The sequence below is a fragment of the Solwaraspora sp. WMMD791 genome (assembly GCF_029581195.1).
Classification (GTDB): domain Bacteria; phylum Actinomycetota; class Actinomycetes; order Mycobacteriales; family Micromonosporaceae; genus Micromonospora_E.
On the sequence record NZ_CP120737.1, the window covers coordinates 980,207 to 1,902,952 of the forward strand.

823 protein-coding genes, 1 tRNA gene, 3 rRNA genes, 12 pseudogenes and 5 riboswitches (1 of these 844 running past the window's edge) are annotated in these 922,746 nt (G+C 71.8%); of the genes and pseudogenes, 348 read left to right on the forward strand and 491 right to left on the reverse strand.

Annotated features, from left to right (window positions below):
* A protein-coding gene (locus tag O7623_RS04065) for a SulP family inorganic anion transporter (RefSeq protein ID WP_282227246.1) crosses the window boundary here: on the reverse strand, window positions 1-520 show its beginning. Its footprint begins 1,163 nt before the window's first position; only the first 520 of its 1,683 coding nucleotides appear in the window; the start codon lies at window positions 518-520; its stop codon lies off the left edge, out of view.
* Complete coding sequence (locus O7623_RS04070; RefSeq protein ID WP_282227247.1) at window positions 517-870, reverse strand: metalloregulator ArsR/SmtB family transcription factor; 354 nt, start codon at window positions 868-870, stop codon at window positions 517-519. The genes O7623_RS04065 and O7623_RS04070 overlap by 4 nt, the downstream gene beginning before the upstream one ends.
* 253 nt (window positions 871-1,123) lie before the next feature.
* Here O7623_RS04070 and O7623_RS04075 point away from each other — a divergent pair, with 253 nt between their 5' ends.
* Window positions 1,124-1,678 (forward strand): snapalysin family zinc-dependent metalloprotease, encoded by a 555-nt coding sequence (locus O7623_RS04075; RefSeq protein WP_282227248.1) that lies wholly within the window; start codon window positions 1,124-1,126, stop codon window positions 1,676-1,678.
* A 54-nt stretch (window positions 1,679-1,732) separates the two neighbouring features.
* Here O7623_RS04075 and O7623_RS04080 read toward each other — a convergent pair whose 3' ends face one another.
* Window positions 1,733-3,556 carry a metallophosphoesterase gene (locus O7623_RS04080; RefSeq protein ID WP_282227249.1) on the reverse strand — a complete coding sequence of 608 codons (1,824 nt, stop codon included), beginning with the start codon at window positions 3,554-3,556 and terminating at the stop codon, window positions 1,733-1,735.
* Window positions 3,557-3,662: 106 nt separating this feature from the next.
* Window positions 3,663-4,409: an SDR family NAD(P)-dependent oxidoreductase gene (locus O7623_RS04085; protein ID WP_282227250.1), complete on the reverse strand. Its 747-nt coding sequence runs from the start codon at window positions 4,407-4,409 to the stop codon at window positions 3,663-3,665.
* Between the two features lie 158 nt (window positions 4,410-4,567).
* Between O7623_RS04085 and yidD the strand changes: the two genes are divergently transcribed.
* From yidD to O7623_RS04100, 3 genes are all read left to right on the forward strand, one after another.
* Window positions 4,568-4,969: a membrane protein insertion efficiency factor YidD gene (gene yidD / locus O7623_RS04090; protein WP_282227251.1), complete on the forward strand. Its 402-nt coding sequence runs from the start codon at window positions 4,568-4,570 to the stop codon at window positions 4,967-4,969.
* Window positions 4,970-4,996: 27 nt separating this feature from the next.
* Window positions 4,997-5,686, forward strand: a complete 690-nt coding sequence (locus O7623_RS04095; protein WP_282227252.1) for an HAD-IA family hydrolase — start codon at window positions 4,997-4,999, stop codon at window positions 5,684-5,686.
* Window positions 5,687-5,798: 112 nt separating this feature from the next.
* On the forward strand, window positions 5,799-6,419 hold the full coding sequence (locus O7623_RS04100; protein ID WP_282227253.1) for a class I SAM-dependent methyltransferase: 621 nt from the start codon (window positions 5,799-5,801) through the stop codon (window positions 6,417-6,419).
* Window positions 6,420-6,545: 126 nt separating this feature from the next.
* On the opposite strand, the gene ptsP is transcribed toward O7623_RS04100, so the two are convergent.
* From ptsP to O7623_RS04150, 10 genes are all read right to left on the reverse strand, one after another.
* A complete protein-coding gene (ptsP, locus tag O7623_RS04105; protein WP_282227254.1) occupies window positions 6,546-8,195 on the reverse strand; it encodes a phosphoenolpyruvate--protein phosphotransferase in 1,650 nt (549 codons plus the stop codon).
* Entirely contained in the window at window positions 8,188-8,502 is a 315-nt protein-coding gene (locus O7623_RS04110; protein ID WP_282227255.1) for an HPr family phosphocarrier protein, read from the reverse strand. Before O7623_RS04110 ends, ptsP begins: the two co-directional genes overlap by 8 nt.
* A gap of 27 nt (window positions 8,503-8,529) precedes the next feature.
* A complete protein-coding gene (locus O7623_RS04115; RefSeq protein ID WP_282227256.1) occupies window positions 8,530-9,570 on the reverse strand; it encodes a zinc-dependent dehydrogenase in 1,041 nt (346 codons plus the stop codon).
* Entirely contained in the window at window positions 9,567-10,034 is a 468-nt protein-coding gene (locus O7623_RS04120; protein ID WP_282227257.1) for a PTS sugar transporter subunit IIA, read from the reverse strand. The genes O7623_RS04115 and O7623_RS04120 overlap by 4 nt, the downstream gene beginning before the upstream one ends.
* Complete coding sequence (locus O7623_RS04125) at window positions 10,027-10,335, reverse strand: PTS lactose transporter subunit IIB (protein WP_282227258.1); 309 nt, start codon at window positions 10,333-10,335, stop codon at window positions 10,027-10,029. Before O7623_RS04125 ends, O7623_RS04120 begins: the two co-directional genes overlap by 8 nt.
* 49 nt (window positions 10,336-10,384) lie before the next feature.
* The gene (locus tag O7623_RS04130) at window positions 10,385-11,545 is read right to left on the reverse strand and encodes a PTS mannitol transporter subunit IICB (RefSeq protein ID WP_282227259.1); all 1,161 of its coding nucleotides are present in this window, start codon (window positions 11,543-11,545) and stop codon (window positions 10,385-10,387) included.
* 27 nt (window positions 11,546-11,572) lie between these two features.
* Window positions 11,573-12,559, reverse strand: coding sequence for a 1-phosphofructokinase (gene pfkB / locus O7623_RS04135; RefSeq protein ID WP_282227260.1), 987 nt, complete (start codon window positions 12,557-12,559; stop codon window positions 11,573-11,575).
* A complete protein-coding gene (locus O7623_RS04140) occupies window positions 12,556-13,317 on the reverse strand; it encodes a DeoR/GlpR family DNA-binding transcription regulator (RefSeq protein ID WP_282227261.1) in 762 nt (253 codons plus the stop codon). Before O7623_RS04140 ends, pfkB begins: the two co-directional genes overlap by 4 nt.
* Window positions 13,318-13,563: 246 nt before the next feature.
* The gene (locus O7623_RS04145) at window positions 13,564-14,265 is read right to left on the reverse strand and encodes a response regulator transcription factor (RefSeq protein WP_348775123.1); all 702 of its coding nucleotides are present in this window, start codon (window positions 14,263-14,265) and stop codon (window positions 13,564-13,566) included.
* On the reverse strand, window positions 14,205-16,616 hold the full coding sequence (locus tag O7623_RS04150) for a histidine kinase (protein WP_282227262.1): 2,412 nt from the start codon (window positions 16,614-16,616) through the stop codon (window positions 14,205-14,207). Before O7623_RS04150 ends, O7623_RS04145 begins: the two co-directional genes overlap by 61 nt.
* A gap of 130 nt (window positions 16,617-16,746) precedes the next feature.
* Between O7623_RS04150 and O7623_RS04155 the strand changes: the two genes are divergently transcribed.
* From O7623_RS04155 to O7623_RS04165, 3 genes are all read left to right on the forward strand, one after another.
* Window positions 16,747-17,790 (forward strand): type II CAAX endopeptidase family protein, encoded by a 1,044-nt coding sequence (locus tag O7623_RS04155; protein ID WP_282227263.1) that lies wholly within the window; start codon window positions 16,747-16,749, stop codon window positions 17,788-17,790.
* A 145-nt stretch (window positions 17,791-17,935) separates the two neighbouring features.
* Window positions 17,936-18,712 carry a sugar transferase gene (locus tag O7623_RS04160; RefSeq protein ID WP_282227264.1) on the forward strand — a complete coding sequence of 259 codons (777 nt, stop codon included), beginning with the start codon at window positions 17,936-17,938 and terminating at the stop codon, window positions 18,710-18,712.
* Window positions 18,709-19,620: an NAD(P)-dependent oxidoreductase gene (locus O7623_RS04165; RefSeq protein ID WP_282227265.1), complete on the forward strand. Its 912-nt coding sequence runs from the start codon at window positions 18,709-18,711 to the stop codon at window positions 19,618-19,620. The genes O7623_RS04160 and O7623_RS04165 overlap by 4 nt, the downstream gene beginning before the upstream one ends.
* On the opposite strand, the gene O7623_RS04170 is transcribed toward O7623_RS04165, so the two are convergent.
* On the reverse strand, window positions 19,587-20,378 hold the full coding sequence (locus O7623_RS04170; protein ID WP_282227266.1) for an alpha/beta fold hydrolase: 792 nt from the start codon (window positions 20,376-20,378) through the stop codon (window positions 19,587-19,589). The two genes, O7623_RS04165 and O7623_RS04170, sit on opposite strands and share 34 nt — an antisense overlap.
* Window positions 20,379-20,550: 172 nt before the next feature.
* Here O7623_RS04170 and O7623_RS04175 point away from each other — a divergent pair, with 172 nt between their 5' ends.
* The 3 genes from O7623_RS04175 (at window position 20,551) to O7623_RS04185 (ending at window position 25,208) form a co-directional block, all read left to right on the forward strand.
* Window positions 20,551-23,031 (forward strand): glycogen debranching N-terminal domain-containing protein, encoded by a 2,481-nt coding sequence (locus tag O7623_RS04175; protein ID WP_282227267.1) that lies wholly within the window; start codon window positions 20,551-20,553, stop codon window positions 23,029-23,031.
* The gene (locus O7623_RS04180) at window positions 23,028-24,242 is read left to right on the forward strand and encodes a D-arabinono-1,4-lactone oxidase (RefSeq protein ID WP_282227268.1); all 1,215 of its coding nucleotides are present in this window, start codon (window positions 23,028-23,030) and stop codon (window positions 24,240-24,242) included. Before O7623_RS04175 ends, O7623_RS04180 begins: the two co-directional genes overlap by 4 nt.
* A gap of 177 nt (window positions 24,243-24,419) precedes the next feature.
* Window positions 24,420-25,208 carry a hypothetical protein gene (locus O7623_RS04185; protein ID WP_282227269.1) on the forward strand — a complete coding sequence of 263 codons (789 nt, stop codon included), beginning with the start codon at window positions 24,420-24,422 and terminating at the stop codon, window positions 25,206-25,208.
* 15 nt (window positions 25,209-25,223) lie between these two features.
* Here O7623_RS04185 and O7623_RS04190 read toward each other — a convergent pair whose 3' ends face one another.
* Complete coding sequence (locus O7623_RS04190) at window positions 25,224-25,682, reverse strand: roadblock/LC7 domain-containing protein (protein WP_282227270.1); 459 nt, start codon at window positions 25,680-25,682, stop codon at window positions 25,224-25,226.
* 97 nt (window positions 25,683-25,779) lie between these two features.
* On the reverse strand, window positions 25,780-26,577 hold the full coding sequence (locus O7623_RS04195) for an ABC transporter ATP-binding protein (RefSeq protein WP_282229300.1): 798 nt from the start codon (window positions 26,575-26,577) through the stop codon (window positions 25,780-25,782).
* Window positions 26,578-26,896: 319 nt separating this feature from the next.
* On the opposite strand from O7623_RS04195, the gene O7623_RS04200 reads away from it, so the two are divergent.
* Entirely contained in the window at window positions 26,897-28,057 is a 1,161-nt protein-coding gene (locus tag O7623_RS04200; protein ID WP_282227271.1) for an alanine racemase, read from the forward strand.
* Window positions 28,058-28,152: 95 nt separating this feature from the next.
* On the opposite strand, the gene O7623_RS04205 is transcribed toward O7623_RS04200, so the two are convergent.
* Window positions 28,153-30,099 carry a nucleoside-diphosphate sugar epimerase/dehydratase gene (locus O7623_RS04205; RefSeq protein ID WP_282227272.1) on the reverse strand — a complete coding sequence of 649 codons (1,947 nt, stop codon included), beginning with the start codon at window positions 30,097-30,099 and terminating at the stop codon, window positions 28,153-28,155.
* A 177-nt stretch (window positions 30,100-30,276) separates the two neighbouring features.
* Here O7623_RS04205 and O7623_RS04210 point away from each other — a divergent pair, with 177 nt between their 5' ends.
* Window positions 30,277-31,752: a polysaccharide biosynthesis tyrosine autokinase gene (locus O7623_RS04210; protein ID WP_282227273.1), complete on the forward strand. Its 1,476-nt coding sequence runs from the start codon at window positions 30,277-30,279 to the stop codon at window positions 31,750-31,752.
* On the opposite strand, the gene O7623_RS04215 is transcribed toward O7623_RS04210, so the two are convergent.
* A complete protein-coding gene (locus tag O7623_RS04215; RefSeq protein ID WP_282227274.1) occupies window positions 31,739-32,329 on the reverse strand; it encodes a low molecular weight phosphatase family protein in 591 nt (196 codons plus the stop codon). The genes O7623_RS04210 and O7623_RS04215 overlap by 14 nt on opposite strands.
* Before the next feature lie 123 nt (window positions 32,330-32,452).
* Between O7623_RS04215 and O7623_RS04220 the strand changes: the two genes are divergently transcribed.
* The 4 genes from O7623_RS04220 (at window position 32,453) to O7623_RS04235 (ending at window position 36,850) form a co-directional block, all read left to right on the forward strand.
* Window positions 32,453-33,607: an aminotransferase class I/II-fold pyridoxal phosphate-dependent enzyme gene (locus O7623_RS04220; RefSeq protein ID WP_282227275.1), complete on the forward strand. Its 1,155-nt coding sequence runs from the start codon at window positions 32,453-32,455 to the stop codon at window positions 33,605-33,607.
* Window positions 33,604-34,269, forward strand: coding sequence for a NeuD/PglB/VioB family sugar acetyltransferase (locus tag O7623_RS04225; RefSeq protein WP_282227276.1), 666 nt, complete (start codon window positions 33,604-33,606; stop codon window positions 34,267-34,269). Before O7623_RS04220 ends, O7623_RS04225 begins: the two co-directional genes overlap by 4 nt.
* Before the next feature lie 46 nt (window positions 34,270-34,315).
* Window positions 34,316-35,518: a glycosyltransferase family 4 protein gene (locus O7623_RS04230; RefSeq protein ID WP_282227277.1), complete on the forward strand. Its 1,203-nt coding sequence runs from the start codon at window positions 34,316-34,318 to the stop codon at window positions 35,516-35,518.
* Window positions 35,519-35,656: 138 nt separating this feature from the next.
* Entirely contained in the window at window positions 35,657-36,850 is a 1,194-nt protein-coding gene (locus O7623_RS04235; RefSeq protein WP_282227278.1) for a glycosyltransferase family 4 protein, read from the forward strand.
* A 129-nt stretch (window positions 36,851-36,979) separates the two neighbouring features.
* Here the strand turns inward: O7623_RS04235 and O7623_RS04240 are convergent, their stop codons facing one another.
* Window positions 36,980-38,260 carry a nucleotide sugar dehydrogenase gene (locus O7623_RS04240; RefSeq protein WP_348775124.1) on the reverse strand — a complete coding sequence of 427 codons (1,281 nt, stop codon included), beginning with the start codon at window positions 38,258-38,260 and terminating at the stop codon, window positions 36,980-36,982.
* Between the two features lie 132 nt (window positions 38,261-38,392).
* Here O7623_RS04240 and O7623_RS04245 point away from each other — a divergent pair, with 132 nt between their 5' ends.
* From O7623_RS04245 to O7623_RS04255, 3 genes are all read left to right on the forward strand, one after another.
* Window positions 38,393-39,400, forward strand: a complete 1,008-nt coding sequence (locus O7623_RS04245) for a GNAT family N-acetyltransferase (protein ID WP_282227279.1) — start codon at window positions 38,393-38,395, stop codon at window positions 39,398-39,400.
* A gap of 1,872 nt (window positions 39,401-41,272) precedes the next feature.
* A complete protein-coding gene (locus O7623_RS04250) occupies window positions 41,273-41,716 on the forward strand; it encodes a DUF1707 domain-containing protein (protein ID WP_282227280.1) in 444 nt (147 codons plus the stop codon).
* Between the two features lie 127 nt (window positions 41,717-41,843).
* Window positions 41,844-42,200, forward strand: coding sequence for a hypothetical protein (locus O7623_RS04255; RefSeq protein ID WP_282227281.1), 357 nt, complete (start codon window positions 41,844-41,846; stop codon window positions 42,198-42,200).
* Here the strand turns inward: O7623_RS04255 and O7623_RS04260 are convergent.
* From O7623_RS04260 to O7623_RS04285, 6 genes are all read right to left on the reverse strand, one after another.
* Window positions 42,191-42,814, reverse strand: a complete 624-nt coding sequence (locus tag O7623_RS04260; RefSeq protein WP_282227282.1) for a hypothetical protein — start codon at window positions 42,812-42,814, stop codon at window positions 42,191-42,193. The genes O7623_RS04255 and O7623_RS04260 overlap by 10 nt on opposite strands.
* Window positions 42,815-43,055: 241 nt before the next feature.
* Window positions 43,056-43,211, reverse strand: coding sequence for a DUF6131 family protein (locus O7623_RS04265; protein ID WP_282227283.1), 156 nt, complete (start codon window positions 43,209-43,211; stop codon window positions 43,056-43,058).
* Between the two features lie 296 nt (window positions 43,212-43,507).
* Window positions 43,508-44,092 carry a TetR/AcrR family transcriptional regulator gene (locus O7623_RS04270; RefSeq protein WP_282227284.1) on the reverse strand — a complete coding sequence of 195 codons (585 nt, stop codon included), beginning with the start codon at window positions 44,090-44,092 and terminating at the stop codon, window positions 43,508-43,510.
* A 210-nt stretch (window positions 44,093-44,302) separates the two neighbouring features.
* A complete protein-coding gene (locus O7623_RS04275; RefSeq protein WP_282227285.1) occupies window positions 44,303-44,548 on the reverse strand; it encodes a helix-turn-helix domain-containing protein in 246 nt (81 codons plus the stop codon).
* Window positions 44,549-44,720: 172 nt separating this feature from the next.
* The gene (locus O7623_RS04280; protein ID WP_282227286.1) at window positions 44,721-46,019 is read right to left on the reverse strand and encodes a hypothetical protein; all 1,299 of its coding nucleotides are present in this window, start codon (window positions 46,017-46,019) and stop codon (window positions 44,721-44,723) included.
* 133 nt (window positions 46,020-46,152) lie between these two features.
* On the reverse strand, window positions 46,153-46,929 hold the full coding sequence (locus O7623_RS04285; RefSeq protein WP_282227287.1) for a zf-HC2 domain-containing protein: 777 nt from the start codon (window positions 46,927-46,929) through the stop codon (window positions 46,153-46,155).
* A 120-nt stretch (window positions 46,930-47,049) separates the two neighbouring features.
* Between O7623_RS04285 and O7623_RS04290 the strand changes: the two genes are divergently transcribed.
* Window positions 47,050-47,637, forward strand: coding sequence for a sigma-70 family RNA polymerase sigma factor (locus O7623_RS04290; RefSeq protein WP_282227288.1), 588 nt, complete (start codon window positions 47,050-47,052; stop codon window positions 47,635-47,637).
* Window positions 47,638-47,701: 64 nt separating this feature from the next.
* Here O7623_RS04290 and O7623_RS04295 read toward each other — a convergent pair whose 3' ends face one another.
* Together O7623_RS04295 and O7623_RS04300 are read right to left on the reverse strand one after the other, a co-directional pair.
* A complete protein-coding gene (locus O7623_RS04295; protein ID WP_282227289.1) occupies window positions 47,702-48,331 on the reverse strand; it encodes an MBL fold metallo-hydrolase in 630 nt (209 codons plus the stop codon).
* Window positions 48,331-49,416: an S-(hydroxymethyl)mycothiol dehydrogenase gene (locus O7623_RS04300; RefSeq protein WP_282227290.1), complete on the reverse strand. Its 1,086-nt coding sequence runs from the start codon at window positions 49,414-49,416 to the stop codon at window positions 48,331-48,333. The genes O7623_RS04295 and O7623_RS04300 overlap by 1 nt, the downstream gene beginning before the upstream one ends.
* A gap of 184 nt (window positions 49,417-49,600) precedes the next feature.
* On the opposite strand from O7623_RS04300, the gene O7623_RS04305 reads away from it, so the two are divergent.
* Window positions 49,601-50,407, forward strand: coding sequence for an enoyl-CoA hydratase-related protein (locus O7623_RS04305; protein WP_282227291.1), 807 nt, complete (start codon window positions 49,601-49,603; stop codon window positions 50,405-50,407).
* An 86-nt stretch (window positions 50,408-50,493) separates the two neighbouring features.
* On the opposite strand, the gene O7623_RS04310 is transcribed toward O7623_RS04305, so the two are convergent.
* From O7623_RS04310 to O7623_RS04320, 3 genes are read right to left on the reverse strand one after another with little or no spacing between them, the layout of a single operon-like run.
* On the reverse strand, window positions 50,494-51,684 hold the full coding sequence (locus O7623_RS04310; RefSeq protein WP_282227292.1) for an osmoprotectant NAGGN system M42 family peptidase: 1,191 nt from the start codon (window positions 51,682-51,684) through the stop codon (window positions 50,494-50,496).
* A 22-nt stretch (window positions 51,685-51,706) separates the two neighbouring features.
* Entirely contained in the window at window positions 51,707-53,554 is a 1,848-nt protein-coding gene (gene ngg / locus O7623_RS04315; protein ID WP_282227293.1) for an N-acetylglutaminylglutamine synthetase, read from the reverse strand.
* A complete protein-coding gene (locus O7623_RS04320) occupies window positions 53,541-55,325 on the reverse strand; it encodes an N-acetylglutaminylglutamine amidotransferase (RefSeq protein ID WP_282227294.1) in 1,785 nt (594 codons plus the stop codon). Before O7623_RS04320 ends, ngg begins: the two co-directional genes overlap by 14 nt.
* Before the next feature lie 333 nt (window positions 55,326-55,658).
* On the opposite strand from O7623_RS04320, the gene O7623_RS04325 reads away from it, so the two are divergent.
* Window positions 55,659-56,207, forward strand: coding sequence for a hypothetical protein (locus O7623_RS04325; protein ID WP_282227295.1), 549 nt, complete (start codon window positions 55,659-55,661; stop codon window positions 56,205-56,207).
* Between the two features lie 36 nt (window positions 56,208-56,243).
* Here O7623_RS04325 and O7623_RS04330 read toward each other — a convergent pair whose 3' ends face one another.
* The 3 genes from O7623_RS04330 to O7623_RS04340 all read right to left on the reverse strand — a co-directional run bounded on the left by O7623_RS04330 (window position 56,244) and on the right by O7623_RS04340 (window position 57,803).
* Window positions 56,244-56,591 (reverse strand): STAS domain-containing protein, encoded by a 348-nt coding sequence (locus tag O7623_RS04330; RefSeq protein WP_282227296.1) that lies wholly within the window; start codon window positions 56,589-56,591, stop codon window positions 56,244-56,246.
* A gap of 181 nt (window positions 56,592-56,772) precedes the next feature.
* Window positions 56,773-56,934: a hypothetical protein gene (locus tag O7623_RS04335; RefSeq protein ID WP_282227297.1), complete on the reverse strand. Its 162-nt coding sequence runs from the start codon at window positions 56,932-56,934 to the stop codon at window positions 56,773-56,775.
* Between the two features lie 206 nt (window positions 56,935-57,140).
* Window positions 57,141-57,803, reverse strand: a complete 663-nt coding sequence (locus O7623_RS04340) for a DUF4142 domain-containing protein (protein ID WP_282227298.1) — start codon at window positions 57,801-57,803, stop codon at window positions 57,141-57,143.
* A gap of 277 nt (window positions 57,804-58,080) precedes the next feature.
* Here O7623_RS04340 and O7623_RS04345 point away from each other — a divergent pair, with 277 nt between their 5' ends.
* Together O7623_RS04345 and O7623_RS04350 are read left to right on the forward strand one after the other, a co-directional pair.
* Entirely contained in the window at window positions 58,081-58,587 is a 507-nt protein-coding gene (locus O7623_RS04345) for an MSMEG_6728 family protein (protein WP_282227299.1), read from the forward strand.
* Between the two features lie 88 nt (window positions 58,588-58,675).
* Window positions 58,676-59,491, forward strand: coding sequence for a DUF1775 domain-containing protein (locus O7623_RS04350; protein ID WP_282227300.1), 816 nt, complete (start codon window positions 58,676-58,678; stop codon window positions 59,489-59,491).
* A 27-nt stretch (window positions 59,492-59,518) separates the two neighbouring features.
* Here the strand turns inward: O7623_RS04350 and O7623_RS04355 are convergent, their stop codons facing one another.
* Complete coding sequence (locus tag O7623_RS04355) at window positions 59,519-61,177, reverse strand: copper resistance protein CopC (protein WP_282227301.1); 1,659 nt, start codon at window positions 61,175-61,177, stop codon at window positions 59,519-59,521.
* A gap of 359 nt (window positions 61,178-61,536) precedes the next feature.
* Window positions 61,537-62,661, reverse strand: coding sequence for a cytochrome P450 (locus O7623_RS04360; protein WP_282227302.1), 1,125 nt, complete (start codon window positions 62,659-62,661; stop codon window positions 61,537-61,539).
* A gap of 200 nt (window positions 62,662-62,861) precedes the next feature.
* On the opposite strand from O7623_RS04360, the gene O7623_RS04365 reads away from it, so the two are divergent.
* On the forward strand, window positions 62,862-63,503 hold the full coding sequence (locus O7623_RS04365; RefSeq protein ID WP_282227303.1) for a DUF305 domain-containing protein: 642 nt from the start codon (window positions 62,862-62,864) through the stop codon (window positions 63,501-63,503).
* Window positions 63,504-63,606: 103 nt separating this feature from the next.
* Here O7623_RS04365 and O7623_RS04370 read toward each other — a convergent pair whose 3' ends face one another.
* Window positions 63,607-64,134, reverse strand: a complete 528-nt coding sequence (locus O7623_RS04370) for a hypothetical protein (RefSeq protein WP_282227304.1) — start codon at window positions 64,132-64,134, stop codon at window positions 63,607-63,609.
* A 122-nt stretch (window positions 64,135-64,256) separates the two neighbouring features.
* Here O7623_RS04370 and O7623_RS04375 point away from each other — a divergent pair, with 122 nt between their 5' ends.
* The 11 genes from O7623_RS04375 to gcvP all read left to right on the forward strand — a co-directional run bounded on the left by O7623_RS04375 (window position 64,257) and on the right by gcvP (window position 73,871).
* Complete coding sequence (locus O7623_RS04375; protein WP_282227305.1) at window positions 64,257-64,658, forward strand: hypothetical protein; 402 nt, start codon at window positions 64,257-64,259, stop codon at window positions 64,656-64,658.
* A 122-nt stretch (window positions 64,659-64,780) separates the two neighbouring features.
* Window positions 64,781-65,410 carry a CDP-alcohol phosphatidyltransferase family protein gene (locus O7623_RS04380; protein ID WP_282227306.1) on the forward strand — a complete coding sequence of 210 codons (630 nt, stop codon included), beginning with the start codon at window positions 64,781-64,783 and terminating at the stop codon, window positions 65,408-65,410.
* Entirely contained in the window at window positions 65,407-66,318 is a 912-nt protein-coding gene (locus O7623_RS04385; RefSeq protein ID WP_282227307.1) for a DUF881 domain-containing protein, read from the forward strand. Before O7623_RS04380 ends, O7623_RS04385 begins: the two co-directional genes overlap by 4 nt.
* On the forward strand, window positions 66,315-66,647 hold the full coding sequence (locus O7623_RS04390) for a small basic family protein (protein WP_282227308.1): 333 nt from the start codon (window positions 66,315-66,317) through the stop codon (window positions 66,645-66,647). The genes O7623_RS04385 and O7623_RS04390 overlap by 4 nt, the downstream gene beginning before the upstream one ends.
* Before the next feature lie 8 nt (window positions 66,648-66,655).
* On the forward strand, window positions 66,656-67,516 hold the full coding sequence (locus O7623_RS04395; protein WP_282227309.1) for a DUF881 domain-containing protein: 861 nt from the start codon (window positions 66,656-66,658) through the stop codon (window positions 67,514-67,516).
* A 66-nt stretch (window positions 67,517-67,582) separates the two neighbouring features.
* Window positions 67,583-67,963 carry a glycine cleavage system protein GcvH gene (gene gcvH / locus O7623_RS04400; protein WP_282227310.1) on the forward strand — a complete coding sequence of 127 codons (381 nt, stop codon included), beginning with the start codon at window positions 67,583-67,585 and terminating at the stop codon, window positions 67,961-67,963.
* A 223-nt stretch (window positions 67,964-68,186) separates the two neighbouring features.
* Window positions 68,187-68,639: an FHA domain-containing protein gene (locus O7623_RS04405; RefSeq protein WP_282227311.1), complete on the forward strand. Its 453-nt coding sequence runs from the start codon at window positions 68,187-68,189 to the stop codon at window positions 68,637-68,639.
* A 119-nt stretch (window positions 68,640-68,758) separates the two neighbouring features.
* The gene (locus O7623_RS04410; protein WP_282229302.1) at window positions 68,759-69,454 is read left to right on the forward strand and encodes a MerR family transcriptional regulator; all 696 of its coding nucleotides are present in this window, start codon (window positions 68,759-68,761) and stop codon (window positions 69,452-69,454) included.
* 93 nt (window positions 69,455-69,547) lie between these two features.
* Entirely contained in the window at window positions 69,548-70,012 is a 465-nt protein-coding gene (locus O7623_RS04415; RefSeq protein WP_282227312.1) for a bifunctional nuclease family protein, read from the forward strand.
* Window positions 70,013-70,186: 174 nt separating this feature from the next.
* Entirely contained in the window at window positions 70,187-70,753 is a 567-nt protein-coding gene (locus O7623_RS04420) for a MerR family transcriptional regulator (RefSeq protein WP_282227313.1), read from the forward strand.
* Window positions 70,754-70,838: 85 nt separating this feature from the next.
* Window positions 70,839-70,937: riboswitch (glycine riboswitch) on the forward strand.
* A 129-nt stretch (window positions 70,938-71,066) separates the two neighbouring features.
* A complete protein-coding gene (gcvP, locus tag O7623_RS04425) occupies window positions 71,067-73,871 on the forward strand; it encodes an aminomethyl-transferring glycine dehydrogenase (RefSeq protein WP_282229303.1) in 2,805 nt (934 codons plus the stop codon).
* Window positions 73,872-73,982: 111 nt separating this feature from the next.
* Here the strand turns inward: gcvP and O7623_RS04430 are convergent, their stop codons facing one another.
* A complete protein-coding gene (locus O7623_RS04430; RefSeq protein WP_282229304.1) occupies window positions 73,983-74,183 on the reverse strand; it encodes a DUF5999 family protein in 201 nt (66 codons plus the stop codon).
* A 240-nt stretch (window positions 74,184-74,423) separates the two neighbouring features.
* Here O7623_RS04430 and def (O7623_RS04435) point away from each other — a divergent pair, with 240 nt between their 5' ends.
* Window positions 74,424-74,921, forward strand: coding sequence for a peptide deformylase (gene def / locus O7623_RS04435; protein WP_282227314.1), 498 nt, complete (start codon window positions 74,424-74,426; stop codon window positions 74,919-74,921).
* A gap of 6 nt (window positions 74,922-74,927) precedes the next feature.
* Here def (O7623_RS04435) and O7623_RS04440 read toward each other — a convergent pair whose 3' ends face one another.
* The 3 genes from O7623_RS04440 to O7623_RS04450 form a co-directional block, all read right to left on the reverse strand.
* On the reverse strand, window positions 74,928-76,142 hold the full coding sequence (locus O7623_RS04440) for an alanine racemase (RefSeq protein WP_282227315.1): 1,215 nt from the start codon (window positions 76,140-76,142) through the stop codon (window positions 74,928-74,930).
* Window positions 76,139-77,845: an IucA/IucC family protein gene (locus O7623_RS04445; protein WP_282227316.1), complete on the reverse strand. Its 1,707-nt coding sequence runs from the start codon at window positions 77,843-77,845 to the stop codon at window positions 76,139-76,141. Before O7623_RS04445 ends, O7623_RS04440 begins: the two co-directional genes overlap by 4 nt.
* Window positions 77,846-77,919: 74 nt before the next feature.
* Entirely contained in the window at window positions 77,920-79,548 is a 1,629-nt protein-coding gene (locus O7623_RS04450; RefSeq protein WP_282227317.1) for an IucA/IucC family protein, read from the reverse strand.
* Window positions 79,549-79,731: 183 nt separating this feature from the next.
* On the opposite strand from O7623_RS04450, the gene O7623_RS04455 reads away from it, so the two are divergent.
* Window positions 79,732-80,520: an endonuclease/exonuclease/phosphatase family protein gene (locus O7623_RS04455; RefSeq protein WP_282227318.1), complete on the forward strand. Its 789-nt coding sequence runs from the start codon at window positions 79,732-79,734 to the stop codon at window positions 80,518-80,520.
* Window positions 80,521-80,531: 11 nt separating this feature from the next.
* Here the strand turns inward: O7623_RS04455 and O7623_RS04460 are convergent, their stop codons facing one another.
* Both O7623_RS04460 and O7623_RS04465 read right to left on the reverse strand, forming a co-directional pair.
* Window positions 80,532-81,557 carry a tyrosine-type recombinase/integrase gene (locus O7623_RS04460; RefSeq protein WP_282227319.1) on the reverse strand — a complete coding sequence of 342 codons (1,026 nt, stop codon included), beginning with the start codon at window positions 81,555-81,557 and terminating at the stop codon, window positions 80,532-80,534.
* A 495-nt stretch (window positions 81,558-82,052) separates the two neighbouring features.
* The gene (locus tag O7623_RS04465) at window positions 82,053-82,781 is read right to left on the reverse strand and encodes an SDR family oxidoreductase (protein WP_282227320.1); all 729 of its coding nucleotides are present in this window, start codon (window positions 82,779-82,781) and stop codon (window positions 82,053-82,055) included.
* A gap of 73 nt (window positions 82,782-82,854) precedes the next feature.
* Between O7623_RS04465 and O7623_RS04470 the strand changes: the two genes are divergently transcribed.
* Both O7623_RS04470 and O7623_RS04475 read left to right on the forward strand, forming a co-directional pair.
* Window positions 82,855-83,703 carry a patatin-like phospholipase family protein gene (locus tag O7623_RS04470; RefSeq protein ID WP_282227321.1) on the forward strand — a complete coding sequence of 283 codons (849 nt, stop codon included), beginning with the start codon at window positions 82,855-82,857 and terminating at the stop codon, window positions 83,701-83,703.
* 82 nt (window positions 83,704-83,785) lie between these two features.
* The gene (locus O7623_RS04475) at window positions 83,786-84,493 is read left to right on the forward strand and encodes a hypothetical protein (RefSeq protein ID WP_282229305.1); all 708 of its coding nucleotides are present in this window, start codon (window positions 83,786-83,788) and stop codon (window positions 84,491-84,493) included.
* Between the two features lie 68 nt (window positions 84,494-84,561).
* On the opposite strand, the gene cydB is transcribed toward O7623_RS04475, so the two are convergent.
* Both cydB and O7623_RS04485 read right to left on the reverse strand, forming a co-directional pair.
* Window positions 84,562-85,560 carry a cytochrome d ubiquinol oxidase subunit II gene (gene cydB, locus O7623_RS04480; RefSeq protein ID WP_282227322.1) on the reverse strand — a complete coding sequence of 333 codons (999 nt, stop codon included), beginning with the start codon at window positions 85,558-85,560 and terminating at the stop codon, window positions 84,562-84,564.
* Between the two features lie 18 nt (window positions 85,561-85,578).
* Window positions 85,579-87,000 carry a cytochrome ubiquinol oxidase subunit I gene (locus tag O7623_RS04485; RefSeq protein ID WP_282227323.1) on the reverse strand — a complete coding sequence of 474 codons (1,422 nt, stop codon included), beginning with the start codon at window positions 86,998-87,000 and terminating at the stop codon, window positions 85,579-85,581.
* Between the two features lie 165 nt (window positions 87,001-87,165).
* Between O7623_RS04485 and O7623_RS04490 the strand changes: the two genes are divergently transcribed.
* Window positions 87,166-87,999 (forward strand): lysophospholipid acyltransferase family protein, encoded by an 834-nt coding sequence (locus O7623_RS04490; protein ID WP_282227324.1) that lies wholly within the window; start codon window positions 87,166-87,168, stop codon window positions 87,997-87,999.
* A 49-nt stretch (window positions 88,000-88,048) separates the two neighbouring features.
* On the opposite strand, the gene O7623_RS04495 is transcribed toward O7623_RS04490, so the two are convergent.
* Window positions 88,049-88,570, reverse strand: coding sequence for a LuxR family transcriptional regulator (locus O7623_RS04495; RefSeq protein ID WP_282227325.1), 522 nt, complete (start codon window positions 88,568-88,570; stop codon window positions 88,049-88,051).
* Window positions 88,567-91,173, reverse strand: a complete 2,607-nt coding sequence (locus O7623_RS04500) for a LuxR C-terminal-related transcriptional regulator (protein ID WP_282227326.1) — start codon at window positions 91,171-91,173, stop codon at window positions 88,567-88,569. Before O7623_RS04500 ends, O7623_RS04495 begins: the two co-directional genes overlap by 4 nt.
* 226 nt (window positions 91,174-91,399) lie before the next feature.
* On the opposite strand from O7623_RS04500, the gene O7623_RS04505 reads away from it, so the two are divergent.
* The 3 genes from O7623_RS04505 to O7623_RS04515 are packed head-to-tail and all read left to right on the forward strand — an operon-like array spanning window position 91,400 to window position 95,429.
* A complete protein-coding gene (locus tag O7623_RS04505; protein ID WP_282227327.1) occupies window positions 91,400-92,926 on the forward strand; it encodes a dynamin family protein in 1,527 nt (508 codons plus the stop codon).
* Window positions 92,923-94,791 carry a dynamin family protein gene (locus O7623_RS04510; protein ID WP_282227328.1) on the forward strand — a complete coding sequence of 623 codons (1,869 nt, stop codon included), beginning with the start codon at window positions 92,923-92,925 and terminating at the stop codon, window positions 94,789-94,791. The genes O7623_RS04505 and O7623_RS04510 overlap by 4 nt, the downstream gene beginning before the upstream one ends.
* Complete coding sequence (locus tag O7623_RS04515) at window positions 94,788-95,429, forward strand: hypothetical protein (RefSeq protein WP_282227329.1); 642 nt, start codon at window positions 94,788-94,790, stop codon at window positions 95,427-95,429. Before O7623_RS04510 ends, O7623_RS04515 begins: the two co-directional genes overlap by 4 nt.
* Window positions 95,430-95,490: 61 nt before the next feature.
* Here the strand turns inward: O7623_RS04515 and O7623_RS04520 are convergent, their stop codons facing one another.
* From O7623_RS04520 to O7623_RS04535, 4 genes are all read right to left on the reverse strand, one after another.
* A complete protein-coding gene (locus O7623_RS04520; RefSeq protein WP_282227330.1) occupies window positions 95,491-95,901 on the reverse strand; it encodes a DCC1-like thiol-disulfide oxidoreductase family protein in 411 nt (136 codons plus the stop codon).
* 4 nt (window positions 95,902-95,905) lie between these two features.
* A complete protein-coding gene (locus O7623_RS04525) occupies window positions 95,906-96,874 on the reverse strand; it encodes an MFS transporter permease (RefSeq protein ID WP_282227331.1) in 969 nt (322 codons plus the stop codon).
* Window positions 96,871-97,314 (reverse strand): hypothetical protein, encoded by a 444-nt coding sequence (locus O7623_RS04530; protein WP_282227332.1) that lies wholly within the window; start codon window positions 97,312-97,314, stop codon window positions 96,871-96,873. The genes O7623_RS04525 and O7623_RS04530 overlap by 4 nt, the downstream gene beginning before the upstream one ends.
* Before the next feature lie 65 nt (window positions 97,315-97,379).
* Window positions 97,380-98,678, reverse strand: a complete 1,299-nt coding sequence (locus O7623_RS04535) for an Hsp70 family protein (RefSeq protein ID WP_282227333.1) — start codon at window positions 98,676-98,678, stop codon at window positions 97,380-97,382.
* A 76-nt stretch (window positions 98,679-98,754) separates the two neighbouring features.
* Here O7623_RS04535 and O7623_RS04540 point away from each other — a divergent pair, with 76 nt between their 5' ends.
* Window positions 98,755-99,558: a glycerophosphodiester phosphodiesterase gene (locus tag O7623_RS04540; RefSeq protein WP_282229306.1), complete on the forward strand. Its 804-nt coding sequence runs from the start codon at window positions 98,755-98,757 to the stop codon at window positions 99,556-99,558.
* A 16-nt stretch (window positions 99,559-99,574) separates the two neighbouring features.
* Window positions 99,575-100,981, forward strand: coding sequence for an MFS transporter (locus tag O7623_RS04545; RefSeq protein ID WP_282227334.1), 1,407 nt, complete (start codon window positions 99,575-99,577; stop codon window positions 100,979-100,981).
* A 158-nt stretch (window positions 100,982-101,139) separates the two neighbouring features.
* On the opposite strand, the gene O7623_RS04550 is transcribed toward O7623_RS04545, so the two are convergent.
* Both O7623_RS04550 and O7623_RS04555 read right to left on the reverse strand, forming a co-directional pair.
* Window positions 101,140-101,964, reverse strand: coding sequence for a poly-gamma-glutamate hydrolase family protein (locus tag O7623_RS04550; protein WP_282227335.1), 825 nt, complete (start codon window positions 101,962-101,964; stop codon window positions 101,140-101,142).
* 240 nt (window positions 101,965-102,204) lie between these two features.
* Window positions 102,205-102,594, reverse strand: a complete 390-nt coding sequence (locus O7623_RS04555; protein ID WP_282227336.1) for a DUF1304 domain-containing protein — start codon at window positions 102,592-102,594, stop codon at window positions 102,205-102,207.
* Window positions 102,595-102,720: 126 nt separating this feature from the next.
* Here O7623_RS04555 and O7623_RS04560 point away from each other — a divergent pair, with 126 nt between their 5' ends.
* The 5 genes from O7623_RS04560 to O7623_RS04580 all read left to right on the forward strand — a co-directional run bounded on the left by O7623_RS04560 (window position 102,721) and on the right by O7623_RS04580 (window position 109,469).
* The gene (locus O7623_RS04560; protein ID WP_282227337.1) at window positions 102,721-103,938 is read left to right on the forward strand and encodes a PP2C family protein-serine/threonine phosphatase; all 1,218 of its coding nucleotides are present in this window, start codon (window positions 102,721-102,723) and stop codon (window positions 103,936-103,938) included.
* A complete protein-coding gene (locus O7623_RS04565) occupies window positions 103,935-104,876 on the forward strand; it encodes a pentapeptide repeat-containing protein (protein ID WP_282227338.1) in 942 nt (313 codons plus the stop codon). The genes O7623_RS04560 and O7623_RS04565 overlap by 4 nt, the downstream gene beginning before the upstream one ends.
* Window positions 104,877-104,958: 82 nt before the next feature.
* A complete protein-coding gene (locus O7623_RS04570) occupies window positions 104,959-106,302 on the forward strand; it encodes a pentapeptide repeat-containing protein (RefSeq protein WP_282227339.1) in 1,344 nt (447 codons plus the stop codon).
* Window positions 106,303-106,440: 138 nt separating this feature from the next.
* A complete protein-coding gene (locus tag O7623_RS04575) occupies window positions 106,441-106,866 on the forward strand; it encodes a hypothetical protein (protein ID WP_282227340.1) in 426 nt (141 codons plus the stop codon).
* Entirely contained in the window at window positions 106,863-109,469 is a 2,607-nt protein-coding gene (locus O7623_RS04580; protein WP_282227341.1) for a tetratricopeptide repeat protein, read from the forward strand. Before O7623_RS04575 ends, O7623_RS04580 begins: the two co-directional genes overlap by 4 nt.
* On the opposite strand, the gene O7623_RS04585 is transcribed toward O7623_RS04580, so the two are convergent.
* Window positions 109,432-109,713 carry a flavin reductase gene (locus O7623_RS04585; protein WP_282227342.1) on the reverse strand — a complete coding sequence of 94 codons (282 nt, stop codon included), beginning with the start codon at window positions 109,711-109,713 and terminating at the stop codon, window positions 109,432-109,434. The two genes, O7623_RS04580 and O7623_RS04585, sit on opposite strands and share 38 nt — an antisense overlap.
* Before the next feature lie 456 nt (window positions 109,714-110,169).
* On the opposite strand from O7623_RS04585, the gene O7623_RS04590 reads away from it, so the two are divergent.
* The 4 genes from O7623_RS04590 to O7623_RS04605 all read left to right on the forward strand — a co-directional run bounded on the left by O7623_RS04590 (window position 110,170) and on the right by O7623_RS04605 (window position 113,051).
* Window positions 110,170-111,057 (forward strand): helix-turn-helix transcriptional regulator, encoded by an 888-nt coding sequence (locus O7623_RS04590; protein ID WP_282227343.1) that lies wholly within the window; start codon window positions 110,170-110,172, stop codon window positions 111,055-111,057.
* The gene (locus O7623_RS04595) at window positions 111,047-111,229 is read left to right on the forward strand and encodes a DUF397 domain-containing protein (protein WP_282227344.1); all 183 of its coding nucleotides are present in this window, start codon (window positions 111,047-111,049) and stop codon (window positions 111,227-111,229) included. The genes O7623_RS04590 and O7623_RS04595 overlap by 11 nt, the downstream gene beginning before the upstream one ends.
* Window positions 111,230-111,456: 227 nt before the next feature.
* Entirely contained in the window at window positions 111,457-112,200 is a 744-nt protein-coding gene (locus tag O7623_RS04600) for a D-Ala-D-Ala carboxypeptidase family metallohydrolase (RefSeq protein WP_282227345.1), read from the forward strand.
* Between the two features lie 152 nt (window positions 112,201-112,352).
* On the forward strand, window positions 112,353-113,051 hold the full coding sequence (locus O7623_RS04605; RefSeq protein WP_282227346.1) for a histidine phosphatase family protein: 699 nt from the start codon (window positions 112,353-112,355) through the stop codon (window positions 113,049-113,051).
* A gap of 13 nt (window positions 113,052-113,064) precedes the next feature.
* Here the strand turns inward: O7623_RS04605 and O7623_RS04610 are convergent, their stop codons facing one another.
* Both O7623_RS04610 and O7623_RS04615 read right to left on the reverse strand, forming a co-directional pair.
* A complete protein-coding gene (locus O7623_RS04610) occupies window positions 113,065-113,655 on the reverse strand; it encodes a dihydrofolate reductase family protein (RefSeq protein ID WP_282227347.1) in 591 nt (196 codons plus the stop codon).
* 65 nt (window positions 113,656-113,720) lie between these two features.
* Entirely contained in the window at window positions 113,721-114,560 is an 840-nt protein-coding gene (locus O7623_RS04615; RefSeq protein ID WP_282227348.1) for a helix-turn-helix domain-containing protein, read from the reverse strand.
* A 51-nt stretch (window positions 114,561-114,611) separates the two neighbouring features.
* Here O7623_RS04615 and pip point away from each other — a divergent pair, with 51 nt between their 5' ends.
* On the forward strand, window positions 114,612-115,580 hold the full coding sequence (gene pip, locus O7623_RS04620; protein WP_282227349.1) for a prolyl aminopeptidase: 969 nt from the start codon (window positions 114,612-114,614) through the stop codon (window positions 115,578-115,580).
* An 86-nt stretch (window positions 115,581-115,666) separates the two neighbouring features.
* Window positions 115,667-116,578, forward strand: coding sequence for a MerR family transcriptional regulator (locus O7623_RS04625; protein ID WP_282227350.1), 912 nt, complete (start codon window positions 115,667-115,669; stop codon window positions 116,576-116,578).
* Between the two features lie 226 nt (window positions 116,579-116,804).
* Here O7623_RS04625 and O7623_RS04630 read toward each other — a convergent pair whose 3' ends face one another.
* The 5 genes and pseudogenes from O7623_RS04630 to O7623_RS04650 all read right to left on the reverse strand — a co-directional run bounded on the left by O7623_RS04630 (window position 116,805) and on the right by O7623_RS04650 (window position 121,331).
* Complete coding sequence (locus O7623_RS04630) at window positions 116,805-117,938, reverse strand: IS630 family transposase (RefSeq protein WP_282226533.1); 1,134 nt, start codon at window positions 117,936-117,938, stop codon at window positions 116,805-116,807.
* A gap of 151 nt (window positions 117,939-118,089) precedes the next feature.
* Window positions 118,090-118,391 (reverse strand): annotated as a pseudogene (locus tag O7623_RS04635) (hypothetical protein).
* Window positions 118,392-118,441: 50 nt separating this feature from the next.
* Window positions 118,442-119,908, reverse strand: coding sequence for an ATP-binding protein (locus O7623_RS04640; protein WP_282227351.1), 1,467 nt, complete (start codon window positions 119,906-119,908; stop codon window positions 118,442-118,444).
* 78 nt (window positions 119,909-119,986) lie between these two features.
* Complete coding sequence (locus O7623_RS04645) at window positions 119,987-120,904, reverse strand: hypothetical protein (protein WP_282227352.1); 918 nt, start codon at window positions 120,902-120,904, stop codon at window positions 119,987-119,989.
* Window positions 120,905-120,974: 70 nt separating this feature from the next.
* Window positions 120,975-121,331, reverse strand: a complete 357-nt coding sequence (locus O7623_RS04650; protein ID WP_282227353.1) for a metalloregulator ArsR/SmtB family transcription factor — start codon at window positions 121,329-121,331, stop codon at window positions 120,975-120,977.
* A gap of 74 nt (window positions 121,332-121,405) precedes the next feature.
* On the opposite strand from O7623_RS04650, the gene O7623_RS04655 reads away from it, so the two are divergent.
* Window positions 121,406-122,560, forward strand: coding sequence for a cation diffusion facilitator family transporter (locus tag O7623_RS04655; RefSeq protein ID WP_282227354.1), 1,155 nt, complete (start codon window positions 121,406-121,408; stop codon window positions 122,558-122,560).
* 12 nt (window positions 122,561-122,572) lie between these two features.
* Here the strand turns inward: O7623_RS04655 and O7623_RS04660 are convergent, their stop codons facing one another.
* Entirely contained in the window at window positions 122,573-123,064 is a 492-nt protein-coding gene (locus O7623_RS04660; protein ID WP_282227355.1) for an FBP domain-containing protein, read from the reverse strand.
* 80 nt (window positions 123,065-123,144) lie between these two features.
* Between O7623_RS04660 and O7623_RS04665 the strand changes: the two genes are divergently transcribed.
* The 3 genes from O7623_RS04665 (at window position 123,145) to O7623_RS04675 (ending at window position 126,035) form a co-directional block, all read left to right on the forward strand.
* Window positions 123,145-123,714, forward strand: coding sequence for a TetR/AcrR family transcriptional regulator (locus O7623_RS04665; protein ID WP_282227356.1), 570 nt, complete (start codon window positions 123,145-123,147; stop codon window positions 123,712-123,714).
* Between the two features lie 72 nt (window positions 123,715-123,786).
* On the forward strand, window positions 123,787-124,116 hold the full coding sequence (locus O7623_RS04670) for a helix-turn-helix transcriptional regulator (RefSeq protein WP_282227357.1): 330 nt from the start codon (window positions 123,787-123,789) through the stop codon (window positions 124,114-124,116).
* Entirely contained in the window at window positions 124,113-126,035 is a 1,923-nt protein-coding gene (locus O7623_RS04675) for a hypothetical protein (RefSeq protein ID WP_282227358.1), read from the forward strand. Before O7623_RS04670 ends, O7623_RS04675 begins: the two co-directional genes overlap by 4 nt.
* 26 nt (window positions 126,036-126,061) lie before the next feature.
* Here the strand turns inward: O7623_RS04675 and O7623_RS04680 are convergent, their stop codons facing one another.
* The 4 genes from O7623_RS04680 to O7623_RS04695 all read right to left on the reverse strand — a co-directional run bounded on the left by O7623_RS04680 (window position 126,062) and on the right by O7623_RS04695 (window position 130,768).
* Window positions 126,062-127,066: a threonine/serine dehydratase gene (locus O7623_RS04680; RefSeq protein ID WP_282227359.1), complete on the reverse strand. Its 1,005-nt coding sequence runs from the start codon at window positions 127,064-127,066 to the stop codon at window positions 126,062-126,064.
* 207 nt (window positions 127,067-127,273) lie between these two features.
* On the reverse strand, window positions 127,274-127,498 hold the full coding sequence (locus O7623_RS04685) for a hypothetical protein (RefSeq protein WP_282227360.1): 225 nt from the start codon (window positions 127,496-127,498) through the stop codon (window positions 127,274-127,276).
* A 37-nt stretch (window positions 127,499-127,535) separates the two neighbouring features.
* Complete coding sequence (locus tag O7623_RS04690) at window positions 127,536-130,295, reverse strand: Hsp70 family protein (RefSeq protein WP_282227361.1); 2,760 nt, start codon at window positions 130,293-130,295, stop codon at window positions 127,536-127,538.
* A 62-nt stretch (window positions 130,296-130,357) separates the two neighbouring features.
* Complete coding sequence (locus O7623_RS04695) at window positions 130,358-130,768, reverse strand: hypothetical protein (protein WP_282227362.1); 411 nt, start codon at window positions 130,766-130,768, stop codon at window positions 130,358-130,360.
* A gap of 175 nt (window positions 130,769-130,943) precedes the next feature.
* Between O7623_RS04695 and O7623_RS04700 the strand changes: the two genes are divergently transcribed.
* Window positions 130,944-131,591: a thymidine kinase gene (locus O7623_RS04700; RefSeq protein ID WP_282229307.1), complete on the forward strand. Its 648-nt coding sequence runs from the start codon at window positions 130,944-130,946 to the stop codon at window positions 131,589-131,591.
* Window positions 131,592-131,622: 31 nt separating this feature from the next.
* On the opposite strand, the gene O7623_RS04705 is transcribed toward O7623_RS04700, so the two are convergent.
* On the reverse strand, window positions 131,623-132,621 hold the full coding sequence (locus tag O7623_RS04705) for a reductase (RefSeq protein ID WP_282229308.1): 999 nt from the start codon (window positions 132,619-132,621) through the stop codon (window positions 131,623-131,625).
* A gap of 116 nt (window positions 132,622-132,737) precedes the next feature.
* On the opposite strand from O7623_RS04705, the gene O7623_RS04710 reads away from it, so the two are divergent.
* Complete coding sequence (locus O7623_RS04710; RefSeq protein WP_282227363.1) at window positions 132,738-134,450, forward strand: acyl-CoA dehydrogenase family protein; 1,713 nt, start codon at window positions 132,738-132,740, stop codon at window positions 134,448-134,450.
* 84 nt (window positions 134,451-134,534) lie between these two features.
* Entirely contained in the window at window positions 134,535-135,542 is a 1,008-nt protein-coding gene (locus O7623_RS04715) for a TerC/Alx family metal homeostasis membrane protein (RefSeq protein WP_282227364.1), read from the forward strand.
* 38 nt (window positions 135,543-135,580) lie between these two features.
* On the opposite strand, the gene O7623_RS04720 is transcribed toward O7623_RS04715, so the two are convergent.
* The 3 genes from O7623_RS04720 to O7623_RS04730 form a co-directional block, all read right to left on the reverse strand.
* Window positions 135,581-136,594, reverse strand: a complete 1,014-nt coding sequence (locus tag O7623_RS04720; protein ID WP_282227365.1) for a tyrosine-type recombinase/integrase — start codon at window positions 136,592-136,594, stop codon at window positions 135,581-135,583.
* 130 nt (window positions 136,595-136,724) lie between these two features.
* Entirely contained in the window at window positions 136,725-137,549 is an 825-nt protein-coding gene (locus O7623_RS04725) for an SDR family oxidoreductase (RefSeq protein ID WP_282227366.1), read from the reverse strand.
* A gap of 173 nt (window positions 137,550-137,722) precedes the next feature.
* Window positions 137,723-138,148 (reverse strand): Hsp20/alpha crystallin family protein, encoded by a 426-nt coding sequence (locus tag O7623_RS04730; RefSeq protein ID WP_282227367.1) that lies wholly within the window; start codon window positions 138,146-138,148, stop codon window positions 137,723-137,725.
* Between the two features lie 163 nt (window positions 138,149-138,311).
* Here O7623_RS04730 and O7623_RS04735 point away from each other — a divergent pair, with 163 nt between their 5' ends.
* Window positions 138,312-139,097 (forward strand): aminoglycoside phosphotransferase family protein, encoded by a 786-nt coding sequence (locus O7623_RS04735; RefSeq protein WP_282227368.1) that lies wholly within the window; start codon window positions 138,312-138,314, stop codon window positions 139,095-139,097.
* On the opposite strand, the gene O7623_RS04740 is transcribed toward O7623_RS04735, so the two are convergent.
* Together O7623_RS04740 and O7623_RS04745 are read right to left on the reverse strand one after the other, a co-directional pair.
* The gene (locus tag O7623_RS04740) at window positions 139,086-139,904 is read right to left on the reverse strand and encodes a Clp protease N-terminal domain-containing protein (RefSeq protein ID WP_282227369.1); all 819 of its coding nucleotides are present in this window, start codon (window positions 139,902-139,904) and stop codon (window positions 139,086-139,088) included. The two genes, O7623_RS04735 and O7623_RS04740, sit on opposite strands and share 12 nt — an antisense overlap.
* 100 nt (window positions 139,905-140,004) lie before the next feature.
* Entirely contained in the window at window positions 140,005-140,967 is a 963-nt protein-coding gene (locus O7623_RS04745; RefSeq protein ID WP_282227370.1) for a TerC family protein, read from the reverse strand.
* A gap of 312 nt (window positions 140,968-141,279) precedes the next feature.
* Here O7623_RS04745 and O7623_RS04750 point away from each other — a divergent pair, with 312 nt between their 5' ends.
* On the forward strand, window positions 141,280-141,585 hold the full coding sequence (locus O7623_RS04750) for a MarR family transcriptional regulator (protein ID WP_282227371.1): 306 nt from the start codon (window positions 141,280-141,282) through the stop codon (window positions 141,583-141,585).
* Here O7623_RS04750 and O7623_RS04755 read toward each other — a convergent pair.
* Window positions 141,575-142,276: a MerR family transcriptional regulator gene (locus O7623_RS04755; RefSeq protein WP_282227372.1), complete on the reverse strand. Its 702-nt coding sequence runs from the start codon at window positions 142,274-142,276 to the stop codon at window positions 141,575-141,577. The two genes, O7623_RS04750 and O7623_RS04755, sit on opposite strands and share 11 nt — an antisense overlap.
* A gap of 91 nt (window positions 142,277-142,367) precedes the next feature.
* On the opposite strand from O7623_RS04755, the gene O7623_RS04760 reads away from it, so the two are divergent.
* Entirely contained in the window at window positions 142,368-143,540 is a 1,173-nt protein-coding gene (locus O7623_RS04760) for an erythromycin esterase family protein (protein WP_282227373.1), read from the forward strand.
* Here the strand turns inward: O7623_RS04760 and O7623_RS04765 are convergent.
* Complete coding sequence (locus tag O7623_RS04765; RefSeq protein WP_282227374.1) at window positions 143,506-143,985, reverse strand: DUF6194 family protein; 480 nt, start codon at window positions 143,983-143,985, stop codon at window positions 143,506-143,508. The genes O7623_RS04760 and O7623_RS04765 overlap by 35 nt on opposite strands.
* Window positions 143,986-144,038: 53 nt before the next feature.
* Here O7623_RS04765 and O7623_RS04770 point away from each other — a divergent pair, with 53 nt between their 5' ends.
* Window positions 144,039-144,815 (forward strand): MerR family transcriptional regulator, encoded by a 777-nt coding sequence (locus O7623_RS04770; protein ID WP_282227375.1) that lies wholly within the window; start codon window positions 144,039-144,041, stop codon window positions 144,813-144,815.
* On the opposite strand, the gene O7623_RS04775 is transcribed toward O7623_RS04770, so the two are convergent.
* Together O7623_RS04775 and O7623_RS04780 are read right to left on the reverse strand one after the other, a co-directional pair.
* The gene (locus O7623_RS04775; RefSeq protein WP_282227376.1) at window positions 144,754-145,503 is read right to left on the reverse strand and encodes a class I SAM-dependent methyltransferase; all 750 of its coding nucleotides are present in this window, start codon (window positions 145,501-145,503) and stop codon (window positions 144,754-144,756) included. The two genes, O7623_RS04770 and O7623_RS04775, sit on opposite strands and share 62 nt — an antisense overlap.
* 32 nt (window positions 145,504-145,535) lie before the next feature.
* Window positions 145,536-146,030 (reverse strand): endonuclease domain-containing protein, encoded by a 495-nt coding sequence (locus O7623_RS04780; RefSeq protein ID WP_282227377.1) that lies wholly within the window; start codon window positions 146,028-146,030, stop codon window positions 145,536-145,538.
* A 231-nt stretch (window positions 146,031-146,261) separates the two neighbouring features.
* Between O7623_RS04780 and O7623_RS04785 the strand changes: the two genes are divergently transcribed.
* The 3 genes from O7623_RS04785 to O7623_RS04795 all read left to right on the forward strand — a co-directional run bounded on the left by O7623_RS04785 (window position 146,262) and on the right by O7623_RS04795 (window position 148,412).
* Window positions 146,262-146,579: a hypothetical protein gene (locus tag O7623_RS04785; RefSeq protein ID WP_282227378.1), complete on the forward strand. Its 318-nt coding sequence runs from the start codon at window positions 146,262-146,264 to the stop codon at window positions 146,577-146,579.
* Window positions 146,580-146,641: 62 nt separating this feature from the next.
* Window positions 146,642-147,829, forward strand: a complete 1,188-nt coding sequence (locus O7623_RS04790) for a serine/threonine protein kinase (RefSeq protein ID WP_282227379.1) — start codon at window positions 146,642-146,644, stop codon at window positions 147,827-147,829.
* Between the two features lie 241 nt (window positions 147,830-148,070).
* Window positions 148,071-148,412: an RNA polymerase-binding protein RbpA gene (locus O7623_RS04795; RefSeq protein WP_123601539.1), complete on the forward strand. Its 342-nt coding sequence runs from the start codon at window positions 148,071-148,073 to the stop codon at window positions 148,410-148,412.
* A gap of 84 nt (window positions 148,413-148,496) precedes the next feature.
* Here O7623_RS04795 and O7623_RS04800 read toward each other — a convergent pair whose 3' ends face one another.
* The 9 genes from O7623_RS04800 to O7623_RS04840 all read right to left on the reverse strand — a co-directional run bounded on the left by O7623_RS04800 (window position 148,497) and on the right by O7623_RS04840 (window position 158,852).
* Window positions 148,497-149,015: an FxsA family protein gene (locus tag O7623_RS04800; protein WP_282227380.1), complete on the reverse strand. Its 519-nt coding sequence runs from the start codon at window positions 149,013-149,015 to the stop codon at window positions 148,497-148,499.
* A gap of 58 nt (window positions 149,016-149,073) precedes the next feature.
* Entirely contained in the window at window positions 149,074-149,889 is an 816-nt protein-coding gene (locus O7623_RS04805; protein ID WP_282227381.1) for a polyprenol monophosphomannose synthase, read from the reverse strand.
* The gene (gene lnt, locus O7623_RS04810; RefSeq protein ID WP_282229309.1) at window positions 149,886-151,493 is read right to left on the reverse strand and encodes an apolipoprotein N-acyltransferase; all 1,608 of its coding nucleotides are present in this window, start codon (window positions 151,491-151,493) and stop codon (window positions 149,886-149,888) included. The genes O7623_RS04805 and lnt overlap by 4 nt, the downstream gene beginning before the upstream one ends.
* A 528-nt stretch (window positions 151,494-152,021) precedes the next feature.
* Window positions 152,022-153,437, reverse strand: coding sequence for a glutamate mutase L (locus O7623_RS04815; RefSeq protein ID WP_282227382.1), 1,416 nt, complete (start codon window positions 153,435-153,437; stop codon window positions 152,022-152,024).
* A complete protein-coding gene (locus tag O7623_RS04820) occupies window positions 153,434-153,832 on the reverse strand; it encodes a hotdog domain-containing protein (RefSeq protein WP_282227383.1) in 399 nt (132 codons plus the stop codon). The genes O7623_RS04815 and O7623_RS04820 overlap by 4 nt, the downstream gene beginning before the upstream one ends.
* Window positions 153,829-154,581: an OAM dimerization domain-containing protein gene (locus tag O7623_RS04825; protein ID WP_282227384.1), complete on the reverse strand. Its 753-nt coding sequence runs from the start codon at window positions 154,579-154,581 to the stop codon at window positions 153,829-153,831. The genes O7623_RS04820 and O7623_RS04825 overlap by 4 nt, the downstream gene beginning before the upstream one ends.
* Window positions 154,568-156,160, reverse strand: coding sequence for a lysine 5,6-aminomutase subunit alpha (locus O7623_RS04830; protein WP_282227385.1), 1,593 nt, complete (start codon window positions 156,158-156,160; stop codon window positions 154,568-154,570). The genes O7623_RS04825 and O7623_RS04830 overlap by 14 nt, the downstream gene beginning before the upstream one ends.
* A complete protein-coding gene (locus tag O7623_RS04835) occupies window positions 156,157-157,800 on the reverse strand; it encodes an amidohydrolase family protein (RefSeq protein ID WP_282227386.1) in 1,644 nt (547 codons plus the stop codon). Before O7623_RS04835 ends, O7623_RS04830 begins: the two co-directional genes overlap by 4 nt.
* 5 nt (window positions 157,801-157,805) lie before the next feature.
* The gene (locus O7623_RS04840) at window positions 157,806-158,852 is read right to left on the reverse strand and encodes a zinc-binding alcohol dehydrogenase (protein ID WP_282229310.1); all 1,047 of its coding nucleotides are present in this window, start codon (window positions 158,850-158,852) and stop codon (window positions 157,806-157,808) included.
* 141 nt (window positions 158,853-158,993) lie between these two features.
* On the opposite strand from O7623_RS04840, the gene O7623_RS04845 reads away from it, so the two are divergent.
* Window positions 158,994-160,385 (forward strand): lysine 2,3-aminomutase, encoded by a 1,392-nt coding sequence (locus O7623_RS04845; RefSeq protein ID WP_282227387.1) that lies wholly within the window; start codon window positions 158,994-158,996, stop codon window positions 160,383-160,385.
* A gap of 86 nt (window positions 160,386-160,471) precedes the next feature.
* On the opposite strand, the gene O7623_RS04850 is transcribed toward O7623_RS04845, so the two are convergent.
* The 4 genes from O7623_RS04850 to O7623_RS04865 form a co-directional block, all read right to left on the reverse strand.
* Window positions 160,472-160,666 carry a CsbD family protein gene (locus tag O7623_RS04850; protein WP_282227388.1) on the reverse strand — a complete coding sequence of 65 codons (195 nt, stop codon included), beginning with the start codon at window positions 160,664-160,666 and terminating at the stop codon, window positions 160,472-160,474.
* 192 nt (window positions 160,667-160,858) lie between these two features.
* Window positions 160,859-161,302 carry an Lrp/AsnC family transcriptional regulator gene (locus tag O7623_RS04855; RefSeq protein ID WP_282227389.1) on the reverse strand — a complete coding sequence of 148 codons (444 nt, stop codon included), beginning with the start codon at window positions 161,300-161,302 and terminating at the stop codon, window positions 160,859-160,861.
* A 75-nt stretch (window positions 161,303-161,377) separates the two neighbouring features.
* Window positions 161,378-162,520 carry an acyl-CoA dehydrogenase family protein gene (locus O7623_RS04860; RefSeq protein WP_282227390.1) on the reverse strand — a complete coding sequence of 381 codons (1,143 nt, stop codon included), beginning with the start codon at window positions 162,518-162,520 and terminating at the stop codon, window positions 161,378-161,380.
* Window positions 162,521-162,602: 82 nt separating this feature from the next.
* Window positions 162,603-163,748, reverse strand: a complete 1,146-nt coding sequence (locus O7623_RS04865; RefSeq protein WP_282227391.1) for a DUF4037 domain-containing protein — start codon at window positions 163,746-163,748, stop codon at window positions 162,603-162,605.
* A 137-nt stretch (window positions 163,749-163,885) separates the two neighbouring features.
* On the opposite strand from O7623_RS04865, the gene O7623_RS04870 reads away from it, so the two are divergent.
* Window positions 163,886-164,893 (forward strand): 5'-3' exonuclease, encoded by a 1,008-nt coding sequence (locus O7623_RS04870; RefSeq protein WP_282227392.1) that lies wholly within the window; start codon window positions 163,886-163,888, stop codon window positions 164,891-164,893.
* On the opposite strand, the gene O7623_RS04875 is transcribed toward O7623_RS04870, so the two are convergent.
* Window positions 164,864-165,766 carry an MHYT domain-containing protein gene (locus O7623_RS04875; RefSeq protein ID WP_282227393.1) on the reverse strand — a complete coding sequence of 301 codons (903 nt, stop codon included), beginning with the start codon at window positions 165,764-165,766 and terminating at the stop codon, window positions 164,864-164,866. The genes O7623_RS04870 and O7623_RS04875 overlap by 30 nt on opposite strands.
* A gap of 180 nt (window positions 165,767-165,946) precedes the next feature.
* Entirely contained in the window at window positions 165,947-168,727 is a 2,781-nt protein-coding gene (locus O7623_RS04880) for a DEAD/DEAH box helicase (RefSeq protein WP_282227394.1), read from the reverse strand.
* A 133-nt stretch (window positions 168,728-168,860) separates the two neighbouring features.
* On the opposite strand from O7623_RS04880, the gene O7623_RS04885 reads away from it, so the two are divergent.
* Both O7623_RS04885 and O7623_RS04890 read left to right on the forward strand, forming a co-directional pair.
* A complete protein-coding gene (locus O7623_RS04885; protein WP_348775150.1) occupies window positions 168,861-169,604 on the forward strand; it encodes an HAD family hydrolase in 744 nt (247 codons plus the stop codon).
* Window positions 169,605-169,631: 27 nt separating this feature from the next.
* Entirely contained in the window at window positions 169,632-170,378 is a 747-nt protein-coding gene (locus O7623_RS04890) for a methyltransferase domain-containing protein (RefSeq protein ID WP_282227395.1), read from the forward strand.
* Between the two features lie 54 nt (window positions 170,379-170,432).
* Here the strand turns inward: O7623_RS04890 and O7623_RS04895 are convergent, their stop codons facing one another.
* The 6 genes from O7623_RS04895 to O7623_RS04920 all read right to left on the reverse strand — a co-directional run bounded on the left by O7623_RS04895 (window position 170,433) and on the right by O7623_RS04920 (window position 175,122).
* Complete coding sequence (locus O7623_RS04895) at window positions 170,433-171,359, reverse strand: diacylglycerol kinase (protein WP_282227396.1); 927 nt, start codon at window positions 171,357-171,359, stop codon at window positions 170,433-170,435.
* On the reverse strand, window positions 171,356-172,306 hold the full coding sequence (tatC, locus tag O7623_RS04900) for a twin-arginine translocase subunit TatC (protein WP_282227397.1): 951 nt from the start codon (window positions 172,304-172,306) through the stop codon (window positions 171,356-171,358). The genes O7623_RS04895 and tatC overlap by 4 nt, the downstream gene beginning before the upstream one ends.
* An 18-nt stretch (window positions 172,307-172,324) precedes the next feature.
* Window positions 172,325-172,627: a Sec-independent protein translocase subunit TatA gene (gene tatA, locus O7623_RS04905; protein WP_282227398.1), complete on the reverse strand. Its 303-nt coding sequence runs from the start codon at window positions 172,625-172,627 to the stop codon at window positions 172,325-172,327.
* 204 nt (window positions 172,628-172,831) lie between these two features.
* Window positions 172,832-173,080, reverse strand: coding sequence for a hypothetical protein (locus O7623_RS04910; protein ID WP_282227399.1), 249 nt, complete (start codon window positions 173,078-173,080; stop codon window positions 172,832-172,834).
* A gap of 9 nt (window positions 173,081-173,089) precedes the next feature.
* The gene (locus O7623_RS04915; protein ID WP_282227400.1) at window positions 173,090-174,130 is read right to left on the reverse strand and encodes a YafY family protein; all 1,041 of its coding nucleotides are present in this window, start codon (window positions 174,128-174,130) and stop codon (window positions 173,090-173,092) included.
* Window positions 174,127-175,122 (reverse strand): WYL domain-containing protein, encoded by a 996-nt coding sequence (locus O7623_RS04920; protein WP_282227401.1) that lies wholly within the window; start codon window positions 175,120-175,122, stop codon window positions 174,127-174,129. Before O7623_RS04920 ends, O7623_RS04915 begins: the two co-directional genes overlap by 4 nt.
* Before the next feature lie 81 nt (window positions 175,123-175,203).
* Between O7623_RS04920 and O7623_RS04925 the strand changes: the two genes are divergently transcribed.
* Window positions 175,204-176,340: a DUF3866 family protein gene (locus O7623_RS04925; RefSeq protein WP_282227402.1), complete on the forward strand. Its 1,137-nt coding sequence runs from the start codon at window positions 175,204-175,206 to the stop codon at window positions 176,338-176,340.
* Here the strand turns inward: O7623_RS04925 and O7623_RS04930 are convergent.
* The 4 genes from O7623_RS04930 to rfbA all read right to left on the reverse strand — a co-directional run bounded on the left by O7623_RS04930 (window position 176,333) and on the right by rfbA (window position 179,630).
* Window positions 176,333-176,608 (reverse strand): hypothetical protein, encoded by a 276-nt coding sequence (locus tag O7623_RS04930; RefSeq protein WP_282229711.1) that lies wholly within the window; start codon window positions 176,606-176,608, stop codon window positions 176,333-176,335. The genes O7623_RS04925 and O7623_RS04930 overlap by 8 nt on opposite strands.
* 18 nt (window positions 176,609-176,626) lie before the next feature.
* A complete protein-coding gene (gene pafA / locus O7623_RS04935) occupies window positions 176,627-177,985 on the reverse strand; it encodes a Pup--protein ligase (RefSeq protein WP_282227403.1) in 1,359 nt (452 codons plus the stop codon).
* 113 nt (window positions 177,986-178,098) lie between these two features.
* Window positions 178,099-178,722, reverse strand: coding sequence for a dTDP-4-dehydrorhamnose 3,5-epimerase (gene rfbC, locus O7623_RS04940; protein WP_282227404.1), 624 nt, complete (start codon window positions 178,720-178,722; stop codon window positions 178,099-178,101).
* Entirely contained in the window at window positions 178,719-179,630 is a 912-nt protein-coding gene (gene rfbA, locus O7623_RS04945; RefSeq protein ID WP_282227405.1) for a glucose-1-phosphate thymidylyltransferase RfbA, read from the reverse strand. The genes rfbC and rfbA overlap by 4 nt, the downstream gene beginning before the upstream one ends.
* Before the next feature lie 64 nt (window positions 179,631-179,694).
* Between rfbA and O7623_RS04950 the strand changes: the two genes are divergently transcribed.
* From O7623_RS04950 to O7623_RS04965, 4 genes are all read left to right on the forward strand, one after another.
* Entirely contained in the window at window positions 179,695-180,363 is a 669-nt protein-coding gene (locus O7623_RS04950; RefSeq protein ID WP_282227406.1) for a class I SAM-dependent methyltransferase, read from the forward strand.
* A 12-nt stretch (window positions 180,364-180,375) separates the two neighbouring features.
* Window positions 180,376-181,362 (forward strand): dTDP-glucose 4,6-dehydratase, encoded by a 987-nt coding sequence (gene rfbB, locus O7623_RS04955; protein ID WP_282227407.1) that lies wholly within the window; start codon window positions 180,376-180,378, stop codon window positions 181,360-181,362.
* Window positions 181,359-182,243 carry a dTDP-4-dehydrorhamnose reductase gene (gene rfbD / locus O7623_RS04960; protein ID WP_282227408.1) on the forward strand — a complete coding sequence of 295 codons (885 nt, stop codon included), beginning with the start codon at window positions 181,359-181,361 and terminating at the stop codon, window positions 182,241-182,243. Before rfbB ends, rfbD begins: the two co-directional genes overlap by 4 nt.
* A 74-nt stretch (window positions 182,244-182,317) precedes the next feature.
* Window positions 182,318-183,361: a glycosyltransferase family 2 protein gene (locus O7623_RS04965; RefSeq protein ID WP_282227409.1), complete on the forward strand. Its 1,044-nt coding sequence runs from the start codon at window positions 182,318-182,320 to the stop codon at window positions 183,359-183,361.
* A gap of 67 nt (window positions 183,362-183,428) precedes the next feature.
* On the opposite strand, the gene prcA is transcribed toward O7623_RS04965, so the two are convergent.
* The 5 genes from prcA to arc form a co-directional block, all read right to left on the reverse strand.
* On the reverse strand, window positions 183,429-184,289 hold the full coding sequence (prcA, locus tag O7623_RS04970; RefSeq protein ID WP_282227410.1) for a proteasome subunit alpha: 861 nt from the start codon (window positions 184,287-184,289) through the stop codon (window positions 183,429-183,431).
* Between the two features lie 65 nt (window positions 184,290-184,354).
* Window positions 184,355-185,194, reverse strand: a complete 840-nt coding sequence (gene prcB / locus O7623_RS04975; protein WP_282227411.1) for a proteasome subunit beta — start codon at window positions 185,192-185,194, stop codon at window positions 184,355-184,357.
* 138 nt (window positions 185,195-185,332) lie between these two features.
* The gene (locus O7623_RS04980; protein WP_282227412.1) at window positions 185,333-185,548 is read right to left on the reverse strand and encodes a ubiquitin-like protein Pup; all 216 of its coding nucleotides are present in this window, start codon (window positions 185,546-185,548) and stop codon (window positions 185,333-185,335) included.
* 94 nt (window positions 185,549-185,642) lie between these two features.
* Complete coding sequence (dop, locus tag O7623_RS04985) at window positions 185,643-187,160, reverse strand: depupylase/deamidase Dop (RefSeq protein WP_348775125.1); 1,518 nt, start codon at window positions 187,158-187,160, stop codon at window positions 185,643-185,645.
* A 196-nt stretch (window positions 187,161-187,356) separates the two neighbouring features.
* Window positions 187,357-189,138 carry a proteasome ATPase gene (gene arc, locus O7623_RS04990; protein WP_282227413.1) on the reverse strand — a complete coding sequence of 594 codons (1,782 nt, stop codon included), beginning with the start codon at window positions 189,136-189,138 and terminating at the stop codon, window positions 187,357-187,359.
* 203 nt (window positions 189,139-189,341) lie between these two features.
* Here arc and O7623_RS04995 point away from each other — a divergent pair, with 203 nt between their 5' ends.
* Window positions 189,342-189,671, forward strand: a complete 330-nt coding sequence (locus O7623_RS04995; RefSeq protein WP_282227414.1) for a ferredoxin — start codon at window positions 189,342-189,344, stop codon at window positions 189,669-189,671.
* A 49-nt stretch (window positions 189,672-189,720) separates the two neighbouring features.
* On the opposite strand, the gene O7623_RS05000 is transcribed toward O7623_RS04995, so the two are convergent.
* From O7623_RS05000 to O7623_RS05010, 3 genes are read right to left on the reverse strand one after another with little or no spacing between them, the layout of a single operon-like run.
* On the reverse strand, window positions 189,721-190,287 hold the full coding sequence (locus tag O7623_RS05000; RefSeq protein WP_282227415.1) for a hypothetical protein: 567 nt from the start codon (window positions 190,285-190,287) through the stop codon (window positions 189,721-189,723).
* A complete protein-coding gene (locus tag O7623_RS05005; RefSeq protein ID WP_282229312.1) occupies window positions 190,284-191,246 on the reverse strand; it encodes a tRNA (adenine-N1)-methyltransferase in 963 nt (320 codons plus the stop codon). The genes O7623_RS05000 and O7623_RS05005 overlap by 4 nt, the downstream gene beginning before the upstream one ends.
* A gap of 17 nt (window positions 191,247-191,263) precedes the next feature.
* Window positions 191,264-192,448: a M50 family metallopeptidase gene (locus O7623_RS05010; RefSeq protein WP_282227416.1), complete on the reverse strand. Its 1,185-nt coding sequence runs from the start codon at window positions 192,446-192,448 to the stop codon at window positions 191,264-191,266.
* Window positions 192,449-192,577: 129 nt separating this feature from the next.
* Between O7623_RS05010 and O7623_RS05015 the strand changes: the two genes are divergently transcribed.
* From O7623_RS05015 to O7623_RS05035, 5 genes are all read left to right on the forward strand, one after another.
* Window positions 192,578-193,537, forward strand: a complete 960-nt coding sequence (locus tag O7623_RS05015) for a PD-(D/E)XK nuclease family protein (RefSeq protein WP_282227417.1) — start codon at window positions 192,578-192,580, stop codon at window positions 193,535-193,537.
* Between the two features lie 124 nt (window positions 193,538-193,661).
* A complete protein-coding gene (locus tag O7623_RS05020; RefSeq protein ID WP_282227418.1) occupies window positions 193,662-194,942 on the forward strand; it encodes a sensor histidine kinase in 1,281 nt (426 codons plus the stop codon).
* Window positions 194,939-195,637, forward strand: a complete 699-nt coding sequence (locus O7623_RS05025; protein WP_282227419.1) for a response regulator transcription factor — start codon at window positions 194,939-194,941, stop codon at window positions 195,635-195,637. The genes O7623_RS05020 and O7623_RS05025 overlap by 4 nt, the downstream gene beginning before the upstream one ends.
* A 202-nt stretch (window positions 195,638-195,839) precedes the next feature.
* Window positions 195,840-196,613 carry an ABC transporter ATP-binding protein gene (locus O7623_RS05030; protein WP_282227420.1) on the forward strand — a complete coding sequence of 258 codons (774 nt, stop codon included), beginning with the start codon at window positions 195,840-195,842 and terminating at the stop codon, window positions 196,611-196,613.
* A complete protein-coding gene (locus tag O7623_RS05035; RefSeq protein ID WP_282227421.1) occupies window positions 196,613-199,159 on the forward strand; it encodes an ABC transporter permease in 2,547 nt (848 codons plus the stop codon). The genes O7623_RS05030 and O7623_RS05035 overlap by 1 nt, the downstream gene beginning before the upstream one ends.
* Before the next feature lie 82 nt (window positions 199,160-199,241).
* On the opposite strand, the gene O7623_RS05040 is transcribed toward O7623_RS05035, so the two are convergent.
* Both O7623_RS05040 and O7623_RS05045 read right to left on the reverse strand, forming a co-directional pair.
* Window positions 199,242-199,910: an HAD family phosphatase gene (locus tag O7623_RS05040; RefSeq protein ID WP_282227422.1), complete on the reverse strand. Its 669-nt coding sequence runs from the start codon at window positions 199,908-199,910 to the stop codon at window positions 199,242-199,244.
* Between the two features lie 137 nt (window positions 199,911-200,047).
* Complete coding sequence (locus O7623_RS05045; RefSeq protein ID WP_282227423.1) at window positions 200,048-200,803, reverse strand: neutral zinc metallopeptidase; 756 nt, start codon at window positions 200,801-200,803, stop codon at window positions 200,048-200,050.
* A gap of 267 nt (window positions 200,804-201,070) precedes the next feature.
* On the opposite strand from O7623_RS05045, the gene O7623_RS05050 reads away from it, so the two are divergent.
* From O7623_RS05050 to O7623_RS05065, 4 genes are all read left to right on the forward strand, one after another.
* On the forward strand, window positions 201,071-201,955 hold the full coding sequence (locus O7623_RS05050; protein ID WP_282227424.1) for a PAC2 family protein: 885 nt from the start codon (window positions 201,071-201,073) through the stop codon (window positions 201,953-201,955).
* 68 nt (window positions 201,956-202,023) lie between these two features.
* The gene (locus O7623_RS05055) at window positions 202,024-203,046 is read left to right on the forward strand and encodes a methyltransferase (RefSeq protein ID WP_282227425.1); all 1,023 of its coding nucleotides are present in this window, start codon (window positions 202,024-202,026) and stop codon (window positions 203,044-203,046) included.
* A gap of 183 nt (window positions 203,047-203,229) precedes the next feature.
* On the forward strand, window positions 203,230-204,024 hold the full coding sequence (locus O7623_RS05060; protein WP_282227426.1) for a GntR family transcriptional regulator: 795 nt from the start codon (window positions 203,230-203,232) through the stop codon (window positions 204,022-204,024).
* A 208-nt stretch (window positions 204,025-204,232) separates the two neighbouring features.
* Window positions 204,233-205,345 carry a lytic polysaccharide monooxygenase gene (locus tag O7623_RS05065; RefSeq protein ID WP_282227427.1) on the forward strand — a complete coding sequence of 371 codons (1,113 nt, stop codon included), beginning with the start codon at window positions 204,233-204,235 and terminating at the stop codon, window positions 205,343-205,345.
* Between the two features lie 61 nt (window positions 205,346-205,406).
* Here the strand turns inward: O7623_RS05065 and mshC are convergent, their stop codons facing one another.
* The 6 genes from mshC to O7623_RS05095 form a co-directional block, all read right to left on the reverse strand.
* Complete coding sequence (gene mshC, locus O7623_RS05070; protein WP_282227428.1) at window positions 205,407-206,651, reverse strand: cysteine--1-D-myo-inosityl 2-amino-2-deoxy-alpha-D-glucopyranoside ligase; 1,245 nt, start codon at window positions 206,649-206,651, stop codon at window positions 205,407-205,409.
* 50 nt (window positions 206,652-206,701) lie between these two features.
* Window positions 206,702-207,520 (reverse strand): SCO1664 family protein, encoded by an 819-nt coding sequence (locus O7623_RS05075; protein ID WP_282229313.1) that lies wholly within the window; start codon window positions 207,518-207,520, stop codon window positions 206,702-206,704.
* A 5-nt stretch (window positions 207,521-207,525) separates the two neighbouring features.
* Window positions 207,526-208,140, reverse strand: a complete 615-nt coding sequence (locus O7623_RS05080) for a DUF3090 domain-containing protein (protein ID WP_282227429.1) — start codon at window positions 208,138-208,140, stop codon at window positions 207,526-207,528.
* Window positions 208,141-208,218: 78 nt separating this feature from the next.
* Window positions 208,219-208,938 carry an MSMEG_4193 family putative phosphomutase gene (locus tag O7623_RS05085; RefSeq protein ID WP_282227430.1) on the reverse strand — a complete coding sequence of 240 codons (720 nt, stop codon included), beginning with the start codon at window positions 208,936-208,938 and terminating at the stop codon, window positions 208,219-208,221.
* Window positions 208,939-209,008: 70 nt separating this feature from the next.
* The gene (locus tag O7623_RS05090; RefSeq protein WP_282227431.1) at window positions 209,009-209,836 is read right to left on the reverse strand and encodes an undecaprenyl-diphosphate phosphatase; all 828 of its coding nucleotides are present in this window, start codon (window positions 209,834-209,836) and stop codon (window positions 209,009-209,011) included.
* A 58-nt stretch (window positions 209,837-209,894) separates the two neighbouring features.
* The gene (locus tag O7623_RS05095; RefSeq protein ID WP_282229314.1) at window positions 209,895-210,947 is read right to left on the reverse strand and encodes an LLM class F420-dependent oxidoreductase; all 1,053 of its coding nucleotides are present in this window, start codon (window positions 210,945-210,947) and stop codon (window positions 209,895-209,897) included.
* Window positions 210,948-211,155: 208 nt separating this feature from the next.
* Here O7623_RS05095 and O7623_RS05100 point away from each other — a divergent pair, with 208 nt between their 5' ends.
* Both O7623_RS05100 and O7623_RS05105 read left to right on the forward strand, forming a co-directional pair.
* A complete protein-coding gene (locus tag O7623_RS05100) occupies window positions 211,156-212,127 on the forward strand; it encodes an aldo/keto reductase (RefSeq protein WP_282227432.1) in 972 nt (323 codons plus the stop codon).
* Between the two features lie 66 nt (window positions 212,128-212,193).
* Window positions 212,194-212,385: a DUF5703 family protein gene (locus O7623_RS05105; RefSeq protein ID WP_282227433.1), complete on the forward strand. Its 192-nt coding sequence runs from the start codon at window positions 212,194-212,196 to the stop codon at window positions 212,383-212,385.
* A 24-nt stretch (window positions 212,386-212,409) separates the two neighbouring features.
* Here the strand turns inward: O7623_RS05105 and O7623_RS05110 are convergent, their stop codons facing one another.
* Window positions 212,410-213,093, reverse strand: coding sequence for a hypothetical protein (locus tag O7623_RS05110; RefSeq protein ID WP_282227434.1), 684 nt, complete (start codon window positions 213,091-213,093; stop codon window positions 212,410-212,412).
* Window positions 213,094-213,156: 63 nt separating this feature from the next.
* On the reverse strand, window positions 213,157-214,479 hold the full coding sequence (locus O7623_RS05115) for a M20/M25/M40 family metallo-hydrolase (protein WP_282227435.1): 1,323 nt from the start codon (window positions 214,477-214,479) through the stop codon (window positions 213,157-213,159).
* A 195-nt stretch (window positions 214,480-214,674) separates the two neighbouring features.
* Between O7623_RS05115 and O7623_RS05120 the strand changes: the two genes are divergently transcribed.
* The 3 genes from O7623_RS05120 to O7623_RS05130 all read left to right on the forward strand — a co-directional run bounded on the left by O7623_RS05120 (window position 214,675) and on the right by O7623_RS05130 (window position 218,217).
* Window positions 214,675-215,397, forward strand: a complete 723-nt coding sequence (locus O7623_RS05120; protein ID WP_282227436.1) for a hemerythrin domain-containing protein — start codon at window positions 214,675-214,677, stop codon at window positions 215,395-215,397.
* A 100-nt stretch (window positions 215,398-215,497) separates the two neighbouring features.
* Complete coding sequence (locus O7623_RS05125) at window positions 215,498-216,484, forward strand: LysR family transcriptional regulator (RefSeq protein WP_282227437.1); 987 nt, start codon at window positions 215,498-215,500, stop codon at window positions 216,482-216,484.
* A gap of 230 nt (window positions 216,485-216,714) precedes the next feature.
* A complete protein-coding gene (locus tag O7623_RS05130; protein ID WP_282227438.1) occupies window positions 216,715-218,217 on the forward strand; it encodes a S1 family peptidase in 1,503 nt (500 codons plus the stop codon).
* 66 nt (window positions 218,218-218,283) lie between these two features.
* On the opposite strand, the gene O7623_RS05135 is transcribed toward O7623_RS05130, so the two are convergent.
* Entirely contained in the window at window positions 218,284-218,640 is a 357-nt protein-coding gene (locus O7623_RS05135) for a DUF3140 domain-containing protein (RefSeq protein ID WP_282227439.1), read from the reverse strand.
* A 135-nt stretch (window positions 218,641-218,775) separates the two neighbouring features.
* Window positions 218,776-221,319 carry an ATP-dependent Clp protease ATP-binding subunit gene (locus tag O7623_RS05140; protein WP_282227440.1) on the reverse strand — a complete coding sequence of 848 codons (2,544 nt, stop codon included), beginning with the start codon at window positions 221,317-221,319 and terminating at the stop codon, window positions 218,776-218,778.
* A 221-nt stretch (window positions 221,320-221,540) separates the two neighbouring features.
* Here O7623_RS05140 and O7623_RS05145 point away from each other — a divergent pair.
* The 5 genes and pseudogenes from O7623_RS05145 to O7623_RS05165 all read left to right on the forward strand — a co-directional run.
* A pseudogene (locus tag O7623_RS05145) lies at window positions 221,541-221,915 on the forward strand (hypothetical protein); the annotation flags it as partial.
* Window positions 221,916-222,168: 253 nt separating this feature from the next.
* Window positions 222,169-222,429: a hypothetical protein gene (locus tag O7623_RS05150; protein ID WP_282227441.1), complete on the forward strand. Its 261-nt coding sequence runs from the start codon at window positions 222,169-222,171 to the stop codon at window positions 222,427-222,429.
* Between the two features lie 4 nt (window positions 222,430-222,433).
* Window positions 222,434-223,333: a hypothetical protein gene (locus O7623_RS05155; RefSeq protein WP_282227442.1), complete on the forward strand. Its 900-nt coding sequence runs from the start codon at window positions 222,434-222,436 to the stop codon at window positions 223,331-223,333.
* A complete protein-coding gene (locus O7623_RS05160) occupies window positions 223,326-226,007 on the forward strand; it encodes an FtsK/SpoIIIE domain-containing protein (RefSeq protein WP_282227443.1) in 2,682 nt (893 codons plus the stop codon). The genes O7623_RS05155 and O7623_RS05160 overlap by 8 nt, the downstream gene beginning before the upstream one ends.
* The gene (locus O7623_RS05165; RefSeq protein ID WP_282227444.1) at window positions 226,007-226,672 is read left to right on the forward strand and encodes a hypothetical protein; all 666 of its coding nucleotides are present in this window, start codon (window positions 226,007-226,009) and stop codon (window positions 226,670-226,672) included. The genes O7623_RS05160 and O7623_RS05165 overlap by 1 nt, the downstream gene beginning before the upstream one ends.
* A gap of 46 nt (window positions 226,673-226,718) precedes the next feature.
* Here O7623_RS05165 and O7623_RS05170 read toward each other — a convergent pair whose 3' ends face one another.
* The 3 genes from O7623_RS05170 to O7623_RS05180 form a co-directional block, all read right to left on the reverse strand.
* Window positions 226,719-227,981, reverse strand: coding sequence for a cupin domain-containing protein (locus O7623_RS05170; protein WP_282227445.1), 1,263 nt, complete (start codon window positions 227,979-227,981; stop codon window positions 226,719-226,721).
* Entirely contained in the window at window positions 227,978-228,256 is a 279-nt protein-coding gene (locus tag O7623_RS05175; RefSeq protein ID WP_282227446.1) for a BatC protein, read from the reverse strand. The genes O7623_RS05170 and O7623_RS05175 overlap by 4 nt, the downstream gene beginning before the upstream one ends.
* Before the next feature lie 120 nt (window positions 228,257-228,376).
* Window positions 228,377-229,399 (reverse strand): LacI family DNA-binding transcriptional regulator, encoded by a 1,023-nt coding sequence (locus O7623_RS05180; RefSeq protein ID WP_282227447.1) that lies wholly within the window; start codon window positions 229,397-229,399, stop codon window positions 228,377-228,379.
* 396 nt (window positions 229,400-229,795) lie between these two features.
* Here O7623_RS05180 and O7623_RS05185 point away from each other — a divergent pair, with 396 nt between their 5' ends.
* Window positions 229,796-232,261: a glycoside hydrolase family 3 N-terminal domain-containing protein gene (locus O7623_RS05185; protein WP_348775126.1), complete on the forward strand. Its 2,466-nt coding sequence runs from the start codon at window positions 229,796-229,798 to the stop codon at window positions 232,259-232,261.
* A 66-nt stretch (window positions 232,262-232,327) separates the two neighbouring features.
* Here O7623_RS05185 and O7623_RS05190 read toward each other — a convergent pair whose 3' ends face one another.
* The 3 genes from O7623_RS05190 to O7623_RS05200 form a co-directional block, all read right to left on the reverse strand.
* Complete coding sequence (locus O7623_RS05190) at window positions 232,328-232,759, reverse strand: DUF2267 domain-containing protein (protein ID WP_282227448.1); 432 nt, start codon at window positions 232,757-232,759, stop codon at window positions 232,328-232,330.
* A gap of 119 nt (window positions 232,760-232,878) precedes the next feature.
* On the reverse strand, window positions 232,879-233,289 hold the full coding sequence (locus tag O7623_RS05195) for a TraR/DksA C4-type zinc finger protein (protein WP_282227449.1): 411 nt from the start codon (window positions 233,287-233,289) through the stop codon (window positions 232,879-232,881).
* A gap of 126 nt (window positions 233,290-233,415) precedes the next feature.
* Entirely contained in the window at window positions 233,416-234,078 is a 663-nt protein-coding gene (locus O7623_RS05200; RefSeq protein ID WP_282227450.1) for a winged helix-turn-helix domain-containing protein, read from the reverse strand.
* A gap of 271 nt (window positions 234,079-234,349) precedes the next feature.
* Here O7623_RS05200 and O7623_RS05205 point away from each other — a divergent pair, with 271 nt between their 5' ends.
* Entirely contained in the window at window positions 234,350-235,273 is a 924-nt protein-coding gene (locus O7623_RS05205) for an AEC family transporter (RefSeq protein WP_282227451.1), read from the forward strand.
* Between the two features lie 276 nt (window positions 235,274-235,549).
* On the opposite strand, the gene O7623_RS05210 is transcribed toward O7623_RS05205, so the two are convergent.
* Window positions 235,550-237,055, reverse strand: coding sequence for a hypothetical protein (locus tag O7623_RS05210; protein WP_282227452.1), 1,506 nt, complete (start codon window positions 237,053-237,055; stop codon window positions 235,550-235,552).
* Between the two features lie 144 nt (window positions 237,056-237,199).
* On the opposite strand from O7623_RS05210, the gene O7623_RS05215 reads away from it, so the two are divergent.
* Entirely contained in the window at window positions 237,200-237,880 is a 681-nt protein-coding gene (locus tag O7623_RS05215) for a DUF305 domain-containing protein (protein ID WP_282227453.1), read from the forward strand.
* Here O7623_RS05215 and O7623_RS05220 read toward each other — a convergent pair.
* From O7623_RS05220 to secA2, 3 genes are all read right to left on the reverse strand, one after another.
* On the reverse strand, window positions 237,849-238,373 hold the full coding sequence (locus tag O7623_RS05220) for a DUF2231 domain-containing protein (RefSeq protein ID WP_282227454.1): 525 nt from the start codon (window positions 238,371-238,373) through the stop codon (window positions 237,849-237,851). The genes O7623_RS05215 and O7623_RS05220 overlap by 32 nt on opposite strands.
* A 137-nt stretch (window positions 238,374-238,510) precedes the next feature.
* On the reverse strand, window positions 238,511-239,158 hold the full coding sequence (locus O7623_RS05225; RefSeq protein WP_282229316.1) for a GAF and ANTAR domain-containing protein: 648 nt from the start codon (window positions 239,156-239,158) through the stop codon (window positions 238,511-238,513).
* 243 nt (window positions 239,159-239,401) lie between these two features.
* Window positions 239,402-241,690 (reverse strand): accessory Sec system translocase SecA2, encoded by a 2,289-nt coding sequence (gene secA2, locus O7623_RS05230; protein ID WP_282227455.1) that lies wholly within the window; start codon window positions 241,688-241,690, stop codon window positions 239,402-239,404.
* A 181-nt stretch (window positions 241,691-241,871) separates the two neighbouring features.
* On the opposite strand from secA2, the gene O7623_RS05235 reads away from it, so the two are divergent.
* The gene (locus tag O7623_RS05235) at window positions 241,872-242,882 is read left to right on the forward strand and encodes a glucosyl-3-phosphoglycerate synthase (protein WP_282227456.1); all 1,011 of its coding nucleotides are present in this window, start codon (window positions 241,872-241,874) and stop codon (window positions 242,880-242,882) included.
* 55 nt (window positions 242,883-242,937) lie between these two features.
* Here O7623_RS05235 and O7623_RS05240 read toward each other — a convergent pair whose 3' ends face one another.
* From O7623_RS05240 to O7623_RS05250, 3 genes are all read right to left on the reverse strand, one after another.
* Entirely contained in the window at window positions 242,938-243,087 is a 150-nt protein-coding gene (locus O7623_RS05240) for a hypothetical protein (RefSeq protein ID WP_282227457.1), read from the reverse strand.
* Window positions 243,088-243,194: 107 nt separating this feature from the next.
* Window positions 243,195-244,334, reverse strand: a complete 1,140-nt coding sequence (locus O7623_RS05245; protein ID WP_282227458.1) for a SigB/SigF/SigG family RNA polymerase sigma factor — start codon at window positions 244,332-244,334, stop codon at window positions 243,195-243,197.
* Between the two features lie 197 nt (window positions 244,335-244,531).
* Window positions 244,532-245,638, reverse strand: coding sequence for a Vms1/Ankzf1 family peptidyl-tRNA hydrolase (locus tag O7623_RS05250; protein WP_282227459.1), 1,107 nt, complete (start codon window positions 245,636-245,638; stop codon window positions 244,532-244,534).
* 156 nt (window positions 245,639-245,794) lie between these two features.
* On the opposite strand from O7623_RS05250, the gene O7623_RS05255 reads away from it, so the two are divergent.
* The 4 genes from O7623_RS05255 to glgB all read left to right on the forward strand — a co-directional run bounded on the left by O7623_RS05255 (window position 245,795) and on the right by glgB (window position 251,115).
* Window positions 245,795-246,343 carry a hypothetical protein gene (locus O7623_RS05255; protein WP_282227460.1) on the forward strand — a complete coding sequence of 183 codons (549 nt, stop codon included), beginning with the start codon at window positions 245,795-245,797 and terminating at the stop codon, window positions 246,341-246,343.
* A gap of 186 nt (window positions 246,344-246,529) precedes the next feature.
* Window positions 246,530-247,441 carry a DMT family transporter gene (locus tag O7623_RS05260; protein ID WP_282227461.1) on the forward strand — a complete coding sequence of 304 codons (912 nt, stop codon included), beginning with the start codon at window positions 246,530-246,532 and terminating at the stop codon, window positions 247,439-247,441.
* A 492-nt stretch (window positions 247,442-247,933) separates the two neighbouring features.
* Window positions 247,934-249,205: a glycosyltransferase family 4 protein gene (locus O7623_RS05265; RefSeq protein WP_282229317.1), complete on the forward strand. Its 1,272-nt coding sequence runs from the start codon at window positions 247,934-247,936 to the stop codon at window positions 249,203-249,205.
* Entirely contained in the window at window positions 249,202-251,115 is a 1,914-nt protein-coding gene (gene glgB, locus O7623_RS05270) for a 1,4-alpha-glucan branching protein GlgB (RefSeq protein WP_282227462.1), read from the forward strand. The genes O7623_RS05265 and glgB overlap by 4 nt, the downstream gene beginning before the upstream one ends.
* 75 nt (window positions 251,116-251,190) lie before the next feature.
* On the opposite strand, the gene O7623_RS05275 is transcribed toward glgB, so the two are convergent.
* The 5 genes from O7623_RS05275 to O7623_RS05295 form a co-directional block, all read right to left on the reverse strand.
* The gene (locus O7623_RS05275; RefSeq protein WP_282227463.1) at window positions 251,191-252,474 is read right to left on the reverse strand and encodes a citrate synthase; all 1,284 of its coding nucleotides are present in this window, start codon (window positions 252,472-252,474) and stop codon (window positions 251,191-251,193) included.
* Window positions 252,475-252,637: 163 nt separating this feature from the next.
* Complete coding sequence (locus O7623_RS05280; protein WP_282227464.1) at window positions 252,638-254,758, reverse strand: sulfatase-like hydrolase/transferase; 2,121 nt, start codon at window positions 254,756-254,758, stop codon at window positions 252,638-252,640.
* Window positions 254,751-256,193: a methyltransferase gene (locus O7623_RS05285; RefSeq protein WP_282227465.1), complete on the reverse strand. Its 1,443-nt coding sequence runs from the start codon at window positions 256,191-256,193 to the stop codon at window positions 254,751-254,753. The genes O7623_RS05280 and O7623_RS05285 overlap by 8 nt, the downstream gene beginning before the upstream one ends.
* A gap of 14 nt (window positions 256,194-256,207) precedes the next feature.
* Window positions 256,208-256,360: a hypothetical protein gene (locus O7623_RS05290; protein ID WP_282227466.1), complete on the reverse strand. Its 153-nt coding sequence runs from the start codon at window positions 256,358-256,360 to the stop codon at window positions 256,208-256,210.
* Between the two features lie 318 nt (window positions 256,361-256,678).
* The gene (locus tag O7623_RS05295) at window positions 256,679-258,967 is read right to left on the reverse strand and encodes an ATP-binding domain-containing protein (RefSeq protein WP_282229318.1); all 2,289 of its coding nucleotides are present in this window, start codon (window positions 258,965-258,967) and stop codon (window positions 256,679-256,681) included.
* A gap of 348 nt (window positions 258,968-259,315) precedes the next feature.
* On the opposite strand from O7623_RS05295, the gene O7623_RS05300 reads away from it, so the two are divergent.
* Window positions 259,316-259,762, forward strand: a complete 447-nt coding sequence (locus tag O7623_RS05300) for an OsmC family protein (RefSeq protein ID WP_282227467.1) — start codon at window positions 259,316-259,318, stop codon at window positions 259,760-259,762.
* Window positions 259,763-259,794: 32 nt separating this feature from the next.
* Here O7623_RS05300 and O7623_RS05305 read toward each other — a convergent pair whose 3' ends face one another.
* The 3 genes from O7623_RS05305 to O7623_RS05315 form a co-directional block, all read right to left on the reverse strand.
* Complete coding sequence (locus O7623_RS05305) at window positions 259,795-262,284, reverse strand: diguanylate cyclase (protein WP_282227468.1); 2,490 nt, start codon at window positions 262,282-262,284, stop codon at window positions 259,795-259,797.
* A gap of 325 nt (window positions 262,285-262,609) precedes the next feature.
* Complete coding sequence (locus O7623_RS05310) at window positions 262,610-263,647, reverse strand: B12-binding domain-containing protein (protein WP_282227469.1); 1,038 nt, start codon at window positions 263,645-263,647, stop codon at window positions 262,610-262,612.
* Entirely contained in the window at window positions 263,647-265,422 is a 1,776-nt protein-coding gene (locus O7623_RS05315) for a PP2C family protein-serine/threonine phosphatase (protein WP_282227470.1), read from the reverse strand. The genes O7623_RS05310 and O7623_RS05315 overlap by 1 nt, the downstream gene beginning before the upstream one ends.
* Before the next feature lie 318 nt (window positions 265,423-265,740).
* On the opposite strand from O7623_RS05315, the gene O7623_RS05320 reads away from it, so the two are divergent.
* Window positions 265,741-266,076: an STAS domain-containing protein gene (locus tag O7623_RS05320; RefSeq protein ID WP_282227471.1), complete on the forward strand. Its 336-nt coding sequence runs from the start codon at window positions 265,741-265,743 to the stop codon at window positions 266,074-266,076.
* Window positions 266,077-266,190: 114 nt separating this feature from the next.
* On the opposite strand, the gene O7623_RS05325 is transcribed toward O7623_RS05320, so the two are convergent.
* Window positions 266,191-267,270 carry a glycosyltransferase family 4 protein gene (locus O7623_RS05325; protein WP_282229319.1) on the reverse strand — a complete coding sequence of 360 codons (1,080 nt, stop codon included), beginning with the start codon at window positions 267,268-267,270 and terminating at the stop codon, window positions 266,191-266,193.
* A 100-nt stretch (window positions 267,271-267,370) separates the two neighbouring features.
* Window positions 267,371-267,910, reverse strand: a complete 540-nt coding sequence (locus O7623_RS05330; RefSeq protein WP_282227472.1) for a redoxin domain-containing protein — start codon at window positions 267,908-267,910, stop codon at window positions 267,371-267,373.
* A gap of 165 nt (window positions 267,911-268,075) precedes the next feature.
* Between O7623_RS05330 and O7623_RS05335 the strand changes: the two genes are divergently transcribed.
* The 3 genes from O7623_RS05335 (at window position 268,076) to O7623_RS05345 (ending at window position 272,931) form a co-directional block, all read left to right on the forward strand.
* Window positions 268,076-270,826, forward strand: coding sequence for a LuxR C-terminal-related transcriptional regulator (locus O7623_RS05335; RefSeq protein ID WP_282227473.1), 2,751 nt, complete (start codon window positions 268,076-268,078; stop codon window positions 270,824-270,826).
* Between the two features lie 34 nt (window positions 270,827-270,860).
* Window positions 270,861-271,541: a BON domain-containing protein gene (locus tag O7623_RS05340; protein WP_282227474.1), complete on the forward strand. Its 681-nt coding sequence runs from the start codon at window positions 270,861-270,863 to the stop codon at window positions 271,539-271,541.
* Between the two features lie 112 nt (window positions 271,542-271,653).
* On the forward strand, window positions 271,654-272,931 hold the full coding sequence (locus O7623_RS05345; RefSeq protein WP_282227475.1) for a mechanosensitive ion channel domain-containing protein: 1,278 nt from the start codon (window positions 271,654-271,656) through the stop codon (window positions 272,929-272,931).
* Between the two features lie 33 nt (window positions 272,932-272,964).
* Here the strand turns inward: O7623_RS05345 and dnaK are convergent, their stop codons facing one another.
* Complete coding sequence (gene dnaK, locus O7623_RS05350) at window positions 272,965-274,743, reverse strand: molecular chaperone DnaK (protein ID WP_282227476.1); 1,779 nt, start codon at window positions 274,741-274,743, stop codon at window positions 272,965-272,967.
* A 409-nt stretch (window positions 274,744-275,152) separates the two neighbouring features.
* On the opposite strand from dnaK, the gene O7623_RS05355 reads away from it, so the two are divergent.
* Entirely contained in the window at window positions 275,153-275,341 is a 189-nt protein-coding gene (locus O7623_RS05355; RefSeq protein WP_282227477.1) for a DUF2795 domain-containing protein, read from the forward strand.
* A 78-nt stretch (window positions 275,342-275,419) separates the two neighbouring features.
* Entirely contained in the window at window positions 275,420-276,097 is a 678-nt protein-coding gene (locus tag O7623_RS05360) for a methyltransferase domain-containing protein (RefSeq protein WP_282229320.1), read from the forward strand.
* A gap of 81 nt (window positions 276,098-276,178) precedes the next feature.
* On the opposite strand, the gene O7623_RS05365 is transcribed toward O7623_RS05360, so the two are convergent.
* Entirely contained in the window at window positions 276,179-277,582 is a 1,404-nt protein-coding gene (locus O7623_RS05365; RefSeq protein WP_282227478.1) for a hypothetical protein, read from the reverse strand.
* 18 nt (window positions 277,583-277,600) lie between these two features.
* Window positions 277,601-279,427, reverse strand: coding sequence for a S8 family peptidase (locus O7623_RS05370; protein ID WP_282227479.1), 1,827 nt, complete (start codon window positions 279,425-279,427; stop codon window positions 277,601-277,603).
* Window positions 279,428-279,665: 238 nt separating this feature from the next.
* Between O7623_RS05370 and O7623_RS05375 the strand changes: the two genes are divergently transcribed.
* Together O7623_RS05375 and O7623_RS05380 are read left to right on the forward strand one after the other, a co-directional pair.
* Entirely contained in the window at window positions 279,666-284,159 is a 4,494-nt protein-coding gene (locus O7623_RS05375) for an HAD-IC family P-type ATPase (RefSeq protein ID WP_282227480.1), read from the forward strand.
* Entirely contained in the window at window positions 284,140-284,805 is a 666-nt protein-coding gene (locus O7623_RS05380; RefSeq protein WP_282227481.1) for a DUF1345 domain-containing protein, read from the forward strand. The genes O7623_RS05375 and O7623_RS05380 overlap by 20 nt, the downstream gene beginning before the upstream one ends.
* 33 nt (window positions 284,806-284,838) lie before the next feature.
* Here O7623_RS05380 and O7623_RS05385 read toward each other — a convergent pair whose 3' ends face one another.
* The 4 genes from O7623_RS05385 to O7623_RS05400 all read right to left on the reverse strand — a co-directional run bounded on the left by O7623_RS05385 (window position 284,839) and on the right by O7623_RS05400 (window position 289,917).
* Window positions 284,839-285,408: a hypothetical protein gene (locus O7623_RS05385; protein WP_282227482.1), complete on the reverse strand. Its 570-nt coding sequence runs from the start codon at window positions 285,406-285,408 to the stop codon at window positions 284,839-284,841.
* A gap of 130 nt (window positions 285,409-285,538) precedes the next feature.
* A complete protein-coding gene (locus O7623_RS05390; RefSeq protein WP_282227483.1) occupies window positions 285,539-287,020 on the reverse strand; it encodes an NADH-quinone oxidoreductase subunit NuoF family protein in 1,482 nt (493 codons plus the stop codon).
* On the reverse strand, window positions 287,017-288,699 hold the full coding sequence (locus O7623_RS05395; protein ID WP_282227484.1) for a hypothetical protein: 1,683 nt from the start codon (window positions 288,697-288,699) through the stop codon (window positions 287,017-287,019). Before O7623_RS05395 ends, O7623_RS05390 begins: the two co-directional genes overlap by 4 nt.
* A gap of 372 nt (window positions 288,700-289,071) precedes the next feature.
* Entirely contained in the window at window positions 289,072-289,917 is an 846-nt protein-coding gene (locus O7623_RS05400; RefSeq protein ID WP_282227485.1) for a hypothetical protein, read from the reverse strand.
* A gap of 586 nt (window positions 289,918-290,503) precedes the next feature.
* On the opposite strand from O7623_RS05400, the gene O7623_RS05405 reads away from it, so the two are divergent.
* The 4 genes from O7623_RS05405 (at window position 290,504) to O7623_RS05420 (ending at window position 293,790) form a co-directional block, all read left to right on the forward strand.
* Window positions 290,504-290,905, forward strand: coding sequence for a TIGR03618 family F420-dependent PPOX class oxidoreductase (locus O7623_RS05405; protein ID WP_282227486.1), 402 nt, complete (start codon window positions 290,504-290,506; stop codon window positions 290,903-290,905).
* 127 nt (window positions 290,906-291,032) lie between these two features.
* A complete protein-coding gene (gene cbiE, locus O7623_RS05410) occupies window positions 291,033-292,262 on the forward strand; it encodes a precorrin-6y C5,15-methyltransferase (decarboxylating) subunit CbiE (protein ID WP_282227487.1) in 1,230 nt (409 codons plus the stop codon).
* Window positions 292,259-293,002 carry a precorrin-4 C(11)-methyltransferase gene (cobM, locus tag O7623_RS05415; protein ID WP_282227488.1) on the forward strand — a complete coding sequence of 248 codons (744 nt, stop codon included), beginning with the start codon at window positions 292,259-292,261 and terminating at the stop codon, window positions 293,000-293,002. The genes cbiE and cobM overlap by 4 nt, the downstream gene beginning before the upstream one ends.
* Window positions 292,999-293,790, forward strand: a complete 792-nt coding sequence (locus tag O7623_RS05420) for a cobalt-precorrin-6A reductase (protein WP_282227489.1) — start codon at window positions 292,999-293,001, stop codon at window positions 293,788-293,790. Before cobM ends, O7623_RS05420 begins: the two co-directional genes overlap by 4 nt.
* Here the strand turns inward: O7623_RS05420 and O7623_RS05425 are convergent.
* From O7623_RS05425 to cobG, 3 genes are read right to left on the reverse strand one after another with little or no spacing between them, the layout of a single operon-like run.
* Window positions 293,778-295,301: a precorrin-2 C(20)-methyltransferase gene (locus O7623_RS05425; protein ID WP_282227490.1), complete on the reverse strand. Its 1,524-nt coding sequence runs from the start codon at window positions 295,299-295,301 to the stop codon at window positions 293,778-293,780. The two genes, O7623_RS05420 and O7623_RS05425, sit on opposite strands and share 13 nt — an antisense overlap.
* Window positions 295,298-295,936, reverse strand: a complete 639-nt coding sequence (locus tag O7623_RS05430) for a precorrin-8X methylmutase (protein ID WP_348775127.1) — start codon at window positions 295,934-295,936, stop codon at window positions 295,298-295,300. Before O7623_RS05430 ends, O7623_RS05425 begins: the two co-directional genes overlap by 4 nt.
* The gene (gene cobG / locus O7623_RS05435) at window positions 295,933-297,204 is read right to left on the reverse strand and encodes a precorrin-3B synthase (RefSeq protein ID WP_282227492.1); all 1,272 of its coding nucleotides are present in this window, start codon (window positions 297,202-297,204) and stop codon (window positions 295,933-295,935) included. Before cobG ends, O7623_RS05430 begins: the two co-directional genes overlap by 4 nt.
* Window positions 297,205-297,321: 117 nt before the next feature.
* A riboswitch (cobalamin riboswitch) is annotated at window positions 297,322-297,450 on the forward strand.
* Between the two features lie 56 nt (window positions 297,451-297,506).
* On the opposite strand from cobG, the gene cobN reads away from it, so the two are divergent.
* From cobN to O7623_RS05465, 6 genes are all read left to right on the forward strand, one after another.
* Complete coding sequence (cobN, locus tag O7623_RS05440; protein WP_282227493.1) at window positions 297,507-301,127, forward strand: cobaltochelatase subunit CobN; 3,621 nt, start codon at window positions 297,507-297,509, stop codon at window positions 301,125-301,127.
* Window positions 301,128-301,200: 73 nt separating this feature from the next.
* On the forward strand, window positions 301,201-302,172 hold the full coding sequence (locus O7623_RS05445; protein ID WP_282227494.1) for a pirin family protein: 972 nt from the start codon (window positions 301,201-301,203) through the stop codon (window positions 302,170-302,172).
* 135 nt (window positions 302,173-302,307) lie between these two features.
* On the forward strand, window positions 302,308-303,078 hold the full coding sequence (locus tag O7623_RS05450; RefSeq protein WP_282227495.1) for a lytic polysaccharide monooxygenase: 771 nt from the start codon (window positions 302,308-302,310) through the stop codon (window positions 303,076-303,078).
* Window positions 303,079-303,100: 22 nt separating this feature from the next.
* On the forward strand, window positions 303,101-304,327 hold the full coding sequence (locus O7623_RS05455; protein ID WP_282227496.1) for an MFS transporter: 1,227 nt from the start codon (window positions 303,101-303,103) through the stop codon (window positions 304,325-304,327).
* A 129-nt stretch (window positions 304,328-304,456) separates the two neighbouring features.
* Entirely contained in the window at window positions 304,457-306,370 is a 1,914-nt protein-coding gene (locus tag O7623_RS05460) for a family 10 glycosylhydrolase (RefSeq protein WP_282227497.1), read from the forward strand.
* A 23-nt stretch (window positions 306,371-306,393) separates the two neighbouring features.
* A complete protein-coding gene (locus O7623_RS05465; RefSeq protein WP_282227498.1) occupies window positions 306,394-307,596 on the forward strand; it encodes a tetratricopeptide repeat protein in 1,203 nt (400 codons plus the stop codon).
* 19 nt (window positions 307,597-307,615) lie between these two features.
* Here O7623_RS05465 and O7623_RS05470 read toward each other — a convergent pair whose 3' ends face one another.
* Entirely contained in the window at window positions 307,616-308,290 is a 675-nt protein-coding gene (locus tag O7623_RS05470) for a response regulator transcription factor (RefSeq protein WP_282227499.1), read from the reverse strand.
* Entirely contained in the window at window positions 308,287-309,453 is a 1,167-nt protein-coding gene (locus O7623_RS05475; protein WP_282227500.1) for a sensor histidine kinase, read from the reverse strand. The genes O7623_RS05470 and O7623_RS05475 overlap by 4 nt, the downstream gene beginning before the upstream one ends.
* 131 nt (window positions 309,454-309,584) lie before the next feature.
* Here O7623_RS05475 and O7623_RS05480 point away from each other — a divergent pair, with 131 nt between their 5' ends.
* On the forward strand, window positions 309,585-310,331 hold the full coding sequence (locus tag O7623_RS05480) for a DUF2306 domain-containing protein (protein WP_282227501.1): 747 nt from the start codon (window positions 309,585-309,587) through the stop codon (window positions 310,329-310,331).
* Here the strand turns inward: O7623_RS05480 and O7623_RS05485 are convergent.
* Both O7623_RS05485 and O7623_RS05490 read right to left on the reverse strand, forming a co-directional pair.
* Window positions 310,297-310,932: a hypothetical protein gene (locus O7623_RS05485; protein WP_282227502.1), complete on the reverse strand. Its 636-nt coding sequence runs from the start codon at window positions 310,930-310,932 to the stop codon at window positions 310,297-310,299. The two genes, O7623_RS05480 and O7623_RS05485, sit on opposite strands and share 35 nt — an antisense overlap.
* A 141-nt stretch (window positions 310,933-311,073) precedes the next feature.
* Window positions 311,074-311,292, reverse strand: a complete 219-nt coding sequence (locus O7623_RS05490; RefSeq protein ID WP_282227503.1) for a DUF2277 domain-containing protein — start codon at window positions 311,290-311,292, stop codon at window positions 311,074-311,076.
* Between the two features lie 116 nt (window positions 311,293-311,408).
* Here O7623_RS05490 and O7623_RS05495 point away from each other — a divergent pair, with 116 nt between their 5' ends.
* Window positions 311,409-311,969 (forward strand): WHG domain-containing protein, encoded by a 561-nt coding sequence (locus O7623_RS05495; RefSeq protein WP_282227504.1) that lies wholly within the window; start codon window positions 311,409-311,411, stop codon window positions 311,967-311,969.
* Between the two features lie 62 nt (window positions 311,970-312,031).
* Here the strand turns inward: O7623_RS05495 and O7623_RS05500 are convergent, their stop codons facing one another.
* From O7623_RS05500 to O7623_RS05510, 3 genes are read right to left on the reverse strand one after another with little or no spacing between them, the layout of a single operon-like run.
* A complete protein-coding gene (locus tag O7623_RS05500) occupies window positions 312,032-313,426 on the reverse strand; it encodes a cobyrinate a,c-diamide synthase (RefSeq protein WP_282227505.1) in 1,395 nt (464 codons plus the stop codon).
* A complete protein-coding gene (gene cobO, locus O7623_RS05505; protein ID WP_282227506.1) occupies window positions 313,420-314,022 on the reverse strand; it encodes a cob(I)yrinic acid a,c-diamide adenosyltransferase in 603 nt (200 codons plus the stop codon). The genes O7623_RS05500 and cobO overlap by 7 nt, the downstream gene beginning before the upstream one ends.
* Window positions 314,022-316,025 carry a VWA domain-containing protein gene (locus O7623_RS05510; protein ID WP_282227507.1) on the reverse strand — a complete coding sequence of 668 codons (2,004 nt, stop codon included), beginning with the start codon at window positions 316,023-316,025 and terminating at the stop codon, window positions 314,022-314,024. The genes cobO and O7623_RS05510 overlap by 1 nt, the downstream gene beginning before the upstream one ends.
* Before the next feature lie 80 nt (window positions 316,026-316,105).
* Window positions 316,106-316,233, reverse strand: a riboswitch (cobalamin riboswitch).
* A 112-nt stretch (window positions 316,234-316,345) separates the two neighbouring features.
* A riboswitch (cobalamin riboswitch) is annotated at window positions 316,346-316,523 on the forward strand.
* Window positions 316,524-316,554: 31 nt separating this feature from the next.
* On the opposite strand from O7623_RS05510, the gene O7623_RS05515 reads away from it, so the two are divergent.
* Genes O7623_RS05515 through O7623_RS05525 form a run of 3 tightly spaced genes read left to right on the forward strand, consistent with a single transcriptional unit; the run spans window position 316,555 to window position 317,919 of the window.
* Window positions 316,555-316,755: a CbtB-domain containing protein gene (locus tag O7623_RS05515; protein WP_282227508.1), complete on the forward strand. Its 201-nt coding sequence runs from the start codon at window positions 316,555-316,557 to the stop codon at window positions 316,753-316,755.
* A 16-nt stretch (window positions 316,756-316,771) separates the two neighbouring features.
* Window positions 316,772-317,530 carry a CbtA family protein gene (locus O7623_RS05520; protein WP_282227509.1) on the forward strand — a complete coding sequence of 253 codons (759 nt, stop codon included), beginning with the start codon at window positions 316,772-316,774 and terminating at the stop codon, window positions 317,528-317,530.
* A 47-nt stretch (window positions 317,531-317,577) separates the two neighbouring features.
* Window positions 317,578-317,919, forward strand: coding sequence for a hypothetical protein (locus O7623_RS05525; protein ID WP_282229321.1), 342 nt, complete (start codon window positions 317,578-317,580; stop codon window positions 317,917-317,919).
* A gap of 182 nt (window positions 317,920-318,101) precedes the next feature.
* Here the strand turns inward: O7623_RS05525 and adhE are convergent, their stop codons facing one another.
* The 4 genes and pseudogenes from adhE to O7623_RS05545 all read right to left on the reverse strand — a co-directional run.
* Window positions 318,102-320,804: a bifunctional acetaldehyde-CoA/alcohol dehydrogenase gene (adhE, locus tag O7623_RS05530; protein WP_282227510.1), complete on the reverse strand. Its 2,703-nt coding sequence runs from the start codon at window positions 320,802-320,804 to the stop codon at window positions 318,102-318,104.
* A gap of 159 nt (window positions 320,805-320,963) precedes the next feature.
* Window positions 320,964-321,776, reverse strand: a complete 813-nt coding sequence (locus tag O7623_RS05535; protein ID WP_282227511.1) for a helix-hairpin-helix domain-containing protein — start codon at window positions 321,774-321,776, stop codon at window positions 320,964-320,966.
* A 108-nt stretch (window positions 321,777-321,884) separates the two neighbouring features.
* On the reverse strand, window positions 321,885-322,622 hold the full coding sequence (locus O7623_RS05540; RefSeq protein WP_282229322.1) for a maleylpyruvate isomerase family mycothiol-dependent enzyme: 738 nt from the start codon (window positions 322,620-322,622) through the stop codon (window positions 321,885-321,887).
* Window positions 322,608-323,060 (reverse strand): annotated as a pseudogene (locus tag O7623_RS05545) (ASCH domain-containing protein); the annotation flags it as partial. The gene O7623_RS05540 and the pseudogene O7623_RS05545, both read right to left, overlap by 15 nt.
* A gap of 163 nt (window positions 323,061-323,223) precedes the next feature.
* On the opposite strand from O7623_RS05545, the gene O7623_RS05550 reads away from it, so the two are divergent.
* The 3 genes from O7623_RS05550 to O7623_RS05560 all read left to right on the forward strand — a co-directional run bounded on the left by O7623_RS05550 (window position 323,224) and on the right by O7623_RS05560 (window position 325,219).
* Window positions 323,224-323,718 carry a GNAT family N-acetyltransferase gene (locus tag O7623_RS05550; RefSeq protein ID WP_282227512.1) on the forward strand — a complete coding sequence of 165 codons (495 nt, stop codon included), beginning with the start codon at window positions 323,224-323,226 and terminating at the stop codon, window positions 323,716-323,718.
* Between the two features lie 56 nt (window positions 323,719-323,774).
* Entirely contained in the window at window positions 323,775-324,767 is a 993-nt protein-coding gene (locus O7623_RS05555; RefSeq protein WP_282227513.1) for a MerR family transcriptional regulator, read from the forward strand.
* A gap of 191 nt (window positions 324,768-324,958) precedes the next feature.
* Complete coding sequence (locus O7623_RS05560; protein ID WP_282227514.1) at window positions 324,959-325,219, forward strand: hypothetical protein; 261 nt, start codon at window positions 324,959-324,961, stop codon at window positions 325,217-325,219.
* A gap of 28 nt (window positions 325,220-325,247) precedes the next feature.
* On the opposite strand, the gene O7623_RS05565 is transcribed toward O7623_RS05560, so the two are convergent.
* From O7623_RS05565 to O7623_RS05585, 5 genes are read right to left on the reverse strand one after another with little or no spacing between them, the layout of a single operon-like run.
* The gene (locus tag O7623_RS05565) at window positions 325,248-325,520 is read right to left on the reverse strand and encodes a DUF6510 family protein (RefSeq protein ID WP_282229323.1); all 273 of its coding nucleotides are present in this window, start codon (window positions 325,518-325,520) and stop codon (window positions 325,248-325,250) included.
* A gap of 28 nt (window positions 325,521-325,548) precedes the next feature.
* Window positions 325,549-326,301: a ferredoxin reductase gene (locus O7623_RS05570; RefSeq protein WP_282227515.1), complete on the reverse strand. Its 753-nt coding sequence runs from the start codon at window positions 326,299-326,301 to the stop codon at window positions 325,549-325,551.
* Window positions 326,271-326,873, reverse strand: a complete 603-nt coding sequence (locus tag O7623_RS05575; RefSeq protein ID WP_282227516.1) for a sulfite oxidase-like oxidoreductase — start codon at window positions 326,871-326,873, stop codon at window positions 326,271-326,273. Before O7623_RS05575 ends, O7623_RS05570 begins: the two co-directional genes overlap by 31 nt.
* Window positions 326,874-326,931: 58 nt before the next feature.
* A complete protein-coding gene (locus O7623_RS05580) occupies window positions 326,932-327,246 on the reverse strand; it encodes a type II toxin-antitoxin system PemK/MazF family toxin (RefSeq protein WP_282227517.1) in 315 nt (104 codons plus the stop codon).
* A complete protein-coding gene (locus O7623_RS05585; RefSeq protein ID WP_282227518.1) occupies window positions 327,243-327,494 on the reverse strand; it encodes a YlcI/YnfO family protein in 252 nt (83 codons plus the stop codon). Before O7623_RS05585 ends, O7623_RS05580 begins: the two co-directional genes overlap by 4 nt.
* Before the next feature lie 240 nt (window positions 327,495-327,734).
* Between O7623_RS05585 and O7623_RS05590 the strand changes: the two genes are divergently transcribed.
* The 4 genes from O7623_RS05590 to O7623_RS05605 are packed head-to-tail and all read left to right on the forward strand — an operon-like array spanning window position 327,735 to window position 331,438.
* Window positions 327,735-328,994, forward strand: a complete 1,260-nt coding sequence (locus tag O7623_RS05590) for an extracellular solute-binding protein (RefSeq protein WP_282227519.1) — start codon at window positions 327,735-327,737, stop codon at window positions 328,992-328,994.
* 19 nt (window positions 328,995-329,013) lie between these two features.
* Complete coding sequence (locus tag O7623_RS05595; protein WP_282227520.1) at window positions 329,014-329,970, forward strand: sugar ABC transporter permease; 957 nt, start codon at window positions 329,014-329,016, stop codon at window positions 329,968-329,970.
* Entirely contained in the window at window positions 329,967-330,821 is an 855-nt protein-coding gene (locus O7623_RS05600) for a carbohydrate ABC transporter permease (RefSeq protein WP_282227521.1), read from the forward strand. The genes O7623_RS05595 and O7623_RS05600 overlap by 4 nt, the downstream gene beginning before the upstream one ends.
* Window positions 330,818-331,438, forward strand: a complete 621-nt coding sequence (locus tag O7623_RS05605; protein WP_282227522.1) for a hypothetical protein — start codon at window positions 330,818-330,820, stop codon at window positions 331,436-331,438. The genes O7623_RS05600 and O7623_RS05605 overlap by 4 nt, the downstream gene beginning before the upstream one ends.
* A 6-nt stretch (window positions 331,439-331,444) precedes the next feature.
* Here O7623_RS05605 and sthA read toward each other — a convergent pair whose 3' ends face one another.
* Window positions 331,445-332,848, reverse strand: coding sequence for a Si-specific NAD(P)(+) transhydrogenase (sthA, locus tag O7623_RS05610; RefSeq protein WP_282227523.1), 1,404 nt, complete (start codon window positions 332,846-332,848; stop codon window positions 331,445-331,447).
* A gap of 220 nt (window positions 332,849-333,068) precedes the next feature.
* Between sthA and O7623_RS05615 the strand changes: the two genes are divergently transcribed.
* A complete protein-coding gene (locus O7623_RS05615; protein WP_282227524.1) occupies window positions 333,069-333,536 on the forward strand; it encodes a hypothetical protein in 468 nt (155 codons plus the stop codon).
* Here the strand turns inward: O7623_RS05615 and O7623_RS05620 are convergent.
* Window positions 333,533-334,480 (reverse strand): serine hydrolase, encoded by a 948-nt coding sequence (locus O7623_RS05620; protein WP_282227525.1) that lies wholly within the window; start codon window positions 334,478-334,480, stop codon window positions 333,533-333,535. The two genes, O7623_RS05615 and O7623_RS05620, sit on opposite strands and share 4 nt — an antisense overlap.
* A gap of 204 nt (window positions 334,481-334,684) precedes the next feature.
* Between O7623_RS05620 and O7623_RS05625 the strand changes: the two genes are divergently transcribed.
* Together O7623_RS05625 and O7623_RS05630 are read left to right on the forward strand one after the other, a co-directional pair.
* The gene (locus O7623_RS05625; protein WP_282227526.1) at window positions 334,685-335,551 is read left to right on the forward strand and encodes an MEDS domain-containing protein; all 867 of its coding nucleotides are present in this window, start codon (window positions 334,685-334,687) and stop codon (window positions 335,549-335,551) included.
* Window positions 335,544-336,002 carry an ATP-binding protein gene (locus tag O7623_RS05630; RefSeq protein WP_282227527.1) on the forward strand — a complete coding sequence of 153 codons (459 nt, stop codon included), beginning with the start codon at window positions 335,544-335,546 and terminating at the stop codon, window positions 336,000-336,002. Before O7623_RS05625 ends, O7623_RS05630 begins: the two co-directional genes overlap by 8 nt.
* 25 nt (window positions 336,003-336,027) lie before the next feature.
* Here the strand turns inward: O7623_RS05630 and O7623_RS05635 are convergent, their stop codons facing one another.
* Entirely contained in the window at window positions 336,028-337,059 is a 1,032-nt protein-coding gene (locus tag O7623_RS05635; RefSeq protein ID WP_348775151.1) for a cation transporter, read from the reverse strand.
* A gap of 194 nt (window positions 337,060-337,253) precedes the next feature.
* On the opposite strand from O7623_RS05635, the gene O7623_RS05640 reads away from it, so the two are divergent.
* From O7623_RS05640 to O7623_RS31320, 3 genes and pseudogenes are all read left to right on the forward strand, one after another.
* Entirely contained in the window at window positions 337,254-338,231 is a 978-nt protein-coding gene (locus tag O7623_RS05640; RefSeq protein ID WP_282227529.1) for a sporulation protein, read from the forward strand.
* Window positions 338,232-338,676: 445 nt separating this feature from the next.
* Window positions 338,677-340,503 (forward strand): annotated as a pseudogene (locus tag O7623_RS31315) (BTAD domain-containing putative transcriptional regulator); the annotation flags it as partial.
* A gap of 519 nt (window positions 340,504-341,022) precedes the next feature.
* Window positions 341,023-341,724, forward strand: a pseudogene (locus O7623_RS31320) (tetratricopeptide repeat protein); the annotation flags it as partial.
* Here O7623_RS31320 and O7623_RS05650 read toward each other — a convergent pair.
* The 8 genes from O7623_RS05650 to O7623_RS05685 all read right to left on the reverse strand — a co-directional run bounded on the left by O7623_RS05650 (window position 341,699) and on the right by O7623_RS05685 (window position 350,383).
* Window positions 341,699-342,748: a lysylphosphatidylglycerol synthase domain-containing protein gene (locus tag O7623_RS05650; protein WP_282227531.1), complete on the reverse strand. Its 1,050-nt coding sequence runs from the start codon at window positions 342,746-342,748 to the stop codon at window positions 341,699-341,701. The pseudogene O7623_RS31320 and the gene O7623_RS05650 overlap by 26 nt on opposite strands.
* Window positions 342,745-343,815: a glycosyltransferase family 2 protein gene (locus O7623_RS05655; RefSeq protein ID WP_282227532.1), complete on the reverse strand. Its 1,071-nt coding sequence runs from the start codon at window positions 343,813-343,815 to the stop codon at window positions 342,745-342,747. Before O7623_RS05655 ends, O7623_RS05650 begins: the two co-directional genes overlap by 4 nt.
* Window positions 343,812-344,933 (reverse strand): endonuclease/exonuclease/phosphatase family protein, encoded by a 1,122-nt coding sequence (locus tag O7623_RS05660; protein WP_282227533.1) that lies wholly within the window; start codon window positions 344,931-344,933, stop codon window positions 343,812-343,814. The genes O7623_RS05655 and O7623_RS05660 overlap by 4 nt, the downstream gene beginning before the upstream one ends.
* The gene (locus O7623_RS05665) at window positions 344,930-345,943 is read right to left on the reverse strand and encodes a glycosyltransferase family 2 protein (RefSeq protein WP_282229324.1); all 1,014 of its coding nucleotides are present in this window, start codon (window positions 345,941-345,943) and stop codon (window positions 344,930-344,932) included. The genes O7623_RS05660 and O7623_RS05665 overlap by 4 nt, the downstream gene beginning before the upstream one ends.
* A 7-nt stretch (window positions 345,944-345,950) precedes the next feature.
* Window positions 345,951-346,961 (reverse strand): glycosyltransferase family 2 protein, encoded by a 1,011-nt coding sequence (locus tag O7623_RS05670; RefSeq protein ID WP_282227534.1) that lies wholly within the window; start codon window positions 346,959-346,961, stop codon window positions 345,951-345,953.
* 62 nt (window positions 346,962-347,023) lie between these two features.
* On the reverse strand, window positions 347,024-348,016 hold the full coding sequence (locus O7623_RS05675) for a UbiA prenyltransferase family protein (protein ID WP_282227535.1): 993 nt from the start codon (window positions 348,014-348,016) through the stop codon (window positions 347,024-347,026).
* A 13-nt stretch (window positions 348,017-348,029) separates the two neighbouring features.
* A complete protein-coding gene (locus O7623_RS05680; RefSeq protein WP_282227536.1) occupies window positions 348,030-349,073 on the reverse strand; it encodes an NAD-dependent epimerase/dehydratase family protein in 1,044 nt (347 codons plus the stop codon).
* The gene (locus O7623_RS05685) at window positions 349,067-350,383 is read right to left on the reverse strand and encodes an aminotransferase class III-fold pyridoxal phosphate-dependent enzyme (RefSeq protein WP_282229325.1); all 1,317 of its coding nucleotides are present in this window, start codon (window positions 350,381-350,383) and stop codon (window positions 349,067-349,069) included. Before O7623_RS05685 ends, O7623_RS05680 begins: the two co-directional genes overlap by 7 nt.
* 343 nt (window positions 350,384-350,726) lie before the next feature.
* Between O7623_RS05685 and O7623_RS05690 the strand changes: the two genes are divergently transcribed.
* The 5 genes from O7623_RS05690 to O7623_RS05710 are packed head-to-tail and all read left to right on the forward strand — an operon-like array spanning window position 350,727 to window position 355,378.
* On the forward strand, window positions 350,727-351,737 hold the full coding sequence (locus O7623_RS05690; RefSeq protein WP_348775128.1) for a glycosyltransferase: 1,011 nt from the start codon (window positions 350,727-350,729) through the stop codon (window positions 351,735-351,737).
* Window positions 351,734-352,534: a polysaccharide deacetylase family protein gene (locus O7623_RS05695; RefSeq protein WP_282227538.1), complete on the forward strand. Its 801-nt coding sequence runs from the start codon at window positions 351,734-351,736 to the stop codon at window positions 352,532-352,534. Before O7623_RS05690 ends, O7623_RS05695 begins: the two co-directional genes overlap by 4 nt.
* Window positions 352,535-353,167, forward strand: a complete 633-nt coding sequence (locus O7623_RS05700) for a class I SAM-dependent methyltransferase (RefSeq protein WP_282227539.1) — start codon at window positions 352,535-352,537, stop codon at window positions 353,165-353,167. It abuts the gene before it with no gap.
* Between the two features lie 20 nt (window positions 353,168-353,187).
* Entirely contained in the window at window positions 353,188-354,411 is a 1,224-nt protein-coding gene (locus tag O7623_RS05705) for a glycosyltransferase 87 family protein (protein WP_282229326.1), read from the forward strand.
* A gap of 19 nt (window positions 354,412-354,430) precedes the next feature.
* Entirely contained in the window at window positions 354,431-355,378 is a 948-nt protein-coding gene (locus tag O7623_RS05710; protein ID WP_282227540.1) for an aldo/keto reductase, read from the forward strand.
* Between the two features lie 63 nt (window positions 355,379-355,441).
* On the opposite strand, the gene O7623_RS05715 is transcribed toward O7623_RS05710, so the two are convergent.
* The 3 genes from O7623_RS05715 to O7623_RS05725 all read right to left on the reverse strand — a co-directional run bounded on the left by O7623_RS05715 (window position 355,442) and on the right by O7623_RS05725 (window position 361,686).
* The gene (locus O7623_RS05715) at window positions 355,442-357,925 is read right to left on the reverse strand and encodes a DNA topoisomerase IV subunit A (RefSeq protein ID WP_282227541.1); all 2,484 of its coding nucleotides are present in this window, start codon (window positions 357,923-357,925) and stop codon (window positions 355,442-355,444) included.
* 38 nt (window positions 357,926-357,963) lie between these two features.
* Window positions 357,964-360,063, reverse strand: a complete 2,100-nt coding sequence (locus O7623_RS05720) for a DNA topoisomerase IV subunit B (RefSeq protein ID WP_282227542.1) — start codon at window positions 360,061-360,063, stop codon at window positions 357,964-357,966.
* 186 nt (window positions 360,064-360,249) lie between these two features.
* A complete protein-coding gene (locus O7623_RS05725; protein ID WP_282227543.1) occupies window positions 360,250-361,686 on the reverse strand; it encodes an endo-1,4-beta-xylanase in 1,437 nt (478 codons plus the stop codon).
* A 480-nt stretch (window positions 361,687-362,166) separates the two neighbouring features.
* Here O7623_RS05725 and O7623_RS05730 point away from each other — a divergent pair, with 480 nt between their 5' ends.
* Window positions 362,167-363,138, forward strand: a complete 972-nt coding sequence (locus O7623_RS05730) for a pyridoxal-phosphate dependent enzyme (RefSeq protein ID WP_282227544.1) — start codon at window positions 362,167-362,169, stop codon at window positions 363,136-363,138.
* 88 nt (window positions 363,139-363,226) lie between these two features.
* Here the strand turns inward: O7623_RS05730 and O7623_RS05735 are convergent, their stop codons facing one another.
* A complete protein-coding gene (locus O7623_RS05735; RefSeq protein WP_282227545.1) occupies window positions 363,227-364,441 on the reverse strand; it encodes a S8 family peptidase in 1,215 nt (404 codons plus the stop codon).
* A gap of 282 nt (window positions 364,442-364,723) precedes the next feature.
* On the opposite strand from O7623_RS05735, the gene O7623_RS05740 reads away from it, so the two are divergent.
* Window positions 364,724-365,161: an SCP2 sterol-binding domain-containing protein gene (locus O7623_RS05740; protein ID WP_282227546.1), complete on the forward strand. Its 438-nt coding sequence runs from the start codon at window positions 364,724-364,726 to the stop codon at window positions 365,159-365,161.
* Window positions 365,109-367,196, forward strand: a complete 2,088-nt coding sequence (locus O7623_RS05745; protein WP_282227547.1) for a glycogen debranching N-terminal domain-containing protein — start codon at window positions 365,109-365,111, stop codon at window positions 367,194-367,196. The genes O7623_RS05740 and O7623_RS05745 overlap by 53 nt, the downstream gene beginning before the upstream one ends.
* 30 nt (window positions 367,197-367,226) lie before the next feature.
* Here the strand turns inward: O7623_RS05745 and O7623_RS05750 are convergent, their stop codons facing one another.
* From O7623_RS05750 to O7623_RS05760, 3 genes are all read right to left on the reverse strand, one after another.
* A complete protein-coding gene (locus O7623_RS05750; protein ID WP_282227548.1) occupies window positions 367,227-368,213 on the reverse strand; it encodes a diacylglycerol kinase family protein in 987 nt (328 codons plus the stop codon).
* Window positions 368,214-368,300: 87 nt separating this feature from the next.
* Entirely contained in the window at window positions 368,301-369,755 is a 1,455-nt protein-coding gene (locus O7623_RS05755) for a glycoside hydrolase family 43 protein (protein WP_282227549.1), read from the reverse strand.
* Window positions 369,756-369,825: 70 nt separating this feature from the next.
* Window positions 369,826-371,220: a family 43 glycosylhydrolase gene (locus O7623_RS05760; protein ID WP_282227550.1), complete on the reverse strand. Its 1,395-nt coding sequence runs from the start codon at window positions 371,218-371,220 to the stop codon at window positions 369,826-369,828.
* 136 nt (window positions 371,221-371,356) lie between these two features.
* On the opposite strand from O7623_RS05760, the gene O7623_RS05765 reads away from it, so the two are divergent.
* A complete protein-coding gene (locus O7623_RS05765; RefSeq protein ID WP_282227551.1) occupies window positions 371,357-372,007 on the forward strand; it encodes a nucleoside/nucleotide kinase family protein in 651 nt (216 codons plus the stop codon).
* Window positions 372,008-372,010: 3 nt separating this feature from the next.
* On the opposite strand, the gene O7623_RS05770 is transcribed toward O7623_RS05765, so the two are convergent.
* The 6 genes from O7623_RS05770 to O7623_RS05795 form a co-directional block, all read right to left on the reverse strand.
* Complete coding sequence (locus O7623_RS05770) at window positions 372,011-372,808, reverse strand: SAM-dependent methyltransferase (protein ID WP_282227552.1); 798 nt, start codon at window positions 372,806-372,808, stop codon at window positions 372,011-372,013.
* A 116-nt stretch (window positions 372,809-372,924) separates the two neighbouring features.
* Window positions 372,925-373,242, reverse strand: coding sequence for a hypothetical protein (locus O7623_RS05775; RefSeq protein ID WP_282227553.1), 318 nt, complete (start codon window positions 373,240-373,242; stop codon window positions 372,925-372,927).
* Window positions 373,212-373,829: a hypothetical protein gene (locus O7623_RS05780; RefSeq protein WP_282227554.1), complete on the reverse strand. Its 618-nt coding sequence runs from the start codon at window positions 373,827-373,829 to the stop codon at window positions 373,212-373,214. The genes O7623_RS05775 and O7623_RS05780 overlap by 31 nt, the downstream gene beginning before the upstream one ends.
* A gap of 57 nt (window positions 373,830-373,886) precedes the next feature.
* Window positions 373,887-375,461 carry a DUF4139 domain-containing protein gene (locus tag O7623_RS05785; RefSeq protein WP_282227555.1) on the reverse strand — a complete coding sequence of 525 codons (1,575 nt, stop codon included), beginning with the start codon at window positions 375,459-375,461 and terminating at the stop codon, window positions 373,887-373,889.
* Between the two features lie 130 nt (window positions 375,462-375,591).
* Complete coding sequence (locus O7623_RS05790; RefSeq protein WP_282227556.1) at window positions 375,592-377,130, reverse strand: endo-1,4-beta-xylanase; 1,539 nt, start codon at window positions 377,128-377,130, stop codon at window positions 375,592-375,594.
* A gap of 559 nt (window positions 377,131-377,689) precedes the next feature.
* Window positions 377,690-378,613: a glycoside hydrolase family 6 protein gene (locus tag O7623_RS05795; protein ID WP_282227557.1), complete on the reverse strand. Its 924-nt coding sequence runs from the start codon at window positions 378,611-378,613 to the stop codon at window positions 377,690-377,692.
* A 319-nt stretch (window positions 378,614-378,932) separates the two neighbouring features.
* Between O7623_RS05795 and O7623_RS05800 the strand changes: the two genes are divergently transcribed.
* Complete coding sequence (locus tag O7623_RS05800; RefSeq protein ID WP_282227558.1) at window positions 378,933-379,946, forward strand: LacI family DNA-binding transcriptional regulator; 1,014 nt, start codon at window positions 378,933-378,935, stop codon at window positions 379,944-379,946.
* Between the two features lie 654 nt (window positions 379,947-380,600).
* Here the strand turns inward: O7623_RS05800 and O7623_RS05805 are convergent.
* From O7623_RS05805 to O7623_RS05835, 7 genes and pseudogenes are all read right to left on the reverse strand, one after another.
* Window positions 380,601-381,779, reverse strand: coding sequence for an acyl-CoA dehydrogenase family protein (locus O7623_RS05805; protein ID WP_282229327.1), 1,179 nt, complete (start codon window positions 381,777-381,779; stop codon window positions 380,601-380,603).
* Window positions 381,780-382,104: 325 nt separating this feature from the next.
* A complete protein-coding gene (locus tag O7623_RS31325; RefSeq protein ID WP_348775152.1) occupies window positions 382,105-382,320 on the reverse strand; it encodes an epoxide hydrolase N-terminal domain-containing protein in 216 nt (71 codons plus the stop codon).
* 190 nt (window positions 382,321-382,510) lie between these two features.
* Window positions 382,511-383,809: pseudogene (locus O7623_RS05815) on the reverse strand (FAD-dependent monooxygenase); the annotation flags it as partial.
* Window positions 383,810-384,145: 336 nt separating this feature from the next.
* Window positions 384,146-385,171, reverse strand: a pseudogene (locus O7623_RS05820) (FAD-dependent oxidoreductase); the annotation flags it as partial.
* A gap of 491 nt (window positions 385,172-385,662) precedes the next feature.
* Complete coding sequence (locus O7623_RS05825; protein WP_282227559.1) at window positions 385,663-385,842, reverse strand: GMC family oxidoreductase N-terminal domain-containing protein; 180 nt, start codon at window positions 385,840-385,842, stop codon at window positions 385,663-385,665.
* Window positions 385,843-385,934: 92 nt separating this feature from the next.
* Window positions 385,935-387,131 carry an epoxide hydrolase family protein gene (locus O7623_RS05830; RefSeq protein ID WP_282229329.1) on the reverse strand — a complete coding sequence of 399 codons (1,197 nt, stop codon included), beginning with the start codon at window positions 387,129-387,131 and terminating at the stop codon, window positions 385,935-385,937.
* Between the two features lie 20 nt (window positions 387,132-387,151).
* On the reverse strand, window positions 387,152-388,390 hold the full coding sequence (locus O7623_RS05835) for an aminotransferase class III-fold pyridoxal phosphate-dependent enzyme (RefSeq protein WP_282227560.1): 1,239 nt from the start codon (window positions 388,388-388,390) through the stop codon (window positions 387,152-387,154).
* Window positions 388,391-388,648: 258 nt separating this feature from the next.
* Between O7623_RS05835 and O7623_RS05840 the strand changes: the two genes are divergently transcribed.
* Window positions 388,649-389,548 (forward strand): glycosyltransferase, encoded by a 900-nt coding sequence (locus tag O7623_RS05840; protein ID WP_282227561.1) that lies wholly within the window; start codon window positions 388,649-388,651, stop codon window positions 389,546-389,548.
* Between the two features lie 55 nt (window positions 389,549-389,603).
* On the opposite strand, the gene O7623_RS05845 is transcribed toward O7623_RS05840, so the two are convergent.
* Window positions 389,604-390,074: a GyrI-like domain-containing protein gene (locus O7623_RS05845; RefSeq protein ID WP_282227562.1), complete on the reverse strand. Its 471-nt coding sequence runs from the start codon at window positions 390,072-390,074 to the stop codon at window positions 389,604-389,606.
* A 229-nt stretch (window positions 390,075-390,303) separates the two neighbouring features.
* Here O7623_RS05845 and O7623_RS05850 point away from each other — a divergent pair, with 229 nt between their 5' ends.
* Window positions 390,304-391,185 (forward strand): glycosyltransferase, encoded by an 882-nt coding sequence (locus tag O7623_RS05850; RefSeq protein ID WP_282227563.1) that lies wholly within the window; start codon window positions 390,304-390,306, stop codon window positions 391,183-391,185.
* 24 nt (window positions 391,186-391,209) lie between these two features.
* On the opposite strand, the gene O7623_RS05855 is transcribed toward O7623_RS05850, so the two are convergent.
* The 3 genes from O7623_RS05855 to O7623_RS05865 all read right to left on the reverse strand — a co-directional run bounded on the left by O7623_RS05855 (window position 391,210) and on the right by O7623_RS05865 (window position 395,835).
* On the reverse strand, window positions 391,210-392,985 hold the full coding sequence (locus O7623_RS05855; RefSeq protein WP_282227564.1) for an ATP-binding cassette domain-containing protein: 1,776 nt from the start codon (window positions 392,983-392,985) through the stop codon (window positions 391,210-391,212).
* Complete coding sequence (locus O7623_RS05860; protein ID WP_282227565.1) at window positions 392,982-394,925, reverse strand: ABC transporter ATP-binding protein; 1,944 nt, start codon at window positions 394,923-394,925, stop codon at window positions 392,982-392,984. The genes O7623_RS05855 and O7623_RS05860 overlap by 4 nt, the downstream gene beginning before the upstream one ends.
* Window positions 394,926-395,058: 133 nt before the next feature.
* Window positions 395,059-395,835: a phosphotransferase gene (locus O7623_RS05865; RefSeq protein WP_282227566.1), complete on the reverse strand. Its 777-nt coding sequence runs from the start codon at window positions 395,833-395,835 to the stop codon at window positions 395,059-395,061.
* Between the two features lie 160 nt (window positions 395,836-395,995).
* On the opposite strand from O7623_RS05865, the gene O7623_RS05870 reads away from it, so the two are divergent.
* From O7623_RS05870 to O7623_RS05895, 6 genes are all read left to right on the forward strand, one after another.
* On the forward strand, window positions 395,996-396,928 hold the full coding sequence (locus O7623_RS05870; protein WP_282227567.1) for an SAM-dependent methyltransferase: 933 nt from the start codon (window positions 395,996-395,998) through the stop codon (window positions 396,926-396,928).
* A gap of 60 nt (window positions 396,929-396,988) precedes the next feature.
* Window positions 396,989-397,837, forward strand: coding sequence for a hypothetical protein (locus O7623_RS05875; RefSeq protein ID WP_282227568.1), 849 nt, complete (start codon window positions 396,989-396,991; stop codon window positions 397,835-397,837).
* Window positions 397,834-398,712: a sugar phosphate nucleotidyltransferase gene (locus O7623_RS05880; protein WP_282227569.1), complete on the forward strand. Its 879-nt coding sequence runs from the start codon at window positions 397,834-397,836 to the stop codon at window positions 398,710-398,712. Before O7623_RS05875 ends, O7623_RS05880 begins: the two co-directional genes overlap by 4 nt.
* Entirely contained in the window at window positions 398,709-399,806 is a 1,098-nt protein-coding gene (locus O7623_RS05885; protein ID WP_282227570.1) for a glycosyltransferase family 4 protein, read from the forward strand. The genes O7623_RS05880 and O7623_RS05885 overlap by 4 nt, the downstream gene beginning before the upstream one ends.
* Window positions 399,807-399,848: 42 nt before the next feature.
* Window positions 399,849-401,012: a DegT/DnrJ/EryC1/StrS family aminotransferase gene (locus O7623_RS05890; protein ID WP_282227571.1), complete on the forward strand. Its 1,164-nt coding sequence runs from the start codon at window positions 399,849-399,851 to the stop codon at window positions 401,010-401,012.
* 85 nt (window positions 401,013-401,097) lie between these two features.
* Window positions 401,098-401,373 carry an acyl carrier protein gene (locus tag O7623_RS05895; RefSeq protein WP_282227572.1) on the forward strand — a complete coding sequence of 92 codons (276 nt, stop codon included), beginning with the start codon at window positions 401,098-401,100 and terminating at the stop codon, window positions 401,371-401,373.
* 62 nt (window positions 401,374-401,435) lie between these two features.
* Here the strand turns inward: O7623_RS05895 and O7623_RS05900 are convergent, their stop codons facing one another.
* From O7623_RS05900 to O7623_RS05930, 7 genes are read right to left on the reverse strand one after another with little or no spacing between them, the layout of a single operon-like run.
* Window positions 401,436-401,891, reverse strand: coding sequence for a MaoC family dehydratase (locus O7623_RS05900; RefSeq protein WP_282227573.1), 456 nt, complete (start codon window positions 401,889-401,891; stop codon window positions 401,436-401,438).
* Between the two features lie 52 nt (window positions 401,892-401,943).
* Complete coding sequence (locus O7623_RS05905) at window positions 401,944-402,891, reverse strand: hypothetical protein (protein WP_282227574.1); 948 nt, start codon at window positions 402,889-402,891, stop codon at window positions 401,944-401,946.
* 49 nt (window positions 402,892-402,940) lie between these two features.
* A complete protein-coding gene (locus O7623_RS05910) occupies window positions 402,941-404,842 on the reverse strand; it encodes a beta-galactosidase trimerization domain-containing protein (protein WP_282227575.1) in 1,902 nt (633 codons plus the stop codon).
* Window positions 404,839-405,834 (reverse strand): NAD-dependent epimerase/dehydratase family protein, encoded by a 996-nt coding sequence (locus tag O7623_RS05915; protein ID WP_282227576.1) that lies wholly within the window; start codon window positions 405,832-405,834, stop codon window positions 404,839-404,841. The genes O7623_RS05910 and O7623_RS05915 overlap by 4 nt, the downstream gene beginning before the upstream one ends.
* The gene (locus O7623_RS05920) at window positions 405,827-407,170 is read right to left on the reverse strand and encodes a nucleotide sugar dehydrogenase (RefSeq protein WP_282227577.1); all 1,344 of its coding nucleotides are present in this window, start codon (window positions 407,168-407,170) and stop codon (window positions 405,827-405,829) included. Before O7623_RS05920 ends, O7623_RS05915 begins: the two co-directional genes overlap by 8 nt.
* 1 nt (window position 407,171) lies before the next feature.
* On the reverse strand, window positions 407,172-408,626 hold the full coding sequence (locus O7623_RS05925; RefSeq protein ID WP_282227578.1) for a fatty acid--CoA ligase family protein: 1,455 nt from the start codon (window positions 408,624-408,626) through the stop codon (window positions 407,172-407,174).
* Between the two features lie 28 nt (window positions 408,627-408,654).
* Window positions 408,655-409,071, reverse strand: a complete 417-nt coding sequence (locus O7623_RS05930; protein ID WP_282227579.1) for an acyl carrier protein — start codon at window positions 409,069-409,071, stop codon at window positions 408,655-408,657.
* 186 nt (window positions 409,072-409,257) lie between these two features.
* Between O7623_RS05930 and O7623_RS05935 the strand changes: the two genes are divergently transcribed.
* The gene (locus O7623_RS05935) at window positions 409,258-410,550 is read left to right on the forward strand and encodes a type III PLP-dependent enzyme (RefSeq protein ID WP_282227580.1); all 1,293 of its coding nucleotides are present in this window, start codon (window positions 409,258-409,260) and stop codon (window positions 410,548-410,550) included.
* Between the two features lie 235 nt (window positions 410,551-410,785).
* On the opposite strand, the pseudogene O7623_RS31330 reads toward O7623_RS05935, so the two are convergent.
* From O7623_RS31330 to O7623_RS05970, 7 genes and pseudogenes are all read right to left on the reverse strand, one after another.
* A pseudogene (locus O7623_RS31330) lies at window positions 410,786-411,292 on the reverse strand (4'-phosphopantetheinyl transferase superfamily protein); the annotation flags it as partial.
* Entirely contained in the window at window positions 411,289-412,488 is a 1,200-nt protein-coding gene (locus O7623_RS05945) for an acyl-CoA dehydrogenase family protein (protein WP_282227581.1), read from the reverse strand. The pseudogene O7623_RS31330 and the gene O7623_RS05945, both read right to left, overlap by 4 nt.
* 14 nt (window positions 412,489-412,502) lie before the next feature.
* Entirely contained in the window at window positions 412,503-413,189 is a 687-nt protein-coding gene (locus tag O7623_RS05950; RefSeq protein WP_282227582.1) for a hypothetical protein, read from the reverse strand.
* Window positions 413,186-414,070, reverse strand: a complete 885-nt coding sequence (locus O7623_RS05955; RefSeq protein ID WP_282227583.1) for a hypothetical protein — start codon at window positions 414,068-414,070, stop codon at window positions 413,186-413,188. The genes O7623_RS05950 and O7623_RS05955 overlap by 4 nt, the downstream gene beginning before the upstream one ends.
* The gene (locus tag O7623_RS05960) at window positions 414,067-414,357 is read right to left on the reverse strand and encodes a phosphopantetheine-binding protein (RefSeq protein WP_282227584.1); all 291 of its coding nucleotides are present in this window, start codon (window positions 414,355-414,357) and stop codon (window positions 414,067-414,069) included. Before O7623_RS05960 ends, O7623_RS05955 begins: the two co-directional genes overlap by 4 nt.
* Window positions 414,358-414,476: 119 nt before the next feature.
* Window positions 414,477-415,796 (reverse strand): ATP-grasp domain-containing protein, encoded by a 1,320-nt coding sequence (locus O7623_RS05965; protein WP_282227585.1) that lies wholly within the window; start codon window positions 415,794-415,796, stop codon window positions 414,477-414,479.
* Between the two features lie 123 nt (window positions 415,797-415,919).
* Window positions 415,920-416,855, reverse strand: coding sequence for a 3-oxoacyl-[acyl-carrier-protein] synthase III C-terminal domain-containing protein (locus tag O7623_RS05970; protein WP_282227586.1), 936 nt, complete (start codon window positions 416,853-416,855; stop codon window positions 415,920-415,922).
* 230 nt (window positions 416,856-417,085) lie between these two features.
* On the opposite strand from O7623_RS05970, the gene O7623_RS05975 reads away from it, so the two are divergent.
* Window positions 417,086-418,492: an aldehyde dehydrogenase family protein gene (locus O7623_RS05975; protein WP_282227587.1), complete on the forward strand. Its 1,407-nt coding sequence runs from the start codon at window positions 417,086-417,088 to the stop codon at window positions 418,490-418,492.
* A 34-nt stretch (window positions 418,493-418,526) separates the two neighbouring features.
* Window positions 418,527-420,446 carry a PhoX family phosphatase gene (locus O7623_RS05980; protein WP_282227588.1) on the forward strand — a complete coding sequence of 640 codons (1,920 nt, stop codon included), beginning with the start codon at window positions 418,527-418,529 and terminating at the stop codon, window positions 420,444-420,446.
* 82 nt (window positions 420,447-420,528) lie between these two features.
* Here the strand turns inward: O7623_RS05980 and O7623_RS05985 are convergent, their stop codons facing one another.
* Together O7623_RS05985 and O7623_RS05990 are read right to left on the reverse strand one after the other, a co-directional pair.
* A complete protein-coding gene (locus O7623_RS05985; RefSeq protein ID WP_282227589.1) occupies window positions 420,529-421,887 on the reverse strand; it encodes a hypothetical protein in 1,359 nt (452 codons plus the stop codon).
* Window positions 421,888-421,901: 14 nt separating this feature from the next.
* Window positions 421,902-423,380: an amidase family protein gene (locus tag O7623_RS05990; protein WP_282227590.1), complete on the reverse strand. Its 1,479-nt coding sequence runs from the start codon at window positions 423,378-423,380 to the stop codon at window positions 421,902-421,904.
* 310 nt (window positions 423,381-423,690) lie between these two features.
* Here O7623_RS05990 and O7623_RS05995 point away from each other — a divergent pair, with 310 nt between their 5' ends.
* Window positions 423,691-424,797: an alcohol dehydrogenase catalytic domain-containing protein gene (locus tag O7623_RS05995; RefSeq protein WP_282227591.1), complete on the forward strand. Its 1,107-nt coding sequence runs from the start codon at window positions 423,691-423,693 to the stop codon at window positions 424,795-424,797.
* Window positions 424,798-424,911: 114 nt separating this feature from the next.
* Here the strand turns inward: O7623_RS05995 and O7623_RS06000 are convergent, their stop codons facing one another.
* Window positions 424,912-425,757 carry a phytanoyl-CoA dioxygenase family protein gene (locus O7623_RS06000; protein WP_282227592.1) on the reverse strand — a complete coding sequence of 282 codons (846 nt, stop codon included), beginning with the start codon at window positions 425,755-425,757 and terminating at the stop codon, window positions 424,912-424,914.
* Between the two features lie 275 nt (window positions 425,758-426,032).
* Between O7623_RS06000 and O7623_RS06005 the strand changes: the two genes are divergently transcribed.
* The 4 genes from O7623_RS06005 to O7623_RS06020 all read left to right on the forward strand — a co-directional run bounded on the left by O7623_RS06005 (window position 426,033) and on the right by O7623_RS06020 (window position 430,098).
* Window positions 426,033-427,097, forward strand: a complete 1,065-nt coding sequence (locus O7623_RS06005) for a TauD/TfdA family dioxygenase (RefSeq protein WP_282227593.1) — start codon at window positions 426,033-426,035, stop codon at window positions 427,095-427,097.
* A gap of 9 nt (window positions 427,098-427,106) precedes the next feature.
* The gene (locus O7623_RS06010; protein WP_282227594.1) at window positions 427,107-428,369 is read left to right on the forward strand and encodes an argininosuccinate synthase domain-containing protein; all 1,263 of its coding nucleotides are present in this window, start codon (window positions 427,107-427,109) and stop codon (window positions 428,367-428,369) included.
* The gene (locus O7623_RS06015) at window positions 428,344-429,057 is read left to right on the forward strand and encodes a cyclase family protein (RefSeq protein ID WP_282227595.1); all 714 of its coding nucleotides are present in this window, start codon (window positions 428,344-428,346) and stop codon (window positions 429,055-429,057) included. Before O7623_RS06010 ends, O7623_RS06015 begins: the two co-directional genes overlap by 26 nt.
* A 378-nt stretch (window positions 429,058-429,435) precedes the next feature.
* Entirely contained in the window at window positions 429,436-430,098 is a 663-nt protein-coding gene (locus O7623_RS06020) for a response regulator transcription factor (RefSeq protein ID WP_282227596.1), read from the forward strand.
* Window positions 430,099-430,498: 400 nt separating this feature from the next.
* Here O7623_RS06020 and O7623_RS06025 read toward each other — a convergent pair whose 3' ends face one another.
* Window positions 430,499-431,251 (reverse strand): VOC family protein, encoded by a 753-nt coding sequence (locus O7623_RS06025; protein WP_282227597.1) that lies wholly within the window; start codon window positions 431,249-431,251, stop codon window positions 430,499-430,501.
* 342 nt (window positions 431,252-431,593) lie between these two features.
* Between O7623_RS06025 and O7623_RS06030 the strand changes: the two genes are divergently transcribed.
* The 3 genes from O7623_RS06030 to O7623_RS06040 all read left to right on the forward strand — a co-directional run bounded on the left by O7623_RS06030 (window position 431,594) and on the right by O7623_RS06040 (window position 434,811).
* A complete protein-coding gene (locus tag O7623_RS06030; RefSeq protein WP_282227598.1) occupies window positions 431,594-432,958 on the forward strand; it encodes a glycoside hydrolase family 6 protein in 1,365 nt (454 codons plus the stop codon).
* A gap of 204 nt (window positions 432,959-433,162) precedes the next feature.
* Window positions 433,163-433,504, forward strand: a complete 342-nt coding sequence (locus O7623_RS06035; RefSeq protein WP_282227599.1) for a YciI family protein — start codon at window positions 433,163-433,165, stop codon at window positions 433,502-433,504.
* 38 nt (window positions 433,505-433,542) lie between these two features.
* Complete coding sequence (locus O7623_RS06040) at window positions 433,543-434,811, forward strand: RNA polymerase sigma factor (protein WP_348775129.1); 1,269 nt, start codon at window positions 433,543-433,545, stop codon at window positions 434,809-434,811.
* 169 nt (window positions 434,812-434,980) lie between these two features.
* On the opposite strand, the gene O7623_RS06045 is transcribed toward O7623_RS06040, so the two are convergent.
* Window positions 434,981-436,243 carry a glycosyltransferase gene (locus O7623_RS06045; protein WP_282227600.1) on the reverse strand — a complete coding sequence of 421 codons (1,263 nt, stop codon included), beginning with the start codon at window positions 436,241-436,243 and terminating at the stop codon, window positions 434,981-434,983.
* A 232-nt stretch (window positions 436,244-436,475) separates the two neighbouring features.
* Between O7623_RS06045 and O7623_RS06050 the strand changes: the two genes are divergently transcribed.
* The 4 genes from O7623_RS06050 (at window position 436,476) to O7623_RS06065 (ending at window position 442,566) form a co-directional block, all read left to right on the forward strand.
* Window positions 436,476-437,813: a hypothetical protein gene (locus tag O7623_RS06050; RefSeq protein ID WP_282227601.1), complete on the forward strand. Its 1,338-nt coding sequence runs from the start codon at window positions 436,476-436,478 to the stop codon at window positions 437,811-437,813.
* Between the two features lie 171 nt (window positions 437,814-437,984).
* Entirely contained in the window at window positions 437,985-438,902 is a 918-nt protein-coding gene (locus tag O7623_RS06055) for a glycosyltransferase (RefSeq protein ID WP_282227602.1), read from the forward strand.
* Window positions 438,899-440,785: an ABC transporter ATP-binding protein gene (locus O7623_RS06060; protein WP_282227603.1), complete on the forward strand. Its 1,887-nt coding sequence runs from the start codon at window positions 438,899-438,901 to the stop codon at window positions 440,783-440,785. Before O7623_RS06055 ends, O7623_RS06060 begins: the two co-directional genes overlap by 4 nt.
* Window positions 440,782-442,566 (forward strand): ABC transporter ATP-binding protein, encoded by a 1,785-nt coding sequence (locus tag O7623_RS06065; protein ID WP_282227604.1) that lies wholly within the window; start codon window positions 440,782-440,784, stop codon window positions 442,564-442,566. The genes O7623_RS06060 and O7623_RS06065 overlap by 4 nt, the downstream gene beginning before the upstream one ends.
* Window positions 442,567-442,715: 149 nt before the next feature.
* Here the strand turns inward: O7623_RS06065 and O7623_RS06070 are convergent, their stop codons facing one another.
* The 25 genes and pseudogenes from O7623_RS06070 to O7623_RS06190 all read right to left on the reverse strand — a co-directional run bounded on the left by O7623_RS06070 (window position 442,716) and on the right by O7623_RS06190 (window position 469,272).
* A complete protein-coding gene (locus O7623_RS06070; RefSeq protein WP_282227605.1) occupies window positions 442,716-443,612 on the reverse strand; it encodes a CPBP family intramembrane glutamic endopeptidase in 897 nt (298 codons plus the stop codon).
* A gap of 59 nt (window positions 443,613-443,671) precedes the next feature.
* Window positions 443,672-444,352: a response regulator transcription factor gene (locus O7623_RS06075; RefSeq protein ID WP_282227606.1), complete on the reverse strand. Its 681-nt coding sequence runs from the start codon at window positions 444,350-444,352 to the stop codon at window positions 443,672-443,674.
* Window positions 444,349-445,479, reverse strand: coding sequence for a sensor histidine kinase (locus O7623_RS06080; protein ID WP_282227607.1), 1,131 nt, complete (start codon window positions 445,477-445,479; stop codon window positions 444,349-444,351). The genes O7623_RS06075 and O7623_RS06080 overlap by 4 nt, the downstream gene beginning before the upstream one ends.
* A gap of 318 nt (window positions 445,480-445,797) precedes the next feature.
* Window positions 445,798-445,871 (reverse strand) — tRNA-Pro (locus tag O7623_RS06085).
* Between the two features lie 92 nt (window positions 445,872-445,963).
* Window positions 445,964-447,349 (reverse strand): ribosome biogenesis GTPase Der, encoded by a 1,386-nt coding sequence (gene der / locus O7623_RS06090; protein ID WP_282227608.1) that lies wholly within the window; start codon window positions 447,347-447,349, stop codon window positions 445,964-445,966.
* The gene (gene cmk / locus O7623_RS06095) at window positions 447,346-448,026 is read right to left on the reverse strand and encodes a (d)CMP kinase (RefSeq protein ID WP_282227609.1); all 681 of its coding nucleotides are present in this window, start codon (window positions 448,024-448,026) and stop codon (window positions 447,346-447,348) included. Before cmk ends, der begins: the two co-directional genes overlap by 4 nt.
* Window positions 448,027-448,127: 101 nt before the next feature.
* A complete protein-coding gene (locus O7623_RS06100; protein ID WP_282227610.1) occupies window positions 448,128-448,868 on the reverse strand; it encodes a pseudouridine synthase in 741 nt (246 codons plus the stop codon).
* Window positions 448,855-449,709, reverse strand: a complete 855-nt coding sequence (gene scpB / locus O7623_RS06105) for an SMC-Scp complex subunit ScpB (RefSeq protein ID WP_282227611.1) — start codon at window positions 449,707-449,709, stop codon at window positions 448,855-448,857. Before scpB ends, O7623_RS06100 begins: the two co-directional genes overlap by 14 nt.
* A complete protein-coding gene (locus tag O7623_RS06110) occupies window positions 449,706-450,662 on the reverse strand; it encodes a ScpA family protein (protein WP_282227612.1) in 957 nt (318 codons plus the stop codon). The genes scpB and O7623_RS06110 overlap by 4 nt, the downstream gene beginning before the upstream one ends.
* Before the next feature lie 42 nt (window positions 450,663-450,704).
* The gene (locus O7623_RS06115) at window positions 450,705-451,634 is read right to left on the reverse strand and encodes an AAA family ATPase (protein ID WP_282227613.1); all 930 of its coding nucleotides are present in this window, start codon (window positions 451,632-451,634) and stop codon (window positions 450,705-450,707) included.
* Between the two features lie 194 nt (window positions 451,635-451,828).
* Window positions 451,829-452,806, reverse strand: coding sequence for a site-specific tyrosine recombinase XerD (locus O7623_RS06120; RefSeq protein WP_282229331.1), 978 nt, complete (start codon window positions 452,804-452,806; stop codon window positions 451,829-451,831).
* Window positions 452,806-453,921 (reverse strand): alanine dehydrogenase, encoded by a 1,116-nt coding sequence (ald, locus tag O7623_RS06125; RefSeq protein ID WP_282227614.1) that lies wholly within the window; start codon window positions 453,919-453,921, stop codon window positions 452,806-452,808. The genes O7623_RS06120 and ald overlap by 1 nt, the downstream gene beginning before the upstream one ends.
* A 182-nt stretch (window positions 453,922-454,103) precedes the next feature.
* On the reverse strand, window positions 454,104-454,721 hold the full coding sequence (locus tag O7623_RS06130; RefSeq protein WP_282227615.1) for an NUDIX hydrolase: 618 nt from the start codon (window positions 454,719-454,721) through the stop codon (window positions 454,104-454,106).
* A complete protein-coding gene (locus O7623_RS06135) occupies window positions 454,718-456,415 on the reverse strand; it encodes a CTP synthase (RefSeq protein WP_282227616.1) in 1,698 nt (565 codons plus the stop codon). The genes O7623_RS06130 and O7623_RS06135 overlap by 4 nt, the downstream gene beginning before the upstream one ends.
* A 186-nt stretch (window positions 456,416-456,601) precedes the next feature.
* A pseudogene (locus O7623_RS06140) lies at window positions 456,602-458,704 on the reverse strand (hypothetical protein); the annotation flags it as partial.
* Complete coding sequence (locus tag O7623_RS06145; RefSeq protein ID WP_282227618.1) at window positions 458,704-459,900, reverse strand: glycosyltransferase family 4 protein; 1,197 nt, start codon at window positions 459,898-459,900, stop codon at window positions 458,704-458,706. The gene O7623_RS06145 and the pseudogene O7623_RS06140, both read right to left, overlap by 1 nt.
* Window positions 459,897-461,537 (reverse strand): lipid II flippase MurJ, encoded by a 1,641-nt coding sequence (locus tag O7623_RS06150; RefSeq protein WP_282227619.1) that lies wholly within the window; start codon window positions 461,535-461,537, stop codon window positions 459,897-459,899. The genes O7623_RS06145 and O7623_RS06150 overlap by 4 nt, the downstream gene beginning before the upstream one ends.
* A gap of 12 nt (window positions 461,538-461,549) precedes the next feature.
* Window positions 461,550-462,407, reverse strand: a complete 858-nt coding sequence (locus O7623_RS06155; protein ID WP_348775130.1) for a hypothetical protein — start codon at window positions 462,405-462,407, stop codon at window positions 461,550-461,552.
* Window positions 462,408-462,426: 19 nt separating this feature from the next.
* Window positions 462,427-463,362: a copper transporter gene (locus O7623_RS06160; RefSeq protein ID WP_282227620.1), complete on the reverse strand. Its 936-nt coding sequence runs from the start codon at window positions 463,360-463,362 to the stop codon at window positions 462,427-462,429.
* 93 nt (window positions 463,363-463,455) lie between these two features.
* Window positions 463,456-464,634: a putative cytokinetic ring protein SteA gene (gene steA, locus O7623_RS06165; RefSeq protein ID WP_282227621.1), complete on the reverse strand. Its 1,179-nt coding sequence runs from the start codon at window positions 464,632-464,634 to the stop codon at window positions 463,456-463,458.
* Between the two features lie 211 nt (window positions 464,635-464,845).
* Window positions 464,846-466,603 carry a DNA repair protein RecN gene (recN, locus tag O7623_RS06170; protein WP_282229332.1) on the reverse strand — a complete coding sequence of 586 codons (1,758 nt, stop codon included), beginning with the start codon at window positions 466,601-466,603 and terminating at the stop codon, window positions 464,846-464,848.
* 49 nt (window positions 466,604-466,652) lie between these two features.
* Window positions 466,653-467,549, reverse strand: a complete 897-nt coding sequence (locus O7623_RS06175; RefSeq protein ID WP_282229333.1) for an NAD kinase — start codon at window positions 467,547-467,549, stop codon at window positions 466,653-466,655.
* Window positions 467,550-467,578: 29 nt separating this feature from the next.
* Window positions 467,579-468,397, reverse strand: coding sequence for a TlyA family RNA methyltransferase (locus tag O7623_RS06180; protein WP_282227622.1), 819 nt, complete (start codon window positions 468,395-468,397; stop codon window positions 467,579-467,581).
* A gap of 24 nt (window positions 468,398-468,421) precedes the next feature.
* The gene (locus O7623_RS06185; RefSeq protein WP_282227623.1) at window positions 468,422-468,664 is read right to left on the reverse strand and encodes a hypothetical protein; all 243 of its coding nucleotides are present in this window, start codon (window positions 468,662-468,664) and stop codon (window positions 468,422-468,424) included.
* Window positions 468,665-468,741: 77 nt separating this feature from the next.
* Window positions 468,742-469,272 (reverse strand): hypothetical protein, encoded by a 531-nt coding sequence (locus O7623_RS06190; RefSeq protein WP_282227624.1) that lies wholly within the window; start codon window positions 469,270-469,272, stop codon window positions 468,742-468,744.
* A gap of 144 nt (window positions 469,273-469,416) precedes the next feature.
* On the opposite strand from O7623_RS06190, the gene O7623_RS06195 reads away from it, so the two are divergent.
* A complete protein-coding gene (locus tag O7623_RS06195) occupies window positions 469,417-469,755 on the forward strand; it encodes an SCP2 sterol-binding domain-containing protein (protein WP_282227625.1) in 339 nt (112 codons plus the stop codon).
* A gap of 39 nt (window positions 469,756-469,794) precedes the next feature.
* On the opposite strand, the gene O7623_RS06200 is transcribed toward O7623_RS06195, so the two are convergent.
* From O7623_RS06200 to tyrS, 6 genes are all read right to left on the reverse strand, one after another.
* Complete coding sequence (locus tag O7623_RS06200) at window positions 469,795-470,865, reverse strand: HAD-IIA family hydrolase (protein ID WP_282227626.1); 1,071 nt, start codon at window positions 470,863-470,865, stop codon at window positions 469,795-469,797.
* Window positions 470,862-471,719 (reverse strand): tetratricopeptide repeat protein, encoded by an 858-nt coding sequence (locus O7623_RS06205; RefSeq protein ID WP_282229334.1) that lies wholly within the window; start codon window positions 471,717-471,719, stop codon window positions 470,862-470,864. Before O7623_RS06205 ends, O7623_RS06200 begins: the two co-directional genes overlap by 4 nt.
* A gap of 1,484 nt (window positions 471,720-473,203) precedes the next feature.
* Window positions 473,204-473,320 (reverse strand): 5S ribosomal RNA (gene rrf, locus O7623_RS06210).
* A gap of 77 nt (window positions 473,321-473,397) precedes the next feature.
* Window positions 473,398-476,502 (reverse strand): 23S ribosomal RNA (locus O7623_RS06215).
* 355 nt (window positions 476,503-476,857) lie between these two features.
* Window positions 476,858-478,374 (reverse strand): 16S ribosomal RNA (locus tag O7623_RS06220).
* Together the 16S, 23S and 5S rRNA genes form the textbook arrangement of a ribosomal RNA operon.
* Window positions 478,375-479,029: 655 nt before the next feature.
* Window positions 479,030-480,313 (reverse strand): tyrosine--tRNA ligase, encoded by a 1,284-nt coding sequence (tyrS, locus tag O7623_RS06225; protein WP_282227627.1) that lies wholly within the window; start codon window positions 480,311-480,313, stop codon window positions 479,030-479,032.
* Window positions 480,314-480,491: 178 nt separating this feature from the next.
* On the opposite strand from tyrS, the gene O7623_RS06230 reads away from it, so the two are divergent.
* From O7623_RS06230 to O7623_RS06245, 4 genes are all read left to right on the forward strand, one after another.
* A complete protein-coding gene (locus tag O7623_RS06230) occupies window positions 480,492-482,096 on the forward strand; it encodes an FAD-dependent oxidoreductase (protein WP_282227628.1) in 1,605 nt (534 codons plus the stop codon).
* A 140-nt stretch (window positions 482,097-482,236) separates the two neighbouring features.
* A complete protein-coding gene (locus O7623_RS06235; protein WP_282227629.1) occupies window positions 482,237-482,689 on the forward strand; it encodes an OsmC family protein in 453 nt (150 codons plus the stop codon).
* Between the two features lie 41 nt (window positions 482,690-482,730).
* Window positions 482,731-483,084, forward strand: coding sequence for a metalloregulator ArsR/SmtB family transcription factor (locus tag O7623_RS06240; protein ID WP_282227630.1), 354 nt, complete (start codon window positions 482,731-482,733; stop codon window positions 483,082-483,084).
* A gap of 106 nt (window positions 483,085-483,190) precedes the next feature.
* Complete coding sequence (locus O7623_RS06245; RefSeq protein ID WP_282229335.1) at window positions 483,191-484,225, forward strand: phosphatase domain-containing protein; 1,035 nt, start codon at window positions 483,191-483,193, stop codon at window positions 484,223-484,225.
* An 8-nt stretch (window positions 484,226-484,233) separates the two neighbouring features.
* Here the strand turns inward: O7623_RS06245 and O7623_RS06250 are convergent, their stop codons facing one another.
* Window positions 484,234-484,410 (reverse strand): hypothetical protein, encoded by a 177-nt coding sequence (locus tag O7623_RS06250; RefSeq protein ID WP_282227631.1) that lies wholly within the window; start codon window positions 484,408-484,410, stop codon window positions 484,234-484,236.
* 17 nt (window positions 484,411-484,427) lie between these two features.
* On the opposite strand from O7623_RS06250, the gene O7623_RS06255 reads away from it, so the two are divergent.
* The 3 genes from O7623_RS06255 to O7623_RS06265 are packed head-to-tail and all read left to right on the forward strand — an operon-like array spanning window position 484,428 to window position 486,449.
* The gene (locus tag O7623_RS06255; RefSeq protein WP_282227632.1) at window positions 484,428-485,102 is read left to right on the forward strand and encodes a hypothetical protein; all 675 of its coding nucleotides are present in this window, start codon (window positions 484,428-484,430) and stop codon (window positions 485,100-485,102) included.
* Complete coding sequence (locus O7623_RS06260) at window positions 485,099-485,728, forward strand: hypothetical protein (protein ID WP_282227633.1); 630 nt, start codon at window positions 485,099-485,101, stop codon at window positions 485,726-485,728. The genes O7623_RS06255 and O7623_RS06260 overlap by 4 nt, the downstream gene beginning before the upstream one ends.
* Window positions 485,729-485,780: 52 nt before the next feature.
* On the forward strand, window positions 485,781-486,449 hold the full coding sequence (locus O7623_RS06265; protein WP_282227634.1) for a DNA methyltransferase: 669 nt from the start codon (window positions 485,781-485,783) through the stop codon (window positions 486,447-486,449).
* Window positions 486,450-486,491: 42 nt separating this feature from the next.
* Here O7623_RS06265 and O7623_RS06270 read toward each other — a convergent pair whose 3' ends face one another.
* The gene (locus tag O7623_RS06270; RefSeq protein WP_282227635.1) at window positions 486,492-487,844 is read right to left on the reverse strand and encodes a hemolysin family protein; all 1,353 of its coding nucleotides are present in this window, start codon (window positions 487,842-487,844) and stop codon (window positions 486,492-486,494) included.
* A gap of 256 nt (window positions 487,845-488,100) precedes the next feature.
* On the opposite strand from O7623_RS06270, the gene O7623_RS06275 reads away from it, so the two are divergent.
* Window positions 488,101-488,928 (forward strand): sulfotransferase, encoded by an 828-nt coding sequence (locus O7623_RS06275; RefSeq protein ID WP_282227636.1) that lies wholly within the window; start codon window positions 488,101-488,103, stop codon window positions 488,926-488,928.
* Here the strand turns inward: O7623_RS06275 and O7623_RS06280 are convergent.
* Window positions 488,904-490,244: a helix-turn-helix domain-containing protein gene (locus O7623_RS06280; RefSeq protein WP_282227637.1), complete on the reverse strand. Its 1,341-nt coding sequence runs from the start codon at window positions 490,242-490,244 to the stop codon at window positions 488,904-488,906. The two genes, O7623_RS06275 and O7623_RS06280, sit on opposite strands and share 25 nt — an antisense overlap.
* Before the next feature lie 53 nt (window positions 490,245-490,297).
* Here O7623_RS06280 and O7623_RS06285 point away from each other — a divergent pair, with 53 nt between their 5' ends.
* Window positions 490,298-490,441, forward strand: coding sequence for a hypothetical protein (locus tag O7623_RS06285; RefSeq protein WP_282227638.1), 144 nt, complete (start codon window positions 490,298-490,300; stop codon window positions 490,439-490,441).
* A gap of 74 nt (window positions 490,442-490,515) precedes the next feature.
* Complete coding sequence (locus tag O7623_RS06290) at window positions 490,516-490,782, forward strand: hypothetical protein (RefSeq protein WP_282227639.1); 267 nt, start codon at window positions 490,516-490,518, stop codon at window positions 490,780-490,782.
* 5 nt (window positions 490,783-490,787) lie between these two features.
* On the opposite strand, the gene O7623_RS06295 is transcribed toward O7623_RS06290, so the two are convergent.
* Window positions 490,788-491,420, reverse strand: coding sequence for a DNA-3-methyladenine glycosylase (locus tag O7623_RS06295; RefSeq protein ID WP_282227640.1), 633 nt, complete (start codon window positions 491,418-491,420; stop codon window positions 490,788-490,790).
* A gap of 32 nt (window positions 491,421-491,452) precedes the next feature.
* Here O7623_RS06295 and O7623_RS06300 point away from each other — a divergent pair, with 32 nt between their 5' ends.
* Window positions 491,453-491,800, forward strand: coding sequence for an antibiotic biosynthesis monooxygenase (locus O7623_RS06300; protein ID WP_282227641.1), 348 nt, complete (start codon window positions 491,453-491,455; stop codon window positions 491,798-491,800).
* Window positions 491,801-491,853: 53 nt separating this feature from the next.
* Here O7623_RS06300 and argH read toward each other — a convergent pair whose 3' ends face one another.
* From argH to O7623_RS06345, 9 genes are all read right to left on the reverse strand, one after another.
* On the reverse strand, window positions 491,854-493,317 hold the full coding sequence (gene argH / locus O7623_RS06305; protein ID WP_282227642.1) for an argininosuccinate lyase: 1,464 nt from the start codon (window positions 493,315-493,317) through the stop codon (window positions 491,854-491,856).
* A gap of 8 nt (window positions 493,318-493,325) precedes the next feature.
* The gene (locus O7623_RS06310) at window positions 493,326-494,537 is read right to left on the reverse strand and encodes an argininosuccinate synthase (RefSeq protein ID WP_282227643.1); all 1,212 of its coding nucleotides are present in this window, start codon (window positions 494,535-494,537) and stop codon (window positions 493,326-493,328) included.
* 147 nt (window positions 494,538-494,684) lie between these two features.
* On the reverse strand, window positions 494,685-495,194 hold the full coding sequence (locus O7623_RS06315) for an arginine repressor (RefSeq protein ID WP_282227644.1): 510 nt from the start codon (window positions 495,192-495,194) through the stop codon (window positions 494,685-494,687).
* On the reverse strand, window positions 495,191-496,144 hold the full coding sequence (gene argF, locus O7623_RS06320; RefSeq protein WP_282227645.1) for an ornithine carbamoyltransferase: 954 nt from the start codon (window positions 496,142-496,144) through the stop codon (window positions 495,191-495,193). Before argF ends, O7623_RS06315 begins: the two co-directional genes overlap by 4 nt.
* A complete protein-coding gene (locus O7623_RS06325) occupies window positions 496,141-497,367 on the reverse strand; it encodes an acetylornithine transaminase (protein ID WP_282227646.1) in 1,227 nt (408 codons plus the stop codon). The genes argF and O7623_RS06325 overlap by 4 nt, the downstream gene beginning before the upstream one ends.
* The gene (argB, locus tag O7623_RS06330) at window positions 497,368-498,288 is read right to left on the reverse strand and encodes an acetylglutamate kinase (RefSeq protein ID WP_282227647.1); all 921 of its coding nucleotides are present in this window, start codon (window positions 498,286-498,288) and stop codon (window positions 497,368-497,370) included.
* Complete coding sequence (argJ, locus tag O7623_RS06335) at window positions 498,285-499,463, reverse strand: bifunctional glutamate N-acetyltransferase/amino-acid acetyltransferase ArgJ (protein ID WP_282227648.1); 1,179 nt, start codon at window positions 499,461-499,463, stop codon at window positions 498,285-498,287. Before argJ ends, argB begins: the two co-directional genes overlap by 4 nt.
* A complete protein-coding gene (gene argC, locus O7623_RS06340; RefSeq protein WP_282227649.1) occupies window positions 499,460-500,545 on the reverse strand; it encodes an N-acetyl-gamma-glutamyl-phosphate reductase in 1,086 nt (361 codons plus the stop codon). The genes argJ and argC overlap by 4 nt, the downstream gene beginning before the upstream one ends.
* A 193-nt stretch (window positions 500,546-500,738) precedes the next feature.
* Window positions 500,739-501,023 (reverse strand): DUF427 domain-containing protein, encoded by a 285-nt coding sequence (locus O7623_RS06345; protein ID WP_282227650.1) that lies wholly within the window; start codon window positions 501,021-501,023, stop codon window positions 500,739-500,741.
* 454 nt (window positions 501,024-501,477) lie between these two features.
* Between O7623_RS06345 and O7623_RS06350 the strand changes: the two genes are divergently transcribed.
* A complete protein-coding gene (locus tag O7623_RS06350) occupies window positions 501,478-501,690 on the forward strand; it encodes a hypothetical protein (RefSeq protein WP_282227651.1) in 213 nt (70 codons plus the stop codon).
* Here the strand turns inward: O7623_RS06350 and O7623_RS06355 are convergent.
* A complete protein-coding gene (locus O7623_RS06355; RefSeq protein ID WP_282227652.1) occupies window positions 501,679-502,110 on the reverse strand; it encodes a hypothetical protein in 432 nt (143 codons plus the stop codon). The genes O7623_RS06350 and O7623_RS06355 overlap by 12 nt on opposite strands.
* A 487-nt stretch (window positions 502,111-502,597) precedes the next feature.
* Between O7623_RS06355 and O7623_RS06360 the strand changes: the two genes are divergently transcribed.
* Window positions 502,598-503,941, forward strand: a complete 1,344-nt coding sequence (locus tag O7623_RS06360) for an SGNH/GDSL hydrolase family protein (RefSeq protein ID WP_282227653.1) — start codon at window positions 502,598-502,600, stop codon at window positions 503,939-503,941.
* Between the two features lie 76 nt (window positions 503,942-504,017).
* Here the strand turns inward: O7623_RS06360 and O7623_RS06365 are convergent, their stop codons facing one another.
* The 23 genes from O7623_RS06365 to rpe form a co-directional block, all read right to left on the reverse strand.
* Window positions 504,018-506,597 (reverse strand): phenylalanine--tRNA ligase subunit beta, encoded by a 2,580-nt coding sequence (locus O7623_RS06365; protein WP_282227654.1) that lies wholly within the window; start codon window positions 506,595-506,597, stop codon window positions 504,018-504,020.
* A gap of 3 nt (window positions 506,598-506,600) precedes the next feature.
* The gene (gene pheS / locus O7623_RS06370) at window positions 506,601-507,662 is read right to left on the reverse strand and encodes a phenylalanine--tRNA ligase subunit alpha (protein ID WP_282227655.1); all 1,062 of its coding nucleotides are present in this window, start codon (window positions 507,660-507,662) and stop codon (window positions 506,601-506,603) included.
* A gap of 224 nt (window positions 507,663-507,886) precedes the next feature.
* On the reverse strand, window positions 507,887-508,672 hold the full coding sequence (locus tag O7623_RS06375) for an RNA methyltransferase (protein ID WP_282227656.1): 786 nt from the start codon (window positions 508,670-508,672) through the stop codon (window positions 507,887-507,889).
* 173 nt (window positions 508,673-508,845) lie between these two features.
* Window positions 508,846-509,238, reverse strand: a complete 393-nt coding sequence (gene rplT, locus O7623_RS06380; protein WP_282227657.1) for a 50S ribosomal protein L20 — start codon at window positions 509,236-509,238, stop codon at window positions 508,846-508,848.
* 31 nt (window positions 509,239-509,269) lie between these two features.
* On the reverse strand, window positions 509,270-509,464 hold the full coding sequence (gene rpmI / locus O7623_RS06385) for a 50S ribosomal protein L35 (RefSeq protein ID WP_282227658.1): 195 nt from the start codon (window positions 509,462-509,464) through the stop codon (window positions 509,270-509,272).
* A gap of 19 nt (window positions 509,465-509,483) precedes the next feature.
* Window positions 509,484-510,098 carry a translation initiation factor IF-3 gene (infC, locus tag O7623_RS06390; RefSeq protein ID WP_282227659.1) on the reverse strand — a complete coding sequence of 205 codons (615 nt, stop codon included), beginning with the start codon at window positions 510,096-510,098 and terminating at the stop codon, window positions 509,484-509,486.
* A gap of 519 nt (window positions 510,099-510,617) precedes the next feature.
* On the reverse strand, window positions 510,618-511,019 hold the full coding sequence (locus O7623_RS06395) for a PH domain-containing protein (RefSeq protein ID WP_282229336.1): 402 nt from the start codon (window positions 511,017-511,019) through the stop codon (window positions 510,618-510,620).
* 164 nt (window positions 511,020-511,183) lie between these two features.
* The gene (locus O7623_RS06400) at window positions 511,184-512,221 is read right to left on the reverse strand and encodes a DMT family transporter (protein WP_282227660.1); all 1,038 of its coding nucleotides are present in this window, start codon (window positions 512,219-512,221) and stop codon (window positions 511,184-511,186) included.
* Between the two features lie 129 nt (window positions 512,222-512,350).
* Complete coding sequence (locus O7623_RS06405; protein WP_282227661.1) at window positions 512,351-515,542, reverse strand: glycoside hydrolase; 3,192 nt, start codon at window positions 515,540-515,542, stop codon at window positions 512,351-512,353.
* A 230-nt stretch (window positions 515,543-515,772) separates the two neighbouring features.
* Window positions 515,773-517,584, reverse strand: a complete 1,812-nt coding sequence (locus tag O7623_RS06410; protein ID WP_282227662.1) for an FAD-dependent monooxygenase — start codon at window positions 517,582-517,584, stop codon at window positions 515,773-515,775.
* 17 nt (window positions 517,585-517,601) lie between these two features.
* A complete protein-coding gene (locus O7623_RS06415; protein ID WP_282227663.1) occupies window positions 517,602-519,512 on the reverse strand; it encodes a maleylacetate reductase and hydroxyquinol 1,2-dioxygenase domain-containing protein in 1,911 nt (636 codons plus the stop codon).
* 221 nt (window positions 519,513-519,733) lie between these two features.
* Window positions 519,734-520,645, reverse strand: a complete 912-nt coding sequence (locus O7623_RS06420; protein ID WP_282227664.1) for an AraC family transcriptional regulator — start codon at window positions 520,643-520,645, stop codon at window positions 519,734-519,736.
* Window positions 520,646-520,652: 7 nt separating this feature from the next.
* Entirely contained in the window at window positions 520,653-522,113 is a 1,461-nt protein-coding gene (locus O7623_RS06425) for a benzaldehyde dehydrogenase (RefSeq protein ID WP_282227665.1), read from the reverse strand.
* 173 nt (window positions 522,114-522,286) lie between these two features.
* Window positions 522,287-523,135 carry an ATP phosphoribosyltransferase gene (hisG, locus tag O7623_RS06430; protein ID WP_282227666.1) on the reverse strand — a complete coding sequence of 283 codons (849 nt, stop codon included), beginning with the start codon at window positions 523,133-523,135 and terminating at the stop codon, window positions 522,287-522,289.
* 48 nt (window positions 523,136-523,183) lie between these two features.
* On the reverse strand, window positions 523,184-523,507 hold the full coding sequence (locus O7623_RS06435; protein WP_348775131.1) for a phosphoribosyl-ATP diphosphatase: 324 nt from the start codon (window positions 523,505-523,507) through the stop codon (window positions 523,184-523,186).
* 44 nt (window positions 523,508-523,551) lie between these two features.
* Complete coding sequence (locus O7623_RS06440; RefSeq protein ID WP_282227668.1) at window positions 523,552-524,694, reverse strand: GerMN domain-containing protein; 1,143 nt, start codon at window positions 524,692-524,694, stop codon at window positions 523,552-523,554.
* A complete protein-coding gene (locus tag O7623_RS06445) occupies window positions 524,694-525,260 on the reverse strand; it encodes a SigE family RNA polymerase sigma factor (protein WP_282227669.1) in 567 nt (188 codons plus the stop codon). The genes O7623_RS06440 and O7623_RS06445 overlap by 1 nt, the downstream gene beginning before the upstream one ends.
* Window positions 525,261-525,343: 83 nt before the next feature.
* Window positions 525,344-525,829, reverse strand: coding sequence for a 6,7-dimethyl-8-ribityllumazine synthase (gene ribH / locus O7623_RS06450; protein WP_282227670.1), 486 nt, complete (start codon window positions 525,827-525,829; stop codon window positions 525,344-525,346).
* Complete coding sequence (locus O7623_RS06455; protein WP_282227671.1) at window positions 525,829-527,076, reverse strand: bifunctional 3,4-dihydroxy-2-butanone-4-phosphate synthase/GTP cyclohydrolase II; 1,248 nt, start codon at window positions 527,074-527,076, stop codon at window positions 525,829-525,831. The genes ribH and O7623_RS06455 overlap by 1 nt, the downstream gene beginning before the upstream one ends.
* The gene (locus O7623_RS06460; RefSeq protein WP_282227672.1) at window positions 527,073-527,744 is read right to left on the reverse strand and encodes a riboflavin synthase; all 672 of its coding nucleotides are present in this window, start codon (window positions 527,742-527,744) and stop codon (window positions 527,073-527,075) included. The genes O7623_RS06455 and O7623_RS06460 overlap by 4 nt, the downstream gene beginning before the upstream one ends.
* 4 nt (window positions 527,745-527,748) lie before the next feature.
* Entirely contained in the window at window positions 527,749-528,813 is a 1,065-nt protein-coding gene (gene ribD, locus O7623_RS06465; protein WP_282227673.1) for a bifunctional diaminohydroxyphosphoribosylaminopyrimidine deaminase/5-amino-6-(5-phosphoribosylamino)uracil reductase RibD, read from the reverse strand.
* A gap of 510 nt (window positions 528,814-529,323) precedes the next feature.
* Complete coding sequence (locus tag O7623_RS06470) at window positions 529,324-530,289, reverse strand: response regulator (RefSeq protein ID WP_282227674.1); 966 nt, start codon at window positions 530,287-530,289, stop codon at window positions 529,324-529,326.
* Window positions 530,283-530,963 carry a ribulose-phosphate 3-epimerase gene (rpe, locus tag O7623_RS06475; protein ID WP_282227675.1) on the reverse strand — a complete coding sequence of 227 codons (681 nt, stop codon included), beginning with the start codon at window positions 530,961-530,963 and terminating at the stop codon, window positions 530,283-530,285. Before rpe ends, O7623_RS06470 begins: the two co-directional genes overlap by 7 nt.
* A gap of 146 nt (window positions 530,964-531,109) precedes the next feature.
* On the opposite strand from rpe, the gene O7623_RS06480 reads away from it, so the two are divergent.
* The 6 genes from O7623_RS06480 to O7623_RS06505 all read left to right on the forward strand — a co-directional run bounded on the left by O7623_RS06480 (window position 531,110) and on the right by O7623_RS06505 (window position 537,732).
* Window positions 531,110-532,027 (forward strand): septum formation family protein, encoded by a 918-nt coding sequence (locus O7623_RS06480; RefSeq protein ID WP_282227676.1) that lies wholly within the window; start codon window positions 531,110-531,112, stop codon window positions 532,025-532,027.
* 286 nt (window positions 532,028-532,313) lie between these two features.
* A complete protein-coding gene (locus O7623_RS06485; RefSeq protein WP_282227677.1) occupies window positions 532,314-533,759 on the forward strand; it encodes a cytochrome P450 in 1,446 nt (481 codons plus the stop codon).
* Window positions 533,756-534,787 carry a hypothetical protein gene (locus tag O7623_RS06490; protein ID WP_282227678.1) on the forward strand — a complete coding sequence of 344 codons (1,032 nt, stop codon included), beginning with the start codon at window positions 533,756-533,758 and terminating at the stop codon, window positions 534,785-534,787. The genes O7623_RS06485 and O7623_RS06490 overlap by 4 nt, the downstream gene beginning before the upstream one ends.
* Entirely contained in the window at window positions 534,784-535,803 is a 1,020-nt protein-coding gene (locus O7623_RS06495) for a polyprenyl synthetase family protein (RefSeq protein ID WP_282227679.1), read from the forward strand. Before O7623_RS06490 ends, O7623_RS06495 begins: the two co-directional genes overlap by 4 nt.
* Before the next feature lie 61 nt (window positions 535,804-535,864).
* Window positions 535,865-536,800, forward strand: coding sequence for a septum formation family protein (locus tag O7623_RS06500; RefSeq protein ID WP_282227680.1), 936 nt, complete (start codon window positions 535,865-535,867; stop codon window positions 536,798-536,800).
* Window positions 536,797-537,732 carry a septum formation family protein gene (locus O7623_RS06505; protein ID WP_282227681.1) on the forward strand — a complete coding sequence of 312 codons (936 nt, stop codon included), beginning with the start codon at window positions 536,797-536,799 and terminating at the stop codon, window positions 537,730-537,732. The genes O7623_RS06500 and O7623_RS06505 overlap by 4 nt, the downstream gene beginning before the upstream one ends.
* A gap of 35 nt (window positions 537,733-537,767) precedes the next feature.
* Here O7623_RS06505 and O7623_RS06510 read toward each other — a convergent pair whose 3' ends face one another.
* Window positions 537,768-539,381, reverse strand: a complete 1,614-nt coding sequence (locus O7623_RS06510; RefSeq protein ID WP_282227682.1) for a BBE domain-containing protein — start codon at window positions 539,379-539,381, stop codon at window positions 537,768-537,770.
* Window positions 539,382-539,531: 150 nt separating this feature from the next.
* Between O7623_RS06510 and O7623_RS06515 the strand changes: the two genes are divergently transcribed.
* Window positions 539,532-539,891: a VOC family protein gene (locus O7623_RS06515; RefSeq protein WP_282227683.1), complete on the forward strand. Its 360-nt coding sequence runs from the start codon at window positions 539,532-539,534 to the stop codon at window positions 539,889-539,891.
* Window positions 539,892-539,903: 12 nt separating this feature from the next.
* Here the strand turns inward: O7623_RS06515 and O7623_RS06520 are convergent, their stop codons facing one another.
* Complete coding sequence (locus O7623_RS06520) at window positions 539,904-540,266, reverse strand: hypothetical protein (protein WP_282227684.1); 363 nt, start codon at window positions 540,264-540,266, stop codon at window positions 539,904-539,906.
* 207 nt (window positions 540,267-540,473) lie between these two features.
* Between O7623_RS06520 and O7623_RS06525 the strand changes: the two genes are divergently transcribed.
* Together O7623_RS06525 and O7623_RS06530 are read left to right on the forward strand one after the other, a co-directional pair.
* A complete protein-coding gene (locus O7623_RS06525) occupies window positions 540,474-541,301 on the forward strand; it encodes a DUF5753 domain-containing protein (RefSeq protein WP_282227685.1) in 828 nt (275 codons plus the stop codon).
* Window positions 541,298-541,492: a DUF397 domain-containing protein gene (locus tag O7623_RS06530; protein ID WP_282227686.1), complete on the forward strand. Its 195-nt coding sequence runs from the start codon at window positions 541,298-541,300 to the stop codon at window positions 541,490-541,492. The genes O7623_RS06525 and O7623_RS06530 overlap by 4 nt, the downstream gene beginning before the upstream one ends.
* A 149-nt stretch (window positions 541,493-541,641) precedes the next feature.
* On the opposite strand, the gene O7623_RS06535 is transcribed toward O7623_RS06530, so the two are convergent.
* A complete protein-coding gene (locus tag O7623_RS06535; protein WP_282227687.1) occupies window positions 541,642-542,208 on the reverse strand; it encodes a MarR family winged helix-turn-helix transcriptional regulator in 567 nt (188 codons plus the stop codon).
* 263 nt (window positions 542,209-542,471) lie between these two features.
* Between O7623_RS06535 and ribB the strand changes: the two genes are divergently transcribed.
* From ribB to O7623_RS06575, 8 genes are all read left to right on the forward strand, one after another.
* Window positions 542,472-543,164 carry a 3,4-dihydroxy-2-butanone-4-phosphate synthase gene (gene ribB, locus O7623_RS06540; protein WP_282227688.1) on the forward strand — a complete coding sequence of 231 codons (693 nt, stop codon included), beginning with the start codon at window positions 542,472-542,474 and terminating at the stop codon, window positions 543,162-543,164.
* On the forward strand, window positions 543,161-544,441 hold the full coding sequence (locus tag O7623_RS06545; RefSeq protein WP_282227689.1) for a lysophospholipid acyltransferase family protein: 1,281 nt from the start codon (window positions 543,161-543,163) through the stop codon (window positions 544,439-544,441). The genes ribB and O7623_RS06545 overlap by 4 nt, the downstream gene beginning before the upstream one ends.
* Before the next feature lie 105 nt (window positions 544,442-544,546).
* Window positions 544,547-546,877, forward strand: coding sequence for an MMPL family transporter (locus tag O7623_RS06550; protein ID WP_282227690.1), 2,331 nt, complete (start codon window positions 544,547-544,549; stop codon window positions 546,875-546,877).
* Window positions 546,849-547,478, forward strand: a complete 630-nt coding sequence (locus O7623_RS06555) for a hypothetical protein (RefSeq protein ID WP_282227691.1) — start codon at window positions 546,849-546,851, stop codon at window positions 547,476-547,478. Before O7623_RS06550 ends, O7623_RS06555 begins: the two co-directional genes overlap by 29 nt.
* The gene (locus tag O7623_RS06560) at window positions 547,475-548,239 is read left to right on the forward strand and encodes an SDR family NAD(P)-dependent oxidoreductase (protein WP_282227692.1); all 765 of its coding nucleotides are present in this window, start codon (window positions 547,475-547,477) and stop codon (window positions 548,237-548,239) included. Before O7623_RS06555 ends, O7623_RS06560 begins: the two co-directional genes overlap by 4 nt.
* Window positions 548,239-548,694 carry an SRPBCC family protein gene (locus tag O7623_RS06565; RefSeq protein ID WP_282227693.1) on the forward strand — a complete coding sequence of 152 codons (456 nt, stop codon included), beginning with the start codon at window positions 548,239-548,241 and terminating at the stop codon, window positions 548,692-548,694. The genes O7623_RS06560 and O7623_RS06565 overlap by 1 nt, the downstream gene beginning before the upstream one ends.
* Window positions 548,691-549,695 carry a beta-ketoacyl-ACP synthase III gene (locus O7623_RS06570; RefSeq protein ID WP_282227694.1) on the forward strand — a complete coding sequence of 335 codons (1,005 nt, stop codon included), beginning with the start codon at window positions 548,691-548,693 and terminating at the stop codon, window positions 549,693-549,695. Before O7623_RS06565 ends, O7623_RS06570 begins: the two co-directional genes overlap by 4 nt.
* 90 nt (window positions 549,696-549,785) lie before the next feature.
* Window positions 549,786-550,043, forward strand: a complete 258-nt coding sequence (locus O7623_RS06575; protein WP_282227695.1) for an acyl carrier protein — start codon at window positions 549,786-549,788, stop codon at window positions 550,041-550,043.
* 127 nt (window positions 550,044-550,170) lie between these two features.
* Here the strand turns inward: O7623_RS06575 and O7623_RS06580 are convergent, their stop codons facing one another.
* Window positions 550,171-551,031, reverse strand: coding sequence for an aldo/keto reductase (locus O7623_RS06580; protein ID WP_282227696.1), 861 nt, complete (start codon window positions 551,029-551,031; stop codon window positions 550,171-550,173).
* A 134-nt stretch (window positions 551,032-551,165) separates the two neighbouring features.
* Here O7623_RS06580 and O7623_RS06585 point away from each other — a divergent pair, with 134 nt between their 5' ends.
* Entirely contained in the window at window positions 551,166-552,068 is a 903-nt protein-coding gene (locus O7623_RS06585; RefSeq protein WP_282227697.1) for a LysR family transcriptional regulator, read from the forward strand.
* A 98-nt stretch (window positions 552,069-552,166) separates the two neighbouring features.
* Here the strand turns inward: O7623_RS06585 and O7623_RS06590 are convergent, their stop codons facing one another.
* The 5 genes from O7623_RS06590 to O7623_RS06610 form a co-directional block, all read right to left on the reverse strand.
* The gene (locus tag O7623_RS06590; protein ID WP_282229337.1) at window positions 552,167-553,936 is read right to left on the reverse strand and encodes a GNAT family N-acetyltransferase; all 1,770 of its coding nucleotides are present in this window, start codon (window positions 553,934-553,936) and stop codon (window positions 552,167-552,169) included.
* A 78-nt stretch (window positions 553,937-554,014) separates the two neighbouring features.
* Window positions 554,015-555,355, reverse strand: a complete 1,341-nt coding sequence (locus O7623_RS06595; protein ID WP_282227698.1) for a hypothetical protein — start codon at window positions 555,353-555,355, stop codon at window positions 554,015-554,017.
* A gap of 100 nt (window positions 555,356-555,455) precedes the next feature.
* Window positions 555,456-556,133 carry a response regulator transcription factor gene (locus tag O7623_RS06600; RefSeq protein WP_282227699.1) on the reverse strand — a complete coding sequence of 226 codons (678 nt, stop codon included), beginning with the start codon at window positions 556,131-556,133 and terminating at the stop codon, window positions 555,456-555,458.
* Between the two features lie 25 nt (window positions 556,134-556,158).
* A complete protein-coding gene (locus O7623_RS06605) occupies window positions 556,159-557,772 on the reverse strand; it encodes a histidine kinase (protein ID WP_282227700.1) in 1,614 nt (537 codons plus the stop codon).
* 109 nt (window positions 557,773-557,881) lie between these two features.
* Window positions 557,882-558,250: a hypothetical protein gene (locus tag O7623_RS06610; protein ID WP_282227701.1), complete on the reverse strand. Its 369-nt coding sequence runs from the start codon at window positions 558,248-558,250 to the stop codon at window positions 557,882-557,884.
* A gap of 216 nt (window positions 558,251-558,466) precedes the next feature.
* On the opposite strand from O7623_RS06610, the gene O7623_RS06615 reads away from it, so the two are divergent.
* Window positions 558,467-559,312, forward strand: coding sequence for an LppX_LprAFG lipoprotein (locus O7623_RS06615; RefSeq protein ID WP_282227702.1), 846 nt, complete (start codon window positions 558,467-558,469; stop codon window positions 559,310-559,312).
* A gap of 355 nt (window positions 559,313-559,667) precedes the next feature.
* Entirely contained in the window at window positions 559,668-561,494 is a 1,827-nt protein-coding gene (locus O7623_RS06620; protein ID WP_282227703.1) for a hypothetical protein, read from the forward strand.
* Window positions 561,495-561,584: 90 nt separating this feature from the next.
* Here the strand turns inward: O7623_RS06620 and O7623_RS06625 are convergent, their stop codons facing one another.
* From O7623_RS06625 to dapF, 3 genes are all read right to left on the reverse strand, one after another.
* A complete protein-coding gene (locus O7623_RS06625) occupies window positions 561,585-561,965 on the reverse strand; it encodes a cellulose binding domain-containing protein (protein ID WP_282227704.1) in 381 nt (126 codons plus the stop codon).
* A gap of 274 nt (window positions 561,966-562,239) precedes the next feature.
* Entirely contained in the window at window positions 562,240-564,111 is a 1,872-nt protein-coding gene (locus O7623_RS06630; protein WP_282227705.1) for a S8 family serine peptidase, read from the reverse strand.
* A gap of 308 nt (window positions 564,112-564,419) precedes the next feature.
* Window positions 564,420-565,463 carry a diaminopimelate epimerase gene (gene dapF / locus O7623_RS06635; protein WP_282227706.1) on the reverse strand — a complete coding sequence of 348 codons (1,044 nt, stop codon included), beginning with the start codon at window positions 565,461-565,463 and terminating at the stop codon, window positions 564,420-564,422.
* 137 nt (window positions 565,464-565,600) lie between these two features.
* On the opposite strand from dapF, the gene O7623_RS06640 reads away from it, so the two are divergent.
* Entirely contained in the window at window positions 565,601-566,599 is a 999-nt protein-coding gene (locus O7623_RS06640) for a superoxide dismutase (protein WP_282227707.1), read from the forward strand.
* A gap of 41 nt (window positions 566,600-566,640) precedes the next feature.
* On the opposite strand, the gene O7623_RS06645 is transcribed toward O7623_RS06640, so the two are convergent.
* Window positions 566,641-567,759 (reverse strand): SGNH/GDSL hydrolase family protein, encoded by a 1,119-nt coding sequence (locus O7623_RS06645; RefSeq protein WP_282227708.1) that lies wholly within the window; start codon window positions 567,757-567,759, stop codon window positions 566,641-566,643.
* 125 nt (window positions 567,760-567,884) lie between these two features.
* Between O7623_RS06645 and O7623_RS06650 the strand changes: the two genes are divergently transcribed.
* Genes O7623_RS06650 through O7623_RS06660 form a run of 3 tightly spaced genes read left to right on the forward strand, consistent with a single transcriptional unit; the run spans window position 567,885 to window position 572,784 of the window.
* Window positions 567,885-569,219 (forward strand): SWIM zinc finger family protein, encoded by a 1,335-nt coding sequence (locus tag O7623_RS06650; RefSeq protein ID WP_282227709.1) that lies wholly within the window; start codon window positions 567,885-567,887, stop codon window positions 569,217-569,219.
* Entirely contained in the window at window positions 569,216-571,801 is a 2,586-nt protein-coding gene (locus tag O7623_RS06655) for a DUF6493 family protein (protein WP_282227710.1), read from the forward strand. The genes O7623_RS06650 and O7623_RS06655 overlap by 4 nt, the downstream gene beginning before the upstream one ends.
* Entirely contained in the window at window positions 571,798-572,784 is a 987-nt protein-coding gene (locus O7623_RS06660) for a hypothetical protein (protein ID WP_282227711.1), read from the forward strand. Before O7623_RS06655 ends, O7623_RS06660 begins: the two co-directional genes overlap by 4 nt.
* Here the strand turns inward: O7623_RS06660 and O7623_RS06665 are convergent.
* The 9 genes from O7623_RS06665 to O7623_RS06705 form a co-directional block, all read right to left on the reverse strand.
* Window positions 572,760-573,437, reverse strand: coding sequence for a TcmI family type II polyketide cyclase (locus tag O7623_RS06665; protein WP_282227712.1), 678 nt, complete (start codon window positions 573,435-573,437; stop codon window positions 572,760-572,762). The genes O7623_RS06660 and O7623_RS06665 overlap by 25 nt on opposite strands.
* Before the next feature lie 98 nt (window positions 573,438-573,535).
* On the reverse strand, window positions 573,536-574,777 hold the full coding sequence (locus tag O7623_RS06670) for a cytochrome P450 (RefSeq protein WP_282227713.1): 1,242 nt from the start codon (window positions 574,775-574,777) through the stop codon (window positions 573,536-573,538).
* The gene (locus tag O7623_RS06675) at window positions 574,774-575,136 is read right to left on the reverse strand and encodes an antibiotic biosynthesis monooxygenase family protein (RefSeq protein ID WP_282227714.1); all 363 of its coding nucleotides are present in this window, start codon (window positions 575,134-575,136) and stop codon (window positions 574,774-574,776) included. The genes O7623_RS06670 and O7623_RS06675 overlap by 4 nt, the downstream gene beginning before the upstream one ends.
* Window positions 575,133-577,412, reverse strand: coding sequence for an FAD-dependent monooxygenase (locus tag O7623_RS06680; RefSeq protein WP_282227715.1), 2,280 nt, complete (start codon window positions 577,410-577,412; stop codon window positions 575,133-575,135). Before O7623_RS06680 ends, O7623_RS06675 begins: the two co-directional genes overlap by 4 nt.
* A gap of 138 nt (window positions 577,413-577,550) precedes the next feature.
* A complete protein-coding gene (locus tag O7623_RS06685) occupies window positions 577,551-579,674 on the reverse strand; it encodes an alpha-galactosidase (protein ID WP_282227716.1) in 2,124 nt (707 codons plus the stop codon).
* 4 nt (window positions 579,675-579,678) lie between these two features.
* Window positions 579,679-581,013: an extracellular solute-binding protein gene (locus O7623_RS06690; RefSeq protein ID WP_282227717.1), complete on the reverse strand. Its 1,335-nt coding sequence runs from the start codon at window positions 581,011-581,013 to the stop codon at window positions 579,679-579,681.
* 54 nt (window positions 581,014-581,067) lie between these two features.
* A complete protein-coding gene (locus O7623_RS06695; RefSeq protein ID WP_282229338.1) occupies window positions 581,068-581,865 on the reverse strand; it encodes a carbohydrate ABC transporter permease in 798 nt (265 codons plus the stop codon).
* A gap of 104 nt (window positions 581,866-581,969) precedes the next feature.
* Window positions 581,970-582,884, reverse strand: a complete 915-nt coding sequence (locus tag O7623_RS06700) for a sugar ABC transporter permease (RefSeq protein ID WP_282227718.1) — start codon at window positions 582,882-582,884, stop codon at window positions 581,970-581,972.
* A complete protein-coding gene (locus O7623_RS06705) occupies window positions 582,881-584,908 on the reverse strand; it encodes a beta-galactosidase (protein WP_282227719.1) in 2,028 nt (675 codons plus the stop codon). Before O7623_RS06705 ends, O7623_RS06700 begins: the two co-directional genes overlap by 4 nt.
* A gap of 144 nt (window positions 584,909-585,052) precedes the next feature.
* On the opposite strand from O7623_RS06705, the gene O7623_RS06710 reads away from it, so the two are divergent.
* A complete protein-coding gene (locus O7623_RS06710; protein ID WP_282227720.1) occupies window positions 585,053-586,075 on the forward strand; it encodes a LacI family DNA-binding transcriptional regulator in 1,023 nt (340 codons plus the stop codon).
* A gap of 212 nt (window positions 586,076-586,287) precedes the next feature.
* On the opposite strand, the gene O7623_RS31335 is transcribed toward O7623_RS06710, so the two are convergent.
* Entirely contained in the window at window positions 586,288-586,821 is a 534-nt protein-coding gene (locus O7623_RS31335; RefSeq protein WP_348775132.1) for a hypothetical protein, read from the reverse strand.
* Window positions 586,822-587,257: 436 nt separating this feature from the next.
* Here O7623_RS31335 and O7623_RS06720 point away from each other — a divergent pair, with 436 nt between their 5' ends.
* Together O7623_RS06720 and O7623_RS06725 are read left to right on the forward strand one after the other, a co-directional pair.
* Window positions 587,258-588,190 carry a hypothetical protein gene (locus O7623_RS06720; protein ID WP_282227721.1) on the forward strand — a complete coding sequence of 311 codons (933 nt, stop codon included), beginning with the start codon at window positions 587,258-587,260 and terminating at the stop codon, window positions 588,188-588,190.
* 271 nt (window positions 588,191-588,461) lie between these two features.
* Window positions 588,462-589,253: a septum formation family protein gene (locus tag O7623_RS06725; protein WP_282227722.1), complete on the forward strand. Its 792-nt coding sequence runs from the start codon at window positions 588,462-588,464 to the stop codon at window positions 589,251-589,253.
* A 67-nt stretch (window positions 589,254-589,320) separates the two neighbouring features.
* Here the strand turns inward: O7623_RS06725 and O7623_RS06730 are convergent, their stop codons facing one another.
* The 3 genes from O7623_RS06730 to def (O7623_RS06740) are packed head-to-tail and all read right to left on the reverse strand — an operon-like array spanning window position 589,321 to window position 592,243.
* Window positions 589,321-590,724: a transcription antitermination factor NusB gene (locus O7623_RS06730; RefSeq protein ID WP_282227723.1), complete on the reverse strand. Its 1,404-nt coding sequence runs from the start codon at window positions 590,722-590,724 to the stop codon at window positions 589,321-589,323.
* Window positions 590,721-591,647, reverse strand: a complete 927-nt coding sequence (gene fmt / locus O7623_RS06735) for a methionyl-tRNA formyltransferase (RefSeq protein ID WP_282227724.1) — start codon at window positions 591,645-591,647, stop codon at window positions 590,721-590,723. Before fmt ends, O7623_RS06730 begins: the two co-directional genes overlap by 4 nt.
* A 5-nt stretch (window positions 591,648-591,652) precedes the next feature.
* The gene (gene def / locus O7623_RS06740; RefSeq protein ID WP_282227725.1) at window positions 591,653-592,243 is read right to left on the reverse strand and encodes a peptide deformylase; all 591 of its coding nucleotides are present in this window, start codon (window positions 592,241-592,243) and stop codon (window positions 591,653-591,655) included.
* A 290-nt stretch (window positions 592,244-592,533) separates the two neighbouring features.
* Here def (O7623_RS06740) and O7623_RS06745 point away from each other — a divergent pair, with 290 nt between their 5' ends.
* Together O7623_RS06745 and O7623_RS06750 are read left to right on the forward strand one after the other, a co-directional pair.
* Window positions 592,534-595,086, forward strand: coding sequence for an alpha-L-arabinofuranosidase C-terminal domain-containing protein (locus tag O7623_RS06745; RefSeq protein WP_282227726.1), 2,553 nt, complete (start codon window positions 592,534-592,536; stop codon window positions 595,084-595,086).
* A gap of 8 nt (window positions 595,087-595,094) precedes the next feature.
* Window positions 595,095-596,600, forward strand: a complete 1,506-nt coding sequence (locus O7623_RS06750) for a family 43 glycosylhydrolase (RefSeq protein ID WP_282227727.1) — start codon at window positions 595,095-595,097, stop codon at window positions 596,598-596,600.
* Window positions 596,601-596,618: 18 nt separating this feature from the next.
* Here the strand turns inward: O7623_RS06750 and O7623_RS06755 are convergent, their stop codons facing one another.
* The 14 genes from O7623_RS06755 to pyrR form a co-directional block, all read right to left on the reverse strand.
* Entirely contained in the window at window positions 596,619-598,613 is a 1,995-nt protein-coding gene (locus O7623_RS06755) for a primosomal protein N' (RefSeq protein ID WP_282227728.1), read from the reverse strand.
* Between the two features lie 66 nt (window positions 598,614-598,679).
* Window positions 598,680-599,876: a methionine adenosyltransferase gene (gene metK / locus O7623_RS06760; protein ID WP_282227729.1), complete on the reverse strand. Its 1,197-nt coding sequence runs from the start codon at window positions 599,874-599,876 to the stop codon at window positions 598,680-598,682.
* Window positions 599,877-599,955: 79 nt separating this feature from the next.
* A complete protein-coding gene (gene coaBC, locus O7623_RS06765) occupies window positions 599,956-601,221 on the reverse strand; it encodes a bifunctional phosphopantothenoylcysteine decarboxylase/phosphopantothenate--cysteine ligase CoaBC (RefSeq protein ID WP_282227730.1) in 1,266 nt (421 codons plus the stop codon).
* Between the two features lie 32 nt (window positions 601,222-601,253).
* Window positions 601,254-601,517: a DNA-directed RNA polymerase subunit omega gene (gene rpoZ / locus O7623_RS06770; protein ID WP_282227731.1), complete on the reverse strand. Its 264-nt coding sequence runs from the start codon at window positions 601,515-601,517 to the stop codon at window positions 601,254-601,256.
* 58 nt (window positions 601,518-601,575) lie between these two features.
* Window positions 601,576-602,178 (reverse strand): guanylate kinase, encoded by a 603-nt coding sequence (gene gmk / locus O7623_RS06775; protein ID WP_282227732.1) that lies wholly within the window; start codon window positions 602,176-602,178, stop codon window positions 601,576-601,578.
* 32 nt (window positions 602,179-602,210) lie between these two features.
* Window positions 602,211-602,528, reverse strand: coding sequence for an integration host factor, actinobacterial type (gene mihF / locus O7623_RS06780; protein WP_282227733.1), 318 nt, complete (start codon window positions 602,526-602,528; stop codon window positions 602,211-602,213).
* Between the two features lie 175 nt (window positions 602,529-602,703).
* Complete coding sequence (gene pyrF / locus O7623_RS06785) at window positions 602,704-603,543, reverse strand: orotidine-5'-phosphate decarboxylase (protein ID WP_282227734.1); 840 nt, start codon at window positions 603,541-603,543, stop codon at window positions 602,704-602,706.
* Window positions 603,544-603,598: 55 nt separating this feature from the next.
* The gene (gene bioA, locus O7623_RS06790) at window positions 603,599-605,026 is read right to left on the reverse strand and encodes an adenosylmethionine--8-amino-7-oxononanoate transaminase (RefSeq protein ID WP_282227735.1); all 1,428 of its coding nucleotides are present in this window, start codon (window positions 605,024-605,026) and stop codon (window positions 603,599-603,601) included.
* Complete coding sequence (locus tag O7623_RS06795) at window positions 605,023-606,093, reverse strand: quinone-dependent dihydroorotate dehydrogenase (RefSeq protein WP_282227736.1); 1,071 nt, start codon at window positions 606,091-606,093, stop codon at window positions 605,023-605,025. The genes bioA and O7623_RS06795 overlap by 4 nt, the downstream gene beginning before the upstream one ends.
* Window positions 606,090-609,431: a carbamoyl-phosphate synthase large subunit gene (gene carB, locus O7623_RS06800; protein ID WP_282227737.1), complete on the reverse strand. Its 3,342-nt coding sequence runs from the start codon at window positions 609,429-609,431 to the stop codon at window positions 606,090-606,092. The genes O7623_RS06795 and carB overlap by 4 nt, the downstream gene beginning before the upstream one ends.
* Window positions 609,424-610,563, reverse strand: coding sequence for a glutamine-hydrolyzing carbamoyl-phosphate synthase small subunit (gene carA, locus O7623_RS06805; RefSeq protein WP_282227738.1), 1,140 nt, complete (start codon window positions 610,561-610,563; stop codon window positions 609,424-609,426). The genes carB and carA overlap by 8 nt, the downstream gene beginning before the upstream one ends.
* A complete protein-coding gene (locus tag O7623_RS06810; protein WP_282227739.1) occupies window positions 610,560-611,858 on the reverse strand; it encodes a dihydroorotase in 1,299 nt (432 codons plus the stop codon). The genes carA and O7623_RS06810 overlap by 4 nt, the downstream gene beginning before the upstream one ends.
* A gap of 91 nt (window positions 611,859-611,949) precedes the next feature.
* Window positions 611,950-612,876: an aspartate carbamoyltransferase catalytic subunit gene (locus O7623_RS06815; protein ID WP_282227740.1), complete on the reverse strand. Its 927-nt coding sequence runs from the start codon at window positions 612,874-612,876 to the stop codon at window positions 611,950-611,952.
* Window positions 612,873-613,463, reverse strand: a complete 591-nt coding sequence (pyrR, locus tag O7623_RS06820; protein WP_282227741.1) for a bifunctional pyr operon transcriptional regulator/uracil phosphoribosyltransferase PyrR — start codon at window positions 613,461-613,463, stop codon at window positions 612,873-612,875. The genes O7623_RS06815 and pyrR overlap by 4 nt, the downstream gene beginning before the upstream one ends.
* A gap of 325 nt (window positions 613,464-613,788) precedes the next feature.
* Between pyrR and O7623_RS06825 the strand changes: the two genes are divergently transcribed.
* Window positions 613,789-614,277 carry a transcriptional regulator gene (locus O7623_RS06825; RefSeq protein WP_282227742.1) on the forward strand — a complete coding sequence of 163 codons (489 nt, stop codon included), beginning with the start codon at window positions 613,789-613,791 and terminating at the stop codon, window positions 614,275-614,277.
* Between the two features lie 129 nt (window positions 614,278-614,406).
* Here O7623_RS06825 and nusB read toward each other — a convergent pair whose 3' ends face one another.
* From nusB to aroC, 6 genes and pseudogenes are all read right to left on the reverse strand, one after another.
* Window positions 614,407-614,814 carry a transcription antitermination factor NusB gene (gene nusB, locus O7623_RS06830; RefSeq protein WP_282229339.1) on the reverse strand — a complete coding sequence of 136 codons (408 nt, stop codon included), beginning with the start codon at window positions 614,812-614,814 and terminating at the stop codon, window positions 614,407-614,409.
* A 23-nt stretch (window positions 614,815-614,837) separates the two neighbouring features.
* A complete protein-coding gene (gene efp / locus O7623_RS06835) occupies window positions 614,838-615,395 on the reverse strand; it encodes an elongation factor P (RefSeq protein ID WP_282227743.1) in 558 nt (185 codons plus the stop codon).
* 41 nt (window positions 615,396-615,436) lie between these two features.
* Window positions 615,437-615,898, reverse strand: a complete 462-nt coding sequence (gene aroQ / locus O7623_RS06840; protein ID WP_282227744.1) for a type II 3-dehydroquinate dehydratase — start codon at window positions 615,896-615,898, stop codon at window positions 615,437-615,439.
* On the reverse strand, window positions 615,895-616,974 hold the full coding sequence (aroB, locus tag O7623_RS06845; protein WP_282229340.1) for a 3-dehydroquinate synthase: 1,080 nt from the start codon (window positions 616,972-616,974) through the stop codon (window positions 615,895-615,897). The genes aroQ and aroB overlap by 4 nt, the downstream gene beginning before the upstream one ends.
* 36 nt (window positions 616,975-617,010) lie before the next feature.
* Window positions 617,011-617,511, reverse strand: a pseudogene (locus O7623_RS06850) (shikimate kinase); the annotation flags it as partial.
* On the reverse strand, window positions 617,511-618,689 hold the full coding sequence (gene aroC, locus O7623_RS06855) for a chorismate synthase (protein ID WP_282227745.1): 1,179 nt from the start codon (window positions 618,687-618,689) through the stop codon (window positions 617,511-617,513). The pseudogene O7623_RS06850 and the gene aroC, both read right to left, overlap by 1 nt.
* Before the next feature lie 158 nt (window positions 618,690-618,847).
* On the opposite strand from aroC, the gene O7623_RS06860 reads away from it, so the two are divergent.
* Entirely contained in the window at window positions 618,848-620,062 is a 1,215-nt protein-coding gene (locus O7623_RS06860) for a multidrug effflux MFS transporter (protein ID WP_282227746.1), read from the forward strand.
* On the opposite strand, the gene O7623_RS06865 is transcribed toward O7623_RS06860, so the two are convergent.
* The 12 genes from O7623_RS06865 to aspS all read right to left on the reverse strand — a co-directional run bounded on the left by O7623_RS06865 (window position 620,018) and on the right by aspS (window position 634,543).
* On the reverse strand, window positions 620,018-620,926 hold the full coding sequence (locus tag O7623_RS06865) for a shikimate dehydrogenase (RefSeq protein WP_282227747.1): 909 nt from the start codon (window positions 620,924-620,926) through the stop codon (window positions 620,018-620,020). The genes O7623_RS06860 and O7623_RS06865 overlap by 45 nt on opposite strands.
* The gene (mltG, locus tag O7623_RS06870; protein WP_282227748.1) at window positions 620,913-622,106 is read right to left on the reverse strand and encodes an endolytic transglycosylase MltG; all 1,194 of its coding nucleotides are present in this window, start codon (window positions 622,104-622,106) and stop codon (window positions 620,913-620,915) included. The genes O7623_RS06865 and mltG overlap by 14 nt, the downstream gene beginning before the upstream one ends.
* Entirely contained in the window at window positions 622,106-622,603 is a 498-nt protein-coding gene (gene ruvX / locus O7623_RS06875) for a Holliday junction resolvase RuvX (protein ID WP_282227749.1), read from the reverse strand. The genes mltG and ruvX overlap by 1 nt, the downstream gene beginning before the upstream one ends.
* On the reverse strand, window positions 622,600-625,284 hold the full coding sequence (gene alaS, locus O7623_RS06880) for an alanine--tRNA ligase (RefSeq protein ID WP_282227750.1): 2,685 nt from the start codon (window positions 625,282-625,284) through the stop codon (window positions 622,600-622,602). The genes ruvX and alaS overlap by 4 nt, the downstream gene beginning before the upstream one ends.
* Window positions 625,281-625,586: a hypothetical protein gene (locus O7623_RS06885; RefSeq protein WP_282227751.1), complete on the reverse strand. Its 306-nt coding sequence runs from the start codon at window positions 625,584-625,586 to the stop codon at window positions 625,281-625,283. The genes alaS and O7623_RS06885 overlap by 4 nt, the downstream gene beginning before the upstream one ends.
* 16 nt (window positions 625,587-625,602) lie before the next feature.
* Window positions 625,603-626,064, reverse strand: a complete 462-nt coding sequence (locus tag O7623_RS06890; RefSeq protein WP_282227752.1) for a DUF948 domain-containing protein — start codon at window positions 626,062-626,064, stop codon at window positions 625,603-625,605.
* A 147-nt stretch (window positions 626,065-626,211) separates the two neighbouring features.
* Entirely contained in the window at window positions 626,212-627,204 is a 993-nt protein-coding gene (locus O7623_RS06895) for a hypothetical protein (protein ID WP_282227753.1), read from the reverse strand.
* Between the two features lie 1,583 nt (window positions 627,205-628,787).
* The gene (locus tag O7623_RS06900) at window positions 628,788-630,254 is read right to left on the reverse strand and encodes a replication-associated recombination protein A (RefSeq protein WP_282227754.1); all 1,467 of its coding nucleotides are present in this window, start codon (window positions 630,252-630,254) and stop codon (window positions 628,788-628,790) included.
* 134 nt (window positions 630,255-630,388) lie between these two features.
* Window positions 630,389-630,574 (reverse strand): hypothetical protein, encoded by a 186-nt coding sequence (locus tag O7623_RS06905; protein ID WP_282227755.1) that lies wholly within the window; start codon window positions 630,572-630,574, stop codon window positions 630,389-630,391.
* Between the two features lie 95 nt (window positions 630,575-630,669).
* Window positions 630,670-631,956, reverse strand: a complete 1,287-nt coding sequence (locus tag O7623_RS06910) for an MFS transporter (protein ID WP_282227756.1) — start codon at window positions 631,954-631,956, stop codon at window positions 630,670-630,672.
* A complete protein-coding gene (locus O7623_RS06915) occupies window positions 631,953-632,582 on the reverse strand; it encodes a winged helix-turn-helix domain-containing protein (RefSeq protein ID WP_282227757.1) in 630 nt (209 codons plus the stop codon). The genes O7623_RS06910 and O7623_RS06915 overlap by 4 nt, the downstream gene beginning before the upstream one ends.
* A gap of 140 nt (window positions 632,583-632,722) precedes the next feature.
* A complete protein-coding gene (aspS, locus tag O7623_RS06920; RefSeq protein ID WP_282227758.1) occupies window positions 632,723-634,543 on the reverse strand; it encodes an aspartate--tRNA ligase in 1,821 nt (606 codons plus the stop codon).
* Between the two features lie 133 nt (window positions 634,544-634,676).
* On the opposite strand from aspS, the gene O7623_RS06925 reads away from it, so the two are divergent.
* Window positions 634,677-635,894, forward strand: coding sequence for a cation:proton antiporter (locus tag O7623_RS06925; protein ID WP_348775133.1), 1,218 nt, complete (start codon window positions 634,677-634,679; stop codon window positions 635,892-635,894).
* A gap of 25 nt (window positions 635,895-635,919) precedes the next feature.
* Here the strand turns inward: O7623_RS06925 and O7623_RS06930 are convergent, their stop codons facing one another.
* On the reverse strand, window positions 635,920-636,675 hold the full coding sequence (locus O7623_RS06930; protein ID WP_282227759.1) for a hypothetical protein: 756 nt from the start codon (window positions 636,673-636,675) through the stop codon (window positions 635,920-635,922).
* Between the two features lie 179 nt (window positions 636,676-636,854).
* On the opposite strand from O7623_RS06930, the gene O7623_RS06935 reads away from it, so the two are divergent.
* From O7623_RS06935 to O7623_RS06970, 8 genes are all read left to right on the forward strand, one after another.
* The gene (locus O7623_RS06935; protein WP_282227760.1) at window positions 636,855-637,538 is read left to right on the forward strand and encodes a hypothetical protein; all 684 of its coding nucleotides are present in this window, start codon (window positions 636,855-636,857) and stop codon (window positions 637,536-637,538) included.
* A 132-nt stretch (window positions 637,539-637,670) separates the two neighbouring features.
* On the forward strand, window positions 637,671-637,973 hold the full coding sequence (locus O7623_RS06940) for an urease subunit gamma (RefSeq protein WP_278116620.1): 303 nt from the start codon (window positions 637,671-637,673) through the stop codon (window positions 637,971-637,973).
* Window positions 637,974-637,981: 8 nt separating this feature from the next.
* Window positions 637,982-638,401 (forward strand): urease subunit beta, encoded by a 420-nt coding sequence (locus O7623_RS06945; protein WP_282227761.1) that lies wholly within the window; start codon window positions 637,982-637,984, stop codon window positions 638,399-638,401.
* The gene (locus O7623_RS06950; protein ID WP_282227762.1) at window positions 638,398-640,134 is read left to right on the forward strand and encodes an urease subunit alpha; all 1,737 of its coding nucleotides are present in this window, start codon (window positions 638,398-638,400) and stop codon (window positions 640,132-640,134) included. The genes O7623_RS06945 and O7623_RS06950 overlap by 4 nt, the downstream gene beginning before the upstream one ends.
* A gap of 31 nt (window positions 640,135-640,165) precedes the next feature.
* On the forward strand, window positions 640,166-640,909 hold the full coding sequence (locus tag O7623_RS06955) for an urease accessory UreF family protein (protein ID WP_282227763.1): 744 nt from the start codon (window positions 640,166-640,168) through the stop codon (window positions 640,907-640,909).
* A 67-nt stretch (window positions 640,910-640,976) separates the two neighbouring features.
* Window positions 640,977-641,696 carry an urease accessory protein UreG gene (ureG, locus tag O7623_RS06960; RefSeq protein ID WP_348775153.1) on the forward strand — a complete coding sequence of 240 codons (720 nt, stop codon included), beginning with the start codon at window positions 640,977-640,979 and terminating at the stop codon, window positions 641,694-641,696.
* A 40-nt stretch (window positions 641,697-641,736) separates the two neighbouring features.
* Window positions 641,737-642,516, forward strand: a complete 780-nt coding sequence (locus O7623_RS06965) for an urease accessory protein UreD (protein ID WP_282227764.1) — start codon at window positions 641,737-641,739, stop codon at window positions 642,514-642,516.
* Window positions 642,517-642,583: 67 nt separating this feature from the next.
* Window positions 642,584-643,606 carry an aminoglycoside phosphotransferase family protein gene (locus tag O7623_RS06970; RefSeq protein WP_282227765.1) on the forward strand — a complete coding sequence of 341 codons (1,023 nt, stop codon included), beginning with the start codon at window positions 642,584-642,586 and terminating at the stop codon, window positions 643,604-643,606.
* Here O7623_RS06970 and O7623_RS06975 read toward each other — a convergent pair.
* From O7623_RS06975 to O7623_RS06990, 4 genes are read right to left on the reverse strand one after another with little or no spacing between them, the layout of a single operon-like run.
* Window positions 643,581-644,471: a maleylpyruvate isomerase N-terminal domain-containing protein gene (locus O7623_RS06975; RefSeq protein ID WP_282227766.1), complete on the reverse strand. Its 891-nt coding sequence runs from the start codon at window positions 644,469-644,471 to the stop codon at window positions 643,581-643,583. The two genes, O7623_RS06970 and O7623_RS06975, sit on opposite strands and share 26 nt — an antisense overlap.
* 56 nt (window positions 644,472-644,527) lie before the next feature.
* Window positions 644,528-645,328, reverse strand: coding sequence for a methyltransferase domain-containing protein (locus tag O7623_RS06980; RefSeq protein WP_282227767.1), 801 nt, complete (start codon window positions 645,326-645,328; stop codon window positions 644,528-644,530).
* Window positions 645,329-645,372: 44 nt separating this feature from the next.
* The gene (locus O7623_RS06985) at window positions 645,373-646,116 is read right to left on the reverse strand and encodes a hypothetical protein (protein ID WP_282227768.1); all 744 of its coding nucleotides are present in this window, start codon (window positions 646,114-646,116) and stop codon (window positions 645,373-645,375) included.
* 52 nt (window positions 646,117-646,168) lie between these two features.
* Window positions 646,169-646,357, reverse strand: coding sequence for a hypothetical protein (locus O7623_RS06990; RefSeq protein ID WP_282227769.1), 189 nt, complete (start codon window positions 646,355-646,357; stop codon window positions 646,169-646,171).
* Window positions 646,358-646,424: 67 nt separating this feature from the next.
* Here O7623_RS06990 and O7623_RS06995 point away from each other — a divergent pair, with 67 nt between their 5' ends.
* The 5 genes from O7623_RS06995 to O7623_RS07015 all read left to right on the forward strand — a co-directional run bounded on the left by O7623_RS06995 (window position 646,425) and on the right by O7623_RS07015 (window position 651,607).
* Entirely contained in the window at window positions 646,425-647,372 is a 948-nt protein-coding gene (locus O7623_RS06995; RefSeq protein ID WP_282227770.1) for a helix-turn-helix transcriptional regulator, read from the forward strand.
* A 233-nt stretch (window positions 647,373-647,605) separates the two neighbouring features.
* Window positions 647,606-648,766: an agmatinase family protein gene (locus O7623_RS07000; RefSeq protein ID WP_282227771.1), complete on the forward strand. Its 1,161-nt coding sequence runs from the start codon at window positions 647,606-647,608 to the stop codon at window positions 648,764-648,766.
* A 47-nt stretch (window positions 648,767-648,813) separates the two neighbouring features.
* Window positions 648,814-649,842 (forward strand): aliphatic sulfonate ABC transporter substrate-binding protein, encoded by a 1,029-nt coding sequence (locus tag O7623_RS07005; protein ID WP_282227772.1) that lies wholly within the window; start codon window positions 648,814-648,816, stop codon window positions 649,840-649,842.
* Window positions 649,839-650,744, forward strand: a complete 906-nt coding sequence (locus O7623_RS07010) for an ABC transporter permease (RefSeq protein WP_282227773.1) — start codon at window positions 649,839-649,841, stop codon at window positions 650,742-650,744. The genes O7623_RS07005 and O7623_RS07010 overlap by 4 nt, the downstream gene beginning before the upstream one ends.
* Window positions 650,741-651,607: an ABC transporter ATP-binding protein gene (locus O7623_RS07015; protein ID WP_282227774.1), complete on the forward strand. Its 867-nt coding sequence runs from the start codon at window positions 650,741-650,743 to the stop codon at window positions 651,605-651,607. Before O7623_RS07010 ends, O7623_RS07015 begins: the two co-directional genes overlap by 4 nt.
* A gap of 49 nt (window positions 651,608-651,656) precedes the next feature.
* Here O7623_RS07015 and O7623_RS07020 read toward each other — a convergent pair whose 3' ends face one another.
* Together O7623_RS07020 and O7623_RS07025 are read right to left on the reverse strand one after the other, a co-directional pair.
* Complete coding sequence (locus O7623_RS07020; protein ID WP_282227775.1) at window positions 651,657-652,430, reverse strand: ABC transporter permease; 774 nt, start codon at window positions 652,428-652,430, stop codon at window positions 651,657-651,659.
* Window positions 652,427-653,206 carry an ABC transporter ATP-binding protein gene (locus tag O7623_RS07025; protein WP_282227776.1) on the reverse strand — a complete coding sequence of 260 codons (780 nt, stop codon included), beginning with the start codon at window positions 653,204-653,206 and terminating at the stop codon, window positions 652,427-652,429. The genes O7623_RS07020 and O7623_RS07025 overlap by 4 nt, the downstream gene beginning before the upstream one ends.
* Before the next feature lie 133 nt (window positions 653,207-653,339).
* Here O7623_RS07025 and O7623_RS07030 point away from each other — a divergent pair, with 133 nt between their 5' ends.
* The gene (locus O7623_RS07030; RefSeq protein WP_282227777.1) at window positions 653,340-654,467 is read left to right on the forward strand and encodes a sensor histidine kinase; all 1,128 of its coding nucleotides are present in this window, start codon (window positions 653,340-653,342) and stop codon (window positions 654,465-654,467) included.
* On the forward strand, window positions 654,464-655,147 hold the full coding sequence (locus O7623_RS07035; protein WP_282227778.1) for a response regulator transcription factor: 684 nt from the start codon (window positions 654,464-654,466) through the stop codon (window positions 655,145-655,147). Before O7623_RS07030 ends, O7623_RS07035 begins: the two co-directional genes overlap by 4 nt.
* Before the next feature lie 15 nt (window positions 655,148-655,162).
* Here the strand turns inward: O7623_RS07035 and O7623_RS07040 are convergent, their stop codons facing one another.
* Both O7623_RS07040 and O7623_RS07045 read right to left on the reverse strand, forming a co-directional pair.
* Window positions 655,163-655,555, reverse strand: a complete 393-nt coding sequence (locus tag O7623_RS07040; RefSeq protein WP_282227779.1) for a VOC family protein — start codon at window positions 655,553-655,555, stop codon at window positions 655,163-655,165.
* A 30-nt stretch (window positions 655,556-655,585) separates the two neighbouring features.
* Entirely contained in the window at window positions 655,586-656,083 is a 498-nt protein-coding gene (locus tag O7623_RS07045) for a helix-turn-helix domain-containing protein (RefSeq protein WP_282227780.1), read from the reverse strand.
* A gap of 56 nt (window positions 656,084-656,139) precedes the next feature.
* On the opposite strand from O7623_RS07045, the gene O7623_RS07050 reads away from it, so the two are divergent.
* Window positions 656,140-656,673, forward strand: a complete 534-nt coding sequence (locus tag O7623_RS07050; protein WP_282227781.1) for a PaaI family thioesterase — start codon at window positions 656,140-656,142, stop codon at window positions 656,671-656,673.
* Between the two features lie 18 nt (window positions 656,674-656,691).
* Here O7623_RS07050 and urtE read toward each other — a convergent pair whose 3' ends face one another.
* The 8 genes from urtE to O7623_RS07090 form a co-directional block, all read right to left on the reverse strand.
* Entirely contained in the window at window positions 656,692-657,384 is a 693-nt protein-coding gene (urtE, locus tag O7623_RS07055; protein ID WP_282229342.1) for an urea ABC transporter ATP-binding subunit UrtE, read from the reverse strand.
* A gap of 5 nt (window positions 657,385-657,389) precedes the next feature.
* Window positions 657,390-658,163: an urea ABC transporter ATP-binding protein UrtD gene (gene urtD / locus O7623_RS07060; RefSeq protein WP_282227782.1), complete on the reverse strand. Its 774-nt coding sequence runs from the start codon at window positions 658,161-658,163 to the stop codon at window positions 657,390-657,392.
* Complete coding sequence (urtC, locus tag O7623_RS07065; protein ID WP_282227783.1) at window positions 658,160-659,377, reverse strand: urea ABC transporter permease subunit UrtC; 1,218 nt, start codon at window positions 659,375-659,377, stop codon at window positions 658,160-658,162. The genes urtD and urtC overlap by 4 nt, the downstream gene beginning before the upstream one ends.
* Entirely contained in the window at window positions 659,374-660,249 is an 876-nt protein-coding gene (gene urtB, locus O7623_RS07070) for an urea ABC transporter permease subunit UrtB (RefSeq protein ID WP_282227784.1), read from the reverse strand. The genes urtC and urtB overlap by 4 nt, the downstream gene beginning before the upstream one ends.
* A 33-nt stretch (window positions 660,250-660,282) precedes the next feature.
* Complete coding sequence (gene urtA / locus O7623_RS07075) at window positions 660,283-661,506, reverse strand: urea ABC transporter substrate-binding protein (protein WP_282227785.1); 1,224 nt, start codon at window positions 661,504-661,506, stop codon at window positions 660,283-660,285.
* Window positions 661,507-661,702: 196 nt separating this feature from the next.
* On the reverse strand, window positions 661,703-662,620 hold the full coding sequence (locus tag O7623_RS07080; protein WP_282229343.1) for an acyl-ACP desaturase: 918 nt from the start codon (window positions 662,618-662,620) through the stop codon (window positions 661,703-661,705).
* A gap of 143 nt (window positions 662,621-662,763) precedes the next feature.
* Window positions 662,764-664,125, reverse strand: coding sequence for a histidine--tRNA ligase (gene hisS, locus O7623_RS07085; protein ID WP_282227786.1), 1,362 nt, complete (start codon window positions 664,123-664,125; stop codon window positions 662,764-662,766).
* A 14-nt stretch (window positions 664,126-664,139) separates the two neighbouring features.
* Window positions 664,140-664,856, reverse strand: coding sequence for an MBL fold metallo-hydrolase (locus tag O7623_RS07090; protein ID WP_282227787.1), 717 nt, complete (start codon window positions 664,854-664,856; stop codon window positions 664,140-664,142).
* A 293-nt stretch (window positions 664,857-665,149) separates the two neighbouring features.
* Here O7623_RS07090 and O7623_RS07095 point away from each other — a divergent pair, with 293 nt between their 5' ends.
* Together O7623_RS07095 and O7623_RS07100 are read left to right on the forward strand one after the other, a co-directional pair.
* Entirely contained in the window at window positions 665,150-666,064 is a 915-nt protein-coding gene (locus O7623_RS07095) for a peptidylprolyl isomerase (protein WP_282227788.1), read from the forward strand.
* A gap of 44 nt (window positions 666,065-666,108) precedes the next feature.
* Window positions 666,109-666,936 carry a peptidylprolyl isomerase gene (locus O7623_RS07100; protein ID WP_282227789.1) on the forward strand — a complete coding sequence of 276 codons (828 nt, stop codon included), beginning with the start codon at window positions 666,109-666,111 and terminating at the stop codon, window positions 666,934-666,936.
* A gap of 110 nt (window positions 666,937-667,046) precedes the next feature.
* Here O7623_RS07100 and O7623_RS07105 read toward each other — a convergent pair whose 3' ends face one another.
* From O7623_RS07105 to O7623_RS07155, 11 genes are all read right to left on the reverse strand, one after another.
* Window positions 667,047-669,566: a bifunctional (p)ppGpp synthetase/guanosine-3',5'-bis(diphosphate) 3'-pyrophosphohydrolase gene (locus O7623_RS07105; protein WP_282227790.1), complete on the reverse strand. Its 2,520-nt coding sequence runs from the start codon at window positions 669,564-669,566 to the stop codon at window positions 667,047-667,049.
* A gap of 175 nt (window positions 669,567-669,741) precedes the next feature.
* A complete protein-coding gene (locus O7623_RS07110; protein WP_282227791.1) occupies window positions 669,742-670,305 on the reverse strand; it encodes an adenine phosphoribosyltransferase in 564 nt (187 codons plus the stop codon).
* 104 nt (window positions 670,306-670,409) lie between these two features.
* Window positions 670,410-671,624, reverse strand: a complete 1,215-nt coding sequence (gene secF, locus O7623_RS07115) for a protein translocase subunit SecF (RefSeq protein WP_282227792.1) — start codon at window positions 671,622-671,624, stop codon at window positions 670,410-670,412.
* Between the two features lies 1 nt (window position 671,625).
* Window positions 671,626-673,524, reverse strand: a complete 1,899-nt coding sequence (secD, locus tag O7623_RS07120) for a protein translocase subunit SecD (protein ID WP_282227793.1) — start codon at window positions 673,522-673,524, stop codon at window positions 671,626-671,628.
* 184 nt (window positions 673,525-673,708) lie between these two features.
* On the reverse strand, window positions 673,709-674,059 hold the full coding sequence (gene yajC, locus O7623_RS07125; protein WP_282227794.1) for a preprotein translocase subunit YajC: 351 nt from the start codon (window positions 674,057-674,059) through the stop codon (window positions 673,709-673,711).
* 146 nt (window positions 674,060-674,205) lie between these two features.
* Window positions 674,206-675,294, reverse strand: a complete 1,089-nt coding sequence (gene ruvB, locus O7623_RS07130; protein WP_282227795.1) for a Holliday junction branch migration DNA helicase RuvB — start codon at window positions 675,292-675,294, stop codon at window positions 674,206-674,208.
* Between the two features lie 67 nt (window positions 675,295-675,361).
* Window positions 675,362-675,964: a Holliday junction branch migration protein RuvA gene (ruvA, locus tag O7623_RS07135; RefSeq protein ID WP_282227796.1), complete on the reverse strand. Its 603-nt coding sequence runs from the start codon at window positions 675,962-675,964 to the stop codon at window positions 675,362-675,364.
* Window positions 675,961-676,488: a crossover junction endodeoxyribonuclease RuvC gene (ruvC, locus tag O7623_RS07140; RefSeq protein WP_282227797.1), complete on the reverse strand. Its 528-nt coding sequence runs from the start codon at window positions 676,486-676,488 to the stop codon at window positions 675,961-675,963. The genes ruvA and ruvC overlap by 4 nt, the downstream gene beginning before the upstream one ends.
* A 181-nt stretch (window positions 676,489-676,669) precedes the next feature.
* Window positions 676,670-677,293, reverse strand: coding sequence for a transcriptional regulator (locus O7623_RS07145; protein WP_282227798.1), 624 nt, complete (start codon window positions 677,291-677,293; stop codon window positions 676,670-676,672).
* A 322-nt stretch (window positions 677,294-677,615) separates the two neighbouring features.
* Entirely contained in the window at window positions 677,616-677,975 is a 360-nt protein-coding gene (locus O7623_RS07150; protein WP_282227799.1) for a hypothetical protein, read from the reverse strand.
* Window positions 677,968-678,402: a hypothetical protein gene (locus tag O7623_RS07155; protein ID WP_282227800.1), complete on the reverse strand. Its 435-nt coding sequence runs from the start codon at window positions 678,400-678,402 to the stop codon at window positions 677,968-677,970. The genes O7623_RS07150 and O7623_RS07155 overlap by 8 nt, the downstream gene beginning before the upstream one ends.
* Window positions 678,403-678,620: 218 nt before the next feature.
* Between O7623_RS07155 and O7623_RS07160 the strand changes: the two genes are divergently transcribed.
* The 3 genes from O7623_RS07160 (at window position 678,621) to O7623_RS07170 (ending at window position 680,010) form a co-directional block, all read left to right on the forward strand.
* Complete coding sequence (locus O7623_RS07160) at window positions 678,621-679,433, forward strand: helix-turn-helix transcriptional regulator (RefSeq protein WP_282227801.1); 813 nt, start codon at window positions 678,621-678,623, stop codon at window positions 679,431-679,433.
* The gene (locus O7623_RS07165) at window positions 679,424-679,612 is read left to right on the forward strand and encodes a DUF397 domain-containing protein (protein ID WP_282227802.1); all 189 of its coding nucleotides are present in this window, start codon (window positions 679,424-679,426) and stop codon (window positions 679,610-679,612) included. The genes O7623_RS07160 and O7623_RS07165 overlap by 10 nt, the downstream gene beginning before the upstream one ends.
* A gap of 209 nt (window positions 679,613-679,821) precedes the next feature.
* Complete coding sequence (locus O7623_RS07170; RefSeq protein ID WP_282227803.1) at window positions 679,822-680,010, forward strand: DUF397 domain-containing protein; 189 nt, start codon at window positions 679,822-679,824, stop codon at window positions 680,008-680,010.
* 135 nt (window positions 680,011-680,145) lie between these two features.
* On the opposite strand, the gene O7623_RS07175 is transcribed toward O7623_RS07170, so the two are convergent.
* From O7623_RS07175 to pgsA, 7 genes are all read right to left on the reverse strand, one after another.
* Window positions 680,146-680,895, reverse strand: coding sequence for a YebC/PmpR family DNA-binding transcriptional regulator (locus tag O7623_RS07175; protein WP_282227804.1), 750 nt, complete (start codon window positions 680,893-680,895; stop codon window positions 680,146-680,148).
* A 30-nt stretch (window positions 680,896-680,925) separates the two neighbouring features.
* Window positions 680,926-681,540: a pyridoxal 5'-phosphate synthase glutaminase subunit PdxT gene (gene pdxT / locus O7623_RS07180; RefSeq protein ID WP_282227805.1), complete on the reverse strand. Its 615-nt coding sequence runs from the start codon at window positions 681,538-681,540 to the stop codon at window positions 680,926-680,928.
* Window positions 681,537-682,508, reverse strand: coding sequence for a pyridoxal 5'-phosphate synthase lyase subunit PdxS (gene pdxS / locus O7623_RS07185; protein ID WP_282227806.1), 972 nt, complete (start codon window positions 682,506-682,508; stop codon window positions 681,537-681,539). The genes pdxT and pdxS overlap by 4 nt, the downstream gene beginning before the upstream one ends.
* Window positions 682,509-682,616: 108 nt before the next feature.
* Window positions 682,617-683,150: a hypothetical protein gene (locus tag O7623_RS07190; RefSeq protein ID WP_282227807.1), complete on the reverse strand. Its 534-nt coding sequence runs from the start codon at window positions 683,148-683,150 to the stop codon at window positions 682,617-682,619.
* Between the two features lie 43 nt (window positions 683,151-683,193).
* Window positions 683,194-684,354, reverse strand: coding sequence for a glycosyltransferase family 4 protein (locus O7623_RS07195; protein WP_282227808.1), 1,161 nt, complete (start codon window positions 684,352-684,354; stop codon window positions 683,194-683,196).
* A gap of 12 nt (window positions 684,355-684,366) precedes the next feature.
* A complete protein-coding gene (locus tag O7623_RS07200; protein ID WP_282227809.1) occupies window positions 684,367-685,299 on the reverse strand; it encodes a phosphatidylinositol mannoside acyltransferase in 933 nt (310 codons plus the stop codon).
* The gene (pgsA, locus tag O7623_RS07205; protein WP_282227810.1) at window positions 685,296-685,934 is read right to left on the reverse strand and encodes a phosphatidylinositol phosphate synthase; all 639 of its coding nucleotides are present in this window, start codon (window positions 685,932-685,934) and stop codon (window positions 685,296-685,298) included. Before pgsA ends, O7623_RS07200 begins: the two co-directional genes overlap by 4 nt.
* Before the next feature lie 361 nt (window positions 685,935-686,295).
* Between pgsA and O7623_RS07210 the strand changes: the two genes are divergently transcribed.
* Complete coding sequence (locus O7623_RS07210) at window positions 686,296-688,419, forward strand: elongation factor G-like protein EF-G2 (RefSeq protein WP_282227811.1); 2,124 nt, start codon at window positions 686,296-686,298, stop codon at window positions 688,417-688,419.
* A gap of 109 nt (window positions 688,420-688,528) precedes the next feature.
* On the opposite strand, the gene O7623_RS07215 is transcribed toward O7623_RS07210, so the two are convergent.
* Complete coding sequence (locus O7623_RS07215; protein WP_282229344.1) at window positions 688,529-689,005, reverse strand: HIT domain-containing protein; 477 nt, start codon at window positions 689,003-689,005, stop codon at window positions 688,529-688,531.
* 115 nt (window positions 689,006-689,120) lie between these two features.
* Window positions 689,121-691,130 carry a threonine--tRNA ligase gene (thrS, locus tag O7623_RS07220; protein WP_282227812.1) on the reverse strand — a complete coding sequence of 670 codons (2,010 nt, stop codon included), beginning with the start codon at window positions 691,128-691,130 and terminating at the stop codon, window positions 689,121-689,123.
* 189 nt (window positions 691,131-691,319) lie between these two features.
* Between thrS and O7623_RS07225 the strand changes: the two genes are divergently transcribed.
* The 5 genes from O7623_RS07225 (at window position 691,320) to O7623_RS07245 (ending at window position 697,147) form a co-directional block, all read left to right on the forward strand.
* Window positions 691,320-692,462 carry a class I SAM-dependent methyltransferase gene (locus tag O7623_RS07225; RefSeq protein WP_282227813.1) on the forward strand — a complete coding sequence of 381 codons (1,143 nt, stop codon included), beginning with the start codon at window positions 691,320-691,322 and terminating at the stop codon, window positions 692,460-692,462.
* Between the two features lie 40 nt (window positions 692,463-692,502).
* A complete protein-coding gene (locus O7623_RS07230; protein ID WP_282227814.1) occupies window positions 692,503-694,425 on the forward strand; it encodes a glycoside hydrolase family 3 protein in 1,923 nt (640 codons plus the stop codon).
* A 117-nt stretch (window positions 694,426-694,542) separates the two neighbouring features.
* Window positions 694,543-695,232, forward strand: coding sequence for a response regulator transcription factor (locus tag O7623_RS07235; RefSeq protein ID WP_282227815.1), 690 nt, complete (start codon window positions 694,543-694,545; stop codon window positions 695,230-695,232).
* A gap of 29 nt (window positions 695,233-695,261) precedes the next feature.
* Window positions 695,262-696,668, forward strand: a complete 1,407-nt coding sequence (locus O7623_RS07240) for a HAMP domain-containing sensor histidine kinase (protein WP_282227816.1) — start codon at window positions 695,262-695,264, stop codon at window positions 696,666-696,668.
* A gap of 242 nt (window positions 696,669-696,910) precedes the next feature.
* The gene (locus O7623_RS07245; RefSeq protein ID WP_282227817.1) at window positions 696,911-697,147 is read left to right on the forward strand and encodes a hypothetical protein; all 237 of its coding nucleotides are present in this window, start codon (window positions 696,911-696,913) and stop codon (window positions 697,145-697,147) included.
* Here the strand turns inward: O7623_RS07245 and O7623_RS07250 are convergent.
* Window positions 697,135-698,187, reverse strand: a complete 1,053-nt coding sequence (locus O7623_RS07250) for an adenosine deaminase (protein WP_282227818.1) — start codon at window positions 698,185-698,187, stop codon at window positions 697,135-697,137. The two genes, O7623_RS07245 and O7623_RS07250, sit on opposite strands and share 13 nt — an antisense overlap.
* Before the next feature lie 153 nt (window positions 698,188-698,340).
* On the opposite strand from O7623_RS07250, the gene O7623_RS07255 reads away from it, so the two are divergent.
* Complete coding sequence (locus O7623_RS07255; RefSeq protein WP_282227819.1) at window positions 698,341-699,324, forward strand: aldo/keto reductase; 984 nt, start codon at window positions 698,341-698,343, stop codon at window positions 699,322-699,324.
* A gap of 143 nt (window positions 699,325-699,467) precedes the next feature.
* Here the strand turns inward: O7623_RS07255 and O7623_RS07260 are convergent, their stop codons facing one another.
* From O7623_RS07260 to O7623_RS07290, 7 genes are all read right to left on the reverse strand, one after another.
* The gene (locus O7623_RS07260; RefSeq protein ID WP_007075740.1) at window positions 699,468-699,671 is read right to left on the reverse strand and encodes a cold-shock protein; all 204 of its coding nucleotides are present in this window, start codon (window positions 699,669-699,671) and stop codon (window positions 699,468-699,470) included.
* Between the two features lie 241 nt (window positions 699,672-699,912).
* A complete protein-coding gene (locus O7623_RS07265) occupies window positions 699,913-700,185 on the reverse strand; it encodes a DUF4235 domain-containing protein (RefSeq protein WP_282227820.1) in 273 nt (90 codons plus the stop codon).
* Window positions 700,182-700,487, reverse strand: coding sequence for a DUF3618 domain-containing protein (locus O7623_RS07270; protein ID WP_282227821.1), 306 nt, complete (start codon window positions 700,485-700,487; stop codon window positions 700,182-700,184). The genes O7623_RS07265 and O7623_RS07270 overlap by 4 nt, the downstream gene beginning before the upstream one ends.
* Window positions 700,484-700,906 carry a phage holin family protein gene (locus O7623_RS07275; RefSeq protein WP_282227822.1) on the reverse strand — a complete coding sequence of 141 codons (423 nt, stop codon included), beginning with the start codon at window positions 700,904-700,906 and terminating at the stop codon, window positions 700,484-700,486. Before O7623_RS07275 ends, O7623_RS07270 begins: the two co-directional genes overlap by 4 nt.
* A 50-nt stretch (window positions 700,907-700,956) precedes the next feature.
* Complete coding sequence (locus O7623_RS07280) at window positions 700,957-702,207, reverse strand: mechanosensitive ion channel domain-containing protein (RefSeq protein WP_282227823.1); 1,251 nt, start codon at window positions 702,205-702,207, stop codon at window positions 700,957-700,959.
* A gap of 187 nt (window positions 702,208-702,394) precedes the next feature.
* Complete coding sequence (locus O7623_RS07285) at window positions 702,395-703,216, reverse strand: DUF1206 domain-containing protein (protein WP_282227824.1); 822 nt, start codon at window positions 703,214-703,216, stop codon at window positions 702,395-702,397.
* A gap of 88 nt (window positions 703,217-703,304) precedes the next feature.
* Entirely contained in the window at window positions 703,305-703,655 is a 351-nt protein-coding gene (locus tag O7623_RS07290; RefSeq protein ID WP_282229345.1) for a hypothetical protein, read from the reverse strand.
* Between the two features lie 310 nt (window positions 703,656-703,965).
* Here O7623_RS07290 and O7623_RS07295 point away from each other — a divergent pair, with 310 nt between their 5' ends.
* Both O7623_RS07295 and O7623_RS07300 read left to right on the forward strand, forming a co-directional pair.
* A complete protein-coding gene (locus tag O7623_RS07295) occupies window positions 703,966-704,244 on the forward strand; it encodes a GNAT family N-acetyltransferase (RefSeq protein ID WP_348775154.1) in 279 nt (92 codons plus the stop codon).
* A complete protein-coding gene (locus O7623_RS07300) occupies window positions 704,237-705,331 on the forward strand; it encodes a PQQ-dependent sugar dehydrogenase (RefSeq protein ID WP_282227826.1) in 1,095 nt (364 codons plus the stop codon). Before O7623_RS07295 ends, O7623_RS07300 begins: the two co-directional genes overlap by 8 nt.
* On the opposite strand, the gene O7623_RS07305 is transcribed toward O7623_RS07300, so the two are convergent.
* Window positions 705,321-706,925 (reverse strand): glycoside hydrolase family 3 protein, encoded by a 1,605-nt coding sequence (locus tag O7623_RS07305; RefSeq protein WP_282227827.1) that lies wholly within the window; start codon window positions 706,923-706,925, stop codon window positions 705,321-705,323. The two genes, O7623_RS07300 and O7623_RS07305, sit on opposite strands and share 11 nt — an antisense overlap.
* A gap of 165 nt (window positions 706,926-707,090) precedes the next feature.
* Between O7623_RS07305 and O7623_RS07310 the strand changes: the two genes are divergently transcribed.
* The 4 genes from O7623_RS07310 to O7623_RS07325 all read left to right on the forward strand — a co-directional run bounded on the left by O7623_RS07310 (window position 707,091) and on the right by O7623_RS07325 (window position 710,361).
* Complete coding sequence (locus tag O7623_RS07310; protein WP_282227828.1) at window positions 707,091-707,216, forward strand: hypothetical protein; 126 nt, start codon at window positions 707,091-707,093, stop codon at window positions 707,214-707,216.
* 52 nt (window positions 707,217-707,268) lie between these two features.
* Window positions 707,269-708,906, forward strand: a complete 1,638-nt coding sequence (locus O7623_RS07315) for a RecQ family ATP-dependent DNA helicase (protein WP_282227829.1) — start codon at window positions 707,269-707,271, stop codon at window positions 708,904-708,906.
* 56 nt (window positions 708,907-708,962) lie between these two features.
* Window positions 708,963-709,466 carry a hypothetical protein gene (locus tag O7623_RS07320; RefSeq protein WP_282229346.1) on the forward strand — a complete coding sequence of 168 codons (504 nt, stop codon included), beginning with the start codon at window positions 708,963-708,965 and terminating at the stop codon, window positions 709,464-709,466.
* A 103-nt stretch (window positions 709,467-709,569) separates the two neighbouring features.
* Window positions 709,570-710,361 (forward strand): TerC family protein, encoded by a 792-nt coding sequence (locus O7623_RS07325; protein WP_282227830.1) that lies wholly within the window; start codon window positions 709,570-709,572, stop codon window positions 710,359-710,361.
* Here the strand turns inward: O7623_RS07325 and O7623_RS07330 are convergent.
* The 8 genes from O7623_RS07330 to O7623_RS07365 are packed head-to-tail and all read right to left on the reverse strand — an operon-like array spanning window position 710,353 to window position 719,017.
* On the reverse strand, window positions 710,353-711,339 hold the full coding sequence (locus tag O7623_RS07330) for a DNA topoisomerase IB (RefSeq protein ID WP_282227831.1): 987 nt from the start codon (window positions 711,337-711,339) through the stop codon (window positions 710,353-710,355). The two genes, O7623_RS07325 and O7623_RS07330, sit on opposite strands and share 9 nt — an antisense overlap.
* Window positions 711,323-712,282, reverse strand: a complete 960-nt coding sequence (locus O7623_RS07335; RefSeq protein ID WP_282227832.1) for a glycosyltransferase family 9 protein — start codon at window positions 712,280-712,282, stop codon at window positions 711,323-711,325. Before O7623_RS07335 ends, O7623_RS07330 begins: the two co-directional genes overlap by 17 nt.
* Complete coding sequence (locus tag O7623_RS07340; protein WP_282227833.1) at window positions 712,279-712,974, reverse strand: SDR family oxidoreductase; 696 nt, start codon at window positions 712,972-712,974, stop codon at window positions 712,279-712,281. The genes O7623_RS07335 and O7623_RS07340 overlap by 4 nt, the downstream gene beginning before the upstream one ends.
* A complete protein-coding gene (locus O7623_RS07345) occupies window positions 712,971-714,452 on the reverse strand; it encodes a PfkB family carbohydrate kinase (RefSeq protein ID WP_282227834.1) in 1,482 nt (493 codons plus the stop codon). Before O7623_RS07345 ends, O7623_RS07340 begins: the two co-directional genes overlap by 4 nt.
* Entirely contained in the window at window positions 714,449-715,159 is a 711-nt protein-coding gene (locus O7623_RS07350) for an SIS domain-containing protein (RefSeq protein WP_348775134.1), read from the reverse strand. The genes O7623_RS07345 and O7623_RS07350 overlap by 4 nt, the downstream gene beginning before the upstream one ends.
* Entirely contained in the window at window positions 715,156-716,373 is a 1,218-nt protein-coding gene (locus tag O7623_RS07355; protein ID WP_282227835.1) for a glycosyltransferase, read from the reverse strand. Before O7623_RS07355 ends, O7623_RS07350 begins: the two co-directional genes overlap by 4 nt.
* Window positions 716,358-717,335, reverse strand: coding sequence for a glycosyltransferase (locus tag O7623_RS07360; protein ID WP_282227836.1), 978 nt, complete (start codon window positions 717,333-717,335; stop codon window positions 716,358-716,360). The genes O7623_RS07355 and O7623_RS07360 overlap by 16 nt, the downstream gene beginning before the upstream one ends.
* On the reverse strand, window positions 717,332-719,017 hold the full coding sequence (locus O7623_RS07365; protein ID WP_282227837.1) for an HAD-IIIA family hydrolase: 1,686 nt from the start codon (window positions 719,015-719,017) through the stop codon (window positions 717,332-717,334). Before O7623_RS07365 ends, O7623_RS07360 begins: the two co-directional genes overlap by 4 nt.
* 75 nt (window positions 719,018-719,092) lie before the next feature.
* Between O7623_RS07365 and O7623_RS07370 the strand changes: the two genes are divergently transcribed.
* The 4 genes from O7623_RS07370 (at window position 719,093) to O7623_RS07385 (ending at window position 723,340) form a co-directional block, all read left to right on the forward strand.
* The gene (locus O7623_RS07370) at window positions 719,093-719,542 is read left to right on the forward strand and encodes an SRPBCC family protein (RefSeq protein WP_282227838.1); all 450 of its coding nucleotides are present in this window, start codon (window positions 719,093-719,095) and stop codon (window positions 719,540-719,542) included.
* A gap of 39 nt (window positions 719,543-719,581) precedes the next feature.
* Window positions 719,582-720,643 carry an SDR family oxidoreductase gene (locus tag O7623_RS07375; protein WP_282227839.1) on the forward strand — a complete coding sequence of 354 codons (1,062 nt, stop codon included), beginning with the start codon at window positions 719,582-719,584 and terminating at the stop codon, window positions 720,641-720,643.
* Window positions 720,644-721,289: 646 nt separating this feature from the next.
* Complete coding sequence (locus O7623_RS07380; RefSeq protein ID WP_282227840.1) at window positions 721,290-722,705, forward strand: hypothetical protein; 1,416 nt, start codon at window positions 721,290-721,292, stop codon at window positions 722,703-722,705.
* A 146-nt stretch (window positions 722,706-722,851) separates the two neighbouring features.
* A complete protein-coding gene (locus tag O7623_RS07385) occupies window positions 722,852-723,340 on the forward strand; it encodes a hypothetical protein (RefSeq protein ID WP_282227841.1) in 489 nt (162 codons plus the stop codon).
* Window positions 723,341-723,383: 43 nt separating this feature from the next.
* Here O7623_RS07385 and O7623_RS07390 read toward each other — a convergent pair whose 3' ends face one another.
* Window positions 723,384-724,988: an NAD(P)/FAD-dependent oxidoreductase gene (locus O7623_RS07390; RefSeq protein WP_282227842.1), complete on the reverse strand. Its 1,605-nt coding sequence runs from the start codon at window positions 724,986-724,988 to the stop codon at window positions 723,384-723,386.
* 69 nt (window positions 724,989-725,057) lie between these two features.
* On the opposite strand from O7623_RS07390, the gene O7623_RS07395 reads away from it, so the two are divergent.
* The gene (locus O7623_RS07395; RefSeq protein WP_282227843.1) at window positions 725,058-726,500 is read left to right on the forward strand and encodes an aldehyde dehydrogenase family protein; all 1,443 of its coding nucleotides are present in this window, start codon (window positions 725,058-725,060) and stop codon (window positions 726,498-726,500) included.
* Between the two features lie 55 nt (window positions 726,501-726,555).
* On the opposite strand, the gene O7623_RS07400 is transcribed toward O7623_RS07395, so the two are convergent.
* Window positions 726,556-726,954, reverse strand: coding sequence for a ChaB family protein (locus O7623_RS07400; RefSeq protein WP_282227844.1), 399 nt, complete (start codon window positions 726,952-726,954; stop codon window positions 726,556-726,558).
* A 113-nt stretch (window positions 726,955-727,067) separates the two neighbouring features.
* On the opposite strand from O7623_RS07400, the gene O7623_RS07405 reads away from it, so the two are divergent.
* The 6 genes from O7623_RS07405 (at window position 727,068) to O7623_RS07430 (ending at window position 730,194) form a co-directional block, all read left to right on the forward strand.
* Window positions 727,068-728,033, forward strand: a complete 966-nt coding sequence (locus O7623_RS07405) for a YihY/virulence factor BrkB family protein (RefSeq protein WP_282227845.1) — start codon at window positions 727,068-727,070, stop codon at window positions 728,031-728,033.
* A gap of 50 nt (window positions 728,034-728,083) precedes the next feature.
* Window positions 728,084-728,494 (forward strand): DUF2795 domain-containing protein, encoded by a 411-nt coding sequence (locus O7623_RS07410; RefSeq protein ID WP_282227846.1) that lies wholly within the window; start codon window positions 728,084-728,086, stop codon window positions 728,492-728,494.
* A gap of 42 nt (window positions 728,495-728,536) precedes the next feature.
* Entirely contained in the window at window positions 728,537-729,001 is a 465-nt protein-coding gene (locus tag O7623_RS07415; RefSeq protein ID WP_282227847.1) for an SRPBCC family protein, read from the forward strand.
* Window positions 729,002-729,164: 163 nt separating this feature from the next.
* Entirely contained in the window at window positions 729,165-729,407 is a 243-nt protein-coding gene (locus tag O7623_RS07420; protein ID WP_282227848.1) for a hypothetical protein, read from the forward strand.
* A gap of 186 nt (window positions 729,408-729,593) precedes the next feature.
* Entirely contained in the window at window positions 729,594-729,809 is a 216-nt protein-coding gene (locus O7623_RS07425; protein ID WP_282227849.1) for a hypothetical protein, read from the forward strand.
* A gap of 49 nt (window positions 729,810-729,858) precedes the next feature.
* Window positions 729,859-730,194, forward strand: coding sequence for a DUF6401 family natural product biosynthesis protein (locus O7623_RS07430; RefSeq protein ID WP_282229347.1), 336 nt, complete (start codon window positions 729,859-729,861; stop codon window positions 730,192-730,194).
* 114 nt (window positions 730,195-730,308) lie between these two features.
* Here the strand turns inward: O7623_RS07430 and O7623_RS07435 are convergent, their stop codons facing one another.
* Window positions 730,309-731,214, reverse strand: a complete 906-nt coding sequence (locus O7623_RS07435) for a hypothetical protein (protein ID WP_282227850.1) — start codon at window positions 731,212-731,214, stop codon at window positions 730,309-730,311.
* Between the two features lie 141 nt (window positions 731,215-731,355).
* Here O7623_RS07435 and O7623_RS07440 point away from each other — a divergent pair, with 141 nt between their 5' ends.
* The 5 genes from O7623_RS07440 (at window position 731,356) to O7623_RS07460 (ending at window position 737,155) form a co-directional block, all read left to right on the forward strand.
* Window positions 731,356-733,518, forward strand: a complete 2,163-nt coding sequence (locus O7623_RS07440; RefSeq protein WP_282227851.1) for a SpoIIE family protein phosphatase — start codon at window positions 731,356-731,358, stop codon at window positions 733,516-733,518.
* 121 nt (window positions 733,519-733,639) lie between these two features.
* On the forward strand, window positions 733,640-734,422 hold the full coding sequence (locus O7623_RS07445; protein WP_282227852.1) for a VOC family protein: 783 nt from the start codon (window positions 733,640-733,642) through the stop codon (window positions 734,420-734,422).
* A 169-nt stretch (window positions 734,423-734,591) separates the two neighbouring features.
* On the forward strand, window positions 734,592-735,980 hold the full coding sequence (locus O7623_RS07450; RefSeq protein WP_282227853.1) for a glycoside hydrolase family 6 protein: 1,389 nt from the start codon (window positions 734,592-734,594) through the stop codon (window positions 735,978-735,980).
* A 183-nt stretch (window positions 735,981-736,163) separates the two neighbouring features.
* Window positions 736,164-736,760 (forward strand): general stress protein, encoded by a 597-nt coding sequence (locus O7623_RS07455; protein WP_282227854.1) that lies wholly within the window; start codon window positions 736,164-736,166, stop codon window positions 736,758-736,760.
* 260 nt (window positions 736,761-737,020) lie between these two features.
* Complete coding sequence (locus tag O7623_RS07460; protein ID WP_282227855.1) at window positions 737,021-737,155, forward strand: hypothetical protein; 135 nt, start codon at window positions 737,021-737,023, stop codon at window positions 737,153-737,155.
* 44 nt (window positions 737,156-737,199) lie between these two features.
* Here the strand turns inward: O7623_RS07460 and O7623_RS07465 are convergent, their stop codons facing one another.
* Both O7623_RS07465 and O7623_RS07470 read right to left on the reverse strand, forming a co-directional pair.
* Window positions 737,200-738,189 carry a pirin family protein gene (locus O7623_RS07465; protein ID WP_282227856.1) on the reverse strand — a complete coding sequence of 330 codons (990 nt, stop codon included), beginning with the start codon at window positions 738,187-738,189 and terminating at the stop codon, window positions 737,200-737,202.
* On the reverse strand, window positions 738,189-738,719 hold the full coding sequence (locus O7623_RS07470; protein WP_282227857.1) for a MarR family transcriptional regulator: 531 nt from the start codon (window positions 738,717-738,719) through the stop codon (window positions 738,189-738,191). The genes O7623_RS07465 and O7623_RS07470 overlap by 1 nt, the downstream gene beginning before the upstream one ends.
* A 103-nt stretch (window positions 738,720-738,822) precedes the next feature.
* On the opposite strand from O7623_RS07470, the gene O7623_RS07475 reads away from it, so the two are divergent.
* Together O7623_RS07475 and O7623_RS07480 are read left to right on the forward strand one after the other, a co-directional pair.
* Window positions 738,823-739,641 (forward strand): transglutaminase family protein, encoded by an 819-nt coding sequence (locus tag O7623_RS07475; RefSeq protein WP_282227858.1) that lies wholly within the window; start codon window positions 738,823-738,825, stop codon window positions 739,639-739,641.
* 266 nt (window positions 739,642-739,907) lie between these two features.
* Window positions 739,908-740,696 carry a SigB/SigF/SigG family RNA polymerase sigma factor gene (locus tag O7623_RS07480; protein WP_282229348.1) on the forward strand — a complete coding sequence of 263 codons (789 nt, stop codon included), beginning with the start codon at window positions 739,908-739,910 and terminating at the stop codon, window positions 740,694-740,696.
* 106 nt (window positions 740,697-740,802) lie between these two features.
* On the opposite strand, the gene O7623_RS07485 is transcribed toward O7623_RS07480, so the two are convergent.
* The gene (locus O7623_RS07485; protein WP_282227859.1) at window positions 740,803-741,534 is read right to left on the reverse strand and encodes a protein phosphatase 2C domain-containing protein; all 732 of its coding nucleotides are present in this window, start codon (window positions 741,532-741,534) and stop codon (window positions 740,803-740,805) included.
* A gap of 254 nt (window positions 741,535-741,788) precedes the next feature.
* Between O7623_RS07485 and O7623_RS07490 the strand changes: the two genes are divergently transcribed.
* Window positions 741,789-744,845: a glycoside hydrolase family 9 protein gene (locus O7623_RS07490; RefSeq protein ID WP_282227860.1), complete on the forward strand. Its 3,057-nt coding sequence runs from the start codon at window positions 741,789-741,791 to the stop codon at window positions 744,843-744,845.
* 104 nt (window positions 744,846-744,949) lie between these two features.
* Here O7623_RS07490 and O7623_RS07495 read toward each other — a convergent pair whose 3' ends face one another.
* A complete protein-coding gene (locus O7623_RS07495) occupies window positions 744,950-745,888 on the reverse strand; it encodes a 3-hydroxybutyryl-CoA dehydrogenase (RefSeq protein WP_282227861.1) in 939 nt (312 codons plus the stop codon).
* Window positions 745,870-746,865, reverse strand: a complete 996-nt coding sequence (locus tag O7623_RS07500; protein WP_282227862.1) for a beta-ketoacyl-ACP synthase 3 — start codon at window positions 746,863-746,865, stop codon at window positions 745,870-745,872. The genes O7623_RS07495 and O7623_RS07500 overlap by 19 nt, the downstream gene beginning before the upstream one ends.
* Before the next feature lie 666 nt (window positions 746,866-747,531).
* Here O7623_RS07500 and O7623_RS07505 point away from each other — a divergent pair.
* A complete protein-coding gene (locus O7623_RS07505; protein WP_282227863.1) occupies window positions 747,532-748,593 on the forward strand; it encodes a helix-turn-helix transcriptional regulator in 1,062 nt (353 codons plus the stop codon).
* Window positions 748,594-748,663: 70 nt separating this feature from the next.
* On the opposite strand, the gene O7623_RS07510 is transcribed toward O7623_RS07505, so the two are convergent.
* Entirely contained in the window at window positions 748,664-749,116 is a 453-nt protein-coding gene (locus tag O7623_RS07510) for a YbaK/EbsC family protein (RefSeq protein WP_282227864.1), read from the reverse strand.
* A 149-nt stretch (window positions 749,117-749,265) separates the two neighbouring features.
* On the opposite strand from O7623_RS07510, the gene O7623_RS07515 reads away from it, so the two are divergent.
* From O7623_RS07515 to O7623_RS07550, 8 genes are all read left to right on the forward strand, one after another.
* Complete coding sequence (locus O7623_RS07515; RefSeq protein WP_282227865.1) at window positions 749,266-756,639, forward strand: non-ribosomal peptide synthetase; 7,374 nt, start codon at window positions 749,266-749,268, stop codon at window positions 756,637-756,639.
* Between the two features lie 4 nt (window positions 756,640-756,643).
* Entirely contained in the window at window positions 756,644-757,807 is a 1,164-nt protein-coding gene (locus O7623_RS07520; protein ID WP_282227866.1) for an NAD(P)/FAD-dependent oxidoreductase, read from the forward strand.
* Window positions 757,804-759,264 (forward strand): hypothetical protein, encoded by a 1,461-nt coding sequence (locus tag O7623_RS07525; RefSeq protein WP_282227867.1) that lies wholly within the window; start codon window positions 757,804-757,806, stop codon window positions 759,262-759,264. The genes O7623_RS07520 and O7623_RS07525 overlap by 4 nt, the downstream gene beginning before the upstream one ends.
* On the forward strand, window positions 759,248-760,171 hold the full coding sequence (locus O7623_RS07530) for an SDR family NAD(P)-dependent oxidoreductase (protein ID WP_282227868.1): 924 nt from the start codon (window positions 759,248-759,250) through the stop codon (window positions 760,169-760,171). Before O7623_RS07525 ends, O7623_RS07530 begins: the two co-directional genes overlap by 17 nt.
* 9 nt (window positions 760,172-760,180) lie before the next feature.
* Window positions 760,181-761,398, forward strand: a complete 1,218-nt coding sequence (locus O7623_RS07535; RefSeq protein ID WP_282227869.1) for a cytochrome P450 — start codon at window positions 760,181-760,183, stop codon at window positions 761,396-761,398.
* A gap of 2 nt (window positions 761,399-761,400) precedes the next feature.
* Entirely contained in the window at window positions 761,401-761,847 is a 447-nt protein-coding gene (locus O7623_RS07540) for a nuclear transport factor 2 family protein (RefSeq protein WP_282227870.1), read from the forward strand.
* 45 nt (window positions 761,848-761,892) lie between these two features.
* Window positions 761,893-763,836: a radical SAM protein gene (locus O7623_RS07545; RefSeq protein WP_282227871.1), complete on the forward strand. Its 1,944-nt coding sequence runs from the start codon at window positions 761,893-761,895 to the stop codon at window positions 763,834-763,836.
* 69 nt (window positions 763,837-763,905) lie between these two features.
* Window positions 763,906-764,724 (forward strand): DUF364 domain-containing protein, encoded by an 819-nt coding sequence (locus O7623_RS07550; protein WP_282227872.1) that lies wholly within the window; start codon window positions 763,906-763,908, stop codon window positions 764,722-764,724.
* Window positions 764,725-764,977: 253 nt separating this feature from the next.
* Here the strand turns inward: O7623_RS07550 and O7623_RS07555 are convergent.
* From O7623_RS07555 to O7623_RS07575, 5 genes and pseudogenes are all read right to left on the reverse strand, one after another.
* Window positions 764,978-765,190 (reverse strand): annotated as a pseudogene (locus tag O7623_RS07555) (helix-turn-helix transcriptional regulator); the annotation flags it as partial.
* A gap of 234 nt (window positions 765,191-765,424) precedes the next feature.
* Window positions 765,425-766,039 (reverse strand): ATP-dependent Clp protease proteolytic subunit, encoded by a 615-nt coding sequence (locus O7623_RS07560; RefSeq protein ID WP_282227873.1) that lies wholly within the window; start codon window positions 766,037-766,039, stop codon window positions 765,425-765,427.
* Between the two features lie 135 nt (window positions 766,040-766,174).
* Window positions 766,175-767,362: an elongation factor Tu gene (tuf, locus tag O7623_RS07565; RefSeq protein WP_282227874.1), complete on the reverse strand. Its 1,188-nt coding sequence runs from the start codon at window positions 767,360-767,362 to the stop codon at window positions 766,175-766,177.
* A gap of 400 nt (window positions 767,363-767,762) precedes the next feature.
* On the reverse strand, window positions 767,763-768,725 hold the full coding sequence (locus tag O7623_RS07570) for a TIGR03885 family FMN-dependent LLM class oxidoreductase (protein WP_282227875.1): 963 nt from the start codon (window positions 768,723-768,725) through the stop codon (window positions 767,763-767,765).
* 54 nt (window positions 768,726-768,779) lie between these two features.
* Complete coding sequence (locus O7623_RS07575) at window positions 768,780-769,046, reverse strand: DUF6343 family protein (RefSeq protein ID WP_282227876.1); 267 nt, start codon at window positions 769,044-769,046, stop codon at window positions 768,780-768,782.
* Between the two features lie 142 nt (window positions 769,047-769,188).
* On the opposite strand from O7623_RS07575, the gene O7623_RS07580 reads away from it, so the two are divergent.
* The 6 genes from O7623_RS07580 to O7623_RS07605 all read left to right on the forward strand — a co-directional run bounded on the left by O7623_RS07580 (window position 769,189) and on the right by O7623_RS07605 (window position 775,517).
* A complete protein-coding gene (locus O7623_RS07580; RefSeq protein ID WP_282227877.1) occupies window positions 769,189-770,217 on the forward strand; it encodes a 3-oxoacyl-[acyl-carrier-protein] synthase III C-terminal domain-containing protein in 1,029 nt (342 codons plus the stop codon).
* Window positions 770,214-771,002, forward strand: a complete 789-nt coding sequence (locus O7623_RS07585) for a glycosyltransferase (protein ID WP_282227878.1) — start codon at window positions 770,214-770,216, stop codon at window positions 771,000-771,002. The genes O7623_RS07580 and O7623_RS07585 overlap by 4 nt, the downstream gene beginning before the upstream one ends.
* A 25-nt stretch (window positions 771,003-771,027) precedes the next feature.
* Entirely contained in the window at window positions 771,028-772,509 is a 1,482-nt protein-coding gene (locus O7623_RS07590; protein ID WP_282227879.1) for a class I adenylate-forming enzyme family protein, read from the forward strand.
* Window positions 772,502-773,650, forward strand: a complete 1,149-nt coding sequence (locus O7623_RS07595) for a cytochrome P450 (protein ID WP_282227880.1) — start codon at window positions 772,502-772,504, stop codon at window positions 773,648-773,650. Before O7623_RS07590 ends, O7623_RS07595 begins: the two co-directional genes overlap by 8 nt.
* On the forward strand, window positions 773,647-774,597 hold the full coding sequence (locus O7623_RS07600) for an NAD-dependent epimerase/dehydratase family protein (RefSeq protein ID WP_282227881.1): 951 nt from the start codon (window positions 773,647-773,649) through the stop codon (window positions 774,595-774,597). Before O7623_RS07595 ends, O7623_RS07600 begins: the two co-directional genes overlap by 4 nt.
* Window positions 774,598-774,662: 65 nt before the next feature.
* Window positions 774,663-775,517 carry an SGNH/GDSL hydrolase family protein gene (locus tag O7623_RS07605; protein ID WP_282227882.1) on the forward strand — a complete coding sequence of 285 codons (855 nt, stop codon included), beginning with the start codon at window positions 774,663-774,665 and terminating at the stop codon, window positions 775,515-775,517.
* Window positions 775,518-775,563: 46 nt separating this feature from the next.
* On the opposite strand, the gene O7623_RS07610 is transcribed toward O7623_RS07605, so the two are convergent.
* Window positions 775,564-776,487 carry a hypothetical protein gene (locus O7623_RS07610; RefSeq protein ID WP_282227883.1) on the reverse strand — a complete coding sequence of 308 codons (924 nt, stop codon included), beginning with the start codon at window positions 776,485-776,487 and terminating at the stop codon, window positions 775,564-775,566.
* A 486-nt stretch (window positions 776,488-776,973) separates the two neighbouring features.
* Here O7623_RS07610 and O7623_RS07615 point away from each other — a divergent pair, with 486 nt between their 5' ends.
* Together O7623_RS07615 and O7623_RS07620 are read left to right on the forward strand one after the other, a co-directional pair.
* Window positions 776,974-777,897: a PAC2 family protein gene (locus O7623_RS07615; RefSeq protein WP_282227884.1), complete on the forward strand. Its 924-nt coding sequence runs from the start codon at window positions 776,974-776,976 to the stop codon at window positions 777,895-777,897.
* Between the two features lie 7 nt (window positions 777,898-777,904).
* Window positions 777,905-778,672, forward strand: a complete 768-nt coding sequence (locus tag O7623_RS07620; RefSeq protein ID WP_282227885.1) for an exodeoxyribonuclease III — start codon at window positions 777,905-777,907, stop codon at window positions 778,670-778,672.
* A 120-nt stretch (window positions 778,673-778,792) separates the two neighbouring features.
* Here the strand turns inward: O7623_RS07620 and gndA are convergent, their stop codons facing one another.
* From gndA to O7623_RS07635, 3 genes are all read right to left on the reverse strand, one after another.
* Window positions 778,793-780,226, reverse strand: coding sequence for an NADP-dependent phosphogluconate dehydrogenase (gene gndA / locus O7623_RS07625; RefSeq protein ID WP_282227886.1), 1,434 nt, complete (start codon window positions 780,224-780,226; stop codon window positions 778,793-778,795).
* 288 nt (window positions 780,227-780,514) lie between these two features.
* Window positions 780,515-781,129, reverse strand: a complete 615-nt coding sequence (locus tag O7623_RS07630) for a class F sortase (protein WP_282227887.1) — start codon at window positions 781,127-781,129, stop codon at window positions 780,515-780,517.
* A gap of 27 nt (window positions 781,130-781,156) precedes the next feature.
* Complete coding sequence (locus tag O7623_RS07635; protein ID WP_282227888.1) at window positions 781,157-781,678, reverse strand: hypothetical protein; 522 nt, start codon at window positions 781,676-781,678, stop codon at window positions 781,157-781,159.
* 56 nt (window positions 781,679-781,734) lie between these two features.
* On the opposite strand from O7623_RS07635, the gene trmB reads away from it, so the two are divergent.
* Window positions 781,735-782,445 carry a tRNA (guanosine(46)-N7)-methyltransferase TrmB gene (gene trmB / locus O7623_RS07640; protein ID WP_282227889.1) on the forward strand — a complete coding sequence of 237 codons (711 nt, stop codon included), beginning with the start codon at window positions 781,735-781,737 and terminating at the stop codon, window positions 782,443-782,445.
* Between the two features lie 92 nt (window positions 782,446-782,537).
* Window positions 782,538-785,054, forward strand: a complete 2,517-nt coding sequence (locus O7623_RS07645; RefSeq protein WP_282227890.1) for a DEAD/DEAH box helicase — start codon at window positions 782,538-782,540, stop codon at window positions 785,052-785,054.
* On the opposite strand, the gene O7623_RS07650 is transcribed toward O7623_RS07645, so the two are convergent.
* On the reverse strand, window positions 785,045-785,407 hold the full coding sequence (locus tag O7623_RS07650) for a hypothetical protein (protein ID WP_282227891.1): 363 nt from the start codon (window positions 785,405-785,407) through the stop codon (window positions 785,045-785,047). The genes O7623_RS07645 and O7623_RS07650 overlap by 10 nt on opposite strands.
* A 165-nt stretch (window positions 785,408-785,572) precedes the next feature.
* Between O7623_RS07650 and O7623_RS07655 the strand changes: the two genes are divergently transcribed.
* Both O7623_RS07655 and O7623_RS07660 read left to right on the forward strand, forming a co-directional pair.
* Entirely contained in the window at window positions 785,573-786,358 is a 786-nt protein-coding gene (locus O7623_RS07655) for a helix-turn-helix transcriptional regulator (RefSeq protein WP_282227892.1), read from the forward strand.
* Window positions 786,349-786,555, forward strand: coding sequence for a DUF397 domain-containing protein (locus O7623_RS07660; RefSeq protein ID WP_282227893.1), 207 nt, complete (start codon window positions 786,349-786,351; stop codon window positions 786,553-786,555). The genes O7623_RS07655 and O7623_RS07660 overlap by 10 nt, the downstream gene beginning before the upstream one ends.
* Before the next feature lie 16 nt (window positions 786,556-786,571).
* Here O7623_RS07660 and O7623_RS07665 read toward each other — a convergent pair whose 3' ends face one another.
* From O7623_RS07665 to O7623_RS07675, 3 genes are all read right to left on the reverse strand, one after another.
* Window positions 786,572-787,093 (reverse strand): hypothetical protein, encoded by a 522-nt coding sequence (locus O7623_RS07665; protein ID WP_282227894.1) that lies wholly within the window; start codon window positions 787,091-787,093, stop codon window positions 786,572-786,574.
* Window positions 787,094-787,145: 52 nt separating this feature from the next.
* Complete coding sequence (locus O7623_RS07670) at window positions 787,146-787,991, reverse strand: alpha/beta hydrolase (RefSeq protein WP_282227895.1); 846 nt, start codon at window positions 787,989-787,991, stop codon at window positions 787,146-787,148.
* Between the two features lie 63 nt (window positions 787,992-788,054).
* On the reverse strand, window positions 788,055-789,041 hold the full coding sequence (locus tag O7623_RS07675) for a phosphotransferase (RefSeq protein WP_282227896.1): 987 nt from the start codon (window positions 789,039-789,041) through the stop codon (window positions 788,055-788,057).
* Window positions 789,042-789,265: 224 nt separating this feature from the next.
* Here O7623_RS07675 and O7623_RS07680 point away from each other — a divergent pair, with 224 nt between their 5' ends.
* Window positions 789,266-789,871 carry a hypothetical protein gene (locus O7623_RS07680; RefSeq protein WP_282229349.1) on the forward strand — a complete coding sequence of 202 codons (606 nt, stop codon included), beginning with the start codon at window positions 789,266-789,268 and terminating at the stop codon, window positions 789,869-789,871.
* Window positions 789,872-789,958: 87 nt separating this feature from the next.
* Entirely contained in the window at window positions 789,959-790,813 is an 855-nt protein-coding gene (locus O7623_RS07685) for an RluA family pseudouridine synthase (RefSeq protein WP_282227897.1), read from the forward strand.
* A gap of 236 nt (window positions 790,814-791,049) precedes the next feature.
* Here O7623_RS07685 and O7623_RS07690 read toward each other — a convergent pair whose 3' ends face one another.
* Complete coding sequence (locus tag O7623_RS07690; protein ID WP_282227898.1) at window positions 791,050-791,271, reverse strand: hypothetical protein; 222 nt, start codon at window positions 791,269-791,271, stop codon at window positions 791,050-791,052.
* On the opposite strand from O7623_RS07690, the gene O7623_RS07695 reads away from it, so the two are divergent.
* Together O7623_RS07695 and hrpA are read left to right on the forward strand one after the other, a co-directional pair.
* Window positions 791,270-792,304, forward strand: coding sequence for a phosphotransferase (locus O7623_RS07695; RefSeq protein WP_348775135.1), 1,035 nt, complete (start codon window positions 791,270-791,272; stop codon window positions 792,302-792,304). The genes O7623_RS07690 and O7623_RS07695 overlap by 2 nt on opposite strands.
* Window positions 792,305-792,391: 87 nt before the next feature.
* Window positions 792,392-796,366, forward strand: a complete 3,975-nt coding sequence (hrpA, locus tag O7623_RS07700) for an ATP-dependent RNA helicase HrpA (protein WP_282227900.1) — start codon at window positions 792,392-792,394, stop codon at window positions 796,364-796,366.
* Window positions 796,367-796,401: 35 nt separating this feature from the next.
* On the opposite strand, the gene O7623_RS07705 is transcribed toward hrpA, so the two are convergent.
* Window positions 796,402-797,733 carry a hypothetical protein gene (locus O7623_RS07705; protein WP_282227901.1) on the reverse strand — a complete coding sequence of 444 codons (1,332 nt, stop codon included), beginning with the start codon at window positions 797,731-797,733 and terminating at the stop codon, window positions 796,402-796,404.
* A gap of 301 nt (window positions 797,734-798,034) precedes the next feature.
* On the opposite strand from O7623_RS07705, the gene O7623_RS07710 reads away from it, so the two are divergent.
* Window positions 798,035-798,586, forward strand: a complete 552-nt coding sequence (locus O7623_RS07710; protein WP_282227902.1) for a hypothetical protein — start codon at window positions 798,035-798,037, stop codon at window positions 798,584-798,586.
* On the opposite strand, the gene O7623_RS07715 is transcribed toward O7623_RS07710, so the two are convergent.
* Window positions 798,562-800,979 carry an EAL domain-containing protein gene (locus tag O7623_RS07715; protein WP_282227903.1) on the reverse strand — a complete coding sequence of 806 codons (2,418 nt, stop codon included), beginning with the start codon at window positions 800,977-800,979 and terminating at the stop codon, window positions 798,562-798,564. The two genes, O7623_RS07710 and O7623_RS07715, sit on opposite strands and share 25 nt — an antisense overlap.
* A gap of 141 nt (window positions 800,980-801,120) precedes the next feature.
* Here O7623_RS07715 and O7623_RS07720 point away from each other — a divergent pair, with 141 nt between their 5' ends.
* From O7623_RS07720 to O7623_RS07730, 3 genes are all read left to right on the forward strand, one after another.
* The gene (locus tag O7623_RS07720) at window positions 801,121-802,233 is read left to right on the forward strand and encodes an acyltransferase (RefSeq protein WP_282227904.1); all 1,113 of its coding nucleotides are present in this window, start codon (window positions 801,121-801,123) and stop codon (window positions 802,231-802,233) included.
* 56 nt (window positions 802,234-802,289) lie between these two features.
* On the forward strand, window positions 802,290-802,688 hold the full coding sequence (locus O7623_RS07725) for a PaaI family thioesterase (RefSeq protein WP_282227905.1): 399 nt from the start codon (window positions 802,290-802,292) through the stop codon (window positions 802,686-802,688).
* A gap of 96 nt (window positions 802,689-802,784) precedes the next feature.
* Window positions 802,785-803,117 (forward strand): zinc ribbon domain-containing protein, encoded by a 333-nt coding sequence (locus O7623_RS07730; protein ID WP_282227906.1) that lies wholly within the window; start codon window positions 802,785-802,787, stop codon window positions 803,115-803,117.
* 26 nt (window positions 803,118-803,143) lie between these two features.
* Here O7623_RS07730 and dgt read toward each other — a convergent pair whose 3' ends face one another.
* Window positions 803,144-804,697: a dGTP triphosphohydrolase gene (gene dgt, locus O7623_RS07735; protein WP_282227907.1), complete on the reverse strand. Its 1,554-nt coding sequence runs from the start codon at window positions 804,695-804,697 to the stop codon at window positions 803,144-803,146.
* A 208-nt stretch (window positions 804,698-804,905) separates the two neighbouring features.
* Between dgt and O7623_RS07740 the strand changes: the two genes are divergently transcribed.
* Both O7623_RS07740 and O7623_RS07745 read left to right on the forward strand, forming a co-directional pair.
* The gene (locus O7623_RS07740) at window positions 804,906-805,595 is read left to right on the forward strand and encodes a GPP34 family phosphoprotein (RefSeq protein ID WP_282227908.1); all 690 of its coding nucleotides are present in this window, start codon (window positions 804,906-804,908) and stop codon (window positions 805,593-805,595) included.
* A gap of 244 nt (window positions 805,596-805,839) precedes the next feature.
* A complete protein-coding gene (locus O7623_RS07745) occupies window positions 805,840-808,257 on the forward strand; it encodes a Tex family protein (RefSeq protein WP_282227909.1) in 2,418 nt (805 codons plus the stop codon).
* Between the two features lie 73 nt (window positions 808,258-808,330).
* On the opposite strand, the gene O7623_RS07750 is transcribed toward O7623_RS07745, so the two are convergent.
* Window positions 808,331-809,458, reverse strand: coding sequence for a hypothetical protein (locus O7623_RS07750; protein ID WP_282227910.1), 1,128 nt, complete (start codon window positions 809,456-809,458; stop codon window positions 808,331-808,333).
* Window positions 809,459-809,683: 225 nt separating this feature from the next.
* Between O7623_RS07750 and O7623_RS07755 the strand changes: the two genes are divergently transcribed.
* From O7623_RS07755 to O7623_RS07765, 3 genes are read left to right on the forward strand one after another with little or no spacing between them, the layout of a single operon-like run.
* A complete protein-coding gene (locus tag O7623_RS07755) occupies window positions 809,684-810,379 on the forward strand; it encodes a response regulator transcription factor (protein ID WP_282227911.1) in 696 nt (231 codons plus the stop codon).
* Complete coding sequence (locus O7623_RS07760) at window positions 810,372-811,811, forward strand: HAMP domain-containing sensor histidine kinase (RefSeq protein ID WP_282227912.1); 1,440 nt, start codon at window positions 810,372-810,374, stop codon at window positions 811,809-811,811. The genes O7623_RS07755 and O7623_RS07760 overlap by 8 nt, the downstream gene beginning before the upstream one ends.
* Window positions 811,812-811,863: 52 nt before the next feature.
* On the forward strand, window positions 811,864-812,394 hold the full coding sequence (locus tag O7623_RS07765; RefSeq protein WP_282227913.1) for a hypothetical protein: 531 nt from the start codon (window positions 811,864-811,866) through the stop codon (window positions 812,392-812,394).
* 112 nt (window positions 812,395-812,506) lie between these two features.
* Here the strand turns inward: O7623_RS07765 and O7623_RS07770 are convergent, their stop codons facing one another.
* Window positions 812,507-814,087: a pectate lyase gene (locus O7623_RS07770; RefSeq protein WP_282227914.1), complete on the reverse strand. Its 1,581-nt coding sequence runs from the start codon at window positions 814,085-814,087 to the stop codon at window positions 812,507-812,509.
* Window positions 814,088-814,368: 281 nt separating this feature from the next.
* Here O7623_RS07770 and O7623_RS07775 point away from each other — a divergent pair, with 281 nt between their 5' ends.
* The 3 genes from O7623_RS07775 (at window position 814,369) to O7623_RS07785 (ending at window position 822,325) form a co-directional block, all read left to right on the forward strand.
* A complete protein-coding gene (locus O7623_RS07775) occupies window positions 814,369-817,320 on the forward strand; it encodes an AAA family ATPase (RefSeq protein ID WP_282227915.1) in 2,952 nt (983 codons plus the stop codon).
* A gap of 112 nt (window positions 817,321-817,432) precedes the next feature.
* Window positions 817,433-817,663 carry a hypothetical protein gene (locus tag O7623_RS07780; protein WP_282227916.1) on the forward strand — a complete coding sequence of 77 codons (231 nt, stop codon included), beginning with the start codon at window positions 817,433-817,435 and terminating at the stop codon, window positions 817,661-817,663.
* Window positions 817,664-817,711: 48 nt separating this feature from the next.
* Window positions 817,712-822,325: a S8 family serine peptidase gene (locus O7623_RS07785; protein ID WP_282227917.1), complete on the forward strand. Its 4,614-nt coding sequence runs from the start codon at window positions 817,712-817,714 to the stop codon at window positions 822,323-822,325.
* A gap of 116 nt (window positions 822,326-822,441) precedes the next feature.
* Here O7623_RS07785 and O7623_RS07790 read toward each other — a convergent pair whose 3' ends face one another.
* The 6 genes from O7623_RS07790 to O7623_RS07815 form a co-directional block, all read right to left on the reverse strand.
* A complete protein-coding gene (locus O7623_RS07790; RefSeq protein ID WP_282227918.1) occupies window positions 822,442-823,569 on the reverse strand; it encodes a cellulose binding domain-containing protein in 1,128 nt (375 codons plus the stop codon).
* A gap of 114 nt (window positions 823,570-823,683) precedes the next feature.
* On the reverse strand, window positions 823,684-825,558 hold the full coding sequence (locus tag O7623_RS07795; protein WP_282227919.1) for a DUF6461 domain-containing protein: 1,875 nt from the start codon (window positions 825,556-825,558) through the stop codon (window positions 823,684-823,686).
* A gap of 160 nt (window positions 825,559-825,718) precedes the next feature.
* The gene (locus O7623_RS07800; RefSeq protein ID WP_282227920.1) at window positions 825,719-825,853 is read right to left on the reverse strand and encodes a type II toxin-antitoxin system Phd/YefM family antitoxin; all 135 of its coding nucleotides are present in this window, start codon (window positions 825,851-825,853) and stop codon (window positions 825,719-825,721) included.
* 48 nt (window positions 825,854-825,901) lie between these two features.
* Window positions 825,902-826,765 carry a phosphotransferase gene (locus O7623_RS07805; protein WP_282227921.1) on the reverse strand — a complete coding sequence of 288 codons (864 nt, stop codon included), beginning with the start codon at window positions 826,763-826,765 and terminating at the stop codon, window positions 825,902-825,904.
* Window positions 826,766-826,892: 127 nt separating this feature from the next.
* Window positions 826,893-827,444 carry a hypothetical protein gene (locus tag O7623_RS07810; protein WP_282227922.1) on the reverse strand — a complete coding sequence of 184 codons (552 nt, stop codon included), beginning with the start codon at window positions 827,442-827,444 and terminating at the stop codon, window positions 826,893-826,895.
* 114 nt (window positions 827,445-827,558) lie between these two features.
* Window positions 827,559-827,705 carry a hypothetical protein gene (locus O7623_RS07815; protein ID WP_282227923.1) on the reverse strand — a complete coding sequence of 49 codons (147 nt, stop codon included), beginning with the start codon at window positions 827,703-827,705 and terminating at the stop codon, window positions 827,559-827,561.
* A 51-nt stretch (window positions 827,706-827,756) separates the two neighbouring features.
* Between O7623_RS07815 and O7623_RS07820 the strand changes: the two genes are divergently transcribed.
* The gene (locus tag O7623_RS07820; protein WP_282227924.1) at window positions 827,757-828,743 is read left to right on the forward strand and encodes an aldo/keto reductase; all 987 of its coding nucleotides are present in this window, start codon (window positions 827,757-827,759) and stop codon (window positions 828,741-828,743) included.
* Here O7623_RS07820 and O7623_RS07825 read toward each other — a convergent pair.
* A complete protein-coding gene (locus O7623_RS07825) occupies window positions 828,728-829,267 on the reverse strand; it encodes an RNA 2'-phosphotransferase (RefSeq protein WP_282227925.1) in 540 nt (179 codons plus the stop codon). The two genes, O7623_RS07820 and O7623_RS07825, sit on opposite strands and share 16 nt — an antisense overlap.
* Window positions 829,264-829,959: a hypothetical protein gene (locus O7623_RS07830; protein WP_282227926.1), complete on the reverse strand. Its 696-nt coding sequence runs from the start codon at window positions 829,957-829,959 to the stop codon at window positions 829,264-829,266. The genes O7623_RS07825 and O7623_RS07830 overlap by 4 nt, the downstream gene beginning before the upstream one ends.
* Window positions 829,960-830,020: 61 nt before the next feature.
* Between O7623_RS07830 and O7623_RS07835 the strand changes: the two genes are divergently transcribed.
* The 4 genes from O7623_RS07835 (at window position 830,021) to O7623_RS07850 (ending at window position 832,336) form a co-directional block, all read left to right on the forward strand.
* Window positions 830,021-830,776, forward strand: coding sequence for a MerR family transcriptional regulator (locus O7623_RS07835; RefSeq protein ID WP_282227927.1), 756 nt, complete (start codon window positions 830,021-830,023; stop codon window positions 830,774-830,776).
* A 40-nt stretch (window positions 830,777-830,816) separates the two neighbouring features.
* A complete protein-coding gene (locus tag O7623_RS07840) occupies window positions 830,817-831,209 on the forward strand; it encodes an MmcQ/YjbR family DNA-binding protein (RefSeq protein WP_282227928.1) in 393 nt (130 codons plus the stop codon).
* A 172-nt stretch (window positions 831,210-831,381) separates the two neighbouring features.
* On the forward strand, window positions 831,382-832,026 hold the full coding sequence (locus O7623_RS07845; RefSeq protein WP_282227929.1) for a helix-turn-helix transcriptional regulator: 645 nt from the start codon (window positions 831,382-831,384) through the stop codon (window positions 832,024-832,026).
* A gap of 109 nt (window positions 832,027-832,135) precedes the next feature.
* Window positions 832,136-832,336 (forward strand): DUF397 domain-containing protein, encoded by a 201-nt coding sequence (locus O7623_RS07850; RefSeq protein WP_282227930.1) that lies wholly within the window; start codon window positions 832,136-832,138, stop codon window positions 832,334-832,336.
* Between the two features lie 26 nt (window positions 832,337-832,362).
* On the opposite strand, the gene O7623_RS07855 is transcribed toward O7623_RS07850, so the two are convergent.
* From O7623_RS07855 to O7623_RS07905, 11 genes are read right to left on the reverse strand one after another with little or no spacing between them, the layout of a single operon-like run.
* Window positions 832,363-833,370: an amidohydrolase family protein gene (locus O7623_RS07855; RefSeq protein WP_282227931.1), complete on the reverse strand. Its 1,008-nt coding sequence runs from the start codon at window positions 833,368-833,370 to the stop codon at window positions 832,363-832,365.
* A gap of 8 nt (window positions 833,371-833,378) precedes the next feature.
* Window positions 833,379-833,903: a 3-hydroxyanthranilate 3,4-dioxygenase gene (locus O7623_RS07860; protein ID WP_282227932.1), complete on the reverse strand. Its 525-nt coding sequence runs from the start codon at window positions 833,901-833,903 to the stop codon at window positions 833,379-833,381.
* Window positions 833,900-834,340, reverse strand: a complete 441-nt coding sequence (locus tag O7623_RS07865; protein WP_282227933.1) for a RidA family protein — start codon at window positions 834,338-834,340, stop codon at window positions 833,900-833,902. Before O7623_RS07865 ends, O7623_RS07860 begins: the two co-directional genes overlap by 4 nt.
* Window positions 834,337-835,116: a fumarylacetoacetate hydrolase family protein gene (locus O7623_RS07870; protein ID WP_282227934.1), complete on the reverse strand. Its 780-nt coding sequence runs from the start codon at window positions 835,114-835,116 to the stop codon at window positions 834,337-834,339. Before O7623_RS07870 ends, O7623_RS07865 begins: the two co-directional genes overlap by 4 nt.
* Window positions 835,113-836,144, reverse strand: coding sequence for a 4-hydroxy-2-oxovalerate aldolase (dmpG, locus tag O7623_RS07875; RefSeq protein ID WP_282227935.1), 1,032 nt, complete (start codon window positions 836,142-836,144; stop codon window positions 835,113-835,115). The genes O7623_RS07870 and dmpG overlap by 4 nt, the downstream gene beginning before the upstream one ends.
* Complete coding sequence (locus tag O7623_RS07880; RefSeq protein ID WP_282227936.1) at window positions 836,141-837,067, reverse strand: acetaldehyde dehydrogenase (acetylating); 927 nt, start codon at window positions 837,065-837,067, stop codon at window positions 836,141-836,143. Before O7623_RS07880 ends, dmpG begins: the two co-directional genes overlap by 4 nt.
* A complete protein-coding gene (locus tag O7623_RS07885; RefSeq protein ID WP_282227937.1) occupies window positions 837,067-837,897 on the reverse strand; it encodes a fumarylacetoacetate hydrolase family protein in 831 nt (276 codons plus the stop codon). Before O7623_RS07885 ends, O7623_RS07880 begins: the two co-directional genes overlap by 1 nt.
* A complete protein-coding gene (locus O7623_RS07890) occupies window positions 837,894-839,402 on the reverse strand; it encodes a 2-hydroxymuconic semialdehyde dehydrogenase (protein WP_282227938.1) in 1,509 nt (502 codons plus the stop codon). The genes O7623_RS07885 and O7623_RS07890 overlap by 4 nt, the downstream gene beginning before the upstream one ends.
* Window positions 839,399-840,763, reverse strand: coding sequence for an NAD(P)/FAD-dependent oxidoreductase (locus O7623_RS07895; RefSeq protein ID WP_282227939.1), 1,365 nt, complete (start codon window positions 840,761-840,763; stop codon window positions 839,399-839,401). Before O7623_RS07895 ends, O7623_RS07890 begins: the two co-directional genes overlap by 4 nt.
* On the reverse strand, window positions 840,756-842,063 hold the full coding sequence (gene kynU / locus O7623_RS07900; protein WP_282227940.1) for a kynureninase: 1,308 nt from the start codon (window positions 842,061-842,063) through the stop codon (window positions 840,756-840,758). Before kynU ends, O7623_RS07895 begins: the two co-directional genes overlap by 8 nt.
* Before the next feature lie 11 nt (window positions 842,064-842,074).
* A complete protein-coding gene (locus tag O7623_RS07905) occupies window positions 842,075-842,968 on the reverse strand; it encodes a tryptophan 2,3-dioxygenase family protein (protein WP_282227941.1) in 894 nt (297 codons plus the stop codon).
* A gap of 142 nt (window positions 842,969-843,110) precedes the next feature.
* On the opposite strand from O7623_RS07905, the gene O7623_RS07910 reads away from it, so the two are divergent.
* From O7623_RS07910 to O7623_RS07925, 4 genes are all read left to right on the forward strand, one after another.
* The gene (locus O7623_RS07910) at window positions 843,111-843,548 is read left to right on the forward strand and encodes an Lrp/AsnC family transcriptional regulator (protein ID WP_282227942.1); all 438 of its coding nucleotides are present in this window, start codon (window positions 843,111-843,113) and stop codon (window positions 843,546-843,548) included.
* A 108-nt stretch (window positions 843,549-843,656) separates the two neighbouring features.
* Complete coding sequence (locus tag O7623_RS07915; protein ID WP_282227943.1) at window positions 843,657-844,928, forward strand: ATP-binding protein; 1,272 nt, start codon at window positions 843,657-843,659, stop codon at window positions 844,926-844,928.
* 3 nt (window positions 844,929-844,931) lie between these two features.
* Window positions 844,932-845,558 (forward strand): RloB family protein, encoded by a 627-nt coding sequence (locus O7623_RS07920; protein WP_282227944.1) that lies wholly within the window; start codon window positions 844,932-844,934, stop codon window positions 845,556-845,558.
* A 26-nt stretch (window positions 845,559-845,584) separates the two neighbouring features.
* On the forward strand, window positions 845,585-846,739 hold the full coding sequence (locus O7623_RS07925; RefSeq protein WP_282227945.1) for an aminotransferase class I/II-fold pyridoxal phosphate-dependent enzyme: 1,155 nt from the start codon (window positions 845,585-845,587) through the stop codon (window positions 846,737-846,739).
* A gap of 1 nt (window position 846,740) precedes the next feature.
* Here O7623_RS07925 and O7623_RS07930 read toward each other — a convergent pair whose 3' ends face one another.
* Window positions 846,741-847,550: a hypothetical protein gene (locus O7623_RS07930; RefSeq protein WP_282227946.1), complete on the reverse strand. Its 810-nt coding sequence runs from the start codon at window positions 847,548-847,550 to the stop codon at window positions 846,741-846,743.
* A gap of 172 nt (window positions 847,551-847,722) precedes the next feature.
* Here O7623_RS07930 and O7623_RS07935 point away from each other — a divergent pair, with 172 nt between their 5' ends.
* Window positions 847,723-848,619, forward strand: a complete 897-nt coding sequence (locus tag O7623_RS07935) for an SGNH/GDSL hydrolase family protein (RefSeq protein ID WP_282227947.1) — start codon at window positions 847,723-847,725, stop codon at window positions 848,617-848,619.
* Here O7623_RS07935 and O7623_RS07940 read toward each other — a convergent pair.
* Window positions 848,549-851,008, reverse strand: coding sequence for a low temperature requirement protein A (locus O7623_RS07940; protein ID WP_282227948.1), 2,460 nt, complete (start codon window positions 851,006-851,008; stop codon window positions 848,549-848,551). The two genes, O7623_RS07935 and O7623_RS07940, sit on opposite strands and share 71 nt — an antisense overlap.
* A 260-nt stretch (window positions 851,009-851,268) precedes the next feature.
* Between O7623_RS07940 and O7623_RS07945 the strand changes: the two genes are divergently transcribed.
* On the forward strand, window positions 851,269-852,042 hold the full coding sequence (locus O7623_RS07945; protein ID WP_282227949.1) for a hypothetical protein: 774 nt from the start codon (window positions 851,269-851,271) through the stop codon (window positions 852,040-852,042).
* A gap of 71 nt (window positions 852,043-852,113) precedes the next feature.
* Here O7623_RS07945 and O7623_RS07950 read toward each other — a convergent pair whose 3' ends face one another.
* Window positions 852,114-854,078 (reverse strand): phosphatase PAP2 family protein, encoded by a 1,965-nt coding sequence (locus O7623_RS07950; RefSeq protein ID WP_282227950.1) that lies wholly within the window; start codon window positions 854,076-854,078, stop codon window positions 852,114-852,116.
* A gap of 179 nt (window positions 854,079-854,257) precedes the next feature.
* Complete coding sequence (locus O7623_RS07955) at window positions 854,258-856,867, reverse strand: LamG-like jellyroll fold domain-containing protein (protein WP_282227951.1); 2,610 nt, start codon at window positions 856,865-856,867, stop codon at window positions 854,258-854,260.
* Window positions 856,868-857,140: 273 nt separating this feature from the next.
* On the opposite strand from O7623_RS07955, the gene O7623_RS07960 reads away from it, so the two are divergent.
* The gene (locus tag O7623_RS07960; protein ID WP_282227952.1) at window positions 857,141-857,758 is read left to right on the forward strand and encodes a cupin domain-containing protein; all 618 of its coding nucleotides are present in this window, start codon (window positions 857,141-857,143) and stop codon (window positions 857,756-857,758) included.
* An 83-nt stretch (window positions 857,759-857,841) separates the two neighbouring features.
* On the opposite strand, the gene O7623_RS07965 is transcribed toward O7623_RS07960, so the two are convergent.
* Genes O7623_RS07965 through O7623_RS08025 form a run of 13 tightly spaced genes read right to left on the reverse strand, consistent with a single transcriptional unit; the run spans window position 857,842 to window position 874,432 of the window.
* A complete protein-coding gene (locus O7623_RS07965) occupies window positions 857,842-858,987 on the reverse strand; it encodes an alpha/beta hydrolase (protein WP_282227953.1) in 1,146 nt (381 codons plus the stop codon).
* Entirely contained in the window at window positions 858,984-859,994 is a 1,011-nt protein-coding gene (locus O7623_RS07970) for an LLM class flavin-dependent oxidoreductase (protein WP_282227954.1), read from the reverse strand. The genes O7623_RS07965 and O7623_RS07970 overlap by 4 nt, the downstream gene beginning before the upstream one ends.
* A gap of 51 nt (window positions 859,995-860,045) precedes the next feature.
* Window positions 860,046-860,381: a TIGR04076 family protein gene (locus tag O7623_RS07975; RefSeq protein ID WP_282227955.1), complete on the reverse strand. Its 336-nt coding sequence runs from the start codon at window positions 860,379-860,381 to the stop codon at window positions 860,046-860,048.
* Window positions 860,378-861,379 carry a zinc-binding dehydrogenase gene (locus O7623_RS07980; RefSeq protein ID WP_282227956.1) on the reverse strand — a complete coding sequence of 334 codons (1,002 nt, stop codon included), beginning with the start codon at window positions 861,377-861,379 and terminating at the stop codon, window positions 860,378-860,380. The genes O7623_RS07975 and O7623_RS07980 overlap by 4 nt, the downstream gene beginning before the upstream one ends.
* On the reverse strand, window positions 861,376-861,828 hold the full coding sequence (locus O7623_RS07985; RefSeq protein WP_282227957.1) for a nuclear transport factor 2 family protein: 453 nt from the start codon (window positions 861,826-861,828) through the stop codon (window positions 861,376-861,378). Before O7623_RS07985 ends, O7623_RS07980 begins: the two co-directional genes overlap by 4 nt.
* Window positions 861,829-861,845: 17 nt before the next feature.
* Window positions 861,846-863,114, reverse strand: a complete 1,269-nt coding sequence (locus tag O7623_RS07990; RefSeq protein ID WP_282227958.1) for an amidohydrolase family protein — start codon at window positions 863,112-863,114, stop codon at window positions 861,846-861,848.
* Window positions 863,111-864,874, reverse strand: coding sequence for a hydantoinase B/oxoprolinase family protein (locus tag O7623_RS07995; RefSeq protein ID WP_282227959.1), 1,764 nt, complete (start codon window positions 864,872-864,874; stop codon window positions 863,111-863,113). The genes O7623_RS07990 and O7623_RS07995 overlap by 4 nt, the downstream gene beginning before the upstream one ends.
* A complete protein-coding gene (locus O7623_RS08000) occupies window positions 864,867-866,555 on the reverse strand; it encodes a hydantoinase B/oxoprolinase family protein (protein WP_282227960.1) in 1,689 nt (562 codons plus the stop codon). The genes O7623_RS07995 and O7623_RS08000 overlap by 8 nt, the downstream gene beginning before the upstream one ends.
* On the reverse strand, window positions 866,552-868,621 hold the full coding sequence (locus tag O7623_RS08005) for a hydantoinase/oxoprolinase family protein (protein WP_282227961.1): 2,070 nt from the start codon (window positions 868,619-868,621) through the stop codon (window positions 866,552-866,554). The genes O7623_RS08000 and O7623_RS08005 overlap by 4 nt, the downstream gene beginning before the upstream one ends.
* Before the next feature lie 10 nt (window positions 868,622-868,631).
* Window positions 868,632-870,839 carry an ABC transporter ATP-binding protein gene (locus tag O7623_RS08010; protein ID WP_282227962.1) on the reverse strand — a complete coding sequence of 736 codons (2,208 nt, stop codon included), beginning with the start codon at window positions 870,837-870,839 and terminating at the stop codon, window positions 868,632-868,634.
* A gap of 5 nt (window positions 870,840-870,844) precedes the next feature.
* Window positions 870,845-871,741, reverse strand: a complete 897-nt coding sequence (locus tag O7623_RS08015; RefSeq protein ID WP_282227963.1) for an ABC transporter permease — start codon at window positions 871,739-871,741, stop codon at window positions 870,845-870,847.
* Window positions 871,741-872,751, reverse strand: coding sequence for an ABC transporter permease (locus tag O7623_RS08020; RefSeq protein WP_282227964.1), 1,011 nt, complete (start codon window positions 872,749-872,751; stop codon window positions 871,741-871,743). Before O7623_RS08020 ends, O7623_RS08015 begins: the two co-directional genes overlap by 1 nt.
* Window positions 872,752-872,773: 22 nt before the next feature.
* Window positions 872,774-874,432: an ABC transporter substrate-binding protein gene (locus O7623_RS08025; protein ID WP_282227965.1), complete on the reverse strand. Its 1,659-nt coding sequence runs from the start codon at window positions 874,430-874,432 to the stop codon at window positions 872,774-872,776.
* A 447-nt stretch (window positions 874,433-874,879) separates the two neighbouring features.
* On the opposite strand from O7623_RS08025, the gene O7623_RS08030 reads away from it, so the two are divergent.
* Window positions 874,880-875,392, forward strand: coding sequence for a hypothetical protein (locus O7623_RS08030; protein ID WP_282227966.1), 513 nt, complete (start codon window positions 874,880-874,882; stop codon window positions 875,390-875,392).
* 88 nt (window positions 875,393-875,480) lie between these two features.
* On the opposite strand, the gene O7623_RS08035 is transcribed toward O7623_RS08030, so the two are convergent.
* Both O7623_RS08035 and O7623_RS08040 read right to left on the reverse strand, forming a co-directional pair.
* A complete protein-coding gene (locus O7623_RS08035) occupies window positions 875,481-875,663 on the reverse strand; it encodes a hypothetical protein (protein WP_282227967.1) in 183 nt (60 codons plus the stop codon).
* 138 nt (window positions 875,664-875,801) lie between these two features.
* A complete protein-coding gene (locus tag O7623_RS08040) occupies window positions 875,802-877,976 on the reverse strand; it encodes a sulfatase-like hydrolase/transferase (protein ID WP_282227968.1) in 2,175 nt (724 codons plus the stop codon).
* Window positions 877,977-878,288: 312 nt separating this feature from the next.
* Between O7623_RS08040 and O7623_RS08045 the strand changes: the two genes are divergently transcribed.
* Complete coding sequence (locus O7623_RS08045) at window positions 878,289-879,194, forward strand: terpene synthase family protein (protein WP_282227969.1); 906 nt, start codon at window positions 878,289-878,291, stop codon at window positions 879,192-879,194.
* Window positions 879,191-880,225 (forward strand): prenyltransferase/squalene oxidase repeat-containing protein, encoded by a 1,035-nt coding sequence (locus O7623_RS08050; protein ID WP_282227970.1) that lies wholly within the window; start codon window positions 879,191-879,193, stop codon window positions 880,223-880,225. The genes O7623_RS08045 and O7623_RS08050 overlap by 4 nt, the downstream gene beginning before the upstream one ends.
* A gap of 183 nt (window positions 880,226-880,408) precedes the next feature.
* Here the strand turns inward: O7623_RS08050 and O7623_RS08055 are convergent, their stop codons facing one another.
* Window positions 880,409-880,540 (reverse strand): hypothetical protein, encoded by a 132-nt coding sequence (locus O7623_RS08055; protein WP_282227971.1) that lies wholly within the window; start codon window positions 880,538-880,540, stop codon window positions 880,409-880,411.
* A gap of 266 nt (window positions 880,541-880,806) precedes the next feature.
* Between O7623_RS08055 and O7623_RS31340 the strand changes: the two are divergent.
* From O7623_RS31340 to O7623_RS08070, 3 genes and pseudogenes are all read left to right on the forward strand, one after another.
* Window positions 880,807-880,905, forward strand: a pseudogene (locus tag O7623_RS31340) (DUF742 domain-containing protein); the annotation flags it as partial.
* A 280-nt stretch (window positions 880,906-881,185) separates the two neighbouring features.
* Window positions 881,186-881,734, forward strand: coding sequence for a hypothetical protein (locus O7623_RS08065; RefSeq protein ID WP_282227973.1), 549 nt, complete (start codon window positions 881,186-881,188; stop codon window positions 881,732-881,734).
* A gap of 516 nt (window positions 881,735-882,250) precedes the next feature.
* On the forward strand, window positions 882,251-882,595 hold the full coding sequence (locus O7623_RS08070; protein ID WP_282227974.1) for an Lsr2 family protein: 345 nt from the start codon (window positions 882,251-882,253) through the stop codon (window positions 882,593-882,595).
* 211 nt (window positions 882,596-882,806) lie between these two features.
* Here the strand turns inward: O7623_RS08070 and O7623_RS08075 are convergent, their stop codons facing one another.
* The gene (locus O7623_RS08075; RefSeq protein WP_282227975.1) at window positions 882,807-883,718 is read right to left on the reverse strand and encodes a DUF2726 domain-containing protein; all 912 of its coding nucleotides are present in this window, start codon (window positions 883,716-883,718) and stop codon (window positions 882,807-882,809) included.
* A gap of 181 nt (window positions 883,719-883,899) precedes the next feature.
* On the opposite strand from O7623_RS08075, the gene O7623_RS08080 reads away from it, so the two are divergent.
* Entirely contained in the window at window positions 883,900-884,628 is a 729-nt protein-coding gene (locus O7623_RS08080; protein WP_282227976.1) for a transposase, read from the forward strand.
* Window positions 884,629-885,023: 395 nt separating this feature from the next.
* Here O7623_RS08080 and O7623_RS08085 read toward each other — a convergent pair whose 3' ends face one another.
* The 4 genes from O7623_RS08085 to O7623_RS08100 are packed head-to-tail and all read right to left on the reverse strand — an operon-like array spanning window position 885,024 to window position 887,903.
* Entirely contained in the window at window positions 885,024-885,266 is a 243-nt protein-coding gene (locus O7623_RS08085) for a ferredoxin (RefSeq protein ID WP_282227977.1), read from the reverse strand.
* Window positions 885,267-885,278: 12 nt separating this feature from the next.
* Window positions 885,279-886,589, reverse strand: a complete 1,311-nt coding sequence (locus O7623_RS08090; protein ID WP_282227978.1) for a ferric reductase-like transmembrane domain-containing protein — start codon at window positions 886,587-886,589, stop codon at window positions 885,279-885,281.
* A complete protein-coding gene (locus O7623_RS08095; RefSeq protein WP_282227979.1) occupies window positions 886,586-887,473 on the reverse strand; it encodes an FAD:protein FMN transferase in 888 nt (295 codons plus the stop codon). Before O7623_RS08095 ends, O7623_RS08090 begins: the two co-directional genes overlap by 4 nt.
* 55 nt (window positions 887,474-887,528) lie before the next feature.
* Window positions 887,529-887,903 carry a hypothetical protein gene (locus O7623_RS08100; protein ID WP_282227980.1) on the reverse strand — a complete coding sequence of 125 codons (375 nt, stop codon included), beginning with the start codon at window positions 887,901-887,903 and terminating at the stop codon, window positions 887,529-887,531.
* Between the two features lie 196 nt (window positions 887,904-888,099).
* Here O7623_RS08100 and O7623_RS08105 point away from each other — a divergent pair, with 196 nt between their 5' ends.
* Window positions 888,100-890,046 carry a hypothetical protein gene (locus tag O7623_RS08105; protein ID WP_282227981.1) on the forward strand — a complete coding sequence of 649 codons (1,947 nt, stop codon included), beginning with the start codon at window positions 888,100-888,102 and terminating at the stop codon, window positions 890,044-890,046.
* 137 nt (window positions 890,047-890,183) lie between these two features.
* Here the strand turns inward: O7623_RS08105 and O7623_RS08110 are convergent, their stop codons facing one another.
* On the reverse strand, window positions 890,184-890,918 hold the full coding sequence (locus tag O7623_RS08110; RefSeq protein WP_282227982.1) for a cellulose binding domain-containing protein: 735 nt from the start codon (window positions 890,916-890,918) through the stop codon (window positions 890,184-890,186).
* Window positions 890,919-891,224: 306 nt separating this feature from the next.
* On the opposite strand from O7623_RS08110, the gene O7623_RS08115 reads away from it, so the two are divergent.
* On the forward strand, window positions 891,225-891,956 hold the full coding sequence (locus O7623_RS08115) for a hypothetical protein (RefSeq protein ID WP_282227983.1): 732 nt from the start codon (window positions 891,225-891,227) through the stop codon (window positions 891,954-891,956).
* A 460-nt stretch (window positions 891,957-892,416) separates the two neighbouring features.
* Here the strand turns inward: O7623_RS08115 and O7623_RS08120 are convergent, their stop codons facing one another.
* Window positions 892,417-893,064, reverse strand: a complete 648-nt coding sequence (locus O7623_RS08120; protein ID WP_282227984.1) for a DUF4360 domain-containing protein — start codon at window positions 893,062-893,064, stop codon at window positions 892,417-892,419.
* A 482-nt stretch (window positions 893,065-893,546) separates the two neighbouring features.
* Between O7623_RS08120 and O7623_RS08125 the strand changes: the two genes are divergently transcribed.
* Complete coding sequence (locus O7623_RS08125; protein ID WP_282227985.1) at window positions 893,547-894,197, forward strand: DUF4360 domain-containing protein; 651 nt, start codon at window positions 893,547-893,549, stop codon at window positions 894,195-894,197.
* 135 nt (window positions 894,198-894,332) lie between these two features.
* Here the strand turns inward: O7623_RS08125 and O7623_RS08130 are convergent, their stop codons facing one another.
* The 3 genes from O7623_RS08130 to O7623_RS08140 all read right to left on the reverse strand — a co-directional run bounded on the left by O7623_RS08130 (window position 894,333) and on the right by O7623_RS08140 (window position 898,512).
* Complete coding sequence (locus O7623_RS08130; RefSeq protein ID WP_282227986.1) at window positions 894,333-895,490, reverse strand: glycosyltransferase; 1,158 nt, start codon at window positions 895,488-895,490, stop codon at window positions 894,333-894,335.
* A 108-nt stretch (window positions 895,491-895,598) separates the two neighbouring features.
* Window positions 895,599-896,081, reverse strand: coding sequence for a type II toxin-antitoxin system PemK/MazF family toxin (locus O7623_RS08135; RefSeq protein ID WP_282227987.1), 483 nt, complete (start codon window positions 896,079-896,081; stop codon window positions 895,599-895,601).
* A 100-nt stretch (window positions 896,082-896,181) separates the two neighbouring features.
* Window positions 896,182-898,512 carry a rhamnogalacturonan lyase gene (locus O7623_RS08140; protein ID WP_282227988.1) on the reverse strand — a complete coding sequence of 777 codons (2,331 nt, stop codon included), beginning with the start codon at window positions 898,510-898,512 and terminating at the stop codon, window positions 896,182-896,184.
* Between the two features lie 344 nt (window positions 898,513-898,856).
* On the opposite strand from O7623_RS08140, the gene O7623_RS08145 reads away from it, so the two are divergent.
* The 5 genes from O7623_RS08145 to O7623_RS08165 are packed head-to-tail and all read left to right on the forward strand — an operon-like array spanning window position 898,857 to window position 904,201.
* Window positions 898,857-900,353 carry an ABC transporter substrate-binding protein gene (locus O7623_RS08145; protein ID WP_348775155.1) on the forward strand — a complete coding sequence of 499 codons (1,497 nt, stop codon included), beginning with the start codon at window positions 898,857-898,859 and terminating at the stop codon, window positions 900,351-900,353.
* Window positions 900,354-900,362: 9 nt separating this feature from the next.
* Window positions 900,363-901,307: an ABC transporter permease gene (locus tag O7623_RS08150; RefSeq protein ID WP_282227990.1), complete on the forward strand. Its 945-nt coding sequence runs from the start codon at window positions 900,363-900,365 to the stop codon at window positions 901,305-901,307.
* Window positions 901,304-902,164 (forward strand): ABC transporter permease, encoded by an 861-nt coding sequence (locus O7623_RS08155; RefSeq protein ID WP_282227991.1) that lies wholly within the window; start codon window positions 901,304-901,306, stop codon window positions 902,162-902,164. Before O7623_RS08150 ends, O7623_RS08155 begins: the two co-directional genes overlap by 4 nt.
* Window positions 902,161-903,183 carry an ABC transporter ATP-binding protein gene (locus tag O7623_RS08160; RefSeq protein ID WP_282227992.1) on the forward strand — a complete coding sequence of 341 codons (1,023 nt, stop codon included), beginning with the start codon at window positions 902,161-902,163 and terminating at the stop codon, window positions 903,181-903,183. Before O7623_RS08155 ends, O7623_RS08160 begins: the two co-directional genes overlap by 4 nt.
* Complete coding sequence (locus O7623_RS08165) at window positions 903,176-904,201, forward strand: oligopeptide/dipeptide ABC transporter ATP-binding protein (protein WP_282227993.1); 1,026 nt, start codon at window positions 903,176-903,178, stop codon at window positions 904,199-904,201. The genes O7623_RS08160 and O7623_RS08165 overlap by 8 nt, the downstream gene beginning before the upstream one ends.
* A gap of 17 nt (window positions 904,202-904,218) precedes the next feature.
* Here O7623_RS08165 and O7623_RS08170 read toward each other — a convergent pair whose 3' ends face one another.
* The 3 genes from O7623_RS08170 to O7623_RS08180 form a co-directional block, all read right to left on the reverse strand.
* Window positions 904,219-905,529, reverse strand: a complete 1,311-nt coding sequence (locus O7623_RS08170; RefSeq protein WP_282227994.1) for a DUF6596 domain-containing protein — start codon at window positions 905,527-905,529, stop codon at window positions 904,219-904,221.
* 8 nt (window positions 905,530-905,537) lie between these two features.
* The gene (locus tag O7623_RS08175) at window positions 905,538-905,930 is read right to left on the reverse strand and encodes a YciI family protein (RefSeq protein ID WP_282227995.1); all 393 of its coding nucleotides are present in this window, start codon (window positions 905,928-905,930) and stop codon (window positions 905,538-905,540) included.
* A 97-nt stretch (window positions 905,931-906,027) separates the two neighbouring features.
* Window positions 906,028-906,657, reverse strand: coding sequence for a PadR family transcriptional regulator (locus tag O7623_RS08180; RefSeq protein ID WP_282227996.1), 630 nt, complete (start codon window positions 906,655-906,657; stop codon window positions 906,028-906,030).
* Window positions 906,658-906,787: 130 nt separating this feature from the next.
* A riboswitch (cobalamin riboswitch) is annotated at window positions 906,788-907,012 on the forward strand.
* A gap of 135 nt (window positions 907,013-907,147) precedes the next feature.
* On the opposite strand from O7623_RS08180, the gene O7623_RS08185 reads away from it, so the two are divergent.
* Both O7623_RS08185 and O7623_RS08190 read left to right on the forward strand, forming a co-directional pair.
* A complete protein-coding gene (locus tag O7623_RS08185) occupies window positions 907,148-909,541 on the forward strand; it encodes a ribonucleoside-diphosphate reductase subunit alpha (protein WP_282227997.1) in 2,394 nt (797 codons plus the stop codon).
* A gap of 29 nt (window positions 909,542-909,570) precedes the next feature.
* Window positions 909,571-910,581 carry a ribonucleotide-diphosphate reductase subunit beta gene (locus O7623_RS08190; RefSeq protein ID WP_282227998.1) on the forward strand — a complete coding sequence of 337 codons (1,011 nt, stop codon included), beginning with the start codon at window positions 909,571-909,573 and terminating at the stop codon, window positions 910,579-910,581.
* Window positions 910,582-910,612: 31 nt separating this feature from the next.
* Here the strand turns inward: O7623_RS08190 and O7623_RS08195 are convergent, their stop codons facing one another.
* The 4 genes from O7623_RS08195 to O7623_RS08210 all read right to left on the reverse strand — a co-directional run bounded on the left by O7623_RS08195 (window position 910,613) and on the right by O7623_RS08210 (window position 914,477).
* Window positions 910,613-911,881, reverse strand: coding sequence for an MFS transporter (locus tag O7623_RS08195; protein ID WP_282227999.1), 1,269 nt, complete (start codon window positions 911,879-911,881; stop codon window positions 910,613-910,615).
* 107 nt (window positions 911,882-911,988) lie between these two features.
* Window positions 911,989-913,257: a Dyp-type peroxidase gene (locus O7623_RS08200; RefSeq protein ID WP_282228000.1), complete on the reverse strand. Its 1,269-nt coding sequence runs from the start codon at window positions 913,255-913,257 to the stop codon at window positions 911,989-911,991.
* A 5-nt stretch (window positions 913,258-913,262) separates the two neighbouring features.
* Window positions 913,263-913,850 carry a copper chaperone PCu(A)C gene (locus O7623_RS08205; RefSeq protein WP_282228001.1) on the reverse strand — a complete coding sequence of 196 codons (588 nt, stop codon included), beginning with the start codon at window positions 913,848-913,850 and terminating at the stop codon, window positions 913,263-913,265.
* 69 nt (window positions 913,851-913,919) lie between these two features.
* The gene (locus tag O7623_RS08210; protein WP_282228002.1) at window positions 913,920-914,477 is read right to left on the reverse strand and encodes a copper resistance CopC family protein; all 558 of its coding nucleotides are present in this window, start codon (window positions 914,475-914,477) and stop codon (window positions 913,920-913,922) included.
* Window positions 914,478-914,720: 243 nt separating this feature from the next.
* Between O7623_RS08210 and O7623_RS08215 the strand changes: the two genes are divergently transcribed.
* Window positions 914,721-915,455 carry a siderophore-interacting protein gene (locus O7623_RS08215; protein ID WP_282228003.1) on the forward strand — a complete coding sequence of 245 codons (735 nt, stop codon included), beginning with the start codon at window positions 914,721-914,723 and terminating at the stop codon, window positions 915,453-915,455.
* Here the strand turns inward: O7623_RS08215 and O7623_RS08220 are convergent.
* On the reverse strand, window positions 915,434-915,826 hold the full coding sequence (locus O7623_RS08220) for a hypothetical protein (protein ID WP_348775156.1): 393 nt from the start codon (window positions 915,824-915,826) through the stop codon (window positions 915,434-915,436). The two genes, O7623_RS08215 and O7623_RS08220, sit on opposite strands and share 22 nt — an antisense overlap.
* Window positions 915,827-915,887: 61 nt before the next feature.
* Window positions 915,888-916,787, reverse strand: a complete 900-nt coding sequence (locus tag O7623_RS08225) for an SDR family oxidoreductase (RefSeq protein WP_282228004.1) — start codon at window positions 916,785-916,787, stop codon at window positions 915,888-915,890.
* 205 nt (window positions 916,788-916,992) lie between these two features.
* On the opposite strand from O7623_RS08225, the gene O7623_RS08230 reads away from it, so the two are divergent.
* The 4 genes from O7623_RS08230 to O7623_RS08245 are packed head-to-tail and all read left to right on the forward strand — an operon-like array spanning window position 916,993 to window position 921,801.
* Complete coding sequence (locus tag O7623_RS08230) at window positions 916,993-918,567, forward strand: hypothetical protein (RefSeq protein WP_282228005.1); 1,575 nt, start codon at window positions 916,993-916,995, stop codon at window positions 918,565-918,567.
* A 39-nt stretch (window positions 918,568-918,606) separates the two neighbouring features.
* Window positions 918,607-919,524: an SDR family NAD(P)-dependent oxidoreductase gene (locus tag O7623_RS08235; protein ID WP_282228006.1), complete on the forward strand. Its 918-nt coding sequence runs from the start codon at window positions 918,607-918,609 to the stop codon at window positions 919,522-919,524.
* Window positions 919,521-920,429 (forward strand): alpha/beta hydrolase, encoded by a 909-nt coding sequence (locus tag O7623_RS08240; protein ID WP_282228007.1) that lies wholly within the window; start codon window positions 919,521-919,523, stop codon window positions 920,427-920,429. The genes O7623_RS08235 and O7623_RS08240 overlap by 4 nt, the downstream gene beginning before the upstream one ends.
* Window positions 920,404-921,801, forward strand: coding sequence for a hypothetical protein (locus tag O7623_RS08245; protein ID WP_282228008.1), 1,398 nt, complete (start codon window positions 920,404-920,406; stop codon window positions 921,799-921,801). Before O7623_RS08240 ends, O7623_RS08245 begins: the two co-directional genes overlap by 26 nt.
* A gap of 68 nt (window positions 921,802-921,869) precedes the next feature.
* On the opposite strand, the gene O7623_RS08250 is transcribed toward O7623_RS08245, so the two are convergent.
* Window positions 921,870-922,688 carry a peptidoglycan recognition family protein gene (locus tag O7623_RS08250; RefSeq protein WP_282228009.1) on the reverse strand — a complete coding sequence of 273 codons (819 nt, stop codon included), beginning with the start codon at window positions 922,686-922,688 and terminating at the stop codon, window positions 921,870-921,872.
* Window positions 922,689-922,746 lie beyond the last annotated feature (58 nt).

The window sequence follows — 922,746 nt, forward strand, 5'->3', positions numbered from 1 at the left end:
GCGCCGCGGCGAAGGCCGCGACGGCCTGGCCGGCCATCGCCAGCACCCGTTCGCCGTGGACCTGCACGCCGAGGGCGGCCGGGATCTGCTGCAGCAGGATCACCGCGGCGATGCCGGCGGTGAACCCCTCGATCACCGGCGCCGGCATGTAGCGGGCGACCTGGCCGGCCCGTACCAGCGCCAGCAGGATCAGGATCAGCCCGGCCAGTAGGCCGACGGTGAGCACCCCGCTGGGCCCGTACGTCGCCACGATCGGCACCAGCACCACCGTCATCGCCCCGGTCGGGCCGCTGACCTGCAGGTTCGACCCACCGAAGAGCGCCGCGAGGGTGCCGGCGACCACGGCGGTGACCAGCCCGGCGGCGGCGCCCAGCCCGGAGGCGACGCCGAAGCCGAGGGCCAGCGGCAGGGCCACGATCGCCACGGTCAGCCCGGCGAGCAGGTCACGTCCGGGCCGTCGGCGAACCGCCCGCCAGTCGGCGGCCTGCGGCAGCAGGCGGCGTACGGCGGTGGTGTTCACCGGCGCCCCGAGGCGGCGTCGGGGGACGCCTGACGCAGCGCGGCGAGCAGTTCGGTCTGGTCGACCAGCATCTCGGTGAGGATCCGCCGGGCGGCCCGCATCAGGTCCGCCACGTCCGGCCCGGCCAGGGCGTAGGTGACGGCGGAGCCGTCCCGGCTGGAGACCACGATCCCGGCCCGGCGCAGCACCGCGAGCTGTTGGGACAGGTTCGACGCCTCGACGTCGATCTCGGCGAGCAGTTCGCGCACCTGGCGGGGGCGTTCACCGAGCAGCTCGAGCACCCGGATCCGCACCGGGTGGCCGAGCATCCGGAAGAACTCGGCCTTCTTCTGGTACAGCGGCACTGGCATATGTGTAATTGAAGACTTCTTCAAGTCGTCATCCGTCGCCGGGGGTCCGTGCTGTGCGAGCCGTCACTTCGGCCCGGCTTCCCGCCGGAGTGCCGCGAGGTCCGGCCGTCTGCCGGCGCTGCGCGCCCCGGCGTCCGTCCCGGGCGCGCTATGAGTGAAACGGGATAGGTGTACGTCGATTCAAATGGCCTACGGTGGGCGGTACCGGTCGATACCGAACCGGTACCCCGGCCCGTTCCCAAGGAGCCATGACATGCCGAGACAACGCACCGCCCGGGCGATCCTCGCGACGGTCACCGTCATCCTGTCGCTGATCGGAGCCCAGGTCGTGGCCACCGCGCCGGCCTCGGCCGCGGTGACCACGATCTACTACGACGCCAGCCGGGCCGGTCAGTTCGCGACCAACTTCGCCGAGGCCGCCCAGATCTGGAACAGCAGCGTGGACAACGTCCGGCTGCAGCCGGGCAGCCCGGCGTCGGTCGTCGTCTACGTCGACAACGGCTGGCCCCGGGCGTACGTCACCCGGCTGGGCGCGGGCCGCATCTACATGGGTACCCAGGCGGTGAACCAGGGCTACGACCGGACCCGGATCGCCACCCACGAGTGGGGACACATTCTCGGACTGCCGGACCGGCGTACCGGGCTCTGCTCCGACCTGATGTCCGGCAGCAGCGCGCCGGTCTCCTGCCGCAACGCCTACCCGAGTGCCGCCGAAGCCGCCCGGGTCGACCAGCTCTTCGCCAGCGCCGCCGCGACAGTCCCCGACGCCTCCCTCGGCAGCCGATCCTACGTCTGGGTCGGCAACTGAACCGACGACCGGTGGTCCCGCCATCGCCAGGTCCGATGGCGGGACCGCGGTTCGTCAGGCACCAAGGGCGAACCGGTCCAGCACGACCGGTGCGACCTCCGGGGTCCGCAGGTCGAAGACGTAGCTGGTCACCTCACCGGTGCCGGTGTCCAGGACGCTGAACACCGAGTGGTCGTTGCTCTGCACGAACGGCAACGGCGTACCGGCCGGGTTGGTCAGCGGCGCGACCGTCGGCAGCTGCGGCGCCAACCCGCCCGGGTTGCCCTGGGCCAGGTAGTTGTCCGGGTTCCACGGTGCCGGCGGCACCGGCCGGGACCGGCCCGACAGCGGATGGAACGCCCCGTAGGAGTTGCCCACGTTGGAGGTCTCCAGGTAGTGCGTACCGGAGGCGGCGGTGAACCGGTTCCACAGGTGCGAGTGGCCGTTGAGCACCAGGTTCACCCCGGCCGACTCCAGCAGCGGGGCGACGTCGCGGGTCAGCACGTTGTCCGCGCGCGGGTAGTCGTACCGGACCAGCGTGTTGCCGGCCGCGTCGGTCTCCTCGGTGCGTACCGGATCGGTGAACGGCGGGTTGACGTTGTCACCCAATCCGTGCGGGCCCTCGTGCAGCATCACCACCGTGTACGTCGCGTCCCGGAACTGCTTGCTGGCCAGCTCGCGCTGCAGCCACCGGTACTGCCGGCTGCCGACGTCGATCTGCTCGAAGATGTGCGAACCCCAACCCTGGGCCAGCGGATCGCCGGTGGTCGCCGGAGCCTCGGTGTACCGGGTCCGCTGCCAGTTGGCCGGGTCGGCGGCGATGCCGGTGCCTCGCCAGATCCGGGTGGCGTACAGCGAGATCAGTCGGACGTCGCCGATGGTGGTGGCGTACCAGCGTTCGCCGCCGGGTCCGCTGGTCGGCAGGGAGAAGATCTCCTCGTACGTCTCGGTGTTGAACGAGTTCTCCAGGATCCAGCGTTCCTTGATCTTCGGATCGTTGCGCGGGTTGACCTGCCGGGCGACCTCCCGGTACGCGGCCTCGGCCACCTCCCGGGGCACCGGGGCGTTGAACGACTCGTTGAGCGTCGGTAGCCCGCTGCGGCCCTGCACCTCGTGATTGCCGATCGCCGGGAAGATCGGTGCGTGCTGCAGGATCTCACCGCCGGTCCAGGCGACGCCGTTGACAGTCCGCGACGCCCGCCCCTGCAGCGCCGGGAAGAACGCACCGCCGCGCTGGTCGTCGAACCACTCCGAGGCCCGGTCCGGAACGTTGACCAGGTCGCCGGCGAGGAACACCGCGTCGATCCGGCCGACCGTCTCGACCGCCTTCTGCAGGTTCGCCGGGGTGTTGGGCATCGACTGGTGGTCGCTGGTCAGCAGGATCTTCTGCGCCTGACCCTTGGCTGCCGCCGGCGCCAGGGTGTAGGTGTCGGAGGCGACCAGCGCGCCCCCGTCGATCGACACCACCCGGTACGGCGTCCGACTGCCGACACCGAGTCCGCGTACGGTCGCCTCGTGCCGCCAGATGTGCCGGCGGGTGATCTGCGCCGGCGGGTCCGGGATCTGCGAGGCCGCGTCCTCGGCCACCCGGGACAGCTCGCCGGTGCGGGCGCGGAACACCCGTACCCCTCGAATCTTGCCGCCGGTGGCGGCGGCCCGCAGTTCGGCCCGGTTGAGTTCGTCGGCGCGCTCGCCGACGACCACGACGTGGTGCCGACCGGCGAACTCGGTGAGCCAGACGACCCGGACGGAATTCTTCGTCGGAGACTGCAGGAACGGTTCGGTGAGCAGGACCGGCGCGGCGTCGGTGCCGGCGGTCGCCGAGGCCGGTGTCATCGCGCCCATCAGCAGGGCCAGGATCGTGAGGATAGCGGTGAACTGCCAGATTGGTCTGGGCACGGTGCCTCCACGCTGTCGGTGTCGAACGAGCGGGAGCATCGCCGCCGCAGGTGAACGGAGTCGGCGACAGACGCTGACCAGCGGATGAACGCCCGGGCCCGCACGTTCAGCGGTGCACCAGCCCGCCGCCGACCTCGATCACCTGACCGGTGACGGCACCGGAGTCGGGGCCGGCCAGGAAACGGACCGTGGAGACCAGGTCGTCGGGGTCCAGTCGGCGCGGTACGGCCTGACGTGCCAGGATCGCGGCGTCGACCGCTGCCTCGTCGACCGGCCGGCCACCGGCGAGTTCACGTTCGCCCTCGGTGCGGATGGCGCCCGGCGAGATGGCGTTGACCGTGGTGCCGTCCGACCCCAGCGCGCGGGCCAGCGACCGGGTGAGACCGACCAGCGCGGCCTTGCTCGACACGTACGACGGCCCGGACGGGCCGCCCAGGCGGACCGTGGCCGAGGTGACGTTGATGATCCGGCCGCCGCCACGGGCCCGCATCCCCGGCGCCAACGCCTGGCTGAGCAGCATCGGAGCGGTGACGTTGACCGCGAACGTCGCCTCCCATTCGGCCAGCGGCAACTCGTCGATCCATACGTTCGAGGCGCGGGCGGCGTTGTTGACCAGTACGTCGACCGGCCCGGCCGCCTCGGCCATGGCCAGGACCTCGGCGGGCACCGACAGATCGGCCTCGACGAGGCGGGCGTACGCGCCGGCCGCCCGGCACCGCGCGGCGACGGCCTCCGCCTCGTCAGGAGCGGCCAGGTGGTGCAGCACCAGCGTCACACCGGGCGTGGCGAGTCCGACCGCGAGGGCCGCGCCGATGCCGCGGCGCGCCCCGGTGACCAGGATCGTCCGGCTCATCAACGGATCCTGCGGTCCGGGGTCTCCCGTCGTCAATGACCACGCCGCGTCAACGTCTGACTACGTACAGTCCGTGATCGGTCGCGTGGCATCGCCGGACCGTTCCTGCGGTCGATCCCCGACGGTGCCGGTTGCACCCGTCGTCGATCATCAACCGCATGATCGGCAACATCTGGACCAACGCCCGGAAGAACCGCCGCCAGCAGCGCAGATCGTCCCGTTTCCGCAATCTCGACGGCTGCTGCGACGGCTGCGACTGCTGCGACCTCGGGCTGTTCTCGACCCTGCTCACCATCGGCGCGCTGGCGGCGACCGCGACGCGGGCACCCGGGCTGGACCGGGCGGGGGAGGCGGCCATCCGTGGCTACCGCCGGTGGTTGTCGCCGTACTGGCCGGGCCGCTGCCGGTTCACGCCCACCTGCAGCGCGTACGGGTTGGCGGCGGTGCGCACCCACGGCCTCGGTGTCGGCGGCCGGCTGGCCGCCGCCCGGTTGCGCCGCTGCCGCCCCGACGTGCCGCAGGGCACCGCCGACCCGGTGACGCGCGCCCCCGTACCCTGACATGGGCGGGCCGCAGGAGGAGAGTCGATGGTGGACACAGAAATCGTAGCGATCGTCTTCGACTTCGACGGGCTGCTGATGGACACCGAGACGACCCTGGTCGACGGCTGGCGGCACGTCTGGGCGGCGCACGGCCTCGACCTCGAGCTCGACGGCTGGTTCTGGCCCGGCAACGGTGGCAACTGCACCGACCACCGGCTCGACCGGCTCGCCGCCCTGGTCGGCCCCACCTTCGACCGGTCCGCCTGCCAGGCACGGTACGAGGCGTACCGCCGGGCCCGGCACGAGAGCCTGGACTTCTGCCCGGGCATCCGCGACTGGCTGGACGAGGCCGCCCGGCTGGGCCTGCGGACCGCGGTGGCCAGCAGTTCGCCCCGGACCTGGGTGCGCGAGCACCTGGGCCGGGTCGGTGCCGTCGACCGGTTCGACGTCATCGCCACCGGCGACGAGGTCGCAGCACCGAAACCGGACCCGGCGGTGTTCCGACTCGCGCTCGACCGGCTCGGCGTCGCCGGCCGCCAGGCGGTCGCGGTGGAGGACACCGGGCACGGGGTCCGGGCCGCCGCCGACGCGGGAATGTGGACCGTGGCGATCCCGAACGCCTTCGTCGACCCGGCCCAGGTGTCGGCGGCGGACCTGACGCTGACCAGCGCCGCCGCGCTGCCCCTGGCCGAGGTCCTGGACCAGCTCCCGAGTGGGCTGGCGACCCGGGGCTGAGCCACCGGCCGCGCGGCCGGGACCTCCCGGACGATCCGAGTCGGGCCGAGTCGGGCCACATCCGTGGCGGCCCAACGGCGGGGCGGCCGTCGGGCGTGGCAGGCTGGACGGCATGGCGCAGGGGCAGGACCACTGGGAGAGCGTGTACCGCACGAGGCAGACCACCGAGGTCAGCTGGTACCAGGACGATCCCCGGATGTCGATGAGGCTGGTCGCGGCCGCGCTGGGCGGCGCCGACGGTGCCGTGGTCGACGTGGGCGGCGGCGCCTCGACGCTCGCTGCCGGCCTGTGGCGGACCGGGCACCGGGACCTGACCGTGCTGGACATCTCCGCCACGGCCCTGGCGACGGCCCGGCACGACCTCGGCGACGACGCGTCGGCGGTGCACTGGGTGGTCGCCGACGTACGGCACTGGCGACCCGCCAGACGCTACCGCGTGTGGCACGACCGCGCCGTGTTCCACTTCCTCACCGACGAGGCGGACCGCGAACGGTACCGGGCGACCCTGCGGCGCTCGCTCGAACCGGGCGGCCACGCGGTGATCGGGGTCTTCGCCGACGACGGACCCACCCACTGCTCCAGCCTGCCGACCGCCCGCTACACCGCCGAGGAACTCGCCGCGCAGTTTCCCTGGCTGCGGATGCGCCAGGCCCACCGGGAAGAACACCGGACGCCCTCCGGCGCGGTCCAGCCGTTCACCTGGCTGCTCCTGTACGCCGACCCGGCGGCCTGACCCGGCCAGCTGACGCCGCACCCGGCCAGCTGACGCCGCACCCGGCCAGCTGACGCCGCACCCGGCCAGGGCCGACCGGCTCGGTTCGACCGTCCCGACCAGCTCGCCCGGGACGGTCGGGACGGGTCAGCCGCCGGCGAGGCCGGTGCTGGCGGCCGCGCGGGCGGCCGTGGCGTCCGGCGCGGCCAGGGCGGCCCTCGCCAGCCGTCGACAGTCCTCGACAGTGTGCGCGGCGAGCGCGGCCCGTACCGCCGGCACCGACCGGGCCGACATCGACAGGCTGGACACCCCGAGCCCGGTCAGCACCACGGCCAGCGCCGGGTCGGCGGCCGCCTCGCCGCAGACCCCGACCGGCTTGCCGGCGGCGGCACCGGCCCGCGCGCAGCCGGCGATCAGCTCCAGCAGCGCCGGTTGCCACGGGTCGAGCAGGTCGGCCAGGTCGCCGCAGAGCCGGTCGGCGGCGAACGTGTACTGGCTCAGGTCGTTGGTGCCGATGCTGAGAAAGTCGACGTGGCCCAGCAGCGCCTCGGCGCGCAGCGCGGCGGCCGGCACTTCCACCATGGCGCCGACGGTGGGCAGCCCGGTGGCCCGGGCCAGGGCGGCGAAGTCGGCGGCCTCCGCCGGGGTGGTCACCATCGGTGCCATCACCCAGACGTCGGCACCGGTGGCCGCGGCGGCCTGGGCGATCGCGGCGAGCTGGCCCTGCAGCACCTCGGGGCGCCGCCGTGCGGTCCGCAGGCCCCGTACGCCCAGCGCCGGGTTCGGCTCCTCACCGGCGTGCAGGAACGGCAACGGCTTGTCCGCGCCGGCGTCGAGGGTCCGCAGCACCACCTTGCGCCCGGCGGCGGCGGAGAAGACCTTCGCGTACGCGGCGACCTGCTCGTCGTGCCCGGGTGGAGCGGCGCGGTCCAGGTAGAGCAGTTCGGTGCGGAACAGTCCGACACCTTCGACGTCGTCGACCAGGTCGGCCGCTGAGCCGATGTTGGCCAGCAACGCCACCGGATGCCCGTCGGCGGTACGCCCCGGCCCGCTGGTCGCCGCGAGTTCGGCCCGCCGACGCTGCTCCCGCCGGGTGGTGTCGGTGACGGTGTCGGCGTCCACCCCGACCGCGACCTCTCCGGTGGCGCCGTCGACGGTGACCAGAGTTCCGTCGGCCATGTCCAGGATGCCGTCGCAGCGCACCACTGCGGGCAGGCCGAGCGCCCGCGCCACGATGGTGGTGTGGCTGGTCGGCCCGCCGGCGGCGGTGACCAGGGCCAGAACCCGGGCCGGGTCGAGCCCGGCGGTGTCCGCCGGGGCCAGGTCCCGGGCGACCAGGATGAACGGCACCCCCGGATCCGGTACGCCGGGCATCGGCTCGCCCAGGCAGACCGCCACCGCCCGGTCCCGCAGGTCGTCGAGGTCGGCGACCCGTTCGGCGAGGTAGCCGCCGGCGGCGGCGAAGGCTGCCCGGTGCTCGCCGAGCGCGGCGTCGATGGCGTGCGGGGCGTCGGCGCCCGCGTCGACGCGGGCCCGTACCGCCTCGTGCAGCACCGGGTCCTCGGCCATCATCACCTGCGCGCGCAGGATCTCCGCCGCTGTCGGGTCGGTCGCGGTGCCCGCCCGCCGACCGAGTTCGGCGGCGACCGTGGTCAGGGCGGACACCGCCCGGTCCGCCTCGGCGGCCGGGTCGGGCACCGGCACCGGCGCGGGCAGTCGGGGGGCCTCGGCGACCCGGTACGCCGGGCCGGCCGCCCACCCGGTGCCCACACCGAGCCCGGTCAGCAGGTCAGGCACGGCCGGCCGCCGCGTCGGCGTCACCGGCGGGCGCGGTGTCCTCGGCGTCGAGGTCGCTGGCGAGCAGCGCCGCCAGCTCGTCGAGGGCCGCCTCGGCGCCGTCACCGTCGGCTTCCAGAGTGACCTCGGTGCCCTGCTTCGCGCCGAGGGACAGCACGCTGAGCATGCTGCGGGCGGGAACGGCCGGTCGGTCGGCGGTGCGGATCGTCACCGGCACCGCGGCGGTGGCGGCGGCGGCGACGAACAGCGCGGCCGGCCGGGCGTGCAGGCCACTGGCGGATCCGACGGCGACGGTACGGGTGGGCATGGTGCGCCTCCTTGGTCCCTGGTGGGGTCAGGGCTCGATGGTGACTTTGATGGCGTCGCCGCGGGCGACCACGTCGAACGCCTCGAGCGCGCGGTCCAGCGGCAACCGGTGGGTGATCAGGTCGGCGACCGGCACCGCGCCGCTGGCGATCAGCCCGAGCGCCTCGGCGTTGTGCGCCGGGCTGGAGCCGTTCGCCCCGACGATGGTCAACTCCCGGTAGTGCACCAGGTTGGAGTCACAGGCGATGATCGGCTTGTCCTTGGGCAGACCGCCGAAGAAGCTGATCCGTCCCTGTCGAGCGGTCATCTGCAACGCCTGCTCCTGGGCGACGCCGGCGGCGGTGGCGGTGATCACCACGTCCGCGCCGCGTCCGTCGGTCAACTTCTTGATCTCGTCGATCACGTCGGTCTCGGCGCCGCAGACGGTGGCGTCGGGGTGTACCAGCCCGGCCGCGAGGTCGAGGCGTTCGCGGTTGACGTCGACCAGGAAGACCCGGGCGGCGCCGCGCGAGCGGGCCAGCCGTACGTGCAGGCAGCCGATCGGACCGGAGCCCATGATCACCACGTCGTCGCCCGCGCCGACCCGGGCCAGGTTCTGCCCGTTGAGGACGCAGGCCAGCGGCTCGGCCACGGACGCCTCGGCGTAGCTGACGCCGTCCGGGATCCGGTTGAGCCCGTCGACCGCGAGGACCTTGGCCGGTACCACCATGTGTTCGGCGAACCCGCCGTCGTAGTGGTAGCCCATCGACTCCTGGTTGGGGCAGACCGTCATCCGGCCGCGTCGGCATTCGCCGCAGGCGCCGCAGGGGATCGCGGCGATCACCTGGACCCGCTCGCCGACCTGCCAGCCGGTGACCTCGGCGCCGACCGCGGCGATCTCGCCGGCGATCTCGTGGCCCATCACCCGGGGTGGGGCGATGTGGTGGTGACCGAAGTTGCGGATCTTGACGTCGGTGCCGCAGGTCGAGCAGGCCCGGACGCGGATCGACACGTCAGCGGGGCCGGGCTGCGGCTCCGGTGCCTCCTCGATCCGGACGTCGCCGGGGGAGTGGAACCGGACGACCTTCATGTGGAGCTCTCCTCTCGCACCGGCGCCAGCAGCCGGAGCACGTCGTCGATGTCGGTGGCCTCGCGCAGCGCGCGGGCGGAGTCGGGTTCGAGCAGGATCTGCGCCAGCGCGGCGAGCAGTTCGACGTGCCCGTCGCCACGGGCCGCGATGGCCACGCAGACCGTCACCGGGAAACCGTCCCAGTCCACCGGTTCCGGGAAGCGCAGCACGGCGAGCGCGTCCCGGCGTACCGCCTCCTTGCTGGCAAGGGTGCCGTGCGGGATCGCCACACCCTCCCCGACGTAGGTGGAGACGGACTGCTCGCGTTGCAGCATCGCGGTGACGTACTCCGGGGTCACCGCGCCGATCTCGACCAGGACCTCGCCGCACCGGCGGATCGCGGCGATCCGGTCGCCGGCCTGTTCCTGAAGCCGGACGGCCCGGCGCTCGAGCAGAGCGCCGGGGTCCGGTCGGCGGTCAGCCATCGAGCTGGCCGCCCTGCTGTACGGTGGCCACCAGTCGGGCCACGGCGGGGTCGCCGATGAAGATCTGCACCGGGACGATCACCTTGTCGGGTGCGCTGCCCCGGGCCCGGTCGACCAGACCCTGGTGGCAGACGACGACGTCGGCGTCGGCGGGGATCGCGTTGACCGGCGTGTGCTCGACGGTCACCTGGTGCTTCTTGAGCTGCTTGCGCAGCTGACTGGCGAGCATCACGCTGCTGCCCATGCCGGCGTCGCAGGCGACGACGACCTTGCGGATGTCCTGCGCGTTGATCGATGCCATGGGCCTGGTGCCCTCCGTGGTCGCGGGTGGGTTGCGGTCGTGGACCGGGTCAGTAGGTGGTCGGGGTGGACCGGTAGGCGTGCGCCCCTGCGGCGTCGCCGGCCGGGGTGTCGATGCTGGCGGCCTGCGGCCCGGAGTCCTCCTCGACCGGCTCCTTGCCCTCGCCGCGGCCGAAGCCGAGCAGCACCGAGGCGACCGCGAAGGTGACCGCCGCCGAGATGACCACGCCGAGCAGGACCCCGAACCAGCCGCCCCGGGGGGTCATCCCGAGGTAGGCGATGATGCTGCCCGGCGAGGGGGGACCGACGAGACCGGCGCCGGTGACCATGAAGGTCCAGACCCCGGCGGCACCGCCGGCGATCATGGCCAGGATCAGCCGCGGCTTCATCAGCACGTACGGGAAGTAGATCTCGTGGATGCCGCCGAGGAAGTGGATGATGATCGCCGCCGGGGTGCTGGGGCGCAGCAGCCGGGGGCCGAAGAGCAGGAAGGCGACCAGCAGACCGAGGCCCGGGCCGGGGTTCGACTCGATCATGAACAGGATCGAGTCGCCGTCGGTGGCTGCCTCGGCCACGCCCAGCGGTCCGAACACACCGTGGTTGATCGCGTTGTTGAGGAACAGCACCTTGGCTGGCTCGACCAGGATCGACACGAACGGCAGCAGGCTGTGGCCGACCATCCAGTCCACTGCGGATCCGATGGCGTCGGTACCGGTGCTGACCACCGGACCGATCACCCAGAGGCCGACCAGCGCCATGCCGCCGCCGATGATGCCGGCCGAGAAGTTGTTGATCAGCATCTCGAAGCCGGCCGGGATCTTCTCCTCGATCAGGTTGTCGAAGAGCTTCAGCAGGTACGCGGCCAGCGGACCGATGATCATCGCACCGAGGAACATCGGTACGTCACCGGCACCGACGATGATGCCGACCGTGGCGACCGCGGCGACCACCGCACCGCGCTGGCCGTGTACGAGGCGACCACCGGTGTAGCCGATCAGAATCGGCAGCAGGACGTCCCGCATTGGAACGACCAGTTCGGCCATGGTCTCGTTCGGGATCCAGCCGGTGGGGATGAACAACGCGGTGATCAGACCCCAGGCGATGAACGCGCCGATGTTGGGCATCACCATGCCGGCGAGGTAGCCGCCGAATCTCTGCACGCTGGCCTTGAACCCGGTGCCCTGCACCTGGGGTGTGTAGTCGGTGGCCATGGTTGTGGTGCTCCTTCTATGTGGGGGTTAGGGGTAGGTGACAGGTGTGTGGGTCCCGAGGTGTCGGGACACCTCGGGAGCACGAGGTGCCGGAGACCGTCGGACAGGTGGGTGCAGGCGTACCGTGTCCCGGCGCAGGTCGGCCGGGCCGGGCATCCGGCTGCCGGGCAGGCTGACCGCCGCCGCTCCCCAGGCGAGCCCTTCGGCGAGCGCGTCGGGGCCGGCGGCACCGGCGGCGAGGAAACCGGCCAGCAGCGCGTCGCCGGCGCCGACCGTGCTGCGGGGGTGTTCGACCCGGGAGTCGCCGGTGTGTACGCCGTCGGCGTCGACCAGCACGGCGCCCTGCGCGCCGAGGCTGGCCAGGACGGTGCCCGCGCCCCAGGCCCGCACCTGCTGCGCGGCGTCCACCACGTCGTCGAGGGTGTCCAGCGGCCGCCCGACGACCTCGGCCAGCTCCTCCCGGTTCGGCTTGACCAGCGCGGCACCGGCCTGCGCGGCCGTACGCAGTGGTGGGCCGCTGGTGTCCACGGCCAGCCGCAGTCCGGCGTCGACGAGTCTGCGGCACAGCTGACCGAAGGCGTCGAGCGACAGCCCCGGTGGCAGGCTCCCGCAGACCACCACCCAGTCGGCCCGCTCGGCGGTGCGCAGCAGCCGGGCGGTTATCGCCTCGAACTCGGCCACGCTCAGCGTCGGGCCGGGCTCGTTGACCTTGGTCACGGTGCCGTCCGGTTCCGCCAGGGTGAGGTTGGACCGGGTGCGTCCGGCGATCGCGACGGTGATGACCTCGACACCCTCCACCGCGAGGAGCCGGACGAGTTGCTCGCCGTCGTCGCCGCCGCACGGCAGGACCGCGACGGTCGGTACGCCGTTGGCCAGCAGCGCCCGGGACACGTTGACGCCCTTGCCGCCGGGGTCGAGCCGGGTGCCGGTGGCCCGGATGACCTCGCCCCGGACGAGGTCGTCGACCTCGACGGCACGGTCCAGACTCGGGTTGAGGGTGAGGGTGAGGATCACGCCCGCACCACCCGGGGCCCGGCGGTCTCGACCTCGGCGACGAGGTCCTCGTTGAGACCGGTGTCGGTGATCAGCAGATCGATGTCGGCGAGCCGGCCGAACCGGGCCAGGTAGTCGTTGCCGATCTTCGTATGGTCGGCGAGCAGGACCGAGCGCCGGGCGGCGCCGATCATCGCCCGCTTGACCGCCGCTTCCGCCGGGTCCGGGGTGGTCAGGCCGCGTTCCACCGAACATCCGTTGGTGCCGATGAAGGCGACGTCGACGTAGATGTCGGCCAGTGGCCGCAGCGCCCAGTCGTCGACCGTGGCCATGGTCCGGCTGCGGACCCGCCCGCCGAGGAGCAGCACCTGCAGGTTGTTGCGGACGCTGAGGGTGGTGGCCAGCGCCGGGGAGTTGACCACGACGGTCAGCTCCCGGTCGGTGGGCAGGATCGCCGCCAACCGCGCGGTGGTGCTGCCGGCGTCCAGGATGATGGCGCCTTCCGCCGGGAGTTCGGCGAGCGCGGCCTTGGCGATGCGCTCCTTCTCGGTGGTCAGGACCGCGTCGCGGGTGGCCAGCGCCGGTTCGAAGCCGATGCGTTCGACCGGGATGGCGCCGCCGTGCACCCGCCGCAGAACACCGGCCCGTTCCAGGGTGGTGAGGTCGCGCCGGATCGTCTCGGCGGTCACGTTGAGTGACTCGGCGAGCGCGGTCACGTCGACCCGGCCCTCGGTACGGGCGAGCCGGACGATCTCCTGCTGCCGCTCCTCGGCGTACATGTGGTTTCACCGCCGTTTCGTTTTGCTTCAGGTTTGTTTACGCCCGCTTCTGTGGGATGTCAAGGGGCTGGTTCGGAGAAGTTCGATCTTGACCGCTCGGGTGACCTGCGGTCCGTCACACGGCGGTGCGGTCCGCACCGCCGACGCGGTCCGCGCCGCCGGCGAGCCCACGGTCGCGCCGATGGAGCCGCGAACGCCGCCTCCCGCCTCGGGGCGACGACCGCCCACAGCGCACGGGGTACCGGCTCAACGCCGAGGGCTGACCAGACCGGCGTCGTAGGCGACGATGGTGGCCTGTACCCGGTCGCGGACCCCGAGCTTGCCCAGTACGGCGTTGACGTGGGACTTGACGGTGCCCACCCCGACCCCGAGCCGGGCGGCCGCCTCCGCGTTCGACAGCCCCTGCGCGACCAGCCGCAGCACCTCGCGCTCGCGGGGGGTGAGGCCGGCCACCGCAGGCGGCGGTACGGCCTCGGCGGGCTGACCCGCCACGAACGCCGCGATGAGCCGGCTGGTGACAGCTGGCGCGAGCAGCGACTCCCCACCGGCGACGATCCGGATCGCGGCCAGCAGTTCGTTCGGTTCGGCGTCCTTGAGCAGGAAACCCGACGCGCCGGCCCGCAACGCCTCGAATACGTAGGCGTCCAGGTCGAACGTGGTCAGCACGAGCACCCGGGGGCCGCCCCGGGCGGTCAGCAGCCGGGTGGCGGTGATTCCGTTCATGCCGGGCATCCGGATGTCCATCACCACCACGTCGGGGCGCAGCCGCGCCGCCGCGCTGACCGCCGCCGCGCCGTCGCCGGCGGTGCCGACGACCGTCAGGTCCGGTTCGGCGTCGATGATGGCGACGAACCCCGCCGCCACCACCGGCTGGTCGTCGACGACGATCACCCGGATACCGATGCCGTCACCTCCTGGTGCGCCACTGGCCGCTGGTACGGCAACCACACCTGTAGTGTGCCGCCCGGTGCTACGCGGCAGACCCCGGCCAGCGCCTCGGCCCGGGCCCGCAGCGCCGCGACGGTGGGGTCGCGTACCGCCGCCGCGACGCCACGGACCTCCAGGTAGAGACACGGCTCCGGACCGAGCGCCACCCGGACCTGAGCGGGGCCGGTGTCGCCGGCGGCCAACGCGGCCTCCGCCAGCCGGTACGCGCAGACGTCGAGCGCCACCGGCAGGGTGTCCGGGCCGTCGGGCAGGTAGGTGGTGACCGGTCGTCCGGCGGCGCGGTACGCGGCGGCGAGCGCGGTCAGGTCCACCGTCGTCGGCTGCGGGGTACGGTCGTCGGCGTCGGCCACCGGGGCCCCGTCGTCGCCGGTCGCGGTACTCCGCAGACCGACCAGCAGGTCCCGCATCGCCGCCAGGGCGGACCTGGCCGCGGCGGCGACCTCGTCCAGCTGGGCCACCGGATCGGCGGCCGGCGGGCGCGCCGCCACGGCGGCGACCTCGGCGGCGCGGGGCAGCACCCGCTCGTCGAGCTGTGCGGCGATCCGCCGCCGCGCGGCATAGGCGACGCTGTCGGCGGCGGCGTTCGCCGTCAGGATCGCCGTCTGCTCGCCACGCAGGACCCGCCCGCGCCGGTGCCGCGCCGCCACCCCCGCCAACCAGACGACGGCGAACCCGACGCCGAGCAGCACCGCGAAGACGATCGTGGCGAGGGCCGCTGTCACGACGGTGACCGCAGTCGGCACAGGCCGACCGTCCGCTCCGATGTCGACCTCCGCCCCCGGATCGACGTCGTTGATCAGGCCGATCGCGACGACCAGGCCGATCACCAGGGCGATCGCCGGCACCGCCAGCCAACTGACCCGTGCCGTCGTCCGGGTCGCCACCGTCCAGATCGCCACGACCTCTGCCAGGCAACCGGCCAGCAACGCCGTCACCACGTCGCCCGACGGCAGCAGCCCGACCCCGATCGCCAGCGGCCACGCCAGCGCGGTGCCGGTGGTGGCAGCCAGCACCAGCCACGGCGCCCGCCGCCGCCACGGTAGCGCGGCGGCGTGCGCCACCAGCAGCGCGAGCAGTACCAGCACCGGCCCTGGCCCGTCCCGTTGGAGCAGCGGCCAGTCGAGGGCGACGACACCGACCGGCAGCGCGATCGCCAACATGGTCAACGCCAGGTCGGTCAGGTCCGGGCCGGTCGCGCGGGCTCGGCGACCCACCGCCGGGTCGGCCGCTGGCAGGTCCAGCCGGACCTGCCAGCCGCCGTCGTCGGTGGGTCCGGCGGTGAGGTCACCACCGAGCGGCCGCGCGCGTTCCCGGACGCCGGCGAGCCCACTGCCCGAGCCGATCACGTCGTCCTCGGCGGAGCGGGTACCCGGCTGGTTGACCACGGTCACCAGGAGCCGGCCGGTCCGGACGCCGATGTCGACGCGTACCGGTCCACCGGGCGCGTAGCGCACCGAGTTGGTCAACGCCTCCCGCACGCACCCGAACACCAGGTCGGCGTCGCGGTCGGTGACCTGGGCACCGACGGCCAACTCGACCGGTTGGCCGAGCTCCCGGAACCCGGCGACGAGGCCGGCCAGCCGGTTGTCCAGCGTGCCGGGCTCGCCGACGTACCCGGTCGGGTCGTGCCGCAGCACGCCGACGAGCTGACGGACCGTCGCCGTGGTCTGGTGGGCGGCGTCGACGGCGAACCGCAGAGCCTGCCCGGCCAGGTCCGGCCGGCTGGCGGACAGCCGCCGGGCGGCGGTGACGGTGACCACCACGGCGGTCAGGTGGTGGGCGCTGACGTCGTGCAGTTCGCAGGCCAGCCGGTGTCGTTCGCGGGCCGCCGCCTGCTGCTGGGCGAGCCGTGCCGTGGCGAGCGCGGCGGCGGCCTGTCGTCGGCCGAGCCGCCACCGTTGCCGGCTGTGGCCCAGCCCGGTCGCCAGCAGGTAACTGACCATGTTGAGCCCGATGGCGCCGACGGCATCCCCGGTGGCCCCGTAGCCGAGCAGCGTGGCGACGGCGCTGCCGACACCGACCAGGCCGGCGACGGCCAGCGCACGGTCGAGCCGTCGGTGCGCGGCGACGGAGAACAGCGCCACCAGTTCGGCGACGCTGAGTGCGGCCAGGGCCTCGTGGGGCGTTCCGGCCGTCCCGGCCCAGAGCGCGACCGCCACCGCCGCGCAGCAGTGGTACGGCGCCCGGACCCGCCAGCCCAGCGCGACGGCGACCACGGTGGTCGCCGCGACGGCGACCACGACGCCCACCGGAGCCGGCCGCGCACCGCCGACCAGCGGCCCGACCGGCCAGAGAGCCAGCTGCCCGGTCGCCAGCACGGCGGGCAGCAACCAGCGTCGCCATCCGTTCATGTCTGGTCGACAATAGAGGTCCGCCGGTCGGGGCGTACCTCGGGTGGAGCCGGTCCCTATCCACGGGAAGAGGCGGGATTCGTGCCGTCGGACGATGCCGGCGTCCCTTCGGGGCGGCAGGCTCGACGACATGACCCCGATGTCCTACCCACCCCCTGCGGTGCCGGCGCGACCCTGGCGCATCCCGGCTCCCGCTGGCACCCCGTACCACCGGCTGGCCGCGACCGACGCCCATCGCTGGTGGCGGCCACTACTGGGCACCGGCACGGTGCTGGTCTCCTTCCTGGCGGCGCAGGTCGCGCTGATCATCGTGTTCATGATCGTCGCGTTCGTGCTCGACGCGCCCCGGGACGCCGACGGACTGCCGGTGCTGCCGGCGCTCGCCGAGACGGCGTACGCGTTGCTCGGGATCGCCACCGGGTTGCCGCTGGTGCTGGTGGCCGCCTGGCTGATCCAGCGTCGCTCGCCGGGCAGCGTCTCCTCGGTCGTCGGCCGGATCCGGTGGTCGTGGCTGGGGCGGTGCCTGCTGATCGCCCTGCCCGTGGTCGTCCTGTTGCTGGCCGGCACGTACGGACTGACGGCGCTGACCGGCGCCGACACCGGCGTCGACGACGTCGAGTGGGTCGGTGTCGGGATGTTCGTGACCAGCGCGGCGATGCTGCTGGCACTGGTGCCGCTGCAGGCCGCCGCCGAGGAGTACCTCTGTCGGGGCTGGCTGCTGCAGGCGGTCGGGGCGTATCTGCGCGGCCCGTGGCCGGCGATCGTGGTCCAGGCGGTGCCGTTCGCTCTCGCGCACGGTTGGGGCACCACCTGGGGCTTCCTGGACCTGCTGCTGTTCGCGGTGGTCACCGGATGGCTGACGGTCCGTACCGGTGGACTGGAGGCCGCCGTCGCGCTGCACGTGGTGAACAACCTCGTCGCGATGCTGCTCGCCGGTGCGCTCGGTCAACTGACCATCGAGCAGACGGCGACCGACGCGCCGTGGCAGATGCTCGTGGTCGACGCTCCGTTACTGATCGGCTATGCCATCGTGGTCGCCTGGCTGGCCGGGCGGCGAGGGCTGGCCCGTACGACGCCGGCCCCGGCGCCGACCTTTGCGCCGCCGTGGCCGCCGGCCGCCGGCCCGCCACCGCTGCCGACCATCACCGCTGTCGGTGACTCTGCCTCCCGGTGAGCCGACTGCCCTGATCGGCCGGGTCGACGGCGCTCTGCCGCGTTGGTATCAACTGAGTCAGTTGCGGCAAAGGTCGTACTTGGAGGTGTTTTGTCTGTTAGAAAGCCTTATTGGTTGAGCAGCTACCACTGAAGGGGCGCGTCCCATGGCCACGCCAACACTGCGGCCCGCAGCCGATCGGGCCCTGCCCGCCGCTGCGGCCCGGCTGCGCCGCTACGACAGGGTCAAGCGGGTGATCGACGTACTGGGCGCGGTGACCGCCCTGGTCGTCGCGGCCCCGGTGATGGCGGTGGTCGCCGTGGCGATCCTCGTCCGGCTCGGGCGGCCGGTCCTCTTCCGACAGGTCCGGCCGGGTCGTGACGGCGAACTGTTCGAGATCATCAAGTTCCGCACGATGCTCGCCCAGGACCCCGCCCGTGGTTTGGTCAGCGACGCGGACCGACTGACCCGCCTCGGCCACTGGCTACGAGCGACCAGCCTGGACGAGCTTCCGGGACTGTGGAACGTGCTGCGCGGCGAGATGAGCCTGGTGGGGCCACGCCCGCACCTGGTCAAGTACCTCGACCTCTACACGCCGTGGCAGGCCCGCCGACACGAGGTGCGCCCGGGCATCACCGGACTCGCCCAGGTCCGTGGCCGTAACGCCCTGGCCTGGGAGGACAAGTTCGCCTACGACATCGAATACGTCGACAACCGCAGCCTGCGCCTCGACCTGCGGATCCTGGCCGAGACCGTCCGGGTGGTCCTGCGGCGTGAAGGCATCGCCGCTCCGGGCACGGTGACCTGGCACGAGTACACCGGCCCACCGTCGAACGCGGCCGCCGTGCCGACCGACGCCGGGGGTGACGCCGCGTCGACCGACGCCCGCTGTGCGGACCCGTCGCTGGTACGGTCGTCGTCGGGCGGCGGGTGCGGCAGTTGACGACGGGGCCGACGGTCCTGCTGTTCGGCGCCTCCGGGCTGCTCGGCCGCAGGGTCCATGCCGCGCTCGGCGTCGACCTGCGGGTGTGCGCACCGGCCCGGGCAGAGTGCGACCTCGCCACCGCCGACCCGGTCGCCCTGGCCGACCTGCTGGCCACCGTCCGCCCCGACGTGGTGGTCAACTGCGCCGGCCGCACCGACGGCGGGGGCGCCGATTTGCTGCGGATCCACGTTCTGGCGCTCGCGCGGCTGATCGAGGCGATGGCGACGACCGTACCCGGGGCACGGTTGATCCGGCTCGGGTCGGCGGCCGAGTACGGCATCGTGGCATCCGCGACACCGGTGACCGAGGAGCATCCGGCCCACCCGGTCAGCGCCTACGGTCTCAGCCACCTGACCGCCACCCAGTGGGGGGAGTTGGCCGGCCGTGAGGCCGGGGTGGAGGTGGTGACCCTGCGGGTGTTCAACCCGGTCGGGCCGGGGCTGTCCCCGCAGAGCGCGCTGGGCAGAGCCGCGGCCCTGCTGCGCGTCGGCGGCGACGCACCGCTGGCGATGGGGCTGACCGACAGCGTGCGGGACTTCGTCGACCTGCGCGACATCGCGTCGGCGGTACGGGCCGCCGTACTGGCCGATGCGTTGCCGGTGCGGCTGTTCAACGTCGGTTCCGGACACGCCGTCGGCGTCCGCGACGCCGTGGTCGCCCTGGCCCGTGTCGCCGGCCACAGCGGTGAGCTGCGGCCGGGCGCGTTCACCGCGACGGCGGGCCGCTCGGCGGCGGTGCCGTGGATGTGCGCCGACACCAGCCGCATCCGACAGGTACTCGGCTGGTCACCCAGCTACGACCTGGCGGACTCGCTGAAGGCGCTCTGGGCCGATCACCAGGACGTCGGCCCCCACAGCCGCAGGTAGCGGCTGATCATCGCGTTCGTCTGCCGGGGCACCTCGAACTGGAAGAAGTGGCCCGAGCCGGCCACCTGGCCGATCACGGCCTCGGGCACCAACTGCCGCAGTCGACCGTAGTCGCCGAACGGCGCCGGACCGCCGATGTAGAGCAGCCGGCGTCCCCATGCGGTCAGCGCCGCGTCGCCACCGGCCTCCACGAAGCCGGCGAGCCCGTCGAGGGTCGCGGCGGCCACCGTGTCACTGGGACGCAGCATCTGGTCGATCGTCCAGTCCACCAGCCGCGGGTCCGACTCCGGAATGAAGAACGACCGGATGATGTCGATGCGGGCCTGGCGCGGATCGTCGCCGCGGATCGATTCGGCCAGCGCCGCGACCTGTTCCGAGGTGCCGGGCGGCACCGCGACCGAGGCGTCGAGCAGCAGCAGCGCGGCGACCCGGTCGGTCGCCTCGGCGGCGGCGGCCAACGACCAGACCCCGCCCATGCTGTGCCCGATCAGCACCACGTCGGTCATGTCCAGTTCGACCATCAGCTGCCGCAGGTCGGCACCGAGCTCGGGCACGGTGAAGCCGCGGTCACCGGCCGGGCTCGCGCCGTGACCGCGCATGTCGACGGATATCACCCGGCGTCGCCAACTCGCCAGGTGGGCCGCGATCGGCTTCATGAATCGGTGGTTGCAGCACCACCCGTGCACCAGCAGGACGTCCTGACGGCCCCGGCCGGTCTGCCAGTAGCGCATCCCGGCGGCGGTACGGTCGTGAGTCATGTCGTCTCCTTCGCGTTGACGTCCAGGATTCGATACTTTCAGTAGTCATTGTGCCGCATTTGGTGACGGTGAGCACCTGCCGTTCAGGTGGTGCGACATCCGATGCCTCGCTGGCCGCGTTCACCCTCACCGGGTGATGTCCGCCGCCGGTCGCAGCGGCGATGCTGTCGCCATGACCGACGCGCTCGACACCTTCTTCGACGCGATCGGCGACGACCGGCGGGTGCCGCCCCCGGCCAGCGGCACCATCCAGTTCAACCTCGTCGACGACGAGCAGCGGGTTCGTACCTGGGCGGTCAGCTACCGCGAGGGCCGGGCAGTGGTCGACCGTCGGCCGCCGCCGCAGGTCGACTGCACGATCGACGCGCCACAGCGGACCTTCCAGGCACTCGTCGAAGGCAGGGAGAACGTCATCTCGCTGCTGCTGCGCAACGGGGTGTCGGTCCGTGGCCACCTGCCGCTGTTCCTGATCTTCCGGCGGCTGCTGCCGCCGCGCGCCGACACCGCCGGCGCGCCGTCGCGGGCCAGGCCGATCGGCGCCGGTCAACGGGCGGCCACCGCGGTCGACCGACCGGTGAGCATCCTCTACGGCAACCTGTTCATGATCAGCGACCGGCGGGGCGACATCACGCCGACGCCGTACGCGCCGTTCGGTCTGTTCTTCTACGACACCCGGTTCCTGTCCCACTGGCGACTGACCGTCGACGGCCAGCGGATGCACACCCTGTCCATCGACGATCTGCAGTACTTCGAGTCGCGGTTCTTCCAGGTGCCCGGCGAACCGACACACTACGTCGACGCCGACCTGTCGGTGTTTCGCCACCGCTGGGTCGGTGACGCCTTCACCGAACAGATCGCGGTGTTCAACCACCGGGAGGAGCCGGCGCGACTGCGACTGCGCGTCGAGGCCGCCGCCGACTTCGCCGAGGTGCTGGAGGTCAAGGACGGTTACCACACCGACCGGGAGATCGTCGTGACGGTCGAGCAGGACGCGCTGCGGTTCTGCTACGAACGGGACACCTTCTTCCGCGAGACGATCCTGTCCAGCAGCGCCCCGGCCGAGGTCGACCCGGGCGGGATGACCTTCGAGCTGTCCCTCGACGCTCACGACACCTGGTGCACCGACCTGACGGTGAAGACCTTCATCCGGGGAGCCGGCAACCGCGACCTGCGGGAGAGTCTGCGCAGCTACGCCGAGCGGCCCAAGCCGCAGGTGCACAAGGAACTCGACGAGTGGGTGGCCGCCGCGCCGACGCTCACCTGTGACTACCCGCCGCTGCGGGACGCGTACCGGCGCAGCGTGGTCGACCTCGGTGCGCTGCGCTATCCCGGGGTGAACTTCCGGGAGATGCTGCCGGCCGCAGGCATGCCCTGGTTCATGACCTTCTTCGGCCGCGACAGCCTGATCAGCTGCCTGCAGTCGCTGCCGTTCGTCCCCGGCTCGTCCGTTCCCGCGCTGCGTATCTGCGCCCTGGCGCAGGGCACCCGGGACGATCCGTTCCGCGCCGAGCAGCCGGGGAAGATCCCGCAGGAGAGCCGATACGGCGAATCCGCCCTCTTCGACGAGGTCTCCCACGCCGCGGACTTCTCCGCCGCCGACACGACCCCGCTGTTCGTCGTGCTGCTCGACGAGTACGAACGGTGGACCGGCGACACCGCGCTGGTGCGTAGCCTGGAGTTCGAGGCCCGGGCCGCACTGGACTGGATCGACCGGCACGCCGACCTGGTCGGCACCGGCTACGTCTGGTACGGACCCCGCGAGACCCGCACCGGGGTGCTCAATCAGAGTTGGAAGTGCTCGCCCGGATCGGTCGCGTTCCAGGACGGGCGGGCGGCGACGTTCCCGCAGGCGACCTGCGAGATCCAGGGCTACGTCTACGACGCCCGGCTGCGCGGTGCCCGGCTCGCACGGACCTGCTGGGGCGATCCGGAGTACGCCGAGCGGCTCGAACGCCAGGCGGCGCAGCTGCGACAACGGTTCAACCGGGACTTCTGGATAGCCGACCGTGGCTACTTCGCGCATGCCCTGCAGGCCGACGGCACCCAGGTGGACGCGCTCACCTCGAACATCGGCCACCTGCTGTGGAGCGGCATCGTCGAACCGACCAAGGCGCGCGCGGTGGTGCGCCATCTGATGAGCCCGCAGCTGTTCTCCGGTTGGGGTGTGCGGACCCTGGCCACCAGCGCCCGCGGGTTCAACCCGGTCGGCTACCACACCGGTACGGTGTGGCCGTTCGACAACTCCCTGATCGCCTGGGGCCTGCGCCGCTACGGCTACCGTACGGAAGCCGCCCGGGTGGCCTGCGCGGTGCTGGAGGCGGGCCAGTACTTCGGCGCGCGGCTGCCGGAGACCTTCGCCGGCTACGACCGTTCACTGACCAAGTACCCCGTACCGTACTCGGCCGCCGGCACCCCGCACGCGACGTCGGCCGGCGCGACGCTGCTGTTCCTGCGGATCCTGCTCGGCCTGGAGCCCTACGAAGGGGACCTGATCGTCGACCCCGCCGTGCCGGAGGAGATGGGGCACATCGAGCTGCACGACATCCCGGGCCGGTGGGGACTGGTGGACGCGCTCGGCCGGGGCCGGCACGACCTGGGTCGGCCCCGGCGGCGTAGCCGCCGGCCCGGTGATCCGTTGCGGGCGGCGCTGTGACGACCGGTGCGACGACCACCCGGGCGACCTGGCACAACTGGTCGGGCGGCCTGTGCTTCACGCCGGAGACCGTCGCCCGGCCGGAATCGGTGGCCGCGGTGAGTCGGACGCTGCGCGAGGCGGCGGCGCGGGGGGTGACGGTACGCCCGGTCGGGGCCGGGCACTCCTCCGCCCCGTTGGTGCAGACCGACGACGTGCTGATCCGGGTCGACCGGCTGCCGACCGGGGTGCTCCAGCCGCCGGCCGACGGCCAGGCCTGGGTGGGTGCCGGCACCCGGTTGCACGAGCTGGAGGAGATCCTGCGTCGGCACGGTCTGACCGTGCCGAACCTGGGTGACGTGGACACCCAGGCGATCGCCGGTGCGGTCGGCACCGCCACCCACGGCAGCGGTCTGGGACTACCGAGCCTGTCGGCACAGGTCACCGGGGTGCGACTGGTGGCCGCCGACGGGGCGGCGCGGCAGATCGACGCTGCGGGCGATCCACACCTGCTGCGGGCCGCGCAGGTCTCGCTCGGCGCGCTCGGCGTGTTCACCGCCGTCCGTACCAGGGTGGTACCCGCCTTCCACGCCCGGCGCCGCGAGTGGGGACTGCCGGTCGAGGAGTGCCTGGCCACCTTCGGCGACCTGCTGAAGGTGAACCGCAACGTCGACTTCTACTGGTATCCCCGCCGGGACGACGCGCACCTGCGCACCGTGAACCCGGTGGCGGACGACCCCGGGCCGAGCCCGCCGCCGCCCAGCGGATGCACCGAGGACCGGACCGGATCCAGCGGCGCGGCGCTGATCAAGCGGCGCTCGTTGCGGTTCCATGAGATGGAGTACTACGTCGCGGCGGAGGCGGGCCCGTCCTGTTTTCAGGAGGTGCGCGAGCGGATCCGTACCCGGCACCGCCAGCACGCCGCCTGGCGGGTGCTGTACCGCTACGTCGCGGCCGACGACGCGTACCTCAGCCCGGCGTACCAGCGCGACTCCGTCACCATCTCGGTGCACCAGAACGAGACGGTGCCCTACCGCGAGTTCTTTGCCGACATCGAACCGATCTTTCTCGGCTACGGCGGCCGGCCGCACTGGGCGAAGATCCATCAGCTGCAGGGATCCGAACTCTTGGCGCGCTACCCGCAGGCCGACCGGTTCCTGGCCGCGCGTGAGCAACTGGATCCGGATGGTCGGTTCCTCAACGACTACCTGCGGCGGTTGCTGGACCTGTGACGGGTGCCGGCGCCCGCGGCGATCCGACCCGCGACGGTCCCGCACCGGTGCCTCGGCCGGCTGGGGCACCTATGATTGCCCGGTCGCGCTGCCGGGTAGGACCGGTGCGCGCGCGGGCCCACGCGCTGGAGCCGGACCACGTGGGCAGACCGCCAACCGGGAATGAGGTATTCGTCCGTGTCGTCATCCACCGCCAGCCAGCCGGCCGGGTCGCAGTCCGTCTCCGGACCGGGCACGCGGCCGTCACGGCGTACCCTCTGGATCGTCGTCGCCGTGGTCGCGGCGCTGTTGGTGTCGGCGACGATCGTGGCGGTGGTGGTCGAGAGCCTGGGTTCGCGCACCGGGGGTGAGACCGCCCGGGTGGTCCAGGCGCACCGGGGCGACCGCGACCAGGCGCGACTGGAGGTGCTCGACGGTGCCACCGACCTGCGGATCGTCGCCGACGACCTGGGCGACCAGTTGGTCCGGGCCGAGACGGCGGCCGACGGCGCGGTGCTGCCACAGCTGACCGAGGCCGACGGCGTGGTCCGGATCGGGCTGGTGGACAGCGGTGACGGTGGTGCCGCCGTCCTGGAGATCCGGGTACACCGGGACGTGCTCTGGTCGATCCGCATCGCTGGTGGTGCGACCAGCCAGCGGGTGGATCTGGACACCGCGCGCGTCTCGGAAGTGGACCTGGCCGGTGGAGCAAGCACAATGGATCTCGTCCTGCCGGTCCCGGACGGCACCGTCGCCGTCCGGATGTCCGGTGGCGTCAGCACCTGGCGGGTGGCGGTGCCGGCCGACGTCGGGGTGCGGGTGCGGCTGGGCTCCGGCGCGGGTGGCGTCAGCCTGGACGGTGCCCGTCACGACGGCGTCGCGGGCGGTGAGACGCTGACGACGACTGGTTGGGAGCAGTCGACCGACCGTTACGACATCGACGCGGTGGCCGGCGTCGCCGAACTGACCGTCACCAGCGGGCGGTAACGGCCGACGGGGCCGTCACCCGGCGTGGGCACCCTGAACGAGTGCCTTCGCTGGTTCGCCCCGCTGGGTCGGCTCCTCCGGCGCGGGAAACGCCGGCAGGTGCCGGTCGGCCCGCCCGGCGAACAGCGCCACCTCGTAGGCGACGGCGTCCATGTCGGATCCGGCGTCGAAGACGGCGGCGATGATGGCCCCACCGGGCGTGGCAGCGATGAAGAGAAACGCCGTCCCCATCTGGATCACGATCTGCCGTACCCGGCCGGTGCCGGCGTGCTGGCCCACCGCGACCGCCAGGGCGCGCAGTCCCGCCACGACACCGGACAACTGTTCGCCCAGCTCGTGGTCGACCCCTTTGGACCACGCCAGGAGAATGCCGTCGGGGGAGAGCGCCACCGCCTGCTGCGCCTGCGGCACCCGTTCCACCAGGTCGTCCAGCAGCCGGGAGACGTCACCAGTGGTGACCACGGGGTATGCCATGAAGGAACTCTCTTTCGGTCGGTGCCCGTTCCCGGGCAAACAGTACCCCCGACCGGACCTTCCGGGTGGTTACGGCACGGACCACCCGAGGAGATTTCTACTCCATGGTGGACGCGCGCGCGGCGCCACCGGCGAGTGGGACGACCAGTGGCGTGCCGCTGGCCGGGTCATCGATCACCATGACGCGCAGGCCGAACACCTCCTCGACCAGTTCGGCGGTCAGCACCTCGGCGGGCGTTCCGGCCGCCAGCACCCGGCCGTCCTTCATCGCGACCAGGTGCCGGGCGTACCGGGCGGCGAGGTTCAGGTCGTGCAGCACCATGACCACCGTGCGGCCTCGTTCCCGGTGCAGCCTGTCGACCAGGTCGAGTACGTCGATCTGGTGGGCCAGGTCGAGGTAGGTGGTCGGCTCGTCGAGCAGCAGGATGTCGGTGCCCTGCGCCAGGGCCATCGAGATCCAGGCCCGCTGCCGCTGCCCGCCGGAGAGGGTGTCGACCGGTCGCTCGGCCAGATCGCTGAGCCCGGTCCAGGCCAGTGCCTGGGCGACGATCTTCTCATCGGCCCGTGACCACTGCCGCAGCCAGCTCTGGTGTGGCTGCCGACCCCGGACGACCAGGTCGGCGACGGTGAGCCCGTCCGGTGCGCTGGGCGCCTGCGGCAGGATGCCCAACCGGCGGGCGACCTCCCGGGTCGGCATCCGTTGGATCTGTTCCCCGTCGAGCAGGACGTCACCGCCGGCCGGGCGCAGCAGCCGGCCGAGCGCCCGCAGCAGCGTCGACTTGCCGCAGCCGTTCGGTCCGACGATCGCGGTGACCGCGCCGTCGACGACGTCGAGGTCCAGTTGCGGTACGACGACCCGGTCGCCGTAGCCCAGACGCAGGGACCGGGCCCGCAGTCGGGTCGCGCCGGGTGGATCGTCCGCTCGGCCGCCCGCAGGGACGCTCACCGGTAGCTCGGCCAGGCTGGTCAACGCTGCTCCTCGGGTCGTGTGCCGGTCGACGACGCTCGCATGAAGGGTAGCCTTACCAAACGGCGGACTCCAGGTGGTGGGTGGATCCCGGGTGTTTTCTTCGGGTCGTTCCGACGTCACCACCGCCCCGCCGGCCACGGGCGCCGCAAGTCGCAGGCGCGGCGGGCATCGACGGAGAGCCATGGTGCGGCAGGATGGTCCAGGGCGGCGCCGCCCGCGTCCGACGACCACTGCCGGAGAGACCGTGACCATCGAGGTTCACCCGTACGCCATTGGAAGCGACCGGTTCGCCGTACCGGCCGGTCTGGAGACCCCCAACCTGCTGCTCGACCTCGACGTGCTGGAGCGCAACCTCGACGAGATGGCCGGGCACTGCCGGCTGCATCAGGTCGCGCTGCGCCCACATGCCAAGACGCACCGGGTGCCGCAACTGGCCCGGCTGCAGCTCGACCATGGCGCCGACGGCATCTGTGTGGCCAAGCTCGGCGAGGCGGAGGCGTTCGCCGCCGCCGGCGTGTCCCGGATGACGGTGGCGTACCCGCTGGTCGGCGCGGACAAGGCACAGCGTGCGGTACGGCTGGCCCGCCGGTGCGAGCTGACCGTCGGCACCGACAGCGTGGCCGGCGCGCGTACCCTCAGTGACGCCTTCGCCGCCGCCGGTCGACTGCTGGACGTACTGCTGATGGTCGACAGCGGCTTCGGTCGATGCGGGGTGGCACCGGCCGACGCGGCACGCGTGGCCTGGGACGTCGCCGAACTTCCTGGCGTGCGGCTGACCGGGGTGATGACGTTCGAAGGGTCGGTGTACGGGGCGGTCGACCGGGCCGACCTCGTCGCCCGGTCCCGCGCGGCGGCAGCCACCACGGTGGCGGCGGCCGAGGCGATCCGCGCCGCCGGGCTGAGCCTGTCCACGGTCTCGCTCGGTTCGTCCGCGGCGGCTCGTACCGTGGTCGCCCAGCCGGGGGTGACCGAGGTCCGGCCCGGGATCTACGCCTTCAACGACCTCGGGCAGATCGCGCTCGGCAACGCCACGGTCGCCACCTGCGCGGTGCGGGTGCTGGCCACGGTGGTCAGCCATCCCGCGCCCGCAAGGGCCTGCATCGACGCCGGGTCGAAGTCGCTGGGTCTCGACGGGCTGCCCGCGACGGGTCGGGCCGCCGACTACCCGGGGTACGGGCTGCTGGTGGATCTGCCGGGCTGGCGCATCGAGCGACTCTCCGAGGAGCACGGTTGGCTGCGGTGGGTCGGGCCGGGGGAGCCGACCCCACTGACGGTCGGTCAGCGGGTGCAGGTCGTCCCCAACCATGTCTGCATGGTCTTCGCCGGCCTTGGCGAGGTGACGGCGCTGCGGGGCGGCGAGATGGTGGCGGTCTGGTCGACGATCGGACCGGGAGCGTCGCGGTGACCGGTGGACTCCACCCGGCGCCGGTGGACCGCCGAGGTCGCCGCCGGGTGGATCGAGTGGGACGCCGGGGCCCAGGCCGGGGCGGGTGCCGCCGGCTAGCCGGCTGCACCGACCCCGTTGTTCGTGCTCACCGACGCACCCGGGTCCGCGCCGACGGCCGATCCACCGGCCGGTCCGTCGCCGGTGCCGGCCCGTGGGACGGACCGACCGGAGCCGGTGGGCACCGGCGCGGGTGCGCAGAGCGCCGCGAGGTCGTCGACCAGGTCGTCGCTGCGTCCGTACGGGTCGAGCAGGTGCACGTGGACCGGGTCGAGGGCCGGCACGGCCACCTGGGAGATCAGCGGGTGCAGTGGTCGGGTGTCCTGCTCGCTGGCGCCGAGCAGGTCCTCGTGCAGCTTCTCGCCGGGGCGTAACCCGGTGTAAATGATCTTGACCGGGTTGTCGTACTGCTCGGCGATGGTCCGGGCGACGTCGGCGATGCGGACCGGTTCGCCCATGTCCAGCACCAGGGCCTCACCGCCGCGGCCGATCGCCGCCGCCTGGATGACCAGTTGCACGGCCTCCTGGATGGTCATGAAGTAGCGGGTCACCTCGGGGTCGGTGACCGTGATCGGTTTTCCGGCGGCGGCCTGGGCCATGAATGCGTGCAGGACCGAGCCGCGGCTGCCGAGCACGTTGCCGAACCGGACGCTGAGGAAGGTCCCCTCGTTGGCGCCGGCGGCGAAGGCGGTCAGCCGTTCGGTGATCCGTTTGGAGTAGCCGAGGACACTGGTCGGGTCGGCGGCCTTGTCGGTGGAGATGTTGACGAACCGCTCCACCGAACGGCACGCCTCCAGCAGCGTCTGGGTGCCCCAGACGTTGGTCTTCACCGCTTCGCCCGGATGGCGCTCCAACAGGGTGAGGTGTTTGAGCGCGGCGGCGTGGAAGACCACCTCCGGGCGACGGCTCCGCATGATTTGCCGGACGGTGTCGCTGTCGCGCAGGTCGGCCAGGATCAGGTCCGGGCTGTCCAGCAGGGCCCGGCCGCGCAGCGACAGCTGTACGGCGTGCAACGCGGACTCGTCGCGGTCGAGCATCATCAGCTCGCCCGGCTGGAACCGCATGATCTGCCGGCACAGCTCGGAGCCGATGGAGCCACCGGCCCCGGTGACCAGCACCCGTTTGCCGGTCAGGTAGCCGGCGATGGCGTCCAGGTCGGTCTCGATCTGGTGCCGGCCGAGCAGGTCCCGTAGGTCGGGATCGCGTAGGTCGGTGACGGCGGGCGCGTTCTCCAGCAGTTCGCTGACCGAGGGGACCACCTTGAACCGCGCGCCGGCCCGGTGGGCGAGGTGGCGAATCTCGCGGATCAGGGCGGCGTCGGCGTTGGCGACCGCGGAGACGACGGTGGTGGCACCGGTACGGGCCGCGACCGCCGGGATGTCGTGCCGGCCGCCGAGCACCGGTACGCCGTGCAGCCGCAGCTGCCGTTTGGCCGGGTCGTCGTCGAGCAGCCCGACCGGCAGGTACCGGCCGCCCGGCTCGTCGAGCATGGCCCGCAGCAGCGATCCGCCGGCGGCACCGGCACCGAACAGCAGCACCCGTTGGGTGTGCTGCCCGACGGGTCGCCGCCGGCGTTCGTGGCGCAGCCGCCGCAGATACCGCACGCCCAGCATCTGGGTCAGCGCCAGGCACCCGCCGACCAGTGGCGCGCTGGCCGGTACCGGACGTTGCGGTGCTGCCAGGTCCAGCAGGAGCAGCACCCCGATGGTGGCCAGCACGCAGCGCGACACCGCCCAGACCTCGTCGAAGCTGCCCAGCGGGTAGCGGTCGCGGTAGAGGTAGCTCAGGTGCGCGGCGGCGGTGTGCAGCACGACCGCCGCGAGGATCGCCAGCACGAGTCCGTTGAGGTGGATACCGGCGATGGCGAACTCGTAGCGGGTCCAGACGGCGACGACCAGCCCGACGCTCCAGGCGGCGAGGTCGGCCAGCCACAGTGGCGCGACGGCGCGGTCGCGAGGGCGCCGGGCCGTGGTGTCCTCGGTGAGTCGGGTCGATGGCTCCATTCCAGCCCCGTTCAGTCGGCAGCGCCCGTGGCGTCCGGCGGCGTGCTCTGGTCTCGTCCACTGACTACTGACAGCAGCAGCAATGCCACTATTTGACCAGAAATAGCCCGTTGACGCCGTAGATTGGTACAAGATGGTGCTGACCATGACGTAGCGGAATTTTGGGAGGCCGTACCGATGGAACTGCGGGACTACTTCGACGCGGTGCGGAAACGGTGGCTCTGGGTGGTGGCGGCGATGACCGTGACGGTGGGCGTCGCGGTCGTCGTCAACGTGCGGGCGACCCCGCAGTACGCCACCTCGGTGACGTTCTTCGTCTCGACCTCCAGCGCGCAGGGCGTCACCGACGCCTACCAGGGCGGACTGTTCTCCCAGCAGCGCGTCAAGTCCTACAGCGGGCTGCTGACCAGCGACCGGCTCGCCGACACCGTGGTGAACCGGCACAGCCTCGGGCTGACCGCCGGTGAGGTGCAGGCCCGGATCAGCGCCCGCCCGGTGCCCGACACCGTCCTGCTGCAGGCGACCGTCACGGACAGCTCACCGAATCGGTCGGAGCGTGTCGCCGTGGCGATCGCCGACGAGTTCGTCGACCTGGTCCAGCGCCTGGAGACCTCGCCCGGGGCCGACCGCCCAGCGGTCAAGGTGGAGGTCGTCTCCGGGCCGCTGCTCAACCCCACCCCGGTATCGCCCCAACCGGTCCGTAACGTCGCGCTGGGCCTGCTGCTGGGCCTGCTGGCCGGTGTCGGTCTGGCGCTGCTGCGCGGCCTGCTCGACAACACCGTACGCAGCGTCGAACAGATCCAGGAGGTGACCGCTGCGCCGCTGCTGGGCACCATCCCGCTGGACAGCACCGCCCGTCGGGAACCGCTCATCACCGGCCGGCAGACCCACTCCCCGCGCGCGGAGTCGTTCCGCCAGTTGCGGACCAACCTGCAGTTCGCCGACGTGGACAAACCGATCCGCAGTCTCCTGGTGACCAGCGCGATGCCGGAGGAGGGCAAGACCACCACCGCCACCAACCTGGCGCTGACCTTCGCCGAGGCGGGCAGCTCGGTGGTGCTCGTCGAAGCCGATCTGCGCCGGCCGCAGGCCACCTCCTACCTGGACATGGAAGGCGCCGTCGGTCTGACGAACGTCCTCGCCGGGCACGCCGAGCTCGACGACGTGCTGCAGCCCTGGGGCGACAGCGGGATGACCCTGCTGCCCAGCGGGTTCATCCCGCCGAACCCGAGCGAACTGCTCGGCTCCCAGCAGATGGCGGACCTGCTGACCAGTCTCCGGTCGCGCTTCGACGTGGTGATCGTGGACACCGCGCCGCTGGTGCCGGTGACCGACGCGGCGCCGATCGCCGCACAGGTCGACGGTGCCATCCTGGTGGGCCGCTGCGCCAAGACCACCGAGGCGCACCTGCGTGCCGCCACGGCCGCGTTGCGGGCGGTGGACGCCCGGCTGCTCGGCTGCGTACTGAACATGACGCCGCACCGCAGCGGCTCCTACCACTACTACTACAACGACCGTGGCCGCGGCCGTGGCCGGCGCGGCAGCCGTACGCCGGCTCCGGCGCGCCAGCGGCAGGCCACCGCTGTCGACACCACCGTGCCGGTCGGTGACCAGCCGACGCCGACCGGTGGCGCCGCCGTCAAGGCTTCATGATGAGGTCCAGCGTCGTGTCGACCGTCAGACTGATCTGCCGGGCGCAGACCCGGAAGTCGTCGAGCGGTCGCAACACCGGATCGGCGAGGTCGTCGGCCTCCGCGGAGACCGGCTGGACCCGGCCACGTGCGGCGGCGGCGGCTCGCACCAGGGCCCGCGCCCGGTCGACCAGGTCCGGCTGCGCCGGCGCGGTCGCGGCGGGCACCGCGCGGGCCAGCCGGCCGAACTGGCGGACGGTGAAGGTCCGGCCCACGGTACGCGGTGCCAACGCCACGCAGTGCGCCCGGTGCCGTCGACTCGCGGTCAGGATCAGATCTGCGGCGTCGAGCATGGCCGCGTCCACCTGCCGACTGACGAATCCGGTCGGATCGGCCTGGCGTTCCCGCAGCACGGTCTCGGTGTGCGGGTGCATCGGGTGGGCGACCAAGGCGTGGGTGCCGGCGCTGTGGGTGACGAAGACCGCCGCGTCGGAGCCCAGCCGGGTGGCGAACTCGTGCCGGGCCAGCCGTTCGGCCATCGGTGACCGGCAGATGTTGGCCCGACACACGAACAGGGTGGTGAACCGGTTAGTGGACATCCTCGCAACCAGCCATTCTGATCGGCCGTCGACCGCCCGGACGGGCGCGTGGTCGCCGCCGTCCGTCCGGCCGCGACCCGGTCAGCCTAGCGTCCGATTGGCCCGAATCGGCGGAGCACCACGATGACCGGGCAGATCCATCTGTCGGCGCCGGACGTCACCGGGCTCGAGGAAGAGTTCCTGGTCGCGGCGGTACGGTCCGGTTGGGTGGCACCGACCGGCCCGGACGTCGACGCCTTCGAACGGGAGATGGCGCAGCGGGTCGGCGTACGGCACGCGGTCGCCGTCAACGCCGCCACGTCCGGTCTGCACCTCGCGTTGCTGGCCCTCGACGTCGGCCCTGGCCACGCGGTCGTGGTACCGACGATGACGTTCGCCGCCGCCGCCAACGCGGTCGTCTACACCGGGGCCGAGCCGATCTTCGTCGACTGCGAACCGTCGACCGGCAACATCGACGTCGCGCTACTGACCGAGCTGCTCGCCCGGCGTACCGCGCACCAGCCGCCGGTCCGGGCGGTGATCGCGGTCGACATGTTCGGCCGCTGCGCCGACTACGACACCCTGCTGCCGCTGTGTGAACGCCACGGGGTTCCGGTCGTGGAGGACGCGGCGGAGGCCGTCGGTGCCACCCTGGCCGGCCGCCCAGCGGGCGGGTTCGGCCGGGTCGGTGTCTTCTCCTTCAACGGCAACAAGATCATGACCACCTCGGGCGGGGGGATGGTCCTCACCGACGACGCCGAGCTGGCCCGACGCTGCCGGCACCTGGCCAACCAGGCCCGCCAGCCGGTGCCGCACTACGAGCACACCGAGGTCGGCTACAACTACCGGCTCAGCAACCTGCTCGCCGCGCTCGGCCGGGCCCAGCTGCGTCGGTTGGACTCGATGATCGACCGCCGCCGGGAGACCCGGGCGCGGTACGCGAAGACCTTCGCCGACGTCGCCGGGGTGCGTCTGCTCGGTGCCACCGGGGACGCACCGGACCAGGGCAGCAACGCGTGGCTCACGGTGATCGTGGTGGACCGGCCGGCGGCCGGCTGGGCCGCCGCAGACCTCGGTCGCTACCTCGCCGACCACCGGATCGAGACCCGTCCGGTGTGGAAGCCGATGCATCAGCAGCCGGTCTTCGCCGACGCCCGGCGGGTGCTCACCGGGGCAGCCGACCGACTGTTCGCCGACGGGCTGGCCCTGCCGAGCGGTTCGGCGCTCAGCGACGGCCAGATCGACCGGGTGCTGGCTGCCATCGACGCGTTCCTCGACGGCGACCGGAGCCCCCAGTGAGCGCCCGGGACCTGGTCATCGTCGGCTGTGGTGGGCACGGCCGGGAGGTGTTCGGCATCGTCGCGGCGGTCAACGCCGCCAGCGCGACACCCCGCTGGCGCGTCATCGGATTCGTCGACGACGATCCGTCGCCGACGAACAAGGCCCGGGTGGACCGGCTCGGCGTACCGCTGCTGGGTGACCTCAGCTGGCTCACCGCCCGCGACGCGCCGCCGGCGTACGTCCTGGGCGTCGGCGCGCCGGCGTCCCGGCAGGCGCTCGACCGGCGGATCGCCGCCGCCGCTGCCGCGACGGCACGGCGTCCCCGCGCCGCGACCCTGATCCACCCGAGCGCCACCGTCGGCCCGGACAGCACCCTCGGTGCCGGTGTCGTCCTGTTCGCCGGGGCCCGGGTCACCACCAACGTCACCCTCGGCCGGCACGTGCACCTGAACCAGAACAGCGTGGTCGGCCACGACACGACAGTGGGTGACCACTGCTCGGTCAATCCGCTGGCCGCGGTCTCCGGTGACTGCCAGCTGGCCGAGGCGGTCCTGATCGGGACGACGGCGGCGGTACTGCAGGGGCTGAGCGTCGGCGCGGGCGCGACCGTCGGCGCGGGGGCGTGCGTCGTGCGCGACGTGCCGGCCGGCACCGTCGTCAAAGGGGTCCCCGCGCGATGACCGGCCCCAGGGTGAACAGCCAGCGAGTGCGCAAGGAGCAGTGATCGTGCGGATCGTGGTGATGCTCAAGACGGCGGAGGGCGGCCGGTGGATCGTCCCACAGGTCGAGGAGCTGCGCCGGCGGGGCCACGAGGTGATCGTGGTGCTACCGGCCGGTCCCGGCCGGCTGCGCGACCTGTTGCAGCGTGGCGGCGTGTCGATGGTCGACTCACCGTTCCGGTTCCGCTTCCGCCCGGGGATCGCGACGCTCGTGCAGCTGTGGCGGCTGCGGCGGTTGATCCGCCGGCTCCGCCCCGACGTGCTGCAGTACCACCACTATCACGCCGCGCTTGCGGCCCGGCTGGGTACGCTGGGGCTCGGCATCGCCCGGGTCTTCATGGTGCCGGGCCCACTGTTCCTGGAGTCCCGGCTGATCCGGGCGAGCGAACGGTTCCTGGTCCGGCTCGACGACGTGGTGATCGCCGGCAGCGGCTGCACCGCCGCGCGGTACCGGTCGCTGGGCCGCGCCGACCGCAGCCTGCCGGTCGTGCCGTACGGCGTGGACACCCGGGCGTTCCGCCCACCGGACGTCGCGACCCGGCTGGCGGCCCGCCGCCGCCTCGAGCTGCCGGACGACGTCTTCGTGGCGATCATGGTCGCCTACGTCTACGCGCCCAAGACCCTCGTGCACCGGGGCACCGGCATCAAGGGCCACGACGTGCTCCTGGAAGCCTGGCGGACGTTCCACCGGGACCGTCCGCAGTCCCGGCTGATCCTGGTGGGGGCCGGGTGGGACGCCGCCGGCGAGGATCACCGTCAGGCGCTGATCCGACGGTTCGACATCGCGGGCGACCCGAGCGTCGACTGGTACGCCGGGGTCGTCGACGTCAGCCGCTACTACGCGGCCGCCAACGTCAGTGTGAGCCCGTCGTTGTCGGAGAACCACGGCGCGGCGCTGGAGGCGGGCGCGGTGGCCGTACCGTCGATCGTCTCCGACGCCGGGGGACTGCCGGAGACCGTCGCACCCGACAGCGGCTGGGTCGTCCCGGCCGGCGACGTGGACAGTCTCGTCGCCGCGTTGCACTCCGCGTACGCGGAGTTCCGCTCCGGCGGGCTGCGGCGACGCGGGATGGCAGCCCGTGAACTGGTCGAACAGCGTTTCGACAGCGGCGACTGCGCACGGGCCGTCGCCGACGTGATCGAGGTGACCGGCGGGCTCCACCCGGTGTCCCGTCGCCGTCGGCGGCTGGCGGGTTCGGCCACCGGGTGAGCATCCCCCCGGCGTACCGGGACATCTCGCGACAGCAATCCTTCGATGACAACGGACTTGACGACGGTGGACGGGGGCACGGTGGACAGATGGTCAGGCTCCGCTACGGGCACGATCGCGGTCAGTACGGAAGCACGGTTGTTACGCACGCCCGACGGTGCCGTCTGGACGGTGTCCGGGCCGGCGCACGCGTTCTGGACCCGGTACCTGTCCGCGTTCGACCGGGTGCGGGTGCTCGCCCGCACCAGTGAGGTACCGCAACCGCCGTCCGGTGCGGCCAGGGTGGACGGGACCGGGGTCGAGGTCTGGCCGTTGCCGTACTACGTCGGACCGGTCCGGTACCTGCTCCACCGTCGGGCCCTGCGCCGGTCGCTGTCCGACGCGGTCCGCGACGTCGAGGGTGTCCTGCTGCGGGTGCCGTCGCCGCTGGCCAACCTCCTGGTGCCGATGTTGCGCCGGCAGCGCCGGGGCTACGCCCTCGAGGTCGTCGGTGATCCGCAGGATGTGTTCGCCGCCGGGGTGGTGCGCCATCCCGTCCGGCTGCTGGTGCGTCGCTGGGCCGCTCGCGCCCTGCGCGAACAGTGCCGGTGGGCCGTCGGGGCGGCCTATGTCACCGAGACCTACCTGCAGCGCCGCTATCCGCCCGGACCCAACACGACCGCCACCTGGTATTCCAGCGCCGATCTGCCGGCCACGGCGTTCGTCGACCAGGCACGGACCCCACCGCCCCGCACCGTACCGGTGACCCTGATCTCGATCGGCGCGCTGGAGCAGATGTACAAGGGCGTCGACGTCCTGCTGTTGGCGATGTGCCGGCTGAACGGCCGCGGAGTCGCGGTCCGTCTCGTGCACGTGGGCGACGGCCGGCTCCGCCCCCGCCTCGAACGCCTCGCGGCGCAGCACAACCTGACCGACCAGGTCACCTTCACCGGTGCCCTGCCCGCTGCGGCGGTGTTCGACCAGCTCGACCGGGCCGATCTGTTCGTCCTGCCGTCGCGCACCGAAGAGCTGCCCCGCGCGATGATCGAGGCGATGGCCCGCGGCCTGCCGGTGATCGGGACCTCGGTCGGCGGCATTCCGGAGCTGATCGGCCCCGACTGTCTGGCTCCGGCGGGCGACCCGGCGGCCCTGGCGGAGGCCATCGGGGCACTGCTGGCGGATCCGCAGCGGATGGCCGACGTCGCGTCGAGGAACCTGGCCAGGTCGCGCGACTACCGCGTCGAGGCACTGGCCCCGCGCCGGGCGGCCTTCTACCGGGCGTTCCGGGTCGCCTGCCGACCGGCCACGGTGTCGCCAGCGGTGACGCCGCGGGAACCTGCCGCCGCACGCTGAGACACGCACCTGCGGCGGCACGGTGGCGGTTGTGTCGGCGCGCAATGTCGGGCGTGACCTGACGCGGCCGACCTACGGGTCGGCGTACGCGGCCGTGCGGTGCGTGATACGACGCGCCCGGTCTGGTGGTCAGAGCAGTTCGGTGCCGGCGGTGGCGGTGAGCCGCCGCCGAGTGTCGAGCACCAGCGGCGCGGTGGCGAGCAGGTCGTAGTCGACCCCGTCGTGGTCGGTCAGCACGAGCACCGCGTCGGCGGCGGTGACCTCGTCGGCGGTGAGTGTCACGGGCCGCACGAACGACGGCATCTGCGCCGGCCGCAGGTACGGGTCGACGACCCGTACCTGCGCACCGGCCAGGTGCAGGAGTTCGGCCACCCGTACGGCGGGTGACTCCCGGCAGTCGCCGCTGTTGGGCTTGTACGCCAACCCGATCAGCAGCACGGTGGCGCCCCGGACCGCCCGGCTGTGCCGGTTCATCGCGCTGGTCAGTCGTTCCACGACGTACGTCGGCATGTAGTTGTTGACGTCGTTGGCCAGTTCGACGAACCGGAAGCTGCGACCGAGGCTGCGCTTGACCTCCCACGACAGGTAGGACGGATCGACGGGCAGGCAGTGTCCGCCGACACCCGGTCCGGGGGTGAACCGCATGAATCCGAACGGTTTCGTGCTGGCCGCGTCGATCGCGTCCCAGATGTCGATGCCGAGCATGTGCGCGTACATCGCCAGTTCGTTGACCAGGGCGATGTTGACGTGCCGGAAGGTGTTCTCCAGCAGCTTGGTGGTCTCCGCCTCCCGGGTGCCCCGGACCGCGACGGTGCGCTCCACGAGGCCGTCGTAGAAGGTCTGGACGGCCCGCAGCGACTCGGCGGTGATCCCGGAGACGACCTTCGGGGTGTTGACGAACGTCCACTGCCGGTTGCCCGGGTCGATGCGTTCCGGGCTGTACCCCAGGTGGAAGTCCAGCCCGGCCTGCAGCCCGCTGCCCTTCTCCAGCAACGGGCGTAGCAGTTCGTCGGTGGTCCCCGGGTAGGTGGTCGACTCCAGTACGACCGTCGCGCCGGGGGTCAGTCGTGTGGCGAGTGACCGGGCGGCGTCCTCGATGTGACGCAGGTCGGGTGCCCCGTCGTGCAGCGGCGTCGGTACGGTGATGACCGCCGTGCCGAAGCCGGTCGTGTCGGCGTAGTCGGTGGTGGCGGTGTACCGGCCGGTGGCCAACGCGTCGCGCACCTGGTCGTCGGGGATGTCCTCGACGTACGACGTGCCGCGGCGCAGCATCGCGACCCGCTCGACGTTGGTGTCCAATCCGACGACGCGATGGCCGACCTGCACGGCCCGCATGGCCACGGGCAGACCGACGTACCCCTGGCCGACGACGACTACCGGAGCGCTCTCCATGGCCTCGTACCCCCGCACGACAATGCAATAATTTGGACAAATGATATCTAAGCACCTGATCTTCGGCAGGGAGGCCGGTTTGCCGATCACCGTCGACAGCGCGGCCAAATCCAGTGGCACCAGTGACCGCCCACGCCCGACAATCGGCCGGTGTCCACCACCACCGACGCCCCGGCTCTGCCCACGGGCTACGTACAGCGTCCGCCCACGACCGCCGACGCGGCCGAGATATTCGCACTGATCGCGGCCTGCAACACGGCGGTCATCGGCCGGCCCGACTACACCCTCGCCGAGGTGGCCGACGAGTTGACCGAGCCCGACTTCGACCCGGCACGTGACGGCTGGCTGGTCCACGACCGGCAGGGCCGCCTCGTCGGTTGGGGCTGGTCCTGTCGCAAGGGCGACAGCGACACGGTCGACATCGACGTCTATCACGTCCCGCACGAGCCGCAGGTGGGCCGGTGGCTGTGGCACCGGGCGCAGCACCGTGCCGTCGCCATCGTCGCCGAGCGCGGCCACCGCCGCGCCGTACTCGACGCCGGGTGCTACCGCGAGGACACCGCGACGGCGGCCCGGCTCGCCGAGTACGGGTTCAGCGTCGCCACGGTGTTCAACCGGCTGTTCATCGCGCACGATCCGACGACCGTCCGGGCGGTGCCGTCGCCCGGCGACGGAGTCCGCATCCAGGACATGGCGACGGAGCCCGGAACCCGCCGCGACGCGTGGACGGTGCACCAGGCGGCGTTCGCCGACCACTTCGGCTTCGCCGCCAAGAGCTACGCGGACTGGACCGCCCACCTCGAGTCGCAGAGCAGCCACGACTGGAGCCTCGGCGAGGTCGCCTATCTCGGCCCGACCCCGGTCGCGATGGTGCTGCGCTCACACGCCTTCGTCGCCGACGAGCGCAGCGGCTACGTCTGGCTGCTCGCGGTGCACCCGCACTGGCAGGGCCGTGGTCTCGGCCGGCTGCTGCTGCGCCGGGCGCTCGCCGCCGACGCTCACGCCGGCCGTCGGGGCACGTTCCTGCACGTCGACACCGATCCGCGTCGGCCGGCGCTCGGGCTGTACCTCGCCGAAGGGATGCGACCGGTCCAGGTGATCGACGCCTGGCGGCGGATCGTCGCGCTGCCCGGCGAGGTCGGCGGCGGTACGGCGTAGCACCTCGTCGACCAGTGCGCCGTCGACAGCCGTCAATGACGCTGTCATCGTCACCACCACCAGGGTCCTGTCCACCTGGACCACCCCCAGAGCGGCCGTCTCGGTGACCCGCCCCGATCCGTGGCCGAGAGTCTGGACCAGATCCAGCCGCCAGGCCCGGTCACCGGCCACCGGAGCCGCCCGGGTGAACGCCTGGACCCGTAGTCCTGAGCCGCGGTCGGTGAAGTCCCGGCACGCCACACCCGCCCGGTCCGCCGCGGCGAACACCAGGTCCACCGGCTGCAGGTAGGACGCCACATCGATCTGCAGGGTGACTCGACCAAGCCCGCCCGCGTGCGGCGTGCCGGTGGCGGCGTACCGGGCGACGCCGTGACCGGTCCGGTGCACGGCCAACCCACGCAGGTAGCTGTCGATGACCGAGGGATGGCAGCGGCCCGTCGCGACGGGCCCGGCCGACGCCGGCGGTAGCGGGTCGGCCCGCCACGTCGGGTCGAGCACCTCCTCGATCGCCCGGGCCGCGCGGTTCGCCGTGTCGGTGTCGATCTGTGCGACGGGGCCGTCGACCCGGCCGGGCCGCGGGGCCCGCGCCGACGGTGCGGCACCCGCCTGTGGTGGTGCGCCGCGCCCGCCCGGGGCCGTGGCGGCGACCGCACCGTCCGGCCGCTGCGCCGCGTGGTCCGTCGGCGCCACCGCCGGCGCCGACGGACACGACCCGACCCCCGGGGTGACGACGAGGAACGCCACCGCGCCGACGGACAGACCGGCCAGCATCCCGACCGCCGGGCCCGGTCGCCGGCGTGCCGGTCCGGCGGCGGCGTCACGGGTCGCTCCCGCGAACGCGGCCAGTACCGCGCCAGCGGTCACCACGGCCAGCGTCGCCGGCACCGTTGGCGTGTCCGACGGCACCAGATGCCAGCCGATGGTGGCCAGCGCGGTGGCGCCGCCAACGGCGACCACACCGGTAGCCACCGCGGTGACACCGGCATGCCCCCGTACGGTCCCACCGAGTCCTCGGGCGACGACGGTGACCACGAGCGCCAGGGTCACCAGCCGCAGCCGGTCGGCCCACGACCCGCCGAGCACGGCACCGGACCCGAGCCCGGCGGCGACCGGAACGCCGGCGGCCAACCCGATGGCCGCCGGCGCCACCAGCCATGGCCAGCCGCGTAGGGCGCTGGCCCGCGCGGTGCGCCCGTCGGTGATCCGGTCGAGTTCGCCGCGGACCACCGGGTCGAACTCGGCAGGGCGTAGCGGGGCCGCGGCGAGTCCCGCCGGCAACACCACGGTGTCCGGCCGGCCCGGCCCGCCGTGGCTGGCGACCCGGCAGCCGCCGACCCGCAGCCGCGCCCACCGGGTACGGGTACCGCCGTGCTGCCGGCACAGCTCCCGGAAGCGGGCCTCGACCAGCGGATGCGCCGGCCGGTAGCGGGCGATCCGCCGTTCGTCGGCGAACGCGACCAGCAGTGCGCCACCGAGGCCGAGGCCCACGGCCACCAGCGCCGCGGCGATCATCAGCAGACCGACCGGCCGGGTCGCCGGTGTCAGACAGTCCGGGACCGCCGCCGGCCGGTCCGGGCAGTGCGCCAGGGCGTTGGCGTACGTCAACGCGATCGGGCGGTACGCCAGCGCCAGGGCCGCACCGACAGTGGCACCCACGGCGGCCAACGCGGCCACGACGATCACCAGCGGCCACGGTCTGCTACCACTACGCGCCATGCGAGACCCCTTCGCGGACTACTCTAAGTGGTCTAACGAATGCTCTCCGTTAGACATCATGGGGTACGTGGTCCGGTGGATCCAGTCCCGGTAAGCGTCTGAACTGCGTTGACGTGCATGGGGTACGGTGCCGGCAGGGGCTCGGGGAGGCGCAGCATGACGCAACGAGTAGGTGACACGCACCGCAACCAGGTCACCGGGCTGCTCACCGAGGCGGTCAGCGAGGGCTACCTCGACCTGGTCGAGTACGAACGGCGGCTGGTCGAGGTGACCGGTGCCCGGACCGTCGCCGACCTCACCGCCCAACTCGCGGATCTCCCGTCGAAGTTCCGCTGGGATCCCCGTACACCTGCGGTGACCGGAGCCAGCCGTGCGGTCGCCACCCGCACCACCGTCGCCCTGGTGACGGCGATCGCCGCGTTGCCGCTCACCGCCTGCTACGGCGCGGGTGCCCTGCCGGCCGCCGTGGCGGTGCTGCTCGCCCGCTCCGGGCGTCACCAGCCGGATCAGCGGGCCAAGGCGGTGGCGGCGACGGTGCTCGGGTTGGCCGGCGTCGCACTCGCCGTGGCCGTCGTCGTCGTGCTGATCGTCGTCGGCTGATCCGGACGTCTTGCGGTGCGCCCCGCTGCGGTGCCACCGCCGATCGTCCCGGGTGGCCCTCCCCGGAAAGTGCCACCTTGGCCCGCGCCGCATCCACGATCCGGCGTGGTCGGTCACCGTCGTCGGCATGCGCCTGCCACGAAGGGTCCTGCGGGTCGTCCTCATCCTGTCGACGCTGTTTGGCCTCACCGCCTGTGCCACGACGAGCGCGAGGTGCCGCGACGACCGGTGCACGGTGGCGGTGAAGACCACCGCCACGGCCAGCGTCGAGATCCTCGACCACGAGCTCACCTTCGACGACCTGGTGGACGGGTCCGTGACGGTGGTCTACGCCGGCGCGCCGTACCGCGTCGACGTCGGACAGACCGTCGTGGTGGGTCCGCTGTCGGTGACCGTACTGGCGGCTACGCCGGGCCGTGCGGAGCTGTCGGTCAGCACGCGTCAGCGTGGCGGCGCGACTCCCGACGACGCCGGTCAGCGTTGAATCCACAGTCGCAGGTCCTGGGGTTCCATGCAGGTGACGACGGCTTCGTGCAGCAACATCCCGGCGGCACGGGCGAGCAGCAGGTCGAACTGGCTGGTAGGTCCGTCGCCCAGTCGCAGCCGGACGATTCCCCGGCGCCGGTCGACGGCGCATCGCAGTGGCAGTTCGTGGGGCCGTCCGCCGGCACCGCGGACGAACACCCGTAGCTCCACGACGTGCTCGGTGCCCCTGGCCTGGCCCGCCGCCGGAGGACGCGGCCCGGGTCCGGCCGTGCCGCGGCCGGCCGGCTGTCGCTGCGGTCGGGGCGGTACGGGCGGTGGGCCTGGGCGGGGAACCGGCCGCGGCGTGCGGACGGACCGGTTCGGCGTCGGTGGCTCCGGCGGTGGCGCTCCGCCGGCACGCGGGGCAAGTTCGGGTCTACCCAGGAGTACGGTGTCCACCCCGGTGCCTTCGGACCCCGTGACGCGGTAGCGGATGGTGACGGCGGTGGGGGAGTGGGCCAGCACCACGCCGGTGCGCCAGGCCCCGGACCGGTGGATCCAGATCTGATCACCCGGTCGGTAGGGCGGTGCCTCCGTGCGTGTCTGCTCGAACGAGCGTGAGCTGCTTGCCATCGGCGGTCACCGCCGGACCGTACGCATTATTCGTGATTTGCCTTTGGTCGGTGGTGGATGGTGCCTGCCGTCAGCCGACGATACTTGCCCGACGCCGATGGCGGCGACCGTCGATGCCAGGTGCTCATTCGGATATTGCGGACCTGCCGGCGCCGTCCGGTGATCGAAATGGCAGATTCGCCATGTTTTCGGGGTGCCGACGACCGTCGTCGGCACCCCGAAAACATGGCGGCGGGCCCCGTCACCAGTAGTGTTTGCGCCCGCCGACCGGCCGACCGACGGCACCGAGGATGAAGAGGACCGCACCGACCAGCAGGAGGATGATGCCGAGCGTGTAGAGGATGGAAATATTCAGCACCAGGCCGAGGACCAGCAGAATCAGGCCGAGCAAGAGCATCTGGAGCTCCGTTCTCACCAGGGTTCGGGGGGACGGCGACTGATACCCGGGCCGCCAGGGTCTTCAAACGCGGCCGTGTGCCGCGGATCATCAGCGAGACAGCCGGGGCCAGTCAGCCACCCAGCCTCCTAGGATGCCGTACGCAGTGTGACGCCACCACCCGTACGTCCACGAACTACCATCATCGCAATCTGTCTTATGTAGACCTGACGGCCAGGTGCCGTAGCCAGCCGTGCACCGGGCAGGTCAACTGCCCTGGCACCCGCGACTGCGGTGCGCAGCGGCGGGGACGCGGTTCAGCCGCGCGTGGCGATACCGTCGAGGAAGATCGTGGTGCAATCGTCGATCAGGCGGTTCACCGAGGACCGGCCGCCGGGCTTGAACCACCGTACGGTGAGCCAGATGGCGTCCCGGGTGAGCCGGTAGAACGTCCGGGCGTCGACGTCGGAGCGCAGCGTGCCGTCCTGGCGACCGGCCTCGATCACCGTCAGCCAGACGTCCTCGACCTCGCGGGAGACTCCCTTGAGGTAACTGAACCGGGGGAGGGTCCGTAGATAGTTCGCGTCGTTCTGGTAGATCTCGGTCGCGTGTGGGTTGGCCGCCGCGCACTCCAGGGATGATCGGATCAGCTCGCGCAGTTGCCGGGCCGGGGGAGTGGGGGCGTTCAGTACCTGCTGGTACCGGCCACGGAGGTCGGCGAGATAGGACGAGATGATCTCGTCCACCATCGCCTCCTTGGATTCGAAGTGATGGTAGAGGCTGCCGGACAGGATCCCGACCTCATCGGCGATTTCACGGACCGTGGTGCCGGCCACTCCGCGGCTGGCGAACAGCGCTCCAGCGCGGTGGAGGATGTGGTCTCGGCGGCTGCGGGAAGTCAACCTTGTCTCCCAGATACGGTGTCGAACGATCGGACATTTGCTTGGCACCTTTCCGCGACGGGCGGTCAGCGTGACGCGTTGCCGGATCCGGCGGTCGAGCATCTGACCTTCTGACCTATGTGACCGGTGACCATGGGTGGTCTGTCGAGGGGCGGAGGAGGTACGCCGCCAGTGTAGGACCCGGTCCGTCCACCTTCTCCAGGTGTGCTGCTACTCAGTCCAGTGTGCTGCGTCGAGCGGTGGGGCGCTGTCCGGACGCTCAGCCGCCTCGGCGGTTGGCGCGGCGTGGTTGCCGCCGCGCCGGCGCACCGTGACGCCGGAGTAGTGCAGTCTGCGGTGCACGTAGCTGTAGGAGACGCCGAGGTCCGCCGCGATCCGCCGGATCGGTGCCCCGGCAAGGTACCGGGCGACGATCTGATCGGTGCTCGGACGATCTGCTGGCGGGCTGGCCGGCATGGCTGCTCCCTGCGTCACGGCGACGGGAGTCGTCGCCGGTTGCAGGTGTGTCGCGCTTCCCGACCGGCTGGTTGACCTGCCGGTGCTGTCGGATCAACGGCAACGGCCCGCCCGGGGGTGTCACGGTCACCGTGACACCCCCGGGCGGGCCGTTGCCGGGATGCCGATCCGGTCAGCCGACGCTCACGCGGCTGGTCGTGCCGGTCGAGTGGTCGTACCGGAAGACGTCCCGGGCTGCGTTGGTGTCACCCGGGACCAGGTCGGTGGCGTCGGAGCCGAACAGGACGAACCTGCCGTTGCCGCTGAGCAGGGCGGTACGTGAGGTGCCGTTGGCGGGGGTCCCGTCGGCCCCGGCGCTGACCAGCCAGGTCCGCCCGGCTTCGCGGTCGCGCAGGTAGACCTGTCCAGTGACGTCGTCGGTCGCGGGCGCACCGGTCAGGTTCGTCGACGTCGACTCGAATGCGACGTAACGCCCGGTCGCACTGAGGTGGCCGGCGCCGGCGCCGCGGTCGGCCTCGTCGCCGCCGTCGGCCAGGCTCACCCGTACGGTGCGGCCGGCCGCCGGGTTGTGCACGAACAGGTCCGCCGCGTCGTTGGTGTCAGCTCTGACCAGGTTGGCAGCGGTCGACTGGAACAGCACGAACTGCCCACCGCGGCTGATCGCCTGGGCGAAGGTGGTCGCGTCGGCCGCGTCGCCGATGGTGCTGGTGCCCACCGTGGTGGTCCCGCCGGTGACGACGTCGTGCAGGTAGGTGACCCATCTGCCGTCACCGGTACGCAGGTCGTAGCCGACGAACAGGCCGTCCGGGCTGGCGACCGGGGTCCAGCCGGGAGCCAGCGAGTCGGCCGGGATCGCGGTGATCATCCGGGTGGTGGCCTCGGCCCGGTCGCGGACGTACAGATGACGTGCGCCGGCGGCGGTGCCGCCGGACACCAGGTTGGTGGCGGTCGACTGGAAGACGACGTAGCGACCGTCGGCGCTCACCCCGACCGCGGTCGACCACCCGTCGGCGGCGGTACCGTCGGCGGCGACACTGATCAGGTCGGTCGCCTGCAGGTGCAGATCGCGCAGATAGACATCGGTGGTGCCGGCGCCGTCGCCGACAGTGAGGTCGTCGGCGGCGCTGGCGAAGACGGCGTAGCGGCCGGACAGGCTCAGCTGCGCGGGGCCGGTCACCGCGGCCGTCGGGACCTCGCCGTCGGCGGTCACGTCGACCAGGCTGGTCACCGCTTGGTGCAGGTCCCGTACGAACAGGTGCCACTGGGCGGTGCCGTCACTGACGACCAGGTTCGCGGCGGTGGAGGTGAACAGGGCGTAGCGCCCGTCCGCGCTGATTCCGGCCGGGGTCGAGAATCCGTCGGCCTGGATGCCGCCGCCGGGCGCGGCAGCGGCGGGCGCGGCAGACACGAGTACGCACACGACGCTGGAGAGCAGTCCCGCCGTCAGTCGTCGGGGGGCTGGCAGTGCCATATCTACTCCGGAAGGGGGCGTGAGGTGAGCGGGCCGGCTGGCGACGCCCGCGCGGCAAGCTACCCTAAGTCACCTATCGGATTCTGTCCGTTGCTTGACAGCTGTCCGGGTTGTGCGGATCGAAGCCGCCGGATCAGGCGGCACGGTCGTGCCGTCGGTGACGGTCCGGCCGGACCGTCACCGAGGCCTCGCCGACCAGCCGCAGCGGTGCCCGGCCGGCGGGCGCCGGGGCGTCGTCGTCGAGGTGCACCCGCCATCGGGACCGCCCCCGGGGCGTGCCGTGCACCGGTGCGTCGGGGTCACGACCGAGCCGGCTCAGCGTGAGCAGCAGCAGGTAGCCCACGACCACCAGGCCGTGGCTGAGCAGTCGGGGATAGTCGACCCGGCCGGTGATGGCGTCGTTGACCGACAGCAGCGCCAGCACCGCGACGAACGCGGTCAGGGTCGGCAGGATCCCCGACGGCCGGGTCCGTCGCAGCGCGATCCACGCGAACCCGGCACCCAGCGCGACGTTCCAGGCCGCCGACTCGTGCCACAGGTGGTTCGGCGCGGTCCCACCGATTGCGTCCGGTACGTGCAGGTGGCCATCGGTGACGCCGCCGATCTGGGCCGCGCCGAGCAGGAACTGGGCGACACCGAGCAGCCCCAGGGCGTACCGCAGGACGAGGGCGAGCCGGGCGGCGGTCAGCCGCCGGGGCGTCGGCAGCGCGGCCAGGACGGCGTCGTCGATCGCGCCGACCGGCAGCGTTCCGGTACGGCGGGCGAGGACCGTCACCGCGCTGGCATCGGCGTACCAGGTCCGGCACTGCGGGCAGCTGGCCAGATGGCCCTGGGCCGCCGCCGTCTCCGCCTGGTCGGCTTCCCCGTCGAGTTCGGCCGACAGCAACTCTCGATAGTCCGCACACCCCACATGTCAATAGTCGGTCCACCGGCCGGGACGGTTCCCGGCGGGGTCCCGGTTTCGTCGGTGCCGGCGTGCCCCGGCGAGGCGGGCTGTCGCCGACGGTGCGGTGCGGATACGCTTGCGGTCATGCCGCACGCCGGATCGGACGACGACCAGGTGACCCGTTGGGCTCTCGCCGCCCGGGACGGAGACCGCGCCGCGGCCACCGCGTTCATCCGTGCCACCCAGCCGCACGTGCAGCGGTTCCTCGCCCACCTGGCCGGCACCGGTGACGCCGAGGATCTCACTCAGGAGACCTATCTGCGGGCGATGCGGTCGTTGCCGAGGTTCGCTGCCCGGTCGACGGCGCGGACGTGGCTGCTGTCGATCGCCCGGCGGGTCGCGGTCGACCACATCCGGGCGGCGATGGTCCGGCCGAGGGTCGCCGACCTGGACGACTGGCAGACGGTCGCGGAGAGTGCCGGCGCCGGGCGTGGGCCCCGCTTCGAGGACGCCGTGGTGCTGGAGCAGCTGCTCGCCACCCTGGAGGTGGACCGTCGGGAGGCGTTCGTGGCCACCCAGGTGCTGGGTCTGAGCTACGCCGAGGCCGCCGAGGTGTGCGACTGCCCCGTCGGCACCATCCGGTCACGGGTCGCCCGGGCCCGGGAGGACCTGGTCGCGGCGATGGCCGCCCCGGGCCGCGCCGACCGTCGGCACCTGCGGGCGATCAGCTGACCGCTCCGCCGCGGTGACGGGTGGCGCTGCCGCACCTGACGGGGTGCGGCGCTGGCGGTGCCGGTCAGTGCCCGCGGGCCAGCCATTCGTCGAGCTGAGATGCCTCGGCACCAACGGTGGTGCTGTCGCCGTGCCCGGTGTGCACCACCGTCGCCGCGGGTAGTCCGAGCAGCCGCTCCTGGATCGACGTGACGATCGTGCCGAAGTCGCTGTAGGAACGGCCGGTGGCGCCGGGGCCGCCGGCGAACAGGGTGTCACCGGTGAAGACCACGCCGAGGTCGGCGGCGTACAGGCAGCAGGCTCCGGGGCTGTGCCCGGGGGTGTGCAGCACCTGCAGGGTGACCCCGGCGACGGCGATGCGCTGACCGTCGGCCAGTTCACCCTCCGGTGGCCGCCCCGGGTGGACCTGGTCCCACAGCACCCGGTCGGCGGGGTGCAGCAGCACCGGCGCGCCGGTGGCGTCGGCCAGCGCCGGCGCCATCCGGACGTGGTCGTCGTGGGCGTGGGTGGCGATGATCGCCTGGACGGTACGGTCGCCGATCACGGTGCGGATCGCGTCGACGTCGTGTGGCGCGTCCAGGACGACGCATTCGGTGTCGTCGCCGATCACCCAGACGTTGTTGTCGACATCGAAGGTCTGCCCGTCGAGGCTGAACGTGCCCGAGGTGACGGTGTGGTCGATCCGGACCGGCATCAGAAGATCACCACCGAGCGCAACACGTCACCGTGGTGCATCTTGGTGAAGGCGTCCTCCACCTGGTCGAGGGAGATCTCCTCGGTGACGAAGGCGTCCAGGTCCAGCCGGCCCTGCCGGTACAGCTCGGTGAGCATCGGGAAGTCACGTGAGGGTAGGCAGTCGCCGTACCAGCTGGACTTGAGCGCGCCGCCGCGACCGAACACGTCCAGCAGCGGTAGTTCGACCCGCATCTGCGGAGTGGGCACACCCACCAGGACGACGGTTCCCGCCAGGTCACGGGCGTAGAACGCCTGTTTCCACGTTTCCGGGCGCCCGACGGCGTCGATGACGACGTCGGCACCGTGCCCGCCGGTCAGCGCCTGGATCCGGGCGACCACGTCGTCGGTGCGGGCGTCGACGGTGTGGGTGGCGCCGAAGCCGCGCGCCCAGTCCAGTTTGCGGGGGTCGGTGTCGACGGCGATGATCGTCGTCGCGCCGGCGAGTGCGGCACCGGCGATGGCACCGTCGCCGACCCCACCGCAGCCGATCACCGCGACCGAGTCGCCCCGGCCGACCCCACCGGTGTTGATCGCCGCGCCGAGGCCGGCCATCACTCCGCAGCCGAGCAGCCCGACGGCGGCCGGTCGGGCCGCCGGGTCGACCTTGGTGCACTGGCCCGAGTGGACCAGCGTCTTCTCGGCGAACGCGCCGATGCCCAGCGCGGGGGACAGGACTGTGCCGTCGGTCAGGGTCATCTTCTGGGTCGCGTTGTGGGTGGCGAAGCAGTACCAGGGCCGGCCCCGGAGGCAGGCCCGGCAGGTGCCGCAGACGGCCCGCCAGTTGAGCACCACGAAGTCGCCCGGGGCCACGTCGGTGACGCCGTCGCCGACCTGTTCGACCACGCCGGCCGCCTCGTGGCCGAGCAGGAACGGGTAGTCGTCGCTGATGCCGCCCTCGCGGTAGTGCAGGTCGGTGTGGCAGACCCCGCAGGCCTGGATCCGTACCACCGCCTCACCCGGTCCGGGGTCGGGAACGACGATCGTGGCGACCTCGACCGGGACGGCGGTGCTCCGGGAGATCACCCCCCGTACCTGCTGGCTCATCGGAATCCTCCCGGAACATCGTCGTAACCCAGGTGTCGAACCTACCGCCGCTCGGGCCGGTGCGGAACCGGCTCAGTCGGTTCGTTGGCGGCGGCGGGTGCGCTGGTCAACGGGTCGCGGCGGGGCACTGTGCGGCAGGCGCGTCGGGCGTCCCATATTCTGGGCGGGAGGTTCCGGGTGACCGGTGGACGTGGTCGCGGGAGCCGACGCCACCGACCGGGATTCGGAGTTGACTGTGCAGACAGTGGTGTTGCGGACCGCCGACCATCCCGGCGTGCGGGTGCTGACCCTCGACGACCCTCAGCGGCGCAACGCGATCGGCACCGCCATGAAACGGCAACTCGCCGAGGCGGTCGCGACGGTCGCGGCGGACCCCGAGGCCCGGGTTCTGGTCGTCACCGGTGCGGGCAGTGCCTTCTGCGCGGGCGCCCACCTGGACGAGATCTTCGGCGGACCGCCCCGCCCGGTCAGCCGCACCCGCCACGATCTGGCGGAGATCTACCGCAGCTTCCTGGCGGTCCGGGACCTTGACCTGCTCACCATCGCCGCCGTGCAGGGGCCGGCCGTCGGCGCCGGGTTCAACCTGGCGATGTGCTGCGACCTGCGGATCGCTGGCCCGCAGGCGAGCTTCGGGGTGACGTTCAGCCGGATCGGGCTGCATCCCGGCGGTGGCGCCACCTTCTTCCTGGTCGACGCGCTCGGTCCGCAGCGGGCGATGCAGATCCTGCTGGACGGGGCGACGCTCGGCGCCGACCGGGCCCGCGATCTCGGCCTGGTGCTCGACGTGGTGGCCGACCCGGTGGCCGCCGCGCTGGCGGCGGCGGCCCGCTACGCCGACCTGGACCCGTGGTTGACCCGGCACATCAAGCAGAGCGTCCGGATCGCCGGGACCGACGGCCTCGCCGCGTCGCTGCAGTACGAGGCATGGGCGCAGGCCGCCACCGCCAGCGATCCGGCGGTGCTGGCCGGCCTGCTACGGGGCCGACGCTGACCACACCGCCGGGCGCATGGCGTCCGCCCCGCCGTCGCTGACCGGCCCCACCCTCGGCGCCGCCCCGGCGCTGACTGTCGACGGCCTCACACCACCCCGATCGGCCCTTCCCGGGGCCCGGCTTCCTGGGCCGGCTGTACCGCCAGCGACGGAAAGTCAGCCAGGTCGCCGTCGGGCTCGGCGTCCCACTCGGGGAACACCAGCTCGCTCTGCAGATACAGGCAGAGCAGCTGGGTGAGGTGCCGCAGCCCGTCGAGGTGGGTGCGTTCGTGACCGTGGGTGGCGTCCACCCCGAAGCCCAGCAGCGCGACGCGGGCGTGCGCGCCGGCCTCCACCGCCGCCGCCACGTCCGAACGGTAGTAGTCGAACACGTCGCGGACGAGGTCGACGTCGTGTTCGGCGGCGAGCCCGGCCAGCTTGCGGGTCAGGTGATAGTCGAACGGGCCGACACCGTCGCCCATCGCCAGGGTCGCGGCATCCTCCCGGGACTGCTGCCCCGGGGCGACGACCGCCGCGTCGACCGAGACGATCTCGGCCACGTCGGGGTCGAGGCCGTGGCTGGCGCCGTGGCCGACCTCCTCGGTGCAGGTGATCAGCAGGTGCGCGGTCACCGGCGGCTGCCGGCCGGCGTCGACCATCGCCTTGACCGCGGTCAGCACCGACGCCACCCCGGCCTTGTCGTCGAGGTGCCGGGACTTGACGTACCCGCTCGGGGTGATCGTCGGCACCGGCAGGATCGCGGCGAAGTCGCCGACGTCGATGCCGAGGGCCCGCAGCCCGGCGATGTCGTCGACCGGCTCGTCGATGCGGACCTCGACCTGCTCCCAGCCGACGCCCTGCAGGTCGACGCCCTCGTTGTAGCGGTGCCCACTGGCCTTGAGCGGCAGGACCTGACCGGTGATCACCCGGTCCAGTTCGTCGGTGAAGATCCGTACGTGTGCGCCTTCGGCGAAGCGGGCGCTGTGGGTGCCGATCTGTTTGAGCTCGAGCCGGCCGTTCTCCTTGAGCCGCTTGACCATCCCGCCGATGGTGTCGGTGTGCACCACGATGGCGCGGTCCGCGCCCGTGGTACGCGGACCGCACAGCGAGGCGCTGAGCGCACCGCGCCGGGTGACGGTGAACGGGATACCCAACGCGGACAGCCGCTCCCCGACGTACTGCTGCACATGATCGGTGCGGCCGGACGGGCTCGGGATGTCCAGCAACTCGAGCAGCACCTGCTGCAGGTAGTCCAGGTCCAGTTTCAGCGGGGCGGGGGCGTTCGGGTCGGCCGGCATGCCAAGACCGTACCGTCGCCGATCACGACGTCGCCGCCGCCCCGCCGGGCCCGGCCGGCGACCACCTGCGCTGCGGTGCGCTGGTGCCGGGAAACAGCAGGTCGATGAAGCGTTCGGCGGTCGGTTGCGGCTCGTGGTTGGCCAGACCGGGGCGTTCGTTGGCCTCGATGAACACGTGATCGGGCTGATCGGGAGCGGACACCAGCAGGTCCATTCCGGTGACCGGGATGGCCAGGGCCCGGCTCGCCGCGACGCACGCCTCGGCCAGGACGGGGTGCAGCCGGTCGGTGACGTCGTGGATGGTGCCACCGGTGTGCAGGTTCGCGGTACGCCGTACGGTGAGCACCTCACCGGCCGGCAGCACGTCGTCCATGGCGTAGCCGGCCTCGGCGACCACCTCCCGGGTGAGGTCGTCCAGTGGGATCTTCGACTCGCCGCCGGTGGCCGCCGCCCGTCGCCGGCTCTGCCGCCGGACGAGGTCGGCGACGGTGTGTACGCCGTCGCCGGTGACCGCGGCAGGTCGCCGCACCGCCGCCGCGACCACTTCGTGGTCGATCACCAGTACCCGCAGGTCCTCGCCCCGGTGCCGCTGCTCGATCAGCACGTCGGGGCAGTGCCGGCGGGCCAGGGCGACCGCGTCGCGCAGCGCGACGGCGTCGGTCACGCCGACGGTGATACCGGTGCCCTGCTCGCCACGGGCGGGTTTGACCACGACTTCGCCGACCTCGGCGAGGAACGCCTCGTCGGCGGCGTCGGCGGTGGCGGTGCGACCGCGTGGCACCCGCAGCCCGGCGTCGACGAGCACCCGACGGGTCACCCGTTTGTCGTCGCACCGGCTCATCGCCACCGCCGAGGTGAGCTCGGACAGTGACTCTCGGGTGACCACGGTGCGGGCGCCGTGGGTCAGTCGCAGCTCACCCCACCGGGCGTCGATCACCTCGACCCGGATCCCGCGGCGCATGGCCTCGTCGGCGACGATCCGGGCGTACGGATTCAGGTCGTCGTAGCCGTCGGGCATGCTGGCCAGGAACAGCCGTTCGTTGATCGGGTTCTTGCGTTTGACGCACAGGGTGGGGGTGCGTTCGAAGCCGAGGCGTTCGTACAGCCGGATCGCGCCGTCGTTGTCCGCCAGCACCGACAGGTCGACGTAGCGTCGGCCCCGGTCGGCGAGCCGCCCGGCCAGCTCCAGCAGCAGCGCCTGCCCGGTGCCCGGCGGGGCGTGCAGCGGGTCAACGGTCAGGCACCACAGGCTGGATCCGTTGTCCGGGTCGTCGAAGACCGCGACGTGGTCGACGCCGGTGACGGTGCCGACGAGCTGGCCGGTGACCGACTCGGCGACCAGGTGGACGAACCGGTCGGTGGCGGCGTTGTTCACCAGGGTTTCGACCGGTGCGGTCACCATGCCGTTGTGGGCGTAGATCCGGTTGACGGCGTCGGCGTCGGCGTCGTCGCGCAGCAGCCGGATCCGTAGACCCGGCTCTGGCGCCGGCGGCGCGCTGATGCCGGTCAGGTCCAGTCGGAAGGTCAACGACGGGTCGATGAACAGCTCGTCGGGCAGCCGCGACACCAGTACGTGCGGGTCGGGCAGGTAGATGCAGATGTCCCGGGATCCGGCGGCCTCGGAGCGCAGGACGTCGGCGACCTCGGCCGGGTCGGCGAAGGTCTGGCCGAACACCAGTCGGCCCCAGCCGCATTCGAGGATGACGTCGGCGCTGTCGGCGTCGGCGGGCGTCGACGCGGCGACGGTACCGTCGGGCGTCGGTGGGTCGCCCACGACGATCGGGTCCCCGCCGGGGCCGATGCGTTCCCGTCGGGGCGGTGCCGGGTCACTGTCGGGTCGGGCGGTGTTCGTCTCGTCAGTCGATGCCATGACTCTGCAGCCACATCTCCAGCAGTCCGAGTTGCCACAGCTTGTTGCCGCGCAGCGGGGTCAGTTCGGCGTTGGGGTCGCGCAGCAGCCCGTCGACGTACCCGTCCCGGAACAGACCGCGGTGGCGGGCCGCCGGGGCGTGCAGCGCGTCGCGGACCCGGTCGAGCAGTTTGCCCTCCAGATGGGTCAGGCCCGGCACCGGGAAGTAGCCCTTCGGCCGGTCGATCACCTCCCACGGCAGCACCCGCCGCCCGATGTCCTTGAGGACACCTTTGCCGCCCTGGGCGAGTTTGAGCTCCGGTGGGCACGTCGCGGCGAGTTCGACGAACTCGTGGTCGAGGAACGGCACCCGGGCTTCGAGGCCGTGCGCCATGGTCATGTTGTCGACCCGCTTGACGGGGTCGTCGACGAGCATCACCGTGGTGTCGATCCGCAGTCCGGCGTCGACGGCCTGCTGTGCGCCCGGTCGGGCCAGGTGGGCGGCGACGAACTCGCGGGCCGGGTCGCCGCCGGTGAGGTGGTCGGGGTTGAGCACCCGGGCGAGCCCGGCGGCGTCGCGGTCGAAGAACGACCGGGCGTACGTGTCGAGCGCGGCGTCGCGACCGACCTCGGCCAACGGCGGGTACCAGTGGTAGCCGCCGAGGATCTCGTCGGCGCCCTGCCCCGACTGCACCACCTTCAAGTGTTCGGCGACGACCTGGCTGAGCAGGTAGAAGGCGACGCAGTCGTGGCTGACCATCGGTTCGCTCATCGCCGCGACCGCTGCTTCCAACGGCGGCACCAGGTCCCGTGCGGCTACCCGGATCTGGTGGTGGTCGGTGTCGAACCGCTGGGCGACCAGGTCGGAGTAGACGAATTCGTCGCCTTCGCGGCCGCCGACTGCGTCGAAGCCGATGGAGAAGGTGGCCAGGCCGCGTTGCCCCTGCTCGGCCAGGAGCGCCACCACCAGGCTCGAGTCCAGCCCGCCGGAGAGCAGCACACCGACGGGTACGTCGGCGACCATCCGGCGCCGGACCGCAGTGGTCAGCGAGGCGAGCAGCGCGTCCTGCCAGTCCGTCGCGGACCAGCCGTCGCGCGCCGGGTCGCGGGTGAACGGCGGATCCCAGTAGACCCGTTCGTCGACGCGGCCGTCGGGCTGATAGACCCGGACCGTCGCCGGCGGTAGCTTACGAACTCCGGCGAGGATCGTCCGCGGTGGTGGTACCACGCTGTGGAAGCTCAGGTAGTGGGCGAGCGCGACCGGGTCGATGCTGGTGTCGACGTCGCCGCCGGCCAGCAGCGCGGGCAGGGTGCTGGCGAAGCGGACCAGGCCGGGGCGTTCGTCGACGTACAGCGGTTTGATGCCCAGCCGGTCCCGGGCCAGCACCAGTCGGCCGGTGTCGCGTTCGGTGATCGCGACGGCGAACATCCCCACCAGGTGGTCGACGAAGTCGACTCCCCATTCGGCGTACGCCTTGACGACGACCTCACTGTCGCCCTGTGAGAAGAAGCGGTGGCCGCGTGCCTGCAGCTGTTCCCGTAGCTCACGGTAGTTGTAGATGCACCCGTTGAAGATCGCGGTGAGGCCGGCGGCGGAGTCGACGATCGGCTGGTTGCTGGCCGCCGACAGGTCAATGATTTTGAGTCTTCGATGCCCGAAGGCCACGCTGCCGTTCGACCACGATCCGCCTTCGTCGGGTCCGCGGTCACTCATCGTGGCCGCCATCCGTTCCACCGCGCCGATGTCGGCACGGGACCCGTCGCGGCGCAACTCTCCCGCAAGTCCGCACATGCGAACCCATCCTGCCAGATCAGCCACGGCTCGCCCAGTTGTGCCGGTGCCGGCAGCGGCACGGTGGACCGCCGGGGAGCCTGTTCGTTCCGCACAGCGAGATCCCGCCCCGGCCCGCACAGCCGGTCTCGCTACGCTGTCCGCGGACCCGCCCCTCGGGTGACGGATCAATCAAACAGTTGGTTGCTGAACCGATCCCGGCGTTCCACCGGACATGCGGCACGCGGTAACGTTCGGTCGGATTTGATGAACGGTCGGCGGATACCGCCCTCGCTGTCCGGCGTGGGCTTTCCGTCCGGTTCCGGCGGGCGTCGTCCGGGGAGGGCACGAAGTTTGCTGACCACGCTTGAGGGTTACCACCTGCGCGCCTCGGTACTCGGGCACTCCTGGCTCACCGCGCAGCTGGAACGCCGGGGCGCCGGAACCGACCCGACCGCACTGTTCGGCGTCGTCGAAGGTGCGTTCGTGACGGTCATCGACCAGCTGACCCGCAGCGGCTTCCAGCCCACGGAGCTGCGCTGCTTCGCCGACGCGGCGGCCCGGTTGACTGCCGGCGGACGCGAACCGGTCACCGCCGACGAGGTAGCCCGAATCGTCCGGTACGAGTTCGGCGAGGCGGTCGACGTCCGCGACATCGAGGCGCGTCGGGCCGTGCCGGTCCGCCGCGCCGTGGTCGGCACCGCTGTACGTCGGTTGAAGTTCACCCTGCACGACGTGGACAACCTGCTCCGGCGCGCGGAGAACCTGGCGGCGCAGTGGGGCTTCGCCACCACCGGTTACCACCCCGGCCTGATCACCACCGGCTACCTGCTCGTGGTGGAGACCCGCTGGTCACGCAAACGGCTGCGACACCGGCACACCCAGCTCGGGCAGGTGCTCTGACCCGGTGGGGTGCCGCCTTGGCGGCACCCCACCGGGTCATCGCGGAACGGCCGGGTCGGTGACCGCCGCCCCGGCGGGGAACCCGAACAGCCCGAGCAGGCCGGTCGCCCACAGCTGCCGGCGGGCGAACCCACTGAGGTTCTCCAGCTCGAGCCGGCTGCCGCTGACCGAGGCCGCCTGATGACAGGCGACCAGACTGCCGATGCCGGTCGAGTCGATGAAGCTGACCAGTTTGAGGTCGAGCACGATCCGGGCCGGCGTCGACCGGGCCAGGATCGCGGTGACCGCGTCACGGACCTCGCCTGCTGTGGCGAGATCGAGCTCGCCGTGCAACGCGAGTCGTACGGTGGGCCCCTGAAAGCTCTTGGTGATGACGAAATCCACGTCGTGCCTCCGGTCGGGTGGCGACGGGTGCGGGGGGAGGGAGACACCGTAGGGCATCGGTCACCGACGCCCGGGGCGGTGTGTGAGCCGTCACGTTACGGTATGTACGTTCGTTGTGCCACCCCTGTCGCGCAGTGTGCGGACACCGCCGTCGACCGGGGCGGCTGAGCCCCTCGACGGCCTACCAGGGCTCGGCCGGTTCGTCGGCGAGTCCGTCGCCCGGCGTCGCGTCGTCGGTGTCGGCCGGCTCGACCGCCCCGGCGTCGTCCTCACCCGAGGTGACGTTGTCGTCGGGCCCGCCCACGGTGTCCCCGCCGCCGCCCTCGTCGTCGGTGTCGCTCATGCGCGTGACCTCCCTGTCGGTACCTGACGCCCGGGCGGTGGGGCGTCCGTGGCCCCACCGCCCGGGCGATGACTGCTCACTCCCGGACCAGACCTGCCCGGTCACTCCCGGACCAGACCTGCCCGGTCACTCCCGGACCAGACCTGCCCGGTCACTCCCGGACCAGACCTGCCCGGTCACTCCCGGACCAGACCTGCCCGGTCGGCTCAGCTCTGCGCCGGCACGGGCGTACCGGGACTGTCCGTCGGTGCCGGCAGCGTCGGCTCGACCGTCGGCTGCGGCGACGACGTACCAGGCGCCGTCGGGCTCACCGTCGGGCTCACCCCGGGGCTGGGCGACGTCGGCAGCCCCAGCTGCGCGGCCAGGTTCTGCAGCGCCGCGTACAGCTCGTTGAGCACCGGCAACGCCTCCTGCGCCAGGTTGACCACCCGCTCGTCGGAGCCCTGGGCGATCTCGGCGTTGGTCAGCTCGACAGCGGCGGCGTAGCCCACCAGCTGACTCTCCACGAACGCCGTGTCGAACTCGCTGGCGTCCAGGCCCTGCAGCCGCGAGATCAGGTCCTGCTGCTGCTGGGTGGGTGTGTCCGGCAGCGTCACGTCGACCTCACCGGCGACCCGGGTGACCTCCTCGTCGAGCTGCGTATGGTCGGTGACCATCTCGCCGCCGACATCCTTCACCCCCTGGTCGGCGCCCTGCTCGTCCTGAGCCAGCTGCCCGGCTTCGATGGCGGTCAGGTTGACCTGGTGGATCGTGCGCAGATACTCGCTGTCGGCTTCGGAGGGGGCCGCCGCGCCAGCGGTGGCCGGCAGCAGTGCGACGGCGGTCAGTCCCGCCAGCAGGCCTGCCCGGGTGAGCACGGACCTCTTCATCATGTTCCTCCTCGCTGAGGGGCTCGTCGGGGCACCGAGGTACCCGGCCGCCCCGACGACACACCCGGGGGCCCGGATGACGCCCGCAGGGCCGTCCCGGATGAGCCGCGACGCCGGCGGGTTAGCCCACATGCAGGCCGGGGACACGCGGGCATGCCTCGCCCCCCGGCGGGTAGCCCGGTCGCCGACACCAGCTCCGGCCGGCACCCCCGCCACCGGATCCCGCCACAGCGTCGTCGCACCGCCCCGACCCGTCGTCGACCGGGGAGCTCCAGACATGCAGACCTTCCTGCCGTATCCGGACTTCGCCGCCACCGCGGCCGTGCTCGACCGCCGCCGCCTCGGCAAGCAGCGGGTCGAGGCGTTGCAGGTCCTGCGTGGCCTCACGGTGCCCGGCTACGGCTGGCGGCACCATCCGGCGGTGCTGATGTGGCGTGGCCACGAGGAGGCCCTGGTGCGGTACGGGTTGACGATCTGTCACGAGTGGGCCCGCCAGGGGCACGCCGACACGGTGGCGGACACGTTGCGCCGGGAGTTGGCCGCGACCCGGGGCGTCGTCATGGTCCGCCCGCAGGCCCGGCTCGCCGCCGACGGCGACCTGCCGGACTGGCTCGGCCGGGCCGACCTGCACCTGAGTCACCGCAGCGCGTTGCTGCACAAGGACCCGCGGCACTACCGGCCGCGCTTCGGGGACCTGCCGGCGGTGCCGTACGTGTGGCCCGGGCCGCGTGCGTCGCCGCCGCCGATCGGCCCGTCCCGTGCAGAAAATCCCGGCGCGGATTGAACCATCCGGCCCGGGTGTGCGAACCACCTACTGGTGGATCAGGTTTCGGCGGTCGAGAGCAGCCGCCGTCGCACGGGAGGCAGGGCTGATGGTGAGTGGTCGACGCGCGGTCGGGGCGCTACGCGCGGGTGTCGTACGGGTCGGCGCCACGCTGGTCGCCACGGCGGCCCTGGTCTGTCTGACCGGCACCGCCGCCGTGGCGGCCGACATCGTGATGGAGCCGACCTCGGCACCCCGCGGTGCCGGGATCATGCTCTCCTTCGCGCTGCCGCAGGAACGGCCGGCGGCGTACACCACTCAGGTCCAGCTGGACCTGCCGGCGGACCTGCCGATCGCCGAGGTGTACCCGATGTCCGTCGACGACTGGGCACCACGGATCACCAACCGGACGCTCGCCGAACCGTTGCCGGCCCTACATGGCGGGATGATGACCGACGTGACCGAGAGCATCGTCTGGCAGCGGGTCACCGCGGCACCCGTCGCGACGGACCCGGTGCGCCTGTCGGTGTCGATCGGGCCGCTGCCCGACGCCGACCGGGTCGACTTCACACTCACCCAGACGTACTCCGACGGCACCGTGGTGCGTTGGGGCGGTCCGGACGGGCAACGTCCCGGTCCGGTACTGACCTTGACCGCAGCCGACCCGGCAGCCGCCGCCGGGCACGGTGGACACTCCGGCGGCCAGCCCGCCGCCGGAGCTGACGCGGCGGCGGCACCACCGGCGGACCCGTCGGGCGGCGGCACCGGGTGGGCCCTGATGCTGGCAGGTCTGGCCGGCGGCACCCTGCTCGGCGCCGTCGGCGTCTGGTGGCGCGGTCGCCGGTCGACCACCGGCGCGGGCCCCGGCGACGACGCCGACCAGCTGGTCGGGGCCGGCGCGAGCGGCTGGCGGTTGACCGACTGACGGTTGGCTCGGACCCCGTCGACCGGCTCACCGTACCGGCACCGTCGTGGTCACCGTCGCCTGGTCGATGTCGGACAGCCGGATGGTGAACCGGACCTCCCAGTCACCCGGCACCGGGAAGGCCACGGACCCGGCCGCGTGATTGTCGTCGATGGGCAGCAGCGGCGTGGTGACCGGTTCGACCCCGACCGCCGGCAACGCCGTGGTCATCGACCACTCCTCGACCGGCAGCGGCGCACCCTCGGCCGTGTACACGTAGGCGTGAACGGTGTTGTACTCGCCGAGCTGCACCGGATAGATGTCGAACTGCAGCGTGTAGAGCGAGCTGGTCAACGTCTGGGCGAAGCTGTCCTGGCCGAGGGCCTGCGCTTCGACGACGGCGGTGCGGCCCGGGGTGGTCTGTACCAGCACGGCGCTGACCCCGAGCGCGGCGACGGCGACGGCGACCTCGACGCCGACCAGTCCACGCAGCCGCCGGGATCCGGTCGGCGGCCACCGGTTGACCAGCCGCCGCGCGTACCCGGCGGTCAGCAGCAACGCCACCATCAGGGCGACCTTCGCCAGCAGCAGCCGGCCGTAGGCGGTGTCACGTAGCGCCGCGACGCTGGCGGTCTCCATCAACCCCTGGACCGCGCCGGCCAGGACCAACCAGCAGACCGCGACCGTGGCCCACCGTGACCAGACCGGCAGGATCCGGCCGAGCACCCGGGGATGGGCGTGGCGCAGCAGGACGGTGCCGAGCACGGCCAGCCCACCCACCCAGATCCCGACGGCGGCGACGTGCACGGTGTCAGCGACGATGCTGACCGCCGGCACCGGCGCGGCGACGGCGTGTCCCGCCAGCGGCCAGGTGACCAGGCCGGCGGCGCCCAACGCGCCCACGGTGGCACGTCGACGGCGACCGCTCGCACCGGCCAGCACGGGCGCGATGAGCAGCGCGACGGCCGCCGTCACCGCCAGCCGGGCCAGCAACGCCAGCCCGTACCCGCTGGTCAGCACCGCCGTCAGGTCGCCGACGGTGACCTGCCACAGCGCACTCGCGGTGGCGTACGGGGCCTGGACCCACAGCCCGGCGACGGTGGCCGCCGCGACCAGCCCCAGCCCGACGCGGACCATCAGGACCGCCGGCCGCCGGCGCACCCCCGGCGGCCACAACGCGGCGAGCAGCAACGTCGGGCCGAGGACCAGCACCACACCGAGGTAGCCGACGTACTTGCTCACCGCGACCGCGACGGTGACGGCCGGCTGCTGCCCGTCGGCGTCGATCTCCGGCACGGTCGCCGACGGCGCGCCCACCGAGTAGGTGTACCCGCTGCCCACCGGGTGGCTGTCCGCGGAGATGATCCGGTAGCTGACCAGGTAGGTGCCGAGCGGGCGGTCCGGAACCCGCACGGGGATGACGACGGTGTTGCCCTCGGCCCTCGGCGTGCCGTCGGTGATGCGTTTGCCGTCGGGGGCCAACACCTGGAGCCGGTCGGTCACCGGCCGCACCGGTTCGCTGAAGGTCAGCACGATCTGGCGCGGCGCGGTGCCCAGTACCGATCCCGGTACCGGGTCGGCCGTCACCAGGACGGCGTGCGCGGCGGCCGGACCCGCCGGTGCGGCCAGGACCAGCAACCCGCTGACCAGCAGCACTGTCAGGCTGGCGGCACCGTGACGCCACCAGCGGCCGATCCGTCCTCGCATCGTCCCACTTCCCACCCCAGATAGTTCGTCGCGGACGGGAGAATGGTTCATCTGCCGCCCGCCGGGGTGCACAGCGGGGTCGTCCGGCACGCGGGTGCCGCGGTGGAGGTCGTGCTGGTGACGTGGTGTCAGGCCAGCGGCGCCACCGGCGTGCCGTCGCGGTCGTGGACGGTGATCGCCTCGACGGGGCACGACTCGGCGGCGTCGATCACCGCGTCGTCGGGGGGGAACGTCGGTGGCCGTGGCCCGGGACACGCCGTCGACCAGGGCGAACCGTTCCGGCGTGAGGCCGGCGCAGATGCCGGCGCCGACACAGCGTCGCGGGTCGACGCGCACCAGCCAGGTCGTCGCGGCGGCGCTCATCCCCACCTCACCGGCATGCTGCGCAGCCCCCGGACGAGCAGACCGCTCTTCCAGACCAGCTGATCCTCGGGTACGGCGAGCCGTAGCCCCGGCAGGTGCCGCAGCACGGCGTCGACGGCCACCTGCAGTTCCATCCGGGCCAGCTGGGCACCCAGACAGTGGTGGACCCCGTGACCGAAGCCGATGTGCGGATTGTGTTCCCGGGTCAGGTCGAGTTCGTCGGGGTCGGCGAAGACCGCCGGGTCGCGGTTGGCCGCCGACAGGGAGCAGATGACCGGTTCGCCGGCGCGCACGAGGGTCCCACCGACGTCGACGTCGGTGGTGGCGTAGCGGGCGAAGGCGGCGGCGACGCCGAGCGGGACGTAGCGCATCAGTTCCTCGACGGCGGCCGGCACCTGGTCGGGGTCGGCACGCAGTGCCGCGAACTGTTCCGGGTTGGTCAGCAGCAGGTAGATGAAGTTGGGAATCTGGGTGACCGTCGTTTCGTGTCCGGCGGCCAACAGGCCGGCGGCGAGCTGGACCAGCTCGGTCTCGGTGAGCCGGTCGGCGTCGGCGTCGCGGGCCGCGACCATGGCCCCCAGCAGGTCGTCGGTGGGCCGGTGGCGGCGTTGGGCGACGAGCCCGGCGATGTAACCGTAGAGGTTGTCCAGGTAGTCCTGCACCTGTTGCGGGGTCAACGAGGTGGTCGAGACGACCGCTTCGGACCAGACGTGGAACCGGTCCCGGTCGGCGCAGGGCACGCGGAGCAGTTCACAGATGACCCGGATCGGCAGCGCCGTGGCGAACTGCGTCACCAGATCGGCGGGTGGACCCTTGTCGACCATGTCGGTGATCAGTTCGTCGGCGAACCGGACCGCCCGCGGGCGCAGTTGTTCGACCCGGCGAGCGGTGCACGCCTTGGCGACCAGCCGCCGCAGCCGGGTGTGTTCGGGCGGGTCCATCGACAGCACCCCGCCCTCGATGCGCCGGGGGGTGATCCGTGGTTCGTCGCGGGAGACGCTGGCGGCGCGGGAGAACCGGTGGTCGCCCAGGACGAAGCGGACGTCGGCGTAGCGGGTGGCCAGCCAGGCGGGTTCCCCGAAGGGCAGCTGCACCCGGGTGCGCGGGTGCTGCTGACGCACTCGGAGGGCATTGGTCACTGACGGTGTCGTTGTGGGTGCTCGTCCGCTGACCGCCGATCGTAGTGAGACCTATCGATCATCTGTAGCCGTGGTGTCACCCGGTCGACTGAGTGACCTTCGCGTTCCTGTGTGGAGAATCCGTCTCGCGGCGTACGATCGACCCGTACGCGCACCCCCCGCTCGTGTGTCGAGGGGGATCGATGGCGGTCGTGGGTCGGTGGGTCGCGGCCGTGGCGGTGCTGGCACTGCTGCCGGCGGGAACGGCGTGTGGTGGCGCGACCCGTTTCGGCGCGGCACCGGTCGGTGGACCGTCAGTGGCGGCGGACCGGGGTGAGCCGGGCCCGAGCCCGACCGACGTCCGGTTCCTGCAGGAGATGATCGTCCATCACCAGCTGTCGGTGGACATGGCGGCGATGGTCGACGTCAGGGGAAGCCGGTACGAGGTGAAGGCGCTGGCCGCCGAGCTGGGGCGCGTCCAGCGGGACCAGATCCGGCTGATGTACGGGTGGTTGCGCGAGTGGGAGTCGGCCACGACCGCTGCGCCGCCGTCGGACCTGCTGCGGCCGATGGCCACCGCGTCGCCAGCGACGAACGGGTCGGCGTCGCCGACGGCGGGGGTGGCGACGGCGGCACAGTTGTCGGAGTTGGCCAGGGCCGGGGGAGCGGCACTCGACCGGCTGTTCCTCGACCTGCTGATCAGTCACCACCAGCGGTCCGTGGAACTCGCGACGGCGTACCAGCAGGTCGGTGACCATCCCGAGGTACGGGGGCTGGCGCAGCAGATAGCGGCGGCGCACCAGGAACGGATCGAGGTCAGCCGGTTGCTGCTCGCCGCCAACTGACAGCCGGTGCGACGACAACCTATCGTCCTAGGACGCCATACAGGGTGTGAGAACCCGAACGGCGGGTCCCTCCCACCCGTACAACATCAACGAAAAGTAGGTCTCAGCTCTCGTCGTCAGGATGAGCGTGCGAGAAGATCACCGGCGTGACCGGACGAACGGCGGCAGCCGACGCGTCGACCCGGAGCGGGGCCGTCGTCGTCGTCGGCACATGCTCACCGGTCAGGACCAACAACTGGTACGCGCGTTCCGCAGGCAGTCGCCCAGTGACGATCGCGACCCGCAACGGTACGGGTGGTCCGCCCGCGACGACGTCGACCGGCAGGTCGAGCACCCGGGGGTCGACCTGCCGGTCGGCGAGGTGCCCCGCTGCGGCGGGCGGCAGGTCCCGCCACGGCCGTACGGTGTGCTCGGTGAAGCCGTGACCGGCCCACTGCTCGGCCTCCGCGCTGACCCGGTCGGCGACGTGCTGGGGCACGACGTCGCGCCCACCGAGGTCGTCGCTGAGCAAGGCCCGGGCCAGCGGACTGAGGTCGGCGACCGGGCACCAGCGGGTCCGGCTGCCCCGACGGGCGGCCGTCGTCGCGCCACCCGGGGTGTCTGGGTCGAGGTCAGGCGGCATGACGACCATCCAAGCATGATCGATTGCGGTTCCGTGGCAAGGGGGCGCAGGTGGTCGGGGTCCGCCTCGCCGCCGGGTGCCCTGCGGACCGCCGTCGGTTTGCCGGCTGATCCGGCGGGTAGCCCCGCAGCGTGTCTGACGACGATCGACAGCGGCTGGCGCCGCCGGCGGGGGTCGGCACACCGACGGGGGAGCGCTGGGAGTACGGCTACCTGTACTTCGTCCACACGGTCGCACCGGCGCAAGGGTCGCAGCCGCCGGCCGCCGGTCCGACGGTGACGGTGGTGGTCGACGGCGCGGGGCACCGGTGCGCGGTGCTGGCGGGACGTCGGCTGGAGGTGCTCAACGAGTTGGGCGGTGCGGGCTGGGTGGTCAGCGACGGCTTGTGGAATCCCGAGCAGGTACGGTGGCTGGCCGAGCTGGTGGGGGCGGTGGAGGGGGTCGACCGGATGGTCGGGTACTGGCAGTCGTTCATGCGTCGTCGGGTGGGTGAGGACCCGGACGGCGGCGGTGAGTCGCCGGGGGCTCGGTGAGGGGCGCGTTATAGTGGCGCTCGCCAGGTGACAGCACCCGATGGGGGCCACCGGCTCGCTCGCCGCCGCTGTGTGTCCGCTCCGGGGGGACGGCCGGTCGGGGCGGGGGAGAGGAAGTGCCGGTGTCGCGTCCGTCCGCGCAGCCCGCGTCGACGCGGGCCGATGTGGCGTCGCGCGTGGTGACTGTTCCCAACTTCATCAGTTTTGTCCGTTTGCTTGGTGTTCCACTGTTCCTGTACCTGTTCCTGGTGCAGCAGGCGGATGTCGCGGCCGTCGTGGTGCTCGCGGTCGGCGGTACCACCGACTGGGTCGACGGGTTCGTCGCGCGCCGGATGCGGCAGGTGTCCCGCCTGGGCGAGCTGCTCGACCCGCTCGCTGACCGGCTGTACATTCTGGCCACGTTGGTGGCGTTCACCGCCCGCGAGGTGATGCCCTGGCAGTTCACCGTGGCGCTGCTGGGCCGTGAGGTGCTGTTGGCGGGGAGCCTCGTGGTGCTGCGCCGGTTCGGCTACGGGCCCCCGCAGGTGCACTACGTCGGCAAGACCGCGACCTTCGTGTTGTTGGCGGCCTTCCCGATCCTGTTGCTGTCGGCGGTGCTCGGCGCCACCACCATGGCGACGGTCGCGGCGGCCGTCGGCTGGGGGCTGGCCTGGTGGGGTCTGGTGCTGTACTGGCTGGCCGGCCTGCTGTACGTGTGGCAGACCGCCGCGTTGGTGCGGTCGATCCGGGTGACGGGGACGGAGCGGGCATGAGCGACGCCGATGGTGGCCGGGTCCGGCCGGGCCGGGGTTTCGTGCCCGACCTGTTGACGGAGCTGTTCCAGACACCGCTGGATCCGGGCTACGCCGACGCCGCGGCGCGGCGGGCGGCGGCGGGTCCACGCCGGGGTTGGCGGCGCAGGGCCGCCAGAGGGCTGACCGCGGTGTCGATGGCCGCCGTGGGTTTCCTTCTGGTGTTGGCGTACCAGAAGACGGTCGAGGAGGAGCCGAGCCGGTCGCAGGCGCGGGCCGGCCTGGTTGCTCAGGTCACCCAACGGCAGGCGGAGACCGACGAGCTGCAGGCGCGGGCGGACACGTTGCGCGACGAGGTGGCCCGCCAGCGCGACGCCGCGTTGGAAGGTTCACAGGCGGCTGACCTGCGCGATCTCGAGGCTGCGGCCGGGCTGGCCCGGGTCAGCGGCGACGGGGTGGTGGTGCGGTTGGCCGACGGTCCGGAGATGGTGGATCCGGTGACCGGTCAGGGGCAGGTCAACGAGTTGGGCCGGGTGCTCGACCGGGATCTGCAGGATGTGGCGAACGCGTTGTGGAGTGCGGGTGCCGAGGCGGTGTCGGTCAACGGCCAGCGGTTGACCTCGACGTCGACGATCCGGGCGGCGGGCAGCGCTATCCTGGTGGACTTCCGGCCGTTGACAGGGCCGTACGAGGTGTCGGCGATCGGGCCGCGAGAGCTGGCGGACGATTTCCGGTCCAGCCAGGTGGCGGCGTTGCTCAGGATGATCTCGGCGGAGCACGGTTTGTCGATCGAGGTACGTTCTGCCGATGATCTGGTGTTGCCGGCGGCGGGGGAGCCGCAGCTGCGGTACGCCCGGGCGGCACCGTCCGGTCCGCCTGCCGCTGATGGCGCTGATCCGTCCGTGACGACTTCGGGAGGCCCTCGATGACCGCCGTGTTGGCGTTGCTCGCCGGGATGCTGCTGGGTGTTTATTTCGATCCGGTGGTGCCGGCGGTGTTGCAGCCGTATCTGCCGATCGCGGTGGTGGCGGCGTTGGACGCCGTGTTCGGCGGGGTGCGGGCCAAGTTGGACGGGATCTTCGACGACAAGCAGTTCGTGATTTCGTTCATCTCGAATGTGCTGGTGGCGGGGCTGATCGTGTATCTGGGGGACCAGTTGGGCGTGGGTGGGCAGTTGTCGACCGGGGTCGTGGTGGTGCTCGGGGTGCGGATCTTCGGCAATGTCGCGGCGATCCGTCGGCACCTGTTCCGGGCGTGAGGCGGGCGATGACGCAACGTAGGCAGACAGGGACGGGTTGGCCGGAGGAAGATGCTCCGGTGCCCGTTGCTGCCACTGTGGCGGCACCGCCGGGCGTGCCGGGCGAGGGGTCGGCCGGCGGGTCGGGGCCTGTCGATGATGACGGCGGTGGGCCGGTGCGGGCACGGTGGTCGCGGATGGCGGCCTCACCGGCGGGGCTGATCATCGTGGGCCTGTTGGTGCTGCTCGGCTTCACCCTGGTGGTGCAGGTGCGGAGCAATTCCACGGATCCGACGTTGACGGCTGCCCGTCAGGAGGACCTGGTGCGGATCTTGTCGGATCTGGAGGCGCGTGAGGAGCGTCTGCGGCAGGAGATCGCGGAGCTGGAGGAGAGTCAGCGGCAGTTGACCTCGGGTGCGCAGGGTCGGGCGGCGGCGTTGGCGGAGGCGTCGCGGCGGGCGGACGAGTTGGGTGTGCTCGGGGGAGGTCTGCCGGCGCAGGGGCCGGGTCTGCGGGTGCGGTTCGTGGCGGGTCGGGAGCCGATCCGGGCGTCGGAGTTGTTGGACGCGGTGCAGGAGTTGCGGGGAGCGGGTGCGGAGGCGATGCAGATCGGTGGGGGTGACGGCCGGTCGGTGCGGGTGGTGGCGAGTACGTACTTCCTGGATGGCGATGGTGGGGTGGAGGTCGACGGGGTGCGGTTGACCGGCCCGTACGAGGTGGTGGCGATCGGGGATCCGTCTACGATGCGCACGGCGTTGAACATTCCGGGTGGGGTGGTGGCGTCGGTGTCGGGTGACGGCGGTACGGTGATCGTCGAGGAACGCGATGTGGTCGATGTGTCGGCCACGAGCGCCCCGATCCAGTTGCGTTACGCGCGTCCGGTCTCCTGACCGGGCGGGTGCCCCGCTCCGGTGGGGGTTGTCAGTGGTGTGCTGCTCAGAGGTGAGGGACCGGCCGTGATTCCAGAGGATCTGCGGTATACCGCGGAGCATGAGTGGGTGGCGGGCGACGACGCCGGCACCGTGCGGGTGGGGGTCACTCATTTCGCGCAGGACGCGTTGGGTGACATCGTGTTCGTGGAGTTGCCGGCGGTCGGGTCCGAGGTGTCGGCGGGTGAGCCGTGTGGCGAGATCGAGTCGACCAAGAGTGTGTCGGAGATCTACGCGCCGGTGAGCGGCACGGTGGTGGCGTGTAACGAGGTGCTGGTGGACGCGCCGGAGACGGTCAATTCGGACCCGTACGGGGCGGGTTGGCTGATGCGGGTGGAGCTGTCGGATCCGCAGGCGTTGGGCGGGTTGCTCGACGCGGCGGCGTACCGGGAGCTCACCGAGCGCTGACGGGTGTCCGGGGGCGTTGTATCGTGTGCCCGCGAGTCTTGTTGACCCTAGTTTTCGGCGCTGGCTAGGCTCGCCCAGTCGTCCGAGAAGCCAACTACAGTCGAGCGTTGCGGAGTAATTGCCGTACCGGCATGGGGGAGCTTGCGCCTTGCGATCCATCAAGGGTTGGTGGCTTGCCCGACAGACCCGACGCGAACCGAACAACAGATCCGTGAGGTGGTCCATGACGCGCCCAGACGACGAGTTCCCCCCACTCGACGTCACGTCGACGTTGAATCTCGGTTCGCTCGATGAAGTCTTGGAGGGGCCGGACGCCGATGTGGTGCCGAGCCGGATGTCGGGTTCGTTGCCGCCGGGGATGGCGTTGCTGGTGGTGCGGCGGGGTCCGAACGCGGGGGCCCGGTTCCTGTTGGACCACGATGTGACGACGAGTGGCCGGCATCCGGACAGTGACATCTTCCTGGACGATGTGACGGTGTCGCGTCGGCACGCGGAGTTTCACCGTGACGGCGGTACCTTCACCGTGCGCGATGTGGGTAGCCTGAATGGCACCTATGTCAATCGTGAGCGGGTGGAAGCGGCGACCCTGAGCAATGGTGACGAGGTCCAGATCGGTAAGTTCCGGCTGGTCTTCATCGCTGGTCCGCGGCCGGACGAGGAGGTTGGCCGCGGCTGATGCCGGGGGTGCGTGCGGAGGTGGTGCCGTGCGTGTGTGGCTGACGCCGGTGGTGAGCCGGGGGTGTCGTGGTGAGTGAGCAGGCGGCGGCCCGGGATGGTGTGGCCTCGGCGCCGTTGATGAGCATCGGTGAGGTGCTGGCCGAGTTGCGTCCGGATTTTCCGGACACGACGATCTCCAAGTTGCGGTTCCTCGAGGCTGAGGGGCTGGTGGAGCCGCGGCGTACCCCGTCTGGTTACCGCAAGTACAGCTGGGAGGACGTGGCCCGGCTGCGGTTCGTGTTGACGGCGCAGCGGGACCAGTATCTTCCGTTGCGGGTGATCCGGGAGCAGCTGGCGCGTCAGGATGCCGAGTCGGGCCCGGCGGCGGGTCGGGCCCGGCCGGCGTTGGTGGCGGTGGGGCCGTCCGGTGAGGTGCCGGGTCGGCCGCCGGTGCCGGCGGCGCAGTCGCGGTGGAGCCGTACGGAGCTGTTGGAACGTAGTGGTCTGGAGTCGTCGACGCTGGCCGAGGTGGAGCGGCTGGGCTTGGTCGTGGCGGATGCGCCGGGCTGGTACGACGCGGACGCGGTGGTGATCGCGTCGGCGGTGGCGGGGCTGTTGCGGCACGGGTTGGAGGTGCGGCACCTGCGGGCGGTGCGGGCGGCGGCGGACCGGGAGGTCGGGTTGTTCGCGCAGCTGGTGTCGCCGTTGGCGCGGCAGAACGATCCGGCGGCGCGGGCGCGGGCGGCGGAGACGGCCAGTGAGCTGGTTGGTTTGTCGCAGCGGCTGCACGCGGCGTTGGTGCGCTCGGGGTTGCGCGGCACGGTGGGCCGGTGAGCTGGCGGGCGTGACCGGACGGTTGCGCAGTGGTCCGTGTACCGTGCAGGGAGGGCCGGAAGCGGGTTTGGTGACGACGACACGGAGGCGGCGGTGCGTGAGCTGAGCGTGGTCGGGGTGCGGGTGGAGTTGCCCACCAACCAGCCGATCGTGCTGCTGCGTGAGGTCGACGGGGACCGCTATCTGCCGATCTGGATCGGTGCGGTGGAGGCCACTGCGATCGCCTACGAGCAGCAGGGGGTGAAGCCGACCCGGCCGTTGACGCATGATCTGTTGCGGGACATCCTGGCGGCGTTGCGGGCACCGCTGCAGGCGGTGGAGATCACCGAGTTGAAGGACAACGTGTTCTACGCGGATCTGGTGATCGGTGACAGTGTGCGGGTGTCGGCGCGGCCCAGTGATTCGATCGCGTTGGCGTTGCGGGTGGGTGCCCCGATTCGTTGTGCTGAGCAGGTGCTCTCGGAGGCGGGCATCGTCATTCCGGATGAGCAGGAGGACGAGGTCGAGAAGTTCCGGGAGTTCCTGGATCAGGTGCGTCCGGAGGATTTCGCGGGGTGAGGCGTACACCGGGTCGGGTGATCCGGTGTACGGGTGCGCGGGGCGTGTCCGTCGGTGTGCGGCGTGTCGCGTGGTCAGTTGCCTGGTACGGCTCCCAGCTGGGGTTAGGCTGGCCTTGTCGATGGGCTCATGTTCCGTCCCGGGTGTGGGCCGCACTGACGGGGAGGTTTCCGTATGCCCGCGCAGCGAGAGCCGGATCCGGGTTCGTCTGATCATGTGGACGGTGTCGGGCCGGAGGAGGATCTGGTCGGCTACCGCGGCGTGACGGCCTGCCACGCGGTCGGCATCAGTTACCGGCAGTTGGACTACTGGGCGCGTACGGCGCTGGTGGTGCCGAGTGTGCGTGACGCGGCGGGGTCGGGTTCGCAGCGGCTGTACTCGTTCCGCGACCTCGTGGTGTTGAAGGTGGTCAAGCGGCTGTTGGACGCCGGGGTGTCGTTGCAGAACATCCGGAAGGCGATCGACACGTTGCGGTCGCGGGGGGTGGCGGATCTTGCCGGGATCACGTTGATCTCGGACGGGACGACGGTGTACGAGTGCCGCTCCCCGGAGGAGGTCGTGGATCTGCTGCAGGGCGGCCAGGGCGTGTTCGGGATCGCGATCGGCGGTGCGTTCAAGGAGATCCAGGGGTCGTTGTCGCAGTTGCCGGCGGAGCCGGCGGTGACGGAGCCGGCGCAGGAGTCGCCGGTGGCCGCCGGTGACGAGTTGGCGGCGCGGCGGGCTCGGCGGCGGGCCGGCTGAGCGGCCCCGCAGGGGTTGTCTTCGCGGTGGTGATCGAGGTCACCGCAGCGGCGTCGGTGGGTTGCCGGTAGCGTGGATGCTGCTGTGCACCCGTGTGGGAGAGATCGTCCGCTGGTTCGGCGGGCGGCGCCGAAGGGGCAAATCCTCCCCGGAACCTCTCAGGCAGAAGGACCACGCGGGTTGGCGACTCTGGAGGCGGCTTAGCTGACAGAGGGGGAGGTTGCGTGTCGACCTCTGCCTCGGGAGCTGCCTGGTGTCTGCTTCGTTTTCGTACCCTGATCTGCCGGCTGCGGCGTCCGAGCCGGCGGGGGAGTTGTCGTTCGCCGATCGGCACATCGGCCCGGATTCGGCGGCGCAGCGGCGGATGCTCGACGTCGTCGGGTACGCCAGTGTCGACGATCTGATGGACGCGGCGATCCCGGAGGTGATCCGGTGGCGGGACCGCCTCGACCTGCCGGAGCCGCTGGGTGAGGCCCAGGTGACGGCGGCGCTGCGGGCGGTGGCGCAGGCCAACATCCCGGCGGTGTCGATGATCGGTCTGGGGTGTCACGGCACCCACATGCCGGCGGTGATCCGCCGCAACGTGCTGGAGAACCCGGCCTGGTACACGGCGTACACCCCGTACCAGCCGGAGATCAGCCAGGGCCGGTTGGAGGCGTTGCTGACGTTTCAGACGATGGTGTCGGATCTGACCGGGCTGGCGACGGCGAACGCGTCGATGCTGGACGAGGCGACGGCGGCGGCGGAGGCGATGACGTTGGCCCGGCGGGCGTCGAAGTCCGCCAGCGACGTGTACGTGGTGGACGCCGACGCGTTGCCGCAGACGGTTGCGGTGCTACGGACCCGGGCGGAGCCGCTCGGTATCGATGTGCGGGTGTGTGATGTGGCGGCGGGTCTGCCGGCGGAGTTCTTCGGTGTGCATCTGCAATGGCCGGGGGCGTCAGGCCGGGTCCGCGACGACGCGGCGGTGGTCGCGGCGGCGCACCGGGTGGGCGCGCTGGTGACGGTCGCCGCGGATCTGTTGGCGTTGACGCTGCTGCGTCCGCCGGGGGCGTGTGGCGCCGATGTGGCGGTCGGTACGTCGCAGCGGTTCGGGGTGCCGATGGGGTTCGGTGGCCCGCACGCCGGCTACCTGGCGGTGCGGGCCGGGTTGGAGCGGATGCTGCCGGGCCGGCTGGTGGGGGTGTCGCGGGACGCGGCCGGTGACCGGGCGTACCGGTTGGCGTTGCAGACCCGGGAGCAGCACATCCGGCGGGAGAAGGCGACGAGCAACATCTGCACGGCACAGGTGCTGCTGGCGGTGTTGGCGGCGATGTACGCCGTGTACCACGGTCCGCAGGGGCTGCGGGCGATCGCGGCGCGTACGCACGCGTCGGCGGTGCGGCTACGCGCCGGGTTGGCCGCCGGTGGGGTACGGGTCGGTGACTGGCCGCTGTTCGACACGGTGACCGCGACGGTGCCCGGCGAGGCGGCGCAGGTGGTGGCGCGGGCGGCGGCGCGAGGGGTGAACCTGCGGCTGGTGGACGCCGACACGGTGGCGGTGTCGTGTGACGAGACGACGACGCCGCAGCATCTGGCGGCGGTGTGGGCGGCGTTCGGGGTGGCCGGCCACGACGGTGACGCGCCGGCGGCGATTCCGCCGCAGTGGCGGCGCACCGACGAGTTCCTCACCCACGAGGTGTTCCACGCCTACCGCAGTGAGACGGCGATGATGCGGTACCTGCGGCGGCTGGCGGACGCCGACTACGCGCTGGACCGCGGCATGATCCCGTTGGGGTCGTGCACGATGAAGCTGAACGCGGCGGTGCAGATGGAGCCGGTCAGTTGGCCGGGGTTCGCCGAGGTGCATCCGTTGGCGCCGGCGGCGCAGACGGCCGGGTACCGGCAGTTGATCGGCGAGTTGGAGGGCTGGCTGGCGGAGGTGACCGGCTACGACGCGGTCAGTGTGCAGCCGAACGCGGGGTCGCAGGGGGAGTTGGCCGGGTTGCTGGCGATCCGCGCGTACCACCGGTCGCGGGGGCAGGCGCAGCGGACGGTGTGTCTGATTCCGTCGTCGGCGCACGGCACGAACGCGGCGAGCGCGGTGATGGCGGGGATGCGGGTCGTGGTGGTGGGCTGCGATGTCGACGGCAACGTCGACGTGGCCGACGCGCAGCGGCTCATCGACGCGCACCGGGACACCCTCGCGGCGATCATGGTGACGTATCCGTCGACGCATGGGGTGTACGAGGACGGCATCGCTGACCTGTGTGCCCGGGTGCACGACGCCGGCGGGCAGGTGTACGTCGACGGGGCGAATCTGAACGCGTTGCTGGGGTACGCCCGGCCGGGCCGGTTCGGCGCGGACGTGTCGCATCTGAATCTGCACAAGACGTTCTGTATCCCGCATGGTGGTGGCGGCCCGGGGGTGGGTCCGGTGGCGGTGCGGGCCCATCTGGCGCCGTTCCTGCCGGCGGATCCGCTGGTCGGGGGAGCGGGGCCGGTGATTTCGGGGTCCCGGTACGGGTCGGCGGGGATTCTGCCGATTCCGTGGGCGTACCTGCGGTTGATGGGTGCCGACGGACTGGTGCGGGCGACCGGTTCGGCGGTGTTGGCGGCGAACTACGTGGCGGCGCGGCTGCGGGGGCATTTCCCGGTGCTGTACGCCGGCAACAAGGGCCTGGTGGCGCATGAGTGTGTGTTGGATCTGCGGCCGTTGACGAAGGCGACCGGGGTGACGGTGGAGGATGTCGCGAAGCGGCTGGTCGACTACGGGTTCCACGCGCCGACGATGTCGTTCCCGGTGGCGGGCACGTTGATGGTGGAGCCGACCGAGAGTGAGGACCTGGCGGAGCTGGACCGGTTCTGCGCGGCGATGATCGCGATCCGGGCGGAGATCGACCAGGTGGCGCAGGGGGTGTGGCCGGTGGCGGACAGTCCGTTGCGGCAGGCGCCGCACACGGCGGCGATGGTCGTCGCCGATGACTGGTCGTTGCCGTATCCGCGGTCGGTGGCGGCGTTTCCCGCCGGTCAGGCCGCCGGTGGCAAGTACTGGCCGCCGGTGCGGCGGGTGGACGGCGCCTACGGCGACCGGAATCTGATGTGTGCGTGTCCGCCGCCGCAGGAGTACAGCGATTGACGCCGGTGTCGCGGCGGGTGGGCGCGTCACCGGGCGGCGGGTTCGCCGCCCGGTGCGGCATGTGAGGGAGGATCGGCTCGACGGTGAGCCTTCGAGTGGCGGCGCGGCGGGTCAGGCGGCGAGAGCGTGCCGGGCGGGGCCGCGGTGTGGGGCGATGCTGCTGCCGTCGGGGAGCAGTTCGCCGGTGTCCTCGAACACGATGACGCCGTTGCAGAGCAGGCTCCAGCCCTGCTCGGGGAAGCAGGCGATCACGCGGGCCGCTTCACGGTCGGTGGCGTCGGACGAGGGACAGGTCGGTTGGTGCTGGCACATCGGGTTCTCCGGACTGTGGGGGCGCTGTGTCATGGTTCACATGACCAGTGATGAACGTTACCAAGCCGAACGACACCGTTCCGGGCCAGTGACGGCCTGCCGACGCAAGAATCCACCCTTCGGCTGAGGCAGGTCGAACCGATCGGCCTGGAAGCGCTCCCATGAAGACCCGCTACCGACCCGCACCCGCCGTCCGCCCACATCACCGGCGACCCACCGGCCACCACTAACCTGACAGCCATGACGATGCGCCCGATCCGGATCATCGGCGACGCCGTGCTGCGTAGCCCCGCCGAACCCGTCACCACCTTCGACCGGTCCCTGCGCGACCTCGTCACCGACCTGATGGACACCCTGCTCGGCGCCCCCGGCCGCGCCGGCGTCGCCGCACCCCAGATCGGCGTGAGCGCCCGCGTGTTCGTCTACGACGCCGACGGCCACCGCGGCCACGTCGTCAACCCACACCTGCACCTGGCCGACGACACCGACACCGACGACGAAGGCTGCCTGTCCATCCCCGGCCTGTACTTCCCGACCCCACGCGCCCGCCACGCCCGCGTCGACGGCGTCGACCAGCACGGCGAACCCGTCACCATCACCGGCACCGGCTTCCTCGCCCGCGCCCTGCAACACGAAACCGACCACCTCGACGGCCGCCTCTACGTCGACACCCTGCGCGGCGACACCCGCCGCCGCGCCCTGCGCGAAATCCGCGCCGCCCACTGGACCCGCCACTGACCCGCCTCACAGCACCACCACCCGCGGATACGGATGCCGCAGAAAATCGTGGTGCGAAATGTCCCACCCGTAGGCACCCGCCCGGTCGAACACCACCACGTCCCCGATCCGCAACCGCCCCACCACCAGCCCCCGGCACAACACGTCCCGCGGCGTACACAACTCACCAGCCACATCCACCGCGGCCCCCGCCACCTGCGCCCGCGCGAACGGATACGGCCACCGGTCCACCGGCACCACCGCGAACGGATGGTCGTAACCCCACGCCGCCGGCAACCGGAAATGATGCGTCCCACCCCGCACCACCGCGAACCACCGGCCCTGCGTGCACTTCACATCCACCACCTGCGCCGCGTACCAGCCGGCCTCCGCCGCCAACCACCGACCCGGCTCGAACACCAACCGCAGCCCCGCCGGCAGCACCAACCCCGCCAACCCCGCACCGAACGCCGCCAGGTCGAACCGGCCGCCACCGACATAGTCCACCCCGAACCCGCCGCCCACGTTCACGTACTCCACCGGCACCCCGAACCGGCGGCCGGCCGCCACCGCCCACGCCACCGCCGCCACCACGAACCGCGCGTGCGCCACCGCGTCCAGGTTGTTCGACACCGCGTGCAGGCTGAACCCCACCAGCCGCACCCCCGACAACCCCGCCGCCACCGCCACCACCTCACCCAGCTGCGCCTCGTCCACCCCGAACTGTGTCGCCACCCCCGCCATCGCGTGACTACCCGACAACCCGCCACCCGGCCGGTTCACCCGCACCGCCACCTCCACCCGCCGACCCGCCGACCGCGCCACCACATCCAACCGCCGCAACTCCGACACACTCTCCACGTTCACCAACGCCCCCGCCGCCACCGCCGCCGCCAACTGCCCATCGGTCTTACCCGGCCCACCGAACACCACCTGCCGCGCCCCCGCCGCCACCGCCGCCGCCAACTCACCCCCCGACGCCACCTCCACCCCGTCCAACACCCGCGCCAACTCCGCCACCACCGCCGGATGCCCGTTCGCCTTCATCGCGTACAGCACCTGCGCCCCCACCGGCAGCACCGACCGCAACCGCCGCGCCGCCCCCCGAAGCACCGACCGGTCGTACACATACGCACACACCGGCTCCACCGCCGCCGACTCGGCCAACTCGGCCACCACCGCCGCCACCGCACCCGGCAGCCGCACCACCCGGCCACCACCCGGCACCTCACCCCCGGTCACCGCGCCACCCCCGGCCCGCCACCGTCGAACCCCACATCCGAGATCGGATTCCGCACCGGCACATACAGGTCACCCGACCCCGCCAACCGCATCCGCACCAACGCCTTGTGCGCCACCAGCGGCGCCGTGAACGCCGCATGGTCCTCCACCGCCCACCCCGCACACCCCCGCTCACCCCGCAACGACCCGTACGTCTCATCCACCACCGACCGCACCACCCGCCACGCCGCCACCTCATCCACCCCGAACACATCCACCACCGACCGCACCACCTCACCCACATGCGCCTGCAACAGCGTGTACCCCACCTTGGCCCGCATCACCGCCACATCATCGGTGGCCACCACCGAACCCGGCGCCAACCCCACCGACACCCCCGCCGCCGCCAACCGCGGCCGCGCCAACCGCAACCCCGCGAAATCCCGCACCACCAACCGGAACGGCACCCCACCGCGAAACGTCGGCAGACAGTTCTGCAGATGCGCCTCCAACGCCACCCCGAACCGGGTCGCCAACCGCAACACCGGCGGCACCACCACGGAGACGTACGCCGCCACGAACCCCAACCCCGCCGCCGCCCCCACCAACCCCCGCACCCGGCCGAACTGCGCCACCCGCGCCACCAACTCCCGACCCGTCACCAACGCCACCCCCGGCACCGCCACCTCACCCGGCACCAACCGGCCCACCAGCCCCTCCCGCACGATCGCCGACACGTCCCGGCCCGACCCCACCGGCACCGCCGCCCCCGCCACCTCCGGCAACAACACCAACCGCGCCGCCGCCACCTCGTCGTCGGCCACCACCGACGACAACACCGACGACAACACCGGCCCGTTACGGGTACTCGCCACCGAAATCGTCCGCCGCGTCGACGTCACCTGAATGTCCAACGACACCTTCAGATACCGCCGCCGCCCGTCGACACCCGCCGGCAACAGCACCGTACGCACCGCCGCCGTCGGCACCGCCGACACCACCTGCGGCAGCAACCGCACCACACCCGCCGCCACCAGATCGGCGTACCGACGCGCCACCACCCGCATGCCCTGCCACACATGCACCGGCTGCACCACCCACCCCGGCGGCGCCGCCGGCACCTGCGGATACCACCGCCGCAACCACGCCCCCACATCGTCACCCACATGCAGATCACGACGCACCGCCACGAACCCCACCCGCGTCGCCGGCGACCCCACGTCATGCGCCACCGCGTCCGCCACCGACCACCCCAACCGGGTACGGCCACACGGATGCAGATTGTGACCCGTCAGCGCCTGCCGCTCCGCCCACACCGCCCAACCGTCCGGCCCCTCAGGACCGCCCGACCCACCCGCCGGACCCGCCACCGGCGGACGCGCCGCCGCCACCGCCAGATGCACCACCGCGTCGGTCAACTCCGCCGCCAACGCCCACCCCCTCCGCCCAGCCAGCAACTCCACCGGCAACACCGCCCACGGATCCGCCACCCACCGCTCATCCACCACAAACCGGTCGAACCCGTACCACCGTCCCCGCCCACCCCACACCGCCCGCGCCGCCCCCACATCCTCCCGACACAACGCGTCGACCAACCGCGCCGCCACCACCCGCGCCGCCCACGGCACCGCCTCCCGGAACCCCGCCACCCACCCCGGCGCCACCACCCGCAACTGCTCCTGCGCCGACTCCACCGCCGCCGCCAACCCCACCGACCCCCGCACACACCCACACGACCGGCCCACCCCCGACCCCACCGCACCCCACCCCGCCCAACCACCCGCCGCCACCGGACCGCTCACCGCCACTGCGCCAACGGACCCGCCACCCACGCCCACCGCACCGCCAACGGATCCGGCGCCAACCGCATCGACAACGTCGCCTTCACCGGCCACCGCTCACCGAACACCGCCGACGCCACCCGCCCCCGCACCACCGCCGGCAACCCCGCCACCGCCTCCCGCACCACCACACCCACCCGCTGCCACAACCGCCCCGGCGCCACCCCGAACTCCCGCGCCAGCACCGCCACCGGCTCACCCACCGCCACCCCCACCGCCGCCAACGCCGTCACCACCACCTCCACCGGATCCGCCGCCACCACATCACCAGACAACGACGGCACACCCACACCCGCCGCCGCCAACGCCACCGGATCCACCCGCACACCCCCCACATCCCGATACCAGGCACCCACCAACCGCCCCGAACGCCACACCAGCACCACATTCTGCCCATGCGCCTCCAACCCCACCCCCCAGCCCACCATCGACACCACCGGCGCCACCACCACCCGCGCCAGATCCGCCACGAAACCCACCGGATCCCCGCCATACCCCGCCCGCACCAACCCACCCACCACCGACCCACCACCCGGCGCACCCACCGGCGCCGCCAACGCCCCCACCGGCATCACCTGCACCCCCGACGCCACCCGCGGCACCCGCCGGCGCACCACCGCCAACGACCGGCACGCCACCCCGTCCACCACCACCGCACCCGCCGCCACCTCCGGCAACACCCCGAACCCCGGCACCCGCCGCGCCAACCGCGACAACACCGCCGTCAGCACCGGCCCGTTGCGCACCGCCGCCTCCGACACCGTGCGCACCGCCGACGTCATCTGCACATCCACCGCCGTCTTCCACTGCCACGACCCACCCGACAACGGCACCACCGTCCGCAACGACATCAACGGCCGCGCCGGCACCACCCGACCCGTCGGACGCAACCACGGATACGCGCCCAGCACATGCTCCCGCTGCCACGGATGCACCGGCAACAGCGGCGCCAACCCCGCCCCGGTCGTCAACCACCGCCCCGGCGGCACCGCCACCAACTCCAGCGGCACCACCGGCCGATGCTCCGGCGCGTACCGCAACACCTCCAACGTCGACATCCCCACCCGGGCCCGGCACCCCGGATGCACCGGATGCCCGTCGACCACCACCTGCTCCCACCCCACCAGCGACCGCGTCAACCCCGCACCGGCACCACCCGTACGCCCCACCGCCACCGCCCGCGCCCCCCGCGCCAACGCCACGTTCGCCACACTGTTGTCCAACTCCGCCGCCACCGACCCGGCACCGGACAGCCCCAGCACCCTCAACAGCCGCCCGGGATCAGTCACCACCTCCGACCCCACCGTCACCGCCAACCCCGGACCGGCCGGCGCGAACAACTCCGCCGCGGCCGCCGGACCCACCACCTCACGGCCATCAGCCAACGTCACCGTCAACCGGCCGTCGCCCACCCGCTGACCGGCCACCCCCGGCACCGGCTCACGCCCCACCGCACCCCACAACCGAGCCAGCACCGCCGCCCGCGCCCCCGGCACCGCCGCCTCCACCGCCGCCACCAGCTCCGGCCGGCACTGCCGCAACGCCGACACCGTCGCCGTCACATCCGGACACCACTCACCCGACACCGCACCTCCTACTGCCACGTCGCCCCCGCCACGCCCGGATCCGCGTCCACCGTCACCGGCCCCGCCGCCGACGCACCCACACCCCCCACCAGCCCACCGCCACGAACACCAACGACGAGCAGCACAACGCCTTCACCACCATCCCGACACCCTCCCACAACCCGCACCCCGTAGGGTGCTCACGTGCGCATGGCCACCTTCAACCTGCTGCACGGACGCTCACCCCACGACGGCCAGGTCGACCCCGACCGGCTCACCACCGCGATCACCACCCTCGACGCCGACATCCTCGCCCTGCAGGAAGTCGACCGCGGCCAACCCCGCAGCGCCCGCCACGACCTGACCGCGCTCGCCGCGACCGCCCTGGCCGCACCCACCCACCGCTTCGCCGCCGCCATCGTCGGCACCCCCGGCGACACCTTCCGCACCCCTCACCACGACCACGACGGCCACGACGAACCCTGCTACGGCATCAGCCTGATCAGCCGCTACCCGGCCCGGCACTGGCAGATAACCAGACTCGACCCCGCCCCGCTGCGCTCACCCGTCCTCGTCGCCGACCCGGCACCCCGGCTGCTGCTGCTCCGCGACGAACCCCGCGTCCTGCTCACCGCCGTCCTGGACACCCCGCACGGGCCCGTCACCGTCGCCGCCACCCATCTGTCCTTCGTCCCCGGCTGGAACCTGCGCCAACTACGGGCCGTCACCCGCACCCTGCGGGCACTACCGCCACCACGGCTGCTGCTCGGCGACCTCAACCTGCCCGCCGGGCTGGCCGCCGCCGTCACCGGCTGGCAGCCACTGGCCCGCCGGCCCACCTACCCCACACCGCGGCCCCGCGTCCAACTCGACCACATCCTGCTCGACCCGCGCGGCGCGCCACCGGCCCTGTCCAATGTCACCCACGTCGCCACCCCCGCGCTCGACGTCTCCGACCATCGGCCGCTCGTCGTCACCGTCACAGGTCGCTGACCCGCGCCGCGTCAGCGGTAGGGATCTTCCGGCACACCGTCGGTCACCAGTCGCTGCAGCGACCGGTTCGACCGGTTGGCCCGCACCGCCGCCCGCTGCTGGTCGGCCGTCACGTCGATGTAGTGCTGACTCGCCGTCAGGCTCGCGTGCCCGAGCAGCCGCATGATCTCGGCGGCGTTGGCGCCGTCCTCGGCCAACCGGGTGGCGAACGTGTGCCGCAGCGCGTGCAGCGCCGCGCCACGGGGTACCCGCTCGACGATCCCGGCCCGGCGGAAGCACGACCGCACCAGGTACTGCAGCCCGCCCCGGCGCAGGGCCTCACCGGCCCGGTCGACCAGCAGAGCACCGTCGGGGCGTACCGACCGGGGTCCGAAGCGCCGCCGCCGGCTGGCGAGGTAGCCGGCGATCGTGGCGTCCAGGGCGGGCTCCACCGGCACGGTCCGGAACCGTCCGCCCTTGCCGGCCACCTCGAGGCGCCGTTCGCCGTCGCGGCCGGTCAGCGACCCCACCCGCAGCGCCAACAGCTCACCAAGGCGCAGGCCGGCGCAGAGGGCCAGCGCGACGACGGCGAGGTCCCGTTCCGGCCAGGGGTCGCGTTGGCGGTTGTCGCCACGGGCGGCGGCGGCCAGCAGCGTTTCCGGGGTCTCCTCACCGCGCAGTGGTTTCGGCACCGGCAGGGGAGCGCGGGGCCGGCCGACGGCCGGCATCGGATTGCCCGCCACGGCGCCTTCGGCGACGAGGAAGGTGAAGAACGAGTTCCAGGTCGACCAGGCACGGTGCACGGAGGCGGGGGAGCGGGGGGCGGCGAACCGGGCGAACGCCGCCCGGAGCTGACGCTGCCCGACAGCGCTCAGAGGCAGGTCCACGGCGGTCGGGGCGGTCGCGTCGGTGGCGGCGTCGTCGCCGATCAGTCGCAGTACGGCGGTCAGGTCGCGGCGGTAGGCCTGCAGGGTGTGGGGGGAGGGTTTGCGGGAGGCCCGGTCGACGAGGAAATCCTCGACCGCCCGACCCACCGGGTAATCCGACAAATTGTGCATAACGGATATTATGCATCACTTCTCGCGATACAGGTAGGGGTGGGCGAGTGGAGGGAGTGACCGATGTCCACGGCGTCGGGAGAGAGCGGGTCGTTCGGGCCGACGCGCCCGGCGGTGGCCGCCGCGACAATCGGTCGCCAGGCCGCGACCAGGAACGGGGCGCCGGCCGGCCGCAGCCGGTGACCTGACCCTGGACGGCCGCCACGCGCCGACGCAGATGCCGTCGCACGGGCCGGAGGAAAGCGGCACGTCGACCGGGGGCGACGATGTCCCACTCGCGCCAAACACAGGCTCGCCACTTCGCTTAGTTGACATAATGTACATTATCGAACCGGCACGGGGTCCGTCGTCGGAGCCCCGTGGGACACCGACACCGGATCGACCCCTGCGGGCAACCGACGCCGCTGCCGGACGATCCGGTGCCGGTGTCCCTGACGCAGCTGGCCCGGTTCGCGGGTCGACCGTGAGCCGTGGCAGGCCGGTCCGCCGGCCAGGTCACAGACCGCCGGCGACCCGGATCACCGCCCCGGTGGTGTAGGACGCCTCGTCGCTGAGCAGCCAGGCGACGGCGCCGGCGATCTCCTGCGGTTGCCCGGCCCGACGCAGCGGCACCATCGGCGCGACCCGGTCCGGACGGTTCGGCTCACCGGACAGGGCGTGGATGTCGGTGTGGACGGTGCCGGGAGCGACGCCGTTGACCCGGATGCCCCGGGGGCCGAGCTCCTTGGCCAGGCCGATCGTGAGAGTGTCGGTGGCGGCCTTGACGGCGGCGTAGTGGACGTACTCGCCGGGGCTGCCGAGGGTGGCGGCGGCGGACGAGACGTTGACGATGGCACCGCCGGCGCCCATCCGGCGGGCGGCCTGCTGGGCGCAGAGGACGTACCCGATGAGGTTGACGTCCACGACGCGGCGCAGGTCGTCGACGGTCAGGTCGACGAAGGGTCCGATCCGGCTGGTGACGCCGGCGTTGTTGACCAGACCGGTGAGCGTGCCGAGGTCGGCGGCGGCGTCGAACAGCGCGGCGACGCCCGCCGGGTCGGTGGTGTCGACGGCGACGCTGATCGCGGTACGGCCCGCCGCCCGCACGTCGTCGCGGACCGCGTGGGCGGCGTCGGCGTCGCGCCGGTAGCCGATGACGAGGTCGTGTCCGGCGGCGGCGAGGCGGCGTACGGTGGCCGCGCCGATCCCCCGGCTGCCGCCGGTGACCACGGTGACCGGTGCCATGGTGTCTCCCCTCTCCCCTGCGGTGTCGCTGGCGGTGACGTTACCGCCGCCGAGGCGGGGCAATAGGACAGGTATGGCGGTTAGGCGTGCGGTGGTGCTGGGCAGCGGCGGGGTGACCGGGGTGGCCTGGCAGATCGGGGTGTTGGCCGGGTTGGCGCGGGCCGGGGTGGAGCTGGGCGCGGCGGATCTGGTGGTCGGCACGTCGGCGGGCGCGGTGGTGGGTGCGCAGTTGCGCTCGGGGGCGGATCTGCGGCGGCTGTACGCGGGGCAGTTGGTGGCCGGTGAGCCGTCGACGGATCGGATGGGTGCGGGTGCGGTGTCGTGTCTGCTGTGGTCGGCGGTGTGCAGCCGCGACGGGCGACGGGCGCGGGCGCGGATCGGCCGGTACGCGGTGGCGTACGCGGCGGGGTCGCCGGTGTCGCGGCGGCCGGTGTTCGAGGAGGCGTTGCCGGTGTGGTCGTGGCCGGAGCTGGCGTTGTGGGTGACGGCGGTGGACGCCGAAACGGGTGAGCTGGTGGTGTTCGACGGGTCGCAGCCGGGGGTGGATCTGGTGGACGCGGTGTCGGCGAGTTGCGCGGTGCCGGGGGTGTGGCCGCCGGTGGTGGTCGGTGGGCGGCGGCTGATCGACGGTGGGATGCGGTCGGCGGCGAACGCGGATCTGGCGGCGGGGTGCGCGTCGGTGGTGGTGTTGGCGCCGATCAGGTGGGGGGTGGGCTGGTTGGCGCCGGTGGCGCGGCAGGTGGCGGGGTTGTCGGGGCAGGTGGTGGTGGTGTCGCCGGACCGGGCGGCCCGGCGGGCGATCGGGCGGCGGCTGCTGGATCCGGCGCGGCGGCCGGGTGCGGCGCGGGCGGGGTGGCGGCAGGGGTTGGCGGTGGCCGGCCGGGTGGGCCGGTTGTGGTCGGGTGATGCCGGGTCGCGGTGAGCGGTGGGGTGCGGTCGACGGTGTCGGCGGGGGCTGGTAGGAAGGCAGCACTCAAACAGGTGTACGGACGGAAAGGGTGCTGATGGTTGCCGCGGGCGCTGGTGCGGGTGGGTTGTCGGACGAGGAGTTGGGGGTGATCCGGGAGGCGGTGGCCGCTGGGCGTAAGCCGAAGGTGATGTTCACCGAGTCGGCGGGGCAGATCGCCGGGCAGGTGGGTCAGGTGGTGGGCCTGGCGGATCCGGCGGTGTCCGACGAGTGGGTGGTGGTGCGGTTCGGTCGGGACGAGTTGCCGTTCTCCCCCGCTGATCTGGTGGTGGCGCCGCGGGGTGCGGGTGCGCGGCGGCCGGCGGCGGAGCCGGTGGTCGACCCGGTGCGGGTGGTGCCGGAGCCGGAGTTCAAGTTGGGTGAGCCGCCGGTGGTGGTGCCGGCGCGGCGGGAGCAGGTGGAGGAGGAGGCCACGGTGGATGAGGGTGCGCAGCGGCCGGCGCGGCGGGCGGCGAAGGTGGTGAAGCCGAAGGCGCCGGCGGGGTTGACGGTGACGTTGGCGTATGCCGACGGTGAGTGGACGGTGGCGGCGGCGCAGGGGGCGAAGGCGTTGGCGAAGCCGTACGTGATCCGGCCGGCGGAGGCGTTGAAGATGGTGGCGTTGGTGGATGTGCCGGGGGTGCATGAGGCGGTGGAGCAGATTCTGGCGTCGGAGCGGGCCGAGGCGCAGCGGCAGGCGGAGAAGTTGCGGGCGGAGTTGGCGGAGGTGGAGGCGCGGTTGGCGGAGTTGCCGGAGGTGGGTTGACGGTGGGGTGTGGTGGTGCCCCCGGTGCTGGTCGCGCCGGGGGCACCGTCGTGTGGGGGGCCGGTGGGTCAGTGGCTGGGTTGGTCGGTGACGTGCACGCGGTGGCGGAAGACCCAGTAGGTCCAGCCCTGGTAGAGCAGGACGACGGGGGTGAGTGCGGCGGCGACCCAGGTCATGATCGTGAGGGTGTAGGTGGTGGAGGCGGCGTTGGTGGTGGTGAGGGTGCCGGCGGGGTCGCCGGTGGAGGGTAGGACGGTCGGGAACAGGGTGGTGAACAGGGCGGCGACGGCCAGGCCGATGGCGGTGGCGGTGCCGGTGAAGGCCCAGCCTTCGCGGCGTACCTGGTTGGCGGCCAGCCCGGCGACGAGGGCGAGTGCGGCGGTGACGGCGAGGGCGATGGCGGCGGGGTTGGCGCGGATGGTGAGGGTCCAGGTGAGGAATCCGACGGCGAGAGCGGCGGCGGCCAGGCCGGTCCAGGTGGCGACGCGGCGGGCGCGGTGGCGCAGGTCGCCGGTGGTCTTGAGGGCGAGGAAGACGGCGCCGTGGGTGATGAACAGGGCGGTGGTGGTGGCGCCGCCGAGCAGGGCGTACGGGTTGAGCAGGGTGAGCAGGGTGCCGGTGTATTCGTGGTCGGCGTCCAGGGGTACGCCGGCGACGATGTTGGCGAAGGCGACGCCCCAGAGCGCGGCGGGGATGGCGGAGCCGGCGAAGATGGCGTTGTCCCAGCGGCGACGCCAGTGGGGTTCGTCGCGTTTGTCGCGGTATTCGAAGGCGACGCCGCGCAGGATGAGGGCGATGAGGATGAGTAGCAGCGGAAGGTAGAAACCGGAGAACAGGGTGGCGTACCACTCGGGGAAGGCGGCGAACATGGCGCCGCCGGCGGTGATGAGCCAGACCTCGTTGCCGTCCCAGACGGGGCCGATGGTGGTGATGGCGGCGCGTCGTTCGGGTTCGGTGCGGCCGATGAGGCGGGCGAGGATGCCGACGCCGAAGTCGAAGCCTTCGAGGATGAAGTATCCGGTGAAGAGTACGGCGATGAGCCCGAACCAGACGGTGGTGAGTTCCACGAGGGGTCTCCGGGGTGGTCAGTGGGTGGCGGCGAGGGGCCGGTCGAGGGTGGTGTCGTCGTCGGTGTCGTCCGGTGGTGGTGGGTCGGTGAGGTCGGGTAGTCCGTTTCGGGCGTAGCGGATGAGGAGCTTGACCTCGATGACGGCGAGGGCGGCGTAGATGAGGGTGAAGGCGGTGAAAGAGGTGAGGACTTCGGTGAGGGAGACGCTGCGGCTGACGCCGTCGCGGGTGAGCATTTCGCCGAAGACGATCCAGGGTTGGCGGCCCATTTCGGTGAAGATCCAGCCGAAGGTGTTGGCCAGCAGTGGCAGGACGGGCAGGGTGAGGCCGGCGCGCAGCAGCCAGCGGCCGGTGGGGGTGCGGCCGCGTCGGGTGGTCCACAGGGCCCAGAGGGCGATGGCGGCGGTGGCGAGGCCGAATCCGATCATGAAGCGGAAGCTCCAGTAGGTGACGGGGATGATCGGGGTGTAGCTGCCGGGGCCGTACTGGGCGGCGTACTGGGCCTGCAGGTCGGTGATGCCTTGGACTTGGCCGGTGGGGTCGCCGGTGGACAGCCAGGACAGCAGGTACGGGATCTTGAGGGCCCAGATTTCGCGGCTGCCGTCGAGGGTGCCGATGGTGACGACGGAGAAGGAGGCGGGGCTTTCGGTGGTGTAGAGGCCTTCGGCGGCGGCCATCTTCATGGGCTGGACCTGGGTCATGATCTTGCCTTGGATGTCGCCGGTGATGATGACGGCGGCGGTGGCGGCCAGGGTGGTCCAGGCGCCGATCTTGGTGGCGGTGCGGAAGGCGGGGGTGTCGGGGCCGTCGGGGTGGCGGATGAGGTGCCAGAGGGCGACGGCCAGGACGAGGGCGCCGGCGACCATGAAGCAGCCGGCGAGGGTGTGCGGGAAGGTGATGAGGGTGACCTTGTTGGTGAGTACGGCGATGAAGTCGGTGAGTTCGGCACGGCCGGTGTCGGGGTTGATGCGGTAGCCGACGGGGTTCTGCATCCAGGAGTTGGCGGCGAGGATGAACCAGGCGCTGATGATGCTGCCGAACGAGGCGAGCCAGATGGTGGCCAGGTGCAGGGCTTTGGGTAGCCGGTTCCAGCCGAAGATCCACAGTCCGAGGAAGGTGGATTCGAGGAAGAAGGCGAGCAGGGCTTCGATGGCCAGGGGTACGCCGAAGATGTCGCCGACGAACCGGGAGTAGTCGCTCCAGTTCATGCCGAACTGGAATTCCTGCACGATGCCGGTGACGATGCCCATGGCGAAGTTGATGAGGAACAGTTTTCCGTAGAACTTGGTGAGTTTGAGGTAGCGGTCGTCGCCGGTGCGGTGCCAGGCGGTCTGCAGGATGGCGACGAGCAGGCTGAGGCCGATGGTGAGTGGGACGAACAGGAAGTGGTAGACGGTGGTGACACCGAACTGCCAGCGGGCTATGTCGAGCGCGTCCACGGCTCCCCCATCTAGTTACTACAAGTCGTAGTACATACTACAACTTGTCGTGGAACAGGCCAGGGGCGGTGGTCCCGACAGGCCCGGGCCATCGGTCCCCACCGGGGCGGGACCGTCGGCACGGGGCGCCCGGGGCGGGCCGGCCTGTGCGACGATCGACCGCTGATGGACACCCCCACTCACCCTGCCCCCGCGCGGTGGCGGCCGCCGCTGCTGTGGCGGCTGCTGCAGATCGCCGCCCGGGTCGTGGTCGGGCTGCTCGCCCGGCTGCGGGTCACCGGCGACGTACCGGACGCGCTGCGGCACGGACCGCTGATCCTGGCCGCCAACCACATCAGCCCGTTCGACCCGGTCGCGCTCGCCGCCGCCTGCCGGGTGCGGCGGGTCGCACCGCGGGTGCTCGCCACCGGCGGTCTGTTCCGGGCCCCGGTGGTCGGCCCGGTGATGCGCCGCGCCGGGCACATCCGGGTCGACCGGCGTACCGACACCGTCGCCCAGGCGCTCGACGTCGCCGTGGCCGCGGTGGCCGGCGGCGCGGTGGTCCTGGTCTACCCGGAGGGGCGCATCGGTCTCGACCCGTGGATGTGGCCAGAACGGGGCCGGACCGGTACCGCGCGGCTCGCGCTGGCCAGCGGCGCGGTGGTGGTGCCCGTGGCCCAGTGGGGAGCCCACGAGGTGCTGCCGTGGGCGGCACCACGTGGGCTGGGCCGCGCGGTGCTCCGCGCGGTGCTGCGCCGCCCGGTGGTCCGGGTCCACTTCGGCGCCCCGGTGGACCTGTCCGGCGTCGACCCGGCGCGGCCGGGGGCCGCGCAACGCGCGACGCAACGGATCATCGACGCCCTCACCGACGAGCTGGCGGCGTTGCGCCCGGACGAACCGCAGGCACCCCGGCACGTCGACGTGACCCGGCCGGTCGACGTGACCCGGCGACACCGCCGGGGCCGGGTCGACGCGGCGGACGACGCCACGGCAACCGGTCCGGCATCAGACGGCGGCTGACGACCGCCGTACCCGCAGGACGCAGCGCCGCCGGTTACGTTGCCGCAGGTCACCGGGAGCGTTGCCGCAGGTAGGCCAGGACGGCCTCGCGGGTGGTGCGGACCCCGAACGCCGCGCGGGCCTGCGCGATGCGGCGGTTGGCGGTCCGCAACGACAGGAACTCGGCGGCCGCCGCCGCGGCGATCGTCTCGCCGTTGGCGAGCCGGTCGAGCAGGGCCCGCTGCTCCGGCACCAGGACGGTGTCGATCGGCGACCCCGGCGGGTCGACGTCACCGTGGCGCAGCACCGGACCGAGCCGGCCGAGGTCGTCGACCAGGGCCCGACCGACGTCGCCGGTCGGGTCGACCACCGCGACGACGGCGGCACCCCGGGCGGCGGCCAGCGCCACCAGGGCGACGGTGTCGGCGTCGGTGACCCGGCCGTGCAGGGCCAGTCGGGCGGCGGTCAGGTCCCAGGTGGCCTCGGTCAACGCGAAGCCTTCCCGGATGGTCCAGCCGTCGCGGGCGAGCCGCCGCAGAACGGCGTTCGCCTCGGTGGAGCTGGACAGGACGTAGCGCGGCGGTGCGCTCATCGGTCGGTCTCCATGGCCAGGGCGGCTGCTTCGGTGCGGGTGCGGGCACCGAGTTTACGCATCCCGGCCCGGACGTGGGTTTCCACGGTTTCGGTGGAGATGCCGAGCTGGCCGGCGATGCGCCGGGTCGGCTCGCCCTGGGCGACCAGCCGCAGCACGTCACGTTCCCGGCCGGTGAGCAGGTCACCGTCACGGGTGCCCCGGTCGTCGCGGCGTACCGCGTGCCGGCGCAGCGCGCGGCGGCAGCGGCCCAGCAGCACGACCAGGCCGGCCTGCGCGGCGATGCGTTCCGCGGCGAGCAGCGCGGGCACCGCGCGACGCGGGTCGGGTTCGTGCAGGCCTTGGGCGAGCAGGCACCGGACCTGTTCGCGGACGCTGACGTCGGGCCAGGCGGCGGCGGCGTCGCCGAACCGGCGGGGGTCGGCCGCCGACCAGGCGGCGAGGGTCGTCGCCGCCGGCGCCGGCAGCGAGGGTGCCAGCGTGGCCGGCAGTGGTGAAGTCACCGTGGAGGTGTCGTGGGCGGCCCAGTGGGCGGTGATCCGCCGCAGGCCGTCGATCAGCGGCGGCACGGCTGGCGACGCGGCGACACCGGTGGGCGCGGTGGCCTTGTCGGGTTGGCCGTCGAGCCAGGCCGCTTCCCGGGCGACCCAGTCCAGCAGGCCCGGTGGTGGTGTGGTCGCGGTGGCGGCGGCGAGCCGGGCCCGGGCGGCGGCGAGCAGTCCGCCGTCGGCTTCGAGCAGGCCCGCCGTGGCGGTGGCGTAGCCGTGGGCGGCGGCGGGCAGGGTGCGGTCGGTGAGGTCGGTGGCGGCGCGCAGCAGCGCGTCGGTGGCGGTCGGCAGTGCGTCGGCGCCGACGGGTGCGGGCGGTTCCTCGCCGACCGGGGTGGGCCGGTCCTGGCCGGGCTGGTCGCGGGCCGGCTGCTCCCCTGTCGGCTGCTCCCCTGTCGGCGGGTCACCGCGCAGGGCCAGGCACCACAGCCGGGCGGCGAGGAACCGCGTCTGCCAGCTGTAGGCGAGGTCGGCTGCGCAGGCGCTCGCTGCGGCGGTGGCGGCGTGCGCGGCCTCGGTGAGCCGGCCGTCGCCGGTGAGGGTCTCGACCAGCTGCCAGGCACTCCACCTGGCGGTCAGCAGGTCGCCGGCGGCGGCCGCGGCGGCGGCGGTGCCGGCGAGCCGGGGTTCCCAGCCGGGGGTGCGGTCGGCGGCGGCGACGGCGGCCAGCGCCGCGCGCAGGCCGACATGGGTCGGCGTGACACCGTGGCGGGCGGTGACGGCGGCGGCGCGGCGGGTCGCCGCCGCCGGGTCGACGGCGAGATCGGCCAGCAGCAGCACCCGGTCGGCGGTGGCGGCCAGCGGCGACATGGCGGCCGCGTGGCCGGGGACGCCGGCGGTCAGGGCGGCGGCGGTGGCACGGGCGGCGGCGAGGTCCCCGGCCTGCAGCAGCGCCTCGGCGCGCAGGGCGGCGGCTTCGCCGGTGTCGCCGGCGGCGGCGAGCAGGGTCAGGGCGTGGCGGGGCCGGCCGGTGGCCAGGGCCGCTCGGGCCGCGTCGAGACGCACGGCGTTGGTGGCGGATGGCTGGTCGCAGGCGAACAGCAGCGCGTCGGCGCGGGCGCCGCCGGTGGTGGCGTCGGCGGCGGCGGTCAGGGCCCGCCGGTAGGCGCCGTCGGTGTCGCCGGCGGCGGCGAGGTGCCGGGCGGCCTCCATCGGATCGGTGACCAGGTCGGCGAGGCGCCGGTGCAGGGCGCGGCGGCTGGCGGTGTCGAGCAGGCCGGCGGCGACGTCGGCCTGGTACGGCGAGACCGGGCTGACCAGACCGGCGGCGACAGCGGCCAGCCCGGCGGCGGCGAGTTCGGTGACGCCCTCACCGAGGGCAGCGGCGGGTGCCGCCCGGCCGAGCAGGCCGAGGGCGGCCAGGGCGGTGCGGGCCGGCCGGGTCAGGTCGGCCAGGGCGGCGGCGACGGCGTAACTGACCTGGTCGAGGTCGGTGGCGTCGGGTGGTGGCGCGGTGGCGCGGGCGGCGCGGTGGCGGGCCAGGGCGGTGGCGGCGAGCGGGTTGCCGCCGGCACGTCGGGCCAGGTCGGCGACGGTCGCCGGGTCCAGGCCGGGAGCGGTACGGCGGATCAGGTCGGCGGTGGCGGTCGGGTCCAGAGGTGGCAGCGCCAGCCAGTGGCTGTCGTCGCCGCGCAGCCGGTCGACGGCGGCGGCGGGCAGCGGGTGCGGGGTACGCAGGGCGACGACGACCCGGCAGTGGCGGGCCACGGCGGGCAGGGCGGCGACGGTGACCGGGTCGGCCCACTGCAGGTCGTCGAGGACGAGCAGGCCGTGGCGTACCCGGGACCGGACCGCCTCGGCGAGCAGCGCCACGTCGTGGGTGGGTAGCCGGACCCGTAGGGCGTGGCTGAGGGGGAACGCGGGGACGTGGCGCAGCGCGGTGAGGGCGCCACCGGAATGGACCGGGCCGGGCGACGCCGTGGCGACGCGGCGCAGCGTGGTGGTGCGGCCGCTGCCGGGGACGCCGGTGATGACGACGAGGCCGGGGCGGGTGAGCCGGGCGGCGGTGGCCGCCACCACGTCGGTGGCGTGAGCGCCGTCGGCTGGTTGCCGCACCCGTCCTCCCCCGCTTCCGGCTCGTGGCCCTCTCCGGGCGAAGGTGGCACGAACATGGGATCCTGCGCCGGAGAGGATATTCGTACTGTGGATGTCGGTGGTGGGCGCACCACCGCGTGCCGTGCTGCCGGGAGGACGACCAGCGAGATGAGCGTGTACCACCGTCGGGCGTCTGTCATTGTCGCCGACCCTGCGGGGCGGTGACCAATCCGTGGGTGCGGGGCCGTTGAGCAGCCGGGTCGCGGCGTTGTGTGACGAGGTGGGTCCCCGGGTGGGCGCGCCGACCGGCGGTGAGGTGGCGCGGGTCCGGCGACGGTTGGACGAGCCGCTGCGGGTGGCGATCGCCGGACGGCTCAAGGCGGGCAAGTCGACGCTGGTCAACGCGTTGATCGGGCGGCGGGTGGCGCCGACGGAGGTCGGTGAGTGCACCCGGGTGGTCACCCAGTTCCGGTACGGCACCGCCGACCGGGTGGACGTGGTGCGCCGCGACGGCGTACGGGTCAGTCTGCCGTTGGATCCGACGGGGATGATCCCGCAGCGGCTGGGGGTGCCGACGGCGCGGATCGCGTTCGTCGACGTCACCTTGACCAGTGACCATCTGCGGGAGTTGACGGTGATCGACACGCCGGGGTTGTCGTCGGCCAGCACCGGCGTCAGTGACGCGGCGCGGCGGTACCTGTTCGCCGGCGACGGCGCGGCCTCCCCGGACGCAGGTGAGGCGACGGCGCCGTTCGACGCCGGGATCGACGACGACTCCGTCGGGGCGGTCTCCGGTGCCGAGGCGATCGTGTACGTGTTCACCCAGTCGGTGCGAGACGACGACGTACGGGCGTTGGAGGCGTTCCGGGCGGCGTCGGCACGGTTGTCGAGCAGCCCGATCAACTCGGTCGGGTTGTTCAACAAGGTCGACAAGCTGGTCGCCGGTGGGGCCGATCCGTGGCCGGTGGCGGCGCCGCTGGCCGCCGACCAGACGCGGGTGCTGCGTCGGATCGTGTCGGACGTGGTGCCGGCGGTCGGGTTGCTGGCGGAGACGACCGAGGCGGGCCGGTTGACGGCGGCCGACTGTGAGGCGCTGCGGACGTTGGCGCAGGTGCCGACGGCGCAGTGGACGGTGCTGACCGCGTCGGTGGACCTGTTCGTGTCCCGGGACTGTCCGGTGCCGCGGGCGCAGCGGGAACGGCTGCTGGGACTGCTGGACCTGTACGGGATCGGGTTCGCGGTGGCGCAGCTGCGGGCGGCGCCGCAGTTGGCGTCCGGGGACCTGGTGCGGGCGTTGTACGCGGCGTCGGGGTTTCCCCGGCTGCGGCACACCGTCGACGAGGTGTTCCGGTGGCGGACCGACGCGATCAAGGCCGGGTGGGCGTTGTCGACGCTGGAGAAGGTGGCCAGTCACACGGCACACCCGGGTGACCGGGAGACGCTGCGCGACGCCATCGAGCGGCTGCTGCACCAGCCGGAGTACCACCGGCTGCGACTGCTGGAGGTGGCGCAGCAGGTGACCACGGGCAGTGTGGAGCTGCCGGAGGCGATGGAGCAGGAGCTGACCCGGTTGGCGTTGTCGGCGGATCCGCGGTGGGTGCTGGACCTGCCGGCGGCGTCGGTGGAGCAGTTGGCGGCGGCGGCGGTGGAGGCGGCCACCCGGTGGCGGGTGTTCGCCGTCGCCGGGGCGTCGCCGGCACAGTCGCGGGTGGCGTTGGTGGCCCACCGGGGATTCCATCTGCTGTCGCAGCAGGTACGGGCGGTGCGCCGGTGAGCGGCGCGGCCGGGTCGGCGGCGTTGGGCACCTTGCTGACCGGGGCGGTCGACACGTGTCTGGGGTTCGTGCGCGGCCTGGACCCGGACGCGGCGGCGGAGATCGACGCCCAGCGGCGCCGTGAGGTGACCCGGCCGTCGGTGGTGGTCGTCGGGGAAACCAAACGGGGCAAGAGTTCCCTGGTGAACGCGTTGATCGGGGTGACCGGGTTGTCGCCGGTGGACGCGGCGGTGGCGACGTCGGCGTACCTGGAGTTCGACCACGGGCCGGTGACGGCGGCGCGGGCGTTCGTGCCGGGTGAGGCCGAGGCGGTGGACGTGCCGGTGGACCGGCTGCGGGACTGGGCCACGGTGTCGGGGGTGCTGCCGCAGGGGGCGCGTCCGCCGAGGCGGATCGCGGTGACCTGCCCGGCGCCGCTGCTGCGGTACGTGTCGCTGGTGGACACCCCGGGCGCGGGTGGGCTGGACCCGGTGCACACCGAGATCGCGGTGGACGCGGTGTCGCGGGCGGCGGCGCTGCTGTTCGTGGTGGACGCCTCGACCCCGTTCACCCGACCCGAGCTGGATTTCCTGATCGAGGCCAGTAAACGGGTCAACGTGGTGGTGTTCGCGTTGACGAAGACCGACGCGTACCCGGGGTGGCGCACCATCCTGGCCGACAACCGGGCCCAGCTGCAGGCGCACGCGCCCCGGTTCGCGGCCGCCGCGTGGTTCCCGGTGTCGGCGCGGCTGGCCGAGCTGGCGTTGACCCTGCCGGCGGCCGACGCCGGTGAACTGGTCGACGCCTCCCAGGTGGCGCCGCTGCAGCACGCGCTGATCGAACTCGCCGGCAACGGCCATCTGTTGGCGCAGGCGAACCTGCTGCGGACGATCCGCAGCGAGCTGGTGCGGCTGGACCTGACGGTCGGGCAGCAGATCGCCGCGTGTGACCCGGACCCGGGTGAGGTGCAGCGGGCCAAGCAGGAACGGGCCGGGTTGGCGGCCCGGAAACGGACCGAGACGCGGCAGTGGTCGTTGGCGTTGAACACCGAGACGCAGCGGGCCCGGGTGGAGGCCACCGGTCGGCTGCGTACGGCGGTCGGCGGGCTGCAGGAGCAGTTCCTGGCCCGGATCGACGCGGCCCGGGGTGAGTCGTTGAAGCAGTTGCCGGCCGAGCTGGACCGGGCGTTGCACGCGGTGTCGCTGCGGTTCTCCCACGAGTTGCAGGCCCGGTTCCGTACGGTCGCCGAACGCACCCTGGCGCAGGTGTTCACGCCGGCCGAGTTGCAGTTCGTGGTGGCGCGGATCAACGCCACGTTGCGGCACGCGTTGGCGACCCGGCCGCGTCGTGACGGCGGCGGCGCCGACAACGTGATGGTCGCGTTGTCGGCCGGTGGGATGGCGTTCATGGCCGGGCGGGGGGTCGCGGCGGGCGCGTCGGCGTTGGGTGCCGGCGCGGTGGTCGGTGGTGGGCTGCTGGTGCCGGTCGCCGGTCTCGGGCTGGGGTTGGCCGCCGGGGCGTTCATTCTGTACCGGCGGCGGGTCGCCACCGACCGGCAGCAGGCCCGGCTGTGGCTGCGGGAGGTTCTCGGTGAGGCGCGGGCGGCGTTGACCGACGAGTTGGCGCAGCGGTTCACCGACCTGCAGTACGCGTTGACGGTGGCGTTGGACGACGCGATCGAGCGGCGGCTGGCCGAGTTGGACGCGCACATCGCCGAGATCGACGCGGCGGTGGCGCGGGACAAGGCGCAGCGGGCGCGGCGGCGCTCGGCGTTGCAGGCCCGGCGGGACACGATCCGGGCCCGGGTGAAGCAGGTCGACGAGGTGCTGGCCCGGGCCCGGGTGTTGGCGCCGGCGGCCCCGGCGGCGGAGGCGGTGGCGCGGTGAACAGCGAGTTCGGTGACTGGCCCGGTGACGACTTCCCGGGTGACGACGCCGACACCGCCGATCTGGGTGGCGGCGTCGACGACGGTCCGCTGCCGCAGGAAGGGTTCGGCCCTGCCGACGCGGTGTCGGGGTTCGGTGCCGCCGACGACGTGCCGTTCGGCGACGACAGCGACGACGGTGACAGCGGCGGGGGTGCGGGTGCGTTGAGCTACGGCGGCGACCTGTCCGAGCCCGACCCAGTTGGTGGCGACGACGCCGACACGGCGCCGGCGGAGGCGGGTTTCGGTGCCGCGCCGGCGGCCGAGACCGGGTTCGGCCCGGCCGACCCGCCGCCCGGGGCCGACCCGGACGCTCCGGCCGGTGTCGACGAGTGGCCGGCGGCGGCGTTCCCCCCGCCGTTGGACCCGTCCGGGGTGCCGACCCCGGTCGACGGCTGGCCGTGGGCGGACCCCGAGCTGATCGGCGGCGGGTCCGTCGGCGACGCCGCAGGTCCGAGCGACGACCCGGTCGACCCGGCGGACGTGGCCGGCTACGCCGGCCTGGCCGACAACGACGACGGTACGCGGCAGTGGGCGACGCTGATCGCCTCCGACGATCCGGCGACCAGCACCTTGGCCCGGTTCTGGTCCGGCGGCTGACCGCCGGACGGCTGCCCGACGCGACCCACGCGGCGGTGATGCCGCGACGTGCGAGCCGGTTTCAGCCGGCCGACGCCGCCGGGGGGCGCGGTACGGCGCAGGCGGCGGTGCCGCCCGGCAGCCGGTGGCGGTTCGCGGCCACCCAGCGGTACACCGGCCAGGCCAGGGCGGTGACCGGGCGCAGACCGAGGACCGTGCCGGCGGCCCGCCACAGCGGGTTGCTGGTACGCAGCAGCGCGGCGATCGCCACCGGCCCGGCACCGGCCGCGCCGGTGGTGCCGGCGGGCACCCACTGCACGGCCGTCGTGCCCTGCTCCCGGGTGAGGCCGAGCGCCGGCAGGTCGGCCCACTGCCACGGTACGAGGGTCGCCTTGTGCGGCACCCGCCGCTCGATGAACCGCACGCACATGGTGCAGAACGCGCAGTCGCCGTCGTAGACGAACGTGCCTCGGGGTTCTCCGGTGCCGGTCACGTGATCATTGTCCCGCGTCGGCGGCGGCCGGTGCCACCGGTTGTGTCCGATCACGCACCGTCGGCGGCGGGCCCCCGCCAGATCCGCCGGGATCACCGCCGCCGTGGCCGGGTCCGGCAGGGCCGTCCTCGCGGCCGGTCGACCGGCGTCGGTCGACGCGACTGCGTACCCACACCAGTGGCCGGATTCTCTCCAACGGCAGGAACGCGCCCATCGCCACCAGGTGCGGGGCGAACGAGATGGCGATCGTCGCGAACGACAGCAGGTGGAACGAGTAGAAGAAGCCGATGACGGCGTACCGCAGTCGGCCCCGGGTCACGAACACCAGCGGGCTGAGCGCCTCGAAGGCGACGATGCCGATCTGGGCGACGATCAGCAGGTACGGCACGGCGGCGATCAGGTCGGCGAACTCGGTGCCGCGACGCAGGAACGCACGGGCCAGGACGCTGCCGGTCAGCCAGCCCCAGCCACCGAAGCGGATCTTCGCGTACGCGGAGAAGAAGTAGGTGCAGACCACGGCGAGTTGGATGACCCGCAACGACCAGCCGGCGGCCTCGCTGCGCCGGCGTTCGCCGTGGCGGGCCGCGCCCACCGTGGGCAGGACGGCGAGCGCGACGAGGAACGCGAACCGGTCGTGGTCGACCTTGCCGTAGCTCATCGCCACGACCATCCACGCGAAGTAGAACGCGAACACCGACCAGCCGAGCGCCCGCGGGTACCGGCCCGTCGCCGCCAGCGGCGCCAGCAGCAGCAGCGCCCACCAGATGAGGTCGACGACGACACCGGTCGGGGCCGGCAGGTGCAGGAACCGGGCGAACGCCAGGGGCTCGTACAGTTCGGCCGGCACGTCCCCACGGGTCCGTACCCACGACGAGTAGACCAGCAGGTCGAACACGATGAACAGGTAGGCGACGGTCCGCAGCGCGGCGACCCGGCCCAGTGGGACCGGTGCGAACAACCAGCGGCGGGTCACGGCCGCTCCCAGACGGCGCGGGTCTCGTCGTGCCAGTCGCCGGTCAGCGCACTGTTGCGGATCTCGTGCAGCCGCACGACCACGCTGACCCGTACCAGCGGTGGCGCGTCGGGGTTCATCCGTGCGTAGCTGTCGGCGATCAGTTCGAGCCGGCCCGGATCGTCGACGTACGCCGATTCGAGTCCTTCGACCTCGGCGCGGCGGACCCCGGCGTTGCGTTCGGTCAGGACCAGGGTCCGGCCGGTGGCGTCGACACCTTCCACCCGGGTGTCGGGGGCCGGGTCGTTCGGGCCGTTGATCCCCGCGTACATGCTGAACGGCCCGAACGGGAAGTGGTCGTCGGTGCCCCAGAGTGTGCCGGCCAGCAGCAGTGTGAACGCGGCAACGGTGGCGAGCACACGGACCAGACGGCCAGCTGCCGTCAGAGTCTGGGTCTGCACCGGGCGCACTGTACCGGACCGCCGCCGCCGGTCGCGGCCGTGACCGGCCGTGACCGGCGTTCGCGTCAGCTCAGCAGCAGCGCCACCAGGACCACGGCGGCGAGGAGGACCAGAGCCGCCAGGATGGCCACCAGGACCGGGCCGTGTTCGTCGTACCACGGGCGGGCCGGCGTCGCCGCCGCGGCCGGCACCGGATACGGCCCTGCCGGTGAGGACAGGTACGGCACCGGCGACGGCACGGCGGGCGACCTCGGCGCCGGCGCGGGTGGGCCGGGGGGCGCGGTCCGCGCGGCGCCGGCCATCCGCAGTACGCCGTCGGCGACGACGGTCTCCGGCTGCTCCAGGGTCGTCGGTGCCACACCCAGCCGGGTGTGGATCAGCCGCGCCGCGAGCGGGATCCGGCTGGAGCCGCCGACGAGAAACACCCCGACCAGGTCGGCGGGGGTCAGACCGGCGGCGGTGACGGTCTGCGCCAGGCAGTCCACGGTCCGGGCCAGGTGGCCGTGGATCAGCGACTCCAACTCGTCGCGGGTCAGATGGGCGGCCACGTCCAACGCCGGCAGGTGCACGTCGGCGCTGGCGGTGCGCGACAGGGTCTCCTTGGCGGCGCGGACGTCGTCGTAGAGCAGGGCGCGGGCCCGCCGCGACCCGGTGTCGGCCGGGGCGACCAGTCCGTTCCACATGACGGTGCGGTTCGGTGAGTAGGCGCGGCCCAGGTGTTCCACCAGCGCCTGGTCGAACTCGAGACCACCGACCTCGGTCAGGCCCTGCTCGGCGAGGACGACGAAGCCGGCGGCGTCGAATCCGGTCGGTTCGCGGCGGACCACCGCCGCGTCGAAGGTGCCGCCACCGAGGTCGTAGACGGCCAGCGCCCGACCGGGTGGCAGCGCCGCGCCCAGCACAGCCGTGTAGTAGGCCGCGGCGGCGACCGGCTCGGCGACCAGCGTCGGTTGCGGCAGTCCGGCGGCGTACGCGGCCTGGACCAGGACGGCCCGCCGCCGCTGCCCCCAGCTCGCCGGGTGGGTCAGCCGGACCTCGTCGAGGCCGCCGAGCTGGCGGCGGGCCTCGGCGGCGACGTGGCGCAGCACGGCGGCGATCAGCTGCGGCACCGGTGTCTCGGTATCGCGCAGCAGCACCGTGCCGTCGTCGACGCGGCGTTTCGGGTGGGGTTCGAACCCGGCCGGGTCGATGCGGGCGCGCCGGTGCGCGTCGTGTCCGACGAGCAGCCGCCCGTCGGGTTCCCGGTACACCGCCGACGGCAGCAGCGGGGCGCCGTCGAACAGCAGTGGCCGGGTCCGTCCGTCGCCGCCGCGCACCACCGCCACCGTGTTCGAGGTGCCGAAGTCGATGCCCAGTGCCCGCATGGGGGGCACCCTACTGCCGGCGCGGCGCAACCTGACGTACGCCCGCCGGTTGCCGGCGGCGGGCATACTGCGCAGCGTGCCGCACCGTTACGCCTACCTCGACTCCCCCACGCCGATCGCGTTCGCGCACCGGGGCGGGGCGGCCCGGGGTGACGAGAACACCGCCGAGGCGTTCGCCCGGGCCGTCGAGCTGGGTTACCGGTACGTGGAGACCGACGTGCACGGCACCGCCGATGGTGTGGCGGTGGTGTTCCACGATCCGACGTTGGACCGGCTGGCCGGGATCAAGGGCGCGGTGGCGAAGATGCGCTGGGCGGACCTGGCGACGGTACGCGTCGGCGGGTCGGCGGCGGTGCCCCGCCTCGACGACGTTCTCGACGCGTGGCCGCAGGTGCGGTTCAACATCGACGTGAAGGCCGACGGCGGGGTACGGCCGACGGTGGAGACGCTTCAGCGGTGCGGTGCCGCCGACCGGGTGCTGCTGGCGTCGTTCTCCGACCGGCGGCTGCACCGGCTGCGGACGTTGACGCAGGGCCGGGTCGCGACGTCGCTGGGAATGCGGGCGGTGACCCGGCTGCGGATCGCGTCGGTCACCGGTGGCCGGTTGCGGCTTCCGCCGTCGGTGGTGGCCGCGCAGGTGCCGGTGCGGTTCAACCGGGTCCCGGTGGTCGACGCCCGGTTCGTGGCGTACTGCCACCGGCTGGGGTTGCAGGTGCATGTCTGGACGATCGACGAACCTGCCGAGATGAACGAGTTACTCGACCTCGGGGTGGATGGCATCATGACCGATCACGTCGAGGTGTTGCGTGACGTGTATCTGCGTCGTGGCCACTGGCCGCCGGACCGGCGGGTCGACGTGGACAGTGCCGCCCGTACCTGACCAGTAGAAGGATCCGATGGCCGACCCCACCGAGCCCGCGTCCGTTCCGCCCCCGGCCGCGGCGGCCGGCGCCGCGCCGGCGAGCACCCGCCGGGAACGCACCGGCTGGTACTTCTACGACTGGGCGATGTCGGCGTTCTCCACGACCGTCATCACCGTGTTCCTGGGTCCGTTCCTGACCAGTGTCACGAAGCAGGCGGCCGGCTGCGCGATCGACGCCGTCGAGTGCACCGGGTACGTGTATCCGCTGGGTATCCAGGTGGCGCCGGGGGCGTACTTTCCGTACCTGGTGTCGTTGTCGGTGGCGTTGACGGTGCTGGCGTTGCCGGTGACCGGGGCGATCGCCGACCGGACGATGCACAAGAAGCGGCTGCTGGCGGCGACGGCGTTCCTCGGCGCGGCGGCGACCATCGCGATGATCTTCGTGACGGGTGACCGGTATCTGCTCGGTGGCGGGCTGTTCATCCTGGCCAACGTGACGTTCGGCGCGAGCGTGGTGGTGTACAACTCGTTCCTGCCGCAGCTGGGTGGCCCGGACGACCGGGACGGGATCTCCAGCAGGGGCTGGGCGTTGGGGTACCTCGGTGGTGGTCTGCTGCTGGCGGCGAACCTGGTGGTGGTGCAGTCGTTCAGCGTCGACGGTGATCCGCAGCGCACCCTGGATCTGGCCCGCTGGTCGATCGTGTCGGCCGGGGTGTGGTGGGCGGTGTTCACCCTGGTGCCGCTGGCCTGGCTGCGGGAACGTCCGGCGTTGGAGGCGCACCCGGGCGGCAACGTGCTCACCGACGGGTTCCGGCAACTGGGGCGTACGGTGCGGGGGCTGAAGGCGTACCCGTTGACGTTGTTCTTCCTGCTGGCGTTCCTGGTCTACAACGACGGCATTCAGACGGTGATCGCGTTGGCCAGCCAGTACGGCACCGAGGAGCTGCGGCTGGACCAGTCGACGCTGATCGTGACGATCCTGCTGGTGCAGTTCCTGGCGTTCGGTGGGGCGTTGGCGTTGGGGGCGGTGGCGAAGCGGATCGGCGCGTGGAAGACGGTGCTGGCCAGCCTGGTGCTGTGGACGGCGGTGATCCTGGCGGCGTTCCGGTTGCCGGCGGAGGCGCCGGCGCAGTTCATGGCGCTGGGGGCGGCGATCGGCCTGGTGCTGGGCGGCTCGCAGGCGCTGAGCCGGTCGCTGTTCAGCCAGATGATTCCGGCCGGGAAGGAAGGCGAGTACTACGGCTTCTACGAGATCAGCGACAAGGGCACCAGCTGGTTGGGGCCGTTGGCGTTCGGTGTGGTGTTCCAGCTGACGAACTCGTACCGGGTGGGTCTGGTGTCGTTGTTGATCTTCTTTGTGATCGGGTTCCTGCTGCTCGCGGCGGTGCCGGTCCGCCGGGCGATCATCGCCGCCGGCAACACCCCGCCCCGGGTGCTGTGACTCCCTGCCCTGCGACGCGCCCCGACGCCCCGGCCCATGATCGCGACGATCTTGCACTGATCGAGAACATTCGTCGGATTTGTCCATCGATGAGTGCAAGATCGTCGCGATCATGGAGGGCGTGCGGAGGGCGCGGAGGGCGTGGAGGGCGCGGCGGCTCAGGGAATGGGCTGGGTCGCCTCGATGGTGGCGATCGCCGTACGGGTGGCCGCCACGAAGTCCCAGAACACCGTGTTGGTGGTGTTGCGGCGCTGCGCGACGGTGTTGGTGCCGAACATCGCCGCCCGCAGCGGGGTGGTGATCTCCAGCTGGGCGCCCATGCCGAGCAGGGTGCGGTTGGCGATGTTGGCGGTGGCGGTGCCGGCGATCGCCGGGATGCCGGTGGCGTCGAACGCGGTGAACCCGGCCGCCGTGTAGGCGGTGATCAACGCGGCCCGGAACGCCGCGTTGCGGCCGCCGACGGCGACGGCCTGCGCGTTCGACGGCAGCCCGGCGGTGCCCGGGGTGCAGCCGTGCAGGGCGACGACGTTGAGTGCGCTCGCCGCCACCGACAACGCCGGGGTGTCGTCACAGTTGCTGGCGGTCACGTGCAGGTCGCCGTTGCCCGACGAGCGGATGCCTTCGAACATCCAGTAGTCGTGTGTCGGGCCGGCGGCGGGGGTCGCCGCCAGGGTCGCCGGGTGGTAGCCGGCGATCGCCAGGCACAGCTCCGAGGTGCCACCCTCGATGCCGCCGCCGTGCGGGGCGATGATCGCGGTACGCGGGAACGCGAACGCCGTCGGGTTGGAGTTGTCGAGCAACGGATGCCGCCGGTAGCGGCGGGCGTAGTCGACGCCTTCGGTGAGGTTCGGGTCGGCGTACAGATCGGTGTTGGAGTCGTACAGGTCGGCGGCGAGTGCCGGAGCGGCCGGCAACGTCACCAGGGGTCCGGCGACAGCCGCGGTGGCGATCATGCCGAGGACGGCCCGTCTGCTGGTGCTCATGAGGTGGTTCCTCCATCAGGTGTGGTTGCCCTGTGGTGTCGGGCGAGGAACACCGTGTCACATCGACCGTGACGATCACCAACGATTTCCGTTGCCCCGAGGGGCATGCACCGCCGAATCCGGCGGCAGAATCCCCAGGTACGGCGGATTTCGCACCGCTACGGTGTCGGATCCGTGACGTGTGCCGTGTCGGCGACCCGACATCGCCCCGCCCTCGGCCCGGCCCAGGCGGGCGGGCGGTCAGCTGGCGAGGCCCACCGCGAGCGCGACGATGCCGAGCAGCGGCGCCACCCCCTGGATGAGCGCGCCGCGTACCATCGTCGGCCGGGAGATCACCAGGACCAGGCTGGCCGCGACCATCGACCCGGTGCCGGTGAAGACCAGGGTCGCGCCGACAGCGGTGGCACCGGCGGTCAGCACGACCACGCCGAGCACGATCACGATCGCCAGGAAGAGGTTGTAGAAGCCCTGGTTGAACGCCAGCGGCTGGGTGGTCCGGGCCTCCTGCTCGCTGGCGATCCCGAACACGGCACGGGCCCGGCGGCCGGTCCACACCACCGACTCCAGGTAGAAGATGTAGACGTGGATCAGTGCCGCCACGCCGGCGAAGACCAGTCCTGCGACAACCATGCCAGCCCCCCGGTCGTTCGTGGTCGGTGCCAACATTCTGCACACCCCACGGGCACGTCCGGCCGCAGGCCCCGGCACCAGCGACCGGTCCACGACGGTGACCGCCGCCGCCGTAAGGTGACGGCCATGGACCGGACCTTGGAACGGCAGTGGCTCGACGCGCTCAGCGACGTGCTGACCCGCTCCCACCTGTTCCAGCCCGACGAACTCGCCCCCGAGTTCGCCGAGGTGATGGCCGGTCTCGGCGTACACACCACGATCTACCTGGCAGACGAGGAGCAGCAGACGCTGCGTCCCGTACCGCATCCGGGCCGGACCGACCCCGAACCGCAACCGGTCGAAGGGTCCCTCGCCGGACGGGCCTTCACCCTGGTCGAGTCGATCCCGGCACTGAACGAACCGGCCTGGTGGATTCCGATGATCGACGGCACCGACCGGCTCGGCGTCATCGACTTCGTCTTCGACGACCCGGACGACGCCGTCGACCCGCACACCCGACGCCGCTGCGAAACCATGGCCGGGCTGATCGGCCACCTGATCACCGTGACCGCCCCGAAGGGCGACCACCTGCTGCGGGTCAGCCGGTCCCGGACATCGACCGCCGCCGCCGAACTGATGGCGCCGGTGCTGCCGCCCCTGACCGCCGCCACCCGCCGGATCACCGTCAGCGCCGTCCTGGAGCCCAGCTACGACATCGGCGGCGACGGCTTCGACTACGCCATCGACGGGAACCACGCCCAGCTGGCGATCTTCGACGCCGTCGGGCACAGCATGAAAGCCGGCCTGACCTGCAGCGCCGTGATCGCCGCGATCCGGGCGGCCCGCCGCGCCGGGCACGACCTGCCCGCGCAGGCCGACGCCGCCGACGCCGCCGTGCTGGACCAGTTCACCGACGCCCGGTTCGTCACCGCGGTCCTGGTCGACATCGACCTGGACAGCGGGCTGCTGCGCTACGTCAACGCCGGACACCCGAGGCCGATGCTGCTGCGCGGCGGCAAAATGGTCCGCGAGCTGCGCGACGGCCGCCGGCTGCCGCTGGGCATCCGGCGTACGGTCCGCGCCGTCGGCGAGGAACACCTCGAACCCGGCGACCAGCTGTTGATGTTCACCGACGGCGTGGTCGAGGCCCGGGGCAGCGACGACGGCGGCGAGTTCGGCCTGAGTCGCCTGGCCGACCTCGCCGAACGCCAGGCCGGCACCGGGCTGCCGGCACCCGAGGCGGTACGCCGGCTCGCCCGCGCCGTCGCCGACTTCCGGGGCGGCCCGCCCAGTGACGACGCCACCCTGCTGCTGGCCGACTGGTCCCCGGCCGCCGCCGAACGCACCGTGATCACCCCGCTGTGACACCGTCGGAGGATCTGCGGGCCAGCGCACTGGACGAGCTGCGGGCCACCGGGCTGTACGTGCGGGCCGCACGTCAGCTCGGCGCCGACACCGCACCGGTCCGCCTGGCCGGGCTGCACGCCCTGGAACGCCTCGGTCAGGCCGGTGCCGCCGACCGGCAGCAGGTCACCGACGTGCTCTGCACCTACCTGCAGCTGCCGTTGCCGGCGCAGTGGCCGGACGCCGCACAGGAACGCCGGGTGCGTCTCGCCGCGCAGCACATCCTCGCCCGGCACCTACGGCCAGGGCCGGCCGAACACGCACCGGATCCGGCATTCTGGGCGGGGGTCGTCGTCGACCTGACCGGGGCCACCGTCATCGACGCCGACTTCACCGGCTGTCACCTGCACGACGCCCGGTTCGGCGGGGCGCGTTTCGTCGGCGACGCCCGGTTCGACGAGGCGACCTTCACCGGCACCGCCGGGTTCGTCGAGGCCAGCTTCGCCGGTACGGCCGGGTTCGTCGACACCCGGTTCACCGGCCCCGCCGAGTTCGACCGGGCCGTGTTCAGCGGCCCCGTCGGCTTCGGCGACACGATCTTCGCCGGCACCGCCGGGTTCGCCGGAGCGACATTCGACGGTACGGCCGGCTTCGGTGACACGACGTTCCACGGCATCGCCCGGTTCACCGGTGCCGTGTTCGCCCGCGACGCCCTGTTCGGCGGGGCGGCGTTCAGCGGCACCGCCCAGTTCGCCGACGTCCGGTTCGGGGTCGACGCCTGGTTCACCGAGGCCACGTTCGCCGGCATCGCCCGGTTTGCCGGGGCGACGTACGGCAAGGATGCCTGCTTCGACGGGGCGGTCGTCGGCGTCGGCGTGGGCCGGGACCGCGACGAATGGCCCGCCGGCTGGCACGTCGACCCCGCGACCCGCCACCTGGTACGCGCCCCGCACCACTGACCACGACCGCTACCGCTGGCGGTACGGCTCTACTGTGGCTTCCCGACGGCGGATGGTTTCCAGCGGACGGCGGGACACTCGGGTGATCAAGCATTGGAAGGCGGCGACGCCGGCAGCGGCGGGTGCGGCGGCCCTGCTCGCCGCCGCCGTACTGCTGCTGCCGGGTCGGCTGTGGTCGACGCTGGGTCGGCTGGTCGGCGACCACTGGCCGGCGCTGCTGCTCGCCGTGGCCGGCGTGACCGGCCTGGTCGTCGGCGGGGTGCTGTGGCGGCGGTCGCGGCCGGCGGTCGAGGCGTCGGCGGCACCCGTACCGCCGCAGCGTCCACTGCGTCCGTTGCCGACCTGGATGATCGTGGCCGGCGCGCTGGTCGTCGCCGGCATCACCTGGGCCGCGGTGTGGGGTCTGCAGGCCACCGTCCCGGCCGGTGTCGGAACGCCGCTAGAGCAGGCGCAGCTGCGGGTGGAGACGATCCGCACCGGCTTGTCGGTCGGCGCGGGTGCCGGTGCCGCCGCCGCGCTGCTGCTGGCGTTACGCCGCCAGCAGGTCACCGAACGGACCCAGCAGGCGACCGAGTACGACGCGGGCGAAAAACGGGTCACCGAGCTGTATGTCAAGGCCGCCGAACAACTCGGCTCCGACAAGGCACCGGTACGCCTGGCCGGCCTGTACGCCCTGGAACGCCTCGCCCAGGACAACCCGGTGCACCGGCAAAGCATCGTCGAGGTCATCTGCGCCTACCTGCGCATGCCGTACACGCCACCGGTTGAGGAGCAGGCAGATCGGAGCGCTGCTGAAACCGACACGCAACCTGACCCCCGGGAGGAACGCCAGGTACGGCTGGCCGCCCAGCGCATCCTCGCCCGCCACCTGCGGCCGACGACGGCGGACCGCAAGCTGAGCCCGACGTACTGGAACGGAGTTACCGTCGACCTGACCGAGGCGACCCTCCTCGACGCCGACTTCAGTAACTGCCACCTGAACGACGCCCGCTTCGAGGGGGCGTCGTTCACCGGCGACGCCAGGTTCTTCTGGGCGAGGTTCACCGGCGACGCCCTGTTTGGCGAGGTGACGTTCACAGGTCGCGCCTGGTTCGCCGCAGCGAGGTTCACCGGCCACGCCATATTCGCCAGGGCGAGGTTCACCGGCGACGCCAGATTCGACAAGACGACTTTCACCAGCCATGCCTGGTTCGTCGGGGCGACGTTTACTAAAGTCGCCAGGTTCGCCTGGGCGAGGTTCGCCGGCCGTGCCGCGTTCAGCGAGGCGACCCTTGTTAGCGGGGTGGATTTCAACGGCGCTCGTGTCGACGGCGGCATCGATGACTATAGTGTTTGGCCAGCGGGGTGGCAGGTCGATCCGGAGACGCGGCGAGTGGTGCGCATACCTCCAGAGGAGAAGCCGGGAGGGGACGCGGAGCCGAAGTAAAGGCGGCTACCGTCACCCTGCGGGCAATCCAGCGCACCCGCAGACGCCCGGTTGTAACGGATCCGACAGCGCGGCGGTCTGACCGCTGGCGATACGGGTCTACTGTGGTTGCCACCTCGGACGGACGGAGTGGCGGGCATGGTGGACATCGACCCGATCGCGGCCGCGACCGGTGCCGCGTTGATCCAGGCGATCGCGACCGACGCGTGGGAGAAGGCCCGCGACGGGGCGGTCGCGCTGTGGCGGCGGGTACGCCCACAGCAGGCCGACGCCGTCGCCGCCGAGCTGGTCGAGGTACGCGACGAGGTCCTGATCGCTCGCCGCGACGGTGACACCGACACCGAGCAGGGCCTGGTCGACGATTGGCAGCGCAAGCTGCAGCGGCTGATCCGCCAGGATCCGGCGTTCGCCGCCGAGCTGCGTAGCCTCCTCGACGACACCCTCACTCCCCTGCTGCCGCCCGCCGACCAGCAGCAGGTCGGCAGCATCACGATGACCGCCACCGCCAGGGACAGCGGCTGCGTCTACCAGGCCGGCCGTGACCAGCACATCACCGAGCGGTGACGCGACCCGACACCCACTTGCACGGCGAGGCTAGCGGCCACGGGCAGGTGATCCAGGCCGCCGGTGACCAGCACATCACCATCTACAAGCAGCGGGCGGCCTACCGGGTGGAGCGGTGGCAGCCGCCACGGCCACCGGACCCGCGTACGTTGGTCGACCAGCCGAGCATGTTGCTCGCCGCCAACAACCAGGTGGTGCCGTTCACCGCCCTGCGCGACGCCGACCGCGCCGAGCTGGCCGCCTGGCGGGACGACCCGGCGCGCGGGGTGGCGGTACGGCTGCTGCACGGGCCGGGCGGGCAGGGCAAGACCCGGCTCGCGGCCCAGTTCGGCGCGGACAGCATCGCCGCCGGCTGGGCGGTCGCGGTCGCCCGGCACCGTAGCCAACTCGCCGCCGACGACCCGCCCGAGGCCACCGAGGCAACCGGGCGTGGCCTGATGGTGATCGTCGACTACGCCGAACGCTGGCCCGCCGAAGATCTGCGAGACCTGCTCAAGGACCGGCTACTGCGCCAGGGTGTGCCGACCCGGCTGCTGCTACTCGCCCGCCCAGAGTCGACCCTGTGGCCGCATCAGCACGATCTGACGACCCTCGGGTACGCGGCCGACGTCACCGCGCTGACCCCAGCCGCCGACAGCCCCGCGAACCGACAGCGGATCTTCGCCGAGGCCGCCGACCGGTTCGCCTTCGCGTACGGCATCGACGGCGGCTCGATCCAGCCGCCCGCCGACCTGGCCACCGGGGAGGCGTACCGGCAGATCCTGGTGATCCACATGGCGGCGCTGGTCGCGGTCGACGCCGCCGCGCGCCAGCGGACCGCACCGACCGGCGATCGGGACCTGTCGGCCTACCTGCTGCGCCGCGAGGTCGACCACTGGCACAAGCTGCACGAACAGCGGGCCAGCTTCGTCACGACCCCGCAGGTGCTGAGCCGTACGGTGTGCACGGCGACGTTGACCCGGCCGCTCGACTACGACGACGGCCTGGCCGCGTTAACGGTGGCCGGGGTGTGCGCACCGGACGCCACCGACCAGGTCCTGACCGACCATGCAGTCGGCTACCCGCCGGCTGAGCCAGACAAGGTGCTGGAGCCGCTGTATCCGGACCGGCTCGGCGAGGACTTCATCGCGCTTCGGCTGCCCGGGCACGGGGTGGCCGGTTCCCCTACCGATCCGTGGGCCGGTGGGGCGATCGCCAGGCTCATCACCGGCATCGGCCCTGATGGCGTTGGTCAGCCGCCTTGGTCCGCATCAGCGTTGACGGTATTGGTCGAGACCGCGATCCGCTGGCCGCACGTCGCGTCCCGGGTTCTCTCCCCGCTGCTGCGTCAGCGCCCCGAGTTGGCGGTCGCCGCTGGCGGCACCGTCCTGACCCGGATCGCCGACGTCGACGCACTCGACATTGCCGTGCTGGAAGCAATCGAGCCGCATCTGCCGCAAGGTCTGCATGTCGGCCTGGCCATCGCCAAGGCCGGCATCACCAAGCGACTCACATCGCATCGGCTGACCACCGCAGATGAACCGACGCGGGCGAGGTTGCTTGGCACCCTCGGTAATCGGTTGTCGGAGGCGGGTCGGCGCGACGAAGCCCTCACCGCCACCACCGAAGCCGTCACGATCCGCCGCCGGCTCGCCCAAGTGAACCCCGCCGCCTACGAACCCGACCTCGCCGGATCGCTGAACAACCTCGGCATCCGACTGTCGGACCTCGGCCGGCGTGACGAAGCCCTCACCGCCACCACCGAAGCCGCCGACATCTACCGCCGGCTCGCCCAAGTGAACCCCGCCGCCTACGAACCCGACCTCGCCGGATCGCTGAACAACCTCTCCGTCGACCTGTCGAACCTGGGCCGGCGTGACGAAGCCCTCACCGCCACCACCGAAGCCGCCGACATCTACCGCCGGCTCGCCGCAGTCAACCCCGCCGCCTACGAACCCGACCTCGCCACGGCGCTGAACAACCTCGGCATGATGCTGTCGAACCTGGGCCGGCGCGACGAAGCCCTCACCGCCACCACCGAAGCCGCCGACATCCGCCGCCGGCTCGCCACGGTCAACCCCGCCGCCTACGAACCCAACCTCGCCACGTCGCTGAACAACCTCGGCATCTGGCTGTCGGACCTGGGCCGACGCGACGAAGCCCTCACCGCCACCGTCGAAGCCGTCACCATCCGCCGCCGGCTCGCCACGGTCAACCCCGCCGCCTACGAACCCGACCTCGCCACGTCGCTGAACAACCTCGGCATGATGCTGTCGGACCTGGGCCGACGCGACGAGGCCCTCACCGCCACCGTCGAAGCCGTCACCATCCGCCGCCGGCTCGCCCAAGTGAACCCCGCCGCCTACGAACCCGACCTCGCCAAATCGCTCTGGACCGAAGCCTGGGTGCGGGCAGCCCACCAATACGAGCTGCCCGAGGCGCTGACCGCCGCGACCGAGTCAGTCGAGCGTTACGAGAAGCTGTTCCAGCAAATCCCGATGGCGTACGTACGTGATCTTGCCGGGGCGCTGGGAACCATGGCGGACGTCCTCGACGGGCTCGGTCGGGGCGAGGAGGCGGCTGCGGTCAGGGCTCGCTGGGACGCGCTGACAGGAGAGCAGTAGCTTCGGCGGTGAGGATCTGGTCGGGCCACTGCAGAAACCGGCGGTACAGGTCTGGCGGGCTGAGCTGCTCGGCGTCGCATTCCAGCAGGTCGTCGATCGCCTCGTACATGAGGGTGGCGAGGTAGACGCACATCCCGATCCGGTCGTTGGCCCAGTCGGCGGTGATCTCGATCTTCGCGGATTCGCACGGCCATTCCGTACCGCACTCGCGGCAATTCCAGTGCGGGCGAGACGCGATGTGCATCAGTGTGCCCCGTTCACTCGGGCGCGCTGTCCGCGCGTCAACAGGCCGGCGACCCACACGTACGCGGTGGGGTGGTTCCATCGGGGGCCGCGATCCCACTGCGGCGACTGGTTCGACGGCCGATCCGTCGGCTTCGGGCGCGGTGCCGGCGTGTTGTGCAGGTACGGCGCGATGGTCGACGGCAGGTACCTGTCGGGGCAGGGCCAGCGTATTCCGCAGCGGCAGTACCGGCCGAGTCGCCGCCAGTTGCGGGCGTGTCGCGGCTCGAACCGTATCCGATCGTCGCGTGTGGACCTCAATCGCATTTGTCAACCCTTCTTGCAACACATTTTCCATGATCACTGAACTCTTCCTTCACATCATGCTTATTCGCCATCTGGCTCAGCGCAATCTCGCACCGGTAGGTTCGGACCCAACATCCACCCACCATTACGCGACACGAGAGGACGGGGTTTCGTGGACGACGCCGGCAGCACTGTCCCGCGCAGGCAACTGGGTCGATATCTGAGAGAGCTTCGCGAAGACGCACATGTCACGGTCGCCGCAGCGGCCAAGGCACTCGAATGGTCGCCGCCGCGCATCTGGCGCTACGAGGGCGGCCAGGTGCCGATCCACCCGAACGACGCCGAGGCGATGTGCCGGCTCTACGGCGCGCCCCCGGAAACGATCACGACGATGCGCAATTTGGCCCGCGAGACCAAGTCACGCGGCTGGTACCACGCCTACGACCACGCCATCACAGAATGGTTCAAGCTGTACGTCGGCCTCGAAGCCGCCGCTTCGACGATCCGCAAGTACGAGCCGAATGTCATCCCCGGTCTGCTCCAGTCCCTGGAGTACATGACGGAGATCATCACCACCGGAAACCCCGACCTGAGCCAGGCCCAGCAGCAGGCACGCATCGAAGTGCGGTCCAAGCGGCAGAAGCTGCTCGCCCGCGTCGTCCCACAGGCCCCCGACCTCGACGTGGTGATCGGCGAGGCAGCCCTTCGCTGTCCGACGAAGGATCGGGCCGCGATGGCGCGCCAACTGCGGCACCTCGCCGCCGTCGCCACCCAACGCCACAACGTGACCGTCCGGGTTCTCACCTTCGCCGCCGGACTTCCCAGCAGGCCAGAGGTCGGGTCGTTCTCCATTCTGACCTTCCCCAAGGTCAGCGTCCGCCCGCCCGAGCCGACCACCGTCTACTCTGACGGCCCGTGTGGTGCCATCTACCTCGACAAACCCACCGAGATCGAGACCTATGAGGGCATCTGGTCGTCACTCAAGCAACACTGCCTCACCCCGCTAGAATCGACCGAGTTCATCACCCGGATCGCCAAGGAGTACGACGATGAAGGCTGACGGCGTCTGGCGTAAGTCCACCCGGTCCGGTGCCGACGGTGACTGTGTCGAGGTGGCCAGCCACCCGTACCGCGTCGCCGTCCGCGACAGCAAGGACCAGACCGGCCCAATCCTCACCTTCGACACCGCCGCCTGGCAGCACTTCGTCGACACGGTGAAGACCCGACCCTGATCTGCCCCGGACCACTACCCCGTTCCACGCGCCACGGGAATCCTCACCACACCGAGGATTTCCGTGGCGTCTTCGTGTCCCGGACGTTACGTCAGCAGGCCACCATACTCGTCGCAAAATGCGGCCACCACAGAGGACAGACGACAGAAAGTAGCGGCTCTTGACCACTGTGTGATCGACGGGTGATGATCTCGCAGTTGATCGTCAACTGTCGATGGGAATGATCGATGAGGACTGCTCTCCACCGGGCCGGCCGAATGCTCGTCGCCTGCGCCGTCGTCGCCGCCACCGCCCTCGCGGGCGTCGTCACCACCGGAAGCGCCGCCCACGCCGACGGCTGCTACACCTGGGGGCGCAGCCTCTCCCAGGGGATGACCGGCGACGACGTACGGCAGCTGCAGATCCGCGTATCGGGTTACCCGGACTACGGCGCGGTGCTCGCCCTCGACGGGTCGTACGGTCCCGCCACCCGCTCCGCCGTGCTCCGCTTCCAGCAGGCCTACGGCCTGTCCGCCGACGGCGTCGCCGGTCCACAGACCTTCAACAAGCTCTACGAACTCCAGGACAACGACTGCACGCCGGTCAACTTCAGCTACGCCGAAATGAACAATTGCAACAGCAACTGGTCCGGCGGCGCGGTGTCCGCCAGCACCGCCAAGTTCAACGCTCTCGTGTCGATGTGGAAGCTCCAGGCCATGCGGCGCGCGCTCGGCAACGTACCGCTCCAGATCAGCAGCGGCTTCCGCAGCTACTCCTGCAACAGCGCCGTCGGCGGCGCCTCCAACAGCCGACACCTGTACGGCGACGGCGTCGACCTGGTCGGCTCGCCCTCGTTCTGTCGGCTCGCCCAGCAGGCCCGCTACCACGGCTTCAGCAACATCCTCGGCCCCGGCTACCCCGGCCACAACGACCACACCCACCTGGGTGCCACCCCGAGCCGGTCCTGGTCCGCGCCGAGCTGCGGCATCTGAGCATCGTCAGCCACCACGACCGCGAACCTGCTCCGGGGCTGCCCGGGGAAGCTGCTCCCGCCCTGACCGCCGGTGACCCGATCACCGGCGGTCAGGACAGACCGGCCGGTGCCGGGACCATAGGATCACGCGCCCACCGACACAATCGACAGATGGACACCGTCGCAGAGCTGACCATCGTCCGCCACGGGCAGAGCGCCGCGAACGCGGCCTTCGCCGACGCCCGCGCCCGTGGTGTGGCCGACCACGGCCTCACCGGCCGCGACGCCGACATCGAGCTGACCCCGCTCGGCTGGCAGCAGGCCACCCACCTCGGCACCTGGCTCGCCACCCGACCCGCCGACCAGCGGCCCGACGTGGTCGTCTGCTCCCCGTACCTGCGGGCCCGTCAGACCTGGACCCGCGTGGCCGGCACCGCCGCCGCGCTCGGCGTGCCCTGCCCGGAGGCGGTCGTCGACGCACGGTTGTGCGACCGGCTGATGGGTGACCTCGAACTACTCACCCCGCTGATGATCACCCAGCGGTTCCCAGCCGAAGCCGCCCGGCTCGCCGCCGACGGACCGTACGCCTACCGCCCGCCGGGCGGTGAAACGTTCGACGACGTCGTCGCGCGCGTCAAGGCCGTCCTGGCCGAGCTCGACCGCGACCACGCCGGCCGGCGCGTCCTGATCGTCGCCCACGACGCGGTGGTCATCGCGGCCCGCCACCTCCTCGACGGCCTGCCGTTCACCGAACTCGACGCGATCATCGCGGCCACGCCGGTCGCCAACGCGTCGATCACCCGCTACGTCGCCACCGGCGACGGCCTCGAACTGGTCGAGTTCGCCACCACCGCCCACCTGCCGCCGTGACTTGTGCTGCCGCTCAGGCCGACGGGCGGCGCAGCCGATAGCGCAGGTGCAGCACCCGGTTGCCCTGAATGATCACGTCAGGATCGTCCAGGAGGTGCTGTGTGTCGACCGACCCGAAGAAGCGCTTGCCGGACCCGAACACGACGGGTACGACGTCCATGCGTACCTCGTCGACCAGGCCGGCGGCGAGCACTTGGCCGCCGACGTCGCCGGCGGCGACCTCGACCAGGCGGTCGCCGGCAAGCTCCTGCGCCGTGGCGACGGCCGCCTCGACACCGTCGACGAAGTGAAACGGCGCCTCCGGGTCCCAGCCCTTAGGCGCCGGACGGTGCGTCACGACGACCACATGCTCGACCCCGGCCGGCGGCGTGCCGTCCCAGCCGTCCGTCATGTCGAAGACGTGGCGGCCGACGATCGTCACCCCGATCTGGTCCCAGTACGGCCGGACGTAGTCGTAGGAGGTCCGCGACACCGTCAACGCGCCGCTGTCGTCCAACGGGACGTCACCGCTGGACAGCCAGTCGAACAGCGGTCCGGGCTGGTCCTTGACGTCGGCGATGAAGCCGTCCACCGACACCGAGCCGTACATCACCACCGTGCCCACGAGGCTCTCCTCTACGTCAGGAGGCATCACGCTAGCGCGCCGTGAGCTGCCGTTCTTGTAGAAAATCAATCCGCCGGCAGCGGCCAGCTGTCCAGCACATGGCCGGGATGTTCGCGCAGGAACCGCCGCCGCACCTCGACGTACCGGGTCGGCGTGAGCCCGGTGAACGCCCGGAACTCGTGGCCGAAATGCGCCTGGTCGAAGTAGCCCGCCCCGCTGGCGAGCTCGGCCCAGTCGACCGGTCCGGCCGGGTCGATCGCGAACACGGTGGCGGCGAAGCGGGAGGTACGGGCCAGCCGCTTCGGCGTGACACCGACGATCTCCTTGAACCGCCGCGCCAGATGAGTGCTGCTCACACCGGTCGCCGTACTCAGGTCGCCGATCGCGACCGCCCCACGGGTCCCCGTGATGACGCCGCTGGTGTGACGGACCAGCCCCAGGCCGGCGGTCGCACGCAGCCGTCGCGTCAGCTCCTCCTCCAGCAGCGTCAGCATCTCGTCCGGTCCGTCCGCCGCAGCCAGCCGGTCCCGCAGTACGGCGACGGCGGGCCGGCCCCACACCTGTTCCAGCGTCACCGGCCGGTCACACAGCTCGGCCGCCGGCATCGGCAGGAACGGCGCCAGCCCCCACGGCTTGAAATGCACGCCGACCGACCGGGTCCGGACCGGGTAGCCGAAGTCGTACGCGCGGGTGGGCGTGGTGATCACGCAGCCGTCGGCGTACTCGGCCGTTGCGATGTCGGTGCCGGCGCGGATGCGCAACGGCGCCCCGAGGTTGACGATGAGCAACGCCGCCGGCGTGGGCGGCAGCGTCAACCGGGCGTACGGCGGCATACCCTCCAGGTGGTAAAGATCGTCGATCAGCCCGTCCAGCGGCGGTCGCGGCACTCTGGACACGTACTCCATGCCCACAGCATCGCCGACGCCCCTGCCGGCCCCCACGAGGAGGAGTACGTCATGACCGAGCCGTACGACACCGGGATGCTCGATGTCGGCGACGGCCACCAGGTCTACTGGGAGGTCTGCGGCAACCCCGACGGCGTACCCGTGGTTGTGTTGCACGGCGGGCCCGGCAGCGGATGCACGCGCCGGCACCGCGACGCGCTCGACCCCGAACGCTTCCGGGTCGTCCTGTTCGACCAGCGCAACTGCGGCCGCAGCACTCCGTCGGCCGCCGACCCGGCCACCGACCTGGGCGCCAACACCACCGCCCACCTCGTCGCCGACATCGAACGGTTGCGCACCCACCTCGGCATCGACCGCTGGGTCGTGTACGGCGGATCCTGGGGCGCGACGCTCGCCCTGGCGTACGCGACCAACCACCCCGACCGGGTCCGCGGCATGATCCTCGTCGCGGTCACCATGACCCGCCGGTCCGAGGTCGACTGGCTGTACCGGGGTGCCGGCCGGTTCTTCCCCGAAGCGTGGCAGCGGTTCATCGCCCACGCCGGCCTGCCCGGCTACCGGCTGCCGACCGACACCGCGCCGCAGATCGAGCCGGTGCTGCTGCGCTACGGCCAGCTGCTCGCCGACCCCGACCCGGCGGTACGTCAGCGGGCCGCCGACGAATGGTGCGCCTGGGAGGACGCGCTGATCTCCGAGGAGCACAACGGCAACCCGGGCGCGTACTCCGCCGGTGAGCTGCGGCAGCGGCTCACCATGACCCGGATCTGCGCGCACTACTTCGGCAACGGCGCGTTCCTCGCCGACGGTGAGATCCTGCGTGACGTGCCGAAACTCGCCGGCATCCCCGGAGTGCTGATCCACGGGCGGGCCGACATCAGCGGGCCGGCGATCACCCCGTGGGAGATCGCGCAGGCGTGGCCCGACGCGCGGCTGCACGTCATCGGCGACGCCGGCCACACCGGCACCGCCGCTACCCGCCGCGTCCTGGCCGACGCCGCCGACACCATGGCTCGTACGTAGCCGGGCCAGGCGTCGACGACTGCTTCCGCTGATCCGTCAGCGTCCCGGCTTGAGTCTCCACCCGCTGGAAGGTGCACGCTGAAGCCATGAACGACCGCACCGAGCTGATCACCATCGGTCAGCTCGCCCGCCGTACCGGCCTGTCGGTACGCACCATCCGGTTCTGGTCCGATCAGGACGTGATCACCCCGGCCGGCCGTAGCGCCGCAGGCTACCGGCTCTACGACGTGGCGGCGGTGGCCCGGCTGGACCTGGTGCACACCCTGCGGCAGCTGGGGCTGGACCTTGACACGGTACGACAGGTGCTGCAGCGGCAGACCAGCGTCGCCGACGTGGCCAAGGTGCACGCGGCGGCGCTGGACACGGAGATCCGCACGCTGCAGCTACGGCGGGCGGTGCTGCGGTCGATCGCCGAACGGGACAGTACGACAGAGGAGTTGAGACTCATGCACAAACTCGCCAACCTCACCGCCCAGCAGCGGCAGCGGCTGATCGACGACTTCGTCGCCCAGTCGTTCGACGGGGTGGATCCGCAGGCCCCGGGCGCGCACATCGCCACGATGATGCGGCAACTGCCGGCCGAGTTGCCGGCCGACCCCACCCGCGAGCAGATCGACGCCTGGGTGGAACTGGCCGAACTGGTCAGCGACGAGCAGTTCCAGCAGCGGGTCCGCGAGATGGCGGTCACCGGCGCGCAGCAGCCGTCGGCACAGCCGCCGTTCGACCCGGCCCAGGTGGTCGCGCAGGGCGGCGCGGCGCTGCAGGCCGGCCTCGCACCGGAGTCCACCGAGGCCCGGCAGATCCTGGACCGGATCGTCGGCGCCGACCTGACCGGCCCGGACCGGCTGCGCCTCGCCGCGCAGACCGAGACGTTCACCGACCGGCGGGTGGAGCGCTACTGGCAACTGCTGGGCATCCTCAACGGCTGGCCGGCCGCCCCGCCGCAGGTGCCGGCGATGGAATGGTTCATCGCCGCCCTGCGCGCCCACGCCGACTGACCCGACGAAGCGGGAAGCCGAATCCGATGGACCGGCTTCCCGCACCGGGCCGGTGACATCGTGATCAGCGCCCGGTCCACAAGCGGCACCACCTGGGCGTGGATGATCTGCGCGCTGCTGATCTTCCGGGAGCAACGGGTTCCGGCACCGCTCGCCGCAGTGGCGACGCCCTGTAGATCTAGAAGAACCGTGGTTGGTATACCGGCCAAATCCTTCTAGTGCCGCGTCAGGCAACGTTGGCCCTGTTGACTACCTCGCGTAGGCGTTCGTCGGCGGCGTGCTTGTTCCGCCAGATGATGTAGCGGCGGATCATGCTGCCCTGCTCGGCGTGGCTGGTGTGGTCGGTGCCGTCGAGGGTGAAGTAGCGCAGGGCGGTGAACTGGGCCTCGATGCGGTTGAGCCAGGAACTGTTGGTCGGCGTGTAGGCGAACTCGACGTTGTTCGCGGCGGCCCAGTCGCCGACACGGGTGTCCTTCTTCGTGCTCAGGTGCGGGGAGTAGTTGTCGAGGACGATCGCGATTCGGGTCCGCGGCGGGTGCAGGCCGCGCAGGTAGCGGCAGAACTCCAGGAACCGTGTCCGGTGCTTCGTCGGCTTGATGTGGCCGTAGAGCTTGTCCGCGCCCAGGTCGTAGGCGGCGAACAGGTGGCGGACGCCGTATGGGCGGTTGTATGTCGCCCGTCGGCGGGGCCTGGGCCCACGCTCGGGGTCCTTGTGCCGTCCGCCGCGTTCGGCCCACTGCCGTCCAGGGTGGGGCTGCAGATTCAACGGGCCGAACTCGTCCAGGCAGAAGATGACGTCGGGCTCACCGGCCTCGGGTACGACCTCGTCGTCGGCGATCGCGTAGAGGTGCTCGACGCGGGCCTTCTTGGCGGCGTAGTCGGGGTCGCGGGAGGTCTTCCAGGTCTTCACCCGTTGAAAGGACACGCCCTCCTCGCGGAGCAGGACCCGTAGGCCCTCGTGGCTGATGTCGTCGACCACCCCCTCAGCGACCAGGAAGTCGGCCAGCTTGGCCAGACTCCAGGTCGAGAACGGCAGACCGTGCTCGGCCGGCTTGGACTTGGCGATCTTCTTGATCTCACGCCGTTCCGGCAGGGTGAACGTCCGCGGCCGGCCACCCTTGTACCTCGGGTAGAGCGAGTCGAAGCCGTCAGCGTTGAAGTTGTGGATCACGTCGCGGACCCGGTCCGCGCTGGTGAACGTCACCTCCGCGATCTTCCCCACTGGCATGCCCTGCGCGGACAGCAACACCATCTGAGCCCGTCGCCAGGTCACCACCGAGCCGGTGCCTCTACGGATGATCCGCAACAGGCGCTGGCCCTCGTCGTCGTCGATCTCACGGACGCGTACTCGCTCTCCCACCCGGACAGCCTGGCGGCACCCCACCGCCCGGACCAGCACCCGCACGGCGCGTCACGAGGCAAACGTTCCCTGACACGGCACTAGATCGCGGTGTGTCGCCGGGCGACGGCGAGCGCCAGCCTCGCCACCTCGGCCTGGAACTCCTCCGACGTCACGCGGCGGCGGGCTGGTCGGTGGTACGCAGCCGCGGGTGCCGTTCTTCCCAGGCGTGTCGGACGCCGCGCGGGACCCACAGATCGGGCCAGAGCCGGACCAGGGTCGGGCCGTGTAGCCAGGTGGCCAGCTCGACCGAGGTGACCGCCTCGACCAGCACGGTCTCGTACATCCACCGCAGCAGCGCGGGATTGCCGAGAGGTCGACCCGGCGGTCGGGCTGCCAGTGCAGCCGGTGCGGCAGCTCGACGACTCCGCTGACCGGTCCGCGCAACTCGGCGAGATCGGCCGCGACCACCACGTGGAGTCGACCTTCGGGGCGTTCACCTGACGTCCCCGCTCACCTGACCGTCACGGCGTCGTGGACGGTAGCGGGTACATGTCGTCGAGGCCGACCGTACGGACGGGTTCGCCGCTGTCGGTCAGGCCCGGTTCGAACCCGGCCCCGCTGAAGCAGGTCAGCACGGTGTCCCGGGTGTCGTAGCCACGGGCGGCGAGCAGGTCACGGGCCCGGCGCAGCCGGTCGACGTGGCGTGCCCCCATCACCTCGCCCCACTTCGCCTCGCCCAGGCCGAGCAGGCGGCGCTGCTCCCCGGGGACCGCCGGGGCGAACACGGCGACGTCCACCTCGATCTGCCGACGTCGCTGCGGGTCGGTGACGACGCCGGCGCCGACCTCACCGGGCAGCGCGCCGAACAGTTCCGGCGGCGCGGTCAGGGCGTACGCCCGGCACAGCCGTTCGAAGTGTGGGCCGATCACCTGGGCGGCGAGCCGGGACCGGGCGTCGCGCCACACCAGCTCGGCCCGGCCGCTTTCCAGCAGCCCCCACTGCGGTCGCATGATCACCTGGTAGAACGTGATCAACGGCTCCGCGATCCGGTATACCGTCCGTCCGGACCGGAACACGTCCGGTTCCCGTACCAGCAGGTGGGTGTCCTCGAGGACGTTGAGGTGGTGGCCGATGTCGGCCGCTTTACGGCCGATGTAGCCGGCGATACCGCCCCGGGTGTTGTTGCCGGTGGCGACGGCGGCCAGCACCGAGTGGTACAGCGCGGTGTCCCGGACGTCGGCCTCCTCCTCCAGCAGGTACCGCGCCTCCCGGAACAACGGGGTGGCCGGGCTGAGCACGGTCCGGATCAGCCAGTCGTCGAAGTCGCCGAGGTCGCGCGGCGCGTCGTCACCAACGAACCGCCGGTACGCCGGGGTGCCGCCGACCACTGCGTGGTGCGCGACGGCGAGCTTCGGATCGGTCAGCCCCCAGAACCGGGCGGTGAGCACATGGTCGAAAGGCTGGACGACGAGTTCCAGGCTGGCCCGACCGCGCAGCGGGGCGGACCCGGCGAGCAGCCCGCCCATGACCGACATCGCCGACCCGCACAGCAACAGCGACAGCGACCGGTCGTCCGACACGGCTCGGTCGATTTCCCGCTGCAGGATCGACGGCAGCGCCGGCTCGACCTTGCTCAGGTAGGGAAACTCGTCCAGGACGACAGGGCCGGGCCGGTCACGGAGGGTGCACAGGTAGGTGACAGCCTCGTCCCAGCTGTCGAACCGGATGGGGGCCGCGACGCCCAGCCAGTTGCTCAACGCCTGGGTGAACAGGCGCAACGACTCGGCCGACGTCGCCTGAGTGGCACCGAAGTAGAGCCCGTTGGTCTGCCGGGTCAAGGCCTCCAAAAGGTACGTCTTGCCCTGCCGGCGTCGGCCGCTGACCACCCCCAGCTGCGGACCTGATCGGGCGAGGAACGCGGTGAGCTGCCGCCACTCGAAGTCACGGTCGAAGATCCGGGACGGTTTCGCGATCAGGACGACCTCCAAGAACGAGGAGTACGTTTCGTCGAAGTGTACTCCTCGTTTTGTCGCTGACGCGGGACCAGCGGTGGTCGGCCGCGCCGGCTACGGTCGGCCGTCGAGGAACATCCGTAGCCGGGTCAGCGTCTGCTTGTCGTCGCCGGGTACGTGCCCGTTGACCGCCCGGCAGACCCAGCCCAGGCGTGACGCCAGCCGGGCGGCGGCCACCAGGTCGCCGCCGAACCGGTCGGCGTACGGGGCCAGGTAGGCGTCGCGGAACGGTGTGGTGTCGACCGAGTTCGGTACGTCGTCGAGCCCCCAGGCCAGCACACCGTCGAGGGTGACCGACAGGGTGAAGAACGGGTGCGACACGCAGGCGTCGCCCCAGTCCATCAGCAGGTGGCGGCCGTCGCGGACGAAGACCTGCGCGTCGTGCAGGTCGTCGTGCTGCAGCAGCTCCGGCAAACCGTACGCGGCGAGCTCGGCGCACAGGCTGGCCACCATCGGCACCGCGTCGCGGAAACGTGGTTCGGCGCCGACGGCGTCGACGATCCGTTCGTATGCCTGCGGCAAGGTGGCCAGCCGCCGGTCGGGCACCCCGAGGGCGAGCAGGTCGTCGACGTCGTCGGCCAGGTCGAGCTGGACTCCGGCGTACAGCGGCAGCACGGCGTACCACCGGTCCAGGCTGCGCTCGCGCTGGCTCACCACCCGCAGCGTCTCCCCGGCGTCGGCCATCAGCATCCAGCCGGCGGCGGTGTCGGCGGCCAGCGGCGGCGGCACCGCGTCGGGCCGGCGGGCGGCGAGCCGGGTCACGACGGCGGCTTCGTGGCGCAGCGCCTCGGCGTTGGCCTTGAACCAGACGTCCCCGGCGTCGGTCGGTACGCGCAGCACGGTCGACCAGGGGTAGACGTGCGGCTGGTCGACCGGACCGGTCCGGGTCATCGCGAGCTCGCCGAGTCGGGCGTCGATCCAGTCCCGCACCTGGTCCAGCCACTGCGGGTCGCGCCAGCGCATGTCGTCCACGGTCCGGGATGCTAGCGAGCCGTCCACACGCGGCGACACTTCTTTTCCGGCTCTGTCGGCGATGCGCGGATCAGTCGTGGTCGGGAGCGCCGGTGATGTGGTGGTCAGCGGCGTACAGCGCCTCGGCGACCAGTCGGCGCACGTGGCCGCCGCGCGCCCGGTAGAACACCCGCCGGCCGTCGCGGCGGCTGGCCACCAGGCCGGCGAGCAGCAGTTTCGCCAGGTGCTGCGACACGGCGGGCCGGGCGGCGCCGACCGCCGCCGCGAGGGTGCCGACGTCGTGCTCGCCCTCGCGCAGCTGCCACAGCAGACGCAGCCGGGTGGGGTCGGCGAGCATCCGCAACGCGGTCACCGCCGTGTCGATCTGCGCGCCGGTGGGTGGCTGCTGCCCAGCTGTGGCACCTGCAGCGTTGTCGCGTGCGTACATGGGCACCTATTCTGCCGACCTGGTGGCCCGCACCGCCACCCGGCACAGCGGCGAGTGACAGAGGTGAACCCGACATGGCGCACGACCACGACCAGCACGGCCACCACCACCATCCGCACACCCATCCGCATGCGGCACGGCACGGCTGGTGGCGACGGGTGCGGCACCAGCTGACTCCGCACTCCCACGACACCGCCAGCAAGGTCGACGACTCCCTCGAATCGTCGCGCGACGGACTCCGTGCCCTGTGGATCTCCCTGGCGATTCTCGCCGCCACCGCCGCAGCCCAGGCCGTCATCGTCATCGCCTCCGGCTCGGTGGCGCTGCTCGGCGACACCCTGCACAACGTCGCCGACGCGCTCACCGCCGTACCCCTCGCGATCGCGTTCCTGATCGGCCGCCGCGCCGCCACCCGCGCCTACACCTACGGGTACGGCCGCGCCGAGGACGTCGCCGGCATCGTCATCGTGGCCGTCATCGCCGGTTCGGCGATCGCCGCCGGTTGGACCGCCGTCGACCGGCTGATCGACCCGGCGCCGATGAGCCACGTGCCGTGGGTGGCCGCCGCCGGCGTCGTCGGCTTCGCGGGCAACGAACTCGTCGCCCGCTACCGGATCCGCGTCGGCCGACGCATCGGCTCGGCCGCGCTGGTCGCCGACGGTCTGCACGCCCGTACCGACGGGTTCACCTCGCTGGCGGTGGTCGCCGCCGCCGGAGGCGCGGCGGCCGGCTGGCAGTGGGCCGACCCGCTGGTCGGACTCGCCATCACCGTCGCGATCGGATACGTGCTGCGTGACGCGGCCCGCGAGGTGTACCGGCGGCTGATGGACGCGGTCGACCCCGACCTGGTCGACACCGCCGAAACGTCCCTGCGCGCGGTGCCCGGCGTCCGCGACGTCACGGCGGTACGGCTGCGCTGGATCGGCCACCGGCTGCACGCCGAAGCGGACCTCGTGGTCGACGCGGATCTGACCCTGATCGCCGCGCACGAGGTGGCCGCCGACGCCGAACACCAGCTCACCCACGCCGTACCGAGGCTGCGGTCGGCGACCGTGCACACCGACCCGGCCGGCCATGCCGGGGCCCATCACCACGTCGTCCTGTCCCACCAGCGTCGTCGTGCCGCCGCCCCGGACGGCGGCGACGCCACCCACCAGCGTCGTCGTGCCGCCGCCCCGGACGGCGGCGACGCCACCCACCGGCACGACGACGTCGAGGTCGCCGGCTGACCCGGCAGCGATTCAGCCGGTGACCTTGGCGATGAACGCCGCGACGTTCGCCACGGTCCGGGCGACCTTCTCCTCCAGGGTGAGCGACTCGTGCAGCCGCGCGCCCGCGCCGGCGTCCTTCCTGCCCCGTACGTACAGCGAGCAGGACAGGTCGCTGCACAGATAGGTGCCGACCGAGTTGCCGGCCTGCCCCGACCTGCCCGCCTTCGCCGCGACCATCAGCGACACCCCGGACACCGGCGCGGTCAGGCAGATCGAGCACATGCTGCGCCGCCGCTGGGTGGTCGACGGCGTGGGGCAGCGCAGCGCCACCGCCACCGGTCGCTGCCCCAGCTCGGTGACGAGGTAGGCCCGCTCGGGCGACTGCGGGTCACGCCAGCCGAGGAAGTCCAGCTCCGGCCACGGCCGGCCGGCCAGATCACGCGGGACGTGCAGGCGCTTCGTCTCGCCCTTGGTGCAGTTCACGAACGCGGCACGGATCTCCCGCTCACTCAGTGGGGTCATACCGGGCAGGCTAGTTTTGCCTAAAGGCATTAGGCAAATGGATAATGTGTCATGGATACGGTGCGAGAGGAGACGTCGCGGTGCCACGTGCGGGGTTGAACACCGAGAAGGTGACCACAGCCGGTGCGGAGCTGGCCGATGAGGTCGGGTTCGACCAGGTCACCGTCTCCGCACTGGCCCGTCGCTTCGGCGTCACCGTCGCCAGCCTGTACTCACACGTCCGCAGCGGCCACGACCTCAGGACCCGGATCGCCCTGCTCGCCCTGACCGAGCTCGCCGACCGGGCCACCGACGCCGCCGCCGGGCGCTCCGGCAAGCAGGCCTTGACCGCCATCGCCGACGTCTACCGTGACTACGCCCGCGAACACCCTGGTCGTTACGCCGCGGCCAGGCTGCGACTCGACCCGACCACCGCCGCGGCCAGCGCCGGAGGTCGGCACAGCCGGTTGCTCCGCGCGGTGCTGCGCGGATACCAGCTGCCCGAACCGGAGCAGACCCATGCCGTACGGCTGATCGGCGGCGCCATCCACGGCTACGTCAGCCTGGAAACCAGCGGCGGATTCGACCACAGTGACCCCGATCCGCAGGAAAGCTGGTCGCGCGCCCTGGACGCGCTCGACGCCCTGCTGCGCAACTGGCCGACAAACTGACCCCTGGTGCTGCCGGGGTGATCACCCGACCCTATGTAGCGAAAAAACGGAGGGTCGGCTAGGTTCCATGCCGTGATAACCCCCGTACGCACCACCACGGCTGTGGTCACGGTGCTCGCCGCACTGCTGGAGCAGCCCGACACCGACCGGTACGGCACCGACCTGATGCGGGCCACCGGCTACCCCAGCGGCACCCTGTATCCGATCCTGCACCGGCTGCAGAAGGCCGGCTGGGTCGAGGCGGCCTGGGAGCAGATCGACCCGGTCGCCGCCGGACGTCCCGCCCGGCGCTACTACCGGCTCACCGCCGACGGCGCCGAAGCCGCCACCGCAGAAATCACCGCGCTGCGCCGGCAACTCGCCAAGGCACAACAGCCCACCACCAAGGTACGGCCGGCATGACCGCCCTCACCGACTGGTGCCTGCGGATCGCCGCGCGACGCTGGCCGGCCGACGTACGCGCCGACATGCTCGCCCAGTGGCACGCCGAACTCGTCTGGCTGGCACAGCAGGGCCGGCACGTCGAACGCCTCCGGTTCGCGGTCAGCCTGGCCTGCGTGTCGCCGGCCATCGACGACGTACCCCACGGGTGGCGGGACGACCGGCCCGGACCCGACGCCGTGCTGCGGCCCGCAGCGGCGCTGCTGCTCATCGGCACAGCGGTGGTCGCCTTCGGCACACTGGCCCCGGCCAACCTGCTGCTGGAGCAGGTGTCCGGGATGTCGTTCGGCGACCCGGGCCAGCCGCTGCCCGCCGGGGCGGTCGACGCCGTACTCATGGTGGTGTTCTGCCTGATGGCCGGGCGTGCACTCGGCCGGCGGCTACCGATGGCGGCGGCACACACCGGGCGGTTCGGTCCGGCCGGGTCCGCCGCGTACGCCGCCGTGCCCGTCGCCGTCGCGTTCGTCCTCGGTTCGCTGCCCAGCCCGTACGCGCCGTCGCTGGCCGCGTCGACGGTGGCCGTGCTCGGGTGGACGGCCGCGACGGCCGCCCTGGCGGTCGGTGCCGCCCGGCAGGCCGCGAACACACGGCGTGGCCGGGGGATCGCGCTGGCCGTCTGCGGTGTTCCCGCTGCGGCGGTGGCCGCCGCGCTTCCCGCCGCCTGGGTCGCTTCGCTGGCGATGCCCGGCACCGACCAGGTGCTGTCGTCGGTCGGCTGGTTCGTGGTTCCGCTGGTCCCACTGGGCACGCTGGTGGTGGCCTACGGCTGGGCGGCGGCGCGACACCGGCCCCCGGTCGACGCCGCCGCTGCGGCGGCCGACGGACACACCGCGGCGCCGGCCCGCGCGGCGCTGCCGGCCCCGGTCCTCGCCGCCGGTGTCGCCCTGCTCACCGCGGCGGTCACCTTCTGGGCGTACGCCGTCGCGGTGCTCACCCCGGCGATGCCCGCAGTGTCCCGCCGGGCCCCGATGCCCGGCGGCGACGGCGAGATCTACGTGTGGGTCGCCGAGCTGCGGTGGGCCGCCATCGTGCTCACCGGGTTGGCGCTGCTGGCGGCCACCGCGCACCGGCGACGCGCCGGGTACGGTGCCGGCGCGCTGACCGGGATGCTGCTCGTCGCAGACAGCGTGATCGGCCGGACCGACCCGGACCTGCGGCTGCCGCTCGTCGTGGGAGCGCTCGCCGTCGGCGCGAGCTGGCTGCTCACCGGCCACCCCGGCCCGGCCACCCCCGCCGGGACCCGACGGTTGCGGCTGCGCCTCGGTACGGCGGCCATCGCCAGCGCGGCCTGCGCACCCGTGCTGTTCGCCCAGGGCACCCCGACGGTCAACCACGCGTTCCTGCCCGTCGGGCTGCCCGCCGGCACCGTCGCCGTGGCGGTCGGATTCGCGGTGCTCGCCGCCGTCGCCGCGCTCGCCGCCCGACGTGACCGGCTGCCGCGCCCGGCGGCGGTGGCCCTGCTGGTGGCACCCACGGTGACCCTGGCAGGGCTGGGCGTCTATCTCGGCAACGGCGCGGACAGCACCGTCCCGGTGTTCGCGGTCCTGTTGACGGTGCCGCTGGCGATGACCGTCATCGGCGTGCTGCGGGACCGGAACCGCCCGGCAGGCATGTGGTGGACGGCGAGCGTTTTGTCCGCGCTGGCCGCCCCACCGGTGATCTTCGTCGCCGCGTTGCTGCTGATGCCCGTCCCGTCGGCGCTGTTCGTCCTGGCCGGCACCGGCTACCCGGCGGACGGCGTCTCCGTCCTGCCGGGAATGGCGCTGATCGCCGTACCGGTCGGTGCCGTCGTCGCCCACGCCGTCGTGTCCCCGCCCGGCCAGCCGGCCACGGCCGACGACCCGTTGGTGGACCTGGCGGGGCGGCCGGCGCCGGCCTGAACCGGTCAGCGCGCACGGCTGGGTCGTCAGCGCACGTTGAAGCCAGCGGCCCAGCCGGTCAGGTCGGCCACGGTCACGTTGCCGCCACACAGCACCAGGCCGATCCGGGCGTGCGGGCCGACCTGGTCGACCACCCGGCGGGCCGCCGGCAGCAGGCAGCCGGCGGCCGGCTCCGCCCACACCTTGGCGTGCTCGGCCAGCTCCACGCTGCCCCGCACCGCTTCGGCGTCGGAAACCACCAGCACGTCGGTGACCAGCGTCGACACGTGGTCGAGGGTCAGCTGGGACACCATCGGCGCGCTCAGCGTGGTCACGATCGACGACAGCTCCACCGGCACCGGGGCACCGGCCGCGCGGGCCTGCGCCATCGCCTGCGCGCCGTTGGTCTCCACGCCCCAGATCCGGGTGCCCGGCGCGCGGGCGTGCAACGCGGCCGCCACTCCGGAGATCAACGCCCCGCCGCCGATGCTGACCAGCACGTCGGTCGGCGCGGTCGCCGGGTCGGCGCCGGCTGCGCCGTCGGCCTCAGCGCCGAACGCGTCGTCGGCGAACTCCAGACCGACGGTGCCCTGTCCGGCGACCACGACCGGGTCGTCGAACGGGTGCACCAGCGTCAGCCCCTCGGACCGCAGCCGGTCCATCAGGTCGAACGCCGCGCCCATGCCGTCGACCAGCCGGACCGTCGCCCCGGCGTCGCGGGCGATCTCGGTGGCCCGCGCCGGCGCGCTCGTCGGCATCACCACGGTGGCCTTCACGTCCAGGGCCTGCGCCATCACCGCCACGGCGATGCCGTGGTTGCCGCCGCTGACCGCCACCACACCGGCGGCGCGCTGCGCGTCGTCGAGAGTCAGCAGCTTCGCCGCCGCACCCCGCGCCTTGAACGACCCGGTACGCTGCAGCAACTCCAGCTTCGCCGTCACCGGCACACCGAGCAGGTCCGACAGCCCCGGGCTGGGCACCGTCGGGGTCCGTACGACGTGCCCGGCGATCCGCCGCGCCGCCGCCTCGATCTCCGCAAGCTCGATCGTCATCCGGCTCTCCCCCGTACCTGCCGTTGAGCGGCAACGCCCCAGTATGCCCGGCCGCACCGCAGCCTTCGACCCGGCCGGGTCGGAGCCGGCCGGGATCAGCACGATCAGCCTGCCGGTCCCGCCCCGGCGGCCCGGTCACGCAGCTCCCACCGCGTATTGCCGTCCCAGGTCTGCGGCGCCGCGTCCAGGCACCGGCGCACGGTGTGCTCACCGGTCACGCCGCTGGGACAGCAGAAGATCCGCGCCGGCCAGGTGCTCACCGCCGAGCTGCCCGGTGTCCAGATCGATGGACTGGTGGTCGCCGAGCGCCACACCGGTTCCGGTACCGACCTCGACCCACCCCGGCGCTCGGGCCACCGCCGAACCGGTGCCGCGCAACGCCGCCGACGTCACCCCGACGGCGGCGGCGACCAGCAGCGCGGCGGCGGTCACCCACCTGCCGCGGCGGTTCACCCCCGGCGCGGCAAGGTCAGCCCAGGTCGGCGGGGACGGTCAGCACCCGTACCTGATGGTCGGCGGTGACCACGGCGACGGTGTCACCGTCGAGCACCACCCGCTGCACCCCGGCGGTCTCCAGGTCCGCGCCGACGTCGACGGCGGCGCTGCGGCGGCCGGTCGCCGTGTCCCAGACGGCGACCTGCGGCACGGCCGTGCTGGTGGTCACGTCGACCCGGATGCTCACCACCGCCGCCCGGCCGGCACCGGTCGCGGCGGCCGAACCATGATCACCGGCCGGTACGACCTCCGTACCGTCGTCGAAGGAGAGCAGTACGAAGTCGTCGACGGTGTCGAACGTCTGGTCACCGAAGAGCAGCGCGTCGGGGCCGGCGTACCAGTTGGCGTCAACGCCGGAGTCGGTGGTCCGTTTCCACGCCTCGGTGCCGTCGGTGGTGCGCACCGCGACCGTCCGGTACGCGGTGCCTTCGACCGCCACGCACACCAGTCGCGGGCCGCACGCCTTGACCCGTTCGATGGTGTCGGCACCGGCGAACGGCACCTCCCACTTCTTGGTGAACCCGTCCAGGTCGTAGGCGGCCAGCACGGCGCGCCCCGGCGAGGCGTCGTCGGAGAGCTTGCCGATGGCCAGCCCGTCGTAGACCGTCCACCGTTCGTGGTCCAACGGCAGGTCACCGTCGCTGACCGGCCGGCCGTCGCCGGCGTCCAGGACGACACCCCGGCCGCTGCCCTCGTTGAGCTCCACGACCCGCTCCGCGGCGGCGTGCCGGTTGTCGGCCAGGGCGTGTTCGGCGGCGGGCAGCAGCCCGGCGCCGTCGGGCACGGTGGCACCGTCGGTCCAGACGCTGACCGGCCGGATCCGTTCGGCGTCGATGATCAGCAGGTCGTCGTCGGGCGCCTCGCGGCGCCACCGCTGCTCACCGGTGGTCAGGTCGACCCGGGCGACCGCGTTGTCGAAGATGCCGTCGCGGACCTCCACGACCACGTCGGTGCCGACGTACACCACGTCGGTGAAGGTCTCCCAGCTGCGTTTCCACTTGACGGTGCCGTCGGTGGCGTCGAGGACGACCCGCATGTCGTCGCCGGAGTCGGTGGCCGAGTCGGCCGCGTCGACGACGAGCAGCCCGCCGACGGCGGTCAGGGCCACCTCGGTCGGTTCGACGTCCAGGTCGACGTTCCAGACCGGGTCACCGCCACCGGCCGGGACGGCGGTGACGGTGGTCGCGCCGACCCGCACGGCCGCGTACACCGCCAGGTCACCGGCGACGGTGACCGTCGAGGCGATCGTGCCGGCCGGCAACGTGACCTCATGGGTCGGGGTCAGGCCGGCGCCGACGGCCGGGTCGCCGCCGAGGAACCCGCCGAACAGGCCGGTGCCGGTGCTGTCACCGGCGCCGTCGTCGCGGTCGAGAATCCGGTCCAGTAGCCGACCATTGGTCAGCCCGATGACGCCGACGAGGGTCAGCACCACGGCGGCGGCGACCGCCGCGACCCACCGGCCGACCCGCCGACGCGGGCCCTCGGCCCGCGCATCCGACGGGTCCGTCGGTCCGGCCGCCACCGGCCCGGCGGACGACGGGTACGGGCGCACCGGCTGCCCGTACGGCCCCGGTGACGTCGGTGCCGCCCCGGTGGACGGTGCCGCGAAGAACGGGGTGGCCGTCGACGGTGCCGGCGCAGACATCGCCGGATCGTGGTGCAGCGCCCCGTACGCCACCGGCAGTTCCGGCTGCTCCGGCACGGACGCGGCGACGCCGAGCCGAGCGTGCAACCGGCTGGCGACCAGCGGCATCCGGCTCGCCCCGCCGACCAGCAGCAGCCCCGCGAGGTCCGCCGGCGCCACCCCGGCCAGTTGCAGCACCCGGCGGGTCTCGTCGACAGCCCGGTCGACCAGCGGCCCGGCGATGCGGTCCAGTTCCTCCCGGGTCAGATGCATCGGGTCGTCCCGGCCCGGCACCGTCACCGGCGCCACCGAGGTCCGCGACAACATCTCCTTCGCCGCCCGCACCTCGGCCCAGAAGGCGTGCCGGTCCCGGCGGTCGGCGGCGGTCACCGGCCGGTCCAACCGGGCCCACAGCTGCGGATCCCGGGTCGAGACCAGCTGACCCAGATGCGCGACGAGAGCGTTGTCGACGTCGAGACCACCCAGGTCGTCCAGGCCACCGGTGGCCAGCACCCGCAGCCCGCCGACCCGGCCGGCACCGGCCGGCTCGTTACGGACCACCGCCACGTCCAGGGTGCCGCCGCCGAAGTCGAACACCGCCAGGGCACCGCCGGGTGGGACCTGCTGCCCGAGGACCCGTACGCAGTAGGTGGCCGCGGCGATCGGCTCGTCCAGCAGCCGCACCGGGCCCAGCCCGGCGGCGTCGGCCGCCGCCCGCAGCAGGTCCCGCCGGGGCGTACCCCAGTCCGCCGGGCAGGTCAGCACGGTCGCGCCGACCGGATGCACCCCGGCCAGCGCGGCCTCCCCGGCGACCCGGCGCAGACTCGCCGCCAGCAGCTGCGCCACCGGCAGCTCCCGGTCGCCCAGCAGCACCGCGCCGTCGTCGATGTGCCGTTTCGGGTGCGGCTCGAACCGCTGCGGCTCCCCGGCGGCCAACCGCTGCGCGTCACGTCCGGTGTGGATGGTGCCGACGGCGTCGACGAAGACCCCGGACGCCAACAGCGGCGACCCGTCGAACAGCAGCGTCCGGGGCGGCTCGTCGCCACGGCGGACCGTGGCGACGGTGTGCGTGGTACCCAGGTCGACGGCGAGCCGTACCGGTCCATTCACGGTGGGTGTCGTCCTTTCCCGGTCAGGACCGGTGCCATCGTCGTGCTGCGTCGGCGGGCATGCTATCTGCCGGCCGCCACCGCCGTGTCGGCGCCGAGCTGGCGCAACACCCGGGTACGCAGCGTCTCGTACTGGTCGCGGCACCGCACCGGCGGACCCTCCGGCCGGGCCACGACCTCGCCGGCGGTGATCTGCTCGTGCGGCCCGAACTGGTCACGGGTCAGGTCGATCTCGACCACGCCGAGCCGGTTCCACCAGTGGTGGCCGGTACGCCGCCCGTCGGCGTGCACCTCGCCGCGCAGCAGGTCACCGCCGAGCAGGTCGTGCAGCACCAGGGCGGTGACGCCGCACTGGCCGCGCGCCGGGTTGCCGGTGTGCCAGTCGGCCAGATCAGCCGGATCGCAGGTGTCGGCGGACCAGGCGGAGCGGATGACACGTTCGATGTGGGTGAGGGTCCAGGTGCGGGGGAACATGGCGGCAGATCCTGCCACAGTGGTCCGACATTGCTTTCGCTTGCGCGGTCGGCGGTTGCCGGTCGCCAGTGGGCGGGGGTCGCCACCTGCCAGGTAACGGCTAGTAAGCTGCCCGGTCGTGACCGACGACAGTCTGCGGGTGGTGTCCGGGCCGGCCAGTGGCGAACAGTCCGCGTTGGCGACCGCCTGCCTCGCCGCCGGTGACGGGCGGCTGCGCCACGGCGCGGCGTTGAAGTTCTTCTGGGGGCCGATGGACTGCGGCAAGTCGACCCTGGCCCTGCAGATGGACCACAACCACGCCCGGCAGGGCCGCCGGGGCCTGGTGCTGACCCGCAACGACCGGTCGATGGGCCCGCAGGTCACCACCCGGATCGGCCTGGCGCACTCGGCGATCGAGGTCACCGACGACCTCGATCTGGTGGCGCTGGTGCGGGGCCGCTGGGCCGACGGCACCCGCGTCGACTACCTCATCTGCGACGAGGCCTGTTTCTACACCGTCGCCCAGGTGGAGCAGATGGCCGACCTGGTGGACGGCTACGACGTCGACGTGTTCGCCTTCGGCCTGGCCAGCGACTTCCGGTCGACGTTGTTCCCGGCCGCGCAGCGACTGTTCGAACTCGCCGACGAGGTGTGCCGCATCCAGGTCGAGGTGCTGTGCTGGTGTGGCCGGCAGGGCCTGCTCAACGCCCGGGTCGTCGACGGGGTGGTGGCCCGCCACGGCGAACAGGTCGTCATCGGCGACACCGTCGACCACGCCGACGTGCGCTACCAGGTGCTGTGCCGCCGCCATCACCGCACCGGCGACCTCGGACCTGCGGAGTAGCCGCGCGACCGGTAGCGACGTCGGTGGTCGATCAGATCGGACCGAGGCGGGCCAGCAGCTCGGCCTCCCGCTGCGGGTCGAGCCCGACCGGTGGGCGGTCGGTGCGCTGCGGCGGCAGAGCGTCGAGGCCGCGCAGCCAGGCCCAGGTGTCGGCGACGGTGTCGGTGACCGGCCGGCAGCGCAGGCCGGTCGCGACCGCCCGGGACACGTCACCACGGTGCAGCGCGTCGTGGAGCTCACCCGGCGGCAGCCAGACCGGCAGCTCCGTCCAGGGCGCGATGCCGGCGTCAGCGATCACCGCCGGATCGACCCAGCGCAGCCGGGCGTGCGACCCGGTCACCCGTACGCAGGCCGCCAGCAGCTCCCCCATCGTGGTGTGACCGGGCGGGCTGACCACGTTGTACGGCCCGGACCGGCCGGCAGCGGCCGCGTCGAGCGCCCAGGACGCCAGGTCCCGGGCGTCGACGTACTGCAACGGCAGGTCGGGTGGGCCGGGGGCGAGCACCTGACCGCCCCGGGCGACACGGGTCAGCCACCACGGCAGCCGGCCGACGTCCTCGTACGGGCCGAGGATCAGCCCGGCGCGGGCCAGCAACGCCCGGTCGCCGAACGCGTCCAGCGCCGCCAGTTCACCGCCGCGTTTGGCCCGGGCGTAGTCGCCGTCGTCGGCGTCGTCGGCAGACGCGTCGACCAGTGGGGCGTCCTCGTCGGCGCCGGCCGGTGGCGCGAACACGTACACCGACCGGCTCGACACGTACGTGTAGTGCCCGACCCGGCCGCGCAGCAGCCGGGCCGCGTCGCGGACCACCGACGGCGCACCCGACCAGGTGTCGACGGCCAGGTCCCAGTCACCGGTACGCAGCCCGGCGAGGCCGTCGACGGTGCTGCGGTCGCCGACGACAACCTGCGTGCCGGCCGGCGCCGGCCGGTGGCCCCGGTGCAGCACGGTGACCGCCCAGCCACGGGCCAGTGCCGCCTCGACGACGCACCGGCCGACGAACCCCGTACCGCCCAGCATCAGCAACCGCATACCGGCCACTGTGCCGGCCGGCGGAGCCGCGCGGAAGGTCGTCACGCTCTCAGCGGAACCACCACCGGTTACTGTCAGGTAGTCATGGCGGTGAGTGCGAGGGAGGACCGAACATCGTGGACCGCTACGTCCAACCGGTGCCCGCCCCGGGTGACCCGTACCGCACCGACTGGCTGCTCGACGCCTGGCTGCGCCGCCACCTCACCCCGGCTGGGCTGGCCGCGGCCGATCACCGCCTGGCGGCGTTGTCCGCCGAGGTCACCGGCGCGCTACGGGCCGCGCACGACGACGCCGAGCGGCATCCGCCGCGGCTGGTCCGCTACGACCCGTGGGGTGCCCGGATCGACCGGATCGAGACCGCCGACGGCTGGCAGCGGCTGCGCGCCGCCGCCGCCCGGCACGCCCTGGTCGCGCTGCCGTACCAGGGCGACGGCCAGGCGGGTCCCGACGCGACGGGCCGGGTCGTGCAGCACGCCCTGCTGCACCTGTACGCGCCCGAGTCGGCCACCTTCTCCTGCCCGGTGGCGATGGCCGACGGTGCGGCCGCGCTGCTGAGCCGGCCCGACGTCGACCCGGCGGTCCGCGACGCCTGGCTGCCCCGGCTGACCAGCACCGACCCGGACGTCGCGATCACCAGCGGGCAGTGGATGACCGAAGCTCAGGGCGGTTCCGACCTGTCCGGGACCGGCACCGTGGCGGTCCCGTCGGGCGCCGGCGGCTGGCGGTTGACCGGCGAGAAGTGGTTCTGCTCCGCCGTCGACTCCGCGATGGCCGTGGCGTTGGCCCGCCCCGCCGGTGCGCCCGCCGGCAGCCGGTCCCTGGCGCCGTTCCTGGTGCCCCGCTACGCCGCCGACTCCCCGCTGGCCGCCGCCGGGGACGACCCGGCCGCGCCCGCCCCCGGCGTGCGGGTCCACCGGCTCAAGGACAAGCTCGGTACGTGGGCGCTGCCCACCGCCGAGGTCGGCCTGACCGACGCGTACGCGCTGGCGCTGGGCGACCCCGACGCACCGGGACTGGGCCGGGCGATGACCCTGGTCGTGGTGACCCGGCTGCACAACGCCTCCGCCGCCGCCAGCGGAATGCGTCGTGGCCTGGCGTACGCGCACGCCTATGCCACCGCCCGGCACGTCGCCGGCGGGCCGCTGATCGGTTCCCCGGCGCACCGGGCGGTACTCGGCGGGCTCGCCGTCGACGCCGCCGGCGCGTTCGTCCTGGCCGGGCACGCGTTCGCGTTGCTCGGCCGGGCCGAGTCCGGCGACGACGACGCCGCGGCCGAGTTGCGGATCGTCGCCCCGCTGGCGAAGCTGGCCACCGGCCGCCTCGCCGTCGCCTCGGCCAGCGAGTACGTCGAGTGTTTCGGCGGCGCCGGTTACGTCGAGGACACCGGGGTGCCCCGGCTGCTGCGCGACGCCCAGGTGCTGCCGATCTGGGAGGGCACCACCACGGTGCTGGCCCTGGACGCGCTGCGGGCGGTGCGACGCGGCGGCGGTGCCCCGCTGCTGGCCCGGATCGACCAGGCCGTCGAGCTGGCGGCCGGGTTCGCCGCCGACCTGGCCGGTACGCTCGCCGCCGCCGCCGCGCGGCTGCGCGACGACCTGGCCGGGGTCACCGCCGCCGACGGGTCGGCGACCCTGGCGGGTGCCCGGCCGATGGCACTGCGGACGGCGCACACCCTGGCCGCCGCGCTGCTCGTCGAGCAGGCTGACGGCGACGGCGACCGCGACGACGCGGCCCGGGTCGCGGCCCGGCTGTGGGCACGCCGCTGGTTGGCCGGCGACGACGCCGCCGTCGACGCCCACCGGCACCTGGAGCTGCTCAGTCGGATCTGACCGACGGTGTTCCCGCAACTACCCGGACCGCGAATAGTGTGTGTCGGCGCGCGCGACGGCGGCCGGCGGTGCACGATCACTGTCATGGGTTCGTTGGAGATCAGCCCGACGGTCTGGATCGTCACGATCGTCGTCATCGTCGCGTTGCTCGCGCTCGACCTGGCGGTCGCGGCGTGGCGCCCGCACGCCGTCGGCTTCGGTGAGGCCGTCGCCTGGTCGGTGTTCTACGTCGCCGTGGCCATCGTCTTCGGGCTGATCTTCATGGCCTGGGCCGGCGGCGGCTACGGCACCGAGTACTTCGCCGGATATCTGGTGGAGAAGAGCCTGTCGGTCGACAACCTGTTCGTCTTCGTCATCATCATCAGCACGTTCGCCGTACCGGAGGAGCACCAGCACAAGGTCCTCACCTTCGGCATCATCGCGGCGCTGATCATGCGGGCGATCTTCATCGCCGCCGGCGCGACCCTGCTGAACCTGTTCTCGTTCATGTTCCTCGTCTTCGGCCTGCTGCTGATCTTCACCGCGGTCCAGTTGTTCCGCCACCGTAACGAGGATCCGCAGGTCGACGACAACGTCCTCGTCCGCGCCACCCGACGGGTCCTGCCGGTGGCCCCGGACTACGTCGACGGGCGGCTGGTCACCCGCCTCGACGGCCGACGGGTCGTCACCCCACTGTTCATCGTGCTGATCGCGATCGGCAGCACCGACCTGCTGTTCGCCCTCGACTCGATCCCCGCCGTGTTCGGCATCACCCAGGAGCCGTACATCGTCTTCGTCGCCAACGCGTTCGCCCTGATCGGGCTGCGGGCGTTGTTCTTCCTGGTGAAGGGGTTGCTGGACCGACTGGTCTACCTGTCGACCGGGCTGGCGTTGATCCTCGCGCTGATCGGCGTCAAGCTGGTGCTGCACTGGGGGCACACCCTCGACGACCGGGTACCCGAGGTGGAGACGCCGGTGTCGCTGGGCCTGATCCTGGTGATCCTGACCATCACCGTCGTCGCCAGCCTGATCAAGGTCCGCCGCGACCCGACCGCCCGCGCCCACGCCGGTTCGCTGCGGGCGCACGACGATCAGCGGCCCGACGCCGGCTGACCGCGCGAACGACCCCGCCAGCCGGGTCCGGCTGCGGGTCAGCCGGTGGTCGCGGCCCGCGCCGACCGGGCGGCGGCGATCCGGTACGCCGGATCCCGGTCCAGGTTGTGCCGGTCCCGGTCGTAGCGCCGGGTGGTCCGGGGATCGGCGTGCCCCATCGCGTCCTGTACGTCCTCCAACGGCACGCCCTCGGCACGGGCGGTGGTGGCGAACGCGTGCCGCAGCGAGTGCGGCGACAACCGGTCCCACGCCGGCAGCCCGGCGGCCCGGGCCAGCCGACGCACCAGTCGGAACACCGCGTGCCGGTCCAGCCGGGCACCGGTCGCGGTGACCAGCAGCGGGCCGGTGAGCGAGTCGACGGTCGTCGCGGCTGCCCGCGCCCGTTCGTCGAGGTAGGCGTCGAGGATTCGCGCGGTGTCCGGGGCGAGCGCCCGCCGCCGCGAGCGGCCGCCCTTGCCGACGAACCGCACACTCCGGTGCCCCCGTTCGTGACCCAGGTCGGACACGTTCAACGACACCAGTTCACCGACCCGCAACCCGAGGTCGGCCAGCAGGGCCAGTACGGCCAGGTTGCGCCCGCCATTGGGACGCGGGTCGGCGCGGGCCGCCACGAACAGCGCGTCGACCTGGTCGGGGGTGAGCCCGATCGTCGCCGAATGGTCGCGATTGATCCGGGGCCGGTCGGCGTCGGTGACCGGATTGGCCGGCACCGCCCGCAGCCGCACCAGGAACGCGTACCAGCTGGACAGCGCCGACAGTTTGCGGGCCACCGTCGCCGGGGTCAGCAGCCGGCCGCTGCGCGGGTCGATCGTCGCCTCCAGCACACGGGCGTAGGCGTTGACGTCCAGGAACGACGCCTGCAGCGGGTCGAGGTCGGCGCCGGCGCACCAGGTCAGCCAGCCGGCGACGTCGCGGCGGTACGCCTCCCGGGTGTGCGCCGACAGTCGGCGGTTGCGCAGCCACGCCTCGGTGAAGTCGGCCGGTGCGGTGGCGGCGGTCAGGGCCCGGTCGGTCGGCCGGGGGACGAGACCGGGGACGGCTGCGCGGCGCATCGCAGCAGGATGCCAAAACCGTACGGTGTCGGCGGCGCCGGCACGCCGGACAGATGATCATTTCCCGCCCGCCCGCCCGCCCGCCCGCTCGGCCGTCCCGGTCCCTCGGTGGCGGCGGTGGCGTCGCGGCTCAGGACATCCGGATGATCTGGCCGGTGACGTAGCGAGCCTGGTGTGCGGCGAGCAGCACGACGACCTCGGCGACGTCCTCCGGCCGTGCGATGCGGCTCACCGGGCTGGCGCCGGTGACCTGCTGCGCGACCTCCGGGGTCACCCAGCCGGTGTCGGTCACCGGCGGCGCCACCACGTTGGCCGTCACCCCGTACGGGGCGAGTTCGGCGGCCGCCGACATCGTGTAGTTCTCCTGCGCCGCCTTGGCCGCCCCGTAGGAGACCTCCTCGGGGAAGCCGTGCGGACCGCCGGAGGTCAACCCGATGATCCGCCCCCAGGTGGCCTTGCGGGCCAGGTGCCGGCGGGCGAACTCGGCGATCAGCAGGGCTGGGGCGCGGGCGTCGACGGCGAACTGCCGGTCGAAGGTGCCGGCGTCGACGTGGCTCAACGGCCGGCCGAACCGGTCCCGGCTGTCCGGGCGGAACGTGTCGCTGAGCCAGCCGCTGGCGTTGTTGACCAGGATGTCGACCGGGCCGAACGAGGCGGCCGCCTCGTCGAACAACCGCGCCGGGGTGGCCGGGTCGGCCAGGTCCGCCTCGACGGCGATGGCCTTGCCGCCGGCGGCGACGATCCGGTCGACCACGCTACGCGCGCTCTGGGCGCGGGCCCGGCCGTACTGGGCGGGGAACGACGGGTCGTCGGCGTAGGGCGCCGGGTCCATCCGCAGGTACGTGGCGAGCACCGCCGCTCCCTGGGTGGCCAGCGCGACAGCGATCGCCGCGCCGATGCCCTGGTTGGCACCGGTCACGATGGCCACGTGGCCGGTCAACCGGGGATCGATCATGGCCGGGCCGGCTCCTCGCGGTCGGGGTACGGTGCTGCCGGTCCAGGATGCCGCCTCGGTGGCACCGCTGCGACCCGTTTCCCGGCTTGTCCCCCTGCCGCCCCGCCCGTTTCCCACCATGCGGCCCTCTGCCCGGCGTCACGCCGGGCAGAGGGCCGCATGGTCGGGCGTTGTCAGTTGGCGAGCTGCCGGCGGCCGGTGTCGCCGACGCTGATCGAGACACGACGCGGCTTGGCCCGCTCGGCCACCGGGATCCGCAGGGTCAGCACGCCGGCCTCGTAGCCGGCCTCCAGCTTGTCGGTGTCGAGGGTGTCACCGAGGAACAGCTGACGGGTGAAGGTGCCCATCGGGCGTTCGGCGGCGACCAGTTCGACCTTGTCGCCGGTGGGACGCTTGCGCTCGGCGCGGACGGTGAGCACGTTGCGCTCCACGGTGCACTCGATGCTGTCCGGGTCGACGCCGGGCAGGTCGAACGCGGCGTAGAACCAGTCGCCGTCCCGGTAGGCGTCCATGTGCATCACGGCCGGACGCGCGGTGGTGCCGAAGAACTGCTCGGCGATCCGGTCGATCTCACGGAACGGGTCGGTGCGCATCAACATTGTCGGACCTCCTCACGGGTGCGAGCTCCCTCGCCTCGGGAGTTGAGCCATTCAGACTCAACTTACTTATAGCTATAGCGCGCAACTTTGCGGTCGTCAAGTTGTCCCGCGTACGCGTCAAAGCGGTCGACACCGCACCGCCGCCGCCGGCAGGATCACGTGCGTGCCCACTGACCGCGACCGCCCCACCGAGCAGCCGCTGACCGGCGGAAACGTCGCCGCCGCCGTGGTCCGCGTCGGGGACACCGTGCGCCGCCCCACCGGCGAATGGACCCCGGCCGTGCACGCCTACCTCACCCACCTGCACGACGTCGGCTTCGACGGCGCGCCCCGCCCGCTGGGCATCGACGACGCCGGCCGCGAGGTGCTGACCTACGTACCGGGAACGGTCCCCTGGCCGGACCGGTTCGACCTGCTCAGGCCCGACGCCGCGGTACGCCGGGTCGGTCGACTCCTGCGTGACCTGCACGACGCGGCGGCCAGCTTCACCCCGCCGCCGCACGCCCGGTGGCGGCGGCTCATCCCACCCGACGGCACCGACCTGGTCGTCCACCACGACCCGGCCCCGTGGAACCTGGTCGTCGGCGACCGGTGGGCGTTCATCGACTGGGACACCGCCGCACCGGGCACCCGGCTGTGGGACCTGGCGTACGCGGCCAAGAGCGTCGTGCCGCTGACCGCCGACCCGGCGTGGCAGCCGGCCGCCCCCGGCCGGCGGCTGCGGATCCTGGCCGACGGGTACGGGCTCGACGAGCGGCAGCGCCAGGCACTGGTCCCGCTGCTGACCCGCCGGGCCCGGTCGATGTACGAGTTCCTCGCCGCCCAGGCCGCCGTCGGCACCGCGCCCTGGACCCGGCTGTGGCACGAGGGCCACGGCACCGTCTGGCGCGACGACGCCGCCTACATCCAGGTCCACCAGCATCGCTGGACCGACGCTCTACTCGGCTGACACGCCGGCCCGCTGCTCCAACCGCTCCAGCCGGGCGAGGACCGGCACCAACTCGCGGCGGACCAGGGCCGCGACCGCAGTGGCGGCGTCCGCCCCGACCGGCGCGGCACCTGTGCCCAGACCACCGCCGACCGCGTTCACGCCGCCGGAGGCGGGGAAGGCGCCGGCGGTCTGGGCACGCAGGTGCGCGTACCCGACGAGGGCCGCCGCGACCGCCCGACGGGTCGCCCGCAGGTCGGCACCGGACTCCCGCAGCACCCGCCCGGCGGCACCGTCCGGTTCGGCGACCAGCCCGAGCAGCAGATGCTCGCAGCCGACGTAGTTGTGCCCGAGTGCGGTCGCCTCGGTGACGGCCAGTTCCAGCGCGCCCGCCCCGGCCGCCGACCACCGCGTCGCCGGACCGGTCGCCTCCACCGTCGCCGCTGCGTCCCCGGTCGCGCTGTCCGTCGCCAACCGGGTCGTCAGGTGGGCCGGTGACACGTCGATCGTCCGCAGCACCCGTACGCCGAGGTTGTCGCCCTCGTCGAGCAGCGCCGCCAGCAGATGTCCGGTCCCGACCTCGGCGGCACAGGCGGCCCGGGCCTGGTCCCGGGCCCGCAACAGGACGTCGCGCAGCCGGGCGGTCAGGTGCGGCAGCCGCGCCGCCAACTGCTCGGCGTCGAGATCGGCCGGAGGGACCGCCCGGACCGCGGTGACCCGCCGGACGGCCTGTTCGAGTGCCTGCTGGCAGACCGCCGACACCGGGATCCCGGTGTCGCGGACCGCGTCGGCGAGGTCGTCGGGCAGGTAGACGTTGATTTTCGGCATGGCGTGGTCGCCTCTTCTCCCGTCTGAGCAGCCGGAATAACCCCAAGCATAACCCCTATTCGGGGTTATGCTTGGGGTTATGCTTGGGGGGCCGGTCGAGTCAGCCGACCCGGCCGGACCGCTCGTCGACCGGTGCCGGCGACCGGCCCGCGCCGCGGGTGCTGCGCAGGCTCCACACGATCGACACAGTGATGGTGACGACGATGACGCCCAGGGTCACCGGGATCGGCAGCTTGCCGACCGGGGTCTCGGACAGGATCAGCTTGACTCCGGCGAAGGCGAGCAGGACGGCCAGGCCGTAGTGCAGGTGCACGAATCGGCGCAGTAGTCCGGCGAGGCAGAAGTAGAGGCTGCGCAGGCCGAGGATGGCGAAGGCGTTGGCGGTCCAGACGATGAACGTGTCGGTGGTGATGGCCAGGATCGCCGCCACTGAGTCGATGGCGAAGATGAGGTCGGTGGCCTCGACGGCGACGAGGACCACGAACAGCAGCGTGGCGACGCGCCGACCGTTCACGCGGGTGAAGAACCGGTCACCGTGGTACGCCGGGTCGGTCGGGACGACCCGGCGGACGAGGCGGACGACGGGGTTGCGGTCCGGCGGGGTCTGCTCGCTGTGGCGGAACGCCATCGTGTAACCGGTGTAGATGAGGAACACGCCGAACACGTACGCCGTCCAGAAGAACGTCTCGAGCAGTTCGGCGCCGACGAAGATGAACACCAGGCGGAACACCAACGCACCGATGACCCCCCAGAACAGCACCTTGTGCTGGTAGGAGGCCGGCACCGCGAAGTACGTGAAGATCAACGCGAAGACGAAGACGTTGTCGACCGAGAGCGCCTTCTCGATCAGGTAACCGGCGTAGTACGTGCCGGCGACGTCGCCGCCCTGCCACGCCCACAGCAGCACCCCGAACAGCAGACCCGCGGCGATCCAGATTCCCGACCAGGTCAGGGCCTCGCGGAACTCGATGACATGGTTGTCGCGGTGCAGGTACAGATCGACCGCGAGCATCGCGGCGACCCCGACCATGACGACGGCCCACACCCACCAGGAGACAGCCAACGCAGGACCTTTCGACCGGCCGCACCCGCTGTCGCGGGCCGGCACCACTGGTCGACGGTCTCCCCGGGTCACCGCCTGCGGGCGGTGACCGCGCCACCGGGGCCCGGATCCGCCGGACCCGTACTGACGACAGCGCGTCGAACGCCGGGTACTCCCCCTCGAACTACGCTCAACTATTCACGAAGCGAAGTTCGTCTGTCAAGGGTGGTCGGCGCGCCGACCGGTGGCGGCGGCCCACACCCGGGACTTACGATGCGATTTTCACGTCTCGTCGTACGCATGTGGACGCCGCCACCGTAGGAGGACCGCACCGTGTCAGGCACCGACGCGCCGCCGCCGACACGCCAACGGAGCTGGACGTTCCTGACCAACCACGCCCACGTCCTGCTGGCCATCGCCCGCGACCCCACCGCCCGGCTGCGCGACGTCGCCACCACCATCGGCATCACCGAACGCGCCGCCCAGGCCATCGTCGCCGACCTGGTCGCCGCCGGCTACCTGCGCCGCGAACGGGTCGGCCGCCGCAACCAGTACACGGTCGACCGCTCCGGGCACTTCCGCCACCCCGCCGAAGCCGACCGCAGCATCGGCGACCTGCTCAGCCTGTTCACCGACTGACCGGCGTCGTCGTCGCCCGCTCCCGCAGATAGGCGTCCAACTCGGCCGCCCCGGCCAGCATCGCCCGGCCCCGCACCGACAACCGGTCGTGCCAGCCCCGCAGGGTCGACTCCAACGGGGCGACCCCGCCGGCGGACCGGACCTGGACGATCAACGGAGCGATCTGCGCCAGCAGATGGCCGCCCCGCCGCAACTGATGGATCAGCATCACGTCCCGGACGTCGTGCGCGTCGTAGACGCGGTACCCCGTCCGCCGGTCCCGACGCGGCCGGACCAGCCCGGCCGCCTCCCACTTGCGCAGCGTCGCCGGCCGCAGACCAAGTCGGGCCGCCAGCGGGCCGATGAACATCTCACCGGACACGGCAGCGACCGGGGCCAGCTCACCCAACACCGCCTCGACGGCCCGCACGGTACGCCGGTCCTCGCGCAACTGACAGTGGCTGTCGTCGATGATCCGCAGCGCATCGTCGACAGCGTCCCGGTTGACCGCCCGCATGACCGACGTCGCCGTGGCGTGACCGTGCCCGCGTACCAACGCGACGAACGCCCGCAGCGCCCGCGCGTGCAGCGGCGTGTAGCAGCGGTAACCGGCGGCCGTCCGCGCGGCCGCGGGCAGGACACCGGCGTCCTCGTAGTTGCGGACCGCCTGCGTGGACAGGCCGTGCTCCCGTGCCAGGTCCACCGGCCGCATCGACTCCCCCTCATTTGAGGGTTTTCCAGGCCTGGACAGCGTGTCCGATACACAAACCCTCCACCGTCGGTTCAACGATACCGTTGAAGCAATGACCATCACGGACCTCGCCCGACCCGCCGACGGCGACGCCATCTCGGCGTTCCTGCGGGCCCAGCCCACCCGCCCCCTGCTACTCGGCCTCGGCGAAGCCCGGCACTTCGTCGGTGAACTGGGCGAACTACGAAACAAGATCTTCCGACACCTCGTCACCCACGAGGGCTACCGGTCGTTCGCCGTCGAAAGCGACTGTCTGCGGGGCCTGCTCGTCGACGACCACCTCGCCACCGGCGCCGGCAGCATCGACGACGTCATGCGCGACGGCTTCAGCCACCACTTCGGCACCTCACCGGCCAATCGCGACCTCGTACGCTGGATGCGGGCCTACAACGACGACCACGACGACAAGCTGCGGTTCTTCGGCATCGACGGCCCACTGGAGTACTGGGCGGACAGCCCCCGGACGGCACTGACCGCCCTGCACGACCTGCTCGACGGCCCGCTGCCCTGCACCCGGGAGACCCTCGACGCACTACTGGGACCCGACGACCGCTGGTCGGACGAGGCCACCGTACGGGACCCGTCCCGATCGATCGGCAGATCCGCCGACGCCTGCCAGCTCCGGCTGATCGCCGACGACCTGCTGGCGCTGCTCGACACCCAGTTGCCGCAACTGGAGCCGGCCCACCGCGAACGGGCACAGCTGTACGGGCGTACCGCCGTCGGTCTGCTGCGCTACCACCACGCGATGGCCGACCCGTCCCCGGCCCGGCTCTCCCGACTGTCCGCGCTCCGCGACGCCATGATGGCCGCGAACCTGCTCGCCGCCGCCGAACACGGCCCCACCCTGGTCTTCGCCCACAACCTGCACCTGCAGCGCCACCGCAGCGTCCTGTCCCTCGGCGACCAGCAGCTGCGGATGTGGAGCGCTGGTGCGATCACCGCGACCCGCCTCGGTGACCGGTACGCCTACCTGGCCTCGGCCTTCGGCACGCTCGGCGACGACACCCCGCCACCGGACACCGTCGAAGGCGTCCTGGCCACACTGGGCTGGGACAGCTGCCTCGTCGACGCCCGCGCGCTCGCCCGGACCCGCGTCACGGCCACGACCGTGACGCGGGTCAGCCCGGACTTCGCCTACTTCCCGCTCGACCCGGCCCAGCTCGACACCGTCGACGGTGTCGTCTTCCTCAACCAGGCCCGCCAGCTGCAGGACCCGTGGTGACCCGACGCGGCCCGCGACCCTGATCACGACGGTGGGCCGCGACCAGCAGCTCCCGCACCACCGACGCGGTCCGCGGACCGGGGTCGACCACCGCCAGCCAGCCGACGCCCCCGTAGACAGGATGGACGAACACCGTGTCGGCGGCAGCAGGATCGACCCCGGCCGAGTCGTGCCCGGCATGGCGCCGCGCCTCGTCACGGCCCACGGCGATGTTGAGTCGGAACACCCCGGGCCGGTCCAGCCGCGACGACGCGTCACCGGGATAGTCCTTGGTCACGATCGTGGCGAACGGCTGACGCCGGGCCGGGACCGTACCGTCGGGCGAGACGTAGAAGAACGTGTCACCCCAGCTGATCGGTGGTGTGCCGCCGCCGGCGGCCGGCCGCAGCACCAGTACGTCGTCGCCGAGGCCGGCGACGAAGGCGATGATCTCTTCCTGCGTCATCGCTCCAGCGTTACATTGCAGTGCTTATGGAGACTTCACGCCATCGACCACAGGTGAACGGGGCGGCAGGTCTCCACTCGCCGGTGCTGCGCACGGTCGACGTCGCCCGCCGGGCCGGGTACGGCGTCCAACAGATCCGCAACCTGGAACGCGACGGCGTCCTGCCGTCGGCGCGGCGCACCGCCGCCGGCCATCGGGTCTACGGACCACTGCACCTGTACTGCGTGCTGGCCTACCGGGCCCTGGCCGCCGCGGCGGGTCCGGCCGACGCCCGCCGGATCGTCACTGCCGCACACCAGGGCCCACCCGCCGCGATGCTCGCGCTGCTCGACGCCGTACACGCCCGGCTGGACACCGAACGCGCCGACCTGCGCCAGGCCCAACTGGCCGCCGAGGCCATCGCCGCCGAACCGATGACCGACGTCCGCCCGTGCGACGCGATGGGCATCTCCGAACTCGCCGCCGCCCTCGGCGTACGCCCGTCGACCCTGCGGCACTGGCACGCCGAAGGTCTCGTCGTGCCCGACCGCGACCGGCCGGGCACCACCCGGCGGTACACCCCGGAGCAGGTCCGCGACGCGCGGATCGTGCACCAGTTGCGGTCCGCCGGCTACCGGATCGCGCCACTGCGGGCACTGATGCCGCAGCTACGGACCGCCCGCCGGTCGGCCGACGTCCGTACCGCGCTCGCGGCCCGCGACGCCACGATCACCGCCCGGTCCCGGGCCCTGCTCGACGCGGCCGCCGCGCTCGGTACGGTGTTGACCCTCACCGCCGACGTGCCCGCACCAGGACCCGACGTGAGTGGGCGACGAACACCCCGTCGGTGACGATCCGCTGGTGCACCGCCGCCAGTTCGGGACGGAACCTGTCGACGGTGAACCCCGACACCGTCCAGACGACCTTACGCAGGAACACGATCACCGCCGCGACATCGAAGAACTCCATCCGCAGCGACTCCGTCCGCAGGTCTACCACGTCCAGCCCGGCCGCCGTCGCGGCGGCGCGGATCCGGTCCGGGTGCTGATCGGTACGCGGCGGCGTCGACACGCCCAGCGCCGCCCGCAGCTCCCCGACCGAGTCCGGACCGATCTGCTGCGACAGGTAGTCGCCGCCGCGTTCCAGTACCCGGGCCACCTCGGGCCAGCGCACCACCGTCGGATGCCGGCTCGCGACCAGGTCGAAGACGCCGTCACGAAACGGCAGGTCGGCGTCCTCGGCGGCGTGCACGACGGTCACCCCCAGCGCGGTGAGCCGGTCGCGTGCCACCTCGACGTTCGGCGGCCAGCCTTCCGTGGCCACCAGTACGGGCGGCGGTGTCGCCATCGTGGCCAGCACCTCACCGCCACCGGTCTGCAGGTCCACCGCCCGCCGCGCGGTGGCCATCCGTGCGCTCAACAGAGCGGAGTACCCCCAGGAGGGACGCTGCTCGGTCGCCCGGCCGGCGAACCACGAGAAGTCCCAGCCGGCCACCGGTACCGCCGCCGCCTCGGCGACGTACTCGTCGAAGGTCGACACCGGCTGATTCTTCCGTCGGGCCGGTCGGGGCCTCAACCGGATAACGGCGGCGTCGTGGCCGACGGGCCGGAGCGGGACGTCGCACCCTGTGCGACGAGATGCGTTTCCAGATACGCCCGCACCTTGTCCAGCAGGGCAGGGTTCTCCTCGACCGCCCGTGTCACCAGATTGCAGCGGTGGCAGAGCAACTGCCGGACGACTCCGCTGCGGTGGTCGTGGTCGACCGCCAGACGCCGTGGTGCACCGCCACGGCCGCGCGCGGTCTCGGACTGACCGCAGATCGCGCACCGCCCTGCCTGATCGGCCAGCATCTGCTCGTACTGCGCCGAGGTGAGGTTGTACTTCTCGCGCAGGACCTGCGCGTGCGAGACGCGGTCGCCGTCCTTGGTCGCGTAGCGGGCACGTTTGTCCGCCAGGATGCAGGCCTTGCATGGTCTGCGGGGCAGCGACGAGTGCAGCTGGTCGTAGAAGGCGGTGCGTGGCTTCGTCTGGCCACATTTTCGGCAGAACACCATGTCGTCACCCACTACTGCACCATACATGCTGTGTGTTGTTGCCGCATAACTGTCATTATGGTGTTCCGTGTCCTCAGGTCCCGGCGGACACCCTAATTACTGAATTACCAACAACAACAATCCAATAATTGGGTCACGTGGTGGCCGCAAGCGATAGCGGGCATCTGGTCCGCTGCGGATCTCCCCCGCGCACACGCACCTTCCGCGCAGGACTGGACGGCACCACTGGCCGAGCTGCGGCGTGTGCTCAAGCCCGGGGGCCGCCTTCTGCTGTCGGTCAACCACCCCCGCATCCTCGAGTCGAGCGACCCCAGCGCCGACTACTTCGCCGTCACGCCGTACTCGTTCGAGTACACCTTCGGCGAGGACCGTGCGACGTTGACCTTCTGGCACCGCCCCCTGCATGCCATGACCGACGCGTTCACCCGGGCCGGCTTCCGGATCGCGGTCGTCAGTGAGCCGCCCTTCTCACCCGACACCCCACGCGAACTCCTCCCGCCCGACCTCGGCGACCGCACGGCCTTCATCTGCTTCATCTTCTTCGTCCTGGAAGCACACTGACACCGTCCACGGCACCTCCTTCCGCCGACCGCCTCCCCTGGCCGGGTCGACCGGACCGACGGATGCACCACTACACTTCGGCGGCGATGGACACCCCGCCGCCGGCCACGGCACCCCCGACCCGGCCCTGCGCGCACTGCGGAGCCCCGGTACCGCAGCGGGCCGCCGCCGGCCGACCTTTCCGGTACTGCCGTGACAACGACGGCGCCTGCCAGCGTGCCTCCCGCGCCAGCCGGATGCGCCACCGCGACGCGCCGGGCCTGGCCGGACAGCTCGCCCGCAGCTGGGAGCTGGTCGACCGGCTCGACCAGATGGTCGGCACCCTCACCGAGACCCTGCACGCCGAGCTGTCACCGGCAGGTGTAGAACGGCGGGTGGCGCAGGTACGCGCCGAAGCCGCCGCCATGCTCGCCGCCGCCCAGGCCGAACGCGACGACGCCAGGCAGGCGGCCGAGTCCGCCGCCGAGGTCGCGGCCACAGCCGAGCGCAACGCCGCTGACGCCGCCGAGCAGGCGCGGCAGGCGCGTCGGCGGGCCGAGGAGGCCGAGTCCGCCGCCGAGGCGGCCCGTACCGACGCCGCCACGGCGTACGCCGCGCAGACGACAGCGCAGCAGCAGGCAGCCGCCGCGGACGCGCTGCGGCAGCAGGCCGCCGCCGACCTGGCGGCTGCCCGCACCGAACTGGCGCAGCTCACCGCCGCCCGTGACGACGACCGACGCACCATCGAAGCCCTGCGCCGCGACCTTGCCGCCGCCGACGCGGCGACCAGACAGGCGCAGACACAGGCCGCCGACGCGCAGCTGCGGTGCCGGCAGGCGCAGGAGGAGGCCGAGCGGGCCGCCGCCGACGCCGCATCGGCCCGCGCCGAGGCCGCCGCACTCACGGAAACGCTGCACGGGGTCCGAGTCGCCGCCGACGCCGTCCGCCGCGACGCCGAACATGCCACGCGACGGGCCGACACCGCCGACGCCGACGCCGCGTCCGCCCGCGCGGCGGCGGAGACCGCGAGGGAAGAAGCGGAACAGGCCCGCGCCGCCGCCGACGCGGCATCCGCCGGAATGGACCAGGCCCAGCGGGACCTTGCCGCCCGCACCGCCGAACGGGACAGCGCCCGGGCCGAACGGGACAGCGCACTGACCCGGGTGGCAGAACTGACCCGTCAGGTCAGCGACCTGGCCGGAGCGTTCGCCGCGCTCAGCGCCGCCGCACCGGCGACCGCCCCGCCGCCGGGCGCATCCTCGTCACAGTGACATACATCGCATCCGCGCCGTCACCGGTATGCCAAACTTCGTTAACGCCACGTTTCAATCACCTGACAATGCCCGACGACGGACGGCATCGACGCCGCGACGGGCACCCGCCGGATACGCTCGCACAGGTCCGGCGCGGACCCGGCACCACCGGGCAGCGCCGACCAACGGCGGGAATCGCCCGCCCCGCGCACATCGTTACACCTGAAGACCAGCAACACGACCGAGGGGATAGCCGATCATGGGCGAGCGCATGCTGCGCGGAAGCCGTCTGGGAGCAGTCAGCTACGAGTCCGACCGCAACACGGAACTCGCGCCGCGCCAGACCCGCGAGTACCTCTGCGCCAAGGGGCACCAGTTCGAGGTCCCGTTCGCCGTCGACGCAGAAGTCCCGGTCACCTGGGAATGCAAGTTCGACGGCAGCGTCGCCCGGCTGGTCGACGGCAGCGAACCGGAGCAGAAGAAGGCCAAGCCACCCCGTACCCACTGGGACATGCTGCTGGAACGCCGGTCGATCGCCGAGCTCGAAGACATCCTGGCCGAACGCCTGCAGGAGGTCCGCAACCGCCGCGGCGGCGTCTGACCCCGGGAGGCGACACCAAGGTCCGGCCAGCCAACGGTGTGGGGCCCGTACGCGTCGCGTACGGGCCCCACACCGTTTCCACGATCAGCGTGGATCCACGATCTCGCCCTCGATCGTCGGGCCGTCCGTCGCCGGCTGCGCGGTACCCGGCCCAGCCGGCGACCCGCCGCCCGGCGGCGGAGGGTACACCCGGACCCGCCGCGGCCCGAACACCTGTCCGGCCGCGGCCGACGACATCCGCCGCTCCGCCGCGACCTGGACCCGGCGCCGTACCAGCCGGCGCACCGGCGGTACCGCCAGCACCGCGCCAGCGGCTCCACTGACCAGACCGGGCGTCGCCAGCAGCAGACCGGCGACCAGCCCGAGCACACCGTCGCTGACCTGCTCGCCCGGCGGCTGACCGGCCTGCGCCGCCGCGCGGAAGCTACGCCACGCGCGGACACCTTCGCGCCGCAGCAGCACCATTCCCGCCATCGACGCCGCCACCACCACCAGCAGCGCCCAGCCGTACCCGATCTGGCGGGCCACCGCGACGAAGACGACAGGTTCCAGGATCAACCCGGCGACCAGCGCCAGCGGAATCCAGCGCACCCCCCGACGCATGTCACCTCCAACGAACGTGTGGCGTGGCGTCACCCGTCCAGCATGACACGCCGTACCGTCACGGCCAGCGCGCCGACGACGCGGCGTCGCGGTCGCGGCGGCCCGCGCCGGTCACCGCGTCACGGCGGGCCCGCAGCCCCCACACCGTGACCCGCCACAGCGCCTCCCGCACGATCGCGGCGCTCATCTTGCTGGCACCCTGCTCCCGCTCGGCGAAGGTGATCGGCACCTCGACGATGCGGAACCCCTCCCGGTACGCCCGCCAGGTCAGCTCCACCTGGAACGAGTAGCCCTGCGACGACACACTTCCGTAGTCGATCTTGTCGAGGACCGGCAGCCGGTACACCCGGTACCCGCCGGTGGCGTCACGCACCGGCATCCCCAACGCCAACCGGGTGTACAGGTTGCCGCACTGCGACACCAGCCACCGGTGCCGGGGCCAGTTCAGCACCTCACCGCCGGGCACCCACCGCGACCCGATGACCACGTCGGCGCTGCGGGCCGCGTCCAGCAGCTGCGGCAACTGCTCCGGCGCGTGCGAACCGTCGGCGTCCATCTCCACGACAGCGTCGTAGCCGCGTTCCTTCGCCCAGCTGAAGCCGGCCACGTACGCCGCGCCCAGTCCCTGCTTACCGGGGCGGTGCAGCACGAACACCTGCCCGTCGGCGCCGGCCAGCTCGTCGGCCACCGCCCCGGTGCCGTCCGGCGAGTTGTCGTCGGCGATCAGGACGTCGACCTGCGGCACGGCGGCGCGGACCCGCCCGACGATGAGCCGTACGTTGTCCGCCTCGTTGTACGTGGGAACGACCACCAGCACCCGGCCGACACCCGGGTAGCCCTCCGGGCCATCGCCCGCCGACACCGCCTCGCTCACCGTGCCTCCGCATCCACGCCGCCCGAGCGCCGGCGCAGCCACGCCGCCGCGACCACGACCGCACCGGCGGCCACCACCAGCACCATCTCGGGCCAGAAACCTGTCCGAGTCGCAAGAGTACGCGTCGAGCCCAGCTCCAACTCACTCACCACGACGGCGGCGGTGTTGAACTCGGTCGGCTGCGACACCCGCCCATTGTCATCGACAAAAGCCGATACGCCAACGGTCGAGGCCATCAGCCCCGCCCGCCCGTGCTCCACCGCCCGCAGCCGCACCATCGCCAACTGCTGGCCGGCCTCCGCCGCGTTGAACGTCGCGTTGTTCGTCTGCACCGCCAACACCTGCGCCCCACCGGTCACCGTGTCACGGACCAACCCGTCGTAGGCCACCTCGAAACAGATGATGCCGCTGACCGCCACCGGACCCACCCGCAGCACACCCGGCTGCGAACCGGCCACGAAATCCGCTCGGACCAGATCCACCTGGTCAGTGACCATCCGCGCCAGCCGCCGAAACGGTACGTACTCGGCGAACGGCACCGGATGCCGCTTCACGTACACCTGCTCGACGTCGCCACCGGAACCCGGCTCCCACACCAGACTCACGTTGCGCACCTCACCGGCACCGGGCCCGTACGCCAACGCACCCACCAGAATCGGCACCCCGACGGCCGCCGCCGCCTCGTCGATACTCGCCGCCGCCTGCGCGTCCCGCGTCGGATCCACGTCACTGGCGTTCTCCGGCCAGACCACCAGATCCGGCGCCGGCACCTGCCCCGCCCGCACCTGCCGCGCCAACCGGACCGTGCCCTGCACATGGTTGTCCAGCACCGCCCGCCGCTGCGCGTTGAAATCCAACCCCATCCGCGGCACGTTGCCCTGCACGATCGCCACCGTCACCGACCCCGCCGTACCACCACCCAGCGGCACCGCCGCCCCCACCAGCAGCACCCCCGCCGCGACCAGCACCCCACCGGCAGCCACCAGCGCCGACCGGCCGACCCGCCACCGCCGCCACACCGCCGCCGCCACCACCCCACCGGCCACCGCCACCACGAACGTCACCAGCGGCGCGCCACCGACAGCCGCCCACGCCAACGCCGGCGAATCACCCTGGCTGAACGCCAACCGGCCCCACGGAAAACCACCGAACGGGGTCCGACCCCGCAACGCCTCCTGCCCCACCCACAGCACACCCGTCACCACCGGCCACACCACCAGCCGCCGCCGGTCCACCACCGGCGACACGAACGCCGCCACCGCCCCCAGCACCGCCAGGTAACTGGCCTGCAACCCCGACAGCAGCACCCACGGCAAACTGCCCGTGTGCAGATTCGTCCAACTCAGCAACGGCGCGAAGAACACCACACCCGCCAGGAAACCGACACCCGCGCCCGCCCACCATCGCCGACGGTGCACCGCCACCGCCAGCGCCGCCACCCCCACCGGCGCCGCCCACCACAGGTCATACGGCGGAAACGCCACCAGCAGCGCCACCCCGGCGACCACCGCCAACCCCACCGCCACCGGGGCCGACACCGCCCGACCCGGCACCGCCGACACCGGCGGACCCGACCGCACCGGCACCGCCACCGCATCCACCATCGCCACGTCGAGCCCCACTGCGCCGCGGGCCACCGCCCACGGCGGCCTCTCCGATACGTCCGACGAAGGCTACCGGCAACCCGGCCCCAGCGGCGACGCAAGCGACCACCGCGAACGGCGTACCGTCCGCACACGAAGAATCGGGGCGCGGCCGGTCGGCCGCGCCCCGCACTCCCAGGCCCCCGCCGGTGCGACAGGACACCCGTGCAGTGACCTTCGGACCGACCCACCGGGAACTGGCTGCCCCCGACGGGCCGTTGTCTACTGGCCCTGCACGACCACCTGCCCACACACCGGAAAGTCGCGGCCGGTCCGCGCCGCCTCGCCGACCCTCGCCCACTGGACCTGGCCGATGCGGACACCACCTGTGGCAGACCCACAGGTGGCCCACCCGCACTGCGACACACGTCGCTCGGCCAGCGGACGAAGAAACGAAGCGAACATCAGCCGCTTCCCGTGGTAGGACTCAAAGACGGTACGCGCCAGACCCCCCGTGCTGTCAACCCGGCCCAGGGCATCGACCACCACCTACCGCGTGTCGACCGGCGTGTCCCCACCGACACCCCGCCGACCACCAGACGCAACCCCCGACGCGGCCAGCACGTAACGCTCCACCAGACCCGCCGCCGCCTGCGGAAACTCCCCCACCAGCAGACCCGCCGCCGCCAACACGTACGACGCGTCGACCACCGGCACCGCCGCCCGCGGCACCAACCAGCCACCACCCCGGTCGTCGGCCAGCCGCCGCAACACCCCGACCGCGTCAGCCGCCGACGCGTGCCGCAACACCCCACCCGAACCCACCAGCCACCGCACCCGCCGCAGATCCCGCCCACCGCCCGGCTCCTGCCCGCCCCCACGCGCGTGCCGACGCACCGCCACCACCGCCGCCAACTCCACCAGCCGCAGATCCACCGCCCGACCCGCGTCGTCGACCGGCACCAGACCCGGACACGCCACCCGCCGCGCCGCCGCCGCCGTCAACGCCACCGCCTCGGCGTCACCGACCAGACGCTCCGCCACCGCCGCAGCGACCACCCCCGCCGCACCCACCCGCACCCCCAGGTCGCCCTCCACCGTGCGAGCCTGACCCCACCAGCCGGCCACCTCCGGCGTGGACACCGGTTCGGCACCCGCCGGCTCACCGTCCGGCGCCACCACCGAATACACGTCCGTCGTCGCCCCGCCCACGTCGACCACCAGCACATCGGCCCCCACCCGGTCAGCGAGGACCCCCACCCCCGACACCACCGCGTCCGGCGTCGCCGCCCGCACGCTCGACGCGAACCGGCCGTCACGCGACAACCCCGAGCCGCCGATCACATGTCGCAGAAAGACCTCCCGCACCGCAGCCCGCGCCGACGCCGGTGCCAACACCCCCAACCGGGGCAGCACGTTGTCCGCCACCGTCACCGCCAACCCCGCAGCCCGCAACGCGGCGCCCGCCACCGCCCGCCCCTGCACGTTGCCCGCCACCACCACCGGCGTCGACATTCCCGCCGACGCCAACCTCGCCGCGTTGTGCAGCAGCACCTCCACGTCACCGCCGTCGGTCCCCCCGACCAGCAGCACCACGTCCGGTGCCGCCGCCCGCAGCCGTGCCACCTCCGGCGCGTCCAACCGGCCCGCCGCCACGTGCACCACCCGCGCCCCCGCCGACAACCCCACCCGGACCCCGGCCCGCGCCGTCACCAACGGCTCATACCCCACCACCGCCAGCCGCAGCCCACCACCCGCCGACGAACACACCAGCCACGGCGCACCCCGTACCCCGCCCGGCACCCCCGCCCCCGCCGCCGTCACCGCCGCCGCCAGACCCTCCCACACGTCCGAGCCCACCGTCGTCGGATGCGCCGCCGACGCCAGCAGCGCCCCGTCGGCCACATCCACCACCACGACCTTCGTCACCGTCGACCCGACATCGGCACACACCGCCACGCTCACTCGGCACCACCCGCCGCCGGCACCACCACCGTCCCCGTCGCCGTCACCGCCACCAACGGCGGCACCACCACCCGCGCCGCCGACACCGACAGTTCCGGCCGCCCCCGACACACCACCGCGCACTCGAACCGCACCGACCGGCTGCGCACCCCCACCCGTACCACCGTCCCGGTCGCCTCCACCACGTCCCCGGCCCGCACCGGAGCCACGAACCGCACCTCGTCGTAGCCCGCGAACAACCCTTCGTCGCCGTCACCCCGGATACACAACTCCGTCGCCACGTCACCGAACAGACCCAGCACGTACGCGCCGTCGACCAGACCACCCGCGTAGTGCGCGTGCCCGTACGGCACGTACCGCCGATGCGTCACCGACAACCCGACCACCGCGCTCACGCCGCCACCCGGGCCCGGGCCACCACCGCGTGCACCAGGTAACTCGCCACCTCACGCGGTGTCGCACCCCGACCGAAGATCCGGTCCACCCCCAACTCGCGCGCCATCAACTCGTCGAACCGGGGACCACCGACCACCAGCAACGGCCGCCGCGCCGCCGGCACCGCCTCCCGCACCGCCGCCGACAGCTCCCGCACATTGTGCAAATGCGCATCACGTTGTGTCACCACCTGGGAGACCAGGATCGCGTCCGCGTCCACCCGCACCGCCTCCTCCACCAGCTCCGCCACCGGCACCTGCGCCCCCATGTTGACCACCGCGAACTCCCGGTAGTACTCCAAACCCTTCTCCCCTGCGATTCCCTTGACGTTGAGAATCGCGTCGATGCCGACCGTGTGCGCGTCCGTACCGATACACGCCCCCACCACCGACAACCGGCGCCCCAGCCCGGCCCGCACCGCCGCATTGACCTCCTTGGCCGCCAACAACGGAAAGTCCCGCTCCACCACCCGCACCGCCGACAGATCCACCAGATGACGCACCCGCCCGTACACCACGAAGAACGTGAAACCCTCCCCGACCGGCGCAGCGTGCACCACCATCACCGCCTCGAGCCCCATCTTCTGCGCCAACTGCGCCGCCGCGCCCTCCGCCCGCTTACCCGCCGGCACCGGCAACGTGAACGACACCTGCACCATCCCGTCACCGGTCGTGTCCCCGTACGGACGCACCACCTCAGCCACCGTCACCACCACCCACCGGCTCCGCCAACAACTCCGACACCGGATTGACGTACCCGTCGGCCTGCGCCACGACCCCGTCACGGCCCTTACCGCCGTCCACCGGCCGACGCATCACACCGAACGTTCCGTCGGCGATCGCCGACAACAACGACCCGTCGACGATCCGCTCCAACAACTCCACCGCCTCGCCCAGCACCTGCCCGGCCCGCCGTTGAATGAACCCACCCGGCGCCGGAACGAAATCCTCCGCCAGACCCCCGGCCGCACCCAGCACGTACCGCACGTTCTGCAACGCGATGTCCCGGTCACTGAGCCACGGCGTCGCCACCGCCTCCGTCATCATGCCGACCAGCAGAATCCCCTGCCCCGTCAACACCCCCGCCAAATTGAAGAACCCGTTCAGCAGATTCCCCCGGAACACGTCACCGGTCATGTGCCGAGTCGGCGGCATCCACTTCAACGGCGCCTCCGGAAACAACTCCCGCGCCAACAACGCATGCGCCAGCTCCAACCGGAACGACTCCGGCACCGACGGATCGATCTCGAACGCGTGCCCCAGCCCCAACTGCCAGTCCGCCAGCCCCGCCTCCCGGGCGAAGAACTCGTTCAGCAGCTGCGACACCGTCACCGTGTGCGCCGCCTCCACCGCGTCCGCCGTCGTCAGATAATTGTCCTCACCAGTGTTGATGATGATGCCCGCCCGCGCGTGCACCTGCCGAGAAAACCGCTGATCGACGAACGTCCGCACCGGATTGATGTCCCGGAACAAAATCCCGTACATCGAATCGTTCAACATCATGTCCAGCCGTTCCAGACCAGCCAACGCCGCCATCTCCGGCATACACAGACCCGACGCGTAATTCGTCAACCGCACATATCGACCCACCTCGGCTGACACCTCGTCCAACGCCGCCCGCATCAACCGGAAGTTCTCCTGCGTCGCGTACGTCCCCGCGAACCCCTCCCGCGTCGCCCCCTCCGGCACGTAGTCCAACAACGACTGCCCCGTCGAGCGGATCACCGCGATCACATCCGCACCGGCCCGTGCCGCCGCCTGCGCCTGCGGCACATCCTCATGGATGTCCCCCGTCGCCACGATCAGATACACCCACGGCCGCCGCGGCGGATCACCCCACCGCGCCACCAGCCGCTCCCGCTCCCGCCGCGCCCTGTCCACCCGCCCCACCCCGACCGCCGCCGCCGCCCGCGCCCACCGCCGCGCCGCCTGCGCCGCCGCACCCACCGGCACCTCGAACCGCACCCCACCCGACGCCGCCTCCTGCGCCAACCGGGTCAACGCCGCCCCGTCCACCCGTGACGCCCCACCCCGCAGCACCGCGTCACACACCGGCACCGCCACCCCCAACCCCAACCCCACCTGATCCGCCACCGCGTCCACCAAGCGGTTCACCCACGGAATCCCCTCCGCGTCCGCCCCGGCCACCCCCATCAACCGCAGCACCGCCCGCTCCACCGACACCGTCGTACGGCTACGGGCCAACTCCACCACCGGCGCACCCGCCCGCGCCGCCAGCTCCCGCGCCCGCGCCACCACCACCGGGTCCAGGCCCAACACCCCGCTCACCCCGCACCCACCGCGACCTGCCCCGCCGCCACGAAGATCTCCCGCCCCCGCGACACCGTCCGCAGACACCGCGGCAACGGCGTCGGATCCGCCGGACCCCACACCGCCGGATCATCCGCCAACACCACCGGCAATCCCTGTGGCGACACCCCCGCCGGAGCCGACCACACCGCGAACGTCGCCGCCGCACCCAACGCCAACACCCCCTCCCGGGACGCGTCCACCACCCCCGGCGGCAACGCCCGCCACCCGCCCCGGGTATGCGCCGCGAACGCCGACCGCACCGCCAACCGCGACGCCGGATTGAAATGCGCCGCCGCCGCCCGCACCGCACCCCACGGATCCAGCGGCGTCACCGGCGAATCCGACCCGAACGCCAACGGCACCCCCACCCCGTGCAGCACCGCGAACGGATTCGACGCCAACGCCCGCTCCGCACCCAACCGGGCCGCGTACATCTGACTGTCACCACCCCACAACCGATCGAACGCCGGCTGCACGCTCGCCACCACCCCGAACTCCACGAACGCCGCCACCACCCGCCGATCCAGCAGCTCCACATGCTCCACCCGGTGCCGACCCGCCCGCAGCCGATCCACCCCGACCTGACGCGCCGCCGCCGCGAATCCGTCCGCCACCGCCGACAACGCCGCGTCACCGATCGCGTGGAACCCGCCCTGCACTCCCCACCGGACACACTCCACCAGATGCGCCGCCACCTGATCCGCGGTCAGAAAACACCGACCACAGCCATCCCGGTCGACGTACGGCCGCGACACGTACGCCGTACCCGAACCGAACGCGCCATCAACGAACAGATCACCCCCGGCACCCACCGCACCCAGCTCCCGCGCCCGCTGCAGCCCCATCAACTCGCCCCAGTAGCCGTACACCTCCGGCAGCCCGTCCCCCGACATCGCCAACACACCGGCGAAATCCGCCTCCGACGAGATGACCGGACCACCGCACTCGTGCACCGCCGCGATCCCCGCCCGCGCCGCCGACTCCAACGCCGCCCGCTGCGCGCCCGCCCGCTGCACCGCACCCAACGCACCGAACGCCGCCGCCCGCACCGCATGATGCGCATCCGCCCGCACCCAACCCGGCACCCCGCCAACCGCCGGCACGTCCGCCTCGGTCGTCGGCGCCGACGGCACCGCCGCCAGCAGCGCCTGCGACACCAACGCCGAATGCATCGACGCCTGCGACAGGTACACCCGACGGCCGCCGGCCGCCCTCGACAACTGCCCCGCGTCCGGCGGCACGGCCCGCCCCCACGTCGACTCGTCCCAGCCGTGCCCCAGCACCACCGCGTCACCCGGCAGCCCCGCCGCGAACCCCGCCACCCGGTCCAGCAGCTCCTGCGGCGACCGCACCGCCGACAGATCCAGCCCGGACGACACCAGACCGGTGTCCGTCGCGTGCACGTGGGCATCCACGAACGCCGGCGTCACCACCGCCCGGTCCAGGTCCACCACCACGTCGGCCCGGGGCGCGTCCGCGTCCACCCCCAACCAGGCGATCCGGCCGTCGCGCACCAGCAACGCCGTCGCCCCCGGCTGCGCCGGACAGTACAACCGGCCACCCCGGTACAGCACCGCCGGCAGATCGGCACCGGACACCATCGCAGGATTCGTCATGGCGATCAGTCTGCCGTCAGCCGGGCCTCGAACAACGCCCGAACCCCCGGCTCGGCACGCAGCAGCCCCACCGCGAACTCCGCATGACCCGGCACGAACCCGTTGCCGACCAGCATCGTCACATCCGCCGCCAGCCCCTCGGCGCCCAACGCCGCCGCCGCGAAGCTCGTCGCCATCGAGAAGAACACCACCGTTCCACCATCCGCGGTCGACAACACCGCCCCGTGCTCACAGCCGGGCACGTCGACACAGACCACCGTCACATCGGCCCCGCCACCCAGGACCTCGCGCACGGCGGCCGACACCGCCACCGGATCCCGCGCGTCCGCCACCACCACCGCCGACGCCAGACCAGTCGCCGCCAACCGGTCATGCTCCGCCCGGGTCGGCACCACCCCGACCGTACGGGCGGCTCCCGCCCGCCGCGCCGCCGCCACCGCGAGACAGCCACTCTTGCCCGCCGCGCCCAGTACCGCGACCGACAACCCCGCACGCGGATCCGCCGGCACCTGCCGGCGCACCACCCGGTCGGTCAACGCCGGCGCGCCGCACACGTCGAACACCGCCAGCGCCAGCCGGTCCGGCAGATCAGCCGGCAGCGGTGCCACCACGGTACGGCCGAACAGGATCGCGTGCCCCGTACACGGCACCTGCTCGCCGGTACCGTCCCAACCCGCCAGCCCGTCGGTGACCACCAACGGCGTCAACGTCAACGAGACCAGGCTGGCCACCCGCTGCCCCACCCGCACACCGGCGGTCGACCGGGAACCGACGGCGTCGACGGTGCCGATCAGCATCCCACCGGAGCCGGTCACCGGGTTGTGCATCTTCCCCCGCCGCGCAATGATCCCCGCGACCTCGGCTCGCACCGCCGCACCGTCACCGCCGTGCGCCTCGCGCAGCTGGCGGAAGCTGGCCGCGTCGAGGTTGAGCCGCTCCACCCGGATCCGGATCTCGTCGTCGGCGATCCGGGGGTCGGTGTCCAACCGCCAGGCCGCCTGCGGCAATGCCCCGACCGGCTCGCGCACCCGATGCAGACCGACCGGCGACAGCACCGCACCCTCCTTCGCAGCAAACCCGCCTGCAGTCAAGAACCTCAACCTGGGCCTGACAAGACGGGAAGTCTTCCGGCAGAATAGTGGGACAGCGAAAAGATATCCAGATGCCCTCGAGGTCGGCCCGCAGGAGCACACATGCCGCAACCCATCTCGGCCACGACCACCTCGGCCACCTCGGCCACCCCGCACCAGCCGTACGCCTACCGCCGACGCCCCCTCGTCGAACCCGACTGGACCCGGCTGCCCGGATGGCGACACGTCACGACCGACGAATGGCACTCCGCCCAGTGGCAGCGGGCCCACTGCGTCAAGACCGCCGCCCAGCTACGCGCCGTCCTCGGCGACCTGGCCGACGACAGCTTCTACGCCGATCTCGCCGCCGACCAGACCGGCAACGCCACGATGTCGATGCTCATCACCCCACAAATGATCAACACGATGGTGCCCGACCGCGCCCCCGACACCGACTCGCTGCGCGCCGACCCCGTCCGCCGCTACATGCTCCCGCTGGCCAGCGACCGCCGCACCGACTGGCCGTCCCACCCGTACGCCAGCCGCGACTCGCTGCACGAACACGACATGTGGGTCGCCGAAGGCCTCACCCACCGCTATCCCACCAAGGTCCTCGCCGAACTCCTCGCCACCTGCCCGCAGTACTGCGGGCACTGCACCCGGATGGACCTCGTCGGCAACTCCACCCCCACCGTCGACAAACTCCGCCTCACCCTGCGACCCGCCGCCCGGTACGAGGCCCAGCTCGACTACCTGCGTACCCACCCGCAGGTGCGCGACGTCGTCGTGTCCGGTGGCGACGTGGCGAACCTGCCCTGGCGACACCTGGAGAGCTACCTGCAGGGCCTGCTCGAGATCGACACCGTCCGCGACATCCGGCTGGCCACCAAGGCGCTGATGGGACTACCACAGCACTGGCTGCAGCCCGACGTCGTGGCCGGCCTGGAACGGATCGCCCGGACCGCGGCCAGCCGCAGCGTCAACCTGGCCATCCACACCCACGTCAACCACGCCCAGTCGCTCACTCCGCTGGTCGCCCGCGCCGCGCAGACCGCACTCGACGTGGGCATCCGCGACGTCCGCAACCAGGGTGTGCTGATGCGCGGCGTCAACGCCGACCCCGACGCCCTGCTCGACCTCTGCTTCGCGCTGCAGGGCGAAGCAGGCATCCTGCCCTACTACTTCTACCTGTGTGACATGATCCCCAACGCCGAACACTGGCGGGTCCCGGTCGCCGTCGCCCAGCAACTGCAGCACGACATCATGGGCTACCTGCCCGGCTACGCCACCCCGCGGATCGTCTGCGACGTCCCCCTCGTCGGCAAACGGTGGGTGCACATGCCCACCGAGTACGACCGGGAACACGGCATCTCCTACTGGACGAAGAACTACCGCACGTCGCTCGACGGCGACACCGACGACGCCCTGGACCGCCGCTACCCGTACTACGACCCGATCGACACGCTGTCAGAGTCCGGGCAGCGATGGTGGCGTCGGCACCGGCTCCCGGCCTGAGACCGCGAGAAACCCGAAGGACCAGACCAGATTGGCCGGGCGGCCCCGAAAGGGGCCGCCCGGCCAATCTGTATCGAAGCGCCTGATCAGGCGCCGAACGCGTCCTTGACGTTGCGCCCGGCGTCCTTGGCATGCTCACCGGCCTGCTTGGTGCGCGCCTTGCTCGCCTCCGCCGCGCCCTCGGCCCGCATCTGCTCGTTGTCCGTGGCCGCGCCGTAGCGCTCCTTCGCCTGTGCCTTGAGTTCCTCGGCCTTGTTACGCGCCTTCTCGGTCATGCTCATGGTCGGTCACTCCTTCAGGTGCATCGGGTCGGCCGGTACTCCGCCGGTGCTTCCTGAATTCCCTCCCCGGTGCTGCTCAAACGGGTGGGGTGGTGGTGTGAGGGTCGGCACGTCCCGTAGAGCATCCTAGGACGCTAGGTGTCGGAGTGCCGACACCCCGACACCGGGGTCGGGAGGCGACCACCGCCCGCTTCAGCTCAGCCGGGGCGGACGGGCCTCGTACGGCGTCGACAGCACCACGGTCGTCCGGGTCGTCACGTTGGCCGCGGTCCGAATCTCCTGCAGCAACCGTTCCAGGTCCGCCGGGCTACCCACCCGTACCAGCAGCAGATAGAAATCCTCCCCCGCCACCGAGTAGCACGAGTCGATCTCGGGCAGGTGCGACAACCGCTCCGGGGCGTCGTCGGGCTGCGACGGATCGAGCGGCCGGATCGCCACGAACGCACTCAGCGGCAGACCCACCGCCTCGTAGGACACCCGCGCCGCGTACCCCTTGACGACGCCCCGCTGCTCCAGGCGCCGGACCCGCTGATGGACGGCCGACACCGACAGACCCACCCGCTCGGCCAGGTCGGTGTACGACACCCGGCCGTCAGTGGTCAACGCGGTGACGATGGCGCGATCGGTCTCCTCCACGGCGGCAAACCTACCGCCGCCGGTCGGCGCGCGCGAGGCCGATACCCACGTCGAGCGGACTCCCCCGCGCAGGTCTCAGTCCCGGGCGAGGGCGCGGGAGATCACCACCCGTTGGATCTGGTTCGTGCCCTCCACGATCTGCAGCACCTTCGCCTCCCGTAGGTAGCGCTCCACCGGGTGGTCGCTGACGTAGCCGTACCCGCCGAGAACCTGGACCGCGTCGACCGTGACCCGCATCGCGACATCCGTCGCGAACAGCTTCGCCTTTGCCGACTCGACCGCGTACGGTCGGCCGGCGTCGCGCAACCGGGCGGCGGCCAGGGTCATCGCCCGCGCCGCCGACACCTGGGTCGCCATGTCGGCGAGCAGGAACCCGAGACCCTGCAGATCGATGATGCGGCGACCGAACTGCTCCCGCTCACGGGCGTAGCCGACCGCGTGATCCAGCGCCGCCTGGGCCAGGCCCACCGCACAGGCCGCGATTCCCAACCGGCCGCCCGCCAGCGCCGACATCGCCACCGTGAAGCCCTGGCCGGGCTCGCCCACCACCTGGTCGGTCGACACCCGGACGTCATCGAAGACCAGCTGCGCCACCGGCGACGAACGCAGACCCATGGTCCGCTCCGCCGGCTGCGCGGCCATCCCCGGCGTACCGGCGGGAACCAGCAGGCAGGAGATCCCGCCCGCTCCCGGACCACCGGTCCGGCAGAACACGTTGTAGAAGTCGGCCACCGCGGCGTGGGTGATCCACGCCTTCGTCCCGGACACCACGTAGTCGGCACCGTCGCGGACCGCCCGGGTGGTCAACGCCGCCGCGTCCGAGCCGCCCTGCGGTTCACTGAGGCAGTACGCACCGAGCAGGTCCCCGCCGAGCATCTCGGGCAACGCCTTGCGCTGGCGTTCGCTGCCGAACTCGGCGACCGGGCCGCAGGACAGGGTGTGCACGCTCACCGCCTCGGCGACGGCCAGCCACCGGCTCGCCAGCACCTCCAGCACCTGCAGGTAGACCTCGTACGGCTGGCCACCGCCACCGTCGGCCTCGGCGAACGGCAGCCCCAGCAGACCGGCGCGGCCCAGGGTCCGAATCACCTCGCGGGGGAACTCGCCGCGCGACTCGAAGTCGTCGACCCGGCCGGCCAGCTCCCGGTCGGCGATCTCGGTGGTCAACTCGATCAGGTCGTACGCCTCCGGAGAGGGCAGAATCCGTTCGACGGTCATGACAGGGCGCTCCTGGGTGGTGAGCGGGTCCGACGCCGACCACGGTGGTGCCCGGCGGTGCCGCCAGCGACACCCTGCAAGCTTAACGTTCGTTTGGTAGCGGGACGGACGGGTCCAGGCCGAGCGCGGTCGCCACCAGCGGCCGGGTCCACGCCACGTCGGTCAGCAGCCCGGCATGGTCGACGAACTGGTCCACACCGCCCACCGCCGGCAGGGCGCGCAGCCGCTCGTTACCGATCGCCGCGCGCAGCACCCGGGCGAACCGACCGGCGTCGAGCACCAGGAACGGCCGGTCATGGAACGGACGCACGGTCGGCTCCACCGGGTCGGCCAACCCCAGGGCGTTGGTCCGCACCGCCAGCAACTCGTACGCCCGGCAGAGCTGCCGGGAACGGACCTGCCAGTTCCCGGCCGTCGCCGCCACCGACAAGACCTCCGCCAGGCCGTCGTCGTCGGGCAGGCGGGCGAACGCGGTGCCCAACCATTTGCCGTACGGCGGATAGCGCCGCCCGACCAGCAACGCCAGCCGTATCAGGTCACGGATCAACCGGGCGGCCACCACCGCCCCGCCGATCTCGTCGCCCACCTCACCGCAGCGACCGACGAACGGCTCCTCCCCGGCGACCCGCGACCAGCCGGCCGCCAGGACGTAACGCCACACGTCGTCCGGGTACCACGCCAACCGGTCCCGCCGCGCGCACAGCCCGCCCCGGGTCCGGTCGCCGCCCAGTGCCGACGGCCCGGCCGGCAGGCCGTCGTGGAACACGTCGCCGCCGGTGAACTCCGCCAGCCGCTGGGTCGGTACCGCGAGCCAGTCCAGCAACCCCACCCCGGACAATGGGTCGAAGCCCAGCGCCCGTCGGCACCAGTCGCCGACCCGGGTCACCGTCACCCCGTGCCGGGTCCCGTCGAGCGTCGGCACCCCGAGACTGCGGTACGCGTCCGGCCTGAACCGGGTCGGAAACCCCAGATAGGTCTCCGGCAGGGCGGCCCCGACCACGTCGCGCACCCGGTCGGCCAGATCGGGGCCGGCGTCGTCCAGGAAGACCTGCAGCCGCGGACCCCAGTCGTGGTCGCGGGAGCGGACCGTGTCGAACCCGAACAGTTCCGAACCGTTGTCGACGCGCGCCGCGGCGTAGCTCAACCCCGGAAACCGGGTGGCGAGCACCGGTGCCACCACATCGTGGTGGAACCGCCGGCTCAGCTCCAGACCAGGCAGGAACCCCATGTCCGCAGCCTGCCGTACCGGAGCCCGACGTGCCCGGCCAACGGACCTGCCCGGCCAACCGGTGGTCCGGCCCGCACCGCGGGTGCGGCGCTCGGGGTGGGTACGGACCGACAGGCGCGGGGTGCGGACGTTCGGCGGTGTCGGTGGCGTGTGCGACGCTGGACCGCGTGACCCGACCCGACTCTCTGCTGGCGGTCGACGCGCCCAGCCTGTACTTCCGGGCCTACTTCGGGGTGCCCGAGTCCGCCGCCCGCACCGACGCCGGTGAGCCGGTCAACGCGGTGCGCGGCTTTCTCGACATGCTCACCTCGCTGATCACCCGTCGCCGGCCGGGGCAGCTCATCTGCGCGCTCGACCACGACTGGCGGCCGGCGTGGCGGGTCGAGTTGCTGGCGACGTACAAGGCCCACCGGGTCGCGCCTGCCGGCGGCGAGATCGTCCCCGACACACTCGCCCCGCAGATACCGGTGCTCCTGGACGTGCTGGCGGCACTCGGCGTACCGGCCGTCGGCGTGGCCGGCTACGAGGCCGACGACGTCCTCGGCACGCTGGCCGCCCGCCACGGCGGCCCGGTCGAGGTGGTCTCAGGTGACCGGGACCTGTTCCAACTGGTCGACGACGACCACCCGGTCCGGTTGCTCTACGTCGGCCGCGGGGTGGCCAAGCTGGAGGACTGCGACGACGCGGCCGTCCGGGACCGGTTCGGCGTACCGGCCGGCGCGTACGCCGACTTCGCGGCGCTGCGTGGCGACCCCAGTGACGGGCTGCCGGGGGTGCCCGGTGTGGGCGCCAAGACCGCGGCCCGGCTGCTGGAACGCTACGGCGACCTCGCCGGGGTGCTCGCCGCGCTCGACGATCCCGGCGCCGGCTTCGCCCCTGGGCTGCGGCGGCGGCTGGCCGACGCCCGGGAGTACCTGGCGGTCGCTCCGACGGTGGTGCGGGTCGCCCGCGACGTCGACGTGCCGGCACCGCCGGCACGGCTACCCGCCGCACCGGCGGACCCGCAGCGTCTGATGGCGTTGGCCGAACGGTGGAACCTCGCCGGATCCTGTCGGCGGCTGGTCGACGCGATGACGCTCGGTCCGGCTACCGCAGCGGCTCCGTCACTGCGGCCGTCAGGCCTGGAACCCGTTGAATCCGCCTGAGCCACCACTGGAGGAGTCCCGGTCACCGGTGCCAGCGGCGGATCCGCTGCGCAACGGGGTGAACCCGGTGGGCCGCGCCGGTGGCGGCGGCGGCGCGCCGCGCCGCTGCGCGATCCGCGCGTCCAGGTAGGCGGCCGCCGCCCGGTCCTCCTCAGTGGGGGCGGACAGCACCGCGTAGACCAGGCCGATCACCACCAGCAGCACCGCGACGCCGATGGGGACCAGCAGCGTCGCGGCGGTGGCGCCGCTGAGCAGCCCGGTCGGCTCGTGCAGGTGCACCGACATGGCGGTCATCCCGGTGAAGTGCATGCCGTTGACCGCCACGCCCATCAGCAGCGCGGAGCCGGTCATCGCCAGCGGCCGACGGACCGTCACCGCCAGCCACAACGCCACGGTCGCGGCGACCACCGCGATCACCACGGACAACGCGACCCGGCCGGCGTCGTAGCCGATGTCGCCGTTGAGCCGCATCGCGGCCATCCCGGTGTAGTGCATCGCGGCCACCCCGAGGCCGGTGAGGACCCCGCCGGAAAGGATCTTCACCAGTGACGGACGGCCGAACCCGACGAGGAAGAGGCCGAACCCGACGGCCGCGATGGCGATCACCGCGCTGGCGATGGTGATCGCGATGTCGTACCGGATCTGGGTGCCGGCCACGCTGAAGCCGAGCATCGCCATGAAGTGCATGGTCCAGATCGCGGTGCCGCCGATCGCGAACGCGGCGAGCACCAACCACCAGGCCCGTCGACCCGGGGTGTTCGACTCACGGACCCGCACCGCGCAGATCAGACCCAGAAACGAACCGAGCACCGACAGCGCGTAGCTCAGTGTCGGCGTGATGAAGCCGTACTCGAAATGGTTGATCTCTGCCACGTCCGCCCCTTCATGGCCCTGCTCACCGGGCTGTTTCCCCGGAAACGATCCTGAGCAGCCAAAAGGCTCTTCGCAAGCGAACGATCGGTTGTTTCGAGGGTCCGTGTCGACATCGTGACGTTACGGCGCGGACAGCCACCCCACCCCACTACGGACGGCAATCCACCTGTCGACGAAAGGTCAGCTGACCGCGTTGAACGCCAGCACTCCGCGTTGCAGTGCGGACACTGCCTGTGCGGCGGTCCTGGTCAGCTGCTGCGACGCGCCGTGCGCCTGGGCGAGCTGCCCGAGCAGATCCGCCACCTGCCGGGCCCAGCGCACGAAGTCGCCCGCCGGCATCTCCCCGTCCAGACTGTCCCCGCTGGCGAGCACCTTCGCCAGCGGCTCACCGCGCGCCCAGCGGTACACCGGCCAGACGAACCCAGGATCCGGCTCGCGGGTCGACTCCAGCCCGGCGGCGGCCTCGTCGGCCTCCAACTGCGCCCAGATCGCCGCGGTCGCCTCGACCGCCGCCGTCACCGGACCGCGAGGCAGGGCCGCCCGCTCGTCGGTGTCCCGACGGGCCTCGTACACCAGCACCGACACGGCCGCGGCCAGCTCCGCTGGCGCCAGGCCGTCCCAGACGCCCCGGCGCAGACACTCCGCTACCAGCAGGTCGGTCTCGGCCCAGATCCGGCCCAGCATCCGGCCCGCGTCGCTGACCGTACCGTCGGCGAGCAGGTAGCCGCGCGCGGTGAGCAACCCGCAGACCCGGTCGAAGGTGCGGGTCAGCGACCCGGTCCGGCCTGCCACCCGGTCACGCAGCTCATCGGTGTCCCTGGCCAACCGACGCCGCCGCTCCGCCCACCGGGCGTGCTCCTCACGGTCCGGGCAGCCGTGACACGGATGCCGGCGCAGCTCGGACCGCAACTGCGCGACCCGGTCGTCGGCCCCGTCGTCGCCGCCCCGGCCCCGCCGCCGACCACCGTGGCGGTGCAGCCCGGTGCCGGCGACCGCCGACGCCAGGTCCCGGCGGGCGGCCGGGGACCGGTGGTTGAAGTGCTTCGGTACGCGAATCCGCGTCAACACCTCGGCCGGCACGGTGAAGTCGCTGGCCGCCACCCGGCCGGCCCAGCGGTCCTGGGTCAGCACCAGCGGACGTGGCTCGCCGAACCCTCCCGTGTCGGGGTCCAGGACCACCGCCAGACCGGCACGGCGGCCCGACGGCACCCGGATGACGTCACCGACCCGCAACCGCTGCAACGAGTCCGCCGCCGCTGCCCGCCGCTGCTGCTGACTACGGCGGGCCAGTTCCCGCTCCCGGTCGGCGATCGCCACCCGCAGGTCGAAGTACTCGTCGAAGTCACCCAGGTCACAGCTGACCTCGACGCCGTACGCCTCGATGGTCTCGATGTTGCGCTGCACCTGGCGGGCCAGGCCGACCACCGACCGGTCCGCCTGGAACTGCGCGAACGACGATTCCAGCAGCTCACGGGCGGCGTCCGCGCCGACCGAGCCGACCAGGTTGACCGCCATGTTGTACGACGGCCGGAAACTCGATCGCAACGGGTAGGTGCGCGTCGACGCCAGCCCGGCGACGTGCCGCGGATCGACCTCCGGGGACCAGACCACCACCGCGTGGCCCTCCACGTCGATCCCACGCCGACCGGCCCGGCCGGTGAGCTGCGTGTACTCGCCCGGGGTCAGGTCGACGTGCGCCTCACCGTTGAACTTGACCAGCCGCTCCAGCACCACGCACCGGGCCGGCATGTTGATGCCCAGCGCCAATGTCTCGGTGGCGAAGACCGCCTTGATCAGGCCTCGGACGAACAGCTCCTCGACGACCTCCTTGAACGCCGGCAGCATCCCGGCGTGGTGTGCCGCCAGGCCCCGCTCCAACCCGTCGAGCCACCCCCAGTAGCCGAGCACGGACAGGTCCTCGGCCGGCAGGTCGGCCAGCCGCGACTCCGCCACCCGGCGGATCTCCACCCGCTCGTCGGGGGTGGTCAGCCGCAGCCCCGACGCCAGGCACTGGGCGACCGCGGCGTCACAGCCGGCCCGGCTGAACACGAACACGATCGCCGGAAGCAGCCCTTCCCGGTCGAGGCGTTCGATCACGTCGGCGCGGGCCGGCGGACGCCAGCGTGGGCCGCGCCCACCGGAACGGCCCCAGCCCGGCCCGTGGGTGCGGCCGTCGCCGAGCTCCAGCCGGCGCAGCATCTCCCGGCTGTAGCGCACCAGCTCCGGATGTACGTCGTGTTTGCGGGCCGCGTCCGCGTCGTGGAACAGGTCGAACATCCGCCGGCCGACCAGCATGTGCTGCCACAGCGGCACCGGACGGTGTTCGCTGACCACCACTTCCGTCTCACCCCGTACGGTGACCAGCCAGTCGGCGAACTCCTCGGCGTTGGACACCGTCGCCGACAGCGACACCAGGGTGACCGACGACGGCAGGTGGATGATCACCTCCTCCCAGACCGCACCCCGGAACCGGTCGGCGAGGTAGTGGACCTCGTCCATCACCACGTACGCGAGACCCTCCAGGGTGGCCGACCCCGCGTAGAGCATGTTGCGCAGCACCTCGGTGGTCATCACCACCACCGGCGCGTCACCGTTGATCGCGTTGTCGCCGGTGAGCAGCCCCACGTTCGCCGCGCCGTGGCGGTCCACCAGGTCGTGGTACTTCTGGTTCGACAGCGCCTTGATCGGCGTGGTGTAGAAACACTTGCGCCGTGCGCCACCACCGGGCGACCCGCCCCGCAGGGCCAGATGGACCGCGAACTCGCCGACCACGGTCTTGCCCGCGCCGGTCGGCGCGCAGACCAGCACCCCGCTGCCACGCTCCAGTGCCTGGCAGGCCGACCGCTGGAAGTCGTCGAGGTCGAACCCGAGATCGAGGGCGAACTCCGCGAGGGCGGGAAAGGAGGAGGCCTGCGCGGCCCGGCGGCGCGCTGCGGCGTACCGCTCGGCGGGGCTCGACATACCGCAAGATTAATCCCCGCCGTCCGACGGCGTACCGCTCAGGGCAACCTGCGGGGCGGATCAACCGGCTCGATAGGGTGCAGGCGTGCCGGAGCATCCCGAAAGTCCCCTCGCCGACGTACCCGCCGGACCCGTGCACGAACCGGCGGTGGGTGTCCCCGGGCGGCCACCCAGCCGGCCGGTGGAGGCGGTGCTGTTCGACTTCCACGGCACCCTCGCCCAGGTCGAGGACGCCGTACGGTGGGTCACCCAGGGTGCCGCCAGCTGCGGCGTCGACCTCGACCGGGGGCGGGCCACCGTACTCGCCGACCGGCTGCTGACCGCCGGTCGCGCCGGCGGGCCGCTGCCGGCCCGGGTCCCGCCGCAGCTGGCCGAGGTCTGGGCCGAACGGGACCTGTACCCGCACGCGCACCGGGCGGCCTACACCGGGCTGGCCGCCACCGTCGACAGCGGCGTCGACGGACTGGCCGAGGCGCTCTACGAGCGGCTGCTCGTCGCCGACGGCTGGCTGCCGTACGCCGACACCGCCGCCACCCTACGGACGTTGCACGCCGCCGGGGTGCCGGTGGCCGTGGTGAGCAACATCGGCTTCGACATCCGGCCGCATTTCGCCGCGTGGGGCCTGGCCGACCTCGTCGACGCCTGGGCGCTGTCCTACGAGGTCGGCCGCTGCAAACCCGACCCGGCGATCTTCCACCGCGCCTGTGGGATGCTGCGGGTCGACCCGGAACGCACGCTGATGGTCGGTGACACCCCGGCCGACGCCGGAGCCGTCCGGGCCGGCTGCGCCGCGCTGGTGCTGCCGGCGGCCGAGGCCGGACGCGCCAACGGGCTCGCCGCGGTGCTGGACCTGGCCACCGGCGGACCGGCCAGCTGACCCGACGTGGCGGAAAGGAGCCCGGACATGGATCTGCCCCGCATCTTCACCATCCGTGAAAGCGGCCACCGGATCCACAACCCGCTGACGGCGGCCAAGTTGGCCGCGCTGGGCGACGCGCTCCACCTCGCCCCCGGGACCCGGGTGCTCGACCTGGCCAGCGGCTCAGGCGAGATGTTGTGCACCTGGGCGCGGGATCACGGCATCACCGGCACCGGGGTGGACATCAGCACGGTCTTCACCGCACAGGCCCGCGCCCGAGCCGTCGAACTCGGCGTCGCCGACCGGGTCGAGTTCGTCCACGGTGACGCCGCCGGCCACGTGGCGGACCACCCGGCCGATCTGGCCGCCTGTGTCGGTGCCACCTGGATCGGTGGCGGCGTCGCCGGAACGGCCGAACTGCTCGGCCGCAGCCTGCGCCCGGCAGGCCTGATGCTGATCGGCGAGCCGTACTGGCGGCGGACCCCGCCGGACGAGCAGACCGCGACGGACTGCCACGCAGGCGCCATCGCCGATTTTCTGCCGCTGCCGGAGCTGCTCGAACAGTTCCAGGAACTCGGGTACGACGTCGTCGAGATGATGCTCGCCGACCAGGACAGCTGGGACCGGTACGCCGCCGCTCAGTGGCTCACCATGCGCCGCTGGCTCGACCGCAACCCGGACGACGACCTGGCCGACGAGGTACGGCAGGAACTCGCCACCGAACCTGCCCGCTACGCGCGCGCCACCCGGGAGTACCTCGGCTGGGGTGTCTTCGCCCTGATGCGACGCTGATCGCGCCGCTTCGGGTGGTCGGCGCAGGAGCCTGGTCAGCGCAGGAGCGGGGGGTCAGCGCAGGAGCCGGAGCGCGTCCGGTACGGCGGTGACGGTCAACGGCAGCGGCCCGAGCCGTTCCCCGTCGGCGTACCCGACCACCCCGGCCGCTTCGATAATGATCTGCCTGGCCCGGAAGCTGCGGACCTGCGGATGCCCGACGTGGGTGCCCCGGTAGACCTGGGGCTTGATCCGGATCAGGGTGGCCCGCCCGACCGGACCGGCGACCACCACGTCGAGCAGCCCGTCGGCGGGATCCGCCGCCGGGCAGATCCGCATCCCGCCGCCGTAGCTGGCGCAGTTGCCGACCGCGACCAGCACCGCGTCGAGGTGGTGCGGTTCGCCGTCGAGCACGATGCGGTACCGGCGCGGCCGCAGCCTGGCCAGCTCGACCAGAATGGCCAGGTCGTAGCGGCGTGGCCCCGACGGCCAGCGCATCCGGTTGGCGCGTTCGTTGACGATCGCGTCGAAGCCGGCGGCCAGCACCGCGCCGTACCAGCGGTCCGGCGTGTCGGCGACGCTGACCCGGGCCAGGTCGACACCCTGGGTCCGGCCCGCTCGGATCGCGTCGGCGATGGCTGCGGCCGCCGCTGTCGGATCGGCCGGGAACCCGGTGGCCAGGGCGAAGTCGTTGCCGGTGCCGGCGGGCACCGGTCCCAGCGGGACGCCGGTGGTGGCCAGGGCCTGCAGCGCGGCGTGCACCGTGCCGTCGCCGCCGACGGTGACCAGGGCCGACGCACCGGCGGCCACCGCCCGGCGGCAGACCGCCACGGCGTCGGCGGCGGTCGCCGCCGACAGCAGGCACACCGGCCGCCCGGCGGCGGTCAGCAGCTCCCGTACGGCCGGGAGCAGACCGCCGTGGCGGCCGCGCCCGGCCGACGGATTGGCCAGCACCGCCACCGCACCGGGGGTCACCGGCGTGGTGGCAGATCCAAGGCTCACGTCATGTCGTCGTAGCGACGCTCGATCGGCAGCGGTTTCGGCACCGGCTGGGCCGGCACGATCGGCGCGACGGTCTCGGTACGGTCGGCGACCGACACCGGCTGCGGATCGTCGTCCAGCGGCGACGCCTCGTCGTCGTCGAGTCCGGCATACACCTCCTTGCCCCGGCCACGACGCTTGTCGTTGAGGAACGCCACCCCGACCGCGACGAAGTACAGGGCGGAAAGACACGCTGCCAACGCGGTCATCCCGAACGGGTCGGGTGTAGGGGTGACCAGGGCAGAGAACAGGAAGAAGACGAATACGGCGACCCGCCACCAACTCAGGAGACGCTTGGCACTCGCAATCCCCACAAAGTTGAGCATCAGGACAACGAGCGGAAACTCAAATGCCACACCAAAAAGCAAGATCAGGTTCGTGACAAATGTTATGTACCTCGTCACCTCGAGTGTTGTATTAATATCATCTCCGGCGAAGTTCATCAGGAACTCGAGGCCCTTTTCGACCACGAAGAACGCAAGAACCGCACCGGCCGCAAACAGGGGAGCCGCAATAGCGGTAAAGATGTAGGCATACCGCCGCTCATTGCGATGCAGCCCGGGAGCGATGAATGCCCAGAGCTGGTACAGCCAGAACGGCGCCGCCACGATAAGGCCAACCCAAAGGGCTACCTTGAGGTTCAGCAGAAAGACGTCTGCCGGCCCCAGCTGGACGAACTTACACTGTCCGTCGGGCCCGATCGAGGTGGGCAGGTTGCAGTACGGCTGCTGCAACAACCCACGTACCGGCTCTGCCAACCAAAATCCGAGCGCGATACCAACCACGATGGCAATCGAAGCGCGGAACAGCCTGGAACGCAGCTCGCGAAAGTGCTCGATCAGGGTCATCGAGCCGTCGGAGGCGCGGTCGAAATTGCTCGGACCGCGCCGGCGCAGGGCGAAGCCCACGGGAGGAGGCCCTTCCGGTCAGTTGGCGTCGCGGACGCGCTGTGGCTGCTCGGCCATCGGTGCCGCAGGTGGCTGGTAGCCGGGCTGGTGCACGCTGGTCGGCTCGATAATCGGCTCGGCCTGGTACGGCGCGCGGCCGTGCTGGGCGTCGGCCTTCTCCGCGAGGTCCTTGTCGTCCTCGGCGAGGCTCTTGGTCTCGGCCTTGATGATCCGCAGGGATCGACCAAGCGACCGCGCCGCGTCCGGCAGCCGCTTGGCGCCGAAGAGCAGGATCAGCACGACCACGAGGACGGCGATGTGCCACGGCTTCAGGATGTGCATGGCAAGGCTCCAGTCGGTGCGTCGGTGGTGACGAGCCCATCGTACGTGCGTTCGCTGGGTCCGCCACCTGCCAGACCGGGTCAATCTGGCCTGGTCGGTGAAGTCTCAACCACGATCAACTGGCCCGTCAACCACGCGGGCACCAGCTGAAGGCGTCGGACCTGACGGCATGACCGAACAGGCCAGGTCGGCGTGGTCTGGCGGTCAGCTGGTACGGTCCGCGCGGGCCATCGCGCGGCGGCGCTCGGCGGCCTCCAGGTTGCGTTGCAGCTGGTCGACCCGGGTCTGCAGCTGCTCGGCCCGCAGCGCCAACGCCTCGACCTCGCCCTGGCGATGCTGCAGCGCCAGCACCGCCCGGCGCAGCGTAGGCAGCCGGGACAGCACCGGACGGACCGACAGGACGAGCAGCACCAGGGCACAGCCCAGCACGGCGAGGACGATCCAGGTCAGCACCTGAGCAGACTAGCCGGTACCGACCGGGGCCGCAGCCGACGTCTCCTGGCCCGGCACCGGGTCGGCGTACGCCGCCGGCTCCGGTGCCGGGGCCGCGTACGCCGCCAGCGCCTGCGCCGCCGCCGCATGCACCTGGGCGACCAGCTCGGCCGGCGCGGTGACCGTCACGTCCGCGCCGAGGGAGAGCACGAACCGCCGGGCCCAGGCCAGGTCGGTCACTCGCAAGGTGACCAGCCAGTCGCCGGTCGGCTCGACCTCCACCCGGTCACACGGGTAGTACTCGGTGATCCAGCGCCCGCCGCGACCCACCCGCAGGGTGACCACCGGCAGGTCCGCCGTGGGCTGGAACGCGGTCTCGCGCGGCTCGGCCCGGCCGGCCTGCGGCGGTACGGCGGCCGGTTCGTCGAGTTCGACCAGTGCGTCGATGCGGTCGGCGCGGAACAGCCGCACCGCGTCGGCGCGCCGGCACCACGCCTCCAGGTAGCCGCGCCCACCGATCATCAGCACCCGGATCGGGTCGACGGTGCGTTCGGTGGTCTCGTCGCGAGTCGCCGTGTAGTAGGTGATCCGCACCGCCCGGCCGCTCTGGGCAGCCGTCCGCAGCCGGTCCAGCCGCTCCGGGTCGCCGGCCAGCCGCACCGCCACCGGGGCTCCGGCCAGCTCCCCCGCCGCGTCCTCGATCTTGGCCAACGCCCGTTCGACCGCGTCGCGACCGGCCAGGCCCGGTGTCTCTGCCAACATCCGCAGCGCCACCACCAGCGCCAACGCCTCGTCCGGGGTGAGTCGCAGCGGCCGGTCGATGCCGGCGTCGTAGGTGATGGTCACCCGGTCACCGTCGAACGCCATGTCGATCAGGTCGCCGGGCCCGTAGCCGGGCAGCCCACACACCCAGAGCAGCTCGAGGTCCTCCCGCAACTGCCGGTCCGTGGTGCCCAGGTCCGCCGCCGCCTGGGCGATCTCCACACCGGGTCGGGCCAGCAGGTACGGCACCAGATTGAGCAGCCGGGCCAGCCGGTCGGCCGACGCCCGGGATCCGGTCGGTTTCGTCACCTCGGCACCTCCGCCCCGGCCGGCTCGTGCGCCGCGACGATCTCCTTGAGTCGTTGGACCACCAGGTCGCGTACCTCTGGTGGATCGAGGACCCGCACGTCGGCACCGTACCCGGCGAGGTGTCCGGCGAGCGCCTCCGGTTCGCCGTAGCGCAGGGTGAGCCGGTCGCCGTCGGGCCCGGTGACGCAGGTCTGCGCGGTGCGGCGCAGGCCGGCGGCCCGGCCGGGCCGGACCAGCACCGTGGCCACGCCGGTGCGCTCCACCGGGCCGGACCACCGGGCGACGTGGCTGATCAGGTCGATGTCGGTGGGCGGGGTGAAGCTGCCGGGAGCGCCGGTCGGGCGGACCGGGCCGACCACCCGGGACAACCGGAAGCAGCGGGTCGCCGCGCGGTCCTCGTCGTGGCCGACCACGTACCAGCGGCCCCGCCAGCAGACCACGCCCCAGGGCTGCAGCCGGCGGCGGGTCGGGGTGTCACCTTCGGGAACCCGGTAGTCGAAGCCGACCGGGCGGCGGTCGCGGGCCGCCGCCGTCAGGGCGGCGAACGCCGGATCGACGGTGACCACCGGCTCCACCCCGAGGGTGGCCTGCGGGTCGACGTCGATGCCGGCGGCGCGCAACTTGGCCAGCCCGGACGACGCGGCGGCGGCCAGTCCGGCGTGCTGCCACAGCCGGGCGGCGATACCGACGGCGGCCGCCTCCTCCGGCGCCAGCGGAATCTCCGGCAGGGCGTACTCGCGGCGGGCGATCCGGTAGCCCGGCTCGCTGTCGAAGACGCTGGCGGTGCCGGTTTCCAGCGGTACGCCGAGATCACGCAGCTCCGCCTTGTCGCGTTCGAACTTGCGCTGGAACGCCTCGTGGTCGCGGGAGTCGGTGGGATCGTGCTCATAGCCGGGCACGGTCGCGGCGATCTGCGCGGCGGTCAGGAACCGTCGGGTCGACAGCAGGCAGATCACCAAATTGACCAGGCGTTCGGTCCGGTTGCGGGACACGGCACGACGCTAGCAGTGCCGACGCCACGCCGACCGCCCCACCCGGCGGGGACGACGCACGGGTTGACTACCGTGCCGGGCATGGTGCGTTGGCGCAGTGGCACGGTGACCGGGATCCGACGACGGTGGCGGGGCGCGGTGGAACTCGACGTCGCAGTCGACGCTACGACCGTACGGGCGTTGGCCTATCCGGAACTGGTCGGCGTGCCGGAGCCCGGCGACGCGGTGCTGCTCAACGTCGGCGCGCTGGCGATGGGCCTGGGCACCGGTGGTTACGCCCTCGTGGTGGCGGTGCCGCAGCGGCTGCCGGCCGACCCGCCCGGCGGCGACGACCGCTCCGGTGGCCACCTGGTCAAGGCGCGGTACACGCCGCTGCAGGCGATCGTCTGCGGCGTCGACGAGGAGGCCTCGCCGTACCGGCGGGTGCTGGTCGACGCCGACGACCTGGCCGGCATGCCGGTCGTCACCGCGGACCTGCACTCGGCGCTGCCGGCGATCGTCGCCGGTGCCCTCGCCGACTCACCGGCGCTGCGGATCGCGTACGTGATGACCGACGGCGGTGCGCTCCCGGCCGGTTTCTCCCGCACCCTCGACGGGCTGGCCGGTACCCTGGCCGGCACGGTGACCGTCGGTCAGTGCTTCGGTGGTGACCTGGAGGCCACCACCACGCACAGCGGCCTGCTCGCCGCCCGCCACGTGCTGCGCGCCGACATCGCCGTGGTCAGCCAGGGCCCCGGCAATCTCGGCACCGGCACCCGGTGGGGGTTCTCGGGTGTCGCGGTGGGTGAAGCGGTCAACGCGGTCGCCACCCTCGGCGGCCGGCCGGTCGGCGCACTACGGATATCCGACGCCGACCCCCGGGCACGCCACCACGGCGTGTCGCATCACAGCGTCACCGCGTACGGGCGGGTCGCGCTCGCCCCGGCGGACCTGGTGGTGCCGGCGGAGCTGCCGGCGACGATCGCCGCCGAGGTGGTGGCGGCGCTGGCGCCGCTGACCGCGCCGGTCGGTCGGCACCGGATGGTCCAGGTGCCGACCGACGGCCTGACCGAAGCGCTGCGGGCCAGCCCGGTGCCGTTGCGCACGATGGGCCGGGACCTGGCCGGCGACCACGCCTACTTCCTGGCCTGCGCGGCGGCCGGCCGCTACGCCGCTGGGCTGGCGGCGGCATCCGGCCGGACCGGCGACGGCAACGCCGAGGGCGACGGCGTCAGCTGACGATGATCAGGGTGGCCCAGGCCGCCAGGATCAGCCCGAGCGCGGCGGCGAGCACCCAGGTCGGCACGGTGTACTCGCCACGGCGGTTACGCGCGATCTCCTCGACGACCTTCCGGCGTCGGCGCTCCAGCCAGGACTCGGTGGCCGGAAACGGGCTCCATGGCGGTGTGGCCGCCGGTGGCGGCGACGCGCCGGGGCCCGCCGGATCGGACCGCCCGGCGGGCGTCGACGGATCCGGCGGGGATCCGGGTCGGGTGGGGTCAGCCATGACCGGGCGAGCCTACCGTCACATGCTCGCGATCAGCCGCTCGACCCGTTCGTCGTAGGCGCGGAACGGATCCTTGCACAGCACCGTCCGTTGTGCCTGGTCGTTCAGCTTCAGGTGCACCCAGTCGACGGTGAAGTCGCGGCGCTTCTCCTGGGCGTGGCGGATGAACTCCCCGCGCAGCCGGGCCCGGGTGGTCTGCGGCGGGGTCTCCTTGGCCTCGAAGATCTCCAGGTTGGTGGCCACCCGATCGACCTGCCCCCGCCGTTCCAGCAACGCGTACAGGCCCCGGCCGCGCCGCAGGTCGTGGTAGGCGAGATCCATCTGGGCGATCCGGGGATGCGACAGCGGCAGGTCGTGTTTGCGCTGGTAACGCTCGATCAGCTTCAGCTTCGTGACCCAGTCGATCTCCCGGGCCACCGGATCCAGGTCCCCGGTCTCCACCGCCCGCAGCACCCGGCCCCACAGTTCGACCACCCGCTTGGCGGTCTGGTCGCCGCCGCGACGCTCGACGAACTCCGTCGCCCGGGCCAGGTATTCCTGCTGGATCTCCAGGGCGCTGACCTCCTTGTTGGAGGCGAGACGGATCTTGCGGCGGCCGGTGATGTCGTGGGAGACCTCGCGGATCGCCCGGATCGGGTTCTCCAGCGACAGGTCCCGCATCACCACACCCGCCTCGATCATCCGCAGCACGATGTCCGCGCTGCCGACCTTGAGCAGGGTCGTGACCTCGTTCATGTTGGAGTCGCCGACGATGACGTGCAGCCGGCGGTAGCGTTCGGCGTCGGCATGCGGCTCGTCGCGGGTGTTGATGATCGGCCGGGACCGGGTCGTCGCCGACGAGACCCCTTCCCAGATGTGCTCGGCCCGCTGCGACAGGCAGTACACCGCACCCCGGGGAGTCTGCAGCACCTTGCCGGCACCGCAGATCAACTGCCGGGTGACCAGGAACGGAATCAGCACGTCAGCCAGCCGGCCGAACTCGCCGTGCCGGGAGACCAGGTAGTTCTCGTGGCACCCGTAGGAGTTGCCGGCCGAGTCGGTGTTGTTCTTGAACAGGTAGATCTCGCCGGCGATGCCTTCGTCGTGCAGCCGCTTCTCGGCGTCGACCAGCAGACCTTCCAGGATCCGCTCGCCGGCGCGGTCGTGCGCGACCAGATCGGTCACCGAGTCGCACTCCGGGGTCGCGTACTCCGGGTGTGAGCCGACGTCGAGGTAGAGCCGGGCGCCGTTGCGGAGGAAGACGTTGCTGGACCGCCCCCAGGAGACCACCCGGCGGAACAGGTAACGCGCCACCTCGTCCGGCGACAGCCGTCGCTGGCCGCGGTAGGTGCAGGTGACACCGTACTCGGTTTCGAGCCCGAAGATTCGCCGTTCCATGAGCAGACACTAGCCGCCCGGGACGGTCCATGGTCAGTCTCGGATGACCTGTCGGGCGTTGTTCGCGGGTCGGTGGCCGCAGATGCCGCCCGACAGGTCCGATCTGCGTAGAGTTACTGCGGCGATGCGTACGGTGATTCTTCGGTCTTCAACCGGGTGACGAACTCCTGACACCGCGCATACTCCGGCAGCAGTCCGTCGGCGCGGGCCTGCGCCAGGGTCGGTGCCGCCGCGTCCCGTGCGGACAACTGAGGCGACCCGGTCGGCCAGTCGATGGCCAGGTCAGGGTCGAGCGGGTGCACCGCGTGCTCGGCCTGCGGGTTGTACGTCGTCGAGCAGAGGTAGCTGAGGGTGGCGTCGTCGGTCATGGCGCAGAACCCATGCCCGAGCCCTTCACTGATGTACACCGCCCGGCGGTCCACGTCGTCGAGCCGTACCGCCGTCCACCGGCCGAAGGTCGGCGATCCGACCCGCAGGTCCACGATGACGTCGACCACGGCACCCCGCACGCAGGTCACGTACTTGGCCTGGCCGGGCGGTACGTCGGCGAAGTGGATGCCGCGCACCACGTCGCGGGCGGACACCGACAGGTTGCCCTGGGCGAGCCGCAGCGGATGGCCGACCGCCTCGGCAAGGTGATCGAAGCGGTACCACTCCATGAACAACCCGCGTGGGTCGCCGTGCTGCGCGGTGGTGACCTCCCACGCGCCCGGGACCTCCAGTTCGCGGAACTTCATCGTCCCTCCTCGCCGGTGCCGGCCCCGTTGAGCCGGCGGTCGTACCGCTCGTCGAGCAGGCTCAACAGGTAGTCTCCGTACCCGCTCTTGGTCAGCGGCTCGGCCAGCGTCCGTAGCTGGCTGTCGTCGATCAACCCGGCCCGCCAGGCGACCTCCTCGACGCAGCCGATCTTCATGCCCTGACGCTCCTCGATGACCCGGACGAACTCCGCCGCCTGCATCATCGAGGCGAAGGTGCCGGTGTCCAACCAGGCGGTGCCCCGGTCCAGTACGGTGACCGAGAGCTGGCCCGCCCGGCGGTAGGCCTCGTTGACGGCGGTGATCTCCAACTCGCCCCGGGCGCTCGGGGTCAGCCCCGCGGCGATCTCCACGACCCGGTTGTCGTAGAAGTACAGTCCCGGCACCGCGTACCGCGACCGGGGCCGCTGCGGCTTCTCCTCGATCGACAGCACCCGGCCACTGGAGTCGAAGTCGACCACCCCGTAGGCCTGCGGATTCGCCACCGGGTAGGCGAAGATCAGCCCACCGACGAGATCGCCGTGGTCGGACAACTGCCGCCCCAGGCCGACACCGTGAAAAATGTTGTCACCGAGGATCAACGCGACCGCCTCGTCGGCGATGAAGTCCGCACCCAGGACGAACGCCTGCGCGATGCCTTCGGGCCGGGGCTGGGACCGGTAGGACAACCGTAGCCCGAACTGGGACCCGTCGCCGAGCAACCGCTGAAACTGCGGCTGGTCGTCCGGGGTGGTGACGACCAGGATCTCCTTGACGCCGGACATGATCAAGGTGGAGAGCGGATAGTAGATCATCGGCTTGTCGAAGACCGGCATGAGCTGCTTCGACACCGCACGGGTAATGGGCCACAACCGCGATCCGGTGCCACCGGCGAGTAGGATTCCACGCACGGCCGGGAGCCTACCGGGCGGGCGTCGACGGGCGGGCGTCGACGGGTCATGATCGGGGGCACCAGTGGGGATAGGCACCTTCGTCCGACACCGGCTGGGCCGGTTGGAGATCCCGGCCGCCGAACTGTACCGCCGGTTCTTCATCGACCTCGACCACCTGGGCGGCCGGATCGCGGCGCTGCACCCGGCGAAACGGATCCTGGAGATCGGTTGTGGCGACGGGGCGCTGGCCCAGCGGCTCACCACGGTCTTCGCCACCGCGGAATACCTCGGCATCGACCCGGCGGCGACCGCTGGTCGGCTCTACCGGGGCGATCCCGCCCGCGCCGAGTTCCGCCGCCAGGACATCGCCATGCTGGCGGCCGGGCAGCCCGACCCGTTCGACCTGGTCGTCATCGTCGACGTGCTGCACCACATCCCCGCCGCCGCCCGCCCAGCGGTGCTGCGACACGCCGCCGCGCTGACCGCCGCCGGCGGACTCCTGCTGGTCAAGGAGTGGGCCCGGGACCGGCCGGTCGCCGGCCGGCTGGCCTACTGGGCCGACCGCTACATCACCGGCGACCGCGACGTCGAGTTCATGACCGAGGCGCAGCTGGCGACGCTGCTGGGCGGGACGTTGCCGGAATTCACCCGGACCACCCTGGCGCCGATTCCGCCGTGGCGGGAGAACGTCCTGGTCGCGTTGGAGCGGACTACCGACAGTGCGGGCCCGGGCCCCGGCGCGGTCGCGTAGACTTCGTGACCCGTGAGGATCCTCGTCACCGGCGGTGCCGGCTTCATCGGTTCCGAATTCGTCCGTATGCTGCTCACCGACCCGGAAACGGCGGGGGTGGCCCCCAGCGCCGTCACGGTGCTGGACAAGTTGACCTACTCCGGCAATCTCGCCAACCTCGACCCGGTCCGTGACGATCCGCGGCTGCGGTTCGTCCAGGCCGACATCTGCGACGCCGCCGCGGTCGAACGGGCCCTGCCCGACCACGACATGGTGGTGCACTTCGCGGCGGAGTCGCACGTCGACCGCTCGATCTCCGGGGCGGCCGAGTTCGTCACCACCAACGTGCTGGGCACCCAGACTCTGCTCGACGCGGCGATGCGCCACCGCGTCGGTCGGTTCGTTCACGTCTCCACCGACGAGGTGTACGGGTCGATCGAGGACGGATCCTGGACGGAGGACTGGCCGCTGTCGCCGAACTCGCCGTACTCGGCCTCCAAGGCCGGTTCCGACCTGCTGGCCCTGGCCTACCACCGCACCCACGGGATGGACGTGGTGGTGACCCGCTGTTCCAACAACTACGGGCCCTACCAGTTCCCGGAGAAGGTCATCCCGCTGTTCGTCACCAACCTGCTCGACGGTGGCACGGTGCCGCTGTACGGCGACGGCGGCAACATCCGGGACTGGCTGCACGTACGCGACCACTGCGTGGGCATCGGACTGGTGGCCGCGGGCGGGCGGGCCGGCGAGGTCTACCACATCGGCGGCGGCACCGAGTTGACCAACAAGGAGCTGACCGGACGTCTGCTCGACGCCTGCGGGGTCGGCTGGGACCGGGTGGTACCGGTCACCGACCGCAAGGGCCATGACCGCCGCTACTCGCTCGACATCGGCAAGATCTCCCGCGAACTCGGCTACGCGCCGAGCGTCACCCTCGACGAGGGGCTGGCTGAGACGGTCCGCTGGTACCGGGAGAACCGTGCCTGGTGGGAGCCGCTCAAGAAGCCCGTGGCGAAGTGAGCGCACCGGACCGGTGGCTGGTCACCGGGGCCGGCGGGATGCTCGGCCTCGACCTGCTCGCCGTCCTCGCCGACCAGCCCGAGCCGGTGGCGGTCACCGCCTGCACCCGCGCCGAACTGGACATCACCGACCCGGCCGCCGTCGCGGCGGCCGTCGACGGACACCGGGTGGTCGTCAACGCCGCCGCCTGGACCGATGTGGACGGCGCGGAGACCGCCGAGACGGCGGCCACCGCCGTCAACGGCACCGGGGTCGCCCACCTGGCGCAGGCCTGCGCCGAGCGGGGCACTGTCCTGGTCCACGTCTCGACCGACTACGTCTTCGCCGGTGACGGGCGGTCACCGTACCCCGAGGACGCCCCGACCGTGCCGGTCAACGCGTACGGGCGCAGCAAGCTCGTCGGCGAGCAGGCGGTCACCCGGCTGCTGCCGGACACCGGCTACATCGTGCGCACCGCCTGGCTCTACGGTGCCCACGGCCCGAACTTCGTCGCCACGATGCTGCGGCTGGCCGGCCAACGCGACCACCTCGACGTGGTCGACGACCAGCACGGCCAGCCGACCTGGTCGTACGCGCTCGCCGAGCGGCTGGTCGCGCTGGCCCGGGCGGCGCGGGCCGGGACCGCGCCGGCCGGGATCTACCACGGTACGGCCAGCGGCCAGACCACCTGGTGCGGACTGGCCCGGGAGGCGTTCGCGCTGCGTGGACTCGATCCGGACCGGATCCGGCCCACCGACAGCGGTCAGTTCCGTCGGCCCGCCGCCCGACCTGCGTACTCGGTCCTCGGACATCAGCGTTGGGCGCTCGCCGGGCTCCCCGCCATGGCAGACTGGCGGAGCATGCTCTCCGCCGCGCTGCGTGACCCTCGGTTCGTCAGCTGACCCTTGCGGCCCGGCCCGCCGCCGCGGGTCGTGATCCCCACCCCGCGATCCCCACCCCCAGGAGAGACATCGACATGTCGGCAAGCAATCCTGAGCAGGACTCCACCGGACTCCCACGGGTCAGCGCGATCGTGCTGGCCTGGGGGGCGGAACCGCTGCTGCGGCGCAGCGTGGAGGCGCTGCTGCACTCGGCGAAGGTCGACGTCGACGTCGTGCTGGTCGACAACGGGTGCACCACCGACGACGTCACCCACCTGCGGGAGGTCCCCGGGGTGAGCGTGGTCGGCCACGGTGAGAACGTCGGCTTCTCGGCCGGCTGCAACCTCGGCGTCGAGGCCTCCACCGGCGAGTACGTGGCGCTGATCAACGGCGACGCGGTGGTCGAACCGACCACCCTGGCCCGGCTGGTCGAGGAGCTCGCCGACCCCAGCATCGGCATCGCCGCCGGGGCGGTACGCCTGGCCGACGAGCCTGAGCTGTTGAACTCCAGCGGCAACGAGGTGCACGTGCTCGGGCTGAGCTGGATCGGCGGGTTCCGGCAGCGGGAGACCCGCACCGAACCGACCGAGACGGCCGGCGCGATGGGTGCCTGCCTGGTGACCCGACGGACCCACTGGGACCGGCTCGGCGGGTTCGACCCGCACTACTTCGCCTATCACGAGGACGCCGACCTGTCGTTGCGTACCTGGCGGGTCGGCCTGCGGGTGGTCAACGTACCGGACGCGGTGGCGCTGCACCGCTACGAGTTCAGTCGTAACAGCTTCAAGTTCTACCTTGTCGAGCGCAACCGGGTGATGTTCGTCGTGACCCTGTGGGGAGCCCGCTCGCTGGTCCTGCTCGGCCCGCCGTTGCTGGCGCTGGAGTTGGCGATGCTGGCGTTGGCCACCAAGGACGGATGGTTGCGGGACAAGCTCCGCGGCTACCGCTGGCTGTGGCAGCACCGGCGGCACCTGCGACACCGGCGGGCCCAGCTGCAGGCCGAACGGACCGTCGCCGACCGGATCTGGATGCGGGTGCTCACCGACCGGCTGGACACCCCGCTGATCAACCCACCGGGCACGCCGGTGTTCAACGCCGCGATGTCGGCCTACTGGCGGCTGGTGCGCCGCTGGGTGTGACGCCACAGCCCGGCGAGGGTCGGCGACGGCTGCCGAGCATGCCGTCACCGGCCCTCGCCGGGCGGTGTCAGTCCTGGTCGGTGTCGGCGGACCCGGCCGTGTCCTCCAGGTCTGCGGAGGCCGCTGACGAGGTCGGCTTGTCCGCCGCGGACCCGGGCAGTCGCGGCCCGTCCGTCCGGCTCGCCGCCCCGCCCGCCTCGTCGTCGTCCGACGCCGAGGCGGCGGTGGTTTCGCCGTCGAGCAGCGCGGTGAGCGCGGCACCGGTCACCCGGCGGAACGTCCGTCCACGACGGCGACGGTCGAGCACCGCCACTTCGAGCTGGTTGGCGGCGAGGCTGCGGGTCGTGCCGTTCTCCGCGCCGACGCCAGCGAGCGAACGCACCGCGAGCGAGATCGCGTCAGCCAGCGACATGTCCGCCCGATGGTCCGCCCGCAGCGTGCCGGTGATCGTCTCGGCGTGCCCACCCATCGCCATGCAGCCCGGCTCATCTGTCACCGAACCGTCGTAGGTCAGCCGGTAGATCTCGTCCGCCGCCGGCTCCAGGCCCACCTCCGCGACGCAGATCTCGACCTCGAACGGCTTGGACTGCTCGGTGAAGATGGCACCGAGAGTCTGCGCGTACGCGTTGGCGAGCGCCAGGCCGGTGACGTCCCGCCGGTCGTAGCTCAGGCCGTTCAGGTCGGCCATCCGCACCCCGGCCCGCCGCAGGTTCTCGAACTCGTTGTATCGGCCGACCGCGGCGAAACCAATCCGGTCGTAGATCTCACTCACCTTGTGCAGCGCGCTGGACAGGTTCTCCGCGACGAAGAGGACCCCGCCCTCGTAACTGAGCACGAGTGCGCTGCGGCCCCGGGCGATGCCCTTGCGGGCCAGCTCGGAACGGTCCCGCATGATCTGCTCGGGCGAGGCGTAGAACTGCATTGCCACGGCGGCGGCTCTCCTTCGGCCAGGTGGATCGACGACAGCGGACGTGACGGTCGGTGGTGGACCGCTCAGCCGCCGGGATTCTCGGTACGCGCGGCGACAACGGCCTCGGCGATCTCCGCGGACTCCGCGTCGGTGAGCCGATGGGTGCCGTCGGCGGTCGCGGTCATCACCACCGGGAAGATCCGGCGGGTGAGGTCCGGGCCGCCGGTGGCGGTGTCGTCGTCAGCGGCGTCGTAGAGTGCCTCGACCGCGAGCCGGACAGCCTCGGCACTGCTGAGCCCGGACCGGTAGCGCTTCTTCAACGCGGCCTTGGCGAACAGCGAGCCCGAACCGATCGCGTCGTAGCCGGTCGTCTCGTAGGGGCCACCGGTCACGTCGAAGCTGAAGATCCGGCCCGCCGTGGCGGGGTCGGTGGCGGCCAGGTCGTAGCCGGCGAACAGCGGTACCACGGCCAGGCCCTGCAGGGCGGCCCCGAGATTGTTGCGGATCATCGAGGCGAGGCGGTTCGCCTTGCCGTCGAGGGAGAGCACCGCGCCCTCCATTTTCTCGTAGTGCTCCAGCTCGACCTGGAACAGCCGCATCAGCTCGATGCCGATACCGGCCGTGCCGGCGATGCCGATCAGCGAGTACGCGTCGGCCGGATGCACCTTCTCGATGTCCCGGTTGGCGATCAGGTTGCCCATCGTCGCCCGCCGGTCACCGGCCATCACCACACCGTCGGCGGTGACGAGGGTGACGATCGTGGTGGCGTGCGGCGCGACGTCGGCACTGAGCCCGGGCGGCAGCGGGCGACGCCCGGGCAACAGCTCCGGCGCGGCCATCGCCAGGAACTGGGTGAAGGAGGACGTCCCCGCGTTGGTGAACACGTCCGGTAGGCGCCCGGATGGATCAAATCCCGCTGCCACGTGGTCCCTCTCTGCAGAACTGAACGCCTCGACCAGCCAGCTGTCACAGCCATCCGACCGGTCGAGGGCCGCCGTGTGGTTGAAGCAGACTAGCGTGCGCGCCCGGCGGGCGCGATCATCACCCGCTGGGCGCGGCGACTACTGGCCGCCCTTCTGGACGTACCCGCGGACGAACTCCTCGGCGTTCTCCTCGAGGACCGAGTCGATCTCGTCGAGCAGGTCGTCGACGTCCTCCGTGATCTCCGCGTGCCGCTGCGCGACCTCGGGGTCGACCTCGGTGACCGCCTCGTCGACCTCCTCGGCCCGGCGGGTCTTGCCGGACTGGGACTGCCCTGCGTTGTCACGGGTAGCCATCAGGTGCCTCCTCAACGATCGCCTGGGTGAAACTTACCTCGCGGCGGCGGCGGCGGGCGAGGTGACCGCGCGCCCCGCCGTCGCCGCGGCGACGTCAGCTGTTGGTGAGCGCCTCCAGCAGGTCCTTCGCGCTGGGGCAGCGGTCGAACAGAGCGCCGACGTGCGCCCGGGTACCGCGCTCGGGTTCCATCATCGGCACTCGGACCAGCGACTCGCGGCCGACGTCGAAGATGACCGAGTCCCAGCTGGCCGCGACGACCTCCGAGGCGTACTGGGCCAGGCAGCGGCCCCGGAAGTAGGCCCGGGTGTCCTCTGGTGGTTCGACCATGGCGCTGCGGGTCTCGGCGTCGTCGAGCAGGGTCCGCATCGCGCCCCGGCTGACCAGTCGGTGGTAGAGGCCCTTCTCCGGACGGACGTCGGCGTACTGCAGATCGACCAGTTGCAGCTTCGGCGACGCCCAGGTCAGCCCTTCCCGCTCCCGGTAGCCCTCGAGCAGCCGCAGCTTCGCGACCCAGTCGAGGTCGGAGGCGCAGGACAGCACGTCGCGGCCGAGCCGGTCCAGGACGTCCTCCCACCGGTCGAGCACGTCGGCCGTGGCGTCGTCGACGTCGTCGCCGTACCGGTCGGCGACGAAGGCCTTCACCCGCTCGAAGAACGCCCACTGCAGGTCGAGCGCGGTCAGCCGCCGCCCATCGCGCAACCGCATCAGGTGCGACAGCGACGGGTCGTGACTGACCGCCTTGAGCTCGGCGACCGGATCGGCGATACCGAGATCGGCGCCGAGCGCCTTCTCCTCGATCATGGTCAGGATCAGCGACGTGGTGCCGACCTTGAGGTACGTGGAGATCTCCGACAGGTTCGCGTCACCGATGATCACGTGCAGCCGGCGGTACTTGTCCGCGTCGGCGTGCGGCTCGTCGCGGGTGTTGATGATCGGCCGCTTCAGCGTGGTCTCCAGGCCGACCTCGACCTCGAAGAAGTCGGCCCGCTGGGAGATCTGGAACCCGGCGTGCCCGCCGTCCTGGCCGATGCCGACCCGGCCCGCGCCGCAGACGATCTGCCGGGTGACGAAGAACGGTGTCAGATACGCGACGATGTCGGCGAACGGCGTCTGCCGCCGCATCAGGTAGTTCTCGTGCGCCCCGTAGCTGGCACCCTTGTTGTCGGTGTTGTTCTTGTACAACTGGATCGGGTGGGCGCCGGGGATGGTCGCCGCGCGGCGGGCCGCCTCCGCCATCACCCGCTCCCCCGCCTTGTCCCACCGGACCAGGTCACGCGGGTTGGTCACCTCGGGGGTGGAGTACTCCGGGTGGGCGTGGTCGACATAGAGCCGGGCGCCGTTGGTGAGGATCACGTTGGCCAGGCCCAGGTCCTCGTCGGCGAGCGCCTCGGCCGGGTCGTACGCCGCACCCGAGTAGGTGAAGCCGCGGGCGTCACGCAGCGGCGACTCCTCCTCGTAGTCCCACCGGGCACGGCCGCCCCGGTTCAACTCGGGACGGGCACCGTAGGCGTTGACCACCTGCGAGGAGGTCACCATCGGGTTGGCTCCGGGCTGGCCGGGTACGGAGATGCCGTACTCCACCTCGGTGCCCATGATCCGCCGCACACTCATGCCGTTACCTCATCGCTTCCCTCGGTGCCGGTCAGGTCGAGCGTAGTCCGCGCGTGGGCGGATCCGGACGCGGCGTGCCTGTCGGCTCCTCGGACAGCGCATCAGGACATCCGGCACCGGGGCGGTACCGACAGGAGCCGTCGCGACGGCGGTGGCCCGCACCCCAGGTCCGGGTGCGGGCCACCGCCGTCGCGCGTCAGAGGTACTGGCCCGTGTTGCTGGCCGTCTCGATCGACCGGCCGGCCTCGGTCCCCTTGCCGCCGGAGACGAGGGTACGGATGTAGACGATCCGCTCCCCCTTCTTGCCGGAGATCCGTGCCCAGTCGTCCGGGTTGGTGGTGTTCGGCAGGTCTTCGTTCTCCCGGAACTCGTCGACGCAGGCGTCGAGCAGGTGCTGCAGCCGCAGACCCTTCCGCCCGGAGGTGAGGAACTCCTTGATCGCCATCTTCTTGCCCCGGTCGACGATGTTCTGGATCATCGCGCCGGAGTTGAAGTCCTTGAAGTACAGGACCTCCTTGTCGCCGTTGGCGTAGGTGACCTCCAGGAACCGGTTCTCGTCGGTCTCCGAGTACATCCGCAGGACCACGGCGTCGATCATCGCCGACACGGTGGCCTGCGGATCGTTGCCATGCTCGGCCAGGTCGTCGGCGTGCAGCGGCAACCCGGTGAGGATGTACTTGGAGAAGATGTCCTTGGCCGCCTCGGCGTCCGGACGCTCGATCTTGATCTTGACATCGAGTCGGCCGGGCCGCAGGATCGCCGGATCGATCATGTCCTCCCGGTTGGAGGCACCGATCACGATCACGTTCTCCAGGCCCTCGACCCCGTCGATCTCGCTGAGCAGCTGCGGGACGATGGTGTTCTCCACGTCCGAGGAGACCCCGGAGCCCCGGGTCCGGAAGACCGAGTCCATCTCGTCGAAGAACACGATCACCGGAGTGCCCTCGCCGGCCTTCTCCCGGGCCCGCTGGAAGATCAACCGGATGTGCCGCTCAGTCTCGCCGACGTACTTGTTGAGCAGCTCCGGGCCCTTGATGTTGAGGAAGAAGCTGGTGTGCTTCTCCTCACCACGTCGTTCGGCGATCTTCTTCGCCAGCGAGTTGGCCACCGCCTTGGCGATCAGCGTCTTGCCGCAACCCGGCGGGCCGTAGAGCAGGATGCCCTTCGGCGGCCGCAACTGGTGCTCACGGAACAGCTCCGCGTGCAGGAACGGCAACTCCACCGCGTCGCGGATCTGCTCGATCTGGGAGTGCAGGCCACCGATGTCGGTGTAGTCGACGTCCGGCACCTCCTCCAGCACCAGCTCCTCGACCTCGCTCTTCGGGATGCGCTCGTACGCGTACGCCGACCGGGGCTCGATCATCAACGAGTCACCGGCCCGCAACGCGGCGCCCACCAGCGTCTCCGCCAGATGGACCACCCGCTCCTCGTCGGCGTGCGAGATGACCAGCGCACGGTCACTCGCCTCACCGGTCGGGTTGTCGAGAAGCTCCTTGAGCATCACCACCTCGCCGACCCGCTCGTAGCCGAACGCGTCGACCACGTTGAGCGCGTCGTTGAGCAGGACCTCCTGTCCGCGCTGGAGCTCATCGGCGTCCAACGACGGAGAGAGCGCCACCCGCAGCTTCCGGCCACCGGTGAACACGTCCACCGTGCCGTCGGCATGCCGGGCCAGGAAGACGCCGTACCCGCTGGGCGGTTGCGCCAGCCGGTCGATCTCCTCCTTGAGCGTGACGATCTGGGCCCGGGCCTCCTTGAGGGTGGCCACGAGCCGTTCGTTGTTCTCGGTCAGTCGGGCCAGCTGCGCCTGCGCTGCCGCCAGCCGTTCCTCGAGCTGCCGGACGTGTCGGGGGCTTTCGGTCAACTTGCGCCGCACCAGAGCGAGTTCCTCTTGAAGAAACGCGACCTGGGTGGAGAGATCGTGGGCCTCCTTCTCCCACCGTGCGGCGCGCGAGTCCGCGTCGTCGCTGCGTGCCACGTCCCACCTCCCCGGGGGCTAAAACGTACTGCCCTAACACTAGCTGTTTGCCGGACGTTTCGAACCCACGCAACACAGTCGTCCCACAACGTTGATCGCTTTGTTCACGTCTCCAGGGGTCCGGACGGGCTCTGGCGTGCCGCCGACCCGGCGTGTCGGGTACCGTCGAGCGCGACCATGGTCAGCATCCAGGGAGGGCACTCGTGACGACCCCGGCCGAGATCCGGGCCACCGACGCACCGGGGGCACCGACCGACGCACACCTGCAGGTCTGGGTCGACCAGGACCTCTGCACCGGCGACGGGCTCTGCGTGCAGTACGCCCGGGACGTGTTCGAGTTCGACATCGACGGGCTCGCCTACGTCAAGGACGGCGAGGGGCAGCTGCAGGTCGCCGAGGGCGCCCGGGTCGCCGTACCGGCGCACCTGCGGCTGGACGTCATCGACGCGGCCAAGGACTGCCCCGGTGAGTGCATCCACGTGGTGCGGGCCGACGACCAGGTCGAGGTCGCCGGTCCGGCGGCTGACGGCTGACGGCTGACGGCTGACGGCAATCCTGGCCGGGTCCGGACCCGGCCAGGGATCACAGCAAAGGACGACCAATGACAGACGCGACGACCCGGGCGAACTCCTCCAACCTCGCGATCTGCCCGGAACCGCCGTCGTCGAGTGTCTTGCCGAACCGCAGCGCGTCGTGCCGGGGGCCGATCTGCTCCTCCGTCGAAGACTCGTCCTGTGAGCTCAGCAACAGGTAGACGTCGACGCTGTCCACCCGCACCTGCCCGGTCGGCGTACGGGTCAACCGCCGCCGGCACCCCACCTCGGTGACCGTGGACAGCGGCACCACCCGCAACGACGACGTCATCGCGCCGGCCGGGCCGTCACCCGGCGGGACGTCCTCACCGTGCCAGAGGACGACGCGGGTGCCGTCGCAGACGGCCACCTCCTGCCAGACGCCGTTGACCTCGTTGACGAACCGTTCCAAGGTGAACGTCAGCACCTCGGCCCCGGCCAGGACCCCGCCCAACGCATCGAGGGCGACGTCCGGATCGCGCAGGTAGGCGCGGGCGGCCGCGTCCAGGTCGAGGTACGGCGACCAGTCCGGGAACACGGCCGGCAGCTCACCGCCGCCGAACGACGGTCGACTCACTCCGGCTCCGCCCCGGTCGGCTCCCCGACCACGTCGGTCCCGGTCACCGCCGGCCGTGGGGCCGCCGGGCGGTCCTGCCGGCGCAGCGCGTACGCCTCGGCGCCCTTGCTCGGCTTGCGCCGCCGCGGTGGCGCGGTCACCCCGGGGGCCAGCCGCCGGGCCGACACCAGGAACGCGGTGTGCCCGATCATCCGGTGGTCCGGGCGTACCGCGAGCCCGTCGACGTGCCAGTCGCGCACCAGCGACTCCCAGGCCCGGGGTTCGGTGAACCCGCCCACCTCACGCAACGCCTCGACCAGCTCACTGACCTGCGGTGTCGTCGCGACGTAACCGATGAACACCCCGCCGGGCACCAGTGCGGCGGACACCAGGTCCACGAGCTCCCAGGGACTGAGCATGTCCAGGATGATCCGGTCGAAGCCGACCTCCCGGCAGGTCGCCACGTCCCCGACGTGCAACCGCCACGCCGGATGCGGGCCGCCGAAGAACCCCTCGACGTTGGCCCGGGCGATGTCGGCGAAGTCCGGTCGCATCTCGTACGAGTGCACCTCGCCGTCGACGCCGACGGCCCGCAGCAACGAACAGGACAACGCGCCGGACCCGGCGCCGGCCTCCAGCACCCGCGCGCCCGGGAACACGTCACCCATCGCCACGATCTGCGCGGCGTCCTTCGGGTAGATCACCTGCGCCCCGCGCGGCATCCCCAGCACGTAGTCGGCCAGCAACGGCCGCAGAGCCAGGTAGGCGGTGCCGCCCGCCGACGTCACCACACTGCCGTCCGGCAGACCGATCAGGTCGTCGTGCGCCACGATGCCCCGATGGGTGTGGAAGGACCGGCCCGGACTCAGGGTGATCGTGTGCATCCGGCCCTTCGGGTCGGTCAGCTGCACCCGGTCACCGGGTTGGAACGGGCCACGCCGGGCGGAGACCGGAGTGGTGGAGACAGCGCCGGTTGCCACGGCGGTCGGCGGAGGGGTCACGGATTCATCTTTCGGCTCGGCTCCAACAACTGGGCGAGATCGGCGACCTGCAGGACGCCGATCACCTCATCGTCCCGGGTCACCAGATACTGCGCGCCCGGACGTTCCTGAACGGTACGGACCACCTGCTCACCGTCGAGACCGACGGGGATCCGGGGCAACCCGTCGACGCCGCGGGCCACCGTGTCGACCGCCACCCACGGTCGGCGCGGCTCGGGCACCGCGGCCGCCGCCGTCCGGTCGACCAACGCCACGAGCCGGCCGGCCGCGTCCACCACCCCCACCGCCGGCATGCCGCGATCCGCCACGCCGGCCGGGCCCGACCCGGACGCCTCGGCGCCACGACGCTCGGCCTCGGCCAGCGAGGTCCCGCTGGGCACCGCGAAGATCGGACGGGCCAACGCCGCCAGGTCGACCAGCGGGAACCGGCGGCCGATCCGGGCCACCCGGATCGACTGCCCGGCACCCTGCCAGAGGGTGAACGACACCAGCAGCATGAAGATCAGTCCGAATGGCGACAGCAGGCCCGTCACGGTCAACATCACCACCACCAGGGCGGTCACCGCCGCCACCAGCCGGCCCACCCAGCCGGCCGCTTCGGTGCCGACGTGCCGGTCCCGGGTCATCGCCCAGACCGCCGCCCGCAGCGCCCGGCCGCCGTCGAGAGGCAGCCCGGGCAGCGCGTTGAACGCGGCCACCAGCAGGTTCGCCACCGCCAGCTGGAACGCCAGCTGGTCGATCAGGGTACGGTCGGGCAGCAGTACGGTGACCACCACCGCCACCAGGCCCAGCAGCAACGACACCGCCGGACCGGCCAGCGACACCAGCAGGTCCACCCTCGGTGTCGGCGCGTCCCGGTCCATCTCGGTGTACCCGCCGAGCATCTCCAGGGTGATGCCGCGCACCCCGATGCCGTACCGACGCGCCGTCAACGCGTGCCCCAACTCGTGCAGCAGCACCGAGCCGAGCAGGCAGACCACGAAACCCAGACCCACGGCGTACCGCACCGGCGGCGGCACGTCGAGCTGGGTGCGGACGAACTCGCCGTACACGACGGTGACCAGGACCGCGAGCAGCAGCACCGACGCGTTGAGGTAGACCGGAAACCCCAGTACCCGGCCGAGGCTGAGCCCCGGCCGCCGGTCAGGACGGCGGTCAGGACGCTGCGCGGTGTCCTCCATCAGCACGATGCTACGGAACGCCCGGTCGCCCGCCGCGCACGGTTTGCCGTCTGGTCGGTCGACGCCACCACCCACGCCACCCGCCGGGCGCGGGCCGGGGCGTCACACCCGTGCCATACCCTGCCTGCCATGACAGCGGAAACGGTACGGCGCACGACGATCGGCGCGGACGGTGCACCCGAGGTCGAACATCCCCGGCACGCCACCCTCTCGCCGTCGCGGGCCGCCGACTTCAAGACCTGTCCGCTGCTGTACCGCTTCCGCAGCATCGACCGGCTGCCCGAACGGCCCACCGCCGACCAGGCCCGCGGCACGCTGGTGCACGCGGTGCTGGAGCGGCTGTTCGACCTGCCCGCGCCGGACCGGACCCCGCAGGCCGCCGCCGATCTGGTGGCACCGCAGTGGCAACGGCTGCTCGCCGAGGATCCGGCGCTGGCCGGTGTCCTCGCCGACCCGACCACGACCGGCGCGACCAGCGACGACACGGACACACCCGGCGACGGAAACCACGCCGTCGACCGCCAGCAGGAGACGTTCCTCGCCGCCGCCCGGCGACTGCTGGACGGGTACTTCACCGTCGAGGATCCCCGCCGGCTGGAGCCGGCCGAGCGGGAGACCCTGGTCAACGCCGTGGTCGACGACGAGTTGCTGATCCGGGGCTACATCGACCGGCTCGACGTCTCGCCCAGCGGCGACCTGCGGGTGGTCGACTACAAGACCGGCGGCGCGCCTCGCGAGGCGTTCGAGTCCCGGGCGCTGTTCCAGTTGAAGTTCTACGCGCTGGTGCTGTGGCGCACCCGGGGGGTGGTCCCCCGGGTGCTGCGGCTGGTGTACCTGCGCGACGCCGAAATCTGCGACTACACGCCGGACGCCGAGGAACTGCTGCGGTTCGAACGCACGGTCGTGGCGCTGTGGCGGGCGATCCTGCAGGCGACCCGCAGCGGTGACTTCCGACCCAAACCCAGCCGGCTCTGCGACTGGTGCAGCTACCAGGCGTACTGCCCGTCGTACGGCGGTACCCCGCCGCCGTACCCCGACCCGGGTGTGCCGAGCGGGCCGCCCTCCGGACCGGAGGCCGTCTCCTCCTGACAGGGTCGTCTCCTCCTGACAGGGGTCGTCTCCTCCTGACAGGGGCCGTCTCCTCCTGAAGGAGGAGGTGAGGTTCGCGCCGTGGCGGGCGGACCGCTCCGATGTCACCGGCTACCGTCGCGACATGCCACCCGCCACGTCCGGTACACCCGTCGTCCGCACGGCGGCGTACCGCTGGTGGCACCGCGCGCGGGCGGCGGGTCCGGCCGAACCCGTCGCCGGGCTGCTGACCCGCGACGGGCTGCTGGCGGCGGCGGTGGTCCTGGTCGACCTGGCGCTCACCGCGATCGGTCCACCGGAGATCGACGCCGGCCTCGGCTGGCCGGCGATCGTCGGCTGGGGCATGCTGGCCGCGGTGCCGATCGCGGCCCGCCGGGTGCTCGTCTGGCCGGCGATCGTGGTCAGCGCCGCGACCCTGGCGATTCCATTGGCCACCGACCACCAGCCCGCCAGCATCGGGCTCGGGCTGATGATCATGACCTACACGGCGGCGTGCTGGCTGCCGCTGCGCGGTGCCGTGATCGCCACGACCATACTGTGGCTGCCGGTCGTGACGGCCAACGCCCTGCTGCCACCGGACGCGGAGACACCCAATCTGTCCTGGCCGTACCTGATGTTCATCAACGGGCTCACCGCGCTGGTCAGCTTCTTCATCGGGCGTGCGGTGCATGCCCGGCGCGCCTCGACGCTGGCGCTGACCGAACGCGCCAGGGTCGCCGAGGCCAACCAGCGAGTCGCCGCCGAGCAGGCCGTCGCCGACGAGCGGCGGCGCATCGCCCGCGAACTGCACGACGTGGTGGCGCACCACGTCAGTGTGATGGGGGTGCTCGCCACCGGGGCGCGACGGGTGCTGCACCGCGATCCTGACGCCGCCGACGAGGCGCTCGGCACGATCGCCGAGACCAGCCGCAGCACTCTGCGGGAGATGCGCAGACTGCTCGACGTCCTGCGTACCGACGCCGAACCGGCCGGTGCCGAGCTGGCACCCCAGCCGGGGCTCAGTGGCATCCAGTCGCTGGTCGAACAGGTACGCGAGGCGGGCCTGCCGGTGACGTTGCGGGTCGACGGGGTACCCGGCGACCTCGATCCAGGTGTGACGTTGACGCTCTACCGGATCGTGCAGGAGGCGCTCACCAACGCCCTGAAACACGCCGGAACCCCGGCGACCGCCGAGGTGCGGCTCAGCTTCGGCATCTACTGGCTGATCGTCGAGGTGTTCGACACCGGTCGGGGCCCCGCACCGGACCGGACCCGGCTGGGACACGGTCTGGTCGGTATGCGCGAGCGGGTTGCCCTGTACGGTGGCACGCTGCGGACCGGTCCCCGACCCGGCGGCGGCTTCCGCATCTACGCCAAGCTGCCGATGGAGCAGTTGGGCGCGGCGAATCGAGAAGGAGCACCGTGAGCGAGCCCGCATCCGTCGCGCAGTCCGCCGCCCGTCCGGTCCGAATCCTGCTCGCCGACGACCAGCCGCTGCTGCGTACCGGGTTCCGGATGGTGCTCGGCGCGGAGGACGACCTCGACATCGTGGGTGAGGCCGGGGACGGCGCGGAAGCCGTGGACCTGGCCCGGCGGTTGCTGCCCGACGTGGTGCTGATGGACATCCGGATGCCCCGGATGGACGGGGTGGCCGCCACCCGGGCGATCGTCGACGCCCGGCTGCCGGTCCGGGTGCTCATCCTGACCACGTTCGACCTCGACGAGTACGTGGTCGGTGCGCTGCGGGCCGGCGCCAGCGGGTTCCTCGCCAAGGACGTGCCCGCCGAGGACCTGGTGGCCGCGATCCGTACGGTGGCCGTCGGCGAAGCCGTCGTCGCCCCCCGGATCCTCCGCCGGCTGCTGGACAAGTTCGCGCTCGCCCTGCCCGACCCGGACGCGGCACCGCCGAAGACCGTCGACGTGCTGACCGAACGGGAACGGGAGGTGCTCGTCCAGATGGCCAAGGGGCTGTCCAACGCCGAGATCGCCGCCGCGCTGTCGGTCAGTGAGACCACGATCAAGACCCACGTCGGGCATGTGCTGACCAAACTCGGGCTCCGCGACCGGGTGCAGGCCGTCGTGCTGGCGTACGAGTCCGGGCTGGTCCGGCCCGGACTCTGAGCCGCGACGCAGAGGGCGGAGGCCGCGCGACGACGACCGCAGGGGTCGCCGTCGGCCGCCGGGCGGACGTCGGCGGAGCTCAGCTCCTTCTCAGGTGGGAGGGCCGGTCGCGCCGTGACCGAGCGGTGAACCCTTCCCCGGCACGAGGGAACCGGCCCGGCCCGCGCCTACCGTGAGATGACAGTCCGCAACGGTAGGAGTGATGATCGACATGACGACAGCGACGGGTCCCGCGGCCCGGGCGACGGACGTGTGGAAGGTGTACGGCACGGGCGAGGCACAGGTCATCGCCCTGCACGGGGTCAGCATCGACCTCGAGGCCGGCCACTTCACCGCGATCATGGGCCCCTCCGGCTCCGGCAAGTCCACCCTCATGCACTGCCTCGCCGGACTCGATTCCGTCACCCGCGGCACCATCACCATCGGCGACACCACGGTCACCGGCCTGAACGACAACGGCCTCACCCGCCTGCGCCGCGACAAGGTCGGCTTCATCTTCCAGCAGTTCAACCTGCTGCCCACCCTGACCGCGCAGGAGAACATCCTGCTCCCCCTGTCCATCGCCGGGCGCAAACCCGACCCCGCCTGGTACGACACGGTGATCGACACCGTCGGCCTGCGTGACCGCCTGCACCACCGGCCCACCCAGCTGTCCGGCGGACAACAGCAACGCGTCGCCTGCGCCCGCGCGCTGGTCGCCCGACCCGACGTCGTCTTCGCCGACGAGCCCACCGGCAACCTCGACTCCCGCGCCGGCGCCGACGTCCTGGGTTTCCTGCGCAACTCGGTACGCGATCACGGCCAGACCATCGTGATGGTCACCCACGACCCCGTCGCCGCCTCCTACGCCGACCGTGTCGTCTTCCTCGCCGACGGCCGGATCGTCTCCGAGCTGACCGCGCCGACCGCCGAGGCGGTCCTCGACCGGCTGAAGAACCTCGACGTCACCGTGCCCGCCGGGCAGGAGCACGTCTGATGCTGCGCGCCACGCTGAAGAGTCTGCTCTCGCGCAAGCTGCGACTGGTGCTGTCCGGGGTGGCGATCATCCTCGGAGTGCTGTTCGTGTCGAGCGCCACCGTCCTCACCGACAGCCTCAGTGACCGCTTCGAGCGGCTGTTCCAGACGGTCAACGCCGACGTCGCCGTCCAGGTACAGGCCGCCGACCCGGCCAGTCAGCAGGCGCAACCACCGCTACTGACCGAGGCGGACCTCGACCGTCTCGCCGCCGTGCCCGGCGTGGCCTCGGTCACCGGCGACGCCAGCGCCACCGGGGTGATCCCGTTCCGGGCCGCTGACGACAAGGCGGTGCCGAGCCAGGCCCCGCAGCTGGGCATCGGGCTGGCCGACACCGGCGACGACGACGCGCTGCTGCAGGTCGCCCAGGGGCGGGCCCCGGCCGCCGACGACGAGGTCGCGCTCACCAGGCTGACCGCCGACCAGGCCGGCGTCACCGTCGGCGACCGGCTGCGTGTCTACGTCTCCAGCACCTACGAGACCAGCGAGTACGAGGTGGTCGGTCTGCTGGAGTACAGCGGCGGACGGGCCACCCTCGGCGGGGAGACCCTGGTCGCCTTCACCGTGGCGCACGCCCAGCAGCTGTTCTACGGCGAGACCGGGGTGTTCGGTGCCGCGCAGCTGACCGCCGACGACGGCATCGCCGACGACGAGCTCAAACGCCTGGTCGCAGCAGAGGTGCCGGCCGGATTCGAAGCGGTGACCGGCGCGGAAGTCGCCGACGAGCAGGCCTCCCAGTTCACCCAGCTGCTGACCTTCGTGAACTGGTTCTTCCTCGGGTTCGCGCTGATCGCCCTGCTGGTCGGTATGTTCCTGATCTTCAACACGTTCAACATCCTGGTCGCCCAGCGGTCCCGTGAGCTGGCTCTGCTGCGGGCCCTCGGCGCCAGCTGGACCCAGGTGACCTCCACGGTGCTGATCGAGGCGCTGGTCGTCGGGCTGATCGCGTCCACCCTCGGGCTCGCCGCCGGCGTCGGTGTCGCCGCCGGGCTGCAGTACGTGGCGGTCAGCGCCCTGTCACTGCCCGCCGGCGGCCTGATCGTCTCGCCGACGGCGGTACTCGCCTCGTACCTGGTCGGCGTCCTGATGACCGTGGTCGCGGCGTTGGTGCCGGCGGTCCGCGCCTCGTCGGTGCCGCCGATCGCGGCGATGCGCGACGTGGTACGCCCGGACCGGTCGTTGACCGGGCTCACCGTCACCGGCGCGGTCGTCACCGCCGTCGGCGCCGTCGGACTCGCCCTCGGACTCGCCGGCGTACCCGGAGTGACCGTCATCGCCCTCGGCGGCGGCGTCCTACTGTCGATGATCGGTGTGGCACTGCTGTCCCCCGCCCTGACCCGACCGATCGCTGGCACCGTCGGGCGTCTGGTCAGCTGGGGTACGGCCAGCGGTCTCGGGCGGCGCAACACGTTGCGCAACCCGCGCCGCACCGCGGTCACCGCCGCCGCGCTCATGATCGGTGTGACCCTGGTCAGCACGATCGCCGTGATCGGCGCGTCGCTGAAGGCCACCACCACGGACCTGGTCGAGAACGGGCTCGGCGCCGAGATCATCATCCTGACCAACGGTCAACAGCTGCCAACCGGACGGGAAGGTTTCGATCCGCAACGGCTCGACGAGGTCGCCGCGCTCGACGGGGTGACCGGCACCCTGGCCTACCACTTCGTGCTGCTCACCGCCGACGGGCGGCCGAACCAGATCATCTCCGCCACCGACCTGTCCCAGGCCGGTTCGATGTTCGCCTTCGAGATCGAGCAGGGTCGCCTCGACGCCGCCGACGACGAGGCGGTGGTGGACACCAACACCGCGCAGACCAACGGTTGGGCACTCGGCGACGAGGTGGTCGTCGACATGCCGCGCGGCGGCGAACGCTCCTATGAGATCGTCGGGATCTACCGCACCGCCCTGACCGCCGGCCTGATCCTGCCGCAGTCGCAGGTGCAGTACTTCGCCGGGCCGCTGGCATACCAGGGATTCGTGGCCACCGCACCGGACGCCGACGTCGCACGGATCGTCACCCAGACCGAGGAGCTGATGGCCGACTACCCGCTGGTGACCGTCGGGGACCGGTCGAGTTTCGTGCAGCAACAGAACCAGTTGGTCGACATCCTGCTCAGCATCTTCTACGTCCTGCTGGCCCTGGCCGTCCTGGTGGCGTTCATCGGAATCATCAACACGCTCGTCCTGAGCATCTACGAACGGACCCGCGAGCTGGGCCTGCTCCGCGCGGTGGGGATGAGCCGGCGGCAGGTCCGTCGGATGGTCCGCGTCGAGTCACTACTGATGGCGGTCTTCGGCTGCCTGCTCGGCGTCGGACTGGGCGTCGCGCTCGGCCTGTCCGCCTCGTACGCCATGCGCAGCCAGGACGTACTGTCCGTGGTGAGCGTCCCGTACGGGCAGCTGGCCGGATTCGTGGTGGCCGCCGCCCTGGCCGGGGTGGTCGCCGCCTGGTGGCCGGCCTGGCGGGCGTCACGGCTCAACGTGCTGCAGGCCATCGCCTACGAGTGACGCCGCTCGTCAGGCGGCTGACCCGCCAACGGGGGCGGTGGGGACGACCGGCGAACCGGTCGTCCCCACCGGCGTCGGCGGGTCAGCCCACCTCGGCCCGTGGCACGGCCCAGGCACCGGAGAACACCGCGGCCAGGTCCGCCACGGTGATCCCGACGAGACTGTCGACGACCCGGACATCGGCGGCGACCGCGAACGACACGTCCGCCGGCACGACGAGCACCGCCGCGCCGGCGGCACGGGCGCTGGCGACACCCGCCGGCGAATCCTCGACCGCCAGACACCGCCTCGCCGGGACGCCGAGCGCGGCCGCCGCGGACAGGTACGGTGCCGGATCGGGCTTGGTCGCGGTCACCTCGTCACCACAGACGACGACGTCGAAGTTGGCCCGCCCCAACGTGTGCAGCGCCACCTCCACCAGGGCACGCTCGGTGGAGGTCACCAACGCGGTGGGCAGGCCGGCAGCGCGTACCGCCCGCAGCAGGTCGGCCGCACCTGGCCGCCACTGGACCCCGGCGGCGAACAGGGCGGCCACCCGGTGCGTCAACCAGGCGGCACCGACCTGCGGATCCCGCTCCGGCTGACCGATGTCGTCGTGCAACAGCCGCATCGTCGTGGCCATGTCCGACCCGACCATCGCCAGTCGCGCCTCGTCGGACAGCCGGCCACCGTAGTGCACGGCCAACTCGGCCAACGCCACGTCCCACAGTTTCTCGCTGTCGATCAGCGTGCCGTCCATGTCGAACAGCACCGCCGCCGGTGTCCGGGTGGTACTCAGGGTGGGACCTCCTGATCGACTCGCCGCCCGCACCGATCCTGCCAGGTCGGCCCGGACACCCGGTCGGTGCCCGCCAGGTCGGCCCGGACACCCGGTCGGTGCCCGCCAGGTCAGCTCAGATCGCAACCGGCGAGTGAGCCGTCGTAACCTTTGAAGAAGGCCGCGATCCGCTGCTCCGCGGTGCCGTGCGAGCCCTCCTCGAACCAGGGTTGGTCCGGGTCGTCGGCGACGGCCTCCAGCCCGCGTTGAAACTCGTCCAGATCGCCGTCGTCGAGCTGCAGGGTGCCGTCGCGCACCGAGTCGCCCAGGTACGCCCCGGCCAGACAGTCCGCCGCGAGCTCCCGCTGGATGCTGAACGAGTAGTCCAGCTCCAGCCTGACCTGGATACCGTGGGCGTACTCGTGACCGATCAGATAGAACAGGAACGAGTCGCCTACCGCCTGGAACACCGAGTACGCCCAGTTGGCGTCGTAGGCGATGAATTCCGACGCGGTGGTGAGGCAGTAGACCGCGTTGTTGCGCGGAATCAACTGTTCGCCACAGGACAGCTCACCGTCGCGGTAGTAGGCGATGGTCTGCCCGATCGGCCGGAACGCGGCGCCGAACCCGGCGAACCGCTGCTGCCAGTACCGGTCGGCGAGCGCCTCGGCACCCGCGATGTCCTGCTCGAACTCCTCGACCGTGTCCGTACCCTCCAGCAGACCGTCGTCGCCAGTCGGTTCCCCACCGGGCACCGCCGGCTGGTTCCCCTCCCCCGACCGACCGTCCGGCAGGGGCGCAACCGCGCAGGCCGCCGCCGCGACGAGGGCGGCACACAGCGCCGCCACCCGGGTACGACTCCAGGTACGCCCGTCGGGCTGCTCCATCGTCGGCTCCTTCTCCCGCCACGGTCAGATGACGACACCCGCGGCCCCGTCCAGCACCATGCTGCCCCAGTCGCGCAATACGCACCACGGCGGTGTAGGGATCATTCACCCACCACCGGCGGTGCCCGGCGCGTGCCGCCGGGCCGAGCCGACGGCCGCAACGTAGGCTGGCGGGGTGAGGCTCGACAACGATTCCGCCAGTACCTGTCGACCGCCCGTGCGTACCACCGGTGGCACCCCCCGGTGCCACGGGGTCGAGGAGGCATCGTGACCGAGTTCGACGGCCTACCGGTGCTGCGATCGCCGGTGGCGATCGCCGCCTTCGAAGGATGGAACGACGCCGCCGACGCCTCCACCGCCGCCGTCGAGCATCTCGAGCAGGTGTGGCAGGCCCGCGAGATCGCCGCGCTGGACCCTGAGGAGTTCTACGACTTCCAGGTCAGCCGGCCGACCATCGCGATGTCCGGTGGGGAGACCCGCCAGATCCAGTGGCCCACCACACGGTTCATGGTCGCCAGTCCGCAGGGCACCGACCGTGACGTCGTCCTGATCCGGGGCATCGAGCCGAGCATGCGCTGGCGCACCTTCTGTGAGCAGGTGCTGGAGTTGTGCCACAGCCTGGAGGTCAACCGGGTGGTGCTGCTGGGTGCGCTGCTCGCCGACGTGCCGTACACCCGCCCGCTGCCGATCAGCGGCACCGCCTCGGACAAGGAGGCCGCGCAGCGGCTGGCGCTGATTCCCACCCGCTACGACGGGCCGACCGGGATCGTCGGCGTACTCCAGGACGCCTGCACCCGGGCCGAGGTCGACGCCGTGTCGTTCTGGGTGCACGTGCCGCACTACGCCAACAACCCGCCCTGCCCCAAGGCAACTCTCGCGCTGCTGCACCGGGTCGAGGAAGTGCTCGACCTACCCGTGCCGATGGCCGACATGGCGGAGGAGGCCGCGAAGTGGGAGGCCCGCGTGCGGACCACCGCCGAGCAGGACGCCGAGCTGGGCGAATACGTGCGTGAGCTCGAGGAACGCGTCGGTGACGCCGGGATCCAGCCGCTCACCGGTGACGAGATAGCCCAGGAGTTCGAGAAGTACCTCCGACGGCGAGGCGGATCGGCCGGCCCGACAGCAGGATCGGGTGAGTGGCCGTCCGGCTGACCACGCCGGTTCTATCGGCTAACTGACACCTCGGTCAGCCGGACGGCCCATTGCCGGAAAATGTCCGGATGCTAACCCCCCTCCCTCTTATGCGTCTGGTGACCGGTTTCTGGAGCTTCAAGACCCTCGCCGCCGCAGTCGAGCTGGACCTGTTCACCAGGCTGGCCGACGGCCGGAGTATCACCGTCACGCAGCTGTGCGACGAGTACGGGCTCGCCGAACGACCCGCGGACACCCTTCTGGCCGCCTGCGCCTCCCTCGGTCTACTGGTCAAGGAGCCCGGTGGTGACGGATATCGCAACGCCCCCGTCGCTGAGGAGTTCCTGGTGGTCGGGCGGCCGTACTACTTCGGTGGACAGGTGCGCTACTGCGACGAGCGCACCTATCTGCCATGGCACCGCATCGGCGAAGCGCTGCGCACGGACCGGCCGCTGACCTGGGATCCGCAGACCCAGGAGTCGATCTTCTCCAACGTCGACCCGCAGATGCTCGAGCTGTTCTGGGAGGCGATGTACGCGACGTCGATCTTCACGGCGCGGGCGCTCGGCGAAGCGTACGACTTCGGCGTCCACGACCGGTTGCTCGACCTCGGCGGTGGCTCCGGGGCGTACCCGATCGAGCTGTGCCGTCGCTACCAGGATCTGCACGCGAGCGTCTACGACCTGCCCCATGTGGTGCCGATCGCAGCCGACAAGGTGGCTGCGGCCGGCATGAGCGACCGGATCGGCACGATCGCCGGTGACTTCTTCACCGACACCGCGTTGCCGGGTGGCCACGACGTGATGCTGCTCAGCATGATCCTGCACGACTGGGACGAGCCGACCAACCGGGCGCTGCTCGCCCGCTGCCACCGGGCGCTGCCGTCCGGCGGAGTGATCGTCATTTCCGAGCTGCTGCTCAACCCGGACCGCACCGGGCCGCCAGAGGCAGCGCTGATGGGGATGAACATGCTGGTGGAGACGGTCGGTGGACGCAACTACTCGGAAACCGAGTACGCCGACTGGCTGGCCGATGCCGGCTTCGGGTCGATCCGGACCGTGACCTTCGATGCTCCGGGCGCCAACGGCGCCATCATCGCGCGCAAGCGCTGACCCGGGGGCGTCCGGCGCACACGCCGCGGGATCGGGCGCGCTGTGTGGGACGTAGCGGTCCAGGGTGGGCTCGACGGGGGTGGCGGTGGCGCGTTGCCTCCGTCGGTTGCGTCCGGTGTGGCCTGGACACAACCTGTACGTCGTCCTAGGATGCTAGGTGACCTCTGTCGAATGGAGCAGCCGATGCCACAGGTCAACCCCGGCGCCGCCGAGGTACCGCACCGCCAGATCGCCGACCAGTTGCGCGAACGCATCCGGCGCGGCGACTGGGCACCCGGCGAACGACTGCCGGCGATACCCGCCATCGCCGAGATGTACGGGGTGGCGAAGCAGACCGTCCAGCGCACCGTGGACCAGCTCCGCGTCGAAGGTCTGTTGATCACCAAGCCCGGCTCGGGCACCTTCGTCCGAGGCACCCGACGCCGGCTCAACCGGCTCGCCCGGGGCCGCTACGGCGGCCAGCGCGGCTACCACGCTGATCTCGCGGCCCGGTACCGCCAGCAGTTGACCGAGGTCGGGCGGGCTCCCGCGCCGCCGGAGGTCGCCGACGCCTTCGGTGTCGCCGACGGCACCGAGCTGGTGGTACGCCGCCACGTGGTACGCACCGACGACTCCCCGGTCGAGGTCGGCGCCTCCTGGTTCCGGGTCGCCGACGCGGCCGGCACCAGCCTGGACCGGGCCGAGCCGTTCGGCCGTCCGCTGTATCAGGAGGCCGAGGAGGTGACCGGCCGGCGGTACACCTGGGCGCGCGACGTGCTCACCGCACGCCAGCCCAGCCGCGACGAGGCGCAGACGCTACGGATTCGACCGGACACCCCTGTGCTGCACCTGCTCCATGTCGCCTACGACGCCGAGCGTCGACCGATCGAGGTCGCTCAGGCCACCTGGCCCGGTCCGGTCACCACCCTGACCGAGGAGTACCGGGTGCCCGCACCAGCACCCGATCCGGACCCGGATCCGGGCCTGGTGCTCGGCTGAGCGGCGACTTCTCACCTCCTACTTTGTTTTGCTTCCAAACTATTGACACGGACGATCGAAACATGTGAATCTCCCCACAGGGGTCACCCCGCGGCTCGTACGGCGAGCGCCGGATCTCCGGGCATCCAGCGCCGACCCCGACCCGGGTGGCGGCGTGCCGTCCCTGGCGACCCCCACGACCTTTCCGTCCACCTGTCCGGGAGCAGACATGTCAAGCCCGTCCGTCACCGCCTGGGCGCCCGTCCGCCGGGCGCTCACCGTCGCGGCAGCCGCCGCCCTGCTGGTGGGCGGTGCCCTCGCCGAGGTCGCCACCGCCCACGGTTCGTCGATCAACCCGCCGTCGCGCAACTACGGCTGCTACGAGCGCTGGGCCAACGACTTCCAGAACCCTCGGATGGCCACCGAGGACCCGATGTGCTGGCAGGCCTGGCAGGCCGACTCCACCGCCATGTGGAACTGGAACAGCCTCTACATCGACGGCGTCAACGGCCAGCACCAGGCCCACATCCCCGACGGACAGCTGTGCAGCGCCGGCAACACCGGTGGCACCCGCTACGCCTCACTCGACGTACCTGGCAACTGGCGGGCGGCCAGCGTCGGGACCAACTTCACCGTCACCTACCACGATCAGGCCCTGCACGGTGCCGACTACCACCTGGTCTACGTCACCCGGCAGGGCTTCGACCCGCTCACCCAACGCCTGCGCTGGAGTGACCTGGAACTGGTCCGGACCACCAACGGCGCGGCCCCCGGGGCCGGTACCCGGACCACCAACCCCAACCTCAACGGTGTCTCGGTCGACATCCCGGTCAGCGCACCGGGGCGCACCGGTCGGCACATCGTCTACCTGATCTGGAAGGCCAGCCACGCCGACCAGACCTACTATTTCTGCAGCGACGTGAACTTCGGCGGTACCGGGGCGACCCCGGCACCGACCACCGGCGCACCCGCGCCGACCACCCCGGCACCGACCACGCCGGCACCCAATCCCACCACGGCCGCGCCGACCACCGGCGCGCCGGGCGACTGCACGGCGTCGTTCGCGGTCGTCGCCAGCTGGCAGGGGGGCTTCCAGGCCGAGGTACGGGTCACCGCCGGCGCAGCCGGGTTGACCGGGTGGACGGTGGGCTGGACCAATCCGACCGGCCAGCAGGTGACCCAGGCGTGGAACGCCGCCGTCACCAGCAGCGGATCCTCGGTCACCGCCCGCAACGCCACCTACAACGGCGCACTCGGCGCCGGCGCGAGCACAAGCTTCGGCCTGATCGGGTCGGCCACCGGGACGCCGTCGGCGTCGGCGTTGACCTGCCGGGCGGGCTGACCCGCCGCACCGCCGGGGCCGCCACCGTCGCGTCGGTCCCGGCGGTGCGCGCGGGCGCCGATCAGTCGCGGACCCGCACGCCCAGCAACGCGTCGCAGATGTCGGCCATCAACACCGGTGCCTGGGCGTCCGCGCCGACACCGGCCAGCGCCTCGTCGGCCCACTCGTCGACCACCGCCAGCGCACCCGGGGTGTCGAGGTCGTCGGCGAGGCGGCCGCGTACCGCGGCGAGCAGGTCCGCACCGGACGGGCCCGCCGCCGCGCACGCCGCCGCACGCCACCGCTGCCACCGCTGCTGGCCCGCCTTGAGTACGTCATCGGTCCACTGCCGGTCGGCCCGGTAGTGACCGGACATCAGCGCCAGCCGTACCGCCATCGGGGCGACCCGGTCGCCGCGCAGCCGGGAGACGAACACCAGGTTCCCCCGCGACTTGGACATCTTCTCGCCGTCGAGGCCGATCATCCCGGCATGGACGTAGTGGGCCGCGAACGGTGCCTGACCGGTCAGCACTTCGGCGTGCGCGGCGGAACACTCGTGATGCGGGAAGACCAGGTCGTTGCCGCCACCCTGGACATCGATGCGGTCACCCAGCAGGCGCAGCGCGATCACCGCGCACTCGATGTGCCAACCGGGCCGCCCCGGCCCGAGCGGGCCGCCCTCCCAGGCCGGCTCACCATCGCGCGCGCCCCGCCACAGCAACGGGTCCAGCGGGTCGCGTTTGCCCGGCCGCTGCGGGTCACCGCCACGCTCGGCGGCGAAGACCAGCATCTGCTCCCGCGACAGGTTCGACTCGTAGCCGAACCGGTCCGCCGCCGCCAGATCGAAGTAGATGTCGCCGCTGCCATCGGCCAGCCGGTACCCCGCACCCCGGTCGAGCAGCACCCGGACCTGGTCGGCGATGGCGGGAATCGACTCGACCGCGCCGACGTAGTGCGTCGGCGGGATGATCCGCAACGCCTCCATGTCCTCGCGGAACAACGCGGTCTCCCGCATTGCCAGGACCACCCAGTCCTCGCCGTCTCGAGCCGCCCGCTCCAGCAGCGGATCGTCGATGTCGGTGACGTTCTGGACGTACTCCACCTGATGGTCGGCGTCGCGCCACATCCGCTGCACCAGGTCGAAGGTGATCATGGTAGCGGCGTGACCGAGATGCGTGGCGTCGTACGGGGTGATCCCACAGACGTACATCGTCGCCGGTCGTCCCGGGCGGGTCGGGGCCACCGCCTGTCGCGCCGAATCGAACAACGCCAACGGCGCGCCGGTGCCCGGCAGCCGGGGCACCTCGTGGCCGGTCCAGGAGTCCATGCCGTCAGCCTATCCATCGGTCACCGCGCGGCCGGTCGCTGCTGTGGAGATCACATCGGCGGCCACGGGATCGCGCTACGCTCGTCCGGCGGCGGGGGAAACCGGCCGGACTCCATCAGGTGTACCACCCGCCGCCGCAACCCGGCGATCTCCGCCGCGGTCAGCAACGGGGCCAGCGCCGCACCCACCGGACCGTCCAGAGCCGTCAGCAACCGACGCAACGCCGGTGGTGCCTGCGCTGGCAGCCGCCGGCCGGCCCACCCCCACAGCACGGTACGCAGCTTGTCGTCCACGTGGAAGCACAGTCCGTGGTCGACCCCGTACACCTGATCGGAGTCGCCGGTCAGGACGTGGCCGCCTTTGCGGTCGGCGTTGTTGACCACCACGTCGAACACCGCCATCCGGGCCAGCCGTGGATCGTCGGCGTGTGCCAGGGCATAGGCGTTACCGGCCGGATCGCGGGCGGCGGCGATCGGCAACCAGTCCGCCGGGACCTGATCGGCCGGAACGAAACCGATCAGCGGTGCCGCCGACGCGGGCTCGTCGATCCACAACTGGCAGGCACCCGGCCCGAACGGGCCGTCGCGCAGCACCGTCGGTGGCACCAGTGGCCAGTCCAACGCCTGGGCCACCAGGTACGCCGACACCTCACGGGCGGCCAACGTACCGTCCGGGAAATCCCACAGTGGACGCTCGCCTCGGACCGGCTTGTAGACGCACCGGGCCGTCTGCCCGTCGCCGCTGATCACTGCCCGGAGCGTGGTGTTCGACGCGTCGACCAGCTGCCCCTCCAGCTCGATCGACCCGGTACGCAACAGGGTCAGTGCGTCGGCGGCGTCGCGGACCGACGGCTGTCCACCGGGCTCCATCACGTTCAGCGGTGGTAGCCGTTGTTCCGGGGGCAGAGATGGCCGCGCGGATCCAGCGGCTGGCCGCAGAGCGGGCAGGGAGGACGTCCGGCCGCCACCACGCGGCGGGCGCGGTCGATGAAACCACGGGTCGCGGCGGGGGTCAGTCGCACCCGGAGGCGGTCCAGGCCCGGATCGTCGGCATCGTCGGCATCGGCGTCCTCGGCGTCGGCGAGCAGCGCCGCGACGGCGTCGGCGTCAGCCGAGTCGGGCTCCGACTCAGGCTCGGACTCGGGCTCACCGACGGCAATGGCCTCGATCACCACGGTCGACGTGTCGACGTCGAAGGCCAGGCCGAGGGTCCCGACCCGGAACTCCTCGTCGACCGGCGTCTCCAGCGGGTCGTTGTCCGACTGGCCACCGGGCAGTTCCGGTACGTCGACGCCGAACCGCCGCTGCGCCTCGGCCAGCAGCTCCTCCAGCTTCTCCGCCAGCAGCGACACCTGGACCTTCTCCAGGGCCACGCTGACCACGCGGCCGCCGCCCCGGGCCTGCAGGAAGAACATCCGCTCCCCGGGTGGCCCCACGGTCCCCGCGACGAACCGCTCCGGCGGCTCGAAGGCATGCACCTGGTGGGTCATGCCGTCGACCCTATCGGGCTCTCGGGTCGATCCGGTAACGCACCGACCCGATTGCCCGACCGGCACCCCACCGACCGTTCACCGCGACGGCTCGCCACCTCCGGCTCCGGCACCACCTCCGACGGGAGCATCCGACTCCGACGGACGACCCCGACGACGGCCACGGCCCCGTTTGGCGACGACCAGGCCGGTCAAGTCGGCACCGGTGTCGTTGAGCCGCAGCAGGAACGGTCGGGTCGTGGTGTAGCGGATGACCGTCAGCGACGCCGGGTCCGCCACGATCCGCTGGAACAGGTCGAGATGCAGACCCAGCGCGTCGGCGACGATGGCCTTGATCACGTCGCCGTGGGTGCACGCCAGCCACAGCGCGTCCGACCCCTGTTCGGCGTCGACGACGGCGTTCCAGTGGCGGACCGCCGTCACCGCCCGGGCCGCGACCGCCGCCATCGCCTCGCCACCGGGGAACACGGCGGCGCTCGGATGCTCCTGGACCACCCGCCACAGCGGCTGTTTGGCCAGCGAGCGCAACGGCTGGCCTTCCCATTCGCCGTACCCGCATTCGACAAGGCCCTCGTCCACAGCCGGCGTCACCGCGGGCAGCGCCAACGCCAGCGTCTGCCGGCAGCGCACCAGCGGGCTGCTGACCACCTGTGCCCACGGCACCTGGGCGAGTCGGGCACCGACCGCCTGGGCCTGGGCCCGGCCCGTGTCGTCGAGCTCGACCGGCCGGCGTCCGGCCAGCCCGCCCTCGGCGTTGGCCGTCGTGCGGCCATGTCGCAGAAGCACCACTGTCGCCATCGGGCCAGCGTACGGTGAACGCCGCCGCCCGGTGCGGCCAGCGCACCGGCACCCGACCAACCGGCGACGGTCAGGTCGCCGAAATGGTGCCCGTCATCAGCAGCGCCATCACCAGAGCACCGAGGGCCACCCGGTAGAGCACGAAGGCGTACAGGGTGTGATGCGCGACGTAGCGCAGCAGCCAGGCGATCGCCGCGTAGCCGACCGCGAAGGCGATCACCGTCGCCACCACCATCTGGGCGACCGTCGGCGCCCGACCCTCCGGGTCGAACACGTCCGGGAGGCTGAACAGACCCGACATCACCACCGCCGGGATGGCCAGCAGGAAGGAGAACCGGGCGGCGGCCTCCCGGGTCAGGTTGAGAAACAGGCCGGCGGTCAACGTGCCACCGGAGCGGGACACCCCGGGAATGAGCGCCATCGCCTGGGCGAAACCCATCACCACGCCGTCGCGCATTGTCAGGCGCTGCAGGGTACGGGTCTGCCGTCCCCAGTACTCGGCGAACGCCAGGATCAGGGCGAACACGATCAGCACCGTGGCGGTGATCCACAGATTGCGCAGACCACTGCGGATCTGGTCCTTGAACAGGAAGCCGATCACCCCGATCGGGATCGACCCGACGATGACGTACCAGCCCATCCGGTAGTCGGGGTCGCCCCGCACCGACGAGTCCCAGATGCCGACGATCCAGGTCTTGGAGATCCGCCAGATGTCCTTGGCGAAGTACAGCAGTACCGCGGCCTCGGTGCCGAGCTGGGTGACCGCGGTGAACGACGCCCCGGCGTCGGCCTCGAAGAACAGCGCCGAGGTGATCCGCAGGTGCGCCGACGAGCTGATCGGCAGGAACTCGGTCAGGCCCTGCACCACGCCGAGCACGATGACTTCGATCCAGCTCACCGCCGCACCCCCGTTCGGCTTCCGGCGGCCCGTGACGTGCTCCGTGCCCGCCGGTGACTCACTGGCCCACCCCGGCGGTGTCGAGTGCCTGCGCCACCGTCCGCAAGGTCGCCTTCTTCTCCTCCACGTCGTCGCCGAACAGGCTCACCGACAGCGTCGTCACCCCGGCCGCGGCGAAGTCACCGATCCGCTCGGCGATCCGCGTCGGCGGACCCAGCAGCGACGTACGGTCGATGAATTCCAGCGGAACGGCGGCGGCGGCGTCCCGGACCCGGCCGGCCAGATAGTGGTCCTGGACCACGTCGGCGGCCGCGCCGAACCCCATCCGGGTGGCCAGCTGGTGGTAGAAGTTGCGCGACCGGCTGCCCATCCCGCCGATGTAGAGCGCGGCGTAGCCGCGCACCAGGTCCGCGCAGGCGGACACGTCGTCGCCGACCACCACAGGTACGGTCGGCACCACGTCGAAGCCGGCCAGCTCCGCTCCGACGCGGGACCGACCGACGGTGACCGCCGCCAACTGGTCGGCCGCCGCCTCCGGCGAGTAGAACACCGCCAGCCAGCCGTCGGCGATCTCGCCGGCCAGCTCCAGGTTGCGCGGGCCGACCGCGGCCAGGTAGATCGGGATCCGTGACCGTGGCGGACGGAAGTTGAGTCGCAGGGCCTTGCCGGGACCGTCCGGCAGCGGCAACGGATAGTGTTCACCGGCGTACTCGACGCGCTCGCGGGCGACCGCGCGGCGGACGATCTCGACGTACTCCCGGGTCCGCGCCAGCGGCTGTCCGAACCGTACGCCGTGCCATCCCTCGGAGACCTGCGGTCCGGACACCCCCAGGCCGAGTCGGAACCGACCGCCGGAGAGGGTGTCGATCGTGGCGGCCGTCATCGCGGTCGCCGCCGGGGTACGCGCCGGGATCTGCATGACCGCCGCACCGACGTCGATCCGGCTGGTCTGACCGGCCAACCAGGCCAGTACGCTCGGCGAGTCGGAGCCGTACGATTCAGCCACCCAGACCACCGCATAGCCGAGCCGATCGGCCTCCTGGGTCAGGGCCAGGTGCTCCACCGGCGAACCGGTGGAGGTGAGGTAACCGAGGCTGAGCCCGAGTCGCACTCCCGTCATCCCCCATCCCCCGCGCACGGGGCGTCGACGCGCCCACCCGGCGGGAGCCGGGTGGCAAGCCGCATCAGGGTACGCAATCGTCCGCCGCCGTTGGACGACCGGCCGGGACGACTCGCCGGAGACCGGATGTCCGGGCAGGTTACCGGGGTTGACAGGAGCGAGGATATCCGTACCGCCGGGTTCTGCATAAGGTTCACCCATGCAGCAGCGACCGCTCGGCCGCAGCGGGCTGGCGGTTTCCCGGCTCGCGCTCGGCACCATGACCTGGGGCCGGGACACCGACGCCGACGACGCGGCGGCGCAGTTGAAGAACTACCTGGACGCCGGCGGCAACCTGGTCGACACCGCCGACGTGTACGGCGACGGCGACGCCGAAGCGGTGATCGGGGCGATGCTGGACAGCATGGTCCCTCGCGAGGACCTGGTCATCGCCACCAAGGCCGGGCTGCGACCTGGCGGTCCACGCCGACGGGACACGTCCCGCTGGCACCTGCTGCGCACCCTCGACGCCTCGCTGCGCCGGCTCGGCACCGACTACGTCGACCTGTGGCAGGTGCACGGCTACGACCCGCAGACCCCGTTGGAGGAGACCCTCGCGGCGTTGGACCTGGCCGTCGCCAGCGGTCGGGTGCGCTACGCCGGAGTGTCGAACTTCAGCGGCTGGCAGACGGCGCAGGCCACCGCCTGGCAGACAGCGGTGCCCGGCCGGGCGCCGGTGGTCGCCGTCCAGGTGGAGTACTCGCTGTTGCAGCGCGGCGTGGAGCGCGAGGTGCTACCGGCCTGCACCGCCCTCGGGCTGGGTCTGCTGGCCTGGTCACCGCTGGGGCGCGGGGTGCTCACCGGCAAGTACCGGCACGGCCGGCCGGTCGACTCCCGGGCCGCGTCGACGCATCTGGAACGGTTCGTCGCGGGTTATCTGGAGCCGCGGTGTTCGAGCATCGTCGAGGCGGTCGCCACCGCCGCAGCCGGGCTGGGAGTGGCACCGTTGGAGGTGGCGCTGGCCTGGGTGCGGGACCGACCGGGAGTCACCGCGCCGATCCTCGGTGCGCGCACCGCGGGCCAGCTCGTGGGCGCGCTGCAGGTCGAACGGATGACGCTGCCGGCGGAGATCGCCCGGGCCCTCGACGACGTGTCCGCGCCACCGGTCGGCTACCCGGAGCGCGACGGGTGACCGGCGGCACCGCCGCAGCCGCAGACCTCGGGTGACAGTGCGCCGCCGGCCCGGCAGGATGGGTCCATGGACTACGAATACGCGCCGCTGCGGTTACCGCCGAACGTCGACCGGGTGACCGCCGCCGCGCAGCTCGCGATCCAGGCCGAGTTCTCCGGTTGGGAACTGGCCCGGGTACGTCTGTACCGCGACGGCACCCGTCAGGTGGTGCTGCGCCGCAAGGTCGCCGCGCTGCCGCAACCCGGCCTTTCCGTCTGACCGGGTCGCGGCAGCGACGACGGTTCAGCCCCGTCCGATGGGCTCCGCCTCGGTGACGGCGTCGTCGTCGTCCGACAGGTAGGCGTGCTCGTCGAGGCGCCCGACGATCTCGTCGCCCGGTGCCGACCGGAACGCGGCGTCGACGTCGTCGACATCGAGCGCCTCCGGGTCCAGCGGCGTGCCCACCTCGTGCACCGTCACCACCCCGTCGAGCGGGTCCAGCTCGGGGATGTCCAGCGCGCCGAGCGAGCCGTCGCCGGCCTGCAGCAGTTCCAGGACCGCCTCACCGACCCCGGTCACCGGCTCGGTCTCCTCGGTGGGCGGGGCGCCCTGACGACGGGCCGCCTCGGCGATGCGGATCAGCGCCGCCACCGACGGCACCCGGTAGTCACGGCGCTGCCGCACCGAGACCAACCGCGGATGCGGGTCGTCCGGCTCGCCGCCGTCGACACCGCCGGCACCGACGCCGAACCGTTCGTCGGCCTCCTGCGGGTCGATCGACTCGACGTCCCAGGGGGTGACCTCCCCGAACGCGTCCAGCAGCAGCTCGTCGTAGGCGTAGGAGGCGTTGTTGAGGGTCACGTACGCCTGCCAGACCGCGTCGTCGTCGATGCGGCCCTGTGCGGCCTTGACCGTGTCCAGGTGTGCCCGGGCCGCCTGGAACACCTGCTCCAACGCGGCGTCGAGTGCGGTGTGCTGGTCGGTCATGCGGATGAAGTTCCCTTCACGGGTGATCTGGCCCCACCGGCCGGTGGCGGTGCGGGCCGTCGGTCAGCTCTGCCGCAGGAAGCGGTCGAGCACGTGCACGCCGAACTGTAGCCCGTCGATCGGCACCCGCTCGTCGATGCCATGGAACAGTGCGGAGAAATTCAGGTCGGCCGGCAGCCGCAGCGGCGCGAACCCGAAGCAGCGGATGCCGAGCTGCTGGAACGCCTTGGCGTCGGTGCCGCCGGAGAGCATGTACGGCACCACCCGGGCACCGGGATCGGCCCAGCGCAGCGCCGCCGCCATCGCGTCGACCAGTGCCCCGTCGAAACTGGTCTCGATCGCCGGTTGCCGCTCGACGTGCTCGATCTCGACGTCCGGGCCGACGATCTGCCGGAGTTCGGTGAGGAACTGGGCCTCCTGGCCGGGCAGCACCCGGCAGTCGATGGTGGCGCTGGCCCGGCCCGGGATGACGTTCTCCTTGTAGCCGGCCTGCAGCCGGGTCGGGTTGGCGGTGTTGCGGATCGTGGCACCGATGATGTTGGCGATCGGTCCCAGTTTGGCGATCGTGAGCTCCGGGGTGTCGGGGTCGAACGCGATGCCGAGCAGGTCGGAGACCTCCGCCAGGAAGTCCCGCACGGTCGGGGTGACGACGATCGGGAACTGGTGGCGGCCGACCCTGGCCACCGCCTCGCACAGTGCGGTGACGGCGTTGTCGTCGTGCACCATCGATCCGTGCCCGGGACGTCCCCGGGTGTGCAGGCGGAGCCAGTTGATGCCCTTCTCCGCCGTCTCGATCAGGTACAACCGCAGGTCGTCGCTGACGGTGTAGGAGAAGCCGCCGACCTCGCCGATCGCCTCGGTGCACCCGTCGAACAGGTCGGGACGTTCCTGCACGAGGTGGTGTGCGCCGTACCGGCCGCCGGCCTCCTCGTCGGCGGTGAAGGTCAGCACGATGTCACGGGGCGGCCGGGTCCCGGTCCGCTGCCAGTCCCGGACGACGGCGAGCATCATCGCGTCGAAGTCCTTCATGTCGATCGCGCCACGGCCCCACAGGTAGCCGTCGCGCACCTCGCCGGCGAACGGCGGCACCGACCATTCGGTGGCGTCGGCCGGGACGACGTCGAGATGGCCGTGCACCAGCAGCGCGCCCCGGGCGGGGTCGGTGCCGGGAATCCGGGCGACGACGTTGGCCCGGCCCGGTGCCGACTCGACGATGGTGCTGTCGAGGCCGACCTCGGCGAGCTCGGCGGCGACGTACTCGGCGGCGACCCGTTCACCGGCGCAGGTGAGCGGATCGCCGGTGTTGGTGGTGTCGATCCGGAGCAGGTCGCGGCAGATCCGCACGACCTCCTCGGCGGGTGCCGGCGACGCGGGCGGTGCACTCATGCGGTTCTTCATACCAGCCCGCCCGCCCTGGACCCAGCCCCGGTGGCCGGTGGCGGGGGCCGGACCAGGGCTGGTGGTGGTCGCGTGTCTGGCCGCCGCCGGTGGTGGTCGCGTGTTTGGCCGCCGGCAGGCCCGGGTATCGCCGCGGGCGCCACCGGATGCACCGGCACCCGGTACGGCCCGGAGGAGGTAGGCGTGTCCGTAGGTCTCCCCCCGATCCCGTCGCTGGGCGGGCAGGACGCACATCACGACCCCGGCGGCACCGATCTGGTGACCCTGCTGGTCGAGGAGCACGCGCGGATCGACCGGCTCTGCGCGGCGCTCGCCGACGAGGTCGACCCGGCGCGGCGGCGCGGCGGCGCCGACGTGCTGGTGGCGATGATCTCCCGGCATCTGTCCGCCGAGGAGCAGTACCTGTACCCAGCGGTACGCGCGGCGGTGCCCGACGACGGGGCGCGGCTGGCCCAAGCGGGACTCGACACCGACGAGACCCTGCAGGCGGCGTTGGTCGCCTGGCGGGCCGCGTCGTCCGACGACCCCGGCGGGTCGACGTCGTCGGACGACGAGGGCGGGCCAGGCACCGGTCGGGACCGGGCGCTCGACACGGTGGCCGCCGGATGGCGAGGCCATCGTGCCCTCGTCGAGACGACCCTGCTGCCCCGACTGCGGGCGGCCGCGACGCCGGAGGAGTTGATCCGGCTGGGCAACCGGGCGGCGATCGCCGAGGAGGCCGCGCCCACCCGCCCGCATCCGCACGCGCCGTCGCGTCCACCGTGGAACCGCGTCACGGCGCCGGCCATCGGCGTGGTGGACAAGGTCCGGGATCTGGCCAGTGGCCGCACCACCTATCCGGAGGATCTGCCGTCCGACGATCCCGCAACCGTCACCGACGGTGCCGCCGACCACACCCCAGGTTGATCGATGATCTCCGTTGGGTTCTGTTTCACATTGATGTCGTGGGACGTTTCCCACATCGAAGGTCTTCCCGTCGATCCCGTCTTGGTCCTACCGTCACGTTATGAACCTGGAGCTGCGTCACCTGCGGGTGGTCTGCGCCATCGCCGAGACCGGTAGCGTGACCAAGGCGGCCTCCATGTTAGGTCTGGCACAGCCGGCGCTCACCGCGCAACTGCAACGCATCGAACGGACCCTCGGCGGGCCGCTGTTCGAGCGAGACCGCCGGGGCGCCCGGCCCACCGCGCTCGGTGAACTGGTCCTGGCCCGCGCCCGGGTGCTGCTGCCGGCGATGAAGGGGCTGCAGGACGAAGCCGCCCGGCTGGCCGGCACCGGCAGTGTGATGGGCCGCTTCCGGCTGGGTGGGGTGAACAGCCCCATTCTCGGCGGTCTGGTGCATCGGCTCGCCGCCGACCAGCCACAGGCGCAGATCAGCACCTACGCGTCCTGGTACGTCGACGAACTCGCCCAGATGGTCCTCGGTGGGCGGCTCGACTACGCGCTCACCGGGGTCTGCGGCGACGCGACCCCGTCGTCGGAGTTCGGCCTGGCCTGGCGCGCGGTCGCGGTCGACGCGATCTTCGTACTGCTGCCGGAGTCGCACCCGATGGCGCAGCACCGGGAGATCGAGCTGGGGATGCTCGCCGACGAGCAGTGGGTCGCCGCACCCGGCGACGGCTGCTTCGGTGACTGCTTCGCCGCCGCCTGCGCCCGGTCCGGCTTCACCCCCCGCAAAATGTACGAGACCGACATCCGCGGCTGTGTCGACCTGGTCGAGTCCGGCGAGGCGATCGCCCTGTGCCAGGCGACGTTCCGGCCGATCAGTGGCCTGGTCACCCGGCCGTTGGCGGATGCGCCGCTGCGCTGGCGGCTGTTGCTGGGGTGGCATCCGGACGCGCCGGCCGCGACGCTGGCGGACCGGGTGTTCGGGCACGCGGTGTCGGCCTACACCGACTCGCTCGCCCGCAATCCGCAGTACCTCGGGTGGCTGGCCGTCAACCCCGGGTTCGGTGCGCAGGGGCTGGCCGGCAGCCCGGCCGCGCCGGGCTGACCGGCCAGCCGAGCGACGGCGGCCGACCCTAGGACGTCAGCACAGCTCGCAGTCGCTGATGTGACGGTATGAGTCAGGTGGTATCTGCCCCCTGACATAGATCGCCATTACGTTGACGAGAACCCGACCTTCGACTGAGGTCGATGGTCCGGGTGTCAGGTGACGGCACGGTGCCGGCGTCGACTCCGGACGGCCGTGACGACATCTCCCGACGATGGCAAGGGGAGCAGATGAGACGACCACTGATCGCAGCCGCCGCCGCCGCGGTGCTGCCACTGGCAGCGGCCGGCCTGGCCGCGCTGCCGGCCACGGCGGCCCCCGTCGACGGCCCCGCGGCCCGGCCCGGCGCCGACGCGGCGTCCGCCGGGATGCTCGCGGCAATGCAGCGTGACCTCGGCCTGACCGCCGAACAGGCACGGACCCGGATCGCCGACGAGGCCCGTGCCGCCAAGAAGGAGGCGATGCTGCGGGCCACGCTCGGGGCCGACTTCGGCGGTGCCTGGTTGTCACCGGACGGGGCGACGCTGACCGTGGCGGTCACCGACGCGGCCGACGCCGCCGCGGTCGTCGCTGCCGGCGCGAAGGCCAAGGTGGTCGCTCGAGGCGAGGCGGAGCTGGACCGGGTGAAGGCCACCCTGGACCGCGGTGCGACGCACGCCCCGGCCGATGCCGTCGCCGGCTGGTACGTCGACGTGGCGACCAACACCGTCGTGGTGCTGGCCCGCGGCGACGCCGCCGGGGCCCGGACGTTCATCGCCGACAGCGGGGCCGACGCGGCCGCCGTGCGGGTGGTACGCAGCGACGAGGCACCGACCACGTTGTACGACGTACGCGGCGGTGACGCCTACTACATGGGTGGCCGGTGCTCGGTCGGTTTCTCGGTCACCGGTGGCTTCGTCACCGCCGGCCACTGCGGTTCGGTCGGCACCGCGACCCAGGGGTACAACCAGGTTTCCCAGGGCACGTTCCGGGGCTCGTCGTTCCCCGGCAACGACTACGCCTGGGTGCAGACCAACTCCAACTGGACCCCACAGCCCTGGGTGAACAACTACAGCGGCGGCAACGTGACCGTGGCCGGCTCCGCCGAGGCGGCCGTCGGCGCGTCGGTCTGCCGGTCGGGCTCCACCACCGGCTGGCGGTGCGGCACCATCCAGGCCAAGAACTCGACGGTCAACTACCCGCAGGGCAGCGTGTCCGGGCTGACCCGGACCACCGCCTGCGCCGAACCGGGTGACTCCGGCGGCTCCTGGCTGTCCGGTCAGCAGGCGCAGGGTGTCACCTCGGGCGGCTCGGGCAACTGCAGCATCGGCGGCACCACCTACTTCCAGCCGGTCAACGAGATCCTGTCGGTGTACGGCCTGACGCTGCGTACCGGCACTGGTGGCGGCACTCCCCCGCCCACCACTCCGCCGCCCGGCGGTGGCACCTGCAGCGGCTACCAGAACACCTACTCGGGCACGTTGTCCTCCGGTGCCACCCAGATCCAGCCGGGCGGCACGTACTTCACCGCCGGTGCCGGCACCCACCGGGCCTGCCTGGACGGGCCGACCAGCCGGGACTTCGACCTCTACCTGCAGCGGTGGAGCGGCGCGAGCTGGGTGAGTGTGGCCAGTGGCACCAGCCCCGGCCCGGACGAGACCCTGACCTACAACGGATCGTCGGGCTACTACCGGTACGTGGTGCACGCGTACAGCGGCTCGGGCAGCTACTCGCTGGGAATCACCCGACCCTGATACCGACCTCCCGGCCCGTCGCCGGTGGGTGACCCGTCATCCGGGTCCCACCGGCGACGGGCCGGGTCAGCTCTGCCGCTCGGCACGCAACGGATCGTGACCGAGGTCCAGCAACGCCCGACGCCAGCGGTCATCGCCGGACCCGGCCGGCGGTCGCCGATCGAGCAGGTCCCGGATGGTCGCCACCGTGTCGGCCATCACCTGACGGTCCGTCTCGGTCAGGTCGCCCCGGCGTTTTCCCAGCACGGCCAGCACCGCGCGACCGGGCTCGGGCAACGACAGGTCGCCGGTGCCGAATGCCTCCTCGCCGGAGGACTCCGTGAGCAGCCAGTCCCGCAGCTGCTCGGAGTTGAGGTTCACACAGGAATGGAAGTCGTCCCACAGCTCATCGGTCGCGGTCCGGGAACGCCGCTGTGCCGCCATCATCTCCTCCTCATGGTCCGGCTACTCGGTTCGGCACACCACGCCGCGCGCCGGTTCGTCCCAGTCGGCCTGCTGCGGGCGAGCCGTGACCTGCTCGGCGGTCGGGGCCTCGGGCCACGGTCGACGCCTGCGGGTTCACGGCCGGGCCGGCTGCATCTGGGCCCGCGCGCTGTCGCCGACGTCGAAGCGCAGTCCGTCGTCGGCGGCGTCGATCGTGACCCGCTGACCGGCGGCCAGGGCACCGTCGAGGAGCATCCGGGACAGCTGGTTGTCGACCTCGCGCTGGATCGTGCGGCGCATCGGGCGTGCCCCGAACTCCGGCTGGTACCCGGCCTGGGCGATCCAGTCGGCGGCGGCGTCGGTGACCTCCACGGCGATGTCCTGGGCGTGCAGGCGCCGCCGCGTCTCGTCCAGCAGCAGGTCGGTGATCTGCCGCAGCTGCGGCGCGGCCAGCTGACGGAAGATGATGACCTCGTCGATCCGGTTGAGGAACTCCGGTCGGAAGTCCTCCTGCAGCCGCCGCAGCAGGCGGGCCCGCAGGTCGTCGTCGGGGCCGTCGCCGTCGACGCCGCCGAACCCGACGCTGCGGCCGCCGCCGGTGATCAGCTCCGACCCGAGGTTGCTCGTCATGATCAGTACGACGTTGCGGAAGTTCACCGTGCGGCCCTGACTGTCGGTCAGCCGCCCGTCGTCGATCAGCTGCAGCAGGATGTTGAACACGTCCGGGTGGGCCTTCTCGATCTCGTCGAGCAGCAGCACCGCGTACGGCCGACGGCGGACCGCCTCGGTCAACTGGCCGGCCTCGTCGTACCCGACGTAACCCGGTGGTGCGCCGACCAGCCTGCTGACCGTGTGCCGTTCCTGGAACTCACTCATGTCCAGGCGGATCATCCGGTCGGCGTCGCCGAACAGGGCCGCCGCCAGCGCCCTGGCCAACTCGGTCTTGCCGACCCCGGTCGGTCCGAGGAACAAGAAGCTGCCGACCGGCCGGTCCGGGTCGCCCAGCCCCGCGCGGGAGCGGCGGACCGCTTCGGCGACCGCGGTGACGGCGTCGTCCTGCCCCACCACCCGCTGGTGCAGCTCCCCCTCCAGCCGCAGCAGCCGTTCCCGTTCCTCCTCGGTGAGCTGATTGACCGGAATCCCGGTTGCCCGCGACACCACCTCGGCGATCTCCTCGACACCGACCTGCGGCACCCGTGCCCCGTCGGGGCTGCGCGCGGCGTCGATCCGTCGCTGCGCCTCGGCCAGCTGGTCACGTAGCGCGCAGGCACGTTCGTACTGCTCGTCGGCGACCGCCTGGGCCTTGTCCCGGTGCAGCTGCTCCAGCTCGCGTTCCAGCTCGCGGACGTCGGCGGCCGGGGTCCTGGTCCGCAACCGCACCCGGGCGCCGGCCTGGTCGATCAGGTCGATCGCCTTGTCCGGCAGGAACCGGTCGCTGATGTAGCGGTCGGCGAGTTCGGCCGCCGACACCAACGCGTCGTCGGCGAACCGGACCTGGTGGTGGGCTTCGTAGCGGTCCCGCAGGCCGTGCAGGATCGCCACGGTGTCGGCCACGGTCGGCTCGGGCACCAGCACCGGTTGAAACCGTCGGGCCAGCGCGGCGTCCTTTTCGATGTTGCGCCGGTACTCGTCCAAGGTGGTGGCCCCCACCACCCGTAGCTGTCCACGGGCCAGCGCCGGCTTGAGCATGTTGCTGGCGTCCATCGATCCCTCGGCACCCCCACCGCCGGCACCGACCAGGGTGTGCAGCTCGTCGAGGAAGACGATCAGGTCGTCGCCGTGGGTCCGGATCTCGTCGATGACCTTCTTCAACCGCTCCTCGAAGTCGCCCCGGTACCGGGTGCCGGCGACCAGGCCGGCGAGGTCGAGCTGCACCACCCGCTTGCCGGTCAGGGTCTGCGGTACGTCACCGTCGGTGATCCGCTGGGCGAGACCTTCGACGATCGCGGTCTTGCCGACCCCCGCCTCGCCGATCAACACCGGGTTGTTCTTCGTCCGGCGGGACAGGATCTCCACCGCCTGCTCGATCTCCTCGTCGCGGCCGACCACCGGATCGATCGCACCCTGCGCGGCCAACTCGGTCAGATCCTGGCCGTACTGATCGAGCGTCGGGGTGCCCCGGGCGGACCGGGACCGGGTGGAACCGGCACGGCCGCGTTCGGCGCTGGCGTTCTGCAGCGAGCCGGGCTCGACATGACCGGCGGCGAGCATCCGCCCGGCGGCGGACTCGGGGTTGACCGCCAGGGCCATCAGCACGTGCTCCGGGCCGATGTAGGTGGCCCCGGTGGCCCGGGACAGCTGGTGGGCGTCGAGCAGGGCGCGTTTGGCCGCCGGCGTCAACGACAGGTTGGCCGGCACCTCACCGCGGCCGGCGGCCGGCCCGCCCAGCTCGCTGAGCAGCCCGTCCGGGTCCGCGCCGGCCCGGCGGACCAGGTCACGCAGCGGCTGGCGCTGCAACGCCGCCCACAGCAGATGGTCGGTGTCCAGGTCGCTGGTGCCCGAGTGGGCGGCCCGCCGCGCGGCCGAGGTCAACAGGTCCCGGGCGTCGGCGCTCATCAGCCGGGTGATGTCCACCCGGTGCACCGGCAGCCGTGGCTCGCCGCCGCTGAGGAACCGGGCGAGCAGATCCTCCCAGGGATCGGTGCCCAGCCCGCCCGGGCCGTACGGTCCGTCACTCATGGTTCGCGCCCCCTGCCCGGGTCACCCCCGGCGGTGGCCCGGGCAGTGGCTACCCGGGGCGGACCGGTACAAACACCGACGACGGCCGTGGTCCACGACGCGGTACGCCGGGCCGGCGGCGGCGACTCGCGGCGGGTCGACGCCGGCGACGGGAGCCGGGTCCGACCCGCCCGGCGGACGTCGGCCGTGGGTGCGCCGACCGTGGCTGGCAGGCTGACCGGATGGCACACCTGCTGATCGTGGACGGCGCCAACGTGGTCGGGTCACGACCCGACGGCTGGTGGCGCGACCGGCTCGGCGCGGCGGCCAGGCTGCGCGACCAGTTGACCGGACTCGCCGGACGCGACCTGCCCGGCCTCGGGCCGGTGGCCGAGGTGGTGCTCGTCGTCGAGGGCGCGGCCCGCACCCTGGAGGGGATCCCCACGGTGCGGGTCGCCGCCACCGCCGGCTCCGGTGACGACCTCATCGTGGCGCTCGTCGCCGAGCGTGCCGCCGCTACCGGGCCGGTCACGGTGGTCACGGCCGACCGGCGGCTGCGACAACGGGTGGGTGCCGCCGGCGCGGCGGTACGCGGCCCGCGATGGCTGACCGATCAGCTCGGTCGCCGCCAGACCGGGTCACCGGCACCGCCACCGGCCGAGCGGCATCCGGCCGACCCGCTGGAGGGCGGCCCGTATTCAGACTGAAGCCGCCGCGTCGGTGCCGCCAGTTCCGCAGGTGGCGCCGCCTGCCACGGTCGGTACCGGGACGTGGACGCTCAGCCCATCTGCAGGATCGGACAGCCGGGCAGCAATCACCCGCCGGCGGTAAGCTCTAATAGAGCCTTCCAGCGCCGAGGAGGTTTCACCCGTGGCGAGTGTCGCCGAGGTCAAGTCCGCCATCGAAGCCGCGATCATGCAGGTGTCGGAGGGTCAGGCCGCCGTGCAGGCGGCCAGCGAGAAGATCGCCGAGGCCCAGCAGAGCCTGGCGGCGGCGTTCGACGGCAGCGGCCACGAGGCGGTAGGTGCCGCCCAGGCCGCGCTCTTCCAGGCCAGCTCCGAGCTCGAGGAGTGTCTGGCCGCCACCCTCGCCGCCGTGGAACAGGCCCAGACGTACTCCGCGACGCTGTAGCCCGATGTCGCTCGTCGAGAACCTCGCCGCACGGGTCCAGGCCACCGCCGACGACCTGCCGGTCGGCCAGATCACCGTAGCGGTCGAACGGCTGCGCGCCGCGACCGAACTGCTCATCTGGGTACGCCAGCAGTCCGCCGATCCACTCGCCGTACCGCAGCTGCTCGGCGCCGTCGAACACGCCGAGCAGGCCGGGTACGCGGTGGAGGCCACCCGGCAGTCGATCGCCGACTACCTGGCGTCGATCGGCATCGGCCAGGCAGCGGGCGCTGACGGGTCCTGGCGGGCCGCGCTGACCGACCGCGATCGGCCGGCGGATCCCGACGGCGAGCGGCAGCCGGGGCACACCGATGCACCACGGCTGGGCAACTGGTGGGCCGTACGGGTCGCCGAGCTGACCGACAGCGGACAGATCGACCAGGACGGGCCGGCCGGCGCCGTGTCCGACACTGCACACCTGCTGCGTCAGGTGGCGGCAGCGGTCGCGCGGACCGACCGCACGGCACTGCACCGGGACCTGGCCGCCGTCGCCGCGCCCACCGGATTGGGTCTGGCCGCGATCACCCCGCCGGTTCTGCACCGGCTGACCGGCGACCTGCTCGACCACGAACCACGCCCCGAGGACCTGCCGGCGCTGACCTCGGCGACCGCCGCGAGGGTCCGCGAACTGTTGCCCGGGATGCCGGAGCCGGTGCTGCATACCCTGCTGGCCCGGATCTGTCGGGTGCCGGTCGAGCAGCAGGTGGCGGCGGGCCGGCACGACGAACCGCCACCGCCACCGCACCCCGCTGACTCCGCCGTCGCCGGGGCGGTGCTCACCGGGGTGGTGCTGCGCTTGCTCGACCGCGATCCGCAGACCCTGCGGCCGGAGCAGCCGCAGGCCCTGCGGAGGCGCGATGCCTGACACGCGGACCGAGCTGGTCGCCAGGGTCCGCCGGGCGCTGAGCCACGCCCGGGCGGCAGCGCGTGACCAGCTGGACCTGGTCGAGGCCGATCTCGCGGCGGCCGAGCACCAGCTCAAACGTGCCCAGCGAGCCGCCGAGCAGGTACCGGCCCGGGCGGGCGCGCACCGGGACCAACGGCTGGCTGAGCTCACCGCGCGTTATCAGGGCCGGATAACGGCGGCGGCCGAGGTGGCGGTGGCCGCCGCCGCCCGGGCCGCACCGGGTGCGGCGTCGAGCGACTGGACCGGTTGGACACCGACCCCGGCGCAGCGTTCCGAACCGCCCGGGATGCTGCGGATCGGGCTGACCGGGCTCACCGGCGGACCTCTGGTGCCCGCTCTCGTACCGCTGCTGGATCACGGCCACGTGCTGGTCGACGGCGACGACCTGGCCGGCCGCGACACCGTGATCAGCACGTTGCTGCTGCGAGCGCTGGGCCGGGCGGCACCGGGCGGGGTGCGCCTGACCGGGTACGACCCGGAGCACCTCGGCGGCGGTCTGGCCGGCTTCGCCCCGCTGGCCGGTCCGGGGCTGCTGAGCTTCGTCGGGCCGGGTGGACTCGGCCGGCACCTGGACGAACTGGTCGACCACGTCCGGCGGATCAACGAGACCGTGCTCGCCGGCGAGTTCGGTTCACTGCGCGAACTGGCGGCGGCCACCGGCCGCCGTCCCGAACCGTGGCGCATCGCCGTCCTGTTGGGTAGCGCGGGTGAGGAGCTGTCCCGGCACGAACGGGCCCAGCTGGACCGGATCGCTCGCGCCGGGGCCGCCTGCGGGGTCCACCTGGTGGTCCGCGACGTGCCGTTGGGCGACACACCCGCGCTGACCACCGTGTCGGTCTCCGGTGGGACCGCCAGGGTCAGCGGCTACGCCCAGTTGCCGGTCCGCCTCGATCCGCCGCCGCCACCCGAGCTGGTCACCCGTACCTGCCGGGAGGTCGCGTCCGCGATCATGGCCGGCCCGGAGCCGGCGGCCTTCGCGGACCTGCTGCCCGAGCAGGAATGGACCGGTGACGCGACCAGCGGGATCACCGCTCCGGTCGGCGAGAGTCCCCACGGTCGCCCGGTGGAAGTGACGTTGAGCGACTACCCACCGCACGCGCTGATCGGTGGGCCGTCCGGCACCGGCAAGACCAATCTGATCTACGCGTGGATCGGTGCGCTCGCGGCCCGCTACTCCCCGACGGAGCTGGAGTTCTACCTGCTGGACTTCAAGGAGGGGGTGTCTTTCGCGCGGTTCGCCCCCGGGCGCCGGGATCCGAGTTTCCTGCCGCATGTGCGGCTGGTCGGCGTCAACGTCAACACCGACCGGGAGTTCGGGTTGGCGATGCTGCACTTCCTCGGCGCCCAGTTGCGGCGGCGGGCCGACGCCGCGAAGCGGCACGAGGTCACCAAGCTGGCCGAGCTGCGGGCCGAGGACCCGCAGGGCCGGTGGCCCCGGATCGTGGCGGTGATCGACGAGTTCCAGGTGCTGCTCGCCGGCAACGACGCGCTGGCCACGGAGGCGGCGACCCTGCTGGAGGACCTGGCCCGGCGCGGCCGGTCGCAGGGCATCCACCTGATCCTCGCCTCACAGGACGTCTCCGGCATCCAGGCGCTGTGGGGCCGGACCGCGCTGATCGCCCAGTTCGCGCTCCGGATCGCGTTACCGAAGGCGCGGCGCATCCTGCCGGAGACGAACACCGCCGCCGAGGCGTTGCCGCGCCACCACGCCGTGGTCAACGCCGAGTCCGGGGCGCTGGAGGCGAACCAGGTGGTCCGGGTCCCGGCCGCCAGTGACCGGGACACCTGGCAGGAGCTGCAGCACCGGCTGTGGCGACGGCGGCCGGACGGGCTGGCGCCGCCGCGACTGTTCGACGGGGACGCGGTGCCCCGGCTGGCCCAGGCCCCGGACTACCTGGCCCTGTCGGGCGACGGGTCCGGGCCGCACGAGCCGGTCGCGCTGCTCGGGGAGACGATCGACGTCCTGGCCCGCTCGGCACGGCTGGGGCTGCCCCGGGCGCCCGGTCGCAACCTGGCGGTGCTGGGCACCCGGATCGACGAGGCCTGCGCGCTGCTCGACGCCGCCGCCCGCTCCCTCGCGCGGCAGTACCCGCCCGGCGCGGCCCGGTTCGACCTCGCCTGCCTCGATCCGGACGCGGTGGCCGCCGCCCGGCAACTGCACGCCGCACTGCCGGCCGGGACCGGCCTGTACGACCTGGACACCGTCGGTGGACTACTCGCCGACACCGCCGACCGGCTGGCGGTCGACGCCGTGGACGCCCCCGTCCGGCCGCACTTCCTGGTGCTGTACGCGGTGGACGCCGCAGCCGGGCGGCTGGCCGCCAAGTTCGCCGGTCAGTCCGGCCTGGACCGGCTCCGCCGGGTGCTGCACCTGGGCCCGGAACGGCACACCCACGTGCTGGGCTGGTGGCGTGGGGTCGCCCGGATGCGCGACGACCTCGGCGGGATCGGGTCGCGGACCGACCAGATCGGCGCGTGGGTCGCGCTCGACGTACACGGTGCCGAGCTCGCCCCGCCGCTGTATCCGAAGGCCGGCGGACCGACCTGGTACCCCCGGCCGTGGCGGGCGCTGTTCTTCGACCGGACGGTGCACCGCACCGCCGAAGTCATCATCCCGTACGGGTTGGTCTGATGGACGACTCCTATCCGGCGGCGATGCGCCGGCTGGCCGAGCTGGCGGCGGCGGTGCAGGCCCGTCGCGACGAGGCGCACCACTGGTACGCGCAGCGCCGCACCATCGCGCAGGACGCGGTGACCGCAGCCCAGGCCGAGGTCGACGACCTGCTGCAGGCGCACGCCGACGCCGCACACGACGTAGCGGAGGTCGACCGCGAAGCGGCGCAGATCTGGACCGAGATCGGATACCAGCTCGGCCCGGTCGCCGACCGCTTCGGTGGGCTGCCGGCACCGGCGGCTGGTCCCACCGCCGACGGTGGCCTGGAAGGTCCACAGGTCTGGCTGGACCACGCCCGGGCACTGGCCGAACGCTCGGCCGAACCCGGTGCGCTGACCCCGGCGGCGCAGCCGGTGCTGGCGCTGTTCGGCGCGCTCGGCGCGGCGGCGGCGTTCGGCCTCGCCACGCTGGCCCGCTGGGTGGGCCAGCGCTACGGCGGCGATCTGGCGGTCGGCATGCCGGTGATCGCCCTGGTGGTGACCCTGCTGGGACCGCTGTTCGGGTTGGCCCCGGCCAAGGCGCTCGCCGACCGCCGACATGCGATGCTGCACCTGCGTGCCGTTGCCACCGTGCTGATCGCCGGAGGGGTGACCACGGTGGCCCTGGTCGGCCTGCTGCGGTGACGGGGCGTCCGACCGGCCGCCGCGCGCCGGGTGGGTGACCGGCGGCTCAGCCGACGACGGCGATCGCCTCGCGCAGCAATCGCCTCGCCAGCACCAACCGGTCGTCGTCGGCCAGGCCAGGCAGGTCACCGACCCGGATCCGGCGGGCGTGCAGCACGGCCCGCAACGCGGGCGCACACGGTGCTGGGAAACTGACGGTACGGTCGAACACCTCGACCGCGATCCGGTCCGGCGGTTGCGGGACCAGCCGCCACGACAGACCCTGCCGTCGGCGGATCATGTCGTCGAGGTCGAGCGCATGGAGCCGGTCGGCCTGTTCCAGCGGCCGTATCGGGGCCGGTCGGGTGACGTGCCGGCCCCGCTGACGCAGCTCGGCCGCGAGCTGCGCGGGGGTCACCCGGGTCAGCCAGTCCCGCAGCGCGGTGACCGTGGCGGTCAGTTCCGGTGCGACACCCGACGGGTCGGTCAGGTCGGTGCCCATCGGCACCGACGCCCGCAGCCCGGGTTCGTCGACCGCCAACTCCAGCAACGCCTCCACCAGCGAGAACCGGGTCCAGGACCGGACCCCGACGGTGAGATGCAGGGAGCTGTCGTGTTGGGCGGTGGCGCTGTGCAGCCAGCCCCTGGGCAGGTAGAGCGCGTCGCCGGGAGCCAGCACGACATCGAGCGCGGGCGGTCCGTCGGCGCGGGCGGCGACCTCGTCGGCCCGGCCCGACCACGTCTGCCGGGGCAGCGGGTCGGCCAGCACCGGTGCGTGCACGCGCCACCGTTTACGCCCCCGTACCTGCAGCACGAACACGTCGTGAGTGTCGTAGTGGGTCGCGAAGCCCTGGCTGCCCGCTGGGGTCAGATACGCATTGACCTGCAACGGTTGGCACAGCGCGGCGGATAGCTCGGTGGTGAAGTCGATGATCGGCGGCCAGAGCCGGTGCAGCCCCTGCAGCACGATGGTGGCGCCGTCGGCGTACAGCCCGAGCACCCGCTCGTCGAGGACCTGGTCGCCGATCTCGGCGCCGGCCCCGCCGCTTCCGGTGTACGCCGACTCGGCGAGCACGGCACCGTCGCGGGCCACCCGGATGAACGGTGTGCGCAGCCCGCGGCGGCTCAGCAGTTCGTCGGCGGCGTCCCGGTCGAGCAGATCGGTGAAGCCGACCGGGTTCGCCAGGTCGGCGGCACGCGACAGTAGCGGAGCCCGTCCCCAGTAGGTGGCGGCGAACTTCGCCGGCTCGACGGCGACACAGCGCGCCAGGGCCGGGCGGGGTGCCACCCCGCCCGGCTGACCGGCTGGTCGCGTGGCGACGCTGGTCACCGCCGGTTGGCGCCGCCGTCGGCACCGCCGTCGTGACCGGCCGGGTTGGCCCCGCCGTCGGCCGGGCCCTCCTTGGCCCGGGGCCCGGCACCGCCGTCGGCTCCGCCGTCGTGACCACCTGGGTTCGCCCCGCCGTCGGCGAGGCCCTCCCCCGCGGCCGGTGCGGCACCGCCGTCGGCGCCCCCGTCGTGACCGGCCGGATTGGCCCCGCCGTCGGCCGGGCCGTGACCGGCGGACGGGCCGCTGCTGCGAATGTCGTCGTCGTCGAGTTTCATGGTTGCCCCCTGCGGCGTGTCCGACGCCCGCCGGTACGCGGACGTCGTGATCGTGCCGTCGAGTGGTACCCGGGTCGAGGGCCCGCTAACCGCAGCGTGCCCCGACGACGCCGATCGGACTCACTGACCCGGATAGGGGGCGCAACTGTCCCGTACGACCAGTTCGGTGGCCAGTTCGACCCTGGGGGTGTCCAGGGACTCGCCCTGCGCAAGCCGCAGGACCGTACGGGCGGCCAGCAGACCCATCTCGGCCAGTGGTTGCCGGACGGTGGTCAGCGGCGGTGAGGACCAGCGGACCTCCGGCAGGTCGTCGAATCCGATGACGCTGACGTCGTCGGGCACCCGTAGTCCGCGCAGCCGCAGCGCCTCGTACGCGCCCAGCGCCATCTGGTCGCTGGAGGCGAAGATCGCCGTCGGCCGTTCGTCCAACTCCAGTAACGCGGCGGCACCCTCGAACCCCGACTCGTGGTAGAAGTCGCCCGGCATGATGTACTCCGGCCGCAGCGGGATCTCTGCCGCCTCCAGCGCGGCCCGGTAGCCGTCCAGGCGGGCCCGGCTGCACAGCAGGCGTGGTGGCCCGGCGACGAAACCGATCCGGCGGTGCCCGAGCGAGATCAGGTGTTCGGTGGCGCGGAGCCCACCGGCCCAGTTGGTGGCGCCGATGGTGGGGATGTCCAGGCTGGGCACGCCGGCCGGGTCGACCAGGACCATCGGTACGTTGAGTCGGCGCAGCTCGGTGTGCAGCGGCGGAGCCAACTCGCTGGTGACCAGGATGACGCCGTCGGTCGCCCGGGTACGCAGGTTCTGCAGCCACTGCCGGGTCGAGGTGGAACGGCGGTGGATCGCCGAGACGACCGTACCGACGCCGGCGGCGTGAGCGACGTCCTCGACGCCCCGGATGATCTCCACGGCCCAGGGGCTGTCCAGGTCGTTGAAGACGAGGTCGATCAGGCTCGCACCGGCACGCGACCGGGTGGCCCGACGCCGGTATCCGTGCCGGCGCAGCAGCTCCTCCACCCGCTCGCGGGTCTGCGGGGCGACGTCGTTGCGGCCGTTGAGCACCCGTGACACGGTCGGCACCGAGACACCGGCCTCCTGGGCGATCGCGGTGATGGTGATCCTGCGTCCTTCGTCGACCGTCACAGCAGCTCCTTCGTCGAGACTTCAGCGTACGGCCGAACGTTCCGCCAGTCGGTCCGGCACCGCCCACCGCGTCCGCAACCCATCTTGCCGCACCGGGAAAGCGCTTGGCAGCAGCCCCGCGGCGACATCGTCGTGGCAGCGGGGGCGGGTGGCGACCCGGCCTGTTGCGCAGCACGTTCCGGAACTCGCCCGCCCGGCAGGCCCCGGGGCCGCCGACCGCGACCACGCGCGGACATGCGGCGCCGGCCGATCATACCCGCCCGGGTGCCAACAAGTTGCCGGCCACGAGGCCTCGACGGAGCCGCAAATTTCCGGAAACATGTCGGAAAAGTAGTGACGACGGGCGGCGGGAACAGGACCGGGCAGGTCCCGGCGAGGACGGACGGGAGACTGCGGGTGAGCAGCAAGGACGATGCCCCGGGCGACACGGTGGTGGGCACCGGGCAGGATGACCGGTCGCGGGCCGCCACGACAGCCGGCGGCAGCGGTCCGGCCCAGCTCGCCGAGGAGCCGGCGTCGTGGCGCGACCCGATGCTCGCGGTGCAGGATCGGGTCTTCGACCTGCTCAGCCGGATGTCGCTGGCCGAGAAGGTGGCACAACTGTCCAGCTTCTGGCGCGGCGCCAACGCCTCGATCGACGACATGGCACCGCTGCAACACGATTTGGTCGACGACACCGTCGACTGGGCCGAGCTGCTGCAGAACGGACTGGGGCAGCTGACCCGCCCGTTCGGCACCACGGCGGTGCTACCCGTCGACGGGGCCCGCGCCCTGGCCCGGGTCCAGGCCGAGATCGTCGCCGGAAACCGGTTCGGCATCCCCGCTCTGGTCCACGAGGAGTGCCTGACCGGCTTCATGACCTGGGGTGCGACGGTCTACCCCACCCCGCTGGCCTGGGGTGCCAGCTTCGATCCGGACCTGGTGGCGCAGATGGCCGCCCGGATCGGGCAGGACATGCGGCAGGTCGGGGTGCATCAGGGCCTGGCCCCGGTGCTCGACGTCGCCCGGGATCCTCGCTGGGGCCGTACCGAGGAGACCATTGGCGAGGACCCCTACCTGGTCGGCACGATCGGGACGGCGTACGTGCGGGGTCTGGAGTCAGCCGGCGTCGTCGCCACCCTCAAGCACTTCGCCGGCTACTCGGCGTCGCGGGCCGGACGTAACTTCGCTCCGGTGTCGGTCGGCCCTCGGGAGTTCGCCGACGTGCTGCTGCTGCCGTTCGAGATGGCGGTACGCGACGGCGGTGCCCGCTCGGTGATGCACTCCTATGCCGAGGTCGACGGCGTTCCGGCGGCGGCCGACAGCGGCCTGCTGACCGATCTGCTACGCGGGCGGTGGGGATTCACCGGTACGGTCGTCGCCGACTACTTCGGCGTGTCGTTCCTGGAGTTGCTGCACGGGGTGGCAGACAGCCCCGCCGCCGCCGCCGCGCTCGCCCTGGTTGCCGGGGTGGACGTGGAGTTGCCGGGGGTCCGCTGCTACGGAGCTCCGCTGGTCGAGGCGGTGCGCCGGGGCACCGTGCCGGAATCCGTCGTCGACCGCGCGCTCACCCGGGTGCTGCGGCAGAAGTGCGAACTCGGCCTGCTCGACCCCCAGTGGTCGCCGGTGCCACCCGCGGTCGCCGATGCGACGGCGCGCCAGCCGGTCGACCTGGACTCGGCGACGAACCGGGAACTCGCCCGTCGCCTGGCCGAGGAGTCGGTCGTGCTGGTGAGCAACGACGGCTGCCTGCCGTTGCCGTCCCAGGGTCGGATCGCCGTCGTCGGCCCGTTGGCCGACTCGTTGACCGGGATGCTGGGCTGCTACACCTTCCCCAGCCATGTCGGGTCGGCCCCGGCCGGCGCCGACGACGAGCTGCGGATGACGACCGTGCTGGCCGCGCTGCGCGCCGAGCTTCCCGACACGACGATCGAGCACGTCGCCACCGGACCGGTCGACGCCCAGGACATCCCGAGCATCGTGGTAGCCGCCGACGCCGCGGCCCGTGCCGACATCTGCGTGGCGGTGGTCGGCGACCGGGCCGGCCTGTTCGGCAACGGCACCTCCGGCGAAGGTTGCGACGCCACCGACCTGGAACTGCCCGGTAGGCAGGGCGAGTTGATCGAGGCGTTGGTGGCCACCGGCACACCGGTGGTCCTGGTGCTGCTCACCGGCCGGCCGTATGCCCTCGGTCAGTTCGCCGACCGGCTCGCCGCGGTGCTTCAGGCCTTCTTCCCCGGGGCCGAAGGCGGGCCGGCGGTCGCCGGAATCCTCACTGGCCGGGTCTGCCCCTCCGGCCGGCTGCCGATCGGGGTTCCCCGGCTACCGGGCGGGCAGCCCGCCGGTTACCTCAGTCCCGCGTTGGCACACCGCAGCGAAGTAAGCAACGTCGACCCCAGCCCGCTGTTCCCGTTCGGGCACGGGCTGTCCTACACCACGTTCGACTGGTCGACGCCGCTGGTCGACGGCGCCCCGGTCGACCCCGACGGCGCCGCTCTGGAGATCGGCACCGACGGCGCGGTACGGGTCACGGTGCGGGTGACCAACACCGGCGCCCGCACCGGTGCCGACGTCGTCCAGCTCTACCTGCACGACCCGGTGGCCCAGGTGACCCGGCCGGTGGCCCGCCTGATCGGTTACTCCCGCGTCGAGTTGGCACCGGGCGAGTCTCGCCGCGTCGAGTTCGATGTCTCGATGGACCTGTCCTGCTTCACCGGCCGGGACGGACGACGCATCGTCGAGCCGGGTGACCTGCTGCTGTGGCTGGCCGCGTCGAGCCTCGACGTACGGGCACAGCTGCGGTTGCGGCTGACCGGGCCGGTTCGACAGGTCGACCATCGACGTCGCCTGACCTCGACGGTGACCATCGAGCCGGGTGGGTGAGCGCAGGCGGCAGGCTCCGCACGTGGTGCCGGGAGCCCGCTGCCCGCGCCGGCACGGACCGGCAGGTCACGGATCGAGCAGGTTGCGCAGGTCCGCCGGTACGGTCGCGGCCACGTCCTGCCACTGCCCCGCACTGACGTGCCGACGGAGCACGTCGGCGACGGTACGGATGACCTGCTCGGCACCGCCGTCGACATCGAACCGGAAGTCGCGCCGAACCCGACCGACGAACTCGGACCGGTCCAGCTTGGCCGGTGCCGAGGTCGGATCCCAACCGTCGTAGTAGAGCCCCCGCACCAACATCGGCAACTGTGCGCCGAGATGGACCACCTCGGCCAGCGGAAGTCGGTCCCGCAGGGCGTGCAGCACCGCGGCGAGAGCGGAGTAGGACTGGTGACGGCGCTCGGCCGGCCACCCGAATTCGTGCTCGATCTCGGTGAGCATCCGGTTCGTCTTGTCCACCGTCGAGTCGATCGCGGTGAGCTGGGCGGTCGCCATGGCTGATCCCCCTCGTGCAGTCGGGTCACGGTCCGGGGGGCCGCTCCATCGTGGCCGACGAGGGGGTGAGCGGCGGTCACCCCGCTGGAATGACCGCCGCCGGAAGCCAACGGGCCGCGTCAGGCCGCCCGTCGCTCCCGCGACTGCTTACAGGTGACGCAGGTCGTCGCGGACGGGTAGATCTGCAGACGCTCGACGGGGATCGGCTCGGCACAACCCTCGCAGTGTCCGTAGTCGCCGGCGGCGAGTCGGGCGAGCGCGTGCTCGAACTGGGTACGGCGGTCCAGGATGGTGCGGATCAGCGACTGTGCCGCGTCGCGTTCGGCGGTCTTGGTACCACTGTCGGCCTGGTCGTCGCCGGCGGTGTCGCTGCCCTCGATCAGCCGCAGCACCTGACTCTGCGCCATCGCCTGCTCGTACTCGGCGGTGAGCTCGTCGTACCGGCTGGTCAGGGCGGCCCTGATCTGGTCGCGGTCGACGGTCGCCGGGTCGTCGAGGCCCGATCGCCGCTTCACGTCGTGCATCAGCATGCGCCATCCCCCTTCGGAATCGACCGCGGCGATCCGTGGCGGCCCACCGGGCCGCGTCGCCGATCGCCGCGAAGATCCCGCTCATACCCGTGGTCGACGGCGGGCAAACCTGGTCGCGAGAGCAGGTCAGCCGGCCGGGTCGACGGTGATCCGCACGTCGTCGGAGAGCCGGTAGCCCACCCCGTAGACGGTGGTGATGATCGGGGTCTCGCCGACCTTGACCCGCAGCCGCCGGATGTGCACGTCGACCGTGCGCACCCCGGTGTGTTCGTACCCCCAGACGGCGGCCAGCAACTGCAGCCTGGTGAACACTCGGCGCGGGTTCTCCACCAGGTGCAGCAGCAGGTCGAACTCGAGGCGGGTCAGTGGCAGCGGTTCCCCGTCGAGCAGGACGGTCCGCGAGGCGACCATCACATGCAGCGCGGCGGCGGTGGCCGTGGCGGACCGGCCGGCCCGGTCGATCGGCCGGCCGCTGACGACCGGAGTGGGCTCCGACTCGGTGGACCCGACCGCCGACCCCGGTCCCGCCGGCACCACCCGGTGCAGGCCAGCGGTCGGCACCTCAACCGTCGCTTCGCCGCGTTCCACCAGCTCACGTGCGGCATCGAGCAGCCGGCGCGTGGACGGGGACAGCGCCTCCTCACCCGCCAGCAGGGGAATGGAGACGGTGACCGTGACGGTGGCCGTCGCCGGACCGGCGCCCCGGCGCGGGGCGGCCGGTGGCCGGGCGGCTCCGGAGGGTGGTGGACCGGACCAGCCGGCACGGGGCGAGGCGGGGCTGACCGACATGGTCCTCCTAGGTACCGGCCGGGAGTGGGAGTCCCGCCACCGTCTGGGATCCGTACGAAACAGTCACCAGTCGTCTCACGACGACCGACACTGGACACAGCAGACAGTGATGTGTCGTGAGCCTCGTACGTCCCGATGCTGCCGCCCGGGGACGTGTCGGTCAATACCCGACGGCGTTGTGGAAATGTGATGATTGACAAACGTAACGTAATCGATTGCTCGCTCTGAATACCCATCCTCGGTGCTAGTGGTGACCGGGCAGGATGATCACATGCGTGCCATCCTCGCCGGATTCACCGCGATCTGGTCGGTCACCGCGATCGGCTATCTGATCAGCCGGTACGGACTGCTGGGATCCGACGCGACCACGGTGCTCGCCCGGCTGGCCTTCTACATCGCCACGCCGGCGCTGCTGTTCACCACGTTGTCGACCACCCGCCCGACGGAGGTCTTCACCGGGGCCTTCGCCGCTTATCTGCTCAGCACCGCGGTGGTCGCCCTCGGCTACCTGGCAGTGGCCGGCCTGTGGTGGCGGCACCCGGCCGGTGACGTCGCGGTCGGCACGCTGGGAGCCTCGTACGTCAACGCCGCCAACCTCGGCATCCCGGTCGCCGCCTACGTCCTCGGCGACGTGTCGGCGGTGGCACCGATCCTGCTGTTCCAGGTCCTCGTCGCCGCTCCCGCCGCCATCGCCGTTCTGGACGTCAGCGCCGGCGACCGGCGTCCCTCACCCGGCCGACTGCTGTCGCTGCCCACCCGCAATCCGATCATGATCGCCTCCGCCGCAGGTCTCACCGTGGCGGTCGCCGGCGTACGCCCCCCGATGGAGCTGCTGCGTCCGTTCGAACTGCTCGGCGCGGCGGCGGTACCGCTGGCCCTGCTGGCGCTGGGCATGTCGCTGCCGGGCGCTCGACCATTGGCGGCGGGACCGCAGGCCGGTCAGCGCGCCACGGCGGTGGCACTCAAGGTCGTCGGGCAGCCGGTCGCCGCCTACCTGATCGGTCGGCATGCCCTCGACCTGACCGGGTCAGCTCTGGTCACCGCAGTGGTGACGGCCGCGTTGCCGACCGCTCAGAACGTCTTCATCTTCGCCAGCCAGTACCAGCGCGCCCCGCGGCTGGCCCGGGACACCATCGTGCTCTCCACCGTCGCCACCGCCGTCACCCTGCCGTTGATCGCCGCCTGGCTCGGCTGATCCACGCGCCGTCGCGCCGTTGCCGACCAATGCATTCGGCCACTCGATCGACCTGGTATCGAACGAGTACGAGTCGGGCCCAGCGGCCGGCCCGGCGTTTCCGACAGGCCGGCCGGCCTGTCGATCCTGCGGTGCAGACGTCGACGCTTCCCCGGCAGGAGAACCGCGCCCACAGCGGCGGTCCCCCCGCCAGGGCGATCCGAGCCGACAGCCGACGCACCGCCCCGGCGGGCGGTGCGTCGGACCTGTGTGCGGGCTACCGGCTCGCCGCAGATGTCACCAGCTCAGGTACCAGGACTGCGTCTGCACGTTCAGCTCGGGCAGCCGGACCAGCTTCGCGCTGGCGGTCCGCCAGTCCCGGATCTCCAGCACGTCCAGACCCTTCTGGATGTCGCTGGAGTAGATGTAGCCGTTGTAGTAGTAGGTGGACCACGGCCCGCCGGTGACCATCCGGGTGTCGGAGACCGGACCACGCTCCCAGTAGGCGATCTCGACCGGGCGGGCCGAGTCGGTGAAGTCCCAGACCGAGATGCCGCCCTGGTACCAGGCCTGGACCATGATGTCGCGGCCGAGCACCGGAATCAGCGAGCCGTTGTGCGCCACGCAGTTCTCGGTGGGCCCATTCGTCCGGGGGATCTTGAAGTAACTGCGGAAGACCAACGTACGCGACGCACCCTTGCCGGTGATGTCGTACACCGCGTTCGCGCCCCGTTCGAGGCCAATGGTCGGGTTGCAGGTCGCGGCGCCACCGCCGCCGAGCTCATCGGTGAAGACCACCTTGGTGCCCGAGTTGTTGAACGTCGCCGAATGCCAGAAGGCGAAGTTCGTCGTGTCCCTCACCTGGTGGATCACCCGGGGTGCCTCACGGTTGGCGATGTCCAGCAGGACGCCGTCGCCCATGCAGGCCCCAGCCGCGAGGTCCTTCTGCGGATAGGCCGTGATGTCGTGGCACCCGCTGGTCGTGGAGCTGCCGTTGCCGCCGGGGTTGCCCCCGTCGGGGAACAGCACCGGCGTGGCGACCAGCGCGGCGTCGGTCGGCTTCTTCACCGGCACCTTGACGATCGAGATCAGGTCGTGCGGCGGCTGGCAGTCGGGGAAGCTCGCCGACGGGCTGTACGAGGAGACGTAGAGGTAGACCGTGTGACGATCCTTGCCCGGCACGAGGGTGTGGGTGTGCGAACCGCAGTTGGTCTCGACCGACTTGACGTACCGGGGGTTGTGCTTGTCCCGGATGTCGAAGATCTTGATGCCCTCCCAGGACTCCTTGGTCCCCGCGGACTGGGAGGTGCTGGCGCAGGAGTCGTCGCTGCGCGACGAGTCGGTCGACAGGAACAGCAGGTCACCGTGGACAGAGATGTCGTTCTGAGCACCCACGCAGAGCACCTGCGACACGAGTCGAGGCTTGCGGGGGTTGCCGATGTCGTAGATGACGAAGCCGTTGTAGTTGCCGACGAAGGCGTAACGACCCTGGAACGCCAGGTCGGAGTTGAGGGCCGACTCGGTGTCGAACGGCGCGGGCTTCGGCAGGTTGGCGATCTGACGCAGGTTCGGGCTGCTGTCGATCTCGTCCACTCCGAGACCCGGATCGTCCGTTGTGGCCGTCGCCGTCTGGGCCAGGCAGAGCTCGACCGCCAGCGCGTCGGTGGTGTCGGCGCAGTCGCTGTCGAACGGTGTCGTGGCCCGACCCGGGGATGCCATCGCGGTACTGCCGAGCAGGACGGCGATCGCCGTCACCGCAACGACCCGCAGTTGCCGCGGCCCTCGTGGGGAGCGTGTGATCATGTGCGGCACCCTTCGAAAGGGATTGATGATGAGGCGACCATACCGCCGAGTTCCCGGCATCGATGTGATGCCCATCACATCGATGGGGAGGACCGTCCGGATAGCATCGCCGCATTCCCGCCGGTGCGCCGGCAAGGAGGACTGATGCCGCGACCGACACCCCGCCGACGCTCCGCGCTGCTGGCCGTCGCACTCGTCGCCGGCGCTGTCGCGCTGGTCGCCGTCGTGCGGGTCGTCGGCTCCCCCGTCGACGGCACGAGCTCCACGGCGGCCACCTCGCCGACGATGACCGACGCCGCGCCGCCGGTTATCATCCCGGGACGCCCCGGTGAGGAGTCCGAAGTCCGGCCGGGGACCGCCATCGTGGTCGACCCGCCGCAGTACAACACGGTGGACACCTGGTACGTGCAGATGATGATCCCGCACCACACCCAGGCCGTACAGATGGCCGCGCTCGCTCACAGCCGGACCGAGGACCCTGGGGTACGCGCCTTCGCCGACCGGATCCGGTCCGGTCAGGCCGCGGAGATCGACGTCCTGAAGAGCTGGTTGCGGGCCCGCGGGCTACCGGATGGCAGCCACGACCACGCCACGATGCCGGGCATGCAGACCGAGGCGGCGATCCGCGACCTCGCGGCGGCCCGTGGCACCGCCTTCGATCAGTTGTTCGTCACGATGATGACCGACCACCATCAGGGCGCGGTCGAGATGTCCCACCGGGTCCTCACCGGCGGCACCGATCTCGCCGTCGAGGAGTTGGCCACCGCCATCGCCGCCGAACAGGCAGCGGAGATCACCCGGATGCGCGACCTGGTCGACGGCTGAGCGCCGCCGGGCTCGTCTGCGGCCGGACGATCAGGTCCTCGGCACCCGATGGCGGCTCACCCACGGCGGCGGCGTCGGCAGCGTAACGTAACAGGTCCGTGCCGTAACGCAGGCCGACGGCACCGACCGCCACTCCGACCAGTTCGACGACCACCAGCGCGGCTCCCGCCACCTGGGCCGCACCGGAGGCACGGACCAGGCAGGCGATCAGGAAGACCGACCCCATCGCACCGGTGATCAGGTTGAACCGCACCAGGGCGCCGCGGGTCCGGCCGGGTGGTTCCTCCCAGAGGTCGACCAGGCCGACGGTGAGGGTCAGCCCCATGGCGGCCAGACCGGCGACCATCGTCGCGTAACCGACCTCGCCGAACAGGCCGGGAGCCCCGGTGAGCACCGAGACGTCGAACAGGGTGGCGCAGACGAACAGTCCGAGCGGCAACGTGACCAGCATCGGCTGGACAGGGCCGGTGGACGCCCGCATTCTGCCCCGCATCGTTGCCGCCTCCCCTGGTCGCGCCGGACGCGTCACGCCGGATGCGGTGAACGCTCCTACCCGAGTATCACCGTGGACGAACGGCGCCGCCACCGGGCGCTCAGCCCTCGGCGCGCAGCACCGAGGCGACCAGTCGCTCAGCCCTCGGCGCGCAGCACCGAGGCGACCAGTCGCTCGGCGACCTGCGGCAACGGCATCGCGGTCGCCTGCGCAGCGTCGCGCAGCACCGCCAACGCCTCCCCGGCCCGGCACCGCCGCTGGGTCATCACGATGCCGATCGCCGGACCGATCAGGTCGGTATCGTCCCACCCCGTACCGGTCGGATCAGCGTCGGTGCGGCCGCGGTGCCGTACCGCCGCCAGCAGCAGCCCCGCGTGTTCGGCGAGCAGCAACGCGGTCAACTGCTCATCGTCGGATATCGCGCCGGGCCGGTCGGCGTACAGGTTGATCGACCCGATCACCTCGTCGTCGACGTCCACCGGGGCGCAGAGCACGCCCTGGACGCCACGGTCGAGCGCCGCCGACCGCCACCTCGGCCACCGGGTGGTCCCGGTCAGCGTGGCGGCGAGCACGATCTCCCGGCCACGGATCGCGCTCATCGCCGGTCCGTCAGCGCTGTACTGCAACTCGTCGAGGTCCTTGATCAACGGGTCGGAGGCCGCCACCGAGGCGGGCTGGCCGGCACGCAGGAAGCAGACACTGGCGTACGTCACGCCGGGCAGCGCGAACCTGGTGGTCCGGGCAAGATGTGCCAACGCCTGGTCGAAGTCGTCGCAGCGGATCATCCCGGCGGTGAGTTCGCGCAGCACGGCCGCGGTCTCCAGCACCGCCAGCCGGCCGTGGCCGAACTGCTCCGGTCGGCTCACCGCGCCCGTACCGGCCAGACCGGACCTGCCGCGCCGGTCCGCTCGCTCATCGTCACTCCCGTCGTCGTCGGCGGCGGTAGCCGTCGATTGCGGTACCACCGCCGGGCACACCTCGAGCGAGGGTACCGGCGACGTGCGACCGGCACCGGCACTTCGGCCGACTCAGCCGCCGCTGAGCCGGCGACCGACCGAGGAGATCAACCGGTCGAGTTCCGAGCCGAACGGGTTGTCGTGCACCAGGTAGGTCCAGGTCGCGCTCGGTCGCACCAGCTGTGCCTCGTCGGGCTGCCAGTCCTCGTCGAACTCCGTCTCCTCGAAGGTGGCCACCGTGCGTGCCTCGATCTCGGGGATCAGCTGGTTGAAGGCCGGTACGGCGGCCCGGTGGAACTCGTCGAGCGGATCGAGCCGGCCGAGTGCCCGCAGGTGCACGCCCTCACGTACCTCGGACAGCTCGGCGAGGTGCTCGGCCCAGAGCCGGTCGAGGTGATAGAGGGCGATGCTGCGCGCCGCGCGCGACAACAGGTCCTCGTCCATGTCCGCGCACCGTTGCGGGAACCGCTCCATCAGCATCAGCGCGGCGACCTCACTGGTGAGCAGTCGCTCACGCCGCTCGGCGAGCGCCTTGCGTTGCTGCTCGATGACCACGCTGTAGCGCCAGGTGTTGCGGTGGATCTCGTAGTCGACGCCCTCGGCGATGCGCTGGGCGTGCTCGATCGCGAAGTCCACCTGCTCGTCCTGCACGATGCCGTCGGCGGTCATCCGTGGCGATGGCGGGATCGCGTCCGGCGCGTGCCGGACGACCAGATCGTCCTCCAGGCTGACGAAGAAGACCGAGCCGCCCGGGTCGCCCTGGCGACCCGCCCGGCCACGCAGCTGGTTGTCGACCCTGCGGCTGTCGTGCCGGCCGCTGCCGATCACGTACAACCCGCCAAGCTCCGCGACCTGGTCGCGGTCGGCCTGGTCGCTGCCACCGAGCCGGATGTCCACACCGCGCCCGGCCATCTGGGTGGAGACAGTCACCGCGCCGAGGGCGCCCGCCTCGGCGATGATCGCCGCTTCCTCGTCGTCGTTCTTGGCGTTGAGCACCACGCACCGCACCCCGGCCTCGCCGAGCGCCGCCGCCAGCGACTCCGACTCCTTGACGTCGAGGGTGCCGACCAGCACCGGTCGGCCGGTGGCGTGCGCCGAGCTGATCTCCGCGACCAGCGCCTCGTCCTTCTCCGCGCGGGTGGCGTAGATCCGGTCCGGCTCGTCGACGCGCACGCACGGCGTGTGCGGCGGGATCACCGCCACCTCGAGCTTGAAGAACTCCCGCAGCTGGTCACCGACGAGCACCGCCGTCGCCGTCATGCCGCACAGGGTGCGGTACATCGCCACGAACGCCTGCACCGTGGTGGTGCCGAGCACCTCGCCCTCGGCGGTCGCGGCCAGCCCCTCCTTGGCCTCGACCGCAGCCTGCAGCCCGTCGGGCCACCGGCGGCGCTGGGCCACCCGGCCGCGCATCTCGTCGACCAGCTCCACCACGCCGTCGCGCACGATGTAGTCGACGTCGCGTTTGAGCAACGCGTGGGCGTGCAGGGCCACGTGCACGGCGGACAGCTGCTCGACGTTGTCGTCGGCGTACAGATCGATGCCCTCGAGCTTGGCCTCGACGGTGGCCAGGCCGACCGAGGTGAAGGCCACGCTACGGCCGTCCTCGGCGACCTCGTAGTCGCGGTCCGCCCGCAACCCGCGTACCAGGGCTGCGGCGGTGTGCACCGGATCCTGCTCGCTGGTGACGGCGCCGGCGAGCACCATCGGCACCCGGGCCTCGTCGATCAGGATGGAGTCGGCCTCGTCGACGATCGCGGTGGACAGCGACGGCTGGACCCGGTCGGCGATGTCGGTGACCAACTGGTCGCGCAGGAAGTCGAAGCCGGCTTCGCTCACCGACACGTAGGTCACGTCCCGCTGGTACGCCTCTCGGCGCTGCTGCGGGGTGCTGCTCTCGGTGACCCAGCCGACGGAGAGTCCGAGCAAGTCGTACACCGGTGCCATCCACTCGGCGTCCCGGCGCGCCAGGTAGTCGTTGACCGTGAGCACGTGCACCGGACCGTTGCCGCGCCGCACGTGACCGTACGCGGCGATCGTGGCGGTCAGGGTCTTGCCCTCACCGGTGGCCATCTCCGCTACCTTGCCGGCGAGCAGCGACATCGCGCCCAGCAACTGTTCGTCGAAGGGGCGCTCGCCGATCGCCCGCCGGGCGGCCTCCCGACCGATCGCGCAGATCTCGACGAACTCGCTGGCCCGACCGGCCGCTTCGGTCAGCGCGGTGTCCTCCAGCGCCTTCAGGTCTTCTTCCCGGTCGGCGATCGCGGGGAGCAACTTCGCCAACGGGGCCAGGTCGACCGTACTTCCCGGCCGCTGGAGGAAACGCCGGAACCGACTCTTCAGACGCTGCGACACACCCATGTCGGTCAACGCTACGCGACCCGTGCGCGATCCGGCGCCCCGCCCGGCCCGGACACGGCGATCGGGACCGGGGCGACGGTCGCGGCGACCCGGTGGGCGCACCCCGGCACGACCCGCAGGCATACCTGGTTGACCCACGGGTAGCCCACGTGCAGTCGTGAGGGTCGTCAGGGGGTGGATCATGGGTGACGCACGAACGGGCATCACTGCCACGGTCGAGGACTGGGCTGCCCGCCGGACCGCGTCCGCCGGCCGCTGGACCCCCTGGGAGCTGGCCATGGCCAAACAGGGGCGGCGGGTGAGCGTGGTCCTGCCGGCCCGCAACGAGGAGGCCACGGTGGGCGCGATCGTGGGATCGATCCGCGACCATCTGGTCGACCGGGTGCCGCTGGTCGACGACGTGGTGGTGGTCGACTCGCGCTCGCACGACGCCACGGCGGCGGTGGCCACCGCCGCCGGCGCCCGGGTCGTCAGCCAGGACGAGATGACCCGGGGACTGCCCCGACTGGAGGGCAAGGGCGACGCGCTGTGGGCCGGGCTGGCCGCCAGCGACGGCGACCTGGTCGCCTTCGTCGACGCCGATCTGCGGGAGTTCCAGCCGGCGTTCGTCACCGGCCTGCTCGGGCCGCTGCTCACCGACGACTCGGTGAGCTTCGTCAAGGGTTTCTACCATCGGCCGCTGGTCCGGTCGAGTGACGTCGAGGCCGACGCCGGTGGACGGGTCACGGAGATCATGGCCCGGCCGTTGTTCAACCTCTTCTGGCCGGATCTGGCCGGCTTCGTGCAGCCGCTCGCCGGCGAGTACGCCGCCCGACGCGCTGTGCTGGAGCAGATCCCGTTCGTCTCCGGGTACGGCGTGGAGACCGCCATGCTCATCGACCTGCTCGACGTCTGTGGCCTGGACGCACTCGCCCAGGTCGACCTCGGTGAACGGCGGCACCGTCACCAGAGCACCGAGGCGCTGGGGCGCATGTCGGCGCAGATCCTGCTGACCGCGTGGTCCCGGCTCTACCGCAAGGGCTGGGTGATCTCGCAGCGTCCACCGGGCAGTCTGCTCACCCAGTTCCGGCGCGGCGACGCGGTGGCGCTGAGCAGCCTGGAGCGCGAAATCGTGGTCAGCGACGTGTCCGTACAGGAGCGTCCGCCGCTGGGCCGGCACCGCAACGCGCTCGCCGTAGCGGCCGCCGGCTGAACCGGCACCGACCGCCGGACCGCGCGCGGTCCGGCCGCCCCGCGCGCGGGCCGCGCTAGTTCTTGCTGGGTTTGGTGGCGCTGAAGACCACCAGGCCCACCACCACGCCGATCAGGGCGATCGCCCCGGAGTTCGAGGTGTCCTCCCCGGCGCCGGAGATCCCGAAGGCGAACGTCGCCGCGCCGGCCACGACCGCTGCCATCATGCGATGTCCACGTTGCTTCACGCCTGCGCACGTTACGGAAGGTGACGCCCGAGCGCCGACGGTGCGGCCCGGATGTCCCCCGATCGGGTCACCGTCGGGGTACGGGGTCAGGTGAACAACGGTGCCAGGCCCGCCACGATCAGGCTGCGCCGCACGTACGGTTGCGGATCGGCGATCCGCAACCGTACGGCGGCCCGGCGGGCGGCCTCGTGGCTGGCCAGCAGCGCCGCGATGCCGGCGGCGTCGATGAAGCCGACACCGTCGAGGTCGACGAGCACCTCGTCGGTGCCGGCGGCGCAGACCACGTCCACGAGCGCGCAGCGGACCCGCTCCGCGGCCGACCGGTCCAGTTCGCCCCGGATGCCGACCTGGACCCGGCCGTCGGCCCGGTCCACCGACACCGTCACCGCGTCCGGCGGCTCCGGCGGGGCGCCGGTGGACTCCCACCTCGGCGGGGTGTCGGTGAGCATCGCCTGGCGCAGCCAGGTCAGAGTGCGCGACAACAGCCGGGAGACGTGCATCTGGGAGATACCGAACTCTGCGGCGATGTCGGACTGGGTGTAGTTGCCGTAGAAGCGCATCGCGAGGATCCGGCGCTCGCGGGCGGGCAGCCGGTACAACAGTCCGCTGACGGTGAGCCGGTCGTCGACCGATTCCAGGTCGGCGTCGAGTGCACCGAACATGTCGCCGAGTTCGGCCGGGCCGTCGTCACCGACCGGTCCGTTGAGCGAGGCCGGGGTGTAGCCGGCGGCCGACTCCAGCGCGGCCAGGATGTCCTCCTCGGAGGTCTCCAGCCGCGCCGCCAGCTCCGCCACCGTCGGTGACCGGGACAGCTCACTGGTCAGGACGGCGGTGGCCTGGCTGACCTCGATCGTCAAGTCCTGCAACCGCCGAGGGACGTGTACCCCCCAGGTGCGGTCGCGGAAGTGGCGTTTGATCTCGCCGGTGATGGTGACGGCGGCGTAGGCGGTGAAGGACCCGCGTTCGGGGTCGTAGCGGTCCACCGCCTTGACCAGGCCGAGTCGCGCCACCTGCTCCAGGTCCTCCAACGGCTCGCCGCGGCCGCGGTAGCGACGGGCGAGCCGGCCGGCGAACGGCAACGCCAACTGGACCAGTTCATCCCGCAGGTGATCCCGTCGCCGGCCTTCGGACTGCTCCGCGAAACGGGCCGCATAGGACAGTGCGGCCCCGTCCAGATCCTCCAGCGCGTGTTCCGAACGAGTCGCGGTACGTCGTTGTCCGGACATTCCGCCCCTCCCGGTGATCCGGCTCTGAGCTGCACGTTCCGGTATCCGGGCTCGGTCACCGACCAGGCCCCCTCGCCGGAGCACCGATCCCTATGCCGGACCTTACTGCCAGTGACGGGGCCGCCCAATCCATAGGCGCTAACTGGCGCGAAAATTCCACGCACGGCACCCGGTCGTCGGCGCACCGGTGCCGCGTCTCATCCGGTCGCCGGATCCAGATAGCGCAGCACCGCACCGACGCCGCCGTTGAGGTCCGCCTCTCCCGGGCCTACCAGCACCAGGTCGGCGTCGGTGCCGGCCAACGCCCGCAGCAACGCCGCGTCGGCGCGCACCTCACGCGGCGCGGCCACCGACATGGCGGTCAATTCGTCCGGTTCCAGTGCGATGTGAGTCGGCTCCGGCCCGATCCACAGCCGCTGCGTCGACGACGGATCGTCGACGAGCAGGAGGGTGTCGACCTGCGCCCGCTGCAGGGCGTCGACCACGGCGCCGAGACCGTCGCCGCGGCCCCGCTGAGCGCCGTACCGGTCCAGGGCCTGATCGGTGTGTGCGGCCGCCACCTCGGCGATCGCCTGAATGGTGACCTCGGTCAACGGTTCCGGGTCCGCTCCCACGGCGCGCGAACCGACGTCGGTCTGCACCGTCCGCGACTGCCAGCGACGCGGCAGTTCGCTGATCAGCAACTCGCGGGCCTGTGGGTCACCGGCCACGACGAGGACCTCGGCACCCACCTGGTCGGCGAGGGCTGCGGTGGCGGCCGCGCTGTGCCCGGCGTTGCGCTGCCAGCTGACCTCGGCCGCCCGCTGGAACCGCGCCTGTGACCAGGCCCCCGGGTTGACCTTACGGATCGGGTGGCTGGCCGGACCGGCGACGTTCGCCTGCCGGGGCAGGCCACCGGCGCTGACCGCGTCGATGTCGGCACCGGTCCGGCTGACCAGCACGCGCAACCAGCTGATCTCCTCGCCGCGCTGAGCGACCAGCGGCATCGCGTGGGGCAGCGGCCCCACGGCGGCCAGATCGCGACGCGGCGGCGCGGGCAGGTAGTTCTGCAGGACCACCTCTCCGTCCGTGGCGCTCAACGCCAGACCGTACTCGCCGGCACGGGGAACGTGGCGCAGCACCGCGTGGCCGAGCGCGGCGATCGAGGGCTGGTCCGCACCCTGCTGTTCGAGCTGCTGTCGCAGCGCCCGCCAGCGCAGTTCGAGCGCTTCCACCGCGTCCTCGGTGTCGCGTGACGCGTCCAGGTAGACCGAGGCCCAGGGGCCCGGCCGGGAGTACAGCGGTTGCAGAAACGACAGATCCATGACGCACCCCCTCCTCTCCGGGCCGACATACCCAGCTGGTCGTACAAATCACCGCAAATCAAACCTCAATCGCCCCATGAGTGCCATTCATTCACGGCATTCACTTTCGGCGATCGATACAATCCGTAAATAGGCGACGACTTTGGGTGGTTAGACATGGATCCGGAGCTCTTCCCTGAGCGGGCCGCACACCGGCCGGGACCGATCATCACCGGGCACGTGGTCCGCCTGGTGGGGGGCTACTCGCGGCCGATCAAGGTCGGCCAGCCGATCCTGATCGGCGTCCTCGCGGCAGCCGGCGTCCTCCGGGCCCTCGGTGCCGCCCTGGCGTCACTGCGACTGGCGGGCAGCGGCTCCACCGCCGCCCGACGCAAGTGGAAGCAACTACGGACCGGACCCGAGTTCCTGGTCACGCCGCTGCACATCCGCGACACCAGCGGCGTCCTGTGCGAGATGGAGATCCACGGACACGTACCGCAGAGCGCGCTGGACCCCAGCGACCACGTCCAGGTGACGGTTCGCCGGCAGAAGGATCCGGAGCTACCGCCCCGGGTCGAACGGATCGTCAACCTGACCACCGGCCAGTTCCTGACTCCGCGGACCCCGACGGTCTGGTCACATCTCGGTCCGGCACTGTTGTTCCAGGCGTTCCTCGGGGTACTGGTCGTCGTCGCGCTCGCCGCAGCCGTCCTGGTGCTGCGGTGAGCCGGGCCGACCGGGCCCCGGCCACTAGGTGATCCACCGGGTGCGTCCCTCCACCTGACGGAGGACCCGGCAGGCAGGAGTACTGCGTGAGACGGAGACGACGTCGGGACGACGGACCGAGGCCAGGGCGCCCTCCGTACGGGATCATGGGTCAATGACCCGCCCGCCGCGCCGACAGGCCGGACCGTGACCGCGCTGCTGATCTCCGTGGCGTTCGCCGTCGCCTCGGCCGGCGCGTACGCGCTCGGCGCGATCGCCCAGGAACGGCTCGCGGTGCGTCTCGGCGCACAGACCCCGTGGCGGGACATCCTGCGCGCCCTGCTGCGGGCACGTCGCTGGTGGCTGTCGGTGGCGCTGAACGCCGCCGGCGGGGGGCTGCACGTCGCCGCCCTGGCCTACGGGCCGCTGTCGGTGGTACAGCCGCTCGGTGTACTCACCCTCGTGCTGGCGCTGCCGATCGGTGCCGCCGTCAGCGCCCAGCGGATCACCCGACGGCAGTGGGGCGGGGCCACGGCCACCGTGGCCGGCCTCGTACTGCTGCTGGTGCTGACCGTTCCTGGCAGCGGCGACGGCATGGACGCCGGCGACGCCGACACCCTCGTGCTGACCAGCGCCGCCGTGCTGGTCGCGACGATCGCCGGGACCATCCTCGTACGACGGCCGGTCCCCCGCAGCCTGATGTACGCCACCGCCGCCGGTGTGGCGTTCGCGATAGCCTCGGCGCTGACCCACGCGGTCACCCGGGAGTACGCCGACGGAGGGCCGTCGGCCCTGTTCACACCCACCGTGCCGGCGATCGCGGCGATGGCGGTGGCCGGTGTGCTGCTGTCCCAGCTCGCCTACCGGGGCAGCGGCCTCGGTGCCCCGCTGGCCACCGTCACCCTGGCCAACCCGGTCGCCTCGGCGATCATCGGGGTGGTGCTGTTCGAGGAACGCTTCGCCACCGGCCCGGTCGCGATGACGCTGCTCGTCGCGGCCGGGGCCACCGCGTGCGCCGGTATCCTGCTGCTCGCGCCGCCGGCGGCACCGGCGGCGATACCGACCGAACCGGTCGCCGACGACCAGCCGCCGCGTACCCCGGCGCTGTGCCGACGCTGATCACTACCGCCGGATCCCGGACGCGTCACCGCCGCCCGGGCACCCCCACGCCGCGCGCCGGCCGTGTCTTCGGTCACCTCCGGCCGTTACGGGATGCGAATCCGGTCGTCATGCCGTTTGCTTGAGTACGGGCGACGACGCGCACCGCAGCGCGAGCCCGCCACGACCGGCCGATCGGCCACCCCTACCGCACCTCGTCGGCCGAACGGCCGGCGCACCTTCGCGCGTGCTCGCAGCAGACACCGCCGCACCAGAAACACCTCGCGCACCAGAAAGCAACACCGGAGCACCTCCCGCCCCTGCCGCCGCCGGTGCCGGCACCCGCACCTGCTCGTATGGATGGAGAAGATTGCGATGACCCTGCGGATCGGCGACCAGCTCGCCAACGCACTGGTCACCCAGGACGGTCCGTGCCGTCCGGTCCCGACGTCACGCCCGCACCCGCCGACCGGCGTCGGCGGCGACTCCGCCGACGGTCGCCGCCGCATCCTGATGCTGTCCTGGGAGTACCCGCCGGTACTGGTCGGCGGGCTCGGCCGACACGTCCACGCCCTCTCCGTCGCCCTGGCCAACGCCGGCCACGAGGTCACCGTCGTCACCCGCCACGCCCCCGGCGCACCCCTGGAGGAATACGCCGACGGCGTCCGCATCATCCGCGCCGCCGAAGACCCACCCCTGTTCCCCCTGGCCACCCCCAGCCTCCTCGCCTGGACCATGGCCTTCAACCACACCCTCACCCGCGCCGCCCTACGCGCCACCCAGTCCGCCGAATACGACGTCATCCACGCCCACGACTGGCTCGTCACCCACACCGCCATCACCCTCAAGGAGCACCTCGACATCCCCCTCGTCGCCACCATCCACGCCACCGAAGCCGGCCGCCACCAGGGCTGGCTCCCCGACGAGATGAACAAGTCCATCCACTCCATCGAGCACTGGCTCAGTCACGAGGCCGGCCGGGTGATCACCTGCTCCGGCTACATGCGCGACGAGGTGATCGACCTCTTCGGTGCCCGCGCCGACCGAGTCGACGTGGTGGCCAACGGGGTCGACACCCGACGCTGGCAGGTCCCGGCCGACGCGGTCGCCCACGCCCGCGCACGGTTCGCCGGCGACGGCCCGCTGGTGTCGTTCGTCGGCCGGCTGGTCTACGAAAAGGGTGTCCAGCACCTGATCGCCGCCCTGCCCCGGCTACGCCAACGCCACCCCGGGCTGCGCCTGGTCATCGCCGGCGACGGCCCGTACCGAAGCGAGCTGGAAGCCGACATCGACCGACTCGGTCTGCGTGACGCGGTCACGCTGCCCGGCTTCCTCGGTGGCACCGACCTGCCGGCCCTGATGGCTGCCTCGGACTGCTTCGCGGTGCCCAGCATCTACGAACCGTTCGGCATGGTCGCGTTGGAGGGTGCCGCCGCCGGCGCGCCGCTGGCGGTCGCCGCCACCGGCGGCCTCGCCGAAATCGTCGAGCCCGGCGTCACCGGGATGACGTTCCAGCCCAAGGACACCGACGGGCTGGTCGCGGCGGTCGACGCCCTGCTGGCCGATCCGGACCTCGCCCGGCAGGTCGCCCGGCGGGCCCGGCGGATGGTCACCGACCAGTACGGGTGGGCGGCCATCGCGTACCGCACCGCCGCCACCTACGCCGCCGCCATCGCCCAGGCCTCGGCGTTCGCGACGGAACGGGCGGCCTCTCGGATGGCGCAGGGCCGGGCCACTATCGTCATCCCGGACGGAAACCTCCTCGCTGGCGCGGGGAGCAGGTGACCCCTACCCGGGAGGCCCCGCTGACCGAGACGATCGGCGACTTCGACCTGTATCTGTTCGCCGAAGGCCGCCACGAGCAGCTGTGGCGGATGCTCGGCGCCCACCCGCGACCCGGCGGATGCCGGTTCGCGGTGTGGGCGCCGAACGCCCGCCGGGTCCGCGTGATCGGTGACGGACCCGGCTGGGGTCCGTACGAAGGACAAGAACTGGAGCGGCTCGGCACCGGTGGCGTCTGGGCCGGCTTCGTGCCCGGCGTCGTCGCCGGACAGCGGTACAAGTACCGCGTCCAGGGTGCGGACGGCTCCTGGTCCGATCGGGCGGATCCGATGGCCGCCGCCACCGAGGTGCCGCCCCGGACGGCCTCGGTGGTGTACGAGTCGGGCTACGTCTGGCAGGACGCCGACTGGCTGGCCGCCCGCCGTAGCGACCACCACGCCCGACCGATGGCGATCTACGAAGTGCACCTGGGGTCGTGGCGACCCGGGCTCAGCTACCGGCAACTGGCCGATCAGCTGGTGGACTACGTCACCGACCTGGGCTTCACCCATGTCGAGTTCATGCCGGTCATGGAGCACCCGTTCGGCGGCTCCTGGGGCTACCAGGTGACCGGCTACTACGCCCCCACCTCCCGGTTCGGCACGCCCGACGAGTTCCGGCACCTGGTGGACCGGTTGCACGGCGCGGGGGTCGGGGTGCTGCTGGACTGGGTGCCGGCGCACTTCCCCCGCGACGCCTGGGCGCTGGCCCGGTTCGACGGCACCGCGCTGTACGAACACCCCGACCCCCGCCGGGGCGAGCACCCGGACTGGGGCAGCCTGATCTTCGACTACGGTCGCCGGGAGGTGCGCAACTTCCTCGTGGCCAACGCGCTGTACTGGTTGGAGGAGTTCCACATCGACGGGCTACGGGTCGACGCGGTGGCGTCGATGCTGTACCTCGACTACTCGCGGGGCCCGGGTCAGTGGCTGCCCAACCACTCCGGCGGAAACTCCCACACCGAGGCGATCGAACTGCTCCAGGAGCTCAACGCCACCGCGTACCGGTTGCACCCGGGCATCGTCATGATCGCCGAGGAGTCCACCGCCTGGCCCGGCGTGACCCGCCCGACCGACACCGGCGGGCTCGGTTTCGGACTCAAGTGGAACATGGGCTGGATGCACGACACGCTGAGCTACCTGGCGCGGGACCCGGTGCACCGCAGCCACCATCACGACGAGCTGACCTGGCCGGCCGCGTACGCCCACACCGAGCAGTTCCTGCTGCCGATCAGCCACGACGAGGTGGTGCACGGCAAGGGCTCGCTGACCGCGAAGCTGCCCGGAGACCGCTGGCAGCGGCTGGCCGGCCTGCGCGGCCTGCTGGCCTACATGTGGGCCTTCCCCGGCAAGCAGCTGCTCTTCATGGGCTGCGAACTCGCCGACGAGCAGGAGTGGAGCGAGCAGCGCGGCCTGGACTGGTCGCTGACCCACGACCCCGGTGTCGGCGGGATACAGCGTCTGCTGCGGGATCTGAACGCGGCCTACCGGGACTGCCCGGCGCTGTGGGAGCAGGACACGGTGCCGGCGGGATTCCGCTGGATCGACCACACTGACCGGGACGCCAACACGATCTCGTTCCTGCGCTACGACGCCAACGGCGGCGTGCTGGCGTGCGTGGTCAACTTCTCCGGGATGGCGCGCCACGAGCACCGGATCGGGCTGCCGACGCCGGGCCGGTGGCGGGAGGTCGTCAACACCGACGCCGACTGCTACGGCGGATCGAACGTCGGCAACTGCGGTGCCGTCACGGCGGGCGGTCCCGCGCTGTCCGGCCAGCCGGTCAGCGCCACCGTCGCGGTCGGACCGTTCGCGGCGGTCTGGCTACGCCCCGAACCGGCACCGTCGACGGTGCCGGCCGACGCCCCGGGCTGAAACGAGACGTGTCGCTGATGTGGCGGACCACTCAGATCCGCCACATCAGCGACACGTCGGGGTACGGCAGACCGCTCAGCGCTGCGCGATGGGCACGAAGCCGCGCTCGGCCGGTCCGACGTACAACTGCCGGGGGCGGCCGATCTTGTTGCTGGGGTCGGCGATCATCTCCCGCCACTGCGCGATCCAGCCGGGCAGCCGACCCAGCGCGAACAGCACCGTGAACATCTTCGGCGGGAACCCCATGGCCTTGTAGATCAGGCCGGTGTAGAAGTCCACGTTCGGGTAGAGCTTGCGGGAGACGAAGAAGTCGTCAGCGAGAGCGATCTCCTCCAGCTGCATGGCGATGTCCAGGAGGGGATCCGGCTTGTCCAGCCGGCCGAGCACGTCCTGCGCCGCCTGCTTGACGATCGCGGCCCGTGGGTCGTAGTTCTTGTACACCCGGTGACCGAACCCCATCAGCTTGACGCCGCGTTCCTTGCCCTTGACCCGCCGGACGAACTCCTGGACGTCACCGCCGGAGGCGTGGATCTCCTGAAGCATCTCCAGCACGGCCTGGTTCGCGCCGCCGTGCAACGGGCCGAACAGCGCGTTCACCCCGGCGGACACCGAGGCGAACAGGTTCGCGTTGCTCGATCCGACCAGCCGTACCGTCGACGTCGAGCAGTTCTGTTCGTGGTCGGCGTGCAGCACGAAGAGCATGTCGAGCACCTGTGCGGCGACCGGATCGACCTCGTACCGGGCCGCCGGCACGCCGAACGTCATCCGCAGGAAATTCTCCACGTACCCCAGTGAGTTGTCGGGGTAGAGCAGCGGCTGGCCGATCGACTTCTTGTGCGCGTACGAGGCGATCGTCGGCACCTTGGCCATCAGCCGGACCGTGGAGATCTCCACATGGTCGGTGTCGAACGGGTCCAGGCTGTCCTGGTAAAAGGTCGACAGGGCGCTCACCGCAGAGGAGAGCACCGCCATCGGGTGGGCGTCACGCGGAAACCCGTCGAAGAACCGGCGCATCTCCTCGTGCAGCAGGGTGTGCAGGGAGATCCGCTCGCTGAACGCCGCCAACTGGTCGCTGGTGGGCAACTCGCCGTAGATCAGTAGGTAGCTGACCTCCAGGAACGAGGCCTTGCCCGCCAGCTGGTCGATCGGGTAGCCCCGGTAGCGCAGGATGCCGGCGTCACCGTCGATGTAGGTGATCGCCGACGCGCACGACGCCGTGTTGACGTACCCGGGGTCGAACGTGACGTGGCCGGTCTCCTTCAGCAGCGCGCCGATCTCGATCCCGGGCGGCCCGTCGACGGCCGGCTGCACCGGCATCGACAGTTGGCCACCAGGATGGTCGAGCTTCACATCCGTCATATGGTCCCTCGCTTCGCCGGCAGATCTTCGTCGAGTGCCTCACTTTTTACCGTAATCGTGCGGCGTGGCGCTGCCACAGGGACAGGGCGAGGGTGAGGGATGCGTCACCCGATCAAGTGGCGCCTTCGCCCCAAAACCGGGCAAAAATCAAGACTTGGTACGGTCACCAGCGCCGGACGAGCTGCGTACCGCCGTCGACGACCTCGAACAGCTCGAGACGGTTGTCGCCGGCGCGCAGCATCGATTCGTCCTGGAGCAGCACCGCGAAGCGACGCCCTTTCGCGTCGGGAGCCAGCGCCGGCACCACGGTGGCGATCTCGCCGTTGACCGCGACCGCGATCGGTGCACCGGTCGCCACCGTGGCGGGCAGTTCGCCGTACGCCAGCATCGGCAGCTCCCCACTGGCCGGGTCGACGCCGCTGAAGTCGGCGATGTTGAGAATCTCCGCCCGCACCCCGTCGTCGGTGACCGGGAGGTCCCCGACCGACCGGCCGACCAGCTCCGGCAGCATCGGCGCCGGCAACGGCGGCCCGCCGCGCCCGGTGAGCAACGCGTCGAAGGTCGCCGGGCCCGGCACCGTCACCGGCTGGCCAGGTACGTCGCGGAACTCCTTGTCCGCCCGTTGCCGGGGCGGACACCCGCCGCAGATGCCGTCGACGTCGAAGGGCAGCGTGATGCCGGCGTGCGCGGCGATGGTCGGCAGCAGGTCCACGTGCTCCCAGTTGCGGTCGTCCACCCGGCCACTGCGCTGGCCTGGCTCCTTGACGAACGTGGGCACCCAGAGCACCTCGGCCGGTGCCGCCTCGACCGCGCCCATGCCGCGCCCCTGCGCTCCCTGGGTGAAGCTCACCCCGTGGTCGGCGGTCACGACCAGCAAAGCGTCGTCGTAGCGACCGCTGGAGCGCAGCACGTCGAGGGTCTGCCCGATCAGCCCGTCGGTGTAGCCGAGCTGGGCGAGGTGTCGTTGCCGGGCCAGTTGCACCCAGCCGGCACCCTCGTTCGGGAAGTCACCGGGAGCTTCGTAGCGCACCCCGGACGGCAGGTAGTTCCACGGCGCATGCGGCATCAGCAGGTGCAGAAAATGCAGCGTAGGACCGTCGTCGGGCCGGGACAACCCATCGATGAACTGGGCGAACCGGGCCGGCTGGTGGTCGTTGAGGGTGTGGAACCGAAACTTCGGGTCGCTCGGTACGGCCTCGTCGGCGGCGCTCGCCGGTCCGGTCAGCCCGGCGTCGCGGGCCGTCGGCTCCCGGAAACTCGCGGTCGGATCGTCATGGTTGTCCACCGGCGCGAGAATCTGGCCCAGCAGCTGCCCGGTCTCCCGTAGCAGCACCGGAAGGGTGCTCGTCGCGGCCTGGTCGGTGGCCGGGCACACCTGGGGCGCGCAGAGCTCGGTGATGCTCTCCTGCGCCTTGATGTCGTAGGTGCCGCCGAGCGCGCTGAACAGGTTGTCGGGGTGCTGGGAGTAGTGTGGCGCCACCTCGTGCTGCGGGTACCGGCCGCTGAGCATCGCCGGCAACGCGTACGGCGTCCAACCGCCGACCGCGGTGGAGTTGCGGTACCAGGTCGATCCGGCCGCCAGCTCCGCGAAGTGCGGGAAGCGCTGCGCGTCGATGCGACCGTCCGGGCCGAGCAGCGACACCAGCGGCAGCTCGTCGAGGACCAGGACCACCACCGGGGGATGCCCCGCCCCGGTGGCCGTGCCCGGCCCGGAGCTTTCCTGGCCGCTGGCGAGCACGACCGCAGACGCCGGCGAGGCGAACACGAACAGCGCCACGAACACGATCGGGCCGACCGACGCCAGCCGCAGCAACTGGCCGACTCCGCTCCAGCGGCGGTACGCCCACACTCCGCCCAGCGCGACCATCGTGGCGAGACCGAGCAGCAGCGCACCGCGCAGCGGCGAGATCTGCTTGCCGACCTGTACGGCGAACGCGGCCAACAGCAGCCCGAGGGTGACCAGGTGCGCGACGCGACGCGCCGGCGGGCCGGCCAACCCGGCCGCCAGCCCCGGCAGCCAGCACACCAGTGGCGGTACGACGGTGTAGAAGGCCACCAGCAGCAGGATCTCGGCCGTCCCGGCCCCGTGGAACAGGAAGAAGTCGGGGCTGCGCCCGACGACGTCGAGCAGCGGCTGCGCGACGACCAGTCCGCAGAGCGCGACGATCTCCAGCAGCCGCCGTAGCTCCCCACCGGACCCGGTGCCGACCCCGGCCGGCGGCGCTACCGGCGCCGGATCGAGCGGCGCCGTCGGATCGGCCGGCGCCGGATCGGCGTCAGCCACGGACCACCCCGGCGTAGAGGGTCCGCGTCCCGGACGGGAGCTCCTCCCGTCGGGTGATCTCGTAACGGTCGGCCAGCAGGCGTTCGAACTCGGCCCGGTGGTAGTCGGGGAAGAGCCCGGCCGGCTTGTTGGCGAGCAACTGCTGGGCCATCGGGTCGTCCGGATGCACGAACTCGATGATCAGCTTGCCGGGGCGGCCCTGGTCGGGCAGCATCGCGGTCAGCCAGTCGAGGACCCGGGGCAGCGGCACGTTGCGCCCGATCGCCAGATGGTGCACGACGGCCAACGCCAGCACGGTGTCCGCCCGGGCCCGGGCGAGGAACGAGGCACGCTCGTCGCCGGCCCATCCCCCACCGGGTGAGGGATCGGCGAGATCCATCAGGATCGGCAGGATGCGACGTTGCCCTTCGGCGCGCAGCCGACGGTAGACGTCGTCGACGACCGCCGGATCACTCTCCACCGCGACCACGTAGTCGGCGTGCCTCGCCGCGATCCGTGAATAGGTGCCGTCGTTGGCGCCGAGATCGAAGACCGTCGCGGGCCGCCGGTCAGCCAGCTCCGCGTCGACGAAGGCCGTCTTGACGGTCCGGTCGTCGTCGGAGTACGTACAGGTCTGCTGGTAGTTGACCCAGTGGCTGCGTGGTGGCGCCCAGTCCAGGCGGTCGACCAGCCGGGCGACCGCGCGGACCGTGGCCTGCACGAGTTCGGTGGAGAATCCCGCGTCGCGGATCTCCTCGCGGACCTGGCCGGTGGCGGTGCCGGCGTGCCGGGCCTGGATGGCGTCGTGCAGGTGCACGTGCTTGAACACCCCGGCGCGCCACCGCCGCGTACCGCCGAACAACCGGCGCATCTGGCCGGGCTCGATGCCGTCGATGCGGGCCCGCAGCGACGGCTGGAAGTCCAGCCCGAGGTGGGCCTGGAGCATCAGTGGGTAGAGCATGGTCTGGCAGAACTGCCGGTACCCGGCCCATGGTTCGCCGGCGGCACCGGGTTGGAACGAGCCCACGTCGATGAAGACCGGATCCGCGCCGCGCCACTGCAGGTTGTACGCCGACCCGTCGGTCATGGTCACCCCGTCGGCGAGTGCCGCCTGCAGGATCTCCAGGTGCAGGCGGGCGGCGTCACGCAGCATCGCGAACGACCACTCGTACGGGTAGGACACGAAGGGCACCCGCTCGTGGCGCAGCACTGTCGTCCACCGCCCGGCGGCCTCCGGCGGCACCTCGTCCGCCTCGGCGGGCTCGGTGCCGATCACCTTGCCGGCGGCGAGCAGCGGCGGAAGGAAGGCGCTGGCGGCAACCGCCGACCAGTCCTTCGCGGCCTGGGGACCCAGCCCTCTGAGGACCCGGTCGCCAGCGTAGAAGATCTGGTTCCCGGGATCCCGGAAGGAGCCGGGCTCGTCGTGTGACGTCGAGGTGGTCGGTTCGGAGATCATCGACGTGGTGCCGCTCAGTCCTTCTTGGTGGGCTGCTTGCGGAATCGGCTGACCAGGCGGCGCCAGTAGAGCTTCGTCGCGACGACCATCCCGGCCGCACCGGCGACCACCGCTTGAACGATCAAGCTGCCGGATCCGGCGTCAAGGTATGCCAATGGGTCAGTCATGCCGGCCACCTCCCAACTGTCGAGTCTCGTGCCGTTACAGGGTTGGGCGATCGGCCGCCGACGAGCCGAGCCGGCGTCACCGTTGGTTCGCCGGCCCGCCACCTGGCGGACAACTGCCGTCCACCACCCTACGCCGCCCGTCTCACCGACACCGACAGCCCCACGCACCACGCCGCCCGCAACGGGCTCATCACGCGGGAGCGTTGTCGCATTTCACGGCCTTTTGCCGGGGTTCACCCCGCTGGCCGCCCTGCCCGACGGCACGGTCGCCCGCTTGGGTAACAGTTCGACAACGGCAGGTGAGGCGCGACGCGGCACCTACTCGTCCCCGGTACGCAGCACCAACGGCAGCGTTCCGGGGTAGAGCACGCCGAGCCGGGCCGTCGCCCTGGTCAGGGCGACATACAGGTCGTTTCGTCCCCGCGCCGACTCGGCGAGGATCGCGCCCGGATCCACCAGGATCACGGAGTCGAACTCCAGCCCTTTCGCCTGCGCGACGGTCAGCACCACCACCGGCGCGGCGAGATCCGGTTGTTCCCCGAACGCGACCGGGCCGACCCCCGCCGCCCGGACCGCCTCGCCGAGCGGCCCGGCACCGCCGGCGGGCACGATCACCCCCAGCCGGCCTGCCCCGACCTGGGGCAGTTCCCGCCGGACCAGCTCGACCAGCCGGTCCGCCAGCTCCTGCGGCCCGGCCACCTGCTCCCACCACGGTTCGACTCCGGACTCCCGGACGGCCTGCGGGACGCTGACGTCGGGATCGATCGCGGCGAGCACCCGGGCGGCGACCGCGAGGATCTCCGCAGGCGTACGGTAGCTGACGGTCAACTGCGCCAACCGCCACCGGTCGGCCACGTACGGCTCCAGGATGTCCGACCAGGCGGCGGCACCGCCCGGGAAGCCGGTCTGTGCCACGTCCCCGACGATCGTCATCGACCGGCTCGGGCAGCGACGCATCAACAACCGCCACGCCATCGCCGACAGTTCCTGCGCTTCGTCGACCACGACATGGCCGAAGGTCCAGCGGCGGTCGGCGGCGGCCCGCTCGGCCGCGGTCCGATGGTCACCCGCCACCTGACGGGTCGCCAGCGACTCGGCGTCGAGCAGATCCGTCGCGGCCAGGATCTCGGGTTCGGCCTCGTCCTCCACGTCGATCGACTCCGACCCGCGCAGCACCTCCAGGGCACCTTCGGCGTACTCCAGGCGGGCGCGACGACGCAGTTCAGCCGCCGTACGCTCGGCACTGTCGTCCTCACCCAGCAGCTCGGCGGCCTCATCGAGCAGCGGCACGTCCGCCGGGGTCCAGCCACCACCGGGCGGGCGCAACAGCAGCGCCCGGCCGGCCGCGTCGAGGTGCGGCGCGGCGGCGGCGAGCCGGGCGTCGGAGGCGTACAGGTCGGTCAGCAGCCGCTGCGGGGTCAGCACCGGCCAGAACCGGTCCAACGCCGACCGCAGCCCCGGGTCCGTCCGCAACTCTCGGCGGATCTCGGCGAGATCAGCTTCGGCGAGCACCTGCGGGTCGCCGGGCGCGTCGTCGCCACCGAGCGGATCGTCGGCGTACGGATCGACGCCGATCTCCTCGGCGATCTGGTTGGCCAGGGCGTGCACGATCTCGGTGTCGAACAGTGGGCGGGCCAGGTTGTGCAGCCGCCCGGCCCGCCGGACGTTGTCCCGGGCGGCCTGACAGATCTGCGGGGTCAGCCGGAGCCGATGACCGTCCACCTCGATCACGACGGTCTCGTCCGGCACCTCCTGGCGATCGCGGACTGCGGCCGCGACCACGGCGGCCATCTCGGCACGCCCCTTGAGCTGGGCCGCCGCCGCAGGCTCGGCGCGGGTCGCGCGCACTCCGGGGAACAGCTCCCCCGGGGTACGTAGCAGCACGCCGGTCTCCGCCAACGACGGCAGCACCTGCGCGATGTAACGCAGGAACGTCGCGTTGGGGCCGACGACCAGCACACCACGGGTGGACAGCTCCCGCCGGTACGTGTACAGCAGGTACGCGGCCCGGTGCAACGCGACGGCGGTCTTGCCGGTGCCCGGACCACCCTGCACGACGAGCACCCCGTCCACCGGTGCCCTGATGATCTCGTCCTGCTCGGCCTGGATGGTCGCGACGATGTCCTTCATCCGACCGGTGCGCCCGGCGGTGATCGCGGCGAGCAGCGCCGCCTCGCCGGTCACCGCAGTGCTCGGCCGGTCGCGCGCCAGGTCCAGATCGAGCACTTCGTCGTCGAGGGCGGTCACGGTCCGCAGCCGGGTACGCAGGTGCCGGCGCCGCCACACCCCGTCGGGTGCCGCCGCCGTCGCCAGATAGAACGGTCGGGCGGCCGGTGCCCGCCAGTCGATCAGCAACGGGTCGTAGTCACCGTCCTCGTCGAACAGACCGATCCGGCCGATGTAGTGCCGGGTGCCGTCGGTCAGGTCGAGCCGGCCGAAGCAGAGTCCGTTCTCCACGGCGCCGTACTGGGCGATCCGCTCGCTGTGCAGGGCCACCGTGCTCTCCCGCTCGGAGCGGGCCTGCGGCGTTCCGCCGGTGGAGCGCAGGGCCGCGGCCAGTCGCTGCTGCGCCTGCTGGCGTAACCGGTCCACCTGCTCGTACAGCATGGTGACGTACTGCTGCTCCGCGGCGAGCTCGGCGGCCGGGTCCGGGGCGGCCGAGGCGATCCGGTGCGCGTCACCGACGTTGTCACGACCACGGGCGCCCACGACACTTGACACACTTTCCCCCTGTTTGTCCGCCTCGACGCGCCCGCGCCGACCGGTGCGTGGATCCGATCGTGTCCGCAGCCCACGAAAGATCCCACGATAGCGTGCGACCGCCCGCCGGCCCGCCGGCCGCGTCGGCGCCCGACCAGTGCACCGACACGGGCGTATCCCGGACACCGACCCGGCGGTGTTTCCCCCCGCACCCGACGGGTACGCGGGGTGGGCGGACGACGCGGAGGGGGCACGATGGGCGACTCAGACACCTGGATCCATCAGGCATCAGCGACCGCCGTGGCGGGTCGGGTCCGGACCGACGACGGCGAGTTCTCCAGCCGGTTGTCCTCACCGCTGGCGCCGCAGGGCTCAGGGCTGACCCCGGAGCAACTGCTCGCCGCCGCCTTCGCCTCCTGCCTGCACCACGCGGCGGTGGAGGCAGCCACCGAGATCACCGACGAGTCACACACCGTCGAGGTCCGCGCCGAGACCCGGCTGCACCGGGACGCGGACGGCCGCTACCGCGCCGAGGTACGGGCGAGTGTCTCCTCGTGCGGCCTCAGCGGCGAGCAGCTGTCCGCCCTGGTCCGCCGGGCGGACCTGCTCTGGCCGTTCTGCGCCACCGACGGCAGCCGGCACACCGTCGACGTGGTGGCCGCCCGACCGGAGGAGAGCCGGGTCGGCGTCCCGCCGGGCTGACCTCGCACAGACCCCGGCGGCGCTCGGTGTGGTCAACCCGAGCCGGCCCGCCGCAGACGTGGCATCCGGACCACGTGGGCACCGGGGTGCAACCGGGGTACGAGTGCCCCGACCACTCCGTCACAACCGCGCCGCAGCACGGCGAGCAACTGGTCGGCACCGGCAGCCGCCGGGCCGAACAACCGGCCCTGCCCGGCGGCGCAGCCGAGCTCCCAGAGGGTACGCCGGTGCGCCTCGGTGGAGACCCCGTCGGCGACGACGGTGTCGGCGAGGTCGCGTCCGAGGCCGATCAGGGACCGTAGCGCCAGCGGGGAGTTGTCCGCCGCGACGAGCGACTGATGGTCCACCTTCACCAGGTGCACCGGGATCCTCAACAGCGCCGACAGCGGCGCGTCCGAGGTGCCGAATCCGGCGAACCCGATCCGGACGCCGTCGTCGTGCAACTGGCGCAGCGCGCGCAGCGCCAGCTCCGGGCAGGGGGTCCCGACCGTCTCGGTCAACTCGACGGTCAGCAGGTCCGCCGGCACCTGGTGGGCCGCCAGCAGCCGCCGGACCTCGGCGGGAAACGCCGGATCGAGCAGGCTGCGCGAGCTGATTCCGATCGACACCGGTATGGCGAACCCACCGTCGCGCCAGCACCGGGCCGCGGCCAGCGCGCGGTCCATCGTGCCCCGGGTGAACTCGGCCAGCCACCCGGACCGCTCGACCAGGGTGAGCAGGCGTTGGGCCGGCTGGTCACCGAGGTCCGGTTGCCCCCACCGGACGGTCGCCCCGGCTGCGACGACCGTACCGCTGCCGAGGTCGACGACCGGGTCGAAGGCCACCGTGTAGCGGCGGGCGGCGAGCGCGCCGGGTAGCTCGCCGCCGAGCGCCAGCTGGTCGGGGTCGGCCGTGTCGCGGCTGCGGTCGTAGCGGCACAGGCCCTGCCCGTGCTCCTTGGCCTGGTACATGGCGACGTCCGCCCGACGCAGCAGTTCCTCGGTGCTGGTGTTGCCGTCCGCGGTGGCCAGCCCGGCGCTCGCCCGCAGGCTGATCCGGATCCCGTCGAGATCCATCGGATCCCGCAGAACCTGCAGGATCTGCCGTGCGTGGTGCTCGGCGCGGGCAGGGGCGGTCGGACCGGTGAGCAGGACGGCGAACTCGTCCCCGCCGAGCCGCGCCACGAGGTCGTCGGTCGCTCCCTGACAGAGCCGCCGGGCGACCTCGATCAGCACCTGGTCGCCAGCGGAGTGCCCGAGGGTGTCGTTGACCTCCTTGAAGTGGTCAAGGTCGATCAGCAGCAGCGCGGTCCGGGGCAGGCTGCGTCGGTCGGACAACGCGCCGGCGAGGCGCTCCCGCAGGTACCGACGGTTGGCCAGGCCGGTCAACGGATCGTGGGTGGCGTCGTGCTCGTGCCGGGCCGCGAGTTCGGTGACCTGCGCGTAGGCGATGGCGTTGCGGATCGCGGTGCCGAGGGCGGAACCGAAGGTCCGTAGGGTGTAGCGCTCCCGGTCGGACAGCGCCGCGCCGGTGAAGCCGAGTCGCAACGTGCCGAGGCCCGCTGGCGCGGTCGCCGCCCCCAGCGGCACGCTGACCACCCCGTCGTCGGTACGCGGCGGTGCACGATCGGCCGGGCCGTCGTACCGTAGGCCGTGCTCATCGCCCCGGACGAGGCGGCGCTGTGGGCCGTGCTGGAATTCGATCTCGACGAGTCGCGCCGCGAACAACCGGCCGGCTCCCGACAGCGCGGTCCGTACGACGGCGTCCAGGTCCACGTCGTTGAGGGCGTCGGTGGTCTCGGCGAGCTGCCGCCACGCCGCCCGTTCCTCGGCGAGGTGCAGTCTGCGGCGGTAGCCGGAATGCAGCAGCAGCACGGCCAGTGGGGTGGCGACGAGCAGCCGCGCGTCGATCGCGACGACGACCACGGTCACCATCGCGATCAGCAGCGTGGCGACCTTCACCACGGCGCGCATTCCGGCGCCGCGGCGGACCACCCGTCGCCAGGACGTGCGTTCCGCCAGCGAGACGACCGGCACCGGCAGGGTCTCGTCCACCACCGCGTACGCCAGGGCCGCCGCGCACAACGCGAGTGTGGTCGTGGCCCAGGACCGGGTCAGGTGGGTGGTCGACCCGAGTGCCGGGGACAGTCCCCACCAGGCGGCGGCCGAGGCGGCACCGAGTGCGCCGAGCGACTCCTTGGCACTGGCGAAGGCGACCTTGAGCGGAGTCGACCCGGCGACGAGTCGGCCGGCCGCCACGCCCAGCGCCGTGCAGACCACCACCCAGGACGGCGGCAGGACCGCCACCGAGACCAGCACCGCCGCGCTGGTCGGCGAGATGCCCTGCGGGGCACGGATCCGGATCGGTACGGTGCATCCGCTCGCCACGGCGACCAGACTGGCCAGGACCAGCGGGTGGTGCAGGGCGGGCAGGCTGGGCGTTGTCGCGATCTGCGACACCGCCCATGCCAGCGCCACCAGGCCACAGCAGACGATGAGTCCGACGAGTGGCACCAGCCGCCGGTCCGCCTCATCATTACGCACCGCCGCCGTCGCCTCACTTCCCGTTCGGACAGCACCCTCCACATGAGCCTCGCGTTAGCGTCTCATAACTCACCGTCCACACAACAGGTCCCGGATCAGATCCAATCGTTGTCACGCATCTCGCCACCTCCTCCATCCGACGCTTCGGAGCGAAGGATAAAGAAGATAAGTGACGGTTGGTATAGCTAAATGTCTTTTACTCCAGTACGCGATCAATATTGCTAATATAACTTTACGCCCGTTTCTGGAAACAGCCCGTGAAGCTCGCCCACGACACCGATCGACGTGGACACCCCAGGTGCCGCCATGATCGGTGACGCCGGACTCAGCAAGGAAGCGCGCGGGCGACAGCGCGTCGACCGTCGAGCAGAAATTCGTAGGCACGAGGAAAATCACGCAGGGTCGCAGAGAATACACTCAGCGTTCTAAGGAGCCCGGTATGCGGAACGCCACGTGCCCGCAGCACCTCGACCGTCCACGAAACGGCATCGACGAACAGGTCACCGTCGTCCATGTAGACAGCCGCCGCGAGAAAGTCCACCAGATGACCGAGATCGGCGATCGTGGCGTCCCACTGTGCCTGCGTGTAACCGGAGGTGATCCGTTCGGAGTGGCGCAGGTCGTCCAGCGCAAGGTCGATGATCTCGGCCCGCCGCTTCACCAGCCCCGCGTACTCCTCGCCGCCGAGCCGGCCCGTCGGCGCCGCCGTCCCGGACGACACCTCGCCCGCGGCGGCGAGCAGGTCGGCGGCGGCACGGGCGTCCGGTGCCCAGGCCACCCCGAACGCACGCGCCCACCGGCCGTCCGGGCCGAAGCCACGGCCGCCGACCAGGATCGGCACGTCGGCCCGACGGCAGGCCTCGATCATCTGATGTGCCTGCGGCAGTCGCATCGGCAACGCGCAGGCCAGGGCCAGCGCCACCGCGTCGTGCCGGTGCAGGTACGCCATCAGGTGTACGGCGGGCACACTCGCACCGAGGAAGGTGACCTGCCAGCCGCGCAGTCGCAGCACCTCGGCGACCAGCCGGGGCGGCAACGCGTGCCACTCGCCGTCCATGCAGGCGACGATGACCCGCCCCCGGCACGCTCGGGGAGCGGCCCGAGCGACGACCGCGGTCACCACCTGTTCACTGATGTGCGTGGCCGCGTGTTCCTGGGCCACCGACCACTCGTTACGCTGCCACCACCGACCGACCTGCACCTGTGCCGGTGCGACGAGATCGAGCAGCACCGACTCCGCCGGGAGCCCGGCGTCCAGCAGGTCGTCGACCAACTCCCTGGCGCCGGACTCGTCGGCCTCGGCCAGACAGTCGAGAAACGCCGGGTACGCGGCAGTGACGTCGACGGGCGAGACAGCCGTCACTACCGTCCGTCCTCCGCCACCTCGGGGTCGGGAACGGCGCGCAGGTGGCGGTCCCGCTGGCGGCTCGCCGGCGGCTGCGCCCGGACCGCGAGGACCGCGATGTCGTCATGGTCGCGGCCGGCCAGCCAGTCCCCGGCCAACTGTTCGACCCGCTGTGCCAGCGCTGGCGCTGGCATCCGATGACACCCGCGTAGCGCCGCACAGAGCCGGGCGAGGCCGTACTGCTCGGTGCCGTACCGCCCGCCGCGCGCCTCGGTCACCCCGTCGCTGTAGAGCAGGCAGGTGTCCCCCGCCGCGAGCTCCACGGTGAGCTGGCCGATCCGCGGGTCCGGCACCACTCCGATCAGCATTCCGGTCAACGGCACCGTCTCCACCGTGCCGTCACCACGCAGCACCAGCGGCGGCAGGTGCCCTCCGCCGGCCAGGGTCAGGCTCAGCCCACCGTCACGCGTCGGGCTCGCGGTCCCCAGCACCATCGTGGCGAACCGGCCCTGGCCGTGCGCCTGGGTGGTCTCCAGCACCGACTCGTTGAGCAACCGCAGCAGCCGCCGGGGATCGGTCTCGACGTTGCGCAGCGCCTGCAGTCCCTGTCTGACCTGGCCGGTGAAGACGGCCGCGTCGACACCCTTGCCGGAGACGTCACCGAGGAAGAACAGGACGTCGCGGTCGGCGAGCCCGAAGGCACCGTAGAAGTCTCCACCGATACGCAACGACGACTGCGCCGGCCGGTACGCGGTGCCCCACTGCACGCCGGGCACCGGATGCGGGTCGGTCGGCAACAGGCTGGCCTGCAACGTCTCGGCGATCTCCGACTGGTGCCGGTAGAGGACGGCGGCGTCGAGAGCGGAACCCGCGCGGGCGGCGAACCCGCCCAGCAGATGCAGGTCCGCCTCGTCGAAGCCGACCGCACAGCGCCGCGCGACGAGCAGGGCACCGGTCGGTCGTGCGCTGCCGGGCAACCCCACCACCCGTACGGCGGCGTCGGACGCCTGTGCCGGAGTCAGCCAGCCGAGGTCGACGATCTGCTCGGCGAGCCAGTCCACGGATGTCGCCGCCGCACCGGCGAGTGTCTCGACGAAGGCCGCCGGCAGGTCACCGACGGCGAGCACGCCGCCGTCGACCTGCGGGTCGGCGGTGCCTTCGCTGCGTGCCCGCCACCACCGCGCCTGTCCCCGGCGTGCCGCGACGACCAGCACGGCGACGTCACCCAGCGTCGGTACGGCGAGGCGGACCACGGCCCGGGCGGCGCGATCCTCGTGGAGCGGATTACCCAGCCGTTGGCTGGCCGTCGCGAGGAACATCCAGCGGGCCCGCTCGGCGAGCAGCGCGTCGGAGCGCGCCGTGCTCTCCGTGGCGTCGTCGACGTACCACGCGGTCCGGTCCCGGCCCAGAGGCACCCGGCGGAGTCGCAGGCGCAGCCCACGATGGGTCAGCTCGCCGCCGTCGTCGCGCATCGCCGCGTCCAGCCCACCGACCCCGCTCACCGCGACGACCTGTCCGACCACGAGCTCCGGCAGCAACCGACGCGCCGTGGCGTCGATGTGTCGCACCACCGCGGTGGCGTCGCAGATCACCAGTCCTTCGCGGAAGTTGTCCATCGCGGCGGCCATCTCGAACCCGGGCCCCGCCGCGGGCGCGACAGCGGGTGCCGTGGGGCGGTCCGCGGGCGGCGCACCGGCGTCGGACGGATCGGACCCCCCGGCCACGGTCGCCGGCTCGGGTGTGGATGTCCGCCCGTCGCCCGAATCCCAGTTCGTGACGTCGGCGGTGCTCACCAGCCCAGGCCCCACTCCTCGTATCGATCGTCGACTCCGGGACGACACCCAGCGTCACTGCCCGTGCCCCACCCTACGCGGCGGCTGGCGAAGCGCCACCCGAGCGTGCGGCCGAGCACGCTGGCGCGGACGGGTCTACCCTGTAGCTGAGCCGGGCCCGACCTGCCGCAGATCAGACGACGGAGGCGGACACCGGCGCGAGGAGACGACGACCGGACCGCCACGTCCGGCGGCAGAACGAAACGCCACTGACGGCGCAGAAGGGGTGATTCTCCGGTGTGGGGTGGCGGATCGGACACCACAGCGGCCCCACTCGTCGTGACCACGGACACGAACGCGCCGCAGGACGCCGTACTACGTCTCGCCGGCGACCTCGACTTCCAGACAGCCGCCCTGGTACACCAGCAGGTCGACCTGGCCCTCGCCGCACGACCGGCTCAGCTGGTCCTGGACCTGCGTGGGCTCACCTTCATCGACAGTACCGGCCTCGCGGCGATCGTGTACGCCTGGCGTGTCGCCCAGGAGCAGCAGGCGACAGTACGGTTGCACGAGGTTCCTGCCTTCCTCGCCAGCGTGCTGGACATCACCGGCGTCGGTGAGCTGCTGGCGCGGCCGCTGCCCGAGGCGGCCGACCCGGATGCCAGCACGGCGTGAGCGACACGGCGGACCCCGGCCAAGACGGCAGCCGGGCCCGCCAGCACGGCGGGCCCGTCACCGGGATCGATCGGCGCCGGCGGCCTCCACCACGGCGGGCCGACACCACGCCGGTCAGCCGCTGGCGACCGCCGGGAGCAGCTCGGCTGAGGTGGCCGCCGGCCCGGCCGGCAACGTCGCCGGCATCGCGTGCTTCCACCGGTGGTAGATGCGCTCGTACCGGGACGCCATCAGATCCGGTGAGAACGACGTGCGGACATGCTCGGCACAGGCCTGCGGATCGAACTGACGCGACTGCTCGATCGCGGCCGGCAACTCGGCCGGGTCGTCACACACCACTCCAGTCTCACCGTGACGGATCACCTCGGGCACCGCACCCCGGTTGAGCGCCACCACCGGGGTACCACACGCCATCGCCTCCAGCATCACCATGCCGAACGGCTCCTCCCAGCGGATCGGCATCAGCAGGCAGCGCGCCGCGCCCAGCAGCTGCCAACAGCGCGCCCGGTCGGGGTTGACCAGCAGCTCCACATCAGGGCCGAGCATCGGACGGACCGCCTCGTCGAGGTAGCGCTGTTCCGACGGTTCGGTCGCCTTGCCGGCCAGCACGAGCCGGACACCGGCCTGCCGGACGGCCTCGATGGCCAGGTCAGGGCCCTTGTCGGCAGAGAATCGGCCCAGCCACAACACCGGGCCGTCGGTCGGCGCCGGTTTGGGCCGGATCTCGGCGGCCAGACCGTTGTGCACGGTGGCCGCCCACGGCAGACCGGCACCCACCCGGCGCTGGGCGTACGAGATCGCCACCAGGGCCACCGCCCGGTCGATACCGCGCAGATACTCGCCGAGCTCGCCGTCAGGTGAATTGTGCACCGTGACCACGGTCGGCACCCGGCGCTGGGCGGCGGCCAGCGGCCCCACCGTCGTGTGGTCGTGCACCACGTCGAAGGTGTCGTCCTCGATCAGCCGGTCCACCCGGGCCAGGTGCACGAGCTCAGGCAGCGAATGGCCGAGCCGGTCGGCTTGCAGTTCCCGTACGGTGCTGACGAAGTTGGCGGCGGTGCCGGTCTTGCTCCCGGCACCGAACAGGGTGACTTCGTTTCCTCGGGCCACCAACGCGTCGACGAGCGCCGCGCAGACCTGTTCGACGCCGCCATATCCGGGTGGTGGAAGTTCGTAGTAGGGCGGCACGATCATCGCGATCCGCAACGGCTGCTGCTGCTCGGTGTGCGTGGACGGGACATCGTTCACGGCGCACCCCCTGCGTTAGCCGACACTACGGCCGGATAGATTCGGCTTACCCCGTGAAAGCAGGATAAAAACTGATATCTGTGGAGCGGGCGCGGATGGCGGCCGGCTCACCGGGCGGAATGCGCCGGATCGCGTCGAGGATCCCGTCCACGCCCGGATCGTCGTCGATCGACGCCAGGTGGGTGTAGGTCACCACACCGTCGCCGTCGAGCACGAACAGCGCCCGGCCGGCCATGGCCTCCTGCGGCTGGTAGACGCCGTAGCGGCGGGCCACCGCGCCCCGGGGTACCGAGTCCGACAGAAGCGGGAAGCCGATCCCCTGTCGCTGGGCGAACGCCCGGTGGGAGCGGTGCCCGTCCACCGACAGCCCCAGCAGCACCGCCCCGTACCGGTCGAACTGCGCCAGCGCCGCCGAACAGCCGGCCAGCTGGGCCGCGCAGACCGGGCTGTCGTCGGCGGGGTAGAACAACAGCACCACCGGACGTCCGCGCAACGAGGCCAGGCGCAGCCACCGCCCGGCACCGACCGGCAGACAGAAGTCCGGCGCCGCGGCGTCCGGCAGCGGTACGCCTTCTCCAGTGCTCATGCGGGCGATCGTCGCGCCGTCGCGGATGAGCGCCGTTCACTCGCCCGGGGTGGTTATGCCTCCGGCCGGCGCGTTAGATCCGCAGCGGTCGGGGAACGCGCTGCGACGACAACCACCTCAGGCCGGCCCGCCAGCGGTACGGCCGGATCGCGACGGGAGCGGCGGATGCGTACAGCCGGACAGGACACCGTGGCGGAGCCGAACCACGCGCTGCGGCCGACCGACCCGGTGGGCGTCGGCCCGGTACCGCTGCTGGCCTCGAAGATCACCGCCGCCGGCCCGCCAGCGGGTCTGATCGAGCGCCCGCGCCTGGCCAGTCGGCTGGACACCGGTACGCACGGACCGCTGACCCTGCTGGTAGCTCCTGCCGGCTGGGGCAAGACGGCCCTGCTCGCCGGCTGGTTCGCCGCGCGGCAGGGGTCCGGCATCCTCGCCTGGCTCACGGTGGAACCGGCGGACCGGGGCACCCGCTTCTGGACCTACCTGCATGCCGCACTCGACACCGCGCTCGGCCGCCGACCGGCGGACCGCCCCGGGCTGCCGGTGCCAGGTGACGACGTCGAGCTGTTCCTGCCCCGGCTCGCCTCGGCACTCGCCGCCCAACCCGAGCCGGTGCTGGTGGTACTGGACGACATGCACACCGTGTCGGACGTCGGTGTGTTGCGCGGGCTGGAATTCCTGCTGCGGCACTGCCGGGGCCGGTTACGTCTGGTGATCGCCGGCCGCAGCGAGCCGCCACTGGCCCTGCACCGACTGCGGCTGACCGGCGAACTCACCGAGATCGGCACCACCGAGTTGGCGTTGACCTGGGACGAAACCCAGCGTCTCGTCGCCGAGCAGGGCCTCGACCGGCCGGTGGAAGTGGTCCGCGACCTGCATCGGCGGGCCGAAGGGTGGCCGGCCGGGGTACGCCTGGTGAGTCTGACGGTCGGTCCACCCGACGAGGGCGCCGCCGGACAGCCCGGCGGCGATGGCGGCGCGGACCCGGTTATCGCCGACTATCTGCGGGCCGAGGTGCTGGGCGCGCTCGACCCGGCGGCGCGGCAGACGCTCGTACACACGGCGCTGCTCGACCAGGTCTGCGCCCCACTGGCCGACGCGCTGACCGGCCGGGCCGACGCCGCCGACCGGCTGTCCGCCGCCGCCCGCGTCGCGGCCGGTTTCGTCAGCACCAGCGGCGGTGACCCGACCTGGTACCGCTGTCACCCGATGCTGGCCGACACGCTGCGCGCTGAACTGCTGCACCACTACCCCGACGAGGTCCCACGGTTGCACCATCGGGCCTACACCTGGCACCGCGACCAGGGCCGCCCACTCGCCGCGCTGCGGCACGCACTGGTCGTGGCCGATGTCGTCGGGGCGGCCGCGCTGGCCGACGCGCACTGGCCCGAACTGCTGCTCTGCGGCCACCAGGACGCCACGGCCGGGCCACTACCGACGACCGCCGCCGACCATCCGGCGTTGCTGCTGGCGGTAGCCCTCGACCGGATCGAGACGAACGGCACCGCCGGCACCCCGCCCGTCCCCGGGACCGGTGCCGACTGTGCAGACCCGACGGCCGACGGCGGCCAGTCGGGCGTCATCGCGGCGCGGTTGGCTGCGGCCCTCGTCGAGGGCCGGTTCACCCCGGCGGTGCGGTACGCGGAGCAGCTGCTCTCCGCCACGACCGCGATGCCGCGGCCGGTGGCGGATCGGGCACGGACGGTGGCGTCGGTGCTGTTGGGCACCGCCCGGTACGGGTCGGGCGACCTGTCGGGCGCCGAAACCGTACTGGCCGAGGTCGTCGATGCGGGTGACGGCGTGTCCCCCTGTGCGCGCCGGTTCGCCGCCGGTCAGTTGGCGCTGCTGAGCGCCGAGGGCGGCCGGCTCACCGAGGCACACCGGCATGCACAGACCACGCTGACCACACCGGCCTGCCCGGGGCGGCGGTGCGCCGGCCACGCCGCCGCCGCGCATCTCGCGCTGACGCTGATCGCCCTGCACCGCGACGACCTGCCCGACGCCGCCCGCCAGCTGGGCCAGGTCGCGGCGCTGGCGGGGCCGGGCGCGGTGGCTACCGTGGCCGGACTGGAGCCACTGGCACAGGCCTGGCTGCGCCACGCGGAAGGCGACTTCGGGGCGGTCACCGAACTGCTCACTCCGGCCGACGGCGCGGGTGCCGGCGGCCATCACGCGGGCCTGCGTCGACTGGCCGTGGCGGAGACCCGGATGGCCTGTGGCGACTTCGGCGGGGCCCGGGAGCTGCTGACCACACTGGCGGGGGCCGCCGCCGGGCCGGGGCCGGTGGCCGACCCGGCCGCGACAGGCGTGGCCGACCCGACGGCGTACCCGCAACTGGTCCGTACGCAGGCCCGGATCGCGCTGGCCAGGCTGCACCTGTTGGCCGGTGAACCGGCCGCCGCCCTGGCCGCGCTGTCCCCGGACTCCCTGGCGGGCCCCGACGCGCTGACCCGACTGCAGCGACTGGACAGCGGCGTGATCGAGGCGGTGGCGACGCGGGCGCTGGGTGACCAGCGACGGGCCCGCGAGCTGCTGGAACGGGTGCTCGACCGAGCCGTGTCGGACGGTCACCGGCGAGTTTTCACCCAGGCCGGCACGCCGGTGCGGGAACTGCTGGTGGAACATCTCGACTCGGGCACCCGCCACCGGGGGTACGTCAACGATCTCGTCGACTCCGCCGGTCGGCGGCCCGCCGACCGGCACCGGCCGGTGACGACGCTGGCCGAGCCGCTCACCGAGCGGGAACTGACGGTGCTGCGCTACCTGCAGGGCACGTTGTCCAATGGGGAGATCGCCGCCGAACTGTTCCTGTCGGTCAACACCGTCAAGACCCACGTGCGCAACATCTACCAGAAGCTCGGCGCCCCGCGCCGTCGGGAAGCCGTGCGCCGGGCCCGGGAGTTGCGGCTGCTCTAGACAGCCGGGCCAGGCAACGCCATGGGAGGACACGATGACCGCCGCCACGGTACGTACCGACGAGGAGATCCAGCGCGATGTCCTGGAGGAGCTCAAGTGGGACGCCCGCGTGCAACCCAACCAGATCGGCGTGACCGTGCGGGACGGGGTGGTGACGTTGCTCGGCTGGGTCGACAACTACGGCAAGAAGTGGGCGGCGGAGCGGACCACGCACCGGGTACGCGGCGTCGTGGCCGTCGCCAACGACGTGGAGGTACGGCTGCCCAGCTCGGCGGAGCGCACCGACGCCGACGTCGCGGGTGCCGCGACCCGGGCTCTGGAATGGGACGCGTTCGTCCCGATCGAACGTCTCGAGGTGACCGTGGCGCAGGGCTGGGTCACGCTCAAGGGCGAAGTGGAGTGGGAGTTCCAGCGCCGAGCCGCGGAACGGGCGGTCCGCCGCCTTTCCGGGGTCCGTGGCGTCACCAATCTGATCGCGGTCCGGCCCCGGATCAACCCGTCGGCGCCGCAGTTGCGCCGCAGCATCACCGACGCGCTGATCCGTAGTGCCACCACCGACGCACGGCAGATCACCGTCGACACCGACGGCGGCCGGGTCGTCGTCAAGGGTGTGGTCCGGTCCTGGTTGGAACGTGAGGAGGCGGAACGGATCGCCTGGTCGGCACCGGGGGTGACCTCGGTGGAGAACCGGCTGACCGTCGACCCGGGAGCCTGACCGACCGGCGGGCAGCGACCGGCCGGGTCCGCGACCGGCGGACAGCGACCGGCGGGTCCCCGCCGGGGGCGACGCGACACGACGCGCACGTGGGTGGGGAGGCGACCGGAGGATGTGGGACGAGCAGGTGGGCCGCCTGGTGCTGGCGGTGATCGCCTCGGTCGGCGGGGCACTCGCCCTCGCCTGGTTGTCGGCCCGGGTGATCCGCCTGGCCGCACGGGGCCGGTACGCCGCGTTCCTCACCACGTTGCACCGGGAGTGCCACCGTCCGTGGCGGGCGACGTTACTGGTCGGCGGGCTGCTGACGGCGGTGCCGTTCAGTGGCCTCACCGGTGACCTGCGTGGTGACGTTCTGCACATCCTGCTGCTCGGGCTGATCTACGCCGGTGCCTGGTTGGTGATCCGGATCCTGTTCGTCTTCGAGGACACCGCCTTCCGTCGGCTGCCGGTGGACATGGCCGACAACCGGCGACGTCGACGGGCCCGTACCCAGATCGGGCTGTTGCGCCGCCTCACCGCGGTGATCATCGGCATCGTCGCGCTGGCCGCGACCCTGATGACGTTCTCCCAGCTGCGGGCCCTCGGCGCATCGCTGCTGGCTTCGGCCGGGGTCGCCGGTGTGGTCGCCGGCCTGGCGGCGCAGTCGGTGCTGGGCCATGTCTTCGCCGGCCTGCAGCTGGCGTTCAGCGACGAACTGCGCCTCGACGACGTGGTGGTGGTCGACCAGGAGTGGGGCCGCATCGAGGAGATCCGGCTCACCTACGTCGTCGTCCGGGTATGGGACCAACGTCGACTGATCCTGCCGACGTCCTACTTCACCACCACGCCGTTTCAGAACTGGACCCGCAACGAGGCCCAGGTGCTGGGCAGCGTGATTCTGCACCTGGACTTCACCGCGGACATCGACGTGCTGCGGGCCGAGGCACACCGGATCGTCGACGCCTCCGCCCTGTGGGACCGTCGCGAATGGGTGATGCAGGTGGTCGACGCCACCGAGACGACGATCTGCGTCCGCGTCATCGCCTCGGCCGCCGACGCGCCCAGCTCCTGGGACCTGCGCTGCGAACTGCGCGAAGGGCTGTTCGGGTTCCTGCGGCGGCATCATCCGGACTGGCTGCCGCGGGCCCGCAGCGAGCTCGCCGGGCCAGCCGAGGCAGCGGAGCTGGCACCGCCCAGCGACCATCCGACCGCAGCGCCGGGCCGGCCGACGACCGCGCGACTGGGCCGCCCCGGGGCGGGCGGACCCGACCCCGGCAGCAGTAGGGGGACCGGTCCGCGTGGTCGGGCCGCCCGTACCGCCGGGGGCCGCCAGCAGTTCGGCAGCGCCGAGGCTCGTCGTCAACAGGCGATCGGGTCGGCGGCGGACCGGCCGTCGGCCGCCGGCGGCTGACCGCCGGAAACTGGGCGGGCGTCGGCCGGAGCGTCACCGACGACGGCTGGTGGTGGCCTCGGCGGTGAAGGCAGCGGCGACCTGCCGCAGTTCGGCGGCGAGGGTACGCAGCCGGTCCGCCGGTGCCCGCTCGGCGATCGCACCGCGCGCGTCGTCGACCACCATCCGCGCCCGGGTCTGCTCGTGCACCGGCGCGGTGGTGGCGTCGGTCAGGGCCCGGTCGACCAGGTCGGCCAGGGCGGCCAGTTCGCGGCCCGGATCGGCGGTGTCGTCCACGTCCGGCGACGGACCGGGACCGGCCACGGTGCCGGTCGGGGCCTCGACCTGCGTGACGGTGACCGACCGGCTGCGGTCACCGTCGACGTCGCGAGCCGAGATGGTGACGATGCCGTCGACGTCGATGTCGACGGTGACCTCGATCCTCGGCACGCCGCACGGTGCCGGCCGGATGTCGGTGAGCCGGAACCGGCCCAGTATCCGGTTGTCCGCCGCCCGGGTGCGCTGCCCCTGCCGGACGACGACGTCGACACTGGTCTGGCCGTCGCGCGCGGTGGAGACGACCTGGGTACGGCGGACCGGGAGGGCGGTGTTGCGCTCGACGATCGTCACCATCGTCTCGTCGTGTGCCTGCAGCCCCAGCGCCAACGGGGTCACTTCCCGCAGCCGCGCCCGGCTGCCGCCCCCGGTGAGCACCCCGGCCTGGACCGCCGCGCCCAACGCCACCACCTCGTCGGCGTTGATCAGCAGTTGCGGCTCATGGCCCTCGGTGAGCCGCCGCAGCAGGTCGCGCACCGCCGGGATCCGGGTGGCACCCCCTACCATCAGCACCTGGTCGAGGTCGGCCGGGCCGACGCCGGCGGCGCGCATCGCCTGCTCCACCGGTGCCTGGCACCGTCCGACCAGATCGGCGGTGAGTTCGTCGAACCGGGCCCGGTCGACGAGGGTACGCAGATGTCGCGGCCCGGTCGGGTCGGAGGCGACGAACGGCAGGTTCACCTCGGCCTCGGTGACCGAGGAGAGTTCCTCCTTGGCGCGCCGCGCCGCCTCGGCCAACCGTTGGCCGGTCTGGGCGTCGGCCGCCAGGTCGATGCCGTGGTCGCGGTGGAATTCGGCCACCAGGTGCTCCACCAGCCGGTGGTCGAAGTCGTCGCCGCCCAGATGGGTGTCCCCGGCCGACGCCCGGACCTCGACCACCCCGTCGCCGACGTCCAGGACGCTGACATCGAAGGTGCCGCCGCCGAGGTCGACCACCAGGACCGTCCGCCGGTGGCGCAGATGCAGGCCGTAGGCGAGCGCCGCCGCCGTCGGCTCGTTGATGATCCGCAGGATCTCCAGGCCGGCGAGCCGGCCGGCCCGCCGGGTCGCGGTGCGCTGGGCGTCGTCGAAGTGCGCCGGTACGGTGATCACCGCCTGATCGATCCGCTCGCCCAGGACCGCTGCCGCCTCGTCGGCCAGGGTACGCAGCACCACCGCACTGATCTCCTCAGGTGCGTACCGCCGGCCTTTGACCTCGAACCGGGCCATCGCGCCCTCGCCGACGACGTCGAACAGCACTGCGGCGGCCTCCCGGCCGACCTCGTCGTAGCGACGTCCGGCGAACCGCTTCGCGGAGTGGATCGTGCCCTTCGGGTTGAGGACCGCCTGGCGCCGGGCGGCGTCGCCGACGAGCCGGGCGCCGGCTTCGGTGAAGGCCACCACCGACGGTGTGGTCCGCAGCCCGGCGGTGTTCGGCACGACGGACGGACGTCCCCCGCAGACCGCGGCGACGACGGAGTTGGTGGTGCCCAGGTCTATACCCACTGCGCGCGGCATGGCCGTTCCCCCTCGTGCCGGTGTCCGGCGCAGGGCTGACGTCAGCTGTCGACGGCACGGTCCGGGTCGGTGCCGACGCCCTGCGGCGTCCGGTGTCAGCGCCATCGTGGCGTCGGACCGGGCGATTCCGGCTCATCCTGTGGGAGTGATCGGCCCGCCAGGCGTAGACCCGCCGGTCGGCGGGTAGGTGTGCGGTCTTGACGTCCTCCCGCCTTCGAAGGAAGGGGTGCTCCCTTGGTCGCCCTCGGGGTTTCTGTTCCACCGACGACCGCCCCGTGCGTTCACGTCCCGGTCGTGGGTCCGCCCGCACCACCGGCAGGTCCACGACCGGACAGCCAACGGCAACCGCCGCGCAGGAGTTGCCTTTCCTCCTCGACCTGAAGACCGACACATCCACGGAGGGGCTCTGATGACGGACGCGCTGTGGCTGGCAGACCATGCCGAGGGTCTGGACTTCCCGCTGTCCCGGGAGGATCTCATCCGCCGGGCGCAGGAGCTCGGCGCCGACACCGCGGTGCTGCAGGCGCTGCGGGCGCTGCCGGTCGAGCGGTTCACCAGCGTCGAGCAACTGCTCGCGGCGGTGGGCGAACCGCGCTGACCGGCGGCGTTTCGCCCCGGCGTCACCGGGTACCGGCGACGGGTGTTCTACACGGAGTTCTCCCACGCCCGGCACCAGCTGCACGACGGGTACCTGTCGGCCGTCGCCGCCGACCTGCTGGCCACCGATCCCCGGCTACGTGACCTCGACATCGAGGTCCGCTTCGACGGTGGGGTGGCCCACCTGACCGGCGACGTCGCCGACGACGACCAGCTCCGGCGGGTACGCGAGGCGCTCGGCCGGCTGGCCGGGGTGCACGGGGTGTGGGACCGGGTACGGGTCGCCGGCCGGGAACCGGTGATCCTCGACATCGGGTGCGGCGAGTGTCCCCAGTATCCGGGCAACATCGGGTTGGACCAGCGACCCGGCAAGGCCGTGTCGGTGGTGGCGGACCTACGCAACGGGTTGCCGGTACGCGACGGATCGGCCGACCAGATCTTCGCGGTGCATGTCCTGGAGCACCTGACCGACTACCTGAAGCTGCTGGACGAGTGCCACCGGGTGCTGCGCCCCGGCGGCGTACTGCATGTGCTTTCGCCCTGGTGGCGGCATGTCAACGCGGTAGCCGACCCGACCCACCTGCGGTTCTTCGATCTGCAGACGATCAAGGGCATCTGCCAGCAGCCGGCTCCGGCCGGCCGCTGGTACCCGCAGCACGCGTCCTGTGACGGGGCCACGGTCTTCGCGGACCTGGTCGCCGCCCGGGCTGCGGACCCGGAGCCGGACCCTCAGCACCTCGCCCGGTTCTTCGACTGACCCGTCGGCACGACACGGGCCACCGGGACCGGTACCGGAAATGCCCGGCGCGTGCGGCGGGTCCGTGATCCGGCGCAGGAGTCAGATCGGTGCACCCGCCCGGCCGACCAGGCCGCCAGCGGCCAGCACCAGCCAACTCAGCTCGGGATGGACGATGTCGCTGTGCGCCCCGGCCGGTGGACCGCCCCGGCGCACCACCGCGGAGACGTCGACATTGACCATTCGCCGATGCTCGAGCCGGTAGCCGGCCCGGTCCCCGGCTGCGGCCATTGGCACGGACACCGCGTCGACCGCGCTGGCACCGTGGTAGCCCAGGGCACCCCAGCGTTGCCCGAGCGTCGGCAGCGCCGCCGCGTCGTCGCCGACGGCCACCGACGCGAGCGGGTAGAACACGGCCAGCGCCGCGTCGTTGACCGATCGGCAGACCACCACCGGTCCGTCTATCCGTCGGGCCAGTCCGGCCAGCGCGCCGCGCCGGTCGACGGCGAACGGCAGCCGAGGGGCGAACGCGTACCGGGACAGGGCCCCCTGCAGCAGCGTCACCGACCGGACGGTGACGCTGGCGTGGGCCGCCGCGAAGCTCACCAGGCGGGCACCGAAGCTGTGGCCGACCAGATGGACCCGGATGCCGGGTGCCGCGGCCGGCAGCCGGTCCAGCACCGGGCCGAGTCCGGTCTGCCCGACGACCCCGGCCCGGTTCTTCATCTGCCAGTACGTCAGCTGCCGCAGCGCCTCCTTGGCACCGTGCCAGATCCCGCGCAGCGGATCGGCCAGGGCCGCCGCGCCGGAGGGCGCCGGTTCGGCCAACGGTGTCCGGCAGCGGCGCAGTTCGTCGAGGAACCGGCGGTAGACGTCGGTCGGTTCGGCGGCCAGCATCCCTGGCAGCGGCACCGCGTCGGGGCGGGCCGGCCCGCTCTCGCCGTCGTCGAATCCGTCGGCCACGACCAGCGCGAACCCGCGCAGTTCGGTGGCGAACGCACGGACCAGGGTCGGGGTCGGCCGGGTCAGCAGCAACGCGGCCATCCGGTCCAGCGCCGGCGCTCCGGCGGGAAACGTCGACCGCAGGGCGCGCAGGGTGGCGTCGTCCAGCCCGGCCGGGCGCGGTGCGCCGTCGTGGTCGGGCCGGCGGGTGACGGTGGCTGCGCCGGCCGGTACGTGGTCCGTCAGCGGATCGCTGGCCGGGAAGTCCGGCACCGGCTCGTCCGGCCACCGGCGCGCCGGCCAGTGCACGCCGAGCAGGCCGATGCTGTCCGCCCACGGTCCACTCCGCCGGGCCTGGGCGGCCAGCAGACCCAGGAAGCCGTCGTAGAGCGTCGCCGCCATGGCTCCGTCGTTGTTCCATCCGTGGGCGAAGACCACCAGGTCGGTGACGGCACAGGCGCGTACCCCGGACAGCAGCGCCGCGACCGCCGCCGGATCGGCGTCGCCGGCCGCGTCGAAGCGGACCTGCCAGAACGGCAGCCCGCCGATGCGTCGAAGCGTCATCTCCGTCTCCTCCGCGGGTCACACCGCCTGCAAAGCCCGGAGCAGATCCACCAGGCCACGGCCCTGGAAACGTCGGTCCCGGCCGAGCGGTACGGCCGTGTCGAGCAGCACCTGCTTGACCCGGTCGGGCTGGCCGATGAACTCACGGCGCACCGACAGGAACGCGGCGACCGCGCCGGAGACGTGCGGTGCGGCCACGCTCGTCCCGGACTCCTCCAGGTAGACGGCGACCGGTGGGCCGGTCCAGCCGGAGAGGGCCGCCGTCAGCCGGGCCCCCGCCGCGCAGGAGACGATCCGTTCACCGGGGGCGACCAGGTCGGGTTTTGCCCGCCCGTCACCGGTCGGCCCCTTGGACGAGAAGTACGACACCCCGTAGGTGTGCGGCATGTCACGGTGGGTCGAGCCGACGGTGATGGCGCGTTCGGCGTTGCCGGGGTCGTTGATCGTCGACCCGAGCACGAACCGTGACGGTACGCCGTACGACGCTCCGACCGTGCCGTAGCCGGAGTTGCCGGCCGCGGTGACCACGACGACACCGGAGCGGACCAGTTTGTCGACCTCCCGGCACAACGGTGACTGCCCGCATGCGAACCATTCGGGGTCGAACTCGTAGCCGACGCTGAGGTTCACCCCGTGGATCCGCATGACCCGGTCGCTCTGGGCGTTGACCTGCCGTACGTAGGCGAGCGCGCTGATCACCCGGGACACCCGTTCGGCGAGTCCACCGCCACCGTGCAGCACCTTGAGGCTGACCAGTCGGGTCTGCGGTGCGATCCCGGTCAGCCGGTCCGGATCCACCTGCTCGCGCGGCACCGGGATCGGCTCGTCGGGGTTGTCGAGGTCGTGGTGGTACTCGATGACCCGCGCGGTACGTTGCCGGTCCTGGGCGGCCCAGCGGTCGATCCCGCCGGCGATGATGCCCGCGACGTGGGTGCCGTGGCCGCTGTCGTCGACCAGCGCGCCGTCGGGCTGCGGCGCACCGCCGGCGGGGAAGCTGCGGTGCAGGTCCCGCACCTCCGGGGCGCTGAGCGTGGCGTAACTGGTGAAGTGCGGGTGGTCGGCGTCGATGCCGGAGTCGATCACCGCCCAGACGATCCGGTCGCCCCGGGCGCCGAAGGTACGGCGGGCCGCGTCGGCCTTGATCGTCGCGGCCGACGCGTCCAGTTGCGGACGAACCGGGAAGTCCGGCCAGATCCGGTGCACGCTGCGGCCGGCCGGGTCGGCGGCCACCGTGTCGGCCGCGACCAGCCGCTTCATCTGGTTGAGGCTGAGTTCCCCGGCGACGTACTCGCCGGCGAGTGGGCGGGGATGCTGCCCGGCGGTGACCCGGAACCAGAGTCCGGCCAGGTGTTCGGCGGCCCGCTGCGCGCCACCGGCGAAGTGCAGGTTGAGCGCCACCAGAACCGGCATCGGCTCGTCCGGGCCGGCAGGAAAACCCAGGCGTCGGCGACCGCCGGCGCCGCGCAGCGGGTCGGCTATCACGCCGGGGGCGGCGATCGGGGTCGGTGGCGGCGGGTCCGGGCCGGCCGGTGGAACCGTCTCGGAGGGGACGGACGTCACCGGTGCCGCGGCGGCGAGGGCGGCGGCACGCTGCCGGCCGGCCGGGGTGAGCCGCACGGTACGCAGGCCGTCGACCAGCCCGGCCGACCGCAGCCGGTCCAGTGCCGACCGGACCGCCGCGTGCCAGGCGGGTCCATCGGCGAGGCAGGCACGGTCGGCGTCGGTGAAGGTCTCCGCGAACCGGATGGCGACCTCCCGCAGCACGGCTGGTAGGCCGGGTGCCGCCCGGGACCGGCCCGCCAGAGCGAGCAGCGTACGGCTGTCCCATTCGTCCGGCTCCGCCATGGCGGTCCCTCCCAGCAGGCCACCTCAGTCGGTCGATCGACGACCACGGCGACCATTTCCAGCATAGAGCGAGCATCTGATTACTTAAAGTGACCAGTTGGCCACTTCTCGAGCGGGCGGGACGTATCCAGAAAAGGAGAAAGTGCCTCGGATCCATCGCGGGCGGATCTACGGTGGGTAAGCGACAAAGACCATCACCGTCCTCCCCCCGGCGGGCAGCCATTGGGAGGTGACGCCCATGCTGGAGCGTCCGGCAGCCACCGTCAGGTCGGTACGGCGACACCGGATGGCGCACGCCCGGCATGCCTGGGCCTACGACGGCCACGCCCACTTGGAGGTCAGCACCGACGACCACGGCCAGGTCGTCGCCGACGTCGCGGAGCTGGAGCAGGCGCTGCAGAGCGTCAACGGGGTGCAGTGGGCGGCGTGGAACGGCGCCCTGTGCCGCATGGTGGTCCGGTTCGACCCCGACGTCCTCAGCGGCAGCCGGCTGATCGCCGCGCTCACCCGGGCGGAGCGGCAGGTCGCCCCGCAGGCCACCGGCACCACCCACGTAGACTCCGGCACCGGCAACATGGTCTCGCTTGCCGGTGACCTCATCGGCGCTGGCGTCGGCGCGCTCGGCAAGGTGCTCCGACTACCCGCGATGCCCAACGAGATCGCGGCGCTACCGGCGGCCTTCGAACACGTACCTCAGTTGCGGGCCTGGCTGCGCCGGACCCTCGGGCCGGTCGGGGCCGACCTGGGCCAGGCCCTGTTCAGCACCGCGGTGGCCGCCGCCTCCCAACGCCCACTGACCAGTCTCACCGACGCCGTGCTGCGGGCCTCGCTGATCGCCGAGGACGCCGCGTACCACGACGTGTGGGCGCGGCGGGTCCACGAACTGCATCCCGACGCCGACGCCAGCCGCGCCCCGGTGCTGCCGCCGCCGACCCGTCCCCGGCCGCTGCCCGACGGGCCGATCGAGCAGTACGCCCAACGGATGAGCACGATGACCCTGGTCGCCGCCGGCATCCTCACCATGCTGCCCGGCGGCCGGCAACGCGCCGCCCGGGTCACCGCCGTCGCCTCCCCCCGCAGCGCCCGCACCGGTCGCGACGCCTATGCCGGTCAGCTCGGCCGGACCCTGGCCAGGCACGGGGTGGTGGTCCGTGAGGCCGCCGCGTTACGACGCCTGGACCGCGTCAACACCGTGGTCGTCGACGCCTCGGTGCTGCTCACCGGCCGCACCTCGATCACCGCCGTGGTCACCGTCAGCGGCACCGAGGAGCAGGCCCGGCAGCAGGCGACGCGGCTGGTGGACGCCGGTGCGGGCCGTGGTACCGCCGGGTGCAACGACGGCTGGGCGCTGACCCCACCGCACCGGTTGCACCGTCCGGTGCCCGCCGACGCGCTGGACCGGGTCGGTGCCGGACCGTCGGGCGACGGCACGGCATCCGACGTCCTGGCGCTGACCCACGACGGCGAACTGATCGCCCTGGTCCGGGCGGAGGCGGAACTCGACCCGCAGGCCGAGGCGCTGACCACCGCCGCCCGCCGGGTCGGACGGTTGCTGATCGCCGGACGTGCCAGCGCCGGACGCAACCCGGCCGGCGGCTCCTCCGGCAGCGCCCTGGCCCGGCGCTGCCAGGCCGACGGCACCGTGGCCAGTGGCTCGAAACTGGCCGCCTCGGTGCGCACCCTGCAGCAGGCCGGCCACGGGGTGATCCTGGTGGCCGCCCGCAACGACGTGGCCCTGGCCGCCGCCGACTGCGGCATCGGGGTGATCCGTGCCGCCGCCCGCCGGCCCCCGTGGGGTGCCCACCTGATCTGCGCACCCGGACTGGAGACGGCCTGGCTGGTCCTGGAGGCCACCGCCCTGGCCCGCTCGGTGAGCGCCGCGAGCGCGCAGCGGGCCATGATCGGCTCGCTGGCCGCCGCCGCGCTCGGCGTGCTCGACGGTACGCAGCGTGGCGCCGCCCGGTCCCTGCTGATCGACAACGTGGCGGGACTGGTCAACCTCGCCCTCGGCCACCGCGCCGCCCGCGACCTGGGGCACCGGCCGACGCCCGCGCCGGCGACCGACACGCCGTGGCACACCATGCCGGTCGACGAGGTGTTCGACCGGCTCGACGCCGGTCCCGACGGGCTCAGTGAGGCGCAGGCCCGGCAGCGACGGGCCGAGCAGGGCGAGCGTACGGAGGCGGACACCACCCGCGGACTGTGGCAGGCCGCCGCCGAGGAACTCGACACCCCGCTGACCGGGCCGCTGGCCGCCGGCGCCGGCGTGTCGGCGATCACCGGATCCACGGTCGACGCCCTCATGGTGCTGTCAGTGATCATGGCCAACGCGTTGCTCGCCGGCGCCCAGGAGGTCACCGCCGGGCGGGCCCTGCGGCGGCTGCTCAGCGCCGGTGCGCTACGGGTACGGCTGCGACGCGGCGGCGAACAGCGCGTCGGACCGGCCGAGGAGCTGGTCGTCGGCGACCTCATCTGCCTGGAACCCGGTGACTCGGTGCCCGCGGACTGTCGGCTGGTCACGGCCAACGGCCTGGAGATGGACGAGTCCAACCTGACCGGTGAGTCGACCCCGGTCGCCAAGTCCGCCGACCGCACCGGTGCCGCCGATCTCGCCGACCGGACCAGCATGGTGTACGCCGCCACCACCGTCGCCGCCGGAACGGCGACCGCGGTCGTGGTCGCCACCGGCCGCGCGACCGAGGCGGGTCGCTCGACCGACCAGGTCCGCGACGAGGCACCGCGCGGCGGCGTTCAGGCCCGGCTGCGGCAGCTCGCCGCCGCCTCGGTGCCGACCGCGCTGGCCGCCGCCGCGGCGACCCTCGGCAGTGGCCTGCTGCGGGGCCGGCTCGGCGAATCGGTCGGTTCCTCGGTCGCGCTGGCGGTGGCCGCCATCCCCGAAGGGCTGCCGTTCGTCGCCACCGCCGCGCAACTGAGCGCCAGCAAGCGGCTGTCCCGCCACAACGTGCTGATCCGCGACCCCCGGGCGATGGAGGCACTCGGCCGGGTCGACGTGATCTGCTTCGACAAGACCGGAACCCTGACCCAGGGTGCGATCCAGCTGCAGGCCGTCTGCGACGGTCGACGCACCGAACCGGTGGACGCACTCGGCCACGGGCACCGGCACATCCTGGCGGCGGCGCTGCGGGCCACCCCGGTTCCGGACGGCGACCAGCGGCTGCCGCATCCGACCGACCAGGCCGTCGTCGACGGCGGACACCGGGCCGGGGTCGGCATCCGGGAGGGTGCCGACGGTTGGGAACTGCTGGCAGAGCTGCCGTTCGAACCGGGACGAGGCTTCCACGCGGTGCTCGGCTCCTGCCCGGACGGGGCGACGATCAGCGTCAAGGGCGCACCCGAGACCGTGCTGCCCCGGTGCGCGACCTGGCGCCGCGACGGGGAGGTGGTCCCGTTGGACGACACCGGCCGCCGCGAGATCGACGCCGCGATCGACCGGCTCGCCCGCGACGGGCTGCGGGTGCTGGCGGTGGCCGGCCGGACCGCGTCCGGCCGACGCGACCTCGACGACGACCGGGTCGGCCAACTCGAACTGCGGGGCCTGCTCGGGCTCGTCGACCCGCCCCGCGACAGCGCCGCCGCAGCGATCGGTCGGCTGCGCCAGGCCGGCATCGCCGTGGTGATGCTCACCGGCGACCATCCGAGCACGGCCGAGTCGATCGGCGCGCAGCTCGGCCTGCTCAACGGCAGCGCCGTGGTCACCGGGGCCGAGCTCGACGCGGCCGGTGCCGACGAGCTGGCCGATCTGGTGTCGCGTACGGCGGTCTTCGCCCGGGTCAGCCCGGCGCACAAGGTCGCCGTGGTGCGCGCGCTGCGTCAGGCCGGCCGGGTCGTCGCGGTCACCGGCGACGGCGCGAACGACGCCCCCGCGATCCAGCTCGCCGACGTCGGCATCGCGCTGGGCGACCACGGCACCAGCGCCGCCCGGCAGGCCGCCGACATGATCGTGGTGGACGGCCGGATCGAGAGCATCGCCGAAGGCGTGACCGAGGGCCGGGCGATGTGGATCTCGGTACGCGAGTCCCTCGCGCTGCTGCTCGGCGGGAACCTGGGCGAGATCCTCTTCTCCGTGCTGAGCTCACTGCTGTCCGGACAGCAGGCGCTCAACCCTCGGCAGATCCTGTTCGTCAACCTGATGACCGACCTGCTCCCGGCGATCACCGTCGCCGCCCGTCCGCCGCGCGGGCGTACCGCCGACGAGCTGGCCCGCGAGGGACCGGAGTCGTCACTGGGTGCGAGCCTGCACCGCGAAGTGGCCCGGCGGGCCGCGGCGACCGCGCTGGCCACCACCGGTGGCTGGCTGGCCGCCCGGTTCACCGGCACCCCCGCGCGGGCCAGCAGCGTGGCGCTCGCCAGCCTGGTCGCCGCGCAGCTGGCCCAGACCGCCGTCGCGGCCAAGGGTGACCCGATGGTGCTCGCCGCTGCCGGCGTCTCGATGGGCGCCCTCTTCGGGGTGGTGCAGACCCCGGTGGTCAGCCACTTCTTCGGCTGCCGCCCGCTGGGGCCGGTCGGCTGGTCCATCGTCGGTGGATCGGCGGCCGCTGGGGCCGCGTTGGGTCTGCTGCCGTTGGAACGCATCGACCAGCTCCGGCGTACCCGGTTGGGCCGGCTCACGGTCGACGTCGCCCGCCGCAGCCGCGACCTGCGGCCCCGCCGGACGGTCCGACCGGTCCGTCGGCTCACGCCGACCGGCGCCGATGCCCCGCAGCCGGTCTGAGCCGCGCCGGTCCGGGGCCCGGCACCCGCCCTGGCAACTGCTGGCGCTCGCCGGCCTCGGCGTCGGTGTGGCCGGCGGCGTGGCACTCACCGGGCCGACGTTGCTGGGGCCGCTGGTCGGCTGGGGCGTCACCGCCGGCGGATACCTGGCGTGGCGGTGGCCGGTGATCTGGCGCAGCGACGCCACGGCGACCGCCCGTGCGGTCGACCAGGTCGATCCCGGCCGGCTCCTTGCCGACGTGGTGCTGCTCGGTGCGGCGGTGGCCAGCCTGCTGGCGGTGGCGGCGCTGCTCGGCGCGCCGCAGGTGGGTCACGACCCGGCAGGCGTGCTGCACATCGGGGTGAGCGTGGGCACCGTGGTGCTGTCCTGGGCGGTCATCCACGAGGTGTTCACCGGACGCTACGCCCGCCTGTACTACGGCGGGAGTCAGGTCGGCGGCATCGACTTCCACACCGACGAGCCGCCCCGGTTCAGCGACTTCGCCTATCTGGCGTTCACCGTCGGCATGACGTTCCAGGTCTCCGATCCCCAGCTGACCAGCAGCGCGATGCGACGCAGCGTACTGGGCCACGCGATGTTGTCGTTCCTGTTCGGCGCGGTCATCCTCGCGGTGCTGATCAACCTCATCGGCAGCCTGGTGCGCTGAGGAGCACGGCGCGGACGGGGTGGTCGGCGACGCTCAGGCGGCCCGGCTGACCTGGCTCTCGAACCGCTTGCGCAAGGCGTCCGCGCGGCCCGGGTCGCTGAACCCCTTGAACGACTGCTCCACGAACTCCGCCGGCATCATCGCCTCGACCTGTGTGCGGAAGTCCTCGTCGAGAGCGGTGACGGTGATCTGCGGTGGGTCGGTCAGCCGCGCGACGATCGGACCGGCGTTCATCCGCGACAGCATGTACGGTGTGCCCGGCGTACCGGTGGCGCACAGGTAGTAGCCGTAGGCGGTCGCGGCACCGCTGGCAGTGGTTGGTTCGTCGATCTTCCAGATCTCGGCCGTGCACAGCATCCGCTCGTCCGGGTTCACCTCGTGGCCGTGCGCGGCGTGCTCGTCGCTGGTCGACTGCTCGATCGTCACCGCGATCCGCGCCGCCGCGTCCGCGCGCGCCTGGTCCTCGGTCAGCGTCGGCGCGGCCACGGCCGTCGAGTAGTAGAAACCGACGCCGAGCAGCGCCAGCGCCAGCGCCTCGGGCAGCAGCCACCAGGAGCCGGCTCGACGCCGCCGAACCAGCGATGAATCGACATCTCTCGACACCCCTGCAGTGTCGCAGGTGAGCGCCGGGAAGAAAAGCCGACGGCGGATGCGGAGACCGCTCGACGTGGCGCCCGCCTGCCGGATGCCCGGGCCCGGTCACCCCGGGGATCCGGGCATCCGACGTGGACCGTCAGTGGCCGCTCTTGCCCTCGCTGAGCCGCAACGCCAGCGCCGGACAGACGTTGACCGCCTTGCGGGCACCCGGCTCCAGCCACACCGGCACCGGGCTGGACGGAAAGGCCGGGTACCCGTTGGCGTCCAGCCGGATGTACTCGGGCACCACGTGTGCGCAGAGCCCATGGCCGTCGCAGCGGGTCCAGTCCACGCTCAGCCGTTTGGTGCCACCGGACGGCGCGTCCACCGGCAACGGCAGGACGCCCTTCACCGGCTTGCCGCAGCCGTCGCCACCGGCGTGCGCGGCGAGGTCCTCGGCGAAGACGTCCAGCGCGGAGATCGCGAACCGCGAGGTGCCGTCCGGATGGCTGCACGCCCCCCGGCCCTTGATCACACTCGCGGCGGCCCGGACCGCGTCGACCGCAGCGCTCCCGATGACCAGCGAGTCGATGGTGCGGGCCATGTCGGGTAGGCCGAGCCGGCACGGCCCACACTGGCCGGCGGACTCGCCCGCCATGTAGTGCACGACCCGGGCGACCTCGCCGAGCGGGCAGGTCCCCTCCCCCAGCGGAATGGTGATCCCGGCGCCGAGGGTGCCGCCCACCTTGGTGAACCCCTTGCGGGAGACCTCCACGGTGGCCACCGCCTCCGGCGTGATCCATTTGCCGTGGTACCCGCCGATGAGCAGGCCCGGTCCGACCGGTGCCTCACACAACTCCAGGATGTCGCGCAGCGGCGTGCCGGTCGGGCACTCCACCACTGCCGGCCGGGCGGCCGACCCGCCGATGGTCAGCAGTACCGTACCGGGCTCGTCGGGCAGGCCGACCGCGCAGTACTCGTAGGGGCCGAGCCTGGCGGCGACGGCCAACTGCGAGAAGGTCTCGGCGTTGGACAGCAGGGTGGGCAGGCCGGACACGCCGGAGTCGCTGGCCCGGACCTTGACCCCGGGCGGGATGTGCGGCAACCCGTTGATGCCGCGCACCAGCGCGCCACCTTCGCCGGAGATGAACCGGTGCGGCACCGTGACGATGCTGGTCGGCACCGGCATCCGCCGTTCTGCCAGGGCGGCCGACAGCGAGCCGCCGCCCACCCCGTCGTCGGCCACGCCGATGACGATCTCCTCGGCCTCCAGCGCGAACGCGGCGAGCGCGGCACCGTCGAGGATCAGGTGGGGGGCCCGGGTGAGCAGGACCTTGTCCTTCCAGCTGGCCGGCTCACCCTCGGTCGCGTTGACCACGACGACAACCGGCTTGTCCTGCTTGTCGGCCGAATCGACGACTGCTTTGACCTTGCGGTGGAACGGGAATCCGGCCCCGCCGCGGCCTTTGAGGTCGATCGCCTCACCGAGGCGCATCAGGTCGTTGACCGACAGTGGCCCCACACCTCCGTGCACCTCCTCGTGTGCCCGCAGGTCCAATCGACCGAACTCCTCGAACCCGGCGGTCAGCCGGGGCGGGCCGACGGTCGCGACGGGGGGAACGGTCGTCGTCGCCCTCAATTCGCCTCTCCTCGTAGCTGGGTCCAGTAGTCCTCGTCGGTGTCGTCGGCCGCACCGCGGCGACCACGGGTGCGGCGGCCGGCCGATTCGGCGGCTGCGGCCCGCTGGGCGCGGCGGGATGCCAGGTCGACCAGCGTCGGGGTGTCGTCACCCGGCGGGTAGTCGTCGATCTCCCGACCGACCGGCGCCTGCGCCTCGGCCCGCCGGCGGGCCGACCGGCTACGGGCCGGTTCGGCCGAGACCGGCCGGTCGTCGAAGCGGCCGCGCGGCCCGGCTCCGGAGACCGGACGGTCGTCGGCGAACCGGCTGCGCGCACCGGCTCCGGAGACCGGACGGTCGTCGGCGTACCGGCCCCGGGAGCCGACCGGCTCCTCCGGCGCCCGCCGGCTGTCGTAGCCACGGTCGTCGTAGTCGCGCTCGTCGTCGGCGTAGCGGCGACGGGCACTGTCCGGCTCGGCCTGGCGCCGCCGCTCGGCGTCGTCGCTGTAGCGCCGTCGCGACCCGGTGTCGTCGTCGGCGTACCGGCCCCGGCCGGCCGGTTCCTCGTCCCGCCGATCCCGGTCGACGGCGTCACCACGACCGGCCGCGCCACGGCGGGTGGCAGGCCGGTCCTCGGCGTACCGGCCGCGGCCGTTGTCCTCCTCGCGGGGTGCGTCGATCTGGCGGTACGCCCGGGTCTGCTCGGCCACCGACGACCGGGCAGCCGGCTGCGGCACCTCCGGTACCCGGTACCGGTCAGCCGAGCGGCTGGCCGGTCCGCGCCCGGCACCGGCCGGCGCCCACGAATCGATCATGTCGACCGGACGGTCACCGAAGGAGCCGAACCGAGCGGTCGCCGGTTCCAGGCTGACCCCCTCGTCCCGGCTACCCCGCCGGCGGCTCGACGAGGAGCGGGAGTCGTCGGCCATCTTGCCCACCGGCTTCATCGACGTCCCGGTGGCCTGCGACACGAACGGCTTCTTCTTGCCCACCCCGGTCGCGAAGCGGACCAGCAGCCCGATGACCACCATCAGGACACAACCCAGGTAGCTGAGCGTCACCCAGGTCGCCGGCGGCCGCCCGGCACCGAGGCCGTGGGTGATGCCGATCGGCCAGGCCACGTACGCACCACTGTGCAGCGCCCGCCACAGCCACGGCGGGCCGACTCCGACCCAGCGGGCCCGCGCCAGGCCGGTCCAGAGGATCGCGAACATCAGGTACGCCGCGAAGGTGCCGAGCCCGACGTAGACGGCCTGGCCACCACCGAGGAACGGGATGAACGCCCCCACCGCCGAGACGGCACCCGTGGTGATCTGGGTGACGATGTGCAGCACCAGGAAGACGATCGCCATGATCCCGGTGGTCCGGTGCGCCGACTGCAACAGCACCCGGTGCCGGGGCAGCAGCACGATGCGATCGGTCGCGGCCAGGCCGATCATCACGGTGAGACTCAGCGCCACCAGCGCGAAGACGCCACCGAAGAAGTCCAGGAAGAAGAACGTGTAGACGTAGGCCACCCGGCCCGCCGACGTGAGCATCGCCAGTGCCCAGAAGACCGCCAGGACCGATGCCGACAGAATCAGGACCGACAACCGCGACGGCTGCCGCCCGCCGGCGAGTTCGGGCCTGGGTCCGGCGGGTCGCTGGTTCTGGTTCGTCCGCGCCATGTGCTCCTCGATCTCCCGCTCGGTGCCACCCACACCTGCGGCGCTCCGCGCTGTGTGCCCGGATCGCCGTCAGTATCCTGCCCTCGGCTTGGCGCCGGGAGAAACCGTACCGCTTCCCGGTTGTTTCACCCGCTCCAGTGCCCGTCCCTCAGCATCTACGTACCGGAGGCGTCGGCGGATGAACGGTGCCGCAATTTGATTGCGGCCTGGCCGCTGCGTCGGAATCATCCCGCTAGTTCCCGGTCGGACCTTGCCGCCCGACGCTGCGGATATCACCCAAGGTGATTGCCGGGTCACCGATAATTTTCAGTGGAAATTAAGATGCCCCTCCGGTGCCGCGAGGAGTGCGGCACCGGAGGGGCCGGTTCCCGGGTGAGCGGCGGGAACCCGTTCGTGATGGTCGGTTCAGCCCTGTAGCTGGCAGGTCGCGAGCGACTCCAGGCCGACCGGCCGGGCACCCTGACGGCCGATCGAGATCGCGATCCGCTCCAACGCCGCCGTCCGCTTGTCCTCCAGTGGCCCGAGGATCGCGTTGTCGACGAAGTTCGGACCACCCTGACCCTGGCTGCTGACCAGCCGCGCGTTCGCCTCGTCGATCTGCGTCTGCAGCTGCTGCAGGTTCCGGTCCACCTCGGCCCGCGCCGCCGCCGGAACCGCCGGCAACCGGTCGGCCACGCTCGGGCAGACGATCGTGCCGGCACCGGTGTTGGCACCGTTACCGTTGTTGCCGTTGCCGTTGCCGGCGGGCGCCGCAGCCGTGGCGGGCGGTTCAGCGGCGGCACCCCCGCCGGCCGCCGATCCGGCTACCAGCTGGCAGGTCGCCAGCGACTCCAGGCCGACCGGCCGGGCACCCTGACGGCCGATCGAGATCGCGATCCGCTCCAACGCCGCCGTCCGCTTGTCCTCCAGTGGCCCGAGGATCGCGTTGTCGACGAAGTTCGGACCACCCTGACCCTGGCTGCTGACCAGCCGCGCGTTCGCCTCGTCGATCTGCGTCTGCAGCTGCTGCAGGTTCCGGTCCACCTCGGCCCGCGCCGCCGCCGGAACCGCCGGCAACCGGTCGGCCACGCTCGGGCAGACGATCGTACCGACGTCGGCCGAGCTGGAGGTGTCGGCCGACGCCAGGCCGAGCCCTGCCCCCATGATGACGGCGGCCAGACCGACCGTGCCGGCGATCTTCCAGCGCCGCGAGTTCAACGGCGAGGCAGCGTCCGGGTGGTCCACCTTGCGGCGGGGAGTACGGGAATACATGGGACTGACAACCCAACCCTTCTGGGGACAGCTGCCGGTAGCCGCGCCGCTCGATCGACGGCGTCCCGGGGGCCGTTCGGCCCGTGTCCGGATGACGCCCCGAGCGTGGGGTCACCGGACACTGTCGGAATGTTTCGGTGAGGCGTCGACGGTTTCCGCCGGGTCTCGACCATGCATACGGTGGTCCCACAGGGACGGTTCAACACCGCCCGGTGGATGTTGCGCGGATTTTCCCGCCGTCCCGATCGGGCGACACCCGGCCGATCGACACAGGCAAATCATCATGCGATCAGCGCCACACTCGGTCGACGGCGTCGCGGCGCGACAGGCGGCGGGGCGGTCAACCGGGGCAAGTAGGTGGGGCGACGCAGCCGACTCTTGCGGGAGACCGACGTTAAGGCGCGCCGCCCCGGCTGCACACCCTACTCCCGCACCCTGCGAAAAGGATCGCTGGACGCGCTGTAGCGGACTAGCAATTGCTTGGGCGACCAGCCGGTGGCCGTTGCGTCAGTGAGTCGTCACTCAGCGACGGGCCCCGCCGCGCCGCTACCGGACGACCGGGCTCGACGGTGCGACAATGCCGCTGATGAGCACACCGGAATCCTGGTTCAGCGACGCACTGGTCGACTTCTGGCGCGAGCGACATCTGTGCACGCTGACCACACTGCGCCGCGACGGCACCCCGCACGTCGTACCGGTCGGGGTGACCGTCGACCCGGACACCGGCACCGCCCGGGTGATCACCTCCGGCGGATCCCGCAAGGCCGCCCACGTGCGCGCTGGCGGAGCCGGCGGTGCCCGAGTGGCGGTGTGCCAGGTGGACGGGGCGCGGTGGTCGACGCTGGAAGGCATCGCCCGGGTCCACGACGACCCGCAGACCGTACGGGACGCGGAGCAGCGCTACGCCCAGCGGTACCGGGTGCCACGCCCCAACCCCCAACGGGTGGTGATCGTGATCACGATCACCCGACGGCTCGGCAACGTCTGAGGTCCCGGCGGGCCGCCAGCATCGGCTGGTCCCGCCCGGCACCGTCGGAGCCGGCAGCGGCCCGACGACCGTGACCGGCGACAGGGCGACTATCCCGGCAGCCGGGGCACCGGTTACGGTCGCAGCCATGCCACCCGCCGTCACGCCCGCCAGGATCACCGTCGTCGGCATCGGCGCCGACGGATGGGACGGGCTCTGCGGGGCCGGCCGGGCGGCGCTGCGCCGGGCCGACGTCCTCATGGGCAGCCGACGGCAGATCGACGCGGTGCCGCCACCGCACCGGCCGGCGACGACCGTCACCTGGCCCACCCCGCTGCTGACCCACCTGCCCCGGTTGCTCGACGAGCATCAGGGGCGCCGGCTCGTCGTGCTGGCCAGTGGCGACCCCATGCACTTCGGCATCGGCGCCACGCTGGTGCGACTCGTCGGTGCCGACCGGGTCCACGCGGTGCCGCACCCGTCGGCGGCCTCGCTGGCCTGCGCCCGTCTCGGCTGGCCGGTCGAGGAGACCGACGTGGTCAGCACCGTCGGACGCCCGGTACAGCTGCTGCACCCACGGGTGCAGCCCGACCGGCGGCTGCTGGTGCTCAGCGCCGGCCCGCACACCCCCGGCGAGGTGGCCGCGCTGCTCACCGCCCGCGGCTACGGCCCGAGCACCCTGACCCTGCTCGAACAGCTCGGCGGCCCCAGCGAACGGATCCGGGTCGGCACCGCAGCGGACTGGGCCGGCCCACAGGCCGATCCACTCAACGTGGTCGCCGTGCACTGCCGGGCCGCACCGGACGCGGCGACCCTGCCGACCGTGCCGGGACTGCCCGACGACGCCTACCAGCACGACGGTCAGCTGACCAAGCGGGAGGTCCGGGCGATCACCCTGGCCCGGCTGGCCCCGTCACCGGGACAGCTGCTCTGGGACATCGGTGCCGGCTCGGGCAGCATCGCCATCGAATGGGCCCGGGTGCACCCGCAATGCCGCGCGATCGCCGTCGAACGGCACCCTCGGCGCGCCGAGCGGATCACCAGCAACGCTGCCGCGCTCGGCGTACCAGGGGTGCGGGTCCTCGTCGCCGACGCCCCGGCCGCGCTGGCCGGACTACCGCCACCGGACGCGGTCTTCGTCGGCGGCGGGGTGACCGCCACCGGGCTGCTCGAATCCGCCTGGGCGGCGCTGCGGCCGGGTGGGCGGCTGGTCGCCAACGCGGTCACCATGGAGTCCGAGGTGCTCCTCGCCGACTGGTACGCCCGCCACGGCGGGGACCTCACCCGGATCGCGATCAGTCGGGCCGCGCCGGTCGGCGGCTTCACCGGTTGGCGCCCGGCGATGCCGGTCACCCAGTGGGTGGTGCACCGCCGATGACCGTCCACTTCGTCGGGGCCGGCCCCGGTGCCGCCGATCTGATCACCGTCCGTGGCCGCGAGGTCATCGCGACCAGCCCGGTCTGTCTGTACGCCGGCAGCCTCGTACCGACCGCACTGCTCGCCCACTGCCCAGCCGACGTCCGGCTGGTCGACACGGCCCGCCTGACCCTCGACGAGATCGTCACCGAGATGGTCGACGCGCACGCGGCCGGGCACGACGTGGCCCGGCTGCACTCCGGTGACCCGTCGGTGTTCAGCGCCGTCGCCGAGCAGATCCGCCGGTTGGCGGCGGCCGGGGTGCCGTACCGCATCGTGCCGGGGGTGCCGGCGTTCGCCGCCGCGGCCGCCGCGCTCGGCCGGGAGTTGACCGTTCCCGAGGTCGGGCAGACGGTGATCCTGACCCGCGTGTCGGCCAGGTCGACCCCGATGCCCCCCGGTGAGGAGCTGGCCGTCCTCGGCGCCAGCCGGGCGACCCTGGTGCTGCACCTGGCGGTGCAGCGGATCGACGCGGTCGTCGCCGACCTGGTGCCGCACTACGGCGCGGACTGTCCGGTGGCGGTGGTGGCGCGGGCCAGCCGGCCCGACGAGGTGGTGTTGCGCGGCACCCTGGCCGACATCGCCGCCGCCGTGCACGCCGCCGGCATCGTCCGTACCGCCGTGATCGTCGTCGGCGCGGTACTCACCGCCGCCGGTTTCCCCGACAGCCACCTGTACAGCGCCGACCGGTGCCGGCGGTGACCGGTCACCGGCCCGGCCCGGCCGGTGGTCCCCGGGTGCTCATTCTCGGCGGCACCACCCAGGCCCGTCAGCTCGCCGCCGCGTTGGCGGCCGACCCGGCGGCGCGGGTGGTGACCTCGCTGGCCGGTCGGGTCGCCCGGCCCCGGCTGCCGCACGGCGAGACCCGCGTCGGTGGCTTCGGCGGACCGGACGGGCTGGCCCGCTGGCTGCGGGTCGAACGCATTGGCGCGGTGGTGGACGCCACCCACCCGTTCGCCACCCGGATCTCCGCCTCGGCCGTGCGGGCCTGCGCGCGGACCCGCACGCCGCTGCTGGTGCTGCGCCGCCCCGGCTGGGTCGCCGGTGCGGGCGACGTCTGGCACCGGGTGCCGGACCTGGGCGCGGCCGCCGCCACCCTGCCCCGGCTGGGCACCCGGGCGATGCTCACCACCGGACGGCAGAGCCTGGCCGCCTTCGCCCCGCTGGCCGGGATCTTCTTCCTGATCCGTACGGTGGACCCGCCGCAGCCGCCGCTGCCGGCCGACCGGGTGCTGCTACTCGACCGTGGTCCGTACACGGTGGATGGTGAGCGGGCGCTGATGCGTACGCACGCCATCGACGTCCTGGTGACCAAGGACAGTGGCGGCGACGAGACGTACGCCAAACTGGTCGCCGCCCGCGAACTCGGACTGCCGGTGCTGATGGTCGACCGGGCCGCCGCGCCACCCGCGCCGACGGTCGCCGACGTCGAATCCGCCCTGACCTGGCTGGCCGACCTTCCCGCGGCGACCGGTGCTCAGCCCGGGTAGTGCCGTGGGGTGAACACCACCGGCGTCGCGGCTGTGCCATGGCTGACCTGGGTCGCCGACGAACCGACGATCAGCAGGGTCCGCATGTCGACCGTGGCCGGATCCAGATCGGCCAACGCCACCACGTCGACGCGTTCGCCCGGGCCGCCGACGTCGCGGCCCAGCACCACCGGGGTGTGCGCCGACCGGTGCTCCAGCAGCAGATCCCGGGCCCTGGCCAGCTGCCAGGTCCGGCTGCGCGACGCCGGGTTGTAGATCGCGATCACCAGATCGGCGCGGGCGGCGGCGAGCAGCCGCCGCTCGATCACCGGCCAGGGCTTGAGCCGGTCCGACAACGACAGCACGCAGTAGTCGTGCCCGAGTGGTGCCCCGACCCGGCTGGCCACCGCCTGGGCGGCGGTCACGCCGGGCAGCACCCGGACCGGTACGTCCTTCCAGCGGGGCTCGGCGGCGACCTCCAGCACCGCCGTGGCCATCGCGAACACCCCGGGATCGCCGGAGGAGACCACCGCGACCCGGGCGCCGTCGGCCGCCAACTGCAGCGCGTGCGCGGCCCGCTTGGCCTCGACCTGGTTGTCCGACGGATGCCGGCGTTGCCGGGGGTTGGCCGGCACCCGGTCCAGATACGGTCCGTAGCCGACCAGGTCGTCGGCGGCCGCGAGGGCGGCCTGGGCCTGCGGGGTGATCCAGTCCCGGCCGGCCGGTCCGAGGCCGACCACCACCACCTCGCCCCGGGCCGGCCGCTCCGGCTCGGCGGGGCTCGACGGGACGGTGCCGCCGCGTCGGCTGGCCAGCAGCGCGAGAGAGAAGTACGGCACCGTCGCCGGGTCGACGTCGGCCAGCGGCGCGACGCGTTGCCCACCGGTGCTGGCCCGCTCGACGTACCAGGCGTCGTCGAGGCGGCCGGCGGCGGTCAACGCGTCGCGGACCGCCGGGAAGGTCCGACCCAGCTTGAGTACGGCGGCCGCGTCGGTGTCGGCCAGCCGTCGGGTCAGTTCCCCGCCGTCGAGGGTGCCCGGCAGGACGGTCAGCACCTCGTCGGCCTCGACCAGCGGCCGGCCGAGCGCGGCGGCCGCCCCGCTCATCGAGGTGACCCCGGGCACCACCTCGGTCGGGTACCGGTCGGCCAGCCGCTTGTGCAGGTGCATGTAGGAGCCGTAGAACAGCGGGTCGCCCTCGGCGAGCACGACCACGGTCCGACCGGCGTCGAGGTGGGCGGCGAGCCGCCGGGCGCAGTCGGCGTAGAACTCGTCCAGCGCCGCCCGGTAGCCGCCGGGGTGGGTGCTGCGCTCGGTGGTCACCGGGTAGACCAGCGCCTCCTCGATCTGTCCGGCGCGCAGGTACGGCTCGGCGATGGACCGGGCGACGCTGCGGCCGTGCCGGGCGCTGTGGTGCACGATCACGTCGGCGGCGGTGATCAGTCGTGCCGCCTTCACGGTGACCAGTTCCGGGTCACCGGGGCCGACGCCCACGCCGTACAGTCGACCCGGTCCGTCGCGCCGCGTGCTCAATGCCCCACCTGTCCCTCGTCGTCGCTGGCGATCGCGTTGAGCGCGGCCGCGGCCATCGCGCTGCCGCCGCGCCGGCCCCGGACCACCAGGTGTTCCAGTCCACCGTGGTCGATCAGGGCCTGTTTGGACTCGGCCGCGCCGATGAAGCCGACCGGTACGCCGAGCACCGCCGCCGGCCGGCCGGCGCCGGCGTCGACCAGCTCCAGCAGCCGGAACAGCGCGGTCGGCGCGTTGCCGACGGCCACCACCGCGCCGTCGAGGTGGTCGACCCACAACTCGACGGCGGCGGCGCTGCGGGTGGTGCCGAGCTTGTCCGCCAGCGCGGGCACCCGGTGGTCGGTCAGGGTGCACAGCACCGGGTTGGCGGCCGGCAGCCGGCGTCGGGTGACCCCGGCGGCCACCATCGTGGCGTCACAGAGGATCGGCGCTCCGGCGCGCAGCGCTGCCCGGGCCGCCGCCACCACCTGCGGCGAGAAGACCAGGTCGTCGACCAGGTCGACCATCCCGCAGGCGTGGATCATCCGGACGGCGACCCGGGCCTGTTCGGCGGTGAGCCGGCTCAGATCGGCCTCGGCGCGGATGGTGGCGAACGACTGCCGGTAGATCTCGGCCCCGTCGCGGACGTGGTCCATCACGGCTCCTCGCGTGCGGTACGGACGGCGGCGGCCAGCGCCGCCCCTGGCGGGACGTGGACGGTGGGTCGGCCGGGCGCGCTCACCTGGTAGCCGTCGCCGGTGGCGAGCACCCGCAGCACCGGTCCCGCCGGGGTGCCGCAGCCGCGTTCGCAGCCGATCCAGTGCACCGGCAGGTACCCGCCGCCGCCGGTCGGGGTCGGCCGCGTGGCATGCGTCGCTGCCGCGTCGGCCCGCACGTCGGCCCGGGACCGGGCGCAGCCGGGCCGGCCCGCGCAGGCGGTGACACCGAGCCACGGCGACCCGGGTTCGGTGCCGAGGCCCGCGCGGTGCAGCCGGTGCGCCCAGCCCGGTGCGTCGGTGAGCCGGGGAAGCACCACCGCCCGCCACGGGGTGATCCGCAGCTGTGGGGCGGCGGCGGCGAGCAGGTCGGCCTGCGCGGCGGTGAGCCGGCCCAGCGGTACGGCGAGCGCGAGCGCGTGGTCACCGTCGGGGCGGCGCAGCACGCCCACCGGTGGTACGCCGGGCTGTCGCGGTGCCGGCGGCGGATCGGCCGCCAGCGTCCGGTGCACCCCCGGCGTGGTGGCGAGCGCCGCGACGATCCGGGCCAGTTCGGCAGCGGCCAGGTCACCGATGCGCCAGATCCTGCCGGCCACGGCCCGTCCGTCGGCGAGGAAGATCCGGGCGGCGGCGACCGCCACCCGGACCGCGTCGGTCGGCGCGGTCCGTAGGCCGTGGTCGACCCCGGCGAGCCAGATCCCGACCCGGCCGTCCGCGCGGGGCAGCAGGCCCACGTCGGGGCGCGCCGCGACGGTGGCGCCCCGGCCGTCGTCGACGGCGAACAGGAACCGGCCGGACAGCCGGGCCAGGTCCGGCTGTGCGCAGATCGCCGTGTCGAGGGCGCGGACCTGCGCCGCGACGTCCCACCGGGGAGTGCTGTCCACACCGGCAAGCGGAGCGCCGAGGATGTTGCGGGCCCGGTCGTGTCCGGGTGCGGGCAGCAGCCCGGCCGCGCTCAGCCTGCCGGCGAGTACCCCGGCTGCGTCGGCGGCCACCCCCCGCAACTGCAGGTTCGCCCGGCTGGTCAGCTCCAGGTGCCCGTCGCCGAGGTCACGGGCGGCTGCGGCCAGTGTGGTCAGCTGGCCGGTGGTGAGCAGCCCACCGGGGCAGCGGACCCGGGCCAGCAGACCGTCAGCGGCCGGATGCAGCTGCAGCGCTCCGGGGCAGGCGTCGGGGCCGCCCCGGACGGGCGGCGACGGCGAGGCGGGCACGCGGCGGATACTACGGGCTGCCACCGGCGGGCGACGCCCTCGCGGCGAATAGATCACACCTTGACGAAACGTCCACGGGTCGTGACAGTGGTCGGTAGCCAGCTGCGGCGGCACGTGGAGGAAGCCGGTGTGATTCCGGCGCGGTCCCGCCACTGTCACCGGGGAGCGGACCCCACCGACGGCCACGGCCCCGATCCACGGGGCGGGAAGGCCGGGGCGAGCCTCGATCCGGGAGCCAGGAGACTCCGGTCGCCGCGACCGACGACCCGGGGCGCGGACCCCGAGGGAGGACCAGGCGTCCGATGATGCTACTTCTGTCCACTTCAGATACTGATTTGCTGAGTGGACGGGCCAGCGGTGCCGAGTGGCGCCTGGCGAACCCGGCCCGGCTGTCGGTCGACGACCTCACGCCCCTGCTGACCGGCGTCGACCTCGTGGTGGTCCGGCTGCTCGGCGGCCGCCGGGCCTGGCCGGACGGGCTGGACGCGCTGCTGGCCACCGGACCCCCCGTGGTGGTGCTCAGCGGCGAACAGGCGCCCGACGCCGCCCTGATGGAGCTCTCCACCGTACCGGCCGGAGTGGCCGCCGAGGCCCACGCCTATCTGGCCCACGGTGGACCGGCCAACCTCGCCGAACTGCACCGTTTCCTGTCCGACACGGTGCTGCTCACCGGGCACGGCTTCGCCGCGCCACAGCCGGCCCCGGAGTGGGGCGTGTCGGAGCGCCCGAGCGCGCCGAACGGACCGGGCCGGCCGACCGTGGCGGTGCTCTACTACCGGGCACATCACCTGGCCGGCAACACCGGCTTCGTGCACGCGCTGTGCGACGCGGTCGACGCCGCCGGCGGCCGGGCGCTGCCGGTCTACTGCGCCTCGCTGCGCTCGGCCGACCCACAGCTGCTGGTCACCCTGCGTCAGGCCGATGCCCTGGTGGTGACGGTGCTGGCTGCCGGCGGGACCCGACCGGCGACCGCCGGCGCCGGGGGCGACGACGACGCCTGGGACGTGGGCGCCCTCGCCGAGCTGGACGTGCCGATCCTGCAGGGACTCTGCCTGACCAGCTCCCGGCAGACCTGGGCGGCCACCGACGACGGGCTGTCCCCGTTGGACGCGGCGACCCAGGTGGCCATCCCCGAGTTCGACGGCCGGCTGATCACCGTGCCGTTCTCGTTCAAGGAGATCGACGCCGACGGACTGTCGGTCTACGTCGCCGACCCGCAGCGGGCCGCCCGGGTGGCCGGGATCGCGGTCCGCCACGGCGCGCTGCGGCACGTCGCGGCCGGCGACAAACGGATCGCCGTGCTGCTGTCGGCGTACCCGACGAAGCACGCCCGGATCGGCAACGCGGTCGGGCTCGACACCCCCGCCAGTGTGCTGGCGCTGCTGGGGACGTTGCGCGACGCCGGTTACGACGTCGGGCCGCACGACGGCCCCGACGCGCTGCCGGGGCTGACCGACGGCGACGGCGACGCGTTGATGCACGCGCTCATCGCCGCCGGCGGGCAGGACCCGGACTGGCTGACCGAGGAGCAGCTGACGGGCAACCCGGTGCGCATCCCGGCCGCCGACTACCGTCGCTGGTACGCCGAGTTCCCGGCGCAGCTGCGCGAACAGGTCGAACGGCACTGGGGTCCGCCGCCGGGCGAGCTGTACGTCGACCGGTCCCGGGATCCGGACGGCGAGATCGTGCTGGCCGCGCTGCGTACCGGCAACATCGTGCTGCTGGTGCAGCCGCCGCGCGGCTTCGGGGCCAACCCGGTGGCCATCTACCACGACCCGGATCTGCCGCCGAGCCACCACTACCTGGCCGCGTACCGGTGGCTGGAGCACGGCTTCGGCGCGCACGCCGTGGTGCACGTCGGCAAGCACGGCAACCTGGAGTGGCTACCGGGCAAGACGGTCGGGCTCAGCGCCGCCTGCGGGCCGGACGCCGCCCTCGGTGATCTGCCACTGATCTACCCGTTCCTGGTCAACGACCCCGGCGAGGGCACCCAGGCCAAACGGCGGGCGCACGCCACCCTGATCGACCATCTGGTGCCGCCGATGGCTCGGGCGGACAGTTACGGCGACATCGCCCGGCTGGAGCAGCTGCTCGACGAGCACGCGAACATCGCCGCCCTGGACCCGGCGAAACTGCCGGCGATCCGGGCGCAGATCTGGACGCTGATCCAGGCCGCCCGGCTCGACCACGACCTCGGTCTGGACGACCGGCCGCACGACGCCGAGTTCGACGACTTCCTGCTACACGTCGACGGATGGCTCTGCGAGGTCAAGGACGTGCAGATCCGCGACGGGCTGCACGTGCTCGGCGCGGCACCGGTCGGCGCGGCCCGGGTCGATCTGGTGCTGGCGATGCTGCGGGCCCGGCAGATGTGGGCCGGGCAGGTCGCGGCGCTGCCGGGCTTGCGGGAGGCGCTGGGCCTGGACGAGTCCGGCACCGACCGCGACGGCACCGACGCCGCCGAGGCGACCGCCCGGGAGCTGGTCGCGGCGATGGAGGAGCACGATTGGCGGCCGGACGCCGCCACCGAGGTCGCCACGGGCGTGCTCGGCGGCGACGACGAACGGGCCGCGCTGGTCATCCGGATCCTGCGCTTCGCGGCGACCGAGGTGGTGCCCCGGCTGGCCCGCACCACCGACGAGCTGACCCACGTCGCGCACGCGCTGGCCGGCGGGTACGTGCCGGCCGGGCCGAGCGGGTCACCGCTGCGCGGGTTGATCAACGTGCTGCCGACCGGACGCAACTTCTACTCGGTGGATCCGAAGGCGGTGCCGAGCCGGCTGGCCTGGGAGACCGGGCAGGCGATGGCCGAGTCGCTGCTGGCCCGCTACCGGGCCGACACCGGTGACTGGCCCCGTTCGGTGGGACTGTCGGTGTGGGGCACGTCGGCGATGCGGACCTCCGGCGACGACATCGCCGAGGTGCTGGCGCTACTCGGCGTACGGCCGGTGTGGGACGAGGCGTCGCGGCGGGTGACCGGCGTCACGGTGATCCCGGCGGCGGAGCTGGGCCGGCCCCGCATCGACGTGACGGTACGGATCTCGGGCTTCTTCCGCGACGCGTTCCCGCACGTGGTGGCCATGTTGGACGACGCGGTCCGGCTGGTCGCGGCCCTCGACGAGCCCGACGAGGTGAACTTCGTCGCGGCACACGCCCGCGCCGACCTGGCCGCCCACGGCGACACCCGGCGGGCCACCATGCGGATCTTCGGCTCCAAGCCGGGGACGTACGGTGCCGGGCTGCTGCAGCTGATCGACAGCCGCAACTGGCGTGACGACGCCGACCTGGCCGAGGTGTACGCGGTCTGGGGTGGTTACGCCTACGGCCGCGATCTCGACGGCGCGCCGGCCCGCGACCAGATGGAGTCGGCGTACCGGCGGATCGCGGTCGCGGCGAAGAACATCGACACCCGCGAACACGACATCGCCGACTCCGACGACTACTTCCAGTACCACGGCGGGATGATCGCCACGGTACGGGCGTTGACCGGGTCGGCCCCGGCGGCGTACATCGGCGACAGCACCCGCCCGGAGGCGGTGCGCACCCGGGCGCTGCACGAGGAGACCGCGCGGATCTTCCGGGCCCGGGTGGTGAACCCGCGCTGGCTGGCGGCGATGCGCCGGCACGGCTACAAGGGGGCGTTCGAGCTGGCCGCCACGGTCGACTACCTGTTCGGCTACGACGCCACCGCCGGGGTGGTGGCCGACTGGATGTACGACAAGCTGGCCGAGACGTACGTGCTCGACGAGGTCAATCAGCGGTTCCTGACCGAGTCGAACCCGTGGGCGCTGCACGGCATCACCGAGCGGCTGCTGGAGGCCGCCGACCGCAAACTGTGGGAGTACCCCGACCCGGCGGTGCTCGACGGGCTGCGGGAGGTGTTCCTGCGCACCGAGGGCGATCTGGAGGACCGGGCCGGATGAGGCAGGCAGGCCGGTCGACCACGCCGTCGTGGTCGACCGGGCGGCGTGGCGGCGCCGCGCGTAGGGTCGGGGCATGAGTGCGGCAGGGTCGGAGAGCATCCGGTACGACGGGACCGTGGTCGCCGGCGCGCAGCCGGAGAGCGTGCTGCTGCCCGGTCACGACGTGCCGTTGGGCCGCTACACGACGGTCCGCCGGCTGCTGCCGCAGCGGCCCCGGCGGATGGTCGGGGCCTGGTGCTTCGTCGACCACTTCGGGCCGGACGACGTGGCCGGGCGGCCCGGCATGCAGATCCCGCCGCACCCGCACACCGGGCTGCAGACGGTGACCTGGCTCGTCGACGGTGAGATCCTGCACCGCGACAGCCTGGGCAGCGTGCAGCCGATCGTGCCGGGGCAGCTCAACCTGATGACCGCCGGGCACGGCATCGCCCACTCGGAGCAGTCGCCGCCGGCCCATCCACCGGTGATGCACGGGCTGCAGCTGTGGGTGGCCTTGCCGGAAGCCGCCCGGCACGGCGCGCCCCGGTTCGACCACCATGCCGCGTTGCCGCAGGTCGGTGCCGACGACGCGCGGATCACCGTGGTGGTCGGCGAGTACGCCGGTGTCCGGTCCCCGGCCGAGATGTCCAGCCCCATCGTCGGAGCACAGGTGGACATCGGCACCGACGCGCCCGTCGCGCTGACGCTGCGCATCGATTTCGAGTACGCCCTCCTGGCGATGTCCGGCACAGCACGGGTCGACGGGGTGGAGCTGGCCCCGGGCGGGCTGCTCTACCTGGGCGAGGGCCGGTCGGGCACGACGGTGACCACCGACGGCCCGGCCCGGCTGTTCCTGCTCGGCGGTGAGCCGTTCGACGAGCCGCTCGTCATGTGGTGGAACTTCGTCGCCCGTAGCCACGAGGAGTTGGTCGCGGCCCGCGACGACTGGGCGGCCGGCCGGCGGTTCGGTACGGTGACCGGCTGCGTGGACGCCCCGCTGCCGGCACCGGAGATGCCGATCACCCGGATCAAGGCCCGCGACCGGCACGGACGTACCGTCGGCTGACCGTCGCACGGTCGACTGACATTCGTCGACGTATCGAAATTATTCGTTCATATTCTTTACTGTTAAGAGTCTTTACGCTAACTTCGTCGACACGGCCGGCCGCCCCACCGCCACCCACGACGTGCGGAGCGCCCCATGCGACGACGGATCATCCTGCCCCTGCTCGCCACCGGCACCATCCTCGGCACCCTGCTGATCGCCACCCCGGCCAGCGCCCACGGTTACGTCTCCTACCCGCCCAGCCGCCAGGCGATGTGCGCGCAGGGCCGGGTCGCGAACTGCGGCCCGATCGTGTGGGAACCGCAGAGCGTCGAAGGCCCCAAGGGCCAACGCACCTGCCACGGCGGGGTGAGCCGCTTCGCCATCCTCGACGACGACAGCGTCAACTGGCCGGCCACCACGGTCGGCGGGTCGGTCACCTTCACCTGGACGCTGACCGCCCGGCATGCCACCAGCACCTGGGAGTACTTCGTCGGCGGCACCCGGATCGCGGTGTTCGACGACGGCGGCCGACAGCCCGCCGCCACCGTGTCGCACACCGTGAACCTCGGCGGCCGCACCGGCCGGCAGAAGGTGCTGGCGACCTGGAACATCGCCGACACCGCGAACGCCTTCTACTCCTGCGTGGACGTCCAGATCGGTGCCGGGCCCGGCCCGTCGCCGACCCCGCCACCCCCGCCGTCACCCACCCCGACGCCACCACCGCCGACCACCACGCCCCCGACCACCGCGCCCCCGACCACCGCGCCACCCGGCCAGCCAGGCGGCACCTGGGCCGCCGGCACCACGTACCAGGTCGGTGCCGTCGTCAGCTACGCCGGCGTCAGCTACCGGTGCCGGCAGGCGCACACCGCACTCGTCGGCTGGGAACCACCGAACGTACCGGCACTGTGGCAACGGCTCTGACCGTCCGGTGCATGATGTACGGATGCCACAGTCACCCCCGCTCGGCCGGCCGTTCTGGCGGTTCTGGAGCGCAGCCACCCTCGCCAACATCGGTGACGGGATCCGGGTCGCCGCGTTCCCGCTGCTGGCCCTGTCGCTGACCGGGGATCCGCTCGGGCTGGCCGTCGTCGCCACCGCGCAGACCCTGCCCTGGCTCGTCGCCGGGCTGGCCGCTGGCGCGCTCGCCGACCGGGTGGCACCCCGTACGCTGCTCGCCGTCGCCGACACGGTACGCGCCCTGCTGCTGGTGGCCCTGGTGGCGACGGTGGCCACCGGCACCGCCACGATCGCCCTGGTCGCGGTCTGCGCGTTCGGTCTCGGCGTCGGCGAGGCGGTACGCGACACCGCCGGCCAGGTGGCCGTGCCGAAACTGGTGCCGCCGGCCGCGCTGGAGCGGGCCAACGGCCGGCTCACCGCCGGCACGATCGTCGGCAACGAGTTCGTCGGCCCACCGGTCGGCGCCGCGCTGTTCGTCGTCGGCGCGGCCGTACCGTTCGCGGCCAACGGGGCCAGCCTGGCGCTCGCTGTGATGCTGGTGCTGACGTTGCCGCTGAGCCTGGTCCGTACCCCCACGGCCACGGCGGCGGCCGCCGCCACGACGGTCGGCCCGAGCATCCGGGCCGGGCTGCGCTGGCTGGCCCACCACCGGACGCTGCGCGCCCTGGCCGTGGTGGTCGCGGCGGTCGCCGCCGCCGACGCGGCCTGGTTCGCGATCTTCCTGCTGTACGCCCGGGACGTGCTCGGTGTCGGCGCGCTCGGCTACGGCCTGCTGCTGTCCGCTGGAGCAGGTGGCGGCCTGGCCGGGGCGTTCCTGGCCGACCGGCTGGTCGCCGGCCGCCGGCACCGGCTGGTGCTGGCCGTCTCACTCGCGGTCACCGCCGGGGTGCCGGCGCTGCTCATCGCCGTACCGCAGATCTGGGTGGCGGTGGCGGTGACCGTGGTGTCCAGCGGCGCGTTCGCGGTGCTGAACATCTGCGCGGCGACGCTGCGGCAGCGCACCGTACCGGACGGACTACTGGGGCGGGTAACGGCGGCGTCCAAGACGCTGATCTACGGTGGCGCCGGCGGCGGCGCACTGCTCGGTGGCGCGCTGGCCGCCGGGGTCGGGCTGGCCGCCCCGTTCGGCTTCGCCGCGCTGGTCGGTGTGGTCGCCACCGCCGGCTGGTGGCTGGCCACCCGGGGCGACACGACGTCTGTCCGTCTCGCCTGAGCGGCGGGGCGGTCGACTGTAGACGACGGTCCGTACCGGCCCTGACCACCATGACCAGCGGTTGTCGTTGACCGGCCAATGCCGCAGGCGCGACGGTGCGGTAACGGTACGTGCGCCACCCTTGCGGCCATGTCAGCAGCAGGTCCTCCGCCGAAGCGGCAGTTCCGGGGCTTCTGGCTGGCGACGGTCGCCAACCTGGACTGGCCGAGCCGACCCGGACTGGCGCCGGACGCCCAGCAGGCGGAGCTACGCGGCTGGCTCGACCTGGCCCGGCAACTGCGCTGCAACGCCGTCGTCGTACAGGTGCGTCCGAGCGCCGACGCGTTCTGGCCGTCGCCGTACGAGCCGTGGTCGGCGGTGCTCACCGGGCAGCAGGGCGGCCACCCCGGCTACGACCCACTCCGATACCTGGTCGACGAGGCGCACGCCCGCAACCTGGAGCTGCACGCCTGGTGCAATCCGTACCGGGTCGCCAACCACGCCGACCCGACCCGGCTGGTCGCCGGCCATCCGGCCCGCCGCAACCCGGAGTGGGTGATCGCGTACGCCGGCCGGCTCTACTACGACCCGGGCCAACCGGCGGTACGGTCCTTCGTCCAGGACGCGATGCTCGACGCGGTCACCCGCTACGACATCGACGCGCTGCACTGGGACGACTACTTCTACCCGTACCCGGTCGCCGGGGAGGTCTTCGCCGACCAGGCCAGCTTCGCCGCGTACGGGGCCGGCTTCGACAGCGTCGCCGCGTGGCGCCGGCACAATGTCGACCAGCTCGTCGCGCAGATGAGCGACCGGCTGCGGGCGGTCAAGCCGTGGGTGCGCTTCGGCATCAGCCCGTTCGGCATCTGGCGCAACGCCGCCACCGACCCGCTCGGTTCGCGGACGAACGGGTTGCAGTCCTACGACGCGATCTACGCCGACAGCCGCCGCTGGGTGCGGGAACAGTGGATCGACTACATCGTGCCGCAGCTGTACTGGCACATCGGTCACCCGGCCGCCGACTACGCCGAGCTGGTCCGCTGGTGGTCCGCGACGGTGTCAGGCACCAGTGTGCAGTTGCTCGTCGGCCAGTCGACGTACCGGGTCGGCGTCGCCGGGCAGGACCCGGCCTGGCAGGACCCGGCCGAACTGAGCCGGCACCTGACGCTGCACCACAGCTACCCGCAGGTCCGCGGCGACCTGCAGTTCAGCGGCAAGGACGTGCGCGCCGACCGGCTCGGCGGGGTCAGCCGGCTGGTCGCCGAGCACTACCCCCGGCCCGCGCTGCTGCCGGTCGCGGCCGGGCGCGGCGGCGTGCCGGCCCCGGGCGTCGCACCGCCGCCGCCGGCGATCACCGCCGCGACCCGCACCCCGGCCGGGGTACGGCTGGACTGGCTCGCCGCCACCGGCGCCGCCGTCCCGACGGCGTACGCGCTCTACCGCTGCCCCGGCACCGACGCGGCCGACCCGACCGCGTTCGACGACGCCCGGCACCTGCTGGCGACGGTACGGGCCACCGGCACCGGCGGCTCCTTCACCGACGTGACGGCGGCGCACGGTTCTGCGTACACGTATCTGGTCACCGCTCTGGACCGCCAGCACCGGGAGAGCCCGGGCGGGCCGGCGCGGGTGCTGGCCGCCGGCAGCGACGCGTTCAGCGTGATCGTCGACAACCGCACGCCGGGCGGGTTCACCGCCAGCGCCGCCTGGGGCACGTCGAGCTGGTCCGCCGGACGCTACGGCACCGACTACCGGTTCACCAGCCCGCAGCCGGTCAGCGACCCGGCCTGGTTCACCGTCACCGTGCCGGCGGCCGGCAGCTACCGGGTCGACGTGTGGCATCCGGCGGCGTCCGGCTACCACCCGGCCGCGCCACACCTGGTGCAGACCACCACCGGGCTGGTCAGCCGGCCGGTGGATCAGCGCACCGACGGCGGCCGCTGGCGGGAGCTGGGCGTCTTCGCGCTGGCGGCGGGCCGGCGGCCGGTGGTCGGGGTGAGCCGGTGGGCCCCCGCCGGCGGCCACATCGTCGCCGACGCGGTACGCCTGACCCGGGTCGGCTGACGCGCGGTCGTACACTGCCCGCCGTGGCATGGCGGGCGTACGAACAGGGACTGATCTGCCTCGGGCGTCGCGACGTCGCCGCCGCCCGGGCCCACCTCGAATCGGCCGGGGCGGACCCGCGGGCGCTGCTGCTGTTGGGGCAGTTGGCCGGCGGCGACGGCGAGCCGGCCGACCCCTCGCGGGCGCGGCGGCTGTACGCGCAGGCCGCCGCACTCGGCAGCGCCGACGCCGCGTACAACCTGGCGGCGCTGTACGCCACCGGGCGTGGTGGCGATCGCGACGACGCGGCCGCGCTGACCTGGTACCTGCGCTCGGCCGAGCTGGGCAGCGCCGACGCCCGCCGGATGGTCGGCCTGATGTACGCCCACGGTCAGGGTGTGCCCGCCGACGACGCCGAGGCCGAGCGGCACTGGCGGGCGGCGGCCGCCGACGGCCAGGCACCGGCGATGCGTGATCTGGGTGCCCTGTACGCGCGGCGCGGGGACGATCCGGCCGAGGCGGCGTTCTGGTACCTGGAGGCCGCGAAGTCCGGCGACACCACGGTCGGCCAGGAACTGGCACGACTCGTGCCCCGGCTGCGCGAACGGACGGCGGCCGATCAGCGGGCGCAGACCCTGCTCGGGGTGATCCTGGCCTTTCATCTCGACGATCCGACAGCCGCGGTGCCACTGCTGACCGCTTCGGCGGGCCAGGGCGACCCGGTCGCGCAGCGGACCCTCGGGTTCCTGGTCGAACGCGGCATCGGCACAGACCTGGACGTACACCGGGCCGCCGAGCTGTACCGGTCGGCGGCGGACGCGGGTGACGGCCCGGCCGCGTTCAACCTCGCGGTGCTGCACCCCGACTCCCCCGGGACGGTGACGTGGCTGCGCCGCGCCGCGACGAACGGCGTCGTCGAGGCGTACCCCCGGCTCGGTGACCGGCTCAGCGAGCAGGACCTCGACGAGGAGGCCCTGCGCTGGTACGTCCGTGGTGCCGACGCTGGCGACAAGGGCAGCATGCTGGCGGCGGCCTGCTGGTACCGCGACGGCTTCGGCGGGCCGGTCGACCTGGTGCAGGCGCTGCGCTGGTGCCTGGCGATGCTCGACGTCGGCAGCGGTGACGGCATCCACGAGGCCCACGGTTTCGTGGCGCAGATGAGTGTGGACGACATCCACGAGGCCGGTCGGTTGTCCGGCCGGCTGACCGAGGCGGACCTGCTCGCGCAGCGGTCGGATCCGCAGTGACAGGCCCGCGCGTCGCACGCTACGTCGGCCGGTCGAGGCCGGCGCGGACCCGGCCGGTCTCGTACGCCCAGATCGCGACCTCGACCCGGTTGCGGACGCCGAGCTTGGTCATCAGGGCCGCGAGGTGGCTCTTGACCGTGCTGAGGCTGATGTACAGCTCGCCGGCGATCTCGGTGTTGGTGCGGCCACGGGCGACGGCGACGAGCACCTGCTCCTCGCGGTCGGTCAACGGGTCGAGCGGTTGGCGGGCCGGTGCCACCGGACCGGCGGCGGCGAAGGCGCTGAGCAGCCGGGTGGTGACGGCCGGCGCGATGAGCGCGTCACCGGCGGCGGCGGCCCGGACGGCCTGGGTGAGCAGCGCCGTGCCGGCGTCCTTGAGCAGGAAGCCCCGGGCACCCGCGCGCAGCGCCGCGTAGACGTACTCGTCGAGGTCGAAGGTGGTGATGACGACCACGGCGAGCGGGTCGACGACGCCGGGGCCGGCGAGGCGACGGGTGGCCTCGATGCCGTCCACATCGGGCATCCGGATGTCGAACAGGCACACGTCGGGACGCAACCGGTGGGCGAGGTCGACCGCCCGGCGGCCGTCGGCCGCCTCGCCGACGACCTCGATGCCCGGCTGGGCGTCGAGAATCATCGTCAGCCCGGTCCGGACGATCTCCTGATCGTCGGCGACGACCACCCGGATGGTCACGTCCCTGACCGACCGGCCGGGGCCTGGCGGGGCAGGGCCACGGCGACGGTCCAGCCCCGATCAGGGCGCGGTCCCACGTCGCAGGTGCCGCCGAGCAGGGCCGCCCGCTCGGTCATGCCGACGATGCCGAAGCCGCCGGTGGCGGCGGGCCGCGCCGTGCCGGTGTCGCCGTCGTCGCTGACCCGCAGCCGTACCGCGTCTGCGTCGACGTCGACGCGGACCTCGATCCGGGTGGCGTGCCGGGCGTGCCGGCGGGCGTTGGTCACCGACTCCTGGGCCAGCCGGTAGACCGCGGTCGCGACGGTCGACGGGATGTCATCGACGTCGCCGTGCAGGGAGACGTCGACGACCGGGCCGGGCTGCGTCCGGCTGGCGAGTCTGGCGACGTCGCCGATTCCGGGGTTCGGGGTGAGGTCCGCCGGGGCCAAGTGTCCGGCGGGTTCGCCGTGGCGCAGGCCGCGCACCATCAGCCGCATCTCGGCCAGGGCGCGGGTCGCCTCGGCCTCGATCACCGCCAGCGCGTCGAGGGCCGCCGCCGGTCGGGTCGGTGCCACCGCGATGCCCGCCTGGGCGCGGATCGCCATCGCCGACACGTGGTGGGCCACCGTGTCGTGCAGGTCGCGGGCGAGCCGTTCCCGTTCGGCCGACTTGGCCTGGTCGAGTTCGCGGGCCCACAGCGTCGCCCGGTACCGCAGGGCGGTGGCCACGGCCATCGCGGCGGACACCACCACCGTCCCGCCGACCACGTCGGCGAGGTCGAGGTGGCCGACCGCCGCCGACAGGCCCATCTTGGCCAGGATGACCGCCGTGCCGGCCACGATCTGCCGGCCGGAACCCCAGCGGTACAGCGCGTACGGCAGGATCAGCAAATAGACACCGGTGACCAGCTCCGGTTCGTGGCCGGCCAGCAGCGCGGCCACGGCGGTGACCGGGAAGGCGACGGCGACCATCAGCAGCGGCCTGGTCCGGCGCCACAACAGCGTCGGCGCCAACACGAGGGCGACGATCAACGAGTACGCGGGCGACACCAGGTCGGTACGCAGCAGCCCTTCGATGGTCGCGGCGACCCAGACCGCGCCGAGCAGCACCCAGTCCCGCCAGACCCGTGTCGGCGGGTCGGCGACGCGGGGCTCGCCCCACACCGACCGCAGCAGCGCACGCACACCGCGATCGTACGCAGCCGACCGCGGCGGCGTACCGGCCACAAGTACGACGAGCGGCCCCGTCCAACGGCGGGGTCGACGCCGGCCCGCGCGGCGATGACCGCTCGCCGCGCCGCCGCGACGATCGAGCCATGTCCACACCCGTACCGGATCCACGGTCGATGCCCCAGCCCACCGTCCGCACCGTCGCCGGCCGTTGCGCCCCTGCCAACTGGCTGATCCCCACCGGGCTGGTGCTGCTCAGCCTCGTGCCGGTGGTCGCCGGCAGCCTGCGACTGGCCGAGCTGGTCGGCGGGCCGCCCATCGTGCCCGACGGCGACCGGGTCACCGCTGCCCCGGTGGCGCTGGTGACGCACATCGTCAGCGTCACCATTTTCAGCCTCGTCGGGGCGTTCCAGTTCGCGCCGGGTCTGCGGCGACGCCACCGGGCCTGGCACCGGGCCGCCGGGCGGGTCCTGGTTGTCTGTGGGTTGCTCACCGCCGGGACCGGCCTGTGGCTGACCCTGTTCCTGCCGCCGGCGGCGGTCGACAGCGAGCTGCTGGTCGCCATCCGGGTGGTGGTGAGTGTGGCGATGGCGGCGTGCGTCGGGGTCGGTTTCCGCGCGGTCCGGCGCCGCGACTTCGCCGCGCACCGGGCCTGGATGATCCGGGGGTACGCGATCGGGATGGGTGCGGGCACCCAGTTCTTCACCCAGATGGCCTGGCTGGCCGTGGTCGGCCCGGTGACGGCGTCGGGCCGGACCGGCACCATGGCCGCCGGTTGGCTGATCAACGTGGTGGTGGCGGAGTGGGTCGTCCGGCGTCGCGCCGCCGGCCCTCGCCGACGACGCGACGCGGTACGGGTCAGCGGATCCGCTCGACCACGACCCGCCGGATGACGAACTTGCCCGGTTCCCGGACCTGTTCGAAGGCGGCGTCGTTGAGCAGCACGCAACTGGCCGACGGGCTGGTCACCGTGACGGTGATGCTCCGGTCGTTGTCGAGGTTGGTCACCTTGAGCACGGTGCCGATCGGGAAGGTGCCGCTGGAGGCGGCCGGGGCGGCGTCCTCGTTGAACAGGGTCACCGTCGAGCCGGCGCAGACGACCTCACCGGTCCCGGGCGCACCGGTGTCCGGCGCGGCACCGGAGTCCGTACCGCTGGGTGGTGCTGGCTGCGGCGCCGCCGGGGTGGTCGGTGCCGCGACCGGGGCACCGGCCTGCACGTCGGCAGTGCAGCCGGCGGCGGCCCGCCGCTGCTGGATCAGGTCGACGACGGCCTGCCGGTTGGCGATCCGGTCGGCGGACAGGGCGTCCGGGTTGGCCCGCTGGTCGGCGATGAAGGTGAGGTTGTTGCGCAGCGCGGTGTCCAGTCCGTCGCAGTTCTCCCCCGCGTTGCCCAGCCCGGTGCCGACCGCCAGCCCGCCGCCGAGCAGGGCGGCAGCCGCCACCCCGATGAACACCTTGCGCGCCCGTCCGCTTCTGACGTCCCACCCGTACATGCACCCGCTCCTCTCGTCGCGCCGCTGCGCGATCGCAGCCCACCGACCGGTACGGGTGGCGACGCCGAGTGGATCTACCGCAGGACTGAAGTTTTGCTTAAGAATCCTCACAGAAGCGACGGCGGTGCCCGCCGCAGCGGTCTATCGGCCGGCGGGGGCCCGCACTACCAGGCGGTCCAGCAGGTCACGGCTGGCGGCGGCCACGGCGGCCACCGCCGCCTCGAACGCTTCGGCGTTGTGTGCGGCCGGCTGCCGGAAACCGGAGATCTTCCGTACGTACTGTAGGGCGGCGGCCTCGATGTCGGCGTCGGTCACGTCCGGGGTGTACGGCTCACGCAACGTCTTGATGCTTCGGCACATGCGTTCCATCGTGCCTCAGTCGGCGTCGCCGCGGGGACCCGAGTTGACAACATTGGCTAATGCTATTAGCTTTCAAGCTATGCTTGGTAGCTCGACATCCCGCGCCGGTGGCCGACGTGCCTAGGGTCGGCCTCACCCCGGACGCCCTGGTGGACGCCGCGATCGCCCACATCGACGAGCACGGCCTCGACGCGCTGACGCTCAACGCGCTCGCCGGCCGGGTCGGTGTCGCCGCCCCGTCGCTCTACAAGCACGTCGGCGGCGGGCTCACCGAGCTGCGCGCCCTCGTCGCCGTACGGGTGATCGACGAGGTCGCCGACGAACTCACCCGGCACACCCTCGGTCTGAGCCGCGACGCCGCCGTCGCCGCGCTGATGCGGGCCAGTCGCGGCTACGTCCGCCGGCACCCGGCCCGCTGGGCGGCGATGCCCGCCGACCCGCTGAGCCAGCCGGCCACGGCCGCCGCCGGCACCCGGCTGCTGGAGGTGTTCCTCGCCGTACTGCGCGGGTACGGGCTGGACCCGGCCACGACGGTCCACGCCACCCGCTGCCTGCGAGCGACCGTGCACGGCTTCGTCGCGCTGGAGGTCGCCGGCGGCTTCGGCCTTCCGGAGGACCTGGAGCAGACGTACGACCGGCTCATCGCCATGGTCGTCGCGAGCCTGCCGCGCGGCTGAGCGGGGCCCTCGTTGCCGTTCCACACGGGGCCGATGCCCGGCCCGGTGGCGACCGGGCCGCGTCACCGACGGCGCGCGGCGGCGACCAGCCGGGCCGCGATCTGCGGCCGCGCCGCCCAGTGCAGATGCAGGTACGACGCGTGCACCCCGGCGGCCACGAAACCCTCCGGCGCGCCCCCACGCCATCCCCACGCCGCCGTCACGCCGGCTCGCGGCGTCACCTCGGTTCGGTGGAACTCGTGTCCGGTCAGCCGGCTGCCGACCGGCACCGCGACGTTGTCGGTCAACGCCACCGCGTCGCGGTAGCCGAGGGTCAGCCGGGGCGTCATCCGGGCGTCCGCCGGCAGCACCCCGCACATCGGAGCACCATCGAGGGTGCGGCACAACCACAGCAGACCGGCACATTCGGCGACGACCGGTGCTCCGCTGGCGGCGACCGCCGCCACCTGCGAGCGCAACCCGGCGTTGGCGGTCAGCTCACCGGCGTACACCTCGGGGAAGCCACCGCCGACGACCAGCGCCGCCGTGCCGGCGGGCAGTCGCTCGTCGCGGACCGGATCGACGGTACGCACCTCGGCGCCGGCCGCTGTCAGCAGCTCCACGGTCTCCGGGTAGCCGAAGCTGAACGCCGGGCCGGCGGCGACCGCGACGACCGGCCGGTGACCGGCCGGGACCGGCTGCCCGCCGGCACCCGACCCGGCACCACCGTCGGGGTCGGCGACACGGACGGCCGCTGTCGGGGACCATACGTCGGACGCCAGCATGGGTGCGCGGCGCGCCACCGCCGCCACGGCGTCCAGGTCCACCGACGCGGCGACCAGTGCCGCCAACGCCTCGACCGAGGCGCGCGCCTCGACGGTGCGTTCGACCGCCGGCACCAGACCCAGGTGCCGCGACGGGGTGTCGACCGACGGCTGTCGACGCAGCACCCCGAGCACCGGGGTGCCGACCTCCTCACAGGCGTCCCGCAGGACCTGCGCGTGCCGGTCGGAGCCGACCCGGTTGAGGATCACCCCGGCGATGTGGACCTGACCGAACGACCGGAAGCCGTGCACCAGGGCGGCCACCGACCGGCTCTGCCCGGCCGCGTCGACGACCAGCAGCACGGGCGCGGCCAGCAGCGCGGCGACGTGCGCGGTGGAGCCGACGTCACCGGCGCCCACCCGGCCGTCGTAGAGGCCCATCACGCCTTCGATCACGGCCAGGTCGACGCCGGCGGCACCATGGGCGAACAACGGCGCGACGAGGTCCTCGCCGACCAGCACCGGATCCAGGTTGCGGCCCGGCCGACCGGCGGCGAGCGCGTGGTAGCCGGGATCGATGTAGTCCGGGCCGACCTTGAACCCGGCGACCCGGACCCCGCGGGCGGCGAAGGCGGCGAGCAGCCCCGTGGCCACCGTCGTCTTGCCGTGGCCGGATCCGGGGGCGGCGATCACCACCCGGGGTACGGCTACCACTCGATGCCCTGCTGGCCCTTGCGCCCGGCGTCCATCGGATGCTTGACCTTGGTCATCTCGGTCACCAGGTCGGCGAGGTCGATCAGCTCCGGTGCGGCGTTGCGCCCGGTGATCACCACATGCTGGCTGCCCGGCCGCTCCCGCAGCACCGACACCACCTCGGCGACGTCGATCCACCCCCAGGTCATCGGATAGGTGAACTCGTCCAGCACGTAGAACCGGTACGCCTCGGCGGCCAGGTCCCGACGGATCTGCGCCCAGCCCTCGGCGGCCTCGGCGGCGTGGTCGCGCTCCGCGCCGGGGCGCTGGATCCAGGACCAGCCCTCCCCCATCTTGTGCCAGGTCACCGGTGCCCCACGGCCCGACTCACCGAGGGTACGCAGGGCCGCCTCCTCGCCTACCTTCCACTTCGGAGACTTGACGAACTGGTAGACGACCACCGGCCAGCCGGCCGACCAGGCCCGCAGCGCCATGCCGAACGCCGCCGTCGACTTGCCCTTACCTGGCCCGGTGTGCACCGCAAGCACCGGCTGGCGACGCCGGGCCCGGGTGGTCAGCCCGTCGTCGGGGACATGTTCCGGTCTCCCCTGTGGCATCAGGCAGCCCTCCGCCGGTCGTGGACACCCGGACCCGTCGCCGACAACGCGGCCAGCGGCAGCCACTGTGCGGTGAAGCCGGCGGCGAGCCGGCGCGCCAGCCCGAGCCGCACCGGGCCGGCCTCGCAGTCGAGCACCACCATCGGGGTGCCGGCGAGCAACGGCGCCAGCGTCATCGGGTCCGGGCCGCTGGTCGCCCGCCCGTCGGTGACCAGCAGGACCAGCGGCCGGCGACGCGGATCCCGGCGGCGCTCGGCGGTGACGGTGGCCGCGGCGACGCGCAACCCGGCGGCGATCGGGGTACGCCCCCCGGTGCGCAGCTGCGCCAACCGGGTGACGGCGACCCCGTGGCTGCTGGTCGGCGGCAGGACCAGGTCGGCACCGGCGCCCCGGAAGGTGATCATCCCGACCCGGTCGCGCCGGTGGTACGCGTCGCGCAGCAACGACAGCACGGCGGTCTTGACCACGCTCATCCGGTGCCGTGCCGCCATCGAACCCGAGGCGTCGACCACGAACAGGATCAGGTTCGCCTCCGTGCCGACGAAGCGGGCCTGACGCAGGTCGGCGGAGACGATCCGCCGGCCACCACGCGACGCGGTGGCGCGTACCGTCGCCGGCAGATGCACGGCCGATACCCGCCCGGTCGGTGCCGTGGCGCCCACCACCCTGCCCCGGTCCGCGTGGGCGGCCGACCGCCGGCCGGGCGTGCCGCCATCGCCGAGTCCGGGCAGCCGCAGCGTCCGGGGCCGGTACGCCGGACCGGCCGCCGCCGGCGCCGGACCGGCCTCCGCCGAACCGTCCGGGCCGGTAGCCGAACCACCGGCGCTGTCGTCGTCGCGGCGGGCACCCTCCTGACCGTCGCGGCGCTGACCGTCACGGCCGTCACCGCGGCCGTCGCCCGCCTGCGGTGGAGGTCCGTCCGCGCTGGTCGGCGGCCTACCGTCCGGCGGTGCGGGAGGTCCCGGGGGCGGTGCGGGGTCCGGGTCGTCGTCGGGACACTCGTCACGCAACACCTCGTCGAGACGCTGTGCGTCGGCACCGGGCGGATCCAGCGGATCCCGTCGCCGCCGGTGCGGCAGGGCCAGCCGGGCGGCGTCGGCGACCTCCGCGGCCGTGACCGCCGGCAGGCCACGCCAGGCGGCCAGGGCCACGGCGGCACGGGCCATCACGATGTCCGCCCGCAGCCCGTCCACCTGGTACGCGAGGCAGATCCGGGCGATCCGGTCGATCTCGGCGTCCGGTAGGGTCACCGCCGGCAGGGCGGCCCGTGCCGCGCGTACCCGTCGTGCGAGTTGATCGTCGGCGGACCGCCAGTGGGCCGCGAAGGCCGCCGGGTCGGCCTCGTAGGCCAGCCGGCGGCGGACCACCTCGGCCCGGTCGGCCACCTCGGTCGGCGCGGTCACCGACACGACCAGGCCGAAGCGGTCCAGCAGCTGCGGACGCGGCTCCCCCTCCTCCGGGTTCATCGTGCCGACCAGCAGGAACCGGGCGGCGTGGCTGACCGACACCCCGTCGCGTTCGACGTGTGCGCGGCCCATCGCCGCCGCGTCCAGCAGCAGGTCGACCAGGTGGTCCGGCAGCAGGTTGACCTCGTCGACATAGAGCAGGCCACGGTGGGCGGCGGCGAGCAGTCCCGGCTCGTACGCCTTCACCCCGGCGCTGAGCACCCGCTGGATGTCCAAGGTCCCGACCACCCGGTCCTCGGTGGCCCCGACCGGCAACTCGACCAGGGCCGCCGGCCCGCCCCGGGCGGTGATCGGCGCGGTGTGCGGGCCGTCCGGGCAGGTCGGGTCGACGGCGATCGGATCGCAGCCGAACCGGCAGCCGGCGACCCGGTCGACCGGCGGCAGCAGGCCGGCCAGGGCCCGGACCATCGTCGACTTCGCGGTGCCCTTCTCGCCACGGATCAGCACCCCGCCGATACCGGGGTGCGCCGCCGCCAGCAGCAGGGCCTGCCGCAACTCGGGCAGGCCCACGATGGCGGTGAACGGGTACGCCGTCATACCGGGCACCAACTGGTGCGCATGGTGAATCCCTTCCGCGGGTGTCCACGCCCGCGTGCCGGTGGACCAGGGAGCGGCCGGAGTCTCCTGGCTGCCGGATCGACACCACGTCCCGAGCCTTCCCGCCGTCGTGGCAGTGGCTGTCTCATGGGGACGTGACTCCCCGGTCACAGTGGCGGGACCGCCCCGGATTCGCACCGGGTTCCTCCGCGTACCGCTCGTGCCGGCCATGCTCCCCTACCGCGAGCGCCACCGTCAATGTGGCGCCGCTCCCTGCGCTGGTCGTGGCGGTGGGCATTGTCCGGCCGGGCGAACCGGCGGTACGCTGCGCGAGCCACGGTGTTCGGGAAGCCGGTGTGATTCCGGCGTGGTCCTCGCCACTGTGACCGGGGAGTGTCCGTTCCACCACGCCACTGGGCCGACGACAACGGCTTGGGAAGGCGGGACGGCCGCGACGATCCGGGAGCCAGGAGACCGGCCGTGGCACGCACCGCATCGCCACGAGGCATGGACGAGAGGATCACCTGGCATGACTGCACCTTCTGTCGGCGGCGAGGTCACCACCCCCGCCATCCGCGTACCGCTGGCCGGCTGGCTGCTGGCCGCCGTCGCGGCGGTCGTCATCTACCTGGTCGCGCAGGACAACGGACTGGTGCTGGCCGGCGCCGCCGAGTTCGTGCACGAGTTCACCCACGACGGCCGGCACGCCCTCGGCGTCCCGTGCCACTGAGCGGGGGTCGGCTCCGATGAGCGGCTACCCGTTCGGCACCGTACTGCGTCGTGGTCTGCTCGCCGGGCTCGCCGCCGGGGTGGCCGCAGCGGCGGCGGCCCTGCTGATCGTCGAACCCCGGATCGAATCGGCGCTGGTCGTCGAGGAGGGCCGGGCCACGCCGGGCGGCGGCGGACACGGCCACGAGGAGGAACTGGTCAGCCGTGGCGTGCAGATCCTCGGTGGACTGGTCGCGACCGTCGCGGTCGCGGTCTGCCTGGCCGTGATCGTCGCCGTGGTCTTCGGGGCCACCCGGCACCTGCTGCCCGGCCGCGACGACTTCCGCCGGGTCGGACTGCTGGCCGGGCTCGGCTTCGTCGTGGTGGCGTTGCTGCCGGCCATCCGTTTCCCGGCGAACCCGCCCGGCGTCGGTGACCCCGACACCGTCAACCAACGCACCGGCCAGTACCTATCGTTCATCGTCGCGGCGGCGGCGGTCACCTGGCTGGCCCTGCTGGTGCACCGGCGGCTGGCCGCCTGGTCACGGCCGACGCCGTACCGGGCCGTGGCCGCGACCGTCGTCGCCGTCGTCGGCTACACGCTGCTGCTGACGCTCTGGCCGGCGACCGCTGTCGAGGTGCCGGGAGACGTACCGGCGGCGCTGCTGTGGGAGTTCCGTCTGGCGTCGCTGGCGCAGCTCGCCACGATGTGGACGGTCCTCGGGGTGGTGTTCGGGCTGCTGCTCACCCCGGCCCGGGCCGACCACCGGCGGCCGATCACCGCCGACGTCGCGTGACGGAGGGCGCCGACGCCGCGCGTACACCACTGGGGCAGTCGGCCCGGATGACGGTCTGCCGGGGGTGCTGCTGCGGCACCCGGCGCAAGCACCCCGACGTCGACCACGACCGCCAGCTCGACGTTCTACGGACGGCCGGACCAGTACAGGTGTCGGACTGCCTCAACGCCTGCGAACGGTCCAACGTGGTCGTGGTACGGCCGGCACCCCTGGGCCGCCTGCTCGGGGCCCGGCCGGTCTGGCTCGGCGGGGTGCTCGAGGACGCGACGTCGTCCGCCGTCGCGCGGTGGGTCACCGCCGGCGGACCGGGGCTGGCCGCGCCACCCGACCAACTCACCGGGCTGCGCTTCGCCGCACCCCGGTGGGGGAAGCCCACACCACCGTCCTGACGACGACGCACCGATGGCAGCCGGCCACAGTGCCGGCGGCCGACCGCCGTCTGGCACCGGCAAGCTCCACCGCGAACTGGTTGCATGATTGTGCAACCGCCCGGGATTGCGGACTTCCCGACGACGGCACGGCTGTGGGCCGGGACACCGCGCGGTGTCCCGGCCCGACGGACGGCGGACAGTCAGCCCTGTTCGCTGCCCGCGTCGACACCGGTGCCCGGGCCGGCGTCAGTGTCCGGGCCGGCGTCGGCCTTGCCGTAGTAGGCGGCCCGCATGAGCTGCTGCATGTCGTCGAGCATCGGCATCCGAGGGTTGGCCGGCGCGCACTGGTCCTCGTACGCGTTGACCGCCTGCTGCGGCAGGCTCGCCAGGAACGACGCCTCGTCGACCCCGACGGCCTGGAACGACGGCTCGATGCCGACGGCGTCGCGCAACCGTTCGACGGCGGCCGCGTACGACTCCACGCCTTCGGCGGGGGTGGCCGCCGGCCGGCCGAGCATCCGGGCGATCTCCTGGAACCGTTCCGGAGCCCGGTAGTTCTCGTACTTCGGCCAACCGGACAGCTTGCCAGGTCGCGCCCCGTTGTACCGGATCACGTGCGGCATCAGGATCGCGTTGGTCCGACCGTGGGCGATGTGGAACGTCGCGCCGAGGGTGTGCGACATGGCGTGCACGATGCCGAGGAAGGCGTTGCCGAACGCCATCCCGGCGATCGTCCCGGCGTTGTGCATCTTCTCCCGGGCCTCGGGGTCGGCGGCGCCGTGCCGCACCGCCCGCTCCAGGTGGGCGAAGATCAGCCGGATCGCCTGCAGGGCGAGCCCGTCGGTGTAGTCGTTGGCGTACACCGACACGAACGACTCGGTGGCGTGGGTCAGCGCGTCGAAGCCGCTGTCGGCGGTGACCACCGGTGGCAGGTCGGCGGCGAGCACCGGGTCGATGATCGCCACGTTCGGGGTGAGCGCGTAGTCGGCCAGCGGGTACTTCTTGCCGGTCACCGTGTCGGTGATCACCGCGAACGGGGTGACCTCGGCCCCGGTCCCCGACGTCGTCGGGATGCAGACCAGCTTGGCCAACTCGCCCGGCGCCGGGAAGGTGAACGCTCGCTTGCGGATGTCGAAGAACTTCTCCCGCATGTCGGCGAAGACCACCCCGGGGTGCTCGTAGCGCAACCACATCACCTTGGCCGCGTCCATCACCGAACCGCCGCCGAGGGCGATGATGGTGTCCGGGCGGAAGTGACGCATCTGCTCGGCACCAGCGTCGACGGTACGGATGCTCGGCTCCGGTTCGACGGTGTCGATGATCTGCAGCGCCACCCGCTGCGCCCGGCCCTGCAGCACGGTCAGCACCCGGTCGACGAACCCGAGCCGGGTCATCGTCGCGTCGGTGACCACGGTGACCCGGTGCACGTCCGGCATGTCGGCCAGGTACCGGATCGCGTGCGGCTCGAAGTAGATCTTCGGCGGCACCTTGAACCACTGCAGGTTGTTGGTCCGCCGGGCCACCCGTTTGATGTTGAGCAGGTTCACCGCGGTCACGTTGTTCGACACCGAGTTGCGCCCGTAACTACCGCAGCCCAACGTCAGCGACGGAGCGATCGCGTTGTACATGTCACCGATCGCGCCCTGCGAGGCCGGCGCGTTCCAGATGATCCGTACCGCCTTGACCCTGCGGCCGAACTCCTCGGCGAGAGCGGCGTCACTGGTGTGGATGACAGCGCTGTGGCCGAGGCCGTGGAACTCGACCATCTGCTCGGCGTACCGGATGCCGGTGGCGTGCCCGTCGGCGCGCAGCACCGCCAGCACCGGGCAGAGCTTCTCCCGGGTCAGCGGCTCGGCCGGGCCGACCTCGTCGACCTCGACCAGGATTATCGACGTGTCGGCGGGCACGGTGAAGCCGGCCTGCGCGGCGATCCAGACCGGTGACTGCCCGACGACGGCGGGGTTGAGCGCGGCCCCGGCGCAGCCCGCCGATCCGGCGGCGACCCCGAACAGCAACTCCTCCAGCTGGCGCTTCTGCTGTGGAGTCGCACGGTGGGCATGCAGCGTGGCGAACTCGGCCATCGCCGGTTCGTAGATTTCGTCGTCGATGATGACCGCCTGCTCGGAGGCGCAGACCATGCCGTTGTCGAACGCCTTGGACAGCACCACGTCGTTGACGGCCCGGGCCAGCTTCGCCGTCCGCTCCAGGTACGCCGGGACGTTGCCGGCACCGACGCCCAGAGCAGGCTTGCCGGCCGAGTACGCCGCGCGGACCATGCCGTTGCCGCCGGTGGCCAGGATCAGCGCCACCCCGTCGTGGCGCATCAACGCACCGGTGGCCTCGACCGACGGGTGCTCGATCCACTGGATGCAGTGGGCCGGCGCACCAGCGGCGATCGCCGCGTCGCGGACCACCCGGGCCGCTTCGGCGCTGCACCGCTGGGCGGCCGGGTGGAACGCGAAGATGATCGGGTTACGGGTCTTCAGCGCCAGCAAGGCCTTGAAGATGGTCGTCGACGTCGGGTTCGTGACCGGGGTGACCCCGCAGATCACGCCGACGGGTTCGGCGATCTCGACGATGCCGCTGATGTCGTCGCGACCGACCACACCGACGGTCTTCAACGTCGCCATGCTGTGGGTGACGTGTTCGCAGGCGAAGATGTTCTTCACCGCTTTGTCTTCGAAGACGCCGCGGCCGGTTTCCTGCACCGCCATCCGGGCCAGGTCGCTGTGTCGACCGAGCGCGGCGACCGATGCCTTTCCGACGATCGTGTCGATCCGCTCCTGATCGAACTCTGCGTAGTCGTCGAGCGCCTTGGACGCCGCCGCCACGAGGGCGTCGATCGCGATCTGCGTCTCGGTCGACACGGCCGGCTTCGTGGACATCTGGACGCCTGCGGTCATTTCCGATCACCTCGTTCGGTCAGCACCGGCGGCACCTTGCCGCCGGTGCTCACCCTCATCGTCACTCCGGACGGTGATCGCGCGCTGCCGCCGTACGTCCCCGATCGCCGGGACCTAGGTCACCGGGTCCACCCGCACCCCGGTGACCGGTCGAGGTGGTCAGCTGCCGGACCGTGCCGCTGCGAGCTCCCGCGCCCGGGCCGGCCAGTTCGGCAGGCTCGCGGTGGCCCGCACGCCAGCGGCGCGCACCGCCGCGCGCAGGGTCGCCTCGTCGGTCGCGCCCAGCTCGTCGTACGTGCGGATGCCGGCGGACTGCAGGGCGGCGGCCATCTTCGGCCCGATGCCCTCGATTCGCCGGAAGTCGTCGGCGGGTCCGGAATCCACGGTCACCGGGGCCGCAGCCGGCTCCGGCTCGACGACCGGCTCGACGACCGGCTCGGCAACGGCAACCGGCTCGGCAACCACCGGCTCGGCAACCACCGGCTCGGCAACCACCGGCTCGGCGGTAGCAGCGACCGGCTCAGGTTCCACGACCGTCGGCTCAGGCTCCACGACGGCGACCGGCTCAGGCGCGGCTGCCACCGGCTGCGGCTCGACGGCTGGTGCAGACTCGGCAACCACCGGCTCCGCCACCGCTGGCGCGGTCTCGATCGGCGCGGTCTCGACACGTCGTGGCGACGGCACCGTGGCAGCGGGCGGCACTGCCGGTTCCGCCGTGGACGCCGAGTCGACGGTGGCCGTCGCGGCGGGGGTGGTCTCCGTGGCCGGCTCCGGAGCAGGGTCGGCAGCGGTTGCCGTCGCCGCCGTGGTGTCGGCAGGCGCCGTGGTGTCGGCCGTCGAGTTCCCGGGCCGGACGGGCGGCTCGGCGGTGCTGGCGGCTGCGGACCGGCGGCTCATCACGAGCCAACCGGCGACCGCGCCGAGCAGCACGACGACCAGCAGAATCAGTACGTTTCCGAGGGACCAGTCCACGGCAACCTCCAGCAGCAAAAAGTCAGAATTGCGAAAGGGTCTCGTTGTGGCCTTGCCGCTGTCAAACTACGGGCAGCGGCAGAACGTGACGAGGGCAGGGATGCTTCGCTACTCTTCGCCGACTGTCGAGGAACGGTGCGTACCGCCGAAGAACGGCGCACGAACGCCGGCCGGTCGCACCGCCGACGAATCAGCCGGGGCCAGACCGACCCGGCCGGTGACGGCCCGTACCAGATGCGCCCGGTCCCATCCGCGTGCCGCGCGCACCGGTGCCAGTGTGGTGCCCGCCGCCAGTGCCACCACCAGGTCGCCCGCCGCCTCGGTCAGCCACGGGGGGACGCCGAGGCCGTCGGCCAGGTCGACACCGTGGACGGCCAACTCGACGACCCGGGTGGCCTGGAAATCGGTCAGGGTCATCGGATCACCGTGCCGGGTGACGACCATCCGGTCCATCGGCGCGGCCGCGACCTGCGCGGCGGCGCTCGCTGTCCGGGCCGCGAGCTCGTCGACCGCGTCGTCGACCGTCAGGGCCGCCGCCCACCGCTGCGCGTCGACGACCCGGGCCCCGTCCACGTCGGGACGGAACCGGGCGTCCGCCACGTAGTAACCGATCGCGTCCACCAGGCCGCCGGAGTCGGCGGCGGGCTCGCCGCCAGCAAGCATCTCCACGGTACGGGACAAGGCGATCACCGTATGTCCCAGTAGTTCCTTCACCGTCCAGGGCGTACACCGGGTCGGTCGGTCGAAATGTGCCGCCGGGACCGTCCGTAGCGCCTCGACCATCGCCCGGCTCTCCGCCGCGTAGGCCGCCGCCACCTCGTGGGCCCGCCAGATCCGCTGCACCACCCGGAAACGTTCGGCCACCACCATGGTCCGGTCGTCGACGGTGAAGGTGTCGTCACCCAGTGCCGCACGCATCGGCGCAGACTGCCAGAAGTCGACGTGCGCCCGACGCCAGGCGGCCACGTCGGCGAACCCTTCGCCCTCGTCCATGGCGTGCGCCAGGTCCACCTCGGCCAGCGGGACCACCCGTACCTCGGTGGTCTCCAGCACCGCGCACGGCCGGCCCGCCGAATCCACCAGGACGGACCGGTCCCCGGGCACCGGCAGCGGCTCGTCGTCGTGCTCGTACTCGCGCAGCAGCCCGGAGGTGGTGGTCTTCGCACCGGTGAGGATCGCCGCGACCAGTCGGTCCCGCAGCGGTCCGGGAAACGCGAACTGCGCGGGTGGCAGATCGTCGTGCCGACGCGGTACGTCCCGACCGGCACCACGCTCCGCCTCGATCGCCACACTCGCAGTCTACTGACAGCAGGTGTCACCCGAGCCTGCCCCGGGTGGGACACCGGCGCTCCCCGGGGGGTCCCGCAATTGACGTGACGGCACGCGCCTGGTGGGCCACGATGTCCCCGTGACGACGACCGGATCGCGCGCGGTGACGCTGCACCCGATGACCCAGGCTGAGTACGACGTGCGCATTCCCGCCCTGATCGCCGGCTATGCCGGCAGCCTGCTGCGGTCCGGGCGGGCCACGACCGCGACGGCGCTGGCCGAGTCGCGCCGGCAGCACGCCGAACTGCTGCCCGACGGGCTGGCCACCGAACGGATGATCTTCCTGGTGGCCCGGCCGGCGGATGTCGACGACGCGCCACCGGTCGGTTGGATCTGGGTGGGACTACCCGGTCCCGCCGAGCCGGAACGGCCCGCCTGGATCTACAACATCGAGGTCGACGCGGCGCAGCGCGGCAACGGGTACGGCCGGGCGCTGCTGGCCGCCGTGGAACCGCTGCTCGCGGCGCGCGGAGTTACCCGGCTCGGGCTCAACGTCTTCGCGGACAACCCGGTGGCCCGCCGGCTCTACGAGTCGACCGGGTACGCGGTCACCGCCCAGCAGATGGTCAAACCGATCGGTCCCGCCTCCGCACCGCCGGCCGACCCGGCGTGACGGTGCCGCTCGCCGGGCTTGCATCTCAAGCCGCTTGAGATCGCATAGTGGGCGTCGTGGACATGAACGAGCTCTATCCCATCGGGGATGTCGCCCGACGTACCGGCCTGAGCGTCAGCGCCGTCCGGTACTACGCGGACGCCGGTGTCGTCACCCCGGCCGCCAGCACACCGGCTGGCCACCGCCTCTACGACGTGTCGGCGATCGCCCGGCTGGAGCTTGTCCGCACGCTGCGGGAACTCGACGCCGGTCTGGACGAGATCCGGCGGGTGCTGGCCGGCGAGGCGACGCTGCGCGAGCTGGCCGCCACCCACCTGGCCCTGCTGACTCAGCAGGAGGCACGGCTGCGTAGCCGTCGCGCGGTGCTGTCGACCATCCTTCGACAGGACTCCACCGCCGAGCAGGTGACGCTGATGCACAAGCTGGCCGGCATGTCGGACGAGGAGCGCGACCGGCTGATCGAGGAGTTCTGGGTCGAGGTCTCCACCGGCTGGCAGCCGCCGGAGCGGATGATGCAGTGGTGGCGGTCGGCCCACCCGAAGCTGCCCGACCATCCCACCACGGCCCAGCTGGAGGCATGGATCGAGCTGGCCGAGCTGGTCCGCGATCCGGAGATCCGACAGGCCGTGCGCCGTGAGCTGTACAAGGTGTGCACCACCGGAGCCGGGCCGTTGATGACCTCCGGGCCGATGTTGGACCGTCTGGAAGCGGCCACCCCGATCGGCCAGGCGGCGATGGACGCCGCGCGCGAACAGGTCCCGCCGGACTCGCCACAGGGGCGGGAGATCGCCGACCGGTGGATGGGGTGGCTGACCACCGTCTTCGCGACACCGGACAACCCGGGAATCCCGGACACCCCCGAGTTCCGGCTCCAGACAGCCGAGCACATGATGAAGGGTGCGGAGTGGGACCGCACGTTGCCGGACCCGCCTGGTCCGTTCGACCGGTACATGGCGCTGGTCACCACCGTGAACGGCGTGGAGCCGGAGCGGTTCCCGTTCGAGTGGCTGGCCGAAGCGCTGCGCGCGTCCGCCACACCAGCCTCCTGATCGGCGTCGCCGCTGCCCGTCGAGGAGCGTCGGGAAGGCTACGGGGAGGGGATGGCCCACCCTCACGGGGACGATCCCCCGCCTACCCCCTTGACAATTGCGCTTCGACGCGTTCCTTTCCATGATCATGAACTGTTCGGCGCCGATGGCCGAGGGCGGCATTCACCAGGCAGGGCAATGTCCAGTATCGATTGCCACCAGGCAGTTCGCGCCACCACACATCAGTTGAGCGCCGCAAGGTCGACACGATCCTCCGCCCGGCCCCCGGACGAGCAGCCCACAATGCCTTCACCGCCGACTACCTGGGTAGAGTCGAGAACGGCAAGATCCGCTACCCCGCCGAGGACCACCGCACCGCCCTGCGCGTCGTCCTCAACGCCGACCCCGACGACGAACTCGGATTCGGTGCGGGCATCTACAGCGAGGCACGGGTGACGTCGACGTCTCGTTGACGAGCTGACGATGTCACGGTCCGGCGGCTCAGTTCGTCGGTACGGCGATCCGCAGGCTGAGCGCGCCGTGCAGGTCGAGCCAGACGTCGGCCGGGCCGCGTACCAGGCGCAGCAGCACCGCGCTGCAGTGCGGGCAGCGGGCAACCAGGCCGGGCGCGTCGGCGTAGACCATCAGGGCGGCGACCGGCCCGGATCGACCGCAGCCGGCGCAGCGGCCGACCGCAGCGGTGACGTCGACCGCGAAGATCTCGCCCAGCGGTCCGGCCAGGGCGTTGCCGTCCAGGTGGTGCTCATCGGGCAGCAGCACTGTCACCTGTGGGTCGGTCATGTCAACCTCCGGTGGGTCCGAATCGTTCGGTGCGGACGCGGCGGGGGTCGTGCCCGAGGGCGATCAGGATGTCGGCGACGGCCTCGACGAAGCCGGTCGGCCCGCAGACGTAGCAGGCAGGTTCGAGCATCGCCGGCCAACCGTCGGTGTTGACCCGGGCGACTCCGATCCGGCCTACCTGGCCCGGCCAGCCGTCGGGTGCTTCCCGGGTGTAGACGTAGCTGACGTCGAGTCCGGCGTCGTCGCGGGCGCGGCGGCGTAGTTCGTCGGCGTAGTAGACGTCGGCCGGGGTCCGTACCGAGTAGATGAGCCGGAACGGCACCCGGCTGCCGGCGGCCCGTCGGGTACGGATCATCGCCATCAGCGGCACGATCCCGGAACCGCCGGCGATCAGCAGCACGGGATCGGTCGCGTCGGGTCGCCAGACGAACCAGCCGCCGACCGGGCCGCGGATCTCCACCGGGTCACCGACAGCGTACGGGCCGGCCAGGTAGCCGGAGACCTCCCCGTCGGGCACCCGCTGGACGGTCAACTCGACCCGGTCGCCGTCGGCGGCGTTGGCGAGCGAGTAGCTGCGCTGGGCCTGGTAGCCGTCGGGGGCGGTGAGCCGTACGTCGACGTGTTGGCCGGGCAGGTGTCCGGGCCAGTCCGGTACGTCCAGCAGCAGGGTACGGGCGGTCGGCGTCTCGTCGCGGACGGCGGCGAGCCGGGCCACCCGCCAGCTCAGTCGCCCTGGTATCGCTGCTCGCGCCACGGGTCACCGTAGTCGTGGTAGCCGGCGGTCTCCCAGAAGCCCGGTTCGTCGTCGAGCAGCAGCCGGAGGCCGCGCACCCACTTCGCCGACTTCCAGAAGTACAGGTGGGGCACCAGCAGCCGGGCCGGGCCGCCGTGCTCGGGGCTCAGGTCGGCGTCGTCGTACCGGTAGGCGATCCAGGCCTGCCCGTCGAGCAGGTCGGCCAGCGGCAGGTTCGTGGTGTAGCCGCCGTACGAGTGGGCCACGGCGTAGTCGGCGGCGGTCTCCACGTCGGCCAGCAGCGTGTCGACGGAGACGCCGCGCCAGCGGGTACCGAGCTTGGACCATTTGGTCACGCAGTGGATGTCGACCGTGATGTCCTCGCTCGGCAGGTCGAGCAGTTCCGACCAGCTCCATCGCTGGACGGTGCCGTCCTCGGCGGTGACGACGAACTCCCAGCCGGCGATGTCGATCCGCGGCGTCGGGCCGGCGGAGAGCACCGGGAAGTCCTCGGTCAGGTACTGCCCCGGCGGCAGGGTGACGGCACCGGGGGAACGCGGACGGCCCTGAAATCCGGGCGACACGATACCCATCGGACAGTCCTACCACCGGCTGGGGCGGTGCCGCCAGCGGCTTCCGGAATTCCCCCCGTCAGAGGTCGAACAGGTCCCGCATCGCCTCTTCCAGGCGGGCCATGCTGGCCCCGGTGACCATGCCGACCCGTTCGGCGCCGGACTTGCCGGAGATGCGCCGCATCCGGTTGACCACGACGACGCCGGAGAGCGGGTCGGTCTCGGCCAGCGGCACCACGAACGGCGGTAGGGTGGTCGCGCCGCGTTGGCGCACGATAGGAGCGCAGTACGGCGCGGCGCGGGGGCGGTCGTTGTGGGCGTCTCCGGAGAGCACCACCACCCGGTAGCGCAGGTCGGATCGCTCGCCGACGGTCCAGATCTCGCCGCGGTTCACGCCGCGTCAGACAGGTCGGACCAACCGGACTCCAGGGTGTCGGCGAGCCGGTCGAAGCCGTCGAGCTCGTCGCGCACGTCGGGGTTGGCGGCGAGCCACTCCTCATGGGCCCGTGCGGCGTCCCGGCGGGCTTCCCGGCGGGCGGCGCGGTCCATCCAGTCGGAAAGTGTCATTCCTTCCCGCTCGGCAGCGGCGCGTGCTCTGGCCACCGTCTCCGGGCTCAGGCGCAGCGTGACCATCTCTGCCATGTCGCGATGGTACGACGTCGCTGGGCGGTACGCCTGCCCGGGCTCGCCCGCAGGCGTCGAACACCGCTGCCGGCATCCATGAGCATCGCGCTCCGACCCGGCCGATTGGAACGTTCAAGGCAGCCATTGACGTGGATGTAACAGACTCCTAACCTACGTTGACAAGCGCTTCCTGTGGTCGACGACACATCCGACCGGCATCGTTCGTCATCCCGAAACCGGAGGATCCGCATGGCGACAATGAAACGGTTCAGGGCAGCGCTCGCTGCGTCGGCCGCGCTCGCCCTGGTCGCGGTCGGTGCCGCTGCCTGCGGTGACGACGACGCCTCCGGGCCGGTCACCCTGCGGTACTCCTGGTGGGGCAACGCGGAACGGGCCGACCTGATGCAGCAGGCGATCGACCTGTTCGAGGAGCAGAATCCGAACATCACGGTCACTCCCAGCTTCCAGGAGTACGAGGCGTACTGGCAGAAACTGACCACCGAGACCGCCGGTGGCAACATGCCCGACGTCGTCCAGATGGACTTCTCCTACCTGCGCGAGTACGCCGACCGGGGTGTCCTGTACGACCTGGGTGATCAGGTCGGCGACGCGCTCGTCCTGACCGACCTGCTCCCCGGCTTCGACGGGGTCGGCGAGGTCGACGGAGCCAGGTACGCGGTGCCGATCGGCGGCAACACGTGGAGCATGTTCTACAACCCGGCCCTGTTCGCCCAGGCCGGTGTCGCCGCCCCGCAGATCGGCTGGACCTGGGCCGACTACCACGCCGCGATGGCCACCATCAAGGCCACCACCGGCACCTACGGCGGCGGCAACTACACCGGCATCATCTACAACCTGGAGGCCCAACTGCGTCAGGAGGGTGGCGCGCTGTTCACCGAGGACGGCCAGCTCGGCTTCGACGCCGACCGACTGGCGCGGTTCTGGCAGCAGGGCATGGATCTGATCGCCCAGGACGTCGTACTGCCAGTGGAGACCGCCGTCGCGATCAAGCCCGCGTCGCTGTGGGTCGACGACCTGGCCGCTTCGGACCTGGGCTGGGACAACTTCCTGGTCCGGTACGCGGGTGAGACCGACACCGAGATCCGCCTCGGCCCGCTGCCCAGCGACAACCCGGACCGGCTCGGTCAGTACCTCAAGCCGGCGATGCTGCTGAGCGCGTCGGCCCGTACCGAGCATCCGGAGGCCGCCGCGAAGCTGATCTCCTTCATGATCAACAACCCGGAGGTGGGTCGGATCTTCGGCGGCAACCGGGGGTTGCCGGCCACCAACGCCCAGCGCGACGCGGCCGAACTCGACGGGCCGCTGGCCGCCGTCGCCGCCTACGAGGAGACGATCGCCGATCAGCTGACCCAGGCCCCGCCGGCCCCACCGCGTGGTGCCGGCAGCATCGAGGCGGCCTTCATCCGGATCAGCGAGGAGCTGCACTACGGCAGGATCAGCGTGGCACAGGCTGTCGACCAGTTCTTCACCGAGGCCGAGGAGATCCTGCAGTCCTGACCGGTGAGGAGATCGACCGATGCGCACGTCCACCATCGGCGCGAGGCGCCCACCGGGTGTACGCCGACCGGCGGCGCCGCCACCGCGCCGCCACCGGTCCGGTGACGGGCTGGCCGGCTACCTGTTCCTGTCGCCCTGGATCGCCGGCATCGCGCTGCTGACCATCGGGCCGATGGCTGCCTCGCTGTACCTGTCGTTCACCGACTACAACCTGTTCACCACCCCGGAGTGGGTGGGCCTGGACAACTACCGACGGCTCTTCGACGACAGCCGGTGGCTGCAGTCGGTCCAGGTGACGATGACCTACGTGCTGCTGGCCGTACCGCTCAAACTCGCCGCGGCGCTCGCGGTCGCGATGCTGCTCAACAGCCCTCGACGCGGCCAGGGCGGGTACCGGGCGGCCTTCTACGGCCCGTCGTTGATCGGTGCCAGCGTCAGCATCGCCATCGTCTGGAAGGCGCTGTTCAGCGAGGACGCGATCGTCGACCGGATGCTCGGGGCGGTCGGTCTGCCCACCGGTGGCTGGGTCGGCAACCCCGACCTGTCCCTGCTGATGCTGGTGCTGCTGGCTGTCTGGCAGTTCGGCGCACCGATGGTGATCTTCCTTGCCGGGCTCAAGCAGGTGCCCCGGGAGCTCTACGAGGCCGCCGAGGTCGACGGCGCCGGCCGGTGGCGGCGGTTCCGGGCGGTGACCGTACCGATGATCTCGCCGGTGATCTTCTTCAATCTGCTGCTGGAGACGATCAACTCGTTCCAGATCTTCACCTCGGCGTACATCGTCGGCGGGCGCAACGGCAGCCCGGCCGGGTCGACCCTGTTCTACACGGTCTACCTGTACGACCGGGGCTTCACCGACTTCCGGATGGGCTACGCCTCGGCGATGGCCTGGATGCTGCTGCTCGGCGTCGGCCTGGTGACCACGCTGCTGTTCCGCACAGCGCGGGGCTGGGTCCACTACGCGGGAGACGCACGATGAGCAGGCGGACCGACCACCGACGACTGCGGCACAGCGTCGGCTGGCACCTGGCGGCGCTGGCGCTGCTGGCGGTGATCCTCTACCCGGTGGGCTGGGTGGTCTCGGCGTCGTTCACCCCGTCGGCGTCGATCCTCGGCGACCTTCGCCTGCTGCCCGGCGACCCGACGCTCGACAACTACCAGCGCGCCGCCGAGGGCATGGCCGGCATCGGCACCATGCGCTTCTTCTGGAATTCGACGGTGCTGGCGGCGCTCGCCGTGGTCGGCACCGTCGCGTCGTCCGCCCTCGCCGGGTACGCCTTCGCCCGGTTACGGTTCCGGGGCCGGTCGACGATGTTCGTGCTGATGATCTCCACTCTGCTGCTGCCGTTCCACGTGCTCATCGTGCCGCAGTACGCGGTGTTCCAGAACCTGGGACTGGTCGACACCTACGTGCCGCTGCTGCTGGGCAAGTTCCTCGCGGCGGAGGCGTTCTTCGTCTTCCTGATGGTCCAGTTCATCCGCACCATCCCGCCCGAGCTGGACGAATCCGCCCGCATCGACGGGGCCGGGCAGTGGGGCACCTTCTGGCACATCATCCTGCCGTTGTCCCGGCCAGCGATGATCACCACGGCGATCTTCACCTTCATCTGGACCTGGAACGACTTCCTCGGCCCACTGATCTACCTCAGCACGCCGGACAAGTACCCGCTGCCGCTGGCCCTGCAGCTCTACATCGACCAGACCACGCTGTCGGACTACGGTGCGTTGATGGCGATGTCGATGCTGGCGCTGCTGCCGGTCATCGGATTCTTCCTGTTCTTCCAACGCTTTCTGGTGGACGGGATGTCGACGTCGGGGCTGAAGGGGTGACCGGCGACGACGCGTCCACGACGCGGGTCGGCGGGCGACGCGGCGCCGCCCGGTTCGCCCTGTTCGGCGAGACGCTGCTGGTCGGGGTGCTGGTACTGGCCGCATCGGTACCGCTGGTGACCCTGCTGGCCGCCCTCGCCGCCGGCTGTGCCCACCTGCGCGCGTACGCCGACGGCACCGGCAGCACCAGTGTCCGGACGTTCGCCGCGACCGTACGGGCGGCGCTGCCGGGCAGTTGGCCCTGGTCGCTGGCGGCGCTGGCCGCCGCCGGGCTGCTGGCGTTCGACGCCGCGGTGGTGCGCACCGGGCGGCTGCCCGGTGGCGGTGTCGTCGCGGCGGCCTGTCTGTTCGCCGCCGTGGTGCTCGCGGCGCTGGTGCTGCGCGCGGCGGAGATGTGGCGGCCGGGGGCGTGCTGGGCCGCGACGCTGCGGGCCGCGACGATCCGTACGGTGCGTGACGACCCCGCCGGTACGGCGCTGCTCGGGCTCGCCGTCGGCGGGCTGGTGCTGGTCGCCTGGCAGCTGATCCCGTTGGCGGTGCCGATGACCGGTTGCGTGGTGCTGGCGGCGGTGGCGGTGGCGCGCCGCCCGGCGGTGCGGCCCGACGTGGGCGGCTGACCCGGCTCAGTCGTGCAGTTGGGCCAGGTGGCGGATCTTGTTCATCGCGTCCAACGCGGCGACCTTGTACGCCTCGGCGAGGGTCGGGTAGTTGAACACCGCGTCGACGAAGTAGTCGATGGTACCGTGGCAGCCCATCACCGCCTGCCCAATGTGGACGAGTTCGGTGGCGCCGGTGCCGAAGATGTGCACCCCGAGCAGTTGCCGGGTCTCCGGGGCGACCAGCAGTTTGAGCATCCCGTACGAGTCGCCGATGATCTGCCCTCGGGCGAGCTCTCGGTAGCGGGCCATCCCGACCTCGAACGGCACCCGCTGGTCGGTGAGCTGGTCCTCGGTGGCGCCGATGAAGCTCATCTCCGGGATGGTGTAGATGCCGATCGGCTGCAGCTGCGGCATGCCGCGCGCCGGCTCGCCGCAGGCGTGGTGCGCGGCGAGGCGACCCTGCTCCATCGAGGTGGAGGCCAGCGCGGGGAAGCCGATGATGTCGCCCACCGCGTAGATGTGCCCGACCGAGGTCTGGAAGTTCTCGTTGACCTCGACCCGGCCGCGTGAGTCGGCCGCCAGACCGGCCCGTTCCAGGTCGAGGTCGGCGGCGACGCCCTGACGCCCGGCCGAGTACATCACCGTGTCGGCGGCGATCCGCTTGCCACTTTCCAGGACGGCGACCGCGCCCTTGGCGTGGCGCTGCACCGACGCCACCTCCTCGCCAAAGCGGAAGGTGACCGCGAGGTCACGCAGATGGTATTTCAGTGCTTCCACGATCTCCAGGTCGCAGAACTCCAGCATCCGGTCGCGGCGTTCCACGACGGTGACCTCGGAGCCGAGCGCGGCGAACATCGAGGCGTACTCGATGCCGATGACGCCGGCGCCGACCACCAGCATCGACTGCGGTACGCGTTCGAGGTTGATGATGCCGTCCGAGTCGATGATCGTCTGCTCGTCGAAGTCGACGCTGGCCGGTCGGGCCGGTCGGGTCCCCGCCGCGATCACGATCTTCTCCGCGGTGACCTTGTTGCCGTGCCCCGAAGGGTCCGTCACGACCACCGTGTGCGGATCGTCGAAGCGGGCCGTCCCGGTCATGATCCGCACCCGGTTGCGGGTCAGCTGACTGCGGGTGACATCGATCTCACGGCCGATCACGTGCTGAGTCCGGGCCGCCAGGTCGCTGACCGTGATGTCGTCCTTGACCCGGTAGCTGCGGCCGTACACTTCGCGCTGGTTGAGGCCGGTGAGGTAGAGCACCGCCTCACGCAGCGTCTTGGACGGAATCGTCCCGGTGTTGATGCACACCCCACCGAGCATGTGCGCCCGTTCGACGACCATGACCCGCCGGTCGAGCTTCGCTGCGGCGATCGCCGCCTTCTGTCCGCTGGGGCCGGAACCGATCACAAGCACGTCGACGTCATACACCGCCCCAGTGTGCCAGCTCCGGGTTTCGGGGCGCTTACGCCCGCCCCACCCGTCCGGACCTACTACGGCGATGGATGGGTTGCCTTCCGCAGCGAAAAGCCTACTATGGGGCATCGTGCGGCATACGAACGTGACGTGTGTGAATATATGGCGGCACGGCCGCTAATGTCCGCTATGCCGCACGAAGCTGCTTCCCTCGTCTCCCCTCGCCCAGTCGGACATGAGAGGCACCACCGTGAGCCAGCCGCGCCCAGCTCCCACCGGCCATTCTGGATACAAGTCCCCTCGGCGGTCCCGACGCCGATCCGTCTGGCTGTGGCTTCTCGCCCCGGTCGTACTGGCCGTCGGGGTCATCGCCGTCGGTGCGCTGACCCGCGAGGAACAGCTGCAGGCGACGCCACAGCCGTTGACCAGCGGCACCACCGCACAGACTCCGCCGGCCGACGCCGACGGTTGGCAGGCCTGCCAGGATCTGCACGAGCTGAGCGCGGCCGAACTCGGTCACGACATCAACCGGGCGATCGCCCGGCAGGCGCAGGCCTCGACCGACGACACCATCGCCACACTGGGCAAGGAACTGGAACAGGCCACGACGCAGGCCGCCAGCCAGGACCCCATCGAGGGCAATCTGGCGATCTCGGCCGCGCAGGTCAGCCTCCGGCAGGCCTGCGAACGGGTGTTCGGCTAGTCGCGCCAAGCGTCGAAAGCGGTCCGCGCCACCTGCTCCACCGCCGCGACACCGGCGTCGAAGCTGTCGTGATGGTCGGACAGGATCGCCACCAGCCAGTCCCGGTCGCCCTCGGCGATGCGCCCGACGCTGTTCACCAGCCACCGGCCATCGTGCTCGTCGACGGTGACCCAGCCGTTCTTCACCCAGACCCGCGAACCCGCCGACGACGCCCCGGCTGACACCCCCCACCGCTGCTCCGGTACGACGTCACCCATCAGCTCCAGCACCAGCTCCCGCTCGGTCGATCCCAGTGGTCCATCGTCGCCGGCCAGGGCACGCATCAGCCGGATCTGGTCGGCGGCGGTGGTCGTCGTCGTCCCCCACGACGGCGTCGGCCGGGTCTCGGTCAATCCCAGGGCGGCGTTGGCGCGGTTCAGTCCGGAGACTCCGCCCACCTGGGCGAACAGGTCACTGGCCGCCGCGTTGTCGCTGACCGTGATCATCCGGGTGGCGGTCCGCCGCTGCGCACCGGTCAACCGGCCCTGCTGGAGCAGCAACGCCGCCAGGATGTCCACCTTGACGATGCTGGCCGTCTGAAACCGCAGGCCGTCCCCGATCCGGAACCCGGTCCCCGTGCCCTGGTCGACGACGGCGACGCTGACCTGCCCCGGCAGGTCAGCGGCGTACCGGCGGACCTGCTGCGCGGCGCGGACCGCACGCTCCCGCTGCTGCGCCACCGGGTCCGGGCGCGGTGGCGCCGTCGGCGCGGTCGGCGCGTCGCCGAAGCGGGCGGCCACCCGGCTGCCGGTGGCCGAGGCCGGCAGCCGGCCCGCCTCGTACCAGCCGTAGCCGGCGGCACCGGCAGCGAGCGTGCCGAGGACGCCCAGACCGAGCAGCGAGCGCCGCGACGTCCCGCCGCGCCGCGTGTGCCGACCGCCGGTACGGACTCTTCTGCTCGCCACGTCTGCTCCACCACGTCGCCACCGGTTCCGCTGCCGACCGGTGGTACGGACCGGACCGCAGGAGCGTTCAACGCCTGGCAGGACTGGATCGGCGGGGGTGTGTGCCAGACGCACGACGCCAGGCGAGGGGGCATGTCCGGACGTGGTCGGACCCACCGCATAAGGTGGCAGCCATCCCTCCGATGACGAACAGGCGGACCGACGATGGCGGACACGGCTACAGTTGGCGCGCTCGGTGCCGGTGACCACGCCTGTCTGACATTTTCCGACCAGGAGGAGCGGTTGGACCTGGTCGCGGCGTTCGTGCGGGGCGGCCTGCGCGCCGGGCAGAAGGTCGTCTGCTGGACCGACTCGGTGAGCCCGGACGAGCTCACCGGCGAGCTGCACGGACGTTCGGTACGCCCCGGCTCGGCGTTGCGCCGCGGTCAGCTGCGCATCGCCCCGGCCACCGGTTCGCTGCTCGGCGACGTACCGGCCGACGCCGCCGGCATGGTCGACGCACTGGCCCACGAGATGCACGTCGCCACCCGGGAGGGCTACCCCGGCCTGCGGGTCACCGCGGACATGTGCTGGGCGACCCGACCGTTCGCCGCCGCCGAACAGCTGCTCGAGTTCGAGACCAGGGTCGGCGAGCTGTTGGCCCACGGCCAGCTCTGCCTGATCTGCCAGTACGACCGGGGCCGGTTCGACGCCGTCACGCTCGCCTTCGCCGCACGGGCGCACCCCCGGACGGTGGCCGCCCAGGTCTACCTCGAGCATCCGCTGCTGCGGATCTGCCGGCAGTACAGCCCGCCCGGGGTGCGGATCGCCGGCGAGCTGGACTACCGGCACAAGGACGTCCTGGAGCTGGCGTTGGCCGAATCCGTACGCATCGACCGGCGGATGCATCTCAACCTGACCGCCCTCGACTACATCGACGGTGCCTGCGCCGGGATCGTGGTCGCGGCGGCCCGGGCACTGCCCCGGTCCCGGCGGATGACCGTCTCCTGTCGTCGGCTGGTCGGCACGGTGCTCTCCCTGGTCGGCGCGGATGACGTGGCTCAGCTACGGGTACAGAGACGCCATGAGTAGCCCGGATCCGCAGCAGGCGGGCACCGGTGGACGCCCCGAGGGCGTGGCGTCGACCGACGGCCGCCTCGAGCACCTGTTCGACGGTGACGGGCTGTACGGGCTGCGGGCGACGATCAGCGCGCACGCCCCCCGGCTGGAGTTGTCCGCCGAGCAGACCGAACATCTGCTGATCGTCGCCGGTGAGCTCGCCACCAATGCGATCCGACACGGCGGTGGCGGCGGCCGGCTGCGCCTGTGGCGCGTGCAGGACAGTCTGTTCTGTCAGGTGAGCGACACCGGTCCAGGGATCGACGACCCCCGGGTGGGCAGCTCCCCGCCGGACCAGGAGCGCGCCGGCGGCCGGGGCGTCTGGATCTGCCGGCAGCTGTGCGCCGCGCTGCTGATCGAACGGGCCGTCCCGGCACCGGGGGCGGTCGTCACCGCGGTCATCGACCTCACGGCCGAGGGCTGAGGCCCGTACCTGCCCCGCCGGGGATTCAGAAGGCCAGCACCGCGACCACCGCGAGGTAGCCGACGAGCAGCAGGGTGCCTTCGAAGCCCAGCCGACCCCAGCCCCGCACCTGGCGTACCAGCAGGCCGCCGAGGAGCAGCGTCGTCATCAGCATCGCCGAGGTGGTGAGGAACAGCTCGTCGGTGCCCGCCTGGTGGTAGAGCGAGCCGTCGCGATAGAAGAGGTCGCCGACGACCAGGTTGAGCGCATCCAGGCAGTTGCCGCCCAGGACCGCCGCGACGGCCAGGGTGAGCGCGCCCCGGCGGACCGCCGCGATCGCCGTTATGGCCTCCGGCAGCGCGTTGATCAGGCCCATCAGCACCCCGCCGACGAAGCCCGCACGCAACCCGGTCGCTGTCACCAGGCTCTCCCCGGCCAGGGCGATGACCCATCCGCCGGCCGCGACGATCAGGCCGACCGCGACGAAGCGGACCCACAGTGCCGGCAGCGGTGGGCTGTCGAGCGGTCCGTGGCTCTGCGGCAGGTCCTGGCGGGTGTCGACGGTGTCGACTGCTTGCCAGTACGGCGTAACGTCGGTGGAGTGCACGATCATGACGCCGCCGACGTAACAGCCCACCATCACCACCGAGACCGGGTGGATCCCGGCCAGCGTCGCGTCGGGGGTGTAGGTGCCGAGCAGGGCGAGCGCCAGCAGCGCCAGCAGCAGGCAGCCGAAGAGCACGTTGGACAGCGAGGCGCTCGCGTGTTCGAGATTGACCCGGCGGTAGAACAGGTCGGCGACCGCGACCGCGGTGGTCTGCGCGGCGATGCCGCCGACGGCGTTGCTGTACGCCAGTTGCGGTGCGGCGCCGGCAGCCGTCACCGCGGTCATCACGATGCCCGACAGCGAGGTCGCCAGGCCGAAGAAGATCGCCCCGAACAGCGCCTCACCCCAGCCGGTGCGGTCCGCCAGCGCGTCGCCGAGGGCCACCAGTCGGACACTGCCCACCACGGTGAGCCCACCGGCGGCGACGAACGCCACGACCGACCAGGAGATCGGCCAGCTCGCCGCGAGCACCGCGTCAGTCACAGGGAGCATTCTCTACCATGAGCTGCACAAAACCTGGCAGATCACCATATAGCCCCGGGTGAGCTCACAGGAGTCATTCAGAAAACGCTGATATCGTCCGATCCACGTCCATTATGGACTTATTGCATCCGGTACCCGACCCCGCACGACGGATACGACGTCACCGAACGAAAGGAACGTACGTGGTCTTCAAGAAGATGCTGGGCGCCCTGGGCATCGGCGCCCCCAGCGTCGACACGGTGCTGCCCAACCCCAACATCCGCCCCGGCCTCGTCCTCAGCGGCCAGGTCAACCTGGTCGGCGGCAGCCACGAGACCCGACTCGACCAGATCACCGTCAGCCTGGTCACCCGGGTGGAGGTGGAGGCCGGCGGCGAGGACCACAACGCGACGGCCGAGTTCCACCGGGTCCCGGTGGGTGGCGGGTTCTCCCTGCGGGAGGGCCAGCAGGTCTCGTTGCCCTTCCAGTTCGCCGTACCATGGGAGACCCCGGTCACCGACGTGTACGGCCAGCGGCTGCACGGGATGACCATGGGGCTGCGCACCGAGGTGGCGATCCCGGGCGCGATCGACCGGGGCGACCTCGACGCGGTGCACGTGCACCCGCTGCCGGTGCAGGAGCGCATCCTGGAGGCCTTCGCCCGGCTCGGCTTCGGCTTCAAGGGTGCCGATCTGGAGTACGGCCGGCTGCACGGCGTGCCCCAGACCCTGCCGTTCTACCAGGAGATCGAGTACTTCGCCGCGCCGCAGTACGCCGGCGGCATCCGGGAGGTCGAGCTGACCTTCGTCGCCAGCGAGTACGGCGTGGATGTCGTGTTGGAGTTCGACAAGCGCGGCGGGCTGTTCACCCCGGGCCACGACTCGTACGGGCGTTACCGGGTCAGCCACGCCGACGCCGACACCGTGGACTGGACGGCGCAGGTCGACGGCTGGGTCCGGCAGGCCCTGTCCCAACGGCAGTCGTTCCTCGGCGGCGGCGGATACGGCCAACCGATGCACGGCGGGTACCCGCCGGCGCACCGAGGCGGGCCCGGCATGGGCGGCATGGTCGCAGGAGCGCTCGGCGGTGCCGCGCTCGGCTTCGCCGGTGGGATGGTCGCCGGCGAGGTGTTCGACAGCTTCGGTGACGACGACGGCGGCGAGGACTTCGGCGAGGAGTGACCGACGGGCGGTCGTGGGCGTCCGGATGCGTCGCCGGAGACGTCCGGCGTCGCACAAATGCGGATGCCCACGACCATGTCGACCTCCGGCGACAATTGTCGCGCGCCTGCCCACCTCCACTTCACCCGCACGAACGCCATCTTTTGCCGTCGCGTACGCCGGAGGCAGGCTGCCCGGAGTCGACAGGTGTCAACAAACCGTCCTATTACCAATGTCCCGACAGACCACGACCATGCATGGTCACCGCCAATCAGACCAACGCCCTCGGCGCGAATTCGTCCATGAGGGACGCCGGGTTGCCACCAATGGAGGAATTCACTCTGATCATTCGCAGCGGAGGATTGCACAGTTGCCGACGCTGATTTAGCGTGAAGCGAACCGACCGCCATATACGGCCACCCCGTCCTGAGCGGCGGCACCAGCACGACCGGCGAGGGTGACGACGTTGCGTATCCAGATCCTCGGCCAGGTGCGCGCCTGGCGCGACGGTGAACAGCTGGATCTCGGACCGACGGCGCAGCGCGCCGTGCTCGGCCTGCTCGCGCTGGCCTGTGGCCAGCCGGTGCGCACCGCCGAGATCTCTGCGGTCGTGTGGCCCGACCGCAGTCCGCCACCGAGCGCGCGCAACGTCATCCAGACCCACATCAAGCACCTGCGCCGTCGACTCGAGCCGGACCGTCCGCCACGCGCGCCCAGCCAGGTGCTACGCCAGGTCGGGGACGGCTATGCCCTGCAGCTGCCGAACTCCGCCGTCGACGCCCTGCGCTTCCGCGACCTGCTGACCGCCGCCACCGGTCGGCAGCGCGCCGGTGACCTGCGCCGGGCCGCCGACGAGCTCGAGGAGGCGCTCGCGCTGTGGCAGGGCCCACCGATGGCGGACATCCCGGATCTCACCGCGCATCCGAGGGTCGTCACGCTCGTGGAGGAACGGCACGCCGCCCTCGCCCGCTACGGCGAAATCATGATCGCTTCGGGACGGGCCGCCGAGGCGGTACCGGCGCTGGAGGAGGCCGCCACCGCCCAGCCGCTGGACGAAGCCGCACAGGCCCGGCTCATCCGCGCCTACCAGGCCGCCGGCCAACGTGCCCGGGCCTTCCATACCTACCATCAGGTCCGGCACCGCCTCACCGACGAACTCGGCGTAGATCCCGGACCCGAGTTGTCGGCCGCGCACACCACGCTGCTGCACGACGAGGATCCGGTCACGGCCGGCGCGGGGCCGGCCCCCACCGGCGCGCAGCGGACCGACCAGCGGGACACCCGTACAGCCCCTGCCGCACCGGCCCAGCTGCCCGCCGACATCCCGGACTTCACCGGTCGGGGCACCGAACTGGCCCGGCTGGACAACTTGCTCGACGCCACCGAACCGGGCGGCGACACCGTGCCGGGCGTGACACTCGTCGCGACCTCGGGCACCGCTGGCGTCGGCAAGACGGCGCTGGCCATCCGCTGGGCGCACCGCGTCCGGCACCGGTTCCCTGACGGCCAGCTCTACGTCGACCTGCAGGGCTACGACGCCGGCCAGCCGGTCTCCCCCGGTCACGCGCTCGCCGGTTTCCTGCGGGCGCTCGGTGTCTCCGGGCCCGACCTACCGCTTGATCTCGACGAACGCGCGGCCTGCTACCGGAGCCTGGTCGACGGCCGCAGACTGCTGGTGGTGCTGGACAACGCCGCCTCCGCCGAGCAGGTCCGGCCGCTGCTACCCGGCTCGCCGTCCTGCTTCGTCCTGGTCACCAGCCGAGACTCTCTCGCCGGTCTGGTCGCCCGGCACGGGGCCCGGCGCATCGACCTCGACCCTCTGCCACTGGACGAGGCCGTCGCTCTGATCCACCGGCTGATCGGCGCCCGGGTGACCGCCGAACACACCGCCGCCGCCGTGCTCGCCGCGCAGTGCGCCAGACTCCCGCTGGCGTTACGGGTGGCGGCGGAGATGGCCGCCACCCGCCCAGGTGCGCAACTGGTGGAGCTGGTGCGGGAACTGGCCGACCAGCACCGCCGGTTGGACCTGCTCGATGCCGGCGGCGACCTGCGAACCGGTGTTCGGGCTGTCTTCTCCTGGTCCTACCTTCACCTGCCGACGGACGCCGCCCGTGCGTTCCGGCTGCTCGGTCTGCATCCTGGTCCAGGGCTGGAGCCGTACGCCGCCGCCGCGGTCATCGGCACCACCGTTGCCGACGCCCGCCGGTTACTGGATCTGCTCGCCCGCGCCCACCTGCTCGAACGCGGCCCGCAGCACCGGTACGGCATGCACGACCTGCTCCGTGCCTACGCGGTGGACCTCGCCGAGGCGCAGGACGCGCCGGTCGACCGGCACCGGTCGATGACCGCGCTGTTCGATCACTACCTGCACACCGCGGCGGCGGCGATGGACCTGCTGTATCCGGCCGAGCGCCACCGCCGACCGGCGATCAGCGGCCCGACGGCGGCGGCCCGGCCACTGGCCGACGCGGCGAGCGGCCGGTCCTGGCTGGAGCAGGAACGGGCGAATCTGGTCGCCATCATGGCGTACGCCGCCGGGCACGGCTGGCCCGAGCATGCCCGCCGGCTCGTGCTCACCGTCTTCCGCTACCTGGAAGGCGCCGGGCACTACCCGGACGCGGTGACCGCGCACCACCATGGCCTGCTGGCCGCCGAGGCGATCGGTGACCGCGACTCACAGGCCCACATGATGACGAACATCGCGGTGGTGTACGGCATGCAGGGACACCGGAAACTGGTCGTCGACCATCTGCAGCGCGCCCTGGTGCTCTACCGGCAGACCGGCGAACGCGCTGGCGAGGCACGGGCGCTGGGCAACCTCGGTGTCTTCCACGGCCAGCAGGGCCAGTACGACCAGGCCCGGGAACACCTGCAGGAGGCGCTCGCGCTGCTGCGGGCCACCGGCGAGACCCACGGCGAGGCGATGGCGCTGGGCAACCTCGGCTGGATCCATGTCCTGCAGGGCCGCTACGCCGAAGCCGGCGAACACCTCGACCGGGCGATCATCCTGTGCCGCCGGATCGGCCACCGGGTCGGGATGGCGTTCGCGCTGGACTCCTTCGGCCAGCTGCACGCCCGGCTCGGGCGGTTCCGGGACGCCGCCGACCACCACGGTCGGGCATTGCAGATCTACCGTGACACCAGTCAGCCGGTGGGTCAGGCCTCGGCGCTGGTCGGCCTGGCCGACGCGCTGATGGAGGTCGGGAATCCGGCGGCCGCCCGTGAGCACTACCAGCAGGCGTTGTCGATCGCCGCCCAGATCGGTGACCGGACGCAGCAGGCCCGGGCTCACGCCGGGCTGGCCCGGGCCGGGCAGCGGCTGGTCGACACCGACCGGGCGCCGGCCGCCGGGCCGGGGCGCACGCCGGACGAGGTGTGGGACCACTGGTGCCACGCGCTGTCCCACTTCAGCGCCATCGGTGCCCCGGAGGCCGAGCAGATCCGCGCGCATCTGGCGGCGGTGGGACGCCACCGCGCCGAGATCGCCGTCAGCGCGCGGGCACCGGGTCGCTGACCAGCGCGCCGCCGACGCCCCGCTGCCGACGTCGGTGCAGATACTGGGCGAGCGCCAGGCCGCCGGCACCGACCGCGACGTCGCTGAGCACCGACACCACCCGGCTGGCCAGCACGACGGTGCCGGCCAGGGGCAGTGGCATCACCGTGGCCAGTCCGACGACGAGCACTGCTTCCCGCACCCCGATGCCGTCCGGGGCGACCATCACCAGCAGCCCGGTGACCGTCGCCAACCCGAACCCGGCCACGCACACCAGGTAGGAACGGCCGGGCGGTGCCCCGGCCACGACGGCCAGCACCCACAGGTGATGCCCCGACACCCACCAGGACAACGCCTGCGCGACGATCGCGCGGCGGACGCCACCCGGGGTGGCACCGAACTGTAGCTGCGGCCGACGCAGCAGCCTCGTCGCGAATCGCACGGCCCGGTCGAGCAGCTGCGGCCGGATCAGCAGGATCACCACTGGCAGGGCGGCCAGCAGCAGCCACCACACCCCACCACCGACGACCGCCGGGCCGGCGGCGATGCCGATGGTCAGCCCGGTGAGCGCCACGATGCTCCAGCTGACCGCGAACACCGACGCCAGCCGGACCGGACCGACGTCGACCTGTCTGCCCAGCCGCAGCAACACCGGCACCGCGACGAACCGACCCGGCACGAACTTCACGAGGAACCCGACGAAGAAGATCCGCAGCGCGGTCCAGGTGTGCACCCGGGCGCCGAGGTCGACGAAGACCGCGCGCCAGGACAGCACGCCGAGGACCAGGCCCAGGCAGTTGATCCCGATCGCGGCCGCCACCGCGAGGTAGCCGGTCACCGGGTCCAGCGAGGCGGCCAGCTCGACGACGGGGGTCCAGTCCTGGGTACGCAGCACGGTCACCACGCCGACGACAAGCAGTACGACGAAGAGCACCACGAAGGCCCGGTTCAGCAGCCGCCACCAGCGACTCCAGCGGCCCGTCGGTGACGTCCCGCCGCCCGCCGGTGAGGTCGCGCCGCCTGCCGGGGAGGTCGCGCCGCTCACCGGTCGGCCCGCCCCGTGCTGGCCGGTGCGCGCCGCCCGCTCCGCAGCGCGGTGGCGGCGAACCCGGCGGCCATACCGGCCAACTGGGTGGTGTGCATGACGAAGTGCATGCCGACGAAGTACACCAGGAAGCGGTTGCCCTTCCGCCGCCACACGAAGCGCAGCAGTCCACGGTCGACGACGAGGAAGGCGGCGCCGAACACCCCCGGCAGCACCAGCAACCACCGGTCTACCAGCGCCAACGGGAGGGTGACCAACGCCGCCGTACAGCAGAGCATGGCCGCGGCTGCGGCGACGTCGAAGCCGCGCCCTGGCCGGTCCGTACCGTCGGACCGGCCCGGAGCGTGCGGTCGGTGCGGTGACCGCCGCCGGGCGCCGAGCGTGGTGCCGGCGAGCAGCGCGCCGTAGCTGACGGCGCGCCGGACGTGCTCGGCGAGAAACGGCCCCAGCCGGTCGACGTCGTCGTGGCGGCCGACCACCTGCGCGCTCATCCTGATCTGGTAACGCCGCGGCAGCCGGGTGCCGAACTCGATGTCCTCGGAGTCGCGCAGGCGCTCGTCGAATCCACCGACCGCGTCGAACGCCTCGCGACGGATCGCGGTGAGCGCGAACAGGGTCGAGTCCGCGACGCCGGCACGCTGACGCCGCCAGTAGTGCTCGAACAGGGTCTTGTACACCTCCACCGGGCCGTCGGCGGCGAACGGCTCGGCGGCATAGATGCCCTGCACCACACCGCACTCGGGGTGCGCGGCCAGCACCCGCAACGCGTTGCCGATCGCATCCGGCGCGAGGGCGATGTCGGAGTCGACGAAGAACAGCACCTCACCGGTGGCGACCGAGGCTCCGGCGTTGCGGGCCGCCGAAACGCCCCGGTTGGTTGGCAGGCAGACCAGTTGGCACGGTAGGCCGGCGGCGATCTCCCGGGACCCGTCGGTGCTGGCGTCGTCGACCACGACCACCTCCACCGGCTGGCAGGTCTGGCGGTACACCGACCGCACGCATTCGGCCAACGTCTTGGCCTTGTTGTAGGTCGGGATGATCACCGACACCCTCGGCGCCCCGGTCACCACGACACCCACATCGTCTGGGGCAGGTGGTCCGACATTCCCCGCGCGTCGCCGAACTCGTACCGGTGCACGGTCAGCGGGTCGGAGACCAGCGCCCAGTCCAGCCGCCACGCCGACGGCTGCTCGGTCGGCCACGAACCCGGATAGAAGGATCTGCTGGCCGACACCGCGTCGCGCAGCCCCGAGGGCAGCCGGCGGGTGTCCCCCATCGCCGGCGTGGTGTTGAGATCACCGGCCAGCAGGACCGGGTACGGGTTGGCCGCCACGTCGGCGGCGAGCACCCGCCACTGAGCGAGGCGGCGCTGCCGCTGCTGGCGTACCGTGTCGTGAAACTCCCGGCTGAACACGCTCGGTCCACCCACCCACAGCGGCACCGGCAGATGCGCGTTGTACGTCGAGAGCACGCGGTCGCCGACCTGCAGGTCGGTCCGGAGCACCTGGTAGCGCCAGAAGTCGACGAAGTCGTCCGGTGCCGGCGGCAGCCCGGCGGCCTCCAGCGGCACCTGGTCGACGATCGGGAACCGCGACAAGGTGACCAGTTCACCGGTCACCGCGACGTGGTAGCCGGGCAGCTCACGGGCCAGTCGGTCCAGATCGTCGATCGGCACGATCGTGCCGTCGACCTCGGCGATGTACTCCTGCAGCAGGTACACGTCGGCCCGTTGCTCGCGCAGCAGTCGGTAGAAGTCCGCCGGCTGATCGCCGGCGTGCCAGTAGCCGGTGTTCCAGGACATCACCCGCACCGCCTCCGCCGGCACCGGCTGCTCGGGGCGCAACGGCCCCGGCAGGTTGATCCCGGACAGCCCGGCACCGACGACCAGGGCCGCCGCGCACAACAGCGCCGCGGGCCGCCGGGTGCGTCGGCACCCGGCGGCCGCCGCCGCGAAGGTCAGCGGTACGGCGACGAACAACAGCGGCGGCACCAGCTCGGCCAGCAGCCACCACCACACCCGCCCGCTGAGTGCCCGGTGGGCCAGCACGTACAGCAGCCACAGCGCCGAGCCGGTCAGGAACAGCCGGCCCAGCCAGCGCCGCCACCACCGTCCGAAGGGCCCCGGCCCGGGCGTGGCGGCGACGGTCTCCACCGGGGCCGGCGCGATCTGCGGTGACGCGGTCACGCGGTCGCCTCCACCGGGAAGGTGCCGTCGTAGAGCTGCCGGAACGGTCGCGACACCAGCCACTGCAGGGCGCCGGCCGCCACCCCGGCGGTGATGGTGACGTTCACCAGGAAGTGCACGGCCACGAAGAACATCAGGAACACCGGGCCGCGCCGCCGGTGGGCCAGCACGTACAGGTCGCGGTCGGCGGCGACCGACGCGGCGACCAGCCCGGCCGGTACGAGCAGCCACCACGGCCCGAACAGCACCGGCAGCCCCAACGCGGGCAGGGCGGCGGTCGCGATCAGGCTGCCCCAGGCGCGGGCGGCCGTCTCGAAGCCGGTGGCGAACCGGCGGGCCCGCGCGTACAGCGGGATGCGTAGTCGGGCCCGGTGGAACAGCTTGCGCAGCAGCGGCAGCAACTGGTGGTCGTGATCGTGCCGGCCGCGGACCCGGGAGGTCAGCCGCAGTTGGTGCCGGCGGGACAGCCGATAGCCGTAGTCGACCTCCTCGGTCTGCTTCAGCGCCGGGTTGAACGGACCGATCTCCGTGTAGACGCGGCGGCGGATCGCGCACATCGCCGGGAACAGGAACGTCACGTTGCCTTCGCCGCTGGCCGACCAGTGGTGGTACTGCAGACCCCGGTAGCGGGCCACCAACGTGTCGTGCAGCAACGGCTCCGGGTCCTCGATCCCGCAGACCGCCCCGACCTGGGGTTCGGCCTCGAGCAGCGCCACCGCCTCGGCGACGGCGTCGGGCGCCATCGCCACGTCGGCGTCGACGAAGAACAGGATGTCACCGGTGGTGTTCGCCACGCCGACGTTGCGGGCCCGGCCGCAGCCACCGTTGTCCGGCAGGGCGATCACCCGTACGCCGAGGGCCCGCGCGACAGCCACCGAGTCGTCGGTGCTGTGGTCGTCGACCACCAGCACCTCGATCTCCGGATAGGTCTGCGCGGCGATCGCCCGCAGGCACACGTGCAGGGAGGCGGCGTAGTTGTAGCTCGGCACGATCACCGACACCTTCGGCATCGTCACGTCACACCGCCTGCGCCGGCTTGTCGTAGAGCCGCCGGAACGCCCGCGAGGTCAGGTAGCTGGCGAAGCCGGTGGCCGCCGCGACCGCCATGACCACGTTGAGGAAGAAGTGCATGGCGACAAAGTAGGCGACGAACAGCGGGTTGCGGCGGGCCGCGACGAACCGGTACATCGGCCAGTCGCACGCGACGAAGCCGGCGGCGGCGAGCACCGGTAGTACGCTCCACCAGGGACCCAGCGCCAACGGTGCGACGCTGGTCAGCACCACCAGCAGCGCGGCGACGCTGCTCCAGGCACGCGGTCCGCTGCGCAGCCCGCCGGGAAAGGTCGGGTTCTGGGCGTACATCGGAATGTGCAACCTGGTGCGGGTGAAGACCTTGCGGATCATCACCCGCAGTTCGTGGTCGTGGTCATGGACGCCGCGCACCGCCGGAGTCAGCCAGATCTCGTACCGACTGGCGAGCCGGAAGCCGTAGTCGGCGTTCTCGGTCTCCCGCAACCGGGGGTTGAACGGACCGATCTCGGCGAACACCTCGGCCCGCATCGCCAGCAGCGCGGTGTACATGGTGTAGATCCGCCCCTCGTCGGCGATCAGCCAGTAGGACTGCTGCATGCAGCGGTACTCCTCGACCAGGCTGTCGCGGATCAGCGGCACCGGGTCGTAGTTGCCGCAGATCGCGCCGATCTGCGGCCGCTCGGTGAGCAGGGCCACCGCGTTGGCCACGGCGTCCGGCTTGGCCGCGACGTCGGAGTCGACGAAGAACAGGATCTCGCCGGTGGCGTGGGCCGCACCGAGGTTGCGGGCCACCGACGGCCCGCCGTTGGCCGGGGTACGCACCACCTGGACGCCGTACGATTCGGCCACGGCGACCGAGTCGTCGGTGCTGCAGTCGTCGACGACGATGATCTCCAGGCGAGGGTACGTCTGGGCCCGCAGGGCGGACAGACACAGCCCGAGCGCCCGGGCGTAGTTGTAGTTCGGCACGATGACCGACACGAGCGGTTCGGACATGGGTACACACCGCTTTCACTGGTCATGAGGTTGCACTGTGGTGGGTTCGGATTGCGCTGGGGTCAGGACGACGGGTAGTTGACGGCGAACAGGGCCGCACCGACCACCATCGCCAGCAGGGCGGCGGTGGTCAGGATCAGCCGGTCGCGCAGCAGGGTGCGGACCGGGTCGCCGCCGCCGCGACGGACCAGCACGGCCTGCAGGTACCGGGAGATCCCGAACAGGGTCAGCGGGACGGCCGCCAGCAACAGGGCGTCCCGGTGCGCACCGACCGGTGCCTCGGAGTTGAGGTAGAGCAGGAATCCGAGGACCGCCACGGTCGCGTTCACGGTGATCAGCTGGTCGGCCAGGCCGAGGTTGTAGCCGCGCAGCGCCGGACGGTGCGCGGCGCCGTCGACGGCGAGTTCCTGCCGGCGTTTGCCGAGGATCAGCAGTAGACAGGTGGCGAAGACCGTGGTGAGCAGCCAGGCGGACACTGGACCGCCGGTCGCGGCGTAGCCGAGCAGGACGCGCAGCACGAATCCGGCGGCGACGACGCTGATGTCGATCAGCGGTACGTGTTTGAGCCACCGACTGTACGCCAGGTTCACCACCAGGTAGCCGGCCAACGGCCACCAGGCGATGCCGGGTCCGACGACGACGGCCGTGCCGAGCAGCCCGGTCAGCACCGCGGCGATCGTCCAGGCCAACGTCGGTGAGATCCGGCCACTGGCCACCGGCCGGGACCGTTTACCCGGGTGGCCCCGGTCCAGGTGGCGGTCGGCGACGTCGTTGACGACGTACACCAGCGACGACGCCAGGGTGAACAGCAGCACCCCCCACCCGACCCGGCCCACCGTCGCCACCGTCCACGCTGGCGCGTCAAGCAGCGCCAGGGGCACGGCCAGCAGGTTCTTGGTCCACTGCTGCGGGCGCAGCAACATGGTCAGGTCCCCGGCGGCGCGTACCGACCGGGCGATCCAGCCGGGCCGGCCGTCGGCCACCGCGCCGGCGGGGTCGCCCGCCATCGACCCGGGTGCCGGCACCGGCTCGGCTGCCACCTCCACAGCGGTCATCGCGCACCTCCTGTCAGAAGAAGACCTTGGCGGCGGCGAGGACGCCCTGGCGCCACGGATCGCGGCTGGTCCGGCCGCTGGCAGCCGAACTGGTGCTGGTGGCGCGGTGTGCCTGCCACCAGCGGAACGTCTCCAGCACCGCGTCCTGGTTGCTGTACCGGGGGGTGAAGCCGAGTCGTCGCCGGGCCCGACCGATGTCGACGTACGAGTCGTCGCGCAGTTTGTGCAGCAGCCGCCCGTACACCGGGGACAGCCCGGTGCGCTGCAGCAGGCCGAGCGCGGCGCGGGCGGGTCCGGCCGGCAGCGCCACGACCCGTTTGCCGTGCCCGGCCGCGTCGAGCACCGCCTGGAAGTCCTCGCGCAGGGTGCCGAACTCGGCGGCCCCGATGTTGTATGTGTCGTTGGCGACGTCGGCCGGTGCCCGCAGCACGGTGACGACGGCCTCGACCAGGTCGGCGACGTGCAGCATCTGGATCCGCACCCGGCCGTCGCCGAGCACCGGGAAGTTGCGTCCCTCCTGGGCCCACTGAAACAGCATCGAGAACAGACCCATCCGGCCGGGCCCCAGGAACGTCTTGGGCCGCAGCACCGGCAGCACCAGACCGGCGTCGCGATAGCCGATCGCCAGCCGTTCGGCGTCGGCCTTGGCGGTGCTGTACGGATCCACCGGCGCGTACGGGTGTTCCTCCGGGGTGGGGACCTGGCGGGGCAGGCCGTAGACGGCGGTCGAGGAGATGTAGACCAGGCGGGCGACACCGGCCGTACGGGCGGCGTCGAGCACCGCGCGCGAACCGTCGACCACGATGGAGCGGATCTGCGCCGCCGGGTAGCTCGGCAGCGCGGCGGCACAGTGCACGACCGCGTCGACGCAGTCGAAGGCGACCCGCAGCACCGCCGGATCCCGCACGTCACCGACCAGGTGCCGGTACCCGCCGGCCGGACCGCCGGGTGCCGGCTCGCGCAGGTCGACCCCGACCACCTCGGCGCCGTCGGCGACGAGTCGGGCCACCACCGACGCGCCGAGCATCCCGGCGGCACCGGTCACCGCGATCACCACAGCGAGCCCACCTTCTGCGCCACGAACCGGGTCAGCAGCCGGGTGAGACCCTGGCCGAGCACGGTGTCGAGGCTGTCGAGGAAGTACTCGACGTCGTCGTCGGAGACGACCAGCGGCGGGCCGACCACCAACGGGCTGGCCCCGTTGAGGGTGTAGTAGGTGTAGATGTCGTGGTCGCGGTACAGCGCGTTGATCACCGCGCAGGTCACCACCTTGGTTCGCAGGCGGGGGTCGCGGGCCAGACCGGCCGGAGCGAGCTTCGCCGCCAGGTCCAGCACCTTCGGGCCGCCGTCGATGAACACCCCCCACAGCGCACCCGCGCCGGCCACGTCGGCCACCGCGTCGGGGTGCTGCTTGGCGATGCGGCGCAGCCCGGCGGCGAGCTGCCGTTCGATGTGCCGCGCCCGCGCCGGATAGTCGTCGTCGATGGCGACGTTGACCGCCTCGATGGCGGTGGCGCATTCCTCACCGAAGCCGTAGTAGGTGGTCGACGTCGAGTGCAGCAAGGCGTCCATCGGATTGTCGTAGGCCTTGCGGAAGATCGGCTCCCGGGCGACGTACGCCGAGATCGACGACTTGCCGCCACCGAAGGACTTCGACGTGGTCAGTACGTCCGGCAGCAGACCCGGGTACCGCATGAAATAGAACAGGCTGCCGGTCTTGCCCCACCCGGTGTAGATCTCGTCGAAGATGAGCACGATCCGGTGCGCGGTGCACAGTTCCCGCAGCCCGCGTAGGAACTCCTCGCTGCACCAGCGCATCGTCGAGGCGCTGAACGGCTCGATCAGGATCGCGTACACGTCGTCGGGATGGGCGGCGATGGCCGCGCGTACCGATTCCAGGTCGTCGTACTGGAACGTGACGACCCCGGAGATGCCGGGGAATTTGAAGTGGTTCTGCGCGCCGCCGGTCAAACTACCCGAACCGAGCAGCTTGCCGTGGAAGCTGATGTCGGCGCGCAGGATCGTGTGGCGTCTCCCGCCGTGGTACTTGTAGGCGAGCTTGACCGCACCTTCGACCGCCTCCGCCCCGGAGTTCGGCAGGAACGACATGTTCAGGTCGCCGGGAAGCACCTCGGCCAGGTTGTGCGCCAGGCCTGCGACGTACGGCGAGAAGTAGGTCTTGTGCACCTCCATCCGGCGTTGCTCGGCGAAGCGGCGCCGGACGGCCATCACCCGGGGGTGGTTGTGTCCGTGGTTGAGCACGCCGACGCCGCCGGTGAAGTCGAGGATGCGACGGCCGTCGCGCAGGTACAGATAGGCACCTTCGGCGTGGTCGACCAGCTCGCGGCCGAACCCGAAGGACGTCATCAGCCCGACCTGGCTGCGGTTGACGTACTGACGGTAGAGATCGTGCACTCGCTTGACCGGAAGCTCGTCGCAGTCATCGACGCTGAACAGAGCCACCACGCATCGGCCCTTTCTCCAGAGCAGGTGGAATTCTCCTGGAACCGGTGTCGGCGTCGGGCGTCCACCAGGAGTCGGCATGGATTTTTCCGGACCGCACTGAATGGCGACTGGAGCACCACTGAATCGATGCTGGATCACGGTTGGACGACCACCGCTACCAATTGACCAGGGACGCTGCCCCGGATAGCCTTTCGCCCAGTCACGACGGCGGGGCGAACTTCCCCGATCCCCGCACTCCGACAAGGTGGTGTCCGTGCCTACGCACGTATCGGTCGTCATTCCTGCCTACAACAACGAGCGCACCCTGCACGCCTGCCTGTCCGCGGTGTACGCCCAGACGCATCCGCCGACCGAGGTGATCGTGGTCGACGACGCGAGTACCGACCGCACCCGGGAGATCGCCCGTCAGTTCCCGGTACGGCTGTTGCAGACGCCGGTCAACAGCGGCCCGGCCGCCGCCCGCAACCGGGGGATCCGGGCGAGCACCGGTGAGGTCATCCTGTTCGTGGACGCCGACTGCGCCCCCACTCCCACCGCGCTCACCACCGCGCTGGACATCCTCGGCCAGACGCCCGGTGTCGACTGCGTACACGGGATCTACCTGACCGAGCCGCTGTACGACGACGGCCCGGTCGAGGCGTACCGCCTGCTGCACGCGCACTACTGGCGACTGCGCAGCGTCGGCCGGGTCCGTACCGCGATCTTCGCGCTCTGCGCGGTGCGCCGCGAGGTGTTCGACGACGTCGGCCTCTTCGACGAACGCCTCCGTGCCTCCGAGGACGTCGAACTCAGCGACCGGATGGCCGACCGGCACGGCATCTGGCTGTCCGCCGAGATGACCTGCCACCACGACGACGACAGCCGGCTGGGGTCGCTGCTGCGCAAGCAGTTCAGCCGTTCGCAACTGCTGGTGCCGGTGGCGGTGCGCGAACGCGGGCCGGCCGGACTGCGCGCGAACCGCCCGGCCGGGGTGCTGGCCACCGTCGCGGCGCTGGCCAGCCTGCCCCTGGCGGCGCTGACCCCGGCGCTGCTGGTGCTGCCGGGCGCGGCCCTGGTCTGGTTCGCCGCCGCCGACCCCGGCCTGGTCCGCTTCGTCCGGCGCCAGCGCGGCACCGCGTTCGTCGGGTTCTTCCTCGCCCTGCACCTGCTGGTACATCTGGCGATCGTCGGTGGAGCCGCGCTGGGCGGGCTGCGGTTCCTGCTCGACCGCGATTTCGGCCCGAGCCGGCAGCTGCGCCCGAGGCCGGGCCGGTGACCGCGCCGACCCCGCCGGCCGGTGGGCGACGAGGCGACAAGGACCGACCGGGCGGGAGCCCGCTGGTCGGCGGCCGATCCGACAGTGGACGACTGGCACGGGCGCAGGGGCGGGCCTGGGAAGCGATGTTCCTCGCAGTGCGGACCTACCACCGGCTGCGCGCCCGCCCGGCGCATCACGGGCCGACCTGGCCGGTGTTCCGGATCGACGCCGACACGGTCGCGCTCACCGTCGACGACGGCCCTGATCCACGCTGGACCCCGGCGCTGCTCGACCTGCTGGCCCGCTACGACGTGCGGGCGACGTTCTTCCTCATCGGTGAGCGGGTCACCGCACATCCGGAGCTGGCCCGGCGGATCGCGGCGGCCGGGCACCGGATCGGCAACCACTCGTTGCGGCACCCGATGCCGTTCGCGGCGCTGCCGACGGCCGCGCTGCGGACCGAGATCACCCATGCGCAGCAGCGGATCCTCGACGCGACCGGGGTACGGGCCGAGCTGTTCCGCGCCCCCAGCGGCGGCTGGTCCGCCAAGGTGCTCGCGGCGACCGCCGACGCCGGGCTGGTCCCGGTCGACTGGACCGTCAACTCCAGCGACTGGAAGGAACCCGGCGTCGGCCACATCACCCGGACCCTGTCCCGGGCCCGCCCCGGGCACATCCTGCTCTGCCACGACGGGGGCGGCGACCGGTCACAGACCGTGGCCGCGCTGGACACCGTACTGCCCCGGCTGCTGCGACGCGGACTGCGGTTCGCGCCGGTGCCCGGCCGATCCACCACCACCGACCGGGAGACATGAATGGCACATCCGATCTTCCGACTGGCCGCACGGCTGCTGAACTGGCCGCTGACCGTGCTGGTCCGCCCGTACCCCCGGCTCAACGCCATCGCCTGGGATCTGCAGTACGCCCTCGGACTGTGGCGCTACCTCGACCGGGGCCGCGACCCGGTGCCGCTGGCGCTCGCCCAGCAGGTCACCGACCGGCCCCGCATCCTGGACCTGGGCTGCGGCACGACCGTCAACCTGGCGCTGCCGGCCGACGGGTACCGGCACTACCACGGGGTGGACATCAGCCGTACGGCGATCCGCCGGGCGCGGTCACTGCGTCGGCCGAACACCTCGTTCGAGGTCGCCGACCTGGTCACCTATCAGAGCACCGCCAGGTACGACGCGGTCCTGCTGCGCGAAGTGATGTACTACCTCACCCCACAGGACGCGGTCACGGTGCTGCGCCGCGCGGCCGGGATGCTCGACCCGGGCGGTCGGGTCCTGATCTGGCTGTACGACGGCACCGCGGCGGTAGCGGCGGTGCTGTCCCGGCTGCGGGAATGCGGGCTGACGGTCCACGCCGAACTGCCCGACGGCGACACCGGGGAGCGTGTCGTGCTGGTGCTGGGCGCCGACGACCCGGCGCACAGCCGGCAGCCGTGACGCCTCCGGTGGCCGGTGCGGTGGCGGACCGGCCGCTGGTCCGGACCTGGCTGCCCGCCGCCGCGATCGCCACCGGCCTGGCCGGCGCGGCGGCGGCGGTCTACCAGTTCACCGGACGGTTCTGGGGCGACCTCGGCGCCTACCGGGCCGGGGCGGCGGCCGCCGCCACCGGCGACGGCAATCTGTACCAGGCCAGCCATCTCACCCCGGACGGCATCGCCCTGGGTTTCACCTATCCGCCCTTCGCCGCGCTGCTGATGCAGCCACTGGCGGTGATGAGCATGCCGGTAGCCGTCGCCACCTGGACCGTGGCCAGCGTCGTGGCGCTGGTCGCGGTGATCGGGCTGGTGCTGCGCCAGGTCGGTACGCCGGACCGGCACCGGCCGGCCGCGACGATCGGCGCGCTGGTCGCCGCGCTGCCGGTCTTCGCGGTCGCCGGGCACCTGCAGGTCGGGCAGGTCGGGCTGATCCTGATGTGGCTGGTGCTCGCGGATCTGGTCGGCGGACGGCACCGCCGGTGGCACGGGCTCGGCGTGGGCATCGCCGCCGGCATCAAGCTCACTCCGTTGATCTTCATCGGGCTGCTGGTGCTCACCGGCCGGTGGCGGGCCGCCGCCACTGCGCTCGGCGGCCTCACCGCGACCGTCGCGATCGGGTTCGCCTGGCGCCCGGCCGACTCGACCTGGTTCTTCTCGGGCGGGCTGCTGGACACCGACCGGGTCACCGGCGACCCGCGTACCGTGCTCAACCAGTCGTTGTCCGGTGCGGTGACCCGGGTGATGGACGACCCGGCGCCGGGGCTCGTCTGGTGGGTGCTGGCCGCCGTGGTCGCCGTGGCCGGGATGGCCGTGGCCGTCGGCCACCACCGACGTGGCGACGTCCTGGTCGCCGTACTGGTCTGCGCCGCGACCGGACTGCTGATCTCCCCGGTCTCCTGGCATCACCACTGGGTGTGGTGGGTGCCGGCGCTGCTGCTGCTCGCCGGGCACGCCTGGCGGCACCGCCACCGGGGCGCTACGGCCACCGCCGCCGCCGTCTGGGTCGTGCTGGTGGCCAGTACCAGCTGGGTGCTGGCCGCCCCGGGCGGCTGGGACCTGCACTTCACCGGGCCCGGCCTGGTCTACAGCAACCTGTACGTACTGCTGGGCGCGGTCGCGATCGGCCTCGCCGGCTGGCGGCTGCGCCGGCCGACGGGGCCGCCTGCACCGGCGACCGTCGATACCCTGTCGGGCAGTCAACCGTGATCCGTGGAGGGACACGACCGTGCACATCAGACCATTTGGCACCACCGGAATGCGGGTCAGCGCGATCGGCCTCGGGGCCTGGCAGCTGGGCCGCTCGACACACTGGCCGGACGGACCCGACGAGGCCGAAGCGGTACGGATCGTGCACGCCGCGCTCGACGCCGGAGTGACCTTCATCGACACCGCACCGGGCTACGCCGACGGGGCCAGCGAACTCAACATCGGTCGGGCGCTGACCGGTCGACGCCGCGACGAGGCGATCATCTGCACCAAGTTCGGCTACCTGCCCGACGGCAGCGAGAACTGGTCGGCCAGCGAGATCGAGGCCTCGGTGGCCCGCAGCGCCCGCCGGATGAACGTCGACCACGTCGACATCGTGGTGCTGCACAACCCACCACCGGAGATCCTCGACGGCAGCCGCAGCGACCACTACGACGTACTGCAACGGCTGCAGGACAAGGGCCACATCCGGGCGTACGGAGCGTCGGTCGACTGGAGCGCGGACCTGGACACCGCAGCGGACACCAGCGCCTCCACCGCGTTCGAGGTACGGCTGTCCGCGCTGTACCAGGAGCCGTGGCCGGCGGTGGGCCGGGCCCACGACCGGGGCGCCGGCATCATCGTCAAGGTGCCGTTGGAGTCCGGCTGGCTGTCCGGGCGGTACACCGCCGACAGCGTGTTCACCGACGTACGGGACCGCTGGTCACGCGCGGATGTGGCGGTACGGGCCGGGCTGGTGCGGGAATTCGCGGCGTTGCTGCCCACCGGGGTGAGCCTGCTCTCCGGCGCGCTACGGTTCCTGCTCAGCTACGACGCGGTGTCGACGGTCATCCCCGGCACCAAGTCGGTGGCGCAGCTGCACAGCAGCATCGCCGCCGCCGCCGACGGGCCGCTGCCCGCTGAGGTGGTCGGGGCGGTCCGCGACTGGTACGACCAGCGGCTGGCCGCCGCGCCGCTGGACTGGTGAACCGTCGGTGGGTGCGCCCCGGCGGCCGGCGGCCGACCGCGTGGACCGAGGCGCACCCACCGGTCAGCCGCGTTCCAGCAGGTGCCCGACGACCTGCGGGACCAGCATCACCGGGCTGCCCGAGCCGTCCCGGCGCGGATCGACCGGCGGCAACGCGACCGACTCGCCGGACCGGGTGGAGCCGACCGGACGGGAACCGATCCAGGCCAGTTCGAGCGCCGTCTCGCCCTTGAGGAACCGCTGCGCCCGTACGCCGCCGGTCGCCCGGCCCTTCGCGGGGTAGGCGGCGAACGGCGTCAGCTTCACGCCACGCCCGGTGCAGGTCACCACCATCGGTTCGCCGTGCGCCGGGTCGTCGGTGCGTACCGCCGCGAAGAACAGCACCTGGGCGTCGGTGGCGAGACTGATCCCGGCCATCCCGCCGCCCTTGAGCCCCTGCGGGCGGACCAGCTTCGCGGGAAACCGCAGCAGGGCGGCGTCGGTGGTCACGAACGCCAGGCTCTCGGTGCCGTCGACCAGCCAACTGGCGCCGACCACCTCGTCGCCGTCACGCAGGCCGATGACCTCGAACTCGTCGGCGCGTACCGGCCATTCCGGCGCGCAGACCTTCACCACGCCCTGCCGGGTGCCCAGCGCCAGTCCCGGAGTGTCCCGTTGGGCCGCTGGGGCCAGGCCGACGACCCGTTCGCCCGCGCCCAGCGCGGCGAGTTCGGTGGCGGGCATCCCGCCGGACAGCGACACGGTGCCGGCCCGCTGGGGCAGCACCGGCAGCGGCAGGACGTCGGTGCGGATGGCCCGACCGGCGCTGGTGATCAGCAGTACCTGGCCTCGGGCGGTGGCCGGGACGACCGCCGCGACGGCGTCGTGGCGTTCCCGGCTGTTGCGGCGGGCGTCCTCGACGGACTCCTCGCTCTGCGCCACGGTCCGGGCGACCAGTCCGGTCGCCGACAGGATCACCTGGCAGGGGTCGTCGGCGACCTCCAGCGGCCCGGCCGGTACGGAGGCGGCCAGCACCTCTTTGAGGTCACCGTCGACCAGGGTGGTGCGTCGGGGCGCGGCGAACTGCTTGGCCACCTGGGCCAGCTCGTCGGAGACCACCTTGCGCAGCACCGCCGGGTCGTCCAGGATGCGCGACAGCTCGGTGATCTCGCCACGCAGCCGCTCCTGCTCGGCTTCCAGCTCCAGTCGGTCGAAGCGGGTCAGCCGCCGCAGCGGGGTGTCGAGGATGTAGCCGGCCTGCACGGTGCTCAGCCCGAACTCGGCCATCAGGGCGTCGCGGGCGGACTGCGCGTCGTCACTTGCCCGGATCAGCCGGACCACCCGGTCGATGTCGAGCAGGGCGACGAGCAGCCCGTCGACGAGGTGCAGCCGCTCGGCTCGTTTGCGACGCCGGAACTCGCTGCGCCGGGTCACTACCTCGTATCGGTGAGCAAGGAACGCTTCCAGCAGCTCCTTGAGACCCAGCGTACGGGGCTGCCCGTCGACCAGGACCAGGTTGTTCACCCCGAACGACTGCTCCATCGGCGTCAGCCGGTAGAGGTCGGCGAGCAGCGCCTGCGGGTTGACACCGATCTTGCACTCGACGACCAGCCGGGTGCCGTTCTCCCGGTCGGTGAGATCCTTGACGTCAGCGATGCCCTGCAGCCGCTTGGTCTTGGTGACCTCTTCGGTGATCTTTTCGATGATCCGTTCGGTGCCGACCCCGTACGGCAGCTCGGTGACCGTGATCGCTTGCCGGCCGCGGCTGCCCTCCAGCGGGCCGATCTGCACCTTGGCCCGCATCCGGACCACGCCCCGGCCGGTCTCGAAGGCCCGGCGTACCTCGTCGAGGCCGAGCAGCAGACCGCCGGTGGGCAGGTCCGGGCCGGGCACGAACTCCATCAGCTTGTCCAGCGTGGCGTCGGGGTGACGGATCAGCCACCGGGTCGCGGCCACCACCTCCCCCAGGTTGTGCGGGATCATGTTGGTCGCCATCCCGACCGCGATCCCGGACGCCCCGTTGACCAGAAGGTTCGGAAACGCCGCCGGAAGCACCTTCGGCTCGGTCAGCGACCCGTCGTAGTTCGGCTTGACGTCGACGGTCTCCTCGTCGAGCTCTCCGACGAGCAGCATCGCCGGGCGCGACATCCGCGCCTCGGTGTAGCGGCTGGCGGCCGGGCCGTCGTCGGGCGAACCGAAGTTGCCGTGCCCGTCGATCAGCGGCACGTTGAGGGAGAAATCCTGCGCCATCCGGACCATCGCGTCGTAGATCGCGGTGTCGCCGTGCGGGTGGAACTTGCCCATCACGTCGCCCACCACCCGGGCCGACTTGACGTAGCCACGGTCGGGTCGGTGGCCCTGCTCGCTCATCGAGTAGAGAATCCGCCGGTGCACCGGCTTGAGGCCGTCCCGCGCGTCGGGCAGGGCCCGCGCGTAGATGACCGAGTAGGCGTACTCCAGATAGGAGTCCTGGATCTCGGTCTCCAGCGGGTTGTCCAGGATCCGGGCACCGGCCTGGTCGAACGCGGTCAGGTCGACCCGGGACTGCTTGCTCTTGCTGCGTGCCATCTACGTTTCCAACGCTTCCTCGATTGAGCGGGGCCTGCTCAGGCGTCGATGCTCTCCTGGTCGACCCGGCCAGCGGAGTCGATCAACCAGTTGCGGCGGGGCTCGACCTTCTCCCCCATCAGCAGCTCCAGAGTGCGGTCGGCGACCTCCGCGTCGGCCAGGGTGATCCGGCGCACGGACCGGGTCGCCGGGTTCATGGTGGTCTCCCACAACTCGTCGGCGTCCATCTCGCCGAGGCCCTTGAACCGGGGCACCGGGGTGACGACCTGTCGCCCGGCCCGGGTCAGGCGCCGTACGGTCTGCTCCATCTCGGCCTCGGTGAAGGTGAAGATGGTCTCCGCGTTGCGCCCCTTGGTGGTGATCTTGTGCAGGGGCGGCATCGCCGCGTAGAGCCGACCCGCCTCGATCACCGGCCGCAGGTACTTGGCGAACAGGGTGATCAGCAGGGTGCGGATGTGCGAGCCGTCGACGTCGGCGTCGGCCATCAGGATCACCCGGCCGTACCGCATGGCGGCCAGGTCGAAGGTGCGCCCGGTGCCGGCCCCGAGGACCTGGACGATCGCCGCGACCTCCGCGTTGCGCAACGTGTCGGCCAGGTTGGCCTTCTGCACGTTGAGAATCTTGCCCCGGATCGGCAGCAGCGCCTGGTACTCGGCGACCCGGGCCATCCGGGCCGAGCCGAGGGCGCTGTCGCCCTCCACGATGAACAGTTCGCTGCGCTGCAGCCCGGTCGACCGGCAGTCGACCAGCTTCGGCGGCATCGACGCGCCCTCCAGCGCCGTCTTGCGCCGGGCGGCGTCCTTCTGCTGTTTCTGGGTGAGCCGGACCCGGGCCGCGTCGACCACCTTCTGCAGCACGGTCCGGGCCTCGGTGCGGGTCTTACGCTCCTCGACCCAGGTCTTGATGTGTCGCTCCACGATGCCCTGCACCACCCGGGTGATCCCTGCGGTGGAGAGCTCGTCCTTGGTCTGCGAGGTGAACTGCGGCTCCGGGATCCGCACGTGCACCACGGCGGTCATGCCTTCCAGCACGTCGTCGACGGTCGGCGCGTCCTCCTTGGGCTTGAGTAGGCCCCGGGTGTTGCGCACGGCGTCGACGACGGCCCGGGTGACGCCGCGTTCGAAGCCTCGCCGGTGGGTGCCGCCGTGTACGTTGCGGATCGTGTTGGTGAAGCACTCGACGATCCGCTCGTAGCCGGTGCCCCAGGAGAGGGCGACCTCGATCTCGGCCCGACGCTGCACGTCCGACTGCATCACGCCGTTGGCGTCGGCCGCGTTCTCCTTGTAGGTGCCGGAGCCGGTGATCAGCAGGGTGCCGCAGACCGGCTTGTCACCGTCGGGAGTCAGGAACTCCACCATCTCGACCAGCCCACGCGGATGGTGGTAGACCTCCTCGACCGGCTCGGCCGCGGTGGCGTCACGCAGCACGTAGGTGACCCCGGGGACGAGGAACGAGGTGTTGCGCAGCCGGGTCCGTACGGCCTCGACGTCCAACGCGGCGCCGGCGTCGAAGTAGCGGGCGTCGTACCAGTAGCGCACGCGGGTGCCGGTGGCCTCGCCCCGTTTCATCCGGCCGACCGCCCGCAGCCCCGACTGTGGGGTGAACGGGGCCGCCGGGCCGGCACCGTCGAACACCCCCGGCACCCCCCGTTGGAACGACATCTCGCTGATCCGGCCGTCCCGCTTGACCCGTACGTCGAACCGCAGGGACAGGGCGTTGACCGCCGAGGCGCCGACGCCGTGCAGTCCGCCGGAGGCCTTGTAGCCGGAGCCGCCGAACTTGCCGCCGGCGTGCAGCCGGGTGAGCACCAGCTCGACCCCGGACAGCCCGGACCGGGTGTGCACGTCGGTGGGGATGCCCCGACCGTCGTCGTCGATCTGTACCGAGCCGTCGGCGTGCAGGGTGACCTCGATACGGCTGGCGTGCCCGGCGATCCCCTCGTCGGTGGCGTTGTCGAGGATCTCGTTGAGCAGGTGGCCGACGCCCCGGCTGTCGGTCGAGCCGATGTACATGCCGGGCCGCTTACGGACGGCGTCCAGCCCTTCGAGGTGGGTGAGGTCGTCTGCTCCGTACAGCGTCTCAGGTTGTGCAGTCAACGCGTCGAACTCCCGGGTGCCGGCCAGCGTGCCCCTACCCACGCCGACGCGGACGCCGACAGGCGGGACCCGGTGGCCTGCGGGCCACCGCCTGACGAGCGTAACCGCAGCCCCCGACAGGGCCACGCCGGGCCGGAAAGCCGCGCCGGCGTGGCGGACACGTGCCGCCGGCCCGGTGTGCGAGAGTGACGCCCCTCGCACACCGGGCCGGCTGTGGGAACGGCTCGGTCAGCTGGAGCTACAGGACGGTGTCATCCCGCTGCCGCTGCCGGTGCCCTGGAAGCCGAATTCGGTCGACTGCCCGGCGCCGATCCGGCCGTTGTAGGACACGTTGGCGAACCGTACGCTGCCGGTGCTTCCGCTGGCCTGGGCGTTCCAGGTGTTGGTGACCGCGGCGCCGGACGGGATCGTCATGGTCACCGCCCAACTGTTGGTGCCCGAGGATCCGGCGGTGACCCGCACCGTCGCCACGAAGCCACCTGGCCACTGGTTGAGCGAGACGGTGGCGGAGCAGTTGCCCGGCGGTGGCGGCGCGGTCGTCGGCGGCGCGGTCGTGGGGGGTGCCGTGGTCGGCGGCGCCGTGGTCGGCGGCGCGGTCGTCGGGGGCGCCGTCGTCGGCACCGGGGTGCCGCTGTTCAGCGCGGAGAGGGTGGCGTCGTACGCGGGCTTCTTGTTGCCGTTGTTGTCGAACAGCAGCGGCGTGCCGTAGGACCGCCACGAGTCGCTGTCCCGGATGCCCCACACCGTGATCCCGGTGCAGCGGGCGATCGCCAGACAGTCGTTGACCACACCCCGGTACGCGTTGGCCTGGGCGGTGCCGGAACCCTCGATGTCGAGTTCGGTGATCTGCACGTCCACCCCGAGGGCGGCGAAGCTCGACAGCGTCGTGCGGTAGTTCGACGGGTACGGCGACTGCGCGTTGAAGTGCGACTGCAGACCCACACAGTCGATCGGCACCCCGCGCTGCTTGAAGTCGCGCACCAGGTTGTACGCCGCCTGCGTCTTCGCCCACGACCAGTTGTCGATGTTGTAGTCGTTGTAACACAGCTTCGCGCCCGGGTCCGCCGCCCGCGCGGCCCGGAACGCCGCCTCGATCCAGTCGTTACCGGTGCGCTGCAGGTTCGAGTTGCGCCGCGCACCGGAGTTGCCGTCGTCGAACGCCTCGTTCACCACGTCCCACGAGTGGATCTTCCCCCGGTAGTAGGACGCGACCTGCGTGACGTGGTTGAGCATCGCCTGGCGCAGCGCGGAGCCCTCCATCTGCTCCATCCAGGCCGGCTGCTGGGAGTGCCAGGCCAAGGTGTGACCGCGGACCGCCATGCCCCGGGAGATCGCGTGGTTGACGATCCGGTCCCCACTACTGAAATCGAACCGACCCTGCTGCGGCTCGGTCGCGTTGATCTTCATCTCGTTCTCGGCGGTGACGCTGTTGAACTCCCGGTTCAGGATGTTCACGTACGTCGAATCACCGAGCTTGTGGGCGGCGATGGCGGCGCCGAAGTACCGGCCGGTCTGGGCGGCGGCCGCCCCGAGGGTGGACTCGGCGGCGTTGGCGGAACTGGCGTACAGCAATGCGGTGCCGGCCGCGAGGGCCACCACCGCGACCGAGGCCAGGGCGGCCCGCGGTCCCCTTCTCCTCGGTCTAATGGCGTGATGGTCGGTCATGTCGGTGATTGCCTCTCGATACAGGAGGTGGACGGCACGAACGCCGACCAGGCATCGACCATGGTCGAAGTTCTGCCCGGATGCTAACGGAAATATTCCGGAAACTCAATGTCCCACTCAGCTCGGCCAACCCAGCAACAGTCGGCATCGGCGCACGTCAAAGCCGTCAGCGGTCGACACACCGCGATCAGCAGCTACCGAAAATGTTTCGGAACGGTGGCCAACAGGCGCAGCGTCGGACAGCCGACGACCACGTGTGGTCCCGACTCGACATCCGCACAGCTGCCCGCCCACGCGCCGGCTGGCCACGACCTGCGACCACACCGGGTCGCGGACGCGACGTCAGCGGTACCTGTCGCGCTGCGGCGTCGAGGTGCCCGACCGCGCCCGGACATGCGGCATGGACACCCGCCGGTCAGCTGCGACTTGCCCGACCGCTGTATGAAACTGTGTCAGATCCTAGCTCCGGGAGGAAGCACCATGTCGCAGTTGCCGTCCGTCACCCTCGACGACGTCCGCGCGGCCGCCGCAGGGATCGCGGGCGTCGCACACCGTACGCCGGTGCTGCGGTCACGCACGCTGGATGCGCTGGTCGGCGCCGAGGTGTTCGTCAAGTGCGAGAACCTGCAACGGGTCGGCGCCTTCAAGTTCCGTGGCGCCTACAACGCGATCTCCCGTCTGCGCCCCGACCAGCTGGCCAACGGCGTCGTCGCCTACTCCTCCGGCAACCATGCCCAGGCGGTCGCACTGGCCGCCCGGGAACTGGGCACGACCGCCGTCATCGTGATGCCCGCCGACACGCCCGCCTCGAAGGTCGCCGCCGTCACCGGCTACGGCGCCGAGATCGTCACCTACGACCGGTACACCGGCGATCGGGTCGCCATCGGTGCGGCACTCGCCGCGCAGCGCGGATCGGCGCTGATCCCTCCCTACGAGCACCCGCACGTGATCGCCGGGCAGGGAACGGCCGCGCTGGAACTGATCGAGCAGGTGGGCCGGCTCGACGCCGTAACGGTGCCGGTCGGTGGGGGCGGGCTCGCCGCGGGAACCGCCGTCGCGGCCACGGGCGTCTGCCCGGGCATCCAGGTCGTCGGCGTGGAACCCGCCGCCGGGGACGACACCCGACGGTCCCTGGCGGCGGGTCACCGGGTCGCCATCGAGGTCCCCCGCACCATCGCCGACGGCCAGGCCGCCGAGATTCCCGGCGAACTGACCTTCTCCATCAACCGGCGGCTGCTCGACGGCGTCGTCGTGGTCGACGATGCCGAGATCCGCGCGGCGATGCGCTTCGCCTTCGACCGGATGAAGATGGTCGTCGAGCCGAGCGGTGCCACCGGTCTCGCCGCACTGCTCACCCATCGACTGAACCCGATGCCCGACCGGGTCGGCGTCATCATCTCCGGTGGCAACATCGACACCCGACGCTTCGTCGACCTGCTCGGCAGCGACTGACAGCGGTACGGCACGCCGGGGTCGGCCGGGTGCCCGGCCGACCCCGGAGCCAGACCGCCGGCACCTCGCCGCAGGCGGTCTGGCCGCGTCACAACCAGCGCTTGTTCAACAGCAGGCTCGGAGTGCCGGCCAGGTTCCCGGTGACCGCGCCGGGGACCCCGTTGGCCACGATCCAGTCGTGCACGGTCGACTGGGGTGCGTCACCGTAGGTCGACTTGTACAGCGCCGCGACCCCGGTCACGTGCGGGGCCGCCATCGACGTGCCGTTGACCGACCTGGTCGCCGACGTCGGATAGGTCGACACGATCGCCGATCCCGGAGCGTAGATGTCCACGCACGGGCCCGTCGACGAGAAGCTGGCCCGAGCGTCGGTCCAGGTGGAGGCGCCGACCACCAACGTCGCCGTGAGGTTACGGGGCAACCGGTCGCACGAATCGGTCCCGGTGTTGCCCGCCGATGCGGCGAGGAACACGCCACTGTCCATCATCCTGGTCAGCGCGGTGGCCAGTGTCGGGCTGTAGGTGTAGTTCCAGGAGGCGTTCGCCACCGCTGGCTTGACCGCGTTGGCGGTCACCCAGTCCACCGCGGCGATCGCCGCCGACAACGTCCCGCCTCCGGAACAGTCCAGCCACTTCACCCCGTACAGCCGGACGTTCTTGGCCACGCCGTGGCTCGCCGAACCGAGAGTCCCGGCCACATGGGTACCGTGACCGTTGCAGTCGGCGTCGATGTCGTCGATCGTGTTGTGGACGAACTGGGCCCGCCCCTCGAAATCCGGATGATCGGCCTGGATGCCCGAGTCGATCACGTAGGCGTGCACCCCCGCCCCGGTGGCGGTGTAGCGGTAACTGGCCGACAACGGCAGTCCCACCTGGTCGATCCGGTCCAGGCCCCACGATGGCGGATCGGTCTGGACAGCATCGACGACGTCGGTCTGGAACACGTCACGCTCGATGCGCAGCACGTTGCCGTTGTGGGCCAGTTCGGCGACCTGGGCAGGGGTCAGCCGGGCCGAGAATCCATTGAGTGCGGTACGGAAGTACCTGGTCGCGGTGGTCCGCAACGCGCGTACCGGTGCCGTCGCGTCGGTTCCGGGCCGCATCGTCACGACGTAGGCGTCGGCGACGACCGTGACGTCCGATGCTGCCCGCGGGGTGGTGACCGGCACCGCGACGGCGCGGTACGGGCCGCCGGCGGCGATCGCCGGCGATGGCGGTACGGCCAGGGTCGCCACGACGGTGGTCGCGATGATGCTGCCGGCGGCCACGGCGCGTCGCAGGCGCCGTAGACGTGCTGGTGACACAGAGCCTCCTCTAGGCGGACCATCCAATAGATGATCATTCGCGTTGACGGCAGGCTATATCGATCGGGTCGCCGAGCAGGAGATCCGTTGCTGCGGATTCGTCGACCGATCGGCCCTGCGCCACTCACCCCGATCGCCGGGCCACCGGCTCACCCGGTCACCGGGTCGCCCGCTGACCGGGTCGCGACGGGGTGCGCTTTCACCCGGACCGGGTGATGTGCGGCCATCGTCGGCCGGCCTAGGTTCGCCAGGTGACGCTCTGAACGGGAGGGTGCGGACACCGTGGCCGATACGATCGAGGACGCGCTCGACCTGCTGGGACGCAACGACCCGGCGGTGGTGAACAGGCTGCCGCCCCGGATGCGCGGCACCGTACGACTGGACGTGCTCGACAACGGCCGCACCACCAGCTGGTTTGTCCTGCTCGACAGGGGGAAGGTGCAGGTGTCGTCGACCGGGTCCGACCCAAATTCGATCATCCGCAGTGACCGGACGACCTTCGACCGGCTGGCCCGGGGCGACGACCGGTTCATCCCCCTGCTGTTTCGCAACAGCCTCGTCGTCGAAGGGGATCTGGGGATCGCCGACCAGGTGTCCAGGGCCCTGTTCGCCGACGCCCCGTCCGGACAGCATCCGAGGGACTTCGCCCGCAAGGGAGCCGCCGCGCATGAACGAGAAGACCGTCAGCATCCTGGACGGGAACACCTTCGTCGTCACTGACGAGCGCGGGGACGTCACCCTCTCGCCCGACTTTCCCACCGGACTGTTCTCGTTCGACACCCGGTTCCTGTCGACCTGGCTGCTCCGGGTCGACGACGCACCGCTGAACGTCCTGTCCCGCGACGACCTGCACTTCTTCGAGACCCGGTTCTTCCTCGTGCCAGGCCGGCCCACCCACTACGTCGACGCCAAGGTCTCGGTGATCCGCGAACAGTCGATCGGCGCGACCTTCGTCGAACGGCTGACGGTGCTCAACCACGACGTCGTGGCCACCACCATCACCGTCCGGGTGGACATGGCCAGCGACTTCGCCGACCTGTTCGAGATCAAGGAGGTGCAGCGCAAACGCGGCACCACGTCGGTGCATGTCGAACGGGACACCCTGCGCTACACCTACCAGCGCGGTACGTTCCGCCGGGACACCATCGTGACCAGCACCGCGCCGGCGAACGTCGACGAGGGCGGGATGACCTTCGAGATCCACTTGGAGCCACGCGGCCAGTGGCACACCGAGCTGCAGGTCGAACCGATCCTCAACGGTGGGGACGCCGGCTCCCCCACGGTGTGGGGTGCCTACCGGCGCCGGGCCCGACCCCAGTTGCGCCAGGAACTGGAACACTGGATCGACCGGGCCCCGCAGCTGTACGCCGACAGCGAGCAGCTCAAGACCGCGTACGAGCGCAGCCTGGTGGACCTGGCCGCGATGCGGTACGCGTCGTTGACCGCCACCGGGCCGATACCCACCGCCGGGCTGCCCTGGTTCATGACGCTGTTCGGTCGCGACAGCATTTTCATCAGCCTGCAGACGATGCCGTTCCTGCCCCGGCTGACCCCACCGGTGCTGCGGCTGCTCGGCTCGTTGCAGGGTGGCAGCCTCGACGACCTACGCGAGGAGGAGCCCGGGAAGATCCTGCACGAGTTCCGCTACGGCGAGTCCGCCGCGTTCGAGGAGCAGCCACACACGCCGTACTACGGATCCGCCGACGCCACCCCGCTGTTCGTGATCCTGCTCGACGAGTACGAGCGGTGGAGTGGCGACGCCGACCTCGTACGCGGTCTGGAACGTCAGGCCCGAGCGGCGCTGCGCTGGATCGACGAGTACGGCGACCTGCTCGGCAACGGCTACCTCTCGTACTGGCGGCGCAACACCCGTAACGGTCTGGAGAACCAGTGCTGGAAGGACTCGTGGGATGCGATCTCGTATCGCGACGGTCGACTGTCCGCGCTGCCGCGAGCGACCTGCGAACTACAGGGGTACGCCTACGACGCCAAGATCCGTGGCGCCCGACTGGCCCGCGAGTTCTGGCACGATCCGGCGTACGCCGACCAACTGGAACGGCAGGCCGCCGAGCTCAAGGCCCGGTTCAACCGGGACTTCTGGGTCGCCGACGGCGAGTACTACGCGCTCGCGCTGGACCCCGACGGCACCCCGGTCGACGCGCTCGCGTCGAACATGGGGCACCTGCTGTGGAGCGGCATCGTGGAACCGTCGCGGGCCCGTAAGGTCGCCGACCATCTGCTCGGCCCGGCGATGTTCTCCGGCTGGGGGGTGCGTACCCTGGCCGAGACCGAGGCCCGCTACAACCCGGTCGGCTACCACGTCGGCACGGTCTGGCCGTTCGACAACTCGATCATCGCCTGGGGACTGCGGCGGTACGGTTTCGCTGACGAGGCGGCACGCATCGCCGAGGGCATGATCGAGGCGTCGGAGTACTTCGACGGCCGGCTACCGGAGGCGTTCGCCGGCTACCGGCGCGACCTGACCGGCTACCCGGTCGAGTACCCGACGGCGTGCAGCCCACAGGGCTGGTCGGCGGGGGCCGTACTGCTCCTGCTGCGCACCATGCTCGGCCTCACGCCGTACCACGACCATCTCGGGGTGGACCCATGCCTGCCGTCGTCGATCACCCGTATCGAACTGCTCGACGTACCAGGGCGGTGGGGGCGGGCCGACGCGCTCGGCCGGCGGGCCGAGCACCGCCGCCGCCACCACACCCGGCTGCTCGCCCGGTTGGGCCACGGCGAGAACCGGTGACCGGGCCCGGGGCCACCGACCTGGCACGGATCACTGTTCGGCGCGGGCCCGGTCGACGAGCCGCTCGCCGCGCCGGGCGGCGGCCTTCGCGTCGACGGCGAGGTCCGGATCCTGCGCCGGGACCGGTACGCACAGCAGCAGTGCCGCGGGCTGTACGGTGGCCCGCAGGGTACGGTCGGGTTCGATCAGGTCGCCGTCGAGTTCGCGGGGCTGCGCCCGGTCGCTGACGACCGACACCGTCCGCCCCCGGTGCACTTGCATCCGGGGTACCCGCTGACGCCGTCGCAGCACCGCCCAGCCCAGCGCCAGCCAGTGCCGGAGGGTCCGCGGGGTCAGTACGGCGACGTCGAGCTGCCCGTCGTCGGGTTCGGCGTCGGCCAGCAGGGTGACCCCGCCCTGCAGACGGCCGACATTGGCGACGAGCACCGTCAACGCACGAGTGGCCACCGGCGGCCGGTCGTCGACCTGGATCCGTACCGACATCGGCCGGTCGCGCAGGTGCCGCAGCGCCCCCACGACGTACGCCGGCCAGCCGATCGCCGCCTTGGCCTGCTCGGACGTGGCGGCGAGCATCTTCGCGTCGAAGCCCATACCCGCCATCACCACGAAGTAGCGGCCGTCGTCGAGCCGACCCACGTCGAGTCGGCGGGTGGCCCGTTCCACCGCGACCTCGATGCCGGCGGTGAGGTCGGTGGAGAGGCCCAGGTTGGCCGCCAGCAGGTTGCCGGTGCCGGCCGGCAGGATGGCCAGCGCCACGCCGGTGCCGACGAGGCCCGCCACGCAGGACATCACGGTGCCGTCGCCGCCGCAGGCGAGCACCACCTCGGCTCCGGCGTCGACGGCCTGGCGGGTCTGTGCCTCGCCCGGCGAGTCGACCGTCGTCTCCAGCCACATCGGCGCGGCCCAGCCCGCCCCGGTCAGCGCGCCGTCGACCGTCGCCCGTAGCCCGTCGAGATCGCTGACCTTCGCCGGGTTGACCACGACGGCGGACCGGACCGCCGATGTCTGCTCATTCACCGGGTCAGTCTGGCTGACTGGGCACCCGCTGGCCAGCCGACCGCTCCGCAGCGGTCGACGGGTCAGCCGGTCGGCGCAGCGCGATGGTCAACTCGTCACCCGGAAGGTCGCGTCGGCGCGGCCCGCGGCGTCGGTGATCGGGTCGAGCCGCAGCTGGTAGCCGTAGTGGCGGATGTGCCGCTGCGGATAGTTGTACGACTGGAACGACGACCAGGCGGCGTCGGCCAGGCCGGCCACCTGACGGAAGGTCGCGTCCGCGGCGAAGGTGGCGGTGCCGTCGTTGGCGGCCAGGACGAAGTCGTAGCCGTAGTGCCGCAGGTAGTGGCCCGGGTAGTTGACCGACTCGAACGACACGTACCCGGAGTTGGCCGCCAGACCGGGCACGAGCCGGAACTGGGCGTCCTGGGCGGGGCTGACGGTGGCGTCGATGCGCACGTCGAAGTTGGCGTGCCGCACGTAGCGGTCGGGATAGTTGTACGACTGGATCCGGTTGACCGGCACGGTGGAGCCCCAGCGGGCAAGCACCCGGGACTGCTCGGCGGCGGTCAGGTTGAGGATCGAACCGTGGCGTTTGCGGGTGCCGCCCATGCTGTGGTCCGACCGGGTCTGGAAGTTGCGGGTGCTGCCCAGGTTGGTCGAGGTGAGCGGCAGGTAGCCGCGGCCGGTGGCGTACTGGTCCAGCCAGAGCACCCACTCGTTACGTCCGTTGAACTGCGCCCACATCGGCCCCTCGACGACGTTGCCGCCGCCGGTGCCGTTGGAGATGCCCAGGTGGGACAGGTTGCCCAGGGTCGTCCAGCCGCCGAGGATCGAGTTGCTCGCCTCGATCGTGATGTGCCCGTCGGCCGAGGCCCGGTAGTAGCGGTACCCGCCGATGCTGTTCGGCACCTCGATGATCTGGGTGTCGATGATGCCCTGGCCGCTGCCCCGGTCGATGTACAGCTGCGGGCTGGTGACGGTGCGGAAGTCGCTGGTCCGTACGTACCAGATCCGGTGTTTGGTCACCCCGTCGCGCGACGAGTTGGTCGCCCAGTAGATGACGTAGTCGCCGGTCGCCGGGTTCCAGATGGCCTCGGGCGCCCAGGCGTTACCGGCACCGGCGATGCCGGCGGCGACGTTGAGCAGCCGGGGTGGCGACCAGTTGACCAGGTCGGTCGACTCCCAGACGACGATCGACGTGCTGCCCCGGTTGGCCGCGTCGTTCCACGACGTACCGCTGGCGATCCGCAGATCGGTGGCGATGATCCAGTACCGGTCGCCGGCCGGCGACCGGATGATCACCGGGTCACGGACCCCGCGGGTTCCGACCGTGGAGAGCAGGACCGGCCCGCCGTTGTTGAGGTCTGTCCAGCGCAGCCCGTCGGTGCTGTGGGCCAGGTAGATCTGCTCACCGTTGGCCGACTCGCCGGTGAAGTGGACCATGAGATAGCCGGTGAACGGGTCGAGGGCGGCGGCCCGCTGGGGGGTGACGGCGGTCCAGGAGGTGAACAGCAGGCAGGCGGCGAGGGCGATGGCGCCCAGCCGCGCGGCGGCTCGTGGCATCGGTGCTCCCAAGGGTGGGCTCGGGTCAGGCTGGGGTCTGTCTGGGGTCTGGCTGGTCTACAAGGTCCGGTCAGCGGCTGGGGGTGACCGGGCGAATGGTGCCGTCGGCGGCGAACTCGAGCGGATCGATGACGATCTCCCGGTTGGTGCCGTTGCCGGCCGGTACGGCGAACCGGTGGTAGGCGATCCGCCAGGTGTCGGTGCCAAGGATCCGGACCACCGAGTGGTGTCCGGTGCCCTTGATCCCGTCGGCGAGGCGTTTCTGCAGCACCACGCCCCGGGCGGTCCACGGACCGAGCGGCGACGGACCGGTGGCGTACGCGACCCGGTAGTCCTCGCTGCGGGTGTCGTTCTCCGACCACATGAAGTAGTAGATGTCGTTGCGCTTGAAGACGAAGGGGGCCTCGTTGTAGCCCACAGGGGTGATCAGGCGCACCTGCGCCGGATCGAACGAGACCATGTCGGCACCGAGCGGGACGACCCGCGCGGCGCCTTGTCCCCAGTACAGGTAGGAACGGCCGTCGTCGTCGGTGAAGACCATCGGGTCGATGGCCTGACCGGAGTACTGGCCGCCCCGGATCAGCGGCCGGCCGAGCGCGTCGCGGAACGGTCCGGTCGGGGTGTCGGCGACGGCGACGCCCAGATGCTTGACCGGGTCGCCGCTGGCGGCACCGCCGGAGAAGTAGAGGTAGTAACGGCCGTCGCGGGCGGCGACCGCCGGCGCCCAGGCGGAGTCGTCGGCCCACGACACGTCGGGACCGTGGTCCAGGATCACCCCGTGTGCGGTCCAGTTGACCAGGTCCGGTGAAGAGAACGCCTGGTAGTACGGGGCGGCCCAGCCGGCGTAGCCATCGGTCGTCGGATACAGGTAGTAGCGGCCGTTGAAGATCGTCAGGTGCGGGTCGGCGAAGAGTCCAGGGATCGCCGGCCCCTGGTTGGTCGCCGGCGCGAGCGGCGAGGTGAGCCGGAACGAGCTGTCCGCCCGGAAGATGTCGGTGTCCTGGTAGGCGTCGAGCCGCAGGGCGAAGTCGCGGTGTCGGATCCGGTGCGTCGGATAGTTGTACGCCGCGAGCGCGACCGATCCGGCGACTGAGCCGGCGACCGGGCAGAAGGTGGCGTCGCGCCGGAAGGCGGCGTCCCCGGTGTTGGCGTCGACCCGCAGCAGCCAGTCGCGGTGCCGCAGGAACAGTCCGCCGCGGGTCTGCAGCGAGTAGCAGTCCGGGGCGGCCAGCCCGCTGACGACGGTGAAGGTGGCGTCGAGCCGGGCCTGCGTCGGGCTGGAGGGCGTGACCGGCTCGAGCCGGACGGCCTGGTCCAAGTGGCGAACGTACCGCCCAGGATAGTTGACCGATTCCAGGGAGTGCGCCCTGGTCGGCAGCGGCGCGGCGACGGCCGGGGCTCCGGTGCTGGCAAGCAGGGCGAGGCAGAGCATCGCCGACAGGACCGGAACCTCACGGTGCCGCATCTAGATGCTCCTATGTTTGCGTTAACAACAACGATCGGCGGCAGTTACGACGGAATTGCCGACTGAGATCGACAGTGTTAACTGCGGCACCGAGTCCTGTCAATGGCGGCCCGCGATCCGACAGCTAGGCTGACGCATGCTCGTTGAACTCGTCGCGCACGCGCGCCGGCTCGTGCCGGTCGACGGCCGGCACGTGCTGGGCATCACCGGCTGCCCCGCCGCCGGCAAATCGACCCTGGCCCTGGCGCTCGCCCAGGAACTGGCCCGGCACGGTGACGCCGTCGCCGCCGTCCCGATGGACGGGTTCCACCTGTCCGACTCCGCACTGCATCAGCTTGGCCGCCGGGACCGCAAGGGCGCCATCGACACCTTCGACGCGGACGGGTACCTGGCGCTGCTACGCCGCATCAGGGCCGACCGCGACCGGACCATCTGGGCTCCCGGCTTCGCCCGCGATCTGGAACAGCCGATCGCCGGCACCATCCCGGTCGACCCACAGGTACGGTTGGTGGTGACCGAAGGCAACTACCTGCTCGCCGAGGATCCGCCCTGGCCGCAGATCCGCGCCGAGCTGGTCGAGGTGTGGTACTGCCACCTCGACGACGACCTTCGTCGCGACCGGCTCGTCCGCCGGCACATCGAGTTCGGCAAGTCCGAGCAGGCCGCCCGCGACTGGGTGCGAGCCGTCGACGACCCGAACGCCGCGCTGATCAGCAGCAGTCGCGACCGGGCCGACCTGGACATCGACATGGCCAGAATCGGGCCGCTCGGCCCGACCGCCGGGTGACGGTCAGGGCTTACGGGCCACCGCGCCGTAGGCATCGATGTGGCCGGCCCCCGGGTCGTCCGGTCGCCACTGGGTGATCGGCACCAGGCCCGGCTCGACCGGGGCCAGACCGGCGAAACACTCGGCGAGCTGCTCGGGACTGCGCAGGATGTAGGGCGCTCCCCCGCTCTCGGTCAGCTTCTCGGCACCCCGGACGACCGCAGGACTGGTGTCGGTGCCGTCCCACAACACGAGGAAGCTTCCCGACGCGACAGCGCCCATCATATGATCCACGATGGATCGGACGACGTCGAGATCGGGCTCGTATCCCAGGACCCCCATGAACAGCACCGCCGTCGGCTCCCGCAGGTCCAGCACCGACCGCGCGCCAGCGAGGATCCGCTCCGGGTCGTGATAGTCGGCGTCCACGTAGGTGACCGCGCCACCAGCGCCCGAGCTGGTCAGCAGGGCACGGGCGTGCACCAGTGCCAATGGGTCGTTGTCGACGTAGACGGTCCGCGACTCCGGCGCGACGCTCTGGGCGACCTCGTGGGTGTTCTCCATCGTCGGCAACCCCGTCCCGACGTCGACGAACTGCCGGACACCGGCCTCGGCCGCCAGGAACCGCACCGCGCGGATGAGGAACCGCCGGGACTGCCGGGCCATCACCGCGATCTCCGGGTAGACGCCGGCCACGGCGTCACCGGCGTCCCGGTCTGCCTGGAAGTTGTCCTTGCCGCCCATCCAGTAGTTCCACATCCGCGCGGCATGCGGCACGTCGACCTGGAGCTTCGAGGCGAGTTCGGGGTCGGTGTCGGACATGTCACGGCTCCTGGAAGGCGGGATGTCCGGGGCCACCCCGGACACGCGTCGACGCCAGGACATCCTATCCACGCCGCTGCGGGACCGCCCACAGTGGCCTACCCGGCAGATGGCGGTCATCCTGAGCCGACAGTGGTGCCGTTCACGCGGGCGGCGATCGCGTCGGCGAAACGGTCCAGAGCGGCGTCGACGGCGTACCGGAATCCGAGGCTGGGCTCGATCAGCTCCACCTCCAGCACCAGCGGCCCACCCGCGCCGCGTACCACGTCCACCCGCGCGTAGAGCAACTGCTCGGGCGCCGCCCCGCCCCGGCGTGCGGTGACCGCGAGCGCGCGCTCCGCCAACGCGAGGGTCGCCTCGTCCGGTGTCGTGGCGGCGAGGCGCTCGGCCAGGTAGAGCTCGCCTACGGTGTCGACGGCACCCCGGGCCAGCATCGGTCCCTTCCAGAACGCGTGCGAATACCGACCCGCGACGAAGACCACCGCCTGCTCACCATCGGTGTCCACCGCCGGCTGGTAGGGCTGTACGAGGGCGGCGAGCCCCTGCTCGTGCAGTGACCCCGGGCCTGGTCCGCCATTCCGGGCCCGAACCGGCCGGCACCCCGGGACCCCGCGCCGACCACCGGCTTCACGACGTACTCGGCGCCACCGGTGATCGACTCCGGTGCGGCCGCCGCCGGGTCGCCGAGATCGACGACAGTGGTCGGGATGGTCGCCACCCCCGCCGAGTGGAGGTCGAGCAGGTATCGCTTGTCTGCGTTGTACCGCACCAGATCGGCCGGATTCGCCAGCCACGGCACCTCGGCACACCAACGGAGGAAGGCGGCGGGCTGGTCCGGGTAGTCCCAGGTGGCGCGGAGCACGACCAGGGTCTGCGGGGCGACCGGACCACCCCAGGGTCGCCACGTGGCGGCGACTCCCCGATAGCTGAGCGCGTCGACCAGTTCCGCCTCGTCGCCGTCGCCTTCCGGCAGCGCGGTGCAGGAGGCGAGCATGACCTGTGGCGGATCCGACAGGGGCACGGCGGCGTCCCTTTCCATGTCGTCGTGGACCGTCCGGAGAGCACCGGCGCCGCCGGGCTACTCGCGCCAGCCGGCCACATCGACCCCCTTGGCCAGATCCACCCGGAAGCCCAGGGTTATCTCACCGCCCTCACCCGGGGCGAGCGACAGCCGCCAGCTCAACTCACCGAGTTCCGTACGCTCGACCGGCGGCGGCACGACGACCGTCTCCCGGACCACCACCGCCTCGTCACGCGACACCGGAAGCTGATCGCGCACCTCCACGGTCGCCGGGCGGGACGTGTGGTTGCCGACGGTGATCCGGTACTCCACCTCACGCCGCCGGGTCGAGCCGAGCGTCGCCTTGGTCTCGGCCCGCCGATGCAGTCTCCGCTCCACGCGTAGCCGGTCGTCCACCCCCAGCGCCAACTCGGTCTCCTCACCCGGCGCCCACATCGGCAGCCTGGCGGACGCGACGAAGTCGACGTCGTGGAACACCGCAACCGGCCCAGGCAACAACGTGTGCTCCGAGGTGTTGCGTACCGTGGCGCGCAGGTGTGCCTCAGGGGTGACCACCGGCGTCGTGACGTGGTCCAGCCTGGCGGGCAGTTCCAACACCGCGATGGTGGCCCGGTGCGCGCTGCCGTCGGCCGGCACCGCCACCGGTCGAGCTGGCTGGTAGGTGGCCGCGCTGACCCCCTGTGCGACTTCGGCGACGCTCTCCCGCAGCCGGGGACGGGCCGCCGCGGACCGGGTCGGGCTGCTGGCCGCCGCCCCGCTCGGTGTCGGCATCCTGGCCAGCATGTCCGCCGACATCGCGAGCGGAGGCGCCGGCTGGAGCCGGTCGAGATACCAGGGCGACAACTCGGCCACTCCCGTCGTCGCCGCCGGACGCGCGGTGGAGAGCCGAAGTTCACACTCCGGCCAGTCCTCGCCGGTGCTCTGGTTGACCACTCCGAACCAGGTGACCGTCACGGTGTCATCGACCAGCCGCAGGTCGTAGGAGGGCTGCCAGCTGGCCCCCTCCACCAGATAGGTCAACTCAAGTTCGACGTCGGCGTCGTCGGCGTCCACTGCCACGATCACCTCGACTGCCAGCCGGTCCGGCTCGCGCTTGCCCTGCGCGGCGTCGAGGTCCCGCCCGACGGCGGCTACTTCCTCCGTCAGCGCGGTGCGCCGGCGGGCCAGCCCCCGCCGACGGGTCCGCGAGTCGGCGAGCTGAGCGGCTACCGCGTCGGTGAACTCGGCCACTTCGCTCAGCGTCGCGTCGCCGGCGGCCAGCGCGCGGGCATAGGTGCCACCGGCCCGCTCGGCCAACTTCGCCAGGAACTCCCCACGCTGCTGCTCGATGCCGTCCGCGTCGTCGACTTCGGCCAACTCGTCGGCCAGCTCACGGCGGCGCTGCTCCAGGCCGACGACCTGCGCGTCGCTGCTGCGGGCCTGTCGCCACGTGGTCACGTCCACGCCGAGCACGGTGGCCGGGCCCCGACCGCCGACCCGGACCGAGTCCCGGCGCAGGCCGAGCGGGAGCGGAGCCACCCGTACGCGGTGGCGGCCGGCGGCCAGGCGGACGCCGCCGCGCCGGGTCACCCGGGCCCGGTCGGGATAGACGGTAACGCCGACGACGGGTGCCTCGACCTTGGTGGTGTCCACGGCGGCGAGAGTAGTCGAACGATGCTCAGCGGCCGACCGCTCCCCGTGTCGAGCTGGACTCTCACTCGATGCGTCGGGTTCTCGTCCTGTCCTGGACGGGCTCGGGCGGCCCGTCCAGGACAGGCCGGGTTCAGGCGGTGCAGACCGGGGTCATACCGGTCGCTGCTCCAGTTCCTTGGAAACCGAATTCGGTGGACTGGCCGGCGCTCACCGCGCCGTTGTAGCTGACGTTGCTGAACCGGACTGTGCCGCTGTTGCCGCTGCGGTTGGCGTTCCAGGCGTTGGTCACGGTGGCCCCGGACGGCAGGGTCAGTTGGACGCTCCACCCGTTGATCGGCGAGCTTCCGGCGGTGACCCGCACCGTGGCGACGAAGCCACCGGGCCAGGAGTTCAGCGAGACGGTGGCCGAGCAGCCAGACGGGTTCGGCGGCGGGGTCGTCGGCGGTACGGTCGTCGGTGGCGCCGTCGTCGGCGGTGCCGTCGTCGGCGGTGCCGTCGTCGGTGGCGGGGTCGTCGGTGGTGCCGTGGTCGGCGGTACGGTCGTCGGCGGTGGAGTGACGACGTTACGGCCCCTGTTCAGCTCGTCGAGGACCGCGTGGTACGCGGCCTTCTTCTGGTAGTTGCCGTTGCCACCGGTGAAGAGCAGGCCCCGCTCCGAGGAGCGCCACGACTCGCTGTCGGAGATGCCCCAGACGGTGATGCCGGTGCACTTGGCGACGTTCAGGCAGGCCCGGACGACCTTGCGGTAGTTTTCTGCCTGGCCCGCGCCGATGTCGTTGTTGCTCAGGTCGTCGTCGATGTCCACCTCGGAGAGGTGCACCTCGACACCGAGGTCGGCGAAGCGCTGGATGTTGGCCTGCAGGTCGTCGGTGATGATGCTGTTCGGGTTGTCGTTGAAGTGGGCCTGGAACCCGACGCAGTCGATGTACTGCCGGTAGTTGCGGACGATCTCGTACAGCGCGTTGGACTTGCGGTTCGGGGTACCGCCCTGGACCGTCAGGCCCTCGACGTCGTAGTCGTTGATGCAGAGCTTGGTGGTCAGCCCGCCGGCCTGCACGACCTGTCTGGCCCGGATGAACGAGTCCCGGATGACGTCGGTGTCGCCGGCGTCGAAGAAGTCACCGTCGCCGTTGGCGTCCCGGTTCATGCTGTGCGGCCACTGGGTCCGGCGCCGGCCGGTGTTGTTGTCCTCCAGCGCCTCGTTGACGACGTCCCAGTAGGCGATCCTGTTGCCCCAGCGGTTGATCGCGTTGCCGATGAACGTGTTCAGCGTCGCCTGGCTGGCACCCTGCAGCGCCCCGGCCTGCGAGTGCCACACCAGCGTGTGTCCACGGACCAGCATGCCGTTGCTCTGGGCGTGGTTGACCAGGGTGTCCGCGCCACCGGTGTTCTGCAGGCCGCCGTTCGACGTGGCGATCCGGTCCGGCTTCATGTCGTTCTCGGCGGTCAGTTGGTTGAACTCCTGACCGACGATCGGGTAGAGCCGGTTGGGCGAGGCGGCGACACCGAAGAACAAGCCGGCCCTTGCCGCTGCGGCCCGCAGCGTCGTCTCGGCCGCAGCGGCCGGACTGCTGGACTGGACCGCGACAGCTCCACCGACCAGCATCAACACCGCCGTCGGCAACGCGACGCTGAAGACTTTCCTACGCCGTCTCAGGCTGCTGTCCACGGGCCCTCCCTGAGGTTCATGACAGTGATCGATTTTCATGTATGTCTTGCAGGGGAAGTATCGATACCCGCCGCCGGCAGTGTCAACAACTTCCGGAAACACTCCGGAAACTCCAGCAGTGGTCGGCTCGACCCGGGCGCTGGCGCCACGCCCGCCCCGGAGTTCCGCTCCTACCGTTGCGCCTCGGTGGCGGCCCCCTGGGTCTTTCCGGCCAGCCATGACCTTCACGGGCCCCGGGTCGGTCGCGGTCGTCCCGGCTGCCGGGCACGCCACCGGGTCGGTCATCGTGTTCGGCACCACACACCCGACAACCAGCGGTACACCTCGGAGACCTGACCTGACAGCCGGACGACGTCACCGACCGGATGCAACGCCCCGGCCCGTGCAGCGCCCCCCACCGACAGCGACCCGGGGAAGATTCGCGGTGATCTTCCCCGGCATGGAAGCCGACGCCCCTCTGGTCGCGATGTCGTGCAACACAGAGAGGCGCCGTCGGTTGGCAGGGGGCTGGATGCGATACAGACTGCAGACGCGACTCCGACGCTCTGCGCGCGTCAGGCTAATAGCCGTAGATCATCTTGTAGGCCACCTCGGGCAGGAACTGACCGGCGCTCGATCCGCCGCCGACTCCGCAGTTGCCGTCGGACTCACCCGGCGTCTTGATCCACAGCAGCATTTCGGCGCCGCCGCCCATCCGGCTGGGTGTGCCGATCCTGCGTCCACTCGGGTTACACCACTGACCGTTGGATCCGTTGCCGTTGCGACTGGTATCGATCACGAACGGCTTGCGGTACCCGAACATCTGCAGGGCGGAAGCGACCTGATTGCCGTAGTTGGCGTTCTCACCGGTGGTGAAGTAGTTCGACACGTTCAGGGCGAAACCGCGCGCGTTGGCTACACCGGCCATGTTGAGCCGCTGCGCCATCGTCCGAGCGTCGACCCAGCCGGAGTTCCCGGCGTCGATGTAGGCCCAGGTGTTGGGCGCCTTGGACCGGAATTGGCCGACGGCGCGGGAGAGCATGCCCACCCGGTCGTTGATCTGGGCCTGGCTCATGCAGTTGAAGTCGCCCAGGGAGTCCGGCTCAAGGACCACCACGGCAGGACGACTGCCGATGGCAGAGGCGAAGGAGGCGATCCATGAGTCGTAGGCGGCGACGCTGCCGGCACCACCACCGGAGTGGCCGCCGCACGCGTCCCGGCCGGGGAGGTTGTACGCCACCAGCAGCGGCAGCTTGTCGACAGCGTCCGCTGCTCCCACATAGCCCCTGACCGCACTCCCGATGTCACCACTCCAGTTGCCGAACCATCTGGCCATCGGCTTCTGCGCTATCTCCGCGCGGATGGCGGCGGCGCGTCCGTCGCCCGGGTTCGCGGCCGCCCACCTGGCCGGACTCGAGTTGGGGTCGACGTAGAAGCCGCTGGTCTGGCTGATCGGGTCCGCGTGCGCGGCTGGCGCACCGAGCAGGATCGCGGGAACCGCCAACGCCAAGGCGGCGGCAAGTCCCCAAGGACGGGTCCGTCGTGTCATGAACTGGTCTCCTCGGGTCGGACTGGAAGCGCTTCCAGTGATGTCTATCCATACGTTCGATCCGATGTTCGGAAAATTACGGGCAGATGTCAAGAGACAGCGTCACCGCGACAAGATCGAAATCAGGTCTCGTTGGGACCGCTTCCAGACCAACGAAGGCGGCAAGCTACCTCGACGCCGTCGACGCCGACCGATACGATCGGGCAGCGGTGACGGCACCGGCCAGTGGTAGCGGGCTGCCGCGACGGTCGGACGGGAAGGACTCGCCATCGCGATGGCAGCGCAGCGGCCTCGGCGGCAACCGACCCTCGACGAGGTGGCCGAACGCGCCGGCGTGTCACGTTCCGCCGCGTCCCGGGTCATCAACAAGGCACCTCATGTCAGCCGTGCCACCCGCGACGCTGTGGAGCGCGCCATCAAGGAGATGGGCTACCTACCCAACCGCACCGCCCGCGCCCTGGCGACCCAGCAGACGGGTATCGTCGCGCTCGCGGTCTCCCACGACGATCCTGAACTGTTCGCCGATCCGTTCTTCGCCCAGGTCATCGTCGGCGCGTCCGCAGCGCTCGAGGAGACCGACCTTCACCTGCTGCTGTGCCTTGCCAGCTCCGGGCAGGGCCGGTCTCGGCTGACCAACCTCCTGCACACACGCGGCGTCGACGGCATCATGCTGATGGCGCTGCACGGCGACGATCCGCTGACGCATATCGTGCGTCGGGCGGGCCTACCCGCGGTGTACGGCGGCCGGCCGTTGAACTTCGAACCACAGTGGTACGTCGACTCGGACAACCTCGGCGGCGCACGACTGGCCACCGAGCATCTCATCGGCCTCGGCCGCACCCGGATCGTCACGATCACCGGCGCCTTGAACACCGACGTCGGCCGTGCCCGCCACCGCGGCTACCGCGAGGCAATGATCATGGCGGGGCTTACCCCGTACGCGACGGCAGTGGGCGACTTCACCGAAACCGGCGGTGCCACGGCGATGAAGTCACTGCTCGACAGCCACCCCGACCTCGACGCCGTCTTCGCCGCCAGCGACAACACTGCGGCCGGTGCCATCCGCGTCCTCATCGACGCCGGCCGGTCCGTGCCAGCCGACGTGGCGGTGGTGGGCTTCGACAACCTCGGCATAGCCGAGCGTACCGATCCACCATTGACCACCGTGCACCAGTCAGTCCAGGCGCTCGGCAAGGAAATGACCCGGATGCTCGTCGAACTCATCGCGGGACACGAACCCCCCTCCATCATCCTGCCCACGAAGTTGGTGCTACGCGAATCGGCATGATCCTCGACCGGACCAACTGGCTGGGGCGGCAGACATACGGGGCCTCGGACCCGGTGCAGGAGGACATCGGGGAACGGCTCAAGTCCCCAGGAAGAAAGCAGGAGCCCTGACCAGTGTTGGCGCCTCTCGGGGCTTTTTCGTCGTCGCGACGGCCGGATTCAAGCAGTTGCGTCCGCATGTACGGACGCTCGTGGACCGTTTTCGCGACTCCGGCCACCTGGCTGAGTCGCGCCGTCCAACCCCGCCGCGTCGGTGGTCCTGGTCGCGATCGCATCGGCGGATCGGGCTGGGCCGCCGACATCGAGCTGGCGGTGGCCGCGACCGGGCTCGATCAGCTCCGCCTTTATGATCAGCGATCCGTTCCCATCCCCGCACGACGTCCGCCAGCGCGTACGCGGCCACCGCGCCGTGGCCACCACCGCCTGCTCCGTCAACGCACGGGTGGCCGCCTCTGGCGTGCTGGCGGCGGGCCGTTCAGCCAGGTAGAACACGCCCGGCCGAGGCGGCGGCCCGCTGGTAGGGCGGGACGAGTACGCCGACGGGTTGGCCAGCCGGGGCACGCCGACGCACCAACGCGGGCAGGTAGCGGCGGGGAAACGGCATTCCACCGATCGACGCCGCTGCCTGCCCGTCACACGGTCGTACCTGCCCGGCTCAGAGGTACAGCGTGTTGGGTGCCAGACCGGCCAGCACCCGCCCGTACAACTCGGCGTTGGTGTCCGGGTTCATCAGCGCGTGCAGGTTGACCGACTGCGCGTCGTGCAGGACCCGCCGCATCGGCACCGAGCTGTAGATGGACGTCCCGCCGGAGGCTCCGGCGAGGATCTCCACGGACTCCCGGGCACGGCGGCAGGCCGCACCGACGCCGGCCCGGGCGCGGGCCCGTTCCAGCAGGGTCCAGTCACTGCCGTCAGCCGCCTTCGTATCGACCAGGTCAGCCAGCCGCAGGGCGTGGAACTCAGCCTCGTCGGCGCGGACGGTCGCGTCGGCCAGTTGCAGATGGGTCAACGGGGCGTCAGCCTGATGGGCGTAGTCCGTGTAGGTGATCTTCCGTTCGGGCAACCGCTCCAGGAAGATGTCCTGACCGGCCCGGGCCAGACCGAGCATGGTGCCCACCGACGAGGCTGCCGCCACCGGCAGCAGCGGCGGCCGGTAGATGACCGACTCGGCGTTGCGCTGCGAGGCGGAACCGCCCTGCAGGACCATTCCGAGGGGCAGCACCCGGGCGGCAGGGACGAAGACCTGCTCGGCGACGGTGCTGACGCTCCCCGTGCCCCGCAGACCCGACGTGTGCCAGTCGTCCACCACGCGCAGATCCGACATCGGCACCAGGGCCATGACCGGCATCGGTTCGTTGTCACCGTCGACCAGCACGGCGATGATCTCCTGCCAGTGGCTGTGCAGCGCGCCGCTGACGAAGCCCCACTTGCCGTCGACCACGATGCCACCGGCGGTGGGGCTGGCCATCGCCGACGGGCTGAGCGTGCCACAGATCCGCACGTCGGGGGTGGCGAAGACCTCGTCCTGCACCTCGTCGGGGAACTGACACGCCATCCAGGTCGGAATCCAGTACACCGACGTGGTCCAGGAGCTGGCGCCATCGCCGCGTCCCAGCTCGGCGGCCACCTCCACCAGAGTGCGGGTGTCGCACTCGTAGCCGCCGTACCGCAGCGGGGTGCGAAGCTTGAAGAACCCCGCGTCGGCCAGAGCCTCGATGGTCTCGTCGGGCAGCCGCCGGTGCTCCTCGGCCCACTGCGCGTTGCGGCGCAGCAGCGGCAGTAGATCGGTGGCCCGCTGGACGAGCTGTTCGCGAGTGGGAACGGCGGTCTGCAACACGAGCGTCTCCTTGGGATCGGTCCGACCGTTACTGCGGCCGGGTCGGTGGTGCCGTACGCCTGGATGGGCGACACGGCGATGCTCACCGCGGTCGGACGCCGAGCCCTCGCCGGGCGGCGGCCACCGCGCCCTACCGACGATCGCAGCCACCGGCGCGACGGCGCATCTTCGCGACTGCGGCCCTGGTGCCCACCCCGATCGGAACCGTCACCGGCGCCGGCGCCGGCGCCGGAGGTGATGTCGCGCAGTCCGGCGGCGTCCTCGTAGTACAACGCGGCCGACGCTCCGGCCGTGGCGGTGAACCAGTAGATCGACCCCAACGTCAACAGCTGGTCGCGAAAATCCGGGCCGGCCGCCAGCCCGCCAGTTCGCGCAGGTAGCTCACGGGTACGCCGCAGTCCCATCCGTCGTCGCCAAGCGCTGCCGGCCAGTGGGTTTCGGCCAGACGACGCGACAGATCGTCGATACCGGCCTGGGGAACGTCGATTCGGTACGGTCGTATGGCGCGCCTTCTCCGGAAGACGGCGTCGGCGGCGATGAGGTCAGGAACCCTCGTGGTCCGGGACCGGGTGAGCCGGGCGGGGTCCGGCTTGCACCGTCGACGGGGTCGGCACGGAGGCCTCCGACGTCAACGCAGCGGCGGTGTCGGCGGGGGTCTGCCGGGAGCCGGTCGAGGAGGCGTCGGCCGCTGCGAGTGCTGGTCGGCCAACGTGCCGGTCCCGGGACAGACGTAGCACCCGACGTACCATGCTCGGTCGCATCAGCGCGCTCGGCGACTCGATGAGCCCGGCCACCCGCATGAACGCCGTGGTCACCGTGGCGTCCTTGGTCGCCGCGTACTGGACCCGGCTGAGGTAGGCGTTACCCAACCGCACATTCGCGGGCCGGTCACCGGCAACCTCGGGAAAGTCGAGGTCACCGCTGGTGGAAATCTGCCACGGGGTGTCGATGATCCTCGCCACGTCGCGCAGGAACACCTTGGAGTCGGGCGGGGTCCCTTCAAGCAGCAGCCGGCGCAGCGCCATCACCTCGATCGCCGCGACGGACATCCCCTGGCCGTATACCGGGTTGAAGCTGCACACCGCGTCGCCGAGGACCAGCAGCCGCTGCGGGAACCGGGTCAGTCGTTCATAGTGGCGGCGGACGCTGGCCGGGAAAGTGAAGGCCACCGGTTCGGTGAGTGGCTCGGCGTCGCGGATGCCCTCGTAGACGTCCGGCACCGGCAGGGACCGGACGAACTCGACGAAGCCGTCCGGGTCGGTGGGCGGCTGGTCTCCCAGGATCCCGGTCAGCGACACGATGCACTCGTCCGGACCGACCTGGCCGAAGAACGCGCCCCGAGGGTGTGCGGGCGATGCGACCGGATTGATCGACTGCACCCCGTCGAACATTTCGGGCCGGCTGCGGTACATCCGGGTGGTGTACGTCAGGCCGATCCTCATCTTCTCCTCCACCGGCCGGTCGTACCCCAGCTGTTGCAGCCAGACCGGGGTGCGGGAGCCGCGTCCGGTGGCGTCGACCAGGAGGTCCGCGTCGAGGACGCTCTCCTCGCCCGTCGCTACGTCCCGTAGCGACACCCCGGTCACCTGGCTGTTGTCAGGTACCGCGCGCACTCCGGTGAGCTCGGTGAGCTGTCGGTAGGTGACGTTCGGCAGCGCCGCGACCCGGGTCCGCAGGTAGTCCTCCAGGACCGGACGGGGCGCGGTGATCGACAGCAGGCCGGTCCGGGCCGGGGCGAGCCGACGACCGTTGAAGAACCAGCGCATCTCCCCCATGTCGCCCACCGGAATTCCGCGGGCCTGCAGGTCGGCGCGCAGACCAGGGAAGAGCTCGGCGAGAATGAGGTAGCCGCGGCCATGCAGACCGTGGGCGTGTCCCGTGTGCGGGGCTCCGCGGCGCGGCACGGCGACACCGAGCACTTCGTCGCGTTCCACCACCACGACCTCCCGGTAGTGGTCTGCGAGGACGCGGGCCGCGAGGGTGCCCGCGATGCTGCCGCCGAGCACGACCGCCCGTTGGCCGACCAGGGGACCGTTGCCGGTGGCCCGCACCGCGTCGGCGTCGGCTTTGCGTGCGGTGCGCAATGCGCCGATGATCATTCCCGGCTTCATCAGGGCGGTCGGCGGATCGACGAGCCCGGCGACCCGGAAGAACGCCCTGGTGAATCGGCCGTCGCGTTGGGCCGCCGTGTGCAGACGCTCCATGAAGGCGCCACCGAGCCGGTCCTTGAGGGTCCGAGGGCCCTCGACACCCGGGAAGGCGAGATCGGCGCCGACGGAGGTCTCCCAGGGGCCGTCGATGATGGGGCGGATCGCCTTGAAGTACTCGATCGGTCGGGCCGGGCCGGCGTCGAGGTGCGCGCCGAGTGCGGCTGCCTCCATCGCGGCCACCGTCATCCCCTGCCCGTAGACGGGGTTGAAGGAGCATACTCCGTCGCCGACGACCAGGAGTCCCTGAGGAAACCGGGTCAGCTTGTCGTAACGGCGGCGGATGCTGGCCGGGATCTTGAAACCCGCGATCTCGCTCATCGGCTCCGCAGTGCGGATCGCCTCGTAGATCTCCGGTGCGTCCAGGGACCGGGCGTACTCGAGGAAACCCTCGGGATCCCGGGGCGGATGGTCCCCGAGCAGCCCGGTCAGCGAAAGCAGGGCGATGTTGTCCGGGAACCGGCCGAAGAACGCTCCTCGGGGGTTGGCCGGTGAGGCGACCGAGTTGATCGCGAGGTCCGTACCGAACGGGTCGCTGTCGAGTCGGAAGTAGCGTGACACGTAGGCCAGGTCGATCTTGACCCGTTCCTCCTCGGGCCGCTGGTAACCGAGCTCCGCCAGCCAGACCGGGGTACGGCTCCCCCGCCCGGTCGCGTCGATGATCAAATCGGCGGTGAGCTGCTCCGATTGCGGCTGCCCCGACTCCCCGCTGAGCACGACTGCGGTGACCCGGCGACGGTCGGCTGTGGCGACGACGCCCTGCACGGTCGTACGCTCGCGTAGCCGCACGTTCGGAAGGGCGAGAACGCGGGCACGGACGTGTGCCTCCAGGGTGGGCCGGTTCGCGTTGACGCTCAACAGTCCGGAATGCGCCTGCTGGAGCGGCCGTCCGTTGAAGTACCACCGGAGGTCGCCGGAAAGGTCGCAGGTCTGTACCCCGTGCGCGGTCAGCTCGGCCTGCAGGCCCGGTAGCAGTTCCTCGATGACCTCGTGCCCGCGGGCCAACAGCGCATGGGCGTGATGGGCCTGGGGTACGCCGCGCCGCGTTCCTGTGACATCGACGATAGTGTCCCGCTCGACCAGCACGACCTCGTCGAACCGGTCCGCTGCCACCCGGGCCGCGAGCAGCCCGGCCATTCCACCACCGAGTACGACAGCTCGGGCGCCTAGGTGTTCACGCATCCCGATTCAACCTCCATAGAGTATCCACGGTGCCTGTCCAGCCAATCAGAAACCGATTGCGCATAGACGTAATGGGCCGCTGATAGGGCCGATTACCGTGTGTCTTCCATGGTCGTGGTCGACACCTGTGAACGCACCTTCTCTCGTGCGATTCGGACTCGATGCCGGCCTGGCCCGTCACGACGGCATAGCCCGTCAGGGTGGCCAGGGCCGGTCCGACCGCGCAGCTACGGCCGCTGATCAGGCCGGTGAGCGTGACCCGCAGGTAGTAGTAGTACCGGTGCCGGATCCGAAGTATGGCGGTCGGGCCGTCCGAGGCCAGCCGCACCTCGCCTTGACCGGTCGGCCGAAGCACACACGGTCCGAAGGAGATGCCATGGTCGGGCGGCACTCCGAGTGCGCCGTCGGCAAAGGTCACCGGCGACGTGAGCGGCCCGGCTGGTTCCAGTCGTCGAGGTCCGTCCGGTGGCCGCGGATGTGCACCGTGCCGCTCATCCGCTGGTACCTCCGAGCACCCGACCACGCGGCAGATAGAACCGTCGACCGTTGAGCTGCGGCTCATCGTGGCTGTCGTAGTCCCAGTCGTACCGGGTGCGGCACAGCTTGCCGCCCCAGGCCGGGGTCCTGCCGGACCCGGCCCTCGTCGCCTGCCGTGCGTGAAGGTTCGTCACCGTCCGTCTGTGTCCCTTCCTAGGGTTGGCCGACGCCGGTGCGTCCTGGTCGTCGCGCGGCGCACCGACGATGTGGATGCAGGTGCTGGAAGTCAGACCCGGCCTGCGGCACTGGGCGCGCGACCGGTCCCCGGTCGGATCAGGCTGTTCCGACAGAACCGGCGGATGTCGGCGACCAGCAGGTCCGGCTGCTCCATCGCGGGGAAGTGACCACCGCGGTCGTACTCGGTCCACTGCTGGATGTTCGGGAAGTCGCGGTCGGCGAACCGGCGGACCGGGAGGAACATGTCGTGCCCGAAGGTCGCGACGGCCAGCGGAACGGGATTCGGACGCGGGCGGGCGCCGACGACCGTGCAGGGCAGCAGATCGACCACCTCCCGGTACAGCTGGGCCGAGGTTCCCGCCGTCGCCGTGAACCAGTAGATACTCACCGTCGTCAACATCTGGTCGCGGTCGACCGCGTCCTCGGGGACATCGGTCGAGTCGGTCCACTCCCGGTACTTCTCCACGATCCAGGCGAGCTGGCCGACCGGCGAGTCGGTCAACGCGTACGCCAAGGTCTGCGGCCGGGTGGCCTGAACCGCCATATAGCCGACGAGATGCCTGTTGAAGCGTGACACCAGCGCCATCCGCGCCTGGTCCACCTCGTCCAGATCGGTCAGGTCGGTCGGCTCCGCCGGCCCGGTCAGCAGCATGTTGACGTGCACGCCAAGCACATGGTCCGGGTCGATCTCACCGAGGTCGAGGGAGACCGCAGAACCGAAGTCACCGCCCTGCGCGACATACCGGTCATAGCCGAGGCGACGCATCAGTTCCGCCCAGGCGCGGGCGATGCGCGCGATGTCCCAACCGGTCCCGGAGATCGGGGTGGAGAATCCGTACCCGGGCAACGACGGCACGACCAGGTGGAAGGCGTCGGCCGGGTCGCCGCCGTGGGAACGGGGATCGGTCAACGGGCCGATGATCTTCAGGAACTCCGCGACCGACCCGGGCCAGCCATGCGTCAGCACCAGCGGCAGGGCATCGGTTTCCGGCGAACGCACGTGCAGAAAGTGCACGGTCGCCCCGTCGATGGTGGTGGTGAACTGCGGATACTGGTTGAGTTCGGCCTCAGCGGCCCGCCAGTCGAACACCGTACACCAATGCTCGGCCAGCTCCCGCAGGTAGCTTCCCGGTACGCCGCGAGCCCACCCGTCGCCATGCGGTTCGCTCGGCCAGCGTGTGGCCGCGATCCTACGACGCAGATCGTCCAGGCTCTGCTGGGCGATCTCGATGCGGAACGGCCGGATCGTCTCGTCCGCCGGGCGGATCACCTCGACTCCCCGGTCAACCCGCCGTCCCCATCGAGGCGGAACCCCACCTCGAACAACGCCTCGGCGGCCCGGACGACCTCCTGCTCGGTGACGACCAGCGGTGGCGCCATCACCAGCGTGTCGCCGTGGTCGCGGGCCACCACCCGGGGCAGCCCGCTGGTCGCGGCCGGGTGCGCACGGAACCACCGTCCGATCGTGCCGGCCCGGGCCACCAGCTCCTCCCGCTCCGACAGGTCCAGGTTCGCCAGCGCGACCGGACAGGCGGTGGGATGACCCGAGTACGTATGCCCGTGCAAGAGGTAGCTGTCGCCGCCGGCGACCGTCTCACCGATGTCGTCGCGTAGCAGCACCGCGCCCAGCGGCGCGTACCCACTGGTCAGGCCCTTCGCGATGACGACCAGGTCGGCGGCCATCCCCCGGGCCGCCGAGTCGAACCAGGCACCGGTACGGCCGAACGCGGTCACCACCTCGTCGGCGATCAGCAGGATGCCGTGCCGACTCAGCAGTTCGCGCACCCGGGGCCAGTAGTCGTCCGGTGGAACGAGGATGCCTGCCCCGCCCATCAGGGGTTCGCCGATCATCGCCGCGATGTTGCCCGCGCCGATCCGGTCGATCGCCGTTGCGAGTTCCCGCAGCAGAAGGTCGGTGGCGTCCGCTTCGCCGTACAGCTCGGCGGCGCGGTAGGGATACGCCGGTGACACCTTCTCCACGTGCGGTAGTCCGGGTCCGATCCCCGCGTGGATGCCCGGGATGCCGGTCGCGGTACCGCTGCCGTCGGTGCTGCCGTGGTAGGCGTAGTGCCGGGACAGGATCCAGGTGCGGTCCGGTTCACCGCGGTGGTGATGGAAGAGCCGGGCGAACTTGATCGCGGTCTCCACGCCCTCGGAGCCACCGTTGGTGAAGAAGACCCGCTCCGGTCCGTCGGGCGAGAGCCGGACGAGCCGCTCGGCCAGGTCCAGGGACAGGTCGTTGGAGAAGCTGTCGAACCCGGTGAAGTACTCCAGCCGGCCGGTCTGCCGGGCCGCCGCGTCGGCCGGCTCGGCGCGGCCGTGGCCCACCTGCGCGACCCAGTTGCCGCCACCCATGACGTCGAGCGGTTCGGTGCCGTGCGCGTCCCACGCCGTACAGCCAGATCCTCCGACAGTGACGCAGCGCACCCCACGCGCCCCGCTCTGGTGCGGGTGCAGGAGCACCCGGCGATCGAGCTCATCCAGGTCCTTGGCGGGCCGGGTCACCGCTGGACCTCGTCGACGATCGGCATGCAGCTCTCCTTCGGACGGCACGGTACGCGCGTACCAGTGATTTCATCCTTTGTCGAGCCACACACCGGTCGCACCTCTCACATTGCGACGGCAGACAACGCAGTCGACAAGATGCCGTCGTGTCCGCACCGGTGCGACGGTGTCTGGACGCGGCCGACCACCGCGACCTGGCTAGCGGGGCCGGGTCGGCCCTTCGGGCAAGACGCTACGCGTGCCCATCAGGGAGAGATCGTGTCCGAGGCGCCACGATGCACCGTCATCATCCCCACCTACAACCGCTCGGAACTACTCAGCCACACCCTCGAGTCACTGACCCGGCAACAGCTACCAGCCGACCAGTTCGAAGTGATCGTCGTCGACGACGGCTCCACCGACGACACCGCCGACGCCGCCACACACTTCCACGACCGCCTCGACCTGCGCTACCACCACCAACCCGACGAAGGCTTCCGCGTCGCGGCCGCCCGCAACATCGGCATCGCCGACGCCCGCTCCCCCATCTGCGTCTTCACCGACGCCGGCGTCCTCCTGCACACCGACAACCTCACCCAGCACCTCGCCAGCCACCAGGCCACACCCGGACCGGCCGCCGTACTCCCCTACCTCTACGGTCTGTCGGACTCCGGGGAGGGTGGGGAACACGTCGCCGAACGGCTCGACCTGCACGACCTCGACGGCAGCATCGAACGCCTCCAAGCCAAACGCGAATGCCGCGACATCCGCGAACTCTTCTACGACCGCTACGGCGAAGACCTCACCCGCGTCCCCGCACCATGGCAGATCTTCTGGACCGGCAACGCCTCCGCCGACACCGCGCAGCTGCGCGCCGTCGGCGGCTTCGACGAGAACTTCCGCACCTGGGGCGGCGAGGACATCGACCTCGGATACCGACTACACCGCGCAGGCACCCACTTCACCTTCAACCGACACGCCAAGGCGGTACGACTACCCCGCACGAAGATGCGGGACGTCGCCGCCGACAGCGACAGGAGGAACCTTCGCTACATGACCGAGAAGTACCGGACGCCGGTCATCGACCTGCTCGCCGAGCTGCCGAGGGAAAGGTACTTCGACTTCAACGAACTTGTGGCCGGTCTACCTGCGCGGCGACAGCCCGACCGGGGACGGTAGCGGAGTGGACGGGCGCGACCGGGCCATGCCGGCCATTCGCCACCTCGGTGGCCTCCTACTTGACGACGAACGCGACGTCCATCACCGGGTCGTCCGGCCCGGCCGTGACGAAGTCGGTGAAGTACACCTCACGTGCCGCGTCCGCCTCCACGAGACCGTGCTGCTCGACGTGGTCCGCCACAGCCGCGAAAGCCTCGCCCACCTGCGGTGGCGACGCCTGCGACTTCGTCAGTCGCACGAACACCTCGTGGTGCGCGGGTTCCCGTCGCACGGTCGCGGCGACCGGAACCGCCGGCTCGTGATGGATCGGCATGCACGTCTCCACGGTCAGGTCGTCCGGGTCGAACTCCTCGTTCCGGTAGATCGTGAACGTCGGACCCGCCACCCCACCGTGCTGCTCGGCAAGCTCGGTCAGGCGACCCATCACCGCCCGCAGATGATCGGCCAGCTCGACCTGCCGCACCCGGTCATGACGCTCGCAGAGCACCAGTTGCTCCGCCACCTCGCGCCGTTCGATCAGGAACATCCGGACCTCCGGTGGTGTGATTTGAGATGACCGGCAGCACACCGGATCATCGTCGAATCGTCGGACATAGTCGGGGCGCAATCGACGAGATGTCCGGACGCCCGACCCGGTATGACGATACCTCCAGTGCAGCCGTACGGCCAGCCGCCGTCCATCCAGCAACTCACGCCGTCCCACATTGCGCTGTCACGCGAATCGGGAACCTCACCACTACCCACAGGGAGAAATCGTGTCCGAGGCGCCACGATGCACCGTCATCATCCCCACCTACAACCGCTCGGAACTACTCAGCCACACCCTCGAGTCACTGACCCGGCAACAGCTACCAGCCGACCAGTTCGAAGTGATCGTCGTCGACGACGGCTCCACCGACGACACCGCCGACACCGCCACACACTTCCACGACCGCCTCGACCTGCGCTACCACCACCAACCCGACGAAGGCTTCCGCGTCGCGGCCGCCCGCAACATCGGCATCGCCGACGCCCGCTCCCCCATCTGCGTCTTCACCGACGCCGGCGTCCTCCTGCACACCGACAACCTCACCCAGCACCTCGCCAGCCACCAGGCCACACCCGGACCGGCCGCCGTACTCCCCTACCTCTACGGCTTCTCCGGTGACGACACCAACATCGACGCAGTCGCCGAACGGCTCGACCTGCACGACCTCGACGGCAGCATCGAACGCCTCCAAGCCAAACGCGAATGCCGCGACATCCGCGAACTCTTCTACGACCGCTACGGCGAAGACCTCACCCGCGTCCCCGCACCATGGCAGATCTTCTGGACCGGCAACGCCTCCGCCGACACCGCGCAGCTGCGCGCCGTCGGCGGCTTCGACGAGAACTTCCGCACCTGGGGCGGCGAGGACATCGACCTCGGATACCGACTACACCGCGCAGGCACCCACTTCACCTTCAACCGACACGCCAAGGCGGTGCACATACCGCATGAGAGGGCCTTCGACGAGTTGATGGCATCGGCGACGGTCAACTACCGCTACATGGCCGAGAAGTACCGTACGCCGTCGATGCGCATTCTAGCGGAACTCCCGCCGAGGCAGTTTCTCGACTTCAACGAGTTGGTCGGCGCCTCGACGCCGCAGGAGTGACCTGAATCGGGACCCGGCGGCCGGTCACTGATACGCACGGGCATTGATGGCGACAAGTTCAGCATAGGGACCGGATCCGGCAGCGAGCGTCGCATGATCGCCGGCCTCGACGACCGTACCGTCCCCGACGACCACGATGAGGTCGGCCGTGCGGACCGTGGAGAACCGGTGCGAAACCAGCACGGTGATGGCCCCGGTCTGCCGGCCCACCCTGGCAGCCTGCTCCGTGTACTGCTCGAACATGGCCAGCTCGGCTTCCGGGTCCAGCGCCGATGTCGGCTCGTCGAGCACCAGCAGCATCGGCGCCGGGCGGATCAGTGCTCTGGCCAGGGCCACCTTCTGCCACTGCCCACCGGACAGTTCGGCGCCGCTACCGCCCTTGCCGAGCACCGTGTCCAGGCCGTCCGGCAGTTGGCGCAGCACGTCGTCGGCCCGGGCCACGTGCAGTGCGTCCCGTACCGGCGAATCGGCGAAGCCGCTGTCGAGATCGCCCATACCGACGGCGTGTCGGGTCCGGAACTCGTAGCGCAGCGCGTCCTGGAACGAGACCGAGATGCGCTCCCGCCAGAGATCCGGCCGCAGCCGGTGCAGATCCTCATCGTCGACCAGGATGCGACCGCCGGTCGGGCGGTGGAGCCCGCAGAGCAGCTTCACCAGTGTCGACTTGCCGGCACCGTTCTCCCCCACCACCGCCACCGTGCTGCCGGCGGGCAGTGTCACGGTGACGTCGCGCAGCACGGGGGCGCTGGCGCCCGGGTAGCTGAACGAGACGTTCCGCAGAGCGACCCCCCGGCGCAGCCGGTCCGGCGGAACCCGGTCGCCGGAGCCGCCCTCGACGACGACACCACGTAGCTGCGCCATCCGACGGTAGAGCGCGGAGATCCGCTGCAGGTCGCGCAGGAGGGCCACAGCGGCGGTCACCTGGGAGCTGATCTGGGCGGCAAGGACCACGACCAGGATGACGTCGCCGAGACCGCGGCGGCCGTCGACCGCCGCCCGGACCAGCAGCAGCACCGAGCCGACGTAGGCCAGGGCGAAAGTCACCTGACCTGCGGTTCGCAGTGCCGCCGCTCGCAGGTCGGTCCGGAGCAGCCGGGTGGTGACGTCCGACCACAGTCGGGCGTGCCGGTGGCGCATCTCGTCGGCCAGTCCGAACACCCGTAACTCGCTGGCCGACGGCAGTTGGGTGGTCAGGTCGAACAGGTGCAGGGCCGTACGGGTGGTCTCGGCAGTTTCCGTCTTGGCGGCGTCCACCAGATACTCCGCCCGTCTGCTGAGATACAGCGAGGGCACCGCCGCCAGCGGCAGCAGTAGCAGCAGCGGATGCAGTCGTACGAGCAGCACCACGGTGAGGCCCACCGCGATCGCCAGAGCAAGACCGTTGAGCAGGGCCTCCAGCCCTCGGCCGAACTGCCGGATCTCCCGTTGCAGCACGGTCACCGTGTCACGGGTGGCCGCCTGCTCGTGATGGGCGATCCCGACCGATCCGTTGGACAGGCCGATCAGCTGTACGTCGAAGTCGAGTTCCGCCAGCTCGGCCAGCTCGAGGTAGGCGAGGTGAGCGAAGTGACCGAACGTGACCGTCGCAAACGCGAGGACTCCGGCGATCAGCCCGGCCAGCAACACCGTGCCCCTGTTTCCGGCGACCACGGCGTCGGTCATCCAGCCCAGGACCAGTGCCAGCAGTGGTGCCGCCGCCGCGCCCGCCACGACGAAGAAGAGCGCGGTGAGGGTCTTGCCGCGGTGCACCCGCCACGCCGTGACGAGCATCTTCCAGCAGCCGACCAGCGTCGCGCTCATTGGCGTACCTCCTGAGGGTCTGCGTCGTCCCAGGCGTTGTTCTCCGGACCCAGCACCCGGTCCGCCTGTAGCCGGAACAGCCGTGCGTACCGGCCGCCGGTGGCCATCAGCTCCGCGTGGCTGCCCCGCTCGACCACCCGGCCGTGTTCCAGGACGACGATCACGTCGGCATGTCGGACCGTGGAGAACCGGTGGGAGATCAGGACGCTGGTGACACCCCGGGTCAGCCCGGCGAACTGGTCGAAGAAGCGCGCCTCGGCACGCACGTCGAGATTCGCGGTGGGCTCGTCGAGAACCACGATCGGGGCTCCGTGCCGTACCGCGAAGAGCGCGCGGGCCAGCGCCACCCGCTGCCACTGGCCCCCGGAAAGATCCGTACCGCCGGTGAGGTGACTCGCGAGCGGCGTGTCGAGGCCAGCCGGTAGCCGGTCCAGGGACTCGGTCAGACCCACGGCCGCGGCGGCGGCCCGCACCCCGGCCCGGTCGTCGCGGTGGCGGACCGCACCGAAGGCGATGTTGTCAGCCACCGAGGTCTCGTAGCGCAGGAAGTCCTGGAAGATGATGCTGATCGCGGCCCGCCACTGGGCGACGGGAAACGAGCGGATGTCCACTCCGCCGGCCCGGATCACACCGCTGGTCGGCTCGTAGAGCCGGGCCAGGAGCTTGACCAGCGTGGTCTTGCCCGCTCCGTTGACGCCGACGATCGCCGTGCACTTGCCGACCGGGATCCGCAGGTCGAGTTCGTCGAGGACGGTACGGTCCTGACCGGGATAGCGGAAGCTGACCCGATCGAAGTGCAGATCCCCACCCAGCGACGGCGGTGGAGGCGACCCCGCCGGGTCGGAAACGGTCGCGGGCACCTCCAGGCGGCTGACGAAACGACGTACGTCATCGTATGCGGACACCCCAATGGCGGTCTGGACATCGGCCTCGGCGTAGTAGCCGCCGAGCGCGATCGCGCCGAGTGTCGCCTGCACGACCAGGGCGAACTGCGTCAGCGTCAGCGTCGTCGGAGCTGCCAGGGCCACCGCCACGAACACGGACACGGCAGCCGCGAGGCTCGGACCGGCGAAGATCAGATACCGCCAGAGCAGAATCCGCCGGCGGTAGGCCCACAGGGGACCCAGCCACATCAGGTACACCCGGCGATACGTGTCAGTCAGCCAGCCGACCAGGCCGAACACCCGGATCTCCTTGCCTGCCGCCGGCTCGACGGCAAGCGCCCTGATGTAGTGCACCCGCCGCTCGGCGCGGCTCAGCCGCTGCCGTGCCTCGGCGTAGCGGCTGAGCCCACCCCGGGTGCTGTGCCGCATCAGCAACACCGAAACCACCAGGCCGGCCGCCGCGAGCCAGGAGAACGCCACACCGATCAGCACCGCGTACGCGACGAGTTGGGTGTACCGGGCGAGCAGAGCGAGCAGCCCGGCGCAGGCGTCGCCCGGGGTCTGCACGGCGAACTGCAACTTCAGCGCCGCCACCCGCAGCCGGTCCTGGTTCTCCTCGTCCTCCAGGGGCGCGATTCCCACCGGCGACAACGACGCCGCCATCAGCTCATCGTGAACCTGCTGATCGACGCGGCGACCCACCAAGTCCCCCAGCGAGGTTCGCAGGGGCGTGATCACCTGTTGAGCGACGAAGGCCAGTGCCGCACCGACGAACACCACCACCAGCGAGTCCCAGGCAGCCGAGCCGAGACCCTCGGCGACCGCGGCAGGAACCAGCCCGAGCAGGACGCTGGTCGCCACGATGAACAGTACCGGCAGCAGACCAAGGAGCAGGTTGACCAATGCCAGGATGGTGACGACACCAGGCCCGCCCCGGCGCAGCAGGCGCACGGTCTGCCAGCGGGCACGCAGCAGGTTGGCCGGGCTGCTGGACATCGCGTCGGGGCTCTCGTTCAGCGGCACTTCGACGGGGAGATCTGACCGGTGATCGCTCACCACACCTCCAGCATCGGTCGACGGCCACCCATGCGCGCGACAGCAGGGACGGCACCGAACTAAGCGTCCATGTTGGATGCTGACAGGACAGGCGCGCACCTTCCAACGTGCGCTGGTCGGACCGACCCGACCGTCAGGTGCCGGCGTGGCGTTGGTGACGGTGCAACTCGACCAACCTACGACGGGCGTACCCTGGCTCCGCCCGCCAGCAGGTCGCGGTCTCCCAGGCGAGGCCAGCGGCGCGCATCGTCGACCGGTCACCCGGCCACGGCGTCGTCACCTCGTCGGGCAGGAACGCGTAGTCGAACCAGGGCACGTCCACCCGCGCTTCGTCCCAGTCCAGCAGGGTGACCCGGGCTCCGTCGACCAGCACGTTGCTGGGACCGATGTCGCCGTGCACCACACAGCGCGACCCGCGTTGCACGCCCAGCCAGGCTGACCGCACCGTCGTGACCACCGAAGCCGGCATCACGTCCAGCCGCACGTCCCCACCCCGATCGGAGTCGAGCAGCACCCCGCTCGACGCGAACCCGGGGCGCTGCGACCAGCCGGCCGTCGCCGTGTGCAGGACAGTGAGCTGGTCGGCGACCATGCGCCAGTCGGCGGTGTCGGCCGGATACCGGCCGGGGACGAACGCACTGACCAGCAAGCCGTCCACGTGCCGGCGGCCGTCGTCGGCGGGCACCAGCTCCGGGGTCGCCAACCCACAGCCACGAAGGTGCTCCAACAGGTCGAGTTCCCATTCCAGGGCCGCCCGGGGCCGGATCGAACGACGGACCACCAGCGGCACCCCACCCCGCTCGGCGAGCATCACCTCGTTGCGGTGACCGCCGGGCAGCGGGCGGACCAGCCGCACACCAGCCCACGCCGAGAGTGCCGCCCACCGCTCGTCGCGAGAAGAGTCGTCCACGCCGCCACCTCGTCGTCACGGGCCGTTCCGCCCCAGGCTAGTCCGCCCCGACCCGCAGACGGCCAGCAGTGCGGCCGGCCGGTCGGGGCGACGCTGGTGCTGCCCACTCGGGTACGCCCGCACGGAGAGCTGCCCCTCGCCCGCGTCTACCGAAAAACTGATGAGCATGAGTACCGAGGTGCCGACCGTGGACGCCGACCTCACCGGTGTCGCTCGCACCGCCCGGTGGACCGCCGCAGCGCGGGCACGGGAGACGGCACGGCCGGACCGGCTCTTCGACGACCCGCTCGCCGGACTGCTCGCCGGCGACGACGGAGTCGCCCTCCTGCGGCACTTCCACACCCCACGTGCCGCTGCCGACGGCAACCCGGTGCTACCCATCCGTACCCGATGGTTCGATGACTTTCTACGTCGCAGCGTCACCGACGGGTGCCAGGTGGTAGGTCTCGGTGCCGGACTGGACACTCGGGCGTTCCGACTCGACTGGCCAGCGGGAACCGTGCTGTTCGAGGTGGACCAGGCGAGTGTGCTGTCCTACAAGCGCCAGCGGCTGTCCCGGGTCGGCACCGAGGCACGCTGCGAGCGCCGGCCCGTCGGAGCCGACCTGACCGGCCGGTGGCAGTCCCCGCTGCTCGACGCCGGGTTCGACCCGACCGCGCGGACCGTCTGGTTCGCCGAAGGGCTGCTGTTCTACCTGCCGGCGTCCGTGGCTGCCGCGGTGACACGCCGGGCGGCCCGGCTCTGCGCGCCCGGCAGCCGAATCGCGGTGGATCTGATCGGCACCGGCGTCTTCCGGCTGCGCTACATGCGACCGTTCCTCGACAAGTTGGCCGAAGCGGGAAGCCCGTGGCGGTTCGGTACGGACGCTCCTGCCGAGTTCCTTGCGCGGACGGGTTGGGAGGTCGACCGGGTCTGCGAGCCGGGCGCAGCCGACGCCCACTACGGACGTTGGCCCCAGGACACGGCTCCGACGAACTTTCCGCAGCTACCCCGCAGCTATCTCGTCACCGCCGACCGGAGCGCCGGCGAGCCCGGCCCCATGCCCGACGGCGTACCCGCGTCGCCGGACGTCCAGCACCGAGACAGGAGTTGACCTTCGATGCCGGTCCAGTTCAGCGGAGAGACACACGGGTGCTTCTCCGACTCCCTCCAGATGGCATTCGGCGACGACGGCCCCGGTGAAACCGTGGTCGAGGTGCTGACCGGCTCCGCCTTCGGCCTGTATCTGCATCACGACGGACGACCGTTCTTCGCACCAGCCGGTTGGAATCCGGAGAAGGGCATCGCCACCGCGATGGATCTGCTCGGCTGGACCTGCGAGTTCACCGGCGGGTCGGCTGAAGAGGTGATCCGGAAGCTCGAGTCGGTCGATGACCGGAACCGAGCCGTGGCCGGTCCAGTCGAGATGGGGCTGCTGCCGTACCACCCAGGACTGGGCCAGCCCATCGGCGCCGATCACTACCTTTTGATCATCGGATTCGACGGGGAGAACGTGGTGGTCCACGACCCCCGCGCCCATCCGTACACCGTGCTGCCGGTGGCGAAGCTCCTCGCCGCCTGGCGCACCGAGACACTGTCCTACACCGTTGCGGACTTCACCCTGAGGACGGGCTTCCGACGGACACGTCAGGTCGACCCTGCGGACGCGGTGCGCAGGCTCCTCCCGATCGCTGCCGACCTGGTGGCGCCGGAGTCCTCCGCGGAAGCGGCCGAGGGCGCGGCGGCGGTGCTCGACGCGGGACTGAGCACCTCCCTCTTCTTCCATCTGGCCGACTTCATGGTCTGCGTGGGCGCCCGACGCCGCAACGACGCGGCCGTCGTACTGGCCCGGCACGGCTACACCCGGGTGGCGGAGGTGCTGGACCATCAGGCCCGGTTGATCGGGTCGATGGAGTACCCGTTGGTCGCCGGGGACTATTCCGCAGCAGCGGCGACGATGCGCAAGCTCGCACCCACGTTCACCCAGCTGGAAGCCGAGTTGCGGACGGCGATCCGGGCGTGACACGTCGCAACGAGACAGGTCGCAGCCGGTACGCGAGCGGGCTGTCGGCCGAGGAACGGGAGGCTGACGCGATGCATGCGATCCTGCTGGTGGGTGGTCGGGGCACCCGTCTGCTGCCACACACCAGCGACCGCCCGAAGGCGCTGATGCCGATGGGACGACACTCCCTACTGGAGATCATCCTGCGTCGGCTCCGGGTCTGCGGATTCACCCGGGCGACCCTGTGCGTCTCGCACCTGGGTGCGATGATCCGCTCCGCGATCGGCGACGGTTCCCAGCTTGGTCTGCAGGTGGACTACTGCGTCGATGAACGTCCGATGGGCACGGCCGCGCCGCTTCGTGCGGTGCCGGAGTGGACCTCGCCTGCGGTGGTGATGAACGGCGATCTGCTGACCTCACTCGACTTCGGCGAACTGTACCGCCGACATGTGGCCAGCGATGCCGTCCTCACCGTGGCCTACCAGCGGTACTGGGTCTCCACCGGGGTGGGGCTGCTGCGGACCGACGGTGAACGGATCCGACGGGTGCAGGAGAAGCCGACCTTCGAGTGGAACGTCTGCTGCGGGATCTACGTGGCCGACCCGGACATCCGTTCGCACATTCCCGCCGGCCAACCGATCGACATGCCGGCTCTGATCAACGCGCTCGCGCAAGCAGGGTCACCGGTCGACGGTTTCGCCTTCAACGAAGCCTGGCACGACGTCGGCACGCCCGCCCACTACGAGCAGGCACGTGCCGATTTCCTGGCAGATCCCGGCCGGTACCTGCAGCTGGCGCCGACCGGGCAACCGACGGACCGGTCGCGCCCGAAACTCGACGTGTTCTTCCTCGACGAACCGGTACCTGGAGGCGCCACGATCGAGACCTGGTCGTGAGCGGCGGCACGGGCGAGGTCCTCGTCGCCTTCACCGGCTACGGCGACGTCCGGTCGGGTGCGGAGCTGATGGCGCTACGCGCGGCGCAGGGCCTGGCGGCACGGTCCCGACGGGTGACAGCTCTGGTCGACGCGGCCCACCCGGACACCGTCGCGGGCCTGCGCGCTGCGGGTGTTCCGTTGGTCACCGACGCCGACCAGTTGCTCCGGGATCACCCGGACTTCTCTCCGTCGGTGGTACACGCGTTCGATCTGGCCCACCCCGGTGCGCCCGCCCAGGCGGTGTGGCTGGCCCGCCACTACGGTGCCCAACTCGCCCTGACCCCGTCCTCGGCACCGCAGGTGTGGACTGATCCTTCCCTGGCGGCCGCGATCTGCCGGGCTGCCGACGTGGTCTTCGCGCTGACCGCGACCGAGGTCGCCGCGCTGCGCGATCTCGGTGTGCCGGACGCACACATCCGGCGTCTGCCCTCCGCTTCGGACCTGACCGGGCCGGGCGACGCTGACGGGTTCCGTCGCCGTCACGGCGTCCACGGACGGTTCGTGCTCTTCGTCGGACGTCGTACGGCCAGTAAGGGGTATCGGACCCTCCTGGAGGCGATGGCAGCGGTGTGGCGGCGGTTGCCCGACACCCGGTTCGTCTTCGTCGGCCCGGACATCGACCCGGACGCGCCAGCCCACTTCACCGCCCACGCCGATCCGCGCCTGCACGATCTGGGCACCGTCGACGAGCAGACCAAGAACGATGCGATCGCCGCCTGCGAGTTGCTGTGCCTACCCAGCGTCGCAGACGTGTTTCCGCTGGTCTTCGTCGAGGCATGGGCCAGCGGTCGGCCGGTGGTCAGCGGAGCGTTCGCTGGCGCGCACGAGGTCGTGCGCCACGGCGTGGACGGGCTGATCGTGCCACCCGGCCCGGCGGCCCTCGCCGCAGGCCTGATCGCACTGCTCGGCGACGATGTCCGACGCAGCCGGCTCGGTGCCGCAGGGCGCCAGCGCGCCGAACACTCCTTCGGCTGGCGACGCGTTCTCGACGTCTACGAAGCGAACTACCGGGCGTCGCCCGATCGGGCCGAACCGACCGCGCGACCGCGATGAGCGGTACGCCGAGCACCCGCCTACGCAAGAAGGGAGCCCATCTTGACGAGCGCGCGGACCGCACCGCACTGGCGGATCACGCTGGCCGACAACACCGTTGACGAGCAGGAGATCACCGCGGTCAGCGAGGTCCTGCGTTCGCGTTGGCTGTCGGCGGGCGGGCAGACCGCAGCCTTCGAGCGGGAGTTCGCCGACCGACTTGGCGTTGACGAGGCGGTCGCGGTCAGCAGCGGCACGGCCGCCCTGCACCTGGCGACGATGGCTCTCGACCTGCGGCCCGGTGACGAGGTGATCATGCCGGCTCTGACGTTCGTGGCCTGCGCCGCCGTGGTGGCGCTGGCCGGGGCGGTCCCGGTCCTGGCTGACGTTCGCGCCCCGGACGATCTCACCGTGGATCCCGCCGACGTGACCCGGCTGCTCACCAGGCGGACCCGCGCGGTGGTCGCGATGCACTACGCCGGATACCCGGCGGACCTGCCCGCGCTACGGGCGGTCTGCGAGCGCCACGGCGTGTCATTGATCGAGGACGCCGCACACGCACCGGCTGTCGGGTACGCCGGGGGGATGCTCGGCACGCACGGCGACATCGGCTGTTTCAGCTTCTTCGCGACCAAGAACCTCACCACCGGTGAGGGCGGCATGGTCCTCGCCCGCGACCCCGCGGTCCGGGAGCGGATCCGGCTGGCCCGCTCGCACCACCTCACGGCCTCCACATGGGACCGGCTGCGCTCCGGCGACGCCAGCTACGACGTCTCGGGTTACGGCCTGAACTACCGGCCGACGGAGGTGTCGGCGGCGCTCGGGCGCGTGCAGCTGCGCAAGCTGACGCTGGACCGGCTGCGACGCCGGGCCCTCGTCGCGACGTACCGGGAGGTGCTCGCCGCCGCACCCGAGCTGGTCCTGCCCTTCGCCGAACGGACCGGCGATTCGGCGCTGCACCTGATGCCGGTCGTGCTGCCCGACGGGGTCGACCGGGCCGTCGTCCGCGAGGAACTCTCCGCCAGTGGCATTCAAACCTCGGTGCACTACCCGCCGGTGCACCACCTCTCCGCCTACCGGGGCAGCGCGGGCGCGGAGCGTTCGGCGCTGGCCGTCACCGACGCGGTGGCCCCACGGCTGCTCTCCCTGCCGCTGCACAGCCGGATGTCCGACGACGACGCCGCACTGGCCGCGCGGACCCTGCTGCGGTGCCTGCGGGTGCGCTGAACCCTAGGGCCCACCTGCCGGGACAGCCGTCGATCCCGGCCCGGGCCGACCACGCCATTGCCGCATCGATCGAACGGAGCAGGCCATGACCTTCCCACCTACCACCGCGACAGTCGGTGCGACGATCATCCGGTTGCTGAACGAGCTGACCGGGCGCGACCCGGCGTCGCTCGACGGTGGCACCAGAATCTTCATGGAACTCGGCCTGACCTCGGCCCGGATCCTCGAGCTGCTGATGCGTCTGGAGGACGAGACCGGGCTGCCCCTGGTCGGTCGGGTGGACTGGCTACGGATGGAGACGATCGACGACCTCGCCGAGCTCGTCGTCGGGCAGCGGGCCGACGCTCCGCCCCGGTCCTGACCGCTTCGCGGCGACGCCCCAGCCGGCCTCCGCCGTCGGGGCGTCGCCCGACGGCGAAGCCCTCACGCGTAGTTGTGCACCAGGACCTGTGCCACGCAGACCGGGGTGCGTCCGCCTTCCACCTCGTACCGGAGGCGCAGTGTCAGCTGGACACCTCGCCGCAGCGGTAGCACGTCGGCCAGTGTGACCCCGGCCCGAATCCGCGAACCGACCGGCACCGGGGCGAGGAAGCGGACACGGTCACAGCCGTAGTTCACCTTGAGGCGTACGTTCTCACTGGTGAGGACCTGCTCAAGAACCCGGGAGGTCAGAGCGAGGATGAGGAAGCCGTGCACGACCGTACCGCCGAACGGTCCGTTGGCGGCCCGGCTCGGATCCACGTGGATCCACTGCCGGTCGCCGGTCGCCGCGGCGAACCGGTCCACCTGCTCCTGACCGACCTGCATCCAGTCGCTGAATCCGAGATGTTGCCCCACCAGTGCCCGCAGGGGCCCGACGTCAGTACCGACGACGACCACAGTCCACCTCTCCATCTGCTGGTGTCGGAGGTAACGGCCACAGCGGCCGGGCTTACTGGACGAGGAAGTACGCCGGCCCCAGTCGTTGCGGCGCCGACGCGCCGGCGGTCGACCCAAGGTGACGCAGCAACGGTGCGTCCATCCCCAGCTCGAGCCGCCAGTACGCGCCCACCGGGCTGCGATCGACAGGCCAGTCGGTGTCGTCGAGCAGCCCCCAGCCGACCAGCGTGCCGATGAAGAATGGATCGGCCGCCCACCACCGGCCCTCGGCGTCACGTAGCTCCAGCCAGTGATGCCGGTTGGCGAAGGGGCGGGACAGGCACAGGCCGGTAGCCGGCCGGACCGGTACCCCGATCTCGTGTCCTCGGGAGACCAGGTGACGCACCGCGAGGGTGCAGTCAGCCAGGCTGGTCTCCTGCAGGAACCCGAGATCAGCGGTGAGGCCCGGCGGCAGCAGGTGGAAGCGTAACCCCGCCGCCTCGTCGAAGAGCCGCCGCTGCCCGGCGGTGGGCAGTGGCGACGCGACCGCCTCGGCGAGGCGGACATCCATCTCGAATCGGGACGCTTCGGGTCGACGGACCGCCATCACCTGCGGTGCGGACGGCACGACCGGGTCGAGGACGAACTCGCAGCCGGTGCAACGGTCCCGCTCCGGACAGTACGCGCGTACGACCACCGTACGCCGCATCGGCGTCTCGGCACCGCCCGCTCGCAGCGCTGCGGCCATCGCCTCGTACGTCGACCGCTGCGGCGATCGCACGCCCAGCAGTAGCGCTGCGTTGCGCAGGTCGTAGCGATCGAACAGCAGACCATCTCCGTTCGAGGAGTGCGGGAAGCCAAGCTCCACCAGCTGCTCCAGGCAGGCGCGGGACAGTCGGTGGAACCGGACCGCGTGTTCCCATGGCGTGTCGAAGGCACGGTGGCTGTCAGGCACCAGGCGGACCTGGCTCGCGACCAGCTCCGGCATCGGCGCGCTGGCCGCCGGTACGAGTGCGGACATCGCGGGTTACCGCGCGGAACCACGGACGAAAGACATTGACGATCTCCAATCAGCTGGCAGCTGGCCGACGACCATGTGAGCCGTGGGTAGCCGGGCCGGGCCGGGCCGCCGATGCCGAGGTCGGCGGGGTTACCAGTCGCCAGTCCTTGCCGTCCAGGACCGTTTCCTGGCAGACCGGCTGGCCCGCGGGGGTCCGCCAGCGCAGCTGGACGCGGCGCGCCGTCGGCGCGTGATTGATCAGCAGCACCTCGTCGGAGTCAGCCGCGCGTCCAGGCAGGACCTCCACGTCCGGGTCGGCGCAGTCGACCTCGGGGGCCAGCCCGGCCAGGGCGGCGACGCGTCGGTACAGGCCTTCCCAGGCGGCTGCGGTGAGCCGCCCAGGCTGGTCGAGCTGGCGTTCGAACGGTGCGGCGCAGAAGACCACCTGCCCGGCACCGACCCGGTTGCGCACCAGGGCGGGAGTACCGTCGGGGTACCGGCCAAGCACCTGCCCGGTCGTCGCGGCCAGCACCGACGGCCGGATTCCGGTGCCGGTCCAGTCGACAGGCCACTGGTCAGTGCCCCACTCGACGAGGTCGTGACCGTCGGGGAGCAGGGTGTAGTCGACCAGTTCGACGCCGGCGAGCTCGGCTCCCGGAAAGCCGTGCAGGTGATCGGCCATCGAGTAGTAGACGGTCGCCCCCTGGCCAGCCGCCCTGCTCAACCGGTCCAGATCGGTCAGGGTGACATGGCCGACCGACGGGCAGATCACCAAGCGGTAGCCGGTCGGGTCGTCGGCGACGATGTCGACCGGCAGATGTGCCCGTTTGAGCAGCAGGTAGGCGTAGAACGTGGCCACGGTTCCGACACCGGTGTCGAGATACGAGCCGCCGTCGACCCGGACCCGTTGTGGCAGATAGAGGGCGACGGGTGCACGGCCAGGAGCTGGTCGCAGCCGGGGTGCGGCGCGCAGGGCCTCCCGCAGGGCGGTCAGCGCGGGCCGGGCGGTTCCGTCGAGTCGGTGCAGACCTACGTAGCGCTCACCGGGACGCTGCTGGTACGGCTCGCTCGTCGAAGCGATGTCCTGCCAGCACCAGGCGATCACGCCGGCGGCACCGTTGCCCACAGCGGAGGCGGTGGCGGCGCGCAGGTAGGCCGCCGCAGTGGCCTCGTCCGTGCCGTAGCTGGCCAACTCGTCCACCAGGGGCACCCCGAACGCCCGTGCGTAGCGGACGAGAAACGGCACCAGGTTGCTCGCCTTGTAGCAACTGGTCGACTCGATCGACACCGGTGCCCAGGTCGGAAACCCGTGCAGCGCGATGAGGTCCAGCCCGACGGCGTTGTCCGGGCCGAACGGGGCGGCGCCGAGCACCCCGGAGGCGTCGTTGGCCTGCGTCACCAACAGCCCGGGGAGTTCCTCCCGCAGTGTCGCGGCCAGCCGGGTCTGCCAGGCGGAGACGGTCTCCCGGTCCAGCTGACCGGCCGGCCGGTCGACGTTGGCGACCTCGTCACCGAGATCGACAGCGAGCAGATTGCCGGCGCCCCGCAACGCGATCGCCACCCGTCGGGCGTAGGCTCGCTGCCGGTCGAGCATCTCCGCGTCGGCGAAGAGGCTGCGCCCCTGTCGCCAGGACAGGTCCAGACGCTGCCCGTTCATCCAGATCGTCAGCAGGGAGAGTACGCAGGCCAGCCCGGCATCGGCGGCGAGGTCGACGGCGGTGCGCAGCCGATCGAGCACGACCGGGTCGTGGTGTCCCGGCACTGGCTCGAAGTCCCGCCAGAACAGGAAGATCCGCACGGTGTTCAGGCCTACGTCGGCCATCGCCCGAAAGTCGCGACGCAGCACCGAGGGATCCCAGTCCGTCCAAATGCGACAGCCGGCCACCGACGGGTGGTAGTCGACCCCGGCGACGCTGAACGGGGCCCCGTCGCACCACAGCTGACCGTCTCGGATCTCGAACCTACTGCTCATGCCCGATCCCCGGGTGCCGCAGCCACCACGGTCGCCCGGTCCCGGGCGTACCAGTCGAAGGTCTGCCGCAACCCTGCCGCCAGCTCCACACGGGGTGTGTAACCGGTCATCCGCCGTAACCGACCAAGGTCGGGCAGGCGTCGGTCCGGCGAGCCGGACGGGGGGTCGAAGACCTCGAAGCTCGGGGTGTAGCCCGCCAGCTGGGTGATCCGCTCGGCCAGATCGCGAATCACGATCTCCTCGGTGTCGTTGCCGATGTTGGCAACGATCGGATCACGGCCGGGCAGGCGGGTGAGACAAATGGTGGCGTCGACGGCGTCGTCGACATGGCAGAACGCACGGCTCTGGGTGGCACCGTAGATCGGAAACGGATCCTGGCGGGCGAGTGCCCTGGCCACGAAGTGGGGTATCACGTGATCGTGGCCCATCCGGGGTCCGTAGATGTTGTGGTAGCGGCCGATCCGCACGAGGAACAGATCGGCGCTCTGGCGGAGCAGCGTCTCGGCGACGATCTTGCTGAGTCCGTAGGAGGCCCTGGGCATCGTCGGGTCGGGCAGCGCGAACGGCACGTCCTCGCCCACTGGAAACGGAGTCAGCCCCAGGCGGGTGGCGCCGTCGGCGACCTCGCTGGTGGAGCTGAGATAGACCCGTCCGGGCGGGCGCCGGCGGCACCAGTCGAGCACGTTCAGTACGGCACGCAGGTTCACGTTGAGCGCCCGAGCGGGATTCTCGTTGTTCTGCTGCACCCCGACCACCGCCGCCAGGTGGTAGACCTCGTCGAAGTCGCCCGCGAGCAGATCGGCGGGGACCGGGCGGGTCAGGTCGTGCCGGACCATTCTGGCCTGGCTGAGGATCTCGTCGACGTCCCGGTCGAGCCGGCCCCGGGACAGGTCGTCGAGCAGGGTCACCTCCGCGCCGTCACGTAGCAGGCGGCGGGCGAGATGCAGGCCGACGAACCCGGCACCGCCGGTGATCAGGATCCGGTCAGCCACGGCCCAGCCTCCGGTAGTCCACCTCGGCGGCCCCCGCCAGCGCCGGAGCCAGGTCACCCCAGACGTCCACCACCAGAGCGGGGCGGTTCATGGTGCGACCCAGCAGCGCGACGTCGAGATCCGCGCGGTAACGCGGATGATCCACCAGCACCACCAAGGCATCGGCACCGGTCAGACCATCCGTGAGCGAGGTCGGAGCGTATCCGAGCCGGGCGGTGACGTCGTCGGAGACGAGATAGTCGTGGCCGGCCAACAGCCTCACCCGTTCACGCAGGCCGTCGGCGACGACGGTGGCGGCGGAGCCCCGGACGTCGTCGGTCTCCGGCTTGCCCTTGTAGGCCATCCCGCACACAAGGACCTTCGCGTCAGCCGGCGCCCGGCCGTTGGCGGCCAGTGCCTTGAGCACCCGCTCGGTAATCAGGTACGGCACCTGCTCGTTGACGGCGCGCGCCGCGGCGACCAGCGGCGGCTGGTATCCGGCGGTCGCGGCCGAGTACATCAGCAGGTAGGGATCCTTGGTCAGACAGCTTCCACCGACGAACCCCGGGCGGGCGAGGTCGGGCCGTGGATAGCCGAGGTTCGCCGCAGCGATGACCTCGGTGGCGTCCACCCCCACGGCCTCGGCGATCATCGCCAGCTCGTTGCCGAAGCCGTAGAGCAGGTCGGTGTGGGCGTTACAGGCCAACTTGACCAGTTCGGCCGTCTCCAGGTCGCCAGTGACGACCTGGTGGGACGTGAGCCGGGCGAACAGTCGCCGAGCCCGATCGGCGGAACGGTCGTCCAGACCACCGATGACCTGTGGGAGGCTGGCAAGCTCCGCCAACGCACGGCCCTGGATCGTGCGTTCGGGGCAGAAGGCGAGTAACGGCCGGTCGATCCGCGCCCGCAACAGAGGCAGCAAGATGCGACGGGTCGTTCCGACCGGGACGGTGCTGCGCACCACCACGAGGGTGTCCGAGGCGGCGACGGCGGCAGCGGTCTCGGCGGCCTGGGTGAAATGGCGCAGGTCCGGCCGGCCCGTTCCGACGTCATGCGGGGTGCCGACGCAGATGACGACAGCTGAGGGCATGACGCCGTCGAGCGTCTCGGTGACGACCAGCCGGTCCGGCGGCAGTCTGCGCAGCAGTTCGCCGACACCGGGCTCGTACAGGGCCGGTGTGCCGGCGCGCAACGCCGCGCGGACACCGGGATCCGCCTCGACCCCGATGACGGACACGCCGGCCCGGGCGAGGCTCACCGCCAGGGTCAGGCCGACGTATCCGAGGCCGACGACGACAACGGGGCCGTCCGGCCCGTCGGGGCGTCTGCCGGGTTGAGGTGGTGCGGGGTGGGCCATCTCAGACCTCGCTTCCGGTCGGTTCGGCTGCCACGGCCGCGATGACGACCTGGCGGTCGACCTTGCCCATCGCGGTGCGCGGCAGCCGCGCGAGTGGGTGGAACTCGTGCGGCACCTCGTACGGCGCAAGACCCCGCGCACGGCAGTGGGCGGTGAGCTCCGCCAGCCCGGTCCCGGGCTCGAGCACCACGGCCGCGTGCACCCGTTGCTCTCCGCTGGCGTCAGTCGCGCCGAAGACGAAGGAGTCCCGGACGCCGGGGTGTTCACCGAGCACCCGCATCACCCGGGTCGGGTTGACCTTGCGCCCGCCGACGTTGACAAAAGTGTCCTTGCGGCCGAGCAGGTGCAGTCGGCCGCTGGAGTCGATGCGCACCAGGTCACCGGTGGCGTAGAAACCGTCCGGTGTGACTATCGGACCGGGGACGCCTAGATAGCCAGTGAACAGGGTCGGCGTACGCACCGACAGCTGACCGGTTCCGGCGGGCCCGCCGGGCACCGGACGGGTGAGCCGCAGCCGCACGCCGGGCGCCGGTATCCCGACCGATGAATCGGCCGACGTGCCGTCGCCGTCAGGCTGGTAACTGATCAGACCGGTCTCGGTGCTGCCATAGAACTGGCGCACCGCGACGCCGAGCGCGGCACGCGCCCGCTCGCCGAGTTCGGCGGGCAGCGGGCCGCCCGAGGACACGGCGGCCCGCAGCCTGGCCGGTCGTGGTCGACTGCGCAGTACCGGTACGAGCAACCGGTAGACCTGCGGGGTTCCGAACAGGACGGTCGCGTCGCCGGTGAGCGTGTCGGCGACAATCCCAGGCTGGAACCGCCGGGTGGTGCGCAGCTCGGCACCGGAAACGACCGCCGCGGTGAGGGCCCCGATCAGGCCGAACGAGTGGGCCAACGGCACCGCGGCGACGACCACGTCGGTCAGGGTCAGTCCAAGAATCTGGTGGTAGGTACAGCCACCATGCCGCACGTTGGCCAATGGATGGCGGACGATCTTCGGCTCTCCGGCCGAACCGGAGGTCAGTTGGAGCACCTCGCCGACCCGGTGCGGGGAGCGGTCGCCGGTCCTGGCCGTACTGGCTTGGCAGCGCTCGTAGCTCAGGAAGGTGGTGTCCGCCGGCTCGGTGCCGGCCGCACGTGCCGGACCGACGACGGTACGTACACCTGGGTTGCGAGCTGGCGCAAGCAGGTCGGTCAGGTGCGAGCTGCTCTCCTCCACGGGCAGCACGTCCAGTCCGGCGGCGGTCAGACCGACCAGGGCCGCCACGCTGGCCGGAGTGTTGTCCATGATCAATAGCACCGGTGCGTCCGGTTCCAGTACCGCCGCGCCGGCCACGACAGCGCAGGCGGCGTCGTGGAGCTGCGCCCAGGTCGCGAGGTAGGAGCCGGACGTGGACGCGGTGCGCACCGCCACCGCGTCGGGGCGCTCGTCGCGTCGTCGGCGTAGGTCGGCCAACAGCCCGCCCGGCGTCGCGTCGGTGCCGTCAATGACGCAGCCCTCCCCCGGCGGGACCCGGGACGGACGTGTACGCGACGCAGACCTGCGCCAGCCCGGCCGGGGTCGCATCCTCGAAGATGGTTTCCAGGAGAGTGGACTGCAGCGCCTCCGCCGGCTCCGCCCCGGCTGGCCGGCAGACGTCGACCAGCCGTTGCAGCACGTCGACGGCGCGGACCGAGTCCCCGCCGCAGTCGAAGAAGTCCTCGTCCGGAGCGAGCGGCTCGCGCCGCAGCGCCGCGCCCATCAGCTCGCCGATCGTGGCGCTGAGGGCCGAATGCCCGTTTTCCATGTCGTCCCCGATCGGCTCGTGGCGGTGGATACGTTCGGGTTCCGGCAGCCGGCCGGACGCGGCCTCGACGCCGTGCAGTCGACCGGTCCCGGGCTGCCTGTCACCAGGGTCCACCCGGGCTGACCGCGGCAGAAGGGGCAACCGTGCGCCCCACTTGCCCTGCGCGATCGGGTACGCCGCCACGCGTCGACGCCGGTCCGGTAGCCGCCCGCCCTGACCGTCGGAGCGCCCGTAGGCGGCTTGGCGTGCACTGTGCGTCGTCGAGAATGACGAGGGACGACAGAACCGGGAGGCGAGGGCATGGCAGACGACGTCGGCATGCAGGATGTACGGTTCGAGGAACTCGCGGCGCGGTACGGCACCCCGTTGTACGTCTACGACTCGACGGTGCTGGCTGCCCAGTTCGGCCGGCTCCGAGACGCGTTGAATCCTGGTCTGGAGTTCTTCTTCTCGCTGAAGGCGAACCCCAACGTGGCGATCTGCGCCCGGCTTGCCGGCCTCGGCGCCCGCGCGGAGGTCTCGTCCCTGACGGAGCTGCTCACCGCCAGCCGGGCCGGGGTGCGTCCGGAGAACATCATCTTCCTCGGGCCGGGCAAGAGTGCCGAGGAGTTGCAGGCCTGTCTGGACCGTCGGATCTATGCGATCGTCTGCGAATCCCTCGATGAGTTGCGGCTCATCGACAGCCTGGCCAGGGCGGCAGGCGTCGTGGCTCCGGTGGCGCTGCGGGTCAACCCGAGCTTCACCGTCAAGGGCTCGGGGCTGACGATGGGCGGGCGACCCCGACAGTTCGGCATCGACGAGGACGAGTTGATGCGCCAGACCGGGCTGAGCACTCGGTACCCCTGCGTCCGGTTGATGGGTGTACACGTCTACATGGGCACTCGCATCCTCGACCCAGGAGTGATCGCCGACAACAGCCGGCGGGTCCTGGAGCTTGCCGAGCGGCTCAGCGCCCGACTCGACTTCCCGCTGGAGCTGGTCGACGTCGGCGGCGGCCTCGGGGTGGCGTACTTCGACAACGAGCGGGACCTCGACGTCAACCTACTGGCCGGGCTGCTCAATCCAGTTCTCGGCGAGTTCCGCGCCCGGCACCCACGAACGCGACTGGTGATGGAGCTGGGTCGCTACCTGACCGCGCCGGCCGGCATCTACGTGGTCCGGGTCCGCTACCTCAAGACCTCACTCGGTCAACGGTTCGCGATCACCGACGGCGGCACCCACCATCACATGGCCGCGGTCGGCATCGGCTCCTACGTCAAGCGCAACTTCCCCATCCGGCTGCTGCGTGCGGCGGTCGGACAGGCACAGCCCTGGCAGGTGACCGGGCCGCTCTGCACGCCCAACGACACGTTGGCGAAGCAGGTCATGCTGCCGCCGCTGCGTGCCGGCGATCTACTCGGCGTGCTGCGCTCCGGGGCGTATGGTCCGACCGCTTCGCCCGTGCAGTTCCTCAGTCACGGCTATCCCGCAGAGGTACTCGTCCATGACGGACAGTCGTTCCTGGTACGCGATCGTGACCGGCCCGAGGACATGATGCGTCGCCAGCATCTGCCGGGTGTGCTCCAGGCGCGGTCGTCGGTGCCGACCCGGTGATCGCCGGAACCGCGTCGTGCGACTGTGCCGGCAGAGGGCTGTTCCCCACGGCCACGAGGTCCCGCGGGCGTCGGTGCAGGTACTCGATTTCGAACGGCTCGGCGCCGGCCAGCGCGACGCTACCGCGATAGCCATTCGCGACCCGCAGGTCACGTACCCGGAACGGTCCGGGAATCCGGCCTGCGGGCCGGAGCACGACCAACCCGTCCGGGCCCGCCACAGGCAGGTCCAGCCCGTGGAGCAGCCGGCCACCGGCGGCCTTGACACACGCCTCCTTTCGGGTCCAGAGCATCAGGTGCACGGCGGTCCGCTCGCTGGGTGCAGCAGCAGCGACCAGCTGCGCCTCGGCGGCCGGGAAGTAGCGCCGGGCGACCGCCGCGACCGGCCGGCCCGGGCGGATCCGTTCGATGTCGACACCGATGTCGCGGCCGACGGTCACCGCGACCACGGCGCGGCGGCCCGAATGCGAGACGTTGAAACGCAACGTCCCGTCGCCGAGCAGCGGCTTGCCCCAACGCCCGACGCGCAGGGGCACCCGCGCGGGCGGCTCCCCCAGGTAACCGCCGAGAATGACGCGGAGCGATCCGTACACGGCAAGGAACCGACGTCGCACCGCCGGGTCGGCGTAGCTGTTCCAGCGGGCGCGTTCGGCCGGGGTCAACAGTTCGGCGAAGACCTCGGCCAGCTGCGGCGACAGGGCCAGTCCCAGGCACCAGACCTGTACCACCGCAGATCCGGTCACCGGTCCTCCCGCGTCGCGTCCCGGTCGCTGACGCGGGCGTACCCGTCGAAGGCACCGCGCTCCATCGCGGAGGCCACCGCGAGACGCTGCACGTTGCCGGTGCCCTCCATGTACTCCAACGCCCCGGCGTCCCGGTCGAACTTGTCCAGCAGCGGCTGGTCGAGCCGTGCACCGGGTCCGAAGCTGCGCAGCGCCCAGCGCGTCACTCTGGCGGCCAGTCGGGTGGCCCGCAGCTTCGCCGCCGAAGCGAGGTGGCCGTTGCTGCTGTCCGAGTCCACCTCGACGGCGGCCAGGCGGGTCAACCGACGTACCGCCTCGACTTCTCCTTCGACCCGGGCCAGCACGTCACGCTCGACCGGACGTAGCGCGCGGCGGTGCTCCCGGACGTGGTCGCAGGCGGCCTGGGCCAGACCGACGGCCATCGCCGCGACGGTCGGGCGCATCAGGTTGAACGTCCGCTGCCAGCCCCAGCTGCCACGGCGTAACGGTGAGACATGCCGCCCGAGCAGTTGGTGTGCTGCGACGGGCACCTCTTCGAGGGTGAGCTCGCCCAGCTGAGCGCCGCGAACTCCGAGGGTGGGCACGTGGGCGGTGGTGAAGCCCGCGGTGGCGGTGTCGACCAGCGCCGCGCCGAGGTCGAGCGGTCCGTCACCGGTACGGAGGAAGACCACACCCACGGAGGCTCGCAGCGCGTTGCTGATGTAGCGTTTACGCCCGGTCAGGCTCCACCCGGATCCGTCGGCCAGCTCGATGGCACGGGTGCGCAGCCCGCCGGCGTCGGTCCCACCGCCGGGCTCGGTCAGGGCGAAGAAGGTCCAGGTGGGTCGGTCCAGCAGCCGACCGTAGAACCACTCCTGCTGGGCGCGGTCACCGATGGCGCCGACGAGCACACCGGACATCGAGGCACCGGGAAGCGCCAGCATCATGCCGAGGTCGCCGCGGGCGATCTCCTCGCAGAACACCACCCGTTCCAACACAGCGGTCAGGTGAAAGCGTTCACCGGCCAGGACCAACGGTGCCGGGTTGAACGCGGCGGGGATCTGAAGATGCGCTGCGCAGGTGAACGCGGGAGCGTCGCGCAGTCGGAACACCACATCGGGATCCAGGTCCAGCTCCAGGGCGTACGGGCGCAGCTCGGCGGCCCAGCCACGAGCGTGTCGGCTCAGCGTGCGCAGCCGGCGGTCGAGCTCCGGCACGGCTGTTCACCTCCTCACGCCGGCATCCACATGTCGTGACGTGCCGGCAGATAGACATCGGCGAGCAGGCGGGACAGGTAGGCGGCCCTCCCAGGACCGTCCTGCGTGTAGCCGGCGGCACCGAGTACCGGCAGCAGCGCGTTGTCCGTGTCGGTCAGATGGTGATGAGCCTGGACCAGTCTGGTGACCGACTCGCCGACCGGGTCCAGGTCGGTCAACGACGCCCGCACGGTGAGCTGCTCGGTGACCGCCTCGGCGAGGGCGGCCTGGAGGAGCGGGTTGCGCAGCAGGGACTCACCGGCGGACGGCCGGCTGGCAAGGTGGGAGCGGGCCTGGTCCAGCAGCCGCACCGAGGTGCCCAACCGCAGCCAGGCCAGGCCGAGCAACCAGGTTTGGTACCGGCCCGGGCCCCGTCCGTCCGGCCGGGGCAACCCGCGAACGGCCACCAGGTCGGTGTCCCGTACGGGCGCGGGGAGCGGGACCGCCGTCACACCGACGAGCCCGCGCAATGGCGTGCCGGTGGGCCACACCCGTACGGCCACGCGCTCGACGGCACCGGGCGCCACGGCCTGTCCGCTAGGTCCGGCGACCAGCGAACCGGGGGCGAGCCTGTCGTAGAGGTCGCTGAGGGCCGCCTCGACGCCGGACGACCGGGCGGCGCGGTACGGTCGGATCCACCTGTCCGGGGTACCGGTGTTCATGTGCGCCCGGTGCCGGTGACGTCGAGCAGACAGGTGGCGAGTCGCTCCTGGTCGGAGTCGTGATCGGCGATCAGGACCCGCGCTCCTTCGGCCTGCCAGCGGGACAGCCGGACGGCTACCTCCTGCCAGACTCCGGTGACCGGTTGTCCGAGCCGCGCTGGGACAACCAGTACGCCGGGCGACATCTCCGGTAGCTGTCCGATCAGCCCCGCCCCGGTCACGAGAACCTGCGGTTCGTGCTCGGCCAGCGCCTCCGCCAAGACGGCCGCCGGCGCCCGGCCATGGGTCGACACGCTGTGCGGCGGGTGCAGCCGGCCGGCGTCGGCCACCGGATCGAACGCCAGCACCACCACCACGTCGTGCTCGACCCTGAGGGGCTGCGGCACCGGCATGTCGTGCAGCAACGTGGTCTGATCGACGGCGATGAGCAGTAGCCGGCCGGCTGCGTCGCGGCGCGCCCGGTTGGCTAGCACCTGCAGAGCCGTGAAGGCGGTGACCAGTCCCTGGTCGAGTACGGCGAAGGCGAGCCCGGCGTCGGGTACCAGGGTGCTGAGGTGGCACATCGGGAACCCCGGCTGAGAGTCCGGCGTCGCTGCGGCGAGTACGGCCAGATCGAACCGGTCAGCGTGCGGACGCAGGCGGGGCAGCACCGCGGTGATCATGTCGGTGTACGAGTTGCGTCGCCCCTCGAACGCGCCAGGAGGGCACGTCGCGCCGTAGGCGCGCATCAGGTCCGGATAGTAGATGTGGTCGTCGTTGCCGAAACGTCCGCCGGGACCGAATACCTGATGCACCGCACCAGCCAGGGCCAGTGGCGCGGGCCGCCCCAGCGCCGGGGCGTCGGTCTGCGACCGGCGCCCCGGCGTGGTGACGTACATCACGCGCTCTGCTCGGCCTGGCCGGCGACATAGGTGATGAGCGCGCCCACGGTCTCGAAGTCGGTCGGCTCGAGGGTGTCGGTGTCGAACTCGACGCCCAGCTCCGCCTCCAGCTGGATGAGCAGCTCCAGCACGCTGGTGGAGTCAAAGGAGAGATCCTCGAACAGCCGCATGTGCGGCCCGATCTCCGATGCGCTGCGGCTCAGCATCTGCCCGAGCGCACCGACCACCACGGTGGTGATGTCACTGGTAGCTACCGGTGCGGCGGCACCGACGGTCGCGTCGCTCATGTCGTCTCCCTGTCTGGTCGCGGTCCGCTCCGATCGGGCGGGGCGGACGGTGGGCCGGTGCGGGGTGCGTCGGCCTCGGTATGGCGGAATCCGACCGGCCCGTGGCCGGCCGGCCGAAGCTATGGCTGCTCGACGGTCGCGGAGCAGTTTCGTAGCCGGTCGGCGATCTCCCGGTCGAGGGCGTCGACCTGACGGGCGGAGCCGGCGGACACGACACCGTAGAGCCGGCTCGCGAAGCCGGTGCCCTCGGTACCGGCGGCGTTCACGGCGGCGTTCACCGTGGCAAAGTTGTTGATCACCAGGCCCGGCCGGTCCGGTCGGTCGGCGAGTACACCGGCCAGCAGCGCCGACAGCTCACCGAAGGGCAGCGCTCTGGTCAGCCGCATCGGGTACTGGCGGGCCAGTGCGACCGTGTCCGGACCGAACCAGGTCCGGCGCAACCGCTCCTGGTACGTGGACATGTTGTTGCGCGCGTTCACCTCGATGATCGGGTAGAGACGACCATCCGTGGTGGTCAGTGCGTCCACGCCGACGATGCCGAAGTAACCGTCGGCGGCGAGCCGACCACCGATCGCCCGGGCGGCGGAGCGCACCTGCCGGTGCTGAGCCGGGGACAGCGGTGCCGGCATCCGATGTCCCTGGTGCACGCCGTCGCTGGTGATCGCCTCTTTGACCACGTCGAAGTGCACCTCGCCGACCCGGTCGACGGTCATCTGATAGTTCAGGTCGTGGCGTTTGGGCAGCCACTCCTCCATGATCACGCCAACTCGACCGCCGCTGCGCCGGGCACCGCGCGCAATCAGAGCGTGCAGTTGGGCGAGGCGGCGGGAATCGCGCACCACCACGATGCCCCGGCCGGAGACACCGAATGCGTCCTTGAGCACGATCGGCCGTCCGGCGGCGAGCCATTCGCCGGCCCGCCGTACGGCTCGGTCCAGTTCGTCGAGTTCACGGCAGACCATGCCCTCGGGCTGCGGTAGCCCCAACTCGTCAGCCAGCAACCGGCTGTAGATCTTGCTGTTGACCTTCTTGCAGACATCGGCCGGCGGTGCCGCCAGGCGCAGGCCGGTGAGCTGCGTGAGTCGTTCCTCGACCACCGACACCCCGTGCGGCCACAGCTGGGCGCCCTTGCCCGCCAGCCGGCCAAGGGCGCCGATCAGTTGGGGATCGGCCACCGCGTCTTCACTGACGGTGCGCTGCGGTTGCTGGTTAGCGACGGTCAGCACTCGGGGCAGAGCCAGCCCCAGGTCGGCAAGGTAGCGCAGGTAGTCCTCGTCGGGCGGGGCCTTGACGACGACGTAGTCGTCCGGGCCGGCCAGCAGCAGCGCGAATTCGTCCATCCGGTTCACGATCACCCGGCTCGCGGGCATGACGATTCCCGGCAGGCCCGGTTCACCCTGTGCCCAATGCTCCTCGACCTCGAAGTTGCCAAGCAGCACCAGAGGACGGTCGGCGGCACCGGTCAACACGGTGCGTAGCTGCGACAGAACATCGCCAGTGAGTGTGCGGGTGTGCACGGCTCGCACTCCAGACTCTGCGTCGGTGGACGAGGAGCGTGGCCCTCAGTGAACGAGGACCATCGCGGCGACGGTGGCGCCGAGCCCCACCGACGTCATCAGGTAGGGATCACCGGGTCTCAGCCGCCCCTGCTCGCGGGCAAGCTGATAGGCGGCGAAGGAGTCAGCCGCGAAGCAGTGCCCGGTGCGCGGAAGGTTGGCCAGGATCAGCCGCTCCGCGCTGCGGATGTTCAGTAGCCGGAGCACCCGCAGCCAGGACACCCGGTTGACGTTGTGCGGCAGGATCGCGACGATCTCGTCCAGGTCTGTTCCGGACTCCTTGACGGCGGTCCGCACCACGTCGGCGAGCATGGTCGGGTATTCCTCACGGAATGCCGCCGCGTCCTCCTCCGACATCCACGGCCCCGCGGAGAAACGCCCGTAGGTGGCGGCGACGTAGGACAGCACCTGGTCGCGTTCGCCGCCCGCGCTGATCAGCACCCCGGTGCAGCCCTCCCCCATCACACCGGTGCCGGAGATGACCTGGGCGGAGGCCGTGAAGACCTTCTCTCCGGTGAGCACCAGTGCCAGCGCCGCGGGGTCGGGGTCGTCGGCCAGCAGCCTGCCGGCGATGTCCACGGCGAGCAGGCCGGACGCGCAGGCGTGCTGGCTGACGGTGAATGTCGCCGCGTGGGCCAGGCCCAACCGGCAGGCGGCCTCGCGGAGGGGATTTATCGGGTACGGGGCCACCACCGGCATCGTCCGGGCGTGCAGGACGTAACGGACCAGGTGCTCGCGGCCGCGCAGCGCCGTCATCCCGACGGCTCCGCCGACCAAAAGATCGGCCAGGCTACCCGTGCGGTCGATCCGAACCTCTCGGAACCCGTAGAACCTCTCGTGCAGCCGGATCTCGGCTGGCGAGAACCCGTAGGCGGCGAGGCACTCGCCGGCCGAGACCCGGTCCGGTGGCAGAAACGTGTGCACCGCCTCGATCGACGTCACCTGGCCTCCTTCCGCCGGCACCGGCCGTCCACCGTCCGACGGGCTTTCCGGACCCGTCGTGCGCCTTTCGACCTTCCCGCCTACGGGGTCCGTCCGGGAGCCACCGACGGGCGGACCAAGCCCCTGGCCGGACCGGCATGCCCGCAAGCGGGGGTTCTGGGCCATCTGGCCGACGCGAAGACTGACCTGGTCCGTCGAATGGACGGACCAGGTCGGTAGGGAGAGTGTGCGTGTTCATTCCGATGACCATCGCGGGGCGTTCCGTGCGCTCGGCCGAACGGATGCCGGTGGAGAACCCGGCCAGCGCCGAGGCGTTCGCGCAGGTGCCGCGCTGCACGGCCACACAGCTCGACGACGCGGTACGCAGCGCGGTCGCCGCCTTCGACAGCTGGTCCCGCTCGGGTGAGGACGCCCGACGGGCCGCACTGCGCACCTGCGGATCCGTCCTGGCTCAGGCGACCGAGGAGTTGGCCGGTCTGCTCACCACCGAGCAGGGCAAACCGCTGCGTCAGGCGCTGGCCGAGGTGTCGCTCGCCGCCGACTGGTTCGGCCACACCGCCCAGCTGTCGTTGCCTCGACAGCTGCTGGTCGACGACGGAGCCGTCCAGGCCACGATGGAGCACGCACCGGTGGGACCGGTCGCGGCGATCGCCCCCAGCAACTACCCGATCCTGCTGGCTGTCACCAAGATCGCGCCCGCGCTGCTGGCCGGCAACACGGTCGTACTCAAGCCGTCGCCGGTGACCCCGCTGGCCAGCCTTCGAATGGCGCAGTTGCTGGCCGAGGTGCTTCCTACGGGGGTCCTCAGCGCCGTCAGCGGTGACGGCGACCTCGGACCGGCGCTGGTGACCCACCCGGCGATCCGAATGATCTCCTTCACCGGCTCGACCCGGTCCGGACGGGCCATCGGGGAAAGCGCCGCGGCGACCTTCAAGCGGACCGTCCTCGAACTCGGCGGCAACGATCCGTGCGTCCTGATGCCCGGTACGGCGGTAGACCAGGTAGCCGGGGAGATCTTCAGACGGGCGACCACCAACAGCGGACAGTTCTGCGCGGCGATCAAACGGATCTACGTTCCAGCGGCGCAGGCCGCGGAGCTGACCGAGGCGCTGCACGCAGAGGCGCAAGCCGCGACGGTCGGGGACGGGCACGACCCCGACACCGATCTCGGCCCCCTGGTGAGCCGGGCCCAGCTCGAGCACGTGCAGCGGCTGGTCGAGGAGGCGACCCGGGCAGGCGCGAGCGTGGTCACCGGCGGAGCGGCGCTGCCCCGGCCCGGACACTTCTTCCCACCCACCGTGGTGACCGACCTGCCCTACGGCACCGACCTCGAGCAGGACGAGCAGTTCGGTCCCGTACTGCCGGTGATCGGCTACGACGACATCGACGAGGCCGTTGCTCGGGCCAATGGCACCCGATTCGCGCTGGGCGGCTCGGTCTGGGGCGATCCGGAAGCCGCGCAGGACCTCGCCGCACGCCTCGAATGCGGCACCGCCTGGGTCAACACCCATGGTGATCTACGCCATGACGTCCCCTTCGGCGGACTGCGCGAGTCCGGAACCGGTGTGGAGTACGGCTACTGGGGACTGTTGGAGTACACCAACATCAGGATCATCCACGCCCGGCGGCAGGGCTGAAGGTTTCGCACGTCCATCCCTCATGGAGGTCACCATGCACGACGACATCACCCCTCCGGACCCGCTGCACCGACTCGAGTCGGACGACATCAGCGTGAACCACTCCGGCAATCGCCTCTTCCACGACGTCCTCACCACCCGGCTCGCTCGCCGCAGCGCACTGGCCGGCGGTATGCTCGCGGCCGCCGGATTCCTGGGCGCAGGCACGGCCGGTACTGCGACGGCAGCCACCGTCGGGGTCCGACACCGCCGACAGCTGCTGGGTTTCCAGGCGGTCGGGATCAGCTCCGCGGACACCATCGTCGTCGCCGACGGCTACACTGCGCAGGTTCTCATCCCCTGGGGTACGCCGATCCGTTCGGCAGGGCCCGCCTGGCGTCGGGACGCCTCCAACACCGCCGCCGAGCAGGCTGAGCAGATCGGCATGAGCCACGACGGCATGCACTTCTTCCCGCTGGGCCCCGACCGAGGCCTGCTGGTGCTCAATCACGAGTACACCGACCAGGTTCTGCTGTTCACCGACGGGGACGCGGTGATGACCCCGGAGAAGGTCGCCAAGTCGCTCGCGGCACACGGAGTCAGCGTCGTGGAGGTGGCACTGCGTCGGGGACAATGGCACCTGGTGGACTCCCGGTTCAACCGGCGGATCACCGGAGCGACCCCGGTTCGGTTCGCTGGCCCTGTCGCCGGTGACCACCCGTCCTTGCGCACGGGTGAACCGGCGCGTGGGACGCTGAACAACTGCTCATCCGGCGCCACCCCTTGGGGCACTTACCTGACCTGCGAGGAGAACTGGAACGAGTACTTCGCCACCGACGACCCGAACTGGCAGCCCAACCCCCAGCAGACCCGCTACGGGGTGACCCGGCAAGGCTACGGGTACCGATGGCACCACGGGGATCCGCGGTTCGACCTCGCGGCGACCCCGAACGAGGCCAACCGGTTCGGCTGGGTGGTGGAGATAGACCCACGCGACCCCACCGGCACACCGGTGAAGCGCACGGCGCTGGGACGGATCAAGCACGAGACTGCCACGGTGACCGAATCCCGGGGGCGGGTGGTCGTGTACACCGGCGACGACCAGGTCGGTGAGTACATCTACAAGTTCGTCAGCTCCGGCCGGTGGCGGGTCATGCGCAAGACCGGCCGGCACCCGCTGGACCACGGCACCCTCTACGTCGCCCGGTTCGACGACGACGGCACCGGCCGCTGGCTGGCCCTCACCCACGGCACCGGTCCGCTGACCTCGGCCAACGGTTGGCGCGACCAGGCTGATGTGATGCTTCGGACCCGGCAGGCCGCCGACGCGGTCGGAGCAACCCCGATGGACCGGCCGGAGTGGATCGCCGTCCACCCGCGCACCGGCGAGGTGTACGTCACGTTGAGCAATGGACCGGGCTTTGCAAACGCCGCCAACCCACGACAGCCCAACCCGTTCGGCCACATCGTCCGATGGCGGGAACGGCACGGTGACGCCACCGCCACCACCTTCGAGTGGGACATCTTCCTGCTGGCAGGCGACCCCGACTTCGACCCGAGCGTGCGCCTCGGCGCCGAGGGGAAGTTCGGGTCACCGGACGGCCTCGCCTTCGATCGGGACGGACGGCTGTGGATCCAAAGCGACATCTCCAACTCGTCCCTGAACAATCCGCAGACGTACTACGTCAATCTGGGCAACAACGCGTTGTTGGCAGCCGACCCGGTCACCGGGGAGGTCCGACGCTTCGCGGTCGGCCCGCGCGGTTGTGAGCTGTCCGGAATCACCTTCACCCCGGACCACCGGACCATGTTCATCAACGTTCAGCACCCGGGCGAGGCGGTGGCCACCATGCCCCGGCCCACCCCGGAGAACCCCCAGACGGTCAGTAGCTGGCCCGACGCCGACCCCGGCGGACGCCCCCGCTCGGCGACCCTGGTGATTCGCCGTCGCGACGGAGGGGTGATCGGACGCTGAGCGCACCGGACGCTGAGGCACCGGACGGCGGGCCGGCGAGCGCCTCGCCGGCCCACCACGGGACCGGTCCACCCGCCGTCGGTCACCGCCCCGGCTGGACGGCGGCGGTAGCCGGTCGGTGAGCCCGACGACGGCGCCCGACGGCTGCGGCCAGTTCCCGGCCAGTCTCCTCGACGACCCGCTGCGCCTGCTCCGGGTCGTCCCCAGGGGCCATCAGGGAGAGCACCGGCTGCCGGTTGACCAGCCCACGGACCGACGTCGGATACACTCGCACGCCGGTTGCCCAGAGCCGCTCGAACACCGGCCGCAGATCATCGAGGTAGGACAGCGGTCCTCGCGTCCCGAGGCTGACCGCGTCGTGCGAGAAGATCACCTGGTCGGTGGCGCCCGGGCGGCGCAACATGGCGATCGCCGGCATCGCACCGCTGCGTCGGGCGTTGATCTCGGTCACGAAGTAGGTGCCGTCGTCGGCGAGGACGAAGTCCACGCACATCCAGCCGCGGAAACCGCGGGCGTGTGCGGCGTCTCCGATGCTACGGCCGATCCTGATCATCCGGTCCGTCTCGGCCGAGGGCATCGAGCCGGGTCCGACGTGCACGCCCCGGACCCGGGAGACGTCGACCGCCATCACTGTGGGCACGATCCGCCGGACTCCCTCGTCACCGATCCGCAGATCCACCGCTGGGCAGCCCATCCCCGGCCGGTGTGCCACGAACTGCTGAACCAGGAGCGGAAAGGTGCGCAGGAAGGGATCCCGTTCCAGAGCAGTCCACAGCGTCGCGATGCCCGCCGCGTCGCGGTTCAACACCACCGAGCCGTCACCGCCCACGCCGTACGGGCTACGCACGATGACCCGCTCGTGCAGGTTCAACAGGTGCTCGGCCGCACCCCGCAACTCGGCGCTGTCGACCACCAGCATGCCCGGCGGTACCCGCACCCCCGGCACCTCGCGGGCGAGGTCGAGACAGCTCAGCTTCGAATCGAGCTGTCGGCTCACCCAGTACTCCCGCTCCGGCACTCCGTCGAGGCCCACCGCCAGACCCCAGCCGCGTAGCGCCGCCGCGAGCAGAAAGACCTCGGGAGTCGCTCCCCAGGTGACCAGCCGGACATCGTCGTGGCCCTGTAGCAGCGCGCGGAGCCGAGCCAGCGCGGCGCCATCGCCGAGCAGGTCCCTCACCACCATCCCAGTCACCACGGCTGGTGAGACGACCGGCGGCACGTCCTCGTCCAGCAGTCGGTGCACGTCGGTGAACCAGTGCGGATCGTAGCCAGCCGGCAGCACCAGCACCCGCCGACGGCTGCTCCAGTAGACCGCGTAGTCGCCGAGGTGTCCCGCCAGGCGCGTGACGACGTCGGTGACAGCTGGCCCCAGTGGCACCGTGGGATTTCGGGTGTTGAACTCGGCCACGTTGGGCACGACGACGTCGATCGGCTCTGCCATGCGGACCCTCCCGGTCAGATCTGCCGCACTGGCAGGTCGTCGGCGGCCACCGCCGTCAGATCGGGATGGCCGATGGGCGGCAGGACCTCGGCGAGCCGGCGGGCCACCGCCAGGGTCGTCCGGTCCTGAAGGTAGTCACCGGCCACCGCGACGCCGATCGGCAGGCCACGTGAGTCACGGCGAACGGGCAACACGGTCGACGGCAGGTAGCTCACCCCGGTCAGGCCCGCCCACACGATCTGGTCCCAGTAGGGACGGGGGACACCGTCGACGGTGACGGTACGGTCCCGCAACGGCCGATGATCGTGCCGCGTGGCGAGGTTCGGCGCAACCGGCAGCAGGATCGCGTCGTAGCTGGCAAAGAACTGCCGCCAGCGGAGCCGGAGACGATTGCGCTGCTCGTCGGCCTCCACCCAGTCGCGGTAGCTCTGGGCCACGTGCTCCCCGCCCAGTACCGCGTTGGGCGGGCGCCGTCCTGCGGCGATCTCGCCGATCTCCTCGGCGGTGTGTTCCGGCATCGCCACCGACGCCAGCAGCCGCCGGAAGACCCCGTCGCTTCCGGCGAGTCGAACCCCGGAGGGACGGGCCTCCTCGACCACGACGCCGCTGTCGGCGAGCCGGTCGGCAGCGTCACGTAGGGCAGCCAGGACCTCGGCGTCCACCGGACAGTACGGGTCGTCGAACCAGGTCGCCACCCGACGTACCGAGCGCGGCGGCGGCAAGGTCAGGTGCCAGGCCGGCGCGTCCAAGGGGTGCGCCACGGCGATCGCCGTCAGGACCGTTTCCAGGTCGTCCACCGTGCGGGCGATCGGGCCGACCACGGCGATGTCAGCCTCACGCGGTTTGAACGGATAGGGCGGCACGTGACCGATCATCGGCACCGCACGGTAGCTGGTCTTGTGGCCGAGTACACCGCAGGCGCCGGCCGGCACCCGGATCGAGCCGGCCACGTCGGAACCGAGCTCGATCGGGGTAAATCCGGCCGCGACAGCGCCGGCCGCACCACCGGAGGATCCACTGGTCGTGTACTCCTGATTCCAGGGATTGCAGGCCACGCCGAACAGCTCGTTGTAGGACTGCAGGTCGCCCGAGCCCGACGGCACGTTGGTCTTGCCGAAGACGACGACCCCGGCAGCGCGCAGCGCGGCCACCGCCGTGGCGTCCTCGCGGGGCTGGTAGGTACGCAGCTGGGTCAGGCCACCGGTGGTACGGAGTCCAGCCGTGGCGAAACAGTCCTTGATCGTCATGGCCACACCGTGCAGCGGCCCCCACCGTTCGCCCCGAACAGTCGCCTCGTCGGCCTGCCGGGCACGTTCGCGGGCCCGCTCGTCGATGGTGACGACCAGTCCCAGCCTGGCATTGTGCTCCTCGATCCGGGCGAGCTGGGCGTCGAGGTACTCCCGCGCCGAGATCCGCCGGGCCGCGATCGCGTCGGCGACCTGCCGCGCCGACCACCAGCACGGATCCGGGCCGGCATCTCCCGATTCGGACACGCTCACCACCTCGCTTCGTCGACCGGCCACCGCCCACCCAGTCTCGCGACCGTGGCGGGCCGGCGTACCCCTCTCTTAAGCCCTAGACCGGCCATGGCCGGTCGGGCCCGGCCGGTGGCCGACCGGCCGGCTGTCGGGCCATGGCAGGTCCGCCGGTCATCGATGCCGCGCCGGCCGGCCGCCCTTCGCGGCAGGGCGTAGCGGCGGCCGTCTGTGGTTGGTTCGAGGTGAGCCGACTGGCCCAGGATCGCAGCGACCCCAACAGCTGCCGGCACGGTGACCGTTCCGGCCCAGTCGCGAAGGTGCGCCGATGACGATGCCAGGAACCCAGACGGCGGATCCCGAAGCCGGCGACAGGCCGACCATGCGGGCGGTCGTCTACCATGGGCCGGGATCGGTACGCGTCGACGAGGTGGAACTCCCTCGGATACAACATCCGCGGGACGTGATCGTCCGGGTGACCCGTTCCTCAGTCTGCGGCACCGACCTGCACCCCTATCGAGGGGAGCTGCCGGGATTCGCGCCAGGCACGGTGCTCGGCCACGAGTTCGCCGGCACCGTGCACGCGGCGGGGCCGGAGGTCCAGTTCGCCATCGGCACGAGGGTCTTCGCCTCCGACGTCGTCGCCTGCGGACGCTGTGAGACCTGTGCGCTCGGCCGGCACTACCAGTGCCCGGTGGCGACCTTGTTCGGCAGCGACGACCTGGTCGGGGCGCCGCTGCCCGGCGGTCAGGCCGAGTTCGTCCGGGTGCCCTTTGCCGACGTGGTGCTCGCCGCCACCCCCGATGACGTCACCGACGAGCAGGCGCTCTTCGTCGGAGACGTGCTGACGACCGGGCTCGCGGCGGTGCACGGCGCGGAGGTGACGCCCGGCGACCTGGTCGCGGTGGTGGGCGGGGGTCCGCTCGGGCTGCTCGCCGGACTCTGTGCGGTGACCGCTGGCGCCGGGCGGGTCGTGGTGGCTGACCCGACGCCGGCCCGCCGCGACCGGGCGGTCGACCTCGGCTTCATCGCCGTCACACCGGATCAGCTCGACGAGGCAGTTCGACAGGGCGGTGCCCGCGGCGCGGACGCGGTGATCGAAGCGGTGGGCAGCGACGCGGCGCTCGCCTGTGCGGTCCGGACAGCCGCCCCGCACGCCACGGTCTGCGCGGTGGGGGCACACCACTCCACCGCGATGCCCTTTCCCGCCGGGCTCGCCTTCGCCCGCGAATTGACGGTGCGCTTCGCCGTCGGCGACCCGATCCGCATGCGGGATCCGGTGCTGGCCCTGATTCGCTCCGGCCGCCTCGACCCGAGCCGGATCGTCACGCACCGGCTACCGTTGGCGGCGGCCACATCGGCCTACCAGTTGTTCGACCGGCAGGAGGCGATCAAGGTGGTGTTGCACGCCGACGACCCGGTCCTGGCGACCTGACCGTCCACCCGCCGGCAGGCCGCGACACCAATCGGCAGGGACGGTCACCGGTCGACGGACACGCGATCGCCCGCGCCCTGTCGGGCGCGGGCGTCGGCCGCCGTCAGGACCAGCTCAGACGCTGAGCGGAATGGGGGCGATCTCCCGTTCGGCAAGGAACTCCGGTCGCGGGTTGTCCACCGGCCGGGGCGCGTTGTGGACGCCGTTGTAGACCATCAGCAGCATTGCCCGGTCGAACGGTGAGAGATTCGGCGACGAGGCGTGCAGCACGTTGGGGTGGAACATCAACACGGAGCCCGCCGGCCCCTTGGGACTTACGAGTCCGCCCTGCTCAGCCAGCCTGCGGATGACGCTCCGGTCGACCTGGAACTTCTCGGTGGCGGTGAGGGTCGCCATCCAGTTCGGTCCGTCCTCGTAGCCGACCGGCATCCCATCCGTGTCCGTGCCGTCGAGCAGCCCGTACCGGTGAGAGCCCGGAATGAACGTGAGCGGGCCGTTGAACTCGTTGACCTCGTTGAGGAACACGGTGACGTTGACGAGATCGGCCCGGGCGATGCCGTCGCGGTCCCGCCAGTTGATGTAGTCCTGGTGCCACTCCCACTGGTCGCCGGCGAACGCGGCCTTGAGGTTGATCTTCGACTGGTGCACGTACACCTCGTCGTCGAGCAGCTGCCGGGCCGCGCCGGCCAGGTGCGCCGACCGGCTGACCCGGGCCACCACGGGGTCGGTGCGATGTGGCCCGTACACGGACCGCACGGTCACTGCGTCGCGCTCCAGCACCCGCTGCGGTCCCTGCTGAGCCAGGATCCCTGGGACGGCCGCGACCAGTTCGGCCAGCAAATCGGCGGGCAGATGGTCAGCCGGCAGCAACAGAAACCCGTCGCGATGGTAGTCCGCCACCATCTCAGCGGTCAGCGGCGCGGGCCCCGCACTGGGCCGCGCGGCGTCGATCCCGGTCATCGGCGCTCCCTTCTCGTGTGCGAGCGGAACCTCGCCGTCGTCCGACGTGGTCCGGGCTCGGAGCCCGTGACGCGACAGGCCCCGTACCGGCGCTAGTCAACCTCAGCCGTCACGGCCGGGTCTGCTCCTCTTTGCGACCTGGTCTCCTGGGCAGGTCGACCGCGCGCGCCTCCTGCGCTTCCGCCCGGCGGCAGGCACACCGAAGGTGGAAACGTGACCTATCAGGGCCCGGCGTCCAGCGACGCATGAACGATCTCACCCGGAAGGTGGGCCAGATGAGCAGCACCGCGTTACGCGCCGGCGACCTCCACGAGGTCAGGCTGACCCACGACGAGGCCGCCGGGATGCGCAGCTTGTGCCACGAGGCCGTCGAGGCCCTCGGCGACGCGGACCTGAGCACCCAGGCCGCCATGACCATGGTGGAACTGATCGGTTGCCGACTACCGCAACGGCTGATCGCGGCCCTGGTGACCTTCCGGTGCACCGGAAATCCGGGGGGCGCTCTGCTGGTGCACAACGTGCCGGTCGACGAACCGCTGCCGCCCACTCCGACCGACGGATACCTTGCCGACTGGCGTGCGGCCGGAATCGCGACGACCGCCCAGCTGATGATCATGTCACACCTGGGCCACGTCATCGGGTACGCCGACGAGAAGCGCGGCCGGGTCGTGCAGGATGTCGCTCCGATCGCCGGCGCTGAACTGCAGCAGGAGAACAGCGGTTCGGCCTACCTGGAACTGCACACCGAGAACGGCTTCCACCCGTTCAAGCCGGACCTGCTGAGTCTGCTCTGTCTCCGCAGTGACCACGAGCGCAGCGGTCGCACGTTGACCGGGTCGGTGGATCGGGTCTGGCCGCGGCTCAGCTCGACAGCCATCGCCGTATTGCGGCAGCCGCTGTTCCGGATCCGGTTCAGCAGTTCCTTCGCCCAACTCGGATCCACCGGCTACTCCGAACCGGTGGCTGTGCTCTCCGGCCCGCCGGACGACCCCGACCTGACCGCCGACTTCCACGGGATGGAGCCGATCACCGACGAGGCTCGCAGGGCCCTCGACGAGTTGGAGGCCGCCCTGACCCCGTCGCTGAACTCGATCGTGCTCGGCACCGGAAGCATGCTGGTGGTCGACAACTGGCGCGCCGTCCACGGACGTACCGGGTTCACGGCCCGTCATGACGGCACCGACCGATGGCTGCGCCGGTGCTTCGCAGTGGCCGACCTGCGTCGTTCCCGTGGTGCCCGCACGGCCGGCGGACGGGTGCTCGCGCCGTTGACCACCATCCTGGCCGACCGCACGACGGCGCCACCGAGCAGTCACAGCCAGCCGGCCGTCTCGAGATGAGGGTCCCCGATGCGCCGTTTCATCACCACGCTGGACGAGTTGACCTCACGACCACCCCGGCACCTGGTGCTGCTCTACTCCGGCGGACTCGACGGCACCTACCTGCTGCACCTGCTCAAGAACACGACGGTCCGCACGACCGCGTTGAACGTGCACATCGGTCCCCCTGACCCTGCCTCCCAGGCCCGGGGCCTGGCCGCCCGCTTCGGTGCGGCGTACCAGGAGGTCGACGTGACCGAGGAGTTCTTCACCGAGTCGGTGCCCGCCGCGATCCACGCCGACGCCTACTACCAGGGGCAGTTTCCCGTCGGGTCGACACTCAGCCGGCCGCTGATGGCCCGGGCCGCGGTCCGGGTCGCCCGCGACGTCGGGGGCGACGCTGTCGGGCACACCGCGACGTACATGCAGAACAGCACCGCTCGGCTCGGCCGCTCGGTCGCCGCGTTGGATCCGGCGCTGCACATCGTCGCTCCCTTTCTGGGCTCGAACGTCACCCGGGCCGTGAAGCAGGCCCGACTGGCGGAGTCCGGCGTCCACCTGCCGGACGCGGTGCACAGTATCGACGTCAACCCCTGGGGGCGGGTCATCGAGAACGGCAGTCTGGAGTCTCCGGCGAACCGCCTTGACGAGTCGGTGTTCACTCTCACCCGGCACGCGCACGACTGCCCCGCCGAACCAGCCGAGTTGACCATGACCTTCGCCGCAGGGCTTCCGGTAGCGGTGGACGGCAAGGCCCTACCGCTCGGCGAGCTGGTGACCGGTCTCAACGAGCTGGCTGGACGGCACGGCGTCGGTCGGTACTCCGGACTCGAAGATACCGCGTTCGGAGTGAAGAACCATGAGGTCCGGGAATCGCCGGCGGCAACGGTCATCACGGTCGCTCACCGGGCGCTGGCCAACGCGATCCTCGACCCGCGTGAGCACGCACTGCGAACGCTGCTGTCGACGGAATGGACCACCACGGCGGTTCAGGGCGGCTGGTTCAGTCACCTGGGGCGTTCTCTCCGACGCTGCCTGCGCGACCTTGACGAACCGCTGAACGGCACCGTCGATCTGCGGCTGTACCGGGGTGCGGTGACAGTGCTGAGGCTGCAGACGCCGCACGGGCTCGACTATGCCCGACTCGGCGTCGACTTCCACGACTGGATGGACGACTATGGGTTTGCCACGTGGCAGCGCCTGATGACCTTCGCCGATACCGTTCGTACCGTGGTCGACGGCGAGTCACCCGATCGGAGGGACCTCGATGAGCAGCCCGACACCACAGCTTGATCTCACCGAACCCGGTGTCACCTCCCGACTTGTCGACCTGTCGCATGTGGTGCGGCACGGCATGACGACGTACCCGGGCCTGCCTGGCCCGCACATCGAGGACCACATGTCCCGGGAGCAGTCCCGGGACCGGTACGCACCGGGCACCGAGTTCCAGATCGGACGCGTGACCCTGGTCGCCAACACCGGGACCTACCTGGACGCGCCGTTTCACCGTTTCGCTGACGGCGCCGACCTGGCCGAGGTGCCACTGGATCGGCTGGTGGACCTACCGGGTGTACTCATCGACGTCAGCGGCTCGCCGACGCCGGGGGTCGGCATCGACGCGTTCGACGGCCGCCCCCTCGGCGGGCGGGCGGTGCTGATCCGCACCGGATGGGACCGGCACTGGGGCACCGCGGGCTACGGCGCGCCCGGTCATCCGTTCCTGACCGCCGAGGCGGTCTCCTTGCTGGTGTCCCAGGGGCCGGCGGTGGTCGGGATCGACTCGGTCAACATCGACGACATGGCAGATCTGAGCCGTCCCGCGCACACCGAGCTGCTGGCCGCCGGCATACCGATCGTCGAGCATCTGCGTGGGCTCGATCGCCTGCCGACGGAGGGCTTCCGCTTCCACGCCGCGCCGATCGCGGTCGCGGGCATGGGCACCTTCTCGGTCAGAGCGTACGCCCTGATCGAGTCGCCCTGACCGACCCGGTGCCCGACCCAGGGCTGGTGGACGCCGTCACGCCGCCGGGCCGGCCCCGGCGCGGCCAGATCGCTGCGCACGCGTAAAGATGACCACCTGCGGCGCCGATAGCACGATGGATCTGTAGCCGATGGATGTCGGCGGAGACCTCTGATGCCGTTCGGCGACGTCGGCGTGTGATCGATCCGAACACGCGGCGGCGGTCAGATCCAGCGCGCAGGACCAGAGGAGGCGAGATGGCCTCGTCCCGGCATCCTGGTTACCACCGTAGTCCGGATGCCGTCCCGGCGCCACCTAGCCCATCGGGTCTGGTCGACCGATGCGGCAACGGTGCGCGCCGACGGCCACGGGTCTCCGTCAAACCGTGGAGGTAGTGACATGCACAGCATGCTGGAGGCGGACCACGACACCCTTACAGTCGCGGTCCTGGTGGAGAACGAAGTGCTCGGCAGGGGTATCGAGGCGGTACTCAGGAGGGTTCCGGAGGTCTCGACCGTACACCGATGCGGCTCCCGGGAACGGTACGAGGCGCTGTCGCGGCTCGGTGGCATCGACCTTCTCCTCGTGGCACCGCCCGAGGCGCAGTGGCTCGAGAGCGAGGGCAGAGTCGCACGCGACGGTACCTACGTCGTCCTCGTCGTCGACGAGGCCGCCAGCAACATCACCCGCCTGGCGTCGATGCCCGTCGACGGTTTCGTGTCCCAGCAGCGTCTCACCGCTGAGCTGCTCAGTGACACCCTGCGCCGCATTCGCCATGGTGAACTGCCGATGCCACCCGCTCTGACCCGCGCTCTGCTCGCCCGCGCGGACGAACCCGGTTCGGGCACCCGCACCCGCACGGTGAACCTGACCGCGAGGGAGACCGAGGCACTCACGCTGCTGGTGAAGGGACTGAGCAACAAACAGATAGCACGGCGACTGACCATCTCCAGCCACGGCGCGAAGCGCCTGGTGGCGAGCATCATGCTCAAGCTGGACTCGCCCAACCGCACGACCGCCGCAATCCACGCCATCCGGGCCGGGCTGGTCGAGTGCGACTAGACGAGTACTGCGACGCTCGGACCGGCGGACCGATGCTCAAGAAGGCCCGACAGCTCACCGGGTCGGTCAACGACGACATCAAAGGCCAGCCTGATCGTGAGCAACACGGGTGGGCGGACCTTCGCCGGCGTCGCCGTACGAACGGCCCAGCTTCTCCTGGCCATGGCCGCCGAGACTGGCGCAGCGACAAGACCGACGCATCCGTCACCCGGTCAGTGATCGCCTAGGACCACTGACCGGATTGCGGGAACAACTCGTCCAGACAGGCGGACCCGTCGGACACTGTCGCGACGCAGAGCAGGGACCTACCCACGTCCGGGCAACTGTCACCCCGCGCAGCGCCGCAGTAGGGCCGGCCGGCCTGCCCTGCCACAGCGATCACCGGAGGCCTTCGCTCCGATCACTCCTGCAGCACGGAGAGAATGTTCCCAGCCGGATCGCGGAACCAGGCGATCGGCGGTCCCTGACCCCGGAAGATGCCCTTGGCGTCGACGTTTTCGTACTGCTCGAACCGCACGCCGCGGGCCACCAGGGCATCGACAGCCTGCTCGATGTCATCCACCGGGAAGTTGAGCATCGTGTAGGTGGCCGGCTGATGCTCCGACTTCGGGTAGACGAGCACTTCGCGGTCACCTGCCAGTCGCAGGTGGAGCATCCCATACTCCTCCTCGACCTCGAGCCCCAGCGTCTCACCGTAGAACTTCTTCGCGGCCGGGATGTCGTCCACCGAGAAGCCGTTGAACGCCTTCGAACGTGTCAGCATCGTTCCTCCTGTGGCCCGTCGAGCCCGCTGCGCCGCGAGGTAGGCCTCGCTGAGCTGGATGATCTGTACGTAGTTCCCGTCCGGGTCGAGCAGTGTGGCGAAGAGACCGTCGTTTCGTTCCTCCAACGGCGCCAGCCACGTCACCCCCATCGCATCGAGACGGTCGGCGACCACCCGGGCGTCGTCGACCTCGAAATTCAAGATCATTCTTCCCGGCTCGGCGTTCTTGCTGGCGACGTCGTCACGACCGTCCACGAGCATTTCGAAACCGCCGAAGTCGAGAAACCCCGAGGGAGACTCCACCGGGGAGAATGCTGCGACGTACCAGGCACGCAGCCGTTCAGGATCGGCCGTGCCGAGCAGGATGCTGCCGATCCGGAGTCCCGCCATCTGATCCTCCTCGTGAGTCGAGCAACGAGCTCCCATCGTCTATAGCACAGATGTGCGCCTCCCACACGTGCCACACAGCCCGGTTGCCGACGCGGACGCGTCGCAGAGAGCCAGTCTGTCGACCGGGTCGTGCCGGCACATCTCAGAGGTTGCCGCGCTCCGCCGACCGGTGACCTCGACAGCAGACTCGGCACAGCAAAAGGAGATCGACAACCGCCATCCACGGGAGGATGAGTGTGCCCTGCGGAGATCCGGCAACGGTGGAACGCCGCCGCCTGCTCCGCGATGCCGCAGCCGTTTCCGGATCCCATTGTGACCCCACTATCGTCACCAGGAGAAACCATGATCCTTTCCTCGCTGCGCCGTGGCGTGCCCGCCCTCGTCACGGCGGTCGCGGTCATCCTGTCGCTCGGGGTCGCCGCCCCCGACGCACACGCGGCTCCGAAACCTCTGTCCGCGACGACACGGTTCTACACCCCGCCGCCCCACCCGGCTGCCGTCCGCCAGATCGCCGACCTGACCCGGGCCGGCAGGATCCGGGATGCCGGTCTGGTGACGCGCATGGTCACGACTCCGCAGGCGGTCTGGTTCGCTGGGGGATCACCCGCCGAAGTGCGATCGAAGGTGCGGCGAACCGTGCTGGCCGCGGCCCGGCAGAAGACCGTACCCGTGCTGGTCGCCTACAACATTCCGTTCCGCGACTGTGCCCAGTACGCAGCGGGCGGTGCCCGGAACACCACCGACTACCTGGCCTGGATCGACGCGTTCGCCGCCGGCATCGGCGACCGGCGCGCCGTGGTCCTACTGGAACCGGACAGCATCGGCATCGTCCCGTTCCACATCGACCTGTGGGGCGAACAGGAGTGGTGCCGGCCGACGGACAGCGCCGGCAACCCCCTTCCGGGGGCTTCCTCGGAGGAGCACTTCGCCGCGCTGCACGGAGCGGTCGACCGGCTGACCCGTAGACCGGGCGTCGCCCTCTACCTCGATGCCACGCACAGCGACTGGCTGGGTGTCGACGAGAGCGCACACCGCCTGGTGAAGGCGGGGGTCCAGCAAGCGCAGGGCTTCTTCCTCAACTCCGAGAACTATCAGCTCACCGAACGCGAGCTCAAGTACGGCACCTGGATCTCCCAGTGCATCGCGTTCGCCGCCAACCCGGACGACGGCGGCTGGCGGCTCGGCCGCCACGACCTCTGCGGCAGCCAGTACTCCCCGGCCGACCACACCGACTTCAGCACCTGGGTACTCACCGACCAGTGGTACTCCGAAAATCTCGGGCACGCGGTACCGACGACGAGGTTCGTCATCGACACGAGCCGCAACGGCAATGGCCCCAACATGATGGGCACCTACGCCAACGCGCCCTACCACCAGCCGCCGGCGGTGGTCGACACGCTCGCCGAGGGAAACTGGTGCACTCCCCCCGGCCGCGGGCTCGGTCTGCGCCCGACCGCAGACACCGGAGTACCGCTGGTGGACGCCTACCTCTGGGTGAAGGTCCCCGGAACGTCCGACGGCACCTGCGACGCCGCCGGCGGCGCCCGGGCCTGGGACTTCGACCGCTACAACCCATGGCAGGTCCCGCCCGTCCAGCAGCCCCACTTCGATCCGCTGTGGGGCAGGACGATCCCGCCCTTCGGCGACTGGTTCGACGCCTCTGGTCTGGAGTTGGCACAGCTGGCGAATCCGCCGCTGATGCGCTGAGTGTCCCGGCCCGGAGTCGGGCCTTCTGACCAGATCCGGGGCGGACGGCGCCCGTCACGGCCATGCCGACGACGGGCGCCGTCCGGGGTCCGGCGGCCCGCCCAGCGGTGAAGGTGCCTGGCGCGAACGTTTTCGGGGACGGTGTCCATCCCGGGGTGTCCTGTTCGTCGTCAGTATGGAAGCGCCAACGACTGGAGGGTGACCATGAGGTACATGATGCTGCTCTGTGAGGACGAGTCCGTCGGCTTCACGGAGGAGGAGGACCGGGCAACGATGGCGGCCATCGACGTCTGGGTCAAGGAGATGAAGGACCGTAACGTCCTGGTCCAGGGCAACCGGCTGCGGCCGGCCAGCGACGCGACCGCAGTCCGGGTCCGCGACGGAGAGGTGCTCCTCGCCGACGGCCCGTTCGCCGAGGCCAAGGAGCAGATCGCTGGATACGACATCATCGACTGTGCCAACCTCGACGAGGCCATCGAAGTCGCCGCCAAGCACCCGGTCGCGGCCTTCGGCACGATCGAGGTACGACCGTTGCTGCAGGAGTGACGGCGAGGCCCGTGCAACAGCAGGACCAGAGGCTCGGCGTGACGGCAGAGACGATCGACGAAGCGGTCCGGGTGGCGGTGCACGAGACCTACCGCGAGCAGTGGGGGCGCATCGTCGCCACCGTCATCCGGATAACCGGGGACTGGGACCTGGCCGAGGAGTGTGCCCAGGACGCATTCGCCCAGGCCCTGGAGCGCTGGCCGCGCGACGGTCTCCCCCGCCGACCAGCCGCCTGGATCACCACCACCGCGCGGAACCGTGCGGTGGACCGGCTACGCCGAACGGCGGTTGAGGCGGCCAGGATGCAGGAGGTGGCGGCTCTCATGGAGGACAGGACGATCGATGGTTCGTCAGTGGACGACAGCGGCATCGCCGACGACCGGTTGCGACTGATCTTCACCTGTTGCCATCCCGCTCTGGCGTTGGAGGCCAGGGTGGCGTTGACGCTGCGTACCCTCGCTGGGCTCACGACCGCAGAGATCGCGCGGGCGTTCCTGACCAACGAGGCGACCATGGCCAAGCGTCTGGTCCGCGCCAAACGGAAGATCCGGCACGCGGGCATCCCGTACCGGGTTCCGCCAGCGCATCTGCTGCCCGAGCGGGTGCATGGTGTACTCGGAGTGCTCTACCTGATGTTCACCGAGGGACACACGGCCAGTGCCGGACCCGCCCTGGTCCGGCACGGGTTGTGCGACGAGGCGATCCGGTTGGCGCGGACCCTGGCCCGTCTGATGCCCGACGAACCGGAGGCCCTGGGGTTGCTGGCTCTGATGTTGTTGCAGCATGCCCGACGCGGGGCAAGACTCGACGGCACGGGTGAGCTGGTCACCTTGGAACAGCAGGACCGCTCGCGGTGGGACCGGGCGACGATCGCCGAAGGGCTGGCGGTGCTCGACTCGGCGATGCGTCGGACCCGGCCTGGGCCGTACCAGATCCAGGCAGCGATCGCCGCGTGCCACGCCTGTGCGCCACGCGCGGAGGACACCGACTGGATCCGGATCGCCGAGCTCTACCAGCGCTTGGCCGTGCTCGTGCCGTCGCCGGTGGTGCAGGTCAACCGGGCGGTGGCGGTGGCCATGGCCCACGGGCCGGCGGCCGGGCTGCGGCTGGTGGACGAGCTGCCAGCCGACGCCGCCACCATCTACCGGCTCCTGCCCGCCGTTCGGGCCGACCTGCTACGGCGTCTCGGTCGGCACCGGGAGGCGGCGGCGAGCTACCGGGAGGCCCTGGCGTTACCGGCCAGCGAGCCGGAACGCCGGTATCTCACCCGGCGACTGGCCGAGCTCGCCGATGCCACAGGCCCCTGATCTGGGCGACGCGATTCCCGTCGACGAGCCGGAAACGTGTGGGTGCGGCCGCGCGGCGCCCGCGCTGGTCCGTCATGGGCCGCTCGGTCTCGTCGATCGGCAGGCGCGCACCGGGTACGTCGATCGTTATGCCGCCGCCACGCCGCAGGGTTGGCGTGGCGGCGGTATCTCAGTACCGGGTCAGCGCACGGACCTGCCGGGCCAGCTCGTCGGTGAGTCGGACGCAGCGCCCGATCCGATGCGCCTCCAGGAGCAGGTCCGAGCCCCAGCGTGGCCAGAGCCCGGCGAGCCGGGAGGTCAGCAGCACCGTCTCCACGGACCGGTCTGCCAACGGCGTACGCAGGCCGATCGCGTGGTGCGCCGCGTGCGGGGTGCCGGCAACCGCCTTCGCCAGCAGGTCGGCGTCGAAGTCCATCAGCGTCGCGGGAGGCAGACCCACCGGCACACGACCGCCCGCTCCGAGAACGACCGCTCGGTCCGCCCGGTCGAGACGGGGCAGTTCCCGCGCCAACTCGTGCATGACGTCGACCGCCCGCGCCTGCTCGGCCCAGGAGAGCATGAACTGGTAGTTCTCCTCGAGTTCGAGCAGGTCGGTCCGCTGCATCACCTTCCAGACGACCTCGACCGGCGGCTCCGGATGCATCACGATGAACTTCTGGATGTTGGCCTTGCCGTCGGCCATGTTGGCGTCCCGGTCGCGGCCCTGCGGAGCATGCACCGCCCACGCGCTGCGGGCGAGCCGGAAACCGACGCCGTCCTTGAACAGGCGGTAGGCGAGTTCCAGATCCTCCACCCCCCACCGGCGGAACTCCTCGTTGAATCCACCGACGCGCCAGAAGTCGGCGGCGCGCACCGAGCAGTTCAACGACCAGAACAACACCCACGGGGTGGCCAGCGATCCCAGATCGAAGTTGGCAGCGGCGAAGTACGGATGTCTCGGGTCGGCGAAGCTCGGATCGTCGCGGAACCGGGCGACGACGTCCTCGGGCATCACCCCGGCCATCGCCTCCGCCAGACGAGGCATCTCGCCGTCGATGTCGTAGCCGTACGCGTACCCGATGACCGCCAGACGTTCACCGCCTGCGTACTCGGCGCGCAGCCGCTCGAGAAACTCCGGAGCGACGAAGGTGCCGGTATCGAGGAAGACCAGGATCGGCGCGGTGGCCAACCGCGCGCCGGCGTTACGTGCGGCACCGGCCCGAAAGCCCTCATCGGACTGGAAGTGGTAGCGGATCCGCAACGTCTTCGCTGCGTCCTCCACCACCGTGCGGGTGTCGTCCGACGAACCGTCGTCGGTGACGATGACTTCGAACATCTCGGCCGGCATCCGTTGCCGGGCCAGATGCGCCAAGGTCTGACGCAACGCCTCACTTCGGTTGTAGGTGGGAATGATGACCGACAGTTGCGCACCGGTCGAGGTCGAAGATGTCATGCAGGCACCCTTCCGGGTTGGGCCACCGATGGCAATCGTCTCATCCACGTCGATTTCCTGGCGTATCGCAGCTTGCCGTCATCGACGTGTGTATCGGACGGTCGAACCGGACTGGGACGCACGCACGAAGATGCGCCGGTGTCGATCGACCTGGCACGCTGTGGCGACCTGTCCGGTTCCCGTGACGCGCGCTGCCCGGCGGCACGACGAGAGACTCGCGGAAAGGTGCCGCATGCCTGGTCCGATCGACCTCGTAGTACCGAACAACGGTGAGTTCAACCTCCGCAACCAGGCCGTGGATCTCGGCCCGCGCGGCATCAGCGACTACCTCGGCTTCGGTGCCTACCTCGCCGATCAGTCCGTCTTCTGGAGCACCGCCGAACGAGTGCTCCTGCTACCCGCAGGTCACGACCCGCTCTGGTTCGCCGACGTGCACGACGCCCTGGGGCTGGCCCTGCCGCCGGTGGTGTCACCGCGACCGCGCACCAGTCGGTTGTTGACCGATCTGATGCACGACGCGTCCGCGCTTCGGGCGCTGCGGGACGCGCTCGGCGGGCGCCCGGTGCGGCTGCTGTCCTGGGGTGCGACCCCGGAGCTGTACCTGCTGGTGGAAACCATCCGCAGTTGGGGGCAGCGGGTCGACATCGACGGGGTGACTCCCGAGAACGACTGGGTCAGCCGCTACCTCGACTCGAAGCTGAGCTGCCTGGACCTGGCCCGGGACCTGGGCGTTCCGATGGCACGGTCGATCACCGTCGCCGACCGGGATCAGTTGAGCGGTGCCCTGGCCGCGATCCTGCGCCGGCACCCACGGGCCATCGTCAAGAGCCCGTACGGGGTGGGCGGACAGGGCTCAGCCATCGTGGACGCCGACGCGACGAGCGTGGCCAACTTCTGGAACCGCATGTACGACGACCCGTACCTTCGCGCCTATCCCCTGATCGTGCAGGAGTTCGTGGCCCATGCCGAGGGTATCGGCTGCCCGGCGCTGGACTTCCGGGTCGTCGACGGCGGCATCCGCGACCTGGTGCTCAGCGCGGTCACGACCACACGGGGGCATCTCTTCCAGAGCGTCAACGTCGGGGTGGGGTCGCTGCCCGCCGAGGTGGCCGATCGAATCGTTCCGCTCGGCCATCGCCTCGGTGCAGCCGCCGGGGCACTGGGCTATCGTGGCTGGCTCTGCGTCGATCTGATCGCCGGGGCGGACGGGGAGATCTACCTGACCGAGATGAACGCCCGGCGCAGTGGTGCCATGCACTCCATCGGACTACTCGAGCACTTTCGGTCGGAGCCGGATCTCACCCTGTCGTCGCATGACCTCATGGTCGTCCGAGGGCCGGCCCCGGTCTCCTATCCCGACCGGATACGGCCGGTCTTCCAACGGGCCTGGGCAGCGGGGCTGCGGGTGTATCCGACAGCGATTCGCGGGCTCGCCTTCCCGGAACCGATGATGGCGCTGGTGGCGGCTGCGCCCAGCGCCGTCGAGGCCGAATCGATCGTGCGGGACGTACTGGCTCAGATCGACGGATCGGCGGCGTGCTCGCCCGCCGGACTGGGTGCCACCGCATGAGCCTGACCATGACACACAGGGAATCTGTTGATCTCGATCGACCACTGTGCTTGGATACGCACTTTCCGAGATTCGTCGCCGAATCCCGTCGGACGCGGAGCGACGCGTGCGTTCGGTTCGGCCCGCTCCGCAGCGCGGCGTCGACCGAGCCGCCGACCACCAGGAGAAGAGATGGCCAACTCGCGGCGCTGTAGCGTGGTGATCCCGACATACAACCGGGCTGAGCTGCTCGGCTACACTTTGGAGTCGTTGACCCGGCAGACCCTTGCTGTCGACCGGTTCGAGGTTCTGATCGGCGACGACGGGTCCACCGACCACACCAGGTCGGTCATCGACCGTTACCGTGACCGCGTCCAGCTGCGTCACCTCTACCAGGAACACGACGGTGTCGGTGCCGCACGTGCCCGAAACGCATGCATCCGCGAGGCGACCGGCGACGTCTGCGTCATGATCGACTCAGGCGTGATGGCGCACTCCGGAATGCTCGCCGCGCACCTGGCGACTCACGACTCGGCACCGGGGCCGGTCGCGGTGATCGGCTACGTCTACGGCTTCGACCTCGACGGTGAGTACCGCAGCGATCTCGAGAAGTTGATCGATCCGTGGGACGCGGACGGGACGATCGAGCGGCTTGCCTCCCAAGGCGACCATCCCGACGTCCGCGACGAGTTCTACCTGCGTTACGACAACGACGACTTCGCGGACCTGCCGGCGCCGTGGATCATGTACTGGACGTGCAACGTCTCGGCGCGGACCAGCCAACTGCACGACGTGGGCATGTTCGACGAGGGCTTCCGCACCCTCGGTGGCGAGGATCTCGACCTGGGGTACCGGCTGCACTGTGACGACGCCCGATTCGTGCTCGACCGCGCAGCCAGCTCGGTGCACTACCCGCACCCGAAGGATTTCTCGCAGAATCTGACCAACGCGATGGTCACCTACCAACGCATGATCGAGAAGTACCGTTCACCGGTGATGCCCTTGTTGATGGCGGTGCCGACGATCCACCCGTTCAACATCAACGACGTGATTCCGGTACTCGACCTGCCCCCGGAGGCGACCCGGATGGACCGGAAGCAGACCCGGTGACAGGCTTGTGGAGCAACGCGCTGGAGGAGCTCGACAAGCGGTGGAGCATCGTCCGGATGCTGCCACGCGCGGGAACCGGCCTGATCGCCGGCCTCGCCGCGATCAACGTCGCCCTCGGTGTCCTGCCGGTGGTCTTCGTGGTCGCCACCAGCAACGTCCTCGGCCGGGTACCCGAGGCGGTCAGCGGCGGAACGGACTCGACGGCCTGGCGCTCCCTGATGGCCATCTTCGCGGTAGCGGCGGCGGCCTTCGTCGGTCAGCAGGTAGTAGCGCCCTTTCAGAACTCGCTCGGCGAGCTGACGGCCCGCCGCGTCGACGGACAGATGTTCGACGACCTGATGGCAGCCGCGCTGCGGCCCCGGGGCATCGCACCGCTCGAGGACCAGGCCGCGCTCCAGGACCTGCGGGCCGCCGCCGACGAGGTGCAGTACGGCTTCCAGAGCCCCGGTCAGGCCTGCGCCGGCCTGCTCGCACTCGGTGCCCGGTACGTGCAACTGATCGGGTACGCCGCGGTGGTCGCGTTCGCCTTCGCCTGGTGGGCGGCCCTGGCCCTTGTCGTGGTGGTGCTGCTGTTCCGGTACGGCCAACGTAACGGCATCCGCCACTACTCCCGGCTGCGCTACGCGCTCGACGGACCCGAACGCAAGATAGATTACCTGCGCGACCTCGGCATTCAGCCGGCAGCAGGCAAGGAGATTCGGATATTCGGGCTCGCCAACTGGCTGACCTCGACGCTCGATCAGGCATACCGGTCCTGGTTGGCCCCGCTCTGGGTGGCCCGCCGTCGGCTCTACCTGTGGCCGTTCTTCTGGTACGCGCTGGTCGGACTGCTCCTCACCAGCATGGTCTTTGCCTTCACCGGGCGAGCCGCCGCCGGGCAGCTCACGCTCACCGGCTTCGCGCTGGTCATGCAGGCCAGTCTCGGCGCGTTGCGGCTGTCGGAGTTCTATCCCGAGGCGGACAACCAGATCGCGGTAGGCATGAACGCCTATGACGCCGTCCAGCGGTTCGCCAGGCGGATCGACGCCTACCCGTCCGACGTCGGTGACGACGCGGCGGACCGGGAGTCCGTGACCGCGGTACCAGACCCTGTCACCACCATTCACTTCGACCGGGTCTCCTTCTCCTACCCCGGGCAGGACCGGCTCGTCCTCGACAATCTCGACCTGAAGATCCCGGTGGGCCGGTGTACGGCGATCGTCGGCCTCAACGGAGCGGGCAAGACCACCCTGGTCCGGCTACTGGCCAGGCTCTACGAGCCGACCGGCGGTGTGATCCGGGTCGACGGGGTCGACATCCGCAGCTACCCGGTCACCGAGTGGCGCCGCAAGCTCGGCATCATCTTCCAGGATTTCGCCCGCTACGAGATCTCGGCGGCGGCGAACATCGGCTACGGCGCGATCGATGCTGCCGACGACCGCGAGGGGATCGAGCAGGCCGCCCGATCGGTCGACATGGCCGACGACCTGGCCCGGCTGTCCCGCGGGCTGGACACGCCGTTGACCAACCAAGTGGCCGGCGGTACCGACCTCTCCGGCGGCCAGTGGCAGCGGGTGGCGCTCGCTCGGGCACTGTTCGCGCTCCGCCACGGATCACCCGTCGTGGTCCTCGACGAGCCCACCGCGAGTCTCGACGTCCGCACCGAGGCCAGGTTCTTCGACGAGTTCGCCGAGCTGACCCAGGGTGCCACCACCCTGCTGATCTCGCACCGCTTCTCCACCGTGCGGCAGGCCGACCACGTCGTCGTGCTCACCGGGGGCAGGGTCGCCGAGCAGGGCAGCCACGACGAGCTGATCGCCCTCGACGGCCGGTACGCCCGACTGTTCCGACTACAGGCTGACCGGTTCACCGAGGTTCCGCAGCCCGAGGAGCTGGCACGATGATCAACATTGTCACCGGGTGCCGGCAGCTCTTGTCCACCGCCTGGCGGATGGACCGCGCCCGGACGGTCGCTTCGATCGTGCTGATGGCCTGCGGGGCAGTCGCCGCACCCCTGCTGGCGGTCGGTCTGGGTGCCATGACCGATGCCGTGGTGGCCGGGCAATGGCGAGAAGGTGCGCTGAGCGGTGTCGTGGTCGCCGTCCTGGCCATCGTCTCGCTGACCTTCAGTCACTTCGCCCACGTGCTCTACTTCGAACTATCCGAGCTCGCCGAGATCGACTTCGACCGGAAACTGATCGAGCTGTCCAACGGCACCCCCGGTATCGCCCATCACGAGCAGGCCGCGCAGGCTGACTCGCTGACCGTGCTGCAACACGAGAGCCGTCGCTTCCGCACCGGGCTGGAGGCGTTGTTCGGTGGGGTGAGCCTGCTGCTCGCCATGGTGGTCACCGCCGTGCTGCTGGCAGATCTGCACCCGCTGCTCCTGCTGTTGCCGCTGGCGGCAATCCCTCCGCTGTACACCGGGCGGCTGGCCGAGCGCCGCCTCGACGCGGCCAAGACCGCGACCGCCGAGCCGGTACGCCTGTCGCTCAACCTGTTCGGTCTGGCGACCTCGTCCCGGCACGCCGGTGAGGTGCGGGTCTTCCGGCTGGAGGATCAGCTCCGCCGCAGACGCTCTGAGCTATGGGCGCGCGCTACCGCTGGACGGCACCGTGCCCAGACGACAGCCGCCGTCATCCAGGTGGCCGGGCAGCTGGTCTTCGCCGGTGCGTACGTCGGTGGGGTCCTGCTGATCCTGCGCGACGCGACCACCGGTCGGCACAGCGTCGGCGCGGTGGTGCTCGCCGTGGCCCTCGCTGCCCAGGTCAACCAGCAGGTCACCGCCGCAGTCACCCTGATGCAGGATCTCTTCCGGATGTCCAGCACCTACGCCCGGATGGACCGGTTCCGTTCTGCGGTCGCGGTGCCCGACGCCGCACCGACCCGCCGCCTGCCGCCGCAACGGCTGCGGCACGGAATCGTCTTCGACGGCGTCGACTTCTGCTACCCGGCCAGCGACAGGGTCGCACTGCGCGACGTCGACCTGCGCCTACCCGCCGGCTCCGTCGTCGCGGTCGTCGGCGAGAACGGTGCGGGAAAGACCACCCTGGTCAAGCTCCTCTGTGGTTTCTATCGGCCGAGCCGGGGCCGGCTGCTGGTCGACGGCGTCGACCTGCGCGAGCTGCCCATCGAGGCGTGGCGCCAGCGGATCGCCGCCGGGTTCCAGGACTTCGTCCGCTACGAACTGCTCGCCCGACAGGCCGTCGGTGTCGGCGAGCTGGCCGACATCGACGACGCAGAGGCGGTACGCGCGGCGCTGGAACGCGCCCGCGGCAGCGACCTGCTCGACCACCTTCCGCAAGGCCTGGAGACCCAGCTCGGCAAGAGCTACGCCGACGGCGCGGAACTCTCCGGTGGCCAGTGGCAGAAACTCGCGCTCGGCCGGGCCCTGATGCGGCAGACCCCGCTGCTACTGGTACTCGACGAGCCGACCTCGGCGCTGGACCCGGAAGCGGAGCATGGTCTGTTCGAACGGTATGCCGACCAGTCCCGTCGGGTCGCCGCGACGACTGGTGCGATCACCGTGCTCGTCTCGCACCGGTTCTCCACCGTCCGGATGGCCGACCAGATCATCGTGGTTCGCGACGGGCGGATCGCCGAGGTGGGCAGCCACACCGAGCTCATCCGCGCCGGTGGCCAGTACGCCGAGCTGTACGCCCTGCAGGCAAGGGTGTACCAGTAACGTGAAGCATCAACCCGGCTCGGTACTTCGACCGGTTCCATACCTGCCGGCCATGGTAAGGCGGGTTGGGCAGGATGACGGCGACGGTACGCACCGTCCGGCGTCCGTGTTGGTGCGGTGCGGATCGCGCCTATGGCGATGGACTGCGCTCAGGCCTTCTTTCGTGTTGTCGCAAGTGAGCGAAGGTCCGAGCCGTTTCGTGCCGATGCGATGCGGGTGCCGGAGGTGGGCGACGCATTCGAGCCAGAGTTCGCCGCTCTTGTGAGGGCCGCGGCGATCAGCGCCATCCCGGCGTTGAGGCCGAGGTAGCTGATGGCCACCGGGAACGACACGAGCGGCACCAGTACGATCGACACGTTGACGGCGAGATGGCCCAGTACGGCCGCCGTGACCCCGCCGCGCAGCGTTTCGGTGACGTACAGCAGGCCGGCTGACAGCATGACCACGACCACGAGGTAGCCCAGCCCCTCGATCGTGAACAGCCCGATGCTGTGCTGGAAGGTGCCGGCGAGAAAGAAGAGCGGAACGTGCCAGACAGCCCAGATCGGGCCGAGGACGAGCGTGGTACGCCCGGCCGACAGCCTGCGGCGCAGTAGCGGCTGAAGGTGTCCGCGCCAGCCGAACTCCTCACTCAGCGGGCCGGTGAGGAGCGCGAACCCGAGATACGGCAACCAGCCGCCGGCTGTGGCTGCCGCTTCCGCGAACCGACCCAGATCGATTCCCGGCCCACCGACGAGTGGCGCCGCTGCCGCGGCGCCGACGGCCGGCACGCCACCGAACAACAGCGCGGCCGGCAGCCAGCGGGGCGCGGCGGAAAACCGGGCCCGCCACGCATCACGACGGCCGGCGGGCGCGGCCGGCGGCCGGGCCTGCCCGGCACCGCGGCGGCCGGTGAGCGCAAGCACTCCGGCGGCCACGCTCGGGCCGCACAGGCCGGCCACCTGGAGGACCGCGACGAGCGGGTCGGACATGTCGCCACCGGCGAGGAGGCCGGCACCCCAGAGGCCCCAGCTTAGTCCGAACGTGAGGGCCAGGAAACGGAACATGGGGACAGCCTCCCGGTCGGACCGCTCGAGCGGATCGCCGGTACGAGGGAGTCTGCGAGTCACTCGCGAGAGTGAGGATGACGTCGCGGCACGACCAGACCTGACTCGTACGCCGCGATCACCGCCTGCACCCGGTCCCGCAGATGGAGCTTGGCCAGCATGTTGCTGACGTGCGTCTTGACGGTGTGCTCGCTGACATGCAGCCGTGCAGCAACCTCCAAGTTGGACAGCCCTTCGGCGACCAGGCGCAGGGTTTCGGTCTCCCGCGCGGTCAGTGCCGCCAGTGATGGGGCTGCAGCGGGCACGGGCGCGCTCCGATCGATCATGCCGGCGATCAGGCGGCGGGTGACGCTGGGTGCCAGCAGCGCGTCGCCCGCAGCCACCGTCCGTACGGCGCTGACCAACTCGGCGCGACGCATGTTCTTGAGCAGGAAGCCGCTGGCTCCGGCGTGCAGCGCGTCGTAGACGTACTCATCGATGTCGAAGGTGGTCAGCATCAGCACCCGGGCCTCGGTGTCGGCGCAGATCTCGGCGGTGGCCGCGATCCCGCTCATGACCGGCATCCGGACGTCCATCAGAACCACGTCCGGGCGCAGTTCCCGGGCAGCACAGACTGCCTCCGCGCCGTCGACGGCCTCGCCCACGACGGTCATGTCGGGTTGCGCGTCGAGGATCACGCAGAAGCCGTCGCGGACGAGGGCTTGATCGTCCGCGACCAGGACACGCAGCCGGCCGGTCATCCCGATCTCCTGCTCGGGAACGTGGCGGTGACGACGAAGCCGGTACCGTCCGGGGGCACACCCGCACGGAAGTCGCCGTCGCAGGCGATGACCCGCTCCCGCATGCCGGTCAGCCCGTTCCCGGGGCGGACGTTGACGACGCCGGGGCCGTCGTCGGTGATCTCGACCCGCAGCCGGTCCGAGGACCAGTCAAGCTCGACCCGCACCGCGGCCGCCCCGGCGTGCCGAACGGCGTTGGTCAACGACTCCTGCACCACTCGGTAGGCGGCCTCGGCGGCGTCCGGTCCGACCGCGAACGGCTCGCCGCGCTCGGTGACGGAGACACCGAGACCGGTCTCGCGGGCGCGCTGCGCCAACGCCGGGATACCTGCCAAGTTCGGCGCGGCCCGCAAAATGCCGAGCGTGCAGCGCAACTGGGTCAGCGCGTCGTGCGCGGTGTCGGAGATCGTCTCGAAGGACCGTACGGCCCGGTCGGGATCGCGGTGCACCAGCAGCGGACCGGCCTCGGCCTGCACCGCGATCAGGCTGATCGAATGGGCCAGGATGTCGTGCATGTCGCGGGCGATGCCCTCCCGCTCGCGGGCGGACACAGCGGCCCGTTCCTCGGCGTGTCGCAGCGCCCGCTCCTCCAGCAGCGCGATCCGGTCCCGCCGAGCCCGGGCGCCGATACCGAGCGCGAACGCGGTGGCGAACACGCCACCGGAGTAGAGGATGGAGGCGGGATCCTTGTCGTAGACCTGCTGGGTGAAGACCACCCCGGCGGCGGTCGCGGCGACGATGACAGCCCGAGCGGCGACCCGGCTGTACGCCGCGACCGTATAGGTGGCGACGAGCTGACCGTACGGCCAGTTCACCTCGCCGTGCGCCGCTATCAGACCGAGCGCGCCGACACCGCAGAGCAGGGCCACTGTGAACGGTGCCCGCCGTCGCCACACGATCGGCAGGGCGGACACCGAGGCGCAGATCAGCACGACCGGCCGCGGGTCGGTGATCTTACCCGGCTCAGCGACCGTGGCGACGAGACAGACGACCGCGATCGCGCCGTCCCAGAGCCGCGGGTACCGAGCAACCGTCGACCGTACGCGGTCGCGCAGCGTGCCGCCATTGCTCGGAGCCGGGGAGACCACGTGGCCGATCTTAGCTACTTCGATCTGGATGATGCGGCTGGTCCTGCTGGGGTGCGGGCGGCTCAGAGTCCTGCCGGCCCCGACGGGCCGACGCCACCGGCGCACGCCCGTCCAAGCCCCGGACGTCTCCAAGTCCTGGAGCGGCTCGGCGCCAACCCGAACGGACAGCGCGCACCCGCAACGCACGACGACGCCCGGGGATGACAGACCTGGTTGCCGCACCAGGTAATTGGGGGGTTTTCGGGGGGCGGTTCAAGACTTCATAGAAGAAAGTCAAAGCCCTGACCAGCGTTTCCGCTGGTCAGGGCTTTTTCTGTGTCGGGACGGCCGGATTCGAACCGACGACCCCTTGACCCCCAGTCAAGTGCGCTACCAAGCTGCGCCACGTCCCGTTGCCGTCAAGCGGCGCCTGTGGCAACCGGTACAGCGTAGCGCATGGCGGATCCGGACGACACGACCCCTACCCGGCGGCCGGGCCCGCCGGTCAGCCGTGGGCCTTGCCCCGCCCGCCGGGGCCGACCTGCTTGCGGGGACGCACCGACACCTCGATCGGGGTGCCCTCGAAACCGAACTCCTCGCGCAGTTTCCGCTCGACGAACCGCTGGTAGCCGGCGTCGAGTGGACCCGTGGTGAACAGGACGAACCGGGGCGGGGCGACTCCTGCCTGAGTGGCGAAGAGGATACGCGGAGCCCGGCCGCCGCGTACCGGGTGCGGGGTGGCCTGGACCAGGGCGGTGATCCACTGGTTGAGCTGCCCGGTCGGAATACGGGTCTCCCAGCTGGCCAGGGCGGTCCGCAACGCCGGGGCCAGCCGCTCCACGGAGCGACCGGTCCGTGCGGAGATGTTGACCCGGATGGCCCAGGGGATGCGACGCAGGTCGCGTTCGATCTCCTTCTCGAGGTAGTAGCGCCGGTCGGCGTCGACCAGGTCCCACTTGTTGAATGCGATCACCAACGCCCGACCGGCCTCGACGACCATGGACAGCACCCGCTGGTCCTGCTCGCTGAGGGTCTCGCTGGCGTCGAGCAGGACGACGGCCACCTCGGCGGCCTCGATCGCCCCGGCGGTACGCAGGCTGGCGTAGTACTCCGTACCGCTGGCCCGGTTCGCGCGTTTACGCAACCCGGCGGTGTCGACGAACTGCCACGGTTCGCCGCCGATCTCCACGATGCTGTCGACCGGGTCCACGGTCGTTCCGGCGACCGAGTCGACGACCGCACGTTCCTCCCGGGCGAGCCGGTTGAGCAGGCTGGACTTGCCGACGTTGGGTCGTCCGACGAGCGCCACCCGCCGTGGGCCACGCGGCCCGCCCGGCTCGGCCACCGGCGGCGGGTCGGGCAGCGCGTCGAGGACCGCGTCGAGCAGGTCACCGGAGCCGCGCCCGTGCAGTGCGGAGACCGGGTACGGCTGGCCGAGGCCGAGCGACCACAGGCTGGTCGCCTCCAGTTCGACGGTGGTGTTGTCCGCCTTGTTCGCCACCAGCAGGACGGGTTTCGCGCTGCGCCGCAGCATCTTGACGGCGGCCTCGTCGACGTCGGTCGAGCCGACCGTGGCGTCCACCACGAACAGCACCACGTCGGCGGTGGCGACGGCGGCCTCGGCCTGCGCCGCGATGGCGGCGGCCCGGTCCCGCGCGTCGGGCTCCCAGCCGCCGGTGTCGACGATGGTGAACTGCCGACCGGACCAGTTGGCGTCGTAGGGCACCCGGTCCCGGGTGACTCCCGGTACGTCCTCCACGACCGCCTGCCGACGACCGATGATCCGGTTGACCAGTGTGGACTTACCGACGTTGGGTCGTCCGACGACGGCGACCACCGGCACCGGCGCGGTCGGGTCGGTCAACTCCTCCGGCACCGCCTCGGCGTTCACCGGGCGACCTGGGCGGCGAGCAGGTGACGGAGCTGGTCGACGACCTCGTCGATGCCCAGTGCGGTGGTGTCCAGCACGACCGCGTCAGGAGCCTGCCGCAGCGGATTCACCGCCCGGTTGGAGTCGAGCTGGTCGCGGCGGGCCAGCGCCTGGGCGGTGGCCGCCACGTCGGCGGCGGTCTCGGCGCTGCGGCGCATCGCCCGGGCCTCGGCCGACGCGGTCAGGTAGACCTTGAGGTCGGCGTCCGGGGCGACGACCGAGGCGATGTCACGCCCTTCGACGACGATCGGCGCGTGGGCGGCGATGAGGGCCCGCTGTTCGGCGACCATCCGTTCCCGGACGGCCGCGACGGCGGCGACCGCGGAGACCGCGGAGGTCACCTCGGCGCCGCGGATCTCGCGGTCGACCGGGACGCCGTCGGCGCTGATGTGCGGGTCCGTCGGGTCGGTGCCGACGGTCAGGGCGACGTCGGCGGCGACCTTGCCGACCCCGTCCGGATCGTGCGGGTCCACGCCGGAACGCAGCACCGCCCAGGTGACGGCCCGGTACATCGCGCCGGTGTCCAGGTACCGGGCACCGGTCGCGCTGGCCAGGCGACGGCAGACGGTCGACTTACCCGATCCGGACGGACCATCCACCGCTACCACAAACTGCCCGGTCCGTTCCTGCTCAGCCACCGTCGCTCCTCTCACCCGCACCACTGTCCCCGGCAGTCCCACCGAGGTGGGGTCGGCACACACCCTCCCGGGTGCCCACCAACGGGCTCCATCATGCCTGGCTAGTCACTGACCGCTGCGAACAGGGCAGCGACCTCCGCGTTGTTCAACCGCCGGGTCCGACCGGGCCGCAGGTCGCCGAGTCGGATCGGTCCGATGGCGGTCCGGACCAGCCGGGAGACCGGGTGCCCCACCTCCTCGAAGAGCCGCCGGACGATGTGGTTGCGCCCTTCGTGCAGCACCACTTCGACCTGGGCGGTCCGACCGAGGGTGTCGAGCAGCGCGTACTTGTCCACTTTGGCCGGCCCGTCGTCGAGGTCGACGCCAGCGAGCAACCGGCGGCCCACCGCCCGGGGGACCGGCCCGGCGACCTCGCACAGGTAGGTCTTCGGCACACCGTACGAGGGGTGCATCAGCCGGTGCGCCAACGTCCCGTCGTTGGTCAGCAGCAGCAGGCCCTCGCTGTCGGCGTCCAGTCGGCCGACGTGGTAGACCCGCTGGTCGACCCGGTCAAGCAGATCCGACAGCGCGGTACGGCCCTTCTCGTCCGCCATCGTCGACACGACGCCGCGGGGCTTGTTCATCGCCAGGTACGCCAGCCGGTGATCGGTGACGATCCGTTCGCCGTCGACGTGGATCACCGCGTTGCGCGGGTCGACCTTGTCGCCCAGTTCGGCGACCCGCCCGTCGACGGTCACCCGCCGTCGGAAGATCAGGTCCTCGCAGGCGCGGCGGGAGCCGACGCCGGCGGCGGCCAGCACCTTCTGCAGGCGCTGCACACCACTGTCGTCATCGTTGGGCATCGGCGATCTCTTCCACGTCGTCGGGCAGGAACGGCGCCAGCGAGGGTAGCTCCTCGACGCTGTTCAACCCCAATTTCTCCAGGAACAGCGTCGACGTACGGTAGAGGTAGGCGCCGCTCTCCGGCTCGCTGCCGCACTCCTCGATCAGCCCCCGCGACGTCAGGGTCCGGATGACCCCGTCGCAGTTGACGCCCCGGATGGCCGAGACCCGGCCCCGGGTCACCGGCTGCTTGTAGGCGACCACCGCCAGAGTCTCCAGCGCGGCCTGGGTCAACCGCACCGACTGCCCGTCGAGAACGAACCGCTCGACATAGGGCGCGTACTCGGGGCGGGTGTAGAGTCGCCAGCCGCCGGCCACCCGCCGCAGGTCGAACCCGTGTCCGGCGGCGGTGTAACTGTCGGAGATCTCCCGCAGCATCGCGCCGACCCGCTCGGTCGGCTGTTCCAGCACCTGCGCGAGCACGTTCTCGGCCACCGGTTCGTCGACCACCAGCATGATCGCCTCGATCGCCGGTCTGAGTTCGGCGTCGTCGAGCAACGCCAGCGCGGCGGGTGCCACCGGTGCCGGTTCAGGTACCGGCTGCGACCTGGCGGTCGGCGCTGGCGGCGCCTCGGGCTCCGGCTCGGCCGCCGGCTCCGGCTCGGGCTCGGGCTCGGGCTCGGGTTGCCCGTCGGGCACGGCGGGTGGCTCCGCCGCCGGGACCGCCTCGGGCACGGGTGCGGGGGGCGGTGCCGGCTCCGGGGCGGCGGCGCTCTGCGACGGTACGGTGGCCCGCGCCCACGGGGGCACCCAGGCCGCTGCCTGCTCGGCGAGCGAGTCGGGCTGCTCGTCGCTGTTCACGAAGCCTCCTCCTGCCTGGCGTCCGGCCCGCTGGGATCTGACGGCGCGGCGGACGTCGTCGCGGTGTCGGTCTCCGCCGGCTGGCCGGCGTACTCGTCGACGGTGAGCTCCGCTCCCCCGTGCGCGCCGCCGGTCCAGCGTACGGTGAGGTCGCCCAGCGCCTGCTCCTGGCTGAAGCCGACCAGACCTTCCCGGTACAGCTCCAGCAACGCCAGGAACCGCGCGACGACCTCCAGGGTGGACTCACAGTCCAGGCAGAGCGTCTCGAAGGTGGCGGTGCCGATCCGGCGCAGCCGGTCGCGCAGCAGGGTGGCGTGCTCCCGTACGCTGACCCGCACCTGGTGCACGTGGTCGATGGAGACCACCGGCACCACCCGTGGCGTCATGGCCTTGATCGCCAGCTTGGCCAACCGGGCGGGGCCGACGCCGAGCACCAGTTCCGGCAGGGCCTGGGCGTAGCGCTCCTCCAGAGTGACCGACCGCGGGTAGCGGCGGGCGCCGGCCGTCTCCAGTTCGGCGATGTGCGCTGCGGCCTCCTTGAAGGCCTTGTACTGCAGCAGCCGGGCGAACAGCAGGTCCCGGGCCTCCAGCAGCGCCAGGTCCTCCTCGTCCTCGACCTGGGCGGCGGGTAGCAGCCGGGCGGCCTTGAGGTCGAGCAGGGTGGCCGCGATGACCAGGAACTCGCTTGCCTCGTCGAGGTCCCAGTCGTCGCCCATCGCCCGGATGTAGGCGATGAACTCGTCAGTGACCTGGTGCAGCGCCACCTCGGTGACGTCCAGCTTGTGTTTGCCGATGAGCTGCAGCAGCAGGTCGAAGGGGCCGGTGAAGTTCGCCAACCGTACGGTGAACCCGGTCCCCTCGGTGGCCGGGGCCGCACCGGCGACGTCGGGGGCGCCGGGCGACGACGGGGCCGCCGGCTGCGTCGCCACCTCGGCGGCCGTCGGTGCACTCACCAGTCGACCGTAGTGCACCTGCTGGGCGAGCTGCACCGCAGGTTAGCGCTCCGCGTGGTGCGCGATGACCTCGCGGGCGAGCTGGCGGTAGTTGCGGGCACCGGACGACGCCGGGTCGAGGCTGGTGATCGGCGCGCCGGCGACGGTCGACTCGGGGAACTTGACCGTCTTGGTGATCACCGTCTGGTAGACCTTGTCGCCGAACGCCTCGACGACCCGCTGCAGCACCTGCCGGCAGTGCGTGGTGCGGCTGTCGTACATGGTCGCCAGGATGCCTTCCAGCTCCAGGTCGAAGTTGAGCCGTTCGCGGACCTTGTCGATGGTGTCGAGCAGCAGCGCCACGCCGCGCAGGCTGAAGAACTCGCATTCGAGGGGGATCAGCACACCGTGCGCCACGGTCAACGCGTTGATCGCCAGCAGACCGAGTGACGGCTGACAGTCGATCAGGACGAAGTCGTACTCCTTGCGGATCGACTTGAGCACCCGGGCCAGCGCCATCTCCCGGGCGACCTCGTTGACCAGCTGGATCTCGGCGGCCGACAGGTCGATGTTGGCCGGCAGCAGATGCAGCCCGGCCACGTCGGTCTTGATCAACACGTCCTCGGCGGTCACATCGTCCTGCATCAGCAGGTTGTAGACCGACAGGTCCAGATTGTGCGGATTGACCCCGAGGCCGACCGACAGTGCGCCCTGCGGGTCGAAATCGACAAGCAGCACCTTGCGGCCGTACTCGGCCAGCGCCGCACCGAGGTTGATCGTCGTGGTGGTCTTGCCGACGCCGCCCTTCTGGTTGGCCATCGCGATGACCCGGGCCGGGCCGTGCCGGTCGGTCGGCATCGGCTCCGGGATCGGCTTGCGCGTGGTGTACGCGGTCGGATCGGCGGGGCCGAGCTCGGCGCTGAGATCGAGCCCGGCCTGCTGTTCGCGGAGCGTCGAGGTCCACGCCTCGGCACGGTCACTGTTGCCCGCCATGTCCTGTGCGCCCCCTCCCGACGACTGCTCGGCGCCGGAGCCGACCGGCGTCTGCAGCGGCGTCGCCGCTGCGGGGCCTTCGCCTGCCGCCGTACGAAAGCCGCGCCGTTGCCCGACTGTACGCCACCGGGCGGTGGCGTGGCGGGCACCGGCCCGGCGTGTCGACCCGGCACGCCCCGTCACCTGCCTGCGGATCAACGCCGGGCACGGGGATGCGAGGTGGCGTACACCTCACGGAGCCGGTCGACGGTCACCAGGGTGTAGACCTGGGTGGTGGTCACCGACGCGTGGCCGAGCAGCTCCTGCACCACCCGGACGTCCGCGCCACCGTCGAGCAGGTGGGTGGCGTAGGAGTGGCGCAGGGTGTGCGGCGAGACCGCATGCGCCCCGTCGACCGGCAGCCCGGCCCGTTCGGCGGCCCGCCGCAGCACGGTCCAGGCGCTCTGCCGGGACAACTGTCCGCCCCGGGCGTTGAGGAAGATCGCCGGGCTGCCACGGCCGGTGGCGGCGAGCCCGGGACGCACCCGGGTCAGGTACGCGCGCAGCGCGTCGGCGGCGTACCGACCGACCGGCACCAGACGTTGCCGGCCACCCTTGCCGCGCAGCAGCACCACCGCGGCGGTGAGGTCGAGGTCGTCGACGGCGGCGCCGACGGCTTCGGATATCCGCGCTCCGGTGCCGTAGAGGAACTCCAGCAACGCGCGGTCACGGACGGCCAACGGCGTACCGGCACCGTCGAGGGCTCCGGCGGCGGTCAGCAACCGCTCGACCTGGTCCACGTCGAGCGCGCGGGGCAGCCGGCGGGGCGGTAACGCCGGGCGGACGTCACGGCTGGCGTCGACGCCGGCGTACCCTTCCCGGGCGGCGAACCGGTGCAGGCCCCGGATCGCGCTGGCCGCCCGGGCGGTGGACGCCGCCGACAGCGGTGCCTGCCCGTCGCCGCCGGCCCGCAGCGTGGCCAGGTGGGTCGTGATCCGCTCGGGTCGCACCTGGGCGAGGTCCCGGACGCCGGTCGCGGCGAGCGCCGCCCGGTAGCGTTCCAGGTCACGACGGTAGGACTGCACCGTGTTGCGGGACAACCCGCGTTCCACCGCCAGGTGGTCCAGGTAGCCACGGACGGCACGGTGCAGCGCGTCGACGGGTCGCTCGGGCGGGGCGTCGTCGTGGTCGATCAGCCGAGCACCTCCGTCAACGGCCGGCTGGTCATACCGTGCGCCTCGGCGACCGGGCCGTAGGTGAGCCCGCCGTCGTACGTGTTCAGACCGGCGGCGAGGGCCCGGTCCCGGCGCAGCGCGTCGCGCCAGCCGTGGTTGGCCAGTTCGAGGGCGTACGGCAGGGTCACGTTGGTCAGCGCGTAGGTGCTCGTGTGCGGGACGGCACCGGGCATGTTCGCCACACAGTAGAAAACCGACTCGTGCACCCGGTAGACCGGATCGGCGTGGGTGGTGGGCCGGGAGTCCTCGAAGCACCCACCCTGGTCGATCGAGATGTCGACGAGCACGCTGCCGGGCTTCATCCGGGACACCAGCTCGTTGGAGATCAACTTGGGTGCCTTCGCGCCGGGGACCAGCACCGCGCCGATCACCATGTCCGCGTCACGCACGGCCCGCTCGACCTCGTAGGTGTTCGACGCCACGGTCTGCAGGTGGCCCTGGTAGATCGCGTCGGCCTGCCGCAGTTTGTTGATGTTGCGGTCCAGCAGGAGCACCTCGGCCTGCATGCCGAGGGCGATCGCGGCGGCGTTCATGCCGGACACCCCGGCCCCGATGACCACCACCTTGGCGGCGTAGACACCGGAGACCCCACCCATCAGGACGCCGCGACCGCCACCGGAGCGCATCAGGTGGTACGCGCCGACCTGCGGGGCCAACCGACCGGCGACCTCGGACATCGGCGCCAGCAGCGGCAACGCGCCGTCGGCGGTCTCGACCGTCTCGTACGCGATCCCGGTGACGCCCTGCTGCAGCAGGGCGTCGGTGCACTCCTTGGAGGCCGCCAGGTGCAGATAGGTGAACAGCACCTGGCCGCGCCGCATACGGTGGTACTCCTCGGCGATCGGCTCCTTGACCTTGAGGATGAGCTCGCCGGCCGCCCACACGTCGTCCGCCGTCGCCACGATGGTCGCCCCGGCCGCGGCGAACTCGTCATCGGTGATCGCCGAGCCGGCACCTGCGCCGGCCTCGATCATCACCTGGTGCCCGGCCCGGACGAACTCGTGGACGCCGGCCGGAGTGACCGCCACCCGGTACTCGTGATTCTTGACCTCGCGGGGAATTCCCACCAACACGTCGCCGCCACCTCTTCCGCAGGCACCGCTGCCCGTCCGTACTCGGCGCAGTCTAGGGCCGCCGGGCACCGCCACTGGCCCACACGTTGGCAGTCGATGCCGTCCCGAGTTGACGATGTGTCAGTCGGGTGCCCCGCGTTGACCGGCGGTGCCGCTCCCGGTACCGGGAGCGGCACCGCCGGTCAACGCGGTCCCGGGTCGGTGGCCGGACGCAACGCCGCCCAGCCGGTGCGCCGGGCGCGGTCGGCGGCCAGCAGCCCGGCCACCGCCGCCGCGTTGGTGACCGCACCGGCCAGGACCATCCGCACCGCCTCGTCGAGATCGACGACGCGGACCTGCATCTCGGCCTCCTCGTCACGGCGGTCGTGCCGCTGCGGCTGCGGCACCGGCGACAGGTCGCGGGCGAGGAAGATCCTGATCGTCTCGTCCGAACAGCCCGGCGAGGTGTGCAGGTCGACGAGCAGGTCGAGTCGCCCGGCCTGCAGGTCGGCCTCCTCGGCCAACTCCCGCAGGGCCGCCGAGGGCAGATCCTCCCCGCGGACGTCGACCAGTCCGGCCGGCAACTCCCACAGGCGACGCCCGACCGGGTGGCGGTACTGGCGGACCAGCACGACCCCGCCGGCGTCGTCGAGCGCCACCACCCCGACCGCGCCGACGTGGCGCACGTAGTCACGCCTCGCCACGCCACCGCCCGGCATCGTCACGTCGTCGCTGACGACCGAGAAGATGGGACCGGTGAACCTGTCGGTGCGCTGCCGTACCTGGTAGACGTGGGGCTCCGCCGCCGGGTCGGGTGTCACGACTGGCCGCCGGAGGATCCGAGGTCCACCGGCAGCTGGTCGGCCTCGGAGTAGACGATGACCGCACCGACGAACGCGTGGAACAACGGGTGCGGCCGGGTCGGGCGGCTCTTGAGCTCCGGATGGGCCTGGGTCGCGACGAAGAACGGATGTTCGGCGGGGTCCAGCTCGACGAACTCGACGAGCCGGCCGTCCGGTGAGGTGCCGGAGATCCGCAGACCGGCCTTCTCCAGCACCTCGCGGTAGGCATTGTTCACCTCGTACCGGTGCCGGTGTCGCTCGCTGACCTCGGTGGTGCCGTACGCCCGGGCCACGATCGACCCCTCGGCCAGCCGGGCCGGATAGGCGCCGAGGCGCATCGTGCCACCCAGGTCGCCCCGGCCGGCGACGATCTGCTCCTGATCGGCCATGGTCGCGACGATCGGATGCTCGACGTCCTCGTCGAACTCCGCCGAATTGGCACCGACCAGGCCGGCACCGTTGCGGGCCACCTCGATCACCATGCACTGCAGGCCGAGGCAGAGGCCGAGCACCGGAATGCCGTTCTCCCGACCGTACCGGGCGGCGCCGATCTTGCCCTCGATACCCCGGACGCCGAACCCGCCGGGGATGACGATGCCGTCGACGCCGGCCAGCGCGGCCGCGGCGCCGTTCGGGCTGACACACTCGTCGCTGGGCACCCACCGGACCTGCACCCGGGCCCGGTGTCCGAACCCGGCCGCCCGGATCGCCTCGGACACCGACAGGTACGCGTCGGGCAGGTCGACGTACTTGCCGACCAGCGCCACGGTGACCGTGTGCTGGGGGTGGTGCACCCGCTCCAGCAGGTCGTCCCAGCTGCTCCAGTCCACGTCCCGGAAGGACAGGCCGAGCCGCCGCACCACGTAGGCGTCGAGCCCTTCCCGGTGCAGGACCTTCGGGATGTCGTAGATGCTCGGGGCGTCCGGCGCGGCGATCACCGCTTCGCGGTCCACGTCGCAGTAGAGCGAGAGCTTGTGCTTGAGCTTGTCGGGGATCTCCCGGTCGGAGCGGCAGACGATCGCGTCGGGCTGGATACCGATGCTGCGCAGAGCGGCCACCGAGTGCTGCGTCGGTTTGGTCTTCAGTTCCCCGGACGGCACCAGGTACGGCACCAGCGACACGTGCAGGTAGAAGCAGCGGTCCCGGCCGACGTCGTGACGGACCTGGCGGATCGCTTCCAGAAACGGCAACGACTCGATGTCGCCGACGGTGCCGCCCACCTCGGTGATCACCACGTCCGGCACCAGGCCCTGTTCGTCCGGCTCGCCCATCGCCCGGATCCGTGCCTTGATCTCGTTGGTGATGTGCGGGATGACCTGCACGGTGTCGCCGAGGTATTCGCCCCGGCGCTCCTTGGCGATGACCGCCGAGTAGATCTGGCCGGTCGTGACGTTGGCCTTGCAGGACAGGTCGCGGTCGAGGAACCGTTCGTAGTGCCCCACGTCGAGGTCGGTCTCCGCGCCGTCCTCGGTGACGAACACCTCGCCGTGCTGGAAGGGGTTCATCGTGCCGGGGTCGACGTTCAGGTACGGGTCGAGCTTCTGCATCACCACCCGCAGCCCCCGGGCAGTGAGCAGGTTGCCCAGGCTGGACGCGGTCAGCCCTTTACCGAGTGAGGACGCGACGCCCCCGGTGACGAAAATGTGCCGTACCGTTTGTGTCGAAGGGGCCAAGGCGTGCTCCCGTGGGTCGTCTGACTGGTCGTGCAGACCGGCGCGTCACTGATGAAGCTGCTGGCGCGATCCACGGGACTCCACGGTAACACCTGCCGAACCAGCGGATTCGTCGACCTCGGGGGCCGTCGGCGGGCCCGACCCGGTGCCGCCGGATTCGGTGCCCTGCGGGTCGGGACCGATCGTCGGTCGGGTCCGGTCCGCCGAGTGGCCCAGCACCCGCAACGCCAGCAGCGTCGCCATCGGTACGGTGACCGCCGCCGCCGCGCCGGCGACGTCGAGCGCGGCACCTGCCAACCCACCACCGATCACCGACGACACGGCGATTCCCGCCATCGCCGCGCGCACCGCCGGGTAGATGCCGAACAGCCGCTTGAGCCCACCCCAGGACTGCAGCAGGCCGAACCAGACCAACGCCGCGCTGACCAGGGCCAGGATCGTCAACGGGCTGCCCAGCAGGGTCGCCATGTTCGCCGACGAGGAACGGTGCAGGGTCAACCCACCGGTGCCGTCGGCGAGCGCCGCGAGGAACCGGCCCAGACTGCCCCGCTCGGTCTCCGGCCGTTGCAGGTCGAGCAGCGCGAACCCGGCGGTCACCACCAGGCCGGCGATCGTCGCCCAGGCCACCCTGGGCAGGCTGAGCCAACCGCCGGTGCTGATCGCCGCCGCGATACTCACCCCAGCGGTCAACGCGATCGCCCCGACCGGGTCGGCACCCAGGTACGGGCTGCCGACCAGGATGACCGCCGCGCCGCCGATCGCGACCACCACCGTGACCCGCCAGGTCCGGCGGACCCGCTGGGCCAGGCAGCCGGCGGCCAGCAACGTCCCGGCGATCAGCACACCCAGGCCGATGGTGCCGAGACCGGCGTAGCGCCCCCCTTCGGTCGCCGAGTACCCGGTGACGCCGTTGAGCTGCAGCCGGGAACCGGTCAGCACGTCGGCGGCCACCACCGCCGCCGCGATCGTCGCGACCGCCGCCATCGGCCCGAGGGTGCGCCGGTACGGTCCACTGATCCGTACCGCGGCCGTGGCGGCGGCGACCGCCACCAGCGTGATCCCGACCAGCAGCAGACCTGGATGCGCGCTGCGCCACCAGGGCACCACGTCGGCCAGCAACGCCGCCGGGATCGCCAACGCGGCGGCGATCAGCAGCACCTCCAGCACCGCGCCGGCCCGACGGACCACCGGATCCGGTCCGGGTCGTCCGGCGGTGCGCCGGACCCGCCGCAGCAGTGGTACCACGGCGACGGCGAGCAGGCTCTGGAACCCGGCGAGCAGCCCGAAGAACCAGTTCGACGCCTGCCGTTGGGCGCGCGCCGCCCGGTCGGCGTCGGCCGGGGCCGCGATGGCTGTCGCCAGATCGGCTGGCCTGCCCGGTACCGCGTTCGCCGGTTGGCCGATGAACAGCCCGTCCGGCTGCTGCCGGCCGAGCACCTGTAAGGCGGTCGGCGCGAGGTCCACCAACTGCAGGTACCCGTCGCGGCCAGTGGTCGGTGAGGTGATCCAGCCGTCCTGCCAGCCCGGTCCGTCGGCGGCTACGACGTGCAGGCGGTCGCTGGTGCCGGTGTCGGCGAGTCCGGCCACCAGCACCAGTGACCGGGCAGGCCTGGCCGCCAGCACCCGGGCCAGCCGCGCGTCCGCCTGACGGGCCGACTCGGCCCGCTCGGCGGGGTCGGTGCCAGCGACCACCCCGGCGTCGACGATCGACAGTACGCAGGAGGCGAGCAGGTCCCGCGAGTCCTCGGGAAGTTCGGGCTCGTACCGGTCGACCCGCCCGAAGGGCCTCGCGGCGGCCAGCGCGGCACCCGGACCCACCGCAACCGTGCAGCGGACCGACTCGGCCAGCGCACCCGGCACCGCCCCCCAGGCCAACCGTTCCTGGTTGAGCCGCACCGTCGCCGCCTGGGACGGCAGGTAACCACCGATGCCGTCGGGTTGCTCCACGGTCACCGGCTGCTCGACGCAGTCTCCGGCAGAATCGACCCCACTGCCCTCGGCGGCGGCGTAGGTGCCGGCCCCGAGGGTGACCCAGCCGTCTGCGGGACAGGTCGGACGCCGGGCGCTGCGTACCGACAACGAGGCGATCGAGCCGCCCTCGGCGAGGCGCCACAGCGCCGGAGTGGTGGCCTGGTCGACGTCGTCCCAGCGCAGCCCGGGCACCCCGACGACGATCACGTAGTCGGCGGTGCGTCCGGAGGTACCGACCGCGGGCCGGTCGGCCAGCGCCGCCGCCGCGACGGCGAGCAGCACCGACATCAGCAGGAGCGGCACGAGCCGGTGGCGCATCAGCCGGACCCCTCGCCCATCTGCTCGCCCCGGGCGCCACGGTCGGTACGGCTACTCGATGTGGTCCGCCCACCGGCGGGGCCACGCTCGCCGGTCAGATCCCGGTAGACGGCCCGGACGCCGTCGACGGTGTCGGCCTCGGTGGGCCACGACCGGGCCCGCAGCGGCCCCCGGCCGGCCAGGTCCGCCCGCCGCTGATGGTCACGCAGCAGGTCCCGCACCGCGGTGTCGAGTGCGTCGACGTCGTCGGGTGCGATCAGCACCGCGGCGTCGCCGACGAGTTCGGGTACTCCACCGACCCCGGTGGCCACCAGCGGTACGCCGGCGCGCAGCGCCTCCTGAGCGAACAGCTGCCGGGCCTCCCAGTCGCTGCACACGACCGCCAGGTCGGCACCGAGCAGCAGGTCGGCCACGTCGGTACGGTGCCCGAGCAGGGTGACCGGGGCCCGTACCGCTGAGATCTGCGCGGCCAGCGCCAGGTAACTCGGACCGGAACCGGCGATCGCCACCTGAGCCGGTGGATCCAGCTCACGCCAGCGGGCTGCGGCGTCGACGAGCAGGTCGTAGCGCTTCTGCGGGTGCAGTCGCCCGACCGAGAGCACCAGCGGCTGCCGGGGACCGACACCGAACTCGGCCCGTACGGCGGCGCGACTACGCGTCGGTGGTGGCAGTTCGGGGGCGGCCACCGGGGCCAGCCGGGCGTCCGGCGCCCCCAGCCGCGTCGCCTGCGCCACCAGGTCCGGCGACGCGCCGAGGGTGATCCGGGCGGACCGGGCCACCCGGCGCTGCGCCCACCGCGACAGCCGACCGCGAAGCCCCCCGGCCATCACGGTGTTGTGCCAGGTGACGACGACCGGTGCGGACGGGCGCGCCAGTACGGCCACCAGACCGGCCCGCAGCCCGTGCGCGTGCACCACGTCCACCGGGTTCGCGGCGAGGACCCGTCGCAGGGTCCGGACCGCTGCCGCGTCCGCCAGGGTCGGGCTGGCCGGGATCTCCACTGGTACGAAGGTCGCGCCGGTGGCGGTGAAGCCGAACTGTTCCTCGGTGGCATGCGGGCCGCACACGACCACGCGGGCACCGCCGCCGACCAGTCCGGCGCTCAGCGACGTCAGGTGCTGTCCGACACCGCCGGTGCTCGAGCCGAGCAGCAGTAGCACCGTGCCGGCCCAGTCGGTCCGCGTCACGTCGCTCACGGTGTCTCCGTCCCCTTCCCGCCCGGCCGGGCGCGGGCCGCGACCCGCCGGAGCGCCCTGGCGATCGTCGGGCGCAGATCGTGGCGATCCAGTGGCAGGCAGACCGCGAGGAAGACCACCACCGCGGTCGCTCCCGACAGCATGCCCTGCCAGACCGCGCCGGTTGCCGTCGGGGGGGCCGTACCCGGCCCGGTCCCGACCGCGACCAGGCCGCCGGCGACCGCCGCCGCCGCCCCGGCGCCGAGGCCGATCGCGGTGGCCCGGCCGAGGCCGGCGAGCACCGGCGCGCCACCGACCCGCCGCAGCGCCGCCACCAGCAGCACCCCCATCACCGACAGGCCGACGGCGTTGGCCACCGCCAACGCCAGCACCCGGTCGGTGTCGGGCAGGGCCGTGGCCAGCAGCACCGCGCTGAGGATCACCGCGCTCCAGCCGGCGGCGACCGCGCCTGCGGCGGCGGCGGGCCGACCGGCGGCGTACAGCGCCCGGGATCCGATGGCGAACAGTCCGTAGCCGATCAGCCCCGGCGCGAACCCGCCGATCCCCGCCGCCAGCGCGCCGGCCTGGTCCGGCGGGACGAGGAACGCCGCAGCCGGTACCCGGACGGCGACCAGCGCGGCGGCGCCGAAGCTGGCCAGGAGGACCACGAGGCGGGCCGCTGGCGCGAGGGCGGCGCGGTAGCCGTCGTGGTCACCGCTGCCGTGGGCGGCGACCATTGTCGGGTAGGCGGCGGTCGCCAACGGCACCGCCAGCACCGACCAGGGCAGCAGGAACACGGTCTGGGCCAGGGCGAACAGCACGACGGCGCCGTCCGGCGCCCCCCAGTTCAGACAGAGCCAGACCGCGGTGAGCAGGGCGACCTGCTGGGTGCCGACGGTGACCGCACCGGCCGTCGCCAACCCGCCGACGGCGGTGCGGGCCGCGCCGACGAAGCGCACCGCCGGCCGCAACCGCAGCCGCAGCCGGCGCAGTGGAATCATCAGGCTCAACGACAGCACCGCCACCCCGGCGGTCGTACCGACCGCGAGCAGGGTCTGTCCGGCGGCGCCGACCTGTGGCAGGTCGGCCAGCCGGCCCTCGGCGGCCGCGAACGTCAGGTAGGTGCCGATCACGACGACGCTGGACAGCAAGGGTGCGAGGACCGGCCAGGCGAACCGGTGGTGGGCCTGCAGCACCCCGATGAGGACCACCGCGACGCCGTACAGCGGCAGCTGCGGTGCGAACAGGCGCAGCATCAGCACCCCGGCGTCGATCTGGTCCGCGCCGCCGTCCTCGGCGAGCAGCCGGATGATCGGCCCGGCGGCCACCGCGAGCAGCACCGCCAACGGGACCAACAGGCTCAACGTCCAGGTGAGCAGGGCCGATGTGGTGGCCGAGACAGTGTCACGGTCGTCGGCGGCGACCGCGCCGGCCAGCAGGGGCACCACCAGGCTCGCCAACGCGCCGCCGACGACGATCTCGAACACGATGTTCGGGATGGTGTTCGCCGCGTGGTAGATGTCGCCCAGCGTGGTCGGGCCGACCGACCAGGCGAAGACCGCGGTCCGCCCGAACCCGACCAGCCGGCTGGCCACCGTGAGCACCGCGATCACCGTGGCCGCACCGGCGACCCGGGTGGCGATCGCCCGACTGGTCATCGCCGGCGCCGGTCAGGGGGTCCGGCGACCCAGCGCGTCCAGCTCCCGGAGCCCGGCGGTGCGCTGGATGACCTGGGTGAAACTGACCCGCTCACTCGCCGCGGTCAGGGCGGCGATCACGCCCAGTGCGGCGGCCCGACCGAGCGGACCGCTGCGCTGGGCGAGGGCCACCCCGAGCAGGGCGCCGAGGGAGTTGGCACCGCAGTCGCCGAGCATCACCCGCTCGTCGAGGTCGTCGGGCAGCAGACCGAGGACCGCGCCGGCGGTGCCGGCGGCGGTCCCGGCCGACGGACCGGTCAGCAGCGGTCCGGCCACGAGTAGCCCGGCCTTCGCGGCCCGTCCCGGCCGCAGGTCGAGCAGGTTGACCAGGTTGGCCATGCCGGCGATGACCCCGGCACCGAGCAGCAGGTCGGCACCGCGGACCGCCGGATGGCCGGTGGGTCGGCGCCGGTCGGCGGAGAGCAGCGCGGCGGCGGCGACCCCGGTCGCTCCGACCCCGACGATCTTGACCAATCCGCTGGTCACCCGTCCGCGTCGCAGCGCCGCCAGGTGACCGGCGAAGCCCTTGGCCGCCCGCTGGTCCGGGCGGGCACCGACGATGTCGTCGTAGAGACCGACGGCACCGGCCCCGACGCCAGCGACCAGCGCGGCGGCGGCACCCGCCGGATGTCCGGCGCCCAGGGCGGCGGCCGCCGACGCGCCGACGGCCAACGCCGGACCGCCGGCCAGGCTCACGGTACGGCCACGGAAGTTGGTGCGGTCCAGGACGCCACGCGGGGCCACCCGGCGGGTGGTACGCAGCGCCGCCCGGGCGGCGACCACCCCGACGGCGGCGGCCAGCGACAGGCCCAGCGGGCCACGGGTCAACATCAGGGTCTGCTCCGGGGTGCTATTCGGGGCGCTTGGGCATCAGGCTCGTGGCACCGGCGCCAAGCCCGTAGTGCCCGGCCTGCCCGAGGGTGAACTGCTCGGCGGTGGCGAGAGCGGTGACGGCCTGCCCGGCCGTGGTGTTGCCGTTGTCGACGGTGGAGATCGACTGGGTGAGGGTCGGATCGCCGCGTACCGCCGAGATCAGGTTGCCGTCGCTGGATCCGGTGCCGGCCACCACCACCTGACTGTTGCGGTCGAACTGCACGACCATGGTCACCACGGCCGCGTCCTTCTTGGCTGCCTGCCGGTCGACGTACGGCTGACCGCTGACCACGACGACGGCCTCCGCGGGGCCGGTGACCGGCGTCTCGACCGTGATGTAGCCGGCGTCGCCGTACGCGTCGAGCACGGCGGCGAGATCCGCCGGGTCGACCGCCGGCTGCTCGGCACGGTCCAGCAAGGCGCTGGCCAGTAGCGCGCTGGAGGTTTCGACGCCGTCGCTGTTGCCGGGCAGTCCGGTGGTGGGCACGGTGGGCCGGGCTGCGGCGGTGGCGAGTTCGAGCAGGTTGACACCGTTGTCCGGATCGACGAACTTGTCCTGCACGTCGATGCGACCGGTCACGGTCGCCCCGGCCATGTCCAGCGCCGCGACCACCCCCTCGGCGTGGTCCCGGCCGCTGGGCAGGCAGATGACCAGCAGTCGCCGGCCGGCGAGCTTGTCGGCCAGCAGGATCGGCGCGGCTTCGGCGACGAAGTCCTCCTCGCGGTCGACTTCCTCGCGCAGGCTGTTGACGGTCTCCCGCAACTGGGTGTTGTCTTTGCGCAGAGCATTCACGTTGTCGCTCAAAGAATCGGCGACCGGGCCGTTCAACGCGGCGGTGCCTACGACGAGGCCGATCGCCAGGGCGAGGAACACCGCCGTGAGCGACACCACGTGGTAACGGAAGTTGATCACACTTGCCGCCTTCTCCGATCCGTCTGCGCGTGACCGGTTGCTCCGTCCGCGCTCTTACCAGGCCCGTCTCCGCTGGCGGAGCCGCCCCGTCCGTCAGAAGAGCTGCCCCACCTGGAAGACGAAATTGTCCCACCACTCGGAAGCCACTCCGAGATAGGCCTGGCCGACCGTGGAAACCGCGACGGCCGACGCCATCGCGGCGATTGCGGAGAGCACGAGCAGCAGCAGCGACGATCCGGAAATGCTCTGCCGGTAGAGCCGGCTGACGCCCTTGGCGTCGACCAGCTTACCGCCCACCTTGAGCCGGGTCAGAAACGTCGAGGCCATCCCGCCCCGGCCCTTGTCGAGGAACTCCACCAGGGTGGCATGCGTACCGACCGCCACGATCAGGGTGGCGCCCTTCTCGTCAGCCAGCAGCATCGCCAGGTCCTCGCTGGTGGCTGCCGCGGGAAAGGTCACCGCCTCCACGCCGAGCTCACGGACCCGGTCCATGCCGGGTGCCCGGCCGTCCGGGTAGGCGTGCACGACGACCTCCGCGCCGCAGCGCAGCACGTCGTCGGTCACCGAGTCCATGTCACCGATGATCATGTCCGGGGTGTAGCCGGCCTCGACGAGGGCGTCCGCACCGCCGTCCACCCCGATGAGCACCGGCTTGAACTCGCGGATGTACGGCCGCAGCACATCCAGATCGGCCTTGTAGTCGTAGCCACGGACCACGATCAGGCAGTGCCGACGGGCGATGCGGGTCTCGATCTCCGGCACGCCGACACCGTCGAGAAGCAGATCCCGCTCCTGTTTGAGGTACTCCATCGTGTTGGCGGCGAACGCCTCCAACTGGACCGACAGGCCCTCCCTGGCCTCGCTCATCGACCGGGCCACCGAATCGGCGTCCTGCCGTACCCCGGAGGCCACCTGCGCGTCACCGACCAGAACCGTGGCACCGTCGATCCGGACCGTGTCACCGTCACGGACCTTGTCGAACACGTCCTCGCCGAGATCGTCCACCAGCGGAATCCCCGCCTGGATCAGCACCTCCGGGCCGAGATTGGGGTATCGGCCGGACACTGACGGCTTGGCGTTGAGCACCGCAGCCACCCCGACCGCTACCAACGAGTCCGCGGCGACCCGGTCCAGATCGACGTGGTCGATGACCGCGATGTCACCCGGCCGCAGTCGCCCGACCAGCCGTTTCGTCCGGCGGTCGAGCCGCGCGGTGCCGGAGATCGTCCCGGGCTCGGCAGTCCGGGCCCGGCGCAAGGTGGGTAGACGCATCCTCACCATCCTGGCATGTGGGGCAGCGGAATCCGGCACGACATGCCCGCCGCGTCGCGGCCGGTGGGAGCGGCCGGCCGCCCGGTCCGGCACGTCCCTGTTCTAGCGAACCACATCGCCGCCCGTCTGTCGGCACCGCAGCACGCCCCGGACGGGCCCGACCGCCGACACGCTGCCCACGCACCGCACCGACGCACCGGCCGGTCAGGGGTCAGCCGCGCCGCTCCCGCGCGGCGACCGCGAGCAGCTCCTCCGCGTGCGCGATACCCAGGTCCGAATCCGGCAAACCAGCCAGCATCCGGGCCAGCTCCCGGGCCCGGTCGGTGTCCTCGACGACCTGTACGCCGCTGGTGGTGACCGCTCCCCCGGTGTCCTTCGCGACCACCAGATGCCGGTCCGCGAACGCCGCCACCTGCGGCAGGTGCGTCACCACCAGCACCTGATGGCTACGGGCCAGTCGGGCGAGGCGTCGACCGATCTCCACCGCCGCCTGACCGCCGACCCCGGCGTCGACCTCGTCGAAGACCAGCGTCGGTGGCCCTCCGGCACCGGCGAACACCACCTCGATCGCCAGCATCACCCGGGACAGCTCACCCCCGCTGGCCCCCCGCTGCAGCGGCAACGCCGGAGCGCCCGGATGCGCCAACAACCGCAGTTCGACCTCGTCGGCACCGTCCGGGCCGACACCGGCCTCGACGCCGTCGACGGTCAGCGTCGGTTCGCCCCGGCCGGGCGGGCGGGCCAGGACCACCACCTCGACCCGGGCGTGCGGCATCGCCAATCCGGCCAGCTCCACGCTGACCTGCTCGGCGAAGCGCACCGCCGCCGACCGGCGGGCGGCCGACACCCGGCTGGCCAGCTCCGCCACCTCGTCGGCGAGCCGGGCCCGTTCCCGGTCGAGCTCGTCGAGCAGCTCGTCGGAGGTGTCCAGGTCAGCCAGCCGCTCCCGGGCCCGCTGCGCCCAGGCGATCACCCCGTCGACATCGTCGGCGTACTTGCGGGTCAGCCCGCGCAGCGCCATCCGCCGCTCGTAGACGGCCTGCAGCCGCTGCGGATCGGCGTCGAGGGCCGCGAGATAACCGGACAGCTCCGCGGCGACGTCACCGACCAGGGTCGCCGCCTCGGTCACCCGGCCCGCGAGATCACCGAGCAGCCGGTCCACCCCTGCCTGGGCCTCCAACGCACGGCGGGCCGCCCCGAGCAGGCCGGTGGCGTCGGGCGTGTCGTCGGCCGCATCGGACCCGCCGGCGAGCGCCAGCACCGCCACCTGCGCGGCGGCCCGCAGCCCTTCGGCGTGCTCCAGACGTTGCGCCTCGGCCTTGAGTTCGGCCTCCTCGCCCGGCTGCGGATCGACCCGGGTGATCTCGTCCAGGCCCAGCCGCAGCAGATCGGCCTCCTGGTTGCGCTCCCGCGCGTTGCGCCGCCGGTCGGCCAGGTCGTCGCTGACCTGCCGCCACCGGCCGTGCACCTCCCGCATGGTGTCGAGCAGTTTCTCGTGCTCGGCGCCGGCGAACCGGTCGAGCGCGGCCCGCTGCTCCGCCGGGCGCAGCAGCCGCAGCTGGTCGGACTGCCCGTGCACGGCGACGACCTGGTCGCCGATCTCGCCGAGTACGGAGACCGGCATGCTGCGACCACCGACGTGGGCACGGGACCGCCCTTCAGCGGTGACCGTCCTGCTCAGCAGCAGGACACCGTCGTCGTCCGGTTCCGCCCCCGCGTCGGCGATCCGCCCGTGCACCGCCGCCCCGGTCGCGCCGACCAGCCGCAGCCGGCCCTCCACGATGGCCCGGCCAGGGTCGGCGCGGACCCGCCCGGCGTCGGCCCGGCCCCCGAACAGCAACCCGAGACCGGTCACCACCATCGTCTTACCGGCACCCGTCTCGCCGGTAATCACGTTCATGCCACGGGTCAGCGGCAGCGTGGTGTCCTCGATGACGCCCAGCCCGGTGATGCGCAGCTCTTCCAGCACAGCCACCGACAGTAGTAGCGGGGGGCGACGTTGACCACCCGGGGCCCGCTCAGCGGCGGTTTCCCCGCCAGCCGTTCACCGGAAGGTCGAACTTGGCGACCAGCCGGTCACTGAACGGCCGAGGATGCAGCCGGACCACCCGTACCGGCAGGTCACCCCGGCGGACCGTCACCCGCGCTCCGGGTGGCAGGTCGTAGACCCGTCGCCCGTCGCAGCACAGCACCGCGAACGTGGTGTAGGGGTCGACGGTGATCACGAACGTCGAGCTCGGCGCGGTCACCAGCGGGCGGCTGAACAGGGCGTGCGCGCTGATCGGCACCAGCAGCAGGGCCTCGACCTCTGGCCACACGACCGGCCCGCCCGCAGAGAACGCGTACGCCGTGGAACCGGTCGGGGTGGCACACACCACACCGTCGGCGCCGTAGCGCGACAACGGCCGACCGTCCACGTCGACCATCAACTCCAGCATCTGGGCACGCTGCCCCTTCTCGACGCTGATCTCGTTGAGCGCCCACGAGTCGATGATCACCCCGTGCTCCAACTCGGCCCGCACGTCCAGGGTCAACCGCTCATCCACCGTGTACTCACCGGCGACGACCTGCCGTACCGCCCGGTCGAGGTCACCGATCTCGGCCTCGGCGAGAAAGCCCACCTTGCCGAGATTGATGCCGAGCAGCGGGGCCTTCGCCGGCCGGGCCAGCTCGGCAGCCCGCAGGAAGGTGCCGTCGCCGCCGAGCGCGAAGACGATCTCCACTCCGACGGCGGCATCCGGCCCGCTGACCGGTGACACACCCGGCAGGTCCAGATCGTCGGCTTCCTCGGCGATCACCCGGACCCCGAAACCGGCCTCGATCAGGTCGGCGGCAACGGTACGGGCGTGGTCGGTGCTGCGCTGGCGCCCGGTGTGGGTCACCAGCAGCGCCGACCGGACGCTCGACGGCACCACCGGGGCACCGCCGGTCGGGACTGTCGCGTTCACCGCGTTCCACCTTCCTCCGTCGCCGGACCGGCGTCGACGATAGCCCGGATCTGCTGTGCCTCGGCGGGCGGTGCGCCGACCCGGAACCAGACGAAGAACTCGACGTTGCCCCGGGGACCGGGCAGCGGGCTGGCCACGACCGCCGCCACGCCGAGCCCGAGCCGCTCACCCGCCCGGGCCACCTCGTGCACTGCCTCGGCGCGCAGCGCCGGATCACGTACCACCCCGCCGCTGCCGACCCGGTCGCGGCCCACCTCGAACTGCGGTTTGACCATGAGCAGCAGATCGCCGGCGGGCGCCGTACACGCCCACAGCGCCGGTAGCACCAGACGCAGGGAGATGAACGACAGGTCCGCGACCGTCAGGTCGACCGCACCGCCGATCTGGTCGGTGGTGAGGTTGCGGACGTTGGTTCGTTCGTGCACCCGTACCCGATCGTCGCCCCGCAGCGACCAGGCCAGCTGGCCGTAACCGACGTCGACCGCGACGACCTCGGCCGCGCCGCGCCGCAGCAGTACGTCGGTGAACCCTCCGGTGGAGGCACCGGCGTCGAGGCACCGCCGGCCCACGACCGGTACACCGGTACCGTCCAGCGCACCGATGAGCTTGTGGGCGCCACGCGAGACGTACCCCTGGGCCGGATCGTCACCCAGGACCCGGACCGCGTCGGCGGGGTCGACCATCGCGGCCGCCTTCCCGGCCGCGACACCGCGGACCTCGACCCTGCCGGCCGTGATCAACTCGGCGGCCTGCTCCCGGGACCGGGCGAGGCCCCGACGGACCAGTTCGACGTCGAGACGGTTACGGCGTGCCATGGATCTCCGGCATCGTGTCCACGCTCAGGCCTGGTCGATCGTGGCGAGCGTCTCCTGCAGGGTGCCGTGTGCCGCCTCGTACTGCGCGATCTGGTCGGCGGGCGGCAGCCCGGCGGCGTTGCGAATCGCCTGGACCGCCGCGTCCACCGCCGGGTGGCCGGTCTGCTGTGCCGCCGGGTCGCCGGTCTGCTGTGCCGCCGGGTCGCCGGTCTGCTGTGCCGCCGGGTCGCCGGGCACCGGCTCGGCCACCGGGTCGGTCGTGGTCATGTCCGGGCCCGCCACCGTGGCGGGTCCACGGTTGCCGGGCGGCGGCATCGGCACCGGACGAAACGGCCCCGGGGCGGTCACTGCCCACCCACCGGGCCGGCACCGGGTTCCTTCGCGACAGCTTTCTTCGCCACCGCCTTCTTCGCCACCGCTTTCTTCGCGACGGCCTTCGTGGCGACGGCCTTCTTCGCCACCGCCTTGCCTGCCACCGGGGCGGGTGACGCGGCGGTGGCCGGCGCACCCGGCCCCGCAGCCGGCAAGGACGCCTCAGCGGTCGCTGCGGCGGCGGTCGCGGCGGCGGTACGCGCCCGTGCCTGTTCCACGTCGGCCTCGAGCCGGCGGATCCGCTCCCGAAGGGCAGCCACCTCGTCGGCCTTGGCCAGCCCGACCGCGTCCAACGCCCGATCGACCTCGACCCGGACCAAGCGGGTCAGCGACTCCCGATTGGCGGTCCCGGCTGTGAACAGGTCCTCGGCCATCGCCTGCAACTGCGCAGCCGTGGCCCCGCCCTTGCCCACCAGCGACCGCGCGGTCTGCTCCGCCTTCTTCCGGGACGCCTCGGTCAGCCCGAGGGCCAGTTCCAGGTACGCCCGCCAGGCGTCACGCATGTCCCACTCCTTCACCGCGAAGAATGTTCGATCGCCACGCTACCGGGACGCGCCGGCACAGTGCGGTACGGTGCCAGTACGAGCGCCCGGCGTGCCGCCCCCACGCACGGTCGCGGGACGACCCCACCTGACCTGGGAGGTGCGATGGCCAGCGTCGACGAGTGCCGTCAGGCGCTGCGCGAGCTCGCCGCCCGGCTCGCGGACAACGCCGACGAGGTCCGCGACCGGGTCAACCTGGACCGCACCCTGGCCTGCCGGATCACCGACCTCGGCGCCGCGTTCCACGCACGGCTGACCGGTGGGCGGCTCGTCGACATCGCCGACGGCGACGACCCCAAGGCGAAGATCGCCATGAGCATCGGCAGTGACGACCTGCTTGCCCTCGTCCGGGGCGACCTGGATGCAGGCCGTGCCCTCGCCAGTCGTCGGCTGTCGGTCAGCGCGAGCCCGTTCGACCTGCTCAAGCTACGCAAGCTGCTCTGAAGGCCCGCAGCTACCGGCCACAGTGGCGCGCCCGGCGGCTCACCCCAGTCCGAGTTCCCGCAACGCGAATCCGGCCGCGTCCGATCCGGGCCGGATCGGTCCCGGCGGCCCTCCGTCGCGCCACACCGCCCGGCACAACAGCCGCAGTGCCGCCATCGCACCGCCGGTGCCGTCACCGGACCCGTCGAGAATCAGACCGACACCGTCAGCACCGCCGCGTACCCGCCAACCTGCCTCGGCCGTCGGGTCGTCCGTACCGGCACCGCCGCCGTCGATCGGCCGCGCCGCCGCCGGATCGAACAGGCCGCGCAGATCCGCCGCGACGTACGTGGGGCGGCGGGCCGGTGGCGCACCGAGCAGTTCCTGGGCGTCGCTGATCCCGGTCAGCACCAGGAGGCTGGCCATACCGGCCCGGTTCGCCCCTTCGATGTCGGTGTCCAGCCGGTCACCCACGACCAGTGGACGCTGCGCGCCGACGCGCTGCGCCGCGGCGACGAAAAGGCCCGGCTCCGGCTTGCCGACGACCTGGTCCGGGTCCCGGTCCAGCGCGGTGCGCAACGCCGCGACCAGCGACCCGTTGCCGGGCAGCGGGCCACGACCGCTGGGCAGCGTACGGTCGGTGTTGGTGGCGACCCAGTCGGCACCGCCCCGGATCGCCACCGACGCCTCGGCCAGATCGGCCCAGCCGACGTCAGGGCCGTACCCCTGGACCACCACCGTCGGCTGGTCGTCGGCCGCCGCCAGCACCAACCCGGCGGCGAGGATCTCCTGACGCAGCGCGTCAGCCCCCACCACCAAGGCCTTCGTGCCCGGCCCGTAGCGCTGCGCGAGCACCGAGGCGGTCGCGCCGGCAGAGGTGAGCACCTGCGCCTCGGTCGCCGGCACACCCATCCCGGACAACAGCCCGGCCACATCGGCCGGGCGCCGGGAGGCGTTGTTCGTGGCGTACGCCACCGGCAACCCCATACCGAGCAGCCGGTCCACGGCGTCCACTGCGCCAGGGATCGGCCGGTCGATCAGGTAGATCACGCCATCCAGGTCGAAGATGACCAGGTCGCAGTCAGCAGACAGGCCCGGCCGGTGCCCGGCGGCAGTACCGGTCGACGTCATCGTGTCGGGTCCTCGGCCGACGGCCCGGCCGTCGACGGCGACTCGGCCACGGGCGAGGGCTCAGCACCGGCGGCCGGCTCCGGCCGCTCCGGTGCCGTCTGGTCCTGCACCGATTCCTCCGGCAGCGACTGCACCGATTCCTCCGGTGCCGTATCGACAGCTGGCTGGTCGGCGCGCTGCGTCCGGGTGTCCGTATCCGGGCCGGCGGCGTTGGCGCCGACCACGTCGTCGTCGGACCCGTCGTCGCCGGTCAGTACCACCCCGTCGAGCTCCAGCAGCCGCTCGGCCGCGTCCGTGGAGCCGTCCACGTCGGCCTCGGTTGCCCGGGCGAACCACTCCCGGGCCTCGTCCTTGCGACCGGCCTGCAGCAACGCGTCGGCGTAGGCGTAGCGCAACCGGCCGGACCATGCCTGGTCCGAATCGGCAGTCAACTCCCGGACCTGCAGCATCGCCACTGCGGCCTCGGGCTGACCCAGGTCGCCACGGGCACCGGCGGCCACCATCAACAACTCGATGGCCGACTCCTGATCCAACGCCGCACGGTCGGCGCCCCGGAAGATGTCGATCGCCCGCTCCGGGCGGCCCAGCGCCCGTTCGCAGTCGGCCAGCACCGCGAGGTGCGTCTGCCGGCCCGACATCCGGTGGTACGTACGCAGCTCCGCCACGGCGGTCGGCCAGTCGCCGGCGCGGTAGGCGGAAAGTCCCACCGCTTCGCGTACCGCCGCGATCCGGGACGCGAGACGCCGGGCGGCCAGGGCATGAGCCAGGGCCAGATCTGGATCCTCGTCGATCGACCGGCCGGCCGCGACGAGGTGCCGGGCGACCGTCTCCGCCACCGGGCGGGCAAGGCCCAGCAGCTCGGCCCGCACCTCGCCGTGCAGATCGGTGGCGACGATGTCGTCGGTCAGCTCCGGTGCTGCCGCGCGCTCGCCCCCTGAGGCCACCGTCTCGTCGTCGACGGATCGTGAACCCGGCGCCGCCGAGGTGTCGGCTCTCGCCCCCGAACGGGGCCGTTGCGGCCGGTCACCGTCGAACCGACGACGATCGTCGTCGTACCGCCGGCGATCGCCCGCCCGGTGGTCCCGGTCACCGCCCGATGGTCGGCGGTCGGCGTAGCTGGGCCTGGCCGCCCGCTCGCCACGGGCGTCAGGACGGCCCTGCTCGCCTTGTCGACCGGCACCGCCGCGATCCGACCACCGTTGGCCCTCGGGCCGCGGCGCTCGTCCGCTGTCACCGTAGCCACCGGTACGCCGCTCACCACCCCGTCGGTCGTCGTGACGCGGGTTGCGGTCGCTGCGGCTGGTGTCGGTGCCGCGCTGGCGTGCTCCGGTCGACGAGGACCAGTTGCCGCCTCGCCGGTCACCGGCACCGTCGTCGCGACGGAACGCAGGTCGGTCGGCTGGCCGGTAGCCACGGGAATCGCCACCGCGCTCGGTCTGACCCTCTCGCCTGTCGCCACGAGGCTGGTCACGCCAGTTGCCGGCGCGGGACTCGTCGCGCCGGTCGCCGTCACGGCGAACCGGACGGCGGCTGTCACGGTCGTCGCCCCGGTCCGCCCATGGGCGCGGGCCCCGCTGATCACGGTCGTCGCCCCGGTACGGTGCCCGCCGGTCACCCGACGGCGCCGTCGGACGGTCGGTCCGTGCCCGCCACGCGCCGTCGCGCGACGGACGGCCGTCAGTGGAGCCGGTCGACCCGGTCGTGCGGCTGTCCCGCGAGCCGCTGCCGTACGTAGGCCTTGCACCGGCGTCGTCACGACGATAGGAACCACCGTCACGACGTGCCGGACGGGACTGCTGCGAGTATCCACCGGCGCGGTCACGGCCGCCGCTGTAGCCGGAACGGTCGGCACCCCTGGCACGATCCCCGTCACCGGTCGTGGGGCGGCTGCCACCATCGCGATGCTGGTAACCGCCGTCGCCGCGTCGGCCGCCGGTTGGCGAGTCCCTCCGGTCCGAACGGAACCGGTCCGGGCGGGCAGCATCGCCACGGTCACGTCCCCGGGCGTCGTTGTCACGCCAGGTTCCCTCCCGGCGTGCGCCCCGGTCATCGTCACGACGGGGACCTCTGTCGTCGCGCGACGGCCGACCGTCACCGCCACCGCTACGGCCCCCGCCACTGCCGGCGCGGCCGGCGCCACCGCCACGGCCTCCAGCGCCTCCGGCACGGCCGGCGCCACCGGTCCTGCCGCCACGGTCATCGGCACGGCGAGGCCGGTCGCCATCCTGCCCAGTTGGGTTCACGACTCTATCCTCCCTGATGCCGCCGGACCGACGCACGGCGGGCGCACACAGTTAAGGGCCGCTCCCCGCAGGGAGCGGCCCTTAACTGTAAAGATGTCCGGCGGTGACCTACTCTCCCACACCCTCACGAGTGCAGTACCATCGGCGCTGGAGAGCTTAGCTACCGGGTTCGGAATGTAACCGGGCGTTTCCCCTCCGCCATAACCGCCGTAACCCTAACAACAAACCAAACACACCCAACAGGGAATGCCCGTTTGCCCAGAATCACACAGTGGACGCGTACACCTTCGAAGTCAAGTCCTCGGCCTATTAGTACCGGTCAACTGAACCAGTTACCTGGCTTACATCTCCGGCCTATCAACCCAGTCATCTACTGGGAGCCTTACCCCATCAAGTGGGTGGGACACCTCATCTTGAAGCGAGCTTCCCGCTTAGATGCTTTCAGCGGTTATCCCTTCCGAACGTAGCCAACCAGCCGTGCCCCTGGCGGGACAACTGGCACACCAGAGGTTCGTCCGTCCCGGTCCTCTCGTACTAGGGACAGCCCTTCTCAAGTATCCTACGCGCGCGGCGGATAGGGACCGAACTGTCTCACGACGTTCTAAACCCAGCTCGCGTACCGCTTTAATGGGCGAACAGCCCAACCCTTGGGACCTGCTACAGCCCCAGGATGCGACGAGCCGACATCGAGGTGCCAAACCATCCCGTCGATATGGACTCTTGGGGAAGATCAGCCTGTTATCCCCGGGGTACCTTTTATCCGTTGAGCGACACCGCTTCCACACGCAAGTGCCGGATCACTAGTCCCGACTTTCGTCCCTGCTCGACCTGTCAGTCTCACAGTCAAGCTCCCTTGTGCACTTACACTCAACACCTGATTGCCAACCAGGATGAGGGAACCTTTGGGCGCCTCCGTTACTCTTTAGGAGGCAACCGCCCCAGTTAAACTACCCACCAGACACTGTCCCTGAACCGGATCACGGTCCGAAGTTAGAAACCCAAATCAACCAGAGTGGTATTTCAACAATGACTCCACCGATACTGGCGTACCAGCTTCACAGTCTCCCACCTATCCTACACAAGCTAATTCGAGTGCCAATGTCAAGCTATAGTAAAGGTCCCGGGGTCTTTCCGTCCTGCCGCGCGTAACGAGCATCTTTACTCGTACTGCAATTTCGCCGGGCCTGTGGTTGAGACAGTAGGAAAGTCGTTACGCCATTCGTGCAGGTCGGAACTTACCCGACAAGGAATTTCGCTACCTTAGGATGGTTATAGTTACCACCGCCGTTTACTGGCGCTTAAGTTCTCAGCTTCGCCCCGAAGAGCTAACCGGTCCCCTTAACGTTCCAGCACCGGGCAGGCGTCAGTCCATATACATCGAATTACTTCTTCGCATGGACCTGTGTTTTTAGTAAACAGTCGCTTTCCCCTGGTCTCTGCGGCCATACAACGCTCCACCCGCAAGGGGCTTCACGTCTCCGGCCCCCCTTCTCCCTAAGTTACGGGGGCAATTTGCCGAGTTCCTTAACCACAGTTCGCCCGATCGCCTCGGTATTCTCTACCTGACCACCTGTGTCGGTTTGGGGTACGGGCCGCTAGAAGCTCGCTAGAGGCTTTTCTCGGCAGCATAGGATCACTGACTTCACCTGAATCGGCTCGGCATCACGTCTCAGCCTCATGCACCACGGATTTACCTATGGCACGGCCTACACGCTTACCCCGGCACAACCACCGGCCGGGATCAGCTACCTTCCTGCGTCACCCCATCGCTTGACTACTACCCGCCAGGTTCCCGCGCTCCCTCAGATCAGTCCGAAAACCTCACCAAGTTCGGGCAGTTAGCACAACGAGGTTCATCATGGGCGCTCCTTCGCGGGTACGGGAATATCAACCCGTTGTCCATCGACTACGCCTCTCGGCCTCGCCTTAGGTCCCGACTCACCCAGGGCGGATTAGCCTGGCCCTGGAACCCTTGGTCATCCGGCGGAAGGGTTTCTCACCCTTCTTTCGCTACTCATGCCTGCATTCTCACTCGTGCCGCGTCCACAGCTGGGTCACCCCGCTGCTTCACCCCCGGCACGACGCTCCCCTACCCATCCACACACCTGCACCAACCCCCGAAAGGATCAGCGAAGTACACGCGTGAATGCCACAGCTTCGGCGGTGTGCTTGAGCCCCGCTACATTGTCGGCGCGGAACCACTTGACCAGTGAGCTATTACGCACTCTTTAAAGGGTGGCTGCTTCTAAGCCAACCTCCTGGTTGTCTAAGCGACCCCACATCCTTTTCCACTTAGCACACGCTTAGGGGCCTTAGCTGGCGATCTGGGCTGTTTCCCTCTCGACTACGAAGCTTATCCCCCGCAGTCTCACTGCCGCGCTCTCACTTACCGGCATTCGGAGTTTAGCTGATTTCGGTAAGCTTGTAGGCCCCCTAGACCATCCAGTGCTCTACCTCCGGCAAGAAACGCGCGACGCTGCACCTAAATGCATTTCGGGGAGAACCAGCTATCACGGAGTTTGATTGGCCTTTCACCCCTAACCACAGGTCATCCCCCAACTTTTCAACGTTGGTGGGTTCGGCCCTCCACGCGGTCTTACCCGCGCTTCAGCCTGCCCATGGCTAGATCACTCCGCTTCGGGTCTAGAACATGCGACTCAACGCCCTATTAAGACTCGCTTTCGCTACGGCTACCCCACACGGGTTAACCTCGCCACATGCCACTAACTCGCAGGCTCATTCTTCAAAAGGCACGCCGTCACCCCTAAAGGCTCCGACGGATTGTAGGCGAACGGTTTCAGGTACTATTTCACTCCCCTCCCGGGGTACTTTTCACCATTCCCTCACGGTACTCGTCCGCTATCGGTCACTAGGAAGTATTTAGGCTTACCAGGTGGTCCTGGCAGATTCACGGCAGATTTCAGGGGTCCGCCGCTACTCGGGAACATCCACAGAAGACCAGCCACTTTCACCTACCGGACTATCACCGCCTACGGTTGGCTTTTCCACACCATTCGGCTAGCAACTGGCTTTGTAACTTCTCGACCGGATGTCAGTCCGATCAGCAGAGTCCCACAACCCCGACCACGCAACCCCTGACAGGTATCACACGCAGCCGGTTTAGCCTCATCCGCTTTCGCTCGCCACTACTCACGGAATCACTGTTGTTTTCTCTTCCTGCGGGTACTGAGATGTTTCACTTCCCCGCGTTCCCTCCACACACCCTATGAGTTCAGGTGCAGGTGACACCACATGACTGATGCCAGGTTTCCCCATTCGGACACCCTGGGATCACAGCTCGGTTGACAGCTCCCCCAGGCCTATCGCGGCCTCCCACGTCCTTCATCGGCTCCTAGTGCCAAGGCATCCACCGTTCGCCCTTGACAACTTGACCACAAAGATGCTCGCGTCCACTGTGTAATTCTCAACAAACGACCAACCCACAACCCCAAGCCCCACACCAGCACCACCAACCGGCAGCCGGTATGCGAGACCAGGCCATGCCTGGCACACCAAGACAACAACCCACACCGTGGCTTGTTCCCTCAGGACCCAACAGGATGCTCACCATCCACACCAGCCGCACCAACACCACCCTCCACACCCCCACCCGAAAGCAGAAGCAGTACTAGCAGCATCAGCCGTTGCCGACACGAACTCACCAGTGTCTCCGCCACATGAGCACCCCCACCCCACACTCGGAGGCGGCAGGCTCCCTACCCGACCTTCGCCGGGAGAGCGCTCCTTAGAAAGGAGGTGATCCAGCCGCACCTTCCGGTACGGCTACCTTGTTACGACTTCGTCCCAATCGCCAGCCCCACCTTCGACAGCTCCCTCCCACAAGGGGTTGGGCCACCGGCTTCGGGTGTTGCCGACTTTCGTGACGTGACGGGCGGTGTGTACAAGGCCCGGGAACGTATTCACCGCAGCGTTGCTGATCTGCGATTACTAGCGACTCCGACTTCACGGGGTCGAGTTGCAGACCCCGATCCGAACTGAGACCGGCTTTTTGGGATTCGCTCCACCTCACGGTATCGCAGCCCATTGTACCGGCCATTGTAGCATGCGTGAAGCCCTGGACATAAGGGGCATGATGACTTGACGTCATCCCCACCTTCCTCCGAGTTGACCCCGGCAGTCTTCGATGAGTCCCCGCCATAACGCGCTGGCAACATCGAACGAGGGTTGCGCTCGTTGCGGGACTTAACCCAACATCTCACGACACGAGCTGACGACAGCCATGCACCACCTGTGACCGCCCCCGAAGGACCCCACATCTCTGCAGGTTTTGCGGCCATGTCAAACCCAGGTAAGGTTCTTCGCGTTGCATCGAATTAATCCGCATGCTCCGCCGCTTGTGCGGGCCCCCGTCAATTCCTTTGAGTTTTAGCCTTGCGGCCGTACTCCCCAGGCGGGGCGCTTAATGCGTTAGCTGCGGCACAGAGAACCGGAGAGGCCCCCCACACCTAGCGCCCAACGTTTACAGCGTGGACTACCAGGGTATCTAATCCTGTTCGCTCCCCACGCTTTCGCTCCTCAGCGTCAGTATCGGCCCAGAGACCCGCCTTCGCCACCGGTGTTCCTCCTGATATCTGCGCATTTCACCGCTACACCAGGAATTCCAGTCTCCCCTACCGAACTCTAGCCTGCCCGTATCGACTGCAAGCCCACAGTTGAGCTGTGGGTTTTCACAGTCGACGCGACAAGCCGCCTACGAGCTCTTTACGCCCAATAAATCCGGACAACGCTCGCGCCCTACGTCTTACCGCGGCTGCTGGCACGTAGTTGGCCGGCGCTTCTTCTGCAGGTACCGTCACTTGCGCTTCGTCCCTGCTGAAAGAGGTTTACAACCCGAAGGCCGTCATCCCTCACGCGGCGTCGCTGCATCAGGCTTCCGCCCATTGTGCAATATTCCCCACTGCTGCCTCCCGTAGGAGTCTGGGCCGTGTCTCAGTCCCAGTGTGGCCGGTCGCCCTCTCAGGCCGGCTACCCGTCGTCGCCTTGGTAGGCCATTACCCCACCAACAAGCTGATAGGCCGCGAGCCCATCCCAAGCCGAAAAACTTTCCACACACCACCATGCGGCAGCATGTAATATTCGGTATTAGCCCCGGTTTCCCGGGGTTATCCCAAAGCCTGGGGCAGATTGCTCACGTGTTACTCACCCGTTCGCCGCTCGAGTACCCCGAAGGGCCTTTCCGCTCGACTTGCATGTGTTAAGCACGCCGCCAGCGTTCGTCCTGAGCCAGGATCAAACTCTCCAACAAAAATCTAGAGAATCAAACCCGGCATATAAAATGCCAAGGAATCACCAACCAGAAAACCACCACCAAAGCAGCAGTCAACCAGCCGGGAACCAAACAAACTTTGGCACTGGCTTATCAAGCACCCTGTTGAGTTCTCAAAGAACAAACACACACCAGCAGAACCACCCACACCAAGCAGGCAACCCCACCAGGGCCATCCGTCCCACCCGACTTCCGCCGGGCACTTGTACTACCTTACTCTGACTCTTTCGCCCCGTCAACCCGGGTTTTTCCGGATCGTGGTGCTAAGCGCCGTTTTGACCTGACCGGCGCGAGGCAGCGTGGTACCACTGCTCCGTACCTTGGTCTTGCAGGCCGGCCACGACGTTTCCGTCGGCTGCCCGGTGCCCTGCGGTCGTCAACCCTACTCGGTCGGCCTCGCCGCGCCAAATCAGCCCCAGCTCCACCGGCACTGTCGTCGCGGCCCCGCCCGACCAGCTCCGTTCGGTGTCAGAACACCCGGACCTGGAAGGTCGTCCCGCAGTTCCGGCCTCTAGCTCCGGCTTTCGCCTCGGCGTTTCCGTCCGTCCCCTGCGGGCAGAGAGAAAGTTACGCGCCCGCCCGATCAGTCGTCAAATCGAGCGGACGCGTCCCGCGTCACACCATCGACATCCGACTATCTTGCCAGCTCAACGCCGGCAAAGGTGCGCTTTCCCCGGCGCAGGACCAGGAATCGGCCGTGCAACAGCGCCTCGGCTGGCACCGCAGCGTCCACGTCGACGACCCGCTGGTTGTTGACGTACGCGCCGCCTTCGGCGATCGCCCGGCGTGCCTCGTTGAGACTGCCGACCAGACCTGACTCCTTGAGCAGTACCGCCACCGCGGGTACCTCGCCCCGTACCGTCACCAGGCCAGCCTCCCGCAGCGCCGCCTGCAGCGTCTCCGGGGACAACTCCTCGAGCGAACCCCGGCCGAACAGCGCCTGACTGGCCGCCACCGCCTGAGCCGCCTCCGGTGCACCGTGCACCAGGGTCGTCAGCTCCTGGGCCAACGCCCGCTGCGCCGTGCGCACCGCCGGCCGGGCGGCGGACTCCTGCTCCAGCGACTCGATCTCGTCACGGTCACGGAAGCTGAAGTACCGCAGGTAGCGACCGATGTCGCGGTCATCGACGTTGACCCAGAACTGGTAGAAGGCGTACGGGCTGGTCAACGCCGCGTCGAGCCAGACCGCGCCGCCCTCGGTCTTGCCGAACTTGGTGCCGTCCGCGCGGGTGACCAGAGGTGTGGTGAAGGCATGCACCGGCCCGGCACCCCGCCGACGGACGTAGTCCACCCCCGCGGTGATGTTGCCCCACTGGTCGGAGCCGCCGAACTGCAGCGCGCAACCGTACCGGCGGTGCAACTCGAAAAAGTCGTTGGCCTGCAGCAGCTGGTAGCTGAACTCGGTGAAGCTGATGCCGCTGTCCAGCCGGGCGCGAACCACTTCGCGGGCCAGCATCCGGTTGACCGGGAAGTGCTTGCCCACGTCCCGGAGGAACTCGACCACCGACATGGGGCTCGTCCAGTCGAGGTTGTTCACCGCCAGCGCCGCGGCGGGGCCGTCGAACGAGACGAACGGGGCCAGTTGCCCACGGATCCGGTCCACCCAGCCGGCGACCACCTCGGGCGGATTGAGGTTACGCTCGCCGCCTTCCTTCGGATCGCCGATCTGCCCGGTGGCACCGCCGACCAGCAGCAGCGGCCGGTGTCCCGCCTGCTGCAGCCGGCGGGCGGTGACCACCTGCACCAGATGCCCGACGTGCAGGCTCGGTGCGGTCGGGTCGAAGCCGACGTAGAAGGTCGTCGGGCGGGTCAGCTGTGCGCCCAGCTCCGCCGCGTCCGTGGTGTCCTGGATCAGGCCACGCCAGCGCAGCTCGTCCAGCACCGTCGGCGTACCCGTGGGGTCTCGTTGGTCCGTCACCGCGCGATTGTCTCTCATCGCCGGGGTGGGGTGACATCCGGTTTCCCACCTGCGGCGCAGGTCGCGGCCGACCCACCAGAACATCGAAACTTGTCGTTCATCTGGCCGGACACGTCCGGCAACACGTCGCTCACATGATCGATCTCCGCCAATCAGATCCGATGCTGTGGAGGCCGATGTGGCCCAGCCGTCCCCAGGCGTCAGCCGACGCCACTTTCTGCACCAGGTCGGCGTCAGCGGCGGCGCCGGTGCCCTGTTCGCCACCATGGGCGCGCTCGGACTCGCACCGAGCGCGGCGACCGCGACACCGCCGTACACGCCACCTCGTGCCGGGGACCTGCGGGTGACCGGACGTACCGCCGGGCGGGTAGTGGTCCTTGGCGGTGGCGTCGCCGGCCTGGCGACCGCGTACGAGCTGGGTAAGGCCGGCTACCAGTGCACCGTCGTCGAGGCGCGCGACGTCGTCGGTGGCCGCAGTCTGACGATCCGCCGGGGCAGCACCGAGACGGATCTGGACGGCCACGTACAGCGGTCCGGCTACCACACCGGCACGTACTTCAACGCCGGACCGGCCCGCATCGCGCAGTGGATGGTGACGATGGACTACTGCCGGGAGCTGGGCGTCCCGGTGGAGGTCTTCACCAACGCCAACGCCAGCGCGATGATCTACAACGAGTCGAGCGCGGCGCCGACCGCGACCCCGGTGCGGTACCGGACCGCGAAAGCCGACATGTACGGCTACGTCGCCGAACTGCTCGCCAAGGCCACCGACCAGGGAGCCCTCGACGGGCAGCTCACCGCCGACGACAAGGAACGGCTGTTGTCGTTCCTGCAGAGCTTCGGAGCGATCGGCGGCCGCAGCGCCGGCTGGGCGTACACCGGCACGTCCCGGCGCGGGTACGCGTCCGACCCGGGGGCGGGCAACGACACCGGTACTCCACTGGGCCCGCCGCCGCCGCTGCCCGAGGTGCTGGCCAGCAATGTCGGTCGCTACTTCAGCTTCGAACTCGGCTACGACCAGGCGATGCTGATGTTCCAGCCGGTCGGCGGGATGGACCGCATCGTCGAGGCGTTCGTCCGCGCCGTCGGTCCCGGTGTGGTCCGTACCGGAGCCGAGGTGGTGGACCTGGTCGACGGGCCGGACGCGGTGACCGTCACCTACCGGCAGGGCGGCCGCGTCCGGCGGTTGACCGCCGACTTCTGCGTCGCGACGCTCCCGCCGCATCTGATGGCCCGGGTGCCGCACAATCTCGGCGACCCGGTGCGGTCGGCGCTGGCCAGCTTTCCGCCCGCGCCGGCGGGGAAGATCGGCATCGAGTACCGCAGCCGCTGGTGGGAACGGGACCTGCGGATCTACGGCGGGATCACCGAAACGGACCTGGACCTGGCCCATGTCTGGTACCCCTCGCACGACTTCCACGCCGAGCGGGGCCTGATCGTCGGCTACTACAACACCGGTTCCGCCGCCCGCTCGTACGGGCTGTTGACGCCCGCCGAGCGCCACGACCGGGCGATCACCCAGGGCGTCAAGATCCACGGTGAGCGGTACCGCACCGAGGCCGCCACCTCGTTCTCGGTCGCCTGGCACCGGGTCCGGCACATCGAGGGCGCGTGGGTGTCCGCGCCGTACGGATCGCCGGCGTACGACCTGCTGCTGCGCCCGGCCGGGCGGGTCTACTTCGCCGGCGACTGGTTGAGCCGCACGCCTGCCTGGCAGCACGGGGCGTTGCTGTCCGCCCGGGCCGTCGTCGGCGCGTTGCACTCCCGGGTGCTGACCGGCTGAGCGAGCCGGACGTCCCGGCCGGTCGGGTCGAACGACCGGGCCGGGTCAGGGTCGTGCGGCACTGACCCGCACGCTCGGCAGCTGGTGTGCTGAAGGTGGCCGGCAACGCGGGATCGGTCACCGGCGGAAGGAGCGCGACGATGAACACCATGGTCACCGAACGGGCGCCACAGGTCCGGCACGATCCGACCGGAACCGGTCTGACCGTGCATCACGTCGACGGCGAACGGTACGCGGTGCAGGTCCGGGGTCACCAGGTGTTCGTCGACCAGCCGGCGACCAATGGAGGCGACGACGGCGCACCGACCCCGGTCGAACTGTTCGTCGCCTCCCTCGCCTCCTGCGTCGCCTTCTACGCCGGCCGTTACCTGCAGCGGCATGGACTGTCCCGGGAGGGTCTCGCCGTCTCCGCCCGGTACGTGATGGCCACCGACCGGCCGGCGCGGGTCGGCGCCATCCGGATCGAGGTCACCGCACCGGCCGATCTGCCGGCTGGACGGCGGGCGGCGCTGCGGGCGGTCGCGGCCCACTGCACCGTGCACAACAGCCTCGTCGAGGTACCCCGCGTGGAGATCGAGTTGGATCCGGCCTGACCCTGCTTGCCGGGCGTACCGGCGGCTGCCAAGGTTGACCCATGGAGCAGACCCTGGCCGGGCCGGGCGGCACCGGTGTGCCCTGCTGCGCGCCGTTGATGAGCGCCGCCGTTCCCGCCGAGCACGCCGGTGAACTGGCGCGCGCGTTCAAGGCGCTGGCGGACCCGGTCCGGCTACGTCTGCTGTCCATGATCGCCTCCGCCGGAGTGGAGGTCTGCGTATGCGACCTGTCGGCCGCGTTCGCGCTGACCGGACCGACGATCTCGCACCACCTGCGCGTGCTGCGGGAGGCCGGGCTGGTCGACTGCGAACGGCGCGGTACCTGGGTCTACTACTGGCCCCGCCCTGCGGCCATCCGCCGTTTGTCGGTACTGCTGTCGGCTCCTGAGGGGTGATCCGGGTCGCCGAGCGGTCCGGTCCCGGTGACGCGGTTCCGGGCGGCATACGCCCTCACCACGCCGCGCCGGGACGGGACCGCTGTGGCAGGGTGGCACCGTGGCGATGACTCCCGTGAGCCCGGCTGCTCGTGGTGCCCAGCGGGCCGTGCGGCTGGAGGATGCCATCCACGCCCTGTTCGAACGACGACTGCGTCGGCGCGGCTGGGACGTGACGTTGATTCCGTACACCGGCTACGGCGCTCCGGGCTGGGTGCGGGTGATGGCGCGGGTGCTGCTGGGGCGCCCGGATCCGCACCCCCGACGTCCGCACAAGGTCCGGGGTTGGCGCAGCTTCGCGACCCTGCCGGTCAAGCACGCGCCCGTGGTCATCGAAGCCGGCGGCCGCAAGCACGAGGTCCAGGCCGACCGGGGCGGATTCGTGGACACCGTCGTGCCGGCCGACCTGTCACCGGGTTGGGCCTCGGTCCGGCTGCACAGCGGCGACGCCGAACCGGTGGAGGCCCCGGTGCGGATCGTGGATCCGCAGGTCCGGTTCGGCATCATCTCCGACATCGACGACACGGTCATGGTGACCGCCCTGCCGAGGCCGATGCTGGCCGCCTGGAACACGTTCGTCCTCGACGAGCACGCACGTGCGTCGGTGGCCGGGATGGCCGTGCTGTACGAACGTCTGGTCACCGCCCATCCCGGCGCACCGGTGCTCTACCTGTCGACGGGGGCGTGGAACGTGGCGCCGACGTTGCGTAGATTCCTGTCCCGGCATCTGTATCCGGCGGGTCCGCTGCTGCTCACCGACTGGGGTCCGACGGCGGAGCGGTGGTTCCGCAGCGGCCGGGAGCACAAGCGCGCCAGCCTGGCCCGGCTCGCTGACGAGTTTCCGCAGGTGCGGTGGCTGCTCGTCGGCGACGACGGTCAGCACGACCAGGAAATCTACGCCGAGTTCGCCGCCGAGCATCCCGACAGCGTGGCGGCGGTCGCGATCCGCCGGCTCTCCCCCACCCAGGCGGTGCTGGCCGGTAACCTACCGGCGCCGGCCGGCGAGACGTCGCGTACCGCCGGACCGGGTGGCCGTCGCTGGCTGTCCGCGCCGGACGGCGCCGGCCTGGCGCATCTGCTGCGCCAGGCGGAGCTGCTGTGACCGTACGGTCAACTGGTCGCGCCCTCGGCGTCGGCGGGACCGGCCTCGGCCAGTCGCTGCCGCAACCGGCCGCGGATCTCCTCCGGCGTGTAGGCCCGTCGGCGCCGTTCGGCCCGAACGATCACCGCACCGGTCGCCGCGACGCCGACGAACGCGGCCAGGCCCATTACCTTCCACCAACGCATCCGCCTAGGGTAGTCGGATGACCGGCGGCCCACTTACCCTCGACGCTGCGGTGGAGCTGACCCGCACCGGTGATCTGTGGCTGTTCCGCGGGCGCACGGTGCCTGACCGCGCCATCCAGGTGACCACGAACAGCCCGGTGAACCACGTCGGCATGGCGGTGGTGATCGACGACCTTCCGCCGCTGCTGTGGCACGCCGAGCTCGGCCGCTCGTTGCCGGACATGTGGTCGGGCACCCACCATCGGGGCGTGCAGTTGCACGATCTGCGCGACGCGGTCACCGTCTGGGCCCGCCGGTACGGTCAACGGGGCTGGTTGCGGCAGTTGGATCCGCCGGCGGACGCGACCATGGAGGACGCCGTGCTACGGACGGTCGCGCGGTTGGACGGTACGCCGTTCCCGTCGACCGCGCAGCTGGCCTGGCGCTGGCTGCGCGGGCGGGTGCCGGCCCCGGCGATGCGCCAGCGCGCCGCCGGACAGTGGGAGAGCGTGTACTGCGCCGAGGTGGTGGCGGTCACCTACGAGGCGATGGGGCTGCTGCCGACGGGCCGACGCAGCAACTGGTACGACCCGGGCCGGTTCTGGAGCGGCGACGACCTGCGTCTGCAGGGTGGCGCCCGGCTCGGCCGGGAGATTCCGGTGTCGGTCCCGTCGACGGGCGAAGCTGAGCGGGCCAGCGACCAGTCGTCATGACCGGTGGGTCGACGGAGGACCGCAGCTCCCGGTGGGAACGGCGGCTCGCGGGGCCGGTGCTGGTCGCGGCGCTGGCGTCGGTGCCGGCGGTGTTCCTGACGCTGGCCGGTGGCACGTTGGCCACGTTGGGCGAGGTGCTGCACTGGGTCAGCGGGGCGGTCCTGGTGGCGGAGACCGTCGTGCTGCTGGCGCTGTCCGGTGACCGGCTCGGCTGGTTGCGGCGCAACCGTCACCTGGTCGGTTTCACTCTGGTGGTGGTTCCGGTGACGGTGCTGGCACTCGGCCCGCTGCAGGTGCTGCGGCTGCTGTACACGGTGGGTACGTTGCGACTGGTGCGGGCCCGACGAATCGTTCGGGCGACGATGGTGCTGCACCGGCGGTTCGGACCGGAAGGTCCGTGGGCGAGCGCCTTCGCGCTGGGGGCCGGGACGCTGGCCGCCGTCTTCGTCGCGATCACCCTGGTGGACCCGTCGTCGCGGTCGCGGCTGCTGCTGGAGCAGTGGCTGGGCTGGACCGGCAACGGCCGGACGGTCGCGGTCTGCGTGGCCGGCGCGGTGGTGTTCGGTGCCACCTGGGTGGCGTTGCGTAACCGGGGCCCGACTTCACCGGCCGACGACGCGGACTGACCCTGGGCGCACCGGTCGCCGGCGCGGATCGGGTCGGGGGGACAATGGTGCGGTGAGACCCTGGCTCCACCTGTCCGCCGCGGATCTGGCCGCGCAATTGCCCGACGGCGAGGACCAGGAGGTGCATTTCCCGGAGTCGCTGGTCGAGGCGGTGCTCGCTGAGTACAGCGTCCCCGGTGCCACCGTGCTCGACCCGTTCGCCGGATTCGGCACCACGCTGGTCACCGCGCAACGGATGGGTCGGCAGGCGATCGGCATCGAGCTGCTGCCGGAGCGGGTCGAGTTGATCCGCGGCCGGCTTGCTACCGGCACCGGGTCCGGCGGTGCGGAGGTACTCAACGGTGACGCGCGCAAACTGCGCACGCTGGTGCCCGGCCCGGTCGACCTCTGCCTCACCTCCCCGCCGTACATGGACGCGGTGAACCACCCGGAGAATCCGCTCAACGCCTACGAGACCCTCGACGGCCACTATCCGACCTACCTGGAGGAGATCGGTGACATCTTCGCGCAGGTGGCCCAGGTGCTGCGGCCCGGCGGGTACGCGGTGGTCAACGTGGCGAACATGCGGATCGACGGTCGGGTCACCACCCTGGCCTGGGACGTCGGCCGCGCCGTCGCGGCGCACCTGACGCTGTGCCAGGAGGTGTTCCTCTGCTGGGACGCACCGCCGGCCTGGCTGACCGGTGACTACTGCCTCGTGTTCCAGCGCCCACCGGCCTGACCGGCACCGAGCCGCGGCCACCCACCTCGTCGACGCGGTGGGTCAGCGAGGCTCGGCCGGCCTGTTCGCGACCGGGTCTGCGGCCACGGCGGCGTCGGTGCTGTCGGCGGCGGCGGCGTCCCGGTCCGCAGACCGGCACAGCCGTACGGCGGAGATGGCATGGTGGTCGACGGCGGCCACGGTCAGCGTCCAGCCGTCGATGGCGACCGACTCGCCGCTGCTGGTCGGGATGTGACCGAGCCTGGCCAGCAGCAGACCGGCGACCGTGGTGTAGTCCCCGGCGGGGCGGGCCGGCAGCTCCACCCCGATGTCGGGCAGGTCGTGGATCGGAAAGGTGCCGGGCACCAGCAACGTACCGTCGCTCTCGGTGCGGACCGCGCGGACGTCCCGGTCGGTCTCGTCGTAGATCTCGCCGACGATCTCCTCGAGCACGTCCTCCAGGGTGACGATGCCGTCGACGGCGCCACGTTCGTCGACCACCAGGGCGATGTGCTGGCGTTCGGCCTTGAACTGCCGCAGCGCGTCGACGACCGGCAGCGACTCCGGCAGCAGCATCGGCGGGCGGGCGGCGGCGTCGACCGGCCGGTCGTCCGGTACGCCGACCAGGTCACGCAGGTGGACGACGCCGACGGTGTCGTCGAGCATGCCGTTGCGGACCACCGGTGCCCTGGAATGGCCGGAGGCGGCCAACACGATCCGGGCGGCTTCGGTGGAGGTGCCACTGTCCAGACTGAACACCTCCAACCGGGGCACCAGCACGGCCCTCAGCCGACGGTCGGCGATCTCCAGTGCTCCCGAGATGATGGTCTGCTGTTCGACGGTGAAGGCTCGGTGACCGGCGACGATGTCGCGAAGCTCGTCCGGGCTGATCTCCTCTCGGGCGGCCTCGGGGTCGCCGCCGGTGAGCCGCACCACCAGGTCGCTGGTGGCGCCGAGGGCCCACACCGCCGGGCGGGCCAGGCTGGCCAGGACGTCCAGTGGCCGGGCCACCGCCAGCGCCCACTGCTCGGCCCGCTGCATCGCGATCCGTTTGGGGGCCAGCTCACCGAAGACCAGGGTGACGAAGGTCAGCACCAGGGTGATCAGCACGACCGCGACCGGTTCGGCGGCACCGCCGAGCACCTCCAGCAGCGGCACCAGAGGTCGGGCCAGCGACACTGCCGCCGTCGCCGAGGCCAGGAAGCCGGCGAGGGTGATGCCGATCTGGATGGTGGCGAGGAAGCGGTTCGGATCCTTGGCGAGCTTCGCCAGCACCCGTCCGGTGCGCCGGGATCGTTCGAGTCGCTGCAGCTGGCTCTCCCGCAACGACACCAGGGCGATCTCACTGCCGGCGAAGACTGCGTTGATCACCACCAGGACCCCGACGAGTGCGAGTTGCGTCCCGTACCCCTGCACGTGTGCACCTTCCGTCGTCGCCACCGCGCCGTCGCGGACCCGGCGGGTCGCGGGCCGAGCGCCCGTGCGGGTCGCGGGCCGAGCGCCCATCCGGGTCGACCAGCAATTCCCAGCCGGGACGACTGCGAATCCTGCCAGGCCCGGCCACACCGGCGGTGTCCGGCCCGTCGCGCGCCCTGTCCCGGCCGGGCCCACCGGTGCCCGATGGCGGCGACCCCTAGCATTTTCCCAGCCAGGGTTCCTAAGGTCGGACCGTATGAGCTGGAAGCACCACCTCGCCGTACGCATCGCGCGGTCGACCGGGGTGCAGATAACTCGACGGGGCGGCCGGGGTCTGCTCGTCCGTCGGCCGCAGCGGCTGTTGCGGCAGCCGGTCTTCGTCCTGTCGTCGGTACGGTCCGGGTCGACGCTGCTGCGCATGATGCTGGACAGCCACTCGGCCATCTACGCGCCTCACGAACTGCACCTGAGCAAGCTGCGGGTGCAGTTGGGTGACCACTACATCACCAACAGCATGGCCGAGCTCGGCCTGGACGCCCAGGAGGTCACCCACCTGCTGTGGGACCGGGTGCTGGACACCGCCCTGCAACGCAGCGGCAAACAGATCCTGGCCGAGAAGACCCCGCACAACGTGTTCATGTGGTCCCGGATCGCCCGGGTCTGGCCGGACGCCCGGTTCCTGTTCCTGCTGCGTCATCCGGCGGCGATCCTCGACTCCTGGTCGCGGGCCCGCCCGCAGCAGACCCCGCAGGAGGCGGCCGACAGCGTCGGTCGGTACCTGACCAGCCTGGCCGAGGCACGGCGGGTACTGCCCGGACACACGGTCCGGTACGAGGACCTGACGGCCGACCCGGCCGCCGCGACCCGGCGGATCTGCGCCTTCCTCGGTCTGGAGTGGGAACCGGCGATGCTGGAGTACGGCCGGTTCGACCACGGCACCATCAAGGCCGGCCTGGGCGACTGGACCGGCCGGATCCGGACCGGCACGGTACAGCCACCGCGCGAGGTGCCGGACCTGGCGCTGCCGGAACCGTTGTACGACCTCGCCAAGGGGTGGGGTTATCCGGCCCGACGGGCCGGCTGAACGGTCTGCGGCAGCGATCGGCCCAACGCGACGGCGGCGGTGGCCTGGCGGAACGCCTCGACCGCGCCTACCGGGTCGCCGGTGTCCGCGAGCATGTCGCCGAGTTCGGCCCAGGCCCTGGCCGCCTGCCGGGAGGCGTGCAGCCCGGCGAGGGTCCGGGCCGCCTCGGCGAACATCTCCCGGGACTGCTCCACTTGGTCGGTGGCGGCCAGCGCGGCGGCGAGCGCGGTCTGGGCTCGGGCCCGTTCCAGGTGGGCCTGGCCGCCGAGTTCGGTCAGCGACCGGCGGGCGGTGTCGGCGGCGGCGGTCGCGTCGCCCTGCAACAGCAGCGTGCGGGACAGTTCGGTCAGTACGTAGCCACGGTCGATACCGCCGCCGATCTCGGTAAGCTCCCGCAGCGCCCGCTCGAAGGTCGTCCGCGCCTCGTCCAGGCGGGGCGGGCTGTGGCTGAGCAGGATGCAGCCGTACGCGGTGAGCAGTCGGGCGGCGCTGCGCCGGTCCCGGTCCTGCCGGAAGAAGGCCAGTGCCTCCCCGGCCAGCTCCAGCGCCTCCCGGTAGCTGCCCTGCTCGCAGGCGACCTGGCTGGCGTTCCACAGCAGCGCCGCGCGGGCGCGCGGCGATCCGATCCGTTCGGCGCGTTTCATCCCCTCGCGCAGCAGGCGTTCGGCCTGGCGCAGGTCACCGAGCTCGGAGTGGGCGGCGGCGACGGTCGCCAGCAGGCGGACGGCGTCCTCGGACTCCCACGCGCCGAGCCGGTCGACGCGTTCCAGGGTGCCCATGCCGACCTCGACGACCCGTTGCAGTTCGCCGAGTTCGTACAGGCACCGGATCCAGCTGATCACCATGCCGAGGGAGGCGACGAAGGCCGGCCCGTCGGGGTTGTCGCGCAGCAGCGACTCGTACTGCGCGGCGGCTTCGGTGAGCCGGCCCTGCTCGGCCAACGCCCGGGCGAGCCCGAGTTGTGCCTCGGAGCGGGTGACCGGGTCGGGTGGGTCCGTGGTCAGCACGGCGGTGAACTGCCGCTCCGCCTCGGTCGGATCGCCGGCTTCGATGGCGAGATGGCCGTAGGACAGGGTGAGCGCGGCCGGGCGAGTGGCCTCGGCGTCGGCGTCACCGGCCAGCTCCGCCACCGAACAGCCCAGGGTGGCCGCCAGCTCGCGCAGCACCTCGGGTTTGGGTGAGCGCCGGCCGGACTCGAGCAGCGAGATGTAACTGACCGACAGACTTCCCCGGGCAAGTTCGCGCTGCGTCATGTTGCGCGCGGTCCGCAAGGCGCGGAGCCGACGGGGGAAGTCCGGGTGAACTTGTTGACTCACGTCCGGCCCCCTTATTTACTGCGTGCAGGTTAACTCACCCTCAAGGAGGAGCAATGAAGCTCGTACGCGTGGCGTTGCTCGCCGCGCTGGTCGGGGTACTCGCCCTGGTCGCGACCGGTCTGACCGGAGCCTCGGGCGGCGGGCAACACGAGTCGAATCTGCGGGGCTGGCCGTCCTGTTGTGGACTCCCCGACTAATCACAGTCAACTCGTTGACTCGCCAGGAGTCAACTGCCTAACCTTCCGGAGTCACCGCGCTCCGGGAGGCCATCGTGTCCACATCCTCGCGCCACCGCACCCCACGACTGTCGCCGCAGGAGACAGCCGTCCTCGTCGCCTACCTGTCCGGACTGACCATGGACGCGTCGGCCCGACGCGTCGGCGTCGGCGTCGGCACCGCCAAGCAGTACCTGGAGCGGGTCAAGCGCAAGTACGCCGCCGCCGGTCGACCCGCCTACACCAAGCTCGACCTCGCCCGCTGCGCCGTCGAGGACGGCCTGCTGACCTGGACCGAGCGACCGGCCCCGCAGGTCCGCTAGCCGGCTCACCGCCGGGCGGTGCGCTGGCGGGGCGCGGCACGACGGTACGCGCTGACGGTCGGGTCGCCGGCCAGCCAGAACCGCCACGGGGTCTGCTGCGCCGCACCCACCCCGACCCGAGGTCCGCTGCGGACCGCCGCGACCTCGACCGGGTCGGACGGTGCGATCAGCGACGCGGGGCCCGAGCCGTCGAGCACCGACGTGTCGTTGGCCGCGCCGTCGAGACCGAGCGCGACCATCAGCCGGGCCGGCCCTCGCGCCAGGTCCCGGTCCGGCACCCGTACACCGCGCCGCCGCCGAGCGCTGCCGTGGCCGGCGACCACCGCCCCGGCCCGCAGCAGCACCGCCGCCGCCTCGCCCGGCGGTCCGGTCACCACGTTGCCGCACCAGTGCATTCCGTAGCTGAAATACGCGTAGAGGCGTCCGGGTGGGCCGAACATCACCGCGTTGCGCGGCGTACGGCCCCGGTGGGCGTGCGAGGCCGGGTCCGCGCCGACCCCGGCGTACGCCTCGACCTCGGTGAGCCGGACCGCGACGTCACCGGCGGTGACGACGCAGCCCAGCAGCGCGCGGGCGGCCACGTCGACCGGACCGGCGAGCACCGCCGCCAGGTCGCCGACCGGTACGGGTGATCTCATGGAGCAAGCACACCACACCCCGGGAGCGACCGATGAACCCCGCACAGACCCCGTCCCCGCCGTACCACCTGGTGGTCTTCACCTCCCGGCTCAGCCACGACGACCCGCAGGGCTACGCCGACACCGCCCGTCGGATGCTGGAACTCGCCGCCGCGCAGCCGGGGTTCCTCGGCGTCGACACCGCCCGCGGAGCCGACGGCCTCGGCATCACCGTCTCCTACTGGCGTGACGAGTCGTCGATCGCCGCCTGGCACCGGCAGGTGGAGCACCAGGCGGCCCAGGACGCCGGCCGGGCCCGGTGGTACGCCAGCTTCACCGTGCACGTCGCCCGGGTCGACCGCGCCTACCGGTTCCCACCGGCCGGCACCAGCACCACGTGACCGCACGGCCAGCGGGTGACCGCACGACCGGCTGACCCTGCGGGTCGGCAACCTCAGCGGGGAACCACCGACGCCGCCGCCCAACTCCGCCACTGGTCCAGCTGCTCCACCACGGCAGCCAACTGGTCGGCCACCGGCCCGGGGCCGGTGGAACCGGGCGTGGTCCGCGCCGCCAGCGCCGAACGCACCGACAGCACGTCGCGCACGCTCGCGTCCAGATGCTCGCTGACCAGCCGCAGATCGTCGTCGGAGACCTCGTCGAGGGCACATTCCCGGGCCGCGCAGAGCGCCACCAGCTTGCCGGTGATCTCGTGCGCGTCGCGGAACGGCACCCCCTTGCGGACCAGCCAGTCCGCCACCTCGGTGGCCAGCGTGAAGCCAACCGGAGCTGCGGCGGCGAGCCGGTCCACCCGTACCGTCATGGTGGAGATCATCCCCGCGAGGGCCGGCAGCAGCAGCGCCAGAGTGTCCACCGCGTCGAACGCCGGCTCCTTGTCCTCCTGCATGTCCCGGTCGTAGGTCAGCGGCAGGCCCTTGAGCATCGTCAGCACCGCGACCAGCCCACCGACGAGGCGACCGGACTTGCCCCGGGCCAGCTCGGCGATGTCGGCGTTCTTCTTCTGCGGCATGATCGACGATCCGGTGGCGAAGGCGTCGTCCAGCTCGACCCAGCCGAACTCCTGCGAGGTCCAGAGCACCACCTCCTCGCCCAGGCGGGACAGGTGCACGCCGATCATCGCGGTCACGAACAGGAACTCGGCGGCGAAGTCCCGGTCGGCGACCGCGTCCATCGAGTTGGCGAACGAGGTCTCGAAGCCCAACTCCTTGGCGACCACACCGGGGTCCAGCGGCAGCCCGGAGCCGGCCAGCGCGCCGGCACCCAACGGCGACACCGAGGTACGCGCGTCCCAGTCCCGCAGCCGGTCCAGGTCGCGCAGCAGCGGATGGACATGGGCCAGCAGCCAGTGGCCGAACGTCACCGGCTGGGCGTGCTGCACGTGCGTCATGCCCGGCGCCGGAGTGTCCAGGTGCCGCTCCGCCTGCTCCACCAGTGCCCCGGCCAGCTCGACCAGCTGGGCGGCCAGCCCACGGGCATGATCGCGCAGGTACAGCCGCAGGTCGGTGGCGACCTGGTCGTTGCGTGACCGCCCGGCGCGCAGCTTGCCGCCGAGCGAACCCAGCCGCTCCAGCAGGCCACGTTCCAGCGCGGTGTGCACGTCCTCGTCGTCGATGGTCGGGCGGAACGTGCCGGCGGCGCAGGCCGCCTCCAGGTCGTCCAGAGCGGCCAGCATCCGGCCCAGTTCGTCGGGGTCCAGCAGACCGGCGGCGGCCAGGACCCGGGCGTGCGCCCGGGAACCGGCGATGTCGTACGGCGCCAACCGCCAGTCGAACTGGACGCTGACCGACAACCGGGCCAGGGCCTCGGCCGGGCCGCCGGCGAAGCGGCCACCCCACAGACTGGTGCGGTTCGGGCTGGCGGTGTTCGCGGTCAGGTTCTTGTCGTCCACGGCGACCATTGTGCTGATCAGCTCCCGGAGCCCGACAGCCGGGCGTCGCGCGCCGTCGCCAACCGGCTCGGCAGGCCCCACAACTGGACGAAACCCCGGGCCAGACTCTGGTCGAAGGCGTCGCCGGTGTCGTAGGTCGCCAGGTCGAAGTCGTACAGGCTGGCCTCGGACCGGCGGCCGACCACGACCGCCCGACCCGCGTGCAGCACCATCCGGATCTCACCGCTGACGTGCCGCTGCGTGGCGTCGATGAACGCGTCCAGGGCCTGCTTCAGCGGCGAGAACCACAGGCCGTCGTAGACCAGCTCACCCCAGCGCTGGTCGACCGTACGCTTGAACCGGGCCGTCTCGCGTTCGACGGTGACGTTCTCCAGCTCCTGGTGGGCGGTGATCAGCGCGATCGCGCCGGGCGCCTCGTACACCTCCCGGCTCTTGATCCCGACGAGGCGGTCCTCGACCATGTCGAGCCGGCCGACGCCCTGCGCGCCCGCGCGCCGGTTCAGCTCCGTCACCGCCTGGTACGGGGTGACCGTCTCGCCGTCGACCGCCACCGGCACCCCGGCGTCGAAGGTGACGGTGACCTCGTCGGGGTCACGCGGTGCGGCCGGGTCGGCGGTGTAGGCGTACAGCTCCTCTATCGGGGCGTTCCAGATGTCCTCCAGGAACCCGGTTTCCACCGCCCGACCCCACAGGTTCTGGTCGATCGAGTACGGCGATCGGTGCGAGACGTCGATCGGCAGGCCCTTCTCCTGCGCCAACGCGATCGCCTTGTCCCGGGTCCAGGCGTGGTCACGGGCCGGGGCGACGACTTTCAGGTCGGGGGCGAGCGCGCCGATGCCGACCTCGAAGCGGACCTGGTCGTTGCCCTTGCCGGTGCAGCCGTGCGACACCACGGTGCCGCCGTGGCGGCGGGCCGCCGCCACCAGGTGCTTGACGATCAGCGGCCGGCTCAGCGCCGACACCAGCGGGTAGCGGTCCATGTAGCGGGCGTTGGCCCGCAACGCCGGCAGGCAGAAGTCGGCGGCGAACTCGTCGCGGGCGTCGATCACCTCGGACTCGACGGCACCGCAGTCCAGCGCCCGCTGGCGGATGACGGCCATGTCCTCGCCGCCCTGGCCGACGTCGACGGCGACCGCGATCACCTCGGCGCCGAGTTCCCCGGCGAGGTACGGAATGGCGACCGAGGTGTCCAGGCCCCCGGAGTAGGCGAGTACCACCCGCTCAGTCATGGCGTCGTGCTCCTTGTTCGGCATGCAGGTGTGCGGGATGTCCCGCGCTGATCAGGTGGCGGCCGCCGCTGATCAGGTGGTGGCCGGGCCGGGTCGGTCAGGTGGTGGCCGGGCCGGGTCGGTCAGGTGGTGGCCGGGCCGGGTCGGTCAGGTGGTGGCCGGGCCGGGCGGGGTCGCGGCCCAGGCGGACAACTTCCCGGCCAGCTCGGCGCCGCCGGCCGGATCCCGGGCGACCACCAGGATGGTGTCGTCGCCCGCGATCGTGCCGACCACGTCCGGCAGGCCGGACCGGTCCAGCGCGCTGGCCAGGAACTGCGCCGCGCCCGGCGGGGTCCGCAGCACACAGATGTTGGCGCTGGCGTCGACCCCGGTGAGCAATTCGTGCAGCAGCCGGACCAGCCGGGCCGGGGCCTGCTCTGACGGGCGCAGCGTCGGGTTGCCATCCTCGGGGATCAGGTAGACCGCCGGCCCGCCGTCGCGCCCGCGTACCTTGACGGCACCGAGCTCCTCCAGGTCTCGCGACAACGTCGCCTGGGTGACCTGCATCCCGTCGCCGGCGAGCAGCTCGGCCAGCTCGGTCTGGGAGCGGATCGCCTTGGCCCGAATCAGCTCGATGATCCGGGCGTGCCGGGCGGTACGGGTCGCCGGCCCGGTCACCGGTGCCCCCCGGCGGGTCCGTCGTCGCCGGACTGGGCGACCAGCCAGGCCAGCAGCGCCTTCTGCGCGTGCAACCGGTTCTCTGCCTGGTCGAAGACCGCGCTGTGCCCGCCGTCGAGCACGTCGTCGGTGATCTCCTCACCCCGGTGCGCCGGCAGGCAGTGCAGCACGATCGCGTCCGGTGCCGCGTGCGCCAACAGCTCCTTGTTGACCTGGTACGGCCAGAACGGGGTCCGCCGGTCCCGGCCGTCGGCCTCCTGCCCCATCGACGTCCAGGTGTCGGTGGCGACCACGTCGGCGCCGTCGGCGGCTTCCCGGGGATCCCGGATGAGCTGCACCGATCCACCGGTCCAGGCGGCGATCTCGCCGGCCCGGGCGACGACCGCCGCCGCCGGGTCGTAGCCGGCCGGCCCGGACACCCGTACGTGCATGCCGGCGGTCGCCCCGGCCAGCAGGTACGAGTTCGCCATGTTGTTCGCCGCGTCGCCGACGTAGGTCAGGATCCGCCCGGCCGTACCGCCGCAGTGCTCCCGCACGGTCAGCAGGTCGGCCAGCAGCTGGCACGGGTGGAACCCGTCGGTGAGCGCGTTGACGACCGGCACGGCCGACCCCGAGGCGACCTCGGCGAGCCGGTCGTCGCCGTACGTGCGCATCACGATCGCCGCGACGTAGCGCGACAGCACCCGACCGGCGTCGGCCAGGGTCTCGCCGCGCCCGAAGTGGGTGGCCTGGGTGTCGACCACGATCGGGTTGCCGCCCAGCTCGGCGATGCCGACGTCGAACGACAGTCGGGTCCGCAGGCTCTGCTTGTCGAACAGCACCGCAACCGAGCGGGGGCCGGCCAGCGGCCGGTGGCCGTACCGGTCGGCCTTCATCGCGGCGGCCAGGTCCAGCACCGCCGACTGCTCGGCGGGGCTGAGGTCGTCGTCGCGCAGCAGGTGCCGGGTCACGAGCCTTCTCCTGTGGTGGTGGCGGCGTCCAGCGCGGCAGGCAGCGTGGCGAGGAACCCGTCGGCCTGCTCGGCGGTGAGGATCAGCGGCGGGGCCAGCCGGATCACGTCCGGCTGGGCCGGGTTGACCAGGAAGCCGGCGTCGCGCAGGGCGACGGCGACCGCTGGCGCGACGGGCGCGGTGAGCACGACGCCGAGCAGCAGACCGGCACCGCGTACCGAGGCGACCAGCGGGTGGCCGAGCGCCTCGACGCCCCGGCGCAGCTGCTCGCCGACCCGTTTGACGTGGTCGAGCAGCCCGTCGGCGGCGATGGTCCGCAGTACGGCGAGCGCCGCCGCGCAGCAGACCGGGTTGCCGCCGAAGGTGCTGCCGTGGCTGCCCGGGGTGAGCAGCGCCGCCGGGGTCAGTCGCGCTGCCGGGGTGCCCACGCCACCGACCTGGGTGTCGGCGAAGGCGATGCAGGCACCGATCGGCAGCCCACCGCCGAGGCCCTTCGCCAGGGTGACGACGTCCGGGGTGATCCCGTCGGCCTGGTGGGCGAACCAGTGGCCGGTCCGCCCGACCCCGGTCTGCACCTCGTCGAGGGTGAGCAGGGCACCGTGCCGGGTGGTGATCTCCCGGGCGGCGGCCAGATAGCCCGGCGGCGGCACCACGACGCCGGCCTCGCCCTGGATCGGCTCCAGGATCACCATGGCGGTGCGGTCGGTGACGGCGGCGGCGAGCGCGTCGGCGTCGCCGTACGGCACGTGGGTGACCTCGCCGGGCAGCGGCCGGAACGGGTCGGCCTTGGCCGGCTGCCCGGTGAGCGCCAACGCGCCCATGGTGCGGCCGTGGAAGCCGTCGTGGGTGGCGACCACGTGGGTGCGCCCGGTCCGGCGGGACAGCTTGAACGCCGCCTCGACGGCTTCGGCGCCCGAGTTGCCGAAGAAGACCGCGCCGGGGCGACCGGTCAGCGCCAGTAGCAGCTCGGCCAGGGCGACCGGCGGCTCGGCGACGTACAGGTTGGAGACGTGCCCGAGTGAGCTGATCTGGCGGGTGACCGCCTCGACGATCGCCGGGTGGGCGTGACCGAGGGCGTTGACCGCGATCCCGCCGAGCAGGTCGAGGTAGCGGCGGCCGTCCTCGGCGACGACGGTGGCACCCTCACCGCGTACCAACGCCAGCGGCGGCGTGCCGTAGTTGTCCATCAACGATGCGGACCAGCGGTCCCGCAGCGAGGTCATTCAGGACTCCCCGTCGTTCGTCGGATCGGTGACCATGGTGCCGAAGCCTTCGGAGGTGAAGACTTCCAGCAGGGTGGAGTGGGCGACCCGGCCGTCGACCACATGGGCGGCGGGCACCCCGCCGCGTACCGCCCGCAGGCAGGCCTCCATCTTCGGCACCATGCCGGCGGCGAGGGTGGGCAGCAGATCGGCCAGGTCGTCGGCGGCGATCCGGCTGATCAGACTGGCGGTGTCGGGCCAGTCGGCGTACAGGCCGGGCACGTCGGTGAGGACGACCAGTTTGCGGGCCCGCAACGCGATCGCCAGCGCGGCGGCGGCGGTGTCGGCGTTGAGGTTGTGCAGGACACCGTCGACGTCGGGAGCCACCGTGGAGATCACCGGGATGCGGCCGGCGGCGATGATGTCGGCGACCGCCGACGGGTTGACCGTGTCGACGTCGCCGACCTGGCCGACGTCGACCGGTTCGCCGTCGACGTACGCGGGGCGACGCACCGCGGTGAACAGGTGCGCGTCCTCGCCGGACAGGCCGACGGCGTACGGCCCGTGCTCGTTGATCAGGCCGACGAGTTCCCGGCCGACCTGGCCGACGAGCACCATCCGGACGACGTCCATCGCTTCCGGGGTGGTGACCCGCAGGCCGCCCTTGAACTCACTGGCGATGCCGAGCCGGCGCAGCATGCTGGAGATCTGCGGCCCGCCGCCGTGCACCACGACCGGGCGGATGCCGGCGTAACGCAGAAAGACCATGTCGGCGGCGAAGGCCCGCTGCAGCTGCGGGTCGATCATGGCGTTACCGCCGTACTTGACCACGACCGTCTCGCCGTGGAAACGGGCCAGCCAGGGCAACGCCTCGATCAGGGTGGCCGCCTTGGCCTGGGCGACGCTGAGGTCACGGCTCAGCTGTCCATGGGAATCCGTCATGTCGAATAGGCCGAGTTCTCGTGCACGTACGCGTGGGACAGGTCGTTGGTCCAGATGGTCGCGATGTCGGCGCCGGCGTGCAGGTCGACGCGGATGTGCACCTGCCGGCCGGTCAGGTCGACCTGGTCGCGAGGCGCGGCGGCGGCCCCGTCCCGGCAGACCCACACGCCGTTGATGGCCACGTCGAGCTGGTCGGGGTCGAACGCGGCGCTGGTGGTGCCGACCGCCGCGAGGATCCGCCCCCAGTTGGGGTCGTTGCCGAACAGCGCGGTCTTGACCAGGTTGTTGCGGGCCACCGCCCGGCCGACCTGCACCGCATCCGCTTCGCTGGCCGCACCGACCACCTCGATCGCGATCTCCTTGGTGGCACCCTCGGCGTCGGCGATCAACTGCCGGGCCAGGTCGGCGCAGGCGGCGGTGACCGCAGCCGTCAGCTCGGCTGGCGTCGGGGTGACCCCGGACACACCGCTGGCCAACAGCAGCACCGTGTCGTTGGTGGACAGGCAGCCGTCGGAGTCGATCCGGTCGAAGGTGGTCCGGCAGGCCTCACGCAGCGCGGCGTCGAGGTCCGCGGCGTCGGCGAGCGCGTCGGTGGTCAGTACGCAGAGCATCGTCGCCATGGCCGGGGAGAGCATGCCGGCGCCCTTGGCCATCCCGCCGACCCGCCAACCCGCGCCGTCGATCACCACCGTCTTCGACCGGGTGTCGGTTGTCATGATCGCCTCGGCGGCGGCCGGTCCGGCGTCGGCGGACAACGCCGCCACCGCGGCGTCGACCCCGGCGAGCAGCTTGTCCATCGGCAGCCGTTCGCCGATCAGCCCGGTCGAGCAGACCGCGACCTCGCCCGCACCGACGCCCGCAGCCCCCGTACCGCCTGCTTTGGTGAGCGTCGTGGCGACGTGTTCGGCGGTGGCGTGGGTGTCCTGGAAGCCGCCCGGTCCGGTGCAGGCGTTGGCCCCGCCGGAGTTGAGCACCACCGCGCGCACCGCGCCGGCGCGCAGCACCTGCCGACTCCACCGCACCGGCGCGGCCTGCACCCGGTTGGCGGTGAAGACCCCGGCGGCGGTGGTGGCCGGCCCGTCGTTGACGACCAGCGCGACGTCGGCCGCACCGCTGGCCTTGAGTCCGGCGACCACCCCGGCCGCCCGGAATCCCTTCGGCGCGGTGACACTCATGGCGCAACCCCGAAGGCAGTCAGGCCGGTGGTCTCCGGCAGGCCGAGCATCAGGTTGGCGCACTGTACGGCCTGTCCGGCGGCACCTTTGCCGAGATTGTCGATGGCGCTGGTCACGATCACCCGTCCCGAGTCGACGTCGGTGGTCACCTGCAGGTGGCAGGCGTTGGAGCCGAGAGTCGCGGCGGTGGCCGGCCAACTGCCGGCGGGCAGCAGGTGCACGAACGGCTCGTCGGCGTACGCGGCGGTCAGCGCCGCGCGCGCGGCGGCGGCCGGGTCGGCGGCGGCCGGGTCGGCGGCGGCCGGGTCGGCGGCGGCCGGGTCGGCGGCGGCCGGGTCGGCGGCGGTGCCGGCACCGCCGGCCGGGCGGGCGGTGACCGTGGCCAGGATGCCGCGCGGCATCGGGGCCAGTACCGGGGTGAAGGAGAGGCTGGTCGCACCGGTGGCCTGCTTGATCTCCGGGACGTGCTGATGCGCGCCCACCTTGTACGGCGACAGGCTGCCCATCACCTCGCTGGCCAGCAGGTGTGTCTTGGCGGCCCGGCCGGCGCCGGAGGTGCCGCTGGCGGCGACCACCACGACGTCGGCGGGGTCCACCGCGCCGGCGGCGATCAGTGGGGCGAGCGCCAGGGTGATGGCGACGGCGTAGCAGCCGGTGGCGGCGACCCGGTCGGCGGCGGCGATCCGCTCCCGCTGGCCGGGCAGCTCCGGCAGGCCGTACGTCCAGGAACCGGCGTGCCGGCCGCCGTAGTAGCGGTCCCAGGCGGCGGAGTCGGTCAACCGGTGGTCGGCACCGAGGTCGACGACCTTGACCCCGGCGGGCAGCGTGGCGGCGATCGCGGCGGACTCCCCGTGCGGCAGGGCCAGGAAGACCAGGTCCGCGTCGGCGAAGCTGGCGGCGTCGGTGCCGGCGAAGGTCAGGTCGAGGCCGACCAGGTGCGGATGTACGGCGGCGACCGGCGCGCCCGCCTGACTGTGCGCCGTGGCGGCGACCAGATCCAGCTCGGGATGCCCGGCGATCAGCCGCAGCAGCTCTCCCCCGGCGTACCCGCTCGCGCCGGCAACGGCGACCCGGATGCCCATACCCACCTCCGCATTTCTATGCAGGGGACGGTATCAGGATGCAGCCCCCCTGGACAACCCCTTCCCAAGATCCCGACGATCTTGCACTTATCGATGAACAATTCGGACAAATCTTCTCGATAAGTGCAAGATCGCGGTGAACGGAGAGGGGTGGAGGGGTGGAGGGGTGGAGGGGTGACGTGAGAGGAGGCTGTCAGTCGACGACTTCGACGTCGCGCCAGAAGGCGACCCGGTCCCGGATCATGTCAGCCGCAGGCAGCGGCTCCGGGTAGTACCAGACAGCGTCGGCGCTGCGCTGACCCTCGTGTTCCAGGCTGAGGTAGGAGGCGTCACCCTTCCACGGGCAGTGGGTGTGGGTGTCGGAGTCGCGTACCAGGTCGTCACGCAGGGACGACCGGGGAAAGTAGTGGTTTCCTTCGACGACGACCGTGTCGTCGCTCTCGGCGATCACGAGTCCGTTCCAGATGGCCTTCGGCATACCGCCCAGCGTAGCCACCACCTGGCCCGGCGCGGTCGATGCCGAGGCGCGGACAGTTGATCCACAGCTGCCCATTGTCAGCCGAGGTCGACACACCGACCCTCGGACACGAGACACCTCCAGGCACCTCGGCGACGGGTGCCAGCGGACGTGTCGCAGCCGGCGATCGGGACGGCCCAGCATCGGCAGCATGGACCGGGCAGATCACCAGCAGAGCCGTGCGGGACCCGACAGGACAGTGGGGAGCACATGGCGGAGGACCGGAGCGACCTGGCGATCTTCGTCGACGTGCGCGGGTTCACCCGGTGGTCCGAGACGAACGAGGTCTCCATCAACCTCGACCAGTTCATCGCCGGCTTCCTCACGATCCTGCGGCGGCGCTTCCCCTCGGCTGGGGCGTCGTCTGCGGCAGGGTCATCCGCGCCGGCGCTTCTACACGATTCGGCAGGCCGACGTGCCGGTGATCCCGGGCATCCGGTTCCTCTGCCGCCGGGTCGGGCGCGGTGAGCCGTCCTCAGGGAACCACTCCGAGTTGCACCGGAGGAGCGAGGAGGAGTTCGCGGCGACCCCGGCCACGGAGTTCGTCGGCGGGTTGAAGGCCGAGGTGCTGGAGCTGCTGACTCACTACCGGCAGACCGGGCAGCGGTGGCCTCGGCTACCCGGGTGACGGCACGCCGAGCAGGACCAACAGACCGGCGACGGCACCCAGCAGGGCGGCAACGAAACCCAGACCCTCCCCGACGTGGCGCGCCAGGGTCGAACTGCGGCCCGGCGGCGGTACCGCTACTTCCGATCTGCCCTGGCGGTCGCCGGCCGGGGTCCGTGGTTGCGCGCCAAGGAGCCGCTCGATCTTGTCGAGGCGGTGCAGGTGGCAGCCGACAATCAGTCCTGGCCCCAGGTACGGACAGTCGCCGTCCTGCCACAGCTGCTCACCGCACCGCACGGGTACGGCGAGGACCGCGTACGGCAGCCCGACGGTGAGGGTGAGGAACCAGCCCCAGTGGGGCTGACCAGTGGTGAACGCCGCCACTGCCAGCGCGGCGATCGACGCACCGGCGACCAGACGCGTCGTCCGCCATTGAGGCACGCATGCATCCTAGTCGGAGGGTCGATCGACGCTGCGCCTACATCGGATCCCGAACCTGCCAAGAAACGGTCTCAGTGCTGGATGAGCCCGATGGTGAATGCGGCTTGTGTCGCGAGGATGCCGCGGTGCAGGGCGCGTAACGCGAGCGCGAGCGCGGCTGCGGCGGTGTGTCGGGGTGGCTGTTGCCGGTGGCGACGGCCGCCGCACACGTAAGTTCAGCGCGAGCGGTGCCGGTGCGGCCCGCTCAGCCTGAACGAACGCCGGCGACGCCGTCGACGCCGGCGAGGTCAGCGAGGTCAGCGAGGTCCCCTTGGCTCATCCCGCTCCGACGCATCCGCCAGTGCCGGATTCGGGAACCGACGGTACCCGCCCTGCTCACCTGCGCAGCGACCCCACACCACGGTCCACAAGTCTTAAAATATCGACTTTCCCCTATGCTTATCGATCGGTCTGACGTCCGGTCAGGCCGATCGACAAGGAGGTGGGCGTGCGCCCCAGCGACAATCACACCGACCCGGCCACACCGGCGGAACCGGTACGACGGAGCCGATCAGGCAGGCGGGCGGCGGCATTCAGCGGCGGCGCAGTCCTGGCGATCACCATCGTGGCGGCGCTCGCCGTCACCGTCGGTGGCGCAGCGCCCTCGGCACCGTCCGCGCCCGCCGGACCGGCCAGTGGCGACCGGCACGCCGCCACCTGGGTCGCCGCCTGGGCGCCGAGCCCGGTCGAAGGTAGCACCATTCCCTGGTCGGACTGCCCGGCCGGGGACGGGCTGGCCGACCAGACCGTCCGCAACGTCGCCTTCGTCAGCGCCGGCGGCACGGCGGTGCGGGTACGGGTCACCAACACGTTCGGCACCCGGGCGCTGAAGGTCGGTCGGGCGTCGGTCGCCATCCAGCGCGATGGTGCGACCGCTGTCGCCGGCTCGATGCGGGAGCTGACCTTCGGCGGGCAGCGGGAGGTCACCGTCGCCGCCGGTGGGCGGGCACTCAGTGACCCGGTGCCGTTGCGGGTCGCCGCGCTCAGCACCCTGCTGGTCAGCGTGTACGTACCGGAGCCGACCGGGTCGGTGACCAACCATCCGTTCACCGCCCAGGGAAACCACCTCGCGGCCGGTGACCGGGCGACCGCACCGACCGCCGACGGGTACGCCGACACGCCGTGCTGGATGCTGGTCGATGGAATCGACGTACAGGCGGGCCCCAGGGTCGTCGGGAGCGTCGTCGCGCTCGGCGACTCGATCACCGACACCGCCACCACCACCGGCAACGCCAACCAACGCTGGCCGGACCATCTCGCCCGCCGGCTACAGGACCGCCCCGGACCCACCCTGTCCGTGGTGAACGCCGGGCTCGGTGGCAACCGGCTGCTCGCCCCACGCGACGGGGAACCGTACTGGGGTGTGCCGGCGCTGGCCCGCCTGGAACGCGACGTCTACGCCCAGACCGGGGTACGGGCGGTGATCCTCCTGGAGGGCACCAACGACATCGGCTACAGCGCCCCGGCCGCCGACATCATCGCCGGCTATCAGCAGGTCATCGCGCAGACCCGAGCACAGGGGCTGCCGATCTTCGGCGGCACCGTGCCGCCGTTCGGCGGCTCGTTCCTGGACACTCCCGAGCGGCAGGAGATCTGGCGCGACGTCAACCACTGGATCCGTACCAGTGGAGCGTTCGACGGAGTGATCGACTTCGCGGCGGCGCTGGCCGACCCGGCCGACCCGACCCGACTGGCGGCCACCTACGACAGCGGCGACCGCCTGCACCCCAACGATGCGGGCTGCGCGGCGATGGCCGACGCCGTCGACCTTGCCGCACTGCTCCGGCGCTGATCACGGTCGCTTGAAGCCCCGGCCCGGTCCGCCACGACAACGGGCGGACCGGGCCGGGACTCCGGTGTCGGTACGGTCAGGCGCCGCGCAGGGTGGCGCCGAGCCGGGAGGCGGCCTCGGCGACCGCGCCGTCGCGGGCCGCCACCGCCTCCTCGACGGTCAACGTGCGGTCCGGGGCCCGGAACACCAGCTTGTACGCCAGGGACTTGCGCCCGGCACCGAGCTGCTCGCCGGCGTACACGTCGAAGAGCCGCACCGATTCGAGCAGCTCGCCGGCCCCGTCGACGAGCGCGGCGCGGACCTGCGCCGCCGGGGTGGCCTCGTCGACGACCAATGCGACGTCGATCAACGCCGGCGGGAAGCTGGAGAAGTCCGGTGCCGGCACGACCGGAGCCGGCGGTACCGCGTCCAGGTCCAGCTCCATCGCGCAGGTACGCCGAGGCAGTTCCAGCGCGGCGACCGCCGCCGGGTGCAGCTCACCGGCGTGGCCGACCACGACCCCGTCGACCAGCAGCTCGGCGCAACGCCCGGGGTGCCAGGGCGCGTACTCGCCGGCCCGGACCTCGACCCGGTCGGCCGGGATGCCTGCGGCGTCGAGCACGGTCCGACCAGCTTCGACGGCATCGGCCCAGCTGGCCGGGCGGCCCGTGCCCCACCAGCCACCCGGGGCCACCTCACCGGCGAGCACCACGGCGACGTGCCACGGCTGGTGCGGTACGGCGGCGTCGGCGGCGGCGAACACCGCGTCGTCGGGCCGGTCGTCGACGCCCATCGCCGGTGGCGCGGCGGCGTCCGGCCGGGGTTGGAACACCACGCCGATCTCGTAGAGCGCGACGTCGCGCTGCCCCCGGCCGATGTTGCGCCGCAGCGTCGCCAGCAGCGGCGGCAGCAGGGTGGTCCGCAGCAGCGGGTCGGTGTCGGCGAGCGGGTTGGCCAGCCGGACCGCGTCGCGGCGCGGGTCGTCGGCGGGCAGCCCCAGGTCGTCGGCGGCCTGCGGGGAGACGAACGGGTAGCAGAGCGCCTCGACGTGGCCGGCTTCGGCCAACGCCCGCGCCACCGTCCGGCGACGCCGTTGGGCGGCGGTGAGCCCACGCCCGGCCGGGGCCGGCGGCAAGGCGCTGGGCACGTTGTCGTAGCCGGCCAGCCGGACCACCTCCTCGACCAGGTCGGCCGGGTCGGTCAGGTCGGGCCGCCAGCTCGGCGGGGCGACGACCAGCGGCGCGGCACCGTCGTCGGGTGCCGACGCCGCCGAGGTGGCGGTGGCCGCCCCGGTGGCGACGGTGGTGGCGCTGGCCACCCCGGCCCTCGCGCCGGTCGCGACGGTGCAGCCGACGGCTTCCAGCAGTTCGACGACCCGCTGCGGCGGGTACGTCACTCCGACCCGGCGGCCGGGCAGCCCGGCGTCGATCACGATCGGGGTCGGCGGCGCGACGTGGTCGATGTCGAGGATCTCCGCGCCGGCGGAGCCGCCGGCGTACTCGGTGAGCAGCCGTACGGCGCGGTCGATGGCGACCAGCGGCAGCGCCGGGTCGACGCCACGTTCCCACCGCTTGGCGGCCTCGCTGAACAGCTTGTGCCGCCGGGCGGTGCGTCCGACCATCACCGGATCCCAGTGGGCGGCCTCGAACAGCACGGTGCGGGTGTCGGCGACCACCTCGCTGGTCTCGCCACCCATCACGGCGGCGAGTGAGATCGGCCCGGTGTCGTCGCAGATCACCATGTCCTCGGCGTCGAGGACGCGGGCCACCCCGTCCAGGGTGGTCAGCTTCTCCCCCGCGACCGCCCGGCGTACCACGAGCGGGCCGGAGATCCGGTCGGCGTCGAAGGCGTGCATCGGCTGGCCGAGTTCGAGCATCACGTAGTTGGTGATGTCGACGGCGAGGCTGATGCTGCGTACCCCGGCGGTGGTCAGCCGGCGGGCCATCCAGGCCGGCGTCGGCGCGGTCGGGTCGATACCGCGGACCATCCGGGCGGCGAACCGGTCGCAGCCGACGGTGTCGCGGACCTCGACCGGGTACGCCGGGGTATCGGTGGCGCCGGGTGCGTCGACCGCCGCCGGGTCCCGCCACGGTACGCCGAGCGCCTGGGCGAGTTCACGGGCGATCCCGCGCACCGACATGGCGTACCCCCGGTCGGGGGTGATCTCGACCTCGACCACGACGTCGTCGAGGCCGACGACGGGCCGGGCGTCGTCGCCGGGCGCGGCGGTGACGTCCGGGGGCAGCACGATGATGCCGGCGTGGTCGTCGCTGACGCCCAGTTCGCGGGCGGAGCAGATCATGCCGTTGGAGTTGCGCCCGTAGGTCTTGCGGGCGCCGATGGCGAAGCCGCCGGGTAGTACGCCGCCGGGCAGGATGACGACGACCTTGTCGCCGGGGGCGAAGTTGGTGGCGCCGCAGACGATTTCCTGTGGTTCGCCGGTGCCGTTGGCGGTGCCGACGTCGACCCGGCAGAACCGGATCGGCTTCTTGAAGCCGGTGAGCTCCTCGATCTCGCGGACCTCGCCGACGACGAGGGAGCCGGTGACGGTGCCGGCCAGGTCGACGATGGACTCGACCTCCAGGCCGAGCCCGACGAGGGCGTCTTCGAGTTGCTGCGCCGTCAGGTCGGCCGGCAGGTCGACGTGTTCGCGCAGCCAGGAGAGTGCGATCCGCATGATTCAGACCTCCATCCCGAAGGCGCGGGTGAACCGCACGTCGCCTTCGACCATGTCGCGCATGTCGCTGATGCCGTGGCGGAACATCAGGGTGCGTTCGATGCCCATACCGAACGCGAAGCCGGAGTAGACCTCCGGGTCGATGCCGCAGGCCCGCAGCACCCGGGGGTTGACCATGCCGCAGCCGCCCCATTCGACCCACCGTGGCCCGTCGCGGTGCTGCGGGAACCAGACGTCGAACTCGGCGGACGGCTCGGTGAACGGGAAGTAGTGCGGCCGCCAGCGGGTCCGGGCGTCGGCACCGAACATCGCCTGGGCGAAGTGGTCAAGGGTGCCCTTGAGGTGCGCCATGGTGATGCCCCGGTCGACGACCAGCCCTTCGACCTGGTGGAACACCGGGGTGTGGGTGGCGTCGAGTTCGTCAGTGCGGTAGACCCGACCCGGGCAGACCACGTAGATCGGCGGGGTGCGGGTCAGCATGGTGCGGGCCTGCACCGGCGAGGTGTGGGTGCGCAGCACCAGGCCGGGCAGGTCGAGGTGGAAGGTGTCCATCAGCCCACGTGCCGGGTGGTCGGGGCTGATGTTGAGCGCGTCGAAGTTGGTCCACTCCAGCTCGGCCTCGGGGCCTTCGGCGACCTCGTAGCCCATCCCGACGAACAGGTCACCGATGCGTTCCATCAGGGTGGTCAGCGGGTGCCGGGCACCGCGCGGGCGGCGGTCGTACGGCAGGGTGACGTCGACGCGTTCCTCGGCGAGCACCCGGCGGGCCCGTTCGGCTTCGAGTTCGCCGCGCCGGGCGTCGAAGGCGGCCTGGACGGCGGCGCGGGCCTCGTTGACCCGCTTGCCGGCGTCGGCCTTGGCGGCCGGCGGCAGGGCACCGATCTCGCGGCGGGCCAGCGCGATCGGGGCGCGGTCGCCGAGGTGCTGGTGGCGCAGCGCGGTCAACGCGTCCAGGTCGGCGGCCTCGGCGAACGCCTTCTCGGCGTCAGCGACCGCACCGGCGAGCGCGGCCGGGTCGAGCAGCGCGACCTGCTTCGGATCGTATGGGTCGTTGCGGTAGGTCATGACGTGCGGGCACTCCCTCGCGGCGTGCGGTCACCGGGGCCGATGACCGGCAAGAGTCTACGGACGCGCGGCGCTGCCGCAGCCCGCCGGTGGGTGCCAGGGAGCAGGGTGGGTGTCGGATCAGCCCCGCCGCCCGCCGGAACCGGCGGGCCGGGTAAACAGCTGACGAGGTGGCACACCGCAACCACGGCGCCGGTGGCGGCGCATCGGCTGGTCGCTGACGCTCATCGCGTGGGCCTTCCTGGGCGCTGTGCTCTGGCCGAAGTGTACAGGCAGACGGCAGCGGCAGCAGCCAGGTTCAGGCTCTCGGCGCGCCCGTACAGCGGAACCCGGACCCGGGCGTCGGCCCGGTCGACCAGCTCGGCCGGCAGGCCGTGCGCCTCGGTGCCGAACAGCCAGGCGGTCGGTGCGGCCAGCGCCCCGGAGTCGGCGAGGTCGTCGAGGTCGGTGTCGCCGTGGCCGGTGGTGGCCAGCACCCGCAGGCCGGCGGCGCGTAGCGTGTCGACGACGTGTGCCGGGTCGTCGTGGCGGACCACGTCGAGGTGGAACAGGCTCCCGGCGCTGGCCCGGACGCATTTGCCGTTGTAGGGGTCGACGGCGGCACCGGCGAAGATCACCGCACCGGCGCCAGCGGCGTCCGCGGTGCGCAGGACCGTACCGGCGTTGCCGGGGTCGCGGATCTCGGCGAGGACGGCGACCAGCCCGGGGTGGCGGCGCAGCGCGGTGTCGACGGTGACGTCGACATGGTCACAGACGGCGACGACGCCTTGCGGATTGACGGTCTCGGTCAGTGCCGCGAGGGCGGCGTCGTCGACCGTCGAGACGGTGGCACCGACGGCCGCCGCCGCGTCGACGAGGTCGGCGTGCCGGTGCAGGCCGGCGACGGTGCTGAACAGTTCCCGGACCACGCCGGGCGCGGCGAGGGCTTCGCGGACCGCCTGCGGGCCTTCGGCGAGGAAGCGCCGCGTGGCGTCGCGGTCGCGGCGGCGGTGCAGCCGCCGCGCGGCCACGATCCGGGGGGTACGGGTGGTGAACGGTGCTGCTGTCCGCCCGCTCGGGGGCTGGCCAGGCGCCGCGGTCGGAACACGGTCGAGGCGTCCGGCTGGCCGTGGTGCGGTCATGCCGGACGCCTCGTTTCGTGCCATGTGCGGTTGCGCTTGCGGCTGGTGCTGCTTCGTGCGGGTCAGGCGGCCTGGGCCGCCGCGCCGCCGGTGCCTTCCGCGGCGACCGCGGTACGGGCCACCTCGACCAGCGCCGCGAAGGCGGGGGCGTCGTTGACCGCGAGATCGGCGAGGATCTTGCGGTCGACCTCGACACCCGCCAGGCGCAGGCCCTGGATGAGCCGGTTGTAGGTCATCCCGTTGGCGCGGGCCGCCGCGTTGATCCGGGTGATCCACAGCTGCCGGAAGTCGCCCTTACGGTCGCGACGGTCCCGGTAGGCGTACTGCATGGAGTGCAGCACCTGCTCCTTGGCCTTGCGGTACAGCCGGGAGCGCTGGCCCCGGTAGCCGCTGGCGTCCTCCAGCAGGGTACGGCGCTTCTTCTGAGCGTTGACGGACCGCTTGACGCGTGCCATTTCACCTACTCCTTCAGGTCAGTGGCGCGCGTCAGCGGCCGAGCAGCTTCTTGATGCGCTTGACGTCGGCCGGGGACACCTCGACGGTGCCGGTGAGCCGACGGGTCCGGGTGGAGGGCTTGCCCTCCAGCAGGTGGCGCTTGCCGGCCTGCTCGGACAGGATCTTGCCCCGCCCGGTCACCTTGACCCGCTTACCCATGCCGGTGTGCGGCTTCATCTTTGGCATTTGTTGCGTCTCTCCCCTGTCACTCGCCGGTGTTGCCGGCGGGTTCGACCTCGGCGGTCGGTGGCGCCTCGGCGACACCGTCGCGCGGTTCGCGGCCGGGTCCGACCCGGGCCGCGGTGGCGGCGGCCGCCGCTGCCTTGGTGGCCCGGTGCGGGGCCAGCACCATGATCATGTTCCGGCCGTCCTGCTTGGGGGCGGCCTCGACGTACCCCAGATCCGAGATCTCCGATTCGAGCCGGCGCAGCAGCCGGTAGCCCAGCTCCGGTCGGCTCTGCTCCCGACCACGGAACATGATCGTGACCTTGACCTTGTCGCCGGCCTTGAGGAACCGCACCACGTGACCCTTCTTGGTCTCGTAGTCGTGCGGGTCGATCTTGGGCCGGAGCTTCATTTCCTTGATGACGGTCTGCTGCTGGTTACGCCGCGCTTCGCGCGCCTTGAGTGCGCTCTCGTACTTGAACTTGCCGAAGTCCATGAGCTTGCACACCGGCGGGCGCGCCATTGGCGCAACCTCAACCAGGTCCAGGTCGACGTCCGCGGCCAGCTGCAGGGCGCGCTCCAGCGGGACGATGCCCACCTGCTCACCTTCAGGGCCGACCAGTCGGACCTCACGTGCCCGGATCTGCTCGTTCACGCGTGGTTCGACGCTGATGGGGCCTCCTCGAGTCGGAATCTGCGTGGTGCCGTCGCCCGCCGCAGGCATCCCCCGGGTGGGGACGTCTGGGGAAAGCAGAAGGCCCTGGCACACATGCCAGGGCCTGCTCGACCGGTCAGCTGACGCCATCGACGGCGTCGACCCGACAGGCGGCGGGGAGCCGCCGCGTGTCGGGTGACCGGACCCGACCGCTGGAGGTTGATCCGCGATGCGGGTGGGAGCAGGCGCTCCGCTTTCGTTACCGCCGCCAGCCAGGCTCCGACAGGAGCGCAGGACGGCGACAGCGTGGTCGACTCGGTCAACGATACCAGGCGCCACCGCCAACCGTGGGCCAGGTCCGCCCTCGACCTGGCGAGTTCACCACCTGGTGACGATGTGGTGGGCTCAGCCCCGCTCGTGGCGGCGCGGCGGGGCTCAGCCGCTCGTGGCGGCGCGGCGGGGCTCAGCCGCTCGTGGCGGCGTGGCGGGGCTCAGCCGCTCGTGGCGGCGTGGCGGGGCTCAGCCGCTCGTGGCGGCGGCGTGCAGCGCCCGCAGGGCGCGGACGGCCTCGACGGCATGCTCCCGGTCGACCGCCTGCAACGCCAGCACCGGGACCAGCTCGTCGTCGCGCAGTTCCAGGCTGGCCCAGGCGGCGTCCCGGTCGAACCGCACCGCGACCACGAGCTCCCACGGCAGCTCGTACGAGCGCAGGACGTTGCGAACCCGGATCCCGGCGAGGTCGGCGGCGACCCGGGGCCGGGTGAACATCAGGATGATCAGTGCGCCGAGCACGCCCAGGCCGATCATCGCCGCCTGGTCGCCGCGTTGGAAGGTGCCGAGGTTCTCCCCGGTGGAGCCGGTCAGGCCGAAGCTGACGGTGGTGAACACCACCAGCAGCGCGGCCGCCAACGACCAGCACATCACCCGGATCCGGCGCGGTCGGACGACCACGCTGCCCGTACCCCGCTGGGCGGGCGTCGCCGTCGGCGAGGACTCCTTCGTCAGCTCGTCTGCCACCCGCCCAAGTCTGCCACCCGTCGACACAGCACCGATCACAGCAGGGCCCCGCCACCGCGATCTTGCAGTTATCGAGAATTTTTGTCGCTTTTGTCTATCGATTTCTGCAAGATCGTCGTGATCTTGGAAGTCGGACGGGTGGCGCGGGCACCCCGCCCGGAGACGACCACCGCGACGATGATCATCGCCGCGCCGACCAGCAGGCCCCAGCTGGCACCGGGGCCGCCGGGGACCAGTACGTCGATCAGCAGCGCGCCGACGAGCTGCCCGGCGACCACCCCGAGACCGGTCCGCAGCACCCCCACCGACCGGACCCCGACCAGCAGCGCCACCACGATGCCCACCCCGAACAGCCCACCCAGGTAGAGGTACCACTCGCCCGGCCAGGGGCGGCCGGCCGCCGCCTCGTAGGCGCCGAACAGGCCGGCGGCGATCAGCACCAACGGGGTGCTGACCACGAAGTTCGCCACGATGCCCATGGCGGTGGTGCTGGCCGCCGACACCCGGCCGTTGAGCGCGGACTGGATCGACACGGCCAGCCCGCCGACGACGGCGAGCACGATCAACCCGACCGCCAACTGCCCCACCGGCCGGCCGAGCTGGGCCACCACGACCGCGCCGACGCCGAGCAGCGCCCCGGCCAGCCGGGGACCGGTGACCGCGAGCCGGCCGGCCGGCGCCAGCCCGACGCGGTCCACGACGAGCCCGCCGAGGCTGTTGCCGGCCACCTGAGCGATGGTCAGTACCGCCACCCCGAGCACCGGCACCGCGTAGGTGGCGGCGGTGACGAAGAACGCCCCGCCGATCCCGCCCAGGTAGGTCCACCAGGGCAGCCGAGCCGCCCGCAGGGTACGCAGCCCGGACCGCATCGACGGCAGGAGCACCAACCCGGCGGCGACCAGCAGCGAGCCGCCGATGTTGTTGGCGACCGCGCCGATGGCGGCGCTGCCCATCCGGGCACCGAGTTCGGCGTTGACCGCGCTCTGCGAGGCGGACGCGACACCGCCGAGTCCGGCGACGACCAGCGCCAGCCAGGGCGCAAGCACCCCGGGAAGGCGGCGCGCCGCCGGCCGTACGGTGGTTGGCGGATCGTCCGGTGTGCTCACCCGCCCACTGTCACAGCCGGCCGCCACCGGTGTCTGTGACCGAGATCGCCGCCGGGTCGGACCGTGCCGGTGTCGGTGCCGTGCCGAAGCCGGGTGGCGCGGCGTACCGGTGGCGCGGCGTACCGCCGGTCACTGGAAGTCGATCCGGTAGGTCCGGGTCCGGGTACCGTCCTCGCTGGTCACCACGACGGTCGCGGTCGGTTCGCCGGGCTGCGCCTGGGTGACGGTCAGGTCGGCGTACGGGTCGGCGGGGGTCGCGGTGACCTGCCCGGGCCGCTCTCCCGCCGGTACGGCGTACTGGGTCCGCTCGGGGTCGAAGTCGGCCAGCGGCACCCCGTCGACCGCGATGCCCTCGGCGTCGGCGACCGCCGAGGTACCCGGGGCGGCCACCACGACCTCGATCTCGCTGAGCGTCATGTGCCGGTCCGGGTGGGCGGTGAGGAGCAGCCGGACCGCGTCGGTGGTGGCGGTGACCGGCACGTCGACCACCGGCGCGGTCGGCGTCGGCGTGGGTACGGTGACCGGCTCCCCGGCGTCGACCCAGTTGCCGGCGTCGTCGCGGAGCTGGGCGGTGACGCTGCGGGCGTAGCTGTCCGAGCCGTCGCGGTAGAAGTGGACCCGGACCCGGTTGAGGGTGTGCGCCCGGGGCAGGGTGACGGTGAGCGTGTCGGTGGCGTTCTTGGTGCCGGAGCGCCAGTTGGACCAGGCCTTGTCGGTGAGGTTGCCGTTGGTCAGGCCCACCGTGGAATAGCCGGGTTCGGTGAAGCTGGCCTCGATCCCGGCGACCGTCGTGGTCGCCTCGACCGGCGCGGTGACCTGGACCCGTACCGTCGCCGGCAGGGTGACGCCGGCACCGGCGTCGGCGCGGCCGGTGAGGGTGACCACGCCGACCCGGTCGAAGGCCCCGGGCGGTGCGGCGTCCCAGTCGACCGGCCGGGTCACCGTGACTCCCTGGCTAGAGGTCGCGGTGACGGTGGCCGGCAGGTCGGGGGTGCCGCCGACGAACGTCTTGGCCCGGCTCGGCGCGGTGGATTCGAGGGTGTCGACCACGACGGTGGCCCGGGCGAGGTGGGTGCGGCCCTGGGCGTCGACCACCCGACCGGTGACCGCGACGGTGCCGGTCTCGCGCCACCGTACCGGGGCGATGTCGCGCCAGGTCACCGGCAGGGTGCCCCCGGGTCCGTCCGGGTGCACCGGCACCACGGTCGCCGGCAGCGTCGGCGCGACCCCGGGGGTGGTGAACAGCTCGACCGGGGTGAGGCCGACCACCCGTTCGTCGATGATCCGCCAGCGCTGGTTGGCGCCGGAGTTCGGCAGCCAGACGGAGACGGCGGCGCCGTCGTTGGTGGCCTGACCGCCGACGTCGAGCAGCCGGCCGGTGGCGACGTTGACGACGGTGTACGTGCCGTCGCCGGTGGTGGAGAGGATCCACTGCGCGGGTGGGCCGGGCGTGCCGGTGGCGTCGACCAGGGTGGCGGTGTCGTCGACGACGGCGAGCCAGCGGTCGCCGCCGACGGTGCCGACGGTGTAGCGGGCCCGGTTGTCGTAGCCGTCGGTCAGCCGGGTGAGCTGCCACAGCTGTTCGGGGGCCTGCGGCACGTCGGTGCGGATCACCAGGTCGGAGCCGGACGGGGTCAGCGACCGTCCGCTCGGCACGCCCTGCAGCCGGTAGACGTGGGTGTCGCGGATCAGGGTCTCGTCGAGCAGGACGCCGGAGACGCCGTCGATCAGGAAGGTGGTCACCGACTGGGCCGGCACGTCCAGGCTGGCGGCGCGGTCGCGGACGGGCACCGGGGTGCCGGTGCGCAGCGCCCCGTCGGCGCTGGTCACCACCGGGGTGACGGTGGCGTCGGCGGTGACGGTGCGAAACGCCGACAGGTCCAACCGGACGGTACGGGCGGCGGTGGTGGCGTTGACGTGCACGACGGTGGCCTGTTTGCCGGTGGCGAGGGCGGCGACGCTGTCCGGGTCGTCGACGGCCATCAGCCGGTCACCGGGGCGGATGTGGTGGGTGAAGTTTCGCAGCGTGTCGAACTTGGTGTTGGTGTAGATGGGGCAGGTCTGCAGGGTGTCGGCGGCCGTGCAGTCGAACGGCACCTGGATGCTGCCCCAGTTGGATCCGGCCGGGAACTCGCCGCCGGGGGCCATGTTGTCGTAGTCCTCGACCGGCTGCCAGAGCACCCAGGCCGCCGGTTCCAGCTCCCGCAGGTCGTCGACGACGTTGCGGGCGATGCCGAGGCCGGGCAGCATGCTGGTGAAGTCCTGCCCGCCGCTGCCGTAGGAACCCTCCACCTCGCTCATCCACAGTGGCTTGCCTTCGGCCTTGGCGATGTCGCGGACGGCGGTGCGCTGCCCGGTGCCGTACGTGTGGACGTTGAGCTGGGCGATCCGCGCGCGGGTGGCGGCGCTGTAGACGTTCCAGTTGGTCAGGAACGTGCCCGGGTTGGTCTCGTCCATAGCGGCGATCGCGGTGTCGCTGCCGGCGGCCCGCAGCGCGGCGTCCACGGCGGCGATGACCTGCTGCTGGCTGGTCGGACCGGCGTGGGCGCCTTCCTGGCGGCCGCCGACCGGCTGGCCGTCGGGGCCGAGCCGGGTCGACCAGTACGGCGTGTTCGGCTCGTTGAGCGGGTCGATGGTGGCGACGTCGATGCCGTGTGCCTGCTCCAGGTGCTCGGTGACGCGCACCAGGTAGGTGGCGAAGTCGTCGACGGTGTCCGGGCGGATCTGGTCGGTGGTGGCGTCGAAGCCGCCGGAGACGTACCCGCTGACGGTCTGGAACCACGGCGGCGAGTTGCTGAACGTCTCCCAGTGGGTGACGTCGGCCTTGATCCGGTCGACCCACCAGCGTTGCGCCGGGTCGGCGGCCCAGTTCCAGTGGGTCGGGTCGTCCGGGTCCCACCAGTCGCGGTCGGCGCGGGTGGTGCCTTCGGGCGCCTGCCACCAGCCGGGTACGGCGCCGCCGGGGCGCAGGTAGTCGGCCACGTCGGGGGCGTTGCCGCCGCCGATGTTGTAGCGGGCGATGTTGAGGTTGAGTCCGTCGTCACCGAAGAGCAGGTCGGCGAGTTCGTCGCGGATCTCGTCGGGGTAGTCGCCGGTGGCGTTGGCGAACCAGACCAGGCTGGTTCCCCAGCCCTGGAACGGCTCTCCGAGGTAGGCCGGATCCGGTCGGACGGTGACCACCGCCGCGTCGGCGTCAGCGGGGGTGTCAGCCGCAGAGGTGTCGGTGGCGGCGTGGGCGGGTCCGACCACGCTGGCACCGACACCCACGACCGCCGCGCTGACCGCCGTGACGAATCGCCGGGTGGTGCTGTGTCTGTTCACGATGGCGGGCCTCCGTCCGCTGGTTCCGGCCACCAGGGGGAGCCCGGTCGCCACCACAGTCCATGTTTGCGTAAACATCGCCGGGCCGGTGGCGGCAGAGGGGTCTCCCCCGCGACACCACGGATGGCCGCCGAACGCGCTACCGAAACACGCCGGCAATGTTTGCGTAAACAGTGGTGCAGATGGTTGCACCACCACCGGACACCGTCAACCCCCGCGACCGGCCGGGATCAGCTGCCGACCGCGAGAACGTGCCGCAGCGCCGTACCGAGCGCGTGGCGCGGATCCGCCGGCAGCCGGACGCAGCGCCAGCCCACGTAGTTGTCCGGACGCAGCAGCACGCATCCGGCGTCCTCGACCTCGCGCAGCCGGGCCCAGTCACCGTAGCGGTCCTCGTAGTCGCCACCGGGGCCGATCACGTGACCGACGACGTCGACACCCAGATCGGCGGCGAGCGCCGTGGCGGCGGCCAGCCACGGCCGACCGCCCACCCCGGTCAGTACGGCGAACCGACCCCGGCCGCCGAGATCCAGGGTGGAGACGGCCGCGGTGCCCCGGCCCAGCCAGGCATGCGGCACCTTGGCACCCGGCCAGGTGGTGGGGTGGTGGTACAGCTCGGCGTCGCGGGGGTTCACCGGCGGCGGCGTACCGTCGGACAGCACCGCGCCGGAGGCGTACCGCTGATCCAGCTCCACACCGTGCGTGTTGAACTCGTAGTCCTTGACCGCGATCGCCTCACGCAGCTCCCGCCGCTGTGTCTCGAACGCCGCACCGGCCCGGGTCCGGGCCGCCATGTTCGCCCGCATCTGCTCGGGGTCCTCGGTCGACAGCAGCCCCAACGCCTGGAAGATCCGGCCGGTATCGCCGATGCTCCGGTTCGCCCGGTCGACGATCTGCCGCCCGACCGGCACGCGCTCGGCCGAGTACGAATCCAGCAGCCGTGGGTCGGCCGCGCCGGAGAGCACCAGCTTCAACTTCCAGGCCAGGTTGTACGCGTCCTGGATGGAGGTGTTGCTGCCCAGCCCGTTCGACGGCGGATGCCGGTGCACGGCGTCGCCGGCGCAGAAGACCCGACCGCTGTGGTAGCGCTCGGCGTACAGATGGTTGACCGTCCAGGCCGACGACGACGTGATCCGCAGCGGGATCGACTCGTCGCCGATCAGCCGGTACGCCACCTGCCGCGCGTACTCCTCGGTCAGGTCCGGCGGCGGGCCGTCGATGTCGTAGCCCCACACGATCAGCCATTCGTTCCACGGCCGCACGCAGCGCACCAGGCCCATGCCGATCCCGCCCACGTCGGCACCGGTCTGCAGCACCCAGTAGAGCGTGCTCGGCCGGTGTGCCACGTACCGGCTCAGATCCGCCTCGAAGACGATGTTGATGCTGCCAGCGACGCCCATCCGGCCGACCATCGGCAGCCCGATGTCCTCGGCGACCCTGCTGCGCCCGCCGTCGGCACCGATCAGATACCGGGCACGGATCTGGTACTCGTCGCCGCGCAGCCGGTCCCGGACGGTCGCGGTCACCCCGTCGGCGTCCTGAACGAGCGAAAGGTACTCGGTGTCGTAGCGCAGCCGGGTCCCCCGGGCCACCGCCGCGTCGACCAGCACCGGCTCCATCAGGTGCTGCGGCATGTCACAGATCGCCGTCGGCGAGGCGAGGTCGTGGTCGGCCTGCCGCGCCGGGTGGGTGTACCAGGTGTGCAGCCGACCGAACTCCTCCCCGGCCAGACTGGTGCAGAACGGGGTCTGCCCCATCAGCCGCTGCGGGGTGGCCTGCGCGACCACCCGCTGCTCGATTCCGACGTCGCGCAGCACCTCCATGGTGCGCTGGTTGGTGATGTGCGCCCGTGGCGTGTCGGCCAGCCGGCCGTACTTGGTCACCACGATGTTCGGCACGCCGTACGTGCTCAGCAGCAGCGCCGCCGCGCCACCGGCCGGACCGGAACCGACGATCAGGACGTCGGTCTCGACGGGTCCGCCGCCGGCGGAGGGCGGCACGGGGCGACTGGCGGAGGGGCCGCTGGCGGAGGAGGTCGTCACGGTCGTCTCCCTGGGGGTCAGGTCGTGGGGGCGATGCGGAACGTGTACGTGACGGTGCGCCAGTCGGTCACCGCCCGCCCGTGCGGCGGGGTGCCGGCACCGGGCGGGAACTCGACGATGAGGTCCTGCTTGACCCCGAAGACCGCGTCGGAGTCCAGGTAGGCGCCGCCGGCGACGAAGAGCTGGGTGACCAGCCGGCGGTGGCCCGGCGCACTGATCATGAAATGCAGGTGCGGAGCCCGGTACGGGTGCCGACCGGTGGCGGCGAGCAGCTGCCCGACCGGGCCGTCGTCCGGGATCGGGTACTCCGACGGCAGGATCGACCAGAAGTACACCCGGCCGCCGGGGTCGGCGTGGAACCGGGCGCGCAGCACCGGACCGGCGAGCTCCGGCAGCTGTACGTCGTAGAATCCGTCCTCGTTGGACTGCCAGACGTCGACGACGGCACCGCCCACCGGCGCACCGGTCAGGTCGACGATCCGCACGTCGGCCCAGAGCGGGACGCCGGGCAGCCCGCCGGCGATGTCCGCGCCGAGCGCCTCGGCGGGCGGCCCGGGCAGGTAGAACGGGCCGAGCACGGCCGACGGGGTGGTCTGCGGGGTCCGGGAGTTCGCCAGCAGGTCCACCACGCTGGACACGCCCAGCGCGTCCGACAGCAGCACGAACTCCTGGCGGCGGTCGTCGCAGAGCTGCCCGGTACGGGTGAGGAAGTCGATCGCGTACTGCCACTCGTCCTGGGTCACCTCGTTGCTGGCGACGAAGTGGTGCAGGTGCCGGACCAGGTCGGCGGCGAGCCGGCCGACCCGGGAATCCGGCGCGGCGGCGAAGCTCGCCACCACCTCCTCGGTGAGCCAGCCGACGTCGGGCGGCCCGGCCGGGCGGATGCCGGCCCAGGCGTCACGCAGCAGCTGCCCGACACCGGCCTCGGTGACCTCCCGGGGGTTCGGGTACGGCCGGTCGGTGGCGGCCCGCGCGACCGACGGCAGGTCGTCGACGTCCAGTCCGAGTTCGCGCAACGATGTCGGGCCGCCCAGCGACGCGATCAGCTCGTACATGCCGCTCGGTGCGTCTGACCGGCCCAGGGCCGCCGCGACCCGGCGCATCGCCTGCGGCGCGGCGGCCGCGTTGTACGCCATCGCGTACGGCAGGACGACGGTGTGCGTCGGCGCGTGGGCCAACCCGTACGACCCGCCGAGCAGGTGACACAGCCGGTGGTGCAGGCCCATGCCCACCGCGCCCAGGCAGACACCGGCCAGCCAGGCACCGAGCAGCGCGTCGGTGCGGGCCGGCCGGTCTGCGGGGTCGGCGACGATCCGGGGCAGGGCGGCGGCCAGCCGGGTGATCGACTCGACGGCGAGGGCGTCGACCATCGGGTTGGCGCTCGGCGCGTAGAGCGCCTCGACGGCGTGGGCGATCGCGTTCACGCCGCTGGTCACGGTCAACGGCACCGGCAGCCCGACGGTCAGGTCGACGTCGTAGATGACGGTCTCCGGCAGGATCCGCTCATCGGTACGGGTGACCTTGCCGGTGGTGTCGGTCTCGCCGAGCACCGGGGTCACCTCCGACCCGGCGTACGTGGTCGCGACGGCGATCTGCGGCAGACCGGTCCGCACCGACAGCGCCTTGCCGAGTCCGGTCGCTGAGCCGCCGCCGAGGCTGACCACGCAGTCGGCGCCGGTGTCGTGCAGCAGGCGCAGCGCCGACTCGGTGACGTCGACCGGGGTGTGCATGGCGACCCGGTCGAAGTGGCCGGCGTGCAGCGGCCCGAGCAGGTCGGCGACGTACGCCGCGAGCTCGGGCCGGCCGGAGCCGGCTACGGTCAGCACCCGGCCCCGGCCGAGCCGGTCGACCTCGGCCGGCAGCTGGGTGATGCTGCCGGCGCCGAACACGACGCGGTTGGCGGTGCCGGTGTGCACGAACGACGTCATCGCAGGCTCCGATCCGCTGCCGTCCCCGTCGGACGGGTCAGACGAGTATCGGCCGCGTCACCGGAGCATTTCCTGCACGATCCTGCTGCCACGTCGGCACGTTCCTGCTGCCGTACGGGCCGGATCCTGCTGCCGCACCCGCCGGATCCTGCTGCCGCACCCGCCGGGTCCTGCTGCCGCACCGGCTCGGTCAGCAGGATCCGGCGACGACGACGCGCGGCTCAGGAACCGCGACGCAGCGCGGCCGGCGTCGTCTGCAGACGGGCCCGCATCACCCGGGTCAGGTGCTCCTGGTGGGAGAACCCGCATCGCAGCGCGACCGTGGCGATCGGCAGGGTCGGGTCACGCAACAGCCGGCAGGCCGCCTCGACCCGCAGGTTCAGCAGGTACTGGTGCGGCGCCACCCCGGTGCGGGCCTTGAACTGCCGGGAGAACTGGCTGACGCTGAGCCCGGCCGCCGCCGCCATCTGCGCCAGCGGGACCGGCTCGGCGAGCCGGTCGGCCAGCAGCGCGCGGACCCGGGCGAACTGCCGGTCGCCGAGCCCGCCCTGACGTCGGGCCGCCGCTTCGTCGCGACCACGGCGCACGCTGTGCCGGCGGGCCAGCTGCCCGGCGAGCAGCGTCACCACCTGGTCCAGATAGGTACGCCCGGCCGGTTCCCAGGTGCGGATCGTCTCGTCCAGGGTCAGCACCAGTTGCCGCAGCAGCGGGTCGACGACGCCGAGCTGCTCGGTCAGCTCGACCGGGGCACCGTCGTGCGCGGCCTGCAGCGCCTCGTCGCGCAGGTAGACGTGCACCGTGTCCAGCGGGCCGCCCAGTTCGACGGTGAGGTCCTTGCCGGCGGGGTGGACGAAGAACCCGCCGGGTGCCACCGTGCACGACGAGGTCAGCCCGAGGTGACCGCGGCGCACCCGGACCGGCCCGTCGCGGTGCAGGATCAGCAGGTGGCTCGGGGCAGGGTCGAACTCCGCCCGGTACGGCTGCTCCCGCTGGGTCGACACGTACAGGTCGGACCAGCCGAGCCCGGCGCTGGTCCGGTCCGGCCGGACCCAGGGTTGGCGGAGCATGCCGGTGGTGTCCTGGAGCGACAACTCCCGCACCGGGTGGTGCCCGGTACGCATCGGACGGCTCACCGGGCGCTCAGAACGGGAACCGGCTGATGGTGCCCTGCATGGTGAGCCACTGGGTTTCGGTGAACGCCTCGATGTTCGCCGCTGGCCCACCGAACCGGCTGCCGGTGCCGGAGGCCCCCACCCCGCCGAAGGGTGCGACCGCCTCGTCGTCCACCGTCTGGTCGTTGATGTGCACGATGCCGCTGGGGATCCGGTCGGCCAACGCCATCGCCGTCATCACGTCCCTGCTGAGGATGCCCAGCGACAGGCCGTACTCGGTGTCGCCTGCCAGCGCGACGGCCTGGTCGAGGTCGGCGAAGGTCGCCACCGGTGCGACCGGGCCGAACACCTCCTGGGCGAACGCCGGGGTGGCCGGGGTGACGTCGGCGAGCACCGTCGGCCGGTAGAACAGCTCCTCGTAGGTGCCGCCGGCGGCCAGCCGGGCACCGGCGTCGACGCTGGCCGTGACCAGCGAGTGGATCTTGTCCCGCTGGTGTTCGTCGATGATCGGGCCGAGCGCGACCTGCCCCTTCGCCGGGTCGCCGACCGGCAGGTGATCGGCCTTGGCCGCCAACTGTTCGACGTAGCGGTCGGCGATCCGCTCGTGCACCAGATGCCGGCCGGTGGCCATGCAGATCTGCCCCTGGTGCAGGAACGACCCCCAGGCGCCAGCGGAGACCGCGAGGTCCAGGTCGGCGTCGTCGAGCACGATCAGCGCCGAATTGCCGCCCAGCTCCAGGTGGGCCCGCTTGAGATGACGGGCGGCCGCCTCACCGACCTTGCGGCCGGCGGCGGTGGAGCCGGTGAAGCTGATCACCCGGACCCGGGGGTCGGCGACGATCGCCTCACCGACGTCGGCGCCGCCGGGCAGCACGTGCAGCAGCCCGTCGGGCAGACCGGCTTCCTGGAACACCCGGGCGATCGACACCCCGCCGCAGACCGCCGTACGCGGATCGGGTTTGAAGACCACCGCGTTGCCCAGCGCCAGGGCCGGCGCGATCGACCGGATGGACAGGATCAGCGGAAAGTTGAACGGTGCGATGACCCCGACCACTCCGACCGGCAGCCGACGGGCCAGGCTGAGCCGGGGCTGCCCGGTCGGCAGGATCTCACCGAGCGGCTGTGAGGCGAGCGCCGCCGCCTCGTAGCACTCCTGGGCGGCGGTGGTGGTCTCGACCACTGCCTTCGGCGGTACGGACCCGGCCTCCCGGACCAGCCAGTCGCCGATCTCGTCGGCGTACTGCTCGAACAGCGCCCCGGCGCGGCGCAGCACCGCCGCCCGGTCGAGGTAACGGGCACCCGCCCAGTCCCGCTGCGCGACGGCGGCCCGGGCACACGCCCGCGCCACGTCGTCGGCGTTGCCGACGCCGACCCGGCCGATCTCCTGCCGGGTGGCCGGGGACATCACGGCCATGGTGCCGCCGGCCGCCTCGGTCCAGCCGTCGCTGTAGACGGCACCGTGCCACATCGTCGTGTCGAGCAGAGCCATGGTGAACCTCCTGTCGAACCGGTTGCCGTAACCTTCCCGGAACAACGGGGAATCCACCACCGGAACCGGCATCCATCGGCAGGACCGGCGCGGCCGGTCACCCGGCCGTGGCCAGCCGGCGGCCCGCCCGGTCGACGCCGACCGACCGCGCTCAGCGGAGATCGGCCCGGCTGTTACAGGCGGCAGGCGTGGATGGAGGTGACCAGGATGGCGCGGGCGCCGACCTCGTACAGCTCGTCCATGATCCGGTGCACCTCGACGCGGCGGACCATCGCCTGCACCGCGACCCAGCCTTCCCGGTGCAGCGGCGAGATGGTCGGCGACTCGATGCCCGGGGTCAAGGCGCTTGCCTGTTCCAGCAGGTCGGCGCGCACGTCGTAGGCGAGCATCACGTACCGGCGGGCCACCAGGACGCCCTGCAGCCGGCGGATCAGCTGCTCGGCCTGCCCGGTGGTGGCGGTGCCGGCCGGGTGCACCAGCACCGCCGAGGAGCGCAGGATCGGATCGCCGACGGTGACCAGGCCGGCCTGGCGCAGCGTCGCCCCGGTCTCCACCACGTCGGCGATGACGTCGGCGACGCCGAGCCGGATGGCGTTCTCCACCGCGCCGTCGAGCCGGATCACGTCGGCCTTCAGGCCGTGTTCGCCCAGGTAGCGTTCGACCACCCCGGGGTACGCGGTGGCGATGCGCCGCCCGGCGATCTCCTCGGGCACCCGGGTCAGGGTCTCGGGTCGGGCGGCGAACCGGAACGTCGCCCCGCCGAAGTCCAGGTCGAGCAGCTCCTCGGCCGGGCTGGCCGAGTCGATCAGCAGGTCCCGGCCGGTGATGCCGAGCTCCAGCTCACCGGTGCCGACGTAGGTGGCGATGTCGCGGGGGCGCAGGTAGAAGAACTCGACGTCGTTGGCCTCGTCGCGGCAGACGAGGTCCTTGGGGTCGGTGCGCTGGCGGTAGCCGGCCTCGCGCAGCATGTCGGCGGCCGGTCCGGAAAGGGTGCCTTTGTTGGGTACGGCGATGCGCAGCATCTCGGTCTCGCTCCTGATCGATCGACGGTTCACGGTCGCAAGGGCGGGTCAGAGATGTCGGTAGACGTCCTTGAGTTCCAGTCCGGTGGCCAGCATCAGCACCTGCGCCTGGTAGAGCAGCTGGGAGATCTCCTCGGCGGCCCGGTCCGGGCTCTCGTGCTCGGCGGCCATCCACGCCTCGGCGGCCTCTTCGACGACCTTCTTGCCGATGGCGTGCACCCCGCGCTCCAGCGCGGCGACCGTCGACGAGCCGGGGGTCCCGGCCGCCGCCTTGGCCTGCAGCTCGGCGAACAGCTCCTCGAACGTCTTCACGGTGCCCGATTGTGGCAGCCCGGTGACGGGCGGGTCGGCACCGGGTCCGCACCGGTCCATCTGCTGATCACGGTACGCCCGGTCGGGCCGGTCGCCAGGTGACGTCAGCGTACGGTGATCACCGCGTCGACGAGGTGCCGTGCGCCTTCGCCCTCGACCATCGACTCCTCGTACGCCTCGATGGTGTAGTCGCCCGGCGGCAGGGTCAGCTCGGCGAAGCCCTCGCCCCGGCCCGGCGCGCCCGCGTCGAGGGTGACGTACCGCCGGTGGACGATCTTCTCACCCTGTCGGACCCGCAGCTGGGCGGTGGCCTCATGGACGCTGCCGGCGAGGCGCACGGTGAAGGTCCGCCCGACGGTCTCGCCGTGCTGCGGGTCGATCAGCCAGAGCATGGCCAGGGTGTCCAGCGCGGCCCCCTTGGTGATCTCGTCGCGGGTGTCGACGTGACCCCACAGCCTGGGCACCGGTTCGCCGTCGAGCAGCAACCGGATCCGGGGGTCGCCGCCGACGACGCCGGCCACGGTCCAGGCGAGCTGCTGTACGGCGGCGGCGGCCCCGGCCGCGTCGAGGTTGGCGACATTGGCGCCGCTGATGTTCACCCCGACGATGTCGTACTGGGTCCAGACGCTGGTCAGCTCGGCGCCGACCGGCCAGAGGGTGCGGTAGTCGGGGTCGCGCAGCCGGGTGCCGGTGAGCATTTCGCCGAGCGCGGCGCGCAGTTCGCCCAGGGTCCCGGCGCCGGTGGCGGTGAACCGGTGGTACTCGCGGTAGAGCCGCAACTGGCCGTCGTCCCCGCCGACGTAGTAGACCGGCAGGGTCGCCATCGTGTCGCCGGCCTGGTCGCCGGCGGTGCCGGCGGTCGGGGCGTCACCGGTCGACGCGGGGCCGACCGGGCCGGTGGCGCTCGTCCCAGGGGTGACCGGGCCGTTGCTGCTCGCGGCGGGTGGTGGGCCGGAGTGCGGCATCGTCGGTAGGCAGCCGACCACGCCGACCAGGGTGGCGGCGGCGGTCGCGGCGGCGGTGCCGGCCAGGGCGACCGGGATGCGGCGTCGCTGCCGGGCGTCGACCTTCTCGCGGATCGCGGTCAGCGCGTCGGGCCGTACGTCGACCCGGTCGGCCTCGACGCGCAGCGCCTGCCGCAGCACATCACCGGTACGGGCGTCGTCGCCGCGGGCGTCGAGGGTGCGGGCGTCGTCGGGACGGGCGGCACCGGTACGGGCGTCGCCAGGGGTGTCGTCGGTGTCCATCACAGGCCGTCCAGGCTGGTGCGCAGCGCGGCGATTCCGCGCGCGGTGTGGCTCTTGACCGCTCCCCTGCTGACCCCCATCGCGTCGGCGATCTGCGCCTCGGACAGGTCGGCGTAGTAGCGCAGGACGATCGCCTCCCGCTGGCGGGGCGGCAGGGCACGCAGTGCGGTGATCACGTCGTCGTGGCGCAGCTGATCGAGGGCGCCGGCCTCCGCGCTGGGGGCGTCCGGGCCGGGCCGGGCGGCGGCCAGGTGGGCCTGTACGACGCGCCGGTGCCGGATCGCCGACCGGCACCGGTTGACCACGGTGACCCGCAGGTACCCTACCGCCTTGTCCGCGTCGCGCAGCCGCCACCAGCGGCTGTGCAGGGCGACGTAGGCGTCCTGCACGATCTCCTCCGCCATGCCCGGTTCCCGCAGCAGCAGGGTGGCGAGGCGCACCAGCGGACGGTAGTGCGCGGCGAACAGGGCGGTGACCGCCTCGTCCGCCGCCCACGTCGACGTCGGTGTCCGCTGTCGCAGCATCGTCCTCCCCGGGTGCAGGCCGGTGACCAGTTCGGGTGCCACGTCAGCTACGACGTGTCACCGGCGCATCTGGTTTACCGCGCGAGCGACGGGAACGTGACGGGTATGGACCGGTTGCGTCGTGGTCAGCCGGCCGGTACGGCGTGCACCGCGCGCAACGCCAGGGCGGCGTCGAGGACGGCGACCATCGACGACCATCCTTTGTCTTCGGCCGAGCCGGGCAGTCCGGCCCGGTCGCGGGCCTGCGCGATGGTCTCGACGGTGAGCACCCCGTGGCCGACCGGTGTGGCTTCGTCCAGTGACACCCGGGTCAGCCCGTCGGTGACCGACCGGCACACGTAGTCGAAGTGCGCGGTGGCGCCGCGTACCACGACGCCGAGGGCGACCACCGCGTCACAGCGACGGGCCAGCGCCTGGGCGAGCACCGGCAGTTCGACCGAGCCGGCCACCCGGGCGACCTGCACCCCGGCGACGCCGCAGGCCTCGGCGGCGGCCAGGGCCCGGCCGAGCATGACGTCGACCAGGTCGGCGTGCCAGCGGGCGGCGACGACGCCGACCCGTAGTCCGGCGGCGTCGACGCGGATCACGCCTGGTTCGCCGAATCCCGCCATTACGCCCTACCTCCGGACAGTTCGCCGACGGGGTCGAGCCCGTCGAGCAGGTGGCCCATCCGGTCGCGCTTGGTCCGCAGGTAGCGCAGGTTCTCCGGGTGGGGGTGGATGGTCAGCGGTTCCCGGCCGACGACGGTCAGCCCGTACCCGACCAGCCCGGAGAGCTTGTCCGGGTTGTTGGTGAGCAGCCGGATCGACCGCACACCGAGGTCGTGCAGGATCTGCGAGCCGGTGCCGTAGTCGCGGGCGTCGGCGGGCAGCCCGAGCTCCAGGTTGGCGTCGACGGTGTCACGGCCCTGGTCCTGCAGCTGGTAGGCGCGCAGTTTGTGGGCCAGTCCGATCCCGCGTCCCTCGTGGCCGCGCAGGTAGAGCACCACGCCGCGGCCTTCGCTGGCGACCCGGCCCAGCGCGGCGTCCAGCTGCGGGCCGCAGTCGCAGCGCAGCGAGCCGAACACGTCACCGGTGAGGCATTCGGAGTGCACCCGGACCAGCACGTCGCGGCCGTCGTCGATGTCGCCGAGGACCAGGGCGAGGTGTTCGGCGGGGTCGTGGGCGACCCGGTAGCCGTAGGCGCGGAACACCCCGTACGCCGTCGGTAGCCGGACCTGCGCGACCCGCTCGACGTGGGTCTCGGTCCGTCGCCGGTGGGCGATCAGGTCGGCGATGGTGATCAGGGTGAGCCCGTGGTCGGCGGAGAACTTCTCCAGGTCGGGCAGGCGCATCATGGTGCCGTCGTCGTTGACCAGTTCGCAGAGCACCCCGGCGGGGTGCAGGCCGGCAAGGCGGGCCAGGTCGACGGCGGCCTCGGTGTGGCCGGGCCGGTGCAGGACACCGCCGGCGCGGGCCCGCAGGGGCACGACGTGGCCGGGTCGGGCCAGGTCGGCCGGGCTGGTGGCCGGGTCGGCGAGCAGCCGCAGGGTGTGTGCCCGGTCGGCTGCGGAGATGCCGGTGCTGACCCCTTCTCGGGCGTCGACGGTCACCGTGTACGCGGTGCCGCGCCGGTCCTGGTTGGTGTGGTACATCGGCGGCAGTTCGAGCCGGTCGCAGTCGGCTTCGGGCAGCGGCGCGCAGATGTAGCCGGAGGTGTAGCGCACCATGAAGGCGACGAGTTCGGCGGTGGCGTGTTCGGCGGCGAAGATCAGATCGCCTTCGTTCTCCCGGTCGGCGTCGTCGACCACCACCACCGCCCGGCCGGCGGCCAGGTCGTCGAGGGCCTGTTCGACGGTGCCGAACCCGGCGGCGGTCACGGGCGGACCCCGGTGGTGGGTGCCGGCTGGCGCAGTTGTTTCGCCACGTACTTCGCGATCACGTCGACCTCCAGGTTGACCAGGGACCCGACCGGTTTGCGGCCGAGTGTGGTGAGTTGCAGGGTGGTGGGGATCAGTCCGACGCTGAACCAGCCGGCGTCGTCGCCCGTCCCGGCGGGACCGTCGGCGGGTTCGCCGTCGGCGGGTTCGCCGTCGGACACCTCCATCACGGTCAACGAGACGCCGTCGACAGCGATCGAACCTTTTTCCACGATGTAGCGGCCCAGGCCGGCGGGGAGGCTGAACCGCACCTGCTCCCACCGGTCGCCGGGGACGCGCTCGACGATGGTGGCGACGCCGTCGACGTGGCCCTGCACCAGGTGTCCGCCGAGACGGGTGGCGAGGGTGGCGGCGCGTTCCAGGTTGACCGGATCGCCGGGGCGCAGCCCGCCCAGCGCGCTGCGGTCGAAGGTCTCCTTCATGACGTCCACGGTGAACCGTGCGCCGTCGACGGCGACGACGGTCAGGCAGACCCCGTCGACGGCGATCGAGTCGCCGTGGCGGGCGTCGGCGGCGACCAGCGGGCCGTGGATCGTGAGCACGCCGCTGTCGCCGTGCCAGTCCAGGGTGCCGGCCTCGCCGCGCTCCTCGATGATGCCGGTGAACATCGGCTCAGCCTTCCTTCTTCTGTCGGGGTTCGGCGGTGATCCGCAGGTCGGGACCGACCTGGGTGACGTCGACGATGGTCAGGTCGAGGGCGTCGCCGATGGTGCGCACGCCCGCGTCGCCGAGCGCGGCGGGGCCCGCGCCGAGGAGTCTGGGCGCGAGGTAACCGACGACCCGGTCGACCAGGCCGTCACGCAGGAACGCCCCGGCCAGCGTCGGTCCGCCTTCGAGCAGCGCGCAGCGCACCCCCCGGTCGTAGAGGCCGGTCAGCAGGGCGCTGAGGTCGACCCGCCCCCGGTGGTCCGTACCGACTTCGGCGGCGGTGGCGATCCAGGTGTCGGCGGCGCCGTCGCGGACCCGGGCGTCGGCCGGGGTACGCCCGTGGCTGTCGACGACGACCCGTAGCGGCTGGCGGATGGCGAGGGTGCCGTCGCGCAGGTTGCGCACGGTGAGCCGGGGGTCGTCGGCGAGCACGGTGCCCACCCCGGCGATGATCGCGTCGGTGGTGCCGCGCAGCGCGTGGACGTCGGCGCGGGCCGCCTCCGAGGTGATCCACATGCTGGTGCCGTCGGCGGCGGCGGAGCGTCCGTCGAGGGTGGCGGCGTACTTCCAGATCAGGTAGGGCCGGCGGCGGCGGACCGCGGTGAGCCAGGCGATGTTGGCGGCCTCGGCCCGGTCGGCGTGCAGGCCGACGGCGACGTCGATGCCGGCGTCGCGCAGCGTCTCGGTGCCGCCGGCGGCGATCGGGTTGGGGTCCGGCACGGCGAGTACGACCCGGGCCAGGCCGGCGTCGACCAGGGCGGTGGAGCAGGGTCCGGTCCGGCCGACGTGGTTGCACGGTTCGAGGGTGACCACGGCGGTGCCGCCCCGGGCCCGTTCGCCGGCCTGGGCCAGAGCGACGATCTCGGCGTGCGGGCCGCCGGCGTAGGCGTGGAAGCCTTCGCCGACGACGTGGCCGGCCGGGTCGAGCAGGACGCAGCCGACGATCGGGTTGGGGCTGACCGCGCCGAGGCCGCGCAGGGCGAGGGCGATCGCGCGTCGCATCGCCTCGTCTTCGGTGAGGGTCGCCATCGCCGTCGTCGTCTCCTCGCCAGCCGGGCCGGGTACGCGCGACGGGTGGCGGGAGGTGCCGGGCCCCGGGGCGGGGTGCCGGCGACAGCGATGCGGCGGCGGGTGCGACCCCGGGGTCGTCACCGGCCCACGTGAGGCCGGCACCGGGGTGCCGCACGGGCATGGCGGTGCCGTTTCGGGCACGCCACACCTGGGCGTCCGTGTCCGCGCGCTGTCTCCCATCCGGACTGTCTGGGCCGGTCCGTGCCGTGGTGGCACGATCTGGCCCAACCGTCGGCCCCGGATTTTCACCAGGTCCACCGGGCGTCGTGTCGACGACCGGGTCGCGGGCTGACCACGACTGGTGCCGTGGATCACCGCCGGTTCGGAATTTCACCGAGTCCCGCCAGCGCGTGGTGGGTGCTGGTTCCGAGTCTTACACGGATCCCGGTGGCCTCGGCCAGGGACGCGGCGGACATCACAACTGTCGGATAGCTGACAGATTCCCGTCGCGGAGAAGGGATTCCCAGCTCAGCTGGGCGACAATCGCCGATCGACCGCGATGTACGACCCGGGCTGGCTCTTGGCCACCGACTTCATCTCGTTCGCCACGGTGATGATCTCGCGGGGTTCACTGAACCGACGGGGACCGGCCGACACCGCGACCCCGACCGAGAGGGTGACCAGCGCCGCCTTCTGCAGGTTGCCACGGCGGTCCTTGACCTCGACGTAGCCGCGTGCGGCGTCGCCGGGGTCGTACAGTTCGTCGGCGGCCTTCTCGAAGTCGACGATCGCCTTCTCGATGATCGGCCGCACCTGCTCCGGCGCGCAGACCACCACGAAGTCGTCACCGCCGATGTGGCCGAGGAAGGCCGGCGGCAGTCCCACCGACATCACCGCCCGGTGCATGCAACGGGCCAGGGTGGAGATGAACTCGTCGCCGCGGCCGAACCCGTACACGTCGTTGACGCTCTTGAACCGGTCGATGTCGACGTACCCGACGGCGTAGTCGGCACCGCTGCGGACCCGGTCGGTGATCTCCCGGCTGACCCGGGTGTTGCCCGGCAGGCCGGTCAGCGGTGACACCTCGCGGTACTCGCGGTTGCGCCGCAACGTGGAGGTCACCCGGGCGATGAGCTCCGAGGTGTCGAAGGGTTTGACCAGGTAGTCGTCGGCCCCGGCGGTCAGCCCGTTGACCTTGTCGGCGGTCATCCCCTTCGCGGTGAGCATGATGATCGGCAGCGCGGCGGTCATCGGATCCGCGCGCAGCTTGCGGGTCAGCTCCAGACCGGTGATGCGGGGCATCATCAGGTCGACCACCGCCAGGTCCGGGCGGTGGCGTTCGATGACCTCGATCGCCTCCTGCCCGTCGTGGGCCAGAATCACGTCGAAACCGTGCAACCGCAGATTGACCTCGACGAACCGGGCGATGTCGACATCGTCGTCGACGACCAGGATCAGATCGGGCCGGGACTCGGCCCCGTCGGGGCTCACCACCGTGGCGCGGTCCGCTCGGCGGTCTGCCGGAGTTTGCGTACCGCCTCGGCGGGGTCGGCCGCGCCGTATACGGCGGTGCCGGCGACGAAGGCGTCGGCACCGGCGGCGGCGGCCTGCTCGATCGTGTCTGCGGCGATCCCGCCGTCGACCTCGATCCGCAGTTCCAGGTGGCCGCTGGCCACGTGCCGGCGGGCGGCGCGGACCTTGTCCAGCATCTCGGGGATGAACCGCTGCCCACCGAAACCGGCCTTGATCGTCATGATCAGCAGGGTGTCGAAGCTGGGCAGCAGGTCGAGATAGTCGTCGACCGGGGTGTCCCGGTCGATCGCCAGCCCGGCCTTGGCCCCGGCCGACCGCAGCTCCTTGGCCAGCGCGACCGGGTCGTCGCACGCCTCGGCGTGGAACGTCACGTTGTACGCACCGGCGTCGGCGTAACCCGGCGCCCAGCGGCGCGGGTCGGTGATCATCAGGTGCACGTCGAACGGCAACGTGGTGGCCGGCAGCAGACTCTGCACCACCGGCAGGCCGATCGTGAGGTTCGGCACGAAGTGGTTGTCCATCACGTCGACGTGCAGCCAGTCGGCGGCCCCCTCGACCGCGCGCGCCTCGTCGGCCAGGCGGGAGAAGTCTGCGGCCAGGATGCTGGGTGCGATGATCGGCGCTGGTGCGGTCACCGCGCCAGTCTACGAACGTGAGCAAGCGTTCCACATCCGCCACCGCGGATCACCCGTACGGTGGATGGCCGGCCCCTCGGATCGGCCATCATCGCCTTCGCCTAGCCTCACCGGACCTGGCGGGAGCAGGAAGGCGGCGGTGGATCGTGACTCGGACCCGGCAACAACTCCGGGTGGCGGCCGGCGCACTGACGGTTGTCGTGCTGGCGTTGACCGGCTGCACCGCCGGCTCCGTCGACGGCGACGGTGGTGACGTGACCGACGCGCGAACGCCGTCCGACGGACCGGTCACCGTGACACCACGGGAAGGCACCTGTCACCACACCGATGAGCTCGTCGCCGACGCCGCGGCGTACCAGCCGGTCGACTGCGACCGGCCGCACCTCACCGAGACGGTGCACGTCGGCGTCTTCACCGGTGAACACGCCGCCCACCCCACCGTCCCGTCGACCGGGTCCACCGGACGCGGCGCCGCCCGCGCGGAATGCGACCAGCGGGCTGCCGAGTTCCTCGGTGACGTGTGGCAGGCCGGCCGGCTGAGCCTGCGCGTGGTCGTACCGTCGCAGGCCGCGTGGAACGGCGGCGACCGCTGGTTCCGCTGCGACCTCGGCGAGGTCGGACTTGACGACGGTGAACTGGCGGCACGGTCCGGCAGCCTCGCCGGCACACTGTCCGGGGAGGCGCCACTGCGGCTGGGCTGTTTCGCACCGGAGTTCACCGATGACGGCAGCTTGGACGCGCTGCCACCGACCAGCTGCGACGAGCCACACAGCAGCGAGTTCGTCGGCACGTACGTCGAGGACGGACAACTCACCCTCGACGAGGCGTTCAGCCGCTCCGACGCGGTCAACGACCGGTGCCTGGGCGTTGTCGCCGCGTACGCCAACGTGCCGGCCGATGCCGACCTGCAGTACCGGGTCGGCTCGTTCTACGTCCTGCCGTACGAGAACGAATGGGACGAGGGTGACCGGCGGATTCGCTGCTTCGCCTGGCAGTCCGATCCACCGCTCACCCGGTCGGTGCGCGGCGGCGGTACCCCGGCGTTGCCGATCCGGTACGGCTGAACAATCATCTTCTTTCCGACATGACTGATTGATGTTGCGCTAATCACGCAAACAACCTCAAAAATCCATCAACAGAAATGTCCAATCTCTTATTGTTACGCAGTCCCTACATTCGGTAGGGTGATCGCCATGCGGCTGTCGAGAGCGACACGCCACGACCAGATCTGCATCCCTGAATAACCGATTCGAAACCACGGCGACATCTGCAGGATACATATCTGCGCAGGGCAGCCTCCGACACCACATCACATTCACCAGCACCTCCGGCCAGGGGAGGCGAGACATCATGCCCGCAGAACCGATCAATCGCATCACGACCGACACCAGGGAGATTCCTACCGTCGGGTGGAGCAGCGGCGTCGGCGGGACCCTGGCCTTCAAACGCGACCAGCTCGCCTTCCTCCGCCGCGGCATCGACCGGTACGGCGACATCTTCCGGTTCCGCCCGCTGGGCATCCCGATGGTGCTGGTCAACCACCCTGACTACATCCGACACGTCCTCGTCGACGAGGGGGAGAAATACGACAAGAACGCCGTACTGTTCAAAGTGGTCCGGCCGGTGCTCCGCAAGGGCCTCATCGCCAATCCGGACATGGAGCTGTGGCGCCGGCAACGCCGAATGATGGCACCGCACTTCACGCCCCGTACCGTCGCCACGTTCACCCGGAACATGACCGACGAAACCGAACAGATGCTTGACCGGTGGGAGCGGAACTACGGCTCCGGCGGCACCATCGACGTCACCGACGAGATCGGTCAGCTCGCGCTGCGAATCGTCAACCGCTCGTTGTTCAGTGCCCAGGTCGGTGCCAGTGCCCAGGCGTTCGAACGCGCATTCGGCGAGGCCAACACCATTCTCGGGGCGTTCTTCCGGTTCCCGTTCCCGCCGCTGACCGTACCGATCCGCCGGCACCGTCGGCTGCGCGCCGCGATCGCCGCCATGGACGAGTTCGTCTCCGCCTTCATCCACCGTCGGCTGCACGAAGAACTGCCGGGCACCGCAGCGGACCCGGCCGCGCCGGCGGGCACCGGGACAGGCCCGGCCCCGCAGGCGGAGGCCACCGACCTGCTCACCCTGCTGTTGCACACCGTCGACGTCGAGGACGGCAACGGCATGGACCTCGAACAGCTCCACCACGAGGTGCTCAACATCTGCATCGGCGCGTACGAGACCACCACCAACACCCTGTCCTGGGCGTTCTACCTGCTCGCCCGCCACCCGCAGGCCGAGGATCGGCTGCACGCCGAGGTCGACACCGTCCTCGCCGGACGGCTGCCGACCGTCGACGACCTGCCCCGGCTGCCGTACACCCGGATGGTCGCCGACGAGACGCTGCGCATCTACTCCCCCGCGTACCAGTTCATGCGTCGGGCCAGCGCCGACGACGTGATCGACGGCTACCGGGTGCCGGCCGGCACCAACATGCTGATCAACAGCTACTTCCTGCACCGCCACCCCGACTTCTGGGACGACCCGGAACGCTTCGACCCGCTGCGGTTCACCCCCGAGCAGATCGCCCGCCGACCGAAACACGCCTACGTGCCGTTCGGCAGCGGTCACCGGGTCTGCATCGGCAAACACTTCGCCCTCGCCGAACTGGTGCTGGTGCTGGCCACCGTGGCCAGCCGGTACCGGCTGGTGTCGCCGCCGGGCGCACCCGAGGTACGACCCGAGGCCCTGATCACCCTGCACCCCCACGGCGGGGTCCATCTCACCCTGGAGCGCCGGTGACCCTCGACCCCGTCCAGCAGATCCTCGACCGCTTCCCGTACCAGGTCAACCCGCACGTCGCCCAGGCCCGCGCGCACCTGACCGAGTGGGTACGCGACACCGGCCTGGTGCTACGCGACACCGCCCGCGCCCGCTTCGACCACGCCGATTTCGGCTGGTTCGCGGCCATGGTCTACCCCCGCGCCGACGCCCGGCACGTCGAGTTGACCGCCGACTGGTTCGCCTGGCTGTTCCTGGTCGACGACCAGCTCGACGACGGCGCGGAGGGGCGCGACCCGCAACGGCTGGCCGAGGTGATGGCCGCGATGCGGGCGGTGCTGACCGCCGCCGACCACGGTGCCGCGCTCGCCCGACGCCGCGACGTGCCCCGGGCGGTGTCGTCGCTGGCCGACCTGTGGCAGCGGACCGCCCCGGACGCCTCGCCCCGCTGGCGGCAGCGGTTCGTGCAGCACTTGCAGGAGTGCCTGACCACCGCAGCCACCTGGGAGGCCGGCAACCGTCTCGCCGGCATCGTGCCCGACGAGGCGACCTACATCGCGAACCGCCGGCACACCGGGGCGATCTACGTCTGCATGGACCTCATCGAGATCGTCGAGCGGATCGACGTACCCGACGTCGTCCACGACAGCCCGCCGGTACGTACCGCGCTCGACGCCGCCTGCAACGTGGTCTGCTGGACCAACGACGTCTACTCGTTGGACAAGGAACGCTCCCTCGGCGAGGTGCACAACCTGGCGTACATCGTGCAGCACCACCACGGGCTGGACCGGGACGCGGCGGTGGACCGGGTCGTCCGGGCGATCGAGGCCGAGACCGCGCTGTTCCTCTCCGTCGAAGCGGCGGCGCTGGCCGACCACCCCCGGCACGCGGCGGTGCTGGTGCCGTACCTGGCCGGGATGCGCAGCTGGATGCGGGGCAACGTCGACTGGTCCGCCCGGACCCGCCGCTACCGCCCCACCGGGTCGGTCGACGCCACCGCGCCGCCAGCCGAGTACCTGGAGGCGGCCCTGCTCGGGAGCCAGCATTGACCGCGGCGGCCACCACGCGACGTGACGTCCGGGCCCGGCTGGCGACCGCGCGGTCGCTGCTCGAACCCCCACTGCGCCATGCGGTACGCCGCCTCGCCACCCCGGTGCGCACCGTCGCCGAGTACCACTTCGGCTGGTGCGACGCCGCCGGTGACCCCACCGACGCCGGCTGGGGCAAAGGGCTGCGGGGCGGGCTGACCCTGGCCGCCGCCGACGCGGTCGGCGGGTCGGCCGCGTCAGCGGTGCCGGCGGCGGTCGCGGTCGAACTCGTCCACAACTTCACCCTGCTGCACGACGACGTGATGGACCACGACCAGGTCCGCCGGGGGCGGCCCACCGCCGGCGCGGTGTTCGGTGACGCGCAGGCCATCCTGGCCGGCGACGCGCTGCTCGCGCTGGGCCTCGACACGGTACGCGCACAACCCGCCGCCACGGCGGAACTGTGCCGGGCACTGCTGGACCTGGTGGGCGGGCAGAGCGCCGACGTCGCCTTCGAGTCCCGTACCACGGTGGGGTTGGATGCCTGCCTGACGATGGCGGCCGGCAAGACCGCGGCGCTGATCGCGGCCGCCTGCGCCCTCGGCGCACTCAGCGCCGACGCCGACGCCGACCGGGTCGACGGGCTGCGCGGCTACGGCCACCACCTCGGGATGGCGTTCCAGTTGACCGACGACCTGCTCGGCATCTGGGGCGACCCGGCGGTGACCGGCAAGCCGGTCGGTGCCGACCTGCGGCGGCGTAAGAAGTCACTGCCGGTGGTGTACGCGTTGACCAGCGGCACCGCCGCCGGTGCCGAGCTGGCGTCGCTGTACGCGATCCCGGGCGCGTCGACCGACACCCAGGTACGCCGCGCGACGCAGCTGGTCGAGCAGAGCGGCGGGCGGGACTGGGCCCGGCGGGAAGCCGACCGCCACCGGCTCGACGCCCTGGCCTGCCTGGCGGCGGCACGGCCGGGCCGGGACGGCGCGGCGGTGCTCGCCGGTTTCGCGGACCTTGCCACCACCCGCGACCATTGACCCGACGGGGCGATGCCGTAGGCTCGCCGGCCGGGTCACGGCGACGGAGGGCAGGCAGGGCATGGCACGACAGTGGATCGTCGGGTCCGGCAACGGACGACGAGCTGTGCTGGCCACGGCGCTGACGCTGACGGTGGCGACCGTCGCCGCGTGTGGACAGCTGCCGGACGGAGTGGACGGTGAACTGACCGGCGGGTGGACTCCACTCGCCGAGCCGGTCCCGTTCGTGCCCGAGGCCGGTGTCTGCCACAACCGGGAAACGACCTCCGGTGCCATGGTCGACTACATCCCGATCGACTGCGCCCAGATGCACCTGCTGGAGATCGTGCACGTCGGAGAGTTCACCGGCGAGCACGCCGCGGCCGACACCGCGCCGGAGCCGGGGTCGGCCGCCCGGCTCGCCGCTCGCGCCGAGTGCGATCAGCGGGTCACGGAGTTCATCGGCGGCTCCTGGCGGTCCGGGACCCTGCGGCTGGTGGTGGTCACCCCGTCGCAGCAGGCCTGGGACGGCGGTGCCCGGTGGTTGCGCTGCGACCTCGGGGAGACCCAGGGCACCGACTTCGACAACATCATCTTCCGGTCGGTCACCCTTGCGGGTGTGCTGACCGACGCCGAGAGTTCGGTGCCGCTGCGCTGCTTCGACTCGGCGTCCGTCGCCAGCGACGGCGAACTGCTCGTCGAGCGCGTCGCCTGCGACGCACCGCACCAGTCTGAGTTCGCCGGGACGTACGTCGAGGACAAGCTCAGCTATCAGGAGGTACGGTCGAACGCCGACGAGGTGCACCGCCGGTGCAAGACGGTGGTGGCTGGGTTCGCGAAGGTGCCGGATGACGGTGACCTGCAGTATCGGGTCGGCACCGTCTACAGCTACCCCGGCGCGTCGGACTGGGCCGACGGTGACCGGACCATCCGCTGCTACGCCTGGCGGGCCGATCCGCTGCTGACCCGGTCGGTGCGCGGCGGCGGCACCAGCGCTCTGCCGGTGCAGTACGCATGACGCGACGGCAGACTCCCGCACCGGTACGGGCCCGACTGGCGGCGCTGCTGACCGCCGCCGTACTGTCCGTGGTGGCCGGCTGCGCACCGCCGCCGTTGGAAGGTGTCGACGGTGATCTCGCCGACGGGTGGGCCGGCTTCGACACACCGACCGTCTTCGTCCCGGCGAACGGCGTCTGCCATCGCAGCGAGGCGGTCTCCGGCAGCGCCCAACGCTACGAGCCGGTCGACTGCGACCGGCTACACCGGGTCGAGACGGTGCACGTCGGCACCTTCACCGGTGCAGACGCGGAGCTGACGATCGTGCCGGCGCCCGCAACGCCGACCCGGGTCTCGGCGCGCGCCGAGTGCGACACCCGCTCCGCCGAGTTCCTCGGGCAGCCGCTGCAGCACGGCCGGCTCACCCTCCGGGTGGTGGTGCCGACGCAGCAGGCCTGGAACGCCGGGGCGCGCTGGTTCCGGTGCGATCTGGCCGAGATCAGCAGCGTGTTCCTCGGCCAGGTGGTGCCGCGCACCGGGAGTCTGCGTGGCGCCCTGACCGGCGAGGCGCCGCTGGCGCTGGGCTGCCACGAGCCGATCTGGGACAGCTCCGACTACCTCGAAGCGATCGATCCGGTCGCGTGCAGCGAGCCGCACTACAGCGAGTTCGTCGGCGCCTACGCGGAGAGCGACGCCTTCGACTACGACGATTTCAACGTGGCGGACGACGTCGTCCACGAACGGTGCCTCCAGTTGATCGCGCGTTACGCGGCACTGCCGGTCGACGACGACCTGCCGCAGCGGGTCGGCACGCTCTACTTCGAGCCGAGCCGGCAGGAGTGGGTCGACGGAGACCGTCAGGTCCGCTGCTTCCTGTACCTGTGGGACTACTATCCGCCGCTCACCCGGTCGGCCAGGAACGGCGGACCCGACCTGCTGCCGGTGGTGTCCTGACCTGGTGCGGGCCAGGTGTCTCGTTGCACGCCTGCTCAGCGCGGCAGCGTGATCGACATGGCGTGATGGAACACGTCACGGGGGTCCCAACGGGCCTTGACCCGCTGGAGCCTGCGGTAGTTGTCCTTGTAGTACAGGGTGTGCCACCCGACTCCGGAGGTGTTCCATCGCGGGTCGGTGGTGTCGACGTCCGGATAGTTGATGTATGAGCCGTCGTTCACGCTGTTCGGGACCGGCACACCGCCGGTGTCGGCGTACATCGCGGCGTACCACCGGCGGATCCAGTCCAGGTTCGCCTGCTCGCGCTCCGGGTCGGTCCAGATGACGACGTACACCGCTTTCATGATGCTGTCCCGCTGGGGCATGGCGGTCGCGTCCGGTGCCACGGCGTTGACCTTGCCGCCGTACGACACCAGCAGCAGCATCGCGGTCTCGTTCTGGTGGTCCGTGCTGGTCAGGTAGGTGTAGGCGGTGGCGATCTGCGCGTCCGTGAACCTCTTGCGCAGGTAGGCCGCCTTCAGCTTGTGCATCCCGGACTCGTCGGCCTGGCTCAGTGACTGGGCCTTCACCCCGGCAAGCCACGGCAGCCGGCGGGGCGGCTGGACCGTGATCGTGCCCGGTACGCCTGCGGTGACCTCGGCGATGTGGTCGCGGAGCAGCCGGTCGGCGTCGGGCAGGGTGCCGTCCAGGGCGGTCACCATGGCGAACGCGCCGGGGTCCGCGCCGGCGTTGCGGCGGGTGATCGGCAGCAGGCTGAAGAGACTGGCGTACGGGGAGTCGGGCGCGCTGTGGCGCTCGTGCCATTGCCCGTAGTTGCGCAGCAGCCGGTGGAACGCCTCCTCGGTCATCGCGTCCCAGCTCCACGCGATCGTCGTCTCCAGCGTCACGGCGGGTGGCCTGGGCAGCAGGCGGGCGGGATCGGTGCCGGTGGCCCCGGGTGTGCGCATCCAGTACCGGGTGACGACACCGAAGTTCCCACCCCCGCCCCCGGTGTGCGCCCACCACAGGTCACGATTGGCGTCATCCGGTTCGCGGGTCGCCACGACCGCCCGTGCCCGTCCGGCACGGTCCACGACGACGACCTCCACCGCGTACAGGTAGTCGACCACCGAACCCAGCTGCCGCGACAACGCGCCGTACCCGCCGCCCTGGATGTGTCCGCCCGCCGCGACGCCGCCGCACTGGCCGCCGGGGATGGTGACGCCCCAGCCGAGGTAGAGCCGCTCGTACACCGTCCAGAGGCTGGCACCCGACTCGATCATGAACGCGGTGCGGCGCCGGTCGAACGTGACCTGCCGCATCGCGGACATGTCGATGACGACCTCCGCGCCGGCACCGACGAAGTTCTCGTAGCAGTGTCCGCCGCTACGCACTGTCACCCGCTTACCGGCACGCACCGCGTCCTGCACGGCACGCACCACCTGCTCGGTGGTCGTCGGCAGCCGGAACGATCCGGGCCTCGGGAAGAAGCGCTCGTTCGTCCGGCGCAGCACCAGGTCCTCGTAGCGGGGGTCGTCCGGCAGGATCACCGGAGACTCCCGTACGCCCACCTTCGACGGCACCCCCGCTGCCGCCGGAGCGCCGATCAGCGTCACACCTCCGAGTGCCGCAGCGCTGGCGATCAATCCACGACGGGTCGGACCAGACATGCCTTCTCCGATCTGGAGCAGATGTGCCGTACGAAGCGATGCTTGCATCGACCGCGCGGCGAATCGTCGTCCGAACGCAGGCGGGCCGATACCGCGAACGCAGTAGCCACGTCGGCGTTTTTGTCGGTGGCGGCCCGTAGGGTGCGAGGCATGGCCAGCATTCAACCGATCATCAGTACGCCGGACGTGCCCCGTCTGCAGAAGTTCTACGAGACGCTGCTCGGTGCCGAACAGATGCTCCGGCAGCCGGAGGACGGCCCGGTCTTCTACGTCGGGCTGCGGCACGGCGAGTCGGAGTTCGGCATTGTCAACGAGGAGGGGGACGAGCTGTCCGCGCCGTCACGGGTCCTGCTCAGCATCGACGTCGACGACGTGGACGCGCTGCTCGACCGGGTCGAGGCGGCCGGCGGCACGATCCTCGCTCCGCCGAACGACATGCCGTGGGGTCAGCGGGTGGCGCACCTCGCCGACCCCGACGGCAACCTGATCAACCTGACCCACCCGCTCTGACCACCGCACCAGTCAGTACAGCCAGATGAGGTCCAGCTCGTCGATGGTGGTGCCGACGTGGACCTCGGCCAGGAATCGGCGCATCAGGCTGCCCGGGTCGGCGGCGTCCTCGATCTGGATCAGCATGCCGCGTCCGCGCGCGACGACCGCGTCGAGCACGAGACGTTCGAGCTTCTCGGCGTTGACTGGGCCGGGCCGGCAGCCGCACGGAGCGCCGTACGCCCGGCCGCTGAGCGTCTGCAGGCAGGCGAGCCGACGGTCGCAGCCGGCGCAGGTCAGCAGCCCGTCGAGCGGAAACTCGGACCGGCCCGCGCGGTCGACGCGGGACATACTCCTCGGCGGTACGTGTCCGTCGTTGGCGGTGCGCTCGCTCATGTTGGCAACCTCCGTCATGAGATCCGGAATCCATGAATTGACCCCTGTGGCGGACCACATTTCCAACCCGCGTACGGCAGACTCAATCGTGGAAGCCGGTTCGTCTCCACTGTGATGTGGCGATTTCGGCGACCAGCCCGACCAGCGGTTTCTGTCTGAAACATTGGCGCGGGTGCTGGGTGTGTCGGATGAGAGGAAGGTGAAGCGATGCCGGTCACCGGACCGACTGTGGTGCGTCGTCAGCTGGGGCGACGGCTGCGCCGGCTGCGGGAGGAGTCGTCCCGCACCGAGCAGGAGGTGGAGCGGGCGAAGGTCTGTTCGCGTACAACGTTGTGGCGCATCGAGACCGGCAAGTTCCCGGTCAAGATGAACACCGTTCGGGGGTTGTGTTGGTTCTACGGTGCCGACCCGGAGACGACGGACGCGCTGACCCGGCTCGCCGCCGCCAGTGATGATCACGGGTGGTGGGAGTCGCACGGCGACGCCGTACCGGATTGGTTCCGCCTGTACGTCGGTCTCGAAGCCGCCGCCACCGAGATCGGGGTCTATGACCCCGAGGTGATCCACGGCCTGCTTCAGACGCCGGACTACATGCGCGCGGTGTTCCGCGCCACCTATCCGGACGCGCCGCAGGAGAAGATCGAGCGGCTGGTGTCGCTGCGGCTGGACCGGCAGATCTCCTACTACGACCGCGAGCAGCCGGCCCGGATCGTCGCGATCCTCGGGGCCGGTGCGCTGGTCCGCGAGGTCGGTGGCCCGGCGGTGATGGCCGAGCAGCGCGCCCACCTGGCCAGCCTGGGTCGACGGGTACGGGTGGAGATCCGTGTCCTCCCCTGGTCCGTCGGTGCCCACCCGGCCTTCTCTGGCCAGTTCATCTTGCTCGACTTCGCCGACCCGGACGACCCGGACATCGCCTACGTCGAGTCGCATATGGGCGCTCGTTACCTGGAGCGCCCGGAGGAGTTGGCGGAGTACCGTCGAATTTTCCGGCTGATCCGTGAGCAGTCGGTCCCGATCGAGGAGCACCTGCGATGAAGCCTGACACCCCCTGGTTCACCTCCAGCCGCAGCGCGGGCAACGGCGGGGCGTGCGTCGAGACTCGCCGGCACGCCGGCCACGCCGAGGTACGCGACAGCAAGGACCGCACCGGCCCCACCCTCACCTTCACCACGACCCAGTGGGGCACCTTCACCACCGCCCTGCAGACCGGCACCCTCCCGCGCTGACCGTCCGGCGGAACGACATCCCGCAGGCCGGATGTGGCGCTCCGCTGTCCATCTCCGACCATGTGCCCGGCTCGCCAGGACGGTGGCGGCCGGGCACGACAATCAGCTCGACCTCTGTGGAGCCGGCGGAGCGGCACTCGCCAGCGTGGTCACCGTTCGTACCCGGACCTCTGTTCCAGGGCCGCACCCGCAGCTGACCCGAAACGCTGGTTGATCTTGGAACCGCTGATCGTGTCCTGCAGGATCCGGTGCAGCGCCTCGACCATCGTCTTGCGCTGTTCATCGTTGAGCTGGCTGCCGATCGACTCGTTCAGCGCGTGGTTGATCGCGTTGACGTCATCCAGCATCTTGGCGCCCAGCAAGGTCAGCCGCAGGTGCACGACGCGCCGGTCGACCTGACCCGCTTCCCGCTCGACCAGGCCCCGCTTGAACAGGGTCTCGACGATCCGGCTCGGGCTTCCCGTCTCGCACACGATGTACCGCCCGAGTGCGGCGAGGGTCAGCGGCTCACGCTCCGCGAGCACCGAGAGGATCTCCGCCTGCGCCGGCGTCAACCCCAGTGGGCGCAGTGCCTGCGCCAGGAGGCGGTTGCCTTCCCGTTGCGCGGCAAGGATCAGATACCGCAGTTCGGCGATCGGATGCTCGTCCGGGTTGCCGCTGAACCTGGCGTCGCCGTCGACCCCGCCAGGGTCTTCGCTACGTAGAGTAGCCGTCATTTTCACTGTCCCAGCACCTTCCCTCGGTGGTAGTCGGGCCCGTCCCCGGCACGGTTCGGCCGAGATCCCCCATGTCGCCCTCATCGATGTTACGTCATCGATTTTGATTTGTCCCATCTCCGCCAAGATCACAGTAACACAAAGTTAGTTGTTGCAACATCGATGTCGTGCGGTTGATAATATGACATCGATGGCGCAACATCGATGTGGCAGCATCGATCTACCCCCCTCGCGTCATCCACCACGTGACAGGAGAGTTCCCGATGACCCTGCAGATGCTCCCCCCCGCCGCCCAGGACACGCTCGTCTCGCTGCTCCCGACCCCCGAGAGGATCGAGCTCCAGGAGGCCGAGGAGGCCATCGCCGCGATCGGACGCGGTGAGCTCGTCGTCGTCGTCGACGACGAGAACCGCGAGAACGAGGGCGACCTGATCGTCGCGGCCGAGTACGCCGACGCGGACGCCATCAACTTCATGATCACTCACGGTCGCGGGCTGGTCTGCCTGGCGATCACCGCCGCCCGCGCCGCCGAGCTGGACCTGCCACCGATGGTCGAGCGCAACGAGGACCACCACGGCACCGCCTTCACCGTCAGCGTCGACGGGACACCCGAGCACGGCGTCACCACCGGCATCTCCGCCTACGAGCGGTCGCGTACCGTGCAGTTGGTCCTCGACGGCAAGGCCAGCGACCTCGCCCGTCCCGGCCACATCTTCCCCCTGGTCGCCCGGGACGGTGGGGTCCTCGAACGGCCCGGCCACACCGAGGCCTCGGTGGACCTGGCCCGGCTGGCCGGGCTGAAGCCCGCCGGCGTGATCGTCGAGATCATCCGCCCGGACGGGACGATGGCCCGGCTGCCCGACCTGGTGCGTTTCAGCCGCGAGCACAACCTGGTCCTGACCAGCATCGAGAAGCTGCGGGAGTACTCGGCGCGGCGTCAGGGCGGCAGGCCGTGAACCTGATCGACCGGGCCTGCGTCGCGGCGACGACCGCTGTCACCCGCCGAACGGTCGTGCACCGCCACCTTGCCGCGGTGGAGGGCATCGAGCACGTACCGATGGACCGGCCGTTCATCCTGGCACCCAACCACCGCAGCTTCGCCGACCACTTCCTGTTCGAGACGCTGCTCTTCGCGATCCAGGGAAACCGGGCCGCCTTCCTGACCAAGGCGGAGAGCTTCACCCCGGTGAAACGGATCTGGTTCAACGCGATGGGCGCGGTGCCGGTCGACCGGGCACGACCGGTCCGCGAACTGCTTGCCACAGTGGATGACCTGCTCGACTCCGGTCGGGTGGTGGTGGTCTACCCGGAGGGGACCCGCAACCCCGACGCGCAGCTGATGGCGTTCAAGGACGGGGCGTTCCGGTTCGCCGAACGCGCCGGCGTGCCAGTCGTCCCCGCCGCGCTGGTCGGCACCGAACGGATCCTGCCGATCGGTGCCAGCTGGCCACGCGGTCACCGGGCCAGGGTGCATTTCGGGCCGGCGCTGCACGCCGACATGGCGCTGCCCCGGGCCGCCCGAATCCGCGACCTGGCCGAACGGACCCGGGTGGCGATCGACGGGTTGCTGACCGACGCCACGACGGCCGCAGCGGCACGGGTCGGGAACACCGATCCGGACACCGCCCACCGACACGTCGTCGCCGCCGGGCGGACGGCACAGCACGCCGAGGCGCTGCTGGAGCGGTCCCTCAGCGGTACCGACACCACGCCGGCCGCGGTGCGCCACCGGCAGGCCGAACTGCTCTACACGGTCGCCCTACGGACCGATCCGGGATCGCTCGACGCCGCTGTCGGGCTGCTGCGGGTGGCCGGGCTCCGCGCGCTCACCGCACCCGCCGCCCACCGGGCCGTACTGCTGCGCCGGGTCCGCGTCGGATGCGAGAACGCGCTGGCCCGCGACCCCGACCACCTCACCGCCAACTACCTGCTCGGTCGGTGGCACCTGCTCATCCCGAAGGCCCTGGGCGGCCGGCGGGAACGGGCGGTACACCACCTCGGCCTGGCACACCGACTCGCGCACGGGGACAACCGCTACGCGATGGCGTACGCCGAAGCCCTGATCGCGGCCGGACGGCCCGACGCGGCCGTCACCACCCTACGCGGGGTCATCGCCGACCCCGTCACCGACCAGCGCGGCGACCGCCGCCGTGACCGGGCGATCGCGCTCCTGGCGTCGATCACCGGCGCACCCGCCGAGCGCCGCCCGGTGATGGACCCCCAACCGACCTGAGTTTCCGTGCGGACGGGTCCGTCCGGGCACGCACCGACCGGACCCGTCCGCCCACACCGGACTCCCACCACCCACCGCCCTACCCGACTCCAACAGGGGAAGATCATGAAGAAACTCGCTCGCCTGGCCGTGGAACGCCCCAAGCTCATGGTGGCGCTGTGGCTGATCGTCATCGCGCTCTCCGTACCGTTCGCCGCCCAGCTCGACGGGGCGCTCAAGGCGGGTGGCTTCTCCGACCCACGAGGTGAGGCCGCCATCGGTCAGGAGGTCGTCGAGGACGCCTTCCGCGAGGCGCCGAACAGTCTCCTCGTGGTGCTGAGCAGCACCGACCGGGAGGTGTCCGGCGCGGTCGACACCGCGCGGGCGGCGGTCGACCGGCCGGGGGTCGCCCAGCTCACCGACTACCGCGACAACCCGGCGTGGCTGTCGGCCGACGGCCGCACCACCTTCATCCAGGTCGGCTTCACCAGTTCCAACACCGAGGTCCAGAACCTCGTGCCGGACCTGCGCGAGGACGTCGCGGCGGCGGTGGGTGACGGCGTGGACATCAACGTCACCGGGGCACCCGCGTTGGACTACGCGCTCAACGTACAGTCCAAGGAGGACGTCCTCCGCGCGGAGATGATCGCCTTCCCGGTCCTGTTCGTCGTACTGTTCCTGGTCTTCCGCTCGGTGGCGGCGATGCTGGTGCCGCTGGTCCTCGCCGGCGTCACCCTCGCGGTCACCAGCGGCCTGGGCTACTTCGTCGCACGCGGCACCGACCTGTCCATCCTCTACACCAACATCGTGTCGATGATCGGCCTGGCGGTGGCGGTGGACTACTCGCTGTTCATCGTCAAACGCTTCCGGGAGGAACTGGCCGAGGGACGCACGGTCCCGATGGCGCTGGAGCGCACCCTGACCACGGTCGGCCACTCGGTCATGTTCAGCGGGCTCGCCGTGGTGGTCGCGCTCTCCGCCCTGTTCATCCCCCGGGCCATGTCGTTCACCAGCATCGCGTTCGGCGGGGTGATGGTCACCCTGGTCGCGATGGCGGTGTCGCTGACCCTGCTCCCGGCGGTGCTGAGCCTGCTCGGACACCGGATCAACTGGGGCTCGCTGCGGTCGCGGCGGGTCCGGACGGCGACCACCGGCTACCGCTCCACCAGCGTGGTCTACCGCCGGGCCGGAGTGGTCCTCGCGGCGCTGGTGATCGCCTTCGTCGCACTCGGCCTCCCGGCCACGCAGCTCAACCTGCAGGTTCCGGTCGCCAGCGCCGACATCCTGCCCGAGGACGACGACGCCCGGCAGGGCATCGAGAAGATCCAGGAGGAGCTGGGTCTACGGGAGATGTTCCCGATCCAGGTGGTGCTCACCGCCGAGCCGGGGCAGACCAGCGCAGTGCTCGACTCGGTCGACCGGATCGTCGATCAGGCCAGCGACGACGAGCGTACCGCCGATGTCCGGGCCGTCACCACGCTCGGGCTCGCTCCCGACGTGGTACGCCAGGCGACCGTCGGCGACACCGCCGGGCTGCCGGCCGAGGCGGCGACCGTGTTCGGCGCGCTCTGGGTCGACGACGGCGAGCGGATCGTCACCCGGGTCCTGGTCATCGCCAACGACGACCCCGACACCACCGAAGCGCACGAACTGGTCGAGAACCTCCGTGCGACGACCGACTCCCTGGCCGGCGACGGTGTCGACGTACGGGTGACCGGTGCCACCGCCACCGGTGCGGACTTCGACGACCTGGTGACCCGGTCCATCCCGATCGTGGTCGGCGCGGTCACCCTGGTGACCTTCCTGATCCTGATCCTCGCCTTCCGCTCGGTGATCCTGCCGCTGCTCGCCCTGGCCTTCAACGCCGCCGTGGTCTGCGCCAGCCTCGGCGCGCTGGCCCTGCTCTCCCGCTTCACCTCCGGCGACACGATCAACAGCGTCACCCCGCTGATGCTCTTCGCCGTGATGTTCGGCCTGAGCATGGACTACATGGTGATCATGATTTCCCGGATGCGGGAGACCTACGCCGAGGGGTACTCGCACCGCGAAGCGGTCCTCGGTGGCCTGGCCCGCACGGCCGGCATGGTCAACGGTGCAGCGGTGATCATGGTCGCGGTCTTCGCCTCGTTCGGCAGCGCCGAGATCAGCATCGTCCGGGAACTCGGCATCACACTGGCGATCGCGGTGGTCCTCGACGCCATGGTCGTCCGTCGGCTGGTCATGCCGACCACCCTGCTGCTGCTGGGCGACCGGGTCTGGGGCCGTCGGCGGCCGTCGCCCACCGGCGACACCGGTCAGTCGTCGGCTCACGACGGCGAACCGGGGCAGTCCGACGGTGCGGTGCAGTCCGACGGCGGGGCAGCGCAGTCCGAGGGCGGGGCGGACGCCGCGGCCGCCACCACCACGGGAAAGGCGGAGGAGGTGTCCGGTGTCCTCGCCGATGCGACGCGCCGGTGACGCACTCGTGGTCTTCGACGGCCAGCGCCGGCTGGTCTGGCGCCGGGACAGCCCGTCCGCCTGGAATCCCGTGGCGCTCTGGCCGAACGAGCAGGAGATCCACACCATCGAACGGCACCTGTTGGAGGGGAGGCACCTTCTGGTGATCATCGACAGTGACACCGGGCCGGTTCCCCTGCTGACCGAGGAGGCCGAGGAGATTCCGGTACGGATGCGCCCGTTCCTCGGCTTCGACGGCGACCTGCCGCACCTGACCATCCCGCTGCTCGACTGGCTGCCGCCGGACCTGCGCAGCCGGGGCCACCGGTTCCAGGAACAGACCGCCCGCCGGGTCGCCACCGTCCCGGCACCGCTGCTGCCGGATCTGCTCATCGAGGAGCAGGCGGCCAACTGCCCGGTCCGCTTCGCCCGAAAGACCTCCGGACGGGCGCTCAGCGACCACCATTTGACCGCACTGGTCGCCACCGTGTTCGCCGATGTCGGCACCACCGCCGGCATCGATGGAGCCGTCCCCGGTCCTCGTGACCGGGGCGGCCCCGCCCTCATCTCCCGACCCCGACCCGCCGGGCGGGCCGCTCTCAACACCGGAGCTCTACGATGACCACCACCGTCCCACCCCCCGCCGACATCCACACCCCACTGACCGGCCGGGTCGTCGCCATCACCGGGGCGGGCAGAGGACTCGGCCTGTTGACCACGGAGACGCTGCTGAGGCAGGGAGCGCGCGTCATCGCGAACCACCGCTCCCCCTCGTCGAGTCTGGAGGAGTTCCGCAGAAAGTTCCCCGGGCAGCTGCAACTGGTCCCCGGTGACATCGGCGAGGAGTCCACGGCGATCGCCCTCGCCGACGCCGCCCGCAACGCCGGCGACCTGCACGTGCTGATCCACAATGCCGGCGTCACCCGGGACCAGCTGCTGGCACACATGCCGGTGGAGGACTGGGACGAGGTACAGCGGGTGAACCTGCGCGGTGGCTTTCTCGCCACCAAGCACGCGGTGCGGATCATGCTACGCCGGCGGTACGGCCGGATCGTCTACATTTCATCGATCGCGGCGGTGATGGGCAACACCGGCCAGGCGAACTACGCCGCGTCAAAGGCGGGGCTGCACGGTCTGGCGCGTAGCGTGGCTCAGGAGTACGCCTCGTACAACATCCGGAGCACGGTGCTCGCCGTCGGCGTGCTGGACGTGGGACTCGGTGCGGCGATGAAGCCCAACACCCAACGCCGCAAGGTCGACCGGTCCCTGCTCGGCCTGATCGACGGTGCCTCGGTGGCGGAGACCCTCGCCTTCCTCGCCGGGCCGAAGGCGGACTTCATCAACTCGGAGATCATCCGACTCGACGGTGGAGTGAGGTACTGATGAACGAACAGACCGCAAGTCGCCTGATCGGCGCAGCCGTGGACCAGGTACGCGGCGTGCTCCTGGAACCCCTGGCCCTGGCCGACTGGAATCCCGCCATCCTCTCCATCACCGGCCCGACGCAGGCACAGATCGCGACCCGGTACCCCATCGTGGCCAAGGGCGGCCTGCGGGGCACGTTCCACTACTCGGCCATCGACGACCTGCGCATCCTGACCACGATCAAGGTGACCGGGTTGGAGGAACAGGGGTGGTGGAACCTCGAACCACGGGGCGACACGACGCTTGTCGAGCATGGCTTCTCCCACCGGGGCGCGCTCGCGTTGCTGCTCTCCTCGGCTTTCCAGGGCGTGGCCGAGCTGCGGCTGGACCGGCTCTCCACCCGTAGCCGCCGGCCACCGGCCAGTTCCGGGCAGCCGCCAACGCCGCCCGTACCCCCGATGGAGTCCGCATGAGCACTCGGATCCGTACCGCGACGGGCACCCGGCACACCCGGATCCTCGGGGTGGGCGCCTACCGTCCGGCACGAGTGGTCACCAACCACGAGATCGCATCCCGGATCGACTCCAGCGACGAGTGGATCAGCAGCCGCACCGGGATCCGGACCCGGCGCTGGGCCGGGCCGGACGAGACCCTGACCGAGATGGGCGCGGCGGCAGCAGGCAAGGCGATCGCCCACGCGGGTCTGTCGCCGGGCCAGATCGACGCGGTGCTGGTGGCCACCATCACCCACTTCAAACAGACGCCTGCGGCGGCGACCACGATCGGCCACCGCGTCGGCGCCGACGCCGCCATGGCGCTCGACATATCCGCCGCCTGCGCCGGTTTCAGCACGGCCCTCGCTCTCGCCTCGGACCTGGTCCGCGCCGGCAGCGCCGGGCATGTGCTGGTCATCGGCGTGGAGCGGCTCAGCGACCTGCTGAACCACGACGACCGGGGCACCGCGTTCCTGTTCGGCGACGGGGCCGGTGCGGTCGTCGTCGGCCCCGCCGAGACACCTGGCATCGGACCGGTGGCGTGGGGTGCGGACGGCAGCCAGTCCGACATCATCACGCAGAGTGTGTCCTGGCAGGAGTTGCGGCACGACCGGGAGGTCACGTTCCCGTTCGTGCAGATGGAAGGCCAGGCTGTCTACCGGTGGGCTTCCCGGGCCGTCGCCCAGGTGGCCCGGACCGCACTCGACCTGGCGGGGATCACCGGCGGGCAGCTCGACGCCTTCATCCCGCACCAGGCCAACCTCCGCATCACCGACGCCCTGGTCAAAGCCCTCGACCTGCCCACCAGCGTCGCCGTCGCACGGGACATCGTGGACGCCGGCAACACGTCCGCAGCGTCGATTCCCCTGGCGATGGACCAGATGCTCGCCAGCGGCGAGGTGAACAGCGGGGACACCGCCCTGCTGCTCGGCTTCGGCGCCGGTCTCGCGTACGCCAGCCAGGTCGTCACGCTGCCCTGAGCCCCGGTCCCCCTTACCCCACCCGACCACCCGGTTTTCGAGCCATCGCCACCTTCAACCCCCTCTTCAGTTCAGAGACAGGAGCAAGCCGTGAGCACCAGCACCCTGACCGCCATCGCCGAGATCGTCAGCGAGATCTCCGGAGTGCCCGCCGAGGACGTGCAGCTGGGCAGGAAGCTCAGCCAGGACCTCGGGATCGACTCGCTGTCCATGGTCGAGATCGCCGTCGCCCTGGAGGAGCGGTTCGGCATCGAGGTCTCCGACGACCAGATCAAGGATCTCGTCACCGTGGCCGACGCGGTCGTCTACGTCGAAGCGCGCGGCGGCCGGATCCCGGCCGACGCCTAGGTCCTCCCGATACTCACCGTCGGTAGGCCCATCAGCCATCCCACTGCTGCACCGGGCCTACCAGACCCTGATCCGCCTGGACGCGAGGGCGCCCGCCGGCACACCGCCGACGGGCGCCCTCGGCTGGTCAGGCCTGGTCGAGTCGGGCCAGGTGTGCGGCCGACAGTTCGAGGTCGGCCGCCGCGACAGAGTCACGGATCGTCTCCGGGCGCGACGACCCGGGGATCGGGATCACGACCGGCGCCTTTGCCAGCATCCAGGCCAGGCAGACCTGTTGCGGGCTGACCCCGTACTCCTTGGCGACCTGCGCGAACGCCGCGAACCGCGACCCCAGGTCGGCGGCGCTGGAGATGCCACCGAGCGGGCTCCACGGCAGGAACGCGATGCCGAGTTCGGCGCACAGCCGCAGTTCCGGTTCGCTGGAGCGGAAGGCCGGGGAGAACTGATTCTGTACGCTGACCAGCCGCCCGCCGAGGATGTCGTTGGCCAGCCGGATCTGCTCCGGGTTGGCGTTGGAGATGCCGGCGAGGCGGATCTTCCCGGCGTCGAGGAGGTCACGGATCGCGCCGATCGAATCCGCGTACGGCACGGTGGGGTCGGGCCGGTGGAACTGATAGAGGCCGATCGCCTCGACGCCGAGCCGTTTCAGCGACGCCTCGCAGGCGCTCTTCAGATACTCCGGCGAGCCGTTCTGCGTCCACGAGCCGTCGCCCGGCCGCAGGTGACCGCCCTTCGTGGCGATCAGCACGTCTGAGGTGTCGCCGCCGTAGGTCGCCACGGCGCGGGCGATCAGCGACTCGTTGTGTCCGACGTCGTTGGCGTACAGGTGGTAGGCGTCGGCGGTGTCGATCAGGGTGACACCGGCGTCCAGCGCGGCGTGGATCGTGGCGATCGACCGCTGCTCGTCGGGCCGGCCCTCGATCGACATCGGCATTCCGCCGAGGCCGATCGCGCCGACGCCGACCTCACCGATGTGGCGGGTGTGCATGCAGACTCCTCCTGGAAGCGGTTCGGTGCGTGCGGGTCGACGTACCCGCTCCGCCCGGATTCCACCCTTCTCCCCCACGGCTAAGCTGTCCAACAGAAGGATCCGATCCCGGCGATCAGTGTTGGTGATGAATCGTGGAGCTGCGTCAGCTCGAGTACTTCGTGGCGGTCGCCGAGGAGCGGCACTTCACCCGCGCCGCCGAGCGGATGCACGTCGCGCAGTCCGGCCTGTCGACCTCGATCCGCTCACTGGAACGGGAGCTGGGCGCGAGCCTGTTCGTCCGTAACACCCGTAGCGTCGAGCTGACCAACGAAGGCCGGGCGCTGCTCACCCAGGCCCGGCACACGCTGGCCACCGTCGCCGCCGCCAAGGACGCCGTGGCCGCGGTCCGGGGGCTGCTGCGCGGCAAACTGGCCGTCGGCACCCTGCAGTGCCTCGGTGCCGTCGACCTGCCGGCAGCGCTGGCCCGCTTCCACGCCGAACACCCCGGCATCGAGATCCGGCTCCGTCAGGGCGGCTCACCGGACCTGATCGAACGGGTCCGTACCGGCGATCTCGACCTTGCCTTCGTGTCGGCACCGGCCAGCCCGGTCTCCGGGGTCGCCCTGGCCCCGATCCGCGCCGAGCCGATGGTGCTGGCCTGCGGGCCGGACCATCCGCTGCGCGACCGCTCCGGCGTCGCCCTGCGTGACCTGGCCGGCGCGACGTTCGTCGACTTCTCCCCCGGCTGGATCACCCGGGACGTCGTCGACCAGGCGATGGCCACCGCCGGAGTGGACCGGCGGGTCGCGTTCGAGGTCAACGACGTGCACTGGCTGCTCGACCTGGTCAGTCACGGGCTCGGCGTCGCCGTCGTACCGCAGTTCTTCAGCACCAAGCGGACCGCCGCGCGCTTCGTGCCCCTCACCGACGCGCCGCGCTGGAATCTGGCGGTCGCGACCGCCAGCGGCCGACACCCGAGTACGGCAGCGACCGCGCTGCTGGCCCTCGATGACATCCGCCCCCACCCGACCACCCACGAGCCGGGTACGGCCTGACATCTTCTCCGCTCTGAAGCGTTTCACGCGCCCCTCGGGACCGCGTGGTCCCTGCCTCGACGGCGATGGCCGGGGCACTCACGGTCATTGCCGCGATGCTACTGCCCGGCCGCGATGGTGCGGATGATGCCGACCATGTCGAGGGCTCCGTCGCCGCGCCGCACGGCGTCGGCGTAGAGGGCACGGCACAGGTCGCTGAGCGGGACGCCCGCGCCGGCGGAAACGGCCGCGTCGACGATGAGCTCGGAGTTCATTCGCACGTCGGAGATCGCCGCCTGCGCGGTGAGGTCGCCCGCGACCAGTTTCGCGGTCTTGACCCGGGAGATCGGGGACGACATCTGGCCCGCGTCGAGAATCTCGCGGAGCAGTCGTGGGTCGAGACCGTGCCTGTCCGCGAAGTGGAACGCCTCGGCGAGGCCGGTCACGAGAGCGATCAGGAACACGTTGACGGCGAGCTTCATCGTGATCCCGGACGGCACCGGCCCGCAGATGGTGATCTGCGCGCACATCGGGTCGAGCAGCGGGACGACGCGTCGGACGACGTCGGGCCGACCCGCCACCATCGCGACGAGGTTGCCTTCCTCGGCCGGTACCCGAGAGCCGGAGACCGGGGCTTCGACGTAGTGTCCGCCGGCGCTCTCGACCTCGTCGGCCAGCGCCTTCGAGTATTCGGGGGAGAGAGTTCCCATGTTGACGATCGTGCGCCCGGCGACGAGGTGGGCGAGTCCCCCGGGGACGTCCCGGAGGACCTGATCGACGGCGGCCGCGTCGCGCAGCATCACGAGCACCGTGTCGCACCGGGCGAACACCTCCGCGACGGTGGCGGCGGTCCGGGTCCCGGCTGCGACGAGTTCCTCGTCGGCCTTCGGGGTACGGCTCCACACGGTCAGCCCGACGCCGCCGCCCACGAGCCGGCGGGCCATGGGCAGGCCCATGATGCCCAGGCCGATGAAGCCGACGCCGCCAGGCGGGGCACCGGTGCCGTCGTCGTGCAGTGACTTCACGAACCAGTGGTGTGCGTACGGCTCGTCGTTGAACGGGGCGACCTCGTCGTACCCGGCGGCCCGGTACAGGCCGATCGCCTCGGTGAGTGACTTGTTGGTCTCCAGCCGGACGATGCTCGCCCCGAGCGACGCGGCCGCTTCCTCGGCCGCGTCGATGAGCCGCCGGCCGACTCCCAGCCCGCGCAGCTCGGGCGACACCCAGAGTCGTCGGATCGCCGCCGCCGCACCGTCGACCTTCGTGACGCCGACGCATCCGACGGGGCGGTCCTTCAGCGTCGCCAGCAGGAACTGTCCGGACGGGGGACGCAGTGCGTCATCGGCGGCGGGAAGGCTGCGCTCCGGCCGGAACCCGCCGTCGAAACGCTCGTCGAGCGTGCGGTGGTAAGCGTCGACTGCCCACCGTGCCGCGTCTGTGGCCGGATCGACCGCAGCGATCGTGACCGCGGAGGCGGTGAACATGCGCCGCACGGTCACCGCCGCCGCGACGAGCTCATCTCGCTGACGCTCGGTCAGCGGATCCAGGATCGTTTCGACCAGTTCGTCCGAAAGCCGGTCCAGCACGGTCCGCTCCGCCAAACCCGCAGGTGTGAGCGTCGCTCGGCGGACCCGGCTGTCATGTTCCGAAGGGGACACGACGACCAGACCCTCCTGCTCCAGGGCTCGGAGCTGCCGGCTGGTGTAGCCGGAGTCGAGTCCGAGACGGCTGCGCAGCTCGCGCACGTCGATGCCGTCCTCGCCGATCTCCCACAGCAGACGGTCAAGGCTCAGTGGCCGGTCGCGCGCGAGGTAGCGGTCCTCCAGCACCCCGAGTCTCTCGGTGACGATGCGGTTGAACGCGCGGATGCTCTGAATCCGGGACTTCATGCTCACGATCTCTGACTATAGTCAGAGATCAGCCGACCAGGGTGCTGGCGCGACCGTCGAGCTGGTCCAGATTCCCGGTCAGCGTCCCAGGTCGAGTCGGGGGACGGTGAAGGTGCCGTTGCCGACGGAGTGCACCAGCGGCCACAGTTCACGCGGCCAGCCGGCCTGCCGGGCCGACCGGATGCCCAGGCCGACCGCCACCTCCTGCGGAACCTGCGCGCCCAGCAGGATCGTCGCGCCCGGCACGCTGGCTGCCTGGTCGGCGATCCACTGGGCCGCGGTCGCCACGATCTGCGGATAGTCCCGCCAATGGTGGTGCGTCTCCCCGGGCCGGGGCAGGTAGCGCCATTCGCGCAGCGTCGTCGACACGGTCTCCGGCAGGCCCAGCCCGGCGGCGTCGTGCAGCTCGACGACGAGCGGTTCCCGGTCGCTGGCGGCGGCCGCGTCGTCGTGGGCGGCCCGCTGCGTCAGGTCGGCCGGCAGTCTCGGCAGCGGGCCGAACTCGTGGTGGTTGGTCCGCAGCACCAGCAGCAGGATCTCTCGCGTCGCCCCGTCGTCGTCGACCCCGGCCGAGGAGGCGACACCGTCTGTGGTGACACCGTCTGTGGCGACACCGTCTGTGGTGACACCGTCTGTGGTGACCCGCAGCCGCGCCGGGTGGCGCTGCACCCGCAGCTCCCCGGAGAGTCCGCCGTCGGGCCGGTCGGCCGGGCCCTGGAAGGTGTGCCCGTCGTCGACCGGGCCGACCCGCAGCGGCCCCTGCCGGCCGAAACCGTCGCGCTGGCGGACCTGCAGCGCCCGGCCCCGTTCGGCCGCGGTCACCCGGTGGCCGAAGGCGACCGCGACCGGCCACGGCGCCCAGACGAACAGTGACCGGTCCAGGGCGGTGTCCCGGCCGTCCGGGTCGTAGCTGGCCACCTGGAAGTGGCGGACCAGGCTGTCGACGTCGCGGCCCCAGCGGGTCGCCTCCGTCCCCTGCGGCCACACCGCCGCCCGGTCGAAGGTGCGTAGCGGCGGCACCGGCCGAAACACGGCGAACCGGTCCCGGACGTCGCTGAGGAACCCGTCCTTCTGCTCCGGGGTCCAGCCGGCCGCCACCTCGTTGACGACGTAGGCGACGCCGAGGCGGTCGCGGAGCCGGTTACGCCACCACCAGAGGCCGACGCCGGCGGCAAGGGTGACGACCCCTGCCAGGGTGAACGCCACCAGCCAGCCGCCCCGGCCGCCGGTCCAGCCCTCGGCGGCCAGGTCCGGTGCGATACCGCCGGCCGCGCTGAACGCGGCCGTCGCGACCGTGAAGAAGACCCCGATGACACCGGCGCCCGCCGGGCCGGTCAGCCACCGTCCCACCCGGGCCACGTCGACGGTACGGCGGACAGCTCGCGCCTGCTGCGGCTGCTTCTGATCCACCTCGGACACGGGTCACCTCGTCGTCGTCACCGGTACGGTCAACCGACCGTAACCACTGTGCCGGCGGGCGCAATCCTCCGGGTGGATCTTCCGTTGCCGCGCTCGTCACTCAGTGGGCCGGACCAGAGGGCGGATCCAGCAGACCGGCCCGTTGGGCGAGCATGGCCGCCTGGACCCGGTTCTCGCAGCCGAGCTTGGCGAACACCCGGTACACGTGGGTCTTCACGGTGCCTTCGGAGACGAACAGCTGTTGGCCGATCTCGGCGTTGGACAGGCCCTGGGCCAGCAGTACCAGGACTTCGCGTTCCCGATCGCTGAGCATGTCGACTCTTTTCAGGTCCTCTTCTGGACGTACAGTGACAGTAGGTAGCCGATTGAGCACCTGACGGGTGATCTTCGGCGACAGGTAGGCGTTGCCGGCCGCGGCGGCGCGCACGGCGTACGCGAGTTCGTCGGCGGCGGACTCCTTGAGCAGGAAGCCGGCGGCTCCGGCGGCGAGTGCCTGCGCGACGTACTCGTCCTCACCGAAGGTCGTCAGCACCACGATCTGGACCGCCGGGGCCAGCCGGCGGATCTCCCGCAGCGCCGCCAGGCCGTCGAGGACCGGCATCTGGATGTCCAGCAGTGCCACGTCCGGTCGGTGCCGTACGGCCAGGTCGATCGCGGTCCGCCCGTCGGCGGCCTGGGCGATCAGCTCGATGTCGGTCGCCGGTCGCAGGACCGCGTCGATCGCGGTACGGATCAACGAGTCGTCGTCAGCCAGGAGCACCCGTACGGGGTCGGCCATCGTGTCGTCCCTCATCGTCGTCGGATCACTGTCGCGGTTCCTTGACGATCTGTTTGTCGACGAGCGTTGCTTCGCGGAAACAGAACCGGTACATGGTCCGTTCGGTGTCGGAGTCGGCCTGGTCCAGGATCGACGAGTCGTAGTCGACGCAGGTGGCACCGGGTGGTGACCGGCGACCGGCACCGTCGGCGTCGACCACGCCGACGTCGACGTCGGGCAGCACCGCCCGGACCTCGTCCTCCGGCTGGCCGATCCGCACCGCGTCGTAGGTGTCGCGGTCGACCACGACCAGCGTGGTGGCCAGCCAGGCCCCGGCCAGACACAACGCCAGGCAGGCGGCGATGACCAGCCCGGTGACCGCCAGGGTGAGCCGGGACCCGCGCTGGTGCCGCTCGATCAGGCCGTCGAAGTCGGCCCCGGCCACCGGTGGGGGACGGTGCTCGGCGGCAGCGGGTTCGTCACCCAGGTACGGCAGGGTGGCCGCCAGCCGGAACCCGCCGTCGGGCGTCGGACCGTGGTAGAGCATGCCCTTGGCGATCCGGACCCGTTCGGCCAACCCGATCAGTCCCTGCTGGGAGGTGGACCGGGCGACCCGGTGCCCGGCGGTGTTGGTGACGGCGGCCACCAGCGCGTCGGTCTCGTAGCGCAGCAGCAGGACGATCGCCCCACCTCGAGCGTGCCGCAACGCGTTGGTCAGGCCTTCCTGGATCACCCGGTACGCCGCGTGTTCGGTCAACGCCGCCAGCGGTCGGGGTTGACCCTGACGGACGACCTCCACTTCGGCGCCGCCGGCCCGGGCCTGCGCTGCCAGCTCGTCCAGGCCGGTCAGCGGCCGCACCGCGGACTGGCTGTCGTCCTGGCCGAGGATGCCGAGAATCTGCCGCAGCTCGGTCATCGCCGCCGAGGAGGTCTGCCTCACCAGGTCGGCGGCCTCGGTCCGCTGGTCGCCCTCGGCGGTCCGCAGCATCCCGGCGTACAGCGAGATCAGGGTGAGTTTGTACCCCAGCGAATCGTGCAGGTCCCGGGCGATGCGGGCCCGTTCCCGGGTCTGCGCCTGACGGGCGATCTCGCCCTGCTCCCGGTGCAGTTGCATGTTTCGGTGGTGCAGCGCCGCCAGCAGGCGCCGTCGCCGCCGGACCAGCCGGGCCACACCGGCCGGGAAGATCGCCAGCAGGACGAACAGCGCCGAGTACGCGACGGCCAACTCCACCGTCACCGGTTCCGACCAGCGGATCGACCCGACGTAGCTGGCCCAGGCGACGGCCAGCGCGGCGCCGACCTGCCACCATCGGGCGACCCGGTACGCCAGCGCGGCGCTCAGCACCGCCAGCAGCAGGCTGTTCTGTCCGCCGGTGGCGAGGCCGATCAGTGCCGCGGCGACGTACGCGGCCGTCGGGTGGGGCAGCCGCAGCACCACCAGCACCGGTGTGGAGAGCGCGACCAACCAGGGCGCGAGCGGGTACCAGTCGGCGCCGACGGCGGCCAGGGTCGCCATCACGGTGACCAGCGCCACCAGGCAGATCTCGTAGAGCAGGCGCCACGGCCCGACCCGGGCCGCCCGCGTCCGCCACCGCCGTGCCCGTGCGGGCCACCGGGCTGTCCGGTCGTGCCACCACGCCGCCCACCGGAACGTCGTCATCGCGGCGGTGCTCCTTCGGTGGTGTCAGGCGTGGTTGGCGACGGGTCGGTGGGATTCTGGCCGATCGCCGGCGGCACCCCTGTCGGGGGCCGGCGGAGGGCGGGCGGCGTCACTGCGGGATCGTGATGGCGCTCTTCTCCGCCAACGCGCCGTCGACGAAGCAGAACCGCCACAGGTCCGGGCCTTCGGCCTCGAACGGGGTGATCGTGTAGTAGACGCACGAGGCACCAGCGGGCATCCCGAGTTTGTCCGGGTCGTCGCCGTACAGTTCGTGGTCCTTGATGTCGGACAGCGGCTCCGGTAGCGCGGCCCGCACCTCCGCTTCCGGCGTGCCCACCCGTTGGACGGCGAACTCGTCCCGGCTGACCCCGGCCTCGATGATCTCCCTACCGAGGTCGACCGCCTGGTACGCGATCCAGCCGAGACCGCCGCACAGGACGACGACCACGACCGCGACGACGATTGCCACCTTGCGCATTGACTGTTCCTCCGTCGTTTGTGGGTGGCTCAAGCGTGCCGAGAATCGGCGCGCGAGTCGTCATCGGTTGGTGGTAACTCCGACGGTGGCGGTCTACGACGAAAGTCGTAGGTGAGCCGGGGAATCGCCGGCCGGTGGTCGACGGTCAGTTGGGTTGACCGCCCCCGGTACTATGCCGGCCGATCATCTGAGACAGCTGAACAGGGAGTTCACTTCGTGTCGACACTGAACAGGGCCACCTCCGTGGCGGTGGCCTCGGTCGCCGTACTCGCCCTCACCGCCTGCGGTGCCGCGCAGCCCGCGGCCGAGGTCGCCGCCGGCGGTGGGTCGGGCGTGCTGACGCAGCTCGCCACCGACGCGGTCGGGTCGCTGCAGCGCACCATCGAGACCACCAACAAGGCCACCTCGGTGAAGGTGACGATGACCGGCACCGCCGGTGGTGAGTCGATGGACATGAGCGGCGTCATCGCCTTCGGGGACGAGCCGAAGGCCGAGCTGACGATGGTCGACCCGGAGGACGGGGAGATCACCGTACGCACCATCGGGACCACGTACTACGTGAGCATCCCGGAGGCGGAGCAGGCGTCGATGGAGGGCAAGAAGTGGTTCAAGATGGACCTCGCCGCGCTGGGCGCCGGCTCTGAGGAGCTCGCCAAGCAGGTCGAGGACATGGACCCGGTCAAGGGCGTGCAGACCCTCCTCGAGGGCAAGGAGGTCGTGGTCGTCGGTGAGGAGACCATCGACGGTGTCAAGACGGTGCACTACACGTCGACCAGCCCGGTCGAGACCTACCTGGGGCAACTCGACGCCGAGCTGCGCGAGGGCGTCCAGGAGCAGTTCGCCGCCGCCGGCGTGACCGAGGTCAAGGCCGACGTGTGGGTCGACGAGCAGTACCAGCCGCGCCGGGTGAAGATGGTCATGGGAACGATGAGCGACATCACGGTCGACTACACCGACTACGGCACCCCGGTGTCGATCGAGGCACCGGCGGAGGCGGAGACGCTGGACTTCGCGGAGATGTTCGGTGACCTGCAGGACCTGCTCGCCGACGTCGAAGGCTGAGCTGATCCGACGCCGCCCGGATCCCGCGCTGCGGGGTCCGGGCGGCGTCGTTTGCGCATCCCCTCGGTGGACCACACCGCACCCCGAATGGTGACACGTGGCAATTGGCCTAACGACGATCAGTGACGACCACTCCGGTAGCTGCCCACATCTGATGTGGACGTCGGAAATCAGACGGCAATCACCGTTGTCTACTGTCCTGACTGGGTGGACACTCAGCTCACCTCACGAAGCCGACAATGCCACCGTCCGCGCCCGTGACCAGGGTTTCGATGCTGCGTTCCGTACTGCCCGTTCTGCCACGGAATGCGGTCCCCCACGGCGGGTGTGGATCGTGCCGAAAGAAAGGGAATTGATGCGCTGGCCCCTGATATCCCGACGGCGACTGATTTCCGCCATCGCACTGTTCGTCCTACCGGCCCTCGTCGTGGCCCCGGCACCGGCGGTCGGCCAGCAGGCGGTGCCTGCCGGATCACCGGCGTTCGCGCACGAACTGCTCGCCAAGGCCACCCCTGAGGAGTGCTTCGTCGGCATCGGACTGCCCTACCCCGCCGGGCCGCCGTGTGCGCAGGGCCAGGCCAAGGTCAACCAGGCGTACGTGTGGTCGCTCGCGAAGGCCGACGACCGGCTCTGGTTCGGCACCGGGGCGAACGTCCACTGCATCGTGACCGGGGCGACGCTGGCCCTGCCGAACCCACGGATCACCGACGACTACGTGTGCGAGTTCGCCGAGAGCCAGGTGGTCAAGCAGAACCCGACGATGCCGGTCAGCGTCGGCGACCACCGGCAGCCCCGGGCGTACGTCTACGACCTGGCCTCGGCGACGTTGACGGAGAAGACCGCGGAGATCACCGGCGCGTCCGCCGACGACCTGTCGCGGCTACGCCGGACGCTGGGGCTGCGGGCCGGTGGCACGCACAACGGCGTCGTCCTGCTGGCCGGGCCGGCGCTCGGCGCGACGGTCAACATGTTCGCGTTCGACACGGCCACCGGCGAGTACCTGGGGTCGGCCAACTTCGCCAAGTACGGCAACATCCGCCACTTCGTGGTCGCCCACAACGTGCTGTACGCCGGGGTCGGCGTCGGCCCGAACGGCCGCGACGGCGGCTACATCCTGCGTTGGGCCGGCGACCGCGACGACCCGTTCAACTTCGTCGAGGTCGGCAAGCTGCCGGCGCAGGTGGCCGACCTGGAGGTGCACGACGGTCGGGTCTTCGTCAGCACCTGGTCGGCGGCGGGAGGGTCGTCCTCGGCGGGGGCACGCCCGGGCCCCGACGCGGAGCCGGTCCGCGTCGGCGTCGTCCCGACCGCCCAGGCCGATCCCGGCATCGCCGGGGTGTGGATGAGCCCTCGGCTGCTCGACGGCGAGCCGGGGCTCACCCCGGACGACGCCGAGGGGTGGACCCAGGTGTGGAGTGCGGCGTCCTACGAGCCCGACCCGGTCATCGCCGGCTCGTACGGCCTCGGCGCGCTGGCCTCGTACCGTGGGTACCTCTACTGGGGCACCATGCACGTGCCGATGAAGTCCACGGCGATGGTCGCCGAGGCGTACCCGCCGGCGGACGAGCCTGCGGCCCGCGCGACCCTGGAGCGTTCGCAGCGGGCGGTGAGCATCTTCCGGGGCAGGTCGTTCGGCACCGCGCAGGCGAGCACCGAGCTGCTCTACGGCCAGGCGGTCCTGCCGGTGTACGACCCCGCCGCGGACTACGGCGTCGGTGCCTGGCGGTGGGCCCTCACCGGCTACCGGCCGAAGTACGGGCGGATGGGATTCGGCAACATCTACACCAACTACACCTGGACGATGGCGGTCTCGAACGGGCGGCTGTTCGTCGGCACGATGGACTGGAGCTACCTCGCCAAGGACCTGCTGCCGCAGGCGGCGGCTGAAACGGGGTTCCGGGGGGCGGCCACCGGGCTCAGCGACGAGTTGAACCCGATCACCATCGACCCGGCGCTCTACGGCGGTGACCTGTGGATGTTCGAGTCGAACAACAAGCCGGCGACGGCGGTCGACACCCAGGGGCTGGGCAACTACCTCAACTACGGCTTCCGCACGATGGTCGCCGACGGGTCGACGCTCTACCTCGGCATGGGCAATCCGATGAATCTGCGTACCGACCCGACCGACGACGTACCGGAAGGCGGCTGGGAGCTGATCGAGCTGACGCCCGCCGGCGGCTGACCCCGGGATTCAGCCCACGGTGACGGCGGGTGCGCCCGGGCAGGGAACGGCCCCGGGCACGTCCCGCCGTCACCGGCACGGTCGCGGAGGTCAGAGCGGCCACAGGATCGTCGGGAGGCCGGTGCCGGTCACCACGAACCCGATGGTGACCGACTGGCCCGGTGCGAGTGAGCCGTTCCAGCTCGTATTGATCATTGTGTAGTGCGGCGTGGTCGTCGCGACCTGGGTGCTCCACGCACTGGACACCGACGATCCGGCCGGCAGCGTGAACGCCACCTCCCAGCCGGTGATCGGCACGGTGAAGTTGTTCGTGACGACCACCTCGCCCACGTACCCGGTGGACCAGGCACTGGTCTGGGTGAAGGTCGCCGTCGTCGCCTGCGCCGGTGAGGTGAGGGCCAGGGTCGCCGCCACACCCACCGCCAGAGCCACGAGCACGCCGATGAACTTCCGCACGGGGATCACCACCATCCATTCGATTGTCCGAGGTGACCCACCATACGACATTCAATCGCCATCCATGGATGTCATTTTGTTCGCCATAGTCGAATGTTCAAATGCCGTGGCGAATCAGCCCGGCAAGCATTCGGCATATCAGCCAAAGTACGCCGACTGATCACCCATACCCGACATGCGGTGGCAGTGAGGGTGCGCGAATCGCAGAACAAGCGGTTATGCGTCCGGCCGCGCGAAACGCCCGGAGCCCGGCGGTGTGCCGGAGCTCCGGGCGGTGTTCGGCGCCCGACTACAGGTTCAGCGTCCAGCTGTCCAGGTAGCCGGTGTCCAGGCTGGCCGAGTCCTGCACCCGCAGCTTCCAGGTGCCGTCGGCGACCTCGCTGGACAGGTCCCGGGTGTAGGTCTGGAAGATGTTGTCGGTGCTGCTGCCGGTCCGGCTGTGCAGCACGTAGGCGCTGCCGTCCGGAGCGATCAGCGAGACCGTCAGGTCACCGATCCAGGTGTGGTAGATGTTGACCTCGATGGTGCTGGCGGCCCGGGCGTTGCCGGCGCAGCCGTTGATGACGATCGCGCTCTCGGTCGTGCTGTTGTCGCTGATCGGGAAGTCGGTGGAGTTGGTCTGCGAGCAGCCGGGCGGACCGTTGACGGTGAGCGTGAACGGTGCCGACTGCGACGTCTCCGGACCGGTGCCGACGATGGTCAGCCGGTAGGTGCCGGGTTCCGTCGACGCGGCGGTGTCCAGGGTCAGGGTCGTCGCGCCGCCGGAGGTGACCGACGCCGGGCTGAACTCGGCGGTGACGCCGGCCGGAGCTCCGGTCACGCTGAAGGTGACGGTGTGCGGGTCACCGACGGCGGTGGTGGTGCTGACGGTAGCGCTCGCCGGGTCACCCGGGTCGACCGTCGCGCCGGCCGGGGCCACCTCGACGGTGAAGTCCTGGGTGGGCGGGACGATGTTGCCCACGTACAGCAGCTTGTTCGGCGAGCCGGTGCCCGGGTTGGTGACGACGCCGTCGGTCGCGTCTGCGATCAGCAGGTTGCCGATCTGCGCCGGGGTGTAGCCGGGGTTGGCCGCCAGGGCCAGGGCGGCGGCACCGGCGACGTGCGGCGCGGCCATCGAGGTGCCGTTGATCGTGTTGGTGGCGGTGTCGCCGGTGTGCCAGGCCGAGGTGATGGCGCTACCCGGGGCGAAGATGTCGACGCAGGTGCCGTAGTTGGAGTAGCTGGCCCGTGCGTCGGTGCTGGTGGTGGCTCCGACGGTGATCGCGGCCGGGGTGCTGGCCGGCGAGTAGTTGCAGGCGTTGGCGTTGCTGTTGCCGGCGGCCAGAGAGTAGACGACGCCGTCGTCGATGGACCGCGCCACGGCGTCGTTGACCGCCTGGTCGAAGCCGCCGCCGAGGCTCATGTTGGCCACCGCCGGCTCACCCGGGCCGTGGTCGGCCGTCACCCAGTCGATACCGGCGATGACCCCCGCGTAGGTGCCGCTGCCGCTGTTGTTGAGCACCCGTACGCCGACCAGCGTGACGTCCTTGGCGACGCCGTACGCGGTGCCGCCGACGGTGCCGGCGACGTGCGTACCGTGGCCGTTGCCGTCGTCGGCGCTGCCGCCGTCGACCGCGTCGAAGCCGGTGACCGCCCGCCCGCCGAAGTCACTGTGCGAGAAGCGGATGCCGGTGTCGATGATGTACGCGGTCACACCTGACCCGGAGTTCGGGTAGGTGTAGCTGTTGTTCAGGGGCAGCGCGGACTGGTCGATCCGGTCGAGCCCCCAGGACGGGGTGGGGGTCTGGGTGGCCGCGAGGGAGACGGTCCGGTTCTGCTGGACGTACTTGACGGCCGAGCTGGCGGCGAGTCGCTTGGCTGCCTTCTCGCTCATCCGCGCTTCGAATCCGCGCAGCGCCTCGGTGTAGGTGCGTACCACCGCGGCGTCGTGACGGGCGGCGACGGCGCGGGCGGCAGCGGGCACCCCGGTGCGGGACACCCGCTCGTCCTTGAACACCACGATGTAGGAATCGGCGACGGTGGTGGACTCACCGGCGTACAGGACAGGGCCCTCGGCCGGCGCGGCGTTGGCCGGCGCGGCGAAGGCGACCGTGGCTGCGGCGACCGCGGTGGCGGTGAGGGCGAGGCGCCAGTGGCGCCGGGACGGCCGGGAGAAGGTCATCTCCCGCCTCCTTTCGATACCCGGCCGACCCGATTGTGACAGACCGACCGATGACCGTGAATCTGACTGACACAGATGCTAGGCCGAAATCAGATCGATGTAGAGATATGTGATTCGGTCTCATGTTCCCGTATCCTGACCCTTTTGGCCACGGCGCCGCCTCGGCACCCTCGGCAGCAATTAGATCGGCATGCATCGATCTAATAATACCTATTTGCTGGCCGAATTCTGGCGGCGGACCATCGGACGGCGGGCGGAATGGGATTCAGCCCGGATTCAGCCCGGATTCAGCTCCGGTTCGGCCCGGTTCAGCCGACCGACGGATACACCCCGGCGGCGTGCAGCACACCGTGGTTGTTCCGCCGCAACTGGGCGAATGCCTCGACTTCGTCGACGAACGTGTCGCGCTCAACACCGCCGACCACACCGGAAACGACCGCTGCGAGGTCGACGTCGGCGCGGTAGACGTACGACGCGTTGCCCTGCAGGGTGGCCTGCCAGGCGGATCCCGCACCGGTCAACCAGGCCGTCGCGACCCCACCCGGATTACGGACGGTGATCCGCTCCCCCGCGTCGGCGTACCCCAGTCGGGACCAGACCGCCCGCGAGGCGACCACCCCCGAGCCACACGACGGGGTCAGCCCGGCCCCCCGCTCGTACGTCTGCACGTAGATCTCGTCGCCGCCGAGCGCGAACACGAACGACAGGTTCGCCCCCCGTGGCACCACGTCCGTGGCCGCGACGATCCGCAGCCCGGTTGCGACCAGCTCGGCCTCGTCGAACTTCTCCACCACCGCGACCAGATGGTCGTTCGGTACGGCGAGCGCGGTCAGCCCCAGTGTCGGGTGCAACGCCGGTACCGGCGTGTCGAGGTGCGGCTGCGCCAGGGCCAGCACCGGCTCGGCCGGGTCGAAATCCACCTTCGGCATCTCGACGGCCGTCTGCCGGACCCCTTCCGGGGTGGATTCCGCCCGCAGCACCACGAAATCGCTGCCGCCGGCCCGCACCACCGCCCGATCGGTCTCCCGGGTGTCCAGCACCAGCCGACCGACACAGCGCATCCCGTTGCCGCACAGCTTCGCGAACGACCCGTCCGGGTTGAAGAACGCCGCCTGCGGCACCGCCGGCGCGAGGTCGACGAAGTAGACCCCGTCGCCGCCGCCGAGCGGACCGGACCGGTCGCACAACTGGCGTACCAGGTGCGGCACGTCCGCGTCGGCGGCGTAGTCACCCGGCCGGCCCTCGATGACGAGGATGTCGTTCTGCGAACCGTGCGCCTTGAGGATCGGCAGGTGTGACCTCATCCGTACCCGCTCCCCCGCCCGCGACCCGCCGCCGCTACCGTCCGACACCGGCGACCAGTGTACGGCGGCCGCACCGGCCGCCGTCCGGTATCCGACCCGGTGAACGTCACACCTGTTCGCGCCGTGCCTTCCGGTAGGGCGTCGACCGGTCCAGGCGGTCGGCCGGAGCACAGGAGGCATCACCGATGGTGAACCGCAGGCGTACCGCGATCGGCGCGACGGTGTCGGCGGCGGCCCTGGCCGGCGCGCTGGCGCTCGCCACCGGCCTGGCCACCGCCGGCCAGCATGGCAGCGACCCGGTCGGTGCCGCCGGTGGCAGCGTCGACCTGGTCGACACGGTACGGCTACCCGACGGGTTCGCCCCCGAAGGCATCGCGATCGACGCCGAGCGGCACACCGCGTACGTCGGATCCCTCGCCGACGGCGCGATCTTCCGTGCGGACCTGGCGACCGGCGTCGGTGAGCTGATCGGCGACGCACCCGGCACCGCGTCGGTAGGCCTGGCCCTCGACGCACGGGGCCGGCTCTTCGTCGCCGGCGGCGCGGCCGGCGACGCCCGGGTGATCGACGCCGACACCGGCGACCTGCTCGCCCGCTACGAGCTCGCGACCATGTCGGAGAGCTTCGTCAACGACGTCACCGTCACCGACGCCGGCGCCTTCTTCACCGACTCCACCAACCCGGTCGTCTACCACCTGCCGATCGACGCCGCCGGGGCGCTGCCCGACGCCGCGCAGGTACGCCGGATCCCGCTCACCGGCGACATCGTCTACGGCGACGGCATCAACGCCAACGGCGTCACGGTCAGCCCCAGCGGCGCCAACCTGATCATCGTGCAGTCCAACACCGGTCTGCTGTTCACCGTGGACCCGGCGACCGGGGTCACCGGCCGCACCGGCGTCGTCGACGTCAACGGCGACGGACTCCTGGTCGGCGGCGACGGGCTCCTGGTGGTCGACCAGACCCTGTTCGTCGTGCAGAACCGGGCGAACACCCTCGTCGAGCTGCAGATCAACGCCGCCGGCAGCCAGGGCGACATCGTCGGGCGGAGCACCGACGAACGGTTCGACGTGCCGACCACCGTCGCCGCCGCCGGCGATCTGCTCTACCTGCCGAACGCCCGGTTCGGCGTCGAGGTCACCCCGGAGACGACGTACGAGGTGGTGGCGGTGCCGCGACCCTGACGGCGACAGCGGTCGGGGCACCCGACCGCACGAAGGTCAGGTCACCAGCGCAACGGCAGCTCGTCGAGCACGGCGCTCAGGCGGTCGGCGAGCAGTTGATGGTCGGCGACCGACGGATGCCAGTGGCAGCCGAGGGAGTCCAGGCCGGCACTCTCGACGTACCACATCCGGACCCGGTCGTCGCCCCGGTCGTTGCGCTCGGCGACGACCTGGGTCACCGCGTCCCGGAAGGCGGTGGTGTTCCACATCTCGTTGGCGGTGACGACGATGTGGGTCCGGTCGCCGTACCGGGCGCGCAACTGGTCGAGGAAGCCGTGGTAGGCCTCGCGGTAGGCGGCACCGAGCGTCTCCGGCGTCCACGACTCGCCGGGGGCGATGTCGGTGGAGAAGTCGTTGAGCCCGAGGCCCACCACGACGACCTGCGGTCGCCAGCTGCGCGGCTGCGGCCAGACGTCGCCGTCGACGGCGAGCAGCGCCCGGTCGTAGTACGTGCGGTAGGTGGTTCCCGGTGAGTGGCCACCGTAGTTGCGCACCATGCCGAGCCCCGAGTACCCGTTGATCTGGTAGTCGGCGCCGTATCGGCGGGCCGTGATCGCGCCGAAGCTGCGGTCGGCGTTGGTGGTCCGGTGCACCTCGTCGCCGGTGCAGTCCCGGCTCGTCGACTCGTTGCCGTACCCGGCGGTGTGCGAGTCGCCGATGAACTCGATCTGCCGGTGCCGTGGCGCCGGTGCGGGCAGGACGGCACCACCGGGTACCGGCACGAAACCGCCGAACGTGCTGGTCGCCCACTGGCTCTCGCTGCGCTTGACCACCCGTACGGTGTGCCGGCCGGGCCGTAGCCCGTCGACCCGGTGGGTGATCGCGCCCGGCGTCACCAGGGTGGCGACGGTCCGGCCGTCGATCTGGACGTCGTAGTCGGCGTGCGGGTCGTCCAGGACGATCCCGATCCCGCTGCCCCGGAACCGGCCCTCGAAGTAGACGCCGGGCCAGCTGTACCGTGCGGTGGCACCGTCGACGACGACCCGACCGGCGGTGTGCACCCGGTCAAGACCACCATGCCGGTGGTCGGGGCCGCCGGGACCGGCGACGGCCGCGGTCGGCACGGCCGTCCCGAGCAGTACGGCCGCCACCACCACGGCCACCGGAACCCTTCGCGCCACTGGCTCCCCCTACCGGATCCCAATGATCGACCACTGTCGACTGAACTCTGGCACGGTATCACGAACATCGATATAAATCGCTGGTGGGCGGCGGATGTCGGTGGGCGTGGGTAACGTGCGCCGGCGTGAGCACCACGGCGACGTACCAGTATCTTCGCCCCTCCGCCCTGGCCGACCGGGCCCTGACCCTGCAGACCAGCGGCGGGCCGGCCGCCAACCCCCGGTTCTTCACCGGGTTCCTCACCGCGCCGACGGCTGCCGCCGCCGGGCTGCTGGCGGTCGCCGAGGTGGCCCGCACCCGCTACCACCGGCCGGTCGACCCGGCCAGCCTCGACCCGGTGGTCACCGGCAGCCGGGACCGGCTGCGGTTCGAGTCCTTCTCCGGCTGCTGCGGCGTGTACGCCCGACTCGATGTGACCCTGGACGGGCTGGACGGTGACATCGTCGCGCACGGCACCACCAACTTCGACGTCAACCCGCCGTTGCGCGAGGCCCTGGCCCGGGTCGGCGGGCTGGACCCGCTGCACCTGTCGGTCGGCCCGGACGATGTGACGGTGTCGACCATGGACGGGCGGGTCGTCGAGCGCACGGTACCGCTGCCGCGCCGCTGGCTGCGCGGCTTCGCCGAGGTGCAGGTGGTCGCGGCGGCGATGGATCTGCGGGCGGAGATCCCGGTTGCCGAGGCGGCGACGTTCCTGCGGCGGCTGCCCGGCACCGGCGACCGGTCGGTGCTGTGGGCGGTGCCGGCCGGCCGGTCGCTGCGGCTGACCTCCCGCGCCGCGCCAGGTGCCGTGTGCCTGGCCGGCGCCGGTCGGCTGGTCACGCTGCGCGGCCTGCTGCGGCACGCCGTCGCGTTGCGGGTGTACGGACCGGCGGTAGCAGCCGGTGCCGCACCGGTGGCCAGCGTCTGGGAGGTGGACCTGGGCGGGATGAGCCTGTCGCTGACCCTGTCACCGGACCCGGCACGGGGCTTCTCCGGTGAGGGCGGCGTGCTGCGTGATCTCGCCAGTGACAAGGTCGCCGACGACAGCGAGCTGGTCGGGGCGCTGCTCGACTGGGATCCGACGGTCGACGTCGACGCGCTGGCCGGCGCGGCCGGCATCACCGCTCAACGGGTACGCGCGGCGCTGGCGCTGCTGGGCACCGCCGGACGGGTCGGCTACGACGTCGCCCGGGCCGGCTACTTCCACCGGGTGCTGCCCTACGACCCCGGCCGCGCCGAGCGGGACAATCCTCGGCTGGCCGGCGCCCGTGCGCTGGTCGAGACCGGCGCGGTGACCCCCGACGACGCCGGAGCCACGGTACGCCACCGCGACGAAGTGTACCGGGTACGGCGGCTGCCGGACGGCTCGCACACCTGCACCTGCGTCTGGTGGGCGCGGCACCGGGGCGGCCGGGGGCCGTGCAAACATGTCCTGGCGACCACGATGGTCACCGCACCGGTGGAGGCGACGGCGTGACCGACATTCTCGGCTTCCTCGACACCGGCGACGTCGATGCCGCCACGGCCACCGTCGACGGCCTCGACGAGACGCAGCGCCGCCGACTCGGCACCGACCTGGTGGCCCACGTTCGTCGCCGCCACGACGAGTGGTGGAGCAACTGGCAGGCCACCGCCCTGGCCGTCGGCGCGGTCGGCTGCCTGCCGAGCGCCGCCCAGGTCGCCGAGGTGTTGGGCCGACGCAACGTCTCGCTGCGGCAGGTGCCCGCGACCCCGGTGATCGAGGTGGCCCGCCGCCGGGGCGTCACCTGGCTGGCAGACCTGGCGTACCGGCTCTGCGCACGCGTCGACCGGTCCACGCCCGGTGACAGCTGGCGGTTCGTCGCCGACCTGCTGCACGCCGAGCAGGCACCGCCACCGGCCGGGGACCGGTTCGTCCTCGGTTGGACGGCGATCGTCGGTCGGCCCACCGAGGACGAACGGCGGGACGCGCTGGTCGATCGGCTGCGCCGGGATCCCTGGCTGGATTCGCTGACACCACGACTGTTCGAGGTGGACGGTTTCGGCGACCAGTGGTCCTGGGCCCGGCTCCAGCAGGACGATCAGGTCGGCACGGACGCGCCGCTGAAGTTGCCGGCGGCGTTGGCGCAGCTGGCCGCCGACGGCCGGCTCGACCGGTCGATGCTGATCGACGGCACGCTCGGCCGGCTGCTACGCGGCGAACGGCCGGCCGCGCTGCGGGTCTTCGTCGCGCTGCACGAGGCGCTGGCACCGACCGCGGACGAGGTCCGTGACCGGCTGCCGGCCTACCTGCGGTTGCTGGCCGACGGGCCGTCGACAGCGGCCGCGGCGGCCCAACGGAGCCTGCGGGCGGTGCCGGACATCGACCTGGACGCGCTGCTCGACACCGCACCCGCCGTCCTGGTCCGGCCCGAGAAGACCCTGGTACGGGCCCAGCTGACCTGGCTGGACCAGACGGCCCGCCGCGACAGGGCCCAGGCGGCGCGGATCGCCCGGGTGCTGGCGGTCGCCGCCGACCACCCGGAGATCGACATCGCCGAGCGGGCCAGCGCGCTCGCCACCCGGCACGGCCACCGGGTGAGCGCACCCGCCGAGGTGCGGCACGTCGGTGACACCCTGCCAGCGGTGGCGGCACCGGCGCCGCCGCCGCCGATCACCGCCCCGGACGAGTTGGCCGAGCAGGTCGCCGCGATGTTCGCCGCCGAGTGGACCGCGCCGCTGGAGCTGGAGCGGATCCTGGCCGGCGTGGTCCGGCTGGGCCGCGCCGACCGGGCAGCCGTCGCGGCCGCGCTGACTCCGGTGCTCAACCGGGCGCACGCGATGGTCTGGCCGTCGCTGCCCGAGACCAGGTTCGGCGGCCTCACCGTGGTGCTGCGGGTCCTCGCCGGGGCAAGCGACCCGATCGTCGCCGGCACCGACCAGACGGTCTCGGCGCGCGCCTGGTCGTCGCTGTCGGCGGCGTGGGGCCGGGAGCCGACCAGTGGGCAGCGGCCCGCCGACCCGCAGGGGGAGATCCTGCGCCGGCTGCTGCGAACCCGGGTGGCCGAGATCGGGCAGTTCGTCGCGGGGCACGGGACCACGGAGCGGGTCGCTGGACCGACCCTGGCCGCCCCGACCCTGGCCACCGGTGCGATCGAGCCGGAAGCGCTGTTCGAGCGGCTTGCCCGGCTCGACGGGCAGCCGCCGTGGCCAGCGGACCTGGCCCAGGCGTTGCTGCGGCTGCCGGCCAACGTCGACGAGCCGTTGGCGGCGAAGGCGGCGGCACTGGGCACTCCTGCCGGGCAGGAGTTGGCAGCCTGGCTGCGCGCCGGCGGCCTGCCCCGACCGCGCTACCAGGTGGTGACGGTGGCCCGGCGCGACCGGCACGGCGGCTACGACTACCGGCACGACCGGCTGCCGCAGCGGCGACGCCTCGTCGACGTGGCCGCGCCGCCGGGGGCCGGCGACCCGTACGGCCTGCTCGACGTGACGCCCCGCCCGGTCGACGTCAGGTTGCTGCTCGACGAACGGCTCTGGCCGGCGCAGCTACCCGGCTACCGGGGGCTGGTCGCCGCGTACACCCTGCCGTTGGTCGCCGGGTGCGCGGACCTCGACGAGCCGGGCGGTGCCGTGCTGCTGCCGATGCTCGCCGAACGCACCGGCGCCGCCGGTCCGGCGCTGGACCTCGCGGTGGCGTACGGGCTGGCCGCCCGGCACGAGGCCGACCGGGTGGCGACCGTCGACGCGCTGCTGATGCTGGCCGCCGACGGCGGGCTCGACCCGACGGCGGTCGGCACCCATCTGGGGTCGCTGACCGCCGACGGGATGATCACCCTGTCCCGGGTCGTCGGGCCGCTGCGGGACGCGACCGCCGCCGGGGCGCCGCTGACCGTCTGGCGGATCCTGGCCGCCGCGCTGCCGGCGTTGCTGACCTGCCGACCCGCGCCGCGCGGCCTGCCGGACCTGCTGGCGCTGGCCGCGCAGAACGCGGCGACCACCGGTGTACGTATCGAGGTGCCGGGGCTCGCCGACGTCGCCGGCCGGGGCGGGTCGAGCCGGCTGGTCACCGAGGCCCGCCGGCTGCGGGACGCATCGGCGTGACGCGGCTGCTCTTCGGCGGCGGTGTGTGGTGCTGCGCCGTCGTCGCGGGACTGATGCTGCCGCTGATCTGGCTGGACGCCGTCGGGCACGAGGGCTACCGCCCGGAGCGGGCGGAGCTGGCGACGGCGGCCAGGGTCGTCGCGGCCGGCCTCGGGCTGGGCATCGGGTACCTGGTCGGTGTCCGTTCGTCGCCAGGGCTGGGACGCGTCGCCGTCGTCCGCCGGTGGGCGATCACCGGCGGCACCGCCGCCGGTGCGGCCGTGGCGCACCTGGTGGCGGACGAGGCCACCTACCGGTACGTGATCCCCGTGGAGTCGACCAGCGTCGACGGGGCAGACCCGGTGGCGGCGATGGCGTGGGCCTGGCTGGTCGGTGCGCTGCTGGCGGTCGGTGCCGCCACGGTCGGGTTCGGGATCGGGCTGCTCCGCCGGGACGACACGCGGAGCCGGGGACGTCGGTGGTACGCGGTCGCGGCCGCCGTGGCGGTCGCCGGTCTGCTCGCCGTACCCGAGTTCGTCCGCGTCGGTGCGGAGCTGGCCACCGCACGGTTCCTGCCGGCGGGGTTCGTCACGGTGCCGGTCGGGCAGCCGGTGCCGGTCGTCCTGCCCGTCGGGCGCAGCGCCATCTTCGGCGACTACGGCCAGGAATGGTCCGCCGAGGACTGCCGGGTCACCGATGCCGACGGCACCCCGATCAGGGTGAGGGCGCCGTCGGTGCCGTTCACGGACAACAGCGACAGCATCGTGACGGTGGTGCTGGGCACCATCGAGGTGCCCAGCACCACGTCCGTCACCGTGCAGTGTCAGGGCCTACCGGGGCGGATGTACCAGGTCGGTGCGGCGCCGACCGTCGACGGACCACTCGGCCCGCTGCTGTACGTCCCGGCCTGGGTCCTGCCGGTGGGCGGCGCCCTGCCAGGGTCGGTGCTGGCCGTGGCGGTGGCCCTGGTCCGGCGGGGTCAGTCCTCGGCGCGCCAGCGGTAGTACTCGGTGGCCACCGCGTCGACCGGTCCGCGCCAGGTGTCCTGGTTGTACGGGCTGATGTACGGGCTGAGCTCCTGCATGATCTTGCCGAACTTGGGCTTGTCGTGGATTCGGGCGTCGTCAGCGGTGTGCGCGACCGAGCGTTCCAGCAGGTGCACGTAGACGTCGTCGATGGAGTAGAGCCACCGGGCCGTCACGCTCATCTCCACCGGCAGTGTGCCGGCGTCGGACTCGGTGAAGATCTGGGCCACGTTCTCCTCGGCGCCGGGCTTGATCCGCCCGACGATGACGGTCAGGTGCCGCTCGCCCGAGTCCGGTCGGGATCCGGCGTCGTCGGCCGGCGCCCACCGGTAGAACTCCTTGGCGACCGAGTGCGACGGGTTCTGCCAGTTGCGCGGGTACGGGGTGACGTACGGGCCGATCGCCTCGGCGATCTCCTTGAACGCCGGCAGCCCCCGGTTCTGCCCGGAGATCGCCGGGTCCTCGTTGCGCTCCACGATGTGGATGTAGAGGTCGTGGTGGGACAGCAGGATGCGTCCGATCACGCCGAAGTCCTGTGGCCGGGTGGCCTTGTCGTAGTGGCCGAACACCTTGGCGATCTTGTCCTCGCTGCCCGGCACCATGCGGCAGACGATCACGTTGCGGAAGACCATGACAAACTCCTCGCAGAACGGTGGGATCAGCCCGGGTCGGTACGCCCGGTGGTCGGGTGGTGGCTCAGCCGGGCCGGTTCGCCCGGTGGTCGTGGTGATCAGCCGGCGGCGGTGAACCGCACCGGCAGCTCCAGCAGGCCACGGAACGGTGAGGCCGCCGGCAGCCGGGGCACCCGGTCGACCGGTACGCCCAGCCGCAGGTCCGGCAGTCGGCGCAGCAGGGTGCCGATGCCGATCCTCGCCTCGATGCGGGCCAGCGAGACCCCGAGGCAGTAGTGCACCCCGTGCCCGAAGCCCAGATGCGGACCGCGTTCGCTGGTCACGTCGAGCCGCTGCGGGTCGGTGAAGTGGTCCGGGTCGTGGTTGGCCGAGTTGAGCACGACGCCGACCGCCGCACCGCGTGGGATGCGTACGCCGTCGTACTCGATGTCCTCGGTGGCCACCCGGGGGCTGGCGATCGGCAACGGCCCGTCGAAACGCAGCAGTTCCTCGACCGCGCCCGGCAGCAGGTCCGGCCGCTGCCGCAGCAGGTCGAGCTGGTCGGGATGGGTCAGCAGCGCCAGCATGGCGTTGCCGATGAAGTCGGCGGTGGTCTGGTGGCCGGCGAACAGCAGCAGGAACGCGGTGGAGACCAGCTCCCGCTCGGAGAGTTTCCCGCCCTGGTCGCAGGCGTCGATGAGGGCGCTGACCATGTCGTCGGCCGGCGCCACCCGCTTGGCCCGGACCAGCCCGGTCAGGTAGTCGTGCAGCAGCAGCTGTACCTGCTGCACGGCGGCCCGTTCCTGCTCCGGCGGCCGGCTGGCCGACCCGGAGGTACGGATCACCTGGGTCCAGCCGAGCACCTGTTCGTGGTCGGCCTTGGGCACACCGAGCAGTTCACAGATCACCACCATCGGCAGCGGTACGGCGAAGTCGTGCATCAGGTCCGCCTCGCCCCTGGGCACGAACTTGTCGATGAGGTCGTCGACGACCTGGGTCACCCGGGGCCGCAGCGCCTCGATGCGCCGGGGCGCGAACGCCTGGGACACCAGTCGCCGGAGCCGGCTGTGCTCCGGCGGGTCGGAGTTGAGCATGTTCTTGTTCAGCCCGTCCGAGTTCGGCCCAAAGAACCGCAGGTAGTGGCCTTCCGGGCCGTACAGGTCCTTGGACAGCCGGTGGTCGGTCAGCGCGGCGCGGGCGTCGTCGTAGCGGGTGATCAGGTAGGAGTCGAACCGGGGTGAGGAGACCAGCTGGACCGGATTCTGTTCGCGCATCCGGGCATAGGTGGGGTACGGGTCGGCGGCGTATTCGTCGGTGAAGAACTCCCCGGCCGGCACCGGTTGTTGCGCATCTGTGGTCATCGCGTCTCCTCGGGCTCGCTCGGCACGCTGTGCAGCACCTGACTCGGCACGCTGTGCAGGACCTGATAGGTGTGTCGCTGCGCGGACTCCCGCAGGTCCCGGATGACCCGCAGCAGCCGGTCCCGCTGTGCGCTGCGGCCGAATGCGTCCAACCGGCCCCGGTCGGCCCAGTCGGTGACGATCAGGTAGCTGCGTGGGTCGTCGGCGTCGCGGAGCAGGTCCTGACGCAGGCAGCCGGCGAGGGTCCGGATCTGCTCGGCGATCGCCCGCCATTCGTCCTCGAACCGCTGCTCACAGCCGGGTCGGGTACGCATCGCCAGGATCGCGCGGACAGCGCCGTTCTGCGGTGGCGTGGTCACCGTGGACCGCCGCCGAACACCAGGTGCAGGTGGTGTCGCAGCGCTTCGGCGTCGATCGGCTGGCTGCGGAAGCCGACGTGCCCGTCCGGTCGGATCAGGTACGCGGCGGCACCGGTGATGCCGTACCGGGTCCGCACCGCCCCGTCGGTGTCGCGGACCACCGGCGGGTGCAGCAGTGACGGCGTCGCCGCGTCCGGGCCGACGAGCAGGTACACCTCGACCTCGCCGTACGCCTGGTCCCGCACGTCGGTGCCGATCTTGTCCACCAGGGCGAGCGTGGTCTCGTCGGTGCTGTCGGCGTAGAGCAGCAGCGTGTGCCGGGTGCCCCGGGTCAGGTCCCGCAGCCGCAGCGGATGCCCGACCCCGGGGCGGTGCAGCCCGTACACGTCGGGGGCGCGGTCGCCGGCCGCCGGCCCGGCGCGCAGCGCGTCCGGGTCGGCCACCGCCTCGCCGACCAGCGGACTGTCCGCGTAGCTGACCAGCATCGACATCTCCTGCAGGAACTGGCCGGTGAGGTCCTCACGCTCCAGTTCGTCGGTGAACGCCAGCCGCACCGCGCGGCCGACGACCTGTTCACCCTGCGGTCGGCGTTCGATCTGGTAGCTGTCGAGCAGGCCGGGCGCGGCCAGGCCACGCACCGCCAGCGCCAGTTTCCAGGCCAGGTTCCAGGCGTCCTGGATACCGGTGTTCATGCCCTGGCCGCCGGCGGGTGGGTGCAGGTGCGCGGCGTCGCCGGCGACGAAGACTCGCCCGACGCGGTAGCGGTCGACGATGCCGTGACTGATCCGGAAGATCGACGACCAGCGCAGGTTCGACGCCGTCGTGCCGGGTGGGGCGAGCTGGTCCAGGACTGTCTGGACGTCGGCGAGGGTGGGTTCGTCGAGTTCGGCGCTGAACCCGGGCGGGGCGTTCTCGCCCCGGGTGGCGGCGAAGTAGCGCGGCGGCGCCATCGTCGCGATCCGGTAGCGGGACTCACCCCGCAGCGGTACGCAGACCAGCATGTTGTCCAGCTGGCCGTCGGTCTCGTGGATGAACCGCAGCAGGTGGCCGGGCGGCATGTCCCAGTCGAGGTCGACGTCGCCGAGCATGAACAGTTGCGGGAACCGGCCCAGCCCGCCGGTGAAGGTCAGCCCGAGCAGTTGCCGGACGGTGCTGTGCGCGCCGTCGGCGCCGACGAGGTACCGGGCCCGGATGGTCCCGGTGGTGCCGTCGGCGTACGCGACGGTGGCGGTGACAACGTCGTCGTCGCTGGTGAAGCCGGTGAGCGCGGTGCCGCGCCGGGGCCGCACGCCGAGGGTGGCGAGCCGGTCGGTGAGGATCCGTTCGGTCTCGTACTGGGGCAGGCCCAGATGTGCGTACGGCAGGTCCGGCAGCTCCCAGCTGCCCCGGTACACCTGGTGGCCGTTGACGAAGACGGCCTGGCCGGTCAGCCAGCTGCCGGCGTTCATCGCCTCCCGGACGACGCCCTGGTCCTCCCAGATCTCCATGGTGCGGCAGTGCACGCCGATCGCCTTGTCCGCCTGGCTGGGCGGGCTGGTGAGCGTGTCGATCACCTGGCAGTCGACGCCTCGGCGGGCGAGTTCGATCGCGGCGGTGAGCCCGGTCGGGCCGGCGCCGACGATCAGCACGTCGGTGGTGTCGGCGGGTGCCGCTGGCGAGTCGGTCGGCACCGCTGGCGGGTCGGTCGGCGGGTCGGCGGGGTGGAAGATCCGGGGGCGGATCCCGACGAGGAACTCGGCGATCGGGCCGGCTTCGGCCCGCTCGTGGTCGGGGTCGGAGATCCACCGGCGGAACTGCTCCTGGCTGCGCCACTCGGCGAAGATGTGGTGCACCGGGCTGCCGGGTTCGCGCAGCAGCTCCTCACGCAGGTAGCCGTCCACCCCGGACAGCCGGGTGACGACCTCGGCGTGCCCACGGTGGAACTCGTCGACCCGGTCGGCCGGAACGGTGATCGCCACGTCGACGTAGATCCGGGAGTCGGCACCGGCCCGGCCACGCATCACCCGGTAGCTGCCGGCGTCCGGTGGTTCGCAGGCGGCCGCTACGGCGTCGGCCCACTGCCGGGCGAGGGGGCCGTCGAGGTGGTCGCGCAGCGCGTCGTCGTCGGCCCATTCGGTGACCGCGACGAAGGTACGCGGATCGGTGGCGTCGACGAGCAGTTGGCGCAGCCGGTTGCCGGGCGAGGCACCGATGCCGTCGGCGACGGCCTGCCACGCTGACTCCACAACCGTCTCGAATCCGCTGCGGGCGCGGACCCGGAGCATCGTCCTGATCATGTGGTCCCCCTGAACGGCGTGCGGTGGACCTGACCTTGGCCGACACCGCGTCACCCGGCCGTCAACGCCGTACGGGGCACAGTGGGTGGCCGGTGACGCGCCGGCTACCCGTCGGGAGAACGATCTGCAGGCGTGCGCTCAGCCGACCGCCTCGGCGGTGAACAGCGCCGCCTGTTGCGGGTGCAGCAGCGGCGCGGGCAGCCCGATCTCGGCCAGCACCCGGCCGGGCAGGACCGCTTCGCCCCGGTGCAGCCAGGCCGGCGGCCGCACCTGCAACGTCGCCGGCGGCGGGCCGATCCGCAGTGGACTCACCCGGTAGCGGCGCCGCGGGTCGAGGCCGGCCAGCCGCAGCGGCACCGGCAGCGCCGACCGCGCCGCGTCGAGCGCCACCAGGGCAAACACACCCGTACGCCGGTCGGTGTCGACGACCCCGTACAGCTGCCGGGCCGGATCGGGGCTGTCGGTGCGCACCAGCGTCCCGGTGTGCAGCAGCGGCCGCAGCCGCCGGTATGCGGCGACCCACTCGGCGACGTCGGCGCGTTCGGCCTCGGTCGCGGTGGTGAGGTCCCATTCGATGCCAGCGTGCCCGAACAGCGCGGTGGCGAGCCGGAAACCCAGATCGGTGGCCCGGCCGGTGACGTGCGCGGTGCCGGCACCCAGATGCCCACCGAGGTACTCCAGCGGCATCAGCACGCTGGTCCAGCGCAGGATCCGCTGCCGGTCGAGCGGATCGTTGGTGTCGGAGGTCCAGAACCGGTCGACCAGTTCACCGATGCCCAGGTCGATGCGGCCGCCGCCGGAGGCGCAGCTTTCGATCTCCAGGTCCGGATGGGCCACCCGCAGGTCGGCCAGGAGCCGGTACAGCGCCGTGGTCTGCCGGTGCGCGCCGCCCGCCGCGAGCAGGTCGCGGTTGTGATCCCACTTGAGGTAGGCGATCGGGTACGTGTCGAGCAGCGCGCCGAGCCGCTCCCGCAGATACCGGTAGGCGTCCGGATTGTCCAGATCGAGCACCCGCTGGTGCCGCCAGGTCGGGGCGTGCGTCGGCCCGAGCAGCCAGTCGGGGTGGGCGCGGGCCAGGTCGGAGTCGGGGCTGACCATTTCCGGTTCCACCCAGAGCCCGAAGTCCATGCCCCGGGAGCGGACCCGGTCGACCAGCGGCCCCAGACCGGCCGGCCAGCGCTGCGGGTCGACGGACCAGTCGCCGAGTGCCCGCCGGTCGTCGACCCGGCCGGTGAACCAGCCGTCGTCGAGGACGAAACGCTCGACACCGACCTGCGCGGCGGCGTCGACGAGCCGGGCCAGCCGGTCGAGATCGTGGTCGAAGTAGACCGCCTCCCAGGTGTTGAGCACCACCGGTCGGGGCCCGCGCAGCGGCCGACGTGCCCGGATCCAGCGGTGCAGCCGCTCGGAGAGGCCGTCGAGCCCGGCATCGGAGAAGGCGGCGACCGTCCACGGGGTGGTGTAGGTGCCGTCGGGCGGCAGGATCAGCTCGCCGGGGGCGAGCAGTTCGCCGGCACCGAGCAGGCTGTGTCCGGTGGCCTGGCGTTCGGCGTACAGCTGCTTGTCGCCGCTCCACGCCAGGTGCACCGCCCAGACCTGGCCGTGCCGGAACCCGAACCCGGCGGTGCCGGCGACCATCAGGTACGGGTCGTCGTGGCCTGGTCGGCCGTGGCGGGTCTGCCGGGTCCACGTGCCGTCGCGCATCCGGCCGCGCTGGGGGCGCCGCTCGTGGGCCCAGAGCCCGGTGAAGTCCAGCACCTCCTCGGCCCGGTCCGGCACCGGCAGCACGACGTCCGACGCGGCCAGGTGCAGATCGACCTCGGCGGTGTTGCGGACCTGGTGGCGGACCCGCAGGACGCCCTGCTCGCTGAGCGAGACGTCGGTGGTCACCCGCAGCCCGCCGGCGGCAGCGCCGCACTCGACCACCAGGTCGCCGGGGCCGGTCCGGCCGACCGTGTGCAGCCGCAGATCGTCGACGGGCCGCCCGGACCCGGGTGTGTCGTCGACGGGCCGAGCGGCCCAGTGTCCGGCGATGCCGGGCCGGCCGGTCCAGCCCTGACCCGAGGTGGGCAGCAGGGTCAGCCGCAGCGGCTGGTCGACCGCGCTGGGTGGCACCGGCGGGGTCGCCGCGTCGGCCAGGTCGGTCAACTCGGCCTCGGTGAGGTCGCCGAGGTCGCCGCCCCAGTGCAGGACGACCGGTGGGTACGGGCCACGGGCGTCCAGCACGAGGCTGGCGCCCGCGGCCCGCAGGTGCGCGATCAAATGGTCACTCCGCTACCGGGATGGACTGGGACTTCAGGGTATCCACGGTAGAGGTCTGGGCGGCGGTCAGCGCGTCCAGCAGGGTGCCCTGACCGGAGACTGCCGCCTTGAAGCCGTCGGAGGCGTCGGCGTAGGTCTGGGTCATCGTCGGGCCCCAGACGAAGTCCGCCGCGACCTGCTCCGACGCCTCGGCGAAGACCTCGTAGATCGGCTGGCCGCCGTAGAACTCCACCCCCTCGCGCAGCGCCGGCAGCTGGGCGCCGGCGACGGTGGCCGGATAGAGGTTCGCTTCGGCGTTGAGCAGGGTCAACGCCTCCTCGGAGGTGTTCAGCCAGAGGGCGAACTGGGCGGCCTCGTAGACGTGCTCGCTGCCCCGGAACACGGCGGTGGAGGAGCCGCCCCAGTTGCCGGCGGTCTGGTCGCCGGCGTTCCACTGCGGCATCGGCGCGACCGCCCACTTGCCGGCGGTGTCCGGCGCGCCGGAGCTGATCGAGTTCGCGCCCCACACCGCCGACACCCAGGTCCAGGCGGAGCCGCTGTTGTAGGCGTTGTCCCACTCGGTGGTCCACGGCGGCACGGTCGAGACGAGGTCCCGGTCGATCAGGTCCTGCCAGTACTCGGCGACCTGGGTGGTCTGCGGGTCGGTCAGGTCCACCGTCCACTGGTCGCCGTCGTTGGCGAACCACCGGCCGCCGGCCTGCCAGGCCAACCCGGCGAACTGGTTGATGTCGCTCTGCGAGAAGTTGGTGATGTAGCCGCCGGCGGCGCGGACGGCTTCAGCGGCGGCCGCGTACTCGGCCCAGGTGGTCGGCACCTCGATGCCGTTGGCCTCGAACAGGTCCGCCCGGTAGAACAGAGCCATCGGTCCGGCGTCCTGCGGTACGGCGTACGCCGAGCCCTCCTCGCCGAAGCTGACCTGCCCCCAGGTCCAGTCGACGAACTGGTCCTGGGCGTCGAGCACGATGTCACAGGCGCCGAGGTCGACCAGGCCGTCCTGGACCCGGAAGCTGGGCAGCGCGTCGTACTCGATCTGGCCCAGGTCCGGCGCGTTGCCGGCCCGCAACTGGTTGAAGAAGTTCTGGTAGGTGCCGCTGTTGCCGTTCGGCCCGGTCTGCACCTTGACCTGGATGTCGGGGTTCTGTGCGTTCCACACCTCGACCACCTGCTCGATGCCGGGGATCCAGGAGGTGAAGTCGAGGGTGACCGGGCCCTCGGCCGGGCTGCAGTCGGTGGCGGCGTCGGTGCCGGCACCGGAGTCGCCGGAATCGCCGGAGGAGCAGGCGGTCAGTGCGAGCGTGCCGGCGAGCAGTACGCCGACCGTCGAGGCGGGGAGTCTCATCGAAATCCTTCTCTCGTTATCGGTGGGTGGACGAGGTACGGCGGAAAGCAGGGTTCACTTGACCGAGCCGGCCCCGAGGCCGGTCCGCCAGAAGCGCTGGAGCAGCAGGAACGCGGCGACCAGCGGCACGATCGACAGCAGCGCGCCGACCAGCACCAGGCCACGCAGTTCGGGCAGCTGGTTGACCTGGGTGTTCCAGGTGTAGAGGCCGAGGGTGACCGGGAACAGCCGCTCGTCGCCGAGCATGATCAGCGGCAGCAGGAAGTTGTTCCAGACCGCGACGAAGTGGAACAGGAAGATGGTGACCAGGGCGGGCAGCATCAGCCGGGTGGCGACGGTGAAGAAGGTCCGTACCTCACCGGCACCGTCGAGGCGGGCCGCTTCCAGCAGCTCGTCCGGCACGCTCGCGGCGGCGTAGATCCGGGCCAGGTAGACCCCGAACGGGTTGACCAGGCTGGGCAGGAACACCGACCAGAACGTGTTGGTCGCCTCGAACCGGCTGAAGATCAGAAACAGCGGCAGAGCGAGCGCGGTCGCCGGCACCAGCACCCCGCCGAGCACCACGTTGAACAACGTCTCCCGGCCGGGAAAGCGGTACTTGGCCAGGGCGTACCCGCACATCGCGGCGAGCAGGGTGCCGATCAGGGCGGCGCCGCCGGTGTAGGCGAGACTGTTGAGGATCCACCGGGGAAACACCCCGTCGCGGTAGGTCAGCACCTCGGTGATGTTGTCGACCAGCGCGAAGTCGTCGAACCACAGTGGCGCGCCCTGGGTGACCCGCCCGTCGGGTTTCGCCGAGGCGACCACCAGCCACCAGATCGGCACCAGGAAGTACGCGGTGCAGACCAGCATCACCAGGGTCGCGGCGGACCGCGACAGCAGCGACTCGCGGGTCGGCGTACCGGCGGACGTGCGACCGGCCGGTGAGCGGCCGGCAGCGGGCCGGGCCGGGGCGCTCATCGCGCGTCCCGACGCTGGGTGAACTTCAGGAACGTGAACGACAGCGCGAAGGTCGCCAAGGCGAGCACCACCGAGAAGGCCGCAGCCAGGTTGAAGTTGGGGATCGACGAGGTCGAGTAGACGGTCAGATTCGGGGTGTAGGTGCTGGACACCGCCGAGCTGAAGGTGCGGAACACCTGCGGTTCGGCCAGTAGCTGCAGGGTGCCGATGATGGAGAAGACGGTGGTCAGCACGATCGCCGGCAGCACCATCGGGATCTTGATCGACCAGGCGATCCGGGCCGGGCCGGCACCGTCGAGCCGGGCCGCCTCGTAGATCTCCGGTGGGATCGCCAGCAACGACGAATAGATGATCAACATGTTGTAGCCGACGTAGACCCAGGTGACGACGTTGGCGATGGACCACAGCACCAGGTCCGCGCCGAGCAGGTCGACCCGGCCGGTGACGGCGGCGAACGGCGACAGGTTGGGCGAGTACAGGAAACCCCACATGATCGCCGCGACGACGCCGGGCACCGCGTACGGCACGAAGAAGGCGAGGCGGAAGAACCGCCGCCCACGGACCAGGCCGGAGTCCAGCAGCAGGGCCAACAGCAGGGCGACGCCGAGCATCACCGGCACCTGGACCACGCCGAACAGCAGCACCCGGCCGATCGAGGACCAGAACGGGCCGTCGGTGAACACCCGCTGGTACTGGGCGAGCCCACCGAAGACCTCCCGAGCCGGCCCGAAGGTTCCGCTGCGCTCCACGACGTACAGCGACTGGACCACGGCGTAGCCGATGGGCACGGCGTAGAAGAGCGCGAACAGCGCCCCGAACGGCACCACGAAGATCGCGATGGCGCTCTTGTGCGGTACGGGCGCCCGGCGGCGGCCGGTTGCCGTCGCCCGCGCCGTACGGAATCTGATCACCGGGCCGGCTCCTCTCTGACCACCCGGACCTCGCCAGGGCCGACCTGCAGCTGCCCGTCGACCGGGGTCCCGGTGACGAGCTCGTAGCCGGTGGCGGCGTGGCGGATCTCCCGACGGCCGTGGTTGACGACGAACAGGTAGCTGCGGTCGGCGCCGACGCGGCGGATGACCTCGACCGAGCCGTCGTTCTCCGGACCGTGCGGGATCACCCCGGCCCCGTCGACGGCGGTACGCAGCACGTCGCGCAGCCCGTCGGGGGCCAACGCGGTCGCCACGTACCAGGCGGTGCCGGCACCGTGGGCGTTACGGGTGACCGCCGGGGTGCCGGGCAGCGGGCCGTCGGCGTATCGGGCGAGGGCCGCGGCGGTGGTGGTACGCAACCGCTCGGTCCACCACCGGGCGCGGGCGCCGTTGTCCAGGGTGACCTCGGCATCGGGCGGCAGCGGGACGAACTCCTCACCGACCACGCCGAGCAGGTCACGGAAGGCACCGGGGTAGCCGCCGAGGCGGATCCGGTCGTTTTCGTCGACGATGCCGCTGTAGAAGGTGACCACCAGGTGGCCGCCCGCGTCGACGTAGTCGGTCAGCGCGGCCGCCTGCTCGTCGGTCACCAGGTGCAGACACGGCACGACGACCAGCCGGTACCCGGCGAGGTCGGCGTCGGGGCCCACCACGTCGCAGGTGACGCCGAGCTCGCGCAGTCCGGTGTAGGCGGCGTGCACCTGATCCAGGTAGCGGATCTGGGTCGACGGGCGGGCCGGCCCGTCGGCGGACCACCAGGACTCCCAGCTGAACAGCAGTGCCACGTCGGAACACACTCGGGTGCCGGCGACCTCGCCGACGCGGTCGAGGACCTCCGACAGCCGCAGCACCTCCCGCCAGGTGGTGGTGTCGGTGCCGGCGTGCGGCAGCATCGCCGAGTGGTACTTCTCGGCACCGGCGGCGGAGGCCCGCCACTGGAAGAAGCAGATCGAGTCGGCGCCCCGGGCGACGTGGGTGAGCGAGTTGCGGATCATCTGGCCCGGCTCCTTGGCGAGGTTCCAGGGCTGCCAGTTGACCGCGCCGGTCGCCTGCTCCATCAGCATCCACGGCGCTCCTGCGGCCAGGCCCCGGGTGAGGTCGGCGGCGAAGGAGAGTTCCGCGACCGGGTCGCCGAGCCGGTGGTCCAGGTAGTGGTCGTTGGCGACGACGTCCAGGTCGGAAGCCCAGGACCAGTAGTCTAAGTTCCTGATATGGGCGGTTACCATCAGATTCGTGGTGATCGGCGCGGCGCTGTGCCGACGCAGCACCGCCGCCTCGGCGCGGTAGTGCTCCAGCAGCTGGCCGGAGCTGAACCGGTGGAAGTCCAGTAGCTGCGCCGGATTGGCCACCGACAGATTCGCCCGGGGTGGCGCCACCTCGTCCCAGTCGCCGTAGCGCTGACTCCAGAACGCCGTTCCCCAGGCGTCGTTGAGCGCCTCGATGCTGCCGTAGCGCTGCCGCAGCCAGCGCCGGAACGCGACCGCGCTGGTCTCGTCGTAACACAACGCGTTGTGGCAGCCGAGCTCGTTGGAGACGTGCCACAGCGCCAGCGCGGGGTGCCCGCCGTAGCGTCGGGCGACCTGCTCGACCAGCGCCAGGGCGTGCTCGCGGAACACCGGCGAGCTCGGGCACCACGCCTGCCGACCGCCGGGGAACCGGGTGGTGCCGTCGGCGGCCTGCGGCAGCACCTCGGGGTGGCGGGTGGTCAGCCAGGGCGGCGGGGAGGCGGTGCCGGTGCCGAGGTTGAGCCGGATGCCGGCGTCGTGCAGCAGGCCGATCACCTCGTCGAGGGCGGCGAAGTCGTACTCGCCCGGCCGGGGCTCGATGCTCGACCAACCGAAGATGTTGATCGCCACCAGGTCGACGCCGGCCTGACGCATCAGCGCGACGTCCTCGCGCCACACCGCCGACGGCCACTGCTCCGGGTTGTAGTCGCAGCCCAGTGCGATGCCGTGGATCGACGGCAGCAGTGGTGCGGCCGACCGGTCACGGGGCGGTGTCATCGGGGGGTCCTCGCTGCCGAAACGGATGTGTGTGCACGTGCACACATTTCGTCGCGTGAACAAGCGGCGAACAAATGTGTGAACGTGCACACGTTAGAGCCGCGTTCCGCCGCAGGTCAAGGGCCGGCCGCTACAGTGATCGGCGTGAACCGGCCGAGACCGACGACGAAGCGGGCCACCGTGCACGACGTCGCCGCCGCGGCCGGCGTGTCCCGGGGCACCGTCAGCCGGGTCCTCAACGGCGGCTACGTCTCCCCCGCCGCCCGCGCCGCGATCCTCGCCGCCATCGCCGAGGTGGGCTACGTACCGAACACCGCCGCCCGTAACCTGGTCACCCAGCGCTCCCAGGCGGTCGGCTTCATCGTGCTGGAACCGCACTCGCTGTTCCTGGAGGACCCGAACATCGGGGCGATCATGTTGGGGGCCAACGCGGTGCTCTCCACCGCCGAGCACCAGATGGTCAACCTGGTGGTCGACTCCGACCGCGACACCGAACGGGTCGCCCGTTACCTCAGCGGCGGCTTCGTCGACGGCGCGGTGATCGTCTCGGCCCGGGTGCACGACCCGATCACCCGGGTCGTCACCGACCTGAAACTGCCGGCCACCTTCGTCGGGCATCCGCCCGACCTGGCGCAGGAGATCCCGTTCGTCGGTGTCGACAACGTCGGCTCGGCACGCGAGATCACCACCCGACTGGCCGCCACCGGCCGGCGGCGCATCGGCATGATCGCCGCCGCCCTGAACCGCGACTCCGGCGCCGACCGGCTCACCGGCTTCCGCCAGGGCCTCGGCGACCGGTTCGACCCCCGGCTGGTCGTCGAGGTCCCGCTCTACGACTACTCGTGCGGCGTCAGCGGCATGCAGACCCTGCTGGAGCGGGCACCCGATCTCGACGGCGTCTTCGCCGCCTCGGACGTGGTCGCTGCCGGAGCGATCCAGACCCTGCGCGAGGCCGGCCGGACCGTACCGACCGATGTCGGCGTCGTGGGATTCGACGACAGCGCCTGGGCACGACGCACCAACCCGCCGCTGTCCACCGTGCACCAGCCGGCGAAGGAGATCGGTGCCCGCGCCGCCGATCTGGTGCTGCGGCAGATCAGCGGGGCACCCGTCGAACCCGGCGGAGTGCTGCTGCCCACCCCCGTCGTCTGGCGCGGATCCGCCTGACCAGGCCAGCCACCGCCGGTCGAACGACCATCACGGTGACCGGCACCGGGCCCGGCCGGGCCCGGTGCGTCGAACACCCCGAGTACGTCGGTCCGCCGCCACAGCACGGAACAGCCGCCCACAGGATGGCCCGGACCAGCAGGAAGATCCAGTAGAGCCCGAGGCCGGCGACCACCAGCGACAGTGGCGGATCCCCGCTCACGACGACCCGATCAGCTCTCGTCGCCCAGTCCGGCCCGGTCGGTGCGTCCGGCCCGCAATCGCAGGTACGCCTCGTGCCGCAGCCGGTCGGCCCGGCGCTTGCGCCGTCGCAGCACGGCCGACATCACCAGCCCCACAACGGCGATCACCGAAGCGACGAGCCCCGGGTCGGTGTCACCGCCGGAGAACAGCAGCGCGGCGGCGAACAGGGCCCACCCACTCACGGCCAGGGCCAGGCCCCAGAGCGAGTAGATCGCCGGCAGACCGTGCCGGGTGGCGAAGTCCTGGAACTGCGGCGGCACCTGCTCGCCGTCGTCTGTCTCCGCCACCATCGTGCCCACCTCCGTACCGGCACCGCCGGCGGCGGCAGGTCGACCCTGGCGGATCGTCTCGCCAGCGGTCTCGCTCAGCACCTTCTTGCCGACCAGGAAGCCGCCACTGTCCAGCACCACGTTCCAGACAAGACCGTAGTCCTCCCGGTCGACCTCGACGGTCGCGCTGAACCCGGAGGTCTCCTGCCCGTACGGGCGCCGGCGGGGCAGCACCGAACTCGACCCGCAGCTCGACCGGGCGGGTCACGCCCTTGACGGTCGGCTCGCCGGCGAGCCCGGACCGTCGGGCGCTGGCCTGCGTGGCCGGCGGTGCCGGTGCCGGTGCGTTGCGGCGCGGGACCGCTCGTGCCCGCCGGAACACAATTCCCTTTCTGGTTTGCTCCGACACTTGCCTCCCTTCTGGCGGGATCAGGATCAGATCCATGACGAAACGCTCGCCGCACCGGCATCCGCAACCAGGAATCGATGATTTCCCGTGCTACAAATCCCGTAGCACCTAGCCGTTGCGTGAAACGCGAAAGGGGCAACCTCTTTGAGGATCATTCGATTTTCCACACGCAGCAGAGTCGGCGCACACCGCGCCGTCGAACCACGTTCGGTGGGCAACCGAAAAAGGCGACTCGTCCTCGGATCCATTGTCGCGTCGGCCTTGTTCGCCGGTGCCACCATCGCACCGCAGGCGTACGCCACCACGGACTTCACCGGTCCCGGCATCCGCACGAGCGTGATCGACGCCGCGACCGGCGAACCAGTGGCCGACATCTGCGTATTCGCCGTACCGGTGTTCACGTTCAGCTTTGCGGACGTATGCCCGACCCGCAGCGACTCGCGTGGACGAGTCAATGTCCCGGTGCCCGGGACCGGCTCGTACAACCTGTTCGCTCTGCCCGATTCGGGCAGTCGGTACGGCGCACAATGGGTGGGCCAGACCGGCGGCACGGGCACCCAGAAAGAGGCACGATGGTTCACTTTCACCGCCGATGAGGTCAAGCCCGGCCCGACGATCCTGCTCGACGACCGGTCGGTCGTGACCGGCGTACTGATCGGGGCCGACGACACCGCGCTGACCAACGGCACGGTGGGCATCGTCGCACCGGTCCCGGACGGTTCCCGGGATCCGCGCTACTCGCCGGTGGCCGAGGACGGTACGTTCAGCATCGACTGGCTGGGGCCGTACCAGTGGCCCCTGCTGTTCAAGGCGGACGGGTACCCGTACCAGTGGAGTGGCCACGTCGGGAACCGGCTGCGGGCCGCGCTCGTCGATGTGGACGTCAACGCTCCGCCGTACCAGTACGAGTTGGAGGCGGGCACCAGCGTGACCGTCGAGATCGCCGAGCCGCCCGCCGGGCCGGGCCGGATCGTGCTGCACAACGTCAGCACGAAGGACCCGGTCGGTGTGGTGGAACTCGACGACGCGGCGACCACCGCGTCGCTGGTCGTGCTCCCGCGCCAGCAGGTCAAGCTCCACTGTGTCTGCAGCGGGGAGCACCGGTGGCACGGTGGCACCGATTTCAGCAGCGCCATCGGCGAACCGATCCGCACCAACGGTCCGCAGTTCATCACGTTCGCCCAGCCCAGCTGAGCGACGGCAACAGCACCTGGTACGGCCCGACGGTCCACCACAGACCGTCGGGCCGTACCCGTTACAACAGAGCAGGCAATCACTCTAGAGATATGTTCGACTACTTGCAGTAGACTTAACCGCCTACGATCACCCGGCCACGGGAGGACGTACGGCGATGCGGCGTAGGTGGATCCGGCTGGTCCTGGCGGTCACAGTCCTGACAGCGACGGCAGGATGTGGGCTCGCACCGCGTTCCGCAGGCAGCGAACTCACCGACGGCTGGGCCGTCATGCCGACTCCGAAACCGTTCGTGCCCGACGTCGGCGCCTGCCACCCGGTCGCCACCAACGGCACCGGTCACCGCGACGACTACACCCCCGTCGCCTGCGACCGGCCGCACGACCTGGAGACCGTCTTCGTCGGCATCTTCACCGGTACGCATGCCGTCAGCGACCGCGCCCCGGCACACGGCTCGGCCGCACGTCGCGTCGCCCGCCGCGACTGCGACCAGCGGGTCCGCCAGTTCCTCGGCGACGACTGGCAGGCCGGCCGGGTACGGCTGGACGTCGTCGTCCCGTCGGCACCCGCCTGGTCCGGCGGGGCCCGCTGGTACCGGTGCGACGTCGGCGAGATGACCAGCATGCAGGACCGCAGCCTGGTGACCCGCACCGGCAGCCTGGCCGGTACGCTCGGTCCCGATGGTGAGCTGCGCTGGGGCTGCTTCAACCCTGGCTCGGTCACCGGGGGCGACGTGGACGTGCTCACCCCGGTCGCCTGCGCACAGCCGCACCGCAGCGAGTTCGCCGGCCTGTACGTCGAGAGCGACCTGCCCTACGACCAGTTCGCCGCCAACTCCGACCGGGTCCACGAACGGTGCCGGCGGGTGGTCGCCGAGTACGCCGCCCTCCCCGTCGACGACGACCTGCGGCACCGCGTCGGCACCATCTACGACTACCCGTTCAAGGACGAGTGGGACGACGGCAACCTCACCGTACGGTGCCTGCTGTGGCGCGACGACCCGCCGCTGACCGGCTCGGTCCGGGGTGGCGGACCGGCCGCCCTGCCGGTCCGCCACGACTGATCCGCCCGGCGGCGGGCCACGACTGATCCGCCCGGCGGCGGGCCACGACTGATCCGTCGGCGGTGCGCTACTGCTGATCCGTACGGCGCAGCACCGCGAGGAACATCGCGTCGGTGCCGTGCCGGTGCGGCCACAACTGGACCGACGGCCCGTCACCGAGGCCCGGCATCCCCGCCGGCAGCAACGGCCGCGCGTCGACGAAGTCCACCGGTATGCCGCTGCGCCGCGCTGCCTCGGTCACCGACACGTGGGTCTCCACCCGGTGCGGCGAACAGGTCACGTATGCCACCACCCCGCCCGGGCGGACCGCGCGCAGCCCGGCGGCAAGCAGCTCCCGCTGCAGCCGGGTCAGCGGCGGCAGGTCCGACGGCTGACGCCGCCAGCGTGACTCGGGGCGGCGCCGCAGCGAGCCGAGCCCGGTGCACGGCGCGTCGACCAGGACCCGGTCGAAGGAGGCCGCCGGCAGATCCTCACCGGCACCGACCCGCCGGCCGTCCGTCGTCTGCACGGTCACCGGCAGCCCGCGGACCGCCTGCTCCACCAGGCGGGCCCGGTGCTCGGCGATCTCCACCGCGGTGACCTGCGCGCCCCGGTCGGCGGCGAGCGCGCCCAGCAGCGCCGCCTTGCCTCCGGGACCGGCGCACAGGTCCAGCCACCGGGTGTCCTGGCCCGGCACGTCGGCGGCGGTCAGCGCCGCCGCCACCAGCTGCGAACCCTCGTCCTGCACGTGCGCCCGCCCCTGCCGGACCGCCGACAGGTCACCGGGCGCGCCACCGGACAGGTAGACGGCGTACGGCGAGAAGGCACCCGGAGCACCGGCGACCTCGTCGGCCAGCGTGGCCGCCTCGGCCCGACCCGGGCGGGCGCACAGGTGCACCGGCGGGCGCTCGTTGTCCTCGATCAACAACCGGGTCGTTTCCGTCAGGTCGTCGCCGAGCGCTTCGGCGAACGCCCGTACTATCCACTCTGGATGATGGAAGGTGACCGCCAGGTGACCGATCGGGTCGGCCTGCTCGTCGGGCGCCAGCTCCATCAGCCAGGTGTCCAGGTCGCGGCTGGAGATCTCCCGCAGTACGGCGTTGGCGAACCCGACCGCGCCCGTCGCCACGTTGTGCACCAGGTCCACCGTCGACGACACGGCGGCGTGCGCCGGCACCCGGGTGTGCAGCAGCTGGTACGCACCGAGACGCAGCGCGTCGCGGGCCGGCGGGTCTATCCGGTCGACTCCCCGGCCGGCCGCCCGGGCGATGATCAGATCCAGGGTGCCGACCATCCGCAGTGTGCCGTAGGTCAGCTCGGTGGCGAACGCCGCGTCCCGGCCGTGGATCTGCCGGTCCCGCAGGATCGTCGGCAGCACCAGATTGGCGTACGCGTCGTCGCGGTGCACCGCCGCGACCGCCTCGTACGCCGCGTCCCGCGCCGGGTCGACGTGTCGGCGGCCACGCCGCGCCCGATCGGTGCCCACGCTCATTGGAAGAACTCGCCGGTGCTGATCCGGGCACCCCGGGCCCAGTCCGACGCGGACATGGCCTTCTTGCCGGCGGCGCGCACCTCGCCGAGCGCGACCGGCACGGTAGCGGTACCGGCCAGCAGGCGGTTGCGTTCGACCAGCAACTCACCCGGTTTCAGGGACGGACCGTCGGGCACCGGCCGGACCGGACCGAGTTTGACCCGCTCGCCGCGCAACGTCGTCCAGGCACCGGGTGCCGGCGTGCAGGCCCGGACCCGGCGGTCCACCGCGAACGCCGGGTCGGCCCAGCGCAGCCGGGCGTCCTCCACCGACAGCTTCGGGGCGAGCGACACCCCGTCGGCCGGCTGCGCGTGCGCCCGCGCGGTCCCGGCGGCGATCCCGTCCAGCACCGCCACCAGCAACTGGGCACCGCTGTGCGCCAGCCGGTGCAGCAGGTCGCCGGCGGTGTCGGTCGGTCCGACCTGATCGGTCACCGTGCCGAACACCGGCCCGGTGTCCAGCCCTTCCTCCAGCTGGAACACGCTCGCGCCGGTCACCTCGTCGCCGTGCAGCACCGCGTGCTGCACCGGCGCCGCCCCCCGCCAGGCCGGCAGCAGCGAGAAGTGCAGGTTGATCCAGCCGTACGCCGGGATCGCCAGCGCCACCGGCGGGACCAGTGCGCCGTAGGCCACCACTGGCACGCAGTCCGGTGCCAAGCTGGTCAGCCGGTCCAGGAACTCCGGCTCACGGGGGCGCTGGGGTGTCAGCACCTCGACGCCCCGCTCGTCGGCCCAGGCACCGACCGGCGAGCGGACCAGCCGGCGGCCGCGGCCGGCCGGCGCGTCCGGCCGGGTCACCACGGCGACCAGGTCGTGGCCGCTGGCGGCGATGGCGTCCAACGCGGGCACGGCGACCTCGGGGGTGCCGGCGAAGACCAGCCGCATCCCGGTCACCTGCCCAGCCCGAACGGGCTGGTGGCACCACCGGGGCGGAACAGGCTGCCCGACGAACGGTGCGGGCTGACCTTGATGGTCGGCGGAGCGGCCTCGTCGTACCAGTCCGACTGGCGGATCGCCCGCATCGCCTCCTTACGGGTCACCGGGTCGAGCCGGTCGAGGAACAGCACCCCGTCGAGGTGGTCGGTCTCGTGCTGTACGCAGCGGGCCAGCAGACCGCTGCCGACGATCTGCACCGGGTCGCCGTACTCGTTGAAGCCTTTCGCCACGACGTTCTGTCGACGCTTGGTGTCGAAGTAGAGCCCCGGGATGGACAGGCAGCCCTCCGGACCGTCCTGTTCCTCCTCGTCGGGAAAGTCCAGCACCGGATTCACCAGGTGGCCCAGCAGGTCGTCGACGTGGAACGTGAAGACCCGCAGCCCGACACCGAGCTGTGGCGCGGCGAGGCCGGCACCGTTCTGATCCGTCATGCTGTCGGTCAGATCGGCGACGAGCCCGCGCAGCTCGGCGTCGAAGTCGACCACGGGCTCGGCCGCAGTGCGCAGCACCGGGTCGCCGAAAAGTCGGATGGGCTGGACGGTCACGCGGTCAGGCTCCTTGTCGTGGACAAACGGTGCCTCCAGTCTACGGGCGTCCGCCGGTGGTGGTGACGGTCGTGGTGACGAGCCGACGGTCGTCCATGTGAAGCCGCGACGACGCTATTGACGAAACGGTGATCCGGCCGTAATACTCCGTCCTTGTTAACGCTAACATCGATGTCTTCGGGTCGGGCCGGAGTCAGAGCCGGCTGCCAGCGTCCCCACCGTCACCGACTCCCGTCACCGCCCCCGTCCGGACGAACGCCCGCCATGGCTCGGCGATCAGGAGGCAGCCCATGTTTCGACGAACCGCACGACCCGGGCTGACCGGCAGCGCTCTGCTGGTCGGATCACTCGTCGCCGCCGGGGTGGCGGTGGCCGGACCGAGCCTGGCCGACCCGCCACGACCGGAGCCGGAGTACACGATCACCGTCGACCCGGCCGGTGCCGGGGTGCCGATCAGCGACACCATGTACGGCGTCTTCTTCGAAGACATCAACTACGCCGCCGACGGCGGCCTCTACGCTGAGCTGGTCCGCAACCGCTCCTTCGAGTTCCTGCCAGTGGACAACCAGTCCTTCACCGGGCTGACCGGCTGGACCCCGAATGCCGAGGCCGGCGGGTCCGGCACCGCGACCCCGGTCGACGACGACAGCCGGCTCAACGACCGTAACCGCACCTACCTGCGGCTCGACCTGGACAACAGTGACGGCGGTCGCTACGGAGTGACCAACTCCGGCTACAACAGCGGGATCGCCGTCGAGGCCGGCGAACGCTACGACTTCTCGGTCTGGGCCCGCACCGACTCCGCCGGCAACCAGCTGACCGTCCGGCTGGTCGACGTCGACGGCCGCCGACTCGCCGAACCACAACGGTTGCGCGTCCACGGCGACGACTGGACCAGGTACACGGCCACGTTCACCGCCCACCGGACCTCCGACATCGGCCGGCTGGCGGTGCTCGCCGGGGGCACCGGCACCGTACGGCTGGACATGGTGTCGCTGTTTCCGCAGGAGACCTTCCGGGGCCGGGCCAACGGCCTGCGCAAGGACCTGGCCCAGAAGATCGAGGCGTTGCGGCCGGGCTTCGTCCGTTTCCCCGGCGGCTGTCTGGTCAACACCGGCAGCATGTACGGCTACGACGCCGAGTCCGGCTGGGAGCGGGCCCGGTCCTTCCAGTGGAAGGACACCGTGGGCCCGGTGGAGACCCGGGCCACCAACGCCAACTTCTGGGGCTACAACCAGTCGTACGGGCTGGGCTACTTCGAGTACTTCCAGTTCGCCGAGGACATCGGCGCGATGCCGCTGCCGGTGGTACCGGCCCTGGTCACCGGCTGCGGGCAGAACCAGGCCACCGTCGACGAGGCCCTTCTGCAGCGGCACATCTCCGACACGCTGGACCTGATCGAGTTCGCCAATGGCCCGGCCACCTCCACCTGGGGCGGGCTACGCGCCGAGATGGGCCATCCGGAACCCTTCGGCCTCACCCACGTCGGTGTCGGCAACGAGGAGAACCTGCCCGACGAGTTCTTCGCCAACTTCCAGCGCTTCCGGGCCGCCATCGAGGCGCAGCACCCGGAGATCACGGTGATCAGCAACTCCGGACCGGACGACCAGGGTGCCACCTTCGACCGCCTGTGGCAGCTCAACCGGGCTGGCGGGGTGGAGATGGTCGACGAGCACTACTACAACAGCCCGGCCTGGTTCCTGCAGAACAACGACCGCTACGACAGCTACGACCGCGCCGGCCCGAAGGTGTTCCTCGGCGAGTACGCCTCCCAGGACAACAAGCTCTACAACTCGCTGGCCGAGGCGGCATTCATGACCGGGCTGGAGCGCAACGCCGACGTCGTCGAGATGGCCTCGTACGCGCCGCTGCTGGCCAACATCGACCACGTCCAGTGGCGTCCGGACCTGATCTGGTTCGACAACGACGAGTCCTGGGGCACCACCAGTTACCAGGTGCAGAAGCTGTTCATGACCAACGTCGGCGACCGGACGGTGCCGAGCGAGGCCACCGGGCCGGCGCTCGGCACCCAGCCGATCACCGGCCGGATCGGCCTGTCCACCTGGGCGACGTCGGCGACGTACGACGACGTGCGGGTCAGCGCCCCGGACGGCACGGTGTTGTTCAGCGACGACTTCTCCGCCGGAGCGGGCCAGTGGACGTCGGTCGCCAACCGCGGCAGCTGGTCCGTGGTCGACGGTGCCTACACCCAGAGTGACACCGCCGCCCAGGACACCATGGTCGCCGCCGCCGAGATCACCGCCACCGATTACGACCTGTCGCTGACCGCCACGAAGAACGCCGGCGCGGAGGGATTCCTGATCGGGTTCGGCGTCAAGGACGCGGGCAACTTCTACTGGTGGAACCTGGGTGGTTGGAACAACACCCAGGGCGCGGTCGAGAAGGCCACCAACGGGGCCAAGCAGACCCTCATCGCCAAGCCGAACCAGATCACCGCCGGCACCACGTACGACATCACCATCAAGGTGCGTGGCGACAAGGTCACCCTGGTGCTGGACGGCGAGGTGTGGGGCGAGTTCGTCGACGACCAGGTCACCCGCCCGTTCGCCCAGGTCGTCACCCGCGACGACGCCACCGGCGACCTGCTGGTCAAGGTGGTCAACGCGCAGGAGAAGGCAGCCGTGACCCGGATCGACCTCGGCGACCTGCCGGTCCGTTCGCCCGCCCGGATGACCGTGATCAGCGGCGACCCCGGACAGCAGAACACCCGCTCGGCCGAACCGATCCAGCCGTTCACCACCCAGCTCACCGGCGTCGCGTCCAGTTTCACGCACACCTTTGAGCCGTACTCCGTGACCTTCATCCGCATCCGCACCAAGTGAGGTGGCCCATGACGTACGACGTGAACCGGCGTGCCCTGCTACGCGGCAGTCTCGGTGTCGCCGCCGCCGGCCTGGTCGGTGGACTGACGGCCGGTGCCGGTCGGCCGGACGCGGCCGCCGCCGCACCGACCGCCGACGCCAGCCCCGGCCTGGTCGGCGCGCCCACCGACGCACAGGTGTACGGCGTACCGACGGTCGACCCGCTCGTCAGCCAGCGGGCCGACCCCTTCGTCACCTATCCGGTCGCCGGCATGTACTACTTCACCGGCTCGGTGCCCGAGTACGACCGGATCGTGGTCCGCGGCGCGTCCACCATCGCCGGGTTGGCCACGGCGGCCGAGACGGTGATCTGGCGGCGGCCGGCCAGCGGCCGGATGGGCGGCCACATCTGGGCGCCGGAGCTGCACCGCATCGACGGCAAGTGGTACGTCTACTTCGCCGCCGGTGACTCCGACAACGTGTTCCGGATCCGGATGTACGTGCTGGAGTCCCCACTGGACGACCCTCGCGATCCGGCCGGCTGGCAGTTGCGGGGTCAGATCGTCACCGAGTGGGACAGCTTCGCCCTGGACGCCACCACGTTCCACCACCACGGCCGGCGGTACCTGGTCTGGGCCCAGGGTGAGCCGGAGATCGCGGTCAACTCCAGCCTGTACATCGCCGAGCTGGCCGACCCGTGGACGCTGAAGACCAAGCCGGTGCGTATCGCCACCCCGACCCGCCCGTGGGAGGTCCAAGGGTACGCGGTCAACGAGGGCGCGGCGGTGATCGTCCGCAACGGACGGGTGTTCATGACCTTCTCGGCCAGCGCCACCGACTCCCGCTACTGCATGGGCCTGCTCACCGCCGATGCCAGCGCCGACCTGCTCGACCACCGCTCCTGGACCAAAACGCCCGACCCGGTCTTCGTCACCAACGAACAGACCAGCCGGTACGGCCCCGGACACAACTCGTTCACCGTCGCCGAGGACGGCAAGACCACCGTGCTGGTCTACCACGCCCGTGACTACCGGGACATCACCGGTGATCCGCTGTACGACCCGAACCGGCACGCCCGGGTGCAGAAGCTCTACTGGGACGTCGACGGCAACCCGCTGTTCGGCATCCCCGTCGGCGAGGGCGGGCCGATCGTCCGCCTCTCCCCCGCCGACACCACCCGGGACGCGTTCGTCCGCCACGTCGGCACGACCGTGCTGGTCGACACCGACTCCCGGCAGCTGGCCGACACCCAGTTCCGCATTGGTGCCGGGCTGGCGGGGGCGGAGACGGTGTCGATCCAGTCTGTCGACCTGCCCGGACACTACCTGCGGGCGGTCGACGGCACGGTGCGCCTCGACCCGGGCGCCGATGGTGCCGAATTCGCCGCCCAGGCGAGCTTCCATCGGATCGCCCGGGTGAACGGACGCATCTCGCTGCGCCTCGCCGGGGTCCCGTCGGCCTTCGTCCGCCACGAGGACGGGCGGCTGGCCATCGGTCCCGCCGCCGGCGCGCAGTCAGCCTTCCGGCTCAGCTGACCGCAGGTCGAGCCCTGCCTAGAGCAGGTCGAGCGGGTCGATCTGGATGCGTACCGGCTGACCGGTCCGACGGGCGGTGCGGGTGCCGGCCGCTACCCGCAGTTGCCGGGCCAGCTCGGCCGCCTGCGACCGGCGGACCCGGATCAGCATCCGTTCCTGGCCGTCGGCCGCCGGCACCGGACCGAGCAGTTCGGCACCGTCCGGCATCCGCAACGCGGCCAGCAGTTCGGCCACCGCCTCGGTCGGGCCGGTCACGCTGGCCATCCGGGCCGCCGGCGGGAAGCCCAGCTCCCGCCGGTCGGCCAGTTCCCGGGCGGCGAACCAGCCGGGATCCCAGCGCAGCAGCGCCTGCACCGGGGCGAGCCCGCCGTCGGCGACCACCACCACCTGGCCACCGTCGGCCGCCGGCCGGGCCAGCGCGGCGGCGGACAGCCAGCGGCGCAGCGCCTCCTCGGCTGCCCGCAGGTCGGCCCGGGTCAGCAACGCCCAGGTATCCAGCAGCAGTACAGCGCCGTAGCCGCCGGCGGCCACCGGCTCGGCCCCGGGGGTGGCGACCACCACCGCCGGCTCGGCCGGCACCGAGGTGAGCACCTCGTCGCGGCCGGAGGTCCACACCGTGGTGCCGGGGAACGCCCGGCCGAGCTCCTCGGCGGTACGCCGGGCTCCGGTGACCGCCGCCCGTAGCCGCCGCCCATGGCAGTGCGGGCAGGCGTAGCCGGCGGCCGGCCGGCCGCACCAGCGGCACTGTGCGGTGGCGGCCGCCGACGGCAGGGCCAGGGGGCCGGCACAGTGCGGGCAGCGGGCCGGAGTCCGGCAGTCCGCGCAGGACACCGCCGGCAGGTAGCCGCGCCGGGGCACCTGCACCAGCACCGGCGTCCCGGCCTGCAACGCCGTACGGGCGGTGGCGAAGGCCAGGCTGGGCAGCCGGGCGGTGGCGGCACCGGCGTCGCGGGCCAGCTGGGCATCGTCGCCGGCCGGGGTGACCCGTGGGGCACGTCGCCGGACGGTGGCCCGGGCGGCGACGATCTCCCGGGCCCAACCGGTCTCGACCAGCTGCTGTGCCTCGCCGGAGCGGGCGAAGCCGCCGAGCAGCGCCGCGACCCCGCCCCGCTGCGCCCGGGTGAGCAGGACCTCGCGGGCGTGCGGATAGGGCGCGCGTGGTTCGGCGTGCACGTCGTCGCCGTCGTCCCAGATGGCGACCAGGCCCAGATCGGCGACCGGGGCGAACATCGCCGCCCGGGTGCCGACGACCACCTTGACCTGGCCGCGTCTCGCCGCGAGGAACGCCCGGTAGCGCCGGGCCGGGCCGAGCGCCGCAGTGAGCACCACGTGCCGGCCCGCGCCGAGGACCGAGCGCAGGGCCGCGTCGAGCCGGTCGACGTCGCGTCCGTCCGGTAGCACCGCGACCGCGCCCCGGCCGGCCCGTACGGTGGCGGCGATCATCTCGGCGTAGCGGGCCGGCCAGTCCTCGCCGGGTAGTGGTGCCCAGACGGCGCGGGCCGGTCGGCCGTCGGCGACGGCGCGGAGGAACGCGGGCCCCGCCGGGTACGCCGCCCATCCGTCGGTGCCGGTCGGCACCACGCCGCGGTCGACCTGCTCGGGACCCGCGCCACCGAGCTCCGGTTCACGGGGCTCCTGCTCGACGCGGGCGTGTCGGGGCGGCACCGCCAGCCGCAGTACGTCGGCCAGGTGACCGGCGTACCGGTCGGCGACGGTGCGGGCCAGGCCGGCGATCTCGGCGCTGAGCACCCGTTCCGGCGAGACCAGTTTGTCGAGGAAGACGAGCTTGCCGTCGTGGCCGGAGTCGGCGACCCGGTCCAGCAGCCAGCCGCCGACGAGCTGGCCGGCGAAGCGGATCCGGACCCGGGTGCCGGGCTGTGCCGTCTCGTCGAGCTCCGCCGGGACCAGGTAGTCGAACGGCCGGTCGAGGTGCGCCAGCGGCACGTCGACACAGATCCGCGCGACCGGCAGCCGGTCGGCCGGCTGCCGGTCGGTGCGCGCGCGGGTGGTCACCGCCTCATCCTGCCTGCCCGGTCGGGCAGGCGGCGGGCGGCCCGCCACCCGACGACACCGCTGGGATCAGGCGCCAGCGGCAGACTTCAGATCCGCCGCCCGGTCCGTGCTCTCCCACGAGAACTCCGGCAACTCCCGACCGAAATGCCCGTACGCCGCCGTCGGCCGATAGATCGGCCGCAACAGATCCAGATCCCGGATGATCGCCGCCGGCCGCAGATCGAACACCTCACCGACCGCCCGCTCGATCCGCTCCACCGGCACCGTCTCCGTACCGAACGTCTCCACGAACAAACTCACCGGATGCGCCTTACCGATCGCATACGCCACCTGCGCCTCACACCGCTCCGCCAACCCCGCCGCGACCACGTTCTTCGCCACCCACCGCATCGCGTACGCCGCCGAACGATCCACCTTCGACGGATCCTTGCCCGAAAACGCCCCACCACCATGCCGGGCATACCCACCGTACGTGTCCACAATAATCTTCCGACCGGTCAGACCCGCGTCACCCATCGGACCACCGATCTCGAACCGACCCGTCGGGTTCACCAACAACCGGTAACCCTCCGTATCCAGACCAAGACCCTCCAACTCCGGCCCGATCACATGCTCACGCACGTCCGGCGTCAACAACGACTCCAACGAGATGTCCGCCGCGTGCTGACTCGACACCACCACCGTGTCCAACCGCACCGGACGCCACCCGTCGTACTCCACCGTCACCTGCGTCTTACCGTCCGGCCGCAGATACGGCACCGTCCCATCCTTACGCACCGCCGACAACCGCCGCGCCAACCGATGCGCCAACGCGATCGGCAACGGCATCAGCTCCGGCGTCTCCGCACACGCGAACCCGAACATCATGCCCTGATCACCCGCGCCCTGCGCGTCCAACGCGTCATCGGCCGACTCACCGACCCGCAACTCGATCGCCGTGTCCACCCCCTGCGCGATGTCCGGCGACTGCGCACCGATCGACACACTCACCCCGCACGACGCCCCGTCGAACCCCTTCTTCGACGAGTCGTACCCGATCCCCAGGATCGTCTCCCGCACGATCGCCGGAATATCGGCGTACGCCTGCGTGGTGACCTCCCCGGCCACATGCACCTGACCGGTGGTGATCAACGTCTCCACAGCGACCCGCGACCGCGGGTCCTGCGCCAGCAACGCATCAAGAATCCCGTCACTGATCTGGTCAGCGATCTTGTCCGGATGACCCTCCGTCACAGACTCGGAGGTGAAAAGGCGGCGTGACACGGTACTCCTTGATTCCGAAGTCATTGGTTCACGGCAGTCTAGTCACCAACGCGGGTGTCTGGCGCCTCGCTGAGCAACGTCACTGCGCCGGGGCCGGTGCCGGCGGCGGTGGACGGTCGGCCCCACCACCGGTGGGACGGGGCAGTCGGTCCCGGACGATGTCCCACACGTCGTCGGCGAGTCGGGCCTTGCTGCGCTCGTCGAGCACGGCGACCGTGCCATCGGCATCGAGCACGGTCGCGGCGTTGGCGTCGGCGCCGAAGACCCGGTCGACGCCGACCTGGTTGGCCACGATCAGGTCGGCGCGTTTGCGCAGCAGCTTCGCCCGGGCGTTCGCCATCAGGTCACCCGTTTCGGCGGCGAACGCGACCAGCAGCTGCCCCGGCCGTTTCGCCGCGCCCAGTTCGGCGGCGATGTCCGGATTGGTAACGAGTTCGATCACAGGAGGACGACCGGAATCGTCCTTCTTGATCTTTTCCGGCGTGTAGGTCGCGGGCCGGAAGTCCGCCGGTGCGGCGGCCATCACCACGACGTCGGCGTGCCGCGCGGCGGCGAGGGTCGCCACCCGTAACTCCTCGGTGCTGCCGACCCGGACCAACTCCACCCCGGCGGGATCGGGCAGCGTCACGTTCGCGGCGATCAACGTGACCTGGGCGCCCCGGGCGGCGGCGGTACGGGCGAACGCGTACCCCTGCTTGCCGGACGACCGGTTGCCGATGAACCGGACCGGGTCGAGTGGTTCGCGGGTCCCGCCGGCGGTCACCACCACCCGTCGCCCGACCAGGTCGGCCCGGCGGGTGCCGGAGCGCTCCAGCACCTCACGCAGGACCTCGAAGATCTGCGCTGGTGCCGGCAGCCGGCCCTTGCCCGAGTCGGCCCCGGTGAGCCGGCCGACGGCCGGCTCGATGACCCGGACCCCCCGGGCCCGCAGCACCGCCACGTTCTGGACGGTCGCCGGGTGCTCCCACATCTCGGTGTGCATCGCCGGAGCGAGCACCACCGGGCAGCGGGCGGTCAGCAGAGTGGTGGTGAGCAGGTCGTCGGCGAGCCCGTGCGCGGCGCGGGCGAGCAGGTCCGCGGTGGCCGGCGCGACCACCACCAGATCCGCCTGCTGCCCGAGGCGCACGTGCGGCACCTCGTGGACGTCGCTCCAGACGTCGTCGGCGACCGGCTGCCCGGACAACGCCGACCAGGTCGCCGCACCGACGAAGCGCAGCGCGGCGGCGGTCGGTACCACGCGCACCTGGTGGCCCGACTCGGTCAGCAGGCGGAGCAGTTCGCAGGCCTTGTACGCGGCGATCCCGCCGCCGACGCCCAGGACGACCCGGGCCGGCCCACGGCCCACGGTAGCGCCGTCAGGGCCTGCTGGGGCGCCGCTCAGGGCTGGTCGGTGGGCTCGGCGACGAGCAGGCCGGAGTTGATCTCCCGCATGGCGATGGAGAGCGGCTTCTCCTGCGGGGTGGTCTCGACCAGCGGGCCGACGTACTCCAGCAGGCCCTCGCCGAGCTGGCTGTAGTAGGCGTTGACCTGACGGGCACGCTTGGCGGCGAAGATCACCAGGGCGTACTTCGACGAGGTCTTCTCCAGCAGCTCGTCGATGGGCGGGTTGGTGATGCCTTCCGGGCTGGCGATGGATCCCACGGATGCAACCTCTGTGTCGTCGAGTCAGGTGTGTCGCCGGGTCAGCCCGTGCCCTGAGTCAGGCCGTGTGCTGTGGATGTGCCGGCGCCAATAACGATGAACCGAGCAATCCTACCAGCTCGGCGGCGGCCCGACCGACCTGGTCGTTGACCACGGTCACGTCGAACTCCTGCTCGGCGGCGAGCTCCTCGTCGGCGTGCGCCAGCCGGCGGCGGATCGTCTCCTCGTCGTCCGTGCCCCGACCGACGAGTCGCCGCTTGAGCTCCTCGACGCTGGGCGGGGCGAGGAACACCAGCTGGGCCTCGGGCATCGCCTTACGGACCTGCCGGGCACCCTGCAGGTCGATCTTGAGCAGGACCGGCTCACCGGCGCGCAACCGCTGTTCGACCGCGCTACGCGGGGTGCCGTACAGGTTTCCGGCGAACTCGGCCCATTCGAGCAGCTCCCCGCTGGCGGCCATCCGCTCGAACTCGGGCCGGTCGACGAAGTAGTAGTGGACGCCGTCGACCTCGTAGTCCCGCATCGGGCGGGTGGTCACCGAGACGGACAGCCAGATCCAGGGCGAGCGCGCCCGGATCAGCTCGATCACGCTGTCCTTGCCGACCCCCGAGGGGCCGGAGAGGACCGTGAGCCGAGCTGCCGGGCGCGCGTCGTCATACATGGTCACTGCTTGTTTCTACACCCTGCCGCGAGTCAGTTCGCGGCGAACTCCCCGAGCAGGGCCTTGCGCTGCTGGTCGCCGAGCCCACGGAGACGACGGCTGTCGGCGATCTTGAGCTTCTCCATGATCTGGGTCGCCCGGATCTTGCCGATGCCCGGCATCGCCTGCAGCACGGCGGAAACCTTCAGCTTGCCGACAACGTCGTCGGACTCCGCCCGGTCGAGCACGGCGGCGAGGGTGGTCTTGCCCTGCTTGAGCTGCTCCTTCAACTCAGCACGGGCCTTACGGATCTCCGCGGCCTTCGCCAGCGCGGCTGCGCGCTGTTCGGGGGTCAGTGACGGGAGCGGCACCAGTTCTCCTCAGGTCCCTATCGCGACGGGCGGATCGCACCGCCGCATCTGTGAAACGTGGTGTGGCTGGGTCCCAAAGGGGCATGTGGTTCCCAGCGCCGGGAAAACTAGCGGTCAGCGACGTTTTCGGCAACGTGGGACCCCCCCGATCACTGCCTGGTGATGGATCGCTCACTCAGATCGCAGGGTCCAGTGCAGCCCGGCACTTAGCAAGCGTCTGTTCGGCCGAAGCCCGCAACGCCGCCACTTCCGGCCCGCTGCGCAGCACCTGTCGCGAGTACGAGGGCAGGACTGCGGAAAGCGCTTGCCCGAACACGGTCCGCAGGTCCTCGGGCCGGCCCCCTTGCTCACCAAGGCCCGGTGCGAGCAGCGGGCCATTGACGTTCGACAGTTCGTGACCGGTGTCGCCAACGGTCGCTCCGACCACCAGACCGAAACTGCCAATGGGCTGCGCACCCGCGTTGAGCTGCGAAATCTCATCGATCACCGTCTGCGCGACTGTGCGCCCATCGGACAGCCGTGCATGTTGCACCTGACGGCCTTCCGGATTCGAGGTCAACGCGAGCACGAAGACGCCACCACCGTGTTCGGCGGCCGACTCGAACATCGGCGCCAACGCGCCGACCCCCAGAAACGGGCTGGCCGTGACGGCGTCGGCGGCCAACGGACTGGCCGGATCGAGATACGCCGAGGCATACGCGGCGGCCGTGGACCCGATGTCGCCCCGCTTCACATCGAGCAGGACGAGCACCCCGGCGTCGCGCAACTGTCGGATAGTTGACTCAAGCACGGCGATGCCGGCGGACCCGAAACGTTCGAAGAACGCCGACTGCGGCTTGGCCACCGCGACCACGTCACCGAGCGCGTCGACCACCGTCGCGGTGAACCGCGCCAGGCCGTCGACATCGTCGGGCAGGCCCCACTGGGCCAGTAGTTGCGGATGCGGGTCGATGCCCACGCACAGCGGGCCACGGACGGCCACCGCCCGGTGCAGCCGCTCGCCAAAGGTCTCCATCGGTTGTCTCCTTGTCCGGCGGTCCGGCACGCGGACCGGCGAAAGCCGGCCGGGGTCATCCTCGGCGCGGTACCGCTGCGGCCGCAGCCGCCATCGCGCGGGCGATCCGCGCGACGTCGTCGTCGTCGGTCAGGTAGGGCGGCATGGTGTAGATCAGATCCCGGAAGGGGCGTAGCCAGACTCCTTCGGCCACCGCCGCGTCGGTCGCCGCCGCCACGTCGACCGGACGGTCCAACTGCACCACCCCGATGGCACCGAGCACCCGTACGTCGCGCACCCCGGGCAGCGCCGCGACCGGAGCCAGGCCGGCCCGCAGGCCGGCCTCGATCCGCCGTACGGCGTGCCGCCAGAACGGTCCGGCGGCCGGCCCACCGGTGGCCGCCGCCAGCGGACCGGTCGCCGCGCCGCCGGGTCCGGAACCCGCAGCGCCGCCGGGTCCGGAACCCGCAGCGCCGCCGGCGACCGGGGCCCGCAGCAGGTCGATCGAGGCATTGGCCACCGCGCAGGCCAACGGGTTGCCCATGAAGGTGGGTCCGTGCGCCAGCACCCCGTCGGCGGAGATGCCGGCAGCCACCTCGGGCGTGCACAGAGCGGCGGCCAGTGTCAGGTACCCACCGGTCAACGCCTTGCCCAGACAGAGCACGTCAGGGGTGACACCCGCGTGCTCTGCGGCAAAGAACGCGCCGGTACGGCCGAAGCCGGTGGCGATCTCGTCGAAGATCAGCAGTACGTCGTGCGCCGCAGTCACCTCCCGCAGCGCCCGCAGGTACCCGGGGTGGTGGAAGCGCATCCCGCCGGTGCCCTGCACCACCGGCTCGACGATCACCGCGGCGATCTCGTCGGCGTGCCGGGCGATCCCGTCGACCAGCTCGGCGAGATAGCTCTCGTCGGCAACCGCACCGAAGTCCGCCGGCGGAGCGGACACGAACACCTGCGCCGGCAGCACCCCCCGCCACAGGTGGTGCATCCCGCCCTCGGGATCGCAGACGCTCATCGGGTGGAAGGTGTCGCCGTGGTAGCCGCCCCGCCAGGTGGCCAGCCGCCGCTTACCGGGCCGGCCCCGGGCCAACTGGTACTGCAGACACATCTTGATCGCGACCTCGACGCTGACCGAGCCGGAGTCGCAGAGGAAGACGTGCTCCAGGCCGGGCGGGGTGATCTGCACCAGGGTGTGCGCGAGCCGGACCGCCGGCTCGTGGGTCAGGCCGCCGAACATCACGTGCGCCATCCGGCCCAGCTGGTCGGTGACGGCCGCGTCGAGCACCGGGTGCCGGTAGCCGTGCACGGCCGCCCACCACGACGACATCCCGTCGATCAGCTCCCGACCGTCGGCCAGCCGCAGCCGGACCCCGGCGGCGCTGTCCACCAGGTACGGCGCGACGGCCGGGGGCAGGGCGGCGTACGGGTGCCAGACGTGCCGGCGGTCGATGTCGAGCAGCTGCGCCGGCTGCCACCCACCGCGCACCGGCTGCTGCGCGCTCATCGCCCCGGTACCCGCCGGACGATCGCCCGGACCAGCGCCGGCCCCCGGTAGATGAACCCGGTGTAGAGCTGCACCAGGCTGGCCCCGGCGTCGAACATCCGGGCCGCGTCGTCCGGGTCGAGGATGCCACCGACCCCGACGATCGGCAGCGCTCCGTCGGTCTCCCGATGGACGAAGGAGACCACTTCGCGGGCCCGTTCGGTCAACGGACGGCCGGACAGCCCGCCGGTCTGCTGCGCCGCGCCGGTGTCAGCGACGGCCAGGCCGGTGCGGGACAGGGTGGTGTTGGTGGCGACGACCCCGGCCGCGCCCCGAGCAAGGCAGACCTCCAGCAGTTCGGCGATGGCCGGCTCGGACAGGTCCGGTGCGATCTTGACCAGGATCGGGCGCTCCCCCACCAGCGTGGCCAGCAGCGTGTCGAGGTGTTCCCGGTCCTGCAGCTGCCGCAACCCGGGGGTGTTCGGCGAGGAGACGTTGATCACAAAATACTGTCCATAGCCGCTGAGCGCCTTGTACGACGCCAGGTAGTCGTCCACCGCCTCCTCGATCGGGACGACCTTCGACTTGCCCAGCGAGATGCCCAGCGGCACCGGGCGGTCGGCGTACGCCGGGTGGGACCGGCCGAACCCGCGCCGCTGCTCCAACCGGCCGAGGACGGCGAGCCGGTCGGCGAGCGCCTCGGCACCGGCGTTGTTGAATCCCATCCGGTTGATCACCGCTTCGCTGGCCGGCAGCCGGAACAGCCGGGGCCGGGGATTGCCCGGCTGCGCGTGAGCGGTGACGGTGCCGACCTCGACGAAGCCGAAGCCGAGCGCCGGCCAGGCCGGCAATGCCAGGCCGTCCTTGTCCATCCCGGCGGCCAGCCCGACCGGGTTGGGAAAGTCGACCCCGAAGACGGTACGCGGCGCGGCCACCGCGTACCGGGCCCGCAGCGCGGCCAGCGCCACCGGGTACCGCGACAGCGTGGCCAGCCGGTGCAGGGTCCACTCGTGGGCGGTCTCGGCGTCGCCGCCACCGAGGCGGAACAACGCCGAGCGGGCCAGCCGGTAGCCGCCCCCGCCGCTCACCGCCCCGCCTGCCCGCCGGCTGTCTCGGGCCGCAGCGCCGCGTGCAGCTGCTGCAACGGCCGGACCGACATGTCGCCGTTGATCAGCGCCTCGATGCCCATCACCGCGGCGGCCACCCCTGGCACGGTGGTGACACAGGGGGTGTCGGCGCCCACCGCCGCGCTGCGGATCTCGTACCCGTCGGAGCGGGCGCTGGCCCCGGAGCCCTGCGGGGTGTTGATCACCAGCGCGAACTCCCCGGCGGCGATCAACGACACCGCGTCCGGGCCGCCCTCACCGGGCTCCTCCCAGTGTTTGCGGGCCAGCTCGCAGGAGATGCCGTGGCGGCGCAGCACCTCGGCGGTGCCGGCCGTGGCCACGATGTCGAACCCGAGGTCGGCCAGCCGCTTCACCGGGAAGATCATCGACCGCTTGTCGCGGTTGGCGACCGAGACGAAGATCTTGCCGCTGGTCGGCAACGACCCGTACGCCGCCGCCTGGGACTTGGCGAATGCGTTGCCGTACGCCGGGTCGATGCCCATCACCTCACCGGTGGACTTCATCTCCGGGCCGAGCAGCGAGTCGACGCCGTGCCCGGCGCGGGTGCGGAACCGCTTGAACGGCAGCACCGCCTCCTTGACCGCGATCGGCGCGTCCGGCGGCAGCGTACCGCCGTCGCCGGTGGCCGGCAGCAGCCCTTCGGCCCGCAGCTGCGCCACGGTGGCACCGAGCATGATCCGGGCCGCCGCCTTGGCCAGCGGCACCGCCGTGGCCTTGGAGACGAACGGCACGGTCCGCGAGGCGCGGGGGTTGGCCTCCAGCACGTACAGCACGTCGTCCTTGAGCGCGTACTGGACGTTGAGCAGGCCACGGACCCCGACGCCGCGGGCGATCTGCTCGGTGTAGTGCCGGATGGTGGCCAGGTGCGGGGCGGCCAGGGTGATCGGCGGCAGCGCGCAGGACGAGTCGCCGGAGTGGATGCCGGCCTCCTCGATGTGTTCCATCACCCCGCCGAGGTAGACCTCGCCGGTGGCGTCGCAGAGCGCGTCCACGTCGATTTCGATGGCGTCGTCGAGGAACCGGTCGACCAGCACCGGGTGCTCCGGTGAGATGTCGGTGGCCCGACCGATGTAGTCACGCAGCGTCGCGTCGTCGTAGACGATCTCCATGCCGCGCCCGCCGAGTACGTACGACGGGCGGACCAGCACCGGGTAGCCGATCTCGTCGGCGATCGCCTTGGCCTGCTCGAACGACACGGCGGTGCCGTGCGCCGGAGCGCGCAGCCCGGCCCGGGCCAGCACCTGACCGAACGCGCCGCGTTCCTCGGCGAGGTGGATCGAGGCCGGTGGGGTGCCGACGATCGGCACGCCGGCGTCGGCGAGGCGCTGCGCCAGTCCGAGCGGGGTCTGACCGCCCAGCTGGACGATCACGCCGACCACACCGGGGCCACCCGAGGCCCTGCCGCTGGCGTCCTCGGCCTGCCAGACCTCCAGGACGTCTTCGAAGGTCAACGGCTCGAAGTAGAGCCGGTCGGCGGTGTCGTAGTCGGTGGAGACCGTCTCCGGGTTGCAGTTGACCATGACGGTCTCGTAGTCGGCCAGCGCCATCACCGCGTGCACGCAGGAGTAGTCGAACTCGATGCCCTGCCCGATGCGGTTCGGCCCGGAACCGAGGATCAGCACCTTCGGCCGGTCCGACCCGACGACCTCGGTCTCGACGTCGTAGCTGGAGTAGTGGTACGGCGTACGGGCGGCGAACTCGGCGGCGCAGGTGTCGACGGTCTTGTAGACCGGGCGCAGGCCGAGCCGGTGCCGCAACGCCCGTACCCCGTCCTCGCCGGCGAGCTCCGGACGCAGCGCGGCCACCTGCCGGTCGGACAGTCCGGCCCGCTTGGCCCGGCGCAGCAGCGCGGCGTCGAGCACCGGTGCGGCCTCGATCTCGGCGCGCAGCGCGACCAGACCGGCGATCTCCTCGAGGAACCAGGGGTCGATGCCGCCGGAGGCGACGTGGACCTGATCGACGGTGGCACCCAGCCGCAGGGCCCGTTCGACGGTGTAGAGCCGGCCGTCGTGCGGGGTGCCCAGCTCGGCCAGGGTGGACTCGACGGTGGCGTCGGCCGGGTCGGGTACCGTCCAGAACCCGGCGGCTTTGGTCTCCATCGAGCGCATCGCCTTGTTCAGCGCCTCGGTGAAGTTGCGGCCCAGGCTCATCGCCTCGCCGACCGACTTCATCGTGGTGGTCAGCTCCGGGTCGGCGCCCGGGAACTTCTCGAACGCGAACCGGGGGATCTTGACCACGACGTAGTCGAGGACCGGTTCGAACGCGGCCGGGGTCTGCTTGGTGATGTCGTTGGGGATCTCGTCGAGGGTGTAGCCGATGGCCAGCTTGGCGGCGATCTTCGCGATCGGGAAGCCGGTCGCCTTGGAGGCCAGCGCCGACGAGCGGGACACCCGGGGGTTCATCTCGATCACGACGAGTCGGCCGGTCTGCGGGTGCACGGCGAACTGGATGTTGCAGCCGCCGGTGTCGACGCCGACCTCCCGCAGTACGGCGATCCCCATGTCGCGCATCTGCTGGTACTCGCGGTCGGTGAGGGTCATCGCCGGGGCCACGGTGACGCTGTCGCCGGTGTGCACCCCCATCGGGTCGATGTTCTCGATGGAGCAGACCACGACCACGTTGTCGTTGCGGTCGCGCATCAGCTCCAGCTCGTACTCCTTCCAGCCGAGCACGCTCTCCTCGATGAGCACCTCGTGCACCGGGGAGGCCGCCAGCCCCGCGCCGGCGATGCGCTCCAGGTCGTCCGGGGTGTGGGCCATGCCGGAGCCGAGCCCGCCCATGGTGAACGACGGCCGGATGACCACCGGCAGACCCAGTTCGGCGACGGTGTCGCGGACCTCGGCCATGCTGTGGCAGACCCGGCTGCGCGGGGTCTCGCCGCCAGCGGTGGCGACGATGTCCTTGAACAGCTGCCGGTCCTCGCCACGGCGGATCGCGTCGATGTTCGCGCCGATCAGCTCCACGCCGTACTTGTCCAGCACGCCGGCTTCGTGCAGCGCGACCGCGGTGTTCAGCGCGGTCTGCCCGCCGAGGGTGGGCAGCAGGGCGTCGGGACGCTCGCGGGCGATGACCAGCTCGACGAACTCGGGCGTGATCGGCTCGACGTAGGTGGCGTCGGCGAACTCGGGGTCGGTCATGATGGTCGCCGGGTTGGAGTTGACCAGCGACACGCGCAGCCCTTCGGCGCGCAGCACCCGGCACGCCTGGGTGCCGGAGTAGTCGAACTCGCAGGCCTGGCCGATGATGATCGGCCCGGAACCGATCACCATGACATGCTGCAGATCTGTCCGCTTAGGCATGTTTTCCCTCGATGAGCTCGACGAACCGGTCGAACAGGTAGTCCGCGTCGTGCGGGCCGGCCGCCGCTTCCGGGTGGTACTGGACGGTGAACGCCGGCACGTCACGTGCCCGCAGCCCCTCGACCACGTCGTCGTTGAGGCACACGTGGCTCACCTCGACGCCACCGAAGTCGGTGTCGATCACCGTGTTCAGCGGGGCGTCCACGGCGAACCCGTGGTTGTGGCTGGTCACCTCGACCTTGCCGGTGGCCCGGTCGAGTACCGGCTGGTTGATCCCACGGTGGCCGTAGCCGAGCTTGTAGGTGCCGAAGCCCAGCGCCCGGCCGAGGATCTGCGAGCCGAAACAGATGCCGAACAGCGGGATCCGGCGCCCCATCACCTGGCGGGCCAGCGCGACCGGATGGTCGGCGGTGGCCGGGTCACCCGGCCCCGGCGAGAAGAACACCGCGTCCGGGCTGGTCGCCAGGACCTCGTCCAGCGTCGAGGTCGCCGGCAGCACGTGGGTGGTCACCCCACGCTCGGACAACCGGCGCGGCACGTTGCGCTTGATGCCCAGGTCCAGCGCGGCGACCGTGTAGCGGTGCTCGCCCTGGGCGGCGACCGTGTACGGCTGGCCGGTCGTCACCTCGGCGGACAGGTCGGCACCGACCATCTGCGGGCTCTGGCGGACCTTGGCGAGCAGTTCCTGCGGGTCGTCGGTCAGGCTGGACACCCCGACCCGCATCACCCCCCGGTCACGCAGGTGACGGGTCAGCGCCCGGGTGTCGACCCCGCAGATGCCCACCACGCCGTCGGCGGCCAGCCGCTGCTCCAGGTCGCCGGTGGCGCGCCAGTTGGACGGGCGGCGGGCCGGATCCCGGACCACGTAGCCGGCCACCCAGATCCGGTCGGACTCGTCGTCGTCGGCGTTGACCCCGGTGTTGCCGATGTGCGGTGCGGTCTGCACCACCACCTGTCGGTGGTAGGAGGGGTCGGTCAGCGTCTCCTGGTAGCCGGTCATCGCGGTGGTGAACACCGCCTCGCCGAAGGTCTCCCCGACCGCGCCGTAGCTCTCGCCCGGGAAGACCCGGCCGTCCTCGAGCACCAGCAGCGCCGGTACCCGCCGCGGCGCGGCGGTGGCGTCGTCGTTCATCGCACGGCCTTTCCGTCGAGCACGGTCGCGTCGCCGTGCAGGAAGGTGGCGACCACCTGGCCGGGCAGCACCATCCGCGCGTACGGGGTGTTGCGGCTGCGGCTGGCCAGCTCCCCCGGGTCGACGGTCCGGCTGGCGGCCGGGTCGACCAGGGTGAGGTTCGCCGGGACGCCCGGCGCGGGGTCGTGCCCGTGCGCGGTCAGCCCGGCGATCCGGGCCGGGGCCCGGGACATCCGCTCGGCGATCAGCTCCCAGTCTGGTACACCGTCGGCGTCGTGCAGGGCGGTCGTGAGCAGCACCACGGACAGGGCGGTCTCCAACCCGAGCATGCCGGGTCGGGCGTACGCCCACTCGCACTCCTTGTCCTCGACGGCGTGCGGAGCGTGGTCGGTGGCGACGATGTCGATGACGCCCTCGGCGAGCGCGGCCCGCAGCGCGGCGACGTCGGCGCCGGTACGCAGCGGCGGGTTGACCTTGAACACCGGGTCGTAGCTGACCGGCGCCTCGTGGGTGAGCAGAAGATGGTGCGGGGTGACCTCGGCGGTGATCCGTACGCCGCGCGCCTTGGCCTGCCGGACGATCTCCACGCTGCCGGCGGTGGACAGGTGGCACACATGCAGCCGGCTGCCGACGTGTTCGGCCAGCAGCGCGTCCCGGGCGATGATCGCCTCCTCGGCGACCGCCGGCCAGCCGGTCAGGCCGAGCCGGGTGGAGATCTCGCCCTCGTGCATCTGGGCGCCCTCGGTCAGCCGAGGCTCCTCGGCGTGCTGGGCGATGACGCCGTCGAAGGCCTTGACGTACTCCAGGGCGCGGCGCATCAACCGGGGATCGGCGACGCAGTGTCCGTCGTCGGAGAAGATCCGCACGGCGGCGGCGGAGTCGGCCATCGCGCCCAGTTCGGCGAGACGTTCACCGGCCAGACCGACGGTGACCGCACCGATCGGCTGCACGTCGACCAGACCGGCCTGCCGGCCGAGCCGCCAGACCTGCTCGACGACGCCGGCGGTGTCGGCGACCGGCGAGGTGTTGGCCATGGCGCAGACCGCGGTGTAACCACCGAGCGCGGCGGCCCGCGACCCGGTCTCGACCGTCTCGGCGTCCTCCCGGCCGGGCTCACGTAGGTGGGTGTGCAGGTCGACCAGGCCGGGCAGGGCGACCAGGCCGTCGGCGTCGACCACCTGGGCACCGGCGGCACTCACACCGGGGCCGGCCTCGGCGACGACGCCGTCGCGCAGCAGCAGGTCGGTCCGCTCCCGGCCGAGGACGCGCACGCCCTTGATCAGGTACGCGCTCACAGCGAGATCCTTTCGTCGTACGCCTGAGGTCCGTGGTCCCCTCGGAGGTGCTGGTGCGATCGGGGTGACTGGTGCGGGTGACCCTCGTGGCTCATGCGCCGCGACCACCCAGCAGCAGGTAGAGCACGGCCATCCGGACGCTTACCCCGTTGGCGACCTGTTCCACGATCGTCGACCGGGGCGAATCGGCCACGTCGGCGGATATCTCCATGCCCCGGTTCATCGGGCCGGGGTGCATCACGATGGCGTGGTCGGGCAGTCGGCGCATCCTGGCACCGTCGAGGCCGTACCGGCGGGAGTACTCCCGGGCCGACGGAAAGTAGGAGTCGGCCATCCGTTCGTGCTGCACCCGCAGCATCATCACCACGTCGGCGGTGGGCAGCACGGTGTCCAGGTCGTAGCCGACGCCGACCCCGGAGGCGAGCGCGGTGGCGATGTCGACCGGGATCAGCGGCGGCGGCCCCACCAGGGTGACCTTGGCACCGAGAGTGGTCAGCAACAGCACGTTGGAGCGGGCCACCCGGCTGTGCAGCACGTCGCCGACGATCACCACGTGCAGGCCGGCGAGGCGGCCCAGCCGGGCCCGGACGGTGTACGCGTCGAGCAGTGCCTGCGTCGGGTGCTCGTGGGTGCCGTCACCGGCGTTGACGACCGAACCGTCGACCCAGTTGGCGAGCCGGTGCGGTGCCCCGGACGCGGGGTGGCGGATCACCACCGCGTCGGCCCCCATCGCCTGCAGGGTGAGCGCGGTGTCCTTGAGGCTCTCGCCCTTGGAGACGCTGGAACCCTTGGCCGAGAAGTTGATCACGTCGGCGGAGAGGCGCTTGGCAGCGGCCTCGAACGAGATCCGGGTCCGGGTGGAGTCCTCGTAGAAGAGGTTGACCACGGTCCGTCCGCGCAGGGTCGGCAACTTCTTGACCTCCCGGCCGGCCAGCGAGGCAAGCTCGACCGCGGTGTCCAGGATCCGGGTGGCGGTGGCGGCGTCCAGGTCGGCGCCGGACAGCAGGTGTCGGATCATCGGTGGCTCCCGTCCCGCGTCGGTGCCGGGTCCTGCGCCGTCGGACCCGGCGAGCTGAACAGCCGTACCTCGTCGGTGCCGTCGGTCTCGGCGAGCAGCACCTTGACGTTCTCGGTCAGCGCGGTCGGGATGTTCTTGCCCACGTAGTCGGCGCGGATCGGCAGCTCGCGGTGCCCCCGGTCGACCAGGACCGCCAGCTGGACCGAGCTGGGCCGGCCGAGGTCACTGATCGCGTCCAGGGCCGCGCGTACCGTCCGGCCCGAATAGAGGACGTCGTCGACCAGGATCACCCGTTGCCCGTCGATGCCGGCCGGGGGCAGATCGGTGGGGCCGACGGCCCGGGTCGCCTTGAGTCGCAGATCGTCCCGGTAAAGAGTGATATCCAGCACACCGACGGGGACGTCGACGCCCTCGAAGGTCCGGATCCGGTCGGCCAGGCGACGGGCGAGCGGAATGCCCCGGGTGGGAATTCCGAGCAGTACGGTGCGCTGCGCGCCGCTGGTCTTCTCCAGCACCTGATGGGCGATCCGGTCGACGGTTCGCGCAATGTCTGCGCTGGTCAGGATGCACTTTACGGACGGTGGCATCGTCGCCGGTGATTGGGTGGCCGATGGGTAGGCCACAGCGGACCTCCTTCCCCGCCTCACGGGACGGGTCGTTAAAGGACGTCGGGGGCACCGCCAGCCGGGCACCCGGCTGGTCAGCGGTCACGCCGAACGTTACCAGCGTCCACCGGTCGTCCCGATCAGGGGCGCTGAGTGTCGCATCAGTAGGACGAAATTCCGGGCAAGTCGTTACGATCTTGCTCACTCATTACTATTCACCACTTGACCGCGCTTGCGAACCGCCGTACCGTCACGCTCCGTAGCGATCGCTGGGGAAAGCCCCGGGCAAAGCACTGGGAGAGTCCGTATGCCCTCTGAGTACGCCAAGTCGTTGGGCGCCCGCCTGCGCTCCATCCGTCAGCAGCAGGGGCTGTCCCTGCAGGGGGTGGAGGAGAAGTCGAACGGGCGTTGGAAGGCTGTCGTCGTCGGTTCCTACGAGCGTGGGGACCGGGCTGTCACCGTCTCCCGCCTGGCTGAGCTGGCCGACTTCTACCGGGTTCCGGTGTCGGAACTGCTGCCCGACGGCAGCGGGGTACGCCACGAACCCACCAGCAAGATCGTCCTGGACCTGGAGCGGCTGTACGACGAGGTCGCCGACGACCTCGCCTACGTCGCCCGGTACGCCCGGGCGATCCAGCAGCAGCGTGGCGACTACAACGGTCGGGTGCTCTCCATCCGCGCCGACGACCTGCGCGCCCTGGCGATCGTGTACGACTCGTCGCCGTCCGGCCTGATCGAACGGCTGAACGAGCACGGCGTACTGGTCGCCGACCCCCGGGCGTTCTTCGCCTCCTGACGCCAGCCGGCACACCACACGGCGACGGGGTCCGATCCTGCGGGATCGGACCCCGTCGCCTACGGGACAGCACGGCAGCGAACGCCAGCTCGCCGACGTGGCCCGGACAGCCGGAGACGGCACGGCCGCCTAGTGCGGGGTGTACTCGGCGATCCGGTCCAGCAACCCGTTGAGGAACCGTGGCGAATCGTCGGTCGACATCTGCCGGGCCAGTTCCACCGCCTCGGTGATGGCCACCGGGTCGTCGATCTCGTCGACGTAGAGCAACTCGAACACGGCAATGCGGGCCAGGTTGCGGTCGACCACCGGCATCCGTTCCAGCGTCCACCCCTCGGCATAGCTGCCGATCAGCTCGTCGATCCGGCTGCGGTGCCGGGAAACGCCCTCCACCAGACCGATCGCGTAGTCGAGGTGCTCCGGGCGCGGTGACAACCGGGCGACGTAGCCGACCAGCACCTGCTCCGGCGGGATGTCCCGCAGGTCCGCCTCGTAGAGCACGTCGAGGGCCCGCTTACGCGCCTTGCGGCGCGCCGGCATCGAGGTCTTCGGACCCTCGGCCATCAGGCGCGGCCGAGGTAGCGGCCGTCGCGCGTGTCGACCTTGATCTTCTCACCGGTGGTGATGAACAGCGGCACCTGCACCGTCGCGCCGGTCTCCACCGTCGCCGGCTTGTTGCCCCCGGTCGACCGGTCCCCCTGCAGCCCCGGCTCGGTGTAGGTCACCTCGAGGATCACGCTGGTCGGCAGCTCGATGTAGAGCGGCACGCCCTCGTGGGTCGCCACGATCGCCTCGGCCTCGGGCAACAGGTAGTTCGCGGCCTCGCCGACCGTACCGCCCGCGACGGTGATCTGGTCGTAGGTCTCCAGATCCATGAAGACGAAGTCCTCGCCGTCGGCGTACAGGTACTGCATGGTCCGCTTGTCGACGGTCGCGGTGTCGACCTTGGTGCCCGCGTTGAAGGTCTTGTCGACGACCTTGCCGGAGAGCACGTTCTTCAGGGTGGTGCGCACGAAGGCGCCGCCCTTGCCGGGCTTGACGTGCTGGAATTCGACGACGGACCACAGCTCGCCGTCGAGGTTGAGAACCAGCCCGTTCTTCAGGTCGTTGGTGGTGGCCATTTCCTGCCTTGATCTTCAATTGGCGGACGGACCTGCCAAGTCTATCGGTCCGACGTCGTCGCCTCAGGTCGGCCTGCGGCGAGCTGGGCGATGTGCCGCAGCGCCAACTGGTAACCGTCCACTCCGAGTCCGCAGATCACCCCGGTCGCCACCGCCGACACCACCGAGTGGTGCCGGAACTGCTCCCTGGCGTGGATGTTGGAAATGTGCACCTCGATCAGCGGACCCCGCAGCATCGCGCAGGCGTCGCGGACCGCGTACGAATAGTGCGACCACGCGCCCGGGTTGAGCACCACCGCCGCCTCGGCGTCGGCTGCGGCGTGCAACCAGCCGAGCATCTCGTGCTCGGCGTCGGTCTGGCGCACCTCGACGTCGAGACCGACCTGCCGCCCGGTCTCGACGCACATCGTCACCAGGTCGGCGTAGCTGACCTGACCGTAGACATCGACCTGACGGCTGCCGAGCCGGCCCAGGTTCGGCCCGTTCAACACGTACGCCTTCACGAGCCGGCCACCGACCGGTACGCCCGCGCCAACGTCTCGTCGTCCGGTCCGTCGAGGATCCCTGGGCGGGCCAGCCCGTCGAGCACCACCAGTCGCAGCCGGGCGCCCCGCGCCTTCTTGTCCACCCGCATGGCGGCCAACAGGTCCGGCCAGGCGTCGGCCCGGTACGTGGTCGGCAGCCCCAGCGCGGTGAGCACCGCCAGGTGCCGGTCGGCGACCTCGGCGTCGAGCCGGCCGACCTGCCGGGCCAGCGTCGCCGCGTACACCAGGCCGACCGAGACGGCGTGCCCGTGCCGCCACCGGTAGCCCTCGACCTTCTCGATCGCGTGCGCCAGCGTGTGCCCGTAGTTGAGGACCTCCCGTACCCCGGACTCCCGAAGGTCGCCACCGACCACGTCGGCCTTGACCCGGACAGCGCGCTCGATCAGCTCCCGCACCGACGCGCCGGTGGCGTCGGTGGCGGCCGCCGGATCCCGCTCGATCAGCTCCAGGATCGCCGGGTCGGCGATGAACCCGCACTTGACCACCTCGGCCAGCCCGGCCACCAGGTCGGTCGCCGGCAGGCTGGCCAGCAGGTCCAGGTCGCAGATCACCCCGGCCGGCGGGTGGAAGGACCCGACCAGGTTCTTGCCGGCGGCCGTGTTGATCCCGGTCTTGCCGCCGACGGCGGCGTCGACCATGCCGAGCAGGCTGGTCGCGACCGGCACCCACCGGACCCCGCGCAGCCAACAGGCGGCGACGAAGCCGGCCAGGTCGGTCACCGCACCGCCGCCGACCCCGACCACCGCGTCGGTACGGGTGAAGCCGGCCTCGCCCAGGGTCACCCAGGCCTGTGCCGCCACGTCGATCGACTTGCCGGCCTCGGCGTCGGGCACCTCGATCAGCAGTGGCTGCGACCCGGCGGCGGCGCACGCCGCGGCGATCCGGTCGGCGTGCGCCTTCAGCGGGGGCGCGTGCAGCACCGCCACCCGGTGCGCGCCGGGCAGCAGCGTGGGAAGCGTGTCGAGCAGGCCCCGGCCGACCAGTACGTCGTACGGGCGGTCACCGGGCACCGGGATACGGGTCGTGGTGTCCATCGATGCCGAGCCTAGTCGCTGTCCGGCGTCGGCGGCGGCCCGCAGCAGCGTCGCGATCTCCTCGGCGACCTCCTGCGGGGTCCGGCCGTCGGTGACCACCTGGTGGGTGGCGACCTGTTCGTACAGCGGCCGGCGCTGCTCCATCAGGTGTTTGAGGGTCGCCCGGGGGTTGAGCGCCAGCAACGGGCGACCGGCGCCGAGCCCGACCCGACGGGCCGCGTCGGCCAGCTCGACGCTCAGGTAGACCACCGTCTGCCCGGCCAGCAGCGCCCGGTTCGCCTCGGCCAGGACCGCACCGCCGCCCAGGGCCAGCACCCCGGCGCAGGTGCGCAGCGCGTCGCGGACGGCGGTCTGCTCCAACTCCCGGAAGTGCGCCTCCCCGTCGTCGACGAAGATCTCCGGGATGGGTTTGCCGGCGGCGGCGACGATCTCCGTGTCGGTGTCGCGGAACTCGCAGCCCAGCAGCGCGGCCAACGCCTCGCCGGTGCTGGTCTTGCCGGCCCCGGGCGCGCCGACCAGCACACACACCGGTGCCATCAGCGGATCACCAGGTGGTCCAGGTAGCCGCCGAGGTTGCGGCGGATCTCGGCGACCGAGTCACCGCCGAACTTCTCGGTCAGCGCCTCGGCGAGCACCAGCGCCACCATCGACTCGGCCACCACCGCCGCCGCCGGGACGGCACAGACGTCGGAACGCTGGTTGATCGCCGTCGCCGGCTCACCCGTGGCGACGTCCACCGTCGACAGTGACCGGTTCAGCGACGAGATCGGCTTCATCGCCGCCCGTACCCGCAGTGGCTCACCGGTGCTGATGCCACCCTCCAGGCCACCGGCCCGATCGGTCACCCGCCGGACCCCCGACGCGGTGGGGATGATCTCGTCGTGGGCCACCGAGCCGCGCGAGCGGGCCTGCTGCCAGGCGTCACCGATCTCCACACCCTTGATCGCCTGGATCGACATCAGCGCGGTGGCGAGCCGGGCGTCGAGCTTGCGGTCCCACTGCACATGACTGCCCAGCCCCGGCGGTACGCCGTAGGCGAGCACCTCCACGATGCCGCCGAGGGTGTCGGCGTCGGACTTCGCCGCGTCGACCTCGGCGACCATCCGGGCGCTGGCCTCCGGGTCCAGACAGCGCAGCGGGTCGGCGTCGACCCGTTCGGCGTCGGCCGGGGTCGGCTGCAGCCCCGGCTTGGCCGCGACCGACCCCAGCTCGACCACGTGCGAGACGATCTCGATGCCGAGCGCCTGGCGGCACAGCGCCCGGGCGACCGTACCGACCGCGACCCGGGCCGCGGTCTCCCGGGCGCTGGCCCGCTCCAGGATCGGCCGGGCGTCGGTGTGGCCGTACTTCTGCATCCCGGCCAGGTCGGCGTGCCCCGGGCGGGGCCGGGTCAACGGGGCGTTGCGGGCCTGTCCGGCCAGCTCGTCCGGGTCGACCGGATCGGCGGCCATCACCGTGCGCCACTTCGGCCACTCCGAGTTGCCGACCCGGATCGCGACCGGGCTGCCCAACGTCACTCCGTGCCGCAGGCCGCCGATGATCTCGATCTCGTCCTGTTCGAAGGCCATCCGCGCACCTCGGCCGTAGCCGAGTCGGCGGCGGGCCAGCTCGCGGCCGATGTCGGCGCTGGTCACCTCGACGCCGGCGGGAACGCCTTCGAGGAGGGCCACCAGCGCGGGGCCATGGGATTCACCTGCAGTCAGCCAGCGCAACACGTCGGAAAGTCTGCCACGACCGGGCCGGTGGGCGGCACGGCGCGGCGCGCCCGTCCCGCCCTCCGGACACCGGGGCGTGACGCGGCAGGCACGCCCCGCCGGACACCGCGGCGTGACGCCCCACGAGACGGCGGCCGGCCCGACCTACCGTACGGTTGGTGGGATTCCGGGGGGTGGCCACCGTGCCGTACGACGTCCGCCGCCGACCGGCGGCGCTGCTCGTCCTGCTGGGTGCGGTCACCGCGGTCGGTCCGCTGTCGATCGACATGTACCTGCCGGCGTTCCCGGCGATCAGCGACGACCTCGGTGCGGCGCCGTCGCGGGTGCAGCTGTCGCTGACCGCCTGTCTGATCGGCGTCGCCCTCGGTCAGCTGGTCGGCGGGCCGCTCAGCGACCGGTGGGGCCGGCGGCGGCCGGTGCTGGTGGGCACGGCCGGCTACGTCGTGGTCAGCCTGGCCTGCGCGCTGGCACCGACCGCCGAGGCGCTCGCCGGGCTGCGCCTGGTGCAGGGCTTCGCCGGCGGCATCGGGGTGGTGGTCGCCCGGGCCGTCGTGCGTGACCTCTACTCCGGCGCCGACGCGGTGCGGTTCTTCTCCCGCCTGTTGATCATTTTCGGGGTGGCGCCGATCGCCGCGCCGGCACTCGGGGCGGTGGTGCTCCGGTTCACCTCCTGGCGGGGGATCTTCGTCGCCCTGGCGGTGATCGCCGCGCTGCTCGCCGTCGTGCTCGCCCGTTGGCTGCCGGAGACCCTTCCGGCGGCGCGTCGCAACCCCGACGGGCTGGCCGGGACCGCCCGGTCGGTGCGCCTGCTGCTGACCGACCGTGCCTTCGTCGGCTACGCGCTGACCCAGGGCCTGGCCTTCGCCGGACTGTTCACCTACATCGCCGGGTCGCCGTACGTGCTGCAGGACGGGTTCGGACTGTCCGCCGTCGCGTACAGCGTGGTGTTCGGGGTCAACGCGATCGGGTTGATCGGTCTCGGCCAGCTCAACGCCCGGCTGGTGGGCCGGTACGGGCCACGCCGGCTGTTCGTCGGCGCGCTGGTCGCCGGGCTGACCGCCGCCGGGCTGCTGGTCGCCGGGGCAGGCACCGGCGCGCTGGTCCTGGTGCTGGTGCCGCTGGCGGTGTACGTCGCCACCATCGGGATGCTGATGCCCAACGGCACCGCGTTGGCGTTGGAGCACCACGCCCGCCATGCCGGGACCGCCGCCGCGCTGCTGGGTGCCACCGGTTCCGGGATCGGCGCGCTGGCCGCGCCGCTGGTCGGGCTGGCCGGCACCGGCGACGCGCTGCCGATGGCGCTGATCATCTGCGGCGCGGCCGGGTTGTCACTCGTCGCCGTGCTGACGCTGACCCGGCGCGACCCCGGCTGACCGGGCGGCGTGCAGCGCCGTCCGCATCGCCGACACCGGCGCGGTGACCCCGGTGAACTGTTCGAACTGGCCGATGGCCTGGGCGAGCAGCAGATCGAGGCCGGAGACGACGCGACAGCCGGCGGCGCCCGCCGCCGTGGCCAGCGGGGTCGGCCAGGGGTCGTAGATGGCGTCGAAGCAGACCGTCGCCGGCGTCCAGCCCAGCAGGCCGGCGAGCGGGTCGGCGACACCTTTGGGCACCGTCGACACCACCACGTCGGCGACCTCGGCGAGGGCCTCGTGGTCGTCCCAGGCGACGCCGGCGACCGCGAGCCCGACGGACTCGGCGACCGGGGCCAGGTCGGCGATCGCCGCCGCCCGTCGGGCCACCACCCGTGTCGGACCGGCCCCGAGGGCGGCGGCGGCGGCCAACGCGGCCCGCGCGGTACCGCCGGCACCGAGGATGGTGAACCGCGCCCCGGCGGTGACGCCGGCCTCCCGCAGCACCGACACCATGCCGCCGACGTCGGTGTTGTCGGCCGACCAGGTGCCGTCGGGCCGGCGTACCAGCGTGTTGGCCGCCCCGACCGCGGCCGCCACCGGCGTGGCCCGGTCGGCCACCGCGAGCGCCGTCTCCTTGAGCGGCATGGTGATCGACAGCCCGGCCCACTGCGGGCCCAGGCCGGCGATCAGGTCGGGCAGCTGCGACTCGGCGCACTCGATCGCGGTGTAGTGCCAGTCGGTCAACCCGGCGGCCCGGTACCCCGCGTTGTGGATCACCGGGGAGAGCGAGTGCGCGATCGGCGTGCCGAGCACCGCGGCCCGGTGCCGGTCGACCGGGCGGATCCCGGCCCGGGATCCGCCGGGCAGGTCAGAGGATGCCATTCTGCCGGGCGATCTCGATGTTCTGGTTGTGCTGGTCGAGCGTCTCGGCGAACGCCGAACGGCCCTCCTTGTCGATGGCGACGAAGTAGACCCAGTCCTCGTCCGGCGGGTTGACCGACCCTTCGAGTGCGGCCTTGCCCGGGTTGTTGATCGGCGTGGGCGGCAGCCCGCTGTGGGCATGGGTGCTGTACGGGTTGTTCGCGTCGTACAGCTCCTCCCGGGTCATGTCCTTGGACGCCTTGGTCGGCTTGCCGGTCAGCTCCCAGTAGTAGTTGACCGTCACGTCGAACTGCAGACAACTGCAGGGGAAGGTCTCGCTGTAGACCCGGTTGTACGCCACCCGGGCGACCTTGGCGAGATCCTCGGCGATGCCGGCCTCGGCCTGGGCCAGCGACGCCACGATCAACGCCTCGTACGGGCTGATCCCGCCCCGCTCCGCCTGGACCTGTTCGGCGTACTCCATCTCGCCGGTGACGGTGAGGAACCGGTCGACCATCAGTTTGAGGATCTCCGGGGCGGTGACGTTCGGGTCGAACTCGTAGGTGTCGGGGAAGAGGAAGCCCTCCGCCGACGCGGTGACCTGCTCGCCGTCGGTCCGGGTGAGCCACCAGTCGGGCACGCCGAGAGCCAGGGGGTCCTGCGCCGCGGCGGCGAACTCCTCGGCCGGGATGTCGGTCGCTTCGGCCAGCGCCTGGTAGATCTGCTTGGCGGTGCGCCCCTCCGGGATGGTGACCCGGTTGGAGATCTTGTTCTCCAGGTCGAGCAGCAGACTCAGCGCGGTCGCCGCACTCATCTCCAGACGCAGGTTGTAGAAGCCCGGTTGGATGTTCTGGCTGCGGGAGTTCGAGCGCGCCTCGTTGGTGAAGGCCTTGGTGCTCTTGATCACCCCGGCTTCGACCAGGGTGTTGCCGATGTCGGTGGCGGAGTCACCGGGACGGACCTGCACGACAACCTGGCCGGTGCCGCCGCCGTCGTAGTCGGGGGTGGCGAAGTAGTTCTGCAGCCGGTCGAAGCCGTACCAGACACCACCGCCGAGCACACCGAGCATCAGCAGGGTGACCAGCAGAGCCGCGACGGTCTTGCCGCGACCGCCGCCGCCCGAGGACTTGCGGCGCGCGCCACGACGGTGCCGGCCCTTGTCGGCCCGGTCCTCGAAGGCGAGGTCCAGTTCGTCGATCATCACATCCGCCTCCGCTGCGCGTCCAGCCAGCTCTGCAGGATCTCCACGGCGGCTGCCTGGTCCACCACCGCGCGCTGGCGCCGTCCTCGTACGCCCCGCTCCGACAGCCTACGGCTAGCGACCACCGTCGACATCCTTTCGTCGGTCATCAGGACCGGAATCGGCGAAATCGCCACGCTCAGTGAGCGGGCGTACGCGCTGACGGCATCGGCCGCCGGGCCGTGACGACCGGCGAGGTTCACCGGCAGGCCGACGATAACCTCCCGTACCTCATGTTCGCTGACTATCTGGACAATTCTGGCAATATCGGCCGGAACGGGAGGGTCCCCAGTACCGGCGGTCGACAGGTCGCGCTGCACCGTCAGCAACGGAGTGGCCAGGATGCCGTCCGGATCGCTGATCGCCAGCCCGACCCGGACCTGACCCACGTCCACCCCGAGCCGGCGACCGCGGACGAACCCGTACGTCGCCGACCCGCCCGTCTCCGCCCGGGTCACGGCGCCTCGGCGATCGCCTTCTCGACCGCGTCCAGCAGGCTCGCCGCCTCCGCCGACGGCAGGCCACCACCCTGGGCCAGGTCGGCGTTGCCGCCGCCCCGGCCGTGCAGCGCGCCCTTGACCAGATCGGCGGCGACCACGCCACGGGCCTTGGCAGCCGCGTTCACCGCCACCACGAGCGACGCCTTGCCGTTGGAGCGGGCCACCACCGCGACCACCCCCGGACGCGACGGATCGATCTTGCCCCGGATCTCCTGAGCCAGGGTGCGGACGTCGTTGCCGGCAGCGCCGTCGGGCGCCTCGGTGCCGACGTACGCCACCCCACGCAGGTCACGGGCCTGTGCCGCGAGCGCCGCCGCGCCGCCCAGCACCAACTGCGCCCGCAGCTCCTCCAGCTCCTTCTCCGCGTCGCGCAGTTGGGTGACGGTCTGCTGCACCCGGTCGGCCACCTGCTCGGACGGCACCCGGTACAGCTCGGCCAGCCGGGCGACCAGCAGATGCTCCCGGGCCAGGAAGTTGAACGCGTCGATCCCGACCAGGGCCTCCACCCGCCGGACCCCGGAACCGATCGACGACTCGGACAAGATCTTGACCAGGCCGAGCTGACCGGAGCGGGTGACATGGGTGCCGCCGCACAGTTCCCGGGCGTAGTCGCCGACCTCGACCACCCGCACCTCGTCGCCGTACTTCTCGCCGAACAGCGCCATCGCGCCGAGCCGCCGCGCCTCCTCCTGCGAGGTGATGAACGCGTTGACCTCCAGGTCGCGCAGCAGCACCTCGTTGACCTGCTGCTCGATGTCGACCAGCACCGACGGCGGCACCGCGCCGGGGGTGTTGAAGTCGAACCGCAGCCGACCCGGCGCGTTCAGCGAACCCGCCTGGGTGGCCGACTCACCAAGGAAGTTGCGCATCGTCTGGTGCACCAGGTGGGTCGCGGTGTGCGACCGCGAGATCGCCCGTCGACGCGCGATGTCGATCTCGGCGTACCCGGTCTCCCCCGTGCGCACCTCGCCACGGACCACCCGCGCCTTGTGCACGACCAGCCCCGGCACCGGGGACTGGACGTCGAAGATCTCGACCTCGCCGGCGCCCACGGTCAGCCGACCGGTGTCCGGCTGCTGGCCACCGCCCTCGGCGTAGAACGGCGTACTGTCGAGCACCAGCTCGACCACGTCGCCCTCGCCCGCCACCGGCAGCGACACGCCGCCCGCGCCGAGCATCGCCCGCACCCGCGACTCCCGCGCGACCTCGGCGTACCCGGTGAACTCCACCGCCCCACCGGCGTCGAGCACCCCCCGGTAGGCCGACATGTCGACGTGCCCGGTCTTACGCGCCTGCGCGTCCGCCTTCGCCCGCGCCCGCTGCTCGGACATCAGCCGGCGGAACCCGTCGGAGTCCACCGACAGCCCCTGCTCGGCGGCGATCTCCAAGGTCAGGTCGATCGGGAAACCGTAGGTGTCGTGCAGCTGGAACGCCTTGTCGCCGGAGAGCTTGACGCCACCGGCCGCCTTCGTCTCGGAGATGGCCAGGTCCAGGATCGTCGTCCCGGACCGCAGCGTCGACAGGAAGGCGTCCTCCTCGGCGTAGGCGTACGTCGAGATCCGCTCGAAGTCCGCCGCCAGCTCCGGGTACGACGGCGCCATGCAGTCGCGGGCCACCGGCAGCAGCTCCGGCAACGCCCGGTCCTGCCAGCCGAGCAGCCGCACCGACCGGATCGCGCGCCGCATGATCCGGCGCAGCACGTAGCCGCGCCCCTCGTTGCTCGGGGTCACCCCGTCGCCGATGAGCATCAGCGAGGTCCGCACGTGGTCGGCGATCACCCGCAGCCGTACGTCGTCGGGGTGCGACTCGCTCGCCGCCTGACCGGAGCCGGCACCGTACCGCTTGCCGGTCAGCTGGGCGGCCCGGTCCAGGATCGGGCGTACCTCGTCGATCTCGTAGAGGTTGTCCACCCCCTGCAGGATGGAGGCGATCCGCTCCAGGCCCATGCCGGTGTCGATGTTCTTCTTCGGCAGGTCCCCGACGATGTCGAAGACCTCTTTGCTCTGCACGTTGGTGATCTCGTACTGCATGAAGACCAGGTTCCAGAACTCCAGGAACCGGTCCTCGTCGACCTCCGGGCCGCCGTCGGGCCCGTACGCCGGGCCACGGTCGTAGTACAGCTCCGAGCACGGCCCCGCCGGGCCGGGGATGCCCATGGACCAGAAGTTGTCCTTGTTGCCCCGGCGCACGATCCGCTGCGCCGGCACCCCGGTCTGTCGCCAGATGTCGGCGGCCTCGTCGTCGTCGAGGTAGACCGTCACCCAGATCCGCTCCGGGTCCATGCCGAACCCGCCCTGCTCCACCGGCTTGGTGGACAGGTCCCAGGCCAGCGGGATCGCGCCCTGCTTGAAGTAGTCGCCAAACGAGAAGTTGCCGTTCATCTGGAAGAACGTGCCGTGCCGCGAGGTCTTGCCGACCTCGTCGATGTCCGGCGTCCGGATGCACTTCTGCACGCTCGTCGCCCGCTGGAACGGCGGGGTGCGCTGGCCGAGGAAGTACGGCACGAACTGCACCATGCCCGCGTTGATGAACAGCAGGTTCGGGTCATCGATCGCGGGCAGCGGAGCGGACGGCACCACGGCGTGGCCGTTGGCCTCGAAATGCGCGAGGAACCGCCGCTTGATCTCCGCCGTTTTCACCGGACGTCCTCCTGGGGGAAAATCTCGTCGTCGCCGATGCGGGGGTCGCCCCGCAGCTCGGCGAACTGGTCATCGAACGCCACGCCCTCGGCGAACGCGGCCTGGATCTGTTGCTCACGCTCGGCCATGCCGTCACGGACGTCTTCCACGAAGGTACGGACCGACTCCACCAGACCACCAGCGGATTCCGACAACGACGAGGCGATCCCGGCCGGGGTGTACGACTGGGCGGTCCGGGTGAGTTTGCGCACCACCAGCGCACCGACCGCGAGGCCGACGCCGAGCCAGAGCAGGCGTTTCATGACAGCGTCCTCCCCGTCATCCGGCGTTGCGCCGGGCCGCCCGGCGTCGCTGCTTGAGCTCGGCACGGACGTCGCGCTCGGCTTCGGCGTTGCGCCGGGCGGAGGCGGCCCGACGTACGCCGTACCCGAAGGCGGCGACCTTCACCAGCGGGTTGGCCGCCGCGGCCGAGACCACAGTGGCCAGATTGGCCACGTTGGCGGTCACGTTCTGGGCGTGCGAAGTCATCGTGTCGATCTTGGCAAGCTGGATGTTCACGCCGTCGAGAGTCGTGTGCATCTGCCCGAGAGCGGTGTTCACGTTCTCGACCGAGGCGTTCACCTGGCCGAGCAGCGGCCCGGTCCGGTCGTTGAGGTCGTTGATCGCCCGGGTGGCCGCGTCCACCGTATGCCGCAACCGCAGAATCGGCACCGCCAGCACGAGCACGAGCATCAGGAACGCCCCAGCGGCCACCAGTGCCGCGATCTGTCCACCGTCCATGCCTGCCTGTCCTCCTCGTTCACCAACCACCTGCCGTGCCGGCCGCGCACCCGGCACCCAGCGTCGGTCGTCGTCGCTGCTCCGCCGCAGTACGCACCGGACGCGGCGCCACCGGTGCAGACCCTACCGTCCGTGACGGGGGTCCGCTCACGACGGTTCGACGTCCAGGTCCAGCAGCGGGTCGTCGGTGTACACCGGGTCGGGATCCTCGCCCGTCAACGACGGGTCGATGCTCGGTTGCGGCTTCATCCGGTCGTCGTCGATGGCGTTGCGCACTTTGATCGACACCACCGACCCGCTGCAGTCGTCGGCGGCCGGCGGCTCACCGGCCGGGTCTGCCTCGGCGGCGTCGCCGGCCGGCGGTTCGACCGTCGGTCGCTGCGCGAGCAGGTCCTCCGAGCAGGCCGGCGGCCGGACCCACAGATCCAACGTGAGTTCGTCGCGGGTCCAGCAGGTGTACTGGCCGTCGACCGGCTGGGACGGGCAGAGTTCGACCTTCCACGGCAGCCAACCCGCGTCGGTGAGCGCCGCCGTGTAGACCTGGGCGGTCTCCTCCGGGCCGCGTTCGGAGGTCATGGTCCGCTCGCGGAACCGGCAGTCGATCAGGCACCACCGGCTGCCGCTGACGGCGTCGGTGCTCTCCAGCGCCGCCCAGCCGGGCACGTCGAGCCGGTCGAGGGAGTTGAACACCGGATCCCGGGTCGCCGCCCGGATCCCGAAGTAGAGCGGAAGCGCGGCCAGGACGACCACCGCGACCATGATCAGCGCCACCGCACGGAGGCGACGCTGTTGCCGCGTCGACTCGTCGTCGGCGACGCCGTCGGGCCCCGACGCACCGTCGTCCGGGCCGGTGCCGGAGCGGATCGGGCCGGTGCCGGAGCGGATCGGGCCAGCGACTCCTGCGGCGTCGCGGCCGGCGCCGTCCCGGCCCGGTCCGTCGGGCCCGGGACCGCCGTGCGCCGTGCCGGCGACCGGCCTGGGTACGGCGGCCACCGCCGCCCGCCCGCCACGGTCGGCCACGGGTCCGGTGGCGCGCAGGGCGGCCGGATCCCGGGGACGGATCTCCGTCGGATCCTCCGGCGACGCCGACGTACGTCCGGGTCCGCCGTGGACCGGTGGTGCGACTGCGGCCCCGGTCACCGGTCGCGGCCCGTCCGGTGCCGGCCGGGGACCGGCCGACCCGGGTACGGGGCGTTGGCCACCGGCGCCTGGTCCCGGACGCGGACCGCCGTCCGGGACACCTCGGGTGGGCCCAGGGCCCACCGGCGGTCGCGGGCCGGCCGGTCCGGGCATCGGTGGTTGATCGGCGGGCCGGACCGGGGCAGCCGCGGCGGCCCGCGCCACTGGGGCGCTCGCCCCGGCACCGGAGACCGGCCGGGACGGACCGCCGGCACCCGAGACAGGCCGCTGCGGGGCACCGGAGACGGGCCCTCCGACGCCTGGACCTCCGGAGACCGGCCGGGGCGGACCACCAGCGCCTGGACCTTCAGCACCGGAGACCGGCCGGGGTGGGCCACCGGCGCCCGAGACGGGCCGCTGTGGGCCGTCACCGGACGGCCGACCTGTGAACATGCCGCCCGGATGCTCCGGGTGGTCGAACCGCCCGGGGGCGGACGGCCGTGGCTGGCCGTGCATCGGTGGCCGCCCGACGCCGGGCGGTGGCGCGTCGCGGTAGCCGGCGGTCGGTGGATCCTCGTGTCCCGGCGGACGCACTCTGGCCGCGGCACCGGCACTGGGCACGCCGACCCGGGCCGCAGGCGGGGGGCCGGCCGGGCGGGCGGCCGGGCGGCCGGGCGGCTCGGCCGAGGGGTCGCGCCGAGCGTCACGAGCGGGCGGCAGTGCGCCACCGGGGCCGGGTACCACGGGCGCGGCCAGACCACCGCGGACCGGGCCGCGGCCTGGACCGCCGGGCGCCGGCGGCACCGGCCCGGCGGGGGGTGACGTGCCGGGGCGACCCGGCGGGGGACCACCGCCGGCCGGCGACACCGGTCCGATCGGCGACCCTGGGCCGGGCGTCGGCGCCGCCCCAGCCCGGTGTCGTTGGCCAGCGGGGGCACCCGCGCGGGGACCGGGGCGGTCCGACCAGGCGTCGGCCGGGTCGTCAGGCTCCGGGGCACGCCGTCGACCGCCACGGGTCGGCGCGGGAGAGGGTCCCCGACCCGGCTCGGCAGAGCCCGGACCCGGCCGCTCACCCGGACCGAACCGGTCACCCGGACCCGGCCGCTCACCCGTACCGAACCGGTCACCCGGACCAGGCCGCTCACCCGGACCCGGTGCCGGTCGGGCGCCAGCCCGGCCGGGAGCGGGTGGGGCTGTCGCCGCCCGCGCAGACGGCAACGGTGGGGCGTTGCCGGACTGCGGAACCGACACGCCCGGAGCCGGTGGCTGTGCCGGAGGTCCGTGCCGGTCTCGGCTCGGGGGCGGCGGCCCGGGCGGGCCAGGCGGCTCGGACCGTCGGACCTCCGACGGCACGGCTCCCCCGGCGGGCAGAGGCGGAGCGGGCCGCTGCGCGCGTGGCGGCGGCCCCTCGGGTGACGGGCGGTCACCGCCACCGCCGGGCCCGATGTCGACCTGCTGCTCCTTGGCGGTACGCAGGTCGTCCAGCCAGCCGGTCTCCTCGCCGCTGACCTCTTCCTCGACCTGTGCCCGGCCCCAGCGGCGGCCCTTGGCCTTGGCCTCACGACGCTCGTCGGGTGCATCCGGGCGGTCAGAACCGCGCGCTCTCACTGGTGTACCTCCCCGGCAGCCAGGCTGCCGCTGTCATCGGATGCGGTGGCGTTGTCGGACGCCGGGCCGGATGTCGCACGCACGATACGACGCAGCATCGGCAGCCGCGCGGCGACGGCGCGCTCCGCACCATGCTCGGTCGGCCGGTAGTAGTCGACACCGGCGAGTTCGTCGGGTGGGTACTGCTGGGTGACCACGCCACGGTGATCGTCGTGTGGGTAACGGTAGCCACGGCCGTGGCCGATCTGGCGGGCACCGGAGTAGTGGCTGTCGCGCAGGTGTGCCGGCACCGCCCCGCCCTTGCCGGCCCGTACGTCGGCGATCGCGGCGGCCAACGCGGTGGTGGCCGAATTGGACTTGGGGGCGGTGGCCAGGTGGATCACCGCCTGCGCGAGGTTGAGCTGTGCCTCCGGCAGGCCGACGTACTCGACGGCGTGGGCGGCGGCGGTCGCCACCGACAGCGCACCCGGATCCGCCATCCCGACGTCCTCGCTGGCGAAGATGACGATGCGCCGGGCGATGAAGCGGGCGTCCTCCCCCGCGACCAGCATCCGGGCCAGCCAGTGCAGTGCGGCGTCGACGTCGGAGCCACGCATGCTCTTGATGAACGCGCTGGTGATGTCGTAGTGCGCGTCGCCGTCGCGGTCGTAGCGGACCGCGGCGACGTCGATCGCCTGCTCGGCGGTGTCGAGGTCGATCTCGTCGACGTCGCGGGCGGTCGCGGCCGCAGCGGCGGCCTCCAGCGCGGTCAACGCCTTGCGGACGTCGCCGCCGGCGAGCCGGACGAGGTGGTCCTCGGCCGGTGCCGACAACCGGGGCGCGCCACCGAGCCCACGTGGGTCGGTCACCGCCCGGCGCAGCAGGTCGCGGACCGCGTCGTCGGTGAGCGGACGCAGGGTGAGCAGGACACACCGCGACAGTAACGGCGAGATGACCGAAAAGTGGGGATTCTCCGTGGTGGCGGCCAGCAGCGTCACGGTCCGGTCCTCCACCGCCGCCAGCAGCGAATCCTGCTGGGTCTTGCTGAAGCGGTGCACCTCGTCGATGAACAGGACGGTCGGCAGCCCGCCGGTGCGCCGCTGCCGACGGGCCTCGTCGATCACGGCGCGGACGTCGCGGACCCCGGCGGACAGCGCCGACATCGCGACGAACCGCCGGTCGGTGGCCCGGGCCACCAGGTGGGCGACGGTGGTCTTGCCGCAGCCCGGTGGGCCCCACAGGATGACCGACATCGGTGCCGCCCCGGTCACCAGCTGCCGTAGCGGGGCACCCGGCGCCAGCAGGTGACCCTGGCCGACCAGTTCGTCGATGCTGGCCGGGCGCATCCGTACCGGCAGCGGTGCCTGCGGGTCAGGGTCGGCGCCAGCCGTGACGAGCCCACCTGGCACCACCCCGCTCGCGGCCGCCGGCGCGAGGCGCGGCCCACCGGGAGCGGGAAAGGAGAAGAGGGCGTCGGACTCCATCACGAAGACAGTACCGGCCCGATCTCGGCTGCCGGAAATGCACCGAGACCGGGCCTGGTAACCGCCCGAGGCGGGCCGGGCCGGCCCAGGTCACGGCCCTTCAGCCGGGACCTGCGGTCAGCCGGCGCGTCCGGTCAGCTCCGCCGACGCCGCGACCACCGGCGGCCCCGGCCGACGCCGGCGTGGAACAGCGCCAGGCAGAGCAACCCGACCAGCACCAACGTGTTCCAGTTGAACAGGTCCGGGGCACCCAGATCGGTGTTGAGCAGGTCGAGAAGCAGGGCGAAACCAAAGACGACTGCCGCGACGATGGCGAGCATGACATCCTCCTGGGGGGTTCAGTGGGTCGCCTCTGCCATACCCGGCAGCGCCCTCGGCCAATCCAGGTAGGACCAGGTCGGCACCGCCAGGCAGATCACGCCGACACCCCCGCCGCCGGGGTCGGCACCGGTCGCGCCCCGGGGTCCGACACCGGACGCGTGCGCCGGGCCACCAGGTACAGCGGCGCGGCCGCCGCCAGCACGGCCGCGCCGACCAGCATCGCCAGGCTGACCGAGGCGGCGCCGGCGACACCCAGCAGCACCACCCCGCCGAGGGCACCAGCCGGTTGGGCGACCATCGAGTTGAGTGACACCACGCTGGTCCGGTGCGGGCCGTCCACCTGCCGGTGCAGCAGACCCAGGTGCACCGGATTCGACGCTCCGTGGATGGCGTAGCAGGCCAGATAGGCGGCGATCACCCCGACCGGCCCGGCGAGCAACGCCATCGCGACCACGGTCATCCCCTGCAGGACACGGAAAGCGGCGGCGGTCACCGGCGCGCCGAGCCGACGGCTGAGCGCCGGCACCAGCGCGGCGCCGGCGGCCGAGGCCAGCCAGGCGACCGCGCCGACCGGGCCGAGCAGCGCGGCCGCCCGGTCAGCCTCGCCGGTCACCTCCGCCAGCCGCACCGGCATCAGCGTCTCGAAGGAGATCATGCCGAACCCCCAGAACAGCTCGACCGCGATCAACGCGACGAGAATGCGGGAACGCCGCAGCAGCCGCAGCGCGCCGCGCACGACAGCGGGCACCTGCCGGACCGACGCACCCAGCGTCGACGCCCCGGCCGCCGGACGGACCTCGACCAGCAGCAGCACCAGGCCGAGCAGGCCGACGACCTGCAGCGCCCCGGCGATCACCACCGGGCTGGTCAGTGCGCTGACCGGACCGACCGGACCGAGCGCCACCAGCGCGCCGGAGGTCAGGGCCCCGGCGGCGATGGTCAGGCCGGCGACCACGCCACCGTGGCTCAGGCCGTCCTCGTACCGCGCGTCCGGGTCGGCGGTCAGCGTCGCGTCGACGTACCAGGACTCCAGGGGCCCGCTCTCCAACGCCCGGTAGACGCCCTGCAGCAGCAGCGCGGCGACGAACAGGACGAAGGAGTCCGCGACCGCGAGCACCGTCAGCGAGGCCAGGTTCGCGGTGGCCGCGCCGAGCAGCACCGGCTTACGGCCGACCGCGTCGGCCAGGCCGCCGGTGGGCAACTCCAACAGCAGTACGGTGAACCCCTGCGCGGCGACGACCAGGCCGATCTGCGGCAGGGCGAGACCACGTTCGAGCATCAGCAGCACCGTGACCGGGATCAGCAGCCCGGTGGGCGCCCAGCGCAGACCGTGCAGGACCAGGTAACGCCGGTGGATCTGGCGTACGGTCAGCGCGGTCACCGCTGGTCTCCGACCGGCTCGTCCCCGCCGAACCCGTCCCGGTCCGCGCCGCCGCCCTTGACGACCCGTGGGAAGGCGTACCGGTAGAGCAGCACCTGCTCGGCCGCCCCGTCGCCGGGCCCAGGGTCGGTGCGGTAACGCTCGACGACCTCGGCGATCTCGGCGTTGAGTCGACGCAGCTGGTCGGCGGTGAGAGTCAGCCGGGTGTCGGAGTAGTCGGCCGCGTCGCGCCACTGGGCGGAGTAGCCGTCACGGGCGGCGTGCCAGTCCTCGGCGCGCTGGACGAACACCTGCAGGAAGTAGCTGTTGAGCCAGTCGGCGGCGGCGCGCGCGTCCGGGTCGTCGTCGAAGGAGGTATTGCGCCACGAGGTGTTCTGGTGCACCGCCCGCCACCAGCGTTCCCGGCCGGTGCCCCGGGCCGGCTCCTCACGGACCAGCCCGGCATCGGCGAGTTTGCGCAGGTGGTAGCTGGTGGCGCCGGTGTTGGTGCCCAGCTCGTGGGCGAGGCTGGTGGCGGTGGCCGGGCCGTCCAGGCGCAGCGCGCCGAGCAGCCGCAACCGCAGCGGGTGGGCCAGGCTGCGGACCTGGTCTCCCGTGAGCCAGACCGTCGACAGTTGCTCGTCCATGGTCTGCACAATAGCTCTGCAAAGATAGTATGCACAACTTCCGTGCATACTATCTTTGCAGTCAGTCTCCTGCTCAAGACGCAGCTGGGCCCGGGTGCGGTACCGCACCCGGGCCCAGCCCCCAACTGTCGATCAGCAGATCAGGACGGCTCCACCGGGGCGGCCACCCCGGCCGTACCGGACGCCGGGGTCGGCGCCACACCGGCCGGCGGCTTCGGCTTCGCGTCCACCCCGGCCTCTGCCCGCTGCTGCGCGGTGATCGGCGTCGGCGCCTGGGTCAACGGGTCGAAGCCACCCCGGGTCTTCGGGAACGCGATGACCTCACGGATCGAGTCCACCCCGGCCAGCAGCATGCAGATCCGGTCCCAGCCGAACGCGATGCCGCCGTGCGGCGGCGGGCCGTACTTGAACGCCTCCAGCAGGAAGCCGAACTTGTCCGACGCCTCCTGCTCGGTGATGCCCAGCAGGTCGAAGACCCGCCGCTGGACGTCCGCCCGATGGATACGGACCGAGCCACCGCCGATCTCGTTGCCGTTGCAGACGATGTCGTACGCGTACGCCAGGGCCTCGCCGGGCGCGCCGTCGAAGCGGTCCAGCCACTCGTCGGTCGGCGAGGTGAACGGGTGGTGCACCGCCGTCCAGCCGCCCTCCTCGGTCGGCTCGAACATCGGCGCGTCGATCACCCAGCAGAACGCCCACGCACTCTCGTCGATCAGGTTGGCCCGCCGGGCGATCTCGATGCGGGCCGCACCGAGCAGCTCCTGCGCCTCCCGCCGGTTCGTCGACGCGGCGAAGAAGATCGCGTCACCGGGCTTGGCGCCGACCGCGTCGGCCAGCCCACCCAGGTGCTCGGCCGACAGGTTCTTCGCCACCGGGCCACGCGGCTCACCGGTCTCCGCGTCCAGCACCACGTACGCCAGTCCCCGTGCGCCACGCGCCTTGGCCCAGTCCTGCCAGCCGTCGAGCTCCTTACGGGTCTGGGTGGCACCGCCGGGCATCACCACCGCGCCGACGTAGCCGCCCGCGTCGATCGCCCCGGCGAACACCCGGAACGCCGTACCGCGCAGGAAGTCGGTCAGCTCGGTCAGCTCCACGCCGTAACGCAGGTCCGGCTTGTCCGAGCCGTACCGGTCCATCGCCTCGTGCCAGGTGATCCGCGGCACCGGGCCGGTGATCTCGTGCCCGGCCAGCTCCCGCCACAACGCGCCGACGATCGACTCACCCAGCTCGATCACGTCGTCCTGGGTGACGAACGACATCTCGATGTCCAGCTGGGTGAACTCCGGCTGCCGGTCGGCCCGGAAGTCCTCGTCCCGGTAGCAGCGGGCGATCTGGTAGTAGCGCTCCATCCCGGCCACCATCAGCAGCTGCTTGAACAGCTGCGGCGACTGCGGCAGGGCGTACCAGGTGCCGGGCTGCAGCCGCACCGGCACCAGGAAGTCCCGGGCACCCTCGGGCGTCGACCGGGTCAACGTCGGCGTCTCGATCTCCACGAAGTCACGCTCGTGCAGCACCGTACGGGCGATCTGGTTGGCCCGCGACCGCAGCCGCAGCGCCCCCGACGGCCCGCTGCGCCGCAGGTCCAGGTAGCGGTACCGCAGCCGTACGTCGTCGCCGGCGTCGACCTGGTCGTCGATCGGCAGCGGCAGCGGCGCGGCCTCCGACAGTACGGTCAGCTCGGTCGCGGTCACCTCGATCTCGCCGGTGGCCAGCTCCGGGTTGTCGTTGCCCTCCGGGCGACGGTCGACGGTGCCGGTCACCCGGACGCAGAACTCGTTGCGCAGCGCGTGCGCCAGCTGCATCTCCTCGCGGAACACCACCTGCACCACGCCGGAGGCGTCGCGCAGGTCGACGAAGATGACACCGCCGTGGTCGCGCCGGCGGGCCACCCAACCGGCGAGCGTCACCGTCGTGCCGGCGTGCGTCGCGCGCAGGCTGCCGGCGTCATGGGTACGAATCACGGCACGGAACTCCTCATCGCGGGTACGGACTGCCCCCGCATTGTGTCAGCCCGGCCGATCCGCTTCGGCGTCGATCCCGGCCATGGCCGGCGTACGATCACTCGAGCCGTCATCCCCGGGGACCGGAGGGCGCATGCTGCTGTTGTCCTTCGCCGCCGTACTGCTGCTGGCGGTCCTGGTCTCGGCGCTGGCCCACCGCACCATCCTGTCGACCGCCGCGCTGTTCCTGGTCGCCGGTTTCGTCCTCGGTCCGCAGACCACCGGCGTGCTCGACATCGAGCCCGACTCCCCCATCGTCGCCACCCTGGCCGAGCTGGCACTGTTCGCGGTGCTGTTCAGCGACGGCATGCGGGTCGGCTGGGGCGACCTGCGCTCGGCGTGGCGGCTGCCGACCCGGGCACTGGGCGTCGGGTTGCCGCTCACCATGGCCGTCACCGCCGTGCTCGCCCACCTCGTCGTCGGCCTGGACTGGCCGGAGGCGCTGCTGATCGGCGCGGTCCTCGCCCCCACCGACCCGGTCTTCGCCGCCGCGCTGGTCGGTAACCAGAAGGTGCCGTACCGGCTGCGGCACCTGCTCAACGTGGAGTCCGGCGCCAACGACGGCCTCGCCCTGCCGTTCGTGATCCTCTTCCTGGCCGTCGCCAGCGGCTCCACCGATCTGCACCTCGGTGAACTGGCCACCGAACTGGCACTGGGTCTGGTGATCGGCGTCGCCGTACCGCTGGCGGCGATCATGCTGGAGCGGCTGCGCTGGTTCGGCACCTCGGCGCAGTACGCGCCCCTCAACGGCGTCGCGATCGGTCTGCTGGTGCTCGCACTGGGCCAGCTCACCCACGGCAACCTGTTCCTGGCGGCGTTCGCCGCCGGCAGCACCATCGCCACCTTCGGGCCACGCCAGCGGGTTGCCTTCAAACACTTCGGCGAGAACATCGCCGAGCTGTTGAAGCTCGCCGCGCTGCTGGTCTTCGGCGCACTGATCTCGATCGAGTTCCTCGGTGAGATCTCCTGGCCCGGCTGGGTGTTCGCGGTGCTGGCCATCGTCGTGGCCCGGCCGGTGGCCCTGGCGATCGCCTTCTTCCGCTCCGGCATGCACGCCCGGGAGCAGGTCGCGGCCATGTGGTTCGGCCCGAAGGGGTTCGCCTCGGTGGTCTACGGCCTGCTGGTGCTCAACAGCGGCATCGACGCCGCCGACCTGGTCTTCCACCTGGTCGCGCTGACCATCGTGATCTCCATCCTGACCCACTCGTCGACCGACGTACTGGTCGCGAACGCCTTCGACGAGACCCGCCGTACCGCCCCCGACCCGCTGGCGTCTGCGGACACCCACCAGGACAGGGGCCGCCCGAGCTGACGCCGGGCGGCCCCGTCGCCGGCCCTCACCCCGGGATCTTCCATGCGTCCATCCGCAGGCTGACCTCCCCGTCCGGAGAGACCCCGGTGATCTCCAACTGCACGACAAGCTGCGCCCTGCCCGAGTTGACGGCTGCGGCACGGCTCGTCCAGAGGCAGAGCACCACACCCTGCTGGACCGGCACCTGCGCCTCGGCACCGAGCGGGGCGATGCGGATCCGTTCCGAGCAGTCGTGCGGAGTGAGCCCCGGCGCGTCGACCTTGCTGCCGCGTACGTCCCGGCCGAGCACCAGGTTGGCCGGCGCGTTGCTGTAACCGGCTCGCAGCGTGATGTCCGCCTCGGACGACGGCACGTCGGCCCGCGGTTCGTCCAGGTCGGCGTGCATGCTGTCGTTGGTGCCGGACACTCGCAGCGTCAGGGGCTGCTGCGGGTAGTGGACCGCGTACTGAGTCTGCGCGTCGAGCGTCGGCTGCGCGGTCGGATCGACCGACGGCACATCGTCGGGCAGTCCAGTGGGCTCAGGCCTGTCCGGCGTCGCGGAGGCCTCGATCGTCGGCTCCGCGCCCGGCTCCGACCCGCCGTCACCGCCGTCCGGCGCAGTCATCGCATCGACCTCGCCCGCTGTCTGTAGAGCGATCACCGTCGACGTGGCGGCGAGCGCCAACGCGGCCACCGCGAGCACCACCGACACCGCGACCAGCAACCGCTGAAGCCGGCCGGTCGGTCGCCGCGACGACGAGGCACTGGAAATCGTCGACGGGCTGTCTCCAGAAATCGACATCTGACTCCTCCATACGCCATCGGCCAGGGACGGCCGACAATCACTCGGAGACCTCCGCAGCCGTGTGCACGGTCCGACTTCCGACGCACTCGGAGAGGCCACCGAGCCAGTTGATTGATCGAGTAAGGTAATGGTGGCACGACGCCACAATCATCTTCCGTGACCCCGATGGACGAACCATGCCTGACAATGGCAAATCCGCAGGTGAAGACCCTGGCCGACCAGGCCGGCCGGCGCGGAAAGTATCCGAACGGCTGGCGCTGGCCGGCTTGGTGGTCACCGTGCTGGGGGTGATCGTCGCCGTGTTCGCCTGGCTCTTTCCGGTCGGACAGCAGGCGACACCCGCGCCGACGACGTCGAGCGATCCAACGGTGACGGTGCCGGCGGTCACGTCGCCCGACGCCCCCCAGGATGGCTCCCCCGCCACGACCAGGGTCGAATACCTTTCCGCGCTCCCGGCCCACGCCGGCACCACCAATCTGACGGAACTTCCACGCGAACTGCGAGACACCGCCGGATTCGATCGGGCCATCATGATCAAATGCCCGAGCAACCAGAGCATCGACAAAGTCAGCAAGGTCACCTATCAGCTCCTTGGCCGATTCGACACGTTCCAGGCGACCGTTCGGCCGTATTTCGAGAGCCAACCGGACGCCCGGATGCACGTCGAGGTCCTGGTCGGCGAACGCACTCGCGACGGCCGCCTGGCGTGGGCAGTCGGCGGCGGACAGTACGAGGCGACCGCCGAAGAGCCCAAACCGCTCGACGCGGTCGTCGAGGGCATGCAGGAGCTGGAGATCCAGGTCCGGTGTCAACTGCCGGACGGGGTGGCGATCCTGGTCGACGCCGCCCTGTACGAGTGACGGTCGCCGTCCCACCTGCGCAGGTGGCGTCGCCGACCCAGTGAGTCGGATACGTGTACGTAACGTGATTGAAATGTCAGAATGCCAGCATCTGGCACGACCCAGGTCTCGATCGCTCATGGAGGTCCGGTTTTGTTTCTCACCCGGCACGAGCAGGAGCGACTGCTCATCCACGTCGCAGCCGACGTGGCCTGGAAACGCCGTGAGAGGGGCATCCGGCTCAACCACCCGGAGGCGACCGCGGTGATCACCGCCTTCCTGCTGGAAGGTGCCCGGGACGGCCGCAGCGTGGCGGAGCTGATGGAGGCCGGGCGCCACGTGCTCGGTCGCGAGGACGTGCTCGACGGAGTGCCGGAGATGCTCCCCGAGGTGCAGGTGGAAGCCACCTTCCCCGACGGGACGAAGCTGGTGACCGTACACGAGCCGATCTCCTAGGAGCGAGATTGAGCGCACCACCCACGCCGTCGGGCACCGACGGCGGCACAGTCGTTCCCGGTGAACTCGTCCCCGGCGACGGGCCGATCACCCTCAACTCCGGCCGACCGGTGCTGACCCTGGCCGTGGTCAACACCGGTGACCGGCCGGTGCAGGTCGGTTCGCACTACCACTTCGCCGAGGCCAACCCGGCGCTGGACTTCGACCGCTCCGCCGCCTGGGGGCACCGGTTGGCGGTGGCCGCCGGCACGTCGGTGCGCTTCGAGCCCGGGGTGGACCGTGAGGTCGATCTGGTGCCGTTCGGCGGTCGGCGGATCGTCGCCGGGCTGCGCGGCGAGTGCGCCGGCCCGGTCGACGAACGGCGGCCCGGCGCTACGGCGGGCGACACCGCAGCAGGCGACGGCGACGAGGCGGGAGACGCGGCGTGAGCACCCTCGACCGACGGCGGTACGCCGCCCTGCTCGGACCGACCGCCGGTGACCGGATCCGGCTGGCCGACACCAACCTGCTGATCGAGATCGAAGAGGACCGGTGCGCCCCACCCGGTGCCGACGGCACCCCGGCGTACGGCGACGAGGTGGTCTTCGGCGGCGGCAAGGTGATCCGCGAGTCGATGGGCCAGTCCCTGGCGACCCGGGCCGACGGCGCCCCGGACACGGTGATCACCGGTGTGGTGGTGCTGGACCACTGGGGCATCGTCAAGGCCGACGTCGGCATCCGCGACGGCCGGATCGTCGCGCTCGGCAAGGCCGGCAACCCGGACACCATGGACGGCGTTCACCCGGACCTGGTCATCGGGCCGGGCACCGAGATCATCGCCGGCAACGGCAAGATCCTCACCGCCGGGGCGATCGACAGTCACGTACACCTGATCTGCCCGCAGATCCTGGAGACCGCGCTGGCCAGCGGGATCACCACGATCATGGGTGGCGGCACCGGGCCGGCCGAGGGCACCAAGGCCACCACGGTCACCCCCGGTCCGTGGCACCTGGGCATGATGCTGGCCGCGCTCGACCCCTGGCCGGTCAACGTGCTGCTGCTCGGCAAGGGCAACACGGTCAGCGAGGCGTCGCTGTGGGAGCAGCTGCGCGGCGGTGCCGGCGGCTTCAAGCTGCACGAGGACTGGGGCACCACCCCGGCGGCGATCGACGCCTGTCTGCGGGTCGCCGACGCCTCCGGCGTGCAGGTGGCGATCCACACCGACACTCTCAACGAGGCCGGGTACGTGGAGTCGACCCTGGGCGCGATCGCCGGCCGGTCCATCCACGCCTACCACACCGAGGGGGCCGGTGGCGGGCACGCGCCGGACATCATGCGGGTCGCGGCGGAGCCGAACGTGCTGCCGTCGTCGACCAACCCGACCCGCCCGCACACCGTCAACACCCTCGACGAGCACCTCGACATGCTGATGGTCTGCCACCATCTGAACCCGAGCGTGCCCGAGGACCTGGCGTTCGCCGAAAGCCGGATCCGGCCGTCCACGATGGCTGGTGAGGACATCCTGCACGACCTCGGTGCGATCTCGATGATCGGCTCGGACTCGCAGGCGATGGGCCGGGTCGGCGAGGTCATTCTGCGTACCTGGCAGACCGCGCACGTGATGAAGGCCCGCCGGGGCGCGCTGCCCGGCGACGGCGCGGCCGACAACATGCGGGCCCGGCGGTACGTCGCCAAGTACACGATCTGCCCGGCGGTGGCGCACGGCGTCGACGGCGAGGTCGGCTCGGTGGAGCCGGGCAAGCTGGCGGATCTGGTGCTGTGGGATCCGGTCTTCTTCGGCGTCCGTCCGCACCTGGTGATCAAGGGCGGCATGATCGCCTGGGCGCAGATGGGCGACGCGAACGCCTCCATCCCGACCCCGCAGCCGATGCTGCCGAGGCCGATGTTCGGCGCGTACGGCACCGTGCCGGCAGCGACCAGCCTGGCGTTCGTCGCGCCGGCGGCGATCGACGCGCTGCTCGGCGACCGGCTCGGCATCCGCCGCCGGCTCGCCCCGGTCGCCGACACCCGCAGCCGGGGCAAGGCCGACATGCCGCTCAACGATGCCACGCCCCGGATCGAGATCGACGCGGACACGTTCACCGTCCGCATCGACGGCGAGGTGGTGGAGCCGGCCCCGGCCACCGAGCTGCCGATGGCGCAGCGCTACTTCCTGTTCTGATGACCAGTCGACTCGCGCTGACCGGTCGACCGTGAGCGGGCTCGCCACGCTGCTGGTGCTCGCCGACGGCCGGCTGCCGTCCGGCGGGCACGCCCACTCCAGCGGACTGGAGGCGGCGGTGGTCGCCGGCCGGGTCGCCGACCTGGACAGTCTGGCCGGGTTCCTTACCGGGCGGCTGGCCACCGGTGGACGTACCGCCGCCGCGTTCGCGGCAGCGGCGGCGGCAGGCGCGGCAGCGGCGGCGGCAGGCGCGGCAGCGGCGGCGGCAGGCGCGGCAGCGGCGGCAGCAGCAGGCGCGCGGGCGGAGGCGGCTGATGACGCCGCAACCAGGCTGGACGCGCTCGACGAGGGGCTCGACGCCCGTACCCCGTCTCCGGCGCTGCGCCGCGCGTCGCGGACCCAGGGTCGGGCGTTGCTGCGGGCCGGCCGGGGCATCTGGGCGATGCCGACCGACGGCCGACGGGACCGCCACCAGCCGGTCGCGCTCGGCGCGGTGGCCGCCGCCGCCGGGCTCGGCCCGGCCGACGCGGCCCTGGCCGCCGCGTACGGCCTGGTCACCGGGCCGGCCAGCGCCGCGGTGCGCCTGCTCGGGCTGGACCCGTACGCGGTGCACGGCCTGCTGGCCCGGCTCGCCCCACAGATCGACGCCGTCGCCGCCGAGACCGCGACGATGGCCGGCTGGCCGGTCGACGAACTGCCCGCCGGGTCGGCCCCCGTTCCGGAGGTCGACGCCGAACACCATGCCACCTGGGAGGTGCGTCTCTTTGCGTCCTGAACCACACGTCCACGCCACCGGCGGTGCCGCCGACCCGCACGCACACGCCGGCGGGACCGTTCCGCACGTGCACGACGAGGGCGAGGTGCCGCACACCCACCCGGAGCCGGGGGTCGACCCGCATCCGCCGAGGGTGCCCGACGGCTCCCCCGCGCTGCGGATCGGCATCGGCGGCCCGGTCGGCTCCGGCAAGACGGCGCTGGTCGCCGCGCTGTGCCGGGCACTCGCCGACGAGCTGCGCCTCGCCGTGGTCACCAACGACATCTACACCACCGAGGACGCCGACTTCCTGCTGCGTAACGGGGTGCTGCCGGCCGAACGGGTCCGGGCGGTGGAGACCGGCTGCTGCCCGCACACGGCGATCCGCGACGACATCTCCGCCAACCTCGACGCCATCGAGGACCTCGCCGACCAGCTCGGCACGCTGGACCTGGTGCTGGTGGAGAGCGGTGGCGACAACCTGACCGCCACGTTCAGCCGAGGCCTGGTCGACCAGCAGATCTTCGTGGTCGACGTGGCCGGCGGCGACAAGGTGCCGCGTAAGGGCGGCCCGGGGGTCAGCACCGCCGACCTGCTGGTGATCAACAAGACGGATCTGGCGCCGCTGGTCAACGCCGACCTGTCGGTGATGGAGCGTGACGCCGCCGCCCGCCGGGGCGAACTGCCGACGGTGTTCCTGTCGCTGGTGCGCGACCCCAAGGCGACGCCGGTCGCCGACTGGATCCGGGCGCTGCTGCGCGAGCGGGCGCAGGCGTCGGCGTCGTCGGCGGCGGCGGTCGCCGGCTGATGCACCGGCGCAGCGACCTGTCATCGGAAGCCGCCGGCTGATGCGGGCCAGGGCGCGGCTGGTCGCCGAGGTCGACGCCGCCGGGCGGACCCGGCTGGCCAGCCTGCGCGGCGAACCACCGCTGGTGCTGCGCCGCACCGGCCCCCGGTCGGCCGCCGACACCGACGAGGCCGAGGTGCATCTGGTCGGGGCGGCGGCCGGCCCGCTCGGCGGTGACGACCTGCGACTGGAGGTCGAGGTCGGGGCGGGGGCGCGGTTGTGTCTGCGTACGGTCGCCGCGTCGCTGGCGCTGCCCGGAGCCGGCGGCGGCCGGTCGGTGCTGGAGATGGTGGTCCGGGTCGCGGCGGGCGGCGTGCTGCGCTGGCTGCCGGAGCCGCTGATCGCCGCCACCGGCTGCGACCACGTCTCCCGGTCGGTGGTGGAGCTCGCCGACGGCGCGTCGCTGGTGTGGCGCGAGGAGCTGGTCTGCGGCCGGGCCGGCGAGGCACCCGGCGACGCCCGGATCGACACGGTCGTGCGGTACGCCGGCCGGACGCTGCTGCGCACCGACCTGGCGGTGGGGCCGCGCGCCGCCGGCTGGGCCGGGCCGGCGGTGCTGGCCGGGGCGAAGGCGACCGGTTCGGTGCTGGTGGTACGGCCGCAGTGGGCCGACGATGGCCTGCCGGCGGCCGCCCCGCTGGGGGCGGGCGCGGCGCTGCTGCCGCTGGCCGGTGGCCCGGCGGTGCTGGTCACCGCGACCGGGCCGACCGCCCATCAGGTCCGCGCCCACCTCGACAGCGCCGCGGCGGGGCGGGGCTCGGACAGCGTCGCCGCGCGGTGAATCTAGAAGGATCCGGCCGGTATCCTGACCGGAATTCTTCTAGATCCACCGATGGGTGGGGCGGAACGTGGACGGTGACCGGAGTCCGACGCAGCGCACGCTGACCCGCGACGACGTCGAGCACTACATCGAGTCGTCGTTCGACCGGCCGCCGTCCGTGGTCGACGGTGCGCCGCTGACCGGCGGTGGCTTCGCCGCCGTCTGGTCGGTCGAGCTGGCCGACGCGCGCAGCGTGGTGCTCAAGGTCGGCCCGCCACCGCAGGTGCCGCTGCTGCGCTACGAGCGCGGGATGATCGCCGCCGAAGCACGCTACCTGCGGCTGGTGGCGGCCCATGCGCCGCAGGTGCCGGTACCGGCGCTGCTGCACCACGGCGTCGACCCCGACGGCGGCGGCTGGCTGATCGTCGACCGGCTGCCCGGACGCAACCTGCCGGCTCTCGCCGACTGCGCGGAGCCGCCCGACGACAGCGCCGCCCGCCACGATCTCGGGGTGGCGTACGCGGCGCTTCACCAGGTCACCGGCGAACGGTTCGGCTACGACGGCGGCCGGGCCAGCGCGGCGACCTGGGCGGCGGCGTTCACCGCGATCGTCGACGACCTGCTCGCCGACGCCGTCGACTGGTCGGTGCCGCTGCCGGTGCCCGCCGACGAGATCCGGTCACTCGTCGCGCGGCACGCCGGGCTCCTCGACACGGTACGCCGACCGGCGCTGCTGCACTGGGACGGCTGGGACGGCAACGTGCTCGCCGCCCCGGACGCGCACGGCGTACTGCGGATGACGGGCCTGGTCGACGGCGAACGGTTCCTCTACGGCGACCCGGTGATGGATCTGGTGTCGCCACTGCTGTTGCGGCGCGCGGAGCAGGAGCCCGAGCATCCGTTCCTGCGGGGCTACCGGTCCGCCGCCGGCGACACGGCGGTCGACCTCGACGACCAGGCGGTACGCCGCCGACTCGCCCTCTACCGGCTGCATCTGTATCTGCTGATGCTGGTGGAGATGCCGAGCCGGCAGATGGTCGACCCGGGCCGGTCGGAGTTGCTGACCGACCTGCTGGCGCGGGAGTTCACCGCCGCGTCCGGCCGGGCTTAGGCGCGAGCCGCGCGTTCGGCATGTGGACGACGCGCAGGAACGCCGGTAGCCGCCATGGTCGGGGCCCGCCGATGACGACGTCGCGGCGCAGCGCGGCCAGGGCGGTGCTGGTCCGGCCGAACAGCATCAGGTTGAACCGGGCGGGACGGAACCGTACCCGGACGTCGACGGGGTCGTCGGAGGGTGCGAGCCGGATCCGGCGGTCGCCGAGCACGATCGTCGCGGTCGGTGTGTACGCGGAGCGGAACTGCACCGCGATCGGGTGTTTCGGCATCGGCAGCGTGGTGTCCAGCAGGACGCCGTAGTCGTGGTGGAGCATGCCGAGGAAGAACTGGTCCCAGTAGAGGGCGGCGTGGTCGTCGGGGATCGGCCAGGGGCGGCGTACCGCCCGCGCCATGTCCCAGCCGTGCACCAGCAGCTCGTTGACCAGGTGGGCAAGCAGACCGCAGACGGTGACCCGGGCGTCGCCGAGCCACGGCACGGTCGTCTCCGGCGGCGTGCGGGTGGTCGCCGTCAGGATCGCGTCGATCGCCTCGCCGAGCAGGGCTGCGAGGCGATCGGGCTCACGTTCGGTGAAGTGCCGCAGTACGTGGGCGTTGACGTCGGCGACGGTGTCGACGTTCGTGGCGGGCAGGATCGTATCGAGGTCCGGTACCTGCACCGCCATCTCGCTGTCCTCGACGAGCGAGACGTAGAGCAGCGCGATGCTGAGCACGTGTGCGGCGGAGTCGGCGACCGTCCACTCGGGGGTGGCCATTGCGGTCGGGTCGGTGCCGTCGGTCAGCAGCGACCGGAACCGGTCACCTTCGACGCGCAACGCAGTCCGGGCAAGCGTCCAGCGCTGCGCGGGGACGGCGTAGGTCATCGGATCACCGTCGCACCGCCACTGTCGGCGGCCTTCTTCCAGATTGCGCTGTTCAGTCAGGCGCGGCAGAGGATCTCGCCGTGCAGGATGGCGAACCAGCCGTCGGGGGCGTCGGCCCAGCGACGCCAGCCGGCGGAGAGACGGTCGAGGTCGGCCGCGGTGGCGGTGCCGGCGGCGAGGACCTGGCGGGCCATCGCGGAGGCGACGATGCGGTCGGACCACATCCCGCCCCACCAGCGGCGGTCGGAGTCGGTGGCGTAACACCAGACAGAAGCGCCGGGAGTGATGTCGCGAAAGCCGGCGGCCTGCGCCCAGGAGAGCAGTCGGCGTCCGGCGTCCGGCTCGCCGCCGTTGGCACGGGCGGTGGCCTGGTAGAGCGCGAGCCACTCGTCGAGCTCGGGGACGGCGGGATGCCAGGCGAAGCGGTCGTAGTCGCTGTCGCGGGCCGCGACCACTCCGCCGGGCCGGCAGACCCGGCGCATCTCGGCGAGTGCGCGGACCGGGTCGGCGACGTGCTGAAGGACCTGGTGGGCGTGGACCACGTCGAACGTGTCGTCGGGGAACGGCAGCTCGTGGACGTCGGCCGTGGTGAAGTCGACAGTCGTGACGCCCCGGGCCTGCGCTTCGGCGCGCGACAGCGACAGCGCGTCGTCGGTGACCTCGGTGGCGGTGACGCGACCGGGGGCGACGAGGGCGGCGAGGTCCATGGTGATGGTGCCGGGGCCGGCGCCGATGTCGAGCAGCGTCTGGCCGGGGTGCAGGTGCGGCAGCAGGTACGCCGCCGAGTTCTCGGCGGTGCGCCACCGGTGGGAGCGCAGCACCGACTCGTGATGCCCGTGCGTGTATACGGCTGACATGCCCCGACAATAGCCCTGGCGTCTCGCTATTCGGGAGCACTTTCTCATATGTTGAACGAGCGCATCCGGTCGGTGCGGCAGCGGCGCTCGGCCGCCTCGGCCGACGCGACGACCCGGGCACGGTCGGCGCGCTCACTCCGGCGCTGGTCGGCGCCGCTGGCCACCTCACGCCAAGCGACCACCAGCAGCGTCAACACCCCGGCCGTGGCAAAGGACCACCACGCGATCGCCGGTGGATCCGCGCACAGCCCGGCGACAAGAGCGATGACCCCCAGCAGGCAGCCGCCGCACCCCACGCTGCCGAAGAACGTGGCGGTCGCGGAATCGATTGGTGACAGCCGGCGCAGCCTCCGGCGGTGGTCGACCGGCTGCGGAGTCCACAGGGTCATCCCGTACCGGGCCAGGAACTCGTCGGTGACCCTCTGGTCGGTCAGGCTGCCCGGACGCGGGCCGCCGGCCGCGACACCGCCGGGCCAACCCTGATCCCGGTACGGAGCCAGATCGACCGGGCGCGCCCTACGCCGGCCCTGCGCCTTCGCCGCCCGGCGGCCCTGCTGGAACCGGGCCACCTCGGCGAGCCACACCCGCCGGCTGGCCTCCAACGCGGACATCGCCGATTCGAGCGCTGCCGGATCGTCCAGCGACCCGAAGCGCTCCCGCAGGTGGCGCAGGGTCGTCCCGACGCCGTACGGAGCGTACCGGCGCAGGCAGCGCCGCCAGGCGGTCACCCGCAGGTGCACCGGTTTCGCGGGGTCCCGTACGGCTCGCGCGTCACTGGCGAAGCTCACGGCGGAAAGCTAGCCGCACGGCCGCTGACCTCGCAGCCGGATTCCCGCTGGCTCAGCTCGCCCTGGGCGGCCGGTTCTCCTGGATCCATCGCTCGACGTCGGCCTTCAGCCACACCGAGCCCATGGCAAGTTCGGCGACCGGCTCCGGAAATCCCTTGCTGCGGGTAATCACGTGAACCCGTTGACGGGAGACGCCGAGCATGCTCCCGATCTCGGCCGCACCGACCAGTTCAAGGTTCACGACCTTGATACTGACCGTAGGCTCAAGCCGTTGACATAAGCCAACGTCATGATTCACGCTATCGGGTATGACTGGCAGGGGCGGCGGCGGAGGGGCCGCGACGTACGGCGGAAGAACGGCCCGGGCGGCGGGCGCCAACGCGCAGGCGGGTGGGACGGCGCTGCTGCGGCGCCAGGTGGGGCGCTGGTTGGCGGCGCTGCGCCACGAGGCCGGGCTGTCCCAGGACACCGCCGCCGACAAACTTCACCGGGGCAGCGGCACCCTGTGGCGGATCGAGGCCGGTGACCTGCGGATCCGCTGGAACGCGGCGGACATGTCGGCACTGTGCCAGCTGTACGGGGCCGACGACGGGACCACCGAACGCCTGCTCGCCCTGGCAGCGGAGATCGACCGCCCAGCCCGGGGCCGCTGGTGGCACGACGAGCTGACCGGGCCGCCGGTCGACGCCGACCCGTACCCGACGTTCGAGCAGTCCGCGACGATGATCCGCTGCTACGGCCAGACGATGATCCCGGACCTGCTGCAGACCCCCGGGTACGCCGAGGCGGTGCTGAGCTGCCCGGCCGGTCTGCGCAGCGACGACGAGATCGCCGCCCGCCTCGACCAGTTGGCCGCCAGGCAGCGGCACCTGCTGACCCATCCGCACCCGCCGGCGGTGCAGGTGATCGTCAACGAAAGTGCACTACGGCGTACCGTCGGCGGCCCGGCTGCGATGCGGGCCCAGCTCGACCACCTGCGCTCGCTCGCGATCACGCCGGGGTTCTCGGTGCGGGTGCTGCCGCATGCCGGCGGCGCGCACGCCGGCATGACCAACTCGTTCACCCTGCTGCGCTTCGCCGCGACCACGATGGCTCCCGGACGGCAGGTGGCCGCGCCGGGGCTGGTCCGGCTCGGCACCCTGACCGGGACGATGTACCTCGACCAGTTGGCGCACGTCGCCGCGTACGAGCAGGTCTGGTCCGACCTGGCCACCCGAGCGCAGCCGACACGGAAAGGCAACGGGGCAGCAAAGTGACCGAAACCACAGCGGCGTCTACTCCGAGGTGACTCACCAACGGTGAGGCGCACCTAGGGTTCCGCCGCCGCCGGGCAGCCAGAGACGGGCAGCCGACGACGGGACTGGTCCAAGAGGTGCAGGCGCTGGACCGCCGACACGGGCGGGCGCGGCGTTCCACGGCGGGACAAAAGCCCGGGAGGCAGCCGGATGTCTGGCTGTGCCTCAGCCAGGCCCTCATTCGGAGGTGCCCCGTGGGCTTCCACCACCATCATCACCACAATCACCAGCACCGCGACGAGCAGCAAGGACCGGAGCTGCACGGCAACTACGGCCCGGAGGCGGCGTACGCGGTCGCCCGCGAAGCCGAACTGCCCACCACCAAGTGGGAAGAGGAGATCGCCCGCGGCCTGGAGTACGGCCTGCCCGGCGCGGACTCGATCGTCGACAAGCGGATCCCGACGTTCTCCCGTGGGGAGTTGCCGCACTTCGCCGGGATCAACACCTTCCTGAAGGCGCCGTACGTCGAGGACGTGCGTCGCTGTGGCGAGTACGACGTGGCGGTGCTCGGCGCACCGTTCGACGGTGGTACGACGTACCGCTCGGGGACCCGGTTCGGTCCACAGGGCATCCGCAAGATCTCCGCGCTGTACGGGCCGTACTCGTTCGAACTCGGTGTCGACCTGCGCGAGTCGATCACCATCGCCGACCTCGGCGACGTCTTCACCATCCCGGCGAACATCGAGAAGACCTTCGACCAGATCTCCAAGGCGGTCAGCCACGTCTACTCCTCCGGGGCGTTCCCGGTGGTGCTCGGCGGGGACCACTCGATCGGCTACCCGACGGTGCGCGGTGTCGCCGAACACCTCGACGGCAACCTCGGCATCATCCACTTCGACCGGCACGTCGACACCCAGGAGACCGACCTCGACGAGCGGATGCACACCACCCCGTGGTTCCACGCCACCGACATCCCGAACGTGCCGCCGAAGAACCTGGTGCAGATCGGCATCGGCGGCTGGCAGGCCCCCCGCCCGGGAGTCAAGGTCGGCCGGGAACGCGGCACCACGATCATGACGGTCACCGACTGCGTCGAGATGGGCATCGAGGCCGCCGCCGAGAAGGCCCTGGAGGTCGCCTGGGACGGGGCCGAGGCGGTCTGGCTGTCGTTCGACGTGGACTGTCTGGACGCCGCGTTCGTGCCCGGCACCGGCTGGCCCGAGCCGGGCGGTTTCCTGCCCCGCGAGGTGCTCAAGTTCATCCAGCTGATCGCCGAGAAGCCCCTCGCGGGCATCGAAGTGGTGGAGTGCTCGCCGCCGTACGACAACGCCGACATCACCTCGCTGATCGCCACCCGGGTCATCTGCGACACCCTCGGCTGCCTGGTCCGCGCCGGACACCTGCCGCGCCGCTGAGCCCCAGAAACACCTCCCCCACAATCCCCTCACGCAGGAGGACATAGATGCGACGTACCGCCAGATCTTCCCGCCGATCCCCCACCCGCCGCCTGGTCTCGGCCGTCTGCGCGGCGATACTGCTGGTCACCGCCGCCGGCTGCGGCGACAGCGAGCCCGATGGCGACGGCTCGACCACCGTACGGTTGGGGTTCAGCGCCTGGCCGGGCTGGTTCCCCTGGCAGGTCGCGCAGGAGCAGGGCCTGTTCGAAGCCAACGGGGTCGACGTCGAGTTGACCTACTTCGACAGCTACACCGACAGCCTGACCGCGCTGGCCACCGGCAACCTGGACGCCAACAGTCAGACCCTCAACGACACGCTGTCGTCGGTCAGCGGCGGCGCGGCGCAGACCGTGGTGCTGGTCAACGACAACTCGACCGGCAACGACCAGATCATCGCCGCGCCGGGAATCGACTCGGTCGCCGACCTGGCCGGTAAGCGGGTGGCGATCGAGGAAGGCACCGTCGACCACTACCTGCTGCTGTTGGCGCTGGCCGAGGCCGGGCTGAGCGCCGACGACGTCGAGATCAGCCCGCTGCTGACCGACGCGGCCGCCGCCGCGTTCCTCGCCGGGCAGGTCGACGCGGTCGGGGCGTTCGCCCCGTTCACCACCACCGCGCTGGGCCGCGAGGGCAGCAGGGCGATCGCCACCTCGGCGGACTTCCCCGGCGCGATCCCCGACCACCTGGTGTTCGACTCGGCGTTCGTGGCCGCGCATCCGGAGCAGGTACAGGCCGTGGTGGACACCTGGTTCGACACCATCGGCTGGATCGCCGACAACCCGGACGAGGCCGTCGGGATCATGGCGGCCAAGGCGGGGGTCAGCGTCGAGGACTACCGCACGTACGACGCCGGGACGACGATCTTCGACCTGGCCGACAACCAGGCGGCGTTCGCACCGGGCGACACCCCGGCGAACCTGGACTTCCAGGCCCGGTCGATCGCCGAGTTCCTGGTGGAGACCGGCCTGGTGGACGAGGCACCACCGTTGGACGGGCTGCTCGACGGACAGTTCGTGGCGGCGGTCTCGCCGTGACCGTCACCCGGGATCCGGTGACCGGACACGGCGGCCCGCACGGCGTTGACGGGGCGGCGACCGACAACGCGGACCGGGCGTCGTGGGGGCCGCTGCCCCGGCGGCGTCCGGCCCGCCGGGTGCCGGCGCTGCTGGCCATCCGTACGCCGATCCCGGCGGCCGGCCGGTGGACGTTGACGGTCGCCTCGATCGTGGTGCCGCTGGCCGCCTGGCAGATCGGCAGCATGCTGGTCGACGGGCGGCCGGACTTCCTGCCGTCACCGCTGGAGTCGGTGGCGGCCGGGGTGGAGATGGCCCGTACGGGTCAACTGTGGACCGACACCGCCGCGACCGTCGGCCGGGTGCTGCGCGGATTCGGCCTGGCGGTGGCGGTGTCGGTGCCGCTCGGCCTGTTGATGGGCAGCTTCCAGGCGGGTCGAGCGGCGCTGGAGCCGATGATCGGCCTGCTGCGGTACCTGCCGGCCAGCGCGTTCATCCCGCTGCTGATCATCTGGTTGGGGCTGGGTGAGCCGTCCAAGGTGGCGTTGATCTTCATCGCGACGGTCTTCTTCAACACGCTGATGACCGCCAACGTGGTCCGCACCGTGCCGGCCGGGCTGATCGACGTGTCGTACACCCTCGGGGCCCGGCGCTTCGAGGTGCTGCGCAAGGTGATCGTGCCGCACTCGCTGCCCGGCATGATCGACGCGATCCGGGTCAACGCGGCGGCGGCCTGGAACTTCGTGGTCGTCGCCGAACTGATCAACGCCCAGTCCGGGCTGGGCTACCGGATCGTCCGGTCGCAACGGTTCAACCAGCTCGACAACATCTTCGCCGTACTGATCGTGATCGCCCTGATCGGCGTGGCGATCGACCTGGCCTTGCGGACGACCCGCGACCGGATCGGGAGGTGGGCATCGTGACCTCGACCGAAACCGAAGCCACGACCGGTGCCGGGTCCGTGGCCCCGACCGCCGAGGCGCCACTGGTGCGGCTCGCCGGCGTCGGCAAGGACTTCCGGGCCGCCGCCGGCGGGTCGCTGCGCGCGCTCGACGGCGTGGATCTGGCGGTACGCCGAGGCGAATTCGTCTGCCTGGTCGGCGCCTCCGGGTCGGGCAAGTCCACTCTGCTGTCGCTGATCGCCGGGCTGACCACGCCGAGCCGGGGAGCTGTGCTGCTCGACGGCACGGCGGTGACCGGGCCGGGACCGGACCGGGGGCTGGTGCTGCAGAGCGGTGCCGTCTACCCGTGGCGGACGGTGGAACGCAACGTCGCGTTCGGGCTGGAGCTGCTGCCGATCAGTCGGGCCGAACGGGCCCGTCGGGTCGCCTGGTACCTGGCCGAGACCGGGCTGACCGGGCTGCGGCACGCGCTGCCGAAGCAGCTCTCCGGCGGGCAGCGCCAGCGGGTGGCGATCGCCCGCGCGCTGGCCTGTGAGCCGCAGGTGCTGCTGCTCGACGAGCCGTTCGGTGCCCTCGACGTGCAGACCAAGGAGGACATGCAGCTGTTCGTCCGCCGGGTGTGGGCCGACACCGGCACCACCGTGGTGATGGTGACCCACGACGTCGAGGAGGCGGTCTTCCTCGGTCAGCGGGTGGTGGTGCTGGCCAGCGACCCGGGCCGGGTCGCCGCCGACCTGCCGGTGGAGCTGCCGCCCGACCGCGACGGCGTACCCCGGGACCTGACTGTCAAGCGGCTGCCGGAGTTCCTGGCGCTGCGCGCCGATGTCGAGGACCAGGTCCGCGCCTACCACCAGCGGCACGCCGCCGCCGGGTCCGGCGGCTGACTGGCCGACGACCGCTTCGGCTGCGAGCGATCGACGGCTGACAGCGGTGTCACTGCCAGCGGAAGAACCGGGCGGCGACCAGTGTGCTGAGCACGGTGGCGACGGCCAGGGCGAGCAGGTGGCGTGGCTGCGGCGGCTCACCCGCCCAGGCCGCGCCGACCGCCTGCACCGCGGCCCCGAACGGCAGCGCCTCACCGACCGTCGCCACCCGGTCCGGCAGGTTCTGCGTCGGCCCGAACAGGCCACCGGTCGCGCCCATCGCGAAGAACGCCGTCAACCCGATCGCCACCGACGCGTTGCCGCTGGGCGCGACCGCCGCCACCAGCATCCCGACGGCGTACATGGCGGCTGCGGCGAGGGCGACGACGGCCAGCGTACGGCCGGGGTTGCCCGGCGGCCGGGCACCGAACGCGACCACCGCGACCCCGAGGGCCAGCCCGACGCCGACCGCCGTCTGCAGCAGGCTCGTGACCACCTGCGCCGCGAGGACCATCGCCGGGTGGGCCGGCGTCACCGCCAGCCGACGCAGCACCCCGGTGCGCCGGTAGTAGGCGAGGAAGCTCGGCATGTTCACCACCCCGATGGTGGCGATGATGACGGTGAACACCAGCGGCAGCACGTACACGTCGAGCACGGTGCGGCCGCCGGGCAGGGTCTGACCGCCCTGCGCGCTGACCGCGTTCATCACCAGGATCAGCAGCGGCAGCCCGATCGGCACGACCAGGCCGGCGGTGTCCCGGGCCACCATCCGGCACTCGGCGGCGACCAACGCGGCCCAGGCGCGCGGTCCGGGGCGGCGGGCGACGATCTGCGGCGCGGTCACCACGACCCCTCCTCGGCGTCGCGTTCGGCATCGAACGGCTGGCCGGTCAGGGCGAGAAAGGCGTCGTCGAGGGTGGTGCACGGTGCTGCCGTCCCCGTGTCGGCGGCGGTGCGTCCGGCCCGCGCGATCAGTCCGGCCGGGCTGTCGAGAGCGATCAGCCGGCCCCGGTCGATCAGCGCGACCCGGTCACAGAGCCGCTCCACCTCCTCCATCAGGTGGCTGACCAGCAGCACCGTCACCCCGTCGTCGCGCAACTGTTCGACGAGCGCCCAGATGCGTCGACGGGCCTGTGGATCCAGCCCGGTGGACAACTCGTCGAGCAACGCCACCCGGGGGTTGCCGACCAGCGCCAGGGCGATCGACAGCCGCTGTTGCTGGCCGCCGGAGAGCTTCTCGAACCGGGTGTCGCGGCGGTCGGCGAGTCCCAGCAGGTCGATCAGCTCGTCGGGGTCGGCGCCGTCTGCGTAGAAGCTGCGGTACAGCCGGACCAGCTCCCGGACGGTCAGTGCCGCGTGCAGCGCGGCAGCCTGCAGCTGTACGCCGAGCACCTGGCGCAGCCGGGCCCGGTCCCGCCACGGGTCGAGACCGAGCACCCGCACCCGGCCCCGGTCGGGCCGCCGCAGCCCGGCGATGGTCTCCACGACTGTGGTCTTGCCAGCCCCGTTGCGCCCCAGTACGCCGAGGATCTCTCCCGGTTCGACGGTGAGGCTCACCGAGTCCACGGCGACGGTCGACCCGTACCGCTTGTGAATGTCCTCGACGGTGACCGCCGGCATCGCCGTACCTCCTTGATGGGATGTCCGCACGCTATGGCGGCCGGGCCCACCGGCGGATCTGCCGGTGGTCACGGTCGGTGGGGGTGACTTCCGGCAGGGGCGGTACGCCGGACCGGCCGCCTAGCATGACGGGGTGAGCCGATCCGATCCCCGACCCTGGTCCGGGGTGGTCGGCGTACTGACCTGCCTGGCCGTCGGTGCCCCGGTGCTGGTGCTGGGTAGCGGCCCGGCCGCCGGCGCGTTCCTTGTCCCGGTCTGGCTGTGGTGGGTGTGTTTCGCCGGTTTCGTCGTGGCATTGGTGGTCTGCACCCTGCTGGTGGACCGGGTCCGCGACGTCGGCACGCTTCTGGTGTTCGCCGCGCAGGTCGGCCTCGGGGTGACGGTGGTGCTGATGGCGCCGGCGTTCGGGTGGACGCAGATCCTGCTGGTGTTCGGCGCGGCGGTCAGCACCTACCTGAACCGGTGGCCGGTGACGACCGCCGTGGTCGGACTCAACACGGTGGTGGCCGCCGGGGCCGCGTACCTCAACTCGGGTGCGGTCGCCCAGGCACTGCTCAACGCGCTGCTGTACGCCCTGCTGCAGGCAGGCGTCGTGCTGTCGGTGCAGACGTACCTGCGGGAGTTGGCGACCCGGCGCAAACTCGCCGAGGCGCACACCGAACTGCGGGCGGCGACCGCGCTGCTGGCGCAGGCGACCCGGTCGGACGAACGGCTGCGGATCGCCCGGGAGTTGCACGACCTGATCGGCCACCAGTTGACGGTGCTGACCCTGGAGTTGGAGGTCGCCGCGCACCAGAGCACCCCGCCGGCGGCCGAGCACGTCGCCCGGGCCCGGCAGGTGGCGCGGGATCTGCTGGCCGACGTCCGTGGCACCGTGGGCGAGCTGCGCCGGCACGCCCCGGACCTGCGCGAGGCCCTGCAGCGGATCGTCGCGGAGCTACCGGAGCCCGCCGTGCATCTGCGGGTCGACGACGGCATCGCCGTCGACGAGGCGCGGGTCACCGCGCTGGTCCGCTGCGTGCAGGAGGTGGTGACCAACACCATCCGGCACGCCGAGTCGGCCAACCTGTGGATCGAGATCAGCGACGACGACGGCACGATCCGGCTCACCGCCTGGGACGACGGCCGGGGCGCCGGCGGCGAGGTGCGACCCGGCAACGGGCTGTGCGGGATGCGGGAGCGGGTCGAGGCGCTCGGCGGACGGGTGTCGTTGGATGGCGGGCGGGGCTTCCGGGTGCGGGCCGAGGTGCCGGCGGCATGACCGGTGGCCGCGTGACCGGTGGCCGCGTCATCAGCGTCTGCGTCGTCGACGACCAGACCCTGGTCCGCCAGGGCATCCGCAGCCTGCTGGAGCTGGCCGACGACGTCGTCGTGGTCGCCGAGGCCGGCGACGGGCAGACGGGGGTCGCGGCGGTCGAGCGGCACCGGCCCGACGTGGTCCTGCTCGACCTGCGGATGCCCGGCCGGGACGGAATCTGGGCGCTACGGACGTTGCGCGAGCGCGGGGTCGACGTGCCGGTGCTGGTGTTGACCACCTTCGACGATGACGAACTGGTCCTGCAGGCGTTGCGCGCCGGGGCGCGGGGCTACCTGCTCAAGGACGTGACGCTCGCTCAGCTGATCGGCGCGGTGCGCACGCTCGCCGCCGGGGGGACGCTGGTCGCGCCGGCGATCACCGACCGGCTGCTGCGGGCGGTCGCCGCCGGTGACGTGCCGGCGGCCGTGGACCGCGACGCGCCGCCAGTGCAGGAGTTGACCGAACGGGAACGCGAGGTGCTGCGGCTGATCGCCACCGGCTACTCCAACCGGGAGATCGCCGAGGCGCTGTTCCTCGCCGAGGGCACCGTCAAGAACCACGTGTCCGCCGTACTGCTGAAGTTGGGCACCCGCGACCGCACCCGCGCCGTGCTGCGTGCTCTGCACCACGGCCTGCTCGGCTGAGCAGGGAGCGACCGCTCAGGCCGGGCCGACCAGGTCCCACCGGTTGCCGGCGACGTCGAGGAAGACCACGACCTTGCCGTACGGTTCGGTGCGCGGCGCGGTCACGAACCGTACGTCGTGGTCGATCATCCGTTGGTACGCGGCGTCGAAGTCGTCGACCCGCAGGAAGAACCCGACCCGGCCGGCGGCCTGGTTGCCGACCGCCGCCCGCTGTGCGTCGCCGTCGGCGCGGGCCAGCAGCAGGCCGGTCTCGGCACCGGGCGGGCGCACCACCACCCACCGTTTGGGGCGGCCGTCGTTGGTCGTCGACGGGGTGTCCTCGACCAGCTCGAACCCGAGGACGCTGGTGAAGAACGCGATGGCCGGGTCGTAGTCGTCGACGATGATCGCGGTGAGCGAGATGTGCACGCCCGCAGCGTAGGCATCAGGCGTCAGACGTCAGGCGTCAGGTGGCGGGGCTGCGGGGGTGCGGCGGCGGGCACCGGGGCCGGGCCGGGGCAGGGCGTCGCGGGGGCTGGCCAGGTCGTGGCCGGCGGCGCAGCGCATGGTCACGCCGACCTGGGCGCCGCAGTCGCGGTGGGCCACGGTCAGCGCCGAACCGTCCGGGTCGGCGCAGTACCGGTCACCCCACTGCAGCAGGGCGATCAGCACCGGCCACAGGTCCAGGCCTTTGCCGGTGAGCCGGTACTCGTAGCGGTGCCGCTCCCCCGGCTCCTGGTACGGGTGCCGGCGCAGCAGGCCCTGGTCGACCAGCATGGCGAGCCGGTTGGTGAGCACCTGGCGGGGAACGCCGGTGCGTTCGCGCATCTGGTCGAAGCGCCGTACGCCGTTGAAGACCTCGCGGAGCACGACGACGGTCCACCGTTCGCCGAGAATCTCCATGGTGCGGGCGATGGTGCAGTTGTCGATGGACCAGTCGAGTGCGGTAGGTCTCACCGTCACCAGCCTAGGTCTCGTTGACAGACCCAGCAACCGGCTGACAGCCTGCAATGATGACGCAGACTCAGCAGCCGGCACCGGACGCGACGCAGCGCAGCCGTACCTTCTCGTGGACCGACCCGGCGGCGGTCCGGCTGGCCGCGTTGAACGGCCTCGACGGCCTGGACCAGCTGCGGGCGATGGCCTCCGGTGAGATCCCCGCCCCACCGGTGCTGGTGATGCTGGGCCTCGAAGGCCTGGAGCCCGAGCACGGCCGGGTGGTCACCACGCTCACGCCGCAGGAGTTCCACTACAACGCCCTGGGCACGGTGCACGGCGGCATCATCTCGACGCTGCTGGACACCGCAGCCGGCTGCGCGGTGCACTCGGTGCTGCCGGCCGGGACGAGCTACACCTCGATCGACCTGAACGTGAAGTTCCTGCGCCCGGTGACCCTCGCCTCGGGCACGCTGCGCTGCGAGGGCACCGTTGTGCAGCGCGGGCGGCGCACCGCGTACGCCGAGGCGAAGCTGACCGACGCCGCCGGCCGGCTGGCCGCCCACGCCACCTCGTCCTGCCTGCTGTTCGAGCTACCGCCGACGACCTGACCCACTGAGGGGCACAGGTCACACCGACAGCAGTTGGCGGACCGATTCGTCGCGCAGATCCTCCTTGTCACCGGCCCGGACCACCTCGCCGGCGTCGAGGATGACGAACTGGTCGGCCAGCCGCAGCGCCAACTCGAGATACTGCTCGACCAGCAGGATCGCCAACCCGGCCTCGGTGTGCAACCGTTCGATGGCCTCCTCGATCTCCACGATGATCGACGGCTGGATGCCTTCGGTCGGCTCGTCGAGCAGCAGCATCTTCGGCCGGGTGACCAGCGCTCTGGCGATCGCCAACTGCTGCTGCTGGCCGCCGGAGAGGAACCCGGCCCGCCGGCGCAGCAGACCGCGCAGCGCCGGGAACAGGTCGAGGGCCTCGTCCAGGGCCGCCTTGTCGGTCCCGGCCGCCTCGATCGCCACCTGCAGGTTCTCCGCGACGGTCAACTGCGGGAACGTCTCGTGGCCCTGCGGCACGTAGCCGAGCCCGAGCCGGACCCGCTCGTGGGTACGTAGTTTGGTGATGTCGCGGCCTTCGAAGGTGACCCGGCCGGCGCGCACCGGCAGCACCCCGGTGATCGCCTTCAGCAGGGTGGTCTTGCCGACCCCGTTGCGGCCCATCACGCAGACCAGCGCGCCGGCCGGGGCCTGCAGGTCGACCCCGAAGAGCACCTGGGCCCGGCCGTAGGAGACGTCGAGGCCCTCGACGGTGAGCATGGCGGTCACGGCGACGCCTCCTGAGCGACGGGTTCGGTGTTCTCCTCCCGGGCACGGCCGAGGTAGACCTGTTGCACCCGGGGGTCGGCCTGCACCTGGGCGACGGTGCCCTCGCAGAGCAGGGTGCCCTCGTGCAGCACGGTGACGGTGCTGGCGAAGCGGCGCAGGAACTCCATGTCGTGCTCGATCACCATCACGGTGTGGTCCTTGGCGACCTCGCGCAGCAGCTCGCCGGTGCGGTCCCGTTCGCTGCGGCTCATCCCGGCCACCGGTTCGTCGAGCAGCAGCAGGCTGGGCTGCTGCACGATCAGCATGCCGATCTCCAGCCACTGCCGTTGACCGTGGGAGAGCACCCCGGCCGGGGCGAACGCCAGGTCGGCCAGACCGGTGGTCTCCAACGCCCGCGACACCTCGTCGGACACGCCCCGGCGGCGACGCAGCAGGCCGACCAGCGGCCGGCGGAAACTGGCCGCCAGGTCGAGGTTCTCCAGGACGGTGAGCTGCTCGAACACCACCGACGTCTGGAAGGTACGGCCGATGCCGAGCCGGACGATCTGGTGTTCGCGCCGGCCGACCAGTTCCTCACCGTTGAACCGCACCGACCCCGAGGCCGGCCGGGTGCGGCCGGTGACGACGTCGATCAGGGTGGTCTTGCCGGCACCGTTCGGCCCGATCAGGAACCGCAGTTCACCCGGCTCGACGGTGAGGCTCAGGTCGGTGACCGCCCGGAACCCGTCGAAGACCACGTTCAGGTCGCGGACCTCCAGTTTGCCGCTCACCGCTGGTCACCTCCGACCGAAGCGGTCGCGGTCGGCTGCGCCTGCGCGGGCGCCGAGATGTCGCCGGCGGCCGGCGAGACCGGGGCCGCGCCCGGTGGGCCGCCGGTGGACCGGCCGGGCCAGCGGTGCCGTACCGCCGACCAGCCGTCGGCGAGCAGCCCGGCCAGGCCCCGGGGTGCCCACATCATCACCGCGATGAACAGGCCACCGAGCAGGTAGAGCCAGCCCGACGGCCACTGCTCGCTGAGCACCGTACTGCCGTAGTTGAACAGGATCGCCCCGCCGACCGCACCGACCAGCGAGAACCGCCCGCCGATGGCGACCGCGACCAGCATCTCGATCGACGGCACCACACCCAGGTCGGCCGGGCCGAGGATACCGACCACCGGCACGAACAACGCGCCGGCGATTCCGGCCATCGCCGCCGACAGGGCGTACACCAGGGTCTTGACCACGGCCGGGTCGTAGCCGAGGAACCGGACCCGGTCCTCGCCGTCGCGGATCGCGACCAGCAGCTTGCCGAACCGGGAGTGGGTGAGCTGCCAGGCGGCCAGGAACACCAGGCCGAGCGCGCCGACGCAGACGTAGTAGACGATCCGTTTCTGCGCCGGGTCGTACAGGTCCAGGCCGAAGAAGAACTGGACGTTGGTCAGGCCGTTGGTGCCGCCGGTGAGGCCCTGCTGGCCGACCAGCAGGATCACGAACGCGGCGGCCAGGGCCTGGGACAGTACGGCGAAGTAGGCGCCCCGGACGCGTTGCCGGAACACCAGGGTGCCGAGGATCAACGCGACGGCGGTGGGTAGCACCACCACCATGGCCAGGGCGAAGAACGGGTTACGGAACGGCGCCCAGATCGCCGGCAGGGTCTCCACCCCGCTCCACACCATGAAGTCGGGCAGGTTGCCCTCGCCGGCGTCGGCGAGTTTGAGGTACATGCCCATGGCGTAGCCGCCGAGGCCGAAGAAGACGCCCTGGCCGAGGGTGAGCATGCCGCCGCGCCCCCAGGCCAGGTAGATGCCGACCGCGACGATGGCGTAGCAGAGGTACTTGGCCAGCAGGTCCAGCCGGAACGGGCTGAGCGCCAGCGGCGCGACGACCAGCAGCACGACGCCGACGGTGACGAAGACGGCCGGGCCGGGCCACCGGGCGGCCGGGCGGGCGGTGAAGCGGGCGGCCGGCCGGGTGACGGCACCGGGCGTACGGGCGGCGCTCATGTCAGCGCCCGGGAACGGAGGACGAACATGCCCTGTGGACGGAACTGGAGGAAGGCCACGATCACCGCGAAGACCACCACCTTGGCGAGGCTGGCATCGGTCCAGAATTCGACATAGCTGTTGATGACGCCGAGGGCGATCGCCGCGATGACCGCGCCGCGCAGCTGCCCGAGCCCCCCGGCCACGACGACGAGGAATGCGTCCACGATGTAGTAGGTGCCCAGCGACGGCCCGACCGGGCCGATCAGGGTCAGCGCCACCCCGGCGACGCCGGCCAGGCCGGAGCCGATGAAGAAGGTGAGCTGGTCGACCCGGTGGGTCGCCACCCCGGTCACCGCCGCGAGTTGACGGTTCTGCATCACCGCCCGCATCCGTCGGCCGTACGAGAGTTTGCTGAGGTAGAGCGAGATCGCCACCACGCAGGCGACCGCGAGGACCATGATGAAGATCCGGTTGTACGGCAGCCGTACGCCGGCCACGTCGATCCCGCCGGTGAGCCAGCCGGGCGCGGTGACCTGCACGTTCGGCGCACCGAAGATGTCCCGGGCGAGCTGCTGCAGGATCAGGCTGACGCCGAAGGTGAGCAGCAGGGTGTCCAGGGGCCGACCGTAGAAGCGCCGGATCACCAGGCGTTCCAGGATCAGGCCCATGGTGCCGGCGATGAGGAACGCGACCGGCAGGGCGGTCGGGACGGCCTGCGCCCCGACCAGCCCCTGCAGCATGTACGCGGTGTAGGCGCCCGCCAGGATGAACTCCCCGTGGGCCATGTTGATGACGCCCATCTGCCCGAAGGTGAACGTCAGGCCCAGCGCGATCAGGAGCAGCACCGCTCCGATGCTCGCGCCGATGACCAGTTGGTTGAGTACCGCCATGGCGGGCACCTCCCTCCGCTTGCTACCGACCGGTCAGGACAGGCCTTCGGCCCAGTCGTACCCGGTCAGGTACGGGTCCGGCTTGATGGGTTCGCCGGAGTTCCACACCTCCTGGATCTGGCCGTCGGGCTGCACCACGCCGATCCGGGCCGTCTTGTAGACGTGCTGGTTGTCGCCGTCGATGGTGACCTTGCCTTCGGGGGCGTCGATGCTGATCCCGCCGGCGGCTTCCTTGACGGCTTCGACCTCGGTGGTGCCGGCGGCCTCGACGGCGGCGGCCCACAGGTAGACGGCGTTGTAGCCGGCCTCCATCGGGTCGGAGGTGACCTTCTCGGCGCCGTACTTGGCCTTGAACGCCTCGACGAAGGCGGTGTTCCGTTCGCCTTCGGTGGTCTGGTAGTAGTTCCAGGCCACCAGGTGTCCGGCGACGTTCTCCGGGCCGATGCCGACGACCTCCTCCTCGGCGACGCTGACCGAGACGGTCGGCATCGTGTCGGCGGTGATGCCGGCGCTGGTCAGCTGCTTGAAGAAGGCGACGTTGCTGTCACCGTTGAGGGTGTTGAAGACCGCGTCGGGCTTGGCCTGCTGGAGTTTGTTGACCACGGTGCTGTACTCGGTGTGGCCCAGCGGGGTGTACTCCTCGCCGACGACCTGCATCCCGTTGGCCTCGGCGTACGCCTTGATGATCTTGTTCGCGGTGCGCGGGAAGACGTAGTCGCTGCCGACCAGGAAGATCGTCTGGTGGCCCTGCTCCTTGAGGTAGTCCAGGCCGGGCACGATCTGCTGGTTGGTGGTCGCTCCGGTGTAGAAGATGTACGGCGAGCTCTCCAGCCCTTCGTACTGCACCGGGTACCACAGCAGCGCCTTGTTGCGCTCGAAGACCGGCAGCATCGCCTTGCGCGAGGCCGACGTCCAGCCACCGAAGACGGTGGCGACCTTGTCCTGGGATATGAGTTTCTGTGCCTTCTCCGCGAACGTGGGCCAGTCCGAGGCGCCGTCCTCGACGACGGGTTCGATCTGCTTGCCCAGTACGCCGCCGGCGGCGTTGATCTCCTCGATCGCGAGCAACTCTGCATCGCGTACGGTGACCTCGCTGATGGCCATGGTGCCGCTCAGCGAGTGCAGGATGCCGACCTTGATGGTGTCGGAGTCAGCGCCGCCACCCGAGGACGTGGGGTCCTCGGCACAGGCGGTCGCGGCGACCAATGTCGACAATATACAGAGTGCGGCGAGGCCGCCCCGGAAGCGTCGTGGCATCCAACTCCCCTTCAGCCGAAGTTGTGGGTGCCACGAAACGTAGGGAGGCGGAGTTTCACGAATCTCGACGTATCGATTTCCAACGCGTTAAGCCCGCCTCACCGCGAACCTGAACGTTCGGTGAGGCGGGCCGTACGCTGCGTGTCAGCAGGCTGGGCTGTTTCCTGGTGGCCGTCGGCCGGGCCGTACCCGCAGGTCAGCGGCCGCGGGCGCGGCGCTCCTCGCGACGGGCCTCGAACCGCGCGGCGGCGGTCTCCAGCTGGTCCATCTGCGCGGCCAGCTGCTCCCGGGCCGCCTCACCGTCGGCGTCCAGCCCGGTGACGTTCCAGATGTCCCACTGGCGCAGCACCGGCGCGAGCACCTCGTCGCGGTGCTGACGCAGGTCGTAGATGCCGGCCAGGGCGATCGCCACCGACTTGCGGGCGAAGCCGTCGATCCCGGCACCGGGCATCTGGAAGTCGGCGACCACGTCGGCGACCGCCCGCATCGCCTGACTCGGCGCCAGCTCGAACGCCGCGCCGAGCAGGTTGCGGTAGAACATCATGTGCAGGTTCTCGTCGGCGGCGACCCGGGCGAGCAGCCGCTCGCAGTGCGGGTCACCGGTGGCCTTGCCGGTGTTGCGGTGCGAGATCCGGGTCGCCAACTCCTGGAACGACACGTACGCCAGGGAGTGCAGCACCTCGTCGCCGTGGACGTTGGCGTACCCGTTGGACATGTGCTCCATCCGGGCCCGCTCCAACGCCACCGGGTCGACCGCCCGGGTCACGGTCAGGTAGTCACGGATGGCGATGCCGTGCCGCCCCTCCTCGGCGGTCCACCGGTGCACCCAGGTACCCCAGGCACCGTCGCGACCGAACAGGCTGGCGATCTCGTGGTGGTAGGACGGCAGGTTGTCCTCGGTCAGCAGGTTGACGATCAGCGCGGTCCGCGCGATGTCGGGGATCTGCGAGTCGGTCGGCGACCACGGCTCGCCGCCGAGCAGTCCGTCGAAGGTGCGCCCCTCACTCCACGGCACGTACTCGTGCGGGAACCACTCCTTGGCCAGACCGAGATGCCGGTTGAGGTTGTCGGCGACCACCGGTTCGAGCTCGATGAGCAGCGCGGTCTGGGACATCGGGGCGGTGGCGGCGACGGTCAACGACTTTCTCCCAACACGACAACAACCTACGGCTACGTAACTTACGCAACCGTAGGTTATCCGCTGCCGTCGCCGCCACTTCTCCCAGCGGAATTACGGCTAACGTGATTGGTTGTCCGCTATGTCGCTGACCCGGAGGTCATCGGTGCCGGGCCGGAGACCACCGGAGCGAGATCTCCCGGGGCCGGCAGCCAGGCGTCGGCCGCCGCCGCGACCTGCTCCCCCGACCGGATGTCCTTGACGCTGTCCGGCTCGCCGTCCACCCCGAGGAACCAGACGTACGGAATGCCGCGCCGCTGCGCGTACCGGATCTGCTTGCCGAACTTGGCCGCCGACGGTGACACCTCGGCCGCGATCCCCCGACGGCGCAGCGCGTCGGCCACCCGGTTGCCGGCCGGCCGATCGGCCTCGGCCGGCAGCGCCACCAGCACGCAGGTCGGCACCGGGCGGGAGATCGACAGCGCGTCGGCACCGAACAGCAGCCCCAGCAGCCGGGACACCCCGATCGAGATGCCCACCCCAGGGAAGCGGTCCGCCCCGGCCGAGGCGAGATCGTCGTAGCGGCCCCCCGAGCAGATCGAGCCGAACCGCTCGTACCCCTGCAGTTGGGTCTCGTAGACCGTACCGGTGTAGTAGTCCAGCCCTCGGGCGATCCGCAGATCGGCGACGCACAGGCCGGGCGCGTGCGCGGCCGCCGTCTGCAGCACCGCGACAAGCTCTGCCAGCCCTTCGTCGAGCAGCGGGTGCGCGACACCGAGGCCGCGCACCGCGTCGTCGATCGAGGCGTCCGGCGCGGAGATCTCCGCCAGTGACAGGCAGGCCTTCGCCTGGCTCTCGCTGGCACCGGCCGTGCTCATCAGCAGCTCGGCCACCCGCTGCGGGCCGAGCTTGTCGAGCTTGTCGATCGCCCGCAGCGCGGCGTCCGGATCGGTCAACCCGATCCCCCGGTAGAAACCTTCGCAGACCTTGCGGTTGTTGACCTGGATCCGCACCGGCGGGATCGGCAGACTCGCCAGCGCGTCACCGATGATCAACGGAAGCTCGGCCTCGTGGTGCGGCGCCAACTCGTCGCGGTCGACGATGTCGATGTCGGCCTGCAGGAACTCACGGTAACGGCCCTCCTGCGGTCGCTCCCCGCGCCACACCTTCTGAATCTGGTAGCGGCGGAACGGGAACTGCAGCTTGCCGGCGTTCTCCAGCACGTAGCGGGCGAACGGCACGGTCAGGTCGAAGTGCAGCCCGAGGGCGTCGTCGCCGGTCTGCGCGTCCGGATCGGCCTGCAGCCGACGCAGCAGGTACACCTCCTTCGAGGTCTCCCCCTTGCGCAGCAGTTGGTCCAGGGGCTCGACCGCGCGGGTCTCCAGCGGGGCGAACCCGTACAGCTCGAAGGTGCGGCGCAGCCGGTCGATCACGTACTGCTCGATCATCCGCTGCGGGGGCAGCCACTCCGGGAAGCCGGAGATCGGCCGGGGCTTGCTCATCAGGTGCGTCCTTGTCACAGTCCGGTACGGCGGGCCGGCGCGGCGGTGTCGCCGCCAGCGGCCTCCTTGAGGTACGGGTTGCTCACGCGTTCCCGGCCGATGGTGGTGGCCGGGCCGTGGCCGGGGAGCACCACGGTGTCGTCGGCCAACGGCAGGATCTTGTCGCGCAGGCTGGTCATCATCGACGGCATGCTGCCGCCGGGCAGGTCGGTGCGGCCGATGGAGCCGGCGAACAGCACGTCACCGGAGAGGCAGACCTGCTCGGCCTCCCAGGGCGAGCCGGTGCCGGGCAGCCGGAACAGCACCGATCCGCCGGTATGGCCGGGGGCATGGTCGACGCTGATCTCCAGGCCGGCGAGCAGCAGCGTGGCGCCGTCGGTCAGTTCGGCCACGTCGTCGGGTTCGCTGTACGGCAGCCGACCGCCGAACATCGCGGTCAGGTCGGCCGACAGGCCCTTGGCCGGGTCGGCGAGCATCTCCCGGTCGCCCGGATGGACGTACGCGGTGATACCCCGCGCCCCGCAGACCGGCGCCACCGAGAAGGTGTGGTCGAGATGGCCGTGGGTGAGCAGCACGGCGGCCGGCTGCAGCCGGTACTCGTCCAGTGCCTGCTCCAGCTGGTCCAGTACGCCGATGCCGGGGTCGACGACGACACACTGCTCGCCCGGCCCGGTCGCCACCAGATAGCAGTTGGTGCCGAAGGCCTGCGCCGGGAAACCAGTGATGAGCACGCCCCTGCCTCCTCCCGGCCTGCCCGCACGACGGGTCGGGCAGCACCGTGGCCGAGCCTAACGGTCGGTGGCACCGGACGTGCGGTGGCACACCTGCCGGGCCGGCGCGCACACCGGCAGACGCATCCGTCACAATGATGATCTCCGATTGGATACGGAGCGGACCTCATACAACAATTTCCCAGCGGATACCCGTACACTCTGGCGGGCATGTGGCGTGGCGCACCGCAAAGGCGCCCGGATCCGGCGCGCCCGCCACTGGACGCGGGGACGAACACGAAAGGGGAGCACGGGTGGCTTCCAGCAGGGACCGGCAGCGCAAGTTGGCGCGGGCGAAGCTCGACCGGCAGATGGCCCGGCGTGCCGCCAGCGCGCGGCGCAAGCGGCGGATCCGCGCCGGGTTGGGTGCCGGCCTCGCGGTGCTGGTGATCACCGCCGGTTCGGCCTGGGCCCTCGGTGCCTTCGACCGCGAGCCGGAGACCACCACGGAGGCGGGCAGCACCTGCACCTGGACGCCGCAGGACCCGGCGGCCAACAGCAACCTGACCGACGTCGGGACGCCCGAGTCCGTCAACCCGCCGAACCGTGGCGTCCAGCCGATGACGATCACCACCAGCATCGGTGAGCCGATCACCGTGGAGCTCGACCTGGCCGCCGCCCCCTGCGCGGCTGCCAACTTCGCCCACCTGGCCAGCCGTAACTTCTTCGACGACACCACCTGCCACGAGATCACCGACGAGGGCGCCATCCTCTGCGGCGACCCGAGCGGCACCGGGCAGGGCGGGCCGACGTACTCGTACTTCAGCGAGAACGTGCCGGTCGCACCGCAGGTGGACCCGTCGGCGGACCCGACCGTGGATCCGGCGGACCAGCCGCCGCTCTACCCGGCCGGTACGGTGGTCGCGGTCGGCGTGCCGCAGGGCACCAATGGCAGTCAGTTCAAGATTTTCTTCAAGGACTTCACCACCGAGTTCCCCAGCTACCCGATCATCGGTAAGGTCACCGCCGGCATGGCCACGGTCGACCAGATCGGCGCGCTCCCCCGGGTGGACAATGGCAGCGGGGCGCAGGTGAAGCCGGAGACCGACGTCGTCATCCAGAGTCTGACCGTCGGCGAGCCGGTCGAAGAGCCGTCGCCGTCGGCCAGCCCGGAACCGGACCCGTCGGCCAGCCCGGAACCGGACCCGTCGGCCAGCACCGCGTCCTGACGATGACAGTCAGCACCAGATAACCCGATTCCAGGAGGACCACCGTGACGTCGACCAGGGAGCGGCAGCGGGCCGCTGCTCGGGCCCGCCTCGAAAAGGAGATGGCCGAGCGCGCTGCGGCTGCCCGCAAGCGCCGCCAGTTGCAGGCCGGTATCGGTGCCGGTGTCGCCCTGCTGCTCGTCGTGGCCGGCACGGTGTGGCTGGTCGCCAGCCTCGGCGACGACGAGACCGAGACCCCGCAGGCCGACAGCGATCCGGCCGGCACCACCTGCGTGTGGAACGAGATCCCCGCCGAGCAGCGCAGCCCCACCGTCAAGGACGTGGGACTGCCGCCGACCACCACCCCACCGGACACCGGCACCCAGGTGATCACGCTGGACACCAACTTCGGTGAGGTCCAGGTGACGATGAACCTGGCCGAGGTGCCGTGCACGGCGGCCAGCTTCAGCCACCTGGCGAGCAACCAGTTCTGGGACAACACCAAGTGCCACCGGATGTTCCCGGGCATGCTGCAGTGCGGTGACCCGAGCGCCACCGGCGAGGGGTACCGGGACAGCGACGGCACCGGCGGGCCGAGCTACCAGTACGCCAACGAGAACCTGCCGGTCGACGACCGGCCCGCCTACCCGGCCGGGGTGGTGGCGATGGCCAACAGCGGTCCGGACACCAACGGCAGCCAGTTCTTCTTCATCTACCAGGACGTCGAACTGAGCCCCGACTACACGGTCGTCGGGCAGGTCACTCAGGGTCTCGAGGTGATCCAGGAGGCGACCGAGGCCGGACACGACGGCGCGTTCGACCCGTCCCCCGGCGGCGGTCACCCCAACAACGACATCCTGATCAACAGCTTGACCGTCAGCGAACCGCAGTGACCGTGCCGCGGTAGCGGTCAGCCTGCGGACCACCGGGTCCGGTTCCTCCGTCGGTACGCCGACGCGGGAACCGGACCCGATGGCGTCTGTGCCGGAGAGCCGGCGGGATCTCAGGAGCCGGAGGTGACCCGGTAGGCGTCGAACACCCCGTCGACCTTGCGGACGGCGTTGAGCAGGTGGCCCAGGTGCTTCGGGTCGGCCATCTCGAACGAGAACCGGCTGACCGCCACCCGGTCCCGGGTGGTGGTGACCGTCGCGGAGAGGATGTTCACCCGTTCCTCGGAGAGCACCCGGGTCACGTCCGCCAGCAGCTTGTGCCGGTCCAGCGCCTCCACCTGGATGGCGACCAGGAACGTCGACGCCGAAGTCAGCTTCCAGGTGACCTCGACCAGCCGCTCCTCCTGCACCCGCAGGTCCTCGGCGTTGACGCAGTCGTCGCGGTGCACGCTCACGCCGCCGGAGCGGGTGACGAAGCCGAACACCGTGTCCGGCGGGACCGGGGTGCAGCACCGGGCCAGCTTGATCCAGACGTCGTCGACGCCCCGTACGACCACGCCGGGGTCGGTGCCGGAGTGGCGGATCCGGTGCGGTCGGGTCGGCACCGCGGTCTCGGCAAGGTCCTCCGCCGCGCCCTCCTCGCCACCGAGGCTGGCCATCAGCCGCTGCACGACCGTCTGCGCCGAGACCTGGCTGTCACCGACGGCGGCATAGAGCGACGCCACGTCCGCCAGATGCAGGTCACGGGCGATCGCCATCAACGAGTCGGTGGTGAGCATCCGCTGCAGGGGCACGCCCTGCTTGCGCATCGCCTTGGCGATCGCGTCCTTGCCGGTCTCGATCGCCTCCTCACGGCGTTCCTTGTTGAAGTACTGCCTGATCTTGGTGCGGGCGCGGGGGCTCTTGACGAAGCCCAGCCAGTCCTGGGTCGGGCCGGCGGTCGCCGACTTCGACGTGAAGATCTCGATCACGTCGCCGTTGGACAGGGTCGACTCCAACGGCACCAGCTTGCCGTTGACCCGGGCCCCGATGCACTTGTGCCCGACCTCGGTGTGCACTGCGTAGGCGAAGTCGACCGGGGTCGACCCGGTCGGCAACGGGATGACGTCGCCCTTGGGGGTGAAGACGTACACCTCCTGGCTGGACAGGTCGAAGCGCAGCGCGTCGAGGAACTCGCTCGGGTCGCTCGCCTCCCGCTGCCAGTCCAGCAGCTGCCGCAGCCAGGTCATCTCGTCGATGTGGGCCGGCGGGCCGACGACGGTCGCGCCCTTGAGCTCCTTGTACTTCCAGTGCGCGGCGATGCCGAACTCGGCGGTGCGGTGCATCGCGTACGTCCGGATCTGCATCTCCACCGGCTTACCGGTCGGCCCGATGACCGTGGTGTGCAGCGACTGGTACATGTTGAACTTCGGCATCGCGATGTAGTCCTTGAACCGGCCGGGAACCGGCTGCCAGTTCGCGTGGATCACACCGAGAGCGGCGTAGCAGTCACGGACAGTGTCGACCAGGATGCGCACACCGACCAGGTCGTAGATGTCGTTGAAGTCGCGCCCCCGCACGATCATCTTCTGGTAGATCGAGTAGAGGTGCTTCGGACGCCCGGTGACCTCTGCCTTGATCTTGGCTGCCCGCAGGTCGACCTGGACCTTCTGGGTCACCTTGCGCAGCTGGGTGTCCCGCTGCGGCTGGTGCTCGCCGATCAGCCGGTTGATCTCCTCGTACCGCTTCGGGAACAGCGTGCCGAAGGCCAGATCCTCCAGCTCCCACTTGACCGTGTTCATGCCCAGGCGGTGGGCCAGCGGCGCCAGGATCTCCAACGTCTCCTTGGCCTTCTGCTCCTGCTTGGCCTTGGGCAGGAAGGTCAGGGTCCGCATGTTGTGCAGCCGGTCGGCCAGCTTGATCACCAGGACCCGGGGGTCTTTCGCCATCGCCACGACCATCTTGCGGATGGTCTCGGCCTTGGCCGCATCGCCGAGTTTGACCCGGTCGAGCTTTGTCACCCCGTCCACCAGCAGCGCGACCTCGCCACCGAAGTCCACCCGCATCTGCTCCAGCGGGTAACCGGTGTCCTCGATCGTGTCGTGCAGCAGCGCGGCGACCAGGGTCGTGGTGTCCATGCCGAGGTTGGCCAGGATCGTCGCGACCGCCAGCGGATGGGTGATGTACGGGTCACCGGACTTGCGGAACTGCCCGGAGTGCCACTTCGAGGCGACGTCGAAGGCGCGCTGCAGGTCCTTCGGGTCCGCCTTCGGGTGGCTCTGCCGGTGCGTGGCGATCAACGGCTCCAGCACCTCGGGAATGTGCGGCGTCTGCCAGGGCGCGTTGAACCTGGCCAGCCGGGCCCGAACCCGCCGCCCGGTCGGCGCGCCGGAGAAGCCGAACCCGTTACCGACCGGTTCCGCCGCCGCGCTGGCCGGGGCACCCGCACCGACGCCGTTGACGGCGTCCACCGGGTGTCCGTTCGGGCCGGTGGCCGCACCATTGCCGGTGGCGGTGCCGTTCGCGGTCGGAGCTGCCCCGTTGCCCGGTGTCACCGGCGGCGTAGCCGCGCCATTGGCCACGCCCGTAGTCGGGTCGACCTCGCCAGTCGGCTGCACAGTGCCCTCCACGGAAGGGGTGACGTCGTAGGACACCGGCCTCCCTCACCTCTGCCGGATGTGAGCCGACCGTATCCGGCCGGACTGCTGCCGCGCTAGCCAGGGGGAACCGCCCCTGACTGACAGGGACCGCAATATTACCCGTCCGGCCTGTGCCGTGCCCGCCAGCCGGGCCGGTCGTGACGAACGGATCACCGTACGCGGGGGAAGGTCACACCCGCCACAACGCGTGCACCGGGCGGGGGGCCAGCCGTTCCCGGCCGGCAAGGAACCCCAACTCCAACAGTACGGTGAAACCGGACACCGTACCGCCGGCGCGTTCCACCAGGTCGAGGGTCGCCCCGGCGGTCCCGCCGGTGGCGAGCACGTCGTCGACGACCAGGACCCGCTGGCCGGCGGTGAAGGCGTCCTGGTGCACCTCCAGCACCGCTTCGCCGTACTCCAGGGCGTACGCGGCGGCGAACGACGCGCGAGGCAGCTTGCCCGCCTTGCGGACCGGCACCACGCCGGTGCCGGTGGCGTAGGCGATCGCGGCGGCGAGCACGAAGCCGCGGGCCTCGATGCCGGCGACCACGTCGAACGAGTCCGCCCCGTGGTGGGCGATGATGCCGTCGATCACTTCACGGAAGACCGGACCGTCGGCGAACAGCGGCATCAGGTCCTTGAACACGATGCCGGGCTTGGGAAAATCGGGTACGTCGAGCACTCGGCTGGCCACCAGTGCGGCAGCCTCGGGTCCGCTGTCCCCGATTGCCACCGAGGGGGTCTGCGTCACCTGCGTCCCTTTCCTCACGGATTGTGCCGCGTGGTGGGCGGTACGGGCACCCCTACGGAACCGCTGGTGTGCCCGTACCGGCCGATATGTCTACCTCTGGTGCGTCAGCGACGCTTCGCGCCGCTGGGTCGTTTCCGGTTGCCGCCGCCACCCGGCCGGCCGCCCCGGCCGCCACCGGACTGGCGCTTGCCGGCGGGCCGGGCACCGGCCTTGGGCGCGGTGCCGGCGAGCGCCTCGTCGGCCTGGGCGTCGGTGGCGGTGTCGGCGACGGCCGCCTCGTCACCGGTGGCCGCCTCGGTACGCGCGGCGGCCCGACGGGTCGGCCCGCGCTCGGCCAACGAGGCCCGCTTGGCCTGCACCCGCTGGGCGTGCAGCTTGTACTTGGGCTCCTGCTCCTTGAGCACCGTCACCAGCGGCGAGGAGACGAAGATCGACACGAAGAAGGCCGCGCCCATACCGACGAAGAGCACCAGACCCAGGTCCTTGAGCGTGCCGGCACCGAGCAGGCCGGCTCCGATGAACAGCAGACCACCGACCGGCAGCAACGCCACGATCGAGGTGTTGATCGACCGCATCAGGGTCTGGTTGACGGCGAGGTTCGCGGCCTCCCCGTAGGTCTGGTTGCTGCCGCCGGTGACGCCGCGGGTGTTCTCCTGGATCTTGTCGAAGACCACGACGACGTCGTACAGCGCGAAACCGAGAATCGTGAGGAACCCGATGATCGTCGACGGGGTCACCTCGAAGCCGGACGCCGAGTAGATACCGGCGGTCAGCACCAGGTCGATCACCAGGCCGATGACCGCCGCGATCGCCATCCGCGCCTCGAAGCGCAGCACCAGGTAGATGGTGACCAGCACCATGAAGACCAGCAGGCCGAGCAGCGCCCGCTGGGTGACCTGACCACCCCAGGCACCGCTGACCCGGCTGTCGCTGATCGCCTCCTGCTCGATGCCGAGCCGCTCGGCGAGCCCCTGCTTGAACGCCTCGGTCTGCGTGGAGTCGAGCTCGCCGGTGCGGAACAGGTAGGTGGTGCCGCCGACCTCCTGGCCGGAGACCACTTCCAGCGGCTCGGCGGTGTCGAGTTCGGCGAGCTCGGCGTCGAGGGCGTCCTCGGCCTCCAGCAGGGTGCCGACGCTCGACGGCACCTGGAACTCGTTGCCGCCCCGGAAGTCGATGCCGAGGTTGAAGCCCCGGATCGCGAAGCTGGCGATCGACAGGACGATGACGACAGCGGCGATCACGAACCAGGTGTTGCGCCGCGGGATGATCGGGAGATTGGCCTCGCCCCGGTAGAGGCGGCCAGCGAATCCGCTGCTCATCTCAGGCCTCCTTGACGCGCGGGTTGCGGATCGGGGTCTCGTCCTCGGTCTTCACCGCGCGGCCGAGGCCACTGACCCGGGGCGACAGGAACGCCTTGGTCCGGGCCAGCATCGACATGATCGGGTGCCGGAAGAGGAACACCACGACCAGGTCGAGGACGGTGGCGAGGCCGAGGGCGAAGGCGAAGCCCTTCACCGTGCCGACCGAGACGATGTAGAGCACGACGGCGGCCATCAGGGTGATCGCATTGGCCGAGATGATCGTCCGCCGGGCCCGGATCCAGGCCCGGGGTACGGCGCTGCGCGGACTCCTGCCCTCGCGTATCTCGTCCTTGAGGCGTTCGAAGTACAGCACGAACGAGTCGGCCGCGACACCGAGCGACACGATCAGACCGGCGATCCCGGCCAGGGTGAGGGTGAAGCCGATCTGCCGGCCGAGCACCACCAGCGCGCCGAAGACCAGCAGCGCCGACAGGATCAGGCTGAGGAAGATGACGATGCCGAGCATCCGGTAGTAGAAGAACGAGTAGACCGCGACCAGCAGCATGCCGATGCCGGCGGCCAGCAGACCGGCCCGCAGGTGCTCGGTGCCGAGGGTGGCGGAGATGCTCTGCGCCTCCTGCTGCTCGAAGGTCAGCGGCAGGGCACCGTAGCGCAGGTTGCTGGCGAGCTCGTTGGCGGTGGCACCGGTGAAGTCACCGGTGATCTGCGAGTCACCGGTGAGCACACCCTGGATCTCCGGTGAAGAGATCACCTCGTTGTCGAGCACGACCGCGACCCGGCACTTGCCGTCCTGGCCGAGCGCGCTGGCGTCGCACTCCTGGTCGGTGTTGTTGAACGCCTCGCGGGTCAGCTCGGTCCAGGCCCGCTGCCCGGAGCCGGTGAAGTTGAGGCTGACCACCCACTGGCCGGTGGTCTGGTCCACCACGCCACTGGCGTCGCTGACGTCGGTGCCGACCACCTTGGCCTCGTCGAGGAAGTACTTGATCAGCCCTTCGCAGGCGACGACCTGCTGCGACTCGTCCCGGATCGAGCCGGCCTGGCGCAGCAGCAGCTTGTCGCAGGTCACGTACGGCACGTTGTACTGCACCGTGGCCGGCAGCACCCGTACCTCGGCCGGGGTGAGCTCGCCGAACGGGGCGAGCGTGTCGGCCAGCGACGGGTCGGCGCTGAAGTCGGCCGGGGCCTGCAGGCCGGTCGCGGCGGCCCAGGCGGCCTCGCCCACCTTGGCCTGGACGGCGGCCAGGTCGGCCGGGCCGTCGTCGGTGGCGTCGGGGGCCGGCGTCGCCGACGGGCTGGTGCCGGCGCTGGGGCTCGGGTCGGGCGACGCGCTCGGATCCGGCTGGGCCATGCCGCCCTCGCCGCCGGCCGACGGGCTCGCCTCGGCCTCGGCCTCGGGGGACGCCGCCGGGTCCGGCGACGGGGAGTCCCCCGGTGCCGGCGACTCGCCGCCCTCGGCTGCCTCGCTCGGGCTCGGGCTGGCCTGCGGCTGCGCCGGCTCGCCACCGTCGGTCGCCTTGAGCACCTTGCGGAAGCGCAGCTCAGCGGCGTTACCGATCTCGGTGAGGTCGCGGTTCTGGCCGGGCAGCGACACGACGATGTTGCGGTCGCCCTCGGTCACCACCTCCGCCTCGGACACGCCGAGGCTGTTGACCCGGTTCTCGATGATGTCGCGGGCCTGCTCCAGCGAGGCGGCCGGCGGCGCGCTGCCGTCCTCGGTGGTGGCCTCCAGGGTGACCCGGGTGCCGCCGATCAGGTCCAGGCCGAGTTTCGGCTCGAGCCGTTCCTGCCAACTGCCGCTCGCTCCGGCGAAGAACACCAGAAGGTAGAGGACGGCGAAGATGAGCCCGAGAGCGGCGAGCTGCCGCCCGGGGCGCATCTGTCCCTGAGGTGGTGCCACGGCGGTCCTGTCTCCCTGCGCAGTTCGGCCGCTGGGCACCGGGGCGGCAGCGGTTGACGCCACCGGTGGACGCGGCGGTGGGGTGGTCGTCCTACCGGTCGCGACCGCCCGTCGGGGCGACCGTGACCGGCAACACAACGATCAGTATCTTCGATGTAACGAAATCGTGGTGACCCGGGGTGGGTCAATCCTTGGTCGGCACCTCGTCCGCCACGGCCGACTCGGTCACCGTGGGCACGTCGGTCTTCTGCACGACCCGGGCGATCGCCGGTCGGGCGTACCGGGCGTGCACGCCGGGCGACACCTCCAGCATCACGGTCTCGTCGTCCATGCTCGAGACGGTGCCGTACAGGCCGCCGATGGTGACCACCTCGTCGCCGGGGCCGATCGACGACTGCATCTGCTCGGCTTCCTTGCGGCGCTTCTGCTGCGGCCGGATCATCATGAAGTACATGACGCCGAAGAGCAGGGCGATCATCAGAATCGGCATGAAGCTGGTGCCGGCACCAGCAGCGCCGTCTTGTGCCTCGAGCACAACAACAACCTTTCCGTCAGCCACCCGCAGGGCCGGTACGCTCTGCGGAGGCAGGATCTCACGTGCCGTACAGACCGCGGCGAGTCTAGTCGGTGTGACTGAGAACCCAGTGGTCGGCACTGATCACGTTCAGATCACGAGATAATCTAAGCCTCGAAGTTGAACAAATCCGGCTTGTCAGGCACGGTGCCACGGGTAGAACCGGTGCCGGAGCCAGGCCCACCGAGCGCTCCCGGCGGCGGCACCCGGCCCAGATGCCGCCACGCCGCCTCGGTCGCCACCCGCCCCCTCGGCGTACGGGCCAGCAGGCCCGCGCGCACCAGGAACGGCTCGCACACCTCCTCGACGGTGTCCGGCTGCTCCCCCACCGCGACCGCCAGGGTCGACAGCCCGACCGGGCCACCACCGAACGAGCCGATCAGCGCGCCCAGCACCGCCCGGTCCAGCCGGTCCAGACCGAGTTCGTCGACGTCGTACACGGTCAACGCCGCCCGCGCCGTCTCCCGGTCGACCACCCCGGCCGCGCGGACCTCGGCGTAGTCGCGGACCCGGCGCAGCAGCCGGTTGGCGATCCGGGGAGTACCCCGGGACCGGCCGGCGATCTCCACCGCGCCGTCCGGGGTGATCGGCACCGACAGGATGCCGGCGGACCGGTGCAGCAGCACCTCCAGATCGGCCGGCTCGTAGAAGTCCAGATGCGCGACGAACCCGAACCGGTCCCGCATCGGACCGGTCAACAGGCCCGCCCGGGTGGTCGCGCCGACCAGGGTGAACGGCTCCACGTCCAGCGGGATCGCCGTCGCACCCGGCCCCTTGCCGACCACCACGTCGACCCGGAAGTCCTCCATCGCGCTGTAGAGCAGCTCCTCCGCCGGCTTGGCGATCCGGTGGATCTCGTCGATGAAGAGCACGTCGCCCTCGGCCAGGCTGGTCAGGATCGCCGCCAGGTCACCAGAGCGCTCGATCGCCGGGCCGCTGGTCACCCGGATCCCCGCGCCCAGCTCGGCCGCGACGATGTTGGCCAGCGTCGTCTTGCCCAGCCCCGGCGGCCCGCTGAGCAGGATGTGGTCCGGCGGCGTACCCCGACCCATCGCCCCCTTCAGCAGCAGGTCCAGCTGGTCACGGACCCGGTGCTGGGCGATGAACTCGGCCAGCCGGCGGGGTCGGACGCTGACCTCCGCGTCGCGTTCGGCGTCGCTGGCGTACGCCGACACCAGCCCGGTGTCGTCGCTCACCTGGACCTGCCCTCGTCGCTCACCCGGGTCCTACCCACGTCGCTCACCCGGGTCCTACCCTCGCCGCTCACCGGGTCCTGCCCAGCAGTCGGATCGCCTGCTTGAGCAGCACCGGCACCGGCGGCGGCGGTCCGTCGAGACTCTCAGCCACTGCCGCGACCGCCTGATCGGCCTGACCCGCCGTCCAGCCCAGCCCGATCAGGCCCTGACGCACCTGCTCCGGCCAGGAGCCCCGGGTGACCCCGGCGGCGCCGTCAGCACCCACCGGCACCGGCCCGATCCGGTCGCGCAACTCCAGCACCAGCCGCTCCGCGCCCTTCTTGCCGATGCCGGGCACCCGGGTCAGCGCCGCCGTGTCGGCGTTCGCGATCGCCGAGCGGACCGCGTCCGGAGTGAGCACCGACAGCACCGCCTGGGCCAGCCGGGGGCCTACCCCGCTGGCCGTCTGCAGCAGCTCGAACAGCTGCTTCTCGGCGTCGTCAGCGAAGCCGTAAAGGGTGAGCGAATCTTCCCGGACCACCAGACTGGTGGCCAACCGGGCCTGCTCACCCTGGCGCAGGTTGGCCAGCGTGCCGGGCGCGCAGTGCACGGACAGGCCCACCCCGCCGACCTCGATCACCGCACTGTCCGGCGCGACCGCCAGCACCACCCCGCGCAGACTCGCGATCATCGGTTCCCTCCGGTCCGGGCCGCGCGCTGTGCGGCGGCCAGCCGGTCATGCGTACCACCTCGCCAGACGTGGCAGATCGCCAGGGCCAGGGCGTCGGCGGCGTCGGCCGGGCGTGGCGGGCTGTCCAACCGCAGCAGCCGGGTGACCATCGCCGTCACCTGCGCCTTGTCGGCCTGGCCGGAACCGGTGACTGCCGCCTTCACCTCACTCGGGGTATAGGTCCGCACTGGCAGCCCGGCCCGCGCGCCGGCCAGCACGGCCACCGCGCTCGCCTGCGCGGTGCCCATCACGGTACGCACGTTGTGCTGGCTGAACACCCGCTCCACCGCCACGGCGTCCGGTTGGTGCTCGGCGACCAGGGCGGTCAACCGCTGATCCAGCAGCAGCAGCCGGTCCGGCAACTCGGCACCCGGATCGGTCTGCACCACGTGGTAGGCGACCATCCGGCACGGCCGCCCCGGCACGCCCTCCACCACGCCGACCCCGCACCTGGTCAGTCCAGGGTCGACCCCGAGCACCCGCACACCGCTCCTCCCCGAACCGCCGCGTCGACACGTACGTGTGTTCGACACCCTAACGAACGGCCCACGGGGATGATCGACCCGACACGCCTGTCGACACGCCTGGGCAGACCGTTCCGCACTCGGCGCGTCAGCCCCGTCGGCGAGTCAGCCCCGTTGGCGAGTCAGCCCCGTTGGCGAGGAGTCAGCCGTTGGCGAGCGCGGCCCGTAGCGCGCCGGCCAGCGACCCGACCGCGACCACCTGCGGCGGCAACGGGTGCGGCCAGCCCGGCCCGGCCGCGCAGCGGCGCAGCGCCGGGAAGTCCCGGCCCAGCCGGACCAGCGGCGCGGTCCGCGCGGTCACCGTCGTCTGAGCCCAGACGATCACGGTACGCGGCTGCCAGCGGCGGACCGCGTCGGTCAACGCGGTCCACGGCAGCGCCGCGCCGAGCAGCAGGCAGTCGTACCCGCGTTCGCGCAGCCCGGCCGCGATCGCGTGCAACGCGAGGCTGTGCTGCTCACGCTCGACGGCGGCGAGCAGGGCACCGCTGGGCATCAGCACCCGGCCCCGGGTACGGCAGCTGCGGTCGAGCCCGGCCCGAATCCCCTCGGAGAGGGTGTGTTCGGCGGCGATCGCCGGACCGGAGTCGCCGGCGCCGGTGCCGGCGAGCAGCGGCAGGCAGATCCGCTGCCATGTCGGTACGACTCCGTCGGCGGCGATCCGCTCGACGATGAGCGTGGCGATCCGGTCAGCGTCATGGTCGTCGACGGCCGACCGGATCCGGGCCACCGTGTGCCATGCCGCCACCGACGTGTGTTCCGCCTGCACCAGGCCCGACCCCCAGCGATTCGACTTCCGTTCGCCTGGGGGTTCGCTGGCGGCCCCCGCCCCGGATGCACCCGACACCAGGTCGGTCGCACCTGTTCGGGAAAGTCGGCGAGCACTCGGTGCTCTGGACCCCGGGGCGTCCGCCCGGATCTCCCATCCGGTTCCCCGATCGGGGATGCGGTCCGGCGGGACCGCGGGCGCTCGACCGGGCCGGGTCGCCCTCTTCGCGGGGCGACGGGGACATCGCACGAAGGGGGCTGCCGGGTGACCCGGCGCACCGGTGAGCTGCGGGGAGCGGTGAGGCGCGACGCCCCGGGGTCGTTCAGCAGGGACCCGGAAGGGTCCCGGTCGGGTCCCCCGAGGCGGGGGCGACGGTGGGATTGCCCGCCCCGGGGGTGCTTTCACGGGGACACGCCTGGCTCCCCTGGTTGTTGGCCGCCGCCCTGGTGACGACCCCGGGTCGGCACAGCGCGTCGCGGTAGGCCCGTACGGCGACCACGCTGCCGTGCCGCTGCGGGTCGTCGCTGATCTCCCGGCCGTAGAGCGTCACCCACGACAGCCACTCCGGGGACGGCCAGACTTCCTCGACCCGCAGCCGGACCGGGCGGTCGGCGTCCAGGTGGTCGCACTGGCGCAGCGCCACGAGGTCGCCGGGGCACACCCGCACTTCACCGTCAGGCATCGTCGAGCGCTCCGTACGACTCGGCGGACTCGTCCCGGCCGTCGTGCGGGTAACCGTCGGGCATCAACCCGGAAAGATGCAGTACGGCACGGATCCGCCGGGCGTTGGCCGGCTCCCACCGGTCCAGGATCGCGATCGCCCGCAGAAACGGACGGCAGGGTCCGGGGACGCCGCCGCAGCGGTGGCACTCCCCGGTGGTCCGGTTCGGCAGGTGTGTCCTGGCCGTCGAGTTCGCGTCGTGGATCGCCCGGGACAGCTCCGGCGACCGGACCGCTCCGGGTGCCCCGCCGGACCCGGTGGGAGCCGGCGCGACACCCCGGGCACCGGTCAGCCGAAACGGCCAGCCCTGATCCGGATCCGTCTCGCCGGGATTCCGCTTCGGCAGCGGCGGCCGACCTGGAGTAGGAGCGGACGGAAGGTCGTCCACATTCCTCTCGTTCGGCATGTCGTCCGGGCATTGCTGGAAAGATCGATATCGGCCGAGGCGGGGTTCACCACCGATTCCGTCGTTCCTGATCATGCTTTCCCCCTCGGGTGGAGTCGACCGGGGTCGTACTTCCGTCGATTTCCACCCTGGACTGTGCGCCCCCTCCGACGGAAGATGACTACAGGGGTCGCATAGAGCAGTACCGCACTGAAGAGTCCGTGACGAAGATTGAGGAACGTGAGGGGCTTGTGGTTGCCAGCGAGTATCTGATATCCGAGTTGCGCCGCACGCGCGAGATGTTGGGCCTGACGCAGGAGGCGTGGGGAGCGCGGATCCGGTTCTCCGCGCAGCACGTCAGTTCAATTGAGCGCGGGATCAGGGCGGTGCTTCCTGACTACATAAGAGCTGTCGATCGAGCGTTCGGCACCAACTTCACCCACTTCTACCAGGAGTACGTGGTCGGAGACTCCTCGCCGATCTGGTTGCGACCGTGGCTGGAACACGAGCGCGAGGCCACCTTGCTGCGCTACTTCCATCTGGCGGTCATCCCCGGACCGCTCCAGACGGAGGCATATGCACGCGCGATCATCGGCACCACGTGTTCGGGTGCTGCGGCAGAGGATGCCGTTGCGGCCCGGATCGCTCGATGGGGGGTCATCACCCGGGACGACAACCCGCCCCGAGTCGTCGCCATCCTTGATGACGCGGTGCTTCGCAGGCCGGTCGGCGGCATGGTAGTCATGCACGAGCAGTTGACCACACTGGTCGACGCGATCGAGCGGCCCAACATCAGCGTATTCGTTGTCCCGGCGCATGTCGGGGCGTATGCCGGATTGGACGGGCCGGTGGAACTGGCGACGACCCACGGGCGGACCGTCGGAGTGAGGGATGCGCCCGGCGCGGGCGACGTGGTGGAGGATCCCACCACAGTAGATGCGCTCGAACGTCAGTGGGAAGCGATCCGGGAGTATGCTCTGCCGCAAGACCAGAGCCTCGACCTGATCATGAAAGCAGTGGAGACATGGACGTGACCACGCCGAGCTGGCGCAAGTCGAGCCGCAGCAACGGCAGCAGCAACTGCGTCGAGGTCGCCGACAACCTCCCTGGCCGCGTCCTCGTCCGGGACACCAAGAACCGCGACGGCGGCACCCTGACCTTCACCCCGACCGCCTGGACACACTTCGTCGAACTGACCAAAGCACCCGACTGAGGCTACGTATCGATCCCAGCGCGAGCCCCGGCTCATCAGGATGGGTCCGGGGCTTCGCCGTGTCTCGGCCAGCCCACGAGACGCGCCACTGAACATCGGCACAGCTACTCTGCGTAGCGTCCTCGGGCACCTGAAGCTAGCCTGGGAGGAGATTGACGCGCTGGCCCTGCCCGTGGTCCAGTCCCGCGACCTGATCCTGAGGATGCTGCATGAACACAAGTGAGCCGCGCTGGCGGACGAGCACCCGCACCACCGGCACCGGCAACTGCATCGAGGTCGCTGACAACCTCCCAGGCCGCGTCCTCGTCCGGGACACCAAGAACCGCGACGGCGGCACCCTGACCTTCACCCCGACCGCCTGGACACACTTCGTCGAACTGGCCAAAGCACCCAGCTGAGCCCAGCGGCATCAGCGAGTGGAGGGTTGGGGTACGTAATTCCGCGAGAATTACGTACCCCAGCCCTCCACTCGCGAGCGTTCGGCGGCTGCCGCAGGGGCGGGACCGGCAGAGAAGCTGCCCAATGGCAGGCTGTCAGCCAACGGCGGCCATGATCTCGTCGGAGACGTCGAAGTTCGCGTAGACGTTCTGCACGTCGTCGCAGTCCTCCAGCACGTCGATCAGCTTGAAGATGCGGCGGGCGCCTTCCTCGTCGAGCGGCACGTTCACGCTGGGCACCAGGGAGGACTCGGCCGACTCGTAGTCGATGCCGGCGTCGACCAGCGCGGTCCGTACGGCGACCAGGTCACCCGGCTCGCTGACCACCTCGAAGGCCTCGCCGAGGTCGTTGACCTCCTCCGCACCGGCGTCGAGGACGGCCATCATGACGTCCTCCTCGGTGTGCTCGCCCTTGGGGACGATCACCACACCCTTGCGGGAGAACAGGTAGGAGACCGAACCGGCGTCGGCCAGGGAGCCGCCGTTGCGGGTCAGGGCGGTACGCACCTCGGTCGCCGCCCGGTTACGGTTGTCGGTCAGGCACTCCACGAGCAGCGCGACACCGTTCGGCCCGTACCCCTCGTACATGATGGTCTGCCAGTCGGCACCGCCGGCCTCCAGGCCGGAGCCGCGCTTGACCGCCCGGTCGATGTTGTCGTTCGGGACCGAGCTCTTCTTGGCCTTCTGGATGGCGTCGTACAAGGTGGGGTTGCCGGCCGGGTCACCCCCGCCGGTCCGGGCGGCGACCTCGACGTTCTTGATCAGCTTCGCGAACATCTTGCCGCGTTTGGCGTCGATGACCGCTTTCTTGTGCTTGGTCGTCGCCCACTTGGAGTGGCCGGACATGTGCACCTCCGTCGCTTCCCACCTGCGGGGTCAGTCTGCCGCAGCAGCCATCTCCACGAACAGTTGGTGGACGCGACGGTCGCCGGTCAACTCTGGGTGGAAGGCCGTGGCGAGCAGATTGCCCTGCCGAACCGCGACAATCCTACCTGTGGCCGCTCCGGCGGCCACCCGGCCCAGCACCTCGACGTCGTCGCCGACCCGTTCCACCCACGGCGCGCGGATGAACACCGCGTGAAACGGCGGATCGCCGAGGCCGTCGATGGTCACCGGGGCTTCGAACGAGTCCACCTGCCGGCCGAACGCGTTACGGCGCACCGCCATGTCGATGCCGGCGAAGGCGCGCTGGTCGGCCCGGCCGTCCAGGATCTCCTCGGCGAGCATGATCATGCCGGCGCAGGAGCCGTACACCGGCATGCCGGCCGAGATCCGCTTACGGATCGGCTCCAGCAGGTCGAACTCGACCGCCAGCTTGCTGATCGTGGTCGACTCGCCGCCCGGCACCACCAGGGCGTCGACCTGCTCCAGCTCGACCGGGCGGCGGACCGCTCGGGCGCTCGCGCCGCACTCGGTCAACGCCCGCAGGTGCTCCCGGACGTCACCCTGCAGGGCGAGGACCCCGACGCGCACACCGCTGTCCGTGCTCACCAGCCGCGCTCGGCGAGCCGGTGCGGAACGGGAATGTCGTCGACGTTGATGCCGACCATCGCGTCGCCGAGGCCCCGGGACACCTTCGCGAGCACGTCCGGGTCGTCGTAGAAGGTGGTGGCCTTGACGATCGCCGCCGCCCGCTGAGCCGGGTTGCCGGACTTGAAGATGCCCGAGCCGACGAAGACCCCTTCGGCGCCGAGCTGCATCATCATCGCGGCGTCCGCCGGGGTGGCGATCCCGCCGGCGGTGAACATGACCACCGGCAGCTTCCCGGTCTCGGCGACCTCCTTGACCAGGTCGTACGGGGCCTGCATCTCCTTGGCGGCGACGTACAGCTCGTCGGGTGACAGGGAGGTGAGCCGGCGGATCTCGCCGCCGATGCGCCGCATGTGGGTGGTGGCGTTGGAGACGTCGCCGGTGCCCGCCTCGCCCTTGGAGCGGATCATCGCCGCACCCTCGGTGATCCGGCGCAGGGCCTCGCCGAGGTTGGTCGCGCCGCAGACGAACGGGACGGTGAAGGCCCACTTGTCGATGTGGTTGGCGTAGTCGGCCGGGGTGAGCACCTCGGACTCGTCGACGTAGTCGACGCCGAGTGCCTGCAGCACCTGCGCTTCGACGAAATGTCCGATCCGGGCCTTGGCCATCACCGGGATGGAGACCGCGGCGATGATGCCGTCGATCATGTCGGGGTCGCTCATCCGGGACACCCCGCCCTGGGCGCGGATGTCGGCCGGCACCCGTTCGAGGGCCATCACGGCGACCGCGCCGGCGTCCTCGGCGATCTTGGCCTGCTCGGGCGTGACCACGTCCATGATCACCCCGCCCTTGAGCATCTCGGCCATGCCGCGCTTGACCCGGGCGGAGCCGGTGACCGCAGCGGGTGCGGTGCCGGGAACGGCGGTGGTGGCGGTGCCGGGAACGGCGGTGGTGGCCGCTGCGGCGGACGGGTCGACGGTCTCGGACACGGCGGATCGGCTCCTCGGCGACGGTACGGAGAGGGACGTTGCCGATGCTACGCCCGCCGACAGGGTCCACCGACAGCCAATCGACAAGCCGGTGGCCTGCCCTGTGGCCTACCTCACGGCGGTGTCGCCGCCACCGCTCACCGGCGGCGACGACGACAGATCCGGGTCCCGGGTCAGCGTCGGGTCGTCGATGTCGAAGTACCGCGGCTCGTCGTGGCGGCGGCCGAAACGCAGCAACCGCACCAGCGGACGCCGCCGGGCCAACAGCGCGTCCCGCACCAGATCGGTGTGCAGTTGGCGGGCCAGCACCAGACGCCTGCTCGCCACCACCACCGCCTCGGTCGCCGGGTCGTCGCCGACCAGGGCGGTCGCCCGCAACTGCCGGGTCAGGTCGTTCTCCGCCGCCTCACGCTCCTCCGGGGAAGCGGCGTCGAGGGCGATCCGGGCCGCCGCGTACAGCTCGACGCCGTACTGCTCCTCGGCGAGCACGGCGGCCGCCGCCGCCCGGCGCAGCAGGTGGGCGTCGAGGGCACGGGCGGCCGCCGCCACCCGCACGTGGAGCCGGTCGACCCGGGCGGCCGTCCAGGTGAGGTACGCCGACGCCAGCACGACCGCGACACTCACACCGACCACCCACCGCATTCCCGGCATCGTAGTGCCGCCCGTGGGTCCGCCGTGGGCCCGCTCACCGTGGCTCCGCCCACTCCTGGTACAGCACCCGGCCGTCGGTGGCCTCGATCGCGGCGGCGTACACCTCCAACACCCGGCGGGCCACCACCGGCCAGTCGAAGCCCGCCACCACCTGCCGGGCGTGCGCGGCCAGCGCCGACCGGCGGGCCTCGTCGTCGAGCAGATCGGTGATCACCTGGCCCAGGGCCACCGCGTCGCCGGTGGGGAACAGTTCCCCGGCCCGACCGCCGTCGAGCACCCGACGGAAGGCGTCCAGGTCGCTGGCGACGACCGCCGCTCCGGCGGCCATCGCCTCGGTCAGGATCATTCCGAACGATTCGCCCCCAGTGTTGGGCGCCACGTACAGATCGACGCTGCGCAGCATCCGGGCCTTGTCGGACTCCGACACCAGCCCGAGGAACGTGACCCGGTCGTGCAGGCCGGCGGGAATGTCTGCGTACAGGTCGGCGGGCCGGCCCGGACCGGCCACCAGCAGCCGCAGGCCGGGCCGGTGCGGTGCCATCGCTACGAACGCGCGGCGCAACAGCCCGAAACCCTTGCGCGGCTCGGTGAACCGGCCCAGGAAACCCAGGGTGCCGCCGCTGCCGGGCGCACACTCGCCGGGCCAGCCGGGCAGCGGTTCGGCGTCGGCGAACTTGGCCACCGCCACCCCGTTGGGGATCTCCACCGCTCCCCCGTCGAGGTGTTCGACCTGCACCTTGCGGGCCAGGGCCGACACCGCGATCCGGGCGGTGATCTTCTCCAGCACCAGTTGCAGCACACCCTGCGCCGCCGCCAGCGCCCGCGAGCGGGTCATCGCGGTGTGGAAGGTCGCCACCACCGGGCCCCGGGCGCAGAGCACCGCCAGCAGACTCACGCTCAACGCGAACGGCTCATGCACGTGCAGGACGTCGAACTCGCCCCGGTTGAGCCAGCGCCGGACCCGGGTGGTCACCACCGGCCCGAAGCTGACTCGGGCCACCGAACCGTTGTACGGCACCGGCACCGACCGCCCGACGGCCACCACGTACGGCGGCAGGTCCGCGTCCTCGTCCGCCGGGGCCAGCACGCTGACCTCGTGGCCGAGGCCGATCAGCGCCTCAGCGAGATCGATGACGTGGTTCTGCACCCCACCGGGAACATCCAGGGAGTACGGACACACGATGCCGACCCGCACGCTGGCCTCCACTCATCCCGGCCCGGCGACGCCGGTGCCCGAGCGGCCACGGTCGGTGCCCGGCTGCCCGTCCAGCCAGAGCCGCTGCATCATGTGCCAGTCCTGCGGGTGCCGGGCGATCCCGGCGGCCATCCGGTCGGCGACCTGCTGGGTGAGCCGGCGTACCCGCTCGTCCAACGAGCCCGACGCCGGGTCGGGCAGCGGCAGCGGACCCTCCAGGGCCCCACGTGCCCGGTCCGGTTCGAACCACATCGTGGTGACGTACAACGGAGCACCGGTGCGCAGCGCCAGCAGGGCCGGCCCCGCAGGCATCCGGGTCCGACCGCCGAAGAACGTCACCTCCACGCCGCGCGCGGACAGGTCCCGGTCGGCCAGCAGCGGCACCACGTGGCCTTGCCCGATCCGGTCCAGCAGAACGTCGAAGGGTGGGCGCGGCCCGCCGGTGGCCGGGACGATCTCCATGCCGAGGCGTTCGCGGGCGGCGACGAACCGGTCGTAGACGCCCTCGGGGCGCAGCCGCTCGGCGACGGTGGTCAACGGCCAGCCGTTCGCCGCCACCCAGGCACCCGCCGCGTCCCAGTTGCCGGCGTGCGGCAACGCCACCACCGAGCCCTGCCCGGCAGCCACGTTGTCGGCCAGCATCTGTGACCCGGCCAGGTCGAACGCGGCGAGCCGCTGCTGACGGCTCAACGACGGCAGCCGGAACATCTCCATCCAGTACCGGGCGTAGGAGCGTACGGCGTCGCGCAGCAGCAGGTCGAACTCGGCTGCCGGCAGATCGGGTCCGACCACCCGGCGCAGGTTCTCCGCGAGCCGACGTACCGCCGGGCCGCCGCGCCGGTGGGCCCGGTCGGCACCCGCGCGGAACAGGGCCGCCGCCACCGGCCGGGGCATCGCCCGGACCGCCCGCCAGGCCGCCGCGTAGCCGAACTCGACCGGGGTCACGCGTCGACGCCCTGCGCCGAGCGCGCCAGCTCGGCGCTCTGCCGGTGGACGTGGACGATCCGCTGCCAGACGGTCACCAGCGACAGTGCGGCGAGCAGCCACAGCGCCGCCGGCAGCCCCCAGCTGACCCCGAGGCCGCTGAGCAGGCCACCGACCCCGACCAGGATCAGCCGTTCGGCGCGTTCGGCGATCCCGACGTTGCAACTCATGCCGAGACCCTCGGCGCGCGCCTTCACATAGGAGACGATGCCGCCCGCGACGAGGCAAATCAAGGCCGCCACCGCCCCGGGACGGTCTCCGCTGACGGCGAGCCAGTACGCCACCGAGGCGAAGATCGCGCCGTCGGCGATCCGGTCCATGCTCGAATCCAGGAACGCTCCGAAGGTGCTGGACCCACCGCGCAGCCGGGCCATGGTGCCGTCGAGCACGTCGGTCAACGCCGACAGGGTCACGATCACCAGGCCGGTGATCAGGTGTCCCCGGGCGCCGAAGCCGATCGCGCCGACGAGCACACCGACGGTGCCGGCGACCGTGACCGCGTTCGGCGGAATCCCGACACTGAGCAGTCCGCGGGCTACCGGCTCGATCACCCGGGTGATGCCCGCGCGGACGGACACTCTGAAGATCTTCGCCATGGCGGTCCCACGATAACGGTCGGTGGAAACGGGCGGCACGGTGGCCGTGGACACGGCCCGGACTCGGTCGCCGAGCGCCGGGATCCGGTGAACGGCGCGTCGCCGCGCGCCGGACTTGTGTACGGCGCGTCGCGGGTGTGGGATCGACTCGTGAACGTGAGTGAGCTCGCCCGGGCACCGCTCACGTTACCGAGCGGGTCCGTACCGCCCGACGATGTCGCCGTGGAATCACCCCACGGTCATCCCGCGGCCCACCAGCGGCACCATCGTCGCCGCGGTCGCATCCCACAGGGCACGGCTCCCGCCCCACGGAGCACGGCTCCCGCCCCACGCACGCAGTCAGCCAGGAGGTGCGCACGTCATGGCGCAGAAGAACCACGATCGCAGCGGCGCCGGGGCCGGCACGGCGGTGACCGATCCGGAACGCATCCGTAACGTCGTCGTCGTCGGGCACTCCGGGGCAGGTAAGACCACCCTGATCGAGGCGTTGCTGGCCGCCTCCGGCGTGATCGGCCGGGCCGGCACCGTACCGGACGGCACCACGGTGTGCGACCACGATCCGGCCGCCGTACGGCAGCAACGCTCGGTCGCCCTGACCTGCGCGCCCCTGATCCATCAGGAGGTGAAGGTCAACCTGCTGGACACCCCCGGGTACGCCGACTTCGTCGGTGAGCTGCGCGCCGGGCTACGGGCCGCCGACGCGGCGCTGTTCGTGGTCAGCGCCGCCGACGGGATGGACGCGGCCACCGCCGCGCTGTGGGAGGAGTGCGCGGCGGTGGAGATGCCGCGCGCGGTCGCGATCAGCCGCCTCGACCATCCCCGAGCGGACGTCGACGAGGCGGTGGCGCTGTGCCAACGGGTCTTCGGCGACAACGTGCTGCCGCTGCATCTGCCGATGCTGGCCGACGACGGGGTGCAGGTCGCCGGGCTGCTGGACCTGCTCGCCCGCCAGGTGCTGGACTACTCGGCCGGACACCCGCCACAGGTGCGGCCGCCGGACCCGGAGCATCTGCCGGCGATCACCGAGGCCCGCAACGAGCTGATCGAAGGCATCATCGCCGAGAGCGAGGACGAGACCCTGCTCGACCGGTACCTCGGCGGTGAGCAGCTCGACCCGAAGATGCTCGTCGACGACCTGGAGACGGCGGTGGCACGGGGGCACTTCTACCCGGTGCTGCCGGTCTGCGCGCACACCGGCGTCGGGCTCGACGCGCTGCTGTGGCTGCTGACCGCCGCGTTCCCGACTCCGACCGAGCACCCGTTGCCGGCGGTGACCGGAGTGGACGGATCGCCCCGGCCGCCGCTGCGCTGCGACCCGGGCGGCCCGCTGGTCGCCGAAGTGGTCCGGACCACGGTGGACCGGCACCTCGGCCGGGTGTCGCTGGTGCGGGTCTTCTCCGGCACGCTGAGCCCGGACCGGAGGGTGCACGTCGCCGGGCACGGGCTGGCCGACCGCGGCCACCCCGACCACGACGCCGACGAACGGGTGGCGCACGTCTACCGTCCACTGGGGGCACAGCTGCAGGAGGTGCCGGTCTGCGTCGCCGGTGACATCTGCGCGATCACCAAGTCGGGCAGCGCGGAGACCGGCGACACCATCTCCGCCGCCGACGATCCGCTGCTGGTCGAACCCTGGCAGATGCCCGAGCCGCTGCTGCCCGTGGCGGTGGTGGCGGCGAGCCGGGCCGACGAGGACACCCTGTCACGTAACCTGGGCCGGCTGGTCGCCGGCGACCCGACGCTGCGGCTGGAGCGCAACGCCGAGACCCAACAGCTGGTCCTGTGGTGCATGGGTGAGGCCCACGCCGACGTGGTGCTGGACCGGCTGCGCGGCGGCGGCGTCGAGTTGACCACCGAACCGGTCCGGGTGCCGCTGCGGGAGACGTTCACCGTGGCGGCCCGGGGGCACGGCCGGCACGTGAAGCAGTCCGGCGGGCACGGTCAGTACGCCGTCTGCGACATCGAGGTCGAGCCGCTGCCGCCGGGCAGTGGTGTCGAGTTCGTCGACCGGGTGGTGGGTGGCGCCGTGCCTCACCAGTACATCCCGTCGGTGGAGAAGGGGATCCGGGCCCAGCTGAGCCGGGGCGTCGTCGCCGGTCACCCGGTGGTGGACCTGCGGATCACCCTGGTCGACGGCAAGGCGCATCCGGTGGACTCGTCGGACGCGGCGTTCCAGACCGCCGGCGCGCTGGCGCTGCGTGACGCGGCGGCCACCGGGCGACCGGTGCTGCTGGAACCGGTGGACGAGATCGCCGTGGTGGTCCCGAACGGGTTCGTCGGCGCGGTGCTCGGCGACCTGGCCGGTCGGCGTGGCCGGGTACTGGGCACGACACCGACCGACGACGACACCGACCGGACGGTGGTCCGGGCCGAGGTGCCGGCGACCGAACTGCTGCGGTACGCGGTCGAGCTGCGCTCTATGACCAGTGGCGCCGGCACCTTCAGCCGGGCGTTCGCGCACTACGAGCCGGCCCCCGCCAGCTGACCCACCCCACCTCGCCCCACCCTTTCTCGACGATCTTGCAGTTATCGAGAACTTTTTTCCCGAGATGTTCCGCAATAAGTGCAAGATCGTCGGGGAAGGCGGGGCAGGGTCAGCTGGCCGGCCAGGCCTCGGCGAACAGGTCACGGGTGTCGGCCAACAGCTGCGGCAGCACCTTCGTTCGGCCGATCACCGGCATGAAGTTGGCGTCGCCGCCCCACCGGGGCACCACGTGCTGGTGCAGGTGGGCGGCGATGCCGGCACCGGCCACCGACCCCTGGTTCATGCCGATGTTGAACCCGTGGGCGTTGCTCACCCGCCGGACCATCCGCATCGCGGTCTGGGTGAAGGCGGCCAGCTCGGCGGTCTCCGCCGTGTCCAGCTGCGGATAGTCCGCGACGTGCCGGTACGGGCAGATCATCAGGTGACCCGGGTTGTACGGGTAGAGGTTGAGCACGGCGAAGACCCGCTCACCCCGGGCCACCACCAGGCTCTGCTCGGCGGCACGCTGCGGTGCCAGGCAGAACGGGCAGCCGCCCGGGGCGTCGTACCCGCCGTCGGGACGGTCCGCACCGGAGATGTACGCCATCCGGTGCGGCGTCCAGAGTCGTTCGAGGCCATCCGGCCCGGGTTGCCCGGTCGCGCCAGTCACCTCGTGATCCTACGGGCTCGGCGCGACCGGACGACCGCCCCGGCGGGGCGGCTCACTCGGCGGCGGTCGGACTGGCGTTGGTGCGTGAGCGCACCACGTCGACGACGTACGCCACCGCCTCCGCCAGCGGCACACCGTTGCGCTGCGTACCGTCACGGTAGCGGAAGGAGACGGTGCCGGCGGCGACGTCGGCGTCCCCGGCGATCGCCATGAACGGCACCTTCTGCTGCTGCGCGGTACGGATCTTCTTCTGCATCCGGTCGTCGGAGAAGTCCACCTCGGCACGGATGCCCTCGGCCCGCAGCATCGCCACGAACTCGGCCAGGTAGTCGCCGTGCTCGCCACGGATCGGGATACCGATCACCTGCACCGGTGCCAGCCAGGCCGGGAACGCGCCGGCGTAGTGCTCGGTGAGGATGCCGAAGAACCGCTCGATCGAGCCGAACAACGCGCGGTGGATCATCACCGGCTGCTGCCGGGTGCCGTCGGCGGCCTGATACTCCAGCCCGAACCGCTTCGGCTGGTTGAAGTCCAGCTGGATGGTGGACATCTGCCAGGTCCGGCCGATCGCGTCGCGGGCCTGCACCGAGATCTTCGGGCCGTAGAACGCCGCGCCACCCGGGTCGGGCACCAGCTCCAGGCCGGAGTCGACGGCCGCCTGACGCAGCGTCTCGGTCGCTTCTTCCCACTCGGCGGGGTCACCGATGAACTTGTCCGAGTCGTCGCGGGTCGACAACTCCAGGTAGAAGTCCTCCAGGCCGTAGTCGCGCAGCAGGTCGAGCACGAAGGCCAGCAACGAACGCAGCTCGCCGGGCATCTGCTCCTTGGTGCAGTAGATGTGCGAGTCGTCCATGGTCAGCCCGCGCACCCGGGTCAACCCGTGCACCACGCCGGACTTTTCGTACCGGTAGACGGTGCCGAACTCGAACAACCGCAGCGGCAGCTCCCGGTACGACCGCCCCCGCGAACGGAAGATCAGGTTGTGCATCGGGCAGTTCATGGCCTTCAGGTAGTACTGCGCACCCTCCATCTCCGCCGGCGGGAACATGGTGTCGGAGTAGTACGGCAGGTGCCCCGAGGTCTCGAACAGCTTCGACTTGCTGATGTGCGGGGAGTAGACGAACTCGTACCCGGACTGCTCGTGCCGCCGACGCGAGTAGTCCTCCAGCTCCCGACGGATGATGCCGCCCTTGGGGTGGAACACCGGCAGGCCGGAGCCGATCTCGTCGGGGAAACTGAACAGGTCCAGGTCCGCGCCGAGCTTGCGGTGGTCGCGGCGGGCGGCCTCGTCGAGCAGTTTCAGGTACGCCTTGAGCGCGTCCCGGGTCGGCCAGGCGGTGCCGTAGATGCGCTGCAGCTGCGGGTTGCGCTCGGAGCCCCGCCAGTACGCCGCCGCGCTGCGCATCAACTTGACCGCGCCGATCAACCGGGTCGACGGCAGGTGCGGACCCCGGCACAGGTCCGACCAGCAGGTCTTGCCCGAGGTCGGGTCGATGTTGTCGTAGATGGTCAACTCGCCGCCGCCGACCTCCATCACCTCGGCGGCGTCGAAGTCGGCGGCCCCTTTGACGTCGATCAGTTCCAGCTTGTACGGCTCGTCGGCGAGTTCGGCGCGGGCCGCGTCGAGGTCGGCGAAGCGCCGCCGACGGAACCGCTGACCCGACTTGACGATCTCCTGCATCCGCTTCTCCAGCCGGTCGAGGTCGTCCGGCTGGAACGGCTTGGCCACGTCGAAGTCGTAGTAGAAGCCGTTGACGATCGGCGGGCCGATGCCGAGCTTCGCCTCGGGAAACAGGTCCTGCACCGCCTGGGCGAGCACGTGCGCGGTGGAGTGGCGCAGCACGGCGAGCCCGTCCGGGGAGTCGATGGCGACCGGCTCCACCCGTACGTCGGCCTCCGGTGACCAGTCCAGGTCCCGCAGCGTGCCGTCGGGGTCCCGGACCACGACGATCGCCTTCGGGCCGTTCACCGGCAGGCCGGCGGCGGCGATCGCGTCCGCGGCCGTCGTCCCGGCCGGGACCGCGACGGGTTCGGCCTGGGGTGGGGCTGCGCTTGCGGACACGACGGACTCCTTCGGTCAGAAACGGTACGGCGACGAGGCCGTTGCCGATGCTAGCGGTCGGCACGCGCGCACCGGACGGCGACGCTGCCGGGGCGCGTCGGTGGCACCGGCGGCGGATCTTTACCGCTGCGTTGCTGTCCCGGCGGCGAACTCCTGACGGCGGCACCATCGCGGCGTTAGATTGACGCGGTGGCTCCCACCGACATGGTCGGCGCGTTGCGGCGCCGCTACGACTCATTTTTCGCCAGTCGGCCGCCGGTGCCGTTCGCGGTGGTGGACGAGGCCGGGGCGGAACACCACTTCGGGCCGGGTGCGCCCGAGTTCACCATCGCCGTACGGGATCCGCGCGGCGCGCGGGCACTGGCCGGCCTGGACCAGTTCGCGGTCGCCGTGGCGTACCGGCAGGGCTGGCTCGACCTCGACGGCGACCTGGCCGCGGCGCTGCGGATCCGGGCGTTCTTCAACGACCTGCATCCGGTGGCCCGCTTCTCCGGCCTGGTCACCGGGCTGCTGCGGGGCCGGCGGGAGGACGACCGGCGGGCCATCTCCCACCACTACGACGCCGAGAGCGACTTCTTCCTGACGTTCCTGGACACCCGGCACCGGTGCTACACCGAAGGGGTCTTCATCTCCGACGACGAACCGTTGGAGGACGCGATGACCCGCAAGATGGACCTGGCGTTGGATGCGATCGGAGTCAAGCCCGGTGACCGGGTGCTGGAGGTCGGCGGCGGCTGGGGGGCGTTCGCCGAGCACGCCGCCCGCCGGGGCGTCGAGGTGACCACGACGACGCTGTCGCGGGAATCGGAGCGCTACCTGACCGACCTGTTCGACCGGGAAGGACTCGCGGTCCGGGTGGTACGACAGCACATCCTCGCGTTCACCGACGACCGTCGTTACGACGCGATCGTCAACATGGGGGTCACCGAGCACCTGCCGGACTACCGCCGCACCCTGCGCAAGTACGCCGAACTGCTCGTCCCCGGCGGGCACGTATACCTGGACGCGCTGGCGATGCGGCGCAAGCACGTGGCGTCGGCGTTCATGAAGCGCTACATCTACCCGGGGCGGTCGGCGCCGCTGCTGCTGCACCAGTACCTGCGGCACGTGGCGCGCTCCCCGTTCGAACTGTGCAGCATCGCCGACGACCGGCACAACTACTACCTGACCTGCCGGGAGTGGGCGCGCCGGCTGGACGCCGCCCGCGACGAGATCGTGCAGCGCTGGGGCGAGGCGATGTACCGGCAGTTCCGGATCTTCCTGTGGGGCTCGGCCGCCGGCTTCGACACCGGGCTGGTGCAGGCGTACCGCTGGGTGCTGCGGCTGCCCTGAGGGATCGACGACGGTACCCGCGCGTGCGTACGCTCCGCCCGTGCGTACCCTCCGCCTGCCGCTGCCCCGCCGCCGCACCCGCACCCGCGTCCTGATCGGCGGCCTGATCGTCGCGCTGCTGGCCGGCGGGCTGGCCGTGGCCGGGCTGACCGCCGCGTCCGGGCCACCGGCGGGGTCGGACGCCGCCGCGCCTGCGGGCACGCCGCCGGCCGACGTGACCTACCGGGATCCGCACGTCCCGGTCGACGCACGGGTGGCCGACCTGCTCGCCCGGATGACCCTCGACGACAAGATCGGCCAGATGACCCAGGCCGAACGCGCCTCGGTGACCCCGGACGACCTCACCCGGTACCGGTTGGGTTCGGTGCTTTCCGGCGGCGGTTCCGCCCCCACACCCAACACCCCGGCCAGCTGGGCGGACATGTACGACCGGTTCCAGGACGGCGCGCTGGCCGCCCCGCTGGGCGTGCCGGTCATCTACGGCGTGGACGCGGTGCACGGCCACAACAACGTGGTCGGCGCGACGATCTTTCCGCACAACATCGGCCTCGGTGCCGCCGGCGACCCCGACCTGGTCGAACGGATCGGCCGGGCGACCGCCACCGAGATGCGCGGCACCGGCATCCCCTGGAACTTCGCCCCCTGTCTCTGCGTGGTCCGCAACGACCGCTGGGGCCGCGGCTACGAGTCCTTCGGCGAGACCCCCGCCCTGCCCAGCGCCATGACCAGCGTGATCACCGGGATGCAGGGGCCGTCGCTGGCCGACCCGACGTCGGTGCTGGCCACCGCCAAGCACTACCTGGGCGACGGCGGCACCACCGGCGGGGTCGATCAGGGCGACACCGAGCTGCCCGAGGCCGAGCTGCGCCGCGTCCATCTGCCGCCGTTCCAGGCCGCGATCGCTCGCGGCGTCGGCTCGATCATGGTCTCCTACAACAGCTGGAACGGCAGCAAGCTGCACGGCCACCGGTACCTGGTCACCGACGTGCTCAAGACCGAACTCGGCTTCACCGGCTTCGTCGTGTCGGACTGGAACGGCATCGACCAGATAGACGGCGTACCGGGGTTGAGCGCGGCCGACGTCCGCCAGGCGGTCAACGCCGGGATCGACATGGCGATGGTGCCGACCGACTGGCGACGCTTCATCGACCTGCTTCGCACGGAGGTCGAGGCCGGTCGGGTCGCCATGGACCGCGTCGACGACGCGGTCCGGCGCATCCTGACCAAGAAGGTCGAGCTCGGCCTCTTCGAGCGGCCGTACGCCGACCGGTCGCTGACCGCCAGCATCGGTGCCCCGGCGCACCGGGCGCTGGCCCGGGAGGCGGTGGGGGCCTCCCAGGTGCTGCTGCGTAACACCGGCGGGATCCTGCCGCTGGACCCGGCCGGCAACCGGATCTTCGTCGCCGGCAGCAACGCCGACGACATCGGCCACCAGAGTGGCGGCTGGACCATCACCTGGCAGGGCGGCAGCGGCCCGATCACACCGGGCACGTCGATCCTGGCCGGGATCCGGGCGGCGGTGGACCCTTCCACACAGGTCACCTACGACGCCACCGGCACCGGGATCGACAGTTCCTACCGGGTGGCGGTCGCGGTGGTCGGGGAGACGCCGTACGCCGAGGGCGAGGGCGACCGGCCGGCGGCGATGGGGCTGCGCGACACCGACCTGGCGACCATCGAACGGCTGCGGGCCGCCGGGGTACCGGTGGTGGTCGTGCTGGTCTCCGGCCGGCCGTTGGACGTCGCCGGGCAGGTGTCCGGCTGGGCCGCGCTGCTCGCGTCGTGGCTGCCCGGCACCGAGGGCGCAGGCGTCGCCGACGTGCTCTTCGGGGTCCGCGCGCCGACCGGGAAACTTCCGCTCACCTGGATGGCCGGTGCCGACCAGCAGCCGATCCACGACGGTGACGGACAGTCGCCGCTGTACCCGTACGGCTTCGGGTTGACCTATCCCTCGGCGGACTGACCGGTCCGACCACGGCGGGGTGCCGCAGCCGGAGCGCGGGGGCGCCGGGTCCGGAGCGCGGGGGTGCCGGGCGGGGCGTGCCGGCCGCCGACTTGCCAAGGGCAGTACGGTCGTGAGGTGGCTACGGTGCTGTTGGTCGAGGACGACCACGTCGTGCGCGGCGCCATGTTGCGCTCGCTGGCCGACCGGGGACACGCGGTCCACGCCGTCGGCACGGCCCTGGACGCGCTGCGTCGGGTCGCCGCCGAAACCCCTGACCTGGTCGTTCTCGACCTGGGCCTGCCCGACCTGGACGGTGCCGACGCGCTGCGGATGCTGCGCGGCATCACCGACGTGCCGATCATCATCGCCACCGCCCGCGACGACGAACAGGCGATCGTTCGGCTGCTGCGGGCCGGTGCCGACGACTACATGGTCAAGCCGTTCACCGGCGCCCACCTCGACGCCCGGATCACCACGGTGCTGCGCCGGGCCGGCCGGGCCAGCCGCTCGGTCCCGCCGGCCGTGCACCAGGTGGGTGGCCTGCGGGTCGACGTCGGGGAGCGCAGCGCGACGCTGGACGGCGAGGCCCTCGCGCTGACCCGCAAGGAGTTCGACCTGTTGGCCTACCTGGCCGCCCGGCCAGGTCGGGTAGTGTCCCGCCGGGAGCTGTTGGAGGAGGTATGGCGGCAGCCGTCGGTCGGCGAGGACCAGACCATCGACGTTCATCTTTACTGGCTTCGCCGCAAAATGGGCGAATCCGCAGCGAAGCCGCGTTACCTGCGCACCGTGCGGGGGGTCGGCTTCCGGTTGGTGGTACCCGACTGAGGTTGGCACTGGCCTACCTCGGGGCCGGCATGACGTCGATCATCGCGCTGGTCTTCCTGATCCCGCTGGGGCTGCAACTGCAGCAGGAGACCCGGGAACAGGCCCTCGCCGACGCCGCCCGCCGGGCCGCCGTGGTGCGCGGCGCGCTGACGATCAGCAACGACCCGGAATCGGTCCGCCAAGCGGTCGCCAACCTCGGCGAGAGCGCCGAGCGGCAGCCCGTCGTGCACGGGCTCGACCTCGGCGGTACGCCCCGGGCGAGCACCCGCGACGTGGCCGACACCGCCGCCGGCACCGAGCCCGTGGTGGTGGCCACCGACGGCGGGGTGCTGCACCTCGAGCCGGTGACGGTCGGCGAGGCGGTGACCGTCGTCGAGGTGTTCGTCGCCGACGCCGAGCTCAACCAGGGCGCCACCGGCACCTGGCTGTTGCTCTTCGGCATCGCCGCTGGCCTGGTGGTCTGCTCCGTCATCGTGGTGGACCGGATCGCCGCCCGAGCGGTCGCCTCGGCCAAGGGCCTGGTCAAGGCGGCGATGGCGGTCGGGGACGGCGACCTGGGGGTCCGCATCCAGCCGAGCGGGCCGCGTGAGCTGGCCGAGGCCGGGTACGCGTTCAACCGGATGGCCGACCGGCTGGTCGCCTCCCGTACCGACGAACGGGAACTCGTCGCCGACCTGTCCCACCGGCTGCGCACACCGTTGACGGTGCTGCGGCTGGACGCCGACGCACTCGACTCCGACGACACCAGCGTCGGCTCGTTCAGCGAGGCCGAGCTGGACCGCCGCCGCACCATCCGCCGGATCCGGCAGGCGATCGTCACCCTCGAAGGTGAGGTCGACGTGCTGATCAACACCACCCGCAAGACGGTCACCCAGGAGACCGGGCCGGGCAGCTGCGACGTGGCCGAGGTGGTCCGCGACCGGATGGTCTTCTGGTCGGCGCTGGCCGGAGACCAGAACCGCGCGTACACGGTGATCGGCGCGCAGCTGCGGACTCCCGTCCCGGTGCCCCGGGCGGAGCTGGCCGCCGCCCTCGACGCCGTGCTGGGCAACGTGTTCCGCTACACCCCGCAGGGCACCGCGTTCGAGGTGGCGGTCTCCCGCCGCGACGGGTACGTGGCCATCCGGGTCGACGACGCCGGTCCCGGCATCGCCAACCCTGACCGTGCGCTACGCCGTGGTGCCAGCGACCAGGGCTCCACCGGGCTCGGCCTGGACATCGCCCGACGGGTGGCGTTGCAGGCCAATGGTTCGGTCAGCCTGGACCGGGCCCGGCTCGGCGGCGCCAGCGTGGTGATGCTGCTCGCCGACGCCGAGGCCGCCCCACCCCGGCCCGCCAGCCGGTTCGGCCTGGTCGGACGGCTGGCCCGGGAACGGGACCGCAACCCGGTCCGCGGCCGGCAACCCGACGCTGACTCCCCCGCCGCGCCGCACTGACCCGGGGCGCAGGTCACATCCCGGTCTTCAGTGGCGCAAGCTTTTCTTAGGTCTGGATTAACGCCGTTCCGTTGGAGACGCACCAGGTGGCAGCATCTGCTGCGAACCCATCGGCAACCCTGGACCGTCACCCGCAGTACCGTCCCGTGTCCCAAGGTCCAGGGTTGCTTGCGCGCGGCGGGGCCCGGTCCCCCAACATCGTCGTCCCGCCGCGCGCCCACCTTGGACAGAGGTAGGTCTACGTGTCACCGCCGCTACGGAACTCCCCCACCGGAGCCCGGCGGGACGGGCGCGACGACGAAGGCGCCGAACCACTGGAGCCTGCGACGCCAGACGGGCCCGACGCCGAGGTCGAGGACGAAACCGGCCTGGTCACCCCCCGGCAACTGCTGCGCTGGGTGGCCGTGGTCGGTGCCCTGGTCATCGCGGTCCTGGCCTGCTGGCAGGACCCGAGCTACGCCGACGGCTACCGCGGCTGACCCGCTGCGGCCACGTACCGGTCGATCTCACCGGTCAGCCGCGCCTTGTCCGGTGCCGGCAGGAACGACGCGCTGACCGCGTTACGGGCCAGCCCGGCCAGCTGCGCCGCGTCCGCACCCAGCAGCCCGGCGGCGACGAGATACTCCTGATTGAGGCTGGTGCCGAACATCGGCGGATCGTCGGAGTTGATCGTCACCAGCAGCCCGGCCGCCACCATCTCGGCCAGTGGGTGCGCGGCCAGGTCGGCGACCGCCCCGGTCCGCAGGTTCGAGGTGGGGCAGACCTCCAGCGGGATCTGCCGCTGCGCCAGGTGATCGACCAACCGCGCGTCCCGTACGCAGGACGTACCGTGCCCGATCCGTTCGGCGTGCAGCTGGTGCAGCGCGTCCCAGATCGTCTCCGGCCCGGTGGTCTCCCCCGCGTGGGGCACCGAGTGCAGCCCGGCCGCCCGGGCCTTGTCGAAGTACGGCTTGAACTGCGGGCGCGGCACCCCGATCTCCGGCCCGCCGAGACCGAAGCTGATCAACCCGTCCGGGGCCTCGTCCAGACAGATCCGCAGGGTCTCCTCGGCCGCCGGCAGGCCGGCCTCGCCCGGGATGTCGAAGCACCAGCGCAGTTCGACGCCGAAGTCGGCGCGGGCCCGGTGCCGGGCGTCCTCGAGCGCGGCGCAGAACGCCGGCGCCGGGATGCCCCGACGCACGTGCGAGTACGGCGTCACCGTCAGCTCGGCGTAGCGGACCTGCTGGGCGGCCAGCTCCCGGGCCACCTCGTGGGTGAGGATCCAGACGTCCTCGTCGTCGCGGATCAGGTCGACCACGCTCAGGTAGATCTCGATGAAGTGGGCGAAGTCGCGGAAGACGAAATAGTCGGCGAGCAGGTCCGGGTCGGCCGGCACCGGGGTCTGGCCCTCGTGCCGGCCGGCGAGCTCGGCGACGATCCGGGGCGACGCCGACCCGACGTGGTGCACGTGCAACTCGGCCTTCGGCAGGCCCTCGACGAACGCCGACAACTCGGGCGTCACGGGTGGCGGCTGACTCACCGGCTGCTGCGACCTCCTCGAACCAGGACCGCCGTCCGGCGGCGACCCGCGCCGGGCCACACCCCCGGCCCAGGACTCGTATCATGCCGGCTCGCCTCGGCGGCGACCGGCTGCGCCGAGCGTACCGTCCGGGCGGTCGACTAGGCTCGCCTGGTGGACAAGCGTACGTTTCCGCGGCTGGGCCGCACAGCGGGTGTGATCGGTCTGGGTGCCTGGCAGCTCGGCGCGGACTGGGGGACGGTCAGCGAGGACGACGCGCTGGCGACGCTGGCCGCCGCCGTCGACGCCGGCACCACGTTCCTGGACACCGCCGACGTGTACGGCGACGGGCGCAGCGAACGGATCATCGGCCGGTTCCTGCGGGAGTCCGGGTCGGGCGAGCTGTTCGTCGCCACCAAGATGGGCCGTCGGGTGCCGCAGGAGCCGGCCGCGTACGTGCTGGACAACTTCCGGGCCTGGACCGACCGGTCACGGGAGAACCTCGGCGTCGACACCCTCGACCTGGTCCAACTGCACTGCCCGCCGACCGAGGTGCTGCACACCGACGCGGTCTACGACGCACTGGACACCCTGGTGGCGGAGAAACGGATCGCCGCGTACGGGGTGAGCGTGGAGACCGTCGACGAGGCGCTGGCCGCGATCGCCCGGCCGGGTGTCGCCAGCGTGCAGATCATCCTGAACGCGTTGCGGCTCAAGCCGGTCGAACGGGTGCTGCCAGCGGCGGCCGCCGCTGGCGTCGGCATCATCGCGCGGGTACCGCTGGCCAGTGGTCTGCTCTCCGGCCGGTACGACGAGCAGACCCGGTTCGCCGCCGACGACCACCGCACCTTCAACCGCGACGGCGCGGCGTTCGACGTCGGCGAGACCTTCTCCGGCGTCGACTTCAGCACCGGGTTGGCGGCGGTCCGCCGGCTCGCGCCACTGGTGCCGCAGCAGGCGACCATGGCCCAGTTCGCGTTGCGCTGGATCCTGGACCAGCCGGGCGTCACCGTGGTGATCCCCGGTGCCCGCAACCCGCAGCAGGCCCGCGACAACGCGGCGGCGGCCGGGCTGGCCCCGCTCGACGAGGCGGCCCGGCAGGCCGTGGCGCAGGTCTACGACGAGTTGATCCGACCGCAGGTGCACCACCGGTGGTGACGCCGCCGGGCCGGCCGGCCCACCGGCACGGCAACGGCCGGTGACGGGAAAGCCCCGCGTCCGGTGCGGACACGGGGCTTCCTGTGCACAAGCTTCCCGGGTAGAGCCGGGCCCAGCAGCCGACGTCGCGCCGGCGACTGAGGTCAGATGGGGCGGACCTGCTCGGCCTGCGGGCCCTTCTGGCCCTGGGCGATCTCGAACTCCACCCGCTGGTTCTCCTCCAGCGTCCGGTAGCCGCTGGTCTGGATGGCCGAGAAGTGGACGAACACGTCAGCACCCCCGCCGTCGACGGTGATGAAGCCGAAGCCCTTGTCTGCGTTGAACCACTTCACGGTTCCCTGCGCCATGTGTATCTCCTTCTGAAACTGGCGGCCAAGCACGCCGTGCGGCCGGTTGGCCGTTTTCGAGCAGCGGCGCCTGAGGTGGCCCCCGGTGAAGGAGGACTCTCAACCCACGCTGTCTCGCAACAGCGTGGACAGCAAACCACGTACGCAAAAACTTCGCACAGCCTACCTGACGAACGTCGCCGACATGTGACCTGAGACGCCGTTCACGCCCCCGTGGCGTGCGCAAATCCGGTCATCGTCGTCAGCCCGGCCAGCGGCCGGTCAACCGGCGGACACCCGTCGCTCCGCCCCGGTCGACGGCGGCCCGGACGACCGAGAAGATCGCCCCCTGCAGGGCCGCCGCGGCGAGCACTTCACCCCAGCCCCGCTCCTCGTCGATGGCGCTGGGCGCGTCGTCGTCGCCGGCGGCGGCCTTCCACACCTGTCGGAAGATCGCCCCGGCCAGGGCTCCGGCGGCCATCCCCAGAATCAGGCCCACCGGACGGTAGGCCAGCTTGTCGACCGGCTTGCTCACCGGCGCCTCCCTCGCATCGTCACCCACACCACGGCCACGCTGACCAGCACGCCGGCCACCGCCACCGCCGGCAACGCGCCGCGCGGGCCGGACCGGCGTACGTCGGCCAGTACCTGGTCGGCCCGGTCCCGCAGCCGCCGCCGGGTCCGCGCGGCACCGACGCGCACCCGGCTCTTCACGTCCGTCTTGGCGGCCAGCGCCTGGACCGTCTGTCCGAGCTCGGCCCGGGTCCGCCGGATGTCGGCCCGCAGCAGGTCCAGGTCGCCGCTGCCGTTACCCGATCTGCCGTTGTGTGAGGTCACGGCTGCCGCCCCCGCTTCATCGCCGCGCCGACCACGGTCACGTCGGCGCGCAGACTGTCCGCCGTCGCGGTCGGCACCGGCGGGGCCGCCTGCCGGACCTGACGCCGGCCGGCCAGCGCCAGCCCGCCGGCCACCGCGAAGAGCAGCACCGCCACGACCAGCGCCGCGACCCACGGCGGCCAGGCCTGGCCGAGCAGCAGGACGGCCGCGGCGATCAGCGTGCCGAGGCCGTACAGAGCCATGACGCCGCCGCCGCCGAACAGGCCGATGCCCATTCCGGCGTGTTTGCCTTTTTCAGTCAGTTCCGCCCGGGCCAACGCGAGCTCGTCACGGACCAGCCGCGATATCTGCTCACCTGCCTGTTGCACGAGTTCCGCGGTGGACTGCTCGGCGGGTGGCCGGTGCAAGACGTCGGCCATGGTGCCTCCTTTCCCGCTGTTCGCCGCTGTATGCCCGGCCCGGGACCAGATCAATCCTGTTGCCGCGGATCCGGGCCGGTGGAATCGTCCGGGCCGACGAAGACAGAGGCCCGGGCCTCGCCGTCGGCACCGCCGCCGAACAGCCGGGCGTCGTCGGGCGGCTCGGCCTCGAGGGCGGGCCGTACGCGGCCCCGGCCGACCCGGTCGCGGCCGACCCGGTCGCGGGCGGCGGCCGGCGGGCGCAGATCCAGCCAGTCCGACAGGCCGTTGCCGTCGCCGACCTCGGCCCGCCAGCGGGGCAACGCGGTCGGCCGCTGATCGCGGACCCACCGGACCAGATGTTCGCGGACCAGACAGCGCAGATCCCACAGACTCGGGGAGTCGGCCGCGCTGACCAGGGCCCGCAGCCGCACCGTGCCGCCCGTCGCGTCGGTCACCTGCAGTACGCAGACCCGGCCGTCCCACAGCTCGGAGGACTCCACCAGGCGACGCAGTTCCTCACGCATCACCTGCACCGGAACCGACCAGTCCAGGTCGAACTCCGCGGTGCCGAGCACCGCCGCCCGGGTCCGGGTCCAGTTCTGGAAGGGGCGGGTGGTGAAGTACGAGGTCGGCAGGATGAGCCGCCGGTCGTCCCAGATGTGCACCACGACGTAGCTGAGGGTGAGCTCCTCGATCCGGCCCCACTCGCCCTCCACCACGACGACGTCGTCGATGCGCACCGCGTCGCTGAAGGCCAGCTGCAGGCCGGCGATGACGTTGCCGAGCACGCTCTGCGCGGCGAGCGCGGCCACCACGCCGATGACCCCGGCGGAGGCGAGCAGGCTGGCACCGACGCCCCGGACGGCGGGGAAGGTCATCAGCATCACGCCGATGGTCAGCACCACGGTCACCGCGATGGTGACCCGGCGCAGCATCACCACCTGGGTGTGCAGCCGCCGGGCGTGCCGGTTGTCGGGCACGTCGGTTCGGAACCGGGCCAGCGTGGTGTCCTCCAGGACCAGCAGCAGCGCCCCGACCAGCCAGGCGCACGAGGCGATGGTCGCCAGCACCAGCAGGTGCAATGTGGTCCGTCGCCAGGGTTCGCCGACGGCGTACCCGGTGGAGAACCGCACCGCGAACTGGACCGCCGCGACGGTCGCCGCCGCCAGCACGGGCCGGTGGGCGTGGGTGGCGAGCTCGGCGAGCAGCACCGAACGCCGGCCCAGCCGGCGCACGATCCGGTGGCCGAAGGCCACCAGTCCCACCGCCAGCAGGGCCGCCCCGACGGTCACGATCGCCGTCACCACAACCGGATGCACGAAGTTCCTCCCTCCACCGCACGCCGATCGCCACCGGCCGCGGCCGGTGGCGATCGGCGTGCGGACGATCGGGCGGCGGCCGGAGATGATCGCGCTGTTTGCGATCTTTGGCAGCGAAATGCCAAGGATGCCGGAAGTGTCGCCGGACCGCCAGGCGGGACCGCAGGTCAGTGACCGGTCACACCCCTCAGACCTTGCGGTAGCGGGACTGGGCGAAGCAGTAGACGCCGAACGCCGCGAAGCCGGCCGCCACCAGACAGAGCAACAGGGTGCCGAACGCCTGCTCCCGCAGCGTGTGCAGCGCCGCGTCCAGGCCCCGGGCCTGCTCGGGTGCGTACTGCACGGCGGCGACCACGACCAGCACCCCCGCAGTGCCGTACGCGACGCCCTTGGCCACGTACCCGACCATGCCCAGCCGGCAGATCACCCGGCGCGCCTTCGCGCTCATCTGCCCGGTCCGCAGGTGCTTGGTGAAGCGCTGGGTGATCCCGTTGACCGCCATGCCGATCCCGATGCCGACCAGCACCACACCGGCGGCGCCGACGAGCCACCGGCCACCCGGCTCGGCCATCACCCGTGCGCTCATCGCCTGCTGCTGCCCGGCGGTGTCCGCGTTGGCGTCGCGGAACACCTGCACGGCGGTCCAGGCGAAGGAGAGATACACCGCCGTACGCCCGGCGGAGAGTACCCGCTCGACGACCCGGTCGCGGCCCTGCTCAGCGCGGTGCCCGACCGCGGCCTCGATCCCCTGCCAGAGCGCCATGGCGGCCAGCCCGACCGCGACCGCGACCAGCAGCACCTTGCCCAACGGCTGCTGGGCAAGGGTCCGCAGGGCACCGGACTGGTCGCCGTTCGCGCCGGACCGACCGAAGGCGATCTGCAGTGCGAGCCAGGCCACCAGCAGGTGGACTACTCCGTATCCAATGAATCCGACTCTGGCCAGCGTCTCCAGCCAGCGGCTCTCGCCAACCTGGTGAGCGGTGCGTCGCGCGTCGCGGGTGTTCGGCATGGCCGCTTCAATGACCGGTGCCGACCACTGTCAAACCTGCCCGGCCGGCACCGCGATCTCGGCACCGGCCGGTGCCGAGATCGTCAGGTCACTGCCGGGCCACCCGGATCACCACCTGGGAGTCGGTGACCTGCTCGAGAGTGACGGCCATCCCGCCGACCTCGGTCGCCTGCTGACCCGTGGTCAGGGTCACCTGCTCGCCGGCCACCTCGACGGTTACCTGGTCGCCCTCGGCCCCGATCAGCTTGGCCTCGACGCCGAGGAAACTGGCGCTGGCCTCGACGCCCCGGTAGAAGGTCACAGTGCAGGCGTCCAGCCCGCAGTCGGTGCTGGCCCCCTCGGAACTGCAGCCGGCGAGCACCGCGGCACCGAGCATCAGCCCGGCGAACGACGCCGCGATCCGACCGGCCCGGCGGCGGCCAGCCGTCGGGGCGGCCAGGGCGGACCGGGTCGAGTCGGTGATGACGGTCGGGTCGGCGAGGGCGGTCGCGGCGGTGGGCAGGCCGGCGGCGGCCGGCGGGAAGGGGGCGTTCGTCACAGCTGACAGGGTACCGGGACAAGGCGACGCCATCGGCTCGTCGGGCGCGCGCCGGGCCGTGACCGGCCCCGCGCTGCGCCGGGTGCGGACAGGTCCGGCCGGGCCGGATAGGCTCGACGAACGACGACCGGCCGGCGCGTGCCGACCGGACCTGAGATCGACGACGTCGAGAACGGCCGCCCACCGGCCGAGGAGGTGCCTGGCGTTGACCGTGCTGGTGCAGGACGACCCCGCACGTCACCGGTTCGAGATCCTGATCGACGACGCGCTGGCCGGATTCGCGGCGTACCGGCTCGCGCCCGCGACGGTGACCGTGACACACACCGAGATCGACCCTGCCCATCGCGGCAAGGGCGCCGGCGACGCGCTCGCCCACGGGATGCTCACCCAGATCCGCGAACGGGGCGACCGGGTGGTGCCGCAGTGTCCGTTCATCGCCGCCTACATCGACCGGCATCCGGAGTTCGCGTCGCTGGTCGCCAGTGACTGACCGGCCCCGCTCCCGGCCGCTACGGACGGTGGCGGCGCTGGCCGCCGTGGCGGTGCTCGCCGCGGCGGTGCTCGCGGTCGGCGGCTGGCTCGGCTGGTTCAGCGATCCGACGATCTCCGGTGCGCCCGAGGCGCCCGCCGAGGTCGAGGTGGTCGCGAGTGGCCTGGCCGCGCCGTGGGACCTGGCGTTCCTGCCGGACGGCACCGCGCTGGTCACCGAGCGGGACAGCACCCGGCTGCTGATGGTCGACCAGCAGGGCGCCGTCCGGGAGCTCACCCGGATCACCGACGCCGTCGCCGGCGGCGAGGGCGGGCTGCTCGGGGTCGCGGTCTCCCCGCAGCACGCCGACGACCGCTGGGTGTACCTCTACTACACCACCGCGACCGACAACCGGATCGTCCGGCTGCGGCTGGCCGCCGACGGTACGGCCGGCACGCCGGAACCGGTCCTCACCGGAATCCCCCGGGCCGCGACGCACAACGGCGGGCGGCTCGCCTTCGGACCCGACGGGATGCTGTACGCCGGAACCGGTGACGCCGGGCAGCGGGGTGCCGCCCAGGACCCGACCAATCTGGCCGGCAAGATCCTTCGGATCGCCCCGGACGGCACCCCACCACCGGACAATCCGTTCCCCGACTCGCCGGTGTTCAGCCTCGGCCACCGAAACGTGCAGGGGTTGGGCTGGGATCCGGACGGCCAGCTGTACGCCAGCGAGTTCGGCCAGAACCGCCACGACGAGCTGAACCTGATCACTCCCGGCGGCAACTACGGCTGGCCGGAAGCCGAGGGTATCGCCGAGTTGGCGCAGTTCGTCGACCCGGTGGCGACCTGGTCGCCCCGGGACGCCTCACCCAGCGGGTTGGCCTTCCACCAGGGCCGACTCTGGCTGGCCTGCCTACGCGGCCAGCGGCTGTACCGGGTGAACCCGGACGGCACCGGAGCCGAGACGCTGTTGCGCGGCGACTACGGCCGGCTGCGGCATGTCGCCGTCGCGCCCGACGGCACGCTCTGGGTGTTGACGTCCAACCGGGACGGTCGGGGTGACCCGGACGCCGAGGACGACCGGATCCTGCGGGTCACCGGCTGACCACCGGTGCCGGCGGGCGGCGACCGGCGGACCGGTCCGGGACGCGCCGGCCGACCAGCAGCTCGGCGGCGGCCTCGGCGTTGGCCCGGCTCGCCCCGTAGGTGGCCAGGTGGGTGCCGCCGACTACCCGCACCGGCACGCCCATCTCGACGACGACCGCCTCGGGGCGCACCGCCAGCACCTGCTCGACCGCCGTTGCCATCCACTGGTGGCGGTGCAGGTCCCGAACGACCAGGACGACGGTACGGTCGCGGGCGGCGGCGAGGGCGGCAGCCAGCCGGGACGCCGGGACGCCCGCCGCTGGCAGGCCGCCGGCCACGGGTCCGTCGAGGTCGGCGGCGGTCAGCCGTTCGGTGGTCGTGTCGGGGCGCAGCGCCGTCATTGCCGGGCCGAGTCCCCACGGGGTCTGCGCCCCGGAGGCAATGTTGTGCGGGGGCGCGAACTCGACCACGTGGGCGGGCCGGGTCAGCGGCAGCGGCGTCGCGGTCCGCAGCCGTAGGGCCCGGCGGGCGGCGGCCAGACCGGCCCCGGCACCGTCCGGTACGCCGTCGGCGCTCGGCGCGGCACCGTCGATGGTCGGCGCGCCGGGCGGGTGCCGGGTCCACGCGGCCAGCCGGGTGATCCGTTCGCTCGCCTCGGCCAGCCGGCACACCGGCAGCCCTCCGGTCACCACCGCGTCGACGATCGCGTCGCGTAGCAGCCGGACCGTCGCCTCGTCGGCGTGTTCCCCGCCGACGCAGACCGCGTCGACCCCGGCGGCGAGCGCCCGTACGGTGGCCCCGGCGAGGCCGTACCGGCCGGTCACGGCCCGCATCTCGATGCCGTCGGTGACCACCGCCCCGGTGAAGCCGAGCTCGCCCCGGAGCAGGTCGACCAGGACGGGACGGCTCAACGTGGCCGGGTGCACCGGGTCGATCGCCGGTACCGACAGGTGGCCGGTCATCACCGTGGCGGTGCCCGCCGCGATCGCCGCCCGGAACGGGGCGAGTTCGACGGCGTCCAACCGGACCCGGTCGGCGTCGATACGGGGCAGGTCCAGATGCGAGTCGACGCTGGTGTCGCCGTGACCGGGGAAGTGTTTGGCGCAGGCGGCGACCCCGGCGGACTGCAGGCCACGGATCCACGCCGCGGTGTGCCGGGCGACCAGGTCAGGGTCGTCGCCGAAGGCCCGGACGCCGATGACCGGGTTGTCCGGATTGGAGTTGACGTCGGCGACCGGGGCGTAGTTGAGCGTGATCCCCGCCCCGGCCAGTTCCCGGCCGAGGTCCCGGGCGACCCGCTCGGTCAGCGCAGGGTCGTCCACCGCGCCGAGCGCCAGGTTGCCGGGCCGGGAGCTGCCGGTGCCGGATTCGAGCCGGGTCACGTCGCCGGCTTCCTCGTCGATGGCGACCAGCAGGTCCGGTCGTTCGGCGCGCAGTGCGCAGGTGAGGTCGGCGACCTGCGCGACGTCGCGCACGTTGCGATCGAACAGGACCACCGCGCCGAGCCCGTCGGCGGTCCACCGCCGCACCCAGTCCGGCACGCTGGTGCCGACGAAGCCGGGTTGCAGCACGGCGGCCGCCATCCGCCGCAGACTGGGACTGGAGTCGACCATGCGGCGTGGGCCCTTTCGAGACGGTGGGAGCAGCCATGGTCACACCCGGCGATCTCTTCAGTCAATAAACCTTCCTATTGATCGGGACCCACCGGACGACTGCCCCCTCGGCGCCCATCGACCACGACCTGTCGGCGACCGGGCACGATATGGCACAGTGCGGAGATGGCACCGATCGTCTCGTTCGCCGCCGAGCAGACCAGTTGGCATGACATACCGGGCGTACAGGTGGTCGGCGCGGTCCTGGGCGTCCTGCTGCTGATCGCCGCCGTGCGGGCGATGTTCCGGTAACCACCGCACCAGCCGTTTGGTCGGCGTACCCGCCGGGTAACCACGGCTTCCGATGAAGCTGCCCCTGCACTCACCCCGCCTGCGACGCACGGCCCGCCAGCGGTTCGGCTGGTCCGCGCTGCGTCCCGGACAACTCGGCGCGATGCGCGCGTTGCTCAAGGGACGCGACGCGCTCGTCGTGCTCCCCACCGGTGCCGGCAAGTCCGCCGTCTACCAGGTCCCGGCCACCATGCTTGCCGGCCCGACGGTGGTGATCTCCCCGCTGCTGGCATTGCAGCAGGACCAGATCACCGCGCTCAACGACCGGGGCCAGCCCGACCTGCGGGCGGTCCGGATCAGTTCCGCCGAGACACCAGCCCAGCAACAGGCCGCCCTCGACGAGATCCGCACCGGCCGGGCCCGGTTCCTGTTCACCACCCCGGAGCAGCTGTGCGACCCGAATCGGCTGGCCGATGTCCGCCAACTGCGCCCCGGGCTCGTCGCCGTCGACGAGGCGCACTGCATCTCCGCCTGGGGCCACGACTTCCGACCCGACTACCTGTCGATCGGGCACCTGGTCCGCGAGCTGGGTCGGCCCCCGGTCGTCGCGCTCACCGCCACGGCCTCGCCGCCGGTACGTGAGGACATCGTGCATCGCCTCGGTCTGACCGACCCGCATCTGGTGGTCGCCGGGCTCGACCGACCCAACCTGTTCCTGGAGGTCGCCCACTGTCCCACCGAGGACTACCGCTGGCGCCGGCTGCTCGGTCTGCTCGACGCCGAAGCGCCGCCCGGCATCGTCTACGTGCCGACCCGGCGGGCGGCGCAGGAACTGGCCGACCGTCTCGACGCCGCCGGTCACCCGGCCCGCTGCTACCACGGCGGGATGGCCGCCGGCGCCCGGGAACGGCTGCACGAGGAGTTCCTCGACGGCCAGGTTCCGGTGATGGTGGCGACGTCCGCGTTCGGCATGGGCATCGACAAACCAGACGTACGGTGGGTGGCGCACACCGCGCTGCCCGACTCCCCCGACAGCTACCTGCAGGAGATCGGCCGGGGCGGCCGCGACGGTGCTCCGGCGCGGGCGCTGCTGCTGTGGCGGGCCGAGGACATCGGCCTCCAGCGCTACTTCACCACCAGCCCACCGGACCACGACGACCTGCGCGACCTGGCCGCGCTGCTGGACGCCGCCGGAGCCACCCGCAGCCAGCTGCGGAGCCGCTCCGGGCTGGGGGCCCGCAAGCTGGGGCAGCTGCTGGCACTGCTCGAGGAGGTGGGTGCCGCCCGGGCCGTCTCCGGTAGCCGATTCGTCCGCCCGCCGTACGCGCCGGTGCCCGACCGGGCCGCCGATGCGGCCGTCGCCGCGGCGACCCGCCGCCAGGCGGTGCAGCGGACCCGCACCGACATGATGCGGGCGTTCGCCGAGGCGAACGGCTGCCGCAGCCAGGCGCTGCTGGCCTACTTCGGCGAGCACATGCGCGACGTCTGCGGGCACTGTGACAGCTGCCACTTTGGCACCAGCACCGCCGACGACGGTGCCAGTGGCCCGTTCCCGGTACACAGTATGGTGCGACACGCCGACTGGGGTGCCGGCATGGTCCTCGGCTACGAACAGGACCGGATGACGGTGCTCTTCGACGGTGTCGGATACAAGACGTTGTCCGTGCCGGTGGTCAGCGAGCAGGGTCTGCTGGCCGCCGAGTCACACTGAGGATCATCGACCCGCCGGGCATGGCCGCGGCGGCCGAACGTGGAAGGGGCATGAGCGTGACGGACCTGCCGGTGTACACCGAGCTCGGATTCTCCGACGAGGAGTGGGGGTTGCTGGTCGGGCTGCCGCAGGCGGTGCTGACCGCGGCCAGCGCCGCCGAGTCCGACGGTGGGCGGCGCACCCGGGCGGAGAGCGCCGCCGGGCTGGAGGCCATCGGCGCCGGCCGGGAGTCGGCCAGCCCACTGGTCAGCGCCGTCGCCGGCGAACTGGTCAGCCGGGTCGGCGACCCCGAGACCGGGGAGGAACTGCCGGTGCCGGAGCCGGCCGACCCGCAGGCGCTGATCGCCGACGTACTGGACCGGGCCGGTCAGGCCGCCCGGTTGCTCGCCGATCGGGTCGACGACGGAGAGGCCGGCGCCTACAAACACTGGCTGGTCGGCATCGCCGAAGAGGTCGTCGGTGCCGCCGCCACCGGCGGGCTGCTCGGCATCGGTGGGGAGACGGTGACCGAGTCGGAGCGACGCTTCCGCGACCAGCTCGCCCAGGTGCTCACCGACTGAGACGACACCTGCTCCCGGTGCCGCCGAGGTTGACCCCCGGCAGTACGGTCTGGGATCGCGGGCCGGTCGCGGCTCGGTGGACACCCTTCCTGGGAGCATCATCATGGAGCTTCTGACCAGCCCCGAGCTGTGGATCGCGTTCGCGACCCTGCTGCTGCTCGAGATCGTGCTGGGCATCGACAACGTCGTGTTCATCTCGATCCTCGCCGGCCGGCTTCCCGAGCATCAGCAGGCGCGGGCACGCACCATCGGCATTTCCCTGGCCCTGATCACCCGGCTGTTGCTGCTCGCCTCGCTGTCCTGGGTGATCGGGTTGACCGCGCCGTTGTTCACCGTCTTCGGCCAGGAGATCTCCGGTCGCGACCTGATCCTGCTGCTCGGCGGCCTGTTCCTGCTGGCCAAGGCGACGTACGAGATCCACGAGCATCTGGAGGGTTCCGACCACGGCACCAGCCGCAAGACCGCCTCGTTCGCCGGGGTGATCGTCCAGATTCTGATCCTCGACGTGGTCTTCTCGCTCGACTCGGTGATCACCGCGGTCGGCATGGTCGACGAGTTGTTCATCATGGTCGCCGCAGTGATCATCGCGATGATCATCATGCTGGTCTCGGCCGGCGCGGTCAGCGCCTTCGTCAACCGGCACCCGACGGTCAAGATGCTCGCCCTGTCGTTCCTGCTGCTGATCGGCGGCAGCCTCATCGCCGAAGGACTCGGCCAGCACATCGCCAAGGGGTACGTCTACGGGCCGATCGCGTTCTCGATCTTCGTGGAGTTCCTCAACCTGCGGCTGCGCTCGCGTCAGTCCAAGGGCACCGCCGCCCCGGTCAGCCTGCATCCGACCTTCGTCAAGGAGCCGTCGGCGGCTGCCAAGCCGGGCGGCGGCACGTCACCGTAGCGGCAGCAGTCGCCGCACCGCCTGCTCGGCGGCGTCGCGGGTGGGCTCGCCGGCACCGAGGCGAGCCACCCGGCCCCGGTGGAACATCTCGACCACCCGTGGATCCACGTACGAGGCACGGGCCACCGTGGGGGTGTTGCCGAGCAGGTCGGCGACCTCGCGCATCACCCCGGCCACCGCCCGACGCCGGGCCGCCGTCGACCGGGGTGCCCCGAGCGCCGCCAGCCGGGTCGCGGCCAGCACCGTCGCATGCCAGGTACGGAAGTCCTTAGCCGTCATCTCAGTGCCGCTGACCTGCCGCAGGTAGTCGTTGATCTCGTCGCTGTGCACCTCCCGCCAGCGCCGCCCGTCCCAGTAGCAGAACAGCCGCTGCTCGCCGCGTCGACGGCGGCGCAGCGCCCGCAGCACCGCGCAGACCTGCGGGTCGTCGATCCGCCGCTGCTGGGCCAGGCCGCCCTTGGCCGGGAACTGCAGCACCACGCACCCCCGGCCGGGGCGGGCGTGGCTGACCCGCAGGGTCGCCACCCCGAACGTCGGGTCGTCACCGGCGGCGTACTGGTCGCTGCCGATGCGGAACATGCCCAGGTCCAGCAGCCGCACCAGCGCCGCCAGTACCCGTTCCCGACGCAGGCCACGACCACGAAGGTCGACCGCGACCCGGCGACGCAGCCGGGGCAACCGGTCGGCCACCCGCCGTACGTGGTGGAACTTCGCGGTGTCCCGACGGAGGCGCCACTGCGGGTGGTAGACGTACTGCCGGCGGCCGGCGGCGTCGAACCCGACCGCCTGGATGTGTCCGTTGGCGTCGGGACAGATCCACACGTCCCGCCAGGCGGGTGGGATCGCCAGGGCACGCAGCCGGGCCAGCTCCTGCCGGTCGCTGACCGCTCGCCCCTCGGTGTCCAGGTACGTGACCCCGCGGCCCCGCCGACGACGCCGGTAGCCGGCGGCGGTCAGGTTGCTACGCCGCAGCCGCATCGCGGGCCACCCGGTCCACCGCTGCCAGCACCTCGTCGACGCAGATCGCCGCCATCGCGGGATGCGGCTCACCGGTGCCCGGCTCCTCGGTGCCCGGCTCCTCGGTGCCGGCCGACAGATTCGGGTACTGCAGTACCCGGTGCAGGTGGCGGTCGATCGTCGGCCCCCAGCGTGCCGGGGACGTGGGGCCGAACAGCAGCACCGACGGCACCCCGAACGCGGTCGCCAGATGCCCCGCGCCGGTGTCCGCCGCCACGACCAGGCGGGCGTGCGACAGCAACGCCGCGAACCGGGACAGGTCCAGCCGGCCGGCGTGCACCGCCGTCGCGGGCAGCCCCGCCCCGGCGGCCACCGCCTCGGCCAGCGGACGTTCCCGGGCCGACCCGGTCACTGCCACCCGGTGTCCGGCCGCCGTGAGTCGCCGGGCCACCTCGGCGAACCGGTCGACGGGCCAGCGCCGCCGCGCCGAGGCGGCTCCGGGGTGCACCACCGTGACTCCGACCGCGACCCGGTCCGGTGGCGGCCGGCGCAGCCGCAGGTCCGCCGGGTCGCAGGCGACGCCGTACCAGTCGAGCAGGCGGCACCAGCGGGTCACCTCGTGCTCGTCGTCATGCCACGGTGGGCCATCGTCGTGGCCGGCCGCCGGGCAGGCGTACGCCCACAGCCGTCCGGGTTGCAGCTTCCGCAGCAGCTGGTGCGACTGCGGGCCCTTACCGTGCAGATTGACCGCCAGGTCCGGCGGCGCAGGCACCGCAGGCAGCAGGGTCAACCCGTCGGCCGGCAGCAGCCGGTCGACGGCACCGGTCAGCTCGGCCAGCGGTGCCAGGGCGGCCGGTGCGGCGAGGGCGACCGGCAGCGCCGGATGGGCGGCGCGCAGACCGCGCAGCGCCGGCACCGCCGTGGCCAGGTCGCCGATGCCGAGCGCCCGGAGGACGACGATCACGGGTAGGACGATTCCCGGTCGGCACAGACGACCAGCTCGCGTACCGCGCAACCGGCCGGCTGCCGGATCGCGAACAGCACCGCCGCCGCCACCGCGGCGGGGTCGTTGAGGGCGGCGTCGGCACCCGGCCGGTACTGCGCGTCACGGTCGTCGAAGAACGCGGTCCGCATCCCGCCGGGCACCAGCAAGGTGACGTTGACGGTGCCGGCCAGTTCGGCGGCGAGCGCCCGGGTGAAGCCGACCACCCCGAACTTGGCCGCGCAGTACGCGGTCGCGTCGCTGACCGCCTTCACACCGAGCGTCGAGGCGACCGTGACGACCGATCCGCCCGACTCGGTCAGCCAGGGCAACGCGGCCCGGACCACGGCGGCGGTGGCCAGCAGGTCCACCGAGACGATCCGTTCCCACACGTCGCCGGGCAGCGCGTCCAGGCGGCCCGGCACGTCCATGCCGGCGGCGGTGACCACCGCGTCGAGCCCGCCCAACTGGTCGGCGAGCCGGCGGGTGGCCGCCTCGGCCGCCCGGGTGTCGGCCAGGTCGCAGTCGACCCACGGCACGCCGTCGACCGGTGGCCGCCGGTCGATGACGCAGGGCCGGTAGCCGGCGGCGGCCGCCAGCTCGACGACGGCCGCGCCGAGGCCGCTCGCACCTCCGGTGACCAGCACCGCAGGACCGGTGAGGGGGTTCGTCACGCCAGCTCCTTCCGTCGTTGGGGATCCCGATCGCGCGCCGTCGCGATCATGCTCGTCGTGGACCGGCCGTCGAGGTACGGCACGACCGCCGTCTGTCCGCCCCACCGGCGCAGCAGCCCGGCCTCCGGCAGGTCCGGCTCGCCGGTGCCGTCGCCGGCGTAGTCACCGCCCTTGACCCAGACGTCCGGCCGCAGCCAGCTCAGCACCGCGTGCGGGGTGTCCTCGTCGAACACGACGACCGCGTCCACACAGGCCAACGCGGCCAGCAGCCGGACCCGGTCCCGTTCAGGGACCAGCGGGCGGTCCGGGCCCTTGAGCCGGGCCACACTCGCGTCGGAGTTGACACACACGATCAGACAGTCGCCCATCTGGCGGGCCGCCTGCAGCGCCGAGACGTGCCCGGCGTGCAGCAGGTCGAAACAGCCGCCGCTGGCCACCACCGTCCCGCCTGCGGCCCGTACCTCGGTGGCGAGCGTCCCGGCCGCCGCCGGGCCGATCCGGTCCGGCGCCGCCACGGCCTCCACCACCGGCGGTACGCCGGCCCCGGCCCGCTGCGCATCGGCCGGTGACCCGGTCGCCGCCAGCAGCCGGCGCACCCCGGCGGCGCCACCGTCGGCGACGTACCGCGACGCCTGCCGGACGGCGACCTGGACCGCCTCGGAGACCACCGCCCCGTCGGCGAGCGCGATCGCCGCCGCGGTGGCGAACCGGTCCCCCGCGCCGCAGGTGTCCCCCTCGGCACTGGAAGGGACCGGCACCACCAGGGGCACACTGCCGGCGTGGCACAGCAACGCCCCGTCGCCGCCCATCGTGACCGCGACCGCCCCGGCCCGCCACCGTAGCCGCAGCTCGTCGGCGCAGCCGGCCGCCGTCGCGACCCGGGTGTCCCCGGCCGGCTGCCCGGTCAACTGGCGTACCTCGGTCTCGTTGGGAGTGACCAGACGGACACCGGGCACCGCCGCCGGACCCCGGGGATGCGGATCCCAGACCACCGGCGCCGAGGTGGCGGTGAGCGCTGTCCGCAGCGCCGGAAGCCGGGCCACCCCTCGGCCGTAGTCGCTGACCACCACGGCGGCGGCACTGGCGAACAGCTCCTCGGTGGCCGGCGACAGATCGCCGCGTACGGTGCCGGTGCCGCCCCGGTCCAGCCGCAGCAGCACCTGGCCCCGGGTCCGCAGCCGGATCTTCTCCACCGTGGCCCCGCCGAGCGGCAGCGGATGCAGGTCGACCCCGGCGGTGGTGAGCAGCGTCGCCAACCGGGCACCGGCGACGTCGTCGGCGAACGCGCTGACCAGCACCACGGGCCGGCCCTGCCCGGCGGCGAGCACCGCGGCCAGCCCGGCGCCGCCGGGCCGGTCGGTGACGTGGCGTTCGTCGAGCACCGGGGCGGCGGCGTCCGGACAGACCCGGGTGACCGCACCGTCGACGTCGCGGTCGAGCAGCGTGTCGCCGACCACGACGATCGGTGCGGTGGTCATGGGCGGCCGCCGTGGGAGTCGACGACGGGCAGCCCGGAGACGGTCGCCGCACCGGCCGGGGAGCCGGCGGCACCCACCCGGTCGGCGGCACCCACCCGGTCGGCGGTTCCCATCGCGCCGACCAGACCAAGGACGGCGGGCAATGTCTGATCCACGTACTCGCACAGCAGGTGGGCGGTGACCAGGTGCAGTTCCTGCACCACCTGCGGATCCGCCGCCGGCACCGCCAGCACCTCCGGGCAGATGTCCGCGAGCGGGTTCGGCGACGGGCCGGTGCAGGCCCAGCAGCGCAGCCCGGCCTCGCGGCCGGCGTGGGCGGCAGCAAGCAGGTTGCCGCTGCGGCCGCTGGTCGACAACAGCAGGAGGATGTCACCGGGGCGGCCGTGGGCGCGGACCTGGCGGGCGAATACCTCGTCGAAGCCGAAGTCGTTGCTGATCGCGGTGAGCGAGGAGGTCTCGGCGGTCAGCGCGATCGCCGACAGCGGCGTCCGGTCGGCCCGCAGCTTGCCGACCAGTTCGGCGGCGAGGTGCTGGGCCTCGGCGGCGCTGCCGCCGTTGCCGGCCACCAGCAGCCGGCCGCCGTGGCCCAGGGTCCAGGCCAGCTCGGACCCCCAGCGGCCCAACCGCGACGCCACCTCCCGGTACGGCAGCAGCGCCTCGGCCAGTGCGGCGAGGTGGCTGTCGATCAGCGAGTTCGGGTCGTTCATCCGGCCACCACCTGGCTCGGCTGGCGCACCCCGCTGACCGTGGCGTAGATCGCCGTCAACTGGTCGGCGGCCCGCTGCCACGAGTAGCACTGCCGGGCCCGGTCCAGCGCGGCCGTCGCGTACGCGAACCGGCGGACCCGGTCGGCGAGCAAGCGGCGCAGCGCCATCCCGAGCGCCTTCGGGTCACGTGGCGGCACCAGGTCGCCGGTGAGGCCGTCGACGACCGTGTCGGTCAGCCCGCCGACGGCGGTGCCGATCACCGGTACGCCGCACGCCATCGCCTCCAGCGGGGTCAGCCCGAACGGCTCGTACCAAGGGGCGGCGACCAGCACGTCGGCCGACCGGTACCACTGTGGCATCTCCTCGCGGGGTACCGCGCCGACGAGCCGTACCCGGTCGCCGACACCACAGGACTCGGCGAGTTGGCGCAGCTGGCGGGCCTGCGGGTCGACGTCGAGCGCGGAGCCTGGTGGGCCGCCGACGACGACGCACTCGGCGTCCGGCACGAGCTGCATGGCCCGTACGACGTCCTGAAAGCCCTTGCGAGCGACCAGCCGGCCGACGGTCAGCACCCGGTGCCGGTCGGGGTCGCGCCCGGCCACCGGCCCGTCCGGCGAGAAGGTGTGTTCGTTGACCCCGGACGGCACGACCGACAGCTGGCCCCGGGGGACCCCCATCCGGATCAGTTCGGCGACCTCGTCCTGGGACTGAGCGATCACCCGGTCGACGCTGCGGCCGAGCGCGCGCTCGTAGCCGATGCGACGCGGCGGGCTGGTGTCCATCGCACCCTGGTGGCGCCGCTTGACGGTGCCCAGCGCGTGGTAGGTCTGCACCACCGGCACCCCGGTCAGCCGGCCGGCGTTGACCGCCGCCAGTCCGCTCATCCAGAAGTGCGCGTGTGCGACCGTCGGGGTCCAGTCGCCGCTCCACTGGCCGACCAGCCACTCACTGAACTGCGCCATGTACGGCAGCAGCTCGTCCTTGGCGATGTGCGCGGCCGGACCGGCGGGGACGTGCACCACCGTCACGCCGTTGTCCATCCGGACCAGTTCCGGCAGGTCGTCGGCGTCCCGCCGGGTGTAGACCCGCACCTCGTGCCCGTCGGCGGCGAGCGCGGTGGACAGCTCGGCGACGTGGGTGTTCTGGCCGCCGGCGTCCACCCCGCCCAGCGCGGCGAGCGGGCTGGCGTGCTCCGAGATCATCGCGATGCGCATAGCGCCTCCTCCAGCAGCTCGTCCCAGTCCGCGAGGAACCGGTCCAGTCCGTATCGGTCCTGCGCCACACGTCGCGCGCCGTCGCCGAGCCGGCGGGCGGCGTCCGGCTCGTCGAGCAACCACTGGGCGGCGTCGAGGAGCGTCTGCATCCTCGTGGTCGACACCCCGGCCGACGGCGGCACCGCGGCGACCGCCTCGGTGGTACCGAGCACGATCACCGGCATCCCCATCGCCATCGCCTCGATCAGGCTCAGGCCCAGCGACGTCCACCGGCACAGATGCAGGTACGCCCGACGCCGGGCGACCTCGGCGTGCATCCGTGCCTGCGGCGGATCGTCATGTACGGCGACCCGCCCGGCCACCGCCGCCCCGAGCGCCTCGGGAAGGCCGGCGACGCCCATGCCGTACACGTCGAGCGGCGCCACCCGGGCGAAGCGTGGCATCAGGTCGGTGCCGGTGACCCGGCCCCGGCGGACCGGCTCGTTGGTGACCACCGCGAACCGCTCCAGTTCGCCGCTGTAGCGGGCCGCCGGTGCCACGATGCCGTGCTCGATCACCCGGGTACGGGTGCCACCGGTGTCCCAGAACAGGTCGTTGAAGTGGGTCACGTGCACCACGGTGATGTCGTCGCGGTCGGCCATCGGGTGCCGGGTCGTCGGTACGTCGCCCTTGGGGGTGTTGTGTTCGACGTAGACAGCCGGAACGTCGCGGCCGACGGTACGGCCGAGCCAGCTGGTGGCCAGCTCCCACTCCTCGGGCCGTTGCAGGATCACCAGGTCGACGTCGGCGGCGGCGAGCTGACCGGGGCGGATCTCGACGACGCTGTCCGGCCACGGGTACGTCCGGGCCCGGCCCAGCCCGTACGGGCCCCGGTCGGGGGTGACCGGGACCAGGTAGTGGTGCTTGCCGTGGACGAACGCGGTGGTCCACGATCCGTGGACGTGCCAGAGGAGGATGTTCATCCGACCGTCCCGTTGATCAGTCGGACCGCGTCGACGACGCTGTCGGCGGAGACCGACGACAGGCAGGGGTGACCGGGCACCGGGCAGCGGGCGGCCCGGGTGTTGCGGCAACCCGCCACCGGGTCACCGAGGCGCACCCAGGGCACCCGGTACGGCCCCCACTGGCCGAACGGCACGGTCGGGGCGAAGAGGCTGACCACCGGGGTGCCGACGGCCGCGGCCAGGTGGGCCGGCCCGGTGTTGCCGACCACCACCGCGTCGGCTCCGGCGAGGATCGCGGCGAGCCGGGCAAGCGAGGTCTGCCCGCCCAGATCGATGCCGGTACGCCCGGCGACCGTGGTGCTCAGCGAGCGTTCGCCGGGGCCACCCGTGACGACGACCCGGTGGCCGGCGGCGTGCAGCGCGTCGACGAACTCGGCGCAGCGGTCGGGTGGGCAGGCCCGGGACTCGACGGACGAGCCGGGGTGCACCACGACGTACCCCCCTGGTGGGGCGCCGGTCGCCGCAGCCTCGGTCGTCCGGTCCGGCGGGTCGGCCGGGGTCGGCGGGTCCGGTGGGGCCGGCCGCAGGCATCCGGGTCGCAGCCGCAGCACCGGTTCGTCGTCGGCGGGCAGGGCGAAGCCGGCGGCGGCGGCGAGCGACAGGGCACGTTCCGGTTCGGGGACCCCGGGCGGCACCCGGTGACGCACATCCAGCAGGGATCCCGGGTAGTCGTCGCTGATCGCCGCGATCCGCGGCACTCCGGCCAGCCGCAGCAGCAGGGCCAGTGGCAGCGGTGACTGGTGGAACGAGGTGAACACGATCGCTTCGTCGGCACCGACGCGGCCCAGCCGGTCGGTGAGCTGGTGCAGTGCGGTCGGGTCGACCGGCCCCGGATCCGGGTCGATCCACGGCAGCGGCCACTCGATCAACTCGGTGACACCCGGCAGCAGTTCGGCGGCGGCCCGGCCCCGGGGACCGCAGAGCATCACGACCTCGTCGGCGCCGGCGGCGACGGCGCGGATCGCCGGACCGGTGACCAGGACGTCGCCGACCGAGTCGGACCGGACGACCAGTACCCGTCTCCGACGGGTGCCGTCGCCGGTCGCCGCGCTGATGCGGTGCCGGCGCAGGATGAGGTCGACGGCGCCGGTCAGGTCGCCGGCGACCGCCGGCGCGGCCGCCACCTCCACCGGCAGGGTCTGTTCGGTGGGGACCAGGACGCCGGTGGCACCGGCGGCGCCGGCGGCGACCATGTCCCGGCCGATGTCGCCGACCACCACGCAACGGCGGGCGACGGTGCCCAGGGCGGCCGCCGCCGTGTGGACCATGCCGGGGGCCGGTTTGCGGCACCGGCAGCCGTCGGCGTCGTCGTGCGGGCAGACCTGCCAGGTGTCGAACGGGCCCAACAGGTGCTCGATGCGAGCGTGCACCCGCCGCAGGTCCTCGGCGGTGAACCGGCCCCGGGCCAGACCGGACTGGTTCGTCACGACGCCCAGCCGCAGGCCGGCGGCGCGCAGCCGGTCCAGCGCGGCGCGGGCACCCGGCACCGGGCGTACCCGGTCCGGGTCGCCGTTGTACGGCACGTCGTGCACGAGCGTCCCGTCACGGTCGAACAGCACCGCGTCGAACAGCCCGCGGCTGCGGCTGGTCCGTTCGCTTCGCACCTCGGTCGGGTTCCCGAGAGCGCGGCGAGTAAACATCCTTCACCTTCGTCCGGTCCGCACCATTTGGCGGTCGGGCGGATTAGCCGGCCGGACGCCGGGTACCAGGGCGGCGTGGCTGTCGTACAGCGGGTGATCCCCGCCCCGCCGGACCAGGTCTTCGCCGTGCTGGCCAACGGCTGGACCTACAGCGACTGGGTGGTCGGCACCGTCCACATCCGTGACGTCGACGATCACTGGCCGCAGCCGGGGGCCGCGCTGCACCACACCGCCGGCCCGTGGCCGTTGTCGCTGTCGGACACCTCGACCGTGGTCTCCTGCGACCCACCGAGCGAGTTGACGTTACGGGCCGGGCTGTGGCCGCTCGGCGAGGCGACCGTCGTGTTCCGACTGGCGGCCACCGAGGGCAACGGCACCCGGGTGACGGTCGCCGAGTCGTTCACCGCCGGCCCGTTGCACTGGGTACGGACGAAAATCGACGACCTCGTCCTGCACCACCGCAACCGCGAGACGCTGCGGCGGCTGTCGGACATCGCGACCCGCAAGGTCGCCGTGGAGAGCTGATCCGCGTACGTGGCCCAACCGCACAGGAGGGTGGACGGGATGAGCCAGACCGTGATGATCACTGGAGCCAGCGCCGGCATCGGGCGGGCGACCGCGCAACGGTACGCCCGGCGAGGTGCCCGGCTGGGACTGATCGCCCGGGGCGAGGCCGGCCTGGCCGCAGCGGCAGCCGAGTGTCGGGAACTCGGCGCCGAGGCGGTCGCCACCTACCAGGTGGACGTCGCCGACGCGGCGGCCGTCGATCGGGCCGGCGACGACCTGGCCCGGCGCAACGGTGGACTCGACGTGTGGATCAACAACGCGATGGTCTCGGTGTTCGCCCCCACCTGGGAGATCAGCGCCGACGAGTTCCGTCGGGTCACCGAGGTCAACTACCTCGGTACGGTGCACGGCACCCTGGCGGCGCTGCGACAGATGCGCCCGGCCGGGATCGGCACGATCGTTCAGGTCGGCTCGGCGCTGGCCTACCGGGGCATCCCACTGCAGTCGGCGTACTGCGCCAGCAAGCACGCCATCCAGGGCTTCAACGACTCGCTACGGGCCGAACTGCTGCAGGCCAGCCCGGAGATCAAACTGTCGATGGTGCAACTACCGGCGGTGAACACCCCGCAGTTCTCGTGGGTGCGTACCCACCTGCCGAGGCACCCGCAGCCGGTGCCGCCGATCTTCCAGCCCGAGGTCGCCGCACAGGCGATCTGCTGGGCGGCGGACAAGGGGCCCCGTGAGGTCAACGTCGGTGGACCGACGCTGCGGGCCCGGTTGGCCGACGTACTGGCCCCCGGGCTGCTCGACCGGTTCCTGGCGCTGCGTCAGGTCGGTTTCGACTCACAGCAGACCGCGGAGGTGATCGACCGGTCGGCCTGGCGGGACAACGTGGACGCCCCGGCGGACGCCGACGTCGACCACGGTGCGCGCGGGGTCTTCGACGACACTGCCCATCGACGGTCGCTCGCGTTGTGGGCGGTGACGCACAAGCAGACCGCGACGGCGCTGCTCGCCGCCGGGCTCGGTGCGGCCCAGGCCCTGGTCCGCGCCGGATCCGGCCGGGTACGCACGGCGGCGTCCGCTCCGGGTGGTCGGATGCGTGGCGCCCAGGCCTGACCCTGGACGACCCGCGCCCTGGACGGTCCGCGCGGACCACTGCGGCCCGCCGACCGGGCCGGTGCCGCAGCGCCCGCCAGCCGGGTCGCCGGTACCACCGGCGGGCGGGCGCCCGCGCCCGGACGACGGCGACGACACGGACGGGGGATGGAGCCGGCCCGACCAGCAGCGGCATGATCGGCGGAGTTGACGATCATGGCGCGGCCCTGCTGTCGCGACCGCTGACAGCGCAGGCCAACGGTGACAACTGATTCGGACTGGGGTGGCTACCTGGCTGACGACTCCGCCGCCGCCGCGACCCCCGACCCGGTGGCGGTGCCGGAGCAGGTCGTCGCATCCGTGGAGACGCACCTGGACAAGGCAGCCGCGGACGAGGACTGGGCGGACTGGCACGGCGGCAACAGCGGCGACTGGGCCCGGTCCGCCGACGTGTACGTGCAGGACGCGGCCGAGAGCGTGGCGGCCGGGTTCGACGTCTCGGCGGAGGCGTCCCTGGCCGCCGCCGAGCGCGGGTACGCGCTGGCCGCCGACGAGGCCGCCAAGGCCGGCGACTACGCGGCGGCGGCCGACTACAACATCGACGCGGCGGCGGCGGAGGTGAGCCTGTACGACAGCACCGCCGCCCCGTTCGACGCCGAGACAGCCTATGAGCTGGATCGACGTCGCCGAGGTACCTGGGGGTGCCGAATCCGCGAGCGGGACTTCGGGTCGGCTGGCGGCCGGAGCGCAGCGCAGCGTCGCCGTACCGTTGACCACTGTGCGCCAGCACGTGTTGGCGGCGGTCCGGGAGCGGGGATTCACCCTGACCACCGAGCAGTTGACCGTCATCGAGGGTGCCCGGGGCTCGACACTCGGAGCGGTCACGCTGCAGCCGGCGAAGATTCCGGTCGGGGTCTCGATCGGACTGGAGTCGGCCGGCGACGGCGGCTGCGGGGTGACCGTGCGGATCGTCGACCGCTGGCTGGCCAAGGTGGGCCGCAACTGGGGTGCCACCGCCGCCTATCAGGACGTGTTCGCCGAGGTGCTGGCCGCCGTCGACGGCGTGCTGGCCCGGCTCGATCCGGCCGCCGCCAGCAGTTTCCCACCCCGGTGGCGCCGCGTCGGCCCCGGTGACGTCGCGGTGATGCAGAACGCGGCCGGTTGGGCGGCGCAGGCCGGCTCGGTGCTGTCGCGGCACACCAGCCGGCTGCTCGACGGGTCCGGCCCGAAATCCGGTACGCCGGTGAGCCGGACCGGAGCCGGAACGTTCACCTTCCTGGCGCAGGGGAAGGTCGCCGAGGTCCCCCCGCAACTCGCCGACGGCATGCTCACCGTCGGTACGCTGATCACCAGCCGGCCCGGCCAGATGCCGCCCCACCTGGTGGCTCAGATCCAGTCCCTGGTGTACCGGGTGGAGGAGTACGTCGCGGCGACGGCGGCCACCGCCGGTGACGGTGGGGCGTTCCGATTCACCGTCGACGCCGCTGACGTACCGGTGGTGGTCTTCCTGCACCAGCAGGCCCAGCTCCGGGAGATGCTCCCGGTGCGGACCCTGCAGGTCTGCACCACCTGCAGGCTCGAGAAGATCGTGAACCCCGAGCTGGAGCGCCTTCAGGAGCGCAACCGGCGCACCCGGGACCTGGCGACCACCGTCAGCGCCGTGATCAGCCCGTTCGTCCTGGCCGGTCGGCTCGCGCAGAGCAGGGGGCCGGCGTTCGCCTGCCCACGGTGCCAGGGGTTGTCCGCTGAGGAGTCCGTGGTCACCTTCTGCCGTCGCTGTGGCGACCGTCGGGCGGAGACGGCGTTGCGTACCTGCGACAAGTGTGCCTTCGACTTCCGGTCGTTGCTGCCCGGCGGAGCGCTGTGGAGCGACGCGCCGGCCGAGCCTTCGGCGGCACCGGTGCCGCCGCCTCCGCACGCCGACACCCCGGCGACCTCAGCTGCCGGGGTGGCTCCCCTACCACCGGACGCCGATGATGCCGCTCTGGCACCCCGGCCACCGCGACCCGGCACCGCGGCTCCTCGGCCGGGGCCGGCGGCGGCCCCCGTCGAGGAGTCCTGGCCGCGTCCGCCGGGTTCGTAGGCTGCGGTGACCCACCGTCGCGAGCCTCGATCCGACATCGTCTGCCGGGTTCGCCGATCCGGCGGCACACCGAGACGTCGGTTACTCTAGGTAATGTATCGCGCACTCAAGAATCGCTGCGCGGGCCGACGACAACAGGAGGTGCGATGTCCTACTACCTGGCACCGTCGCTGCAGGTGCTCCGCACCGAGATCGACGCCCGCTGGCCGGACCGGGACCGCAGGTCCGACGGGTGGATCGGCGACGCGTCGCACGCGAGCCGGACCTCGGACCACAATCCGAACAGCCGGGGTGCCGTGAACGCGATCGACGTCGATCGCGACGGCATCGACGTGGCCACGCTGCTCGCCGCGTTCGAAGCCCATCCGGCCGCCCAGTACTGGATCTTCGAACGGCAGATCGCCAACCGCAGTACCGACTGGTCCCGCCGAATCTACAGTGGAAGCAACCCGCACACCGGTCACGTCCACCTGTCGATCAGGCAGAACGCCACCGCCGAGCAGGACACCTCGAGTTGGGGGCTGTGGCCGGTCCCGGTTCCGACGGTGCCGCCGCCGGCCGCCGTGCCCCCGGCCGACCCGGTCCCGGCACCCCGGCCGCCCGCCCACCGCCGGCCCCGCATGGTCATCGACTGACGCCACCGGGCGCGCAGACATCGGCCACCCGGGGGCACAGACATCAGCGGTACACCGCCCGCTGGGCGGTCGAGACGAGCGCGCCGTACAGGCCGCCGGTCAGCGCGCGGTCGCGGGCCAGCGCCGCCCGGGCGGCGTTCGCCCCCGGCGCGCCGTGCACCCCACCGCCCGGATGCGCCGACGCCGAGGCGAGGAAGAGCCGGTCCACCGGCGTGTCCGCCCGGCCCAGGCCGGGCACCGGCCGGAAGAACAACTGCTGGTACGCCGCAGAGGTGCCGCCACCGACCGCTCCCCCGACCAGGCTCGGATTGGCCTGCTGCAGGTCGGCCGGGCCGGCCACGTGTCGGGCCCGTACCAGCGCACCGAACCCGGGCGCGTGGCGTTCCAGCAGCGCTTCCATCCGGGCGACGTGGTCGAGGATCTCCTCAGGCCGCCACTGTGGGCGATGCGGCAGATGGGTGTAGGCCCACAACGATTCGGTGCCCGCCGGCGACCGGGTCGGATCCGCCGTGGTCAGCTGGCCGAGCAGCAGGAACGGATCCGATGGCACCTCGTCGCAGGCGAGCGCGGCGGCGTACTTCGTCAGCCCGTCGAGATCGGCACCGAGGTGGACGGTGCCGGCCCCGGCGACGGCCGGGTTGCGCCACGGCAACGGACCCGACAGCGCCCAGTCCACCTTCACCGTCGCGCCGTCCCAGCGGAACCGGCTCAGGTCGTCCACCAGGCGGGTCGGCAACCACGCGGCACCGACCAGGTCGAGGAAGAATGCCGGAGCCGGTACGTCGGCCAGCACCGCCCGCCGGGCACGCCACCGCCGACCGTCGACCGTGCGCACCCCGACCGCCCGGCTGCGGGCGATCAGCACCCGATCGGCGGCCGCGCCGGTGACCACCCGACCGCCACGCGCGTTCAGCCGGGCGACCAGCGCGTCGGTGATGCGCTGTGCCCCGCCCACCGGCACCGGCCAGCCGACTTCCTGGCCGAGCATGGCCAGCAGCCAGCCGTACACGCCGGAGGCGACGTCGTCCGGCGACAGGTCGGTGTGCAGGGCACAGCCGGCGAGCAGCGCCGGCCCGCCCGCGCCCTCGAACAGCTCCCGACCGAGGTGGCGTACCGGCAGCAGCAGTTGCCGGGCGAACCGCACCGCACCGGCGACCCGTAGCCGCCGCAGCATCCCCGCCCCGCCCCGCACCGGCGGGAACGGGGTGAACAGCGCGTCGATCAGCGGCGCCGACAGCGACCGCCACTGCGTGTACGCCGACAGCCAGCGTTCGCCGTCGCCGACGGCGAACGCCTCCAGCGACTCCGCGGTACGCCGCGCGTCGAGGTTGACCACCGCGGCCCGGTCGTCGGGCAGCAGGTGGGCGAAGACGTCAGGGGCATGCCGCCAGCGCAGCCCGAACTCGGCCAACCGCAGCTCACGAAGCACCGGGGAGGCGAACCCGAGCGGATAGAACGAGCTGTACAGATCGCTGAGGTAGCCGGGCGCGGTGACCTGCGCGGACCGGACGGCCCCGCCGGCGGCGTCGGTCGCCTCCAGGACCAGCACGTCCCAGCCGGCGTCGGCGAGCAGGTTGGCGGCGACCAGTCCGTTGTGTCCGGCGCCGATGACGACCGCGTCCGCGGTCTGCACACCCGAGCTTGTCATCGTCGCCTGGCTACCCCTGCTGGTGCGGGCCAAACGTTTGCCGACGCGGACAACGGGAACCGTCCTGGGATGTACGACGTGGAGCAGTTCATCGACGGCATCTGGGGACGGTTCGGCGACGGCGCGGAGTTGGTGGTCGACGATCCGTCCGAGGGCGGGCCGGTCAGCCGCAGCCCGATCGCCACCGCCGCCGACGTACAGACGGCGGTCAAGTCGGCGCGGGAGGCGGCGTCGGCGTGGGCCGCCACGCCGGCGGCGGAGCGGGCGGCGGCGCTGCACCGCATCGCCGACGCCCTCGCTGGCGCCGCCGACCGGGTCGCCGAGGCGCAGAGTGCGGAGATGGGCAAGCCGCTGGCCGGTGCGCGGGCCGGCATCGCGGCCGGGGTGGCCACCCTGCGGCAGTACGCCGAGCTGGGGCCGGTGCACCGGGGGCGGGCGCTGGCCGGCGACCCGGCCGCGATGGACCTGATGGCGTACGTACCACGCGGTGTGGTGGCCGTGCTGACCCCGTGGAACGACCCGATCGCGGTCGCCTGCGGGCTGCTCGGCGCCGCTCTGGTCACCGGCAACACCGTCGTGCACAAGCCGAGCGAACGCTGCCCGGCGACCGGCGCCCTGCTCGGCCGGCTGGTCGCCGACGAGCTGCCGGACGGGGTCTTCGCGCTGCTCACCGGGGACGGTACGGTCGGTGCCCGGATCGCCGGCTCGGACGGGGTGGACCTGATCGCCCACGTCGGTTCCACCGCCACCGGCCGGGCGATCGCCCAGGCCGGCGCCCGTACCGGGGCGAAGGTCCTGCGGGAGAACGGCGGCAACGACGCGTTGATCGTCGACGAGGGCGTCGACCCCCGGTGGGCCGCGCAGCAGGCGGCGCTCGGTGCGCTGGCCAACTCGGGCCAGGTGTGCGTCAGCGTCGAACGGATCTACGTGCACAGCGCGGTGGCGGAGCCGTTCGTGACGGCGCTGGCCGAACACTGCGCCGGGATGCGGCTCGGGCCGGCCCGCGACCCGTACACCGAACTGGGCCCGCTGGTGGACCGCCGGCACCGCGACCAGGTGCACGCGCAGGTGTCGGCGGCTCTCGCGGCCGGGGCGACGGCCCGCTGCGGCGGCTACCTACCGGACGGGCCGGGCGCCTACTACCCGCCGACGGTGCTGACCGGTTGCACCGACGACATGTCGGTCATGCGGGAGGAGACGTTCGGTCCGGTGGCGCCGGTGATGACCGTGGGTTCGTTCGACGAGGCCCTGTCCCGGGCGGCGTGTTCGGCGTACGGCCTGTCGGCGACCGTGCTGACCCGGTCGATGAGCCATGCGCAGCGGGCCTGGCGGGAGCTGCCGGTCGGTACCGTGAAGGTCAATTCGGTCTTCGGCGGCGCGCCCGGTGGTGCCGCGCATCCCCGACGCGGCAGCGGCGAAGGGCTCGGCTACGGGCCGGAGCTGCTGGACGAGATGACCGTGCTGAAGGTGCTGCACCTGACCGGGCCCGGCGGCCCGGACGGGCGCTGGTGACCTCCGTACGCCCGGACGAGCCGCCGACGTCGCGGTGCCGGCCGACGGACCGGGACTACTTGCGGGCCCGGGCCGTCTCGCGGCGGTTCGCCTTGCCGATCGCGGTGACCAGCTGGTCCTTGGTCATCGACGAGCGACCCTTGACGTCGAGCCGGCGGGCCACCTCCATCAGGTGCTCCTTGGACGCCCGGGCGTCGACTCCACCGGCACCCGCCGCTGGCTGGTCCTGGTAGCCCCGGGCGGCCTGCTCGTCGCTGGGGCCCTTCTTCTCCTTGGGCTCCCAGTGGTCGCCCACCTTCTCGAAGGAGTGCTTGAGCGACGCGAAGGCGGTACGGTGCGACCGCTCCCCTTCGCCGTAGGTCTCGACCGCCGCGTCGTGTGTCTTGGACCAGGTGTCCTGCGCCTTGCGCGACGAACGGCGCAGCGTGCTGGGAAGTTCCTCACGAGCTGGCATGATCGCCTCCTCGACTCTCGGGGTCGGGTCACCTGACACTGTGCCCGCCCCGGGATCCGGCAAACCCGCACATCCGGTTTTGCCGGTGGACACTGAGGGTAACGAGGCAGGGTATGAAGTCCACCGCCGACACCGTCGAGACCGACCCCCGACGTCCGGTACGGCTCCGCGAGCTGACCCCCGCCACCTGGCGGACGGTCCTCGTCGGCAGTGGTCGCAAGTTCATGGCCGACAACTGCCTGGACTGGGCCGCCGCGCTGACCTACTACGGGGTTCTCGCGCTGTTCCCGTCCCTGATCGTCGTCGTCGCGCTGGTCGGGCTGGTCTCCGACGGAGAGCGGACCGTCGGCACGGTGGTCGACCTGGCCGACGACGTCGGCGCCGGTGCCGTGGTCGGTAACGAAGGGTTCGTCACCATCGTCGACGAGGTGGTGAACCAGCAGAGTTCGGCCGGGGTGCTGCTCAGTTTCGGCCTGCTGGCGGCTCTGTGGTCGGCGTCGGGCTACGTACGGGCGTTCACCCGGGCCGCCAACGCGATCTACGGCGTGTCCGAGGGCCGGCCGTTCTACCGGTTGCAGCCGCAGCAGCTCGGGCTGACCGCCGCCGGCCTGGTGCTGGTCGCGCTGGTCGCCACGATGCTGATCGTCAGTGGACCGGTCGCCGACGCCGTCGGTGACCTGCTCGGCCTGGGTCAGGCGCCCCGCACGGCGTGGGACCTGGTCAAGTGGCCGGTGCTGGTCGCGATCATGACCCTGCTGCTGACGCTGCTGTTCTGGGTGGCCCCCAACGTGCGGCAACCGAGATTCCGGTGGCTGGCGGTCGGCGGTGTGGTGACGCTGCTGCTGTGGGCGGTCGCGTCGGCCGGCTTCGGCACCTACGTGGCGTACTTCGGCTCGTACGACGTCACCTACGGCAGCCTCGGCGCGGTGATCGCGTTCCTGGTCTGGCTCTACCTGGCCAACCTGGCCGTGATGCTCGGAGTCGAGATCAATGCGGGGGTACAGCGCGGCAGAGCCGTCCAGGCCGGCAACCCCGACCCGGCCGATCCGGTTCTGCCACCGCGGACACCGGCCGGCTGACCGACCCACGCCGGTGTTTGAGGCCGGCACCCTCGGGTAGTCGAACAGCTATGGAACGCGGCAACAGCAAGCACAGCCCCCGGGTGGACGACAGCATGGCGCACGACATCCGGGGGACCACACAGGGCACCGCTGGCGGCCGGGCGCAGGAGTGGCACGAGGCGGAGCCACCGGGTGAGGACCAGCCGGAGCCGACCACCGTGCCGGCGGGCGACAACCGGTCCGGCACCCCGCAGGGCATGTCCAGCGAGGACGTGGAGCAGCGCAGCCGACTCGGCCGCTACATCAACCTTTCCGCGCTGCCCGGCGACCGGACCGCCCTGCGGCGCAGCGCCGAGGGGAACGAGGCGCCCGCTGACGTACTCGAAGAGATCGACCAGCTGCCGGCGGGCCGCACGTTCCAGACGGTGTCCGAGGTGTGGGCCGCGCTCGGCCACGCCAACGAATCGACCCGCTGGTGACCGCGCCGCCCGCGGCCCGGCGGAACTGAGGAGGACCATCAGATGGGTGCAGTGACGGAGTACGTCGATGTCGCGGTGCCGGTGCGCACCGTCTACAACCAGTGGACCCAGTTCGAGGAGTTCCCGCACTTCATGGAGGGTGTCGATCAGGTCACCCAGATATCGGACACGATGACCCACTGGACGACCGAGATCGCCGGGGTGACCCGTGAGTTCGATGCCAAGATCACCGAGCAGATCCCCGACGAACGGGTCGCCTGGACCGCCACCGGCGGCGTCAAGCAGGCAGGTGTGATCACCTTCCACCGGCTGGACGACCATCACACCCGGGTGACCGCGCAGATGGAGTTCGACCCGGAAGGGTTGGCCGAGCAGGCCGGCGACAAGCTCGGCGTCGTCGACCGGCGGGTCAAGGGCGACCTGAAGCGCTTCAAGGAGTTCATCGAGAACCGCCAGGGCGTCGAGACCGGAGCCTGGCGCGGCGAGGTGCCCCGGCCCCAGCCGTGACACCGGCCCGGGTTCCGGCCGTACCAGGCTGGCGGAAGCCCGGCGACCGACCGTACGCGACGGCGCGGATCCTGCGGGGTCCGCGCCGTCGCGCGTGTCACGGCGTGGGCCCGGGCGCACCACGCGGCGTTTGTCGACGCGGGCGAGGGGTAACCCGGCAGGCATGACTGATTCCGTGGACGGTGTCTGGCGTGACGAGCAGCGACTGCCCCTGCGCGACCTGGAACGCGCGGTGGCCGCACCGGCAGCCGACGGGGAGGTCGACGACGTGACCGGCAGCGACGCCGGCGCGGAGGAGGAGTTCGGGCACGGCCCGGAGGCCGCCGAGGGCGGTACGCAGCGGCACGCCACCGATCCCGACCGGGCGTACCGGCCGTCGACCACCGGGCGGACCGGACCGAACTGACACGGGACGCGCTCCTCGCCACGACGCCTGCCTGCCCGGACAGCTCACCTGTCCGGCCAGATCGCCTGCCCGGTCGGAACACCTGCCCGGTCGGATTGTCCGCAAGCTCCGACATGGGCAGATCGGCCACTGATCCTCATCCGATCGGCTGACGGCGGTCCGGCTCCGCCGCGCAAGACTTTCTGGATGCGTCCCGCCCCTGGCTTCCTCACCACGCGCCAACGGCGCTGGGCCTGGCTCGGTTTCGTGCTGGCCGCGCTGCAGGCTCCGGTCTCGGCCTATCTGCTCCCCGATGACTCCTGGCTGTTCAGCGTCTGTGTGGCGCTCATGGTGGCCACGGTGATCATCGCCGACGACGCGGCACGACGCCGTCCCGCCGCGGCCGATCGCCGGGCCGAGTAGCAGACCGCCGCCCGCTGTGACGACACCGTACGGCAGCCCCGTCCAGAGCCTGCGTGCCGCACCGGCGGCCCGGCGCTCGGCTCGCAGCACGCTGCAGGATCTGCACGCCGCCCTCGGCGATCACGGTCTGCGCGCCGCTGCTGACTGCCCCGGCCTACTGGCCGAGCTGGACCAGCACGGCGCGGCGGTGCGGGACCGGCTCTGGGCGGACCTGCGCCCGCTGCACCCGGTGACCCTGGCCCGGTACGCGCAGGGCGTGCGCGACGCGGCGGTCGAGTCCGGCTGGCACCCACCGGTCGGAGCGACGACGGACTGGAGCCGCGCCGACTGGGTGACGCTGCGGCTGGTGGCCGTCTGCCAGCTCGCCGCCGACTGCCACAGCTGACGCGTCCGCTGCCGGCGGTGCCCGGGCGAGGGATACCGACGCCGACGGGGGCCTGTCACAGGTGGGGCGGGCCCCGTCCCGTGACAAGCCCCCGGTGATCGGCGGGCAGCGGGGTCAGCCGGTGGTGCCGCCCGGTCGGGTCGTCCCACCGGGCGGGTTGGTCATCCCGCCCGGTTGACCGGCGCCGGGGCCGGTCATGCCCCGCCCGCTGGCCGCCTCCCGGCCGCCGGACATCGCCGGTGCCTGCTGGGTCTGCGGGATCACCTGGGTCGGCTCGTTCATCCGCTGACCCGCGTCCTCTCGGCCCGCCTGGTACGCCTGGTGGCTGTCCCGGATCGCCTGGGACTCGTGGGCCACCTTGGTCAGCCAGTCCTCCCACCGTTGCTGCATGGGACGGACCAGGCCCCCACCGACGCCGACGATCAGAATGCCGGCGACGGTGGCCAGGACCGCGATCAGCACCGGAGTGGTGACGGTGGTGGCGATTCCGACCTGGTTGAGCGCGGCGATGACACCGAGCGCGATGATGAAGACCGACGCCGCGGTCGCCAGCACCCGCCCGTAGGAGAGTCCGCCGAGCGCGCCGGACACCAGGTCACGTACCGCCGTCGCGATGGCCGCCGCGACGACCACGATCACGATGGCGACGAACGCCCGGGGCAGCCAGGCCACGACGGCGCCGATCAGGTCGCTGATCGGGTTCGGTCCCCAGACGCCGAACGCGAACTGCAGGGTGAACAGCAGCACCGCGTAGTACGCCAGTCTGGCCAGGATGTCGCTGGCGTCGTACCGGGTGCGCTCCAGCGCCCGACCGATACCGCCGCGCTCCACGGCCTTGTCGAACCCGACGCGTTCGAGCGCCTTGTCGACGCCCTTGAGGACGGCCCGCGCGATCAACCATCCGACCACGAGAATCGCGATGAACGCGATGGCCCGGGGCACGAAAAGTATCACGGACCGCCACATGTCAGTCAGCGCATTCCCAATATCGACCTGCGCCGACGCGTACGTTGAGGACATCCGGTCCTCCCTTCCGCCTCGTCTGTCGATGCGTCGCCTCGCTGTCGTTCGGACGCGCTGCATCGCCTACCGCCGGCCCGCATACCCACCCTGCGGCGGTCCACGCCCCCCACCCGTCACCGCCCGGATAGGCTGCCCCCCATGGCAGGCAGCACCGGGCGTACCCGCGGCACCCCCACCGGCGTTCCTGCTGCCCGTTCCGCCGTCGCGCCCGGGCCACCGGTGCCGGTGGCCCCGCTGACGAACGGCCCGAAGCTGGCGCAACGACACGACTGGGCGCAGACGCCGCTGGGGCCCACCGACGGCTGGGATCCAGCGGTACGGGCCACCGTCGATCTGCTGCTGGCCTCCCCCGTGCCGATGGCGCTGGTGTACGGCGACGACTTCCTCATGATCTACAACGACGCGTACGCCGACCTGCTCGGCGACAAACACCCGCACGCGTTCGGTCAGCCCGCTGCCGAGGTGTTCGCCGATTCGTGGCACCAGCCGGGGGTCGGTGACGTGGTCGAACGGGTCTACCGCACTGGAGAGCCGTTCCTCGAGTCGGAGACCGTCGCGCCGTTCGTCGCGGACACCGACGGCACCGGTGGTACGACCGCGTACACCCGGGGTTACTCGGCGGTGCGCGACAGCCATGGGACGATCATCGGGATGCTCTCGGTCGCCACCGAGACCGGTGCGATCACCCACCGGTTGCAGAGCCTGAGTGAGCTGACCGCGGCGCTGGCCGGCACCCTGACCCTCGACGACGTGGCCCGGGTCGCCCTGCGTTACGGTCTTGCCTCGTTCGAGATCGACCAGGTGACGCTCGGCATCGACGACGGCGGCGGGTGGCGGGTGGTCCGTCGGGTCCGCGGTGAGCTGCTCGACGAGGCCGACGAACGGTTGCCACCGGTCTGGCGGCGGTTGCCACGCGACGCCGCGACGCCGCTGGCGGCCGTCGGCACCACCGGTGTCCCTCGCTTCAGCAGCGACGGCCGGCCGCTGGCCCGGCACGCCATCGACCGCCACGACGAGCGCGTGGCGGCGCTCGCGGCGCTGCCGTTGCGGGCCGGTTCGCTGCGCGGCGGGATCACCTTCGGCTACCGGGAGCCGCACCAGTGGCCGCCGGCCGAACGGGCGCTGCTGGCGGCGGTCGCCGAACTGGTCACCCAGGCGGCGGAGCGGGCGCGCCGGTTCGAGACCCAGCACGGTACGGCCCAGCTGCTGCAACGCAGCATGTTGCCAGAGCAGTTGCCGGATCTGCCCCGGTTCCGGCTCGCCGCTCGGTACGACCCTGGCGTGGACGGCAATTCTGCCGGTGGTGACTTCTACGACGCGTTCCTGCTGCCCGACGGCGGGCTGGCCGTCGTGCTCGGCGACGTGGCCGGGCACGACGTACGGGCGGCGGCGCTGATGGGCCAGGTCCGGGCGGCGCTGCGTGGGCTGGCGTTGACCGATCCGGCACCGGCCGCCGTGTTGACCGGGCTGGACCGGCTGGTGCACAGCCTGGGCGCGGAGAGCCGCAACGAGGAACTGTTCGTCACCGTGCTGTACGGCGTACTCGATCCGTCGGCCGGGCGGTTGACCCTGGCCAGCGCCGGTCATCCGGCGCCGCTGATCCGCCGTCCCGGCACCCCGACGGCACGGGCCGAGTTCGCCGAGGTGCCGCCCGGCGTACCGCTCGGGCTGGCCGGGCCGCGCGAACCGGTGGACGTGGTGTTGCATCCGGGAGACACCCTGCTGATGTTCAGCGACGGGGTGGTCGAGCGCCGGGGTCGTGACCTCGGTGCCGGCATGTCGGCGCTGGCGTCGGCGATCGCCGCCACCGGCACCAGCGATCCGCGCAACCTGTGCGCGGTGGCGAGCGCGGCGGTGGCCGGGACCACCGACGACGACGTGGCGGTGCTGGCGGTGGAGCACGCGGCGGCGCCGAGCAGGTCGGCGGGTCTGCTGGTGCCCGCCGAGCCGATCGCGCCGAGCCGGGTCCGGCACTGGATGGCCGACCAGTTGGCGCAGTGGCGCGTACCGGAGTCGGTCATCGGCCCGGCGGTGCTGTGCGCCAGCGAGTTGACCACGAACGCGCTGCTGCACGCCGGGACCGAGGCTCGGGTGGAGATCGACCTGAGCCAGGAACGGCTGCTGGTGTCGGTCGCGGACAGTGGCACCCGGGGCACGGTCAGCCGGGCCCGGACGGACACGCTGAGCAGTCGCGGCCGGGGGCTCGGGCTCATCGAGCAGTTGAGCGACGCCTGGGGCACCGACCCGTCGGTTCGTGGCTCGACGGTGTGGTTCGAGATCATGCTTCCCGGCGACTCGTAACGCGAACCTTCACCGAACGTGACATCAATTCGGCCGTTCAGCCGACCCGCGCCCGGCGTTTCCTCGGCGTAGAGTAACTGATCACGCTAAACGGGATAAACGACGCGAAGAGGAACACACGGTGCGAATCAGAGGTTACCCTGCGGGCACCCCATGCTGGTCCGAGCTACGCACCAGCGACCCCGCGGGTTCGATCGAGTTCTACCGCGAGCTGTTCGGCTGGAAGCCCGCCGACCACCACGCCTCGGCGACCGTCGACTTCCACCTACGGGACCTGGCTGCGGCCGGCCTGGTCACGGCACCCGCCGCAGCGCCGTCCGCCTGGGTGACGTACCTCGCCACCGACGACCTCAGCGCCACGGTCGATGCCGCGACGCGGGCCGGGGCGACCACGCTCGTCCCGGTGACCCGGTACGCCCAACGGGGCGTCGGCGCGCTGGTGGCCGATCCGCAGGGCGCGGTGTTCGGGCTGTGGCAGCGCGACCCGTTCCCCGGTGCCCAGGTCAGCGGCGAGCCCGGCGCGGCCTGCTGGAACGAGCTCGCCACCCGTGACATCGGCGGGGCCGGCACCTTCTACGGCAACGTCTTCGGCTGGACGGCCCGCGCGAGCAGCTACAGCGACTCCGCCAGTTACCAGGAGTGGTGGTTGGGCACGACCCGGGAAGTGGCCGGCCTGATCGACATGACCGAGTCGTACCCACCCCAGGTGCCGGCCCACTGGCGGACCACGTTCGAGGTCGACGACTGCGCCGCGACCGTCGAGCGGTGCACGGCCGTCGGCGGCCAGGTCACCTTCGGCCCGTACGACGCCGGGCCGGGCACGTACGCGCAGTTGACCGATCCGGCGGGTGCCGCGTTCGGGATCATCGCCCTGCTCCCGCAGTTCCGTACGCCGTTGGACTGACCCGCCGCGTGGGCGACCCGCACGGGTATGTCACCATATGACAATTTTTGGGACACCTGTGTCACAGCCTCTTCACATATCGGCAACACACCCGTACGGTAGTCGATATCCATGGGAGCGCTTCCAATGAGTGCTTTCAATATATCGTCCCTACCCGGAGGGAGTGCCCATGCGCAGGAGATCTGCGCTCACCGCGGTTGGCGCCGCCGCCGTCCTGGCGTTCTCGGTCGCCACCGCGGTCGGTGTCGGGCTGCTGCAGCCCACGGCCGCCCAGGCCGCCGATTCCGCCTTCTACGTCGACCCGGACACCTCGGCCGCCCGCTGGGTGGCGGCGAACCCCGGTGACTACCGGGCGAACGTGATCCGCGACCGGATCGCCTCGGTGCCTCAGGGCCGCTGGTTCACCCAGTACAACCCCAACGAGGTCCGCAACCAGGTCAGCTCCTTCGTCGGTGCCGCTGCGGCGGCCGGCAAGATCCCGATCATGGTGGTCTACAACATCCCCAACCGCGACTGCAGCAACCACAGCAGCGGCGGTGCGCCCAACCACACCGCGTACCGGCAGTGGGTCGACCAGGTCGCCGCCGGCCTGGGCAACCGCCCGGCGTACATCGTGCTGGAGCCTGACGTGCTCGCCCTGATGGGCACCTGCATGAGCGCCGGCGAGCAGGCCGAGGTCCGGGCGTCGATGGCGTACGCCGGCAAGGCGCTCAAGGCCGGTTCGTCGCAGGCGAGGGTCTACTTCGACGCCGGGCACTCGGCGTGGCACTCGCCCTCGGCGATGGCCAGCATGCTGGTCGGCGCCGACGTGGCGAACAGCGCCCACGGCATCTCCAGCAACGTGTCGAACTACCGCAGCACCAGCGAAGCGGTCAACTACGTCAAAGCGGTCATCAACGCCACCGGCGCCAACCACCTGACCGCGGTGATCGACACCAGCCGCAACGGCAACGGGCCGCTCGGCTCCGAGTGGTGTGACCCGGCCGGTCGTGCGATCGGTACCGCCAGCACCACCAACACCGGCGACAGCAAGATCGACGCCTTCCTCTGGGTGAAGCTGCCGGGTGAGGCCGACGGCTGCATCGCCGCCGCCGGGCAGTTCGTGCCGCAGCGGGCGTACGACCTGGCGATCGCCGCCGGCCCGACCACCGCGCCGCCGCCGACCACCGCGCCACCCACGACCGCGCCGCCGACCACCGCGCCGCCCACGACGGCACCACCGACGACCGCGCCGCCGCCACCCGGTGGGTGCGCGGTCAGCTACACCACCAACCAGTGGGGTGGCGGCTTCACCCGGGAGATCCGGATCACCAACCAGGGTGCCTCGCTCAGCAACTGGACGCTGGCCTTCACGGCCGGTTCCAACGTCAGCCTGAGCAACGGCTGGAACGGCACCTGGAGCCAGTCCGGTGGCCAGATCACCGTCCGCAACGCCGCCTGGAACGGCTCGCTGGCGTCCGGATCCACCGTCAGCATCGGCTTCCAGGGCACCTACAGCGGCAGCACCCTGCCGCCGCTGTCCAGCTTCACCCTCAACGGCGCCGCCTGTAGCGGGTAGCGCCGGGTCCGCCCCGCGCCTACCGCCCCTGGCGCGGGCGGACCAAGGTCCGGCCGATTCCGGACCTACGTTTCGGCCCCTCCCCGTCGACGGGGAGGGGCCGGAATCGTGCCACACCCGTCGCGGCCGGCAGGTTAACCGGCCCCCTTCCCGGGGCACTAACTGCGGGAAGGGAGGCCATCCATGACCAGATCCACGATCCGTACGGACACCTCAGCTCCCGGCACCTTCGGGGACACGGCCAACTTCCCGGCGGGCGTGCCAGCCGGGCCCGTGGCCTACCCCACCACGCCGGGTGCCGCGCCGCAGGCCGGTGACCAGGCCCGAACCACGGTCACCATCGCCAACTATCCGGACTACGCCGCCGCCCAGCGGACCGTCGACCAGCTGTCGGACAACAAGTTCCCGGTCGAGCGGACCGCGATCGTCGGCACCAACCTACGGCTGGTCGAGGACGTCACCGGCCGACTGACGATCGGCCGGGCAGCGGCGGCCGGCGCGGGCACCGGTGCCTGGTTCGGTCTGTTCATCGGTCTGCTCATCGGCATCTTCGCCGTGGTCAACTGGCTCGGCATCATCGTGACCGCCCTGGTCATCGGTGCCGTCTGGGGAGCCATTTTCGGAGCCGTGGCGCACGCGATGACCGGTGGCCGACGAGACTTCTCCTCGCGCAGTCTGCTGCAGGCCAGCCAGTACGGCGTGACGGTGGACGCCGAGTTCGCCGAGCAGGCGCGTCAGGCGCTGGCAGACCGGGTCGAGGCGGGCCGCGCCGGGCGGTAGCCACGCGCCGGTCAACAGCAGGCGGACCAACGGACCGGGCGGGCCCATGCCGCCCGGTCCGTGTCGTGCCCACGGCCGGAGCCGGGCCGGACGGTCGGGCAGAACCCATCGACAACCTCGGCCGATCCGGGTGTCCGCCGCAGTGGGACGGGTACATGAGGCTGCGGCGACACCCGTAGGTGGCACAGGTTCGGGATTCGCGGACGCGGCCGGCTGCCTACCGTCATTGTCAGGCCAGGAGAGCACGCTGAGGAGGCGCGATGAGCACCGAGATCGTCACCCCGGATCCCCAGCAGTCGTACACCGGCGACACCGTCGCGAGCGAACAGGGCCTGCTGGTCGCGGTCCTCGTCATGGTGGTACTCGGCGTCCTCGGGGTCTTCCTCGTGTCGTGAGGACCCTGCCGACCGGGTCCGGCCCGCCGGACCCGGTCGTGTCGTCACAGCGGCGGCTGCTGGCCGCCGCTGTGTGGTGTCCGCGCCGCCGGCACGACGCCGAGCCGGCCGGCCTGGTAGTCCTCGAACGCGGTCACCAGCTCCGCCCGGGTGTTCATCACGAACGGTCCGTACTGGGCGATCGGCTCCCGGATCGGTTCACCGCCCATCACGTACACGTCGAGCTGCGGGGTCCGGCTGTCCTGCCGGGCGTCGGCGGTGATCCGCAACGTGTCCCCCGGACCGTGAACGGCCAGCTGCCCGGTGTGTACCGAATGCGGCGCGGTGCCGACCGTTCCCCGGCCGCCGAGCACGTACACCAGGGCGTTGAAGTCCGGCCGCCATGGCAGGTCGACCTGCGCACCGGGCTGCACGGTGAGGTGGGCGATGCTGATCGGGGTGTGGGTGGAGCCCGGCCCGCGATGTCCGGCGACGTCGCCGGCGATCACCCGGATCAGCGCGCCGCCGTCGTCCGTGGTGAGCAGACCGACCTCACGGCCCCGGATGTCCTGGTAGCGCGGCGGCGCGAACTTCTTCACCCGGGGCAGGTTCACCCACAGTTGCAGGCCGTGGAACAGGCCCCCGCTGACGACCAGATGCTCCGGCGGTGCCTCGATGTGCAGCAGCCCGGAACCGGCGGTCATCCACTGGGTGTCCCCGTCGGTGATCGTGCCGCCCCCGCCGTGCGAGTCCTGGTGATCGAAGATCCCGTCGATGATGTACGTGACCGTCTCGAAGCCGCGGTGCGGATGCCAGGCGGTCCCCTTGGGCTCGCCGGGGGCGTACTCCACCTCCCCCATCTGGTCGAGATGCAGGAAGGGGTCGAGCTCGGTCATCGGCACCCCGGCGAAGGCCCGGCGGACGGGAAAGCCTTCCCCTTCGAAACCACTCGGGGCGGTGGAGACCCGGCGCACCGGCCGGATCGTCCCGGCCGCCGGGTCGAACCGCGGCAGTCGGGGCAGGACGAGTACGTCGTCGACGGTGATGGCGGGCATCAGGTCCTCTTTCGGGCTGGATCGGTGCTGACGGTGGGTGTCGCCTCGGCGCCGCAACCGGGTCCCCCGGCGCCGGCCGAACGCCCGCCGAGGCGGGCGTCGAGCGCGCCGAACACCCGGCCCAGCTGGGCGATGTCGGAGTCGTCGAGGTGGTCGAGGAAAACCCGGCGGACGGCGGCGAGGTGCACCGGAGCGGCCGTACGCAGCTGGCTCAGGCCCTCGGCGGTGAGCACCGCGTGGCTGCCGCGTCGGTCCTGCGGGCAGCTCTGCCGCTCGACCAGGCCCCGCCGTTGCATGGTGGCGACCTGGTAGGTCAACCGGCTCGGGGAGAAGATCAGCCGGCTGGCCAGTTCGCCCATCCGCAGGCGACGCTCGGGGGCCTCGGAGAGCAGCAGCAGGACGTGGTAGTCGGCCAGGCTGAGCCCGCAGTGCTCGCGCAACTCGTCGCCGAGCAGGGTGAGCAGCCGCTGGCTTGACTCGATGTAGGCCCGCCAGGCGGCGAGCCGCTGCGTGTCGCGCCGGTCTTCCATGACACCGAGACTAGCTCTTATTTCAAATTTCAACTAATGCCTGGACGGTGACCCGCGTCGCGTCGCGGTTGGTGGCGCCGTGGCGGATGGGTATGAACGAGTCATGGGTGACGAGACGGCGGTGACGGTCGGCTGCGAGCTGACCTACGAGGTGGCGACGGCCACGACGATCACGCTGCAGGTGACGGCGCACCGACAGGGTCCTGATGCCCGGCTGACCGCTACGACCTCGGCCGGCGAGTGGGTCCCCGAGGAGGTGGCCGGCAGTTGGGCCGCCGGCGGCCGACACCACCTGCTGGCGGCACCACCTGGCCGGACCACCGTCCGGTACCAGGCGACGGTGACCCGACCGGTGCCGGCGACACCCGCCCCGGTGTCGGCGTGGGAGCGCGTGGTCGCGCTACGGCCGAGCCGCTACTGCCCGTCGGACCAGCTGGGCGGGTTCGCGGCGGCCCGCTTCGCCGGCCACGCCGACGACGCCGACACCGTGCGCGCCATCTGCAGCTACGTGCACGACCACACCACCTACACCGCAGGCGCCAGTGGGCCGAGCACGGACGCGACGCAGACCCTGCTCAGCGGTGCCGGCGTCTGCCGGGACTACGCCCATCTGACGGTCGCCCTCTGCCGGGCCATGGACATTCCCGCACGGGTGGTGGCGGTCTACGCCCCCGGCCTGTCACCGATGGACTTCCACCTGGTGGCCGAGGCCGCGGTCGACGACCGCTGGTACGTGTGGGACGCGACGCGGCTGGCCCCCCGGAGCAGCCTGGCGCGGATCGCGACAGGTCGGGACGCGGCGGACGTGGCGTTCGCGACCACCGTCGGCGGGGCGGTCGACCTGACGGGCATGTCGGTACTGGCGGTGACCGAGGGCGAACTACCCGTCGACGATCCCGAGGAGTTGGTGGCGCTTCATTGACCGATCCGGGGGTACCCGATGCCGAGGAGCGACGCAATCAGGCGGCAAAATGTCCGACTTGGTGGATAGTGGGCGTTAAATACATCGTACTTTCGGCTAGCTTTGTACTGACCGACCAGGCTAGTGTTAGAGGCCGAAAGACCCTAGCGAGGACAGCTGAACGCACCACCTTCCATATCCGCGGACGAGGTGCAGGGAGGACCACCATGACCGCGACACTCACCGGACGCCCGACGGTGCACGAGCCGACGACCGTCGACCAGACCATGTCGAGCACCACCCTCGGCCAGCGGGCGAACGCCCCCGCCGACAGCGCCACCGAGTTGCTCAACGCGATGGCCGCCCTGCCGGCGGGTCACCCGTCCCGGGAGGCGCTGCGCGACCGCGCGATCGAGGCGTGGCTGCCCCTGGCCCAGCACCTCGCCCAGCGCTACAGCGGGCGAGGCGAGCCGACCGACGACCTGGCCCAGACCGCGGCGGTCGGCCTGATCAAGGCCATCGACAAGTTCGACCCGAGCCGGGGTGTCGACTTCGCCGGGTACGCCATCCCGACGATCATCGGCGAGCTCAAGCGACACTTCCGCGACCGCACCTGGGACATCCGGGTGCCCCGTCGGCTGCAGGAGCTGCGGCTGAGTATCTCCGAGGCGAACAGCACCCTGCTGCAGACGCTGGGCCGCTCGCCGACGGTCGCCGACATCGCCGCGCACCTGCGGATCACCGAGGAGGAGGTCCTCGAGGGGCTGGAGGGTGCCCGCGCGTACAACGCGGTGTCGTTGTCCACGCCGACCGGCGACGGCGAGCGGGCCACCGAGCTGGCCGACATGCTCGGTGCCGAGGACCGCGAGTACGAGCTCGCCGAGCTGCGGGTCGCGCTCGGCCCGGCCCTGGCCACGCTGGACGAGCGGGAGCAGCGGATCCTCACCCTGCGGTTCTACGGCAACCTGACCCAGTCGCAGATCGCCGATCAGATCGGCGTGTCCCAGATGCACGTGTCGCGGCTGCTGGCCAGGGCGCTGACCAAGCTGCGGGGTCAACTGCAGTCGACGTACTGAACGATCGCCGGGCAGGTGGGTGCCCGCAGCTGACACTGGTGTGGCCGCTCCGACAGATGTCGGGGCGGCCACACCGCGTCGGGCGTTCAGTCGGTGCGGTGGGCGCTCAGTCGGTGACCTCGGTGATGTCGCCGATCACCACGGTGATGTTGTCCGGCCCACCGGCCCTGATCGCCAGGTCCACCAGCCGCTGCGCGCCCGCCTGCGGGTCGGCGTAGGTGGCCAGCACCTCGGCGATGCTCTCCGCGCGCACGACGTTCGACAGACCGTCGCTGCAGAGCAGCCACCGGTCGCCGGTCTGCGGCTCGAAGACCTGGTACGCCGGGTTGACGTTGTCGCCCTGCAGCGCCTGGGTCACCACCGCCCGCCGAGGATGGCTGGCCGCCTGCTCCGCGGTGATCACACCCTCGTCGACCAGCATCTGCACGAAGGTGTCGTCCCGGGTCACCTGCTCCAGCACCCCGCCCCGCAACAGATAGGCCCGGGAGTCGCCGACATGGGCCAGCCCGATCGCGGTGCCGGAGCCGGCGAACAGCAGCGCGGTGAGGGTCGTACCCATCCCCTCCCGGGCCGGATCGGCCTCGACGGCCGCCCGGATCTGAGCGCTGGCGGCCTCGACCGCACTCTGCAGGCGGGACACCAGCTCGTCGTCGGCCGTCGCGACGTCGAGCTGGGCGATCGCCTCGATCGCGATCTTGCTCGCCAGATCCCCGGCGGCCATCCCGCCCATCCCGTCGGCGACAGCGACCAACCAGTTTCCGGCATGGACCGAATCCTGGTTCCCGCTCCGGATGAGGCCGCGGTCGGTCACCGCCGCGGAACGCAGCTTCAGGGTCATGGCTGGCAGCCTGCCAGGAAGAGGGCCGAAATGTCTCTAGTAGATCAGCATGCAGATGCCAAAGATCATGAAGAATTGCCAGCGGCGGTATCACAAAACATGATTTTTCTGTCAAATCGGACAGCATTGGGGCGCGGTCGCCGGACGACACGGCGACATCGATTGACACTCCCGAAACGCCCTGGCAACATCGTTGCAGATCTATGGGAGCGCTCCCAGAACCGTCCCCCGGCCCCATGCACGGAAGGACCCCCGTGACCCGACCCAGACGACGCCGCGCGGTCGCACTTCTCGCCGCCACCAGCGCCAGTGTCCTCGCGCTGACGGCCCTCACCGTGGCCTCGGCCCACGCCGAGGAACGCGAACACATCGTCAACGGCAGCTTCGACGACGGCACCACCGGCTGGTGGGCCACCGACAACGTGACCCTCGCCGCCACCGACGGACGGCTGTGCGCCACCGTCCCCGCCGGCACCGCCAACCCGTGGGACGCCAGCATCGGGCACAACGACATCCCGCTCATCGACGGTGCGGCGTACCGCCTGACCTTCACCGCCACCACCGACGTGCCGGCCACCGTCCGGGCGAACGTCCAGCTCAACGCCGCCCCCTACACCACCGTGCTGAGCCGCCAGCTCGACCTCGGCCCGACCGCCGAGACGGTGCAGGCCGAGTTCACCGCCAACCTCGACTCCCCCGACGGCACCTTCACCTTCCAACTCGGCGGCGGCACCGCCGACTACACCCTCTGCCTCGACGACGTCTCGCTGATCAGCGACGACAGCGCGCAACCACCGCCGGGCGGGCCGGAACAGATCACCAACGGCGACTTCAGCGACGGCACCACCGGCTGGATCAGCTACGGCACCGCCAGCCCCCAGGTGCTCGACGGGCGGCTCTGCGCGAACGTTCCCGCCGGTCTGGCCAACCCGTGGGACGCCGGCATCCTGCAGGAGGGCCTGCCGCTGATCGCCGGCGAGGAGTACGCGATCGCCTTCGAGGTCAGCGCCGAACCCGCCGCGACCGTCCGCACCGTCGTGCAGCTTGGTGCCGACCCGTACACCGGCTACTTCAACCGCGACCTGACGCTGACCGGCGACCCGCAGCGCGTCGAGCAGACCTTCGTCGCCACCGAGGACACCACCCGCGCCCAACTCGCCTTCCAGCTCGGCGGCAACGCCTCGGCGTACACATTCTGCCTGGACGACGTGTCGCTGCGCGGCGGCGAGGAGGAGCCGCCGTACGAGCCGGACACCGGCCCCCGGGTCCGGGTGAACCAGGTCGGCTACCTGCCTGGTGGACCCAAGAACGCGACCATCGTCACCGATGCCGAGACGCCGCTGGACTGGGCCCTGCACACCGCCGACGGCAGCGTGGCCGCCAGCGGCACCAGCACCCCGCGCGGGCTCGACGCCGCCTCCGGCGAGCAGGTGCACACCGTCGACTTCTCCGCGTACCGGGGTACCGGCACCGGGTTCACCCTGGTCGCCGACGGCGAGACCAGCTACCCGTTCGCCATCTCCGGCGACATCTACCAGCAGCTGCGCTCCGACGCGCTGCAGTTCTTCTACATCCAGCGCAGCGGCATCGCCATCGACGGCGACCTGGTCGGCGACGAGTACGCCCGCCCGGCAGGGCACCTCGGTGTCGCGCCCAACCAGGGTGACACGGACGTGCCCTGCCAGCCGGGGGTCTGTGACTACCGACTCGACGTACGCGGGGGCTGGTACGACGCCGGCGACCACGGCAAGTACGTCGTCAACGGCGGGATCGCCACCTACCAGCTGCTGAGCGCCTTCGAACGGACCAAGACCGCGCCCAGCGCCGACGGCGGCGCCGCCCTGGCCGACGGCACCCTGCGGGTACCCGAGCGCGACAACGGCGTACCGGACATCCTCGACGAGGCCCGCTGGGAGCTGGAGTTCCTGATGCGGATGCAGGTGCCGGCCGGCAGGCCACTGGCCGGGATGGCCCACCACAAGATGCACGACCGGAACTGGACCGGCCTGCCGATGCAGCCCGAGGACGATCCTGAGCTGCGTGAACTGCACCCACCGTCGACCGCGGCCACGCTCAACCTGGCGGCGGTCACCGCCCAGTGCGCCCGGCTGTACGCCCCGTACGACGCCGCCTTCGCCGGCCAGTGCCTGACCGCGGCGAAGACCGCGTACGCGGCCGCCAAGGCCAACCCGAACCGGATCGCCGACCCCAACGACGGCAACGGTGGTGGCTCCTACAGCGACGGCGACGTCAGCGACGAGTTCTACTGGGCCGCCGCCGAGCTGTACCTGACCACCGGGGAGCAGGGGTACCTGGCCGACGTGACGGCGTCTCGGCACCACACCGCGAACGTCTTCGACCCCAACGGCTTCGGCTGGGGCAGCACCGCCGCGCTGGGCCGGCTCGACCTGGCCACCGTGCCCAACGGCCTGGCCCCGCAGGAGCGGGAACGGATCCGGGCGTCGGTGACCGATGCCGCCGACACCTACCTGGCCACCTTGGCGGACCAGGCGTACGGGCTGCCGTTGCCGGGCAACCGCGGCTCCTACTTCTGGGGCGGCAACAGCAACATCATCAACAACGCCGTCGTGCTGGCGACGGCGTACGACATGACCGGTGACGTCGCCTACCGCGACGGCGCGGTGCAGGCGATGGACTACATCTTCGGCCGCAACGCGCTGAACCACTCGTACGTCACCGGGTGGGGCACGGTCTACCCGCGCAACCAGCACAGCCGCATCTTCGCCAACCAGCTCGACCCGGACCTGCCGATCCCGCCAGCCGGATCGATCGCCGGCGGCGCCAACGCCGGCCTGGACGACCCGTTCGCCCGGGACCTGCTGGCCGGCTGCGCGCCGATGTTCTGCTACGTCGACGACATCGAGTCCTACGCGACGAACGAGGTGGCGATCAACTGGAACTCGGCGTTGAGCTGGATCGCGTCCTTCCTCGGCGACCAGGGTGACGCCGCCGATGCTCCCGCCCCACTGGCCTGCCGGGCCGAGTACGTCAACTACGGCACCTGGGCCGGCGGCGGCGGCTTCACCGCCCAGGTCAACATCACCAACATCGGCACCACCGCGATCGACGGCTGGACCGCCCGGTTCGCCTTCACCGGCGACCAGCGGCTGCGCGAGGCCTGGCTGGCCGGGGTGACCCAGTCCGGTGCGACCGTGACGGCACGCAACGAGACCTACAACGGCCGGATCGGTCCGGGCGCCACGGTGATGTTCGGGCTCAACGCCACCACCGGTGGTGGCGCCAATCCGGCGCCGGAGCTGATCACCGTCAACGGGGTGGCCTGCTCCTGAATACCTGATGGTGGTCGGCCCGTTGCTTCCGGCAAGGCGACCGGCCGACCACCATCACCACGTCCGTGGTCGGCCCGGCAGACCTCGTCCGCGTGGCGGACCGTTCAGGCCGGGTAGTCGTAGAAGCCCCGGCCCGACTTGCGGCCGAGTCGTCCGGCCCGGACCATGCGGCGCAGCAGCGGCGGCGGGGCGTAGGTCGGTTCGCGGAACTCGGCGTAGAGCGCGTCCGCGACGGACTCGAGCACGTCCAGGCCGATCAGGTCGACCAGTCGCAGCGGGCCCATCGGATGCCGGCAACCGCCGACCATCGCGTCGTCGATCTCGGCGGGCCGGGCAAAGCCGGACTCGGCCATCCGGACCGACGCCATCAGGTACGGCACCAGTAACGCGTTCACCACGAAGCCGACCCGGTCCGGTGCGTCGATCACCTGCTTGCCGAGCTGCTGGGTGAGCAGATGCCGGGTACGGCGTACCGTCGTCGTCGTGGTCTGCAGCCCGGCGGTGAGCTCGACCAGTGGCATCACCGGCACCGGATAGAAGAAGTGGGTGCCCACGACCTGCTCGGGGCGGCTCACCGCCGCAGCCAGGTTGCCCACCGGGATCGACGACGTGTTGGTGGCGAAGATCGCCGTCGGATCCTTCACCACCTCGTCGAGCAGGGTGAACGCCTGCCGCTTGCGCTGCTCGTCCTCGACGGTGGTCTCCACCACGAGCTGCCGGTCGGCCAACTGACCGACGTCGGTGGTCAGCAGTACCCGGCGGTGGATCGCGGCGGCCGTCGCGGCGTCGTACACCGCACGTTCGACAGAGCGCCGCAGTGAGTCGGCGAGCCGGGCCCGGCCGGCGGCCAGGGACTGCTCGCTCGAGCCCACCAGGACGACGTCGAGGCCGGCCCGGCCGGCCACCTCGGCGATACCGACCCCCATCTGTCCGCAGCCCAGCACACCGACCCGGTCGATCCCCGGGTCGCCGTGCGCTGACGGATGGTCGGGCGCTGCCGGGCCCGGGTCGACGTCGGCCGGCGTCACCGGGTCGCCGTCCACCGCAGCAGCGCGGCGCCGACCGACATGCCGGCGCCGAAACCGGCGAGCACCACCGTCTGCCCGTCGTGCAGCAGGCCCGCCCGATTCGCCACGTCCAGGGTCACCGGCACCGAGGCGCTGCCGATGTTGCCGTACCGTTCGACGGTGCGGTGGGTGGTGGCGGCGGTGAGCCCGCAGCGCCCGGACAGCTCAGCCACCAGGACACCGTTGGCCTGGTGCGGCACGAAGTGGTCGACCTGCGCGGCGGGCAACCGCGCCTCGGCGAGCAGCGCGGCAATCGTCGCGGGCACCCGGTCGACGACGAACTCGCTCACCTGACGGCCGTGCATCCGCAGGTAGTGGGACCCGTCGGCGACCGTCCGCGCGGAGGCGGGCCGGCGGCTTCCGCCGGCGTCGATCCAGATCAGGTCCCGGGCCGCGCCGTCGGCCACCAGCTTGAACCCGTACAGGCCGCCGTCGCCGACGACGCCCAGGACGGCCGCGCCGGCACCGTCGCCGAGCAGGACCGCCGTACGCCGGTCCTGAAAGTCGAGAACCCGCGAGTAGATGTCCGCCGCGACCACCAGGGCCCGGGTGCCCGGTCGACGGGCGAGCAGCGCGTCGGCCAGTGCCAGGGCGTAGACGAAGCCGCTGCAGGCGATGTTGATGTCGAACGCGGCCGCGTTGCGGGCGCCGATCAGATCCTGCACGACGCAGGCCGTCGACGGCAGCGGAGCATCCGGCGTCGAGGTGGACAGGATCAGGTAGTCGATCTCGTCGGGATCGGTGCCGGCATGGCGCAGGGCCTGCTCGGCGGCGGACGCGGCCAGGTCCGAGGTGGCCTCGTGCGGCGCGGCGTAGCGGCGGGTCCGGATCTGCGTACGGGTGTCGATCCAGCCGGGGTCGACCCCGACACGGGCCGCGACCTCGTCGTTGTCCACCTCGTCCTTCGGCAGGTACGAGCCGGTGCCCAGAATGGCCACGGATGGTGTTCTCACCGTTGCTGCCCTCCGCTGGATGCTGCCGGGGCCGGACCGGTCGGCCTGGGTCGTGGCGGCCCGGTCCGGTGGCGGATGGTCAGTCTTGTCGGCGCCGGGTGCGGTATCCAGCGCGCGACGACGCGGGTAACACGATCACCGTCCATCCGGTGGCAGGTCCTGCCGTGGCGGGTCCTACCGTGACCGGTCGTCCGGTGCCTGGTCGTCGCAGGACCAGCATGGGCGTGACCTGGCTACGTCGGTGATCCGGCGCTGGTGGCACGGTTGCCGGTCAGCCGCCGAAGATCGGGGGCTTGCCGTTGTCACCCACGCGCGTGTAGAAAGCGAAAGGTAACTGAGCGGAACTCATCGATGTCTCGTGGTAATCGTCGGGCATCACGGGTGGCGGCCCGCGACGTGGGTTGCCGGCCGTGCTCCGGGCCCGGTGAGCCGGGCCGGCGCCGAGTGAACTCGTGGCACCCTCGCCAGCCGTCCACCACGCGCCACCGGGGCAAGGACCGTGTCGCGTTCCGGCAGGAGGACTTGTTGGCAGATCACGGCAGCCGGCGCGAGCCGACCAGGCACCGGCGGCGAACCGCCTCGATCTCCACCCATGGCGGCGGACACCCGCCGGATCGCCACCGCGGCATACCGCCGGTGGCAGTAGTCGACGGGGAAGGATGTGTGATGACAGAGTGGAAAGCCTGGCGTGACGAGATCCCGGTGTGCTCCGACTCGGAGCACGACCACGACGCTGCCGCCGACAGCACGGCGCGCCAGCGCACCGGCGAGACGTTCCTTCGGGCCCTCGGCTCCTTCTTCACCTCGCGACGAATCCGCCGCGACCCTTCCGCCGTCGGCCTGCCCGCCGACATCCGGCGGCGCACCCCCGGGCTGCGCCGCGAAGAGGTGGCGGTGCTGGCCGGCGTCAGCCCGACCTGGTACACACGGCTGGAACAGGGCCGCAACCCGGCACCCTCCACGGAACGGCTGCAACGGGTCGCCGAGGTGCTGGGCCTGACCGATCAGGAACGTCGCTACCTGTTCGAGTTGCGCCGGGTCGCCCAGGAGCCACCGGTACGGCGCGGCGCCCGGGTGGCGTTACGCGAGGCGCTGAGCATGGTGGCGGACATGTCGCACCGCTACCCCGCCTACGTCTGCAACGAGTACGGCGACGTGCTGGCCTGGAACCCGGCCACCACGCAGTGGTACACCGACTTCGGCCGGCAACCGGAGTACCGGCGCAACATCGTGTGGTGGATGTTCACCGACCGGCAGGCCCGCGACCGGCTGGCGAACTGGCCGGACGAGGCACGGTCGATCGTGGCGCACCTGCGCCGGTCGTCGGTCAACTGGCTCGGTGAGTCCCGACCGAGCCAGCTGGTCCATGACCTTCGGATCAGCAGCCCCAGCTTCCGCCGGATCTGGGACGCCCACCCCGTCTGCGACCACCAGCCGTGGATCCGGCACTTCCGACGGCCGGACGGCTCCGGCACGGTGGGCCTGCGTCTGCTGGTGCTCCACGACGCCACCTCGTCGGCGCTGAGCCTGTTCCTGCATCTGCCGGCCGGCAGCCGGCCCACCACGCCGGACCGGCGACCCGCCTCCGACGGGGGCCGGGCAGGCTACCGCGGCGGCGCCGCAGGGCTGGCGACCGGCCAGCCGAGCACCGCGCGGGCGCTGGTCCTCATCGGCGTCCCGGAGGCCACCTTGACCCGGTCCGACCGGGACGGCTACCGGGCCGCCTGACCCGCCGGCCCGCCGCGCCTGACCGGTCGGCTCACCCGCGTCGGACCAGCCTGGTCGCGAGCCGGTCGGCTCACCCGCGCAGCGGCTGGCCGCCGGTCAGCGCCAGCAGCTGCGGGTAGGTCGTGGCGAACATCGTGTACTCGTCCCCGCCGCCGGCCCACACCTGCGGGTAGTCGGCCAGATGCTGGTCCACCAGGGTCGGCAACGGGCGTGGATGGCCCAGTGGCGCGACTCCGCCGACGCGCTGGCCGGTCGCGGCGTGCACCAGCTCCGGGCTGGCCCGGCGGACCTTCGCGGCACCCAGCTGCGCGGCGACCAGCGTGGTGTCCACCCGGTGCGCGCCGCTGGCGAGCACCAGCACCGGCGCGCCGTCGGCCGCGAAGACGAGGCTGTTGACGATCGCACCGACCGCGCAGCCCAGCTCCCGCGCGGCGTCCGCCGCCGTCGGCACCGCCACCGGCAGCACCCGGACCTCACCGGTCACCCCCCACTGGCGAGGATCGACCCTTCCCTGCTCACTCACCTGCGCACCGTACCTGACCCGACCAGGGGTGGGCGGGACGAGGCTGGTCGCGGCAAGACCATGTTCCGGCCGCGCTGGATACCTGCGGTGGCGCGGGTGAGTCTGTTGCCTGGCAACCACGCAGGACGGTCGACCCACCGTCCACCGACATGCACGTGGAGCTCTCCTTGCCTTCATCCGCGCACCTTCCCCTCTCCCCCCACCAGCGAGACGTCTGGGTGGCGGCGTCCCGGTTCCCGCACCTGCCGCAGTTCAACTGCTGCATCTACGACCGGTTCGACGGCCGGGTGGACGTGCCAGCGCTCCGTGACGCCCTGGCTGCCGCGATCGCCCGCAACGACTCCTTCCACCTGCGGTTCGACGAGGCCGACGGCATGCCGTGGCAGTGGTACGAGCCGGCCGCGCCGGTGGTCGAGATCGTCGACTTCACCGCCACGCCCGACCCGGCGGCGGCGAGCGCGGCGTGGATCGCCGACCGTTTCGCCCGCCCGTTCCCGCTGCACCGCCAACGCCTCTACGGACTGTGGATCCTTCGGGAGAGCGAGTCCGTGGTCTACGCCTACGTGCAGTGTCACCACATCGTCTGCGACGCCTGGGGCCTCAACGTACTCATCGGCCAGGTCCGCGACGACTACGCCCACCGGGTACGGACCGGCCGGCCGACCCGCGTGGACGCACCGTCCTACGTACAGTCGGTGCTCGACCAGCAAGAGCAGATCGACGACGTCCGTACCGGGGCGGCCGGCTTCTTCCGGTCCTACCTGCGCGACGTGGAGCCGGCGCTGTTCCACCGGCGCAGTCCCGCCGGCACCCGGCGTACGGCGATCGAACGCTTCACCGTCGACCGTGCCCTGATCGACCGGATCAGAGCCGGCGGAGACAGCCCGTTCGCGTTCCTGACCGCGGTGATCGCCGGCTACCTGGGCCGGGTGCACCGCAGCGACGAGGTGCTCGTCGGCGTCTCCCTGCTGAACCGGCTCACCGAGACCGAGCGGGCGCTCACCGGCCACTTCGCCAACACCCTGCCGATGCGGGTGCCACTCGGCGGGGGCCGGTCCGTGCGGACCGTGGTGGACCAGATCCGCCAGGACACCCGGCAGCTCAAGCGCCACGAACGCTACCCACTCGGCGACCTGCTGCGCGACCTGCGCGCCAGCGGGGTGGGCCATCGCCAACTGTTCGACGTCACCATCTCCTACATGCGCTGGTCGGCGCCGGTGCCGGTGCCGGACGCCAGCTACCGCACCGTGGCCACCAACCCGTCGCACGATCCGGATGCGCTCGCCGTCCTGATCAACGAACTCGACGAGGTCAGCGACGTCGTGGTGGAGCTCGGCTACGGCTGCGACGTGTTCGACGAGGACCTGCCCATCGCCGAGGTCGGTCGACAGCTGACCACCCTGCTGCGCCACGCGTTGGCCGAGCCGACGGCCGCGCTCGCCGCGCTGCCCCTGCTCACCGGGGCGGAGATCGACGAGTTGGTCGCGGGCCACACCGACCCGCCGGTGCCGTACCCGCACGACACCACCCTGGCCGGGCTGTTCGCCGCCGCCGTGGACCGGCATCCGGACCGGGTCGCGGTCGTCGACGACGCGAGTGGGCGACTGCTCACCTTCGCCGATGTGGCCCGCAGCGTCGACGCGCTCGCCGCCGAGCTGCGCGAGCGGGGTATCGGGGCCGACGACCGGGTGGCGGTACTCGCCGCCCGTAGCCTGGAACTGGTCGTCGCGGTGCACGCCGTGGCGCGGGCCGGAGCAGCGTACGTGCCGGTCGATCCGGGCTACCCCGCACAACGGATCGCGATGCTGCTCGCCGACAGCGCCGCCCGGATCGTCCTGACCGACGGATCCGCGTCGGCCGCCGACGCCGTGGCGCAGATGCCGGCTCCCGGGTCGACGGTGGTCCCGGTGACGCCGTGGCTGACCAGGAGGCCCGGTGGTGCGACGGTGCCGTTCCCCCGACCGACCGATCTCGCCTACGTCATCTACACCTCCGGCTCCACCGGCCGACCGAAGGGGACGATGGTGGAGCACCGGTCGGTGGTCAACCGACTGCACTGGATGCAACGCCGGTACCCGATCGGCGGCGACGACGTGCTGCTGCAGAAGACACCGAGCTCGTTCGACGTGTCGGTGTGGGAGCTGTTCTGGTGGTCGTTCACCGGCGCCCGGCTGGCACTGGCCCCACCGGGCAGCGAACGGGATCCGGACCAGCTGCTGCAGGTGATCGAACGGTGCCAGGTGACCGTGATCCACTTCGTACCGTCGATGCTCGGACCGCTGCTGGACCTGCTGGAGAAGGCGCCGGCGCGCCGCCGCCAGGCGGCGAGCCTGCGCCTGGTCTTCGCCAGCGGCGAGGCGTTGACACCCGATCGGGTACGGCAGTTCAACCGGATCTTCCACGCCGACCCGCCGGCCGGCCGGCCACTGCCCCGGTTGGTGAACCTTTACGGCCCGACCGAGGCCACCGTCGACGTCTCGTACTACGACTGCCCGACCGGGCCGCAGACGGCGGTCGACCGGGTGCCGATCGGCCGGGCGATCGACAACATCCGGTTGTCCGTGCTCGACGCGCACGGCACCCCGCAACCGCCCGGCATCGCCGGCGAGCTGTGCGTCAGTGGTGTCGGGGTGGCCCGGGGATACCTCGACCGTCCGGACCTGACCCGGGACCGCTTCGTGGCCGATCCGTTGCGACCCGGCGAACGGATGTACCGCACCGGTGACCTGGCCCGCTGGCTGGCCGACGGGAACCTGGAGTATCTGGGCCGGCTCGACGAGCAGGTCAAGATCCGGGGCAACCGGGTGGAGCTCGGCGAGGTCCGACGCCACCTGGCGACGCTGCCCGGGGTGCGCGACGCGGTGGTGGTCGACCACCGGTCGGCCACCCACGGCACCCGGCTGGTCGGCTACTACGTCGCCGACCACCCGATCGACCCGACCGACCTGCGCACCGGACTGGCCCGGTGGCTGCCGGACTTCATGGTCCCGAGCTTCTTCGTCCGCATCGACGCGGTGCCGGTCACTCCCAACGGCAAGACCGACCGTCGGGCGCTGCCGGATCCCGTCGCCGGCCCGCACGGCCCGGACCAGCCGCGTACCCGCACCGAGCAGACGCTGGCCGGGATCTGGTCCGACGTGCTCGGTGTCGACCAGGTCGGGGTCTGGGACAACTACTACGGCGTCGGTGGCGACTCGATCCTGATGCTGCGGCTACGGGCCGAGGCGGCCCGGCACGGACTCGCGTTGACCCTGGGCGATCTGGTCCGCTGGCCGACGATCGCCGAGCAGGCGGCCCAGGCCGACCGGGCCGCCGCCACCGCCGCCATGGCCGACCCGGCGACGGCTTCGGCCCAGACGGCACCGCCGCAGCCGTTCGACCTGATCACCGACCGGGACCGGGCCCGGCTGCTGCACGTCGCCGACGCGTACCCCATCTCGCGGCTCAGCCTGGGTCTGCTCTTCCACAGCCGGGAGCGGGAGTCGTCGGCGGTCTACCACGACGTGTTCCGCTACACGCTGCGGTTGCCCTGGGATGCGCAGGCGTTGCACGCGGCGATGGAGGCGCTGGTCGCGCGGCACCCGGCGTTGCGCTCGTCGTTCCACCTCGCCGGCTACTCCGAACCGCTGCAGATCGTGCATCACCGGGTCGTCGGCTCTCTGACCGTGACCGACCTGCGCGAGGTCGACGCAGACACCGCGCAGCGGACCATCCTGGCCCACGTCGAGCACCGGCGGTTCCACCGTTACCGCCTCGACCAGCCACCGCTGTACCTGCTGCACGCCTTCCCCCGTACCGCTGCGGTCGACCTCGTCCTCAGCTTCCACCACGCGCTGCTGGACGGATGGAGCGTGGCCAGTCTGGTGCACGAGCTGGTCACCGACTACCAGCACCGGACCGGACAGGCGGTGACGGCACCCGTACCGGCCCCGGCGGTCAGCGGGGCGGAGCTGATCCGCCTCGAACGGGCCGCGCTCGCGTCGCCGCAGGCCCGCGCGTACTGGCAGGACCTGCTCGACGGTGCCGAACCGACCCAGGTCGAGGGGTTCCGGGCGTACCGGCCGCCGACCACCGAGCAGCTGATCGTCGTCGAGCAACCGGTACCGGCCGCGCTGCGCCAGGATGTCCGCCGGCTCGCCGGCGAACTGGCGGTGCCGGTGAAGTCGGTGCTGTTCGCCGCGCACTGCCTGATGCTGCAGCTGTTCAGCGGCGCGCCCGAGGTGGTCACCGGCCTGGTCACCCACGGCCGGCCGGAGGTTGCCGGCGGCGACCGGGTCGCCGGGCTGTTCCTCAACACCCTGCCGGTACGGATCCGGACGTCCGACGGTCCGTGGGCTGACACGGTACGGCAGGTCCACCTCGCCGAGCAGCAGGCGCATCCGTACCGCCGGTTCCCGCTGAGTGAGATCACCCGGCTGATGGGCGGGCAGCGGCTCGGCACCGCGTTCAACTACGTCCACCCGCACGCGCTGGCCCCACTGGTCGCCGGGCCGACGCCGGTGCTCACCGGGCTGCAGGTCTGGGAGGAGACCAGTTTCACTCTGCTGCTCAACGCGATCCTCGATCCAGCCGACGACCAGTTGCGGTTGCGGGTCGACTGCGCGGGCACGGTGTTCACCAGGGACCAGGCGGACCTGTACGCGCAGACCTACCTGCGCATCCTGGACCGGCTCACCCGGCACCCGCAGCAGGCGCGTGACTGGGGCTTCCTGGTCACCGCCGACGACACCATCGACTGCGCCACCGACTGCGCCGCCGCTGACGTTTCGGTCCGCCGACCAGCCGGCGGTGCGGTCCGCCCACCGGCCGCCGAGCCGACCGACGTGGTCCGCCAGTTCCGGGACCAGGCCGCCCGTACCCCGGACGCGCCCGCGATCGGCGACGGCTCCCGGCGATGGACGTACCGGCAGCTCGATGCGGTCACCGGGCGCATCGCCGCCCGCCTGCGGGCCCTCGGGGTGGGCCCGGACGTGGCGGTCGGCGTCGCGATGGACCGCAGCGCGGAACTGGTCGCCGTCGTACTCGGCATCTGCCGCAGCGGTGGGGCGGTCGTCCCGCTGGACGTCAGCTACCCCCGCGAGCGGATCCGGGCCGTGCTGGAGATCGCCCGGCCGGTCCGGATCGTCGCCCACCGGGCACACCGGGGCCTGCTCGGCGACGGGTCGGACCCGACCACGCTGCTCGAGGTCGACGACCTGATCGCCGACGACGGTGACGACCTGTTCGCCGCCGCCGGTGTCGGACCGGCCGGGCAGCCGGACCCGGACCCGGACCCGGCGCTGGACCTGGAAGCCATCGCCTGCATCCTGTTCACCTCCGGCTCGGCCGGCCGGCCCAAGGGCGTCGAGCTGACCCACCGGCTGTGGGCAAACTACGTGCAGTGGCAGGTGTCCGCGCCGACCGGGGCGGGAGCACCCCGTACGTTGCAGTTCGCCCCGCTCGGCTTCGACGTGTCGTTCCAGGAGATCTTCTCCACCCTGGCCTGCGGCGGCGAGCTGCGCATCATCAGCGAGGCGGACCGGCGCAACCCGTCGGCGCTGCTGCGCACCGTCGACGAACACCAGGTGGAACGGGTCTTCCTGCCCTACGTCGCGCTCCAGCAGTTCGCCGAGGCGGTCGAGGCGCTCGATGTCGTCCCGCAGGCGCTGCGCGTCGTCGTCTCCTCAGGTGAGCAGTTGCGCATCACCGAGGAGATCCGCCGGCTCTGCCGGCGGCTGCCCGGTCTGCTGTTGGAGAACCAGTACGGCCCGACCGAGACGAACCTGGCCTCCACCTGGCTGATGTCCGGGGACCCGGACCGGTTCCCGGTGCTGCCGCCGATCGGCCGGGCGATCAGCGGTGCGCAGCTGCACGTGCTCGACGATCGGCTGCGTCCCGTCCCGACAGGTGCGCCCGGGGAGATCTACCTCGGCGGGGCCTGCCTGTCGCGCGGCTACCGGGACGAGCCCGAGCTGATGTCCCGGGCGTTCCTGCCGCACCCGGGTCGGCCTGGCGCCCGGCTGTACCGCACCGGCGACGTCGCGATGGTGCTGCCCGACGGAGACGCGGTCTGGTTGGGCCGCCGGGACACCCAGGTCAAGATCCGCGGCTTCCGGGTGGAGCTGGCCGAGGTGGAGGTCGCACTGCTGCGGGCCGCCGAGGACCAGCCGGCGATCCGTGAGGTGGCGGTGGTGGCCCACCGGCGGGAGGCCGGCGACGCCCTGCTCGTCGCGTTCCTGGTCGGCGACGCCGACGCCGCCGACGTGTCCGATCTGGGCAAGCGGCTACGGGTCAGCCTGCCGGACTACATGGTGCCGGCGCACTTCGTCTGGCTGCCCCGGCTGCCGGTGACCCCGAGCGGAAAACGCGACGACGCCGCGTTGCGCCGGCTACCGCTGCCCACCGCCACGGCGGGCCGGTCGGCGCCGGCCCGCGACGGCTACGAACGGGCGCTGGCCGAGCTCCTGGCCGACCTGCTGGGGCTGCCACAGGTCGGCATCCACGACAACTTCTTCGATCTCGGCGGCACCTCGGTGGCCGCGATGCGCCTGGCGGTCACGGTCGAGCAGCGCTACGGCGTCCACCTGCCCATCGCCGCGCTCGTCGCCACCCCGACCGTCGCCGAGCTGGCGGTCCGACTCCGGCAGCGGTCCGCGCCGGTGGCCTTCGACCCGCTCGTCCCGCTGCGCCGCGACGGCACCCGGCCGCCGCTGTTCCTGGTGCATCCGCTCGGCGGCAACGTGCTCTGCTACGTACCGCTGAGCCGGCACCTGCCGGCCGACCAGCCGGTGTACGCGCTGCAGGCGGCCGGCGCGGACCCCGGGGCCGAGCCGCTGCGCAGCCTGCCGGAGCTGGCAGCCAGCTACCTGGCGGCGGTACGCCGGGCCCGTCCCACCGGCCCGTACGTGTTCAGCGGCTGGTCGTTCGGTGGCTTCGTCGCCCTGGAGATGGCCGCCCAGTTGCGCCGGGCGCAGCCGGACGCGGAGATCCGGGTGATCCTGCTGGACTCGATCACCCCCGGTACGCCGACACCGGAGGCGGTGGCCGACGACGCCCTGCTGGAGTGGTTCTTCTGGGAGCTGTGCTGGTTCGAGCGCGGTGCCACCCCCACCGAGGCGCTGCCCAGCGGGCTGCCCGAGCGCGGCGACCGGCTCGACTTCATCCTGCGGCGGGCGGTGGCGGCCGGTGTGCTGCCCGACGGTAGTTCACGCGGCGTGGTGGAGCGACTGTTCGGGGTGTTCCAGGCGAACTGGCAGGCACTGCTCGACTACCGCCCGCCGCCGTACGTCGACCCGATCGTGCTGCTACGGGCCAGCGGCGAGCTGCCGGCACCGCTGCGCCCGATGCACGAGGCCGCGCACAGCCGGCACGCCGACCCGGACAACGGGCTGACCGACTGGGCCGGCGGTGGCCTCACCGTCGTGGAGGTCCCCGGCGACCATCTCGACCTGCTCGACGAACCCCACGTCCGGGTGCTCGCCGACCGGCTGAACGCCTGTCTCGTGTCCGATCCGACGCCACCGCAACCTTCTGTCGAGGAGTGAGCCAATGAGCAGTCCACCGCCGACGGCCATCGTCGTCGGTGCCGGGATCGGCGGTCTCACCGCCGCCGCGGCGCTTCGTCGCACCGGCTACCAGGTCAGGATCTTCGAACGGGCCACCGACCTGCTGCCCGCCGGCAGCGCCCTGGCGCTGACCTGCAACGCGTCGGTCGCGCTGCGCCAGATGGGCATCGAGCTGAACCTCAACGGCCGGGCCGTGCAGTGGGACCGGCTGCACTTCAAGACCGCGGCCGGTCAGGTGATCCGCACCATCCACTACCGGCACTTCATCCAGGAGTTCGGGGTGCCGATGCTGGCGGTGCACCGCGCCGACCTGCAACAGGCGCTGCTGGAGCAGGTCGGCGAGGAATCGGTGACCCTCGGCGCGACCGCGACCGGGTACGACGTCGACGGCGACCAGGTCCAGGTGGCCTTCAGCGACGGGCACACCGTACGCGGCGACGTCCTGATCGGTGCCGACGGGATCCGGTCGGCGGTCCGCCGGCAGCTGCTCGGCCCGGAAGAGCTACGCGACGGCGACTACATCTGCTGGCTCGCGACGCCGCACTTCACTCATCCCCGGGTGACCCCCGGCTACGCCGCGCACTACTGGGGGCGCGGACGGCGGTTCGGGCTCGCCGACATCGGCAACGGCCGGGTCTACTGGTGGGGCACCTTGAACATGCCCGGTGAAGCCGCCCGGACCTGGAAGGGCGACCGGGAGGAGATCGAGCGGACCTACGCCGGCTGGGCCGACGAGGTGGGCGCCGTCCTGCGGGCCACGCCGGACGACACCATCATCACCATTCCGGCCCAGGACCGCCCGTTCCGCGGCTCGTGGGGCACCGGCCCGGTGACCCTGCTCGGCGACGCCGCCCACCCGATGATGACCAGTCTCGGCCAGGGCGCGGCGATGGCGGTCGAGGACGGCGTGGTGCTCGCCCAGTGCCTGGCCGGTGCCGACACGATCAGCGCCGGGCTGCGCGCATACGAGGACGCCCGCCGCCCCCGTACCCACCAGATGGTGCAGGCGTCGTACGCGCTGAGCCGCATCGAGCAGGCCGAACATCCGCTGGCCGTGCTCGGCCGCCGGCTGTACTTCCGCTGGGTGCCGCAACGCTCGATCGACGCGCGCAACCGGGCGGCGCTGACCTTCCAGGGGGCGTCGTGAGCAGCCGGCCGGCCACGACCGGTCCGCTGTCGGCAGAGGCGGTCGTCGACCGGGAGCTGAGCCCGGTCGAACGCTGGTACTGGATCGCCGACCAGCTCTCACCGCTCACCGTGATCGCCCGGGTCCGGGTGCACGCCACGATCGCGGGCCCGGTACTACGCGCGGCGCTGGACGTCGTGCAGCGACGCCATCCACTGCTGCAGGTCGCGATCCGCGCCGACGAGGACGGACGCCATCCACGGTACGTGGCCACCGACCGGCCCGTCCCGCTGTGCGAACCCACCGCCGCCGGCCCCGACGACGCGGACAGCTGGGTGCGGTGGTGCAACGAACACGAGCTGGTCGACCCGATCGACTGGCACACCGGCCCGCTGGCCAGGGCGACCGCCCTGACCATCGGCGGCGGCGCACCGCCGGCGGTCGATCTGATCATCGCCCTGCCGCACAGCGTCGCCGACGGCACCACCGTGCTCGCCCTCGTCCGGCAGTGGGCGCAGCAGTGCGCCCTGCTCGCCGCCGGACCCGACGACGGCGCCGCCCCGCCACCGCTGGGGCTGACCGCCGCCGCGTCGACGCGGCCGCCGGCCCGCGAGCGCGCCCTGCCGCCCCCCGACGACCTCCTACCGGAGCCGCACCGGGGGGCGGCCGGGGCCGCCGTGCTGCAGGCCAAGCAGGAACGCGACGGACAGGACATCAGCCGGTACCGGCCGGCCCGGTTCGAACCCACCCGGTACGTGCCGTTCGAGCAGCGCCGTACCGGCCTGATTCACCGGGAACTCTCCGCCGACCAGCTCACGGCGCTGGCCGACGCCTGCCGGCGGGAGGGCACGAGCGTCCACGGGGCGCTGGTGGCGGCGCTGGCCAGCGCGGTGGCGGCCGAGCGGTCCGACGTCGCGTACCTGATGATCGGCTCGCCGATCGACTTCCGTGCCGCGTTGGACCCGCCGGTCGGTCCGGACGAGGTCGGCACCTACGTGGCGACCGTACCGTCGCTGGTGGACTGCCGGTCCACGGCGACGGTGTGGGACCGGGCCCGGTCGGTCAGCGCCGACGTCGCCCGACGCCGGGATCTCGGCGAGCATCTCGCCCTGGTGAACCTGGTCCGCGGCGGCTGCCCGCCGAGCGTGGCCGAAGGCCGTCCGTTCCTGGAGTTCATGGAACAGACCAGCCCGATCAACCTGTGCGTGTCCAACGTCGGCCGGTACGACTTCCCCGACCGGCTAGGCGACTGGGCGCTGTCCGGCGCGCAGTTCATCACCGGGTTGTCGGTCAACGGCTACTTCGTCGCCACCGTCACCACCAGCGGAGGCCGGCTGTTCTGGAACTTCACCTACATCCGGGAGGCGGTGGACGAGCAGCGGGCCGTCGCCCTGGTCGACAACTGTCTGCACACCCTGCTGACCGCGCTGCCGGCCGCCCGTACCGAATCGGAGGACTCGCATGTGGATCAATCGTGAGCCGGTACCACCGCACGGACGCTGGGTGCTCGTCACCGGCGCGTCGTCGGGGCTGGGCCGGCAGGCCACGGTCGAACTCACCCGACACGGCTTCAACGTCTTCGCCGCCGTGCGACGGGCCGCCGACGGCGCGGACCTGCGGCCGGCCGGCACCGGAGCCGTCCACCCCGTACTGCTGGACGTCACCGACGACGCGGCGCTGCACCGCGCGGCGGAGGAGATCGCCGCCGTGACCGGCGCGGCGGGCCTGTGGGGGCTGGTCAACAACGCGGGGATCTGCATCACCGCGCCGCTGGAGTGCGTCACCCGGGAGCAGTTGCGGATCCAACTGGAGACCAACGTCGTCGGGTCGGTGATGGTCACCCGGGCGATGCTGCCGGCGCTGCGGAGGTGCGGCGGCCGGATCGTGAACGTCACGTCGGGGCTCGGCACGGTCGCGGTGCCGTACCTGGGCGCGTACGCGGCGTCGCAGTTCGCCAAGGAGGCGCTCAGCGACATCATGCGTCGGGAGCTGCGCGCCTTCGGCATCGCGGTGAGCGTCGTACAGCCTGGCGCGATCATGACCCCGATCTGGCGCAAGACCCGGGAGACCGCGTTGCGCACCCTGCAGGCGGCACCGGAGTCGGTGGCCGGGCTCTACCGGTCGTCGTTGCTGAGCTTCGTCGACGCCAACGAACAGGGCGCTCTCGCCAGCACCACCACGATGCAGGACTTCGCCGACGCGGTCCGCACCGCGCTGACCGCACACCGGCCGAAGATCCGCTACGTCGTCGGCGCCGACGTCAAGAAGGCCCGGTTCATGACCCGGCTGTTGCCGGCTTCCGCCTTCGACCGTCAGCTCGGCGCGATCGTCGGCCCCCCGCCGGCCGTCGGCCGGGAACCCGCCAGTACCTCCCCCGGCCGCTGAGGAGACCTCGTGACCCACGCACCGCAACATTCCACCCTGATCCTCGGCGAGGAGATGATCTCGCCGCTGCATCCGCTCTACGACGGGCTGCGGGTCGACGGACCGGCCCGGCCGGCGTACCTCGCCACCGACCATCCGGTATGGATCGTCACCCGCTACGACGACGTCCGGACCGTCCTGGCGAGCCCGCACGTGGCCCGGGACGCGACCGCCGCCGCCGAGCTGTTCACCACGGTCACCGGCGTGCACCGTCCGGTGATCGGCGGCACGCTGATCGGGCACATGCTCAACGCCGACCCGCCGGACCACACCCGACTGCGGTCGCTGGTGACCCGGGCGTTCACCACCCGACGGGTGGAGCACCTGCGGCCCCGGGTGGAGCAGATCGCCGACCGGCTGCTCGACGCGATCGCCGACCAGGATCAGGTCGACCTGATGTCCAGCTACTGCTTCCCGCTGCCGTTGGCGGTCATCGGCGACATGCTCGGCATCCCCGCCGACGGCCAGGAGCGTTTCCGGGGCTGGGCGCAGCAGCAGGCCACCCCGCTGTCGCCGGACGCCGCCGAGGCCGTCGCCGCCGAGATCACCGCCTACCTGGAGGAGCTCATCGCGGCCAAGCAGGCGCATCCGGCAGACGACCTGCTGACCGCGTTGATCCAGGCCCGCGACGACGGCGACCGGCTGAGCGGGTCCGAACTCGTCGCCATGACCTACCTGATGATCATGGCCGGTTTCGAGACGACCATGAACCTGATCGGCAACGGCGTACTCACCCTGCTGCGCCACCCGGACCAGCTCGCCGCGATCCAGGCCGACCCCGGCCTGCTACCGAAGGCGATCGAGGCGTACCTGCGCTACGACGGCCCGGTGCTGATGTCGATGCTGCGGTTCACCACCGCCCCCGTCCAGGTCGGCGAGGTGACCATCCCGGAAGGTTCCTTCCTGCTCGCCTCGCTGGCGCACGCGAACCGCGATCCGCAGCGCTTCCCACCTCAGCAGGCGTACGACGTCCGCGGCCCCTCCGACGGCCACCTCGGCTTCGGCCACGGCATCCACTACTGCATCGGGGCGCCGCTGGCCCGGGTGGAGGGCCAGATTGCGATCGGCCGGCTGCTGCAGCGCTTCCCGCAGCTGTCGCTGGCCGCCCCGGTGGAGAGCCTGCGCTGGTTGGACACCACGTTCCTGCGCGCACTGATCAGCCTGCCCGTATCGACGAAAGGCGCATGAGCATGCCTACCGGAGCTACCGCCCGTACCGCCGCCGAGCGGTTGTTCGCCCACCACCTCGACCTGCTCGAGCGCAACGCCATCGCCGACTGGGTCGCCCTGTTCACCCCCGACGGCGTGCTGGAGTTCCCGTACGCCCCGGCGGGCTGGCCGGCCGTCTTCCGCGGCCACGAACAGATCCGCGCACAGATGGACAAGTACGCCGAGAACCTGTCACTGCGCTTCGACGAACTGCGGTTCCACCCGAGCGCCGCGCCGGACCTGGTGGTCGCCGAGTTCACCGGCACCGGCACCGCGTTGGCCACCGGGCTGCCGGTACATCAGACGTACATCTCGGTGGTGTGGACCTCAGGCGATCAGATCCGCCACTACCGGGACTTCTGGAACCCGGCGGTGGTCCTGGCCGCGCTGGGTGGGGAGTCCGCAGCGGCCGAGGTGGCCCGTGGTTGAGCCGACCGCCGACGGCCACGTCCCGGCACGACGGGGTCGATCAGGATGACCGCAGGAGTACGTGCCGTCGTCGCCCACCCCGGGTTCGCCGGGCCGCCGCCGGTCGACCGTGACGCGGCGACCCGGCGGTTGGCCCAGCTGCACCGGCAGCGGGCCGCCGCGCTGGCCGCCGACTGCCCCGGTGACGACATCCGGTCCCAGTGGCGGGCCCGCGCCTTCCCCGTGCTCGCCGCGCTGGCGCCGGTGATGACCTCGACCGAAGGGGAGATCACCTACCCGGGCGACCCGATGTGTCTGTACGCGGCGTTGAGCGTCACCGTCGACGCGGCCCTGCAGTCGGCGGCCGCCGCCCCCGAGCACCGCGCCGCCTTCCCCGGACTCTGCCCCGACTGGGGTGTCGCCCCGTCGAAGGCCTACCGGCTCGCCGCGCAGCACGGGCCACGGGGCTGGCACACCGCGGACAGCAACTCCGACCGCAGTGTCTTCGACCCCCGCGTCTGGGACGCCCCCGCACGGGAGCAGCTGCGCGACGACGTACGCCGCCGTCGGCCCCGGGTCTTCCTCGTCAGCACCGTCTCCCCCGGCCACCGGTACGCGCTGCAAATGGCCGAACTGGTGAAAAGGGAGGTCCCCGACTGCCTGGTGGTGTTCGGCGGGCGGCACATCGACGAGACGATGCGCTACCGCCCGGACGGCACCCTCGCGCTGGAGTACAGCGCCACCCTGCGGGCCATCGACGAGGGCCGGGCCCGGCCGGTGGTCGACTTCCTCATCTCCGGTGACGGCTACTTCAGCTTGCACCTGCTGATGCAGGCCATCGCGCTGTCGATGGACATCCGCACCCGCGCCACCGACGTCGACGAGGTGGTGGCGACACTGGACCTGCTCGCCGCCGCCGGCGAGCAGGTCCCCGGTACGTCGCTGCTGTGCGCGCGTACCGCCGACGCGGTGCACGCCTTCCCGATCAAGGGTGCCGCATACGATCTGGCCGACCTGCCGATGCCGTACCAGGGTTTCGCGATCCGCGCCCGGTTCCCGGTCTTCCCCCGCCCCGACGGCACTCCGGCGCGCACCGCCCACATGACCGTCTCCAACGCCTGCCCGTACCACTGTGACTTCTGCTCGGAGGCGGCGCCGCTCGCCGGCGGGCTGCGGCGGTTCCGGACCGAACCGGTGGCAGCCGCCCTGGAACGGATATGTGCGTGCGTGAGCTACGGAGCGGAGGCGGTCTTCTTCGACGACTCGATCTTCTGGAGTGGGAACTTTCCGCTGATCCGGGCCTTCTGCACGGAACTGGCCGCGCTGCGGGTGGCCAGCACCCCGGCGGAGCTGCCGCCCCGGTACCGCAAGTGGATCGAGGACGAAGGCGACTGGCAGCGGCTGCGGCAGTTGCGCTTCGGCGGGCAGGTCACCGTCGACCTGCTGACCACCCTGCACAAGGAGACCGATGTGGTCGACACGCTGCGGCTGCTCAAGCAGGCCGGCTGCGGCTACCTCTACCTCGGTATCGAAAGCATGTCCGAGCAGGTGATGGTCAACATTCACAAGAATCTGCGCCGATCGGCGCAGTTCCCCTGGCCGCAGAAGGTACGGACCGCGTTGGAACGCATCCGCGACGCGGGTATCCCGGTCGGCTCGTCGGTGCTGTTCGGCCTGGAGGGCGAGGATCGCACATCGATCGAGGAGACGATCGACGGCGTGGGCGAACTGATCGACGCCGGCCTGTTGATGCTGGCCAGCCCGAACATCCTCACCTACCATCCGGCGACCCCGATCACCCGGCAGCATCAGATGGCCGACTCGCTCGACTACCACTCGCCCACCGTGGACAATCGACCACCGTACATCTATTTCGAGGAGGCATTTCCCGGGGTCGTCTCACGGCGGTTGACCGAGGACGACATCTGGTACATCCACGAGGCGACCCAGCGGCGCTGGGGCACCCGGCGCAACTCGGCGCCGGCGGAGCCGGCCGCCGATCCGCACTGAGCGACACCGTCGCCACCAGCCGACACCGGTTCCCCACCAGCGACAGCGGCAGGAGCAGGAGCAGCACCGATGGACACCATGTTGGACACGTTGCGTACGATCGTGCGGGACCGCAGCCGAGGGATTCCCGACGAGGACTTCACCCTGCGCGGCCTGTGGAGCGTCGACTACCGCGCCTACCCCACCCCGTACGAGCGGTTCATGACGTACAGCTTCGTGATGGCGCAGGCGAAGCGGCAAGGTTGCTGCTATGCCGACTTTGGATCGGTCCGGCTCAGCGGCGAGGTCGACGCCCTGCTCGGCCAGGACAGCCGCGAGGTACGGGGTCTGTCGGTGGAGGAGGACATCGCGATCCTGGACGCCGCGTTCGGCTCGCTGCCCACCCGGCCCACCCGCCGGCACCTCATCGACGGCCTGCCGCAGGACAAGGCGCTGGTCCGAGCGAGGATCGTCGTCGACGAGGCGATGGCGCTGCTGAGCGCGACCGGCGGGCGGCGGGTCGCGAACGTGGGGGTGATGGGCAACCTGATCCACCACCTGCGCACCGAGGACGTCCAGATCACCGCCAGTGACTTCGATCCGGACCTGATCGCCAACGGCATTCTCGGCGTACCGGTGGTGTCGGGGCAGGAGAGCGCCCGGCTGATCGCCGAGAGCGACGTCGCGCTCGTCTGCGGGGAGACCCTCCCGAGCCACACGCTGACGGCGCTGCTGGGCACTGCCGCCGAGCACGGCACCCGCCTGGTGGTGTTCGCCGTCACCGGCTGCCACTTCGCCGAAGCGTACTGCACGGACTTCGGTATCGACGTGGTGGTCAGCGAGCCGCAGCCGCAGTACCTCTTCCAGGGACAGTCGACGATCGACGTCTACCGCCGTCGGTCGGGCTGATCCGTCACCCCGGGTTGATCATGATCGGCCAGGTCGGTCAGGTGAGACGCCGGGGCCAGCCCACCGGACGCACCACCCGGGCCCGCACGGCCCGGCGGGCGGCAGACACGTCGGTCCTGCCGGCCGGACGGCGGGACACCGCGCGGCGGGGTCGGCCAACGGCGTCGACCCCGCCATGCAGGACCGGCATGCGCCCTCGGGCGACGCCACGCAGCGGAGCCGGGACCACCGTGGGCTGGATCTTGGTCAGCTCCTCCAGCACCTGCTGCAGCAGCTCCTCCAGCGGTACGCCGAGCGCGCGGCAGATCGAGGCGAGGATCTCCGACGACGGCTCCTTGCGGCCGCGTTCCAACTCCGACAGGTACGGCGTGGACACGCCAGCGGCCCGCGCCACGTCCTGCAGGGTCCGCCCCTGCCGCAGCCGGATCCTGCGCAACACCGAGCCGATAACCTGTCGCAACAGCATCTCGCTCCGCCCGCAGTCGTGATCACCTCTGGCGGCGGAACACGCACCAGCCGCTGAAGTCCAATCTAGCTGACCGCGATGCGCTTGTGGAGCGCGACGGCACGGGACGGACACGGCGACGACGGACCGGTCGGCATCGGTCGACGATGTGACGAACGTACCGGCGGCGCGGGCCGACCGCGCCGCCGGTACGACGACGAATGTGATGCCGCGACGTCAGACGGCCTTATCGGATCAGGAGATCGACCCTTCCAACGACATCTGAGTGGTCGTGGTGATGACGTGGTCGATCATTCCGTACTCACGGGCCTCCTCGGCGGTGAACCACCGGTCGCGGTCGGAGTCGGCCTCGATCTCCTCGTACGTGCGACCGGTGTGGAAGGCGATCCGCTCGATCGTGGTCCGCTTGACGTAGAGCATGTTCTCCGCCTGGATCGCGATGTCCGCGGCGGTGCCGCCGATGCCACCGGAAAGCTGGTGCATCATGATCCGGGTGTGCGGCAGCGAATAGCGCTTGCCGGGCGCACCCGAGCAGAGCAGGAACTGCCCCATCGACCCGGCGAAGCCGAGCGCGAGCGTGGCCACGTCGTTCTTGACGTAGTGCATCGTGTCGTAGATCGCCATCCCGGCGCTGATGGAGCCACCCGGGGAGTTGATGTAGAGGAAGATGTCGCGCTTGCTGTCCTCGGCGGCGAGCAGCAGCATCTGAGCGCAGATCGCGTTCGCCGAGGCGTCGTCGACCTGGGTCCCGAGGAAGATCACCCGCTCCTGGAGCAACCGGTGGTAGACCTGGTCACCGAAGCTGGCCGCCGCCCCGTCACCGCGCATGGCAGGTGTCTTGAAGTCCATCCGTAAATCTCCTCGGTCGAGCGGATCGTCATCGGGTGTCCGTTCCAGCATCGCGCACGCCGAGGGAGTCCGCCCGTGGTTCTGCTGTCAGGAGATTAGCTGAGAGCAGAACCACGGGCGGGGCGACAGCCGTGATCAGTCGAGCAGGGTCGTCACCGTTCCGGCGGCCACCGTACGGCCGCCCTCCCGCACGGCGAATCCGAGCCCGACGTCCATCGCGACCGGCCTGCCGAGCTCCACCGTCACCTCGACAGTGTCACCCGGCATCGCCATCGTCCGGTCGCCCAGGTGCACCGACCCGACCACGTCCGTCGTACGGAAGTAGAACTGCGGCCGGTAGTTGGCAAAGAACGGCGTGTGCCGCCCACCTTCGGCGGTGGTCAGCACGTACAGGCGGGCGGTGAACCGCTGGTGCGGCGTGACGCTGCCCGGCAGCGCCACCACCTGGCCCCGCTGCACCTGGTCACGCTTGACCCCGCGCAGCAGGACGGCGGCGTTGTCACCGGCCTCGGCGGCGTCCAGCGACTTGCCGAACGTCTCCAGCCCGGTCGCGACCGTCGACAGGGTCGGACCAAGGCCGACCACCTCCACCTGGTCGCCGAGGCGCAACGTGCCGCGCTCGACCGCACCGGTCACCACGGTCCCCCGGCCGGAGATGGTCAGCACGTTCTCGATCGGCATCAGGAACGGCTCGCCGAGCTCGCGCGGCGGCACCGGAACGTACCGGTCGACGGCGTCGAGCAGCTCCACGACGGAGGCCACCCAGCGCGGGTCACCCTCGAGCGCCCGCAGCGCCGACACCCGGACCACCGGAAGCTCGTCGCCGGGGAACCCGTACTCGGAAACCAGCTCCCGGACCTCGAGCTCGACCAGGTCGAGCAGCTCCGGGTCGTCGACCGCGTCGGCCTTGTTCATCGCCACCACCAGGTACGGCACGCCGACCCGCCGGGCGAGCAGCACGTGCTCACGGGTCTGCGGCATCGCCCCGTCGAGCGCCGAGACGACCAGGATCGCCCCGTCGACCTGCGCCGCCCCCGTGATCATGTTTTTGACGAAGTCGGCGTGGCCGGGCATGTCCACGTGGGCGTAGTGCCGGGTGGCCGTCTCGTACTCGACGTGGGAGATGTTGATGGTGATGCCCCGCGCCACCTCCTCCGGTGCCCGGTCGATGCCGTCGAACGAGACGAACCGGTTGACGGCCGGGTCCCGGTCGGCGAGGACCTTGGTGATCGCGGCGGTCAGGGTGGTCTTGCCGTGGTCGACGTGACCCATCGTGCCGATGTTGAGGTGCGGCTTCGCGCGCACGAACTGACTCTTGGCCATGATGACACTGCTCCAGAGTGGAGTCTGCTTGGCGGACGACGTCACGCGGGCGGGATGCCAGGCCCCGCGAACCGCGCCAGAACCGCACTCCACGACGTACGCCGGGAAAGGACGACGCCGGGAGGTCCGGGCCACCCTCCTCCGTGGTTCTGCCGCAGCGGGAGGAGGGTCAGCCTCGGGTATCAGCCAGCCATGCGCACACGACGACGGCGCCCGGCAGGTGGAAACCTGCGGGCCGCACAACGCCGACGGTGCCGAACATGGTGGTCACGCTAGTCCGCAACGCCGACCGGGGCGATCGAATTCCCGGCCGGTACGGGCACCCGGGGAACGCCGGGTCAACCCAGGTGGTCAGGAGGCCCAGGTGGTCAGGTGGTCAGGTGGTCAGGTGGTCAGGTGGTCAGGTGGTCCGCAGTTTCGGCAGCACCTCGGTGCCGAACGCGTCGATGAACGCGACCTGCTCCTGGCCCACGTGGTGCAGAAAGATCTCGTCGAAGCCCAGCGCGATGTACTCGGCCAGCTGGTCGACGTGGCGGGACAGGTCCGCCGACACGTCGACGGTACGCCGTACCTGCTCGACGGTGACCTCGTCGGCGACGATGTCGAAGTGTTCGGGCGTGGCCAGGTCCCAGGCCACCGGCGGGGCGAAGATGTTGGTCCGCCACTGGTCGTGGGCGATCGCCTCGGCCTGTGCCTCGTCCGGCGCCCAGCTCAGATGGACCTGCAGCACGAGCCGGCCGCGGCCGCCGGCGTCACGGTACGCGGCGACCATCCGACGCAGGTGCGCGACCGGGGCGTTGACGGTGATCAGTCCGTCGGCCCAGTCGGCGCACCACGCGGCGGTGGCCTCGGTCACCGCCGCTCCGAACAGGTCGACCGGGGTGTCCGGCCGGGTCCACACCCTGGCCCGGTCCACGGTGACCAGACCGTCGTGGCTGACCTCCTCGCCAGCCAGCAGGGCCCGGATCACGTCGACGCATTCGCGCAGCCGGGCCGACCGGACCGGCTTGCGCGGCCAGACGTCGCCGGTGATGTGTTCGTTGGCGTTCTCCCCGGTGCCCAGCGCCGCCCAGAACCGCCCCGGGTACATGGCCGACAGGGTGCCGATCGCCTGGGCGACGATCGCCGGGTGGTAGCGCTGCCCGGGGGCGTTGACCACCCCGTACGGCAGGCCGGTGGCCTGCATCGCGGCGCCGAGCCAGGACCAGACGTAGCCGGAGTGGCCCTGCCGCCGGCTCCACGGGGCGAAGTGGTCCGAGGCCATCGCGGCGTCGAAACCGGCCTGCTCCGCGCGGATCACCGCGTCCAGCAGCCGGGCCGGGTGGATCTGTTCATGGGAGCAGTGCAGGCCCAAGCGCGTCATGGCCGGTCATCTACCCGATGGCCGATTCCGCCAATCCCGTCGCGGATCGCCCCGTCACTCGAACAAGGAGTGCCGTACGCCCGGTTCCTCCTGCTTACGGGCCCGGCGCCGGCGCTGGATGACGACCAGGTCGACCACCGCGATCGCCGCGAGCACCCAGAGGATCACCGCGCCGGCCGTCAGGTCGGCTCGCCAGGCCAGGAACCCGGCCACCACGCAGAAGACCAGCCCGAAGCTGGCCATCGCCAGCCGCAGGTTCAACGCGCTGTTGGCGTGTCCGACAGTCCCTCTGGCCCCCTTGGGCTGGGATTTCGTAGCCATCGGAACGGTGTACCCGCCGCAGGCGGGCCCGTAACCTCGCACCGGTACCCGGTCCGGGCCCACGACTTTGAGCTACGGCACCGGGGCGCATTGAGCACCCCTACTCATCCGGACCGGCCGGGTCCGACAGGAAGCTGAGCAGATGAACGACACCTCGCCACCGGGGTGGCATCCCGCACGGGTCGGCATCACCGGGGTCGGTGCCAGCCTGCCCGAGCGGGAACTGACCACCGCCGACCTGCAGGAGCGGATCGCCGCCGCCAGTGACGTCGCGTTGCCGCCCGGGCTGTTCCGGATGATGACCGGCATCGACCACCGCCGGATCGCCGCCGACGACGAGTACGCCTCGACGTTCGCCGTCCGGGCGGCCCGGCAGGCCCTCGCCGCCGCCGGGCGGGACGTCGACGAGGTCGACCTGCTGCTGTTCGCCTCGGCCAGCCGGGACCTGGTCGAGCCGGCGACCGCGCACATCGTGCAGGCCGAGCTGGGTGGCCACGCCCACGCGATGGATGTGACCAACGCCTGCAACAGTTTCCTCAACGGCATCGATCTGGCCCGGTCGATGATCCTGGCCGGGCGCGCCCACCGGGCACTGGTGGTGACCGGCGAGACCCCGACCCGGGTGATGCGGCCCCGGCTGGACAGCCTGGCGCAGGCGCGGACGGCGTTCGCCGGCTACACCTTCGGCGACGGCGGCGCGGCGGTGCTGGTCGAGCCGGTACGCCGGGGCGGGATCGTCGACGTCGACACCGAGACCCGGTCGGCGCACTGGTCGGTCGGTGGCATCTTCGGCGGCGGCTCCCGGCACCCGCGCGGCGACGAACACACCTACTTCCATGGCGACGGCCACACACTGCGGGGCGTCTTCGAACAGATCGGCACCGACATCCTGGACCGGGTGCGCCGGCGCACCGGCTGGGACTGGGTCGACTACGACCGGGTGCTGGTGCACCAGGTGAGCGTGCCGTACCTGGAGCGGTTCATCGAGGTCACCGGCGTACCGAAGGAGAAACTGGAGGTCACCGTCGGCGAGCTGGGCAACCTGGCCAGCGCCACGCTCGGCGTCCAGCTGGCCCGCGTCGACGCCGAGCTGCGCCGCGGCGACCGGGTGTTGGCGATCGGCCTGGGCGGTGGGGTCAGCGTGATGACGATGGTCTGGGAGAAGCCGTGACGCGGGCGGTGGAACAGGGCGGCGGCACCCGCGCGAGCGCGCCCGGCGGGCCACTGTGGGTGGTGGTGCCGGCGTACCAGGAACAGGCCCGCATCGGTGACACCCTGGCCGCCCTCGCCGACCAGACCGACCGGGACTTCACCCTGGTCGTGGTCGACAACGGCTCGACCGACGGCACCGCCGACGTGGTCGAACGGTTCGCCGCCGACGCGCCGTTCCCGGTACGGCTGCTGCACGAGCCGTGCAAGGGCGTCGGTGCCGCCGTCGACACCGGGTTCCGGTACGCCATCGCGCACGGTGCGCTGCTGCTGGCCCGCACCGACGCGGACTGCCTGCCGCAACCCGGTTGGGTGGCGGCGGCGCGGGCCGGGCTGGCCGGCGGCGCCGGGCTGGTCTGCGGCGCGATCCGGGCCCGCCGTGACGAGCACGGCCCGCTGGGTCGGGCCGGGTTCCGGCTGCTGGTCTTCCTCGCCGCATCGTTCGGCCGGCTCCGGCCGGCGCACCGACGCACCGGCGGCTACCTGGCGCCGTACCGGATGCACGCCGGCAACAACATGGCGGTCACCGCCGAGCTGTACCAGGCGTGCGGGGGGATGCCGCGCCGGCCGTCCCCGACCGACCGGACCTTCCTCAACCGGGTACGGCGTACCACGTCGGCGATCAGCCACCGGCGCGACATGGTGGTGGAGAACTCGACCCGCCGGCTACGGGCGTACGGCATCCGGCGCACCGCCGCCTGGTACCTGGACCGGGGTGCCGGCACGTTGACCGAGGATCCCCGGTGAGCCCGCGCCGGGCGGGAGGCCGCTGATGCTGGACCGACTAGCGGCCACGTTGCGGGCCGATCGGCACCGGCCTGCGGTGCTGACCGCCGCGCCGCTGACCGGCCGGCCCCGGGTGCGGGCCACCACCGGGGAGCTGGCCGACCTGACCGACGGGTACGTCGCCGCGCTGCACCGGCACGGGCTGACCGCCGGCGACACCCTCGGGGTGGCGGTGCGGCCGGGTCCCCGGTCGTTGGCGGTGCTGCTGGCCGCCTACCACCTGGGGGTGCGGGTGGCGGTGCTGGACCCGACCGCCGGGCCGGAGGTGCTGACCGCGCGGTTGGCGCTGGCCCGCCCGACGCTGGTGCTGGCCGACGCGGCGGCGCAGGCGGTGGCCGGCTGGGCCCGGCCGCTGGCCCGGCGGGCCCACCTGGCGCTGCCGGAGCTGACCCGGATCGCACCGGTGCGTACCGTCGGTCGGCGGTTGCCCGGTGCCGCACCGGTGCTGCCGGCGGGGTCCGGGCCGGTGCCGGCGGCGTACGACGGTGACGGCGACGCCGTGATCATCTTCACCTCCGGCACGACCAGCCGGCCGAGGGCCGTGGTGCACACCCGGTCCGGTCTGTCCGCCGGGATGCGTGCGGTGACCGACCTGGTCGGGCCGACGCCACAGGTGCCGGTGCTCGGCGGGATGTTCTTCGTGCTGGTGCCGGCGCTGGCCGCCGGGGCACCGGTGGCGTTGCCGGCGAGGTCGGCGGCGCTGCTGGCGCGGCAGGTGGGCCGGCTCCGCCCGCAGGCCACGTACCTGACCCCGCCGCAGTTGCGGGCCCTGCTGGACCACTCCCCCCGGCTGACCGGGCAGGTGTTCAGCGGGTCGGCGCCGGTCAGCGCCGCGCTGCTGGGCCGGGTCCGCCGGGCCGGGGCGCACCGGGCGTACGGGGTGTACGCGCTGACCGAACTCTTCCCGGCCGCCGCCGTCGAGCAGGCCGAGAAGGCGGCGTACGCCGACGACGGCGATCTCGTCGGCACCCCGCTGCCGGGGGTGGCGGCCCGCGTCGACGACACCGGCCAGGTGTGGCTGACCGGGCCCGGGCAGGCGGACCGCTACCTGGGTGAGCCGCCGCTGACCGAGGTGGCCACCGGCGACGTCGGCCGACTCGAGGGGGGTCGGCTGGTGCTCGCCGGGCGGTGCAAGGACATGGTGCTGCGGGCGGCGGAGAACATCTACCCCGGGCTGTACGAGCCGGCGCTGCACGTGCCGGGGGTGGCCCTGGCGGTGCTGGTCGGGGTGCCCGGGGTGGACGGCGACGAACAGCTCGTGGCGCTGGTGCAGCCGGATCCGGGGGCAGACCAGGCGCGGCTGCGCGCGGCGCTGCGCCCGGTGCTGGCCCGGATGGGGTCGGCCCGCCCGGACCGGGTGGTGTTCGCCCGGGTGCCGCTGGCCGGCCGGTCCCGCAAACCGGACCGACAGGCGGCGGCGCGGCTACTGGCCGGGCAGCCGACGGCGACGGCGGTGGACGGTGACTGAGTCACGGCCGCGCGCCGGGCGGGGCCGCCGCCGGGACCGCCGGGTCTACCTGGCCAGCCACCCGGTGCTGTTCGCCCTGTTGACGGCGACCCGACGGGTGCCGGTACGGCGGATCGGCCGGACCGTGCTGGTACACGACGCGGCGCCGTTCGCCGACGCGCTGCGGCGGGTGCCGCTGGACCGGTCGGCGCAGCGGACCACCGCCGGGGCCGCCCGGCGGGCCACCGGCGGTGACGGGTTCCTGTTCGACCAGGAGGGTTACGGGCACCGGCGGACCCGTCGGGACACGGCCACGATGTTCGGCACCGAAGGCGTCGCCCGGTTGCGGCCGGTCTGGCTCGACGTGCTGCGCCGGCGGCTGGCACCGCTGGCCGACGGGGCCGAGGTCGACATCGTCGACGTGGTCGCCGAACTGGCCGGGGCGGCCACCGCGGCGCTGCTCGGCGTCGACGTCGCCGCTGGCGCGGCCGACAGCCCGGGGCACGCGTTGACGGCGGCGGCCCGGGCAGCGGCGGCGACCGCGGCCCGGCACCACCTGCCGGGGCTGCGGTGGCCGGGGCAGGCGCGACGCGACGAACGGGCCACCGCGCGGGCCGCCGCCGAGCTGGCCCGGCTGCTGGGCGTGGCACCCGAGGAGGCGGCCCGGGCCAGCGTGCTGGCGGTCGCCTCGATCAACACCACGATGGCGGCGATCCCCCGGGCGGTCGCCTGGTGCGCCGACGACCAGTGGTGGGCGGCGGCGGCCGACGCCGGCTCCCGCGACGCGCTCGTCGCCGAACTGCTGCGGGTCACCGCCGCCAGCCCGGTGCTGCCCCGGGTGGCGGCCGGCCCCGCTGAGCTCGCCGGTGTCGGGGTCCGGGCCGGCGACCGGCTGCTGCTGGTGGCCCGGCATGCGGCCCACGCCGGGCGGCCGGCTCCCGACCCGGGTACGCCGGTGCCGGCGACGGTCGGGCAGCTGGTGTTCGGCACCGGGCCGCACCGCTGTCCCGGTGCCCGGCTGGCGCACGCCCAGTTGGCCGACGTGCTCGCGGCGTTGGCGCCGTACCGGCCGATGGTGACCGGTGCCCGGGTGGACCGCCGGTCGGCGTTGCCGGGCTGGGCCCGGTTGACGCTGCGGGCGACGGTCCGGGCCGGGCGGTGAGCGCCCGGCTGGCCGGGGTACGGGTCGCGGTGACCGGTGCCAGCGGGTTCTGCGGGTCGGTGGTGGCGCGGGCGGCGGCGGCCGCCGGGGCGCAGGTCGTCGCGGTGGGTCGTCGGCCGGGCCCGGTGGGGCGGCACGTGCCCTGGGACGCCGGTCGTCAGGTGCCGGACCTGGGCGGGGTCGACGTCGTGCTGCACCTGGCGGCGGCGGTGGGGGATCCGGCACCCGGGGCGCAGGCGGCGTACCACGCGGTGAACGTGGCCGGCACCGACCGGCTGCTGCGGGCGGTGGCGGGTCGGCCGCTGGTCTGGGTCAGCAGCGCCAGCGTCTACCGGCCCGGTGGCGGCGCGGCGCCGATCCGGGAGGACCATCCGACCGACGGGCAGCGCACCGCGTACGGGCGGACGAAGGCGGCCGGTGAACGGCTGGCGTTGGCCGCCGGCGCGGTGGTGCTGCGGCCCCGGGCGGTGTACGGGGCCGGGGATCCGCATCTGCTGCCCCGGCTGCTGGGCGCGGTCCGGGCGGGACGGCTGCCGCTGCCCGGACCGGACGTGCGGATGAGCATGACCGCGGTGGAGAACCTGGCCGACGCGGTGCTGGCGGCGGTGCACTGGCCGGCCGGGGCGTACAACGTCGCCGACGCGACGCCGTACTCGCGCGACGCGGTGGTGACCGGGGTGTTGGCGGCGCTGGGCCGGCCGGCGCGGCTGGTGCGGGTGCCGGTCCGGGTGGCGCTGGGCGCGGCGACGCTGGCCACCGTGGCCGGTCGGCTCGGCGTGCCGGGCACCGGCCGGGTGACCCGGTACGCCGTGGAGCAACTGGCGTACGAGACGGTGCTGGACCTGGGGCGGGCGTACGAGCAGGGCTGGTCGCCGCGCCGCGCGTTGCCGGACTTCCTCGCTGAGCTGCCCACGAACCCGGCTGCCGGGCTGCCCAGGCATCAATGACAGTACATACGGCAAGCGCATATAGTGACACGGTCGTCACTGGCAGCTGACCCTCGGGAGGTACCGTGCACCGACGGTGGGTGGCCGGGGCCGCCGCGATCTGCGCACTGGTCGCTCTCGCCTGCGAGGCCGGGGACGGCGACGGTTCGCCGGACGACCCGCCACCGCCGCCCCGGGCCGACCTGCCGACGTCGATCGCGGCGCTCGGCGACTCCATCACCGCCGGGTACGGCTCCTGCATCGTGCTGACCGCCTGTCACCGCAACTCGTGGTCCACCGGGGACGGTTTCCGGGTGGAGAGCCTGTACCGGCGGGTGCTCGACGCCGACGACCGGATCCGGGGACAGGACCACAACTTCGCGGTGCCCGGGGCCCGGGCGGCGGCGCTGGCCGATCAGGCGGCGTCGGCGGTGGAGGTGTCGGCGGCGTACGTCACGGTTCTCATCGGCGCCAACGACGCCTGCCGACCGTCGGTGACCGACATGACGCCGGTCGACGCGTTCCGGGCCGACGTCGACCGGGGGTTGCGGGTGCTGCGCGACGGGCTGCCCGAGGCGGAGGTCCTGGTACTGAGCATTCCGGACCTGCACCGGCTGTGGGAGCTCGGGCACGACCAGGAGCGGGTGGTCCGGGCCTGGAACCGGGGGGTGTGCCCGTCGATGCTGGCCGACCCGACCGCCACCGACGAGTCGGCGACGCAGCGGCGGACCGCTGTCCGCGAGCGGGTGGTGGCGTACAACGCCGAGCTGGCCCGGGCCTGCCAGGCGTACGGCGACCGCTGCCGGTTCGACGGCGGCGCCGCGTACGACGCGCAGTTCCGGCTGGCCGATCTGAACCAGCTCGACTACTTCCACCCGGACGCGGACGGCCAGAACCTGCTGGCCGAGGTGGCGTATGCGGCGAGCGGCCTGGCCGAATGACCAGGCCGCCCGCCTTGAGGGGGAGGAAACAGGATCGGATGCGCCGTCAGCGTGTCGCGAGGACGGCGGTGACCACGGCGTCGGCCGCGGTCTCGTGCTTGGCGTAGTGCTCCGGGTAGGCCGACACCTGCACGGCCTGGGCCGCCTCGGTCAGGCGCAGCTGCTCCCAACCGGGGACCCGCTGCAGGGCCAGGTAGAACTGGGTCGCCGCGTACGTCGGGTTCATCAGGTCGGCGACCGCGCCCCAGCCGGTGCTGGTCCGCTGCTGGAACAGCCCGACCGAGTCGTGGTCCCAGCCAGTGCCCTGGTGCGGGTAGTTCTTGGACTCCGGCAGCACCTCGCTGGCCCGGTTGAGCAGGGTGGATTCCTGCATCGCGGTGGCCACGGCGATCACCATCGCCCGACGCGGCATCTGCAGGGCCAGACCGGCGTCGACGATCATGGTGGCGTTGTCCATCTGCACCTGGGAGAGGCCGGCGACCGGGGCGACAGTGGTCGGGGTGGGTTCGGCGGTGGGCGACTCGGCCGGCGCGGGGGACTCCGTGGCCAGGTCCGGGTCGGCCGCCGCCGGCGCGTCGGTGGCGTCAGCCGCCGGCTGGGCGGCGGGGGCGGCCGCCGCGGCGGCGCCTGCGGCGGGGTCGGTGCCCGGGTCCGGGCGCTTGGCACGGGTGGCGTCGTCGAGCGCCTCGGCCCGGCGCTGCAGGTCCGCCTCTGACACCGCCGCCGGCGGCGCGGCGTCGGTGGTGGTGCCGGCGGTCGACTCGACGGCGGCGACGACGCCGAGCGCGCAGACGACGACAGCGGCGACGACGAGCCGGCCCGACGGACGCTGTTCACGCAGTCGCTCCCACCCGGCGACGGCGGCGGCCCGCAGCGCGCCGGTCGTCCCGACGCCCGAGGCGGCGTCATCCGAACGGCTATCGCGACTCAGGGTGGCGTCCTCGTTCCTTGTGGTGTGGTCATCAGGCATTCGACGAGGCTAGGCAGGCCACACCTCGATTACCTACGGTGATTTTGTGATCGAGGCCACAATCTCCCACTGAGTAATCGGTCAGGACCGGAGAGTCGTCGACACGACCGGTCGATGCGGATAAATCATAAATTCCGGGAATTCGACCAAGGGGCTCACCAGACCGGCCGAGACCTCGCAGTTACCGGGCCCCTGGCACCTCCCCCGCCTCCATCAACCCTTCGTAGCCGACACTCGACCGATCCGCCGACGGCCACATCCCCTACCCGGCCAGCCCGTCAACACAGCGAAGTCGCCACTCGGAGTGATCCACTTACTCTCAGTGGCCACCTCCGATGATCGGCCGTCCTTCCGGAAAGCCCACATCGGTGCCCGGGAAAGCGGAATGCACCGGCGTAGGACTAGCGTTGCTGACTACAGGGATGTCGTCTCCGCCGTACCGTTTCGACAGCCCGCCGTACCGTTTCCGACAGGAGGTTGCGCCCGGTGCTCGACCCACACGAGCTCTACGACGTCGTCGACGAGTTGCCCGAGCTCGGCCAGCCGGTGCTGATCCAGGCGATGACCGGCTTCGTCGACGCCGGAAACGCGACCCGCCTCGCCCGGGAGCACCTGCTCACCAGCCTCGAGCACGAGGTCGTGGCGACGTTCGACATCGATCAGCTGCTCGACTACCGGTCGCGGCGGCCGGTGATGCTCTTCGTCGAGGACCACTGGGAGCACTACGACGAGCCCCGGCTCGAGGTGCACCTGATGCGCGACGACGCCGGCACCCCGTTCCTGCTGCTCGGCGGGCCCGAGCCGGACCTGCAGTGGGAGCGGTTCACCGCAGCGGTGATCGCCGTGACCCGGCGACTCAACGTCGGCACGACGATCGGCCTGAACGCCATCCCGATGGCCGTGCCGCACACCCGGCCCACCGGGATCACCGCGCACGCCAGCCGGCGTGAGCTGATCAGCGGCTACGAACCGTGGCTGCAGCGGGTCCAGGTCCCCGGCAGCGCCGGACATCTGCTGGAGTACCGCCTCGGCCAGCAGGGGCACGACGCCGTCGGCTTCGCCGTGCACGTGCCGCACTACGTCGCGCAGGCCGAGTACCCGGCCGCCGCCGAGATGCTGCTCAACTCGGTGTCCCGCACCACCGGCCTGCTGCTGCCGACCGAGCAGTTGCACGAGGCGGCCGAGTCGGTCCGCGAGGACATCGACCGGCAGGTCGCTCAGACCGAGGAGGCCGTCTCCCTGGTCAGTGCCCTGGAGGAGCAGTACGACACGTTCACCCGGGGACGCGGCAGCACCAACCTGCTCGCCGAGCCGAACGGCCCGTTGCCCACCGCCGACGAGCTCGGCGCCGAGTTGGAGCGCTTCCTGGCCGAGCAGACCCGCCCCGGCGACCTGCCCGGACCCGGCTGAGCCGCCGGTGCGCATCGCCACCTGGAACGTCAACTCGGTCAAGGCCCGGCTGCCCCGGTTGCTCGGCTGGCTGGCCGACACCGCACCGGACGTCGTCTGCCTGCAGGAGACGAAGTGCCCGGCGGCGGCGTTCCCGACCGACGCCGTCGCGGAGCTCGGCTACGCCGTCGCCGCGCACGGCGACGGCCGCTGGAACGGGGTCGCCGTGCTCTCCCGGGTCGGCCTCGACCAGGTGCGCACCGGATTCGTCGGCGAACCTGGCTTCCCGGCCCCCGAGGCGAGGGCCGTCTCGGCCGACTGCGCCGGGGTCCGGGTGTGGTCGGTGTACGTCCCCAACGGGCGCAGCCTCGACTCGCCGCACTACCAGTACAAGCTGGCCTGGCTGGCCGGGCTGCGTGACGCCCTCGCCGCCGAACCCGGACCGCAGTTGGTCGTCTGCGGCGACTTCAACGTCGCGCCGACCGACGCCGACGTCTGGGATCCGGCCGTCTTCGCCGGCTCCACCCACGTCACCCCGGCCGAACGGGCGGCGCTGGCCGACCTGCTCGCCCTCGGGCTGGTCGACGTCGTGCCGCAGCCGATGAAGGGCCCGCACCCGTTCACCTACTGGGACTACCGGGCCGGGATGTTCCCGAAGAACATGGGCATGCGGATCGACCTGGTCTACGCCAGTTCCGCCGTCAACCGGCGGGTCCGGGCGGCGTACGTCGACCGTGCCGCCCGCAAGGGCCCGGCGCCGTCCGATCACGCCCCGATCGTCGTCGACCTGGACTGACCCCGCCTCCCGGTCGGCGACCGCCGACTGACTCAGCGTGCCGGTCGGCGACCGCCGTGGCACCGGCTTGCACCGGAGCCACGACGGTCGACCGTCAGGCGGACCACCAGGATCGACCTGTCAGCGGGATTCGACCTCGCTGCGGTCACCGGCCCAGAGCACGTGGAAGCTGCCCTCGGCGTCGACCCGGCGGTAGGTGTGCGCACCGAAGAAGTCCCGCTGCCCCTGGATCAGGGCGGCCGGCAGTCGCGGGGCACGCAGCCCGTCGTAGTAGGCCAGCGCGGACGCGAACCCGGGCGCCGGCACACCGATCTGCGCGGCGGTGGCGACCACCCGACGCCAGCCCTGCTGGGCACCGGCGAGCGCCTCGGCGAAGTAGCCGTCGGTCAGCAGCGTCGGCAGCTGCGGTGCCGTGTCGTACGCTGCCCGGATCCGGTCCAGGAAGGCGGCCCGGATGATGCATCCGCCACGCCAGATCCGGGCCACCGCACCCAGATCGATGTTCCAGTCGTACTCGGCGCTGCCTGCCTGGATCTGGTGGAAACCCTGCGCGTACGCGACGATCTTCGACGCGTACAGCGCCTGCTCGACGTCGGCGATCAGCTCGTCGGCCGACCCGGCCCAGCTCTCCACCGGTCCGGGCAGGTCGGCGGCGGCGGCGCGGATGTCGGCGTGGCCGGACAACGCCCGGGCGAACACGGCCTCCGAGATGCCGCTCACCGGCACCCCGAGGTCCAGCGCCCCTTGGACGGTCCACCGCCCGGTGCCCTTCTGCCCGGCCCGGTCGAGCACGACGTCGACGAACGGCTTGCCGGTGGCCGCGTCGGTGTGGCCGAGCACCTCGGCGGTGATCTCGATCAGGTACGAGGAGAGCCGGCCGGCGTTCCAGCTGCGGAACACGTCGGCGATCTGCGCCGGGGTGAGCCCGCCGGCGCGGCGCAGCAGGTCGTACGCCTCACCGATGAGCTGCATGTCGGCGTACTCGATGCCGTTGTGCACCATCTTGACGAAGTGGCCGGCGCCGTCCGGGCCGATCCGCACGCAGCACGGCGTGCCGTCGACCTTGGCGGAGATGTCCTCCAGCAGCGGGCCGAGCGCGGCGTACGACTCCTCCGAGCCGCCGGGCATGATGCTCGGACCGTGCAGTGCGCCCTCCTCACCGCCGGAGACCCCGGTGCCGACGAAGTGCAGGCCGCGTTCCCGCAGCTCGGCCTCGCGCCGGCGGGTGTCCAGGAAGTGCGCGTTGCCGCCGTCGATGATCATGTCGTCCGGCTCCAGCAGGGGCGCGAACTCGTTGATCACGGCGTCCGTGGCGGCACCCGCGTTCACCATGATCACCACGCGACGTGGGCGTTCCAGCGAGGCCACGAACTCTGCCGGGCTCTCCGCCGGCAGGAACGCGCCCTCGTGGCCGAACTCGGCCATCATCTCCTTGGTCCGGCCGACCGACCGGTTGTGGACCGCCACCACATGGCCGTGCCGCGCAAGGTTCCGGGCCAGGTTGCGACCCATCACCCCCAGACCGGTGACCCCGATCTGCGCCGTCTGGCTCATGACTCCTCCTCGGTGCTGCTGGTTGTGCTGGTCATCTTTCCGCTTTCCGGATGGCGGGACACTCCGGGGCGGCCGGCGGTGGTGGAGGCTCGTCCGCACGGGCCGCCCCGGAGTGGGACCGGGGTGGGGCTACAGCCGGCCGGCACCCGCCCCGGCAGTCACCAGCGCCCTCGACATCGGACGCGGAGTCGACCCCGGACACGGACGGGTCGTCGGCGCACGACGGATCGGACGGGTCATGCCCTGGGGTACGGCGGTGGCCACCCAACGGTTCACCGGGTCGCCGGGTCAGCTGTCGCGGACCTCGACCAGGGAGGCGAAGACCACGATGTTGTCGGCGTAGCCGATGCCGTCGCCGCGCCACTCGCCCCCGCAGGTGATCAGCCGCAGGCCGGGCCGGGTGTAATCGCCGTACACCTGCTCGATCGGCAACGCGTCCTTGGCGTAGTGCGCCACCGAGTTCACCTCGAAGATGGCGACGGTGCGGTCCCGGCGGGTCACCTCGACCGTCGCGCCCGGCGCGATGTCGGCCAGCCCGTGGAAGACCGACGGGCCGTCGCGGGTGTCGGCGTGCCCGACGATGATCGCCGGACCGAACTGGCCGGGGGTCGGCCCCCGGTCGTACCAGCCGGCCTGGTTGTGCCGCCGCAGCGACGGTACGGCGATCGACCCGTCGTCGGCGACCCCGACCGCGTGCACCGGGGCCCGCACGTCGAGCGACGGGATGGCGATCCGGATCGGCCGGCTCGGCTCCAGCACCGGGAACTCCCGGGGCGGCGGGTTGTTCCCACCTGCCAGGACCTCTCGCCAGCTCCCGTCACCGAAGGCGATCATGAACACGCCGAACAGCCCGAGCAGCAGCGCCACCGGCCCGGTCCAGTTGCGCCGGCCACCCTTCGCCACGCCCGCTGCCCTCCCCGGCCGTCGCGGTCAGGCCGCGCGGCGACGGCGCAGGGTGAGCACGCCGAGCACGCCGGCGGCGGCCAACGCGACCACCCCGACGCCGGTACGCAGTCCACCGTCGCCGTCGTCTCCGGCGGTGCCGCCGAACCCGGTCGCCGGCCCGCGGCTGGGTCGGGTCGGGTCGAGCACGTACAGCGTGGTCGCCGCCGACCGGTCGTCCGGGCAGTTCAGCCGCACCCGGTAGCTGCCCGCCTCGGTCCCCGCCGGCACCGTCACCGCCGCCGTGAGCACCTCGAACTGCGGATGCACCTCGACCGTGCCGAACGCATCGGACTCCACAGTGGCCGACGCGGTGTTGTCGGTGCAGCTCGCCCGGATGCCCACCAGGTAACCGGACTCGACCGTGCTCGGATTCAACTCGACGAACACGTTCGCGGCGTGGGCCGGTGGTGCACCGGCCAGACCACCGCCGACCGCGAGGGCGACCCCGGTCGCCAGGCCCAGGGCGGCGCCGAGCACGGCGGCAGCGGACGAACGACGTACGGACATCGGGTCACCATCCTCCTCGCGGCCCTGCCGCCGATCCTCCCACCCCGCTGCCCTGGATGACACCCCGGACACGCACTGTGTCGGATATAGGCTGTTGCCACGTGAGCATCCGCACCTACCATCCGCGCCGGGGACGGCTCAGCGGCCGGCACCACGACGCCCTCGACCGGCTGTTCGCCGCGTACGCGATGACCGTGGTCGAACTGCCGGCGCCGCTGGACCTGCCGGCGGTGTTCGGCCGGGCCGCGCCGGTGGTGCTGGAGATCGGCTTCGGGATGGGCGACGCCACCGCCGAGATGGCGGCCGCCGACCCCGACCGCGATTACCTCGCCGTCGAGGTGCACACCCCTGGCATCGCCCACCTGCTGGCGCTGATCGAGCAGCGGGAGCTGACCAACGTACGGGTGGCCGTCGGTGACGCCCTCGACCTGGCCCGCCGCTGCCTGCCGGAGCAGAGCCTGGACGCGGTGCACGCCTACTTCCCGGACCCCTGGCCCAAGGCACGCCACCACAAACGCCGGCTGATCCAACCGGCCCACGTGGCGCTGCTGCGCTCCCGGCTGCGTCGGGGCGGGCGGCTGCACTGCGCCACCGACTGGGCCCCGTACGCCGAGGTGATGCTGGAGACACTGACCGCCGACCCGGAGCTGGTCAACCCGCACGACGGGTTCGCGCCCCGACCGGCGTACCGGCCGCAGACGAAGTTCGAACGACGCGGCGCGCGCGCCGGCCGCCCGGCGTACGACCTCATCTTTGAACGCCGCTGACGCGACGAGGCCCGCCTTGCGAACGCACCCTGACGCGTGAGTGGGCCCCCGCTTTGATGGGCGCGGGCCGCGACGGGCACGATTGAACGACTATGACGCAGACCACCCCGACCCTGACCGACCTGCTGCCGCGCGACGCCGACCCGGACGCCGTCTACGAAAGGTTCGCCGAGTGGGCCGCCGGCCGGGGCCTGGAGCTGTACCCGCATCAGGAAGAGGCGCTCATCGAGATCGTCTCCGGGGCGAACGTCATCCTGAACACACCGACCGGGTCGGGCAAGAGCCTGGTCGCCACCGGCGCGCACTTCGCCGCCCTGGCCGACGACCGGGTCACCTTCTACACCGCGCCGATCAAGGCCCTGGTGTCGGAGAAGTTCTTCGCGCTCTGTGAGGTCTTCGGCCCGGCCAACGTCGGCATGCTCACCGGTGACGCGAGCGTCAACGCCGACGCGCCGATCATCTGCTGCACCGCAGAGATCCTGGCCAACCTGGCGTTGCGCGACGGCGCCGACGCCGACGTCGGCCAGGTGGTGATGGACGAGTTCCACTTCTACGCCGAACCGGACCGGGGCTGGGCCTGGCAGGTGCCGCTGATCGAGCTGCCGCAGGCCCAGTTCGTGCTGATGTCGGCCACGTTGGGCGACGTCAGCCGGTTCGTCGACGACCTGACCCGGCGTACCGGGCGGGCCACCGCCGTGGTCGCCTCCGCGCAGCGGCCGGTGCCGCTGATCTACTCGTACGCGATGACCCCGCTGCACGAGACCCTGGAGGAGCTGCTCAGCACCCACCAGGCGCCGGTGTACGTGGTCCACTTCACCCAGGCGGCGGCCCTGGAACGTGCCCAGGCGCTGATGAGCATCAACGTCTGCACCCGGGCGGAGAAGGACGCGATCGCCGCGGCGATCGGCAACTTCCGGTTCACCTCCGGGTTCGGGCGCACCCTGTCCCGGCTGGTCCGCCACGGCATCGGGGTGCACCACGCCGGAATGCTGCCCAAGTACCGCCGGCTCGTCGAAACCCTCGCCCAGGCGGGACTGCTGAAGGTCATCTGCGGTACGGACACTCTCGGCGTCGGGATCAACGTGCCGATCCGTACGGTGCTGTTCACCGGTCTGTCCAAGTACGACGGGGTACGCACCCGGCTGCTCAAGGCGCGGGAGTTCCACCAGATCGCCGGGCGGGCCGGCCGGGCCGGGTTCGACACCCTGGGCACCGTCGTGGTGCAGGCCCCGGAGCACGTCATCGACAACGAGAAGGCCCTCGCCAAGGCCGGTGACGACCCGAAGAAGCGCCGCAAGGTGGTGCGCAAGAAGCCACCGGAGGGGTCGATCGGCTGGGGTCGGCCCACCTTCGACCGGCTGATCGAGGCCGAGCCGGAGCCGCTGACCTCCAGCTTCCAGGTCAGCCACGCGATGCTGCTCAACGTGATCAGCCGTCCGGGTGACGCGTTCGCGGCCATGCGGCACCTGCTGACCGACAACCACGAGGACCGGGCGGCGCAGCGCCGGCACATCCGCCGGGCGATCGCGATCTACCGGGCGCTGCGCGCCGGCGGTGTGGTCGAGCAGCTGCCGGAGCCCGACGCCGAGGGCCGGCGGGTCCGGCTCACCGTGGACCTGCAGCTGGACTTCGCGCTCAACCAGCCGCTGTCGCCGTTCGCGCTGGCCTCGTTGGAGCTGCTCGACGTCGAGTCCCCGACGTACGCCCTGGACGTGTTGTCGATCATCGAGGCGACCCTGGACGACCCCCGGCAGATCCTCTCCGCGCAGCAGCACAAGGCGCGCGGCGAGGCGGTGGCGCAGATGAAGGCCGACGGCATCGAGTACGAGGCCCGGCTCGAACTGCTCGACCAGGTGACCCACCCGAAGCCGCTGGCCGAGCTGCTGGAGGTGGCGTACGAGACGTACCGGCGGGGTCATCCCTGGGTGGCCGACCACGAGGTGGCGCCCAAGGCGGTCGTCCGCGACATGTACGAACGCGCGATGACGTTCACCGAGTACGTCAGCTTCTACGGGTTGTCCCGTTCGGAAGGTCTGGTGCTGCGGTACCTGGCCGACGCGTACCGGGCGCTGCGTCAGACGGTGCCCGACGACGCCAAGACCGAGGAGCTGATCGATCTCATCGAGTGGCTCGGCGAGCTGGTCCGCCAAGTCGACTCCAGCCTGATCGACGAATGGGAGCGGCTGCGTAATCCCACGGATCCGGATGCCCCGGTGGTGGTCGACGACCGGCCACCGGCCGTCACCGGCAACCTGCGGGCGTTCCGGGTGCTGGTGCGCAACGCGATGTTCCGGCGGGTGGAGCTGGCGGCGTTGCGCCGCTACGACGAGCTGGGTGAGCTGGACGCCGGGTCCGGGTGGGACGCCGACGCCTGGGCCGACGCGCTGGACGGCTACTTCGCCGAGCACGACGAGATCGGCACCGGTCCGGACGCCCGTGGCCCGGCGCTGCTGATGATCACGCAGGAGCGGGAGCGCTGGCTGGTCCGGCAGATCTTCGCCGACCCGGCCGCCGACCACGACTGGGGCATCAGCGCCGAGGTCGACCTCGCCGCCTCGGACGAGGCCGGGGCGGCGGTGGTACGGGTCACCGACGTGGGTCAGCTCTGACGGTCGGCCTCCGGTGCCGGCCCGGCTGAGGCGTCCGGCCACAGTCCGGCGTACTCCAGGACCGACCGGACGCGGCGGGCGCGCACCGGATCCCAGCGGTCCAGCACGGCCATCGCCTTCGTGAATGGTTCGCACATGGCCGCCGCGCCGCACACCCGGCATTCGCCGAGCCGGCTGGGCAGGTGCGTGGTGACGATGTCGCGGGCCCGGTGCAGCACGGCGAGGCCGGGATTGCGCTTGAGCGACGCCGCCCGGTTCGGGGTCGGTTCGGCGTGCCGGTTGCCGCGCGGTACGCCGATCGCGGTGTAACGGGCCAGACGTGGCGTGCCACCGATTCCGTCGTTCCTCAGCATCTGCACCCTCCCAGGTCGGTCGCGGACAGGGCGTCCGCCGCTGTCTTCCACCCTGGACTGTGGGACGGCATCAATGGAAGATAGGCAATGACCTGGTGTAGCGAGCCGGTGACGCTCGCAAGATCACACATGCGACAGCGGCAAATTGAGGGATGTGAAGGTATTGTGAGCGGGAGTGAATATCTGGTAGGAGAACTGCGCCGCGTCCGTGAGATGCTCGGGCTCACCCAGGAAGCATGGGGCGAGCGGATCCACTTTTCGACATCGCACGTCGGCTCGATCGAACGCGGCGAACGGCCGGCACTGCCCGACTATCTGAGTGCGGTGGACCGGGCATTCGGCACCGCATTCGTGAAATTCTATCGCGAATTCGTCGTCGGCGAACGCGCGCCGGTCTGGTACCGGCCATTCATCGAGCAGGAGGGCAAGGCGACCCTCATCCGGGCCTTCCAACCCCTGGCGGTGCCCGGTCTGCTGCAGACCGAGGCGTACGCCCGAGCGGTGCTGATGGCGTACGGCGTGCGCGGCGAGGCGATGGACGTCGCGTTGGCCACCCGGCTCGGCCGCCAGGAGATCCTCTACCGACAGCCCGACTCCTGCCAGCTCGTCGCGGTCATCGACGAGAGCGTCCTGCACCGGCGGGTCGGCGACCCGTGCGTGATGCACGAACAGCTGACAGCGGTCGTCGCCGCCTGCGAGCAGCCCAACATCCGGGTCCAGGTGGTCCCGGCCGACGCTGGGGCGTACCCGGGGCTGGACGGGCCGTTCGTCATCGCCACCGTCGACGGCAGATCCGTCGGCTACCTGGAGGGATATCTGCAGGGGCGAGTCGTGGAAAATCCGGACGACGCGACCAGTCTGGAACGCACCTGGGAGAGCATCCGCGACTACGCTCTATCTGGCCCGCAGAGCCTAGAACTGATCATGAGGACGGCTGAGAGATGGACATAAGCACCGCGCCCCGGTGGCACAAGAGCACGCACAGCGACAGCACAAGCTGCGTGGAGGTCGCCGAGAACCTGCCTGGGCGGGTGCTGGTCCGGGACACGAAGGACCGCGACGGCGGCACGCTGACCTTCGCGCCGGCCGCCTGGTCGGCCTTCCTTTCCGCGACGAGGTCCGACACCACCGGACGGTCCGCCAGGTAGCAACGCGACAGGTTCGTCACCGCACCGGGCGCCCGGCGATCGGGGCAGCGGTCTCACCGTCGACCGGCAGGCCGGCCGCGTCCAGTGCGGTGACGAACAGTTCGCTCTCCCCCGCGCCGGTCACCCAACCGCCGACGATGAAGACGCCGTCGGTGACCGTGGCGCGGACCGCCGCATCGCCCGGGGACCGGACCGAGACCGCCTGAGCCTCGGCGCGCGGGACGGTTCCGACGTACGCCTCGAACACCTCGGTGACGGTGTACCGGTCACCTCCGACGCTGGCGCCGATGATCTCCTCGTGCTGCCCGTCGATCAGACGCTCCACGTACCACGCGCCCGGCTTAGTCCACAGCCGCAACGCGCGGTCGTCGCCCAGCTCGACGGTGTCCGCGAGAACATGACCTGCGGGCGGCTCCCACGACCCGGCCGCCGCCGACTCGTCGCGCGGCGTCAGACTCACGACCGCCGACAGGGCCAACGCGACACCGACCAGGCCGACGACGGTACGGACGTTGCCCCGGATCGCCGCGCTGTCCATCTGTCGATGATGCCACCCTGCGGTGTCCGGTCAGGACGGATCCTCGGATCGGTCAGGACCGGTCCTCGGCACGGGCCGTCTCGGCGAGGAACGCACGCATGTGCGCGACCACCTCGTCGGGAAACTGGGTGTGCGGGTAGTGCCCGGCTCCGTCGATGGTCACCACCGTACCGAGGCCGGCGGGCAGCGCCGCGACGATCGCCTCGCCTTCGGCACGCGGGTCGGCCCAGTCGGGGTCGAGTGTCCCTTCGATGATCAGTACGCGGCTGCGGACGTTGCCGAGTTGTGCACCAGCATCAGCCGGGCTGGACTGCCCCATCTTCTGCAGCACCTTCATCCGGCCGGGCTCACGTAGACGGGCCTCGGTCCGGGCCAGCTGCTCGGACCAGTCTGCCGGCCGTTGCCCGGGAAAGGCGACGTCGAGGTAGCGCAGCCACTGTCTGACGCTGCCGAACATGCCCGCGCCCAGCAGCCGGGTCATGCCCTGCCGGTAGCGCTTGACGCGCAGATCGCCGAGGCTGATCGACTGTTTCCGGGTGAACGGCGCCAGCTCGACCACGGCGGTGATCAGCTCGGGCGCGGTGGCCGCGGCGATGGTGGCCGCCCCGCCGGAGATCGAGTGCCCGACCAGCACGGCCGGACCGCCCAGGTGCCGGATCAGCGCGACCAGGTCGCCGGCGATGTCGGTGCGGGAGTACGCCGGCCAGCGGATGCTGGACTCGCCGGTACCCCGCAGGTCGGTGGCGGCGACCCGGTAGCCGGCCACGATCAGCTGCGGGACCACGAACCGGTACGCGGAGCGGCTCTCGCCCATGCCGGGCGCGAGGACCACGAGTGGGCCGTCGCCGGCGACCTCGTAGGCGATGCGCCCGCCGTCGAGGGACAGGTACGCGGTCATCACGACCTCCAGACCGGTAGCTAAATCAGATAGCTAAAAAGCTAACAGCATTAGCCTAACTTGTCAACCGAAGGGCAGGGCAGCGAGGGCCTTGGTGACGTTCCACTCGGCCAGGTCCAGCATCCACTGGCGGTTCGGGAAGTCCGTGTCCGCGATCCGCAGCGGTCCCTCGATCAACGACAGGACCTGGGCATACCGGTAGAACTCCAACCGGTGGAGGTCGAGATCGACGGGACGCAACGCCGGGTACGCCGCGCCGAAGCGCATCTGCAGCCAGGCGTGCTCCCACTCCACGTCGAAGTACGTCAACCCCTCGATATCGACCATGGCGGGTTCGCCAGCGGGTGTGACGAGCACGTGGTCCGGTCCGAGCTCGCCGTGTACCAGGCCGTACTCCTCGCGCGCGATGACCGCCTGACGCAGGCGACGGACATGGTCGGCGATCCGTTCGTGTGCGTCGGCGAGCCGGGCGTCACGGACGGCTGCCGCGTCCAGATGTCCCAGCGCCCGGTCCGCGACGATGTCCTCGGTGCTACGGGCCTGCGGCGCCTCGCCCTGGGCGATGGCGGAGAGCTTGCCGTGGTGCGGGCCGAGTGTGGTGTGCATACGACGCAAGGCGTCACCAAGTGTGGACAGTGGTGTCGCGGCTGCGGCCGGATCCTGTTCCATGAGAGCTTCGAGGGTCACCGCGCCGAGGTCCTCGACCAGCGCAAGGTCGGCGTGGAGATAGCGGCTGTCGCGGTCGAGCGCCAGAAGCCGTGCTGTTCGCACGCCCACGGCGGTGAGGGCCGCGTGGTTGACGGCGAACAGTTCGGCGCCCGACGCGTCGGTGAACGGATCGTCCGGGACGACTGGCGTCGGAGGCCAGTAGTTCTCGCCGGCCGCCCACAGATAGAGGATCACTGTCGTCTGGTCGTCGAGTCGGAGCCGGTAGACGCCCTTCTTGCTGCCGCCAGCCAGTCGGTCCAGGCCGACAAGTCTGCGGTCGGAGCCCAACTGTTCCGTCACCAGGTCGCGCAGGTCGTCAGGTCGCAGGAACACCCGTGTCATGATCGCCTCTCCTCAGGTCGGCCGGCGATGCTCCCGCACGCGGCGGCACCATGCAAGCGGCGCAGCGTGATCAAAGACTGGGCGCAGCGTCACTTCTCGATTAGAATGGGTGTACTAATCCGGCTCCTGACCTGGGAAGGAACGCCGTGATCGCACCCCCTCCTGCCGCCACTTCGAGCCCTACCGCCGCACCGACCAACCCCGCCCCGGTTCCGTACGCGACCCTGCTCGGTTTCAGCCGGTACGTCGGGCAGTCCGGGCCGGCCAAGGCGACCTTCGTCGGCGGGCTGCGCCGGCAGCGGGCCAGCCGCTCCGGGTTCAACCCGCACGGACAACTGGTCAAGGCGCTCAAGGCCGACATCCGGTTCCGCACCGGCGGCAGCCACCTGGCCGCCGTGGTCGGGCAGGTCGCCCAGCGCTGGCAGCCGCTGTACGCGACCCTCGTCCCGGGTGCCCAGCGCTACCTGGAGACGCTGGGAGACCTGAGCCAGGTGGAGCTGGCGCAGACCCACGACGCGCTGGGCATGGTCGGCAACCTCCCCGTCAAGATCAACCCACACTTCGGCCTGCGGTACGCCGACGGGCACGCCGAAGCGGTCCGGATCCACTTCGACGATCAACCACCGAGCCCCGACGCGTACACCGCGACCCTGCACCTGATGGCCCGGCACATGGACCAGGTGCTGCCGCGTGCCGAGCCGGTCCTGGTCGACCTGCGGCGCGGCACCACGTTCCGGCGTCCGGATGTCACCTCCCGCCCCGACCAGGTGGAGCGCTGGCTGGCCGGTGAGGCCGCCGCCTTCACCGCGATCTGGTCCACCACCGCCTGAGCCGGCCGTCCGGACAGCCATCGCCCCTTGATGCGATCAGGGTGCGCCGAGGATACGCCGCCACGTGCGGCGTATCCTCGGGCACCGGTGAACCTGTGGACCGAACTTCGCGCCGGTGCCGTCCTGTTCGAGGACGACACCGCCCTGGTGCTGAACAAGCCTCCCGGCGTCTCGGTGATGGGCGAACGGCACGGCACCGACCTGGCCCGCCTCGCCGAGGATGCCGGTGAGCCGGTCTTCCCGGTGCACCGCATCGACAAGAACACCTCCGGGGCGATTTTGTTCGCCAAACAGCTGCGTCATCACGGCGACCTGACCCGGCAGTTCAACCGCCGTACCGTGGAAAAGGTCTATCTGGCCGTGGTCGCTGCCGCCGCCGACGCCGGCTCCGCCACCGATGCCGCTCGCGCGGCGCTGCCCGAGGTCGGCGTCGTCGACCTGCCGCTGAGCGTCGGCCGCAAGAACCGGGTCCGGGTCGCCGGCAACCGCGCCGACATCGGCTTCGACGCCGCCACCGCGCGCTGGTCGCTCGCCGCCGGGGCCGAGTTCGACCACGTCAAGACCTATCCGTCGCAGAGCCGGCTGACCGACGTCACCGCCGGGTCCGACGGGGCCACCACCGGATCCGGTACGCCGGCAGCCGACGCCACGCACCGGCTGCTCGCCGTCGCGCCGCTCACCGGCCGACGCCACCAGATCCGGGTGCACCTGGCCTGGATCGGGCACCCGATCGTCGGTGACCCGCTGTTCGACCGTACGGCCGCCGCCAATGGGTCACGCACGTATCTGCACGCCTGGCGGCTCGGCTTCGACACCGCCGACGGCAACCGGATCGACGTGACGGCCACCCCTGACGCCGACTTCTGGCAGCCGCTGGCCGCCGGCGCACCCACCGTCGCGGAGTTGGACGCGGCGTACCGGCGGCTCCGCGCGGCGGGCTGACCGACGCCGCGCACGCCATGCCACGCCGCCCGACCCACGCGGGTCGGGGGAACCTACATTGTTGTCAAAGTGGCGCCGAGACAACAATGTAGGTTCCCTCGACGCAACGGCCATGCGGCCTCGCCTCCGTCAGGACAAGTCCGTTCAGCCGGTGGTGCTGCTGCTACCGGTGGAGGTGCGCCGCGGTGGCTCGCTCGTGCTCATCGATCACCTTCAGGATGAGGTCACGGGGCTGGTCACAGGGTGGTGCCCGCCCGCAGATCATCTTCCAGGCGAGCACCAGATGGTGGAGCTTGTCCGCGGGGTGATCGCGCCGCATCGGTGGTGGTGAACAGCTCCAGCAGGTCGCGGCCCGCACTGTCGGCGCCGAGGTGCTGGTCGAGGCGTGCGGGGTCGAGCAGCACGAACCCGTGAGCCTCGGGAAAGCAGCCGGTGAGGCGGACGGCCGGAAAAGCCATGGCGTCGACGCTACCGGCACATACGTCGGGTCCGCGCTTCGCGGTCCGGCTGGCACGGGTCGCTACACTGAACGGCAGCGCGTCGGGGACCGCGCCGAGACTCGCCGGAAGGCTCGAAGCCACCCCCACGTCCCTGGCTGGAGCGACGGACACCGCAGCTCTGAATCCGCCCGTGCGAGTCCGGGTCGCAGAGCGAGGTTCCCATGAAGACGCTCCCCGACAACCCGCACCTGCCGACACCGACGTCGCTCTGCAGCTGGCCGCTGCCGCAGCCGGTGTGCTGCTGCCGACCCCGGTACGCAGCCGCGACGGCAACATCGTCGAGTCGATCGGTGGTCACCGGTGGCGGGCGTACCGGGATCTGCCGGCCGGGCCGCCGCTCGCGGCCCCGGTGAGCGCGGTGGTCGCCGGTGCGGCCGGTGACGTACTCGCCACGCTGCACGGCCTGGCGTTGCCGGTCGACCGGGTCAGCCCGTGGCACGCCAGACAGCTCGGCCCGGCCAGTTGGGCCGGGCTGGCGGCCACCGCGACCGCCCGGCAGGCGCCCTGGGCCGGGCAGTTGGCGGCGGCGGTGCCGGCCCTGGAGGACCTGGCGGCGACCGGCCGCGACGTGCCGGTGCCGGATCCGGTGCTGACCCACAACACGTTCGGGCCGGCGCAGACCCGGCTCGCCCCCGACGGTCGCCTCGTCGTCGTCGGCTGGGAGCACGCCGGTGGCCAGCCGCCGGCCTGGGAGCTGGCGAACGCACTGCTGGACTGGGCGGTCGCCCCGTACGGTCGGGTCGACGCCGTCGGTGCGCGGACGCTGATCGACGGCTACCGTCGGCGGGCCGGGGGCGTGCCGACGCTGCGCCTGGCCGATTTCCGAGGCGCGGCGACCGGTCTGGTCAACTACGTGTCCGAGCAGGTCGAGGCGGCGTTGGCGGCGGGGACGACCGAAGATCGGCGGTACGCCGACCGCAGCGTCCGCCACCTGTTGGCGCACCTGCCGACCCGTGCCACCCTGGAGCGCCTGCTCGACGCGGTGACCTGAACCCGGGGACAGGTGGCCTGCATCAGAGACAGGCGACCGGAAACCCGGGCGACCGGGCCGGGAGCGGCGGGTATCGTGGTCATCGCCATGAACCCGCCCTCCCCTGCGCCGACCCCCGCTGACCTGCTCACACTCCTCCCCGAGTTGACTTTTCGCGACGAGCGGCGGCTGCACCGGCGCCTCGACGGGGTGCGCAAGGTCCGGGATCCGCAGGCCCGGCAGGCGGCGCTGAACGAGATCGCCGCCGCAGTCGCGTCGGCGCAGCAGGCGGTGCAGCGGCGGCGGGACGCGGTGCCGCAGGTCAGCTACCCCGCCGGGCTGCCGGTCAGTGAACGCGCCAACGACATCGCGGCGGCGATCCGCGACCACCAGGTGGTGATCGTGGCCGGCGAGACCGGCTCGGGCAAGACCACCCAGATCCCGAAGATCTGCCTGGAGCTGGGTCGTGGGGTGCGCGGGCTGATCGGGCACACCCAGCCGCGCCGGCTGGCCGCCCGTACCGTCGCCGACCGGATCGCCGACGAGCTCGGCACCACGCTGGGCGACGTGGTCGGCTACAAGGTCCGGTTCAACGATCAGGTCGGCGGCCAGACCCTGGTGAAGTTGATGACCGACGGGATCCTGCTGGCCGAGCTGCAGCACGACAAGATGCTGCGCCAGTACGACACGTTGATCATCGACGAGGCGCACGAGCGCAGCCTGAACATCGACTTCATCCTCGGCTACCTCAAGCAGCTGCTGCCCCGCCGCCCCGACCTGAAAGTGGTCATCACGTCGGCGACGATCGACCCGCAGCGCTTCGCCGACCACTTCAGCGAACCGGGCCGTCCGCCGGTGCCGATGGTCGAGGTGTCCGGGCGGACCTATCCGGTGGAGGTGCGCTACCGGCCACTGCTGCGGGAGACCGTCGACCCGGACGACCCGGACGCCACCCCGGGCACCGTGACGCTCGACCAGGTCGACGGGATCAGCGCGGCGGTGGAGGAGCTCGCCGACGAGGGCCCCGGCGACATCCTGGTCTTCCTCAGCGGGGAACGGGAGATCCGCGACGCCGCTGACGCGCTGGGCAAGTTGGTCGCCAACCGGCCCCGGCTGCGCGACACCGAGATCCTGCCGCTGTACGCCCGGTTGTCGTCCGCCGAGCAGCACCGGATCTTCCAGCCGCATCCGGGCCGGCGGGTGGTGCTGGCGACCAACGTCGCCGAGACGTCGCTGACGGTGCCGGGCATCAAGTACGTCATCGACCCGGGTACGGCGCGGATCTCCCGCTACAGCAACCGGTTGAAGGTGCAGCGGCTGCCGATCGAGCCGGTGTCGCAGGCGTCGGCCAACCAGCGCAAGGGCCGCTGCGGGCGTACCTCCGACGGGATCTGCATCCGGCTGTACGACGAGGCCGACTTCGAGTCCAGACCGGAGTTCACCGATCCGGAGATCCTGCGGACCAACCTGGCCTCGGTGATCCTGCAGATGACCGCGATCGGGTTGGGCGACATCGCCGCGTTCCCGTTCGTGGAGCCGCCGGACCGCCGGCAGATCACCGACGGCGTCGCGCTGCTGCACGAGCTGGGCGCGATCGAGCCGCCCGCACCGGGCCTGCCGCCCCGGTTGACCCAGGTCGGTCGGCGGCTGGCGCAGCTGCCGGTGGATCCCCGGCTCGGCCGGATGGTCCTCGCCGCCGAGGGTAACGGCTGCGTCGACGAGGTCGCGGTGATCGCGGCGGCATTGTCCATCCAGGATCCCCGGGAGCGGCCGGCGGAGCAGAAGCCTCAGGCCGATCAGGCGCACGCCCGGTTCGCCGATCCGGAGTCGGACTTCGTCGCGTTGCTCAACCTGTGGCGCTACCTGCGGGAGCAGCAGCAGGAACGCTCCGGCAGCGCGTTCCGGCGGATGTGCCGGGCCGAGTTCCTCAACTACCTGCGCGTGCGCGAGTGGCAGGACATCCACAGCCAGATCCGGCAGGTACTGCGGTCGATGAACGTGCCGGTCGACCGGGGTGGTGAGCCGGCCGCGCCGGCCGCCGTACACCAGTCGTTGCTGGCCGGTCTGCTGTCGCACGTCGGGGTGAAGGACCCGGCCAAGCCGGAGTACCTGGGTGCCCGGGGAGCCAAGTTCGCGATCTTCCCCGGCTCGGCGCTGGCCCGCAGACCGCCCCGTTGGGTGATGGCGGCCGAGCTGGTCGAGACGTCCCGGCTGTGGGGCCGTACGGTCGCCAAGATCGAACCGGAGTGGGTCGAGGCGCTCGCCGGTCACCTGGTGAAACGCTCGTACAGCGAGCCGCACTGGGAGAAGAAGCAGGCGGCGGTGATGGCCTACGAGAAGGTCACCCTGTACGGCGTACCGCTGGTCGCCGGCCGCAAGGTGACCTTCGGCCGGGTCGACCCGGTGCTGAGTCGGGAGCTGTTCATCCGGCACGCCCTGGTCGAGGGTGACTGGCACACCCCGCACCGGTTCTTCCACGACAACCGGGCGTTGCTCGACGAGGTCGGTGAGCTGGAGGAGCGGGTCCGTCGCCGGGACATCGTGGTCGACGACGAGACCCTGTACGAGTTCTACGACCAGCGGCTGCCCGCCGACGTGGTCTCCGGCCGGCACTTCGACAGCTGGTGGAAGAAGGCCCGCCGGGACCGGCCCGACCTGCTCACCTTCGACCGGGACATGCTGGTCAACCAGGGCAAGGGCCGGGTCGACCCGGCCGACTACCCCGACGAGTGGCACTCCGACGGCATCGCGCTGCCGCTGACGTACCGGTTCGAGCCGGGCTCGGCCGTCGACGGGGTCAGCGTCGACGTGCCGTTGGCGATGCTCAACCAGGTCTCCGACGACAGCTTCGACTGGCACGTGCCCGGGCTACGCGAGGAGCTGGTGGTGGCGTTGATCCGGTCGCTGCCGAAGCAGTTGCGCCGCAACTTCGTGCCGGTGCCCGATTTCGCCCGCGCGGCGCTGGCCGCCATCACCCCTGGCGCCGAACCGTTGCTGGACGCGTTGGCCCGGCAGCTGCGCCGGATGACCGGGGTGGTGGTGCCGCACGACGCCTGGGATCTGACCAGGCTGCCGGCGCATCTGCGGGTGACGTTCCGGGTGGTGGACACCGACGGCAAGCCGGTCGCCGAGGGCAAGGACCTCGCCGCGCTGCGCCGGCAGCTGACCACCGAGGTCCGCAAGGTGGTGGCCGCCGCCGCGCCGGACGTGGAGCGCCGGGGGTTGCGGGACTGGAGCATCGGCACCCTGGCCCGCAGCGTCGAGCAGGACCGGGCCGGCTACCGGGTCACCGCGTACCCGGGGCTGGTCGACGAGGGCGAATCGGTGGCGGTGCGGGTCTTCGACCGGGCCGCCGTCCGGGACCGGTCGATGTGGGCGGGCACCCGCCGGCTGCTGCTGCTCACCCTGCCGTCGCCGGCGAAGTTCGTCTCCGGCCGGCTGTCCAACCAGGACAAGTTGGCGTTGAGTCGTAACCCGTACCGCAACGTGGTGGAGCTGTTGGACGACTGCGCCGGGGCGGCGGTCGACAAGCTGATGGCCGACGCGGGCGGACCGGCCTGGGACGCCGACGGCTTCGCGGCGCTGCGCGAGCAGGTCCGCGCCGGGCTGGTCGACACCACCGTCGAGGTGGTCGACCGGGTACGCCGGGTGCTGGCGGCGGCGCACGCGGTGCAGCAGCGGCTCGGGCGTACCACCGATCTGGCCCTGGTCGCGGCGCTGACCGACATCCGCGACCAGCTCGCCGCGCTGGTCTTCCCGGGGTTCGTGACGGTCACCGGGTACGCGCGGCTGGCGGACCTGCCCCGCTATCTGACCGCGATCGACCGCCGGTTGGAGAAGCTGCCGCAGAATCCGCGCCGGGACCGCGACCAGCAGGCCAGGATCGACACGGTACGCCGGGAGTACCAACAGCTGCTCGACGGGCTACCACCGGCCCGGCACCACAGCGAGCCCGCCCGGCAGATCCGCTGGATGATCGAGGAGCTGCGGGTGAACGTGTTCGCCCAGGCGCTGGGCACCCCGTACCCGGTGTCGGAGCAGCGGATCTACCGGATGATGGACGAGGCGGAAACGGCGGACTGAGCCGTCTGGTGGCCGGCCCGCCGTCGCCGAACGCGTCAGTCGCGTTGCAGGGTGAACACGGAGGTGCCGGCGACGACGTCGATGTCGTACCGGTCGGTCGCGTCGACGAAGCCGCGGCCGGTGAAGACGGATCCGGGGGCGACACCGCCGCGCTGACGGTCGTCGAGGGTCACGTCGCCCGCGCCGGCACCGAAGCGGACCCGGGCGGGTGGCCCGTCCGGGGCGGTGACCACGAACTGGTTGGCGCCGCCGGTCATCCGCACCGACATGGTCCCGTCGGGTGCCGGCAGCGACAGGTCGATCCGGGCGGCCCCGCCGACGATGTCGACGCCACCGAGTTCGGCGTCGGTCAGGTCGATCGCGTGCTGGGCGACGCCGCCGGTGAGGCGTAGCTGCCAGCGGACCGCCGAGTGCAGTTCGATGTCGACGACGCCGGGTCCGGTCTGCCCGCTGGGCACCAGGTGCAGCTGGATCCGGCTGTCGTCGTCGGCGATGATCCGGGGCTGTACGTCGGCGTCGATCGGGGTGCTGACCCGGTACAGTTCGTCGCCGAGGTCGGCCGCCCGGATGTTGACCGTGGTGGTGCCGCTGACCAGGTCGAACTCGGCCTCCCGCAGGTCCCCGCGCGGCCCGGTGACGAGTCGTTCGGTGGCTGGGGCCGCCTCGACCGGGTCGCCGCCGTCGACGGCTCCCGGTGCGGGTGCGCCGCCGGCGACGTCCGGGGCGGCGGGTGCGGGTTGCGCATCGGCGGTGGGGCTACCGCCGCCGCCGCGTGTCTGCATCAGGTTGGCACCCGCCACGGCGGCCACCAGGAACAGGGCGAGCAGGCCGGTCAGCAGCAGGGCGAACCGCCGGGGGCGGCGACGGGCGGTCGGCGGCCCGTCCGGCGGACCGGGCGGGGGCGCCCAGTCCGGTGCCGCCCAGCCTGGCGATGCCCCGTACACCGGGTCGTCGCGACGGTCGGACTCGCCGCCGTCGGGCCAGTCGCCGGACCCGTCGGACCCACGGTCGTCGGAGCCACCGTCGTCGGGCCCACCGTCATCGGACCCCCGATCGAAGAACGGTACGGCCGGGGTGACCGGTTCGGGTCGGTCCAACTCCCGGGCCAGCCACGGCGGCGGCGGGAGTAGCCGCGGCGGCCCGGTCACCGTGTCGTCACCGGACAGTGGCGGAAGGTGGTGCTCGGCGGGCTCGACGGGCTCGCTGGGTGCCGGACCCGGCCAGACTGCGTCGGGGCGGTACCGCGCGGAGTTGTCCGGTTCGGCCAGCGAGACCGCTGGTCCGGGAGGCGGCCCGGACGGTTCCGGGCGGTCGACCGGACCGAGTTCGATCGCTACGGGCTGCGTCCCCTGTGCCGGTCGCTGCATGACGGGCCCTCCTCGGCTCGCGGGCACCATGCACCGAGGTGCCCACCCGGAGGTACGCAGCCGACCGCCGGACGGATCGATCGTGTCGGAAGAAATCGCGACGAGCAGGCCAGGGCCTACCCGTTCCGTGTCCACTGCCGGACACTCCGTGTCGGTGCTCCACATCGGATCGTTTCAGGCTGGTCGACGAACCCGTTGTGCCACAGTGGCTGTCGAGCTGACTTCACACTCAGTTGTCACCCATACTGAAGGGCAGGGTCCGTCCACCCCCACGCACACGACGCGGCCCGGAGGGATCATCATGCACATCGAGGTCGGTACGGACATCCCCGCCGAGCTGACCGAGGCGACCTGGCAGCTGTACACCGAGGCCTTCGACGAACTGCGGGTGACCGCCGTGCAGCGGCACGTCATGGACCGCAGCGAGTTCGACCAGGTGATCGGCGACAAACGGGTGCTGAAGTACCTCGGACGTGACCCGGACCGACCCGGCGAGCTGGCCGCGCTCGCGACTTTCACCAACGAGCTCCAGGCGATGCCGCTGATCTCACCCGACTACTTCGCGCACCACTGGCCGCAGCTGTACGCCGAGAAACGCATCTGGTACATCGGGTTCTTCGCCATCCACCCGTCCAGCCGTGGCTGCGGAATCTTCGAGTTGGTGATTGCCGACATGTGGCGCCGGGTACGCGCGTGCGACGGCATCGCGGCGCTGGACATCTGCCGCCGCAACGACGAGATCGGGCTCGGCAGGGCGATCCACCAGACGCTGACGTCGCTGACCGCCGGCGCCCGGGCCCGGCGGCTCGACGAGCAGACGTTCTGGCTCTACGAGCCGCCGCCGCAACCCTGAGTCGGCTCCGCCGCCGCCATCGAGACCGGCTCCGTGGTCGTCATCGAGACCGGCTCCGTGGTCGTCATAGGGACCGGGTCCGCCGTGGCGGCCTCTGCCGACCAACGGTGGACGAACTCCTGCGGCTCGACCGGATCCCCCCAGAGTCGGCCCTGGCCGTACAGCACGCCGAGCACCGCGAGCACGCTCTGCTGCAAGGGCGTCTCGACGCCCTCGGCGACCACGGTGAGGTGCAGCGCGCTGCTCATCGCGACGACTGCCCGGACGATCTCCTCGTCCTTGGCGCTCGCTCCGAGCCCGGCCACGAAGGCACGGTCCACCTTCACCCCGGTCACCGGATGACTCCGCAGGTAGCCGAGCGCGGAGAAGCCGGTACCGAAATCGTCGACCACGATGCGGATACCGCGCTGGCGCAGGTCGGACAGGACCTGCCCGGTGGCGCTGGTGGGGTCGATCATCACCGACTCGGTGATCTCCAGCACCACCACCGACGCCGGTACGTCGTACCGGGCCAGGCAGTCGTCCAGAGCCCGGGACAGCCCGGGGTCCCGCAACTGCCGGGGCGACACGTTTATCGACATCCAGAAATCGGCATCGACAGTGCCGTCGGTACGCCACTGTGCCACCTGACACAGCGCACGGTCGAGCACCCAGCGCCCGATCGGCCCGATCAGCCCGGTGTCCTCGGCGATCGGGATGAACACCGCCGGCGACACCGGCCCGCGCTCGGGATGCTCCCAGCGCAGCAACGCCTCCGCCCCGATCAGGGCACCGCTCTCCAGATCGACGATCGGCTGGTACGCCAACCGCAGGTCGTCCTGAGCGAGCGCCGTCCGTAGCGCCTGCTCGATGTCGACCCGTTCCCGTACCCGTTCGTGCATCGACGCGTCGAACATCACCCACCGGCCCCGGCCGTCTGCCTTCGCCTGGTACATGGCGGTGTCGGCGTCGCGCAGCAGCGCGTCGGCGGACAGCGGCGGATCGGCGCGGACGCCGGCCGGACCCAGTTCTGTCCCGGCGATACCGACCGAGGCGGTGATCACCGCCTCGACCTGACGGATCTGCAGTGGCGTGTTCACGCAGTCGATGATCCGGTCGGCCACCGCGAGCGCGTCGGATCGGTCACCCAGGTGAACCACGACGAACTCGTCGCCGCCGACCCGGGCGACCATCGCCGCCGGGGGCAGCGCCGCGCGCAGCCGACCCGCGACCTCGGCGATCAGCTGGTCGCCGGCGTGATGCCCCCAGGAGTCGTTGACCAGCTTGAAGCCGTCGAGGTCGAGGAAGAACACCCAGATCCAGGTCCGGTTCGCCGGGCGGGTGGTCAGCAGCCGACGGACCTCGGCGGCGAGCATCAACCGGTTGGGCAGGCCGGTGAGCGGGTCGTGGGTGGCGCGATGCTCGTAGCGACGCTGCGCGGCGGCATAGCCCTGCACGGCGGAGACCGCCCGCATCATCAACAGCACCACCATCGCCGCGCCGCCGACCCCGAGCACCAGCCGGTCGGTGGCCGACCGGCCGGAGACGAAGACCGTCAGCAGAAACGGTGCGGCCAGCGCCGGACCGATCAGCAGCAGCCGTTGCCACGACCAGGCCTGCACCGGCAGCGGGGCGGCCCGGCCGAGCTCGACGACCGACGGATGCAGCGCTGCCGCGCCGATGAGCAGGAAGCCGACCAGGAACGGCAGGTCCAGCAGACGGGAACCGGTCAGTTGGCCGGAGACCCCGATGATGGCGTACAGCACGTCGCCGAGCAGCAGGGAGCTCATCGAGGCGACCAGCAACAGGTAGCTGGCCCGCCGGGCGGCGGTGGTGAAGGCCAGGCTGACCAGCAGCAGGACGAGGATCACGTCGAAGATCGGGTACAGCGCGGCGAGGGCCGACACCAACGCCGGTCGGTCGGCGATGCTGCCGGCCGGTACCGCCAGCAGCAGCACCGAGCACAGAGCGGCGCCGATGAAGACGATCAGCCCGTCGATGACCGCGTGGGACGGCAGCCGGCCCCGGGTGCGCAGCAGCCCCGCCAACCCGAGCAGCATGAACAGGTAGCCGGGCACCGTGGCGGCGTCCGCCGCCAGCGCGGACGTCCCGTCCTGGCCGACCGCCCACGGCCGCACCAGCGCACCGGTGAGGAAGCAGACGCACGCGGCGGCGAGCAACGCCCAGGCCAGCCCCGGTCGGGCACCGTGCCAGCGGGGGCCCACCACCACAGCAGCAGCCCCGCCCACCCCGGCGACGACGAATGCTGAGCCATGGATCAGTGGGGAGTCGACGACGCCGTACAGCACGGCCGTCACGGCACCGACGACGAGCAGGGCCAACGCGGGCAACGACGAACAGGCGCGGGTCGTCCCCGGCGCGGCGGGTCGCACCACGATGGCCCCTGCGCACATGTCATCCACCGGCTGATTCGTCAAACAGGCGCACACCATACCAAGCCCGCTGCGGACCTGCCCTGGTCAGGACGGCGCGGCCGTTTGGCCGCCGACGGCGCAGCCGTTTGGCCGCCGGCCGGGTGGGAGACATCTCCTGCCGTGCCTGCCACTTTGCCCGCCCCGGGCCGGCTGCCGTCGCTGACCGGGCTGCGGGCCGCCGCCGCCCTGCTGGTCTTCGGCGTCCACGCGTACTCGTTCATCCCGCTCGCGGATCCGCAGGACGTGTGGTGGGCGGGCGTGCTGTTCGACGCCGGCGACCTCGGGGTGTCCTTCTTCTTCGTCCTGTCCGGCTTCGTGCTCACCTGGTCGGCCCGTTGCGGTCACCGGCCCGGACGCTTCCTACGCAACCGGATCGTCCGGGTCTATCCGGCGCATCTGGTGGCGCTGGGTCTGGCGCTGGTCGGGCTGGCGGTGACCGCCCGGACACCGGACTCCTGGCCGCAGTTGCTGGCGGCCTCCGCCCTGCTGGTGCACGCCTGGCATCCCTCGGACGTCTACTACCTGGGGATCAACCCGGTCACCTGGTCGCTCTCCTGCGAAATCGCCTTCTACCTGGCGTTTCCCCTGCTGTACGCCGGTCTGCGGCGACTCGGTACCGGCGCGCTGCGGGTGGCTGCCGTCGTGTTGCCGCTCGCGGTGTGGTCGATGCCGCTGGTGGCCGAGACTCTCGTCGCCGCCGAGCACCGACGGTGGTTCGTCTACGTCTTCCCGCCGGTACGGATGCTGGAGTTCCTGCTCGGCATCGTGCTGGCGTTACTGGTGCTGCGCGGTGCCTGGCGAGGGCCGGCGCTGCCGCTGGCGACGGCGCTGTGGGTGGTCAACTACCTCGCCGTCGGGTGGCTGCCGGCCGCGGCGCGCGACACCGCCGCGACGATCGTCACGATCGGCCTGCTGGTGCCGGCGGCGGCCCTGGCCGACCTGGGCGGTCGGCGATCCTGGTGGCGGGACCGGCTCGCGGTGCACCTGGGCGAGGTGTCGTACGCCTTTTTCCTGGTCCACATGGTGGTGATCGTCAGCGTGATGCACCTCCTCGGCCGCGACCGGGTCTTCCCCGCCGGGCATGCGGTGGTCCTGGCGGTGGCGTTCCTGGTCGGGTCATACCTGCTGGCGGTGCCGCTGCACCGCTGGGTGGAGCGGCCGGCGATGCGGCTGGCCAGATCGCGGCGCGGTGGCGGACGGGGGGTTCACGTGCGGGCCGGGCACCCTGGCTAGGCTCGGCGCGGGCCACAGTGGCACGTGCCCGTGGGGCCAGAGGGACAGGAGGCGACATGCAGCAGCTGAACAGCGGGTTGTACGGCCTGCTCGGGGTACGTCTCGACGAGGCGTCGGCAGACGCCGTCCGGCTGCGGATGCCGGTGACCGCCGCACTGCACCAGCCGTACGGGATCGTGCATGGCGGGGTGTACTGCACGTTGGTGGAGAGCGCGGCGAGCATCGGCGGCACGCTCTGGATCGGCGATCAGGGCCGGGTGGTGGGCGTCGCCAACCAGACCGATTTCCTCGCGGCGGTCAGCGACGGCGAGCTGACCGCCGTCGGCACCCCGGTCCATCGCGGTCACAGCCAGCAACTGTGGAAGGTCGACATCACCGACGCTGACGGTCGGCTGGTCGCGCTGGGACAGGTGCGGCTGCAGAACCTGCGACCGGGCAACGGCCGCGCCGGGTAGACCGGCCAGCCCGGTCGGATCAACCACATTTGGTACGCCCTGCCGGCGAACCGGACTCCTCGCCCAGCCGTACACACAGGCAGGAGGCGATGAGGGATGGACACCATGGTCAACCCCGCACGACCTGGCACGACCGGAGCAGATCTCTACATCCTGCGCGGACTGCTCCGCTGCGCGGACCGCCCGATGATCCCGGCCGGGGCTGACGACGGCATCCGGTACTACGCGTGCCCCAACACTCAGTGTGACCGGAGATTGATCAACGCCGAGGAGATCGAGCAACTGATCTGGCAGCGGTACGTCCACCTGAACGCCGACGCCGCCGACATCGTCAGCCGCGACCAGCGCCGGTCGGCACTGCTCGCCGTCCTGGCCCGGATCACGGTCGGTTCCAGCCTGGTCGATCTCGACTACGACTGGCGGGACTGACCGGCGCACCTGTCACGGGTCACCGGTCACAGCACGAACGCGTCGGTCCAGAGCTGACCGGACCGGCCGGTGAGCGCGTCCAGCAGCGCGACGGCCTGCCCGTCGGTGAGCGACGCGACGTAGTCGACGATCGCCCGACCCCGGGCGGGCGGACCGGGGTCCGCGACCAGACCGGCCAGTTCGGCGGTGGCCAGCTCCACCAGGTCGTGCAGGCGACGGGGTAGCCGCGCCTGCTCGTCCGGGTCGGTCAACCAGGCCAGCAGCTTGTCGATCAGGGTCGCCAGCAGGTCGGCCTGGCCCCGCTGGTGCAGGGCCAGATCCGGTCGGGCCAGCACGAACCGGTGGTGCACGAACTTGAGCACCTGCACCTCGTGCCACTGTGCGGTGGCCAGCAGCACGTGCCCGGACCGCACCGGCGGGTCCGGGGTGACCCCGATCGCGTCGACCAGTCGGCGGGTCCAACGGGCGGAGAACGTGGTGATGTTCTCCTCGGCCTCGATCGACCCGTCGAACGGCACCATCAGCAGGCCCTCGGCCAGCTCCCGCCGGACGTGTTCGACGGCGGCCGCGAAGACCTCGTCGGAGGCGATCCAGCTGTCCTTGCGGTGCAGCTGGCGGCGCAGCCCTTCGATCGCCCGGCCGGGCCGGTGCGCGGTCGCCCCGATCTCGGCGTCGGTGAGCCCGGCCAGCTCCGTCATCGCCCGCTGCCAGGCGGTCAGCTCCCCGGCCACCGTGCCCTGCTGCAGGACACCGACCCGGTGGAAGTCCTCCAGGTCGTGGATGGCGTACGCGATGTCGTCAGCGACGTCCATGATGGATGCCTCGACGGTCTGCTGCCACGGGTCGATGAGCCCGGCGAACGGTTCGCGGGCCTGCCGCAGGTCGGCGGCCTCGGTGGTGTAGGCGCCGAACTTGACCGAACCCGTCGCCGGGTCGTCCGGCGCGACGGCCGCGCCCCGCGGTGCCGGGCGCAACGTGCTCGGATGTGGGTCCGGGTAGGTGCGCCGGGTCCACGGGTACTTCAGCATCGCCGCCCGTACCGCCGCGGTCAGGTCCAGCCCCACCGCCGCCGTGCCCCGGATCTCCGTACTGGTCACGATCCGGTAGGACTGCGCGTTTCCCTCGAAGCCGTCCGGCAGGCCGAGCCGCAGCCGGGCCACCCGGTCCAGTACCCGCTCGCCGAGATGCCCGAACGGCGGGTGGCCGAGGTCGTGGGCGAGCGCGGCGGCCTCCACCACGTCCGGGTCGCAGCCGCCGAGTTTGTCCAGCAGGCCCCGGTGCCGGTCGTCGGCGGTCAACCGTTCGGCGATGGCCCGGCCGACCTGAGCGACCTTCAGGCTGTGGGTGAGCCGGTTGTGCACCAGCAGACCGGACCCACCCGGACTGATCACCTGGGTGACCCCGCCGAGCCGGGCGAACAGCGGCGAGGAGACGAGTCGGTCCCGGTCTGCCCGGAACGGGCTGCCCGCCAGGTCGCTGGCGGCCGCCGCGCGCCGGCCGAACAGCCGGCGGGCGCGCGGGTCGGCGTCGTCATCGGCGGACGGCCGCGCCGGCCGGTCCGGTTCCGGTGCCCGGTTCATCAGCAGACGCTAACCCGGTCCACGCGTCGTCGGAGGTCCGGGGTGCCGTTCGGCGCTGCCGGGCGACCTCTGGCGGTGTCCGGCAAAGCACTGGGTTGAGCTGATTGGTCCGGCGTCGTAAGGTTCCGCTGCAGCAAGGTCATTTCGTCGGGCCGCTGCCTGGGGCCTGCTCGACTCGCGCACCAGAACCGCCGCAAGGGACGACTCGATGCCCCGTGCCCGGACTCCTTCGGAGTTGACGCTGACCGAGGAGTTCTTCCTGGTCGCGCTCGACGACAGCACCGGACGGCCGATGATCGGCCCGGATCCGCTCGGCGCGGGCCTGGCCGGTGCCGCGATCGCCACCCTGGTGCTGGCCGGCCGGGCGCAGGTGCGCGACGACGGCCTGCTGGTGCCGGCCGACGGTCTACCGATCGGTGATCCGGTCGCCGATCCGCTGCTGGCCGAATTGCGGCGGGAGCCTCGTCAACCGGTGCCGGACTGGATCACCCTGATGCGTCCCGGGCTGCCCGGGGTGGTCGCCGAGGATCTGGAGGCGCTCGGTGTGCTGCGTACCGAGGTCGTCCGCCAACCGCTGACCCGGCGGTCGGTCGCGCGGTTCCCGGCGATGGACCCGGTCCGCGCGGTCGGCCCCCGGGTCCGGCTCGGGCACGCGCTCGGCCGGGTCGGGCCGGTCGGTCGGCGTGCCGCGACGCTGGCCCAGATCGTCCGCGCCACCGGCGCCGACGCCTGGTTCGTGACGATGTACGGCCCGACGGTACGCAGCCAGTTGACCACCACCGCCGCTGGGCTCGACCCGCAACTGACGGCGGTGGTCGCGGCGATCAACGGGCAGCCGACCCGGTCCCGGATGGCGGTCCGGTTGTGGCCGGCGCGGGACACCTCCGTCGCCTGGTGACCGGTCGACGCCGGCCGGCGGCCGGCCGTGACGGCCGTGGGCGACCGGGCCATGACGAGGGCGGTGCCCGGGCCCGGCGGCGGGTCGCGTGGTGGCGCGACACCGGTCCCCGGTTGCCGGCAGAATGCTTGCCGGACCGCGCACCGTGGTCCCCGCCGACGCGACGCCGGCCGGCGGGTGGCAGGCAGCGGGCCGGTGGCACACCACCGCCGGCACGCCGGGGAGTTGGAGCGGGGCACGCGACGTGACCACAGCGATTGATCAACGGATCGCGGAGGAACTGGGAGTACGGTCGGGGCAGGTGGCAGCCGCCGTCGAACTGCTCGACGGCGGGGCGACGGTGCCGTTCATCGCCCGGTACCGCAAGGAAGCCACCGGGATGCTCGACGACGCGCAGCTACGCACCCTGGAGGAGCGGCTGCGCTACCTGCGGGAGCTGGAGGAGCGTCGGGGCGCGATCCTGGAGGCGATCCGCAGCCAGGGCAAGCTCGACGACGCGCTGACCGCACAGGTCATGGCGGCTGACTCGAAGGCCCGGCTGGAGGACATCTACCTGCCGTACAAGCCGAAGCGGCGGACCAAGGCGCAGATCGCCCGGGAGGCGGGGCTGGAGCCGCTGGCCGAGACGCTGCTCGGCGACCCGACCCAGGATCCACGGACGGTCGCCGCCGGCTTCGTCGACGCCGACAAGGGCGTCGCCGACGCCGCTGCGGCGCTCGACGGCGCGCGGGCGATCCTGGTGGAGCGCTTCGCCGAGGACGCCGACCTGATCGGCGAGTTGCGGGAGCGGATGTGGTCGCGGGGCCGGCTCACCTCCCGGGTACGCGAGGGCCGGCAGACCGAGGGCGCCAAGTTCGCCGACTACTTCGACTTCGCCGAGCCGTTCACGAAGCTGCCGTCGCACCGGGTGCTGGCGATGTTTCGGGGCGAGAAGGAGCAGGTCCTCGACCTGACGATGGAGCCGGAGGAGGTGCCGGCCGACGCCGTCGCCGGGCCGAGCAGCTACGAGCCGATCATCGCCGGTCGGTTCGGCATCAGCGACCAGGGGCGCCCGGCGGACAGGTGGCTGGCCGACACGGTGCGCTGGGCCTGGCGGACCCGGATCCTCATCCACCTCGGCGCGGACCTGCGGATGCGGTTGTGGCAGGCGGCCGAGGACGAGGCGGTCCGGGTGTTCGCCGCCAACCTTCGTGACCTGCTGCTGGCCGCGCCGGCCGGCAGCAGGACCACGATGGGGCTGGACCCGGGCATCCGTACCGGGGTGAAGGTGGCGGTGGTGGACGCCACCGGCAAGGTGGTGGCCACCGAGACGGTCTACCCGCACGAGCCCCGTCGGCAGTGGGACGCCTCGATCGACACGCTCGCGAAGCTGGCCGCCGCCCACCGGGTCGAGCTGGTCGCGATCGGCAACGGCACCGCGTCACGGGAGACCGACAAGCTGGTCGCCGACCTGATGGCCCGCCACGGCGAGTTGAAGCTGACCAAGGTGATGGTCTCCGAGGCCGGTGCCTCGGTCTACTCGGCATCGGCGTACGCCTCGCAGGAACTGCCGGACCTGGACGTGTCGCTGCGCGGCGCGGTCTCCATCGCCCGGCGTCTGCAGGACCCGCTCGCCGAACTGGTCAAGATCGATCCTCGGTCGATCGGAGTCGGGCAGTACCAGCACGACATCTCCGAGACGAAGCTGTCCCGGTCGCTCGACGCCGTCGTGGAGGACTGCGTCAACGGTGTCGGGGTGGACGTCAACACCGCGTCGGCGCCGCTGCTGACCAGGGTCTCCGGCATCGGTGCCGGGTTGGCCGAGAACATCGTGCTGCACCGCGACAGCCATGGGCCGTTCCGGTCCCGGGAGGCGTTGAGGTCGGTGGCCCGGCTCGGCCCGAAGGCGTTCGAGCAGTGTGCCGGCTTCCTGCGGATCCGCGACGGCGACGACCCGCTCGACTCGTCCAGTGTCCACCCGGAGGCGTACCCGGTGGTCCGCCGGATCCTCGCCGACACCGGCAGTGACCTGCGCACGTTGATCGGCGACACGAAGACGCTGCGCCGGATCAAGCCGGAACGCTTCGTCGACGCCGTGTTCGGACTGCCGACGGTCACCGACATCCTGGCCGAGTTGGAGAAGCCGGGCCGCGACCCCCGGCCGGCGTTCCGCACGGCGACCTTCGCCGACGGCGTGGAGACCCTCGCCGACCTGCGGCCCGGCATGGTCCTGGAGGGTGTGGTGACCAACGTCGCCGCGTTCGGCGCGTTCGTCGACGTCGGGGTGCACCAGGACGGCCTGGTGCACGTGTCGGCGATGTCGAAGACGTTCGTGAAGGATCCGCGCGACGTGGCCAAGCCGGGTGACATCGTGCGGGTCAAGGTGCTCGAGGTGGACGTGCCGCGCAAGCGGATCTCGTTGACCCTGCGGCTGGACGACGAGCCCGGTGCGGCCCGGACCCCGGGTCAGCGTGACGCCGGCGGCGGGCCCGGTCGCGGCGGCCAGCCGCGGTCGGCGGGGCGCGACGGTCAGCCGGGCAAGGGCGGTGGCCAGGGTGGTGGCCAGCGCGGCGGCCGATCCGGTGGCGGTGGTCGGTCGGGTTCCGGGGGCGGGCGGCCGGCCGGCGGCGGGTACGCCGACGGCGCCCTCGCCGATGCCCTGCGCCGGGCGGGACTGGCCTGACGACGTGCGGCGGGTGGGGTGGGCCGGTCGGCTCCACCCCACCCGCCGTCGGTCAGGCGGTGGCCGGTCAGGTTCAGACGTTGGACGAGTAGGTGAGGAAGAAGTCGTTCGGTGCCTGCGCACCCGTGGCGTTGAAGCAGATGACGTTACGGACGAAGACCGTGTTGCCGGAGAGGATCCACGGTGCCTGCAGGTTGCAGTAGTCCGGTGTGGTGCCGAAGGCGGTGACCTGGACGGTGGTCATCCGGTAGCCGACCAGCGGCAGGGTCGCCAGGTACTGCCCGACGCCGGAGACCATGATGGTGTTGACCCCGCCGGCGGAGTTGAAGTCGGTGCCACCGCCGAGCGCCGGGGACCACAGGTAGGCGAAGTACCTCGGCGGGACGGCACCGAAGATCGGCCGCTGCCGGTGGTAGGTCAGGTTGAAGAAGCTGTCGGCCATCGCTCCGGCCGGGTCGAAGCAGAACACGTACGCCAGGATCGTGCCGCCGGTGGAGGTCCACCGGGCGATCTTGCAGCGCCGGGGGCTGTTCGGGTGCTCGGCGGTGGCCTGCAGGTTGCCGTCCAGCAGGGCGTTGCCGAGGCCGTTGAGCTTCACCTCGTAGAAACCGGGGCCGAGGTGGGTGACCACGTTGCCGGCTCCGGCCGAGTTGTACGACGACATCAGCGCGCCGACCGGGTTGGCCTTGACGTAGCCGAACGCGGGTCCGGGTGGCAGGACGCCGGAGGCGGAGGTGTAGTCGACGACGAACCGGGCGTTGTCCGGCGCGCCACCGGGCCGGTAGCACTGGACCTCGACGATCTGGCTGCTGCCGGAGGGGTAGGTCTGAAAGACCTGGCACCAGCGGGGCGCGTTGTCGACGGCGGTGACGTGGGCGACGCCGTTGCGCGAGGCGGTGTTCGGGAAGTTCACCCGGTACCGTCCCACACCGATCTGGTCGACGGTGGCCCACAGCGCCGGGGCACCGGCCTTCCATCCGCCCCACTGGCGGGTGGTGTCGAGGATGGTGCCGGGTGCCGGGGTGGGGGTCTGCAGGTAGGCGAACCCCCACCGGTCGGGTACGGCGGCCTGCGCCGGTGCGGCCCCGGCGAGCGCCGCGCCAGCGGCCAGCACGGCCGTGGCGAGCACGGCGACGCCTCGGGCGAGGAGGCTCCGGCGCGGGTGCGCGCGGCCGGTGCCGAATCTAGTGAGGACAGACACTGATCTACCTCCGTCTATGGAGTTAGGAATTCCACCAGCCTAATAAGTGCACAACGTGTTCGTGAAGTCATTGACCGTGATCTGATTTGATGCGGCATCCGGTCCGTTCGACAATCCGGGAATCACCCGCCACCAACGACTTTTGCCTGATCCGTACCGGGAACTTTTACCTGATCCGTACCGGAAGCTGATGCCGCCGTGCCCCGACCCGACGATGATTACCGGATGACCACCGCACCGCCACCGGACCGTGGACTGGTGCTCGTCGTCGAGGACGAACGGCCGATCGCCGACCTGATCCGGCTCTACCTCACCCGCGACGGCTACGGCGTCCACGTCTGCGCCGACGGCGACGAGGGTCTGGCCGCCGCCCGCCGGCTGCGACCGGTGCTGGCCGTGCTCGACATCGGGCTGCCCGGGATCAGCGGCACCGACATCTGCCGGCGACTGCGCGCCGACGACGACTGGACCCCGGTCATCTTCCTCACCGCCCGCGACGACGAGGTCGACCGCGTCGTCGGACTTGAGCTGGGCGCCGACGACTACGTCACCAAGCCGTTCAGCCCCCGCGAACTGCTCGCCCGGATCCGCGCGATCCGCCGCCGCAGCCTCGGCCCACCCGACGTCGGGGTGGTACACACCCTCGGCACCGTCACCGTCGACACCGCCCGACGCACGACCACCGCCGCCGGTCGGCCCACCGTACTCACCTCGACCGAGTTCGACCTGCTGGCGCACCTGATGCGCCGACCGGGCCGGGTCTTCACCCGCGAGGAGCTGCTCGCCTCCGTCTGGGGGTACGCCGCCCACGCCGGCACCCGCACCGTCGACGTGCACGTGGCCCAGATCCGCGCCAAACTCGGCGACGCCGCCGGCGTGATCCGCACCGTCCGGGGCGTCGGCTACACCGCCGATGGCTGAACCCGGCACCGCCACCGTCCCACCGGTACGGCACCGGATCACCGGCACCCTCACCGCCCGTACCGTCGGAGTCGCCTGCGCCGTCGCCCTGCTGTCCGTGCTGGTCACCGCCGCCGTCGCGATCCCGCTCGGGGTCCAGGGCACCGAACGCGGCGCGCGGGCCTCACTGGCCGCCAAGGCCGACCTCGTCGCGGCGGCCGTGGCCGACGCCCCGGACGATGCCCGGCGGGCCGCGCTGCTCGACCGGCTGGCCGGCGAACTGGCCGGGCAGGGCATCGAGCTGGTCGGCATCGCGCCCGGTACGGTGCCACGGCAACTACCCACCTCGGTGCTCCGGCGGTTGGCCGCCGGTGAACCGGTGGCCGCCCGCCGACCGGCCCGCATCGACGGCCGACCCACCCTGCTGGAAGGCCGACCCACCGGCGGGCAGACGGCGGTGGTGCTGCTGCAACCGCTGCGTCCCGGGGCCGGCCGGCTGGTCTGGAGCAACCTGTGGCTGGCGCTGGTCGCCGGGCTCGGTGCCGGCCTGGTCGCCGGGGTGTTGCTGGCCGCCCGGCTGTCCCGGCCGATCCGGGCCGCCGCCCATGCGGCGCAACGGCTGCGCACCGGCGACCGCACCGTCCGGGTGCCGGTCGAGCCCCCGGTCGAGGCGGCACAGCTGGCCCACGCGCTCAACGACCTGGCCGCCGCGCTGGCCGCCAGCGAGGCCCGTCAACGCGACTTCCTGCTGTCCATCTCGCACGAGCTGCGGACTCCACTGACCACTCTGCGCGGCTACGCCGAGGCCCTCGCCGACGGCGTCGTCGACGCCGACGCCACCGGACCCACCGGGCGGATCATGCTCGACGAGGCACACCGGCTGGACCGCCTCGTCGGTGATCTGCTGGCACTGGCCCGACTGGAGGCCGCCGACTTCACCATCGAGGTGGCCGACGTCGACCTCGGTACGTTGCTCGCCGACGCGGTGGCCGCCTGGTCGTCCCGGTTCGCCGGCACCGGGGTGACCGTGACGCTGGCTGCTCCCCCTGCCCCGCTGCTGGTGCGCACCGACCCCGGGCGGCTACGGCAGGTCGTCGACATCCTGCTGGACAACGCGCTGCGGGTGGTGCCGGCGGGCGGCACGGTACGGATCGACGTACCGTCGGATCCGCAGGTCACGGACCCGGACACCGTCGCGGTGCAGGTGCACGACGACGGTCCCGGCTTCAGCGACGACGACCTCGCGGTGATCTTCGAACGCGGCGCGCTGCACCGCCGCTACCGGGGTGAGCGGTCGGTCGGCACCGGGATCGGACTGGCACTGGCCGCCGGGTTGACCCAGCGCATCGGCGGCCGGATCACCGCCGGCCACTCCCCTGGCGGCGGTGCCGTGTTCACCCTGCGGCTGCCGCGTCGACCGACCGGACCGGTGGCGTCGGGGGGCCTTACCTGATCCGAACGTCCGGCTCACCGGGTCTTCGTGGCCCCGACCGACGCTGGGACGCATGAGACGTTCACTGCGTACCAGTGTCCTGACCGCGACGACCGCCGGGGCCGCCGCGGTGGTGCTCGCCGGCTGCGCGGCCGGCGGGCCGACCGGCACCGCCAGCGGCGCCGAGCAGGTCAGCGTCGCGTCGCTGACCAGCGTCATCGACGACTACGACAGCTTCGCCGACTGGCGCGACGACCACCCGGGCCGGCGGGGTGGGCCGTGGGGCGGCCGGCACCCGTTCGCCGGTGGCGGCCCGCACGGCGCGGCGCTGCACGGCGAACTGACCGTGCAGACCGATGACGGGCCACGTACGGTCGTGGGCCAACGCGGCACCGTCGACGCGGTCGACGGCAGCACGCTGACCGTCGAGTCCACCGACGGGTTCACCCTCGACTGGACCTGCGCCGACGAGTGCCGGGTGGTCGACGACGGCGTCGAGGTCGAGCTGTCCCAGCTCGACGTCGACGCCGAGGTCCGCGTCGTCGGCGTCCGCGACGGTGACGACGTGCTCGCTCGGATCGTGCGCCGCCCGGGCACGGACTGACCGTCACAGGTGCCGCCGCGAGCGGGGTCGCCGCGAGCGGGGTAGGCGGCGGTGCGGGTCGTCGGCTGAACGGCCCGCGCCGCCGCTGGTCACGGTGCGCGACGATCGTCGGCTAGCTGGCGTACGTCTCGAACTCGGCGACCCGTGGGGTGCCGTTCGCACCGGTGATCTCGAAGTTGATCTTCTTCAGCGAGGTCGGCGAGAAGCGGATCACGCCGGCCCCGCTCCCGGTGGCCAGGACTGCACCGTTGTCGTTGTTGACGACCCGCCAGGGACCGATGTTGCCGACGGCACCCGACGCCTCCCGGATGACGATCGCGGCGACCGTGGTCGCGGATCCCCACTTGACCGAGATCCGACCGGTCGAGCCGTTCGGCGACCAGTAGCTGCCCAGGTCACCGTCGACCGCGTTGCCGTAGCTGGTGCCGCTGGCCTTGCTGGACCCGTCGGCACCGGCCCCGATGCTGAGGTTGGTCCCACCGGGCTGGCCCGGTGCCGGCGTCGTCGGATTCGGACCCGGGGTTGTCGGGTTCGGACCGGGCGTCGTCGGGTTCGGTGCCGGCGTCGTCGGCGCCGGATTCTGCGGGGTGCAGCTGCCGTTGGACACCCGGTTGCCCTTGTTGGCGCCGGCGAGTTGCCGGACCAGGTTCGGCACGCAGTTCGCCCCGTCCATCGGGTACGGGTACGGGATGCTGACGCTGGTGTTGGACTGCGGGTTCGGGCCGGCCGGGTTGGTGTCGCCGCTGCGGGACGACCAGGTCACGTTGTCGAAGATGTTGCCGCTGACCTGCCAGTAGCCGGCCTCACTGGTGTAGAAGGTGCCGAGGACGTCCTTGGAGTCCTCGAAGTAGTTGTTGTCCACCTTCGCACGCGCCCCGGCCCGGGAGTTGATCCCGGACTCGTTGAGGTTGACGTAGTAGTTGTTGTACATGTGCCCGATCCCACCGCGCAGCAACGGCGTACGGGAGTCGATGTTCTCGTACAGGTTGTGGTGGTAGGTGACGAAGCCGTTCGAGCGGTCGCTCTCACTGGAGCCGACCAGGCCGCCACGGCCGGAGTTGCGCAGGATGCTGTAGGACAGGGTCACGTACTGTGTGTCGTTCTTCATGTCGAACAGGCCGTCGAAACCCTCCGACTCCCCGCCCGAGGCCTCCAGAGTGACGTGGTCGACCCAGACGTTGCGGACGGACGCCTCCATGCCGATGGCGTCCCCGCCGTTGGACGTCGGCGAGCCGGACTTCTTGACGTTACGGACCGTCACGTTCTGGATGATGATGTTGCGGGCCTCGCGGATGTGAATGCCCACCTGGTCGAAGACCGCTCCGCTGCCGACCCCCACGATCGAGACGTTGCTGATCTGCTTGAGTTCGATCACCCCGTCGGCGGTGTTGCAGCTGTCGCCCGACACCTTGCTGGTGTTGCCGTGGTTGATGGTGCCCTGCACCTCGATGATGATCGGAGTGCTGCTGCTGGCCCGATTGCAGAGCGCCGCGTGCAGGGCGGTGCCGGTGCTGACCCGTACGGTCTGGCCACCCGCGCCACCGGTCGTGCCGCCGTTGCCGGTCGCGAAACCGGTGGCGCTGCCGGTGACCGAGGCCGATGCCTGGGGGGTCAGCAGGGCCACGCCGATCGTGGCCGCCACGGCTGTCGTGGCCGCTGCCGCGAGGAGTCGCAGTGCGACTGGTCGTCTCATGGTGCTTCACCTTCTCCTGGTGTCTCGCGGCGGGGCGACGTTGCCCGTCCCGCGCACCCGCCTTCAGCGATGTCCTTCGATCTGCCTCCCACCCGGCCCTGGTGCGAAACATCAACGAAACGCAATGGTAGGAAAGGGTTTTCCTCAGGGCAATAGCTGGCCGTGTGCAGGTTTGTTGCACCGGATCGAACGGGACGGACCAGGGCCCGTTCTTCGTCTCGTTCGCGCTTTGACCCACACACGTCACCATCGGACCGTCCGGCCAGGATTAGCCTGCGACGATGCGGGTGAGTGGGCACCCGGTGGCGGTCCGTCCGCCCCGGTTCGTGGGCCGGGCCGGCGAGACGGCCGCGCTGGTCGAGGCACTGGACCGGCCCTCGGCGATGGTGCTGGTACGGGGCGAGGCCGGGATCGGCAAGAGCCGCCTGGTCCGCGAGGCGTTGGCGGCACGGCCGGAGCGCGGCGCCACCACCCTGCTGGCGGTCTGTCCGCCGATGCGGGAGTCGCTGACCCTGGGCCCGATCGTCGACGGCCTGCGCGATGCCCGGCACCGGTTGACCGGGGCACGGCTGAGCCCGCTGGCCGGCGCGCTGCGCCCACTCGTACCGGAGTGGTCGGCCGAACTGCCGCCGGCCCCGGAGCCGACCGACGACGCCCGCGCCGCGCGGCACCGGCTGTTCCGGGCCCTCGACGAGGTGATCGGCGCGCTCGGGGTGGACCTGCTCGTCGTGGAGGACGCACACTGGGCTGACGAGGCGACCCTGGAGTTCCTGCTCTTCCTCGCCGCCCGCCCACAGCCGGGCGGGCCGGGGCTGGTGGTGACCTACCGGCCCGAGGAGGTCGACGACCAGTCGCTGCTGCTGCGCCTGTCGGCGCGGTCGTCGACCACCGGCGCACCGGTCCGGATCACCTTGGCACCGTTGGACGTGGCCGACACGGCGGCTCTGGTGTCGTCGATGCTCGACGGCAACCCGATGTCGGCCGAGTTCGCCAGCTTCCTGCACCAGCGCACCAGCGGGGTGCCACTGGTCGTCGAGGAGTCGGTGCGGCTGCTCTGCGACCGGGCGGACGTGGTCTACCGCGACGGGCGATGGGTCCGGTTGAGCCTGGACGAACTGCAGGTGCCGGAGTCGGTCCGCGACGCGACCCGGGAACGGGTCGGCCGGTTGACCCAACCGGCCCAGCGGGTGCTACGCGCCGCGGCCGTCCTGGCCGAACCCTGCGACGAGGCCACCCTCGCGGCCACCGCCGGGCTGCTGCGCCGGGCCTGCCGGACCGCCTCGGCCGAGGCCGCGGCGGCCGGCCTGCTGCAGTGTGACGGTACCGGAGGCAGCGGAGGCGACGGCCCGGACGATCGATGGTGGTTCCGCCACGCGCTCGCCGCCACCGCCGTCTACGATGCCATCCCCCGGGCCGAACGCCGCGTCCTGCACCTGCGCGCCGCCCGGGCGGTCGAAGCGCTCGACCCGCCGCCGGTCGCCCGGTTGGCCCGCCACTTCCGGGAAGCCGGCGAGACCGCCGACTGGGCCCGCTACGCCGAGCGGACCGCCGAACGGATGATCGCCGCCGGGGATCACACCTCGGCCGTGGTCACCCTCGACGAGGTGCTGTCCACGGCCCGACTTCCCGCACCCGAGCAGGCCCGGATCGCCCGTACGGCGGCGGTGGCGGCGCTCGGTCGCCGGGAACCGGTCGACGACGTGTACCACCGGGTGGTCGGCACGCTGCGTACCGTACTCGACTCGGCCGGGCTGACCGCCCGGCAGCAGGCCGACATCCGCAACCCGTTGGGTCGGCTACTGATCATCGGCGGTGAGGCGCAGGCCGCGCTGACCGAACTCGGCCGCGCCGTCGACCACCTCGACGATCCGCTGGAGGCGGCCCGGGCGATGACCTACCTGGGTTGGGCGTACGCCGGCCCGTGGCCGGCCGCCACCCACCTGCGCTGGCTACGCCGCGCCGCCGCGCTGATGCCCGACATCACCGCCGCCGCCGACCGGCTGTCGCTGACCGGCAACCGGGCGGCCGCACTGCTGATGCTCGGTGAACCCGAGGCGTGGGAACTGGTGGCAGGGTTACCCACCGATGGCGCGACCTCGGCCGAACGCCGGGACATCGCCCGGATCCACGCCAACGTCGGCACCGGCGCGCTGCTGTGGGGCCGGTACGCCGACGCGGCACGCCACCTGCGGGTCGCGATGGACCTCGCCGACGTCGAGCAGCTGACCCGACTGCGCTACAACATCCTGATCGAGCAGGCCAACCTGGACTGGTTCGCCGGGCGCTGGGACGGTCTGGCCCGCCGCGCCGGCGACCTCGCCGAGGCCGACCGGGACCGCCCCGGTGTCTACCTGGCCGGGGTCCGACTGGCCGGCCGGCTGGCCGCCGCCCAGGGCCGGCGGCCCGCCGCCGAGCAGCATTTCCAGCTGGTGTTGGACGAGGCGACCGGGCGCGGCGCGGTGGACGACACGATGGAGCCGGCAGCGGCGCTGGCCCGGCTGTGGCTCGACGACGGTCAGGTCGACCGGGCGCTGCGGGTCACCGAGGCGCCGATGGCGACCGTCGCCGCGAAGCGGGTCTGGGTGTGGGGCACCGACATCGCACCCGCGCGGGTCGCGGCGCTGCTCGCCGCCGGTCGGCCGGGCACGGCCGCCGAACTGGTCCGCCGGTTCACCCGGGGGCTGGCCGGTCGCGACGCGCCCGGCCCACAGGCCGCAGTGGCGACGTGCCGGGCGGCGCTGGCCGCCGCCGCCGGCGACCACGACCGGGCCGCGGCCGGCTTCGACCGGGCCGCGTGCGCCTGGACGGCCCTGCCCCGCCCGTACGATGCCCTGCTGGCCCGCGAACGGCAGGCGGCGGCGCTGCTGGCGGCCGGTCGCACCGGGCCGGGACGGGAGCTGCTGGCCGAGGTCCACGCCGCACTGTCCGACCTGGGCGCGAGCGGCGACGCCGACCGGGTGGCGACGCTGCTGCGCGCGCACGGCGGTCAGGTGCCGCGCCGCTGGCGGGGCGGCCGCAAGGGGTACGGCGACCAACTGTCCCCCCGCGAGCTGGACGTGGTCCGGTTGGTGGCGGCGGGGCACACCAACCGGGAGATCGGCCGGATCCTGACCAAGTCGTCCGCCACAGTGGATCAACAGTTGCGCTCGGCGATGCGCAAGCTGTCGGTGTCCACCCGGACGGCGCTGGCGGTCGCCGCGATGGAGGCGGGAGTCCTCTCGGCGGACAGCTGAAACCGCGCCGCAACAGCAGCGTCACCGCACCACGTCGATCCACAGTGGCAATCAGGTTCTTTGACGTATCTGCTGGATAGCTAGCGTCCCGTCGGGTCAGCAGCATGACGGTATGCACATGTCGCCGGGCCGGCCCATCGGCGCGCCGGATCCCGATCATCCCGCCGCCGACGGACCTGGCGAGGCTGTGGCCGTACCGGCCGATCCCGGCGGCGACGACGCCGCGCCGACCGACAGCCCGACACCCGGCGCCGCCCACGCGGTCGGCCAGACACCCGACACCGCGCCGACCGCCGGCGCGGCGTTCGACGGCGACCACCGGGACCCGTACCAACCCCTGTAAGGGACGACCACGCCCACCTCGCGGGGCCGATCCCACGGAAGGACATCGATGAGATCCATCGCACGAGCCCTGTCGCTGGTGCTGTTGGCCGGGGTGGCGCTGGTCGCGCCGTCGCCGGCCACGGCGGCACCCCGACCCGGCCCGGAACCAGGCGACACTCCGGCACGCGGTGCCGCCGACAAGATCGCACCGGAGCTGGAGCGGTCGCTGCAGTCCGCTGGCAGCACCGACCTGTGGATCCGGTTCAGCGAGCAGGCCGACCTGTCGCAGGCCCGCCAGATCGACGACTGGACGGCCCGGGGCGAAGCGGTCGTCCACGCGCTGCGGACCGCCGCCGCCACCAGCCAGACCAACGTACGGCACCTGCTCGACACCGAAGGGGTGACCTACCAGGCGTTCTGGGCGTCCAACGCGATCTACGTCCACGACGGTTCGTCGTCGCTGGCCCAGGAGCTGGCGGCCCGGCCCGACGTCGAGGGCCTGTACGAGCCGGTCGAGTACCAGCTGATCGACCCGGCGCCGGGCACACCCACCGCCGACGAGCCGACCCGGAGCAGCACAGCGGACGACGCCGTCGAATGGGGTGTCGCCAACATCAACGCCGACGACGTGTGGGACCAGTACGGCACCAAGGGTGCCGGCATCACCGTCGCCAACCTCGACACCGGCGTGCAGTTCGACCACCCGGCGCTGGTCGCCAGCTACCGGGGCAACCTCGGTGACGGCACGTTCGACCACGACTACAACTGGTTCGACGCCGACAGCGTGTGCGACGCGGCACCGTGTGACCGGGGCACGCACGGCACCCACACGATGGGCACGATGGTCGGCGACGGCGGCCCGGGCAACCGGATCGGGGTCGCCCCCGAAGCCACCTGGATCGCGGCGAACGGCTGCTGCCCGAGCGACGCCGCGCTGGTCGCCTCCGGCGAGTGGTTGCTGGCCCCGACCGACCTCGCCGGGCAGAACCCGGACGCGGGCAAGCGGCCACACGTGATCAACAACTCGTGGGGCAGCCGGGCACCGTCGATGGATCCGTTCATGGAGGACGTGATGACGGCGTGGGACGCCGCCGGCATCCTCGGCATCTGGTCCAACGGCAACAGTGGCTCGCTGGGCTGCCAGTCCAGCGGCTCTCCCGGTAGCCGAACGATCAACTACTCGGTCGGCGCGTACGACGCCGACAACCGGATCGCCGCCTTCTCGGGCCGGGGACCCGGCCAGGACGGCGAGTTCAAGCCGAACATCGCCGCCCCCGGGGTCGCGGTCCGTTCCTCCGGGCCGGGCAGCAGCTACTACACCGACGACGGCACCTCGATGGCGTCGCCGCACGTCGCCGGCGCGGTCGCGCTGCTGTGGTCGGCCGCGCCGTCGCTGATCGGCGACACCGACGCCACCCGGGAGTTGCTGGACCGTACCGCGATCGACACCGCCGACCCGCAGTGCGGCGGCACCGGCGCCGACAACAACGTCTTCGGCGAAGGCCGCCTCGACGCGCTGGCGCTGCTGGAAGCGGCACCGGTCGGTGACACCGGCACCCTGACCGGCACCGTCACCGACGCCGCCACCGGCGCGCCGGTCGAGGGCGCCACCGTCACCATCGACACCGAGCCGGCCCGCGAACGGACCACGGCGGCGGACGGCTCCTACTCGGCCCGGCTGACCGTCGGCACCTACCCGGTGACGGTCACCGCGTTCGGCTACGCTCCGCAGACCGCCGAGGCGACGATCACCGCCGGCGGCGCGACCACCGTCGACGTGGCGCTGACCGCGCTGCCGAGCGTGACGCTCAGCGGTCTGGTCCGCGACGGCTCCGGCCACGGCTGGCCGCTGTACGCCAAGGTCAGTGTCGACGGCACCGACGTCGACACGTTCACCAACCCGTTCACCGGCCGCTACCAGTTGGCCCTGCCCGCGCACGCGGCGTACACGCTGGTGGTCGAACCGCAGTACGACGGCTACGGCACCGTCGAACAGGCGGTCGAGCTGCGCGGCGGCAACCGGACCGTGGACGTCGCCGCGACGGTGGACCGGTGCGGGACCGCCCCGGGCTACGCGTTCTCCGCCGGCATCGGCATCCTCGGCGACGACGCCGGTCAGCTCGGCGGCTACCTCGACGAGCAGGGTGTGCCGACCACCGAGGTCGACTGGGACACCGACGTCACCGGCTACGACGCGATCATCGTCAACCGGCCGAGCAACCCGGGCCAGGAGACGTTCCTGCGGTTCCTGGCCGACACCGACGCCGCCGGCGTCGGCGTGCTGTTCCTCGACACCTGGTCCAACGTGGGCGGCAACGGCATCTACATGCTCAGCCAGTACACCGGCAACCCGGGTACCCGCAGCAGCGGCATCGTCTACGACACCGAGGGTGACCTGTCCTACCAGGTGATGCAGGAGCACCCGGTGGTCGCCGGCTTCCCGCTCGGCGGGCGGATCGCCTTCGACGAGACGGCGAACTACTCCAAGTACTACGGCTTCTTCGACGCCTGGGGCGGCGACGGCCGGATGGTGATCGCCAACGCGGTCACCTCGGAGGTCGGCACCGTCGGGGTCGGCATCGGCGTGCAGCAGCGGGCGAACAACCGGCACGTGCTGCTGTCGATGCACGCGGCCAGCTACAACACCGGACCGGCGATCTGGCACGACGACAGTGCCCGGGTGTTCCGCAACGCGGTCGACTGGATCGCCGAGACCGAGTTCGAGTGCCTCGTGGTCGACGGTGGCCTGGTCGCCGGCTTCGTCCGGGACGCCAATACCGGCACCGGGCTGGTGGGTGCGCAGGTCACGCCGGTGGACCGGGTCGGCGCGGGCACCCGTACCGTCGCCACGCCGACGGACCCGGGGATCGACGACGGGTTCTACGCGCTGTTCTCCCCCGCCGGCCGGCACCGCATCACCGCCTCGGCGAACCAGTACGCGCCGCTGACCCGGTGGGCCGACGTCGCCGAGAACTGGACCACCCGGCACAACTACAACCTGGCCGCCGGCCAGCTGACCGTCACCGGGGCACCGGTGCAGGCGACGGTACCGCTGGGCGGCACGACCACGGCCACCGTCACCGTGACCAACACCGGCGGCGCGCCGGCCGAGGTGGAGCTGGCCGAACGAGCCGACGACTTCGAGATCGCCCGCGCCGACGGCACCCGGGTCGGTTCCCGGGCACTCGCGTCGGCACCGGGCGCGCCGGTGCGCACCGTCGCGGTCGACGTACCGATCGAGCAGTTGGCCGGCGCGGACCCGGCGGCGGCGTTCGGGCCGGCCGCCGCGCCGGTGGCGACCGGCGTCCCCGCTCCGGCCACCGCACCGTGGCTGAACCTGCCGAGTCTGCCCCGCACGGTGATGGACAACAGCGCGGTCACCGTCGACGGCAAGCTGTACTCGTTCGGCGGATCCAGCAGCTCGACGTTGGCGGAGGTGTACGTCTTCGACCCGGCCGCCCAGACCTGGACCCGGCTCGCCGACATGCCCAACGGTGCCCGCAGTCAGGCCGCCGAAGGGGTGATCGACGGCAAGGTCTACCTGGTCAGCGGCTGGAGCGCGCTGAACACCGACACACTGATCTTCGACCCGGCCAGCGGCGAATGGAGTACGGGCGCCGACGTGCCGGCCGCGTCGGCCGCCGCCGGCTCGGCGGTGCTCGACGGCCAGCTGTACGTGATCGGGGGTTGCACCACGACCAACTGCACGCCGAACACCGACCAGGTGTTCCGCTACGACCCGCGCGGCGACAGCTGGGAGACCGTCGCCCCGTACCCGGTGCCGATCGGCTGGCAGTCCTGCGGTGCGGTCGCCGGACGGGTCATCTGCGCCGGCGGGCTGTCCAACAGCCAGCCGGTGACCGCCAGCTACTCCTACGACCCGACCGCCGACGCCTGGACGCCGGTGGCGGACCTGCCGGTGAACCTGTGGGGCTCGGCGTACCACAGCGCCGACAACCGGCTGCTGATCTCCGGCGGCGGCACCGGCCTTCAGGCGATCACCAACCAGGGGTACGCCTACGACCCGGTCACCGACGCGTGGTCGAGCCTGCCGGCGGCGAACAGTCCCGGTTTCCGGCCGGGCAGCGCCTGCGGGCTCTACCGGGTCGGCGGCTCGTCGGTCGCCGGTTTCCAGCCGACGGCCACCGTGGAGCTGCTGCCCGGCTTCGACCAGTGTGGGTCGACGCAGGACACCGCATGGTTGACGGTGGACCCGGCTACCGCGACGATCGCCCCGGGCGAGCAGGTCACGGTGACCGTGACGGTGCAAGCCGACGTGGCCCAGCCGGGCACCTACACCAGCAGCGTCGCCGTCTTCGAGGACACCCCGTACGCGGTCGACGCGGTGCCGGTGACGATGACGGTCACCCCACCGGACACCTGGGGCAAGATCACCGGTACGGTCTCCGCCGTCGGCTGCGACGGCGACCGGACCCCGGTCACCGGGGCGACGGTGCAGCTGAGCACCTGGACGATGGAGCTGCCGCTGGCCACCGGCACCGACGGCGGCTACGCCCACTGGCTCGACCACCGGCACAACCCGGTCACGATGATCGTGGCCAAGGACGGCTACATGCCGCAGACCCGCCAGACCCAGATCACCGCCGGTGGCGTACGGGTCGAGGACTGGGCGCTGCGTCAGGTGTGTGGCCGGTCGGCGGGGGTGTTGGAGACCAGCTGACGCGCTGGTGACCAGCTGACCCGTGAACCGGCTCACCGCTCGGTGACCCGTCGACGGTGAGCCATCTGAGCGTACGCCCCGAGGTGACCCCTCGGGGCGTACGCCGTGCGGTGGGCTCAGCTGACGACGCAGCTCGCCGACACTGCGGTGCTGCCGTTGCCGGAGGCCAGGAAGCCGAAACTGGCCGAGCCACCGGCCGGCAGGCTGCCGTTCCAGCTCACGTTGCGGGCGGTGACCGCCGCGCCGGTCTGGCTGACGGTGGCGTTCCACGCCTGGTTGACCTGCTGGCCGCCGCCGAGGGTGAGCGTAGTGGTCCACGCCGTCGTCGCCGTCGGACCGGTGTTGCGCACACTCACCTCGCCCTGGAAGCCGCCGTTCCACTGGCTGACCACCCGGTACGTGGCCGTGCAGGCCCCGCCGGTCGGCGGCGGCGTCGTCGGGACGACCGTCGGCGTCGGGGTGACTGGCGGGCTTACGGTCGTGCTGGGCGTCGGGTTCGGGGTGCCGGTCGCGCTCGGGGTCGGGGTCGGTGTGCCGAGGAGCCGCGCGATGGCGGGTGCGAACCGGTCGGCCATCTTGCGGAACCCGGCGTCGTTGGGGTGTACGCCGTCGCCGGTGTCGGTCGCGGCGTCGAACCCGGTCCACTGGTCCACCACCGCGACCGGTGACCTGGCGGTGGTCAGGCCGGCCGCCCAGCCGACGATCCGGTTGTTCAGGGTGACCGTGTCCGCCGGGCAGGTGGCGCAGCCGTGGTGCGGGATGATCTGCGCGACGAGAATCTTCATGTCCGGGTTGTTCGCCCGCATCTGCCCGACCAGGGTGGTGAACGCGGCCATGATGACGTCCATCGACTGCCAGCCGCCCCACAGGTCGTTGGTCCCCAGGTGCATCACCACGATGTCCGGGTCGGCCGCGTCGAGCCACGGCGGCAGCTGGTTGTCGTTGGCGATGCCGACCGCCGAGAAGCCGCCGTGTCCTTCGTGGTCGGGGTCGTACGAGAAACCGTAGTTGCAGCTGCCGCCGTCGGAGGCGCTGCCGACGAAGTCGATGTCGGTGTGCCCGGCGCGACGCAGCTGGTCCCAGACCAGGGCCCGCCAGCAGCCAGGACCGGCGGTGATGGAGTCGCCGAGCGGCATGATCCGCACTGGGGTGGCGGCCGAGGCAGCGGGGGCCGCCACCACCGCCAGGCCGAGGGCCATGGCGAGGGCGGCGAGCACGGCGTACACAGTGGTTCTTCGTGACATGGTCGATCCTTCCGAGGTCACACCGGTGTCGGCGGCCGCAGAAGCGGTGGCCGCCGACACGACAGACGGGGACCGTCGATGGGAGCGCACCCTCAGTTTTGTTTAGATTCCCTACTAAGTCAACGACCGGTCCTGGTCGGTGACCTGGAACCCCACCCCGGCGTCCCAGATGCGGGCGACATCCGCCTCGGTGATTCCGTACCCGGTGAACCGCTCCACCGCGACCAGCCCCTTCTCGACCCGGTCGCGGGGCACGTCGAAGTCGAGGCCGGCGATCGCCTCGGCGACGACCGGGGCGACCTCGGTGTCACCCCACGGCTCGAACGACTCGATCAGCTCACCCCGCTCGGCGAAGGACAACCGGGTGACCGCGTTGACGTTCCAGAACATGCTCGCCGCTCGACCCCGGACCGACGCCGTACGCAGCACCGACCCGTGGGTGCCCTCGTACCCGTTGACCTCCACCACGATCACCGCGCCGCCGGTGTCACGCACGGTCACCCAGGGACCGAGGCGACCCCCGCCGTACATCTGCCGCTCGATGTCGCCGATCGCCGTCGGTCGGGCCGGGTCGGCACCGAAGGCCCGTAGTACGTCGTCGACGGTGATGCCGGTAGCCACCGTGACGGTGCCGGCGACCGACAGTTGACCGCGCCGGACCCAACGGTAGGCGTGCTCCGGTCGGGGCTGCCGCACCGGCTCCGGCTCACCACGCAGCCGGTGGCCCAGTCGATCGGTCCGCAGGTGTACGACCTCCGGCGCGGGCGGTGCCGGCCACACCACCAGTTCGTAGCGTTCGAACTCGTTGTCGCCGTCGTCGCGCCCCTGAGCATGTACCCGCAGCCGGTAGTCGCCGGGCCACGGCGCGGTCCGGTTACGCCGTCGCTGCCGCCACGGACCGCCACCCACGTCGGCCGCTGCCACCAGCGACGCCCGCCCCTGCGCAGCCCGCCAGCTGACCTCGACGACCTCCTCCCAGCCGGACAGCGACACCTCCTCCGGCGGCTGCGCCAACACCGCGAACTCCACCGAGACGGCGCCGTCCGCGGCACCGGTACGGACCACGACACCACCGTCGACGGCCGCGACCAGCCCGTTGCCGGCGAACGCGTCGTCGGTCACCACGGGCAGGGCGGGTCGCGGTCCTTCCCACAGCGCGAACCGGTGACCGGTCACCTCGACCCGCTCGAAGCTGCGCATCGGCACGAACTCGTCGCGGATCCGGGCGAGCAGCGCGTCGGCGTACCCTGGCGGCATCGGTGCCCGCCGCAGAATCTCCACGGCCACGCCGAGCCCCAGCCCGACCGTCGCCACCGCCCGGTCGACGATCGGCGGAATCCGGGCCTGGTCGACGACGGCGACGGCGGTCGCCACCGCCAGCGCGAGATGTCCGGCACCGTGCCGTGCCGCTATCGCCGCCTCGCGGTCGGAGCCGGACCTCGCACTGTCGACGTCGGACCCGTCGTCGGCTCCCGGCCCGGCCACCAGCAGCGGCGCGACGTGGGGGTGGGCCGCGAGTCGCCGAGTCAGCGCCTCGACCAGGTCGACGGTGCCTGGGCGCAACCGCTCCAACAGCGTCACCGCCGCCGGCGCCTCGCCGCCGTAACCGGTCGTCGCGAACAGGAACTGGCCGCAGGCCGGCGGCGGGGGCAGCAGCTGCGACAGGTCCGGCACCCCGGACAGGGTGAGATCGGCGACCGTCAGCTCCAACGCGCCGAGCAGCCGTTCGGTCGGCAGGTGTCCCGGGCCGCGCAGCGCCACCAGCGCCGCCGGTTCGGCCGGCACACCGGTAGCGGTGCGAGGCGGAGCCGCAGCGACCATCCCATTTGGGCCCCAACCGTCCCGGCCGGCCACGATCTCGTCGTCGGGCACCGCCAGCCGCCACAGCCGGGCGGCCGGGCCCGCCGGAATCCGGCCGGCGATCAGCGGTACGGCATCCCCAACCGCCCGCGCACACTCCGCTACCAGCACATCCGACAACTCGTCCATCGGCAACTCCCCCGCCGCGTCGGCACAGCACATCGCCGGGAGGCTACTGACCGGGTCTGACAGGTACTGGGCCCATGCTGTCGTGGTGAAAACCAGTCTCACCCAACATCCCGTACGGCGGCTGGATCGACGAACTGCTGCTCCTGCGCGTCGCCACTTCTTACTCGGCGAGCGGCACGACGACGACCGGCTCATGACCTGACCGGGTGACCACGACCTCCTCGGCGTCGTTGACGACGCTGTCGAGTTCGGCAGCCAGATTCTGCCTCGGCTGGGTGCATTTCACCGTCCGCATGGTCACCTCCGCAAGGACAGAAAACCGTGTCTCGAGTACCGGTTCCGATCATGCCCTGCGGGCAGGCCGGTCGCGCAGCACGTCGGCGATCATGCGGTGCCCCTGGGCTTCGAACCGCTCGTCACCCACCCGGTACGCCCACCCGGCGGTGCCGATCGCCTCGCGGACCTGGGTGCGACGCCATGCGTCGGCCGTACGCGGGTCGGTGCCGTAGCCGTCGAGGAACGCCGCTTCGAGGCCCGGCGTACGACGGAAGTCGTTGACCGCCAGCCGGGCCAAGTCGGTGTACGCGGGACGCAGCGCCGCGCGACCGAAGTCGATCACGCTGACCACGCCGCCGTCGACAAGCCAGTTGCGCGGGTGCCAGTCGCCGTGGGTGGGCACCAGGGTCGCGGTTGGCGTCGGCCAGCTGGCGATCTCGGCGCGCAACCGCCGTACCGTGTCGTCGTCGATCCGGTGCGGGCCGGCCAGCCAGGCCAGCGACCTGGCGTTCTCCCGCTGCTCGTAGTCGTCGTCGGTGACGGCGGTCTGGGCGTGCAGCATCGCGAGCAGCCGGCCGGCCTGCCGGTGGATGTCCGGGTCGTCGGCGTACCCGCTGCCCAGTGCCAGCTCACCCGGCAGGAACCGGGTGACCAGCAGCTTCGCCTCGCTGCTGCCGTACGCCAGCGTCGGAGCGCGGCCGATGCGGGTCCACGGGCCCAGCCAGTGCCGGTGGGCGTGCAACTCGCGGGCGAGGTGATGGTCGTCGTCGCCGCCGGCCTTGACGATGAATTGTGACCCGGCGTAGCTGACCTCCAGGACGGTGGTCGACACCAGGCCCCAGCTGTGGTCCCGCTCGACGATCGCGCCGGGCAGCCAGCGGTCCAGCAACGACCGCTGCTGCCCGGTGAGCGTGCCGAGCGCCGGGTCCACAGCCCCGGATCATACGGCCGGGCGCGCTGCCGAGTTCCAGTTGATGGCGGTCTCGTTGGCCGACCAGGCTTCCCGGTTGTCGGCGCAGCACAACCCGCGGCGCACAACCATGCAGATTGCCGGCTTGTCAGTTGGTGCAGAGCGCACTGACCGTGACGTTGTAGACGTGCCAGGAGCCGTCCGGCGCGGAGTACACCTGGCTGGAGTTCGTCGCCCAGTTCGTACAGGCGACCCCGGCTGCGAGAATGTCGGCTCGAGCGGCCTGGGAACCGTTCTGGATCGCGATGGTCGAGGTGGCACCACCGCCCTGCCGGGTGGCCGAGCGCGCGACGGTATACGACGGCAGCGGGGCGGCTACACAGTAGCCGGTGGCTGTCGCCTCGTAGATGTACGCCGAACCGTCGGGCGCGGTGTAAAGGTGTCGCGGCGCCGGGACCGTGACATTGCTGCAGGTCTCGCCGAGGCTCGCGGCGAGCGAGGTGAGGGCGGCACGGGCGTTGCTGGCCGCGTTCTGCTGCCCGGACGCCGGGCTCGGTCCCCACCCGGTGGCCGTGGCCGACCGCCACGTGGCGGCCTGCGCCGCCGTAGCCGGGAGCGCGAAGAGTCCCATGGTGGCAGCCAGAGCGACGACCATCAGCCGGCGGATCAGTCCGCCCATTCGGCTGTCGGAACCGTTCATGTGTTTCTACCTTTCTGACCGGTAATCACCGCGTCAACCCCATAGATCCAGGACCCTACTGTGACATCCGTCAATGTATTGGAACCTTCGGCAGCCGGACATCGTCCACTTGGGTCAGGCCCGCCCGGCGACCTGGCCGATGGTCAGCCGAGATGCCCGCCCACCAGGGTCACCGCCGATCACCAGCAGGTGACCGAACCGGGTCCGACCGAACCGGGCGGCCGGGATAGTGAAGGCGGTGTTGACTTCGAGCGTGCTCAAAGTGGGAACCTTTCGCCGTACCTGAGATCTCGGCGGAAGGAACGTAGGGCGATGGAGATACGAACCCTCGGCAGTCTCGGACCGGTCAGCGTCCTCACCCTCGGCGGGGGCGGGCTGGGCCAGGTATGGGGCGTCACCGACCGGGACGAGGCGGTGGCGACCGTACGGGAAGCGGTCGACGCCGGCATCGACCTGCTCGACGTCGCCCCCGGCTACGGCGACGGCGAAGCGGAACGGGTGGTCGGCGCGGCGTTCGACGGCACACTGCCGGCCGGCGTACGGGTCGTCACCAAATGCGGGCTGGGCAACCCGGCCGCCGGTGACGTCGCGGCGCTGCTGGAGAAGTCCCTCGACGACAGCCTGCAGCGGATGAGACTGTCCACCGTCGACGTTTTCCTGCTGCACAACCCGATCGTGGCGCAGGCCGCGCCGGGCACCGCCGGGGTGACTTCGGTCGGCCTGTTCACCGAGGCCGTCCGGCCGGCGTTCGAGGACCTGGTCCGGCGCGGCCGGATCGGCGCGTGGGGCGTCACCGCCGTCGAGGAGCCGGACGTGATCATCCAGGTGTTCGGCGATCAGCCGCCGCCGGCCGTGGCCCAGTGCGTGACGAACCTGCTGGACTCCCCCGGCGACCTGCTGCGGCCGGACGGCGACGGTTCCCGACCGCGCGACATCCTGTCGGCCGCCGGCCGGTACGGCGTCGGGGTGATGGGCATCCGCGCGGTCGCGGCCGGCGCGTTCACCGACGCCGTGGACCGGAACCTGCCGTCGGAGCATCCGACGATGGTCGACTTCCGGCGGGCCGCGCCGCTGCGTGAGCTGGCGGGTGAGCTGGGCGAGTCGGTTGCGTCGCTGGCGCACCGGTACGCGCTGTCGATGCCCGGCGTCGACACCGTCGTCCTCGGCGTGAAGAACCGTGCCGAGCTGCGCGAATGCCTCGCGGCGGTGGCCGCAGGCCCACTCCCGGCCGACCTGATGGCGACCATCGAAGGCCGCGTCGGCACAACGGACCGCGTCGGCGCTCAGATATCCAAGTAGCGGGGCGGCACCGCATCGGTGAGCCACACCCCGTTGGCGCTGCGATAGAACAGGTGACCGTCCCGGGCCATCGCCGCCGCGTCGACGGTGAGGACCACCACGCCACCGGCCCGTCGGGCACCCACCCGACGGGCGGTGTCGGTGTCAGCGGACAGGTGTACGTGGTGGCGCCGGGCCCGGTGCAGCCCGGTGGCCCGGATCGAGTCGAGCGCGGCGGCGGTGGTGCCGTGGTAGAGCCGCACCGGCGGTGGCAGTGCGACCAACCCCAGGTCGATCGGGACCGAATGCCCCTGGTTGGCCCGGATCTGCTCGGTGCCCTCGGGGTCGCGGCGCAGCGCGAACCGTTGTTTGCTGTCCCGCTCGACGACGGTGTCCAGCTCCAGCCGGGTGATCCGCAGCGCGGCGAGCAGGTCCGTCACCCGGACCCAGCCGGCCGGGTCCAGCTCGAGCGCGAACCGGTCGGGCGCGTGACGCAGCGCCAGCGACATCCGTTTACTCAGTTTGACCAATACCTTGTCGTTCACATCTGCATTGTGGCCGGCCGGCGCACGCGCCCGCACCGGCATTGCCGCCAGCCCAGCATGCCCCACCAGAGCATCACCGGTAGGTGCAGGAGGTAGCCGAACTGTTCCTCCGCCACAGACGGCCCGGCGGTCCCGGTCGTCCACGGTAGAACCACAGCGGCGGCACCGGACACTGCGACGGCCACCCCGGCGCGACGCAGCCCGGTCGGCAACGCGACGCCGGACGTTGCCGCCACGGTCGCGGCCACCCAGAGCAGCCCGGCGACGTTGACCAGCCACTTCGCGGTGAGCAGCACACCGTGGGCGACAGCAGCGGCGGCCGGTTCGCTGGGGTCGGCGGCGAGCTGGGTGACCGCCAGGTTCCCAGCGTCGTGCAGCAGACCGGCGAGGCCGGCACCGGCCAGCAACCCGCCGGCCAGCACGGACAGGTGTGCTCGGGGACGGTCGGGCCGCGCGGCCAGCACCAGACCGGCGGCGAGCAGGGCGAGCCAGCCGATCACGTCAAAGGCCAGCTCGATCAGATGCAGCTCGACCCGGGCGTGTACCGCCGCCAGCACGGCGGCCGGATCGGCCGGATTCAGGGTCAGCCCGGATGGCACGGCGATGCCGACACCGGCGAGCATGGCAAGCAACGACCCCAGCAGCAGTACGCTCGTCAACCGGGCAGCGCAATCACGTTCAACGGCACTCATGGCGGCACGCTAGAACTCTGACGCAGGGGCAGAGTAAACACAGCGAGCAGGAGGCACCGGCGTGTGGCGAATCGGTGAGCTGGCGCGCATGGTCGGGGTGTCCGAGCGCACCCTGCGGCACTACGACAAGGTAGGGCTGCTGCCGCCGGCCGCGACCGACCAGCTGACCGGCTACCGCTGGTACGGTGCGGCCGAGCTGACCCGGCTGGAACGCATCCGTGGCCTGCAACGCCTCGGGCTGCCGCTGCGCCGGATCGCCGACCTGCTCGACGCCCCCGACGCCCAACTGCGGCAGGCCCTGGCCGAGACCGTGGCGGCGCTGCGCGACGACATCGCCGCCCGTACGGCGACGATCGCCGCCGCCGAGGACCACCTCACTGGTACGGCGTCGGTGCTGCCGCAGGTCGCCCGGGTCGGTCTCCGCCGGCTGCGGGTGCGGCACGTACGGGTGGCCGATCCCACCGAGTTGGCGGCGCTGTGTCGACAGCAGCCGCCGACGGTCCTGCTGACCTGGCTACGTTGCCGGCCGGCGACCCGTTTCCGGGCGGCGGTGACGACCGACGGGCCCGGCGAGCGGCTCGACCTGCCCGCCCGTACGGTGGTCCGGGCCGTCGTGCCGCCGACGACCGGCGTGGTCCGCGCCGGACTCGACCTGTTCGCCTGGCTGCCCCGCCAGTACCTGACGGTCGCCGGTCCCACGACGGAGGATCAACTGGTCGACGGCGACGGTGCCGCTGTCACCGTCCTGGAGATCCCGGTCGCGGCCCGCCCGGACCGGCCGACCCTCCCGCACCAGCACGCCCGGCCGGCTCGGTGACCGGGGCCGAAGTGTCAGCCGGGTGTGGTTACCTACCGTCATGCCGCATCCGATCATGTTCGACGACGCCGACCCGCTGCTCGCCGAAGTACGCCGGCTCGCGCTGGCCTTCCCCGACGCCGCCGAGAAGATCTCGCATGGGCATCCGGCGTTCTACACCACCAAGGTGTTCGCCTACTACGGCGGCTCGGTGAAGGTCGACGGCGTCTACCAGCAGCATGATCACTCCGTGCTGGTGCTGATGGACCCGGACGAGCGGGCGGCGCTGCTGGCCGAGCCACGCTGTTACGCCCCGGCGTACCTGGCCAGCTCCGGCTGGGTCGGGGTGGACCTGGCCGACGACACCGACTGGGCGGAGATCGGCGAGCTGCTCGACGCCAGCTACCGGCGGACCGCCGGGCCCCGTCGGGTCGCCCAGCTCGACGCCCGATAGGTCGACGGGTCGACAGAACCCCATCCGACAGAACCCGATATCGATCACACAAGCTATCCGGAATTTATCCGATCTCCATCATGGACTCCGATCCGTCGTACTGATAGAGGTAGAGGTGGCATTCGACGCACCGCCCCACCATCAGCAGATCGGGGATCCGACAATGCACGAGGTGCACCACATCATTCGTACCCTGCGCACCGAGCGCGGACTGTCCCAACAGCAGCTCGGCGCGTTGATTCAGCTCAGCGCATCGTCGATCGGCAGCTACGAGAACGGCCGCCTGGTCCCGGTGCAGCAGAACGCGAAGATCCTCGACGACGTTCTGGGCAGCGGCGACCGCGTGCAGCGCGCCAGCGCCGAGGCGCGCGGGATGTCCTTCGCCGGCTTCCTGCGCCCGTGGGCCGAAATGGAGGAGCGGGCCACCCTGCTGCGGTCGTTCCAGCTCGCGGTCGTGCCGGGTCTGTTGCAGACCCGCGAGTACGCCGAACGGCTGTTGCGCGTCGGCCCGGTCGACGACGTGCCGACCCGGCTGGCGAACCGGCTCACCCGCCAGCAGGTGCTCACCCGCGCCGACGACCCGGCCGAGTTCATCGCCGTCATCGACCGCAGCGTGCTGCACCGCCAGGTCGGCACGCCGGAGCAGATGGCCGAGCAGCTGCGCGGTCTCGCCGAGGCGGCGGCCCGCCCCAACGTCTGGGTGCACGTGGTGCCGGGCAGCGCCGACGCCTACCACGGGCTCAACGGCTCGTTCGCTTTGGCGACCGTGGACGATCACGTGTTCGGCTACGTCGATTCCATTTCGGCGGTGACGTGATCAGCAACCCGGCCGACGTGCAGACATTGGAGCGGTCCTGGGAAGGTGTCCGCAGCTATGCTCTGCCTGTCGAGGAATCCCACGACATGATCCTGAAAGCGGTGCAGACATGGAGCTGAGCACCACCCCTCGTTGGCGCAAGTCGACCCGCAGCAACCCGGCTGGCGGTGACTGTGTCGAGGTCGCCGACAACGTCCCTGGCCGGGTATACGTCCGCGACACCAAGGACCGCGACGGCGGCACCCTGACCTTCGCCCCCGCCGCCTGGTCCGCCTTCGTCGCCCTGGCCAAGACCACGTCCGTACGCTGACCCGGCCCCACCGGCTGTGCGCTGGGTCAGCCGGTGAGGAAGCGGTGGGCGTTGCCGCCGCGCAGGGCGGCCCGCTGGTCGGCGGTGAGGAAGTCCGCCTTGTCGATCACCGCGCCGATCGGCCGCTCCCCCAGCGGGTACGGGTAGTCGCTGCCCAGCAGCACCCGGTCGGCACCCATCGTGTCGACCAGCAGCCGCAGCGCCGCCGGGTCGAAGACGACCGAGTCGACGTAGAACCGGTCGACGTAGTGGCTCGGCGGGTGCTGCGAGCGGCCCCGTACCACGTCGCCCCGGCGGTGCCAGGCGTTGTCGGCGCGGCCCAGCCAGAACGGGAAGCTGCCACCCCCGTGGGCGAAGCAGATCCGCAGCGTACGGGGCAGCTGGTCGAAGCCGCCGCCGAGGATCAGCGCGAGAATCGACAGGTGGGTTTCGGCGGGCATGCCGGACAGCCAGCGCACCATCCACCGGTCCAGCCGTGGCCCGTCGGGCATGTCCCAGGGGTGGACGAAGACGGGTGCGCCGACGTCGGCACAGTGCCGCAGGAAGGCGAGGATGCCGGCGTCGTCGAGGTCCCGGTCACCGACGTGGTTGCCGATCTCCACCCCGACGTGCCCGGCGGCCAGGCAACGGTCCAATTCGGCGCAGGCGGCGTCCGGGTCCTGCAACGGCACCTGGCAGAACGGGACCAGCCGGCCGCCACCGGCGGCGGTGACCTCCAGGGTGAGGTCGTTGAAGATCCGGGCCACCTTGATCGCCTGGTCGGCGGGGCGGTCGTAGGCGAAGAAGACCGGCGTCGGCGAGACCACCTGCACGTCGACCCCGTCTGCGGCCATGTCGGCCAGCCTCGTCGCCGGGTCCCAGGTCTGCGGGCCGACCGGACGGAACTCCGTCTGGCCCACCATGATCATGGCGGCCCGTTCGGAGTCGACGCGCAGCCACGGCCAGCCGGTCCCGCCGCACGCGGCGGCAAGGTCCGGCCAGCCCTTGGGCACCAGGTGGGTGTGGACGTCGATGGTCTGCCCGGCGTCGGTCACGGCGAGGCTCAGCCCTTGCCCGGGTGCAGCGCGCCGCACTTGTCGCAGGTGCGGGCGGCTTCGTCGGCGTAGAAGGCGGTGAAGACCGGTGGCAGGTCGGCAACGATGTCGCGGACCTGCAGCTCCACCTCGTGCACCAGGTTGCCGCAGTCGAGGCAGTACCACTGGAACTTCTCCAGGGTGCCCTCCTCGCGGACCCGTTCGATGACCACGCCGATCGAGCCGGCTTCGGGGCGCTGCGGCGAATGCGGTACGTAGCCGGGCAGCACCCACATCTGGCCTTCGCGGATGTGCACGGTCTGCGGGCCGTCGTCGGTCATCAGGTTGACGTGCATGTTGCCTTTGACCTGGTAGAAGAACTCCTCGTACGGGTCGACGTGGAAGTCGGTGCGCTGGTTGGGGCCGCCGACGACCTGCACGATGAAGTCGTTGCCGGTGGGGAACATCTGCTTGTTGTTGACCGGCGGCTTGAGCAGATGCTCGTTCTCGCTGATCCAGTTGGGGAAGTTGACCGGTTCGGCGATGTCGCTCACGGGTGTCGCTCCTTCCGGGTGGGGGCGTCGGCGGGCACGACCGCGACGGCCTGGATCTCGATGAGCAGGTGCGGGTGTGGCAACTGGTGGACGGCGACGGTGGTGCGGGTCGGTCCGGTGTGGTCGAAGTGTTCGGCCCAGACCTGGTTGTAGCCGCCGAAGTCGTTCATGTTGACCAGGTACGTGGTGACCGAGACCAGGTCGGCGAGGCTGGCACCGGCGGCGGCGAGCAGGTCGGCGATGTTGGCGATCACCGCGCGGGTCTGCTCGCGGATGTCCAGTGTGGTGGTGCCGAACTCGTCGACGCTGGCACCGGCGATGGTGTTGTCGGGGCGGCGGCTGGAGGTGCCGGAGACGAAGATCAACCCGCCGGCGACCTTGACGTGCGGGAACGCCCCGCGCGGGGTGGCCTTGCCGGCGACCAGGTGCGCGGTCACGGCGTACCTCCGGTAGTGGTGAAGGCGGCGGTGCCGAGCCCCTGCACGGTGGCCCGCACGTGCACGCCGGGGGCCAGCGGCACCGCGGCGGTGGCCGCGCCGGCCAGGAAGATCCAGCCGCCCTGCAGGGCCGGGCCGTGCCGGTCGGCCAAGGCGATGCCGGCGGCGAGCGCCCGGCGCGGGTCGCCGAGGATGGCCGCCGTCGACCCGGTCTGCACCGTGCGTCCGTCCACCTCCAGCAGTACGCCGAGATTGTCGACGCCGTCCGGGACCGGCTGCCACGGCCCGACGGTGAACAGGGCGGCCGAGGTGTTGTCGGCGATCACGTCCGGCAGCGAGAAGGTGAAGTTGGCGTACCGGGAGTCGATGACCTCCAGGGCGGGGGCGACGGCGCGGACCGCGTCGGTGAACGGCATCCCGGGTGTCGGCGGGCGGTCGAGGAGGAAGGCGATCTCCGGCTCGACCCGGGGGTGGATCAGCCCGGAGATGTCGGCGCTGCCGCCGTCGGGGACCGCGGTGGCGGCGGTGAGCTGGCCGAGGATCGGGGAGTCGACGCCGACCTGCGCCATCTTCGCCTTGCTGGTCAGCCCCATTTTCGCGCCGACGAGCCGGTCGCCCCGGCCGGTGCGGCGGGCGATCAGCGCCTGCTGCACCTGGTACGCGGCGTCGACGCCGACGCTGTGCGCCTCGGCGAGCTGCGGGATCGGGGTGCCGGTGACCGCCGCATCGTCGAGTCGGGCGGCCAGCTCGGCGAGGTCGACGTCTGTGCTGGTCACTGGCTGCCTCCGTGGGCGGTGTTGGCGGCGTCGGCGAGGTCGAGCGCGACGTCGGTGATCATGTCCTCCTGGCCGCCGACCATCCGGCGGCGGCCGAGTTCGACCAGGATGGACCGCACGTCGAGGCCGTAGCGGTCGGCGGCGCGTTCGGCGTGGCGCAGGAAGCTGGAGTAGACCCCGGCGTAGCCCAGCGACAGGGTTTCCCGGTCGACCCGGACCGGCCGGTCCTGCAGCGGACGGACCAGGTCCTCGGCGGCGTCCATCAGCGCGAACGTGTCGCAGCCGTGTTTCCAGCCGTGCAGGTCCGCGACGGCGGTGAAGACTTCGAGCGGGGCGTTGCCGGCCCCGGCACCCATCCCGGCGAGGGAGGCGTCGACCCGGGTGGTGCCGTGCTGCACGGCGACGACGCTGTTCGCCACACCGAGGGACAGGTTGTGGTGGGCGTGGATGCCGATCTGGGTGCCCGGGTCGAGCACGGCCCGATACGCGTCGACCCGGGCGGCGACGTCGTCCATCAGCAGCCGGCCGCCGGAGTCGGTGACGTAGACGCAGTGCGCCCCGTACGACTCCATCAGTTTGGCCTGCGCCGCGAGGCCGGCCGGGGTGTTCATGTGCGACATCATCAGGAACCCGGCGACGTCCATGCCGTTGTCGCGGGCCCAGGAGATGTGCTGGGCGGCGATGTCGGCCTCGGTGCAGTGGGTGGCGATCCGCACGCTGGTGACGCCGAGGTCGCGGGCGGCCCGCAGATCGTCGATGGTGCCGATGCCGGGCAGCAGCAGAGTGGTCAACGTCGCCCGGCTGATCGACTCGGCGGCGGCGGTGATCCAGTCGGCGTCCGACGCCGCGCCGTGGCCGTAGGTGACGCTGGAGCCGGCCAGCCCGTCGCCGTGGGCGACCTCGATGGCGTCGACGCCGGCGGCGTCCAGCGCGGCGGCGATCGCCCGGACCTCGTCGACCGTGTAGCGGTGCCCGATGGCGTGCATGCCGTCGCGCAACGTCACGTCCTGTACGTACAGCCGGGTCATGACCGTGCCCCCTCTCGGACAGCGACCAGACGTTCGGCGGTGCGCAGCGCCGCCGACGTCATGATGTCGAGGTTCCCGGCGTACGCGGGCAGGTAGTGCCCGGCACCAGAGACCTCCAGGAACACCGACACCTGGGTGCCGGTGAACCGGCCGCCCAGCGCCGGCACGTACGCGTCGACCGGGTCGAACTGCACCCGCTGCTTGAGGCGGTAGCCGGGCACGTACTCGGCGACCGACGCCACCATGGTCTGCACCGAGTCGGCGACCGCGCCGGTGTCGACGCCGGCCGGGATCAGGCAGTAGACGGTGTCGCGCATCAGCAGCGGCGGGTCGGCCGGGTTCAGCACGATGATCGCCTTGCCCTTGCCGGCACCGCCGACGACTTCCAGGGCGCGGGCGGTGGTCTGGGTGAACTCGTCGATGTTGGCCCGGGTGCCCGGGCCGGCCGAGCGGGACGCGATCGAGGCGACGATCTCCGCGTACGCGACCGGGGCCACCGCGGCGACGGCGGCGACGACCGGTACGGTGGCCTGCCCACCGCAGGTGACCATGTTGACGTTCGGCTCGGCCAGGTGCGCGTCCAGGTTGACCGGCGGCACCACGTACGGGCCGATCGCGGCCGGGGTCAGGTCGACCACGGTCCGCCCGTTCGCCTGCAGGATCTCGTTGTTGCGTCGGTGCGCGCCGGCCGACGTGGCGTCGAAGACGAGTCGCACGTCGGCGAACTCGGGCATCGCCACCAGGCCGTCGACGCCGTCGGCGGTGGTCGCCACGCCGAGGCGGCGGGCGCGGGCCAGCCCGTCCGATTGCGGGTCGATGCCGACCATCGCCACCATCCGCAGCGACTCCGACAGCCGCAGCACTTTGATCATCAGGTCGGTGCCGATGTTGCCCGACCCGATCACCGCCACCCCGACACCCACTACGACCCCTCCCCTGACTCGCCACCGGCCGACCGGTCGGCCGGTTTGGCGCTGAATCTGGTCCGTACCGTGCCGAGCCCGGCGATCCGCGCCTCGTACGCCGCCCCCGGGGTGACCGGCACCATCGGGCCGAGCGCACCGGAGAGCACGATGTCGCCGGCCCGCAGCGGATCCCCGGCGGCGGCCATGGTCGACGCCAGCCAGGCGACGGCGTGCACCGGGTTGCCGAGGCAGGCGGCTCCGGCGCCGACCGACACCGGTTCGCCGGCCGACTCGAGCACCATGCCGCATTCGCGCAGGTCAACCGTGGCGGGCGGCACCGGCCGGTCGCCGAGGACGAACAGGCCCGACGAGGCGTTGTCGGCCACGGTGTCCACGATCGAGATGTCCCAGTCGGTGATCCGGGAGTCGACGATCTCGATCGCCGGCAGCAGGAAGTCGGTGGCCCGCAGCACGTCGACCACGGTCGCCGGCCCGTCCGGCAGGTCGGTGCCGAGCACGAACGCCACCTCGGCCTCCACCCTCGGCTGGATCAGCCCGGCCAGGTCGACCTCGTCGCCGTCGCCGACCGCCATGTCGGCGAAGAGCACCCCGAAGTCGGGCTGGTAGACGCCGAACGCGGCCTGCACCGCCGGCGACGTCAGGCCGATCTTCGCCCCGACCCGGCGGCGGCCGACGGCCGACCAGCCGGCGACGGTCGCCCGCTGCACCGCGTACGCGGCGGCCACGTCACCGGCGGGCAGCAGCCGGTCGCGTAGCGGCGGGCACGGCACCCCGGTGTCGTACGCCCCGGTCACCGCCGCGACGGCGGCCTCGATGTCCACAGTCATGTCAAGTCCACACAGACGTTGGTCAGTTCGGAGTAGAAGTCCAGCGAGTGCACGCCGCCCTCCCGGCCCACGCCGGAGGCCTTCACCCCGCCGAACGGGGTACGCAGATCCCGCAGGAACCAGGTGTTGACCCAGACGATGCCGGCGTCCAGTCTGGCGCCGGCCCGGTGCGCCCGCCCCACGTCGCGGGTCCACACCGTCGCGGCCAGGCCGTAGTCGGAGTCGTTGGCCAGCGCGAACGCCTCCTCCTCGGTGTCGAACGGCGCGATGTGGCAGATCGGGCCGAACACCTCTTCGCGCAGCAGCCGTGCCGAGGAGCCCAGCCCGGTCAGTACGGTCGGCTGCACGTACGCGCCGCCGTCGCGGGCGTCATCGAAGGTCGGCACGCCACCACCGGCGAGTACGTCGGCGCCTTCGACGCGGGCCAGGTCGTAGTAGCCGAGCACCTTGTCCCGGTGACCGTGCGAGATCAGCGGCATCGTCGAGATCGTCTCGTCGGCGGGCCAGCCGTACCGGGCGTCGCGGGCGGCGGCCGCCAACCGGTCCACGAACTCGTCGAAGACCGGCCGCTGCACGTAGAGCCGCTCGGTGCACAGGCACACCTGGCCGCCGTTGGTGAACGACGACCGCACCGAGCCGGCGACGGCGGCGTCCAGGTCGGCGTCGGCGAAGACCAGGCCGGCGTTCTTGCCGCCCAGCTCGAACGAGACCGCCTTCACCCCGTCGGCGGCTGCCCGCATGATCGCCGACCCGGTCGCCGACTCACCGGTGAAGGTGATCGCGTCCACCCCGGGGTGGGTGGTCAGCCACTCCCCCGCCGCGCCCGGCCCGAAGCCGTGCACCAGGTTGAACACCCCGTCGGGTACGCCGGCCGCCGCCATCACCTCGGCCAGCAGCGTCGCCGACGCCGGGGTTTCCTCGCTGGGCTTGACGACGACGGCGTTGCCGCAGGCCAGCGCCGGGGCGACCTTCCAGGTGAGCAGCAGCAGCGGCAGGTTCCACGGCACGATGACCGCGACGACGCCGACGGGTTTGCGGACCGCGTAGTTCAGTGCCCGGCCGCCGCTCGGGGTGACCGTGGTGAACGACTCGGTCGGCGCGGTGGCGGCGATCTCCGCGAACGCCCGGAAGTTCGCCGCCCCGCGCGGGATGTCCAGGGTGCGGGCCTGGCTGACCGGTTTACCGGTGTCGGCGACCTCGGCAGCGACCAGGTCGTCGAAGCGGCGGTCCAGCTCGTCGGCGACCGCGCGCAGCACCGCCGCCCGGTCCCGTTCGGCCATGCCGCCCCAGGGTCCGCGTAGCGCCGACCGGGCCGCCGCGACGGCCGCGTCGACCGTCGAGGAGTCGGCCTCAGCCACCTCGAAGACCGTCTCCCCGGTCACCGGCGACACCTTCGCAAACCGCTTCCCGGCGTCGACGAACCGGCCGCCGACGAAGTTGCGCAGCAGGCCGGGGCCGTCGGCGGCCGGCCGGCCGGCGTACAGGTCGGGGTGCCACAAAGTCATGAGCGTCCCTTCCGGGCAGACCCGCGTCCCTTTCGGACAGACCGGGTGACGGCGGCGCCGAGTGCCCCTACTATCAGCGCCGCCGTCCCGGCCACCGTCGCCGCCAGCAGCTGGTGCTGGCGGCGGACCCGACGCCTGACCTCGGCGTACGGGATGGTGGTGAAGGAGACCATCTCGTAGCGGGACACGTAACGCCCCGGCAACGCCCGTTCCAGGGCGTGTTCGACCTTGCGGAACGTCTGGAACGTCGGGGAGGCGACCTTGTCGCGCATCTCGACGAAGTTCGCCAGCGCCATCTGGGCGATCGCTTCGGCGTTGGCCTGGCGGCGGGACTGGTACAGCGGCAGGGCCGCCGCCCAGTCGCCGCCGGTGTCGTCGAGGCAGCGGTCCAGCTCGACGACGTCCTCGAAGGCACAGTTGGCGCCCTGACCGTAGAACGGCACGACCGCGTGGGCGGCGTCGCCGACCAGCGCCACCCGGCCGCCGACCTGCCACGGGTCGCAGCGCACCGTGCCGAGCAGGCCGACCGGGTTGTGCTGGTAGTCGTCGACCAGGTTCGGCGCCAGCGGTGGCACGTCCGGGTAGTGCTCGCGGAAGTGCCGCTCGATCGCCGCCGGGCTGCTCAGCGAGGCGAAACTCGACGTACCGCCGGTCGGCCAGAACAGGGTGCAGGTGAAGGAGCGGTCCGGGTTCGGCAGGGCGATCATCATCGACGTGCCGCGCGGCCAGATGTGCAGCGCACCCGGGTCGAGGGCGTAGTCGCCGCCGACCGCCGGGATGGTCAGCTCCTTGTAGCCGTAGTCGAGGAAGTCGAGGCTCTCGTCGACCAGTCCGTGGGCGAGCAGCTGGCCGCGTACCGCCGAACCGGCGCCGTCGGCGCCGAGCACCACCCGCGCGGCGGCCTGGACCTTGCCCTGCGGCGTGTCGAAGGTCGCCTCGCCGGTGGCCGGGTCGAGGCCGACGAGCCGGTGGTCGAAGACGACGGTGACCCCGGGTGCGGCCTCGGCGGCGTCGAGCAGGGCGTTGTTGAGCGCGCCCCGGCTGATCGAGTTGATCGCCCGCTGCCCGTCGGCACTGTACGGCTGAAAGTCCAGGTCACCGGCGACCGGGTGGATCATCCTGCCGCGCATCGGCAACGCGTCGGCGAGCACCTGGTCGGCCAGGTCGATGCGGCGCAGCGCGTCCAGGCCGCGTTCGGACAGCGCCAGGTTGATCGACCGGCCGCGTTCGGCGGTGCCGCGTCGCGGGTCCGGCCGCCGCTCGTAGAGGGTGACCGGCAGGCCCCGGCGGGCCAGGAAGCAGGCGAGCAGGCTGCCGGCCAGGCCGGCGCCGACCACCGCGACCGGTGCGCGCTCAGACATCGTCGCCGCCTTCCGTCGGGAGGGTCGCGGCGAGCGCCCGCGCGGCCCGCCAGCAGTCGTGGTACGTCGAGTACAGCGGCACCGGGGCGAGCCGGACGATGTCCGGTTCGCGGGCGTCGGCGATCACCCCGTGCTCGTGGCGCAGCCGGGCGGTCAGCGCGTGCGCCCCCGACCCGCCACCGCCGGCAGCCGACGTGGCGATCCGCAGGGACAGTTGGCAGCCGCGCCGGGCCGGGTCCCGGGGGGTGACGACGTTGACCGGCCGACCCGGCAGGATCTCGTCGAGCAGCTGCTCCAGGTAGCCGGTGAGCCGTTCGCTGCGTTCCCGCAGCGCCGTCATGCCGACCTTGTCGAAGATCTGCAACGAGGTACGGACCGGACCCATCGCGAAGATCGGCGGGTTGGAGATCTGCCAGGCGTCGACGCTGGCCGGCGGACGGGACACCGGGATCATCTCGAACCGGGTCGCCGGCTCGGTGCTCCACCAACCTTCGAAGCGGGCCAGCGTCGCGTCGCCGTGGTGGCGTTCGTGCACGTACGCGCCAGCGAGGGCCCCCGGCCCGGAGTTGAGGTACTTGTAGGAGCACCAGGCGGCGAAGTCGACGCCCCAGTCGTGCAGCCGCAGCGGCACGTTGCCGGCGGCGTGCGCCAGGTCCCAGCCGACGATCGCCCCGGCGGCCCGGCCGGCCTCGGTGATCGTCGGGATGTCCAGCAGCTCACCGGTCAGGTAGTTGACCCCGCCGAGCAGCACCAGCGCCACCCGGTCGCCCTCGGTGCGCAGGTAGTCCACGATGTCTTCGGTGCGTAGCGTGTCCTCGCCGGGACGGGGCCGCAGCCGGACCACCGTACGGTCGGGGTCGAGGCCGTGGAAGACGGCCTGGCTGCGCACCGCGTAGCTGTCCGACGGGAACGCCGAGTCCTCGATGACGATCCGGTTGCGCGCGCCGGCCGGCCGGTAGAACGACACCATCAGCAGGTGCAGGTTGACCGTCAGCGAGTTCATCACCACGGCCTCGCTGGGCAGGGCGCCGACCAGTCGCGCGGCGGGGTCGGTGAGAAGTTCGTGGTACGGCAGCCACGGCCGGCCGGCTTCGAGGTGGCCTTCGACGCCGAGCCGGGCCCAGTCGTCGAGGTCGTCGAGCAGCTCGGCGCGGGTGGCCTTCGGTTGCAGACCGAGGGAGTTGCCGGCGAAGTAGGCGACGTCGGGGTGGTCGCCGCCGGTGGCCGGCGGGATGTGGAACAGGTCGCGGTGCCCGGGGTCGGCGGCGTCGCGGCGACGGGCGTCGTCCTCAGTGAACATGCGGCAGCCTCTCACATGCTGGTCCGGGCGGACCAGATCTCGGGGAAGACCACCCGGGCCATGCTGCGTTGCAGCCAGGCCAGGCCGGCGGAGCCGCCGCTGCCGACCTTGGCGCCCATGGTGCGCTGCACCGCCTTGAGATGCTTGTAGCGCCAGTCGCCGAACTGCTCGGCGACCTCGGTCAACGCCTCGCCGAGCAGCCGCAGGTGGTTGTCCGGGGTGTTGGTGCGGTAGACCTCCACCCAGGCGGCCTCGACCGCCGGGTGCGGTTCGTGTTCGGTGGCGACGTCGCGGGTCAGCAGGTCGGCCGGGATGTCGTGGCCGGCGCGGGCCAGCAGGGCGATCACGTCGTCCCACAGGCTCGGCGTGTGCAGCGTCTGCTCCAACTCGGCGTACACCTCGGGTTGGCGGCGGAACGGGCGGATCAGCGACGGGGTCCGGATGCCCAGGGTGAACTCCAGCTGCCGGTACATCGCCGACTGGAAACCGGAGCCCTCACCGAGCAGGTTGCGGAACCGGTTGAAGTCGGCCGGGGTCATCCAGCGCAGCGTCTGCCAGGAGGCGTTGAGCCCTTCCAGGTGCAGCGCGGCGCGGCGCAGCGGGGCGACCGCCTCCCACACCTGGTCGGCGCGCAGCAGTCGCTGGGTTTCGCGCAGCTCGTGGCGGGTCAGCCCGAAGTACAGCTCCATGATCTGGCTGACCATCAGGAACGACATCTCGCCGGGGTCGTCGCTGAGGGTGCGCTGCAAACTGTGCAGGGTGCTGGCGTGCACGTACGCGTCGTACGGCACCCGGTCGCCGAACTCCAGGGTCGGCTCACCGGCGTTGGCGGCGGCGCGGGCGTCGCGTTCGGCGGCGTCCACCGGCCGCACGGCCGGTGGGCTGGCCACGTCGGTGCTGTTCACGTCGGCTGCCCTCCTTTGCTGTGCCGCCCATGATCGCCGACTTGCGGTCCGTCGCTGAATACCGGATCAACGGCGGTACGCGGCCGCGACCTGCAGGTCCGTGGCTAGATTGGGGTGATCGGTTAACGAAGGGAAAGTGTCCGTGGACGAGATGGATTGGGCCCTGCTGCGCGAGTTGCAGGCCGATGCCCGACTTTCCTTCAGCGAGCTGTCCCGCCGGGTGCACCTGTCACCGCCGGCGGTCGCCGAGCGGGTCCGCCGGCTGGAGGAGTCCGGCGTGATCGGCGGCTACCACGCGCACGTCGACCTGACCCGGGCCGGCTGGACGGTGATCGCCCTGATCCGGATGTCCTGCTACGGGTCGCACTGCATCCTGCGCGACCCGCAGGTGCCGACCTGGCCGGAGATCCGGGAGATCCACCGGATCACCGGCGACGCCTGCTCGATGCTGAAGGTGGCGGCGGCGTCGATGGACGCCTTCGAGGACGTCATCGACCGGCTCGCCCCGTACGGCCAGCCGTCCAGCACGATGGTGCTCTCCACCCCGCTGGACTGGCGACCGGTCACCGCCGCCGACTGACTCGGCACCGCGTGACAGTCGACTGAACGTCGACAGAGCCGCGATTCTGTCAATTTTCACCAGAAACTGAGGTATGGTTGCGGAGTCGTGCGCTAGGAGGCAGGTGCTGTGCTGATCCGTTTCGAGGCGGCGAACTTCCGCTCGATCCTCGGACCGGTCGAGCTGTCGATGGTCGCCGTCGACCGGGACCGGCCGGCGGTGCAGCGGGTCGACAGCATCGACGAAAGCCTCCTGCCGGTCGCCGCCATCTACGGTCCCAACGCCTCCGGCAAGTCCAACGTGGTTGCGGCTCTCACCTGGCTGCGCGACGCGGTCGCCGATTCACTGCGGTTCTGGGACGACGGGATTCCGGTCGAGCCGTTCGCGTTCGGCCACGGTCCACGGAGCCCATCGGAGTTCACCGTCGAACTGATCCTCGGCGGGGTCCGCTTCGAGTACGTCGTCGAGCTGGACGCCGACGCGATCCGCTACGAAGGCCTGTTCCACTATCCGGAACGCAAGCGGCGTCGGATCTTCGAACGCGAGGGTGACGAGCTGACGCTGCAACGGGGCCTCGGCCACCTGTCGGGCACCCGTGAGCTGCTGACCAGTCGTACTCTCGCCTTGTCAGCGGCCCGGCGGTTCCGCGAACCCCTCGTCTCCGGCCCCGCCGAGGAGTTGCTGAGCATACAGACGTTGGAGCCGGGGCCGCGTCGCCGCCCATTCGTTCGGCAGGCCCCTCATCTGGCGACCCGACACTGGTTCGAGGATGCCGCCGGGGCGCGCCAGGAAGCGCTGCCCGGGCTCGAAGACCTACGTCCGGACCGGGCTCAGGCCCTGGCGCTGCTGAGGATGGCCGACCTCGGCATCGAGGACGTGGTGATCGACGATGGCGCAGCAGCGTCCGGCCAGGACCCTCGGTCCTCGACCAGGCGACGACGAATCCGGCTGCTGCACCGTACGGGCGACGAAGCGGTCCCCTTGGACTTCGGCGCCGAATCGGAGGGGACCCGCACCTGGTTCCAGCTGATCGGCCCGGTGCTGACCGCGTTGAAGGCCGGTTCCCTGCTGCTGTTCGACGAACTGGACGCCAGTCTGCACCCGACGCTGTCCATGCAGCTCATCCGGCTGTTCACCGACCCCGCGACGAACCCCTCGGGGGCACAGCTGATCTTCACCTCGCACGACACCAGCCTGCTCAATCACCTGAACCGGGACGAGGTCTGGCTGACCGAGAAGGCAGTCGACGGCGCGACCCGCCTCGGCGCGCTGGCCGAGTTCGCCGGCGAACGCGTACGCCGGTCACAGAACCTGGAGAAGGCGTACCTGCACGGACGGTTCGGCGCGCTACCCGACGTCGACCGCACCGAGATCCTGCGGGCACTCGGACTGATCGGCTGACCGGTGACACCGAGACGGACGCGGGCCAAGGACCTGCGACGGCGGACCGCGACCCGCCCCGAGCGCAGAACGATCGTCATCTTCTGCGAAGGCGAGGCATCGGAGCCTGACTACCTGAACGCGCTTCGACGGCTCCCCCACATCAGGGACAGCACCGCGATCAACATCGAGATCGACCCGGACCAGGGGGTCCCGTTGACCCTGGTCAACCGGGCGATCGAGCGCAGCGCGGACGACGAGGTCGACGAGTGCTGGTGCGTGTTCGACGTCGAATGGCCCCGGCACCATCCGCACCTCGACCGGGCCATCCGGCTGGCAGCCGAACACGGCATCCGACTGGCGGTCAGCAACCCGTGCTTCGAGCTGTGGCTGATTCTGCACTTTCAGGATCAGACCGCGTTCCTCACCACCGCCGAGGCGCAACGACTGAGCCGCAAACTTGACGGCCGTACCGGCAAGCGGATCGACCCGACGCGCTACCTGCAGCAACGGCAGGCGGCGGCACGACGCGCCGCGCTGCTCGCGCGACGGCACGACCGGAATCAGGCGACGTTCCCCAACGACAACCCCTCGTCGGGCATGTATGAACTGCTGAGGGCGGTCGAGCCGACCGCGAGCGGATCAGGGTGAACGAACGTCCTGGATCGGAGGCGACCGTGACGACAGCGCGGCAGGGGCCCTGGGTGCCGCTGGACCGGGCCCGGCAGCGGACCAGCATCAAGTGGCGGATGTATCCGCCGGACGTGCTGCCGGTGTGGGTGGCGGAGATGGACGTCGACCCGGCCGGGCCGATCGTCGAGGCGATCGACGCCGCGGTCCGCGCCGGTGACCTCGGGTACGCCACCGGGGCCGGCTACGCCGAGGCGGTCGCCGGGTTCGCGGCGACCCGCTGGGGCTGGGACGGCCTGCACCCGGCGCGCACGGCGATCGTGCCGGACGTGATGCTCGGCGCGGTCGAGATGCTGAAGCTGGTGACCGGGCCGGGCGACACCGTCGTGGTCAACCCGCCGGTGTACCCGCCGTTCTACGGGTTCCTGCGCAACCTCGACCGGCCGGTGCGGGAGGCTCCGCTCGGGCCGGACGGTCGGCTCGACCTCGACGTGCTGGCCGAGGCGTTCACCGCCGCCCGTGCGGGCGGCCGCCGGGCGGCGTACCTGCTGTGCAGCCCGCACAACCCGACCGGCACGGTACACACCGCCGACGAGCTGACGGCCGTCGCCGACCTGGCCGCCCGGCACGGGGTGCGGGTGGTGGTCGACGAGATCCACGCGCCGATGACCGCCTCCGGCGTGACGTTCGTGCCGTACCTGTCGGTGCCCGGCGCCGACGACGGCCTGACGCTGATCTCCGGTTCGAAGGGCTGGAACCTCGCCGGGCTCAAGGCCGCCCTCGCGGTCGCCGGGCCGGCCGCCGCCACCGACCTGGCCCGGCTGCCGCAGGAGGTCGGCCACGGGGTCAACCACCTCGGGGTGATCGCCCACACGGCGGCGTTCCGCGACGGCGGCGACTGGCTGGACACCGTACGGGCGGCGGTGGACGCCAACCGGCGGCTGCTCGCCGACCTGCTGACGGCCCACCTGCCGCAGGTGCGGTACGCCCCGGGTCAGGCGACGTTCCTGGCCTGGCTGGACTGTCGTGGCCTCGGGCTCGGCGTCGACCCGGCGGCGGTGTTCCTCGACCGGGGGCGGGTGGCGCTCAGCTCCGGCGTGGACTTTGGTGCCGGCGGTGCCGGGCACGCCCGGTTCAACCTGGCCGCCGCCCCCGACACGATCGCCGAGGCGGTACGCCGGATGGCGGCGGCCGTCGGCTGAGTCACCAGGGTTCGGGGATGACCAGCGCGAGGCAGCGCTGGGTGCCGGACGTCGGCTGGTAGCAGGCGGAGGCCTCCAGGTTGTACGTGTGGTCGAACCGGCTGAACGAGGCGGTGCCGCCGTTGGTGCAGGTGCCGCCGCTGGTGGTCGTGCCGCCGGTGACCCGGCCGGTCGCGCAGCCGGCCGACGTGGCGGTCTTCTGCACGGTGTTCAGCGAGGAGCGCTGGTCGAACGACTGGTGCGAGCCGTACCCGACCTGCGTGACGCCGGGGCGGGTCACCGCGTACTGGAACGCCGTCGACGTGTAGTAGGACCAGCTGGCCCCGGTGCCGACGGTCCGCAGCTCCGGATCCCTGGCCGAGCCCGGGATGTAGAGGTAGAAGCCCTTGTCGTGGGTCGAGGTGCCCTGCACCATCCGGTAGACGATGACCAGTAGTCCCTGGCTGTAACTTCCGGTGCTGTAGTTCAGGCTGAGGCCGCTGCCGCAGATCGTCTGGTCGACGAGGTACCCGACGCCGTTGGCGTAGAGCATCACCCTCGCGCAGCGCCCGTCGTTGGCGGTGTCCTGGATGGTCCCGACCGTGTTCGAGGTGCCGGAGTAGTCGGTGGCGTAGCCGGTCAGGCTCACTCCGGGCAGAGTGCCGGCGTACTGGTAGGCGTTCGGGTGGTAGTAGTTCCACGACGCCGACCAGCCGGTGCCCGACGGCAGGGCCAGGGCGGGTGCGGCGGGCAGCAGCGCGGCGGCCAGGACGCCGACCAACGCGGCCGCCAGGGTCGCACCGATCGATCGTGGCCGGATTCGTTTCCTCATTGGTCCTCCCGACAGTCGACGTGGACGGTCGCCGATGTCGACAACAGGGTGCCGCAGTCACGCCGCCGACCGTGCCGATCGGTCGTGAAGCGGACAGCGGTCCGTTCGGGGATTGATTAACGGCGATGGCGGCCGCATCCTTCTGACTACTTCGGATCCTGGGGAGGTAGCCGTGACTCTGAACCGTGCCAGACATCTCCGCCGCACCCTGACCCTGTCCGTCTCGGCCGCACTGCTGATCACCATCGCCGCAGCGCCCGCCACCGCCAACGCAGCCGGCACGACCGGTGTCACGTCCGCCGCCGACGACCGGCAGTACGTCGCGCTCGGTGACTCGTACTCGTCGGGGGTCGGTGCCCCGCCGTACCACGACGGCGACTGCAAGCAGAGCACCCACTCGTACGCCGCCCAGTACGCCGCCGCACATCCGGCGATGTCGTTCGGCTTCGCGGCCTGCAGCGGCGCGACCACCGACGATGTGATCGCCCACCAGCTGGGCTTCCTCGGGCCGGACACGAAGCTGGTGACGATCACCGTCGGCGGCGACAACCTCGGCTTCACCTCCACCTTGGAGACCTGCATCGAGGCGTTGCACGACAGCACCTGCAAAGCCGCCATCGACAAGGCCCTCGCGTACGTCGCGACGACGCTGCCGGGCAAGCTGAAGCAGGTGTACGGCGACATCCTCGCCGCCGCCCCGAACGCCAAGCTGGTGGTGCTCGGCTACGCCCAGCTGTTCGCCCCGTCGTTCTGCCTCGAAGCGCCGCTGGATGCGACCCGACGGGGCTGGATCAACGACGCGGCGGTGCAGCTCAACAAGGCCATCGAGGCCATCGCGAAGACGTACGGCGTGTTCGCCCCGGTGGACGACCTGTTCACGTCCCACCGGGTCTGCAGTGAAACCCCGTGGCTCAACGGCGTCACCAAGCTGAAGGACGCGTTCCACCCGAACCTGGACGGCTATACCGGCGGCTATCTGAAGGCGCTCGACGCGGCCGTCAGGTCGGTTGGTGGACGGGACCGACTCGCCGACGCCGGTGCGCCAGCATCTCGACCGCAGCGAAGGTGATCCCGAGGCTGGCCAGCAACACGATGTTCCACAGCACGGGCAGCGGTGCGGTGACCGGCGCGAGTACGGCGACCAGGACCGCACCGCTGATCCGGTAGCCGCTGACCCGCCGCCAGACCCGCCACCAGAACGCCTGATTCGCGCCGAGGTAGACGACCGCACCGACGTAGAGCGCGTAGTGACCGAGCGCGTGCGCGTGGGCGGTCAGCACGCCGCCGTGCAGGATCAGGGTCTCGCGCAGGCCGAACGCGAACAGGATCAGCCCGGCGACCATCGGCAGGTGCAGGTAGGTGTAGGCGTCGCGGGCCAGCTTCGCCCGCTCCTCGCCCCGGGACGCTTCCAGGGCGTCGTGGGCGAGGCCGGCGTCGGTGTGGAAGTAGGACCACCAGATGGCGCAGATGGCAACTGCTGCGGCTGACAGGACCAGGACCAGCAGTACGGAGGTCGCCTCCTGCGCGGCGGAGAACCCGAGCGCGATGATGGTCTCACCGAACGCGATCAGCATGATCAACGCGTACCGGTCGGTCCAGTGCCGGACGGTCCGGATCCGCCAGTCGCGCAGCCCGGTCCGGTAGTTCCCGAAGATCTCGATCAGGACAGCGACCAGCCAGATCGCGGTGATGATCACGTCAGTCGACCGGTCGTCGGGGACGACCACGTCGAGCACGATGCTGCCGGCCAGCAGCGTCAGCGCCACTGTGCTGGGCACCGCACCCTGCCGGAGCACCGCCGGCAGTTCCGGTTGTTCCCGTGCCACATGCCAGATCAGCGCGGCCTGGACGAGCCGACCGGCGATGTACGCGGTCACCACGACGCTGGCACCGGGCAGTCCGCCAGGGACCGGCTCGAACGTCTGCGGCAACGCGATCCCGAGGACCAGTGTCACCGCCATGACGCCGATCATCGCCAGGCGGACCGGGGCGGTGTCGTGTCGGACCGCGTTGGTCACCCAGGAGAAGCTCGCCCAGGCCCACCAGAGCAGCGCCAGCAGGGTCAGCCCCTGCAGCACCCCGAGCACCGAACTCTCCCGCACCATGAGGACGGTGACCTGGATGAACGCGAACACGAAGACCAGGTCGACCAGGAGTTCCTTCGGGGTGGCGCCGGTGAGCTTGGCGGCTTCGGGGTCGACCCGCTCGTGCAACTGCCGGTGCCGTCGCCGGAACGCGGTGCGGTCGGCGACGATCATCGTGGCGACCCCGACCAGGAGCAGCCCGAGCGAGGCCAGCGGCGGGGTGTGGGCGGCCAGCGGCAGGAGCACCAGCAGCGCCACGATGCCGACGATCGGGCTGCGCCCGAGCATTCCGACGGCACGTCGCTGGAACGCGATCAGCCCGCCGAGGTAGACGATGACACCACCGAACAGCAGAACGACGCTCTCGGCGTGCCAGGGATGGTCGGAGGTGCCGGTAGCGGAGGAGACGACGTGTTTCAGGCTGAGCGCGAGCACGATGAGCCCGCAGATCATCGGTAGGTGCAGGCCGCTGTAGGCGTCCCGGGCGATCCGGGACTGGTCGGGCCGGGGCCGCCCCTGCATGGCGTGTTCCGCCACGAGCTTGGCCACGTCGAAGTAGGTCCACCAGAGTACGGCGACCACGGCGATGCTGAGCGCCGCGCCGGCCAGCAGCTGCCAGGTGATGGGCCGGTCACCGCCCAGGCCCTGGCTGATGCCGACAGAGATGACGGTTTCGCCGAGCGCGACGAGGACGACCAGACCGTGTCGCTCGGCGAGGTGCCTGCCGGACACCACCTGTGCGTTGCCGCTGCTGACCACTCGCAGCGCGCTGAAGTTGATCACAATGACCAGGGCGAACAACGCGGTACGGACGTACCGGTCGTCGATCGGCAGGTCGAGTCTCGGCGGCAGCCAGACCGCGCAGGCCAGGATCAGCCCGGCCGGCAGGTAGGTCAGCCAGGAGGCGATCACCGGGCGACGACCGGCAGGGCCCTGCGACCAGTGCAGGAAGCTCAGCACCACCAGCACGGTGTAGATGATCGACAGGTAGCCGGCGGCGACGATCAGTGGTTCGATCACCCCGCCGGACTCGGCGGTGAAGGTGCCCGGAATCGCGACGCCCATGATCAGCAACGTGGTGGCGATTCCGAACACGACCAGCGGCATCAGGCCCTTGTCCAGGTAGACGACGTTGCCGAGCCAGGCGCAGGAGTTCCAGCAGTGCCACAGCATCAGCACCACGAGGAGGCCCTCGACGACCCCCAGCCAGTGCAGCTGACTTGCCATCAGGCTGGTGACCCGCAGGAAGGCGAACACGAAGAACAGGTCGATGAAGAGCTCCATCCAGCTCACATCGCCGGCGGTCCCCTCGGGGCGCACGACGAGGAACCGTCGCCGCCGGAGCTCGGGCGGCGCCGGACCCCCGTCCGTCATGCACCCCACTGTGCCGACCGGGCCGGGTCACGGTGGGGACATCGGTAAAATTCACCCCCCGCCGCCCGGCCCCGCCGACCTTCGCCCCCACCCGCGTCACGGCGGCTGGCGCATCCAGTCGGCGTCCAATCATGATCCAGTGATAGTTGGGAAGCTGGCCAAACCCGCGACCTGCGGGAAAACGTGTGTCCCGGCGGACCTTCTCAACCACAGTGGATGATCGTCTGTCCGGGACGGCCGTCGGCCAGAAGGGGAGATTGATGAGACGCGTCCTGCTCCGCCGTACCGTTGCCGCCGTCGCCGCGGTCGTGGTCACCCTCCCACTGGGTGCCCGCCCCGTCCAGGCGTTCGACTTCACCGCGATCATCGGTGCCGCGAAGGCCGCCTACGAGCTGTACAAGGAGTACAAGGAGGGCCAGTCGCTGGACGACGCGACGGACAAGATCATCAAGACCATCAACGACGCCAGGACCGACATCCTGGCCCAGGTCGACCGGCTGGCCACCGCGCAGGCGAAAGCTTGCGCCCGCAGCGCGATCATCGACTTCAACGACATCCCGAACTTCAACCAGACGACCCTGCAGGCGTACGCGCGGGACACCACCGCCTGCGTGACGCTCATCGACAGCCTGCTCGACGTCGTCACCGACAAGGCCTCCGCCGACCAGCTCGGCTTCACCCTGAACACCGTCGGGCCGCTGGCCCTCACCGCCCGCGCGCACGCCGGCTTCAGCACCTCGTCGCTGCTCGACCAGGTCGTCGACAGCAACAACACCGTGCTCAGCACGCTGAAGCCGACCTGCTCGACCGCCATCAAGGGACTCAACGGCATCCCGCAGAACGGCGCTGTCTACACCTGGGAGACCAGGTGCACCGCCTACGACGGCAAGGTCGGCAGCACCAGCAAACGCATCGCGTACCCGCCGACGACAAACCCGTACGACGTGCCCGGCACCACCGCCATCGTGATGCGCCACACCAGCCACGCCCAGGCCACCGCCGTACTGCCGGTCCTGCGGGCCACCCCCGCCTGACCGCCGTCCGGCTCAGGTGACCGACCGTGCCGCCCCGGCGATCGCCGGGGCGGCACGCGTCACGCCTGCGCTCAGGCGGTCTTCAGCAGCCGCACCGACACGCCCGTGCCGGTGTGGAACGGCTCGGCGGTCCAGCCGTCGATCCCGGTCACCGTGACCGATCCGAAGGTGCCGACGAGCTTGTTGGCCCGCAGCACCGGTACCGACACGTTCGCCGCCGGCGGCCGCTGCGGGTCCAGGGCCAGCACCAGGGCCGCCCGACCGTTGAGCGTCGCCGTCGCGTCGACCACCAGCGGCGGCTCACCGCCGTCGGTCAGGTTCACCGACAGGGTCGCCTGACCGGACTGGGCGTACTCGCCGCGTACCCGGACCTGCCCGGCGGTGCGGTCCAACCGCAACGTGCCGCCGCGCAGCTCCACCGGGCCGTCGCCCAACGCCCGCTCCGACGCCGCCACCAGGGTGCCGTCGACCAGCCGGGTGCCGCCGGTGTAGCTGTTCGCGCCGGTCAGGGTCAACGCGCCGGTGCCGAGCTTGACCAGCATTCCCTCGCCGTCGATGTCGTTGCGCCAGGCGTCGGCGGCGTGGAAGCCACCGGCGGCGGCGTCCATCGTGACCCGTACGGTGCGCCGCAGCGACCCGTAGCCGTCGGCGGCGGCGAACAGGTTCAGCCGGCCCCACTGCTCCGGGCCGTCCAGCAGCGGGTAGCCGCCCGGCAGCCCGGTGCTGCGCAGCACCTCACGCCGCTGCTCGGCGTCCAGGTAGGGCAGCCGGGTCTCCAGCAGCACCTCGGCGCCCTTCGGCACGGTGAACGGGGTGTCCTTACGCGCCTGCGGCAGCATGTACGTCAGCCGGGGCGTCACCTTCGCCAGGTTCGCCGCCCGGTCGGCGTACGGGTCCGTGTCCGGCCCGGCCGAGTGGGCGTACGCGTACAGCGTGTCGGCGCTCGTGCCGGTGGCGGCCTGCAGATACTCTGCGGCCTGGCGCCGGGCGTCGGCCTTGAGCTGCGCGTACACCGGATCCGCGAGCACGGCGGCGGCCAGCGCGGTGGCCAGGATCCGCCCACCGATCACGTCCACCGGCGAGTGCATGCCGGCCACGATCCGGCTGTCCGCGACGTCACTGGCCCGGGCCAGCAACTCCTGGAACCGCTCCGGTACGGCGTACGCAAACGCCAGCGCCGCCAGGTAGGCGGCGTTGGCGTGGCCGCTGGGGAACCCGCCGTCGTCGGCCGGGTTGTCGGCCCGCTGGCGCAGCAGCTGCGGCACCACGGCGGTGTTCGCCGCGTACACCGGCACGCCCAGCACCGGGATGCCGCCGGTCTCGACGACCTTGTTGTCGTCGGTGAGCCGCCACGGTCGCGGATACTGGTAGGTGGACTTGCTCGGGTTGCTGGAGGCGTGCGGGCCACGGATCGTGTTGACCAGCTGCACCACCGTGCCCAGCGCCGACGAGGTGGAGCCGGCGCCGAGTGCCGAGCCCGCCGGGGCACCCGGCGGCAGCGCGTCGCTGACCCGCCCGGCTGGCACCCCGTCGGGGGCGGCGGTGATGCCGGTGACCGCGAGCGAACCCGCCAGGTACGGCTGCGTCAGCGGGCCGAGGCCGCTGATCGCGCTGTAGCTCTGGTGCTGCCGGTCGAAGATGTACGCCTGCTTCGCCTCGGCGTCGGTCCGCTCCTCGCCGACCTTCACCACGTACCGGATGTTGGCCCGCAGCACCTCGGCGCTGCGCGGTACGCCGTTGTCCCAGTTGCTGCCGGTGGTCCACAGCTGCTCGAAGCCGGCGAGGATCCGGACCGCCGCGTTGGTCTGCGGGGTCCGGTTGGCGCTGGTGTTGGTCAGGTAGTCGTCGACGAACGGCAACCCGGGGTAGCTGGGCGCCGGCGGTACGTTGCCGGCGGCGGTCGCCGTTGTCGCGGTGGCGGGGGCGGCGACCGCCGGGGCGGCGGTGAGCAGGCTGCCGGCCACCGGTAGGGCGGCGACGGCGGCCGAGCCGCGCAGGAAGACGCGGCGGTCTATCGCATGGTGCTGTGCAGTCATGGCTGCTGACCCTGACCAACGCCGATGAACGGCACAGGGCCGGTCAGCGAACGGCCGGTGGACTCAAGCGATCGTTAGATCCAGAAGTGACGTGTCTCCCACTGGTACGCCGTGCCCCGGTGACCTGCTGTCATCCGTCGACGCCGATCGGCTACCTCATCGGCGTCGGATGCGACAGGTCAGCCGGCGGACCGGAAGACCACCGTACGGTCGTCGGTGAGCACCGGCACGCCGGACGAGTACTGGAGGCCGGTGGTGCCGGCGGCGTTCTCGATGCCGATGGTGGCGCTGCCACCGCGCTCACCCGGGCTCGCCGGGTCGATGCCGCTGTAGCTGATCGACACGTAGCCGCCGAGCTGAGCGAACACGATCTGGAACGTCACCCGTTCGTCGGGGTTGGCGGCCCGGCGCACGTTGCGCCACTCGACGACGTACTCGCCGAACGGGGACGAGCCGCGGGTCGCCGTGACCACGTCGGCCTGCTCGTCGACGATCAGGTCGTCCCAGAACGCGGCGACCATCGCGTCGGGCCCGCCGACGGTCGGGACGCTGGTCGGCACCGGGTGGGAGCCACCGGGGTCGGTGAAGGTGAGGATGCCGTTGGTGTCGACCCAGGCCGAGGTGTACGTCTGCCCGTAAAAGGTGACCGGGAACGGCAGCGTGACCTCGGTGACCGCGTCGTCACCGGACAACCCCAGGGGGGCACCGGCCGCCGGGGTGTACGGCTGGCTCAGCTCCTGGCAGTAGCTGCCGTCTCCGTTGCCGGCCGCCATCAGGAACAGGGCCAGGTTCGTGGTGCCGGGCACCAAGATGGCCTCGGTGGCGACCAGCGCGCAGTCCCCCGGGCCGGAGCGCGCGGTGACGGCGTACTCCCCGGGGGCGACGTCAGCGAAGCTGAATCCGCCGCTGGCGTCGGTGGTCGTCTGCCGCCCGCCCGGTTCCAGGGTGACCGGTACGCCGGCCCCGACCGGCATGAAGTCCGCCCCGTAGACGGTGCCGCTCACCGTCACCGGTGCGGCCAGCACATGCACGGCCGAGATCGCCAACTCGCTGGTGAGCCCGTTCGCGGTGCGGCTGGCCGCGAAGAGGGGCAGCTCACCGAGCGCGGTCGGGGTGACGGTCACCGTGGTCGAGCCGCCGGGCTCTGCCAGCGTGGCGGTCTGGCCGAGGGTGGCCGCGCCAATGCTGTAGCGGAACTCGGTCACGTTGGTGTCGCCGCCAGCGTCGAAGGTCACCGGGATCGGGGTGCCGAGGGCGGCGGTGGCGCCGCTGGGGAAGCTGATCTGCGGGGCGCCGGGGCGGGCCTGTTCGCCGAGCTCCGATTCGGAGACCGCTCGCTGGTAGACACGGACGTCGTCGACCTGGCCGATGAACTGATCGGTGGCCGCGCCGGCCCGGGTCGCCTGCCCGACGGTGACCGAGCCGGTGGCGGCGACGCTGCCGGCGAGGGTGGCGGTCGCGCTCTGCTGGGTCCTGTTGACGTGCAACTGCAGGGTGCCGTAGGGCTTGTGGTAGATCGCCGCGAGGTGGGTCCACTGGCCGGGAACGGCGGCGGCGTCAGAGTCCACGCTGATCAGCGAAGCGTCAGCGGAATCGGCGTCGGCCATCGTGAAACGCCACCGGTCGGCGGCCGCGTCGTAGCCGATGGCGGCGACCGAGGTGGTGCTGCCGTCGACCGTCACGACGGTCTGGGAGGTGTCGGTGGCGTCGAGCTTGACCCACGCCGACAGGGTGAAGGTGAGGTCGGTACGCAGGGTGAGCGGGGCGGCGGTGGTCGGGTGCGGCCAGCTGACCGGGTCGCTGGTGGCCGCGTGGTCGCCGGCTGCGGTCAGCGCCAGGGCGGGGCTACCTCGGCCCGGCGTGGTGGTGGCCCCGACGACGGTGAGCGCGTTGCCGTTGCCGGTGGCGTCGGCGCCCACGGCGGCGGTGTCGTCGAAGTCCCAGTACGCCACCGGGGCGTTGCCTGCAGCCACGAAGAACTGGTAGTCCACGGCAGTGGAGGCGAGCCCTGCCTGATCCTTCGACCAGACCCGCAGGGTGTTGAGGCCGTTACGGGTGGGCTGCAGCTCCAGGGTGGCGGAGCCGTCGGCGGCGGCTGGGATCGTCGGTGCGGAGCCGGGGCCGATGCCACTGTCGAGGGTGTAGGCGTAGCCGACGATGCCGGCGGCATCGGCCGGTGGGCTGATGGTGAAGATCCCGGGGATGCCGACTCCGCCGACCGGGGGCTGGTTCGGGGTCGAGGGCGGATAGTCGGCCGAGGTGATGCTCGCCGGCGGCTCGGGCGCGATGACGTCCAAGGTGAACCGGCACGGTGCCGACCACGGCCCGGTCGACGTGCTGTCGCTGGTGCGGGCGCGAAGCAGGTAGGACTTGCCGTGCTCCAGCGCCGCTGCCGATGGCACCGAAGCGGAGACGAAGGACGGGTTGCCGGTGCTCTGCTGCACCTGCTGCGCGGTGTGCGGGGGCTGACCGACCCGCCGCCAGGAGAACGTGGTGGTGATCGTCTGCGCACCGGCGTCGGGGTCGCTGGCGCGGGCGGCGAACGTCGGTGTCGTCGTGATGGCCCAGATCTTGCCGGTCTCCGGAGAGCAGGCGCGGCCGTGCACGGTGAGCTGGGTCGGGCGGTCGGGCACCTGGTTGGCGGCGGCGACCGCCGGCGCCGCAGGCACCAGAGCCACCGCGAGCAGGGTCGCCATGCCGATGGCGAGGCGACGCGGCCAGCCGGACCGTCCCTTTGATACCTGACCTGCGTCGAACGTCAACTGGCGCCTGCCGTACGGCACGTCCACCCCCGCGATGTGAAAATGTGAATGCGGGAGCAGAGTAGCCACCGGATACCAGCGCCCGTCAATCCCCCGACTCCACAAGATTCACGCCAAGGTAAATGATCATAACTGTGGGTGATCACTCAGTGGGCCGGCGAGCATCCGTCGGTGTGAGCGTGCGCATCAGCTGCCGACGACGTCCGTTCGGGGTTCCGATCGGGGTGGTTAGTTCGATACCATCGAACAAGAATTCGGTGCGGCCCGGCGGGCGGTCCGCCCCACCCCCTGGGAGGTCCGGTGCGCAGGTCAGACCGCGTCGTCACCGACGGTGACGTACGCCAGGATCTGGTCGGCGCCCGGATGCGCCAGTTCCGCAAGGAACAGGGGCTGACCCTGCGCGGACTGGCCGGTCGGGCCAACCTGTCGATCGGCTTCCTGTCGCAGGTCGAGCGGGGTGTCTCGTCGATCGGGCTGACCGCGCTCAACAGCGTCGCCGCCGCCCTGGACCGGCCGGTCGCCGAGTTCTTCAGCGAGGAGCCGCCCGCGACCGCCGAGGACCCGCAGGGCAACCTGCCGGTGCACTTCACGCTCACCCGGGCCGACAACGGCGCCACCGAGTACGTCTCCGGTCAGCAGACCTACCGGATGCTCTCCGACCGTGGCCCCAACCTGGTGCTGGAGCCGATGCTGGTGCACATCGCGCCGGGCGGGCGCCGCGAGGAGGCGTACGGGCACGCCGGCGAGGAGTTCGCCTACGTCGTGCGGGGCGAGCTGCTGTACGAGGTCGACGGGGTGGAGCACCGGCTCTACCCGGGCGACAGCCTGCACCTGCGGTCGAACACCCCGCACCGGCTATACAACGACACCGACGAAGTGACCACCGTGGTCTCGGTGGTCACTCCCCGGTTGTTCTGATTCCGCGCACCGTCGCCGGTCGCCGCCGGAACTGCCCACTGCTGGGCACCATGTTCACTACCACGTAATAATCGGTGGGCGGCTCACCGACCGAGTCGGCGGTCCGTCTCGGCCATCGTCGCCCGCCAGATCGGCGCGGCCGGGTCGATCACCGAGAAGTGGTCACCGGCCTGCTCCAGCCAGCCCGGATCCTCGCCAGCGGCGCGGGCCGCGGCCACGTACCGGCGGTTGAAGTCGATCAGGTCCAGGTCGTCGCTGGCACCCTGGACGATCAACTGTGGTACGCCGATCGGCAGCCGGGCCATCGGATCCGAGGCCGCGTACACCGGTGGGATGTCGTCGCGACCACCGCCGAGCGCGGCGGCGACCGCCCCGGTGCCGACCTGGCGCCGCTGGCCCTCGACCAGGTCCAGCACCCCGGCCAACGACACCGCCAACGCCACTGGCACCGGGCCACCGTCGGCGGCCAGCCGCAGCGCCAACTGACCGCCGGCGGAGTGGCCGAACACCGCGACCCGGCCCAGGTCGAGCAGCCCGTCCGGCACGGCGCCACCGGTCAGCTCCGGCAGGTTGGCCAGCACCGCCAGGCTGGTCGCCACATCGGCGGTGGTCGCCGGCCAGCCGTGCCGGTCCGGCCGGCGGTACTCCACGTTCCACGCGGCGTAGCCCCGGTCGGCCAGGTCGATGGCGAGCGCGTCCATCAGGTCCGCCGCCCAGATCGACCGCCAGAAGCCGCCGTGCAGCAGCACCGCCACCGGCAACGACCCGACGTGCACGGCAGCCGAGCCGGTAACCGGCAGCCGCAACTCGCCCCACTGCTCCGGATCCGGACCGTACGCGATCCGCAGCGCCGGTCGGCGCAGCCGGTGCACCGCGTGCCGGACCGCCCAGGCCAGCCCCCACACGCCCCGGCCGTACAGGTGGGTCGAGGCCGGGTGCACCGGCTGCGGGCCGGTGACGTCGGGCTCGTACCACACGGTACGGGCGGCCCAGTCGCCGCCGCTGGTCAGCAACGACCGGACCGCCGGGTCCGGGCCGGGCAGCAGCACGGCGGCGCTGCCCACGCCGAGGCCGTCGAGCAGTTGTCGCACCTGGCCCGCGTCGGCAGCGACCGCGAAGTCACCGGCCACGCCGAGTCCGGCCGCCTCAGCGGCGACCAGCCCGTGCAGCAGCGACGGGTCGACGGCCAGCCTCGGCCCGGCGACGACCAGTACGTGATCGACAGTCATCGGGAACTCTCCTTCCGCAGCAGCGGCAGCACCTGCGCGCCGAGCAGCTCCACTCCCCGGTCGTCGGTGAGCCCGTGCGGGGTGCCGAACTCGACCCGGCGTACCCCGGCGTCGATCAACGCCTGCGCCTGGGCGGCGACCTGCGCCGGGGTGCCGGAAAAGGCGAACCGGTCCAGCAGGTCGTCGGGCACCAGCCGGCCCGCGTCGACGTCCCGCCCGGCCGCGACCAACGACTTGACCTGCGCCAGCAGCTCGTCGCCGACGGTCACCGTCGGGTCCAGGTCGGCGACGACCGCCAGGTACATGGCCACTTCGGTGCGGGCCTTCGCCCGGGCCGCCTCGCCGTCGGTGTCGACGACGGTCACCGCGCCGAACACGATCCCGACGTCGTCGACCGGGCGGCCGGCGGCCTGCGCACCGGGGCGGATCCGGTCGCGGATCACCGGCACCATGTCCGGGTTGGCGCTGCCGCCGACTTTCAGCTCGTCGGCGATCCGGCCGGCGAGCGCGGCGCCGCGCGGCCCCCAGGCGCCGAGCAGAAGCGGCGGGTCGGGGCGGTGCACGGCGTACCGCAGGGCGGTGTCGGGGGCGAGTTGGAACACCGTACCGTCGAACCCGGACGTGTCGCCGCGCAGCAGCCGGTACACCACCTCGGCGGCCTCGGCGAGCGCGGCGAGCGGGCGGGGCTGCGCGATGCCGACCGCGCCGAGCCAGGTGCCACGGGCCAGACCCAGGTAGGCCCGCCCGTGCGAGGCCAGGTCGAGCGCGGCGAGCTGCCCGGCGATCTCGTACGGGGCCATCGAGTACGGGTTGAGGCAGGCTGCCCCGAGCCGGACCCGCCCGGTGGCGGCGGCCATCTCCAACAGCGGGAAGATCGGCGGCTGGTACATCAGGTCACCGAAGACGGTGAGCACGTCGAAGCCGTACGCCTCGGCGGCGCGGGCCAGCCGGGCGTAGTCGCCGGCGCGTTTGTCGCTCTGCAGCCCGAGTCCGATTTCCACAGACACGCGAACCTCCGATGGATCAGGGCCCGATCAGGTGGGTCAGGCCGGGTCAGGTCAGGTCAGGTCGGCGGAGTTCATCCGCCGTTTGCAGGTCCGTTCGACCCGCATGACCAGGCCCTCCTCCGGGTCGGGGCAGGCGAACAGGGTGTCGCGTTCCAGCCAGTCCCCCGGCGGCATGTCGCGCTGCTTGGCGGCGAGGAACGGCAGCACCGAGGCGAGCGCGTACACGCAGAAATGTTTCCCGGCCGGGATCTTCAGGTGTGCGCTGTCGGTCAGCTCGAAGTGGTCGCCGACGGCCATTCCGCAGACCGACCGGCCGTCGATGCGGTCCACACTGACCCGCAGGTCGTAGACCTCCATGTCACCGCTAGTGGCGTTGGATTCGGTCACGTTGACTCCCTCGGGTCGATCCGGACGATGATCTTTCCGGTGGTGCGTCGGTCGGCCAGGTCGGCGAGCGCGGCCGGGGTGCCGGCCAGGTCGACGACCCGGTTCACCGGGGGCCGGACCGCGCCGGCCCGGATCAGGTCGAAGATCCGCTGGTACGCCTGGGCGACCGCGTCGGGGCGGGCCCACGGGTACGTCGAGCCCCAGCTGAGCCCGATCAGGGTGTGGTTGCCGGCGATCAGCCGCATCGGGTCCACCGGCGGTGGGTTGCCGCCGGCCGCGCCGACCGCCACCAGGCGGCCGTCGACGGCGAGGCAGTCCAGCGACCGGGTGAACACGTCGCCGCCGACCGGGTCGACGACGACGTCGACGCCGGCACCGCCGGTGGCGTCCCGGACGGCGGCGACGAAGTCACCGGCCAGGTAGTCGACGGCGACGTCGGCGCCGTTGTCGCGGCACAGCGCGGTCTTCGCCGGCCCGCCGGCGGTGCAGATCACCCGGGCACCCCGGGCGCGCGCCAGCTGGGTCGCGGCGATGCCGACGCCGCCGGCTCCGGCGTGCACCAGCACCGTGTCGCCGGCGTGGACGCCGGCGCGGTCCAGGGCGAACCAGGCGGTCTGGTAGGTGACCGGGACGGCGGCGGCGACGACCGGGTCGATGTCGGACGGACGCGGTACGGCGAGCGCCGCGTCGACGGTGACGGTCTCGCCGAGCGCCCCGTCAGGCAGTGTCGGGCAGGCCACCACGTCGGCCCAGGCCAGCGCCTCGGCGCCGGCGCCGGTGGCGACGACCCGGCCGGCCAGCTCGACACCGGGGGTGAACGGCGGCGACGGCCGCACCGGGTACTCACCCCGGCAGAGCATCACGTCGAGGAAGTTGAGCCCGACGGCGGTGACCGCGATCCGGACCTGGCCGGGGCCGGGCGGCGGGTCGTCGGGCAGGTCCGCGACGGTGAGCACCCGGTCGGGTTCGCCGTACCCGGTGGCGATCAGGCGTCTCATGCCGGGCTGCCGGCCGGCTGCGGTGCGGGGCCGGCCGCCTGCGGAGCCGGGCCAGCCGGTTCCTGGACCAGTTCCGAATGGTGGTGCACGATCCGCCAGCCGTCGTCGGTGCGGCGCAGCACGTCGGTGACCCGGCTGTGCTGTGCCGGTCCGCCGCCGGCGGCCACCGCGACCAGGACGTAGCGGGCCACGGCGGCGTCGCCCCACACGTCGACCCGCAGCTGCTGCGCGGCGAGCCGGTCGAGCACCGGCCGGCTGCCGGCGGCGTCGCGGCCCGCCCGGTAGGCGTCCAGCTCGGCGCGGGTACGCAGCGGGCCGGGCAGGTGCGTCTCCCAGGTGGTCACGTCGGCGTGCAGGTGCCGGTCGAACCGGGCCTGGTCACCGGCGAGAAAGGCGTCGTACATGTCGTCGATGCCGGCGGCGATCTCAGCGGCGGCCTGTTCGGACATTCTGCTCCTCACGTGGTTCACCAGGCGGCCCAGCCGGTGCGGTCGTCGCGGACCACCCGGCCGCCGGACATCACCCACCGCACCCCCCGGAACGCCGACGTGTCGGCGAGCGGGTCGGCGTCCATCGCCACCAGGTCGGCGTACTTTCCGGCCTCGACGGTGCCGAGGTCGGCCTCGGCGCCGAGCCAGCGGACCGGGCCGAGGGTGCCGGCGTACAGGGCCCGGGCGGGGCCGATGCCGCTCTCCGACAGGTACTCCAACTCCCGGACCGAGGCGTTGGTGCCTTCGAACTGCCAGAACGGCGGCATGTCGCTGCCGAGCAGCACCTCGACCCCGGCTGCGAGGGCCATGGCGTAGCTCTCCAGGTGCCGGGGGCCGGCGCCGAGGGAGCGGCACTGCATCCACTCCGGTACGCCGAGTTCGTCGAAGAACTCCTTGCAGCGGGTGACCAGCAGGGTGGGGACCAGCGCGGTGCCGCGGTGCGCCATCCGGGCGGCGACCTCCTCGGTGAGCTGGTAGCCGTGTTCGACACAGTCCAGGCCCAGTTCGACGGCTTCACCGATGACCGGCGCCGGGCCGGCGTGGGCGGTGACCTTGCGGCCCCAGGCGTGGGCGGTGTCGATGACGGCGGCCATCTCGTCGGGGAACAGCTGTCGGGTGTGGATCGACTCGTGTTCGCCGGCGATCCCGCCGGAGATCATCACCTTGATCAGGTCGGCGCCGGCCTTGATCTGGCTGCGGACACCCCGACGGAAACCGTCGGCGCCGTCGCATTCCAGCGTGTCGGTGCTCTCGTGGCCGTGGCCGCCGGTGCAGACCAGGGCCCGGCCGGCGGTGAAGATCCGTGGCCCGGTGACCCGGCCGGAGCTGATCGCCTGGCGCAGCGCGAAGTCGGCGTGGTCCTTCTCGGCGACGCAGCGGACCGTGGTGACGCCGCAGAGCAGGGTCCGCCGGGCGCCGTCGGCCATGTAGAGGGCCAGCTCGTGCGGGGTCATGTTCTTCACGCTCTGCCCGCCGGCGCCGGGCAGCGACAGCGACAGGTGGGTGTGCATGTTGGTCAACCCGGGCGTCAGGTACGCCCCGCCGAGGTCGATCTCGGTGACGGAGGCTTCGGCGCGGGCGGCGGCGGTCACTTCGGCGGCCGGGCCGACGGCGACGATCCGGTCTCCCCGTACCCGCACGGCGGCGTCGGTGACCGGGCCGATGCCGTCGAGGACGCGGGCGTCGACGACGGTGCAGTTGGTCAGGACGGTGTCGACCGGTGCGGGGTGGGTGGCGGCGCTCATGCCGGCGTCCGGTCTTCGGGGGTGCTCATCGCGGACCTCTCTGAAAAGTGCGAGGGGACGGGTACGCCGTAGACGTCACGGGCGGCGGCCGGCGACACGTAACCTTCGGCGACGTCGGCACGTACCGCCTCGGGGTCGCGCCGACGCGGGTCGCCGTGCCCGCCGCCACCGGCGGTGAGCAGAGTGATCCGGTCACCGGGGACGACCGGGGTCCGTTTGGTGCTGACCCGCTGCTCCCGGTCGGTGCCCGGATGCACGATCACCTGGATCGGGTCCGGTCGCGCGCCGCCGTCGAGCGCCCACGGCGCCGACTTGGTCTTCTTCACCACCGACAGGAACTCCCCCGGCGTGACGAACCGGATGTCGCGGCGCAGCCCGGGTCCGCCCCGGTGCCGGCCGGCACCACCGGAGTCGGTGCACACCTCGACCCGTTCGAAGAACATCCCGGTGCGGGCCTCCAGTACCTCGACCGGGGTGTTGCGGGCCTGGGTCTGGCACAGGTGGTTGGCCGGGCCGAGACCGTCGTGGCGGGGTGTGGCGCCCCAGCCGACCGGGTCGTTGTTGCTGACCGCGAAGAGCTGCCCGGTGTCCGGGTGGGTGCCGACCATCATGAACCCCGGCACGTCGCCACCGGACGAGGCGGCCAACCGGTCCGGCATGCCCTGGGCGAGTGCCTGGTAGATCAGCTCCATCGCCACGGTGCCGGTCCACTGGGTGAAGGTGGCGGCCGGGTAGACGGCGTGGAACAGGCTGCCCGGTTCGGCGATCACCCGCAGCGCGGTGAAGTGCCCGGCGTTGGTCTGCTCGGTCGGGGTGGTCAACGCCTTGAAGGCGACCCGCGCGGTGGCGATCGTCGACCCGTACGGCAGGTTGACCGGCCCGGCGACGGCGGGTGACGACCCGGTGAAGTCGATGGTGCAGGTGCCGTCGGCGATGGTGACGGTGACCTGCATCCGGATCGGGTCGTCGGTGATGCCGTCGTCGTCGAGCCAGTCCACGGCGGTCCACGATCCCTGCGGCAGGGCGGCGAGGGCGTCGGCGGTGGACGCCTGCGCGGCGGCGATCGCGGTGTCGACGACTGATTCGACGGTGGCCAGGCCGAACCGCTCGACCAGCTCGATCAGCCGCCGCTCGCCGGTACGCAGCGCCGCGACCTGGGCGTGCAGGTCACCGATGACGAGTTCGGGCATCCGCGAGTTGAAGCGGATCAGCTCGATGATCTCGTGCGCCGGCTCGCCCCGGCGGAACACCTTGGTGCCGGGGAAGATGATGCCTTCCTGATGCATGTCGGTCGAGTCGAGCACGTACCCCGGGTCCTTGGCCCCCAGGTCCATCCAGTGCGCTCGGACGCAGAGGAACCCGACCAGGGTGCCGTCGCCGGCCGGCCCGTCACCGCCGACACCGGCCGGCTCCGGCAGGAACACCGGGGCGAACAGGGTGGCGTCGTAGGCGTGCGCCGCGTTCCAGTACGGGTAGTTGAGCAGCACGATGTCGCCGGCGTGCAGGTTGTCCCGGCCGACGTAGGCTACGCCTTTACGGATCGAGTAGTCGTTGGCGCCGAGGAACCGGCTCAGCCCGGTGGACTCGGCGACCAGCCGCAGGCGGGCGTCGTAGATGGAGATGCCGAAGTCGTACACCTCGTAGATGACCGGGTTGAACGCGGTGCGCACCAGCGCGGAGCGCATCTCCTCGGCGGCGGCGACCAGGTAGCTGCGGACCACCTCGGCCGCCGCGCCGTCCACTACAGATCGGCTAGCCATCGACGTCGACCCCGTAGACGTCGCGGGCGGCGGCCGGCGACACGTAGCCCTCGGCGACGTCGGCACGCACCGCGTCGGGGTCGCGCTGACGTGGGTCACCGTGCCCGCCGCCACCGGCGGTGAGCAGGGTGATCCGGTCCCCGGGGACCACCGGGGTCCGTTTGGTGCTGACCCGCTGTTCCCGGTCGGTGCCGGGGTGCACGATCACCTGGTTCGGTTCCGGCTGGGCGCCGCCGTCGAGCGCCCACGGCGCCGACTTCGTCTTCTTGATCACCGACAGGAACTCCCCCGGCGTGACGAACCGGATGTCGCGACGCAGCCCGGCACCACCCCGGTGCCGACCGGCACCACCGGAGTCGGTGCGCATCTCGACCCGTTCGAAGAACATCCCGGTGCGGGCCTCGAGGACCTCGATCGGGGTGATCCGCCCGGTGCTGCCGGAGACGTGGGTGGCGGCGTTCATGCCGTCGTGCTCGCGGGTGGCGCCCCAGCCGACCGGGTCGTTGTTGCTGACTGCGAAGAGCTGCCCGGTGTCGGGGTGGATGCCGACCATCATGAACCCGGGTACGTCCCCACCGGAGGAGGCCGGCAACCGGTCCGGCATGCCCTGGGCGAGCGCCTTGAGGATCAGTTCGACGGCGACGATGCCGGTCCACAGGGTGAACGTCGGCTGCGGGTAGACGGCGTGGAACAGGCTGCCCGGTTCGGCCTTGACCCGCAGCGGCGCGATGGTGCCGGCGTTCGACGGCTGGTCCGGCGAGGTCAACGACTTCAGGATGACCTTGCAGATCGCCTCGGTGGCGCCGTACGGCATGTTGATCGGGCCGGGCACCGCCGGTGACGAGCCGGCGAAGTCGACGGTGAAGGTGCCGTCGGCGATGGTCACGGTGACCTGCATCTTCACTGGGTCGTCGGTGATGCCGTCGTCGTCGACCCAGTCGGTCGCGGTCCATGACCCCTGCGGCAGGGCGGCGAGGGCGGCCCGGCTGCGCGCCTCGCCGTCGGCGATGATCGCCGCGACGGCGGCGTCGACCGTGGGCCGGCCGAACTTCGCCAGGATCTCCAGGAAGCGCCGCTCCCCGGTACGCAGCGCGGCGATCTGCGCGTGCAGGTCACCGAGGACCTCGGCGGGCATCCGCGAGTTGAAGCGGATCAGCTCGTGGATCTCGTGCACCGGCTCGCCCCGCGAGACGACCTTCGTGCCGGGGAAGATCAGCCCTTCCTGGTGCATGTCGGTGGAGTCGAGCACATAGCCCGGGTCCTTGGCGCCCAGGTCCATCCAGTGCGCGCGGACGCAGAGGAACCCGACCAGGGTGCCGTCGGCGGCCGGATCGGCCGGGTCCGGCAGGAACACCGGGGCGAACAGGGTGGCGTCCGAGGCGTGCGCCGCGTTCCAGTACGGGTAGTTCAGCAGCACGATGTCGCCTCGGTGCAGGTTGTCCCGTCCGACGTACTCGACCCCCTTGGCCAGCGAGAAGTCGTTGGCACCGAGGAAGAACGTCAACCCGGTCGCCTCTGCGATCAGCCGCAGGTCGGCGTCGTACATCGACATGCCGAAGTCGTGCACCTCGTAGATGACCGGGTTGAACGAGGTGCGGATCAGGGTGGCCCGCATCTCCTCGGCGGCGGAGATCAGGTAGCTGCGCACCACCTCGGCGGTGGCGCCGTCCAGTGTGCTCACTTCGCCTCCTCCAGGGTGACCAGCAGGTAGCCGTGCGGGTCGACCTCGACGTGCTGGCCGCTGGGCACCACCGTGGTCGAGGTGCCCTCGTCGACCAGCGCCGGCCCGGCGAACCGGTCCCCCGGGGCCAGCTTCGACCGGTCGTAGACGGCGAACGGCACCACCTCGCGGGTGCCGAAGTCGAAGGCGTCGCGGTGGCCGAGCAGCGCCCGCGCCGGGTCGCCGTCGCCGGCCGCCGGTCGGACCAGCTCCGGCCGGGTCGTCCGGCCGATGCCGCGTACCCGCAGGTTGAGGATCTGCAGCCGGTTGCTCATCGCGTGGCCGTACCGGGTGCGGTGCAGTTCCTCGAACGCCGCCCGGATCGCGGCGCGGTCCAGGTCGGCACCGATGGTGACGATCAGCGAGTGTTCCTGACCGAGGTAGCGCAGCTCCAGCTGGCGCTCCAGCACCGCCGTCGCCGCGTCGACGCCCTGCTCCACCAGGGAGGCGACCGCTTCGGCTTCGACCTCGACGAAGGTCGACTCCAGCGCGGCCAGGTCGACGCTGCCCTCCGGGGCGTCGGCGTCCAGGGTGGCCAGCACCGTACGGGAGAAGTCGTCGACGATGTCGGCCGACAGCATCCCCCAGGCGGAGAAGCCGGACGGGGCGAACGGCACCACCACCTCCCGGATCCCCATCTCGCGGGCCAGCAGTGGGGCCAGCAGCGGACCGGCGCCACCGAAGGCGAGCAGCGAGAAGACCCGGGGGTCGTGGCCACGTTCCACGGTGATCTGCCGGACCGCGCCGACGGTACGGGCCAGCAGCACGTCGTAGATTCCGGCCGCGGCGGCGGTCGGGCTCAGCCCCAGCGGGGTGGCGATCTGTTCGTCGAGCGCGGCCTGCGCCGCCTTGGCCTGCAATCCCATCGTGCCGGCCAGGAACCGGTCCGGGTCGACGTAGCCGAGCACCACCGAGGCGTCGGTGACGGTCGGCCGCTGCCCGCCCCGGCCGTAGCAGACCGGCCCTGGGTCGGCGCCGGCGCTCTGCGGCCCCACCTTCAGCAGCCCCCGGTCCAGCCAGGCGATCGAGCCACCGCCGGCGCCGATGGTGCGGATGTCGTAGGTCGGGATCAGCAACGGGAAGTGCTCCAGCTGGGCCTCGTACGCGGCGACCGGGCTGCCGCGTTCGATCACGCAGGCGTCCAACGACGTACCGCCGATGTCGAAGGTCAGCAGGTTGTCCCGGCCCAGCGCGCCGGCCAGGTAGGCGGCGCCGACGATGCCGCCGGCCGGGCCGGACAACACGGTGTGCGTCGGCGACGTCTTGGCCATCGTCGAGGTCATCGAGCCGCCACCGGAGCGCATGATCAGGAACCGGCCGGTGAAACCCCGGGCGGCCAGCCCGGACTCCAGCTCGTCGACGTAACGTTCGAAGATCGGCCGGATGTACGCCTCCAGCACGGTGGTGCTGGTCCGCTCGTACTCCCGGTGCTCGCGCACGATGTCTGTCGACACCGAGACGCTGACCTGCGGGTACGCCTCACGGATGAGGGCGGCGGCGGCCTGCTCGTGGCGCGGGTCGACGTGCGAGTGCAGGAAGCAGACCGCGATCGAGCCGACCCCTTGACCCTCGACCAGGGTACGGGCGGCGGCCCGGACACTGTCCGGGTCCAGCTCGGTCACCACCCGGCCCTTGTAGTCGAGCCGGCCGGTGACCCCGGCCGTGTAACGGCGCTTGACCAGACTTTCCGGCCGTTCGTACTGGAAGTCGTACATGTGGTCGGCGGGCACGTTGCCCCGGCCGAGCAGGAAGATGTCCCGGAAACCTTCGTTGGTGATGATCCCGGTGGCCCCGCCCCGACGTTCCAGTACGGCGTTGAGCCCGAGCGTGGTGCCGTGGATGAACAGCTCCACCTGCGACAGGTCGGTGCCGAGCGCGGTCACCGCATCCAGCACGCCCTCCCACGGGCGGGCCGGGGTCGTCGACGCCTTGCGGAACCGGACCTGGTTGGTACGGGTGTCGAGCTCCATCGCGTCGACGAAGGTGCCGCCGATGTCGACAGCGAGCCGGATGTGTGGTGCGGACATCGTCGTGAGGTCACCTTTCGGAAGCGGTGGCGTCCGTCGACGCCGACGCGGTGGTCGGGACGGTCAGCAGGTCGGGAATCTCCGGTGCCCGCCAGCAGGCCACCCGGCTGTGCCCGTACGGCTGCAGTTGCTGCTCCTCGGTGCGGCAGCGGGCAGTGGCGAACGGGCAGCGGGCGGCGAGCGGACATCCGGCCTCGGCGTCGGCGTCCTCCAGGTCCTTGAGCAGCTCGACCCGGCTGCCGCCGAAGCCGGCCCCGAGGCTCGGTGCGCTGGACAGCAACGCCCGGGTGTAGGGGTGCCCCGGGCGGGTGAAGACCTCGTCCACCGGGCCTTCCTCGACGATACGGCCCAGGTAGAGCACGATCACCCGGTCGGCGAACCCGCGTACCGTGGCCAGGTCGTGGGAGATGAAGATCGACCCCCGGTCGCGGTCGGCGGCGACGTCGCGGATCACCTCCAGGATCTGCGCCTGCACGGTGACGTCCAACGCCGACGTCGGTTCGTCGAAGACGATCAGGTCAGGGTCGCCGACCAGGGCGCGGGCGATGCCGACCCGCTGCGCCTGGCCGCCGGAGAGTTCGTGTGGGCGGCGGGCCAGGATCGACCGGTCCAGGCCCATCCGGTCGAGTACCGCGCCGACCCGCTCGGCCCGCTCGTCGGCCGGTACGCCGAGTGCCCGCAACGGTTCACCGATGGCGTCGGCGACGCTGCGACGCGGGCTGAGCGAGCCGAACGGATCCTGGAACACCATCTGGGCGCGGGTCCGCAGCCGGCGCAGCGCCCGGCCGCGCAGCTCGGCCATCCGGGCGCCGCCGATCTCCACGGTGCCCTCGGCCGGCGCGACCAGCCCCAGGATCAGCTTGGCCAGGGTCGACTTGCCGCAGCCGCTCTCTCCCACCACGCCGAGGGTCTCGCCGGCGGCCACGGTCAGGTCGACGCCGCGCAGCGCGTGGTGCCCGCCGCGACCGAACCGGCTGCGGTAGACCACGTGGGCGTCGGCGATGCGCAGCACCGTCCGGTCGCCGACGGCGTCGGCCTCCGCGTCGGCCGGCACCGAGGTGCCGGCTGACGGGTCGACCCGCGTGCCGGCCACGGCGGGGTCAGTCACGGTGGGGTCGGTGGCCAACGGGCCGGTCTGCGGGTGGAAGCAGGCCAGGGTCCAGCCGGCGGTCCCGGCGGTCGGACCGGCGGTCGGGTCCGCCGCCGTGGCCGGTGCGGCGATCGGGACCGCCCCGGTCGGTGGGCGCTGGGCGGCGCAGCGGTCGGTGGCGTGCGCGCAGCGAGCCACGAACGGGCAGTCCCGTGGTGGCGCGGTCAGCAGCGGCATACCGCCGGCGGTGGCCCGGACCGGCCGGCCGTCGACGTCGGGCACCGAGGCGAGCAACGCCCGGGTGTACGGGTGGGCCGGCGCGCGCAGCACCGTGGCCGCCGGCCCGCTCTCCACGACGGTGCCCGCGTAGAGCACCACCACCCGGTCGCAGACCTCGGCGATCGAGGCCAGGTCGTGCGAGATCAGCAGCACCCCGCGCCGGTCGGTGTCGGCGGCGTGGCGGAACTGCCGCAGGATCTCCCGGGCCAGGGTGACGTCCAGGCCGGTGGTGGGTTCGTCGGCGATCAGCAGGCCGGGCGCGCAGCCGGTGGCCAACGAGATCATCACCCGCTGCGCCATCCCACCGGACAGTTCGTGCGGGTACGCCGCCAACCGTCGCTGCGGACTGCGGATGCCGACGGCCGCGAAGAGTTCCCCGGCGGTCTCGCGGGCCTGTTGACGGGTCATGCCCTGGTGGGTGACGAGCCGGTCGGCCAACTGCTGTCCGACGGTCCGGGTGGGGCTCAGCGCGCCGCGCGGGTTCTGGAAACAGATCGCCGCGCCGTGGCCCCGGTGGCGGCGCAGCTGCTCCGGTCCGAGCCGCAGTACGTCGACCGGGCCACCGCCGCCCGGCCCACCGGTGGCGTCGCCGGTGGGATCGCCGGTGGGATCGCCGCCGTGGAAGCTGACCCGGCCGGTGGCCTGCGCGCCGCCGGGCAGCAGTCCGACGATGGAGCGGGCCACCATGGACTTGCCGCCGCCGCTCTCGCCGACCAGGCCGACGACTTCGCCCCGGTCGACGTGCAGGCTGACGTCGCTGAGCGCGGCGACCTGCCGGCCGGGCCGGCGGATCAGCACCGACAGGTTCTCGATGGCGAGCAGCTCGCGGGTCATCGTCGTCGGGTCCATCGCGGTCACCGCCGTTTCGCTTCGGCGCGTTCCTGCAGGCCCTCGCCGAGCAGGCTGAATCCGAACACGCTGGCCAGCAGGAACAACCCGGGCGGTACGGAGGTCCACCAGCGGCCGGCGACCACGTCGGGTGAGCCGAGGCTGATCATCGACCCCCATTCGGCGGTCGGCACCGAGATGCCCAGCCCGAGGAAGGACAGCCCGGCCAGGGTCAGCATCGCCCAGCCGCAGCCCAGCGGGGCGATCACCCGGACCGGGGTGAGGCTGTTGGGCAGCACGTGCCGCCAGAGCACCCCGACCGGGGACGCGCCGGAGGTGACGGCGGCGTCGATGAACGGCAGCTCGCGGACCGAGCGGACCTCGGCGCGGACCAACCGGGCGTAGCCGGGGGCGTTGACCAGGGCGATGGTGAGGATCAGGTTGACCGTGCCGCCACCGAGCAGGGCTGCCACGGCCAGGGCGAGGATGAAGGTGGGGAACGCCTGGAAGATGTCGAGCAGCCGCATCAGCACGTCGTCGAGCCAGCCGCCGAAGTAGCCGGCGACCAGGCCCAGGGTGGTGCCGACGACCACGGCGAGGGCGACGGCGGCGACCGCGATGCCCAGGTCGAGCCGGCCGGCGTGCAGCACCCGGCTCCACACGTCCATCCCGTTGATGTCGGTGCCGAGCAGGTGGCTGCCACCGGGTGGCAGCAGCGTACCGGCGGGGTCGATCTCCTCCGGGCCCCACGGCGACAGCAGCGGAGCAGCCAGCGCGGCCAGGGCAACCACGGCGAGGATCGTCGCGCCGACGGCGATCAGCACGGTGGCGAACCGGCCGCCCCGGGCGGTGCCGGCGGCCACCACCGGCGTGGCGTCGTCGGCGCTGTCGCCTGGCCCGCCGGCCGCACGCAGGTCAACCATCAGATCTTCACTCTCGGGTCGAGGATCGCGTGCACGACGTCGGCGATCAGGAAGACGAGGACGTAGCAGACGGCGATGAGCAGTACGGAGGCCTGCACCACCGGGAAGTCGCGGTAGAGCAGCCCGCGCAGCGCCCACTGGCCGAAGCCCTGCCACGAGTAGACGTACTCGATCAGCACGGTCGAGCCGATCGCGGTGCCGAAGACCAGCGCGGCCAGCGACGGCAGCCGTACCAGGGTGGCCCGGATCAGGTAGCCGCGGCGCAGCAGCCGCTCGCGCAGCCCGTGCGCGGCGGCGGCGGTGTACGCCTCGGAGTGCAGCACCTCCAGGGCGGAGGCGCGGACGCTGCGCAGCAGCGGCGCCACCACCACGATCGCCAGGGTGGCGACCGGCAACGCCAGGTGCCCGAGCGCGGAGGTGAACGCCGGCCCGTTGGCGGTCAGTGCGGCGTCGATCAGTTCGGCGCCGGTGATCGGGGTGAGGTTGGTGTCCGGGTCGACCCGGCCGCTGGGGGCCGGGAACCAGCCGAGCATGCTGTAGCCGACCAGGACCAGCACCAGGCCGAGCCAGAACTCCGGCACCGAGTTGCCGATCAGGGCGAGCACCCGGATGCCGTGGTCGGCGGCCCGGTCGGCGCGACGCGCCGACCAGATGCCGCCGACCACGGCGATGAGCACCGCCACGGTGACCGCCAGTACCACCAGTTGCAGGGTGGGCCCGACCCGCAGGGCCAGTTCACCGGCGACCGCGTTGCCGCTCTGGATCGAGGTGCCGAGGTCGCCGGTGGCCAGCCCACCCAGGTAGTCCAGGAACTGTTTCCACAGTGGCTGGTCCAGGCCGTAGCGGGCACGGGCCGCCGCGGCCTCCACCTCGGTGGCGTTGGGGCCGAGGATGGTCCGGATCGGGTCCCCGGGCAGGACCCGGACCAGGACGAAGGTCGCGACGATCACGCCGAGCAGCACCGGGACGAGTTGCAGCAGCCGGCGGGCGACGAAGCGGGCGATGCGCATGAGGGGTGGTCGCCGCCGGTGGTCAGGCCGAGGCGCTCAGGTAGCGCAGCCGGGCCAGCCCGTCCATGGGCTGGACCCAGCCGGCGACCTGTTCGCGGACCGGCAGGTTGAAGTTGGGCTGGCAGAGGATCACCCACGGCACGTCGGCGGCGAGGATCTCCTGGACCCGCAGCCACAGTTCGTTACGCTCGTTGGCGTCCACGATGGTGTGCGACCGCTCGTAGATCTCCTCCAGCTCCGGGTTGACGTAGTTGGAGTAGTTGAGGTTGGCACCGTCGACGAAGCTGGTCGCCAGCATGTACTCGACGTCGTTGACCCACAACTGCCCGGAGGTGATCTGCAGCGGGATGTTCTTCTGCTGCCGCCGCTCGGCCAGGGTGGCCGGGTCCAGCGGGGTCAGTTCCAGCTCGATGCCGACCTTGCGAGCCTCGCTCTGGACCAGCACGGCGATCTGCTGCTGGGTGTCGTTGTCGGTGGCGTAGACCAGCTCTGAGGTGATCTGGTCGACCCCGGCGGCGGCGAGCGCGGCGCGGGCGGCGTCCGGGTCGTAGCCGTACGGGTACCCGCGCTCGTCGTAGCCGGGCATGTCCAGCGGCACCAGGCTCTTCGTCGGGCGGGCGTCGCCGCCGTACACGTTGTTGATGATCTGCTCGTACGGCACCGCGTGGGCCAGGGCCTTGCGCACGTCGACGTTGTCGAACGGCGCGGTGGTCACCGACATCTGGATCGCGACCTGTTCGTTGCTGGCCGCCGAGATGACCTTGATGCCGTCGGCGGACTTCAGATCGGCGATGTCACGCTGGCTGATACCCAGCGCCACGTCGATGTCGCCGGCCTGCAGCTGCAGCCGCTGGTTGGCGGCGGCCGGCACCACCGAGATCCGGATGGTCCGGGCCTGTGCCGGGTCGGGGCCGGGGTAGCCGTCGTTGGCGGTGAGCACGATCTCCTGGCCCTGCACGGCCCGCTCGACGTTGAAGTAGCCGCCGGTCGGCGCGTTGTTGGCGAACCACTCGGTGGCCCACGGGTCGGCGTCGGTGGCGTGCTTCTTCGCTTCCTCGGAGTCGAACACGTACAGCGAGATGGCCTGGATCTGCCGGGTCAGCGCGCTGGGGAAGGCCTGGGTGAACTGCACCGTGTAGTCGTCGACGACGGTGATCTGGTCCGGTTCGGTCAGCCCGATGGTCCGGTAGATACCGGCCACGTTGGCCTGGGCGGCGAACGCCCGGTCCTTGGACCACTTGACGTCGGCGGCGGTCATCTCGTTGCCGCTGGCGAAGGTGACGCCCTGACGCAGCTTGAGGGTCCAGACCGTCTGGTCGGCGTTGGGCTCGAACGACTCCGCGAAGGTGGCCACGATGTTCTCGGTGTCGAGGATCCGGGATCCGTCGGCCTCGGTCACCCCGTAGTCGATCATGTAAGGGAAGACGTTCTTGTACAGCATCAGGGCGACCGGGTCGAAGCCCACGAAGTCCTGGTCCCAGCTGCTGAGGTAGCTGGAAACGGCGATGCGCAGGGTGTCGGTGCCGGTGCCCGGCGAGGCGTTGCCGGAGCTGTCGGTGCGCGACCCGGAGGCGCAGGCACCGGTGGCGAACAGCAACGTGCCGATGCCGCCTAGCTGGAGCACCGACCGGCGGGAGAGGGCGGGCGAGGCGGATTCGCCACGCGGAGAGGTACCAGCCATGGGAGAAGTCCTCCGTCGTCAACGGCGAGGGTTACCAGAGAAACTAGCGGTGACTGTGCGTGAAGCGTCTGGCGAGCTGGGTAGCGAAGTTCGGCCAACCACTCCCCGTGTTCTATCAGGCTGAACGTCAGTGAACAAGAGGTGAAACCCGTTCACCGCGACAATCGCGCGACCGGCCACGCACCCAGGCCGAAAGGCCGAGCCAGGCAGGCGCAACTTGTTCACGGTATTTCACACAGCTGATACATCGGCCACCCGGCGCGGCGACAGCCAGGAGGTTTGCCCCGATTGCTGGATCTTGGGCGAATCCACCACCCGCCCACCAGCCCCGGTGACCTGACGTGATCGACAAAAGTTGATGCGGGGCCTAAGCTGCCAGACTGACCTCTGGTAGCGCTCCCACCGTCCGTACCCTGCCGGAGGCGCACCGAACAAGGAGGAAGTGGCATGCGCCGCTGCACCGCGAGCGTACTCATCGCAGTGGCCGCCCTGACGCTGGCCGCCGGTTGCGGCACCGCGTCCGGCGGTACCCCGGGCACACCGACGGCCCCGGTCGTCTCCGCGCCCGAGACCCGGGAACCGATCCAGGTCAACGTGGCCGACGCGCTCAGCGTCGCCCAACAGGAGTTCAGCCTGATCGCCAGCGGCGACTGGTCCGGCGCGTGGCAGCTGTGGACCGAGGAGGCCAAGAAGTCCGTCCCGGAAGAGGTCTTCGTCACCACCAACGAAGCCTGTCCGGTGCAGGACGGGGTCGAGTTCGAGCTCCAGGAGGTCAATCCGGTCAGCGAGACCGCCGTCGACCTCACCTGGCGACGCGACGACACCGTCGGCAACAGCTCGATGCGGCTGGAACAGGACACCTGGCGGTTCGACCCGGGCGGCGGCGTGCTCGTCGAGTACGCCTCCGGCGCCGACGACGCCATCGCCAACCGTCAGGCCGCCGGCAGCTGCCCCTCCTGACCACCCGCCGGTCACCCTGCGCACACGCGGATGCCCGGCCCCGCGCCGCGAACGTCGGCGGCCGGGGCCGGGCACCCCACGGGTACGGCTACCGCCAGGCGCGGCGGCGCTTGTTCTGGTGCATCATGTCGCCCGCCCGGCGCAGCAGATTCGAGGTGCGCGACGGACCCCGACGCGACTCCACCACCGAACTGAGCTTGCGCGCGCCGGCCGCTGCCAACGGCACCGCGATCGCCACGACCGCCCAGCGCTTGATCATCCTGCCGACCATGGTCGCCTCCTTCGTCGCGACGGGGTGTCCGCCACGTGCTCTCGGCGAACTCATACCCATCGACCCGCCCCGGTACGCCTGCCGACGCCGGCGGCGACGCCCGATCGCCAGCGGGTCGGTGTCAGTCCGCCGTCGGCATCAGTCCGCCGTCGTCGGCATCCGCAGCACCGTCGTCGGGGCGGCACCGGCGTCATCGGCGGTGACCAGGAACAGCTCCAGCTCGTTGCGGCCCGGCACGAACAGCTCCTCGTCCGGGATCAGACCGACGAACCGCATCCGTCCCGCCCGGTCCCGGGCGGCCTGCACCACGGTGCCGACCCGACCGTTGAGTGCGATCGCGATCGGCGCGCCCACCGGCACCGAATCGGGCAGGGTGCCGTGCGCCAACGCCGGCAGCAACCCGCTGTCCGGATCGACGTCGCCGTACGCCGACAGGTTCGCCACGATCGCCGACGGCCCGGTGCCGGTCACCGTGAGATCCTCGACCGAGGTGCCGATCAGCTCGGCGGCCGGCAACGGTGGCCAGACCGGCCGGGCCGCACTGCCCGCTCGTACGGTGGCGAAGTGGGTCGGCCCGTCCATCGTCATCGGCTGCCCCGCCGGCTGGTCGAACCGCTTGTCGGTGGTCTCGCGCTGCCCGCGCAACGCCGAGATGCCGTCGGTACGCCAGGGCACCTCGATGCCGGCGTGGTCGGCGACGGTGGGCAGCAGGTCGACGTGTTCCCAGTTGCGATCGTCGATACGGTCGGCCTGCTGACCCGGTTCCTTGACGAACAGCGGCACCCAGGCGAGTTCGGGTGCGGCCCGGAACTCGGCGTCCATCTCCCGGCCGGCGACCCCCTCGGTGAAGCTGCCGCCGTGGTCGGCGGTCACCACGATCAACGCCTCGTCGTAGAGCCCGGACTCGCGCAGGGTCCGCATCGCCTCACCGATCAGTACGTCGGTGTAGCCGACCTGCTCGATGTGCCGTTGGTGGGTCAGTCGGGCCCACCAGGTGCCGTCCCAGGGCAGGCCGGCGGGGCCGTGGTAGCGGGTCCCCGACGGCAGGTACGTCCACGGCGAGTGCGGCATCAGCAGATGCAGGAAGTGCAGCGTCGGGGCCTCCTGCGGCTGCAGCGAGGCGAGAAACTCGGTGAACCGGGCCGGCTGGTTCTCCGACAACCGGCTCATCCGGAACTCCGGACCGGTCTCCGGGGCCTTGTCGTTGGCCCGGATGTCGTCGGCGACGGTCGGCTCCCGGAAGCTGTCGGCCGGGTCCGCCAGCGAGTCCCGCGGAGAGACCAGCTGGCCGTACAGGGTGGCGGTCTCCCGCAGCATGACCGGCAGGCTCCCCCGGGCCTGCCCCGGCCGGCCCCGGCAGTGTTCCGGCGGGCACAGCTGGGTGACGTTCTCCCAGGCTTCGATCTGGTACTCCGGACCGAGGAGGGTGAACAGATTCTCCGGGTGCTGCGAGTAGTGCGGGGTGACCTCACCGGTCGGGTACCGACCGGTGAGCATGGCCGGTACGGCGGAGACCGTCTTGCCGCTGACCGCCGTCGCGTTGCGGTACCAGGTGGCGTCCGCCGCGAACTCGGCGAAGTGCGGCACCCGGTCGGCGTCGAGTTCACCCCGTTCGTCGAGCAGCGACACCAGCGGGAACTCGTCCAGGAGGATGATCACGACCGGCGGGTGCGGGCCGATGCTGCGCCCGGCCGCGCTCGACGCCTCGCCACCGAGCAGCACCGCCGACGACGGCGACGCGACCGCGAACAGCAGGACGAACACCAACGGCCCGACCGCCGCGACCCGCAGCACCTGTGCGGTCACGGTGAATCGGGCGTACGCCACCACCGCCACCACCGCCACCACCGCTGCGGACGCCAGCAGCAGCGGGCCGCGCAGGTCGGTGAGCGCCTTGCCGACCTGGACCGCCAGCAACGTGCCGAGACCGCCGAGCAGCAGCAGGTGGGTCCACCGACCGACGGCCGTACCGAGCAGGCCGGCGAGCCGTTCGACGCCCCAAAGCACCAGCGGAGGGCCGAGCGCGACGATCGTCACCAGGGTGAGTACCGCAGGAACGCCCGCGCCGTGGAAGAAGAAGAAATCCGGGCTGCGGCCGATGACGTCGAGCAGCGGCTGGGTGACGGCCAACCCGCTGAGCGCGGTCAACTCCAGCAGACCGTGCCAGGCCGGTCGGCCGGCGGAATCACCTGTCGGCTCGACGGAATCGCCCGTCGACCGCGTCGGGTCATCCGTCAGCTTCACCGGGTCATCTACCGGCGGAGCCGGTGGATCGGTCACGCTGGTACGGTCGTCGGGCTCCGGCTCGGTCACGGGTGCACTCCTATCACACCCGCCCAGGCCGCCCGACGGCACACCGTCACCTTGCCGACCAGGACGACTCCTCGTCACCAGGACCCTCTTCGGCAAAGGAACTTAACATCTATGAAACTAGATTAACCCTCACCATCGTGGCATGATCATCCGAAAGTCATCTTTCGCTTCCATGGAGTCACCATCACGCCGGTTTGACCCAGCAGTCAGGTGACGGACGAGACCACGTACAGGTGATCGAATGCCCAACGCGTCAGCCCTGCGCGCGGCGCACCCCCGCCGGGCGGCCCGCCGTGACCCCGGGACCGTCTGATGCGGACGGTCTCCTCGTCGGCCGGCGAGGCCCTGCAGACCGCCGCAGAGCAGGGCAGGATCTGCGCCATCGCAACCGCCGGTCACCGCGACCTGGCCGCCCGGGCCACGGCGTACCCGGCGCTGCTGCCCCACCGGCCGTTCGACCCGTCGGTCTTCGCCGCGGTCGCGATGGCCACCGCGTTCGCCGCCCCGTGGTGCACCCCGGAGCAGCTGCGGTCGGCCAACCGGGCGACCATCTGGGGGTACGCGGCGCACTGGCGGATCCGACACATCGAATCCGACGACGACGTCATCGTCCTGATCGACCGCTGCCGGGCCGTCGCGCACGGGGCACCCGCCGGACAGCACGACGAACTCGGCCGGTTCCTGGCCGAGATCGTCGCCGAGCTCACCCCGTCACCCGCCTTCGCCGCCCGACGTGGCCTGTGGTGGGCCGAGCTGGAACGGATGTTGACCGCCCTGCACCGCGAATGGCGGTGGCGGGCGGCCCAGCGGGCCGAGCCGGACGGTCACCGACCAACCCTGCACGAGTATCTCGACAACTCCGCGACCATCGGCTCCACCTTCGTCGACCTGACCCACTGGCTCCGGTCGGGCGATGGCCCGGCCATCGCCCACCTGCACGAGCTGATCACGGTCAGCCGCGAGGTGCAGCGGGTGCTGCGGCTGGTCGCCGACCTCGCCGCGCCACCCGGGCGCGACAGCGCGTCCGGTGGACTCGACACGCTCCTGGCAGCGGACCGGGTCACCCTGCAGGAGCAGATCGGACACCTGGTCGACCGCTGCCGGGAGCTGCTGCGTCCGCTGGAGGTCCGCTGCCCGCACCACGCCAGCTACCTGTCGCGCCAACTCGGCTTCAGCAGTGGCTTCCACCGGATCACCGACCTCTGGGGTGGACTGTGACCATCACCGACACCTGGCCCGGCACCCTCGCCCGGCTGTTGCACCCCCCGCGCCGTCGGCAACCGACCCCGCTCGACCACGACTGGACCCGGCCGGCCCAGGAACTCGTCGACCAACTGCTCACGACGGCCGGACCTGGCGACGAGGTGGCCGCCGCCGCCGAGCGCGCCCGGGTGCTGAGCACCCTGCTGCGGGTGGACCTGACGGTCCTGGTGGCGCCGGAGCTGATCGACTCGCTACAGGCCGTGGTACGGCCGGGCGGACCCGCCAACCCGACGGCACCGGGCCTGTCGACCAGACAGGCAGCGCGCCCGCCCGCACGGCCGGCAGCGACCGACGTCGGCGCCACCGCGCTGATCTCGTACGCCCTTGCGCTGCTCGGCCGGCCAACGGACCCGACGGCGCTGCTCGACCACGCGACGGACCTGACGGCGCTGGGCGACCAGCAGGCCGACCTGCCCGCCGGCGCCGACCCGGCCGCGCCGGTGACCGCCGAGGCGTACCTGCTCGAGGCGCTCGCCGCCTGCGACGCCGGCAGACGCTACGGCGACGTGATGGCGGCCCGGCGTACCGTCAGCGCCCGCCTCTGCGACCAGCAGCGCCCCGACGGGTCCTGGGCCGGCCGGCCCGCCGATTCGCCCTACGCCACCACCGCCTGCTGCGCACTGGCGCTGCAGGAGGCCGGCCTGGGCGCCCGTGCCTCCGCCGCGGTGCTGCGCGCCGTCGACTGGGTCCTGCGTACCCAACGGACCGACGGGTCCTGGGGGCGGTGGTCAGGCACCGCCGAGGAGACCGGGTACGCGCTGCAGGTGCTGCTGGCCACCACCGACCCGCCCAGCGCCCGGATGGCGCAGGCGGCCGCCCGTGGCCGCGCCCACCTCGGGACGCCGGACGCCCGGTGCCCCGGCACCCGGACCGACGTCACCGGCGGTGGACCGGGCCGGTCGGGGCGCGTCGTGCGGGCCGGCATCCTCGCCGCCGGGCATCTCGCCCGCCGGGTGGCCGACGGCGACGCGTTCGGGCCCGCTTAGCAGCGGGCCGGGGAGGTGTGACGGGCGGACGGGGGTCACGACTGCGTACCCGACCGCTCGCCCTGCTGCGGTCCTGCTGCACGCTGTGCGCGGTCGCGGTCTGGTCCACTCGACGCGACGGATTGCCGCTGCTGCTGGTCGGGGTGCACGACACCGCGCTCGTGCCGGTCCCGGCGGCACTGGTCACCGTCGACGAATGCCCGGCGTCCACGGCGGCGCAGCCGGCATCCGCTCGGCCAGTACGCCGCAGGCGGAGCACCGTCGGGTCGACGGGAACCAGCGGTCCTCGAACGCCCGCTTCACGGTCCTGGACACAGTCCACGGTCTAGCGGTTCGGTCGTGAGCCGTGGGGGGTGTGTGGGGTGGACGCCGATCCGCCTCGGCGGCGGATCGGCGTGGCCTGTCCCGCTGCGCAGGAGTTCCGTTTCCTCCCCGGCCGCAACGCCGAAGTATCCACGGAAGGAATCTGATGACCGGTGGCCGTACCGACCCCACCATCAAGGGCTGGACCTGATCTCCCTGGTCGTCACGGTCCGCTGGCCGGGCGCCGCCGACACCATGGTAGGCCGGAACAGCGCGGCATCCTGCAGTTGTGCCACGCCCCGCTGGCGGTCGCGGAGATCGCCGCCCACCTGGACCTCCCACTGGGCACCGTCCGGGTGCTGCTCAGCGACCTGCTCGGTGTCCGTGGTGCCGATGATCCAGTGCTGGAGCTGTCGATGATCCAGGTACGGAATCCGTCGGCGGCGGGCGGCCGGACCCGACGACGTCCTGGCCGCGATCCTCGACGGGCTTCGGACGTTGTGACCAGCGCCGGGCGGGTGTGACCAGCGCCGGACCTTGACCAACGACACAGGCCGGCGGGACCTCCGACCCTGTCCCGGGCATCCGCCAGTGCCTGATCCTTGACGTGTCGGTGGAACTGGTACCGACATCGATCAGACAGGGGAGGGGATCGAGATGGCGGCACACACCACTCACCCGGCAACAGTCAGCGGGCGCGACCAGTCCACCACCGCTACGGCGCCCCGATTCGGCACCGCGATCTGGGCGGTGGCCAGAATCGCCCTGGGATTCATCTTTCTCTGGGCCTTCCTCGACAAGCTCTTCGGCCTGGGCAAGGCCACCCCGAGCGAGCGTGCCTGGCTCAACGGTGGCTCGCCCACGACCGGCTACCTGAGCAACGTGGAAGGTCCGTTCGGCGGCTTCTTCGGCGGTATGGCGGGCCAGGCCTGGGCGGACTGGCTGTTCATGGCCGGGCTGGCCGGCATCGGCGTCGCACTGATCCTGGGCATCGGAATGTGGATCGCCGCCGTCTCCGGCTCGCTGCTGCTGGGCCTCATGTGGTTGGCGGCGCTGCCGATCGCGAACAATCCGTTCCTCGACGACCACCTGGTGTACGGGCTGGTGCTGCTGGGGCTGGCAGCCACCGGCGCGGGCCTGCGCTACAGCATCGCCGGCTGGTGGACGAGCCTGCCGATCGTGCGGCGCAACGCCTGGCTGCGCTGACCGACTGATCCCATCGTGGCCCCGCTGACCTGGTCAGCGGGGCCACGACTCGTTGCGGGCACCGGACCTGATCATCCGGAATGCACATGAGCGCCGGCCTCGGGCAATTGCTCAAGGCCGGCACCCACGTCCATCAAACGGCAGCTACCGAGCGTCCGAACCGGACACTCACCGCCCTGGGCGGTCGTCGCCTGAACCAGGCGAGCATCACTGCACCTCTATGCTAGACAGGCAGGACGCCGCCGGTAATGGTTTGTGGGCCATCCCACGTCGACGACCGGCACGCCAGCGCGTCCGGCCGCGATCACCCGACCGGTGTCGGCATTGCCCGGCCAAGTCGAGGGATTCACCCCGGGCACCGGCCCTGGCCAGCGGTAAATGCCGCCCGGAACGAGATCGATCCGGGCCCGGACGGCGACCGACGGACCACGGACAATGACGGAAGTGTTGCGGATTGGCATGGCAATGCGTCAGACTCAATTCCGAACACGGCCGTATCCCGAGGAGTGAGCACCTGTGGCCAAGAAAGTCATTACTCTGCTGACCGACGACCTTGACGGCAGCGAGGCCGATCGGACGGTGGAGTTCTCGCTGGACGGTGTCAGTTACACCATAGATCTGTCCGAGAAGAACGCCGGCAAGCTGCGCAAGGCGCTGGACGCCTACATCGCCGCCGGCACGAGGGTCAGCCGTAGTACCGCCACGGGGCGAGGAGGGCGGGGCAGCTACACGGCACCGCCGGCCCGGTCCGACCGCGAACAGAACCGGGCGATCCGTGAATGGGCAGCCAAGAACGGCTACGCGGTCTCGGAACGGGGCCGTATCCCGGCGAACGTGATCGCCGCCTACCACAAGGGCTGACCTACGCCCCGGGCAATTGCGGGTACAGGTGCCGGCAGGTGGCCCGGTCAGGTATCGGCGCCGACGGTGCCGCCGGAAGGGGAATCCCTCCGGCGGTAGGGCGGATCATCCGTCGGCGCCCACCACCGGCAGCGGTGGCCGGTCGACCGGCCCCGGTCCGGCGGCCGCATCCGGGCTCACCGGGATTCGTGTTCGGCGGCCGCCAGCGGAATCAGTCGAACGCCACATGATCGAACGCGAACTCGCCACTCATCTGCGCACGACGCTCCCGCAGGGCGTGCAACCGTCGACGCAGCTGGGCGCGGTCGCACAACTCCGGCTCGACAAGTTCGAGTGTCTTCAGCCGCTCCCCGACCGCAGCCGCCGCCAGATCCTCGGCGAATCGCGCCGGCTCAATCCCACACTGCAGGCGGTGCGGACAGATCCGCACCCGCTCAAACAGAAAACGGCCTTCGCGTACCGACAGCCATGCCCACCCCTCCGCTGATCCGTCTTTCCACCGTACGTGCAGCCCACGCAGCAGCGGGTCGGACAATTGTCGACCGACGAAGGCCTCCACGGCCCGCGCCCGGGCCACCGCGCCCAGATCGTTGACGTACCCGGTCCGGCCGTCGGGCAGCCGACCCACGATGTCGCGGTAACCGGGCTGTCCGACAGTGGAACCGTCCGGGTCCACCCCGTCCACCCCGCCGATGCGCTGGAACGCTCGCGCGTCCAGGATGTACTCGACGACCCGGCGGCCGAGCCCGGCAGCGGCGAACGCCGGTGACTCGACCCGCAACAGCTCCAGACCCAGTGCCTCGCAGACCGCGTCCGTCATCCGCTCGTCCCGCTGCTGCCCGGTCGTCCGCGTCGCCGGGTCGACGAAGGCGACCACGAATTCCGGGCGGTGATCCGTCGGGTCGCACACCACGAAATCGAACTGTGCCCGGGTCGCGACGCTCCACTGACGTGTCGTCACGCCCGGTGGGCGACGGCCCACCAGCTGGCTGAGCCGCCGGTCGGGTTGGACGACCCGGCCCGCGCGCTCGAACAGCTCACCGCGCGCGAGCGCGGCGGTATGTTCCGCAGGGCCGAGCAATGGGCGCAGCCAGGATTGCCGGGAGCCGTCGTCGTTGGTCATCGGATTCCTTCCGTGGATACTCCGGTCTTCAGGCCGTCGCGGAAACGGAACTCCCGCGGAGCGGGACAGGGCAAGTCGATCCGCCGCCGGGGCGGTTCGGCGTCGATCCAAGGCGCTTGCCGCCCGCAGCAAGGCGTGGACCCGACGTCGGGAACGGGTCACCTACAACGCCACCTCGGCGATGCTCACGTCGTGGAAGAAGACCGACGAGTTCGCGTTCCTCGCCGAGGTGTCGTCGGTGCCGTTGCAACAGGCGCTGCGGCAGAGGTCGCGGCGGTCGGCGGAGTACACGGCCAGCGCGTTCCGGTGGCGCGACGGCCGGCTCACCCTGGCGAAGATGTCCGAACCGTTGGACAGCGTCTGGTCGCGGCCCCTGCCGGAGGGTGTATCGCTGTCGACGGTGACGGTGTCGCAGGACCTGGCGGGCCGCTGGTTCGTCTCCCTGCTCTGCGACGACCGGATCGAGCCGGCCCCGGCCTGCTCGGGCTCGGTGGGGGTCGACGCCGGTCTCGACAGCCTGTTCACCCTCTCGGGCGGGGAGAAGATCCCCAACCCGGGGCACGAACGCCGCGACCGGCATCGGCTGACCCGCGCCCAGCGGAACCTCGCGCGGAAGGCCCAAGGCTCCGTGAACCGGGCCAAAGCCCGGCTGGCGGTGGCCCGCGTCCATGCCCGGATCGCCGACCGCCGCCGTGACCACCTGCACAAGCTGACCACTCGGCTCGTTCGTGGAACCCAAACGATCGTGATCGAGGACCTGACCGTCCGCAACATGAGGGCCAACCACAGTCTGGCCCGCGCCGTCTCGGATGCGGCCTGGCGGCAGTTCCGCACCATGCTGGCCTACAAGGCCGACTGGTACGGCCGGGATCTGGTGGTCGTGGACCGCTGGTTCCCGTCGACCCGATGATGCTCCGCCTGCGGCGCACTGGCCGAGCGGATGCCGTTGCATGTGCGGTCGTGGACCTGCCGGTGCGGGCAGGCGCATGACCGGGACGTCAACACGGCCCGCAACACTCTCGCGGAGGGGCTCTCCGTGACTGCCTGTGGAGGCGGTGTAAGACCCCAACGGACGCACGTCCGGACAGGGCGGTCGTCGGCGAAGCAGGAACCCCCTGGGACGACCCAGGGAATGCCCGTCCTTCAGGGCGGGGAGGATTGTCAACGCACTGTCCGTCACGTCGCAGCGAACCACACCGCGCCGCGGTCGGCGCGAGTGCCGACCATGCTAGATGTTCACCGGAGTACGCCCACCGACGGACACCGACAGCTGCCCGTGGCGGTCGTGGCGGCCGGCCCGAGAACTCAACCGCCCGTGGCGGCCGGCCCGGGGAGCAGCCGCAACGCCAGCTCCGGGCAGTTGGCCACCGCCCGGTCGGCGTGCCGGCGCAGCGCCGGCGGCACGACCGGTTCCCGGCTGCCGTCGACCGACACCGGAAAGCCCCAGTCGTCGCGGGTCAGCAGCTCCGGAAGGAACTCGATGCACAGCCCACGGCCGTCGCAACGGGCCCAGTCGATTTGCAGCCGCGCGCCATCCGGTTGCTTCACCTGTCGTCACTCCTAACGGCGCCACCCCGAGGAGACCGTGTGCGGGTCCTCACGATAGCTGTTGGAGTCCCCGGCCGGCGGGTAGGTCGTCCGACGGTACATGTCCGTCGCGTCGTAGGTCGGTCCCGACTCGGCACCGTGGGCCGGCTCCACGCCGGTGCCGTACGCCGGCTCCGCCGCCGGATAGGCCGAGCCGACCGGGTCGTAGCCTTCCCCGCGGTACATGGCCACGTACTCGGCCGCCGGCTGGTACCGCAGATCGTCCGACCAGTCCGGATCGGAGGCGGGTACGGGCGCCTGGTACGGCGGACCAGGATCGGCATAGCCCGGGTCCGGGTAGCCCGGGTCCGGGTAGCCGGGATCGGCGTAGCCGGGATCGGCGTAGCCGGGATCGGCGTAGCCGGGATCGGCGTAGCCGGCGGCGGCGTAAGGGTTCTGCGCCCGGGCGTCCTCGGAGTAGGTCGCCTGGCCGTAGCCGCCGTACGCATCGGACCCGCCGTACGCCGCTGGCGTGTCGTCCGCCGCCGCCGACGCGTTCACCGGCTGGTAGCTGGCGGCCGGTTTGCGGTACATGTCGAGCAGGCTGCCACTGGTGGTCGTGCCGGCGTACCCGGAGACCGGCGGTGCGTAGCCGCCGGTGGTCGACGGGTAGGACCACTGCCGCACCGGCCGCGCCTCGACACCGTCGATGGGTCCGGCAGCTACCTGGTGGACCGGGGCAGCGTCCGACGTGTGACGGGCCGGGGTGGCGTCAGACGCCCGGCGGGCCGGGGCGACGGTACCGGGCTGCCGTGGTCGGGGGCGCAGCCACAGGACGAATCGCCAACCGAGCGCGCCGAGTACTGCGACCAGGCAGACGACGCTGACGGCCAGCATCCAGGGCTCGCCGCTGTCGGTGCCCGTACCGATGGAATGGCCGAACGCCGCCGGCCAGGAGGCGTACGCCAGCCAGTGCAACGCCCGCCACAGCCGGGGCCGTAGGTGCCGACGCAGCAGGCTCGTCACCACCAGGACCAGCATGACATCGCTGGCCACGGTGCCCATCCCCATGTAGAGCGGCCGGTACTGCGCACCGAAGGGGACGAACAGGTCGTAGACCCCGAGTTTGGCGTACGGGTCGAACAGCAGGGTCACGACATGAACGGTCAGCAACCCGATCGACAGCAGCGCCGCGTTACGGTGCACGAGACTGACCGCGAACCGGGGCAGTCCGAATGCAGGCCGCCCGGATCTGCTGCCGACGCCGAGCACCACCACCACCGACAGCAGGATGAGTGCCATCACCCCGGTGCCGCGCGCGACGAACCACCCGGCTTCCGTCACGACGTCCCCTCCTTGGCCGACCAACTGCCGACGGTGCGCACCGTGCCGTCGGCCGCCACCAGACGGGCCGACGCGCCGAGGTCAGCGAGCCATCCCGGCGCGGCGGTGCCACGTACCAGCGCCGCCGTGCTCAAGGTGTTGGCCCGTACGCAGGTGTAGGCGGCCACCGACACGCTGCGCCAGACCCGGCCGGCCGGCAGTCCAGTCCGTGGATCGACGATGTGGTGCATCGTGGTGTCCCCGGCGAGCCACTGCCGGCTGACCGTGCTGGACGTGGCGACCGCCGCGCCAGCGGGCAGCTCGACCACGCAGTACGGGTCGTCGGGCTGGTCCTGGACCCGGATCCGCCAGCCCCCTTCCGGGGCGGCTCCGGCGGTGGCGATGTCTCCCCCGAGGGCCACCAGGGCACCGACCCCACAGCGCCGGGCCACGTCGCGGGCGCACCGGTCGGCGGCCCAGGCCTTCGCGGTCGCGCCCAGATCGAGCTGCACACCGTCCGGCACGGTCAATCCGTTGCTGTCGAGCCGGATCTGGCGCCAGTCCACTGCCGGCGGTGCCGGCGGGACGACGGCGGGTCGCCCGTGCACGGTCACCCAGCGTAGATCGTCGTCGTACCCGAGCCGGCACAGCGCCGCACCGACCGTCGGATCCACGTCACCGTCGGTCTCCCGCGCGGCGCGAAGGGCGACTGACAGCAGGCCGGCGAGCAGCGGGCTGACCGGTACCGTCGCGCCACCCGCCCGGCCGGCCCGGACCAGCTCGGAATCGGGCCGGAACCGGCTACAGGCGGCGTCGACGGCGTCGAGGACGTCCTCGACGATCGCTCGAGCGGCCGACACCGCAGCCGGGTCGGTCACCACGACCCGGGCCAGAGTTCCCCACACCTGCCACTGTGTACAGTCACGCCCCACCGGCAGAGTCTCCAGCAGCGGCATCGGGTCACGACCCGCCGGTGGTCGCCTGGCCTGGCCCGTCCCCGCCGTCGGTGACCTCGGGGAACTCTTCGGCCGGCGGCTGTTCGCCAGCAGCCGGGGCCTCGGCGGCCGGGTCGGCGGTGGCCGGTGGCGCCCCGTCCGGGGCGGACTGGCCGTCCTCCACCGCCGGTGGTGGCGGGTCACCGGGTACGACACCGGCCGGGACGACGGTCTCCTGCTCCGCGGTGTGCGCGGCATGTGCCGCCATGGCGACCCCGAGTGTGCCGGCGATGCTCACCGCCGCCAGACCACCGGTGAGCATCGTGACCCGCCGGTATCCGCGTTCCCGCTCCCCCAACGTCGCCTCCTGCGTCAGCGCCGGCGGGCCCCCCGCCGTCACACCGGGATACGGCTGCGACCGTCCCCCGGTTCAACCCGCCAGGCATCACCCGAACCTCGGCCTGCGGCGTACCCCACCCGGTGATTTACAGCGCCGCCGATCGATGGCACCGTGTCCACAGCGGAGGGCGAGCCGTCCTGCGCTTCGGACCGACGGCCGGAACCGGCCGCGGCCGATCGGCGACGAAGGGAACCGGATGTCGACAAGAACAGGGCGGGCGTCGGCGGCGACGCTGACGGCGATAGCGGCGGCGCTGCTCATGATCGTGTCGCTGGCACCGGCCAGCCAGGCGGCTGGCTCGGGATTCTCGCACCTCAACCCGGGTGGCGCACCGAACCTCACCGAGAAGGTGCCGGTCAACGTGGTGTTCCTCGGATACCAACCGGCCCAGGTCGACCGGGACACGTACCTGGCCGGCCTGCCGAGCGGCTACGAGCCGGTGGTGCGGTCCCGACTGGGCTACGACCAGGTGGAGAAGCTCGGGCTGACCTACACCTACGACTACCGCGTGCGGTACGCGGACAAGCGGTACGAGAACCGGTTCTTCGCCGAACTGGGCCGCCTGGCGACACCGGCTCCGCTGACGGTCTACCAGGAGCTCTACAACGAGCAACGTGACGCGGTCACCACGATCACCGACAACCACCACATCGACGCGGCCAGCGTCGAACGGTGGCTGGCGCTCAATCCACCGGCGGGGGTCGACACCCGGCGCAACACCATCTTCTTCATCAACTGGTTCGGTCGGTCGGACTTCAAGTTCCACGTCTACACCAAGACCAACGAGCCGGACCCGGACACCGGCTACAACTTCGGCACCGAACGGGACAGCCGGAAGGTCAGCGCGTGGGGCGGCACCACCGCCGACGACGAGGAGAACGGATACGGCGTCACCCGGCGGGTCTGGTTCCACGACCTGTCGGCCGGTCCGGAGTCGTGGACGGAGAACTGGAACGTCGACGAACCGGATCTGGACGGCAACGGCGTCGAGGACTACCGGATGCCGCCGACCTGGGAGTACACCGCCGACGGCTACCGTTCCCCCGACGCGCTCGCCGGTGACCTCAGCCTGATCACCCGGTACGTGGCGCTGAACCTGCTGTTCACCACGTCCCCGCTGTACCCGGCCGAACTGCCGACCAGCCGGCCACCGAAATCGATCAACATCGACAGCAACGTCTACGAGGGCTGGGACGGGGTCGACGCCTCCGCCACCTACCTGGACAAGGAGCTGCTGCAGCAGGAGCTGGCGGAACTGCGCTGGCGCAACGTGCTCGACCACGACGATCAGGACCTGCCGTTCGAGGGTGAGGCACGGCGCTGCTACCTGGCGACGATGGTCGACGACGAGTCCTGCTACCCCGAGCTGGGCTACGAGCCGTTCGCCAACTTCTACCTGCAGAGCACCTTCGAGCTCGACCGGGTGCTCGACGACCAGGGCCGGGTCGACTACGAGATGCCGGTGTTCAGTTACGCGGTGCCGGCCGGCACTCCGGTGCCCGCTCTCGGTTTCGCCGAGGACAACTACACCGACGGCACGCAGTCGTACGTCTACGCCTTCGTCTCCCCGGAGATCGTGTCGTCCGGCTACGGGCTGACCACGACGTTGATCCACGAGGTCGGGCATCACCTGGGCATGTCCCACCCGCACGACGGCTACGACAGCGAGTCCGGCGTCGACTACGGTCCGGCCGACGAGTTCTTCTTCGCCTGGTACGGCGACCAGGTCAACTCGATGATGAGCTACATCGACCTGAACTGGGACTTCAGCCAGTTCGACCGGGACAACAGCGACCGGTTCCTCACTGCGGCGTACAACGAGGCGGCGAACCGGCTGGCAGGTGAGGTCCTGGACAGTCGGCACGCCGGCCGGGCCCGTGGTGAACTGCGGGCGGCCGACCGGCTCCTCGGGGCGGCCCAGCGGTCGCTGAGCCGGCACGACTACCGGCAGGCGCTGATCCAGGCCGAGCAGGCGTACGACAGGGTGACCGAGGCGGCGCGGCGGGCCGGCGTACCGACCGACTCCGCCGCCGAGGCGATGGCCACCCGGGCCGCGCAGGCGCGCAGCGTCGTCGAGGACCTCGGCGGGCCGCACGAGTTCATCGACACGTTGGGGCCGGACGGGCCGCGTAGCCAGCCCTGACCCCGACGGGCGGGGGTGCGGCGTCGCGCCGGCACCCCCGCCCACCGCCCAGGCCGGACCGGCTCCGGGGCTGCATGCTGTCCGGGTGACGGGACGCACCACCCGTACGGCATCCTAGGACGAACCGCCCTGCCCGGTCAGCCGACGCAGGTCGGGTCGATCGCGGCCGGCGTACCGCCGCTCGCCACCACCAGGCCGAAGGTGATCGCCGAGGCCGGCGCCACCGTCCCGTTGTAGGCTACGTCGCGGACCACGACGGACTGTCCGTCAGCATTTACCTGGCCACCCCAGGCCGCCTGGATCCGCTCGTCCCCGGGCCACTGCCAGGAGACCGCCCAGCCGTGCAACGGCCGCGACCCGATGTTGCGGACAGTGACGGTGCTGAGGTATCCGCCGGGCCAGCTCGCGTCCACCACTGCGGATGCGACACACCCGGTCGCCGCAACCGTCCGGGCCGGACCACCGATGTGGAGCATCTCCTGGCGGCCGTCGGCACCGGCGAACCGGAACCAGTACGCCGTACCGGGTGTCAGCCCGTCGACGGTGATCGACCCGTGCTGATCCGGGCCCGACGTCGCGCTCGCCACCGGGTCACGTCGCTGCTGCGCGTCGGCCTGGCTGGTGTACAGGGTCATGGTCAGCGGCAGCGTGAAGCCACACGGTGGGCCGACCACGAACATCGAGTAGCTGATCGTGACGCTGGTCTCGGTCGTGCCGGTCACCGACGCCGTCAGCGGCAGCACCGGCGGGCACGCCGGAGGCGGGGTCGCCGTGGCGGCGGTCACCGGCGGTGGGGCTGCCTGGGCCGGGCCGGCCCAGGCGGCGGCGGTCACGATCGCGGCGGTCAGCGCGACGCCGAGTCGGTGCGGCATTACGGGCTCCTCGTGAGCTGTCGGGGCAGGTCGGGCCGGCGGACCAGAGCGCACGGCACCTCCGGCGGGGGTGACGCGGCAGGTGCTGCCACCGGTGGGCCGGATCGCCACCACAGTGGGTATGGCGACCGGGAACGGAATTCGACGGTGCGGTTTCGGACGGCCCGCACTGGCTCCGGTGCGACGGTCCCGAAATTCTGACACGCTCCAATGATCGTTACAACCATCGATCGATGTGAACGTCTCGCCATGCCGTGCGGAGATATCCCGTCGACCGGGTCGACCGCATCTGCGATCATGGCCGCCGTGACCAAGCTGAACCAGATCATCGCGGTGGAGAAGGGCGTCAAGAGCAAGTCCTTCGCGGAGTTGACCGAGGCGCATCACGCGGTGCAGAAGCAGCCGCTGCTGTCCGGCATCTCGCGCACCTACCAGCCGAAGGACGAGGAGGGCGAGCAGTTCCCGCCCGAGTCGACCCGGGTGCAGGTGCACGCCGAACAGGTGCTGCGGGACGTGGCGAAGACCCTCACCCGGCTGTTCGACGTGACCGCCACCAAGGACTGGGCGAACACCCGGGCCACCGCGGACGTGACGGTCGACGGTCGGACTCTGATCACCGCCGTACCGGTTTCCTATCTGCTCTTTCTGGAAAAGCAGCTGGTCGACCTGCACACCTTCGTCAAGAAACTGCCGGTGCTGGACGCCGCCGAGTCGTGGAGCCGCGACGAGTCGACCGATTCCTGGCGGACCGAACCGGTGCGGACCGTGAAGACCAGGAAGGTGCCCCGCAACCACGTCAAGGCCGAGGCGACCGACAAGCACCCGGCGCAGGTCGAGGTCTACTACGAGGACGTCCCGGTCGGCTACTGGACGACGGTGAAGTTCTCCGGAGCGTTGCCGGCGCGGCGGGTCAACGAACTGCTGGACCGGATCTCCGCGCTGCAGACGGCGGTGAAGTTCGCCCGGGAGGAGGCCAACGGCGCCGAGGTCACCGACCAGCGGGTCGGTGACGCCGTCTTCGGCTACCTTTTCGGGTAGTGGGACCGCCGTTCCACGGCGGTCCGGCTACCCGCACAGTCTCCCCCGGACTGAGCCCCGGGGGTGGCCGTCACCCGGAGACTCTCCTGGGTGACGGAGATGGAGCACCACGCTGAAGCTGATGCAGAAGCTGACGAAGCGGTCCCAGTGCGGGTTCGAGTCCCGCCCCCGGTACCACACACCGGGGTGGCCCAACTGGCAGAGGCAGCCGCATTCACACTCAGACTCTCGCTCCACGCTCAGCATTCGCCACCGGTCGTCAGGTCGAGGAGGGACGGACAGGGACAGCTGGATGCTGGTTCGATTCCAGCTCGCGCCTCCACGCGGCGCGGTAGTTTAAGGGCAAAACCCGGTGTCATGAGAGTGATCCGGCCCGTTAAACGTGTTGACGACAGCAAGTGGGTGGCAGCCCAGAGGCCCGGAGACAGGACAGGTCTCCGGGCCTCGCCACGTCGTCGGCTCAGGGGCAGGGCTGCCAGGCCATGTGATACGTGGTCTCGATGCTGCCGTCGGTCGAGTCCATCGTCAGGAAGCTCTCCCCTGTCGACGTACCCTTGCTCAGCCGCAGCTCGGTGTTGATGTTCAGGTTGCGCAACTCCCCGCAGGGGTGCCAGACCACGGAACCGATCGGGACCTCGTCGGTGACCACCCAGTTGTCGTCCAGCGGCGCGGCGATCGGGTGGTTGGTGGAGGTGCTCTCGGTCATGCCCTGGAAGTAGTAGTTGGCCATCTGCGTGGCGATGGCACCCTGCTCCAGCAGGCCGTACCCGCGGTAGTCCACCTTGACGATCGCGAAGGTGTAGCCGGCCGGGACGTGCACCAGCACGTTGAGCTGGCAGTTGCGGCGCCCGTCGGTGACCGGGATGCCAGGGCCGGCCTGGACCAGGTAGTCGCTGTAGATCGTGGTGAAGGCGGTGTTGTCCGGCGAGACCGCCACGTCCGCGGTGCCGGGCTCGCAACCGGAGCCTGCCATCGCGACCAACTCGATGACGACTTTGTCGGCGGGTGGGTCGTCCATGATGCTGCGAGCGGACGCGGGCGCCCCCGCGATCAGTGACGAGGCGAGCAGCGCGAGCACCACACCGCCACGCGTCAGCAATTTGCGCATGAAACTACCTCCAAGGCTTGATTTGACCTTGCATGCGCGCCAACTTACTTTTGACATCGATACATGTCAACGTCTAATGTTTATTATGAACACTGACACAAAGTTGAGCCGAATCCGACCGAGAACTGCATGCAAGTCGCCACTCACTGAAGGATCGACCCGAAGTCGCGCCGACACCCAGAGGCATCCTCGATCGATCAGACACGATAAAGTCCAATAAATACGGACATAACTACTCGGCGAATCGCTCTTCACAATGATCAATTCCGCGAACCCCATCGACACAACATTGATGTTTACTAATGCTTGCCGTGCTCACCACATCTAGCTATCATGCTTTCGCAGGCCACCAGTCAGGTGACCGTTCCGACCTCTTGCGACCCTGCGGCGGGACCCCTGAGAGCAAGAAGCCGCGCGGGCTGTTCGGCACCATCGCACGTTTCCATCCGGTTGATATCGGCTCCACCCGGGAGGGGATTGGTATGTCTAGAAACCTCGTCGGCGCCGGACGCGGAATCGGCACCGCACTCGGCGTGGCCCTCGCGCTGTGTCTGGTCGCGCCGGCCAAGGCGACACCGGTCGACCAGGCCGGCGCACCGGACGGCAGCATCTCCGTCGAGGTGCTCGCCGCCAACGGCTCCGGTTGCGCGCCCGGCACGGCGAAGGTCGTCGCCCAACCCGACGGCTCCGGCTTCCGGATCCGCTACTTCGACTTCGTCGCCAGCGCTGGCGGCGGAACCGACCCTGCCGCCAGCCGGCGGAACTGCCAGCTCGGCGTCCTCGTCACGGTGCCGGCCGGTTGGACGTTCGCCGTCGCCACCGCCGACTACCGGGGCCGCGCCACGGTGCCGGCCGGGGCGGCAGGCTTGCAGCGCACCAACTACTACTGGCAGGGATCCTCGGACTCCAGCCGCACCGAGGAGACCTTCGACGGGCCGTACCACGGACTGTGGTCCACCCGCGACGCCGCACCGCTGCTGTCCTACCTGCCCTGTGGACAGCAGCGGGTGCTCAACATCAACACCGAGCTGCGAGTCGACGCCGGCACGTCCGCAGGCATCACCACCATGTCGATGACCAGCACCGACGCCGACGTCGACACTCTGTTCAACCTTGCCTGGCAGCGGTGCTGACGACGCCGGCCTGACCTGACGCGCGCCAGCACCGAGGTCGCTACGACGGGCATGCGAGCAGCGCCGACCGGCACCGACACGCGTACGACGGGCGTGGGCAGCGGCTCCGCTGGCCACGCCCGCGACCGTACCGCGTCATCGTCCGGTGAGCCGTAGGCCGACCGGGGCGCCCACCGCACGATGGGCACGCAGAAACCCGGCCACCGACGCCGACCAGGGAAACCGTTCGGCCCGCGCCCGGGCCGCCGACCGCCGCGCCGACTCCGGACGCCGCACCAACTCGACGATCGCGTCGGCGAAGCCCACTCCCCCGCCGGTGGCGGCCAGTCCCGCGTCGGCGACCACCTCCGGCAACGCGCTCTCGGCGGCGACCACCACCGGCGTACCGCTGGCCAGCGCCTCCAGCGCGGCCAGCCCGAAGGTCTCCACCGGGCCCGGTGCGACCACCACGTCGGCGCTGGCCATCAGCCGGGCGATCTCGGTGCGGTCGTCGACGTAGTTGGCGAAGTGCACCGCCAGGCCGGCGGCTGCGGCCTGCTCCCGTAGCCCTGCCTGGCGAGGACCGGTGCCGACGAACACCCCCACCGCCGCGACCCGGCGACGCCGCAACTGCGCGAGGGCGGCGAGCACCCGTTCTGGACATTTCTCGGCCGACAACCGGGCACAGTGCAGCACCAGCAACTCGCCGTCCGGGGCGTACCGCTGCCGGACGGCGGGGTCGTGGCGCCGAGGATGGAACCGCTCGAGATCGACGCCGAGCGGGACCCGTACCAGGTTGTCGACGCCGATCCGGGTGAACTCACGGGCGGCCCAACCGGTGGTGCACAGCACCGTGTCGAAGCTGGCGGCGGTGGCGGCGTTGAGCCGGTCGGCGACCCGCGTGGTCAGCCGCGCGGACGCGCGACGACCGCCGAACGGCAGCCCCAGCAGCCCGTCGAGGGTCTCGTGGGACACCATCACCGACGGCACACCGGCACGGCGCGCCCACCGACCGGTCCACCGCAGAGTGGTCCGGTCGGAGACCTCCAGGCGGTCCGGGGCAAGCTCGGTCAGCAACCGGCGTAGCCGCGACCGGGCCACCAGCACCCGGTACCCGCCGGTTCCGGGCACCACCGGGCCGGCGAGAGTGATCACCCGGCCCTGACCGGTCTGTTCGTCCGAGTCGACCGCCCCCGGCATGATCAGCACCGGCTCGTGGCCGGCCGCCAGGTAGCCGGTGCCCAGTTCACGCAGGGCGGTCCGGAGCCCACCGGAGCTGCCGGTGATGAAATTCGCCAGCCGGACGATCCTCATGACGCGGTCACCATGCGCCGAGCATGCGGGCTGGTGGTCGGCCTGCGGTCCACGGGCACGTGACGTGTCGGCGAACTGTTGCTGACCCCGAGGTCAGCCCGACCGTGGTCAGGACCAGCCGTACCCGCCCCGTAACGCTTGGCACACCCGGTCGAACCGGGCCCGGTCCAGGATCGCACCTTCGCGACGGATGCTGTCCTCCCGCATGGTCAGCACCCGGTCGAGCCGGATCCAGCTGGGCCGGCCGTCGCTGCCCCAGGTGCCGAGCGCCAGCCAGTGGCGCTGCCCGTCGCGGTCGGACTGGCTGGACAGCATCAGCCCGAACAGGGTGCGACTACGCCGCCCGACGACGAGGACCGGTCGGTCCTTGCCCTGACGCGGATCGTCCTCGTACGGCACCCAGGTCCAGACGATCTCGCCGGGATCGGCATGTCCGTCCAGCTCCGGCGCGTAGGACAGCTCCCGTCGTTGCAGCGCCGCCACCTGGCGGGGCCGGGCCGGGCGGGCCGGCCTCGGTCGCCGCTGCGCCGGGACGCGCTGCCCGGTGAGTCGGCCAACGGTCGCGGTCACGCCCTGCCAGAGTCTGCCCACGGCGCGACAGCCTAGCCGGATCCCCGCCTCGCCACCGCGCCGGGGCGAGGCGCGGCGGGAGTGTCACCCGGCATGGTGGCGATCGTCCCGGCGGGACGGGTCAGCGCGGTCTTCCCGGTGTCCGCAGGTGCGGCACCGGCACCCGCCGGAAGTCGGTGTCGGACGCCAGGTGGAAGCCGGGGTACGACGGCTGGTTGTAGGTGGTCTGCTGACGGGCGACCTCGGCCCGGTACTGCGGATCGTGCATCAGCGTGTACATCTTGCGGTCGGTCACCTCGGTGCTGAGGTAGATCCGGACCGCCGCGCTGTCGACCGTACGGACCAGCAGCTCCTCCCGCCAGTCGCCGAGGACGTCGGCGACCAGCCCCGGATTGCCCTTGGTGTGGTTGTTGGTCCGGGTACCGTCGGCGGTGAGCAACCGGCCACGCCGCCAGTCGGTGATCGTCGGGGTCTGGTCGATCGCCCCGTCGACGATCTGGGTGGTGCCGTCGGCGGCCCACCGGATGCTCATGTTGGTGCCCGGGATCTGATCGGCGATCCGGGCACCGCTGACGTCACGCAGGCCGATGCCGCTGACCGCCCAGACCTCGTGGCCGGGCCGGTCGGGGTCGATGTCGCCGATCATGCCCCGACCGGTGTCCACTCCGGTGTAGTCGCCGAAGATCACCTCGCCGGTGCCGGCGTCGAGCAGGGCGTGCCCGTACGGTGCCCACGGCCCACCTTCGAAGACCAGGTAGGCCTCCAGTCCGGGGCGGGCCGGGTCGATGTCGGTGACGTGCATGGCGTCGCCGTGGCCGAGTCGGGCCGTGGTGCCCGGCGCGGCACTGACCGGCGGCATCGCCGCGAAGGCGCTGTAGAGCAGGCTGCCGTCGTCGTCGATGACGGCAGCCCCGTAGACGATCTCGTGGCGTCCGTCGCCGTCGACGTCGGCGGCACTGACCGAGTGCTGGCCCTGGGTGGTGATGGTGGCGAACTCGTCGTCGGTGCCGTCGCGGCCGTGCGGGGAGTCGTTGAACGGGTTGCTCATCGGCGTCCAGCCGCTGTCGACGTACCACCGCTCGGTGAGCCGGCGCCCGTTCCAGTCGTAGGCGACCAGCGTCGACCGGGTGTAGTAGCCGCGGGCGAAGACCGCCGACGGACGTACGCCGTCGAGATAGGCCACGGCGGACAGGAACCGGTCGACGCGGTTGCCCGGCTCGATGCGCGCCATCGCGTAATCGCCCCACATCAGACCGTCGTCGTGCCGGCCCGGCCGGTACGGGATCGTCTGCAGTTCCCGGCCGGTGGCGCCGTCGAAGACCGTCAGATACTCGGGGCCGTCGACGATGAAGCCCTCGAAGGCACGCAGGTTGTTGCGGGCGCTGCGCGACGGGGCGTAGGTGTCGACGAAGTGGTCGACCAGGGCCCGTGCGTCCGCGTCCGACAACGGATAGCGGTACGTCGGTGCCAGCCCGAACGCCTGCTCCAGGGTGGCGGGCCAGTTGCCGGCGACCACCTCCGGATGGGCGTGCCAGCCACGGAACATCCCGACCAGATGTTCGTAGTAGTCGGCGGCGGACATGCGGTGGTCGTCGGCATGGGTGTGACCGGCCCGGCGGTCGGCCGCCGGCATGGTGACGTACCGCTCGCCGGCCACCTGGCCGTCGGCCCGGTAGCGGATGCTCTTCGTGCCGGGGGCGGTCTTGAGCATCAGTTCGGCGCGGCCGTCGCTGTCGAAGTCGTACACCAGGAACTGGGTGTAGTGCGCCCCGGCCCGGATGTTGACGCCCAGGTCGATGCGGTGCAGCAGGGTGCCGTCGAGGCGGTACGTGTCGATGTAGACCGGCCCGGTGTAGCCGACCTGCGAGACGTCCTTGGAGTTGGACGGGTCCCACTTGACGACGAACTCGTACCGGCCGTCGCCGTCGACGTCACCGACACTCATGTCGTTCGCGGCGTAGGTGTACGGCTCGCCGGCCGGGGTGACGCCGTCGGCCGGGCGGCGCAGCGGCAGGTCGTGGTACGCCTGCGACCAGGGGGTGACGACGGCGCTGCGGTCGACCTCGCGGCCACGGACGAGGGCGGCGACCTGGTAGCGGGCACCGGCGGCGGGGGCGGCGGTGTCCAGGTGGTTGGTGCTGTCGGTGACGGTGGCGATGCGTCGGCCGTCGCGGTAGACGTGGAAGTCGACGCCGGTCATACCGGCGGCGTGCCGACCGGTGACCTCGTCGCCACGCAGGCGCCAACTGAGGAAGACCCCGTCGGCGGTGGCGGCGGCGACGAGGCCACGGTCGAGATGTTCGAGGTGGACGGCGCCGGGCCGGGGCCCGTGGCCCGCGGCGGCGGGGACGGCGTCGCTGGCGGGCGCGCCGGCGGCGGGGACGCCGTTGGAGAGGGTCAGTACGGCGGCGAGCAGCACGGGCGGAACCCGGCGGCGACGGTGACGGGTCATTCCGGGTATCCCCTCCGAGCAATATGAAACGATACAATTCAATGAAGAATATGAATGGATGACCGGCACTGTCAAGGCTGAACCGTTCCATCGATGCGCCGGACCGAGCGATCCGGATCGATCATCACCATGGGTCGCCAGGTTGTGACCCATCGACCGATCGACTAGGGTCGGCGTTTCATCCGCGCCCGTCACGCCCGAATCGGCGGCCACGAGCTAGGAGACAGACGGTGACCAGCACTGCGGCACCCGCGTACCGCCAGCGGCCGACACCTGACCTGACCACCCGCGCCACCGCCCGCCACGCCGCCACCCGGTACCGCCGGCGGATCGGCGGCCTGGCCATGACGGCGGTGCTCGGCCTCACCGCCTGCTCGGCCGGCGAGTCCCTGGAGACCGACGAGGGCGACGCCTCGACCGCCGGCACGCTGGTGGTCGCCATCTCCGGTGAACCGGACAGCCTGGACGTGCACGTCTCCACCGCCGGGCCGACCTTCCTGGTGCTGGAGAACGTCTACGACACCCTCGTCGAGCCGGCCCCGGACCTGAGTTTCCAACCCGCGCTGGCCACCGAGTGGGAGGTCAGCGAGGACCTGCTCACCTGGACCTTCCACCTGCGTGAGGGGGTCACCTGGCACAACGGACGCCAGTTCGTCGCCGACGACGTGGTGGCCAGCTTCGACCGGATCACCGACGCGCAGACCGCCGCGAACGCCTGGCGCTTCGACACCGTCGACGACGTACGCGCCGTCGACGACCGTACGGTGGAATTCGTCCTCAACCGACCGACGCCGAACCTGCTCGCCAACGTCGGCGGTTTCAAGGGCATGGCGATCGTCGCACCCGAGCTGATCGACGGCGACGGACTGACCGGCACGGCGGTCGGCACCGGCCCGTTCCGGTTCGTCAGCTACACCCCCGGTGACCGGATCGTGCTGGAGGCCAACCCGGACTACTGGGGAGACGGCCCGTACGTCGACCGGGTCGAGTTCCGGTTCGTCGCCGAGCCGACCACCGCGCTGACCAACCTGCGCACCGGGGCCGTCCAGCTGACCAACAACGTACCGCCGCAGGAGATCACGACGCTGCGCGACGATCCCGACGTCGAACTCGGGCAGCTGGCCAGCAACGACTACTGGTACTTCACCTGCAACTTCGACCGTGCGCCCTTCGACGACATCGACGTACGCCGGGCGCTGTCCTACGCCATCGACCGCGAGCAGGTCGCCCAGGCCGCGTTCTTCGACTCCGCCACGGCGGTGCAGTCGGCCATGCCGCCGGGCAACTTCTGGGCCACCGACCACGCCCCGTTCCGCTACGACCCGGCGCAGGCCCGGCAGCTGCTGGCCGACGCCGGCGTCGACGGTCTCACCGTGGACCTGATGCTGACCAACGAGTACCCGCACACCCTGGCGGCCGGCGAGGTGATCGCCAGCCAGTGGCGCGACGTCGGGGTCGACGTCGAGATCCGTACCCTCGACTTCGCCAGCTGGCTCGACGAGCAGGGCAACGGCAGCTACGACTGCTACGTCCTGGGTTGGCTCAACAACCTCGACGGCGAGTACGCCTACTACGCCCAGCACCACTCGGCCGGCTCGTTCAACTTCCACGGCTACGCCAACCCGCAGGTCGACCAGCTCCTCGACCAGGCCCGGGAGCGGGTCGTCGACACCGAACGACGCGACCTGTACCACCAGGCTGCCCGGCTGATCATCGACGAGGTCAGCTACGGCTACCTGTACAGCCCGCAGGCGGCGCTGGCCTGGTCCCCGCAGCTGTCCGGCGTCGAGATGCACCCCGACGGCAAGATCCGGCTGCGCACCGTACGGCGCGACGGCTGAGCCGGCGCGATGGCGCGCTTCCTGCTGTGGCGGGCGCTGCAGACCGTGGTCGCGATGCTCGGCGTCAGCGTCGCGGTCTTCCTGATCGTGCACCTGGTGCCCGGGGACCCGATCCGGTTGGCCCTGGGGACCCGCTTCGACGAGGAGCTGTACCAGGCGATGCGGGCCCGGGCCGGCCTGGACCAGCCGATCGCGGTCCAGTACTTCCAGTGGCTGGGTCGGGCGGTCACCGGCGATCTGGGGGTCAGCTTCCGCAGCGGCGAGCCGGTGACTCTGCTGCTGCTCGCCCGGCTCGGCCCGACCGGGCTGCTGGCCGGTGCCGCGCTCGCCGTCGCGCTGGTCGTCGCGTTGCCGCTGGGGATCGTCTCGGCGGTGCGCTCCGGGTCGTTGGTCGACCGGATCGCCACCGCGGTCAGTCAGCTCTGGGTCTCGGTGCCGGACTTCTGGAGCGGGATCATGTACATCCTGCTCTTCGCGCTGGTGCTGGGCTGGCTGCCGGCCTCGGGTTACGTGTCCCCGGTGGACGATCCGGTGCGGGCGCTGCGGCACCTGGTGCTGCCGGCGCTGACCGTCGGGCTGATCTCCGGATCGGTGCTGACCCGGTTCGTCCGCTCGGCGGTGCTGGAGGCGCTGCACCAGGACTACGCGCGTACCGCCCGGGCCAAGGGGCTCTCCCGCTGGCAGACGGTACGCCGGCACGTGCTGCCCAACGCCTGGATCCCGATCGTCACCGCCGTCGGCCTGCAGCTCGGTTTCCTGCTCGGCGGAGTCGTCATCGTCGAGGTGATCTTCGAGTGGCCCGGGCTGGGCAGACTGGCCTACGACGCGGTGGTGCGGCGGGACTACAGCCTGCTGCAGGGCGCGGTACTGACCATCGCGCTGATGTTCCTACTCGTCAACTTCCTGGTGGACCTGCTCTACGGCTACCTCGACCCACGGGTGCGGCACCGGTGACCCGCCGACTGGTCGGTCTACTGCTGGGCAACCCGCTGGCCCTGGCCGGGTTGCTGGTGCTGACGGTGCTGACGGTGGTCGCCGTGGCCGGGCCGTGGCTGGCACCGTACGACCCCAACGCCGTCGACGTGCCCGGCCGGTTGGCGGCACCGTCGCCGCAGCACCCGTTCGGCACCGACAACCTGGGCCGCGACGTACTCAGCCGGGTGCTGGTCGGTGCCCGGGTGTCGCTGCAGGTGGGGCTGGTCGCGGTCGGCATCTCGCTGGCCGCCGGGCTCATCATCGGTCTGATCGCCGGCTACTACGCCGGCGCGGCCGACGCGGTGCTGATGCGCAGCATGGACGTGCTGTTCGCGTTCCCGGCGATCCTGCTGGCCATCGCCGTCCTGGCGATCCTCGGACCCGGCATCACCAACGCGATGATCGCCATCGGCATCGTCTACACCCCGATCTTCGCCCGGATCGTGCGGGCCGCGACGATGGTTGCCACCACCCAGCTGTACGTGCTGGCCGCCCGCGCGGTCGGTGCCGGTGACCTGCGGATCCTCGTCCGACACGTGGTGCCGAACATCGCCGCGCCGGTGATCGTGCAGACCTCGCTCAGCCTGGCGTTCGCCATCCTGGCCGAGGCGGCGCTGTCGTTCCTCGGCCTCGGGGTGCAGCGCCCCGACCCGGCCTGGGGCCGGATGCTCGCCGAAGGCCGCGAGTTCGTCGGTCAGGCACCCTGGATGGGGATCTTCCCCGGCCTGGCGATCCTCGGCACCGTCCTGGCGTTCAACCTGGTCGGCGACGGACTCCGGGATGTGCTCGACCCCCGGCAGCGGTCGGTCGTCGAGTCGAGGGGGCGGGCCGGATGAGCGGCGGGCCGGCGGGCGACGCCCCGGCGACCGACGGTCCGGTGCTGTCGGTACGTGACCTGACGGTGCGCATCGGCACCCGGCGCGGCGTCGCCCGGGTGGTCAACGGGGTCAGCTACGACGTGCGTGCCGGTGAGACCCTGGCCATCGTCGGGGAATCCGGCTCCGGCAAGACCGTCGCCGCGCTGGCGGTGATGGGGCTGCTCGACGAACCGGCCCGGGTCAGCGGCCAGGTGCTGCTGGGCGGCACCGACCTGCTGGCACTCGGCGAACGTCAGTTGCGCCGGGTGCGGGGCAACCGGATCGCGATGGTCTTCCAGGACCCGATGACGTCGCTCAACCCGGTCAGGACCATCGGGGCGCAGCTCGTCGAACCGATCGTGCTGCACGGCCTGGCCAGCGGCGCCGCCGCCCGGGACCGGGCCGCCGACCTGCTCGACCAGGTCGGGCTGCCGGACGCCCGGCGGCGGCTGGACGACTACCCGCACCACTTCTCCGGCGGCATGCGCCAGCGGGTCATGATCGCCATGGCGTTGGCCTGTGAGCCCCGGGTGTTGCTCGCCGACGAGGCGACCACCGCGCTGGACGTCACCACCCAGGCGCAGATCCTCGACGTCGTCGCCGGCCTGCAGCAGCGGCTCGGCCTGGCGGTCGTGTGGATCACCCACGATCTCGGGGTGGTGGCCGGCATCGCCGACCGGGTCGCGGTGATGTACGCCGGCCGGATCCTGGAGGAGGCGGGGGTCGACGACCTGTACGCCGCGCCCCGGCACCCGTACACCATCGGGTTGCTCGCGGCGGTGCCGCGCGTCGGCGTCGCCCGGCCCCGCCGGTTGGCGACGATCCCCGGCCAGCCGCCCGACCCGACGGCGCTGCCGGCGGGCTGTCCGTTCCATCCGCGCTGCGGCTACCGGTACGACGACCGGGCGGCCACCGAGGTACCGCCGCTGCGGACCGTCGCCGCCGGCGGGCACCGGGTGGCCTGCTTCTACGACGTCCCGGCGGGCCGGGATGGCTGACCGCGCACCGCTGCTGCGGGTCACCGACCTGCGGGTGCACTTCCCGCAGCGCGGCCAGGGCCGGCCGGGTCGCCCCGCCGGGCCGGTACGGGCGGTGGACGGGGTGAGCTTCCAGGTCGGCGCCGGTGAGACGCTCGGGCTGGTCGGCGAGTCCGGCTGCGGCAAGAGCACCACCGGGCTGGCGGTGCTGCGGCTGGTCGAGCCCACCGCCGGCACGGTCACGATGGGCGAGGTCGACCTGACCGCGCTGAGTCTGCGCCGGATGCGGGCGATGCGCCGCCGCCTGACGATGATCTTCCAGGATCCGTACGCCTCACTCGACCCACGGATGTCGGTCGGCGCGATCATCGCCGAGCCGTTGGACGTGCACGGCCTGCACAAGGGTACGGCGGCCCGCCGGCACCGGGTCGGCGAGCTGCTGGAACTGGTCGGGCTGGACCCGGACCACGCCCACCGGCACCCGCACGAGTTCTCCGGCGGGCAGCGGCAACGGATCGGGATCGCCCGGGCGCTGGCCGGCGAGCCGGACCTGATCGTCGCCGACGAGCCGATCGCCGCCCTCGACGTGTCGATCCAGGCGCAGATCATCAACCTGCTGGAGGACCTGCGCGACTCGCTCGGCCTGGCGTACCTGTTCATCGCCCACGACCTGGCGGCCGTCGGGCACCTCAGCGACCGGATCGCGGTGATGTACCTTGGTCGGATCGTGGAGATCGCCGACCGGGCCACCCTGTTCACCCGGGCGGCCCACCCGTACACCCGGGCGCTGTTGTCGGCGGTGCCGGTGCCGGATCCGGCGGTCGAGCGGACCCGACAGCGGATCATCCTGCGCGGTGCGGTCCCCTCCCCCGCCGATCCGCCGAGCGGCTGCCGGTTCCGGACCCGCTGCCCGGCGGCGTTCGACCGGTGTGCCGTCGACGATCCGGAGCTGACCGTACGCGGTGCCGGTCACCTGGCCGCCTGTCACCTTCCGGGCACCGACGCCGGCCCGGACCCGCGTGCGGTGGGTGCCCACTGACGCCGCCGCCCGTTCGCTCAGCCGGGGTGGCTCGCCGCCTGCGCTGCGGCGAGGCGGCGTCGCAGGTGCTCCCGGTCCGGCTCGGTGCCGGCCAGCTCCAGCGCCTGCCGGTAGGCGTCGGCCGCGTCGGCGTACCGGCCGAGGCGCTGCAGCAGCTCGGCCCGAGCCGCCGGGAACGGGTGGTGCGACCGCAGCCGCGGATCGGCGGCCAGCTCGTCGAGGATGGCCAGCCCGGCGGCCGGGCCGTCGCGCATGGCCACCGCCACCGCCCGGTTCAGGTCGACCACCGGCGAGGGCGCGATCCGCGCCAGTACGTCGTACAGGGCGACGATCTGCGGCCAGTCGGTCCCGGCGACGTCGGCGGCCTCGTCGTGCAGCGCGGCGATCGCGGCCTGCAGCCCGTACGGTCCGGGCGGGCCGCCGGTCAACGCCGCACGGGCCAACGCACGACCTTCGGCGATCATCGGTCGGTCCCACCGCCGCCGGTCCTGCTCGTCGAGGAGCACCAGTGCCCCGTCCGGTCCGGTCCGGGTATGCCGGCGGGCGTGGACCAGCAGCAGCAGACCGAGCAGGCCGGCGGTCTCCCGTTGGGTCGGGAGCAACCGGTGCAGGATGCGGGCCAGCCGGACGGCCTCCTCAGCCAGGTCGAGGCGCTGCAGGTGCGGACCGGAGCTCGCCGCGTAGCCCTCGGTGAAGATCGAGTACACCGCCTGCAGGACGCCGGGGAGCCGCTGCGGCAACTCGTCGACACCGGGCACCCGGAACGGAATCCGCGCGTCCCGGATCTTGCGTTTCGCCCGGACGATCCGCTGGGCCATCGTCGCCTCCGGCACGAGGAAGGCCCGGGCCACCTCGGCGGTGGTCAGCCCGCCGAGGTGGCGCAGGGTCAGCGCCACCCGGTCCGGCGCGGGCAACGCGGGGTGGGCGCAGGTGAAGAAGAGCGCGAGCCGGTCGTCGGGCAGGTCGGGATCGACATCGGCGGCCGGTGCCGGGTCGGCCCGGTCCGCCTCGGCCTGCAGTACCGCCAGCCGCAGCGCCAGCGTCCGGTCGCGGCGGATCCGGTCCACCGCGCGACGCCGCGCGGTGGTCAGCAGCCACGCCCCGGGGCGGGTCGGCACGCCGGAGACCGGCCAGTGCGTCAGAGCCGCCTCGACGGCCTCGGCTGCCACCTCCTCGGCCAGGTGCAGGTCACCGAAGCGGCGCACCAGGGTGGCGAGCAGCCGGCCGTGCTCCTCGCGGAACACGGCCGCCACCGAGGTCCGTACCGTTTCCGGATCGGTGCCCCGCCCCGGCCCGGCGGGGTCGTCGGCCGACTCGGCACCGGTCATCCGGCCGGTCACATCCCGAAGTCGGCGACCGGACGCACCTGCACCGACCCCCCGTCCCGGGCACCGGGCGAGCGGGCCGCCCAGTCCAGCGCGACGTCCAGGTCCGGTACGTCGATGATGTCGTAGCCGCCGAGCACCTCGCGGCTCTCGGCGAACGGACCGTCGGTGACGATCCGCTGACCGTCCGCCTCGACCTTGACCGAGGTGCAGGTGGTCAGGTCCGCCAGGGCGTTGCCGCTGACCCAGATGCCGGCGTCCTTCATCTGCTTGTCGTAGGCGATCCAGTCCTCGACCGTGCACTGCGGCTCGATGTGGTTCGGGTCGTCGGTCGGTGGGCTGACGAACAGCAGCATGTACTTCACGTCGGGCTCCTCGCTGGTAGTGGCGTTGCCGTACGTCATGACGACGATCGGCGGGGCGCCGCGTCGACAGCGGAGCCGGGAGTTTCTGGCCGGACCGGCCGACCGGGTCCCGCCGCAACCTGCGGCGACCCGCCGACTACTCGGAGTCGGCCAGGATGGCGTAGAGCTTGCGTCGGGTCTCGTCGAGCACCTGGACCGCCCGCTCCCGCTGCTCCGCGGTGCCGTTGAGCATCACGTGCCGCAGCGCGTGCATCGTCTGCATACCCGATTCGCGCACGTCATGCCAGCTGTCGACGGTCTCCGGCGCCAGCTCGGTCCAGGGCGCGGCCTGCGCGGCCTGCTCGGCCTCGGGGCGGGCGGCGTCGGTGAGCGCGTAGCGCTTGCGCCCACCGCCGGAGCCTTCGGCGGTGCCGACGATCAGGCCCTCGTCCTCCAGTAGTTGCAGGGTGGGGTAGATCGAGCCGGGGCTGGGCCGCCAGACCCCGCCGGTGCGGGAGTCGAGCTCCTGGATCATCTCGTAGCCGTGCATCGGGCCCTCGACGAGCAGGGCCAGGACGGCGGCCCGCACGTTCGGCCGGCGGCGTCCCCGGCCGCCGCGACCACCCCTGCCCCAGCCGCCGGGGCCGGAACCCGGGCCACCCGGCCCGAAGCCGGGACCGCCGGGGCCGAAGCCGAAGCCGGGGCCGAACGGTCCGAAGCCGCGTCGCCCGCCGGCCCGCCGCCAACCGGGCGACCCGCCCGCTGTGTCGTGGTGGTGGTGTCTCACATCTGCCTCCGATATTCGTTGATGCATCCACGATATATCGGGAACAGATCGCCGACAACCCGCTTCGTAATGAGAGCAACGACACGCCGACAACGACATCTGGTGTGTCGGTCGGGACGGCACACCAGATATAGTCCCTGACGCAACTGGTTCGGCCGGGCAGCCAGCCCGGCCGAGGCAACAGGGAACCCGGTGGGAATCCGGGACTGCCCCGCAGCGGTGAGTGGGAACGACCGCCGTCATCACGCACTGGGCGCGTACCGCGCCTGGGAAGCGACGGCCAGTAGGAGACCGAGTCGCCTCGACCCGGTCACGCCCACGAGTCCGAAGACCTGCCCGTTGTGCCGGGTACGCCGTGTGCGTACCCGGTGGTCCGAGGCCGCGCGGGACGGTCGACGGCTGCGCCGCGCGCGTCGGGTGACCACCGCGTGCGCCCAGACGTCCGTGCTGCCCGCCGGCCTGCCACGAGCAGAGCCAGGAGGCAGCACAGGTGACCATCACCTACCCCACGGCGACCCCGTCGGCGGGCACACCCGGCCCGGTCCGGGTCCGCGACCAGGACGGCCACGCCACCCCGGTCGACCCCGACCGGCTGCACGCCGCGGTACGGCGCCACGCCGACGGGCTCACCGACGTCGACCCGCGCCGGGTCGCCGACCGGGCCGTCAGCGGCCTCTACGACGGAGTCACCACGGCCGAGGTGACGCAACTGCTGATCCGCACCGCCGCCGACCTGATCGGTGCGGACCCGCAGTACTCCCGGCTGGCCGCCCGGCTACTGGCCGCCTCGGTCACCGCGCAGGTCCGTCAGCAGGGCATCGACTCGTTCAGTCAGGCCATCCGGCTCGGCCACCGCCACGGGCTGATCGGCGACCGGACCGCCCGCTTCGTCGCCACGCACGCCGCCGTCCTGGACGCCGCCGTCGACCCGACCGCCGACGACCGGTTCGAGTACTTCGGGCTGCGGACCGTCTCCGACCGGTACCTGCTGCGCCATCCCACCAACCGACAGGTGGTGGAGACCCCGCAGTACTGGCTGCTGCGGGTGGCCTGCGGACTGTCCGACACCCCGGCCGAGGCGGTCGACTTCTACCGACTGATGTCGTCGCTGGCGTACCTGCCCAGCTCGCCGACGTTGTTCAACTCCGGCACCCGGCACACCCAGATGTCGTCGTGCTTCCTGGTCGACTCCCCCCGCGACGAACTCGACTCGATCTACGACCGGTACGCCCAGGTGGCGAAGCTGTCCAAGTACGCCGGCGGGATCGGCATCTCCTGGTCCCGGGTGCGCTCACGGGGTGCGCTGATCCGGGGCACCAACGGGCTGTCCAACGGGATCGTGCCGTGGCTGCGCACCCTGGACGCCTCGGTCGCCGCCGTCAATCAGGGCGGCCGGCGCAAGGGCGCGGCCTGCGTCTACCTGGAGCCCTGGCACGCCGACATCGAGGAGTTCCTGGAGCTGCGGGACAACACCGGCGAAGACGCCCGCCGCACCCACAACCTCAACCTGGCCAACTGGATCTGCGACGAGTTCATGCGCCGGGTCGACGCCGACGCGACGTGGTCGCTGTTCAACCCGGCCGACGTACCGCACCTGCCCGACCTGTACGGCGCCGAGTTCGACACCGCGTACCGGGCCGCCGAGGCCGCCGGGCTCGCCGTGCGCCAGGTTCCCGCCCGCGACCTGTACGGGCGGATGATGCGCACCCTGGCGCAGACCGGCAACGGCTGGATGACCTTCAAGGACCGGTCCAACCTGCTGTGCAACCAGACCGGGGAACCGGGCAACGTGGTGCACCTGTCCAACCTGTGCACCGAGATCGTCGAGGTCTCCTCGGACGCCGAGACCGCCGTGTGCAACCTGGGCTCGATCAACCTCGGTGCCCACCTGACCGCAGCTGCGACCTCGACCGCGGCCGGGGCCACGGCCGCCGACGTGGACTGGGCGCGGCTGCGCGACACGGTCCGCACCGCCGTCGTCTTCCTCGACCGGGTCATCGACATCAACTACTACCCGAGTACGCAGGCCGCGGCGTCCAACCCGCGCTGGCGCCCGATCGGCCTGGGCATGATGGGGCTGCAGGACGTGTTCTTCGCCCTCGGCCTGCCGTTCGACTCGGCACCCGCCCGGGAGCTGTCCACCCGGATCGCCGAGGAGATCTACCTGACCGCGCTGGAGACCTCCGCCGGGTTGGCGCAACAGTACGGGCCGCACCCGGCGTACCCGCAGACCCGGGCGGCGCGCGGGCAACTGCACCCGGACCTGTGGGGCGCCGAGCCGACCCAGACCGAGCGCTGGGCGGCGCTGCGCCGACAGGTCGCCGAGCACGGGCTGCGCAACTCGCTGCTGGTGGCCATCGCCCCGACGGCGACCATCGCCTCGATCGCCGGCTGCTACGAATGTATCGAGCCGCAGGTGTCCAACCTGTTCAAACGCGAAACCCTGTCCGGGGAGTTCCTGCAGGTCAACACCGCCCTGGTGGGGCGGCTGAAGGCGGCCGGGCTGTGGACGGCGGCGGTCCGTGAGCAGATCACCCGGGCCGAGGGGTCGGTCCAGCAGATCAGCGCCATCCCGGCCGAGGTACGGCGGCTGTTCCGTACCGCCTGGGAGCTGCCGCAGCGGGCGCTGATCGACCTGGCCGCCGCCCGTGCGCCGTACATCGACCAGAGCCAGTCGTTGAACCTGTTCATGGCCGCACCGACGATCGGGAAGCTGTCCTCGATGTACCGGTACGCCTGGCAGTCCGGCCTCAAGACCACCTACTACCTGCGGTCGCGCCCGGCGACCCGGATCCAGCAGGCCACGGTCTCCGTCGCGCCGGTCGACGCCGAGGCGGTGGCCTGCTCCCTGGAGAACCCCGAGTCCTGCGACGCCTGCCAGTGACGCCCCGCGTCCACCCGTTGGAGACCACGATGACACCGAACCCGATGCTGCTCGACCCGGGGATGAACCTGACCCTGCGGCCGATGCGCTACCCGCACTTCTTCGACCGCTACCGCGACGCCATCCGCAACACCTGGACGGTGGAGGAGGTGGACCTGCACTCCGACCTGGCCGACCTGGACCGGCTCAGCCCGGCCGAACGGCACCTGGTCAGCCGACTGGTCGCCTTCTTCGCCACCGGGGACACGATCGTCGCCAACAACCTGGTGCTCAACCTGTACCAGCACGTCAACAGCCCGGAGGGGCGGCTCTACCTGTCCCGGCAACTGTTCGAGGAGGCGGTGCACGTCCAGTTCTACCTGAACCTGCTGGACACCTACGTCCCGGACGAGCAGGAGCGGTCCGCCGCGTTCGCCGCGATCGACAACATTCCGTCGATCAAGCGCAAGGCCGACTTCTGCTTCCGCTGGATCGACTCCCTCTTCGGGCTGCGCGAGCTGCGGACCCGCGACGACCGTCGGGCCTTCCTGCTCAACCTGATCTGCTTCGCCGCCTGCATCGAAGGGCTGTTCTTCTACGGGGCCTTCGCCTACGTGTACTTCCTGCGGTCCCGGGGGCTGCTGCACGGCCTCGCCTCCGGCACCAACTGGGTGTTCCGCGACGAGTCGATGCACATGGCGTTCGCCTTCGACGTGGTCGACACGGTCCGGCGGGAGGAGCCGGACCTGTTCGACGACGAAATGGCCGAACAGGTCCGCCAGATGCTCGCCGAAGCAGTCGACGCCGAGGCCCAGTTCGCCGAGGACCTGCTCGGCCGGGGCGTGCCCGGGCTGTCGCTGGCCGACATGCGCCAGTACCTGCAGCACGTCGCCGACCGCCGGCTCGCCCAACTGGGCATCGCCCCGCTCTACGGATCGACCAACCCGTTCGCGTTCATGGAGCTGCAGGACGTGCAGGAGTTGTCGAACTTCTTCGAGCGCCGGGTCTCCGCGTACCAGGTGGGGGTGAGCGGGGCGGTGAGCTTCGACGAGGAGTTCTGAGCGGTCCGCGCGGCCGGTGGGTCCAGGTCGGTCATCCGACCGGCCGGCCCACCGGCTGCGGTACGCCGGCCCGGCCGCGTCGGAATCCCGGATAGGTCAGCACGAAGGTGCTCACTGCGGCCATCAGCACCGCGCCGACCAGCACCGGCAGCGGCGCCCAGACCGCGTACAGGGCGGTGCTGGCGGTCGGCGCCAGGACGAAGGTCAGCCCGTTGGTGACACCGATCAGCCCGGCGAGGCCGCCCTGTTCGTTCCGGTCGACGGCGAGCGTCGGTCCGGCGACGTAGCCGGGCATGGCGACGCCGAGGCCGAGGCCGATCAGCGCCATCGCGGCGATCAGCACGGCCCGGTGGGTGTCGGGGACGAGCAGCACGAAGCCGATCAGCGCCACCAGGCAACCGACCCGTAGCAGCAGCGCGGGCCGCCAGCCGCTGCGCGGCACCACCACCGTCTGGGCGAACACCATCCCGGCCCCGGCGGCCAGCAGCGCGCCGCCGGTGAGCAGCCCGGTGGTCTCGGCGTCGAGGCCGAACCGGTCCTGGACGAGGAAGCCGCTGACCACCTGGACGAACCCGAGCGCGGTGAACATGCCGAGCCCGGTCAGCAGGTACGGCCACACCCGCGCGTCCCACGGGCTGATCCGGGCCGGTGCGGCGATCAGTTCGGTACGGGTCTGCCGGCGCAGCCGTACCGCGACGGCGGTCAGCCCGACGGCGAGCAGCGCCGGAACCGCCAGCAACGGCGCCATCAGCCCGAACCCGGCCAGCAGGCCGCCGACGAGGGCACCGGCGACCATCGCGACGCCCTGGACCGCGCCGATCCCGGCCATGCCGCGCACCCGGGCCGCCGGGTCGGGGGTGACGTCGGCGATGTACGCCTGGGCGGTGGGTGCCACCGCCGCGATGGCGGTACCGAAGCCGACGCCCCGGAACACGACGAAGAGCAGGAACAACGCGGTGCCGGTGACGATGCCGCGCATGCCGAGGTCGGCGAGCAGCGCGAACAGGGCCGTCGTCGTGGTGGCCAGGGCGAGCGCCGCGACCAGCACCGGTTTACGGCCCCAGGACTGACTGCGCCGCCCCCACATCTGGCTGGTGACGACCATCATCAGGGCGGAGACGCTGATCATCACGCCGACCTGCCATTCGGCGAGGCCGATCTGGCGCGACAGCGGAGCGATGATCGGGTTCAGTGACATCTGGCCGAGGAAGACCAGGAAGACCGCCCCGAGCAGCAGCGGGATCTGCGGCCGTGGCAGGGTGCCCGGCTCGGGCACGACGGTGGCGCCACGGGAGATCATCCGGCCACGCTAACCACCGGAGATCGACTGCCCAAGGACGCCGGTCACATCCGCCGACCCGGGCGTGAGCTGCGACGACCCGGCGCTGAGCTGCGGCGACGCCTGCGTCAAGTGAGCAGACTGTCGCCGATCCAGCCGTCGGGCGCGCATCCGGGCGGGATCGCGAACACCGCCGACCCGATCGGGGTGACCCACTCGTTGAGCAGGTCGTGTTCGGCCAGCCGGCGTTGGATCGGCAGAAACTGCGCGTCGACGTCCGCCTGGTAGGCGGCGAAGATCAGCCCGCTGTCGGGGGTGCCGTCGGCACCCGGGACGCCGTCGTAGTTGTACGGCCGGCGCAGGATCTTGTAGCGGTCGTCGGCGACGTGCGCCCGGGTGACGTGCGCGAAGTCCGGCATGATCGGCAGCCCGACCTCGTCGACCGCCGCGAAGTCGGGGATGTCGGTCTCCTTCTCCCCGGTCAGCGGTGCTCCGGTGTCCAGCCGGCGACCGATCACCAGCTCCTTGTCCATCCGGCCGAGCTTGTCCCAGGTCTCCATCTCGGTACGGATGCGGCGGACCACCAGGGTGCTGCCGTCGCGGTGCCAGGCGGGCCCGTCGCCGACCCAGACGGCGGTGTCGAAGTCGGCCGTGCCGGGCGTCGGGTTCCCGGTGCCGTCGATCTGCCCCATGATGTTGCGTTGGGTGTGCGCCTCGTGCTCCACGCCCCGGCCGCGCCGGAACCCCTGCTGCACCCAGCGGACCGAGGCGAACGGCCGGGCGTCCTTGATCAGCATCCGCTGGGCGTGCGCGACCGTGATCGGGTCGTCGGCGCAGATCTGCAGCAGCAGGTCACCGCCGGACCAGCCCGGCTCCAGCCGGTCGATCGCGAACGGCGGCAGGTCGGTGACCGACGGCGGTCGGCGGTCGGCGACTGCGGCGGCGGCGTACAGCTGCGGACCGAACCCGAAGGTGACGGTGAGCCGGGCCGGCAGCACGGCCAGTTCGGGTTCGGTGTCGGCCAGCGGCGGCACGCCCTGGGTGAGCCGGGCGGCGTCGTCGCTGAGCAGTCGCAGCAGCCGGACCAGCGCGGCCCGGTCGGTCGCCGGGCCGAGGGTGAAGGCGACGAACGCGGCGTACGCCTGTGGCGGGGTGTCCACCCCGGCCTGCCGGGGGCCGTGGAACGGCACCGTCTCGGTGCCGAAGTCGACCGCCACCGGCGCGGCCGCCCCGGTCGGGGCGGCCGCCGGTGTCCGGTCGCCGGAGACCGCCGCCGTGACCGCCGCCCCTCCGGCGAGGGCACCGCCGAGCGCGGCGGCCCCGCCGGTGAGCAGCAGCCGGCGGTTCACCGGCGACGGTACGGGGTGCGGCGGTGGCGGTACGGGTCGGTCGGTCATCCCGCTCAGCCGTGGTCCATGCCGGTGCCGGGGTCGTAGCTCTCCTCCGCACCGGCGAACGGCTTGGCGACCGCGGTGAACTGCGACGTCTCGCCGTCGGCGAAGGTCACCGTGAAGGTGACCTCGTCGCCGGGCTGCACCGGTTGCGCGATGTCCATCAGCATGATGTGGTCGCCGCCCGGTTCGAGGGTGTGGCTGCCGCCGGCGGGGACGACGATCCCGCCCTGCTTCTCCCGCATCACCATCGCGCCGTCGGCCATCGCCATCTCGTGCAGCTCGACCGGGGAGATGTCGGTGCTCACGCTGGCGATGGTGATGTCGGTGTCGGTGTCGTTGACCAGCACCCCGAACGCTGCGGTCATGCCGTCGTCGGCGGCTTTCACCCACGGGTCGCGCACGACGAGACCGGCGGTGGCAGCGGCCGACGCCGTCGCGCTGGCCGACGCCTCCGGAGTGGACTGTGCCGGGCCCGACGGCGTGCCGTCGCCGTCGCCGCAACCGGCGAGGACGAGGGCGAGGCCGGCGACGCCGGACAGCACCGCGCGGCGCGTGGCGGTGCGCCGGACCGGAGCCGGCTGGAGCGCTGATGGCATACGGGTTCTCCTCACGAGTCGTACGACGGAAGTAGTCGCCGTACCGGCCCGGTCGGTTCCCGCAGTGAACTAGCTCACACGTCGTCGGCCGCGCAGCACGACGACGGCGGCCCCGCCGATCAGCAGCGCCACGGCACCGGCGAACGCGAGCAGCCACCCACGGCGGCTGTCGGCCGGCGCGGCATCGTCCGTGGCGGCCGAGCCGGCCTGAGCAGGTGCCCCCGAGGCGCCGGTGAGCGGGGCGTTCACCGCGAACCGGAACGCGCCCTGCACCGTGTGTCCGTCCACCGAGACCACCCGGTACGCGACCGTGTAGACGCCGTCGGGCAGTGGCTGCACCGGACGGACGATGCCCCGCTGCTGGTCGACGGTCGGCCCGTCGACCGGCATCTGGGCGCCGGCGGCGTCGCTGACCACGATCGTGGTGTAGTCGCCGTTGAGCGGTTCGGTGAAGGTCAGCACGATCTCCTCGGGTGACTGCGCCACCCGGGTGTTCTGGCCGGGTTGACTCGCCGACAGCGCGGCGTGCGCCGCGGCCGGGGCGGCGGGCGCGACGACCACGATCGCGGCGAGCAGGGCCGCCGCGACCCCTCGGGCGACACGGACGGGCAGTGCTGATCTGGGCACGGACGGGACCTCCTGTCGAAGCGGCACCAACGGCGGCCGGATCGCCATTCGATCATTTCTCGACCGCACCGGGCGAGATCCGCTCGGCGGGAATCCTTGCGCCGGTCGCGGTCGCGGGAACCCGACCCTACGACGGGTCGACTGATGTCGGTGGGCGGGGCCGGATGGACGCACGTCACACTTCCGACCCCTCCATTGAGGGTAGGCTCACCTAACAGTTGCCACATCCCGGGAGCTCTCGCGATGCCGTTCACGCTCACCCGAACCGCCGCCGAGCGGGTGTTCCGCCGGACCGCCCGGCTGTCCGACCGCACCTGGCTGACGCCGGGCTACCTGCGGCTGCGGCTGGCCGGCGCACAGCTGCGCGGCTTCACGTCGCCCGGCGCGGACGACCACGTCCGGCTGTTCCTTCCGCTCGGTGCCGACGGTCCGCACGACGGCCCCAGCCGGGAGGTGACCCCGCTCGACTGGGACAGCGCGGCCGGCTGGCTCGACCTGGAGCTCGTGGTGCACCCTGGCGGGCTGGTCAGCGACTGGGCGGTCGGGGCTCCGCTGGCCTCAACGGTCGCGGTCGGTGGGCCACGCGGCTCGACCGTCCTGCAGGGCACCCCGGACGCCTGGTTCCTGGCTGGTGACGAGACCGCGGTCCCGGCCATCCGCCGATTCGTCGCCGCGATGCCCCCGACGGCGCACGGACGGATCCTGATCGAGGTGCCCGACCCGGCTCACCAGGTCGACCTGGTGCCGCCACCCGGCGTCGAACTGGACTGGATCCACCGTGGCGACGCGCCACCCGGGCGGGCCCTGACCGGCGCGATCGACGCCGTCGACGCCGGGCAGCGACCGGCCGGCGCGGTGTTCGGCTTCGTCGCCGCCGAGCAGGCCGTGGTGCCGGCCGGCCGGGCGCTGCTGCACGACCGTTGGGCGCTCCCGCCGGAGCAGACGATCGTCAAGGGTTACTGGAAGCGCGCGGAGTAGTCGAACCAGTCGAAGCGCACCGTCGCGGCAGCCGCGTACATGCCGACGACCCGGCCGGTGAAGCCGCCGGCCACCTCGGTCGACAGGTACCGGCCGTCCAGTTCGGCCAGCACGTCGACGCCACCGGCGGCGTCCTCGACGCCGAGCCGCACCAGGTCGGGCCCCTGCCGGGGGTGGGTGGTCGGCACCGTCACGATGTCGATCCGCAACAGCACCGGCCCGGCCGGGACCGGGCGGGCGGCCAGCACCGGACGCAGCGGCCCGATCCGCGCGGCAGCCCGCACCTGGCCACCGCCGGCCTCGATCGTGTAGTGGTGCTCCTCGTCGAGCCGCACGGCCAGCCCGCCCCGGCCGTCGCCCGGCGCGATCAGGGTCCGTACCCGGCAGCTGGGGTGCTGTTGACGCCCGGCGGGTCACCGACGCCCGCCGATGTCACACCGTACGTCGGCCGCCCGTCACGGCGAGCACCTCGCCGGTGGTGTAACTGGACCCGGCCGAGGCAAAGAAGACGAACGACGGTGCCAGCTCCGCCGGCTGCGCCGGCCGGCCGATCGGCGTCTGGGTACCGAACTTCTCCACCGCCTCCGGCGGCATGGTCGCCGGGATCAGCGGGGTCCAGACCGGCCCGGGCGCCACCGAGTTGACCCGGATCCCCTGGTCGACCAGGTTCGCCGCCAGTCCCTTGGTGAAGTTGACGATGCCCGCCTTGGTGGTGGCGTAGTCCAGCAGCGGCGGCGACGGATCGAACGCCTGGATCGAGGAGGTGTTGATGATGCTGGAACCCGGTGGCATGTGCCCGACGGCCGCCTTGCAGATCCAGAACATCGCATACAGGTTGGTCTTGAGCACCCGGTCGAACTGCTCGGTGGTGATCCCGGCGATGCCCTTCTCCTGCGCCATCTGGTAGGCGGCGTTGTTGACCAGGATGTCGATGCCGCCCAGTTCCTCGACGGCCCGGCGCACCAGCTCCACGCACTGGTGTTCCTCGGTGATGTCGCCGGGCACCGGCACCGCCCGCCGGCCGGCCTGCTCGATCAGCCGAACCGTCTCCTGGGCGTCGCGCTCCTCCTGGGGCAGGTAGGAGATGACGACGTCGGCGCCTTCCCGGGCGAACGCGAGCGCCACGGCACGGCCGATGCCCGAATCCCCACCGGTGATCACCGCCCGCCGGTCGGTCAGTTTGCCGGTGCCCTGGTAGCTGTCCTCGCCATGGTCCGGCTGGGGATCCATCTTCCCGCTGGTGCCCGGTGGTGGCTGCTTCTGTACCGGCTGGCCCTGCTGCTGCCCGTACTGCTCGGTGGGGTCCTGGCGGGTGTGCTGACTGTCGCCCATGGCTCGCTCGCTCCTCGCGGGAAGGACAAAACGGATCGGACTCCCCCAGCTCTACCCCCACGGTCCGCAACGAAAACAGCCGACCGGCTCGCCGACAGCGACCGCCGTCGCCGATCAGGTTTCGACCGGCCCGCACGGGGCAGTCGGCCGCACATGCCGCATCGGCGTGATGCGGTGTTCGAACGGGTGGGACGGCTGGAACCCGATGGGTATCCGCGACGGGACAGGCACCGCCGGTGCGGTCCGGGCAGCTTCGGTGCCCGGACCGCCCCGGCTCTGGCCGCTGGCCGCGGTCACCGTCGTGACGACCCTGCTGGCGGCGACCGGCGGGTTACCCCCCTGGCCCGGGCTGGTGCACCTGGTCGCGGCACCACCGATCGACCTGTACGCCGATCTGCGGCTGCTGCTGACCAGGGCGCCGTCAGCACCGTGGTTCCTCGCCGGGCTGGTCGGCTCGCTCATGATCCGGGTGTGCGTGCTGGCGCTGATGCTCGGCGGTCTGGACCGGCGGCGGCTCCGGCTGGCCGCCACCATCTACCTCACGGTGCTACCGCTGCTGCTGCTCGCCGCAGAACTCACCTACATCGCCGCGGCGGTGCTGTACTCCCGGCTGTTCTGGCCGGGAGTCGGCCTGGTCGCACTGACAGCGATCGTGGTGATCCCGTTGCCATGGCAGGGCACCACCCGCCTGCGCCAGGCGTGGCGGCGGGCCTGGCGCGGCGGGCTGCGGGTCGAGGTCACCCTGCCGTACGCGGCCGCGGTGATCGGGCTCGGGGTGCTCGCCGAACAGTTCCCGGCCCTGCGGGTCGCCGCCGTCGCGGTCTCCGGCGCGCTCACCGCCGTGGCGGTCCGGCTGCTGGCCCGCCCGGCACCGGCGTACCCGAGGCTGCGACTGGTCGGCGCCGCCGCGATCTTCCTGGTCGCGACCGTGGTCTTCATCGCCACCCGGTCGGTGCCGGCCGCCGAGCCGGTACCGCCCCGCGCCGGCTCGATCCTGCTGATGAGTGGCATCAACTCCGCCTCCGGCCGCGGCACGATCTTCGGTACCCGCACCGACGTGCTCGGCTACACCTGCCAGCAGACCTTCTACTTCTCCTACGCCGGCCCCGGCGACGGCCAGCCGCAGGGCCGGGCCCGCTGTCCGATCCGTACCGGCACCCCGTACGACCGGACCGACACGCAACGCCCGTTCGCCGAGCAGGTGGAGATCTTCGTCGACCAGGTGCGTGACCTGCCCCGGCCGCTGGTCGTCGCGGGGCACTCCCAGGCCGTCTGGGTGGCCTGGGAGGCCGTCGCCAGCGGCGGCGCCGACCAGGTGGACGTCCTGGTGCTGGTCGGCCCGTTCCCGGACAATCCGGCCGGCTACCTGCCGCCGGGGCAGGACGGGCCGGGCCGCGTCGGCAGCGACCTGCTGCGGCTGCTGGTGCCGGCCTCCGACTGGGTCGATTTCCATTTCGAGCCGGACTCGCCCGCCGCTCGGGAACTGCTCGCCCCGGCCAACGGCGGCGCCGCCGTCCTGACCGAGCCACTGCCGTCGCGGGTGCGGTCGTTGGCGCTCACCTCGACGACCGATCTGCCGCTGATGCCCCACGGCTGGCGGCTGCCGGTGAACCGCAACGCCTGCCCGATCCGCGAGGCGCATCCCTACCTGCCGGACACCCCGGCGTTCTACCACGAGGTCAACCGGTTCCTCGACGAGGAGCCGGCCCTGCCCTGCCCACCGTGGCGGACCTGGGGCCGACCGATGGCCCTGCCGTTCGGCGTACCGCCGACAGGTTGACCGGATCGACACCGGGCCCCATCGACACCAGGAGGAACCGTGCCCAGACATCTCACCGACCGGGTCGTCGTCGTCACCGGCGCGTCCAGCGGGATCGGCCGGGCCACCGCCCGGCAGCTGGCCGACGCCGGCGCCACCCTGGTGCTGCTGGCCCGTCGCGAGGACGCCCTGCAGACGTTGGCCACGCGGTGCCGCGGCAAGGGCGTCGAGGTGCTGGTCATGCCGATCGACGTGACCGATGCCGAGGCCGTCGCCGAGGCCGCCCGGCAGGCGGTCGCCCGGTTCGGGCGCATCGACGCCTGGGTCAACAACGCCGGAGTCAACCTGTACGGGCCGGTCGAGGAGTCACCGGCGCAGCTGTGGCATCAGGTCGTGCAGACCAATCTGTTCGGCACCTACCATGGCGTACGCGCGGTGCTGCCGTGGTTCCGGGAGCAGGGCCACGGGATTCTGATCAACATGTCGTCCGTCCACGGCTGGCGGCCGGCACCGCAGCAGAGCGCGTACGCGGCCAGCAAGCACGCCATCCGGGCCTTGAGCGACTGCACCCGCCAGGAGGTACGCGACGTACCCGGCATCGCGGTCTGCACGGTGCTCCCCGGACCGGTCGACACCCCGATGTTTCGCAGCGCCGCCAACTGGACGGGCAGGCGGGTGGTGCCGCCGAGCCGGCCGTGCGAGGCCGATCAGGTCGCCCGGGTCGTCACCGGGCTGATCCGCCGCCCCCGTCGGGAGGCCACCGTCGGAGCCGGCGTCCGGCTCGGGCTGCTCGCCGCGCGGCTGCTTCCGGCGCTGACCGAGCGGGCCGACGCCCGCGCCGTGCCCCGCAGTCACTTCTCCGCCGACCCGGTCGGCTACACCGCCGGCACCGTGCAGCGCCCGGAACCGCTCGGTGCCCGGGTCGACGACGGCTGGCGGGCGGCGTACTCGGCCGGCCCGGTCGGCGGAGCCCGATGAGTGTGCTGCTGGCGCCGTTCCCGCCGGCCGTGGCGGCTGCCGAGCCGGTCAGTCGCCAGGTCGAGGTGCCCGCCCCGTCGAGTTGGCGTACCCGCGCCGGGGCGCCGCCGGAGGCGACCTGGACGATCGCCGGGCTGTGCTGGGAGCCCGCCGTGCTCACCGCCGACGCCGTGACGACCGGACGCCGCCCGCCGATCGTGCTGGTGCACGGGCTCGGGGTGGCAGCCGGGCTCTGCGCGCCGGTGGCCCGCCGGCTCGCCGCCACCGGGACTGTCCTGACGCCCGACCTGCCCGGCTACGGCCGCAGCAGTAAGCCGGATCCGGTACCCGACATCGCCGAACTCGGCACCTCTGTCGCCAGCTGGCTGCCGGCGGTGGTCACCGAACCGGCGGTACTGGTCGGTGTCTCACTCGGCTGCCAGGTGGTGCTGGAGACCGCCGCCCAGGCACCCGACTGGGTGTCGTCGGTGGTGCTGGCCAGCCCGATCGTGGATCCGGCCCGCCGCCGATGGCGCAGTCAGCTCTGGCGCTGGCAACTCGAGCAGGCCACCCAGTCGGTACGGCTCAAGCGGCTGCAGCTGACCGACTACCGGCGGGCCGGCGTGGGACGGGTGCTGCGCAGCTTCTCAGCGGCGCTGGCCGACCGGCCCGAGGACAGGATCGGACATGTCGACGCACCGGTCCTGGTCTGTCGGGGCACCCGGGACCCACTGGTCTCCGACGAATGGGCCGCCCGGCTGCGGCGGCTGGCACCGCACGCCCGGCTGGCCCGGCTGCCCGGCGTAGTGCACGCGATGAGCCATGACAACCCGGTCGAGTTCGCCCGGGTGATCCTCGGTTTCCTCGACCAGGTCGCCGCTTCCCGGAAAGGTGACGCCGGTGCCCACACCGAAGTTCCTGGCTAGCTTCGACTCCGCCTCGGCGATGCTGATGGCCACCTCCGCGTACCTGCGGGGGGAGTCGTTTCCCGCCCTCGGCCAGTCGACCCTGTTGAAACCACTGGTGAAGGCGACCGATCTGCTGCCGACCAAGGCCAAGGAGAAGGCGTTCATCGTCAGCGGACTGACCGAGGCGGTGCGGGCCGGGCGGATGGGCCGCATTGACGTGGCGGAGGTGTCCCGGTGGGCCGCCGGGCAGTACCCGGCCCGGCGCTACCCGGCGATCGCGGTCGGTTCATCCAGCGGCGCCCTGGTGCACCTGTGGGCGGCGCTGGGGGTGCCGTGGCTGCCGCAGACCTTCTTCATCCCGGTGGCGCAACGGGTGCACCCGGATGATCCGACGACCGCGATGCGCAAGGGACTCAAGCCGGGGCAGGCGTTGCTCGCCGCCAACCCGGACATCCAGCTGCACCACATGCACGACGCCAACCAGGACCGGCTGATGGTGCGGGCGCTGACCTACTTCCGCTTCAAACGCCGCACACTGGGGCCGGAGTACGAGCAGTTCATCCGGGACCGGCTGGCCCCCGGCGGGACGATCATCATCTCGGACTGTCGCGAACGCTGGCGCACCACTGCGGTCGGCGACCGGCACGTGTTCCAACACGGTGCGGTCGGCGGTGCCACCGAGGCCGAGTTCCACCACGGCGGGCCCCGGGTGGCGAAGTACCTGGACCGCTACGACTCCCCGGTCCGCCGGTGGGACGGCCCGGAGCCGGACAGCGTCAGTCCGGAAGCGGAATGGGGCTTCGCCGCCGAACTCGCCGAGGACATCGACCGGTTCGCCACCGAACACGGCTACCGGGTCCGACGGATCGTTTTCGACCGGCCCTCGTCACCGTCACCGATGGTGGCCGACCTCTACCAGTGGTGGTACCGGCAACGCCGGATCCCGGCGAGCAGACTGCTGGTCGAGTCGTTCATCGTGCTCGATCCGTGGTGGACGCTGCGGACCGGATCGGTGCCGTTCTGGATGACGTTCAGCATGGACCCCAGCCTGGCCGACGTGGAGCGGTATCTGGACACCCGTGGCCCGTTCGCCGACATACACCTGGCGCTGTTCCAGAACGGCGTACCGAATGCGGTGGGCTGGCCGCCGCCGCAGCGGTGGCAGGCGGTGCTGGACCGGGCCACCCGCAGCGGGCAGTACCTCGGCCGTGAGCTGGCGAACTTCCCGTACGAGATGTCGCTGTACGCCCGCTACGACGAGGCGCTACGGACGATTCCTGCCAGGTACCCGATGCCCGGCTCGTTGACTCTGACGCAATTCGACGACTTCCTGTCGCAGGCCGGCGACTGTCCGGGGGTGCGATGGGAGACGCTGACCCCGGCCGGGTGAGGCGCGTCCCCGGTGGTCCCAGCCGACCGCCTTGCCCGCGGCTGCCGGGACCACCGGGGACGCCGGTGTCAGTTCTGCAGGAACCCCTGGGACACTCGCGCCTCGGCGAGCAGCCGGGCACAGGCGGTCGGCTCGGATTCGGTGATGGTCGGTACGGCGTCGTCACCGGTGAGGCTGCGCAGGAAGGCGAGCTCGGCGGGACCGATGTGCCGCACTTTGCCGCTGTCGTGGACGACGAAGATCGGGTTCGGGGTCTGGGTGGTGCACTGCACGAGATACATGACGTTGTCTCCCGGGTCGTCGAGGTCGTCGATGATCCACCGTGGACGCGGTGGCGTCGGTGGTCGGGTCGCGGTGATGATCTGCGCCGCGCGGGCGACGATCGCCGGCTTCTGGGCCACGATCGCCGGGCCAGGGCACTGCGAGTGCCCCCAGTCGAATCCGTGCTCGGCACCCATGCTGTGGTGACCGAGTCCGCGTTCGAGCGGGCTGTTCGCGTTGCGGACCGGGATGCCGTGTTCCCGGTGCGAACGGGCGAGCAACTGGGCGTTGGCCTCCAGTTGCTGTGGGGTCAGCCGGTCCGGCAGAAAACCTTCGTTCTCGATGCTGAGCCACGTACGGTTGCCGGCCCGCTGGGTCCATGCCCGGATCTCGGTGTCGACCATCTGGGCGACCCGCCCGTCCTTGGCCACGACGAAGTGCGACGACACCCGCGACGCCGGATTGCGTTGCCAGGCGATCGTGCCCTCGAAGTAGCCGGCGGCGATGTGTACGACGATGCCGTGGTGCTCGTCGAGCCGGTCCTGTGGCTCGTCGAGCGCGCCGGTGCCGTTGCCGCTGTTGACGGTGGGACCCCGCCAGGTCGCGAGATCGGTCCAGATTCCCATGTGGCAGGCCTCCTTTCCCAGCCGGTGGTACGTCGGTGGAGTCGCAGGTCCCGGCTCC

Bases quoted from the DNA above. Each gene is read 5' to 3' on its own strand.
- O7623_RS04370 (WP_282227304.1), bottom strand. From the start codon at position 64,134: ATGGTCGTCATGCCGCCTGACCTCGACCCAGACACCCCGGGTGGCGCG.
- O7623_RS05920 (WP_282227577.1), bottom strand. From the start codon at position 407,170: ATGGCCCACCCCGCACCACCTCAACCCGGCAGACGCCCCGACGGGCCG.
- O7623_RS07660 (WP_282227893.1), top strand. From the start codon at position 786,349: ATGGACATAAGCACCGCGCCCCGGTGGCACAAGAGCACGCACAGCGAC.
- O7623_RS04475 (WP_282229305.1), top strand. From the start codon at position 83,786: ATGGTTGCCGCGGGCGCTGGTGCGGGTGGGTTGTCGGACGAGGAGTTG.
- O7623_RS05225 (WP_282229316.1), bottom strand. From the start codon at position 239,158: ATGATCCGCTGCGACGACTTCGACCAGGCGTTGGCACATCTTGCCCGG.
- O7623_RS07570 (WP_282227875.1), bottom strand. From the start codon at position 768,725: ATGACGCGCTTGGGCCTGCACTGCTCCCATGAACAGATCCACCCGGCC.
- def (WP_282227314.1), top strand. From the start codon at position 74,424: ATGACGATGCGCCCGATCCGGATCATCGGCGACGCCGTGCTGCGTAGC.
- O7623_RS04140 (WP_282227261.1), bottom strand. From the start codon at position 13,317: ATGTACGCCGAGGAGCGGCAGCAGGAGATCGTCCGGCTCGCCCGTACC.
- O7623_RS06415 (WP_282227663.1), bottom strand. From the start codon at position 519,512: ATGACGTCGTTCGTGCACACCGGCACCGCCAACCGCGTCGTGTTCGGC.
- O7623_RS05400 (WP_282227485.1), bottom strand. From the start codon at position 289,917: ATGTATTCCCGTACTCCCCGCCGCAAGGTGGACCACCCGGACGCTGCC.
- O7623_RS07460 (WP_282227855.1), top strand. From the start codon at position 737,021: ATGAGCACCGAGATCGTCACCCCGGATCCCCAGCAGTCGTACACCGGC.
- O7623_RS04470 (WP_282227321.1), top strand. From the start codon at position 82,855: ATGGCGGTTAGGCGTGCGGTGGTGCTGGGCAGCGGCGGGGTGACCGGG.
- O7623_RS07980 (WP_282227956.1), bottom strand. From the start codon at position 861,379: ATGAGACGCCTGATCGCCACCGGGTACGGCGAACCCGACCGGGTGCTC.
- O7623_RS04405 (WP_282227311.1), top strand. From the start codon at position 68,187: ATGACGCGCCCAGACGACGAGTTCCCCCCACTCGACGTCACGTCGACG.
- O7623_RS07740 (WP_282227908.1), top strand. From the start codon at position 804,906: ATGCCCCGTGCCCGGACTCCTTCGGAGTTGACGCTGACCGAGGAGTTC.
- O7623_RS07850 (WP_282227930.1), top strand. From the start codon at position 832,136: ATGGAGCTGAGCACCACCCCTCGTTGGCGCAAGTCGACCCGCAGCAAC.
- O7623_RS04860 (WP_282227390.1), bottom strand. From the start codon at position 162,520: ATGACCGTCGAACGGATTCTGCCCTCTCCGGAGGCGTACGACCTGATC.
- O7623_RS06600 (WP_282227699.1), bottom strand. From the start codon at position 556,133: ATGGCCGACCCCGTACGGGTGCTCCTGGCTGACGACGACTCGTTGATC.
- O7623_RS04170 (WP_282227266.1), bottom strand. From the start codon at position 20,378: ATGACTCACGACCGTACCGCCGCCGGGATGCGCTACTGGCAGACCGGC.
- O7623_RS05895 (WP_282227572.1), top strand. From the start codon at position 401,098: ATGACCTTCCCACCTACCACCGCGACAGTCGGTGCGACGATCATCCGG.
- urtC (WP_282227783.1), bottom strand. From the start codon at position 659,377: ATGAGCGCCGCCCGTACGCCCGGTGCCGTCACCCGGCCGGCCGCCCGC.
- O7623_RS05355 (WP_282227477.1), top strand. From the start codon at position 275,153: ATGACGGACGCGCTGTGGCTGGCAGACCATGCCGAGGGTCTGGACTTC.
- O7623_RS06395 (WP_282229336.1), bottom strand. From the start codon at position 511,019: ATGTGCTGGTCGTTGGCGGCCGCGCTGCTGGTGGTGTTCACCACCGTC.
- O7623_RS07400 (WP_282227844.1), bottom strand. From the start codon at position 726,954: ATGCCAGCTCGTGAGGAACTTCCCAGCACGCTGCGCCGTTCGTCGCGC.
- O7623_RS05910 (WP_282227575.1), bottom strand. From the start codon at position 404,842: ATGAGCAGTAGGTTCGAGATCCGAGACGGTCAGCTGTGGTGCGACGGG.
- O7623_RS05010 (WP_282227416.1), bottom strand. From the start codon at position 192,448: ATGGAGGACACCGCGCAGCGTCCTGACCGCCGTCCTGACCGGCGGCCG.
- O7623_RS06630 (WP_282227705.1), bottom strand. From the start codon at position 564,111: ATGACCTTCTCCCGGCCGTCCCGGCGCCACTGGCGCCTCGCCCTCACC.
- O7623_RS05450 (WP_282227495.1), top strand. From the start codon at position 302,308: ATGCGACGACGGATCATCCTGCCCCTGCTCGCCACCGGCACCATCCTC.
- O7623_RS06695 (WP_282229338.1), bottom strand. From the start codon at position 581,865: ATGCTGGTCTGCACCGCGTACTTCCTGGTGCCGATCTGGTGGCTGGTG.
- O7623_RS07950 (WP_282227950.1), bottom strand. From the start codon at position 854,078: ATGACTGCACAGCACCATGCGATAGACCGCCGCGTCTTCCTGCGCGGC.
- O7623_RS06890 (WP_282227752.1), bottom strand. From the start codon at position 626,064: ATGGACGGTGGACAGATCGCGGCACTGGTGGCCGCTGGGGCGTTCCTG.
- O7623_RS07780 (WP_282227916.1), top strand. From the start codon at position 817,433: ATGCACATGTCGCCGGGCCGGCCCATCGGCGCGCCGGATCCCGATCAT.
- O7623_RS06670 (WP_282227713.1), bottom strand. From the start codon at position 574,777: ATGACCACAGATGCGCAACAACCGGTGCCGGCCGGGGAGTTCTTCACC.
- O7623_RS06055 (WP_282227602.1), top strand. From the start codon at position 437,985: ATGGCCAACTCGCGGCGCTGTAGCGTGGTGATCCCGACATACAACCGG.
- O7623_RS05110 (WP_282227434.1), bottom strand. From the start codon at position 213,093: ATGACCGACCAGCACACCGCACTCGACGCCGCGTTGGAGCAGGTGTTC.
- rpmI (WP_282227658.1), bottom strand. From the start codon at position 509,464: ATGCCAAAGATGAAGCCGCACACCGGCATGGGTAAGCGGGTCAAGGTG.
- O7623_RS05325 (WP_282229319.1), bottom strand. From the start codon at position 267,270: ATGATCGTGCCGCCCTACTACGAACTTCCACCACCCGGATATGGCGGC.
- O7623_RS07610 (WP_282227883.1), bottom strand. From the start codon at position 776,487: ATGCCTGATGACCACACCACAAGGAACGAGGACGCCACCCTGAGTCGC.
- O7623_RS05765 (WP_282227551.1), top strand. From the start codon at position 371,357: ATGCTCGTTGAACTCGTCGCGCACGCGCGCCGGCTCGTGCCGGTCGAC.
- O7623_RS07770 (WP_282227914.1), bottom strand. From the start codon at position 814,087: ATGAGACGACCAGTCGCACTGCGACTCCTCGCGGCAGCGGCCACGACA.
- O7623_RS04660 (WP_282227355.1), bottom strand. From the start codon at position 123,064: ATGACCCCACTGAGTGAGCGGGAGATCCGTGCCGCGTTCGTGAACTGC.
- O7623_RS07990 (WP_282227958.1), bottom strand. From the start codon at position 863,114: ATGAGCGCCGCCACCCACCCCGCACCGGTCGACACCGTCCTGACCAAC.
- pyrR (WP_282227741.1), bottom strand. From the start codon at position 613,463: ATGCCACCGTCCGTAAAGTGCATCCTGACCAGCGCAGACATTGCGCGA.
- O7623_RS08170 (WP_282227994.1), bottom strand. From the start codon at position 905,529: ATGACCGGTGCCGAGTCGGCCGACGACCCCGCCGGGCCGGGGCGGGGC.
- O7623_RS05340 (WP_282227474.1), top strand. From the start codon at position 270,861: ATGACCGCCGCCACGGTACGTACCGACGAGGAGATCCAGCGCGATGTC.
- O7623_RS07380 (WP_282227840.1), top strand. From the start codon at position 721,290: ATGAGCTGGATCGACGTCGCCGAGGTACCTGGGGGTGCCGAATCCGCG.
- O7623_RS05715 (WP_282227541.1), bottom strand. From the start codon at position 357,925: ATGGCACGCAGCAAGAGCAAGCAGTCCCGGGTCGACCTGACCGCGTTC.
- O7623_RS04655 (WP_282227354.1), top strand. From the start codon at position 121,406: ATGGCGCACGACCACGACCAGCACGGCCACCACCACCATCCGCACACC.
- O7623_RS07425 (WP_282227849.1), top strand. From the start codon at position 729,594: ATGCGTCCCGCCCCTGGCTTCCTCACCACGCGCCAACGGCGCTGGGCC.
- O7623_RS06505 (WP_282227681.1), top strand. From the start codon at position 536,797: ATGACGCGACGGCAGACTCCCGCACCGGTACGGGCCCGACTGGCGGCG.
- O7623_RS04190 (WP_282227270.1), bottom strand. From the start codon at position 25,682: ATGGCATACCCCGTGGTCACCACTGGTGACGTCTCCCGGCTGCTGGAC.
- O7623_RS07415 (WP_282227847.1), top strand. From the start codon at position 728,537: ATGGGTGCAGTGACGGAGTACGTCGATGTCGCGGTGCCGGTGCGCACC.
- O7623_RS06935 (WP_282227760.1), top strand. From the start codon at position 636,855: ATGCCTGACAATGGCAAATCCGCAGGTGAAGACCCTGGCCGACCAGGC.
- O7623_RS08150 (WP_282227990.1), top strand. From the start codon at position 900,363: ATGGCGCGCTTCCTGCTGTGGCGGGCGCTGCAGACCGTGGTCGCGATG.
- O7623_RS07965 (WP_282227953.1), bottom strand. From the start codon at position 858,987: ATGACTGTCGATCACGTACTGGTCGTCGCCGGGCCGAGGCTGGCCGTC.
- O7623_RS07165 (WP_282227802.1), top strand. From the start codon at position 679,424: ATGGACGTGACCACGCCGAGCTGGCGCAAGTCGAGCCGCAGCAACGGC.
- O7623_RS06345 (WP_282227650.1), bottom strand. From the start codon at position 501,023: ATGCCGAAGGCCATCTGGAACGGACTCGTGATCGCCGAGAGCGACGAC.
- O7623_RS05045 (WP_282227423.1), bottom strand. From the start codon at position 200,803: ATGGAGCAGCCCGACGGGCGTACCTGGAGTCGTACCCGGGTGGCGGCG.
- steA (WP_282227621.1), bottom strand. From the start codon at position 464,634: ATGCGTCTACCCACCTTGCGCCGGGCCCGGACTGCCGAGCCCGGGACG.
- O7623_RS05995 (WP_282227591.1), top strand. From the start codon at position 423,691: ATGACGATGCCAGGAACCCAGACGGCGGATCCCGAAGCCGGCGACAGG.
- O7623_RS05125 (WP_282227437.1), top strand. From the start codon at position 215,498: ATGAACCTGGAGCTGCGTCACCTGCGGGTGGTCTGCGCCATCGCCGAG.
- O7623_RS07800 (WP_282227920.1), bottom strand. From the start codon at position 825,853: ATGCGGACGGTGAAATGCACCCAGCCGAGGCAGAATCTGGCTGCCGAA.
- O7623_RS07785 (WP_282227917.1), top strand. From the start codon at position 817,712: ATGAGATCCATCGCACGAGCCCTGTCGCTGGTGCTGTTGGCCGGGGTG.
- O7623_RS05550 (WP_282227512.1), top strand. From the start codon at position 323,224: ATGACCCAGGCTGAGTACGACGTGCGCATTCCCGCCCTGATCGCCGGC.
- O7623_RS04210 (WP_282227273.1), top strand. From the start codon at position 30,277: ATGGAACTGCGGGACTACTTCGACGCGGTGCGGAAACGGTGGCTCTGG.
- pheS (WP_282227655.1), bottom strand. From the start codon at position 507,662: ATGACCTACCGCAACGACCCATACGATCCGAAGCAGGTCGCGCTGCTC.
- O7623_RS05220 (WP_282227454.1), bottom strand. From the start codon at position 238,373: ATGCGGGGCAGAATGCGGGCGTCCACCGGCCCTGTCCAGCCGATGCTG.
- O7623_RS07175 (WP_282227804.1), bottom strand. From the start codon at position 680,895: ATGTCCGGCCACTCCAAGTGGGCGACGACCAAGCACAAGAAAGCGGTC.
- O7623_RS05155 (WP_282227442.1), top strand. From the start codon at position 222,434: ATGTCGCTCGTCGAGAACCTCGCCGCACGGGTCCAGGCCACCGCCGAC.
- O7623_RS08030 (WP_282227966.1), top strand. From the start codon at position 874,880: ATGCGCCGCTGCACCGCGAGCGTACTCATCGCAGTGGCCGCCCTGACG.
- O7623_RS05980 (WP_282227588.1), top strand. From the start codon at position 418,527: ATGCACGACGACATCACCCCTCCGGACCCGCTGCACCGACTCGAGTCG.
- O7623_RS05370 (WP_282227479.1), bottom strand. From the start codon at position 279,427: ATGGCGGAGCCGGACGAATGGGACAGCCGTACGCTGCTCGCTCTGGCG.
- O7623_RS08145 (WP_348775155.1), top strand. From the start codon at position 898,857: ATGACGGCGGTGCTCGGCCTCACCGCCTGCTCGGCCGGCGAGTCCCTG.
- O7623_RS04600 (WP_282227345.1), top strand. From the start codon at position 111,457: ATGAGGACTGCTCTCCACCGGGCCGGCCGAATGCTCGTCGCCTGCGCC.
- tatA (WP_282227398.1), bottom strand. From the start codon at position 172,627: ATGCACATCCTGAAGCCGTGGCACATCGCCGTCCTCGTGGTCGTGCTG.
- O7623_RS04790 (WP_282227379.1), top strand. From the start codon at position 146,642: ATGCACCACTACACTTCGGCGGCGATGGACACCCCGCCGCCGGCCACG.
- O7623_RS05060 (WP_282227426.1), top strand. From the start codon at position 203,230: ATGCCACAGGTCAACCCCGGCGCCGCCGAGGTACCGCACCGCCAGATC.
- O7623_RS07420 (WP_282227848.1), top strand. From the start codon at position 729,165: ATGACTGATTCCGTGGACGGTGTCTGGCGTGACGAGCAGCGACTGCCC.
- O7623_RS05080 (WP_282227429.1), bottom strand. From the start codon at position 208,140: ATGACCCACCAGGTGCATGCCTTCGAGCCGCCGGAGCGGTTCGTCGCG.
- O7623_RS04130 (WP_282227259.1), bottom strand. From the start codon at position 11,545: ATGGCCACCGACTACACACCCCAGGTGCAGGGCACCGGGTTCAAGGCC.
- O7623_RS04575 (WP_282227340.1), top strand. From the start codon at position 106,441: ATGGTGGACATCGACCCGATCGCGGCCGCGACCGGTGCCGCGTTGATC.
- cbiE (WP_282227487.1), top strand. From the start codon at position 291,033: ATGCCACCCGCCGTCACGCCCGCCAGGATCACCGTCGTCGGCATCGGC.
- O7623_RS07390 (WP_282227842.1), bottom strand. From the start codon at position 724,988: ATGACAAGCTCGGGTGTGCAGACCGCGGACGCGGTCGTCATCGGCGCC.
- O7623_RS07025 (WP_282227776.1), bottom strand. From the start codon at position 653,206: ATGCCGGCGGTCACCGTCGAGGACATTCACAAGCGGTACGGGTCGACC.
- O7623_RS04650 (WP_282227353.1), bottom strand. From the start codon at position 121,331: ATGTACGCACGCGACAACGCTGCAGGTGCCACAGCTGGGCAGCAGCCA.
- O7623_RS04310 (WP_282227292.1), bottom strand. From the start codon at position 51,684: ATGCCGGCCGACCCGAACGCCCCCGCCCCGCTGAAACTGGACCTGGAC.
- O7623_RS08140 (WP_282227988.1), bottom strand. From the start codon at position 898,512: ATGACCCGTCACCGTCGCCGCCGGGTTCCGCCCGTGCTGCTCGCCGCC.
- O7623_RS05055 (WP_282227425.1), top strand. From the start codon at position 202,024: ATGCTAACCCCCCTCCCTCTTATGCGTCTGGTGACCGGTTTCTGGAGC.
- O7623_RS07690 (WP_282227898.1), bottom strand. From the start codon at position 791,271: ATGGCTTTTCCGGCCGTCCGCCTCACCGGCTGCTTTCCCGAGGCTCAC.
- O7623_RS04550 (WP_282227335.1), bottom strand. From the start codon at position 101,964: ATGAGCACCAGCAGACGGGCCGTCCTCGGCATGATCGCCACCGCGGCT.
- O7623_RS07730 (WP_282227906.1), top strand. From the start codon at position 802,785: ATGGACACCATGGTCAACCCCGCACGACCTGGCACGACCGGAGCAGAT.
- O7623_RS05730 (WP_282227544.1), top strand. From the start codon at position 362,167: ATGTCGCAGTTGCCGTCCGTCACCCTCGACGACGTCCGCGCGGCCGCC.
- O7623_RS06525 (WP_282227685.1), top strand. From the start codon at position 540,474: ATGCCGGTCACCGGACCGACTGTGGTGCGTCGTCAGCTGGGGCGACGG.
- O7623_RS05190 (WP_282227448.1), bottom strand. From the start codon at position 232,759: ATGGCGACCGCCCAGCTCACCGCGATCGACTCGACGGTGGACAAGACG.
- O7623_RS04560 (WP_282227337.1), top strand. From the start codon at position 102,721: ATGGACCGGACCTTGGAACGGCAGTGGCTCGACGCGCTCAGCGACGTG.
- O7623_RS06975 (WP_282227766.1), bottom strand. From the start codon at position 644,471: ATGACCTACGCCGTCCCCGCGCAGCGCTGGACGCTTGCCCGGACTGCG.
- O7623_RS07710 (WP_282227902.1), top strand. From the start codon at position 798,035: ATGCACATCGAGGTCGGTACGGACATCCCCGCCGAGCTGACCGAGGCG.
- O7623_RS07725 (WP_282227905.1), top strand. From the start codon at position 802,290: ATGCAGCAGCTGAACAGCGGGTTGTACGGCCTGCTCGGGGTACGTCTC.
- O7623_RS06425 (WP_282227665.1), bottom strand. From the start codon at position 522,113: ATGGCTCTGCTCGACACGACGATGTGGCACGGTGCCGTCTACAGCGAC.
- O7623_RS06905 (WP_282227755.1), bottom strand. From the start codon at position 630,574: ATGCTCGCCATCGTCGCGGCAGTCGTCTTTGGTTTCGCCCTGCTTCTC.
- O7623_RS06180 (WP_282227622.1), bottom strand. From the start codon at position 468,397: ATGGCACGCCGTAACCGTCTCGACGTCGAACTGGTCCGTCGGGGCCTC.
- O7623_RS08015 (WP_282227963.1), bottom strand. From the start codon at position 871,741: ATGGTTGACCTGCGTGCGGCCGGCGGGCCAGGCGACAGCGCCGACGAC.
- rfbC (WP_282227404.1), bottom strand. From the start codon at position 178,722: ATGAAGTTCCGCGAACTGGAGGTCCCGGGCGCGTGGGAGGTCACCACC.
- argC (WP_282227649.1), bottom strand. From the start codon at position 500,545: ATGGGCATCCGGGTCGCCGTTGCCGGCGCGAGCGGGTACGCCGGGGGA.
- O7623_RS07940 (WP_282227948.1), bottom strand. From the start codon at position 851,008: ATGACGGACGGGGGTCCGGCGCCGCCCGAGCTCCGGCGGCGACGGTTC.
- O7623_RS08080 (WP_282227976.1), top strand. From the start codon at position 883,900: ATGCTCACGTCGTGGAAGAAGACCGACGAGTTCGCGTTCCTCGCCGAG.
- O7623_RS05515 (WP_282227508.1), top strand. From the start codon at position 316,555: ATGACTGCACCTTCTGTCGGCGGCGAGGTCACCACCCCCGCCATCCGC.
- O7623_RS05265 (WP_282229317.1), top strand. From the start codon at position 247,934: ATGCTGTCCTGGGAGTACCCGCCGGTACTGGTCGGCGGGCTCGGCCGA.
- pip (WP_282227349.1), top strand. From the start codon at position 114,612: ATGACCGAGCCGTACGACACCGGGATGCTCGATGTCGGCGACGGCCAC.
- O7623_RS07945 (WP_282227949.1), top strand. From the start codon at position 851,269: ATGAGACGCGTCCTGCTCCGCCGTACCGTTGCCGCCGTCGCCGCGGTC.
- O7623_RS05905 (WP_282227574.1), bottom strand. From the start codon at position 402,891: ATGTCCGCACTCGTACCGGCGGCCAGCGCGCCGATGCCGGAGCTGGTC.
- O7623_RS08165 (WP_282227993.1), top strand. From the start codon at position 903,176: ATGGCTGACCGCGCACCGCTGCTGCGGGTCACCGACCTGCGGGTGCAC.
- O7623_RS06260 (WP_282227633.1), top strand. From the start codon at position 485,099: ATGACCGGTGGGTCGACGGAGGACCGCAGCTCCCGGTGGGAACGGCGG.
- urtB (WP_282227784.1), bottom strand. From the start codon at position 660,249: ATGGCGGTACTCAACCAACTGGTCATCGGCGCGAGCATCGGAGCGGTG.
- O7623_RS05215 (WP_282227453.1), top strand. From the start codon at position 237,200: ATGCCGCGACCGACACCCCGCCGACGCTCCGCGCTGCTGGCCGTCGCA.
- secA2 (WP_282227455.1), bottom strand. From the start codon at position 241,690: ATGGGTGTGTCGCAGCGTCTGAAGAGTCGGTTCCGGCGTTTCCTCCAG.
- O7623_RS05585 (WP_282227518.1), bottom strand. From the start codon at position 327,494: ATGGCAGAGATGGTCACGCTGCGCCTGAGCCCGGAGACGGTGGCCAGA.
- O7623_RS04365 (WP_282227303.1), top strand. From the start codon at position 62,862: ATGGCGGTCGTGGGTCGGTGGGTCGCGGCCGTGGCGGTGCTGGCACTG.
- O7623_RS04980 (WP_282227412.1), bottom strand. From the start codon at position 185,548: ATGGCTACCCGTGACAACGCAGGGCAGTCCCAGTCCGGCAAGACCCGC.
- O7623_RS06075 (WP_282227606.1), bottom strand. From the start codon at position 444,352: ATGACCGGCCGGCTGCGTGTCCTGGTCGCGGACGATCAAGCCCTCGTC.
- O7623_RS05490 (WP_282227503.1), bottom strand. From the start codon at position 311,292: ATGTGCCGAAGCATCAAGACGTTGCGTGAGCCGTACACCCCGGACGTG.
- O7623_RS07760 (WP_282227912.1), top strand. From the start codon at position 810,372: ATGGCTGAACCCGGCACCGCCACCGTCCCACCGGTACGGCACCGGATC.
- O7623_RS04070 (WP_282227247.1), bottom strand. From the start codon at position 870: ATGCCAGTGCCGCTGTACCAGAAGAAGGCCGAGTTCTTCCGGATGCTC.
- O7623_RS04075 (WP_282227248.1), top strand. From the start codon at position 1,124: ATGCCGAGACAACGCACCGCCCGGGCGATCCTCGCGACGGTCACCGTC.
- O7623_RS06300 (WP_282227641.1), top strand. From the start codon at position 491,453: ATGAACCCCGCACAGACCCCGTCCCCGCCGTACCACCTGGTGGTCTTC.
- O7623_RS04260 (WP_282227282.1), bottom strand. From the start codon at position 42,814: ATGGCAAGCAGCTCACGCTCGTTCGAGCAGACACGCACGGAGGCACCG.
- O7623_RS06730 (WP_282227723.1), bottom strand. From the start codon at position 590,724: ATGAGCGTGGGCACCGATCGGGCGCGGCGTGGCCGCCGACACGTCGAC.
- O7623_RS06680 (WP_282227715.1), bottom strand. From the start codon at position 577,412: ATGATCAGGACGATGCTCCGGGTCCGCGCCCGCAGCGGATTCGAGACG.
- O7623_RS06705 (WP_282227719.1), bottom strand. From the start codon at position 584,908: ATGACACCGCCCCGTGACCGGTCGGCCGCACCACTGCTGCCGTCGATC.
- dnaK (WP_282227476.1), bottom strand. From the start codon at position 274,743: ATGCCGCGCGCAGTGGGTATAGACCTGGGCACCACCAACTCCGTCGTC.
- O7623_RS04925 (WP_282227402.1), top strand. From the start codon at position 175,204: ATGGTGCGTTGGCGCAGTGGCACGGTGACCGGGATCCGACGACGGTGG.
- O7623_RS08005 (WP_282227961.1), bottom strand. From the start codon at position 868,621: ATGTCCGCACCACACATCCGGCTCGCTGTCGACATCGGCGGCACCTTC.
- O7623_RS04585 (WP_282227342.1), bottom strand. From the start codon at position 109,713: ATGCACATCGCGTCTCGCCCGCACTGGAATTGCCGCGAGTGCGGTACG.
- O7623_RS06020 (WP_282227596.1), top strand. From the start codon at position 429,436: ATGCACAGCATGCTGGAGGCGGACCACGACACCCTTACAGTCGCGGTC.
- argB (WP_282227647.1), bottom strand. From the start codon at position 498,288: ATGACGGATTCCCATGGACAGCTGAGCCGTGACCTCAGCGTCGCCCAG.
- O7623_RS04930 (WP_282229711.1), bottom strand. From the start codon at position 176,608: ATGGCTGACCCCACCCGACCCGGATCCCCGCCGGATCCGTCGACGCCC.
- ngg (WP_282227293.1), bottom strand. From the start codon at position 53,554: ATGGCATCGACTGACGAGACGAACACCGCCCGACCCGACAGTGACCCG.
- O7623_RS04465 (WP_282227320.1), bottom strand. From the start codon at position 82,781: ATGGCACCGGTCACCGTGGTCACCGGCGGCAGCCGGGGGATCGGCGCG.
- O7623_RS07530 (WP_282227868.1), top strand. From the start codon at position 759,248: ATGTGGATCAATCGTGAGCCGGTACCACCGCACGGACGCTGGGTGCTC.
- O7623_RS05485 (WP_282227502.1), bottom strand. From the start codon at position 310,932: ATGTACGGGTGGGACGTCAGAAGCGGACGGGCGCGCAAGGTGTTCATC.
- O7623_RS04705 (WP_282229308.1), bottom strand. From the start codon at position 132,621: ATGCGGTTGCTGATGCTGGGCGGTACGGGGTTCGTCGGCCGGTGCGTC.
- O7623_RS05460 (WP_282227497.1), top strand. From the start codon at position 304,457: ATGTCAGCAGCAGGTCCTCCGCCGAAGCGGCAGTTCCGGGGCTTCTGG.
- O7623_RS06565 (WP_282227693.1), top strand. From the start codon at position 548,239: ATGAACGAACAGACCGCAAGTCGCCTGATCGGCGCAGCCGTGGACCAG.
- O7623_RS04265 (WP_282227283.1), bottom strand. From the start codon at position 43,211: ATGCTCTTGCTCGGCCTGATTCTGCTGGTCCTCGGCCTGGTGCTGAAT.
- O7623_RS08215 (WP_282228003.1), top strand. From the start codon at position 914,721: ATGCCGTTCACGCTCACCCGAACCGCCGCCGAGCGGGTGTTCCGCCGG.
- O7623_RS05755 (WP_282227549.1), bottom strand. From the start codon at position 369,755: ATGCCACGAGCCGCCGCGCGGCTGGGCGCCATCGCCCTCGCCGCCTGC.
- O7623_RS08160 (WP_282227992.1), top strand. From the start codon at position 902,161: ATGAGCGGCGGGCCGGCGGGCGACGCCCCGGCGACCGACGGTCCGGTG.
- O7623_RS05480 (WP_282227501.1), top strand. From the start codon at position 309,585: ATGTCCACACCCGTACCGGATCCACGGTCGATGCCCCAGCCCACCGTC.
- argH (WP_282227642.1), bottom strand. From the start codon at position 493,317: ATGGTCGCCGTGGACGACAAGAACCTGACCGCGAACACCGCCAGCCCG.
- O7623_RS04695 (WP_282227362.1), bottom strand. From the start codon at position 130,768: ATGTTCCCCCGCACCTGGACCCTCACCCACATCGAACGTGTCATCCGC.
- O7623_RS05845 (WP_282227562.1), bottom strand. From the start codon at position 390,074: ATGTTCCTGATCGAACGGCGCGAGGTGGCGGAGCAACTGGTGCTCTGC.
- mshC (WP_282227428.1), bottom strand. From the start codon at position 206,651: ATGGACTCCTGGACCGGCCACGAGGTGCCCCGGCTGCCGGGCACCGGC.
- O7623_RS06885 (WP_282227751.1), bottom strand. From the start codon at position 625,586: ATGAAACGCCTGCTCTGGCTCGGCGTCGGCCTCGCGGTCGGTGCGCTG.
- O7623_RS06815 (WP_282227740.1), bottom strand. From the start codon at position 612,876: ATGATCCGACACCTGCTGTCCGGCGCCGACCTGGACGCCGCCACCGCC.
- O7623_RS06195 (WP_282227625.1), top strand. From the start codon at position 469,417: ATGGCCAGCGTCGACGAGTGCCGTCAGGCGCTGCGCGAGCTCGCCGCC.
- O7623_RS07540 (WP_282227870.1), top strand. From the start codon at position 761,401: ATGCCTACCGGAGCTACCGCCCGTACCGCCGCCGAGCGGTTGTTCGCC.
- O7623_RS07765 (WP_282227913.1), top strand. From the start codon at position 811,864: ATGAGACGTTCACTGCGTACCAGTGTCCTGACCGCGACGACCGCCGGG.
- O7623_RS05085 (WP_282227430.1), bottom strand. From the start codon at position 208,938: ATGGCGACAGTGGTGCTTCTGCGACATGGCCGCACGACGGCCAACGCC.
- O7623_RS04880 (WP_282227394.1), bottom strand. From the start codon at position 168,727: ATGTCGAGCCCCGCCGAGCGGTACGCCGCAGCGCGCCGCCGGGCCGCG.
- kynU (WP_282227940.1), bottom strand. From the start codon at position 842,063: ATGTTCACTGAGGACGACGCCCGTCGCCGCGACGCCGCCGACCCCGGG.
- O7623_RS04320 (WP_282227294.1), bottom strand. From the start codon at position 55,325: ATGTGCGGACTTGCGGGAGAGTTGCGCCGCGACGGGTCCCGTGCCGAC.
- O7623_RS07515 (WP_282227865.1), top strand. From the start codon at position 749,266: ATGCACGTGGAGCTCTCCTTGCCTTCATCCGCGCACCTTCCCCTCTCC.
- bioA (WP_282227735.1), bottom strand. From the start codon at position 605,026: ATGAGCGCGCAGCAGCCGGTGCGCGGTGGGTGGCAGCCGGCGCAGCTG.
- O7623_RS04835 (WP_282227386.1), bottom strand. From the start codon at position 157,800: ATGACGAATCCTGCGATGGTGTCCGGTGCCGATCTGCCGGCGGTGCTG.
- O7623_RS07545 (WP_282227871.1), top strand. From the start codon at position 761,893: ATGACCGCAGGAGTACGTGCCGTCGTCGCCCACCCCGGGTTCGCCGGG.
- O7623_RS05115 (WP_282227435.1), bottom strand. From the start codon at position 214,479: ATGAGTGCACCGCCCGCGTCGCCGGCACCCGCCGAGGAGGTCGTGCGG.
- O7623_RS04795 (WP_123601539.1), top strand. From the start codon at position 148,071: ATGGGCGAGCGCATGCTGCGCGGAAGCCGTCTGGGAGCAGTCAGCTAC.
- O7623_RS07150 (WP_282227799.1), bottom strand. From the start codon at position 677,975: ATGCCTGACGGTGAAGTGCGGGTGTGCCCCGGCGACCTCGTGGCGCTG.
- O7623_RS06295 (WP_282227640.1), bottom strand. From the start codon at position 491,420: ATGAGATCACCCGTACCGGTCGGCGACCTGGCGGCGGTGCTCGCCGGT.
- O7623_RS06100 (WP_282227610.1), bottom strand. From the start codon at position 448,868: ATGCCCAACGATGACGACAGTGGTGTGCAGCGCCTGCAGAAGGTGCTG.
- O7623_RS07405 (WP_282227845.1), top strand. From the start codon at position 727,068: ATGAAGTCCACCGCCGACACCGTCGAGACCGACCCCCGACGTCCGGTA.
- O7623_RS08020 (WP_282227964.1), bottom strand. From the start codon at position 872,751: ATGCGCATCGCCCGCTTCGTCGCCCGCCGGCTGCTGCAACTCGTCCCG.
- O7623_RS04125 (WP_282227258.1), bottom strand. From the start codon at position 10,335: ATGGCATCGATCAACGCGCAGGACATCCGCAAGGTCGTCGTCGCCTGC.
- O7623_RS04120 (WP_282227257.1), bottom strand. From the start codon at position 10,034: ATGGCTGACCGCCGACCGGACCCCGGCGCTCTGCTCGAGCGCCGGGCC.
- O7623_RS06460 (WP_282227672.1), bottom strand. From the start codon at position 527,744: ATGTTCACCGGCATCATCGAGGAGCGCGGCGAGGCCGGCACCCTGGAC.
- ribD (WP_282227673.1), bottom strand. From the start codon at position 528,813: ATGGCGACCCTCACCGAAGACGAGGCGATGCGACGCGCGATCGCCCTC.
- ribH (WP_282227670.1), bottom strand. From the start codon at position 525,829: ATGGCGGGATTCGGCGAACCAGGCGTGATCCGCGTCGACGCCGCCGGA.
- mltG (WP_282227748.1), bottom strand. From the start codon at position 622,106: ATGATCGACGAACTGGACCTCGCCTTCGAGGACCGGGCCGACAAGGGC.
- trmB (WP_282227889.1), top strand. From the start codon at position 781,735: ATGACACCCCGGACACGCACTGTGTCGGATATAGGCTGTTGCCACGTG.
- O7623_RS04725 (WP_282227366.1), bottom strand. From the start codon at position 137,549: ATGATCGATCCCCGGTTGACCGGCCACGTGGCCATCGTGACCGGTGCC.
- O7623_RS05615 (WP_282227524.1), top strand. From the start codon at position 333,069: ATGAGAGGCACCACCGTGAGCCAGCCGCGCCCAGCTCCCACCGGCCAT.
- O7623_RS04965 (WP_282227409.1), top strand. From the start codon at position 182,318: ATGTCGGCAAGCAATCCTGAGCAGGACTCCACCGGACTCCCACGGGTC.
- cobM (WP_282227488.1), top strand. From the start codon at position 292,259: ATGACCGTCCACTTCGTCGGGGCCGGCCCCGGTGCCGCCGATCTGATC.
- O7623_RS07890 (WP_282227938.1), bottom strand. From the start codon at position 839,402: ATGACTTTGTGGCACCCCGACCTGTACGCCGGCCGGCCGGCCGCCGAC.
- O7623_RS06435 (WP_348775131.1), bottom strand. From the start codon at position 523,507: ATGGACCGGTGCGGACCCGGTGCCGACCCGCCCGTCACCGGGCTGCCA.
- O7623_RS05165 (WP_282227444.1), top strand. From the start codon at position 226,007: ATGGACGACTCCTATCCGGCGGCGATGCGCCGGCTGGCCGAGCTGGCG.
- O7623_RS05250 (WP_282227459.1), bottom strand. From the start codon at position 245,638: ATGGATCTGTCGTTTCTGCAACCGCTGTACTCCCGGCCGGGCCCCTGG.
- O7623_RS06255 (WP_282227632.1), top strand. From the start codon at position 484,428: ATGACCGGCGGCCCACTTACCCTCGACGCTGCGGTGGAGCTGACCCGC.
- O7623_RS07455 (WP_282227854.1), top strand. From the start codon at position 736,164: ATGACCAGATCCACGATCCGTACGGACACCTCAGCTCCCGGCACCTTC.
- O7623_RS08250 (WP_282228009.1), bottom strand. From the start codon at position 922,688: ATGGGAATCTGGACCGATCTCGCGACCTGGCGGGGTCCCACCGTCAAC.
- O7623_RS07035 (WP_282227778.1), top strand. From the start codon at position 654,464: ATGACCGGTGGCCGCGTGACCGGTGGCCGCGTCATCAGCGTCTGCGTC.
- O7623_RS07930 (WP_282227946.1), bottom strand. From the start codon at position 847,550: ATGAGGAAACGAATCCGGCCACGATCGATCGGTGCGACCCTGGCGGCC.
- O7623_RS05275 (WP_282227463.1), bottom strand. From the start codon at position 252,474: ATGACGGATGTGAAGCTCGACCATCCTGGTGGCCAACTGTCGATGCCG.
- O7623_RS05950 (WP_282227582.1), bottom strand. From the start codon at position 413,189: ATGAACACCGGTACCCCGGACAGGTGGATCCGACCGTACCGCGCCGCC.
- O7623_RS08045 (WP_282227969.1), top strand. From the start codon at position 878,289: ATGCGGACGGTCTCCTCGTCGGCCGGCGAGGCCCTGCAGACCGCCGCA.
- O7623_RS05685 (WP_282229325.1), bottom strand. From the start codon at position 350,383: ATGACGTCCTTCGGGTTCGGCCGCGAGCTGGTCGACCACGCCGAAGGT.
- O7623_RS04555 (WP_282227336.1), bottom strand. From the start codon at position 102,594: ATGGTTGTCGCAGGACTGGTCTTCGCCGGCGTGGCGGCACTGATCCAC.
- O7623_RS07080 (WP_282229343.1), bottom strand. From the start codon at position 662,620: ATGTCCCAGACCGCGCTGCTCATCGAGCTCGAACCGGTGGTCGCCGAC.
- O7623_RS07210 (WP_282227811.1), top strand. From the start codon at position 686,296: ATGGCGCAGAAGAACCACGATCGCAGCGGCGCCGGGGCCGGCACGGCG.
- O7623_RS06485 (WP_282227677.1), top strand. From the start codon at position 532,314: ATGCCCGCAGAACCGATCAATCGCATCACGACCGACACCAGGGAGATT.
- O7623_RS06640 (WP_282227707.1), top strand. From the start codon at position 565,601: ATGGTGAACCGCAGGCGTACCGCGATCGGCGCGACGGTGTCGGCGGCG.
- O7623_RS06155 (WP_348775130.1), bottom strand. From the start codon at position 462,407: ATGTTGACCCGTGGCCCGCTGGGCCTGTCGCTGGCCGCCGCCGTCGGG.
- O7623_RS07345 (WP_282227834.1), bottom strand. From the start codon at position 714,452: ATGACCACCGCACCGATCGTCGTGGTCGGCGACACGCTGCTCGACCGC.
- O7623_RS07810 (WP_282227922.1), bottom strand. From the start codon at position 827,444: ATGAACGGTTCCGACAGCCGAATGGGCGGACTGATCCGCCGGCTGATG.
- pgsA (WP_282227810.1), bottom strand. From the start codon at position 685,934: ATGGCGAAGATCTTCAGAGTGTCCGTCCGCGCGGGCATCACCCGGGTG.
- O7623_RS05575 (WP_282227516.1), bottom strand. From the start codon at position 326,873: ATGGGTATCGTGTCGCCCGGATTTCAGGGCCGTCCGCGTTCCCCCGGT.
- O7623_RS05365 (WP_282227478.1), bottom strand. From the start codon at position 277,582: ATGACGCTTCGACGCATCGGCGGGCTGCCGTTCTGGCAGGTCCGCTTC.
- O7623_RS05295 (WP_282229318.1), bottom strand. From the start codon at position 258,967: ATGCTGTACGAGCAGGTGGACCGGTTACGCCAGCAGGCGCAGCAGCGA.
- O7623_RS06915 (WP_282227757.1), bottom strand. From the start codon at position 632,582: ATGGACGAGCAACTGTCGACGGTCTGGCTCACGGGAGACCAGGTCCGC.
- O7623_RS06930 (WP_282227759.1), bottom strand. From the start codon at position 636,675: ATGTCGATTTCTGGAGACAGCCCGTCGACGATTTCCAGTGCCTCGTCG.
- O7623_RS05200 (WP_282227450.1), bottom strand. From the start codon at position 234,078: ATGTCGGTCAGCCCCGCCTCGCCCCGTGCCGGCTGGTCCGGTCCACCA.
- O7623_RS08110 (WP_282227982.1), bottom strand. From the start codon at position 890,918: ATGCCGCACCGACTCGGCGTCGCGCTGACCGCCGCGATCGTGACCGCC.
- O7623_RS05510 (WP_282227507.1), bottom strand. From the start codon at position 316,025: ATGACGGCGTACCCGTTCACCGCCATCGTGGGCCTGCCCGAGTTGCGG.
- O7623_RS07635 (WP_282227888.1), bottom strand. From the start codon at position 781,678: ATGTCCGTACGTCGTTCGTCCGCTGCCGCCGTGCTCGGCGCCGCCCTG.
- O7623_RS05240 (WP_282227457.1), bottom strand. From the start codon at position 243,087: ATGATGGCAGCGGTCGTGGCCGGCGCGGCGACGTTCGCCTTCGGGATC.
- O7623_RS07830 (WP_282227926.1), bottom strand. From the start codon at position 829,959: ATGAGTGCCGTTGAACGTGATTGCGCTGCCCGGTTGACGAGCGTACTG.
- O7623_RS08195 (WP_282227999.1), bottom strand. From the start codon at position 911,881: ATGATCTCCCGTGGCGCCACCGTCGTGCCCGAGCCGGGCACCCTGCCA.
- tuf (WP_282227874.1), bottom strand. From the start codon at position 767,362: ATGGCCAAGAGTCAGTTCGTGCGCGCGAAGCCGCACCTCAACATCGGC.
- O7623_RS05380 (WP_282227481.1), top strand. From the start codon at position 284,140: ATGCCCCGCAGCCGGTCTGAGCCGCGCCGGTCCGGGGCCCGGCACCCG.
- cobO (WP_282227506.1), bottom strand. From the start codon at position 314,022: ATGCCACAGGGGAGACCGGAACATGTCCCCGACGACGGGCTGACCACC.
- O7623_RS04115 (WP_282227256.1), bottom strand. From the start codon at position 9,570: ATGAAGGTCGTCCGGTTCCACTCCCCCGGCGACGTCCGGATCGAGGAG.
- O7623_RS08175 (WP_282227995.1), bottom strand. From the start codon at position 905,930: ATGACGTACGGCAACGCCACTACCAGCGAGGAGCCCGACGTGAAGTAC.
- O7623_RS07190 (WP_282227807.1), bottom strand. From the start codon at position 683,150: ATGCGGTGGGTGGTCGGTGTGAGTGTCGCGGTCGTGCTGGCGTCGGCG.
- O7623_RS05875 (WP_282227568.1), top strand. From the start codon at position 396,989: ATGGCATTCGGCGACGACGGCCCCGGTGAAACCGTGGTCGAGGTGCTG.
- O7623_RS06050 (WP_282227601.1), top strand. From the start codon at position 436,476: ATGCCTGGTCCGATCGACCTCGTAGTACCGAACAACGGTGAGTTCAAC.
- O7623_RS06620 (WP_282227703.1), top strand. From the start codon at position 559,668: ATGCGCTGGCCCCTGATATCCCGACGGCGACTGATTTCCGCCATCGCA.
- O7623_RS05590 (WP_282227519.1), top strand. From the start codon at position 327,735: ATGAAACGGTTCAGGGCAGCGCTCGCTGCGTCGGCCGCGCTCGCCCTG.
- O7623_RS07580 (WP_282227877.1), top strand. From the start codon at position 769,189: ATGAACGACACCTCGCCACCGGGGTGGCATCCCGCACGGGTCGGCATC.
- carA (WP_282227738.1), bottom strand. From the start codon at position 610,563: ATGAACGACGACGCCACCGCCGCGCCGCGGCGGGTACCGGCGCTGCTG.
- O7623_RS07820 (WP_282227924.1), top strand. From the start codon at position 827,757: ATGGAGATACGAACCCTCGGCAGTCTCGGACCGGTCAGCGTCCTCACC.
- O7623_RS05020 (WP_282227418.1), top strand. From the start codon at position 193,662: ATGCCACCCGCCACGTCCGGTACACCCGTCGTCCGCACGGCGGCGTAC.
- O7623_RS07465 (WP_282227856.1), bottom strand. From the start codon at position 738,189: ATGCCCGCCATCACCGTCGACGACGTACTCGTCCTGCCCCGACTGCCG.
- dmpG (WP_282227935.1), bottom strand. From the start codon at position 836,144: ATGACCCGGCTGTACGTACAGGACGTGACGTTGCGCGACGGCATGCAC.
- O7623_RS07275 (WP_282227822.1), bottom strand. From the start codon at position 700,906: ATGGCCGACGTCTTGCACCGGCCACCCGCCGAGCAGTCCACCGCGGAA.
- hrpA (WP_282227900.1), top strand. From the start codon at position 792,392: ATGAACCCGCCCTCCCCTGCGCCGACCCCCGCTGACCTGCTCACACTC.
- ruvA (WP_282227796.1), bottom strand. From the start codon at position 675,964: ATGATCGCGAGTCTGCGCGGGGTGGTGCTGGCGGTCGCGCCGGACAGT.
- O7623_RS04730 (WP_282227367.1), bottom strand. From the start codon at position 138,148: ATGTTGATGCGCACCGACCCGTTCCGTGAGATCGACCGGATCGCCGAG.
- O7623_RS04250 (WP_282227280.1), top strand. From the start codon at position 41,273: ATGACGCAACGAGTAGGTGACACGCACCGCAACCAGGTCACCGGGCTG.
- O7623_RS04740 (WP_282227369.1), bottom strand. From the start codon at position 139,904: ATGCCGAAAATCAACGTCTACCTGCCCGACGACCTCGCCGACGCGGTC.
- O7623_RS05700 (WP_282227539.1), top strand. From the start codon at position 352,535: ATGGCACATCCGATCTTCCGACTGGCCGCACGGCTGCTGAACTGGCCG.
- O7623_RS04205 (WP_282227272.1), bottom strand. From the start codon at position 30,099: ATGGAGCCATCGACCCGACTCACCGAGGACACCACGGCCCGGCGCCCT.
- O7623_RS06070 (WP_282227605.1), bottom strand. From the start codon at position 443,612: ATGTTCCGTTTCCTGGCCCTCACGTTCGGACTAAGCTGGGGCCTCTGG.
- O7623_RS07260 (WP_007075740.1), bottom strand. From the start codon at position 699,671: ATGGCGCAGGGAACCGTGAAGTGGTTCAACGCAGACAAGGGCTTCGGC.
- O7623_RS04390 (WP_282227308.1), top strand. From the start codon at position 66,315: ATGACCGCCGTGTTGGCGTTGCTCGCCGGGATGCTGCTGGGTGTTTAT.
- O7623_RS04755 (WP_282227372.1), bottom strand. From the start codon at position 142,276: ATGCGGCCGGTGGACCTGGCACGGGAGCACGGCCTGTCCACGCAGGCG.
- O7623_RS04490 (WP_282227324.1), top strand. From the start codon at position 87,166: ATGGACACCCCCACTCACCCTGCCCCCGCGCGGTGGCGGCCGCCGCTG.
- O7623_RS06325 (WP_282227646.1), bottom strand. From the start codon at position 497,367: ATGACCTCGCTGCGGGACCGCTGGTCCGCATCGTTGATGGACAACTAC.
- urtE (WP_282229342.1), bottom strand. From the start codon at position 657,384: ATGCTCACCGTCGAGGGCCTCGACGTCTCCTACGGCCGGGCCCAGGTG.
- O7623_RS05800 (WP_282227558.1), top strand. From the start codon at position 378,933: ATGGCAGCGCAGCGGCCTCGGCGGCAACCGACCCTCGACGAGGTGGCC.
- O7623_RS04865 (WP_282227391.1), bottom strand. From the start codon at position 163,748: ATGGGGTTCCTGCCTGGTCTGGAGCTGAGCCGGCGGTTCCACCACGAT.
- O7623_RS08190 (WP_282227998.1), top strand. From the start codon at position 909,571: ATGACACCGAACCCGATGCTGCTCGACCCGGGGATGAACCTGACCCTG.
- O7623_RS04110 (WP_282227255.1), bottom strand. From the start codon at position 8,502: ATGCCCACCCGTACCGTCGCCGTCGGATCCGCCAGTGGCCTGCACGCC.
- O7623_RS04595 (WP_282227344.1), top strand. From the start codon at position 111,047: ATGAAGGCTGACGGCGTCTGGCGTAAGTCCACCCGGTCCGGTGCCGAC.
- O7623_RS05100 (WP_282227432.1), top strand. From the start codon at position 211,156: ATGCAGCAGCGACCGCTCGGCCGCAGCGGGCTGGCGGTTTCCCGGCTC.
- O7623_RS04175 (WP_282227267.1), top strand. From the start codon at position 20,551: ATGACCGACGCGCTCGACACCTTCTTCGACGCGATCGGCGACGACCGG.
- O7623_RS05985 (WP_282227589.1), bottom strand. From the start codon at position 421,887: ATGGCAGAGCCGATCGACGTCGTCGTGCCCAACGTGGCCGAGTTCAAC.
- O7623_RS05205 (WP_282227451.1), top strand. From the start codon at position 234,350: ATGCGTGCCATCCTCGCCGGATTCACCGCGATCTGGTCGGTCACCGCG.
- O7623_RS04420 (WP_282227313.1), top strand. From the start codon at position 70,187: ATGCCCGCGCAGCGAGAGCCGGATCCGGGTTCGTCTGATCATGTGGAC.
- O7623_RS06235 (WP_282227629.1), top strand. From the start codon at position 482,237: ATGAACACCATGGTCACCGAACGGGCGCCACAGGTCCGGCACGATCCG.
- O7623_RS05375 (WP_282227480.1), top strand. From the start codon at position 279,666: ATGCTGGAGCGTCCGGCAGCCACCGTCAGGTCGGTACGGCGACACCGG.
- O7623_RS04355 (WP_282227301.1), bottom strand. From the start codon at position 61,177: ATGCGAGGACGGATCGGCCGCTGGTGGCGTCACGGTGCCGCCAGCCTG.
- lnt (WP_282229309.1), bottom strand. From the start codon at position 151,493: ATGGTGGATGCGGTGGCGGTGCCGGTGCGGTCGGGTCCGCCGGTGTCG.
- O7623_RS05160 (WP_282227443.1), top strand. From the start codon at position 223,326: ATGCCTGACACGCGGACCGAGCTGGTCGCCAGGGTCCGCCGGGCGCTG.
- O7623_RS04605 (WP_282227346.1), top strand. From the start codon at position 112,353: ATGGACACCGTCGCAGAGCTGACCATCGTCCGCCACGGGCAGAGCGCC.
- O7623_RS07695 (WP_348775135.1), top strand. From the start codon at position 791,270: ATGGCGTCGACGCTACCGGCACATACGTCGGGTCCGCGCTTCGCGGTC.
- O7623_RS04410 (WP_282229302.1), top strand. From the start codon at position 68,759: ATGAGCATCGGTGAGGTGCTGGCCGAGTTGCGTCCGGATTTTCCGGAC.
- O7623_RS07480 (WP_282229348.1), top strand. From the start codon at position 739,908: ATGTCGAGCACCACCCTCGGCCAGCGGGCGAACGCCCCCGCCGACAGC.
- O7623_RS06725 (WP_282227722.1), top strand. From the start codon at position 588,462: ATGCCGACTCCGAAACCGTTCGTGCCCGACGTCGGCGCCTGCCACCCG.
- O7623_RS06570 (WP_282227694.1), top strand. From the start codon at position 548,691: ATGAGCACTCGGATCCGTACCGCGACGGGCACCCGGCACACCCGGATC.
- O7623_RS06825 (WP_282227742.1), top strand. From the start codon at position 613,789: ATGCCCTCTGAGTACGCCAAGTCGTTGGGCGCCCGCCTGCGCTCCATC.
- O7623_RS05330 (WP_282227472.1), bottom strand. From the start codon at position 267,910: ATGAGCACTGGAGAAGGCGTACCGCTGCCGGACGCCGCGGCGCCGGAC.
- O7623_RS04625 (WP_282227350.1), top strand. From the start codon at position 115,667: ATGAACGACCGCACCGAGCTGATCACCATCGGTCAGCTCGCCCGCCGT.
- hisG (WP_282227666.1), bottom strand. From the start codon at position 523,135: ATGCTGCGCATCGCCGTACCCAACAAAGGCACCCTTTCCGGACCGGCC.
- O7623_RS06665 (WP_282227712.1), bottom strand. From the start codon at position 573,437: ATGGTCTTCCGCAACGTGATCGTCTGCCGCATGGTGCCGGGCAGCGAG.
- O7623_RS06745 (WP_282227726.1), top strand. From the start codon at position 592,534: ATGTTTCGACGAACCGCACGACCCGGGCTGACCGGCAGCGCTCTGCTG.
- O7623_RS05075 (WP_282229313.1), bottom strand. From the start codon at position 207,520: ATGGAGCCCGGTGGACAGCCGTCGGTCCGCGACGCCGCCGACGCACTG.
- O7623_RS07240 (WP_282227816.1), top strand. From the start codon at position 695,262: ATGACGTCGATCATCGCGCTGGTCTTCCTGATCCCGCTGGGGCTGCAA.
- O7623_RS04160 (WP_282227264.1), top strand. From the start codon at position 17,936: ATGGCCACGCCAACACTGCGGCCCGCAGCCGATCGGGCCCTGCCCGCC.
- O7623_RS07385 (WP_282227841.1), top strand. From the start codon at position 722,852: ATGTCCTACTACCTGGCACCGTCGCTGCAGGTGCTCCGCACCGAGATC.
- O7623_RS05625 (WP_282227526.1), top strand. From the start codon at position 334,685: ATGGCGGACACGGCTACAGTTGGCGCGCTCGGTGCCGGTGACCACGCC.
- O7623_RS05665 (WP_282229324.1), bottom strand. From the start codon at position 345,943: ATGCCGAAGGTGTCGGTGATCGTGCCGAGCTACAACTACGCCGCCTCC.
- O7623_RS07450 (WP_282227853.1), top strand. From the start codon at position 734,592: ATGCGCAGGAGATCTGCGCTCACCGCGGTTGGCGCCGCCGCCGTCCTG.
- O7623_RS04765 (WP_282227374.1), bottom strand. From the start codon at position 143,985: ATGACGCAGGAAGAGATCATCGCCTTCGTCGCCGGCCTCGGCGACGAC.
- O7623_RS05210 (WP_282227452.1), bottom strand. From the start codon at position 237,055: ATGATCACACGCTCCCCACGAGGGCCGCGGCAACTGCGGGTCGTTGCG.
- O7623_RS06690 (WP_282227717.1), bottom strand. From the start codon at position 581,013: ATGAGACTCCCCGCCTCGACGGTCGGCGTACTGCTCGCCGGCACGCTC.
- O7623_RS05300 (WP_282227467.1), top strand. From the start codon at position 259,316: ATGGGCGACTCAGACACCTGGATCCATCAGGCATCAGCGACCGCCGTG.
- O7623_RS04615 (WP_282227348.1), bottom strand. From the start codon at position 114,560: ATGGAGTACGTGTCCAGAGTGCCGCGACCGCCGCTGGACGGGCTGATC.
- hisS (WP_282227786.1), bottom strand. From the start codon at position 664,125: ATGAGCAAGCCCCGGCCGATCTCCGGCTTCCCGGAGTGGCTGCCCCCG.
- O7623_RS05235 (WP_282227456.1), top strand. From the start codon at position 241,872: ATGGGTGACGCACGAACGGGCATCACTGCCACGGTCGAGGACTGGGCT.
- O7623_RS08205 (WP_282228001.1), bottom strand. From the start codon at position 913,850: ATGCCATCAGCGCTCCAGCCGGCTCCGGTCCGGCGCACCGCCACGCGC.
- O7623_RS07675 (WP_282227896.1), bottom strand. From the start codon at position 789,041: ATGACACGGGTGTTCCTGCGACCTGACGACCTGCGCGACCTGGTGACG.
- O7623_RS06750 (WP_282227727.1), top strand. From the start codon at position 595,095: ATGACGTACGACGTGAACCGGCGTGCCCTGCTACGCGGCAGTCTCGGT.
- O7623_RS05130 (WP_282227438.1), top strand. From the start codon at position 216,715: ATGAGACGACCACTGATCGCAGCCGCCGCCGCCGCGGTGCTGCCACTG.
- O7623_RS06500 (WP_282227680.1), top strand. From the start codon at position 535,865: ATGGCACGACAGTGGATCGTCGGGTCCGGCAACGGACGACGAGCTGTG.
- O7623_RS08025 (WP_282227965.1), bottom strand. From the start codon at position 874,432: ATGGCTGGTACCTCTCCGCGTGGCGAATCCGCCTCGCCCGCCCTCTCC.
- O7623_RS05525 (WP_282229321.1), top strand. From the start codon at position 317,578: ATGACGGTCTGCCGGGGGTGCTGCTGCGGCACCCGGCGCAAGCACCCC.
- O7623_RS04095 (WP_282227252.1), top strand. From the start codon at position 4,997: ATGGTGGACACAGAAATCGTAGCGATCGTCTTCGACTTCGACGGGCTG.
- O7623_RS07170 (WP_282227803.1), top strand. From the start codon at position 679,822: ATGAACACAAGTGAGCCGCGCTGGCGGACGAGCACCCGCACCACCGGC.
- O7623_RS07705 (WP_282227901.1), bottom strand. From the start codon at position 797,733: ATGCAGCGACCGGCACAGGGGACGCAGCCCGTAGCGATCGAACTCGGT.
- O7623_RS06610 (WP_282227701.1), bottom strand. From the start codon at position 558,250: ATGCGCAAGGTGGCAATCGTCGTCGCGGTCGTGGTCGTCGTCCTGTGC.
- O7623_RS06900 (WP_282227754.1), bottom strand. From the start codon at position 630,254: ATGGAGTCCGACGCCCTCTTCTCCTTTCCCGCTCCCGGTGGGCCGCGC.
- O7623_RS07440 (WP_282227851.1), top strand. From the start codon at position 731,356: ATGGCAGGCAGCACCGGGCGTACCCGCGGCACCCCCACCGGCGTTCCT.
- O7623_RS06190 (WP_282227624.1), bottom strand. From the start codon at position 469,272: ATGCGTGACGCCTGGCGGGCGTACCTGGAACTGGCCCTCGGGCTGACC.
- O7623_RS05140 (WP_282227440.1), bottom strand. From the start codon at position 221,319: ATGAGTGACGGACCGTACGGCCCGGGCGGGCTGGGCACCGATCCCTGG.
- O7623_RS07215 (WP_282229344.1), bottom strand. From the start codon at position 689,005: ATGGCGTACATCTCCGGTGCGGACCGTCCCGACGGCGGGTACGACGCC.
- O7623_RS06025 (WP_282227597.1), bottom strand. From the start codon at position 431,251: ATGGCGGGACTCCGGATCGGCAGCATCCTGCTCGGCACGGCCGATCCT.
- O7623_RS06365 (WP_282227654.1), bottom strand. From the start codon at position 506,597: ATGCGGATCGCACTCTCCTGGCTGCGCGAACACGTCGACCTGCCGGCC.
- O7623_RS08035 (WP_282227967.1), bottom strand. From the start codon at position 875,663: ATGGTCGGCAGGATGATCAAGCGCTGGGCGGTCGTGGCGATCGCGGTG.
- O7623_RS04255 (WP_282227281.1), top strand. From the start codon at position 41,844: ATGCGCCTGCCACGAAGGGTCCTGCGGGTCGTCCTCATCCTGTCGACG.
- O7623_RS05870 (WP_282227567.1), top strand. From the start codon at position 395,996: ATGAGCATGAGTACCGAGGTGCCGACCGTGGACGCCGACCTCACCGGT.
- O7623_RS07985 (WP_282227957.1), bottom strand. From the start codon at position 861,828: ATGTCCGAACAGGCCGCCGCTGAGATCGCCGCCGGCATCGACGACATG.
- O7623_RS07715 (WP_282227903.1), bottom strand. From the start codon at position 800,979: ATGTGCGCAGGGGCCATCGTGGTGCGACCCGCCGCGCCGGGGACGACC.
- O7623_RS06015 (WP_282227595.1), top strand. From the start codon at position 428,344: ATGAGCAGCCCGACACCACAGCTTGATCTCACCGAACCCGGTGTCACC.
- O7623_RS06625 (WP_282227704.1), bottom strand. From the start codon at position 561,965: ATGGTGGTGATCCCCGTGCGGAAGTTCATCGGCGTGCTCGTGGCTCTG.
- O7623_RS04760 (WP_282227373.1), top strand. From the start codon at position 142,368: ATGACCATCACGGACCTCGCCCGACCCGCCGACGGCGACGCCATCTCG.
- O7623_RS07665 (WP_282227894.1), bottom strand. From the start codon at position 787,093: ATGGACAGCGCGGCGATCCGGGGCAACGTCCGTACCGTCGTCGGCCTG.
- O7623_RS04720 (WP_282227365.1), bottom strand. From the start codon at position 136,594: ATGCGCCGCGCAGCCGTCCCCGGTCTCGTCCCCCGGCCGACCGACCGG.
- O7623_RS07310 (WP_282227828.1), top strand. From the start codon at position 707,091: ATGGCACCGATCGTCTCGTTCGCCGCCGAGCAGACCAGTTGGCATGAC.
- O7623_RS07360 (WP_282227836.1), bottom strand. From the start codon at position 717,335: ATGAACATCCTCCTCTGGCACGTCCACGGATCGTGGACCACCGCGTTC.
- O7623_RS06250 (WP_282227631.1), bottom strand. From the start codon at position 484,410: ATGCGTTGGTGGAAGGTAATGGGCCTGGCCGCGTTCGTCGGCGTCGCG.
- O7623_RS05290 (WP_282227466.1), bottom strand. From the start codon at position 256,360: ATGACTGACCCATTGGCATACCTTGACGCCGGATCCGGCAGCTTGATC.
- O7623_RS06065 (WP_282227604.1), top strand. From the start codon at position 440,782: ATGATCAACATTGTCACCGGGTGCCGGCAGCTCTTGTCCACCGCCTGG.
- O7623_RS05630 (WP_282227527.1), top strand. From the start codon at position 335,544: ATGAGTAGCCCGGATCCGCAGCAGGCGGGCACCGGTGGACGCCCCGAG.
- O7623_RS06240 (WP_282227630.1), top strand. From the start codon at position 482,731: ATGGAGCAGACCCTGGCCGGGCCGGGCGGCACCGGTGTGCCCTGCTGC.
- O7623_RS06980 (WP_282227767.1), bottom strand. From the start codon at position 645,328: ATGTCAGCCGTATACACGCACGGGCATCACGAGTCGGTGCTGCGCTCC.
- O7623_RS06560 (WP_282227692.1), top strand. From the start codon at position 547,475: ATGACCACCACCGTCCCACCCCCCGCCGACATCCACACCCCACTGACC.
- O7623_RS05405 (WP_282227486.1), top strand. From the start codon at position 290,504: ATGAGCACACCGGAATCCTGGTTCAGCGACGCACTGGTCGACTTCTGG.
- O7623_RS04715 (WP_282227364.1), top strand. From the start codon at position 134,535: ATGGGTTCGTTGGAGATCAGCCCGACGGTCTGGATCGTCACGATCGTC.
- O7623_RS07895 (WP_282227939.1), bottom strand. From the start codon at position 840,763: ATGTCTGAGCGCGCACCGGTCGCGGTGGTCGGCGCCGGCCTGGCCGGC.
- O7623_RS07575 (WP_282227876.1), bottom strand. From the start codon at position 769,046: ATGGCTACGAAATCCCAGCCCAAGGGGGCCAGAGGGACTGTCGGACAC.
- O7623_RS06115 (WP_282227613.1), bottom strand. From the start codon at position 451,634: ATGGCGGGCAACAGTGACCGTGCCGAGGCGTGGACCTCGACGCTCCGC.
- O7623_RS04220 (WP_282227275.1), top strand. From the start codon at position 32,453: ATGACCGGGCAGATCCATCTGTCGGCGCCGGACGTCACCGGGCTCGAG.
- O7623_RS05960 (WP_282227584.1), bottom strand. From the start codon at position 414,357: ATGAGCGACGCGACCGTCGGTGCCGCCGCACCGGTAGCTACCAGTGAC.
- O7623_RS04100 (WP_282227253.1), top strand. From the start codon at position 5,799: ATGGCGCAGGGGCAGGACCACTGGGAGAGCGTGTACCGCACGAGGCAG.
- O7623_RS06590 (WP_282229337.1), bottom strand. From the start codon at position 553,936: ATGAAGTCCCGGATTCAGAGCATCCGCGCGTTCAACCGCATCGTCACC.
- O7623_RS07520 (WP_282227866.1), top strand. From the start codon at position 756,644: ATGAGCAGTCCACCGCCGACGGCCATCGTCGTCGGTGCCGGGATCGGC.
- O7623_RS07365 (WP_282227837.1), bottom strand. From the start codon at position 719,017: ATGTTTACTCGCCGCGCTCTCGGGAACCCGACCGAGGTGCGAAGCGAA.
- O7623_RS07485 (WP_282227859.1), bottom strand. From the start codon at position 741,534: ATGACCCTGAAGCTGCGTTCCGCGGCGGTGACCGACCGCGGCCTCATC.
- O7623_RS06150 (WP_282227619.1), bottom strand. From the start codon at position 461,537: ATGACCAGTCGGGCGATCGCCACCCGGGTCGCCGGTGCGGCCACGGTG.
- O7623_RS07050 (WP_282227781.1), top strand. From the start codon at position 656,140: ATGACGCAGACTCAGCAGCCGGCACCGGACGCGACGCAGCGCAGCCGT.
- O7623_RS04850 (WP_282227388.1), bottom strand. From the start codon at position 160,666: ATGAGCATGACCGAGAAGGCGCGTAACAAGGCCGAGGAACTCAAGGCA.
- O7623_RS05255 (WP_282227460.1), top strand. From the start codon at position 245,795: ATGGATCCGGAGCTCTTCCCTGAGCGGGCCGCACACCGGCCGGGACCG.
- O7623_RS07005 (WP_282227772.1), top strand. From the start codon at position 648,814: ATGCGACGTACCGCCAGATCTTCCCGCCGATCCCCCACCCGCCGCCTG.
- O7623_RS07995 (WP_282227959.1), bottom strand. From the start codon at position 864,874: ATGGCTAGCCGATCTGTAGTGGACGGCGCGGCGGCCGAGGTGGTCCGC.
- O7623_RS06535 (WP_282227687.1), bottom strand. From the start codon at position 542,208: ATGACGGCTACTCTACGTAGCGAAGACCCTGGCGGGGTCGACGGCGAC.
- O7623_RS07755 (WP_282227911.1), top strand. From the start codon at position 809,684: ATGACCACCGCACCGCCACCGGACCGTGGACTGGTGCTCGTCGTCGAG.
- O7623_RS04460 (WP_282227319.1), bottom strand. From the start codon at position 81,557: ATGCACAATTTGTCGGATTACCCGGTGGGTCGGGCGGTCGAGGATTTC.
- O7623_RS07885 (WP_282227937.1), bottom strand. From the start codon at position 837,897: ATGACTGTGGACATCGAGGCCGCCGTCGCGGCGGTGACCGGGGCGTAC.
- yidD (WP_282227251.1), top strand. From the start codon at position 4,568: ATGATCGGCAACATCTGGACCAACGCCCGGAAGAACCGCCGCCAGCAG.
- O7623_RS06605 (WP_282227700.1), bottom strand. From the start codon at position 557,772: ATGACGACGTTCCGGTGGGCGGCGTGGTGGCACGACCGGACAGCCCGG.
- O7623_RS06035 (WP_282227599.1), top strand. From the start codon at position 433,163: ATGAGGTACATGATGCTGCTCTGTGAGGACGAGTCCGTCGGCTTCACG.
- O7623_RS07410 (WP_282227846.1), top strand. From the start codon at position 728,084: ATGGAACGCGGCAACAGCAAGCACAGCCCCCGGGTGGACGACAGCATG.
- O7623_RS04495 (WP_282227325.1), bottom strand. From the start codon at position 88,570: ATGAGCGCACCGCCGCGCTACGTCCTGTCCAGCTCCACCGAGGCGAAC.
- O7623_RS07650 (WP_282227891.1), bottom strand. From the start codon at position 785,407: ATGCTGAGGAACGACGGAATCGGTGGCACGCCACGTCTGGCCCGTTAC.
- O7623_RS06925 (WP_348775133.1), top strand. From the start codon at position 634,677: ATGCTGCTGTTGTCCTTCGCCGCCGTACTGCTGCTGGCGGTCCTGGTC.
- O7623_RS05855 (WP_282227564.1), bottom strand. From the start codon at position 392,985: ATGAGCGCGACGCTGGTCGGCTGCTGGAAGATGCTCGTCACGGCGTGG.
- O7623_RS05245 (WP_282227458.1), bottom strand. From the start codon at position 244,334: ATGTCCGGACAACGACGTACCGCGACTCGTTCGGAACACGCGCTGGAG.
- O7623_RS05105 (WP_282227433.1), top strand. From the start codon at position 212,194: ATGGACTACGAATACGCGCCGCTGCGGTTACCGCCGAACGTCGACCGG.
- O7623_RS05135 (WP_282227439.1), bottom strand. From the start codon at position 218,640: ATGGCGGCACAGCGGCGTTCCCGGACCGCGACCGATGAGCTGTGGGAC.
- O7623_RS08105 (WP_282227981.1), top strand. From the start codon at position 888,100: ATGTCGACAAGAACAGGGCGGGCGTCGGCGGCGACGCTGACGGCGATA.
- efp (WP_282227743.1), bottom strand. From the start codon at position 615,395: ATGGCCACCACCAACGACCTGAAGAACGGGCTGGTTCTCAACCTCGAC.
- O7623_RS06310 (WP_282227643.1), bottom strand. From the start codon at position 494,537: ATGACTGAGCGGGTGGTACTCGCCTACTCCGGGGGCCTGGACACCTCG.
- O7623_RS04290 (WP_282227288.1), top strand. From the start codon at position 47,050: ATGCCGCACGCCGGATCGGACGACGACCAGGTGACCCGTTGGGCTCTC.
- dop (WP_348775125.1), bottom strand. From the start codon at position 187,160: ATGAGTGTGCGGCGGATCATGGGCACCGAGGTGGAGTACGGCATCTCC.
- O7623_RS05595 (WP_282227520.1), top strand. From the start codon at position 329,014: ATGCGCACGTCCACCATCGGCGCGAGGCGCCCACCGGGTGTACGCCGA.
- O7623_RS07795 (WP_282227919.1), bottom strand. From the start codon at position 825,558: ATGGACGAGTTGTCGGATGTGCTGGTAGCGGAGTGTGCGCGGGCGGTT.
- O7623_RS08075 (WP_282227975.1), bottom strand. From the start codon at position 883,718: ATGACCAACGACGACGGCTCCCGGCAATCCTGGCTGCGCCCATTGCTC.
- O7623_RS04675 (WP_282227358.1), top strand. From the start codon at position 124,113: ATGACCGCCCTCACCGACTGGTGCCTGCGGATCGCCGCGCGACGCTGG.
- O7623_RS05345 (WP_282227475.1), top strand. From the start codon at position 271,654: ATGTGGGACGAGCAGGTGGGCCGCCTGGTGCTGGCGGTGATCGCCTCG.
- ribB (WP_282227688.1), top strand. From the start codon at position 542,472: ATGACCCTGCAGATGCTCCCCCCCGCCGCCCAGGACACGCTCGTCTCG.
- O7623_RS06965 (WP_282227764.1), top strand. From the start codon at position 641,737: ATGCGGGCCAGGGCGCGGCTGGTCGCCGAGGTCGACGCCGCCGGGCGG.
- O7623_RS05675 (WP_282227535.1), bottom strand. From the start codon at position 348,016: ATGACCGCTGTGGAGGTGGCAGCCGAGCCGGTGCCGGCACCCGGGTCG.
- O7623_RS04295 (WP_282227289.1), bottom strand. From the start codon at position 48,331: ATGCCGGTCCGGATCGACCACACCGTCACCTCGGGCACGTTCAGCCTC.
- O7623_RS06000 (WP_282227592.1), bottom strand. From the start codon at position 425,757: ATGACCGGGATCGACGCCGCGCGGCCCAGTGCGGGGCCCGCGCCGCTG.
- O7623_RS05670 (WP_282227534.1), bottom strand. From the start codon at position 346,961: ATGTCCGAACCGCTCGTGTCGGTCATCGTGCCGAACTACAACTACGCC.
- O7623_RS04430 (WP_282229304.1), bottom strand. From the start codon at position 74,183: ATGTGCCAGCACCAACCGACCTGTCCCTCGTCCGACGCCACCGACCGT.
- O7623_RS04385 (WP_282227307.1), top strand. From the start codon at position 65,407: ATGAGCGACGCCGATGGTGGCCGGGTCCGGCCGGGCCGGGGTTTCGTG.
- O7623_RS08225 (WP_282228004.1), bottom strand. From the start codon at position 916,787: ATGGGCGACAGTCAGCACACCCGCCAGGACCCCACCGAGCAGTACGGG.
- pyrF (WP_282227734.1), bottom strand. From the start codon at position 603,543: ATGGAGACCTTTGGCGAGCGGCTGCACCGGGCGGTGGCCGTCCGTGGC.
- O7623_RS04800 (WP_282227380.1), bottom strand. From the start codon at position 149,015: ATGCGTCGGGGGGTGCGCTGGATTCCGCTGGCGCTGGTCGCCGGGTTG.
- O7623_RS05600 (WP_282227521.1), top strand. From the start codon at position 329,967: ATGAGCAGGCGGACCGACCACCGACGACTGCGGCACAGCGTCGGCTGG.
- O7623_RS06045 (WP_282227600.1), bottom strand. From the start codon at position 436,243: ATGACATCTTCGACCTCGACCGGTGCGCAACTGTCGGTCATCATTCCC.
- O7623_RS04215 (WP_282227274.1), bottom strand. From the start codon at position 32,329: ATGTCCACTAACCGGTTCACCACCCTGTTCGTGTGTCGGGCCAACATC.
- O7623_RS08200 (WP_282228000.1), bottom strand. From the start codon at position 913,257: ATGACCGACCGACCCGTACCGCCACCGCCGCACCCCGTACCGTCGCCG.
- urtA (WP_282227785.1), bottom strand. From the start codon at position 661,506: ATGCCACGACGCTTCCGGGGCGGCCTCGCCGCACTCTGTATATTGTCG.
- O7623_RS05520 (WP_282227509.1), top strand. From the start codon at position 316,772: ATGAGCGGCTACCCGTTCGGCACCGTACTGCGTCGTGGTCTGCTCGCC.
- gndA (WP_282227886.1), bottom strand. From the start codon at position 780,226: ATGAGCCAGACGGCGCAGATCGGGGTCACCGGTCTGGGGGTGATGGGT.
- O7623_RS06520 (WP_282227684.1), bottom strand. From the start codon at position 540,266: ATGAGCGAGCGCACCGCCAACGACGGACACGTACCGCCGAGGAGTATG.
- fmt (WP_282227724.1), bottom strand. From the start codon at position 591,647: ATGCGGCTGGTCTTCGCCGGCACCCCCGAGGTCGCCGTGCCCGCGTTG.
- O7623_RS08010 (WP_282227962.1), bottom strand. From the start codon at position 870,839: ATGGACCCGACGACGATGACCCGCGAGCTGCTCGCCATCGAGAACCTG.
- O7623_RS06285 (WP_282227638.1), top strand. From the start codon at position 490,298: ATGAAGCTCGTACGCGTGGCGTTGCTCGCCGCGCTGGTCGGGGTACTC.
- O7623_RS07475 (WP_282227858.1), top strand. From the start codon at position 738,823: ATGGGTGACGAGACGGCGGTGACGGTCGGCTGCGAGCTGACCTACGAG.
- O7623_RS07670 (WP_282227895.1), bottom strand. From the start codon at position 787,991: ATGACCGCGTACCTGTCCCTCGACGGCGGGCGCATCGCCTACGAGGTC.
- cobN (WP_282227493.1), top strand. From the start codon at position 297,507: ATGATGCTACTTCTGTCCACTTCAGATACTGATTTGCTGAGTGGACGG.
- rplT (WP_282227657.1), bottom strand. From the start codon at position 509,238: ATGGCACGCGTCAAGCGGTCCGTCAACGCTCAGAAGAAGCGCCGTACC.
- carB (WP_282227737.1), bottom strand. From the start codon at position 609,431: ATGCCTAAGCGGACAGATCTGCAGCATGTCATGGTGATCGGTTCCGGG.
- O7623_RS07355 (WP_282227835.1), bottom strand. From the start codon at position 716,373: ATGCGCATCGCGATGATCTCGGAGCACGCCAGCCCGCTCGCCGCGCTG.
- O7623_RS05335 (WP_282227473.1), top strand. From the start codon at position 268,076: ATGCGTACAGCCGGACAGGACACCGTGGCGGAGCCGAACCACGCGCTG.
- argJ (WP_282227648.1), bottom strand. From the start codon at position 499,463: ATGAGTGTCACCGCGCCGAAGGGATTCCGGGCGGCCGGGGTGGTCGCC.
- O7623_RS07375 (WP_282227839.1), top strand. From the start codon at position 719,582: ATGAGCCAGACCGTGATGATCACTGGAGCCAGCGCCGGCATCGGGCGG.
- O7623_RS07560 (WP_282227873.1), bottom strand. From the start codon at position 766,039: ATGGACTTCAAGACACCTGCCATGCGCGGTGACGGGGCGGCGGCCAGC.
- O7623_RS05770 (WP_282227552.1), bottom strand. From the start codon at position 372,808: ATGTCCGACACCGACCCCGAACTCGCCTCGAAGCTCCAGGTCGACGTG.
- O7623_RS07790 (WP_282227918.1), bottom strand. From the start codon at position 823,569: ATGTCACGAAGAACCACTGTGTACGCCGTGCTCGCCGCCCTCGCCATG.
- O7623_RS08230 (WP_282228005.1), top strand. From the start codon at position 916,993: ATGGGTATCCGCGACGGGACAGGCACCGCCGGTGCGGTCCGGGCAGCT.
- O7623_RS04845 (WP_282227387.1), top strand. From the start codon at position 158,994: ATGCCGCAACCCATCTCGGCCACGACCACCTCGGCCACCTCGGCCACC.
- dgt (WP_282227907.1), bottom strand. From the start codon at position 804,697: ATGAACCGGGCACCGGAACCGGACCGGCCGGCGCGGCCGTCCGCCGAT.
- O7623_RS07330 (WP_282227831.1), bottom strand. From the start codon at position 711,339: ATGCGGCTGCGGCGTAGCAACCTGACCGCCGCCGGCTACCGGCGTCGT.
- secF (WP_282227792.1), bottom strand. From the start codon at position 671,624: ATGAGCAGCGGATTCGCTGGCCGCCTCTACCGGGGCGAGGCCAATCTC.
- O7623_RS05445 (WP_282227494.1), top strand. From the start codon at position 301,201: ATGAGTGCGGCAGGGTCGGAGAGCATCCGGTACGACGGGACCGTGGTC.
- O7623_RS07590 (WP_282227879.1), top strand. From the start codon at position 771,028: ATGCTGGACCGACTAGCGGCCACGTTGCGGGCCGATCGGCACCGGCCT.
- O7623_RS05285 (WP_282227465.1), bottom strand. From the start codon at position 256,193: ATGATCTCCGAACCGACCACCTCGACGTCACACGACGAGCCCGGCTCC.
- O7623_RS05935 (WP_282227580.1), top strand. From the start codon at position 409,258: ATGGCAGACGACGTCGGCATGCAGGATGTACGGTTCGAGGAACTCGCG.
- O7623_RS07550 (WP_282227872.1), top strand. From the start codon at position 763,906: ATGGACACCATGTTGGACACGTTGCGTACGATCGTGCGGGACCGCAGC.
- O7623_RS04275 (WP_282227285.1), bottom strand. From the start codon at position 44,548: ATGCCGGCCAGCCCGCCAGCAGATCGTCCGAGCACCGATCAGATCGTC.
- O7623_RS05065 (WP_282227427.1), top strand. From the start codon at position 204,233: ATGTCAAGCCCGTCCGTCACCGCCTGGGCGCCCGTCCGCCGGGCGCTC.
- O7623_RS06005 (WP_282227593.1), top strand. From the start codon at position 426,033: ATGAGCAGCACCGCGTTACGCGCCGGCGACCTCCACGAGGTCAGGCTG.
- O7623_RS05775 (WP_282227553.1), bottom strand. From the start codon at position 373,242: ATGCTGGCCCGGGGTGCCGTCGACACCGTAGGCGAGCTCTACCTGGCC.
- O7623_RS04150 (WP_282227262.1), bottom strand. From the start codon at position 16,616: ATGAACGGATGGCGACGCTGGTTGCTGCCCGCCGTGCTGGCGACCGGG.
- gmk (WP_282227732.1), bottom strand. From the start codon at position 602,178: ATGTATGACGACGCGCGCCCGGCAGCTCGGCTCACGGTCCTCTCCGGC.
- O7623_RS07305 (WP_282227827.1), bottom strand. From the start codon at position 706,925: ATGGTCGACTCCAGTCCCAGTCTGCGGCGGATGGCGGCCGCCGTGCTG.
- O7623_RS06510 (WP_282227682.1), bottom strand. From the start codon at position 539,381: ATGTCTGGTCCGACCCGTCGTGGATTGATCGCCAGCGCTGCGGCACTC.
- adhE (WP_282227510.1), bottom strand. From the start codon at position 320,804: ATGACCGCAGGCGTCCAGATGTCCACGAAGCCGGCCGTGTCGACCGAG.
- pafA (WP_282227403.1), bottom strand. From the start codon at position 177,985: ATGGAACGGCGAATCTTCGGGCTCGAAACCGAGTACGGTGTCACCTGC.
- O7623_RS07325 (WP_282227830.1), top strand. From the start codon at position 709,570: ATGGAGCTTCTGACCAGCCCCGAGCTGTGGATCGCGTTCGCGACCCTG.
- O7623_RS07505 (WP_282227863.1), top strand. From the start codon at position 747,532: ATGACAGAGTGGAAAGCCTGGCGTGACGAGATCCCGGTGTGCTCCGAC.
- O7623_RS06010 (WP_282227594.1), top strand. From the start codon at position 427,107: ATGCGCCGTTTCATCACCACGCTGGACGAGTTGACCTCACGACCACCC.
- O7623_RS06030 (WP_282227598.1), top strand. From the start codon at position 431,594: ATGATCCTTTCCTCGCTGCGCCGTGGCGTGCCCGCCCTCGTCACGGCG.
- O7623_RS04280 (WP_282227286.1), bottom strand. From the start codon at position 46,019: ATGGCACTGCCAGCCCCCCGACGACTGACGGCGGGACTGCTCTCCAGC.
- O7623_RS06440 (WP_282227668.1), bottom strand. From the start codon at position 524,694: ATGGACACCGACGACACCCCTGGCGACGCCCGTACCGGTGCCGCCCGT.
- O7623_RS07435 (WP_282227850.1), bottom strand. From the start codon at position 731,214: ATGTCCTCAACGTACGCGTCGGCGCAGGTCGATATTGGGAATGCGCTG.
- aroB (WP_282229340.1), bottom strand. From the start codon at position 616,974: ATGGACACCACGACCCGTATCCCGGTGCCCGGTGACCGCCCGTACGAC.
- O7623_RS06530 (WP_282227686.1), top strand. From the start codon at position 541,298: ATGAAGCCTGACACCCCCTGGTTCACCTCCAGCCGCAGCGCGGGCAAC.
- O7623_RS05725 (WP_282227543.1), bottom strand. From the start codon at position 361,686: ATGACCGACCATCACGCCATTAGACCGAGGAGAAGGGGACCGCGGGCC.
- O7623_RS04395 (WP_282227309.1), top strand. From the start codon at position 66,656: ATGACGCAACGTAGGCAGACAGGGACGGGTTGGCCGGAGGAAGATGCT.
- O7623_RS04535 (WP_282227333.1), bottom strand. From the start codon at position 98,678: ATGCGGGCACTGGGCATCGACTTCGGCACCTCGAACACGGTGGCGGTG.
- O7623_RS06275 (WP_282227636.1), top strand. From the start codon at position 488,101: ATGAGCTGGAAGCACCACCTCGCCGTACGCATCGCGCGGTCGACCGGG.
- O7623_RS04345 (WP_282227299.1), top strand. From the start codon at position 58,081: ATGCAGACCTTCCTGCCGTATCCGGACTTCGCCGCCACCGCGGCCGTG.
- O7623_RS04890 (WP_282227395.1), top strand. From the start codon at position 169,632: ATGGATCTGCCCCGCATCTTCACCATCCGTGAAAGCGGCCACCGGATC.
- O7623_RS08125 (WP_282227985.1), top strand. From the start codon at position 893,547: ATGTCTAGAAACCTCGTCGGCGCCGGACGCGGAATCGGCACCGCACTC.
- O7623_RS07470 (WP_282227857.1), bottom strand. From the start codon at position 738,719: ATGGAAGACCGGCGCGACACGCAGCGGCTCGCCGCCTGGCGGGCCTAC.
- O7623_RS04680 (WP_282227359.1), bottom strand. From the start codon at position 127,066: ATGACGATCGAGCTTGCGGAGATCGAGGCGGCGGCGCGGCGGATCGCC.
- O7623_RS04300 (WP_282227290.1), bottom strand. From the start codon at position 49,416: ATGAGCCAGCAGGTACGGGGGGTGATCTCCCGGAGCACCGCCGTCCCG.
- O7623_RS04340 (WP_282227298.1), bottom strand. From the start codon at position 57,803: ATGAAGAGGTCCGTGCTCACCCGGGCAGGCCTGCTGGCGGGACTGACC.
- O7623_RS08240 (WP_282228007.1), top strand. From the start codon at position 919,521: ATGAGTGTGCTGCTGGCGCCGTTCCCGCCGGCCGTGGCGGCTGCCGAG.
- O7623_RS08065 (WP_282227973.1), top strand. From the start codon at position 881,186: ATGGCGGCACACACCACTCACCCGGCAACAGTCAGCGGGCGCGACCAG.
- O7623_RS04545 (WP_282227334.1), top strand. From the start codon at position 99,575: ATGGCCGACCCCACCGAGCCCGCGTCCGTTCCGCCCCCGGCCGCGGCG.
- O7623_RS07395 (WP_282227843.1), top strand. From the start codon at position 725,058: ATGTACGACGTGGAGCAGTTCATCGACGGCATCTGGGGACGGTTCGGC.
- O7623_RS07285 (WP_282227824.1), bottom strand. From the start codon at position 703,216: ATGCCGAACACCCGCGACGCGCGACGCACCGCTCACCAGGTTGGCGAG.
- O7623_RS05175 (WP_282227446.1), bottom strand. From the start codon at position 228,256: ATGAAACTCGACGACGACGACATTCGCAGCAGCGGCCCGTCCGCCGGT.
- O7623_RS05455 (WP_282227496.1), top strand. From the start codon at position 303,101: ATGCCACAGTCACCCCCGCTCGGCCGGCCGTTCTGGCGGTTCTGGAGC.
- O7623_RS06550 (WP_282227690.1), top strand. From the start codon at position 544,547: ATGAAGAAACTCGCTCGCCTGGCCGTGGAACGCCCCAAGCTCATGGTG.
- O7623_RS06865 (WP_282227747.1), bottom strand. From the start codon at position 620,926: ATGGCATCCTCTGACCTGCCCGGCGGATCCCGGGCCGGGATCCGCCCG.
- O7623_RS05195 (WP_282227449.1), bottom strand. From the start codon at position 233,289: ATGCTGATGCACGACGTGAAGCGGCGATCGGGCCTCGACGACCCGGCG.
- nusB (WP_282229339.1), bottom strand. From the start codon at position 614,814: ATGCCGGCGCGCCGCAAGGCGCGTAAGCGGGCCCTCGACGTGCTCTAC.
- O7623_RS06995 (WP_282227770.1), top strand. From the start codon at position 646,425: ATGACTGGCAGGGGCGGCGGCGGAGGGGCCGCGACGTACGGCGGAAGA.
- O7623_RS07315 (WP_282227829.1), top strand. From the start codon at position 707,269: ATGAAGCTGCCCCTGCACTCACCCCGCCTGCGACGCACGGCCCGCCAG.
- O7623_RS06245 (WP_282229335.1), top strand. From the start codon at position 483,191: ATGACTCCCGTGAGCCCGGCTGCTCGTGGTGCCCAGCGGGCCGTGCGG.
- O7623_RS04350 (WP_282227300.1), top strand. From the start codon at position 58,676: ATGGTGAGTGGTCGACGCGCGGTCGGGGCGCTACGCGCGGGTGTCGTA.
- O7623_RS05745 (WP_282227547.1), top strand. From the start codon at position 365,109: ATGAACGAGAAGACCGTCAGCATCCTGGACGGGAACACCTTCGTCGTC.
- O7623_RS08130 (WP_282227986.1), bottom strand. From the start codon at position 895,490: ATGAGGATCGTCCGGCTGGCGAATTTCATCACCGGCAGCTCCGGTGGG.
- O7623_RS06580 (WP_282227696.1), bottom strand. From the start codon at position 551,031: ATGCACACCCGCCACATCGGTGAGGTCGGCGTCGGCGCGATCGGCCTC.
- O7623_RS05015 (WP_282227417.1), top strand. From the start codon at position 192,578: ATGACAGCGGAAACGGTACGGCGCACGACGATCGGCGCGGACGGTGCA.
- O7623_RS07840 (WP_282227928.1), top strand. From the start codon at position 830,817: ATGCCGCATCCGATCATGTTCGACGACGCCGACCCGCTGCTCGCCGAA.
- O7623_RS05760 (WP_282227550.1), bottom strand. From the start codon at position 371,220: ATGCGGCACCGTGAGGTTCCGGTCCTGTCGGCGATGCTCTGCCTCGCC.
- O7623_RS08120 (WP_282227984.1), bottom strand. From the start codon at position 893,064: ATGCGCAAATTGCTGACGCGTGGCGGTGTGGTGCTCGCGCTGCTCGCC.
- O7623_RS04085 (WP_282227250.1), bottom strand. From the start codon at position 4,409: ATGAGCCGGACGATCCTGGTCACCGGGGCGCGCCGCGGCATCGGCGCG.
- O7623_RS04155 (WP_282227263.1), top strand. From the start codon at position 16,747: ATGACCCCGATGTCCTACCCACCCCCTGCGGTGCCGGCGCGACCCTGG.
- O7623_RS06185 (WP_282227623.1), bottom strand. From the start codon at position 468,664: ATGACCACGACCGACCCGGTGGCCGAGCCGGTGCCCGGCGACCCGGCG.
- O7623_RS07350 (WP_348775134.1), bottom strand. From the start codon at position 715,159: ATGAACGACCCGAACTCGCTGATCGACAGCCACCTCGCCGCACTGGCC.
- O7623_RS04335 (WP_282227297.1), bottom strand. From the start codon at position 56,934: ATGAGCGACACCGACGACGAGGGCGGCGGCGGGGACACCGTGGGCGGG.
- O7623_RS05030 (WP_282227420.1), top strand. From the start codon at position 195,840: ATGATCGACATGACGACAGCGACGGGTCCCGCGGCCCGGGCGACGGAC.
- O7623_RS06515 (WP_282227683.1), top strand. From the start codon at position 539,532: ATGGCCAGCATTCAACCGATCATCAGTACGCCGGACGTGCCCCGTCTG.
- O7623_RS07645 (WP_282227890.1), top strand. From the start codon at position 782,538: ATGACGCAGACCACCCCGACCCTGACCGACCTGCTGCCGCGCGACGCC.
- O7623_RS06200 (WP_282227626.1), bottom strand. From the start codon at position 470,865: ATGACGTCGACCGGTACTGCCGCCGGGCACCGGCCGGGCCTGTCTGCT.
- O7623_RS07775 (WP_282227915.1), top strand. From the start codon at position 814,369: ATGCGGGTGAGTGGGCACCCGGTGGCGGTCCGTCCGCCCCGGTTCGTG.
- O7623_RS05035 (WP_282227421.1), top strand. From the start codon at position 196,613: ATGCTGCGCGCCACGCTGAAGAGTCTGCTCTCGCGCAAGCTGCGACTG.